Genomic DNA, 881,963 nt, shown 5'->3' on the forward strand with positions numbered 1-881,963 from the left:
GAGTAACCGCAGCTGGCGCTCGATATTTACCAACAATACAAATCTGTAGGATCGGTGGAAGGCGCATGACGTCCTGGTGCATCCGCCGGGCTGCAAGCTTTTCATAATATCGCTCCAGATGTCGATTTTCATTTTCTCCTCCTATTGTTTTGCATAATTCAATTTCCGGAAATAGTAATAAGATACACCGAGTATTGCAAACGGGATCAGCGGTGCCATACCTTTTGCGGCACCATCGGCGAGCCAATGTGCGAGGCTTGCGGAAAGCAGTAATATTCCGAAAGCGACAAATGCCCATTCTTTAAACATCCTTGGGACGGCCGGGATGAGGATAATTACCGCACCGACGATCTTACAGATGTCCAATTCAAGATTGAAATAAGCAGGGAAGCTAAGTCTGTGTATGGTTTCGACTAAGTATGCCCGCGGGGCAAAATAGGATGGAAGCACGATCAAAACCATTCCGATAACAGTAATTATCCAATAGATCCTTTTTTCTTTCTGCATGGGTCAAATATTTACGGCACAAAATTATTTTAAACTAACTTTACAATTGTTATCTGTTACCCTTTAGAAACTGGTTTCCTTTAGGAAATCAAGTGGTTTTTGATAAAGCGATTACAGTAATTTCGAATTATATGAATGCAAAAAAGCCAGCCCCGCAAGCACCTGATTGTAAGGAGCAATTACTTGCGATAAAGGATACGATGATCTTGTTATCGGGAAAATGGAAAATTCAGATTATTGGATGGCTCCTGCTATTTGGTAAGGTGCGTTTTATGGATATGCTGCGTGGGATAGAAGGTATTGCTGCTAAAATGCTCTCTAAAGAGTTACAGGAACTTGAGCAAAATGCAATAGTGGCCCGAAGGGTGATGCCTACGAAACCGATAACTGTGGAATACGAGCTAACGGAACATGGCAAGACTTTAAGCGGGGTAATTGACGCCATTTCGACCTGGGGAGTCACGCATCGAAAATTCCTGTTTAAAAAAGGAAGGTGATCAGGTCATCTATTTTGCGCCATCGGACACTATCATGGGTGGGAGTCAGATCGCCGTCCAATCCATTCGGCTTTTGCTTTTTCCATGTCTCTGATGAACTGGGGATTACGATACCAATCAGCCAATAAATGCCATCCAATTACCCGGGACGCTTCATTGTCACTAGGGTAATGTATACCCATTAGTTCCCTTGACCAGCGGACTTCTTCCGCGCGTTGCAAAAATCTGCGCGGTGAGCCGGTATGATCTCACTGAATATATAGGCTTCTGTAATCGACCAGAGCGAGTGACCGCTGGCGAAAGACGGCGAATGAATGCGGTCCAGCGGCTGAAGCCGCAACCATAATTTTTCAACGGAGGTCATAGCCCAATGGTTTCGCTTCTTTTTTCCAATAATATCGTGTCACGCCAGCGGTCCCCCATCTTACCAATTTTCTCCCGTTTACCTACCTGCCGGAAGCCAGCGCCTTCATGGAGACGGATACTCGCCGTATTTTCAGGAAAGATTCCCGCCTGAAGGGTCCAAATGCCGTTGGCTTCGCTTGCTGTGACCAGAGCCTCCAGCAAAGTTTTTCCGATGCCCTTACCGCGCTGATCCCAGGCAACATAAACGCTGACCTCCGCCACCCCTGCATAAACACAACGCCCGGAAACGGGAGTAAGCGCAGCCCCATCCCGCCACTGTCTGACCTTCGAGCGCGACAAGACGGCTATGTGCCGGTGGGACTTATCCCAATCCTCCCAGCTAGGGGCGCTGGTCTGGAAACTAGCGTTTCCCGTAGCCAAACCTTCTTCGTAAATGGCTTTCACAGCAGGCCAGTGTTCGGATGACAAAGGTTGAATTTTCATGTTCATGAAGTTACGAATTAAACCCGCTTAATAGGCTTTGCGGAGCATATCAGCAAATTCTGCGGGCAGGGGGCTGTTAATAGCATGAAGTCAGCTTCGGGCTTGTTTTCCAGCAGATATTCATCAATGGTCATGAGTGCATATTATTTAGCGATTCGTAGGGCTTCGGCGTAGGCATTCGGCAACGGACTGTCTTCGACAGCTTTAGCTGCCTTTTCAAAATCGTACTCAAAACGCACAAATTCTGACCTGAATACTGTCCTTTTGGGTGGCGTTGCTGTCCTCTTTGATAGTAAGCAGGACATAACAGCCGCGCCGGTCGCCATCCTTGGGCTTTCCAACCGAGCCTATATTAATGGCATGGCGGTAATGCGGCTGGGCTTCAGGTGAAGACGGGAGTATCCGATGGTAAGCGCTTATGGGTATGACCAAAACACATGATATCCGCATCTGCGTCCTGCATGATCCGCAGCAGGCTTTTCTCTTCCCGGTCCTCAAACAGATATTCGTTGATGCGGCGGGGACTGCCATGGACCAACAGGAGGTTGAGCTTATCGTTATTCAGTTGAAACTCGACCTTGATGTGGGCAGGAAGGGTTCGGAGGTAAGCACGTTCCTGATCCTTAACGATCTGGTTGGTGAAGGCGATAGAGACCGCTCCATTAGCTTTCTCGTCGTCTGTTTTATAGGCGCAGCCGCAGTCATCGCTGATGCGGCCGATACCAAAATCATAGTTTCCGGCGATTGTGGGAATACCGCGACGACGGATTTCGTTGATGACTTCGTTGGGCCAGATATTATAGCCGACCAGATCGCCAAGACAATAAATGGCGTCAGGCTTTTGGGTTTCGACGCTGGCAAAAAAGGCTTCGAGGGCAGGGAGGTTGGCGTGTATGTCTGAAAAGAGCGCTATTTTCATTTTTTGTTGTTTAGATATTTCCAGGTGGGTATGGCAATGGCCGCGCCTGCAACAGGCGCAACAAGATAAACCCAAAGATACTCAAGATGACCCGATACGACTGCTGGAGCCAGGGATCGGGCGGGATTCATGGATGCGCCACAGATCGGCCCGGCAAACATCGCTTCCAGCAGCACTACCGACCCTATGGCTATACCCGCAAATAGACCCTGTTCCTTTGGACCGGTTGATACACCCATAATCACCAGCATCAGAAAAGAAAGTGAGAATCACTTCCAGGACAAAGGACTGCATAGCTGATCCTGCCGGGAGGGTAGCGCCAAGAAGGTCGTCAGAAGGAAACAGGAGCCGGAGCGTCAGGCTGGCCAAAAGGGCACCAACCAACTGGCTGGCAATATAGGGAACAAGGGATTTTGCCGGCAACCTCCCCGCCAGGGCGAAAGCAATACTAACAGCAGGGTTCAGATGCGCACCCGAAATCTCTCCAAGACCATAGATCACAGACATGACGACGAGCCCGAAAGTGATGGCGACGCCTACATGTGTAACCGCACCTCCTGTTTGGGTGTCAATGACCACAGCCCCCGTACCACAAAAGACCAGCGCGAATGTTCCTATTATTTCTGAGACGGACTTTCTTAACATTTACCGATTTTGGGGGTTAGGAGCAGCAGTCGGGGCCGCAGCAGGTTTTGGCTTCTTTCGGTTTTTCGGCATAGACCGTAACGCTGTAGATCCCGGTGCCAGATTGTTTAAAAGGCGGTCATCTGTTCCGCGCTCAGGTATTGGGAGAGGATGTCGTCAGGGATGATGATGGGCTTTTCTTTCTGGATAGTGACATTGACAAAACCAGTGACATCGATCAATTCCAGATAGGCCTGCTTCTGAATGGCTCCGGATACGCACCCTGCATACATCTCGGCAGCCTGCTGGATATTTCCGGGCAGGGTACCTTCCAATACTACGTCGCTGATGCTAAAGTGTCCACCGGGCTTGAGCACGCGGAATATTTCCTGAAAACACCGTATTTATTAGGAACAAGGTTGAGCACACAATTGGAAACAATGACGTCGGCCACGTTCGAGGTGATTGGCATCTTTTCAATATCGCCTTGCCGGAACTCGACATTGTTGAGGCCCAGCTTTTCGGCGTTGGCGCGGGCTTTGTCGATCATTGCAGGAGTAAAGTCGATCCCGATAACCTTGCCGGACTCGCCAGTCTCATTGCGGGCGATAAAACAGTCATTGCCTGCACCGGACCCAAGATCGACTACAACGTCGCCTTTCTCGATTTTTGCGAATTGGGTGGGCAGTCCGCAGCCGAGCCCCAGGTCTGCTTCGGGATTGTAACCTTCAAGATGGCTATAATCGTCGGTCATGATATTTGCGGTCTCGATAGAGCAACACCTGGAACCACAGCAGGACGCTTGGTTAGTGTCCTTATCCTGAAGGGCGATGGCGCTGTATTTTTCGCGCACAAGTGCTTTGATTTCTTCTGTTGTTTGCATGGTAGTAATTTTTAGTATGTTCAACAATCTATTTGTTCTGCGGGCTCAAGACCGGCACTTTCCACCTCAAAAATATCGGCAGCATACTTTTTAAGGAAGGCTTCGGCCATCTGGCTGCGAGCGGAGTTGTGGATGCAGACAAAGAGTAGCTTGTGTTTGTCAGACATGGCTATGTTAATTTAGATATTGCTATATTGCGATGAATCAAGGCAAAAAAAGCACCCTTAACAGCAGCTGTCCGGCCCTTTATAGGCAGCGAATAGAGCACCAATTTCTTTTTGGTACAGCGCCCAGGTCTTAGGTTCAATGCAGTAGCAAACGCTCGTCCCCTCAATAGTACCTTGAATGAGACCGGCAGTCTTCAGCTCTTTCAAATGTTGAGATATTGTCGGCTGCGCCAGCCCGAGAACCTCGACTAAATCCCCGTTTATGCAGGCATCGGTTTTTATCAGATGTTGCACGATGGCGATACGGGCAGGATGGGCCAGGGCCTTCATCATAGCGGCCAGCTTGTTCTGCTTATCTGTGAATATTTCCGATTTGGTTAACCCCATTTGGTATTGTTTCATTGCAATATTACGATAATTTCTATTAGAAAACCCTATTCTGGGGATTTTTTTCTTTTTCCATAATTCTGTGTGCTCGGTAGCTTCACGCTGACCTGCATTCTTACCCCATTCTAAGTATAATACACTCAATGTCGAGAGCTAGACCTGCAATACCCTGCAAAATGGCTAACAATTCAGCCTTAAAGAAATAAATCAAGGGGTCTCCGTTGGATTTGAGTCAAATCTTTGTGATGTACAAACCTTGAAATGGCTGTTGAAAATGGCTATTATCAGGCGGGATAAATGTTATCCCTTCGGCCGCGGGAGATATCAGTTGCCTACCTCTCGGAATGTTCGAGGGTATGCTTCTTCATTTTTAAGCCCTTGCCTGAAATTCGGCGCTTAAACTCCCTTTTTACGAACCATGATTCCAAAACCATCGGCCACGGCCCCGGCAGCACAACCATAGGCTACAAAGGTGTTGATTCTTTCAATGGTGATCATGCTGCGATTTGTCAACAAATAACCGGTAACGGCGACCGCGCAAATCCACATTCCCAATATGTAATAGGAATTATGACGAGTAATCCTGGCAAGGGGAAGAAAATGTAGTCCTGCAATGAGGGCAAAAGAAGGAATTAGCCAATCCTCACGCTGTATTTTTAGCAATATCATCCATGTAGCCATGATGGCAATTCCTTCGAAAATGAAAATAAGGGCAAAGAGTAATCCTCGTTTTTTTTCAAAGATATTGCCAGTATAAGAAATCCGAAGCTTCGGCTGTCATCAGGCAGATTTTCCTCGAGCTCGATACAGTTTTATGGAATAGACAGCTAGCCATACAACCATTATCAGTATCGAACATCGCGGCCGCGGCATAATCCTTAAAATCCAATGAATACTCTCCGATCAGCACCAGTGCCATAGCAAAGAGAATCATATGGAAGAGCTCTCCCCGAAGGCCTTCAACGTCCCATTGGGTCAGTGTTTTCATGTCTGGCGTTTTAGGGGTTCAACTGACTTTCCTGTCGATTGAATCCTGATAGAAATGTATGTAAAGTATAAAATTGGCGGTTGTTCCTTAAGCTTCCTTCGCCTTTTTTTAAGATTTAACAGAGTTTCGAAAGCAATTAAAATTCAAAATGCGCGCCGCCTCCGCTAAAGTTCGGACCAACTTGAATCCGAATTTTGCCCCGCTTGCAAGACGCCTTTCCAACTTCTACTTAAAGCAGCCAATTTATAGATTGGAAAAAAATGACCGGCTGTGATAATTGATTAAAGATTAGTTAACTTTTGGTCATATCGAATGCCTCTGGTTAGACATAAAATCCTTCTGATCGTTTTTAATTGATTCTTTTGCCGCCGGCCTGGCGCTTTTTGGGAATCAGCTTTCAAGCGAGTTCTATTCGCACTCAGGAAGGTTCTTTTTTATTCATACGAACATCGGAAAAAGCCCGGCTTTCTGCTTCGGAGCTACGCGGCAAATCCCGGCCAGAAATTGTAAGGTCTGTTTTTCGATCGAAAAACGATATTTTTGAACCCGTGCTGGCGACTTTGTCCCCCGGCAATTTTTTCTCCTCAGCCAAACCTAAGCGGGTCATTCCACAGTATATTTCCTTAGTCCAGAGCCTTGTAGGACGTCGTAGCAAGGTGGCAGTATCAACTGTTGCCGGATTCGTCGGAGAGGCGATCTGACTCTGAGGGGAGTCGTTTTCATTAACCAATCTCATGACGTCTGTCGCGCTGAGGAATAGTTCCTGCTTAGATTGGTCCCAGTGTTGCTTTGCTTTTAGTTGCTCATTTGAGCCTCTTTCAAAGTCCCAGAACCTGGCTTCCGTGGAAGAACAGTGAAACGTCAGCTCATGGTTCCCTTGATCGGTAACATATTTTGAAGCACCGCAGATGCGGCATTTGAATTGTTGATTTTCTTTAAGTCGGTCTACAAATTTTGAAAGCGCAATATTCATACGTTTTATTTATACAGGAGAGATGATTTCAAATATATCAAATGGGAAAGTCATGAAGGTCATTTTCTTTTGGCGTTGCCACGAACAAAAAGGAGGGTTTGCTGCTAAAAGGTTTAATCGGGCAACAGTCTCAGCGTCGCAGGGTGCGTTTTTGCCAATATTATTTGTGGGTTTTTCGGGCGGTACTTTCCTGCGCAAAGGTTGTTCTGGTGGACAGACTTTGGTTGTAATGTCGTTTTTGTTTGAGTTTCATATGTCGACTATTGGTGGCGTAAGATCGACAAGTTCCCATTTCAAAATTATAAACGATCAGGTTGAATGTTTGTTAATGATCGTTAAATGGAAATTAAAGTCGCCGATATTAGAGGAGGCTGGGAGAGAATGGGAAGGTAATTTAACAAACTTTCGAAAAATTGCCGAGCGTTTTAACCCTGAAAAATTCGAATTTTTGTTTCAAGTTTATAACTTGGGCTTTTATCAGGTATTTACAATATGATAATCCCCGTCTTTTTAGGCGGGGGATCTTTATGACTGTTATTCTGAAATTCCCTTTTCTCTCTTAGATCGCCATACATTTCCTTTTGTCTTCTATAAAATCTACGATGTACTTCGTCTCCGCTTCTTTCCCATTTCTTTATTCTGGCATTGGCATATTTTACAGAAAAGGATGAAGCATTGACAGACGGTAGTGCTTTCTTACGAGTTGAGTCGGATTTCGCTTTAAAACCGAATATGCCAATAACCAAATGCTTTTAACGGTTAATAGGTCTTCGCTGTAGCAGCATTTATGACTCGACAACATCGGAAATTAACATGGATTTGCCATCCGCCATCTCAAGCCTACAGCTGCGGTGCTAAAATTCAAGGCTGAGAATTTCGATATAGTTTCGGTCGAGCCGTATTAAATGCCTGTCCGCGAGCTTTTTCATTAATCGTGTGATCACTTCCCTTGAAGAGTTTAAGTCGGAGGCTATTTCGGTATTGGAAAGATAGAGTTTGTTGGATCTCAGCGTTTCTTTCTGCCCTTTCAGGTAGAACAAAAGCCGCTCGTCCATATTTCGGAAAGCGATGTGGTCAACGGTTGTCAACAATTCTTCGAAGCGGGAGCGATAGGATTCCAGGACAAAATGATACCAGGTTTTATATTGCGTCATCCATTTGGCCATAAATTCGAGGGGAATGCTAATGCTTTCTGCATCTGTCATCGCCCGGGCCATGATCATTTTGTCCGGTTTTCATCATCAGCTGACCTGCCCGGAATTCCTTTAAATCGGCTTGTTTGCTCATGCTGCCGACGAGTTCACGTTCAAAAGACGGGAATAGGGCGCTTATTTTTTGTTCTTCGACCATAGGTAGTAAAAGTATGCAGGACAAATGTAATGACCACCGGTTACAATTCAGCATCTATACCGAAGGGTACTTTTCATCCCTGTTCATTGCCATCTATGCCTTGTTGTGACAATAGTCACGGTTTTGGAGCTTTTCCTATTTGATATTTGCTGAAAATGTAATATGGAAATAGCCGGATACTTTGCTTCAGCCTTAATCGGGATTTCTCTGGGGCTTATCGGCGGAGGTGGGTCTATTCTCACCATGCCGGTACTGGTCTACCTTTTTAATGTGTCTCCGGCACTCGCTACATCCTATTCTCTGTTTGTAGTTGGATCATCCAGCCTGGTAGGGGCATGGAATAACTACAAGAACGGACTGGTTCGTATTAGAACGGCCTTATTGTTCGGAATAGCGTCCATCGCGACCGTTTTCCTGACGCGGAAATTTATCATGCCGGCAATTCCCGAAGAGATAGCCCATATCCGGTCGCATACAATTACCAAGGAGCTCTTGATCATGGTCCTTTTCGCTGCGCTGATGCTTAGCAGCGCTGTTTCCATGATCAGAGCCGTGCTAGGGAGCAAAACAAATGCTGCCGCAGATAAAAGCACTCCCTTGTTGAAGCTCCTGATGAATGGCCTGGGTATTGGATTGGTTACCGGTTTACTGGGGGCTGGGGGAGGGTTTTTGCTGATCCCTTCGCTGGTCCTGCTGGTCAGGCTGCCGATGAAGGAAGCTATCGGTACATCTCTTCTGATCATAGCGCTGAATTCTTTAATCGGGTTTACGGGCGATCTGGGACACCAGCGCATCGATTGGGGCCTGTTGCTAACGATCTCGTTGATGTCAATAGCCGGAATCTTCGTGGGAGGGCATTTGAGTAAGAGGATCCGGGGTGAGAAATTAAAGGCCGGATTTGGGTGGTTTGTCCTGGCAATGGGAATTTATATAATGGCCCGGGAGATTTTGTTTGCGTGATTTATGTCACGGTCAGGGATGGTTAGCCAGTTTACTTTTGCCTTAGTAAAAATGCAGACCATGAAAACAGAACAGATATATACGGGTTGCCTGGCTCAGGGCGCCTACTATATTGAAAGCGGTGGCGAAGCGGCAATTGTTGACCCACTGCGGGAGTGGAGCCTTACATTCAAAAGGCGGAAAGCGACAAGGCTCAGATCAAATACGTGCTGGAGACCCATTTTCATGCGGATTTCGTTTCCGGCCATCTGGACCTTGCTAACAGGACGGGGGCTTTGATCGTATTCGGGCCGAATGCCGATCCGTCTTTTGAGGCTCATATCGCTGCTGATAATGAGGAGCTGAAGTTGGGGAATGTTACCATAAAGGTGTTACATACACCAGGGCATACCATGGAGAGTGCGTGTTACCTTGTATCTGATGAATCCGGTCATCCAAAAGCCTTGTTTAGCGGTGATACATTGTTTATCGGAGATGTCGGCCGGCCTGATCTGGCGCAGAAAGCTGCCGGCCTTACAAAGGAACAACTGGCCGGTCTTCTCTACGAGTCATTAAACAACCGGATCATCCCTTTGCCGGATGATGTGGTCGTCTATCCCGCGCACGGTGCAGGCAGTGCATGCGGTAAGAAGATGAGCAGCGAGACAACCGATACGCTTGGTCATCAGAAATCTACCAACTATGCGCTGCTTCCGGGAATGTCAAAAGAGGAGTTCATCCAGGAGATCACCACCGGCCTTGTGACGCCGCCATCGTATTTTCCATTTAATGCCCTTCTTAATAAAATGGGGTACGAACGTATTGACCGGGTGATCAGGAGAGGGAGCAGGCGCTTTCGCCGGATGCGTTCGATAAAGCAGCTGGTGAGACGGGCGCCCTTTTACTGGATACCCGTGATCCGGAGGTCTTTGCTGCCGGGTTTATTCCTAATTCGATCAATATTGGCATCGATGGAAACTTTGCTCCATGGGCAGGCGCGCTTATTCCCGACATCAATCAACGGATATTGCTTATTACGGAAGAAGGCCGCGAAGCAGAGGTGATCACCCGGCTGGCGCGCGTCGGTCTCGATCATACGGTCGGCTACCTGGCCGGAGGTTTTGCCGCCTGGAAGGACGCAGGAAAGGAGACGGATATCGTTCTTTCGGTGTCTGCGAAAGACCTGGTTATTCAACTAAAGACAAACCCGCTGCCCATTCTGGATGTCCGCAAGAACAGTGAATATCGCAGCGAACATCTTGTTGATGCAGTGAATATCCCATTGGATTTTATCAATCAGCATATGTTGGACGTTGAAAAGGATAAACCGGCATATGTTCATTGCACCCGGGGGTACCGCTCGATGATCTTTATCTCCGTTCTACGGGCAAGGGGATATAGTGATCTGGTGAATGTCCGGGGAGGATTCAGAGCCATCAAAGAATGCGGAGCAATGCCGATTTCTGATTACGTGAGCCCGATAACTTTATTATAACCATTTAAAATAAGAATGCGATGCCAAATTTATTTAAGAACCTTTTTGGAAAGCCTGCCGATCTCAAATCGATCTACGCGGGCGGTGCGATTATCCTGGATGTCCGGACACCGCAGGAGTTCAGCACCGGACATATAAAAGGAGCTATCAATATTCCTGTAGACCAGGTGAAAGGAGTTGTCTCCGAATTGAAGAAAAAGAACAAACCGGTCATTACCTGTTGCCGAAGCGGAGCCAGAAGTGGAATGGCGAAATCGATTCTGGAAGCCGCCGGTCTCGAAACATATAACGGAGGCCCCTGGAACTCGCTGGAAAAGGAGATACGCTAACACTGACGTTCCGAATAAAAAGGAGAAAAATGAAAAAAATAATAACCGGCTGGAATCTCATGCGGGTGCTTCGCCTCGTAATGGGCGTGATGGCAATTGGACAAGCTATAGCCAACAAAGAATGGATATTGGGTTTGGCAGGCGGGTTTTTACTGTATCCTCGGGGCGATCAGGCATCGCAGCCGGCAGTGACGACTAATCCAGGTACAATTTGGAAATAATTCTGCACATATTGACTGGATTTAGTAGCTTAGAGATGGATTGCCAATCCCTTAAGGGAGGATCTAAACACCATGAGCCTTTTCAGATATAGTAAGTACCGGATTGTTTTCAAGGGCGTACTGTTCTTGTTATACATTGCTCTCTTTGGCTCACAGTTGTCTCATAAATTTTATCTCTGCGCTAACTTTTCTTCCCATTTTAACAGTTCACATCCTTATAAAGGCGTACGTGCTGAACCTTATGCTCAAAATAAGGCTTCATTGCTTGGCCACAGGAATATCTCCTCTCTTTCTCTTGATAAGCGCTATGAATTAAAGTCCGCATTTGCGTTGCTTTCGCCGGGAATTGCAATATATCCTGTCTTCGCCTTTTGCAAAAGCGAATTTTATTCTTTTCGCCAGGTATTTATCTTTTCTGACAAAGTTGTCTATTCCCTTCGGGGTCCCCCCATCTATACATAGGAATTCCAGGTATTTAATGTGCCATTTATTGATTGACTTTTTTCATCAAAAGGAATTGTTATGCATGGGAAAAGAATACTCCTGACTGAAGGGGAGAAGATCGTCGCTGACAAGATCTTCAACTTATTGGTGCAGGAGAATTATCGGGTAGATCTGGCTTTAGAAGGAAACATAGGCCAGCGATTATTCAATCAGCACGCTTATGATCTGGCTTTGATAGACTTTGGGCTGCCAGATATGAGTGGTTGCGATCTATGTCAGTATATAAGGAATACAAATAGCAGTATGCCTGTGATGATGGTGTCCTCTGAAGCGGCCGTTCGCAAAATTGAGGTTTTTCAGGCGGGTGCGGATGACTACGTTTTTTTATCAGAGGATTTCAGAGAATTGGTGATGAGGGTGAAAGTATTGACAAAGCGATATCTCAGACCCTTTGTGAGGGAAAACCTGATAGCAGCGGGTGATATTTTAGTCGATCTGGATAGCAGGGAGGTCAGACGAGACGGCCAAATGATCCTCTTGTCGGCAAGAGAGTTTCTGCTCCTTCAGTTTCTGATCCGGAACAAGAATAGAATTGTTTCACGCGACGAGATCGCGTCTAATATTTGGGGGAAGGGATGCTGCGATAAGGAACGTAGAGTTGCTGCCTTTATTAATTCTTTGCGGAAAAAGATCGAAGATGGGTTTAGTCAAAAATGTATCTATACAGTTACCGGAAAGGGATACGTGTTGACTGGAAATCCCGGGTAATAAATGATCTGATACCGACCATAGTTTTGACGAGGAATCGGCCGGCAAAAGAGGCGATCTTATATGCCCAAACGAATCAAATTGACCTCGTTCTTACCTGGAAAAGAGAAGGTTCGTTGCTTTCGGTTCCAGTCAGGATGATTCGGTCCAACATACTTTCCCGCCGGTTGGCATGTCCGGTTCTTTCTTTACCCGGGCATGCCGATATCGGGTTTTTGAAAGATATTATTCTACCTGTCCAGCATTCTTTGCCAGCCGGTAAGTTCGTACTGGCTGTACGCCTATCAAGACTTTTTAGAGCGAATATTCACCTCGTCGGTCTCATGAATGATAGTGAGAATGAATCGGGGGATGAGTTTTTCTTAAAAGCCTGCCAGTTGTTCCAGAATAGCACGAACCTGGAAGTGAAATGTATGCTGGTAAAAGGAAGTAATCTTGCAAGGGCGACGATGGAGTATGGATTAATGATAAAGTCCGGTCTCATCCTGGTTTGTAACGCGAGGAAATCCATGGCTCAGGTCGTTGCTTACCTCTTGTTGACGCGACCTGTATCTGCCGTGCGACGAATCCCGCTGATGATTGTTCCGGTGGAACAATTGCATATTGAGTGAAAGTAAATCTGGAATTGGCGAGAATCCTTTCGCCGGCACGATTTGCCGATGCCCTGATTTACCCGGGAAATATGGCAGGCGATCCGGGCAATGGCCGGCGAAGGACTCTCTATGATCTGCAGAATAAAATGAACCGGACATAAAGTTAGCGGTAAACGTTCGATATGTAATAAGCAGGTTTGCTTTTAAGTCAGTTTTAATAGATATACTGTTTTGTGCGGCTTAACATATTTTCATTTTTAATTAAAATAATGGCGAAGATTACGTTATTGGCTTAACTAATCGATTTTTTCTTCGGCATATGTATCTTTCAGCCGTATATTGCCGCTTGAACGTTCGCATATATAGTGGATCGGTTTTCCCGCGTTTAAATAGACAATACGGCGCGGCTGTATTTCAAATTGAAAACCGATTCCGCAGTTTGGCAGCGGATTAAGAAACCAGGATTGAGCGAATCCGGATCCGATAGCACCGATCCCGCTCCATAATACGAGGCCATAACGCGAGGGTTTGTTATTGCCGAAGTATAGTTTGTGATGGTATTCGACAATGCCATAATTTGAGAACTGATCTCTAAACTGGCCCTACCGATAGTGCCTGATCGGTTGTGGAGTTACAACTACCCGAGCAATATAAGTAACGAAGGCTGGCCAATTCCGGGATCTTTTGGGGTATGGAAGCCGCGCAGGCTGAGTTAATTTCCATGGCTTTGCTTTTGTCAGGAGCTAGCGACATCGTGCTAATGCTGGCTTACGACTCCACTATTTTAACGAAACCTTCAAAGACCTGATAGTTGAGATTAAATAATACCTTTTGGCGGAATAACGGATAATTTTAACACGTTTCCCTTCGTTGTAAGGCTATCTTTGTATAAGTATTTTTTGATTAAAATATGGAACGTTTTCACAAGGAGTCAATTTTCTCATAAGCAGTTAGTTTTGGTTCTACCCCTGTTTCTACAGGGGTTTTCTATTTGAAGGGATTGTTGCGTCCGTCCCCGGCCGTCATCTCCTAAAAGAGCTCGTTGGCAAGGATAGACAATGGAGGAAACGTAAACGGTTAGGGGGATTGATAGCTGCCGACGGCGGGACCATCATCTCATACATTGTAACAATACAATTGAATATTATTTCCTACCAGAATAGGCAGAGTTTCGTGTTTGCTCCTCCGCAGCTCCAGAGTCAGCCTTCCTGATCTAATGGCGTGCGACGCATTAAAATTAGCTTAATATCCCATTAAACCTTTTTAATGCATTGAACTTTCATTCATGGAAAATGTCTGAATAGCGATATCAGTCTCGTTACGATAAATTGTTAATATATGAAAACGCTATTTTTTGTTTCCGCCGCGCTTCTAGCTCTTTCTTCCTGTACGAAAGATGTGGTTGTTCCTGATTCGTATTACTATACGGGGTATTCTTCCGACCCCTACTACAATCCTTATTTGGACCCCAACAGTCCCTATTACGATCCGAACTATGACCCATACACAGATCCCAACTATGCCCCATATTCCGATAACTCTATAAAGCCCGGAATTCATACGGTTACCCCGGGGAACGCACCAACCTTTAATTCCGGCACCCAAAATGGCGCGGCCGGGAGTAATTGAGGCTTTTCACCTCCGTAAGGTCTCACTTGCTGCCAAATCCGGCAATAGAACTGGCAGGGGAGGCCATTGCCGTTATGCCAAGAACCGCCAGGCGATGCATGTTCAATATTGATAGTTCAGGGTCCACTGGTGCCTGCAATAATTGGCGACGGCTGTGCCAGTGAGCGGAGGCATCACCACTAACGCGACAAAATCGATTAACAGCAGACGCCATAGATTAAAAACGGTCGCCACGGATTTTTTACCCGATCTTTTTGATCCGCTGCCCCTGCTTCCTTTCTCCCATTCCTGCCATAATAAACGTCAGACCCGTCCCTGTTGGGCCTGGGCATAATGGAAACACTCATAACGACATACGAAATGCACAGGAAAGGTCTTTTGCCTTCGCTGGAGAACAGCACGACGAATATATTTGCCGGTGAGCTGATTGTACTGGGCAATATATTTCATGTCCTCGTATACGGCGAAGTATAGACGATAAACCTTTGATATAAATGTTGATGTTTTTAATCTTCCATGAGAGTCATAAAAGGCTGAGGCCGCTACCTCCTTGCAAGGGCTTCAGAGTCTGCCGTATCAACTGAGGGTTGAGAATGTGCTCAAAGTGTTTGATGTTTATTGTAGGAGTGCCAATTGACAATGTAGAGCGGTAGCCACAACAAACATTGACAGCTATATATCCATCAAAAACTTGTTTGCAAATTATTTGCAAATAAAAAAGGCCGCATAATCACGGCCTTCTTAATCGATTAAAACCTAGGGTGCCCAGAACAGGAATCGAACCTGCACTTTCTTTGCGAAAACCAGATTTTGAGTCTGACGCGTCTACCAGTTCCGCCATCTGGGCATTTTGTGCGGGACGCAATATTACGCAATTAGCGTTTCCCGGCCAAAAAGGAAATAAAAATTATATCTTCGGTCGTTCGTAATACCAACGCTAAACGACTCAGGATGCTAACGATAGGCCTACTACGCGAAGGGAAAGTGCCCGCTGACAACCGGGTTGCGCTCACTCCGGCCCAGGGTAAATGGATACAGAAGAACGCCCCCGGCGTCAGGGTCTTGGCGCAGTCTTCGCCGGACCGCTGCTATACCGACCGCGAATATACCAGCGCCGGGGTCGAGGTCACTGACGACCTCTCGAACTGCGATGTCCTGCTCGGGATCAAAGAGGTCACTCCTGACGCCCTCATCGCCGGCAAGACCTATCTCTTCTTCTCCCATACAAAGAAGGAACAGCCCTACAACCAGCGGATGTTCCGCACCATCCTCGACAAAAAGATCACGCTGATCGACTACGAATGCCTCGAACACGACGACGGCCAGCGCATCCTCGGCTTCGGTTTCTTTGCAGGGGTCGTCGGCGCCCACAACGGCATCATGGCCTACGGGAAACGCACCGGCCTCTACCAGTTGGGTAGGGTACACCAGCAACAAAGCCTTCGCGAACTGATCCATACCTATTTCGGGCTGCGGCTGCCGGAGATCAAGGTGGCCGTCACCGGCTCGGGACGCGTGGCACACGGCGTACTCGAAGTAATGAATCTGCTGGAGATCGTGGAGGTCGAACCCGACGAGTTTCTCGAAAGGAATTTCTCATACCCCGTTTTTACGCAGCTGAAAGGCGCCGCACTCTACGGGCGGATCAAAGACGGCGGCTACCAGCGCGAAGACTTTCACCAGCGCCCGCAGGACTACCGCTGCAAATTCCTTCCCTATACCCTTACGGCCGACATCCTGATGAACGGCATCTACTGGGACAGGGACATGCCTCGCCTCTTTGAATGGGAAGACCTCGCCCGGCCCGAATTCCGAATAGCCACCATCGCCGATATCACCGACGACCGCGAAGGCTCCGTTCCCTGTAACCTTGGTGACACCCCAATCTCGGACCCCGTCTATGGCGTAGACAAGACTACCCGGCTGCGTACAGGTCCCTATCTTCCCGGCTCCATCGACATGATGGCCGTCGGCAACCTGCCCAACGAACTACCCCGTGACGCCTCCCGCTATTTTGGCGAGCAACTGATCAAACACGTCCTCGACCCGCTGGTAAGAGGAGGTTCGCCCATTATCGAAAGAGCCACGATGGTGAGGGAAGGGCGAGCTGACGACGCCGTATAAGTATCTCGAAAATTACGCCTCGGGAAAGTGAACCGGCAGTGAACCGAACGTGGACCGAACGTGAGCCGAACGTGAATCGCGATCCCGAACCAGCCGTAATCCCCAGTGAACCGCAATCCTCCACCCCCGCGTGAACCGCGTTTCCCGACTCCCGCGTGAACCACGCCCCTCAAACCCCGCGTGAACCGCGGGCTCCCTGCGCTTCGTGAACCATAACACCCAGATACTCCACACCGTTAGAAACGCCAAACGACTTTTAATGCAGTTATCCAAAAAAATAGCTTAAATTCATTTCCTCTCCGTTCCCCACCTACCGCTAATTTCCCTCCTTAAAGCCAATCTTGTCGTTTCAACCCCTTATTCTATAACCAAACATAAACCCAATCATTATGCAACGACAACACTTTACAGCTACCCTCTGCTGTACGGCCTTATCATTCCTGTTCGTATTGTTTCTGTCTACCGGATGTTCCCAAATCCGGCCCCAGAGGGGCCGACGGCCGGACGGCACCATCATCCTCAGCGGGGAGGGCGCGCCCACCAGTTCCTTAGGACATAACGGCAATTACTACCTTGACGTGGCAACCGCGACCCTCTACGGCCCGAAAACGTCCTCCGGATGGGGAGCGGGACTGTCTCTAAGAGGTGCACCCGGCACCCCTGGTAGCCAGATCTACTCCGGCAACGGCGCGCCCGCGGGTTCCCTCGGCAACACAGGGGACTACTACCTCGGACAAGACCAGCTATCTGCTGTACGGCCCCAAAACTGCCAGCGGATGGGGGATGCCCATCAACCTGCAAGGGCCGCAGGGGAACGCCAACGTCAAAGTTGACACCTTTACCCTGATGAACTCAGACTGGATCTGGAACTCGGTCTACAACTTCAGCACACCGGGAGTTGCCGGCGGAGTCTTTACAAGATATCACGACCGCGGCTTCACCAGCGTAACCCAGGACGTGCTGGATAAAGGCGAAGTAATGGTCTTCTTTACGCCCAACAACAGCAACCCCAATCAAGTGGTCGCCCTTGCCCTATTCGTTTAGTTTCAACGATAAATACAACTACAATTTTGTTTTTGAAACAATGCCAGGCGTAGTCAGACTGCACTTCTTCTTCTCCGCTATCGGCCTTGCGGGATACCCGATACCTGATGCTTCGACGACCGTTATCGGTACCTATAAGTTTAAGATCGTGGCCACCAGCGGTACGATCGGAACCGCCATGAGGCGAGACCACGTCAACACCGGTAATTATATAGAACTGAGTAAATACCTGGGGTTATCCAACTAAGAAAATGAATTGCATCTGTCCAACGGCCCCGGCATTCGTCGGGGTTTTTTCGGCCAGCCGAGTGAACCGAACGTGAACCGCGATCCCCGAACCAGCCGTAATCCCGCATGAACCGCGATCCTCCGACCCCCGCGTGAACCACGATCCCCCGCCCGCGTAAACCGCCCGTGAACCACAAACCCGACCCCGCGTGAACCGCGTCCTCACAAATACAAATAATAATCCTTCATCAACTCCACAAAATCCTGGGTATACCCCCCTCACTATCCTGAATCGTCAACTCCGTCGTCGGAGCCGACGCCTCCCGGTGCCGTGAGAAATAAAGAATACTCCGGAAAAAATCGTGTCTCGGCGTCTGCCTGACCATCAGACTCTCCCGCAGAAAAAACCATAGCGGCCCACGGCTTGCTCCGCAAACCATCCCGTCCGGTGATAGGGGAGGAGGATCCCAAAAGACCCCTCGGGAGTAAGATTCGCGTCGATCACCGTCAGCAGCTCACCCAACGTCAGCTCCTTACTATGCCTGGCCAGATTCGACGCTTCGGAAGCCGAATGAAGATCCCCCTCGAAGAAAGGAGGATTGCTGATGATAAAATCGAACTTACCCGGAAGGAGAACGACCGGACATCGCCCGGGAACGCCTTCAGCATACCCTTCCAGGGACTCTGTCCGATATTGTCCTTCAACTGCCGGTAGGCGGCGAGGTCGAGCTCGATCCCCCTGATCTCCCCCTTGTGTTTCTGCGCCAGCATCAGCATCAGCAGCCCCGTCCCGCTGCCGATATCCAGTACATGCGACCACGCCGGCGTCTTCTGGGCAAACCAGGCACCAAGGATACAGGCGTCCGTGCATACCTTCATGGCGCACTGGTCCTGATTGACCGTAAACTGTTTGAACTGGAAATAGGTATTCGCCATCGCCGCAAAAGTATCGAAAATACCCTTCTAATGGTATTGCTGTATATCGGCGCTAGTACTATGTTTGTGTAAACAAATACAATCATGCAAAAGACATCCGCCAGGCTGTTCATCGCAACGGCCACGCTCCTTATTGTCTCCCTCATCTCCTGTAAGAAGGGCGACACCGGTCCCGCAGGGCCCGCCGGACCGACGGGAGCTACAGGAGCCCCCGGACCCACCGGCCCACAGGGCAACGCCAACGTCATGGTCGATACTTTCACCGTGAAGAACGCAGACTGGCTTTGGAATTCGGCCTATATCCTCTCCACCGGTACCGGCGCCTTTACGGAATATTTTACAAGGTACCATGACCAGGCCTTCACCAAAATTACAAAGGATGTCCTCGCCAGCGGAATGGTGCTGGCTTATTTCGCGCCTTATACAGACAGCGTCAATGGCTGGGTTCCGGTGCCGTACACGTTCCTGAGTTTCGGCGCCCAGTACTACGTCAATATCGTTTTTGTGCCGACCACCGGATCTGGTGCGGCTGCACTATTTTTATACCGCCAACGGCCCGACAGGAACAGTGCCCAACAATCTGTCTACCGCCGTGATCCCGTCCTACCGGTTCAAGGTCGTTGCCGTCACAGGGACCGTGGCCACCGGCATACAACAGCACGCCGTCGACGTCAGCAATTATAATTCTCTGAGTAAATATCTGGGATTGTAACTCGCTACCGACTGGCGCGCACTACCGCATGACGTGCACACTACCAGCCGGCGTGCACACTACCACCCGGCGTGCATACTACCACTCCGCGCGGGCGCTTGCACTCACCGTCAGCGGCGAGAGATCCCCGGCCAGATACTTGAAATGCGCCGTGATCGCGATCATAGCCGCATTGTCCGTACAATACTGGAAGGCCGGTATAAAAGTCCTCCATCCCAGGCTCTCTCCCGTCTCGCGGAAGGAAGTCCGAAGCCCGCTGTTCGCCGATACCCCGCCGGCGATGCAGAGGTCTTTGATACCCGTCTCACGGGCGGCTTTCTTCAATTTGTTCAGCAGTATCGAGATGATGCGCCCCTGTATGGAGGCGCAGATATCGGCAAGGTTCTTATGCACGAATTCAGGGTCTTTCGCCTTCTGCTCCTGGAGGAAATACAGAATGGCCGTTTTTAGTCCGCTAAAACTGAAGTTCAGACCCGGTATCTGCGGCTCGGGAAAAGAAAAACGGCCGGCATTGCCCTCTTTCGCATATTTATCGATCAGCGGCCCACCCGGATACGGCAGTCCCAGCAGCTTGGCCGATTTATCAAACGCCTCGCCCGCCGCATCATCCAGCGTTTCACCGATCACTTCCAGCTTCAGCGGCGAGTGACAGACCACTATCTGCGTGTGACCACCGCTGACCGTCAGACAGAGAAAAGGGAAGGATGGGAGAGGAGCAGCATCCGCCGCAACCGCCGAACCCGCCGCAGTGCCCGAACCCGCCGCAGGCGCAGCCGCCCCCGGTATCAGATTGGCCAGTACATGCGCCTGCATATGATGCACCGCGATCAGCGGGATCTTCAACGACATCGCCAGCGACTTCGCGAACTGCGACCCCACCAGCAGCGATCCGATCAGCCCCGGCGACTGCGTAAAAGCGATAGCGCTCAGCTCGTCCATCGTACAGCCCGACTTCTTCATCGCGGCGTCGACGACGGGAACTATATTCTGCATATGGGCCCTGCTCGCCAGCTCGGGAACCACCCCGCCATACTGCTCGTGCACGGCCTGCCCCGCAATAACGTTGGAAAGTATAACCCCATCACGGCTGATGGAGCAGCTGGTCTCGTCGCAGGAAGATTCTATCGCCAGGATGATCACCGGCCCCTCGTTCGTTTTCTGCATGGGCGCAAAGATACTACTTACTGCGGATCGCCACCACCGGATCCATCCGGGCCGCGATAAAGGCGGGAATAATACCGGCCAGCACCCCCGTGAACAGGCAGATGACGACCGCCATGACGATAATGTTTAGCGGAATATACACAGGGAAATTGAGTATTGCCGAGAAGACCAGCGTCAGCACGAACACCGCCAGCAGCCCGATCGCCCCTCCGATGATGCACAGAAAGGCCGACTCCAGCAGGAATTCGGTCAGGATCACGCCGCGCTTTGCGCCGATAGCCTTCTTGAGGCCTATCTGGCTCGTCCGCTCCCGAACAGTCACAAACATGATATTGGCGACCCCGAACATCCCCACGATCAGCGACAGCGCCGCGATCGACCAGCCGCCGATATTCATACCGCTGAATATCGGATCGAAGAACTTGCTCAGCGAATCGATATCGTTGAGGGCAAAATTGTTTTCCTGCGTGGGACTCAGCTTGCGGATAGAACGCATCGCCCCTTCCAGCTCGTTGATCAGCGCCTGGGTAGTCATTCCTCCTTCCGCCTGCGCGAGTATCACCGGCTGGGCATTCTCCTCCTTGAACATCTGCCGCATAAATCCGTAGGTCAGAAGGATGCTGTTGTCATAGTCCCAGCCGCCGAGCAGACTCTGGCCCTGTTTCTCGATGACCCCGACGACGAGCGCATTCTTGCCATCTTTCAGCTTGACCGTCTTGTCAACAGCGCTGGTGGCCCTTCCAAACAGCCTTTCGGCAATACGGTAGCCGAGGACGACATAGGGAGTGCCCCTGTCGAAGTCGGCCTGCTGGAAATAACGGCCATAGCCGATCGTAAACTGCTGGATCTTGTCGAAATCTTCGGTATTGCCATAGTAGGAGACACCCGTCAGCGAATTGTCACCATAATCCACGTTGGAGTTGGCGTTCAGACCGAATGAAATATGCGAAGCGTCCGGCACTTTCTGTTTCAGCAGCTTCATCTCCTCGTATTTGGGGACGGGCCGCTTGATGAATTTCCACCAGGGATAATCAGGGCCCCCGCCATACTGCCATTTGTCGATATAGATCGTTTTGTTGCCCAGCGCCTTCAGGTCGTTGTTGACGGCCATCTGCATACTACTGATCGTAGACAATACGCTAATGATGCAGAAGATCCCGAAAGTGATCCCCAGCAGAGACAAAAAAGTCCGCAGCTTATTGGACCGGAATTCCTGCAAAGCCATTTTAAAACTGGTCCAGACTATTTCCAGATAGCGTAACATATCCCGAAAGTACTAAATTGCGGTTAAATTTTAAGGCTATGTTTACGATCGAAGACCAACAGCTCAGGCTCAGCATCCACCCGAAAGGCGCCGAACTGCAGAGCATCTTCCACAAGACCCACCAGCTCGAATATATGTGGGGCGGAGACCCGGCCGTCTGGGGCAAACACTCGCCGCTGCTGTTTCCCATCGTCGGCACCCTCAAGGCCAATACCTACTATTTTGAAGGCAAGCCCTACACACTGCCCAGACACGGCTTTGGACGCGACCGCGAATTTACCGTCGAATCCCGGTCAGGCGACGCCATTACTTTCCTGCTCCGCAGCGACGAAGAGACAAAGGCCGTCTATCCCTTCGACTTCGAGCTGCGCGTGATCTACCGGCTCACCCCGAAGGGTTTCACCACCACCTACCAGGTGACGAACCCCACAGCAAAGGACATCTGGTTCTCCGTCGGTGCCCACCCCGCTTTTAAAGTCCCGCTGGCACCCGGAACGGACTATAGCGACTACTACCTCGAATTCGACAAGACCGAGAACGCAGGCCGCTGGCCCATCTCCAAAGACGGGCTGATCGAAAGGACCCCCGAGCCGCTGTTCAGCAACACCAACAGACTCCCGTTGAATAAATCGCTTTTCGCCCGCGATGCCCTGGTCCTCAAACACCCGGCTTCTTCGGCCGTCACGCTGCGGTCTGACCGCACCGAAAGAGGGCTCCGGATGGATTTCCCCGATTTTCCGTTCCTCGGCATCTGGGCCTTCCCCGGCGCCGACTTTCTCTGCCTCGAACCCTGGTGCGGCATCGCGGATCCCGTCGACAGCAACCAGCAGTGGACGGAGAAAGAGGGCATCAACCAGCTGCAGGGTGGGGGAGTATTCGAAAGGACCTCGGACCCTCAGCGTTTTCTAACACCCGGACGCCTCCTTAAGCAGGAATTTGGACGACGTCGTCGTCTGAGGTACCTGGGGCAGATACCGCGCGGACCTAATCATACCCGAGCCCTTTTTCGGGATCGCTATACAGAACTGGTTAATCGATTCCAGGATTTTTTTCTCAATACTCAAACTCCATCACCCCCCCATCACCCATCAACGCCCGCGCCACACTCCGATGATTCTTCTCCGCCCCTGCACCACCCATTCACTCGTAATGATATTGCTCGCCATCGACTTCACCTGGCGGACACGCTTGAACTTCAGGTGATGCGACCTGAAAAGGTCTTCAAATCTGTGTAAGCTATCAAGGTCGAACGCACAGATGATCTTGTAGTTCCTTATCTGATTGACCCGGTCGATCCACCCCTCCACCAGACTGAACACGAACAGGACCAGCAGCGCCAGTCCGCAGGCCACGGTCGCGATCAGCAGATAGCCGGCACCGATAGCCATTCCCAGCGCCGCGGTCACCCAGATCATCGCGGCGGTAGTGATGCCGCTGACCTTACTGGACACGCTGCCCTTGAAGATGACCCCCGCGCCTACAAATCCGATACCGACAACTACATTCGCCGCGATACGGTCCGGCGTGCCGGGCGAACCGATCGGCTTCGAGAGGATGGTGAAGATCGCGGCGCCGAGACAGATCATGGTCAGCGTCCGGAAGCCCGCGGATTTACTGCGGTATTCCCGCTCGGCGCCGAGGACGCCGCCAACCAGCACGGCCAGCAGCAGTTTGCCTATGATCTCCGTGATACTCATTATGTGAATCATTTGCCCGAAAAATAGCCGTCTTTATAAGCCCTGAAATATTCCTGATAGTCTCTCTTCACCTGACCGGCATAGTCCTGCGCATATTCCAGCACGCCCTTCTGCCAGTGGCCATCCCTGCCGAAGGCGATCAGCTCGTCCGCCAACGCCGCGCCCTGACGGCCCGCGGTCCGCAGCTGCGCGCTGGCCGTCAGAAAAGCCATGTCCCCGATGACACAGGCAATATCCTTATAGCGGTCCCGGATCACCAAAAAATCGATCTTGTCGGCCGTCGGCTGCAGCTCTTTGACAACGAAGGGAGAGCCCGCAAAGACAGTCGTGCTCAGCAACGCGGGGACGATATTCTGCATCCTGTCCTGGATCGACACGACCCGCTCAGCCTCGTTGGCCCATGCCGGCTGAGGATTGCTCAGGTATGGCTGCAGCGACGACGGCTTCGCCTCCTTCATATCGATCAGCAGGTGCTTCTTCGGATCTTTGCTGCTGCGCAGCAAAAGGCATACCGCTTTACTCCCAGACTACCGGTACCGGCAACCCGAAAACAAACGTCGATCACCTGGTACCGCCCCTTCAGCAGCGGGTACTGCTGCATCCACTGCGTGAGGTGCGCCATCAGCGTCTTCTTTGTCGTGGTCTCGTCCCTGTCGATGGAAAAGAACCGGACACTGTCCAGCCGCAGCTGCAGCCTGTCTCCCCGGCCGTCCTCCGTCCGCTGACGGATCAGCTCTTTCTGCTTGCGCTCCGCTACCTTCTCCAAAAATGTTCGGACGATCCCGTTCCGCCGTCTGGTGCTCCAGATAGCGCGCCTTGCCCCTCCCGAGCGTGGAGGAATAGACCTTGAGGAAATAGTCCGCCATACTCTCCGCCTCCTTCTTTTTGATGCCCAGCGACTCGAAGCCGACAAAGATGCTCGCGACGATACGGCTTACCTCCCAGTCAACCGGGGCGAGTATGCCCTCGTCGAAATCGTTGAGGTCGAAATAGACGAGCCTGTTGTCCCCCTTATAGCTTCCAAAATTCTCCAGATGCAGATCGCCGCAGACCCAGCTCACGGGATAGGCCGGCAGCGTCTTGCTCTTTCCCAGATCTTCGTAGTAGATGTGGCAGCTGCCGCGGAAAAATCGGAAGGCATTCTCCGCCATTTGCTGGTATTTGCGCGCCACGTATTTCGGAATCCGGTCGCTGTTGAAGGTTTTGATTCGGTCGGGGATGCTGGACACGTCTTATTCTTTCGTGAAAGGTAGGTAATAATTAGGAATTGCCCCGTATCTTGCAGCCCATGTCGTCCCTCAATAAATACATCAACAAATACCTTTCCGCGACAAGGGCGGCCGCCTTTGTCCTGCTGCTGGGCTGGGCTACGGGTTGCCGTCAGCCGGATGCACCGGAATACTACGGTTTTCAGGATCCGCAGATCAACCACAACGGCTCGCTGACCATGCTGGCTACCACCCTGAAGCTCTACAATCCGAACCCATACGCGCTCAAACTTCTCCACGCCGACGTGGACGTATCCCTCAACGGCAAAGCCGCCGGACATTCTATCCTGGACTCGACGATCATCATCCCCGAAAAAGATACTTTTTTCGTTCCCGTCTCGATGCAGGTCGACATGCGCAGCGTATTCAGCAACGCCCTGTCCATGCTGATGGAAAGACAGGCTACGATCAGTCTCGACGGACACGTAAAGATCAGACGGGGATGTTCACCTTCAACCGCCCCTTTCACTATGACGGCAAACAGGACCTGAACAGCCTGCTCCAGGGCGGCGGTTTCTGATAAAACTATTCCCAGCATGAGCACCATCCGCAAGCAAAGCATACTTTCTTCAGGACTTGTATATTTCGGGTTTGCTCTGGGGTTTTTGTATACCCTGCTTTTTACCAGGGAATTTACGCCTGCGCAGTATGGCCTGACCAATATTTTCGTAGCGATCGGGTCCATCATGTATTACACGGCCAACCTGGGCATGCCCACCTATATTTACAAATTCTTTCCCTACTATAAGGACTATCTCCCGGAAAAGCGGAATGACCTCCTGACCTGGGCAATGCTCGTGTGCATCGCGGGTCTGGTATTGCTGATATGGCAGGCTTCGCCTTCAAAGACCTGGTCATCAGAAAATTCAGCGAGCAGTCGCCGGACATCGTCATCTATTATTACTGGCTGTTCCCTTTCGGTATCGGCTTTAGCCTCTATTCTATGCTGGAATCTTTTGCCTGGCAGCTCAACCGGTCGGTGATCACCACCTATTTTCGGGAAGTGCAGTATCGGATGTTTACTATTTTGCTCGTCTGCCTGTTCTATTTGGGGATCCTGAAAAGCTTCGACGTTTTTGTAAAGCTATATTCGCTGTCTTACCTTCTGCTGGCCTTCTGTCTCTTTATTATGCTAAGCTATCACAAGGAGGTCAACATCACGCTAAAAATCAGCCATGTGACGCGCCGGTTCTTCCGGATGATCGTCACCCAGGCCAGCCTGGTGTGGTCAGGCCAGATGCTATATAATCTTTCGGCATTCTTCGCCCAGATCGTCATCGCGGCTGTTGTCCCGGGCGGACTGAAATATGTCGGGATCTATACCCTCGCGCAGTACATGGCCAGCCTGATCCAGGCCCCGCAGCGGGGCGTCATCGCCGCATCCATCGGCCCATTATCCCAGGCATGGAAGGACAGGGACTTCGGCCGGATAGACCGTATTTACCGGCGGTCGTCGATCAACCAACTGATCTTTTCTGTCGCTCTGTATATCCTGATCTGGATCAATTTCTCGGATGGAGTCCTTTTCTTTCACCTGAAAAATGACTTTCTGGAGTCGAGGCAGGCCTTTTTCTTCATTGGCCTGATCAGGATCGTCGACATGGGCACGGGAGTCACGAACCAGATAATCGGCACCTCTACCTACTGGCGATTCGATTTCTTCACCGGCATCACACTCGCGGCACTCACGCTGCCCTTAAACTACTTTTTGGCTAAATCACTCGGATATATCGGACCCGCGATCGCCGACCTGATCACTTTTACCGTTTACAACGGCATCCGCTGGGTATTTCTGCTCGTCCGGTTCCGCATGCAGCCCTTCACCAAAGCCACTCTCTATACACTGCTCCTCGGGGGCGCCGGTTGGTTCCTCTGCGACTACTTCTTCGCCGGCCTCCACGGACTTCCCGGCATCCTAGCCCGGTCCCTGTCCTTCATCCTCATCTATGGAGGAGGCGTGCTGCTTTTCCGCCTTTCCGAAGATGTACTCCCCGTTTGGAATACGATAAAGAAAAGACTCGGATTGCAAGCTAACAGCCGGTAATTTCGTAACTTTGCGCGCCCATGAAGTATCACAACGAGATCAACAAACGCAAGACATTCGCCATCATATCTCACCCCGACGCGGGTAAAACCACCCTTACCGAAAAATTCCTGCTCTTTGGAGGCGCCATCCAGACGGCGGGTGCGGTAAAAAGCAACAAGATCAAAAAGCACGCTACCTCCGACTTTATGGAGATCGAGCGCCAGCGCGGTATCTCGGTAGCGACCTCGGTCATGAGTTTTGAATACAAGGGGATGCTTATCAATCTGTTGGATACCCCCGGTCACAAAGATTTCGCCGAGGACACCTACCGGACCCTTACAGCCGTCGACAGCGTCATCCTCGGTCATCGACAGCGTCAACGGAGTCGAAGCCCAGACCCGCAGACTGATGGAAGTATGCCGGATGCGGGATACCCCGGTGATCGTATTTATCAATAAGATGGACCGCGACGGCAAGAACCGCTTCGACCTGCTCGAAGAGATCGAAAAAGAACTGAATATCGCCCTCCATCCCATGGGCTGGCCCATCAACAGCGGCAAGGACTTCAAAGGCGTTTACAACCTGTACGACAAGAACCTGATCCTCTTTACCGCCAACACAAAAGCTACAGATGAAGATACCCTCAGCTTCGACACCCTCGATACCCCCCTGCTCGACGATAAGATCGGCGAAAAAGACGCGGCGACACTTCGGGAAGACGTCGAGCTCGTGGACGGCGTCCACGGCCAACTCAACGTCGACGACTACCTGGCGGGGAAAGTAGCTCCAGTATTCTTCGGCAGCGCCATCAATAATTTCGGCGTCCGGGAGATGCTGGATACCTTTATCCGCATCGCCCCCAGCCCCCGCAGCCGCGAAACTTCCACCCGGCATCTGGACGTGGAAGAGGACAAGTTCAGCGGCTTTATCTTCAAGATACACGCCAACCTCGACCCGAAACACCGCGACCGCATCGCCTTCCTCCGCGTATGCAGCGGGAAGTTCGAGCGGAACAAATACTTTCACCACGTCCGCCTCGATAAGGACGTCCGGTTCAGCAATCCCTATACCTTTCTGGCCCGGGACAAAGACGTCATCGAAGAAGCCTTCCCCGGCGACGTGGTCGGCCTGTTCGACACCGGTAATTTCAAGATAGGGGACACCCTCACCGAAGGCGAAGACTTCTTTTTACGGGAATACCCTCCTTTTCACCTGAGATATTCAAGGAGGTGATCAATAAAGATCCTATGAAAACCAAGCAGTTGGAAAAAGGTCTTCTGCAGCTGACGGACGAAGGGGTCGCCCAGCTTTTCACCCAGTACGGCGGCAACAAGAAGATCATCGGCTGCGTCGGGGAACTGCAGTTCGAGGTTATCCAGTACCGCCTCCTGCACGAATACGGCGCCTCCGTCCAGTTTAATGCCCTGCCTTTCTATAAGGCCTGCTGGATCACCAGCGAAGACCCGAAGAAGCTGGAGGATTTTACCCGGTTCAAACACACCAATATTGCCGACGATAAGGACGGCTACCTGGTCTATCTCGCGCAGAGCGAATGGTTCCTGAATACCGAAAGGACCAACAACCCTGCTATCGAGTTTCATTTTACATCGGAGATCCATAAATAAAATTCCACCCCGTGGAATATATATATAGGGAAATGTGTACCTTTCTCTTCTTCCACATCCTCCGTTGCTATTCCCAATTCCGTTAAATACTAAAGGGGCAGCCTGAACGACTGCCCCTTTAGTTAGTTTCAAAAATTCCCCTGGTATCAGGGGTTCCAATGATTTATTGCAGGCTCGCCCCCGTGTAGTTGAGGGGAGTGATCCTCTTCAATTCTTTTTTCAGCGTCGCCGATATTTTGAGTCCATCGATAAAGGCATGAATAGACTGTTTGGTTATACCCGCCTGTCCCCGGGTCAGTTCTTTCAGCGCCTCATAGGGCCTCAGGATAGTTCTCGCGGCGCAGAACGGTCTGTATCGCCTCAGCAACAACGGCCCAGTTGTCCTCCAGGTCCTCTTTGACTTTGGCCTCGTTGAGCACGAGTTTGTCCAGTCCCTTCCCGATAGACTTCAGCGCAAGTATGGTGTGAGCGAACGGTACGCCGATATTGCGGAGTACCGTGCTGTCCGTCAGGTCACGCTGCAGCCGCGATACCGGCAGCTTGGCGGCGAAATGCTCCAGCAGGGCATTGGCGACGCCGAGATTGCCTTCCGCATTCTCGAAATCGATAGGGTTCACCTTGTGCGGCATCGCAGAACTGCCTATCTCGCCTTTCTTCGTCTTTTGTTTGAAATAGTCCATCGAAACATAGGTCCACACATCCCTGGAAAAATCGATGAGGATCGTGTTGAGTCGTTTGATCGCGTCGAAATGCGCGGCGAGATTGTCGTAGTGCTCGATCTGCGTGGTGTATTGCTGCCGTTGAAGACCCAGCGTACCTTCCACGAACTCGTTGCCAAGTTTGACCCAGTCTTTTCCCGGAAAGGCGACATAGTGGGCATTGAAATTGCCGGTGGCGCCGCCGAATTTCGCCGTGAACGGGATTTGAATCAATAGTTCGACCTGGTTTTCGATCCGCTCTATAAATACCATGATCTCTTTGCCGAGCCGGGTCGGGCTGGCCGGCTGACCATGGGTCCTCGCCAGCATCGCCACATCCTTCCAGTTACGAGCCAGTATTTCAAGCTGGCGCTTGAGGTTGAGCATCGCCGGCAGATACTCGAATTCCACCGCGTGCTTCCATAGTAGGGGAATGGCGGTATTGTTGATGTCCTGGGACGTAAGACCGAAATGGATCCATTCGGATACTTCCGCAAGGCCTTCCCCAAGGCGGTCCTTGAGGAAATACTCCACGGCTTTTACGTCGTGGTTGGTCTCCTTCTCCTTATTCTTGATCCACTGGGCATCTTCCAGTCCGAACTGTTCGGCCACCGCCTGCAACTTACGACGGGTAGCGGCTTCCAGCGGAAAGAACCGCTTTTTGTTGAGGAAAAGAAAATACTCCACCTCCACCAGCACCCGGTAGCGTATAAGGGCGTACTCGGAAAAATAGTCGTCGAGGTGCTGGACCTGCTGACGATAGCGGCCGTCGATGGGGAGATAGCGGTAAGAGAATTGAGTTCCATTGATTTTGCGTCAGTTATAATACGTAACTTCGCCGCAAATTTAATGTAAAGGAATTGGATCAAAAAATACGAGTTGGAGCAGTCAACTACCTCAATACGAAACCTTTGCTCTACGGCATTGACCGCTCACCCCTCAGGAAGGAAATCGATCTGATTATAGACTATCCCGCAAGCATAGCCAACATGCTGCTTCGGGACCAGATCGATATAGGACTCGTTCCCGTGGCGGTCATCCCCTATATGGAGGAATACTACATCAATGGAGCGCATTGCATCGGAAGCGACGGAGACGTAGCCTCGGTCTGTCTTTTCAGTGAAACACCCATTGAAAAGGTGGAGAAAGTATTACTTGACTACCAAAGCCGCACTTCTGTCCAACTGGCCCGCATACTCCTGAAAGAATACTGGCAGGTCAGCCCCGAAGTCGAAGACGCCGGGAAAGATTTTCGCGACCACATCAAAGGCACGACGGCCGGAGTAGTCATCGGAGACCGGGCGCTCATGCAGAGAAAGCTATCACCCTATATCTATGACCTGGGCGGCAGCTGGAAAGCCTTTACAGGATTGCCCTTTGTTTTTGCTGCATGGGTCAGCAATAAACCCCTCGACCCCGGCTTTATCCGGGAATTCGATCAGGCCAATAAAATGGGCCTCGGACATATTGACGAGGTGGTGGCCGAGAATCCTTTTCCGCACTTCGATCTGCACGCATACTTCACAAAATACCTTGACTACGAACTGGACAGCCCGAAAAAAGAGGGATTGGAACTGTTTTTGCACTATCTGCGAAGCGACGTAAATAATGTCAAAAAGGAGTATTTTCGTCCGTCCTAAAAATCGGATGCATCATAATAAAAAATAATGGAGATACTAAGCCCCATAACAGGCAGCGCCAATACTTCCCTGGTCATGGAGATGGACGTCGCAAGGATCGTTTCGCTCTATAAGAAAGAACAGGATCTCGATGTTACAAAGTATTTCAACGGCCGGAAGACCATCGAACTCCGGATCTGCAACGACACCGGTTACCGTTTCTATTACCCGATGGATATCTATGGGGACGACGCCTTTTATCAGCATCTTCAGAAGACGGGACTCTATTATCTGAAAGAGAAATGGGAGTATGACAAGGCCATTTCCCTGATCAAAAATGACCAGAAAGTACTGGAGATCGGCTCCGGCGCAGGGTTCTTTATGCGGAAGCTGAAAGAGCAGAGACGCTCTTCTCTCACCGGACTCGAGCTCAATACGCACCAGGTTCAGGAAGCACAGAACGAAGGGTTCAACGTCATCAATTCCACCATCGAGGATTTTGCACGCGCCAACGCCGGGGCTTTCGATGTGGTGGTATTTCTACAGGTATTGGAACACGTTCCCGACATTCGCTCCTTCATTTCCGCCTCCCTGCAGGCGCTCAGACCCGGAGGACAGATGATCATCTGTGTCCCGTACAACAACCCCTATCTCTATCGCCACGACCTGTACCATACACTCAATCTCCCGCCCCATCATGCCGGCCTCTGGGATAAACATTCGTTCCGCCGGCTGCCGGGCTATTTCCCCATGAAGCTGAACGGCGTTTATATCGAACCGTTAAGCGACTACAAAAAATGGTATCAGGTACAGCAGGAAAACCTAAAAGAAAAAATAACCCGTTACATCGACTGATGTCCCTTGTTCCCCCAATGATCTACAAGAACTCCCTGCGCTTGATGCGTCATATGGTGGAAGGACGAAATATTCTGGTCGAATACATCAAAAACTAGTACTATGGCCGCACTCTGGACAAGTTTGTTTGAAAAAAAGCTTCGTACAAATCGACCATTCCCTTCTCAGCGGAAGAGCTCGCCAAATACGTCGGACCCAACCGCAGCGCACTGGGACAAATAGACAATTGGATCGACGAGGAGGCCATGGCCAAATCATTCTTCAACTATGGTGTCCCTGATTTCCTGAAACCGGTCATCAACAAGCCCGTCGGGAACTCGGTCACCTATACCGACCTGATGGCCCTGCTTGCCGAAAGATATCTCCCGCGAGTCAACTACCTCGAGATCGGAGTGTCGGTAGGAAAGAATTTCTTCCAGCTCCTCAATACACTGGGCCCCGCCAGCATGAATGCATTTGATATCGAGGAGATCAACCCGGTCCTCGCCGGCCAGCTGGAAAAAGGCCCCCGGTCCGAGTGGGATACCCCGGCCAGTTCCATCAAAAAGAACAAGTCTTCGCTGTCTGAATTTACCTACAAGGATAAAAAGATCGGATATATATCGGCAGACGTTTGGGACAGGAACAGCTGGGGCCGCATGGAAGGGAAAAAATTCAATCTTGTCTTCTCCGACGCCCTCCACACCCCCCAGGCGATCCTGTTCGAATTCGAAATGCTCGTTAAATACGGACTGCTGGACCAGAAATTCATTATCATCTGGGACGACTCTCGTGGGCAAAATGCAGAAATCTTTCTTCCGCATCATCAAGAAATATAACGACGTCTATGGCATTAAGGAAGTTTTCCTCGTAGACATCAACGGATGGGTAGGCGAAAACGAGGGGCCCCACTCGGTGGGCATCATCTCAAATTTTGAGTTCTGATATGACGGTCATCCTCACCAATCTTTCCAACCAGCTGTATGCGAGCAGCCGCCACCGGCTGAATGCGTCTGCGGCCAGTGGCGGGTATCGACAACATCCGGTCCTACGATTTTGAGGATATAAAGAAAACGCCTTTCTATGCCGAAAACCGCGGCATCCTCGACGGACCATTCATGGGGTATTGGCTCTGGAAACCCTTTATTATCCTTGAAGCCCTGAAGAACGCCGCGGACGGCGACATCGTCGTATACGCAGACAGCGGACTCGAAATAACAGCATCGCTCGACCCTCTGTTCGAACTATGCATCAAAGACACTCCGATACTGCTCTTCGGCAACGCGTAATTTTATCAACGCGGCCTGGACAAAAAGGGACTGTTTCATCTACATGAACTGCGACCGGCCCTACTACTGGAACGCCCCGCAATGCGACGCCGCCTTTTGCGTCTTTCAACGCACGGACGCAAGCCTGCGCTTCGTCACCGAATGGCTGGAATACTGCCGCGACCCCCGGATCATTACGGACGAACCCAACACAGCCGGGCGAAGGGACCTTCCCGGTTTCAGGGAACACCGCCGCGACCAGTCCGTCCTTTCCCTGCTGGCAGCCGCCCACAAGCTGCCGCTTCACCGCATGCCTTCGCAGTTCGGCAACTCACTACAAAGCGCCGTCGCTGAGATTAAACGCCGAATTCAACTGCGTCAACCAGAATGACCGCCGTCAACTGGACTACTATGCTACCATTCCCTATTACAACTCGCCATACGGCCAGCTGCTCGATCACCACAGAGGCCAGGATAGGAACCCTTCCGCCGGACAACAACAGCGCGGACTGCTCGATATGATCCGAAAGGCCATCAGCAAACGATATTCGCACTGGCGCAACACCAACGCCCTGAAAAAGAACATAGGCCCGCGCCCGAAAACATAATCCCGTCGGATGACAAGCGCTAGCCCATATATAAGCATCATTATACCGACCTTCAGAGCGGCAAAGACCCTGCAGCTCCGCGCTGGACAGCATCCTGCGCCAGGACTATCGCAATTTCGAAGTGCTGATCATGGACGGCGGTTCGGACGACACGACGGCGACCATCGCACACGAGTCCGGAGACAACCGCATCCGCTTCATCTCCGAGCCCGACAAAGGAATATACGACGCCATGAACAAGGGCATCGCGGCGGCCCGCGGCGAATGGCTGTTCTTCCTGGGATCCGACGACCAGCTGTACGATACAAAAACGCTGTCCTCCATATTTGGAAAGACCGGCCACGACGACGCGGACATGCTGTATGGGGACGTCGTAAGCCCCAGCTACAAAGGACGGTATGACGGCCAATTCGATTACCCGAAACTATTGCTTCGGAATATTTCCCACCAGGCCATATTCTACCGTCGTTCGCTGTTCGACGCTTTTGGCGCCTACAATCTTCGCTACAAAGGCTATGCGGACTGGGACCTCAATATCCGCCTGTTCGCCGCCAACGATTCACCGGATGGCCCGCGCGTCCGCATCAAATACATCGACGCCATCGTTGCCCGATTCGGTCCGGGCGGCGTCAGCTCGAGCCACGACAGTTCGTTCCTTCGGGAGGTCCTCTTCCCATGCAAACTAAAATGGCTGGAAGAAAAAGGTATCGGCCAGCTCCGCCCGCTGATGGTCTATGACGATCTCTGGCGGCTGCTGCGGAACGCGGGCTTCCCCGACGCCCTCAGCCTCACCGGGCCGCCCGCGCAAACGACCACCGCAGAAGCGGTCCTGCCCGTCGTCAGGCAAATGGCCGCCTGGCAGGAGCGCATACCCCGCGGAGCCCTTAAGATCGGCCCATTGTCAAAATTAATCATGCTGGCCAGCTATCTGCGCCATCTTTTAAACGGTAAATTGCACTGATGTTACTAAGTATTGTTATAGTGAACTATCGCGCCCCGGACCTGGCCGTCGACTGCCTCAGGACCATGCTGGGGGACAGCTGGAATGACCTCTACGAGATCATCATCGTGGACAACGGATCCAATGACGACAGCAAGGAAAAGGTGCTCGCGGCCTTTCCCCGGGTGATCTGGCTCGACACCGGTTACAACGCCGGATTCACGCGCGCCAACAACATGGGAATGCGCTACGCCAAGGGCGACACGATCCTGCTGCTCAACGCCGATACCCTTCCTCCCAACGAAAGCGTCGAGCAGTGCTACCGCCGCCTCTATGCATCCGACTATGTCGCCGCCGGCATACAGCTTCTCAACGTCGACGGCACACCGCAGGTTTCCGGTATGTACGTAATGAAAGGCGGCCTCAACTACCTCCTTCCACTGCCCTATATGGGATCGTGGATCAAGACGTTCGGAACCCTTGTCGGAGTTAAGAAGCCCCACGTACCCGGTATGGCGCCCGACCTCATCGAAGTCGACTGGATCAACGGAGCCTTCCTCATGGTCAAGCGTTCGGCCATCGACAAGGCCGGCCTGATGGACGAAGACTTCTTCCTGTATGCCGAAGAGGCCGAATGGTGCGGCAGGATCGCCGGGACCGGCAAAATGTGCATCTACGGGAGACCTCATGGTCACACACCTGCAGGGCGAGACCGCGAACGCCGCATTCGGAACCGCCAGCAAGGGATACTATAATTTCTATGACAAACGCGGACTCCAGACCATGGTTTCCAATTTTGTCCGCATCCGCAAGCAGTTCGGGGTATTTTGGTTCTTCGTCCAGCTGTTCTTCTACCTGCTCGATATCCCCGTATTCTTCTTCGGCGTGCTGTTCTATCGCCTGTTTACGGGGAAGTCCAGGTACACTTTCGCACAGCTGAAGAAATACACTAAACACCTTTTCGTCGTGGTTAAGCTCACGCCCCACATCCTGAAAAATAAGCCTTATTTTTATAAGGTCTTATGATCAGATCGATACTGGCCTGCCTCTCCCTGCTGCTTGTTCTGTCACCCGTCCTGGCCCAGGAAGAGTACAGCTATGAGCACTATGACGTTACGGAGGGGCTGGCCGGATCGACGGTCTATTGCATTACGCAGGATAAGGATGGCTTTATCTGGACGGGTACGGAGGCTGGCGTCTCACGTTTTGACGGAACCCATTTCCGGACCTTTACCACAAGGGACGGCCTGCCGGATATTGAGATATTGCAGATCTTCGGCGATTCCCGGGGAAGAGTTTGGATGGCTCCTTTCCGAAAATCCGTATGCTATTATTATCACGGAAAAATATACAGCCCCGGGAACGATTCGACTTTGCGCCGCATACACTTCCGGGAGAATATCCGGCATTTTGCCGAGGATGCGGCCGGCAATATACTCATACAGGAAGTGGCAGCGCTCCACCTTTTCGGCGCGGACGGACATTGTGTCGATATCGACAGTATATCGGGCAGACCGATTACCAACTGTACCGCCGTTAGCCGAAGTATCGACGGACATTTCCTCATCGAGATGAATGATTCGGTATACGAATTCGACGGAAGCCATATGAAAGCGCTGGTGCGCTTGGAATCTACCTATCCTGGCGACCGTAACCCGAATTTCATGTGCCTGAGCCCCGGCGCAGTGATCTGGCGCTCCAAATTGTCAAGCGGAACCATTCTTTCGCTTCAAACGGGCAGGCGCCGCACAATCCCTTTTTCCTATATGGATTTTCGGCACGTCAGCTACAGCATTGTCGGCGACTCTCTGTTTTATGTAAACGAAACAGAGGGGACAACAGAATACCGCCTAGGCTCGGGAACAACGAGAACATTCCTGCCCGGGATCGAGGTTTCGCGCGTATTCCGGGATGACGAGGGTAATACCTGGTTTACGACAATCGGACATGGAATTTACCGGCTGAATTCAGCAGAGATCCGTAACATTACTCTAAAGAGGCAGTTGAATGACAACTGCGCCGTACACGCCATCACCAGGCTGAAGGACGAATTGCTCGTTGGGACCAATAGAAACACCATTTTCCGGTTTAAACTTCCGGGAATGGAGAGCCTTGGATACCAGCAACTCAACAACCTCGAAAAAATAAGGATCATTTCTATCGATACCCTTGACCGGGACAGGATCCTCTATGGAACTGACATGAACCTCGAGCTCAGGATGGATAAAAAAAGAGACTCGCTCAAGATGGGCATGACGGTCAAGGCTGCCTGGCTTAAAAATGTTCATCAGGTGTTCCTGGCCACCCACAGTGGGGCCTTCGCCATGAACATCGATAGCTTTGGAAGACTCGACACGCTCTGGAAAGGAAGGACTACCGCCTTGTTCTACAACAACGATACTATCTACATAGGTACGATGAACGGCCTTTATCGGGTCATTGACAAACCTGGGGGCAAACGCCTGACGGAATTCATGGGCGCGAACATGCCGATACTGGCGGGACGAATCGCGTCCATAGTGAAATCCCGCCAGGGGGTCCTCTGGATCGCCCCTATGATGATCTGGGTATCGTAGGAATAAGGGATGGAAAGGTCGTCGGGACAATCGGCCGTCAACAGGGTCTGACCAGCGATGTGTGTAAGACGCTTGCCATGGACAGAGATTATCTGTGGGTGGGGACAGATAAAGGGCTGAATAAGGTCGACCTGCATTCGCCAAACGCCAGCATCATTCAGTATACCGCAGGGGATGGCCTGGGCTCCAGTGTGATCAATACTATTTGCGTCGACAGCCCGATGGTATATGTCGGAACCCCCGCCGGCCTTAGCTATTTCGATGAAACGAAGGTCTATAGCAGCGACTATTGCAGGCTGACCTGGCTGGATATTTCCAGTTCGGGACAGAGCCTGCTCCGCGACACTAACCACCTGGGCCTGTCTTACCGGCAGAATAATATCCGCTTCGAATTTGTCGGCATATCCTATAAATCCGCAGGAAATATTCTTTACCGGTACCGCATGCTTGGTCTCGATACGGCCTGGAAAACAACCAAGGAAGCATTTCTGGACTATCCTACACTTCCTTCAGGAGATTACGAGCTGCAGCTTACCGCTATTAACAAGTTCGGGACTATCAGCCGTCCGCTTTCTTTGCGGTTCGGGGTATCTACCCCTTTCTGGCGTACCGTCTGGTTTGTCACGGCCGTCTTTTTGGGCGTCCTTTCCATGACCTGGCTTTTTGTATCCCTTCGGATCCGCAGAATACGCAGAGTGGAGAAAGAAAAAGAACGGATCAGCCAGCGTATGATGGAACTGGAACACGCCGCCCTGCAGGCCCAGATGAATCCCCATTTCATTTTCAATTGCCTCAACTCGATCCAGCAGTATATTTTCAACCAGGGACGTTTTCCTGGCCAACAAGTACATCTCCGGATTCTCCAAACTGATCCGGGCCAGCTTTGCACAGCTCGAGCAAGGCCTTCATCTCTTTGTCCGACGAGGTCAGCTATCTGTCAGGCTATCTCGCGCTGGAAAAGCTCAGATTTAAGGAAAAAATGGACTACTCTGTTGACGTGGACCCCGGCCTGGACGATAATGCCTGTATCATTCCGCCGATGCTGATCCAGCCCTATGTCGAGAACTGCATGCGGCACGGTCTTCGGCATAAATCAGAAGGGAAAGGGTATATTTATATAAAATTCGAAAGTCAGGACTCCCGGCTGGTCGTTACAGTGGAAGACAACGGCATCGGACGAAAAATGGCCGGCGCATTCAAAACCCGGAACATATCGAGTATCAGTCGAAAGGGATGGCGCTTACAGAAGACCGTATTCGGATGATGAACACAAAATACAACGGTAGTATCATAACGAGAGTTGTCGACCTCGAACATATCGACGGCCGGCCGGCTGGTACGCGCGTCATAATTGAATTTCCCCTATTTCACACCTTACTATGATCAGATCGATACTGGCCTGCATCTCCCTGATGCTTGTTCTGTCACCCGTCCTGGCTCAGGAAGAGTACAGCTATGAGCACTACGACATCGCTGACGGCCTGGCCGGATCGACGGTCTATTGCATTACTCAGGATAGAGACGGCTTCATATGGATGGGCACCGAGACAGGCGTAAGCCGTTTCGACGGCACGCATTTTCGCAGTTTTACGACAAAAGACGGACTGCCGGACGTCGAAGTACTCGAGATGTTCGGTGATTCGAAAGGAAGAGTCTGGATGGCGCCGTTCCGAAAGTCCGTCTGCTATTACTACAAAGGTAAGATTTACAATCAGGACAACGACTCGCTGCTGAGCCGCATCCACCTCCACTCCAACGTCGAACACTTTGTCGAGGACGCCCACGGTAATATTGCGATCCAGGAAGGCACCGCGATCCATATGATCAGCCGGAACGATCGATACCATAAGATCGAATCGATACACGGCATGCCGATCAGCGCCTGCCACTCGATGAGTTCGGGTGCGGACGCGGCAATTTCCTGGTGCAGATAGAAGATTCGGCCTACCATCTGGCCGGCGATCGGTTTGACGCACTGATGGCGCTTCCCGTCCGGGCGTCAAACTGGCGTCGCCATTTATTTGCCTCGGTCGTCGCTTACTGGTCTGGCGGATCACCCGGGACAGCAGCTGTATCGCGTCACTCGAATCCGGACGCCGGAAAATGATACCGTTCGCCTATGACAACTTCAGACACGTCAACTTCAATATCATCGGCGACAGCCTTGTCTACTCCAACGAGTCGACCGGCTCCACGGAATACAACCTGCACACCGGTCAGGTGAGAACCTACCTCCCGGGCACCGAAGTATCGGGGGCATTCCGCGATGACGAAGGCAACACCTGGTTTACCACCGTCGGTCGGGGCCTGTACAGACTCAACTCGACCGAATTCCGTAATATCAGTCTTAAACAGCCGGGCTACACCTGCTCGGTCCATTCGATACTCAGGCTGGATAACGAGTTGGTGGTCGGCTCTAACAGGAACAGCATTTACCGCTACAGCATACCGGGGATGGAGAGCCTCGGCCAAAAGCGGCTGAATGCACACGAAAAAACAGATCGTATTCATCGACACACTGGACAAAGGAAACTCGTCTTCGGCACCGATTTTACGATCGAAGTACGCGCCTCGAACCGCAGGGATTCCATCAACGCAAGAGGTGTCAACGTCAAATCCGCCCGTCTGATCAACGGACACTACGTTCTGTTCGCGAGCAGCCTTGGAGCGTTCACGCTGGATATCGATTCATTCGGAGCGCTGGATACCCTGCTGACAGAAAGGTCAACGGCCGTCTTCAATCTGCACGATACTGTATATGTCGGGACACTCAATGGTCTTTACCGCGTCACCGGCAGGGGCGGCATCGACCGGAAACAGGAGTTTATGGGCAGGAATATCCCCTGCTGCGCAGCCGGATTGCCGCTCTTACAGCCTCCGCGGATGGAACCCTCTGGGTGGCGCCCTATGACGACGTAGGGGTCATAGGCCTTAAAGGAGACAGCATCGTCCGCCGCATCGGCAGTCAGGAAGGGCTGACCAGCGATATCTGCCGATGCCTTTCCCTCAATGGGGACGAGCTCTGGGTCGGTACTGACAAGGGCCTCAACAGGGTGGACCTGCGCAATCCTGCCGCCCCGGTTCTGGAATATACCTCAGCCGACGGCCTCAGCTCGAACGTCATCAACGTCATCAGCGCGGCCGGCAATATGGTCTATGTCGGAACCCCCAGGGCCTGTCCTTTTTTGACGAAAAAAGTCAACAATATAGGCCACTGCCGCATCGCATGGCTCGGCATCACCAGCGGCGGCGTAAGCAGGCTGCAGGATAGCGCCAGGCTGAAACTACAGCACAACCGCAACAATATCCGGTTTGAATACGCCGGCATTTCGTACCGCTCTGCAGGAAATATCCTCTACCGCTACCGGCTGCTGGGACTGGATACCGGCTGGAAGAGCACCAGGGAAACCTTTCTCGACTATCCTACACTTCCTCCCGGTGACTACGAGCTCCAGATACACGCCGTCAACAAGTTCGGCGTCGTTAGCCCCACACTGTCGCAGCGGTTTACGGTAGCAGCGCCACTGGTGGCAGACCTGGTGGTTTCGCCTCGGGGTCGTCCTGGCCACCGCCTCGGCAGTCTGGCTGCTGGGCTCTCTGAGGATCCGCAGACTGCACAGAAGACAGGAACACGAAAAACAACTGTCCAGACGACTGGCGGAAATGGAGCATATGGCCCTGCAGGCGCAGATGAACCCGCATTTCATTTTTAACTGTCTCAACTCGATCCAGCAGTATATCTTCAGTCAGGATATCCTTACCGCCAACAAATACCTTTCCGGCTTCTCCCGGCTCATCAGAGAAACGCTGCAGCATTCGTCCAAACCGCTGATCACCATCGGGCAGGAGGTCAGCTATCTTTCGACCTATCTCACCCTCGAAAAGCTTCGTTTCAAGGACAAAATGGAATTTTCAATCGACGTAGACCCAACTATCAACCAGCATACTGTCTATATCCCGCCCATGGTCATTCAGCCCTATGCCGAGAACAGCATGCGCCACGGCCTCCGCCACAAGACCTCGGGAAAAGGACTTATCACCATCGCTATCCGTAAGACGGATGACGGCCTGACCATCACGGTCGAGGACAACGGCATCGGCAGGTCGGAGGCGGCACGCTATAAAACAATTGAACATATTGAATATCAGTCCCGGGGATGAGCCTTACCGCGGAACGTATCCACATCATGAACACTCTTCACGGCGAGGGGATTCGTATAGAAGTAGAAGACCTCAAAGACGGCAAAGGGATCGCAGCCGGTACGCGCGTGATTGTACGATTTCCTTATTTTTACCGCCTGGAAAAGCATAATTGAAAGCTAACTATGATCAGGACCGTATTGATCGACGATGAAATTGACAGTATCCGTGTACTACAAAAGCTGCTCGAAAGCTTTTGCCCGGAAGTTAGTATCGTTGGTACGGCCGATGGCGTGGAGACGGCCGCCACACTCATCCGTTCCGTATCGCCCGATCTCGCATTGCTCGACATCGAAATGGTAGGCGGCAACGCCTTCGACCTGCTCAACCAGCTGCAGCCTATCGACTTCAAAGTTATTTTCGTTACGGCATTCGATGACTACGCCCTGAGAGCCTTCAAATACAGCGCCGTCGACTACCTCCTCAAACCGATTGATATCGACGACCTTCGCACCGCGATCGCCCGCGTCTCCAGCACTCCCGTCGTTACCAGTTTTGACCAGCAGCTCAAAATGCTGATGAAGAACCTGGAAGGTTTTCAGCAGGCCCAGCAGAAGATAGCCATACCAACGATCACCGGCCTGGTCTTCGTGCCTTTTCAGGACATCGTGCGCTTCGAGGGCAGGGGCGGCTATACCAACATCTATCTTTCCGGCGGCGAACTGATCGTCGCGACCCGGGCCATAAAGGAATACGAGGAAATGCTGCCCGAATCGGTCTTCTTCCGCGTGCACAATTCACAGATCATCAACCTCCACAAGATGCAGCGATACAACAAGGGCAGGGGAGGAGAAGTGGTCATGGAAGACGGCAGCGTCATCGAGGTCGCCAGCCGGCGGCGGGACGAATTCCTCCGCCGCCTGATGAAGTAGGCCAATTTGACAAAAGCCATTACCTTCGCGCAAAATTTTTTGGACATGTCTTCCAGCAGTCATCAATACGGCCTCGACCAACTGACCGTCGCGGCTACCATCGGTCTCGCTGAGGGTACCCGGAAAGGGATATTGTCCGGCCCCGCCATCGAAAGGATAAAAGCCAGCCAGCAGCACATAGCCGACATCGTTAGTCAGCACACCACCGTATACGGCGTGAATACCGGCTTTGGCATCCTCGCCAACACCAAGATATCGGAAGAGGATACGCGCACCCTCCAGCACAAGATCCTGCAGAGCCACAGCGTGGGCGTAGGCAATCCCGTCCCGCAGGAGATCGCCCGCATCATGCTCATCACCAAACTGCAGGCCCTGGCGCAGGGCTACTCCGGTGTACAGCTGGAGACGCTGCAGCGCATCCTGTGGATGATCGAACAGGACGTCGTACCCGTGGTCCCCGACAAGGGTTCGGTAGGCGCATCCGGAGACCTCGCGCCGCTGTCGCACCTGTTCCTGCCGCTGATAGGCCTCGGAGAGGTCTACCACCAGGGAAAACGACAACCCACCATGGAAGTGCTCAGGCAATATGGGATTGACCCGATAACGCTTGGCCCCAAGGAAGGCCTGGCCCTGATCAACGGCACACAGTTCATTCTCGCCTACGCAGTAAAAGGAGTACAGCGCCTCCACTACTGTCTGGAAGCCGCCGACATCATCGGCGCCATGAGCCTGGAAGCGCTGACCGGCACCAAGGCGCCCTTCGACGAGCGCCTGCACCAACTGCGCCCCTACGCCGGCAGCCGCCTGGTAGCCCAGCGGCTCCGGCAAGCTGCTCCACGACAGCGCCATCATGCAGAGCCACGTCGACTGCGGCCGCGTTCAGGATCCCTATTCGCTGCGCTGCATGCCCAGGTGCACGGCGCCTCGCGCAACGCCTGGCTGCACCTTCGCCAACTCGCCGAAACAGAACTCAATTCGGTCACCGACAACCCCATCATACTCGGACACGACGATACCATCAGCGGCGGCAACTTCCACGGCCAGCCGCTCGCACTGCCCCTCGACTACGCCTGCGTCGCCGCCGCGGAGATCGGCAATATCTCCGACCGCCGCTGCTACCTCCTGCTGGAAGGCAAATGGGGCCTGCCGCTCCTGCTGATGAACAACGTAGGCCTGAACAGCGGTTTTATGATACCCCAGTACACCACCGCAGCACTCGTCACCGAGAACAAAACCCTCTGTTTCCCCGCCAGCGCCGACAGCATCCCCAGCTTCACTGGGCCAGGAAGACCACGTCAGCATGGGCAGCATCAGCGGCCGCAAACTGAACCAGGTCCTCGACAACCTGGAATATATCCTGGCTATCGAGCTCATGAGCGCCTGCCAGGCCATCGAGTTCCGCCGCCCCCTGAAAAGCAGCGTGATCCTCGAAGCCGCCCACCACTACGTCCGCAATTTCACGGAGTTCGCCAGCGAGGACCGGATCTTCGCCGAAGACATAAAAAAGATGCATTCCATCATCGCCGACTTTTCGTTCGTCAGACACTGCGACAGCGCAGCCAGGGAAAAAGGAGTGGTGCTCAACCGGGAATTTGAAGAATTTGCGCTTTAGGCCCCCGCCAGCCTCCTGCCAGCTACACGTCTATTGGCAAAATCGACACGATTATGCTCCAAAACGACACGCCGGTTAAGTCTTGCCCGGCCGCATCATTATTGCAGCTAAATTGCCGTCAACCTAAACCTTGGACCAAAGTCTAAACTCTAACTGGTTAAAAGATTATCCATTGACTTTGTCCTATGAATTTTTCATTTGGGATAAATGTTGACCGTATTCGGCATCAATAGTGGTTATGGCCGATCATTTCCTATCAATTTTTATTTAATTTGCACAACCCGGGTTTTCTCCTGGGTTGTTAATTTTATGATTGCCTACGACGCCATCCGATACCGGACTCCCACCGGCTCCCGCCTCACCTGCAAAGGATGGGTACAGGAAGCCGCCCTCCGCATGCTCCTCAATAACCTCGACCCCGCCGTCGCCGAACGCCCCGAAGAACTCATCGTCTACGGCGGCCGCGGCAAGGCCGCCCGGAATTTCGAGGCCCTCGAGCTGATCATCAAAGCACTGAAAGACCTCGAAGACGACGAGACCCTGCTCATACAGAGCGGCAAACCCGTCGGTATACTGCGGACGCATAAAGACGCCCCCCGGGTCCTGCTTTCCAATTCCCAGCTGGTGCCCAAATGGGCCGACTGGGCACATTTTGACGAGCTGGAGAAAAAGGGGCTGATGATGTACGGACAGATGACCGCCGGCTCCTGGATCTATATCGGCTCACAGGGCATCGTTCAGGGTACCTACGAGACCTATTCCGCCGCCGCGGACAAACATTTTGGCGGCAGCCTCAGAGGGACGCTCAACGTCACCGCCGGCCTCGGCGGGATGGGCGGCGCTCAGCCGCTGGCCATCACCATGAACGAAGGGGTAGCCCTCGTCGCCGAAGTAGAGGAATGGCGCATCGACAAACGCCTGGAGACCCGCTATCTCGACGTAAAAGTAGACGATATCGACGCCGCCATCGACCAGGCCCTCGACGCCAGGGCAAAAGGACAGGCCCTCTCCATCGGCGTCCGCTGCAACGCCGTCCACCTCCTCGAACACCTCATCGCCCGCAACGTCGTACCCGACACACTGACCGACCAGACCTCGGCCCACGACCCCCTGATCGGCTACTGGCCGCACGAACTGACCCACGATCAGGCACAGGTCCTTCGAAAAGACAAGCCCGAAGAATATATCGACTACGCCTACCGCAGCATGTACCGCCACGTCGAGCTCATGCTCGAGCTGCAGCGGCGCGGCGCCATCACCTTCGACTACGGCAATAACTTACGGGCAAGAGCGGCGGAGAAAGGACTGAAGAATGCGTTTGATTTTCCGGGCTTCGTCCCGGCCTATATCCGCCCGCTGTTCTGCGAAGGCAAAGGCCCCTTCCGCTGGGCCGCCCTCAGCGGCGACCCCGCCGATATCGCCGTGACAGACGAGGTCATCGGCAGCCTCTTCCCCGAAAACGATTCCCTGCAGCGCTGGCTTCGCCCGGCCAAAGAAAAGATCGCCTTCCAGGGCCTGCCGGCCCGCATCTGCTGGCTCGGCCAGGGCGAACGCGAAAAAGCCGGCCTGGCCTTCAATGAACTGGTCCGCACCGGCCGCGTCAAAGCACCCATCGTCATCGGCCGCGACCACCTCGACACCGGCTCGGTCGCTTCCCCCAACAGAGAGACGGAAGCCATGCTCGACGGCAGCGACGCCGTCGCCGACTGGCCCCTGCTGAATGCCCTCGTGAACACCGCCGGCGGCGCCAGCTGGGTAAGCCTCCACCACGGAGGCGGGGTAGGGATGGGCTACAGCATCCACGCCGGAATGGTCATAGTCGCCGACGGGACAGCGGAAGCCGCAGCCCGCCTCGCGCGCGTCCTCCGCAACGACCCGGGCCTCGGAGTCATACGTCATGCGGATGCGGGATACGATATAGCAAAGGATACCGCCCGGCATAACAACCTCGACCTTGCCCGGCGGCTGACACACTAATCGCCGAAATCGACACGTTTTTACTACATATCGACACGCTTATCAACTCGTGCCAGGATAAATATTTCCTTTTATATCTTTACACCGCAAAATTTTACCCTAAATAATTAACTCCCAACTATGCTAAAACAGTTAACCCTATCCGTAGCGATCGCAGCAGCCGTCATTACCATGAGTTCTGTCGGTTGTACCAAGACTCCACCCCCTCCTCCCGTCCATGACACGGTTACCGTGATCAAAAAAGATACCCTGACGGACACACTCTATGCAACTAAGCCCGACCCGACCGTCAATCTGACTAAGGGCCTGCTGCTTTATCTGCCTTTCTCCGGCAATATCGCCGACTCCAGCGGTAATAACAACCCGACAGTGGCCTCCGGTTCTGTCCTGACCTATGACGCACACGGATATGCGAATAGCGCCTTTGGTGCGGACGGTACGGGTACAAAGAAGATCTATGTGACCAACAACGGTTCGATCCAGTTCGATACCGCATACTCCGTTGCACTCGGCTTCATGACCAATGACACTGCCAACGCGGGTACATATATCAGCATGATCGATCCGGCGACTGGTTATGGTGTAACGTTCAACATCGGCCAGACTACCACCAGCTACAGCCGGTTTGCCTGGGGTACCGAGGACGTTACGCTCGGTTGCGGCCAGTACGGCAAAAATGATCTCGTGAACATCGTCGATACTACTAACTTCAGACCTGTTCCCGGTTCCTGGTATAAAGCCGTTATGATCTACCATAGAGGAGCTACCCAGATCTATATCAACGGCCAGCTCATCTATGCAAAAACAGGATTGGGAACCCTCGCCAACCTCTGCCCTGCAGCTAAGATCATGATCGGCGCATGGTGGGACAGCGATCCTCTCAGATTTAACGGCAAACTCGACAATATCCGCCTCTACAACCGCGTCCTCACCCCGCACGAGATCGCGCTCCTCTCCAGCAGCTACCAGGTGACGTCTAACAGCGTCAGGCAGGTGATATCCAGATAAGCCATCATCTTACACATTAACAAATAGTTGAAAGAGTCCCACTGCGGGACTCTTTTTCATTCCTGGCCTTATTGTTGTCCTGGTGTGGATAGAATGGGTCGACTAATCATAATATCCAACCGTTTGCCCTTTTCCCTGGACAGGGAGGGCGATAAGGTAAGCCTCCGGCAGAGTTCTGGCGGCCTCGTATCAGCTATCAAGAGCTATTTTGAGAACGCAGGCGCGCAAAGAGGCGACCTGACAGGGAAGATGTGGATCGGTGTGGCGGATTTTCCCCAGGATGACTGGGATCAGGTGGCCGCTGCTCATGCCGCAGAACAGGACTTCGATATAGCTCCCATTTTCCCCGATAAGGACGTATACGACAAGTACTACAACGGCTTTTCCAATTCCGTACTCTGGCCGCTGTTCCACTATTTTTCCTCACTCGCGGAATACGAAGGACCATACTTCGACGCCTACCTGCAGATGAACCAGCTGTTCGCCGAAAAGATCATCCCGATCCTCGAGCCCGACGATCAGGTATGGATACACGACTACCAGTTGATGATCCTGCCGCACCTGCTGCGACAGAAAAGACCCGACGCGACGATCGGCTTTTTCCTGCATATACCTTTCCCGTCCTACGAGATCTTCCGCCTGATGCCCACCGAGTGGAAAAAAACACTCCTGCACGGCGTCATGGGGGCCGACCTCATCGGCTTTCATACCTACGACTATGTTCAACATTTCCTCAGCTCGGTCAAGATGCTGCTCGGAGTGGACAACTACTTCCATACCCTCCAGTATCAGGACCGCCTGATCCGCATCGACCTCTTCCCCATCGGCATCGACTACAACAAATTCCACCAGATGGTCGCGGACCGCGAGGTCGAAGAGATCAGGACCAGGATCAGGGCCCAGTTCGAGGACCGGAAACTCATCTTCTCCGTCGACCGCCTCGACTATACCAAGGGGCTGATGCAGCGCCTCAACGGCTTCGAATACTTCCTCGAACGCTATCCCGAATGGCGCGAGAAGATGGTATTTGTATTAAATGTCGTCCCCTCACGGGATACTATACCCGCATACAACGATCGTAAGAAGCAGATCGAAGAAAAGATCGGCACCATCAACGGCCGCTTCTCCACCATCAGCTGGCAGCCGCTGATCTACCGCTACAACCACCTTCCCTTCAAAGACCTGGTGGCGCTCTACCAGGCCGCCGACGCAGCCCTCATCACCCCCTCCGGGACGGGATGAACCTGGTCGCCAAGGAATACGTGGCCAGCAGCCTCGGCCGCGGCGTTCTCATCCTCAGCGAACTGGCCGGCGCCGCCAGCGAGCTCAGCGAGGCCATCCTCGTCAACCCGACCGACGTATCCGAAGTCGCTTCCTCCATCACCCGCGCACTCGCCATGCCTCTGTACGAACAGCGCAACCGCATCTCGCTGATGCAGCGAAGGCTCCAGGAATATGACGTATTCAAATGGGTCAACGACTTTATGGACCAGCTCCAGCAGGTGAAGGCAGAACAGCGCAAACAGAAAGTGAAGGTCCTCGACGAAAAAACGCTCACCTCCATACGCCGCCACTACCAGCGCTCCGGCAACCGCTGCCTGCTGCTCGACTACGACGGCACCCTGGTCCCCTTCTCCCGCATCCCGTCGGAAGCGGCCCCGGACAACTCCGTCAAAGACATTTTGTCCAGACTTTCCGCCGACACCAGAAACCACGTCGCGATCATCAGCGGCCGCGACCTGTCTTCGCTCGACCGCTGGCTGGGCTCCCTGCCCGTGACCCTCGTGGCCGAACACGGCGCCAGCACCCGCCCGAGAAATGGCAGCTGGCAGCAGATGGTCTCGGTATCCGACCTGTGGAAGGACGAGATCCGCCGCGTCATGCAGGCCTTCGTCATCCGCTGCGCCGGCTCCTTCATCGAGGAAAAGACCAATACCATCGCCTGGCACTACCGGAACACACAGACGGGACTCGGCTTCTCCCGCAGCCGCGAACTGCTGAGTACCCTGTCCCAACTGATCCAGAACACCACACTCCAGGTCATCGACGGCAACAAGGTCGTCGAGGTCCGCATCTCCGGCTTCGACAAGGGCGCATCCGCCCTCCGCATCGTAGGCGAGACGGATCCCGACTTCGTCCTCTGCCTCGGCGACGATACCACCGACGAGGACATGTTCAAGGCGCTCGAAGGAGAAGCCTACACGATCAAGGTCAACAACGGCGCATCCGCCGCCCAGTATACCATCCTGTCGCAGCAGCAGGTGCTGCCGCTGCTGAACTCACTGTTAGTCCCTGTCAGCTCAAATACACCAACAACGGAAAAAGTGTAGTAACTATGCCGGTTCACAAATACAACATGGGCATCATCGGGAATTGCTCATACCTCGCCTACATCGACATGAAAGCGGACGTCAAATGGATGTGCCTTCCCCGGTTCGACAGCAGCAGCATCTTCGGCTCACTCCTCGACGAAGACAACGGCGGACATTTCTATATCAGACCCTCCGACGAGAACGCCCAGGCCCGCCAGTACTATATCACCAATACCAACGTCCTCTGCACCGAATTCACCTGCGCCGACGGCAAATTCGTCGTCATCGACTGCGCGCCGCGCATGCGCATCTACGAACGGCAGTTCCGGCCGCTGATGCTCGTCCGCAAGATCCAGCTCCTCGAAGGCACACCGGCGATCACCATCAGCTGCCAGCCCCGCGGCGACTACGGCAGACAGGTTCCCGAGTCGGTGATCGCCAGCAACCATATCCGCTATCTCAACCTCGAACAGCAGGTCCGGCTGACCGCCGACATCCCGCTCACCTATATCCAGAAAGAAAAATCCTTCATCCTCGACCAGGACCGCTACCTCGTCCTCACCTACGGCGAACCACTCGAAGCCCCACTCAAAGAGACCGCCGAAGAGTTCATCCGCAAGACCGCCGAAGACTGGCAGTCATGGATCAAGAGCTCCTACCTGCCCGACATCTACCAGGAAGAGATCATCCGCAGCGCCCTCGTACTGAAACTCCACCAATACGAGGACACCGGCGGGATCATCGCCTCCGGCACCACCAGCCTTCCGGAATTCCACGACAGCACCCGCAACTGGGACTACCGCTACTGCTGGTTCCGCGATGCCCACTACACCCTTCGGGCCTTCAACCAGATCGGCCACTTCGAAGAGCTGGAAAAATATTTCGATTTCATCTACAATATCCTCCACAACGCCACCGACTCCCTCCAGCCGCTATATTCCATCGGCGGGGACAAGAAGCTGCACGAGATGACCCTCGACCTCCCCGGCTATCTCGGCAACAAGCCGGTACGTATCGGCAACAAGGCCTATATCCAGTCACAGCATGACGTCTACGGACAGGTGCTGGTCAGCCTCCTGCCGCTGTACTCCGACAAACGCTTGCTCTTCATGAAAAAGAGCAGTTACCAGCGCCTCGTGCCCTGGCTGCTCAGCCAGATCGAACGAACCATGGCCCTGCCCGATTCCGGCCTCTGGGAATTTCGCAACTCCGAACAGGTGCATACCTATACGCTGCTCTTTCACTGGGCCGGCGCAAAGGCCGCCTATAAGATCGCAATGCACTTCGGCGACCATTCGCTGATGACCAGAGCCAGCCGCATCGCCGTCGCCGCCGACCAGATGATCCAGCAGACCTACGACCCCGTTCGCAAACTATACACACAGGCCGTCGGCACTTCCAATCTCGACGCCAGCACGCTCTCGATGATCACCATGGACTACCTCGACCACAGGTCCGACACGGCAAAGAACCATATTATCGCCCTGGAAAAAGAGCTGCTCGCCGACAACGGCCTCTTCTACCGCTACAAACACTACGACGACTTCGGCTTCCCCGAAAGCACCTTCCTCGTCTGCGCCTTTTGGTATATCGACGCGCTGGCCTGCGTGGGCCGCATCGACGACGCCATGCACAACCTCAACCAGGTGCTGGCCTTCAGCAACCACCTCGGCATCTTCAGCGAGGACGCCATGCCCGACGGCTCACAGTGGGGCAACTTCCCCCAGACCTACAGCCACGTCGGACTCATCAACGCAGCCTGCCGCATCGGCCGCAAACTCGACAAGGCCGATTTTTTATAAAATCCCTATCTTACGGCATGCCCACCCGACTCATCTACAACATAGGACAGCTCGCCGGCATACACAGCGCGACGCAACCGCTTCGCGGCCCCGAACTGGCTTCGCTGCCCTCCATCCATAATGCATGGCTGCTCATCGAAGACGACCGGATCGCGGACTTCGGACCGATGACAGAGATGCCCCCCGAACTGGCCAAACGACGTGAACCGCGGGACCCATCTGTCCTAAACTCCGTCACGGGAGATTCCATCGACGCCGCAGGCGGAACCATTCTCCCCGCCTGGTGCGACAGCCATACCCACCTCGTTTTTGCCGGTTCAAGAGAATCCGAATTCGTAGACAAGCTTAAAGGGCTCAGCTACGCCGAGATCAACGCCAAAGGCGGAGGCATCCTCAACTCCGCCCGCAAACTCGCCGCTACGAAAGAAGACGATCTGTTCAATTCCGCCTGGCAAAGACTGAACGAACTCACGCAGCTAGGTACCGGCGCGATAGAGATCAAGAGCGGCTATGGCCTCACGGTGGAAGGCGAGCTCAAAATGCTGCGCGTCATCAAACGCCTCAAACAAAAATCCCCGCTCGCCATAAAAGCGACCTTTCTCGGTGCCCATACCTATCCGGCGGAGTTCAAAGAAAACCACCAGGGGTATATCGACAGCATCATCTACGAAATGCTTCCCGTCATCGCCAAAGAAGGCCTCGCAGACTATATCGACGTCTTCTGCGAAAAAGGCTTCTTCAGCCCCGAAGAGACAGAGACAATAGTCCGCGCAGGCATGGCCCACGGACTGATCCCCAAGATCCACGCCAACCAGCTGAACCTGTCGGGTGGGGTAGAGGTAGGCGTCAAACTCAACGCCCTATCCGTCGACCACCTCGAGACGATGGACGAACACACGATCAATACCCTCGCCGCCTCACCAACCATCGGCACCCTCCTGCCCACGGCGGCATTCTTCCTGCGCATGCCCTTTCAACCGGCGCGGCAACTCATCGACGCCGGCTGCGCCATCGCCCTGGCGACAGACTTCAACCCCGGCTCCAGCCCCAGCGGGAATATGAACCTCGTCGTGGCCATCGAGCTGTATCCAGATGAGCATGCTCCCGGAAGAAGCCATCAACGCGGCGACCATCAACGGCGCCTTTGCCATGTCGCTCGGCGACCGGCTGGGGAGCATCACCGCCGGCAAAAAGGCGAACCTGATTCTCACCCGCCCCATCCCCTCCCTGGCCTATCTGCCCTATTCCTTCGGCACCAACCTCATCGCACAGGTATTTATCAACGGAGAACCCACTTAAAACAGGACTATGTTCGGACGGAAGAAAAAATCAAAGCCTGACGCCCCAACCGGACTGGACTTCCTCGTAGCCCTGATCGCCGAAGTGCGCCCCGCCAAAGGCCGACGCGACGCCCGGCTCAACCTCGAACGCCTGATCGCGCGGCTGCACGAAAACCCTCCGTCACGGAACGAAAACCCTCCGCAGAGCGAAAACCCTCAGCAGAGCGAAAACCCTCCGCTCCTGAGCGAGTTTCGCCAGGCGCTGCTCTCCCAACTCATCGGCACCGACCTCTCACCGGCCCTCGTAGAGAGCGGTATCCCCATGTCCCGCGGTTTCTGGCAGGAATTCTTCGGCCGCCTCCGCCACAAACTCCTTCCGCCCCTCCAGCACCGCAACGACTTCCTCTATGTACTGAACCGCGTTTTCTTCCGCAGTGACGACTACCGCTGGGTAGAGGACATCCCCCACGGTCTGGATGGAATTCTTCCAAAGCCTCGGCCTCTCCCTCCACATCGACGACCGCCGCATCCTCCTGCAGCTGATGCAGGCCATGAAGACCCTGTCCTTCCAGGTCGCACAGCTCGGCCTCGAGAAAGACGTGCTGCTCTACATACCCGAACCATACCGCGAGAACAATCCTTTCGTCGAACAAAACTACCTCGTCCGCCAACTGGAAGAGTGGATTATCGACAGACAGGAGTCGACACCCCCGACGGCCATCGCCGCAGGCATCAACAAGCAGCTAGCCCTGTGCCGCGACTGCATCGAATACATCAGGAACAACCATTCTGAACGCGGCGCCAGCCTTCACCAGACCTATATGCTCCTCCTGCTGACCAACCGGCTGGAGCGTATGTCCATCCTCGTTGACCTCCTCGACAAGGATCATGCCTTCAATGTCGCGAACTTCGTCGATTTCTTCCGGATGCTGGTCCGCAACGAGAACAGAAAGAACAGCATCCTCGAATTCATGCACCAGTCCATGGGCTATCTCGCCTACCAGATAGCGGAACACAAGGGGGCGAAAGGCAGCAAATACATTACCGCGACATGGGCCGAATACCGCGGCATGGTCAAAAGCGCGATGGGCGGCGGCGCATGGATCTGCCTCGTCGTACTCATCAAGAACCTGCTGACCAGGATCCCGATGGCCATCTTCTGGCACGGCTTCGCCTACAGCATCAACTATAGCCTCGGCTTCATCCTCATCGAAGAAACGCACACCACCCTTGCCACAAAACAGCCCGCTTTCACCGCGAGCGCCGTGGCCAGCTCACTCGATACAAAAGCGGGACAGCCCAATCTCTACAATCTCGCCGTCACCGTCGCCAAAGTCTCCCGCAGCCAGATCGCCTCCTTCGCTGGCAATCTGGTCGTCGTCTTCCCCGGCTGCTGGCTGATCGCCTGGGCCTACGAAAAGATCATGGGCGTCAAATTAGTATCCGGCGACGCCGCGAGACAAATGCTCCGCGACCAGCACCCCAGGAAAGCCTTTCCCTCCTCTACGCCTGCAACACCGGCGTATTCCTCTTCCTCAGCGGCATCATCGCCGGCTACGTGCAGAACAAGATCCAGTACAGCAATATCAGCCTGCGGCTGCAAGCCCATCCCATCCTGCGGCTATCCATGCCCGAAGACCGGAGGCGACGACTGGCCGACTACGTCGAACACCACGCCGGCTCGCTGATCGGCAATATCTGCCTGGGCTTCTTTCTGGGAATGGCGGGATTCTGGGGCGAGATCTTCGGCACGCATTTCGAGATCCGGCACATCACGATCTCCGCCGGCAACACCTCGCTGGCCGTTTATGGTCTCGGATTCGGCGGCATCGAACCCTGGCACCTGACTGCCGTCATCCTGGGCGTGCTCGGCATCGGCTTCCTGAATTTCCTTACCAGCTTTTCCCTCGCCTTTTTCGTCGCCGCCCGCAGCCGCGGAGTGCGAATGCGCGAGTATCCGGAGTTTTTGGGCATCCTCTGGAGGTATTTCAAAAACAGCCCGCTGGATTTCGTCCGGCCACGGCGTCGAACGGAACCCGCGGACTGAAAATTACTTAACTTGCCGCCCTGAGGCCCGCCGTGGCCAGAAACAAAGCTTGTCAAAACACACTACCTTATTATGGATCAGATCATCGAATGCGTCCCCAATTTCAGCGAAGGCCGCAACCCGGCCATCATCAAACAGATCACCGACGAGATAGAGACCGTTCCCTTCGTTCGCCTGCTCAACGTCGACCCGGGTAAGGCCACCAACCGCACCGTCGTCACCTTTGTCGGAACACCCGCCGCCGTCGTCGAAGCCGCATTTCTCGCCATCAAAAAAGCCGGAGAGCTCATCGACATGCGCAGCCACAAAGGCGAACACCCCCGCATGGGCGCCACCGACGTCTGCCCCCTCATACCCGTCGCCGGCATCAGCATGGAAGAGACCGCCGAATGGGCCAAAAAACTGGCCGAAAAAGTCGGCAGGGAACTCCAGCTCCCCGTCTATTGCTACGAAGCCGCCCAGCCCGATAAAAACCGCAGCAATCTGTCCGTCATCCGCGCCGGAGAATACGAAGGCTTCTTCAAAAAGATAAAACTACCCGAATGGAAGCCCGACTTCGGCCCGGCCGAATTCGACGCCCGCCGCGGCGCCACCGTCATCGGTGCCCGCGACTTCCTCGTAGCCTATAACGTCAACCTCAATACGACCTCGACGCGACGCGCCAACTCCGTCGCCTTCGACGTCCGCGAGGCCGGCCGCGCCAAACTCGACCCCGCCACCGGCAAACCCGTCAGAGACGCGCAGGGCAAACCCGTAAACACACCCGGAACACTCAAATTCGTCAAAGCCATCGGCTGGTATATCGAAGAGTACGGCATCGCCCAGATCTCGATGAACCTGACCAATATCAGAGCGACCCCGTCCATATCGCCTTCGACGCCGTCTGCAAATCCGCCGCCGACCGCGGTCTGCGCGTGACCGGCAGCGAACTCGTCGGACTGATCCCCCTCCAGTCCATGCTCGACGCCGGAAAATATTTCCTCACCAAACAACAGCGCAGCACGGGCGTATCGGAGAAAGAACTGATCCGCATCGCCGTACTCTCCATGGGCCTCGACGAACTGGCCCCCTTCGTCCCCGAAGAAAGGATCATCGAATACTTACTAAAAAAGAACACCGACGCAAAACTCGTCAGCCTCTCCCTGAAAGACTTCGCCGACGAGACGGCCAGCGAAAGCCCCGCCCCGGGCGGCGGCTCCATTGCGGCCTATGCCGGCGCCCTCGGCGCATCCCTCGCCACCATGGTCGCCAACCTTTCCTCGCACAAAAAAGGCTGGGACCAACGCTGGAAGGAATTTAGCGACTGGGCCGAAAAAGGCCAGGGCTACAAGGACCAGCTGATCCGGCTGGTAGACGCCGATACCCACGCCTTCAATGGGATCATGGCGGCGTTTGGCCTGCCCAAAGGCAACGACGAAGAGAAGGCCATCCGCCACGCCGCAATACAGGCCGCCACCCGCACGGCCATCGAGATCCCGTTCAAAGTGATGGAAACCGCCTACGCCTGCTTGGACCTGATAAAAGCCATGGCGATCCACGGTAACCCCAATTCCATCAGCGACGCCGGCGTCGGCGCGCTCTGCGTCCGGGCCGCCGTCCTCGGAGCCTATATGAACGTGCGGATCAACGCCGCCGGCTACGACGACAAAGCCTTCGTAAAGGATATCCTCGCCAAAGGCGCCGCCCTCCGAGGAATTCACCATCGAGACGGAAACGGTAATTCGCGAGATCGTCGACGAAAAGATTGAGGTCTGACCCGGCCCGCGCGGAACCACCGGCCCCGCGGAACCACCGACCCCACCGGCCCGCGCGGCCCCTACCGATTTCCACCGATCCCGGCTCCACCCACCGAATTTGTCGTAAATTCAGCATCTAAACTTCAGGATATGTCACAGCTAAAAGTCTACAGCAAATCGGATATACTGGCATTCACGAAAGTCCGCAAGTTCGAGACCCGGCTGGGAGAAGAAGTGCTGACCATAGCGGACCCAGGCAATATCGCGGCGTCCATCGAAAAATCGCCCGCGGAATACGTCCTGCTGGGCATCCCTGAAGACCTCGGCATCCTGGCCTACGCCGGCCACGCCCGCAACGGACACGGCCCGACCGAACTGGCCTGGTGGTCCTTTTTAAAAGACTTCCTCAACATCCAGAGCAACGACTTTCTCGTGGGCGGCAGCGTCCTGGTCCTGGGCCATTTCGACTTCAGCGACCTGGGCCGCCTCATCGAAGCCAACGCCTTGAACCCCGACGAGAAACTCGACGCCTACCGCCACGCGGTACATACCATCGACGAGGCCGTGGAACCACTGATCCGGATCATCACGTCCGCCGGAAAGATCCCCATCGTCATCGGCGGCGGACACAACAACACCTACCCGCTGATCAAAGGCGCCGCCAAAGGACTCCACAAGGCGGGGCTGACGAACATCGCCCAGATCAACGCCGTCAACCTCGACGCACACCCCGAGTTCAGCCCCGTCGAAGGCCGCCACAGCGCCAACGGCTTTCGCTACGCGGAAGAGGACGGATTCCTCGAGAAATATTGCGTCATCGGCGTGCAGGAGAGCCACCTGCCGCAGAACGTCTGGACCGATATACTCAACAACCCCTTCGTCGACTGCATCACCTACGAGGACATCTTCGTGCTGGAGAAAAGGACCTTCACGCAGGCCGTGGCCCACGCGACCGGATTTACGGAAGACAGCTATATCGGCCTCGAGATCGACCTCGACGCCATCGCCCACGTCCCCGGCACCGGGCTGCCGCCTTCCGGCCTGACACCCCTGCACGCCCGCCAGTACGTGACCTTCGCCGCGATTGACTCGAAAATCGCCTACCTGCATATCTGCGAAGGAGCCGTCTGCCTCGGCAACGGCTGCAGCAACCCTTCGACGGGAAGACTTATCAGCTATATCGTCAGTGATTTTCTGAAGGCCCGCGAATAGGCCCCCATTGGCCGGCCCCGAAGGCGCCTGGATCGGGCCCCGACCGCGTCAGCAACGCTCCTAGAACGGGATCCCGATATTCACATACCCCAGCACCTGCCTCGACTGGTCGTTGTACATCGCGCTCAGCTCGAGCGGACCCAGCGCAAAATTATAGGAGAACGTCAGCGCGTACCCGGAGAGAAAATCCGGCGTCCTAAAGAAATTACTCTTGTTGATGAAGTTATTGAACAAAATATTCGCCCGGCCCGTGACCAGCACATTGCTGAACAGCTGATACCGGAGCCCCAGCACGCCTTCCGCGATACTCGAAGAATAGAAGGTCCCTTCCCGAAGTCCCGCAAAAGCCACCTGGTTGTGGAACTGGCTGACCATCCCGCCGATCGAGAACTCGTTCATGATATTGTGGCCATAGTGCAGGTTGAGCCCGCCCTGCGCCCGCACGAACAACGTATACTTGTCACTCACGGCAAAATATTTTTCGAAGTCCAGCAGGAACCGCTCGTACGAGGCACTGGAAAAACTCGTGTCCGACGCATTCTGCGAAGACCCGAAATAGTCCACCTTCGGCGTCTGCGGGAAGACATGATCCGCCTCCGCCTGCAATTTTATACCCCTTCGCGGATAGAGGGGCCTGTCCAGCGTATTGCTTCGGATAAAAGCATATCCGGTAAAGAACGTATTATGCCCCTTGAATTCGAGGCTCGAACTGATCGAAGGATCATAGTCGGTCCACTCAAACCTCCCGCCCAGCCCGAACGTCAGGTCGCGGTTGGTGCTATAGCCGAAATGGGCGTCCGCCCGCCAGTACTGCTGGTCGTAAAGACCGGCTTCCTTGTACTTGTCGTTATAGGTGGTGATCCGGAAGGCGTCGTACTGCGTATTCAGATTGAATGCGAAATTGGCGCGGCGGCTGAAGTACTGCAGGTGTTCTCCCCGGATCCGGAAATTCTGGCCTACGTTGACCGTCACCAGACTGCGCGAAGTGGGGGTAAAGAAATTGCGCGTGGTCAGGTTCAGGATGGCGCTGATACCGCTGAACTGGTTGTAGTTGAGCCCGAGCTTGGCGAAGGTCAGCGGATTCTCCTCCACGTCGAAGACGACCCTGCTCGTGCTGTCCGGCTGCGGCTCCAGCGAGTAGGTGATACGGTTATAGTAGCGCGTACCGAACGCACGGCGGATCATCCGCGAAAAATTGGCGGCCGTATAATATTTATTGGTCGACAGGTCCATGCTCTGGATAAAGAACCCTTCATTGGTACGCTGCAGGCCATGGACGACATAGGAAGAAACTTTCACGGGATAAACACTCGGGAGGCGGTTCTTTACCACCTCCTGCGGACCGTAGATCGCATTCAGCGAGTCGGCCAGCTGCTTGAGCCGCGGATAGAGACGCCGCCCTTCTTCGACCCCCGTGTCGATGATCTGTTTCGCCTCCCCGAAATTCCCCATCCCATACTTCTCCAGCGGCTGGTTCACATAGATATTGCACAACGGTATCTGAGTCTTGGTGTCCGCCGCCTCCCGGAAGAAGGCCACCTGCAGGATCACCTGCAGCGGATTGGTAAAGTCTTTCGAGGCGCGCAACGGCCCGGAGACATTGCTCCCGATGACGATATTCGAGCCCATCTCGATGACGTCTCTCACAGGGAAATTATGTACCACCCCTCCATCCACCAGCTTGCGTCCGTTGTATTCCACCGCCGTGAACACCGAAGGGATAGCCATACTGCTCCGGAGCGCGGACACGATCTCGCCGGAGTCCAGCACTACCGGCTCACCGGTCGAGACATCGGTTGCGATACACTTGAAGGGGATCGGGAATTTGGAGAAATCTTTCAAATTGTAGACCGGACGAAACAGCTCGGAGAATTTCAGCCAGAGCTCCTGCCCCTCGATCACCCCCGTCGCCAGACGAAACCAGTGGTTAACCCAGGGCAGCTCGACGTCGTATCTGCCGTATTCGTCCTTTTCCTCCATGATCATACTTCGCATGCTCGACTGGTTGGAAAGGATCAGATCCCAGTTGATACGGCGCGCGATCTTCTCGATGCTGTCCGCGGAATAGCCTACTGCGTATAGGCCGCCGATGATCGAGCCCATACTGGTGCCCGTTATATAGTCGACCTTTAGCCCCGCGCTGTCGATGGCCTTGAGGATGCCGATATGGGCCAGCCCCTTGGCGCCGCCCCCGCTGAGGGTCACACCGATCTTCGGCCTTTGCCCCACCTGCGCAACGACCATCCCCGCGGGCAGGAGCAACAAGCCAAATAATAGGTGCTGTATTCTCATTTATAACGCCTTTTCCAGCTCCATGATCTTCTCGAAGACCTGTTCGTACTGACCGTTAGCCTTTGCCAGTTCGTCGGAAGCCTGTTTATAGTCCGCTTCAGCGGCTACAAACTTATTCTTATCTGAATACGTAGAAGGATCGGCGAGGGATGCTTCGAGCCTGGCCCTTTGTGCGGTCAGTGTCGCTATTTTTGTTCCAGTTCCTGAAAAATGCGCTGCTGGCGCTGCAGCTCTTTCTTGGTTTCCTTGTTGATGGGCTGTGCGGCGGCGGGCTTCGGCGCCTCGGCTACGGGCGCGGGCTTGTTGACAACCGCGGCCGGCGCAGGGGCCGGTTTCACAGCGGCCGGCGTAGGTGCCGCCTTCACCGCGGCGGCGGCTGCCTGCCTCGCCGCCAGATTCTTTTCCTTCCATTCCACCCATTCCTCATATGTTCCCTTGAACTCACGGATCTGGTGGTCCTCTATCTCCCAGATCTTATTGGCCGTTTTGGAGATAAAATAACGGTCATGGCTGACCAGCAGGAAGCTGCCCTCGTATTTGTTCAGGGCGTCGATCAGCAGGTCGCAGGAATGCATATCCAGATGGTTGGTCGGTTCGTCCAACAGCAGGAAATTGGCCTTGCTGATGATCGTCTTGGCCAGCGCGATACGCGCCTTTTCACCGCCGCTCAGGACCTTGATCTTCTTGTCGACGTCGTCGCCGCTGAACAGGAAACAGCCCAGCAGCACCCTCAGCTCGAGGTCCGTCTTCTGGCTGCCGCAAAGCTGCATCTCTTCCAGCAGGGTATTGTTGACATCCAGCGCCTCCAGCTGGTGCTGCGCATAAAAACTTTCATCGACATTATGTCCCCACACCCTCTCGCCCTCAAAAGGCTCCGCCCCCGCCACCATCCGCAGCAGGGTCGACTTTCCTTTACCGTTAGCTCCGATCAGCGCGATCTTGTCGCCGCGGTCGATCTCCGCCGAAGCATTCTCGACGATACTGATCGGGCCGAAATGCTTGGTGGCATTCTTCAGCGTCGCCAGTACCCGGCCGGGCGTCTTGTCCACGCGGAAATTGATCTTGATATTGGGCCGCTCGATCTCCACATCCTCGATCCGCTCGATCTTGTCCAGCCTCTTCATCGCGCTCTGCGCGGCCGCCGCCTTACTGGCCTTGGCCTTAAATCTTTCGATGAACCGCTCCTGCTGGCGGATATAGTCCTGCTGGTTCTCGAAGGCGCGCTGCTGCAGTTCCACACGCTGCACCTTTTCCGTCTCGTAAAAGCTATAGTTGCCGTTATAGATATGCAGCTCCCGCTGATAGAGTTCGACGATCTTCGTCACCATCCGGTTGAGAAAGTATTTATCGTGGCTCACGATCACCACCGAACCCTGATAGTGCGTCAGGTATTTTTCCAGCCACTCGATGGACGGAAGGTCAAGGTGGTTGGTCGGTTCGTCCAGCAGCAGCAGGTCGGGCTTCTGCAGGATCATCTTGGCCAGCAGCACCCGCATCCGCCATCCACCGCTGAATTCCCGGAAAGGACGGGTCAGGTCGGAATTGGAGAATCCCAACCCCTGCAGGATCTCTTCCGTCCGGTGGTGGATCGTATACCCGTCAAGGGTATCCATCTCGTGCAGCGCGTCCGTATAGCGGATCAGAAGGTCGTTGTTCTCGTGGTCCTTCTCCAGCTGGTGACCCAGCTCAACGATCTCTTTTTCCAGCTCCAGCACCCGCTCAAAAGCGGTCATCGCCACCTCCAGGATCGACCCGTTCGTGTCGAAACTCAACAGGTCCTGGTGCAGATAGCCGATGGTCGTGTTCCGGCCTTTCTCCACCGTGCCTTCAGATGGCGAGTATTGGCCAACAAATAATTTTAATAGTGTGGATTTACCCGTTCCGTTATAACCGATCAAACCGATTCGTTCATTGGGCTGAATATGCCAGGTTGCTTCCTTTACGATCACCCGGGCTCCGAATTCAAAAGTTACGTTCTGTAGTCCTGCTAACATGGGTGCAAATTTAATCCGTTTTATCCGTTACCTTCACGTAAATTTCGCTTCAATGAAGAAATTCATTCTCCTGATCTTAGCCTTTGTCGTGGTCGGAATCCTCGGCTACAAACTTCTGCTCGATAAACCCGTAAAGCCCATTGAAATAAAAGAGCACCCCCTGACCATCGGAAAGAATTCCACCCAGTTCGATACCGCCTTTGCCGGATTGTTAACACAATATTATACATTGAAGGACGCCCTGGTAGACTGGGACACCGCCAGGGCCGACCAGGCCGCCTACACCCTCGGCTCCAAAGCCGACAGCCTCCCCGTCAAAACCATGAAGGCCGACTCTTCGATCATCCAGACCGCCCAAAGCCTCATGGCCAGCGTCAGCAGCGAAGCAAAAGCCTTTACCGGCGAGACCGGCATCGAAGCCCGCCGCCGGTCCTTCAATATGATGACCGACTACCTGTACACGCTCGCCAATGCCGTCAGATACGACGGACAGATCATCTATCATATCAAATGCCCGATGGCATTTAAAGAGACGGAAGAAGGCTACTGGCTCAGCAACACCCGTCAGGTCGTCAATCCCTATCTGGGAAACAAACACCCGGTATACAAAAGCAAAATGCTGGGCTGCGGCGAGGTCACCGACTCGATCGACTTTGCCCACTAAGGCTTGTATACGAATTTTACCGCCGCGCTTTTCTGCTCGCTCGACGACAGATAGACCTCGAATTTCCGGTCTCCGGCCGTCACCATCATGAGCGCGGTATTGGGAGGGATCGTGCCGAGATTGTTGGCGTACATCACCAGCTCGTATTCGGTGGACGGGAAGGCGTTGAAATCGATCGTTAGCGGCTTGTCGGTCAGCATTTGCCGGTAGAGCAGCAGTTTTCCGTTGATCAATACCGTTACCGTATCGCCGTCGATCTCCCCGTTGTCGTAGAGCTCGATCTTTATCTGCGGACTGCCGACCGTTACGGTCTTTACCAGTTCTTTTTCCCTTGGCTGCAGGTGCAGACTGCTCTGCAGCAGGGCCAGCGTATCCGGCTGATCGACATCCGCGGGAAAGTCGGAGACGGTCTCCTTTTTCAGCTGGATCTTCCCCGGCGGACAGACCGTGTTCTTCTCGGAAAAAACGCCTTTCCAGTCGCCGCTCAGCTGCTCTTCGCTCCCCGTCGTCGTATAGTTGAGGTCGTAGGTCTTGATACAGGGAAGACAGTCCTGCGGGATCTTCGCTTCGAGGACCTTGTTTTCGATGATCACCAGCCGGTGGGTCCGGGCGTTATAGCGCCCGGTAAAACTCATCTTGACATAGTGCGTCTTGTCGTAATAGTCATACGCCCTGCCCGTGACCCTGTCCCCGCTGAAATTGATCTGAAGTTCGAGGAAATAGCGGGGGAAACAACCTCCGGGCCCCTGCGTCAGAGTCCCTTTCCAGATGCCGTTGAGGTCTTCGGCCCGCAGAGAGAGGATATAAATAGGCTTACCAGTATAAGTGTGGCCCGCATTTCTATTTTTGATATTTGAATTGCACCACCGCATTCTTTTGCTCGGTAGAGGTAATGCGGACCTCGTATTCCTTGTCTCCCGCTTTGACGATCATCAGGGAGGTATTGGGCGGGATCTCGCCCTCGTTCTCCGCCACCATCACCAGCTCGTGATAGTCATTCGATTCGTCGAGGTGCAGCGTCAGCACCAGCGGCCTGTCGGTCAGCATGGCGTGGTTGACGACCTGTTTGTTATCGAGATAGATGGATATCGTGTCGTGGTCGATAACCCCGTCGTCATAGATATTCAGGGTGACCTCGTTGACGTTGACTGTCAGCGTCCGGACCAGCTGGTTGCTGCGGGTCTTCAGGACGGGTGGGGGAATGGTCGCGAAATGCCGGCTCATCCCGGTGCCGGCGCTATCGGTTGGCCTCACCGCCGCATGGGGCATGGTCAGTTTGGCCATCGGCGGCGGATTCTTCTCCGGCTTTTCCGTCACTGGTTTGGGACGGGTCACCGGTTTGGTCGTCGCCACAGGATTACCCGTCACCGGCGGATGGGCCGGAGCTACCGGCTTACCCGTCACCGGCGGTTTGGTCGTCGCTACAGAATTACCAGTCGTCGGCGGATGGGCCGTAGCTACCGGCTTGCCCGTCACCGGCGGTTTGGTCACCGGCTTACCAGTCGTCGCCGGCCTTTTCGGCGGCGCGGCCTTCGCTATAGCCGCGCTGTCTCTGCCCGCCGGCGGATGCGCGAGATGCTTCTCCTTCTCCACCAAAAAAGGCTCCTTATAAAAATCGCTGGACGCTACCTTCCGCAAAAAAACAGTCCCCCGCCCGCAGTTGGACGAGTCCCGGACATTCATGCTCACATACGAACCCTCGAGAAATTCCTCGTCTCCCGACTTCGAATACTGGAGAAAGCAGGTCATGATACAGACCCCGTCCCCTGCCTGGTTGCGGACCTCAAGCAGCTTCCCCTCCTGTAACAAGACCTTTCCCGTATGTGCATTGACGGTGCCCGCAGCAGCGGCCTTGCCATAAAAAAGGGACGAGAGATAGGAGTAGGTGACGGCCTGGAAGCGCTTGTCCGTCTGCGCGATCTGGACTTCGAATTTATACCGGTCGTCGAAAAGGGCGGAACGCATGGCCTCCCCGCCTTTAGATCGGAAATGACCCTGCCAGACACCGGTGATGTCCTGAGCCGTCAGCACGGCCGGCGCCGATACCGCAACGGCAACTACCATAAGAAAAAGGAGAAACCTCCGCATAAATGGCAAATTATGGAATTTCCCGGTTGACCCGTTTACCTTTCATAATTATTACCAATTCGCACAATGTCAACAAGATTGCGGGCAAATTGTTAAATTTGCACCCTTATGATCAAGATCACTTTACCGGACGGCGCCGTAAGAGAATATGAATCGGGCGTCACCGCACTGGAAATCGCCAAATCCATCAGTGAAGGATTGGCCAGAAAAGTCTTAGCCGCAAACGTAAATGGACAGGTATGGGATGCGACGCGCCCGATCACGACCGACGCAACCCTGAAACTCCTGACATGGACAGACACCGACGGCAAGTCCACGTTCTGGCATTCTTCCGCCCACCTCATGGCCGAGGCGGTGGAAGCGCTGTATCCCGGCGTTAAATTCTGGGTGGGTCCGGCCGTCGACAACGGGTTCTATTATGATATGGACCTGGGCGGACGACAGATCACCGACGAAGACCTCCGCAAGCTGGAGACCAAAATGGCCGAGCTGGCCAAACAGAACGAGGCCTACCGCCGCAAGGAGATCAGCAAGGCCGAGGCGATCAAATATTTCAGCGACAAGGGCGACGAATACAAGCTCGACCTCCTGGAGAACCTTCAGGACGGAAGCATTACCTTTTATACCCAGGGGGCGTTCACCGACCTCTGCCGCGGACCCCATATTCCCACTACCGGCTTTATCAAGGCCGTAAGGCTGACCAATATCGCCGGCGCTTACTGGAAGGGGGACGAGAAGAACAAACAGCTCACCCGCGTCTACGGCGTGACCTTCCCTTCCCAGAAAGAACTCGACGAATACGACGTCATGATCGAGGAAGCCAGGAGGCTGGATCATCGAAAGCTCGGGAAGGAATTGGGAATTTTCACTTTTGACGACCAGGTAGGCCCAGGGCTCCCTTTGTGGATGCCCAACGGCGCCGTCATCATCGAGCAGCTTGAGAGACTCGCCAAAGAGACCGAAGAACGGGCGGGCTACAAGCGGGTCGTTACACCCAATATCGCCAAGGAAAGCATGTATATCACCAGCGGACACCTGCCGTACTACGCGGATAGCATGTTCCCTCCCATGGAGTTGGAAGGGGAGAAATATTACCTCAAGTCCATGAACTGTCCGCACCACCATAAGATCTTTGCGGCGGAGCAGAAGTCCTATAAGGATCTCCCGTACCGGCTGGCGGAATATGGGACCTGCTATCGCTATGAGCAGAGCGGAGAGCTATTCGGGCTCATGCGGGTGCGATGTTTGCATATGAACGATGCGCATATCTATTGTACCAAAGAGCAGTTCTATGACGAGTTCAGGGCGGTGAACGAGATGTACCTCAAATATTTCCAGATATTCGGGATCGATAAGTATGTGATGCGTTTTAGTACCCACGAGCCGGGCAAACTGGGGAAAAAATACATCGATGAGCCCGGCCTGTGGAAGGAGACTGAAGATCTGGTGCGGGATGTGTTGATCAGGAGTGGAATACCGTACGTAGAGGTCCCCGACGAGGCCGCCTTTTATGGGCCAAAGATCGACGTTCAGATATGGAGCGCAATCGGGCGGGAGTTTACCCTGGCGACCAACCAGGTGGACTTTGCCCAGGGAAGACGGTTCAAACTCGAGTTCACGACCGGGGACAATCAAACTGATACGCCCCTGATCATCCACCGGGCGCCTCTGGGCACACACGAACGCTTTATCGGCTTCCTGCTGGAGCACTACGCGGGCAAATTCCCGGTATGGCTGGCGCCGTTGCAGGTCAAGATCCTGCCGATCACCGATAAGTCGCTCGAATATGCACAAAGTCTTTTAGTTTCCCTGAAAAATGCAGATATTCGTGTAGAAGTCGACGACCGTAGCGATAAGATAGGCAAGAAGATCAGGGATACCGAACTCGCGAAAGTGCCCTATATGCTGGTGGTCGGCGAAAAGGAGATGAACGAGAACAAAGTGGCCGTCCGTCGTCAGGGAAAAGGCGATCTGGGCGTCCAGGGTATCGAAGAGTTCATCGCCCAGGTACAAAAAGAGATAAAGGAACGTGTCCCCAATCCCTAAGGGACAGATGGTTTAACAGCTAGAAAAATTAGAAGCTTCCGAAAGGGAGGGAAGCTTAAATTAAAAACAGTAAATGACATTTCCACCGAGACCCCCACGCGGGAATTTCAATCCACGTTTCAGGAAGGAACAACAACAAGAACATCGTACCAACCATATGATCCGGGTGCCCCAGGTGCGATTGGTAGGAGACAACGTCGAGGTCGGCGTTTACTCCATCCAGGAGGCGTTGAAGATGGCACAGGAGCAACAACTCGACCTGGTCGAGATCTCCCCCAATGCGGATCCCCCAGTTTGTAAGATCATCGACTACAATAAATTCCTTTACGAGAAGAAGAAGAAGGAAAAGGAAATGAAGGCCAAAAGCAAGGCCTCCGAAGTAAAGGAGATCCGGTTCACACCGAATACGGACGACCATGACTTCGACTTCAAGGCCAAACACGCCGAAAAGTTCCTGAAGGAAGGAAATAAGGTCAAGGCTTACGTACAGTTCAAGGGCAGGGCTATCCAGTTCAAGGAAAGAGGTGAGCTGCTGCTCCTGAAGTTTGCCGAAAGACTGGGCGACGCGGGCGTGCTCGAAGGCATGCCCAAGATGGAAGGCAAGCGGATGCTGGCGATCTGGGCGCCTAAACCCCAGAAAAAGAAAGAGAAAGACAAAAGCGCTTCCTGATAAAAAGAAAAAAGGCCCTGGCGGGCGCTTTTTCTTGCTTTTTCATACCTTTGCGGTCCAAAATTCCCATAAGGCTCCAAAAGAGGTCCGCCTGTGCGGACCCGCCAGCAGGGGTTCATGAAAAAAGCATTAAAAATGCCAAAGGTTAGAACCAATTCAAGTGCCAAGAAGCGTTTTAAAGTAACCGGCACGGGTAAGATCACCTTCCAGAAAGCCTTCAAACGTCACATTCTGACAAAAAAATCCAAGAAACGCAAGCGCGTAATGGCCAAGAAAGGCGAAGTCGCTCAGGCAAACCTGGATTTTGTAAAGCGTCTCCTGAGACTGAAATAGATCACCCACATTAATTCAACTTCAAACTTATTAAGATATGCCTCGTAGTGTAAACGCCGTCGCTTCCCGCGCCCGCCGGAAACGCATCCTGAAACAAGCCAAAGGCTTCTACGGCAAACGTAAAAACGTCTATACCGTAGCCAAGAACGTATTGGAGAAAGGTCTTCAGTACCGTTACGTTGGCCGCAAACTGAAGAAAAGGGAATACCGCACGCTCTGGATCGCCCGTATCAACGCCGCCGTCCGCGCCGAAGGTCTGACCTATTCCGCTTTCATCCACAAGCTCGCCCAGAAGGGCATCGGCCTGGATCGCAAAGTACTCGCTGACCTCGCGATGAACGAGCCGGAAACCTTTAAGAACCTGGTTGCCGCAGTTAAGTAGGTTTTTACATATAATTTTCTCAAACACCCCCGTCAGGGGTGTTTGTTTTTTATTTCATCAATTTGACAAAATCCTTCATTTTTTGCATAGTTTTTTTGGGGATGTTCTTCAAAACCGCTTACTTAACCGTTAATATTGAATAACCTGGATCAGTCAATGAATAATACGTACACCGATCTGGTGACGCAGACCTTTAACTTCCCGCAGGAAGGATTCGACGTTAAAGACAATTACCTACAATTTAATGGCCTCGATCTCAAAGCGCTCATTGACAAATATGGGACGCCGATGAAACTGACCTATCTGCCCAAGATCGGCCAGCAGATCAACAAGGCGAAGAAGATGTTTGCAGGGGCTATGAAGAAACACCACTACGAAGGCAAATATTATTATTGCTATTGCACAAAGAGCTCGCATTTCTCTTTCATCGTGGAAGAGGCCCTCAAACACGATATCCACCTGGAGACGTCTTACGCCTACGACATCGAGATCATCAAGAAGCTGTACGAGCGCAAGAAGATCACCAAGGACACCTTTATCATCTGTAACGGTTTCAAGCAAAAACCCTATACCAGCCGGATCGCGTCCCTGCTGAACAGCGGGTTTAAGAACGTGATCCCGATCCTCGACAACAAGGAAGAGCTGCAGCAATATAAGAAATCGGTAAAGGGCACCTTCAAACTCGGGATCCGGGTGGCAGCCGAAGAAGAACCCAACTTCCCGTTCTATACCTCCCGTCTCGGCTTCCGGGCCCGCGACGTGCTGGAGTTCTATGTCGATAAGATCGAAGGCAACGAAGACCGTTTTCAGCTGAAAATGCTCCATATCTTCCTCAACAAGGGCATCAAGGACGATATCTACTACTGGAGCGAACTGAATAAGGTCATCAACCTGTACTGCCAGCTCAAGAAGATCTGTCCCGAACTGGATTCGATCAACATCGGCGGCGGATTCCCGATCAAGCATTCGCTGGGATTTGAATACGACTATCAGTTCATGATCAACGAGATCGTCGGCAATATCAAGAAGGCCTGCAAACGCAGCAACGTGCCGATGCCCAATATCTTCACCGAATTCGGCAGCTATACGGTAGGAGAGAGCATGGCGCATATCTACAGCGTCATCGGCCAGAAGATGCAGAACGACCGTGAGATCTGGTATATGATCGACTCCTCCTTTATCACGACCCTGCCGGATACCTGGGGCATCGGGGAGCGCTTCCTGATGCTGCCGATCAACAAATGGGACGTTGAATATCAACGCGTTGTTCTTGGGGGTATCACCTGCGACAGCCACGACTACTACGACTCGGAAGAACATATCAACGAGGTGTTCCTGCCTAAAGTGGTCAACGGGGAACCCCTCTACGTGGGCTTCTTCCATACGGGCGCCTACCAGGACCAGATCAGCGGCTACGGGGGTATCAAACACTGTCTGATACCTTCACCCAAACACGTGATCGTCGGAACCGACAAGAACGGAAAGCTGACCGACTGGGTCTATGCGAAAGAGCAGACGGCGCAAAGCATGCTGAAAATTTTGGGTTATCTATGATAAATAAGATCTTCACTACGATGGTCGCGCTCTGCGCGACCTTTGTTTATATGCCCGCCCACGCTCAGTCGCAGGCCGCCAACCTCCCCGCTCAGTCCCGCGCCGCCGAAGACTCCGTCAAAGCCGCCGTCAATCTTCTTTTTACGGGCATGATCCAGTCAGATCCCACGCTGATCCGCCAGTCCTTCACGGACAGCGCCATTCTACAATCCATCTTCGAAAAGGATGGCACCACCGTCGCCCGCCTCGAGAGCGTCGACGATTTCGCCCGCGCGATCAGCAGGATGGGGAAGGGGGACGCCGACGAACGAATCCGCATAGACGTGCTCCGGATCGACGGCCCGCTGGCCACCGTCTGGGCCCCCTATAGTTTCTATTACAAAGGGAAACTCAACCACTGTGGGGTCGATTCCTTCCAGATGTTGCTGGTAAATGGAGTTTGGAAGATACAATACCTGATAGACACCCGGCGTAAGCAGCCTTGTCAGTAAGAACCCGCAGTTTCGCGGTTCACGCCGACCCCCGACGGTTTCCTCCCTTCCGCGGTTCACATCCCTTCCTCAGAGGCGGTTCACACTATCTCCTCTTCAATCTATACTTCTTGTTCACCTTCGGATTGTCGAAATAGGCGTTCAGCTGTTCCTCGGTCATGCTGCTGGTCTCTTCCAGCGGTACGTCGATCAGCTGCACCTGGGTCTGCTTCAGTTCGGTCTTCAGATTGTTCATCTTCTTGACGATATCCGGGTCCTTTTCGCCTACGAGGGCATTGTCCCGCGTGGTGTAGTCCAGCCTTTTGATGGAGGCGCGGACCAGCGCGGCCTGGTTCTGTTCGGCCGTCAGCGGCGGAGCAACCGTCTCTTTCACCGGCACCAGCGCAACGCCGACGCTGGGAAGGATCGTCCCGGTCGTCTTGGCGCTCTGGCTGGCCTGGGCCGAGAAAATGGTTCCGCCAAGGGCGGTCGACGCCGTTGTCATGTCGAACTGCGTGCGCGTACTATGCGTCTTCTTTACTTTCTTATCGAGCTGGAAGAACGCGTATTTCAGCCGGAGCATATAAGTCCTGATGTTTTTGACGGCATTCTCGTATTCCCCCGTCATATAGGGATAGTTGAGCGCGTCTTTTACATAGATGCGTATGGCGGCCGTATCCCGCTCGAAAGTCTTTGTCGTACCGATAAAATAGAGTATCAGCAGCTTTTGCTTGGCCGAGTCCGTCTCTTTTACAAAGTCGTACGGCGCCGTCCAGTTGAAGTCGTCATTACACTTGCTGACATTCGAGCTGGTCTTGATCGGAATATTGGAGTTGAAGTTGATGCTCTCGATAGGGTAGGTGCCCGTCTCACACTGCACCCGAAAACTGATCGAGTCTCCCTCTTCTATATATAATACGTTGCTCACGGTCGGCTTCACGTGCGAATGGATGATCTCAGTAGTGAAGAAAACGATCGTAAAGGACGTGTCCAGTCTCTCCTTCGGATTGTTTAAGTTCTGCACGCCAATATTAACCTTGTACTCGTAGTCGTACTTGAGCCGGCCGGACAGAAAATAGGCTTTGTCGGCCTTAAAGGTCAGCAGCCCGTTCTCTTTGATCTTTAGCCCCACCGGCGCGTTCCGGATAAAGAAAAAATACCGGCTTGCGTCCTTGTTGATCTCCAGCTGATAGCTGAGTGTGGAATCCACATGGAGAGTAAAATAGGGATTCAGGTTGCGGATACGAAGCGTCGTATCCGTACCTGCCGTATCTAATTGCAGCGGCACACGGAACGTGGGATTCTGAGAAAACCCTTCGTGAGAGAACACTATGCCTGTCAGTACTAAAAGCCAAAGCCTTAAAACGCTCGAAGGTTTAATCATAATTCTTGGATAGTTAAATGGCCGGACCAGGTCCGGTCTACGGGTTTGGAAGCCCGAAATTAAAACAATCGGCAGAAAAACTGCAACCCGAACTAAAATTTAAAAGTTGTCTATTTCAGCATTTTAGCACAAAAACAGGCCAAAAATCCCGGATTTTCGCGGCAAACCCCTTCTTTCCCCCGGCAAACGTGCAAAAAAAGGCCAGCCTCGGGAGTAACCCGGGCCGGCCAGTAACCAAAACCAACCAACTGCTTATGAACCGAATCAGTTCTTATCCTTATTGGATGTTAATCTGTTTTGCAGCTTCCTTAACTTCCTGCTTCTTGGGAAGCAACAGTTTCAGGACGCCGTTTTCGTACTTAGCCTGTATGCCATTGGCATCAACACGCTCATCCAGGTTGAAGCTGCGCTTAAAGCTCTTGAAGGAAAATTCTTTCCGGATGGTCTTGTATTCTTCATTCTTCACTTCTTCCTTCTTTTCAAAGCTAACCACCAGCTGACCGTTGTCAACAGAGATCTTGAAGTCTTCCTTGCTTCTGCCGGGAGCGCTCAGCTCGACATGATAGGCATCAGCCGTTTCATGGATATTTACCGGAGGAAAAAAGCCGTAGCTATCGTCGCGGCCCAGTCCTGCCGGGAGACCCTGAAAGAACTCATCTACAAAGTTGGAGAGGCTTCTGTGGCCATTGTTGTTTACTTTTACGAGTGTCATAGTAATGCTTATTTGAGTTTTTTAAATTTGCTTGGACGCAGGTGAAAGATCAAACCATATACCATCGCGTTTTTTCAGAAGATTTGACCGGATCGGCGGCCCAGCCTCTGACAAAATTTCATCTTTCCCGAATTTTGTGTGCCGTTTTTTCCGATCCGGGCGATTTTCGGCTCCCCTGACCATATCCAGCCCTCCAACTGGACGTTGCTCGGCGCCCGCTAGCGCCCGCCAGGGCACGCCGAGGCCACTTCCCGCCAGGACCCCCGCAGCGTCATCCCGCCAGGCCACCCCCGCCAGCGTCATCCCGCCAGGCCCACCCCTGCCAGTGGCCCCTGCCAAGGCCCCCGGCCCGGCCAACCCCGCCGGGGCCAGCCCCAATCCTCCGATTCCTTACCCTTCGTGTCGCCTCCCGCGGCGGGTGTGAACTTTTTGTCTATTTTTGCGTATTAATTGTATATTTTAAAATCACAATAAAACAATGTATCCACAGGAAATAGTACAGCCGATGAAGGAGGAACTGACCGATAACGGGTTTCAGGAACTGCTCACCTCCGCAGAAGTAGATGACCAATTACATAAGACCGGAACTACACTGGTAGTCGTCAATTCCGTCTGCGGCTGCGCGGCGGGTATGGCCCGTCCGGGTGTTCTGATGGCCGTAGCCAACGGCGGGAAAAACCCGACTATCTGACCACGAGCTTTGCCGGCTTTGACGTGGAGGCCATCAATAAGATACGCGAGCACCTGCTCCCTTATCCGCCCTCTTCCCCCGCTATCGCCCTGTTCAAGGACGGAAAGCTGGTCCACATGATCGAACGGCACCAGATAGAAGGCCGTCCCGCGCAGCTAATCGCTCACAACCTGATCGCTGCCTTCGACGAATACTGCTAAGCTTTTTGTTCATAGTAATACATAGCCCTTCGTGCAATTGCCGGAGGGCTTTTTCTTGCTCCCCATCCAACCGGCTTCCCCGGTCAAAAAAACGGCTCCCCTGGTCAGGCTCCAGGCATATTCTGCGGGATGTGAGTATCTCGCACCGGCATTGTGAATATCGGACCGGTTGGAAATCAATATCCACATCCGTGGATAAGCTATAGAATGCACGATTGGCGATAGTTTCGGAGAAAAAGTGTTCCCCGTGGAACACTTTTGTGGAACTCCAATCCCCAGTTATTAGTATGTGTGGAAAAAATATTTTTTTTGGAGAATCGTCGGACTTTCTAATCCGTTCAGCGTCCAGTAGTTCGGGCCGGTCCCGCAATTCGCAGGGGCGGCAACCCTCGAAATGCCGTATATCCAGGCAGGATGGTTCCACGATCTTACCCGGGGCTTTGCGGGCGGATAGATTTTAGTGGTTTTATTTAAGTTTTATAGTGTAGGTTTGTATGCAACAAGAAGTTGCCCATACTTTATGTATCCAAACCTATATTTTGCTCTTAAGGATCTGTTCGGAAGCGCCCCCCATTTTTTATACTTCATCAATTCTTTTGGTTTCTTTGTAGCCCTGTCCTTTATATGTGCTGCTGTTACCCTGACCAGGGAATTGATCCGTAAGGAAAGGGAAGGGCTGCTGCAATACCGGGAGCAAATGGTTTGGGTCGGAAAGGCGGCCAGCCCCGGCGAGCTCGCCGTCAACTTCGTCATCGGCTTCCTGCTCGGTTTCAAGCTGCTCGGTCTTTTTCTTTCCTCGAGCCCGCTGACCGCCAACGTTCAGGAATTCATCCTTTCCGGAGAAGGTAGCATCCCCGCAGGTGTGGCCCTCGGATTGTTGCTCGCGGGACTAAAATGGTACGAAAAGAACAAACAGAAACTGCCCCAGCCGCAGGAAAAGAAAGTACGCATCTGGCCGCACGATCGGGTAGGGGACCTGACCATCTTCGCCTTTGTATTCGGGTTCGCGGGCGCGAAAATCTTCAATAGCCTGGAGACCTGGGACGATTTTGTCCGGGATCCAATCGCTTCCCTCTTTAGTTTTAGCGGTTTGACCTTCTATGGCGGACTTATCTGCGCAGCACTGGCAATATGGTGGTATGCCAGGAAGAACGGTATCGGCTTCTGGCATCTCAACGACGCGGCCGCTCCCGGTCTCATGCTGGCATACGCCGTCGGACGTATCGGATGCCAGGTCTCCGGCGATGGCGACTGGGGTATACTCAACAGCGCCTACATCACCGACCTCGGCGCCAGCAAAACTACACTAGCCAACCCCGGCGACTACGAAAGGATCACCCACCAGTACAGCCAGGTATATCTCCCCCAGTTCGGCAGTCTCGATAAAGTGCCGCATCTGGCTGTGAAAGCGCCTTCTTTTCTTCCGGACTGGCTTTTTGCCTATCCCTATCCACATAATGTCATCAGCGAAGGAGTCCGGATCCCCGGCTGCGACGGCCAGTCTTACTGCAGCCAGCTGCCGATACCCGTTTTCCCCACCCCTTTTTACGAAACGATCGTCTGTCTGATCCTTTTCTTCACCCTCTGGTATTTCCGCAAACGGCTGACCATCCCAGGGGACGCTTTTTGCCCTCTACCTGATCCTCAATGGAATCGAGCGGTTTTTTGTAGAAAAGATCAGGGTCAACAGCAAATATGACATCTTCGGCTTCCACCCCACACAGGCCGAACTGATATCCGCCGGTCTCGTTCTCTCGGGCGCCGCCATCTGGATCTCCCTGTCCCGCCGAAAAGGACAAAAACCACCGGCCACAAGCTCTCCCAACGGAGTAACCACCGGGTAATCGTTAGCCGGCTCAGCCGTCAACCACGTGAACCGTCAACCACGTGAACCACGTGAACCATGTGAAACCATGTGAACCACGTGAAACCACGTGAACCACGTGAACCATCACCATGGACAGCCTCCGTGAACCGCGGAACCACCACTCATGGCCAGCCAACTCCATGAACCACAGCATCATCCCCGTGACCAACCCCCATCAACCCCGAACCAATCACAGCACACCCCCCGGCGCCGGCTTGCCGCTAATCCCCCATTTTCATCCTCTTATCAATCGGCCTGGTCCCTCCTGTAACCTGCCCCGTCCTCCCCACGTCATACCACCCGAAATGTCCGATCGTCACCAAAATCCGAACCCAGGTCAAGTAAACTTTCCGGCCAGCATCACCCCTAATAACTTTGTGTACCGGATATGAATAACACCGGCCAATCCGACCGGATATACACGGACTTTCCCAGGAATCGAATCCAATCATTTAAGGAAGGCTACCAATCATCAGTAAAATCGGCCTCCCAACATAAAACAATGTTCTATGCAATACAAAGTACCAATCTTTGTATTGTAATCAACAAACGATAGTACTAATATATAATAAGAACCTGTTATGAGAAACACATTCGCCTTATTAGCTGCTCTTTTAATAACGACGGCCTCTTCCCGCAGCCTCGCCCAGACCGGCCGCGAAACCGCCGCCAATACCACAAACCCGACAAAAAGGGTCCCCTCCATAAAGACCGATACGTCCGCAGACAGAGTAACCCGCACAACCGCCGCCAACCCCGCAACAACCCAAAAGGCGACGTCCGCGGTATCCGCCGGTACCATCAACCCCGAAGACCCTGGCAAGATCGAAGGCAAAGTCGGCTCCTCCAGCGGCCAGCCCATCGAATCCGCCACCATCGCCCTCCTCAACGCCAAAGACTCTTCGGTAGTCAAGGTAACCTCCACCAATAAAGCAGGCCAGTTCCATTTCAACAACCTCCCCGCCGGGAAATATATCATCTCGGCCACGTCGGTCGGCTACGGCGCCACCCTGTCCCAGTCATTCGAGGTCACCGAAGCCCGCACCAGCCGGTGCTGCCCGCAATGACACTGACAGCCACCTCGACCAGCCTCGCCGCCATCTCCGTAGTAGGCCGCAAGCCATTCATCGAACAGAAGGCCGACCGCATGGTCGTCAACGTCGACGCCTCCCCCTCCAACAGCGGCTCCACCGTCATGGACGTCCTGGAAAAATCCCCCGGCGTGACCCTCGACAAGGACGATAATATCTCGCTCAAAGGCAAGCAGGGCGTGACGATCATGATCGACAACAAGCCGACCTATCTTTCGGCTTCCCAACTGGCCAGCTATCTTCGCAGTCTTCCCTCCTCCGCCGTCGACCAGATCGAGATCATGACCAACCCCTCCGCCAAATACGACGCCTCGGGCAACTCCGGGATCATCAATATCAAAACGAAAAAGAATAAATTAAAAGGCTTCAACGGCAACGTCAGCCTCACGCACACCCAGGGCGTCTATCCCAAACCGAGCGGAAGCTTCAACATGAACTACCGCAACGGCAAGGTCAACCTCTTCGTCAACGGCGGCTATTCCCGCTGGGAAGGTTTTCAACACCTCGACATCTCCCGCAAATACCTCGACAGCGGAGTGGCCAAGAACATCAACTCCATCTTTACCCAAAGCACGGAAATGCATTTTGTCAACCCCTCGATGAACCTCAAACTGGGGATGGACTACTACCTCTCGCCCAAAACCACCATCGGCTTTGTCCTCAGCGGCTTCCGCAACCGCGAAGAGAACCGCTCCACCAGCAATATCAACCTGATGGACCCCCACTACGCGATCGACTCCCTTGTCTATTCGCCCAGCACCAACACGACCACCTGGAAGAACGGATCCGCCAACATCAACTTCCGCCGCCAGTTCGACTCGACCGGCCGCGAACTGACCGCAGACCTGGACTATGTCCGCTACTCATCGGGAAGCGACCAGTACTTCGATAATATCACCTACTCGCCGGATCTGGTAAAAAGGAACGAAACGATCCTCACCGGCAACCTCCCCAGCACGATCAATATCTATACCGCCAAGACCGACTATACACACCCTGGGCAAAGATTCCAAACTGGAAGCCGGCCTCAAGTTCAGCTATGTGAATACCGACAATACGGCCAACTATTTCAACCTCGTCAACAACATACAGGAAGTGGATACCACCAAGACCAACCATTTCCTCTACCGGGAAAATGTCAACGCAGCGTATATCAACCTGAACAGGAAATTCAAAAAACTCAGCGTACAGGCCGGGCTCAGGATGGAGAACACCAACTATTCCGGACACCAGCTGGGCAACGACGTCTCTGTGATCAGAAACGATTCTTCTTTCAGCCGCAGCTATGTGAACCTGTTCCCGACCGTCTATTTCAGCTATGAGGTCAACGAAAAGAACTCGCTAACGCTCAACTACGGACGCCGCATCGACCGCCCGAACTACCAGGACCTCAATCCCTTCCTGTTCTTCCTCGACCAGTATACCTATCAGGCCGGTAATCCCTATCTCCAGCCCCAGTTCAGCGACAATATCGAACTCTCGCATACCTACAACCACTTCCTCACCACGACCCTCAACTACGGCGATACCAAAAACTTCTTCTCCGAAACCTTCGAACAGTCAGGCCACGCGACGATAGTGAGGCACGGCAATATCGGCAGACGTCAGAGCGCCGGCATCGCGGTCAGCGCACAGGTGTCCGTGACGAAATGGTGGACCTCTATATTTTACGGCAACGTGAACTACAACAAATTCAGCGGCTTCCTCTACGGCGAGAACATCAACGTCGACGCCACGACGCTGACGCTCAACCTCAACAACCAGTTCAACTTCCACGGCGGCTGGAGCGGCGAACTCTCCGGATTCTACCGGACCAAAGGCGTGGAAGGACAGATCGTCATCGAGCCCCTGGGCCAGGCCTCCGCAGCCATCGCCAAAAAGGTCCTCAAAGACAAAGGCAGCGTGAAACTGGGCGTCCGGGATTTCCTCTACACCAACAAACCCCATGGATACCTCAATTTCCAGCAGACCGAGGCGACCTTCAGCAACCGCCGCGACAGCCGTCAGGTAGCCCTCACCTTTACCTATAATTTTGGCAAACCCCTGAAAGGTATCGGTCCGAGAAGACATAGCGGCGCCGGCGAAGAACAGAACCGCGTGAATACCGGCGGAAATAACTAATCATACCTCAGCATAAAAAAAGTCCCGCCACTTGGTGGGACTTTTTTAGCTTTGTCCCTCAACTCCCATTATATGCCATCCTTTGATATCGTAAGTAAGGTCGACCCACAGACGCTCGACAACGCCATCAACGTCACCAAAAAAGAGATCACCAACCGGTTCGATTTCAAGGACTCTCCCGTAAAGATCGACCTCAACAAGAAAGACATGAAGCTCGACCTCGAGGCTGAAAGCGATATGAAGATCAAACAGATCGTCGACGTCCTCATCAGCCGCTCGATGAAACAGGGCCTCGATCCCCTCGTCTACGATATGAGCAAAGACCCCTACACCAGTGGTAAGGTCACCCGCCAGGAAATACCCGTCCGCAACGGCCTCAAACAGGAAGACGCCAAAAAGGTCGTGAAACTGATCAAGGACTCCGGCCTCAAGGTGCAGGCAGCGATAATGGACGACCTCGGTACGGGTTACGGGGAAAAAGATCGATGATCTTCAGGATGTTATAAAGCTTTGCGGCGGCGCCAACCTCGGCGTCCCCCTGCAGTACATCAATATGAGGAGCTAGCGTCCCCGCCAAACTACCCGTTACCCGCCGCGGGAACACCCCGCACCCGAGGGAGAATTAATTTGGCTCAGCCAAAGAAAATCAATACCTTCGCGTTCCAAAATTGGATCAGGATACCACCGGATCCATAATTAAATTAAACAAAAACTGTACGGCCAAATCCGTACAACCTTTAAACAGAATAAGTTATGAAAAAAGGTCTCCATCCGGCAAGCTACCGGTTCGTTGTCTTCAAGGATATGAGCAACGGTACATCCTTCCTGAGCAAATCCTCCGCTCAGTCGCGTGAAACGGTTAAGCTGGGAAGACGGCAACGAATACCCCCTGATCAAATTGGAAATTTCGAATACTTCTCATCCTTTCTTCACCGGTAAGAACGTACTCGTGGATACCGCAGGTAGGATCGACAAGTTCAAGAAACGCTACGAAAAGAAGGCCAAGTAATTGGTTTTGCAATAACATCGGATCCCCTCCACAAGAGGGGATTTTTTTATAGCCCAACCCACCGCACCTTCAGCCCCCGTCTGGTCCAAAAACTGTAGTTTTATCCCATGGCTATTCTCTATCTCGAAGAAAATTCCTGCAGGGCCGACCTGCTCCCCTTTACGGCCACCCGCAGTGTCCTCGATATCCGCGTCGGCATACTGACCTTCCGGGAGAAATGGGAGAGGCTGCTCGGCCCCGGCCAATTCGCACTGGTCGACACCGCCACCGGAGAAACTGCATTGCCCGCAAACGTCCTCCCCAATGAAACGATCGCCAAACATATCCGCGAAACCCTCAAGAAAGGACCGCTCACCCAGGACCAGATCGACGGCATGCTGCAACTCGCCGACCGCATCAAATACCCCTGGCATATCTTTCACTACAACGGCGAGGCCCTGAGGTCGGATTTCACATTAATGACAGCCGCGAGGACTTCACCACCTATTCCCGAAAGCGTTCAGACGATCCATTCGGACGCGATCTTTATCGAAGAAGGCGCACGCCTGCATCACTGTATGCTGAACGCGTCCACCGGCCCCATCTACATCGGCAAAAACGCCGAGATCATGGAAGGCGCATTGATCCGCGGTCCATTCGCAGCCTGCGAAGACGCCGTCGTCAAAATGGGAGCGACCATCTACGGGGCCACCACGCTGGGACCATCTACCGTAGCCGGCGGAGAGATCAAGAACACCGTCTTCTTTGGCTATTCCAATAAAGGACACCATGGCTATCTCGGAGACTCGGTCATCGGCGAATGGTGCAATCTCGGCGCCGGCACATCGAACTCCAATCTCAAAAATAACGCAGGCGAAGTAAAGGTCTGGCACCCCGCGAGTGGCACCCCGATAGCAGCCGGTCTCAAATGCGGCCTGCTGATGGCAGACTACTCGCGCTGCGCCATCAATACGAGCTTTAACACCGGCACGGTCGTCGGTGTTCTGCTGCAACATCTTCGGAGATCAGGCCCCGCCCAAATGGGTCCCCGACTTCAGTTGGGGAACGGGCCAAAAATACGAGTGGGACAAGGCACTCCGCGACATCGGCAACTGGAAGAAACTGAAAAATCAATCCCTTACCGATGTCGAAATGCTGAGTTTAAGCCATATTTTTGGCCACGAAACAAAATAGGCTATAGCCATAAAATCATGAGACAACAAATTGCCGCGGCCAACTGGAAGATGAATCTGACCTATCAGCAGGGAGAACAGCTCCTCGACACCATTCTGAAGGAAGACGTCCGGCTGGACGACCACCACCAGGCGATATTTGCCGTACCCTTTCCCTACCTGATCATGGCCAACCAAAAACTGGCCGGCAAAAAAACTATTTCGCTTCGGCCCAGAACTGTTCCGACCAGAAGTCCGGCGCCTATACCGGCGAAGTAGCCGCGGAACAACTGAAGTCAATTGGCATCACACACTGCGTCCTCGGCCATAGCGAACGCAGAGAATATTTCTCCGAACGCAACCAGTCCCTGGCCCAAAAGGTAAAGCTCTGCCTCGACAACGGCATCATTCCGATATTTTGCTGCGGCGAAACCCTGAGCATCCGCGAAGTCGGCGCCCAGGAAGGGTTTGTCGAGACACAGCTGATGGAATCGCTCTTTCATTTCTCCGAAGAAGATATTAAGAAGATCATCATCGCCTACGAACCCATCTGGGCCATCGGTACGGGTAAGACGGCAAGTGTCGAACAGGCTCAGGAAATGCACGCACATATCCGCACCATTATTACCAACCACTACAACAAGGCTACGGCCGACCATATTCCCGTTCTCTACGGAGGCAGCGTGAAGGCAAACAACGCAGCGGAATTATTCAGCTCTCCCGACGTGGATGGCGGACTGGTAGGCGGCGCTTCTCTGGTAGCGGCCGACTTCGTTACGATCATGCGTTCGCTGAAGAAATAGGCGGTTTCTTACCGATGATATTAAAGCCAAAGAGATCCACCGTGGTGACACGGATGGACTGATATCCCCGCTTGGCATACCAGCTCGCCGCCTCATCGGAGGTGTGCTCGCTGCGGAAAGGCGGACTGAACCAGTCCATCAGCTCAACCATCATCTCGCGTCTGTTCGGCCTCACGCCCTTCAGCCGTTTCCACATCAGACTGACAGGTAGCATCGTACACGACAGCAGCAGATAGGTCAGGCGCAGCGGCAGACGGCTGGTCACCCTACGCAGCAGGTTGAAGAAATTGTGAAGGGCGTTCTTCCTCGGCTTATAGAGCCACACACTATATACGCCCCCTGCCGGACACAGGAAGAAAGACAACCGAATGATAGTTCCGTATTATTCGTATGGTGCAATACTCCGCTGCACTGGACGATATCGAAACACCCCTGCCGCACCGGCGGGAACTGAACATCCCCTGGATGAACCAGGCGTCGCGCTGCTCATTCTGCCGGTAGGCCCGGTCGATACTCGTGCTCAGATCCATCGCGATCACCGTCGCGCCGGCTTCAGCGATCAGACTATCCAGCTGTCCATTCCCACAGCCTGCATCGAATACCAGCCTCCCGGGCAAAGACCCCGCCGTCTCTCCGGTCTCTTCAAGGAAACGCGCCAGCAGCTGTTCCCCTGCCGCCGCCCAGGTCCTGTCTTCCTCATAACTATGCAGACTCCACTCCAGAGCAAAACTCCTTTTCGATCTCCTGTTCTTTTTTGTCACATAGCCGAGCAGCCCGGGGTATTTTTCCTCGAGACGCTGTCGCCTTGCCGCATAGTCGGGGAGATGCATACGAAAAAAGCTGCATAGTCGGTAAATGCCTCGACATGGAGTCTCGGAATGCCGCCGGTAACAGGGTAGAACCAGTCGGCTTCAGCGAAAAGAATACCCTCCTCGACCTGATCCGGTCTCTCCTTCGAAAAACGAATGGCCTTTAATTGCAACGGACTCCTTGTCACAGGGCAGCACAAATAATGAACGAGTCGATTGTCCATAGTCCGTATAAAGATAGATTTTTCAAGGGAAAGCATTTATTTTTACAAGACATGCGGAACAGAAACTTTGAGCCGATCACCGAAATATTCCGTCGCATCGGCGGTGGAGTGAACGCATCCGATCGCCGCCGCATCTTCAGGGGCACCCTCCATTCTTTCCTGATCCAGGCGCTTTCCGTCGCGCTGGTTTTTGCCTCCAATCTTTGGCTCGTAAGGTCCTCCGATCCCGATTCCTACGGCCTCTATGTGCACGTCTTCAACTGGGTGAGCATCCTCGCCGTCTTCGTCATGGCCGGCAGGGACGACCTCGTGCTGGCGCTGATACCCAGGTATATCAGAGAAGGGAAGAACCGGCTCGTCGCACAGCTGATCAGGGCCTGCAACCGGTGGATGATCCTCGCGACCCTCGTCGTCGGTGGCGGCTTTGTCGCAATAATAGGATACTTCCCGATAAAAGCGCTCAGCGAACACGGCCGCCTCTTTCTGATCAGCATCCCCGCCGTATATTTTACGGCCTGCCTCGGCATCAACCAGATGATCCTGCAGTCCCTCGATCATATCCGTCAAAGCCAGCTCGTGGAAAAGATCGTCAAACCCGTGCTGCTGATCGTCTTCGTCGCTCTCTTCCATCTGGCAGGCGCCTCCTTCAACGGACAGCATCTGATTCTGCTGTCGGCGATCGTACTGGGCATCTGCGCCGCCTCCGTACTCTTCCTGACAAGCAGGAAGACGCTTCCCCAAAGCCCGACGCCGGACCCAACCCGGCTGTCCATCGATACGAAACAGGTTTTTTATTTCTTTTCAGTCAGCCTGCTCAACCTCCTGAGTACAAGGCTCACGATGCTGCTGCTACCTTATTTTACCGTTTCTGCCAAAGACATCGGCATCTTCAATATCTGCTCCCGTTTCGCCGACCTGCTCATCTTTCCCTTTTTCCTGATGCATAGCGTCCTTCCGCAGCTGTTTGCCCGCCACACGCCGGAAGAAAAGCACTACACACAGGGCCTGTTCTGATACCAGCAACAGACTCATGCTCGTCCTGTGCCTGCCCCTGCTGCTCATAATTATATTGCTCGGGAAATTTCTGTTGTCCTGGTTCGGACAGCCGTTCACCGGCGGTTATACTACACTGATATACCTAAGTCTGGCCCGAGCTTCCTCTTCTCCCTGTTCGGCCCCACCAATACTATCCTGATGACCCAGGGCGGGGAGAAATATTCGGCGCTATGCCTGCTGGCCTACGTGCTGATCCAGGCGGTCAGCTCCTGTATCCTTCTTCCCGTAGCGGGCCTGGCGGGCGGTGCCCTCGCCGTACTGCTCAGCAGTATTTGCTATAATATTCTGCTGGCGGTCGTCTGCTACCGGACGACAGGCGTGTCTTCGCCGTTCTTCAGGCTCCGCCGTCGCTAACCCCATCAACAAGCCGAAGTTCTCCCTGAAACCCTCTTTCCGCAGGCCCGCCGAAAAGGCCGCATCGATGCCCGCACGCAGCCCTGAAACCCAGCCGCGGTCGGCACTCAGCCTGTCGAGCAGCGCGGCAAGAGCCGCCTCCGAATCGTAACGCAGGATCGCTGCCGAAAAAGGGTCCGGCAACTCCAGCCAGTCAGGCGCCAGCGCCGGAGTACATCCCAGCTGCAGATCGGCAGTCAACCCACTGGCAATCGTCTGACCATAGACCTCATCCAGCCTGTCCGGCGCTGTCTTCGTTCTCCTCAGCGGGCTCCAGATCACGTCGGCCGCACTATACTGGTGCTCATACTCCGAAGCCGTCACATATCCCTCATACGCCTTCACGCTGAACCCCGGCGTTTCCATCTGTCGCAATTTCCCCACGATGCCGGCGCCATAATACCCGCCGCTATCCCCCAGTATCACCAGTTCCATCCCACGCCGGCCGGCCGCCGCAGCACCACCAGCACCTCCAGCACCACCAGCACCACCAGCACCACCAGCAGCACCAGCAGCACCAGCACTTCCAACTCCGCCACCCCCGGCTCTCCCGGCCAGATAGCCCGCAAGAAACCGGACAACCCCCTCATAGTCCCGCCGGTGCGGCGACACACTTCCTGGAATGACCACCCGCACCGGACGACCGGCATCCCGCCCTGACACATCCCCTGCTGACCCATCCCGCCCTGACCCATCCCCCATAGTCGCATAAAAACGCGATGGGATAACCACCACCGTGGCATCCTTCATCCGCCTTTTGAAATTCTCCGCCATCCGCGGAAGAAAGAAGCAATAATGCTTTATCCGCCGGTGCAGCAGGAACTTCGCCACCGACTCCGTCATAGCCTTAACGCCCCTCAACGAATACGAGAAATAGTCGTTCACCGCATGCACGGTCATGCTCACATGCACACCCTCCAGCACACATAACCGCAGGGCAAAAAGCAACAGGTTATTGTCAAGAGTACTGAGATGCAGATGACTGACCCTCTGTTTCCGCAGATCGCTAAGCATAGCCCTGATGAACGGACGCTTCGGCCTACCCGCCGCCAGCTCAACGAATCTCGTCCGCGGCCACCGCCCCCGCGGATCATGACCGCCCACCAGATTGCTGAAGGACTGCTCGTCCAGATAGACGGTTACCTGGTCGAACCGGTCCTCGGCAAGGTCGAGCAGGCCGGGGAGATTCTCGTGATGCCCCGTCTCATAGATGAACAACCCTCGCCTCCGGCCGCCGCCCGCACCGATGTAAAGCGTCACTCCACCCATCAAAATGGTCCAGTATGGGATCCGCATCACCACATAGTCCGCAGCAATGAACAGAACCGCTAGCCCCAGAAGCCACCGGTCCCAGCGACGCGTAAAAAACCCACGGCAAAAACAATCTCCAGCACCGTCGCACCCGCATACAACCACCGAGGACACCGCGGCATGCCCGATCAGATAGACATAAACGCCGTGAAGAAGAGATGGGTGGGGCTGACTCAGCACATCACTATGGTGCAGCAGCAGGATATTGCTCATCTCGGCCGGGTTGAGAACAGCCCCCTCGCTATCTTCCACAACGCCGCGGAGGCGAAGACATAAAGAAAATAATAGCGGGAAAGCCGGAGAATACCGTCAAACCGCTCCGGCCGGTTAGTGCAAAAAGCAAAAGATAACAGGATATACAGCATAAAAGGCTGCAGGTCCACCTGCCAGAAGATATCGGCCAGCAACAGGTAAAAGGACAAAAAGGCGGAAAATACAACCCCCGCCGCGATCCCAAACCGGCCCCTGATCCGCCAAACGACCAGCAGGACCACAGGCAGCAGCAACGCCAGCCCATCCAGCAATACCAACATCGCCGGGTGCCCCATCAACCAGTGCGGGATACCGGCGCCGATCAGCGCCAACTCCGTCAGGTCGCGGTTATAGTTGAAGAACAACGGCTGGTACTGGGAAAGCAGCCGGTGGTCGATGAAAAAAAGACGAAAACGGCGTAGTAAAAGGCAAAGTATACGGCCACCAGCAGATTCCTGTCTCTTGTGTATTTCATGCAGCGTAAGCGCTAAACGGTAAAATAGTTTGCCTTCCGGACCAGCAACAGCCGCCCGCCCTCATAACGATAGCAGGCGAGATCGACCCTTACTTTATCGATATTCCGGCCCAACAGTCTGATAAGAAAGGATTTATACCAATAAGGGAAACGCGCGGCCACATCGGGGTCGTTCTGCAAATGGGGCTCGAAAAAGCGATACAACGAGGAAGCCCCCAGATATTCCCTGAGTTTTCCCTGTCAAAAGCAAAATCGTCGCTGGACTTCAATCGATCGACCGCCTGCAACGGCCCCGTGATCATATCCCACCGGTACACCCGGAATTCGGAGGGCTCCAGCCTGCGGCCGTCGATCGATACTTCAAAGACATTCAGGCTGTCCGGCCTCGGGAACCGCTCGGAAAACATCCCATAGTGTACAAAGGGAAAGACGGTGACAGAATGCGTCAGATCGATCCCCACCTGAATAATAATGAAGCCGATCAATAACCACTTCATAGAAGGGAATTTTGGTGAAAATAAGCGTAAATTTGCCGTCGAATGAAAAATATACGGAATTTTTGCATCATCGCCCATATCGACCACGGAAAATCCACCCTGGCGGACCGTTTGCTGGAAGTAACCAACACCATCTCCGAAAGGGATATGCAGGCGCAGGTGCTCGATGACATGGACCTCGAACGCGAAAAGGGGATCACCATCAAGAGCCACGCCATCCAGATCAACTATACCCAGAATAAAGAAAACTATATACTGAACCTGATCGATACGCCCGGTCACGTGGACTTCAGCTATGAAGTGAGCCGCGCCCGGCCGCCTGCGAAGGCGCCCTCCTGCTGGTGGACGCCACCCAGGGTATCCAGGCCCAGACCATCTCCAACCTCTACCTGGCTATCGAGAACGACCTGGAGATCATCCCCGTCATCAACAAGATCGATATGGACGGGGCGATGATCGACGAGGTAAAAGACCAGATCATCGAACTCATCGGATGCAAACCCGAAGACATCCTGCTGGCCAGCGGCCGTACCGGCGTCGGCGTTCCCGAGATCCTGGAGGCAATCGTGGCAAGGATCCCCGCACCCAAGGGCGATCCCGACGCCCCCCTGCAGGCCCTCATCTTCGACAGCGTATTCAACTCCTTCCGCGGGATCATCGTATACTATCGTATTCTCAACGGCAGCCTGAAAAAAGGCGATATTGTAAAATTCGTTTCCACCGGTCTGTCCTATGGAGCGGATGAGGTCGGAGTACTCAAGCTCACGCTGGACCCGAGAAAAGAAGTGCTGGCCGGAGACGTAGGCTATATCATCACCGGCATCAAGAACGCCAAAGAAGTGAAGGTGGGAGATACCATCACCCTGGCCAGCAATCCCGATCCGGTACAGATCCAGGGTTTTGAAGAGGTAAAGCCCATGGTCTTCGCCGGTATCTTCCCGGTCAATACCGACGATTTCGAAGAGCTCCGCGACTGTATGGACAAGCTGCAGCTGAACGACGCCTCCCTGACCTACGAACTCGAGACCTCCCAGTGCCCTCGGATTCGGCTTCCGCTGCGGATTCCTCGGCATGCTGCACATGGAGATCATCCAGGAACGGCTCGAACGCGAGTTCAACCAGACCGTCATCACCACGGTTCCCAACGTTAGCTTTGTAGCGTTTACCAATAAGGGAGAGGTGATCGTCGTCAACAACCCCGCTGAAATGCCGGACCCGACACGGATCGACCGCTTCGAAGAACCCTTTATCCGGGCGCAGATCATCACCAAGCCCGACTATATCGGCAATATCATGACCCTCTGCCTGGGCAAGCGGGGTAACCTGCTCAACCAGAGCTATCTGACCACCACCCGCGTCGAGCTGATCTTCGAGATGCCGCTGACCGAGATCGTCTTCGACTTTTATGACAAGCTGAAAAGCCAGACCCGCGGGTATGCTTCCTTCGACTATCATCCCATAGACCGCCGCGAGAGCAAGATCGTCAAGATGGATATCCTCCTCAACGGCGACAAGGTGGACGCACTCAGCGCCCTCATCCACGTCAGCCGGTCGGCGGATTTCGGCCGTAAACTCTGTGAGAAACTGAAAGAACTGCTGCCGCGCCAGCAATTCCAGATCGCCATCCAGGCCGCCATCGGCGCCAAAGTCGTCGCCCGCGAGACCATCAGCGCCCTCCGCAAGGACGTAACCGCCAAGTGTTACGGCGGTGACATCAGCCGCAAACGCAAGCTCCTGGAAAAACAAAAAGAAGGAAAGAAGAGGATGCGCCAGATCGGCAACGTAGAAGTACCGCAGGAAGCCTTCTTAGCCGTGTTGAAGCTCGACGACTGACGGATCAAAATTCTTTATATGCGCACTTCGCTTCAGAAAGGAGAGAAGATACTACTGATAACCCACGCGAGCTGGACCTCCCTGATCATCCCGGTATTCATCGCTCTGGTGGGCTTCGTCGGCTCGTATTTTATCGGATTCATCCAAAATTATGGCTGGATCGCCGCCGTACTCGGGCTGCTGTACCTGCTGATCCGCTACGCCGCCTGGAGAGCCAATATCTGGGTCGTTACCAATTTCCGGGTCATCGACGAGGTCGGCCTGATCAACCATTTCGCAAAAGAAAGCCCGCTCGACAAGATCAATAACGTCTCCTATAGCCGTACGGTCATGGGCAGGATCTTCAACTACGGCGACGTCGAGATACAAACCGCCGCGCAGGTCGGGGCCACCACCTACGTCAACGTCAACCACCCCAAACGTCTTCAGGAGACGATCGCCGCCGCCCAGTCGGAATACAAGAACTGGGAATACGGTAACCAGGCAAAACAGATGGCCGCCGCTATGGATACCCGCGGAGCCGCAGCCAGCGCACCACAGGTGGCTGCCGAACTGGAAAAGCTATTCGAGCTAAAGATGAAAGGCGCTATATCCGAAGAGGAGTACAACCGCGCCAAGGCGAGGCTGCTGAACCACTAATTAGGCTTCTTTGCCGGCGACGCGGGAGCCGGCTTCTTCCTGGCATTCTGTATATTCTTCTGGCTTTGTTCCTGTAGTTTGCTCTCGTCGAGATTGCCCTGGTCGTCGAGCATCTTCTGCTCCACCGGGAACTGCCCGTCCTTCAGCTTATAGGAGAAGAGCTGCTTCTGAATATGCAGCCACTGCCCGTTCTTCCACTGGAAAGCTTCGAAATCGCCGTCCGGAATATAGGTATCTTTTTTCTCGGGCTGGTCGCCTTCGGAGACCAGATGATCATAGACGACCATATCCATCGACGAGTCGTAGTTGAACCGGGTGCCCGCCTCCTTCTTGTATTCGATGCTGAAACGATACTGCACACCCTTGCGGACCGAGTCGTCTTTAAAGGAGAAATAAGGCCCGCCGAACTGAGGCTGCCCCTCCGGACCGAAGGTCAGAACCTCCATCCACTTCTTGTTGCTGGTCTGGCTGAAATCGTCAAAACCCAGCAGCGTATAGTATTTCTTTCCCTGCCAGTTCTTTTCGATGATCTTGTAATAGATGGCGCCGATCCAGTTCCTGTTCGACCGCACGGAATCCAGCGGCTTCCCGGTAAACATCGAGACGTCGAACAACGGAAACAACTTCAGCGAACCGTCCGGGGTCCGCATCTGTATCGCGCCTTCCTGTAAAAAGATGAAATCATCCTTCTGATACTCCCAGGTCAGGATGCGAAAACTGCTGTCCGGAGCATAAAGCCGCGAGATCGTCATCAAAGAATCGAACGGGTAGTAAAAGGAATTAGGCTGCTTCAGCGTCCTGACCAGCGTACGAATGAACTGGCTGTCCGACCGAAAACGTTCGGAAGCAGACTCCAGATTAACAATATTATAGGCAAACGTCTTGAGCGAGTCTTCCTGCAACCGGAACGCGTTTTTCCGCGCATAGGTCAGCGGCGGCTGGGCATAACTCTCCGTTACGGTTCCCAAAAGACCCGCAACCACGAGCACCAGGATCACTATCCGATGAAAGTTAAAGAATTGCATACCGATTCCAACGTGTATTGAACGCGAAAATTTCATGCCAAATGCAAATGTTTTGCAAATTCATATAACGAGCTAAAAGCCATATCGATGGCAGGGTGGGGGAGCTCCTGTTCGGGGTTGGTGGTGGTCAGAAAGACGGTGTACATCCCCGCATTCCTTCCGAACTCCATATCGCTGATATTGTTGCCCACCATGATGCTCCGGGAAAAGTCGATCTCCGGGAAGTCGTTCTTCGCGGAATGCGCCATGCCCGGCTGGGGCTTTCGCAAAGGATGGGCATTGTCAAGAGAATCGGCATAGTAAACCCTGTCGATCCTTCCGCCGCTGAGTACGACCTCCGCCGCCATTTTGGCGTGGATATCCTGCAGGTCCGCCGCCGTCATCATCCCCTTCCCCACACCGCGCTGGTTGGTGACGATCACGATCCGGCCAAATACAGCGGCGCAGGTCTTCAGCGCTTCCCTCACGCCCTCATAAAAATTGAATTCCCCGTAGTGAAAGATATAGCTGCCTTCTTTCTCCACGTTGATGACCCCGTCCCTGTCGAGGAAGAGGGTCCAGCTATTGTCGATCTTGTTCCAGTCTAACATAATTCTTCAATCGTTTGAACCAGCCGCGTCCACGAATACTTTTCCTTCTCCCTGCGCAATGCCGGTAGGAAATAACTTTCACCCAGCGTATAATACCGCAGGATCGCATCGGCCAGGGCCCCCGGCTCCGGTTCCGCTACCAGTCCCACCTGTTCGTGGGGTACCAGGTCGGGCAGCCCTCCCACATTGGAAACGATCATCGGCTTCTCGAAATGATAGGCCAGCGGCGTAACACCGCTCTGCGTCGCATTCCGGTACGGCTGGATGACGGCGTCGGCGGCGCAGAGATAGTCCCGCACTTCGCTGTCGGGGATAAAATCTGTTCGCAGCACCAGCAGGTCCCGGATACCCAGCCGGTCGATCTGCTCCTGGTACGGGGCCGCGTCCTCATAGAACTCCCCGGCTACCATCAGCCGGATACCCTGGTCGCGCATACGCGCGTCGGCCATCGCCGCAAGCGCGATATCGAGCCCCTTGTATTTTCGGATAAAACCAAAGAAAAGGATCACCTTGTCCCTTTCGCCGATCCCGACGCCCTTTGCACGCAGAATAGCCCGCGCCGTCTCCTTCGGGATCGGCTCGCCAAAATTATCATACAGCGGATGCAGCACCTGACGCGCGGGTTTGACCGCCTCGAAACTCCGGAGATCCTTCATCACCTTTTCGCTCATCGTGATATACGCGTCGCAAGCCTTCAGGAAATACTTTGTAAATGGTTTGTCGCCCAGCCTCTTTTCATGCGGGATCACATTGTCGGTGATCGCCACGATACGCGTATGCCTGTTCTTCCTCACCCGGCGCAGGATCGTACCCAGCGCGGGTCCCATCAGCGGCAGCCAGTACCGGACGACAATGATATCGGGACGCATCCGCCGCAGCTCGTTACCCACGGATAACCAGTTCAGCGGATTGATAGAATTGATCCGGGATTTTATGATCAGCCCCTCCGGCGCGGGCTCCGACGAATACTGCGTCGTGCCGGGGAACACGAATTCGGGATACTGCAGGGAGAAGGAATAGATCCTACAGTCATATCCCTCATTGTTGAACTGGACGGCCAGTCGCTGATTGAAAGAAGCCAGCCCGCCCCTCAGCGGGTGAGCCGGACCGATGATGACGACAGAGCGCCGGCTCATGACTCGAGACCCAGTTTTTGTTCGATCAGATAGGCATTGCGCTGCGGCGAATTCCTCGAGAGCAGCTCGGCTACGAAGCCGGTAAGGAAGAGCTGGGTCCCCAGCACCGTACAGGTGAGCGCAATATAAAAAGAGGGCTTGTTGGTCAGTGTGAACGAGCTCATATTCTCCAGCTTCTGGATCAGCAAAGAAATCACCTCGCCCGCGCCGACCAGCCCGCAGAGCACGCCCAGCGGGCCAAAGAAATGCATGGGCCGTTTGCCATATTTACCGACAAAGGTGATCGACGCCAGATCCAGCAAGCCTTTCAGCCCCCTTCCCAGACCGCCGAACTTGGTATGCCCGTATTTGCGCGCCCTGTGTTCCACTACTTTTTCGCCGATGCGTTTGAACCCCGACCATTTGGCGATGACAGGAATATAACGGTGCATCTCACCATAGACCTCGATGCTCTTGACGACCTTGCCGCGATAAGCTTTCAGCCCGCAGTTGAAATCGTGCAGGTTGATCTTGCTGACCTTTGCCGTGGTCCAGTTGAAGAATTTGGAGGGGAGGGTCTTGGAGACGGGATCGTGCCGCACCTTCTTCCAGCCGCTGACGAGGTCATAGCGGTCTTCCAGTATCATCCGCCGCAGCTCGGGGATCTCGTCGGGACTATCCTGCATATCGGCATCCATCGTGACCACCACATCCCCGCGCGTGGCTTTGAAGCCTTCGTTCAGAGCGGCCGACTTCCCGTAATTGCGCTGGAATTTGATCCCCTTGATATGGGGATTGTTTTTCCGCAGCTCCTGGATGACCTCCCAGGAATTGTCGGTACTGCCGTCGTCGACCATAATGATCTCATAGGAAAAGCCGGCCTTTTCCACTACCCGCTGGATCCAGCTGCAGAGCTCGGGCAGGGACTCATCTTCGTTGTACACAGGTATGACGATTGAAATTTCCATTCGTTGTTTTATTTGACCCCTGGCTTGCGTTTGACGATCGCAGCGATCAGCAGGGAAATAAAGAAGAACACAATATACGACCAGGCCAGTCCCGTCAGCATCGACCCCAACGGAAAAGGCTCTTTTTAAGACTTTCTACCTGCTCCTGGATCTTGTCCTCGGACACCCCAAACCTCCGGTAGCCATTTTCCGCCTGTGTGACCATCTCCGGGATCAGCCGGTCCCGGAAATGCGGGTCGATATAGTTGACCAGCAGCCAGGGAAAAAGAACGCGCATGGCCAGCGCCATGACAAGAACTACAAAACCGGCCTTCACCGCTTCCTGGAAGCCGATCAACCCGCCGTTCGCCCTCTTTTTCACCAGCACAGCCGCTACGGCAAAGACGATAGCGATCAAATAAGACAGAAAAGCTATACCTCCGATAAACACCTTCGGACCCGCCCAGTAGGTTCCCAGGATGAACAGGACTTCGGCGACGGCCGCGATCAATCCGAATTGCAACGGTATCGAAATTCTTTTGCCGGACATCAGACTTGCTCGTTTAATGACAGCTTGCCGCCGTTGACGATGCCTACCACTTTCCCCTGTAGCGTCTTTCCGAAGAAAGGACTGTTCTTCGACTTCGACCGCGTACTCTTTTCTTCCGGCCTCGTCTGTCCCCCGGATTGAATAGCGTCAGCACGGAAGGATGACCTTCGTGTATCCGTGGCTGTTCCAGTCCGAACAGGCTGCGCGGCCTGTAGCTGAGCAGATCGACGATCGCCTCCGAAGACAACGAAGGCAGCACCGTCCTCAGCACCGGATAGGCCGTTTCCAGCCCGATCATGCCCTTCTTGGCGTATTCGAATTCCAATACCTTGCTGTCGAACTCATGGGGCAGGTGGTGCGACGCAATACAGTCGACCAGTCCCCCCGCCACGGCCTTCCGGAGCAATTCCACCGACGACTTGTCGCGAAGCGGCGGATATACTTTCAGGTTAGTATCGTAGTTTACCAGGTCGGCATCCGCGAAAAAAGATGATAGGGCGTCACCGAACAGCTCACGGCCAGACCCGACTCCTTCGCCCGACGGATATACTCCAGACTGCGCGGAGAGGTTACTCCTGTAAAGCTGGATTTTAGATTCCGTATAGCGCACCAGCTTGATATCCCCGGCCACCATCAGCTCTTCGGCCATCATAGGCTTGCCGGGCAGACCCAGCCGGGTCGAAACGACCCCCTCATTCATCAGTCCGCCTGCGCCAACCGTCGTATCATCGGGTATCTGGATCACCGTACCGCCAAAAGCCTTGACGTACTGCAATCCTTTTAACAATAACCCTGCCGATTGTACCGGACTCGTGCCATCGCTGAACGCTACGGCCCCGCTGTTGCGCATGTCGTACATCTCCGCCAGATCCTTCCCCTCCAGTCCCCGCGTCATCGCTCCGATAGGCCAGACCGTTACCGGCAGCGCGCCCGACCCCCTGCGGATATACTCCACCTGGGTCTTGCTGTCTACAACCGGCTTTGTATTGGGGAGGACAAATACATCGGTATAGCCACCGGCCGCGGCGGCCGCAGCCCCCGTCTCCAGCGTCTCCTTGAATTCGTAACCGGGATCGTTGAAATGGGAAAAAATATCCACCCAGCCCGGGGAAACACACAGGCCTTCGTGGCGGACGACCACAGCTCCTTCAGCATGGAGGCCGTCGCCGATCGCCGTAATGACGCCATTTTCGATCAATATATCCCGGACCGTTCCGTTGTGGGAGGACCCACGGTCAATAATGTGGGCTGACTGTATGAGAATCTTCATTTTTAAAGCGCTGACTCCGGAGGAAACCCTTCCAGGCCCTCCTGGCAGATTCGCGCGAAGATACCTCAAGTTCAGGAATATTCTGCAAACAATTTGTCCGGATAACACCACATCCAGCTCTCCCCGGGCTCCGAGGAGATGATCACCGGATGACCGGTATGGTGATAGTGCTGGGTCATGTGTTTGTGCGGCGACTGGTCACAGCAGAGCGTCGCGCCGCAGGTCTGACAAGTCCTCAGATGGACCCAGTCGGAGCCGATCTTGATGCATTCCTCACAGACATATTCTTTGGCCTGCTTCAACTCGGTGATTGCTTTCATGTGCGAACAGACTTCTTCTTCCGGTGGCATGCGCTTAGATTTTATAGATTATACTTCCGCTAAATATTTGTGTACAAAGCTGATGGCCATCGACCCCTCTCCCACAGCCGACGCGACGCGGTTCATCGCCCCCGCGCGGACGTCCCCCGCGGCAAAAATACCCGGACAGCTGGTCTCCAGCATATAGGGTTCCCTGTCCTGCTTCCAGACCTTTCCGAACTGCTCGTGCTGCCTGAGGTCGCGGCCCGTTTCCAAAAAGCCCTTCTCATCTTTGATGATGTCCAGCCCGATCCAGTCGGTAAAAGGCCTGGCGCCGATAAAAATGAACAGGGCATTCGCCTTGTGGACCTGCTCTTCATTCGAGTCGGCATTGGCGATCTTCAGCTCTTCGAGCCTCCCTTCTTTGCCAATCGCCGAGGTGATCTCGCTGCAGGGCAGTATATGAATATTGCTTCTTGTCGCCAGCTGGTCGATCAGATAGGCCGACATCGTGCTGGTCAGATCCTTTTTCCGGATGACGATGGTGACATTGCTCGCGAACTTGGAAAGATACATGGCCGCCTGGCCAGCCGAATTACCCCCGCCGACCACAAAGACCTCGCAGCCCTTGAACGCCGAAGCCTCCGTCATCGCAGCGCCATAATAGACCCCCGCGCCCGTAAAATCGGCGATGCCCTGCGTATCCAGCTTGCGGTAGTCGACTCCAGTAGTGATCACCACCGCATGGGTATTGATCTCCTGACCGTTCTCCAGCGTGATCTTTTTATATCCGTCCTTCTGGCTGATATCCCTGACCTCGCACGGCACGAGGACCTCCGCGCCCAGCCTCGTCGCCTGGGCGATCGCCCTGCGGGTGAGGTCTGAGCCGCTCAGCCCGTTGGGGAAGCCCAGATAATTCTCGATCCGCGAGCTGGTGCCCGCCTGGCCCCCCGGATTGCGCCGCTCGACCAGCAGCGTCTTCAGCCCCTCCGACGCCCCATAGACCGACGCCGCCAGACCCGCTGGCCCCGCGCCGATGATCACCACGTCGTAGATGCTGTTCTTGATGCTGGGATTCAGCCCGATCTTCTTCGCAATCTCGGGAATCGTGGGCATACAGAGATAGCTTCCGTCCTCGAAGAACAGCGCCGGAAGATCCTTCATCTGGATATTGTTCAGCTTCAGCAGCTCCCTCGCATCGGGACTCAGCTCCACGTCCTGCCACTGGTAGGGGATCAGGTTGCCTGAAAGGAACTCCTTTACCTCGTGGGAGTGCGGCGAGAACTGGTAGCCGATCACCTTGAGACCCTTGAAAGCCGGACGATATTTTTCCTGCCAGTCGTCAAGCAGGTCATTGATAGTCGGATAAAGCCTGTCCTCCGGCGGATCCCAGGGCTTCATCAGATAATAGTCCAGCTGTACGTCGTTGATGGCCCTGATGGCGGCATCGGTATCGGAATAGGCCGTCAGCAGCACCCGCTTCGCTTCGGGATAGAACTCCCGCGCCTGCTGTAAAAAATCCACGCCCTCCATCTCCGGCATACGCTGGTCCGAGATGAACAGGGCCACCGTCTCCGCCTTGTTCTTCAGCTCGAGCAGACTGTCCAGCGCCTCGCGCACCGACGTCGTGCTCAGAATGCGGTAGTCTTCGCGATAATGCGTTCGCAGGTCCCGCGTTATCGCCCGCAGCACCTGAGGATCGTCGTCTATTGAAAAGATAATGGGTAAACTCATAATTGAATGTACTTGCAAGTTACGTAGAAATCACCGATCACCCCTCTATCGGAAAGCACACTATAAATGCAGTATTGCCCGGTTCTGATGTCGCTTTTACGGAACCATGATGCTGTGCAACAATGCGCGACACCACATCCAATCCCATGCCAGTCCCCTTTCCGATATCCTTTGTCGTAAAGAAAGGGTCGAAGATCCGCGACTTGATCTCTTCGGGAATGCCGGGACCGTTGTCGATGATCACGACCTTGACGAACTCGTGGTCTTTTTCAGTCCTGATCGTCAGCTTGCCCCGGCCCACCGCCTGCATCGAATCGAGGGCGTTGTCGATGAGATTGGTCCACACCTGGTTGAGCTCGCCAACCATCGCCATTATTTTAGGCGTACCGGGATCGAATTCCCGGACGACCTCGATATTGCCCTTCTTCAGTTTGTACTGCAGCATCGTCAGGGTATTCTCGATACCCGTGGTGATATCGACCAGCTCCTTAGCCTTACCCTGATCCATATGCGTAAAATTCTTCACCGACTGCACCAGATGGAAGATACGCTGGGCAGCTTCCTGGATATCACTGACCATTCTCTCCGTCACCAGATTCTGGTTCATCCAGTTCAGGACGGGGAAAAATACTGTTCCTTGTCCGGCAGCTGATTCTCCATGTCCTCGAGGTCTTTGATCGTAAAGCCGTACTCCAGAAAGGTCTCCGCGATCTCGTCGCTGCATTCGACCTTGTGGTCGTCCATCCAGTCCCGCATCTCGTCTTCCCTTTCCGTACGCTGCATCAGCGTCAGCTTCGGCTTTTCCTTCCGGTCGAGCACCTCGAACAGCTTGTTGGTGACGATGTCCACATCCTTTTCGTCCACCCGCATCGACATGACCTCCTTGAAAGAGACGGGATCCAGCTTGAGGTGTTTGATCAGCGATTCCGAGCCCCTGACGATAGCAGCCGCGGGGTTGTTCAGCTCGTGCGCCAGACCGGCGGAGAGCTTACCCAGCGCCATCATCTTCTCGTTCTGCTGCTGAAGGGACGTAAAGGTCCGGACCCTGTTGGTCATGACGTGCACCAGCGCCTCGGTCAGCTCATAATGACTGGCGACCATCTCCCGGAACTTTTCCTTTGGAAGGGTCATGACATCTGCGGCTTCCAGAACCACCGCATTGACACTCGCCTTCGCGCCGCGGGAAAAGGGTAGGGCGCCGCCGACGTCCATCGGCAGCATCGTCGCTACTTCCCTCATCTCTTTATTTTGCAGCATATAAAGACGGATCTTGCCCGACCGGAGGACATTCGTCCCCGCGAGCGCATCGCCGCCCTGGAAAAGATAGGATCCTTCCTGTAGGGTATAGTGACGGCTGTTGTCGATCATCCACTGCAGCTGGGGGATCGGAACATCCTTTAAGACTTCGATGGACTGGAGCCATTCGGCAGTAACGGTTTGCATGACAGCAATGTACTTAATCCCGACTACCTGGCAAAAATGGGCAAAAAAAGCCCCCGATCCGGGGGCCTTTCAATTCTAACTTTAGCTTAGTAAGGTAGGATGAACGTATACGTCTTGTTCGCGTTGCTCGTATAAGCAAGCTTGAAATAGTAAGTGCTTCCCTGCACCGGGCAACCCGATGCGTTACCGTTGGCGTCAAGACCGAAAGTGATCGACGTCGAACCCGCGGCATTGTTCAGCGTGAACTGTCCGCTGGTCAGCTGCCAGCCACAGCTGGCCGCTACCGTCAGAGGCTGATTGATGACGGTCGTAAAATTGTTGCCCCACCGGTTGGTGCCCCACTCGGAAATACCCGAAGTAGCCCCGTCCGTATGCGTGCCGCTCAGAGCTACCGCAAAACCGTTGAGGTTCGTGTACGTACGCTGACGGGCAACATGCCAGGTGCGCTGCGCGCCGTTGTCGAACGTGATGACCATATTGTCGCTGGCGACCGTATGAATAATGGGCTGGCTGCTGGGCGTAAGGCTGATAACATTGCCACCCGTAACGTTCGTATAGACATGCGAACCCGTAAGCACGATGCTCTTATTGTCCGTGAGACGTGTAACCGTCAGGTTAAAGACAACCGTGACCTGTGCCCCCTTGTCTTTCCAATGTACACCGGCAGGAATGGAGATCGTAACCGTACCCGTACGTTTGCGGTTGAGTCCACAGCCCGTACCATTATAGGTGATCGTCAGCGTATGCGTTGCATTAGTGGTATCGAAAGTTACGACCGCGTCGCAGATCAGCTTCTTTTTCACCGTATCCACACCCGTCGTCGTTACGCCATAACGTACAGTCGACGCGCCGGCGCCGGTCACAAGTGGTCTGGTCATTCATAACCGTGGTCACGTCGTCAAATGCGGCGTCGCTCTCATTGGATACACGGGTCTGGTCGTCGGACTGCGTCGCGGCATCCTGATTCGACATCGGCGCCGCGCTGTTATTGTCGCTGCTTTTCTTACACGCAAACAGAATACCTGCAAAGGCAGTGGCCAGCATCAGTCTCGAAAGGCTTTTCATTTTGATCCGGAATGGATGATTCTCCAGGGGTCGGATCGAAGCTCGGGTTCTCGCTTTCATAAAGTTGATTTAGTCGGGTTTTTTAAGTTTTTTTTAAAGGTTTTTCTTAGGACAAGCGGTAAATGGAATCGTTTAACGGATGAGGAAAAAAATATTTTTGATTTTTTTGTTAATGGGTCTATACCGTTATTTTTCATGATTATATATAACAAATTGATAGTTTTTACGTTACTGCCAGCATGACCCGACCCCTTTTAACCGTAGCCCTGGCGCTTCTGTGCATATCCGCGTCCGCTCAATCCACCTGTTCACACGCTTCCACCTTATTCCAGTTCGACACCAGTAAAAACCACGCGACTTCACCGAAAAATTGGGCAACCACCCACAATTCCCCTTCCTGCAACAGAAGAACGGCATCACCACACGCTCCGCATTTATCCGCTCGGTAAAAGACCCGGCCACCCATAATAAATACAATGTCAGTTTTCCCGCTTTCAACCATCTGCTGAAGGACATCGGATTCACCAACGGCTGGAAAGACCTCAGGGCCTCCAACATAAAGAACACATTCGTTAACCCCGGTACAATCGGCAACCTCGGGTTCTTCAATAAAGGAAGCAAGTACACCTACGTCAGCCTCATGCCCGCAGGCGAAGGCGACGACGGCATCACCGCCTGGCTGATCACAGGACCCACTGGCTGCACCTTCTATATCCTCCATACCTGCGGCAACGCCTTCTTTGCCAAAGACCCGCTCTCCGCAGGAGGGGTCGCCGGCTGCTGCCGAGACATAAAATTCACCGCAGAGGCGGATACACTCGTCAACAAACAGTTGCACCTCCGGCCCCTTCATATCACGATCAGATTCTACCAGGCAATGGTGACTTCAAAAAAGAAAAAACCGATACCCTCGTACAGCTGGTCCGGACCATCGATCACCCTATCCACCGCCAATGACAGCATGGGTTATTTTTCAAAGATCTCCGGCGAGCCGACCGTCGACCAGTTCGTCCTCTGTAAGGACACAGCCATACTTCTCCACGTCCCGCTGAAAGCCGACACCACCGGCGGCGGCGCCCTGACCTATATCCTCAACGATACCAGCTGGGTCAGATCCCTGCCAAAAGACAAGGACGATTGTCACAAGAAATGGGAGATAGCGGTGGACGGCGGCGGCTCGTTCAACTCCATCCCGCGCTACGACAATACCACCGAACATACCCGGACCAACGGCGCACAGCTGGCCGGCGAACTGGCAGTCTCGCGCATTTTCAACCACTGGTTCCAGGCCGGTATTTCCGCGTCTTATATTACGCTTTCCTATCAGGACGATATTCCCTATGCCGGCTCGGCCCCGAATACCTGGAATACGGTCTATCCGGGCAAACCAATTATCCCCGTGCAGCTGTTTGGCAAGGCGACCATCGGCGGTCCCCTTGGCTGGCAGTCGAACATAACACTGTCCGCCGGGGCATCGATTCCGGCCGGCAGCAAGATCGCCAACGGCGGGAATACACTGACGACCCGTCCCTCTACCAAAGTCGGCGTCACGGCGGGCGTAAAGATGGGCGTGGCTTATTTCTTTAGCTGCAGGTTCGGCCTCGCCCTGTCCGTCGGCGGCCAATACTTCAATAATAAGGCGTCCACCCAGACCTATCATCTGATCGCCATGCCCGTGACGCTCGGCCTCAGGTTCCGGTTCTGACGCCCGCCGATGCGGGAACTGTCATCACCTTTACCCCATGACTCCACATACTATCCCGGCACAGACCCGTATCGGTCACGTACACCTCAAGGTCAGCGACCTGCAGCGCTCCCTCGACTTTTACTGCGGCCTGCTGGGCTTTGAGCTCATGGTCAAATACGGAGAGGAAGCAGCCTTTATCTCGGCCGGCGGCTATCACCACCATATCGGCCTGAACACCTGGTACAGCAAGGGCAAGCCCCCGGCGCCCACAGCCGCCGCCGGACTGTTCCACACCGCCATCGTCTATCCCACCCGCCGCGACCTGGCCATCGCCTTCCGCCGCCTCGTCGACGCCAACTACCAGCTGACCGGCGCCTCCGACCACGGCGTATCGGAAGCCCTCTACCTCGACGACCCCGACCGCAACGGCGTCGAACTCTACTGGGACCGGCCACGCGAACAAGTGGCCTCTCGACCAGGATGGCAAGCTCACGATGTACACGCACCGGCTCGACCTCGACTCCCTGCTCAAAGAGGCGCTGTGACGGCGTTTAATGGTCTACGTACTCCCGAATGTTTTTTTTCATGAATTTTTGTTTACGTTACCGTTAAGTTAAACGCCGCGTCACAATATTTTCCAGGGGCATGAACTAGCTTTGCGGCGTAAACTCAACTGTAATGAAGAAAAACACTGTTCTGGTTATCAGGCTCCTGTTAGTTCCCTTCCTTTTATTGATCAGCTTTGGCATGCTGACCGCCCAGTCCGGCGGATCAGGCATCAGCGGCTTCGTCTTCGACGACGCCGGCAAAGCCATCGACGGCGCTACCGTCGCCGTTAAGAACACGGCCAACGGCTTTAGCGCGACTACCGTCAGCGACAAGAAAGGATATTTTTACCCTCCGCGACCTGCCCGTCGGCGTCTATACGGTAGAGATCTCCGCCGTAGGCGCCCAGCCCACCGTTATAAAGGACAACGTCCTCAACCTCGGCGACCGCCTCGTGCTGCACAGGATCACGCTCAGCAAGAGCGCGACCACCCTCCAGGAAGTGACGGTTCGCTCCAACAGCTTCAACAACTCTGTCGACCGCCTCGGTACCGGTACCCAGGTCTCCGGTCAGGCGCTCAGAAGGATTCCCATCGCTACCCGCAACTATACCGACCTGATGTCGCTGTCACCCCTGGCAAACGGCGCATCCCTCGCCGGCGCCGAAACAGAGCGGTACGGGCTATATGCTGGACGGCGTGAGCAACCGCCGCGCGCACTTCTCCGGTACTACCGACGCCGCCTTCTCCATCTCCTCGGAGGTGATCCGCGAATTCGAAGTATCCACCAACAACTACGACGTCACCAACGGCCGCGGTTCTGGCGGCGTGGTCAGAGGCGATCACCAAATCCGGTACGAACAAATTCGCCGGCTCCGCATGGGGCTACTACGGCTCCAACGACCTCGCACAGCATACAGACGCCAACGGACACACCCGTACGCCCCAGAACAAGGTTGGACAGTGGGGCGGCCTCTTCAGCGGTCCCCTCATCAAGGACAAACTCTTCTTTATCGTTTCCTACGACCAGTACGAGAACAAGCTGCCTTTCTCCGCTTATGACTACAACCTCGCCGGTACCACACAGGTAGCCGCAGAAAAAGCGCTGAAAGTACCCCGGGCGGCCATCGACTCCGTCGTCAACTGGATGTACCAGAACGGGTTCCCCCAGATGCCGCAGTACGGTACCATCGGCATTACCCAAAAGACGCAGAACGCCTTCGTGAAATCCTCGACTACAACCTCAACAAGAGGAACCTCCTCACCCTGAAATACAACTTCCTCCGTTTCGAAGACCCCAACAAGCTGAAGGGCAGCGGCCTGCTCTCCACCCAGTACATTGGCGTGGAATACCAGAACGCCGTGATGCTCGGCCTGCGGACCGAGTTCTCTCCAAAACTGGTCAACGAACTGAAGGTAAATTTCTCCACCTACCGGAAATTCCTACACTTCGTAGGCAACCACGTACCGGAAGGCTTCGTGACGATCACTACGCCCTTCGTCGACGGCTCCGCCAACAACAACAACGCCCAGCTCGCTTTCGGCGACCAGAACTGGGTGCCCGAACGCGACGCCTCCGACGTTATCCAGCTCATCGACTACCTGCGCTATAAGGTCGGCAACCTGAACTTCACGTTCGGTACCGACAACAGCTTTAACCGCATCTCCGACCGCCTGTCGCACGACCAGCAGGGACAGTTCTACTACAACAGCCTGACCGACCTGTATAACAACAACCCCTACCGCTTCAACAGAAAGATCTCCCTGACGGGCAACAACCCGATGATCAACGTACCGCTGATCGAACTGGGCGCGTTCGCACAGATGGAGACCAATATCCGCCCGAATATCAACCTGACCGTCGGCCTTCGCTGGGACGGCCAGATCATCGGCAGCGCGCCGACCTACAACCCGCAGCTGGAGCGCGAACTGGGCGTGAATACGCACGTGGTTCCCTTCGACGCGAAGAACATCCAGCCCCGCGTCAACCTCATCTGGGACGTGAAAGGCAACGGCCAGGACATCGTGAAATTCGGCGCCGGGCTCTTTGCATCCGAGATCACCACCCAGCCGATCACCTTTGCGCATATAGACAACGGAGTGGACTTCCGCCAGGTAGATATCTACAACAACGTTCCCAAACCCAACTGGTCGGCCTATCAGAAGGACTTCAACCAGGTGCCGGGCCTGGCGTACTACAATACGCTCAACAACACCCAGCCCGCTACCGTGCTGGCCATCGACAAGCACCTGAAGAACCCGCTGACCTTCAAGACCAGCCTCAGCTACTACCACTACTTCAACAGCTGGTTCCGGATGGGCGCCAACGTCTACTTCGACAACACCTGGGATAACTTCTACATGAAGGACCTCAATCTGAAGAAGAACGCTTCTTTCGTCACCAACGAAGGCCGCGAGATCTATGTCGACCCCAGCCAGCTGACCGCCGACAAATACAACAAGGGCAACAGCTATTCTATTCCGCTCGCCGCTTCACGTCAGTTCGCCGACTTCAACCAGGTTCGCTATTTCACCAACGCCAGCTGGTCTTCCAATTTCATCGGCGCGATGATAGAGGCCGCATTCCAGATCGGTAAGGACGGGAACTTTACCGTCAGCTACGCCCGCGGCGCAGCAAAGGGCACGCCTCCCTACGACAACGGCGACCCCCGCAACGCCAACTTCATGGTCGGATCTTCGTACTATGGCTACGCCAGCTACGGCAAGAACTGGTACAGCGACGGCGACCAGAAGCACAAGCTCGTGGCGCTGTTCCTCAGCCCCTCCTTTTACGGATTTACGATCAGCAGCTCGTTCCAGGCATGGCAGGCCAACCGCTACACCGCCGTCGTCAACAACGACATCATTGGTGAAAATAACAACGGTACCGATCTGGCCTATATCTATGATCCTTCCGATCCCAATACGCCCGCAAATATCAGGACAGGCATGCAAACCCTGCTGCAGACGACCAGCCCGTCTTTCCACAAATACCTGACGGACAATTTCGGCAAGTTCGCCCCCTACAACGGCGGCATCATGCCCTGGCGCACACAGTGGAACCTCAGCGCCGCCTACGACTGGAAGCTGACCGGCACACACAAACTGACCGTTCGTTGCGATATCTTCAACGTCCTCAACCTGCTCAACTACAAATGGGGCGGATATACGACGATCGGCAATACCAACCTCTACAACGTAAGCGGTTTCGACCAGGCTACCAAATCCTTCACCTACACGGTCAACCCCAGCGCGGGCGCCGCGACGAAGGCCGCAGCCTACTATACCGTCCAGTTCGGAGCCCGGTATTCGTTCTAATAGTAGTCTCCGAAAATCAATACGGGGGATGGCATCGCCATCCCTCTTTTTTATGTCCACACTGCAAAATCTTATAAGGGTTCTTACGTTCTAGTCAGGAGAATCACTACTTCGATATGAGAATTGCATTTAATGCAGGATTTGCATTACAACGCCAGATCGCCTGGCTGCTGGTTTTTTCCTTCTGCTCCCTGGCTTTTATAGGCTGGCTGATACATTCCAACAAAAAGAACGTCGAGAATACCACATTTTGGATCAATCATACGTATTCCGTTATTACCCAGATCGACAAGATCAAGGTTCGCATTTCCGACTGGGACCGCGTCTCCGGCGAGACCCCCAAACCCGCCTATTTTACGTCCCTCCGCCGGGACATTGCCTCGCTGATAGAGATGACCACCGATAACCCCGACCAGCAGGCACTGGCGGTCAGTCTTTCGGGCGCCCTCGACTCCCTCCGTCCCGCCACCGACGCCAACACCCGGACCATCCTGAAAAATACGCTTCGCACGATGATGGCCGACGAAAAGGGCCTCCTTTCCCAGCGCCAAACTGTCACGCGCATCGCCGACAAAAAATCGACACTCCTTCTGATCAGCGGCAGCCTGCTGGCCTTTCTGTTCATCTTCATCATCCTTCTAAGGCTCAACAGGGATATCGTCCTGCGGAAGGAGGCGGAACAGCGACTCCCGGAGAACCAGTCCTGGCTGCAGGCCATCCTCGACAACACAACCTCCCTCATCTATATCAAGGACCCCGAAGGACGCTATATCATGGTCAACCGCCGTTTTCAGGAAGTCATCGGGGTAAAGGACGAAGACCTGATCGGAAAGACCGACCATGCGATCGCCACACAAGAAGCCGCCGACCACTACAAGACTCGGACGAATACGTAGCACTTAGCGGCAAATCACTGGAGATAGAAGAAGTTGTTCCTTACAAAGGAATGGACGTCCACCTGCTCTCGCTAAAATTCCCGTTGTTCGACGGCGCCGGCAGGACCATCGGCATCGGTGGGGTCGCGACGGACATTACCGAAAGGGTGATGCAGGAACAGCAGCTGATCGCTGCCAGAGACGAGGCGCAGACCGCCCGGGGTATGCAAGAGCTGTTTCTGGCCAATATGAGCCACGAGATCCGGACGCCGATGAACGGCATCCAGGGGATGACCGACCTCCTCCTGGAGACACCGCTCAGCTCCCAGCAGCGCGAGTTTGCAGGCGTGATAAAAAGAAGCGTGAACAACCTCCTCGTCATCGTCAACGACGTCCTCGACTTCTCCAAGATAAAAGCCGGCAAGCTGGCCATAGAAAAGATAGAATTCCGCCTCAGGGACGTCCTCGACAATATCTACGCCATGTTCGGGCACCGGATGAAACAGCACGGACTCGTCTGGCAGGTGGAGACGGACCCGGCCATTCCCGAGGTGCTGCGGGGCGACCCCTACCGCCTCAACCAGGTCCTGATCAACCTCGTCGGCAACGCGCTGAAGTTCACCGAAACAGGTCGCATATGCGTCGACGTCAGACTGAATGAACACCCTGCGGACTCGCCCGGAGACGGGGTTAGCGTGGTGGATCTGGCCTTCTCGGTCACGGACACGGGCATCGGTATTCCCGGGTCCAGCCTCCCCATATCTTCGACCATTTCTCCCAGGCGGGACTCGACATCTCCCGCCGCTACGGCGGCACCGGCCTCGGCCTGGCCATCTGCCAGCAGTCCTGCAGCTGCAGGGAGGAGATATCAGCGTGACCAGCGACGAAGGGAAGGGAACGACCTTTGCCTTCCACCTGCCCTACGAATACGAAGCGACCCACCAGGCCGCGGCGCCGGTGCCAACCGTTCTCGCGGACTACAGCCAGTGTCTGGCGGGCAAACGATTCCCTGGTCGCGGAAGACAACGAAGTCAACCAGCAACTCGTCGACCACGTCCTGAAGCGGGGCGGGGGAGAGGTACAGCTCACCGGCGACGGGGAAGAGGCCCTCGAACACCTGCGGCAGGGCAAACGCTATGACCTCATCATCATGGACCTGCAGATGCCGCTAATGGACGGATACACCGCTACCCGCGCTATTCGCACCGATCTGAGGCTCGACACACCCATCATCGCAATGACGGCCACCGCCCTCGTAGGCGAGCAGCTCCGCTGTTTTGAGGTCGGAATGAACGACTATATGACCAAACCCTTCGAGTTTGCGGAGCTCTACAAAAGGATACTCAACCTGCTCGAGGCAACGGCGGCATAGTCACCGGCACGCCAGTCTTATTCTATTTCGAATTTGCTGATTACCTTTTCTTCGAGGTCCACCAGCCCCTGCCATTTCCGGATGATCTCCTCGTCGATACTGCTCTCCCTGTTGAGACCCACCAGGAAGCGGCGCTGATTTTCGAGCAGCGATACATATACTTCCCGATACCGCTGCAGGTCCTCCCTGCGCGTCTCCGCCGTCTCCTGCTCGTTGGCATAGCGGTGTATCAGCTGCTGGATATAGCCGTTATTGGCGATATCTTCCTGCTGTCGAAGGAATTTCAGGCTGAACGCCGCGATCTTTTCACCGACTATCCGATCCTGCTCCTCCGCCGGCCTGCGGTGATCGGGGTCTTCGAACTTCACCTTGCGGACCACCCACGGCAGCGTCAACCCCTGAACGACCAGCGAGAGCACGATGACCATGAACGTAATGAACAATATCAGATCCCGCTGCGGAAAAGGCTGCCCGTTAGACATCGTGATCGGTATCGACAGCGCCGCCGCCAGCGAGACCACCCCCGCATACCCGCCCAGCCAAGCAATACCGGTCCTTTCCACCCGGGGCGGTTATCCGCGGTCGTGATATACCGGCTGATAAATACGGTAAAGACTGACGCGCCCATCGTACTCAGCATCCGGGCAATGATCAGCAGCCCCGTGATCAGGACGCCATATTTAATGGCGGCCGGCAGACCCACCGGCCCCAGCTGCCGGATTATAGTGGGCAGCTCCAGACCGATCAGCAGAAAAATCAGCCCGTTGAGCACGAAGCTCAGCGTTGTCCAGACATTCAGCCCCCTCAGCCGGCTTCGGTGATTCTGGAAGAGATAGTTTCTCGAAGAAAGAAAAAGGCCGCCGCTGACGACCGACAATACTCCGGAGAAATGGAAGGTCTCCGCGACGATATACATGACGTAAGGCGTGGTCAGTGACAGGACGATATCTGAATTGATGCTCACCGGTAGCCATTTGTGGGCGGCATAGAACAGCAATCCGACCGCGATGCCGGTCACGATGCCCATGACGATCACGACGATGAAACTGAGGGCCGCCTGATGGAAAACGAAATGCCCCGTGTCCACCGCGATCAGCGCATACCGGAAGATGATCAGACCCGAGGCGTCGTTCAGCAGGCTTTCGCCTTCGAGGATCGACACCAGCCGCTTGGGCACTTTTACATTCTTGAGCACCGAAGTCGCCGAGACCGCATCGGGAGGAGAGATGATGCCGCCCAACAGAAACCCCAGCGCCATCGTGAAACCCGGAATGACATAACTGCTGACAAGAGCCACGACCAGCGAGGTCAGGATAACGATCAGGACGGCGAAGCTGCTCACAACCCTGCGCCACCGCCACAGCTCCTTCCACGACGTAAACCAGGCCGCTTCGTACAACAGCGGTGGAAGGAAGATGGTAAAGATCAGCTGCGGGTCAATACTGATGACGGAGAGCCGCGGGATAAAACTCAGCGCCAGCCCTCCGACCAGCAGGATAATGGGGGCCGCGACCCGTAGCCTCTCCGAGGCCATGACCAGCAATAAGATGATCAGGATAAGAACGATATAGATGCCGAAAGTTTCCGTCATAGGTTGGTGCATTTCCTTAAAATAAAATTACCTAAATTTATCATTACCAAACCATTATTAAAAGCGGCCTATGAGAGTCCTCCTGCTCTTTATTTGCTTCGTCATCACCTTTTCCGCCGGCGCCCAGTCACCGGCAGACCTCCTCCGGCGCGGGCACAGCTATATGGAAAACCCCTGGCCCAACAAGCGGCGCCCCGACAGCGCCCTGTTCTTCTATTACCGGGCCCTGACACTCAGCGACAGCCTGCACGACACGGAAGGACGGAACCAGGCCCTCCTGACCATCGGCAGCCTTGCTATCTCTACAGCTGACCTGACCAAAGGAAAAGCCGCTTATTTTCGCGTCATAGAATATTACCGCAAAACGGCCGACAAAAAAAGAGAAGCCGATACCTGGCTCGCACTGGGGGAAGCGATCTCCGTCAGCGTCAATAAGGAGAACCTGCCCGAAAGGCTGCAGAGCCTCGAAAACGCCCGCTCCCTGTACCAGCAAACAAAAAACACCCTGTCCGAAACACAGGCCTCACTCGACATCGCGGAAACCCATCTCAGTCAGGACAAGCTGGACCTCGCGGAAAAAGAAGCCATACAGGTCCTCGACAGCTATAAAAAACTAGGCTACAAAAAGCTGCACTACACCTATGACCTCATGGCCGAGGTCAGCAAGCTGAAGGTCGACCTGCACAACGAACTGAAATACCGCATCGAGGCGATTAGCAGCATGGAGTCTACGGGCGACACCGCCGAAGCCGCCGGCTATTATTCCCGCATCGCCCTGGTATACGCCGACCTGGACCGCTACGACCTCAGCCAGACCTGGATCCTAAAATCGATGGCGACCCTTCGGCGGCGCCGTCAATACGAAGACTACTACGGAGACCTCAGCCTGCTGATCTACGACCTGATAAAGATGAACAGACCGCGGGAAGCAGTCGGCTATCTCGAAACGGCCATTCGCGAAGTGCCGCCCGTCAACCTGGCCCAGTGGGTCGACGCCAACGAGATGTTCGGCAACTGCTATGCCGCGATGAAGTCATACGCCAAAGCCGAGCAGTACTATATGGAGATGATGAAGGACTACAAGGTCACCAATTTCAACAGAGACTTTTATCCGAGCGGCTCCTGGATGATAACGGATTTCATCCACTACTATCAGGTGATGGCGACCTTCTATATCAGCCTCAAACAGTTTGCAAAAGCTGGCCCCTATGTGACCAAAGTCCTCGAACTGCCCCAGTGGCTCCGTCCGCCCCATTACCCTTTACAAGTTCTATCAGATGCAGTTCCAGGTAGACTCCGCCGCCGGCAACTATATCTCCGCCATCCGCAACTTCGAGCTGCACAAACAACTGAATGACTCCCTCTTCAACGCCACCCAGAGCAAACAGATCGCCGAACTCCAGATCAAATACGAGACCGACAAGAAGGAACAGTCTATCCAGCTGCTGGAGGCCCAGGCCAAAAGCCAGCACGCCGAACTGCAGAACGTCAGCCTCCAGCGCAATATCACCATCGGCGGTGTCGCGATGCTGCTGATCATCGCTATATTGGCCTACAGCGGGTATCGCAACAAGCAGCGGAGTAACGGCGAGCTGCAGGTCAAGCAGGCCGAGATCAACGAGCAGAACAAATCCCTCCAGTCCCTCCTGCAGGAAAAAGAATGGCTGCTTCGCGAGGTCCACCACCGGGTAAAGAACAACCTCCAGATCATCATCAGCCTGCTGAACGCCCAGTCCGATTTTGTCGACAACCCTTCGGCGATACACGCTATCCGCGAAAGCCGGGAAAGGATGCAGGCGATCGCCCTCATCCACCAGAAACTGTACCAGCCCGACCACGGCCCGAGGATCAGCATGAGTTCGTATATACAGGACCTTGTATCCTATCTCGAAAGCAGTTTTACCAGCGCAAAGGGCATCTATTTTCACCTGGACATCGACGAGACCAGCCTCGACGTGTCGCAGGCCGTTCCCCTCGGCCTTATCCTCAACGAAGCCATCACCAACGCCGTCAAATACGCCTTCCCCGGCGGCCGCCGCGGCACCATCGCCATCACCCTGCGCCGCCAGGGCGCCCGCAATGTACTCCTGAAGATCGCCGACAATGGCGTCGGCCTCCCGCCCGACTTCGACCTCGCCGCCAACAATTCCCTGGGCATGCAGCTGATCCGCCTCTTCGCCGAACAACTCGAAGGCGAACTCTTCTTCCACGGCAGCGACGGCGTCGAGATCAGCCTGCTGTTCAAACAGGAATTCTCCGCCGTGGCCCGGCAGGTCGTGGCATAGGGCGCCCTATCTCAAACTTTTTACGGGATTCGCCAGCGCTGCCCGGATGGCCTGATAGCTCACCGTCAGCAGGGTAATGACAAGCGCGCCCGCGCCGGCCATGACGAACAACCACCAGCTCAGTGACGTATGGTATTCAAAGCCCTCCAGCCAGCGCCGCGAAAAGTACCACGCCAGCGGGATGGCCAGCGCGCAGGACAAAAGCACCAGCCGGGTGAATTCGCCGGAAAGCAGCCGCCAGAGATCAACGACGGTCGCGCCGAGTATCTTCCGCACGCCGATCTCCTTTGTGCGCTGTTCCGCGACGAAGGAGGCAAGCCCCCACAGACCGAGACAGGAAATAAAGACCGCCAGCACAGTGAAGAGGCCGACCATCTTCCCCAGCTGCTCTTCGTCGGCGAATTTTGCCGCATACTGTTCGTCTGTCCACCGGTAGTCGAATGGACTGTTGGGATTGAGCCGGTGGAAAACATTTTCGATACTTTCCAGCGCCGTCCGGACAGGCACCATGGGCCGGATGCGGATATCGATGAGGTGGATCGACCGTGGGTTGAGCATGAAGAAGACAGGCTCCGTCGTGCTATAGGGCGACTCGATCACCATGTCTTTGACGACACCAAGGATCTTCACCGGGTTGTCGTGCCACCGGATATAGTCGCCCGCCGGATGCCCATAGCCGAGATACTTCGCCGCCGCTTCATTGATGACGATGGCGTTGCTGTCCGCCGGCGAACCGGGAATGAAATCACGTCCTTCCTTTATCGTCCAGTTGATGACCTTTCCATAGTCGGCGCTGACGAATACCGTCCCGATGCTGGGTTGCGACGTCGGATCCATGCCCCTCCACGTATAGCGCAGCATGGAGTTCTGCACCTGCGTGGGAGGGCTGGACGATTTGGCAACGGCGGCGACGGCCCCCGTTCGCAGCAGCGCGTCTTTTACCGTTTCGAAATGGTCCTGCAGCGCGGGGTTGTTCATCTCCACCGTGATCAGCCCTTCCCGGTCATAGCCGACCGGTCTGTTCTTCGAATACTGCAGTTGGCGGAAGATAACGATGGCGCCGATGATGAGGCTCACGCTGACCGTGAACTGCGTCACCACGAGTATCTTTCTGGGCAGCGATGCCGACGGCCCCGCCCTGAATACGCCTTTCAGAACTTTTACAGGCCTGAACGACGAGAGATAAAAGGCAGGGTAGCTGCCCGCCAGCAGACTCGTAAAGACCGTGAACGACAGCAGCACCGCCCAGAAACCAACCGAGTCCGCCGGTATGGTCAGTTGTTTATTCGCCAGGAGATTGAATGTCGGCAGGATCGCCCACGCCAGCAACAGCGACAGGGCCAGAGCAAGGAACACGAACAGAAACGACTCGGTAAGGAACTGAACCACCGGCTTGTCGGCGAAGAGAACCGATCGTCTTTCGGATACCCACTTCTTTCGCGCGCTGCTCGCTGCGCGCCGTGCTCAGGTTCATAAAATTGATACAGGCCAAAATGAGAACGAAGATCCCGATCAGACTGAACAGGCGGACAAAAACGGCACGGCCCGCCACCATTCCGCCATCGGCGAAGCGGCTGTAGAGATTCCAGCGATCCATAGGATGCAGCAGCAGTTCTTCCCCCATTCCTCTCACAAAAGGTTTTGTAAGGTCTTTTATCTGCGCCGAAAGCATCGCCATATCCGTCTTTTCGTTGACCTGTACATACAGTGAATAGTGGTGATTGGTCCAGTCGCCCATCAGCGAATCCGCGGGATTGTCCTTATTCTCCCAGGCCAGCAAAAAACCAAGACCCGCAAGCCGGGTATTCGCGGGAATATCTTCATATACGCCCCTTACGCGCATATCGGTGCGGCCGCCAACCCTCACGACCCGGTTCACCGGATCGGCCTGACCGAACAGGGCTTTGGCCGTCGACCGGCTGACAAGCATCGCATAAGGGTCCGCCAGCGCGCCACGGTCGCCGGCGACCATCTTTAGGGTGAACATCTCCGGAAAACCGGGCTGGCTCCAGAACCCCCAGCTGCTGATATTTTTGTCGCCTACCGCCAGCGCCGGCGAGGCCTGGCCGACGAGGGACGCATCCTTTATCTCGCCCGGAAAACGCCGTTTCAGCTCCGCACACATCGGCACCGACGCATACTCACCCCCATGACTCACGCCATTCTCTTTGAAGACGGACACGACATCCGCCAGCGTCCGGTGATTGGCAAACGCGTGGTTGGCCGTCAGTTCATCCCACACCCACAACCCGATCAGCAGGGTTACGGCCATGCCTACCGCCAGACCGGCGATATTGATCGTAGAATAAAGCTTGTTCTTCCGGAGATTGCGCCAGGCGATCGTCAAATAGGTTTTAAACATAGCTTGATATTTTTTAATTAACTAACACCATGCAGACCCGGCTGCTCCTTCTTCTCCCGGCTCAGCACCCGATTGGCGATGATCACCGCCAGCAGCATACAGATCGCGCCAAGCAAAAAATGCATGCCGGGGAACAGGAAGGGCGCCTTACTGCTGGTGAAATACGCAAAAATATTGTTCATGATCAGCGGCCCGACGACGGTGGTCAGACTCATCAGACTGGTCAGCGACCCCTGAAGCGCTCCCTGTTCGTTCGGCGCCACATGCCCCGAGATAACGGACTGCAGCGAAGGTCCGCATAATCCGCCCAGACAGTAGGGGACCAGGAACGCAAACATCATCCAGCCCTGATTGGCAAAAGCAAAAAGGACAAGACCAACGGTATACAACGACAGACCGAGATAGATACTTTTCTCGTTGCCAATTTTCGGAATGACGATGCGCGTAAGTCCGGCCTGAACCGCTCCGACAAGGACGCCTACTACCGTCAGTGAGATGCCGATCATCTTTTCACTCCATCCAAATCGATAGCTCGTAAAGAAATTCCAGTTGCCCTGTACGGACTGCGCCGCAAAATAGATCAGGAAGAAGCTGAGAGCCAGACCGCCGATCTCCGGATGCTGAACCAGATATTTCAGCGAACCGAAAGGATTCGCACGCTTCCAGTCGAAAGGGCGCCGGTTCTCCTTGCTCAGCGATTCAGGCAAAATGAAATAGCCGTAGATGCAGTTCAGCAGACACAATACCGCGGCGCCATAAAAAGGAGCCCTGATCCCCCAGGTCGACAACAGCGCGCCGAGCGCCGGCCCCAGCACAAATCCAAGACCAAACGCCGCGCCGATCATACCGAAGTTCTTGGCTCTGGTCGATTCGTCAGGACTGACGTCGGCGATATAGGCGGTCGCTGTAGTGAAGCTGGCACCGGTGATACCGGCGATGATCCTTCCGATAAAGAGCCAGCCATAGGCGGGAGCCACGGCAAGAATGATATAATCGATGCCAAAACCGAGCAATGCGAACAGCAGGGTGGGGCGACGGCCGTATTTATCGCTCAGATTGCCGATGATCGGCGAGAAGATGAACTGCGTGATCGCAAACGCCGACAGCAGATAGGCGCCATACGGACTGGCTTCATTGACTTTAATGCCCTTCAACTGGGCGATCAGATCGGCCATCACCGGAATGATCAGCCCCCATCCCATCACATCGATCAGCAGCGTAATAAAAATAAATCCAATGGCGGCCTTTTTGGACGTTTGCATAAAATATAAGGTTTGTACTTTCGGCTTTCCCGATGGGAAAGTGCAAACCTACGCCGATCTTTACAATATTAAGGGTGGTGAATGCGCCAATCTACCGGGGAATTTTGCCGCCTGTAAATTTCCAACATGTCCAACAGAAGAAAGTTCCTGAAAAACGCGCTGCTGTCGGCTGGCGTACCACCAGTAATTTCGTTGCTGCCGGCAAAAAGTCCGCGCCGCCGGCCAGCCCGTAGCCGAACCCTCCGACCTCAGCAAAAAACTAAAATCCCTGACCCGTAACACCGTCTGGAAACTTACCGACCAGATAAAGGTCAGCTTTAACACCTTCCACTGCCAGGGCATGGTGAAGATCGGCGACGAGTTCTGGGTCTCTTCCGTGGAAGTGGACCCCCTGCATCGGGTGCATGGGACCGCAGCAAAGGCAAAGGACATTTGTTCAAAATAGACAGCCACGGCAATCAGCTCGCCGATATCGCGATCGGCGAAGGCGCGACCTATCACCCGAGCGGCATCGACTACGACGGAAAATACATCTGGATCGCAGCCGCCGAATACCGCCCGGACAGCCGGGCCATCATCTACCGCTTCGAGCCGGCTACACAACGTCTAAAAGAGATCTTTCGCTGGCAGGACCATATCGGCGGCGTTCTGCGCGATCCCGAAACAAATACCCTCCACGGCATCAGCTGGGGATCGAGAAGGTTCTACCAGTGGCAACTGGACAATGAGGGAAATCCCCAACTACCAGCTACCGGCACACACCGCGACACCGCAAAACTCAACAATTCCTTCTACATCGACTACCAGGACAACCAATATATCGGCGGCCGGGAAGCCGTATATACCGGACTCAACGCCTATAAAAATCCGGACGGCACACGGATAGCGATCGGCGGCATCGAAGTGGTCGACCTGCGTCTGGGCCTCCCGGTACATCAGGTGCCTGTCGGGTTATGGTCGCCATCCACCGGCGCCTGCATCACACAGAACCCGAGTTATTTTGAGGTCAGAGCCGGACAGCTAAGGGCATACTTCATGCCCGACGACAACGTCTCGACGATCTATATTTACGAGGCCGGTGTTTAAGCCTTTTGCATTATCTTGGCGGCATGCAATCCCCCACTGCAGATCTCCGGTCCCAGAAAAATGATGCGAATGTTCAGTCCATTCAGATAATGAGAGGGATCGCTTCCATCCTGGTAGTGCTTTTGCATACGTCCATTAAATGGAAGCAGTTCGGAAACAACGCTTTCAAGGAGATCCATGTCGGGGGATCGGGAGTAGACCTCTTCTTTATCATTTCGGGTTACATCATGTGTTTTTCCACCGACGGCCGGCAGCTGAACTTCATTCGGTTCATGGGACTCCGGATCCGTCGTATTATGCCGTTCTACTGGCTTACGACGACCATCGGACTTGCCATATTCCTCTATAATCCCAGCCTGGTCAACTCTTCCGGCGGGGAGACCAGCATCTGGGCCTCTTATGTTCTGTTCCCCACCGGAGCAAAATACCTCAACGCCAATGGCTGGACGCTCAGCTTTGAATTTTTCTTTTACCTCATATTCGCCGTATTCATCTACCGGGGCACGGATAAGGCGATGCGATATTCCTCCATCATATTGCTGATACTGGTCGCGCTCAGTCCATTCTTTATAATGGACGGGTTTGCGCTCAATTTCCTCACGAACAACATGTATTTCGAATTCGTACTGGGCATGGGCTGCTTCTATTTGTTCAACCGGAAAGGACTGCGGTTCGCGTCCGGATATGGCATCGCGCTTTGCCTGACAGCCGTCCTGCTGCTTGTTGCGGAAGGACTGGCATATGTCCCCGAAATCCAGGCATGGAGGGGCTTTTGCTGGGGGATCCCCATGCTTTTCCTCTTTGCCGGATTACTCAGCATGGAAGGACCCATCAGGCGCGCGTCTTCCAGCGTCAAAACCATTTTCCTCGGAATAGGCGACTCTTCCTACTCATTATACCTGATCCATCCTTTTGCACTCAGCGGACTGGCCAGACTACTCAAACATTTCAATGCGGTGTCCAACCCAACGTTCTTCGTGGTCGCGCTGCTTATCCCCACAATCGTCCTGGGCCACCTGGCCTTTCTGTATATCCGAAAGACCACTGACCGCCTTCGTCAAGAAAGGGACGACCCCCAAAACGCCGGCCGGTAAGATCGACCACATCCGTTTCAAAGAGTGATCACCACCTTCCCCCGCGTATGTCCGCTCTCCAGCTGCCGGTGCGCCAGCGGGATCTGGTCGAAAGGAAAGGTCTGCGAGACATGACTGCGGATCCGGCGATATTCCAGCAGTCCCGCTATCGACTCCATGTCGTCGCCGTCCGACCCTACCTCCATCCGGTAGAGGAATTTTCTGCTCATCAATGCTATGCGCGAGAGCCGCTCGTCGGGAAAAGCCACCAGGCTGATCAGCCTGCCCCTGCTCTTAACCACCTGCAGTGAACGCTCGAGGTGCTGAAGATCCGGAATGCTGTCGACCACTACATCCGCATCCTTTACTACGTTTTCAAAACGTTGCGCGCCATAGTCGATATGCTCGTGCGCCCCAAGGCCCAGGACAAAATCCCTGTTGGCCGCCGAGGACGTCCCGATCACATAGGCGCCCAGATGTCTGGCGATCTGCACCGCAAAATGCCCGACTCCCCCGCTGCCGAGTGGATCAGCACCCTGTCTCCGGCCTTTACTCCGGCGTAATGGACGAGCGTTTGCCAGGCGGTCAGCGCCGCCAGCGTAGCGGCCGCGGCCTCCTGATGCGTGACGGCCCGCGGCTTTATGGCCAGATGGTCTTCGCGCGCCGCGACATATTCTGCATAGGCCTTCCCGTGACCGGTAAAGTTGACCATGCCGAATACCTCGTCTCCCTTCCGCAGACGCGTGACCGAGCGTCCCGTCGCTTCGACGACACCGGAGATATCCCAGCCGAGGATCACCGGGGCTTCGCCGTCCTGGAGGTGCAGGACAAGGTTCAGAAAATAGGCGTTCTGACGCAGCTTGGTCTCTACGGGATTGATGCTTATAGCCGATACTTTTACCAGGACTTCGTTGTCTCCGATGGCGGGAACGGCGATGTCTTCGATCGCGAGGTTCTCTGTGCCGCCGGGACTTTTAAGGATCATTGCTTTCATGAATTCGTATTTGATGGCGTAAAATTCCGTCCGGAATGGAGGTTTTTCTTGTATGATCCGGGGTTATTTAGGTATTTTTGGGGGTATGCTGGTACGCAACCTTTTTGAGCCTTACGAGATCGAGTATAAAGAGCTGGACGAATGTCCGGTGGGCTCGCACAGGAATACTTTCTTCGAGCTGGTCTATATTGTGAAGGGCCTGGGGACACACTGCGTCGAAAAGAACAAATTTGAATACGACCCGGGGACGCTGTTCCTGCTGCTGCCCCAGCACGTACATTCCTTTCAGGTGAGCGAGCGAACCTCCTTTCTTTTCATCCGGTTTAACGACATTTACCTGAAGGCGCAGAAGGTAAAGAGCCAGCACAGCAATCTGGGAGAATGGATACAGAAGCTGGAATATATTTTGGAGAGCAACTACCACCTGCCGGGCTGTGTGCTGCACAACAGGAATGACAAGCCGCTGGTCGCGGCCCTTATCGACGGCGTGATCAGGGAATACGTAAACCAGCAGGAAATGCACAGGGAGGTGGTCCAGCAGATCGTAAATACGATCATTACCATCGTAGCGCGCAATATCCGGATCATCGGCGCGGCAAACCTTCCCGCAGAGAGCGACCATTCCGCGGAGATCATCCGGTATATCCACGAGCAGATCCCCTTTCCCGAAAAGCTGAAGGCCGGTGTCATAGCCGGCCATTTCAACATTTCCCCCGCTATATACACGAATATTTCAGAAAACACACCGGCGAAAGTCTGCAGCAATACATCACCGGCTACCGGCTCCGGCTCGTCGAGACCCGGCTCCGCTACAGCACCATGCGGATGAGCGAGATCGTGGACGAACTCGGTTTCACCGACGAAAGCCATCTCAACCGGGTCTTCAAAAAGTACAGAGGCCTGAGCCCGTCGGCGTTCCGGAAAGGGGGCGCGGACAGTCTGCCCGGGCTGCTGCCGGCGGTCCGATAATTCGCTCGCTTTTCAAGTTGAGGACAGCAACCAGGAGGCGGAAGTCGCGATCGTGTTCCCCGACTGGCAGGCGCATTCGCTGAACTTTGAGATCCTCTGCATGGGCGATATGGGCGCCAGGCCCTGTAGGCACAGACCCGATTGGAATTATTTAAGCGCCAGGTCGCTGAAAAATCAAAATTCCATCCTATGTTTGCGGGCAGATAAATGTGTATTTTATACACAACAAAACGATCGCTTATGTTAACACTTCTCGCGTTGCGGGTTTCCCGTATTCGTATCGCCGTCATCTCCCTGTCTGTATTCTTTGTTCTTTTTTCCTTCACGGCCCTCTCCCAGCAGCTGCTGTCGCCCAGCGGCAATTTCCGGATGGATTTTTCCGTGACCCGGGAAGGAATGCCCGTGTACCGGCTCTTTTATAAGGGCCGGGAGGTCATCCGGCCCAGCCGTCTCGGTCTGGCATTGAAAAATGACAGCTTTTCCCTTTATGACGGCTTCATTGTGGCAGACTCCGTCAGGGCTAGCCATGACGAGACCTGGAAGCCGGTCTGGGGAGAGGTAAAAGCCATCAGCAACCGGTACAATGAGCTTGCGATGGTCCTCAATCAGCCGCGCGCGCGTAGGAAGATCCTGATCCGGTTCAGGGCATTCGACGACGGCCTGGGGTTCAGGTATGAATTCCCGGCGCAGGACAACCTGGTCTATTTTGTGATCAGGAAGAGAAGACCCAGTTTGCGATGACGGGCGATCATACGGCGTTCTGGATACCTGGAGACTATGATACCCAGGGAATACGACTATACGACGTCGCGGCTCTCGGAGATAAGAAGCCTGCACGACCGCGCGGTAACGCCTAATGTGTCCCAGACCGCCTTTTCTCCGACGGGTGTGCAAACTTCCCTGATGATGAAGACCGACGACGGTCTCTACCTGAACATCCACGAAGCAGCGCTCCTCAACTACCCCTGCATGCATTTGAACCTCGACGACCACAACTTCGTATTCGAGTCCTGGCTTACGCCGGATGCGCGGGGTGACAAGGGCAATATCCAGGCCCCGTCCGTCACGCCGTGGCGGACCATCATCTGCAGCGACGACGCAAGGGATATCGTTGCCTCGAAGATGATTTACAATCTGAACGAACCCTCGCGGATAGCCGATACGTCCTGGATCAGGCCGATGAAATATATGGGCGTATGGTGGGAGATGATCACGGGAAGGTCTACCTGGGCGTATACGAACGACTTTACCTCCGTCATACTGGGGCAGACGGACTACCGGGACGCGAAGCCGAACGGACGGCACGGCGCGAATACGGCCAACGTGAAGAAATATATCGATTTCGCAGCCGACAATGGCTTTGACGGCGTACTGGTAGAGGGCTGGAATATCGGCTGGGAGGAGTGGTTCGGGAATATGAAAGAGCGCGTCTTCGATTTCGTTACGCCTTATCCGGACTTCGACGTCGCAGGTCTCTCCGAATACGCGAAGTCGAGACATATCCGGCTGATCATGCACCACGAGACCTCTGGTTCTCCGCGCAACTACGAACGCTGCCTTGACACCGCCTTTAAATTGATGAAGCGCTATGGCTATGACGCAGTGAAGACGGGATATGTCGGTAATATCATCCCTGCCGGGGAGAACCACTACAATCAATGGATGATCAATCACTATCAGTACGTAGTCGAAAAGGCCGCCTCCTACCATATCATGGTCAACGGTCATGAGGCGGTCAGACCGACGGGGCTGGCGCGTACCTGGCCGAATATGATCGGCAACGAAAGCGCCAGGGGCACCGAGTACCAGGCTTTCGGCGGGTCGAAGCCCAACCATGTGACGATACTTCCGTTCACCCGGCTGCTGGGAGGGCCGATGGACTATACGCCGGGCATTTTCGAAATGGACCTCAGCAAGATCAATCCGAATAATAATTCCCACGTCAACAGCACGATCGCCAACCAGCTTGCTCTGTACGTGACGATGTATAGCCCGCTGCAGATGGCTGCCGACCTGCCGGAGAATTACCAGCGCTTCGCCGACGCCTTTCAGTTCATAAAAGACGTCGCGGTGGACTGGGACGACAGCAAATACCTTGAGGCAGAGCCAGGCAAATACCTCACGGTGGCCCGCAATGCAAAAGGTTCCGGCAGCTGGTTTGTCGGCAGCGTGAATGGCGACTCGGTCCGGACATCGGAGATCGGGTTTTCTTTCCTGCCGCCCGGCCGTAAATATATTGCTACCATTTATGCCGACGCGCCTGGCGCACACTACCGGACCAACCCACAGGCCTATACGATCAGGAAAAGGGTCGTAACGTCCCGATCGCGGCTGCGCCAGTTGTGTGCGCCGGGCGGCGGCTATGCGATCAGCATTTTTACAGCGGATGCGGCCCGTCTGAAGGGAGTCAGGGCGTTATAGTTACCGCGAATGCGCTCAGGTCTCATACCACCATCCCCGCCGTGAGATTGAGGATGGTCCCCGTGATCGCACCTCCCTCGTCGGACCCCACAAATACGGCGGCGCCCGTCAGTTCGTCCAGCGTCGTCAGCTTCCTTCTGTGGGTCCTGCCGACCATCGCGGTATGAAAGTCTTCATAGCTCGTACCATGCGACCTCCCGTGTATGGAATAGACCTCGTCGATCAGCGGAGTCTCCGGCAACGCCGTCGTATGCAGACACACGGCCCGCACGCCATCCCGTCCATATTCCGCGGAGATCGAGCGGCAGAGCGCCTCGATAGCGGCCCAGGTCAGCGGCATGGCCCCGACAAAGGGCTGGCTGATCCTGCCTGGAGTAGGGGTGTGGGTGATGATAACGCCATTCCCCTGTTTCACCATCCTCCTGATCGCAGCCCTCGCGGTAATAAAATGCGACCGGGTATAGACAGTCAGCGGCAGCGAGAAACTATCCAGTGACAATTCGGTCAGCGGGATACCCTGAATACCCGTCTGAGGAATGCCGATCGCGTTGTAGGAGATATCGATCCTTGCCGCTTTCTTAATGACGGCGGCCATATGTTTTTCCACCGCTACCTCATCGAGGGCATCGACTTCGGCGGTTTCGATGGCTCCGCCAGCGGACCTTATTGCGTTGGCCACCGCCTCAAGTTTTGCCGCCGTTCTCCCGGTCAGAAAGACCAGCGCACCCTCGCGGGCAAACGCCTTAGCTATTGCTGTTCCTGTCGTTCCGTCGCCATAGACCACGGCGACCTTGTTTTCCAGTCTTTTCATTTTCTGTTTTTTTACAGAACAAAGCTAATCACCGCAGGCGTACCCGAAGGGGAGCGAACTGGACTTTATAACGGGGTGAAATGGACCGGCCGCCTACTGATACTGATTCGGCCAGGGCTGCCCCTTACCCGTTTCACACAGTCTCTTCAGACTTCTGAGAAACTGCCCCCATGTGAAACTGCACTCGGAAAACTGCGGCGTATACTCCTTCCAGCCATTGTGCTCGAAGATCACCAGCGTTCCATTTTCACTCTGCTGCTGTTCCAGCTGCCCGAGTAATTCCGGATGGTCATTCCCCAGCGTCGCCTTGTCGCCGGCCTCGAGGGTAAAAGAGATCGTCGTCCCGATCCATTCGTCGGCGCCCGCTATACATTCCCACTCAACCCGCGCGTTGTTCTTCAGTACCGTCACCTTCATCTCTTTGGCATACTCGAAGTCCGGGAAATTGAAAGGGAAACGGGCAATGCTGTTCACTTCCGCCCGGGCCGTTGCCGCAGGCGTCCACCAGCCCGCCAGCCCTTCCTGAGTGGTGAGCGCACGATATACCTTCTCCGCCGGCGCGGCGATCAATACATTCTGACGAATACTTTTCATGAGTTATTATTTTACTATAAAGGTAACCGGTCGGTTACGTATTGGGGCGGGGTCGCCCGGACAATTTGAAGGGGTGATTTGGACTTGTTGCCCTAACTTTCCAAAAAAATCAGACTATGAAAATGAAAGGCAACAAGATACTGATCACAGGTGGCGCATCCGGCATCGGCCTCGGGCTGACCGAAAGGTTCATTCAGGAGAACAATACGGTTATCGTCTGCGGCAGGCGGGAGTCGGTATTAAAAGAGTTGGCTGGCGCCCTGCCGTCCCTGATCACTCGGGTATGCGACGTATCGAAAAAGGAAGAACGCATCGACCTGTTCAGCTGGATAGCAAAAGAGCACCCGGACCTCAACGTACTCGTCAACAACGCGGGCATACAGAACTGGATGAATATCTCCGACAACGACTTTTTCGAAAAGGCGGAAGACGAGATCGCCATCAATATTTCGGCGCCGATGCACCTGACCAAGCTATTTCTTGGCCTGAAAACCCCGGGCGCCATCATGAACGTAACCTCCGGCACTGGCCTTCGTCCCCCTGTCGAAGGTGCCCGTGTACTGCGCGACGAAGGCCTTCCTGCGATCATTCACCCTTTCCCTGCGCCATATGCTGAAGGACTCGGGCGTGGAAGTGATCGAGATCATTCCGCCCGCGCTGAACACCGACCTTGGCGGCAAAGGCATCCACAGCGAATTCCCGCCGGTCAGCGAATTCGTGGAGTCGATATTCGCGCAACTGGCGGCCGGGAACAATGAGCTCACATTCGGCTTCAGCGAACCCCGGGCAAGGGCCAACAACGAGACCATCGCCGAATATTTTAACCGGATGAACCCATAGCGCCGAAATGGCGCAACCGAAGCCAATGATAAAGATCTGTACAAAGGAAGATATCGACGAATTGATCCGGGTTCTGTTACAATCCTACCGGGAGAACTACCTCTATTTGTGGTACGATGGCGGGGAGGCCTATATGCAGGCCAGCTTTGGCGCCGACCGGCTGACCGGCGAACTGGCCGATCCCAATGCCGTTTTCTTCATGGTTTACGACGGAACCCAACCCGTCGGAGTGATCAAGCTGAACATAGACAGCCCGCTATACAACTATCCTGCCGGCACGACCCTCGAACTCGAAAGAATATACTTTGTAAAAGAGGCGTCCGGAAAAGGACTGGGAACGGCGGCGATAAATTTCATTACAAACTTTGCACGGGAAAAGAACAAATCCATCATCTGGCTAAAAGCGATGGACAGCAGCGCGGCCGTCGGTTTTTATAAGAACAGGGGCTTCCGGATCACCGGCGAGACCTGGCTCTCTTACCCCGCCATGAAGGAGGAATACCGGCGAATGGTGATAATGGTCTTAGATCTTTCGGGCAGCAGCGAGCCCGGGTCGGGTGCAGCCGGCGGAGTCCGTGATACTCAGTAGCTGCCGGAAATATCTCCGGGCCTTTTCCCCGTCACCGGCTCCCAGTGCCGCCTGCCCCGCGCCGTAAAGTCCATTGTACCGGTTGGGGTGCTGCTGAAGATCCGCCTCATAGGCCTCCAGCGCTTTGCCCGGCATCTTCATTTCCAGCAGCATGTCCCCCAGCAGCTCCCGCGCCGGAAGGACTTCGCAGGGCGTGACCGGATGCTTCGTGGTCTTGTCCTCCATGTCGGCGGCCTGCTGCATCGACGCCAGCGCTTCCCTGGTCTTCCCCTCCTTCAGCGCTATCCACGCTTCTGACGTCCTGACCTGTATCAGCACCTGATTGGCCATATAGGCGTTCTTTTGTTTCGTCAGCGTGTCGTGCAGCGAGTTCAGCACCGCCAGCTCCGCTTTCGCAGAATCCAGTCGCCCGATATGCACAGAACCCATCAGCCTGGTGAAATGAAGGATCGCCGCCTCCCAGGGATAGTCCTTCCAGGGAAGATCCGCCGGCCAGATGCGCAGCTCCGCCGCATCACCCCAGAGCCTGTTTTCCAGCAGGTATCGCGAAGGGATAGCCGCATACGCATAGGCGACCTTGAAATTGAGGGGATGAACGTTCGTGATCGTCTTCAGGTAGTCCCACTTGTTCTTTGGCGTGCCGGTCATCTCCTTTTTGGAGGTAGGCATACACCAGATAGTCGAGGCCATGCAGCTCTTCGTCCCAGTGCCCTTTGATGCCCGCGGCCTCCGCATAGCATTTCGCCGAGGCGACGGATACCTGATTCGAATGGATGCATTCGTCCCATAGTCCGAGCCGGGTAAAAATATGAGAAGGCATATGCAGCGCATGCGCGGAAGAGGGGGCGACGGCGGCATATTTTCTCGCAGCCGGCAACGCCAGCTCCGCCAGTCCGGGATAGTCATAAGTGTGGATGATATAGTGTACGATCCCCGGATGGTTGGGTTCCTGCTGATAAAGCGCGGTCAGGATAGCCCCGGCCTTTCTTTGCTTCGCCAGTGTCTTGTCGGCCGGGTCGGCCGCAGCCGTCAGCGCCAGCGCATACAATACAGGCGCTTCCCTGTCGCCGGGATAGGCCGCATACAGCTTTTCCATCGCCTTTTCGAACCGCACACACCTCGTATGATGATCCAGCCTGTCCCAGTCCCCGTAGAACCCCGAAATGGCATCGATATAGTCCCGCTCTCTGGACGGCCCCCGCGCCAAAGCCCTGGCGATCGACAGCGCGTCGTTCCCCTTCTTCAACTCGGCCGCCGTCGGCGGCGCCCACAACGGATGAAAATTGCTCATCGCGACTCCCCAATAGGCCATAGCGCACCCCGGCTCCTTGTCGACGACCCGCGCAAAAACTTTCTCCGCCTCGTCGTACTCGAACGAATGCAGCAACGCCATACCCAGGTTAAAGTCCCCGGCCACATCCCGGCACGACGTCTCGAATACGACAGTGCCGAATTCCTTGTCCGGCGGCCCGCACGTGATCAGCTCACCCCGCAGGAGATGCAGATCGCCGATAGCCTGTTTCGTCGGGACCTTGTCCCGGCACGACAGCGAAAAGAACAACAAAACGACAGTCAACCTGAGAAACAGCTTTTTCATTTGCTTTGGGGGATTTCCGCCCCGATAAGTTACGAACTCTTCCCCGAATAGAAAAAGCCCCGAAGGACGGGGCCTGCATTTCATGAGAACTGACCGGACCTATTTCTGGTAATTGAACATCCACCGGATTCCGTACTTGTCCAGACAAGTTCCCCAGTAAGCACCCCAGAACATATCCTGCAACGGCATGACGTCCGAACCACCGCCCGAGAGCGCATTGAACAGCCGCTCGGTCTCCTCCTTGCTGTCGGGTTCGAGACAGATGGTCGTATTATTTCCTATTTTTAGTTTGTGACCCATGGACTCCAGCATATCCGTAGCCTGCAGGATGGTACCGCCGAGAATGGGTAGTGCGACATGCATCACGGCATTCTTCTCGTTGTCGGGCAGCGGCGGCATGCCCGGCTGGGGCGGTACATCGGACATCTTCATGACAGGACCTACGAATTCAGTTTTAAAAACGGATTTGTAGAAATTGAACGCCTCTTCGGTATTCCCCTGAAAATTCAGGTAAATGGACACTTTTGACATAATGGTTGGTTTTATTTGATGGTGTAAAACTGCGGTTTTTTTCAAGACCGTAGGGCGGCTGATCCGACAAGTTTGGGGGGATTGCGACAAACTGGAAGAATACCCAAAAGGGATCGCAGTTTTTCAGATCCGGAAAGACACCGGTATCCGGCAGATCGATTATTGATCACCAGTCAGGAAATGCGAAAGGGGGCTTGTTACAAGGCCCCCTTCTTATCTTTTCGGTCAGGCACCAGATCAGATAGCTCAACCTATAATGGAGTCACTTGTCAACAGAGAAGGACTAAGATCGAGCTCGTGAATAAAGAGTTCTTTTATCTCTTCAGTAGCGCCGTTATTTTGATCTTGTGTTCGGGGGGACAAGCCTTCATGATCTTATCTTTTTCACTGTCGGCAATACTCCTCGGCGTAATCCAGGCCTCGAGCCCCAGCTTATTTGCATTCTGGTCATAATTGTGGCGGATCTTGCCGTCTTCAAAAAAAGTATAGTCATTATCCAGGTCGCCTTTTGGTACCGATACTGTGACGATTTCTTTAGAGCCGTTCATAATAAAATGTTTTGCCGGGGTTATGCTAAAATCACCTGCCGTGACAGATAACGAAGTTACGAAGGTAAATATTTCATTGATTGATTCAGATGGATTTCCCGGTAAGATGCCGGATCAGATAGTTGCGGCCCGGATGTCCTATCCTCTTCAACTGGTCGACTACCGCAATCCGGTCATAATCGACTCTGTGATGATCTACAGTATAGCCTTTTTCTGTCGCAGTTAAGATAACATATCCGGCTTTCTTGTCCGGAGCCAGCGATAGGCTGACCGCACCGGGATTGACAAGATGGATGCCCTTCCACCGTCGATCCAATGGAAGATGAGTATGTCCCATACAAACAAGCCCGTCCTCGCAGCCGCCGAAAAGTTTTTCGATCTCCCCCTCCTTCATATCCGGTGCCACCCCTGTACCATCATCACGTCCTGGAGAGGCATGTACGCCGAGGAATGGGGTGCCGTCAGGCAACCCGACTCTTAATTCCAAAGGTAGAGCGACCAGGAATTCCATCCATCCGGCAGCCGTGACCATCCCCTGTGTCCAGGCAAAAGTACTGGCTACTTCTACGATCGAATCGACAAGCTCCGGATTCCGTTGCGCTTCTTCGACGGTCGGGGAGGGGCGGTCTCCAATGGTGACATAGCGATCGGTATTGCCGCGGATAAGCTGCAGACCGGGAAGTCCGGCCAGACGCTCCAGCACTCCGACAGGATCGGGCCCCAGCGCCACGAGGTCGCCCAGTATCCAGTATGCATCGGCTCCCCTTTTGCGGCAATATCCGATAGCACGGACTCGAGGGCTATTGTATTTCCATGAATATCGGACAACAGGGCAATTCTCATATTAGAACGAATGGCGTTAAAAAAGAAAGCCCCCAAAGTTAATACCTTGAGGGCAATCGCACCAGTCCGCAATTATCAATCCACAATTCCAGACCTCCTAAGCCAAACCCAGTTTGGGTTTCACCCACTCCACATACCTGCCGACGGCTTCTGTCGATTCCGGAGCCCGGCCCACGGCCATCTGGAAAGTGTGCTGCATTTCGGGGAAGATATCGATACGCACATCCACACCCGCCTGTCTCGCCCGCTCCGCCAGGACAGTGCTGTCGTCCAGCAGCAACTCGTCCCCTCCGACCTGGATATACAGCGGCGAAAGACCCTTCAGATCAGCGTACAGCGGATTGGCAAAAGGATCCCTGGGGTTACCCTGAGCACCCAGATACATGCCCGCAATGCCCTTAATCCATTCTTTCGTGAAGAGCGCGTCCTTGCCATGATTGTAGACCAGCGAGTCCATGACCAGCTTCCATATCATACCAGGGCGATATCGGCATCGCGGCCGCCGGCAGCGGCAGACCACGGTCACGCGCCGCCAGCATGGTCGTGACACAGAGATTGCCACCCGCGGAATCGCCGACAAAGGCAATATGCTTTGCCTTGATACCCTGGTCGAGCAGCCACGAATAACTCTTCACAGCGTCTTCCAGCTGGGCGGGATAGGGATGCTCGGGGGCAAGACGGTACTGTAAGATCAGGGCCCTGCAACCGATCGCCTTTGCGAAATGGGCGAAAAGTTTTCGGTGCGTATACACGGAGCCCGAAAAAGCCGCCGCCATGAAAACAAAGGAGCACCCGGTCCGCCGTGCACTTCTTCGGGACGACCCAAATGGCCGGTACACCGCCGGCGTCCACTTCGATATAATCCACACCCCCCGGCTCGGGAGTAAGGCCGCCCCAGCCTTCCCCGAAGTCCCGCGCGGCGTCGAGAGACGCATGATTGGGCGCCGCGGCCGAGGCGATCCGCCACCAATTGGCGACCGCGTCGATTGGTTTACTTACTGTTGTCATTGTTTTAGATTTTGTGCGACAAAATTGCCGCCGCAAACGGTCAAATAAAACTGGCATTTGTGACTTCTTAGGGGGTATTTGTGACAGGAATATGCGCTAAATTTGGTCGGATCAATACACGAAATGCCATGATGACTATTTCCCTGCTTATCCACGAGGACGTCTATACCTCTTCCATCGGCGGCGTGATCGACTTGCTCTACGGCACCAACCAGTACCTGCAGGAATTGGGACGTCCGGAGGCATTCCGGCTCGAGCTGGTAGGGGAGAGAGCAAAGAATATCCAGCTGGACGTCCCGGCCCAGTTCATCTGCTACACGACAATCGACAAGACAAGCCATTCCCAACTGGTGATCATCCCGGGATTCAAGGGAGATCTCGACGCAACCCTCCGCAAATATAGGGAGGTGGTCAACTGGATAGGGGAGATGCACCGCTGCGGCACGGAGATCGCCAGCATGTGCGTCGGCAGCTTCTTCCTTGCCGAGGCCGGCCTGCTCGACGGAAAGGCCGCAACATCCCACTGGTCCGCAGCCGGAGAGATGCAGCGTCGCTACCCCCGCATCACGGTTCAGACAGACCGGATCATCACGGATCAGGACGGAGTATACACCAGCGGCGGCGGCTTCTCGGCCCTCAAGCTGATCCTGTATTTTATCGAGAAGTTTTGCGGCAGGGAGACCGCCCTCGCCGTCAGCAAACGGTTCTCCATCGACATCGACTATAACAGCCAGGCGCATTTCGCCGTCTTTTCCGGCCAGCGCCAGCACGAGGACGAAGAGATCCTGAAATCCCAGTCCTATATCGAGGAACACTATGCCTCCGACCTTTCGATCGAAAAAGTGTCGGGCCTGTGCCACACGAGCAAGAGGAACTTTATCCGCCGTTTCAAGGCCGCCACCGATAACACCCCCATCGAATACCTGCAGCGGGTGCGGATCGAAGCAGCCAAGAAGATGCTCGAATCCGAAGACTGCTCCCTCGACGAGGTAATGGACCGAACGGGTTATGTGGACATCAAAACTTTCCGGCTGGTCTTCCGGCGCCTGACCGGACTCTCCCCAAGGGACTACCGTAAACGCTACTCGCGGAAAGCGCCCGCCGCACCATTGCTTTTGAATGCTGAGCCCAAATAGTTATCTTGCTCTCCATGAACAAGCTATTCAAAATTCTCGCATATATACTGGCGTCATTTCTCCTGGCCCCGGCCGCAAGGACGCAGCAGACCGCCGAAAAGATGGTGAGAGAGGTTAACTACCTCCTGTATCTTCCTCAGGGATACGCAAAAGACAGCACCCAAAAATGGCCGTTATTGCTATTTCTGCACGGCAGCGGGGAGAGAGGGGACGATCTGGAGAAGCTGAAAACACACGGCCCTCCCAAATTGATCGCGCAGGGACGGCAATACCCGTTTATCGTCGTCTCCCCACAGGCCCGGGAGGGCGGGGGATGGGACGCACAGCAGCTCTATGAGCTGCTGCAGGACTGCAAACACCGGTTCCGCGTCGACCCTGACAGGGTCTATCTCACGGGACTCAGTATGGGCGGATTCGGCACATGGGACCTCGCCCTGAAACATCCGGAGGAATTTGCGGCGATCATTCCCATCTGCGGGGGCGGTGACACGACCGACGCCTGGCGCCTGAGGAACATGCCCGTCTGGTGCTTTCACGGTGCAAAAGACAATACCGTCCCGATCATCCGGGACCAGCAAATGGTAGGAGCCGTCGGAAGATATAATCCTTCTGTAAAATTCACCGTCTACCCCGAAGCGGGTCACGACAGCTGGACAGTGACCTATAACAACGATAGCGTCTATACCTGGCTGCTGAGCAAAAAGAGATTCCAGTATAGTCAGACCCCCGTTTCCGCTTCCGTCCTCCGTTCCTACCCAGGCACGTACGCCAGCGCTGACAAAGACACGGTAGTCATACGTCTGCGGGGCGATTCCCTTTTCGCCGTGACGCGTCAGCACCCGGAAATATATTTAAAGGCGGCATCCCCAACAGTATTCTTTATTAAGGAGAACGAACCCATCGACCTCCGCTTCGACCACAATGCCGCCGGTAGACTGACGGGCTTCACCGTATTCGAACGCAACCGCAACCAGTACCGAAAGATCAAAAACTAGAGCTTTGTCGTCCGACCGGTCTTCAGAATATGCAGTCTCTCACCGAACCAATCTCACCAACCGTGTCCATCCATAAACTAATCACCAGCTTCAACAAATATCTCCCCCTCGACGATCCGGAAAAAGAAGACCTGAAGGAACGCGCGATCGAACGGAAGATCCGGCGCAGACAGCTGATCCTGTCAGAAGACGAAGTCTGCCGGCAGATCGTCAGCTCCACCGCCGAAGAAAGATACCTCGCCTTCCTGCGCCAGTATCCCGCGCTCTCGCAAAGACTACCCAACACCCAGATCGCGTCCTATCTTGGCATCACCCCCGAATTCCTGAGCAAGATCCGTAAGGACCTCTCACAGAGATCTTAAACTATCTTAGGCCCATTTATTAAACTACCTTATAAGTCGGATCCACGGCCGGACGCTAGTTTTGTGTCATGGAAAACAAAAACATTTTACAGAGAAGGAGCGACTACGAACAGAAGCCCCATCCCTACGAATACGCACCGATGGTGGACATAACACAGGAGACGATCGAAGGAGTCAGCTGTTACTGGTTTACTCCGGAAGACCCGTCCCAGGACCGGGTAATTATTTTCCTGCACGGCGGCGGCTTCGCCATGGGCTCGGTCAGGACACACGGGAAGATGGTGAGCCATTTTGCAACACACCTGAAAGCAAAGATCCTCTTTGTCGAGTACGCGCTGGCGCCCGAACATCCATTCCCCGCCGGTCGCAACGACGTGATAGCCGGATACCGGGAACTGATCACCCGCTACCCAATACATCGGATCAACCTCATCGGAGACAGCGCCGGCGCCAGCCTGATCGTTTCCGCCATCGGGGAGATCCAGAAAACACCCCTCCGATTACCTGATGCTGTCGTATTGATTTCTCCCTGGATCGACTTCGCCTGCGACTATCCGTCGATTGAAGGGAACGCCAGCCTCGATACCTCCATCGACAGGGACGCGCTGCAAGGGTTTGCCCGCGCCTACACGGGCAGCACACCTCTTGCACTTTCGAACCCGAAAAACGCTCCCCGCACCCAATTTCCTCCCGTACTCATCATGGTCGGGACCAACGAGATACTGCTGGACGACAGCAGACATTTTTACACCGAAATAGCGGCCATTCAGGCCAGGTCCAGGCTGAGCATCTATGAAGACCAACCCCATGTCTGGCCGAAGAAGGACATCCACAAGGAAGCCGCCCGGCGGGCACTGGCGGAGATCGCCGAATTCTTCGGGGCATAAGCCAAAAGCGATGCGTCCGAAGTGCCCAAACTGCTGTACTTTTGCCGGATGTTACTCAACGCTGAAGTCATTGGCAAACTACTTGCCCCCCTGAAGATCGAAGAATTGAACGAACTGCAGTCGGAAGCCCTCGAAGCCGCAAAGCAGGACGGTGACTTCGTACTCCTCGCCGATACCGGGTCCGGGAAGACCCTGGCCTTTCTGTTACCCATTCTGTCGTACATCGACGAAAAGGCCGCGGGCACCCAGGCGCTCGTCATCGTCCCATCCCGCGAACTCGCCCTCCAGATCGAGCAGGTATTCAAGACCATGGGTACCGGGCTGAAGGTGACCTGCTGCTATGGCGGCCACCTCCGGGAGACCGAAGAGAATAATTTAATAGAAGCCCCGGCGCTGATTGTCGGAACACCGGGCCGTCTGGCCGATCATATCAGAAGGAACAATATCCACACGGGCACGATCAAAACCCTCGTCCTCGACGAATTCGACAAATCCCTCGAGCTGGGTTTTCAGGACGAGATGTCCTTTATTATAGGTTCGCTGTCGTCCGTGAACAAAAAGATCCTGACCTCGGCGACGGCCGCAACAGAGATTCCCGATTTTGTCGGGCTCCAATCGCCGCGGACCCTGGACTTCCTCACGGGCGAAAAGACCGAAAGGCTCAGCCTCCAGCAGGTACTCAGCCCCGACAAGGACAAGCTCGATACCTTATTCCGCCTTATCTGCCGGTTAGGGGCGAGGTCGACCGTCGTATTTTGTAACCACCGGGAGTCGGTGGAAAGGGTCAGCGCCTTCCTGAAGGACAAAGGGATCGTGAACGTATTTTATCACGGCGCCCTCGAACAGCCAGAAAGGGACAGCGCCCTGGCCAAGTTCCGCAACGGCAGCTCCAATTTCCTGGTCACCACCGACCTCGCCGCCCGGGGTCTGGACGTACCGAATATCCGGTACATCATCCACTATCATCTCCCCACAACCGAAGACGTATACACCCACCGCAACGGCCGGACGGCCCGGATGGAAGCCAGCGGAACGGCCATTTTCATCCTGTCGCCGGAGGAGACGGTACCTGCATATCTCCCGGAACAGCCGGAAATGATCGACCTCCCCGCTACTACAACCCTTCCGGATAAGCCCAAATGGACCACGCTCTTTATCTCCGCCGGAAAAAAGACAAGGTCAACAAGGTCGACGTGGTCGGCTCTTCACCAACAGGGGACAGCTGAAAAAGAGGATATCGGCCTCATCGAGGTCAAGGACTTCTTCTGCTTCGTGGCCATCCGGAAATCCAGCGTGGCCCATACACTGCAGCTGATCAAGGACCAGCGGCTGAAGAATAAGAAGCTGAAGATCGACGTGGCGAAATAGATTTAACGCCAGCCCAATCCCGGCGCAACGTGCTTCAGGATAGAAGACAGCACGTGTATATTATAGTCGACTCCCAGCGTATTGGGTATCGTTAACAGTACCGTATCCGCCTCCTGGATCGCTTCGTCCTGGGCAAGCTCCCGGATCAGTTGATCCGGTTCCGCGGCATAGCTCCTTCCGAAAACGGCGCGGGTATCTTTTTCGATATAGCCGAATTGATCCCTGCGGTCGTTCTCCCTCCCGAAAAGATATTGGTCCTCGTCCGTTGTCAGCGCGAAGATTGACCTGCTGACCGAAACCCTTGGCTCGCGCTGGTGTCCGGCTTTCTTCCAGGCTTCTTTATACAGCCTGATCTGTTCCGCCTGCTGAACATGGAAAGGCTTGCCGCTCTCGTCGAATTTCAGGGTGGAGCTCTGAAGGTACATTCCATTCTCGGCCGCCCAGACCGCCGTAGCATTGGACCCGGCTCCCCACCAAATGCGTTCCCGCAGTCCCGCGGAGTAGGGCTCCAGCCGCAACAACCCCGGCGGATTGGGGAACATGGGGTGGGGGTTAGGCTCCGCGAATCCGACACCCTTTAGTCTTTCCAGAAATTGCAGGGCCTTCCTGCGACCCATATCCGCGTCCGTTTCGCCTTCGGCCGGCTCATACCCGAAATAACGCCACCCGTCGATCACCTGTTCGGGCGAACCCCTGCTGATCCCCAGTTGCAGGCGGCCGCGCGAGATCAGATCGGCTGCTCCCGCGTCTTCCACCATATAGAGGGGATTTTCATAACGCATATCGATCACTCCGGTTCCAATCTCTATTTTGGAGGTTTTGGCGCCGATGGCGGACAATAAAGGAAAAGGAGACGCCAGCTGAGCGGCAAAATGATGCACCCGGAAATACGCGCCGTCAATACCGATCTCTTCGGCTGCAACGGCCAGATCGATAGACTGAAGCAAGGTGTCGCTTGCAGTTCGGGTCTTGTAGGCGGGGTGATTGGACCAGTGTCCGAACGATAAAAATCCTATTTTCTTCATAATACCCTTTTCTGTTGTACAATATCCTCTGCAAAGATAACACCTGCTCCGAAAAAAATTTGCGATCCCGATCGGCTGCGCTTATATTTGCAAACGATCGGTTGCATTTGCTGGCCCTCGAGCCGGGGCCCCCGGTCTTTTATTTCAAAACTAAAACCAACCGCGGAATGAGAAAACTTCTTCTTGCAGGATCTTGTCTGCTCATCGTTTTACAGGCGACCTCCCAATCCTCCTTTTCGGACCAGGTAAAGAAATACATCGACTACGATTCCTCCTTCATCGCCTTTACCCATTGCAGACTCGCCGACGTGAATGCCCTAAAGGTGCTGGAAGACCAGACGGTGGTCGTCCGCAATGGTATAATAACGGCGGTAGGGGACAGCAAAAAAACGCCTCCTCCTTCGGGAAGCATGGTCATTGACCTGACCGGAAAAACGCTGTTGCCCGGATTCGTCCTCCTGCACGAGCACATGTACTATGCCGCCTACTCCGGCGACTTCAGCTATCTGCACGTGAAGCAGCTGCCGTTTACGTTTCCCAAACTATACCTGGCCTGCGGCGCGACGACTATTCGTACGGCCGGCAGCGTCGAGCCCTATTCCGATCTCAACCTGAAACGGGACATCGATCAGGGCAGGATTCTCGGACCGGCGATGGACGTAACCGCCCCCTATCTGGAAGGAAAGGGCACCTTCTTTCCCCAGATGCACGAGCTCGAGCGGACCCGCGGAAGCAAAAGCCTTCGTCGACTTCTGGGCGAGTCAGGGCTGTACTTCGTTCAAGGCATACAACTATCTGGACAAGGCTACGCTCAAAGCCGCGATCGACGAGGCCCACGCCAGAGGGCTGAAAGTCACGGGCCATTTATGTTCCATCACCTACCGCGAGGCGGCCGAAATGGGTATCGATCAGCTGGAGCACGGCTTTTCAGTGTCAACCGATTTCGTTCCCGGCAAAAAGGAGAATGCCTGCCCGCTCGGCGCGCCTGTCAATACAACCGCCGATTCGCCGAAACTGAAAGACCTGATCCGATACCTGGTCGGCAAAAAGTAACGGTAACGTCCACCCTGGCCGTCCTCTACAACATGACCACCCCGGACACTGCCATGCGTCCCGAGGTTCTCGAGGCGATGGCGCCCGATACCCGCGGCATGTTCCTCAACGTCTACAACAAAATGCGTAACCCTGCCGGCAACAAAGCCATGCTGGAGGAAATGAAGATAGAAAAAGCGTTTTCCGACGCCGGCGGCCTGCTGACCGTCGGCACCGACCCCACCGGCAACGGCGCCACCCTCGCGGGCTACGGCTCCCAACAGTCCATCGAACTCCTGACGCAGGCCGGCTTCACCCCGATAGAAGCCATCCGCATCGCGACCCTCAACGGCGCAAAGGCCCTCGGCCTGGCGAACAAGATCGGCTCCATCGAAGTCGGCAAATCCGCCGACCGGTGGTCATCGACGGCGATCCCTCCCAAAATATCCAAAACATCCGCAAGACCACTCTGGTGTTCAAGCAGGGCGTGGGCTTCAATTCTCAGAAGATCTTCAGTTCCGTAAAAGGCGAGGTCGGCAAATACTAACGTCTTATCAAATTATCGATAGGCACATACCAGATATTGGTATTCCCATTAAACCACACGTTCTGCTCCAGCATCTTCGCGGTACCCTCCCTACTACTTGGATAACTGATCGTCGGGGCATAGCCGCTGGAAAAATACAAGGTCCTGAGGTCCGGGCTCAGCCTCGCCTCCACATTGGACGCCCCGCGGTTGATCGTATCGCTGAGCAGGAGAGGAACGCCCCATTTTCCATCCGTCCGATGGACGATAAACAGCTGGTTGCGGGCGGCCAGCGGTCGGTTCGAACTAAAACTAAAAATGATTCATCAGGCGCTACCGCCGGATCCACATCCCCGAAACTACCCGGAGCGCTGAAAGCTACCAATTCCGGCGCCGCGTATCGCCCGTCGCGCCACGCCGCCCGGTAGATATGAAACCTTCCCGTATCGGCAAGGGGGCGCATGAAATAGAGGCTGCCATCTGCCGCGATCGCCGGAGAAAAGATCGATGAACCGCCGTTGATGATATCCGGCAGCCGGTAAGGTTCTCCGAACTGCCCGTTTTTAATGTCCACGCGCCACAGATTTCCACCACTGCGGGGATAGGCCTGGCTCGACCAGAATCCATCCAGCGGTTTCCCCCGCCATTGCCGGGCGATTGGAGGAAAAGATCAGATAAGACCCATCCGGCGACATTGCCGGCTCGATATCCGACCATTCCCCCGACCAGGGAGCGATCACCGGTCTCGACCACCCGCCTTTCACCAGGTGTGAGACCAGAATTGTCCCCTGAACGGCCCCGCCCGCGCAGTGATAATAAACAGTCTTTCCGTCGGGCGTAAACGCCGGCGCCGCTTCATGCAGCGGCCCGGAAATGACTCCGGGAGCAAAAATTTCGGGACGACTGGACTGCGCCAGGGCATCTATAGGCCGAAGAGCAATTGGCGAGAAGAAGAGCAACAACATGTACCGTGAAAGAGGTTGTGTAAGCATGGATAAATTTAACCCCCTCCGCCCCCGACGAAAAGGAAATTCAACCATTACCGGACTGGTTTCAATGAATAACCTCGCCCTTAGATCTTAAAAAAGCCTTTGACCTTCGAAAGGAACGCCTCCTTTCTTCGCCGTGAAACCTCCACCTCCCTGCCATTGGTCAATATCACGCTCCCGCCTTCTCCCTTTATATACTCCTTTATATGTGCGAGATTGACCAGATAAGACTTGTGGACCCGGCAGAAAAAATTATCCTCAAGCAACAATTCGTAGTCGATGATGGATTTGGAAGTCACGACATTGGTTCCGTTGGTCAGATGAAAAATGGTATAGCTGCTCTCGGCCTCGCAATAGACTATCTCGGACAATACGATGACCTGAAAACCTTTCAGACTCGTGACGCACAACTTCATTTGGCTGGGCTTATGCTGCAGGTTGTAAAGAAAGGTGTCGATATTTCCCGAGATGTTCTGGGTGTTGATGCGCCCGGCAGCCCGCTGCACGGCATAGGTGAGCAAGACCTCATCCACCGGCTTTAGCAGGTAGTCGACTGCACTGTACCGGAAGGCCTGCAATGAATACTGATTATGCGCAGTTACAAAGATGATCTCGAAATGGATATCCTTGAGCTCATTCAGGAGATCGAACCCATTCTTCCCGGGCATTGAGATATCGAGGAATACCAACTGGGGTCTAAGTAACAGAATAGCCTGCACCGCATGTGCGGCGTCCCGGCATTCGGCAATGACCTGCAGTTCCGGGCAGTTGAGTTCCAGTAATTTTTTCAACGAGCTCAAGCCTCTGGCTTCGTCATCTACGAGTATGGTTTTGATCATGTCCCCGGGTTTGGTTGTTGTCGGATGGTTCTTCAAAAGCCGGTACTATCAGTCTGCTGACGGTGCCGCTGCCCCTTGCGCCGCTGATCTCGGATTTATCCTGTATCGACAATGAACAGCGGATCTGATATTTTTCATTTAGAATGGCGATCCTCTGTCGGATATTGCCGATGCCCATTGATTCATGCATTTGCCGGCCATGCTTGTTCAGCAGCGATCGACGGATGCCGATCCCATTGTCTTCAATCTCGCAAACCAGCTGTTCCTCTTCTATGTAGAACAAAATATTGAGCTGCTTATTATCTCCATTAGGTAGCAGCCCATGCCAGATGGCATTTTCGACCAACGGCTGGATCAGCATGGGCGCAATCCTGGTCTCGTCGGGGTCTATTTTTTTTCTGTATGACGATATGATAATCGAAATCGGCAAAACGCAGCTGCTCCATCTCCAGATAGCTTTCAAGATATTCTATATTCTGTCTGAGTGTAATGAACGTCTTACGGCTATGTTCCAGGTTGAGACGTATCAACTGCGCAAACCGGCTCAGATAGAGCGAGGCGTTCCTGGTATCCTGATGAAGGATCATTTCCTTGATGCTGTTGAGCGAATTGAAGATGAAATGCGGGTTCATTTGCGCATGCAGCGCCTTCATCTCGTACTCCGCTACCTGGCGGTCAAGACTCATTTTTTCCCCGGAGCCGCCGGATACGGCTTCTGTATAAGAACAATACCGCCGACACCAGTACGGCCGCCGATAGGCCCAGGAACCACCATGACCTCCAAAAAGGAGGTTTGACAACGATCTCGAGTTCTTTACCTGTTCGGGCCAGCGGTTGTTGGCGGAAAACATGTTTCAGCTGGACGAGGTATTTTCCCTGACGCCAGGTTGGTGGAAGTACACGCTGTGCTGCCAGTTTAGCAGGTGCCACGAGGAGTCTGGCCCCGGCGCCACGCGGTAGGCGAACCGATTGTCCTCCGGGCTCCTGAAATTGACCGCATTGAAGTCGATCTGTACGGAGTTGGCCGAATATGGCAAACTCATTTTGTCAGGGTTCCCTTTAAGCCTTCCGGTGGGTGTATTGATCTCGTCAATGAAGAGGGCTGGCGACGACTCCATCGCACGGGAAAGGTCCGGCTTGAAACTGATGAGATGATGTCCTGACCCGACGTAAAAGATATTCTCCTTCTCATCATACCAGCTTCCCTTCCGCAGGCTGGTAATAGCCATGGGAAGGCCTTCCGCATAGGTGTAGAGGCGGCTGGAATAATTGTGGATATCGAAGACCGAAATGCCGTTGTCGATGCCCAGCCATATATGATTATCGATCACCGGCGAGCTTGCAATAACATCCCCGTCCCAGAAATTATTTTCATTTTTACGGAGGTACATCTTGTTGTTTGTACAGTCGTACTGCACGATCCCATTGTTCCACGAATACAGCCAAAGGTTGTTGTCCTTGTCCATATCGAGGATGACCATATAGCTGTTCAGCGTGCGCGCCACCGAAGAATATAAGATGAGCGTATCCCACCCTCTGTTTAGCGGCATTCCAGCGACAGAGCCCGTCGCCTGCCAGCCATACATTTCCCTGACTATCCTTTGCCATGCTGAAGCAATAGGTGATTTTCAGAAGGGGGCTTTTAGACCCCGATATATCGCTGAATTGACGGGTATTCCGGTTAAAGTACACCACTGAATTGAGATTGCCGAAAGATATCCAGATATTCTTTTTTGAATCTTCGATCATACTGATCGTGTTGATATCATTGATCCACGCCATTTCCGGAGGGGGAACCACACGCCCGAGACGGTAGTTGGAGGTATTGAACCAAAAGATCCTGCGCCGGGTGCGCTGATCCACAGGGTGTCGGCGCTGAACGGGAAGATATTGTAGATGGAGGTCTGTCCGTATTTACCAAAATCGAACCGCCGCCCTTTTCCAGGGGGTCGGATCGCTCGAGCACCAGCAGACCGCCGTTGTTCCTCAGCTCCGACAAACAACTTGTCGTGCCCCGGCATAGACGGCCCTGGATATCGCAGTTGCGGAGATCCGGCCACCGCTCCGTGAGATCGTATGCACTGTAGTATGGGCTGGAAAGGTTTTGTTTATAGAGGGCCATTGTCCGTGCCGATCCAGAATCGTCCTCCCCGGTCGCGAAATATTGTCGTGCAATGTCTGCCCGTAAAGTATTTTTCCCCATGCAGCCGCAGCCGGTGGTCGGCGGCACGATAGTCGAAAAAGATAGAAACTCCGTGACCTTGCAGGTTATGGCCAGAAGGCTGTCGTTGAGATACAACAGCTCGGTATTGGGGGCGCCGAAGTTCTGCACCCGCACTAAAAGCGCATGGGAAACGAAAAGACCCGGCCCTGGTTGATATCGAATACGTCGATGGCGTTCTTTTCTCGTTCACGACGAACAGCTGGCCGTGTCTGCCGGGGAATGAAACCCGCAGTTCGCCGGCTGAGTCGGTGAGCAGCTTCCTGAGCAATGGATTACGCATGCCGTAAGAACTGTCGATCCGGTTGTGTATAGGATCATAGGTAGAATAAAAGAGCGCATTACTTTGAAGTATCGATCCATTGTCCAGCGTGGACAGCTCGCCCCCAAAATCGAGCTCTTTGCTGCGGGCATCCGAGGGATGGAAATGATCGAACCGATTGATGATTTGGCCCGCATTGTCGAATACATATAACCCTGTCTTGCTGGAAAAATATAACGTCCCCTCTCGTCTTCCATCGCTTCAAACCCGAAATTTGTCCACGAGAAGATCAGCGAATCGGCCGGCACCACGAGACGCTTGCAGGTCCTCGACCTCGTGTCGTAGGCAAATGGCTCGCGAAGGTCGCCGATGAGTTCACTCCCTTTATGCTCAACTGCCGGATTTTGTTATCCGAAGGGGAAGATCGGCAGATTCGGTGTAGTAGTTGGTAAAACTGCGTCCGTCGAATCTATTCAGCCCCCTTAGAGGTAGCAAACTCAAATATACCCCGTGGAGTCCTGAACGATGCCGGAGATAGAATTGTTTGAGAGACCCCGTACCCGGGTATAGGAAGTGAAAATTACTTTCGTTTAAGGACTGCGCGGGCAGTGGGCGCAGGATCAGAACCTGTGCCAACATAGTGAGGATAATATAACCACGCATAGGAAGACTGCGGGGGTTAGCCCGGTTTCTTAAAAATACAAACTTCCTTCAAAAAGGAGTACCGGGGCCGGCCAAAATCCAGGGTCCGGCTAATTCTTTTGCCGCTTTAAAAGAAAAGGAACGCCGTTGCCTGCCAGCGGACTGCCGTTCATTAGAAAGGGTTTTTCCTGAGTTACTTTATTTTCTTTCTAGCCGATGCCTACCATCCAGCTGAATCCCGCTATAAACCATATAAAACAGAGCTTTATGAAGAAACACCCTCATTGTGGCCTGCGTCGCATGCCTGGTTTGTTCCTTTTCACGCGCCCGAGAAGCATCGGCATAGGTACTTCATGCGCCCAACCCATCCGCCCTGCCCGATATCTCCAGTACCAGCAGGGGGCTGCTGATCCCCAGAATGACCCAGGCGCAGCGGAACGCGATCGTAGCCCCCGCGACGGGACTGATGATCTACCAGACAGACCAGACCGCCGGTTACTACTATAATTCGGGGTACTCCTGCAGCCCCATCACTGGAAAGGGGTCTCGGCCTCCGACGGCTGGGCGCTGACGAGGCAACAGCGGCACTGATTCGGCAACCAATTTTGATAGGAACCACCGACAATAGCCCCCCGCGTTTCCCGGGTAAACAACGTCTATTCCGGCGAAATAGATTCTGCCCATGCCAGGACCATCTTCGGATACGGCGCCGGCAACCCCTCTTCCGCCAACTTCGGAACCGTCGCATTCGGCGCCAGATCGCTGCATTCCAACACGACTGGACAATATAATACGGCTGTCGGAGACAGCACGCGCTGTTTTCCAATACCACGGGCAGATCAGAATAGCGGGGTAGGAGCCTTTACCCTGTTTAACAACACCACCGGTCAGAACAATTTGGCCACTGGGCCATGCGGCGCTGTATTCCAATACCACCGGCAGCAATAATTCGGCGACGGGTTACCAGGCGCTTTATAGCAATACCTCGGGCTACGCAAACACAGCGGATGGCCAGTCTGCCTTATACGGCAATACAATAGGCTACGACAATACCGCCATGGGTGTCAATTCCCTTTTCAGCAATACTACGGGAAGGTGGAATACGGGCCCTGGGGCTTGTTCGCTCTACACCAACACTATGGGCGACCAGAACACGGCAATCGGCCAAAGCGCGCTGTATTACAATACTGCGTCCGGAAATACCGCGGTCGGAAGCTACGCATTGTATAACAATAGTACGGGCCTGTCCAATACGGCTACCGGCTATTTGTCGCTCTACTCCAATTCAACCGGCAGCGATAACACCGGTACCTGCTACTCGGCGTTGTCGCAAAATGGAACCGGCCTTTTCAATACGGCTACAGGCTCCCATGCGCATTACGTCGAATTCAACGGGCGGCTATAACACGGCAACAGGCAGCCGCGCCATATAGCAATAACGCCTCTTCCAATACGGCCACCGGCCACCAGGCCCTTTACAGCAATACTAGTGGCGCCGATAACGTGGCGGATGGGGCAGGGGCATTATCCAGCAACTCGACCGGCTATGACAACGTTGCCGCAGGTTCATCCGCCATGATCAATAATACCTATGGCGCCTTCAATACGGCCATCGGTATGAGGGCGCTGGCCAGGACCACGGGATCCCAGTACAATACCGCCGTCGGCTACCAGGCAGGCGGTAACTATGATATGGGGTATAACAATACGATGCTCGGCGCACTCACGGATATTACACAGGATGGACTGTACAACTGTATTGCCATCGGCTATGACGTAATATGCACCGCCAGTAGCCAGGCGAGAATCGGTAACGCCTCCACCAATTCCATCGGCGGTCAGGTGGGATGGTCGACACTCAGCGACGGCAGGGTCAAAAAAAATATCAACGCTAACGTAAAAGGCCTGGATTTTATCATGAAGCTCAGACCCGTCACCTACAACCTCGACGTCGAAAGCCTCGACAGAAGGGCGTCGGCCCGGACGGGCGCCTCCAGCACTGTCATGGCTGCCTCGCTGGCCGAAAGGAAGGCACGCGTTTTCTCCGGATTTGTGGCACAGGAGGTTGAGGCCGCGGCCGGCGAAGCCGGATATGATTTCAGCGGCATCGACAAGCCAAAGAACGACCAGGACTATTACGGCCTTCGCTATGGCAGCTTTGTAGTACCCCTTGTAAAAGCCATCCAGGAGCAGCAGCAAAGCATCGAGTTGCTGAAAAAGGAGAACGGGGACCTTCGACAAAAGATCGCAGCCCTGGAAGCCAGACTCGGCCGGTAGTTAATCCCCTAAAAAGAAATGCCATGACAAAAATAATACTTCTCGCTGTTGCCTTTTGCTGTTCTGCTATCCTTCACGCGCAAAATGTGGGTATTGGCGTCGCGCCGGATTCCTCCTCGCAGCTCCATATTCAGAGCACGACAAAAGGCCTGCTCATCCCGTCGATGACACAGTCGCAGATACAGGCCATCCCGGCTCCCGCTACCGGCTTGCTGGTGTTCCAGACCGATCATACTTCGGGATTTTTCTATAACGCCGGTACACCCGCCATACCATCCTGGCGGCCGCTGTCTCCTTCATCGAGCGGGACAGCCTCGGCGACTCACAGGCAACAGCGCTACCAATCCCGCCACGGATTTTGTGGGAACCGCCGATAGCAGACCCCTGTTCATCCGCACCAACAATATCATTTCGGGTTATCTGGATTCCGCGAAAGCCAGCGCGTTCCTGGGGTATGATGCAGGCAATTCCACTACTACCGGGGTCGGCAATACTGCTTTGGGAAAACAATCACTGAGCTCGGTGACGACCGGCAGCGCCAATGTGGCTGTTGGCGACAGCGCGCTGTATAGCATGACCGAAGGTGTAGGAGCCGTCTCGAGTCGGATCTAACTCGCTGGCACAGAATATTTACGGCCTTTATAATTCAGCCTTTGGCAACTACTCGCTCTATAGCTTCCTCCAGGGCGGAAATACAGCTGCCGGGATCTATTCACTGGGTGCCAATACGCAGAGTAACAATACGGCGAAGGGCAGCGACGCGCTGGCATCGGATCTCACCGGCTCGGGAAACACGGCGCTGGGAACAGGCGCCATGGGTGGTGGCTCCTCATCTGACTACCAGAGCAACAATAATACCGCAGCCGGCGCCGGTTCGCTATATACCAACACCGGCACATCGAATACCGCGACAGGCTATAATGCCCTGGGCAATAATAGAACAGGAGGTGCCAATACAGCTACCGGCTATCAGTCGCTCCGGGTCCAACCTCACAGGCAGCCAAAACACTTCGACCGGAACCTCTTCCATTGCGACAAGCGACGGCAAGCTCCTGACATCCGTAGGCGCTTACGCACAGCAGCAGGCTTCGACCGGACCGGAGGGAGAAAACGTATCAGTGGGAACCTATGCCCTTTATAACAATAGGGCGGGAGTATTTTGTACCGCCATTGGCAGCTACTCGCTATATTATAATTACGGCAAATCGAACACAGCCACCGGCTATCGCGCGATGTACGGCACCGGCGTCAATGGGTCGGATAATACAGCATTCGGAGCCAATACGCTTACACTGATGATCGCCAATTCGGAGGGCAATACCGCCTTTGGCAGCAACGCCCTCATCAACAGCGGCGCCGGTGCTTACAATACCGCCGCCGGCTATGCGACCCTATATCACCTCAATGATACGAAATACAATACGGCGATAGGCTATGGCGCCGGCATCGGCTACGACATAAGCCATGCCAATACCATACTTGGCGCCAACTGCGACGTGGGTGCGGATGGAATCACCAATTCCATCGCCATCGGCCAGCAGGTAGTCTGTACGGCCAGCAACCAGGTAAGGATCGGTAATCTGGCTACCAATTCCATCGGCGGTCAGGTGGGCTGGTCTACCCTCAGCGACGGCAGGTTTAAAAAGAACATCCGGGAAGACGTAAAAGGACTTGATTTTATTCTTCGGCTAAAACCCGTGACCTACCGTCTCGATATGGACATACTCGCAAGGAGGCTACGCCCGAAGGGTGCTCCGGCAGTTTCGGCGGCGATGCGATCGGATATATCCGCCAACGGACAGCGGACATTGACTGGCTTCGTCGCTCAGGACGTGGAGAAAGCAGCCCAGGAGGCGGGTTTCAGTTTCAGTGGAGTAGACAAGCCTGCGACGGAAGACGGTCTTTATGGCCTGCGCTATGATGATTTTGTAGTTCCGCTGGTTAAGGCGGTGCAGGAGCAGCAGCGCCAAATCGAAGCGTTGCAAAAAGGGAACGTGGAAGCGGACAAAAGAATACGACGGATCCAGGAGAAAATAGGTCATTGATCAATTATCCAAACACAACCGATGAAACATATTATTTTTCATCTTCTTCCTGATTTCACTGCTAATACAGCCATCTCAGGCTCAGGAAGCCATAAGGGTGCAAAATGGAGCGCAGCTCACGATAGAGAACGGAGCAGGTCTTTTTATTTCCGGTGGGCTGATGCTGGAAAAAGGCAGCCGCCTGGCCAACAACGGCAGGATCGACCTTTCAAAGAGTAAGACAGGCGGAGCCTTTTGGCACGATAGTACGATCAGCCCTTATTCCTATGGCAGCGGCATCGCTGTATTCAATGGCGGCGGAGACCAGTCACTGCAGTCGATCAATGGATTCCACCGAATAGAGGTCAATGCCGACAGCATCCATTTGGGAAGCGATATCGCCTCCGATCAGTGGTACCTGATCAAAGGCCGGATCGCCACCGGTCAATTCAAAGCCGTTGTGCTATCTGCATCGGATACTTCGGTGCAGGCGGCTGCCGGTAACCCCCATTTCGACAGCAGCTGGTTCGACGGCACGCTGCGGCGCGCCTTTGACGGGCAGTCAGCCAATACCTTCTGGTTCCCTGTAGGCAATTCGCAAAAAGCCAACGCGGCCGTGATGGACAACCTGCAGGCCGCCCCCCTCGGCAATATCAGCTATCTCGAAGCTTCGTTTCGTCCGAGGCCCGGCACGGACGCCGGCCTGATCCTTGAAGAGAACGGCACACCTTTCACAATGATCAACGACGCAGGCGTTTGGTATTTGACGCCGGACCAACAGCCCACGCAGGGCCGCTATGACCTGTTGCTTTATCTCAACGGGTTCTCCGGCCTGCAGGACAATTCATTTGCGATCCTCAGAAGGCCGGACAGCTCGACGGCCGCGGGCGACTGGGAAGTGCCGGATAATAGCCTGCTGCCACCCAATACGTCATCGGGGCGCATGACTGCAGACGGCTATGCGAGACGAAACAGCATCGGCGGCTTCAGCCAGTATGGCATCGGCATGACCGCAACACCGCTGCCGGTTACCCTCATCGAATTTGTGGCGTTCCGGTTGGGTCCGTCGAAAGTGGTCCTGAAATGGGAGACAGGAATGGAATCCGGCAACAAAGGCTTCGACATAGAAAAGAGACCGGATAACGACTCTTCCTTCACTTTCGCCGGCTTCGTTCCGTCGGCCGCCCAGGACGGCAACAGCAACGCGCCGCTGCACTATACCTATACGGACGCCAACAACTATAAAGGCATCACCTATTACCGGCTCAAACAGACAGACCTCGATAACCGTTATAACTATACGGCTATCAGGGCTGTTTCGGGAAGCGGCCAGTCCGGCGTTTCTATCCTGCTCTATCCAAATCCCAGTCAGGGACAGTTCTCCATCCGCATGGACGGATCGACGGAAACCTATGAAGTCCGCATTGTCGATGGGAAAGGTGCAGTCATAAAAAATCGGCAGCTCCATGGAAACACACCGCTGCAGGTGACAGGCATGCCGCCCGGGGCCTATGTTGTACAGATCCTCAACGCTTTTGGCCGGGGCGCCGCATTTGCACAAAAAATAGTGGTCGTAAAATGAGCATGTGAGAAAACTATGTCCAGGGGGATAACAATTGAATTGTGCTCAACAGATCATCAACAGCCTCGCCCGTCCGGATTCCTCCCGCGGCGCCCGGTGGATACAGGGAAGAACCCGGCTTTCAGGATGATCAACCGCCAGCCTCCATAGATTGCCAACACCCAAACTGATGGGCCTTGCTCCAACTTGAGCCTGATAATGCAGATCGAAGAAATGTTCGCTTAGGAATGCTTCAAAACCATCATCTGCACCGGAATATAATTTTCTGAGTTCGGCACGTATCTCCGGAATATCTATTTTCAGTTTGCCCTGGGAATTCGGCAAAATTTCACTCGAATCGCCATAGTAGGTACACAAAAAGGTATCGGTTGGGATAGGGGAGCGGTCTACATGAAAAGAATAGACATCGGTCGGAAAAAAGGGGTAGTCATCATCCTGGTCATAGTGTTGGATCACATTCAGGACCGGCGATGCGCCATGGGCCGTTAATAACTCCAGGTCACTTAAAAGAATTTCACGGGCCAGCTGCCCCTGCTCAGTCAACCGGAGTTCGCAAAGTTCCTCCCGTCCGATCGTCGTTATATTTCCGCTGAGTGCCACCTTTTTGACAATCTCGGAGAAATCACCCTGTAGTTGTCGAGTCCAGCCAATCGCATTGACAACTCCACTAAATGGGGTAGAAACAAGGTCCCGAAAATTCGTGACACAGCGCATTTGATTCTCTGTGGGAGGTCTATCGATCGTCATAGCTAATACAAATATAAGATCACCGATCAATATGTGACATAGATCACGTAGGGGGCGAGATTTCCTGCCGAGCTTTGGGACCAAAATAGCAACAAAATGAAAACAACAGATAATTCGATCCAGATGCCCGTGCTGGGGTTCGGCACGCTGATTCCCGATCCGACCGAGACGTTTAATGCCGTCAGACATGCGCTCGAAGCCGGATTCCGGCATTTCGACTGTGCGGAACGATACCGTAACGAAAGCGAACTGGGCGAGGCGCTGCAGACCGGACTGGCGGCAGGCGGCATTTCCCGCGAAGAGATCTTTGTTACCACGAAAGTCTGGAATACGAACCACCGGCCCGGGCGCGTCGAGCCGGCATTCAGGGAGAGCCTGAGGAGACTCCGCCTCGACTATCTCGACCTGTATCTCATTCACACGCCATTTGCATTTTTGCCGGGCGAAGACCACGACCCACGGGATCCCGACGGCAACCCCATCTACGACAACGGAGTGAGTTTGGCCGATACATGGGAGGCGATGGAGCGTCTCGTGGACGGAGGCCAATGCCGGGCCATCGGACTAGCTGACGTCACGCTGGACAAACTCAGGGCCATCTACGAATTTGCGCGGATCAAGCCGGCCGTCGTTCAGGTCGAAGCGCATCCCTATCTGCCGGAAAACGAATTGCTGGAATTCTGTAAGGAAAAGGGAATTATCTTTCTGGCCTTTGCGCCGCTGGGTCATGGGATCCGGCCCGGGCCACTCGAAGACCCGTCCGTTCTGGCGATCGCCGCACGCGTGGGAAAGACGCCGGCACAGGTATTATTGGCCTGGGCGATCCAGCGTGGCACAGCCGTACTCACCACGGCAAAAACGGAAGCCCGCCTGCGGGAAAATTTCGACATCGATCCCCTGCCGGTCGACGCGTTCGGGGAGATCGATCGCATTCAGACAAGGCAAAGATTCAATAACGTGGTAAATACCGGGGTTCCGGGTTTTATCCCCTCCACTAAATAATCCCAATCATTCCCCCGCGGTGCAACAGGCTGCACTTGAGGTCGATTCCGGCCTGGCAATACCTTTGTGGTTCAAAAATGTAATATATTGTTACCCGTTATTTTATGGGGACAATTCGCAATTTCATATTGGCATTTTTGGGACTGTTTCTTCTGACACACTGCAACACCAGACGAGAGTTGACCGGTGAATGGAAATGATACGCTGTATTGTATAGGCTCCCACATGTTGCCGGAAGAGCCAAAGTTTCATCGAATTACCAAACCATGAGAATAGTAGTCTTCTTTATAGCGACCCTTACGACTTTTCTGTTTGCTCCTGCGAACAGAAAAAGAACGACAAGGCCTTTTCCCTGGACACAAGCAAAGTAATAAGAGCGCTTACCGTACACGATCTGACCAGTATTGGAGAACTGGCTTTTGAATACGGTGACGACTATATTCATCAGGGCGAGGCGGGAAAAGGAAAGGAATATAAAGCATTTTCCATTGGAGTGCTGATACTGGCGTTTGACTACGATTCGTCAAAAAAGGACATCGCGTTAAAGATCGCGGATTTTGCAGGCAAAGTTGGCGACAAAGAAACGGCAGATAAATATAAAACGCTTGGTGGACGATGAGTTGACCAGATTTGCCGGAAACGCATTATATTTATCAACAACAACTATTATGCAGGAAGAACTTGCAAAACACACCAAAAAGATATATAAGACCTTGACAAAGCCCGGACATACGATGATCGAAAAATTGAAAGAGGTAGCCGTCGAGATCTTTATCATCGTTTTTGCTGTCACCCTTTCCATTTGGCTGCACAGCTGGTCCGATCACCGGCAACGAGCAAAAAGAGGTGGGGAATTTTTGAAGGGCCTTCAGGAAGACCTCGGCAAAGATATCGCGATGCTTGAGCGCAAGAGAATCGATATAAGCCAGCTCGACTCCGGTTACCAGGTTCTCCTGAAGACAGCCAACCAGCCCTCCGCCATCAATCCAGGCCTCCTCTATTTTAACGTAAGCGTCATCCGCCCCGCCATCGGACGCTATGAAGGATTCAAATCCAGTGGTAAGATCGGGCTCGTCGAAAATGATAGCCTCAAACAACTTCTGCTGGTATACTATGAGCAGACCATCCCCGACCTCGTCTATGGCGAAGGCTTTGTCAATTCCCTCCAGGTCAAGCTGCTGGACGCCCAGGCCGGCAAAGACGATAAAGTCTCCTTACAGGACTACATCCGCTCAGGTAAGATAATGGGGCTGGTCCAGATAAGCGACAACAATTTCCGGAATAACATAAGGGCTTACGACGACATGCTAAGGCAGGCAAAAAGCGATCGTCGCCATGATCGGAACCATCGAAGATTAGGTATTCAGACCGCCACCGCACTATACCCCGCCTTCTCGATCGCCGCCGCCACAAGGATCGTATGCCCGGGATCGGCAACATGTCACCGTCAGTATCTTCTCCGGGTCATCCATGTCTACATCCCACCGGTGAAGACCGATGACGGAATCCAGATACGGAGTTATGGTCACGACACACTCCTGACCCCTAAGGTTCGTTTTGAATTTGAATTCGATTCCTTCCATTTTAGAGAGCTTTAAATTTGCTACCAATAGGTTACATAGGTCTCCGGATAGTCTTTCAAAGTTCGCACTATTGCGCAGAATAGTTTTCAATTACCTTGATGGATTCCGCGTCCGCCGGCGGGTAATTGCCGGTGCCGGCAGGTGACGAAGCATCATCGGACAGATGCGTGTCGATCACGATCTCTCCCTTTAATAGCCTTGCCACCGGACAATTTACCGCCACCCACAACAGCCTTTCCTTTTGCTCATCCGTCACCGGCTGGCCAAACGTGACCGTCCTGAAGATCGACGTCTTGAAGGGCTCCATCTCCTGCACCATATTCACCGAACAATGTATATCCGTGATATCCCACCCTTTTCTTTTGATATACATCCGTAACGTGGTCAGCGTACACCCGACCGAGGCCCGACAATACGGTTGTAAACGGGTCCGGCCCGATATCTTTGCCCCCATTGAACGTCGGCTCGTCCAGCACCAGCTGCCCCGCTCTCCAGTTGATCACAACCTCCTGACGGTCTTTTACCACGTCACCGGTGATATCTTTTGCAAAAGACGCAATGTCTCTTTTTTCGTATCATGTTATTTTATTTTGCCCCTACGGACGAACACGGATGATTGTCTTTCCCTTTGCGCGCGTAGCCGGATTGAAAGCGGCGATGGTAGCGTCGAGACTAACGATAGTACCGATATTGGGCCGCAGCCGGCCCTCCCGGACACGCCTGACGATCTCAGTCAATTGAGCGCTGTTCGGTTCAACGACGAAGTCGATCGTCTGTCCGCCCGAAGCCCCCGCCTCGGTTGGGCCCGCAATGGTTACCAAAGTTCCGCCGGCGCGGAGCAGCGCCGCGGATTGCTTTACTACGTCACCGCCGAGTACATCAAAAACCAGATCGACAGGGCCAACATTTTTCAGGCCGTCGTTATCGGGATCGACGAACTCGTTTGCGCCAAAATCGAGCGCCGTCTGACGACCGGAACCCCGCCCGGTGCCGATTACATAGGCGCCCGCTTCGCGCGCCAGCGCACCGCCATCGATCCGACAATGCCCGCCGCACCAGTCACAAGGACACTCTGTCCGGCACGAAGGCGACCGTGATCGAACAGTCCCTGCCAGTGCCGTTAGCCCGGACATCACAAGCGACGCGCCCACCGTGAAGTCGACGTCGGCCGGCAACGGCGCCAGATTTCGCGCCTCGACGGCGATATACTCCGCCAGCGCACCGTCGCGATACCAGTCCGTAAGACCGAACACCCGCTGCCCGATAGAACAGCCCTGTGGTACCATAGCCCAGAGCGGTAACCACTCCGGCCAGTTCACGACCCGGTATCGACGGCGTCCGGTTACGGCCGGCACGATCGGTCCACGTCGCAGGCCACGTTAGTTCATCGCCCGTGAAACTCGCCGAGTGAACCCGAACGACGACGTCATTGATCGCCGCCTTCGGTTCCGGCCGCTCCGCCAATTTCATCCCGGCTGCCCCTGCAGCCTCATCTGTTACAACGATCGCTTTCATAACACACCTCCTGTTTTATTTTATTGTTTTTAGAGTCGATTTCGCTATTTGGACACCACAAAATTATGTACCGATTTGGTTACCTTAGTGGGCCAATTTTAAAATAGATAGGGGTCCAATTATGATCAAACAATTCCTTGGGATTTCATTAAAAAAGGAGACCAGCACAGTCCTCTGTATCTCCAGCTGGAATCGGAGATCATACAGTTGATCTGTCGCGGCGTCCTCCAGCCGGGGCATGCCCTTCCTCCATCGCGTGAACTGGCGCAAAGCCTCCGGATCAATCGTAAGACCGTAGTAGCGACCTACGGGGAACTGGACGCGCAGGGTTGGGTCGAGATCAGGGACAGAAGCGGCGTCTATGTCTCCAGCCACCTCCCTGATACCCCGGCCAGTGCAGTTAAGCAAAACAGCAAAAAGCCGGCCCGAAACCGCCAACCTGCCTTTCCATTGATAAAACGGCTGTATCCTGATGATCTCACCCTGAACGAGCAATATTTGGAAACCGCTGCCATAGCCACGGCCCAGCCTCAGTATAAGATCGACGACGGTTTTCCCGACCCCAGAATTGCACCGATTGACCAGTTGGTGAGGGAATACAGACGACTGGGGAAGAGCCGGCTGGCAAACCAGTTGCTGATGTATGGCCCGGAACAGGGGTCTTACCGGCTCAGGGTGGAGCTGGCTGGTTTCTTAAACCGGACCCGGGGCATGCAGGTGACCGAAAAAGAGATCCTGGTGACAAAAGGGACGCAGATGGCCATCTATTTAACGACCCGGCTGCTCATCCGTCCCGGTGACACCGTTTTCGTGCCGGAACACTGGCTATAGGGACGCGAATCATACCTTTATACAGGCAGGCGCTAAACTCGAATACATTCCGGTGGATGCCGGGGGTATGGACATAGAGAGGATCGAGCAATTATGCAAGAAAAGGAAGCCACCAAAGTTGATCTATATTATCCCCCATCACCACCGGCCAACCACCGTCACCCTCAGCGCGGAGCGCCGGATGCGACTGATGAACCTGGCCCCGAAATACGGCTTTGCACTGCTGGAAGACGACTTTGATTTTGACTACCACTTTGCCAGCAACCCTCTTTTGCCCCTGGCAAGCCTCGATGCGGGAGGCCATATCATTTATGTGGGCTCCTTTTGCAAAAGCATTGCACCCGGCATCCGGATCGGCTTCATGGTGGCCCCGCAGGCGGTGATCGACGAAGCCGCCGCCATTCGCAAGATAATAGACCGCCAGGGCGAACAGCTGCTGGAGGAGGCGGTCGCCGAACTCATGAGCGCCGGCGAGATTGCCCGCCACCTCAAGAAATCACACAAGATCTATCACGGTCGAATGGAAAATACCTGCCGGCTGCTCCGCGAGCACCTCGGCGACTATCTGACGTTCGGGCAGCCCGGCGGCGGACTGGCCATCTGGGCGGCCTATAGAAAGAATATAAGCGCCAAAGCCGTCTCCGCCAACGCATCCAAACTGGGTCTCAGGATCAACGACGGGCGCGGCTATTTCTTCAAACCCAATACTTCAACGCCGCACGACTACATCCGCATCGGCTTCTGTTCCCTGGACGAAAAAGAAATGGCGGGGGCTGTGGATATCTGGCAACAGGCTCTGACCCCATTTCGGTGAGAGGGGCGAGCCCGATCAGGGTTTGTCCTGGTGTAATCAACAAATTTAGTTCACACCCTTAAGGATAGCCGCATGGTCGATCGCAAATTGCCTGAACGACGTCGGCACCAGGCCGAACAGCTGATGGACGCTATTATCAACGATCGCCACCGGATTCCGTACTCTTTCGGCGGCTTGATCAGCCAATGCATCGATAAAATAGCCTGGCATGCCCATTTTGGCCAGCATAGCTTTTCGTTCACCCCACTGGACCGGCACATATCGGATGGGAATGCCCGTGATCTCGGCCAATACACCTGCGATTTCGCTCAAAAACAGCGCTTCGGGGCCGGTCATCCGAAGCGATTTTCCCTCCTGTCCGCCGTCCGTTAACAAGCGCGCAGCCACCTTGGCGACGTCCCGCAGATCCACCGGAGACATTTGGATATTTTCCAATGGTAGCCTCAATTCCCCCGATAGTCGCACCGGCACAGCCTCACGCAGGTAGACCTGCATGAACTGACTGGGACGTAAATGAGTCCATTGCAGACCGGAGCGTTCCAGATAATCTTCTATCTGCTCATGTTCGCGGGTATACCGGAATCGCTGCGGATCGTAGCCCCGCTGACTCTCTTCGCCTGAAAATTTGATAACATGACGCACGCCGGCCGTTTTACAGGCATCGATAAAGTTGCACTGGGTTTCTACCATGCGGTCATTGGCAGACGAGATCAATATCGCGCGCTCGACACCGTTTAGCGCTGATTCGACGCTGTTTTTGGCCAGCATATCGGCTTCGAAAATCTCTATGCCGGGAAGGCTGGCAAGATCGGTGGCCTTTGCGCGATCTCTGACCAGGGCCCGGGCCGGCTGTTGCTGTGCCGCCAGCGCCTGAACGATCAACCTTCCGCTTAGACCCGCAGCCCCGCTTACCAGAATATTTATATTTTTCATAAGGACAAAATTAGAAAGCTGTCTCATCCCGTACGGGGTGTACATATAGCAGTCTTAGGGGTTGTTTGTGCAATTTTAGGCGACTAACTTCACATGATGAAAAAGCTCGTTTTTTTGATCGCCAATGGAACGTTGAAGCCAGGCAGCCTTTTTAATGCGATAGAGATATTTGAGAAAGCCAACGAGTTTCACCGGTTGAACACAGGCAGGGATTATTACGACATTAGGGTGGCTGGGCGCAGTCTGAAACAACCCATACGAAACGGGATTTTCACGTTACAGGTGGAAGCCCTGAAGCCAACGGATACAGCCGATCTGATCATCCTGCCGGGCTTCGCCGAACAGGGCGATTTTGCCATCCATGGCAGCGGTGAGGCACTGGAGTGGGTAGTTGATCAATACCGTTCCGGCGCGGAAGTGGCCAGCCTCTGTACCGGGACATTCCTGTTGGCGGCTACAGGCCTTTTGGATGGTAAACCCTGCGCTACACATTGGAAGGCCGCCGCCTGGTTTCGCCGCCTGTTTCCCGATTTGGACCTTCATACCAACAAGATCCTCACCGACCAGCAGGGAGTATATACGGCTGGTGGCGCCATATCCAGCCTGAATCTTGCCCTCTACATTATCGAGAAATACAATGGGAGGGAAGCGGCCCTGTATTGCGCCAAAGTCCTGCAGATCGATATTGACCGGAACTCGCAGTCGCCATTTATCTTGTTTGAAGGCCTGAAGGATCATCATGATGCCACGATCAGGGAAGCTCAGCATTTCATCGAACAGCACGTGAGCGACCGGATCACGGTGGATCAGTTAGCGTCCCGGTGCGCTATGGACCGCATCAATTTTTCCAGACGGTTCAAAAAGGCTACCCAGCTGTCACCCGCCAACTATGTGCAGCGGATCAAAGTCGAGGGAGCAAAACGGCTTTTTGAATCGACCGCTATGCAGATCAGTGAAGTAATGTATGAAGTCGGTTACGGCGACATCAAAGCATTCCGTCAGGCTTTCAAAAAGGTGGCGGGTATGACCCCGGCAGACTACCGGAGCAAGTTCCAAAGACTATACAACTGAACACAAAGTGTTCGGAACCGGACAGCCCATAACACCTGCCAAATCGCAACTGGTTGATTGTTAGGACGCAAGAATATAGGTATTTTTCTAGCTACTGTCCTTCTATATTCTTAAGCTAAGAACATGTTCAGAAACTATCTCCTCCTCGCCCTACGCCAGCTGCGTAAGGGCCGCAGCTACACCGTGATCAACATTGCAGGCCTCGCAATAGGCATGGCCGTGGCCCTCGTTATCGGCATCTGGATCACCGGTGAACTCGCCGTGGATAAATCCTATCCCGACCGCTCCCGCATCGTGGAGATCATGCAGGACCAACGCCCGAACGGTACCCCACCGGGTTCGCCCATCACCTATAGAGGAATGACCGTCTCCTCGGCCCTCGAGCCCTATCTGCAAAAGAACTATAAAGACGTCTTCGCTGAAACGGCGTTGTTCCAATGGCCCGGCGATGGCCTGTTGGCCAACGGTGACAAAACCATTTCCCGGCAGGGATCATGGGCCGAATACACCTTCCCCAGGATCTTCGGCTATCGGTTTCTTAGTGGGAACGCGGAATCGCTGCGCGACCCTTCCACGGCCCTCCTCTCCAGATCTGCCGCCATCGCCCTGTACGGAACGGAAAATGCACTGGGCAGAACATTCAAATACAACAACCAGCTGACATTCACCGTCAGAGGCATCTACGCTGATCTCCCCCTGACCTCCTCCTTTCATGACATCGATTTTTTCATACCGGTCACGCACCAACGTATGGACTGGCTCACCCATAACACGGATTTCAATAATCATAGCTGCCGCATCTTCGCCCGCCTCGCCGGCAATACCACCGCCGGGGCGGCTGCAGCCCGCATAAAGGACCTCTGCACCCCCTTTGTAAAATACAATATCGAGACCTATAGCGTGATTCCTTTTGATCAGCTGTACCTGCACTACGACTCCGACAGCGTCACTGGAAGCGGGCGCATCGGCTTCGTCCGGCTCATAGGGATCATCGGGGTCTTCGTTCTGTTGCTGGCCTGCATCAATTTCATGAACCTCTCCACGGCCCGAAGTGAAAAACGGGCAAGGGAGGTCGGTATCCGCAAAACGCTGGGCTCGCAGAAGCACCAGCTGATCTCTCAATTCCTCGGCGAATCCCTTCTTGTCGCCGCCTTTGCCTTTATCCTCGCCATCGGTCTGACCGAGTTAAGTCTTCCGGCGTTTAGCCAACTGGCTGGCAAACGTATGGCGCTCCCCTGGGCCGACCCGGTCTTCTGGGCACTTTCTCTCGGCGTCACGATGGTTACGGGACTACTGGCCGGCAGTTACCCGGCGTTCTATCTGAGTGGGTTCCGACCGGTAAAAGTCCTGAAAGGCGCTTTCAGGGCGGGCAGGGGCGCGAGCCTTCCGCGGAAGGTACTCGTGGTAGCCCAGTTCGCTATTTCGGTAAGCCTGATCATTGGCACCCTCGTCGTCTTCCGCCAGATTCAGTACGCGCAGGACCGTCCCGTCGGATATGACCGCGCCGGGCTGATCAATATTCCTATCAACACGGATTCGCTGGACCGGCACTTTGAGTCCCTCAGGACCAGCCTCCTCAATACCGGGATGGTGGCCAATGTGGCGAATGCGTCCACACTGCTGACGGCGTTTTACCAGAATAATTTTATGGAATGGGAGGGTATGACCGAAGAACAGAAAAGCATATCGTTCCGGGACATAGACGTCAACGCCGATTTCGGTCCCACCATCGGCTGGACAGTACTCCAGGGCCGGGATTTCTCGCGGGCCCGGCAGACCGACAGTACAGCCGCCATCGTCAACGAAGAGGGCGCGCGAGCCCTCGGCTTTAAAGATCCGATCGGCAAGACCTTCCGGTATAATAACAAGGACTGGACGATCATCGGAGTAACAAAGGACATGATCTCAAACAGTCCTTATGACAAGGTTCAACCCGCCGTCTTTTTCGGCCGCGGCGGGCACTCCGTCAACATTGTCCGCATCAAACCAGGCACTCCCGTCCGCACCGCGCTGTCTGCGATCGGGGCTGTGTACAAACAATACAACCCCGCCAGTCCCTTTATCTATCATTTTAACGACGACGACTATGCACAAAAATTTGTCACCGATACCCGCATCGGCAGCCTGACCTCCGTATTCACCGGTCTGGCCATTCTGATCTCGTGTCTGGGCCTCTTCGGTCTCGCCTCTTTTGTCGCGGAACAACGCACGAAAGAGATTGGAGTCCGCAAAGTACTCGGCGCCGGCGTCGTCAACCTCTGGGCGCTGCTGTCGGGCGACTTCCTGAAACTCATCGTCCTCGCGATGGCGGTCGCCATGCCACTCGATCGGGCTGGCCATGGCCAAATGGCTGCAGTCCTACCCGCTACATACATCCCTCTCGCCCTGGATCTTCGTTGTGGCCGGCGCCGGAATGCTTTTTATCACTTTATGCACCGTGAGCTTTCAGGCCCTCAAAGCCGCGCTGACGAATCCCATTAAAAGTCTGCGGACCGAATGATAGTGTTTTAATCCTGATACAAATGGATGGACTCCGTAGTCTTCAGTTCTTCGATCCATTGTTCGATATATTTGGAGAGGTCTTTTTGTTCAGGGTATTTTTTCAGTCCGTCGAACGATGAAAAGACGGCAAGACCCAGCAAGATGCAATATGCGACGTCGAGATGCATCAGCAGACCAAGGCTATAGCCGGCAATGAAGTTTTGCCTGGCTTCCTGAGCCGCTTCTGCGCTAAGATCGCCGTGCTTTCTCGAAAGCATGAACTGCTGCTCGTTGGAAAAAAATATGACGTCATCGGCTGACCATATCAGCAGGTGCGCGAGGTTCAGGGCCCTGAACATCGAAAAATAATTCTTCTTCCGGTCTGAGACGGACTGTTTTGTTACAGAAGCGTCGTCGTCCACGCCATTCAGCGCCATCCACAATTTGACCGCTTCATTTTCGTCCAGGGCCAGCGTGACCTTGCCATGTTTTGAAAAATCGCTGATGATGTCAATGGCCTCGTCCACTTCGTAACCGTGTTTGCCCTCCGGGTTGCCGAGGTAAAATATGAATTCCAGGTCGTTTTTATTCAGGGGCTTGATAACACTGGTCAACAAACCATCCCACAGGGCAGAAGCGCCGCGCAGCGTTGCCCAGTCATCAAAAGCGACGGTATGACATTTTTGGAAAAGAGACCGCAGCTCTTCGATAACCGCGTCGTTATTAAAAAAAGCTCGCGCCTGTTCTTCAATTTGCCCGGCCGGAAGGGTAGGACTGAGCCTCGACAGTGCCCCAAAGTCATGGGCAGCGCTCAGCGTCAGACTGCGGATACCCAAAATGTTCAATGCTTCCGGCAATTGTGATTCCCTGACACCCAATGAAGCCAACGATGAAGCGGTCGTACTCACAAACACATTATCTGCGCCCTGAAAATTGCGTATTTTGGCTAACAGGTCCGCTAGCATTGCACCCGTGTCTTTGACTTCCACATTAAACATCATGGTATAATTTTTTAAGGATGTTCTCAAAGTTAACACTTTATTGCATTTGCCGAATGTCGCCGGAAACCCCGGGATTGCCTTCACTGTTGTCGCAAATCGCCCTTTATTTGTCGTGTTCCCGAGTTTTTAGAGGGCACAAACAGACTTAGCTTTGTAATCTGAAAAAAGAAATATGGAAAAGATCATCTCAACTGATATTCGTTACCAGGATTTGGCGGAAAAGCGATTCAACAAACGCTTTACGGGGAAACCCGAATACATCTGGATTCCGCGTTCTACTGAAGACGTAGTGGATGCGGTGCAGGAATCGGTCAACAGCAACCGGAGACTAGTGGTACGCAGCGGTGGTCACTGCCTTGAAGGCTTCGTCTCAGATCCTGAGGTGCAGGTACTCGTCGATATGTCGCTCATGTCAAATATTTATTATGACACGGAAAAGTCGGCGATTGCTGTCGAAGCGGGCGCTACCGTCGGAGAAATGTATCGCAAGTTCTTCCTGAGCTGGGGAGTAGTTCTTCCGGCTGGCGAGCATCCCGATATAGGGATCGGCGGCCATGTGCTTGGCGGGGCTTTTGGCTTTCTTTGCAGGGAATATGGATTGGCTGCTGATTATCTCTACGGCGTCGAATTAGTTGTTGTGGATGCTTCAGGCAGGGCGCACAGCGTCATTGCTACCCGGGAAGAAAATGATCCCAACCGGGACCTTTGGTGGGCGCATACTGGTGGTGGCGGCGGAAATTTTGGCATTGTTACGCGGTACTGGCTCAGATCCCCGGGAAGCGGCGGCTCCGACCCATTCACCACTCTTCCAAAAGCACCAAAGACCATTACTACCTTTAGGGTGTCGTGGGACTGGAATAACTTCGACGAAGCCCTGTTTTCACGGCTGGTTCGAAATTTTGGTGACTGGGCGCAGAACAACAGTGGCCCGGAATCTCCGGCTAGGCAGTTATTCAGTTTGCTTTTTCTGAATCATCGCAATCTGGGTAAACTTGAGATGAAAGGTGTTACCACAGCTGGTCCAGGGGCAATGCAGCTGATTGACGAGCATCTGGCTTCGGTTGCCGATCCCTTGGACCTGAGATATGAACGACAAATAGAAGAAACGGCATGGCTGCAATTCGCGCTCAATCCCTTTCCCGAACTTTTTCAGCCGGGGTATGACAAGGTAAACGCAAAGGTCAAGGACGCAATGCTTCGCCGCCCTTTTTCGGACACCCAAATTGCGACGATATTTAAATACCTGACAAGTAACGATCCCGTAGGTGGGGGTTTGGGTATGGCAACCTATGGGGGCCAGGTAAATGCGACACAGCCGGGAGCGACGGCTTCGGCCCAACGGGACTGCATCCTCGATATTGCGTGCAATACGGGCTGGGCTGGCTCCGATGGCGAGGCGCCGAGCCTTAATTGGGTCCGCAATTTCTATAAGGACCTGTTTGCTGCCTCCGGCGGCGTCCCGGTACCGGATGAACAGAATGGTGGTTGCATGATCAACCATCCCGATACGAGACCTTGCCGATCCAAAATGGAACAGTTCGGGCATCCCCTGGCAAACCCTGTATTACGGGGACAATTATCCGCGTCTGCAGCGGGCCAAACAACGATGGGACCCCACCAACGTGTTCCATCACGCCTTGTCGATCCGGTAACCGCTTGCCGGGGAGGTAATAATTGCCGGCAAAATGTTGGACTTCAGTTCTCTGGAGAATCTGACATGCGCGAAATTGGTGAACGAATCAAACGGAATCTATCTTGTCTGAGATTTGATATAGTAGAATAGGGCGACAGCATCTGGTTCAGTCATGTTTTTTATTTTGATACATTCCGTGTTATTGAAGGCCCTTTTCAGCCGCTGATGAGAACTATCCGTTGCCCTTAAGTCCTCATCCGTAAAAAATCTATACAGCCAATTCGCGTCCTTTGCTGCTATGAGGTCTTGAATTTTCGGCCCTTCGACCCGACCTCGCAACTGATGGCAGGATTCGCAATCGGCAACGAAAAGCGCCTTCCCATCGACATTGGTCCTCCTGAAATGCTTGCTATCCCCCAGCGGGGGATTTCTTGACGAGTCGCTACCCGCAAATATAGCCGATTTGAATATCTGCAAAACCGTTTCGCGATCCTTGACGTTCGATGCCCAAATCGTCAAACGGTTTCCATCGGTCAGTCCCGGAATTTTCATTGTGACTTCGCCCTGTCCCGGTTTATCGGGAAGCGAAATTATGGCGGGAAATCCGTTGACTGTATCCTCCGACCACCGATACCAAGCGCGGGATTCGTTGGATAGATCGACATCATACCTGCCATAGTCGAACCAAAGGCTATCCGATCCGTTGGTAAGTCCTCCCACATAGCTATCGATTCCGCTCTTTTTCACTATGTGCCATCCCATCGGCGTCTTCATACTAAACGTACCGAAATCGAGCACCTGCCACGATCTCGCTCGCTGTGTGCAGGCAAGAACGCAAAAGAAAAAAGTGATACTGAACAAGCTTTCATAATCGATTAAATAGCGGCGCGTGACCTGTACAAATTAATATAGCCCCAATTTCTTCGCGGTTTCCGTTTCCAAGCGGTATAAACCAGATATCCCGCGAGTCCAGCTCAATATCCCCCCACCGCAATATTTATGCAAGCCTTTTGTCATACAAGTTTAAACAGTTGATGTGCCTCACTGGCCTTTAATTTGGCCTATGCTCAGCCGGGAAGATACGCCTCCCGATACAATTTGGTTAGTTGGAACGCGAAGAAGCTTCTTTTATGCATGTTTGCGCTTTTGGTGACACATGGAATATTTTATAAACTATTGAAATTCAGTTATCTTGAAGTTTCGCGTCGTCGTTCTTTCACTCCTTCCGAATTCCTCTTTGATGGCCCAATGTCACCTACTCACCTGATACGAACAAAAGTCGATACAGGTACAGCTCCATCGGGTCTCGCAGGAACCCGCCAGCTTCAGGGTGTCCCCCTGACCATAAAGGGATTCGTCCGCGTCGTCCCGTCATAATTCGGAAACGATGACCTTTCGATCTGAAAACTGATGGTGCCATTCGTCACATCCACCGCATAAGTACCGAAATGGCAGCTGGTACTCAGGACCGCATCTTTATATTCCCCAGGCGTCCCCGCAGATCGATTACCTGATGCAAATTTCAGGCGTTCCGAGCTGAATATTTCCACCACGTAGTGGTTATCCGATGTAAACACGGCGAGCCCGGCGGGCGCGGATCCATAGTCGGGAAGCCTTCGTCCGTCGGGGAGGACCTTGTCGGCGGCGATCAGGCGCCATGAGCCAATGAGCGGATTGGATTGTGCCATGGCAGCGAAGGAAAACAGCAATACCGCAACCGCCACCAGGCCTGTTTTCAAATAGTTTGTCATGCGAAAAAAGATTTTTAGTGATTACCCGGCAAATCTCCGGCGCGTTAAGAAGCCCCCAACTCCATTCAACCAACCAGTCATTTCGCTCAGAGAACGGCTGTATTCCCCAAAACAGCCGACCGGACGATGGTCTCAAAAGGTCCGGCTGCGGATAATCTCCATCAGGCTTTCCCGGAATTTGTCCCCGATCGGTATGCGGGTTTCCCCAATATGGATATGGTTGTCGCGGAGCGTGGTCATTCGCCGCATATTGACGATATAGCTTTGATGGATCCGGATAAAGGACTCGGGCAATTGCGCTTCGACGTCCTTGAGTCTTCGGTAGGTGAGGATTTCGAAGGCATCGGTCACTACACGGACGTATTCCTTTCGGCTCTCGAAGTAGAGGATATCGTCCAGATGGATCCTCCGGTGCTCGGTTCCGGATTTTACGAAAAACCACCCGTCGTGAGGGCCGTCGACTTTTTGCGTCTTGAGTGCCGGTGTCCCGAAGTGATTTTCGATTTTTTCGACGGCAGCCAGAAAGCGCCGGAGGGTAATAGGCTTGAGCAAATAGTCGACGGCGTTATAGGTATAGCTTTCGGCGGCATATTCGCTGTGGGCGGTCGTGAAGACGATCGCCACTGTAGGGGTAGGAGTGAGGCGAGCTCCATCCCGTTGATAAGTGGCATATTGACGTCCATGAACACGAGATCGGCGTCGTTTTCTTTCAGGAATGCGATCGCCTCGAGAGCGTTGTAGCACCGGGACACTATCTGCCAGCCGGTGGTTTGTGCGATCAGCACTTCCAGGAGATTGACGGCTCCGGGCTCATCATCGACTATCATGCAGCGTAAGTTCATACTACCGGAATTTTGAGACTGGCGATAAAATCCGACCCGCCCGTCGTGGTGTGCATTTCAAAGTCATTGCCATAGAGCAGTTGGAGGCGTTGGCGAAGGTTGGTCAGTCCCAGGCCTTCAATCCGGCGGGTTTCGGCATGCCGGTTGATGGAATTCCCTGTCCGGAAGACCAGGTACTTGTCGTCTTCGTCAAGAGATATCCAGATCCGGTTGACGCCGGTGATCTTGTCGATACCATGTTTGAAGATGTTCTCGACGAACGGCATCAGCAGCATCGGTGGCACATCCCGGTCGGCGTCGACGTCACGGACAAACTCGATCTCGGGCTCGGGATTGATCCGTATTTTTTCCAGGGCGATATAGTTTTCGAGAAATTCGATCTCGGTTGACAGACTGACCCGCTCTTTCGAGCTGTGGTCGATAAAATAACGCATGATCGCCGACAGTCTCTCGATCAGCAGGGCGGCCTGCGGCGCCCCCACAAATGCCTCGTAATAGATGGTGTTGAGCGTATTGAAAAGGAAATGGGGCTGGACCTGTGCCCTGAGCAGCCTCAGTTCGAACTGGCTGTGCTGCAGCAGGATCTCTTCCGACTGCCGTTTGACCACAAAATAGGCCATGGCCAGCCGGAAGACGTAGCTGAGGATGAAGACGGTGGTCACCGGCAGCAAAAATCCGATATTGGATTTAGTATCCAGCCAGTGCGGTGCCGCGGCGAATAACGGGTTCCGCAGGCCTACAGAAAGGTAGCCGCGGCCGAGACCCCCGACCAGCAGCAGAATGGCAGCGCACAGGACATAGCGCCCGTATTGCTTCTTTTGATAGAATCGCGGGTACAGCCAGGTGATATTGCCATATATAACAAAAGCATACCAGACGCAACTGTTACAGGCCGACAACAGCGAGCGTCCCGCCCCGTCAGCCGGAAGCATCGAGGAAGAAGCTGATGACGAGGATGGCCGCCCACACCAGACCGTGCAGCCAGGCCAGTCGGTAGTTGTTGCTGAATGAGTTACCTGCCATGGATGAGGCAAAAATAGACCCTTTTCCCGTTCGGTCCGTTCCCTCCGGAATGCGGTTCAACAAACGGGCATTTTATCTCAACAGAAACTCCGAAGAGATCGAAATCTGTCAATACTTATTCTTCCAGGTCCCGATAGAAGCAAACAGAAATATACTAACAGATATAATGCAGCGGATTCACCCCCTCCAAAAATATCCCCTTGCTTTATTTTGAAGAGAGCGACTGACATGGTAATGATCAAAGGAACCGCTGCAACTCTTGTAAACAGTCCGAAAATAATGAACATTGGGCAGAACAACTCTGTAATCATCGCCAGAGGCCAGCGAATCAGAACTGCCTAATCCAAGAAAATCCAGAAAACCGCTTTTCATCTTTTCGAAGTGCGACAGCTTTTGATATCCGTGATGCATTGTCAGTATTCCGATAACCACCCTTAGTATGAGCACCGCGAGGTTGTTTTGGCATTCTGCACGGAGCATCGTCGAAATTTTCCTCATAATCCTCCGCTTATGCCAGTCAATTTCTCTTTTCCTTTGAGGGCCCATTCCTCCTTTACTTTTTCAAAGTCATTACGGAATTTTTCATTTTGGAAGAGCTTATCTGCAATTTGCCTGGCTAAAATCCTCGACCCTTCGATGTCGCTGGGGAAGTGAACGCCTATGATTTCTCGCGAATGTGCCATCTTGTATGCGTCGGCAATAAAGATATCGGTAAATTCAGGTGCTAATTTCTGATAAATATAGGCTAGCAAATAGGCATCTGTTGCTGTCCCCGTGGGATAAGAGGGCGCATCTGCTTTTTCCAGGTTATGTAGCCTGGGCTCCAGAATATACGGTCTGATCCGTGCGTATTTATATTTAAAAGCCCAAATAAAATAATTTGCATCCTGCCAGACATTTGCCATGAGGTCCGCGGTCAAAGGAAGGGATTTTGCATTAAACCAGGTCCCTACGGAATGTCCAATGTAGAATAAATTAGCCCTGTTGTCGTCATATAAGGAATCGCCCTTATGAATATTAAGATTGTAGTAGATATCTGATAGAAAATGGCTCTCCTTAATGTCTTCCTCAGTTCTGTTCTTCTCCAGTTCAGACATATATCTCAGTTCCGCTTGAGTTTGAAGGGAACTATTCGCCGGCGGTGAAGGAATTTTAAAATCGGATAATGAGGTGTCTAAAAGGTAGAACGGCGCAAGACTCAGTCTTTTTTTACTGAAGCCGGATCAGAGATATAACTTAGTGAATCTGTTTTTCGGCAGGTGACCTTGCGGCCGGGCTGAAACCCTGTAACAGCTTATAGTGTCCCCGTGCAGGCGTCAGCTTTTCATTGACTGTTATTTCTTTTCGTTTATTTGCCTGAGTCTGGCTACAAACAACACTGGTCCGAAGGACAACTAAAGTAAAAATCAGAAATGATGCCTTTATTGTGTAAATGACTGGCTTTTTGAGTGTTTTCATATGTCATCGATATATTTATCCAAAATTAGGATGGTCCAAAAATGAAAACGTGTAAAAAATGACTAACTTTTGATATTATGAAACATTGGCAAGGTTCGAACACTTCCCCCTGTTATTATTGGTACAATAAGGCAGCCCTGTTTTATTCGTCCAAGATCACTACTATGCATTGTCACAATACAATGCAGATAGTTTTCGATATTCAACGTAACTTCCGGTGCAGATTGAAAGGCGGCTATTGGAAAAGTTGTAACAGTGTAATAATTAAGGAGAATGTAGTTCACCAATTGAATGCAAACAATAGCGTTCAGCTGATCATTTACCTTGATTCGAATACTGAGACCGCAAGGGCTATTAAGGACCGTTATCTCGGAGGAAATGATATGTGTTGCCCTGATTTGGGCATATTTCAGATTACAAACACCGTCGAATTGCAGAAGTCGATTATTAGCCCTCAGCCTTTCATGTTAGAGAAATTGGTGTCCAAAATATTGACTTATTTGTCGGGAAAACTCCGGCATAGCCAGGTAGATAAACGAGTCGCACTGGTAGAACAGACCATAGCATTATCCCATCCGGATGATTTCACTCCGAAGAACCTGGCTGAAAAGGTTTATCTATCAGAAAGCAGGTTGCGTTCTTTATTTAAGGAGGTGACAGGGATTTCGCTGCATCGGTATTACCTATCCAGTAAAATCCGGATTGCAATCAATCACATCATGATGGGAAACTCAATAAAGGACGCCGCGATCCGGGCTGGATTTACAGATGCAAGTCACCTGCAGAAGATGATGTTGAAGCACTACGGGATAAGCCCATCCCGTTTTATTAAAGAAAAATTGATGAGTGCTGACCTGATTTTAGACTCCAGGCCGCTTTGGCTTGAAACAACGGTATCCTAAAAGCGGTCTCTGTGCCGATGGTCGAACGAAAATGTATTGTCTTGCCTAAATTGGCCGAGGAGAGAACGACGAAATAGTGGCTCACATTTTCAGGGTTTGGGATATTCAACTGATAATAGCAGGTCTCCTTCTACTAACGACACGTATTTCAGGTCCCGCGTTTGCCGATATTCGTCTGAGTTATGGAGTTCAATAAAGGTGTATTTATTCCCCGTTTCCAGCGCGTCCGACTCATCTGTGTGTTCGAAATAACCTGTCATGACCTTTTTATCCATAAACTTCAGTCGGGTGGGGGCGTGTGTTACTGCATAAACCCCAGGATATTCCGGATCCATCTTCCTGGCAATCATTTCTCGCGTCATGCCCATTCGAATGATTTTATCCTTGTAGGAATAGGCGTATTTCTCTTTTGCTTCTTCGCTCAAAAAGAAATCTCGATCATATCCATAACCTTGTCGTTTGCGGATAATAGAAGCGTGAGTATCTGGTCTCTTCTGAGTGGCACCAACCCAATTTTATCCGCTAATGCTCTGAAGTCGGCCTGGCCATAATAACCAAAGCTGCTGTAAAATGGGCTATCCATGGCTCCCGGATAAAGGTCGAGCGCCGTGTCTGATTCCAGCGGAGTGTGCAAGACTGTGCTCATCAGATCATAAGCAGGGGACAAGGCATAATCTCCCATATCACTTTGGAGTAAAGAGAAATTTTTAAGATGGGCATCTCCGTTGGAAAAAAGGTAATTGAAGAGAACAATCCGGAAATACCGTTCCAGGTTTGGGGGATACGCCGCCACATATTTGCGGATCAGGGTTCCAATCTCTTCGTAAGTACCGTCGTATTTAAAATGCTCTCCATGCGTGTTACTGCTGCGTCCGCTGATTTGAGCCATATCTTCCTGCTGGTACTTGCCAGCCCCCGGTTTCACATCAAAGCGACGGGTCAGATATGCCGGCGTGCCATCCTTGAAATAGATAAGTGCGTTAGCCGCAGTGCGGATGCCAAATAGTTGGGCCGCCATTTGCATGGTAAGATGCTCATTTTCCGGCGCCTCCTCTCTTAAGACAAGCTGGGTCGAAGGGGGGATTGGTTTCAAAATATACTCGCCGCCGGTTTCAGTCAATACGAGTTCTTTCCCTTCTCGCTTCAGGGAGTATTTTAATTGCACTCCAGAAATGGAGAGCCTTTTTGTTTTTCCTGGAAGATGGCAATGTTGTCGGCTTTGGGCGGATCGAACGGTAGAGTGTGGCTTACCCGGTGCCCATCGAATAATAATTTGCGGCAGGCAGTGCAATATCCTTCAACATTCTGTTTGTAACATCCGTAACACAGCATTTTTATTCTATTATTTCTTTTACGGCGATGGCGCCGATGGTATCTGCTCCGGCCGTTTTAAGAAGCCGGGTAAAATCATCATTTTCGTCGATCTTCAGCAGTCGGCATTGAATTTCTTTATTGACACCTTCTGCGAGCAAACCTGAAAAAAACGGGAAAAGTATTGGGCTGTCATATGTGCGTTGCGTTTTCGGTAAGGTTAGGCTTATTGAAGGCCGCAACGGGTTGGCCCAATAGCACTGGCTCATACTCGAAGCGGTAGTCTTCGGGGCCTCTTTTCTCGAGGTAGCCCGCAAGCTCGCCATTGTTATATATTGCTGCTTTTGCCATCAGCCCATCTTTTTAATTCGTAGGATCAGCTCCATCCCAAGGACGGTTGCCAATTTTTCCAACGTCTCTACAGATGGATTACCCGATCCGGTCTCGATGAGGTGAATCGTTTTGGTAGCAATCCCACTCATTTCAGCCAAATCTTCCTGGCGCAGATTGAGAAATTGCCGCCTGACCTTGATTTCTTCGCCTATTTGCGTTATATTCATCGGTAATATATTGCTGATTTATACAAATGTAGCGAAAATTGGACAAAAAAATAGATAAAACGGTAATATATTACATGTTTGACGTAAAACGAACCCTGACTGTCAAGGGGTTAAAAATCGGCAATATATTGCAGATTGATCTCGATAAATTGGTTGGCAGAAAGATGGCTTACTATCAGTGGTTTTTCTAACCCTCTTGAATCTCGCACCCCACGTTTTTATGGGTTTACTCAATAGAATTATAAACGGCGAACCGATACCTTTTGCACCGCCTGCAAGCCCACCGGTAGGCAATACTTCAGACAGATCGACTTCCAATGGTAACACAAGTTCAGGTGGTGAAAATCAAGGCTCTGGTAAAGGAAGAGGGTCAAATGACCGCAAGCCTGATCCCAACGCAACGGGTGCCCATAGCGTGATAGACGGAAGTGGCGCCACGACATTTAAGCAAAATCCTAAAAATCCTAAAGGATGGGAGAAAACAGAACATATAAGTCTTATTCAAATCTGAATGTGGGCAAATTTTGAGGACAAAATCTTTCGCCAGTTTCTTAGATATTAAAGTTAGGCAATCGCAATTCTCTTCTTTGTATTCATGACACTCGCGTTTTTTAAATGGGCATTGATAGGAGTAACAAGTTTATATGGTCGGTTAAACGCTTCCTGGGAAACCTTAAAATGCGCCGCCAGTTTCCGGATAACATCTTTGGATAACCCCTTTTTATAGTGAAGTATTTCTGAAAGATATCCTTTGCTAATTCCCAAAATCTCCACAAGATCTTTGGACTTCAGTTTGTGATCTGCAATAAAGGAATGAAGTAAACGTATTGGGTCAACCTCCTCAAAGGTATTGTGCTCTGCATCCCACTTTTCAATAAGAAGAGTTAGTAGATCAATTTCATCCCCGATCCGAGGTACTTTCGAGTTAGAAAAGACAAGGTCCTTCAGTATCCGGGTATATTCCTTATACTGAGTCTTATTCTTTATTACTTTATATTTTAGTTCAGACATAATCTTGAATTAATATCGGTTAACAGTGTATTGGAGATTGTCATCACAGAGCTTTGTATATTCGGCATGAGTTCCCAGCCAGCATATAAAAAGATGCACATTTCTCTCTCCAAAAGCATATTTGCAGATCATTCGATATGCATTACCCCCAATGTCAAAAACTACCCGGTTCGATTCTTTACCAAGTAAATCAGCAGCTCCAAAGGTATTTTTCATATCGAGAGGCTTCAACCAACTGGCGTATTTAAGCTTTTCCAAAAAATCTTCGAAAGAAGGTCGACTTCGGGCATTGCCTAAAATATAGTTTTCAATCGTTTCTATCCGTATTAAATGGACTTTCATGGCAAATATAGTATTTTTTTCAAAAGTTCTCTAAAAGAGAACATAAGGACGATTCAAGCCTTAATAATTACGAACGGTGTGCGAATTAACTACAATATGGTGTTGTTCTACACTCATATTTCTTCCTCCATTATTTTCTTGATGTCCTCATAACGGTAATAGAGCGTGTGTAAGATTCCCCACAAGTCGCCCGCGGAGGGTTAGAGAAAATTCTCTAATTGAGGTCCCCCCATTTCTCGGGCCAATGTGAAGTGTAGGAATTCGGGGGAGGTCATTTGGGCGAGGGTAGTGTTGTTTTCGGTCTGGCGGAGAGAGAAGGACAAGTTTCGAACCTCTTTATTGATGATTTATTGAAAATCAATAACTATTGTTAGGTTTAGAAGGGTCTATAGAGAAACTTTTTTTGCTTTAATTGGAAAACATTTCCTTCTGGATCCTCACCGTCACATAACCAAAAATCGTAATCGTCAAAAGTTTTGATATCCCTCATAGCAATATTCTGGCTGATTAGATGAGTTCTCACCTGAGCGATATCTTCATGGATTTCAAAAACGATTTTGGTATTGTTATTAAACTTGAGCGAACTTTTGCTTTTATCTAAATATTGATCACCGATTTTGTGAAGACCGATTTTTCCCTGTCCAGCTTCCAGCAAAGCCCATAGAGAACCATATTCATCTATTAGGGAGAAGCCAAATGTCTGGCTATAAAAGGACTTCAAATTTTCGACATTGTGAACGTACAGAATAATGGTATCCAGGCTTGCCTTAATATTCATGATATGGGTTATTGAGAGTTAAAAACGGACCAAATCTGCGAAGAAAATGTAGCTTAACCTAATAAAAAAGGGAAGAACCGAGTCTAATTCTGCACAATCCTTCCCAAATTGACCTGAGCGGGGCAAGAGGGACAGTTTTGGTCGTGGGTCAACCTCGGAGCTGGGAAGACTGAACTGATTGAGATGGTGAAGGAAACGGTAAGAGAAAATATCCTGGTATGCAATGCGGATGAATTGCGAAATTTTCATCCGCAATACGACGTCATCATGCGTGAACATGAACCAGAGGCCACAGACATCACTTGGCCTGCCGCGACCGATTGGAACAAGCGACTGATCGAGTATGGGGTCATTAAAGGCTTTAACATTCTTGTCGAAACTACGGGGAAGGATTTGCCATTGATTTTAAAGACGCTGGAAGAGAAAAAGGCAATGGGTTATATCAACCATGTTCATATCATGGCGATCCCAAAACGGTTCAGCTGGCTGGGTATCCATCTGCGATACGAGCGTTTGAAGGAAAGGAGCCAATATGGCCGGATCACGAAAGAAACGGAGCATGATGAAAGATTCGATAAGTTGTGCGGGAACATGCCAGGTATAGTTAATTCGCAACATGTCGATCATGTCGTCGTTTATACGAGGCGGCCATTGATGAAACTAGGTCAGGTATGCCCTGTTGTCCCTTTAACGGTCACTGCGGGTATGGCCATTTTTGCATTCCGCGAGGCCGTCGAAAAGAAAATGGGGCTTGATGACCGGACCTCTTTTTATGAAGTCAGCAGTCGGATCTCCGAGTTGATGCGTCAAAGAGGTGCGCCATTAATGGATATTGAAGCCTTTGAGGAGAAGGCCCAGAAACTGGGGGGCGAAGAATAGTGACCTGCTTTCGTCGGAATGCTGCATACGGAGGTCGAGGATTGAAGTCCAGTTGGTACCGGAACTATGGGTCCTGCGCGACCATAAGAAACTTACAATGATAGATACTGATGGCCTTATAGGTGATAGGGTTTGGACCAGGCGATTAAAAGAACATGTAGGCGTGTTAGATATAAAACAGAGTTTTTAAATCGCTGTCGGCAGATTTCGCGATAGGTTTGAAGCTAAATGGCTTTATGATACTCGTAAAAGTTCGAATCTTCAGCAGGAGAAAAACGTGACATTATCCAACAAAAAAGGGAAGAACCAAGCAAAATTCTGCCTAATTCTTCCCAATTCGGAACGTGCGGAGAGAGAGGGATTGCCTCCGGCGATCCCCGGAGTGGGGGCTTAAACCACATTCCTGCACCTTCAGGCGGCTACGCCGCCTTCGTTTCTTGTTTTCCACATCTGGTCCGAGCGAGCTCGTCCCATCTGCTACAAACAAAAAACCCGCAGCAAAAGCTGCGGGTGCAGTAACGTGGTTTGCGGAGAGAGAGGTTCTCTGACCCGCTCGTAATACCATTTATAATCAATTAGTTATAGGCCTGCAAAAAGGACACTCACTGGATCACTCATTCGTATTTTGGTTGCGCGAATTCTGAAACAAAAATACGAAAATTTTGACTCAAAGACGGCAGGTAGACGGGACGATTTTAGGATGGCGATTTGCGAACTTTTCCCGTCAGGTGCCTCTGCCTTTCGGGATTTGATGGGGCTAGAGGTATTTAATCTGTACTACTGTCAATATTTTGGAATGAATGGCGCTAATTGTGCACATCCTGTGGTTAAAAAATTTAGCAAACGGTTAAGGGAAGTCGGTATCTTCGTAATAGTTCTTTTAGTTTTGGCAGGAGGCGTCCGAAGACAACTCCCGTTCCGATTGCCATGGGACAGCTAAGCCGTAGGGGCCCGTTGAAGGCCGAGCAGCCTGGCACCCCCCATCCTCCAAGGCGCTTGTCAAGGAGAGCAATTGGCCGGAGAGGACGGAAACGGTCTTTTGCCACGATTGCCCGGGAACTAGTAGCGCTAGTCAGGTGGATCAGAACCTTGTTCTATTGCCTGAGAGTGATCTGTTCTCTGTGCCATCCTACAGAACCCACCGTGCATAACAGTGTTATCATTTTGGATTTGGTGGAACCAAGCACCTACGGGTGTGGAGGGCACAGGCAGTCGGCTGATGTGGATAAAAAATTTGGTCAAGTGAAAAAACAAGCCATCTTTAGGTATGCGAAACCCTACACATGCCGTTTCCGCGAATCGGCAGACAACGAACACCGTGATCGACATTGCTCCTCCCTCTGGGGGCGCACAGCGAGGAAGGCTCGGCAGGAGGCGTCCGAAGACAACTCCCGTTCCGATTGCCATGGGACAGCTAAGCCGTAGGGGCCCGTTGAAGGCCGAGCAGCCTGGCACCCCCATCCTCCAAGGCGCTTGTCAAGGAGAGCAATTGGCCGGAGAGGACGGAAACGGTCTTTTGCCACGATTGCCCGGGAACTAGTAGCGCTAGTCAGGTGGATCAGAACCTTGTTCTATTGCCTGAGAGTGATCTGTTCTCTTTGACTTTTGTAATGCTGTTATGCCAGCAATGGCTGAATCCAAAGACATTACTACAAATGAACACCCCAACCTTATTTGACAAACTCTGCAGTGTAGATCACTTATTATTTTCTTGGAAAAACCTCAATAGGACCAACCCTGATTCATTTGGTCTTAGCGGCGAAAGTATTTCGGAATTTGAGGCAAACCTCGCCACCAATCTGGAAAGCATGTCCCAACAGCTTAGGACAGGAAAGTATAGGTTTTCGGAGACCCGTCCTTACCTGATCAAGAAAGACAATGGCAAATTTCGGCCGCTGCAGATCCCCGAGATTTCGGATAGACTTGTGCTAAAGGCTATTGCCATCATTCTAGAGGGCCATTTGCAAAAGGTGCTACTGCCAGGTAATGGGATCAGCTTCGCTTATCAAAAGGGGAAGGGAATACAAGATGCGTTATCTTCAATTACAAGGCATTACGATAGTGGCAATCGATTTGTGTATGAGGCTGACATCGTTGATTTTTTCGGAACTGTCGACAGGCTCCGGATCGTAGATCGAGTTTGTCAGGAATTGCCGGATAAAAGCCTTAATTCGCTGATCGAAGAAGGCATCAAGCCAAGAATAGGAGACCGGCGTCGATTCCTCCTGATCAACATCATCTTTTCAAAGACAATGGCGGAATTCCGCAAGGGAATCCGCTATCCCCCTTTTTTCCAATGTATATCTATCTCCGTTCGATAAAACCATGAGTGAGCAAGGGTATCACCTCGTTCGGTACGCCGATGATTTCGTTGTTTTGGCTCCTTCCAGAGAGGAAGCAAAAGCGGCTTACGATTATTCCCGCAATTATCTCAAAGATAGCTTAAGCTTGGATATCCATGTTTTGTCTGATGAAATAAGTTCGAAAACGAGAATTGTCGACCCTTCGAAGGAAACGTTTTCATTTTTGTCAATAACATTCGACGGAAAGCAGTTGTTTCCCAGTGTTAAAGTAAAAGAAAAATTCATTGACAGCATACTGGAGTTGAGCAGTGAGTTAAAGGCCCCGAATATTGTTGGATTTCTGACTAAAATTAAAAATAAGCATGACGGATGGATATCTACCTTCCTGTTTACTGACGAGAAACGGTATTTTGATGAAATCGATTTCGTGATCAATTGGGGCATTTATAAGTATTTAACGAATGCAGGGTGGCCTCTCCAAAGAAAATCGCTGAAGCAAGTGCCTTCACAGTTTCGTCGCACCAGAAAAAGTTTTTACAAAAGCGGGCTGTGTCTTTCTCCCGAACAGCGAAAAAGCTGTGGCATTCCACTTAGCAAGGATTTGTACACCCTCCGAAAAGCAAAACAATTGCAAAAAGAACGTCCATCCAAGCCAAAAGCGGAATCTAAAAAAGCGGCCGCTTAGGCACCTACTTTTAAAACCAGACTAGATTTCGGTTTCAAGTAGGCCTTAGTCGATAGGATTCACTTGACTTCACGCCCCATTCCCCGTATTTTTTCTGTAATTGAAGGAAGATCATTTTGAAACCAGGAAGGAAGCTTTTCAAATGGCAGCGCAATGGTGGGCATTCCATTTTCAATAACTGCTAAAACGACATGCTCGGCTTCCGATGTGTCGATGATCTGGACCGTTTGAAACATACTATAGTGCCGATTTAGCTTTTCCAGATTACCGTAGAAATTATCGGCGACGGTACGCGGATCAACATAGTGCCCGCCAGACTGGGACCGGTCTACGACCCGAAGTTCGGAGAGGGTGGTGTCCTGTAGGCCGAGGAAGATTAGATGGACAGTATATCCAGCCGCTAGGAACCTGCGAGGAATATCCCAGGTAGCTTCGTTCGTAAAGTGACCTTCATAGGCAAAATCTTGGTTCGTGGTGAGGGCAACATCTACAAGTTGGTCGAAGGTCTCGGAGACAAATGCATATGCTAACTTGGCGCACTCTTTATGCGATTTAATGTTTCGCCAGAGCTCTTTTCTTTTCTCCACGAAGAGTTTGTCCCCGTCAAAAACGGGGCCTCTTTCCCGAATGTGGTGCGGCAAATACTTTGGACCAATGGTTGATTTTCCCGCTCCATTGGAGCCGGTGATAATAAAAAGTTCGGGCATAGCGGAGCGACTATTGAAGGCTGGAAAAACCGTACCTCTTTCTAAGCATCTCTGCTTCTGCTAACGAAAGCGTGCGGATTACCGTAAATTCCCGGGCGGCGTTTTTTAAGAAAACAAGCAGAATCTTGCCATCAGGGTATTCAAGATAGCATTGGTTGGACTCAAGTTCCTTGGAATTGATCATGAAAGGATGGCCGCCATGCAATTTCTGCAAGCGGAGCTCCTGAACGGCCTCGTTACCGATTTTCTCTATGGTTTGGAGAGCTGTCATTGTCTATAAAGGTACGAATAAAAAGTGAGTACGACAAACTATTCAGCTGAATTTCAATTGGGTATTGGCCTCTTTTAGCGGCAACAAATGTGCTTGAAATCTTTCGGCGTTGCATCAAAAAGAGGTCCGTGCAATGGGGGGATAGCAGTTACCGTCTATGTCGGTGTCCTAAATATTGGTCATGCCCAAAGTGATCGGGGCCGGCCGGCTGTGTATGAAGAACGGCGGATAGGACCTGGGGGACGTTGGCGCTGTAGCGGGAATCTTCGCTGAGTTTCGCTTGCTGTCGTACTTGTTGCGCTGGTCGCTGCCGGTTGGTGATGGCCTCACCAATAGCTGCAGTCGAATATTTAGGGTCCAGAGCCTTGCCGGTGATAGCTGTATGGGTTCGGTGATCGACGAAGACCTGGTCGTGGCGGTTTCTTCCATTGGCAGGTGGCCGGACAATTTCAATGCTATCGTATTGTAGTCGGGAAACCAGCGCGCGCATGCTGGCGGGCTCCTCAGACAGCGCCGTATCGAGGCGACTCTTGATCGACCGCACATGGTCTTCCATTTGGAGTCGGCTTTCCGCGTATTTTTTGCCCAGTTTGCCCTGAGTTGGACGGCTGGGTAACTGGGAGGCCATAATGGGCGGGCTCATGCGGTTGCCATGGTCATCGAGAGCGACATAATACAGGCCGTTGTATTGCCGGGTCTTGCTACCTAGGCTGCCGGTTTCAGCAGTGACATTGTAGCTGCGAAGGATGGCATTGTATTCGGCCAGATTCGTAAAATGATAGTGCTTCATGACGGTGCTGACGACGCGGTCCAAGGCTTCAGAGGCGGGCTCAGAGGAACCTTGACTTATCTTTCGTACCTCTTCTGGCGCAGGAGGTTCGGAGCCTTGGCGGCGTTGGGCGGGGATAAGATCAAATTCCCGCTCGATAGCTTTGCGGGTCGGTTCGGAAAGGCGAACACCCATCTGGTGCGTATTGATCCGGGTGCCGTCGGGGCGGATCAGCGAGCTGACAATATGAATATGTGGGTGGTTGGCGTCATGGTGCCGGTATACAAGGTACGGCTGGTCCTCCATTTTAAGGCCCTGCATGTAGCGGTCTGCGATGTCGGCGAGCTCTCCGTTAAAGACCTTTTCTTTGGGAGAGAAATTAAGGGTAATGTGTAACATTTTGACCTTCGACCGGGTGTTGAGCTCGTTGAGCCGCTGGAACCGGTCAAGTTTTTCTTCGTAGCTGAGGTTGTTTTTACTCTGCAAAAAATTGCCGGCGTGAATGAATTCTGCCTTGCCCTGTGCTACCTTTTCTTCGTTGTAGGAGATGGGTTTGGCGATGCTTCTGACGGGATTTAGACGCGCGACCATAGTTGATATGCTTTTTCGATGTTAGTAGAAATAGTTTCGATCTGCTTAGTCAGGCGGGTCTTGTCCTGCTCATTGAGGAGGATCCACTGCTGAATGTCCGGTAGATGGCGCAAGGTATTGGCTCGGCGGACCGCCTGGTTGAAATTCCCGCTGATGGTTTTGAGTTCGCCCCTGAGCTGCAGCATTCCGGTCATAAAGTCATCCAGCGATAGGTTGTGGTAGCGCAGGATGATGGGCTTGCCGAGAACGATCCTGCGGGCGTATTCGCTGAGACTGCTGCAGGTCGATTGGCGGTGCAGGGCCTCGAGGGCCTTATATTCTTCTTCGTTCATGCGGACTGTCAACCATTTTGTTCGTTTTGTTTCATTCCGTTCCATACTGATGTTTTTGTAATTGATCGTTAAAAGTTGCGGATGGTGACGGTAGCCCGGTAGAGCCGTGTCACATTCGCGTGTCACAATTAGTCACCTTGCTAAGCTTCGGGGGTAGGGGCATTTCTAGGCGTTTTCAGGGGCTGGATAGGCATGGGTGGTTCTGCTCGAATTGCGCAGGATTGGGCAGTATTGGTCCGGTAATCGCCGGAGCGGCGCGTTTGGGAGGCAGAGATGGCGTTAGGTGGGTAGAGCACCGATTTTGGGAAGCGGAGTTCTGCTGGTGAAGGCATTTCTGCGGCATTTGGGGAGGCAATGCTTGCCGGATTAATAATTTCGTCTAGTTGTCGGGGAGAGTTGGGAATGAGTCGGGTGGGGGGCTTCCCGGGGGATCGGATGGTGAGTAGGTCGACCTGATGGCTGGTCGGAACGGGGCGGACAGATTTCTGCCGGAAATGAACCAGTCGGGACGGTGGAAGACCGCAACCGTCGATCTCCGACCGATCGGAGAAACCATTGATGGATATCGCGAGCAAGAGAGGTAAATGGCGATAGCCTTGACGGTTGAGCCTGACCGCCAGGTGATTTATTTGTGTCACCGGTTGGAGAAGATAGAGGTCCCAGGAAAAGGGTTTTTTATTGGTTGACAGGATCAGATAAGTTTGCCGGATGACTGCACAGATGACGATGTTCGGACTTATGGTGATGGTCGCTTGTGGCACGAACCGGCAGGAAAAATAGCTGTTGGAGTTTGTCGTTTTTGAGAGCGTATTGCAGGCCCTGTAGCTGGTCTGCTCAATAAAGAGTTGTTCCATACTTCACAATTTCATTATCACACGGTGAAGATAAACCGAAAACAAATACCATCCAATAGATAGCCGTATTCGGTATAGGTGAAATACCAACGCCGTGCCACTTTACCAGATAGCGCCGGACCGGCAACCGCATTTGCTCATCAGGGAGTCGATGCGGTAGGGAACGATATTCCTGAGGATATTTCTTCTGGTCTGGTCGAACAGGGCGCAGGCGAGATCCAGCACTCCGCCGGAGACCTTGCTGTGACTCAGCCGGAATTGATTCGTATCGTGGTCGACATACAGTCTGCCTCTGTCCGAGAAGGGCGACGGAAAGATCGCGTAGCCACGGCTGCTGACTATGCAGGTGGTAACCCAGTATCTCCATATACGTCTTAACGCAGAGGTTGTTGACTGATTCGGCATTTTCTCTGATCGTCATTTCCTTTTTCATGATTGCTGATTTGAGGTGATTGAATAATTAAACCGACTATTCCGGCGGAGTGACTGGCCGGAGCCCAGGAGGATCGGAATAAATGCTGCGGGTGATGAAGGTGAACTTGTGATACTGCCGAAGCGGACCCCACTGATGAGGATATGTGCAGGACCGTTTTATGCCGAAGTTCCTTGGCGACGCCAGGCACGAGCCGAACTTTGTGGGTTAATTATGGATCACCCATGACTGATTCATGCTAATGGCAATAAAATGCGGGAAAAAGGATCGCCCCGCGGGGACAAGATGCTTCATCGACGTACCCGGCATCTTGTTCCCGCGGGGGCCAACGGCGGACTGCAGTCGGGAACTATTCAGATGTTGATCGCCGGCGGCAGATTGTGCTGTTGGGATCAATCCTTGGCGGAACCATATTCCCTTGCTGTTAGGTAATGCGGTGCCTTAGTTGTATGGTGGGAGCGCAGCGGACGCCAAATAGTAAGAGAATATGGGCGGCTTCAGGGCTAACGGTCATTTCGGAAGGTCGCTATGATGCTGGCGGTCTCCAGGACGGGAGTGAGGAGGAACGACTGAACGGACGTCGTGGAGGGAACCGCCACCGCCGCCATGTGGCCGGCCGTGCTGCCCGGGGGAGGCCGAAGGCCGTCGGGCAGCTACCCGCGGTCGACCTTGAGTTGTAGGGCCGGAGCCGGCAGGGGGCGGGGTTGTGAATCGGGGTGCCGGCGGAGGCCAAATCATTAGATCAGCGGCCGGCCACCGGCAGGTGGCGGACATATATGGGCGGCGGGTGGACTGGGTACGCTTTGCGGAGTGAACGACGAATGAGCGTGCTACATGAGGAGAGAACGAGCGAAGGGTATTCAGGACACAGGAGCCGCCCGACCGGAGGCCCCCGAAGCGAAAGAACCGTGCCAGTAAGGCGAACCGACCCGAGGCGCCCGCAGCGGAACGTAGGTGGGAACCCCGAAGTGGAGCGAGGACGCCGAGCAGGTCGGCGGACACGTTCTTCGAGGAGCTACTGCACCGCAAGAAGAAGGTGTCCGGCTTTGCACGTGTTCTTGCCGAGGGGGCCGGAAGAGACCTTTTTTCCTGCAAGCTTTTCCAGTAATTATCAAGATTCTTTATACAAAAACTTACTAACTTTTTTGAAGATAAAACCTTCAATTTTAGCCTCAATAATGGTCTTAGGTGGGACTACTTCCATCCATCGAAGAAATCCAAAAATTGCAAAGAAAGCGACCAAAATATTTATACACCAGCTTCCGAATCCCTTCGAAGGAAGAGATCCCGAGAGCTTCAAAACTATTGCAACAATAATCAAGGCTGCAGCAATAAAGAGAAAAGAATATTTCGCAATTTTCCTAGAAACTCCTCTGACGTTCTTTTCAACACTCAAATGTCTATTCTTTTCGTGGCTTAAATTGGCATTCATTCTAAGCTCGAGATCTTCAAGAATTTCCCGAGGAGTCTTATCTGTATATTCGTCTATATCATTGAAGGTCTTACTTTCTAATAAATTGTAAGCGAGATTATTCGCACTAAGTAAATAAAACTGCTCTTCAGTTATTGCCTTTTCTGAATTTAGCTTCTTGACGTCTTCGACAAAGCGGCTAAGAAGTCGATTATCTAATTCAATGATCGAATAACATTCACTTATCAATCTTTTGATATTCAGGTTTTCGTTTTTGTTTGGATAATTAGCCCAAAGAATTGCAGAGAGAAAGACGTCCGTTATGCAAACCGGAATTGCTGATTTAAAAGGCCACTCTGCTTTTTCAAATTTTCTCGCTGCATAAGATATACTATCGTTACTTGTAAGAAGAATGGCTTTGCAATTTTTTAAACTAATAGCTCTGTTGTCACGTCTAATTTTAAAGATATTTGAGATTGATTCGACGTCTCGTTGAATTTGAATTGCTTTATAATATGGCACCTTTTGGCCTTCATCTTTTGCGTATAGGTCCTCAATGAACGACTGAAGTTTGGTTTCGCTAATTTGATATTTCCAATCTTGCTTATGCAAAGTCGGCGACTGCTCTCTTAATATTTCATTTTCAACTAAGAGAGAATCGAGCTGATTTAACTTGACCCGTAATTGAGAAGGGGTAATGTTTTCCCGAACTGCAGTGCGAAGGATTCTTGATGCCCGGGAAATGTCAAATGACTTAGTGGTAAGTCGATCAATGGCCTCTTCTATTGACTTTACGACCTCGTTGTAGTTTACGTCAAAAATTCTCATTTTTGAATCTAACTTCTTAAGGCTATCTAATAATTCACGACTCAGCTTTAAGTTTGAATCTCCATTCAGTCCTAAGAGATTGAAGATGATAGGGGCGTCGAGATAGATTTCAACCTTGTCAAGATCTCCGGAATAACTGTTTAGTTCTTCATATGTAATTAAAGATGCAATAGCATGTCCCTTTGCTAGCGATACTGCCATCTGAAAGACCTGCGGGTCTGTAGATTGGAGTTCGGTGAAGTACTTCGCTATAATGTATTTTATCTTTTTACTCTCCTTAACTGACGGCAAAAGACTTTCGCTTGAACTTGCAAAAAGGAGATCGAGGTCGTTGGTTTTAAAAAAACTTAAAAGTCCGGTCTGGATCTCTTCTGATGATAACTTGACATCGAATTTTTCCGTCGCAAATTTATCCAATCCCGCAATTATGGTACTAAACGCTATATCTAGGTTGTTTTTTTGAATCTTTTAGAACAAATGCCAGTTTCTCATGCAAAACATTGTATTCCCCGTTTGATCGGGTTAGTAACCCATCTCGTACCATTCGTTTTAAGATCGATTCAAGAGCGCCCAATGGAACCGTGATGCCGTAAACTTCTTGTAAATCGGGTTGTACAATTTCCCTGGAGACCTTATTGTAGTTTTTATTTTGAACTACCTGGGCTAAAAGCGGAACATAGCAGTCAATGATATCTTTCTTGTTATTCTCCCAATTATACGAAAGTAGCACGAGGCCAAAAAGTGACTTATTCATAATGTTAACAGTAGGGCCAGACTAATGATTACCCTTTAGTTTTAGTTACACAAATTTACTAAAATCGAGCTAAAATTTGAAATTTGCAAATGTTTGATAAGTAAAGTATTATAGGATTCCCTGCATGTATGGTTCGGTAAATTAGATTCACTTTTTGTCATACAATTTCAATTAAATCCTCGATAGCAGATATGTGGCTATAATAGAAATATCAGTCGATTTTTCGATAGAGGCTTATTTGCCTCTATTGGTTTGAAAGAGACCTAAAGCTATATTGCACACTATGAATTTGGAATTGGTGACGAAGGAAGATCTGCAGACGCTGCGGTTCCAGATTATGGGGGATATCAAAGAACTGCTCGATCAGTCATTGCGGCCAGGGTGGGAGATATACGTGGCTTTCGGACCAGGGAGGTCAGGCATTTGTTGGGATGCTCGGATGGCAAGCTGAAGTCGTTATGTGCGGCAGGCCGGATTAAGACGAAGAAGATAGGCGGGACGATCTATTATAATAAGGACGATATTAAACGCCTCTTGACGTCCGGATTTTAAAGTCAGTGAGATGGATGCGGTGTGGATGGGGCGGCAGATGATCTTGTTTTATCGGATGATGGCAAGCGATGATCGGTTGAGGCCTCAACACATATGCCTTTATTTTGCCATTCTGTCAATGGCTGAAGGGGACAATAAAGATGACACGATTGCTGTAACCCGGAGAGAGTTGATGGAGATTTCCCGGCTGTCGTCTAAAGCTACGTATCACAGGTGCATGCGTGAGCTGGAGTGCTATGGATATATCCGGTACTGCCCCTCGTACAATCCTTTTTGGGGTCGAGAGTCGTTTTGAGATATTTGGCTTGAGGATTGGCTATTTTTGCCGCTGCTGAGTCTCTTCCTGCGGTAACGTCTTCGCGTATTCTGTCAGGAATTTCTTTTTCTTCAGCCTTTCCTGAAGGACTTCCATATCTTCAGCGATTTTCGCCGGGACTACTTTTGAATAGTGTTCGGTTTGTGAAAGGCGTTTGTGGCCCATCATGCCTTTTACTGAGGTAAGGGGTACGCCATTTGATGTAGTGACAGTTGTTCCAAAAGTGTGACGGGCGGCGTGGGTCGTCAGGTTTTCTCAATGCCGCAAATGGCGGCAATTTCCTTTAAATATTCATTGTATTTGGCGTTGCTGTATACAGGCAGAAGTAAGTCTTCTGAGATACACCTGGGATGATCGTGGTATTTATCAAGGATTTGCCGGGTGAGTGGAAGGAGAGGTACTTTTGACGGCACTTTTGTCTTCTGCCGCTTCTTATCGATCCACAGCTGCCCGTCATGACCTACGGTAACCTCTGATTTTTGAGTTGTTTGACGTCGATATAAGCCAGTGAGGTAAGACAACAGAAAATAAAGACGTCGCGGATGACGGAAAGGCGTTCGTTGTTGATTTCTTTGTTGGCGATAAGATGCAATTCCTGCTCGGTCAAAAAGACGGGATCCACCTCATCGAGTGTCAGGTTCAATTTTGTAAAGGGATCGCCCTGCAGCCAGCCATTGTCTATGCAGGAAAGGATGATCTTCTTAAAAAAGCCGATATAGGCAGAGGCGGTGTTGTGGCTGCATTTTCTAATCGTCCGCAGCCAGGTATAAAAGCTTTGTCCAAACTCGTGATCGATGGCATAAATGCTTATGTCGGTGAGCTTGTATTTTCCGGCAACAAACTCTTTCAGGTAATTTAGGACTCGTTCATGTTTCTCCCAGAGGTCGTCGCTGCATTCCAGTCCGATCAGCGCTTTGACGGTATCGTTGTGTGCCTGGTAGACCTTGAAGAGCATTCGGTTTCGTTCAGCCGCGCCGGATACTATGTCACGGATGGCAACGGCGGAGATGGTTTTTCCGGTTTCGATAAGAGTTCGGCGGGCTTCGTAGACCTTCGCGAGAACAATGTCAAGGTAGGTATTCAGGGCTTTTGCCTGCTCTTCTTTGCCTGTCGCTCTCCCGGGATTGGATTTCCATTTTGATTTATCCCAGATCCTTTTTAGAGAAAGTTCCTTCGAGATACCGTCAACAGTTATGCGAAGAAAAATGAGCCATGGACCTGGCCGAAAGGGGCGGGGCTTGCGTAGAAAGAATAAGATACCAAGACTTTTTTCCATCACTGAATCACTCACTTTTGTGCGCCGATTTGCGCGGTTTATAAAGGTAGAACTGCGCGGCGATTTGGACAAGATGTTTGCCTTTGGTACAAGTTGATGGTCAACTTGTTGCGGCAGTCCAGTGAGTGATTTTTTTCGTCTTTTTTGCCACTCACCGAATCACTCACTCCAGGTATGACTTTTTTGAGTTTTTCTGTCAATGGCTAAAAATGAAAAAGCCCGCTGAAACTGAATTTGCGGGCTTTTGTACTTATTTGATTAAGGTATCTGCGGAGAGAGAGGGATTCGAACCCCCGGAAGTGTTACCTTCAACGGTTTTCAAGACCGCCGCAATCGACCGCTCTGCCATCTCTCCGGGCGCAAAATAATAGCTCTCAGCGTAAACAGCCAAATATTTTTATTCCATATGATCCGAATCCGACCCCCGAAGCACCAGGACCGCCGCCCCGCGGGCAAAGCACCCATATTTCCAAAACACCGCATCTCCCGCACATCCCGTACCTTTGCGCAAAATCGTTGGTTTGAAGCACTTAAAGGCTGTAAATAAATATTTCTGGAAGTACCGCTGGCGCTTTCTCCTCGGACTGATCTTCGTCATCCTCTCCAACTACTTCCGCATCCTCACCCCCAGGTCACCGGCTATGTCGTCAACTCCGTCGAACGGGAACTGCAGGTACAGGCCGGCAAAAAGACCGCCAACAGGGTAGGGGAGCAGAACCAACCGACACAGCAAGGCGCCGCCAACCAAACTCCCGGCGCCACCGCACAGCCTCCAGACGCCAAATGGCCAACCCCAAACCGCCAACCAAACACAGGCTCCCGAAAAAGCCGCCGCCCAAACCCAACCGCCTGCACCAAGCGCCGCAGCCGCAAAAGCTGCCCAGGCCCGCGACACCGCCAACTACGACATCCTCGTTCGTAAATACATCCGCACCCTCGACCTCCACCACGCCAGCTTCGGCCGCATCGTCGCCATCTCCGGCATCACCCTCCTCATCCTCGCCCTCATCTCCGGCTTCTTCCTCTTCCTCATGCGACAGACCATCATCGTCATGAGCCGCCATATCGAATACGACCAGAAACACGAGATCTATACCCACTACCAAACCCTCGATACCAACTTCTACAAGACCCACAGCACCGGCGACCTCATGTCCCGCATGGCCGAAGACGTCAGCCGCGTCCGCATGTATACCGGCCCCGCCATGATGTACCTCGCCAACCTCCTCGTCACCATCGGCTTCAGCCTCTTCTTCATGCTCAAAAAGGACGCCCTCCTCAGCCTCTATGTCCTCACGCCCCTGCCCATCCTCGCCATCACCATCTACTACGTCAACACCATCATCCATAAAAAAAGCGAACACATCCAGGCCCTCCTCTCCAACCTCACCACCAACGCCCGGGAATCCTACTCCGGCATCCGCGTCATCAAATCCTTCGTCCAGGAAAAAGCCATGTTCAATTTCTTCGCCCACAACAGCGAAGAATACCGCAAGAACGCCGTCGGCCTCGCCAAAGTCGAATCCATCTACTTCCCCTCCATGGGCCTCATGATCGGCCTCAGCACCCTCCTGACCATCATGATCGGCGGCCTCTACGTCGTATACGGCAAACACAACACCGACATCGGTACCATCACCGAATTCGTCATCTACATCACCATGCTCACCTTCCCCGTCAGCGCCATCGGATGGGTAGCCAGCATGGTCCAACGCGCCTCCGCCTCACAGAAAAGGCTGAACGAATTCCTCGACACCCAACCCGCCATCCAAAACCCACCCGCCGCCATCCGGCAGCACCTACAGGGAAACATATCCATCCAAAACCTGAATTTCACCTATCCCAATACCGGCATCCACGCCATCAAAGACTTCAACCTCGATATCAAAAAGGAGAAAAAGTCGTCATCATCGGCCGCACCGGCTCGGGTAAAACTACCCTCGCCCAACTTTTACTACGCATGTACGATCCGGATAACGGCAAAATTCTAATGGATAACACCGACCTCCGCAAATTAGACCTGCAGGACCTCCGCCGCCAGATCAGCTACGTCCCCCAGGACGTCTTCCTCTTCAGCGATACCGTCTCCGGCAATATCCAGTTCGGCCTCGACAAACCCAACGAAGAAAAAGTACGCCTGGCCGCGAAATACGCCAGCGTCGACAAGGAAATAGAAGGCTTCTCCGGAAAATACGAAACCATGATCGGCGAACGCGGCGTCACCCTCAGCGGCGGCCAGAAACAGCGCATCTCCATCGCCCGCGGCCTCATAAAAGACCCCGAACTCATCGTCTTCGACGACTGCCTCAGCGCTGTAGACGCTACTACTGAAAAGGAAATACTTGGCAATTTATACCAATATCTGAAGCACAAAACAGCCATCATCATCACCCACCGCATCTTCTCCCTCTTCGACTTCGACCGTATCGTCGTCCTCGAAGACGGCCGCATCGTCGAAACAGGCACCCACCAGGAACTGCTGGCCCTCAACGGCTATTACACCTATCTCTATGAACAGCAGCAGGCTGAGAACACACCGGCCTGACCGCATCCGCCTTTATGACCGCAAGCCCGGCACATCATGTCCGCCCTCGCAGCAAATGCCCATAAATAGACGATATAAATGTTTTCGCAAATTTTGCTAATTCGAAAACAATACTATATTTGTGACTGCTTAATTAGTAATTTTCAACTGAAAACAATTATTTGTGGCGTACGAAAACAACGACAAAAGAATGGAAAGCGTTTACAGCAAACGCATCAGGGCAGGCAAGCGCAGGACGTATTTCTTCGACGTGAGGGCTACGCGTAGCAACGACTACTATCTTACGATCACCGAAAGCCGTAAGAAATTCAACGAAGACGGATACGACAGGCACAAGATCTTCCTGTACAAGGAAGACTTCAACAAGTTCCTGAAAGCGCTGACCGAGGCGGTGGATTATGTTAAGACGGAGTTGATGCCCGATTTCGACTTCGACGCATACAACCACGACAACGACAACGAAGGCGGTGGCTACCAGGAAAGAGAAGTTGTTGCTGAAACGGAAGAAGTAGACGACGACGTCAACGTCAATGGCAACGTCCGGCACTCGGCTCCCGCCAACAGCGCCCCGACCGCAGCCAGCGAAGACGTGGACAAGTGGTAAAACACAACTCCCAAAAATATCGAGACCCCGGCAATACCGGGGTCTTTTACTTTATCTCCTTAATACGCCAGCCGCGCCCTCACCTTCCTCAGATACCCCCTCGCCGCCTCTCCCAACGGCCGCCGTAACTCCTCACGGGGAACCCGTAAGATAGCCCCCAACCCCTCAAAAATCCGCCTACATCTCCCTTGCTCTTCACCAGATACCACAACCCCCACGTCACCGCCACACTCACTACATACCGCATCGGCAGATACTTCCACGCCACCTTCACCTTATTCAGCCACATCCCCCTCCGCTTCTCCCTCGGCGTCAACCTCCCCGTCGGCGACTCCTTATGCCACACCAACACCCGGTCATCATACCGGATCGTATACTCCCTGTCCAGCGCACGGTAGCTCAGATCGTACTCCTCCATCCCATAAAAGAAATTCTCCGGATAATACCCCACCGCATCGAATACCTCCCTCCGGATCGCATGCGCAGCCCCCGAGAAATAGTACGTATCGAAATGATGCCAGTCCTTCCGCTCCGCAAACCGCTTGTGCGGAAAAGCATTCACCTGCATCTCCCCCGTACGCTGATAGTAGATCTTGAACGCGGCAAGACCCGCCGCAGGATTCTCCTCGAAGATATCCACGATCGCCCGCAGCGCCCCACCATTCCTGAACAACGCATCGTCGTCCAGAAACACCAGAATCGGCGCCCGGCTCTGCCTTATCGCGTAGTTACGCCCCCTCGAAACACCCAGATTCTCCTCCGTCACAAAATACCGGAAAGGCGACTCCGGATGCGCCGCTATAAAATCCTCCAGCACCCGGTACGAAACCGAAGACTTGTTATTGACAAAGATCACCTCCTCCACCAACCCCCAAGCCCCTCCAGCTGATGGATATTCTCCGCCAGCGCCAGCGCATCCTCCGGCCGGTTATAGGTGATGATGACTATACTTATCGGTCTCATGCTGCGGCTGCCACTTTCTTCCTCCTCCTTACCTCCCACACGATCGCACCGATCAGCAGCAGATACACCGCCAGCGCCGACGCACTCGAAATAAGATCCCCGTCGCCACACTCTTCGGCTCAAATCTGAATTCGATCATATGCTTGCCCGCCGGCACCGACATCCCCCTCAACACATAGTCCACCCGGCAATAGTCCACCTTCGCTCCATCCAGATACGCATTCCAACCCTTGTCGTAGTAGATCTCACTAAAGACCGCAAACTGATTGCTGCCCCCATTGAACTCGTACGTCAGCTTATCGTTGTCGTTCGTAAGCAGTTTAATACTGGCCCCGCTGTCCGGCACCGGCAGGAACTTCACCTTCGACGCGAACTGCTGCTGAATGATCGCAGTATCCCGCACATTGATGCTGTCCAGCGCCTTCATCTCCTCATTCCCGTCCTTCACATAGTGGATCGACTTCACCAGCCAGCACGGCCCGAAAGCCCGCGAATTCAACGCCGCCTGCGGCTGACCGTTCTGCTGATTACGCTGGATAAAATATTTCGCGTTCAGCATATTGAAGACCTGCATATTCCCCTTCGACAGCTGATTCTCAATCAGGTCCTGATACAACCCCAGCTTTCGCAGGCGAATACCCCCCAGCGAATTATGATGATACGAGGTCAGCGCATTCTCGAACGGACTGCCCGAAGCCTCGTCGAAGACCCTGAAATTCTTGTCCGGATCGCCGCTGATCTGCTGGTCCGCCGGCGACGGACTCAGACGCCCGTCAAAATCCGTAGCGTCCACATAGTGCTCCGGATTCTCCGGACTCAAATACCGGCTCGCAACCGCCAGCAGGTCATAAGTGCTCAGGACGATCAGCCCCCAGGAGGATCGGCATCTTCACCTTGTCCTTCAAATACAACACGATCAGACCCGCCGCCACCACGATCAGCAAAATGGTCCGGACCAGATCGCTCCCATACAGCGACTGCCTGTCCGCCTTCAGCGCCTTGATCAGCTGATTCCCCGTAGCCGCCGCCTGCCCCTGCACATCCGGACCCGCCTGCTTCCCCTGCGACAACTGCTGCATCTTGTACTGCACGAACTGCTCCTTCAACTGCGTATCCGCGGCAGTCCCATAATCCGCCGTAAAATAAAAGATCACCAGCACCGCCAGCAGCCCGCCCGTAACATAAGCCGCCAGCCGGAACTTCTTCATCAGCTCGGCACGCGTATAGTTGCCCGCGAACAGCTCGTTCAGCCCCAGCGCCGCCAGTATCGGAAACGCCAGCTGCGGGATCACCAGCGACATAGCCGGCGCCCTGAACTTATTATAATAAGGCAGATGATCGAAAAGAAAATAGTTGAGCCCCGCGAAATTCTTACCCCACGACATCACGATCCCGATCAACGCCGCAACAGCCAGTCCCCATTTCAGCCAGCCTTTCACGAATACCATCCCGAGAATAGCCAGAAAGACCACGATCGCCCCCAGATACACCGGCCCCGAAGTAAAAGGCTGCGCACCCCAATAGGCATACCCATTGGCAAAGCCGATCCCCCGGTCCTCGGGCAGCCCCAGCTCCTGACTCGCCACCTCCGCAAACTTCGAATTGTCCCCTATCTGACTGCCGCCGCTGCCCCCGCCATACACGTTCGGCACCACCAGCGTCATCGTCTCGCCTACGCCATAGCTCCACTGGAACGCATAGTCCTTGCTCAGACCCGTACGGCTTTCCTGCTTGCTCGTATTGCTCGTCAGCTCCGTCCTTCCGCCCCGCATGGTCTCCTTCGAGTATTCGGCTACCGGCAGATTGCCCAGCGCACTCGTGCCAAGACCAATGACCACCGCCAACGCCGACAGCCCGACAACAAGACCCGCATCCTTCGCCTGTCCCTTCCGGATCGCATCGATGATATAGAACAACGCCACCACGCCAAGGGTGATCAGGGTGTAATAAACTATCTGTAGGTGGTTGGTGGTCAGCTGGAGGGCGAAGAACAACGTCGTCAGCACCGTCCCCCAGACATATTTCCGCCTGAACAGCAGCAGCAATCCCGCCGCTATACCCGGCGCATACATCAGCGCCATCATCTTCGTGACATGCCCCGTCACCACGATCACCGGATCATAGGAACTGTACGCATAGGCCAGCGCCGTCAGCACCCCGATCCACGGATCGATCCGCATCGCCACCATCAGAATATAAAAACAGACGCAGGCGATAAAGAAGAAATTGATAGGCTGGGGGAGACCCAGCGAAAAGATCCCGACCACGGGCCCCAGATTGATCGCCGGACTGTTCATCCGGATCGTATAGGAAGGCATGCCGCCAAAAGCGCTTTCTATCCACAACGGATAATGACCATGCTTCTCCTTGTATTCCATCGACTGCTGCGCCATACCTTTGTACTGCAGCATATCCGACTGATTGACGACCTTCCCTTCCAGAGCAGGCCGGCAATAGACAACGGCAACGAGAAGGAATACGACGATAGCGATGACGTGCGGGAGCACCTTCTTCCAGGCAATAGAATTCATATAGTTATGCACTATTTAATGTCCGCAAATATAAGGTTGCTGCAAAAAATTGGCGGAAATATAATTTTTAGGGATTTTTGGCAAAATATGCAGGTATTCCGACTTCTCTCCCGGGTGGCATTTATTTGTAATATTTGTTTCCTCCTGGCTTCTTTCATCCAATGGCTGCCCCATCCGCCCGAAGGCTTCCTCGTCAACCGTATCCTCGAGCTGGGCTATCTCTGCAGCCTCATCTTCAACTTTATCGTCGGATTTTCGGTCGTGATCCTCTTTGTCATCGGCAAATTGCGCGCCGCCGCCATACCGGCCTGGCTCCTGATCATCAACCTGCTGTTCTTCGTACTTCAAATAATATTGCTAATAATCTCTCAGAAATGATCCACGCGATACTAAAGGACCGGCCTACCAAACTATTTCTGGGCTTCACGGCATTCTTTTGCTGCAACGCCCTCATCGCCGAAGCCATCGGCACCAAGCTGTTCTCCCTCGAAAAGATCTTCGGACTCCACCCCGCCAACTTTACCCTCTTCGGACAGAGCGGCCGGCCTTCAACCTCACCTGCGGGGTCCTGCTATGGCCCCTCGAGTTCGTCATGACGGACATCGTCAACGAATACTACGGCCCAAAGGCCGTCAGAAGGATCTCGATCACCGCCGTGATCCTCATCGCCTACGCCTTCCTCATGTACTACCTCGCCATCGCCATCCCCGCCTCCGACGTATGGCTCGCATCCAGCCAAAGACAAGGCGTAGACAATATCCAGCAGTCCTTCAACGCCATCTTCGGCCAGAGCAATATGATCATCGTCGGCAGCCTCGTCGCCTTCCTCGTCAGCCAGGTCGTCGACGTCTCCGTATTCCATCAGATAAAAAAACGCACCGGGAACAAACACCTGTGGCTGAGAGCCACCGGCTCCACCTGGTCTCCCAGCTCGGTGGATAGCTATATCGTCCTGTTCATCGCCTTCAGCCGCATCTTCTCCTGGCAGCAGATCCTCGCCTTCGGCATGATGAACTATTTTTACAAATTCACCGTAGCAATAGTCCTGACCCCGCTGATCTACCTCGTCGAAAGACAAATTGAGAAGTACGTAGGCCACGACACCGCCAAAGCCATGAAACTGGCCGCCATGGGCGAGCAGACCACAGAACACCGCCGTCATGCTCCCGGCTCAGCCTCCGGAACCCTGACCTCCATCACATAGTCGTTCATAAAATAACCGTTGCCGATAGCGACGTCCTCCTCCTTCACCACGGCAAACCCCATTCGTTCGTAGAACTGCCGGGCCTTGTTATGCCGGTTGACGTTGAGCCGCAGCACCGTCGCGCCAAATGGACGAATGGCCTCGAAGATATACTGCAGCAACGCCCTCCCCAACCCCTTGCCCTGCTGCCCCGGCAACACATACAGCTTGTGCAGCTTGTACACCCCCGGCTCGTCCAGCACACCCCACGACGCAAAACCGATCGCCTCCTCGTCCTGCTCCACCATCAGGAACTGATGCCGGTCTTCCACCATCTGCTTCCGCAACGCGGCCGGATTATAGAAAAGGTTCAGCATATACTCCAGCTGCTCCGCCGAAAGAATATGCCCATAGGCCTCCGGCCAGATCTGCTGCGCCAGATATCCGATCGTGTTGACGTCTTTCAGTTCCCCCGGTCGTATCGACAGCGTTTCATCCATCATTTTCGCCCGCTTTATGATTTGTTGATTGATTGGTCAACCGTTGTTCCTCCTCTTCCTCCTTCATCGCCCGATGCATCCGCAACGCCCGCATCGCCAGCCGGACCGCGATGTAAAAACTCGCGAACGCCCCGAACGACAACACCCCCGTGGAGAAATACTTCTCCGCCTGCCGGCTCTGCTGCAGGAACAGAAAGAAGTCAAAACTGCCGTGGAATACCACCGCCACCAGCAGCCCCTGCACCATCAGCCACCACCTCCGGTAAAAGACAAACTTCGCCTTACCCACCGGATACCCCATCAGCACCGCAAACGCGGCGTGCGCCGGTATCGCCAGAAAAGCCCGCGATACCCCCGTCTCCAGCCCGAACTTATGCACGTATTCGATATTCTCTACCGTCGCAAACCCCATCCCGATCATCACCGCGAAAACGACCCCGTCGAATGGCTCCCTGAACGCAGCCTTGGGGTAGGCATAGACCCGCAGCACAAGCCATTTGCTCCCCTCTTCACTCAGCGCGACGATCACAAACGCATACCAAAGATAGGACCAGATGGAATGCCGGAACGGGTCCTCCCGGACATCCGTGGCCAGTGTCTGCACCAGCAGCGCCGGCAACGTAGCCAGCATGCCCAGCACAAAGGCGATCACCAGATAACGCACCGCCCTTCTGTCGTATTTATTCAGGGAATAGATAAACAGGCAGACGGCTAAACCAGGAGCCACAGCCAGAGAGAATAATAACATCGCCTTAAAAATAATGGTTTTATCAATGGCGCCCCAAATTATCGGTCACACCACCGGTCAAAATCCGGGGTCCCGGAAAATATAGATGGTCCCGTCACTGAAGTCCATCCTCTTCTGCAGGGTCTTCTTCGACTGGATATACTCCATATCGAGCAGGTCGGTATTCTCCGCATCGTTGAACCAGACGACGATAAAATATTTCGAACGCAGCATATAGTCGATATCGTCCGGAATATCCTTGTGCGGTATCATATCCGAACTCACACCCGCCAGCAGCCACATCCCCTCGAAGGCATTCGAGTACACCGTCCCCGGATACTTGAACAGGTCCTTATGCTCCCGCACATACGCCATCGTCTGCGAATTTCTCCACTGCGTCTCCGTATACCCCGGGATCCCCGCATAGTGAATGCCCTCCCAGTTCTCCCGGTAGGTATCGATCTCCCCCACAGAAAACAGACAGACGCAATCCCCACCGCCACGATCACCGGCCACTTGCTCCGCATCAGCGACCTCGGAGGAAGCCCCCACCGCGGCTTCTCCTTCAACACTTCCGGTATCCAGACCGTACTCCCCCACAGCCAGGGAAGGAATAATGGCGACAACAGCCGGCTGTCCAGCCGCTGAAACCGCGAAACCGTCGCCGTAAACAATATAAACCCCGCATACACCACGAAATAGGCGATCGCGATCGTATCATAGGAAAAAAATCCTTGCGCCGGACCAGCCGGTAAACGAATAGCCCCGTAATCAGAAGGAGAAAAACGACGGCTACCAAAGACGCGGCATCATAACGCCCGTTGAAAAAGGAAGCCAGTCGCAAAAGACGGCCCCGAAATCATGCAGGTTATCACTAAAAGCCGTAAGACCCTTTTCCCGGTACCCCGTCAGCGTATGCGTGACCCGCATATTACGGTAAAGGTTCAGCGCCAGCAGCGTCACGGAGACAAGACCGAACACCAGGATATGCACGATTTTTTTGACACCCCACCGCAGTCCCCGGTCACAAAGCATCAGCAGCCCGCCCAGCCCGATGATGCTGACCCCCGCATAGCGCGTCACACAGGACAACGCCGCGATAAGACCCATCGCCAGCAGCCAGCGGACAGAATGGGTAAGGAAATACCGGTAGGCGACGATCATGAACAACACCGACAACAAGATGAACAGGGTCTCGCTCCAGATCATCGAATAGATCTCCAGCAGACAGGGACTCAATACGATAAACAACAACACCGTCCATTTGTACCAGCGGGAATACGCGGAGAACCGGTTCATCATCCACCCGCAAAGCCAGATGACCAGGCCGAACAGCAGCCCGTCCAGCACCGGACCGAAGACAAGCGCAGGCTTACCCGTTAGAAAGACGATCCCGCTGAGAAAGATAGGGTAGAAGACCGGGAAATCCATCACCGGCATATTGCTGAAATCGTTGATCGCACCGTGGTCATGGATATTCTGGGCCGTACTGATATAGACGACGGAGTCGGAGAGACGCCGATACCACCATAGCTGCACAGCGCCTGGATGATGATAAACCCGATCAGACCCGCCAGCAGCGCGTCCCAGTTTCCGGATACAAATAAAGACCTATAATTGCGCTGGACCATCATAATTGTAAAAGTATCTACGTAATTTCAATTTACCGACAACTAATAACAGCAACTGACATGAGGTTTTTACGCCTGCCTTTGTTCACGATCGCTTTTTTGGCTCTATCGACAGGTTTGTTTGCCCAGCAATTCGGTGGCAATCCCCCTCCCTCAAATGGAAACAGCTCAACACCGACACCGCTCGTATCATCTTCCCCGTTGGCCTCGACAGCGCCGCCCAGCAGGTGGCCGCCATCGTCCATACCCTCAGCCGGACAACCCTGCCCACCGTCGGCGCCACCCAGCACAAGATCAACATCGTCCTCCAGAACCAGACCACCATCGCCAACGGCTACGTCGGCCTCGCCCCCTTCCGCAGCGAATTCCTGCTGACCCCCGAACAGAACAGCTTCGAGCTCGGCAGCCTGCCCTGGACAAAAATGCTCGCCATCCACGAATACCGCCACGTACAGCAATATAACAACTTCAGGGTCGGCCTCTCCGGCGCCTTCTACTACCTCTTCGGCGAAGGCGGCCAGGCATTCGCCAACGGCCTCTCCGTACCCAACTGGTTCTGGGAAGGCGACGCCGTCTACCAGGAAACGCTCGTCAGCGACCAGGGACGCGGACGCCTGCCCTGGTTCTTTAACAGCTACCGCAGCCTCCGGGCCGGCGACAGACACTATTCCTGGATGAAGCTCCGCAACGGCTCGCTGCGCGACTACGTCCCCGACCACTACCCCCTGGGCTATATGCTCGTGGCCTACGGACGCGAACGCTACGGCGACGACTTCTGGCGCCGCGTCGGCCACGACGCCGCTGCCTTCCACGGCCTCTTCTATCCCCTCCAAAGCGCCATACGCCGCTATTCCGGCGTCCCCTTCGACCAGTTCCGCCGCGACGCCCTCGCCTGGTTCGGCGTATCACCGGCCCTCAAAGACGCATCCCACAAAACCACAAACCACCCGTCCCAGACCTTCCAGTCCGAAGCCGACGCCTTCGCCCGCACCCACCGCCAGCTTCGTCGCCAACGAAGAATTCCCCCGATCCATCGGCGCCGATAGCATCCTCTACATGCGCAGCAGCTACCGCCAGATACCCGCCTTCGTCGTTCGCGACCTACATAACAAGAATGTTACCAAAATAAAGACCCGCTCGATCTCCCTGGACAATTATTTCTCCTTCAACCACGGCCAGATCGTATACTCCGCCTACGAGACAGATCCCCGCTGGGGCTGGCGCGACTACAGCGTCATCCGGCTCCTCGACCCCGCCACCGGAGAAGACCGCAGACTCACCCGCCACAGCCGCTATTTTGCCCCCGATATCTCGCCCGACGGCCAGCGCATCGTCGCCGTTCAGGAAGCCGCCGACGGCTCCTGCGCCCTCCACCTGCTCGACCCATCCACGGGCAGCCTGTTGAGCCAAATACCCAACCGGGATAGCCTTTTCTACACCTACCCCAAATTCTATACGGAGAATACCATCGTAACGGCGGTCCGCAACCGCCGGGGTCAGATGTCGCTCGCCGCCGTTTCCATCGCCGACGGCCAGCCCCGCTACCTGCTGCCCTTCTCCTGGCAGACGATCGCCTTCCCCTCGATCAGCGCCGATACCATCTATTTCACCGCCTCCCGCGACGGCCAGGACCGCCCCTACGCCCTCGCCGCTGGCCGCCTGTTCCGCGTCACCCTTCCCCACGGCGACCCGCTGACCGGTCAGTACCAACTCCACGCGCCTCCCAACGGACCAATCACCTGGAATACCTTTACCGCCGCCGGATTCCACCTCGACACCGCCGCCCGCAACGAAACAACGCTCCAGGAGATCCCCGTCAGCGACTGGCGCCACGACCTGCCCCTCCAAAATATCGACTCGTTAAGCCACGGCCCCGCCGGCCTCCTCAACCACATCGCCACCGCCAACTATCCCGCCACCCGCTATCCCCTCGGCTCTCACCTGATCAACTTCCACAGCTGGCGACCCTATATCAACGACCCCGACTACAGCTTTTCCCTCGGTCAGCGATAATATCCTCAATACGCTTGAGACTCAGCTGTTCGTGGCCTATAACCGAAATGAAAATTTCAAACAGGTAGGCGCAACCGCTACGTATGCCGGATGGTTTCCCGTCCTCGACGCCGGATGGGACTATACGTTCGACCGGAATGCATTTTATGGAACCAACAAGGTCTTTTGGAACGAGAACGAATTCCGCGCCGGCGCCTCGGTGCCCCTCAGCTGGACCTCGGGAACCAGCTACACTAGCCTGCAACTCGGCTCGGATATCGTTCGTAATCAGCGCTATTATACCGGTCTGTACAAGGATTCCTTTAACACCCGCGCCTTCGCCTATATCAACCCCTACATCAGCCTCGTCCACCAATCCCAACAGGCGCAGCAGCAGATCTATCCCCGATGGGCCCAGGTGCTCAGCCTGTCCTACGACCGGGCAGTGACCAGCTTCCAGGCCAACCAGTTCCTCGCCTCCGGCTTTCTCTACCTCCCCGGCTTCGACTATACGCACAGCATCCTCCTGACCGGCGCCTTCCAGCAGCGCGACAGCCTGCGGAATGCCCGTTTCTCCAACGGATTCCCCTTCTCCCGGGGATACTCAGCCGAAAACTTTTACCAGATGTTTAAATGGTCCGCCAACTATCAGCTGCCGCTGATCCATCCCGACTGGGGATTCGGGAATATCGTCTACTTCCTGAGGCTGCGGGCCAACCTCTTCTATGACTACACCCACGCAAAGGACTTCTATACCAACCGCAACACCTATACCGCCGAGTTCCGGTCATACGGCTCCGAACTATACTTCGACACAAAATGGTGGAACGAACTCTCCATCTCCTTCGGCATCCGCTACAGCCACCTCCTCGACCGCGACTTCGAGGGCCGCGGCCCCAACCAGTGGGAGCTGATCCTGCCGCTCAATCTGCTGTCGCAGGGCTATAGCGGACACGCCGTCAGACCGGTCGACTAAGGAGCCGGCCGCGAACCGGCAACACCCATCAGGCCAGCGTCGCCAGCGTATCCTGGATCGTCCTGATCTTGATCTCCGCGTCCTCCTTCTTCTTCTTCTCCAGATCGACGACCTCGCTCTTGGCATTCTGCACGAACCGCTCGTTGCTCAGCTTCTTGTTGACCGATTCGAGGAACGCCTGCAGCCGCGCCAGCTCCTTCTCGAGGTCATCCTTCTGAAGACCCGCATCCAGCTGCTGCTCGGTGACGATATAGTATTTATCTTTTCCGCAGACGACTGTCAGCGACCCCGCCACCGCCTCCGACACAAAATCGATAGCTTCCGCATTCACCTGACGCGACAATATCGCCTGCAGCCTGCGATAGACGCCCACCGAATCGGACTGTATGAACAGCTTGATCGGCTCCTTCGGCTTCAGCTGCGCCTTGTTCCGCGCGTCGCGCAGCGCCGTAATGGCTTCCGTCAGTAGTTTTCCATCTTCCAGAGGCGCGACTTCAACCGCGCCAACCGAAGGCAACTGCAAAACGCACAGGTCTTCTCCTTCCGTCCGCTCGCCCAGCAAATGATAGATCTCTTCGGTGACAAAAGGCATATAGGGATGCAGCAGCTGCATCAGCCGCTCGAAGTATCCAACGGTAGAAGCATAAACCGCGGCATCGATGGGCTGCTCGAAACCCGGCTTTATCCACTCGAGATACCAGCCGCAGAAATCGTCCCAGATCAGCGAATACAAGGTCTTCAACGCCTCGCTCAGCCTGAATTCCCTGAAAGCCTGCTCGATGGCGTGACGCGCCTCGTTCAGCCGGTTATCCATCCACTCCACCGCAAACACCTCCTCCGCGATGCCCTTGGCCTGACGCCCTTCCCATCCCTTCACCAGCTTCATCGCATTCCACAGCTTGTTGTTGAAATTCCGTCCCTGCTCGAGCGCAGCCTCGTCAAACAGCAGGTCGTTACCAGCCGGCGACGCGATCATGATCCCAAACCTTACCGCATCGGCGCCGTACTTGTCGATCAACTCCAGCAGATCGGGCGAATTGCCCAGACTCTTGCTCATCTTGCGCCCCTGCTTGTCCCTCACCATACCCGTAAAATAGACGTCACGGAACGGTATCCGCTCCGCCATCTCCAGCGTGTCGGGGAAAAAGTACAGACCGGCCATGATCATCCTGGCCACCCAGAAGAAAATAATATCCTGACCCGTGACCAGTACGCTGGTAGGGTAGTAGTATTGGATGTCCGGATTGCCGGGATTCGTAACGCCCTTAAATACTTCTATCGGCCACAGCCACGAAGAGAACCAGGTATCCAGCACGTCCTCATCCTGCTTCAGCTGGTCGGGAGCAAAATCCACCGGCCCGCCCTTCAACGCCACAAATTGCTCATAAGCCTCGTCCCTCGTCGCCGCCACCTGGAAACTGCCGTCCGGCGCATACCAGGCCGGGATCTGCTGCCCCCACCACAACTGCCGCGAGATACACCAATCCTTCACGTTCTCCAGCCAATATTTATAGGTAGCAAGGAACTTATCACCGGGATGGATATGAATATGCCCTTCCGTCACGGCCTTCAGCGCCGGCTCCGCCAGCTCCTTCATCTTCACGAACCACTGCGTCGAGATCCGGGGTTCCACAACGGCATTGGTCCGCTGCGAAAAGCCCAGACGGGTCAGGTGCTCCTCTTCCTTCGTCAATAATCCCTCGGCGCGAAGCTGCTCGACTACCTTCCGACGGGCTACATATCTGTCTTCGCCCACAAACACCTCCGCCGCCGCGCTCAGCGTCCCATCCGCATTCAGCGTATCGATAATCGGCAGGCCATGCTTCAGCCCCAGATTGTAGTCATTGATATCGTGCGCCGGCGTCACCTTCAGCGCCCCCGTGCCAAACGCGGGATCGACATACTCGTCGAAGATTATCGGGACCGGCCTCTTCACCAGCGGCACCAGCGCAAAAGCGCCCTTTAGACCCGCATAACGCTCGTCGGAAGGATTCACACAGATCGCCGTATCCCCCATGATAGTCTCCGGCCGCTGCGTGGCGATCGTAATACTCTTCCCGGTCGCTTTACCGGCCGCATCCACAATAGGGTAGGCGACATAATACAGCTTCCCCTGCTCGTCCCTGTATTCCACTTCCTCGTCGCTCAGCGCCGTCCTGGCCTGCGGATCCCAATGGATCATACGCGCGCCGCGATAGATCAGACCCTTCCCGAAAAGGTCCATGAATATCTTAATGACGGAGTCATAGTAATCTTTATCCATCGTGAACGATACCCGGTCCCAGTCGACGCTGCAGCCCAGCTTTCGGATCTGGCTGTAGATGATCCCGCCGTACTTGTCCTTCCACTCATAGGCGTATTCCATGAACTCGGGACGCGTTAGCTGGTTCTTGTCGATACCCCTTTCCTTCAGCATACCCACGACCTTGGCCTCCGTGGCGATACTGGCGTGGTCGCTGCCGGGTACCCAGCAGGCGTTAAAACCACTCATGCGCGCCTTACGCACCAGGATGTCCTCGGACGGTCTCATTCAGGGTATGACCCATATGAAGCACCCCCGTGACATTGGGAGGGGGATGACAACGGTAAATGCCGGACGACCGTCCGGCTTACTGCGGAAATAGCCTTTTTTCTGCCAGTGTTCGTTCCATTTCTCTTCCGTAGTCGCCGGTATATAGTTCTTACTCAGTTCCATCGTGTTATTTTGGGTTGGCAAAATTACGATTTTTCGGGAGCAATCCGGTCGTGAACCATACCAATTCCCGCGGGAACTCTGCGGTTACCCCCAAAAAAATTCTCCCCGAAGGGAGAATTCCTATATTGAGATGAGTTTAACGCGTATATATCTATACTTTCTGCGTCAGCCTATGCAAACCAATATAGGTAGCTCAGGAACATGACGAGACCGATAAAGCCAACGGCTAATAATACAGTTTTCGCTGTTTCTCCGAGGTGGAAAAGTTGATGTCTTTTTCATAACAAGAGAAAATTTTAGGGTGAAACCAAATTAATTAAAACTGGAGTTTCAAAGGGAATCGGAGATCAGAATAACTAACGGTTTCTCAACGATTTGGCGTAGTAAATTGCCAGTCTAAAGGTCTGAAATTCGTTGCTTTAAGGAGAACAAGCAGTACAAAAATACCATTTTAATCAATATATCCAAATCAATTTCAATATTTAGAGATACCACGGTCTTGCCTACCGAAAATCAAAATAATATTCAGTACTGCTTTTATACCCCCTAAGACATGGTGAAAATATAAGCAAACGCCATGATGGCGCAGAAATACAAAAAGGCCACAACGAAAGAAAGAATTTTGTTCTCACGGGTCCGCAATGAGTGCATTTGTTCCATGGAGATTGGATTTAAGGGTTAATAAATTCCCAGGCTTACGCCTGAGGCGGTTCATAAAATGGTAGGGTGCGGACCGTTGATTCTTTATACCTTTATCAACGCAAAAAAGAGATGTACGCGATAGTCGACATAGAAACTACCGGAGGATACGCAGCTAGTAACGCCATAACAGAAGTTGCTATTGTGTTACACGATGGGAATAGGGAGCTCAAACGCTATGAGACCCTCGTCCGCCCCGGCATGAGCATCCCCCGCTACGTCCAGTCACTCACCGGCATATCCGACGAAATGGTCTCCGGAGCACCCTCCTTCGAACAGATCGCCGGCCAGGTCTACGAATGGCTGAAAGACGCCGTCTTCATCGCGCACAACGTCAACTTCGACTACTCCTTCCTCAAACACCAGCTCAAAGACTGCGGCTACGAACTCGACTGCAAAAAGCTCTGCACGGTCAGGCTTAGCCGAAAAACCTTCCCCGGCGCCCCCAGCTACAGCCTCGGCAATATTTGTAAATACCTCGGCATCACCATCCCCAACCGCCACCGCGCCGGAGGCGACGCCGACGCCACCGTCCGGCTCTTCGAACAGATCCTCAAAGCCGGCGGCCTCGAACATATCCGCACCATGCTTAAAGGCAACAGCCGCGAACAATACCTGCCCGTCAACCTCCCCGCCGGACAACTCGACCAACTCCCCATGGTGCCCGGCGTCTACTACTTCCACGACCAGAAAGGCAAGGTCATCTACGTCGGAAAAGCAAAAAACCTCCGCCACCGCGTCACCAGCCATTTCTCCAACAACAAGCCAGGCCGCCAAAAACAGGAGTTCTTAAGAAATATCTACTCCATCAGCCACGAGACCACAGGTACCGAACTCATGGCCTTCCTCCTCGAATGCATCGAGATCAAACGCCTCTGGCCCGCGTACAACCGCAGCCTCAAAAGGTTCGAGCCCAGCTATGGCCTCTACATCTACGAAGACCGCAACGGCTACTCCCGCCTCATCGTCGAGAAAAGAAAACGCCAGCTCCAGCCCATCTACACCTTCTCCTTACTCCTCGAAGGACAGACCCTGCTCCGCCGCCTGGTGAAGGAATACCGCCTCTGCCCCAAACTCTGCTTCATCCAGCGCGACAACGACACCTGCATCGGCCTGACCGCCGGAGACTGCGACGGCGCCTGCGAACACAAAGAGTCGCCCCAACACTATAACGACAGGGTAGAAGCCGCCGTTAGCGCCCTCATCAAAAGCCTCCCCAGCTTTACCCTCCTCGACGACGGCCGCCACCCCGAAGAAAAAGCATCATCCTCGTCGAACAGGGACGGATGTATGGCATGGGCTACCTGCCCGCCGACGCCGCCATCCGCGACGCCGACGAACTAAAAGGCTACCTCACCCAATACCCCGAGAACGACTATATGCGCGGACTCATCTACCAGTACGCCGAACGCTGGCCCCGCAAACGCATCTCCTGGCCATAAAAAAACCGGCCCGACTTTCGTCAGACCGGCGTGTGCTTAGGGGTTATAACGATGTTCTATTTCTTTCTCCCGCCGCCAAAGAAGAAACCTGCCTTGATGCCGAGATAGCTATTTTTGATGTCTACATTACCAAGAGAATTGCCGTTGAAATCCTGTACCGGCACCGTAGTCTTGCTGATCAGATTGTATTCCACACCAAGACGGAAATGACCGAATTCGAAACCGGCGCGAACCATGCCGCCGAACTTGGACGAACTGGACGCGATCTCCGACGTGCCGCCCTGATTGTTGGCGCCGGCCGAGACCGCAGCCAGCGTAAATATACCCGCGCCCGCGCCCACAAAAGGACGGAAAGGCGTATTCATAAAATAATAATCGCCCGTTGCAAGATAAGAGCCGCTCGCCTTTATATCACCCGAAGCAGAAGAACCATCGGGAGCAACAGCGGCACGCGCCGTAATGGCCGCCTCCATACGAAGACCCACAGCCAGCTGATCAAGCACCGCATACTTCGGCTCTACGGCAATCAGAACGCCGCCCTTCGAGCCGCTGCCCGCGGGCATCGCATAACCGAACGCTACGTCGACTTTGAAAGGTTTGAAAATGCCGGTCTGGGCATGAATGGAAGAAATACCGAGAAGAAACACAATCCCTACGATTAAGAGTTTTTTCATGTTACATTGGGTTTTATGTCCGCAAGTATAGACGTTAAAGCCCATAAATCAAATAGCACTCAACAAATTATCAACCGCTAATTTATTGTGAGATCGACAATAATTTTTTGGGGATGGTCAAATGACGTCGCGGGTTACACGCTGACGCAACGGGTTACTCGCCACTCAGCTGATCGACAAGACCGATGAACTCCGTCCTCGGTATCATGCGCGCACCAAGGCTTTCAAGATGCTCCGTATAGACCTGACAGTCGATGAGCCGCACTCCTTCGCTGTGCAAACGCCGAACGTATTGTATGAACGCAAACTTGGAAGCATTACTCTCCTTACTGAACATACTCTCTCCAAAGAACGCGCGCCCCATCCTGATGCCATACAGTCCTCCCACCAGCTGCCCGTCCTTCCAGGCCTCCGCACTGTGCGCATACCCCGATAAATGGAGACGGATATACGCAGCGCGAACTTCGTCCGTGATCCACGTGCTCTCCTGACCACGCCGCGCCATCGTCTTGCAGTTCGTGATGACCTCGCCGAACGCCGTGTCGGCACGGAACTCGAAGACGTTCTTTCGGACCAGCTGCTTCATGCTCTTGCTCTCCTTCAGCTCATCCGGGAATAGTACAAACCTTGGATCGGGACTCCACCAAAGAATATGCTTGCCCTCATACCACGGAAAAATACCCTGGCGATACGCCAGCAGCAGTCGCTCGACAGAAAGGTCCCCGCCGACAGCCAGCAGGCCATCCGGCTCCGCCCGATCCACCGGAGGAAATACGAGCTCGTTGTTTAAGACAAATAAAGGCATGAAGGATTTGAAGACGTCTCGGGAGTTCTAAGATTCGGAAAGGACCTCGATGGTGGCGCCGATGCCGCGCTCGGTAATGGCATCACACTGCGGCTTCAGGTCGTCGTACGATCCGCGCTTGACGGCATACTTGCCCTTGGTATGGATGATCATCGCGCACTGCTCCGCCTGCTCCTGCGAATGGCCGCAGACTTCTATCAGGGTCTCGATCACCCACTCGAACGTGTTGACCTCATCGTTCCACACGATCAGGCTGTAAGGAGCCTCATAGGCCGTCATCACATCCACATCTTCCAGCTCAACCGTCCTCGGATTATTCAATAACTCGGGCATTTATTCCAGTCTTTTTACAAAGGTAATCTTTTCGGGAAGCCCTACAAGACAAGGGCGCCCCCCTTTCGGAAAGAGCGCCCTTAAAGACTGGTCACCATGGATTTACATATGTGATAATTAGTTGGATTTCTTTTTCTTGAACAGCCCGTCGATCAGGCTTTTCCCCGCCGACTGCAGCTGCTTCTTCGCGCTCGTATCCACCCCGCCCGTCGCCGCCACTCCCGAGTCCTTCCCCCCGGTCAGCCGCTTACGCAACTCCTCAGCCGCATTCTTTGCCACCTGCTGACCCACCGCCCTGGCGGTATCCCGCAACTGGCTCTTTACACTATCGACCTTCGCCTTCACCAGATCGGTCGCCTGCTGCTTAAGACCCGCAGCCGCGCCCGCAAGTGCCCCCCTGATATCCACCCTGATCACCGGCTTCGTCGCCGTCCCGCCGATCCCCACCGGCAGGTCGATCTTATCCTTCATATTGACGTTCAGACCATGTCCGGCCGCCTGCGACGCCACACTGTTCATCAGGTTATTCGCGTCACCACCCAGCATCGCCCTGGGCACCTTCATCGCAATCGAATAGTCCAGCGTCTGGTCAAACCCGTGGGTCCCCCCACCTCCATATCGATATCTTTCAGCTTCACCGGAAAAGGATCCACGATCACCCGGCCATTCCGGAATGTATAACTGGTCTTGATATCCTTCAAATTGATGTCCTTCAGCTCGTCCAGATGCAGCGTAGACGCCAGTACATCCGTCGGCGCAAAACCCTTCAGCGCCCCGTTCGCCAGCAGCAGCTTCCCACCCCCGGTAAGTGAATTCATATCCGGTTTCATATCCGCACCCAGCCTGCCCTTCATCGTCAGCTGCGAACTGAACTTCCCCGCGATATATTTCGCCGCCGGCATCAGCGACTGCATGCTGACAAAGGCGCCATAGGTCTTTTGCACGTCCAGCTGCTGCACGTCGTAGGAAAAGGCGATATCCGGATGCTGGACACCATTCTTCGTCGAATAAGACCCGCTGATCGCAAGCGTCCCGTCCAGCCCCTGGCCTTTACATTCTGCAGGGTCACAGTCTCGTCCGCAATGACGACGCTGCCGGTCACCTGCTCCAGCAGCAGACGATCGTACAACACCCGGTCGACCGCTGCACTCAGCACAAAATTGATATTGGCCGGCACAGCAAACGCCGTCGTCGCCCTGGCCGCCGTATCCGCCTTAACCGTCGCGCCACTATCCGCCTTCGTCGCGGAAGACAAACCCATCAGCTCGTTCAGATTCACCTCGTCCGCCTGCACCGCCAGCTCACCATCCAGCGGCTTGTGCTTCAAAAGATAGACCGGCAGATTATTCAGCACACCATGCGCGCTGAAATGCGTCTTCCCATACACCCCCTTCAGCTCGCTGAGGGTAATATTCTTCGGATTGAAACTCATCTGAAGCCGCTCCAGACTGATACCCGAAGGATACGACGCCGAAGCATAAACGAAATCCGCCAGCCCCAGCGAACCCGCCGCGTCGAACAGCCCGATCCTTTGATTCTGCATCGCCGAAAGACTGCCCTTCATATTCATATCCGCATTCAGCAGCCCCGCAAGCCGGGTCCCCGCATCCAGCTTGACAAAGCGCGAGACCTTACCCAGATCCAGCTGGCCCTTCGCCGCCATATCAAGCCACGGATCGCTCACCGGCGTCTTCAGCAGCAGCCGGAAGTCCAGCGGCGCATCACCCAGTTCGATATGCCCCTTGCTGATATCGACAACGGTATGGTCCGGTACTCCGTCGGGGTTGTCGGCCAGCAACGACAAATTGATATTCTTCACCGGCAACGGCAGATCGGGATACTGAAACATACCATTGCTCACCCCAAGCGCTACATGATAGGCCGGAATATGTTTGCTGTCATAACGCCCGCGAACAAAGCCGTCCAGACTCGCCTGCCCGCTGGTCTTCACCCCGGCGAAATTCTTGCTGTACATAGAGGGGACCATCGACAAAATATGCTTAAAATCCAGCGAAGGACCCTTAAACGAAATATCCATATCGTAGGTGCTGTCATTGACCAGCTGAAACCAGCCCTCGGTATGCAGATTCAGGTCGTTCAGCGCCAGATCATCGGTTTTAAAACTATATTTTGCAATCTTGTTGTCCACCTGAAAATCCACCGACATCCTCGTCCTCACCTTCACCAGATAGGGGATCAACCCATAGCTGAAACTCAGCGACTCCACCGTAGTATTGGTATTCAGCACAAAGGCGTCGGAAGAAAAATCCCCTCCGCCCGAGTGATTGATACCCGTGATCTCCGTACTGATCTTGCTGCTGTCGTCCCTGTATTCCAGATAGCCATTCGTGATGGAGTACTTCTGCAGCGCCATGGCAAAGGAGGAACCCTTCGCCCCCTGCTCCGGAGCCACGGCCGCCGTATCAGGCTTCATGATCATCCAGTTGACATGCCCGTTGGGATGGATCAGGGCATGGATCCTCGGCTGGTCGATGGCGATGGAATGTATCCGCAGCTGCTTGCCGCCGATAGCGCTCCAAAAGTCGACGGCCACATCGATCCGGTGGGCCGCGACCAGCGTATCCCTCGAAAATTCTTCCGTGCCGACGACCCGCAGATCGTCCATCGCCACGGAAAGACGCGGAAAATGCCGGAACAGCGACAGGTCCACGTCCGAAAAATCGACTCTGGCGACAAGCCGCTGGTTGATCTGGTCTTTGATGATGGAGGTGATCTTTCCCTTGAACAGGAAGGGTAGGGCGATGGCAACGACGAGCAGTGCCACCAGGATCAGCCCTGAGATTTTCAGAACTTTTTTCATTGTGCTTTTTATAGGTTAATTAGGAAATGTGAAAATAGGCAAAAAATCTTTGGTTACCTTTACGGCTTATTTATTGACTATGACCCCCGAAAGAGAACAAAGGATCACCTCCGTACTGGACAAAAGACAGGACAATCTGATCATCGTACTGGAAAACGTCTTCGATCCTCACAACATATCGGCCGTCATGCGTACCTGTGATGCCGTCGGCGTCCAGGACGTCTACGTTCTTAACACCCGGATCCCCAGACACAAGAAATGGGGCGCCAAAAGCAGCAGCAGCGCCGCCGGCTGGCTCACCGTTCACCAGTACTCCGACGCAAAAGAATGTTTCAGCCACCTCCGTTCCCGCGTAGACCATATCTTTACCACACACCTCAGCACCGACGCGGTATCGCTCTATGACATGGACCTCACCGGCAGAGTAGCCCTCGTCTTCGGCAACGAACACTCCGGCGTCAGCGAAGAGATCCCGGCAATGGCCGACGCCAATTTTATCATCCCGCAGGTGGGTATCATCCGGTCGCTCAATATTTCCGTCGCCTGCGCCGTTACCCTGTACGAAGCATTCCGGCAAAAAACGCCGCGGGACAATATGCACAACGCGGCCTGCCCGAGCCACGCTACAGCGAACTATTAAAGGAATGGAGTAGGGGACAACTATAAACGAAAAAACCATGCAGAAAAGCTTTCTGATCCTTACCATCGCCCTCCTGACAGGCGCGACATCCTTCGGACAACAAACCATCGGAAAAATAAAGATCACCGAACTCGAAAGCTATATCGCCAACAGCGACCACCCGCTGATCATCAACTTCTGGGCGACCTTCTGCGTCCCCTGTAACCACGAGATCCCCTATTTTCAGACGGGCGTGAATAAATTCAAAGACCAGAAGGTGGAGCTGATCCTCGTCAGCCTCGACCTCCCCACATACTACCCCGAAAAAATTGCCGAATTCGCGAAGAAAACCGACTACACCGCCCGCATCCTCTGGCTGAACGAGACCGACGCCGACTATTTCTGCCCAAAGGTCGACCAACGCTGGTCCGGCGGCATCCCCTCCTCACTGTTCATCAACAACGCGACCCACTACCGGCGCTTCTTCGACCGCCGAGCTGACCGAACCCCAGGTCGACCTGGAAATAAAAAAGATGCTCAACCCCTCGTGATCGCGAACCCCCGTCGTGATCACGACCCTCCTCGTGATCACGCCGCTCAACTCCTCGATATCGAGCAGCCCACCGACCTCGTCTCCTTTACCGTCACTTCCTTGCCAGCGACCATCTCGTCGATGGCGCTCTGGAGATGACGCCTCCGCACACTGCCCGCATCTCCCGGACTGTCGTCGATAGCGCCGTGATAGACCAGCTTGCCATCCTTGTCGAACAGATAGCACTCCGGCGTCCTGCTCGCGCCAAAGGCGTCGGCCAGCACGCTGTTATTGTCCATCGCATAATACATCTGGTAGTTCTGGGCCTTTGCATAGGACTGCATGGCCGCATAGGAATTGCCGTTCTCCCGGTCACCTTCATTCGCATTCAGCAGGATCACGCCGATCTTCCGGTCGGCAGCATACGCGCACACATCCTTCGTCCTGGACTGGTTCATGATCACATAGGGACAGGTATTGCAGCTGAACATCACCAGCAGCCCGCCGGCCTTTTTCACCTGCTGCAGGGTGAGGTCTTTTCCCGAAACGTCCTTTACGGAAACCGCAGGCTTCGGTATGGGCGAGCCGATCGGAAGCACGCCGTCACGGCTCGCAGAGCCGACCAGAAAGGAGCCCGCAAGGGCGGCGAATAGTAGGAGCTTCATAACTACAAGGTTTTACCCTATAAAGTTACCTCTTTTTTCCCCGGCCATCACCTTGAGGTGGTGGATGCTCACATTCAGCTCATAACCAATTAACAGCACCAGCGAATTGAAGTAGACCAGCAGCATCAGGATCATCACGGTGCCGATGGAACCGTAAACTTTGTTGTAGTTGCCAAATCGGTTGACCCAAAAGGAAAAGGCCGCCGTGAACAGAATAGTCAGCAGCGTCGCAAGAAAAGTGCCGGGAGAGAACAACGTCCACCGCTTTTGAACCGCCGGCCCGTATTTGTAGATGCACGCGATCGCAAAATAAAACAGCGGAATAATGACGATCCACCGCAGGGTACGAAAAAGAAAACGCGCCGTCTGGTCACCTCTTGAGATTCGCAGCCACTTGAAAAGGCTTCGCAGCAGGTCGGCCTGCGTTACGAGCATGATCACCGAGGCGATCACCATCACCAGCACCAGCGTGGTTAGCTTGATAGCCATCCACCGGGCCTGAAAGGTATTGCGCCTGGTCGTATAGATCAGCGATTTGTTGAACGACCGCATGATACCCATCATCGCATTGGAGGAGTAGAAGAGGGCCAAAACGAAACCAAACGACAGCAGACCCGCCCTCGGTTTGTCGAGAAAATCCGTCAGGAACTGGCTCACCAGCAAATACGTATTTTGATTAGGGGTAAGATCCCTGGTCAGCAACAACAACTGCCGTTCGATCTGCCTGGATACCGGCATATAGGGGACAAGCGTACAAATAAAGATAGTAGCCGCCGGAATCGCCGTTAGAAAACTAAAGGCGATCGATCGGGCCCGGTCATTCAGTCCGACTTTCTTCACCTGGCTGTTGAAGAACCTGATCACCTCGAACAAAGGAACACCCTGGAATCCCGGCAGGATGATCCGTTTGCTCCTGTTCTCCAGGAATCGGAAAGGGGCGCTTTGGTAGATCTTTCTTTCGAGTTTGAGCATAATCCGTCACTTCTTCTTGATACTGTCGGCGGCTGCTTTTTGGCCATCTCCTTGTCCAGGGCATCCCGGTAGGCCTTCGCATATTCCATATGCTCCTTATAAGTAGCCGCAAAATTGGAATAGCCGGAGAAGTCGGGCTTGGCCACAAAGAACATATAGTCTGTTTTGGGCGAATTCAGGACCGCCTCCAGCGTGGAAGCCGAGGGGTACAGATCGGGCCCGGCGGCAGCCCTTCGTGAAGATAAGTATTATAGGGCGACTCCGTTTTCAGATACTTGTCGTAGATCCTTTTCAGCTCGAAGTCCCGCATCGCGAATTTGACGGTCGGATCCGCGGCGAGTTTCACCTTCTTCGCCATCCGGTTCAGATACACGCTGGCGATCCTGCCCTTGTCCGACTGCGCATTCGTTTCTTCCTCCACGATAGAGGCAAGTATCGTCGCCGTCACCGGCGTCAGACCCCTTTCTTCGGCCCTTGCGACCCGCTCCGGCGTCCACCAGGCCTTATAGGCCGTATACATCTTCTTCAGGATCCCCGAAGGCGGGGTATTCCAGAAATAGGTATAGGTATTGGGCAGGACGATGGCCATGAAATTATTCGAGTCTACACCGAATTGCTTCAGCGAATCGTTGTTGTGCAGAAAGGCCGCAAGCGCATCGGAATCGCTTTCCATCTTCTTTCCCACAGCCCCCGCAAATCCTTCCGGGGTCCGGAACTTGGTGATCACGATCTTCACCGGCGTCTGTTTGCCGTTGTGCAGCATCCGGACGATATTGATCAGACTCGTATTCTTTTTGATCTCGTATTTTCCCGCCTTTACAGCGGAAGGATAGCCCATTCGTCCCGCTACCCAGTTGAAGACAGCCGGGCTCTTCACCACCGTGTCCTTCTTCAGCAGGTCCAGCAGCTCTTCATAGTTCATGCCGGTATGGATATACAGACTATAGCTGTCTTCGCTGAATCCCGTGCCCGGGCCAAAGACGCGCCAGCCGATAAAGGACAAGGCCACGACGAGGACAATGATCACTACTGATATGATTCGCTTCATAGGAAACATAGTTGGCAAAAAAGGGCCATCTCAATAATAAAATTAAAAGAGATGGCCATATTATCTGATCACCGGCTATGGCCGGTGGTATAGGCTATTTACCAGGCGCAGGCGCGGGGGTAGAAGGTGCTTGCTGCGTAGGCGCGGTGACCTTTTCGATACCTTGCTGCGTACGACCCGAAGACGTATGGGTAAAGACCGAGGAGAACAGGCAGAGCAAAGCAACTACAGCCGCCAGCACCCAGGTTCCTTTCTCGAGCACGTCCGTTGTCTGCTTGACGCCCATCAGCTGATTGCTGAAACCGCCGACATTACCAGCCAGTCCGCCCCCTTTGGGGTTTTGAACCAGAACGATCAGACCGAGTATCCCACATGCCAGAATCAGCAAAATCACAAAGAAGATCATGTTAATGAGAGTTTAATTGTTCTATTTTGGCTGCAAAATAAGCCTTTTTATCAGGATCCAGCAAACTTAATTTCTCGTAAAGCGCCTTCGCCCGCTCCGGCATCCCTTGTTTTGCAAGGACTTCCGCCATCGTTTCCGTCACCACCTCCTTGCCGACCACGGAATGCGCCGCGATGGTCTGTATCGTCTGTTCCGCCACCTGGTCCGGCAACACCTCCCTTTCCTTCTGCGGGAGCTTGCGCATGGTCTTCAGCCACTCCGTAAAGCTCTTCAGCTGCTTGCCGAGCTGGTCGCTGGGATTTTCCTCCAGATGCAGCTTGATACCCTGCGAGGCAAAATAGTCGATCGTATGGTAAGGTTCGAAGATATAACCCTGCTCCGTCGGCTTCGCCTCGGCCTCCGCCTCCGCCGTTTGAGCGGGCTCCGTTGCCCGCAGTTCCGCCACAGGTTCCCCCGCAGCCACCGAACCTTCCCCCGCAGCCACCGGCCCTTCCGCGGCAGCATCCTCTTCCAGTACGAACGCCGTCTCTTCATCCTTGATGGGTTCTTCGACAGGCTGACGCACCACACCAAAATCCTCATGTATTTTATCAATCGACTCCCTCAATCCTCTGGCCTCCTCGATGCTCTGCAACAGCAGCTCCGCAGCCGTGGGCTCCGGCTCCGCCGCCAGCTTTTCCGCCAGTGCCACCATAGAATCGGGCTGCTCCGCGCCATCGGCCGCCGCGGCGGTCTCGGCAATGGACACCAGGCTGGCCCGTTCCGGCTCATGCTCATGCCCCTGCATCAGCGCCTCTTCCACGGCCACATCCATCGTATCCTTAACCGGCTCAACCACCGGCTCCTCAACCACCGGCTCCTCAACTACAGGCTCCTCAACCACAGGCTCCGCCACCGGCGCCTCCACCACCCGCGCCACCTGCGTCTCCAAGACCTTTCCGGCCGCCGGTTCCTCCGGATTATCCAACAGCCACTGCAGCCAGAACGGATTGGTGAAATACAGATTCGTCCGCTGCGTCTCCTCTATATAATTATCAGCGCCCTCCGCCAACAACTTACGCGACAGGAGATAGTGCCCGATGCCAAATGAAGGATATTCCGCTACAAAACTCTCCAGGCGTTGCCGGGAGACGTCTTCCAGGCTGGACACCTGGAAAAGATGCTGGATGATAGGCTGCATGGATGGGTTCATTAGACTTACTTCTACCAGTTGGAGAATAACTTATTAAAGATTTCGTCTGTCAGGTTGGTGACCACGGTCGCGATCTGCCCGGTCTCGAACTCCTGGATGGTCTGCGACGCGGGAAAGTCGAAATTGCGCGTCACATCCGCCTCAAAATCTGCCGGCGCCACCTTTCTCCCCGTCGGATCCAGATGATTCTTGAAAATAATATGCACGGTCACGCTCAGCCGGTTGCTCGACGCCTGCTGGTTCGAGATACCGGAAGTACTGTAGTTGTAGTCCGACACATACCCGCTGACGTCATAGTCGGCGTCCGAGGTCTGTATCTGCGTCAGCTTGGAAGCCTGGCTGGTCACTTTCTGGCGAAATTTGTCGTTCAGCTGCGGCGCCAGCTGCGGATTCACCAGTCGGGCCCTGTTCTCGAGATAGGCGATATGGATACTCTTTACCTCGGCAGGGATCGAAACATCCTTGAAAGAATAGATCTTACAGGACGAGAGGCCGAGGGTCAAAGCTGCCAGTAAACAAGTGATCCTATTCATTAATGTCGTATTCTTTTAATTTTCGATATAAGGTCCTTTCGCTGATGCCCAGGTCCGAAGCCGCATCCTTACGTTTACCCTTATGCTTTTTCAGCGCCTTCACGATCAGCTCTTTTTCCTTGTCCATGATGTTCAGCGACTCCTCCACTTCTTCGTGATGATGTATATCGTCATGCCCGTTGTTATTATTGTGTATCACCATGGGCTGCGCCGTCGTGATCGCCGGCGCCTGGAAGATCTCGGCCGGCTTCAGCTCCTTCAGCTCGTTCAGAAAGGCCGCGTGCTGCGTCGAAGCCATCGCCGGATTCTGAATGATCTCGAGGAACATCTTCTTCAGCTCCGTGACGTCCTTCTTCATATCAAAGAAAAGCTTATAGAGTATTTCCCGCTCGTTGGAGAACTCAGGACTGTTGATCGTATTCACCGTATTACCGGGGACGACCATCGGCAGCCGGTTGCCCGAGGTCTCGGGGATAAAACGTCGCAGCGTCGTTGCCGTGATCTGTTTGTCCTCCGACAGAACGGAAATTTGTTCTGCAATATTTTTCAATTCCCTGACATTACCCGGCCAGGGATAATTTATTAACAGATTTTTCGCCTCTTCATCCAGTTGGACGGGAGCCGTCTTGTACCGCTCGGCGAAATCCACCGCAAATTTCCGGAACAACAGGGGAATATCCTCCTTCCGGTCGCGCAGCGAAGGCACCCGGATGGGAACGGTGCTCAGTCGATAATAAAGATCCTCCCTGAACTTCCCCTTCTCCGTCAGCTCGAGCAGGTCCTTATTGGTGGCCGCGATCACCCGCACGTCCGTCTTCTGCACCTTCGAAGAACCTACCCGGATGAACTCACCCGCCTCCAGCACCCGCAGCAGCCCGGCCTGCGTGCCCAGCGGCAGCTCGCCAATCTCGTCCAAAAAGATCGTGCCGCCATTGACCGTTTCGAAATAGCCCTTGCGCGAGTCGACAGCGCCCGTGAACGAACCCTTCTCGTGCCCGAACAACTCGGAATCGATGGTGCCCTCGGGAATGGCCCCGCAGTTGACCGCGATAAATGAATTATGCTTACGCGCCGACAACGCGTGAATGATCATCGAAAATGCTTCCTTACCAACGCCGCTTTCACCATTGATCAGTACCGTCAGGTCCGTACCCGCCACCTGGACAGCCACCTGCAGCGCAAAGTTCAATGCCGGAGAATTACCGATAATGCCAAAGCGGTTCTTAATTGATTGAATTTCCATAAAACCTCCCTATTAATTATTAACAACAGCGCCTATCAACGTTGCCTGTGTACAATCCGTTATGCTGACCTGGACATAGTCTCCCTTTTTATAATGGCCCCCCGCCTTGGGGAAAACAACGACCTTGTTCTGACTGTTGCGGCCCCGCCAGTCCTCCGCGCTCTTCTTCGAATCCCCTTCGATCAGGACCCTGAACTCCTTGCCCAGATCCTTTTTATTGCTCTCCAGCGAAAGACGGCCCTGCAGTTTGACCACCTCGTCCAGCCTCCTCTTCTTTACGTCTTCGGGGACGTCGTCGGAATACCGGCGCGCAGCCAGAGTGCCCGGCCGTTCGCTGTAAAAGAACATATAGCTCATGTCATACTTCGCATATTCCATCATACTCAGTGTATCCTGGTGCTCTTCCTCCGTTTCCGTGCAAAATCCGGTAATGACATCCGTACTCATCCCACAGTCCGGCATCACCGAGAGGATCCTGTCCACCTTGGCCATATACCACTCGCGGGTATAGGTCCGGTTCATCAGCTGGAGGATCCGCGTACTCCCGCTCTGTACGGGCAGATGGATATACTTGCAGATATTCTCATACCGCGCCATCGTATACAGCACCTCGTCGGTGATATCCTTCGGATGTGAGGTGGAGAAACGCACCCGCAGGTCGGGATGAACCAGCGCCACCTTTTCCAGCAGCAGCGCAAAGGTGACGGCCTTGTCCGCCGCCTCGTCCATCCAGTAATAACTGTCCACATTCTGGCCCAGCAGCGTGACCTCCCGATACCCCTTGCTGAAGAGATCCGCGCACTCGCGGACGATGGAGTCCGCATCACGGCTCCGCTCACGCCCCCTGGTAAATGGAACCACACAGAAAGCGCACATATTATTACAGCCCCGCATGATGCTCACAAAAGCACTCACGCCATTGCTGTCCAGCCGAACAGGGGAAATATCCGCATACGTCTCGTCCCGGCTGAGAAGGACATTGACCGCCTTTTGCCCGGTCTCGGCCTCCTCGATCAACCCCGGGAGGGTCCGGTAGGCATCCGGGCCGACCACCATATCCACCAGCTTCTCTTCCTCCAAAAGCTTGCCCTTCAACCGCTCCGCCATACAGCCCAGCACCCCGATGAGCAGGCCCGGCCGGCTGTCCTTCACCTGCCTGAACAGCTGCAGCCTGTTGCGCACGGTCTGCTCGGCCTTCTCCCGGATCGAACAGGTATTCAGCAGGACCAGATCCGCCTCGGCATAGTTGCCGGTGGCGCCATAACCGTTATCGTTCAAAATAGAAGCGACGATCTCACTATCCGAAAAATTCATCGCACAACCATAGCTCTCGATATAGAACTTCTTCCTGTACTCCCTGCCCTCCATCACCTGCGGGGCATAGGCCTCCCCCTGCCGATTCTCATCATGTACCCCCGTGCTTTTGACTTCCACCATCTGTCTTTCTCAATTTAGACGGCAAAGATAAGTAGAAAACGAATTGGATGTGACAAGTTGGCAGCGCTCAACCGCCCGATCCCGCCCTAAGAGGAACTACATAAGGTGGATATCAAAATACTTAGGAGGGATGGTTTGGCCTGGAAATTGCATAACAGGGGGAAACCTGCGAGCCAAAACCTGACCTTTATGAAGAAAGGACACCTGTCAAAGTCCCTAATATCCTTATGTCTGGCCGTTCTTGCCTGTGGCAAGAGCAACAACGGGCCCTCGGTTCCCGTGACCCCGACGTCTGCCATCGCGGTTACCGCCAACGATTCCCTGTTAAACTACTCCATCAACGAGGTATACCTGCAGGACGTCAATACCACCCATACCACACTGATCTCTGCTCAATACCCCGATACATCATCCAAAAAAGGAAGCCTCGGTATCCGCCTTCTGGGCGACACGACGGGTCGGTTCAGCCGGGACAGCCTCCTGGTCACCTACACCGACGGCAAAGGGAATGTCTACTATAATACAAAAGATACCACCGGCTTTGTGCTGATCGACAAGTTTCCCAAGACCTACAACGGCGTGGTGAGCGGTAGTTTTTCTTTTGTAGTCAGCGGCAGCGCGGGCTCCGTAAAATTTGCCAACGGCAGCATCGTCGCCATCTATCAAAAATAATAACGGGCCGCCCCGTCGGCCCCTGCTATAATTCAATATACCATGAAGCACGAATTTCCGGGCAGTCCGGCAGGTCTTGAGCCATATACAGGAGACTGGGATACCCCGCACGTTGTCCACCTGCTGAAACGAACGCTTTTCGGCGCGACAGTACAGGACGTCAACCATTTCAAAAGCCTCTCCATGTCCGCCGCCGTCGACCAGCTGCTTCAGCCCACAGCCGCCCCGGCTACCAAACCACTCAATCACTACGGCGCCGACCCCACCGGCGTTGCACAGTGGTCGACCTGGGTCGGTACCGGCATCACCTACCAGGACCAGGAGATGAACCTCAACCGGGTCCGCTCCATGCAGGCCTGGTGGATCGGACAACTACTCGGCTCCGGCCGCAGCATCCACGAGAAAATGACGCTCTTCTGGCACAACCATTTTGCGCCAAACGCCCTCCCCAACCTGGGCATCCCCGCCGAACTCTGGTACAACCAGTATCTCACGCTTCGCAAATACGCACTCGGTAACTTCCCCCAACTGATGAAGGCCATCACGCTCGACCCCGCGATGCTGATCATGCTCAACGGCAGCTCCAATACAAAAACATCACCCAACGAGAACTTCGGCCGCGAGCTGCAGGAACTCTATTCCATCGGAAAGGGATCCGGCTCGTTCTACACCCAGAGCGACGTCGCAACGGCCGCACAGGTGCTGACGGGACATACACTCGACCTCAACTACAACTACCTCTTTCAGCCCGGAGACCACGACGATACCAACAAGAAATTCTCCGTCTTTTACAACAATACCATCGTCACCGGCTACTCCGGCGCCGCCGGGGCAGGTGAGCTCGACACGATGCTCTCGATGCTCTTCGCGACACAGGAATCCGCAAAATTTCTCTGCCGCAAACTCTATAATTTCTTTCTCTACTATAAGATCGACGATACGATCGAAGCCAACGTCATCACGCCGCTGGCGGACATTCTGCGGCAGAGCGGCTATAACATGACGACGACCCTGTCCACGCTTTTCAAAAGCCAGCACTTCTACGACCTCGTCAATTCAGGGGCCTGTATCATCAAAAGCCCCCTCGATATGCTCATCGGCCTGTGCCGGGAATTCCAAGTCACGATACCCACCGACGCAAAGGGACAATACGACGTCTGGACAATGCTCGCCGACAACGCCTCCGACCTGCAGCAGGAGATCCTCGCCATTCCGCTGGTGGCAGGGTGGGGGGCCTATCACCAGGCGCCCCAGTACCACGAGCTGTGGATCAACTCCGTCACCTATTCGGAGCGGAACTTTATCACCGACCTCCTGATAGGTACAGGAAATATGCGCAACGGTACTTCGCTCCGCATCGACGCGGTCGCCTTTGCCAATCTGCTGCCGGCGCCGCAGGACCCCAACCGGCTCGTGTCCGACGCGCTCGACATCCTGCTGCGGCCACCACTGTCGGACAGCTCGATCACGCTGCTGAAACAGTCGATCCTGCTCGGCGGAGGCACGACGGATATGTACTGGACCAACGCATGGCTCAACTATCTCGCCGCGCCCTCGGATATGGCCGCCTACGCAGCCGTCGATTCCAGACTGCGGTCACTGTTCAAATATTTCATGGACCTGCCCGAATATCATTTATCCTAATCATCGCCAACACAATATCCTTATGCGAAGAAGAGACTTTTTAAGGGCGGTAGCGCCGGTCACCATGCTCGGCGGCTTTAGGCTCGATGCCCTGTCCCGCCTGCCTTTCATGGGAATGATGCCGGGAGCCGTCGACAACAACCACGTCCTCGTACTCGTACAGCTCGTGGGCGGCAACGACAGCCTCAATACGGTGATCCCGCTCGAACACTTCGGCGACTACATGGGCGCCCGGTCCAATATCGCCATTCCGCAGGGAAAAGTGCTTCCCCTGGAAAAGAACCTCAAAAATGGCTTTCACCCGTCCCTCACCGGTCTGCAGGCCATGTACAATAACGACCAGCTGGCCGTCATCCAGTCCGTCGGCTATCCCGACGCCGACGGCTCGCATTTCCGCGCGACGGACGTGTGGCTCGAAGGCGCCGACGAAGACCAGCTGCTGACCACCGGCTGGGTCGGCAGATTCCTCTCCGATACCTACGCCAATTTCCCCGCGGGCTATCCCAACGCCGAAATGCCCGACCCGCTCGGGATCCAGATAGGATCCGTCATATCCCCCGTTTTTCAGGCGACGGTAGGAACCACCGCGATGGCCGTACCCTCGGATACCGAGTTTTACAATCTGATCAACGGCATCACCGAACCCGAGCCGGATACGCCCATGGGCAACGAACTCACCTATCTGCGGTCCGTCGCCCGGCAAACCAATAAATACGCGGCCAATATCACCGCCGCCGCCAAAAAAGTGACCCAGCAGCAGCCCTATCCCGATACCCAGCTGGCCGCACAGCTCAAGACCGTCGCCCGCCTGATAGCCGGGGGACTCAAGACCAGAGTATACTATGTCACCGCCAGCGGCTTCTTCGATACCCACGGCGGCCAGGTCAACCCGGGCGACCCCGCCACCGGCCAGCACGCGACCCTGCTAAAAGACCTTTCCGACTCCATTTCTGCTTTCACCAACGACTGTAAATTCCTTGGAATCAATAAACAAGTGCTCGGCATGACTTTTTCCGAGTTTGGACGCCGGATCGCCTCCAACGGCAGCTTCGGCACCGACCACGGAGCTGCCCAGGCGGTATTTGTCTTTGGCGACTATGCCCAGACAGGGGTCCTCGGCAACAATCCGGACCTCTCCGGCCTCAATTCCCAGAGCAATATCCCCATGCAGTACGATTTCCGTTCGGTCTATTCCTCCATCCTCCGGGACTGGTTCTGCATATCGGCGACCGACGTGTCGACAATGCTGTTCAAGGACTATCAATACCTGCCCTTCCTCAAGACCACAGCCTGCAACAATACCTATTCCGACCTGAATGGCCTCGGGGATAGCCTGATAACGAATAGCCCCAACCCGTTTACCAGCAGTACGAGAATCTCGTTTAAGACAGCCGGAGGACATACCCTCGTACAGATCTTCAACGCGCTGGGCAGGATCGTCCTCGTACCGGTAGACCAGGACTACACCGCGGGAACATGGTCGGTTACGGTGGACACCAGCCGTCTGGCCGCCGGAGTTTACTACGCCCGCTTTCAAAACCAGTCCGTTCAGCAGGTGAGAACCTTACTAAAAGTGCGGGGATAATATATGTACAGGCGTCTGATCCTATTTTTGATCCTTTTAGCGGCCGCGCTCTTTCGGCCCCAGACCGGCTTCGCACAGGGCAGGGGAGTGGACACCATCGCCTGGTCGTCTGCTTGCGTCAATTCGCAGATCGTTTTTTCGTCTCCGCTGCTCGATACATTTTTTGAACCCGACTATATCAAATGGCATTTCGGTGATCCCTCGTCCGGGTACAACGACAGCTCCGGAGGCAAAAAGCCCCTGCATATTTTCGCCAGCCCCGGTTCCTATCCCATCGAACTCGACGTCTGGTACCGGAACAGCGACACGATAAAGATCACGGCTACCATCGCCGTAGTGACACCCATGAATTTTAGCTTCGGCCCCGATATCTATGTCTGCGGCAAGGCGCCGGACACGCTGCTCCAGGGCCCTGTGATAGCGGGGGCAACCTATACCTGGAACGACGCCGACACGACCCATACGGACACGTTGCGCATTAAAAAATCGGGCGTCTATACCGTTGCGGTCAACGGATGCGGCGTGACCGACAGCATCGGCGTCTATGCGAGCGATACGCCGAAGATCGACCTCGGGAAAGACCATATCATGTGCGACAGCGCCAACCTGCAGCTCAACGCGGCATCGCAGAACGGCACCTATAGCTGGCTTTTGAACGGTACCTTGCTCCCCGAGACGAGCGGCCAGATCTTCACCCACGCGCCGGGAGGACGCTATGTCGCGGTCGTTACCGTGCCCGGCTGCGGCGTCTACCGCGATACGGTCTCTGTTACCTATGCCCAGCCACTGGCTCCTCCTTTCGGCATCGGCCCCGATACGCTGCTCTGCCCCAACCAGATCTACAAGTTAAACGCCGCCTTCCCCGGCGCCACGGCCTACGACTGGAGCACAGCGTCACGCGACAGCATGATCACGATAACGAACGCCGGCGAGTACTGGGTCTTCGTCACGTATCAGGGACGCTGCCAGGTAACGGATACCGTCGACGTCACCTATCGCAACGACCGCCCGCTGGCCTTCAACGACACGGCCATCTGCCAGGGCAGCACCCTCGTGCTGAACGCAGATTTTGGCCAGGGCACCTATAAATGGACCTCGGTCCCGCCGCAGCGCGACGACCAGAACCAGACGGGCCAGTCCACCTACTTCGTCTACCGGCCCGGTACCTACGCCGTCCTCGCGCAGGTGGGCCAGTGCGTATACACAGATACGCTCACGGTCAGCTTCGACGACAGCCTCAAGGTGCGGATGATAAAGGACACTACGCTCTGCTATGGCGAAGACTTCATGCTGACGGTACAGGGCAACGCCGACACCTATGCCTGGCAGGACAGCTCGCATGCCGCCACCTACCGCCCTACACAACCCGGCATCTATACCGTCGTCGCCACCAACGGCTGCGGCTCGGATACCCTGACGGCAACGGTCAACTTTTCCGCCTGCAGCTGCCAGCTGCTCCTGCCCAACGCGTTCACCCCGAATGGCGACGGACGCAACGATACCTTCCGGCCGCTGCACGCCTGCGAGATGACCAATTTCGAAATGCAGGTCTACGACCGGCTGGGCGAACTCGTATTCCGCAGCCTGAATCCCGACCAGGCCTGGGACGGCACCTACCACGGCCGAAAAGCTGGCGTCGGGGGCATTCGTATGGATGGTCAGCTATTTCAGTACGGAGACGAAACAACCTGTTTTTAAGAAGGGAACGGTAATGGTTATCCGCTAGGCGCCTTTACCCCAACATAAAAAGATGCCCGTCCGCAAGGACGGGCTCTTTGCATTTACCGGCTCCCCTGTCGGAATCGTTCTATTTTTCCCTGTCCCCCCGAAATAGCTTTGGGGCATGAAATGGAAATTGATCACCGCCGCCGGCCTGCTCTGCCTTATCGCCGCCCAGTCATTTGTTACCGGCCCAGGGACGACCGCCGACCTCACCCCCAACTACCGCCCCGGTTATCGGACCTGGCCATCTTCCGGGGCCGTTCCGCGGACCTCCAGCCAACAAAAGGCTTTGCCCGCTACCAGCTGCCAACAACCCTATTCACCGACTACGCGGAAAAACAAAGACTGGTAAAAGTCCCCACCGGCACCCGGATCGTCCTCACAGGCGACGGCCTGTCGCAGTTCCCCGACGGCACAATGCTGGTCAAAACATTCTTCTACTGGAACGACCGCCGCGATACCTCCCTCGGGCGACGCATCATCGAGACCAGGATCCTGCTCAGGTCCGGCGAAGACTGGCTGGCCGGCACTTACCTCTGGAACCCCGAACAGACCGAAGCGCTGCTGACGGCCTCGGGTCCCCGTATGGCCGTCAGCTGGATCGACGGCAACGGCCAATCCCGGAACATCAGATACCAGGTCCCTTCGGCCAGGCAGTGCGCGTCCTGCCACCGGTCCGGCAAAGAGATTGTTCCTATCGGCTTCAAAGCCCGAAACCTCAATATCGGCGTCACCCTGCCCGCCACCACTTCCGGCACCATTTCCCCCACCATTTCCCCCACCACTTCCGGCACCACATCTGGCACCACTTCCGGCACCCCCAACGCCGCCACCATCAACCAGCTCCGCCACCTCTACTCCCTCGGCATAATCGCCGCCATAGACCCCTCGTCGCTTTCCCGCCTCCCCGCATGGGACGACAACACCTATACACTCGAAAAACGCGCCCGCGCCTACCTCGAAATGAACTGCGCGCACTGCCACAACGCGGACGGCTTTTGCGCCCGTTCCAACTTCCGGCCGTCGTACGAAAACTCCTTAAACGAAACAAAGATCGCCGCTAAGAAAAAAAGATCCTCGATTTCATGCGATCCGGCAGGATGCCGCTGCTGGGAACAACCATCGTCCACGACGAAGGCCTGCAACTCCTCGAAGCATATTTTAAAACGATAAACAATGAAAAGTAAAAAAATGATCCTATTCCTGACAACCATCGTAATGGGCCTCGCCGCCGGCATCTTCTACTGCTGGTCGGTCTCGGTAACCCCGGGCCTGGCCCTGCTGCCCGACAAAGAATACATCACGGCCTTCCAGGCGCTGAACCGCGCGATCCTCAACCCCCTGTTCCTCCTCTGCTTCATGGGAATGGTATTTCTATTACCCCTAAGCGCTTTCATCAGCTACCACAAACCCCCGCCCGCCGCCTTCTGGCTCCTGATCACTGCGTCCCTCGTCTACATCGTCGGCGTAATGGGCGTAACCATGGCAGGCAATGTTCCCATGAACGAAGCGCTCGATAAATTCAACGCCGCCGCAGCCAGCCCCGCAGACCTTGCGGCCACGCGCACCAGCTTCGAAGCCCAATGGAATTTCCTGAACAATATCCGGACGCTGAGTTGTGTAATTTCCTTTGCAATGACGGTCGGCGCGGGAATGCTGCGGTAGCTGCTACCGATTCTCCAAAATAAAAAAGCAAGGACCATATCCTTGCTTTTCTAACGAGCGGAAGACGAGGTTCGAACCCGCGACCTACAGCTTGGGAAGCTGTCGCTCTACCAACTGAGCTACTTCCGCGTATCCGTAGAAAAAATTTCTCCGGATTGCAAATGTAAGGGCTGGGCACAACACCCGGAAATAATTTTCGATCTATCGGGCTGCTGACGATTTCAAATACCTTCCGCCGAGCCAGCTGTCTTTCACCGGGATCAACCACTTCGTCGCCAGTTCGTCTTTAGTCTGTACCGTATTGTTGAAATAGAGGGTGTCGGGGCCGATCAATCCATTCTCCAGCGCATAGTGCAGCTGGGACATCGGCACCATCTGAGTCTTGCCCTTTACCTGGAAGGCGAGGGTCAGCCGGTCGAATAGCTGGACCTGGAATTTTTGTTCAATTGCCTTGATCAGCCGGACACTGCTGTCGGTGCTGCACCCGCTGACGCCGGTCGCGTTCTCGTCGGCCATCAGGACGATGAACTGACCGTAGAACAGGTTGGCATATCCCTTTACCGGGGTGCCGTGCGATTTCCAGTCCGCGACAAATTCTTCAAGCATTTTTTCTATCTGAAGCGCCTCCGACAGGAAAAATAACCGGTGAGCCTGGTACACCCAGACCCGGGAATCGCCCGCAAATTCGGCGGGAAGAAGTTCTGTATGGTGTGAATTCATTGTTTCAAATTTTTACGCCCCTCGTCCATTTTCGCGGTTCACGTCGGTGGGGCGAACTGCAAAGTTAAACCATCGAGCCGGCAATTAGTTCTGCAATATCCATCACTTTAACACTCTCCTCTTTTTCAGCGTGTTTGACGCCGTCGGTCAGCATGGTATTGCAGAAGGGGCAGGCCGCCGCCACGATCGCCGCACCCGTATCCACGGCCTCGCCGGTTCGTTCAAAATTGACGCGGGTCGTGCCCTTCTCCTCTTCCTTGAACATCTGCGCCCCGCCGGCTCCGCAGCAGAGTCCCTTGCTGCGGCAGCGTTTCATTTCTACCAGCTCGGCGTCCAGCACCTCCAGCACCTTCCGGGGCGCTTCATATATATTATTGGCGCGGCCCAGATAGCAGCTGTCATGGTAAGTGATCCGCTTCCCTTTGAAGGGACCGCCTTCCTTCAGAACGATCCTGCCGCTATCGATCAGCTGCTGAAGGAGCACCGTGTGATGGATCACCTCATATTTTCCGCCCAGCTCGGCATACTCATTCGCCAAAATATTAAAACAATGGGGGCACGTGGTGACGATCTTCTTTATTCCATAATTGTTCAGCAGCTGGATATTCTGATAGGCCGTCATCTGGAACAGGAATTCGTTGCCGGCCCTGCGGGCGGGATCGCCCGTACACATCTCTTCTTTCCCTAATATGGCCCACCGGAGACCGACCTTATCCAGAATAGTGGCAAAGGCCTTCGTGATCTTCTGCGCCCGCTGATCGAAACTGCCGGAACAGCCAACCCAAAAGAGGATCTCAGGGCTTTCGCCCTTCGCCGCCAGTTCGGCCATAGTAGTCACCTGCATGAGGATTAATTTTTCGTAAATCTAAAGGAAATGAAGGAATTACGGTAACTTTAGTCGCTAAATGAGTTCAATATGACGGGCGACGACAGCATGTCACGGATAAAGAATTTTTGGTGCCATTTATCCGACGAGGAGTACAATGAGTTGAAGGTACAACACCAGGTCATCGACATTCCCAAGGGAGAGTACATCTACTTCGAGGCATATAATCACAATAAGGTTTATTTTGTAAAGGAAGGCACGATCAAGATCGGCTATATCGACGACGACGGCAACGAAAAGATCAAGGAGATCATCCAGAGCGGGGAGCTATTCGGCCAGTTCAGCCTCGAACGCAAAAACCTGCACGGAGAATTTGCCCAGGCCTACAAGCACGACGTCAGCATCTGCGCCTTCACCATCGAAGACTTCGAGAAGCTGCTCAAGAACCGCCCAGACCTGGCCCTCAAATACAGCAAACAGGTGGGAGCCAAGCTCCGCAATATCGAAAACCGCCTGGTCAACGTTCTCAACAAGGACGTCAAGACCCGCCTCATTCACTTCCTCTGGCAATTGGTAGAACAAAACCTCGGGGAGAACACCGCCGAAGGTTTTTGCATGCCCAACTACCTGACCCACGAAGACATCGCCAGCCTCATCGGCAGCAGCCGCCAGACGGTCACCACCATGATTAATGAACTCGAAACTGAAGGCATCCTTTCCTACAACCGCCAGGAAATATGCTTTCTCGATGTTAAAAAACTACAAAAGCTGGTGGCCGCCAACTCCTAGGCAACCGGAATTTCCGGTTAGTCGTTATTTTTAAGCATGTATATGAAGATCCTCCTCTCTCTGTTGCTGACCCAGATCTGGGTATCCGTCTCTTTTGCCCAGGAATACAAGCCCGTAGATGAAGGTTCGGCCGTCGCCTTCGAGATAAAGAACCTCGGCTTCAATACAAAAGGCTCATTCAAAGGACTGGACGGCAAGATCGTCTTCGACCCCAATGACCCTTCCAAATCCAGTTTTGACGTCACCATTGACGCAACCACCGTCAATACCGACAACGAGATGCGCGACAACCACCTGAAGAAGGAGTCGTACTTCGACGTCGAAAAATATCCGAAGATCCGTTTTGTCTCGACCGGCTGCAGCGGCCCCGACAAGAAAGGTCATTATACTGTTTCCGGGAAACTCACGATCAAGAACACGACAAAAGATCTGAATTTTTCCTTTATCGCCACGCGACTGGGTGACGACTATATCTTTAAGGGAGACTTCCGGATCAACCGGAAAGACTACGAGGTCGGAGGCTCCAGCACCATCTCGAACAACCTGAGCGTCTCACTCACCGTCCGAGCAAAAAAGGCGTGAACCGTGGCAACCCCGTGAACCATGTGAACCGCGCCCCCCGGCCGGGCGTGAACCGTGGCAACCCCGTGAACCATGTGAACCGCGCCCCCCGGCCGGGCGTGAACCGCGCCCCAACCCCCGGCCATGCGTGAACCGCGACCCACCGCCGGGCGTGAACCACCGCAACAGCGTCCCTTACCACGGCGTCTCCCCCTCATCACCAAAAAACTTCCCGCTAGGCCCGCTTCCATCCAACAGCGCGTACTTAACCACGGCAACCACCCCATCCTCCACACTTTTATGACCCCGGTGCTGGTTCAGATCCGTCGCCGTATACCCCGGGCTCACACTGTTTATCCTGAACGGAGTATCCCTGAACTCATACGCCAGCATCACCGTGAACGCATTCAGCGCCGTCTTCGACGAGCAATAAGCCGTCAGTTTCACGTCGGCGAACGGATAGTCCGCACTGGTCTGATTACCCAGCGATCCGAGATCGCTCGACACATTTACGATACACGGCTCCCCGGACTTTTTCAACAACGGAAGAAACGCCTGGGTCGTCTGTATCACGCCGAAAAAATTGGTGTCGAACACCCGCCGTATATTTTCCAGGGCTACCGCACTCGCATTTTGCGGCATCTGACCCGCAATCCCGGCATTGTTGATCAATACATCGAGCCTGTCGGTCTTCGACGACAGCTCGCGCGCCGCAGCCCCGACAGACTCCCTATCGGCCACATCGATCGATAGCAATTCGACCCTCGTCAAACCTTCGTTCTTCAGTTGCTGCACCGCGTTCCTGCCACGCTGTAAGTCCCTGCTGCCGAGAAAAACAAAATGCCCCAGCCTCAATAGCTGCCTGGCCGTTTCATAGCCGATACCTTTGTTGGCGCCTGTGATCAAAACCGTTTTCATGTCATTTATTATTTATGACACAAATCTAGGCGCACCCCTCCGCAAGGATTTTGCCATTTGGCAAAAAGACAAAACCGCTCAGAAATTTTTCGGATCCGGCTCAACGAGGACTGTGTAACGCCAAGATAAGAAGCCAGCGCAGACAACGGGATACGATTGACAAGGCCGGGATAGCGCTCCAGAAAGGTCTCATAACGCTGCTTGCCGTCGGAAGACAACAGGGCGCCTGCCTCAGTGACCTTGCGCATCATCGTAGAAAGCATAATGCGGGATATCGTCGGCTCCCAGTCCGGGATAGCCCCCGACAGCTCGATAAAATCGGCTCTTCCGATCACAAACAACTCACAGTCGGTCAGCGCCTGTATAAACGCCCTGCAGGGAATTTCATTGGTAAAACTATTGTAATCGACGATTAGCCGGTTCTCGTCAACAAAAGCACGCGTGAACTCTTCCCCTTCCTGGTCATAGGTGCAGACCCGGAAAATGCCGCTGGTAACGAACCCCACCTGTCTGGCGATTTTCCCGGCCTCGGAGAAATAACCGCCCTTAGATATAGTTTGGGACACAAATCTGCTCTTTATAGAGTCCAGCTCCTGAAGGTCAAAACGACCATTTTGCAACAGACAGCTAACGATTGCTTCCATCATCTTGAGCGCTTGAATGGGTTAGACCTCACTCGACCACTTATCGCGATCATCCGGGCTAAACTTCCACGGCGCGAAATTATTCTCGATATTGCTGAACAACCCCGTCCACTCGGCCGGGACATTACTATCCTCCATCACCAGCGCCCTTCTCATCTCCACGATGATCTCCAGCGGACTGATACTCACCGGACACTCCTCCACACAGGCATTGCAGGTCGTACAGGCCCGCAGCTCTTCCACCGAGATATAATCCAGCAGATTCTTCCCGTCGTCTTTAAAACTCCCGTTCTCATTGATATTCCTTCCCACCTCCTCCAGCCGGTCCCGCGTCGACATCATGATCTTGCGCGGCGACAACAGCTTACCCGTCAGATTCGCCGGGCAGGCCGCGCTGCACCGCCCGCACTCCGTACAGGAATAGGAATCCAGCAGGTTCCGCCACGAGAGGTCAAACACGTCCTTCGCCCCGAATTTCGGCACCACAGGCGCCTCCTCGCCGGCAGCCGGCGCAGGCGGCGCCAGCTCCGGCTGTACCGCATACAACACCTCCTGCTGGATCGCCGGCATATTCTTCAGCTTACCCTCGGGCTGCAGCCGCGCATAATACGCATTCGGAAACGCAAAAATGATATGCAGGTGCTTGGAAAATGGCAGGTAGTTGAGAAAAGCGAAGATCCCGATGATATGCAGCCACCAGCAGGTCCGCTCCAGTCCCACCAACGCCGGGCTGCTGAATCCGCTCAGCAGAGGGTGCAGGGCCCGCGATACCAGAAAATCCCCGGTCATAGCCGAACCATAATGGCCATAGTGACGGGCCTGTAATACGGTATCCGCACCATTCATGGTCAAAAACAGCAGCATCAGGATGATCTCGGTGATCAGGATATAATTGGCGTCGCTCCGCGGCCACCCGTCCAGGTCATGACTGAGAAAACGCCGCAGCCGCAACATATTCCTCCGGACCAAAAAAATGACACAGGCCGCCAGCACGCCCAGCGCCAGCACCTCGAAACCATCGATCAATAACAGATACAGAGGGGTACTCAGCCGGGAAAACAATCTATGCGTGCCCAATATCCCGTCGAGGGCGATCTCCAGCACCTCTATATTAATAATGACAAAGCCGACATAAATGACCAGATGGATCACCGCCACCAATGGGTTACGGAACATCTTTTTCTGCCCGAAAGCCAGCAGCAGCATATTCTTCCAGCGCAAACCACGGTTATCCGAAAGATCTTCATCACGTCCCAGCAGGATATTGCGCCTTATCTGGCCGACCCTTTTGGCGAAAAGGACAATTGCCGTAATGGCGATCAGGGCAAAAAGGATCTGCTGAAGAGCATCCATAGAAAATTAATTATAGCGTCTAAGATAAGTGATTTGCCGTTATGGTGTAATTTGTGCGCCCCGGCAGGAGAGATGCCGGACGGAACCCGGCACAATTATGAAGAATTATATCTTAACTCAGGAGGTCGCAGAAAAAAGCTGCGCCGAATGGCCTACGAAATACTGGAAAACAACTCCGGCGAGAACCAACTCATACTGGCCGGCATCCGCGACAACGGCACCATCATCGCCCGGACCATCCAGCGCATCCTGAAAGAGATCGCCGGCCCCCTGTCTACCCGCCTGATCTCCATCTCCCTGGACAAGCGCAACCCGGGCCCCGTCACCCTCAGCGAGACCCTCCCGTTCGACGACCAGGTCGTGATCGTCATCGACGACGTAGCCATGAGCGGGAAGACCCTTCTCTACGCCATGAAGCCATTTCTTGACTTCCATCCCCGCAAGATCGAATCCCTCGTCCTCGTCGAAAGGACCCACAAAACCTTCCCCGTACAACCCGACTATACCGGCCTTTCCCTGTCTACCACCTTGCAGGAGCACATTTATGTCGAGGTGGATGGCGACCTGGTGAAGGGCGCCTGGCTGGAATAGAGGCTTTTCCTGCGGTTTTCTATCCACATTCGTGGATAAACGGTGGCTAAAAAAACGAGGCGATTTAACGGGTTTTTAAGGGCAAAAACGGTAAATTTGCCATCCCCCAGAGTGGGGGTGTTTCGCCCATGGCGCGCTAAAAAAGCCAGCGGCGCCAAAATAAAGACTATGGAAGATAACAGCACTCCACTGGAAACGCAAGACAACAATCGCATCGTCCCGGTAAATATTGAAGAACAAATGAAGACGGCCTACATCGACTATTCGATGTCCGTCATCGTCGGCCGCGCATTGCCCGACGTCCGCGATGGCCTGAAGCCGGTGCACCGCCGTATCCTCCACGGGATGAACGAGCTAGGTAATAACAGCAACAAACCCCATAAAAAGGCTGCCCGTATCGTCGGGGAAGTAATGGGTAAATACCACCCCCACGGCGACAGCGCCATCTTCGACGCAATGGTCCGTATGGCCCAGGAATGGAGCATGCGCTATCTCCTCGTCGACGGCCAGGGTAACTTCGGCAACCGAGGACGGCGACGGCCCCGCAGCCATGCGTTATGTGGAAGCCCGCCTCCACCGGCAGGCCGAGTACATGCTGGAAGATATCGAGAAGGAAACGGTCGATTTCCAGCCCAACTTCGACGACTCGCTCGAAGAGCCTACGGTCCTGCCTACCCGCCTTCCCCAACTGCTCATGAACGGCTCCAGCGGCATCGCCGTCGGTATGGCCACCAACATGATGCCCCACAATCTTTCAGAGATCGTGGACGGCTGCTTCGCCTATATCGACAACCACGAGATCACCATCGAAGGCCTGATGGAACATATCAAAGCCCCCGACTTCCCAACCGGCGGTATTATATATGGTATGGAAGGAGTCAAGGCCGCCATGCACTTCGGCCGCGGGCGCGTCGTCCTCCGCGCCAGACTGCAGGTCGAAACCAAGGCCAGCGGCCGTGAGACGATCATCGTCACGGAAGTGCCCTACCAGGTGAACCGCGACGCCCTTTGCGACCGCATCGGCCAGCTGGTCAACGAAAAGGTCATCGAAGGCATCGCCCATATCAACAACGAATCGAACAAGAGAGAAGGCACCCGTATCGTCATCGACCTCAAAAGGGACGCGGTGGCCAATATCGTCATCAACCAGCTGTACAAGCATACGGAGCTGCAAACCTCCTACGGGATCAACAACGTAGCCATCGTCAGGGGCAGGCCGAAAACGCTCAACCTGCGGGATATGATCGTCGAGTTCATCGACTTCCGCATGGAAGTGGTTACCCGCAGGACGAAATTCGAACTGAAAGAGGCCGAAAAGAAAGCCCATATCCTCCAGGGGCTACCTGATCGCGCTCGACCACCTCGACGAGGTCATCGCCCTTATCCGCGCCTCCGCCACCCCCGAGATCGCCCGCGAAGGACTGATCAACGCCGGCTGGGGTCTCGACGAGATCGAGGCAAGAGCCATCCTCGACATGCGCCTGCAGCGACTGACGGGTCTCGAACGCGACAAGATCCGCGCGGAATACGACGACCTGATGAAACTGATCACCCACCTGAAAGAACTGCTCGCCGACGAAGGCAAACGCTTCGACGTCATCCGCACCGAACTTCAGGAAGTAAAAGATAAATTTGGCGACGAACGCAAGACCGAGATCACCTATCTCGACAACGAAGTCAGCATCAAGGACCTCATCCGTGAAGAAGACGTCGTCATCACGATCTCTCACCTCGGGTATATCAAGCGGACCTCCGCCACCGAATACCGCCAGCAGCGCCGCGGCGGACGCGGAGCCATCGGCGGACGCACCCGCGAAGAAGACTATATCGACCACCTCTTCGTAGCCTCCACCCACCATACCATGCTCTTCTTTACGGAAAAGGGCAGGTGCTACTGGCTCAACGTCTACGAGATCCCGGAAGGGGAGAAGAACGGCAAGGGCCGGGCCATCCAGAACCTCATCCAGATCCCACCCGACGACAAGGTTCGCGCCATCGTCGACGTACAGGACCTGAAAGACGAAGCCTTCGTCAATAATCATTATATCGTACTTTGCACCACGCAGGAGATCATCAAAAAGACCTCCCTCGAAGAGTTCAGCCGCCCACGCCAGACCGGGGTCAACGCCATCACGATCGTCGAAGGCGACCAGCTCCTGGAAGCCCGCCTGACCGACGGCAACTCCGAGATCCTGCTGGCCGTCAAGAGCGGCAGGGCCATCCGCTTCGAAGAAAAAGTCCGCCCCACCGGCAGAGGCGCCATCGGCGTAGCCGGCATCGAAGTGGACGACAAAGGCGACGAAGTGATTGGCATGATCTGTGTCAATAAGGAAGACAAGACCCGCACCGTCCTGGTCGTCAGCGACAAAGGATATGGCAAGCGGACACCCATCGACGAATACCGGATCACCAATCGCGGAGGAAAAGGCGTAAAAACGATCAGTGTCACGGAGAAAACCGGTAAATTAGTGGGCATTCTCGACGTCACCGAGTCCGAAGACCTCATGATTACTAACAAGAGTGGCGTTACCATCCGTATGTCTATTGCCGGTATCAGCGAACAGGGTCGTGCAACCCAGGGGTTAAACTGATCCGCCTGGACGAAAACGACGAGATCGCCGCCATCACCAAACTCGACAAGCTGGAAGAAGAGGTCAACGCAGCAATTACCGATACAGCTGAAGAAGGCTCAGGCCCCGCGATCGATCTGCCGGATACCGACCAGTCACCCGACGAAACGTCGGCCGACGACCGAGGACCCGGCATCGGCAGCTGGCCCGGATATTGCTCCGGCAGAGTAACGATCCAAAATAACGGCAGGTGACCACTACGCGAATTAATATCCGGTTAATTGGGGATTTTGGCCCGTTGTTTGTGGCAAGACGCTGCTATTCAGCAATTTGAAATTGTATCTTTATAATAAATAATCAAAAAATGAGAAGACTCCTTCTAACTGGTTTCCTTGCCGCCGCTGGTATGGGCTTGTTCGCGCAAAACGTCGACAAGGCAAAAGACCTACTGAAGTCCAACAAGCTGCCCGACGCAAAGACTGAGATCGACAAGGTACTCGCGACTGACAAAGGTCAAAAGAACCCCGAAGCATGGTATACCAAACTGAAGGTGTACAATGCGCTCGCCGCGAACGACCAGACCAGGGCACAGTATCCCGACGCCCGCGACCAGGCCTTCGAAGCGCTGAAGAAATACACGGAGATCGACGACAAGAAGCTGTTACTTCTCCAGATGGATGGATACAAACCCGTCAACGAGATCTACCAGGGCTATTTCCAGATCGGCGCCAACGACTACAACGGCGGCAAATACGACGACGCCCTAAAGAATTTCAGCGGCGCACTCGCAGCCAGCTCCTTCATGAACTCCAAAGGCTGGACCAACCTCAAGATCGATACCACCTCGACCCTCTACGCCGGTATCTCCGCGGAGAAGGCAGGCAAAAAGGACTCTGCCGCCATTTATTATGGTAAGCTGGCCGACGCCAAAATCGCCAATATCAACGGTTCCAACATGATCGACATCTACAAATGGCTTGTCGATTACTACAACACCAAAAAGGATAAGGCCAATACCCAGAAATTCCTGAACCTCGCGAAAGAACAGTATCCCGAAGACCTGTTCTGGCCGAGCACCGAGCTGGATATCATCCGCGAAGAAGGCAACAAGGATTCCCTGTTCGCCAAATACGAGGAGATCGTAGCGAAATTCCCCAAGAATCACCTCTTCGCCTTTAACTACGGTCTCGAGCTGTACCAGTACGCTTCCGATACCACCAAGGGCCCCCGCCCGGCCAACTTTGAGGCTAAGACGGCAAGGGCACAGGAGATGCTGAAGAAATGTCTCGAGATCCAGCCCGACTACCCGCAGGCCGCCCTCGTCCTCGGACAGATCTCCTACAACCAGGGAGTAGACCTCCAGGGCCAGACCAAAAAGATCCCCGGCAAAGGCCCCGAAGACGTCAAGAAAAGGGCTGACCTCCGCATCGCCGCCACCAAGAAATTCGACGAAGCGATCCCGTACTTCGAAATGGTCGACAAGGACACGGGCGCCAAAGGCAAGCTGAAGATGGACGAAAAAAGCGCCCTCAAAGACGCCTACGACCTCCTGATCACCATCTACGAACAAAAGAGCGCCGGAAAAGAAAAGGTCGATTTCTATACCAACAAGTTCAACAACGTCGACAAGGACCACTAGTCGCACGCATCATACTAAAAGAAAAAGCCCCGGCACAAACCGGGGCTTTTTTATTGTCGGAAGACCAGCTTATCAGTTTGCGGCCGGCCTTGCCTGAACACGCTTATAGCAAATGACGGTATATCCGTTTTGCGTAGCCGGGGTCCATCTCGGACCATCCTTCCTCTCCGCCGGGAAATTCAGGCGCATGCTCGGCCTTCGTAAAAGTCCTGCTGATACTCCTGATCGCTTCGCGGAACCGCTTGTCAAGCGTCGGTTCATAGATCTCCATATCCCACTCCTCGGGGCTGTATACAAGCGAAGTCCCATTTTTGAGTGTTACGGTAATATGATTGTTTTGCCAGGAAGGCGCGATTGAATCGATATCCGCAGCCAGTAGGGTATGCAACGGCGGCAGGCTGTCCTGCCCCGTGGACTGCGCACACGTGGTCAACGCAATCCCGGCAACGAACGAAAAGGCCAAAAACGATCGTATTATCATGGTCTAAGGTTTTATAACACCGTAACCCCCATCTGATCCAGCTGCCTGTAAATAGCCGTCCTCAACTCGCCGGTAGTATACGGCGTCTTCGTGATATCATCGATCCAGAAATAGACCTGCAGCTCCTGCGTCTTCGAGTTGATCGTATTTAGTATGATCTGCGGCTCGCGCACCTTCAGCACATTGGGATGCTTCCGGACGATATCCTTGATGGGGTCCTCCTTGATGATCTCCGGATTCACCGGTTTCTCTATGTTAAAGGTGATGGCCAGCCGGACATGGCTGTTGCTCAGCGTCCAGTTGACGATGCGGCTCGATAAGACGTCCCCGTTGGGAATGATCACCTCCGCACCCTCGTCCGTCAGCAGCGTGCTGGTCCGGATACTGATCTCCTTTACACGCCCCTTTTTGTCGCCGAGCTCTACGGTGTCACCGATTCGCACCGGCCTGTCGAAGATCAGAATAATACCGCTCACAAAATTATTGACGATATTCTGTAGACCCAGACCGACACCCACACCCAGAGCTCCCAGGATCACCGTTATCCGGTCTACAGAAAGCCCGCTCGCCGCCACCGCCAGCAGAAACCCGCCGATCAGCAGCACCAGCCGGGTGACCAGCAGCCGCGAACGCTGCCCCCGGTCGTCCAGCGACGCATCATCACCGGTATCCCCGAAGAAATAAGCGATATATTTCTGCAGAAAATTGGCCAGCCAGATGATACCCAGGAAAAGCACCAGCCCGCCCAGCGTAAAGGAAAAATTCCCGACCGACCGGTCCGAAGTGAACACGTCCACCAGCAGGTCGTTCATCGCATCGAACAGGTCCAGATTGGTCATCAGCACGATGAACCAAAGGACGATGCCGACCGTGATGACCATTCGGGATATATTCTTCGAGATGCCCGTAAGGTCGAAGTTCTCCGGATACTTCTTCCGGATCCGGCTGCTCTGTATCTGTAACAGAAAGGCCTCAACAACGCTGCGCACGAACACGGCGAGCGAAGCCGTCTCGGCAAAAGAATATACAGCCGTCGACGCGCATATCTGCGACAGCGTGACCCTGCCGAACAGATTGAAGACCACAGCCACGAAATTGAAGAACAAATAGAGCCCGATTGCAAACTGGAACAGCCGCGGCTGGTCCCTGATCTTTCGCTTCCCAAAAAGGAAGAAACACGCAAATACACACGACGCACTGTCGATGATAAAGGTCGCCCACCGCTCCATACTCAGCGGCATCCCCAGCAGACGAACCAGCGGCAACAACAGGAATAGCAGCAGGAATATACACCAGCCATAAAAAAGATTACGCGGCAGCGACTTCCAAAAGACAAAGGTCAGCACGACCATCAGCAGAAATTCCACCGACTCGATATAGATAGCCGGCGCATGCAGGTCGGCCAGCGGCGCCAGCGTCAGCAGAAAGACCAGCGAGGCAGCAATAGGGTAGGGGTTGATATGACGGAAATGGAAATGCTCGATCGCACTCAGCTTGTCCATCCGGCGCAGCGTCCGGAAATTCCACCATATCCAGAAGAAGAACACAGCGCCTGCCAGCAGCAGCCAGGACCGCCTGCTGCGCGTATTGGAAAAATAGAACCTCGCCAGCTGGCGTTCGCTATCCAGCGACTTCTGCATATTCGCCCTTGTGAAATTTCTGGCCCCCTGCGACCGCGGCTCCCAGAGATAACGCCGCTCCTTGCCAAAGGCGCGCGTGCCCACAGCCGCCAGCTCCTGGTCGACACGGTTGAGCAGGTCCACGATCGCGATGGTATGCGCCGAAGCCTCTGATTTGAGGGAATTGATCTGCTGGCCGTTGAGGGTCACCAGACTGTCCGCCTGCCTCCATTTCGCTTTCAGAGCCTGCAGCTGCACCTTGAAGGTATCGCTGAGCGCCGAGTCCCGCAGGATATGCAGCATCAGCGAGTCCTTTTTCAGCTTTTCGATACTGGCCCGGACCCCGTCCAGCATCGAGTCATACCGGTTGAGGTATTTGGAATAACCCCTGACGCTCTGGTTGAGCGCGTCCAACAGCATATTGAACATCTGAAGGTTCTGCACATGGAAGGTCCGGTCACTCTGCGACATCCTGTCTTTCAGAATGGTCAGCGCCGAGTCCTCATCGTCCAGCTTGTCGTCGATCTCGTCGAGATGGGTGAACGACTCCGTTACCAGCGGCACCTTATTCAACAGCTGGTAGACATTTTCGATATCTTCCGCATAGTCGCTCGAAGTAGGAACGGTGATATTCGTAAACAGCGTGGAATCGAATTTCCGGCGGACATGCTTGTAGTTCTCCCGGTAATAGTCCGTGGTCTTCTTTCGGGTAATCTTGCCTGTCTTAATGGTGTCTTTTGCGGCAGTTTTTGTGCTGTCCTGGGCATTAGCCAAAAAACACAGAAAAGACACGCAAGGAGGATTTGGAAACGCTTCATATATTATAATATGCTGGGCAAAGCTAAGGCTAAAACATGACATCGACGTTGTCCGGTCTCCGGCGATAACGCAGGGCGTCAATGATATACAGACAGCCCATCGTCACGCCAAAGGCTCCGATCAGTATCGTGATACTGCTGGCCCGCGCAAAAGGACTAAAAAGCAAAAGACTGCCAAAAAGGGTGGAAAGAAGCCCCGCCGCCATGATAAACCCCCGGCCCAGGATCAGCTTTCTGAGCGCGATAGCGGCCAGTATCTTGAGTATGCCGACCATCAGCATCCAGCTGCCGATAAAATAGGGGAGGGCAATAAAAGCCAGAAGGGGATTGAAGACGAAAAGCAGCCCGAAGAAAAGGTGAAAAGCACTTTCTACCTGCAGCCACTTGCTCTCCCTCGAAGGAACGGGCCGCAGAATGACCATGGCCAGCAACAGACCGCCATTCAGCAAAAGGCCGATGCCCGCAAACTTCGTAAGCTTAACATAGCCGCTCAGCGGATTGATAAAAGCAAGGATCCCGATGCCGACGAAGATGCCCCCGCGATCAGGAGCAGCCCCCAGCTGGTAAATTTTGAGGTGGTTACAGGCATTGGGCGACAATATAGCAAATCGGGACAAAAAATTGTCGAAAAGTAATTTTTTGTCCCCGAACGGCTAATGTCGGGAACTGGACTCCGTCCAGTTTGGCTACTCCGTCCTCAAACTCTTCACCGGATTACGCATAGCCGAACGTATAGTATTGAGACCCACCACCAGCAAAGTCAGCCCCAGCAGCAACAACCCAACGACAACAAAGGTCCACGGACTTATAGCAATACGAAAGCTGTATTTCTCCAGCCAGCTGCTCATCGCCCACCAGGTCAGGGGCACGGCAATCACAAAAGCTATCCCTACAAGCCGCAGAAATTCCTGCGAGATCAGCCCCAACAGCTGCGGCACCGACGCACCCAACACTTTGCGGATGCCAAACTCGCGAACCCTCCTCTCCATCGTGAACGAGGCCAGACCCGCCAGACCGAGACAGCAGATAAAGATCGCCAGCCCCGCGAAAATATTCGTGATCTTGCTGATCAGCTCTTCAGCGAGAAATTTCTTCTGGAAGTCCTGGTTGACAAATCGGTATTCGAAGATCGCAGCGGGATCATATTTCCGGACAAGCCCCTTCAGGACTTCGATCGCCTGCTGCGGCGGCACGCCGTCCCTCAGCCGGATATTGAAGAAATTGCCGCCGCCCCGCGCATAATAGATCATCTGCGGGTCCACCGGCTTATACGGTGATTCCATGACGACGTTATCCGTTACGCCGATGACGGTATATTGACTGTGCCCATAGCGCAGAACAGCCCCAACAGGATGGGCCAGGTGCATCGCCTCCACCGCCGCCTTGTTCAGCAGTACACTCCCCGAGTCGGAAGGCATTCCCGTAAAACCCTTTCCTTCCAGCAACCGGATGCCGAGACCGTCCGTGTAGTGTTCGTCCGCCCGCTGGCCCATAAAGATGATCTCCTGATCGGGTAGCTGCCCCTCCCAGTGCGGCGCGGGACTGCGCCACCAGACCTCCGTAACGGGCGACATCGTCCTCGCTACCGCCTTTATCAGACCCGTGGACTGAAGGTCGTTGCGGAAGGCGGCGTAGTTCTTGTTGAGGAGATCCGTATTGGGCAGCGCAATAAGATTGTCGGGATCATAGCCGATATCGCGGTTCTTCACGTACTGCAGCTGCCGGTAGACGATGATCGTAGCCGAGATCAGCAGAATGGAGATCGCGAACTGCGAGACCACCAGCACCCGGCGCGGAATAATGGCCTTCCTGCCCGCGACAAGCGTACCCTTCAGGACCTTCACCGGGTTGAAGGACGAAAGATAGAACGCCGGATAACTGCCCGCTACGATCCCCGTAAAAAGAATAATGATCGCCAACCCCGTTAAAAATACGGGGTCGCCCAGATTCAGCGACATATGCTTTTCCAGCATCAGATTGAAGGCCGGCAGCAGCAGCCACACGGCCAGCAGCGCGATTACAAACGAGATCGCCGTCAGTATGATGGATTCGAACAGGAACTGCGCCATCAGCTGCCCGCGATCCGAGCCCGAGGTCTTGCGGACCCCCACCTCGCGGGCCCGTTTCTCCGATCGGGCAGTCGAAAGGTTCATAAAATTGATGCAGGCGATCAGCAGGATGATAACCGCGATCACAGAGAACAACCGCACATACTCGATCATCCCACCCGTATTCTTTCCATCCTTGAAATCGCTGTAGAGCCGCCACCTGTTCATGGGGAACAAAAAATAGCTGCTGACCTTGTCGCCCGGACTATGCGACTTCTTGAGATCGTTCACGGCCTTCTGCGCCGCAGCCACATTCGCACCCGGCGCCAGCTGCACAAAAACATTCCAGGAAGAATTGTTCCACTCGTTCATCTGCGGCTTTAGGTTCGAATCCGAATAGTTGAACGGCTGTATAAAATCGAATCGGAACGTCGAATTGTCCGGCGCATCGGCCACGACGGCGCTTACCCTCACCAGCTCGTTGTCGTCCAGCTTCATGGTCTTTCCGACCGGCTCATCATTGCCAAAATAGGCTTTTGCGGCGCTGGCGGTCAGGACTATCGAAGACGCATCCGTGATCGCACTGGCCGGATTGCCTTTCAGGAACTTCCAGGTGAACAGCTCGAAAAAATGTCCGCTGACCGTATAGCCGGTCTTCTTGACCCTGTTCTCGCCAAAAGCCAGCAACCGCTGCTGCGGATAGGTCATCTCCACCGCCGTCTTTATCTGCGGATAACCGTGCTCGAGAGCCGGACCCAGCGGAAACGCCATATTTCTGTCGGTGAACACCGAGTTCTTGAAATCCCGGTTGGCGATCACCTGATAGATATCCCTGTAATTCGAATGGAATTTATCATACGACAGCTCGTCGTTTACCCACAGAAAGATCAGGATGCTGCAGGTCATTCCGATGGCGAGGCCGAGCAGATTGGTCGCAGCGAAAGCCTTGTTCCGGAACAGGTTTCGCCAGGCGATCTTGAAATAGTTCTTGAGCATGCGGGGGCTTTTATTCCTGACTCCCGATCTAAAAAGGTGCCCCTTTCCTTACGGGCTGACATTCAGAAGTTTACCGATGACGGCCGCCGCTTCGCTGTCCGGTTACGATACATCCGCTGTCCGGACTGCTAAAAATAGTTTGGCATTAGCACAAAAAGTCGGTATGTTTGAACATTCATAACTTATGCAGCTGCGCGTCGATCATCAGAACAAGATTCCGCTACACCTCCAGGTGGAAGAGTTGATACGCAAACTGATAGATTCCCCCGAGTTTCGCAACGGTGCATTCCTCCCCAAAGAGGTCGAACTGGCCAACCGCCTGGGCGTTTCCCGCAATACCATCCGCCAGGCTACCAACAAACTCGAGTACGAAGGCCTCCTGAACCGCAAAAAGGCGTCGGCACGACCGTTGCCAAAAAAGGCACTGTCGACCGGCCTCGACCACTCGGTATAGCTTCACCCGCGAGATGCACGAGCGCGGCGTGCAGGTCGAAAACCTGCAGCTGAAGTCGGAATGGGTCAAAGCCGACGAAAAAGTCAGCCGCTTCTTCAACATTCGCCTACATAAGAACGTCTTCAAACTCTCCAAGCTCAAAGGCTCCGAAGGCGACCCCATCGTATATTTCGAAAGCTGGTTCCACCCCCGTATCGGCTTTACCCCCGAGGACGATTTCTCCCGCCCGCTGTATAGCCTGCTCGAAGAAAAATTCGGCGTGCTCGTCGTTCGCTCCAACGAGAACATCAGCGCCAGACTGGCCGGACCCATGGCCGGAATCCTCCAGGTTCCCGCCGACGCGCCTATACTATTCCGTGAACGCTTCGTCTATGACCCCGGCGACCGCCCCATCGAATACAACGTCGGCTACTACCGCGCGGACAAATTCACCTACTCCATCGATATCAAAAAGGCATAACATCCTCCGCCGGCCCTCAGCCGCCAACTATACCACCCCCACCGGCGCGAAAAAAAATTCCCCTCCCCACTAAGGGTAAATTATCATTTTTTTGTCCTGTAAACAACAAGGCCACGAAGAGGCCGAACGAGCCACTTGCAAATGAAAGAACCGAAACAATCATCCGGCAACAATCCACTGCGGATCGCCGTGGACAAAGACGTCGATGACCAGGCGCTGCTGATGGACAACGAGACGTTCATCCGGATCATGCTCAAAGACGACCCGGACAAGGGCTTCGCCGTCCTGTTCAAAAAATACTACAGTCCTCTTTGCAGCCACGCCACCCGTTTCGTCTACTCGAAAGAGATCGCACAGGACATCGTCAGCGAAGTATTCCTGAACTTCTGGAATAAAAAGCTATACGAATCGGTCACGTCCACCTTTCGCGCCTATCTGTATACGGCCGTTCGGAACAGCGCCTACAACCACCTGAAACAGGAGTTCGGCGAGAAAATGACGGCGACACCCGAGCCGGTCGAAGACGCCAACCCGCAGTCGATCCTGCTGCTCGGCGAATTGATGACCGAGGATCGAACGGACCATCGAAACCTTTCCGCCCCAGTGCCAGAAGGTTTTCCTGCTCAGCCGCTTCGAAGGCCGAAAGAACAGAGAGATCGCCGACGAACTCCGGATCCGGCCCAAGACGGTCGAAGCACACATGATGAAAGCCCTCAGCATCCTTAAACGAACTTTATCCGATTACTTGAAATGAGCAACCATGGAAAATCTGGTCGATAAGCAACTATTGTTTGAAAACTTTTCCGGGCGGTCGACACCCCTCCGGAAACAACAGATCGAAGACTGGCTCGGCGATCCCGCCAACACCGAACGCTACTACGAATGGCTCGACGAATGGGAAAAAGCCAATTCCCTGTTCACCCCCGATACCACGACAGCGCTGAATAATATCACGGATCACCAGACATCGGCCCGGTCCTCACCAACCACCAAACGCCCCAAAACCCTGTTCCGCTTCAGACTCATCGCCGCCGTCATCGCTACCCTTACCCTGGCCGCAGCCACCTATGCGATAAAAGATCAGCTGCTCTACCAGTCGATGTCTACCGCCTACGGCGAGACCCGGTCGGTCGTCCTTCCCGACGGCAGCCTGATATCCATGAACGCGAATACCACGGTGCGCTACAGCCGGTTTGGCTTTGGAGAGAGCAACCGCGACGTATACCTCTCCGGAGAAGCTGACTTCACGGTGACCCACAGCGGCAACCGGCCCTTCACCGTCACGACCGACAAAGACCTGAAAGTCCTGGTCCTGGGCACCCGCTTCACAGTCTATACGAGAGGGGAGAAGGCTACCGTCGTCCTCCGCGAAGGAAAAGTAGAGCTGCACTATACCGAAGAGAAAAAGGAAAAACAACTGCTCCTGCAGCCCGGAGACCTCTTCACCACGCACAAGGGCGCAAAGACCCGCCTGCAGCGCATCGCCAACCCCGAGAACCTCTCCGCATGGAAAGACCACGAATTCCTGTTCGACGGCACCTCCCTGTCGGAACTCGCCGGAATGATCCGGGACAATTTCGGACTGTCCGTACATTTTGACAACCCGTCCCTGTCGGAAAGAAGCATCTCGGGTTCATTCCACGCCGATACCTCGGCCGAACTCCTCGACGTCATCGCTCAATTGCTGAATATACACTATACCATCCGGGAAGGCACCGTTTACTTCTCCGAATAGACTTTTTAACGAACTAAATACTATGCTGCTTTTATGAAAAGATTTCATCATCAACTGTTGAAAGGACTACTGCTTTTTGCAATCCTCTCCCTTTTTCAAACTCCGAGAACCTTCGCGGGTGAAGACAAAGACTCTTCCATCCGCCTCTCGGAAGCGCTCCGTCTGGTCAAAGACCACTATAAGGTAGACATCCTCTTCGAAGACAGGACGGTAGACGGCCTCCTCGTCCCTTCGGGCCTGATCAATTTCGGCCGCTCCGCCGAAGAGAATATCAGCGCACTCATCGGCCCCTTCGCCCTCAACTACAAAAAGGTAAAGGCCAGGTCCTACCTGATCATGCAAGACAAGACGAAAAAACTAACAACGATCGCAGGCGCCGCCGCCCGGATTCCGCACAAACAACCGCCGAAACTCCCGCCCTGGGCGTCGCCGCCACCCGCGACGGACACTGGATCACCGGTACCGTCACAACCCTCGAAGGACAGCTGCTCCAGGGCGCCAGCATCAAGATCAAAGGCAGCAACCGCGGGACCAGCACCGATATCAATGGGAGGTTTCGCCTCAGCGTAGAAGACCGCGACCAAACCCTGCTCATCAGTTACACCGGATACAGCAGCGCCGAGATCGCCATCAGCCAGCAGACCAGTGACTATACCGTAAAACTGACAGCCGTCAGCGGCCGGCTCAACGACGTTGTCGTCATCGGCTACGGCACGTCCAGCCGCAGGAACCTCATCGCCTCCGTCTCCACCGTAAAAGGCGCCGATATCGCCAATACCCCCGTGACCAGCATCGACGCCGCCCTCCAGGGCAGGGCCTCGGGCGTACAGGTCGTCCAGAACTCGGGCTCGCCGGGCGACGAGACCTATATCCGCATCCGCGGCAACGGCTCCCTCTTCGGAGAGAACAGACCGTTATACGTGGTCGACGGCGTGCCGATGAACAACCTGCCCGCCGCCCAGTACGGCATATCCGGCGACGGCCAGCGCATCGCCTCCACCAACGACATCAACCCCAACGACATCGCCTCCATCGAGGTACTCAAAGACGCCGCCGCAGCAGCCATCTACGGCAGCCGCGGCGCCAACGGCGTTATCCTCATCACCACGAAGAGGGGAGTGGCGGGAAAATCGAAATTCACGTTCAGCGGCTATACAGGAATGGCAGAGGTGACCAAACGCCTCAACCTCCTCGACAACCGCCAGTACGTCGACCTCATCCGCGAAGAACGCGCCAACGCCAACCTGCCCGCAGACCCCTGGTCAACTACACGGACACCAACACCAACTGGCAGAACGCCATCTTCCGCCAGGCGCCGATGACCAACGCCAACCTCTCCATATCCGGCGGCACCGGCAAGACCTCGCACTACGTGTCTCTCGGCTATTTCGACCAGACCGGAACGATCACGGGCGTTCAGCACTACCGCCGGTGGAACGGCAGGGTGAATTTCGATTTCATGGCGACCGACCACCTGAAGATAGGCGTCAACATCACCGGCACACACTCCATCAACCACCGCATGGACAACAGCTTCTCCGGCCAGTCCGTACTCGCCGCCGCGCTGATCGCCAACCCCAACAACCCCATCTACAACAAGAACGGCTCCTACTTCAGCGACCCCCTCCGCAGGAATACGAATCCGGTGATGCTCGCCAACAGCCTCCGCTTCGTCTCCGGCGTGGACAGCTATGTAGGCAATATCTACGGCGAATACACGATCGCAAAAGGCCTCAAACTACGCAGCAGCCTCGGCTTCGACAACCAGCAGGTCACCGACGACCGCTACCAGTCAACCCTGGTCAACAACGGCTCACCCGCCACGGGCTTCGTCTCCGTATTCAACCAGTTCCTCTGGATCAACGAGAATACGCTCAGCTATACGCCGGAACTCAACGCCAAAAACCACCTCTCCTTCCTCCTCGGCCAGAGCGCCCAGCAAGCCTCGGTTCGCCGCATCGGCTTCAGCGGCTCGACCAGCTCGACCGATATCATCCAGTCCGTCAGCGGCTTCACCGCATTGTCTGCACCTACCGACTATCGCTCCGCATGGGGCCTCGTATCGTATTTCCGGCCGCGCAAGCTACAGCTACGACGACAGATTTCTCGTCGAAGGCGTGCTGCGTACCGACGGCAGCTCCCGGTTTGGCGCGAACAAACGCTACGGCTTCTTCCCCTCCATTTCCGCCGGCTGGCGCATCAGCAACGAAGCGTTCATGCGCGACGTGAAATTCGTCAACGACCTCAAGCTGCGCGGCAGCATCGGCCTCACCGGCAACAACGAAGGCCTCGGCACGGACTTCCCTCGCTCGCGACCTATAGCACCGGCTATAACTACGGCTCCGAAGCCGGCATCGCCGCCACCTCCCTATCCAACCAGGACCTCAGCTGGGAGTCCACCGTCGCCAGCGACCTCGGCCTCGACATGACCTTTCTCGACAACCGCGTCAGCGTCACGGTAGATGCATATAACAAGGTGACAAACCGGCTGATCTTCAAGCTTGACCTGCCCTATACCTCCGGCTTCGCCCGCACCAACGGCGCCAACATCGGCCAGCTCATCAACAAAGGCCTCGAGATCCAGGTCAACACGGACAATATCCGCGGCAAATTCAACTGGAGCACCGGGATCAATTTTTCGATCAACCGCAACAAGATCACCAGCCTGCCCGAAACCATCGAAGGCGACCCCACCAGCTCGGACTTTACCGAGAGCCTGCCCGCCGCATACTCCGGCAGCATGCCCACCAGCATCTTCCGCGTCGGACAACCCGTCGGCTCCTTCTTCGGCTACCGCAACAAAGGCGTCGACCCCAAGACCGGCAATATGATCTATGACGACATCAACCACGACGGCAAGATCACAGCCGCCGACAGGGTAATTCTCGGCAACGCCCTGCCCAAATTCACCGGCGGACTGACCAATACCTTCAGCTATAAAGGCTTCGACATGAGCTTCTTCATCTACGCCAGCTATGGCAACAAGGTCTACAACCAGACCCGCGCCTTCCTGGAAAGGATGAGCAGCTACTGCACAACGCGGACGTACAAACGCTTAACAGATGGTCGCAGGCCCATCCGACCAACGTACCCAAAGCCATGTTCAACGACCCCGTCCAAACCAACAGCATCACCAACGGCGATATGTCCCAGCGCTGGGTCGAAGACGGATCGTATATCCGCCTCAAAAATATCACGCTCGGCTATCTCCGTGCCCCAGACCTGGACCCGAAAAGCCCGGCTGACCAGCGCCCGCGCATATCTCAGCGCACAAAATCTGTTCATGATCACCAGCTACTCCGGCTTCGACCCCGAGTCGCAGAACCAGTCCGTAAAGAATTCCCAGCTCGGCATCGACTACGCCGTCCAGCCCCAGCCGAAAGTTTTCCTTGCCGGTCTGTCGGTCAATTTCTAAAAACCAAAAGCCATTGCGCACTAACATCAAAACGAAGCTCCATATGCTACAAGATAGTTGGCTATTGCTCTCTTCTCTTTCTCTTCTCCTGCTCCAAGGTCCTGGACCAGGTGCCCGAATTCACCATCGCGGAGGACAACTACTGGCAGACCGCCAACGACGCCGAAAGCGCCGCGGTCGGCATGTATCCCACCATACAGTCGCTCGCCCAGCAGTCGCCGCTGGCCTTCGACGCCGCCAGCGACGCGGCCACAGTCGTAAACTCCGCCAATTACGCCCCCTTCGGCCTGCACGGCATCCCCGTCGACAATCTCATCGTCGCCACCTACTGGCAGAACAACTATACCGGCATCGGCCGCGCCAACGATGTTGCTCAAACACGTTCCAGCCATGCGGGACAGCCTCTTCATCCCCGGACAGAAGACCCGCATCATGGGCGAAGCCTATTTCGTTCGTGCTTACCTCTACTACAACCTCGTAAAAGCGTTCGGCGGAGTACCCCTCGTGACCACACCCTATACCTCCTTCAACGCCGACTTTACGATCCGACGCTCTTCGGTAGATTCGACCTTCCAACTGATCGTTTCCGACCTCCACCAGGCGGAAGCCCTGCTGCCGCAGACCTGGCCCGCGACCGTCGACACCCGCGGCAGAGCCACCCGAGGCGGCGCCCAGGCGCTCCTCTCCAAAGTTTTTCTCAGCATGAAGAACTATGACTCGGCAGCCGCGAACGCCCAGTACGTCCTGAACAATTCGACCTACAGCCTCGTGACCGGCGCCACGGCCTACGCAAATATGTTCTCCACCAGCGGCAAGAACGGCACGGAGGCGATATTCGAGATCCAGTACGTCAGCTCCACCCAACAAGCCCACGGCCTCTACAGCTTCTACCTGCCCACCTCCGGCGTCCCCGCCGGCGTCCAGCCCGGCAGCTACCAGATAGCGCCGACCCCAAAGATCGTGTCGGCCTTCCAGACCGGCGATATCCGCCAGAAAGTCGCCGTCGCCATGAGCACACCCACAGCCCCCGCCACACCCGTCCCCTACGTCAACAAATACCCGCGGCTTACCAGCGGAACCGAACCCGATATCTTAGCCCTGCGCCTCGCCGACATCATCCTCGTCCGCGCCGAAGCACTCAATGCCTTCGGACAGACCCAGGCCGCTACCGATATGCTCAATACGATCCGCAGACGCGCCTTCGCACAACCACTGACCTCGACTTCCCCTATGACTTCCCCAGCACGCCGACGACATAGCCAAAGGCTATGACCTCACCCTCGCCATCGAGAACGAACGTTTCAAGGAGCTGGCCTTCGAAGGACAGCGCTTCTACGACCTCGCCCGCACCGGCCGCGCACCCGCCGTACTGGGCATCGGCGCCGACCAGACCCTATGGCCCATCCCGCTGCGGGAGATCCAACGCAACCCCCGCCTCGCACAGAACCACGGATATTAAACCACACACCTATAATTAATACGATTGACCATGCGAAACCTTATTCTCCTGATTCTTGTCCTGCTGCCCGGCGCCGCCTGCTACGCACAATACACGACGTCCTGGGTCGGCAACACTTATGGTGACAACGCCAACCACGTCGGCAACTGCGCTCGCTCGATGTGGGTCTCGCCCGGCGGCATCGTATACCACCTCTTCCGGCTGGGACGAGAACGGCCGGAACATCGGCATCTACCAGAACGGCGCCATACTCGGCGGCATGGGCGGGACCAACCAGTCCCAGTGGCAGCGCCATTGCCGGCGACTCCACCTGGGTCTTCACCGCACAGGAAACACCGGCCTACAATATCGGCCGCTACAACCGCGCCACGAAATCCAGAGACCTCGTCTTCCAGGGCAGTAGCACCACCACCGCAACCGGCGACGTTATCCGCGGACTCGGCGTATTCAACGGCAGAGTATACGCCGGCGACTACGCCGGCAACCGCATCGCCGTTTTCACCCCCGCCGGAATACTCGTGAGACAATGGGCCGTCACGTCCCCCGGCGCACTGGCCGTTGACAGCAACGGCTTCATCTGGGTGGCCCAAATGAGCTCTTCAACCCTTTTGCAGTTCGATACCCTCGGCACGGCAGGAACCGTGATCCACATGGACACGGCTTCCCGCCCGTCGGCACTCTACGTCGATAACCGCCACGGACAGCTGCTCGTAGGCGATCAGGGCCCCGACATGAACATCAAGATCTACGACAGACAGTCGGCCGCGCTGCTGGGCAGCTTTGGCGTCCCGGGCGGATACCTCAACCAAACCTCCGGCATACGCGGACAGACGGGCGACAAAAGATTTACCCGCGTCGTAGGCATCGGCCGCGACACACAGGGACGGCTCTATGTCCTGAACAACCCCTGGGGCGGCACTGGGACCTCGGCCGCAACGGCGCGACGGATCTCCACTGCTACGACAGCACCGGCGCACTACAGTGGACCCTCCAGGCCCTCAACTTCGAAGGCATAGCCTCCGCCGACGCCGGCACCGACGGCGCCGACCTCTACAGCGGCAATATCCTCTACCATTTTACCGGCACCGGAGGCGGCAACTACGTGGCCAATACAATTGACCCATACCGCTATCCCGGCGACGCCCGCATCAGCCCCAGCGACAAGGGACGCGGCGAACACTTCGGAATGATCGCAAACGCGGGCGGCCACCGACTATTAGTCGCCGCCAACCAGAATACGGACGTCTTCTACACGTATTATTTCAATCCGTCGACCGACGGCTATATCGCCATTCCCGGAGATACGATCCAGCCCCACGTCCGCAACGGCTTCCAGCTCGATTCCATCGGCGACCGCTGGACCAGCTACGACAAGACCAACGCCATACAGCACTATCCGCTGACAGGCTTTACCGCCGGAGGCAGACCCATCTACGGGACCGCCATATCCACACCCACACCCGCGTCGATCGCACCCCTCAACCGCCTCGGCTACCTCCCCGCCAGCGACAAAATGGTCCTCGCCGGCGGCAGCACCGACTGGACCCTCATCGGCAACCGCATCGAGGTCTACAACGGCTGGCTCGCAGGCAACAGAACTCCCAATCTCGTCATCACGCTCTCCCGGGCCCAGGCCAAATCCATGGCGGTCGCCGGAGACTACGTCTTCATCGGCTACTACGCCATACCGAATATCGACGTCTTCAGCCTCAGCACCGGCAACCTGATGCTCACCCTGACACCCACCGGCGGCGTATACGCCGGCAACGACACCGACTCGCAATACGGCGTCCAGGCCTACCACAAGTCTACCGGAGAATACCTCATTACCAAGGACGACTACAACGGTACCAAAGTCGTCATCTATACCGGAACCCCGCCGATACGACCGTCGCAACGGCTCGCCTCGCCAAATCATCTTCCACAGCCCTCGTCTACCCAAACCCGGTAGAAAAGACCCTGACGGTAAATCTCAATAAAAACACCTCCAACGACCTTGGCGTTACCATCGTCGACCTCTCCGGAAGGGTAGTGCTCAGCTCGAGGGTCAAAGGCACAGGCCTCTTTACCGTCGCCACCGCCGGCCTCCGGCACGGAATGTATATCCTCACGATCGCCGACGCGGCTAGCGGCAAAAAAATAGCCGAAAGTAAATTCATAAAAAAGTGATGTCAACCCGGATCCGCCCAGTCGCTATCGTCTTATTGCTCCTTTCCGTTAACCGCTGCCTTACCCAGATGGTTCCACCGCAGAACTGGGTCGACTATGAAAAAGTCCTCGGCGTTACCAACAACCTCCGCCACTATGACTACGACGTCTACCCGGTCCGCTCGGCCGTGACCACGGGTGTATGGTGGCCCGAAGACAAACCCGCCTATACCATCGCCGTCGTCAACAACGACGACCAGCCGATACAGGTGAAAGGACGCATCGATATCGTCCGCTATGGCACAAAAGGAAGACCCAACGACGTCTGGCTGCCGGAAATGGTGAAACTCGCCGACCTGGGCTCGCTGCCCGTCGACATCGACATCCCCGCGCACGGAAAAAAGAAATAGACATCAGCCCTTCCATCCCGCCCACATTCGGCGGCTACGCCCTCGTGATGGACCTCGGTAAATACGGCCGGAGACTCGTCACCAGCCTCGTCCGCACCTACGCGGCCAACCCACGCCGCCTGCAGTTCCCCCGGCAGGCCCTCGGACGATATGGGCGCCGACTTCCTCCATCGCGTAGGCGTTCAGGCCATCCGAATGGGAGTCGACTATACCCCCACAACCGCGCCCGACTTCGCACAAAAGATGGAAGCGCTGGACAAAAAACTAAAGGAATACAAGGAAAAGAACATAACGGTACTGCTGATGTTCGGTGCCGGCACCGCCCCAATGCCGCTCGGCATCCCCCGCGCCCACCTCGACAGCACCGGCACAATGCGCAAGACCAAACAGGACTATGCCTGGCTCCCCTCCGCCGACGCCGACTTCAGGACATTCGTCAAAGGACTCTGCACCAAATACGGCTGGCCCGCCGGACCCGTAACCGCCGTTTCACTCTGGAACGAACCCTGGAAGGCATGTCGATCTCCGGCTGGCAGGCCGACATACCCGCTACCGCGAGATCTATACCGCCATGGCCGACGCCGTCCTGGAAGCGCGACGACAGGGAGCCGAAGTGCTGGTAGGCGGAGGCGACTCCAACTCCAACGCCTGGGACAAACTGTTTGCGGACGGCAAAATGACCTTCCTGCCCATCTTCGACTTCTGCAGTATCCACTATCAGGGCATCGAGTCACCCGTGCTGTACCCCGAATGGGTCCACCGGAAATCGCCAAACGGCCGCGTACGCATATGGGATACCGAAAGCTGGGTCGGCAATACCGACGACCGCATCGGCCTCGTAGTGGCCGCCAGCCGCAGCGCCGGCTACGACCGCTCTATGGGCATCTTCGCCGGCTATATGTATACGGTCAGCTCGGCCGGAGGCCACCCCATCGACAATATCGGCAAAATGAAGGGACTGCCCGATGCATGGTCCCCCGCCGCAGCAGTCGGTGCCGTACAGCACCTCGTCGGAGAACGCGCATTCAACCGGCTTCTGTTCAAAGGCCTTCCCCGGGTCATGCTCTTCGACGGATACGACAACGACCCCGACGACGGTACGGCCGTCGTCTGCGGCGACATCGGCGAAGGCTTCGGCCGCGACCACACCCTGTTCAGAAGCGTGCGACTGTCTGACGCCACCCTCACCATCCCCGCCGACCCGCATTTCCGGCTCTACGATTTCTATGGCAACCCCGTACCGCCGGCTGACGGAAGGATCACCGTGCCGCTCAACAGCCAGGGATACTACCTGCGCACCGACGGTACAAAAGGTTCCTCGGACCTCAGCTCCTGGAAACGATCAAAACAGCCCGTATCCAGGGCATCCAGCCGGTGGAGATCATCGCAAAAGACATGCTTTCTCCCATCCCCCAGGGCGCCACACTGCAGCTGCAACTAACAAACATGCTCAACCGCCCAGTCGAAGGCACGCTGAACGCCACGCTCGGCAGCCTGTCCATCAGCTTCCCCGCCGCCATAAAGCTCGCACCACATGAAATAGCCACAATCCCCATTACCATCACCGCCGGAGCACCCACCCCCGACAACCGCTACCACCTGACCGCAAAATTCGACGCCGGCAAAGACGGCGAGGCCACCCACGAGGAAGACATGCACGTGGATCAGGTCTCACGCCGAACCATCACGGTCGACGGACGCCTCGACGACTGGCAGGGCGCCCTCCCGCAGAGCGTCAGCAGCGGCGCCGCCGGCCCCAGCCTCACCGAATCAGCCTGGTACCCGTTTAAGAATTTCGACACGAATTCCGGCGGATTCGCCAACGGCTATTTCGCCTGCGACGACCGCTATTTCTACTTCGCCGCAAAGGTCGCGGACAGCACCCCCCATCCGGGCACCTATCGGTTCGCCAACCGCCCCGACGACGAGTTCTTCTATCCCGACACGGCATACCAACTGGACATGATGAAAAGCCTCGTGACAAAGGAGAACACCAACTACTGGGAGAGCGGCGACAACACCAATAGCTTCGGCGTCGACCTCCACCTGCCCGAAGACCACCCAACGCTCGTCACCTTCTACCTGCCGAATATCAAAGTCTCCGGCCTGCTCATGGACATCTTTGACGCCAACGGAAAATTATTGGAGAACCGACGCATCGACAAACTCTGGGACGGCGCCTACGAGTCCTTCACACTAAAAGGCAAGGTCCGCGTCGCCTTCCACGCCTGGGGCTGGTGGTACTCCGTCAAACTCGGAGGTATCTTCTTCGACCCCCCGACATCCCCGGGCAAAGGAAAACTCTTCACCAACGAAGACCTGGATACAAGGGCCAACTGGAAAGGCGTCTATGGTCAGCTTGGATATTATCTCCCCGGCGATTCCACCCACTTGCCACAGGGCATCACCGCCAAAGCGGCCCACACAGAGATCCGCAATCCCCTGATCTGGCCGGCCGGCGTCCGCCACTTCACCTATCGCAAAGGCCCCGTAACACCCGACAACTCCGGCCTCGGGTACTCCTATGACAACGTACTCCTCGCCTTCAACGTCCTACCCGATGGCCAGGACGGAATGCTGGCCTATCCGCCAGGAACCATGCCCCGCTATACCGGCTATAAATGTACCGACTATGAATACGCGATGAATCCGGTGGCTGCCCAATACGGAGGCGGTACCGAGATCTGGCGCCTGCTCGCCCCCGGCCTCAACCGAAAACATTTCTTCCCCAGACAACCGCGATCGGAAGGGGAGGGGCCCGTCAAAAACGGCCGGCTGGCCATCCACCGCGACGGCAATACCGTCATCACCGAGTGTGCCATCCCCTGGTCGGAACTACCCGACGTAAAGAAGGCCATGGACGAAGGCCGCACCGTCAAACTCTCCTTCCGCGTCAACGACAACGCCGCACCCGCCGCCTGCATGGAGCTGGCCAGAGACCGCAGCGTCTCCAAAGTCAACGCCCGCGCCTTCCACCCCGACTGGAAGACGCACTGGGCCAATGAAGTGGAATTTGCATTCGAAAGAAAAGACAACACCACAACGGCCTTCCAGCACAGCATCGACAGCTGCTCGGCCCACGGCGGCGGCATCGTCCGCATCCCAAAAGGCAAACACACCATCGGAACCCTATACCTCAAAGACAACGTCGAACTCCACCTCGAACAGGGCGCCGTCTTACTCGGTAGCACCCGGCCCGAAGACTATTCGAGCCCCGCCCTGATCTACGCCAGCGACGCGAGGAACATCGCCATCACAGGCCCCGGCACGATCGACGGCCAGGGCGGCGACTCCGCCTTTCAGAAAGGCGATAACGGCAACGGCCGCCCGCGGATCATCCATTTTGTACGCTGCAACAATGTCCGGATCGAAGACATCACCCTGAGAAATTCACCCTTCTGGGTACAGTACTACAGCGGCTGCGACACCGTAAACATCCGCGGCATCAGGGTCTACAGCCACTCCAACTGGAACAACGACGGCCTCGACATCGACAGCCGCAACGTCACGGTGTCCGACTGCACCATCGACAGCGACGACGACGCGCTCTGCCTGAAATCCGAGACACCCGGCATGGCCTGCGAGAACGTAAAGGTCACCAACTGCCACCTCGCCAGCAACTGCAACGCGATCAAGCTCGGCACAGCCTCCCGCACCGGCTTCCGCCATATCTCCATATCTAATTGTACCGTCAACGCCGCATCCGAAGACCCCATCCGCCACTGGCGCCAAAAGCTCGAACATATCACGGCTGACAGAACCGTCCTCGCCGGCATCGCCGTCGAGACCGTCGACGGCGGAGAGTCGGAGGATATCGATATCTCCCATATTCAGATGGACCACGTTCAGACCCCCATCTTCATCCGCCTGGGAGACAGACAAAGAAGACCCCGTCCCTGCCTGCCCCCCGCCATCAGCAGCCTGAAGAACGTCTCCATCAGCTATATCCGCGCCACCGCATACAGCCGCATCAGCTCCTCTGTGACCGGCCTCCCCGACGCCAGCCTCCAAAACATCTATTTCAACGACATCCGCATCACGGGCCCCGGCGGAGGCACGGCCAAGGACGCCACCCGCCGAATCCCCGAGATGGAAAACTCCTATCCCGAAAACCGGATCTTCGGCAACTCCCTCCCAGCCTCCGGCTTCTATTTCCGCCACGTAAAAGGGCTTTCCCTTCAAAATGTGAATAGCACCCCGCAGACCCCCGACCAACGCCCCAACTTCCTCCGGGACGACGTAACCGAGATCGCCGCCCTCCCCGCGGCCCGCTGGACTTCCGGCGACGACCCCTCCTGGAAAGCCCCCAACCTCGACGACAAGTCCTCGGACCCCCATCCGCACCGGAATTCCTCGGGAAGACGCCGGCCACCCCGGCTATAATGGATATGCCTGGTACCGCCTCAAGGCCTTCCTGCCCCGCTCCCTGGCCAGCCCCAATGACTCGATCACCGTCTTTATCGGCAAAATAGACGACGCCGACGAGATTTATCTGAACGGCAGGCTGATCGGCAAAACGGGCTCGTTCCCAACAGATAAGGAAGGTTATGTCACTAAGAATTACATAAAAGAGAGTACCATTTTGCCCATAACGACCCCCTCCTCCGCTGGGACCGCCAGAACACCATCGCCGTCCGGGTCTATGACGGCAGCGGCAACGGCGGCATCTATCCCCTGATACCCTATATCGGCCCGACCCAGCCCCAGGACCCCCGGCCACCCCATCCTGGGACAGCGCCTGCATCCTTACCCCAAAACCACCCCCAACCCCCGTGATCAACGGCGCCAGGATATTCGGGATCCGGCCAGGTTCCCCCTTTCTTTATAAAATAGCCGCGACCGGCACAAAACCCCTCCGCTATGCCGTCCGGAACCTCCCCGCGGGCCTTACCGTCGACAGCACGACCGGCCTCATCACCGGCGCCCTCGAAAAGGAAGGCGAATTCCACATGCAGATTTCCGTTAGTAATACCCTGGGCCACGCCACAAGAGGTTTTACGGTCAGGTGCGGGCCCACGATATCGCTCACACCCCCGATGGGCTGGAACAGCTGGAACTGCTGGGGCCTCAGCGTCGACGACACAAAGGTCCGGAGCTCGGCCCAGGCGCTTCTCGACAAAGGGCTCGCCGACCACGGCTGGAACTATATCAATATCGACGACGCCTGGCAGGCACGCCGGCGTACGCCACAGGGGAGGTCGCAGCAAACGATAAATTCCCCGACATGAAAGCCCTCGGCGACTGGCTCCACGGCAATGGACTGAAATTCGGCATCTACTCCTCACCCGGCGAACTCACCTGCGGCCGCTATACCGGCAGCCTCGGCCATGAAGCACAGGACGCCGCCACCTATGCCCGCTGGGGCGTCGACTACCTCAAATACGACTGGTGCAGCTACGGGAAGATAGCAGGTACGGACACCACCCCCGACACCTATATCAAACCCTACCGGGTCATGGACCAGGCGCTAAAAACACAACACCGCGACATCTTATACAGCCTCTGCCAGTACGGGATGAAGGGAGTCTGGAAATGGGGTAGGGACGTGGGCGCCTCCTGCTGGCGTACAACCGGAGACATCACCGATAGCTGGGCATCCGTCCTGGCCACGGGTTTCAGCGAATCCGGCCTCTTTCCCTACGCCGGCCCCGGCCACTGGAACGACCCCGATATGCTGGTCCTCGGACAGATCGGATGGGGCGACCTGCACCCCACACGGCTTACGCCGGACGAACAGTACTCGCACTTCAGTCTCTGGTGCCTGCTGTCGGCGCCGCTGCTCATCGGCGGCGATATTTCCAAAATGGACGATTTTACACTCGGACTGCTGACCAACGACGAAGTCATCGCTCTCGACCAGGACCCCCTCGGTCAGCAGGCGCGACGCGTGATCAGCACCGGCTCGCTCCAGGTCTGGATGAAAGAACTCGAAGACGGTACCACCGCCATCGGCATCTTCAATATGGCGGACACAGCCAGCACAGCTACCATCTCCTGGGAATCACTCAACGTCGGCCACGACCAACTGGTAAGGGATTGCTGGCGGCAGAAAGACCTCGGCAGCTATGCGACCACGTTTACAACCCCGCTCGCTCCCCATGGCGTCCGACTCATAAAGATCACCCCCCAACACAATACGACGACGGCCAGGCCCCAAAACCGCGACGCCCAGTATAACTGGCAGTCCAGACACGCCGCGATTCTCGAACTAAACAGATCTTCCCCGCCACCCAATATTATCCTCGGCAATTCCATCGTACACTTCTGGGGCGGACTGCCGGCAGGACCATTCGCCAACGGCGCCGACTCCTGGAACAAATGGATGGAGCCCCATGACGTACGGAACATGGGCTTCGGATGGGACAGGATCGAGAACGTCCTGTGGCGCGTGACACACGGCGAGCTCGACGCCTACACGGCAAAACATGTCCTAGTGATGATCGGGACCAACAACCTTTCCATCAATACCGATTCGGAGATCGTCGCCGGCCTCACCAATTTAATAACGGAGATCCGCCGGCACCAGCCGGAGTCGAAAATAATATTGTCAGGTCTGCTCCCGCGAAGAAAAATGGAAATGAGAATAGCAGCACTGAACCAGCAGATCGCACAGATAAAAGACATAACGTATATCGACCCCGGAAAAATTTTACTCCGGCCCGACGGAACCATCGACGAATCGCAATTCATTGACGGTCTGCATCCTAACGCCGCGGGCTACCGCCGCCTCGCGCCCCTGATCGCAAATTATTTTTAACATTTGCTTGCACAATCCAAAAATGGATAGTAGGTTTGCTTCATCAACGGTCCAATACTCCTCCCGGATCACCTTCCCTTACAACACCAGATCGTACCCAATCTCCCACTGAATTACCTTCACGGTTTAGTTTACACATTCGCACACAGCAATACACGTTTTCAACTATCCTAAGGAATGCCTCCGTTCCAATGACTATGAGCTACCCCAAATAGCTTAGATTCCTAAATAACATAGTCTTTTTAACACCGTAAATGCACCCGCAATGAAAACGTTATTCTCTCTGCTGACTCTTTTCGCTATCGTATTCGCTTACATCCTCAGCGCAAATTTCTACCTCGACGGACAGCTGTTTGTCGCCTACCTGCTGGTTGTTTCATCTATCAGCTCCATGGTCTTCTGGATCAAAACCCACGATCTCCTTCACGTCGTCCCCGTCAGGAAGGCCTAGACAACCCCAACCATCAACCGAAACACAACAAACAGCATTCCTTACCTCACAATTGAAATCACATGAAAGCGATCTTTACCTTCCTTACCCTTCCCGTTATCATCCTCATTTGCTTCCTTAGCGGGAAGTTCTATATCAGCGGAGACTACGTAGTCGCCTATTCAATGGTCCTGACCTGGTTCGCATCTCTCATACTCTGGATCAACTACGTCAGCTATCGCCTGCACAACCAGCGTGCTTAACACGCCTCCATCCGTAACCCTTACCTCGCGCCCACCACGGCGCCCACAATGCCCTTAACTACTCTCATTCGCAGGCGCTTCCCCGTCCGGTAACTTCCCGGATGGGGATTTGCTGTTTTTTGCTAAAACTTCATCGCCGTACATTCGGCTATGAAAAAATTGCTCGCGCCGGCCGGCCTCCTTCTCACCTGGCTCACGTCCTTCTCCCAGGCCTATTACCCCGCCACCGAACAACCCCGGCAGAAAACTTCCTTCCAGACCAGCAGCCCCTGGATCCCGCAGATCGACGTCCGCTCCGACGTAGCCATCGTCTACGGCGTCAACGACCGCAAGGGACTGACCTTCGGGCAACGCCTCCAGTCCTGGCGCGACCACGGCTACCAGCCCGCCTTCATGACCGGCATCGCATGGGGCGAGTACTTCGACTATTTCCTCGGGTCAGTGGGACGGCCACAACCACCTCGGCGTCGGCCAGGTCACCCAGCAGGGCGATACGATCATGCACGGAAAGAATATGCCCTACGTGGTTCCCGTACAGAGCTTCATCGAATACATGAAGACAGCCGTTGTCAGACGGGTCATCGACGCCGGCGTTACGACCATCTTCCTCGAAGAACCCGAGTTCTGGGCCAGGGCAGGCTACAGCACGCCCTTCAAAGAGGAATGGCAAAAATTCTACGGCTTTCCCTGGCGGCCCCAGCACGAGTCCGCCGAGAACACCTATCTCTCCAGCAAGCTGAAATATCACCTGTACTATAACGCCATCCAACAGGTCTCGGACTACGCGAAGACCTATGGCCGGTCAAAAGGGAAAAACATCCGCGTCTATATCGCCACACACTCGCTCGTCAACTATTCCAGCTGGAAGATCGTCAGCCCCGAAGCCAGCCTCGCCTCGCTGCCCGGCATCGACGGCTATATCGCCCAGTGTGGACCGGAACTTCACGGGAACCCACCTATTTCAACGGCGTCCAGAAAGAACGCGTATTCGAGAACGCCTTCCTCGAATACGGCTCGATGGTCTCGATGACGGCCCCGACAAAAAGAAAACTGTTCTTCCTGACCGACCCCATCGAAGACTGGCCCCGCGACTGGGCCGACTATAAACGCAACTACCAGGCGACCTTTACCGCCGAGCTCTTATATCCCATGGTTTCCGACTATGAGGTGATGCCCTGGCCCGAACGCATCTACACCCGCCCCTACAAACTGGCCAACAGCGACAGCAGCTCCCTGATCCCCAAATACTATTCCACCCAGATGCAGGTGATGATCAACGCCCTCAACGCTATGCCGCTGTCTTCCAACAAGGTCAGCGGCACGGGCGGCATCGCGGTGCTCATGAGCAATTCGCTGATGTTCCAGCGCTTCCCCACCCACAACGGCTTCGAAGACCCACAGTTCTCCAATTTTTACGGACAGACACTCCCGCTGTTGAAAAGGGGCGTACCCGTAATGACGGTGCATATGGAAAACCTGAAGTATCCGGCCACGCTCGGCAAGACCAAAATCCTCGTCATGAGCTATTCCAATATGAAACCCGACGGCCCCGAAGTACACCGCTATATCGCCGACTGGGTAAGAAAGGGTGGGGTACTGGTCTACTGCGGCCGGGACGACGATCCCTATCAGTCCGTCATGGAATGGTGGGATACAAAAGGCAACAGCTTTACCGCACCTTCCCGGCATCTCTTTAAGGAGCTGGGCATCGACGCCTCTCCTGGCAAACAACGCTATACGGTTGGCAAAGGCGCCGTCTATATCCTCCGGCAGAACCCAAAAGAATATGTCATGGATGCCGGAGGCGACGCTCCCTATCTCGCCGCGATAAAACAGGCCTGGGAGAAGGACGCAAACGCCGGCGCGCTGCAATTCAGGAACGTCCTGTACCTCGAGCGCGGACCCTACGATATCGTCGCCGTGCTCGACGAGAACGCCGACAGCAAACCCTACACGGTCAGGGGCCCCGTCATCGACCTCTTCGACCCGCAGCTGCCCGTATTGCAACAAAAGGAGATACAGCCAGGTGAACAGGCGCTCCTCTATGACTGCCGCCGCGTGGCTGCCAACAACACACCCCGCGTCCTCGCGGGAGCCGCCCGCGTCTACGACGAAAAGACAAACACCCACGCCTATTCTTTCATCGCAAAAAGCCCCGGCAATACCCAAAATTCAATGCGCGTCCGGCTGCCCGCAAAGCCCCTATCCGTCAGCACCACGGATAGCAAAGGCAACCCCTCCCGGACACGCAGTCGTCCTGGGACGAAAGCTCGAAGACAGAATGGCTGAGTTTTGGAAATAGCCCCGACGGCATCACGGTAAGCCTTCGATGGTAGGAAGGTGACGGCCGTCAGGAAAAGGCCTGAGGAAGATCAGCATTACAGGGGCGGATAGCCGCTAGCTTTGCGGATAACCCAAAAAGCATTGTATGAGCTCCAAACACTGGATGACCATCCTGGCGACGGGACTGATCTTCTTCTCCTGCGTCAGCACGAAGAAATATAATACCGGCGCAGCAGCGCGCGCAGGCCAGATATGACTCACTGTATACAGCCGGCCAGACCGCGCTGCAGTCCTGCCGCGACGCCACAGTTACACTCGACAGGGAAAAGAGACGCTGCTCAGGCAGGTGGACGACCTCAATCGCCAGCTGCCCGCGATCCGCGAAAATAACACCCAACTGCTCAAACAACTCCAGGACCTCTCGGTCATCAGCAGCAGCCAGGCCGAAAGCATCAGGAAATCCCTCGATAATATCGGGGCAAAAGACGTCTACATCCGCGACCTGCAGTCCGCCCTTGCCCACCGGGACTCGCTCATGCTGGCACTCGTCATGAACCTCAAGGGCGTGCTCGGCAATATGGACGATAAGGATATCAATATCAAAATTGAAAAAGGCGTCGTTTATATCGATATTTCGGACAAACTGCTTTTCAACAGCGGAAGCTATACGGTGACCGAACGGGCTAAGGAGGTCCTCGGAAAAGCTGGCGACCGTACTAAAAAATCAGCCCGATATAGAATTCATGGTAGAGGGCCACACCGATAGCGTTCCCTACAACCGAGGGCGTCCTCCTCGATAACTGGGACCTGAGCGTAAAAAGGGCCACTTCCGTTGTCAGGATCCTCCAGAACCAATACAATATCCCCCGGAACACATGACCGCCGCAGGCGGGAGCGAATACATCACCGTCGCCCCCAACAATACCGCCGATGGCCGCGCCGCCAACAGGCGGACCCGGATCGTGATCCTGCCGCAGCTGGACCAGTTCTTCAGGTTGCTCGAACGAAAATGACAGGGAGGACCAATAACATAACGCCGCTATCGCTTGATCATCCGGTCTTTTAAGATTGTCTTCATCGCCGTTTCAAAAGCGCTGTGGCTGACCGTGACCTTCGCCACGCCCAGGTCGATGGTATTCCCTTCAATGCTCTTCACCTTTTTGATATTGATGATGGAGGACTTGTGCACCTTCAGGAAGATATCGGAAGGCAGCTGCTCGAGGATGCCCCGGATGGTATGATAGACCACCATTTTGCCATTGGTGGTGTGAAGCACGACATAGTTGAGCATCGCCTCGATATAGACCAGCTCGTCGTAAAAGACCTTCTCGATCCGTCCGTCCCGCTTGACAAAGAAATAGTCGTTCTCCGTCGTCGCATCCGCCACAGCCTTCGTCTTCAGTTCATGGTATTCCTTCGCCTTGTTGCAGGCTTTCAGGAACCGTTCGAAGGAGAAAGGCTTTACCAGATAATCCAGCACGTCCAGCTCGAATCCGTCCGCCGCATATTCGGCATAGGCCGTCGTCATGATCACCATCGGAGAAGAGGTCACCGTCCGGAGAAACTCCAGACCCGTCAGCTTGGGCATATTGATATCGAGGAACAACAGGTCGATCGGCTCGCTGTTCAGCAGCTGATTCGCCTTCAGCGCATTCTCCACCGTCCCCTTCAGCTCGAGGAAGCTGATGTCCTCGATATATTCCTGCAGCAGCTTGCGGGCGATCGGCTCATCGTCCACGATCATACAGCGGAGACTCATCGTATGGTTGGTTGCATTCATGCGAGTCGGATTTCCAGATTAACTTCATAACTCCTTTCCGAGTCCTTTATCTGAAGGTCGTGCCTGCCGGGATACAGCAGCTCCAGCCGCCGCCGGACATTGACGATGCCGATGCCGCTGTGCTTGATATTATTGCCCAGGTTTCTGTCCTTTGTATTGTATACGCGGAACAGGACTATGTTCTCCTCTTTTTATCGAGGCTGACCTCCACCTTGTTCTCGTCGGCCGAAGTGCTGACGTATTTGAACGCGTTCTCGATAAAGGCGATGAACAGCAGCGGCGCGATATTGAAGCCCTTTATCTCCTTGCTGATCGCCAGTCTCACCACGAGGTCCTCCTCCTTTCTTATCTGCTGCAGCGCGACATAGTTGCGGATATAGTGCACTTCCTTGTCGATGCCGATCGAGTCTACGTTGCACTCGTACAGCTGATACCGCAGCATCTCCGAGAACGTCAGCAGCATATTCCTGGCCGTCGGATTGGTCTTGTCGATATGGCCGTAAATGGAGTTGATGGAGTTGAACAGAAAATGCGGATTGAACTGGGCCTTCAGAAAGTCCAGCTCGTTCTTGGTCTTTTCCTTTTCGATGGTATCGATATACTTGCGGAAACGGATCTTCTCGATCACCAGATGGACAGCGAGGATCACGAGCGTCCAGAACCCGATATTCAGCAGCGAGTTGAGCAAGATGGGCCTGAACTCCGGCGTCCGGCCCCCGGCTGGAAGACATGCGTGGTCATATACATCGCCAGCAGCGCGCGCAGGAACGACGCCACCAGGATACCGCCGATCACGGAAAGCCCAAACAATACATAGCGCCTCCGGTATAAGAATCTCGGGATCGTATAGTAAAGATCGAAATAGTAGTTCCCCGCAATAAAGGCGAGATAACAGAACTGGACCGTCAGCGTCCGGCTAAAGGTAATGCTGCGGTTTTGAAGCACCGTGACCCAGAAAAGATACAACAGCGCCCAGGTCGCGATATGCGCCCAGACCCGGTACCTGGCTATGGAACTTTCTGCTGTCTTCATGTTCCGTAAAATTAAAGGTTTATAGGCCGGGGACCCCCTGTTTTTACACGAACCCCCGTTTTTCTTGATTTTCGTTGGTTCCGCAGGATGATCAAGAATCCGGCCCGGTTGCTGTAAAAAGTTTTAACGAAGCGCCGGCTTGCTGTTGTTTTGTTCAAAAATCGATCAACATGGACGAAAAAAACTTATTCGACAAAATGGAGAGCGACGACAATATCGACCGGGCCGGTTTTATCAAATGCATGGCCTGGGCAGGGACCGGCGTATTATGGATGATGACCGGCGGCGTTCTCAAATCCTTCGGCATGAGCCAGATGATGGACAAACATTCCGGCGGCCTTAAAAAGGGCTCGTTATCCCTAAATCGGACTTCAGCTTTGTCCAGATCAGCGACAGCCATATCGGCTTTAACAAGGCGGCCAACCCCGACGTCGTAGGCACGCTGCAGGCTACCATCGACAAGATCAACGCCATGCCGGTCAACCCTTCCTTCGTCCTCCATACGGGCGACCTGACCCACCTCGCCCTGGCCGACGAGTTCGACACCCTCGAGCAGTCGCTGAAAAGCGTTAAAACGGGAAAGATCTTCTATGTCCCCGGTGAACACGACGTACTCAACGACAACGGCAAGCAGTATCTTGACCGCTTCGGAAAAGGCACGAAGGGGAATGGCTGGTATAGTTTTGATTCGCAGGGCGTCCATTTTATCGGGCTGGTCAACGTCATCAATATGGCCGAGGGCGGCCTGGGCGAGCTGGGAGCCGAACAGCTGAAATGGCTCGAGGACGACCTCAGGGGCCAGAGCAACAGCACGCCGATCGTCGTCTTTGCGCATATCCCTTTGTGGCAGGTCTATCCACAGTGGGGCTGGGGAACGCGCGACAGCGAGCAGGCGCTGACCCTGCTGCGGCGCTTCGGCTCCGTCTCCGTACTCAACGGACATATCCACCAGACGATGCTGAAGGTCGAAGGCAATATCACCTTCCATACCGCGACTTCCACCGCTTTCCCGCAGCCGCAGCCCGGCGCCGCGCCCGCGCCCGGACCGATGAAGGTAGAACCCGGCAAGCTCCGGAGCCTGCTCGGACTGACCAGCGTCAACTATTTGGAACACAATCATTCACTGGCAATTACCGATACCCCGCTGATATAATGAGAACAATTTTGATGTCACTTATCGTCGTCGCGGCATGGTCGCGCAGCGCCGCCCAGCTTGCGCCGGTAGACGCCGGTTCTTCGGTGAAGTTCCATATAAGGAATTTTGGGTTTGGGGTCACCGGAGCCTTTACCGGCCTGTCGGGAAAGATACAATTTGACCCGGCGCACATTAGCGACGCAGTTATCGATGTCAGCGTCGATGCGGCCACTGTCAACACGGATAATTCCATGCGCGACGATCATTTGCGGAGACCCGACTATTTCGACGCACAGAAATACCCCCGAATCCGCCTGGTGTCGGCCAGCGTGTCGGCCGGTTCGAAGAAAGGGGTATTTCTTTTCACAGGGAAGCTGATGCTCAAGAACCACGTGAAAGACCTGAGCTTCCCGTTTACCGTGGAGACCGACGCCAGCGGCTATCATTTCAAGGGAGGGTTTTCCATCAACCGGAAAGAGTTTGAAGTAGGAGGGACCAGCACCATTTCGGACAATTTAGACGTAGAGCTGGACGTCATCGCTAAATGAATATAATATGTACAGAAACCTTATCGCTCTGGGGATTACGGCCGTTGTCGCAATTGGCGCGGCCTCCTCTTCCCCGGTGCGGCAATATAAAAATCTGAAGGTACTACCACCCGATGTGTCGTCCTCGCGACTCCAGCGCATCATGGTGGACGAGTTCAACGACGGGCTCGGCGTAGGCTGCGGCTTTTGCCACGCAGAGGAAAAAGGATCGCACAAGCTCGACTATGCCAGCGACGCCAAACCCGAAAAGTCGATCGCCCGGGAAATGATGAAGATGACGATGAAGATCAACAAAAAGTTCTTTCACGTCCGCCGCCCCGGCATCGGCGATAGTCTGATGATCGTCAACTGCAGTAGCTGTCACCACGGACAGCCGCACCTCGACCTGGGTGCCGAATAAAGGTTCGTTCTAGTTTCAGGTTGTTTAAACGAAGGCCCGCTCCGCTATCGGAGGGGGCCAATTTTATTGTAATGACAGACAATCAAATCCCGGCCCCGCCGCGGGCCGCCTAAACCAACCTAATGGCTCACGGCCTTCAGTCCGATGATCGATCCGATCAGCGTTATCAAAAAGAAAACCCTCCAAAAATTCGCGGGGTCCTTAAATACAAAGATCCCCATCAGCGCCGTCCCTACAGCCCCGATCCCCGTCCAGACCGCATAAGCCGTCCCGATAGGCAGCTGGTGCGTAGCCCTGACCAGCAATATCATGCTTACCGTCAGCGCGACAAAGAATCCCGCGTACCACCACAGGGCTTCACTGCCCGTCGCCTCCCTCGCCTTTCCGAGACAGGAGGCAAACGCTATTTCACACAATCCGGCAATAACCAATAATATCCAGGGCATATCCTTGCTATTTTTGTAAAGATCAGTAATTTAAAATAACCTTGAAGTAACATTGTCTGGCTATTTTTACCGGCATATAACACCAGCGCATGTATCGTCAAATCCTCCGGCTCATCACAGCGTCCATCCTGTTAATACCCGCCGCCCACGCCCAACCCGCGGCTAACCCGCAAACCACCACCCACGCCCAACCCGCGGCTACCGCCCAACCCACATGGCCGTCGCTGGAAGTCCCCGGCAAAAACGCATGGGCCCATATCGACCCCCACGGCAACAGCGTCCTGCCCAGCGGCCGCTTCGTAACCCCCGCGGGCACGACGATCACGATCACCCACGACCCATTCGGAATGGCCGTCTCTCCCGACGGCGCCACCACCGTCACGCTCCACGACGGGGTCTTTACCATCATCGACAACGCCACCCTGGCCGCGACCAGAGTCCCCAGCTACGACGGAAAAATACCGTCCCCCTGTCCCACAGCTCCTTTCTCGGAGTGGCTTTTTCCCCCGACTCCCGCACGGTCTACCTCAGCGGAGGCGACAACGGGGCAGTGATCGTTTATGACATCGCCAGCCTCCGGCGCCTCGACTCCCTCTCCCTGAACGGAGTCATCGACGGCTCAGACTATCAGGACAGCTTCACGGCCGACCTGCTGCTCGACGGACACGAGCTCCTGGTACTCGACAGGGGCAATTTCAGACTGGTGCGCATCGACCTGGATACCCGCAAGATCACGGCTTCCATAAAGACGGGCAGACAGCCGTTTGGCCTCGCCATCAGCCCGGATCATAAGACGGCGTTTGTAGCAAACGTCGGTATGTACGACTACCCCCTGCTCCCGGGACTGACGCCGGAGAACTACAAGGATTCACTGATACCCTGGCATCCCTATGGCAACGGTACAAAGGAATCCATCGAAGGCTACGCTTGGCACGGGCGACATATTCCCGGCGTGGGCAGCCCCTGGCGCCCGAGGCGATGAGCGTCTACGCCGTGGACCTGTCGTCCAATACGGTCATCGACCGCTATAAGCCCGGCTTCGCCATCGGCCAGATGGTCGAAGGCGCGGAAGTCGTCGGCGGCGCCAGCCCCAATTCACTGGCGGTCGGCAGCAAATACGCCTACGTCACCAACGCCACCAACGACAATATCGCCGTCATCGACTACCGGGCGCACACGATCGTCCGCCATATCCAGCTGAAGGTCGACCCCCTCATCGACCACTACCGCGGGCTGCTCCCGTTCGGTATCACGCTAAGCAAAGACGAGACAACGCTCTACGTCGCCCTGCTCGGATTCAACGCCATCGCCGTGGTCGACGCGGAGAGCGGCGCCACAAAAGGACTGATCCCCACAGGCTGGGGACCCTCGAGGGTCCTGACGGGCAAAGACGAACACGAGCTCTACGTCGTCTCCTGCCGCGGATACGGCGCCGGACCCAACGGCGGCGCCCATTTCGTAAGGCCGGTACAGGGCACCTATATCGGCGACATACAGCTGGCGACATTCCAGAAGATCCCGATGCCCGACGCCGGTCAGCTCGCCGCCTGGACGCAGCAGGCGGTCTCCAACACCTTCCTGCGCAAAGACCTCACCGACGACGGCAGAAACCCGCTGCCACCGGCAACGGGCATACGAAAAAGCCCGATAAAGTATATCGTATACATCACCAAGGAGAACAGAACCTACGACGAAATGCTCGGGCAACTGACCAGCGGAAAGGGCGATTCCACGCTGGCCCGGTTCGGCGTCGCCGTGAATATTGTGGCCAAAGACAAGACGCTGTATAAAATGAACGTCTCTCCCAACCACCTGAAAGCCGCAAAGGAATTTGCCTTCTCCGACAACTACTACTGCGACAGCGACGCCTCCATTCACGGACACCACTGGATGATGGGCGTGATCCCGAACGAATGGGTGGAGACCAATTCCAGCGTGGACAAGACCGCGAAGATATTCTCGAAGGCCTCGGGCCGTCGTTTCCCCGGCTCCACCGGCAGCATGGACCCCGAAGACTACGCCGAAAGGGGAGGGCTCTGGGAGGCGCTCGAAAGGAGCAAGGTCCCTTTCTACAATTTCGGCGAGGCCAACGAGACCGCCCACGTCCGCGAAGAATGGATGGACACCGCCACCGGCGCCTCGCACGCCGTCATGGTGCCGATGCAAAAGGCGCTCTGGCCCCGGACCAGCCATAACTACGCAGGCTTTAATACCAATATCCCCGACCAGTTCCGAATGGACCAGTTCGAATCCGAGTTCACGAAGAGGTGGATCAGGGGCAAAGAAGAAATGCCGCGGCTGATCACCATGCAGGTGCCCAACGACCACACGGCCGATCCCCGGCCAAACGACGGCTACCCCTACCGCCATTCCTATGTCGCCGACAACGACCTGGCCATCGGCCGCATCCTGCATTTTCTCTCCCGTACGAAGTACTGGAAGAATATGCTCGTCGTCATCACCGAAGACGACCCCCAGGGCGGCGTCGACCACCTCGACGCCCACAGAAGCGTCCTGATGCTGGCCGGCCCCTACGTAAAACACGGCTATACCTCCCACACACACGCGAATTTCGGATCGATCCTCAAGACGATCTATACCATCCTCGACGTGCCATACGTCAACCAGTACGACGCAACGGCAACGCTCTTGCAGGATTTCTTTACGGACACACCGGACTTTCGCCCCTACACGCTGGTCTTCCCCTCGAAAGAAGTCTTCGATACCCAGGTGGCCATGCGCCGGTACCACCGGCAGACGGACTGGCGCAAGGTGCTGAAAGGACCCGATATGGACGACGAAAAGAAGAGCGGCGCGAACACTACCGCCAGAGCTCGCTCAACAAGACCGACGGCGACAAATAGGCCGGTAGGTCCGGCCAAGTGGGACACCCTTTCGATCGATTCTGGACGTCCTGCTCATCCAGAAAAAACCCACAGCCGCCTGCCAACTGGACTGGCAAAAATATAACTGGATACACCAGGGCGACTAGTCCGGTTCGACAAAGACAGCCTCCTCCTTGATAACATTGACTGCTCGGTATAGGATACCGCAGATCGATACCGCGACTCAGGAACACTGGGCAGGACGCCGTACACCCTCGTTCCGGCCAGGTATAGCTGTTGAGCCACGCGGCCAGCCAGATAACGAGATAGGAAAAAACAAGCACGCACCTTTCAATATTGAAAGAACCTATCCGCTTCATAACGTTGTGGTTTAGAGGTTTGGAGGATCAGAGCATACAAAACCCGCCTACCAGGCCTCGTAAGTCCTTGATAGTTAGATTTATTTTAAATTATAATTTTTTCCTATCTTCTCCAATCCGCGAGGGGCCGGTCAATCAATAATAAGTAGTAACTTTATTTAATACCACGCGCTGGTCTGCATTTTTGCATTTCTCTCTGCCCCTTACAGACAATCTCCCGCACTTAACGGGTTTACTCCCGGAAGACGCTTCGATTCCATCGACCTGCTTGTACTATGCATGAACCTATAGTAATTCTGACAAGGATTGTCCGGTCGGCTTTTTCGGTAAGCCTGGTGCTACTGCTGACACTCTGCTCGCAGGCGCAGGATAAGAACTATGCCGTCTACGCGAACATCATCTACCGGTTTACAAAATACGTCGACTGGCCCGCCAATAAAAGGACGGGCGATTTTATCATCGGCATCGTCGGCGACTCGCCGTTGTATGACGACCTCAGAACTTCCATCGCCAACAAGACCGTCGGCGACCGCAAGATCGTCATCGCCAGACTCAGCCCATCCGCAGGTTCATACAGCTGCCAGCTTCTTTTTATCCCCGAACAGGAGAGCGGCAGCGTCAGACGGATCGCCCAGCCACGGCCGGCGAACCCATCCTGATCGTCTCGGAATCGAACGGGCTCGCCCGTAAAGGAGCATGCATCAATTTCACCACGGTGGAAGAACATCTCAAACTGGAGATCAACAAGAGCGCCATCGACCAGCGAAACCTCCGCGTCGCATCGGAACTACTGGAACTGGCCACGATCATAAAATGAATAACCATGACAACCCTGAACACTGCTTCGAGAAGTAACTACCTGAGCAAGCCGGCCACCGGCCTCGCACTCCTCCTGAGCATTGGCGCCTTTGGCCAGCAGGACACCGGCCGGCTGGAGGACCTGAGCCTCAAAGCCCTCCTCAACGTAAAAATTACCACAGCCAGCAAGACATCCCAGGACCAGGAGACCGCCCCGGCAACAGTCATCGTCGTATCGCACGAGCAGATCAGGACACGCGGCTACCAGTCGCTCCTCGAACTCCTCTATGACCTGCCCGATATGAAAGTGGACGACAAGGTCCGGTCCCACCTCGACAATAATTTTGTTCTGCGCGGTACTCCAGGTCAGGAGAAATTCGTGATCCTGCTGGACGGCGTCCGGATCTCCTCGCCCACCAACGAAACGATGCCCATCATCGAGAACTATCCCGTCTATCTGGCGGAACAGGTGGAGATCGTGGTCGGACCCGCCTCGGCACTATACGGCGCGGACGCGGTCAGCGGCGTGATCAATATCATCACCCGGAAAGCCGGTTCGCACAAAGGCACGAGGCTCGACGCCGCCACAACGGCCGGCATGTACGGATACACCAACAGCACCCTGCTCATCACGCAAAGGATCAACGAAAACACCAGCCTCGTCGCCGGCGGACAATACTGCTACAATCAGGGCGCCGACTATACCAAAATATACAGCAGCGACCCCTTACTCAATATTTCCGGTCATTCTACCGGAACGTTCAATACCATCTACGGCCCGATGACACCAAAAACCCCGTTTAGTCCCGCCATCGGAATGCCCCAGAAATCTTATAATTTCTATGCTTCGCTGCGCTCGCACGAATTCAGCTTTTCTGTCTTCCGCAACTACGCACAGACCCCCAACTCCTACGAAGAGAACCCCAATAACGCCATATACAACAAGAGCGTGTTCATGGGACAGGCCATCACTATGGCCAATGCGTCTTATAAAACGACGCTGGGATCCGTTAATTCCACGACCACGCTGATGGGCAGCGAATATTCGATGAACCCGGCGTCCAACTACCGGAACCTCTTTTCCGGCATGGAACCGGCCTATAAATATTCTTTTGGCTCACTGGTAAAAGTCGAGCAGCAACTGGACTGGAAGGCTTCCGCCAGTCTCAACCTAACGGGCGGGACTACCTACGAAAGCTACTATTCCATCCCGACAAGCGCGGACCTCGACGCACCCGTAAACCCGGCCGGCGCCCTACAGGGCGTCTATATCGGGACGAAGAGCTACTACCGGCCCAACGGCCTTCCCGCACAGTTCTACATGCTGAAATATAACAATATAGGTTCCTATATACAGGCCCAGTATTCCCCTGCCCACGCCCTCAGCTTCACGGCCGGCGCCAGGTTTGACATCAACTCCCGGTATGGCAATACCTTCAATCCAAGGGTAGGGGGCATCTACCGCCTTTCGGACAGGTCCACGATAAAAGTGCTGTATGGCACCGCCTTTCTCGCCCCCACGACCTTCGACTGCTATGCCTACTATGGGGCGCTGGTTACGTCGGACTCAGGGAAGACCTACCACGCCGATTTCATGCACCTGCCCAATCCCTATCTAAAGCCGATCACTTCAAAAAATGCCGAGATCAGCATCAGCCACTACCTGACCAGCAACTTTAGCATCACCCTCGACGGATACTATACCCGCCTTTCAGGACTGCACGAATTTGCCAACGACAACAATACTACACGCCTTTATCACAACCAGTTCGAAGGCATACCGGTGGGCTATGTGGAAGTATTCGTCAACCAGAACGACCAGCGAACCTATGGAGGCAGCATCCAGCTCAGCTACAACCAGTACGTCGGCCGGTTTCATTTCAGCTCCTGGCTGTCGGCCAGCTACGTAGGCGGCAACATTGACCTTCACGACGCCGCCCGGACGCAAAAGGCCAGGGCACAGCTGGAATTCGTTTCTCCCATTAGCCTCAAGGCTGGTACCGACATCAGGGTCGGTAGATTTACCTGCTCACCCCGCCTCATCTGGATGGGCCGGCAACACCTTTCCGGCATCGGCGACACCACCGGGTCCGTGGTCAAAAGACAGACCATCGCCGGCTACGCCCTGCTGAATATTTCGGCCCGGTACGAGCTGGACAAAAGGATATCCGTATTCGCCAACATCACCAATGCACTCGACCAGCACTACAGAAGTGTGGCATTCAATATGGACCTGAGCAAAAAGAACACCGAACTTTTTTATGGACAACACGAAGACCCGATAAGGGTCTACGGAGGAATAAATTTCAAATTTTAAGATGACCGTCAGCATCAAAAAAAGGATCTATGGGAGCTTCGCACTGTTCGTGGCCCTGTTCGTGATCAACGGGGCCATTACGATCCTCACGCTGAACAGCAACAAACGCTCCGCCGAACGCCTCTCGGGGGTGATCGATCCTTCCCTCCAGGCCATGGAGGACTTCAAGAAAATGCTGCTCGAGTCCAAAATGTATATCACCAACTGGGTATTCCTGCGGTACAGCCAGGACGACAAAGATCGCCTGAAGAAACTGCACGCCACCGACTATGCCGAACTGAAGACCCGTATCGACGCCTGCGCGGGCCAGTGGAAAAGCATCGACTGGGTCGACAGTCTGCACAATATCTATACGGGCTTCAACCGCCTCCTGTTCATCGAAAGGAATATCATGAGCTCGCTGAAGGAATTCAAAGACTACGACGACCCGGTGATCAAGCTGGAGGCCGAACGCGAAGTCGAAGACGAGATACTCCCCCGCACCGCCGCGCTGATCAGCGACCTCAACAGGGTCATTGCCTTTGGACAGAAGATCCGCGCCCGGGAGAATGCGCGCCTCGAGAGATCGTCGACCCTGCTGAGGAATATGATCATCGTGCTGGCGATCAGCATCATCCTCGCGGGCGTGTTCCTTTCCCTGTACATGGCCCGGGTGATCGTCAGTCCCATTCTGAAGATAAAAGGTATCGTAAAGGACCTCGGCCGGGGCGTCATCCGTACCGTCGGGCGGGAGCACGGCAACGACGAAATAGGGGACATGATCCACGCAGTCAACGACCTTTCCGACAGCCTGCACAGAACCGCATACTTCGCCTACGAAGTGGGCGGGCGGAACTTCGACATTCCCTTTACGCCGCTCAGCGACGAAGACCTGCTGGGTAAAGCCCTTATCTCCATGCGCGACAACCTCAAGACGGGCGAGGCGGAACTGCTTTCCATAACGGAAGACCTCAATAAAAAAGACAAGCTGCTGCAGGCCGTGGGTACCGCCATGCACGAGCTCGTCAGCAATACCCATTTCGACACGTCCATCGGAAATGCCATCCGGATATTGGGCTCCCAGATGAACGTCGACGCCATTGAGACCTGGTTCAACTATACGGACGAAGGGACAGGAAAGACCGGCATACACCAGCTGGCACGCTGGAACAGGAATACCAACAAGGTAAAATATCACGACAGGGACGACGACCACACACATTCCCTGTTCGAACCCGGCATCCAGCAGACCCTGAGAGAGAATAAAGTTTTTTACAAAGACGCCCTCACGGTGATCCCGGTCTTCGCCGCCGGCAGTCTCTGGGGATTCGTTTGCATCCACGACGAAAGCCTGCAAAGAAAGTGGACGAAGGCGGAGCTGTCCATCCTCGGGTCCTTCTCGGGAACCCTCGGCGCCGCCATCGACCGCATCCAGATGGAACAACAAAAGAACAACGCCGAGGCCGCCAGCATCGCAAAGAGCGAGTTTATGGCCAATATCAGCCATGAATTGCGTACGCCTATGAATGGGATCATCGGTTTCACCGATCTCCTGCTCTCCTCCCAGCTCACCCGGATGCAGCGGGACTATCTGCACAACGTCAGTAAATCGGCCTACAACCTCCTCAATATTATCAACGATATTCTCGATTTCTCCAAACTCGAAGCCGGCCGGCTGTTGATCGACTCCACCACCTTCAAACTCGGAGACCTGATCGAAGAGGCCGCCGATATCCTATCGATAAAGGCACAGGAAAAAGGCCTCGAACTCGTCTGCAATACCGATATCGGTCTGCCGTCCCAGTTCGCCGGGGACGAAATGCGGATACGCCAGATCCTGATCAACCTCATCGGCAACGCCATCAAATTCACCGCGCGGGGAGAGGTTAGCATCACCGCGAAAATGACCACCCCAGTCTACGAAAAGGAAGGGAAGAATTGGGTCGGAGTTGACATATCCGTAAAAGACACCGGCATCGGGATCAGCACGGGCAAATTGGACAAGATCTTCGAAAGTTTCACCCAGGTCGACTCCTCCACCACCCGGCATTTTGGCGGCACGGGCCTCGGTCTGACGATCTCCAGACGCCTGGCCGAACTGATGGGAGGCGAGGTCGTTGTAGCAAGCCAGCTCGGCAAAGGGAGCGCATTTACCCTGCATTTACCACTGGAAGTGATCGACAGCCAGCCTCGGAATGACCTCGTCAGAAAAGGACTCCTGCGAAACGTGCTCATCGTCGACGACAACGCCACGAATTGCGAGTTCCTGCTCGGCGTTTTCAGCTATCTGACGATCCCGGCAACCGCCTGCCACAGCGGCGACAAAGCGCTTTCGCTGATTGCCGCAGCCAACGCGGCGGGGCAGCCCTTCGACCTGATCCTCACCGATCACCAGATGCCGGGCATGGATGGAATGCAGCTGGTGCAGGAGGTCAGAACGACATCCGGCAGCCCCGACCAGCCCGTTATTATGATGCTTTCGTCGCTGGAAAAGAATAATTTCCTCCATCAGGCGGAGAGCATCGGTATTCATAAATTCCTGTCGAAACCGGTCAAACTGAGTGAGCTCCTGGGCCTTCTGTCCCGGGTCTTTGAAGGGACGGAAGGGGAGAAGGAGCAGGCCGCAGCCGCACCCACGATAAAAGAATATGCCCACCGCGACAAGGTCCTGGTCGCCGAGGATAACGAGCTCAATATGGAACTCATCGCGGAGATACTCAGCAGGATGGGGCTGGACGTGATCCGGGCCGGCAACGGGGAGGAGGTGATCGCCAAACTCCTCGAGCACGCCCCTGCCATGGTTCTCATGGATCTGAACATGCCCGTGATGGACGGATATACCGCCACCGCCGAGATCCGCAAATCACCGCGCCCTTATTGCGACGTTCCCGTCATCGCACTGACGGCCGACGCCATGACAGAGGACAAAGAGCGCTGCCTCAGGGTTGGCATGGACGATTTTATATCCAAACCATTCCGTATCGACGAGCTTACAACGGTCATGAACAATTATTTACCCGGGAAGTCAGGCAAGTGAAGGCAAAATTAGGTTCGTCTTAACATCAATAATGTTATCATTGATTTGTTAAACAACCTTAACCGCCAAACCCTTACTGTATGAGATCCCTGCCTCCCCTCCTTGCGTTGGCCTGTCTTTTCTCTTCCTGCGCCACCTCGTACAAACCCATTCACCCTCCATCACTACACTATCCGCAGGGCGAACGGAATGACAGTTTTCAGTACAAATACGACGTGCTCCAGCTCGACCCGTAATAAAAAATTTGCCAGCAAGGAATTCCCCAACCAGATAAAGGTTGTCGCCATTAAGATCACCAATCACACAGGTCAGACCCTGAGATACGGTACCAACTATAAGATATTTTCCGGCGACCGGGAGGCCGATATCCTTCCCGTCAGCGAGGTAGCAAAACACATCAAAGAATCCGTCCCGACCTACCTTTTATACCTGTTCCTCACAGAAGCCAACATCCCCGTCGACGAAGGGGGAACGAAAGAGCGGATCATCCCCATAGGGCTGTTCCTGGGACCAGCCGTCACCATCCTCAATATGCGCACCGCCGCCACCGCGAATAAACATTTCAGACAGGAGATGGAAGAATACAATCTTTTAGAAACCGAAATACCCAACGGCGAAACAGGCTACGGCCTCGTCGGCATTCAGTCCATGGATTTCGCGCCGCTCTATATGAAAGTACTCGACAAATAAAAGGCGCCAACAGGACAGGGGACCCGCGTTTCCGACCGCACCGGTGCAATACTTGTATACGGTATTCGTATGCGTTATACACGCTTCGTATCAACTAACGGATATCCTCATGACTTCTCTTGCATTTGTTGTTTTCGCACCATACATTCGTCCTGTAGAAACCGTATCCATGTAAAAGGACCTAAATCCAGAACCCCTATGCACCGCGCAGACCGCTACCTTATTCCGGCGACAACCCGCCGATGGAAACCTGTTTTTCTCCTCCTTTTTTTACTGACCTCTCTATACTCTTCCGCACAGTCCCCCGATAGCCCGGACTATCCTGTCGTATGGCTTCGCGCCGACAGTGGCGTGGCCGGCAGCTGGAAGGACTTCACCGGCCACGGCTATGACGGCATGTTTTTTGGCAGTGGCCCGCGGAAGACCGCCACTCTTAATTATAACCCCGCTCTATTGTTCAACGGTACCGATGATTCTGTTCGCATCGCATACAACCTCGACAGTCTCTCGGAGATGACCTATATGGCGGTGTTCATTCCCGCGGACAACGCCGAAGAAATGCTCTGGGGTACCGGCGGAGCGATCATTCGGAATACGATGATGACGACGCACAAGGTGGTCGGCCCCGGCGGCAATTCAGATACGGTGGCTTCAGGGGCAAAGGTTCCCGCGCTGGCTACCGTGCTGCAGACCTGGCAGCTCAACGACAGCATCGCGCCAAGCCCCTCGGCTTATTTGATGATCGGATCCGTCGGACAGTCCGGCCTGATCCCGGCTTTCAAAGGAACACTCGCCGAACTGCTGGTCTTCGACCGCAGTCTCGACGTCCTGACCCAGGTACAGTACGAGACCTATCTCGCCATCAAATATGGCATACCGCTGACCAAAGGCAACTACGTCAGCGCGGGACAGAACGTCCTCTGGGACGCGGCTAAGAACAAAGATTTCTGTAACCGCATCGCGGGACTGGGTCGCGAGAACTATTTCACGCTATATCAGAAGACCTCGATCAGCGCAGTGGACGCGGACAGCCTGCTGGTGATCGGCAGCACCGACACCACGGCGAACGGCAACTACCTGCTCTGGGGTGATAATAACAAGGGTCTTTCTTTTTCCGCCACCACCGACGGACAGCTGCAGCTGCTCGACCGCCAGTGGCTGATGAGTGCCGGCGGCGCCATGGCGAACAAGTGGAATACAACGGTCCGGATCAACCGCAAACCGATCGGCCAGGGCAACTACTGGCTCGTCGTCAACCCCTGCGGATACCCGGGTTATCCGGTGGACAGTCTCTCTTACTATTTTCCGGAAAGCCTCGGGACAGACAGCCCGCTGGTCTACCGCAATATCCACTGGGACACGGACCGCTCAGGCAAAGACGGCTTCGCCCTGGCCCAGGCCCGCGACCTGCTGCTGAAACTGACGATCCTGGACAGCGCCAACTGCGGCCTGCCCTCCATCGGCCGCGCCCGCATGCAGGCCATCGGCGGCCAGGCGCCCTTCACCTACCGCGTGACCAACAGCACGGGCCAGACGGTCACCTCCGGCGTCTTCCCCAACTCGGCTGCCATCGCCGATATCGACGGCCTCGCCAGAGACAACTATTCGATCATCCTGATGGATGGCAGGGGCAACACTTCCCTGCGCAATCTGACCATGCCCGTTCCGATGGCGCAGACGCTGACCATCAACCTGGCCGACCAGACACTGCCAACCGCCGGATCGCTGCTGCTGGACGCATCGCCATCCATTCCCGCCGGAGCGGCACAGGGCTACCAGTGGACGGGCAGCAACGGCTTCAATGCCACAACCCCATCGGTCGTCGTCAGCGAACCCGGCATCTATACGGTTGCCGTAAACAGTGTAGCCGGTTGTGTGTTCCGCGACACGGTGAATATCAGCGGAGAGGCGGGCCAGCGCGTCGTCGTCTATCCCACACCCTCCACCGACGGCAACTTCACAGTCAGCGTTTCCCTGCCAAAGGCCGGCGACGTAGCAGTGACCATCTATGACCTCAACGGCAACAAACAACAGGAGATGAACGGCCACAACAATACCGAACACCGCCTGAACGGACATCTCGCAACGCCCGGCCTGTACATGGTCTCGGTCAGGACAGCACAGGGCATCGAATCGCGCAAGCTCCTTATCCTCTAACCCCAATCCGTATCTTATGAAGCTGAATGCTACCCAAACCCTTGGAATACTTTTATTATTTGGTTCCACCCAGGTCTTTGCCAAAACCCCCGGCCGCGACGGCGTCCGCTGGCAGGCGCACGCCAGCCGCAAGGAAGGCCTGATCGGCGTCACCGCCGCATCGCCGGTGGACAACCCCGCCGACAACTCCTTCCACGTCTACCTGCAGTCGCCACTAAAAGCCGGCCAGCGCGTCTGGCTGACCTACGACCTCGACGGCGTCCAGGACTATACGGCCGTGAGCCGCAGCATCAACGACCAGCTTGTCGACCGGCGGCTACCTTGTCCGCAAACGACAGGGCTGGCAGCACCAGCGCGAACGCGTTAGCGCCGCCTGGCTGAAGCAGGGCGATAATATCATCCGATTCACGCTGCCCGCCTCCGCGGACTACAGCTATAAGGTGCGCAACCTGGCCATTGAGGTCGGCGGTCCCGCCGAAGACGAGTCCGTCGTCACCTCTTCGCCGTCTTACTACGGAGACAAAGGATATGTCGGAGGCTTTCTCACCGGCGCGGGCCGCAACAGGGCCACGGTCACCATCGACGGTAAGACGGCAAGGGTCTGGAAAGGCGCCTTCGAGGCCGTGGTGCAACGACCCGCGGGCACGACGGGCAGCTGGCAGTCCTCCATCGAGATCCAATATCCCGACGGAAAGAAAAAGATCAGACGATCCAGTTTAACGACGAACAAACCGCCGACTTCTCCACGGAATTATCAGCGGCCGTCTCTCACACCCAACGTCTCATACAACAAAACCAGTCCGCAACCATCGCCGTAGGCGATGCATCCATCTATATCCCCAAAAACGCCCTCCGCGGCAGCTCCACAGTCAGTGTCACGGCCCTCCGGCCCGTCGACCTCCCCGCCCTTGACATGGGCATGGTCAACGTCAGCAGAGGCGCAGGCGGATACCGTTTTCTGCCCCACGGCCGCCTGTTCACCCAGGACGCCAAACTCTCCATCGGCTACGACTCCGCATTGATCCCCGACGGATACACCACAAAAGATATCCGCACATACTATTTTGACGAGGAAAAAGGACACTGGGTCGCGCTGCCGCAAGACAGCGTCTCAGGCCTGACGGGCAAAGCCTATTCCCGCACAAAGCATTTTACCGATATGATCAACGGCATCATCAAGGTACCCGAGTCGCCACAGGTAGAGGCCTATAACTCCAATTCGATGAAGGGGATCAAAGCAGCCGATCCCAGCGCCGCCGTCAACGTGATAGCGCCGCCGAAGGCCGGCTCCATGGGCAGTGCCTCCCTGGGCTATCCGATCGAACTACCCGCGGGCCGGCATGGCATACAGCCGCAGCTGACCATCGGCTATAACAGCGGCAGCGGCGATGGCTGGCTGGGCATGGGCTGGGACCTCCGGGCGCCCTCCATCACCATAGATACCCGCTGGGGCGCCCCAAGATTCGACGCACAGCAGGAGACCGAGACCTATACGATGGCGGGCGCGCAGCTGAGCCCGGTGGCGCACCGCGGCGACCTGGTGGCCCGCAGCGCGGAACGACAGTTCTACCCAAGGGTAGAAGGTGAGTTCAACAGGATCATCCGGCACGGTACCAGCCCGCAGACCTACTGGTGGGAGGTGACCGACAAGGAAGGAACAAGATATTTTTATGGCGGTGACCCCTCCACGGGCGCCGACCCCGCCAGCACGCTCAGCGACGCCTCCGGCAATATCGCCCACTGGGCGCTTCGCGAAGTGCTCGACCTGCACGGCAACTTTGTACACTATTTCTATACAACCGTCAGCGATCCCGGCATCGCCGGCGGCAAGGTGCCGGGCGTCCAGCTCTACCTTTCCAAAATCACCTACACGGGCTACAACGGTACGGAAGGCCGGTATTCCGTGCTCTTCGGCCGCGACCGCGACGTCGACGGACACACGACCAGAAAGGACGTGACGATCACCGCGATCAACGGCTTCAAACAGGTCACCGCCGATCTTCTGAGACGCATCGACGTGCAGCTCGACGGCGTCGATATCCGCCACTATGAACTGACCTATAAGGAAGGGGCCTTCTACAAGACCCTGCTGGCCGCCGTCAGCCAGTATGACGCAGCAGGCAACTTCTTCAACCGGCATACCTTCGACTACTACAACGACATCGCTTCCGGCGGCACCCTCGTCCCCTGGCAACAGCGCATCCCCTGGACCACCGGATCGGATAACGTCCACGGCGGCATGCTGACCCATCTCTCCGGTTTTACCGACGAAGCATCGGCCATCAGCGGCACTTCCCACACCGATATCAGCGCCGGCGTAGGCGTCGGCGTTGGATTCGACGCCAACGTGATGTCCAAGGAAAATTCCGTCAGCGGATCATTTGGCTACTCGCAGTCCACGAGCAAGGGTATGCTGGCGATGATAGACATGAATGGCGACGGACTCCCCGACAAGCTTTTCCTCGACGCCGGCAGCAATACACTCTACTACCGCCCCAACCAGTCCGGTGCAACGGATAAGACCGGCTTCGGCGACAAGATCGCCATCAGCGGCATCAACGTCTTCCAGAAAGACAAGACCGTCGGCTACACGGTGGGACTCGAAGCCGATGCGCCTGGCCCGTTCGGGATCATGGCCGCCGGCAACACCGGCTGGTCGACCACCACCACCACGATCTATTTTACCGAAGCCAACGGCGACCAGCTCGACCGATATCGTCAGGGACGGACAGGTCTATTTTAACCATATCGACACCACGACCGGGCAAATTACCTTCACGCCCTCCAGCGGCGGTACACCCAGCCCGGTCTTCGCCGGGGTCAGCATCTCCGGCAACCTGGTCGACCAGACACAGCTCGAGGCCGACCGCCAGCAGGCCATCGACAACAACCCCCTTCAGGACGTCGTCCGGATGTGGCAGGCGCCCTACAGCGGGACGATCAACATTACCGCTCCCGTCCAGCTGCTGCCTTCCAACGACCCCGAACGGTCTTCAACCCCTGCCGACGGCGTTCGCGTTGCCGTACAATTAAAGGGCGCCGAGCTCTGGACCCTGAACATCGGCCCCGACGACTACTCCGTACACCAGCCAGCCGGCCTCACCGGTCTCACTGTACAGAAAGGAGACCGCATCTACTTCCGCGTCGGCTCTATCGACAACGGCTCCTATGACTCGGTCAACTGGGCGCCCGTCATCGACTACACTGGTCAGGACCTCAGCGCAGCCGACGCCAACGGCAAGACCCAATATCATTTCGACGCTACAAAGGATTTTATCCTCAGCAGCACACAGACGGTGACCCCGCCGCTCAACGGCCAGGTCCATATCGGTGGACCATTTGTCAAACCCGTGACCACCGACGACGTCACGCTGATGATCCGGCAAACGGCCTCAGACGGAACGACCTCCACCATCTGGCAGCAGACCTTCGCGCACGACCAGGCGGTGAATACCACTGTCTCTCTCGACAATATCACGGTCAGCAATACTGCTCAATATGGTTTCCTCGTCTCCTCGCCAACCAATATCGACTGGACATCGGTCAACTGGCAGCCGACCATGACCTTTACCAGTACTACCGACGCCGGCATCGACCTGTCACAGACTTCTGTACAGACCGCCGCCGTGTGCCAGTATACGCTGCTGGCCAACGGCCTGCAGCCCAGTCTGCCCTATAAGATCGTACTCGGCGACGCGGCACAGCACACGATCACGGTCACGCCACAAGTGACGATCAACCCCCTGCAGGCCATCGGCCAGGCAAGCCTGGGTACGATCGTCTTCTCCGTCAAGCAACAGGGAATACTGCTCGGCGAGGTCTCCATGCCAGTTCAGAACGGCGCGATCCAGCCCGGCACCTATGCACTCAACGTGAATGTCCGCAACAACGACCTTATTTATATCGAATACCACGTCGCCAACGGCGCCCTGGCCGCTGCCATCACCGGCGCGACGGCCGCTATCAGCGGCGACCTTATAGGCCAGACAACAGCGGGCCTCTGGTCAGCCATGCCAAAAAATGGCAAAGAAGAGGATATCATCTTCGGCAGCTTCTACCGCGGCTGGGGACAGTTCGCCTGGAATGGCAACCGGGATCATGCCACCCAACCCATCGACGAGGGTCAGCTCCATCCCAGCGACCAGATCCAGAGCAAACAGCAGGGCGTCGATCCTACGGCGCTGTCCGGGCAGGACGGCAGCCAGCTGACGGCCGGACAGACCTACGACCCCAAAAAAGACGCCTTCATCGTCCTGCTGGCCAGCGGCAGCCAGCAGCGCTGGGGCGGATATGATCCCGAAGTATTTGTCAAAGGGGGTAACATGAACAGCAGCCGCATGGGTCAGAAAGACCTGAGCCCGCTGATCATCAACACCGGCAACGGGACGGGTATTCCCGGTATCGACAAGGTCAGCAAGGTATCGAGCATCTCCTTTACGGCAGGTGCGGGCATCGGAGGCATCGGCGGCAGCGGAAGCATCTCCAATTCTACAACGAAGACGCTCACGGAATTCATGGACCTCAACGGCGACCGCTATCCGGACGTCGTCGGTCAGAATACCATTCAATATACGGACGCACGCGGGGGCCTGTCCAACAGGACCACAGGCGGCGGATCGATACAGCAGACATCTGCCAATACTACGGGGGTGACCCTGACAGGTTCGGCCAGCATACCTACTTCTGTGTTTCACAGCTCGCCCACGGGTGAACAACAGTCCGACGCCGGCAACGCACAGACCAACGCCGGCAGCGCCAGCATCAGCGTCAGCGGCAACGCAGGCATCGTCAACGGTTCCAGCACGTCCGAATATGTCTACCTTGACATGAACGGCGACGGACTGCCCGACCGGGTCAACCAGTCCAACCACCACGTAGCCCTCAACCTCGGTTACGCGTTTGCACCCGAGGAAGACTGGGGCTTCGACCAGGTTCAGTACGGCAACAGCCATTCCTTCAGCGGCGGCGCAGGCCTCGGCCTTGTCACCGGCCACAAGAGCTTCGCAGTAGGCTTCAGCCTCTCGCGGTCGGAGAACAGCAGCAGCATCGTGCTGCAGGACATGAATGGCGACGGATTGCCGGACTGGGTGACCAGCTCAGTCGGCCAGCCCCTGCAGGTACGCCTCAATACGGGCAACGGCTTCAGCCCCCAGACCATCAACTGGACAGGAGCCGGCACCATTGAATCCAACAGCAGCACCTCCGAATCCGGTAACCTGGCCTTCACCATCGGTTTCCCCATATTTACCATCAAGCTGATCGTCAACGCCAGCGCGGACATCGGCGACGGGATGGCCCGCGAACTCGTGAAGATACAGGACATCAACGGTGACGGATATCCGGACTATATCAGCTCGACAAAGGATGACAACCTGTCCGTTGCCCTGTCGACGATCGGACGCACCAACCTGCTGCGATCCGTCAACCGACCGATGGGCGCCGCCTTCTGGCTCGACTACCAGCGCATGGGCAACACCTGGCAGATGCCCAACAGCGTATGGGCGCTGACATCCGTGAAGACATTCGACGGCTTCAAAGGCGACGGCCCGGATACCCTCCTGACGACCTTCGGCTATGCCGGCGGACACTATGACAGGGACGAACGGGAGTTTTATGGTTTCGGGACCGTTCACACCTTTAGCCACGATGCGGCGAATGGCAACACGGTTTATACTACTGTTACCGAAAACTACGCCAACGACAACTTCTACACGAAGGGGATTATGCAATCCAACCTGGTGCAAAGCGGCGACGGGAAAAAATACACAGAGACGATCAATACCTACGAACTGCACGATATCGCCACCGGCACAATACTGCCGGATTCTTATAAGTCCAATGACGCGGGTGCGGCATTCGTGGCGCTGAGCCGGGTTGACTATAAATATTATGAGGGGCAGTCTCAGGCGGGTAAGTCGACCTATTTGACCTATGGTTATGATACAAAAGGGAATATTACCCAATATACCGATTTTGGAGACCCGGGTGTGGCCGATGATATCAGCGCAGCCGTTACTTATTACAATATTGCTGATAAATATATTGTCGGGTCGCCGAAGTCGATCGTAGTGACCGGGTCGGGCGCCACCTATCGCAAACGGGAAAGTACGATCGACAGCCAGACAGGTGACGTGAAGGAGATCAGACAGTATTTGAGCGATGGAAGCACCGCCGTGCATGACATCGCATATGACGGTTATGGCAACATGACCGGCATGACCAGCCCGGCCAATGCGAAAGGCCAGCGCTTTCAGCTGAATTATGTATTCGACGACCAAGCTGCACCAGTTCATCGTCAGGACATCCAATAGCTATGGGTATAGCTCACAGGAGACATTTGACTATCGGTTCGGACGCGCGCTTAGCTCGGTAGATATTAACGGCAACACCATCCATTACCAATTGGACGACGCAGGCAGGGTGGTCCAGGTAACGGGTCCTTATGAACTCGCGGCCGGAGTACCCTATACCATCCGGTTCGACTATCACCCGCTATCGGCCGTACCGTGGGCGCATACCGCCCACTATGATCCCGCCCATCCGGGCAATGACATGGAGACGGTGACCTTCATGGACGGTCTGCAGCGCCTGCTGCAAACCAAGAAAGACGTCGCCATTTTCCAGGGGAAGGGTAGGGACGACAAGGAACAGATGATCGTCACCGGCAGGATCCTGTTCGACGGCCTTGGCCGCCAGGCAGCGTCTTATTACCCGGTGACCGAAGACAAGGGAAGTGATAGCGTGTTCGATCAGTCGTTTGACAACATAACTCCGACGCGCATCACCTATGACGTGCTGGACAGGATGCTGACCACTACACAGCCTGACGGATCGGTGACGCAGCATAGTTTTGGCTTTGGCAGCGACCGTACACAGCGGCCGCAGTTCAGCAGGAAGACACAGGATGCCAATGGCAAACTGACAGAGCAGTTTATCAATGTCCGTGGTCTGACCGCAGCGCAGAAAAGCCATACCTCCTCGGGCGACGTCTGGACCAGCTTCACTTATGATGCCATCAATCAGCAGTTGACGTCTACCGATGATATCGGCGCGACGACCAGCTCGCAGTATGATATGATGGGACGACGCGTGAGCCGGACGCACCCGGACCAGGGGAACCACTCAGTATACTTATGATCCGGCGAGCAACATCACCAAAGTGGTTACAGCCAATCTGAGTAAGGATAACGCGGCTATCACATATAGTTACGATTTCAACAGGGTTACGAATATCACCTATCCCAACAATCCCGAGAATAATGTGAATTATACGTATGGGGCGGCCGGATCGGCCTTCAACCGCGCCGGCAAGGTGGTCGTACAGGAAGATGGGACAGGGGCTCAGGAATTTTTCTATGGCCCCTGGGTGAGACGGTGAAAACTGTACGCACCGTGGTAGTCCCTGGATTTGGCCAGCGGACCTATGTGACCCAGTGGAACTATGATACCTGGTTCAGACTGACCTCCATGATCTATCCGGACAGCGAAGTGGTGAACTATAGCTATAATCTCGGCGGGACGCTGCTATCGATGAGTGGCAACCGGGCAGGCCAGGTGACCAGCTATGCGCAGCAGCTTGGCTACGACAAGTTCGAATCGAGGGTGTTCCTGGCTTATGCAAATGGTACGCAGACCAGTTATTCATATGAACCCGATCGCCGCCGCCTCCAAAACCTTGTCGTAACGACGGGCAACGGCCGGCGCATCATGGACAACGATTATGCGTATGACAAGGTGGACAATATCCTTAGCCTTACCAACAATGCGCCTGTGCCTTCGAGCAGCCTGATGGGCGGGTCATCCCAGTACAACTATACCTATGACGACCTGTACCGCCTGACCAATGCCACCGGTTCCTTCAAGGGACCCCATGAACAGGATAGGTACAGCATGACGATAGCATACAACAGCGTGGGCGGCATTACCCGAAAGACGCAGACCAACGATAAGAGCCCCAATGGCAACGGCAAATGGATCTCACAGAATAAGACAACCTATGACTTTTCCTATACCTACGATACAAAGCAGCCGCATACCGCGACGCATATCGGCAGCCAGACCTACACCTATGATGCTGACGGCAACGAGACCGGCTGGACGGATGACAAGACAGGACAGCGGCAGAAAATGGTATGGGACGAAGAGAACAGACTGCGGAGCGTATCCGAGAACGGCCAGCTCAACAGCTATGTTTATGATGCCGACGGCGAGAGGGTGCTGAAGGGCAATGGTTCCGGTCAGGCGGTATATCTCAACGGAAACAACACCAGCAATTCCGGAGGGATGGGTAATTTTACCGTCTATGTCAACCCTTACGTGGTGGTGAAGAGCGGCGAATACTCCAACCACTATTTTATCGAAACCCAACGGATCACGACGCGTCTGGAGCATGGCTGGGACAAGCAGGTCGTCGCCGCGGACGCCGGAAGCAGCATCTCCTGGAAGAATAAAGAACAACTTTTAGAGAAGGGGATCGACCGTGACCAGCAGGCCATACTGACCACCGACAGCGCCGCGGCAGCAGCCACGGGAACGAATGCAAGAGCAGCGACGGGGCAGGGCAACAGCGGCGCCTCGGGCAGCGGCACGCCATGGGCCAACGCCAATCCCAACAATAACGGCAACCACTATGCATACGGGCACTACAAAGATGGAAACGCTGCCGGCGGCCAGACCGGCGGCGCGGATTTCCTTTACTTCTATCACCCCGATCATCTGGGAAGCACCAGTTACGTAACGGATGGTTCGGGGGAGGTCTATCAGCACCTGGAGTACTTTGCCTTCGGAGAGACTTTTGTGGACGAGCATAGCAACACGGATGCGATACCGTATCTGTTCAATGGGAAGGAATTGGATGGGGAAACAGGCCTGTACTATTTTGGAGCGAGATACTACGATCCGAGGACGAGTATCTGGGCGAGCGTGGATCCCATGACAGAGAAAATGCCGGGCTGGAGTCCGTATAATTTCGGGTTTGATAATCCGGTGCGATATATGGATCCTACGGGCATGAACCCCATAGGAGGGCCGGACCCGGTAGTTACCGTTAACGGCAACGTCGTTACCATTACCGTTAAGAAAAAGGATTGCCGGACCTGTACGCCTTCTTCCCCGGCCGGCGGCTCGACGCCTTCCACTTGCCTCAACACCTGCCAGTGCACCGGGAAGGACGCCTGCTGCTCCGGCGCCTGCGGCGGCGCCGGCTACCAACGCGGCTACACCTCCCAGTGTAAAACCCGCTGCGGCACCCCAGAACCACGACGTTACGCAACATACAGGGTTTAATATACCGGACGCCTTAACGGTGTTGAATAAAAATGCAGGCACAAAATCTCAGCACGCATGCGCGCACTATGTACGACTTGCGATTGAAGCCGGTGGGATCAACACAAAAGACCACCCGGTGCCTGCCGCGGATTATGGACCATATCTTAAACGCTGGGGATTCCAGGTGCTGACAAAAGACGTAACAGCGTCGGACTATACGCCCACTAACGGCGACGTGGTCGTGTTCGAAGGATTTGAAGGGCACGAGAACGGACATATTGCCATGTACAATGGAACCCAGTGGGTCTCGGACTTCAAGCAGAACTACTTTACACCCGGTGAAGCCTATCGTAAAGATCCCCGGATCCCTACGTAATTTACCGGTATCCGAAAAAGCAATAGAAGAATATCTTTGGAATCTGATAAATTGTTGTTATTATGGAGAATCAAAATCGAACAATTATGGCCTTCAATGCAAAGTTACCCGTCATCCTTTGCGCATTATTTGGGATTCTGCTGTGTGGTCAGGTTAAGGGGCAGGACAGCACTGCTGACAAAAAAGAAGTGTTCGCGCAGTTGAAAACCTTCTATACGAGCTATATTCTCGCGTTTAATGATCTTCCTCATTCAGCAAAAAAACTGGATGCCATAATGAAGAAATATTGCGATAGCCAGCTGCTTAGCAAGATCAACAAAAAGTCGGAGTCCGGAGAATTGGACTATGATCCCTTTCTGAAAGCCCAGGACGTCGATACGGCCAGTTTGAAGACCTTTACTTTCGGGAAAAGAGCCAAAAAAGGCGGACGTATACACTTTTTCCTATGTTGCCAATCAGGGGAAATATAAACCGGTGATCCATCTGATCGTAAACAGGCGGAATGGAGCCCTTAAAATAAGGGACGTCTGGTAGTTCTTGCCGGGCGGCGGCGATCCCGATACAAAATATCCTATCTTTAAGTCCATGGAAATAAATATCCTGGATACATACGAGGACCTCAGCCGTCATGCGGCGGAGGTCCTTTTTCGTCAGCTTGACGCAAAAAAGGACATGCTGCTCTGCGCAGCCACCGGCAACAGCCCCACGAGAACCTACCAGCTGCTGGCCGAAGAGTGCGGCCGCCGGCCTGAACGCTTTGCAGCCATGCGCGTACTCAAGCTCGACGAATGGGGTGGCATCCCCCCGACAACCCGGGAACCTGCGAATCTTACCTCCGGAGCCACGTCCTCGGAGCCACTTGAATATCGACCCCACCCGCTATATCTCTTTCGATAGCGATCCGGCCGACCCGGAAGAGGAATGCCGCCGCATGCGGGCCCGCCTTGCCGCAACAGGTCCGGCCGACTGCTGCATACTCGGCATCGGAATCAACGGCCATATCGCCCTCAACGAACCAGCCGACTGGCTCCAGCCCCGCTTTCACGTCGCCCAACTGGCCCCACAACACTCAACCATACCATGGTAACCGCCGCCGGAAAATCCCCGACCTACGGTCTGACCATGGGCGTCGGCGATATACTTCAGTCAAAAATGATCCTTCTCCTCATCAGCGACTCGTCCAAAAGGCAAATAACCACCGCACTTTTTGTCTCAGAATGGCGTCACACCCGGGTTTCCCGCGTCCTTTTTATTGCTCCACCCCAACACCATCTGCCTCATCGACCGGCAGGCGGCGCCCGAATAGCCACACATTAACTAACTTTAGCTATGCTACACGCTATCGGAATAGACATCGGCGGCACCAATATAAAATATGGGCTGGCGGATTCGTCGGGCAATATCGGCTATGAGTCGATCAGACCGACCCATCAGCCCCAAACTACCGTATATGAAAATATCCTCGACATCATCACCGAGGTCAGCAGGGCGTCCAATAGCGTCCCCGAAACAATTGGCATCGGAGTACCCGCAATCATCGAGGACGGCATCGTCACCGGATGCTTCACCAACCTCCCCGATCTCGATGGAATGCCCCTCGCCGCCCGACTTGGCGCGGCAACCGGCGCGAGAATTGCAGTCGGCAATGACGCCAACCTGATGGGCCTCGCCGAATGGCGCTACGGAGCCGCCCGCGGTGCCACCGACGCCCTGTTCCTCACCATCGGTACAGGCATCGGCGGCGCAATGGTCGTGAATGGCGAACAATACTCGGGATACCGTAATAGGGGGTCGGAACTCGGTCATATCATCGTCGAGTCCCAGGGCAACCCCTGCGGCTGCGGCGGAAGAGGCTGTCTCGGAAGCGCACGCCTCCGTCAAAGCGCTCATCGCAGACTATAAAAATCTCACAAGCCGGTCCGGCGATATCACCGATAATACCTCAGGAGATACCACCGGCAATTCCATCGTCTCAAAATACCTCGACGGCGAGCAACCCGCCGTACAGGCTATGAACCGTCATTTCGACTATCTGGCCGTCGGCCTGGCCGGTCTCATCAATATCTTCAGCCCCCAGCTGATCGTCATCGGCGGAGGCATCTCCGAATCAGGCGACTTTTATATCGACGCCATCCGCGAACGGACCATGCAGAGAGCCATGAAAGAAACCTCCCTCAATACTGTCATAAAAGCCGCCCTGCTCGGCAACAAAGCCGGCTTCCTCGGCGCAGCCGCGCTGGCCTTCAATGGCGCCCCATCGATACGGTAGCCGGCAGCCGCCGCCACCATTCACGCCGTATCACAACAACCTGCTACATGTCATTGCTAATGCAGTAAAGACCAAAATTTTGCCGGCTACGCCATAATTCCGAACTTGTCTCAATGATCGTCGTCATTCAATGCAGGGACCAGATTGGACTCGTGGCCGCCATTACCGGCGTGCTCGCACGGCAGGGACTCAATATAGTTTCCCTTCGCGAGCACGTCGACCCCTCCGACAACCGCTTTTTTATACGGATAGAAGTGGACGGCGAAACGCCAAAGGACCACCTCCTGCTACAACTGACACCCCTGCTTCCCGGCGAAGCCATCATCTCCATCAATCCCCAGCCCGAGAAAAAGATCGTCGTGCTGGTAACAAAAGAATACCATTGTCTATCGGATATACTTATACGCAACCATTTCAAAACCCTCGGTGCATCGGTTCAGCACGTCATCGGCAACTATCCCGCCATGGAGGATATCTGCCGCCGTTTTGAGATCCCCTTTACCCATATCTCCCACGAACAGCTGGAAAAGGCGATTTTCGAACAGCAGATCATGGACATTCTCCTGCGCCTTCAGCCGGACTATATCGTCCTGGCAAAATTCATGCGTATCCTGTCCCCGGACTTTGTAAAGACCTTTCCCGCCCGTATCATCAATATCCACCATTCCTTCCTTCCCGCATTCGTCGGCGCCAACCCCTATCGCCAGGCATTCGATAGGGGAGTCAAACTCATCGGTGCCACCGCCCATTTCGTCACCGATCAGCTCGACGAAGGCCCCATCATCGCCCAGCAAACCATCCCCGTAAACCATTCCTACACCGCCGCCGCCATGATGAAAGCCGGCAAAGAGATCGAGACGTCCGTCCTCGGCCCGGGCCCTCCGCCTGGTGTTCGACGACCGGGTGCTGGTGTATAAAAACAAAACAGGTGGTGTTTGAATAATTTCCGCTAGCTTCAGGTATCCCATTCCCCTTGCGGCTTCGACTGGCGCCTCGTCGGCCGCCATCCTTCGTTATGGCTCCTGATCGCGTCCTATTTCTGCATCCAGTGGGCCAACTATTTCTTCGTCGCCTGGATGCCCAACTACCTGCAGGAAGGGAAGAAGTTTTCCGAACAGGAGATGAAACTGACCACCACCACCGGATTCCTGCAGGCCGGCGCATTCATCATGTCGATCTTCTTCGGCAAGATCGTCGATCTCACGTCCAGCTTCGATCTATTCGTTAAGTTTATTGGTCACAAGGTTAACCACCTTCAGTTTGTCGACGATCAGGAGTAGAATAAAAATGAACGTCACCAGCCCCAGCAGCGAGAAGATCAGCATACCGTAATACTTTAACGTCCATTCCAGTGCGACCTTTATTCTTTGTCCAAAACCGATCCTTTGTGCCGTGGCAGCCTCGAACAACGAGAATTTAACCGTACAGAACTCATTTTCGGCATCGAAATTTCCCAGCTCCACACCCAACTCCTGCAGCTGTAACTCTACCTGCAGTATCTTATCGTGTAATTGGATATAATCGCCGATGGCTCCGCCTCTGGACTTCAGATCATTCAATAAAGCCAGATTCTATTGTCGGAGGCGTAATTTTTTTGACATTATCCAGCGTGATAAAGAATCGATTCGACAAGCCGGCTTCATGTGTCGCATCCGCAACGACATATCCATACAGCAATCGAAAAGCCAGCATCAGGAAAAATAGGGCAATGAACCACCGGCTTATTTTCCAAAGCCTTTGTCTGAAGGTTTGTTTCATGGTTTGGGGAATTGAATTTAAATAGTTTATCTCGTTTTTTTGGGGCCCGGACTATTTCCAGATCCTGAATAAAATCACCGTATATACCAGCAGTTATCACCGACCAGAGACAAAAACGCTTCAAATTCGGTCTCCGGAAATCTGGGGGATTGTGCAATGAATGCAGAAAGTGCCTAAGATCAAAACAAGACCAAATAGCAATCGAATTTTCTTTTATCTGATCCATAAGTAATTAAATATATAATTTCCCGCCATTCTTACGTCAACTCCTTATGGCGTAAAGCATTTTCCTTTCAAGGTAATATTTTTTGACCTAATCCAAAATGCACATAATGAAACATGCGACCATTACCGGGAGGGGGAAGATAACAATCCGGATTCTTTTATACTGGATGACTTTTGTCGGAATATACATGACCGGAGGGTTCATTGGCAGCTTTTTCCCGGGAAAGAGTCACCTTCCGGGCTTTAGCAACTGGATATCCGGAACCCTTGCTGCTTTCCTTGTCACCTGGATTTTTCTTAGGTGGGAGAAAAGTTCCTTTACTTCGATCGGATTGCTTTGGGAAAAAGGTACGCTATTTCGTTTTTTTAAAGGTTTTCTGCTGGGCAGCTGTATCTTCTTTGTCATGGTGCTCATTCTAGCAGGATATAGTGGTGGGAGGCTGCAACGCATCCCCTGGAACGCAGATGGTTACACCCTGATCGCCTACCTGACTTTTATACCCCTGGGCTTAATGGAAGAAGTAGCTTTCCGGTCTTATCCCCTGGTCCGGCTTAATCAGGTTTTCGGAATACGGGTAACATTACTGATCATCGCGCTTGCATTTGCACTTTACCATATTTCAATGGGATGGAGCATTTACGTTGCCCTCGCAGGCCCTTTTGTCTGGTCTTTTGTTTTCGGCCTGGCGGCAGTGTGGTCACGGGGCATTGCCCTGCCAGCCGGTATCCATATTTCAGTTAATGTCCTGCAAAATATCATTGGTCTTAACGGGGGTAAGGGATTGCTATGGAAGATCAGCTTTCCGGAAAGCCATCTTGCCAGGACAGAACTTATTGGTTTATCCGTACAAGGCTGCTTACTCGCAGCAAGTCTTATTGCAATGGAACTTTTCATCCGGCGAAACGGAAAGGAGAGCATTTACCCGGAAAAAATGATACGGTCCGGTTTAGGGGATAAATAAGGTTCTCCTTCGATTATTCTATTTAACATAATGTTAATTATAAGACAAACATTCCTCGCAGAAAAACCGGCCCAGGAGCCAAACCCCGCGTCAAAACCAGCCCACGGCTAAAGCCATCTATTTCGACCATAACCCCGCATAGATCCGCCCGCCAGGCGCCCTGGCTTTTTCGTCCCGGCAAACAAAATATAAACCGGAGCCTGTAGCTTTATCGCCAGGAACAAATCCCCGGAATAACCATGAGTAACACAAAGAAACAACTGACAGCCGAACAACGCGACACCCTGCTCAAAACCCTCAAAGCACGGTTCGAAAAGAACACAGCCCGCCACAAAGGCCTCGACTGGTCAAAGGTTCAGGCAAGGGCTATCCGCCAGCCCAAAGGGACTCTGGACGCTCAACGAAATGGAACTCACCGGCGGCGAACCCGACGTGGTCGGCCACGACGCGTCAACCGGCGAATTTATTTTCTTCGACTGCTCACCCGAAAGCCCAAAAGAACGCCGCAGTCTCTGCTACGACCGCGACGCCCTCGATTCCCGCAAAGACGCCCCACCGGTCGACAGCGCCCTCGATATGGCCGCCGCCATTGGCATCAACATCCTCACGGAGGACGAATACCGCACCCTCCAGCAACTCGGAAAATTCGACACCAAGACCTCCAGCTGGATAAAAACACCGGAACCCATCCGGGCCCTCGGCGGCGCCATCTTCTGCGATCGCCGCTACGACCACGTCTTCACCTACCACAACGGCGCGTCCTCCTACTACGCCGCCCGCGGCTTCCGCGGATCGCTGCGGGTCTGACGGATCAATTCATTGGGTCACTAACTGTCTGACAAAACACACCGGCGCTGCCAACCCCGGCCCCACGCCTACTTCACCGGCGCACACCCGATCAGCATGGAGTCCGCCGGCATCCGCAGCTGAAGCCTGGCCGGGTTTATCCGGATCAACCTGTCTTCGCCTTCCTTTATCTTCACAAACTGCCGCGGACGCACATTCCTGAACACCTGCACAATTCCCGACGTCGGCCAGGCTCGATCCGCAACTCGTCGATAACCCCTGCCTTCCCCAGCCCCAGCTGCTTACGCAACGGATTGCCTCCAAAACTTCCCCCACAGCTCACATCCATATACACCGTCCTCTTCACCCCATTCTCATGAAAACTGGCCGCGATACCCGCGCCGATCGCCGACCGGTTCGACTGCACCCCCTCCAGCTGCACCCCGATCCAGCTATTGCCCTCATCCTGACCCGGATTGATATATAGCGAACTGAAATACGCATCCCCCGGCTGTGCCCCGCCCGTCTCGACGAAAATATCCTGGTTGCCGTCATTGTTCACATCCGCAAACGCCACCTCATGCCCCTTCTGCAGATTCCCCACACGCGCCTGGGTAGTCACGTCGTCGAAGAGCTGACCATTTCGGTTTCTATACAGCTTGTTGGGCATCAGCGACGAAAAATCCGGATTCCCCGTGCCCAGATACATGTCCGGCCAGCCATCGTTGTCGATATCGCCGAAATTCGAACCCATCGAAAATACCGGTTTGGCGAGTCCCGACTCAGCCGTGACTTCGGTGAACGTGCCATCGCCGTTGTTCCGGTACAGATACATCGTGCTCGTGCCCGGTGGCAACGGCCGCCCCAGAGCATCCGCGGCGATGGCAACCGCCATGGAAGTCTGATACTGGTATCCACAAACGAAAATATCCGGCCACCCGTCATTGTTATAGTCCCAGAACCAGGTGGGAAAAGTATAGGTCGGTGTCTTGTCAAGACCGGCCTTATGGGTCACATCCTCGAAATGAGGTATCACAGTATGCTCCCCCTTGTTCCGGAGCAGGAACTTTTCCCCGTCCCGGCACGAGATAAAAATATCCGGCCACCCGTCCCGGTCGTAGTCTCCCGCCGTCACGCCCTTCATAAAACCGATCATCTCGCAGCCCGCCTGCCCCGCGACATTCGTAAACGTCCCGTCATGGTTATTGACCCATAGCTCCGAAGGATGCACCGACTGCATAGGCAGCGATTCATTGCCGATAAAAAGGTCCAGCCACCCGTCATTGTTGAAATCCGCCCAGACCGCAGCCTGGCTGGGGTTGAGAGAAAGAATGCCGCTCTCCACAGTCACGTCTGTGTAACTACCGTCGCCGTTGTTCCGCAACAGGGTTTTTGGCTGATGCCCCATCTCCCCCTCCAGGCGCCCCGTGAAACAAAAATATCCGTAAACCCATCGTTGTTGTAGTCGGCCTGCGTGATCATCAGCCCGCCTTTGATCTCGGACAACCCCGACTCTTTAGATACATCCGTGAAACTGCCATCCGCGTTATTCCGGAAGAAATGCATACTCTCGCTCAGGTCCCACGAAGAAGTGACGATATCGAGATAACCGTCATTGTTAAAATCATCCACGATCGCGCCACCGGCCTGACTGCGATAATTGTTGATCTTCAACTCCCGGGCAACATCGGTAAAAGCGCGGATCTGCGCAGATGAAGTATCTGCGCCCAGCCCCGGTATCAGCCACGCCGGAGGAACCATCGCCGGATACTGACCGATGGTCATATACGCGATGTTCAGCAACCACCGGGACTCGAGATCCCCCGAATCCAGCTGCAGCAGCTGCTTGTAGACCCGGATACTGTTCATGGACGCCGTCGGGTCCGTGTACACGCCATTGTCGCGGATCGGAAAGATACAGGAACCCGAAGAGTGACCGGAAATGCAGTTGCTCCGCTCCCCCAGCCGCAGATACGCCAGGGCCAGCTGCCTCCGGATATCCATCGCCAGCGGATCGTCGGAGGAGGCGGTAGTCCGGTCCCGACAGCGCCTGAAGGATATTCACCGCCTTCTTTTCCTGCCCCAGCTTCAGCAGCGACAACGCCTTGTACAACTGAATGACCAGCGCCCTTCTCTCGCCGGCGACAGGCTGCAACTCCAACGAATCATAAAAAGCGAGCGCCGCGGCCGGACAAAATGGATTGTTCTTATCATATATATCTTTGAGCCCCTCCCGGTAGATCCGGTTCGCTTCCTTTAGGGAATAATATCGCCTTACGCGTATATAGGTCACCGATGAAAGAAGGATAAAGGCGGCTCCTGTAGCAATAATTGCCAGGAACTTATTTCTCATAATAAGGTAGAATGATGTGTGAGTACACTAAAATGCAGGACAGTCCCCTCCTGTTGAAGAGACTGCGCAATCATATGTCAGAATTGGAGAACGCCTTACAACTCCGGAGGGTTTTCCGGAACCGGCTTGTAGATCGACGAAGTTGGCGTGACGCCTATAGCCTTCCAGACGCTGGTGATCCTGGACGGGCCTTGCAAAAGAAAGGCTTGCCTGACGGCATAATAGTCGGGAGATAAAGGATGCAAAAGATGCGGATGCGCACCCTGTCGCCGGTCCTGGCCTGCATGACAGAGACCATTGGTCCAACGGAAAAAAGCAGTATTGACCTCGCTTAGTTGTATCGTCGCAGCATCCGGAATACACATGACCTCGAGACTGTCATTGTATATTCTGCGCTTCACATATTTATACCGGATACCGTGGATGTCGATAGACCCGTCCACCCATTCGAATTCTTTAGAGTTTTGATAGTAAGCCAGGGTCGTGATCGGCACCTTCAGCGAGACCAGCTGGGTTTCGTCATACCTGTTCTCACTGATCTGTTCCGTCAGTTCGGTGCTGGCCTGAGCTTCCATATACAACGTCAGCAGCCTGTATCCAAACCAGTTGAATAGCAGTACGCAAACTAACAGTATGGCAGCAGCGGACTTCACTTGTAAGCAAATTAAGCCAAATAAGTGAAACTTGCCTTCGGTCGTCTTCGGGATATTGCGGAAAGATCGTTCTTCAGGGATATGCCCGTTTGGGATGGGCTAAGGAAGAGAGGGATACTGGAAGAACTATTTGGACCTCAGGATAGCGAGGTCGGAGAAACTCGGATTAAAAGCGGGGATGACTACTTCATCTTTCGAATACAGTTCAGCGGCTTGCAGCTCTACACGCACCTTTTCATGCTTTTTGGCCTTGATCGTGACCAACTTCTCGATGCGGTCGCGGTTTACGCCTTTGTACAGGATCGTCACATAATACTTGCCTGCGGGAACGGCAGGGATCGTAATTCCATGGGTGCTGTCCGTGGCAAATACCGGTAGACGACACCGGCTCCCGTGCGGTTGTACTTGTCGAAAATGATCAGCACCGAATCCTTAGCACGGGCATTGGTGAACTGAAATCTGACGGTGCCTGCATTGGCGCTGACCGTGCTGGCCGTCTTAGCAGCGGTCGCCGGCGCCGGGTCGGGATTCGCATAAGCGGCTCCGACCAGCAGCAGGGTTAAAAGGTTAAGAACTAGATGTTTCATGGGGTCGATACTTTGACTATTAAAATTCAACCCCCATGCCAAAACCATAGCCCATGAAAACCAATATTTTGCAATTGCGGTCTTGCTGGCCCTCTTCCCGCCGTGGGAAGCCCCTGGGAACCCTCTCCCTCTACCGGAGAACGTCTTCTATGTAGGTAAGCTCTTCCGCTGAGAACCAGGTATTACGGAAGCACTGCAGCGAGTCCGTCACCTGCTCGGGCCTGCTCACGCCAATAAGCACCGACGTGATCCGTTTGTCCCGCAGTATCCAGGCCAGCGCCATCTGCGCCAGCGTCTGCTCGCGTCGCGTCGCCAGGTCATTGAGCGACCTGATCTTAGCCAGCTTTTCCTCCGTGACAGCCGATTCCTGCAAAAAACCCGTCGGCTTTGCCGCCCGTGAATCCGATGGAATGCCCTTTAGGTATTTGTTGGTCAAAAGACCCTGCGCAAGTGGACTGAACGGTATACAGCCCACCCCTTCCTTTTCCAACAGGTCGAGCAGCCCGTTCTCCACCCAGCGCTCGAACATCGAATATTTCGGCTGATGGATCAGGCAGGGAGTGCCGAGTTGTTTGAGGATTTTCAACGCTTTAGCGGCTTCATCTGCAGGATAATTCGAGATCCCGACGTACAGCGCCTTGCCCTGGCGGACGATCAGATCAAGCGCCCCCATCGTCTCTTCCAGCGGCGTATTGGGGTCAGGCCGGTGGTGGTAGAAAATATCGACATAGTCCAGCCCCATCCGTCCAAGGCTCTGGTCCAGACTCGACACCAGATATTTTTGGAACCCCACTCCCCGTAGGGCCCGGGCCACATATAATAACCGGCTTTTGTGGAGATGACCAGCTGGTCGCGGTAGCCATGAAAATCCTCTTTCAGGATGCGGCCGAAATTCTCCTCCGCCGAACCAGGCGGCGGCCCGTAGTTGTTGGCCAGGTCGAAATGAGTGATGCCCGAATCGAAAGCCAGCTGCAAGATCTTCCGGCAATTCTCGATGGTATCGACGCCGCCGAAATTGTGCCAGAGTCCCAGCGAGACCGCCGGCAACAACAGACCGCTGCGGCCGCAGCGACGATATTCCATGTTATCATAACGGGTGTGACTAGGCTTGTAGCTCATAACGACAGAATTGTCCTGTAAGATAGATAACTTTGGCTTACGACCGCAAAACATGCACCTGCTACAGCTACTAAAAGATGAGCTTTTCAAGGAACACAAAGACAGGATCGTTGCCTGGATCGGAAAGGACAAAGACCGTTTCGCCGGCTTGATCGATCTGTTCTTCAACGGCGACAACCGCATCGCCCAGCGCGCGGCACTGGCCGCTCAGCTACTGCGTCCGGAACCATCCCCAACTGATCACGCCGTATTACAAACAGATCCTCGACAACCTCGACCGGAAAAATATCCACCCCGCAGTCGTGCGAAATACCATCCGCCTGCTGCAGGACGTGACCATCCCCAAAAAATTCCACGGACGCGTAATGAATAAATGTTTCGACCTCGTCCAGCTGCCCGAGACCCCTATCGCCGTCAAGGCTTTTTCACTGACCGTTCTATCCAATCTCTCGGCGGAATATCCGGAAATTGCAGGTGAGCTAAAATTAATCATCGAAGACCAGTGGGATCGCGCCACGCCGGCATTCCGAAGCCGGGCAAAACAGGCGTTGAAGAAGATGGACCACCACTAAACATATTTTTTACCGTAAACCTCGATCTCCGACCCCTCCGCCAAAAACACCGACTGCGGCTCCCGTCCCTCTAACCCCGCGAACGCCGAACCATACAGCTTTCCAAAATCACAGTCGATACGCGACTCCCGAACGGGATAGACCTCCCAGCGCGGGATGCGCCACCTGATATTCGCCCGTCCTGTCCGCGCCCGCATGCGCATAACCCCAAAAATGCTCGGTGATAAATTCTTCCTGACTACCCGATCGAAGGGCTAAAGACCGGCCAGACGCCACCACCGCCAGATGATTCCAGCGCCCTTTATACTTCCACTCATACCGGGTCCTAAGCGTTTCTCCGTCCAAAACATCCTCATACCGCATCGGCAGCGAAATATAGCGTTCCCGGAATAGCGTATTGGCGACAAGGCTCACGGCCGGCAGCGGGACGATCTCCCGGATAAAAACGACTCCCCGTTTCCATTCAGCACCGTCTTTATACCGGATATAGAACCTCAGATTCACCTCCGGGAAATTGGCGTGGAAAGGGATCTTCATCCCCCGGACCTTTACCTCGCGAAACTGAAAACCGACAAGGCTGACATAGGCGTCCCCTGCCCAGTAGTCGAGCTCAGTCCGCACCGGCAACAAAGGCCGCAGCGCCGACGGGTCCACCGGGTAATTGGCCATGATCAGCTTTCTCCATTCGGCGGTTAGAAAGACGTTGGCCATTTTCGTTGCTTGTTAATACAGTAACCTTGTCTTGATCGTCTGCTTGACCTCTTTGAGCAACTGAAGCGCCTGGTTGGAGAGCTTTTTGTCGATGTCCAGCACCACATACCCTATCTCATCATTGGTCTTGAGGTACTGACCAAGGATATTGATATTGTGTTTAGACAGCGTGCTGTTGATCTCCGACAGAACCCCCGGCACATTCTTGTGAATATGGAGGATCCGGTGCGTCCCCTCCTGATGCGGGAGACTAAGGGAGGGAATGGTATGGCTCCCGATGGTCATCCCCGTCTCGAGGTACTGGAACAGCTTGTTGCTGACGTCTTCGCCGATGTTCTCCTGCGCCTCCTCCGTAGACCCGCCGATATGGGGGGTAAGGATGACGTTCGGGAGTCCCTGCAGGGGGTGATGAAGCGATCGCCGTTCTTCTCCGGCTCCCAGGGGTACACGTCGATGGCCGCGCCCGACAGCTGCCCTTCCTGAAGACATTTCGCAAGCGTTTCCAGTGTCGACGACTTCGCCCCGGGCGTAGTTGAGTAGAATGGAGCCTTTTTTGAACTGTTTGAGGACTGTCTTATTGATGAGGTTCTTGGTCTGAAGCGTATCCGGAACGTGCAGGGTGACGATATCGGCCTGGCTGACCACTTCTTTGATCGTTTTTTTGGCCACCGCATTGCCGAGGGGCAATTTGGTCACGGTATCGTAGAAAATGACCTTCATCCCGAGGGCTTCGGCCAGCACGCTGACCTGGCTTCCGATATTGCCGTATCCTATGATTCCCAGTGTTTTACCTCTCATCTCATAGCTGCCTTTCGCCTCCTTGAGCCAGATGCCGTCGTGGGCGGCCTTGCTCTTGTCCGGGATCCGGCGGATCAGCATGATGGCGAGACCGATGACCAGCTCGGCGACGCTGCGGGTATTGGAATAGGGCGCGTTGAACACCACTACCCCGTGATTGGTGGCGGATTTGAGATCTACTTGATTGACTCCTATGCAGAAACAACCGATTGCCTGCAATTTTTTTGCGGCATCGAGCACTTTCGGCGTGATTTGTGTCTTGGAGCGGATACCCAACAGGTGAACATCCTTGACCTCGTTGACCAGCTGTTCTTCGGACAGGGCGCCGCTCAGCTTGCGAACGGAGGCGTAGCCCGACTCTTTGAAATGCTCGACAGCGGCGTCACTGATATTTTCTAAGAAGAGTATGTTAATCTTTTCTTTAGGGTAGCTTGTAGTTTTCTTATCCACCATAATTTTGCCCTGCTTTTTGCGTTAGTTTTCCAATTCGGAAGTGCAAATTAACACCGGATTATTTTATTTTTGCCGTTTTTTAACCCAAAAAAAATTCTTGCGTTGAAAGGGATTGGTTCTTTAGCGTTGTCAGTAACTCTGTTGGTCGTTTCCTGTGGACAGGCTCAGCCGCCTAAGACCGTGCTCATCGATACAGTGAAAACCGCGCCCGCGGCTCCCCCGCTGACGGGACCCGAGCAGGAACACTATACCAGCATGACCAACCGTTTTTTCGATCCTATGCTCGCCGGGCACTTCAACGGCAGCATTCTGGTCGCTAAGAATGGGGTTGTGCTGTTCGAGCGCTACAAGGGTTTCCGCAATCCTGTACACAAACAGGATTCGATCACCGCGCATACCGCTTTCCACCTGGCGTCCGTCTCCAAGACCTTTACCGCCATGGGCACACTCAAACTATGGCAGGAAGGCAAGCTCGACATCCACGACCCCGTCAGCAAATACCTTCCCTCCTTCCCTTACCCCACAGTCACGATCCAGACGTTGCTCGACCACCGGAGCGGTCTTCATAACTACGTTCATTTCATGTACAAGCCCGGCATCGACAAGCACGTGATGCTGACCAATGCCGACGTCCTCCAGTACATCGCCGACCACCACCAGGACCGCGACGTATTCTCCGGCCAGGCGAACCGCCATTTCGAATATTCCAATACGAACTACGCCTTACTCGCGCTGATCATAGAAAAAGTGTCGGGGCTCCCCTATCCTGACTATCTGTCCCGCACCTTCTTCCAGCCCCTGAACATGGAGGACACCTACGTCTACAATTCCAGCGACTCCGGCAAGTCGATGCCTTCGTTCTACCAGAACGGCCGCCCCTTCCGCATGGAATACCTGGACGGCGTATACGGCGACAAGAACGTCTACAGCACCGTCAGGGATATGTACAAATGGGACCAGGCCCTGCGTTCCGGCCAGCTCTTCTCGAAAGGAGTGCTGGACAGCGCCTATGCCGGTTATAGTTTTGAAAAGCCCGGTCAGCGCAACTACGGCCTGGGCTGGAGGATGCTGATGATCCCCAATGGAAAGAAACTGATCTATCACAATGGTTGGTGGCATGGCAACAGAACAGTCTTTGTGCGGATGCTCGACGAGGACGCCACGATCATAGCCCTCAGCAATAACGACTATCGCAACGTGTATTCGGCCAAACGGCTCTGTGACCTTTTCGGCGACTACCGCCAGGGCAACGAAAGTTTTGACGAAGGCGAGAACGACTCGACGGCCAATGCCGCAGTTGGTTCCGGCGAAGAGCTGCCGGCCGCAAAACCCAGACCCGCAAGAAGAGCCGCGGTACGCCATCGTTCCACCATCCACCACACCGCACATAAGAAGACGGCATCTGCACAAACCGTGGCAAAGAAGAAGACGGCAGTGAAGAAAATGCCTAAATTTCCGTATGGAAATTTTATCAGCCGACCAGATCAGGGCCTGGGACGCTTATACGATGTCGCATGAGCCCATCGATTCCATCGACCTGATGGAGCGGGCAGCGGCCAGCTGTCTCCGTTGGCTCGAAGCTCAGGGTTATTCCGGACGAAATTTCTCCATCTTTTGCGGTAAAGGCAACAATGGCGGCGACGGCCTGGCGCTGGCGCGGATGCTTGCCGGGCTGGACTGCGAAGTTACCGTTCATATCCTCGAATTCGGCCATCTCGGCACCGACGATTTCCAGACTAACCTGGCAAGGCTCCACGCTACACCGGTCGAGGTTGTATATATCCAGGGCCCCGAACACTTCAATACCATCCCTCCGGACAATATTGTGGTCGACGCCCTCTTCGGATCGGGGCTGAACAGGCGGCTGGATGGCGTCTCCGAGCTGCTGGTACGACATATCAACGACTCGGCCTGCGAGATCATCTCCGTCGATATACCCAGCGGACTCTTCGTCAGCGAAACCTCCAAAGGCAACACCGTCATCCGTGCCACGCATACGCTCAGCTTTCAGTGCTACAAGCCGGCCTTTCTGATGCCGGAGAACGCGGCCTTCGTCGGCGACATACATATTCTCGACATCGGGCTGCACCCCGGCTATCTGAATCAGGTGTCCGGCGAGTCCGAACTGTTGGATCCCGCGATCATCGGCGCGATCTTCCGGCCGCGCAGACAGTTCGCCCACAAGGGCAACTTCGGACATGCCTTGCTGGTGGCCGGCAGCTTCGGCAAGATGGGCGCCGCGGTCCTGGCGGCCGGGGCCTGTCTTCGCGCCGGTGCCGGTCTCCTCACCTGTCAGGTGCCGGGCTGCGGCTATTCCATCCTGCAGACGGCCCTTCCTGAGGCGATGCTGCAGGTTGACCCGGACGAACGCCTGAATAGCTCCCTGCCCGGCGAGCTGGACAAATATTCCGTCGTCGGCATCGGCCCGGGCATCGGCACCGACCCGCGGACGGCTTCGCTGGTAAAAGACATACTGTCGCGCTTCCACAAGCCCGTGGTGGCGGACGCCGACGCCCTGAATATCATGGCAACTCACCCCAAGTTACTGGAGGCCCTCCTCCCTACTCTATCATTACCCCCCATCCGAAGGAGTTCGAGCGCCTCTTCGGCCCCTCACCCGACGATTTCGCGCGGCTCGACCGGGCCCGGGAAAAAGCAAAACAACACCGGATCATCATCGTCCTGAAAGGACACCATTCCTTTATCGCCATGCCCGGCGGCAAGGGCTATTTCAACTCCACCGGCAATGCCGGCATGGCCAAAGGCGGCAGCGGCGACACCCTGACCGGCATCCTGACGGCCCTCCTGTCCCAGGGCTATTCCCCGGTGAGGCCGCCCTCCTGGGCGTATACCTCCACGGCCTGGCCGGCGACTGCGCGGCCGAACGCTGGTCGCAGGAGGCCATGCTCCCCTCCGACCTGACCGACAACCTCGGCAACGCCTTCCAAATCATCCAGAAAACGCAATAATCAATTTTGCCAACTTCAACAAACGGCCTATCTTCGCGTCCCGTTTTGACGATTTTTTCGTCATAGCGGCAGATCGGGAAGTAGCGCAGCCCGGTAGCGCACTACGTTCGGGACGTAGGGGTCGCAGGTTCGAATCCTGTCTTCCCGACAATGAGTCTAAAGCTATCTTAAGACGGAAGCCCGTAAAACGCTGATTTTACGGGCTTTTTCTTTTATTCCATGCCATTTTGTGGTGAAAGGTGCCAAGGTGTTTTTGAACAAACAGGTGAACAGCAAGCCGAATGTAGTTTTACGTTCACCTGACCGGCCAAAACCCTTATCCGACGGGCTCCTGACGTCATTTTTTAGGTTTTGCGATCATGCGAAGAGCGATTGATAACGCAAAAAACTAATGGTATGAAAAGTAACAACACCTTCGGTGTTCATTTTGTCCTGCGAACCAGCCGGACCAGCGACGACGACAAATTCCCCGTTTATGCCCGGATCGTTGTAAATGGTACCAGAACCGAGTTTTCCATGAAACACTCCATTTCCAAGGCTGATTGGAATTTTGGCAAAGGACAGGCGAAACCAAAAATCCCGAACTCAGAGCTTTCAACAGTTATTTGCAGGAAATGCAGGGAAAGCTCCACCGCCACTACCGGGACCTACAATTGGAAGACGAGCCCCTGACGGCCGCAGCGGTGAAAGCCGCGTTTCTTGGCATCGAGAGAGAAAAGACCGTTTCTTATTCCTTACTATGGTTGGTCAATCAGCACGGGGTAATGATGAGAAAGGTTTTGAAGCCGGGAACGATGAAAAACTATCACGCAACTGAAAGTTACCTACGGCGATTTTTGGTTACCAGGTACAAAAAAGGAGGATATGCCGCTGAAAGAGTTGAATTATGAATTTATAGCCGGCTTTGAGTTTTTCGTCCGGAACAACTCATTAAAGGAAAATGATCCTTGTACCACCAATGGGACCATGAAGCATTTGGAGCGTTTAAAGAAAATGGTGACTTGGGCGCTAAAGAACGAGTGGATCGATAAAAACCCATTTTCGAACTTTCGATTGAAATTCAAACATACCGAAAGGGAGTTCCTTTCCGATCTGGAACTGGCAACGCTGGAAAACCAGGATTTCGGAAATTTTATGCTGGATCGGGTAAAGGACCTTTTTCTGTTTAGTTGTTATACCGGCCTGTCTTACGTCGATCTTATGGAACTGCGCCCCGAAGAGATTTTGACCGGCATCGACAAAATCAAATGGATCAAGACGACGAGGGCCAAAACCGACACTCCGGTAAATGTCCCACTTCTTAAGCCAGCCCAGCCTCCTGGTGGAAAAATTCTCCGGCGAAGAAGCTGCCGCCAAACGCGACACGATTTTCCCCCGCGTCAGCAATCAGGAGGTAAATCGAAGTTTAAAGATAATCGCCGAAATCTGCGGAATTCAAAAATATCTGACCTTCCACCTTGCCCGGCACACTTTCGCGACCACGGTCACTTTGATGAATGGCGTCCCGATAGAGACAATTAGCAAAATGCTGGGGCACACTAAAATCAGCACGACCATGCAATATGCCAAGGTAACTCAGACCAAAATCGGGATGGATATGAATTTGCTTCAGGACAGATTGGACGGCAACAAAAGCGGCGCTGCACTAAAAGCTGTGAAATAGCTATTAACACCCAAGTTCTTATCTAAGAGGACTTGGGCCTTTCATCGCCTTTTCTTAAATTTGTACAAATAAGAACAGGAGCGCCACCTGCAAAAAAACTGGCTTCAATAATATGGCAAGACCATATCCAAGGTTTATTTATGCGGACCCGCACAACACTAAGTCGGCGGGACCTTTTATCGTCCACACGCTTTTCCCCCAATTGATCGCACGGTTGACCTTCAACCAGGATGGCTTCCACCAGCTTGAACCGTTATCAGTATTTGTCGCTGCCGATGACAGGGAGGTAAATGATGCTATCGGCAGTATGCATAGTTGGTACACCGCGAAAAGAATGGAGGAAGCGAAGTTGAGCCCGGATTATTACATTCGGACATCGGACATAATGCACCAAATCGCTGGCTCCGGGGCTTTCGATACAGTTTCCATCTCGGTAGTGCATAAGCCAGTAATGGGGGCGAAACTGGAGGTCGGAAAAAACGACTGGAAAATCGAAATAGAGTTGTCGAACGAGGACACCTTTCATTCAACAATCAACAAGCTACGCGAGGAATACCAACGTCAGCACGGTCATCGCCCAGATTGGCCGATCCCCGGGCGCTCCTAACGTTTAACCGCAAGCATGGAGCCTCGCCGGGGCTTGCTCGTTATCGGGAGATTCCTCGAATGTCGATTGCACAGGACAAAGTGTTAAGTTTTGCGCTTTGTCCTGTTTCTTATTTCCGATAGTAACCATTATCTAACAGGTTTTGACCTTCGACCTGGCTCGGAACTCTTTTCCCCAGCCGATTTCAGGTATTCGGCAAGAAAGATTTTAGGTAATAGACCCCGCTTCAGGAAATAATTTGTCGAGCAGGATCAATAATAGATAAAATAGTACGCAAGCGATGATCATTGACAGAATTAATAATGGGAAAAACAATAAAGGATCTTTATAATATGGCATATTATTTTTTATGTAATCACGCTTTCCCTGCCTTCTCCATGCGAATCTCATAAGGATTCCTAGAAGTATAGGCGTTGCCACTATTAAAAAAATAGGTAAGGCGATATAAAAAAGAAACATTCCGGCAGCTATCCCGGCTTGTAATAATATCATGTTGATTACTATTATGAACAGCCAAACTTTTTATCCGAAGTTGAGGCATTCCATCTCAGCCAACCCTTTGCGCTGAAAACCCTTTACCTATAATATAAGATTGCCGGAAATTCTAACTATCCGGCCAGTTTTCATGACTAAAGAAAAGAACTTGACAATCCCTTAGAAAATCCTGCTCTTCATCGTCGATGGAGTTCACTTGATATGTCACTCCGTGCCGATCTAGTATGTGAAAGCAGGCGTTTTTCAGATTTACCGGAATCGCAAGCTGATTCTTCCGCAAGGTTTCCAATGTCTCTGCCAGACTGCTATAAAGCCACTGGAAGTCAATCCAATTTCCACAGATCTTGGTATGTTCAATAAAAAGCTCTCCCATTAAGGCCGGTATATTTTCAGGGCTACTGGTGATAGTGAAATACACCTCACGATTCCAAAGAAGCGGATGGTCCTCGTACAATTTCAATTGAGTACAAGAAACAACTGCTAAAGGAATTCCCTGTGTGTCGCGCAGGTCGGCGCAAGTTACTTCCCAAAGCTCGTGAGGGTCGTCTGTTCTGTCGTCGGTCCAGATTTCAAACAGGAATTTGGAATTCGGCGTTTCCCATGGCTTGATCGATATTTCATTTACCCGCATGCCACCGTTCAGCGAATAAGGTTCTTTTGACGTTAGCAGCAATAACTCTTCAAGCATAAAATTGGGTTGTTATATTAACATTGTCGATAAAAGTCGAGTTTTGCAGACGAAACTTGGCGAGTGTTGAAAATACTATTTATATAAGGTTTCAGAGTATTTCTTTAACAATATTTTTAATAAAAATCATATCCGCACCCGTTTCGCACTCTGATGCGTCGGCATTTTGGAACGGTATATTTGAATCAAAAGAGTATGGGAAAGCTTGTATACCTGCCGGGAGATCAAAAACAGCCAATCGGGAATCAGTTGGTGACGCTCGATGACCTTCAAAAATTTAGAATCGATTTGCTCATGGACATCAGAAAGATGCTGGAGGGGCATCTGGCCAAACCTCCCAAGCGCTGGATAAAATCTAGCGAAGTAAAGAAAATGCTCAACATTTCAAACGGCACTTTGCTGTCTCTTCGCAAGACTGGGCAATTGCCTTTTAAGCGTGTGGGTGGCCTCATGTTTTATGACGCGGGCGAAATCGACCTAACCCTAACCTGCCCCAAAAAACTTCTCAGATAGCTATTGGCTAATTTTCTTCGTCGAAGGTTGCCCGGAGGGACGTTTCTCGGTTGGTCTTTAAGCGACTTCCCAACAGGCTTGAACTCTAGGTTTTAATGGCAAGCGGTGTTGTCGTCGAACAAAAAAACCCGACGACAACGCTTGCTTTTGCTCCCGTTGGTCGCAAAAGGAGCCGGCCTTCGGCCGGCAGAAAACATACAAATTAATCATCCTATATGACTACTATAACAGAAAGAAAACGGAAAGCCGGGAGACCAACTAAAGCCGTCAAAAAGAAGTACGGGCTTGCGTAAGATTCACCCGCCCGGAATATTTCATCTTGAAAGAGAAGGCAGCTGAGGCTGGGGTAACACCTTCCTCTTTTCTTCGACAGCTGGCTATCCATGCTCATGTCAAGGCCCGCCTAACGGAAGAACAAAGGCAGTGGGTCCGGAAACTGATCGGAATGGAAAATAACGTGAACCAGATTGCAAAGGTTTGCCACCAGGAAGGCGCAATAAAAGGTATGGTCTATTTTCAAGGTATTAGAAGAGATATAGATTCCATCCTTAAAAAATTCAGGGCATGATCAGCAAAGCGCTAAAAGCCAATTCCTTTTACCATACTTGCCGCTATGTTCTAGAAAAGCCAGGGGCGGAAGTGCTGGTTGTCGAAGGAGTAAGAAGCCATGATTTTAAGCTGATGGCTGTGGATTTTGAGGGCCAACAACAGATGCGTCCCGGAAAAGAACGGGCGGGAGCGCACTTTATTTTGAGTTTCCACCCCGATGAAAGCCCTTTCGGACGAGCTAATGAAAACATTAGCACAGGAGTATTTAACCCGGCTGGGTATCGTCAATACCCAATTTGCCATCGTCAAGCATACCGACCGAGAGCACCTGCATATGCACATTGTTGCCAATATGGTAGACAACGAAGGAAAAGCCATTTCCGATAGTTGGATTGGCCTACGGGGCAAAAAGATTGCGCAACAATTGACCCGGGAGTACAAGCTGATTCCTGCCTTGGAGAAGAATTCGAAACGGGCTCATGTCGAGGCATTGAATGAAGCGGAAGCCGTTAAATATCAGATTTACGAGGCTATTTCCCAAAACCTGCCGCTGTCCAGGTCATTCGAGGAACTCCAAAACCGCCTATTGAAAAGAGGAATTGAGACGCAATACAAATATAAAGGCAAGACGGACGAGATACAAGGGATCAGTTTTAAGAAAGGGAATACTATTTTAAAGGTAGTGAAGTTGACCGTAAATATTCCTATTCGAACCTTCTTAAGACACTGGAGCACGGGCATCGGCAGGCACCGAAAAAGCAAATCCCAATAGCAAAGCGGCGCGAATCCAAGGCGGTATCCCCGTATCAGAAGACCGTACTTCTCCGGTCGGCGGTAGCAACTCAAACGGGTGGTCAGGAGCAATCCACGGGAAATACCCTTGGCAAATTGGTGCACGAGCTGTTAAGGCCGGTAGCTACTGGCGGCGGATCTGCACCACAATTGCCCCAGGAAGAAGAGAAAAGGCGGCGGAAAAAGAAAAAACGCCCATCCTGGTAATTGATCAAGAATTAAAACTTTTACTATGATCGAACAGAACGAGAATACGGAAGACATTCTTATGGACACCGTGCTTGCCAAGTTAAACCAGCAAGATGAAAAAAGCCAAATTCAGGAAAAAGGATGCTGGCTTTAGAAAACAACTTTATCGGAAGCTCGAACCTTAAAACCGACATAATTACAATAAAAGCCGATCTCCGGTCAATTTTGGAAAATGAAAGGCAATTGAAATGGGCCGATGGAAAGATGCAGGAGCTGAATAAACGGCTGGACAACGTCCTCACTGTATTAAGCAAACCGCCACAGTCCGAAGCCCATCACCATCATCATTTCCCGGCTATCCTTTGGGCAACGGCGGGTTTATTTCTTGTCTTGTGCCTGGTTTCTAGCGGTTGGTTAATGACCAGCCAAAGAATGGAGCAGTTTAAAACCAACTGCAGATTCTGAAGTAAAGTGACCCGGTTGTTCTGGATCAAAGTGTCCCACCGGTGGGTGCGTAGATGATAAAGTTAATTCGTTTTGTCTTTTCGTAGTGATTCTCCTTTCAAATCTATTTTATGGACCCTGGCTGACAATCTGTCCATGATAGCGTCGGCCAGGGTAGCGTCATTGAGGTAATCATACCATTTTTTGATCGGCAATTGGGAGGTAATGATCGTCGCTCCTTTACTGTACCGGTCTTCCAATATCTGTAAGAGGGCCAGTTTGGCGGGGTGATCAAGCTCTTGCAGACCAAAGTCGTCGAAGATCAATACCGGCATTCGGGCCAGCAAGTTTAATAGCTTGACGTAGGAGCCTTCCACTCGGGAGGTAGCCAGCGTTTCCAGAAAGCGGCTCATTGAGTAGTAGAGCGTTTTATAGCCCAGGATGCAGGCTTGTCGTCCCAGGGCGCAGGCCAGATAGCTCTTGCCGGAGCCGGTGGCGCCGGTAATCAGGACCGTTTCTCCACTGCGGATAAAAGCACCTTCGCAGAGCAGCAGCAACTGTTCCCTGGTTAGATTACGTCCGACAGAACATTGGATCTGTTCCGGCAAGACGGCGTATCGCAGACGGGCCAGCCGCAGGAACAGCTGGGTCCGGTAATGTAGTTTCGATTGCAGTTCTGCTTCCGTCAGCATGGCCACCATTTCGTGGGCTTCCGGATGCAGGTGAACGGGTTGGCTGGTGATGGCTTCATAAGCCCTGGCCATGCCATGTAGTTTAAGCTCCTGGAGCTGATCTACCGTGTGTTGGGTGTTCATAAAAATTGATTAATTGATAAATAAATAAAGCTTGCTGATCCTGGCTGCATTGTATGTAACGGCTATCCGTAAGCATCACTTCCCCGAACATTTTCATGCTCCGGTATCTGGAAAAGATTGCCTTGAACAGTTGGCAGCTCTTCCTTATCCACGTTGTTATGCAAGATGGTGTGGATGATCCGGTAGGTATACGTACCAAAAGCAATAGCTCTTTCTGCAGGCGGCTTCCAGCCGCTTGGGGCCATAGATCTTAGCCAGGCGCATAACGCCCAGGGAAGCCTGGAAGCATTGTTCGGTAAAGGTGCGTGATTGAAAAAGAGCTTCCAGGAAGGCGTGGGTATCCGGGCCGATGGTGGCTGCTTTTTTCAAAAAATCATCTTTGTTCCAGCCACGCTGCTCGTGTATTTTCTGATGGGCTTCCGGCATATGTTCTTTCAGGGTCGTCCATCCCCGTCGCTTAAAGCTCCTGCGATGTAGTGCCACTCGCTGGTGAAGATGATAAATTTCAACCGTATCGGTGTCGTAGATAACATCCAGCTGCTTGCCGATGTATTGATAGGGAACGCTATAGTGATGCCAGTCTTCTCCCAGAATGACGTGGTAGTCCTGGCATACTTTCGCCTGGACCTTGTGCTTCAACTCTGTACAAGGTGGCAGGAAGTGCGGCCAGCAACGGCTTCTCCTGTGACTCGAACAATTGCCGACGGTTAAAGGTCTCTTGCCGGAAGGGTTCGTTATGATGCTGGTGAAGCTGCCCTTCAATAGCAGCATTGAGTTCAGCCAGGCTAAAGAACACCCTGTCCCGCAGCGGTGCATAGATCCGCTGGTAGACCAGTTTTACCTCATTCTCCACGTGTGGCTTATCTCTGGGCTTGCGAACGCGCGCAGCCAATAGCCCGATCCCATAGTACATGGCCCATTGTTGGATCATCTCGGTAAAAATGGGCTCATACCGGCAACTCCTTTTGACCACCTGCGCCAGGTTATCGAACTTGGCATACCGGGTGACGCCGCCGAACCATGCGACACATTTGTTCAGGCCTTTTGCCAGCTGCGGTAAGGTGGCATCGGCCAACGCCATGGCATAACTATAACCACTCGAATGGCAGCACGCAGATCAATACAGGAACAGCCTTCACTTCCCCGGTTTCCGGGTCCGTATAATGCATTTTGCCACCGGCAAAATCCAGCAGGGTCTTATCTGCCGGCTGGTGCTCAAAATGCATCGTAGCCTGTTTAATCCGCTGATGCTGCGCCAGCAGATGGCAAAACTGAGAATAAGAATAGCCCACGGGATAATCCTGCTGGTATTCCTTCCACAGCAACTGCCGGGTCACTCCCCTTCGCTTCAGCTCTTCGGCATAATACTGCATTCGGGATAGAAAATAGGCACACCGGCTGTTGATGTCCGGCGCTACCGGCGCCGCAGGCGGGTACATGACCGCGCATAAAGACGGATCATCCAATGCCAGTAGCTCATCCAGCGGATAGGAAGAATGCCGGGCGATCTTCGCATATTTTCTCACTGTCCGCCGGGCAAGATGTAATTGCTTGGAAATGTTGTTCAGCGACACCTGCCGGTGCATCAACTGAAGAATGGCGCGTACCGTTTGCATCTCTTTAACTCGATTGGCCATAGCTCTGGATTTAGGTCCCAAAGCTCTGGAAGGTTAAAAATGTACGCACCCGGGTGGGTCACTTTGTGCCGGAATGTCAGCAGGATCGAGGCGCTAAGTTGGGTCACTTTCGATCAGAATTCCAAACTTTTTAGGATCGCAAAGCGGGTCCCAGGCCTCTATCGGGACACTTTGATCCAGAATCACCGGGTCACTTTAGACCAGAATATGCACCAACGACATTAAATATCGGTATTTAAAGGCATTCTTAGATTCTACAGCTACCGACCACCTTTGCTGGCTGGACAGTACTTATGCTGCTGACCCCGATAGTTTTCAAAATGCGGTGGTCAACCGGGAACGGCTAAGAGATCAGCGACTGGAATTGCTGGGTCAGATTCGTTCCGTGGATAGCCAATTCAAAGCAGGACAACGCAGGGCGGATGAAAGGAAAAAGGTTGCACGATAAGGGGCTTAGCGCAGGCTGCCGCAGCCGATGGGCGGGAGAACACGGCCCGGCTGCAAGCCCGGCTTTGGCGCTTCGCGGGCGGAAATTTTGCCCCGGCATTTGCACTCCAACAGACTTCCGGTAGGTATAGATCAACCTCTGAGCTAATTTCGTCTTCGATCCCGCAAAATAACCGCCCGCGAAGTGTTGATTGTTTCTTTCTAATAAGGGGAGATGTAAAGAAATGCGGTCTTTAGGATAGTTAGATTGGTAGCGCCTCGGTTTACGGCTCCGTTTTGAATTTGTTGCGATGTCGAAAAATTGCAGTATTTAGTACATGGCGATGATTCTTCGTTTGTTCTATTATTCTATTCTCCGCCATAATTTTACTTGCGCGGTTTAAGAACGAAAAATAACTTGTTTTGTGTTTTCTACTTTTCTTTCTTGACACAATGACAAAATGGCCATCAGCATGTTTTACGAGTGTTTTACGCTTAGTAAATAACTTCGTTTTACTCAGGTTAACCATGCCGTATTTTCGCCGAACCTGCCCGCGAAAAATTATTGGCGACGAGGAGTGATCGCCTTTTAGCCTACTGGCGCGTCGTATTTTCGCCTTTACAGTACCAATTAATCGGCGGTAAAATTTGGCCAGGTTGGCAGATTTTATTAAAGCCTTATAGCCATAAAATTCGAAGCCCAAATAATTCAAAGGTTTTCCAATTACCGATCGATCATCTGATAATAATATCGAAGTAATCCTTTTTTCGTTGGGCTAATTTGAAAAGGTTTAAATAAATATTTTTCAGTTTTCTCTTTGCTAATTTTTACTTCACTCTTAGTAATGGCTGAATGGATAAAGCTCTCAATATAATCTGCTTGATTTGGACGACATATAACTAGAATATCATCTGAATACCTTCTGTAAAAGCCTCCACTAGCGTTTACAATCTCTTTCAAGATTTCCTTGTCAAATTCAAGTAAATAAAGATTAGCCAAATTTGCACTTATGGGAAGGCCCTGGGGTATTCCGACAGGTTTTCCATTTTTTACGAAGGGATGCTTGTAAACACTAATCTCCTTGTTCTTTAACGCCTTTTTAAATTCCATTATTGACTCAAAAAAAGCTTCAATGCCGTAATATTTTCGGATATGAGCCAACTTTTTCTCGTCGAAGCCGCTTTTTCGACCACTTGTCCGCGTCTTAACCCGAAGGTCATCTAGTAAAATGTACCGGAAATCAGTAGTGGCCTTGTAGACATTGAAGTGCGCGGAGTTAAGGCGATCAACCTGAATTAGCGAACACCAGTCTTTTTTAGCTTTTCGTGGTTTATCTCGCTAAAAAAACTTTTAATGTCAAACATTAACACAACGCAACCTTCAGATGCTCGTCTTTTTATTTCATCGAACGCATCTTTTGCGAAGTGAATTGTGCTTTTCCCAACCGGCTTTTCGCGCCCTGGGATTTCGATTTTAATTTTTCTGTAAGCGGTAATACAGTCACTAAGTCCTGGAAATTTTGATAGCTCCATTTCGTAAAGGTCACTAATTAATTGGGCGTAGTAGCCGAAGATCATAGAATCAATGTGGGTCGCGTAATGCAGAGGTCGGAGCTTCGCAGAACTTTTAATTTTCCCCTCAGAGAAAATTGAATGCGCTCTAGCTTTTGTTTTCCCTGGTAGCTTTTTGTACTTTCTTTCCTTAATTACAGAATGTATAAGAGGGAAAAATGCGTGCTTGGCTACAAAATCTTCGTTTTGCACCTTGCTAATCACCTCGGAAGATCTTGTTCTAAGATCAATTTTAGGGGTTATATGTAGATATCCTCTGCTTTTTAGCCACGAGGGCTTTTGCTCAAGGGGTTTGACATCTAAAAAAAGCCTTGCAACCCGGCGTAGCGGATTTTTCAAAACAGACATACTATAAGGCCAGTACCCAACAAATGAGTCACGCGAATTTTTCCAATGTTGCCTACGGGATAAATAAACTAACAATCACTATGAAGCAGTTGATAATTCACCTATTTATAGGTATCTTAGAGTGCTGTCTGAGCGTTCTGGGGACAGGGCTTAAGCGATCCTTGGACGCTGCTACTGCATGCAGTAGTAGCGCTGCCGAAGGCTCTAACCGAGTATTCAGAGCTCATTCATGACAATCTCCTGCCTGTTATCCTATTGCATATAACAGTAAATCAATCTTTTAGGTTAAAGAACTGACTTTGCGGCCTAACTAAGTGTCTGTAGTCCTCAAGCTGCAAGGCGATTACGAATATACTACAAGTTTTTAATTTTTTCTATCTTGGTGGATGGATTCAAATCTTTTCTCGGTGGGCGATATTGTGGTTCTCAAGTCGCACCCCTATTTCGATCAGTTAACGAATACCCTAATCAGCGGAGATCCAGTTGCTATTTCGCCATTGATGGTAGTAGCAGAATTGTTTGAATCGACTAGTGGTAAGGGTTCTAAAGAATCAGAAATCAAGATTTCGAAGTATAGATGCATTTGGTTTTCCCCGAAAATATATCGGATCGTTGAAGCTGTTCTCCAGGAGGATGATTTGAAATTGGTCAAGAAAAACGATGTCAATATACAAAAGTCCTTTTTACGCCGCGGACAGCTGGTTGTTCTTAGATCGGCATTTCTTGAATTGAAAAAGAAAAAAATTTCTTTTTCAGTGGACGACGGCGCCCAAGCTGCAAGAAATGGAAGCGTTATAAACGCCTTGCTCTCTTTTCTATCGCCAGTAATGCAAGTGTTAAATGTTAAGCCCCACAAAAGCAAACACTCAGTAATAGAAAAAGGAACGGGGAGAGTTATTAGACAGGTTTCCGCTTGGGATGTAAAATGCGCACTGTATAATCCCAATGATGAAAAAATAACGGAGCTTGAAGTTCCTTTAGAGGCTTTGATGATGATGGACGAAGTTGATATTAATTTGATGAAAACGCTGGAGGAGTATGTTGCAAACGGAAGCTATGTTAAAATATTGGGCTCCAATGAAACGACAATTGTAAAACCCAAAAATTTGGTTTTCAAGGAGGGGCATTATTACTTAAGAGCTTACAATTTGTTGTACAATAATATTTCGGAATTTGAAATCTCCAGTATCAACCAATTCACTCATATTGAAAGGCCCTTTAAAACAATGGTGCCTAGTTTCTGACCTAAAGAGCGCACCCGAATCGGCCACATTCGATTATATTAGAAAAGAACTTATAAATGCTATTCACGATGGGATCGCTGCTAAATCTTATTTACTTATTAAGTATAAAAGTAAAAATGATAATATAACCACAAGGACGATCAAAGAATATGCATTAGTTGAAGTATCGGAAGATGAATCGCCTGTTCTATATTTAGTTGGATTTTGCTTGCTTAGGCAAGCAGTTAGAAATTTTCGGCTGGATCGCATACAAAATTTGAAAGAGCTAGAACTTTATTTCGGATAATTCGTAAGATTATTCAAAGAAGAGAAAGCTATGTCAATTAGAGAACTGTGGTTGTATTAAAGTTGTTCATTCAATTAAATTTTAAAATAATCAGATTAGCATAAAAGATTCATCTGGGAGTAAAGGTCATCATTGTCTCGAAAATTGTAGGTAATCAAATGTTCAATGGAGGGGTGATCGTTTCAGTATAAACTCTACACCTTATGCAATCTGTTATGAATGCAACAAAAACTTGTCTTATTTCCAATTTATAACAACTCAAATAGGCGGAATGTAATGGATTTGGAAAGTTTGATTTGTATATTTTATTATATTGGGGCTTAAAAATATCTTATTAAGGCACCCTCTGTTAAATTAATCATCTCCGCGTCTGGTAATTCCGAATTAAGATATCTATGAATATGGGCGTCTTCTTGCTCCGTCGTTGCAAAGGGTTCGCTAAGTCCACCAATGGAATTTATTACATCAATTTTGAAGTGAAACAGTCCGATCCAAATTTCGTCGTTTGGGCAGTTTTTTATGACGTCAGATTATATCTTCTGCAATGTCGCATGATTCTCAATTCTATTGCGTATATTATATAATGGGGAAGCAGTGTCGGAGTGTCCGATGTACAAAATTTCAAGATCCAGAATTTCATTCTGGTAGTCTGCCTGAAAGGCTAAGAGAGTAGCAACGCTTATGCCTTTACCTGTTTGACTACCCTTCTTTATCGCAAAAATATCTGTATTTGGATATTTCGTTTGAACATCGAGATGAGGGTTGTGCCCTAGAGTCGGCGCGGAGAAAGGGAAATGTTTGATGCTATCTTGCTTATGAACAATCGCTATTCCATTAACCTGGCCGTCCTTTGAGAGATACAGCGAATTGGGATCGCAGGAAATACGGGGGCGTTTGCCTATCAAATAGATTTGTGGAAATTTGTCCGGAGGAATAGAAAGGTAATCAAACTCGCCTTGCCGCATTAGTCCGCCCCATGTTACATATGAATTTAAGCCAAACTCGGTATAGTACTTTCTAGGCATACTACAGACAATAATAATAAGGTACTAAGGTAAATTAGTACTGAAAGCTTCCCTTAGTATGTAGCGGTTTTAAACATAGATTCCCATGTATTTTCTTCGTCCTGTTGGAATGTGGGAAATGCGACGTCCGGGTCTTGTGCGTTTGGGCATTTACCATATTTCAACAGGAACCCCCTGGGTGTTTTATATCCGAGAGAGCTATGAGGTCGTTCGTTGTTATATATCCAGATCCAGGCTTGCGTTATTAGTCTTGCCTGGGCCAGAGTATCAAAAGCATAGTTATCAAGTACTTCTTCCCGGTAAGTTCGGTTGAACCTTTCTACGTAGCCATTTTGATGCGGCTTTCCCTTCTGTATAAAGATCAGCCCGATACCGTTGGCATTCGCCCAATCATGTAATGCCTGCGATACATATTCCGGGCCGTTATCACACCTGATCCATTTGGGTTTACCTCTCCATTCGATCACGTTGTCCAGCTCACGGATGATCCGGGGACCCGGCAGACTGGTATCCAGAGTAATGTTCAAGGCCTCCCGGTTAAATTCGTCGATCACGTTGAAGGACCGGAATGGCCTTCCGCCAATCAATCCGTCGTGCATAAAATCCATTGACCAATGGAGGTTAGGCCGGATCGGTTGGGCGAGTGGCTCTAAAATCCTCGCCGGCAGCCGTTTTTTGTGCTTCCGACGCAAGTTCAGCTTCATATCGGTATAGATCCGATAGACACGTTTGTGATTGTCTTTATACTCCAGCAACCGCAGGCGCTCGAACATCATCCAAAAGCCCCAACGGTTGTGCTGGATAGCCATCGTCGACAGCGCTTGCCGGATCGGTTCGTCATCACGGAAATGTGCCTTATAATAATACATTGAACAGTGCGTGCCAAAGAGCTTACAGGCCTGCCGAATGCTGATCTTGTGTTCCTCGTGGACATAAGTGATCAGTTCTCGCTTTTCAGCAGGCCCTAGAGCTTTTTTTCGATCACATCTTTGAGTACCGTAATATGCAATGTCTGCTCGGCAACGATCTTCTTGTATTGAGCCAGTTCGGACTCAAGCTCCTTCATCCGCTTAACCTGGTTGATCTCCAGGCCCGAATACTTGGTCTTCCATCCATAAAAGCTGCCCTGGCTGATCCCATGGCTCCGGCAGATATCAGCCACCGACTTGCCCGATTCTTGTTCCTTTAAAATGCCAATTATCTGGCTCTCCGTAAACTTTGTCTTTTTCATTTTGCTTCCCAATTTTAGCGATTAATTTTCAAATTACATCGCTACAGTTTTGGGGGAAGCCTTCAGTACAGATTGTTTCTCTTTAGTATCTTTAAAGGTAAACTAGCTCTTTCAAAAATTGCGAACTAGGAGGTGAACAATATGAGCCATCAGCCGCAACTTGTTGAAATATAAAAGATTAACGTATTTGACAGCGTCCTGTCTTCCCGACCGATTTTTGAAACCCGCTCTGGTAGCGGGTTTCATTTTTTGCACCAAATCGACTCTCTTTTAATATCTTCATATCCAAAGTCATAGCGGTTCGAATCCTTCGAAGTTTCATCGATAATAGCATCAATCATCAACATTAAAGCTATATGGATAAAAGAGGTTAATGAAGTACAGGTCGTAGATCGAGGGTCTTTTATTCAATTCTTGTCTCTTCTTCATAAGGACTATCTGCAAAACAGCGCCCAATGGGAAAACAGAAATTTGGACTCTTTTTCTCGAAGCAATGGTTCGTTATACAGAGGATATTCAAGAATATTATGACAATACAAACCAGGAAGTTGACGCCGACATTCCTTCATGGAAAGTTTTTGCTGATATTTTCTTGGGTGCTAGGATTTATGAATAGTATGATGTTTATATCGCCAGAATTTCTCCGTATCCAAGGGTTCTTGCTCCTTCATTTATAAAACATTTCTGCCCAACGTTCATGCTACTGGGAAGTTTTCTATCGAATATTACCGAGCCAATCAATTTTTTGTTTCTTAAAGCTATTTATGAAATCAATAGGGGATGAGGATAATAATTTGATCTGGCCTGAATCCTTGTTTAGTACATATACTTTCTTTTTATTGTCGACGACAATACTACTCTTATCGCTTAAACAGATAATGCTGAAATAGTCGACACCGTTTACGTTGAATTTTTCACTTGAAAATTCATTATCTAAAAAATCATCAATGTCTTGAAATTCGTTTAGGAAACCTTCCATGTCCACATCTTCAATATAGAATTTCGAAATTGGAAGACTCTCCAGAATGAAATGGTCAGTATCAATGGTATCAAAGATCAGGTCCTCTAGATTATTCTTTATCTTCAGACCAAAAATACCATGTCGATTTATATAGATCTGTATTTCAGTAGAAGTCCCAAATATTGTTTCAACAAAGATTTTTGCGAAACGCATAGCTTGCCCCAAGTCACGAAAAATCACGGACGAACCTGTAGGTATGGAAATCCATTGACTAATAAGAGATTCCCGGAAATATGATTTGCTGCGTGATTTCAGAAATTCTTTAAGCGCTTTCAAATAAGCATCAGGCAATTTCTCAAATGTAATTCGAAGAAGTTGTGAAAGCAGTTCTGCATCTATTTTTATTGTCAATTGATCCATATTAATTTTAAATGTACAACTACCAGTGTGCAGCCAAAGTGCGCAGATTGAAAATTTAATAAGTCTTTTAACCCTTTTTCGGCCTCGTCGGAATTTCTAACTCTTAAGATATTAAAAAATTGTTCAAAGTGGGTAGTCGGTTTGTGAGTGAAATAAAATGCGACCCAAAACATTCGTTTTCAGACCGCTAGATTGGCTAAACGCCTCAAATCGGGGATGAATTGGTTCGAAAATCGTACAGCCAGGGCGACAATGAGTCTAAAGCTATCTTAAGACGGAAGCCCGTAACACTCTGATGTTACGGGCTTTTTCTTTCAATTCCATATCATTTTGCAACGAAAGGTATCAACGCTGTGTACAACATGCACTGCCTGCCTGTCTTTACTTGTAATAGTCACTATTTGATCTGACAACGAGGGATTTTTAGTTTTATAGGGTCAGGATATATTTAAGCTGCTGGGGGAGATGATCCAGCATCTTCTGTCTCGCTAAGGTAACAGATTCGTCAAAAGTTTCCATGGGCGTTTTGCCGAAACAATACTTTCCGCTGTGCGGGCGCTGATTGTTGTAGAAATCCATCCATTGGTCAAGATCGTCTTGCAAGGCCGCCAGGCTGTTGTATAACTTCTTTCGGAAAGCTATTGCATAAAACTCTTCCTGCATGGTCCGGTGCAGTCGCTCACAAATACCGTTGGTTTGTGGATGGCGGACCTGGGTTTTGCTATGCTCAATCCCTTCAATCGCCAGATACAGCTCGTATTCGTGATGCTCAGGCTTACCCTTGTACTCGGTACCCCGATCGGTCAGGATCCGGAGCAAGGGTATTTGATGCTCCTCAAAGAACGGCAGGACCCGGTCATTCAGAATATCTGCCGAAGTAATGGCATGCTTGGTCTCATAGAGCTTGGCGAAGGCCACCCGGCTGTAAGTGTCGATAAAGGTCTGCTGGTAAATACGGCCGACGCCCTTGATATTGCCGACATAGTAGGTATCCTGGGAACCGAGATATCCGGGATGTTCTGTCTCTATCTCGCCAAACGATTCCCGGCGCTCCTTTTTCCGCTCCAGGGCCATCATCTGGGCTTCGGTGAGGATAAGCCCTTCCTCCGCTACGCGAGCCTCTAAACGCTTTAGCCGCTTGTCGAAGATCTCCAGGTCGTGCCGCTGCCAAACGCTGCGGACACCGCCAGCGGAGATAAAGATTCCCTGCTTACGGAGCTCGTTGCAGGCCCGGGATTGGCCGTAGGCGGGATAGTCAAGAGCCATTTTCACAACAGCCTCTTCGACTGTCGGTTCGACTCTATTCTTCAGCAATGGCTTTCTCCTGCTGACTTCCTGGAGAGCAGCCTCTCCACCCGTTTCGTACAATTCTTTGATCCTGTAAAAGCTATCTCGGCTGTAGCCGATCACTCTGCATGCCTGGGAGACATTGCCTAAATGCTCTGCCAAATTGAGCAGTCCTAACTTGGATTTGATTAACTTAGATTCTTGATTCATGATCTGACATTTTTGGGGGTTGACTGATAGTGTGGTAACTTAAAGTTAACCCCTATTGTCAGATCAAATCTTAACTTCTACACTTTACTCCTTTGTTCGTGTCACCCTTCGCTTCTTAAACTCTTTGCCGGCGCTGCAGAAGCCGCCCGAAAGGTATGATAACTCACCGTGAGGAATGCAATTACAAGTGTGCCCAGGCTGGCGCCGATGAAAAGAAGCCAAGAGATCTTCGTGCGGAAAACAAATTGGCTTAACCATTTATCAAGAAAATACCAGGCTATCGGGGTGGCGATAACACATGATAAAATAACCAGCAATAAAAAATCCTTTGTCAGGTGCGCCCATAGATTGATGGTAGAAGCTCCCAACACTTTCCGCACCCCGATCTCCTTTGTACGTTGCTGTGCAACATATGAAGCCAATCCAAACAATCCTATACAGGAAATAAAAATGGCAAAGACCGTAAAAAAAACGCAAGACGGCCAATGCGTTCCTCATCCGGGAATTTCTTTCCAAATTCCTGATCCACAAAGGCAAAGTCGAATGGACTGCCGGGATCATAGGTCTTAAAGACCTCCCTGATCCTGGCTATCGATTGGCTCACCGGGAAATTCCGGCTTATTCTTATTGTTATATATTTCAGCTCCCCGGAATCTAAAATGAACAAGGTAGGCGATGGTTTCTGGTAGGGAGATTCCATTACCATGTCTTTGATCACTCCAATTATCGTTTTGTTCATTCCGCTCATCTCGATCCGGTCACCAATTGGGCTTTTCAATCCAGTTAGCGCAACTGCGGATTCGTTTAAAATTATCGCATCCGAATTAGACGGGAAATCCCGGGAAAAATCCCTGCCATTTTTTAATTCCCATTTCATCGTCTTTCCAAACTCAGGTGTCACAAAAATCACCCCCAATACCGGTACCTCATTCGGATCCTTACCCCGCCAATTAAACCTTATATAATGGTTCCGCACGTCAGTGGATGGACTGGACGACTCTGCCAACTCCTCAACCATTCCGGTTCCTATAAGATCCTTCCTCAAGGCATCAAAATGCGTGACCAGCGATTCCGAATGTATATTCAGGGTAATTAGTCCGTTAAAATCATAGCCGGCCGGCCTGTTTTTGGTAAACCGCACCTGGCGGAAAACGATGATTGTTCCGATTATAAGCCCAACCGACACCGCAAACTGGAAAACGACCAGAATTTTTCTTGGTGCAGAAGAAGAATTGCCACTACTGGAAATCCCTTTCAGAACTTTTATCGGCTTAAACCCTGACAAATAAAAGGCCGGATAAGTGCCCGCAATTATGCCGGTCAAAAAGATAAAGACCAATCCCAACAGCCAGAAGACTACATTGCCCCAGGGAAATTCTATCGATTTATTTGCCAATGTATTAAAATAAGGCAATAAGACCAGGTCGATCAAAATTGCAAAAAGGAAAGCAAAAAATGCAGTGGCGACCGACTCGCCGAGCATCTGGAACGTTATCTGGCTTCGGGAAGATCCGATCGCCTTCCTTATACCAACTTCCTTTGCCCGCCTTTCACTTCGCGCCGTACTTAAGTTCATAAAATTGATACAAGCCAGAACGAGAACAAAAATGCCTATAACGCCGAATAGCCAAACGATCTGTATCCGGCCCCCGAGATCTTCCCATTGCTGAACTCATTATATAAATGCCACTTATCCATGGGATATAAAGCGATCTCCTCCTTTCTTTCGAGATGTGGCTGCGTAAGATTTTTTATTTTTTTGTTTATGTTCTCAATGTCGGCCGGGTCCCTTACCTGTACATATACTTGAAAGTGATGGTTGTTCCAATTGTCATTTTGTTTATTTGCATTGCTTTCGTTATTCCACGGCAGAAGTAACTTTATATCGGACAAAGTGGTGTTTGCCGGCAGATCCTCAAATACGCCTTTGACCTTGAGCTGGATATCGTCATCTACCGTTACTATCTTTTCAATGGGATCCGAGTCTCCAAAAAGCGATCTGGCAAGAGACTGTGTTATCAGTATGGCGGATGGGTCATTCAATGCATGTCGATCGCCTTGCACCATCTTTAATGTGAACATCTCCGGGAATTCTTCCTGCACCCAATTCCCCGAAGCCAATACCGCTTTATCCTTTATCGAGATCTTGTGATCATTGGGCTCCGAACAAATTGCCACACTTCTGAGATCATTCGGATATTTTGTACGCAATTCAGCTGCGACAGGCACGGCGGTATTCGATGCGGAGCCGGTCACGCCGTAAAAGGTCGTAGTCGACAATATGGAGGTTAAACGCTTATGATCGGTAAAATAATTATCGAATGAGATCTCGTCCCAAACCCATAACCCTATCAAAATCGCGACGGCCATACCAATCGAAAGACCGCCCAGGCTCATGAAACTATAAGGCCTGTTCTTTATAAAACTTCTGATCGCTATTTTTATATAGTTCCTGAAGATCATAGGAGATTAAATGGTTTACGGAGAAAATAAGTCAAAATGCCTAATTAACCAAATAAATTACCAGTGCCGGCTTTAGAGGCATGCCTGGCATCGAACGTTGTCAGCAGTTGATGCCGCTCGGCCGCACTCAGGTACTCCAGTTCCCCGATCGGCTTGTCCGGACACTCCACGATCGCTCCCAGCAGACCCGCCAGATGATCCCCCATGCGCTCTACCGTATCCCTGTCATAAATATCACTATTGTATTCGACGCCTATCCGCAATTCCTCTCCCGGCTCTACAAAGATGAAACTCAGGTCGAACTTACTGATCTCGCGCTCCCTATCGGTGCTCGAATGAAAGCCAAAATTCTTGTTTAGTCATGAATGAAGGGGATAAAAATTTCCGTACCAACTGAGGCAGATCGCTGAAGTTGGATCGGCCGTAACTGGCGACCCCAATGTCTACAATGCGTATTTTACAGCGTCCTGTCTTCCCGACGCAGTTTTGAAACCCGCTCTGGCAGCGGGTTTCGTTTTTCTTCGAAATCCTTAAGTCTTTTAATATCTTCATATTCAAAATTTAGGCGTTCAAATCCTGTCAAGTCTTAAACCCATTCAATGAAATTAGAATTTCTTGATGACCTTACCGATGGCGGCAAATATGTTAATGTTGTCTCCGAAGGGTTGATACGGCTTTTTGATTTCGATAAACATCAAGCATTAAGTTTAAAGGAAGTAATCGAAAAAGAACTTTTGGATCGTCAACAGGAAATCAGCCTTTCCTCACTTAATTTCGTCGAACCATTGAATTGTAACCTCACACTTAAATTATTAAGCATTAACCAGGGCATAACAACGGCTAAAAAGGAAGATTTGAGTGTTATTTGACGGGTGCTGCGTAAAAAGAAATGACTTACTTAATCGAACCCTTTTGTATAAAGGAAGCAACAGGCTATCAATGGCTTTATGAAATAGATTGTCCGATCGATTTGCTTTTTTCTCCTGGCGGCACATGGTGAAGTTCATGTCATTACTTTGCTGCGTCTGGTTAGTAGCTCCATATTTAGCATGTCCTGAAATTTTTTGAAATGAGCGTAGAAAACCTTTCCAATTCACAACTGGAGGTGCAATGTGGCACACCATTCCAATTTCAAAGAGGTCTCATTTCTTTATTTCCTGTCCAAATAAATCCAACGCCCGATAGACTTCTACATATTTTAGGGATCGATGAGTTTCCAGGATTTGACCGATTAGTAGACTATCTGTACCCCTTATGACCTCATTGTCAACAATCCTTGCCAACTCATTTAAAAGCTCGCGATTCTCAGACAATATCGTTCGAACATCCCGTCCCAATACGATAGCGCCAGCAGTAAAGTAGTGAAATCGTCAGCCCTAAAAATATCCGGATGCCCTTCAACAATCTTTGTAAAATTGACATCAAAATATTCATTGATAAGTAAGGCCAAATCCTGCGCATCCTTATCTGTTTCCCGACATCTGTCCTGCCATGCTACCAATTTCAAAACAAATATCCCTGGTAAGGAAGCCACGCCAATCGTGAATTCATTGTCGACAGTTACAAATAAGGCTTTCTTTGCCATTTCTACAAAGCCGGCGACAGACATAACAGGCGTTTCGTCGGGAGGCCAATGAATAGTCCTGTCGGCCCGGGCTATTTCTCCGAAAGGTATGATGTCTAATATGAGATGATTCTTGTAGTGAAACCGTTGCTTTTGTCTGGAAGACTTTGTGAATTCCGGCAATCCGGACAACGCCGATTTAACCCTCTCAAAGGTGTCCCAGTCGCGAATCATTATCGCTATATCCAGGTCATCTGTCTTTCGCCGCACCCTTTTTTTATTGATCATGCCCAGGACGATGTCCCTTGCTACGGCCCCCACAATGTAAAAGTCAATCTCCCGGCTTTGGAAAAAGCTGGCCAGTGTCCTCAAGAGCTCCGGCATGTCCGGATCGTCAAACTGTGCCGATGATATTTGATAATTCATTCTCCAGAATCAGTTTTGCAGTATCTACGTTCCTCCCTATTCTGCTACCCATTAGATCTGCGTAAATTAACAATGGCGGAACTATACTTTTATCTCCATATCTGTTAATATTATTCCAAAACATTTCAAGGACGTCAATGTCTCCGTTATCATCGGGTACCACTTTTAGATCCCGCACCAGCCCCTGCCATGACCCATTTGTATAGACAACAAATTTTTCAGGTGTAAGATAATTGGTCAACAATGAGGCAGCTGGCTCTCCACCCCAAAGAACAACTCCGTCAGCAGCCTGCATAGGCAGTCTATTCCATTCGCGATATTGATCGGAGCTTAAAAATCTCATTCTCTTCAAAAGTAGTCGCGGCCTTAGCGAGTCGTGATAGGCGGCGACCCAGCGGTCAAGCAGCAATGATATATTTCTCAGTTTCCTGTCCTTTCCCGTCTCCAGGATAAAACCAAGATCGGTCAGTTCTTGCATAACGCTACCTACAGAACCCAGGGATACGTTCGTAATTTCCGCCAGTTTCCGGTATGGCAAATTTAAATTGGAAGGATCATTCAGCAATTGGAATATCAGCTTAACCCCAGTCTCCTGAAACGCACGCGACTGATTGACCTTTGGGATTCTTTCCCTTTTTTTCCCTCGATGATGATCGCCAAATGTTTATGCCTGATATGGCAATTACCTGCAATATCCAGATAGTTGATTCCCGCATCGGCGTATTCCTTTGCTATATCCGATGGTATATAACCGGAAATGACGAGTATAGGATACTGCGCCTTCGCTACATCCGACGGTATTCGGGAATAAGCCGATGCCTTATTACCATTCGAAATGGCAGATTTTACAGTCGCTTGGAAGCGGCAATTGTCTATGTTGACGAAAAAATCGGTCCCGGAATCTCCCTTTTCTTTTTCAATCATAAGACCCGAATAGCTTTTAAGCTTTTCGATGGCTTGATCTGCTATTTTAATTGGCTTAGTCATTATTTTGTTCAATATTTCAATGTGTTCATTTAAAATGAACATACAAATATACTGAACAAAACCTAATTGCTCAAACCCATTCCAACACCTTGACAAATTTTTAAATCGTTCTTTTTGTATTTCATTGCCAATACCTTACGTTGATATAAACAAAATCATAATGTTTTTAAGCACTATTACTTTAATATCTTTACTGAATGACCCCTGAGTACGAACTAGAGAAAACTATTTGGACGGAAGTTGACTTTGACATAATGGGTTGGCATGACTCTCCCATATATGGGATGGCATTATTCAGTGATTCAACAACATTTTCCACCGAGCTGGTTTTCGACCTGGACTATATATTTCAATGGATCAAACCCGTTCCTCCGGACCGCCATTTTCTTTTTGGATTGCACCATCTACGCTGGTGTTCAAAAATATTACCGATCTGAGCATACAAATGGACTCCAAGCCGCCTAATACCTTTGATTTTGAAATATTGGATATTTACCGATTGGAAACCTTTCAGCCAGCAAACAAAGAGCCCTACTGGAAATGGCATATCGAGCTAGGAAACGGAAATATATATTTCACTTCCATGGGGTATGAGCAAATCATTAAAAAGACACCCTCGCTAACCAGGCACCAAGCATATCCAGATCGAGGAGAAACGAATTTCAGCCGGACGGTTTTTTAAAGGCATTGACATTTCAAAAATGGAAAAAGAAGCCAAATTCGGAATGAAAGGTATCCGGAGCTGCTTGATCGCTGATAATTGGGTTCATATTTTTTAGGTGAGGTCAGGCGCTGGCATGGTTTTTCATGTGCTCCATACTTATCGGGTAACAAAGACCGGCAGTATATGAAAAACATTATCGTAACAGGCGCTAATCAGAATAATCTGAAGAACTTATCTTTAAGCATTCCCAAAAATAAAATAAATGTTTTCACCGGGGTGTCCGGTTCAGGGAAATCATCTCTTGTCTTTGAAACCATTGGCGCAGAGGCGCAACGCCAGATCAATGAAACACAAAACAGTTTTGTGCGTAACAGGCTGCAGCACTACGGTATTGCCGACGTCGTGAAGATAGAGAACCTGAACGTACCCGTCATCATCAACCAAAAACGCATCGGTGGCAACGCACGCTCCACAGTAGGTACGGTGACGGACATTTACGCACAAATGAGGCTATTATTTTCACGTATAGGAAAGCCATTTGTGGGCTATTCCAATATCTTCTCATTCAATAACCCGGCTGGCATGTGCCCTGAGTGCGAAGGATTAGGGACCATTCAAACGATCAACATGGATAAGCTGCTCGATACCAGTAAATCCCTGAACGAAGGCGCGATCAACTTCCCTACATTCCAGCCGGGTGGCTGGCGATGGACCCGCTACGTCCATTCAGGCTATTTTGACAACGATAAGAAGCTAAAGGATTATACTGCCAGGGAAAAAGACCTGTTATTAAATGCAGCCGAGCATAAGCCTCCCAAACCGGACAGGCATTGGGGAAAAACGGTGTTATACGAAGGGGTTATCCCGCGCCTGGAAAAAGCATTTCTTTCCAGGGAATCAAAAGAGATAGATCTGCGAAAAGAAAGTATTGCCGCTGTGATCACTACCGGCATTTGTCCTTTATGCAAAGGCGCGCGCCTGAACGAAACCATACTGTCGTGCAAAATAAAAGGGAAGAATATTGCGGACTGTTGCAGTCTGCCGGTGGATGAACTGCATAAATTTGTTAACCACCTCGACGCGGGAGCTTATGAAACCATCACAAGGGAGCTTTCGAACAAACTGGAAAATATGATTGCTATCGGTCTGAAATACCTGACCCTCGATCGGGCGACCGCTACTTTATCCGGCGGTGAATCACAGCGTATAAAAATGGTAAAGCATTTGGGTAATAGCCTGGTAGACCTGCTTTATATTTTTGATGAACCAAGCATCGGGCTGCATCCTGGCGACATCGACAATATCATACATATCATTCAGAAGATCCGTGATAAAGGGAATACCATTCTAATTGTCGAACACGATCCGGATATTATACGTATCGCCGATCATGTGGTAGACATGGGCCCTCTTTCCGGCAGGCACGGCGGTGAGATCATCTACGAAGGCAGCTTTACCAGGCTTAAGACATCGAAGGGTAAGACAGGCGCCTATTTCAGCAGCGAACGTACATATAATGAAAAGCCACGTGCGGGCCGCACCTATGTAAACATATCCGGTGCGAATCTTCATAATTTAAAGAATATATCGGTCGACATTCCCCGGCAAGTGCTGACAGTTGTTACAGGCGTTGCCGGTTCAGGCAAGAGCACACTGATCAACCATGTATTGCCGCAGCAACACCCGGACGTAAAGATCATCGACCAGTCGATCTTCACCGCCAGCGTACGATCGAATCTATTGACCTTTCTTGATATTGCGGATCATGTACGTCATTTACTTGCCGATGCAAACCGGGTCAAACCCAACCTGTTCAGCAGCAACAGCGATGGCGCCTGTCCGGAATGTAAAGGGATTGGCGTACAAAAGCTCGATCTTGCTTTTATGGATGACGTAGAACAGATCTGTGAGGTTTGTAATGGGTCAGGGTTTAGGCCGGAAGTACTAAAATACAGGTATAATGGGGCGAGTATAGCAGACATCCTCGATATGACCGTAGAAGAGGCGATCAAATTTTTCAGCGGGCTTCCTTTTTGCCGTTTGTTGCGGGGACTTGATCGTCTTGGGCTAAGCTATCTTTCTCTTGGACAGCGGTTGACTAGCTTCTCCGGCGGCGAGCGGCAGCGTCTTAAGCTGGCGAGAGAACTGGATAGCCCCGCGCAGCATATCATTGTGCTTGATGAACCGAGCACCGGTCTGCATCCCAGCGATACGGACAAAATACTTCAGGTGATCGGCACGCTGGTTGATAATGGAAATACGGTGATTGTGATCGAGCACAACCTGGATATTATTGCCCAGGCAGACTGGATCATCGATATCGGCCCGGGCGCCGGACGGGAAGGCGGCCATATCGTTTTTGAAGGAACCGTCGGACAATTGCTTGATTGTAAAGAGTCGGCAACTGCGAAATACCTGCGTCGACACCTGGCTGTGGGAAAACTTGCTTAATTGCTTCCGTTAAATAGCTGCGGTAACAGGTTCGATATTACTCATACCCTTTATTATTCCTGACTCTAGTCAAAAAATTATCCAGAGCTTCCTCGTTCAGCACCTTTTCAATAAGCCAATGATGTCCGAACGGGTCTTTGATCTCCCCTGCCGATAGCCATACTCATAATCGGTAACAGGTGACACCAGCATGGCCCCCGCAGTCACTGCTTTCGCAACTACCGCATGCACATCCTCTACACTCAAGCCGATTGTCACCGTGGTACAACCTGCCTTATCCGGGCTTAAATTCCTGGCCTCTTTACTTTCTTCATGCAGGCGAAACACAACGCCGTCGATAGTAAATGCCGCCACATGCACTGAGCCATCCGGGTTGTCAAGCCGCCACAACTGGATAGCCCCCAAAGCCGTCTTATAAAATTCAATATCCGTTACACCACTGCCAATTGATAGCACAGGCACAAATTTGGTTTTTGATTCCATTTTGATTATCCTCCATTTTTAGCGATCCGCTGTTTTAAAATCAGGACTGTTTTAATCGCCGTCTTCCAATATAAAAATTGATTCCAAAGGCTTGCTGAATATCCTTGCTATTTTTATTGCCAGCACGGTTGACGGTATATATTTATTGCTTTCAATCGAATGGATAGTTTGCCGGGATACTCCGACCTGTTCGGCAAGCTCGGCTTGTGTTATATTTTTTACCGCACGTTCTATGCGAATGGTATTCTTCATATTTATTACTCCCGGCTTAACGATCGACTCAGACGAAATATAGCCCACCTGAAGCGAATGATAAAAAAGATAAGCGGAACCCATAAGTTCAGCTCCAGGATATGCGCGGTATCATTGACAAAAAGAAGGCTGATGATTAAAATCAGGTAATTGATACAGATAGCCCAACGCAGACAATTGAGCCGTATATGTGCTATTTGTTCGTCTTCGATCCTTTCCCTGGCAAAGGCAACAAAGAATAAGCCCAGTGTCATGAGCAGCGTGGTGCCTGTAAAAAAGAGATGTTCGCCGCTAAAGAGGCCGCCGCTTGCCGCAGGATTGTCAAGCGGGTTGATCATTCCATTCATCCTGCCCATTATTGATATAGGAACATGGGCAATGACCATCCCCCAACCCAGATAACGACACCAGTAAGGAAATAAGATATCCCGGGTCATGATTGTAAAGTTTAATTTACTAAATGTAAAACAAACTTTACATTGTGCCAAATATATTTATCTTCTTGTGGATATGTGGGGCAATATAGTACAGCTGGTGCCGGTGGCTGCAGGTACGCCGCAGGTCCAAATAAAAGTGACGAATATGAATCGGGGGATGTACAAGATCGTGTGGAGTGACGGGAATAATGTATCCTATCAAACAGTATTGATCCTTAAATAATGCTCCGCGCCCGGAAGCCCGTAACACACTGTTCGCGGGCTTCCGGGTATTCCAATGGCACTCACCGTGCCATTGGTCTCGCCAGCCTAAACACCTAAGTGAGCATTTTGTTTTACCGAATATACATTTGCGTTCTAACAGCAATGCCAATAGATTTGCGCCAAAAAAGTCATGGCAACTACAACAATCCAGGCAGGCGTAGACGATGAAAAGCAATCGATCCTCCTCACTTTGAACAACTATCTCCACGGGCGTCCGGTAAAAGACATCGAAAGGCTCCGTGCCGCCTTCCACCCCGACGCCCGCATCCGAACCATCATAGACGGAAAGCTGGTCCAGTGGACAGTACCGCAATACCTCGACCTTGTCGCCCGGGCAGCAATACAGGAATGCCAACCCGAACTTCTTACATTTACGTGGGACGGCGATACGGGCTCAGCCCACGTGCAGCTGACCTTTGCCAGCTTTCGGTTCATTGATCGGTTCAACCTGATAAAACTGGACGAAAAATGGCTGATCATGGATAAGGTCTCCTATCGGCAAGAGCTACTTCCTCATTAAATAAAATACTCTACTGAATTTTAATCGCTCCTAAAATTTTTCGACACCTTTCACATTCATCTTTACGGAAGTGATCCTGTCCGTCGGCCCTGTCATGAATAACAATTTATTGTTTTCCCCGCAAACACATTGTTGCTGCCGCCGCCGGTATTAATGGTAAGGATATTGTTGCCCCTCGGGTCGAAGACATTCACCCCGGGCCCACCGCTGACATAGATATTTCCCAGTTCATCCATCGACATGCCATCGCAGAAATTTAAATTATTGACAAACGTCCTGATATGGCAGAGCGTGCCGTCGGCATTGATATCGAATTCCTGGATCTTGCCCGTACCATCATAAGTCCAATTGTTCACATACAGCTTTTTACCATCAGGAGTTCCAACAATACCGTTTGGCCAGGTGTCGGCATTCCATTCAGGCATGGTAGTTACCCTGACCAGTTTGTGTTTGCCTGGCGCCAGATAATACACATGCCCCCCTTTGCCGGTCGCCGCCTGCTCGGAGTGCGTGGGCTCCCAATCTTGTTTGCGGGGATCGGAAGCGTCCCAATAGTCTCGTGGAAATATAGGGTCGGTGATATAGATACCACCCGTACACGGGTTTATCCACACATCGTTTGGCCCGTTCAACAGCTTGCCATTGTAATTATTTACCAGTACGGTATGGCTGCCATCGGGTCGTATCTTCCAGAGTTCCCCATGCATATCGGCACACGCAATGAGATTGCCCTCCCTGTCGAATTCCATTCCATTCGAACGCCCCGTACCCTGTAAAAATAACGTCACTTTACCGGTGGCCGCATTCCATTTATAAATCCTATCATTGGGCTGATCGGTAAAGAAGACATTCCCGTGTCGATCGACAGCCGGGCCCTCGGTGAAACCAAAACCCTTTTGAATGGTGTCCACCGGTCCGTTTGTGAGGCTTTTAGGCTTCTTGTTATCAAATCCATCCTTCCCATGTTGCGCGAGAAATTCAGCAGCATCCCGACCCGAATTCCTCAGATCCTTTTGGCAGGAATAACACCCGAAGGAGCAAATTACCCCCAGGAGAAAGTAGTACTTTGTTCGCATGACAAGCAATTTTAAGTTAGAAGTATAAATGGCGGTTGTCCAGGGGCCCATGCCCCTCTTTAGGCAGATACAAAGTAAAATGGATTCTGACAAAAAAACTTCCAATATCCCGCCAGGATGGATTTTGCACAAACCGGGACACCGGGTGAAGTTCGAATCGTCTGGCTAATTCTTCGTCCCCTGTTCTAACATGGACCTGAGCAGATCATCAATTTCAGTATTCTGCATGTCCTCGATCCGTAATAATACCTTGCCGTCCCTATCCAGCAGGAATTTTGTCGGGTAAGCGCTAACCTGGTAGGCCTGTACAATATCCAAATCTCCCGTCCCCTCATCATTCAGTACATGAACCCAGTTGATATCGTCTTTTTTATAGCTGCAAGCCAGGCGGCCTTGCTCCTGCTCAGCGGCGTCTTCTGTCCATGAACATTTTCATTGGCGACGCCAATAATTTCCAAGCCCTTATCCTTATATTGGGCATACAGCTGCTTTAGATGAGGGTGACTTTGCCGGCAAGCCCCGCACCAGCTGCCCCAAAAATCCAGGATAACCAGTTTTCCTCTATAGTCGCTCAGCCTGATGGTCCTGCCGTTTTGATCTTTCCGGGTGAAATTTTGCGCGGCCATACCGACAGGAGTTAATTTCTTCAACGCTGCTATTCTGCTACGGATACTTTCGGCGGCATTTGTCTTCTTTAGCCGATCGCTCAGTTTCCCATAAGCGACGGCATAACTATCGGCGCTGTACATGCCATTGTTTTCCTCCAATGCATACAGGCTGACGTACGAATCCGGATGCTCTTCGACAAACTCCTGCTTCATGATCCGCTTTTTTCCGGTAGAGCTCAGAAGGCTTCGTGGTAACTAAATTATAGAAGGCGACGCTGTCTTTGGCCCTGTCCAGCGCACCCATTTCTTTTAGCAACGCCTTTTCCCCGATGTCTTTACTGAGCAGGGTATTCAAGACCTTCAAATCCTGCGATATCTCGCTCTTGTCTACGCTGTCTTTTGAAAAAAATGCCATCACATCGGCCTGCTTCAGATCATAATAGCCGGCCATTGCGTCTTTCTCTTCCTGCTGGCAAATTCCCATTAAAGGCAGCAGCAGCAAGCCCGATAGTACTATACGTTTCATATCTTTTAACTGAATTGATTATCCAATGAGCTCCAGAATACCTTCATTCCGAATGATCATCATCCCCTGACGGTCTTCCGTGATGCCATCCTGCAATTGGTAAGTATACCGCGGATGCGCGCCGTCCATGATAGTAGGCATATAGACCGGACGGATATTGCTATGCTCCTTCAGCGCTTCTCCAACCTCGATGATATGGGTGGATACGATGAACAGGCAGTTCCGGTATTCGGCAAATGCTTCGGTGACCGCCAGCGTCCCGTCATAGGCGTCTTTTACATTGGTGCCCTTGAACAGCTCGTCGAACATCAGCAGCAACCGCTTGCCGCTGGCAGTCGCCTCCGCCGCCTGCTTCACCCGCACGACCTCTGCATAGAAATGACTATATCCCAAACCGATATTGTCCGCCACATTGATCGACGAATAAAGACCCTCCCTGACAGAGAACTCCATCCGGGCCGCGGCTACCGGAAATCCCATATGCGCCAGGTAAATGCCGATCCCAACCGACTTCATCCACGTTGATTTACCAGCCATATTCGCGCCGGTGAGGAAAAGCACATTGTGGGCCCCGTCGAGGCTGATGGAATTACCCACACCCCGTTTGAGACCCGGGTGGTACAGACCGGAGGCCGACAGGAGGTTCGCTTCAGCGACACAGGCTTTTGCATAGGACCATCCCCTCGCACGCGCCACATCGCTCACCGCTATATTGACGTCCAGCTCGTATGCAAAGGACAGGATCGCTTCCATTTGCTCATACAACCCGTTCTTCAGCTGGTGGTCATAAAAAGCCAGCACCCGCAGAGGCAGCGCTGTATAGATATCGATGGCGCGCAGCTTTTCCAGCCGCCTGTCCGCAAGCAGAACACCCACCTCCCGCAACCGCTCGAAATAAGCTCCCCCGACCGGCATACTCCCGACCATCTCCTTCACAAAATCATGACATTTGTTCAGCGTAAGGATCGTCGCCTGCAGCCCCTGGACCATTTTCTTGTAACGCTCGTCGCGGGTCAGATCGGAAAGTATTTTTTTGACAAGGGTGGAACCCAGCGTCACCGCCATATTCTTACCCGCGCCCGTGTCGAGGTATTCCCGCATCTGGCTGATCTCCTGGACGTCGAAGGGAAAGGTCGCCTGGCGCGACTGAAATAACTGGAAAATACCGCTCCGCTCATTGATGGCCTTCGCATCCGTAAGTGGCGTCCGGAACATCCTGTCCAGCAGTTGCTCCCCACCCCGGGTCTTTATGTGGTTGAACAGACTATACACCGACCCCGCGCGGAACTTGCCCAGCAGGTTCAGTTCATCCAGTGTTTGATTATCGATACTGAAACTCATAATGCTTTGCCTTTTTTACGTCCGTTTCTTAGCGTTTCCAATATCCCCTCGTTTCGGATAATGATCATGCCATGCCGGTCGTCCGTGATCCCCTGCTCGAGGGTATAAGCATATTCGGGCACATGCCCGTTCATCCTGGTCGGCAGATAGTGGAATCCGACGCCGTCATTTGCCTGCAAAGCCTCTCCCGCCTCCACGATATGCGAGGAAACGATGAAGAGACTGTTTCGCCGTCCTGCAAATGCTCTGCTGACGGCCACCGTCGCCTCGTAAGCATCCTTTACATTGGTGCCCCGGAACAGCTCGTCAAAGATGATGAACAGGATTTCCCCCTGCTGAGTTCGGTAGCCACCTTCTTCACCCGCAGCACCTCTGCATAGAAAGCGGCTGGCGCCGATGCCGAGGTTGTCCGGCAGATTGATGGTGGTATAAAGACCATCCCGCACGGAGAACTCCATCTGGGCTGCGGCCACGGGGAAACCAAGATGGGCAAGATAGACCGCCGTTCCCACCGCACGCAGCAAAGCTGGATTTGCCCGCCATATTCGCACCGGTCAAAAAGAGAAGGTTCCGCATAGCCGCCATCGTCAGGTCGTTGGCGACCGGGGACTTCAGCTCGGGATGATACACCCCCTCCAGCCGTAATACGCCCCGTGCCTTGTCCACGGCCCGCGGGAAAACGAATCCCCGTTCCGCCGCCACCCTTGCAACAGAAAGATATACATCCAGTTGATAGATATGTTCCAGCAATTGCTCGATCTTCGCCCGTTCGCGAACCCGGAACAGGATATCAAAAGCCGTCACCCCGGCATAGGAGATCTTTCTTTTCCCCGGAGCGCCGGCTCAAATACCGGGTCGGCGATTAATTGGGAGATCGCCCGCCGTTCAGGTTCATAGGCGTCATTCTCCTCGCGGCCGCCGCGTCGACAAAATCCCGCACCTGCCGGATCAGCGCGATAACGGCCACGACACCCTGCTGTACCTCTTTCTCATTCAGCACGGCCTTGCCCGCGCCATTCCCGGCCCGCTCACCCGGATTTTTCAGGTATTTCTCCGCCATATCGAAATCGGCAGGTTCAAAGGGAAAAAGGGTATTCAGCCGGGTAAAACAGGCGATGACACCGCTTCGCCGGTTGATGGCCTCCTTGTTCGCCAGCGGGTACGGAATATTTCCCGTAAAAGCGTTTCGCCCCCCTCGTATGGGTATGATTGTACAGATCAAAGATCCCGCCGCCGCTTCGCCGGCTGAAGATCCCCAGGTCTTCCATCGTCTGATCATCCGTCTCCAGCAGCATCGATGTATCGTCGTTAATGGTTGTCATTTCCAGCTCTTCGGCTATTTTCATCATTTATTTTCTTTTACGCCTGATCAATAAGATAGTGCCGATCAGCAGGGTGATGGCAGGCAGCACCCATACATACACTATTTTCTCTGCCGCCGCCCCGCCGGGCGTGACGAGCAGCAGGTTATCCTTTGGCTGTTCCTTCGGAGTATAGATCGGGAATTTATTGTCATCCAGCCAGCTGTAGATGGCCCTGCCGATCGACCCACCGCCGCTGCGGAGATTGCTCAGAAAATCCGCATCCCCGCAAACGATGATCTTTTGTTCATGGTCGCCCGAATGCCGGGTCAGCGCCACAGCGGTGGGAAACGGCCCTTTGATATCTCCTTCTTTCGGGCTGAATTCCGGCGGGGTCGAGTCCGTCACAAGCTTCCCTGCCTTTAACCAGGTCTTGTCACCCGCACTCGCCAGCAACGGACTGACGTTGAAGAGCTCCGGCCGGTCAACGGACACCGCGGCCGCTCCCGGCATAAGTCCTTTTAACGACTTTCCGCCTTCCCGCATCTCTATGAATTCGGGCTCATCCGCAAACCGACTGAAGGCGGCAGTAAGATAGGGCTTTACCATATGCGGCATTTCTTCCTTCGACGGCTCCACCAGGATACCCTCCTTTAATTGAACGCCCAGCTCCTGCAACACCGGGTTCAGCACATACTGTTTGCCGGGCTCCCCAAGGATCAGCATATTTCCGCCCCCGTCGATGTACTGCCTGATCTTTGCCTGGCTGACGGCACTCAGATCTTTCTTGGGGTCAGCCAGCACCAGAGCGGTGATACCCGCCGGAATATCCTGCGTTTCCAGGTTGACGCTGTCCGCGTCAAACCCGAGGTTGATCAGCGACACGCGGTATAGTCTCTGCAGGGTATGCAACTGGTATTCCCGTTCTCCGTGCTTATAAATGCTACGCTCCAGATCACCCGTTACAAACAGCAGCTTTGGCATCCGGGCCTGCTGCAGACGTTTTAGCGCCGCGGCGACCTGCATTTCATTCGGCCAGAACATCCCGTCGTCAAAGGTGCGGAGGAAAGTGGACTGCCCGTTATATTTCAGCTGCATGACCAGTCGGAAATTCTCCGGCGCCAGATTCGTCGTCTTAACCATCTCTTCCTCCGGCATGAACTTCGACAGGCTCACTTCCATGCCATGCGCCATGAGATCGGCCATCTCCCTGACCGATTTGCCGGCGAACGACTTATAACCGACGCTGTCATCCATCCAGGGATGGTAAGCGTAATAATAAGAGTAGTTGAAATCGATATCCGGCTTGAACCGTACATAGGGTTCCCACATGGTCGAAAGATAGGCGTTGCGGGCCTCGGGGAGCCCGGCGGTGCCGCCCTTACCCAGCAGATTCGTATACAACGTCACTTCCAGTTTGTCCTTCCCCATATCCCTGATCATCTGCTGCACCTTCGGGTCGATGGTATTGGCCTGCCTCGCCGTCGCATCCCAATACAACGTATAGGCGGGCAGCGAGCCGAGATAACCAAACCCCAGTACCAATACGCTCACCACCAGATATCCCCTTGCTTTTATATACCACGGCCCGGCCTCCCGGGTGCCCTTCAGCTTGAAATAGGTAAAAGATAAGAACAGATACACGATCAACACGAAATACAGGATGTCCTTGGTCGTGATAAGCCCTTTGAGCATCTTTACGGTCCGCCCGGACATGGAAAGAAAATTGGTAAGGTCCCGCAGGAAATCGTACTTCTGCCAGAGCCCACCGATCCGGCTCAGGATAAACAGCGTGATAAAAGTGCCGATGGCAGATACGATTGGGTAGGTAGTCAGGCTGGACAGGAACAGACCGATCGCCGTAAAAGCACATACCATCAGGTAGAAACCCAGCGACGCCGACAGCAGCAACCCGTAATCCACCGATTTGATATTGAATGCCCCCGATACCATGAAGATGCCCAGGATCGCCAGCAACAGCAGGTTGAAGAGCATGATGGCAAGGTATTTTCCAAGCACGATATCCCGCACCTTCACGGGCGAGGAATAAAGCAGTTTGATAGTACCGTTGTTGATCTCGCGGCTGATCAGCCCCATACACAACAGCGGGATGAACAGGAAAAGATTCGTCAGGACATTGACAAAGATGCCGTCTCCGCCCAGAAAGGTCTCCTGGGTGACAGAGACAGTGCCCCAATTCTTCCATGACGGGATATTCTTCAGATAAAGGTCCTGCAGGTTGGCCCACGTATATAGATTACCGGTATAGTAAAGGCCGCACTGCACCATAAAGGCGATCACCAGGAACCAGGCGACTGGTGAATAGAAGAGATTAAGGAGTTCGTTTTTGGCTATCTTAATGATTATCTTCATTGTTTAGAGTTGGATGGTAGAAGGAAAAATACAGGTTGTCAGTAGGCTTGTGCTGACAATTCTTTGAATACATCGTCCAGCAGCCCCTTATCCAGGCTGATCTCCCGCAACCGCCAGCCATGCTGAACGCTCATGGCGACCAGTCTTTCGGTGATCTCCTCCTCGCCTTCGAACCATACCCGAACCTGCCGGTCCGCCATCATTTCCGCCCTTGTAACGCCGGGCACCGCAAGAAGATCGGCAGTGGGAGGCGGGTTTTCCATCCGGAGCACCAGGCTATGCGGCTGAACGTGGTTGTTGAAGGCGTGCATGGTATCGGAAAAGACGATCCGGCCGGCCTCGATCATGATCACTTCCCTTACAAAGCAGGTGAATCTCGGACATGATATGCGAGGACAGCAGGACGACCCGGTCCTGGCCGATCTCCCGGATGAGCTTCCTCGCCTCGATCAGCTGGTTGGGGTCCAGTCCGTTGGTCGGCTCATCCATCACCACCAGCCGGGGTTTGTGTATGATGGCCTGCGCGATACCTACCCGCTGACGGTAGCCGCCGGACAGGTTGCGGATCAATCGGCTACTGATATGCGAAATATTGCAGCGCTCTTTCACCTCCCCACGGCCTTTTTGATCCGGTCCCGGGGTATCATCCGCAGTTCGGCGCAATAGACAAGATACTCGTCGATGGTCAGGTCCGTATACAACGGCGGATTCTGGGGCAGAAACCCAATATCCCGTTTGGCGGCCTCAGCCTCCTCGCGGACGTCCTTTCCGTTGATCAATACCCTCCCCTCGGTCTGATTCAGGACACCACAGATAATATTCATGGTCGTGGATTTACCCGCGCCATTCGATCCCGAGAGACCTACCACCCCGTTCTGGTGGATTTCCATATTGATGTCCCGGATGGCCCAGGTACTGCTGTACTTGTGCGACAGCCGTTCGATGGTTAAAATGCTGCTCATAAAATAAAAGGCAACCTGCCCTAAGAAAAGGGTGATCGGTCACTACTATTTTTTACATTTGCACCCATGTACGATCAGGTCACCGAATTCATCCGTCAGCGCGTCACAGTCCCCGAAGACGCACTGCAGGAAGCGTTTTCGCGAAGCCGTATGGTCCACTACAAAAAAGGAGACATCATCCTCCGGGCAGGCGAATACTGCCGGTTCATCGGCTTCCTCAACACCGGCCTCATCATGGTGACGGTCACCGACGAAGCCGGCAAAGAGGCCGTATGCAGCTTCTTCTTCGAAAAAGAGTTCTTTACGTATGTGGAAGGTATTCAGGAGAACATCCCCTCGGATAAGAATTTCGTCGCCCTGGAAGACTGCCAGCTGCTCCTGCTCAGCAAGAATGAATTACCCGCCATTTTCTCCCTTCATCCGGCGTTCGAAGCCTTGTTCAATAAAGTGATCCTCGAAGGACTCCGGCGCGTCATCGGGTATGCACAGGCGCAGCATACCCTGTCCGTGGAAGAAAGATACCTCCACCTCATGGAAAGACAGCCGGAATTGTTTAGCCGCATCCCCCTCAAGGTCATCGCCAATTACCTCGGCGTAGCGCCCCCAGCCTCAGCCGCCTGCGAAAAAGATTGGCGCAGAAGAGAGAAATTAACAGAGGTTAAGTCCCGCCTCACGGGCCGGTAATAGTTTTGGGTTATAATAACAACAATTATGACCCTCACAAAATTCCTCCTTCATCTGCTGGCGATCGGGCCTCAGTACTACATCATCGCCGGCATCGTTTTTCTGGTATTCTATGTCCTTCTCAGACGACGCATCAGCTGGCGAAAGATCCAGCCCAAATTCCCCGCCGCGAAAGACTATAAAAGAGAGATCTTCTTTTCAAGCATCTCGATCCTTATTTTCACGCTTCCGCCCTTCATTCTGCTGGAGAACCGCAGGCTCCGCGTTCACACCACCTTCTACAAGGATATTTCCCAGCACGGATGGGTCTGGTTCTGGGCGGCATTCCCCCTCATGCTGTTCATGCATGACACGTATTTCTACTGGATGCACCGGCTGATCCACCAGCCGAAATTATTCCGCCTCTTCCACCTGGTACACCACCGTTCGGTCAACCCGACCCCATGGGCCGCCTATTCCTTCCATCCACTGGAGGCCGTCACGGAATCCCTCATGTACATCATCTTCCTGTACACAATACCCGTCACAATCTGGCATTTGTTCTTCTTTTTCCTGATCAGCCTTTCCATCAACGTCTATGGACACCTCGGCTACGAACTCCTTCCACCCTCCTTTAGCCGACGCCCCATAGGCCGGTGGATCAATACCTCGGTAGGGCACAACCTGCACCACCACTATTTCAAAGGTAACTACGGTCTCTACTTCTTATTCTGGGACCGCGTGATGGGAACCATCCGCGAAGACTACGACGAAGCCTTCCCTGAAAGCAACCACAAAATAATCCTCCCCCCAACCACCACCCGTCCACAAAAGAATCCGGGCTGCAGGTCTTACCCCGCAGCCCGGATTTTATTTTAACACACGACCAACAACTTATTTGTTCCCGATAGCCTGCAGATTCACTCCATAATTCTGGATATAATAGTTCAGGATCAAATTGTATTTGGCGGCATAAAGCCCGTTGACATCGACCGAAGGCGACAACCAGGTATTGCTCATCGTGGTCGAGTCGGTAGAAGTGATCACCTGGATATAGTCCAGGAAATCCACCACGCCATTGTTACCATAAGGATGATAGAAGAACATCCCGTTTTGATGAAGGTTCGTCTGGCCCACCTGCGAATAATTGGTCAGAGAGTCGAAGGTAGAAGGCCGCTCGATCATCTTATTCTGCACCGCCTGTTGCCAGAAAGCCTGTTGCAGCAAGCCTCGGGTCGAATCGACCTGCCGGGCGCTGAGGGTCTTCAGCGAATCGTTCACCAGCCCAAAATCAACATAATTCAGGCCGCCGATCGCCGGCAAATAGGTATAATCCCTGACCTGCCCGAAAAAGATATTCGCGATGCTGATCTGCGACGACAGCAGTATCTTGTACGGCAGGGTCTGCTGCAAAAAGCGCTCGGATAGAGATCCAGCCAGTTGGCATGAAGAAAATCCAGCGCGGACGAAATAGCATTGGTATCCGCCATCGTCATCGTCAGATCCGGGTTCAGCGGCCCCGTCACATTGTAATTATAAGCCACGCTGTCAAATCGGTACAGCATAAGGCTATGGTAGGTCTGGTAGAACTGCATAATGGTCTGATCATAAGAATGATTGCCCTGTGGCAGCGTATACAAAGGCTTGGCCGGCGAAGGCGTCAGTGCTGCCTCCTTCTGGCAGCCGGCGATCAGCAAGGACAGCAACCCCAGGATAGCGACGTACACAGCAGCGTATCTTGAAACTATCGGGTTATGTTGAATAGCCATATTTCAGAATTTACAATTTAGTGGGATGGATTCCTCATTTAGTTGGACGGATTCCTCGCCGGACCGGCGGGATTTTGCGAAAGATTTGGGTTCAGGAGCAGCGCCGTGGGCGGTATCTGCAGCGTATACTGCGGATCATGCCCGTTCAGCACATATTTCTGGACCGTGCCCGCTATCGGGGAATAATAATGGGTGATCGACGGCATGCCATACCTGCGCAGATCGAACCATCGGTGACCTTCACTGAATAATTCCCTCCTGCGCTCGTTGCGGCAGAACCGCAGCAACGAGTCCGCCGTCATGGACCCTAAAGGTTGGTAGGCCGACGGATCATACCGCTTCACCCGCAGCGCATTGAGATCACTGAGCGCGCTTTGCGCGGCGCTCGCATCTCCCGTCGCCAGATATTTCTGCGCATACGCCTCGGCGCGGTTCAGGTAAGCTTCCGAACTACGAAACGAACACCCGATGACGGAGTTGCCGATCCCTCCCGTAACAGCAGGATCCCGCTTCTGCCCTACAAAAAGAGGAGATATCCATTGCTGCAAAAAAGACGGGATGGCGCCGAAATAGATCTGGCTGCGCAGATCCGATCGCGTCGAACTGGTTCGCCAGGTCCTGCGATACATCACAGGAGATCAGATCATTCGCCGGCACATTCTTCTGCAATATTGCCGTACGCCCACAGCGTCTCGGGATTCCCGTTCCCGATGATGGGCTTGAATACACCCGACCCATAATACCAGCCGGTATTCAATCCCCGTGTATTAAGGTCCATCAGCTGCGGATGGTATTTCAATACATAGCTGGCATGTCGGATCACGTCATCCCACCGGCCCATATACAGATTCACCCGGGAAGCCAGCAGATGACTGGAGATATGGTCGAGCCGGAAGACATCTCCCGTCCTTTTTGCCCCATCCAGTCTGGCGGATGCACTATCCAGATCGCGCAGCAGCTGGTCGTACACTTCCGCAACACTATTCCGCGCAGGCAGGTTCGCAGACAGGTTCGAGTTGAGGATCAGCGGTACGCCGGGACTCTTATCCGGGCTGGTGCTGGAGTCATTATAAGGCCGGCCATGAAAGATTGACGAGCTGCAGATAATAGTGAGGCACGCAAGGCAAATGCCTGACCTTTCAGGAAATCCTTGTCCGCCTGGGTCCCGACAGAACCATCCGCATACTGAAGAGCGATATTGCAGCCCACAATACTCTGGTAATAATTCTTGTAGCCATCGATCGTACCCCCTGACCCATCGAACTTGGTGGCGATCAGTTGCCGGAAAAAATCTGCCTGCCAGGAAAAAGCAGGCAACACCTGCGGTGGGACGGTCACGTCGCCATTGGGCCCCATATACACCGGATGTCGTCGTCCATCAGGCTGGTCGCCTGCTGGTAAATGACGGAGGACAAAGGATATCCACTTCCAAAAAAGAGCTCGCTATACGATTCCGTCGTTACCGGCGTCATCTCGCTCTGGTCTCTCTCCTGCAGGAATTTTTTACAGGAGGCGCCACCCAGCACGATCAGCAGCAGCAAGACAGTTGTTGAATAATTTCTCATAACAGTGTATTAAAAGGTTATGTTCACGGTCATATAATAAGAGGCGGTTATCGGCAGCGCTGTCCCGCCGGCATTGTCGATTTCCGGGTCCTGCCAGCGCATGCCCTTGCTTTTTATCCACGAATGGATTGTTGACGGTAGCCGAAATGCTGCTGCTGCTTGATACCCATCCCTTTCAGCATAGCCGCAGGCGGCGTATATCTCAGGGAAAGAGACCTGCACCGGAGATAGCTCCCAGTTGACGACCCTCGCCGTGGACAGATCATAGCATGCCGTAAGGCGATAAAACCTCGTAATACGCAGTCTAACGTCGGGACGCTCACATAGCCAGCCTGCTGGTACCAGTTGGTAAACGCAGGTATATTGGTATGACATTTCATCCCCCGGCGCCCGCCAGCGAGCGCACCAGCTCTTTGGGCAGGTTCTGGATCTGACGGCGGAAGTCCCGCACCCGATCCGGCCATTCCATTGTAAATAGAGTTCAGCCGCTTGTGATTTCCGAACACCACATGGAAGTCCGCGACCAGGCTCAGCGCACGATACCGGATGCTGGTGGAGGTTCCCATATCGATCAGCGGATCACGCCTCCCCGTATACGACAGGAAGGAAGTAGGGTCGCCGGCTTTCGCCCCGCTCAGGTCATATTGCGGGATACCATACTGATGGCTGAGCCCCGTAAAGGTATAAGAATACAGGGCGCCAAGGGGCTTACCCGGCACGATCGCATTGCCGCTGAGATAATCAGCGTAGTTGTACTTCAGGTCGGACTGGACCACCTTATTGTAATTCTGGGAATAGATAAAGGTCTGATCCCACGAAAAATCCTTCCGGCGAATAGGGGTTATCGTTAAATTACCCTCAAATCCATAGTTATCCATCGACCCATAATTCATATACATCTGCGGGATCCCATATTCCTCGGGTATATTCTTGGTGACTATGAGGTCCTTGCTCTTCTTGTAGTAGGCGTCGACGCCAAGCATGACATGACCGTTGAAGAGGTTCAGCGATGTGCCTCCATTCCATTGATGGGTCTTTTCCCCAGCGAAGATCAGGATAGGGAAGACTCTTCAGGCTCAGAATATACTCATTGGTGCTCGGGTCAGCAGGACTTTGCGGATAGCCGGCGATCAGGTTGGGACCTACACTCGTGACCACATTCCCCTGTGTCCCATAGCTCAGATGCATCTCCCAGCCGCTGAGAATATCGCTCTTTGCCAGCCAGGGCTCCTCGCCGATATCCCACCTTCCCGAAACGCTCCAGTTGGGGAGGAATTTCTGATTGGCGTACTGGCCAAACCGGTTGTTACCATCCGTACGGATATTGGCATTGACCGTATATCTTTTTTTGAACCGATAGCTGGCAATCCCGATCCAGGACATCGTATTGTCCACCCTGTCGCTGGTCTGAACATAGTGCCTCAGCAGCGGGTTGGGATTGAGCCCGGCGCAATAGGCCGAATAATAGGTCTGGCCCCTGTCCGGGTAGTACCCCAATTCCCGGCTGCTGGTTCCCTGGGTCTTGGTGGAACGCAACTCCTGTATCGCCGTGACGGTCAGCTGGTCCCTGCCGCCAAAGAAATTATGATTGAAGTCCAGCTGGTTCCTGACCGTATAGGTGAGTCCGCTCGTACTGCCGGGATTGGCTATACCTCCGAACGGGAATACGGAATAGATCGCTGCAGCGCGCTCCCGTTGGCAGCGGCGCCAGTAATCGTAACCCCGCAGGGTCGTAATATAGTAGCTTTGTTCGGCCGCGTAGACAAAACTGCGATCACTGCTCAGCGACCCGCCAAAAGTCCCCGAATAGGTCAGACCAGGAAGGATATGCCAGGCGAGAACAGCCGATGCATTGATCCCCTGGGTGGAGTTGGTGTTGCCCGTCTGCGCAAGGTCAGTTGAGGATGGAGTAATGCAACGGCTGTGTTCCACCGGATATCGGGTGGGCCCAGTTCTTGACATAAGGCGAATCAGCCGATATGGCGCGACTGGTCTTCAGGGCATAGTCGCTGGGATTCACTTTGTAGAAATTATCGGCCGTCCGGTATGAACCCATCCATATGCACGCTGAAGTTGATCTTGTTGTTGATCGCCCCGTCCAGGGTTGACCAGCATCGAATACAGTTTGTTATTGTCACCCTCGAAGCGTCCCGCTCATATTGGTATACCCCAGCGAAGCGTAATAGGTCGTCCTGCCCGCACCGCCCGAAATGCCTATCGAATGGGTCTGGTTGAACTGGTTCCGGGCCAGTATCTTCAGCCAGTCCGTGTTCATGGTCTCCTAGCTGCCTGACCTGCCGGTCGAACTGCTCCTGCGTAATGTTCCGGGTGTACAGCTGCTGCAGCAGCCCCTCATAGGAGGCGGGCAGCGGGACATCGGCATAGAAGGTCCCTCTTTCGGCGGCTTCCCGCGAAACATCGATCCGGTCCCCTGGAGTTCATAGCATCGATCCTCTGGAATAGCTGGGTCGGCCGGTGAATCCCACCGAGGTGAGTATAGCTCACCGCTAGTGGGACCGGGCTTCCCCCTGTTGGTCTTGACAACGATGACCCCGTTGGCGAGCCCTGACCCCATAAATGGCCGTGGCAGGACGCGTCCTTCAGAAACCGTGATGCTCTCGATATCACAAGGGTTCAGGCCGGCAGATGGCATTCCCCACAATGCTGAAGTTTGCGCTCTGCGCGTCCTGCAGCGCTGTATTGATCTGCAGCGGGTTGAGATCGACCGGGTCTTCCCGGATGATCCCATCGACCACCCATACCGGCGACGCATTGCCAAGGATGGTGAGAGGTACCCTTATCCGGATCTTCGGCGTGGCGGAGGGGACTGCCCGGAAGAGTTGGTGAGCACCAGACCGGGCACCTTGCCCTGCAACATCTGACTCACCGACGGAACCCCTGTCTCCATGAACTTATCCGGGGTCAGGGTATATACCGAGCTGGTCAGCATCCGCTTGGGTCGATATTCTGATAGCCGGTGACCACATAATCATTCATCACTATGGGGACCGTATCCAGCATGATCCGTACAAAATCCCTGCCCCTGATCGCGTGGTCCACCGTCTTCATGCCCAGATAGCTGACGCGCAGCACCATTCCTTCGTTCACCACGGTTCGGAACAGCCCATTGGCGTCCGTAGTGGCGCCATATTTTTCTCCGACCACCTGGACGCTCGCATTGGAAAGCGGAAACCCTTTTCGATCCACTACCTGCCCGTCCACGATGAATCCAAGACTGCCTCTCACCTGGTCCTTCCTGTTCCTTCGGGGACTCAGAATAACGCCGCCGTTGTCATCCTCGATATATTGGAGCGACGTCTGTACCAATATTTTTTCAAGGACATACCGCACGGTCTCATTGGTCAGATGCAGAGTGATCCGGGGTTGCCTTGCAACCTCTTCATAGTTGAAAGAGATCGCGGCGCCCGATATCGTCCGTAAGGCACCGAGCGCCTCCTGCAAAGAAACATTCTTTGTCGAGAAATTGACCCGTTTGTCCAGGGGACGCGTTTCCTGTGCGCTAAGGGAAGATGCGGCAGACAGGAGAAAGAACAGCAGCCAGACTGCAGGGGAAATAGCACCCCTTTTTACACGCCCGGCGACAGGCGGCAGCAAATCAAATCTCATAAGCCAAGTGTAGTTTTGTTTTGTAATAAAATGCCAGCATAGGATAGGCTGTCCGGGAATAAGGTGACCTTCCGGATAAAGCAAGTGCTCGTCAGTGTTGCGTGAGATCAATGCCCTTCAGTACGGCTGATGATCACAGTCCTTCCCGTAATGGTGAACTGGATCCCTTCCCCGGTGTTACAGATATGCTCCAACACCTCCTGCAGGTTCCTGGGCTCCGGCAGATCGATCGTGAAATGGAATTGCTTCAGCGAAGGATCAGCCAGAAGGATATCATAGTCGAATTCCCGGCCGAGTAATTCAACCATCTTATCAAATGAACAATTGCCGATAAATAGATGATCGTCCTTCCAGGCAGTAAAGTCAGCCGTATTGACTACCATTTTCCTGACGTCCCCGTTCACAGTGTTCACAGTAGCTCTGTTCCCCGGGCGACAGAACCATTTCATCGGTCCTGCCTTTAACGCTCACCTTCCCGTTGACCAGCGTAGTGAATAAAGTAGGTTCAAAGGTATTCACATTGAACGCCGTTCCAAGCACCCGGATGTCTTCCTTCCCGGCATGAACGATAAGGGGTGCTCCGCATCTGCAAGTTGACCTCGAAATAGGCCTCGCCGGTCAGCTCCACTTCACCTTAGCGCCCCCTCTGAACGCCGTCCGGATACTTCATTCTCGACAGCAGCATTGATCCAGACCCTCGGTGCCATCCGGCAGGACGATCCTCGCCTTGTTGCCCCTTGGTACTTCCAGCGTATTATACGCCATTTCACCCGGCAGTTGCATCGCGCATCGCGCCCTGATTCGGTTGATATTCGATCTTTCCGCTGTCGGTATGAATGGCCACGCCCCCTGCTCCGCCAATGTCTGCCGCTGCCCGACGGCTACCTTTCTTCCGTCCGATAGAGTGAGCTGAATGCTCCTCGAAGGCGGCAATATGGCCTCCTCCGCCGCTTTCATGGGCTTCCCATTGGCGACCCCGGCGTTGGCCGCTCTCTGCTCCCGCCCCTCCCCGCAACCACAGGAAGACTCCCCCCTGCCAAGCAGGATCAGCACGACGGCCGCCGCATAGCCATACCTCATTGAGATAACCCGCGCCCAACCCCCCGCTTCTTTTCATCACTTTCATCTTTTTCTTTCTCCTCGGCGTCGATGCGCATCTTCAGCTGCTGCCAGCCTTCCCTCAACGGGGAAACGCGCCGCCGGATCCAGCGCCCGCAGCCTCGACCTGAGCCTTTTGGAGAAAGAGGCGGATGTTATTTTCCTGCTTTGTCCATATACACTCAAGATAAGGTGTCTCGTTAAAAGGCAATCGGCCATCGAAATAGGGTGATTCCATTTGTTATTTTTTTTATAAAAAAGGAAAATAAAAATACACAAGCCATCTGCATTCCTCACGCGCAGGTACTGATACGCCAGCCGGATCTGCGTCTTCACTGTATTGACCGAAATATCCAGCCTTCGGGCGATCTCCGCATAAAGTAAGCTCATCCTTGTTGCAAAGCAAAAAGATCAGCCGCCGTTGTTCAGGCAGCCTGTCTATAGCCGCCCAGAGGGCCTTGTTTCGTTCTTCCAGTCCTTCTTCTTCTTCTTGAACGGGCTCGCCGGCAGAAGGCTCGCTGTTGTAAACAAATTCTGAGCGTAGTGAAGTTCGCCGCGAAGATTTGAGGTAATTCAGACAGGCATTTCGGACGGCCCGCGACGCATAACTCTTGAACTCGCCGGCAATGATGATCTCTTCGCGCTTTTTCCAGCAGTAGTAAAAAAATTCCTGTACGATGTCCTTGGCGGTCGATTCATCACCGGTAATATAATAGGCCGCCGTACAAAGAAAGTGATAGTGCTTCCTGAACAGCGCCTCCAATTCGTACCTATCTGTTATTTGAATCTTTTTGACCCCCATTTCTCAAGCAGTGCTTTCAAATATAAAGGTTTTATCGAATAAAAATCAGATAATAAAGAGACCACCTGCGGTATTTTATCACCGGCAGATGGCCTCTGTTAACACTACCAACTGATCACATGAGATCTTCAGGGCGCGACCCTCTCCAATATTTTCTCCAGCGTCTCTTCGGTCGGGGAATACGCAATGATATTGCCCTTCGGATCGATAAGAAAGCTGGCCGGAATGGCATTGATATTATACAATTTGGCGGCCTTGTTCTCCTTATTCAGATCCGACACCTGCGGCCAGCTCATCCCATCTGCGGTAATGGCCTTCGTCCATTTTCCCGGTCGGTATCCAGCGAGACGCTCAGGATCGTAAAATTCTTATCCCTGAACTTTTCATACATAGCCTTCAGCCTTGGCGTCAGTTCCCGGCAGGGCTGCACCAGCTTGCCCAGAAATCAAGCAGCACATACTTCCCCCTGAGGCCGGACAACGCAACAGCATGTCCCGCCGTATCCGGCTCCGTAAAATCCATGGCTGTTTTACCGTTTGCCGTGGCGGCGGAAAAATTGGTCACCATCGAAAGATTGTCGGCCAGATAGTTGTTCTTTGCGCCGGGCCCGAAGCTGGGCAAGATACCACCTGATAGAATCCACCGGCACCTGGGGCTGGATGAAAAAATTGAGTACCGACGCACTGACCGGCGAGTTGCGGTGAGCCATGATCCATTGTTCGCCCATTACCTTTTTTACACTGTCATATCCCCTCTTGGTGAGCGCCAGTTCCAGCATTCTTTCCTTATCGCCGACTTTATAAGCCTCCATGATATCCTGGTCAATGGTAAGGCTCCCTTTAAAGCGAACAGTGTCGGTCATCATCTTCTCCACCTCCCTTCCCTCCTCAAGGTAGCCCGGCCCGACACACTGTATCCCCTCGAAATAAGGACCCCGACCGGTCATCGATACAGTGCCTGGCTCCAGGAACAGAGCCGTCGTCTTATGCGCATCCCCGCCCCTTCCTACCTGGATGACAAATACGTCTCCTTTCTTTATATCCGTGTTAAAGGAAAAAGCATGGTTGGAAATGGTAGCGGAGTCGAGCAATTTCGAAGTGATCCCGTATAGGAACACGATCTCCATGATCGGGAAGCCCATCGATCGAAACATTGAGATTCAGCCGGCCCTCGGCATGTACAGCCAATACGGCCATAAAAGCTATTGAAAAAATTATCTTCTTCATACTGCTAATTTTATTTTTTGTTCATTTCGTTTAGAATATTCATCGCTTCCCGGATATAGATGTCCTTTTTCAATTGCCCTGTCCATTCTCCGTTGCCAGCCCCCACCCCATTTCCGCCAGTCTGTCTATTCCCGGCCCTCTCCCCATTCCCGACCCCTGCCACATTCCCGGAAGAAAGGCCCTGCTCCCGCACCCTGACGCCGTCGTCCGGTGCCATACTCCTGGCTTTCGTGATCTGCGCGAGATGATCGTTGAGCGTATCCATTTCAGCATGGAATTTCTTAAAATCAAGAGAATAAAGAGGGTTACGATGAGCATCGAGCCATTTCTCATTCTCCCGGATCATAGAAAATGCAGGGTCCCGGTCGACGCGCGCAACCGCCCGCCGGAACAAGGCGGAATCCCATGAAGGATAAGGCTCAAAGGTCATCGGAGCGATCTCATCCCAGTTCATGGCGAAGGGCATATCCTTTTCACGCACCGTCGAATAATCCTGGCCATCCGGCAACAACAGATCCGGCGTCACACCTTTCAGCTGCGTCGAACCACCATTGATGCGGTAGAATTTCTTTATAGAGAGCCGGATAGCGCCATAGCTCACCGCGGGCCTGTTGTGTATCCGGTCGGCCACCTTCCCCATCGCCACATTTTCCTGGGCCGTACCTTTCCCAAAAGTCGGACTGCCAATGATGATCGCTCGGCGATAGTCCTGCATGGCGGCGGCAAATATCTCGGAGGCCGAAGCGCTGGTGCCGTTCACCAACACGGTCATGGGGCCGTCGTAAATGGCCTTGGGCCCCGGATTCTTGGCCATGCCGTTGATACCAAACTTGTCCTTCAACTGGACCACCGGCCCGTGATCGATGAACAGTGCAGCCATATACGCCACCTCATCCAGCGACCCGCCCGGATTATTCCCTCAGGTCGATCACAAGACCATTGATCCCCGAATCTTTCAGCTGCGTCACGAGATTTTTCACGTCTATCGAACTATGTGCGCCCTGCGGGTTTTGCATGTCGACATAGAACATCGGCAGGTAGATATAGCCTATCTTTTGCCCGTCCTTTTCGATGATCGCGGCTTTCGCCCCCGCGTCCGCCTTCTGCATCTCCTGCCCTCGCCAGGGTGATTACCCGGCTGGCCTCCCCCGCGCGCGCGATCTGCATTCTGACCGACGTTCCCTTTTCGCCCCGGAGCATCTTGACCACTTCCTCCAGCGGCATTCCGGCAACAGCCACCAGCCGGTCGTCCTTGTCGCTCACGCTGGTGATCTTATCCCCCACCTGCAGCAGCCCGCTCTTCAACGCGCTGCCCCCGGCATCAGTTTCTTCACGGTGATCTCTCCATCCTGGCCGGCTAACTCCATACCAACACCATAATAGATATGACTCATTTCCTCATTCATCGTCCTTGCATCGACAGGGGAAAAATAGGCGCTGTGCGGATCCATGCATGCCATCATTTCATTCAGGTAGATACTGAATTGCTGATCGACTCCTTCCGAGGAAGAATTGAATTTATACGCGATATCCAGCGTCTTTCCCGCCCTTTCGGCCGCTGCGGCAACGGCCTTCCGGTCATCCTTCGTGACCTTCGCTTCCACCATATACTTCAGCACCATCAGGCGAAGTCTGTCTTCCCCAGACACCCTTTCTTTCGGCCTCGTCCTTCGGCCACGCCGCAGCCTTCCGGCTATCCGCCACGGTCCTGTTCCTGGAAAATCGAACCGGCTTCGCCAGGTAGGAATGATACATTTCCATCACTTCACCGATCCGGCGATGAAAAAGGCTTGCCACCGAATCGAAGAACAGAGTGGAAGGTGCATGCATCTCGTCGTCGATGGCCGTCTTATATTGCTCCAGACTCCGCAGATCCCCGGCGAGAAATATTTCTTTATTCTTGTCCAGGTCGTTTATGAACTTATTCCACACGTCGGCACTATAGGCGTCATCGATCTTCCGCGGCGCCGAAATGCTCCGTCTCCAGCCTGTCGGTCAGCGATCGGATGGCCTGTTGCCGCCATTCTTCAGCCTGGACGGTATCACCACCCCGCCCTCTCCTTCCAGCCGGCGGACACGAAAACAGACACATCGGAATTTGCCTGCACCTGCACACAGGACAGGACGGTCCCTAAAAGGGTCAGCCTTACTATTTTTCTCATTGTTGTTAGGTTGCGAATATGCCTAAAGGCAACGGCCCCTTAAAAAGGGTGAAGGAGCCCCCCGTTTTTTTGCCTTTTTAACCGGCATCGCCCGCTAGCCTCCCGGGCAACGCCCAACCTTCGGCGCCACCGGCATAAGATCACCGGAAAATGTAAATGAAAGAAAACCACAAGAAGAACGAACCATGGAAAAATACGATCCCTATCCAATGGGCTGAGCCGGCAGTTACCTCACCAACACCACAGTCCCCCTCTCCAATTTCTGCCCCACCGCCCGCAAACTGATAATAACAACTCCACTACATAAACCCCATTCGCCTGCGCATTCCCTCCCATCCTTCCATCCCAACCCTGCTGGGGGATCGGCAGTCTCAAACACTGCGATCCCCCATCGGTTATACACCACAAAACGATACTGCACAGGCTTTCTGAAAACCATCGGTCGGAAAATATCATTCTTCCCGTCGCCGTTCGGCGTAAATCCGGAAGGCACATAAATTTCCTTTACACAAGGTTTCTCATAGATAATAATGCTCTCCGTTCCCTGACATCCTTTTTCATCGGTCACCGTCAGCGAATAGACGCCAGCCTGCTTCACGTTGATCTCTTGACCAGTCTCACCCGTCGACCAATGATAGCTGTCGAACGGTCCGCAACGCCAACACCTCCCCGCCATCATCGATGCAGATACTATCCCTCGCTTTCAGAAAATCAGACGGCAGCGGCTCGATGGTCGGAACGGTTAGCGTGTCAGACGCCGTACAGCCGAACTCGTTGGAGACCTCGACCCAATAGATACCCGCAGCGGTGATCGTATAGCTGCTTCCTGCACTCAGATCCTGCCAGGAATACGTTCGGAACGAACCCGGAGGAGACCTGTATCTGGCTATTGCTGCACAGGTTCTTGTCCGGGCCCAGATCCGGATAAGGTCTGGGGTTTACAGTCAGATAGGTGGTCAGGATCGAATCGCAGCCCAGCGTCGTTGTTAACGTGTCCCTATAGGTCCCCGACCTGTTCTTGTTTTCCCCGCCCGAAACAAAGGGTCCCCGTCGCAGATGGTCTTCGCTTGTTCGGTAAACTTTTTGGTGAGGGTAAGGTTCAGCGTGATCACGGAATCACAGCCCTCCTTGTTCGGAATGACCTGGGTATAGGTGCCGGATCGATCAAAGGTCTTGTTGTTCAGACTATAGTAGTTACAGTCCGTTATATCCAGCGAACTGCTGGTCGGATTGCCACACCGGCCCAATTTCAAGACATAGGGCGCTTCAGTCGGTGAGGTAAATGTTGTACACGTCGGGCCCGGGGTCAAAATCTACGGAGCTAAAACTACCCGTTGTATATACATTCAGCGCATCGTCTACTACCAGACGCCTGCAGAAAAGGTAATCGAACAGGGCTGCATATATAAATCCACCGTCGGAATTTAGTTTGATTATGGCGGCTGGGCCATAGCCCGGCGAAACGACGGTATGGTCGCCAGGGCCGGGATCATAGTCGACACTAGGCCCGAAAGAGCCACAGATGTATATATTGTCGTCACTATCCAGTGCGAGGTCATTGCCCCCATCGTAGGAATCCGCGCCGATCGTCTCTACCCAAATCAAATTCCCGTCCGCGGTAAGTTTGAGGATATAGCAGTCGTCGTGACTTGCACTGGCGACCGACTTGACACCGGCGCCGGGATCGAAGTCAAACGATCCGTTGAACCATCCGGTGGTGATGATATTACCCTTGCTGTCTATCTCGATCCCCCTCGAGGTCATCATCGAATAAGGATCGGTTGTCGAAGTGCTGACAAAGGCCTTGGCCCAAACGAAATCGCCGTTGGGGGGTGAGTTTCGAAACAAAGCCGTTCTGCTCGGTAGTGGATGCCAAAGTATAGCTCGCCGGTCCAGGGTCAAAATCACAAGAACCCTTAAAAGTGCCCACAGGTAAAAATATTTCCCTGTCCATCGCACCTGACGTCTATAATATCCGATCCGCTGTACACAACCGGAGAATTGCCGAATTGTTTGGCCCAGATAAGGTCTCCATTGCTATTTAACTTGACGATAAAAGCCTGAATATGGGCGGTAGAAGTGATATTGAAAGTGCCTGGCCCGGGATCGAAGTCGATCGTGTTGTTGAACAGCCCACATAGGATCACGTTATTATCCTTGTCGACCTCCAGAATGGTCGACTCGGCTCCGGTATCGCCCGGCCCGCCGAACTGTTTTACCCATACCAGGTCGCCGTTGGTATTCAATTTTATCACAAACGCATCCTGGTAGCCGGTAGGTTTCATCATCAGGACACCCGGGCCTGGGTCCATATCAGCCGGATTCATCAGTTTTGAAGCAACATAAACATTGCCGTCCCTGTCGACCTTCAGAGCAATCTCCCCAAATTCGACCAGGGTCAGGATCTGCTTAGCCCAGACAAAATTTCCATTGGCGTCGAGCTTGGAGATATAGATGCCGTAATTTTCCAGTGCGCCGCCCGTCATATCATAAACGCCGGTTCCTGGGTCCATATCGATGGTATTATTGAAATAACCGACCGAGTAAACGTTCCCCTGCGCATCTACCCCAACGTCTCTGCCATTGCTATATACGGAGGGATTGGCCATATTATGAGCCTGAAAAGCTTTAGCCCACCGGAGAACGGGCATTTGGGCAGACGCGCCCTGCAACAGCAGCAATAGCAATAAGGTATCGAAAAATTTGGGCATCGGGGTTAGGTCCTTTGTAAGGGGTGCGGCGATAAATTACCCCGAACTTTCGATATTACAAAACAAATCAATAAATATGAGATATTTGCAGTCTACCATCCATAAATGAACCTCCAACTACTAAAAGACAGCCTCCTAAAATTCTCCCCCCTATCAGACGCCGATCTTTCCGGCACTGACCAGCGTCGCCACCTACAAAGAATACCCAAAAGGCGCCGCAATTCTCAAAGAAGGCGAAGTCTGCCGCTCACTTTTACACGTCGAAACAGGCTATCTCCGAACCTGGTACAACAAGGACGGCCTCACCATCAACCTCAACTTCACCCTCGAAGGAGAATTTACCACCAACCTCCATAGCGCCAAAAGCCGGCAGCCCTCCGAATTCACCATCGAGGCCGGCGAGGACGCAGGCCTCTGGCTATTCGAAACGGATAAATTCGAGTCCAATTTCGCCCGCACCCCCGAAATAGAAAGATTCCTCAGAAAACTGCTCGTACGCATATTGCTCGTTTCCGAAGAATACAGCAACCTCTACAAAATATCGACACCCGCCGAGCGATACAAATATGTAGAACAAAACAGACCCGCCCTGCTCCGGCGTATCTCCATGTCGCAGATGGCCTCCTATATCGGCGTCAGCCGGGAGACGCTAAGCCGCATACGCGGAAAGAACATCGACAACAGATTGTGACATTTGTCACAGCCCCGAACACCAATCTTCAGGAAATTCGCCCCACAATCAATCAAATGGAACAGACTCAACAAAACACAGCCCTGCTGGTAATGGACATGCAACTGGGAATAATCGGCAATTTTGCGCAGGTTGCCCCCGAATTGATCAAGACAACTAAGAAAGCAATCGCCCACGCCCGCCAGCGAAAAATGCCCGTCATTTTCGTAACGGTCGCCTTCAGACAGGACGGACCACAGCCAACACCAAAAAACAAGGGCTTCGCCGCCGCAAAAGAAAGGTTCGCCAAAGCAGATATGAACCTATTCAATACTATTGTGCCCGAACTCGGCCGCCGCGATGACGAGCCGCAGATCACCAAACGCGCCCTCAGCGCATTCGCCGGCAGCGACCTCGAAATGGTCCTAAGGTCAAACGATATCCAGCACCTGGTACTCACCGGCATCTCCACCAACGGCGTAGTCCTGTCGACCCTGCGCGAAGCAACAGACAAGGACTATCAGCTAACCGTACTCGCCGACTGCTGTGCCGATGCCGATGAAGAAGTGCACCGCGTGCTGACCACGAAAATCTTTCCAAGACATGCTGACGTAATGACCCTAGCCGAGTGGGTCGGATAGGCCCGTGACCAGGCCGCCGGGACATCCGGCGATCGCCACGTGGTCGGACCGTCCCGCTACTCCTGACAGACAGCCGTCACCGCCTGCAGAAACCACGCCGCATGCGGCAGCCGCTGCTCCGTCCACCTCCACTCATTCCCATTATCGCTCACGCGATAGTCGATCCCTGCCCCATCCCCGTGGTCCTTCCCACCGGTGATGCGCATTGGATATCCCGCCCCGCTGCGAACCATGCCCGTAATTCGAGCTCATATATGGAACATTCCGCCGACCAAAACCATAAAGGAAACAGACGTCATAAGGATTAGCCCCCAGCATCCACGCCATCTGCCGCGACGCAAAAGAGGCCGCGCCATCAACACTGTCCCCCCTGAAAACAAGCCGCGCCCCCGAAAGCTCCGCCGTCGCCAGCGAAGCCAGCCTGGCGTTCTCGCCCTGCCACCACCAGCCGGTCTCATTCTCATGCGGAATAAAAAATCCGCTCCGAACCGAATCCCGGAAGACAAAACTCTGGCGCGCATCAACCAAACGGGTTCGCCACCTCCCCCGTAACCCGGAGATGATAGTTCAGCGCAGAACGAATCGTTGCCAGCACACCCGCCCGACGCCCCGCATCACTCTCCTTGTCCAAATACCTGCATAACGCCACCACCGGTAACCCCGCATCGGATGCATGCCAGAAAGGCCGCCGTCCATCGTCCGCCCGGAAATACCCCGCAGGCGTTAGCCGCGCGGCAAGATTCGCCGCCCGCGAACGCGCCTGGTCACGATAATAAACGCTGTCCGTTGCTATCCACAGTTCCGTCGCCCCCATCAGCGCACAATAGTCGTCGATGATATTCTCCTTCCCGTCGTCGTCATACCGGGTATTATTGACCACGAGATGCGCATAAGCCCTGCGCGCGGCATCGAGATACTGCTTCGACGTAAACACGCCGTTCTTCTTCCAGCGGGAGATCCGCGCAAGCGCTGCAACGGCCATGCCCCCACCCTCGCGGAACGCACAGGCATATTCGTCCGTCGTGACGCTGTTTGCCCGCAGCCCGACCACCCGCCGCGCCGCCGGGTCTTTTTGAAATAGCTAAATACGGTCATATAGAAATATCCTTCCGCCGACAACGAACGCACCAGATAGTCCGCGCCCCACAACGCCTCCCTCTCCAGCGAGTCGGCCAACCCCCACCGCAACAGCTGACGATGCAGCGCCTCTCCCGTATTGACCAGCGACCAGGTCACCAGCGGGATCTGCTGGGGTGACATAAAATTGGCGTAGGCCAGATGCGAGAAATACTTGCTGACATCGCCCGAGGCATCGCACCATCCGCCGCGAAGATCGACACGACGGTCGCTGCCATACAACAACAGCCTGCTGTCCGCCTCCAGCTCCACCGGCGTATTCGCCCGCTGCCGGTTGTAGTAGTGAAGGATAGCCCCGATCAAGGGACGGGCCCAGTCGCCCCCGCCAATCTCGAATTTCTCCGAGACAACACCCCCGGCCAAAACCAGCCGGTACGTTCCAGCCCGCCGCAACACCGAAAAATCAGCGGGGTAATAGACACTGTCACCCCACTCCGGAACACGCTGCGCCCCGCTGAGCTCACCGCTATAAACAACCGCTCCGGAACCCGCATCGACAAGACTAAATCCCCGCTTCTCCAGAACACCCCCCGCACTCACAACCGCGACTTTTGGAAGAGCCGCCGGATAAACGACCTGGTTGATATGGATTGCCACCCCCTGCGCCATCCCAAACACCGAAGCCAGGACCGAAACACAAACAAAAAACAATGCTTTCATTAACTAAATTTAAGCCAACTACCATTCAAATCCCCTTTCCCTCGCCTTGTCTGCGATCCTCGCGGCTGCTTCCGCATCCAGCAGCACTTCACAGTCGGGATGCGCTGCACCGCCGACGCGGGGATCTCCGTCGTCACCGGCCCCAGTATAGCTCTTTCGATGATCTCCGCCTTATGCGCACCCTTGGCTACCAGCACGATCTTCCTCGTCTGCATGATATTCTTAATACCCCGCGTAAGTCCGCCCAGCACCAGATCATCCGGCACCTTTGTCTCCCTGCGTACCCTCGCCTCGAAGTCGGGGTCCATTGGCGATACCCATGTATCGCTCTCGAAAGGCGTTCCAGGCTGATTGATTCCGATATGACCGTTGAGACCGATGCCCAGCATCTGAAGATCGGCACCGCCACGCTCCGCCAGACGCCGCTCGAACAACAGCGCCTCCGCGCCGAAATCGTCGGATAGTGTCGGCGGCATAATAAAATTCTCTTCTGCCACTCCCAGCGGACCCACCAGCTGCGTATAGATCATCGTATAACAGCTGCCCGCATACGAACGCGGCAGATTCGTCAGCTCGTCCACGTTGAACCAACTAATCCGCGACACGTCAAAAGGATAACTGGCGTGTATCTCCGACACCACCCGGTGCATCCCGATCGTCGTCTGCCCGGTGGAGAGCCCGATCACCGAATCCGGCTTCTTCAGCAGCTGCCCGATGATACGCCATGCCGCCACCCGGTCGAATTCCTTTTCGTCTTTCGTAATCGTTATTTTCATAAGTTTATCATTGGGCCCTGCGGGCCTACCAGTCTTTTAATCCCGCTTTAAAAAATTGATCGAACGCCTCCGCCGCAACCCGCCTCGTCCGTCCCGTCCAGCGACACCGTAACCACCTCTCCACCCTTTACACCCATCGACAGCACATTCAGCAGACTGTTCATCTTTACTTCCTTTGCCCCCTTTTTCATCGATATAGTCGACTGAAACTGCCTCGCCAACCTGACCAGCGCCGTGGCCGGCCTCGCATGCATGCCCTCGGGAGCAGCAATCGTATAGTCCTTTATGATCATAGCCGAAGATTTTTTCTTGCTTCTTCCTCACTGCTCTGCAGCAGGATATCTTTTATCACCGGTATCGCCGTCGCCGCCATCGAGAACTCCCGCAGCCCCATTCCCAGTAGCACCTGCACCGCCTCCGGATCACCCGCCATCTCTCCGCACATCCCGACCGGGATATCACGCAACTGCCCCTGTTCGATCACATACCGGATCAGCCGCAACACCGCCGGATGGAATGGATCATACAGCTGCTTCAGCCGCTCGTTCATCCTGTCCACGGCCAGCACATACTGACAAAGATCATTCGTCCCGATGCTGAAAAAATCGGCCTCCTTCGCCAGCAGATCGGCCGTCAGCGCAGCGAAGGCGTCTCGATCATGATCCCCAACGGAACGTCGGCATCAAAAGCCACTCCATAACCATTCAGATGCTCCTTCGCCTCCTGCAGAATGGATTTCGCCTCCCGAACCTCGTTCACGCTACTGATCATCGGCAGCAGGATCCGGCAGTTCCCAAACGCGCTGGCCCTCAGTATCGCCCTCAGCTGCGTAAGAAAAATTCTTTCCGGTCAAGACATAGCCGTATCCCCCGATACCCGAGGAATGGATTCTCTTCCTTCGGCAGCCCCAGATAAGGAAGAGGCTTATCCCCGCCGATATCTACCGTACGTATCGTTACCTCCCTTCCTTCCGCTCGCAGCATGATCGCCTTATAAAAATTGAACTGCTCTTCCTCTGTAGGAAAACTTTCCCGCTCCATAAAAAGCATTTCCGTCCGCAACAGCCCCACGCCTTCCGCTCCCAGCGCCAACGCCTGCTCCATGTCCTCCAGAGTACCGATATTCGCAAATAACTCGATCCTTATTCCGTCCTTCGTCACAGCAGGCTGGTCGTCCAGCGCTTCCAGCTGTCTAACCTCTTCGATAAACCGCTCCCTTTTAATTCGATAATCTTCAACCACCGCATTTCCCGGGTTGACCAGCACCAGCCCCTCGCCGCCGTCCAGTATCACCAGGTCACCGTCGGCAATCCCTTCCAGCACCGCTCCGCAACCCACGACAGCCGGAAGACCGCGCAGCCTTGCGATGATGGCCGTATGAGAGGTCCTTCCCCCGGCCTGCGTGGCGAACCCCGCCACCTTGCCACGATCCATACCGATCGTATCGGAGGGCGAAAGATCCTGCGCGATCACGATCATCTCCTCCCCCATCACACCAGCGTCACGGGCACTACCACCCTCCGACAGATTTCTTACTATCCGGTTGCCCGCATCCTGCACGTCCGCTCCACGCGCCCTTAAGTATTCGTCGTCCATCTCCGTAAATACCTGAACCGCCAGTTCGGTCACCACCAGTACGGCGTCCCGGGCCGTCATCTTTTCCCTCCTTACCCTCTCCAGCACATCGCTCTCCATCTGGGGATCCTGCAACAACTCCTGCTGAACCTCCAGGATGCTCCTCTCCTCTTCGGAAGCCACCGAAAAAAGCTGCCGGATCTCGCCGACGGATACCTGCACCGCCTCCCGATACCTGTCCACCTCCCGCTGCACCGCGGCCTCATCCGCCAATACCGTCCCGGTCGCCACTTCCTTGCGACGACGCAGCACAAACGCCCTGCCTATAGAAATACCCGGTGAAACTCCGATACCTTGCATAAGAAATAATTTAAGCCAGCCAGTTCAGCAAACTCCCTGCAAATCCAGGGCCAGCAAACCCAATAATAACCAGGTGGTCTTCACACCCTTCTTCACAAAATAATACACCAGAAATGTCAGTCCCAGCGGGACCGCGGCCGGGACTATCTGATCCAGTATCCCCTGTAAACCGACACCCGCTGCATCGCCAAACCGCAGCGGCGTGTGCACGCTCATCAGCGTCGCCGGCATCGCCCCCACCACCATCAACCCGAGGATCGCCGCGCCCTGTGTCAACCTGTCCATGACATTCGACTGCGACAGACGCTGTAAGAACTTCGTCCCGGTTCTGTACCCTATAAACGTCAGCTGATAGCGCAGCAGCAAATGCGGCACGTTGAACAGCAGGATAAACAAGACTACTCCTGAAACATTCCCTTTCAGCGCCAGCGACGTCCCCACACCCGCCGCGATCACCTTCAGCGTACCCCAGAACAGCGAATCGAAAACTCCCGCCAGCGGCCCCATCAGACCCAACTTCACCGAATTGATCGAGTCCGCATTAAAATCAGGGTCCTGACTATTCTGCTCCTCCATCGCCGTCGTCAGCCCCAGTATCAGCGTACACCCATAGGTGCTGGTATTGAACAACTGCAGATGCCGTTCGAGCGCCGCCGCCATATCTTCTTTTCCCGGATACAGCCTCTTCAGAACCGGCAGCATCGCAAAGGCAAACCCCGTATTCTGCCAGGTCTCGAAATTAAAGTTCGCTTCCAGCAGCATCGACCGCAGAAACATCCACCGCAGCACCCCCTTCGGCACACGACCCGCCACCACCGGAGCCTCGGCAACCTCTTCCTCCGTCTCCCTCGCGCCCCGCTGCGTTACCAGCACGGCAATAATTACCCCCAACCCTCCTATCGCTATCACCGGCAGCTTCAGATAAGCCGCCAAAAGAAACCCAAGAAAAAATACGGCGCCACCGCCTTTCGCAGCAGCAGATTCATCAGCAACGCAAACCCCAACGCCGGCAGCAGATTGCCCGCCACCTGCAAACCCGTATTCACCCACGCAGGAATATGGTCAAGCAGATCCTTCATCACCCCTGCACCCAGCCGCAGCGACAAAAACCCAACCAACGCCATCGCCACCGGCTTTAGAAAACCCGAAAAAATATGCAACGCCGCGACCCTACGATAATCCCCTTCCGCGGCATAGCGCTGAAACAACTTGTTGAACCCGCTCCGAACGACGAACAACGAGCTCAGCAGCATCTCCGCCAGTATCGATATGGGTACGGCCAGGGCCAGCGCGATCCCAACCCCCTTTCCCGAAAGAATGGCAAACGCCGTCCCCAGCACACCCCCGTCACCACGTCCGGGGGATCGCCGCCCCTACCTTGATATTGCCCATAAAGATCAGCTCCAGCGACGCGCCGATGACCACGCCCTGGTGCAGATCACCCAGCGCCCAGCCGACCAGCGGGCCCAATACCAGCGGCCTGCTGAGCAGCGTCGTCCCCAGCAGGTCTTCAGAATGGCCGAAAAAAATGATCAGCGTTATTAAAAGATAGGCCAGCATAAAGCATTTTTCTTATCCGTCGGCACCTGCCGCACTTCGAGTTCGATATCCTTATTCAACAGTTCCCGGATCAGGACGACGTCCTCTTCCGTCAGGGCAATCGCTTTCGAGACGGGCCTTGCACCCGGCTTCGACCGGATGCCGCCAAAATTGATCGACCGGACCTCCGCCACCTCCGCCGCCAGGGCATGCGCATCCTTTACCGAATCGATCAGCACCAGCATCGACTGCCCCTGGTTACGCGGGTCGTTCAGAAAGGCGATCGCCTCCCGGATGGTCTTTATGACGAGTTTGACACCCGCCGGCTTCGCCAGTCCCAGGGTCATCTTTAGAAATTCATCGGTCGCGGACCTGTCATTGGCTACCACGATGCAGCCTATATTCAGAGCGGGAGTCCAGGTGAACGCCACCTGTCCGTGTAATAGCCGGTCGTCGATCCGGATCAGTTTAAGCATCGTTATCGGATTGAGTAAGTAATGCATTGACATAGACCAGCTGCTCCCGCGCCATCCCGACCGCCTGTACCAACACCTCTTCCACCGGCGCCCCGGCATCCGCCAGCATCACCTCCATCACCAGGGCAAGTTGCACCCCGCCACTATATATACCGGCTTATCCCTGCCCGCCCTTACTACCTGGTTGGTTATGCTTCCCCCCAGCAGGTCCGTAAAGACTACCCATTCCACCCCTTCCTCTTCAAACAGCCTGGTGAGCCCCGCTTCGACAGGCTCGCTGCCGTCCACATAGGCCTCCAGCACCTGCAACCCGTCGGCGCTCCCCGCGATCAGCTCGACGGACGAGCGCATTCCCCGGCAAGGGCGCCGTGACTGACAATCAGGAATTTTCGCTTTTTGGTCATACCTGCAATTATCCGTCAAAGCCGATTCATATGCTATTTTTCAACCCCTACATTACCACTACTGCCCCTCCCGAAACATCCTTTTTTTTCTGTAGTGAGGAAGTAGGGTCCGGTAAGTTTTGTTCACAACAGTCGTCCACTAGATTTATCATCCTAACCAAAAATTTCCATAATGAGACAACTGCTGTTGACCCTGTTCATAGTCCCGGTCCTGCTGATGGCTGCCCCCCGCGTAGCCACCGCCCGGGCAGATGCCGCCCCCATTAAGGGCATAGTCCGCGATGACAACGGACAGCCGCTGGCCGGCGTAACGGTCACTATTAAGGGAAGCGCCAATGCCGTCCGCACCGATGCCGCCGGCCGCTTCTCCATCGACGCCCGCCCAGGCGAGACCCTTATCTTCTCTTATGTCGGCCATACATCAAAAGAGATCGCCCTCTCCGGCACCGCCGATCTGGCCATCGAACTCGCCGCCACCAACAAAAGCCTTAATGAGGTCGTCGTTACCGCCCTCGGCATCAAACGCTCGGAACGCTCGCTCACCTATTCGACCCAACAGATCGGCGGCAACGAGCTCCTGACGGCCAAGACCGACAATCTGATGAACTCCCTCAACGGCAAGATCGCCGGCGTCACCATCTCGCCCAGCGCCTCCGGCGTCGGCGGATCGTCAAAAGTGATCCTCCGTGGCAGCCGGTCCACCGGCGGCAATAACCAACCCCTCTATGTCATCGATGGCGTGCCGATGTCCAACAGCGGTAACCCCTTCGGCCAGCCGGGGGACAATACCTACGGCGGCAACCCCGAAGGCGGTGACGGCATTTCCAATCTCAACCCCGAAGACATCGAAAGCATGACGGTCCTTAAAGGCGCTTCAGCCGCCGCCCTGTACGGCAGCCAGGCCGCCAACGGGGTCATCGTCATCACCACCAAAAAAGGCAGGGCCGGCAAGACCACCATCTACGTCAGCTCGTCCGCGACCATCGACAAAAATGCCTATACGCCGGAATTTCAGAACAATTACGGGCAGACAAACCCCACCGCCGTCGACAGCTGGGGCGCAAAGATCTCCGGCGCACACGACAATCTCAAAGAGTTTTTTCGCACCGGCAGCAACCTCACCAACTCTGTCAGCCTTTCCGGAGGTACCGACCAGGCGCAGACCTATTTCTCCTACACCAGCACGATCGCCCGCGGGGTCGAACCGACCAACGACCTCCACCGGAATAATTTTAACTTCCACGAAACGGCCAAATTCCTCGACGACCGCCTGACCGTAGACGGTAATATCAATTACATCACTCAGAAGCTTGAGAACAGCCCCGGCATCGGGATGTACTCCAATCCGCTGACCGGCCTCTATTTTTTCCCCCGCGGAAAAGACATACTCCCCTACAAGAACGAGTTCGAACTTCCCCCGCCCCCGGCGGCAACGGCGCCACCACGGAGAACTGGCCATTCCGGGAAGACGTCCAGCAGAACCCATGGTGGGTCATCCATCGCAACACCAACGAGAACTCCCGAAACCGCATCCTCCTCAACGTCGCACTGAAATATGAATTCGCGCCCTGGTTCAACCTCCAGCTGCGCGGCAATGTCGACCGCACCTACGACGACGGCGATCAGAAATACTGGGCCGGTACGCTTCCCCCACAAGCCTCAGCCAGCGGTAACGGCAGTTGGAACGGTTTTCAGCATACCCTGCAACAGCAGTACGGCGATGTCCTCGGCAATTTTATTATTCCCGTCTCGAAAGACCTGAAGATCGACGGCGTGGCAGGCGGCAGCATCTCAGACAATATCACCAGCGGCATCGCTTTCGGCCCCGGCCCCCAGCAGGGCTACGGCCTGTTCTTTCCCAATGTCTGGACCATCCAGAACATCGAAGTCGCCCCACCCATCACCAATGGCACCAGCGGCGCCTACGGTAGCAATGTCTCGACCGACAAACCCTACCATAGCCAGATCCAGTCCGTCTTTGGCAACCTGAACATTGCCTGGAGAAACTATGCCTTTCTAACCCTGTCCGGCAGGAACGACTGGTCTTCCAACCTGGCCTTTACCGCCGACAATCACTTTTTCTATCCTTACGCCGGTCTGTCGCTTCTCATCAGCCAAATGACACAGCTCCCGGACTTCATCACCTATGCCAAGGTACGCGCCTCGTTCTCACAAGTAGGCAACACCGTTGGACAATACCAGACCGCACCGGTGAATACCACCTCGGGCAGCTCGACCATTCTCAACGGCACCGCCCCCTCCAGCCTCAAACCCGAACAAACCCGCGCGTATGAGGCCGGCATCGACCTGCGACTCTTTAATGACAATCTGAACGCCAGCTTCACCTGGTACAAGACCAATACCCGCAACCAGGATATTTCTATCGTGCCCCTGCCCGCTTCCGGCTATTCGTCCGGGAACATCAACGCCGGCAATATCCAGAACAGGGGTATCGAGTTCACCCTCGGCTACAACCTGATCAACCGGAAAGACCTTACCTGGAACACGGCCATCAACGCGTCGAAGAACGTCAACAAGGTCATCGACATCGATTCCAAAGACGGCGTTCAGCTGGTCGACCTCACACCCGGCAACAACAACTACGATACCTATGTCGCCAAAGGCGGACAGTTCGGCGACATCTATGTCCAGACGCTTCAAAAAGATGCACAGGGCAGACTGGTGCTCACTCCCGACGGCAGCGGCAACTACTATCCCGTAAAAGGCGACGGCGATCTCAATGGCTACACCAATGTCGGCAACCCCAATCCAAAATTCCAGCTGGGCTGGAACAACAGCATCCAGTACAGGAATTTCTACGTGAACTTCCTCGTCGACGGAAAGTTCGGCGGCCAGGTCGTCTCGGTCATGCAGGGCATGCTGGATTATTATGGTGTCTCGAAAGTCAGCGGCCAGGCCAGGGACAAAGGATCCGTAGCCATCAACGGCGTCGACGAGAACGGCAAATCCGTCACTCAGATCAGCCCATACAACTGGTACCGCTTCATCGGCGGACGCAACGCTACGCTTGGTGAATACGTCTACAGCGCCACGGTCGTCCGGCTTCGCGAGGCCGCCCTGGGCTACAGCCTGCCACTCAAAACCAAGGCCGTCAAACACCTTAGCCTGTCCCTGGTCGGCAGGAATCTGTTCTATTTCCATCGTACGGCCCCCTATGACCCCGAGCTCACTTCTTCCACCGGCAACGGCCTGGGCGGCGTCGACGTTTTCAACGTTCCGGCCCAGCGCAGCATCGGCCTGAAGCTAAACCTCATTTTTTAAAAAATGTCAATCATGAACAACCGATATATATCCATCCGAAACCTGTTTGCCTTCCTGACCCTGGCCACAGCAGGATTCACCGCCTGTACAAAAAAATTCGACAGCTTTAACACCGATCCAACCGGTATCCCCAACAAAGACCTGCAAGTCCGTACCCTCTTCATGCCCCTCGAACAGGAGATGATGTATATGACGGATGACGGCTACCAGATCGGCCAAAACCTCAACGCCGATATCTACGCCGGCTATTCCATGCCCGACCAGACCTTCGGCCTCGCCCTCGACAACGCCAACTACACCTTTATCGACGGCTGGAATACCGAGGCCTTCAACAGCATCTACACCAATCTCATCGGCCCCATTAAGAATAAGATCGCCCTCTCCGGCGTACAGACCTCCAACCCCGACTACTGGGCCATCGCGCTGATCGTCGAGGTCGAGGCCATCGACCGGGTCACCGATAAATTCGGACCCGTACCATACAGCAAAGTGGGTACTTCGCTCGTCAGTGTACCCTACGACAGCCAGCAGTCTATCTATCAGCAAATGTTTACACAGCTGGATACTGCCGCCGCCAACCTGCAGGCCTTTATCACAGCCAACCCCGGGGCCACCCCACTGGCCAACTTCGACGCCGTCTTCGCCGGCGACTATACCAAATGGCTGAAATTTGCCAACTCCCTCAGGCTTCGCCTGGCCATGCACCTCTCCAAGGTCGACCCGGCCACCGCCAAAGCCCAGGGGAAAAAGCCCTTGCCGCCCCAGGTGGGCTGCTGGCCACGCCATCGGACGACGCAGCCGTACTGGCCAGCCAGGCCAACGGCAACGACTACTACCAGATCACCGCCAGCTACGGCGACAACTATGCGAACGCATCCATCACGTCCTATATGACGGGCTACAACGATCCGCGGCTGCCCGTCTATTTCACACCCAATACCGACCCCGGCCATACGACGGAATACACCGGCATACGCATCGGCAGCAATATTCCCCCAAAACCATTCTATTCCGGCTTCGCGCTCTACAATACGACGTCTACCTTCACGATCTCCGCTCCCGAAATGCTCATGACGGCCGCCGAGGTATGGTTCCTGAAAGCCGAAGCCGCCCTGCGGGGCTGGTCCGGTGCAGGCGACGCCCGTACGGACTATGAGACCGGCATCAACACTTCCCTGCTGCAGAACGGAGTACCCACGCCCGGTTACGTCAGCGACGCCACGAGCAAGCCCGCGGCCTTCGTCGACTACCTGCAGAGCGCCAACAGCAGCCCCGCGCTGTCCACCGTCACCATCCAGTGGGATCCCGCCGCCTCCAATGAAGTGTTGCTCGAAAAGATCATCACGCAAAAATGGCTGGCCATGTTCCCCGAAGGACAGGAAGCCTGGACCGAATTTCGCCGCACCGGCTACCCCCGCCTGTTCCCGCTGGTGACCAACAACAGCGGCGGAACGATCGATACGAAGATCCAGATCCGCCGTATCCCCTATCCCCAGAGCGAGGCGACCCTCAACCCCGATGCCGAGAAAGCCGGCATCCAGCTGCTCGGCGGCCCCGACAACGGCGGCACCCGGCTCTGGTGGGACGTGAACAAAGGAAATTTCTAAGCCAATATTGGTTAACTTGATGAGGACTAATACCAGCACTATGTCTTGCTTCCGTCTTGTCGCCCTGCTAACATTCCTGCTGCCCGTCATGCTGCGTGCCCAGTCTGACTCCCGGACCCCGGCGGCCGGTCGGGTCCGTATCCTAACGAATCAGGTGGGATACGAGTCTTCGCAGTCGAAACGCGCCGTGATCGAAGCCTCTTCCCGGCTTCCCATCGCTGCATTCCAGCTCATCGATGACAGCACAGGCAAGACCGTATACAGCGGCGTCCCCGTCTACATCGGCCCCGTCGACAAATGGAAACACTGGCAGTTCTGGACCATCGACTTCAGCGCATACACCGCAGCCGGCGCCTACCGGCTGCGGATCAGCGTTCCCTCCGGCCCGATAAATTCCCATCCCTTCATCATCGGCAAGAACACCCTCGAAAAGGCCACGCTTTCGGACATCGTCTACTATTTCAAAGGCCAGCGATCCGCCGGCCTCATCGACCAGGCCGATCACCATCTGCGAAACCCCTCACACCCGACACCACCGGAGCTGTCGACCTCCACGGCGGCTGGTACGACGCCACCGGCGACTACGGCAAACACCTCTCCCATCTTTCCTTTTCCTCGTATTTCAATCCGCAGCAGATCCCGATGGTCGAATACAGTCTGCTCAAAACAAAAGAACTCCTGGCCGCACGCCCAGGCACCGACTTCCGCCAGATCATGCGGCGCATCACCGACGAGGCGATATACGGCGCCGACTACCTCTGCCGTGTACACGTAAAAAATAGTTCCTTCTTCCGATCCGTATCCGCACCCGGCCCGGGCAAACTCCCGAAGGACCGGGTCGTCGGCCCCGAACAGGCCAGCTACCGGATCAAACAATCCAGCGACCAGTCATTCGGCGGCGACCGCACCCTCAACGACTCGCGCAGCTACCAGACCAGCTATCGCTCAGGTGGCGGAATGGCCATCGCCGCACTCGCACTGGCATATACCTCCGGCATCTCCGGAGACTATACGTCAGCCGACTATCTCAGCGCCGCGGAAGACGCGTTTGCCTTCCTCGAAAAAGAGAACCCAAAAATGACCAATGACGGAAAAGAAAATATCGTCGACGACTATTGCGCCCTCAGCGCCGCTACCGAACTGTTCAAGGCTACCCGCAACCCGATCTACCAACAGGCTGCGCGGAGACGGGCGAACAGTCTTCTCGCCCGTTTTTCTTCCTGGAATGGGTATGATGGATACTGGCGCGCCGACGATAAAGATCGCCCCTTCTTCCATCCTTCCGACGCGGGACTGCCCGTCGTCAGCCTGACCTATTTTTATCCCTACGCGGACCGGCCGACGCAGGCAGCCATAAAATCGGCCCTCCGGCGTTCTCTGCGATACGAGCTGAAGATCACGCACGAAGTAGCCAACCCCTTCGGCTATAGCCGGCAGTTGGTGCAGGACACACTCGGCCAGCGCCGCACCACCTTTTTCTTCCCGCATGGCAGCGAAGCCTCACCCTGGTGGCAGGGCGAAGACGCCCGTCTGGCTTCGATGGCGGCAGCAGCCCGGCTGGCCGCGCCGCTCTTTGCGAACGACAGGGCTTTTGCCGACTCCCTCCGGCGTTTCGGCCTCGATCAGCTCAACTGGATCCTCGGGCTCAACCCTTACGACGCCAGCATGCTCCAGGGTACCGGCTTCAACAACCCAGTGCTATGGTTTTTTCGGAACCTTCGAATATACGAATGCACCCGGCGGCATCGTCAACGGCATCACCTCCGGCCTCGACGACGAACACGATATCGACTTCAATCTCTCCTATGCTTCCACGCACAAAGACTACGACTGGCGCTGGGCCGAACAGTGGCTGCCGCATACCGCGTGGTACCTGCTGGCCGTAGCGGCAGGGCAGCCCGCTGCTCCCACCGACGAGGCGCATTCCGACGACCACCCGACCCTGTCCATCGGCGCAGCCGCCCCGGACTTCAGCCTGCCCGGCATCGACGGAAAAACCTACACCCTCGCAAATTTCAACCAGGCAAAGATCCTGGTGGTCATGTTCATTTGCAATCACTGCCCCACTTCCCAGGCATACGAGAACAGGATGATCCAACTCACAAAAGACTATGCCGCCAGAGGCGTCAGTTTCGTAGCCATCAACCCCAACCACCCCTCTTCACTTCGCCTCGACGAACTGGGCTACAGCGACCTCGGCGACTCTTTCGACGAAATGAAGATCCGCGCAAAGAACGCCGGCTACAATTTTCCCTATCTCTATGACGGAGACACAGAGACAGCGTCCCGGCAATACGGCCCCGTTTCGACACCCCATATCTTTATTTTCGACAAGGACAGAAAATTGCGCTACAACGGCCGAATCGACGATGCGGAAGACCCGAAAAAACGCCCCATACACAAGATGCCCGCAACGCCATCGACGCCATTCTTGGCAACGAGCCAATACCCGTTGCCGTGACAAAGACCTTTGGCTGTTCTATTAAATGGGCGGAAAAGAACAACTGGACAGAAAAGGCGGAGATAAAATGGGCAGCCGAACCGGTCAGCCTTGACACGATCGGGTATTCCGGGATTGCAAAACTTCTGAAGAACCCTACCAGCAAACTGCGGTTGATCAATCTTTGGGCCACCTGGTGCGACCCCTGCGTCAGGGAATTCTCCGAACTCGTCACCCTCCATCGCATGTACCGCGATCGCGGCTTCCAACTGGTAAGTATCAGCATGGACGAATCAAAGGCCCGCAAAAAGGCCCTCGCCTTCCTCGAAAAGAAACAGGCCTCTTCTCCCAACTATATCTTTACCGGTGAAGACAAATACAGGCTCATCGAAACCATCGATCCAAAATGGCAGGGCGCGCTGCCCTACAGCCTTCTCGTAGAACCCGGCGGAAAGATCGTCTATGCCCGGCAGGGAGCGATCGACCCCGAACAGCTGAAGAAGATCATTTTCGACGACCCCTATATGGGCAGGATCTATAAATAGCAGGCGCCCTCAGCCTCCTTAATGCTGAGCCGTCATTCTCCCGTCACACCGATCAGATAATCATACAAATTCACTTCCGTCGGAAGATTCAGTTTCTTCCGCAGCCTGTACCTGCTCACCTCCACCCCTTTCAAAGAAATATTCAGGATCTGCGCGATCTCTTTCGAGGTCAGGTTTAGCCGCAGATACGCACATAGCTTGAGGTCCGTCGGACTCAGCTGCGGGGATTTCGATTTCAGGGTCGTCAGAAAATTGTTATGTACCTGGTCGAAATACAGGGCGAATTTATTCCAGTCTTCATCGCTCTTCTCCGTATCGCCGATCATCCTGAACACACTCCTGAATTCATAGCTCAGGTTGGGGATATTCAGTTTTTTGATCACCGCATGCAGCTCTTCTTTTATGTTGAGGGTTATCCCGCCCCTTTCGACAAGATGCATGGTCACCGTCGCCAGCTCCTTGTTCTTGAACTGGAGCTCGTCGGCCAGCTTCTCATTCTGCAGCGCGATCAGCCCTTTTTCTTTCCGGTCTAGTTCGAGGCTATGCAGATAATTTCGCCTTTCCTGTTCCTCCTCGTATTTTTTTCGGTGCATCGCCAGCCTCCGCAGCTGGGCCTTCCGGACGGCATAGATCAGACCGCACGCTGCCGCCGCGTACAATAACCAGGCCCATACGGTCTGATACCAGGCTGGGTTAACAATGAAGGAATAGACCGCCGGCGCAGATATATTCCCCAGGTTGTCGCGGGCCCGCACGCCAAAACTATACTTGCCATAAGGCAGATTCGTATAGTCCTTCTCCGTCCGCGTCGTCCACGCCGACCAATCCCTGTCAAAACCTTCGAGCCGGTAGCTGAACTCCACATTGCTCTGCTGTGCATAAAAAGGCGAAGAATATTCGAAATGGAAGGAGTTCCAGTGATTCGGCAGACGAATGACCGCCCCTGCATCCGCCGCATAACCGCCGAATACCAGACTGTCTTTTTCGGCGATCGCCTTCACCGTACTCAGCATCACCGACAGGTCATTGTCCTCCTGGATATACCGGCTATAATTCAGGTGGAAGACCCCATTGTTGCCGCCGATAAAAATATTCTCCCGGTCATAGGGATAAATATAGGCCGATCCTTTTACGGTCTGATCCGTCAACTCGGGAAAATAGACGACCGTATAAGGATATGCGCCGCCCGGTTTTCCGGTATCGATAACGCCTACCCGCCGGTTGCTGACGAACCAGATACTGCCGGTCTTATCTTCCCTCAGATATTCTACGCCCGTATCGTGAAAAATAGGCTCGAACCAGGCGGAGCGGCTGAACCGGTCTGTCTTTTCATCGTAGGCATAAACCCCTTTTTCCGTCGTCACCACGCACCTGCCCCGAATGATATGAACAGAATTGTTGAGCGTGGAGGGCAGCCCTTCTTTTACCCCATAGTGCGAATAGGCCCTGGCACCCGCCGGATTCCTAAACACGCCCCGGTACGGATGGGAGGCCCAGACGGTTCCGGTGCTGTCTACAGCCAAGCCCGGCAGCGACTCGTAAAGATCATTGACCTTGCCCACCTCCCTGAACTGCCCGTTCCCGAATGAAATACCCTGCAACCCCGTATAGGTCCCGGCGACAATCCCGGCGTGCGTCTCCGTCCCATTCTGCATGCCCGTCCCCGTCCCAGTCCACACACCCGACCCCGGCAACCCGACAAAACCCCACACTCCCTGCCGGGTCATTATCGGCGCCGCCTTATCGTCTCTTATCACATAAGCCCCGTCCTGATGTCCCATCAGCAGACTGCCATCCAGCTCCGCCAGGCTCCAGACTCTTCCCTTCGTATTCGCGACCTCGGTGAAATTCCCCTTCAGCGCACTCATGTCCTTAACCGATGGATCCAGCCCCACACTGTACAGCCCATTGGAGGTCCCGATATACAATCTTCCGCCATAGACGCCAGCCGCATTGCAAAGCAGCTGATTGTCCCGGACGGGCCTGATCCGTTTCACCGAAGTATTGTAATGAATAAAGGAGATCCCATTCTCGAGACCCAGCCACAGGTTCGACTCCCGGTCGGTCCCCACACACAGGACGTTATTGCTGCCCAGCCCTTCCGCACCCGAATAGCGCTGGATAATGTCCCCGCGCCCGTTCAGAATAAACACGCCGCCGGTACTCGTCCCGATAGCATACCGGTCCCGGCCGATCCTCCGGAGGGTATTGATCAGATTATTCGTCAGCTGCGCATCGGCCGTTGTTGGTTTATGGATCAGCGTAGCCCCCGACAGCAGATAAAGTCCGTTCTTTAAGGTCGCTACCAGCAGGGTGTCTTTCGAATACGCCGCGATCCCGGTAATATGGAGCGCCGCCTCCCCACCACCGACAGCCCCGGTCCCTGCTGGCTGACCGCCGACAGCCCCGGTCCCTGCCGGCCGACCCCCGGGACCAGTCCCCATCACCCGGCTCTCCACAGCCGGCCGCCACTGCCCGTCCCGCAACACCTGCAGTCCCGCAACCTTATCCGCGGCAAACAGCAGAGAGTCCACCCGTGTCATCAGCTGCCAGCCGCCTGGCGCATCATAGGTCGTCATTTTGCCGTCCTTCCAGCAAAAGATGGATTCGATGGTCCGAAAATATACGGCATCCCCGGTCACCACAATATTCCAGATATCGGCGAACTGCCGGGCAACCACAGGCAAATTTTCCTTGAGCGAATGATACTCCAAAATACCAGCCCGATCCGGAAAAAAATAACCCACCTCGTCCTGGCCCCCCACATAGATCCGACCCGCGGCATCCATCGCCAAAGACTTAACCGCCGCCTTGTTGGGGAGAAGATAGAGCTTCCAGTAAGCCCCGTTATAGGTCAGCAGCCCATCGTTGTTGGCGAAATACAGCAACCCACGCCGGTCCTGGCAGACATCCGATACCTCCAAAGCCGCATGATAGTCTGTATTCCGGAAATTTCTTATCGCCGGCAATCCGATCGTCGACTGACTCCATCCCGGACCGATCCACGCAACAAAAAGAATGACGGCAGCAATCAATTTTTTCATCTGGCAACAATTTAGGAAGCCTTTTGCAAAACTATCCCCGCCAAAACCGTAATTTATCGACAAACGGCCGATGTAGTGTTAATGTAGGGGCTAACAAATTGCTCGTCCGGCCCCGCCCTGGGATATTTGGAAGCCAATAGCTGATCTTATGTTTAAAACACTGATCCTCCTTGTTTTGATGTCGGTAGCCGGGACCTCCGCCACCACCGCGGAGCCCACGCCCGCTCCCCGGCCCCCGGCGCCGCGCAACGCTTCCGCGTCCTCGTCATCGCCTCGCGCGCTTCAGACCACCAAAAAATGATCACCGCCGCCCGCCCTTTCTTCGAACAACTGGCGGCAGCCAACGATTTCGGCCTGGACTTCAGCGACGACACCAGCCTCATCAACCCCGGCAATTTGGCCCGCTACCAGGTCTTCGTCATGCTGCATCTGGCCCCCTTCGATATGTCGCCTTCACAGCAGCAGGCCCTGCAGCATTTCGTCGAAACCGGCGGCGCCTGGGTCGGGATCCACGCGGCCGGCCTCACCGGACGCCAGTTCCCCGCCAAAGGCAGCAACTACTGGCAGTGGTTCGAGGATTTTATGGGAGGCGTTACCTATTCTCCGCACCCCAAATTTCAAAAGGCTACTCTCGTGGTGGAAGACCATAAACACCCCGCCACGCTACACCTGCCCACAAAGATGGAAGTGCCGGACGAATGGTACGAGTTCGACAAAAGCCCCCGCGGAAAGGTCCGCGTCCTGGCCTCCGTCGACGAATCCAGCTATCACCAGAACCGGCCGATGGGCGACCACCCGATCATCTGGACCAACCCCGCTATCGCAGGATGATCTATATCGGCGTCGGCCACGACCCCGTTCTGCTGGCCGATAGCAACTATGCCACACTCCTCCGCGACGCCCTACTCTGGGCCGGCCTCAACAGCCCGCCGCCGATACCCATGAAGAAGGGAAAGATCAGCTACGAACAGCGATATGCGCAAAACCGCCCGATCACAACGAGCGAACTGTCGCGCCACCTCACCGCCCGCGGTCTCACGATAGAGAATGCCTCCGGCGACTCGCTCAAGGGTACCGGTCAGTTCCAACTGATGACGACCAAATCAGGGCACTATTATCAGGTCCGCTATGACTGGACCGCCGTCCGGACAGACAACGAATACACCCTCCACCTCTTTCACTACTATGAAAAGCCGCACGAGCCCGGCATTACCAACGACTACTCGAAGATCGAATACCGCTGGTGGGACTTTCTCCACGGCCATCCCTGGTCTTCCGAAGACAGCATCCTCTTCGCCGGACTCCACTCCGCCTCTCTCGACATGATGAACAACCTCGCCGCCCAGACCGGCGCAACACCATCCGGCCCCGAGCCCGCAACCGCGAGGCCTCCGGCCCCCGCTCACCCCCGTTTCCGCGCCCTCGCCATCTACGAGAACGGCGGCCATCACCTCGAATACTCGAAAAGGGCGCGCCTCTGGCTCGACCAGCTGGCGGCGGACAGCAATTTCACCGTGGACTACAGTACCCACGCCGACACGATGACTGCGGCGCTCCTCGCCAACTACCAGCTGATCATCCAGCTGGACTACGTGCCCTACGGCTGGCAGCCGGCAACCATGACGGCATTCAGGGACTATATCGAACAGGGAAAAGGAGGATGGGTCGGATTTCACCACGCCACACTGCTGGGCGAATTTGACGGCTTCCCCATATGGCCCTGGTTCTCGGACTTTATGGGCGGCATCCGCTGGAAAGACTATATCGGCCGATTCGCAAGCGCCACCGTCCGTGTCGAAGACCATAGCCATCCCGTTCTCAACGGAATCCCCGATTCCTTTACGGTGCAAAAAGAAGAATGGTACACCTATGACAAATCCCCCGGCCCAACGTCCGCGTACTGGCCAGCGTCGACGAATCGACCTATCGCCCCGATACTACCGTAAAAATGGGCGACCACCCCGTCATCTGGACCAATGAAAAACTAAAGGCCCGCAATATCTATATCTTCATGGGCCATTCTCCCATACTCTTCGACGATCCCGTCTATAAGAAACTTTTCTCCAACGCGATCTTCTGGGCATCGTCGGCAAAACCCGAACAACCCGCAAAACCCGAACAACCCGCAAAACCCGAACAACCCACAACCCCGCAGCCGCCGCAACCGCGACACCATACCCCCCGCGGCCGCCGCAAACCCCACCTTCCACGCCCTGGCGTTCCTCTCCACCACCGTAGAATCCGACCACGTCGATTTTGCCCGCGACGCCATCGATTTTTACTCCTCCCTCGCCGCCCGCAAAGGCTTCACCTTCGATACCACCACCAACTGGGACAACTGCAATGCTTCCCTGGCCAACTACCAGGTCATACTCTGGCTCAACGACTTTCCCCACACGGAAGAACAACGATCGGCCTTTCGCCACTATATGGAAAAAGGCGGCTCCTGGCTCGGCTTCCACGTAGCAGCCTACAACGACAAAACCACCAACTGGCCCTGGTTCGTCGATTTTCTCGGCGGCGCCGTCTTTTACAACAACAACTGGCCGCCGCTCGCAGCCAAACTCATTGTCGACGACAACCACCATTCCGCCACAAAACGCCTCCCCTCCCGCTATGAAGCGCCCATCAACGAATGGTATGGCTGGCGCCCCGATCCCCGGTTGACAAAGAATGTCCACGTACTCATGACGCTCGACACGACCAACTATCCCCTCGGTAAAAAAGACATCATCCGCAGCGGCGATATCCCCGTAGTCTGGACCAATACCCGCTACAAAATGCTCTATATGAATATGGGACACGGCGACCAGATCTTCGCCTCTCCAACCCAAAACCATTTGTTCGAAGACGCGATCCTCTGGCTGGCTGGCGCCACCTCCACTCCCGCCTCCGCCCCCGCAGACAAATAGTACGCTGGTTACACCGGGAAAATATATCTTTGAACCAGCGGCTGACCATTTTGAAAACACCTCATATGCGCAGCATTTCCCAAATAGCGGTATTGTTACTCTTAACGGGTTCTTGCTACAATGTCTTCGGACAGAAACAACCCAATATCATTTTGATACTGGTGGATGATATGGGCTATTCCGATCTGGGTTCCTACGGTTCGGAAATACACACGCCCAACCTCGACAAGCTCGCGGCTGAAGGACTGCGGTTTACACAATTTTATAATAGTTCCATCTGCGCCCCTACCAGGGCCTCCGTCCTTACGGGACAGTATCCGCACAAGGCAGGACTAGGGTATTTTAATATAAACCTTGGGCTCCCACCCTACCAGGGGTATCTGAACAAAGAATCGCTAACTTTTGCCGAAGTATTGAAACAAGGCGGATACCAAACCTACCTTTCAGGCAAGTGGCATGTAGGTGGAGATAGCTCCAATAAGGAATGGCCTGTTCAACGGGGCTTTGATCATGCCTTCGCGTTTTTAGGCGGCGGCTCCTCTTACCTGTATGGCCCCGCCGTTCAAAAAGGGACTCGCGAACCAGGACCATTTTATGACGACAATAAAGCAGTTTCATTCAGGAGCGAGCCGGATTTTTATGCCACCGACAAGATAACCGACTATGCCCTGCAGTATGTAACGGAGGCAGCAAAAACTCCTAAACCCTTTTTCCTGTACCTGGCGTACAACGCACCACACTGGCCATTGCAGGCCAAAAAGGAAGATATTGAAAAATACAGAGGCCTGTATGATATCGGCTGGGATTCGATAAGAACACAACGACTGAAAAAGCAAATGGAACTGGGCATCATCCCCGCCAATACCAAACCTTCCATAAAAGACAACGATATTCCGGACTGGAATAGCCTGACCTACGAGGAGCAGCGCTTCTGGTCGAGAAAAATGGAAGTGTATGCTGCAATGGTCGACCGGCTGGACCAGCAAATAGGACGCCTATTGGTAACACTTAAGGAAACAAAGGCGTCCGACAATACGATCATATTTTTTCTGTCAGACAACGGCGCACCCGTTGAGGATGTATCCCGCTTCCTGGGCGCGGCAGTCAATGAAGGTCCCGTTGGAACAGCGGGAAGTTTTGAATCGCAAACAAAGAATTGGTCCTATGCTTCCAATACACCCTACCGGGCATTTAAATCCTATGCCTACGAAGGCGGTATCCGTACACCCTTTATCGCCTGGTATCCCGGAAAAATTAAAGCAGGTACCCTACTTCAGGGTGATGGCCATATTATTGATCTGGCGCCAACCTTCTATGATATAGCTGGCATTGCCTATCCCTCAAAATACAACGGCGTAAATACGTACAAGCTGCCAGGGAAGAGTCTGAAGAATATGTTGCTACAGCAAACCCCTTTTCCCGATCGGCCCCTTTTCTGGGAGCGGGCCGGCAACCGGGCCGTACAACTTGGAAAGTGGAAACTACTGTCTATTTACCCTTCCTATCAGTGGGAACTATATGATATTTCCGACGACAGAGGAGAAACCAACAACCTTTCCGCACAAAATGCAGAGATAGTTAACAAATTATCCCGTCTGTATTTTGACTGGGCAAAGGAAAATGGAGTGGTCGACTTCAATACCATCAGACCGAAAAAGCCCCTGTTGCCCACACCAGACGGCAAGGGCGTTCAGGCATACTGACTAGCCCTGCCCCGGACCATCCTGCATACCACCAAACCCGTTAGGAAATAACCGAGACCCTGCTCGTCTTTGCTCCTTTTGAGCGATTCGATCAGCCGGTCCTCATCCGGCAAACGCTTAAAACCCGCCCCAACGAACAACACCATATGCGAAAAGCCGCCCCAGACAAACAATACAACGGTTCCCAACAACACCGCCACAACAAATTTTTTTACCATCCTTTGCATAAGAGATTATTTCTTATACAAAATTGAATACAAAATCCCACTCAAACTCATGCCGATCGCGACATACTTACCCCTGGATCGCGACATGGCCGTCAAAACACCCCCTAACAATGTCTCATTTACACCCTGCCGCACAGATCACCTCCGCTTAGCTTTACATCAACAAATCAACCAAATGCGTAAACTAAAATTACAAATGCAGGTCTCTCTCGATCTCTTTATCGCGGGAAAAGAATCAGGCATGAGCTGGATGATCTGGCCCTACACGGGTCCATGGACCTGGGACGAAGAACTAAAAAAATATTTCACCGATACAACCGCATCCAACGATACGATCCTCCTTGGCTGGGATATGGCCGATGGCGGATATATCGACCACTGGAACAATATCGCCGGCCAGAAGGACAACCCCCAAAACGTATTTGCGGCCAACGTCGTAGCCGCTCACAAACACGTTTTTAGCCGGAAACCGCGCCGGTCCCGCTGGGACAACACCACCACCACCACAGAGGACCTCGCCACGGAAGTACTAAGGTTGAAGAAACTCCCCGGTAAGGACATGATCACCTACGGAGGAGCGACTTTCGCCAATGCCCTGGTCAGGACCGGCCTGATCGACGAATACCATTTTATCGTCAACCCCGCGATCCTCGGCAAAGGCGTTTCCATATTCAAAAAGTTGGACGATATCCTTCGGCTTACACCCTGCTCCGCCAGAGTCTATCCCTGCGGCATAACCGTCCTGATCTATTCAGATCATAATACCAAAAAAGGACCGCCCCTGGCGATCCCTTAGTGACCAAATGTTGACTGTGAGCCTCACTTAATTTACCACAATATCCCGCCCGCCCGGCCCAATTTCAACGAACAGCACGATCGGCCGCCCAGACAACATCATCCGACCCACGGGCGCCGTTTTCCCCCTTCCTGAGGCGGAATATTTGGCAGAACACATGTAAAAAAACCTTACATTGGTCTACGACCGCAGCAAACGATGAAAACAGTCAACTGGAAAAGAGTATCCCTGCATGTCTTGTTCTGGCTCGCCTATATGACGGAGGACACGACCCTGATATACCTGTGGGATAAGGACCTGCTCTACAAAGCCTCGGCCGGTCACCAGCTCGGCACTGGCCTTCCTCAACAGCCTGACCTCCCTGATCCCGAAACTGCTCTTCATCTATTATGTACTCTACCACAACCTCCCCAGGCTGCTGAATGCCAGATCGCGGCGGGCAATCTATATCGCCCAACTGCTGCTGGCACTGACGGTCTCCCTTCTGCTCTATCGCGCGATCAGCGTTTTTTTCCAGGGCCCCGTACTATACCACGGACTGGCCAGGTTCGGACCCTACCTCAGCGGCCGCAGGATCCTGCAAAGTGTAATGGACATTGGCTTTGCGGCAGGGCTGGCCATCATGGTCAAACAGTTCCGCCTCCAGCTGGCCAGCAAGGAAAAGAGAACGCCCTCATCCGGGACAAGCTGGAGACCGAGCTAAAATTCCTCCGAAACCAGACCAACCCCCATTTTCTTTTCAACACCCTGAATAATATCTACGCCCTGGCAAGAAAAAATCCGACGAGACGGCCGACGTGGTAATGAAACTGTCCAAACTACTTCGGTTCATGCTCTATGAGACAAACAACGCACAGATCAGGATCAGCGACGAGATCAAAATACTCGACGACTATATCGAACTGGAAAAATTGAGATACTCCGAACGGCTTACGCTCAGTTTCATCAGGGAGATCGACAACGAGAACGAACCGATAGCCCCCTCCTCCTCATACCCTTCGTGGAGAACGCATTCAAACACGGCGCCAGCGAAAGCAGATTCGAGTCATATATCCATCTGGAAATGACCCTCCAGGACGGGATCCTCGAATTTCATATCGAGAACACAAAGGAAGAGGACGGCAAAAGGACATTCGACGAGAATATCGGCCTCGCCAATGTCCGCAGACAGCTGGAACTATTATATGAAGAACACGAGGTCTCTATCCGGTGCGAGCCCGCCGTCTTCCGGCTTTTCCTGAAAATCAACCTTAGGCGATATGCAAACATATAACTGTATGATCATAGAAGACGAGCCCCTGGCTGCCGAAGTGTTGCAGGACTATATCCGGCAGGTTCCCTTCCTCCAACTGGTCTGCTGCTGCAGCGACGCCTTTTTCGCTATGGAGAGCCTGCAGAAATTTGACATCGACCTGATGTTCCTTGACATACACCTGCCAAAGATGAAAGGCCTCGACCTGATCAACGTCCTGAAAAAACCACCAAAGATCATCATTACCTCAGCCTATCAGGGATATGCGCTGCAGGGCTATGAGTTCAACGTGCTGGACTACCTTTTAAAACCGATAGAATTCAGCCGTTTTCTAAAAGCCGTCAACAAAATTGAACAGACCAAAGAGACCATACTGCCCGCAAAATCCGCGGCTCCCCCGGCGAACGCACTTATATATTCTTCAACGTCGGCAAGAAAAAGTGAAGATCTTCCTCGACGAGATCCTCTACATAGAAAGTATGAAAGAATATATCCGGGTAAATACAAAGAACAAGAGCCTGCTCACCAAATTCAAACTGAACCAGGCCGACGAGCTGCTCAACGAAAACAATTTCCTGCGCATCCATCGGTCATTCATCGTGGCAAAAGACAAGATCGAGGCATTCAGCGCCACCGAAGTCGAACTCGGCGGCAAACGCCTCCCCATCGGGCGCAGTTACAAAGAGCTGGTCCTTAGCGTGCTGGAAGCCTGAAAATGACCAATATCATCCGCTAGTTTGACCAGGATCATGCCTGTCTCCACGGATTTCTTTCTAATATTGACATAGACAATCCCACCCATCCTGCCCAACCCACCCGTTTCCCGTTATTTTTTGACCATCTCAAATTCTTTCTTATGACAAAGATCAGCTTCTTTGGTCTCGCTGCATGCCTGGCCTTTTCCCTTTTTCCTTCCTGTAAAAAAGTCTATGACTATATCCAGGAACACCCGGCTGCGTACACCCCACCTTGCCGAATCACCAACTTCAGGGTAGTTTCCCTGGCCGGAAAACCAACTAATTATGTCTTTAGCTACAACGGGAAGGGGAACCCCATAACCATGATGGATTCCAACCGGGCGGCTCCAACCGGCTATGATCAGTATTTCAGGTATGACCACCAGGACAGACTGTCGGACTACATGTTGGCCTATGCTGGCAATTTCGGTGCCGTTGAATGGCACAAATACTTCTATCTGAGACCGGACTACATAATTGACACCGTAATGTTCTATGACACTGGTGATGTCCGCGGGCCCTCCCCCTCGCAAAAAATACCAACAGTTATCGTATCAGCGCCTATACGCTGGATAATTTTTCCAGGATTGTCAAGATCTGGTCTATTCCCAACGAACCGCCCAACACGCCTTCGCTGCAGAGTGTCATCGCCTATGACGCCAATGGCAATCCCCCTTGCCGGGCACCGGTATCTCCTATGATAAAAAGGTCAACATGTACCGTACCAATAAAGTATGGCAGTTTGTTTACAGGAACTACAGCCGTAACAACCTTGTATCAACCGAAGACAGTTACCTTCCCCGCTACAACGACTTCGGACTGCCCCTGAATCCCATCAATCTCGAACGCTGGTTCAACTATCCTTTTAACCAGTACAACTCCGCGCCGGAGGCTTATGCAGACTATTCCTGCGCGATACCCAAAGGACCGGTCGACTATTAATTTGCCAGTTTTACCAATTGTAAGGTCACCCGGTCTTCCCCCTGAATAGCCTGAACATAATAATTTCCGGGTCTGTATCCACTGCCGATCTGTAATTCCCCGCCCGGCTGAATATTAGTCCTCGTCTCTACAAGGCGACCAAAATTATCCACCACCCGAACCAGGATAGGTCGGTTGTCATTGCTGCGAAGAACAAGGATGAAAGCCTGGCGGGTTGGATTGGGGTGCACGCTGACATCCAAACCATTTACAGCCGGGCCCGCCTTTCCAAACCCGACATCTTCATTGTCCTTGTCCTCTTCCTGTGCCACCCAATGATCTCGTCTGTGATGACGTGAAACAACAACCCTGCGTACTGCCGTATCCGAATTCCCGGAAGAATCCGTGGCGACTATCCTGATAAAATATATCCTCTCTCTGGCTTTCCTTTCATCGATTTCCGCCCTCAGCAACAGATGGTGGTCGTCCAGGACGAACCAGTCTGGTCTTCCCCCTTGATGGTTCATTGCTCGTTACGGACAGACTCTTACTTGCTATGCAGCAATTATCATCTGCACGGTATATGACAGCTACTTTCCTGAACTTATTATCAGGTGGCCATAAAGTATTGGGCAGCACGAAGGCATCCCTGATCACAGGCTTCATACTATCCACCACCGTCACCTCAGCCGTATCCGTCGCTATGTTGCCGTTTCCGTCCGTTACAGTCAGTTTGACGGTATTAAGGCCAATTTCTCTGCAATAAAAAATAGTGTCATCGAGCGCAGGTTTCAACACGCCGCAATAGGCCAACGATCCATCGTCTAAGTCTTCCGGCCTAAGCCTGGCTATTCCCCTTTTATCTAAATATATCGTCCGATCTTTGGCTCTCGCCACCGGCGCAGGATTGACGACAAGATTAACGCCGTTGTCGCTCCCGGTAACGGCAGGACTGCTTGCAGCCACCCGTATGCGATAAGCCTGGCCATAACTCAGGTTGCCCGGGATTGTCACAGGGATCACGCCGCTGATAGCAGAGCTATCTCTCCCTAATATTTTCGGCAGGGACCAGTTACCGGCTGAATCACTCATCTCAGCCGTAAAAATATTGCCGGTACCGAACGCTCCATTTGCTGTAAATGATACCTCCACCGTGGATCCGGAACATAATGAATCGGCCACAACTTTTGTCGTGATGGAATTTGCTGATGGCGGGATGTATTCCCAAAAATCATTTTTTAGTTCACGGTCTGTTATCCCAAATCCAAAATATCCATTGTCCCCGATGCTAAATGCGGTGCCCTCATTCCTCACTGGTCCCGGAAAATCTGCCCTCCTTGCCCAGGTATCATTAGATGGGTCGTACTCCCAGAGATTGTTATTGGTCGTGAGAGCGTACCCTTTGGTTGCATTACTGAAAGTATACGCAATTCCTGCGATCCCGGGATTTGGTTTTTTGGTCCAGACATTGGTAGCGGGATCAAACTCCCAATCCACATTACCGACCGCATAACCTTTGTTCCCAATTCCGAAACTTAACCTTGTTACATCAACACCAGGCAGCGTTGCCTTCTGGGTCCAGCCTGCCGGTCGCAGGATCGAACTCCCATATGTCATTCATGTAACTGGCATAATAGTATCCCCCTCCCACATATTCTTTGTCGCCGATGCGGCAGGCGAAGGCCCCTGCCCTGCCTGGGTATGGGCCGGGCACACCCGTTCCCGCAAGTGCCCAGATATTGGTGGCAGGATCATATCGCCATAGATCAGCCCTGAAGGAGAAGCGATCTATTTCATAACCCGTACCGACGTAACCATATCTGCCGATGCCGAAACCTAATGCACTCCTCCGGTCCCCACCGGCAAAGTTTCCCCTTTTATCCACTTGGCTGGAGTCCGGATCATATTCCCAGAAATCTCTTTTTGGGCTGCCGTCATAACCGGTACCTACGTATCCTTTGCCTGCAACACTAAATCCGACAGCGCTCATTCGGGGCCCACCGGCGAGATCCGCCTTTTTTGACCAGTTTTTCGACACCGTGTCGTACGCCCAAACATCATATGTCGGACCATTAATGTAATCACTGATGAACCGAAATCCGGTGCCTATATATCCCTGGCTACCGATGCTAAAACCAAATGCCCCCGCCCTTGCATCAGCGGGAAAATTCGCCTTTGGGACCCATGTATTCGCCGCGGGGTCGAATTCCCAAAAGTCGTTTTGACTTTTACTGTATTCTTTATTGCCGACTCCGATATACCCTTTATCCCCAATAGAGAAGCCCGTAGCACTTTCCCTCTTCCCACCCCCATAGTCTGCTTTTTGGGTCCAGGCATCGGCAACCGGATCGTATTCCCAAAAATCGGCGTACGCCGGATTGAGGTAATTATCTCCCTGACCCAGGCCGATATATCCTTTACCGCCCACGCTAAACCCACTGGCCGCGTGTCGAACAGGTCCTCCAAAATTTGCCTTTTGCGTCCATACATTGGTGGCAGGATCGTACTGCCAGAATTCATTTGTACTTACGGACAAACTATCCAAACCAGTACCCACATAGCCTTTATTTCCAATACTGAACCCCGTGGCCGTTGTTATACCCGCCCCTTTGAAATCCGCCTTGCGCGTCCAGGTATTGGTCGCGGGATCATATTCCCAGAAGTCCCTGTTGCCCATATATCCTTTACTGCCGATACTAAATCCCGTCGCCTGCGACCTGGCTCCAGGCAAATCCGCCTTTTGCGTCCACGCATTCGTTGCCGGATCATATTCCCAAAAATCTATAAAGTTGGTACTTGTTGATGAAGGGACTATCGACCGTGTTCCGCCTCCTACATAACCTTTGTTGCCGATGCTGAAACTAACGGCTTCCCACCGGGAGGATCCTGCAAGCCCCGGGGACGGCTTTTGTAGCCAGATATCACCCTGTGAGAAGGAAAATAGTGAAGTACACATGAAAATGACACTCACGCATCCTGATAGAAAATGCGCACGAAGGTCCCGGCGGACCCCCTGATCACTCTTTTTCATAATATAAGGGTTTAAAGTTTTATTCGTAGACTATCAAGTTCCCGTCTGCCGATGGTAGGAGGCATAAAGCCATTTTGTATTTTTTTAATGGCCAGAGAGGCTACTTTTTTGGCGTCCGCCTTTCTGGAAAAGCCCCTCGTTCCCATCATACCGGGTATAACAGGCTGGTGGATCTTCAATACTCCATTTATAAAAACATCATATCCATAACTGTGGTCGGTATTAGTGATCAACTTATAGCTGATACGCAGGTGGGCAACGGAATCGAACACCGCCGACATGTTATCGGCACAGGGGGCTGGATTACTGGCCTCCCCAATGCCCGGAGTATGCATAGACAGGAAAAAAAACAAACACCGGTGAGAAAGGAATTCATTTTCTTCAATTTTAGACCTGCAGAAGGGAACAATAAAAATAGACCCTTTGTATTTTTCGCGGAGTGATGCCACTCAGGGGCAGACATGAGAGATATCATAGGAAAATTGCACCTCCCCGCATGTCTTCTTGCAGCGAGGATAAGAGGTTCCGGCTAATGGACTATCAATTCGGCATATCCATATTCGGCGCATTCAGATAAGGCCCGTTCAATCCATATTCCTCCATTTTCCGGTAGACGGTCGTCAGCCCGATGTTGAGCAGCTTCGCCGCCTCCACCTTATTGCCATGTGTATAAGCTAGCACCCGCTGTATATGCAACTTCTCCACACTGGCCAGGTCAAAAGCCGATGACGCCTGGCCATTGCCAGGCTCCAGGCCCCATGCCGCCGGTAGCGTCTCTGCTTCCAGTTCCCCGCCCTCCGACAGGATCACTGCCCGCTCGATCACATTCTTCAGCTCCCGTATATTTCCCTTCCAGGTCTGCCGCTCCAGCGCCTGAAGGAACTCCCTGCTCATCCCCTTCACCCGCTTGTTCAGCTTGTCCGAGAACAGTTTTATAAAATAGTTGGCCAGCAGCGGTATATCCTTCCGCCGCTCCCGCAGCGGAGGGATCTCCACCGTAAATACGTTCAGCCGGTAAAAAGGTCTTCCCTGAACGCTCCATCCCGCACCTGCCGGACAAGGTCCCTGTTAGTAGCCGAGAATACCCGGACATTGGCCGTCGTTGGCGTGGCGCTCCCGACCTTGAAGAATTGACCGACCTCGAGCACCCGCAGCAGCTTGGCCTGCAGGTCCAGCTGCATTTCCCCGATCTCGTCCAGAAACAGCGTTCCCCCGTCCGCCTCTTCGATCAGTCCCCTCTTTTCCTTTTTCGCTCCCGTAAATGCACCCGCCTTATGCCCAAATAGCTCACTCTCCAGCAGATCCCTTGAAAATGCGCTGCAGTTCAGCGCGACAAAAGGAAAGGATGCCCGGTCGCCGGCCGCGTGAATGGCCTTTGCAAACAGCTCCTTCCCTGTCCCGGTCTCACCCAGCAGCAGCACGGTCGTATCGGCCCCCGTCACCTTCCGGACCAGGGCGATCGTCGCCAGTATGGCCGGCGAGTCCCCGATGATATTGTCAAAGCTGAACGCATGCTTCACCTGCTGCTGCAGCGACCTCACCCGCTTCTGCAATCGCGCCTTTTCAATGGCATGTGCGATCAGGGGCAGCAATTTGTCATTGTCGTCTCCCTTACTGATATAATCGAATGCCCCCGATCGCATAGCCTTCACGACGTCCGGAATATTCGCATGCGCCGTCAGCAGGATGATCTCCACGCCGGACGACCTGTCCCTGAGGCTGCGGGTAAGATCCAGCCCATTACCGTCCGGCAGACGAACATCGCAAACCACAACGTCGATGTCCTCCCTGCCCAGCACCTTCCACGCACTCCTGCAGTCGCCTGCCTCGTGTACGGTATAGCCTTCCAGCGCAATGATCCGTCTTAACAACCCCCTGAGCTTGTCTTCATCCTCAACGACGAGAATATTCCCTGCTGCCGACATATCCGGTTAATTTATAGCCTGACTATACAGATACTTGATCTTATACATTTTTATAGCCTTGTCATATGCCATCAGTTGCTTGTCCCCATGGAACGTGGCCTCCAGTGAATACCGGAACTTCGGATTGGACGCAAACGCTTTCCCGAGATTGTCCATCGTAAGCTCGAGTACGGGCGAGTCCTTGTCCACACTAAAAAAATACACCGTCTCGGGTCGGGCGATACTCCTGGCCGTGGACGATACTTGCATGCAGAAGAACACCCAATAACAACGCTTTCATATTGAAATTTTATTTAACAATTGGTTAGAATCTGACTATAAAGGCCAGAATGATCCTGGACTCCGACTTGCGCATATCGGGCTTCCATGGAGACCCGTCCGCATTGCTCATACTCCCGAGAGGAGGCGCTATCGAAGCCCCGCTGGACGTCCATGTATAACCCGAGGTATTCGTATAGCCGGTGGGCCCTGTTACACCACCCGCCCCTGCAAAATATCCCGTCAGCGGCGTCGTGCCGGGTACCGCCCCGAGGTCCGTCACCGCCCTGTGTACATATTCCAGTTTGAGCGTCAGTCCGGGCAGCGGCATATAGTCGATGGAGGTAGAACAATCCCACGCCTTAAAGGTTGACCCCGGTCCCGTCTGTGCCTGAAACAGCGTATCTGCATAACCGGTGGGAGCCAGCACCAAATATTGACCCGGGTTCGTCATATATCCGCCCCCCGCGGTCCAGGCCCATTTTTGTTTTGCACCAAACCACAGCCGGTTATAGACCATGCCGCTGATAAAGTTCTGAGCGGGTTTGTACACCCCCGTCTTTGTATCCGTCTTTCCAAAAGGCGTGACCCCGTCGCCGCTCTCGATCCCAAAATCACCCGTGACGGAAAATGCCGCCTTCGTCAGGAAACCGCTTTTGCGGTTCAAATACCGCAGTTGATAGCTGTTGTCGCTATGGAACCGGAGCCTCCCGGGCGCCCCTTCATCGTCCCTTCCATAGTAGTTGTTGAACACATAGTCCACCGTCTCCTTGGGCCTGTAGTAGATCGAGACACCCACACCCGGCGAATGATTGAACCGCCCATAGCTCTGCCAGCCATTCACCAGCCAGAACTCCAGTTTCAGCTTGTCCGTCGGAAAGGTCTGCAGCCTCAGTCCATTGAAGAACCACGGGGTATTGTCCGAGGTATACGAAGGCTGATATCCCCAGTTCTCGAAATTGTTATAAGAGAACAGGCCGATATACGACATGAAGATCCCCGCGTCCAGGTTGATGCCATGCCAGACATCCCAGTGATAACCCGCATAGGCTTCGCTGATGTACCGGTAAATGGTCTGCAGGTCATACTGACCTTTGTACGAGCTGTTGTCGTTCCTCGGCACCACCGTGCTCCGCGTTCCGAACTGCATCATGACCCTGCCCCTGATATTGTTGACGTGTATATCGCCCCCTACACCCATAAAGGACAGCTGCAGCTCATTGTTGCGCGCCAGCGCCGTACTTCCCACTACCGTATTGTCGATGGGATTATTATAAGAGTGCGTATAGTTCAGATCGAACGTCACGTCCCCCGTAAAATATTTCGAATCGAATGCCGGCGGCGTCGTCTTCCGGCTCGTACCGTTCAACCACGAAAAATCCCCGAAGGCAAAAGGCTCAGTCGCATGTTCCGCGGGCGGCGCCTCCGCCGTGTCTTTCTTGTCCTCGGCAATACCCTCCGAAAAAAAGGCCAAGTACGCCGATAACAACAATTGTTCTTTTAAGCATAGTCTGATATTTTCACAAACAGAGACCAATTGCATACCAGACAGGGACGACCGAAGGCGCGGGACACCCCAAGCCCAATGCCATCAAGGATTTCAAAGACCCTGGCCTATTTCATATATGTGAAGGGAGAACGACGCGGGACACTGCCGATTTGAAAATTTCTTTTCATTTCGATAAAGAATTGCAATCGGCAACTAAAAAAATAATTGGCTTATTAACGCTTACTGCTGTCAGAATTATCGATTGTTAATGGATCGTTAATCAGATTTTGTTCAAAAAAAATCGTGAGGAGTAATATTCGGTAACTTAGTGGCCACAACAAAATTTGCTGGTATGGATACGAAAAATACAATTCAAGTCGGGCAAAACAGCTACGAAATGCCTCCCCGAACGGGTTTCTCCATCGCACAGTTCCTCACCGTAGCGGATATCGACTGCTCGGCGCGGTGGTACGAAACAGTCCTCGGCGCCCGCATTCTCAGCATGCCCGACGGCAGCGGCTCGCCAGCCTACCTTCAACTCGCGAACATATGGCTTATTCTTAATGTAGGAGGCGGACCAACCCCCGACAAGCCGACCGTAACACTGAGTGTTCCCGACCCCAATCACATCAACAGTTTTATGAATCTTCGCGTCGCGGATATCCAGGCCTGCTACCAACTATGGAAAAGCCGGGGAGCCGAGTTCATCACCGCGCCCATTCCCAAATACGGCGAGATCCGCTGCTATATGCGCGACCCGGACGGTTATATTATAGAGGTCGGACAGAGTACCGACATTGTCTTCGGCTAGTGCTGGCTTGTCTACGCCTAACGGCCAGCTTGCCTACTTCGGGCTGCGAAGGATACTTTCCATTTTTTTCCTTTTGCCAGTTCATCCACCAACTTGTCCAGGTACCTCACCTTTTGCGTCAGCGGGTCTTCGATCTCTTCCACCCGGTGGCCACAGATCACCCCCGTGATCAGGTGTACATTTGCGTTCAGCCGGGCCCGCTGGAAAAAAGTTTCGAAGCTTACTTTTTCGTCGATCAGCTTCTGCAGCTGCTTACCGTCGAAATTCGTCAGCCATTGTATGACCTCATCTAATTCCGCTTTTGTCCTCCCCTTCTTTTCAACCTTGGCGAGATACAGCGGATAGACCGAGGAGAAGGTCATTTTCGCGATACGCTGATCCTGTGTTTGAGAATTCGGCATAGGGAGCTGGTTGACGTGGAGAAAAGGGATATTGACGGAGTCAATATCCATGAATATTATTTACTAACAAAAGGCTTGTGAGTAATGACAGCCTTTTTCATCGTTTGCTGGATTTTATACAAACGCGTAGCCATCAGAAACCGCTCTTTATACGAGCGACGAAGACCTTCCCGCAATAAATCCATTTCCGCCTTCTCAAATTCAGGGGTTTGGTCGGGAATAGGTGATATTTTATTGCCTGACATTTTAAATTCTCCAATTTTACTATAACGAATTTAGCAAATTCTGGCTAAATGGAAAAGGCGAAGAAGCGGTGGCTTTCTAACCCTCTTCCTCCTTTACACAGTCCTGTCAAGACTGTCGCCGGCGGGCATCGGGAAGAATCCCCGATCTATGCTATAGCACACCAAACAGCCTATGCTTATAATCAATGATCACCGTATTCTTCAAAAAAAACGCATTTCCCGTCAACCCCCAGATCTTTGCAAACCGGTAAAAGTCTTCAAACGTCCTTTGCTCATCATAGTAAACAAGAGACCCGCTCAACACCTTGTTCCCAAATTTGACCGCCTTCTTAGTCCTGACACCATAAAAGGTCAATTGCTTTCCCCAACTCATCACCGTCAACGAATCTTCTATTTTAGGGTCTGCCGTTTTAAGCGCATTTTCCTTTGAAGCCGTCAACGTGAAAAGGCTGGAGCCCGTATCGAACAACAAATACTCCACGCTGTCGTCAATGGTCAATGGGATTTTTATCCTTCCATCATCGCTTAAGAATGGCTGAAAACTCGCTTTTTTCAGCCGTTCAGGCAACTCCTGACAAACACCGATTTTTTTCCAGGATAGTCGATTATCAGGATACTGTTCTTGAACAGGTCCGGCCCAATTGTTCCAATATGTTTTTCCGTCTTTGAATATATGGAGTCCGGGCTTATTTGACTACCAAAGTTCTCAAAATAGCCAACTTCAACGGCCTTAAAATTGATACCGTCTGTCCTGAGTTCCATGTTGGTAAAAACTGGATTGTTCTCCCCCTGGATCAGGAACTTCTTCGACGTGTCGATCCTGGATTTAAGAGCAGGATAAGCGGCTAAATAAGGCTTGATAGATTTTCCATATATAACGGTCTTGACAGCTCCAAGATCGAACTGCATGGTGAAGTTTGCGGGAATATCGTTGACTTTCACCGGAATAAGGATGGAAGATTTGTCGAAATATTTTCCGGAAATGGAATCCCCCGTCCATTCGAATCGCATCCATTTTAAGTCCTGCGCATCGGCGATACCCGTAGTAACAAGGAAGAATAAGGCAATCAAAGCTCTTAATAGCATAAAATCAATAATTTATGTAAAATTTAACCCGCCGCAAGGTATGGAAAAAGTCCTACCTTTAAGGCGCGTCAGCAGGCGCTCTTTTAAAATGCCAAAAATAAGTTTCAACAATAGCAATCACGTCTTTTACACTTCCCTAAAAACGTCCGTCAACAACTATTTTGCTCACACCGACCAAAAGAAAACGGGCGACCCCCGCCTTTACGCCAAAACGGTGATTCTCATCCTGGCCGCCATTTCCCTGTACACCTCAGTGCTACTCTTACACATGGCCTGGTTGCCCGAGGTCGTATGCAGCGCATTGTTGGGGTTTATATTGGCTTCCATCGGTTTTAATGTCATGCATGACGCCAACCACGGCAGCTATTCCTCCCGGAAATGGGTAAACGAGCTGCTGGGACTTACGCTGAATGCCCTGGGCGGAAATAGTTTCATCTGGAAACAAAAACACAATATCATCCATCATACTTACACGAATATCGACGGTGTTGACGATGATATTGCCAAAAGCCCGTTTATCCGCATGTGCAGTTCCCAGCGCTGGGTGCCAGCGCACCGGGTGCAGCATCTTTATACCCCATTCCTCTATGCTTTCAGCTCGATGATCTGGATCCTTTTCCAGGATTTTGAAAAATATTTCAGAAAGAAAATAGTCGATACTCCCCTTTCGAAAATGTCCGCAGCCGATCATCTGATCTTCTGGGTAAGCAAGATTCTCTACCTGCTGTTCTACATCGCGATTCCCGTCGTGTTAATGGGTTGGCAGCACTGGTTATTGTTCTTTATTTCCATGCATATCGGCCTGGGACTTACTTTGTCGATTGTTTTCCAGTTGGCTCACGTGGTGGAGGAAACCGAATTCGAGTCGGTATCCGGTGATGACAAGCAGATCGAGAACGAATGGGCGATCCACCAGGTAAGAACTACCGCGAACTTTTCACCCAACCGCCCGATCCTGTCCTGGTTCGTCGGCGGACTAAACTATCAGGTCGAACACCATTTGTTCCCCAAAATCAGTCATATCCACTACCCCGCCCTCAGCAAACTCGTCCAAAAGGAATGCGAAGTCTTTGACTTACCGTATAATTCACTGCCCAGTTTCAAAGCCGCTGTCATTTCCCATTTCCGGTTTATCAGGACACTGGGCAAAAAGCCCGTCCACTTCATTTAGTGTATTCACGCAGGAATTCCCGAAATATCGTAAAAGGCCAGACCGCACAAAGTGACTATGCGCTGATAAACAATATGTTATTTAACGGGCACGAGTATTGGCATCTCTCCCGAAAACAAAAATGACCAGCGAAGAATTGATCAGATTAACCCAGGACCTTATTTATCACGCTACGCATTTCGATCTCCCCTACGTCCAGGAAGTCTATGCCGACAAGCTACTCGTGATCAACGTTGACGAGAAAAGCGTAGTGGACACCATGAGCAAACCGCAGCTCGTCGCTTTTATCCGGCAAAACAGAGATTCCAAAGCCGAGCCCTTTTCTACCAAAACGGAATTTCACTACGCCCTTGTCGACGGGAACATGGCCATGGTGGTCATGACCCGCGAACTGGAAATGAACGGAAAATGGAGCCGAAAATTCTTTACCGTCATCTGGGAGCTTCTTGCCGGAAGATGGCAGGTTGTAAAAGAGTCATCCGTCGTACGCGGCTAACTTTTCCCCAGCGCATGCGCGATCTTGCGAACGGCTATGGATAACTGTGTCTCTACAGTTTTAACGGAGAGGTCGAGCAGACGCGCGACCTCTTTGTATTTGAGGCCATCCTCTTTAATGAGTTTGAAGATAAGTTTACATTTCGGGGGCAATTGATCGATCGCGGCGATAACACGCTTCATGGTTTCGGCGCGGATCAGCAGACTTTCGGGATCGGCCTGAAATTTTACGGCGTCTTCGCGCAGAGAGTCAAGATCGATCGATGGCTGCCGGCGGTCGCGGCTCAGATAATTCAGACAATGATTTTTGGCGGAAACATATAAATAGACCTTCAGCCGGTCGATGGGCGGGAGGCCGTCTCTTCTTTTCCAGAGATTCAGAAAAACATCGTTGGCGATCTCTTCCGCAGGCCCCCTCTCCTTCACGATGGCATAGCAAAATCGGAATAGCGGAATAAAATATTCCCGGTAAATTCCTTCAAAGGCATGCTCATCGTTTAGGCCGATCGCAGTTAGTTGCACCGTATGTGGCGTAGTACCCATTGATCTGTTGACGGATAAAATTAGATTTTTTTATTTCTTTTTAAGGGGTTTTTTAAAAATTTGTGTCCTATTGATATAAACTGCCTTGCTCATCATGACCGATGAACGAATGACTATCCTATTGTCCCGGCGGATCGCCGGAGAATTAAGCCCCGCGGAGGCGGAGGAACTTCGGCTTGCGCTGGACCGCAACCCTGAATTGCAGACCTTGCTGGCCGCGATCGACGGTGTGCAGTCCGCAACGCCGGCCGATATCTCCCAAAAGGACGACCGGCAGATGCTCGAGGCCGCGCTCCGGCAGTTCAGACAAAGGACGACCGGCTTGCGGGTAGTCACCAGAACGGCAGATCGCAACGAAATAGTCGAACTCCCCGGCACAGCCAATACCATACCTTCCGGCCGGGGCCGACGCGCAAAAATCCTCCGCTGGTCGGCGGCTGCGATCGTAATGCTCGCGACAGCAGGTATATATCTATATAAAGGGACGGAAAAACCGACACCCCGGACAGCCCCAACATACCGCGAGGTCGCGGCAAAATACGGGACGCGCAGTTATGTCGACCTCCCCGACGGCTCCAGACTCTGGCTGAATGCCGGCAGCAAGGTCCGCTATTCGGAAGGCTTTGCCGACGGCAAACGCGAACTGACCCTCGCAGGGGAAGCGTTCTTCGACGTCAAACATGACCCCGAACATCCTTTTCTGATACACGCCGGCGGCGTCGACGTCAAAGTACTGGGAACCTCGCTCAATGTACGCGCCTACCCCGGCGACTCGGTCATCGAGACGACGCTGATCCAGGGCAGGGCGGAGATCGAACTTCCAGGTAAAGAAGCCTCCCCGATCGCACTACGGCCCAACGAGAAGGTGACGATGCGGAACGAAACACTGGCCGTGCAAAAGGACAACGACCAGCGGACAGCCTCCCAACCCACCTACCAGCGGCGCGCAGTAACATCAGATCCGACCTACAAGACCATTATCGAAACTTCCTGGGTGGAAGACAAACTGGTATTCAGAAAAGAGCCGTTCCGCAAAGTGGCAGCCCAGCTTGAGCGGTGGTATAATATCCGGTTCCAGCTTTGAGAACGACAAATATTTGGACGAAGAACTCACGGGATACTTCAAGGACCAACCTATAAAAAACGTCATGGACGGTCTTCAGCTCTCGCTTGGATTTCACTACGAGATAGCAGGCGACTCGATCCTGATCAAATAAAAAATAAAGCAGATGATAACGATCTAACGATAAAGGCGGTCATTCCGCCTTCAGATAACGGCTTGCCCTAAACAAACAGGAAGTGCTGTCACACTCCCTGCACGCTGGGTATAATCATGAACTGACACCTAATTTCCGCCCGGATCTCAGGTATCTGATTATTTAACCTCAACATTTCAAATGTATGAAAAAAATCATTCTGCGCATGAAACTGACCATTTCCATTCTGCTGCTTACATTTCTGCAGGTTTCGGCAAAGGTTCACTCGCAGGAAAGGCTCACCCTCACCGAAAAAGGAATCAGCTGGGAGCGATTCTTCGAACTGCTGGAGAAACGAAGCAACTTTACCTTCCTCTATAAGAACGACGTCCTGCCGCCGCACCAGAAGATCGACGTCGCCGTCGTCGACAGAACCATCCCGCAGATCCTCGAGACCGTCCTGAACAACACTCCCCTCACCTTCCAGCTGCTGGCTGGCAATCTGATCGTGGTCACATCCCGACAGTCGCCCATGTCCGAGATCCGCGTCAGCGGTAAGGTGGTCTCGGCGGCCGGCGATCCCCTCGTGGGAGCCAGCGTCAAGATAAAAGGCACGCAACAGGGTACGACGACGGACAACTCCGGGAATTTCTCGCTGACCGTTCCGGAAGAGGCGACGCTCGTAGTGTCCTACGTCGGCTACCAGCCGCAGGACGTGCCGGTGAGTGGCAGAACCTCCGTGACGGTTATCCTCGAGGCACTCCCGGGCAACATCAACGAAGTGGTTGTCATCGGCTACGGAACGGCGAAGAAAAAGACCTGACCGGTTCGGTCTCCACCATCGGCGCGAAGGACGTTAACGGCCTTCCCGTCGGGGGAACGGCGCAGATCATGCAGGGCAAAGCCTCCGGCGTGGCCGTCACACAGGTGACCGGCGCGCCCGGCGACGGAGTATCGGTGATCATCCGCGGCCAGTCCAGCTTTGGCAACAGCGCCCCGTTGTATGTCATCGACGGGATCCCGACTTCCGACGGGATCAACGAGATCGCTCCGGACGACGTCGAAAGCATCAGCGTCCTGAAGGACGCCGCCTCGGCTTCGATTTATGGCGCACGGGCCGCCAACGGCGTGGTGCTGATCACCACGAAAAAAGGCAGCACAGGCAAGCCGCGCCTCAGCTTTAACGGCTACACCGGTGCGCAGACTCCGGCCCACCTCATCCCGATGGCGAACGCCACCCAATATTTCAACGCATACAATACGGCCGCGGCCAACGACTTTGTCGCCGGCGGCGCAGGCAACCGCACTCCCCTTTCGCTGGGCATGCTCGATACCCTGCCCAATGTCAACTGGGAGAAACAGGTCCTGAAAAGCGCGCCTATCTACAATGCACAACTATCCATCGGCGGTGGCAGCGAGAACACGAGGTATATCGTCTCGGCCGACTACTTCAACCAGCGGGGCATGATCCTGAACTCCTCGTATGACCGTGTCAACCTGCATACGGCTATTACGAGCACGCTCAATAAAATGTTCAGGGTCGGGACCAATATGAACATCGCGTACAGCAAGACCAGACAGGTGGGCAGCTCGGGCGACGGCTATACAGCGCCGGGCGGAGCGAATCCCGGGGCGAGCATCGTTCGTTACGCGCTATTCCGGACGCCGGCGACACCCGTTAAATATTCCACCGGCCCCTACGCAGGCCAGTACGTCGACCTGCCATTGACAGTAGGCGGCGCCAACGTCTTTGGCGACGGCCTCAATCCGGTCGCGCTCGCAGCCAACACCGACAGGAACTTCTACAACTACACCCCTGCTCGGCGACGTTTTTCTCGAACTCACGCCCATAAAGAACCTCACCCTCAAGTCGGACCTCGGGACGAACTTCATCATTACCGACTACAAACAGTTCTATCCCACCGGGGCATCGAGAGGATCCAGAACTCGCCCAATACCCTGGCCCAGTCCAACACCAACGATTTTACGTATAACTGGACCAACACCGGCAACTACCATCTCGTCACCGGCAAGCACGACCTGACCCTGCTCGCTGGTACGGAGATCATCTACAACAACACGAGACTCATGTCCGCGTCGAATTCAGGATACCCCGACCAGTCTTCCACCTTCCAGTACCTGAGCAACGGCACCAGCCTCACCCCTGCTATCGGCGGCAACCAGTCCAACTGGGCCCTGTCCTCGGTATTCACCAGGGTCTCCTATCAGTACGACGGCCGCTACCTCGCCACTTTCAATTTCCGGCGCGACGGATCATCGAGGCTCGATCCCACCGACCAGTGGGGTAATTTTTATTCGGGCTCCGTCGGCTGGAGGATCGACCGGGAAAAATTCCTGCAGAATGTCAAACCCATATCCCTGCTGAAACTCAGGGGCAGCCTGGGCCAGCTTCGGCGACCAGAACGCACTCAGCAACTACGGATACGCATCCCTGGTGGGCAGCAACGGCTACTATGCGTTCGGCAATACTCCCGTGATCACTTCCACTATTTACGCCAAAGGCAATCCCAATCTAAAATGGCAGACCTCAACGATGGGCGACGCGGGCCTGGACACTGGGTCTGTTCAACGGCGCATTCAACATATCAGTAGACTATTATCATAAAACGACCACCAATCTTCTTCAGGCGCCGCAGGGCCTCAGCAGTGCCGGTTCGGTCGCGAGCCCGGCCTTCGAGAACAATGGGAAGATCGTCAACCGCGGATTTGAATTCGAAGCGTCCTACAGACAGACCATCAACAAGGACTGGTCCTTTGACGTCGGCGGCAATCTCACCACGATACACAACGAAGTGCTGGCCCTGCTAAACAACCAGCCTATCCCCGCCGGCCGCGTCGACAACAATACCTTTGCCACCAGTACGGCCGTCGGTCATCCGGTAGGGGCCTTCTATATGCTGCAGGCCGACGGTATCTTCCAGACCCCGCTGGAAGTATTTACCCACGCCTACCAGGGCCCAGGCATCCGGCCCGGCGACCTGAAGTTCCACGACGTCAACGGCGACGGAACGATCGATCAGAACGACCGGGTCTACGCCGGAAGCCCGATACCCGACCTCACCTATGCGCTGACAGGGCACGTGACCTATAAGAACTTCGACATGAGCCTTTTCTTCCAGGGCGTCAGCGGGGACAAGATCTACAACCAGATCGGGATGGACATCCAGGGGATTCTACCGGCCCTTCAACGTCACCGAAAAGGTAGCCACCGGCAGCTGGCACGGCGCCGGTACGAGCAATTCGATACCGCTGTTGTCATGGACCGATGCCCAGAACAACAAACAAATGTCCACCCGGTTTCTCGAGAGCGGCAACTATTTCAAACTGAAGAATATCCAGCTGGGCTACAACCTCGGCTCTGCCGCGCTGACCCGTCTGAAGATAAGATCGATGCGCATCTATGCCGCCGTGCAGAACGTTTTCACGGTCACCAAATATACCGGGCTCGATCCCGAGATGACGACCAGCGCCAACGCGACCTCCGCCAATGACGGACCGAAGGCCCTGAATATCGACTGGGGCACCTACCCCGCTGCACGGACCTTTACCGTAGGCGCCAACATTAATTTCTAACGAATAACCCTATTGTCATGCCAATCAAGAATATTCAATGGATAATGCCGGCCTTGCTGCTATTCACCAGCTCAGCCTGCAAAAAAATACTCGACCAGCCCGTTCAGGGCAGCTATACGCCCGGCAATTTCTTCACCTCCGACGCCAATGCGCAGCAGGCCGTGAACGAAGCCTATAAGTTTCTCTCCTTTAGCTCCGGAGCCAGCAACGCCATCTGGGTCCTGGGAGATCTGGCGTCCGACGACGCCATCAAAGGCGGCAGCAGCATCGGCGACCAGCCCGATTTCCAGGCGGTAAATCAGTTCAATATCCTGACCACCAATGCCGCGGTCGAGGCCGTATGGAAGAACTACTACAACGGCGTCTTCGCCTGCAACGTCGTTCTGGATGGACTCCCGGGCAACAGCAAGGTCTCTTCTGCGCTGCAGACCTCGGGTATCGCGCAGGCGAAGTTCCTCCGGGCCTATTATTATTTCATCCTGACCACCTGCTACGGCAATATCCCCCTTCATCTGAAAGTCGAGACCGCGAAGGAGGCACAGAGCCCCGCCAAATCCGAGGATACCATCTTCACGCAGATCGAACAGGACTGTATAGCCGCAGCCGCAGCCCTGCCTGCTACCGCGCCCCAGCTCGGCGTTGCTACAAAAGGTGCGGCCCTCGCCCTGCTCGCGAAGACCTACCTCTTCCACAGCAATCTGGCCAATCACTACCAGCTGGCCGCGCAAACGGCAGAACAGGTGGAAGCGATGGGGTACCAACTGACCAAAAACTATGCTGACAATTTCAGCGCCGCCACAAAAGACAATACCGAAGAGATCTTTACAGTAAATCACCTGGCCGGAACGCTCGGCATCGGCAACGAGCTGAATGTCTGGTTTGCGCCGCGGCCTCCCGCCCCGACCAACGGATACGGTTTTTTCCTGCCTACACAGAAACTGGTCGACAACTATGAGTCCGCACCCGGCGGGCAGTCCGACCCCAGACTGGACTATTCTATCGCGAGGGCGGGCCACTCTTATTTCGATCTGGCTTACGATCCCTCCTGGAGCAGCACCGGCTACAACTGCAAGAAAATGTGCCAGCCGCTGTCCGAAGTACCCGGCGCGACGAAGAACGTGGGGACCGTCAACTACGAGGCCCTCCGTCTCGCGGATATCCTCCTCGTCGATGCCGAAGCGCTCAACGAGAGCGGACAGTCGGCGCAGGCGCTGGCTCCCCTGAACAAAGTGAGGGCGCGCGCGAGGAACAGTTATATGTACGACAACAGCCTGCCCGGTTATCCGGCCGTGCCCGCGGGACTGCTGCCGGACATAACGACGACCGACCAGACCCAGCTGCGGGATGTCATCCGCAAGGAAAGGAGGTCGAACTGGCGCTCGAATTCCACCGGTTCTTCGACGTCATCCGGTACGGCAAGACCTATGCTAATGCCGCTCTGCAGCCAGGAGCGCCGAATTTCAATTACGATAGCGACAAATGGTTCCCCATTCCTCAAAGCGAAAGGGACGCCAACCCGAATCTTTTTAAATAACCGAATCGTAAAACTATTCCGCTATGCGAATCCTTTCTTCCAATATATTCACTGCTTTTGCCGGACTACTGCTGCTTGCCGCCTTGTCCTGCAGTAAGCATAACTCGGCTCCCGACTATAATTCCAATAAGACCGCACTCAACGCCGCGATCGACTCTCTGACCAAAGTCTACAACAATTCCGTGGAAGGTACCAAACCCGGTACCTACGCGATCGGCGCCCGCGAGGCCCTCGACTCATCCATCCAGCCGGCCAAACAGGTGACTGCAGGCAAGTTCACGCAGCAGGAAGTAAACAACGCCCTGAACAGCCTCTTACACGCGGGCGACCAGTTCAGCAACCAGCTGCTGCAGCAGGTATCCGCCGCCAACCTTGTCGGCTACTGGACCTTCAGCGGCAACGCGCTCGATTCTTCCGGCAATGGACACAACGGCGCCCTGAAGACCGGCTGGACCGGAAGCAGCGCGGCCACGGTCGTGGACGGCGGCACCCTGCCCGTACTGGTAGCCGACCGGTTCGGCCGGGCGAACAACGCCTATTATTTCAACAACGCTGCGACAATTCAGGTGCCCTACAGCGCAGACCTGAATCCGCAGAGCTTTACGATCCTGTTATGGGTCAAACGCGACGGCACCAACGCGAATAATTACATGCTCTCTTTCAATCGGTGGGACGGATATAAATTCCAGTTGCAGGGCGGCAACCTTCCCTTCCTGACCGTGCAGACCACCACCGGCTATCATGACGTGGACGATGGCGGGACCGCCGTGGATGGGCCTAATAAATGGGTACACGTTGCCGTTAGTTTTACCCCCGGTACCGAGAAGTTCTATATCAACGGCAAGCTCATCCGCACCGCGGTCGTGACCGGAACACCCATTCCCGTACCCTCGAATATCGACCTTACCATCGGTAACGAGTTGCCAAAATCCGTTTACAACCTGAACGATACCAATAGTCCTGCTTATTTCTGGGGCGCCGACTTCTTTATCGGAGCGCTGGACGATATTCGTTTTTATAATACGGCCCTGAGCGACGCGCAGGTGTTGTCCATTTACACCGACGAAAGCACGCTTTAAATTTCCTATAGTCATGAGAAGACCTATTTTTACGCTCCTGGGCGCGGCGGCGCTTTTCTCGGCCGGTATTGCAGGCTGCAACGGAGCCGATCATTCCGCGACAGCCATAACTTCGACAGACAGCGCTGCTGCGACGCCCGATGCCACGGGCTGGGCGCTCGTCAATTTTGAGAAAGTAGACAGCGCAAATCCAGTACTTCAACCCGGTACCGGCAGTTTCGTGGACCCGATCACCAGGTCGCGGATCTCCTGGGAAGAAAAAGACGTGTTCAACCCCGCCATCGTTGTCAAAGATGGAAAGATCTACATGCTGTACCGCGCGCAGGATAAGGTCGGCAAACCCGCCGGTACTTCGCGCATCGGAATGGCCGTCAGCAGCGACGGCCTCCATTTCGTGCGGCAGACCGAGCCGGTGTTGTATCCCTCGGAGGACGCGGAGAAACGCTATGAATGGGAGGGCGGCTGCGAGGATCCGCGCGTGGTGCAGGACGCGCAGGGGATTTATTATATGACGTACACCGCTTACGACGGCAGTCAGGCCCGCCTCTTGGTTGCCACCTCACCGGACCTCGTGCACTGGACGAAGAAGGGCCATGCCTTCGCCAGAGCGTACGGCGGGAAATATGTCGACAAATGGTCGAAGTCGGGGTCGATCGTTTCGACCTACGAACCGGACGGCCGGATAGTGGCGACAAAGATCGGCGGCAAGTACTGGATGTACTGGGGCGACCAGTTCATCTGGGCGGCTACTTCCGATGACCTTATCAACTGGACGCCGGTGGAGAAGCATCCCGGCGAAGCCGACCCGGTCGCCCTGCGCGGCCGGGCCCTGGCCATGCCCGACCTCAAGATCGTCGTACCCACCCGCGCCAAACATTTCGACAGCGACCTCGTCGAATCGGGGCCCCCGGCGATGCTGACCGACAAGGGCGTCCTCCTGATCTACAACAGCAGGAATATACCGGCGATCGGCGATACCTCCCTTGCGGAAGGCACCTACGCAGCTTCCCGGGCCTTGCTGGACAAGGCAGATCCGCTAAAGACCGTACACCGGCTGAATACCTGGTTCATGAAGCCAGACAAACCATACGAGATCACCGGCCAGGTGAATGAAGTCTGTTTCCTCGAGGGGCTGGCCTTATTCAAAGGGCAGTGGTTGCTGTACTACGGGACCGCTGACTCAAAGATTGCCGTGGCCAGGCGCGCCGCAGACAAGTAACACCGCCGCAGATAAGTAACACCGCTGCGGCAAGCCATACCGTCGCCCAATCTCGCCGTGGCCGGCACCACCGCCGTCCGGCCACGGCCCCCGCGGGGACCATTCAGCGGAATTGGTGTAACTTTGGATTCTAGCAAAGGTTAGTTTATGACCAATAAACTAATATATTGGATACCCATCGTCGGGGTGTTTGTCACGCTGGTGAAATTTGATAAAGATAATGGCATGGGCATTTTTTGGTGCTACTATCAGGCATTTACACTGGTGTTGTTTATCTGGGTCATCGCATTTTTTCAATACGGAAGCTGACCCTACTGACAAACGCTCCCGTCGCCCTTTCAATCCTGAATTTATTCAGGCAGGGGAATCTTTCATCTCTACCGTTATAGTATTTCACGATTTCTTTGGCCATCGTATTTTAGCAACTTTGGTTATCTGACGCCGCCACGAAGTTCCGAGCTTTGTCAGTATGAAAAAATTAAAATCCAGCCGCCTGTCATTCCTTCTGATTTCGGCCCTTACCATTTTTACCGCCGGCCGTTCTGTCGGCGCCACACCCGGCCACTACACCGGAACCGATTCCGTCATCGACGAGATCACAAAAATTGAAAGACAATACAAAGAGGCCTTCATCACCGGCGACTCCGCGCTCTTCCTCAAATGCTATACCCCTGATGCCTGCATACTGGCCCCAAACGTTCCCTCGCTCTGCGGGGAGCGGGGCCGCCTGCAGTTCTACAAAGGCGCCCGACAGGCCGGAATAAGGGACGCCGTCTTCACTTCCCTTGGGCTATACGGACAAACCCCGGAATACGTGACCCAACAGGGAGCCGTCGAACTCTTCGATGCCGCTCAGCATGCTGTTGCCAAAGCAAAGGTCCTCATCGTCTGGAAAATGACTCCCGATGGCTGGCGGATCTTCCGGCACATGGTCAATTTCGATACACCAATGCCGCCATCGGCTAAAAATTAAATTGTATGTAAAGATAGCTGTGACGGCGTTATCCCCGTATAAGATCTGAATTCCTTAATGAAATGCGCCTGGTCATGATACCCGCACTCATAGGCTATATGCGTCAACGACATTTCCGCCGACCGAACCAGCTCGAGGCTCCTGTTGAACCGCTGCACCGAAAAATAGCTCTTCGGGCTTATTCCCACATAGTTCAGAAAAAGCTTCTGGATATACCGCTCCGAAAATCCAAACTCCTCCGACAGGCGCCCGAGGTCGAACGACCCGCTGCCACGGCCAATGGCTCCGCACAACCCCTCGACCAGTCTTATCTTGTCCTGGTCACGACGGGCCTTTACAAGTCTGCCAAAGAGAAAATCCTCGAGGACCTTCACTTTATCCTCCAGCAACGGCTGATCCATCAGACGCTGGTAAAATTCGACAGTCTCCATCGACAACACATCAAACAAGTCGACAGAGGCATTGGTAAACTCGGCGACGGAATTTGGAAAAAACAAGGCCCCCGCATGCGGCCTAAATCGGGTAATAAGACAAATGTTCCCCTTTTTGATCGTCGCCCGGGTAGGTATATTCCAGTGGCCCAGCACTTCCACCCGGGGCACCACCATCGACCGGTCCCCACGGTGCCGCACCGTGTCCCCACCCGTTATATCGATACACAGCTCGAGACAGCCCGTCGGGTACATAAGCTCCTGGGAATCCCCGTCGTGGGCACAGGTCCAGTAGTATTTGACATAACGGCTTAAAACACCCGACGGATAAAAGACCTTGTCTCTCATATTGTTACCATAAGGTAGGCCATTTACAGGAAACTTTCAAATTTCCCGGCGCTGTTCGCTTTTTTACAATTTTCCCTTTCCGGCCGGTTTTACCTTTACAAAAAGATCAACAAATGAACAACAGAAAAGCACCTTTCCTGGTCGTATGCCTGGCCTGCCTGCATTTTACGGCCAGCGCCCAGCTCGAAGAAGCCAAAGCAGCCATCGCCAAAAGCAACGCCCTCTATTTTCAGGCCTTCGTAAAGAACGACTCCTCCATTTTTATCAACAGCTACGCGGAAGACGCCTGCATCCTGGCGCCCAACGCAAAACCTTTTGCGGTCCCAAAGCATTCGCCGAGTTCTTCCGGGGAGGCTACGACGACTACGGCCTGCGAAACGGCAAATTCATCACCACCAATGTATATGGAGACGGAAAAGAATACGTCACCGAAGAAGGGCTCTGGCAGTCCATCAACGCGAAAGGCGATGTATTCGACGACGGAAAATTCCTCGTCCTGTGGAAAAAGACCAGCAAGGGCTGGAAAATGTACCGTGATTCCTTTAGCAGCAACCACGGTGCACCCCCTCATCCCTAATAAAAGAACTGTTCCTTGACGATCTTCCCGTCCTTTACCTGAAAAACCGCGATCTCCTCGAGGGAAACAGGTGGCTTGCCCTTGAACTCCACCTCCTGTTTGAGAACGACGCTAAAGAATTCCCCGGCGACGATCGGTTCGCTGCACGAATAGTTGCGTATCGCCTCGATCGTTGCCCGGCGCGCCGCACCCTTTGCCTTGATCGCTTCAAGGCCTGTTGTAACGACAGCCATACCCATCGCCGCCGCTTTCTCCGGCTCCTGGCTGACGACCTGGTCATGATAAAGGCCATCATGGATCTCGTTGACTTTTCGCTGAGAGGCTAATTCGCGGTAACGGGCGGCTAATTCCTGAGTTGTCATATTATTTTTGTTTAATACAACAAAGATGAGCACCCCCAATGACAACCCTATGTCAGCAGCCCTTATTTCAACTATACAATAGATCCAGTATCCCCTCATCGCGGATGATCATCATCCCCTGCCGGTCCTCCGTGATCCCCTCCTTCATCTTGTAAGTATACAGGGGATGGAGCCCTCCATCAGCGTGGGCATGTAGCCGAAACGGATATTTGGCTTTCCCTGTAAGGCCTGCCCCACCTCGATAATATGGGTAGACACGATAAAAAGGCAATCCCTGTACTCCGAGAAGCCCTCCGTCACTGCCAGCGTTCCGTCAAATGCGTCCTTCACGTTGGTCCCCTTGAACAGCTCGTCGAACATCAGCAAAAGACTTTTACCCATCGCCGCCGCCTCGGCGGCCCTCTTTACCCTCACTACTTCCGCATAGAAATGACTATACCCCATCCCGATATTGTCCGCGACGTTTATCGACGAATATAACCCCTCCCTTACAGAGAACTCCATACTGGCGGCAGCGACCGGAAAACCCATATGCGCCAGGTACATACTCACTCCAATGGCCTTCATCAGCGTGGATTTTCCCCGCCATATTGGCGCCCGTCAGAAAAAGGACATTCTGATCCCGCCCCAGCTCTATACTATTGCCAACCGCATTGCTGACGCAGGGATGGGAGACATCCGAGACGGAGAGAATATTTGCTTTCCCCGGCAGCGCCTTCGCATAACAAAAACCCCGCCTTGCGGCCACTTCGCTGACGGCAATATTGACGTCTATCTCGTAAATGAATGACAGGATCGATTCCATTTGATGATGAAGCCTTCCTTTCAGTATTGTATCAAAGAATGCGATCGACCGGGAGCCCAGGTCCTTATAGATATTCGTGTTGCGTATCTTTTCTAACGCCTTCTCCGAGAGGATCCTTTTTATTTCAATCGACCTCCCGCCAAAAGCACAATTCCCGAAATCATTCTTCTGCACGAACGCATAGCATTTATTCAGCAGCAGTATAGTGGCCTGCAGGCCCTGAAGGTTCTTTTTGAACTGGTCATCTCTGACAAGGGAAGAGAGCATTCTTTTGACCAACGTTTTTGCATATACGACCGCTGGATATTTCCCCGCCTTCGCATCGAGGTACTCGCGCATCAGGCTTACCTGCTGTACATCGAACGGGAATTTCAGATTGGCCCGCTGAAAACACCGGAATACTTCACTGCGTTCATTGATCGCCGCTGCCTCCGACAGCGGATTCCGGAACATATGGTCGAGCAGCCGCTCTCCCGCCCCTTGTCTTTGCGTTACTGAACAGGCTATACACGGACCCATTCCGGAACTTCCCCTGAAGATTCAGCTCTTCCAGGGTCTGCTTATCGATACTAAACGACGTACTCATGATCTTACTTGGTAAAAATGGTTTCCAGTTTCTTATCCAGTTCTTCTCCCCTCAGGCTCAACGCGATGATCCTGCCGCCCGGATCGATCAGAAAGTTCTCCGGGATGCTCTGTATCCCATATAGCTGGGCGGCTTCATTGTCCCCGCCTTTCAGATCGCTGACCTGTGTCCAGGACAGACTGTCTTTCCTGATCGCCGCCAGCCAGGCGCTTTTCTGCGATAAATCGTCCAAGGATACACTGAGTATCTCCAGCCCTTTGGGGTGGTATTTCTTATAGATCTTCACCAGGTTGGGGCTTTCGACCCTGCACGGCATGCACCAGCTGGCCCAAAATCCAGCAGCACATATTTTCCTTTAAAACCGGACAGACTGACCGGTGTCCCGCTGGTATCAGGTTGTGTAAATGACCGCGCCGTTGCGCCTACGGACGTGGCCCGGAGCATCTCTATCTCTTTCGCCGTCTTTTTTCCCTGCCCGGTGGCCCGCAGACCCGGCGAGACCGTTGCATACAATCCTTCGACCTTTCCCGCATCTGCTTTGAGGAAGACCAGGTTGGAAACCGCCAGTAGGCTGAAATAGGAAGAAGGATGCTGTTCGATATAGACGGTCAGCGCACCCCTGAGCTCTTCCCTTGCGGCCTGCATTTTTTGCTGCAGTAATCGCTGGACTTCCGGATCCTTTTGCCGGTCCGCCGGGATAGCGGCGATTGCCGTCTGCAGTTCCGCAGATTTCTTTGTATGCGCCTGAATAAATGCGGTATACCTCGGCGCTCTCGTCATTGATAGCCGATCCGCTGACGACGGCTTTTTTCGCAGAATCCGCCGAAGAGAGCGTTATCGTCTCATTGTCCAGATAGAATCGGGTAAAGTCGGCGTTGAGATTGTTCAGCCGGGGCAGCCCGACGCCGCCTTCGTCGAGTATAAGCGTGACCAATTCGGGCTCATCGACCGTCCCGGTGAACCGGAATTCCCCATTGGTAAGGGTGGCCGAGTCGACCCGCGTTCCAATAGAGAGATAGGCTTTGGCTGGCGCATTCCACTTGCCCAATTTTCCTTTTAGTTCGAATCCCTTGCCCTGGGCCAGGACGCATAATGGGAGACCGGTTAAGATAACAAACAAAATTTTTTTCATGAGAGTTTTTTTCCGTGTTTCAATATTTCAAGTATTCCTTCATTTTTTATAATGATCATTCCGTGTCTGTCGTCGGTGACGCCTTTTTCCAGCTTGTAGGTATAGACCGGAACACTGCCCTCCATCCGCGTCGGAAGAAAGTGAAAGGCGAAGCCGGCAGTCTGTTCCAGATCTTTGGCAGCCTCTACGATATGAGAAGAGATGATGAACAGGCTGTTCTTCTTTCTGGCGAACCCCGTAGCGACAGCCACCGTGGCTTCGTGAGCGTCTTTTACGTTCGTGCCCCGGAATAGCTCGTCGAACAAAATAAAAAAGGATTGCCCGGTGGTTAGCTCGGACGCAATTTTTTTCACACGCAGCACCTCAACATAAAAATGGCTCGCCCCGATGCCCAGGTTGTCCGGCAGGTTGATCGTTGTATAAATACCGTCCAGTACCGAGAACTGCATCGACCTGGCCGGCACCGGGAAGCCCATATGCGCCAGGTAGAGTGCCGTGCTTACCGACCGGAGAAAGGTCGATTTTCCCGCCATATTCGCACCGCTGAGAAAAACGACGTTTCGCGAGCTGTCCATCGTAATGTCGTTGGGTACCGCTTCTTTTATGCCCGGGTGAAAGACGCCGTTCAGATGCAGCTCTCCCCGTCCTTTTTCCAGCGCCCTGGGAAAAATGAAGTTTCTTTCCCTGGCGACACGCGCTACTGAGATATACACGTCGAGGAAATACATATACCCCAGCAGCTGTTGTATCTTATCCCGTTCTGTCAGCCTCAACAGACCGTCATATGCGGTCAGGGCGCTGAAGCTCATCCGGTGTCCCGATCGTTCGCTGAAGACAGGCCTAAAGGCGGGGTCATCCAGCAGCTCGCACAGGTCAGCCCTTTCTGCGGAGAAAGCAGGAATGTCTTTCACCTCGGCAAGGTCCACAAAGGCCCTCGTTTTTTGAAAGATATCCAGTATGGCGCCTACACCGCTTTGCATTTCTTTTTCTCCCATAAAGGCGGGGCCGCTTTCATTCCTGGCTTCCTGCCGTCTGTCTGCGAGGTATTTCTCCGCGGCGTCTATCAGGACTGCGTCATAAGGGAACCTGACATCGGACCCCGCAAAGCTCTCTATGATTCGGATCCGCCTGTTGATGGCGTCCCTGTCGGCCAGGGGCTTGCGGAACATTTCCTCCAGCACTTCCGCCCCGCCCCGGCTGTTCACCCGGTGGAACAGCTCATAAATGCTGCCGCTGCCTTTGTTTCCAAAGATCCCCAGGTCACTGATCGTTTGTTCGTCGGTTCTTAGTAGCATAGGTACAGGCTATTTTCTTTTTCTCCTTTATCAGTATGATCGTCCCCGCCAGCAGGATCAGCGCAGGCAGTACCCATATGTCGGCAATTCGTTGAACTGCCGCTCCCTTTGGACCGATATACAGTAAATTGTCTTTCGGGGACGGCCGCGGCGTATAGATAGGGAACTGGTTATTGCTGAGCCAGCTGTAACAGGCAACAATAAAGTACATGCTCTGCGCTACCCTCAGGTTGCACATGAAGTCCGCATCGCCAAATACCAGGATCCGCTGTTCTTTATTGCTCATCTTTCTGGTCAGCTGGAGACCCGTTGCAAAACTCCCTCTCACGTCACCCTCTTCCGTTGCAAAGACCGGCTCCGCCGAATCCGCTACCAGCTTGCCCTCTTTAAGCCAGGATAGGTTGTCCGAGGTCAGCAGCAAGGGGTCTATCCTGAAAAGACTGTCTTTGAAAGACACTGCTGTCACCCCAGTGCGTGCTCAGCCTCAACGTGTCCTCCGGGTCATGGCTTAAGAGCAGGTTCTTAAACTTCGTCAGCGTTTTGTCTTCCGAAAGGTCCGCGGCCGCGGGTGCAAGATAGGGCTGCACCTTGTCGGGTGTTTCGTTGAAGGACGGCTGTATGATCTGGCCCGGCATCAGCTGAATATTCAGCTCGCGCAGGAAGGGATTGAGCACCTGCTGCTTGCCCGGCTCCCCGTTGATCAGCATGTTCCCGCCGCCCGCGATGTATTTTTTGAGCTTGACCATCTCCGGGGCAGTCAGGTCCATTTTCGGGTCCGACAGGACCAGCGTAGTGATGTCGGATGGAATTTCCTGGGTGGAAAGATTGATGGTGTCTGAAACAAAACCGATGTTTATCAGTGCGACCCGTTCTGCCTTCGCCAGCGAATGTCTGTGGAATTCTCTCTCCCCCGTCTTGTAAATATTCCGCTCGAACCCTCCCGTCACAAATGCCACTTTGGGTAGCGTGGCCTGCAATAGCCTTTTGAATGCGGCATTCAGGTTCACCTCGCTGGGCCAAAATTCCGGGTCGTCGAAAGTGCGCACAAATTCCGTCCTCCCCTTATACTTTAGCCGCATCACCAGCCGGTAGCCCTCGGGGTCCAAATCGATCTCCTTGTGCATTTCTTCGGGTGATTTGAAAAGGGACAGATCCTGATCGGAACCCTCGCGGTCTCTGTTGCAATTTCCTTTAATGATCTGCCCGGGAAATTCTTATAGACCATGCTGTCGGCATTCGTCGCATAATAGTGATTGACGACGGGGTCGTAGTCGTAGTAATACTCGTATTTAAATACGATATCGGGCTTAAAACGGAGGTATTGGTCCCACAGCTGAGATAAATAGATATTGCGGGCTTCCGGTACCCCCTGGCCGCCGTGGTCATATCCATAAGGTTGGTGTACAAGGTCACCTCCAGAGGGCCGTCCTCCAGCTGCCTGAGTATATTTTGGGTACGCGGGTGGATCGTGTTTAAATTGCACGCCGTCGTGTCCCAGTAGCCGGTAAGACGGGGACGCGAACTCAGATAGCCGATCAACAGCCCCGACAGGGCCACAAAAGCATACCTCGCCGCGTTCTTCCACCAGGGCCTTGCCTCCACGTCCCGCTGCAGCCTCAGAATAGTAAAAGCCAGGAACATGCACATGATGATCAGAAAGTAAAAGACGTCTTTTGTCGTGATCAGCCCGCCCACCATCTTCGCCGTCCGTCCCTGGAGCGACAAAAAATACGTCAGGTCCCTGACAAAATCGTATTTCTGCCACAGGCTACCGATATGGGTAAGGATGAATATGATGGTAAAAGTGCTGATGGCCGATACGATCTGATAGGTCGTGAGGCTCGACATAAAGACCCCGATAGCAGAATAGGCGCAAACCATCAGGTAAAACCCAAGCAAGCCGGACAATAACAGCCCAACGTCTATCGATTTGACGTTGACGGCCGCGGTGACGAAGAAAAGGCCCAGCACAGCCGCCAGCACCAGGTTATAGACGAGCACCGCCAGGAATTTTCCAAAGACTATCTGTCGCAATCCTACCGGCGATGAATAGAGCAGCTTGATCGACCCATTGTTGATCTCCCTGCTGATCAGTCCCATGGTCAGCAATGGTATGAACAGGTAGACATTCTGAAAAACGTTGGCGATCAGGCCGTCCTGACCCAGAAAAAGAGCTGAAGTGAGGGAGGTGTCCCCGAAATTCTTCCACTTCGGATTATTCCTCAACAGAATGTCCTGCCAGACCGCAAAAGGACCCAGTGGCTGCCGAATAATATATCGCGCATTGTATAAGAAAGACCAGCGTCAGAAACCATGCTACGGGAGAATAGAACATGTTCCGCAATTCATTCCTTGCTATTTTGAATGTCATTATCAGTATTTTTATTTGGCCGTTTGTTGGGATATTAGTTTGAAAATGTCATCGAGTTCGCCTTTGTCGATATGGATCTCCTGTAGCCGCCAGTTGCCCGCGACACTGGCCGAAATTATTTTCTCCGTTATCTCGCTCCCGCCTTCGAAATAGATGCGCAGCTTTTTGTCCGTTAGATACTCCACGCCGGCAACGCCCCGTATTCTGAATAATTCCTCCCGGGAAGGAGGGTTTTCCATCCGGACGACCACCGCTTTCGACTGGATATAACTATTGAAGGATTCCATGCTGTCGGAGAACACAACTCTCCCGGATTCGATCATGATGATCTCCTTGCAAAGCAGATTGACTTCCGAAAGCACGTGCGACGAGAGCAGCACCGTATGCTCTTCGGCGATTTCCTTGATCAGTTTCCTCGCCTCGATCAGCTGGTTGGGATCCAGCCCGTTGGTAGGCTCATCCATTACGATCAGCCTGGGACGATGGATGATCGACTGTGCGATCCCCACTCGTTGACGGTAGCCACCCGAAAGATTCCTGATCAGCCTCGAGCTGACCTGGGTGATGCCGCAGCGTTCTTTTACTTCCCGCAGCGCCGATCCGATCTTGTCCTTTGCCACCAGCCGCAATTCAGCGGCGTAAACAAGATATTCATCGACCGTCAGGTCGGTATAGAGGGGTAAGGTCTGTGGCAGATAACCGATCTTTCTTTTGGCCTCTTCCGGATGTTTCCTCAGGTCTATGTCATCGATATACACATTCCCTTCCGTCGGTTTGAGCGTTCCGCAAATAATGTTCATGGTCGTCGACTTGCCCGCGCCATTCGATCCCAGAAGTCCGATGATACCGGTACCTTCGATTTGGATCCCGATGTCATGTATAGCCCACGAACTGGTGTATCGATGAGAAAGCCCCTCCGTTCTTAGTATCATATTTCTACTGTAAATTGATTTAGTAATTGTTGATCATCAGCACCGACAACGCCTGGTCGCCGACCCCTCCCGGCACCCCCAGCAGCGCCAGCGTCGTGTTCCTGTTGCGCCAGATCTTTGTGGGATAGTACGGGTCCGATTCTGAATTATTGATCCCGTCCGCGGTATAGGTCGCGAGCAAAGTCCCCGTAGCAGCGTCCCTGAATTCAAAACTGTAGCTGGCGATATCCTGCGTTGCGGGATAACCGGTGAATGCGGTGATCCCCTTGTAAGACAGGGCGGCCACTTCGCTGCCGTTGGCCTTTCCGGACAGGTTGATGCTAATGGGAGCACTGTGGGGGGATAGATTGACGAACCGGATGCCCGCGACGCTGTCGGATACGGTATGAGACGACAGCTGATCGGCAACGAACAAGGTGTCGGGCGCGTCCACCGTACCAGTCAGGAAAAGACTGTTGATCGACCCGGGTGGCAGCATCAGGGTCAGATTGAACAGCGGTTTGGCCTGCGGCAGCGTATCGGGGTACTGATACAGCGCCAGCGGCTGTATGCCCGAATAGGACGGCAGCTGATTGTTGTCACCGTAATCGGCCGTGCTGAAACTATTATACGCAATCTTGTCGGCGCCCGAAAACCACGTGATGCCGCCCGTTCCCGATAGATCGGTCACCAGTGGCGCGCTGCCTACAACCGCGTTGATGACCGTCAGAGATGACGGTGGTGGAGGTGCTGACTGCTTAGAGCAGGATGCTACGCTTTGCGACAGCAAAGCGAACAGAAAGAGATTCTTGGATCGCATGACTAATAGCCGGGGTTTTGAGTGAGATAATGATCGTTGAGTATCTCCTGGGTAGGCAGCGGATACAGCAGCTGGTAGTCTCCCTTCCACGGCTGTTTGACGGGAATGGAAGACAGGACGACGGATGCCTGCCGCGTTCTTTTCAGATTGAACCAGCGATGCCCCCATTCACAAAAGAATTCCGTTTGCCATTCCTTTGCAAGAGCGCTTTTAAGGTCGGCCGCCGCCATACCGGCCGGCAGGCTATTCAAGCCGGCGCGGCTACGCAGGCTGTTCAGATCGGCGATCGCGGTAGTCGCTCCACCCGGACCCCCATTTGCCGCCGCCTCCGCGCGGATCAGGTACTGCTCCGCCAGCCGCAGGACCATATAGTATTCTGTAGCGGTCCCGCCGACCGAATAGTTATAAGTACCCGTTTTATACTTGCAGGGGAAATAATAGGTCGTGGCGGGGATGACGCCATCCGGTGTATAGTCGGTGCTGTCTATCCAGTCCGCCCTCCTCTTGTCACCGGGTTCGAATGCATTCAGCAGCTCGCTGGTCAGCGTGGCGGATGGAGGCCTCCCGGTATGGAGAGGGTTGGGCAGCCAGAACGAACCCTCCGGAGTAGCGTTGCCCAGATTGGATATAGACGTATTTTGCTGCAGCTGCCAGATCGCTTCACTGCTGCCGGTCAGGAATACACTGTTGGGGTCCGGTTCCAGGTGATACAGTTCGGCATGATCGATCACCGAACCGGCCTGCGCCGATGCATCGTTGTAGTCGCCGGTATAGAGATAGACCCTTGCCAGCAGCGCAGCGGCCGCCCACTTGTTGGGTCTTATGCGCCCCCCACTGCTGATATAATTGTCCGGCAAAGCAGCCTGCGCGTCTTTCAGGTCCTTTATGATCTGAGCATATACGTCGGCCTGTTTGGTCCTGGGAAGGCTGGCCGTCTTATTAAAATCGGTGGTCAGCACCAACGGAACATCCCCATAAAAGCTGGTGAGATAGAAGTGACAGAAGGCCCGTATGAATTTGGCCTCACCGGTCAGCTCTCTTCTCGTGCTGTCGGTCAGGTCCGGGGAAGTAGCGGCGGCTATTCCTTCAAGGACCGAATTCGCTCCGTAAATGCCGATGGAATAGGCGCTTGTCCACAAAGTGGGTATATAACTCTGGTCGGCCAGCTTTGCCGTCAGATTGTTTGCTGACAACTGGTAGAGCCCGTTATTCGCCGTGGTCGTCTGCAGCTCATCGGAAGAGAGTCCTCCAAGAATAGTGGTCAGCCCATTGCTGAATACGTTGGTGGCGTAATTGCTGTTGGCTACGCCATAGGTTCCGTTGATCAGCTGGGTATACACCCCGGCCATGGCCGATGTGGCAGTGGCATCCGTGGCAAAGACCTTCGTGATGGTAATGCTGCTGGCCGGATCGGGGATCTGTATCATTTTTGAGCAGGCAGACAGCCACAGGGCCATGAAAAGGACAATAGTTGGTTTATTCTTTTGCATCGTTAGCCAGCTTAGAAGTTAATAGATATGTTTCCGGTGACGGTCCTGACAGGCGGCATGACCCCAAAGCCCGAGGCTAGCGGGTCCGGGCCCTTGAATCCTGTTATGACAAAGACGTTTTGGCCCTGTATCCTGAACGAGCATCCTTTTACACCCATCCTCTTTATGACTGGCTGCGGCAGGTCGTAGCCAAGGGAGACCGTGCCGAGCCGCACATATGACGCGTCGGTAATAACTCCGTCGGAAGACGAGAAATTATAGTCGGAACTCCCGGGGACCGTCGTGAACCCGGCGTAGGCGGCGTGGTCTCCCGGCTTTTGCCAGTGATCGTTAAAGACTACTGTCGAAATATTGGCGGGTGACCCCGCGCTCGCAGCCAATATGGCGTTATACGTTGTTTGCCGCGCATAAGTGAAGAACAGGCTAAGGTGAACACGCTTATAGGTCAGCTGCGTACCGAACCCTCCTTTATAGCTCGGCTCATAATTGATCACCGCGTTCCGGTCGTCATCGCCCGTCCCGGCTATGACAGACGGATCGTATGTTATCTTGCCGTCATGATTCACGTCCTGGTAAGTGTACCGGCCCGTCAGCGGGTCTACACCCGTATAGTGAAAGGCGAAGCTGACGGCCGTAGGCGCTCCCACCTTGTATAGCGTGGCATACGGAGAGCCGGCCAGGTTTGGAAAAGCCAGCAGCCTGTTCCGGTTGATGGAAATATTGAAGTCGACCGACCAGCTGAGCGCTTTTGTCTGAATAAGAGTGGCGTGCAGGAGACCTTCCCATCCGGAATTTTGAACCACCGCAGGGAAGTTGGCCGTGACGTTGGGGAACCCGGTGATAATAGGCGTGGTAAAGGGCACGAGCTGATTGCCCGTTCGTTCGCGGTAGTAGGTGGCCGTCAGGTTGACCCGGTTACCCTCAAAGAGGCCCAGCTCCAGCGACCCCTCCAGTTTCTTATTGACCTGCCACTGGAACAGCGGGTTGACGGCATGGATACTGACCAACGGCGAAACGCCGTCGTAGGCAGGGAGGCCCGACAAGGATGAGCTTGCGGAGCTCCACTGGGAAATATACTGGTAGTCGTCCACGCCGTCGCTGCCCGTAATACCGTAGCTGCCGCGAAACTTTAAAAAATTCGTCCAGGACGGCAGCGCCTTTTTCAGCCATTTTTCTTCGGAGGCTATCCAGGCGAAGGCCGCGGACCCGAAGTTGCCGAACTGTCTGCCCGGGCCAAATCGGGAGGAGCCGTCCCTTCTGGCGTTGAGCTCGAGGATATACCTGTCGTACAAATTATAATTGATGATACCGTAGATGCCAAGGATCTTTTGAAAACCTTCGGCGTCGTAGTTCGTGACATTGGGGGCGGTAAGGATCGAACCAAGCAGCAGGTCGCTGGTATATCCATAACCCAGCTGCCTTTTGACGTGGGTTGCCGTAGACTGGAATGTACCGCCTGTCAGTATGCTCAACTTTCCCGGTCCTATTATCGCGGTGTAGTCCAGCTGCGGTTCGACCAGCCAGGTTGAGTTGTCCGTCGCACCGAAATAGGCCTGACCGGTGGGGTTTAACAACGGATTTTGGGCGGTGATCGGCGTAAATGAATTGGCGGTTGTATGTGCGCCGTTATACCCAAGCCTCGTGGAGAATACCAGGTTGTTGAGTATCCTGTATTTCAGCACGAGATCCGAGTTCAGGTTGATCGTTGATGCAGGGGTACGCTGCTGCAGGGCGCCAAAGGGAAAATTGATCAGGGGAAAATAGGGGCTCATGCCCTGATTCCATCCATCCCAGTTCAGCGCCCCCGTCTTTGAAAAGATCGGCGGTCCATTTGGCGGCAGGGCGCTGGCGTTCGGCCCCGATGGAATGCCGACCACATTGATATCATTGTAAGCAAGATTGGAGGAATATAGAATGTCCAGTTTTCTGTCGGCGCTGTGGTACCCGATGGACGAGTTCAATGTCGCTCTTTGTGTAGCGCCGGACGCCACCGTAATATCCGACACACGAAAGTACCCGCCCCTTAGGCTGAACGTCGTCTGACCGCTGCCCCCGGATAGCGACGCCGATACCTGTGTAAACCTTCCCGTGCCGCCAAAGGCAGTCCTCTGCCAGTCGGTGTACCGCGTTGTATCCCATACGAGCAGGTCGGGGGCCGTCAGCGCCGTCGGGGTAATGGCGTCATTGCGGAATGCTTCCCGGCGCATCCTGAGATAGTCGGACGTATTCAGCATCTGCCAATAGCGGGTGATGGTGCTTATCCCCTGCTCTACGCCAAGGTTGAATTGCGCCGGCCCGGGTTGTCCTTTTTTGGTGGTGATCAGAATTACGCCCTTTGCGCCCCGTGAACCATATATGGCCGTGGCTCCGGCGTCCTTTAGTACTTCAATGCTCTCGATATCCTTCGGGTTGATGCTGAATAAAGGGCTTTGTCCATTTGTAAAACCCGGAACGCCCTGGTTGAGACCGAGGCCGCCGAAGGCATAGCCGCTGCCGCCCGAGACCTCGAGGACGGTCAGCGGAACCCCGTCTACCACATATAAAGGTTCGCCCGTGGAAGAAGGGTTCAGGTCACTGCGGCCTCTTAATTCCACTTTTACGGGACTGCTTGCATACCCGGATATCGGCGTGATGACGAGCCCGGGTACCCTGCCCTGCAGCGCGAGCAGGGGTTGGAGACCGGCTGCTTTTCTATCTCCTCCGAGGTCACCTTTACGATATCGCCGGTGGCCAGCCGCCTGCTCGTTCTTCCATAGGCCGTTTTTAGCACTTCATCCAATTTGTCGACGGCATCCCTCAGCACGACCTCAAGATAACCCGTCGCGGGAACGGCCATCTGCCCGGTCCTGTAACCGATCATGCTGATGTCAAGCGTGTCTTCCCGCCTGACCTTCTCCAATACGAACTCTCCTTTGGAATTGGTCAGGGCCCCGCTGTTTTTATGAGCGATCATGACACTCGCCCCTTCCAGCGGCTGCCCCAGCCTGTTCCTGACCTGTCCCGTTATTTTCACGAACGGCGATTGCATGAACATCGCTCCCGGAGATTCGCTGGGCCTCCTGACGGACAGCGTTATCAGCTTTCCCACCATTGTATACGTAAGAGGCTGGTCTTTGAACAGCAGATCGAGGGCCTTTTCAAGAGGCATTTCCTTTACATCGATCGTTATTTTATTGGCAAGGTTCAACAGGTCCGGATTATAAAAGAACGAGTAACCCGTCTGTTTTTTTATTTGTGTGAACACAGACTTCAATGAAGCATTGGTTGCCTTTAGATTCACATCTTGTGAAAACCCCATCGTCGGCCTGGTCGCAAAAATCACGACCAGCAGGAAAATGATCGCCGGCTTTCCCGATCGCCGGCGTCTGGTTGAAAATTCTTTGCAGCAGCTGGTTAGTACCATTTCTTGTTTTGATTTTTGAATTGGCAATAGTTTCCCGTCATTCATTTCTGAATGTCAGTAGCTTAAAAACATGGTAATAGGAGATGCTAAGGCAGAACGGTTAATTTTTTCCCTTGCAAATGGAAATGGACGTCATTCTTTTCCAAAACGCTCAGTACTTGCGAGATCATGGTATTCATAGGTATTTCACCCTCAAAATGCTTGTTTAACGGCGCCCCCGGCTCATAGATGACTTCGAGGTCGTACCAGCGGGACAGCTGGCGCATGACTGTCGGAAGATCGGCGTCGCTGAAGTAGAATTCGTCATTCTTCCAGGCCATTACGAGGTCCATATCCGTATTGTCAACGACCCTGAATTGGTCATCCTTCCCCAGCAAAGCCTGCTGCCCGGGAGACAACAACTGCTGACTGCTCCCCCTTCTCACTCTGACAGACCCCGACAGCAGCGTCGTCTTTAAAACACCCTCGTCGGTATACGCGTTGATATTGAAATTTGTTCCCAACACCTCGACCATCATGCCATTGGCGTTTACGACGAACGGCTTATTCGCATTCCCCGCCACTTCGAAATAAGCCTCTCCGGTGACCGATACGACTCTCTGAGTATCCAAAAACGTCGTGGGATAGCTAATGGAAGAAGCCGCGTTCAGCCACACCATGGTACCGTCCGACAACATCAGCTGATACTTCCGCCCTACAGGAGTCGTCATCGTATTACGGGTCGCCACGCCTGCTTCCCTGACTTTATGATAGGTCAACCTTCCGCCGCGCACCTCTATCCTTGCTCCGTCCTGTCTGGCGATGACTCCATCTCCCGTGCTGTCCAAAATTACCTGTCTGCCATTGTCCAGCGTAAGGATCGCGCCGTTCTTCCCCGGCATAAGGTCATTGACGATCCCCGGCCGCAGCGCCGTCCCAGCCGTTTTCCGGCCGGCCAGAAAAAATACGCCACCGGCAACGATGGCAGCCAGAACACAGGCCGCGGCAGCGACCCTGATCCACCTCACCTTCCGCCTTCCAATTCTTTCATAGTCGATCTCCAGACTCTTTCCTTTCCGCATCATTTCCCCGAACAATCTGTCCCAGTCGACATCCGCCGACGAATAACGCGACCTCTTCCGCGTTTCCCACAACTGCCTGATCTCTTCGGTTACCAGATCATTTTCAGATAGTTCTCCCATCAGCTGCCAGAACTCTTTCAGCTCGTCCGGCGAGCAGACGTTATGGATGTACCGGTCGAAAAGGTATTGCAGCCGTATGGGATTACTTGACATGTCGGAAGGCTTATACTATAAAGACGATCGTAGAATGGAGCGACAGCTATCCGGAGTAAAAAAATTATTTCTGCAGCGTATACAGCAAAAAGGCGGTGACAGGGACATTGTTCCTGCTCAGGAACCCCTGTATTGCCTTCAGAGCTTCCTTGGTATGGTTGCTGACAGTATGTATGGAGAGATTGAGCTCCTTTGCTATTTCGTCATGAGTCATCCCTTTTTCCCGGCTCAGGGTGTAGACCAGTGCGCCGCTGCGGGGATAGCTGGCGTACAGCCTCCTGTATGATGTGCTCATAGTCCTTTTCCAACAGCCGCATTTCGAGGGAGCGGTCTGTTTCCATGGCCATTTCCCTGGCGATGACCTGCTGCAGCTTCTGATTCCTGGCGGCATAGCGGAGGAAATCGATCGCTTTATTATAGGCCACCTTTTTGATAAAGGCCTCGATATGGTCGATATCTGCGATCCAATCCCGCCCCAGCCATAGCTTCAGAAAGATATCCATGACGAGCTCTTCCGCTACTTCCCTGGATTTGACGATGCCGATAAGATAGTCGAAAAGATTATTCTTGTAGAGGTTGAATAACATGCGAAACGCCTCCTCATCCCCCTCTGTAATTCTTCGCAGTATTTCGGGAGTAATATGTTCTTTTGCAGTTGCCATTGATCAGGTCCCTGTGATGAAGATATTATTTTTTTCAAAAAAGAAAAAATATCATTCAGGGTTGAACGCCAGGGATCAGCCGCGCCGACAAGTCGGGGTCCTTCATATCCTTATCCATAGGAAACATAGGCCGCTGTATCCTTTTATACGGCAGATGCTCGATATCCTGATCCACACCACCCGGAGTCAGCGCCATCAGCCAGTCGGCGCGCATCGCATAGAGCTCGGGCTCGAGATAGCCGATCTTCACGACTACGATATCCGAATTCCGGGGCCTCAGGCCCAGCCGGGTAAAGTCGGATTCATGGTGATACGGTTTACGCTTGCGGGTAACGATGACATGTACACTACCCACCCGGACAACGACTTCCACCTCGGCGTCCTTGTCGCCATCGACGATCGATTCAACCGTTCCTGCAATATGTACCGGCGGGGCAAAACGGGCGTCTACTTTCGCACCGGCATATCCGTCGACCTTGCCCCCCACCCCCGCGGCCACGGCCTTGTCGACGAGTTCAGGACCCGGAATGGAAGCATAGATCAGCGAGGGACCACTCGAAGCCCTGAAACTGGCATTATTCAATATCTGCGTCAGCGTCCACGTCACATCCCCCGCGCCACCCGCCGTCGGATTGTCCCCCATATCACTGATAAAGAAGGGATGTTTACTGCTCCTCAGCGCGCTGTCGAGACAGACCGGCCACGGCGCCGTCGGCGCGACGAACGCGAACTGCCCACGAGCGTCCCAAAATCTGTGAGCCAGACTCTCGGCCGTATGCGTCACCTTCTCCTTATCGTCTCCCGTCACCATCACCACCGCGTGATTGCGAGGGCTCGTCCGCCCAGGCATAGCCGATCCAGATGGCGGCGTCGATCACACCCGGCTGAGCTGCCGCGGGCGCGACCGCCGCATAAATGCTTTTCCCCGGTTCGATCCTCGTGCTCGTCTTCTCGCCCGGCAACAATACAGGTATCGGGATCCACGCCTTATAGGCAGGCCGGCCCTTTCCGGTCTCCAGCCTCGTCACCAGATTCCTGTACGGCACGCCGCTTAGTATCCATCGCGTCTTCGTGCGGCGCCATCCGGTAGCAGGTGATCAGGTCGCTGTTCTTCGCGAGGTCCTCCGAGACATTCCCGTGCAGGTCCATCGAAGTGGAGACAAGGACCTTCGGCCCAATCACCTTCCTGATCCGTTTGATCATATCTCCTTCCGGATCGTCCAGCCCCACGACGCTCATCGCGCCATGGATATCGAACCACAGCCCATCATACGGCAGGTGCTTTTGCAGCGAATCCAGCATCTTCCCCACCAGCGACTCATAGGCCCGCCTCGTCACGGCTCCGCCCGGAAGTGATTTCCCTACGACGGTCGGCACCCACTGCACCTGCTGACGTAGTCCGGAGTCGGGCGCTAAAAATGGATAGGCTCCGAATACCGCAGTATCATACCGCGCATGAAAGGCCGGCTCTTCAGTGACGGCAGGCGAAAAGGTGCTCGATTCGATGGCCAGCCCCGCGATGGCTATGCGAAGGGTTGGTTTTTCCGCCGGATGGCACCGGGCCAGTGCAGACAGCCACAGCCGTAACAAAAAGGAGTCGTTTCATATCCCTGAAAATAAGCAAAACAATTCAGACCTGCCGCGCCAGCGGACATCCGACTGTATCGAAACCGCACACTCCCCGCAGAAAAAAGACACTAACGCCCTGAGGGGCAAACCGTCACCGCTCTGGCACTAAATATGTTGCGGGAAACCAAACCATCCCATGCTCAAGAGCTATTTCACGACTGCCCTTCGCAATTTCTGGCGGAACAAGACCTTTTCTTTTATCAATATCGTAGGTCTCGCCATCGGGATCAGCGCCTCCCTCATTATATTTCTGCTCGTCCAGTACGATTTTTCTTTCGATAAATTTGAAAAAGACAGTTCCCGCATCTACCGCGTCGTCACCGACGGCACCAACACCGGCGGCAGCTGGCAATACAACTGTCTGCCCGAACCCATGGGAGAGGCCGCGAAGAAAGGAGTCGCCGGCCTGGAGAACGTCACTTTATTCCGCACCCTCGGGGAGATCCGCGTCACCGTCCCCTACCCCAATGCCAGCACTCCACAGGTCTTCCGCAAACAAAAAGACGTCATCTACGCGGACGACAACTATTTCAACCTTATCGGCTATACCTGGCTGGCCGGCTCCCCGGCGACGGCTACCCGACAGCCTTATCAGGTCGTTCTTACGGAAAAGAATGCCCGCCTGTATTACGCCGGCCTCGGCAACGACAAGATCATCGGGAAGTCGATCATTTTCGACGATACCATACTCTGTACCGTTACAGGCATCGTAAAAGACCTGCCCGGCAACACCGATTTTTATTTCAATACCATCGTCTCGCGCCCGACCCTGTACACAGCCCGGCTAAAACCCGAATACTTCGGCCACTGGGGTAGTATCAACTCCGCCGACCAGCTCTTCGTCCGGTTGGCGCCGGGCATTCAGCCGGCAGCCGTCGATTCCCGCTCGACCCGTATACTCAGGGCAAACGAAACACCCCGATCCGCGGGACCAGGCCAAACAATTTGCAAAGCTCCAGCCTTTCAGCGATATCCACTTCAACCTGGCCTACGGCGTCTTCGACGACAGCCGCCAGCGCCCATAAACCCACGCTCTACGGCCTGCTGGCGGTGGCGGCCTTCCTGCTGCTGCTGGCCTGTATCAACTTTATCAATCTGACTACCGCCCAGGCTTCCCAGCGCGCGAAGGAGATCGGCATTCGAAAGACCATGGGCGGCCACAGGACACAGCTGACGATCCAGTTCCTGACCGAGACCTTCGTGCTGACCCTGCTGGCCACCATTCTCTCGATCGTACTGACCCCCTCCTGCTAAAAATATTTGCCGACTTCATCCCCGGGGATTTTCACTTCAGCCTGCTCAGACAGCCAGGCATCATTCTTTTCCTCGTCGCGCTGATTCTCGCGGTAAGCCTTCTGTCTGGCATCTATCCCGCTCTGGTGTTGTCGGGATTCAGACCCGTACTCGTCCTGAAGAACCAGGCTTTTTCCGGCACCGGCAAGACCCGGTCGGCCTGGCTCCGGAAATCCCTTACCGTTTCCCAGTTCGTCATCGCCCAGGTCTTTATCATCGCGACATTGCTTGTGTCCAAACAGATCAGCTATGCCCTCAACAAGGACCTCGGCTTTAAGAAAGACGCCATCATCAGTTTTCGGGTCAACTACCGCCAGCCACCCAACAAAAAATCCCTCCTGCTCGACAAGCTGAAAGCTATACCAGGCGTGGCGATGGCCAGCATCAACAGCAACCCTCCGTCCAGCAATGGCACCTGGACCAGCACGCTGGTGGTCAATGACGGGAAAAAGAGATCCGTGAAAACGTACAGATCAAGCAGGGAGATACCAATTATATCCGCATGTATGGCCTCCGCCTGCTGGCCGGCGCCAATATCCCCCAAAGTGACACCATCAACGCGATCGTGATCAACGAGGCCTATCTCCACGTTTTGGGGTATCAGGATCCCCAAAAGGTCATCGGCGTCCAGGTCAAAGAGTTTCAGGGCAGCCCACGTATCGTCGGTGTCGTAGCCGATTTCTTTCCACATTCGCTCCGCGACCCTATAAAACCCCTCGCCATAGCAAGCGGCACAAGGGGAGCCACCACCATCGGTGTCAGCCTGCAACCGCGTAATGGCGATGGTTCCAACTGGACCGCCACGCTACGGGAGATCGGAAAAGCCTTCCACGACGTCTATCCGAACGACGACTACGACTATCAGTTCGTCGACGAATCCATCGCCAAATTCTATACCGCCGAGACGAATATCTCCCGTCTCCTTCTTTGGGCCACCGGCCTGACCATCTTCATCAGCTGCCTCGGTCTGCTCGGTCTGGTCATCTATATCACCAACCAGCGTACAAAAGAGATCGGCATCCGGAAAGTGATCGGGGCCACCGTCACCCAACTCATCCTGCTGCTCTCCCGCGATTTTCTCAAACTCATCGGCCTCGCGATCCTTATCGCCATGCCTATCGCCTGGTGGGGCAGCCAAAAATGGCTCGATAACTTTGCGTACCGCACCTCGCTGGTGCTGGTGGGTCTTCGCAGCCGGCGGCGGATGCCTCCTGGCCATCGCCCTGATCATCCTCTGTATCCGGACGCTGCGCGCAGCCCTGGCCAATCCGGTCGCGGCTCTCAGGTCTGAATAAGCCCAACCGCACGGCCTAGATCCCGCAGGCAAATCCCCCCATATCGGGACACCTGATTCCACTTAGTCAGATCTTCGAATGCATAATTTCCCTAGCTTGCTATCTTGTTATATAACAGCAATGGATAACCGTTTATTTATCCTGTTGTCGTATAGCATCTTAACCATTAATAACTTTTAGTCTATGAAAAAGCGTATTGATTTTTTGGTTTTATGGCAACTGCAGTGATCTTTCTGTTGCTCCCGGCGTGCAGGAAAACATTGACCGGGGATCAGACAGCCCAACTATTGAACACGGGCAAGCGGAGTAATTCCCTGCTTACTCCTGACCTTGTCCCGGACGTCTATGTGGCAGGGGCGGTCAACGGCCAGGCTGCCTACTGGAAGAACGGCGTGCTGACTATGCTGACCGGCGGAACATTTACCAGCGGGATCGCTGTCGTCGGCACAGACGTATACGTCAGCGGATGGGGCACCAGTCCAACTACCAGCCGGACAGTGGCCGAATACTGGAAGAACGGCGTGCTCACCACGCTCACCGACGGCTCGGACAACGCCCGCGCCACAGGAATTGCTGTATCGGGCACCGATGTATATGTCGCGGGATTCTCGGGTCAGTTCGCCCATACAGGCTTCTCATGGAAGAATGGAGTAGCCACATCACTGGGCTCGGGTCAGCCATCGGGGATCTTTGTCGCCGGCACGAACGTATACATACCGAACGGGGCTGGCGGAGGCGCCACTTACTGGCTGAACGGAACCCTGACTACGATTCCCGGCGCTCCCGCCAGCTTCGCGGATAAATGCAATTGCAGTGTATGGAACCGACGTGCATGCGGTCGGAGTCAACGTCACTTCACCCACGCAGACCGCCATTTACTGGAAGAACAACTCTCAGCAGTCTATCGTTACCGGCACTAATTCAAATGCCATGTCTGTCGCGACAAATTCCGCCGGCCAGGCTCGCATCGCCGGGACTTCCGGAGACTTCGCCAACCAGAAAATTGCGTACTGGAATCTTTCCTTTGATTTGCAGGCGCCACTCAGCACCGGCAGCTTCACCGGCAATACCGGATTGGCGGTAGACCAGGCCAACGGTGACATTTATGTCTGCGGAACCGTAAATTCGACCGCCTCCTACTGGAGGATCGACCAGACCGGTACAGCAACGCCCGTCACTCTGACCAGCAGCCCTACCAACGGTAGCGCCTTCGCCATCACGCTTGGCCAGTAGGTCGCCAGCTACCACCGCACCGCCTGAAACTTCCAGCCGGGATCGACTTTTTGCATTTCCACCTGGTCGTCCCGGCTGGTTATTCCGCAGCCGAGATAATTCTGGTGTAGCCTGGCCAGCGCCTGCCGGTCCAGCTCGACACCCAGCCCCGGCTCACGGGGAACCGCAACCGAACCGTCCTCGAATTTCAACCGGCCGCCAACTATGACTTCATCCGACTGCCAGGGATAATGAGTGTCCAGCGCATAGGGCAGCTGCGGCAGCGCCGCGCCCAGATGTACCATCGCCGCAAGAGATATGCCCAAATGACTGTTGGAATGCATCGACAGGCCTCGCCCGAAGACCTCGCAGATCCTCGAAAGCTCCATCGATGCCCGCAGCCCTCCCCAAAAATGGTGGTCGCTGAGAATGATGTCTTCGGAACCCAGCGAAACGCTCCCCGGTATGTCTTCAAACGACGTAGTGCACATATTGGTCGCCAGCGGGATCTTCACAGCCTTCCTCACCTTCGCCATATTCTCCTGTCCCCTCGCCGGGTCTTCCAGATATTCCAGCAACCCCTCCATCTCCCTGCCATATTCGATGGCCGTCTCCACCTTCCATATGGCGTTGGGGTCGATACGCAGCGGCATGTCCGGACCGAACGCCTCCCGTAACGCAAACATCGCATCGACCTCCGCCCTGGGCTCGAAGACGCCGCCTTTTAATTTAATGGACTGAAACCCGTATTCTGCACACATAGCCCTCGCCTGATCCACAATTCCCGCCGGGTCCAATGCCTTCGCCTGACGGGCCGCCGGCCATCCTTTTGCCGCAGGGTCCATACCAAACTCCAGTTCACCCCCGCCCCCGCGTACTTGTAGAACAGATAGGCAGCAAACGGAACCCTGTCCCGCATCCTTCCTCCCAGCAGATCCACAACCGGAAGCCCCGTCACCTTGCCGATGATATCCATGCAGGCGACTTCGATGGCGCTGAAGATATGCACCAGCTTTCGCTGATCCCAGGGCGCATCGCCCCGCTGTGCCGCGGTTTCCTTGTCGAACGAAGTCGCCAGCAAATGCCGGATACCGTTCAGCTGAAACGGGTCTTTTCCGATCAGCAGGTCTCTTGCGGATGCCAGCGCGGCGTCGATATGGATATTCCCCGGGATCTCGCTGATACCGGAGATCTTGTCGTCCGTTATTAACTCCACGACAGTCCTGAGAGCATACGGCGCGTGTAACCCCGCCGCATTCAGCAGCGGTGGATCGACGATCGCGATCGGAGTGATGATCATCTCCCTGATCTTCGGACCTTTCTTTTCTCTAAAGCTCATAGTCGTAGTTTTAAATTCCAGCCAGCTGCTCCATCAATAAGGCAAGCGCGCTATGGTCGAGGTCGCCCTTTCCCTGCGCCAGCAGGGCGTCCATCTGCGCCGCTACCTGTGCCGTGCCATACAGCGGAACGGATAGCTCTTTGCCCGTGGCCAGCGCGATACCCATATCCTTTCTGTGTAGCTTGATTCGGAAACCAGGCGCAAAATTCCGTTCGATGATCCGTTTGCCGTGCAGGTCGAGGATCCGGCTCTGGGCAAATCCGCCCAGCAGAACCTCCTGCATCTTCCCGAGATCCAGCCCCGCCTTGTGGGCGAGCGTAAACGCCTCCGCTACGGCCTGGATGGTCATGCCCACGATCATTTGGTTACAGGCCTTGGTCATTTGCCCCGCTCCCGCACCACCGACGCGGACGATATTCTTTCCCAGAGACTGGAACAGCGGCAGAGCGCGCTGAAAGCCCTGCTCCGATCCTCCACACATGATAGAAAGCGTTGCCGCTTCAGCCCCGCTCTGCCCTCCCGATACGGGCGCGTCCAGCGCATCCACGCCCTTTTGTTTCATCCAGTCGCAGATATGTTTGGCCGTCGAGGGATCGATCGTGGACATATCGATATACAGCGATCCCTGCCGGATTCCGTTGAGCACGCCGTCTTTGTGCGCAAGCACGTCGATCACATCCTCGCCTTCCGGCAGCATGGTGATCACAACGTCGCTGTTTTGCGCAACGGCCGATGCCGTCGCGAAGGAAGCTGCGCCCGCTGCCACCAGTTCGCCGGAGGCTTTATTTTTTCGAGCACCGAAATTTCATATCCCGCTCTTTTCAGGTGCAGCGCCATTGGTTTGCCCATGATGCCCAGCCCGATGAATCCTATTCTTTCCATGGTTAAGTCATTTTCAGATCAAAGGTAAAACCCTGGCGGCAAGCAGCACGGCAATTAATCCCACAAGCCCCATGATGGTCTGCATGGGAGCGATCGTCTTCAGTGCCTCTCCCTCCGTCAGATTGGAGATCTTGCAGACGACCCAAAATCCGGCGTCGTTCATCCACGGCACCAGTTTGGACCCGCAGCCGATGGCCAGACCCAGATATAAAGGATGATAGGCCAGATGTCCGTGGATAGCCATACCCGAAAGCATCCCCGACGCCGTGATCACCGCTACCGTGGCCGACCCCTGCGCCGTACGAACAACAGCCGCCACCAGAAATGCCAGCGGGATTAGGGTCATCTGGTAACCCCTGGTCATTTCTGCGATCCGGGCGCTGATCCCGCTTTGCTGCAGCATGCCCCCGAACGTACCGCCGGCCGCCGTTATCAGGATAATGGCGCCGCCGCTCATCAGCGCGGCCTGAACAAAAGCTCCCATCTCCTTTCTGTCCGTTCTTTTCTGGACAGCCAGCAGGACCAGCGCCGCCACGCCTCCCGCCCCAAGGGCGATATATTTGTCACCGAAAAATTTCAAAAGCCGCACCCCCGGCCCCTGGCTGACCCCCATCGAAGTCAGCGCCGTATTGGTACAGATCAGCACCAGCGGGATCAGCACCGGCAGCAGCGAGAACCACAGGGCCGGCAGCGCCTATCCTCCCGCAGCGTAGCGGACTGGATGTCTTCTAGTCTGGCGTCGAGGGAGTCCCTCAGCGGTATCGGCCATTTTCGGTTGGCATAGCGCGCAAAAAGATATCCCGATGTGATCGTGAGCAGCCCCAGCAGGAACCCTCCCAACATCATCATCCCGATGGGTATTTGCATTTCACCGACCAGGAACAACGGCCCGGGAGCCGGCGGAACAAGGGAATTGGCCATCGACGCTCCGGCCATGATGGCGAGGATGAACAGCAGATAATTCTTTCCGATACGCATGGTCATCGCCTTGGCCAGCGGGACCATGAGGAAAATTACCGTATCGAAAAAGACCGGAATGCCGATAAAAAACTACCGGCTAAAAACGCGACCGGTGCCATGCGGATGCCCGTCAGCTTTAGCAGCGCGCGAACGATCCTTTCCGCAGCGCCGCTCTCCAGCATACATTTTCCAATAATTGCCGCCATGGCGATCAGGATGCCCAGCTTCCCGCAGGTGTTGCCGAACTCGAGGGCAATCCTTTCACCGACGCTCTTCGTCGAACCGGGAGTCATGATCGCCACGACCAGTGCCCCCAGCAACAGCGCAAGAAAAGGGTGTAATTTAAGACCGATGATGCCTCCTACCACGATGACGACGCCTACCAGCAATATAAAGAGGGGGTCGGTGAGGAAGGAGGAAAAGATCATAGAAAGCCTTTTAATTTAGTCGCCATATTCCGCGCGCCCTGCGATACGAAACTGCCATCCGCCCCACAGGCGATCATCCGTATCCCGAGTTCGTGGTAAATCCTGAAATCGTCGGCATTTTGCAGCAGTATCCCCACGGCCTTGCCCGCCTTTTGTGCGGCGCTGACCGTCGCCTTCAGCGCATCCCGGAAAAGAGGGTGATCCAGCTGCCCGAAGATGCCCAGTTCCATCGACAGATCGGAAGGGCCGATGAATAGCACGTCGATGCCCTCCGTCGCCGCCACCGCGTCCAGATGGTTCAGCACTTCCGCCGTCTCGATCTGTACGACACCGAGGATGTTCTCCTTTTCGTTCTTATAATATTCGGGGAAATTCTGACCAAATCCGCTGGCGCGAACCATTTTTGCGATCCCCCTGCTGCCATCCGGCGGATAGTGCAGGGCGCTGGCTATAGCCGCCGCCTCCTCTGCGTTGCTGATCCGCGGGACCATGATCCCTTCGGCGCCGATATCCAGTATCCGGTGTATCCGCTGCCGTTGCGCGCTTTCGACCCTTATGACTGCCGCGGCGGGAGTGTGTTCCAGCGCCTGCAGCTGGTGCAACACATCCTTCTCGGCCCCCGCGCCGTGCTCCAGGTCGATGAGTACCCAGTCAAACCCCGACAATCCGACGATCTCCGCCGTTATCGAACTACCAAGATTAAGCCAGCAGCCGTTGACGGTCTCGCCGTTTTTAAGACGTTTCTTAAGATCTTTCATATTGGAATTTACAATGGTAATTCCATTTCAGGAACACGAACTCCACTGAAATTTGCAATTCACTATGCTTAATTGTCAATTTACCGGCTAATATCCGATAAAAGGGGTATCCTGAATATCGTATATTTATCTATAAACTCTACACACATGAGAACCCTGCCGGTATGCTTATTACTCGCGCTGTCCGCCGTCAGCGCTTCCGCCCAGAACCAGTTCAAATATTTTACCGCCGATGATTTTGCCGCCCGCCGCACTCCGCCTCATGCAGCAGATCGGCGACGACGTGGCCATCCTGCAGGGCGCCGAGCTGCCCGAGCCCTATATCAAATTCCGGCAGGACAACAATTTCTATTATTTCAGCGGCGTCGAACTACCCGGCGCCGTCCTGATCATCAACGGAAAGACAAAGACCTCGACCCTCCTCGTGCCGGCAACTACCAGCGCCGAGATAAAAGAAGAAGCCCTCATAAAACCCGGCGAAGACGCCGCCAGCCAATACAAAATGACCGCCGTCCTGCCCAAATCCCTCATGACCACCCAACTCACACAGGTCGCGGCGAAAGGCCAGGCCTTCTATCTCGTCACCTCCCCCGAAGAGGCCGCCGAGATGAGCCGGGACAAGGGCATCGGACAACGCAACGCCCGCATGGCCGACCCCTGGGACGGACGCATTTCGAAGGAGCTCAACTTTATCGGCAAAGTCAAAGAACGCTATCCGCTAACGCCCATAAAAGACCTCACCCCCCTCATCGACAACATGCGCTGGGTAAAGGACGGAAAGGAGATTGCCGTCATCCGCGAATGCGGGAAGATCGGCGCCCACGGCTTTGACGAGGCGATGCGCGTTACCCGTCCGGGGATCTATGAATACCAGATAGCCGCGGCGGCAGATTTTGTATTCGCAAACGAAGGCGCTCAGGGCCCCTCCTACTTCCCCATAGTAGCTTCGGGCGCCCAGGGACTGAGCTGGCACTATAACGCCAACAATCATCTGATGAAGGCCGGCGACGTCGTGCTCATGGACTACGCCCCCGAACTCAACTACTATTCCACCGATATCACACGCACCTGGCCGGTCGACGGCAAATTCACCGACGTCCAGCTCAAATACTACAACTGTATCAAGGAAGTTTCCGAGACCGTCATCGCCGCCGTCAAGCCCGGCGTGACCATTCAGGACCTGGTCGACATCGCCGCTAAGGTCTACGCCAAACACGGCTTCGAAAAACTACACCCCAACGGCATCGGTCACTTCGTCGGGATGGCGGTCCATGACGTCGGCCCCCGCGACAAACCCTTCGTCCCAGGCGTTGTATTCAACGTGGAGCCCATCATCGAGGACAAAGACCTCAAAGTCCACCTCCGCCTCGAGGATACGATCATCGTGACACCCGAAGGCCATGAGAACGTCACCTCCGGCACCCCGACAAATATCGACGCGATCACGACGCTGATGAAACAGAAAGGGATTTATGAAAAGTAGGGCGCCTGCCCAAATAGTCCCGTCGTCTAAGCGGGTTGTTTATATTTTTCGTAGTAGCTTTTCATCAGCTTCAACAGGTCTTCGTGATTCGTTTCCAATCCATTGGTTGAAATATGGATCCGCGAACCACCCGTCTTTACAATGGTTACAAAATGCTGCCTCGACGCCAAAGACGCCCCTACCGACCGCTCATCGATCTCCGATATCTCACACCAGGGAATAAATCCATCCCTGAACGCACTTGTATTGTTGTAGATACCCTGCGCGTCGATGATCAGGCCCGGGCCTTTGTCCATCAGCTTTCTGGCAAAGAAGTAGATACCGAACAGCCCCATGATCATCGCGCCATACTCAACAACTATCCTGACCACCACATTGTCAAATACGGGATTGTCAACCTGCGGATTTGCCACGACCATCCAGACCCCGGCGGCCAGAAACACCACACTAAAGACCAGGAGCTTCGTCAATTTCGCCTTGCTCAGCGGTATATTGACCGGCATCACGGTCTCCTGCCTGATCTCGTCGACGATATCGTCGAGGTTCTCATACCAATCCAGATGAGGAGACCATTTGTCGCAGCCGCCGACATGCCCGGGACACTTAGTGTCCTCCCAGACCTTCTGACAGGCCGGACACCGGCCACCCGTGGAAAAGGTGTCCCACACATGCCCGCAGCTGCACTGCCAGTAAGCCTTCCCGTCCGGCTCCCAGTTACACTTCGGGCATCTTATTCTGATCGAATCCATATATCGTGATTGAACTGCCAAAAATCGATAGCCGCATAGCAGTGCGATTCAGGGAGTTTCCTGCAAAATACAATCGCGCGGCTATTCTTCCAATACGTTGACAAAACTTTATCGTAACTTACAATAATGATCCTGAATGAGTTTCCCGATATTGGCTGGCTAAAGAGCCAGATCGCCCAGGGGTTTAGCAACCGGCTGGGATGGGGCAACCTTCCCCTTGACAAAGAAGGATTTCCCAGCGTCATCATTCATACCAGGGTCAAAGAATGTTACCGGCCGGATGTAAAAGGCCCGTTCTCCTTTTTTCTGAATATACGCGGCACCAGTTATTGCGGCATCGACAGCCAGAAGACACGAATAGACACGGATAACTATTACGTAAGCAATCGCCAGCAGCTCTATACGCTCGGGGTCGAAGAAGACCTGGGCGATACCGAAACTTTCAATATTCATTTCGGTGATTTTCTGAGCGAGTCCGTCCTTAACTCCACTGGTAACTCCGGAACACCAGATCCTCGACGCGGGTACCGAAAGACAATTGTCGCCTGTCCTGTTCTTCAACCAGCTGCACCGCCGCGACGCCCGCTTTAACGCGATCATCACGGATCTGATAAGCAGCCACAAAGAAAAGACCTACAACAGGCTAAGGTTCGAAGAACAAATGACCGCCCTGCTGACCTATCACTTACAGCAACACGACCAAATAGCAGAAATCGTCAACAACCTGCCGCCAGTCAGAAAGTCCACCCGCGTCGAACTGTACAAACGCCTTTCCCGTTCGATGGACGTTCTCCGTTCAGGCTTTTGCGGAGAAATAAGTCTGGACCAGCTCGCGGCGGAAGCCTGCCTTTCCAAATATCATTTCCTCCGGTTGTTCCGCGGAGCCTATGGCCTCTCTCCCTACCAGTATATCCAGCATCTCCGGATCGAGAAAGCGATATCCCTGCTCCGCGACAGCAAAGTCTCCATAAACGATCTCGCCGACCGAGCCGGGATTCGACAACAGCCAGTCCTTCAGCCGCCTCTTCTTTCAGAAGACAGGCCTCTACCCCACCCAGTACCGCCAGCAGTCAAAATAGCAATTTTGGTTATCCGGTGTGGCCCGCGGTCTTCGGAACTTTGGGTCCTTATACAATTGTCTATGGTCTCAGCAAAAGAATGGTTTGACTCAGGTATACGTCTGCCGTATGACGCCGCAAGGAAAAGAATAGCGAACGCTCCCGATGCCCTGTCCGTCTTCAATAAATTTCTCTCCCGTCCCGGCCATAATCCCGGTACCACGATCTCCTTTCTCCCCGGCTTCCCGACCGGCTCCTACGACTGGTCGAAGATCGACGCACTGATAGAAAAAGAAAATTCTCAGAACCGGCTGTACATCGAATACATCGGCCAGGGCGAATCGGACAAACCCGAACACTACTCTTACTCTACTTTTGAAAGAGCAGACCTGGTAGAGGCGCTATGGAAATACCACCAGATCGACACCACATTCGTCGTCACGTTCGACTATTCCTCGCTGGTGGCAATGGAGCTCCTGCGCAGACAGCAGGAAAAAATAGAAAAGGCCTGAAGCCGTCGACCGTCATTACAAAATTACTGATGATCAATGGCGGATATTTTACGGACGGACACTCGCACCCGATCTTTACAACGCCGCTGCTCAAAACAACGTTTGGAAAACGAGGAGCGCTAAAAGCTCAGACCTCGGACTTTACATTCAACAGAATGCTGAAAGGCATGTGGAGCAAAAAGTATCAGGTGTCAGAGACCGAACTCGCCGAGGTGCGGGACGCCCTCCGGCGAAGGAACGGCATGCTCTTCCTTCACTGGGCCGCCGGATTCGTAGACGAACACAAGGCCAACGGCGAACGACTGAACCTGCTAAAAATAGTCGAGAAAATGCACCGCGACGTCCGCTTTTTCATCGTAGGCAGCGACAGGGACCAGTTCGAACCCAGACAAGTCAGGCTGGCGAAGCAAAGGGTCAGCAAATACGGCGTTGATATACAGATCGTGCCAGGCGGGCATATGATCACGATGGAACAGCCTCAGTTACTGACGGACATGATCCTCTCGATCGCAAAATAATGGCCGTCATCTGCGGCTATCTCTTTGTACTTTCTATGATGCTGTTCTTCGGATAACTATTTCACCAACCTGATTTCCAAAGGCCGCATCAGCAACCGGCCCGTGATCTCCACCGGCTTTATACTCAACTCGTGAGTACCTGCACCCAGCGTGACCCTCCCAAGATCAACCGTGACCACATCATCAGTACCCCCCGGTTCTATCTTTTGTTCACCCTGCATACCGTCGACCTGCCAGCCATAAGTCCCGCCGCAGCCCTCTCCCGCCCGGTAGGCTATGGTCAGATGATAGGCCGCCGCTGCAACGGTGCGGAAATCCCAGCTCAGATATTGCTCCTTACTGGTCCACCCATCGACATAGAAACGGTCTCTTTTCCCGTCGCCAAAAGAAAACCCGCTCCCGTGCAGCCGGGCGTCAAACGTCAGCAGCCGCGCCAGCGGGACATTCGGAGCAACGAACGCCACGGAGTCGAACCCTCCTCCTTTTAACTCCACGGCGATCACCGCATCGGCCGTATCGGGCACACGCCGCGGGACGTCGATGACGTAGTCACCTCCTGCCGCAGTCGACGCAAGCGCCATCCGCCGCGGGTCCGACAACAGCCAGGCCTTGCCGATAGGCCCCTTCAATCCCCCCACCCAGAGCCTGCCATCCGCGGGCCATTCGAAGACGTGTAAAAAGAGCGTGTTCCCTTTTTGTGTAGACACACCCCAGTTCTGCACAGGCAACGGCCCGGCGACGGTGCCCCGGATGCTCCCGGTGTTAATATCCATCCACTTTCCAATACCCCGAAGGATCCGCAGGTCTTTGGGGTCGAATGTTCCGTCGCCCCTGGGCCCGATATTCATCAGCAGATTGCCGCCCCGCGAGGCGGATTTTGCCAGCAGACGGATAAAATGCGCCACCGGCTTGTGGCTGCTGTCGAATTGATGGTATCCGTACGATTCGTTGGTTGTGGGAATAGCCTCCCAGTCGCCAGTCACCGGAAAGAACTCCGCCGGACGGTCGGCCGTATTCTTGTAGTCGCCGAAATTGTTGTCCCCGTCCCTCGCCAGCCTGCCGTTCACCACGACGTGCAGGTCGGTCTCCCGGATAGCCCGCAGGATCCGCAGGTTCTCGGAGAAGGGTAACTTGCTCGGCGTGTCGAACCAAAAGATATCCGGATGATATTTCCGGATCAGCTCCCTGATCTGCGGGATCGCTTTTGTATCGACATAATGCCGTGCTTTGTCCAGCAGCTCCGGATGCTGGTCATACCAGCGGACGCCGCCGTAAAGTCCCTTATCGCCTCCCGGGTTATTGTATTCCCAGTCGTTGCCCGGCGCGTCCGGGTGTTCCCAGTCGAATGCATGCGAATAATAAAAACCGAATTTGACCCCATACTTCATACACGCGGCGGAAAGAGCGGCCATCGGGTCCTTCTTCCAGGCGGTCTGCTTCATGATATTGAAGTCGGATACCTGCGAGTCGTACATGGCGAATCCGTCATGGTGCTTCGAGGTAATGATGATATACCTCATGCCGGCCTGTTTCGCGTGCAGGACCCATTCGTCCGCGTTGAATTTTACGGGATTGAATCCGTGGGCCAGCTCGAGGTATTCCGCCCTGCTGACCTTTTCCTTGCGCATAAGGTGTTCGGCATACCCCTCCACCTTATGTCCCTTCCACTCGCCGCCGGCGCGCGAATACACGCCCCAGTGGATGAACATGCCAAACCGCGCTTCGCGCCACCACGCCAGCCGCTGATCATGGTCTTTCATAGTGGCGGGCCACCAGCCGTGCAGCGCCTCGTCGGCCGCCTGCCGGTCGCGTTCCGTCTGCGCGCTGACAGTACCCGTAAAAAACAATCAACCCGAATATAAATCGTATGTTCCTCATAGTTATTTATAATTTAACGGCCTCCCTATTTGCGCCTGCTTTGAAGACCACCGGTGTGCCGCCCTTCGACAGGTCTCCCCCGTCGATCTTGATATTGCCGCACCCCGGGCCCTCCAGCTGCAGCACAACATCGGTCGGCGTCAACACCCTGACAGCCGTCAGCAGAACGTCCCTGCTTTCGATTAACCTGAACAGCGACTCGGATCCCTTCACGCCCCGGGCGCTCAGTCCATTGACGGCCGCGTCCTCCACATGATCGAAGATAACAGCCGGCCGGTAGTCGGGACTCGCCAGGGAAAACCGGACATTGTGAAGGGTCAGAGCTTTCACATTACGGGCATACATTCCATAGGCCGGCAATACACCCAGCTGGAAATATTCCCCCGCGACCTTCGGCACGTCGCGGACCGTTGCCTGCTCGACCGTTCCACCGCCCGGGTACTGTATATGCACGTCGTTAAAGGAAATATTCTCCATAACGGCTTCCCCCACACCGTTGAGGACGACACAGGAATAGACCTCGCCGGGATTGTAATTGCTGGTAAACTCGGCATCCCGCAGCTGCACCGGCTTTACCACCGTGGCGTGAATACCGCTGAAAGAGATATTGCGAAGGATACCCGTCGGCTGTGAGGCGGTCGTGGATGCCTGCGAGCCCGTCGCGGGATGGGTAGGCTGCGCATCCGACTGCGCATGCGTCGGCTGCGGGCCAAGGCCCAGCGAAATAGGACCGGTCACGTCCTTCATCACGATATTGGAAAACGAAATATTCTCAAACCTCGAACCCGGGCCGCACCGCAATTTGATTGGACATCCATAGGTCTCATAGATCAGGCAGTTGGAGACGGTGATATTTTCTGCGACACCCCCGCCAAATCTGAATACCGACCACCGCGTACTAAAACTGCAGTTGGTCACCGTTATGAACTGACAGCTGCCAAACAGCGCGCAGGCATCGTCCTGGCACTGAATATCGCAGTTGCTGATATGTACATACCGGCTGCTGATAAAATGAAAACCATCGTTGTTGTGGATGACCCTGCTGTTGATACGCAGCCCCTCCATCTTTACAAATTCGCACTGGACCACCCGTGTCGAGTGGAAGGCGCTTTTAAGAAGAAAAATATCGCGGACGGTAAGATTCCTGCACTGGTAGAACAACAGGTGATAGGGACGGTGACTGCCGGTGATGCCTGCGGGCGGAAGAACGTCTTTGGACGGACTCCTGAACTGGGCGCCCTGCCCATCGATGGTTCCCTGTCCTTCGATCGTGATATTCTCGGCCTTCACCGCAAACAGCAGCCCCACATTCCCGTCGGCCAGGGTCGAGTCGCCGGTTAAAGGAATGGCGTCCACCGCATGGTACTGCCGGCCATCGGCACTGCCCAGCAGAACGCCCTGGGCGGCAATATGCAGGGTAATATTGCTCTTCAGTTCCACAGTGCCTATAACAAAACGGCCCGCGGGCACCAGCACCGTTCCACCCTGGTCCCTGTTGCACGCGTCGATCGCAGCCTGTACGGCGGCGGTATCCAGCGTGACGCCGTCGCCTTTGGCGCCAAACTCACGGATATTGTAGACGCGGGCGCCGAGGTCCTTCGGCTGTTTGTCGGACGGTCCTGCAGCTAAGGCCGCCGCACCGGGCAGGGCCGAACCGGCGGTGACAGTGGCGGCAAGCCCCAGCCATTTGCGCCGGGATAAGGCATCGTTATTAGTCTGATTCATAACGTAATATCCGGCGTACTCCCAAACAGATATTAAAGTATTTTGGCCTATTCGTCAGTCTTATTGGCCAGTGCGGCCGCCGGGGTCAGGTGAGGGACATTTTATTGATCTCTCCCGCAACGCGGAACGCACTGCGAAGACAGGATTCCATGCCCCGGCTCATATTGTCCGCATAAGTACCGGCAAAATATATGCGCCCGTCCGGCTGAAGCACCTGCGGCCAGAACTTGTGCATCTCTCCGATGGGGAACGGCTCCATCTCGCACACCGGCGCGTACTTGTCTTTGGACCAGTCGTGCGTCAGCGCCGTTTCGATCGTGTCCTTTTTGCCGGGGTAGACCTCACGGAATGCCTTCAGCACCTGCTGCGGCGGGAAACCGCTGGGACCAAAGGCCTTCAGGACCACTCGCCCGCTGTCTTCGTCGACCATCTGCAGCCAGATCGAATTGATCAGCGGGTGTTCGAATTCCATATTGATGCTGGGAATGCCCTCGTCGAGCCAGAATTTGGACGTCGCTTCAAATACATAGAAAGGGTGGGAAGAATACTTGAGGTGGTCGACGACATATTGCTTCGCCGGGGACAGAGCAGGCGTAATGGAGATGCTCTGAAAAATAGGCAGGCTGATGCAGTTGACCAGCACGTCGGCTGAAAGCTTCAGCCCGGGTTTACCCTGGCAGCTCACCGTCACGCCGGTTCGGCTGTGATGGATAGCGGTGATGGGGTGGTTGAGCCTGATCCGGTCCCCCAGTTTTTTGGCGAATGCGATGGGCAGCTGTTCGTTGCCGTCTTTCACACGAAAGGTCTCGCCTTCGGACAACGGGATCCCGCGCGCATACATCACCGATAGACGCCGAGAGAATACAGGGCGTTCGTATGCTTCCCGCCGAGGAACCGCAGAGCACCCGCCGAAGCGCCTTCTTTTATATAGACCTCGGCGATGGCGATCTTGTCGTAGTCGTCAAGGCCGGCGCCAAAGGGCTGGAACGGATCGGTTATTTTGTCGGCATATTTCTTCAGGAAGAAGCCGGGAAGCTCGTGCATCGCGTGCTGGGACAGGAACTCCACCTCCTGCAGGTTGAAGCCAAGGGCTCTCAGTACCGACGGGTCCTGCAACTGCGCCGACGTATAGAATTTTCCGTCGATGACTTTCAACTTGTCCTTGTCGAAAGCGTGTTCCGAATTCTCCGCGTTCGGGTAGGGAATCGCCGTCAGGCCTAACTCATCGATATACCGGAAAAAATATTCATACCCCGGTTTGGTGATATGGTCGGCGCCATAGTCTGCATAGAGTCCGTCGGACAGCCCGTCCCGGCCGGTCAACACGTGTCCTCCGCAACGGCCCGACGCCTCGAGCACCGTGACGTCATGCCCTGCCTTCATCAGCTCGTACGCGCAGCAGAGTCCGGTGATGCCCGCACCGGCGACGATCACCTTCTTTGGTGACGCAGTGGTTATAGGAGGAGATAAGATCAGGCCGGCTCCGGCCGTCAACGTGTTTTGCAGGAATTTGCGTCGCTTCATCCTACAATTTATCAAATTACGGTGAATCTGCCGCCGTCGACGTCCACGATATGGCTGTTGAAGCCCATGCCCGTGTGCCCATGCCACGTTGCCGCTGCATGAACTCTTCGTCTAAAACATCCATAGAGTTTATTTATGGACAACTTTTGCCTTCTTAAATAAAGAGTTTACACGGAGCATTTGCGTGAAGAGATGCAGCTTTTCGATATCAGGACGATAGACGTTCTCGATCAGACGCTCTTTTTCGGAGCGTTCATTCAGCGTAACGGAAGAATTGTCCTTTCGATTATTTGACGGCTCAGCTGCCATGACCTTGTCAATTTGTAAGTGCAAGTTAGCAAATTTACCACAGGTTTTTAGCAAATTTGCACCATGAACTATCAGCTAATCGAACCGCCTCCGTCCCTGAAAGACTTCGTCAGCCATTTCTGGGTACTCGATGGGCACGTTGCCAGACCTGACCCAGTGAGCTTCACCGTCATGTCCAACGGCTACCCCGGTCTCATTTTTCTTGATAATCCTGGAGCGATTAGAGGATTCGAAGGCGAACGGCTCCCGCAATTATTTGTCTTCGGTCAGGCAACAAAAGCCGGGCAACTGCACAGTTCAGCGGTAATTTTCGCAACATCGGAGTAAGCCTAAGACCAGCCGCCCTCAAGCCCTTGTTTGGCCTGGACGCAAACCAACTAACCCACCAAAATACGGCTGTCGAAAATCTCGTCAAAACATCCCTCAGCGAAAGGCTTGGCAATTGCAAAACGGTCCGGCAAAAGGTCTCCTGTCTGGCCGATTTTCTGAAGAAACAGGCCCGGCGACGCGGTTCCGGGAACAACCAGAACAATCAATTAGAATACGCGCTCACAGCGCTCCGCCAGGGCCGGAAACTGCCAGACCTCCGGCGCGACCTCAATCAATCCGAACGTTCTCTCGAACGCCTCTTTATTACCCATGTCGGCATCACACCGGTCATGTATTCCCGCATCATCCGCTTTCAGTCGGCCATAACGCTTATCCGCCACGGCCGGTCACGCTCCCTCACGGATATCGCCCACACCCTCGAATATTTCGACCAGTCCCATTTTATCCGCGATTTCAAACTCTTCTCCGGCGTTACGCCCACCACCTACGTCCGAAAAGCCATCGAACATATGCCCGGCTTCCCCGAGTGGAGCGCTTAGAACCCCGCGGAAAAACCGGCCGTGTCGGAATTATACAATTTTCCTCCCCACCCTCCCTGTAATTTTGACCTCCAAAATATAACAGGATGAAAAGTACTATCAATTGGTTCGAGATCTACACGTCCAACTTTGACAGGGCAAAAAAATTCTATACCGAAGTGTTCCGCCTCCAGCTAACGGACCTCCCCGTCTCCAGCGACAGACACGCCGATATGAAATACGCAACCTTCCCGGCACAAGACACCAACCCCGGCGGCGCGCTGGTCAAGATCGAACAGGCAAAACCAGAGCTATGGCGGGACGCTGGTCTATTTCGCTTCCGAAGAGATCAACGCCGAACTGAGCCGCGTCGACGCCGCCGGCGGCAAAATTCTCCGGCCAAAAACGCATCTCGGCGAATTCGGCTATATCGCACTGATAGAAGATTCAGAAGGCAACCTGATCGGCCTCCATTCGACAAAGTAACGCCCTACATCGCCCCCAGCTGCCTCAGATATTTCTCGGAATTCGCCCTCACATTGGCAGGAGGATTCATGCTGAGCGATTTTTTAAAACTAATGATCGCATTCTTCTTGTCCCCCTTGATCGCATAACCCTCGCCAAGACTGTCAAAAGCATTGGCGCTTTTCGGATGACGCTGCGTATTTTGGAGAAATATCTCGATCGCCCTGTCCTGTTGATTGGCGCCCAGCAGCTGATATCCATACTGGTTGAGCTCGACTTCGGTGGCAGCCGCGACGGCGTCTTTCATCATGGCTTCTGATTCCGCTTTCTTTCCCGTAGCGTCGAGCAGATCCGCCTTGACCTTCAAAGTAGTGAAATTGGAATTGATGGCAATTGCCCGATCGATCCATACCAGCGCCTTGTCATAGCCGACCTTGTTCTGAACGGCATAGTTGGCCGCACTGGTGTACCCCTGCCAGCCAAAGCCCGTCGGACCTTTCAGCTCTTCCGCCGCATTGGCCAGGACGATATCGTCGACGGCAAATTCGATCTTTACCGGCAGCTGCAACTTTTCCCAGCTGAGCACCAGCTCCGGCGGAGGTTCTGTTGATATTTTCAAAGTCGTAGGTTAGCACCTCGGTCATTGCACCCGGGCGCGGCGTGATCTTCGCTCGCATCTGGTCGTGCCCGGCGTCATACCAGAAACTGCCCCAGGACCGGCTATCCTTCGATAGAACGACCTCCCCGGTATTATCGGCATTGACGACGAAGAACAGACCATACTCCCCGGCAGGCACCGGCTGGCCTTCGATCTTGGCGGGATGAGACAGCCGTAATACAGTATTCTCATTGGCGCCCGCGCGCCAGGGAGCGTCGAGACCATTCCCAAACCCCTGCTTATTCCAGCCATATGGAACGAGTTCGCCCCATATCTTTCTGCCCTTGACGGACGGTCTCGAATAATTGACGGTTACGGTCGAAATACCGATGGTCTGCGATACCGTTGCCGCGGGACTGGGAGTTCTGGGGGTAGTGACGGTCTGGCTGCGGGATGAAATAGTGGTGAGGGCCAGCAACAGAATGGCTGGATACCTTGCGATCGTTAGCGTTGGCATTTTTAGCTGGTTTTGGTTTGACAGTGAAGCGAATAATTAGCCCCATTAAGTTAATATTTGCCACACACGCATCCCAGCTGTTTTTGTTCCAGCGGCAACCCTCTATTTGGAAGGCGCCAAAAACTCCCTATCTTGGCCGGCAATGGCCGATCCCAAAAAGAATTTAGTCAAAGAAGCTTTCAATTGCGGCGCCCTTACCTGGTTACTTATGGCTCTTCTGCTGCTGGGCCGGGGCGGCGTATTCATTCTACTGGTTATGGCCGTTGCCCCCGGACTGGGCTTTGGCCTTGTCCTGATGTCCTCCGTCGAAAATATAAGATATCCCCTGGGTGGTGTACTATTTATCCTGCTTTCTCTGGCGATCAATACCGGCTGCTCAGCTCTGGTTACTATAAATTTCCTAAAGTCCGGGCATTACGCGCCATTCAACCTCATAGCTTTTAGCGCGATCGGAGCCGTCCTGCTAAACCTCTGCTATGACCTCCTCCTTGTCGGCCGTTTCTCTCTGTACCACACCATCGCCATGCCGGCGATTCTGGGGATCGGCGCCTCCCTGATCGGCGCCGCATGCATGCAGATCTTCCTTTCCAGCAAACCGGAAGACCCCGTCGCTACCCTTCTTTATCTCGGAATATTTACGGTCTTCCCCCTTTGGCAGTACCTCTTCGCACGGAATACGCGGAATTTTTCGTAATATATATGAGACTAATCTCCGCCTCCAGGCAAAAAAATACACATCGCATCCATCGCCTCCGGAGATTCGGACGGCACCTTCTTCCAGAACACGATTCTCAACCGTCCCTGCCCCCTTTATCAAAACGATTGATCTCTGTCACTGCTGAACGAGTCCCGAAACATCTTCCACCCCTCCGGCGTCTTTTTCCAGAGCACCAGGAACTTTCCGTTGTCGATCATGACTCCGCCCGAATTAAACAACTGAAAAAAGCCTGCCTCCGTCACAAACTCAGCACCATCCCCATCGATATCCGCCGTGATGAATCGGCGCCTCCCGCAACCCCCAATAACTCCTGAGCCTGGCCCCTGCAACACCAAAGAACCAAAACACAGCAAAGCGTTCTCATACCTTATCGATTTCACCAATGGCCTTTCTCGTCACCCTGAAAAGTATCTCGTTCAGGTCCGACCCAACGCCGTGCTGAAGGTCGATGGCCTTCACCAGCTCGGTCCTCAGCTCGAACAGCTTCTCCCGATGGAACTTCTTCGAACCCTTCACCAGATCGAGCTTCATCAATTCCTGCTGCTGATCCTGCTTCGGATTATAGATGCCATTGAGCTCGCTGCACTGGTGACAGGTCCCGTTCTTGTTGATCAGCGCACACCGGTTGTCATAAATATCCATCATCGTCTTTCTCGCGTCGATCAGCAGGTGCTTTACCACACCCTCTGTCTTCTCAAGGATCTGACAGATATCGTGTACAGGGAAATCGTAAATATCCTTTAGGATCAGCGCGACCTGGTTCTCCACCGGCAGGGTCTTCGCGATGCAAATAAAACAGAAGTCGATATGCTCCTTCATTTCATAAGCGCCAAGCGGCGAAGTCGCGTGTACCATCCGGCAGGCCTGCCTTACGTCGGGCGTATTGATCGAATACTGTTTTCCCTGATCCTGCGCATCCGCCGTCCAGCGCTGGCGCTTCTTCAGCAGATTGTAGGCGAGGTTCGTGGCGATCGTGAAGACCCATGTTTTTAGCGAAGATTCCTGATTGAAGCTTGCGATCTTGTCGTAAGCCCTTATGAAGGTGTCGTGCGTCAGGTCGTCCACGTCATTCCTGTCGGCAAGCAGCCGGTACAGATAGGACTTCAACTGCCCCTGAAACTCCGCAAACATAGCCTGGAAGGAGTGGATATCTCCTTCCAGGGCCTTTTTCATTACTTGCTGGTTGTCCATAGTTTTAAATAACGTTGAATTTACCACCATCTACATCCACGATATGACTGTTGAACGTGATCCCGCTGTCCGAGACCAAAAGGCAGCCGTTTCGGCGACATGTTCCAGCGTCACAGACGTCTTCAACAGATTCTGCTGGGTCAGCGTAGCCGCGATCACCTCCGGAGCCACCCCGCCGATTTTGCGTATTTCTGGAAGGACTCCCGGATCCTCGGAGTATCCGCCAGCGCCGTAGCATTCAGACAGATCACCCGGATATCGTGCTTTCCGAACTCCGCCGCCAACGACCTGGTCAGTCCCTCGATAGCCGTGCAGGCCACCGCAAGCCCCGACCTGTTCGGGAATTTCCCCTCGACAAGGCCGCCGTAAGGGTTAGAATGGTTCCCGCCGAGCCACTCTTCATCATATACTTCGCCGCAGCGCGCGAGGTCAGAAACTGTGATCCACAGTGCGCCTCGAATGCCAGCATGAATTTGTCGAAAGGAAGATCCGTTGCCGGAATATCGCTGCCATAGTCATTACCCGTCAGTCCAATACCGTTAAAAACGATATCCAGCCTCTTCTCTTCGTCCACTATCTGTTCGAGCAGCTGGTCGATCTCCTCCTCGTTCATGGCATCCACTTTTACGGGTATCGCCAGTCCTCCATTACGTTTGATCTCGTCCGCAAGCGCCTTTACTTTTTTGAGATCCCTGCCCGAGACATACACTTTTGCGCCATGACGGGCAAAGGACTGGGCTACCGCGCCGGCGATCGCGCCGGAAGCCGCAAATACAGCAGCTACTTTGTTTTTCAGATTTGTCATTTTAGATTGATTTCCTCTTTGACAACTGAGCGCTGTAAAACGGTCGGGATTTTCAAAAAACAGTCATAATTCACCTTTGTATGTAAAATGGTCGGCTGAAAAAGGTCTCCGATCGCAGTCCCCGGCAGGAAAGCTCCCTGCTGCCCAACCGGACAAAGATCGACCGGTACTCGGAATTGGGCCGCTCGCCGTCGGTTAGTTCTCATTGGACTAATATACAAAATGCGCCGGTTCCGGCAGTAAGGACGAAACCTTCACGACGAAGCGAACGTCGAAGAACTCCGGTCGCCAGTTCTATCCATCGCTAAAAGTTTAGCAGCGCCAGCCGAGCACCCCCCATCCCATGGGCCGAAAAAATTTGTTGCCGTCTGTAAGGAATTGGATAAAATTGCCTGTCTTATAGACAGAGGCTTTGCCAAATGAAAATTGACGCCAACCAACTAACTCAACTGCAGCGGCTGATCGCCGGCGGCTCTCAAAAGGCTTTTGAGGACCTGTACCGCCTATTCTTCGGCCGCCTGTTCAATTTCGCCATGCTTTACGTTCACAAAAAAGAAGTCGCCGAAGAACTCGTCAACGACGTCATGATCCGCATCTGGCGCCGCCAGGACGAGCTCATAGGCATAAAAAACCTCGAGACCTATCTGTTCGTAGCCGTGCGCAACCACTCCCTCAACCACCTATCACAATATTCGCCCTATCACGTGGCCGTCGAGCCGGACAGCCCCCAGGGGACAGCTGATCGACGTCAACGACCCCGGCAAAGAACTGGAATGGAAGGAGATCTATTTCCGCCTCAACCAGGCCATCGACGAGCTCCCCGACCAGTGCCGCACCGTTTTCAAATTGATCAAGGAGGAGGGCTTCCGCTACAAACAGGTCGCGGAGATCCTCAACATCTCCCCCCGCACCGTCGAAACCCAACTGTTCAGGGCCATAAAGAAACTCGACAAAATAATTGAAAAATCTTTTTTCCGCCTGTAAGGAATCCCCACAATTTACCTGTCTCTATACTGGACGATCATACTACCATGAATAAGGACCGCATCATAGAATTAATGGCCCGGCGACTGTCCGGCGAGGCTACGCCGGACGAACTGCAGCAGCTCCACCAGCTGCTCTCCGAAGACGAAGCTTCCGGTGAGAAGAACAGAGTCCTCGAACAGTTCTGGTCGCGGCACGACGACGATGCCCACCCCTCCGTTGAAGAGAACCTCAGCAAGGTCCTCGCAAGCCTCGACCTTCCCGGAACCGCAAAAGTCGTGACCTTCAAAAGCCCACAAAGGCGCTGGCTTTGGGGAGCCGCGGCCGCAGCAGCGGTCATCCTCATCGGAGCGACAACCATCCTCGCCAGGCACAGGGACACTCACGACCCCCTCGCCTCCCTCATGGAAAAACACAACGCCAAAGGCACCAAGAGCATCATCCAGCTGCCCGACGGCAGCAAGATCTGGCTCAACGCCGACAGCAAGATCAGATATCCCGAGAGCTTCAAAGAAGGCAGCCGCGAAATTTATCTCAACGGCGAAGCATTCTTCGACGTGGTGAAAAACCCAGAACACCCTTTTATTATTCATCTCGCCAATGGAACGGTAAAGGTTCTCGGCACTTCCTTCAACGTCCGCGCCTATGACAACGAACCGACGGTCGAGACGTCGGTGGCCACCGGCCGGATCGCCTTTATCCCGAAATACCGCTCCTCCCATAAGAAACAGGACACCATCGTCGTCGCCGCAGACCACAAAGCCAGCTATGTCTTCACAAAGGAACAGCTGAATACCAGCACCACCTCCAGCCAGGAAGACAAGGCATGGACCGAAGGCAAACTCATCTTCCGCGGCATGACGATGGAACAGATCGCCGTCGAACTCGAACGCAATTTCGGAAAGAAGGTCGTGTTCGTAGACAGCACTCCCATGGAGTACGTATTCACCGGCTCATTCGAGAACAATACCCTCGACGAGATCATGTATTATCTGGCCCGAACAAAGAATTTCAGCTATAAAATCACCAATACCGAACTGCTGATCGCCGCTGAGGCCGGGCAAGCTCCCCAACTAGCCATTCACCATCAAAAACGATTGTCATGCATACAGCGACCCCAGCCACAAGAAGGCTGCTGACTCGTTATTCATTGCCCTCGATACTGTCCGCCTGGTTACTCCTGAGCGTATTCCCGCTGCACTCCCAGACCGCTTTTGCCGCGCCGCAAAAGCCCAAACCCAGGATAAAAAGATCACCCTGCAGGCGAAGAACGAAAAATTGGCAACCATCCTGGAGAAAATAGAAAAACAGTCGAACTTCGTTTTCGTATACGCCAACGACGAGATCAACCCCCAAAGAAAACTCAGCGTCTCCATCAAGGATAAGAACCTTAACGAGGCACTCGCCGATCTGCTGACGCCCCTGAACATCGCTTTCGAGCTCGTCAACGACAAGATCATCCTCAAACCCGTCAAGCCATCCTCCCCTTTAGCAGGAGGCAGTAGCGGAGAAGAGGCGAAAAAGAAGAACCCGCTGCTACTGCCAGACCCTATGAAGAAGTCACCATCGAAGGCCGCATCGTCGACGCCACCGGAAAAGGACTGTCCAACGTCAGCATCCAGCTGTCCGGTACCAATCTCGGCACGACCTCCAGAGACGACGGCCGCTTTACCCTAAAAATACCGGAAGAAAGTTGGAGGACCGGATCCCTCTCCATCACCTCCGTCGGCTACCTGCGCCGAGGACCTGCCCATATCAGGCAAACACAACCTCCTGATCCGCCTCGAGTCCGACAACAAGGACCTCAACGAAGTCGTCGTCGTAGGCTATGCCACGCAAAAGAAGATCTCGGTCACCGGCGCCGTCGACGCCATCAGCAGAAAGGCTATCGAAGACCGCCCCGTCACCAACGTCCTGCTCGCCCTCCAGGGAACCAGCCCCAACCTCATCATACAACAGACCAATTTCGAACCGGGACAGGGCGTCAACCTCAATATACGCGGACTGGGTACTACCGGCGACAACACCCCGCTGATCGTCATCGACGGCATACCAGGTGGAGATATCAATCTTTTAAACCCCAACGATATCGAAAGCGTATCGATCCTCAAGGACGCCGGCAGCGCCGCCATCTACGGCAGCCGGTCGGCCAACGGCGTCATACTCGTCACCACAAAAAGGGTAAGAAGAACCAGTCAGCCATCATCAACTATGCCGGTATCTACGGTATTCAGTCGCCCCGTATCACGTACAAGCCGGTGCACGCCTGGGAGAACGCCTGGTACAAGAACGAATCGCTGGTGAATTCGGGACTACAGCCTGTTTTCACGCCCCAGCAGATCCAGCAATACAAGACGCAGGGCGACGGCGACTGGCGCCTCGAGAACATCCTCCACGACGCCGCGCAGCAGACGCACAACCTCAGCATCAGCGGCGGCGGCCAGAGCAATACCTATATGGTCTCCCTCGGCTATCTCGACCAGAAAAGCAATTTCATCGGCCCCAACTACGGCCTGCAGCGCTATAACTTCCGCCTCAATCAGACCTCGGAATGGGGCCATTTCCGGCTGAATACCATCGTCGGCTACGCGAAGACCCGGATAAAAGACCACTCCACCGTCAGCGCCAACCTCGTTGTCGACGCCGGAAGGGTTCCCTCTACTACAATTTTCAGGACTCGGCGGGCAACTATCTTACGAATGCGGTATCCGCCCAATACAATCCCAAAGGGATCCTCGAAAAAGGCGGCTACCGGTCCCTCGACAACAACGAGATCTTCGGCAACTTCAACGGCGAATATACCATTGCGAAGGATTTTAAGATCCGCGGCGTCTTCGGCGGCACCGTCACCAACAACAGTACCTACGGCCGGACACTCGAAGTCGACTTCTTACCGTCCAGTTCCTACGGTCAGGACCGCTCGGTGTCCAACTACAACTACAAGGGTCTGTTCACCAACGTCCAGCTGCTCGCGGAATACAACCATGTCTTTGCCGGCATCCACGACGTGCATATCCTCGTGGGAGGCGCCAACGAATCGTACAAGGGAGAGGAGAACCAACTGGTGAAAACACAGACCGACGCACTCGGCCGGCCCACCAGCACCACGGTGATCGACCCCAACAACAGCTATACCTCGAACGCCACCAAACCCGACGGCAACCCGGCAACGACCGAAACAAGCCTCAATTCCCTGTTCGGCCGCGGCGGCTACAGCTACAGAGATAAATACTTTGCGGAATTCAATTTCCGGCTGGACGGCTCCTCGAAATTTGCTTCGGCCAACCGCTGGGGTTTCTTCCCCTCCGGCGCGGTGGCCTGGAGAGTCACGGAAGAAGAGTTCATGCGTCCCGTAAGAGACCTGCTGGGCGACGTCAAGATCAGGGCCTCCTACGGCATACTCGGCAACCAGAATATCGCGGCCTACCGGTATCAAACCAACTTCTCCAGCTACCAGGCAGCCTATGGATTCAACAACACCGCCGTCACTGGCGCCAGCTATGTCCTCGGCAATCCAGATATCACCTGGGAAAAAGCCGCCACCCTCAACATCGGCGGCGACTTCAATCTGCTGAACAGAAAACTGGACCTATCCGTCGACTATTTCGACAAGACGACCCGCGATATACTCGAGCAGCGCCAGGACATCCCGGCCCTCTTCGGCGTGTCCAACCTGCCGCCCTATAACGTCGCCGAAGTCAGGAACAGGGGCTGGGAACTAAGAGTATCCTACACACTGTCCAGTAAATTAATCACGCAGACCTTTTCCGCCAACATCTCGGACAACCTGAACACGCTCAAAAACCTCGCCGGCGGCGAAAGCCAGCAGATCCAGCAGATGGAAGAGTACCAGATCGTCCGCAAGGTCGGACAGCCCATCACGGTCTATCAGGGATACCGGACCAACGGCTTCTTCCAGAACCTCGACGATATCAATAAATATCCCCGTTTCGCCGGCACGACGGTCACACCCGGCGACCTGAAATTCGTCGACCGCAACAAGGACGGCGTGCTCGACCAGAACGACAAGTATATCCTCGGCAACCCCTTCCCGAGGTATACCTTCGGATTTACCTATACCGCAAGTATCAAGGGTTTCGACGTCATGCTCTTCGTCCAGGGCGTCGGCAAAAGGGACGAGATGATCCGCGGCGAACAGGTAGAGCCCTTCCATGTCGGTTATAGCGGTACCATGTATACGCACCAGACCGATTTCTGGACGCCTACCAACCCCAACGCAAAACGGCCCAAACTGGCAGAGAACGGCTCGCCGTCCAATACCAACAACTACCGCACGGGTTCCAACCTCTTCCTCTTCAACGCAGCCTATGCCCGACTGAAAAACCTGCAGGTCGGTTATACCCTGCCACAAAGCCTGACGAAGAAAGCCCGCATACAAAAAGCGCGGGTCTATTTCACCGGCCAAAATCTGGTCACGCTCAGCAAGCTCAATTTCCTCGACCCCGAGATCACCGAATTCAACAACAATACCGGTTTCGGCACGGGCGCCAACAGCGGACGGGCCTACCCGATGCCCATATTTACCGGCTTTGGTATCGACATCACCTTTCTTTAATTGAAACAATCGCCAATCATCGCCATATGACAAGAACGAAAATCATATTCTTCACCCTCCTGGTCTGCACGGTCTCAGCCTGTAAGAAGCTGGACCTCGCACCCAGCGACCGGTATACGGACCTCACCTTCTGGCAGGTGGACGACAACGTGAATAATGCCCTGAACAACGTATATAACGGCATCTTCACCAGCAACCCCTTCTTCTACAACGAGGCGCTCAGCGACAACGCCTACACGCGGCTGGGCATCAGCGCGGGCAACGTAGACGCCATTTCCTCCGGCTCCTTTACAGTAGACCTGAACAGATTTTCCGCCGACTGGGGCTACTACTACGCCGGAATAAAATCCTGCAACCTGTTTCTGGCCAACGTAGACAAGAACACCACCCTCCCCGTGGCCACCCGCAGCCGGATGAAGGGCGAGGCAAGATTTGTCCGGCCTGGCACTATTTCAATCTGATGAAATGGTGGGGCGACGTGCCGTTGCTAACCGAAGACATCTCCGCCGACCAGGCAAAGACCCAGTGCCCGGACCCCCAGAGCCGACGTACTGAACTTTATCAGCACCGAGCTCGACGCTGCCGCCGGCATCCTTCCCACCCGCGACCAGTACGCTGCAGCAGACAAAGGACGGGTTACAAAAGGCGCCGCACTGGCGCTGAAGGCACGGGTCCTGCTGTACGAAGGTACCAGGATGGCGGATGTAGTCACCATCTGCGAGCAGCTGATGAACAACCAGGCCCAGAACGGCACCTACAGCCTCTACAGCTCATACGAAGACCTGTTCAAGTCCTCCGCCAAATACAACTCCGAAGTGATCTTCGACCTGGCATACGTGCTGAACACACGGATGTGGGGCGACTATATCGATTTTGCTCCGCTTAGCCTCGGCGCCCGCAGCAATAACCTGGCGCCCACCCAGGAACTGGTCGACTCCTATATCATGACCAATGGCAGAGCGATCCACGACGCAGCTTCCGGATACGACGAGACGAACCCCTATACCGGCCGCGACCCACGCCTCTCGGCGACCGTAGTCTATGACCAGTTCGCCTGGAAGAACGCGGATGGCAGCACGCAAAAGATCTATATCAAACCCGGCAGTTCGCCCGCCGGACAAGACCAGAACGAATACAAGGCCTCGGGCCAGGGTACGGCGACAGGCTACTACTGGCGCAAATACTGGGACCCGGTATCCGTCCCAACCCTCCAGTTCGGCTCGAACCTCATCCTCATCCGCTACGCCGAGGTCCTGCTTCATGTACGCCGAGGCGAAGAACAGCCTCGGGCAGATGACTTCCGATATATGGGACAAGACCATCCGCCTGCTCCGCCAGCGGGCAGGCTTCACGGACCCCGGCGCACTCAGCTTCCCCGCGGCCGGCGCCGACCTTACCGCCATCATCCGCAACGAAAGACGCTCGGAATTTGCTTTCGAAGGGCTGCGCATCGACGACATCCGCCGCTGGCGGATAGCCGAACAGGTTATGAACGGCTGGGCCCACGGTGCCAAATACGGCGACCCCGCCACCGACAACGGCTACCTCCGCGTACAGCTGCGCAGCTTCGACAAGAACAAACACTATCTCTGGCCCATCCCTTCGTCGGAGATCGTGAAAGATAGCCACCTCAACCAAAATCCTAACTACTAATTATAAACTACGCTATATGAAGAATGTCTTTTTCCTCACGACCGCGCTGATGCTGCTCCTGGGCGCCTGCAAAAAGGACACACGGAGCATCGACCTCAACGTATCGGCCGTAGAGGCGCTCTATACCCCCGCGGACAGCCAGTACATCAAACTCAACCCCGCCGCCAACATTTCACAGACCTTCCAGTGGCAGCAGGCCCACGCCGAAGACGGGTCCCCTGGTCCTCTACGAGGTCGCATTCGACCAGGTAGGAGGCGATTTCTCTCACCCCTTCTATAGCACCGTCTCTGACGGCAAAGGAGTTCAAAACACGCTTACCCTCAGCCACGGCGACCTCAGCAAGATCGCCCAGCTCGGCGGATCGGACTTTTTCCAGCGAAAAAATTCATCTGGACCGTTTTCTCGTCAAAAGGTACTAACAGGGTGAAAGCAAAGATGACGCGCGTCATCGACCTCGAAAGACCCGCCGGATTCGCCGTCCTGCCCGCGAATATTTATCTGACCGGTTCCGCCACCGAAGCCGGCGCCACCCTGGCCTCCGCCCTCCAAATGAAACAAACCTCCTCCGGCGAGTTCGAGATCTATACCAAACTGACCGCGGGAACTTATCATTTCGTCGACGGGACTTCGGGCACACCCAGGGCATACTACCTCAATAACAGCGGCGGTGTGATGGCGCTCGGCGAAGGCGGCGAGACCAGCTTTACCGGCACGGACAAGATCATGCGCATCCGGCTTTCCTTCAACAACGTCAATGGCAGTCTGGCCGAGGTCAAGTCCATCCAGTTCTGGTACTGCAACCAGGGTGCCTTCTGGTTTACCCTGCCCTATACCGGCAATGGCGTGTGGCGCTATAACGGCTACAAGGTGACCCTCGACGCAGTTCCCTGGGACTCGAGGACAGATACAAATACAAGATGGTTATCAACGACGGCACAGCCGACAAGGACCAGTGGCTCAACGGCCCCACGGGCGACAGCCCCGGCCAGGACGGACAGTATCCGGGCTCGCTGGCTTACAGGACGATCAATTTCGACGCCAACAACAGCAGCCAGTTCGACTGGAGCTGGAAGTTCGACAAGACCTATCTCACACAGGGCAGCATCACCGACTTCTGGATCTCGCTGAAGCCCACCGACCCCGCCTATACCGAAAACTATCAAAAAGAGTAACAGACCCTAACACCGAACAGTAATGAAAATGATATATCTCGCTATAACGGCCGCTATAGTCACAACCCAGTCGGCCTGCCTCAAACAGAACGTCGACGACTCCCCGCCCTTTCCGGCGGCGGAACCATCACCTATAACTGGCCGCTGATCGCCGATACAGCCGAAAGATCACTCGACCTCTTCTGGTCGGCCGGCAACAAATATTATCTCGCCAGCAATACTTCCTCCGACTGGGCACAGTACTGGCCCCGGGCCCACGCACTCGACGTGCTGACGGATGCCTACCTTCGAAATCCTTCGACCGCACTCAAGGACAGGATGACCGACCTGCTGACCGGCGTTCGGATCAAGAACTTCGGTAGCCTTATCAACAACTATTACGACGACATGCAGTGGATGGCCCTCGCCTGTTTGAGGGCGTACTCCGCAACCAGCGACAACCGTTTCAAGGGCGTGACGGATACGCTCTGGGCAGACATAAAGAACGGCTGGAGCTCCGACCTCGGCGGCGGCATCTGGTGGCGCAAAGACAACCCCTCGAAGAATACGCCGTCCAATATGCCCGCGGCAATACTGGCGGCGCGTCTCTACAAAATAGGCGGCAACAGCGCCGACCTGCAGTGGGCGCAGAAGATCTACGACTGGGAAAGGTCCACACTCTACGAACCCGCTACCGGTCTCGTATATGACAATATTGACAACAACGGCAACAAGAACACTTCCTGGAAATTCACCTACAACCAGGGCACCTTTCTCGGCGCCGCACTCGAGCTGTACGAGAACACCGGCAGCTCCCTCTACCTGAGCGACGCCCTCCAGGCAGCCGACTATACGCTCAACAGCGGCATGCTCACCAGCAACGGTCTCCTCAAAGACGAAGGCGGCGGCGACGAGGGGACTCTTCAAGGGAATCTTCGTTCGCTATTTCACCCGACTCATAGAGGAGGCCAGCTTCGACCCTTCCAAAAAAAGCGACTACGTAAATTTTCTCCGGGCCAACGGCGAAAGCCTCTGGAGCAAGGGCACCAACAAGACCAACGGCCTGTTCGGCAACGCACTGGGACAAGGCCCCCGGCAGTTCGACGGACTTTACTACCCAGCTGAGCGGCCTGATGCTGGTGGAAGCGCTGGCCCACCTGAAGAAGGGCCAACAGTTTTAGCGTAGACCGCGCGTAGTCCAGGCCGCCGTTCATTCCGACCGGAGGCTCTTCACCGGATTGGCGACACCGGCCCTGACAGATTCATAGCTCACCGTGAGCCACGCGACAAACAATGCCGCAAGCGGCGCTAGCAGGAAAATGCCCCAGCCGACCCGGATATGATAGGCAAAACCCTCGAGCCACTTGTCGACGGCCCACCACGCCATTGGGACCGCAATGACCGTGGCTATGACGATCAGCCGGGTAAAGTCTGCCGACAACAGACGGATAATATTCAGCAGCGAAGCCCCCAGCACCTTGCGCACTCCGATCTCCTTCGTTCGCTGCTCTGCGATAAAGGCCGAAAGTCCATAAAGACCCAGACAGGAGATAAAGACGGCAAGCAGGGCAAACAAGTTAAAGATATTTCCCATCTGCTGCTCGCCCTTGTATTGATTCGCCAGGTCCTGGTCCAGAAATCCATAGTTGAAGGGATAGGCAGGCTCAAGCCCCTGGCTGATCCGGCCGAGCGCCTTTATCGCTGCCTCCGTCCCGCCCGGCCTCGTCCGGACTACGACTATACCTCCCGACCTGTTAAGTCGCAGGACCATCGGCTCGATCGTTCGCTGAATCGGTTTGTAGTTGAAATCCGCCACAACCCCGACAATTACGCCATCGCTGTTCCGAAACGATATTTTCTGTCCGATGGCGCTGGCAGCCGTCATGCCCATCGCCAGCGCCGCCGTCTCATTGAGTATATAGCCGGAAGTATCACTTTTATATTCGGCAGAGAATGCGCGGCCGCTAAGCATCTTCATGTGAAAGATATCGAAGAACCGTTCGTCGACTTCCATGGTGTTGAACACGATCTGTGTCTGGGGGGCCTTGCCTGGCCATACGACATCGACAAAGCCGCTGACCAGATTGACCGGCAAGTTTGACGTAACTGCAAACTGACTGGTCGCGGGGTCCCGCGCCAGCGCATCATACAACACCTGCTTCTTATTATACATATCCCCCTTCATGGACATATATAGCAGATTTTCTTTTTCATATCCCAGATTCCTGTTCCGGATATAACGCAGCTGGCTGAAAATAACGACCGTTCCGATCAGCAATACGATCGATACTACGAACTGCACCACCACCAGCGCATTCCGGAACAGACTATTCCCGCCATGACCACGCAGACCGCCTTTCAGGACTTTCACCGGCTGAAAACCGGACAGGAACACCGCAGGATAGCTTCCCGAGACAATACCCGTAATAACCGAGATTCCCAAAAGGATCAGCAGCAACCTCCCATCCCATACGCTCACCGTCAGTTCCTTCCCCGCCAACGCATTAAAGGAAGGCAGCGCCAGACCGACCAATACCAGCGCAACCAGCAGCGAGAAAAAGGAAATTAACAGCGACTCGCCCAGGAACTGGACCACCAGCTGCCTCCTAACGGCGCCGATCACCTTACGCAGCCCCACTTCCTTCGCCCTCCGCGCCGACCGCGCCGTCGATAGATTCATAAAATTGATACAGGCCACGAGCAGAATGAAGATCGCCACGACAAAGAATATATTCACATACTGGATATTGCCGTTCCCAGGCAGATCGAACTGCAGATTGGAATGAAGATGTATCCGCGTCAGCGGCTGCAGACGCAGGTCGATCTTTATCTCTTTATTATGCTGCTCGAATATCCCCAGCATCTGACGCTCCAGCCCCGCGATCGCTGCCGGTGTCGCACTGAAATGCTCGTCCAGCCGGATATAATCGTAAAAAATGAAATTCGTCCACAATCCGAGGATATATTGCGGGTCATGCTCCACAGCAGACATCGGAATGATGAAATCGAACTGCAGATGCGAGTTGGACGGAATATTCGCCAGCACACCCGTTACCACCACATTGCTGCTATTGTCCTTTTGGATCACCTTCCCGGTCGGGTCTTCACTCCCAAAATATTTCCGCGCCATATCCTCCGTGATCAGAATACCATCGGGACGCTGCAGCGCCGTCCGAACGTCTCCCCTGACCAACTTAAACGAAAAAACGTCCAGCAGACCGCTGTCCGCATAAAATATCCTGCTCTCTTCGAACCGGCGCCCACCGACAGCCAGCAGCGAACTACGCGGCCCCAGCACAGATACCCCACCCTTAACGACCGGCAGCGCCGACTTAAAGCCCTCTATCATAGCCACAGGAGCGATAGCCGTATTGTAACCGCTCGCACTCGTCGTGATCCGGTATATCTGCCCCGCATGCTTATGCCACCGGTCATAACTCAACTCATTCCGCACCCACAGCAGGATCATGATACTCGACGCCATCCCAATGGCAAGCCCCAAAATATTGATCGTTGAATAAGCCTTGTGCCGAACAAGCCCACGCAGGGCGATCCTCAGGTAGTTTTTGAACATGGATAACCGTTATGCACCGTCTCAAGAAAAAAAGGTGCCGTTTTGATAAAAATATGGCAACGAACATGTTGCCGGTCAAGCAACTCCCAAAACTGTCCGCTTTCGATACGTGAAGTGTCCGCATCCTACGGAAAATGCGGATAACCCTCGGTCGGATCACTGCCGCCAAACTCCGGAAAGCCATCCCATCTCACCCTTGCTTGTTTTGAAACTCAATCCGCGAGCAGCGACCTGAGCCTCTCCATGGAAGACAGCGATTGTCGTAACACATATTAAAAAAAGCCTTATGAACTGTGGTCTGTCAGCCATTCTTATAAATTAGATCCCATCCATTTCTCCAAAATGGCCTTCATTATTTGATTACAACCCTCTATATACCCCGCACCAAACCCGATCTTCTCAGCATTCTGAATATACTCCCCCTCCACCAACTCCTCCGCCCCATGCTCCACCATCTGCCGCAACGTCTCCCGCGTCACTTCTAGGTGAAACTGTAACCCGATGACATTTTCATTGTAATAAAATGCCTGGTTGCTGTTGGCGGCAGATAACAGCAGATCGACGCCGGTCTCGGGTATTCCGAACTGATCACCATGCCAGTGAAAGACGACCGGCCGCGCAACAAACAATTCGTGCAACCACGGAACCCCCTTGCTCGCTTCCGTCGGCGCCACCGGAAACCAGCCGATCTCCTTATTGGGGGCCCGATGAACGGCACCACCCAGACAGACGGACAGCAGCTGCGCCCCAAGACAAATACCCATTACTTTCTTCCCGGCCAGGAGACACCGCTCGATAAATGCCTTCTCCGCCACCAGCCACGGATACTCATGTTCATCATAAACGCCCATCGGGCCGCCCATGACGATCAGCGCGTCGATCTCTTCAACGACGGGCAACTTCCACCCCGACTCCCAAAACCTTGTCGACGTAAGGCTGGCCCCCTTCCCGGTTAACCATTCCCCGATATAACCCAACCCCTCAAAAGAAACATGCTGTAAGTAGTGTACTCTCATCTGATTACAATGAGGAAGCAATTTAGGCCGGTTTTATTTTTCCACAAAACGGCGAAACCGCCCCTGGATACTAAAATATTTAGTATTTTTACGCCACATGTCAACCGCATCCAAACAGGATATCGTCCAGCAGCTGCAGCGCGAAATTCTCCGCCTGCAGGGAACCAGGCCCCCCTCCTCCGGGAAGACCGACCTGGGCCTCGGACCCATCATGGATGCCTTTCCCGGCAACAACTTCCCGACCGGCGCCATACACGAACTGATCAGCCCCCGTCCGGAAAATGTGGCCGCCACCAGCGGCTTTACCGCCGGTCTGATCGCCGGACTGATGCGCTCCGGCGGCGCCTGCGTCTGGGTCAGCAGCACAAGAAAGATCTACCCACCCGGATTGAAAGCATTCGGCATCGAACCCGAACGCGTCATATTCATGGACATGCGCAACGAAAAGGAAGTACTCTGGGCCACGGAAGAAGCCCTGAAATGCGATGGCCTCGCCGCAGTAGCCGGCGAGATCCGCGAGCTCAGCATGATCGCCTCCCGCCGTTTTCAGCTGGCCGTCGAACAAAGCCGCGTCACCGGTTTCATCCTGCGTAACCAGCCCCGAAACCTGCAGCCCACCGCCGCCGTAGCGCGGTGGCAGATTCGACATCTCCCAAGCATAACCGAACATGGCATGCCCGGCCCAGGCTTTCCCCGCTGGAATATCGAACTCACCCGTATCAGAAATGGTCATCCAGGCAGCTGGCAAACGGAATGGCAGGCAGGCCGCTTCCGTTTCGACACACCAAAAGCGCAGCCCTTCTACGAAGAGCTCCGGAGAAAGACCGGATAACATGGCCGGCCGCTATCTTTCCCTGTGGTTCCGTCACCTCAAAACGGACTACACCCTTATCCGCCGGCCTGCCCTTCTTAACAAGCCCTTCGTTCTGGCATCCCCCGACCATGGCCGCATGACCATCACCGCCGCCAACCCAAAAGCCGCAGATGAAGGCGTCAGCACAGGCATGGCGGTCGCCGACGCCCGCGTCCTCATCCCCGGACTCGAAGTCCTCGACGACTCCCCCAATCTGGCCGGACAACTCCTCCGCCTGCTCGCACTATGGTGCATCCGCTATACCCCCACGGTCGGCGTAGACCAGCCCGACGGCCTCGTCATGGATATCACCGGCTGCGCACATCTCTGGGGCGGAGAAGACCTCTATCTGACGCAAATCCTCAGCACCCTCCGCGGCAAAGGATACCACGTGCACGCCGCTATCGCCGACACCATCGCCGCCGCCTGGGCCGTCGCCCACTACGGACACACCACTCTGGTCGAACCCGGCGAACACACAAAATCGCTTCTCCCCTCCCACCCGCGGCGCTAAAGATCGACCCCGCCATCACAGCCCGCCTCCACCGCCTCGGCCTCGACAAGATCAACCGCATCGCCGGTATACCCCGACAGTCGCTGCGCACCCGCTTCGGCAACGAACTGCTGCTCCGCCTCGACCAGGCCTTTGGCCGCGAAGACGAGCTCATCGAACCCGTCATTCCCGTTGAACCCTATATCGAACGACTCCCCTGCCTCGAACCGATCCGCACCGCCACCGGCATCGGCATCGCCCTGGCCAGACTGCTCGAAACCCTCTGCCAGCGCCTGCGCCAGGACGGAAAAGGTTTACGCACCGCCGTATTTAAAGGCTATCGCCTCGACGGAAAGATCGTGCAGACCGCTATCGGCACCCACCGCGCAACACACCACGCGGCCCACCTCCTGCGCCTGTTCGAAGAAAATATCGCTACCCTCGAACCCGACCTCGGGATAGAAGTATTCACGCTCGAAGCGCCAAAAACAGAAGACGTCACAGCCGGGCAGCCCGCCATGTGGAGCGGCGCGACCGGCCTCGAGGACAGCGGCCTCAGCGAACTGGTCGACCGCGTCACCAACAAGACCGGCCCGAATACCATCCACCGCTACCTCCCCGCACAGCACTACTGGCCGGAAAGGGCGATGACCGCCACCACATCCCTCGACGAGATAGCAGCAGACGCATGGTCCGTTGCACGCCCCCGCCCTATCCAGATCCTGTCCCGCCCCGAACCCATCGAAGTCACCGCACCCATCCCCGACTACCCGCCCATGCTTTTTATCCACAAAGGCCAGCGGCATCCGATAACCCGCGCCGAAGGCCCCGAACGCATCGAGCAGGAATGGTGGCTGTCCGACGGCGAACACCGCGACTACTACTGCGTCGAAGACGAACAGGGTGTGCGATTCTGGATCTTCCGCTCCGGCCACTACGCCGGACTAAAAAGTTATCAGTGGTTTCTTCACGGCTATTTCGCCTAACACCAGTACCCATGAGCTATACCGAACTACAAATCACCAGCAACTTCAGCTTCCTGCGCGGGGCCTCGCATCCGGAAGAACTGGCCGCACAGGCCGCCGCCCTCAACCATTCAGCCCTCGCCATCACCGACCGCAATACACTCGCCGGCATCGTACGCGCGCACGCCGCCGCCAAAAAACACCGGATCCGCCTGATCCCCGGCGCCCGCGTCGACCTCCTCGACGGCCCCAGCCTCCTCGCACTACCCACCGACAAGGCCGCCTATGGCCGCCTCTCCGCCCTCCTCACACTGGGCAACCGCCGGGCCGAAAAAGGAGACTGCCATCTTTATAAAGCTGACGTATATGCACACACGCAGGGACTGCAGCTGATCGTCATCCCCCCGATACGCTCGGCGATCGCTTCGACTTCGGGCCAGAATTCCACAGCGCCCTCGCCGAATACAAAGAGGCGCTGGGCGACCAGTGCTGGCTCGCCGCAACCCGCTACTACCGCGGTGACGACGCCAAACAACTCTTCCGCCTATCCCAACTGGCGCAACAACACCGAATCCCCCTCGTCGCCACCAACGACATCCACTACCATATCCCCGCCCGCCGGCAGCTGCAGGACGTCCTCACCTGCATCCGCGAAAAGACCACCATCTACAACGCCGGCTACCGCCTCCACCCGAATGCGGAACGCTATATGAAACCCATCCCCGAAATGCTCCGCCTCTTTCGCCAGTACCCCAGCGCCATCGCCGCCACCCAAATCATCGCCGACGCCTGCCGTTTCTCACTCGACAGCCTGCAGTACGTCTATCCCGAAGAGATCACCAGCGAAGGCCGAACCCCGCTGGAAGAACTGAAATTCCTCGCCTGGCGGGGCGCCCGCCAGATCTACGGCGACCAGATCCCCGAAAAGATCAGCGCCAATATCCGTCACGAACTCACCTTCATCGAACAGATGAACTATCCCGCCTATTTCCTCACCGTCTACGACACCGTCCGCTACGCCCGCGAACACGGCATCCTCTGCCAGGGACGCGGCTCCGCCGCCAACTCCACCATCTGCTATTGCCTGGGCATCACTTCCGTGGACCCGACAAAATTCGACCTGCTGTTCGAACGCTTCATATCCGCCGCCCGCAACGAACCACCCGATATAGACGTCGACTTCGAACACGAGCGGCGGGAAGAAGTCATACAATATATCTATCAGAAATACGGCCGCGACCGCGCAGGCATCGTCGCCACCGTCACGCAGGTACACGCCAAAGGCGCCATCCGCGACGTCGGCAAGGCCATGGGGCTTTCCGTCGACGCAGTAGACCGGCTATCAGCATCTGTCCACGAATACGACGAACAGCTGGGCTCCGACGCCATCCCAAAAGAGGGCTTCGGAGAAGGCCAGGACGCCCACCTCAAAAAAGTACTGGAACTCACAGCCCAGTATATCGGCTTCCCCCGGCAGCTCGGCCAGCACACCGGCGGCTTTGTCATTACCCGCGGGCAGCTCAGCGACCTCTGCCCCATCCTCAACGCCCGTATGGAAGACCGGACGAATATCGAATGGAACAAGGACGATATCGACGTCCTGGGTTTTCTTAAGATCGATATCCTCGCGCTCGGTATGCTCAGCGCGATCCGCAAAGCATTCGACCTCGCCAAACTCCACTACGGCCTCGACCTCACACTCGCCAATATCCCCCAGGACGACGACGCCATCTACGAAATGTGCTCCCACGCCGACACCATCGGCGTATTTCAGATAGAAAGCCGCGCACAGCAGTCCATGCTGCCCCGCCTCCGCCCCAAAATATTCTATGACCTCGTCATCGAAGTCGCCATCGTCCGGCCCGGCCCCATACAGGGCGACATGGTGCATCCCTACCTCCGGCGCCGCAACGGTCTCGAGAAAGTAGAATATCCTTCAAAAGAATTAAAAGACATCTTATTCCGCACCCTCGGCGTCCCCCTCTTCCGAGGAACAGGCCATGAAGATCGCCATCGTCGCAGGAGGCTTCACACCAGCCGAAGCAGACGAACTCCGCCGGAGCATGGCCACCTTCAAAGCGCAGGGCATGGTGTCCGCCTTTAAGGATAAACTCGTTCAGGGAATGATCCGCAACGGCTACACCGAAGAATACGCCCTGCGCGTCTTCCGCCAGCTGGAAGGCTTCGGCAGCTATGGCTTCCCCGAAAGCCACGCCGTCAGCTTTGCCCTGCTCGTCTATATATCCGCGTGGATCAAATGGTACTACCCGGACGTTTTCCTATGCGCCCTCCTCAACAGCCAGCCGATGGGGCTTTTATGGACCGGCACAACTGATCGGCTGCGCGAAGGATCACGGCGTCACGGTCCGCCCCCGGATATCAACCTCTCCGAATGGGACAATACAATGGAAGAACAGGTCGGAAAATTTCGCGCCGTCAGGCTGGGCTTCCGCCAGATAGAAGGCATCCGTCAGGAAGAGATGCTGCTGCTGATCGCGAAAAGAACGCAACCCTACACCAGCGTCCGCGGCCTGCAGGAGGCAGGACTGGCGCCCATCTCCCTCGAAAAACTCGCCGACGCCGACGCATTCATGTCGATCGGCCTCGACCGCCGCGCCGCCATGTGGCAGGTCGCCGCACTCAACAAGACCCAATACCAGAAAACCCCAAAAGGAAAAAACCCACCAACGAAGGCCGCGCCCTGACCCTCTTCGAAGACTACGACGAAACCGTCTCACTTCCGCAGATGACCGCCGCGGAACACGTCGTACAGGACTATGCCACCATGTCCCTGTCCCTGAAAGGACACCCCGTCGGCTTCGTCCGCGACAACCTTCGCGCCCTCGGAGTCCGCACCGCCGCGGAGCACCGCACCCTGGCCAACGGACAATTTATAAAAGTAGCCGGCCTCGTCCTCGTCCGCCAGCGCCCCGGCACCGCCAGCGGCGTCTGCTTCATCACCCTCGAAGACGAAACAGGGACCTTTAACCTCGTCGTCTGGGCCAGCCTCTTCGAAGCATACCGCAAACAGATACTCGGCGCCCGACTGCTGATGGTGGAAGGCCATCTTCAGATAGAAGGCGAGGTCATCCACGTCGTCGTTCAGCGCTGTCACAACCTGAATTCGCTCCTCGGCCTGCTCACCGCCGCCAACGAAGAAAACCCTCCCGTAGGAGACATGACACCATACCCTGGTGGAAGAAATTTCAGATAGATCCGTTCGGCGGTCCCGACCAATTATTCGACGGCCCGGGCCAACTACTGGACTACCTCCGCCGGAGCGGCCTTTTTGCCGGCCTTCAGTCTGGCCGCTTTCCCCGTGAGCCATCGGCGAACCGGTTCGTCGTACAACTTCAGATAGCCGTACGCAAGCACGATGGCGCTTACGAACGTCAACACCATTCGCGGCCAGGCCTGTGCAATAGGGATATGAGGATGAGCGCTGACCCAGCCGATATAAATATAGGCCAGCGGATAGTGGGAGATATATAACGGATAGGAAAGATCGCCCAGAAATTTACACAGACGTCTGGAAAAATTCCCCGCCAGCGACCCGCCCGCACCCATATAGACGATCATCGGAAAAAGGAGAATGACACATACCGCCTCATAGATCCCATTCTTCCACAGATCACCCGCGCCGCCGATCCTCGGAAAAGCAAGCACGGCTATCAGCAGCAGACTACACCAGGTGAAACCATATTTGATGCTCCTCAGCCTCGTCATCCGGAATAACAATAACCCCGCAAAAAAGGATACATCAGCCGCGTGAAACCGATCCTTAGCTGCAGCGGCTCCAGCGACCACCCGCCGATCAGATCTCCGGAAGGCCCCGTCACCAGATAGTGGACCATGAATGCGCCGGCTACTACCACCAGTATCGTCAGCAGCGTTTTGGAGAATCGTCTTACGAACAGCGCATAGAGGATATTGGCGATATATTCAAAAAACAGCGACCAGGCCGGCCCGTCCAGTGGATGCATCTCCGCCCAGCCACGCACGTCCAGCCGCGCCGGCAATGGAATGAGGGTGGCGCCGATCACCATAACGACCAGCATTTTCAGCACCGACGTAGTATGTATCAGCGGAAACATCGGAGAGTCCTGGAAATAATAGCAAATGGCGCCGACCACAGAACCCAGTATCACCATCGGCTGCAGCCGGATCAACCGCCGCTGAAAGAAATTTCCCAGCGACATCTTCCCCAACGGTCGTCATAGGCATAGCCGATGACAAAACCCGACAACAGGAAAAGAAGTCCACGGCCAGATAGCCGTGATTGATGAACATATCCAGATGACTGGTGGAATGCGGTTCGAAAAGATGCATGGCAAGAACCATAATAGCCGCCACACCACGCAGGCCATCCAGGATGGGATAGTGCGGCTTCGAAGTCAGTTGATCGGAGTGCGTCATGGTAAAAAGGGAAAAGATAATACTTTTTTATAAAATGTGATCCAGGTCACGCAGTTCCGGCTTATTCCCTTCTTTACTTTGTATGTCAATCCATCGGAATCATGTCAAAAAATCTCAACTATATGCTTCTCGCGACACTGTTTGCCGGCATCACGGCCGCCACACACCTGCCCGGCGAAAGAAAGATACCCTCCTTCAGCGCTGCCACGGGTTGGATCAATTCAGAGCCCATCAGCGAGGCATCCCTCCGCGGGAAGGTCGTCCTCGTCGAATTCTGGACCTACACCTGCGTCAACTGGCGACGTACCCTCCCCTACGTACGCGCCTGGGCAGAGAAATATAAAGACCAGGGCCTCGTGGTCATAGGCGTGCACACGCCCGAATTCTCCTTTGAAAAAAATGCTGACAATGTTCGCTGGGCCGTAAAAGATATGAACATCGGCTTCCCCGTCGCCATAGACAACGACTATGGAGTATGGCATGCATTCGGCAACGAATACTGGCCCGCCCTCTATTTCATCGATTCAAAAGGCCATATCCGGCACCAGCAGTTCGGCGAAGGCAGCTACGACCTGTCGGAAAAGACCATACAGCAACTGCTGGCCGAGGCTGGAGCCAAAGGAATAAATAAAGACCTCGTCTCCGTCAACCCCACCGCCTACGAGACCGCCGCCGACTGGAAGAGCCTCGGCTCGCCAGAGAACTACCTCGGCTACGACCGGACCGCGAACTTCTCATCCCCCGGCGGCGCCTCGGCCGACAAGAGCCGGCAATATACCGCTCCCTCCAGGCTAAGACTCAATCAGTGGGCGCTCACCGGCAACTGGACCATGGGCCAGGAGGCCGACGTGCTCAACGAGCCCAACGGAACCATCCGGTATCGCTGGCACTCCCGCGACGTCAACCTCATCATGGGGCCTGCGTCCCCAGGGGCTAAAGTCCGTTTTCGGGTATTGATAGACGGGAAAGCGCCCGGTGCGGCACACGGGACGGACACCGACGAAGAAGGTAACGGCACGATCACCGGACAACGGATGTACCAGCTCGTCCGACAATCCTCTACGATCACCGACCGGGAATTCGAAATACAGTTTTTGGAAGCCGGCGCCGCAGTCTTTGATTTTACTTTCGGCTAAGCGCGGCGCCCACCCCGGGCCTGGCCGCCAGCACCCCCGGCCTAAAGGCCGTCGTCACCCCCGGCCTCAGGGTCGCCATCACCCCGGCCTAACGGCCACCATCACGCCGGGCCTAACGGCCATCATTTCTGCTCCGGCAGCGGACTCAGCATATCCACTACATCCTTCCAGCTGCCGTCTGCCTGTTTTTTCCAGATGGTCACTCCCTTATAATTACGCGTAATGGTCTTACCGGTCGAGTCGTTAAAGGAGATCTTCGTGTCCTCGATCAGATAACCCATATCTCCGGCTTTGGAGACCTCGGCGCTCTGCGGCGCCCAGCTGATCGCAAAACCCGGCGACTTAAAGCTTCCCTCCACCATCTGGCGGATCGCCTGCTTCCCCTTGATCGGCGGCATATCCCCGGCCGAAATCACGGTCGCGTCATCGGCCCAGTAGCTCAGCGTCTTCTCTATATCCCGGGAGGCGGCGGCCTGCGCCCAGTCCCTGCTGACCTGCATCAGCTTGTCGCCCTCTGATTTTGCATCGGGCACCTGTCCCGTACAGCCGGCAACCAGCGCCGCCGCAAACACAATCGTTATTTTCTGGTTCATATAAAAGGGGTTTGTTTTCTTCCATTGAGGTCCTGCCAGGACCCCTCGGCCAGGCCTTCTCTACGTCGGCTGCAGCCATGGGGAGATGGGGTTGTGTACTATAAATATACGCTGCATTTGCCTTTTTGACCTAATTTGATCGAAATATGATTCCTATGTCAATACGGAAAGAAGACGTCAAACAGGAGGTATTCGACCTGTATGACGACTATGCCCACAGCCGCCTGAACAGACGCGATTTCATGGAAAAGCTCTCGGCCTATGCGGTCGGAGGCCTTACGGTTCCGGCGTTGATGAGCTTCCTGATGCCGGACTACAAGAATACCCTCCACGTCAAAGCAGACGACCCGCGCCTGAAGACAGAGTACGTCAACTACAACTCCCCGAAAGGCGGCGGCACCATCAAAGCGCTGCTGGCCAGACCGGAAAACGCCGGCAAAAAACTCGGCGGCGTCGTCGTCATCCACGAGAACCGCGGCCTCAATCCCTATATCGAAGACGTCTGCAGGCGCACTGCCCTGGCCGGATTTATCGCCATCGCACCCGACGCGCTGACACCCCTGGGCGGCTACCCCGGCAACGACGACAAGGGCCGCGAGATGCAGTCAAAAAGGGACAAGAACGAAATGCTCGAAGATTTTATAGCAGCCTACGAATATCTTAAAGCCAGCCCGGAATGCAACGGAAAAATAGGCGCGGTCGGATTTTGCTTCGGAGGCGGGATCGTCAACATGATGGCGGTCCGGATCCCGGACCTCGCAGCGGCCGTCCCCTTCTATGGCACCCAGCCTCCCGCCGAGCTCGTGCCCCAGATAAAGGCCCCCCTCCTGATCCACTACGCGGGGCTGGATACCCACGTCAACGAAGGCTGGCCCGCATACGAAGCGGCCCTGAAAGCAAACAACAAAGAATACACGGAATACATCTATCCCAACGTCAACCACGGCTTTCACAACGATACCACTCCCCGTTATGACAAGGCCGCGGCAGAACTGGCGTGGAGCCGCACCATCGAATTCTTTACAAAGAAGCTAAGTTGAGTTAATCCGAACGGCGCCGCCTTGACAAAACAAGAAAGACGCCCGCTACTACCAACGAAATAGCCCCCGCAACAAGATTAAGCCTTCGGCTTGCGCTGTCCTCCCGGTACACATCGGCCGGGTCGACAAGTGTTCTGCCTTTGTGGTACAGCCCCATCACCCGTACCCGGCCCCTGCTCTCCTGAAGATCTCCCAATTCATTACTCCTGACGCTGATTCTAACCGTGTCTCCCGACCTGATTCCCCTGACCTGCGCCTCGATGCTATCCTGTTTCCTGATGATGGTCAACGCCCCTTCTGAAAGCCACCACCAGCAGGCAAATCCGCGCGCTCCAAAACTATAGCGGCTGGTGCCCGACCTGCCCCCATTGATATACCGGGGTGTGTCGCTGATCGTGATCGTTTTTGTCGTCAGCGGCTCATTTTGGAAATAACGGCTGGAGTTGTGCAGATTGAACCCGATCAGCAAAACTCCGATCAATCCGAAGATAAAGGTTCCGCTGATATAAGAAGATTGACTGTCGTTCCCGGATGCCATTGCTTTTTTTGCGGTTTAGGTGAACTAAATATATAAAATATCAGTCGTACTTTTGAACCCAATGGACAAGCGGGAAATCCTCAAACAACACGTCTTGCGTTTCGTCAAACTCACCGACGACGAGATCGATCTGTTCGTATCTCATTTTAAAGAACATAGCTTCAAAAAGGGACAGGTAGTCCTCGGCGAAGGCGACCGGGTCGACCAGGAGTATTTCGTACTCAGCGGCTGTCTGAAGGCTTTCTTCATCAACGACGAGACAAAGATGTATATCCTCCAGTTCGCCATGCCCACCTGGTGGACCTCCGACTACGGGGCGCTGTATTCCAATACCCGCGCATCCATCAGCATCGACTGTATCACCGACGCCGAGGTCCTTTCGCTGAGCAATGCGGACCGCGAGAAAATCTGCAGCGAGGTACACGCGATCGAACATTTCTTCCGCTGGCGGACCAACAAAGGCTATGTCGCCTCCCAGCGCCGGCTGCTGTCATTCATGAACAACGACGCAAAATCCCGCTATGAAGAGCTCATGAATATGTATCCGCAGCTGTACAATATGGTCCCCAAACAACTGATCGCCGCCTATCTGGGTGTTTCCAGAGAGACCCTCAGCAGACTATATAATAATCACCAGCACAAATAACTCAGAGCGAGTCAAAATCAATACCGGCCACCAGATCCTTAAAGATCCCGGCCGTCCCGCCTTTTCTGGCCTTCCCCGCGTGCTGACCCGCCCACATCGACACGACTTCCGGACGATCGGTCTTTCGACCATGCGCCCGCAGACCCGCCGTCAGACTATTATGCACATTGTATTCAGGCAACCCGATGCCCGACGCCTCCACCGCCTGCATGAACTCGTTGCGGATCCCTCTCGCCCATCTTCCCGTGAACGCCCGCGTCGAGCTGCGTGTCCGTGTCCCTCGCGGTGATCACGGCGGTTTTATAACCCTCATTGGCCCCGCTCTCGTCCGACGGCACGAACAGCGTCCCCGCCTGTACGCCCGAAGCGCCCAGCTGGAAGGCCGCCCGGATCGTCCTGCCGTCAACGATGCCGCCGGCCGCGATGACCGGAACACCGACCGCATCCGCGACCTGAGGCAATAGTGCGAATAGCCCTACCTGTGGAAGATCGGGTTCCAGAAAACTGCCCCTATGTCCCCCCGCCTCATAGCCCTGCGCGACGACGGAGTCGATGCCCGCGTCGGCCAACACCTGGCTTCCGCGACACTCGTCGCGGTCCCGATCAGGACCACACCCCGTCGCTTCAGGACCTCTATGACTTCAGGCGCCAGCACGCCGAATGTAAAACTGACGATACGCACTCCTTCTTCCAGCAGCACGTCCACCTGTTCCCGATGGCTATAAAATCGGAATTCGCCAACACCCCTCTTTGTAAACGGCAGCGCCCGCCGCTTCGCATATTCCTCCAGGTAGTCCTGCATACGCAGCAGAGCCGCTTCGTCTATCTCCGACGGGATCTCCTGCGCGAACAGATTGACCGCCCAGGGCGCGCTCGTCAGCGCCGCAGTCTTTTTGATCAGTTCTCTCGCCACATCTGGCGCCAGGCCCCTATCGGCAGAGATCCCAACCCGCCGCTGTTCGATACCGCCGCGACCATCTCCGGCGTCGTCACTCCCAGCATGGGTCCCCCGATCACGGGATATCGTATTCCCAACAGCGATTTTATCTGATTCATGGCCAACGATTTTGTATACGACAAAATTAGCTCAGGCCGCCGGAAAATTTCGCGCGATCGCAAAATTGTGACCTACCTCACAATTGAAGGGCTGGAGCAGCGGGAAATCCAAATTAGTTCTAGCTTCATACAAGGAATAAATACACACCATGTGGTATAACACTTCGGTTACAAAATTGCTGGGCATCGACTATCCCATTTTGCAGGGACCGTTCGGAGGTAATCTCTCGACGGTAAAGCTGGCATCAACCATCAGCAATATGGGCGGTCTCGGCGGTCACGGGGCCTACACATTGACGCCGGCAGAGATCGTCCGGTTATGCACCGACATGCGGGCGGCCACCAACCAACCCTTTAATATCAATCTTTGGGTCTCCCAACAACGACGTCCCGCCGGAAGGCCTGACAGACGAGCGCTTCGAAGCAGCCAGGGGCCCTTTTCCGGCGATATTTCGAAGAGACAGGCATCGCCCTTAAGGAAAAACCCGCCGCGCAGGTCGTGCCCTTCGAAGACCAGATGCAGGCGATCCTCGACACCCGCCCTCCGGTATTCAGTTTTGTGTTCGGCATCCCTTCCGCCGATATGCTGGAGCAGTGCCGGAAGCGCAACATCGTCACGGCCGGCGCCGCCACCACCCCCGACGAAGCCCTGGCCCTCGAAGCCGCCGGAGTCGACCTCATCGTCGCATCGGGATTCGAAGCCGGGGGACACCGTCCCTCTTTCCTCGGGTCCACGGAATCCTCCCTTGTCGGTACTTTCGTATTGGTCCAGCAGATAAAGTCCAGGGTCCGCACACCCGTCATTGCCGCCGGAGGCATCGCCACCGGAAAAGGCATAGCCGCCGCCATGACGCTCGGCGCCGACGGCGTCCAGGTAGGAACGGCATTTTTAGCCTGCGAAGAGTCGGGCGCGCCGCCCTTTCACCGCGAGATCCTGTTCTCCGGCGCCGCGCGCAACAGCGCCCTAACCCGCGCCTTCTCCGGTCGGCTGGGACGGGGCGTAATGAATCGTATCGCTTTGGAAACAGCCGGCAAAGAAGACTCGCTCCTGCCCTTTCCGCTACAGAGCCGTTTTATGGGCGCCCTGCGCCAGGCCGCCATGCAGCAAAATAAACCAGACCTCTTTTTCGCCTGGGGCGGTCAGATCGCCACCGAACTGCGGCACCGCAAAGTCGCCGATCTAATGCGGGCTCTGATCGACGAGACTGGCGCTATTTTGCGCTGACCGCAGCCGCGCATTTTTAATCAGTAAAAATATAATCCCCGCCACCGCACCAACCGCCGCTCCCCCATAACTAAAATTGGTTATGGTTCCCACGATGATATAGTCGGGCTTGTCGGCTATATTGTCCGGCATCCACCAGGCGACCCCTTTATGGGCCAGGACATTCCGCCCATACACCCAGCCGGCCAAAGCACAAACAACGGTCACCAGCAGCCCGAGACCGATCGCCATCACCGCCGACTGGAACATCCTGTCAGCGTTGCGAAACGCCAGCGCGAAGAGCCCGAGAACGATACCCGCCGCGAGCCCGATCATCCAGCTCGACTTGACGCCCGTCATGACGACCGCGCTCCGCGGCTGCGTCATATGCCTTGCCGCGCCCGAGTCGGCCAGATTGTACTGGATGAACTTATACCGGGTAAAATATTCCGGGCTGATGCCATAGCCTACCTGATCGTGGCCAATGCCATACAGCGAGGCAACCACCACCGCAACACAAACAACGAGGAGGAAGACGGCAAATTTTCGCATGACGACGCTTGTTTGGTACAGACTAAAGTTACGAAAATGCCCGCTTCAGCGGCGCCGGCAACGCAGCTATTAAAAATTAGGGTCAAAATTAAAATAGATCGGATTCGACAATCCAACCATATTCCCGCTAAGCGCCATCGATCCCGGAACCTGCGGATAGGGCGTGGACGGACCCGTCACCTCGACACGGTAATAAGTTCGGCCAATGGTCTCCGGTGTATCGGTAAACTCTACTATATGCTGCTTCCCGGTTGTCTGGAGAGTACCGAACGGATTGCCGTTCTTGATCACACTGATGGTATACGTAGAGTCGCCAACGGTCTTACCGCTCAGCTGCACACGAAACTTGACGGGCTTGCCCGTCGCCCTGACGTTGTCGCCCATCATCATGTCCATTTTATTGTCGCCATTGAGGTCGGCGTAGAACTCCACCCGCGGAGCAAAAGGATTGGCGCTGACCGCTACCCTCCCGTTGGTGAGGGCGTCGACGACGGCCTGCGTGGTCCGGGAAGTAGCGAAGACCCAGGTCGTCGGCGTGCCGACATAGTTGGCTTTGGCCTGATAGCTGTTCTTCGTAGCTTTATCCGGCGTCTCGGGGCTGCCGTGGTGGGCGTCGCTTCCCCCTCTTCCGGTCAGCTTGCGGCCGGAAGACAGCATATCGTCCCAGATCATGATCGCGTTGGCATTCTTTGACCAGATGGCCGAGTTCCACACCTCGATGGAATTGACCATATCGTAGGAATAGCCAAAATGGTCCTTGCCGCTCGGGTGATTGGCCGAGAGATGGATGCCCAGTTCCTTCTTGATCGCGCCGACCACAACGTCGCGCTGGTCGCGGACATCGTACAGCCGCTGGTGGTCATAGGGCCTTGCCGAGAAAACGTTGCCGTGCCCGCGGGTCGTCGTCCATTCCGCACCATACAGCAGCAGCAGCAGCGAGTCGGACCTGAATTCAGGATCTGCCCAGGTATTGTTGGCCACGTCGCCATTGACATGGTTGTCGTGGTCCGTTATACAGACATAGTCCATGCCGACGGAAAGCGAGAACGAGATTATCTTTGATTCGGGGTTATTGGAGGACTCCTTGCTATGCCTCGAGTGTACGTGCAGGTCGCCCTTCAGCCAGACGCCTTCGCTGAGGCTGGCTACCGGTGGCAGCTGACCGGGTTCGGTCGGCGCCCAGGGCTGACGTGCGCAGACTGCGCATCACCGGTAACGGCAAGAAAGAGGACGAATGAGAACAGGACAGCGAAACGGGAAGAATTGTACATTTAACGCTTAATTTGAGCCCGCAAATTATCATACGAATTCCTATGAGGGGTATTAAGAAATTATTGTTTCTGCTGCTGCTGCCGGCGATGGGCCGGGCGCAGAACAAGATCACGCGTCAGGACATCACAGTAGAAGGGAAAAAGATGACCTACACGGGCTTTAACCTCTACGCGCGACGCCCGCATACTCCGGTTCTCGTTTTCGAGGCGGGAATGGGCGTCTCCGGCTCCGTCGATTTCCAGGTGCTGTATCCGGGTCTTTCGAAGTTTGCGGCCGGCATCGCCTATGACCGCAACGGCGAAGGAGCGTCTGACGAGGACACGACACTGGCGACCGACGCCGCCCTGGCCAAAAGACTGCACGAATTCCTGAAGAAGTTAAAGATCGCTCCCCCGTATATGCTGATCGGCCACTCTATGGGCGGTGCCTATATTTGGATGTTCACGGCCCTCTACCCCTCTGAGGTATCGGGACTGGTATTTCTCGACTCACCGGATTTTATGCTGACGGACGAACAGGACCAGCAGATCAGGATCAATTCGGGCAGCGGAAAAGGCCCCAACGACTGGGTGGCCCCCTACGAACAGAGCCTCGCCGACGATACCCTGAGATCAATAGTCAGCCGCCATCGTTTTCAGCGACTGGCCAACCTCTTCCGCCAGTGGCCCCTACCGCGAATACAGGCACCTGCCTCCGCTTCCCGATATCCCGGTGGCCGTGCTGGCGACCTATAACAGGCCGCACGACAGCACAAGATTTACAAATGAAGACTTTTCCCGGTTTGAATGGGCTGGCCGCATCGGCCGTGAGAATTTTCTGAACCTGATCAGAGACAACCGCGACAGTTTTTTCATGCTACTGCCCGGCTATCCCCACAGCATCCATGGCCGGGATCCCGGGCTGGTCGATGACACAATACATCGGATCTATCGGAAGGCGCTCACCCGGCAAAAAAGCAATTGATCACGAAGCCGGTGACCGGTCAAATAAAGTTTGGCGCCGGCCGCGGCCAGCGCCCTGGCTACCGCACCGCCCGGCGATCCGCCGGCGCCATAGATAACAGCATTCTTGTCCTGGAGAATATCGTTTTTTACTAAAGCTAAGACTATTTAGCCATGTCCTTTAGCTTGCGGATCCGCCCGTCCATCGTCATATACTCGTCTGCTTTTAGCTGCAAACTCTGTCCGCTGGAGGCGTCGATCGCCCCATTCGGATGAATGGTAGTCAGATTAGCCAGCGTGACGTCCTTTTTCACCAGCTTTTTCCGGCCGTGGTTAACCTCCACCAATTTACCTTTTTTCATCATGAGATAGGTCCGGGGCGCATGGCTCGCCGGCGACGCGGTGTGGGCAAAAACAACTAAAGAAAATGTGGAAACAGCAACGAGGAGAGACAATTTTTTCATCGTTTTCGGAGATTAGGGTATAGGATTATCGGATATCGATATCCGAAAGTACAACGGCAGCGCCGGGAAAGATAGTATGTCGCAGGAGAGTTAGACCGCCAGCTGCGGCGCATAACCGGCGCGGAAAGTTTTGTACGATCGAGGCGGGCGTCAGCACCTCCGTAGACCCCGACGCAGGACGCGCCGCGGCAAACTCATACCCCGAAGGCGACCAGAAAAACATCTTCTCCCCACGACTACGGCCGGCCTGCCCTGCCAGCGGATAAAACTACCGTCCGGAAGATCACGGATGTCTTCCGCATGCGTAACCTTCACCCCTTCTTCCCGATCCGTTCCCGATGCAGAATAGTATCGATCTCCGCGATAGGCGTACGCTCGTCAAAACCATATTCCGCATTACCCTTCAGCCAGTATGACTTAAATCGCAAAAAGTCCTGCCTTCGACATTCAAAACACGGCCGGTGCCCAGCCGAAAAAGCCGTCGCCTCGTCGAGAAAGAAAAGCTCGGTATACCGGTTGGGAGCCATCACGGAACGCTGCCGGCCCCTGAATTCCAGCACACAGGTGATCCACGCCTTCAGCTTAAAGGCGCGAAGGATATGCTGGTTTTCGTCGTGGAGTATCCCCTGTTGCCCATCCACGCACCGCGCGCGCTGGTTCGGATAAGATGGCCCTCCGGATCGACCCTGTTCTGAAGCATGTAATAAAGGTAGGCGGCATTTCTTATCTTTAGGGTATGGACCGCCGAAATTTTGTAAAATCGACCTGGGGCGCCGCGATCGTGGGCCCGCAAACGCTCGATCGACCCGCTTATGGAAAATGCAAAAAAGACCCAGCAGCGGTACGAGCTCAGAACCTACCAGTTTGCCAATGACGACCAGCGGCAGCTGACCAGTACCTATCTGGAACAGGCCTACCTGCCCGCCCTCAACCGCGCCGGCATCCACCAGGTAGGCGTCTTCGTCGAAACGCAGCCACAAGCCGTCGCCAGGCTATTTGTGCTGATCCCGTTTGACAGCATCGAAGCCTTTACCGCCATCGGCAACCGGCTTGCGCACGACCCGACCTACCTGAGAACAGGAGAAGCCTATCTCGCCGCCGCCGCCACCAGTCCGGCCTATCAACGCATCGAAAGCTCGCTGCTCAAAGCCTTCGCCCATATGCCGCAGATGGAAGTCCCGGAGAAGAAAGACCGGATCTTCGAACTTCGCTGCTACGAGAGCCCTACCGAATCCGCGGGACAAAAGAAGATCGGGATGTTCAACGACGCCGGCGAGATCGATATCTTCAAAAAGTAGGCGCAAGACCCGTATTCTTCGGGGAGACCATCATCGGAGAACGCCGCCCCAACCTCATCTATATGCTCTGCTTCGACGATATGGCCGGCCACGACACCCACTGGAAAGCGTTCGGCACCGACCCGGACTGGAAAAAATAAGCTCGATGCCGGAATACTCCGACGCCCGGCTGATCTCGAAGATCACGCGGACCTTCTCAGCCCGACCACCGTCTCAGGTGTAACCGGCCCCCGCACCACACGGCTACCCCCGTCACCGGCACACCGGTCCAAAGGGAGAACGTCGAAGAACTCACCAGCTCCATCCAGCAGACTGTCCGAGTTCTCAATAGGATATTCTAGGGTATGAGTTCTATATTTGGTGATGAAGTTTCCGATCTTATTCACCATCGTTGTCGCGATCGTATCCGCCTGTACCGTCAACCCGTATAAAGCTACCAACAAAGTCTACAAGGGTATGGCAAAGGACCTCGCCACCACCATCCGCGAGAACCCGCTGCCCACCGGGGCCGACTCTGTCCCCGCCGCGCCATACTGGGTCGGCACGACAAATTTCAATCTGCGCAAGCCCAATTTTGTCATCATCCACCATACCGCGCAGAACAGCTGCCCGCAAACCCTCAGGACCTTTACCACAGCGAGCACCCAGGTCAGCGCCCACTACGTGATCTGCAGGAGACGGCACAGTGCACCATATGCTCAACGACTACCTCCGCGCCTGGCAGGCCGGGGTCAGCAAATGGGGAAATATCACGGACGTCAATTCGATATCCATCGGGATCGAGCTGGACAATAACGGCATCGATTCATTCCCTGACGCCCAGATCACCAGCCTGCTGCACCTGCTCACGAGGCTAAAGACCAGCTACAATATCCCCCGGCCAATTTTATCGGACACGGCGATATCGCCCCCACCCGCAAGAACGACCCCAATTTCCGCTTCCCGTGGAAACAGCTCTCCGACCGCGGCTTCGGCAACTGGTATAACGACACCTACAGGCGTCGTCCCTCCCGATAATTTCAGCAGCCTGACGGCCCTGCGCCTCATCGGCTATGACGTGAGAGACAGCAGCGCGGCCGCCCTCGCTTTCAAACGGCATTTCGAACAGGATACGCTCCGCTGCTGGGGAGACGCGGACAAGAAGATCCTATATTCGTTGTATACAAAATACTGATAGGACATGATCACCACGATACGAACCGATTCCGACAACCCCGACTTCAGGCAACTGGTCAGCCAGCTGGATCACTATCTGGCCATGCTCGACGGCGCCGAACACGCTTTTACGCCCAGCTCAACAAGACCGACCACATGCGCGAGGTTATTGTTGCTTATGAAGAGGGCGCCCTCGTCGGATGCGGCGCCATCAGAGCCTTTACAAACGAAGCAACGGAAGTGAAAAGAATGTATGTCCGGCCGGACAGACGTGGATTGGGCATCGCCTCAACTATCCTCGCCGCCCCTCGAAGAATGGGCAAAAGAACTAGGCTATCAAAAGACCGTGCTTGAGACCGGCAAGCGCCAGCCGGAGGCCATCGCCCTCTACAAAAATCGCGGCTACTCGCCCACACCCAACTACGGGAAGTATATCGGCGTCGGCAACAGCGTCTGCTTCGAAAAAACTCTTTAGCCCTGCAATGTAATATTCAACCCCTTTCTCAACGTATTGTGTATCTCGGCGACGCGGTCGGTATGCGCGATCAATTCAGCCACAGCCTCAGCCGGAGCGTCCGCCACAACATCCGCCTTGTAGTTGAAATTAAAACCCGGCTCGCCTTCCCCGCCGAACTCTCCGGTAAATTCAACCGAAACACTACTAATAGTAATATTCCTTTTCGCCGCCTCCCTGTAAATGTCATTGCAAAAACAGGTAGCGAGCGACAACAGCAACAGTTCACCCCCATTGATCGAGCTGCCGAATCCCGTGGGCTTAACGGCAATGGCCATCTCTTTCGCGGCCCCATTGGTTGCCACGACTGTTTCGTGCTGGTTAAAGGAGCTTTTTACACTGGCGGATATCTTCATGCAGGGAAGATAAGTCAATCCCACCAGATATTCCGCGGCAACACTACCGGGCTGGCGATCCCGTTGAGATCATAGACGATCTTCCCGTCGCGGATAGTCATCTCACATTCTAATTTAGCACGCCCTTCGATCCGGTAACCCGTATAGTCGAAGTATCCGAAGCGGCCCTGCTCCACGCCCAGTATCGCGATATCCGCCGGCCCGCCCACCGAAAAGATGGCCCAGGTCTTCGTGCCGGATCTCGCGCGCCGGATTCCAGTGTCGCGGCGGCGATCACGGAGTCCAGCGGCATCCCCAGGGCCATGAACTTGGAGAGCGTATTCAGCAGGTCCTTCATCGCGCCGTTGATATTACGGACATGAATATCCGTGCTGATGGAGTTGGGATAAAAACCACTCTTCAGCGCCGGAATGGCCTGGCTGAATGAGCAACTGATCTCGCCATACCCCACGTCGAATACCGTCCCCCGCTGCTGCGCCTCGCGTACAAAGGCTTCAGCACCTTCGTGCCCACATCGACGATCGCCTCCCGGCTCTTCAATTGCCCAAAACAGTGGGTGAAAATATCCCCCGGCCTCAGGTGCTTAAAGAACAGCTCGTTGATCGACAACGGCGGCGTACTGCTGCCAAAGTCCACCATCACGGGGATCCCCGCCAGCTGCCCCGCCTTCACGGCCTCATCCACCGGCGTCCATTCCGGCCCGACATAGTGCGCCACCTTCACGCCAACGATATAGTCCTTATACTGGCGGGCTACCTGCGCCGTCAGTTTGCCATCCATGTCCTTTGTATCCTGTTCGTAGGCGCTGCCCCGCATGCCCCAGCCGACGATATTGACAAAGGCCAGCACCCGGGTGCGGGAATTGTCGATCACCTGCTTTTTGAACGTGGGAAAATCCCGCCAGCCCGATGAACCGGCATCCACCATCGTCGTAATGCCACTGCGAAATGACAGCCCGTCCGGAACAACCCCCTCCGTTCCGCCGCAGTAGGCACGCGACGGATCGATACCATAAAAAACATGTGTGTGCAGATCGATCAGCCCCGGCACCACATAAAGCCCCCTGGCATCCACCACCTGAACGGCCTGGGCCGGGTCGATATGCTTGCCCATCTTAACGATGCGACCGTCCGCAACGGCGTATATCCAGGGTATCGTGCAGCCGGCTGCGCGCGTCGAGGACGCACCCGTTCCGGATCAGAATGGAATAGGGCTGCTGCGCCTCCACAACAAAAAGCCGCAGGCCAACAGCAGGATCAGGACTCCCGTTTTATAATACATAGCAAAAAATTAGTTATACGATCAGCCCGCAGCGCGCGACAGTTCCTCCCGCAGCCGGGTGGCCACTATCTTCTCCTGCCCCGGCTTCAGCATCCAGACGGTGATCGCGATCTGATATTGTTGTACGTCTCCCACCTCGATCGACGGCTCGCCGTTGCGCATCCGCTCCTGCAGGTCCTTGCCGGTCAGCTTTACCGTCTGCGGATCCCAGCTGATATGTAAGGTAGGCGTGATATTTCCCAAAGCGGGCACTTTTATTTCTGTGGTCACCCCTTTTACCGGCTTCACGGCCTGGTGGATCACCGCGGTAGCCGCCTCCCATTCCTTCCACTCCTTGTCGTGGTCCTGGTGGATATAGCTGTCCAGCGCCACGTACATACCCAGCACCTCTTCCTTGTTGACCTTGAAGCCCCTGCCGATATTGAACCCGCGCGGCGGCATACTCAGCCTGGCCGCGGCGACGATCTCTTTCCTGCCCATCAGCAGACCCGCACTCTGCGGCCCCCGGATCGCCTTGCCCCCCGATATGGCGACAAAGCTAAAACCCATATCGTTGAATTTCCAAAGATTGGATACCGGCGGGACGTCAGCCGCGATATCGATGGACGTGGGGATGCCATGCTTGCGCCCGATCGCCACCCACTCTTCGTGCTTGATCTGCCCCTTGTCGGCTTCGATATTCAGAAAATGCAGCAGCGCCGTCTTCTCGCTGATCGCCGCCTCCAGCTGTTCGCGCGTCTCGATATAGATCAGCCTGCATCCCGTATTTTTCAGCGCATGATTGTATACGATCTCGTGTGCCTTCTGGATAATGACCTCGGACTTCATATCCGTGCCTTCGAGGTGCGGCAGCTGCTCGACCTTCTTCTGATCCATACCCGTAAGGATCCCCGCCAGGCCCAGCGTCATGGCGGAGAAAGCGCCGGACGTGACGACAGCTGCCTCGGAATGGACCAGCGCCGCGATCTTCTCCCCTACCTTGTCCTGCACCTCGTCGAGCATACAGAACTGAAGGGAAGCGTCCTCGATGGTCTCCACGACATAGTCGTGCATCAGCGATCCCGTCATGGCGGTATACGTTCCGGCCGCGTTGATAAAGGTGCGAATACCCAGCTCTTTAAAAAGGTCTCGCTTTAGCGGCGACGCGGCGACAAGACTTTTCGCCGAAGATGGCAGGGTCAGGCTGACGGCTCCGCCGGTCAGCGTGAGAAAAGAGAGATGCCTGAAGAGTTCTCTTCTTTGCATAAACAGTAAGTTTTGGGTGTTAAAGTTGAATGGGCCCTATATCGGCTATACGTAGGCGATACAATCCATTTCCACCAGGGAATTGCCCGGCACCCCACCTTTCGCGACGGCGACCGTCGTACGAACCGGCGGCTTGCTGCCGAAAACGCCCCTGATAGACCTCGTTCATCCCCTTATAGTCCGCGATATCGTTCAGGAACACGCCGACCTTCAATACCTTCTCCATCGACGATCCGGCAGCGGTCAGCTGTTTCTCCATTTCCTTCAGCACGATCTCCGTATGCGCCTTGATCTCGAACGGCTCCACATGCGCGCCTATGCCGGCGAGGAACACCATCCCGTTGTATTTGGTCACGGAAGAGAACAACGGCACCTGCTGGTTCTCAACGACGTTGAAGACCTCTTTTTCGGGAGCCTTCTCACGTGAAGCGGCCTTTTCGGGCGCGGCGGCGGCGGTCTCGGCTTTGGCGATCAGGCCCATCCCGGCGGCGCCGGTTACAGAAAGTAGGATCCTTTTAAGGATGTTTCTTCTTTGCTTCTCCATGGTTTGCAACTTATTTGCACTAAATATAGCATTTATTCGTACAAAACGCGCATGGATGCAAAAAATTTGCAAATCTCTTTCTGTAGATTAGCCCCATGAAAACGAATGCTTATCAACGCGCCGAGATGCCAAAAGGCACCAACTCAGTGATCGACCAGCGGTCCCTCCGGGCTTCCAACGCCAACCTGTTGACCGTCCTTCGCCCGGGCCAACATGTACTCGACGTCGGCTGCGGATCGGGCGCCATCACGGCCGGGATCGCCGAACAGGTCGGGTCGGATGGCCTCGTCCTCGGCATCGACAGAGGCGCCGAACTTATAACACAGGCCCGGCAAAAATTCGCAGGCATCGGCAACCTTAGTTTTGAAGCGGTCGATATCCTCGAATACGACACGCACCTCCGCTTCGACGTCATTACCACGGCGCGGACGCTGCAATGGATCGCAGACCCCATAAAAGTCGTTCAGAAAATGATCAGCCTGCTCGCGCCCGAAGGCGTGCTCTGCGTACTCGACTACAACCACGAGGCCATCAGCTGGCAGCCCGCTCCCCCGCCGGAAATGCGTTCCTTCTACGACCAGTTCCTCCGCTGGCGTGCCGATTCCGGTATGTATAACGACGTCATCGACCGCCTCCCGGAAATGCTCGAATCGCAGGGATTGCGGATCACGCTGAACCAGGACGAGTCCGAGTATCGCGAAAAAGGTGAAGACGGCTGGCAGACGCACGCGGGCATCTGGTCAAAGGTCGCCGAGATGAGAGGAACACAACTGGTCTCCGACGGATACGTGACGGAAGAACAACGCCAGATCGCCATCGATACCTATGATAAATGGTGCCAGACCGCAGGACAATCGATGCGCCTATACCTCCGGGCCGTCCACGCGCAGCGCTAGGCCATCACGGAAACCATATGCAGCACCGCCGAGGCCAGCGCCGGGTCTCCCTCCAGCTTTGATGAAGGCCGCTATCTGCTGCGGGCGGATGCTCTTCGAAAATAGTTTCCAGGCTATTTCCGGAGACAGACTTACCGTTGCCGCATACTGATCATTGACAGTCTTTGCACAAAAGGCCCATCCGTTATCGCCTTTCCCCAGGTACCAGTCGCCCCCGGCATCCGTTTGGATACTGACGCGGATGACACTGCCGGCGGGCGCATCGGCGCCTCGCATGGCATAGGGAAGGGCCCGAAGAAAGGTATCGATCATCGGGAAGAAGAACTCGCGCGTCATGATCCCCTGCCGGCCGGTGGCGTCCCGTATCTGCTGCTGGTGGTGCCATTTCTCCGTATACTCACGGGCGACATGCATCCAGTTGACGCTTTTCTCCTCACCCATCCACGATACCGCAAAAACAGCTTCCTTATAGAGATCCTGCGACTCGTAATAGACGGTCACAGGTTCGCTGGTCATCTCGTGCAGCCAGACCAGAACAGAGGGGCTCACCCGCCGGAAAGCCTTTACCCAGTCGGAGTTGAGACCGTTGAGCCAGGTCACCAGAACGGCGTAGGCCGACGAGGTCGGAGGAGTCTCACCAGTAAATTTCTCACCCTGTGAGGACATGGTCCTGATCTGGGTATCCAGCAGGTGCGCGGCTACGTCCTTTACATTCCAGAGCTTCGCGACCGTCGGGCGCGTCCAGTCTTCCGGCGTCAGGGAACGCAGCAATTCGAGCAATTTTTCGTTCAGCGGTCTGAATAGTTGTCTTGTGTCGATGGGAGAAGGGCTTATCTGTTCCATAGTAATGCTTAAATTTATCAAAAAATTTCATGATAGCATTTTTAGGAATGGGCTTACTGGGCTCAAATTTTGTCCGGGCACTCATCGGCAAGGGAGAAAAGGTACAGGTATGGAACCGGACTGCGGCAAAAGCGACAGCGCTGGAGAAGTACGGAGCGAAAGCCTTTGCCAGCATTGCAGATGCAGTAAAGGGGGCGGATACCATACATCTCACGCTAAAGGATGACCTAAGCGTCGACGAAGTCCTCGCGGCTGCCATCGCCGGCCTGCAACCAGGCGCGACCATTATCGACCATACCACCACCTCCGCGTCGGGCGCCGTCAAAAGGACCGCGGACTGGAAGGCGAAGGGATATACCTACCTCCACGCTCCCGTCTTCATGGGCCCCGTCAATGCCCTCGAAAGCACCGGCTTTATGCTGGTATCCGGCGACCAGTCCGTTATCGCCAGCAACGAAGCGGCCCTCTCCAAAATGACGGGCAAACTGCTCAACTTCGGCGAAGCGACAGGCAAGGCCGCGGCAATGAAACTGATCGGCAATAATTTTCTGGTCACTTTTACCGCCGGACTCGCGGATACCCTAGGCCTTGCGAAGTCCATGAACATTCCCGTCAGCGACATCTCCTCCCTGTTCGACAACTGGAATCCCGGCGCAATGCTTCCCGGACGCCTGAAACGAATGACCACCGGCGACTATAGCCAACCGTCATGGGAATTGAATATGGCCCGTAAGGACACCGGACTCTTTATGGAAGCGGCCGACAAGGCTGGAGTCAAACTGGCGGTCATTCCCGCGATCGCAGCGGAAATGGACCGCTATATCGCCGAAGGACACGGCGGCGAAGACTGGACGGTGATCGCTAAGGACCAGCTCCCTTAGGCTGTAGCAGATTGTCTACATATTTCCCCAGACAAGAGGTGGCAACAGGCGCGTTGGCATCATGGCATCCGATTTGAAACGACTACAGAGGCTAAGATACGCTGATGGTATTAGCATTCGTTCACCAAATCGATGTTATGAATCTAAAAAAAGCTAGACTTACCCGTTCGCTCGTCATTGGAAGTTTTGTCCTCTTCAGCCTGGCGGCCTGTCACAGCAACGACTACAAGTCGGACGACGACACCGCCTCCAGCGGGACTATGTCCACAGATACCTCCGTCTCCACGGCGATCACCGGTTCCGATACCGCAACAACCAAAGCCTTATCGTCCAAATCCAACACCGTTGCTAAAAGAAAAGGAAAGTGGTCTATTAAAATGCCTGATAAGAACAATACCGTGAAGATTGAAAAGGACAGGGAAGGTGTGTACACCCGTGCCGAAGCGATGCCCGAATTTCCCGGCGGCCAGGCTGCACTCGATGACTATGTCAATAACAACATAGAATATCCGCAGCAGGCCATCGACAACAATACATCGGGAACGATAAAAGTCTCTTTTGTCGTAGACGAACGGGGAAAGGTGCAGGAAGCCCACGTCATTGGCTCCCCACTGGGCAATGGCCTGGACGAACAGGCACTGAGAGTAGTGAGCAATATGCCCACATGGAAACCCGGAAAAGTCAGAGGTAAAAATGTGAAAACAAGGCTTGAGCTACCAATCGCGTTTCAGGTAGAGGCCTAGCCGATGATTGCGATTGCTCCCCATAAACAAAGCCCCCTGGCGGGGCTTTGTCTTTATCGTCAGGAGACGCAATGTTCTTTAGAAGCCCTCCTGCTGTTAAGGGCCCGGTCTTCTGTTATAGATGCAGGTCAACTCTTTTACCGGTGCGGATGGATTCGTAGATCCCGTCGATGATCTTCAGGTCCTTGACGGCTTCCTCTCCGTCTACCGGCACAACGGGCTGTTTGCCCTCCAGAATGATACCGGACATCTCGTCCATCTGAACCGTCTGATGCGTGGTGATTGGCTGGTCCAGTTCTCCCCTATTGGTTCGTCCCCTGATAGGCCCATAGCCGGTCGCGGGCAATAACTCGGCAAAGCCCGAAGTCCCGTTGAGAAAAAATCTGTCCAGGTTATTCATGCTATAGGTCGACAGACAGGACGCCACCGCTCCGCCGGGATAGCCCATCTGGAACTGGATGGTCTCGTCAACACCGTCCTTGAATTTTTCGTGATTGGTCTTGGTCTCCTGAGCGGTTACCCAAATGGGATCCTCTCCGATCATGTAGCGGGAACCGTTGATGGAATAGATACCGATATCCATCATCGATCCTCCTCCGGCCAGTTGCCTGTTCAGCCTCCACTTGCGTCGGGTCGCCGATGGTGAAGCCCGACAGCCCCTGGAAAAAAGGATCTTACCCAACTCTCCGGCTTTTCGCAAACGGATGATCTCTAGCGTATGCGGTTCGAAATGCATGCGGTAGCCCACAAGCAGCCGCACCTTCGCCGCCTTGCACGCGTCGACCATCTCCTGCCCGTCCCTGGCCGTGACGGACATGGGCTTTTCACTGATGACGTGCTTCCCCGCTTTTGCCACGCGGATGGCGGCTTCCTTATGCAGCGCATTGGGAGTAATGATATAGACCGCGTCGATATCGGGATTGTTCTTTATCTGGTCATAGGTCTCATAGTTGTAGCAGTTCTTTTCGGGTATATTGTATTTGGCCTGCCAGGCTTTTACCTTCGACGGAGTTCCGCTGATAACGCCGACGAGTTTGGCCTTCTTACAGGTCTGCATTGCTTCCGCCACCCGCGTTCCATAACTCCCGAGTCCCATGATGGCGACACGCAGCATAGGCCCGTCATAAGGGCGCGTATCGGTCTCCGCTGAAAGATGATGTGGCAAAAAGAAAGGGCCACCGCCGAGCCGGTCAATTTCTGAAGGAAATCACGACGTGAATGCATACAAGCAATTTTTTTTAAGTGAGTAATAAGGTTATACTAAAGATAGCCGAAGTTATCCACATGGGCTTGCATATTTCATCATCAGCTAGTATCTTGTCCCCCGAAGTTGATCCGTAAAGAGTCTATACCCTTGAAATACCATGAGACAATTCATTGTATTTCTTAATCTTAAATAGACTCTATGTTACACGCAAAAGAACTCCGCATGGGCAACAAGGTGTTCAACCGCAAAGGTGAAGTGATCACAGTCCAACAGCTCCTCTCCAACGCCCTCATCTACGATACGCAGATCAATATCAGCCGCAAAGTGGCCGCCAATTCAGGCCGTTTCTACGAAGACAGTTATGTTACCGAAGTCGTCGAACTCGTCAAGGAGATCGATTTTCAGGACGTTACCCCCATCGCGCTGACGCCAAAGATCCTCGAGAAATGCGGCTTCCGGAATTTTGTCCGCGACGAATGGATCATCAGTTACGGGAATACACATACGGACTTCGAATTTACTTCCGAAGGACTCCGCCTGCGGCATTCGACACCCACCCGCGTCGGCATCAAATCCCTGCACCAGCTGCAAAACTTCTTCTTTGCCATTACCGGCCATGAGCTGGAAGTGGATATGTAATCTACTGTACATCGAGCCGAAACACCTGCCCGCTGTATTTTTGGGAAGGATGATCAGCTTACACAGCCTGTCCAGCCTCAGGAACCGGACTGCTTTGTATAACTGGACTACCGGCCATAACCAGCGGACGGGAGAAAGCCCGAGCAGTCTCCTCACAGGGCGCGGCGCAAGCATAACCTGCGCCTGCAGCAGCAGCTGATAGCGGAATCCGCCCAGGCTTAGCCTGTAGCGGTGGTAGAGGTCTTTGGTAAACGCGCTGCAGGTCAGGTTTTGTTCGAGGTAGGCGCCGCGCATCTTTTCCCAGGCGGGATAGCTGCCGGGCAGGTTCTTCAGCCGCATCCGCGCGCCGACACGGTGAAAGACGCGGAATACCTCGGCCCTTTCCTCAATGGTCAGACGCCGGTGCAATAGTTCGTGGGCCCGTATCGAATAGTCGATCAGCTGAAAGAGCACGTCGAGATAGGCTTCGTCCGGTATTTTTCCGCCGCGGTTGGCCTCCACCGCCGCGTGGACTGCCGTGATGCTGTCGATGGCGTGCAGCGCCCTGTCCTCTTCTGCAAAAACGATCTTCTGCGCGTAGGCGACCGTCGAGAACAGTCGGCCCAGAGGGTCGGCAGGCAGCTTGCCGGTGAAATAAAGCCAGTCCACCGCTTTATTCAGGGCGAATTCCGCCGATGCCCCTGCAAAAATAAAGAGGATGGTGTCCGCACTGCCCCATATCCGGCGAACTATCGAGTCCTTGTGTACAAACGTTGACATAAAAATCCCTCCCAGCAGATTACGGTGAATATTCCCAGCGTGTAACAGAAAATATCGGTCCAGGTGAAGTAGCTGCCCAGCAGCGTCCTCATCAGCGATGGCCTCGTGTAACCAAGCCTGTCCGCAAACCCGAAATACTGCAGCGTCTCGATCATATAGGCAAACACCAGCACACCCAGCGCCACCTTCCACGCCGGCCAGTCCACAAAACTTCTCACCAGACAGTACAACCAGATCACACAAAGGTAGTCTCCCCCATAGGGTCGGATAATAGCGTCATGCATCCTCGCGCCGATAAAAACTTCCACCCCAAACAGCAGCACCATGATCAAAAAATAAGACAAAGAAAATCGCCACCTCATTATTTAAAAGTACTTTGAATTACAAAGTAAAGAAGAAAAATCGACCCCTGCAAGCCGCGGAAAAAGTTTTTCGACTTATTTTCCGCTGCGCCAAGGCATTTTTTAGCGGCCGTCACCCCCCGCACAATACAGGCCCCGCCTCTCCCGTTTTTGGAAAAAAAGCCGTAATTTTACAGAATGTTCACGAACAAAGGATGTTAATAAATTGTAAATCGGACATGCACAAATACGAAATCTGCTGCGTAGGACATATCACACTGGATAAAGTTGTAACACCCAGATCTACCGTACATATGGCCGGAGGCACGGCCTTCTACTTCTCGAATGCACTCTCGCGTATGGACGTACGCTACACACTGGTGACGGCGCTCGCCAACAGCGAGCTGCACTCCGTCGAAGAACTCCGCGAAAAAGGCATCGACGTCAAGGTCTATCCCAGCCGCCACACCGTCTATTTCGAGAACATCTACCCCGAGGACCAGGACCACCGGACACAAAGAGTATTGCAGGTCGCGGATCCCTTTACAGTCGACCAGCTCAACCCCGTCGACGCCCGCTACTACCACCTCGGCCCCCTGCTGGCCGGCGATATCCCCGTCGACGTCATCCGCACCCTCTCCCGCCACGGCAAAGTCTCCCTCGATGCCCAGGGCTACCTAAGGAAAGTGCAGCACCAAAACGTGCTGGCCATCGACTGGCCCGCTAAGAAAGAAGCCCTTCAGTACGTGAACGTTATAAAGGTTAATGAACATGAAATGGAAGTTCTGACCGGCCAGACCGACGTCCGGGAAGGCGCCTTCGTCCTGGCCGACTGGGGCGTAAAGCGAGCTGGTCATCACCCTTGGCAGCATGGGCTCCGTTATCTATACCGACCATACCTTCTATACTATACCCGCCTATGTCCCGACCACCTCCGTGGTCGACGCCACCGGCTGCGGCGATACCTATATGGCCGGCTACCTCTACCAGCGCGTAAAAGGAGCAGGCATCCAGGACTCGGGCGAATTTGCGGCAGCCATGGCTACCCTCAAGATCGAAGGCTCCGGTCCCTTTACCGGCACCAGAGACGAGGTTCTCTCCCTGCTCTCCAGCCGGAAAGATAAAGTCTATTATGGAGCAGCCTAAAGGGCCAACCCCAGACCCCAATACGACCGCCGATGCCATAAAGGCCATCCACACAATGATGGACAAGGACAGGTTCTCTAAATGGATGGGACTGGTCATCGACGAATGCGGCAGCGGCTATTGCCGGCTCCACTTCACCACCACCGAAGACATGCTCAATGGCTTTGGAATCGTCCACGGCGGTATCCTATTCTCGGCCGCAGACTCCGCCTTCGCCTTTGCCTGCAACAGCCACGGCCCCCTCACCGTCGCCCTCGACGCCAATATCCACTACGCACGCCCCGCCCGCACCGGAGAAGTCCTCACCGTCGAGGCCAAAGAGACCCACCTCGGCAACCGCACCGGCATCTACGAGGTCCGTACCACCAACGCAGAAGGCCAGCTGATCGCCCTTTTCAAAGGCACCTCCTACCGCACCTCCCGGGACCTGCAGTGACAGCGTGAACCGCGAAACCACCCGCAACGCCGAACCCCTGAACCCCAGGGTTCAAAATAACTCCAACTTCTTATTTAATAGCATTTTAATTCATAGAATTACCAAAAAGGCAATCTTTGCTGTTCTCTCTCCGACCTGACCTCGCCTGACCTATCGATCGACACACCATCATATTGTAAATCTTACGAATCGATATGCACAACATCTCAGTGGTCGCCTGTCTTAGACATCCCGTACTCGCATTTGGCCTGATATGTATATCGATTGCTGCCACCGCCCAAAGGGCCAACGCTCCAACCACCCAACCAGCCAACCGGCCGGATACCGCGCTGTCCCTCGACCAGTGCATCGCCTATGCCCTGAAGAACCAACCAACGGTCAACCAGGCACAGATCAGCGTCGCCATCGCCCACGCCAACAACAAGATCAATACGGCCGGATGGCTCCCCAGGCAGGCATCTCGGGCAACCTGACCCACTACCTATCTCTCCCCACCAACTTCATAAAAAACGCCAACACCGGCACAGTCACCCAGCAAAAGACCGGCGTCGTGAATACCTTCACCCCCGTCTTCTCCGTGACCCAGACCATCTTCAACCCCGCCCTGCTCTACGCCGCAAAGGACGCCCCCTATATATCAAACAGGCCGAACAGATCAGGGACAGCACGAAGATCGATATCGTCGCCGCCGTCAGCAAGAGCTTCTATGGCCTCCTCCTCACACTCGAACAGATCAGCGTCCTCAAAGAAGATACCTCCCGCCTCGCCAGGACTGTCAATGACACCTATCACCAATACTTCGGCGGAATCGTCGACGAGACCGACTACGACCAGGCCGTCATCAGCCTCAACAATTCCAAAGCGCAATTAAAACAGGCAACTGAAAGCGTCACCCCACAATACGCCCAGCTCAAGCAAGTGATGGGCTTTCCCCCGGCGCAACAGTTCAACGTCCTCTACGATACCGCACAGATGAAGAACGATATCGCCTTCGACACGACCCAGAACCTTCAGTACGAAAAACGCATCGAGTTCCAGGTACTACAGTCCTCCAAATCCATCCAGCACCAACTGATCGGCTACTACCGGAAAGCCTGGCTGCCCACGGTCGGCGCCTTCTTCGACTACAACTATACGTTTCAGAACAATTCCTTCGGCAGCCTTTTCTCCCATTCCTATCCCTATTCTTACGTAGGCCTTTCACTCAGTCTGCCCATCTTCACCGGTTTTGCCCGTACACAGAACATCCGCAAGGCCGAGCTCCAGTACGACCTGCTCGACTGGCAGGAAGCCGGCCTGAAGTCAGAAATATATGCTGAATACACCAACGCACTGGCCACCTACAAAAGCAACCTCTACAATCTTAGCTCCACCCACGAGAATTCGGTCCTCGCCCGGAAAGTATTCGATATCGTCACCCTGCAGTATCAGCAGGGTACCGTCCCGTATCTCAACGTGATCACCGCCGAATCGAACCTCATCACGGCCGAACTCGGCTACCAGAACGCACTCTTCCAGGTGCTGGCCAGCAAGATCGACCTGGAAAGATCGATGGGCGTCATCACCGTCAACGGCACCGTCAATAGACAAAATTGATTGGGCGGACCACGGGTCCGCCGGCCGAAGGCCCATCATTAGCCGTGCACCGGGGATGGGTTACTTTGGAATAAAACACATCACCGGTGCACAAAAATAATACTATGAGCAGACTGGTCTTGTCCCTGGTTTTCATCATCAGCCTCGCGCTTTTCTCCTGCCAGCAGAAGCCGCCGGCTCCCAATCCCCCCACCCCCGTCAACCTGTCCACGGTCAACAGCAAGTCCGTGCTGTACTACGACAAGTATCCCGCCACCACCCAGGCGCTTAGCCAGGTAGACCTGCACGCACAGGTCACGGGATATATCACCGCTATCTATTTTACGGAGGGCACCCACGTCCATAAGGGACAAAAATTATACGCCATTGACGAACGCCTCTACCAGGCCGCCTATGACCAGGCCGCCGCCAACGTCAAGGTCGCGGAAGGCAACCAGGTCCAGGCCCAGCAGGACGCCGACCGCTATCAATACCTGATCCAGCACAACGCCGTGGCCAAACAAACCCTCGACCACGCCGTGATCGCGCTGCAGAACGCAAAGAACCAGGTCGCCGCCGCCGAACAGGCCCTCAAGACCGCGGCTACCAATCTTACCTATAGCCTCATCACCGCCCCCTTCGACGGTACCATCGGCTTCAGCCAGGTAAAGCTCGGCAACCTCGTCAACTCCGGCAGCACGCTGCTCAACACGATCTCGACCGACAACCCCATGGCCGTCGACTTCCTCGTCAACGAAGCGCAGCTCAGCCAGTTCAAAGACCTGCAGTCAAAGACACAGCATAAAATAGATTCATTGTTCACGATCGACCTGCCCAGCCACGCCGTTTACTCACAGCCGGGCCAACTGTCGGTGATCGACCGCGCCGTCGATCCCCAGACGGGAACCATCCGCATCCGCCTCGTATTCCCCAATAACACACAGGAACTGCGCGCCGGCATGAGCTGCGTGGTCCGCGTCCACAACCAGGAGCAGACACCACAGATCGTCATCCCCTCCCGCGCCATCGTCGAGCAGATGGGCGAATATTTTGTCTATATCGCCAAAGACACGATCATCCACCGCGGCGGCCCGGACTCCGCGGCTAAGGCCGAACCTGACACCTCGAATGGCCCGCACCTCGCCGCTATCCAGGTAAGAGTGGAAACCGGCGAGACCATCGGCCCCAACACGATCATCAAATCCGGCCTCAACGACGGCGACCGCATCATCGTAGACGGCATCCAGACCCTGCACGACGGTTCTCCGATCACTACCGCCAACAGACAAGGACCCGCAGCAGGTGGACGCGGACGCTAAAATAACTTCTTTATGATCGCAAATACTTTCATCAAACGGCCGGTCACCGCAATCGTGATCTCCATCGTACTCGTGCTCACCGGTACGATCTGTATCTTCGTCCTGCCCATCGACCAGTACCCGGATATCACCCCGCCGATCGTCCAGGTCACAGGACAATTCACCGGCGCCGACGCACAAACTGTCGAACAGACCGTGGCCACCCCCATCGAACAACAGGTCAACGGTACGCCCGGCATGGAATACATGCAGAGCAACAGCACCAACAACGGCCTGATGACGATGAACGTCACGTTCAATATTGGCACAAATATCGACGTCGCCGCTCTCGACGTACAGAACCGCGTCAGCATCGCCACACCCCTGCTGCCCGCAGTCGCCAGCCGCCTCGGCATCACTGTACGCGCCGTCAACCCCAGCATGCTGATGATGGTCGCGATCTACGCGCCCCGCGGCACGCACAATATCACCTTCCTCGACAACTACGCCAATATCTTCGTCCAGGACGCGCTGCTCCGCGTACCCGGCGTCGGCACCATCACCCGCTTCACCGACGATTTCAGCATGCGCATCTGGATGAACCCGCAGAAGATGGCCTCCTATAGCCTCACACCACAGGACGTCATCAACGCGCTCAACGCCCAGAACGTCCAGGTAGCGGCCGGTTCGGCGGGCGTACCACCGCAGAGCAAAGCTCAGACCTTCGAGATCGGGATCCTCGTCAACGGCCGCCTGAGCAAGGTCAAAGAATTCGAGAACATCATCGTCAAGACCCTCCCCGCCACTGGCGAACTCGTCTACCTCAGGGACATAGCCCGCGTCGAACTCGGGAAATTCACCTTCTCCAGCAATTCCTTCGTCGACGGACAGCGCGCCTCCTATCTCCAAATTTACCAGTGCGCCCGGCAGCAACGCCCTGCGCACGGCCGAAGGCATCTATAAAGAACTCGCCCAACTGCGGCAGTTCTTCCCCGCCGACGTGGAATACAAAGTACCCTTCGAATCGGTGACCGTGGTCAAGACTTCCATGGCCGACGTGGTCAATACCCTTCTGATGACGCTCGGCACTGGTAGCCATCGTGGTCTTCCTCTTCCTCCAGAACCTAAGGTCTACCCTGATCCCCGTGCTGGCCATCCCCGTATCGATATTCGGCACCTTCTGTTTCTTCATCCCCCTCGGATTTACGATCAACACGCTCACGATGTTCGGCTTCGTCCTGGCCATCGGTATCGTCGTGGACGACGCCATTATCGTCGTGGAAGCGGTGCAGCACTATATCGACCACGAAAAGATGTCGCCGAAAGAAGCCACCTACTACGCGATGAAGGACATCTCCGCACCCGTAGTGGCGATCGCCCTGATCCTGGCCGCGGTATTCGTCCCCGTCGGCTTCATCCCCGGCATCGTAGGCCGGCTCTACCAGCAGTTCGCCATCACCATCGCCATTTCGGTAATTATATCGGCGTTTATAGCTCTGTCCCTGACACCCGCACTCTGCAGCCTCCTCCTCAAACCCTCCAAGCCAAAAGAGCAGGCAAAAGGCCTCGACCGCTGGTTCATCAACTTCAACGAATGGTTCCAGCGCGTCACCGAACGCTATTCCACAGGTGTGCAAAAAAGCATCAAAGCGTCGCGCCTCATCCTGATCCTGCTGATTGGCGTCTGCGTCGGTGCCTACTTCCTCTTCCGGAACAAACCCTCCGGCTTTATCCCCTCGGAAGACGACGGGAATATCTACGTCACCTACCAGCTCGCCGCCGGCCTCCTCGACCTCCGCATCTGTAGCGCTCATGCAGCGCCTGATGGACGTGGTATCGAAAACGCCCGGCGTCGCGCACTATGCCGCCCTTTCGGGACTCAACGTCATCACCAACGCCACCAACTCCAACTGCGGTACCATCTATTGCCAGCTGAAACCACTGGGATGAACGCAACGGCAACGACGAAAAAGTCCCCCGCATCCTCGACATCATCCAGCAGCGCGTCGCCGACGCAGGCATCCGCAACGCCAACGTCGAAGTGATACAGCCCTCCCCCATCCCCGGCATCGGCGCGGGCGTCGGCTTCAGCTTCCAGATCGAACAGCGCAGCACCAACGACAACCTCCAGGCCTTCGAGAACACGGTACAGAAATTCATCACCGAGGTGAAGAAAAACCCGGCTATCGGCAACGCGTATACCTTCTACTCCGCGAAAACACCCGGATATAGCCTGACCGTAGACCGCGATAAATGCGAAAAGCTCGGCGTCAACATCGCCGACGTCTTCACCACCATACAGGCGTTCATGGGAAGTCTATACATCAACGACTTCACCACGTACAACCGCACCTTCCACGTCGTGGTGCAGGCGGATACCGCCTTCCGCAGCATGATCTCTGATATGGACAAGTATTATGTGAGGAACCAGGCGGGGCAGATGCTGCCGCTCGGCACGCTGATCAGCTACAGGCCGACGGAAACTGCCCCCCTTATCTCCCATTTCAATATCTTCCGCTCCGCAGAGGTGGACGGCGCTCCCGCTCCCGGCCACAGCAGCACGGAGGTCCTGAAGGTCATCCAGGAGACGGCGGCGAAAGTACTGCCCGACGGCTACACCTACGAGTTCTCCGGACTCAGCTACGAGGAGGTCAGGGCCGGATCGACAACCGCATACATCTTCCTGTTCTCGATCACCTTCGTATTCCTGTTTCTGGCAGCCCTGTACGAATCCTGGTCGGTGCCCTTCTCCGTCCTCCTCGCCGTACCCATCGGCGCCTTCGGCGCGATCCTGACGCTTTTCTTCGTTCCCAGCCTCACCAATAACGTCTATGCACAGATCGGCCTGATCACGCTGATCGGTCTCGCTGCAAAGAACGCCATCCTGATCGTCGAATTCGCAAAGGTGCGCGTCGACCGGGGCGAAGAACTGATCAAGTCCACGCTCGAGGCCGTCAGCCTCCGTCTCCGTCCCATCGTCATGACCTCTCTGGCCTTTATCCTCGGCGTGCTGCCGCTGGTCTTCGCATCGGGAGCAGGCGCCGTCGCGCGACGCACCATCGGCTTTACGGTACTGGGGGTATGCTGGCCGCGTCGACGCTGGCTATCTTTATCGTGCCCGTACTCTTCGTACTGATCACCAAAGCCAGCTACGGCCGGAAGAAGCTGGAATACCTCCGGACGCACCACGAAAGCCTGATGGAAAAAGCCAAAAAAGTAGAACAGCAGAATATCGATCCCGAACTGGAATTCGAAATACAAAAATCGCGTGACCTGCACGGTATGGATCCGATGGGCGGTCCCGCACAACCCGTTCAAGGATGATCGCCAATACGTTCATAAAAAGGCCGGTAACGGCTATCGTCATATCCATCGTTCTCGCCATTTCCGGCGTGATCTGCATCTTCAATCTGGCCGTCGACCAGTACCCGGACATCTCTCCGCCCAATGTCTCCGTCTCCGGCAGCTTCACCGGCGCCGACGCAGAAACGGTCGAGCAGACCGTGGCCATCCCCATCGAGGAGCAGGTCAACGGCTCACCCGGCATGGAATACATGCAGAGCACCAGCACCAACACGGGGAGCATGAACGTCCGCGTGACCTTCGGCATCGGGACCAACGTCCATATCGCCGCACTCAACGTACAGAACCGCGTCGGCATCGCCACACCACTCCTCCCTTCAGTCGTGTCCAAGCTCGGGCTCACCGTCCGCGCCCGCAACCCCGACATGCTGATGATGGTCGGCATCTACGCGCCAAAACGAACGCACAACATCACCTTCCTTGACAACTACACCAACGTCTTCGTCCAGGACGCCCTCCTCCGCGTCCCCGGCGTGGGCGATATCTCCGCGCGTACGGACCAGTTCAGTATGCGCGTCTGGCTGAACCCCGATAAAATGGCGGCCTACCGCCTGATGCCGAAGGACGTCATCGCGTCCCTTCAGGCGCAGAACGTTTATGTCGCCGCGGGTTCCGTAGGCGCCCCCCACAGAAAGGCGACCAGTCCTATGAGCTGAGCGTACTCCCCAACGGGCAATTGCAAAAAGCGTCCGACTATGAGAAGGTGGTGGTCAAAACGCTTCCCGACAGCGGACAACGGGGCGGCCGGCTCGTATACCTGAAGGACGTCGGCAGGGTCGAGCTCGGAAAGTTCACGTTCTCCGGCAACTCCTTTATCGACGGCAACCGGGCTTCGTTTCTCATGATCTACCAGGCTCCGGGCAGCAACGCACTGCAGACGGCCGAGAACGTCTATGCCGAGCTGGAAAGACTCAAGAAGTTCTTCCCCCCGGACGTAGACTACAAAGTGCCGTTTGAATCCGTCACCATCATCAACGTGTCCATACACGAGGTGCTGATGACCCTTTTGCAGGCGCTGGGCACTGGTGGCGCTGGTCGTGCTGCTCTTCCTGCAGAGCCTCCGGTCGACCATCATCCCCGTATTGGCGATCCCGGTCAGCATACTCGGCACCTTCTGTTTCTTCATCCCCCTTGGCTTTACGATCAATACCCTGACGCTGTTCGGGTTCGTACTGGCGATCGGTATCGTGGTCGACGATGCGATCATCGTGGTGGAGGCGGTACAACACTACATCGACGAGAAACATATGTCCCCGAAGGAGGCGACCTACCACGCAATGAAGGAGATCTCCGCGCCCGTTGTGGCGATAGCGCTGATCCTCGGCCGCCGTCTTCGTCCCCGTTGGCTTCATCCCCGGCATCGTCGGGCGCCTCTACCAGCAGTTTGCGATCACGATCGCCATCTCCGTGGTGCTCTCGGCCTTTATCGCGCTGTCGCTGACGCCGGCACTCTGTACCCTCCTGCTGCGGCCATCGCACCTGAAGAAATCGAATATCCTCGACCGCTTCTTCCTCGGATTCAACCGCGGCTTCGATAAATTCACGGGCGGCTACGCCAACGCGGTCCGCCGCTGGATCAAAGGCTCACACTACGCAGTCATACTATTGCTATGCGTCTGCGTCGGAGCAGTCATTATGTTCAAAAAGAAACCAAGCGGCTTTATTCCGGCCGAAGACGACGGCCGCCTGTATATCACCTATCAGCTGCCCGAGGCCTCTTCGGTCACACAGTCGGTGGAACTCATGAACAAATTGATGGATATCGTAGGAAAGACACCCGGCGTCAACCACTTCGCCGCACTGTCGGGCTTTAATATCCTCAACGGCGGCGCCAACTCCAACAACGGCACCATGTTCGTCATGCTCAAACCCTGGGAGGAAAGAAAGACGCCAGGCGAGAAACTGCCCGGCCTGCTCAACGTCATCCGCGAACGGATAGCCAGGGCCGCCATCAAGAACGCCAATATCGTCGTCATCCCGCCTCCACCCATCCGGGGCATCGGCGTAGCCGGCGGATTCAGCATGCAGATCCAGCAGGGCAACACCAACGACGACGTCCACCAGTTCGAGAACGTCGTAAAGAAATTCGTGGCCGCCTGCAAAAAGAACCCGGCCATCAATACCGCCTTCAGCTACTACGGAGCCCATACACCCAGCTACCTCCTGACCGTCGACCGCGATAAATGTCAAAAACTCGGGGTCAGCATTTCCGACGTCTTCAACACCATGCAGGCCTATATGGGCAGCCTTTTCGTCAACAATTTCACTTTATATAACCGGACATTCCACGTTGTGGTACAGGCGGATACCGTTTTCAGATCGATGATCGGCAATATGGACAAATACTATGTCCGCAACCAGGACAGCACCATGCTCCCGCTGAGCTCACTCATACAGTACAAGCCGATCGAGACCGCCCCCCTGATCACCCATTTCAATATCTTCCGGTCGGCAGAAGTGGACGGCAACACCCCGTCCGGCTACAGCTCGGGCCAGAGTATCGACGCCCTCCGGGCTACAGCCGCAAAAGTCCTCCCGCAGGGCTATACCTACGAGTTCTCCGGACTCAGCTACGAGGAGATCAGGGCAGGGTCGATGACCGTCTATATCTTCTCCTTCTCCATCGTCTTCGTATTCCTGTTCCTCGCAGCCCTCTACGAGAGCTGGTCCGTCCCCTTCTCGGTATTGCTGGCAGTCCCCATCAGCGCCTTCGGCGCCATCCTTACCCTGACGCTGATACCGCCGCTGACCAACAATGTCTATGCGCAGATCGGACTGATCACGCTGATCGGACTGTCGGCCAAGAACGCCATCCTCATCGTCGAGTTCGCCAAGATCCGCGTCGACCGCGGCGAGCCGCTCCTCCAGTCCACCCTGGAAGCCGTGCGGCTCCGGCTGCGGCCCATTATCATGACCTCCCCGGCGTTTATCCTCGGCGTAATGCCGCTCGTGCTGGCCTCCGGCGCCGGGGCCGTGGCGCGCAAGACGATCGGCTTCACGGTACTGGGCGGAATGATCGCCTCGTCGTCTCTGGCCATATTTATCGTACCCGTCCTCTTCGTCCTGTTCACCAAATGGTCCTACGGCAAAAAGCAGCTGGCCTGGCTCCAGGAGCACCACGCCGAACTGATGGAGAAACAGTCGAAGGTAGAGGCCCAGAATATCGATCCCGAGCTGGAATATGACATCGAACAGGCCCGCCAGGAAAATATAGCCAGCCGCGAGAATTTGTAGTAAATTTACTACAGCGAAACTCCGCCTGGCTTATGGGGCTCAGATTATCCTTACTATTCTATTTTTTGGAATAGGCATCGGGTGGGCGCGCGCCCAGGACAGCGAGGAAGACCTCTCCCTCTCTGACAGGGATAATTATGATATCCGCCAGTACAACAGCGAGCGCGGGCTGCCCCAAAACAGCGCAACGGGCCTGTTACTCGACAAAAATAATTTCCTTTGGATCACCACACAGAATGGCCTGGTAAGATTTGACGGCCGCCAGCTCAGGATCTACGACAATTCAAATACGCCGGCCATACGCTCCAACCGGTTTTCGGTCATCGCCGAAAGCTCACAGCGCGAAGTGCTGCTGCGCTCCTCTTTCGACCCGGCGGAAATTTACAAGGTCGCGCCGGACTATACGGTAGTGACCGACACACAGCGTTCGCGGATCGCCCGCAAATTCCTCCACGTCAATTCAGCCGGCATTTTTGACTGTACTCCGTTATTCAACTACTATGTCAAGCCCCGGAATGGCGTCGACACCCCGTTTCTCAACCGTCTGTGTTCATCCGAGACGTTCGTGATCATGAACGACAATGAAGTTGCCGTCCGGGACAACGGGAACACATGGTACTACCTGAACAACAGTACCGCGGCCGTAAATAAATTACCGGTCGTTCCTGGCGCGGAGACCACACATTTCTTTACCCTGAATGGGATCCTCTGCATTTTCTCCGAAAAAGGGGAATGGCAGTTCTTTGAACACGGAAAAGAGACCGGCCGCCGGGTAGACAAGACCGTCCCGGCCCTGATCGGCAAGGCCAGACCCTGGCTCAAACCGATGCTCGGTCCAGGCAACGATCAGGTGCTGGTGCGCGCCGGTAATGAAATTTATGAGTTGTATTTCCGCAATGGCGAGCTGGCCACCCGACCCATTTTTCAACACCTGAAAGTGCTGGACCAATTGATCGCGACCTCTTTCTTGTTCGACAGGGAGAACCGGCGGCTGTTTATCGCAACCCTTACCAGCGGATTCATCATCGTCACCAAAAAAACATTCCGGACGATAACCTTCACCTCCCCGATCGTCTCAACAACGCTTTCAAAGCCATCCTCCTGCTTCCCAATGACAGGATCCTTACACAGAACGGGATCCTGGATAGGAACGACCGGAACGATATTCTGTTTAAAGAAGAACTCAGACCCGACGGCAACTGCTTTTATAAGGCAAGGGACAAATCCATCTGGTTTTGCAGGGAGAAACGCCTGCACATCTATGACAGCAATTTTTCGAAAGAACTATCCGTGGACAGCCTTCTGCTAGACTCGTATATCGGCTGCATCACTGAGGACAACAGCCGAACGATATGGGTCAGCACGCTCACTTCCCTGCTAAAGGTAAAGGACGGCAGGATGCAGTACGTCATCAGGCGTCACCCGCTGTTCGTCACGCACAATATCGAATCGATCGCGGAAGTTGCCCCGGGGTTGCTATGGATCGCTTCCCGGGATGGCATATACGCCTTTGATATAGCCAGCAATAGTCTCAACCCGCAACCCCTCCTGCCCCACGTATACGCCCGGAATATTTATAAGGCGAAAGACAATAGCATCTGGGTGGCTACCTACGGAAACGGGTTTTATACCTACAGGGAAGGAAAATTCATTGCCTTTCCGATGGACTCCCGGAATTACCTGTCCGCCGCCCATACCTTTCTGGAGGACGATAACGGTTTTTTCTGGATCGATACCAACCATGGACTGTTCAGGACCAGGATGACGGACCTCGACGAATTCGCGGCCGACAAAAAGTACGCCCCATACTATTATTATATCGACAGGACATCCGGATTCAACACCAACGAATTCAACGGCGGGTGTAACCCTGCGTCACAGAAGGACGACAAAGGCAATTTTTACCTGCCTTCCCTCGCCGGCGTCGTAGCCTTCAATCCCGCCAGGGTGGACCCCGAGATGCCCGACAGCGAAATTTTTGTGGACAACCTCTACGTCGATTCGGCCAGGATCGACCACAAAACAGCCTTTGCCATCAAGCCCGATTTTCAGCAGATCACCGTCGACATTACCACGCCGTTCTATGGACTGGAAGAAAATCTGAAACTGGAATATTCACTCGACTCCGCGGGAGGAAAATGGTATCCCGTCAACAGGGATGGCCGAATCACGATCCACCGGCTGCCGCACGGGAAATATGCACTTGCCGTCAGAAAGAACAACGGCAGCGCAAAGGATCGCTTTACCCATATGAATATTGCCTTCGAAGTGCGGCCCCACTGGTACAATTCCTGGCTTTTTATGCCCTGCTGGCCCTCGCCGCAGGCACCCTGCTGTTCTTCCTGTACCGGCTAAGGACCAGACTGCTACTACAGCAGAATCTGCGGCTGCAAAAAAGTCGACGATCGCACTGCCGAGCTGGAGAAAAGCACGGTCATAAAGGAACGCCTGCTTTCCGTGATCATGCACGACATGCGCTCTCCCTTGTTCTCACAGGCCCTGCTGATCGACCATCTGCAGAGGAACTATCACAAATTCAGCGCTAACGAACTAAACGATCTCTTTTTTCTGTTAAAAGATTCCAGCGACAGGATCTGCCAGTTCAGCACCGATTTTCTCATCTGGTATGACAGCCAGCGCAACGGATTCTCGCTCAGACACGAAGACCTGAACCTGGCCGATTTCATAGATGAGACCACCCTTCTGTACAGGGACATAGCGCTCAGAAAAGGACTCTACTTTATTCAGGAAATTCCTTCCGGTCTCGGCCTGGTCTCAGACAGGAATATACTCCGCCATCGTCATCCGCAACCTCGTCGACAATGCCGTCAAATACACCGGCTCCGGAGGCGTCGGCATCAGTGCGAGCAGGGAAGACGGACATATTCAGATCATCGTGCGGGATACCGGTCAGGGAATGTCTCCCGTAAAGATTGCGGAGATAACATCTGTCAATGAAAAAGCCGCCGGCGGAACAGCCTCCAATTTTGGGTACCGGTTTATTATGGAATTGACCAGGAAATTAGACGGTGTTGTGAATATCCATTCGGCGCCTGCGGCAGGCACCACCGTTGTAGTGCGCTTTAGAGCCTGAAGATCTCCAGCTGATACATTTTGGCCAGCTCGCCCAGTTCGCGAAGCGTCTTCACTTTCAGCTTTTCGAATATCCTTGTCTTATACGTCCCGACCGTCGAGGAATGGACGTTCAGTATCTTTCTTATTTCCAGCGGAGAGTAGCCATGCAGCAGATACTTGACGGTCTGGATCTCCCTGTCCGAAAGCGTATCGAACGGATTGTCCGTTCCTTTTTTCGACTGCCCCTCCTCGTTGAGCTCTTTCTTTACCTTCCTGCTGACATAAATATCTCCGTTCAGCACCAAAGTGATCGCCTTTCTTATTTCGTCGGACTTCGCTTCTTTATTGAGATAGCCGAGCACGCCCATCTTGATATACCTTTTCGCGTACAGGTCTTCCGAGTTCATGGTATAGATAAGGATCTTGCTTTGCGCCCTGTATGCAAACAGATTGCCCACCAGGGTGATAGCATCGGTATCGGGCATGTTGATGTCCAGGACGATCAGCTCATAGTCGTTCTTTTTCACGCAGGAGATAACCTCATCGCCGTTGGAGGCTTCATCGACACTCGTCATAGGGAAAAGGTCCTGAATGATCAGCCGGATGCCCGATCTGACGATGGTATGGTCGTCGGCTATAAGTACTCTGTTTGTTTCCATTCAAAAACGATTTTTGACCGTGGGGAAAAGGGATCTTAAAATTACTGATTTTTTTAATATTTTCCAAAAGACTAAATACCAATACGATACACCGTGATAGCCGAAAATAACTGTAGAAATAACACGACAAAAAATAACAGAATTTCTTAGTTGTTTTACATCAGTAAATATTTTTTATGAGTACGACCCGCGCAAAAATATTCCTTCACCAGCTGGTGTCCGAGCTGGTACTAGAGCTTATTGCCGCTGACTATTAAACGCAATAATATCGTTCTCAACGAAATTCCCCGTGATCTCTGCGTCCACGCTGACGAGAACATGTTCGCCTATATATTCTGGAACCTCATCAATGCCGCCATTCAAAGTAACCAAAACGAGTGTATACACATTGAGGCCATATCCGTTGGGGATTGCACGATGCTCCGGCTAAAAAACGCTGGGACCTATTTTCATCGTACGATTTCCAGAGAATACAGACAGGTACAATACGTGGCCGAACAGCTGGGCGCGACCATCAGCATCAGTTAGCATACCCCGACCAAAAACAGAAAAGCCCTCCTGACTATGGTCAGGGGCTTTCGCGCGTGCGGATCTTTCTACGGGTGTCAGCCGCGGGCGGTTATCGCCAGCCGGCGACCTGCAATTCCCTGTCCAGTGATAGCAGGGAGAAGATCTCGAGCAGCCGCTGTGTCGTCAGCACCGTTGCAAACTCTTTGTTGATCGTCGCGAGCGACACTTCATGCACCGTCGACGCGGGAATGGTCTTCCCGTCCAGCGCTGTCGAAGGAAAGGTAGCGGTAGCATCGGAAGCGACATAGGTGTTGTAGCCCAGGTTGCCTGCCATGCGGGCCGTAGTCGACACGCAGTGCGGGGTCACCAGCCCGGCAATGACTACGGTTGTTATACCGGCCTCGTCGAGGCGCTGCTGGAGGTCGGTACCGATGAACGCGCTGTTCACCGTTTTTCCGATAACGGGCTCGCCGGGCAGCGGGGCCACTTCATCCCTGATGGCGTTGCCGGGGTGCGTGGGCGACAGTGGCGAACCGGGTTTGACGGAGTTATGTTTGACGTGAAAGACGGCCCATTTTTTACGGCGCCAGTGTTCGAGGAGCAGACGGGCGTTATCTTCTGCATCGGCGTTATTGCGTCCCGTTCCCCACCATTCGAGGACGTCGAAGCCTCGCTGGATGTCAATAAGGATCAGGGCCGGGTTGACCGGCAAATTGGAACTTTTCATCTTGCTATATTTATGGTGTTTAACTTTCCCTCAGAATGCGCTGCAGCTGTCGCGGGTTCGCGAAACCACACTGCTGCGCGATATCGCTCATGGTGATGCCCGGCATATGCCGGAGGTTTCTCGCCTGCTCGAGGCGAAGCAGGGTAACGTATTGGTGTACGGATATCCCGGTCTGCTGCTTGAATGTTCGGGTGAGGTTACGGGGACTCACGAGCGACCATCTCCGCCATTTCGTCGATGGTCAGCCGCCGCTCAAGATGCCCGATCAGCCAGTCCTGCAGCTGGTGGATGCCGCGGTGGAGGTGGTTTCGGTAGTTGAGGTACACGCTGTCCTGCGTGTGGTCCTGCCCCCGCCGCAGATATACGACCAGATCCCGCGCAACCTTATGAGCGAACAACGGGCCGTGCGCTTCCTCCAGCAGATGAAGGGCCAGATCGATGCCCGAACTGATGCCCGCACTGGTATAAATGGCGCGCTCCGGGTCGCCGGTAAAAAGGACGTTGTCGACCACCGTCGCTTTGGGAAATCCCTTCTTCAGCAAGGGTACGACGCTCCAGTGGGTGGTACATTTCAGGCCGTCGAGCAGCCCCGCCTTAGCCAGAAAGAAAGCGCCGATACAGACCGAGCAGATAGTGGCCCCGCGGCGTGCTGACCGCGGATCCATTCATACACTCCCTCCCAGCTCGCATCCGCCTGCTGTTGCTGCAGGAGCCGGCTGCTAAACCCAGGCAGGAACAAATAATCCCCCATCCCCAGGCTCACCTCCCCATAGTGCTGCAGCCGCCCGATATGCAGACCCGCGGAATCCGCGATCTCCTCCCTCAGCGAACAATGGCTGATATCATACGCCGCCCCCAGCTGCCTCGCCGCCAGAAAAGCCTGCGTCGGCCCCGACATATCCAGCATATGCAGCCCCGGCGGGACAAAGAATACGATTTTCGCCATTACCCTTAATTTTACTCTAAGGTACACCACTCCTCCGTCCCCCGCAAGGACGAAGGCGCGACATTTTCGGCCAAAGGCCACCCCCGCCCCCGGCCATAAAATATATTTTCATATTCCCGGTGATCATCCTACCTTTTTAGACACTATTTATAAAAGACACCCGCAATGACCACACAAACACAAGACCCTATCATCAACTTATACCGGGACAGCTTCCCCGATTTCGCGCGGATGATCCGGCGGATGGGCGGAAGCCTCGACGAGGCGAAAGACGCCTTTCACGACGCCCTGCTGATCTATATGGAAAAAGAAAGGGCAGGCAGGCTCCACGTCCACTCCTCACCCACAGCTTATCTGCTGGGCACGGCAAAGATCTGCTGGCTCCATGCGCGGGGCAAAACAACAGCACTCCCGGAAAGCTTCGACCCGGCCGAAGACACCGGCGATGGCGCCGATGAAAGAGAACAAAGCCTGCTCGAATCACTCGTACGAAGCGGCAGGAAATGCATGGAGTTGCTGAAAGCCTTTTACTACGACCACTGCTCCATGCAGGACATCGCCGCGAGGTTTGGCTTCAACGGCCGCAGGTCGGCTACCGTCCAGAAATACAAATGCCTGGAGAAAGTCCGGGAAGAAATTACAAAAACCAAAGCCTATGCGTAACGAACTGAACGAAACCCGCAGGATAGACAACTATCTGCTGCGGCAGCTTGAGCGAAGAGGACGCGCGCGCATTCGAAGCCCGCCTCCTGCTGGACGACATGCTCGCCGAAAAGGTGGAAGCGCAGCGCCAGGCCCACCGCCTCATCCGCCGGTACGCCTGGCGCGAAGAACGCAGTCGCCTGGAAAGGATCTACCGCCTCCTCCTCGACGAAGCCGATTTTGCACATCAGCTAAAAACAATCTTTACCTAATATGATCATCCCAACCGTCATCGATAGCGCGACCAGGGGCGCCTACGATATCTATAGCCTGCTGCTCAAAGAGCGGATCGTTTATCTCGGGACAGCCATCGAAGAGAACGTCACCAATCTGGTCGTGGCCCAGCTGCTATACCTCGACAGCGAGAACCACAACCCCATCATGCTTTACCTCAACAGCCCGGGCGGCATCGTCTATGGCGGTTTCGCCATCTATGACACGATGCGGCGGCTCAAATCACCGGTATCCACAGTCGCAATGGGCTTCTGCGGCAGCATGAGCACCTTCCTGCTGACCGCCGGACAGAAAAGCCAGCGCTACGCCCTGCCCCACGCGACGATTCATATGCACCCGACCGGCGGCGGCGCGAAAGGCTATACGGAGGACGTACGCATCGCCTACAAGGAACAGGAACGCCTGCAAAACCAAATATTCTATCTGATGGGAAAGTTCTCCGGCCATACCCGCGAAGAGATAGAAGAACTGTTCCGGCGCGACCGGTTCATGAACAGCGTAGAAGCCAAACAATACGGCTTTATCGACGAGGTCCTTGGCGATACGGACGACCTCATCGCGCTGGACGATCTACAGACAAAGATCCATTTCCAGGCCACAGAGAAAAAACGCGAAAGCATCGGCTTCAAACAGCACCCATCGCAAAGCTAAAAGCTCTGGCCCCCGATTTACCCTTTTTTACTCCCAATTCTTCCTTTTTTAACAACGGATTCTTCTTTTCGCAACTCCCCTTTTTTCCCTGAACCCAGCAGGGACAGGCCTTTCACGGACAGTCAGCATCCCGGAGACGCCGGTTTTACCATCAAAATAGAATACTAAGTTTTTTAGTTTTTCTAGCTTTGTTCCGGTAAACCCGTTTCGATGTATTTCTCCAAAACATATTTCAGTTTTAAATACGGAACCTTCTCAACGCAGGAGCTCGTAGACTCCGCCGCAGAACAAGGCATCACGGCTCTGGCCCTGACCAACATCAACTCTACCTGCGACGCCTGGGACTTTGTCCAGTTCTGCGAAGAGAAAGGCATCAAGCCCATCCTCGGCGCCGAGATCCGCAACGACAACCGCCTGCTCTATACGCTGCTGGCGGCCAACAATACCGGCTTCCGCCGGATCAACGAATTTCTGTCACAGTACCTTCTCGAACAAAAGCCATTTCCCGAACCCGGCGAACTACCACCTGTTTTTATCAACCCTTCCGACGGCTTCGTGATCTATCCGATCGACAACAAGCCCCCCGAACAGCTAAAAGAAAACGAACGCATCGGCGTACAACCCGCGGAAGTCAACAGACTGATCCGCCTGCCGCCAAACACCATCAGGGACAAGCTGATCATCCGCCAGCCCGTATCTTTCCAAAACAGAACCTACTACAATCTCCATCGTCTCCTCCGCGCCATCGATAAAAACACCCTGCTGTCCAAACTAAAGCCCGAAGACCTCGCCGCGGAGCACGAGACCTTTCTCCCGCCGCTGCACCTGCTATCCGCCTTCCGCCAATATCCTTTTATCATCACCAACACGGGACGGCTCACCGAAGCCTGCCAGATCACCATGGACTTCGGCGTGTACAAGAACAAACGGCTCTATACCGCCAGCCGCGAAGACGACCGGGTATTACTCGAGAAGCTGGCATGGGAAGGCTTCCGCCACCGCTATGGCCCCACGAAGAAGCACCGGGAGCGCATTACCAAAGAGCTCCGCATCATCGACCAAATGGGCTTCACGGCCTATTTCCTGATCACCTGGGACATGATCCGCTATGCCCAAAGCCGGGGCTTCTATCACGTCGGCCGGGGCAGCGGCGCCAACTCCCTCGTGGCCTACTGCCTTCGCATCACCGACGTCGATCCGATAGAGCTGGACCTCTATTTCGAACGCTTCCTGAACCCCCACCGGTCGAGCCCGCCCGACTTCGACATCGACTTCTCCTATCTCGACAGGGACGATATCATCGACTATATGCTCAAACGGTATGGCCGTCAGCACGTCGCCCTCCTCGGCATGTACCCCACCTTCCAGTACAACGCCATCGTCCGCGAACTGGGCAAGGTCTTCGGTCTCCCCAAAGAAGAGATCGACACACTGGCGGAAAAAGGCTACTACCGGGCCAGCGGCGACAAGGAAAATTTCATGAAACGAACCGACGAGGATAATATCCACCGCATCATCCTCCAGTATGGAAAACTCCTCCAGAACTTTCCCTCCGGCCTCAGCATTCACCCCGGCGGCATCCTCATCTCCGAAGAGCCGATCACGGCCCGGTGCAGCCTCCACCTCCCGCCCAAGGGCTTCGCCACCGCCATGATCGATATGTTCGTCGCCGAGAACATCGGCCTGCACAAACTTGATGTGCTCAGCCAGCGCGGACTCGGACATATCAAAGAATGCATCGGGCTCGTCCGGCAGAACCGAAACATCGACGTCGATATCCACCAGACCGAAAAATTCAAAAACGACCCGGCCGTCCGCAAACAGCTGCGCAACGGCAACACCATCGGCTGCTTCTATATCGAATCCCCCGCCATGCGCCAGCTGATAAAGAAACTGCACTGCGAAGACTACCCTACCCTGGTGGCCGCCAGCTCGATCATCCGGCCAGGCGTCGGCCGCAGCGGCATGATGCACCAGTATATCTATCGCGTCCACAACCCGGACAAATTCGACTACCCGCATCCCAAACTAAAAGAGATCCTGGGCTCGACCTACGGAGTGATGATCTATCAGGAACAGGTCATCCAGGTAGCCCACGAATGGGCCGGCCTCGACATGGCCGACGCGGACCTTTTACGGCGCGCCACCAGCACCAGATACCGCGGCAAGGGTCACCTGCCGGCACTCAAGACCCGGTTCTTCGCCAACTGCCAAAGATCCAACTATCCGGAGGCCGCGATCGGGGAGGTCTGGCGGCAGATAGAAAGCTTCGCGGACTTCAGCTTCTGCAAGGCCCATTCCGCCAGCTTCGCCGTGGAGAGCTACCAGAGCCTCTACCTGAAGACCCACTACCCCATGGAGTTCGCAAGTGGCCGTGATCAACAATTTCGGCGGCTTCTATGGCCGGGAATTATACTTCTACGAGCTGATGCGTTCCGGCGCCCGGGTACACCGGCCCTGTGTCAACAACAGCGACTACTTCACCAACCTTCACGGGGAAGACGCCTGGATCGGCTTTGTACACGTGAAGGGACTGGAACAGCAGATCGCAGAGACCATCGTCCAGCTGCGCGAAAGCACCGGTCCCTATATCAGCCTCTCCGACTTTATCGAACGCACCGCCATCCCTCCGGAACAGCTGGATCTCCTGATCCGGATGGACGCCCTACGTTTCACAGGCAGAAATAAGAAAGAACTGCTCTGGGAAGGAGACCTGCTGCAGAAGAAGACCCGCGACACGGCCCCAGCCACCCACCTGCTGTTCAGGGAAGCCCCCAAATCCTTCACCCTGCCTGACCTGCCGGTGCACGAGATGGAGCAAGTGGTACGACGACGTCGAGCTGCTGGGATTCCCCGCAGGAGACCCCTTCGTGCTGGTCGACGACGATCCGTCAAAGTACCTGCCGGCGCGGGAGTTACCCAGGCACCTTAACAAGACGGTTACCGTACTGGGCTATCACGTCACCCACAAACCCGTTCGGACGATAAAAGGAGACACCATGAGTTTCGGGACCTTTCTCGACTCCAATAAAGACTGGATCGACACGGTGCATTTCCCGCTGATCCACGCCGCCCATCCACCCCGCGCGGGCTTCTACCGGATCACAGGGAAAGTGATAGAAGAGTTTGGGGTGTACAATATCGAAGTATCCCATATCGAAAAGGCAGGCATCAGATCGCGAGCCGCACAAATTGCATAAAAAATGCTGATCGACGGACAAAGACATATCGCCCACTTCGACCTCGACGCCTTCTTCGTCTCCGTGGAATGCCTCAAGGACTCCCGCCTGAAGGGCAAACCCCTCATCGTTGGCGGCTCCGGCGACCGGGGTGTGGTGGCCGCCTGCAGCTATGAGGCGCGGCGGTTCGGCATCCACAGCGCCATGCCGGTGAAACTGGCCCGGCGCCTCTGCCCCGAAGCGCTCGTCATCCGCGGAGACATGGAATCCTATTCCAAATACTCCCGCCTCGTCACCGACGTCATCAGGGACAACGTCCCGCTATTCGAGAAGGCGTCTATCGACGAGTTCTATATCGACCTCTCGGGCATGGACAAATTCTTTGGTTGCAGCCTCTATGCCGTCGAACTAAAAAAGAAAGTGCTGAAGGAAAGCGGCCTGCCCATCTCCTATGCCCTGGCCAGCAACAAGCTGATCAGTAAGGTCGCCACCAATGAGGTCAAGCCCAACGGACAGCTCGAAATACCGTTCGGCCAGGAGAAGAGCTTTCTGGCGCCTTTAAAGATCGGCAAACTGCCCGGCATCGGCAAGGAGACGGCCTACAAGCTGGTCCGCCGGGGGTCGAGACGATCCGGACCCTGAGCGAGATCCCTATGGAGATGCTGGAGACGATGCTCGGAAAGACGGGTGTCGACCTGTGGCGAAAGGCCAATGGTCTGGATGACTCGCCGGTGATCCCCTACCGGGAGCAGAAGTCCATCTCGACAGAACAGACTTTTCAGACGGACACCATCAACCTGAAATTCCTGCACGCCCAACTGGTGCGGATGACGGAGTCGGTCGGGTTCGAGCTGCGCACCCAGGACCGCCTCACGGGCTGCGTAACGGTCAAGCTCAGGTATTCCAACTTCGACACCGTCGTCAGGCAGAAGACCATCGATTTCACGAACTCGGATCACCTGCTGCTGCGGACGGCGCAGGAGCTCTTCGACAAGCTCTACGACCGGCGGATGCTCGTGCGGCTGGTAGGCATCCGTTTTACCCGGCTGATCCCCGGCAACTACCAGATACAGCTATACGAAGACACCCAGGAGAATATCCGGCTCTACCAGTCCATCGACTCCATCAAGCGCCGCTACGGCGAGGCTCTACTAAAGCGCGCCGTCGGGGTCCGGAAGGCTTAACCATTTTCAAAAGGGCAAAAAAGGGCCAAAAAAGAGAAAACAAGGCACCAATGAAGGGGAAAATGCGGGTCCAAACTGGGGGACAATCGGGTCCAGGAAACAATTCTAACTAATTTTTTCAACTTTCTTTGAATATGAGGGATGCAAGGTACAAGCTCGTAAGACTAAGGTTCAACGAAGGCAAAATAAAGAAATTCAGCGATATCATCGACACTGGTACCCAAGAGTATCATCGCCGACGACCTCGGAAAGAAGAAAGAGCGGTTCAACCAGCTGATAGAGCATCCGGAAGAGTTCACGGTGAAAGAGCTGTTGCTCGTCGGACGATTTTGCGCACTGACACTGCCCGAAATGCTGCAGACTATCGAGGAGGACTGCAGGAGTTTCCCCACAGGGTCGCTGAAAAAAGAGACGCCCGCTATCAGGACGTCCGCGATATGTTCACTGAAGGCGAGATAAAAACACTGAAGGATATATTTGAGTTCATCCCGAGATATGTGGTGGCAACCTATATCCGGATCAAACGCCAGCGGCTGGGCCGGCTGATCAACCAGGTAGAAAATTTTCAGGTCAGTGAGCTACTCGAAATCGGCGGCCTGTTCGATCTGTCCGTCAGCGACATCTTCCAACTGACATCCCAATCCTATGCAAAACGAAAAAAATGAATTGTCCTGATTACCATAACCATCGCCTCCATGGCGCCTTGCCTATTTTTCCCGACCCGCGGAGTCGACCGGCGCCTTTGGATGGGAAGTTCAACCACATTTGACCAAAATGTAGTACCTTCGCACCGCAATAAAAGTTCTTTTTTAATTCTTCATCAAACGACTGAGGTCCCCGGATAATACCGGGGTTAATAGGGAATTGTGCGTAAATCACAAGCTGTCCCGCAACTGTAAGTAGCTACCTGAGTTTTTGCCACCAACGTCCACTGTCCCCCGGGATGGGAAGGACGGCAAGAACGCTACAAAGCCAGGAGACCTGCCTTTATCGTATTGACAATGCTTTCGTGGAATGAAGCAGATAGTCAGGTCGATGAGTTGGAGCAGGCGCAAACAAGCGATCCCAAATCCGCGCAAACACGCGACGGCATCCGCAGCGGCGGCCCAACCCAGACATTACTTTCTATTCCCCCACAACGCATCTTGCAATTGAACAGGAGCTTTTTATCTGATCATTCATCATTTAAAAAGTAAAAAGCATGCAAACACACAACCTGGGCTACCCGAGGATTGGTAGCCAGCGTCAGCTAAAAAAAGCTTCAGAGCAGTACTGGGCGGGCAAGATCCCCGCCGACCAGCTGATCCAGACAGGAAAGACTATCCGTCTTCACAACTGGCAGCTGCAAAAGGCGGCAGGCATCGACCTCATCCCCTGCAACGATTTTTCCTACTATGACCACGTGCTCGACACCAGCCTGATGGTCGGCGCCATCCCCCGCCGCTACCACGCCCTGATGGAACAGCGCCAGCTAAAAGACATCGACCTGCTGTTCGCGATGGCCCGGGGCTATCAGAAAGAGGGCCACGACATAACGGCAATGGAGATGACCAAATGGTTCGACACCAACTATCACTACATCGTTCCCGAATTCACCGCCAACCAGCAGTTCTCCCTCTATTCCAACAAAGTGCTCCACGAGTATCTCGAAGCCAGAGAAGCCAGCATCAACGCGAAACCCGTTTTGTTGGGCCCGGTGTCCTACCTCCTGCTGGGCAAGGAAAAAGGAACAGGCTTCCACCGGCTCGACCTGATCAAGAATCTCCTCCCGGTGTACCTCCAGGTCCTCAAACAACTGGACGACGCCAAAGCCTACTATGTCCAGTTCGACGAGCCCTGTCTCTCCCTCGACCTCACTCCGGCAGAACGGCAGGTCGTGACCAAAACCTACCAGGAGATCAAGTCCCGCTTCCCCGACCTGCACATCATCCTCGCCAGCTATTTCGAATGCTACGGCGAAAATCTAAACACGGTCCTGAACCTCCCCGTCCAGACCATCCACCTCGATTTGGTGCGCTGCCCGTCACAGCTGGATGACATACTAAAAACCGGCTTTCCCCAGTCCCGGACCCGCCTGTCACTCGGCGTGGTCGACGGTCGAAATATCTGGAAGAACGACTTTCAGCAGTCGCTGTACCTGATCAACAAAGCCGTTGAGGCTATCGGCGCCGACCGGATCCTCATAGCCCCTTCCTGCTCGCTCCTGCATTCCCCCTGCGACCTCGACCTAGAGAAGGAACTATCCACCGAGATCAGGAGCTGGCTTTCCTTCGCCAAACAAAAGATCGAAGAAGTAGTCCTCCTAAAACGTCTCGCATCAGGCGAGGCCTCCACCGAAACGGACAGGGCCTGGCGCGATAACATGGACACAACGAACAGCCGCAGGACGTCCACACTCATCCACAAACCGCCGGTCAAACAACGCGTAGCCGCAATTACCGACGCCGACGCACGGCGCCAGAACACTTTTGCCACACGCAAACTCCGCCAGCGCGAAGCGCTAAAACTTCCGCTCTTCCCCACCACCACCATCGGCTCATTCCCACAGACCACCGAAGTCCGCAATATCCGGTCCCGGTGGAAGAAAGGCGAACTGACAACGAGTGAATACGAATCCCTCATCGAAAAGGCAACCGAAGAAGCCATCCGCTGGCAGGAATCGACCGGTATCGATGTGCTGGTCCACGGCGAGTTCGAACGCAACGATATGGTCGAATACTTCGGTGAACAGCTGGAAGGATTTGTCTTTACGTCCAACGGCTGGAGTACAGAGCTACGGCAGCCGCTGCGTGAAACCGCCCATCATCTATGGCGACGTCTCCAGACCAACGGCCATGACCGTACGCTGGTCTGCCTACGCACAGTCGCTGACCGGCCAATGGGTAAAGGGCATGCTGACGGGACCCGTAACGATTCTGCAGCGGTCCTTCGTCCGCAACGACCAGCCCCGCAGCGAGACCTGCACGCAGATCGCCCTGGCCATCCGCGACGAAGTGGTCGACCTCGAAAAAGCCGGCATCCGGATCATCCAGATCGACGAACCCGCCATCCGCGAAGGCCTGCCGCTGCGAAGGGAGAACTGGAAAGAATACCTCGACTGGGCGGTAAAAGCCTTCCGCATCTCCGCCAGCGGAGTGGAAGACGCAACGCAGATCCATACCCATATGTGCTATTCCGAATTCAACGACATCATCCAGAGCATCGCCGACCTCGACGCGGACGTGATCACGATCGAATGCTCGCGGTCGCAGATGGACCTGCTCGACGCATTCGCCGATTTCCGCTATCCCAACGAGATCGGCCCCGGCGTCTACGATATCCACTCGCCGCGCGTTCCCTCGCGAAGAGAAATGGTTACACTCATGGAAAAGGTCAGGGCCGTGATCCCCGCAGAACAATTGTGGGTCAACCCCGACTGCGGTCTCAAGACCCGCGCCTCGGCCCGAGACCAGGGCCGCACTGACAGAAATGGTGGAAGCAGCAAAAGAATTACGGGCCGAAGAGCTTGTAGGGCAATAATTGAGGACAGACGGGCGGCCGCCACCGGCTGCCCGTTGCCTTTCAAATCCAAAAAATGACAGAAGAACAACGCATAGCCGGATCGACGACCCGGCTTTTCAAGGCCGTATTCCCTGACAGCACCAATCACTACGACACGATGTTTGGCGGGATGGCGATGTATCTGATGGACGAGGTCGCCTTTATCACTGCCACCCGATATAGCCGGAAAAAGTGGTGACCGTCTCCTCAGACCGGATCAATTTTACCAAGCCCATACCCGCCGGGACCATTATCGAATTGATCGGAAGAGTAACACAGGTCGGACGAACCAGCCTAACCGTATCCGTGGAGATATTTATAGAACAGATGTATTCTGAAAAAAGAGAACAGGCGATCGTAGGCAATTTTACGCTGGTAGCTATCGACGAGAACAAAAGACCGGTAGAGATCCGATAAACCGTCAGCGGTTCCTCACCGTCGTCTGAAGGAACTTCAGCTTCTCCTCCGTAGGCCTGTACCTGAACTCGCGCTGGATCTCGAGGAGACAACCCCGGCAGAGACAGTCCACATAGTTGGAGCCGATGTATTTTTTCTCTTCGTCGGAAAGAGAAATACCGCTGCACTGACACTGGGCAATATTGCCAACCTTGCATTCAAAGGGAGACTGACAGCGGCCACAGGATTTCGATTCGTGAAGGCTCATGTCATAAAGATACTAAAAACGGCCCCGCAAACGCGGAGCCGTCAATTTAAATATCAACAGGAATTACCCCTTTGTACACTGCCCATGCGCGCAGCACTGGGCGCATTTAGCGCCTGTACAGTTCTGCTTCGTGCAATGCGTACAATCCTGTTTTTTGCCTTGCCGCCGCCGGCTGCGAATGCTGCCGGTCCAGCCAGCAATACGGCCGTCATGGCCAATAAAAATGCCTTTCTCATATAATTGAGTTGAATGAAGTAATTAAATAAAGTGTCTTGTCGGAGAAAATTACGCCGCATTCGGCGGCTTCCAGCAGGAAATAATATATTGATAAGAATAAGAAGAGGCCCAGACCGGATACTCCATCGATACCGATACAGGACAGGAATGCTCCATCGTCACCGGCAGCAGCATCACATAACACATCGGACAGTTCACGCAGCAGTCCGAGGTCGGATGGCACTCCTTCGTGGACTTCGGACATTTCCCTTCGCACACTCGCTACAGGAGGAGTGCGCCATCGCCTCCGCACGTGACGCCATCTCCACCATCATCCGCGGCGTCGCAGCATACTCCACCAGATAGAACAGGGTGGCCAGTGTCAATATAATTGCCTTATAACGCAACGAATCAAAGATACAAAATTATAACCTTTACCTTTGCCCCTCACATCATTTATCTCTTATGAAATACAGACTACTGGGACGCAGCGGACTGAAAGTATCCGAACTATGCCTTGGGACCATGGGCTTCGGCACCGAGAACGGCTGGGGCGCCGACAAGACAACCAGCTTTGACATTATGGAGACCTTTGCCGCCGCCGGCGGTAATTTCCTCGACACCGCCAATATCTACAAGCTGGGCACCAGCGAAAAGATCATCGGCGAGTTCGTCAGCCCCCGCGACCGGGACTACTTCGTCATCGCCACAAAATACTCACTGAAGGACAATACCACCAACCCCAACGCAAGCGGCAACAACCGGAAGAATATGATGCGCAGCGTCGAAGAAAGCCTTAAAAGGCTTCAGACAGACTTCATCGACGTGTTGTACCTGCACATCTGGGACGACCTCACACCCATCGACGAAGTCCTTCGCGGCCTCGACGACCTCATCCGCCAGGGCAAGGTCAACTACGCCGCCATCAGCGACACACCCGCCTGGATCGTCAGCAAGGGAAATACGATGGCCGAGCTGATGGGCTGGAGCCAGTTGGTGGCCCTGCAGATAGAATACAGCCTGCTGCAACGAACCCCAGAGAGAGAACTCACTCCCATGGCCAGACACTATGGCATGACCGTTACTCCATGGGCTCCGCTGGCCGGAGGCGCGCTGACAGGCAAATACCTGCGGGGCGGACAGGGACGCGTCAAGCCCGAAAGCAACCGCCGCGATCCCAACAGCGAGCGCATCACCAGAGAGGTAATGGCCGTGGCCGACAGACTCAGCACGACACCCGGCAATGTCGCACTTCAGTGGACCCGCCAACAGGGATTCGAATGTATCCCCATCGTCGGCGCCACGCGGCTCGAACAATTACACGAAAATTTAAAAGTGGTCGACCTCGTCCTGCCTGAAGAAGAGGTCCGCCGGCTCGACGAAACCAGCGCCATCGATCTGGGCTTTCCCGGCAAGTTCTTCCGCGAGGACGGAGTGCGGCAAAATAATTATGGCGGCTTCTATGACCGGATCGCCCGTCGTTGACCCTATCGCAGTAGTCCGAGAATATATCCCAGCACCGACCCGCCAAGGATCACAAAAGCGCTGTTCACTTTCGGAAAGCCAAAGACCACTATCCCGCTAGCGACCGCGATCACCACCGCGCGCCAGTCGGTGATCGTCGCCCGGCCAAAATCGATACACACCGTCAGGATAATGGCCACCGACGCGACAATCACCCCGTCCAGAAAAGCGGAGAACATTTTCGACCGCCGCATCCGGGGTACCAGTGGATGCGAAATAGCTACAAATACAAAAGACGGCAGAAAGATCGCCAGCGTAGCAACCGCCGCCGACTGCCATCCACCCATCTGCCAGCCGATAAACGTTACAGACGAAAATACCGGCCCCGGCGTGAACTGCCCCACGGCAATGGCGTCGATCAATACCTTTCTCGGCAGAAGCCCCTTTGCCACCAGCTCGCTGTCCAAAAAAGCAAACAGGACATACCCGCTGCCATACAGGATGGCGCCTATCTTCAAAAAGGAAAAGAATATCCGCGAATTCGCGACGACGACCGCCGGCAGCAACGGGAAGAAACCCCTGAGCTCTCCACCCCGCTGCCGCAGGGCCACCCACAGCAACACCACCAGCCCCGCTCCAAACATGACATAGATCTCGTTCACTCCCAGCAGACCCGCCGCCAGCGCCAGTAAAGCCACAGCCCACAACAATACTCCCTTCAAAGCCCGATGTGCCAGCGGCATCGCAGCCGCCAGTATCACCGGGATAATGGCGGGTTTGATCCCGAATATAAAGGCCGCCGCCTCGGGCAGACGACCATACTGCTGATACAGCCAGGCGATGATCCCCGTGATCACCACCGCGGGACAAATAAAACATACCCCGGCGATCAGCAGCCCCCTCCATCCTCCGCGTTCCTGCCCGATATGTATCGCCATCTCCGTACTGTTGGGTCCGGGGATCAGATTGGTAGCGCCGATAAGATCCAGAAAATGCTGGTGGTCCATCCATTTGCGGCGGTCCACCACCTCCCGCTGCATCATCGCAATATGCGCCGCCGGGCCGCCAAAGGCCGTCAGGCCCAGACGAAGAAAGAGTCTGAACAGCTGCCGCAATTCTTTTTTCCGCCATCATTATTGTTTGGAGAACACCTGGTTGGTAAAAGGCGGAGTGTCCGGTATTTTGATAACGTTGAACTCGTGCTTCGTCGCCCGGTGACAGGTATTGCAAGTCGCCGTCAACTGCGTAAACGCAATGCTGAACGCAGTCAAACTACCCGCACCTACAGCCGCACTGATACTATCCAGCGGCGGGCGGATCATCGGCAAGGACCCAACCTCCGGACGGTCGGTGCAATATTTGGCTATATCGTCGAGCGACTCCTTGATCTCGCCGACTTCAAAATCAGCCAGCTTCCAGTTACCCGCCTTGCCGGCAAACCACAGCTTCGCATGGTGTACCTGGATCCCAGACATGAACTCTCCGAGTCCCGGCTTATACGCCTCATCTAGCCGCTTTTGCAAACTATCCACCCGGGCCTGCAGCACAGACTTATCCGGCCCACCCGAATTGCATGCCACAAGGACCGCAAATCCGGCAATTAACAAAAAGGATATATAGGTCCTGATCATATCCAAATATACCACAAACCTCCATTGCCGTGGTATGTTGTTTGCGGCGATCCCACTATGAAACCAACCGACTCCACCAACGTCAACGGCCGCCGCCATTTCGTCCGCCAGGGCTTGCAGGCCGGCCTGATCACCCTGACCGGCATTTCCTTACTTTCTGGCTGCTCCGGCGGCGAAGGCGACGAAAAAGACGTCTCACCGCCCGAAGACCTGATGCAGGAACACGGCCTGCTCAACAGGATCCTGCTCATCTACGACCACAGCCGCCAGACGATCACTTCTGGCATGACCCCCAATCTGACCGCACTGAATGCGGCCGCCACCATCATTCGCAGCTTTGTCGAAGACTATCACGAGAAGCAGGAAGAAGACTACCTGTTTCCCCGTTTCCGAAAGGCCGGACAACTCACCGATCTGGTCGACACCTTGCTCCGTCAGCACAACGCCGGGCGCCGCATCACCGACCAGTTATTGCAGCTGACCAAAAATCCAGCCCTCGACGGCAATGACACGAATAAATTAGCTGATTTGCTCACCACCTTCAACACGATGTACCGTCCCCACGAGTCGCGCGAAGACACGGTCCTCTTCCCCGCTTTCCGCCGACTGGTAAGCCGCCACGAATACGATTCTCTTGGAGAGGAGTTCGAGAACAACGAACACAAACACTTCGGCAAGGACGGCTTCGAAACAATGGTTGCCAAAGTAGCCGATATAGAGAAACAGCTGGGTATCTACGACCTCAGTCAGTTTACTCCGTCCTGAGACTCTTCACCGGATTGGCCAGCGCGGCCCTTATCGCCAGCAAACTGACCGTCACCAGCGCGATCGCTAGGGCCGCTACGCCGGCGGCAACAAAGACCCACCAGCTTCATGTCTACCCGATAGGCATAGTCCTCCAGCCAGCGATGGATCGACCAGAAGGCCAGCGGCCAGGCGATGAGGTTAGCAACCAGCACGAGGCGGATAAAATGACGCGACAACAGCACTACGATGCTTCGGACCGAAGCCCCCATGACCTTTCGTATACCGATCTCCTTTATCCGGCGCTCCGCCGAATACGAAGCCAGACCGAACAGCCCAAGACAGGAGATGAAGATGGCCAGCGCCGCTAGCATGCCCACCATCCGCGACACCTGCATATCCGCGCGGTAGACCTCGGCAAAATGGTCGTCGAGGAACTGGTATTCCAGCGGGTTCTCGGGGAAATTCCTTCGCCAGACCGATTCCACAAAATTTACCGCCTCCCTGGTCTTCCCCGCCCCGAGCTTCACGGACAGTGTGCTATAGCCCCAGTCCGTCTGATTGAAGAGGAACATGGTCTCGATCTTATAGTGCAGGGAATTGAAGTTGAAATTCTTTGCGATCCCGACGATATAGCCCGCGGAGTCGAATCCGAAATGCCTGCCCAGCAGCGAGGACATCGGACGGCCTGGCATATCCTTCAGCAGCTCCGAAGCGAGCGCCTCGTTGATGATGTATTCGCGGCCGTTAGCCTGTTTCTCGCGTGAAAAGTCCCGCCCCGCCGCCAGCGGTATCTGATAGAGCCGCAGATAGTCGGGGTCGACGATCAGCCTTGTCGAGGTCAGCTGCCGCAGCGGGCCGTCGCCCTTGAACTCTATACCCGACTGGTCAAGATGACTGCCCAGCTCGTCCTGCGCACCGGTCACCAGACGGATCAGGGAACTCCCACTCAGCTGCTCTTTCAGCAGCGTATATTTCCGGGCCGTTACCCGGTCGAGTTTTATATTCAGCACCTGATCGCGGCTAAAGCCCGGGTCCTTGTCCCGCATAAAGCTCAGCTGCCGGAAGACAGCGACGGTGGCGATAATGAGGAAGATCGCACTCGCGAACTGCCCAACGACCAGAACATTCCGCAAAAGCTCTTGTTCTTCCCGATCTGCGGCAACCCCTTCAATACTTTCACGGGCTGGAAAGACGAAAGATAGACCGCCGGATAAAGACCGGAAACGACGCCGACCACGACGGTGCCGAGCAGGACGACCAGCGGGATCCACTTCTGCTGGAAGAGAACGGTCCCCAGCGAACGCTGGCTCAGCGCATTCACCGAAGGAAGCGCCAGCACGACAAGACCCAGAGCCAGCACCAGCGACAGCAGCGACAGCAGTATCGTCTCGCTGAGGAACTGCACGCCCAGCTGTCCGCGCAGCGCCCTGACCGACTTACGGATACCCACCTCCCGTGCCCGCTCGGCCGACCTGGCGGTGCTCAGATTCATAAAATTGATACAGGCGATCGTGAGCACGATCAGCGCGATCACGGTGAAGATATTGGTATAACTCTTATCGAATTTCTGATAGTTGATATAGTCGAGCCCGATATCCGCGGCGCCCGCGTGCACGTCTTTCAGCGGCAGCAGGAACAGCTCGTAGAACTTCCAGCCATCTCCATTGGACAAATGCCGCTTCAGGTAGTCCGGAAATTTCCTCTCCATCGCCGCCACATTGGTATTGGGCGCCAGCTCGAAATAAGTATTCAGCCAGTTGCCGCCCCAGCCATCGTACCATTTGGGTTTAATGAACGTATTAAAAGAGATCAGGGCGTCGAACTGCAGCTGTGAGTTCGAAGGAACGTCCGCCACCACCGCCGTCACAGTGAACAGAACGGTATCCGTGGAATAGTGATAGATCGTCTTTCCGATGGGGTCTTCGGCCCCAAAAAGATTACGCGCGGCTGATGCGGTCAGCGCGATACTATTGGGCTTCAATAGCGCCGTAGCCCTGTCCCCCTTCACCAGCGGGAAATCGAACATCGCCAGCATGCTGGTGTCCACATCGAACACCTGCGGCAAAAACAACCTTTTCTCCTTATAGGTCAGCTGGTACTTTCCGTCCCAGCGGATCCGCGTAAAATTCAGCACCTCCGGAAACTCCGCCTTTATCGTCGATCCCATGGGAAACATCGACAGGGCCACCTTCTGGGAAGCCACCATCCCCGGGAATTTCTGCACTTCGTTGAGGCGGTAGATGTTTTTGGAATGCATCCGGTCAAAACTCTTCTCATAAAAGACAAAAAGCATGATCACGATACAGGCAGCCATGCCGATGGCCAACCCCAGAATATTGATGACCGAATAGACCTTGTTCTTGCGGAGATTGCGCCAGGCGGTCTTGAAATAGTTTTTGAACATCGGAAAGTTGTTTGGAGTGCAACAGCTTGCCGCCAGAAAAATGCCGGTTTCCGCCTCTACTCCTAATCAATTAGTTGGCGTTTCGGCTCGACAACCGACTGTCCGGTTTCGATACAATCGGTGTCCAGTTTTATAGCTTCGCCGGTCCCGCCTCAGTGAAAATACGCCTCGATCACTTTCCGCGCAGACTGCCAGGTCAGCGGCTTCTCCAGATACCCCAGCACATTTCCATACCCCATGGCCTTTTCCCTGTCCTCGATCCTCGAAGAGCTCGTCAGCAACACGACCTTCATTTTCTTACAGACCTGCATCTTGTCGAGTTTGTTCAGGAAGTCAAAGCCGCTCATTCGCGGCATCCGGACATCCAGAAAGATGATGTCCGGACAATTGTTGGACTGGATAAGGTCGCAGGCGGCGTCACCGTCCTGCGCAACGACGATCTCCACGGCCGCGTCAAGATCGGCAAGGATCTCCCGCGAAAGATAGTTGGTCGCGTCGTCGTCATCCACCAGCAGAATTTTATTCACCATCGGCATTGCTAAGATAGATTGTAAACTTTGTTCCAAGGCCCACCTCGCTCTCCACATCGATTTTTCCACCATACGCTTCCACGATCGAGTACACGAGATACAGGCCCAGACCCATTCCTTCCTTGTGTGTATGAAACCGCTGGAATAGCCGGAATACCCTGTCTCTGTACAATTCGAGATTCAGACCTACCCCCTGATCCTTTACCGTCAGAACGATGAAATGGCCCTCTACCCTGGTGGAAATATCAATATACGGCGGCTCCCCATCCTTGGCATATTTTATCGCGTTGCTCACCAGGTTCTGAAATATGCTCTTCATGTGAATGGGAGGGAAATAAATATGAGCACAGCGGGAGAAATCGGCCCTGATGACCGCCTCGGATGCCATGATCGGTTCGGCCAGACTCTGTCTGACGTCCTGCAGAATATTTTCAAACCGGACCTCCTCCCGCCGGATCGTGAGCGTTTTTTTGAAGGCGACCGCCTCGTTCAGCGCCTGGATCGTCTTTTGCGTCTGTCCCGCGGATTTTTTCAGCATCTCGAATAGCTCGGCGTGCGGCTCCTTTACCGCCTGCCTGTCTTCCATCAGCGTCAGCAGGCCCGTAATGGTCGAGATCGGAGACTTCATGTCGTGCGCGCTGATGATCGCGAACTCTTCCAGCTGCTGGTTCGTCCGTTCGAGCGCCCTTGCATACATCTCCAGCTGTTCTTTTTGCTCCAGCTCGGCTTCCGCACGGGCAAGCTCACTGCTCTTTTTCTCCATCCATTCCATATAGGCTTTTCGCTCCGCAACGATGGCCAGCAATGACCGGATGCGGGTGATCAGTTCGTCCGGATGGAAAGGCTTGAACAGATATTCGTCAGCCTTCGCCTCCCATCCCTTCAGCATCGCCTCCCGGTGCGTCTGCGCAGTCAGCAGGACGACGACAGTGTTTGCGGTCCGGGCATCCGATTTGATCTCCGCGCACATTTCGATGCCGTCGAGAACGGGCATCATCACGTCGGTCAACACGAGGTCCGGCGACCACGATCGAACCACCTGCAGTCCTTCCCGCCCGTTGCCGCACAGCTGCACCTGACAGAATCCCCTGGAGAAGCGAGGCGATATATTCGCCCAGTTTCTCGTTGTCCTCGCAGACCAGCACTTTCAGGAGTTGCCCGTCTTCTGAACGATCAGACAGGTCCACGACGGCGGCCGACTTATATTTCGGTGTCACCACCCTGTGTTCGGGCAATACATGCTCCTCTTCAGAAACGGCAACATCCGTAACGGGACACTCAACGGTAAAGACGCTGCCCTTGCCGGGCTCGCTCTCCACCGACACCGTGCCTCCCATCAGTTCGGCAAACTCTTTTACCATGGCAAGTCCCAGACCGGTGCCTTCGAATCTTCTCGTGGACGAACTTTCTATCTGTCTGAATTTCTGGAACAGCAGTGGTATATCCGTATGCGCGATACCGATACCCGTGTCCTCCACGGATAGTCTCAATAAACGACCGGTTATTGCAAGACTGACGATGATCTTTCCGCCGGAGGGCGTGAACTTGACGGCATTGGACAGCAGATTGAAGACGATCCGTTCGAACAGATAGGGATCCACCGCCACGCAGGGGTCCTCTTCGTTCAGCCTCACCGCGAGAGCAATATTTTTCTCTTCTGCCATCGGCATGAAGTCGTGAAGGGTCTGGCGCACCAGCTGGACGACATTCGTAGGCTGGGGCTTGGCCCGGAACTTCCCCGCTTCCGATTTTGCAAAGTCAAGGATCCCCGAGACCATCTGCAGCAGCCTCACCGAATTGTTGTGGACGGTACGCAGGAGGTCCTGCTGTACGGGCGATAGCTCGCCGTGCCTGCCGGACAAAAGGGATTCCGTAGGCGCAAGTATCAGGGACAGCGGCGTCCGCAACTCGTGGGAAACGTTCGCGAAGAAATCTCCTTTTACGCGCTCCGCCTCCCTCAGCTGGACCTCGACTTTTTTCCGCTGCTCGATCTCCGACTCGAACTCCTTTTGTGTTTTCAGCGAAAACGCAGTCGGAAGGAGTTTTACAAGGTAGAAGACCGTCATCCAGCTGAGTATGCCTGTTATAAGACGGGTCAGCGCACTCAGCCGGTACACCGGAACCCAGAATACGACGGCGTCGAGAAAATGGGTGGCGCCGCACGCAAGAATAAAGGCGGCGAACAGAAAATACAGCCGGACGAATTTTATACCCTGCTTCTTTGAGAGATAGCGGATGATAACGACGGGGATGCTGAAATAGGCAGCCCATATCGACAGGTCGCTGATAATATACACCCAGCCGTGAAAATCGGTCCATCGGCCGCAGTGCCAGCGCGGCGGCCAGTCTGAACTATCCAGAAGCTTACTGAAAAATTCCAGCACCTGATCCATATAGGGTCATAGGTTTTGAGGTGAAAACGATTGCTGGAAGGCTGTTATAAGGGGTAAATAGTCAAACTAAAAATACAATTATTATTGGATATCCGACCGCTTTATTTGAACCGCTCCAGCAGCCGCTGTGCCGCCTCTTCCCAGGCCCTGTGCGCCCCTTTCTCCCTGATCTCCTTCCCTGCCTGCTCGTTCATGCCGTTGGGCGTCGCCGCGTGCTGCGCCAGCGCCGAAAAGTCGACCGGCGACGATCGCTGCGCCATATACGACAGCGAATAAAAAAGATCGGCGACATAGGTGTTGGCTACGGCCGCATCGACCCCCGGGAGACCGTCCATTCGCTCAGGCCGCCCAGCAGTTCGTAAAAGGGCGTGATGAGCCCCGTCAGCGTCCATATAGCGTGCAGCTGGTCTTCGCTTTCCACCGGCAAAGGCTGACCGATATAGCCAAAGAGCTCCGTCACCGCGGCAGGCGCGCGAAACAGGGGTATCGGACAGTTGTGTTCCATCACCGTCGGCAGGGGAATGGCGCGGCACACCGTGCCCGCCGGATGCACGACCGCCGAAAGTTCGGCATATTTCAGCAACGGGATCAGCGAGACCACCGTGTGCCGCGGATGGAAGCTCAGGGTCTTCAGCACTTCCACGGCCATGGCCGGCCGCAGGGCGATCACAACCATATCGCTGCCGTCCAGTACTTCCTGGTTGGATGACATTCGGCGAACGCTGCCCGGATATTTCGCGGCCAGGCCGGTAGAAAGCCCTTCGTTGCGGGGCGACACAAAGATCTCCACTCCGGAGGACGCAGCCTTCGACGTATTCAAACCCCCGATTACCGCGGAGGCAATCTTACCGATGCCTATAAATCCAATTTTCATGGCGGCAAGTTAATCCATAAAAACTTAGTTTTAGTCCATGAACAATCGTCGGGACTTTATAAAGAACTCAGCAATGGCCCTGGCCGCCGTTTCAACAGGCCGGATCAACTGGCCGGAAAACCAGACAGCGGGTCACCTCACCCACGGCCATCCGACCCACGAACCCGCCAACGACACCGGGCCAGGCAAACTCCCCTGGTACCGTACCGTCACCCGCTGGGGACAGGTAAACATCACCGAGACAGACCCCCGGCACTACGACATCGGCTGGTGGCGGGGTTACTGGAAACAAACCGGCACAAAGGGCATCATCGCCAACGCCGGTGGCATCGTCGCCTACTACCCTACAAAAATTCCCCTGCACAAAAAAGCGGAATATCTCGGCGACAGAGACCTGTTCGGCGAGCTCTGTAAGGCCGCCCACGAAGACGGCCTCGCCGTATTTGCCCGGATGGATTCGAACCGCGCACACGAAGAGTTCTACCACGCACATCCCGACTGGTTCTGCGTCGACGCTCAAAACAAGCCCTACAAGGCCGCGGACCTTTATATCTCCTGTATCAACAGCCCCTACTATAGCGAACACCTGACCTCCGTCCTCACAGAGATCGCGGAGACCTATCATCCCGAGGGCTTCACCGATAACAGCTGGAGCGGCCTCGGCCGGGAATCCATCTGCTATTGCCTGTACTGCAAAAATAGCTTCAGAGAAAAGACGGGCAGCGAACTTCCCACCAACCACAACTGGGAAGACAAGAGCTACCGGCAAGTGGATCCGCTGGAACTACGACCGCCGCCTCGAAATATGGGACCTCAATAACCGCGTCACAAAATCCGCCGGCGGCGCCGACTGCATCTGGTCCGGCATGAACAGCGGATCTGTCAGCGGACAGAGCAGGAGCTTCCGCGATTTCGCGGCCATTGCCAAAAGAGCCGATATCATCATGCTGGACGACCAGGCCCGCACCGACAGCGGCGGCTTCCAGCACAACGGAGAAGTGGGCAAACTCATCCACGGCATTCTGGGCTGGGACAAATTGATCCCCGAAAGCATGGCGCAATACCAGGCCCACAAGCCCTGGTTCCGCCTCGCCAGCAAGCCCGGGCCGGAAGCCCGGATGTGGATGATCGAAGGACTCGCCGGCGGCATCCAGCTGTGGTGGCATATGGTCAGCGCCAGACACGAAGACCGCCGCATGCACCACAACCCCGAAGCCATCTTCCACTGGGAGGCCGCCAACGAAGCCTTCCTCCTCAACCGCCGGCCCGTCGCTACCATCGGCGTCGTCTGGTCGCAGGAGAACACGGATTTCTACGGCCGCGAAAATACCGAAGAGCGGGTCGACCTGCCCTGGCGCGGGATCACGCAGGCGCTGCTGCGCGCAAGGATACCCTATCTCCCGGTTCACGCCGACCATATCGGCAGGGACGCCGCCGGTATCAATACACTCATACTACCCAACCTGGCCATCATGAGTGACCAGCAGGTGGACGCCGTCAAAAGATTCGTCGCCCGTGGCGGCAGCCTCATCGCAACCGGCTATACCAGCCTGCTCGACCATTCGGGCGAAGCGCGGGAAAACTTCGCTCTCGCTGACGTATTCGGTGCGACGCTCACCAGGCCCGCCAACTTATTCGCCAAAGACCCCACCGAAAAAATGGCGGGCGAAGCCTACCACACCTATCTGCGCCTCGAAACAGCAACCAACCGCCACCCCGTATTGCAAGGCTTCGACGAGACCGATATCCTGCCTTTCGGAGGCCTGCTCGATTCCCTGCAGGTAGCACCCGACGCCATTGTGCCGCTGACCTTCATCCCCCAGTTTCCCGTATATCCTCCGGAAGCGGCGTATATGCGCACCGAAAGAACGAACATTCCCGGTCTCATCCTCCGCGAAGGACCCAACAAAAGTCGCATCGCCTTTATGCCCGCCGATCTCGACCGCCAGTACGGCCGCACCAATCTCCCCGACCACGCCAACCTCCTTCGCAATATTGTTCTATGGGCGACACAGGACAACATTCCCATAAAAGTACAGGGCCCGGGCCTGGTCGACTGTCACCTGTATACCCAAACCCACCGGCTCGTGCTCCACCTCGTCAACCTCACCAACGAGAACACCTGGAAACAACCACTCGACGAACTCATCCCTATCGGCCCTTTGAAGATTTCCGTTAAATTGTCTTCCGGCATCACGGGACACAACGTTCGAAGTCTGGTTGCCGGCGGACCCGGGTCAACCATCGCGGGCAATGCGCTCACCTCCTCCGTCAACAACGGCTGGTGCCATTTTGAAATCAAATCCATTACCGACCATGAAGTCCTCGTCATTGCCTGATATCTTCCTGATAGCACCCTCATTTACCCAATCCCTGCTCTGCCTGCTGGCGGGCGTAGGCCTCATCATCCTGCTGACAGCCCGGTATAAGGTGCACGCTTTCTTTGCGCTCCTCATTTCCTGCGCGGTGGTCGGACTCGGAATAGGACTATCTCCCGACAGCGTCATCGCGACGGCCAAAGACGGCTTCGGGAGCATAATGAAGTCGCTCGGCTTTATCATCGTCCTCGGCACCACCCTCGGCGTCCTGCTCGAACATACCGGCGCGACAAAAGTCATGGCAACCTACATTCTGAAAAGAACCGGCGAACGGCGCGCGTCACTCGCCATGAGCATCACCGGCTTCATCGTAGGCCTCCCCATCTTCTGCGATTCCGGCTTCATCGTGCTCAGCGGACTCAACAAAAGCCTTGCCCGCCGCAGCCACACGCCCCTGGTCATGATGTCGGTGTCCCTGGCGACCGGACTCTACTCGGTGCACTGTCTGATACCGCCGCATCCCGGCGCAGCCGCCGCAGCGGGTACCATCGGCGTGGAGTTCAGCCGGCTGATCCTCTATGGTATCATCGTGGCGATACCCGCTGCCATCGCCGGTTATGCCTGGACCCGGCTCACGGGCCGCGAAGCCGCCAACACACCCGACGACACCTCAAACACACACGACCCCGCGGAGCACACGCAGGACCAGGAGACCCCGAACCAATCCACACCAGCCCCCACATCCACCAAACCCCGCCCCCCGGTGATCACCGCCTTCCTCCCCGTAGTCATCCCCATCACCCTCATCGGAATACGTTCATTTTTCTCCATAGAAAACACCCATCCTTCCCCCGCCCTGTCCTTCTTCCTCGCCCTCGGCGATCCCGTAACGGCACTGATCATCGGCATATTCCTCGCCTTTGCCGGCGGCCGCGACTGGAAAAAACAGCAGCTCGGCCAGCTACTCAACGACGCAGTGGAAAAAGCAGGCAGCATACTCGTCATCATCGGCGCGGGCGGAGCCTTCGGCGCCATTCTCGCCGCCACCAAAATGGGCGACCGAGCTCAGCGCATCCCTGCCGCTGTCGACCCTCGGTATCTTCTTCCCCTTCCTCCTGACAGCCGTACTCAAAACGGCCCAGGGCTCGTCCACCGTCGCCATCATCACCGCCTCTTCGATAATAAAACCCCTGCTCCCCGCCCTGGGACTCGCCGCCGGCAACGGCCCCCTGCTCTGCGTCCTCTCGATGGGCGCCGGCTCGATGCTGCTTTCCCACGCCAACGACGCCTATTTCTGGGTCATTACCCGCATGTCCGGCCTCAGCCTCAGATCGATGCTGAGAACCTATACCCCCGCCACCGCGCTGATGGGAATCGCCGCCTACGCCGCCGTCTATGTACTGTCCCGGCTGATCGGATAGAACTGTCAAACCAACGGTTAAAATCGGAGCGGTAAAAGTCAAGAACCGGCAGGCCCGATAGCTTCCCTATCCTTACTTTTAGTACATATAACCACTATTATGAAACGCCTCGCTTCAACATTGCTTGTCCTGACTTTCCTTGTCCCCGCCGCAATCAATGCGCAGGGCACAGCCGCCGCCGAAACACCCGGCAACCTCGCCGTCGTAGCCACCGCCACCAGCAGCGGCCGCGCCAACTACACCCTGACAACCCTCAACGACGGACAAACACCGACGCCCCCGGGCAACTCCCGTTTCCTCCGCCCCCAGTGCCCGCTTCGCCAACCAAGTGGGTCCAGTACGAATGGAAAACGCCGGTTACCACCCACGAGATCGCCGTCTTCTGGTGGGACTATACCAAACACGCCACCCTGCCCGAAGCCTATCATATCGAATTCTGGGACGGCAACAACTGGCTGCCCGTAAAAATCCCTCCGGCCTCGGCCTCCAAAACAACCAGTACAACGCCACTACCTTCGACGAAATAAAGACCAGCCGCCTCCGCCTTATCACGGATAGCAGCGACCGTTTCGTCTCGACCCTGGTAGAATGGAAGGTCATCGAATCCAAAATTCACCCGCCATCGCCCCTATCGTTTACGCCGGCGACGACCGCGACGTCATGCTCGGCGGCAAGACCTGGCTCGCCGCCGAGATCCGCAGCGTCCACCCCATTACAAGATCCAGCTGGACAAAAACCAGCGGCCCCGGCGAAGTAACCTTCACCAACCCCGCCGCCAGCAACGGCACGGCCACCTTTACAAAACCCGGTACCTACACGCTGAAATTTACCGCCTGGCAGGGCGAAGCACAAACTTCATCTCCTCTCCTGGTCAAAGTCGTCACACCACCCCTTCCAAACGCCTCGACGTCGTATACACAAAACACTATTCCATCGACAGCCGGCTATGGAACGACCGCGCCAAAGCCATCATCGTCAACTGGATCCCCTTCTGCATCGAACAGTGCGAACGCACCGACCTCACCACTGGAGAAGGCGGGCTCGATAATTTTATCGAAGCCGCAAAAGCGCTGAAAGGCCAACCGCACGCCAAACACAAAGGCTATGTGTTCAGCAACGCCTGGGTACACCAGACCGTGGAAGCGATGTGCGAAGCCCTCATGGTCGACCCCAAAGGCGATCCCGAAGTGATCGCGGCACAACAGAAAATGCAAACCACCCTGGATCGCTGGATTCCCATCATCCTCGCCGCCCAGGAACCCGACGGCTACCTCCAGACAGCTTTTACACTCCGCGATACCAGCCGCTGGCACCACCGCTGGTCACCCGAAGGACGCGGCAACCACGAAGGCTATGTATCGGGCTATTTTATCGAATCGGCTATCAACCACTATACGCTCACCGAAGGAAAAGACAAACGACTCTATAACGCCGCGAAGAAACTCGCCGACTGCTGGGTCGCCAATATCGGCCCCGGCAAGATCGCCCGGTACGACGGTCATCAGGAAATGGAACAGGCGCTTGTCCGTTTTGGCCGCTTCGTCAACGACATGGAAGGCCACGGCCACGGCGACGCCTATATCCAACTGGCCAAATTCCTGCTCGACAACCGCAAGGGCGGCAGCGAATACGACCAGAGCCATGTCCCCGTAACCGAACAGTACGAAGCCGTCGGACACGCGGTGCGCGCCATGTACACCTATTCCGGAATGGCCGATATCGCCGCCGAGACCAAAGACGTCGACTACCAGAGCGCCGTCCTGAGCCTATGGGACAATATGGTCAACAGAAAATACTATATCACCGGAGGCATCGGCAGCGGCGAAACCTCCGAAGGCTTCGGCCCCGACTATTCGCTCCGCAACAACGCCTACTGTGAATCCTGCAGCAGCTGCGGACTGATCTTCTTCGAATACAAAATGAACCTGGCCTACCACGACGCAAAATACGCCGACCTCTACGAAGAGACGATGTACAACGCGCTGCTGGGCTCGCTTTCGCTCGACGGAAAAGACTTTACCTACACCAACGCCCTGGCCACGGCACAGCCGCGCTACAAATGGCATGTCTGTCCCTGCTGCGTCGGCAATATTCCAAGGACCCTGCTGATGATGCCCACATGGACCTATGTCCGCGGCGAGGATGGACTCTATGTCAATCTCTATATCGGAAGCACCATGAAGATCGAAAAGCTGGCAGGCACGGACGTGGAAATCGTGCAGCAGACAGACTACCCCTGGAGCGGAAAGATCGGCATGACCGTGAATCCGGCAAAACCCGCCGAATTTACCATGCACGTCCGCATCCCCAACAGGTCGACGAGCGAGCTCTACCATCCTACACCCGAAGTCAGCGGCCTGATATCTTTAAAGATCAACGGTCAGGAAATAACACCCTCCATCGAACACGGCTACGCGCTCATCCACCGTACCTGGAAGAAAGGAGACAAGATCTCCCTCGAGCTGCCCATGAAGGTACAGCAGGTCACAGCCGACGAAAAGGTCGCCGCCGACAAGGGAAAGATAGCCCTCCGCTACGGCCCCCTGCTCTATAACGTCGAGACCGCAGACCACCAGGATATTACCAAATCCATCGGCAAGGGCCCGCTCAGGCCCGAGTTCGACAAGGACCTCCTCCACGGCGTCATGGTCATCAAAGGCAGCTGGTCCGACGGCAGCCCGCTGACAGCCATCCCCAACTTCGCCCGCATGAACCGCGTGCCGACTACCCCCACACCCGAATCGGAGCAGGTGCTCCAGCCGACCCGCCCCAACGAACCCCCACAATACATCAGTAAAACACCGGTATCGACCGTGTGGATAAAAGAATAACGGGAACATACAGAGATGGAGGACCAGATTTCGTCGAAGTCTTTTTCCCTCGCGCAAACCCCTTCGGACATTGTCCGGAGGGGTTTTTCGTTTGGACCTATTAGTTTTCTAATGCCACCTATGAATAGTGCAATTGCCGAATGTCCGTGAGGCCCTCTAATTTTGGATCCGGCCAATTACACAATTAAAAAAAATAAAAAATCATGAAAACAATTCACACGCTATTACTCATGAGTTCACTGTTTGGTATCGAAGCTTCCGGACAACCCGGCAGCGATGAAAAACCGACGATCATTTTTGTACATGGAATATGGGCCGATGGCTCATGCTTTATCTACCAGATAGAAGAACTGCAGGCAAAGGGCTATCATGTAATTTCTGTCCAAAATGGTGTAACCGGCCTCGCGGATGATGTAGCCGAAACACAAAAAGCCATCGGTCTCGTCAAAGGCAAAGTAATACTTGTCGGTCATTCCCTGGGGGGCATGGTGATCACCCAGGCGGGCAACGATCCTAAAGCTGGTTGGCCTGGTCTACCTGGCCGCCTATGGACCTGACAAAGGGGAGTCGGTGGCCGCCCTATCTGCAAACGCACCTCAGACCGAACTGGTGAAGTACCTCGTACCATCGGACGGCTCCGTTTTCATGACCGAAGAAGGGGTAAAAAAGTGTTCGCGGAAGAACTGAGCCCTAAAAAACAGGCGTTGGTATATGCAACACAGGTACCGGCCGCGCATACCGTGTTCGATGACAAAGGCGGCGAGCCCGCATGGAAGACCAGGCCGACCTGGTTCGTTGTGCCGAAGAACGACAAGACGATCCATCCGGACCTCGAGCGTTTTATGGCCAGGAGGATGAACGCAAAAACCACCGAGATACCTTCCGGTCATGTCGTGATGCTGTCTCATCCTGAGGATGTACTTAAAGTGATCGAAGAAGCGGCTTCCTATAAGTACTAGTGCGAAATCCCGTTCAATTGCCGACAAGTAGTAGTCGAAATTTCATCCAAAGACTGGCCGTCCGATCTCAGGCGATGCCAGTCTTTTGTCCCCATCTCCTGCTGGTGACACCCCATGTCTCTGCCCGCCGCCCGGCGGCTATCAGCCAAACCAGCGATCGCCTCCCTTCCGATGCCTTTTTTCCCTCCCTTTTCGATACTTGTCTTTTGCCGAAGAATAAAGATGAACTAGGGCCGCGGGGTGACGAAATAGCTCGAATTATAACAGTTCAAAGAATTATGATGCCAGGCGCCGGTAAAAAAACGAGTTAAAATCAGTAAAGGATCGATCAATTACCAAAAAGCCGGGTCCTATCCCCCTGACTATATTTGATGAACACTGCGAAAACCGCCAGGACCAGCAATGGCCTGAGATAACCATTTAACTACTAGTATGAGAAATTGTCTGCGACGTTTCTACAGCGTCCTTATGGCCATTGCTATCTTATCCCTGAAAGGCACTGCACAGATCTCCCCCGATCCCTATGTCCCCTGCCAGCAAATGCCCAGCCTGATCGGGGACTACAACGCCGACCTCCGTTCGCTCGTCCGCTTTTATACCAGCAGCTATTTCGGCGGCCGCGGCGCCGGCAATAATTTCGTACAGACAGAAGGCGGTTCCCCCGAAAAAAGAGCACGCCTCAACACCCTTTACCACGACTACCTGAACCGCCTCGAAAAACTCGATTTCAAATCCCTGCCACAGGAATGCAAGGTCGACTATATCCTCTTCAAAAGAGAGCTCAACGGCAAGCTGCAGCAGGCCGCCGACGAGGCCATTCAATATGAGAAGATAAAGTCCCTCTTCCCCTTTTCCGACAGCATCTACGCCATCGAGAAACTCCGCCGCCGCGGACACAACCTCAACCCGGAACTCCTGGCAAAGAATTGGTTCGACTACGCCAGACTGATAGCGACCCAAAAACAAAAATAAGATCCGACAATAGCCTCACCAGCGACGCGATCTACGAAGCCGACCAGCTCGCCGCAGACCTCAAAAGAGCGATCGCCAGCATTTACGAGTTCTACAACGGCTATGACCCGATGTTCACCTGGTGGATGCCCAAACCGTACAAACAACTGGACGACGCCCTGACAGGGCTCTCCGCTGAATTCAAAGAAAAGAACAAAAGTCTCGCCACACCCGACAAATCCGGTATAGCCGGCCACCCCGCCGGCCGCGACGAGCTGGTTCGCCAGCTGAAATACGAGATGATCCCCTATACACCCGAAGAACTGATCGACATCGCCAATAAGGAGTTCGCCTGGTGCGACCAGGAAATGCTCGCGGCTTCGAGGGAAATGGGTTTCGGCGACGACTGGAAAGCGGCGCTCGAAAAGGTAAAGAACTCCTACGTCCCCGCGGGTCAGCAGCCGGAGATGATCCTTGGCCTCTTCAACCAGTCCATCGACTTTCTCCGGAAGCACGACCTCGTCACCATCCCGCCGGTGGCGCTCGAGACATGGGGTATGATCATGATGACACCCGAGCGGCAGCTGGTCAATCCCTTTTTCACAGGCGGCAACGAGATCAGCATCTCCTACCCGACCAATACGATGGAAGAGGACGACCGACTGATGAGCATGCGCGGCAACAACCCCCACTTCTCCATGGCAACGGTCCACCACGAGCTGATAGCGGGTCACAATCTGCAGGCATTTATGAATGGCCGCTACCGTACCTATCGCAATTTCGGCTCCGGCTTCTGGACAGAGGGCTGGTCCCTGTACTGGGAGCTGATCCTCTGGGACCTGAAATTCCCGAAGACCCCGGAAGACCGCATCGGTTTCCTCTTCTGGCATATGCACCGCTGCGCAAGGATCATCTTCTCCCTCAACTACCACCTCGGCAAGTGGACGCCGCAGCAGTGCATCGACTTCCTCGTCGACCGGGTAGGACACGAGCGGGCCAACGCAGCCGGCGAGGTGAGAAGGTCTTTCGAGACCCACTATCCACCCCTCTACCAGCTGGCCTACCTCACAGGCGGCCGCCAGTTCTACGCCCTGAAAAAGAACTGGTCGACAGCGGCAAGATGACGTACAAACAGTACCACGACGCCATCCTGCACCTGAACGCCATGCCGGTAGAGATGATTCGCGCCATACTCACCAAACAACCGCTGGAAAAAGATTTCACCACCAAATGGAGATTCTACGATAACATCAAATAGAAAAGCAATGAACCAAACAACAAACCAAAACAACCACATTCGGGCCCTGACCCGCTGGCTTCTGCTGATCGCCGTGCTCCTGGGTCTGGCCAGCGCCCCGCCGCAGCGCAGACACAAAAGGTCTCCGGCAGGGTCCTCGACGAGGCCGGTAATGCAATCGTTGGAGCCTCGGTCCGCGAAAAAGGCGGCAAGCGCGGCACGGCTACCGATGCTGAAGGAAAATTTACGCTCCAGGTAAAACCCGGCGCAACGATCATAATCACAGCCATAGGCCTCGAGTCACAGGAACTTGCCGCAGGCAGCGCAGGCAGCCTCGACGTCCATATGAAGGGGCACAACGCCGCGCTCAACGAGGTCGTCGTCACGGCCCTCGGCATCCGCCGCGAGAAGAGCCAGCTAACCTATAGTACACAGCAGGTAAAAGGCGACGCCCTCACCGCCACCAAAGAGACGGGCGTCCTCAACGCACTGGCCGGTAAGGTATCAGGCGTACAGATCACATCCTCCAGCGGCCAGCCCGGCGCTTCTTCGCGTATCGTCATCCGCGGCACCAGCTCGCTGCAGGGTAATAACGAAGCCCTGATCGTGCTGGACGGCGTACCCATCAACAACGCGCAGAACGGCAACGCCGCCGGCGTCGCGACCACTCCGACCACTTCCAGCCCCAGCTCGAGCGTCGGCGGAACCAGCCGGCTGTCGGATATCGATCCCTCCACGATAGAAAGCATCAACGTCCTCAAAGGCTCGGCAGCCTCGGCGCTCTATGGCTCCAACGCCGCACGCGGCGTCGTACTCATAACGACAAAGACCGGCTCGCTCGACAAGAAGCCGACCGTCACGCTCAACAGCCAGTATTCCTTCGAGAATCCCATCCTGCCCGAAATGCAAACCAGGTATGCCCTCGGCGACTCCGGCTACAAATACTTCGACGGCGATATCAATAAAGGCAGCACCGTATGGGGACCACCCATCGACAGCCTCGTAAAAGTAGGCATCGTCAAATACAACAAGAACCCGATGAAGGCCTTCTTCACTACGGGACATAGCTATACCAACACGGTCAGCGTCGGCGGCGGCGCCGAGAAGTCCAGCTATTTCTTCTCGTACTCCAATCTCAGCCAGAACGGTATCGTGCCGACAACGACTTTCAAACGCAACGCCATGTTCGCCAAGTTCACGAACAGGATCACCGACCAGATAACGGCGACGCTGCAGCTGAACTATACGCTTTCCAACAACCACTCGATCCCCGAAGGCTATGACCTGACGGACCCGCTGTGGACGGTATATACCTCACCCGCCAGCTGGAATCCCCTGCCGTACGTCGACGCATCAGGCAACCAGCGCGTCTTCCGCTTCTCCCGGAACAACCCCTACTGGGACCTCTATAACGTGTACAATAACGGAAAGACCAGCCGCTTCATTCCCGTGTTCACCCTCAACTACCGGCCCACCACCTGGCTCAGCTTTACCGAACGGGTCGGCGCGGATACCTATTCGCAGCAGGCAGACTACTACGAAGCGCCCAGCAACGTCCTCGGGACGGTCGGTGCCGTCGCCCAGCTGAGCACCAACTACCGCCAGGTCAACCACGACCTCATCGGCCAGTTCAATAAGCAATTCGGTGACTTCGCCGTCAACTTCCTCGGTCGGGAATAACATCAACACGGTCTACAACCAGACCCACCAGATCCTCGGGACGGGTACATCGATCCTCAATTTCGACAACGTCACAAATGGCGCCACCATCGTCGGTAAAGAATACTATACGCTGACCCGCAAGATCGGTTTCTACGCCCAGGCCAACGTCGACTACAGGAAATTCCTCAACGTCTCGGTGACCGGCAGGTACGACGGGACCTCGGTGCTCGCGACAAACAAGAACTTCTATCCCTACGGCTCCGCTTCAGCCGGCTTTATCTTCTCCGAGCTCATGAAGGTACCCGCCATCAGCTTTGGCAAACTGCGCGTTTCTTACTCTGCCGTGGGTAACGACAACGTAGGCGCCTATAGCCTGACCACTCCGTTCACACAAGCCACCAGCTTCCCTTACGGCGGACAGACCGGCTTCCTGCTGAGCTCGGGCCTCGGCAACCCCTACCTTGTCAACGAAACCACCAAGGAGAGCGAGGTCGGCCTCGAGATGAGCTTCCTCCACAACCGCGTAGGCTTCGAGGTCAGCTATTTCGACCGCCACCACGACAACCTGCTGACGCAGAACGTACCGATCGCCGCGTCCACCGGCTTCAGCTCCACCAGCCTCAATTCCGCCGACATGACCAACAAGGGTCTCGAGGTGCTGATCAACGCCAGCCCCTTCAAAGGCAAGAACTTCGGATGGGACCTCACGCTCAACTATACCCGCATCCGCAACAAAGTCACGAAGATCAACGGCGGTACGCAGCAGCTGAGCATCGGCCAGACCTGGGCCTTTGTCGGCATGCCCTACGGCGTCTTCTACAACTACGGCTACGCCCGGGACTCCGCCACCCACCAGATACTCATCGACGACGGCGGCCTGCCCAAGATCAGCGCCGGCAACGTCATCATAGGTAATCTGCAGCCCGACTTCCTCGCGGGTATGAACAACTCCTTTTACTACAAGAACTGGACCCTCAGCTTCTTCCTCGACTACCGCAAAGGCGGAGACATCCTCAACTCGGACGACCGCTATGGCTTCTTCTATGGCACGCCCAAAGTCACGGAGAACAGAAAGGACCTCGTCGTAAAAGGCATCGTCGCGAGTACCAAACAGCCCAATACCAAAGTAGTGACAGCCGAATCTTACTACCAGCGCCTCAACACCATCTACGAGGCGGCCATGCAGGACGGCACCTATCTCAAGCTGCGCCAGGCCTCCATCGGCTACCGGCTGCCGGCGAAAACGATCGCCAAAACGCCCTTCTCCCAGGTCGGCCTGACGCTCACCGGAAGAAACCTCTTTATCGACGCACCCCATTTCACGGGCTCCGACCCCGAGGTCAGCATGCCACGGCACCTCCAACGGCTCGCAGGGCGTATCACGGGAATACGGTTCCCACCTCGCGGTCCTTCAACATGACGCTGAACATCGTCTTCAAATGAGGTCCAGGAATTCACTAAAACAAACAATCATGAAAAAATCGATCTTATATATCAGCGCGCTCTTTCTCCTCGCCGCCACAGGGTGTAAGAAATTCGTGGACGTCAACAAGGACCCGAACAATCCCCTCGCCGTGCAGGAAAAGATCCTCCTCGCGCCCATCGAATACAATATCGCCCACGGCATCGCCTGCGGCGGAGAGGCCGACGCAGCCACGTATACCAACCACTTCATGCAGATCGTCTGCTACAATCAGGTGGCCCTCAACTACGGCACGTATTACTTCGTGAACACGAACATGAACCAGACCCGGAATACGGGCTACCAGATCTGCCTCGAAAATCTGAAGGTACTCCGCCAGCAGAGCGCCGCCAACGGCAACTACAACTACAAGGCGATCTCGGAGGTCCTCACAGCCTATACCCTGGCGTTCCTGACCGACCTCTGGGGCGATATCCCCTATTCCAAAGCGCTGCAGGGCGCGGGCAATTTCCTGCCCACCTACGACAAGCAGGAGAGCATCTACGACAGCGTCCAGGCCCTCCTCGACCAGGCCGTCGTGGACATCGACAAGAAGGCCGGAGCCGCCGTAGGACCGGACGACTATTTCTACAAAGAGCAACATGACGCAGTAGGAGAAAACTCGCCTCTCAGCCTGAAGGCCCGTTACTATATGCACCTGACAAAGGCGCCAGGTCATACCGCGGCAGCACAGGCGCAACTCGCGATGACCGCCCTGCAGAGCGGCATGACCGGCACCGCGGACGAATGGAAATTCGCCTATCCCGGATCGTCGACCTCCCAGAATATCTGGTATGTCAACATGCAGCCGCTATCGACACTGGTGGCTTCATCCGCCATCGTGGACACACTCAAGGCCCGCAACGACCCACGCCTGCCCCTCCTCATCACCGAGGTCGATCAATAACGGCACCTATACCGGACGCGCCATCGGCACCAACAGCATCGGCAACCTGCAGAGCTATTCCCTCCTGGGCAGCGCCTACTGCAGCGTCGCCTCCACCGAATACATCATGCCCTATACGGAAGTGCTGTTCATCCAGGCAGAGGCCAATCTTATCCAGTCGGGCGTCGCCGCCGCGCAGCCTTTTTATACCAACGGGATCACGACCCATATGACCAGGCTCGGCGTCGCCACCGCGGATATCAATACCTACCTGGCCGCCCGCGGAACCCCGCCAGCCACCGGTACCATGGAAATGCTGATGCAGGAAAAGGTGATGGCCGACTTCCTCTCGCCGGAGAACTACAACGACTGGCGCAGGACCGGCTCGCCCCACCTCAACATCGTCCCCAACGCCCAGGCCCCCGCCATCCCCCGCAGGCTGATCTACCCCCAGACGGAGATCAATGCCAACCCCCAGCCCCAGCAGTCGGCTACCCTCGTCGACCGGGTCTGGTGGGACGCGCAGTAGAACGCCCGGAAACCACCCGGGGCGACGACACCCCGGACCCATACATTTTTTGAGAATTAATACGTTTTACTGATGACAATAGCCGGCCAAAAGCCGGCTATTATTTTTTAATAAAAAAACCACTTGCCGGATACGGCAAATGGTACGGTTTTTAGTGTGTAGAACTGTCGCAACATAATTAAAACCAATAACTTATATGAAAGTAAGTCTACACATGTGTCAGAGTAAACACTTAAGATGGACGGCAGGAAATACTGTATTCCGACGAAAACCGTCCAACCTGCTCAATCCTGTAACGCAATAAGGCGTTGTTCATCCTGCTAAATTCCTATTATTCCTATACTTAAAAGCTGCTCTGATTTTATCATGAAATTCCATGTCCAGCCCGTAAAACTTTACACATTACTGATTTCTACACTAACTTCCATTACAGGCCTCCACGCACAGAACCTTCACATCTACGCCTCGCCGAACGGGTCGGCGACTGCCGATGGATCTTCTGCTGCGGCCCCTGTAAACCTCGATCGCGCACGAGCTGTAGCACGCGCCCACCCCTCTCAGGCCTGTATCATCTACCTGGCTAACGGGGTCTACAAATCGCTGACGCTCGACGCCACCGACAATCGGAGCGCTGCCGATCCCGTTGTCTACGTATCCAACAGTCCCCACGGCGCCGTATTCACGCCGGAGAACTATGTAGACAGAAGCAAATTCCAGGCCATCCCCGACAGCATCAAGTCGCGCATCATCAACGCCACCGCGAAGACCATGGTCAAACAGATCCCACTGAGCGCCCTCGGTATCGCCGACTCGGCCCAGTGGCCCGCACAGTTCGGCATCAGCGACCTGGTATCTCCCAAATTCTATAAGGACGGCCTTCCGCTGCCGATGTCCAGATATCCCGCCGGCACCGCCACGATGCCGATGAAACAGGTCATCAACTCCGGCGTCTACAAAGGCGTCCCGGGTGGTAGCTTCAAATACCAGGACGACCGCGCGAAATACTGGACAAAAGCCATCAACGACGGCGGCGTATGGCTCGCCGGCAACTGGCAGGCGCAGTTCCAGATGGACGTGGTCCGCACCTATAGCGTCAGCACGGCCGACAGCCTCATCACACAATCGATCGGCATCTACGGCGGCCTCGGCGCCAAACCCTACGGCAGACTGGTCGCCGGTCAGGAGCCCTACTTCGCGCTCAACCTCGTCGAAGAGATCGCCGCCGAAGGACAAGCGGTCCGTCAACTTCCGCACGAAGATGCTCTATATGTGGCTGCCCGCCACAGGCACCGTGACCTCCTCCGGCAATAGCAAGTCTCCGGCCATCTCCGTCACCAACTGTAACAATACCCAGTTCATCAACATCGACGTCCGCGGCGGTTCGGGCAACGGCATCGAACTCCACGACTGTCACAACGTCCAGATCGACGCCTCCCATATCAGCCTCTGCTCCGGCAACGGCGTGACGATCACCGGCGGAACCTATTGTACGGTACAGAGCTGCGATATCGACTCGGTCGGCGCCGGCGGCGTCATCGTAAAAAGCGACAATTTTACCACCGACCAGTTCAACGTCACCAGGTCCTATCACAAGGTCATCAACAACCAGATCTACAGCTACGCAAGAGAAGCCCTGCTCTATTCCGCCGCCGTCAACACACAGGAGGCGGTAGGCGTATACGTGGCCTTCAACAGGGTCCACGACAGTCCCCAGGTAGGCATCCTCTACGGTGGCAACAGCAATACATTCGAGTACAACGACGTCTTCGACGTGGTGAAGGTCTATTCCGACATGGGTGCCTTCTACAAGGTCGAGATCGGCGAACTCTGGCTCTCCAGAGGAAACAAGCTCAACCACAACTACGTCCACGACGCCCTCGCCGCCAACGGCTTCTACAACGACAACTTCTCCTCCGGCGATAGCACGATCTACTGTATAACCGAGCGGGTCGCCGAAGGCTTTCTTCAACCACCGGGGCTATTTCCAGGCCTATGCCAACAACATCTGCGTCAACACACAGTATCCCGTGACGACGATGATCGAAGGCACGTCCAGCCCGACCTATGCCACGCACTACAACAGCCTGAAGAAGATGTGGACCAATAGCGCGGCCTTCCGTGCCGCCTATCCCGAATGCGCCGACATGGTTGGCAACGGCACCCCCAATATTTCCTACTGGTCGAAGATCTGGCCCTCCTTTACGGGCTGCGTATTTACCGCCAACCCCGGCATCTTCTCCAATACCAATATCGACTCCCTCTTCAACCGCGACGGAACCACCAATTCCACCTACGCGCGGACAGGACCGGCATTTACAAAATGGAACGCCTATTTCCAGGACAATTTCCGGCTCAACGGCGGAAGAACGACGCCGATACTGCCCTTCATCATGGACAGCCTGCTGAAAACCGGCGCCTTCAACTATACCAAGGGCAAGGACTGGCACCTCAACCGCATCGGTCTCCACAAAGACCAGTACAGGACCGACGTGACCGGCCTGACCATCCCCGGCGCCGATCCCAAAATGAAGCTCAACTTCTCCAGCGCCAGCGGCCTCAAAACGCCCGGCTCCGTAACGCTGACCATGGGCATCAAATTCCCGAACGCCGCCAACGTCATCTCCGCCACCTACTGGCTGGACAACGGCAAGGCGATCACCGGCCTCAGCATCTCGAAGAAGAGCGTCGCCTATGACTCCATCGTATACATCGCCACATGGACCAACCCTCCCGCCGGCACGCATACGATAAAAGTACAGGGCAACGACGGCGACGGAACGTTCTGGCAGTATTTCTCGAACACCGTCACATTTACGGTCACCTCTACCGCCGCCGCCGCGACCAGCGACTCGACCACCAGCAGAGTAGCCAACGCCTTCAACGACAGCACAGCCGCAACGGCCGCCCGCAGCGCCGACAGCGCAAGAGCCGCAGGCCTCGACAGCCTCAACGCACTATCCCTGTCGCTGTATCCCAACCCTGCAAGAAGCATACTGAACGTCACCTATAACAGCGCCTCCGCACAACAGGTCGACCTGTATGTGTACGATATGCTCGGAAGGATCATGGTGAAAAAGACGGCCGACATGCAGGCCGGGGCCAATCTGGTAGCGCTCCCCGTCAGCGGCCTGCCGACCGGCTCCTACCTGCTGACAGTTCAGTCGAAATTCAGCACAGTCAACGCCCGAAGGTTCGTGGTCCAGCACTAGATACGGTCGTAATCAAAACAACTAAAAACAAAAAGGCCGTCCCCTGAGGGACGGCCTTACTTATTGTTAAAATACTATTTCATATCCAATATATAAGTCCCCACAGCCCCCGGCTCCAGCGTCGGACGAACCCTCTTGCCCTTGAAATCGAGCGTAAACACCTGCTGCGCCTCCGTGTTATTTAACACGACCACCACGTCCAGATGATCCGGCGTACGGAAAGCTACATTCGGAAGGCTGTCGTCCGAATTGCTCACGACACGCACCGACCCCGGGCGCACGAATTTGGCCGCGTGCGCGACGATATAATAGCCGGGATTCCGGGTCACCTTGTCACCGTCGATGGTCACCCCCCGAGACAACGGTCACAGCCTCCACGGTCGGTATGCGGCTGCAGGCTGGGGTTCGATGTCAGATTCCATTCGATGACGGTCTTGCACCAGTTGCGCGGCGCGCCAATGATCAGCTTGCCGATATGCTCGGGGATATCCTTTTTGAAATCGCCCGGAGCGCCAACCCACTGCTCCGTAAAATAAAGGTTCTTGTCCGGGAAAGCGTCGTGTACAAGGGACAGCGAGTCGATCCGGCCTCCGTAAAGGTGAAAGGCCGAGCCGTCGATATACTGACTCGCCTCCGGGTCTTTCAACACGGTGATGGGATAGTCCGGACGGTCGGCATTGTGGTCGTAAATGACGATCCGGGTATCGATTCGCGCCCGCTGAAATGCCGGCCCCAGCGCGGTCTTTATAAAATCCCTTTCCTCCTCCGCCGGCATGAACATGCTCGGGTTGTTGCCCGGGTGAAGGGGCTCGTTCTGCACGGTAAGGGCCTCGATAAAGATGCCCTGATCCTGCATCGCCAGAATAAATTTCACAAGATAATTGGCGTAGGCGGAATAGTACTGTTTCATAAGGCTGCCTCCCCTGCTGTCGTGATTGGTCTTCATCCAGACCGGCGCCGACCAGGGAGAACCCATGATCTTTATCTGCGGATTGATCTCGATGATCTGTCTCAGCACAGGAACGACCTCCTTCAGCGTGGGCCCCAGATCAAAATGCGTCATCGCCGTATCCGTCCGGCCCTCGGGCAGGTCGTCGTACGAATAGACATGATCGCTGAGGTCGGATGCGCCGACGCTGATACGCAGATAGCTGATGCCGATATGGCTGCTGTCGGTCCCGAACAACTCCCGCAGCAACGCCCCGCGGGCGTCCGGACTCATCCGGAGCAGATGCTGGGCGCTCCCGTCCGTAAGGGCGAAGCCGAACCCTTCCATCTCCTGCATACTTTTGGCCTCGTCGATCCGGATCAGCGGCCCCGTTACGGCGCCTTCCTTTTCAGGGCGCAGCTCAGGCTGCTGCTGAAAGAACACATTGTGTCCCGGGTCGGTCAGCCACACCGCTACCGTCCTGTCTTTATCCTTTTGTGCAAAGCCATATTCCACCGAAAATACACAGACAGCAATACCAAACAGCGCTACTCTCTTGAACAATGCCATTATTTTATGATTAGGGTTGCAATAGAATGCGGCAGACTCTCCGTGACAGCCGCCTGTCCTTTTACCATCAGGTGATACGGCCAGGCCTTGTCCGTGTCATTCATCACAATGACAACCACGCTTTGGTCTTTGTTCACAAAAGCCGTCGTCTGGAGGGCCGCACGGTTGGACGACACCGCGATACGGCGGGCGCCGGGACGGACGAATTTCGAGAAATGACCGATATAGTAAAAGGCATTGGTATAGATCAGCTTCCCGTCGCGCGTGTCCGCATGCACCGGAGCAAAACAGAAATTGCCCACATGGTTGGGGCCTCCATGCTCGTCGAGAAGAATATTCCAGTCGGTCCAGGCCACAGCCCCACCATTGAAATCGTTGATCATGGAATAGCCATATTTTTCACCCAGCGACCAGTTGGCCAGGCTGTCGAAATCGAACTTCTCCTTGCAGCCCTCCGTAAAGATCAGATTCTTTGACGGGAAAGCCTCGTGTACCAGCTTCAGGTTGTCGAAGAGCATCGGCCCGCCCGTCCAGGTCTCGTACCAGTGAAAGCCGATTCCCCAAACGTATTTGGCCGCGCCCGGGTCTTCCAGAATAGTGCTCGCCTGCTGATACAGCAGGTCGCGGTTATGGTCCCAGCAGATCAGCTTCTTACCCCCCATCCCGGCCTTTTCGAGACTCGGTCCCAGATATTTTTTGATGAAATCGCGCTGCTCTTCCGCCGTATATATACAGGACTCCCATTTCTGTTTGGCCATCGGCTCATTCTGCACCGTCAGCCCCCAGACGGGGACCCCCTTCGCCTCATACGTGCGAATGAATTTTATGAAGAAATTCGCCCACGCCTGCCCGAACTCCCGTTGCTTCAGATGCCCGCCCTGAAGGACACTATTATTGTCCTTCATCCACGCCGGCGGACTCCAGGGACTCACATATAATTTCAGCTGACCACCGGCCGCGGCTATGGCCTGTTTGATCAGCGGTATCCGGAACCGCTCGTCGTGCGCAACGCTGAAGGTCTTCAGCTGCGGATCGTTGTCGCCGACATAGCTATAGCTGTCGCTCGAGAAATCGCAGCTCTGGATATTCGTACGGGCCAGCGTATAGCCGATGCCCTTGTCGGGACTATAGTACGCCGTCAGCAACTCCTGCTGCCTGTCTTTGGATAGTTTGGCAAAGGTCTCCGCGGACGCGTCGGTCAGCGCCCCGCCGATGCCCTCTACCGGCTGAAACGTTTTGGATGGATCGACAAGAACAAATGGTTCCGTTTCCAGCGGCTGGCGGCCTGCGGAGAAATGCAATACACCATTTGGGGTCAGCCGAAGCTCGGTATTGGCAGCAGTCGTATAGACCGTTACTGACGATGCCGTCTGCCCTGACGCCACCACAAGTGGCCAGAACGGACAGCACGAAAAGACTAGCTTTTTTATGCACGTTGAAATAGAGTTTTAGGCGGATAAAGTTAGGGTGTTTTGTACACGTTACAAGGCGCAGTGCGTATGATAATTGACCAGACGTATAGATTCAGTAGTGAGAACATGATCCCTGTACCGGTCTTCGATCGCTGCGAGCACCAACTCTACCTCCCCGGGGTCGGAAAGTCGCACCAGCTGTTTCACATAATCCCCGATATCCGGTATCCCCCTCAGATAGTGACCATAGCGCCCGCGCATCTCGTTGATCCCCTGCACCGGCCCGTTCCAGCCCAGCGCCCCCGCCAGATGCTGCCGGCAGACCGCTACCCTTTCCACCACGGTAGGACCCTCCGGCAAACGCCCCGTCTCCAGATAGTGCCGGATCTCCCGGAAGATCCACGGATAGCCGATCGCCGCCCGGCCGACCATGACGCCGTCCACGCCATACCTGTTCTTATACTCCAGCGCCTTTTCCGCGCTGTCGATATCTCCATTGCCGAAAATGGGGATCCTGATCCGGGGGTTGTTCTTTACTTTGCCGATCAGCGTCCAGTCGGCCTCGCCCTTGTACAGCTGACAGCGCGTCCGCCCGTGTATGGTCAGGGCCTTTATCCCCGCGTCCTGCAGACGAAGCGCCACCTCTTCGATATTCTTCGAGGCGTCGTCCCAGCCCAGTCGCGTCTTCACGGTCACGGGCAACCGCGTCGCCCGAACACAGGCTTCCGTCAGCCGCACCATCCTGTCCGGATCGCGGAGCACACCCGCGCCGGCGCCCCTGTGCACTATCCCCTTCACCGGACACCCGAAGTTGATGTCCAGCAGGTCCGGCCCCGTAGCATCCACGATCTCCGCGGCCAGTTCCATACTCTCCTCGTCCCCGCCATACAGCTGGATGCCCACCGGACGCTCCGCCTCGAAAATGTCCAGCTTGCGACGACTCCGGATCGCCCCCTTTATAAGACTGTCGCTATTGATGAATTCCGTATACGTAAGGTCCGCGCCAAGCGCACGGCAAACACCCCTGAAAGGCGGATCGCTCACGTCCTCCATAGGCGCCAGCAATAAAGGAAATTCAGGTAGTCGTATATCTCCGATGTTTACCATTCGTATATCTTCGTTCGATTCGATCAAGCTCCGGGCCCGCAAATGTACATGATTTGCGCCGGGCGCCGGCAATAAACACTCCTCACGCGCGTTTAAGGCAAAACTCTTAAATCCATTACTATGATGATCAAAACTACTTCACTGTTAGGTCTTTCCGTTATCGCTATCTCTACCCTTTTCTTTGCCTCCAGCTGTAAGAAAAGCAACAGCAATTCCAACAACCTTTCCGCGACCATCAGCGGATCGGGATACTCTGCTGCCCAGGTACAGGCCGCCGACGTCTATGGCGTCATCGGCGTCGTCGGGATGTCGATCAGCGGTAAAGATACCACCGGTTTTGCCGTACAGTTCGACGACACGGCAACCGTGGGCAAGAAGCTGGATATCAACGGATTGGACATGACCGAAGTCTCCTACCAGAGCAAGACCGCCTCCTATGACTCCTGGTTCCCCTCCGCACACGGAACCCTGACCCTGTCTACCTACGACAAGACAGGCAAACGCGTAGCAGGCACCTTCTCGGGCACGCTCTACAGCAGCACCGGAGACAGCGTTGTCATTACCAACGGTTCCTTCAACAGCTCGTATTTAGTCCCGTAGATCGGATATAACCCTACCAAAAAAGCCGGATAGTCAAACTATCCGGCTTTAATTTTTTATCTGACCAGGGCCGTCTTCCACGACAAACCCGTCATGTTGGGTGAAAGGCTATTTCATCGTTCCTGTAATGAACACATAGGAGAGGAACATCACCAGCCCAAGGAATCCGATCGCCAGCGCGATCGTCAGCCCGGCATTGCCTGCAAAATGTGCTTTTTTCATATGGCGGGATTTTTTTGTTGAAAAAAATCAAATCTCACCTAAATATATGATAAAAAATCCGCATTTGCAAGCCCCCTCCGGGACAACACCATCGGTCCGGGATAAAAAATTGGGCGAAAATAATTTTTTACCCAGTCCCATTTTTGTCTGTACACTTCGTGTACGAACTGGACTCCGTCCAGTTAATGTTTATCACTCATATAAAACACCAGTTTACCCCCAGCCATGATCTCTTCATGGGTGATATACCGCCGGTTGATCGCCACCCCGTTCAACTCCACCTTTTTCACATACACATTCTTCGGCCCCTGACCCCTCGCCTCGATCGTAAAAACCTTCCCATTGTCCAGCCGGATGGTAGCCGCGTCAACTGCCGGACTGCCCAGCGAATACTCTGCCGAACCCGGAGCCACCGGATAAAAACCCAGCGCCGTGAAGATATACCGGGCGCTCATCTGCCCGCAGTCGTCGTTGCCGCCAAGCCCGTCGGGTGTAGGCCTGTACTGTTTTTCCAGGATCATACGCACCCTTTCCTGTGTCTTCCAGGGCTGGTCCGTCCAGTTATACAGATAGGCGACATGGTGGGAGGGCTCATTGCCGTGTACATAATTGCCGATGATCCCATCCCTGGTGATGTCCTCCGTCTCCGCAAAGAACTTATCCGGCAATTCCATCGTGAACAGCGAGTCGAGGTGGCGCACAAATCGCTTCTTCCCCCGAGCATGGCGATCAGTCCCGCGGGATCGTGCGGAACATAAAGGCTGTAGTTCCAGGCGTTGCCCTCGATAAAGCCCTGCCCGTTGGTGCTCAGTACGTCGAAGTTCGCCCGATAACTGCCATTTGCCAGTCGGGGCCGCATATAGCCGATGGATGAGTCGAAGACGTTCTTATAGTTTTCCGAACGGCGCATATACGTCGCGTATATGTCCATCTTCCCGAGTTTCTTTGCCGCCTGCGCGATGCTCCAGTCGTCATAGGCGTATTCCAGCGTCGTGGAGACCGATGTCCCATTGGTCTCCGAAGGGATATACCCACGGTCGATATACTCGCCCAGCCCCTCGAAGCTGCGACGATTCGAGGTCGCGATACAGGCCTCCAGCGCCTGGCCGGGGTCGAACGGCGTATTGCCTCTGACGATAGCGTCCGCCAGGACCGACACCGAGTGGTAGCCCGACATACACCAGTTCTCGTTCGCATAGTGCGACCAGATCGGCAGCATATGCTCGGCGCTTTGCTGATAGTGCGCCAGCATGGATTTGATCATATCTGCATTCCGCCCGGGCTGCAGGATATTGAACAACGGGTGCAGAGCCCTGTGGGTGTCCCACAACGAAAAAGTAGTATAGTTCGTAAACCCGTCGGCATGGTGGTTCTGCTGGTCCAGTCCACGATACGAACCATCCACGTCCATATAGACCGTTGGGTTGATGAAAGCGTGATACATCGCCGTATAGAAATTCTCTTTCGTGGCCTGCCCGCCTTCGATGCGAAGCTTCCCCAGCTCGGCATTCCAGGCTTCCCTGCCCTGCTGGCGCACCTGATCGAAATCCCAGCCGGACGCTTCCGTCCGGAGATTGAGCAGCGCTCCGTCCGTGCTCACCGGAGAAAGCGCAAACTTCACCATCAGCTGCTCACCGGCGCGCGTCTTGAAATCAAAATGCATCCGCAGCTGGCGCCCCGCAAGGTCGGGGAAATTGTGGTTCTGGTCGAACTTCCCCCAAAATCCGCGATAGACCTGTCTTCTGGAATAATTGCGGCTGCCATACTGATAAAAAGGCTTCGAGAACGACATAGCAAAATACACCGTCCTCGTCCGCGCCCACCCGCTGGTCTGACGATACCCAACGACCAACGTATCATTCACGACGCGAACATATGTCCATACATTCTTGTCGTCGTAATTGTAAATACCATGCATCAGATCGAGGATGATATGCGCCTGATCCGTGGCCGGGAAGGTGTACCGGTGCATCCCCACCCGCGTGGTCGTCGTCAGCTCGGCAAGAATATTATAGTCCTCCAGTTTTACTTTGTAATAGTCCGGTTCGGCAACCTCGGTGGAATGGCTGAAGCCGCTGCGGTAGCCAGCTCCAGGCTGACCAGCCACACCCGGATTGATGCGCAGTTCCCCCACCGTAGGCATGATCAGGAAGTCGCCCAGATCGGAATGACCGGTACCACTAAAATGCGTGTGACTAAAACCCAACGATGGTTTTATCGTCATACTGGTATCCCGCACAGTATTTATACACATCGGGGTTGTATTTACCATTGAGTTCATAGGGGATCGTATCCGTATCAGGACTTAGCTGCACCATGCCAAACGGGGATGTTGCCCCGGGGTATGTATGCCCCATACGCTGCGTGCCGATGATCGGGTGAACATATTGACCTGGGTCGTCGGCGGCATTGGATTGTGCATGACTAACGACCGGTGCTGACAGGAAAAGAAGCCAGAGTAATTTTCGCATGACTGTGATTCTAAAGATGATATAGGGCTAATGTTGATAAAATTCCACCCCTTAAATCCAATTAAGGACGCAAAATAAAACTATGTTCGAATTTTTGGTACAGATTTGGTAATTGAGGGTTGGAAAAATGTAAGGAATGGATTTGAATAGTAGAATTACTAATAGGCAAAATTTGGAATATGAACAAAAAAAGTTGACAGACATGGATTAAAGTGGTATTTTGCACCAGCTAATTCTCATTCTCCTATTAATTTGCACAGTGGCGGGATCCGCCACCACCCATTCCCCGTAAAGCCCCGTCGTAGCCGTCAATATTCCTGTAGAAGCAAACCACTCTAAGCTATCTATTGCTTGCCTGATGAAACGTCTCTCCAATGCGAGAACGACCGGAATATTCAATGAAATCCATAATTAAATGACCCATTTAAAAAAGAACCCTTTTTTAGTATTATTCTTTTTGTGTATACTATCCGTATCGTGTGTTAATACAAAGAAGATCGTTTATTTTAATAACGTTCAGGACACCACGTTGAAAAGCACAGACGTGAATATGGAATCGGTCATTCAGAAGAACGACCTGCTGAGCATTTCTGTCAGCAGTCTGAACCCTGAAGCTTCCCCGGTATTCAACATCCCCAACCAGGCAGCGTCCGTGTCATCGCTCTCCATTGCCTCCAATCCCATGGGCGGGATCAGCTCAGGCGGGAGCACACAACAGCCGCTGGGCTATCTCGTCAGCTCCGAAGGGACCATCAAATTCCCCGTTCTGGGAACCATACAGGCAGCGGGCATCACCAAAAAACAGCTTGAACAATCCTTAACTAACAGTCTCACCGAGAAGAAACTCCTGATAGACCCCATCGTCAACGTCCGGTTCCTCAATTTCCGGGTTACCGTTCTCGGCGAGGTCGCCCGGCCGACTACGATCAACGTAGGCAACGAAAAGATCTCTGTCCTCGAAGCGCTCGGTCTCGCAGGCGACCTCACCATCTATGGCAAACGGGATAACGTCCTGCTGATCCGCGAAGAAGGCCCGAACAAGGTCATCCACCGCATCAATCTCAATTCCGAAAAAATACTGACCTCTCCTTATTATTATTTAAAGACCAACGACATCGTTTATGTAGAACCCAATAACGCCAAAGTCGCAAGCACGAGTCGTACCCAACAGTTGCTTCCCATTATCCTGAGTGGCTTATCGTTTGTGGCGATCATCCTCACCTATTCGATAAGACACAATTAACCATTAAAAGAATGACTATGCAAGTGACACAGAAGAGGGGAATTGAAGACAAGGACAGCAACCTGATCACGGGCCTGCTGTTCAAGTACCTGCCGTACTGGCCGCTGTTTCTGATCCTCCTGATCCTTTTTGGCGCGGGAGCCTGGCTCTACCTCCGCTACGCTACGCCCATCTACGAGGCATCCGCGACGATCCTCGTCAAAGACGAAAAGAAAGGAGTGGACGACGCCAACCTCATGGAACAGCTCGACCTGTTCGGCTCGAAAAAGCTAGTTGAAAACGAGATCGAGGTCATCCGCTCGCGCATGCTCATGCACGAAGTGGTCGAGAACTTTTCACTGTACGCCCCGGTAATGGCCGAAGCGCCGTTCAAGGACCGCTCGGCCTATCTCAGCTCACCCATCACCATCGAAGCCCTGCACCCCGATTCGATCGCGGAGGTCAAGGGCGACCCGAGGGTATTTTTTGCATTTGACAGCAGCACGAAAGAAGTAATAATAAAAGGACAACGCTATCCGCTGAACCAGTGGGTCCCCGTCGACGGCAACACCACCCTCCGCTTCACCGCGAATACCAACTACAGCAAACCCGAAGAAAAGGAAAAGCTGTACTATGTCCTGCTCAACGCCAGATCCGTCACGGACGGCATGATGAACGCCATGAAGGTGACCCAGGCTACCAAGCTGTCCTCGGTCATCAATCTCAAGATCCGGGACGCCGTGCCGAGAAGAGGAGAAGACATCCTCAACGGACTCATCGCCGCCTACAACAGGGCAGCCATCAACGACAAGAACGCCCTCGCCTCCAACACGCCTCAAATTTATCAACGAGCGGCTCAAGCTGGTGGCGGGCGAACTCGATTCCGTCGAACTCAATATACAGAGATACAAGACCAGAGAAGGCATCGTCGATATCAGCGCCCAGGGACAACTCTACCTCGACAACGTCGGGGTCAACGACCAAAAGCTCAGCGAGGTCAACGTCCAGATGGCGGTACTCGACCAGGTCGAACGGGCGCTGACCTCCGGCTCCAACCAGCCGGGTGTGGTGCCGGCTACCTGCAGGTGTGGACAATCCCGCCCTCGCCTCCCTGCTCGGTAAACTTTACGATCTCGAAGTCCAGTACGAAAGCCTCCAGAAGACGACGGCAGAGAACAACCCCCTGCTCACTTCCGTACGCGACGGCATCGAAAAGCTGAAACCCAATGTGTTAGCTGCAGTCCGGCTACAGCGAGCAAAACCTCGAGGCAGGCAAGGCCAACCTTACCGGAACCAGCAATCAATACGCTTCCATCCTGAGGAGACTTCCCCAGAAAGAAAGAGGTCTGGTAGAGATCAGCCGCCAGCAGACGATCAAGAACGGCATCTACAGCTTCCTGCTGCAGAAGCGGGAAGAAACCGCCCTCTCCTATAATTCAGCCGTATCCGATACGCGTATCGTAGACGACGCACAGTCCGGCGTAAAACCAGTCAGTCCGAAAAGGATGCTGGTCTACCTGATCGCCGTCCTGGGCGCCCTGGGCGCTGGCGCAGCTTTTGTAGCAGTAAGAGAGGTGTTCAACCAGCATGTCATCTTCCGTAGCGATATCGAAGATTTCACCAGCGTCCCCGTCATCGGCGAGATCATGATGAACGACAAGGACGACCTCTTCGTCATCGAGGAAGGCAACCGGTCGGTGATCGCCGAACAGTTCCGCCAGCTCCGTACCTCGCTGGCCTATATCGGCATCAACAACCGGAAGAAAAAGATCCTGGTCACGTCCACCATCCAGGGCGAAGGCAAAAGCTTTATCTCCGTCAACATTGCCGCCAGCCTGGCAATGACGAACAAAAAGGTCGTTCTCCTCGAGATGGACCTCCGGAGACCGGCGCTCAGCCCGATATTCAATATCTCCAGACAGGTAGGACTCACCAACTATTTTGTCGGAGATAAAGAAGCAGACCATATCATTAAAAGCACTTCCGTCAACCCGAATCTGTTTTTCATTCCTTCAGGCGCCATTCCGCCCAACCCGTCGGAACTCATTATCAACGGCCGCCTGGACGAATTATTAAAATACCTCCGAGACCATATTTGACTATGTGGTCATCGATACCGCCCCCGTAAGCCCCGTAACCGACGCGTACCTGCTGTCTCCGATGTGTGACGCCACACTGTATGTGGTCCGCCACGGAGTAACGCCGAAAGCGTCTATCAGGATGCTCGACGCAAACATGCTCGTACGCCCTTTAAAGAACATAGCGATTATATTTAATGGCGTCCGCAATCGCGGATTCGGACAATATGGATATGGCTATGGCTATGGTCATAATGGAAATTATGGCTATTTCGAAGACAAGAATGGAAAGGCAAAAAAGAAAGGAAAAAGGCGAAGGCTTAACCGCCCCCGGATTGCTTCCTGTTGAAAGCCTATCACTAACACCCAACACCGAAATTTCTTCTCACTACCCAAAAACCACCATGTGAGTGGAGTGGGCGAAGCCTTGCCATTTAAACCGAAAAATCCGAAATTATGATTCAACAGACTAAGAACTGGTATGTCGTCTACACAAAACCACGCTGGGAAAAAAACGTGGCCAGACAGCTCGAACAAAAAAAGATCGAACACTATTGCCCCCTCAACAGGGTACAACGCCAATGGAGCGACCGCAAGAAGATCGTCTTCGAACCTCTTTTCTCGTCCTACGTTTTCGTTCATCTCGACGACACGGAAATGCTTCCCGTACGTCAGGCCGACGGTGTAATGAACTTCGTCTACTGGCTCAGCAAACCCGCCGTTATCCGGGATGAAGAGATCATCGCCATCCGGCGCTTCCTCAACGAGTACGAAAATATCCGCCTCGAAAAAGCCATCGTCAACGTCAACGACCGCGTCCGCATCACCGGCGGCCCGCTGATGGAAAGACAAGGCAATGTCCTCGAGATCCGCAGCAAGACCGTAAAAAGTCTCTCTGCCGACCCTCGGATACAACATCGTCGCCGAAGTGCCGAAAACGAGCATCGAGATCATCTCATTGTTTGACCACCCAGTAACCGAAAGTAAAATCGTATAATAAAGGCCGTGGAAGTCGCACTAACGTTCATTGACAAGGTAAAAGCCAAGCAAAAGATCATCTTCAATTCCTTCTGGGTCATTCTGGATAAAGTTATCCGGATGCTCGGAGGGCTGATCGTAGGAGTATGGGTGACCCGGTATCTGGGTCCGTATAATTTCGGCAAACTGAACTATGCAACGAGCATCATCGTGATCTGTCTTCCCCTCGTCAATATGGGGATGAACAATATCGTACTCACTGAGCTGATCAGGAGGTCAGGCGAAGGCAAAGTCTTCTTCACCTCCCTCGTCCTGAAGCTCTGCTCGGGCTCGATCATGTTCCTGCTCGTCTATCTGTTCTCCTTCAGCCTGCACGACGACCAGGTCACCCGTGCCATCCTGATCATCCTGTCCGTCCAGTGCCTCTTCCAGTGCACGGACATCTTCGACCTGTTCAACCAGTCCCGCACCGAGTCGAAGAACAGCGTCATCGCCAAGTCGAGCGCCTACATAGCCATCAATATCGTCAAGGTCGTCGCCCTGCTCACCGGCTTCAGCATCGTCGCCTTCGCCGCGATGACCGTCATGGAGGTCGTGCTCGCCGCGATCATCCTGATCATCTTCTATTTCCGGGTTTCCAGACAAACCACCGCCGGATGGATCTTCGACAAGGCCTTCGCCCGCGACCTGCTGTCACGCTCATGGCCCCTCATCATTTCGGATATCTTCATCACCTTCTACATGCGCCTCGACCAGCTGATGCTGAAAAGCCTCGCCGGCTATACCGAGGTCGGACGCTACAGCGCAGTAGTCCGCATATCCGAGATCCACTATTTCCTCGCCGGCGCCATCTGCGTATCGGTCTACCCTTCCATCGTCAAAATGAAGGAAAGAAGCGAACAGGACTTTATGTGGGGCTTCCAACGCCTGCTCAACATCCTCACCACGGTTTCCGTCGTAGTCGCCGTAGTCGTCACCTGCTTCGCCGGAAAGATCACCGGATTCCTCTACGGCGCCAAATACACCGGCATCGGCGAGATCCTCTCCGTCCACGTCTGGACAGGGGTCTTTGTATTTCTGGGCGTCGGCGCCAGCAACTGGTTTATCATCAACAACCTCCAGCGCCAGGTGCTCGTCTATACCATGATCGGACTGACGATCAACGTCATCCTCAACTTTGTCCTGATACCCCGCTATCTCAGTCTGGGGTCCGCCATAGCCACGCTGATCGCGCAAATGTTCGCCGCCGTCATCTGTAACAGCCTTATGAAAAAGACCCGGCCGATGTTCTGGCTACAGGCCAGATCGTTCTTAGCCCTTTTCAAACCTTCAGTAAAAAATTATCTGTAATCGTATGTCGTCCTCAATACCCCCTGTGCTGATGATCGTTTTCAACCGGCCCGACCACGCCCGGAAAGTATTCGAAAAGGTAAAGGCCGTCCGGCCAAAACGCCTCTACGTCGCCGTGGACGGACCGAGAAGATACCGCCCCGACGACGAATTCCAGATCAGAGAGACAGTAAAGATCTTCAACGAGGTCAACTGGCCCTGCGAGGTCATCCGGCTCGTGCGCCCCGAGAACCTGGGCTGCCGCCTGGCCGTAAGCTCGGCCATCACCTGGTTCTTCGACCACGAAGAACAGGGCATCATCCTCGAGGACGACTGCGTCCCCGACGCCTCCTTCTTCACCTACTGCGACTACCTGCTCAATAAATACAAGGACACACAGACGGTGATGCACATCAACGGCGTCAATTTCCGAGGACGGCCACTGGCGCGGCGCCGGCTCCTACTATTTTCCAGGATCTGCCACGTCTGGGGCTGGGCCAGCTGGAAAAGAGCATGGAACAAATACGATATCAACATGGAAGGCATGGAAGAGTTCTTCGAACACGGTCTCTACAAAAGCATCCTCACCTATAAAGAAGGCGGCGAATACTGGAAGAACGCCCTCACCCAGGTAAAGAACGGACTCATCGATACTTGGGACTACCAATGGGCTTTCTCCGTCTGGAAGAACAACGGACTTAGCCTGAGCCCTAATTTCAACCTGATCTCCAATATCGGCTTCGACGAACACGCCACCCATACCCGCCGCTTCGACCCCCGCGTCTCCGACAAGCCGCTCACCGGAGCCGACGGGACCATCAGGGACCCGAACGTAATGGTCGCCGACTACTACGCCGACCTCTATTCATTCAACAAATTGTTCATCGGCTATCAGTCCGATATCGTCAGCCGCGTCAAACGCAAGATCCTCTCGCTGGCCAAATAATAACCATGCCGTTCAAGCTCAGGATTCTGAACATCTTTTGTTTCTGCTTCGCCGCGGGAATCCCCTTTTTCGACTCTTTCGGAATAGGCGGCCACCGGCTTGGCAACCTGCACCAGATCACCGTCGTGGTCCTGGCCCTCTATCTTTTCCTCGGGACCAGCTTCCTGAAATACAACCCATGGCGAAACGTCAAACTCACTTACGTCAAATACTTCCTGCTATTCAACGCCGGCATCTTCGCCTCCTTCCTGCTAAGCGGATCGATCACCAGCCTCTCCGTACAGCACATGACCTTTTATTTTGAGACTGGCCTTAATATACCTCCTCTACAGCGAAATTATTTTTCGACTCCACCACGGTCCGCAGCTTTTACTACGGACTGACGGCAGGACTGACACTTTCGGTCTTCATCGGTGTCATGCAGTTCCTGAAAGTCCCCGCCTTCAACCTCTTCAAGGACGACGACCTCAACGCCAACACTTCCTATGTGTCGGAAGGCGACGCCGTCGACGTACTGCGCGTCTGGGGACCCTTCGGCAACGCGCTCTCATTCTCCTTCTACCTCTCCGTGGCAGGGATGCTCTCCTTCTATTTCTTCCTCAAAGTCAAAAGGCAGAAATTCATCGCATGGTGCATATTCGCCATGAGCATCCTCGGCATCTGTCTGACCATCTCCCGAATGGCGCTCTTCGCCTTCGTGTTCTGCGTGGCGATGGTATACTACCTGTCCATCGACAGGCGCAGGCGCGCCCGCTTCTTGGCCGCGATCGTCGTCCTCGCCATCGTCGGCATCCTCGGCATTAGCGCAATCGCCAGCAACGACCCTATCCTCAGCCGGTTCTCCGCCAGCCAGGACGACTTCGAGACGGGAAGACTGGCCCTCTGGGACGTCGGCTATAAGGTATGGATGAACCATCTGTTCTTCGGCACCGGTCCCGGCAACCTCAACGAACAGCTCTACAACAACGGCTGGCGCATCGTCGGCAAAGACATCATCGAGACGACACCCGGTCACGTCGAAAATTATTACCTGACCGTCCTGTTCACCTTCGGGCTCATCCCCTTTCTCATCTTTGCTGCCTATCTGACAAAGCTCGTCAAGGCCTGCTACCGGCTGCTGAAGGCCGGACTCGCCGATAAAAATCTCGCGGACGCCATCCCCTGCTGGGCGGCGTGGTCTGTCTGCTTTTGAATAACCTCATCAACCCCGTGATGAACTCCGATATCCGGATACAGCTGCTCATGGTCCTGCAAATGGCCATCTGCACCGGCCTGTACCGGAAATTCGCTACAACCCCCGAATATGAAAGTACTAGTGGATCATCAGATCTTTCTGTCCCAAAGGTTTGGCGGCATATCTAACTACCATTCGATCATCCACCAGACGATCAATGAAGGTCAGGCCGCTGACAGGTCGACCATCCTTGCGCTTGGTTCGATCAACGAATACGTGGAATCAAGAATGGCCATCCTGAAACCCCTGAATACCCACGGGAGAAAAATGCTGCACGCCATCAACGAACGCACCGTCAGCCGGATGCTATCGTCCTTCGACGTGTTCCACCCGACCTACTATAACAACTATTTCCTGTCCGTCGCGGGCAAGCCGCCCTTTGTTCTGACCGTCCACGAGTATGATACCGGAAAGGAATTTTACCCACGACGAGATCGGACTGACGCTGATCGCCAATAAGAAGAACCTCATATTCAAAGCCGGCCGGATCATCGCCATCTCCGAAGCTACAAAAAAAGACCTGCTGTCCTTTTACGATATCGACCCCGACCGCATCGACGTCATCCACCACGGATTTCCCGTGGCCTTCGACCGCCTTCGGGCCCAGGCCGGCACGACGGAGACGCAGCCAGGAGCAAAACCCTATTTTCTCTTCGTCGGCACACGTCACGCCTATAAGAACTTTCCCTTCTTTATAGAAAGCGTCGCCGGATTCCTCCGGAAAGAAGACATGGAAGTAAAGGTCGTAGGGGCCCCGCCCCTCTCCCTCCGAACAACAGCTGCTCGAATCGCTGGAGATCAGCAGCCGTGTCCGCTTTTGCGGGCAGGTGTCCGACAAAAAGAACTCTTTCACCTTTATAATAAGGCCTACTGTTTCGTCTTTCCTCTCTCGAAGAAGGCTTCGGCCTTCCGCTGCTCGAGGCCGCCACCGCCGGCTGCCCGATACTCTGCTCGGATATCGAAGTCTTCCGGGAAATAGCAGGCGACTCGGCCCTCTACTTCGACCCGCGGTCCAAAGACAGCTTTGCCGCACAGGTACAGACCGTACTCGCAGCGTCACAACGCGAAGCACTGATCAGCCGCGGCGCCTGCAATCTCAACCGCTTCTCCTGGGAAGAAGCCACAAAAAAACACTCGACACTTACAGAAAGGCAATATAACCAACGATGATGACCTGTTGCATTCTCATACCGATCTACAACTGCCTTGCCGTAACACGGCAGGGGCTCTCCGCACTATATGAAGCGCTGGAATGCCACCGCCAGACCGGCGACCAGACCTGCCAGTTCGAGGTCGTCGTCATCGACGACGGCTCCACTGGACGGCAGCTCCGAATGGATCTCCGCACACTACCCGCAGGTCCGCCTGCTGCACGGCGACGGCAACCTCTGGTGGAGCGGCGCCATCAATATGGGAGCCGACTTCTCCATCAAACAACTGAGCGCCGACTGGCTCCTGCTATGGAACGACGATATCGTTCCGGCCGACGACTATTTCATCCGCGCCGCCCGGCTGCTCAGCATCGCCCCCGGCGATACGGTCATCGGATCGCGCATCGTCGTCAAGGAAAATCCCTCCAAAGTCTGGTCGATCGGCGGATTTTTCAACCGAACATGGGGCCGCTATGGACTCTATACCGATCCAGGCCCCGACCACGATGGCCTGTTCGACCGCGACCGGCAGCCCGGCATGGGCACCTTCGTCCCGGTCAGCATCCATCGAAACGCACCACCTCCGCTGGGACGCGGTAGTCTTCCCGCAATACCACGGCGACAGCGATTTCACGCTGCGCTGCAAGAGCAAAGGCATCGCCGTAAAGACCAGCCTCGACCTGGTCATCTTCAACAGCAGCGAGACCTCCGGCCTCGGCAGGATCAACAACATGAACAAACTCTGGCAGAGCCTCGTGAGTATGCGCTCCAACTACAACCTGCGCAAACGACTGGTCTTCTACCGCCGCCACGGAGTCATGCCCCTCTACTACTGGGGACTCGGCAGCACCTACGTGAAATACATCGGTTCCTTTTTCAAACGCACCTATTTCAAACCCCGCCTGGCTACAACCAACTGCATAAACGATGAACAGCAACAAAATTTCGCTCCAGATCAATGTATCGGCCACCGACCTCCCGGTCTGCCGCCGCTGCTCGCGCGGCAGGTCAGCTTCTGGTACGACGAACTGGACGAGATCGTGATCTCCGTCGAGTCGCAAAAGCCAGGGCAAATTCGGCGCAAATTTCGACGCCAATAAAGCCGGCCTGATCCAGCTGATCGAATCCATCATCACCAACTATCCAAAGACCAGATACCACTATATCGACTATTCCGACCAGCGCAGCCGCCATCTTTCCAGCCTGTTCTTCGGCGGCCGACCCATCCCCCACAAGGACTACCGGGGCGGCCCCTTCTACTGCTACTTCGACGGACTGGCGGAGTGCCGCAACCGCTATATCATCCACCGGACTCGGACATGATCCTCGGCGGCACACCGAACGCATGGCTCCAGGACGCCGTGAAACTGCTCAACTCCCACCCGGACTACCTGTTCGTCAATCCCCTGGCGGGTCCCCCCGCGGCGGATTTCCAGCTGAAACAGCCCTATTTCCAACGCCTCGGCAGCTGCCAGTTCGTCTTCCAAAAAATGTCAACGCGGGTATTCCCTGGTCGACAGGGAAAGGCTATCGGATATTCCCCTGCGGAAGATCGGCAAGTCCCCCAAAAAATGGAAATGGTTCTTTAAAAGCAACATGCAATGGGGATACGAACTCCCCGAAATACTCATCTCCGAGATGATGCAGGACGGCGGACTACTCCGCGTCGACAGCTACGGCCCCGACCCAGGCACGGGCTGCTTCACCCTCCATCCGGTGACAAAACCGGCCGCCTTCATCGCGTCGATCCCCACCCTTCTGGACAGGATCGACAAAGACGACATCCCCGAATCGCAAAGGGGCTATTACAATATCAACAACGATTTCTTTGACTTCAAAAGCGCAAAATAAGTTGCAGACCGGCGAAAAACCCTTCCGGGTATACGTCTATCCCAACGTCGGCAGACAGCTGATGGGGTCGAACAATCCCTATGTCCAGCACCTCAAGGAGGCTATCGGCCTGCACGAGCTGGACATCGACGAGGCCACCACCGACAAAGCCTTTCCCGACTTTCTCAGAAAAGGCCTTCGCGCCGATATGGTCGTACTCAACTGGCTGGAGAACCTCCCCCTCCGCCGCATGGGCGTCCTGCAAAGCCTGGTCGTCCTGTTCTACCTCCGCCTGCTGAAGATCAGAGGTACGCGCATCGTCTGGATCAAACACAATAAAGGAACACACAGCAGGAAATGGTTTGGACTGAGCAAAATGATCCAGCGCGCGCTCATCCGCAGCGCCGACCATATCGTCACGCACTCGATGGACACCGACATCCCCGACACCGGTAAACTCCACTATCTTCCGCATCCCAGCAATATCGGCCCCGAAGCGATCATCCGCCCCGAACCCGCCGAGCCGGCCATCGACCTGCTCATCTGGGGCAGCATGATGCCGTATAAGGGAGTGCTGGAGTTTCTCCGCCACGCCGCGGGCGACAGACAGCTGTCACAACTGAATATCCACGTCGCGGGCAAGAAGCTCCGACGAATACTGGCAACAGCTGCAGCAGCACGCGGGGCCCAACATTACCCTGGTCAACCGCTTTATCAGCGACGACGAGCTGGCGCAGCTCTTCAGAAGAACACGGTTCATCCTGTTCACCTACAACAAGCGGTCGGTCATGTCCTCCGGCGTCCTGGCCGACAGCCTCGCCGCATGCCGGAAGATCATCGCGCCCAATGTCGGCGCCTTTGCCGACATGGCCCAACAATACTCCTTTGTCTACCTATATAATGACTTTTCAGAGATCGCGGCCATCTGCCGGGACAACTACGACGACTACCTCCTCGACTATGACAAGGTCCGGGACTTCGTCGTCAGCAACTCCTGGTACAATATGGGCGGAAAGATCAAAGAACTGACACTCCTTGAACCCAGTGCCGGCCAATTAAAATTCATTATTATGCAAAGGAGTACAATCCGTCAGCTCGCAATGCTGTTTATGCTAGCAGTATCTACCATGAGAATTCAGGCGCAGGGCGCAAACACCGTCAACTACTATGCTAGCCCCCAGCGGCCAGCCAGGCAATCCGGGCACCATTGACAAACCCTTCCAGCGGCCCGAACAGGCCCTTCAGGCTGCCGGCGCCCTTAGTGGCACGGTAAACGCCACCATCTATGTCCGCGCCGGCATCTATCCGTTCAGACAAACCCTGACCATCACCGGTACCGGCTCCGGCGACGGCCGCCATATCACGATCACCAACTACCAGAACGAAAAAGTGTCTTTTACCGGTTCGCAAAAACTCGACGGCAGCAAGTTCGCCGTGGTCTCCGACCAGAATATTTTGCAGCGGCTGCCCTCCGCCGCCCGGGGCAAGGTCTACCAGATCGACCTCAAGGCCGCTGGCGTAGGCGATTTCGGCCGGATGGCCCCCACGGCTATAAGAACGACCTGCCCGCGCCGCTCGAACTGTTCTACAACGAGAAAACGCTTCCCCTGGCCCGCTATCCCAACGACGGCTTCCTGCCCATCGGACAGGTCTCCGACCCGGGCGACAATAAGGCCCACCGCGGAGCGACCTTCGCCGTCAACGATTCCCATATCCGCAACTGGAGCACCGCCGATCAGGCATGGGTAGGCGGCTTTTTCTCCTTCGGCTACTCCGACGACAATATGCAGGTCGCGGCATTCGATCCGTCCAGCCGCACCATAAGAACAAAAGATCCTTCCCTCTACGGCGTCTATAGCAGCACCGACCAGAGCAACGATATTCTCCGGAACTCAAAAGGCCTGCGTGGCTTTTATGTTTACAATCTGCTGGAGGAACTCGACCAGCCCGGCGAATGGTTCCTCGACCAGTCATCCGGCATCCTCTACGTCTGGCCCTCCGACAACTCGATTACGACGGCCGATATAGAAGCGTCGGTACTCAGAGGACCGATCCTGACGGCAACCAATACGTCCAACCTGACCATCAAGGGCATCGACTTCGCCTACGGACGCACCTACGGGATCTCGCTGGAAAGAACGACCGGTACGATCATATCCAACTGCGTCTTCAACGGACTCGGCATGGTCGGCATAACGACCACCGGACAGGATAGCAAACCCAAAGGCAATACAGGCCTGTTCATCCACGCCTGCACCGTCGAACATACCGGCACCGGCGGCATCATTCTCGACGGCGGCGACCGCAATACACTGACGCCTGGCGGCAACAGCGTGGACAACTGCAGCTTCCTCGACTACTCCCGCCGCAACATGACCTTTAGTCCCGCCATATGGCTCACCGGAGTCGGCAACCAGGTGACCCATGCGATATCCACGACGCGCCCGACCAGGCCATCCTGTTCTACGGCAACGACCTAGTCATCGCCTACAACCATATCTACCACGTCCTCTACCACATGACCGACGCAGGCGCCGTGGGCACGGGCAGAGACCCGTCTACAACGGGGAACACGATCACGGCTAACTTCTTCGACAATATCCAGAACGACCTCGGCGCCTCCACCTGCGCCATCTACCTGGACGACGGTACCAGCGGCATCGAAGTCGACAACAACATCTTCAACCGCTGCGGTACGGCCGGAACCTACAACTTCGGCGCCGTCCACGTCAACGGAGGCAGCGACAATACTTTTAAGAACAACCAGTTCATCGACTGCCGCCAGGCATTCTCGAACACTCAGTGGAACGACAAAGACTGGAAAGACCTGATCTCGAACCCCAACAAGCGCTTCTTCCCCGAAGTCAACCAGCGCTCACAGGTGTTCCTGAACAAATATCCCCTGGCTAAAAAGGTGGACGACACCGTCAACCTCGTACAGCGCCAGAACCATCTTTACAACAACCTCATGGTTAGGGTCCGAGGAACCCGGCACAAGCACGGGTCTGGTCCATCATAATATGGTCAGGAGCGATAGCGACCCCGGATTCGCGGACGCCCGCAATAAAAATTTCACCTTACAATCACCTCCTTCCGCTCTGCAGCAGGCCTCCGACTGGAAGCCCGTTCCCTTCGCCAAGATCGGGAGACAGGAAAAATAAGCAACATGCCCATACCGACTAGAGAACCCGCCCCAATTCTCTTATTTGCCTATAAGAGACTCGAAACCCTGCAAAAGACCGTAAGCGCACTGGCAAAGAATGAGCTGGCTCCCCGGAGTGACCTTTTTATCTTCTCCGACTCGGGCCGCCGCGACGAAGACAAACCCGCCGTTCGCGCGGTACGGGAATACCTTCAGACAGTAACAGGTTTTCGCAGCGTTCGCATCGAAGAAGCTATAAAGAACAGGGGCTGGCCAATTCTATCATCACCGGCGTAACGGATATCATCAACAGCCACGGCCGGGTGATCGTCCTCGAGGACGATATCCTGACCACCCCCAATTTCCTGACGTTCATGAACGCCGCCCTGGACAAATACGAACAGCAGCCCCGCGTCTTCTCGGTGTCGGGCTACGCCTTCAACCTCGGCCTGCCCGACGACGGCGCATATCCCCGGGATACGTATTTCACCACCCGCGGCTGGTCATGGGGCTGGGCGACCTGGAAGGACCGCTGGACCGGCATCGACTGGCAGGTCAGCGACTACGCCGAATTCACGAAGAACGCCGCCGAACGACGGCGCTTCGCCCAGGGAGGATCCGACCTGAATCTGATGCTGAAAAGACAGATGACCGGCCAGCTCGATTCGTGGGCAATCCGCTGGTTCTACCACCAGTACAAGGTAAAGGGCCTCACCCTCTACCCCATCCTGTCGAAGGTCTACAACGACGGCTTCGACGATCTGGCCACGCATACCCGCGGCTCCAACCAGCGCTACCGGCCGCTGCTCGACGAGACCGGCGCACAGTCCTTCCGCATGCAGGACAGCGCCGCCATCACCGACCTCTACCAGCGCCGTTTTCAGAAGAAACTGGGCATCCGCGCCCGGATCCTTTCAAAATACCAGACCCTCATCGGGAACCTGCTCAAATAAACCAACATGTTCGCAAAGCTCAAACAACTTCGGGACCTATACCTCGTAAAGTTCAAGTGGAGACACTACGACATCGGCAAAGGATTCCACGCCGGCGCCCGGGTCAGACTCTGGGCGAAGGACAAGATCACCATCGGCCGGAATTTCTATATCGGCAGAGACTCCCAGATCGAGGCCAACTGTATCATCGGAGACAACGTCATCTTCGGTAACAAGACAGCAGTGGTCGGCCGCTACGACCACTGTTTTCAGGAGGTGGGCGTACCCGTAAGACTGGCCTCGCAGATCAGGGACAACGACTACCGGTGGAAAGGCCTCATGGAGACCACCGTCATCGGCGACGACGTCTGGGTCGGCTATGGCAGCATCATCATGAGCGGCGTCACCATCCAGGACGGCGCCATTATCGCCGCGGGCTCCGTCGTAACCAGAGACGTGGAAGCCTATAGCATCTACGGCGGCTGCCCCGCCAAAAAGATAAAAGACCGTTTCGAGACCGAAGCAGACCGTATCAAACATATCGGACTCCTCGCTAAATAAAATACTATGCGCAAAACTTTATTCGTATGCAAAAGCAACTGATCAGTATCAACATCAACACGGGCGCCTACAAGTCCTTCGTCAACGAGGTCGTGGAGATGTCCGAAACAAAATCCAGCTATACCTGCGTGGCCAACGTCCACATGCTGGTAGAAGCGTATACCAATCCAAAATTCGCCAGCATCGTCAACAACGCCGACATGATCACGCCCGACGGCATGCCGCTGACCTGGGGCCTCAAACTTCTCCACGGCGTGCGCCAGGACAGAGTCGCCGGCATGGACCTCCTGCCCGACATCCTCCGGGAAGCCGAACAAAAGGGGATCCCCATCTATTTCTACGGCGGCACGGAAAAATGCTCGCCGCGATCGAGGACTACATGCCCCGCCACTATCCGAAACTCCGCATCGCCGGCCTCTACAGCCCGCCCTTCCGCGAAATGTACAAGGAAGAGATCGACCTGACCGCGGAGATCATCAACAACTCCGGCGCCAGGATCGTATTCGTCGTGCTCGGATGCCCCAAGCAAGAGCTGTGGATGTCCCGGATGAAGGACAAGATAAAGGCAACCATGATCGGCGTCGGCGGCGCGCTGCCCGTACTCATCGGGATGCAGAAACGCGCCCCCCGCTGGATGCAGCGCTATGGTCTGGAATGGCTGTTCCGCCTCTGCCAGGAGCCCAAGCGCCTCTTCAAACGCTACGCAGTGACGAATACGATCTTCCTCTGTCTGCTGATCGTCGAATTCGTGCGCATCAGGATCTTCCGCAAAAACCGCGCTTCGCGCCGACCGCACTATAGAACAACTAACGAATATGCCGAAAAACACCCGGCTGCTACTTGTACTACTCCTTGTCTCCTGCGCCACGCAGGCGCAGGTGGGCCTTTTCCGCGAGACCCCCGCATCGCTGTTCCACGGTTCGGTGGAAGCACAGGGGATCATAACGGGTAAGGGTACCGTACCCTTCTGGATGCGCAGCGACCAGTGGGGCAGCACTCCCTGCCCGGCGCTTCAGGCTCCCTGATCGCCGCGGGGTGGAAGGACTATGACAGCACCACCACCAATTTCTTCGACTGGGGCGGCGGTATCGAGCTGCGGGGCAACGCATCCTCCGACTCCTCCCGTCTGCGGGTGATACAGGCCTATATCAAGGTACGCGCCAGCATCTTCGAGCTGAAGGTCGGACGCTTCAAAGAGTTTACGGGACTCGTGGACAGCTCGCTTTCCTCCGGCGCCTTCTCCGTATCGGACAACGCACTGCCCATACCGAAGATAGAAGGCTCCATCCCCGAGTTCTATACCATCCCCGTCTTCGGCGGCCTGTTTGCCGTAAAAGGGAATATCGCACACGGATGGCTCGGAAAGATCCCCGTTACCCCAAGCAAGAATACACCCACCGCCAGCAGCTATTTTCACCAGACCTCCCTCTATGGCAGGCTGGGCAAACCCTCCTCGAGACTGCACCTCTACGCCGGCGTCAACCACCAGGTCTACTGGGGCAACGAACGGGAGATCTACGGCCCCGGCTGGGGACTGTCCAACCTCCAGACCTTTAAATACGTCATGTTCGGCAGGACCTGGAAAGGCTCGAAGGTCGGTAACCACCTCGGCTCCGTCGACCCGGGCCTGCAGTACGAGTTTCCCACGGTCCGGCTCTTCGTCTACCGGCAATCCTTCTACGACGAAGGCGCACTGGCCAAACTCGCCAATATCGCCGACGGACTCAACGGCATCAGCCTGACCAACAAACAGGACGATATAAATGTACCCGACTACTTCCCCGTGCAGGGCTACGACAACAGCGGCTGGTTCCACTGGCACAAAGTCGTATTCGAATTGTTCTACAGCGTCAACCAGGCCGGCTACCCCTGGTCGAGACGCACGAAGTCCGGCGACGAGAACTACTACAACAGCAACTCCTATCCGGAAGGCTGGTCCTACGACGGCATGGGACTGGGAAATCCCTTTATCACGCCGGCTTATACCACCCGCGCCGGCTTTCCCAACGTCAATTTCAACTGGTTCAATAACAATCGCGTGACAGCCTTCTACGCCGCACTGCAGGGTTCCATAGCGCACGACTACCGCTTCACCGCCCGCGGGTCCTACTCGCTCAACTACGGCACCTTCGGAACGAGTATCTATGGCTACTCCACCGGCAACACCTTCGTCCGCCCCCAGTTCGGCATCTGGCATAAGGTCAGCCAACTCTCGGGATGGCTATCCGTCGAGAGAGACTTCGACCCCGGCTGGACAGTCGGCTGCGTCATCGCCGCCGACCGCGGAGACCTCTTTTACAACGGCGGAGGCCTTGTCCTCCGGCTAAAGAAATCACTATAACACGGAGGCCCCGGCCCCCGGAAATCACAACTAATTCGGTTCACCCCTTAAAACTGTTACAACTATGAACAGTCGTTATTCCAACTTATTCCGGTTCTTCTTTGTTTGTGTCGACCTGCTGGCGCTTTACCTGGTACAGCTGTTCTTCCTCAGCTATATCCACCGGATCCCGGTAAGCGCCAGCTCGAGATACCTCCTGCTGTTCATCGTGTCCAGCATGCTCTGGCTGCTGTCGGCCTACTTCACCGCGCTGTACATCGACAAGGGAGTCCTGAGCTTCGAAGTCTTTGTCAAAAGGACGATCAGATGTCTGGCCGTTTTCTTCCTCGCCATGGTGATGTTCATCTTCTTCTATCACTATCCCTTCTCCCGCCTTTTCGTCCTGGCCAGCTTTATCTCCTTCGGAACCCTGCTGATGATCATGCGCAGCCTGATGCTGCTGGTCGGCTGGTCCATGAACAGGGTCCACGGCCCCAGCAAAAGAGTGGTCATCGTCGGTTACAACGAGGTCGCGAGGAAGCTGACACAAAATTTCTCGACCCGGGAAAGGAATACGCTGGTAGACGGCTATTTTGAAGACCCCGCACTGGTAGACCAGCTCTCTCCCCTGCCGATCATCGGCGACATCGACGAGTGCGTCTCCTATGCCGTCAAGAACAATATCAACGAGATCTATTCCACCATCTCGCCGGAAATGAATACCTCCATCTACGAGATGGCACAAACAGCCGAACGCTCCCTGATCCGATTTAAATTCGTACCGGACTTCCGGTTCTATATCAACCGAAATACGCATATCGACTACATCGACGGCATGCCCGTGCTTTCCCTCCGCAGCGAGCCCCTGGAGGATCCAACCAACGGCATCAAGAAGCGTTTCTTCGACATCGTCTTCAGCCTCTTCGTCATCGTGTTCGTGCTATCCTGGCTGACGCCGATCATCGCCATCCTGATCAAACTGAACTCAAAAGGCCCCGTCTTCTTCGTCCAGCCGCGTTCGGGTAAAGACAACCGCCAGTTCAAATGCTTCAAGTTCCGGACGCTGACCGTCAACAAGGAAGCCAACACGCAGCAGGTGACCCGCAACGATAGCCGCATCACCTCCCTAGGCCGGTTTCTGCGGAAGACCAATCTGGACGAACTGCCGCAGTTCATCAACGTCCTTCTCGGAGACATGTCCGTCGTAGGCCCCCGCCCCCATATGCTCGCGCATACCGAGACCTACTCCCGGCTGCTCGACGAGTTTATGGTCCGGCATTTCATCAAACCCGGCGTAACAGGCTGGGCGCAGGTCAACGGATTTCGTGGAGAAATCAGGGGACAGGAACAGCTGCGCAACAGAATTGGGCACGATATCTGGTATATGGAGAACTGGAGCCTATGGCTCGACCTTAAGATCTGTTTTCTCACCGTCTATACGACCCTCCGTGGAGACAAGAATGCCTTTTAAGTACAAAGTATGAAGATAGCATACGTCACAACCTACGACGCCTCCGACGTACACAACTGGTCGGGACTCGGATTTCATCTGGCCAACGCCCTCCGGAATGAAAGGGCGGAAATGGACTATATTGGCAACCTCAACGTTCGCCACGACAAGCTCACCCGTATCAAGAAATTGTTCTACAGCAAAGCACTGGGACAGCGCTATCAGTACCAGCGCGAGCCCTGGGTGGCCGAGGGCTACGCCGACCAGATTGAGTCGCGCCTCGACCCCTCCGTCGACTGTATCGTCTCCCCCGGCAGCATCCCGATCGCCAAAATACGATCCAAAATACCAACCGTCTTTTATACCGACGCCACCTTTGCCGGCATGCTCGGTTTCTACGACGACTTCTCCAACCTCTGCGCCGAGACCATCCGCAATGGTCACCGCCTCGAACAGGAAGCCCTCTCGTCCTGCTCGCTGGCCATCTACTCCTCCGACTGGGCCGCGAAGACAGCCATCGAAAACTACGCCGTCGACCCGCGCAAGGTTCGCGTCATTCCCTTTGGCGCCAACGTCGACCCCAACAGAACAAGGGAAGACATAATGCGAATGATCCGCAGCCGGCCCACGGACGTCTGCCGTCTGCTCTTTCTCGGCGTCGACTGGCAAAGAAAAGGCGGCCCGCTCGCACTCGAGATCGCGGAAAGGCTCAACAAGGCAGGCATGAAGACCGAGCTGCACATCGCCGGACTTCGCCAGCCGCCGGTAGACCCGCTCCCCGACTTTGTAATAGACCACGGATTTATCAGCAAGTCCACACCGGAAGGAAGAAAACAACTTGACGAGCTCATCGCCGGAAGCCATTTCATGGTGCTGATGTCAAAGGCGGAAGCCTATGGCCTGGTGCTGTGTGAGGCCAACTCCTTCGGTGTACCCGATATCGCCTCCAACGTCGGCGGCATCCCCACCATCGTCAGGGACGAGGTCAACGGCAAGGTCTTCCCGCTGCAAACCTCGGCAGCAGACATCGCCCTCTATATCGCCAATCTTTTTCGGACTACGACCGCTACGAAGACCTGGCCCTCACCTCCTTCGATGAATACCAGCAGCGGCTCAACTGGAATATATCCGGACGTCGCCTGATGAATATCCTTAAGGAGCTTTAGACGACCACTTGTCTTCGAGTAGTTTGATAAAATATCCGCCGACCACACTTCTCGCCTGGAAGCCCACCTTTCTCCCGTCCGTAGTCTCGTGCCAGTCACTCAACGGTACACGATCGGGTCCCTCCGTCATATACTTATATACCGGCTCCATCAGCGCCTGGAAATCTTCCGGCTTCGACGCCAGCGTCGCCGTCCATAGGATCCAGTCCGACTTCGTATACGTCTTCCGGCTGTCCAGCGGCAGGCCGAAGGCATTCTGCTTCTTCAGATACCACGCCATTTCCTTCTCATATACTTCAGCGGGAAATAAACCCAGCCCAAGCAATTTATCCCACACCAGATTGTACTTCTGACTCCGAGGAATCTTTCTTGTCGAACGTCAGCGCATAGTGGTCCCCGCTCTCCGCCATCTCCATCCATCTCTTCGCCAGCCCCTTCGCCAGACCGAGGTACTTCGCGGCACTGTCCGCCTGTCCCAGCTGCCGCGCCATCCACCCGTAAGCACCCAGCGCCACGATCGCCTTTACAGAAAGGTTCGCGTTGCGCGCAAGATGACCCGCAAAATCGTCCGTACACAGCTGATTCGCGGGGTCGAATCCGTTGGCCTCCAGATAGCGTACCCACGTGGACAGCGTCGCCCAGTGTTTGCGGGCATACCCGGCACTGTCTTCCGCCTTTGTGATCGCCGCCGCCAGAATGATCATATTTCCACACTCCTCCACCGGCATGTCCTCGCCATAGGTCTGGCCATCGGCCAGCGGATAGGTACCCAGGTCATGCGCCGCAAAAGGCTTCGTCCATTTCCCGCTCTCACTGTAATAAAAATTGCCATTCAGCATCCCCTCCATCAGGACGGGATTATACAGCAGATACAACGGCGCGGATGGATACGTAACATCCACCGTGTTGATATTGCCGCCGCTGAAGTTCTCCTTGGACAGGAAAAGCAACTCGCCCTGCGGACTCCGCACCAGGGAATGAGCGGCGATACTCTGCCGGTATGCAGCTACACAAAGCTGCGCATAGTGCTGGCCACCAAGAGTAAGCGCATTGGAATATAAAATTTTATTAAAGGTATCGCAGCGCGAAAGTATCTTATCGTAGTCGGTATAGGACTGCTGCATCAGCTTCTCGATGGATGCCTTGCCCTTTTGTCCGGTCCGCCACAGCGGCTCGAGATTCTGTCCAAAATACTGAACGGGAAAGCGTTCGTCATATCCGATCAGCACCAGCTTCTCTACCGGGTCTTCCCCCACATTTACCTCCGCAAAAGCCGTATTCAAAACAAGCTCCTGTTTTTTCTTTCCCGTTATCGTCTGCACAACCCCCTGCTCCTTCGGGGCCGCCACCAGCAACCATCCCCAGTCGATCCGCAGATCGTCGCCTTTTTGGCGAGTACCGGCTGCTCTTTCGTCCCGGCTTTCAGAAAAGAAAGCCCGTCGATCTGCCCTTTATGCGCTTTTAATTCCTGTCCGTGCTGGTTCACGGCCAGATCGCCTGAGACATTGAAGAACAGCTGCGCCGTATGCGCAGCTCCCGTCACTGCTGCGCAGCCGGAAGGAAATATAGCTCACCGGCCGGGACAACAGGTCCAGATCCTGCAGCAGCAGCGGCGACGTAAAGGTCAGCGACAAGTCGATCCCGCCGCAGCCCAACTGATATTTCGTCTGTGTTGGATTGACGCTCACCCACTGCTGCTCGGCCACCTGCGCCGTATCGTTGTCGACCGCTCCAAGGAACCGGTATAACACACCGTCTACCCGAAGATAGCCGGTCAGGTCCTGCGGTTTTCCCGTCCAGTGCGTCGTCCTGGTGCCCGTTGCTTCGTCCCCAAAGGACCAGATGCTGAAATAAGGAGAATGCGTTATCAGGGGGTATGCCGGCATATGCTGCAGTTGCGCCAGCGCCAGCTGCGGCAGGAAAAATAAACAAAAGATAATCTGCTTCATACGTTTAGCTGCGCCTGTCAGGCAGCGGGTAAATATAGATCATTTTGACCGAGATTTTCCCGCCGTCCACCGCCCTTTTACCCCCGCTTCGGAGATCGGGGCTTAACCGGGGTTCTTATTTTACTACTTTTACAACGGCTGTTTCCAAAACCTCCAATTTATGAGTCAAAAACATCAATCAGCGAAACCACCCGGCAGACCAAAAGGTCCCAGCCTCATTGCCTTACTAAAGCCCTATAAGGGGATGATCATCCTCCTGATCGTCATGTCCTTCGTCAGCAACGCCTTCACACTCTGGCTGCCCCAGATCATCAAGGAAGGGATCGACCTCTTTATCGCAAAGGATCCCGATACCCATATCATCGTATATAAATTCGTTGCAGCCGCCTTCGGCGTCTTCCTGTTCGCCTGGGTACGACTTTTCTGCAGACCTACGCTTCGGAAAGAGTGGCGCGCGACCTTCGCACCCGCCTGGCCGAACGCATCTCGCGGCAGAACTACGGCTTCCTGCAAAAGACCAACCCCGCGCAGCTCCTCACCAATCTTACCGCGGACGTGGACTCCATCAAGGTATTCGTCTCTCAGGCCGTGGTCTCGCTGTTCTCTTCGGTCTTCGTCATCCTTGGCGCCAGCATCCTCATGCTGACCATCAACTGGCAGCTCGCCCTTTGCGTGATCGCCATCATCCCCATCATCGGGTTCACCTTCTTTGTCATTTTGAAGAAGGTACGCGTCCTTTTCAAGGCCGCCCGCGAAGTGATCGATTCGCTGAACAAGGTCATCAACGAAAGCATCCTCGGATCGGCGCTTGTCCGCGTCATCCACTCGCAGCAGCTTGAATACGCCAAATTTCTGCAGGCGAACGCCAAAGCGCTCGGACTAGGCATGCGGATCCTCAAGACCTTTGCCTCGCTGATCCCTGTCATCATCTTTACCGCCAACATAGCCACCCTTGTCATCCTCGCCCTCGGCGGCCACTACTTCATCACCGGCCGGATGAGCCCGGGAGATTTCTCCGCCTTTAACAACTATCTCCAGCAGCTGATCTTCCCCATCCTCGTCATCGGATTTATGAGCAACCTCATCGCACAGGCCTCGGCCTCGTATATGCGCATCTCGGGCGTGCTCAACGCCCCCGACCCCGTCGACGAAGGCACGCTCACCGGCGAACTGCAGGGTAATATCGGACTGAAAGACGTGACCCTGGCCTACGGAGAGAAAAAGTACTCAGAGATATCTCTTTCAGCGTTAAGGCCGGCTCGAAGACAGCCGTCATCGGCCCCACCGCCGCAGGCAAGACCCAGCTGCTCTACCTGCTGACCGGCCTCAACCAGCCGGGCTCCGGCGCCGTCGAATTTGACGGCCAGCCGCTGGCCAGCTATAAAAAAGAGGCCTTTCACGGACAGGTCGGCTTCGTATTCCAGGACAGCATCATCTTCAATATGAGCATCCGCGAGAATATTGCCTTCAGCGACACCGTCACCGACGAATCGCTCGCCATGGCCATCGGGACAGCCGAACTGACTGACTTTATCGATTCCCTCCCCGACAAACTCGATACCGTCGTCTCCGAAAGAGGCACCAGCCTCTCCGGCGGACAAAAACAGCGGATCATGCTGGCCCGCGCCCTCGCCATCCAGCCCCGGATCCTGCTGCTCGACGACTTCACCGCGCGCGTGGACGCACAGACCGAACAAAAGATCCTCGCCAATGTCCGGCAGAACTATCCGGGCATCACCCTGCTGTCCGTCACCCAAAAGATCGCCGCCATCGAAGACTACGAGCAGATCATCCTGCTGATGGAAGGCGAAATGATCGCCTCCGGCACCCACGACCACCTGATGGCCACCTGCCCGGAATACGTCCAAATCTATCAATCACAAAGAAGCACAAGCCACTATGAGCAACACGAATTACAATCTTAATATAGTCACGGGTCAGGAAAAGAAAACCGCCATCTGGCCCGCACTGCGCAAACTCATCGGTCTGCTCCCCCAGCAGCGCAGCCAGCTGCTGCTCGCGCTGATCTTCATGATCGTCTACGCCATACTGACCATGGTGGCCCCCTTTATCGTCGGTACCACCATCAACCGCTATATCCTGGACAAGACGCACCAGGACTATTCCATGGTACTGCGCAGCTGCGGCTGGCTGCTGCTCATCTATCTGCTGAACCTGCTGGCCGTCTATCTTCGCACCATCCTGATGGGAGGCTTTGGCCAGCACCTGCTGTATGAGCTGCGCAACGCGATCTTTAACAAACTCCAGGAACTTCCCGTCGCCTTCTTCTCACAGAACAAGGCCGGCGACCTGATCTCCCGCGTCAACAACGATACCGACAAGATCAACCAGTTCTTCTCCCAGTCGCTGATGCAGTTCGTATCCAGCCTCTTTATCATCGCCGGAGCCGGCGTATTCCCTGGTCATCCTCAACTGGCGGCTTGGACTCGCAGCCCTCATACCCGCAGCGCTGATGTGGATCTTCGCGAAATTCGTCTCGCCCTGGGTAAAGAGAAAGAACGCCGCCAGCCTCAAAAGCACGGGCATGATGAGCGCCGAGATCCAGGAAAGCCTCGGCAATTTCAAAGTCGTCCTCGCCTTCAACCGCCGCGACTATTTCCGCAAGCGCTTTGCCCTGGCCAATAACAACAACTACTCGGCTTCCGTCGGCGCCGGCATCGCGAACAACGTCTATACACCCGTCTTTGGCCTCCTGGCCAGCATGGGCTCCCTGGTCGTCCTCGTATACGGTATCTACCTGATCACCGTAGGCCGGTTTACCCCCGGATTCCTGATCACCTATTTCATGCTCGTCAACTATTTCTACGACCCGCTAAAACAAATGGCCGCCCTCTGGGCCAACTTCCAGCTCGCCATCGCCAGCTGGGACCGCATCTCCCGCATACTCTCACTCGAGTCGGACCTCGGTGACCCTGCCTGTCGATCAGACCGCCCCTGCCGCAGCGGGTACCTCCCCGGCCATGGGGCTACCCCTTCTCGAATTTAAAAACGTCTCCTTCCGCTATCCCGGCGGCAAAGACGTATTACGCCACAATAGCTTTAGCATGCAGCGCGGCAAGACCTACGCCCTCGTAGGCCCCACCGGCGGCGGCAAGACCACGACAGCCTCGCTAATCGCCCGTCTCTACGATCCCACGGAAGGCAGCATCCTCCTGAATGGCCGCGATATCCGCACCTTTACCCCCGCCGAACGGACAAAGAAGATCGGATTCATCCTGCAGGAACCATTTCTATTTACCGGCACCGTAAAACAAAATATCCTCTACGGCAACGAGCAGTACAAGGACTACTCCGACGAACAGCTGACCGCCGTCCTCCACGAGTCGGGTCTCGAAACCCTCCTCACCCGTTTTGACGAAGGTCTCGCGACCAGCCTGACTTCCGCCGGCGACGGCATCAGTCTGGGCCAGCGACAGCTGATCGCCTTTATCCGCGCCGTCCTCCGCAACCCCGAACTGCTCATCCTCGACGAGGCCACCGCCAACATCGATACCGTCACCGAGCAGCTGCTCGAAGACATCCTGCGACGCCTGCCGGAGACCACTACCCGCGTGATCATCGCCCACCGCCTCAACACCATCGAGAACGCCGACGAGATTTTCTTCGTCAACTCCGGAGAGATCACCCGCGCCGGCAGCCTCGACCAGTGCCGTGGATATGCTCCTGCAGGGAAGAAGGGTCAGCTAGGGCGTTCCCGGGGACCATCCCGCCGGTCGGCCCACCGGCTGTATTTATGGATCCCGCCAGCCACAAAAACGCCGCCATAGGCTAACCGATATCCGCCAACTGCTCAAAGAAAGGAAGTCAGGGTATGAAAATCGATTATCTTCCTTAGATGAAACGAGATTCCTTTCTAAAGCTGACCCTATCCGCTTTCGCGGCGATCGCGGCCCCACTGGCGACTCTGGCTACCCGCGTCCAGCGAGCCTCCGGCCGGGGATTTTATGTTCCGGCCGGTAAAGACCGCGCCGGCTCTCCCCTCGTTCTGTTCGAAGGCGATACCTTTTTCTCGAAGGTTTCTACAGAGGACGCCGGAGGCGCTCTGTATATATACGAGTCTACCCGCGTCAAACCAGGCGGCCCACCCCTCCACGTACACTACGACCAGGACGAATGGTGGTATATCCTCCGGGGAACCTTCCTGATAAAGGTCGGCGACCAGGTCTACACCGCCAAAGCAGGTGACAGCGTCTTCGGACCGAGGACCATTCCCCACTGTTTCGCAAAAGTCGGCGACGGAGAAGCCAGAATGCTGATGGTTTTCAACCCAGCCGGAAAAATGGAAGCTTTCTTTACAGCCATCAGCAAAGGCGAAACAAAAGGGATGACACCCGAACAAAACGCCCAGTTCAGAAAAGACCATGGCTTCGAAGTAGTGGGACCACCCCTTACGTTCCTGAAACAGTAATGCCCGCCGCCTTTCCCAAACGCCTCCAATCCAGATTTTTCTCAGAATCCCCTGGTACCTTGACCCAAACAATCAAACCATGCCACACCGGATCCTCGCCATCCTACCCGTCCTCTGCCTCGCCCTCCACCCCGCCACCGGCCGGGACTTCCACGTCTCCAAAACCTTTAAAATAGGCAGCCCCGGCGGATGGGACTATATCGCCGTCGGCCCCGACCAAAAACTCTACGTCTCCCACGGCACCCAGGTCAATATCCTCGACCAAAAGACCGGCGACTCGGTCGGCGTCATCCCCAACACGGCCGGCGTACACGGAATAGCCTTCGCCTCGGGAAAAGGCTACACCAGCAACGGCAGGGCAAATACCGTCACCGTTTTCGACTTGAAGACCGCGGCCGTACTGCAGCAGATCCCCGTGGGCCAAAACCCCGACGCCATCATGTACGAGCCCTTCTCCAAAACGATCGTCACCTGCAACGGCCGCAGCCACGACCTCTCCGTCGTCGACCCGACATCCAACACCGTCACGGCCACCATCCCGCTCGATGGTAAGCCCGAGACCGCCGTCTCCGACGAAAAAGGCAGGATCTATATAAACATCGAAGACAAGAACAAAATAACGGTAGTGGACATGCGCACCAAAAAGGTCATATCCAGCTGGCCGCTGGACGCCGAAGGCCCCACCGGCCTCGCCATCGACAACGCCACCCACCGCCTCTTCGCCGGCTGCGACAAACAGCTGGTCATTCTCGACGCCGACAGCGGGGCCGTCGTCAGCAAACAACCCATCGGAGACGGATGCGACGGCGTCGGCTTCGACGAAACACTGCACCTCATATTCGCCTCCTGCGGCGAAGGCAAGCTCTCCCTCGTCAAAGAAGAGTCCGCCACTTCCTTCAAGCCACTACCCGACGTTCCCACAAAACGCAGCGCCCGCACCCTCGCCGTCGACTCAAAAACCCACGAAGTTTACCTGCCCGCCGCGGACACCGAAAAACCAAACGCAGGCGAGCGCCCAGGGACTATACCTGGTACCTTCCAGGTATTGGTCGTCACTAAGAGTTAACCCCAAAGGCAGAGGAAGGGCATATCCATTTTTTGGTATATTGTATGTCATAACCAAATGCATATGTCCTCCCTCGTCTCCTCTCCGGCAAAATACGGACGCCTCAAAAATTTCATCGACGGCGCCTTCACCGCCAGCAGCACGGGCCGCCATATCCCCGTCGTCTCTCCTCTGGACGGGACCCCGCTGGCCGACATGTCCTGCTCCACCACCGCCGACCTCGACGCCGCCGTCGCCTCCGCCCGCGCAGCCTTTGCAGGCTGGAGCCGCACCACCGTCAAAGAAAGGGTGCAGGTCTTCTTTCGCTATAAATACCTCCTCGAACGCGACAAGGAAGAACTCACCGCCCTCGTCAGCGAAGAGAACGGCAAGACCCGCGACGAAGCACGGGCCGAAATCGAAAAATGCATCGAACTGACCGAATTCGCCACCTCCATGCCGCAGCTGATAGCCGGCGAGATAATGGAAGTGAGCAAGGGCGTCGAATGTCGTACCGAAAGGGTCCCGCTCGGCGTCGTCGCCTCCATCGTCCCCTTCAATTTCCCCGCCATGGTGCCCAACTGGACCATACCCAACGCACTTGCCCTCGGCAATTGCATGATCATCAAACCATCCGAGAAAGTTCCCCTCAGCGTCGCCCGCCTCGCCCTCCTGCTCAAAGAAGCCGGCCTCCCCGACGGGGTCTTCAATATCGTCAACGGCGAAAGCGACATCGTCAACGCGATCTGCGACCACCCCGGCATCGACGCCGTATCCTTCGTCGGCTCCACAAGGGTGGCTAAACTCGTCTACCAGCGAGCTACCCAGCAGCTCAAACGGTGTCTTGCCCTCGGCGGCGCCAAGAACCACCTCCTCGTACTGCCCGACGCCCAGCCCGAAATGACCGCCCGCGACGTCGTCGTCTCTATGAGCGGCTGCGCCGGTCAGAGGTGCATGGCGGCATCGGCCATGCTCGCAGTCGGGCCGACGGATGCCATCATCGAACGCATCTGCGAGGAAGCCAGAAAAGTCGTCCCCGGCAGGAACCTCGGCGCCGTCATCAACAAAGAAGCCAAAGAACGCATCGAGAAATATATCACCCAGGCCGAACAGCAGGGCGCCAAAGTCCTCGTCGACGGCCGCGGCTATACCGTTCCCGGCAAAGAGAACGGCACCTACGTCGGCCCTACCGTAATCGACTATGTAACTCCCGATATGGCCGTCGCCAAAGAAGAGATCTTCGGCCCCGTCATCAGCATCATGCGCGTATCGACACTCGACGAGGCGCTGGCGATTGAGAACGCAAACCCCTATGGGAACGCGGCCTCCGTCTATACCCGCAACGGAGGCATGGCCCGGCAGGTCATCGAACGCGCGAGCGCGGGAATGATCGGCGTCAACGTCGGCGTACCCGTGCCGCGGGAACCCTTTTCCTTCGGCGGATGGAATGAAAGCCGCTTCGGCGTCGGCGACATCACCGGAAAAAGCTCCATCGAGTTCTGGACCCGCCTGAAGAAGAGCACGGTCAAGTGGAACCCCGAAGCCGGTACCAACTGGATGAGCTGAAGCCAACTGAGCGGAGGCCAAATGAGCTGAGCCAAACTGAGCTGAGGCCAAACGATCGGCTGAGCCAAACGATCGGCTGATTCAAACGATGAACAAGAGTCAAACACCAAAACCTTATTAATATGGCTGTATCTTCTCCCATTACCGAGACCCAGGAGATCATCCAGGACAACCTCGACTACACCCTCTTCTCCTGGAGCAAACAAAAAGGCATCAACCCGATCGCCGTCCAGCGGGCGGAAGGCGTCTACCTCTATGACTATGACGGCAAACGCTACCTGGACTTCTCTTCCGGACTGATGAACGTCAACATCGGCCACGGCCATCCCCGCGTCGCCGACGCCGTCTACCGCCAGATGCAGGAGGTCAGCTACGTCACCCCCAGCTGCGTGACAAGGGCCAGGGGCGAACTCGGCAGGAAACTCGCAGAGATCACACCTGGCAATCTGCAGAAGACCCTGTTCACCACCGACGGCGCATCCGCCATCGAGAACGCCATCAAGCTCGCCCGCATCTATACCGGCCGCCACAAGATCATCGCCCGCTACCGCGCCTTCCACGGCGCATCCTACGGCTCGATGACGGCGGGCGGCGACCCCCGCAAACTCGCGGCCGACTCCCAGCAGGTCCCCAATATCATACACGTCGAAGACCCCTACTGCTATCGCTGCCCCTGGGACAAAAAGATCGAATCCTGCAACCGCGAGTGCGTCCAGCACATCGAACGCATCATCGATTTCGAAGGACCCCAGAACATCGCCGCCGTCCTGATGGAAGGCGAAAGCGGCACCTCGGGCTGTATCAAATACCCTCCGGACTACCTGAAAAAAGTACGGGCGCTCTGCGACAAACACGGCATCCTGCTGATCGCCGACGAAGTAATGAGCGGTTTTGGCCGCACCGGCAAATGGTTCGCCTCCGAACTGCACGGCATCGTTCCGGACATGATCGCTACCGCCAAAGGCATCACAGCCGGCTATATCCCCCTCGGCGCCCTGATCGTCACCGACAAGATCGCCGAACACTTCAACGACCGCATGCTCTACCTCGGGCTCACCTATTCGGCGCACCCGGTTGCCTGCGCGGCGGGACTCGAAGTAATGAAGATCTACGAAGACGAACACCTCATCGAGAACGCGGCCGAGATGGGACGCTATATCGACCGGCAGGTCGCCGAACTGAAAACCAAACACCCCTGTATCGGCGACTTCCGCAACACGGGGCTCCTCGGCTGTATCGAACTGGTGAAGAACCGCGAAACAAAAGAACCCATGGCACCCTACAACGCGACCGCCGACCAGATGGCCGTCATGAACCAGGTCGCCGCTAAAATCAAGCAGCTGGGCGTCTACGCCTTCGTTCGCTGGAACTACGTCTTTATCGCGCCGCCGCTGAGCATCACACGCGGGCAGATAGACGAAGGCCTAACGATCATCAGTGAAGCACTCACCCTCGCCGACGCACACACGAATCCCTGAGGCCGGGAAAGAGCCTCCTCACGATAAACCGATTACCTATGCCTGATGACTCGCTCTATAGCGAAGACCTCGCACCCGTCCCACCCGGCAAACGCACCTGGTCCACCTGGAACTACGCCGCGCTCTGGATCAGCATGAGCCTTTGCATCCCCACCTATATGCTCGCCAGCTCGCTCATCGGCGGCGGCATGAGTTGGTGGCAGGCCATCGGCACGATTTTCCTCGGCAACACCATCGTCCTCATACCGATGATCCTCAACGGCCGCGCAGGGGCGAAATACGGCATTCCATTTCCCGTTTATGCCCGCGCCAGCTTCGGCACACGCGGCGCCAACGTCCCCGCCATGCTGCGCGCCATCGTCGCCTGCGGCTGGTTCGGCATCCAGACCTGGATCGGCGGATCGGCGCTGAACCAGATGCTTCACGTCTGGATACCATCTCTCGACAGTCCGGGACTTTTTTATTGTCTTTTGGCTGATCAATATGTGGGTCGTCTGGAAAGGCGTTGAAAGCATTAAGAAGTTGCTGGTGTTCAAAGCCTTCTTCCTACCCCTGGCAGCCCTCGCGCTCCTCGCACGGGCCCACGGCCAACACGCCCGGAGGGCTGTCGACGATATTGCAGATCCCCTCCCGGTTCCAGACTACCTCCGCCTTCTGGGCCTTCTTCATCCCGGGCCTCACCGGCATGGTCGGCTTCTGGGCTACACTTTCCCTCAATATCCCCGACTTTACCCGCTATGCCACCAGCCAGCGGGCACAGATAAGAGGACAGGCCATCGGCCTCCCGCCCTCTATGACACTCTTCGCCTTTATCGGCGTGGTCGTGACCTCCGCAACCACCGTCATTTACGGCACAACCATCTGGGACCCCGTCGCGCTGGCAGGCAGATTCGAAAGCAAGGCACTCGTCAGCGTCGCGATGCTGGCGGTCGCCGTTTCTACACTTGCAACCAATATCGCGGCGAACATCGTCAGCCCCGCCAACGATTTTGCCAATCTTGCACCAAAACGCATCGATTTCCGGAAAGGCGGCCTGATCACCGGCGTCATCGGCATACTCATCTTTCCCTGGAAGCTCGTCGCCGACCCCGGCGGCTATATCTTTACCTGGCTGGTCGGCTACTCCAGCCTGCTCGGCCCCGTAGGCGGGATCCTGATCGCCGACTACTATTTTGTCCGTAAACAACAACTCATTCCCGAAGACCTGTACCTGACCAACGGCGCATACACCTACACGAAAGGATTTAACCGCAGCGCACTCATCAGCCTCGCGCTCGGCATACTGCCCAGCATCCCCGGATTCCTCGTCACGGTAGGCCTCGTCAACGCGGCCACCTTCCCGTCCTGGATCACCGGGCTCTACAGCTATGCCTGGTTTACCGGCTTTTTCGCGGCCGGCGGCTTCTACTGTCTGTTCATGCTTTCCCGTACCGCTCACCAACCAAAAGAGGAGGTCAACTATGTCTCTGCTGATTAAAAATGGAAGGATCGTTACCGCAACCGATGACTATAAAGGCGACGTCTTCATCCAGGGCGAGACCATTACCGCCGTCGGCACCAACCTCGGACAACAGGCCGACCGCATCATCGACGCGCTGGGCCTGCTCGTAATGCCCGGTGGGATCGACCCGCACGTCCACCTCGACATGCCCTTCATGGGCACCTTCTCCAGCGATACGCACGAGACAGGCACCCGCGCCGCCCTGTTCGGCGGCACCACCACCGTGATCGACTTTGTCCTGCAGCGACAGGGCCACTCGCTAAAAGAAGCCCTCACCGAGTGGCAGGGACGCGCCACCGGCACCGCCGTCGGCGACTATAGTTTCCACATGGCCGTCACCGACTACAACGACAACACACAAAAAGAGATCCGCCAGATGGTGGAAGAAGAAGGCATTACGTCCTTCAAAACTTTCATGGCCTACAAGGGCGCCCTCATGATCGATGACCGCCAGATGACCGCGCTCATGCAGGAGGTCCGCCTCCACGGCGGCCTCGTCACCGTACACGCCACCAACGGAGACATGATCGACTACCTCATCGCCAAACACCGGGCCGAAGGCAAACTCTCACCCCTGTATCACTACCTCTCCCAGCCCGAAGTCACGGAAGCCGAAGCCTCCGGACGCTTTACCGATATCTCCAACTATACCGGATGCCCGGGCTATATCGTACACATGACCTGTGAAGGGGCCCTGAATGCGGTCCGCAACGCTACCCGCCGCAACCAGAAGGTATTCGTCGAGACCTGTATCCAGTACCTGCTGCTCGACGCGAATCTCTACGAACGGGATTTCGAAGGGGCCAAATGGGTCATGAGCCCGCCCCTCCGGCAAAAGAAAGACCGGGAGACCCTCTGGGCGGGTATCAACCAGGGACTCGTCAACGTCGTCGCCACCGACCACTGCCCCTTCATGTGGAAGCAAAAACTGATGGGCGAAAAGGATTTCTCCAAAATCCCCAACGGCCACCCCGCCATCGAAAACAGGATGGAGCTCCTCTACAGCGAGGGCGTACACAAAGGAAGGATCAGCCTCAACAAATACGTCGAGGTCGCCTGCACCAACCCCGCGAAGATCTTCGGGATGTTCCCGAGAAAAGGGACCATCGCACCCGGCAGCGACGCCGACATCCTGATCTTCGATCCCAACGCGAAGCATTCCCTCTCCGCCTCTACCCACCATATGAACGTCGACTACTCCGCCTACGAGGGATGGGAGCTGACGGGCAAGGTACATACAGTAGTATTGAGGGGGAAGATCGCCATCGAGAAGGACGAATGCCTCGTCGAAAAAGGCTACGGTCAGTTCATCCGCCGCGGCAAGACCGGCAATTTTATATAAACTAAACCACCACACTCAATGCCCAGAATCATCAGATCAGGACTCATCCAGATGAGCCTTCCCCTAACGGAAGGCGAAGGCACCATCGGCGAGATCAAGGAAGCCATGCTCCAGAAGCATATCCCCCTTATCGAAGAGGCCGGAAAGAAAGGCGTACAGATCCTTTGTCTGCAGGAGATCTTCAATACGCCCTATTTCTGTCCCGGACAGAACAGCGCACTGGTACTCCTCCGCGGAATCGATCCCCGGCCCGACCATCGAACGCATGACCGAATATGCAAAAAAATACAGTATGGTCATGGTCGTTCCCATCTACGAAAAAGAACAACCCGGCGTCCTCTATAATACCGCCGCCGTCATCGACGCCGACGGCACCCTGCTCGGGAAATACCGGAAGAACCATATCCCGCATACCTCGGGTTTTTGGGAGAAATTCTTCTTCAAACCCGGCAATCTCGGCTATCCCGTGTTCCAGACCCGCTATGCCAAAGTCGGAGTTTATATCTGCTACGACCGGCATTTCCCCGACGGCGCGCGCTGCCTTGGACTCAACGGCGCCGAGATCGTCTACAACCCATCCGCAACGGTCGCCGGCCTCTCGCAATACCTCTGGCAGCTGGAACAGCCCGCGCACGCAGCGGCCAACGGCTATTATATGGGCTGCATCAACCGCGTCGGAGAAGAAAAGCCGTGGCATCTGGGCCGCTTCTACGGCAGCAGCTATTTTGTCGATCCCCGCGGACAGATCTTCGCCCAAGCCTCCGACACAAAAGACGAACTCCTGATCGCCGACTTCGACCTCGACAAGATCGACGAGATAAGAAGCGTATGGCAGTTCTTCCGCGACCGTCGGCCCGAGACCTATGGCAGACTAACCGAACTATAAAACTACAGGCACATGCCCATCAGCAATCAACGCCTCTCCCCCGCCGAATATGCCCGCAACTTTCAGGACATCCACCCCCCTTCGAGACAAGGGAGGCCGCGCTCGTCGACGCCAACCGCTGCCTGTACTGCTACGACGCGCCCTGCACGAAAAGCTGTCCGACGGGTATCGATATCCCGAAATTCATAAAGCAGATCACCACCGGCAACATCAAAGGCTCCGCCCATACGATCTTCCAGTCGAACATCATGGGCGGCGGATGCTCGCGCGTCTGCCCCGTCGAAAAACTCTGCGAAGGAGCCTGCGTCTACAACCTCATGGAAGAAGACCCGATCCCCATCGCCCGGCTCCAGCGCTATTCCACCGAACCCGCCATCCGGCAGCACTGGCCCCTCTTCCAGCGCAAGGAACCCACCGGAAAAAAGTGGCGGTCGTCGGCGCAGGCCCCTCCGGCCTCAGCTGCGCCCACGTGCTGGCGCGGACAGGCGTGGACGTGACCATCTTCGAGAAGGAAGAGAAGGGCGGCGGACTCATGACCTACGGCATCGCGGCCTACAAGGTCACACCCGAATTCTGCGAGGAAGAGCTGCAATACATTCTCTCCGTCGGAGGCATCGAAATAAGCTACGGGCAGGAGCTCGGCCGCAACATCACGCTCACACAGCTGCGGCAGGGATTCGACGCCGTCTACCTCGCCTTCGGCGTGGGCACGGCCCGCCGTCTCGACATCCCCGGCGAAGAGCTCCCCGGCGTCGTTGACGCGATAAAATTCATCTACGACATCCGCAGCAACGGCTTTCCCGACGTTCCCGTCGGCGACAAGGTCGCCGTCATCGGCATGGGCATGACCGCCATCGACGCGGCTACCGAGGCCCGCCGCCTCGGCGCCAGCGAGGTCACGATCGTCTACAGAAGGACACAGGACGAAATGCCCTGCACACAAAAAGAACTCGATATCGCCCTCCTCGACGGCTGCAGGATCCTCTGGCTGGCGGCGCCAAAAACCATACTCGGCGGGACCACAGGAGTGAAAGCCCTCGTCTGCTCGGTGATGCGCCTCGGCGAACCCGACGCAAGCGGCCGCAGAAGCCCCGCCGACACCGGAGAAACGATCACCCTCGACGTCGATATGGTCATAAAAGCCGCCGGCCAGACACCCTATACGGAGATCGTCCGCGCCGCTGGCACTGGACAACGACAAAGGGAAGATCACCGTCGGGGAAGGCGGCAGCACCGGGCTCGCCTATGTCTTTGCCGGCGGCGACTGCGTCAACGGCGGAAAAGAGGTCGTCGACGCCGTACAGGCGGGAAAAGATACCGCCTCCGCGATTCTACAATTGATCAACAGCTAAACCAAAAGACCATGGCTGACCTCCATACCGATTTTCTCGGCATCCATTCACCCAACCCCTTCTGGCTGGCAAGCGCGCCCCCTACAGATAAAAAGATCAACGTTCTCCGTGCCTTCGAAGCCGGCTGGGGCGGCGTCGTCTGGAAAACCCTGGGCAGTCAGGTAAAGAACGTCTCCTCCCGCTACTCCTCCGTCGACTACCACGGCACCCGGATGATGGGCCTGAATAATATCGAGCTCATCAGCGACCGGCCCCTGGATATTAACCTAAAGGAAATAAAAGAATGCATCCGCCTGTTCCCCGACCGGGCGATGATCGTATCACTGATGGCGGACAATGACAGAGACAGCTGGCACGAACTGATCCGTAAGGTCGAAGATACCGGCGCCCACGGACTGGAGCTCAATTTCGGCTGCCCCCACGGAATGACCGAGCGCGGAATGGGTGCCGCCGTAGGCGGGGACCCCGAGATCGCCGGAATGGTGGTGGAATGGGTGATGGAAGCCGCTACGATCCCCGTCATTACGAAACTGACCCCCAACGTCCACTCCGTCGTCCCCACAGGACGCGCCGCCGTGGAAGCAGGCAGCAACGCCCTTTCCCTCATCAATACCATCCAGTCGGTGACCGGCGTCGACCTCGATACCCTGATCCCCAATCCCAACGTCGCCGGCAAGTCCACCTTCGGCGGCTACTGCGGCCCCGCCGTCAAACCCATCGCACTCAAGATGCTGACGACCATCGCGCAGGACCCCGTCACCGCACGCGTTCCCGTATCCGGTATCGGAGGGGTCAGCACCTGGAAGGACGCAGCGGAGTTCATGCTCCTGGGCGCCACCAGCATTCAGGTATGCACAGCCGTTATGAACCACGGCTTTCGCATCATCGACGACCTCCGCGAAGGACTCGGCAACTGGATGGACGAAAAAGGATTCGCCCGCACCACCGACTTTATCGGCAGATCCGTCCCTACCCTCACCCACTGGGAAGACCTCGACATGAACTATCATATCGTGGCGCATATCGACCCGGACAAATGCATCCACTGCGGCCTTTGTTACATCGCCTGCGAAGACGCCTCTCACCAGTCCATCCGCCTCGACCCGGGCCATCCCTATAACACCTATACGATAAAAGAAGAGGAATGCGTAGGATGCAATCTGTGCAAACTGGTCTGCCCCGTCGACGGCTGCATCACCATGGTCGAACACCGCCACGGCGCCGAATACCTCGACTGGAAAGAATACCAGCGGCGCGGCCTGCCGCTGAACGACCACTGATGCAACGTTTGCTCAGCAGAGCTTGTCAAGGGGATAAACCTATCGGCCATGAAATTATTTGCTGCCTGCTGCGCCGCCTGCTTCTGGCGTCGGCCAGCTGTGAAAAACATTCCCAAAAATCCTCTTCATCCCAGTCGCTCAAAGGAAGCTGGGAACTCCGCGCCGCCCAGTCCTCGATGCTGCCGCTCACGAGCTATTTGCCTGGTAATGCCAATATTCTGAAGTTTACCGACGATACTTATTCGATCTCTTCCAATGGCCAGACCGTAAAGACCGGCAACTACACCGTAGTGGAAGACCACAGCTTCAACGCCCTTGTCGTACCGGCAGGTCAGTTCATCCATCGCGTGGACTATCAGGACGCTGCGCACCAGAAGGTGTTCTTCCAGATCAACGGGGATACCCTGACCTTCCTCTCCGGCGTCTTCGCGCTGGACAGCGGAGTAAAAATGCAATACAGGTTGGTAAGTCAATAAAATTGGTAAGTCAATAAAAAAGACCCCCGCTTCCGCGGGGTTCTTATTTCTTTTCGTTCATGCAGCTTATTTTCCAGCCGTTCCGAACTGATAGACCGTGCTCGTCCGGTAGGTCTGTCCGGGCTTCAGCTCCGTCGTCGGGAAGCCAGGCTGATTCGGCGAGTCGGGATAGTGCTGCGTCTCGAGACAGAAAGCGCTGCGGTGATCGTCCTTTTTGCCGTTTTTCAGCGTATTCTTTCCTTCCATAAAATTGCCGCCATAGAACTGTATGCCGGGCTCCTCGGTATATACATTCATCACGATACCGCTCAGATCACCCTGCACGGTCGCGGCAGGAGCAAGCCCCTTCTCGCCCGCGGCCCTGCTGATGACAAAATTGTGGTCATAACCCTTGCCGTATTTCAGCTGAATATTGTCGTTGTCGACGCGCGCGCCGATCGTGGTAGGCGTGCGGAAGTCAAAGGGAGTATTCGCAACCGACTCGATCTTTCCCGTGGGGATCAGCGTCGAATCGACAGGCGTGTACTGCCCGGCGTTGAGGCGCAAAGTATGATTGTTGATGGTTCCGCTGCCCTGTCCGTTGAGATTGAAATAGGTGTGGTTGGTGAGGTTCAGGACAGTAGCCTTGTCCGTCGTAGCCTCATAGCTGATCTTCAGCGCATTGCTATCAGTCAGCGTATAGGTAACTTTAACTTTCAGGTTGCCGGGATAGTTCTCTTCTCCGTCTTTCGACAGATAGGACAGCTCGACGGTATGGTCGTCTACCTGCTTGCCGGTCCATATCACCGCACCGAATCCCTTCTTGCCGCCGTGCAGAGAGTTGGGTCCGTTGTTTTTGGCGAGGTTATAAGTCTTTCCTCCGACCTTGAATTGTCCTTTGGCAATACGGTTGCCATAACGGCCAACAATAGCCCCGAAATAGGTTTCCGGCCCGTGGATATAACTCCCGATGCTGTCATAGCCCAGGACTACGTCCGTGGGATTGCCGTTCTTGTCCGGCACGATCAGACTCACGACGCGGGCGCCATAGTTGGTGATCGCCGCCGTTACATTCTTGTTTTTGAGGATATACAAGGCCGTTGGCTGACCGTCTACCGTGTCTTTGAAGCTTCCGGCGTCCGGCAGGGCCGCCCCCGGCGCTTTTACAACGGCCGAATCTTTACCCGTATCAGCCGCCGGCTTGTCATTACCACCGCAGGATGCCAGAAGGCTTGCACTGCAAGCCAGAGAAAACAAAAGTCGTTTGTTCATATTAGCAAGTTTTAAATTTTTTCCGGTGGTAACTATTCTCCGAGCGAGGTACCGTTCTCGATCTGCCCGATATAGACCTTCAGGTCTTTCTTCATCGCCTTCCGGTATACCGGCGTCAGTCTTTCAACAAGGCCGTCGATGGCCTCTTCCTTCACCAGATTGATGGTGCAGCCGCCAAAACCGCCGCCCATCATGCGGGCGCCGATCACGGAAGGGTCATCCTTCACCTGGTCGACAAGGAAATCCAGCTCCGGACAGCTGACGGCGTATTTACGGCTCAGCCCTTCATGGGTCTCGAACATCTTCTCACCGAAGGAGGCGATATCACCCCTCTCCAGGTCCTTCGTCGCCGCCAAAAGACGGGCGATCTCCTCCACCACGTATTCGCACCGCTGGTTGACAAGCGCGTCTACGGACGCCACATAAGCCTTCAGCATATCCATATTCGCGTCCCGCAGGGTTTTTACTTCGGGGTGATGTGCCTGGATCAGCTTTACGCCCGCCTCGCACTGCTGCCGGCGCGTATTGTATTCGGAAGAAACCAGGGAATGTTTGACATTGGTATCCAGCAGCACGATCCGGATGCCCGCCGTATCGAACGGAACATAGGCATATTCCAGCGACTGGCAGTCCAGCCGGATGACGTGATTCCTCCGCCCGAACATGCTGGCGAACTGGTCCATGATCCCGCACTGTACTCCGACAAACACGTTCTCTGCCCGCTGCGCCAGCTTCACCATCGTCATCGGATCAAGCCCCAGCCCGAACAGCTGGTTGATCGCAAAAGCCGTCGCGCACTCCAGCGCCGCGGAAGAAGACATCCCGGCCCCCAGCGGAATATCGCCGCCAAAGACGCAGTTGAAGCCGCCGAGCTCATGACCCAGCGCCTGTATCTGCTGCACTACCCCGAGGATATAGTCCGGCCAGTGCAGAGACGAAGGCACGACCCTCTTCGCGGAACCGACATACTGACGGTCCAGATCGAGGGAGACGAGGTGCAGCTCGTCGTCCGAACGACGGCTGACCGCCATATAGATGGCTTTATTGATTGCTGCAGGTAATACAAATCCATGATTGTAGTCCGTATGCTCCCCGATCAGGTTGACACGGCCGGGCGAACGGACGATCAGCGGGTCCGATTCGGCAAAGACCGTTCTGAACTTTTCTTTTACCCGGTAAGACAGTGATGGAGCGTGTTCAGTAGTTTTTATCATATGCGAGCTGGTCTGGTCTATTCTATATTCTATAAGCGTCAAATCTACGTTAATTTGTCATTCCCGCTGCCGCTTCTCTGGAAAAAAGTCCCGTAAATTCTACCCCCAGTCCGGCACCGTTGGGAATGGTCACCCGATCCGCACCGATTGCAAGCCCCGTCCCCAGATCGTCCCTCAGTAGCAGCGGCCCATCCATATCCACATAGTCCAGTTCAGGCAGCAGGTGCGCAATGGCCGCGCTGCCGATGGTACTCTCGTTCATGCTTCCCACCATTACCTTCATTCCCAGCGAACGGGCCTTCCCGATCATCCGCCGCGCCGGCGTGATACCGCCGCACTTGGTCAGCTTGATATTGATCCCATGGAAGAATCCCGCGCAGGCTTCCACGTCCTCCTCCTTCACGCAGGATTCATCGGCGATCAGGGGCAGGACCGACTCCTTATATAATACCCGCATGCCGTCCCAGTCGTCCCTGGCCAGGGGCTGCTCGACAAACTCCACCCCCAGCTGAGCCAGCACGGGTATCAGCTGCAGCGCCTCCCCGACGGTCCAGCCGGCATTGGCATCCACCCGGAAGACGGCGTCCGTCTCCCGCCGAAGGGCCTCCATAATGGCCAGGTCCTCGGGCGTCCCCAGCTTGATCTTATAGATCGGCCGGGGCCTCTCCCTCATCTTGGCCACCATTTTATCGACCGTGTCGATACCGATGGTAAAATCCGTCTAGGGCCCGCTGGTCGGGTCCAAATTCCATAACTTATATAACGGCTGCTGCCGCATCTTGCCAAACAAGTCCCAGCCCGCCATATCCAGCGCACAGACGAGAAAGGAATTATCGGGTATCAGATGGTGCAGATAGTGCCAGTAGCGCTGGGGGTCCGTTATCGCAAACCCCTCGATCCCCGCCCTTTTGGCCTCCAGGTCGGCGATCATCTTCTCCACCGGTATATGATAGTAGGAAATGGCCGGCGCCTCCCCATAGCCTTTTACGCCCCTGTGTTCGAGCTCTACGATCAGGGTCGGCTGGTGCGTTTTCGTGCCCTGGAAATGGTAAAAGGATGTCTGAATTCGAGTTGATAAGAATAATACGTACAAATCATCGCCACTAAGATAACGATTCCCGCGGTCCCGGAAGCCTTCGGAATTTACGGTCCGACCACGGGCTTCCACGCATTTTTTTGCATTTTTGAGAGCATTTTTCCCCTTTACGGGAAACCGCGAAAGAAGTGGCACACCCATAAGCCCCTGTTTACCAAATTGTTATTTTTTGGCACTTTTTTCCGATACCTAGTCACAACACGCAATCGTACCTAACATGAAATCGAGCACCATAACAATCATCGAGCAGCGAGATTCGGCCCGTACCTGGTCAATCAATTGTCTCCGGGCCAAAAAGATTACCGCAGCCCTGATCCTCGCCCTCCTGATCTCCGCCACCGGCAACCTTAGCGCCCAGATGGCAACCAGCGCGTCCGCCACTCCGGCCCTGCTGCTCGCTTTCACCGGAAAGGCACAGACCAGCAACGCCCTGCTTTCATGGACGATGGAAGGTCAGACCAACTGTAAATGGTTCGTGATCGAGCGTTCCGGGCGATACGGGCGGATACGACTCCATCGGCGTCGTCATCGGTCTCAACAACGGTAACACCAACAACTATACGTTTTCTGATGACCATATGCTGAAAGGCAACAACTACTACCGCCTTCGTCAGGTAGATATGGACGGCGTCCTCCGTTATTCCAAGATAGTTAACCTGAGCAATATAGAGAGCAACAACAAAATGGCCGTTTATCCTAACCCCGCCATCGCAGTGCTCAACTACAACGTCAGCAGCCCCGCCGCACAGCAGGTGATCGTACAGGTCTACAATCTGTCCGGTATCATCCTCATGACCGAGCAGCAGCAGCTGAACGCAGGCAACAACCAACAGTCTTTGGCTATCTCCGGACTGAAAAGCGGCAACTACATCCTGAAAGTTTCCAGCCGCACCGGATCCAGCCAGTATGTGCAACCTTTTGTGAAGATCATGTAATGTGGAAAGAAGTAGACACCTGAAACTGCAAAGACCCCAACCCCTTTACCCCTCTCCCTACGGCAGCCAGCATTCGTTTCTGAGTGTTCGGCTGCCAACCTTTTTATCTATCTCCCGCTGGCCTCCACCTCTTCCCGGACCGAAGCGTTGAACTCCTTTTCCTTTATCAGTTCCTCGAGATTCAGGTGCATCCGGTACCTCCAGTAGTGATGCGGATTTGCCGGAACATTGATCCGTTCGTCGTGCGGGTTCTCCCTGCGGGAAGGTCTCGCTCATCCCCATGATATCCTGCAGCTGGAATATACACCACATCGCGGGACTGTGCAGGTGCTGGAGGACGATCGCTTTGTTGATCCATGGCTCACAGGAACAACGGAGCCTCTCCCCACTGACCCAGTTCCTGGTTGAAGAAGCGCTGGGTCATGCTCCTGTCTTTCCTCCCACCAGCCGCGGATCGTGCTCATGTCGTGCGTGGAAGGGGTGACGACGGACAAATACGGAGCCTCTGAAGGATGGAAGAATTCACGCGCCGGATTCTTCGGCATTCGCTGCACTTCGAGACTCAGGATGCCCAGCTGACGCATGACGTCGGGAACACTGCGCGGCACCATGCCCAGGTCCTCTCCGCAGACGAGCATATTGGTAGCCCTTTTCAGCGCAGGTAGTTTTCGCATGGCCTCCTTCTGCCAGAAATCGTCCTCGGCGACTGTAGAAATAGTTGACATAAAGGTCCTTCAACTGCTGCTGCACATGCCATTCGAGATGACGGAAGGACGAAGTATTCTCCATCGAAATGCGGAAATGGAATTGCTGCCCGCCGGAGCCCTCCACTTCCAGCAGGATCAGATTGGACACGAGGTCGTATAGTCCGGTTCTCAGCTTGTCACCATAGGCTGAAGCAGCCTGCTCGCTGAAATGAACGGCAATCTTGCGCTGCGTGTCGAAAGCGGATTGGAGACGGTACTGGCCGTTGCCCTCCGGCTCCAGCCACGACGTTTTCACCGTCTCCGCCATATCGGGTCCAAAGACTTCGTTGAGTACCGTGTCATTAATGAACGGCTTCGTATAACGATCCTGGTCAAACCAGATATTGCGCTGCTGGAACTCCACCCGGTGTACCGGTATCGCCGGCTCGAAATGCCCGAGTATACCTTCCACGATATCCATGGGAATACTCCAGATCCGGAAAAACCCCAGGATATGGTCGATGCGGAAGGCGTCGAAATAGTTGCGCATATGCCCAAACCGGCGTTTCCACCAGGCGTAGCCATCCTGCTGCATCCTTTCCCAGTTGTAGGTCGGGAAACCCCAGTTCTGTCCTTTTACCGCAAAATTGTCCGGCGGCGCCCCAGCCTGAAGGTCCATATGATAGAGCCCCGGCTCAACCCAGGCGTCGCAGCTGTTGCGGCCGATCCCGATGGGGATATCGCCCTTTAGCACCACCCCGTGCTCGTGCGCATAGTCCACCGCCTCCCTCAACTGAAGGTGGAGATGATACTGGATAAAGTATTGAAGAGCAATGGAATCATACTGCCTTCCGCTCGGCGCCGTGAACTTCCGGATCGCTTCGGCGTCATACCGGCCATGCTGCTTCCACCGCGTAAATTCAGAGCTGCCATTCTTGTCCCTGAGGTAGCAAAAGGCCGCATAGGGAACCAGCCAGTTCTCGTTGTCCGCAAAAAAGTCCAGAAACCCGGGATCTTTCTTAAATTCTTCTTTCTGTAACTCGTACAATTCTTTAACTGTCAATAATTTGATCTTGATCACCTGCTCGTAGTCGAGTTCGGTCAAAGCATTCAGTTCTTTCTGCTTCTTCTTCAGCGGCTTGATCAGATCGGCATATTTCCGCCCCGCACACTTCTCCAGATTGAGATAGATCGGATGAAGCGCAAAAGCTGAGATGGCGGCATAGGGATAGGAATCCAGCCAGGTATAGGTCGCCGTCGTGTCCTGTACCGGCAGCAGCTGAACCAGCCGCAGACCACACTTGACCGCCCAGTCGACAAGCAGCCGGATATCCGTGAACTCCCCCACCCCCATCGACTGTTTGCTGCGCAGGCTAAACACAGGTATTGCAACCCCCGCGCCCTTCCATCCCGAATTCGGCAGATGAACAAATCCGTCGTGGATGATGCTTACCTTTCCCTTGCGGGCATCCCCGGGCAGACTCCGATTGGGACCGGTCTCATATCGTACAAAGCTTTTTTCCTTCTTGTTGTAGACGCCGTATTTGTATTCGATCGGAAACGATTCCGGAGGAACGCTCAGCCGCAGCACCCACCAGCCACCCTCCGGCGTCAGCAGCAGCGGGTCGGTCTCGTCCCAGTCGCGGAGCGTGGTCCCATTGCCGAGCAGGCAGACAACCTCGTCCGAGGCCAGCAGCGGCGCTTTTACGAGGAACTCATGCGTCGGCAGCGTCTTGACCCGGCCTTTTTTCGCGGCCTTATGATGGGGCAGCAGAACCTCCTGGAACGGGTTGGTATAAAAAACGTTCTCGTATTCGCCGGCATAGTTCCAGGTATCGATGACCTGCACCTCACTGAGGCCCGCAGCCGGAAATTCGACCACCTTGTCATCGCCCCACTCTTCCGTCAGCGTCCCGTCTTCGTTCCTGAGCACGTAGTGATAACGCAATGGCTCCTCAGGCAGCGATCCGAGAACAATACTGGCATGCCAGAATTCGCCATTGACATAGTCGAGCGCGAGAGCGGAATGGATATCGTCATTACCCAGCTGAGCTATATTCCCCGTCACCAAAATAGACTGGCCGGGGTGCGTGTAGAACCGTAAATAAAAATCAATTTTCATGTCCCTCTAATGTGTACTTTTTACATTATACTACTAAGGTATACTATTTTTTAGCTTCTTTTAGCAAACCGGATAAAATTTACTGATAGCGTGGAATTTTCCCTCTGAAACCCGAAGATATTCATTTTTTTAGCTTTGGTTCGTTGCATCCTTTGCCGTAGCTTCGCACAAATTTGAATTTCAATGGAACAGCAAAAGAAAAAATACAGGACTTTATTGGGTATTATTTCTGATCTCTGCAGGTGCTTTCGCCCTGGCCGTTGCCTCACACTTTGAATACCTGACCCTGATCCTTCCCTTCGTCTGCACCTTCTTCGTCAAGGCGCTGGATATCATGTAAGCCAACTAATTCTTTACTATATTCGAATGCCACTTGACCTCAGGTGGCATTTTGCTTGAACCGGATGGGGTCCGGTACGCTTCACCCCCTCGCGCCGCCTATGTCCACCGCCTCCTTTTACCGGTCTGCACTCGCCGAATGCAATGGTCAGGCCCAGCGCCTGCGAAACAAAATGAACGGCCTCGCCGTCGTCCGGCTCCTCCTGTTTGCCGCCTTCATCTATTCGATCGTCCTGCTGACCCGGGGCTTCAGCCCGCTGGTAATGATGCTTGTCCTCGTCCTGTTCGCAGCCTTCCTCTTCTCCGTCAACGTCTACTATCGCCTGAAGGACCAACGCTCGCTGCAGGAGCAGCTGGCCCGGCTCAACACCAACGAACTGTCCGTCCTCGACGGCGACCTCAACGGCTTCTCCGACGGCGCTATCTATCTCGATTCGGAAGGCTATCTGGACGACCTCGACATTTTTGGAAAACGCTCCCTCTTTCATGCCCTCAACCGCACGACCACCAGCCACGGGGAACAGGCATTCAGCGGGCTCATGCGCAACAGCCTGCTTTCTCCGGAAGCGATCCTCGCGCAGCAGGAGGCCGTCCGCGCACTGGCCGCCCAGCCCACACAACGCCAGCTGCTGACGGCAAAAGGACTGCTCGCCGGCGAGGCGGCAGGCAACCTTGACAATATCCAGTCCTGGCTGGACGGCCCAACCGTCCTCTACCAGCGCAAAGGACTTCGCATCCTCATCAACATCCTCACGGTATTCAATCTGGGAACGGCCTACTACTACCTTTCCAGCAACAACTATACCCCCTTCCTGATCGGCGCACTCATCTCCTGGGGTATCACCGGCAGCTATACCAAATATATCAGCCAGCAGCACCTGCTGATCGCGCGCAAGCAGAGCATACTCGACCAGTACGCGGGCATCCTCGCTGTATTCAATACTGTCAGCATCGCTGACTCAGCCACGCTGAAACAACTGCATTCACAGACCGAAGACGCGCATAAGGCTATCCGTCAGTTGTCAAAACTGACATCCTTCTTCGACCAGCGCCTGAACGTCCTGGTCAATATCGCCTTCAATACGTTGTTTTTCTACGACCTGCGCTGCCTGACCGCGCTCGAGCGCTGGAAGATCGCGCACAGATCCCGCTTTCCCCAGTGGGTCGCCACGGTCGGCTCCATCGAATGCCTGAATTCCCCCGGCAGGTTTTGCGTTTAACAACCCCGACTATGTCTATCCGGCTCCCGAGTCCAACACCGGCAATTTATTTATACAATCTACCTGTCTCGCGCATCCGCTGATACCCGCGGACCGTCGCGTCGCCAACGACTTCTCCATCGGAAAGGACGAGCGGCTGATCCTCGTCACAGGGTCTAACATGTCCGGCAAGACGACCTTCCTCCGGACGATCGGCGTCAACCTCCTGATGGCCCAGTGCGGCCTGCCCGTCTGCGCCGCCAGCTGGTCCTTCACGCCGATGGCCCTGCTCACCTCGCTGCGCATCAGCGATTCCCTGCAGGAACAGACCTCCTATTTCATGGCCGAACTGAAGAAGCTCCGCAACATCGTTCACCGCCTCGATACCGGCATCCCCGCCCTCGTACTCATCGACGAGATCCTCCGCGGCACCAATTCCGAAGACAAGACCCACGGCTCGGAGCTCTTTATCCGCAAACTGATCCGGTACAACTGTCTCTCGCTATTCGCCACCCACGACCTCCTGCTCGGCCAGCTGGAAGAGGAGATGCCCGACAAGGTGCGCAACTATTGTTTTGAGAGCGTGATCGACGGAGAGAATCTACATTTTAACTACCAACTCCAAAGAGGAGTAAGCGCGCAACCGCAACGCGTCCTTCCTGATGAAACAGATGGAGATCATCTGACCCGAGGACACCGGTCATCCCACCTCGCTACCCGTCGTCCATCCCGCCCTGTTATCCGCCGGACAAAAAAGCCCGCTCAATTCATGAGCGGGCGCTACGCTGATCATAACCTCACCTTAACTTTATCAGTAACCGAAACCGGTAACAATTCTCGGATTTCTGAGGCCCATGCGCCGGCCATTGCGACGCATATTCCACATCTGCAAAGCTCCGAAAGAGCCTTTGCGCGGGTTGGTCAGGAGTTCTTTCGCAAGAGTCTCTTTTACCTCGGCCGTGAGATTTTTCAGGATAGAAGGTTCCATTTGCACTTTACCGTGCATGACATCACTATTCATAACTTACGTTTTTACTATTACTTAAAAAATTTTGGAGCAACCACGGAGAATGAGAAAAGGAAGCATCGTTGCGAGAAGTTCAACAGGCCTTGTCTATTTCAACAACCGGCATCCAACCGGCTTGTACATACTGAGATCGATCTGATCGTGGCGAGCTAATACGTTTTAGTTGCTCAATTCGGGTGCAAAATTACACATTATTCTGGTATATGCAAACAAAAAAAGCCCCGAATTTCTCCGGGCTTCTCAATCATCTATATATCAACTGATTACTTAACTTCTTCGAACTCCGCGTCGGTCACATTTTCTCCGCCGCTGCTCTGCTGGCCACCAGGAGCGCCTTCGCCACCGGGCTGTCCGCCCGCCTGCTGGGTAGCCTTGTACATCTCTTCGGATGCGGCCGTCCAGGCGTTGTTCATCTCGGCAACAGCTGCATCGATAGCAGAGATATCGCCCGACTTCTGTGCGTCCTTCAGCTTGCTCAGCGCAGTCTCGATCGGAGCCTTCTTGTCAGCCGGCAGCTTGTCGCCGAATTCCTTCAGCTGCTTTTCCGTCTGGAAGATCAGGCTGTCGGCCTGGTTGACCTTGTCGACCTTCTCGCGGGCTGCCTTGTCGGTAGACTCGTTGGCCTTTGCTTCTGCCTTCATCCTTTCGACCTCTTCCTTGCTGAGACCGCTGCCGGCCTCGATGCGGATCTTCTGCTCTTTGCCCGTGCCCTTGTCTTTCGCGGTCACGTGCAGGATGCCGTTGGCGTCGATGTCGAAGATGACTTCGATCTGCGGAACGCCGCGCGGAGCCGGCGGGATCCCGTCGAGGTTGAAGGTACCCAGACTCTTGTTCTGCGAAGCCATCGGGCGTTCACCCTGCAGGACATGTATCTGTACACCGGGCTGGCTATCGCTGGCCGTAGAGAAGGTCTCGGACTTCTTGGTCGGGATCGTCGTATTGGAATCGATCAGCCTGGTCATCACACCACCCATCGTCTCGATACCCAGCGAGAGAGGCGTAACGTCGAGCAGGAGCACGTCCTTTACTTCACCCGTCAACACCGCACCCTGGATAGCCGCGCCGATAGCAACTACTTCGTCGGGGTTTACACCCTTATTGGGCTTCTTGCCAAAGAACTTTTCAACGATATCCTGTACCTTGGGGATACGGGTAGAACCACCTACCAGGATCACCTCGTCGATCTGGGACGTCGAGATACCGGCGTCTTTCAGCGCCTGCTCGCAGGGCTTCAGACACCTTTCGAAAAGACTGTCGGCAAGCTGTTCGAACTTTGCACGGGTCAGCTTCTTCACCAGGTGCTTGGGAACACCGTCCACCGCCGTGATATAAGGCAGATTGATCTCCGTTTCGCTCGAAGACGAAAGCTCGATCTTGGCCTTTTCAGCGGCTTCCTTCAGACGCTGCAGGGCCATAGGGTCCTTGCGCAGGTCGACGTTCTCGTCCTTCCTGAACTCTTCGGCCAGCCAGTCCATCACCACTTTATCGAAATCGTCGCCGCCCAGGTGGGTGTCGCCATTGGTTGATTTTACTTCGAAGACGCCGTCGCCCAGTTCGAGGATGGAAATATCGAATGTACCACCACCCAGGTCGAATACGGCGATCTTCTCGTCCTTACCTGCCTTGTCCAGTGCCATACGCCAGGGCTGCAGCAGTAGGTTCGTTTACGATACGACGGACGGTCAGACCGGCGATCTCACCGGCTTCCTTCGTCGCCTGACGCTGTGCGTCGTTGAAGTAGGCGGGTACCGTGATCACGGCTTCCGTTACTTCCTGACCCAGATAGTCCTCCGCCGTCTTCTTCATTTTCTGAAGGATCATAGCGGAAATCTCCTGGGGCGTATATAAACGGCCGTCTATGTCAATACGTACCGTATTATTGTCACCTTTTACCACTTTATAGCTCCAATGCGTGATCTCATTGGTCACTTCGTCATAACGACGGCCCATGAACCGTTTTACGGACATGATCGTATTGATCGGGTTCGTGATGGCCTGACGCTTGGCAGGATCCCCAACTTTGCGCTCTCCGTTTTTCAGGAAACCGACGATCGACGGGGTCGTGCGGCGACCCTCGTCATTGGCGATCACGACGGGCTCATTCCCTTCCATGACGGCCACGCAACTGTTCGTCGTGCCGAGGTCTATTCCTATGATTTTTCCCATATTGTTTATCTTATTTTAAAGGTTTGAAATTTTGAATCCACCCGATATCCTTGACAATCATTATGCCACGGCCCCAAAAATGCAAAAATGGCAGGCCGTCAGTCCGGCTCTGCCATCCAAGTATTATTTCGGCCAAATTAGTCTTTTCCTCCCGTCAGGCTGTCCGGTACCCGCAGCCACCCCTATCGGACCACGTCCAGGACCGGCATCAGCGATTCCCCCCGAAATACGTAGTCGGCCACTTTATCCACATCCGGCGAGGTCGAATTAAAGCTGATCCCCGTACCCGCCATTTTGACCATGCAGACATCGTTCTCCCCGTCCCCGACTGCCACGGAATCTGCCAGACTGATCCCAAACCGGTGCAGAATGTACTGGAACATATTGGACTTACAGTGGTCGTGTTCGCACCGGCTAAACCGGTCCTTCAACAGCTGCGAGGGTATCCGGACTTCCCCGGTCGCCACGCTCTTCTGGAACTCGAGCTCATTTCCCAGCGTGAAATCAAGTCCCAGCATGTTCTTGACATGGTTGGCAATAGCGTGATAACTGTCGCTGATGATCCCGCAGACATAACCGCGCACCTGCAGCTCCCGCACCACCTGCACCGCGTCCCCGATCAGGGGAATAGATTCCACAACGTTGATCAGTTCTGCAAAGCTCCTACCCTCCAGCAGCCGGGCTATCTTCTGTGTCTTTATGAAATTGCTTTTGGGCTGTGCCTGTATATCGGCCAGCTCTTTGGTGAATCCGAAATGCTGGGCCGCCGCCTTTATAAAACTCCCCTGCAGCAGCGTATAGTCCATGTCGAAAACGATCATCTTCTTGGGCTGCCGGACCATTTCCTTTAGCGCGAACTCCACCTGTTCACGCATCAGATGGGGCGTATCGTCATCCTGTCTCCTGCCGCCATCGAAGATGTTCACCCGCTTGAAAATGGCATTGGCTACCTGCTTGGACATACGGCCAAGAACATGCAGCGGATGGCGGTCATTCTCGACCTCGCCTACACAGACCTCTTTGATCCGCGCGTTGACATTGTGCATATCGATCAGCAGTCCGATGTCGACTCCGTAGTCGTTGTCGAACTCGACCTTTTGAAGAATGGATTTCTTACCGGCGATCATGCCGCTCAGCGGCTGTTTGAACTGCAGCAAATGCGGGAAGAAGAACTCCAGCATTGGCTTGACCAGAATTTCGGCTACCCTTCCGCTCTGCCGCTCGAAATAAGATTTTACGAAATCAGCTTCCCCGCGAACCAGCGGCTCAGCCAGCATACCGACGATATCGGCTTCGAAATTGGGCGTATCCGCCTCCAGGAATACCAGTATTTCATTGCCGGCCATCAACAGCCCTTCCCGCATCGAATCCCCTTTTCCAACATGGGTGCTCGTTATAACCCTCACCCCTTCCTCTTTCTTCGCTTCGGCGATGGTGTTGTCCGTGGACATATCATCGACGACAATTATCTCATTCACCAGCTCGCTTCTCTTCGCCTGGCGGATCACCTGGCGTATCGTTTTTTCTTCATTAAGAGCGGGAATGATCACTGTTACCATAGGCTTGTAGTTTGAGATCAGCATCTGTAAAGTTACGAAAAAGACACTGTGGACTCCCCTAAAATTGTGCCAGCAAGTTCTTGTAATTGTTTGAAAAACAAGAATTAAATTTGGAAGTGCAAATTTTAATGCCTACATGCCAATCACCACGGACACATATCGCAGGGTCGTAGCCGCGAAACTATATATCGACGGCAATTTTCGGGGCTCGCTCGACCTGGACACGCTTGCCCGGGAGGCCTGCATCTCGCGCTATCATTTCCACCGGCTGTTCACGCGGATCTACCGGCTCACGCCGCACCAGTACCTGACCCGCAAACGAATCGAACACGCCCGTCTCTGCCTGGCGGCCCGCGACCTCAGCGTCACCGAGATCTGCAACGACGTCGGCTTCGAAAGCATCGGCTCCTTCAGTCTTCTCTTTAAAAAGGAGATGGGAACTCCCCCCACCAGCTACCGCGACGAAGCCTGGCGCAGAGAACGGCAGACCCTCGAACAGCCGCGCAGCTTAATTCCCCATTGCTTCATCGAGAACTTCGGGGTCGATACGCCTTCGTCCAACGAGCCTCCGCAGTGAACCGCCGACACTCCGCCATTCCAAATCCCTTTCCACGAGATCGCCACCAGCACCATCGTCCCGATCAATTCCCCCTACCCCGACCAAAAGCAATTCTCAATAAGGGCTTCCCTGCAGGAACGCTTAGCTTTGGTCCATAAATAAATAATTTATGATCACGAAGCTCTCTCACGTCACCTTCTATGTCCAGGACCGAGGACAAGGCCTATGATTTTTATGTGAACAAACTGGGATTCAAGGTCAACACCGACGCCAAAATGGACAACGGATTCCGCTGGCTGACGGTCAGTCCACCCCAACAGCCCGATCTGGAGATTGCCCCTCCTTTCCCCTCTGGACGGCGGAATGCATTTTGACGAAGAAGCCCGCAACGCATTTAAAGTGCTGTTGGAAAAGGAGCCCTCGGCGCCGCCGTCATGGACTCCACCGACTGCCGGGCCACCTACGAAGAACTAAAAGAAAAGGGAGTATCCTTCAAATCCGAGCCAAAAGAGCAGTTCTACGGCATCGAAGCCATTATGTCCGACGGCGTCGGCAACTGGTTCAGCATGACACAGCGCAAATGAACGCGGCTACGCCTGCCACGGCTGTGAACCGGCGTCTAGTCCACCTGCCGGTTCTCGGCTTCCGTCTTGAACGTAAAATTTTTCTGCGTGAGATAGCTGAACGTCACCACGATAATCGTCGTCAGAACCTTCGACACCGTAGGATAAATATGAAACTGCTCCACAAAGAGCTTGATAAAGATATAGTTCAGGACCAGGCAAATGATCACCAGCAGGAAATACCGGAACAACTGTACCCTCCCGTGCAGCGTCGACTCCGTAAACACAACGTTCCGCATCAAAAAGAACCCCAGCGGAAAACTGACACAGAAGGCTATCAGGATCGACGCAATATGCGGCTTGATCACCAGAAAGCCCAGGTCAACGTCGTGCTTGTGCAGGATAAAATTATAGGCAACCCCGTACATGACGATATCAACGATCGTGTTCGCACCCCCGCAGGCCGCATAGCGAAAGGTCTGCAAAGGCATAAACCTGCTAAACAAGGGATAAAAGAAATCTATAAAAGAAATGATGTTATTTTTCAGTATCTGTGTCATTCCCGTTAAAACTCCAAATATACTACCAATTGGTCGTTCTAAAGTTAAAAAATAGCTACGATTTCGCACGGCGGAACCACCGCGGCGGACCTGGGGCGACACCTCAAACACCCGCCCCGGCCAGGCCGGAACACCCCGCAACCCCGCACTTCAGCAAGACCCCAACACCAGACAACCCCGCACCTCAGCAGGACCCCAACACCAGACAACCCGCCACCCCGGCAAGACCCCAACACCCCGAAAAGCTTTACCCAATTGCCTGACTTGCCGTACCTTTGCAGCCAACCTGTAAAAAAAATTACAGTCAACCGCGAATCAATGGACATTATTAGTCAGATCAGAACAGCCGCCAGCAATGCCCTGAAAGAGAAATTCCAGTTCGACCTGGCCCCCGCCGACATCGCCGTCAACGAGACCAAACCGGAATTCGAGGGCGACTATACGGTGGTGTTGTTCTCGTTTGTCAAACAACTGAAGAAATCTCCCGACGCTCTCGGCAACGAGCTCGGCCGTGCGCTGCTCGCCGCCAACCCCGGGCTTTTCTCCGGCTTTAATGTCATCAAGGGCTTTCTCAACCTCACTGTGGCCGACAGCCGCTGGATCGACTTCCTGCGGACCGAATACGCCAACCCGGCCTTTGGCCGCCAGCCCTCCAACGGGAAAAAGTGATGGTGGAGTATTCCTCCCCCAATACCAACAAACCACTCCACCTCGGACACCTCCGGAACAATTTCCTCGGCTGGAGCATCGCCGAGATCTATAAAGCGGGCGGATATGAGATCGTCAAGACCTGCATCGCCAACGACCGCGGTATTCATATTTGCAAGAGCATGGTCGCCTGGCAGCTGTTTGCCAACGGCGCCACTCCCGAGAGCACGGGCCTCAAAGGCGACCACCTCGTCGGCGATTATTATGTCCTCTTCGGAACCGTCCACAAAGAGCAGATGGCCGAACTCATCGCCGGCGGGATGGACAAGGACCAGTGCCGAGAAAGAGGCGCCCATCATGAAGATGGCGCAGCAGATGCTGGTTGACTGGGAAGCAGGCAAACCCGACGTTATCGAACTCTGGAAGAAAATGAACAGCTGGGTCTATGCCGGCTTCGACGTCACCTACAAACGCATCGGCAGCGACTTCGACAAGACATATTACGAAAGCAACACCTATCTGCTCGGCAAAGAACTCGTCGAACAGGGATTCGAAAAAGGCGTCTTCTTTAAAAAGGACGACGGCAGTGTCTGGATCGACCTCACCGCCGATGGCCTCGACCAGAAGATCGTCCAGCGCAGGGACGGGACAGCCGTCTATATCACCCAGGACATCGGACTCGCGGTAAAAAGAACGAGGAGTTCCACTCCGACCTCAGCATCTACGTGGTTGGCGACGAACAGAACTACCACTTCCGGGTACTCAAACTGATTCTGCCAAAAACTCGGCCTCCCCTCCGCCGACGGCATCTTCCACCTCAGCTACGGCATGGTCGAACTGCCCACCGGCCGCATGAAAACGAGGGAAGGCACCGTCGTCGACGCCGACGACATCCTCGACGAAATGATCAGCGAAGCGGAAAAGAAGACAAAAGAACAGGGAAAAACAGAAGGCTTTACAGAGTCAGAACTGAAAGACCTCTACGATATCATCGGCATCGGGGGCCTCAAATTCTTCCTCCTTCGCGTCGATCCCAAAAAGAAGATGGTCTTCAACCCGGAGGAATCCATCGACCTCCACGGTTATACCGCCACCTTTATTCAGTATGCCTTTGCCCGTATCCGCAGCGTGCTCCGCAAGGAAGGCGCGTCCGGCGACCAGCCGGTCGCCTTCGATGCCCCACACGAAGCCCTGCTGCCCGCGGAAAAAGAACTCCTCGTCACCGCCGAGAAATTCCCTGCCGTCCTGACCCAGGCACTGGACGAAATGAGCCCGTCGGTTGTTTCAGCCTACGCCTTCGGGCTGGCTCAGGCCTTCAATACATTTTATAATCTGCATTCCATCGCCAACGCCGAAACACCCGGCAAAAAAGCGCTTCGCCTGCAGCTGGCACAGCTGACGTCAACCATCCTTCGTTCAGCACTGGCCCTGCTCGGCATCCGCGTCCCCGAAAGAATGTAATCCGTGAACCACACGGTTCACGCCACCACCCGGCGCGCCGGCCTCGGTAAACCGGCGCGCGGTTTACTTCCACAGGAATCGCGGCACCCCCTATTTCAACACCACCGCCCCCAGCGGCGGCAAATGCACGATCAATTCATATACATCATCCGTCTCATCCACCAGATTGACCGTCACCGACGGATTATTCGTATCCCCCGTCCCCCAGTACTTCCGGTCATCACTGTTGAAGATCTCCTTCCACGCCGTCTTCCCCCGCGTATAGACCTTCCAGTCCCGCCGCACCACCGGCGTAAAATTCAGGATCACCAGCACGTCGTCGGCAGGATTCTTCCCCTTCCGGCGGTACACCGCCACGCTCTCGCCGCGGTGGTTGAGGTCGACCCATTCGAACCCGCACGCATTGAACTGATTCTCATACAACGCCGGCTCGCCGCGAAGCAGCAAATTCAGGTCACGGACACAGTCTTTCATCATCCGGTGCGAATCGAACTTCAGCAGCTCCCACTGCAGCTCGGTCTTGTAGTTCCACTCCGAAGTAGCCGCAAACTCGTCGCCCATGAACAACAGCTTGCCGCCGGGATGGGTCATCATATAGGAGTAGAGTAGCCGAAGATTGGCGAATTTCTGCCATTCGTCGCCCGGCATCTTATAGATCATCGGCGATTTGCCGTGAACGACCTCGTCGTGACTCAGCGGCAGCACGAAATTCTCGTCGTAGTAGTACATCATACTAAAGGTAAACTTGTCCTGGTGGTCCTTGCGGTAGATGGGGTCCATCTTAAAAAAGTCCAGGGTGTCGTGCATCCAGCCCATCATCCATTTCATCCCGAACCCGAGCCCGCCGGCAAAGGTCGGACGGCTCACCCCCGGCCAGTCGGTCGCCTCCTCGGCGATGGTCTGCACGTCGGGGAAATCGCGGTAGACGGTCTCGTTCAAGTCTTTTATAAAGGCGATCGCCTCGAGGTTGCCGTCACCGCCATGCTCGTTGGGCTCCCATTCTCCCTCCTCGCGCGAATAGTTCAGTTTCAGCATCGAACTGACCGCATCCACCCGTAGTCCATCCGCATGGAATTTGTCCAGCCAGAACCGCGCATTGCTGATCAGGAACGATTTTACCTCCCCCGCTTGTAGTTGAAGATATAGCTGTTCCAGTCGGGGTGAAAGCCCTTCCGCATATCGGCGTATTCATAGGTGTTTGCGCCGTCGAAGAGATAGAGCCCGTGATAGTCATAGGGAAAATGCGACGGTACCCAGTCGAGGATGACCCCGATGCCTTCCCGGTGAAAAGCCTCCACCAGCGCCATAAAGCCCTGCGGATCGCCGAATCTCGAGGTCGGCGCATAGTACCCCGTCCCCTGATAGCCCCGGCTGCCGTCGAACGGATGTTCCATCACCGGCATCAGCTCCACGTGCGTAAAACCCATCTGTTTTACATAAGGGACCAGCAGCTCCTGCAACTGAGCATAGGTGTTATACCGCTCTTCGTCGTACTTATCCGGCCGCATCCAGCTGGCCAGATGCACTTCGTAGACACTCCAGGGCGATTCCATGGAATTGTGCTCCTTTCGCCCCGCCATCCACTCCCCGTCCTTCCAGTCGTAGTCCAGCTCCCAGGTGATCGAGGCCGTCATCGGCCGCATCTCCCAAAAGTACGCATAGGGATCACCTTTATCCAGCGTCCCGCCGTTGAATCCCTTTATATGATATTTATAGGCTTCGCCCGCGGGAATGTCCGGGATAAAACCTTCCCAGACGCCGCTCCGGTCCAGCCTGACATACAGCGGATGGATATCCGGCGTCCAGTCGTTGAAATTCCCGATCACGGATATAGCCGTTGCATTCGGCGCCCAAACGGCAAAATAAAAGCCCGCCCTCCCGAGGACCTCCCTACGGTGACTTCCGAAAAAATTGTATAGACGATAGTGCGTCCCATGCTGAAAATTTCGGATATCTTCTTCCGTGAAAAGCGAGTAGTTCCATACCGGCTTTGACGCGTCTACAAAATGTGTCTCTTCATATTTCTGTCCAACTGATGTATCCACGGGAAATGTTTTATATGTGTGGTAAAAAGGCGTAGTTCTCTTTAACGTAAATTTAAGGGATCGTCCTTGCATATCCTTCGATTTGAAACTAATTTGGCTCGCGCAAGTGTGGAAAGTCGTAGAAACTGCATCCCCCGGTACAATTATTATTCTCCTATATGGCCAAGCTGACCTGTTTAACCTTCCTATGCCTCGTATTATGCCTCGGCGTAACTACCGCCGGTCTGGCACAATCTTCCCGAATCACCGGCACCGTCTCCGACACAGCGGAAAAAGAAATCTCAGCTACGGTTCGGTACTCCTTCTTCGCCCCGCCGACTCGATCCTGGTCCAGCATAGCCGCACCGACGCAACCGGCCGGTTTAGCCTAAAGAACATTCCCTTCGGACACTACCTCATCGTCGTTACCTACCCCAACTATGCCGATTTCGTCGACGAGCTGACGGTAAAAGATACCGGGACACTCACCCTCCCCATCATCGGGATGGTGCTGAAGAGCAAACTCCTCCAGGAGGTCGTCGTCAGCGGCAACAAAGGCGCCATCCGCCTGAAAGGGGACACGACCGAGTTCAACGCCGACAGTTTTCGCACCCAGCCCAACGCCACCGTCGAAGACCTGCTGAAAAAATTACCCGGCATACAGGTCGACAAGAACGGAAAGATCACCGCCCAGGGCCAGGCGGTAAAAAAGGTCCTGGTTGACGGCGAAGAATTCTTCGGCGACGACCCCACCCTCGTCACCCAAAACCTCCGGGCCGACATGGTCGACAGGGTACAGGTCTACGACAAGAAAAGCGACCAGGCCACCTTCACCGGCATCGACGACGGACAACGCGACAAAACCATCAATCTGAAACTGAAGGACGGCAAGAAGAACGGCTATTTCGGCCGCGCCAATGCCGGCCGTGCCACGGACGGCTATTATGACTACCAACTGATGGCCAACTATTTCAAGAATAAAGCAAAGCTCGCCGGCTATGGCATTATTTCCAACACCGGCAAGACGGGTCTCAACTGGAACGAACAGGACACCTATGGCCAGAGCTTCGCCGCCGGCGCCGACGTCGACGAGAATACCGGCATGGTCAGCATCTCCGGCGGTTCGCGCGACGAACTCGACTCTGGTCCGGCCGGTTCGAGGGCCAGGGGATACCCTCCGTCAGGACAGGTGGACTGCACTATAACAATAAATTCAACGACGAACAGCAGTCCCTCAACGCCAACTACAAATACATGATGCTGGACGTCAACGGCAAGAGCACCACCAACTCCCAGTACATCCTGCCGGACACGTTCTATTATAATAACCAGCACCAGGAATTCAGGAACCAGATCATCCGCAACAGTTTCAGCGGCATATATGAATATAAATTCGACAGCACTTCGTCTCTGAAAGTCATGGCCGACGGCGGAACCGACCACAAAACTACCAATAGCATCTTCCACACCGAAGCCCTCGCCAGCGACTCCGCCCTGGTCAACCAGAACGACCGGACGACCTCGACCACAGGCGACAAACACACCGTCAACAGCAACCTCCTCTGGCGTAAAAAGCTACCAAAGAAAGGCCGGACCATCTCCCTGAACGTCCGTGAGAACTATTCGGGAAAACAGATCGGACGGCTTTCTGAACTCCGATACCCGTCTCTATGACAACGGCGGGTCTCTATTTAAAGACTCGCTGATCGACCAGTTCAAGAACTCCTACACGCAAAATCTGCTGCTGGACTCGAGGGCCACCTATACCGAACCGCTCTCCAAATCCTCCTTCCTGTCGGCCAGCTACGGCGTCACCGTCAACAACACCCGTTCGAACCGCAATTCCTTTAATAAGGCGACAGGCGGCAAATACAGCGAACTTGATTCACTGTACAGCAACGACTACCAATATAATATCTTCTCCCACAGGGGCGGCCTGACCTACAACCTCGTCAAAAGAAGCTGCGCTTCTCCGCCGGCAACGACCTCGGCTTTACGAGCTGGAAACAGAGCGACATGCACGCGGACACGTCCTTCAAACGCAGCTTTGTCAACTGGTATCCGAACGCTTCGGTCACCTACTCCTTTACCAATATGCAGAGGATCTTCCTCCGCTATTCAGGGAATACATCCCAGCCGGACCTCCAGCAGATACAGCCCCTCCGCACCAACGAAGACCCGCTCAACATCACGATCGGCAACCCGGACCTCAAGCCCTCGTTCACCAATCGCCTGCAAATGTTCTATAACAACTACAACGTCCTTTCAGACAGAGGCATGTACGCCAACTTCTCGTATAATTTCACCGGGAACGCCATCGGCAACAGCAGTTATGTCGACTCCGTAGGGAAAAGGGTGACGCAATACGTCAACGTCGACGGCAACCGCAGCCTGTTCGGCTACGCGGGCTACAGCATGCGGTTCCACAAACCCCATATCAACCTCGAATTCTACGGCAACGCCAGCAACAGCACGAACGTCAGCGTCGTCAACAACCTGAAGAATAAGACCACCAGCGGAACATACGGCGTCGGTACCAGCATCGGCTGGTCCATAGAAAAGAAATTCGATCTTTCCGTCCGGTATAACCCCACCTACACCCAGAGCCATTCGACCATCAACACCGGCGTAACCACCCACTACTGGACCCAGTCCATACAACCCAATTTCGACTTCTTCTTCCCCCTCAAATTTCAGCTGCACGCCGACGGCGATATCAACCTCCGCCAAAAGACCACCGTATTCGACCGCAACAACAACGTCGTTCTCCTCAACGCCTGGGTCGGCAAGAAATTCCTAAAGAATGACGCCCTGCTCCTGAAAGTCGCCGGCAACGACCTTTTAAACCAGAATATCGGCTTCAACCGGACTGTAAACAGTAACTTTATTACGCAGAACACCTATACCACGATACAACGGTATTTCATGTTCTCCCTGGTCTGAATTTCACGAAGGCAGGAACACCTGCCCCTCCGGCCCGCAACTAATTACCATAAAACACTCCTATGTCTCGTATCATATTCACCCTCCTCCTGACAATCGCCGCGGCAACAAATGCCGCCGCCCAGTCCAATACCGTATTCTTATCGCAGGGAAAGATCGAATTCGAGAAGACCATCAATATGTACGCGCGCATCTCGGCAGACGACGACGGTGCCTGGTCCGACCTGCTCAAGAAAATGAACAGCCATTTCAAAAAGAGCTACTACGACCTCTACTTCAACCACGGCAAAAGCCTCTACCGCCCCGGCAGGGAATCTGGTGAAAAGGACAACATGTGGATCCAACCCCCTGCACAGGACAATATCGTCTATTCCGATATCGACAAGGACCAGGGCATCTGCCAGAAGAACATATTCGACCAGGTCTTTCTCGTACAGGACAGCCTCCGCCAGATCAAATGGAAGATCACCACCGAGACCCGCACCATCGCCGGCTTCAACTGCCGCCGTGCCAACGCCATCATCATGGACTCCATTTATGTCGTAGCCTTTTATACCGACGAGATCCTGACGTCCAGTGGCCCGGAGTCGTTTACCGGGCTGCCCGGCATGATCCTGGGCATATCCCTTCCGCACGAACACATCTCCTGGTTCGCCACAAAAGTCGAAGCCGTTCCCGTCGCGGAAACCCAGCTTGCGCCTCCAATAAAAGGAAAAAAGACCGACAGGACCGCCCTGACCAACACCGTGCGCCAGGGCCTCGGAGACAAAGGGAAATACGGAAGACGTTTCATGCAGGACGCACTGCTATAGCCTGGTCAGCTCCATCACCCACATCGTACGCCCAGGCAACACGGCTGGCGCAGCCAGCGAACGACGCTCACCTGTCAGTACGTCCGTACCCCACCGGAATCCCGCCGTCCTCTCCGTAAACCGGCCAAAATTCAACGACACCGGTCTCATACCCGTATTCATGGCACACAGTATGGTCTGTCCCGCGTCATAGCGAAAATAGACATAAAGACCTCCGGAAGGCGCATACTGCATCAGCCGGCCGGTCTTCAGTGCGGAAGCCCCCATCCGAAACTGCCCCAACCGGCTCACCAGCTGCTGCACCTGCCGCTGGTCTTCGCTAAGACCCACACCGGTAAATGCATTTACTTTGTCGCCGGGCCAGCCTCCGGGGAAATCCGGGCGGACCCACCCGTCGGGATTGGCGATACCCTTCATCAGGATCTCCGTACCATAATACAGCTGCGGTATACCCCTCGTCGTGAGCAGCCACAACAGCCCCATCTTTTGCGCGCAAGGTCCTCGCCCGTCTGCGAGAAGAACCGGCTCATATCGTGGTTGTCGAGAAACACCACATTCCGTGTCGGGTCTTCATACAGAAAATCGTTGCTCAGTGTATTGTACAGATCATTGACCCCGGCCCCGGTGGTATCCTTTACCGCGGGCACGATGCCGCTGAAATTGCACTGAAAATCCACCACACCGGGCAGATTGCTTTTATACGGAACCTCCAGATGATTGCGCGTGAAATACGCCTGGTTCGCCGTCCCGTGTACCCACGCTTCACCGAACATCGTGATGTGCGGGTACTCTTCCTGCAACTCCTTGTTGCAACGGTTCATAAAGTCCAGGTCATTGTAGATATAGGTATCGATCCTCCAGCCGTCCACGCCAAAGGTCTCCACACACCACAGGGCGTGCTGGATCAGAAATTCTGCCAGGTCCGCGTTTCCCTGGTTGAGGTCCGGCATCTGTGGCGTGAACCAACCGTCACTGCTGAGCTTTTTGTCGCCGAGCGCGGCGTGAGGGTCCAGTATCGGTTGATCGCGATAGTTAGTCTGGGTATACTGCGGCCACTGGTGCAGCCAGCTTTTCTCGGGCAGGTCCTGTATAAAAAGATGATAGAGCCCCACATGGTTGTATACCGCATCCTGTATCAGCTTCATCCCCCGGCGGTGCAGGGAGTCCGACAACCGCAAATACTGCCCCGCTCCGCCCAGCCGCGGGTCGATGGTATAGTGATCGGTGAACGCATAGCCGTGCTCGGTCCGGTCGGCCATGTCGTTGAGAAGGACAGGCGTCATCCACAGCGTGGTCACTCCCAAGCGCTGCAGATAGTCGAGGTGGTTGATGATCCCCTGCAGATCGCCCCCGTGCCGCAAAAAATAGAGTCCCGGTTCAATGACTGATCCCTCAGACCCGCAACCCGGTCATTGCCGGGGTCCCCGTTGCTGAACCGGTCCGGCATCAGAAAATAGATGAAGTCTCCGGCCCCCACGCCCTGTGCGTAAGAAACGCCATTACCGCCTCGCCGGGCCAGCAGGGGATATTGTATCACCGTCGCCGGACCCGCTCCATGGTTTATCTGAATCGGCACCTTCCCCGGCTTCACGGTCGCCGCCAGCCGCAGCCGGACAAAGAGATAGTTGGGATTGCTGACCCGATGGAATTCCGTGAGCTGTATACCCGGATAGGAGACGGACACGGTCGCACCCTCTCCGATACCCTTCGCGTGGATCATGACCTGCAGACTGGAATGTTTCATGCCTGCCCACCAGTTGGTAGGATATACCTGCTGCGCAGACGCCGCCAGGGCGACCACGAGACAGGCAAGGGTGAGGACTCGTTTTAGATAGTACATAGGTTTACTACTGTTGACCGGCAAAAAACCGGCCTTCTCCTGCTGCATCCGGATGGCCCCTCCGTCATAGACAAAAAGAACGCTGATCGCCGCGGCTATCAGACAGAAACCCGCCAGGACAATCGAGTAGACAGGCTGCCCCGCATAGAGATGTTTGACGATCCAGCCGCCAAACACGCCATTGATGATCTGCGGCAGGGTGATGAAGAAATTAAAGATCCCCATATAGATGCCCATCTTCCCCGCAGGCAGACATCCGCTGAGAATGACATAGGGCATGGACAGTATGCTTGCCCAGGCCAGGCCGACGCCGACCATCGCATAATAAAGCCCTGCAGGGGTGTGGACGAAATAGATGGCGATAAGGCCGATGCCTCCGGCCGCCAGAGAAAGGGCGTGGGTCATCTTGCGGCCGACGAGTCTTGCGATTCCCGGCAGGAACAGCGCGTAGACCGTCGCGACGAGATTATAAATGCCAAAAGCGCTGCCCACCTTATTCCCCGCTTCGTTATAAGCCGTGGTAAGCTCGTAGTGTCCCGTCAATCCGTAAACATGTGTAGCCACCGCGTCGGTAGTAAAGACCCACATGCTGAAAAGCGCAAACCAGCTAAAGAACTGCACCAGACCCAGCTGCCGCATGGTACGCGGCATTTTTTTGAAATCCTTCCAAATCTCTCCCAACCCGCCACTGCCCTCGCCCACTTCCGGCTCCCCATGATAACGCCTGTACTGGTCGGGCGCATACTCTTTGGAGAAGACCACCGTCACCAGGATAGCGATGATAAACACCGCGGCGCCGATATAGAACGAGTATTTGATATTTGGCGCGACCCCATCGGGTCCCGCCACCTGGCTTACACGCAGGCTGGCCAGCCAGTCCGGCAGTGCGGAGCCGATCACGGCACCTACCCCGATCAGAAAAGTCTGTATAGAAAATCCAAGGGTCCGCTGGCTATCGGGAAGGTTATCTGCGACCAGCGCACGGAAGGGCTCCATCGCAACGTTGAACGAGGCGTCCATCACCATAACAAACCCCGCGCCTACCCATAGTGCGGGCAGGACACCGGCCAGACCGCCGGAATTGGGAAGAAGAATCAATGCAAGCGATGAAAGAATAGCCCCCGTCAGAAAATACGGCTTTCGCCTGCCCAGCCGGTTCCAGGTCCGGTCGCTGTAGTGGCCGATCAGCGGCTGCACGATCATGCCCACAAGGGGAGCCACCAGCCAGAATAACGGCAGCTGGTCGACGTCCGCGCCGAACGACCGGAGAATACGGCTGGTATTTCCGTTCTGCAGGGCAAAGCCAAACTGTATCCCCATGAAACCAAAGCTCATGGTAAAGATCTGTCCCAGCGTCAGCGGAGGCTTGGGTTCCACCCCGCGCCGGGACCCCTCCGGGGATTGTGCAGTGGCCATGGCAATCGATTTAAGGTTATAAGCAGAAGCAAGGTTACGGTTCACACCCATCCGGCGGTTCACATAATCCACCGTCCGGTTCATGCGGTTCACACCCTGGCGCGAGGCACACTGGGTCCCCGGCCAACGCGGTTTACGCGTCAGATCACAAACCCATTCGGCAGAACTGCACCCTTCTTGATCACCACAACCCCTTCCTTCACCGTATAAAGGGAGTGGTCGGAATTTTCGAGATGGTGCCCGCCATTGATCCGGACGTCGTCGCCGATACGACAGTTCTTGTCCACGATGGCGTTGCGGATATAACAACGGTGACCGATGCCCACCGTAGGAAGTCCGTGCTGACGCGCCAGGTCGATCTCCTCGATCGTCTCGTAGAAGTCTACCCCCATCAGATAGCTGCTGACGATGGTCGTTCCCGTCCCGATTCGGGTGCGGATGCCGATAATACTGTTCTCGATGCGCGAGGCATTGATGATACAACCTTCAGCGATGACGGTCTTTTCCAGCGTCGTTCCGCTGATCTTGGCCGGCGGCAGCATGCGCGCACGGGTATAGATGGCCTTTTCGTTGTCGAACAGATTGAAATCCGGGATGTCCTTCGTCAGCCCCAGATTGGCTTCGAAGAAGGAAGGGATATTACCGATATCGGTCCAGTAGCCCTCGTACTGGTAGCTGACCACCTTGTATTTTTCGAGGGACTGTGGAATAATTTCCTTGCCGAAGTCCGTGGATTCCGCAAATTCATTCTGCAGCAGGTCACTCAGCAGCTGACGGTTGAAGATATAGATCCCCATCGAAGCCAGATAGTGCCTTCCCTGCGCCTGCATCGCATGACCGGTGTCGCTGACCCAGGGGGAAGCATATCCTTCTTCGGCTTTTCTGTAAAGGAGGTGATAAAACCGCTCTCGTCCATTTTCATGATCCCGAAATCGGAGGCCTCCTTGTCGTTGACAGGAATGGTCGCGATCGAGATATCGGCCCCGCTTTTCTTATGGTGATCAAGCATTTCCATGAAATCCATCTGGTACAGCTGGTCACCCGAAAGGATCAGGACGTATTCACTGTCAAAAGGTCCGATATGCCGCAGACACTGCCGCACGGCGTCGGCCGTTCCCTGGTACCAGGTAGGGTTATCCGGCGTTTGCTCGGCCGCGAGGATGTCCACAAAGGCACTGCTGAAGGCGCTGAAATGATAGGTGTTCTTGATATGCCTGTTCAGCGACGCCGAGTTGTACTGCGTCAGGACGAACATCCGGGATATGCCCGAGTTAAGACAGTTGGAGATGGGAATATCCACCAGCCGGTATTTCCCTGCAATCGGTACGGCTGGCTTACTGCGGCTGGCGGTCAGAGGATAGAGACGCGTTCCTGCCCCCCCACCCAATATCACAGATAAAATCTCTTTTGACATATACAAGCGTTTAGTGAATGAACAATTCTTTTTGATATAAATAAATCCTGTCTAAAATATTATACCCCTGCTTTCCTTCAATTATACTCCTGCTTCCTTGCGCATGCCTTCATAAAGATCCAGATAAGCCCGCACACTGGACTGCCAGCTGAAATCCAGCTTCATCATCCGTTGCCGCAGCTCGTACAGCTTCTGTGGTTGCTGATATAGTTCCACCGACCGCCAGATGCCGTGCGTCATGTCCCCGACGGTCGCCTGATTGAATCGTATCCCATATCCATTCTTGTCACCATAGTCGATGACCGTGTCGTGCAGTCCCCCGGTATTCCTGACCACCGGTACCGTGCCATAGCGCAGGGCATACAGCTGATTAAGACCGCAGGGCTCCACCCGTGAAGGCATCAGAATAAAATCCGCGCCCGCATACATAAGATGACTCAGCGCTTCGTCATAGCCGATATACGTGTTATAGTCGCCCCTGGCCAGCCCCTGGATTCCCGTCAGCCTTCCCTGGATATCCGGCAGGCCGCTCCCGAGAACGAGGAAATTCATCTTCCGCCCGATATAGTAAAAGGAATCCTCGATCGCCTGAGGCAGCAGATCGGCCCCCTTCTCCCCTACCAGCCGGCCGATAAAGGTGATCAGCGGCTTCCGGGGATCGAGATTAAACCGGTCGCATAACCGGAGTTTGTTCTGCTGTTTCCCTTCTTCCGCCGTATCGACCGAAAGTGGTCTTCAATATAATAGTCCGTCGCCGGGTTCCAGACCACGTTGTCGATGCCGTTCAGGATGCCGCTGGTCTTCCCCTTCTCATACTCCAGCAGCGCCTCGAGCCCCGCCGCATCATACCGCATTTCCTCGAGGTAAGTAGGGCTCACCGTCGTCACCCGCCAGGCGCTCCGGATACCGCAGGCCAGCGGATTGATGACGCCTCTCCAGTCGAGCAGCCCCGTCTTGAAACTATCCCATTCGGGTATCAGATTGCTCCGGTCCCAGTTGAGCCAGCCCTGATATTCCCCGTTGTGGATAGTCAGAACGGTCGGAATATATTGTAAATGCCGGTAGGCATAACAGTATTTGAACATAAATGGCAGCAGGGCCGTATGATGATCGTGCACGTGCACGATATCCGGACGGTGACGCCATACCGCTATCCAGTCGGCTACGGCTATCTGAAACGCGATGAACCGGTCTGCATCGTCCCCATACCCGTATGGCTTCTCCCTGTCCAGCAACCCATAGATATCCACCAGATAAAGATCAAACCCCAGCTTGTTGGTCTGCTCCTTTATCACCGTATAGTTGAACCAGTAGTTGCCCATATGGGTATATCCCTTGTGAACGACCTCCCACTGGTTGTCGTTCAGGAACTTCGTCCGGTACATCGGCATCACCACTTTGGCGACATGCCCGGCCTCCCGCTGGTACCTTGGTAACGCACCTACGACATCACCTAATCCACCGGCTTTGGCCACGGGATAACACTCTGCTGATACATGAATGATTTCCATTGAAACAATTGCTGTTCAATTTAGTAAGGATTTCAATTAAAACATGTTCAGGCATAGAAAATATTTTTAGCTTCGGAAAAAGCTGTACTTTCAGCCCTTATTCGACTCAAGCATTAACCACTTTCTGATTGCATATGCAACAACAAACCAAATGGTCGCAGTTCGGAACACTCGTAACTGTATTCTTCTTCTGGGGCTTCGTAGCAGCAAGTAACGACATTCTGATCCCCGTCTTCAAAGAAAAACTCCATCTGGAGCAATGGCAGGCTCAGTTCATTTCCTTTTCATTTTATGTAGCCTACACCGTTGGGTCGATTATCTATACCGGCATTTCCAAGGCTACAGGAGGCGATATCCTCAACCGTATCGGCTATAAGAACGGTATCGGCCTGGGGCTGGTCATATCCGCCATCGGCGCACTGCTGTTCTATCCCGCAGCCATGTCCGCATCATTTGGTATCCTGATCACCGGTCTCTTTATCATAGGTCTCGGCTACTCGCTGCAGCAAACAGCCGCCAATCCCCTCGCCATTATCATGGGCAGTCCCGCCAGCGGCGCTCAACGACTGAGCATGGCCGGCGGCGTCAATAATTTCGGCACGACCATCGGCCCCCTGCTGGTCAGCTTCGCCATCTTCGGCTCAGCTACCGCCGGCGGTGCGGCTAAAGAAGCAAGCATCAGCGCCGTGAAGGGTCCATATCTCATACTGGGAGCACTCTTCCTCCTCATCGCCCTAATCTTCAAATTCTCTTCCCTGCCCAACAAGATCGACCTCGACCAGATGAGCTCGGAAGACTCCAGCGCCCCCGGCAAACTCCTGCACCGCAGCAGCCCCTTAAAATATCCGCAGCTGGCGCTCGGTATGCTGGGCATTTTCGTCTACGTCGGTGTCGAAGTGACCACAGCCAGCAACCTGCCGCTGTTCATGGGTGAGAAACTGCATACGCCCACCGACCAGATCGCACCCTACGTTTCCCTGTACTGGGCCAGTCTCATGATCGGCCGCTGGACGGCTTCCGTCGGCGCCTTCGGCGTCAGCAAAAGCGCCCAAAAAGTGCTCAATATCGTCATGCCCTACCTGGCATTCGGCGTCTTCCTGCTCGTCAACAAGATCGCAGGTCACGACCTTACTCCTTTCTACCTCTATGCCTTCATCATCATCGCGATGATCGTCGGAGACATCATGAGTAAAGGCAACCCCGCACGTCAGCTGCTGATCTTCTCCTGCATGGCCATCACGGCGCTGCTGATCGGTATCTTCGCCAGCGGCATGGTCAGCGTATACGCCTTCACCAGCGTGGGTCTGTTCTGCTCGACCCTCTGGCCCTGTATCTTCACCCTCGCCATCGCAGGCCTGGGCAAGCACACCAACGAGGGCTCCAACTACCTGATCATGATGATCTGCGGCGGCGGCTTCATCAGTCTGTTACAGGGCTGGCTCGCCGGCGACAACTTAATGGGCATTCAATACTCTTATTTCGTCCCCGTCGCAGGTTTCTGCTACCTGGCTTACTACGCCGTCCGCGCCAAGAAAGAGCTGATCTCCCAGGGGATCGACTTCGACGCACTGCGGGCAGCCGGAGGACACTAAGAATGACATTTAATATACGGAAATCGGGCCCCTGGTCCGATTTCTTGTTTATCTTTGCACCCCCTGTAGCCCCGCAACGGGCTCAAGGCTCATAAAAAGTACTAGCGCACATGGCAAAATCGGCCTCTTCTCTCAGCTTTGAATCTCTGGCAATCGGCATCGACATCGGCGGCACGGGAACGAAATTTGGCATTGTAGACCGCAACGGCAACGTACTCTTCTCCGGCTCGCTCTCTACCCGCGGCCACGGCTCCGTAGAGAACTATATCGATGAATTGTTCAACCAGCTTAGCGCCCTGATCGAAAAGGCCGGCGGTCCGGGAAGAATGAGAGGCATCGGCGTCGGCGCTCCCAACGGCAACTACTACAGCGGCACCGTGGAATATGCACCCAACCTTCCCTGGAAGGGCATCATACCCTGGCCAAACTCATCCAGAACAGGTTTCAGCTGCCCGCCGTCCTCACCAATGACGCCAACGCGGCCGCTATCGGCGAAATGATGTACGGTGCCGCCAAAGGCATGAAGGATTTTATCATGATCACCCTGGGCACCGGCGTTGGCAGCGGCATCGTCGCCAACGGCAAGCTGATCTATGGCCACGACGGTTTTGCAGGCGAGCTCGGACATACTATTATCATCCCCGAAGGACGGCTTCACGAAGGCACCGGCAAGAAAGGCTCCCTCGAAAGCTATGCTTCCGCCACGGGTGTTATGCTGACCGCGCTCGAAAAACTCCAGAGCCACGACGAACCCAGCCTCCTCCGGGGCATTCCCAAAGAGAAACTCGACTCGAGGACCGTATACGACGCAGCGATCCAGGGCGACGAACTCGCCAAGGAGATCTTCGATTTTACCGGCGGCATCCTCGGCCTTGCCCCGGCCAATTTCGTGATGTTCTCCAGTCCCGAAGCCATCATCCTCTTCGGTGGACTGACAAAGGCCGGCGACCTCATCCTCAAGCCGACCCGCGAAGCTATGGAGGCCAACCTGATCCAGGTATTTCAGAATAAAGTGAAGATACTCATCAGCCATTTGAAGGAATCCGACGCCGCGATACTCGGCGCCAGTGCACTGGTGTGGGATATGAAGGCCTAGGCCATCCCAGGCCTGCCTCGCCGGAAAGGGCCACCCGCCGGGCCGCCCCTCCTACTTCTGCCATTTAACCAGAAATACCGCAGGTATCGGCCGCTGACCCGCCGCATCCGACGGACGTATCGTCTCTTTCCCGTTGATCAGCAGACAGCTGCTGCCTCCCCCATCCAGATTCAACGCCTCATAGCAGCCCAGATCATGCAGGATCTCCGCCTCTTCCTGTAAAGTGATCCCCGCTGCCCCGGAACTACGCCCCTCAACAGCCAGCACGATCAGCCTCCCGTCCCGGGTATATCCCATGGCCGTCCGCGGAAGGTGCTCGCCCTCACGGCCTTCGCCGGGATACAACTGCTCCTCTCTATCGCTGATAAAGACCTTCCCGTCATGGATCAGTACCGGGCCCCCGCCCACCGCCGTCCGCATCTTCCACCATTTCCAGCCGATATCGTTCAGAGAGTAGATCGACGCAGTCGTATCCTGCCCCTTCGCCACGATGGGCCGGTCCTCAAAGGCATAGGGCCAGCGCCGGGTGCTGTCCGTGAACAGCCACGCCACGTCCGCCCGCCGTTTGCGGTCGATGCCGATCGCGCTGCGCGTGACATAATAATAAAGAAGGGAGTCGGGCCCGGTGCCCCTCAGCGTATTGACGTTATAGGCCAGCATCCTGCCGTCCCGGACGACCACACTCAGGTTTTGGTTGGTCGTAAACGAAAAATAGGTACAGTTGACCACCAGCAGGGGCTGCTGCTCGAGCTGATAGTACTGCGAAGGCGTAAACCGTTTGCCCTGCCCCGTGCCGGCCGTAAAGAGCAGCTTCCTGTCCTTGAGACGGACAGAAGCATAATACCCTGTAAAAGGAAAACCATGAAATGTATCGACGGCAGAATACACGTGCATCGAAGCCGGCATCGGCCCGTAGGCCGAATCTGCCTTTGTCCAGCGCAGCTGCGCCCTGCCGGTCATAGACGTCAGCAACAACAACAGAATGATCGGCTTATGCATGCTGTTTGCTCTTCAGCCACTCCGTGCGTCCATACCCGGGAATGACGTGCCGCTCGGAGTGATAGGAAGACCTCACCAGCGGACCGCTCTCGACATAGTCAAAGCCCAGCTGATAGCCGATCTCCCGCAGCTCTGCAAACTCGTCGGGATGGACGAACCGGAGCACCGGCAGATGTTTTTTGGTAGGCTGGAGGTATTGCCCCAGCGTAATCACGTCGACGCCGCTGTTGCGGAGGTCCTGCATGGTCTGGACGACCTCTTCTTTAGATTCGCCGAGACCGAGCATGATACCGCTCTTCGTCCTCATTCCGCCTTCTTTCAACACCTTCAGCGTTTCCATGCTGCGCCAGTATTTGGCCTGGATGCGGACCTGCCTGGTGAGGCGTTCCACCGTTTCAATATTGTGCGATACGACTTCGGGGGCAGCTTCGATGACGCGGGCGATATTTTCCTTCTCCGCCTTGAAATCCGGTATCAGCGTCTCAAGCGTCGTTCCCGGATTGAGCGCCTTGACGGCACGAATGGTATTCTGCCAGATGATGCTTCCGCCGTCCTTCAGCTCGTCGCGGTCCACAGAGGTGATCACGGCATGCTTGACCTTCATGAGGTGGATCGCTTCGGCCACGCGCTGCGGTTCGTCCCAGTCCACAGGGTCGGGACGGCCGGTGGCTACGGCGCAAAAACCACAGCTGCGGGTACAGACATTACCGAGGATCATAAAGGTGGCAGTACCTTCTCCCCAGCACTCGCCCATATTGGGACAGTTGCCGCTCTCGCAAATGGTGTGTAATTTATGGGTATCTACCAGTCCGCGGACGTGCTTGTAGTTCTCGCCGATGGGTAGTTTAACGCGTAACCAGTTGGGTTTCTGGACTCTATGCGTCGCTTCTGCGACCGCGTGGGTCGCTATTTCCAGACCCGTATGGGCCTTGCTTTCTGCAGCCGGTGCCGAGCAGGGTGTGCCTTTCGATAATTCTTCCATTCAACAAATGTACAAAATCCCTACTTGCGACTGCCAAACATGATCTGCACGTACGCATTAAAGAAAAACTGCTTTTGGGGGATCAGATAGGCGATCGGTATTTTGCTGAAGTAAAACTCTTCAGTCAGGCCTACTTCTATGGCGGTGACGGTCTGATTGAGGCGGCCATAGTCGAACCGCAGCGCCTGTTTGGCGTTCACCGCCGGTTTGTATTTCAGATTGCCCCAGCCCACGGTAAAGCCGGAAGCGCCGGTTATCTGGTCGTCCGCCAGCGTGTCGGTAGCCAGCTGTTCGAACGTCTTCCTCGTGGTCTGTCCCGTAACCCGGTTCGAGACGTCCAGATAATAAGGTTTGAGCAGGCCCAGCGTCAGACCGCCCTGATACAGGGCCGTGACGGCAACGCCGTTCTTGTTGCCCTTGCCTCCGATGAGGTGCTGCTGGCCGACCGCTATCTTGAACTCATACAGATTATTGATCTTGAACGGGACGACGGTAGAAACATTGATACCGTCGGAAGTAGCCGAAATATGATGCTCCTTCGGGTCGTGCTTCTCGTTGAGCTCGAAGGAATAGATAAAAGTGCGCGAAGGCGTCCTGAACTTTCCTTTTTCGAAATTGATCCCATACCCGTCCGTAGCCAGACGTATACCGAAAATATTATGTTTATTGAAAATAAGATCCCCCTCCTCTTCCATCCTCAGCATATTGTTGATTCGCTGCTTTCTGGCGTTTTTCTTGTCCTGTGACCGCGCCCGGATGACGCTGGTAGAATCCTGGCCAAAAACATGAAATACCAGGGTTGAAGCGACTAGCGTCAGGAAAAGTTTGCTCACTGATAATGATTTAGTATTAACTGGCGTAAATTTAGGGGAAAATTACAGCACAATGACGTCCACAGTTATTTACGAAGGAGATTTACGATCGGTTGCCAGACACCTCCAATCCGGGACAGAAATTGAAACAGACGCCCCCACAGATAACCAGGGGAAAGGAGAGCGTTTTTCACCCACCGACCTGGTAGCTACCGCCCTCGCCGCCTGTATGGCTACGACCATGGGGATCAAATCCCGCGACCTGCAGGTCGACCTCAGGGGTATGAAAATGTCCGTACAGAAGATCATGAAACCCGATCCCCGTCGTATCGCGGGCGTCGACATCGTATTCGATTTTCCCGGGACCCTGCGGGTAGACGAAAAGGCCCGGACGATCCTCGAACGTACCGCCCACACCTGCCCCGTCATGCAGAGCATCCATCCCGATATGGAAGTGAAGATCGAATTCAACTGGCCGGTATTAACGCCCCAATAACGATCGGCCGACGGCGCATTCGAGACAGCGCCGGGCATCACAATAGTGTTTCTTAAGCTCCAGCAGCGACTGTGTGTCTGCCGCGCTCGTCACAGCTACTCCCAGTCGCTGCCATTTTGTAATGGCGCCATTCCTCTCCACCCCCTCTTCCCTCAGCCAGCGCAGGGCCTTTTCCATCAGCGCCGGCTCGCTCCGCAGCCAGCCATAGGCAAACAATACCGGCACAAAGGCATTGACCAGTATGCCTCTCTTCGCGTCCGCCCCCAACCCCGCGGCACAGACCGAATCCATCAGTTCCCGCGCGTCCTCCGCCTCCCGCACCCGCGCGAACATGCCTTCTCCCGCTACAAACAACTCAGCCAGTTGCGCCAGTCTCGCACCAGGACGGTGCGCCGGCCGCATCCCCGCCCGCTGCAGGTCGCCCCCTGGCGCCACGAGACCATATTTCGCCCGAAGCCAGCGATATTCCCGCTCCTCCCCCAGCAACCCCGCCTGCCCCAGCAACAAGGCCTTCACCACCTCCGGCTCCCGTCGATGCCGCGCCATCACCCGAAACGGTACGCTGCGGGCCACGGCCTCAAAAAGAGCCCCATTGGCAGGAAGCCCCAGGCTCCGGGCTACCATCCACCAGGTCGTCTCCCTCCCAGTGCTGGCGGTTTTGCTCCAGCAGGCTCCGCACGACCAGCATCCGCTGCCTCAGCCGCTGCTGCAGCAGCCTGTCCTTCCAGACCAGCCAGACCGCTTCGTTCACCTCCGGCAGCTCTGGTCGCACAGGGGACGAACAACTGGCTGCGCATCCAGCCCTCGTACTGCGCCAGCAGCAATTTCGGCACCCTCTCCTGAAGCACGAACACCGGAATGTTTGCCGGACCTCCATCAGCCTCCCAGACCACGTGCAGGATCACACCCCGATAGTTGTCGTCTCCGGAATGCCCGTGCCTGTCCCAGTCGGAAGCCCTGATATGTACTTCCACCGGACCTTCCTGCAATACCCCGCCGATCCTGATGCGCGCATGGCGGAAATCAGGCCCCGCACCGGTGTTCAGCACACCGGGAAATACCACCGACAACTCCTCGCCGGCCTCAGTAAAAAGTGATGATTGATTAAAATAAGAATAACGCCAGATGAATTGTAACAGGTCTTCACGCATACTCCCGCCCTCCTTTGAACGGAAGTTACCAAAAAGGAAGACTCCCTGACAGGAAATTTGTCCCCCGCGTGAACCACTCGTACAACCCGTGAACCACTCGGTTCACCGCCTCAACCTTTCTCGTGAACCACACGGTTCACACCCCCATTCCCCGCAGCGCGCGCACCACCCTACTCACAGGCAACCCCATCACATTATAAAAATCCCCCTCGATCCCTTTTATTCCCACCACCCCGATCCACTCCTGTATCGCATACGCCCCCGCCTTGTCATAAGGCCGGTAGCGATCCACATACCGCTCCAACTCCTCCCGTCCCATCTCATGGAACCACACCGAAGTCCGATCATAAAACGCGACCTCCTCCTCACCCCGGATCATTACCACACCCGTTATCACCTCGTGCCGCTGTCCGGATAATTTGGAAAGGATCTTCACCGCATCCTCCCTGTCCCTCGGCTTTCCGATGATCTCCTCCCCCAGCACCACCACCGTGTCCGCCGCGAGTATCACGCGCCCCGCATCCACCAGCCCACTAACAGCAAGCGCCTTGTTGCGCGCTATATGCACCGGCACTTCGGCGACATCCATCCCCGGAGGAAAACTCTCCGCCGTCTCCCTCACCAGGACTTCAAAAGAAACCTCCGCCCATTCCAGTAATTGTTTGCGTCTCGGCGACCCCGACGCCAGCACGATCGGTTGACTCATTGATAGTTTGTTCATTTAAATAATAACCAGGGACAATATTCCAATCAGCATGATCCCTTTGATCACGCCGCTTAGCCGGTGATAGTCGGCTTTTGTCTGAGCCTTATATAGTCTTCGTAAGGTCCAGATCAGTGGCAGATCCAGCAGAAAGAAGCAATAGGCGACCCCAAGCAGCAGCAGTAATTGCAGCGCGTAGAACTGGATGACAATAACCGCACCTGTAAGCACCGCCAGCCAGGTGGCGGCGAAGACCTTCGCAACATTCACCCCCAAACGATCGGCATCGTCCTGCAGCCATACCGCGCGTCGCCATCCATATCTTCAATATCCTTGACCACTTCCCGCACCAACGAAATGATGAAAGCAAATCCGCTATAGACGATGGCGTATTTGAAAAGACTGGTGAGAATCCCGCGAAGCTTCCGGGTCGGTCGTTACACGAAACTCACAAACATAAAGAACCAGGACGACCCAGGCCGTCAGAAGAGAAATAATCACATTTCCTATAAGCAGTCGGCGCTTGAATGTTGTGCTGTAGAACCATAGCAGGATCACGCAGCCCATATTGCCGAGGCCGACGATCGGGTTTCTCAGTTTCCAGCTCACATAAAACCCCAGTAGTACACCGAGCCCCGACAATATCCAATGCCAGATGATGGTCCACCGGCGTTTGATGATCTTATCTACTACCAGTTTGTCCGGCTTATTTACCCGGTCGATATTGAGGTCGAAATAGTCGTTGATGATATACCCGGCAGCGGCTATCAGCACAGAAGAGGCCGCCAGCAGATAAAACAGCAACGGTGTCAGCTGCCAGTGAGAATGGCCTACATAACGGGTTGCGAAGCAGGGTTGTAATACCCTGAAATAAAATAAGGTCTGCGTGAGAAAAATAAATACCAGGTTGGGCCATCGGACAAGGCGAAAAAAAGCCCCGGGCAATTGCAGCATACAGGATCTATTTTGAGGCCACGGACGAATCGAAGTCCCAGTGACCATTCAGCTTTAAAACTTTTTCTATGACGTCCCTCACGCAACCCTGCCCGCCGTTAAAAGACGAGATATACGCCGCGATATGCCTGATCTCCGGCGCCGCATCCGCCGGCGCACAGGCAAGACCCACGTGCCGCATCGCCAGCAGATCGGGGATGTCGTCTCCCATATAGAGCATGTCCCTCTCATCCAGAGCGTGTTCCTTCGCATACTCTTCCAGTACCTTTACCTTGTCGTGCACCTGCAGATAGATATCGCGGATCCCCAGATACAACAGCCGCTGGCGCACTCCCTCGGAGCTCCCACCCGAGATCACCACCACCCGGTATCCCTTCTTCACGGCCAGCTGAAGGGAATAGCCATCCCTGGTATTCATCCGGCGTACCTGTTCTCCCGTTTCATATAAAATCACGTCCCCATCCGTCATCACCCCATCCACGTCGAAAACAAATGTCCTGATCGATTTGAATTTCTCTAGTACGCTCATGTCGTAAAAATAATAATTTTTAAGAACCGCTTCCAGCGCCGCCGCCTTTTTCCTCCCCCGGTAAAACCGCTCGATCTGAATACTAAATAACCTATATAATTCGCTCAGATCCTTATAATTATTTAATATCTCGAGGTGCCGGCGGATCGTCCCCTGGTCACCCCTTATCGCAGGGCCCGTCTGGACGTCCCCGGGGAATAGCGCAGCAATCGTTGGGAAGTTTCCGCGATCAGCGGATACAGCAGCGAGAAGTCCAGCTGCTCTTTATTGCAGAACAGCTCAGCCTGAGTATACAACCAGTTCGTGAAATTGTTGACCGACGTCGCAGCCACGTGCAGCTTCAGCCGCGTCGCGTCATCCGCCTCCTGCACCCGCGGGCTGATCGTACGGGCGAAATCCCCGATAATGGAAAGGTCCTCCCCCGTCCCGCCGTGATCAGCAGCGGGAACTCCGGGTAAGGCCTTATCTCGCTCCGCAGACTCTGCAAGGGATACAGCACCCCCCACCGCTCCGTCACCGACCGCAGTACGCTACCCGCCACAGCCCCCGCCGTATGCACAACCAGCCGACCGGGAAGCCGCAGCTCCAGACCTTCCAGCGCCCTGTCGCTGACCGACACGATATAAATATCCGCCTCCGCGTCGGTCTTTCCCCACTGCGTCGTATATGCGCAATTCCATTCCGCCGCCAGCCGCGCCGCGGCCTCTTCCCGCCGCGCCACCACCTGCACGATCCGGTGCCCGGCCCCTGTAGCTCGGCCACCCATGACGGTGGCCACATTCCCCGATCCGATAATGACAACTTTCATTACTATCTTTATATATTATGGGTTCACTAAAGATCAATCAGAAACTGGCGCTCCGCTATATTCGCGCCAGACTAAATATACTCTCCCTCGTCAGTCCCCGCAAAGCTGCCGTCAAGGCCTTCCGTTTTTTTGCACCCCCAGCAGCGCGTCACCAAAAAAGGCTCTGCCCTGTTTGAAGGAGGAGAGCGACTCTCTTTTCGCACCGACAAGCACAATATCCGCGGCCATCGCTGGCTGCCCGCCGGTCTGCCGGAAAAAGGATCCTGATCGCACACGGCTGGGAATCCGCCTCCCGCAACTTCGAAGGCTATATCGCCCCGCTGCTGAAAAAAGGGTACGAGGTCCTGGCCTTTGACGCCCCCGCCCACGGACGCTCCGGCGGCCGGCGCACCACCCTGCCCGGATACATCCAGATGCTCCGGATGGTCGAACAGGAATTCGGACCTTTTGACTCCTACCTCGGGCATTCCCTTGGCGGCCTCGCCCTGGCCCTTCTCCTGGAGAACAGCCCCCACCACACCGATACCCGGCTCGTACTCGTCGCTCCGGCAGTAGAAACGACCACCGCCGTGGCCGCGTTCTCGAAACTCTTACGCCTGGCCCCCGAAGTCACCACCGCCATCGACGACTATGTTCAGGAGATCAGCGGTCACCCCTTTGCACTGGTATTCCCTTCGAAGGGCGCTGCACCACATACACGCCGGCATCCTCTATCTGCAGGATGAAGAAGATCGCGTTACTCCCGCCTCAGAGGCCGACCTCGTCCGGCAGGACGGACACCATAATATCCGTTTTGTCTTTACCAAAGGTCTGGGACACCGTAAGATCTACAAGGATCCGGAGAGTATGCAGATGATCGTCGACTTCCTCTAGCCGTTCTTTCCCCCAGCATCGGCACAAAGGAAAAATTGTCAAACCATTCTTCGCTGGTCGTTCCGTCGGCAAGTCTTGTCAGCCTCAGCATCCGCTGCACTTTTCCGTCTCCCACCGGGATCACCATCTTTCCTCCGGGTTTCAACTGCTGCACCAGTTTGGGCGGGATAAAAGGGGCGGCGGCGGTCACGATGATCTTATCGAAAGGCCCGTAGGTAGGCAGCCCTTCATAGCCATCCCCGTAAAATAATTTCAGACCGGGATATTTTTTCAGATAGGCAAACTGTTTGTTGCTGTCGAAAAGCTTCTTCTGCCGCTCGATGGTGTAGACCTGCGCACCCATCTCCGCCAGCACGACAGCCTGATAGGCGCTGCCCGTACCGATCTCCAGCAGCTTCTCGAAAGGCTTTATTTCCAGCAGCTGGCTCTGGTAGGCCACGGTATAGGGTTGTGAGATGGTCTGCCCCTCTCCGATGGGGAATGCGCGATCCTCATAAGCGATCTTGTCGAATGCAGAGTCCATAAAAAAATGCCTTGGGATATGGAGGATCGCGTCCAGCACCCGTTCATCCGTAATGCCCTTCTGCCGGATGACCTCCACCAGTTGTCTCCGCAGACCTTTGTGCAAATAACTATCGTCTGTACTTCTCATAAACGGGTGTAAGATAGTTGATTGCTAAATATCCTTCTCTCACTTTTTTTCTTTAGCCCGCCGCGAAAACTTAAATTGTCGCGTTTTACGGACGGGCCGGGGTTCCGCCGGCCGAAATATAACTAAATCGAACATGAAAACAACTACGAGGGTTCAGCTGTCTGCGCTATTCTTTCTTGAGTTCTTTATCTGGGGGCCTGGTATGTGACCATGGCTACCTATCTGGATAAGGTGTTACACGCAACCGGTGTACAGATCGGTGCAGCGTACAGCGCCATGGCCATTGCCACGATCATTTCTCCCTTCTTTGTCGGAATGATCGCCGACCGGTTCTTCCCCGCGCAGAAAGTTCTTGGCGTACTCCACCTGATCGGCGCGGCCCTGCTGTACGAAGCAACAACACTGTCCAATCCCAATACTTTTTACTGGATCATCCTCGTCTATTCGCTGGCCTACGCCCCGACGCTTGCACTGGTCAATACAGTCGCCTTCCGGCAGATGTCCGATCCGGGCAAACAGTTCGCCTCCGTCCGCTTTCTCGGCACCATCGGCTGGATCGTCGCCGGCTGGCTCATCGACAAGGTCTTCAACCTCACCCCCGACCAACTGGCATTCACTTTTAAAATGGCGGCCGTCGCCAGCGCGGCGCTTGGCATACTCAGCTTTTTTCTTCCCAATACTCCCCCCAAGGCAAAAGGCGAAAAATCGACCTTCGCCCAGATACTCGGCGCCGACGCTTTTGTCCTCTTCAAAGACAAAAGCTTTACCGTCTTCTTTATCGCATCCATTCTGATCTGTATCCCGCTGTCCTTCTATTACAGCATGACCAACCTTTACCTCGTTGACGCAGGGATGCAGAACGCAACCAGCAATATGACCTTTGGTCAGTTCTCCGAAGCCTTGTTTATTCTCCTGATCCCCGTCCTGTTCAGAACCATCGGCGTAAAATGGATGATCGCCGTCGGCATGATCGCCTGGGTGCTCCGCTTCCTCTGTTTTGGCTACGGAAATATGGGCCCAAACGAGTGGATGCTTTTTGCCGGCATCATCCTGCACGGCGTGTGCTTTGACTTCTTCTTCGTCACGGGCCAGATCTACACGGACAGCAAGGCAGGCGTCAACATTCAAAGCTCTGCGCAGGGCATGATCACGATGGCCACCTATGGCATCGGCATGTGGATCGGCACGCTGCTCTCCGGTTACGTAAAGGACTTCTATACGGTGAATAATGTTCCGCAGTGGAAGGCCATCTGGATGGTTCCCGCGGGCATCGCCGCAGTGGTGCTGGTTCTCTTCACCCTATTTTTCAAAGACAATCAAAAGGGCGCCGTCAGGACGGATATCGCTCATGCTTAAACAAAATAAATAGTTTTTTATGCCAAAGATTGCCATGCTCGGTTCCGGATTTATCGGCCGTTTTTACGCGGACTCGATCCTCGGTCAGCGCAGCCGCGACTCCATCGTCAGCATTTATTCCAGAAGGAAGGAAAGCGCGGAAAAATTCGCCCGCGACTACCACTTGCAAACACTGGACAACGGAAATGGAAGAGTCCATCGCCCACCCGGAAGTGGACCTCGTATGTATCTCCCTGCCCAACAACCTGCACGAGATCGCCGTTCTCCTTTGCTGCAAGCATAAAAAGGCCGTCATGACCACCAAGCCCCTCGGCCGCAACGCCACCGAGGCCCGCCGCATGCTCGAAGCCGTCGAGGACGCCGGCATCTTCAACAGCTATCTCGAAGACCTCGTATATACGCCCAAGTTCCTGAAAGCCCACGACAGCGTGAAGAACGGCGCCCTCGGACGGATCCTCTGGGCCAAATCCCGCGAGACCCACCCCGGCCCCCACAGCGAATGGTTCTGGGACATCGAACAGGCCGGAGGCGGCTGTATCCTCGACCCGGGATGCCACTGCATCGAGATCGCCCGCAGCTTCATCGGAAAGGATATCCGCCCCGTAGAAGTGATGTGCTGGGCCGATACACAGGTGAAGCCCATCGACGCCGAAGACCACGCCATCGGTCTGGTGAAATACGAGAACGGCGCCATCGGCCAGTTCGAGGTCAGCTGGACCTTCCGCGGCGGCATGGACCTCCGCGACGAGGTGATGGGCACCGAAGGCACCATCTGGATCAACAATTTCCTGCGCACCGGTCTGGAAATGTTCACCACCGGCAAGGGCGCAGACTATGTCGCGGAAAAGGCGGAGAGCAATACAGGCTGGCTTTTCCCCGTCGGAGACGAGGTCAATGACACTGGGCTACAACCATATGTTCACCGACGTCTTCAACTCGCTCGAACAGGGCCGCGCCCCGAAGGAAACCTTCTATGACGGATACGTCGTCAACGCCGTCATCGACGCGGCCTACCGCAGCGCGAAAACAAGGCTCTGGGAGCCCGTCCAGCTCGATATCTGGCGCGGGAGAACAGGCGTCAGCAAAGACAGCCATCTCACGGAATACGACGGGGAGAACTACCTCGTCAAAGAAGAAATGACACACTACGGCGCCAAAAAGGTCATCCTGAAAAACAAGACCACCGGGAAGATCAGCGAAAAGGTTCTGGAATAGGCCCTGCCGGTGAGGGTTTCAGGGTTCTAACCAGCCCGTAACACCCGCCCCTCGGGTCTTCCCAAACCGCCAAATAAGTATTGCACATGCAGTGGATAACAATAGCCTCCCGTATCGGGGGGCTATGTTATTTTTGATTCCCCCTTGAACAAAATAACTATTATTTAATCTGAAATCTATATATCATGGATAGCGGAACAGAGGTTTTATTGAAGGAAAATAAGGATAGATTCGTTATCCTTCCCATCAACTATCCGAAAGTCTGGGAAATGTACAAAAAGCACGAAGCCAGCTTCTGGACCGCTGAAGAGATCGACCTGGGCAGCGACCTTCAGGACTGGGCGAAATTGAACGACGGCGAACGTCATTTTATTTCCCACGTCCTCGCCTTTTTGCCGCCAGCGACGGTATCGTCAACGAAAACCTGGCCGTCAACTTCATGAGCGAGGTACAACTGCCCGAAGCGCGCTGCTTTTACGGTTTTCAGATCATGATGGAGAATATCCACTCCGAAACATATGCCCTCCTTATCGACACCTACATAAAGGACCCCCAGGAAAAGCACCGCCTCTTCCACGCCATCGATACCGTTCCCGCAGTGCAGAAGAAAGCACAGTGGGCACTCCGCTGGATCGAGAACGGCAGCTTTGCCGAGCGGCTGGTCGCCTTCGCCGCGGTCGAAGGCATCTTCTTCAGCGGCAGCTTCTGCAGCATCTTCTGGCTCAAGAAAAGAGGACTGATGCCGGGGCTGACCTTCAGCAACGAACTCATCAGCAGGGACGAAGGCCTCCACTGCGAATTCGCCTGCCTCCTGTACAGTATGCTGGAGAACAAGCTCTCCCACGAACAGGTGCTGGCCGTCATCACCGACGCCGTAACCATCGAGAAGGAATTCATCACCGAAGCCCTGCCCGTCGACCTCATCGGCATGAACGCCAGGCTGATGCAGCAGTATATCGAGTTCGTAGCCGACCGCTGGCTGGCGGAACTCGGCTATCCCAAACACTTCAACGTCGCCAATCCCTTCGACTTCATGGAAATGATCTCCCTCCAGGGCAAGACGAATTTCTTTGAAAAACGCGTCGGCGACTACCAAAAATCCGGCGTCATGTCCGGCAAGGACGCCCAAACCTTTAGCCTCGAAGAAGACTTCTAGTAAACACCTATAGTAAACAACACCCATTAAATCTATATAATATGTTCGTCATCAAAAGGAACGGGAAACAGGAATCCGTGAAGTTCGACAAGATCACGGCCCGTATCGAAAAACTCAGCTACGGCCTCGACCGCCGCTTCGTTAACTCTATCGACGTCGCCAAAAAGGTCATCGAAGGCCTCTATGATGGCGTTACCACTACCGAGCTGGACAACCTCGCCGCCGAAACAGCGGCATCCCTCACGGTAAAACACCCCGACTATGCCCTGCTCGCCAGCCGCATCGCGGTGAGCAATCTCCATAAGAACACGATCAAGAGCTTCTCCGACACGATGAAGCTCCTCTACGAATGCAAAGACAGCAAGACGGGTAAACTCGTCCCCCTCCTGGCCGACGATATCTGGGAGATCATTCAAAAAAATGCCGAACTCCTGGACTCCACGATCATCTACGACCGGGACTACGGCTTTGACTATTTCGGCTTCAAGACCCTGGAAAAATCCTACCTGCTCAAGGTCGACGGCAAGGTCGTCGAAAGACCCCAGCACATGTATATGCGCGTCGCCATCGGTATCCACCACGACGACATCGACGCCGCGATCAGGACCTATCACCTGATGAGCGAGCGCTGGTTTACACACGCCACACCTACCCTCTTCAACGCGGGTACCCCCAAACCGCAGATGAGCTCCTGCTTCCTCCTCACCATGAAGGACGACAGCATCGACGGCATCTACGACACGCTCAAACAGACCGCGAAGATCTCCCAGAGCGCAGGCGGCATCGGCCTGTCCATCCACAATATCCGCGCAACCGGCTCGTATATCGGCGGCACCAACGGCACCAGCAACGGCATCATCCCCATGCTGCGCGTCTTCAACGACACAGCCCGCTACGTAGACCAGGGCGGCGGCAAGCGCAAAGGCGCATTTGCCATCTACCTCGAACCACTGGCACGCCGACGTATTCGAATTCCTCGACCTGCGCAAGAACCACGGGAAGGACGAGCTCCGCGCACGCGACCTCTTCTACGCCCTCTGGATCCCCGACCTCTTCATGCAGCGCGTTGAACAAGGCGGCAACTGGAGCCTTTTCTGCCCACACGAAGCACCCGGTCTCCACGAGACCTGGGGCGCCGATTTCGAAGCGCTCTACGCACAATACGAGAAGGAAGGCCGCGCCCGCCGCACCGTAAAAGCGCAGGACCTCTGGTTCGCCATCCTCGACGCACAGATCGAGACCGGCAACCCCTACCTGCTCTATAAAGACGCCGCCAACCGCAAGAGCAACCAGCAGAATCTGGGTACTATCAAGAGTTCCAACCTCTGCACCGAGATCATCGAATATACTTCCACCGACGAAGTAGCGGTCTGTAACCTCGCTTCCCTGGCCCTGCCCCGTTTTGTCATCAACGGACAGTTCGACCACCAGGAGACTATACGATATCACCTATGAGGTGACGAAGAACCTCAACAAGATCATCGACCACAACTACTACCCGGTAGAAGAGGCACGCAACTCGAACACCCGCCACCGCCCGATCGGTCTCGGCGTCCAGGGCCTCGCCGACGCATTTATCCTGCTGCGCCTGCCCTTCGAGAGCGAAGCCGCCAAACAACTCAACAAGGAAATATTCGAGACGATCTATTTCGCCGCCATGACCGCGTCGAAAGACCTCGCCAAAATCGATGGCGCCTACGCGACCTTCGCCGGCTCACCGGCCAGCAAAGGAGAATTCCAGTTCGACCTCTGGGGCGTCGAACCTACCCTCCGCTGGGACTGGTACCGCCTCAAGGACGAAGTAGTCAGGCACGGCATTCGCAACTCCCTCCTCGTTGCCCCGATGCCAACGGCCTCTACTTCGCAGATCCTCGGCAACAACGAGTGTTTCGAGCCCTATACGTCGAATATCTATGTCAGAAGAGTACTCAGCGGCGAATTCGTCGTGGTCAACAAGCACCTGCTGAAAGACCTCGGTCGACCTCAATCTGTGGAACGACGACATGAAGAACAAGATCATCTTCCACAACGGCTCCATCCAGGCCATCGACGAGATTCCCGCCAACATAAAAGAGATCTACAAGACCGTCTGGGAGATCAAGCAACGGAATATCATCGACATGGCTGCAGACCGCGGCGCCTACATCTGTCAGTCGCAGTCGCTGAACCTCTTCGTCGACACTCCTTCCGCCGGCAAGCTGACCTCCATGCACTTCCACGCCTGGAAAAAGGCCTCAAGACGGGTATGTACTACCTGCGCACCCAGGCCGCTTCACAGGCCGTACAGTTCACGGTCGAGCGCCAGTGGCGGCAAAATGATCGAGCCGCTGGTCAACCCCAGCGCCGTCCAGGTCGCACAGGCCGAAGCCGGCGAGGACGTCATCGGAGCAACCTGCACCATGCAGGAAGGATGCGTGACCTGCTCCGCATAGAGCTATAATAAAAATCGTTTATACAAAGCCGTTCCGATCACGCCGGGACGGCTTTTATTTTCTGCCAGCTAGGTGTTTCCCCTATTGTTTCGGCGGCAGTTTTCTATTTTCTTTGGGCCTGATTTTAAATCTATACTCCTTAAAAACTGACTATGTTGATCTTGTCCCCCGTCCACCGGTGGCGCCTGCCCGCTGCTGCAGCATTCGCCATCCTTTTACTGCTCGTCGCCTGCAAGAAAAATGAAACGCCCCCGGCGCCCAATCCCACTACCGTCGTCACTTCGCTGTCCTCCCAGAACCTGCACGCGGGAGATACGCTGTTCCTTCGCGGGAAGAGCTTTGGCTCCAGCGCGTCCGTCGTCCATATTCAGCTGGACACGTTCACCCTCACCATCGACCGCTGCCAGGGACACCGTTATCGCCGTGATCCTGCCTTCGGCTGCCCGGCTGCACTATTATGGAAGCCGCACACTGCAACTGAACGTCGCGATCAATACAAACACAGGCTTTAGCAAATCCTATGGCCTGACCGTCCCTCTGCCCAGAACCGAAAGGCTGGTTCGACGCCTACCGCGGCTCCGGCGTCCTAAATTACATCGGGGTCCCGACGACCAACATCTCGCTCGCCTTTGCCAACGATACCATCGGCTATCTGCACTACAAAGACCACCTCCTGAAGACCAGGGACGGAGGGTTCAGCTGGGCCTCTACCCAGGCGACCAATTATGGCAACGCGCTCTGTCTGTCCGTGCTGGATACTGCCAACGTATGGAGCGGCGACATAGGCTTCGTCAACAACACCCGCGACGGAGGGAATTCACTGGACCAACCATCGCCTGCCCGCAGGCCTGAACAATGTGATCATCGGACAGTATATGACCTCTCCCACCACCGGTCTCATTGCCAGCGGTCAGGGAACCATCTACAGCATTTCCGGTACCAGCTTCGATGCCACGTCCGAGTTCACACTGGACTACCAGAGCAAATGGAAAATAAATTATCTGCAGTGGCAGTCGCTCTCCGCTGTAGACGGTAACAATCTGCTGATCACCGGAGTAGGCAACGACTCCACGGTCTACCCGGTCGCGCAGCGGCCGCTGGTCGCCGTAAAAACTAACGGCACCTACGAAGAATACCTCCTGCCGACGACCGCCAGCTTCCGCCACCGGCATCTTCCAGGTCCAGCTGCTCACCAATGCGCTCGGATTCGCCATCGACGGCAACAACGATATCCTGAAATATACCGGCAGCAGGAACTGGTCGCTGCTGCAGCAAAAGGCAACGGCTATCCTATTCACTGATAACTCGACGGGATACGCCGCCTGGAATGAGAAGATCTATATGACCGTCGATGGAGGGCAGAACTGGACTTCGGTCTGTTCGCTGCGCACCGGCGATGAGGTGATCAATTTTGCCACCCGCAACGGACGCCTGTGGGCGCTGGGAAACAACCAGAACGGGAATGGCTGGTTCGTCGAAAAGTATAATCCTTAATAAATAAAGGCCGCTCCAGCGGCCCTCCCGGCAAAGTTCCTTTGCCGGACATTTTGAAAAAAATGACCCCCTGCTTTTAGACCGGGGGGTCATTTTTTCTTATTTTAATTTCATATCCTTTATAATTCCTTCGATCCTCCCCGCGAGCTCCGCATTCTTCGCGTCGAACTCCACGGCCGAGGCCAGCTTCGTATGTACGCTGAAGTAGAACTTGATCTTCGGCTCGGTGCCGGATGGACGCGCCGAGATCTTGCTGCCATCAGCCGGGATGAACTGCAACACGTTCGACTTGGGCAGGCTAATCGGCGGGACTCGCCCGTCTGCAGGTTCCTGCCCGTGCGCAGTTCGTAGTCGAGCAGCTGAACCACCGGAGAGCCGTTGATCGTAGCCGGAGGCTGGCTCCGGTAGGCGCTCATCATATCGGCGATCTCCTTCTGTCCGTTCATCCCCTTCTTCGTGATGGAAATGAGAGATTCCTTATAAAATCCATACTCGACGTAGAGGTCGATCATCTTCTCGTACAGGCTGCGTCCCTTGTCCTTCTCATAGGCCGCCATTTCGCAAAGCAGGGCCACGGCGCTGACCGCGTCCTTATCCCTGATCTGGCTGCCGATCATCAGCCCATAGCTTTCCTCACCGCCGATAACGTAGTTCTCTGTCCCTTCCTTCTCCTTGATCAGTTCGGCGATGTATTTGAAGCCGGTCAGAACGTTGTAACAATTTATTCCGCTGCGGCGGGCGATCTCGTCGATCAGCTCGGTCGTTACGATGGTCTTGACTACCATATCCGACGGCCCGGCTACGCCCTTGGCCTTCCGCGCTTCGATCATATAGTTAAACGCCAGTACAGCCGTCTGGTTACCATTCATCAGCACCCAGCTGCCCTTCTTGTCCTTTACGCCGATGCCCACCCGGTCGGCGTCGGGGTCCGTACCGAGCAATATATCCGCGTCTATTTGCTGCGCCTTCCTCAGACCGATGCTCATCGCCTCGCTCTCTTCCGGATTGGGGTAAACGACAGTCGGGAAATTCCCGTCGGGAGTAGCCTGTTCGTCTACGACGTGTACGTTGGTAAAACCAAAACGCTGGAGGACTTCGGGAACCAGCTTGATCCCCGTGCCGTGAATGGGCGTATAGACGATCCGCAGGTTATGCTGCTTTTCGATGACTTCCGGATAGACGGAAAGACTCCTCACCATGGCGATATAGGCTTCGTCCATGGCGGCTCCGATCATGGTGATATTGGACTCGCCTCCACCCCATTTGACCGCGTCCACGCCGGCGACCTTTTCGACCTCCCCGATGACGTTCTTGTCGTGCGGCGGAACCAGCTGCCCCCCATCGTCCCAGTAGGCTTTATAACCATTGTATTCCTTGGGGTTATGAGAGGCCGTACAGACCACCCCGCCCTGACAACGCAGGTTGCGGATGGCAAAGCTGAGCTCCGGAGTAGGCCGGAGCGACTGAAACAGAAAAACTTTTATTCCATTGGCCGCAAATACGTTAGCGGTGGTTTCCGCGAAGAAGCGGCTGTTGTTGCGGCTGTCGTGTGCAATAGCGACCCGGATTTCCTGACCGGGAAAAGAAGCCTTCATATAGTTGGCGAATCCCTGGGTGGCCATTCCCACCGTATACTTGTTCATCCGGTTAGTACCCACTCCCATGATGCCCCTAAGCCCCCCGGTACCAAATTCCAGATTCCGGTAAAAGCTCTCTATCAATTCATTAGGGTTATCTTTCTGCAACCGGGCAATTTCATCCTTCGTCGCCTGGTCATAATTCCCTTTTAACCATGAATCCACTTTTTCCTGTATAGCAGCATCCATTTCGTTGATTTTTCTGTTTGAAAATGAAAGATATATTGTTGGGCTGACAAGTTCGGTAAGATTGAGGGTATTAACAAATCTCGCCAAAAAGATTCCAATCCATTACAATATTAATAAGAGAAATAGTAAATTTGTTACGTCTTCTTCCCTTGAAAGCCCACCCTTGTAAGTATACAAGTATAACTTACTCCTAACGATATCTGGTGAAAAATTTGCTGTCCACTAACCGGACAGAGTCCGGTTTGCTCACGACACGCAATTACTCTGTACCATTTGAACAAAATCGTATACACGGATCATTTATGTATTTGCTATTACGTAATAACAAGGAAACTGGCCCTTATTCCCTTGAGGACCTTAAGACAATGGGTTTAAAAGCCTATGATCTGGTCTGGATCGAAGGCAAAAGCGCGGCATGGCGATACCCCTGCGAAATCGAAGAGCTCAGCGCATTTGCCCCGGCCGTAGAGGAACAACCCTTTGACCGTTTTTACAAAAAGACATCATCTCCTGTCAAAGGAAATGCCAATTCTTCGGCAGTTGCGTCAGAACCCGCCAAATTGATAGCCGAGCCCGCCACAACTCCTTCGACATCGGTCTTCAGCGGTGAACCATCCACGGTCCCCGGAAAAAGGATCATATACGTCACTATGCCCGCGGCGAAGACTCCGGTCAACCCCGCCGCCGCCCGCGAAACATCCTCGCCCATCCCGGCCCGCGAGACCCGCGAAACGCCCGGGCCCGCTGTAATCCGCGAAACCGCTACCCCAGCCCGTGAGACCATTGAACCGTCTCCCTTCACGGCACCCCCGGTAATGCCGACCTACGTCGACGATCGTTCGTTCCGGCCCGAACCGGCACCAACACCCGTCCCGGCAACAAATCCCGTATACTTCGCCGAGAATAATTATGCACAGCCGTCCCATGAAGACATATCCATTGAGGAGTTCCTGCCCCGCCTCCAAAAACGCCGTTCTGGTCGCCTGGCCAAGCCCCTCGTCGTCGCTTTGACAGTCCTGGCCGTCCTGGCAGCAGGTATTTTTATAGGGCTCTCCATCAACAGGGACACGCTCGGCTTCCGGCAAAAGATCGCCTCCAACGCACATTCAGCGAACGCGCAGCCCATACATACGGCCCAGCAGCCCCCGGCTCCCGTCGTTCAGCACGAGACATCTCCCGCAGTCATCGACCCGCAACCCGCAACAGCCGCTATCACAACAGAACAAACGAAAACCGACAAGCCCCTTGCGGCAGAGGTCAAACCAACCGTCGCAGCTGAAAAGCCCTCCGCTACACCTATCGTACGTACAGCCAGGACCAAAGAAAAAGCAATCAGACCTGCCATAGCAACCGCTGCCGCAGCGAAAGATTCCTCCGCAAGCCCCGTCATTCCTCACCGGGAAGCCGCGCGCAGAACCGACGCAGACGACCGCGCCGACAACGCCGACCAGGCAGCCAACACCCGCGCAGCCATCGCCAGCCAGGTGTCCGCAAGCGCAAACGGATATACCGTTGGTACATTCGGCGGCATCAACGGTCTGCAGGTTACCGTTAGTAACCGCAGCGCCTATCCGCTGGACCTCGTCGTGGTCGAAATTCAGTATATCCAGGCCAACAAGAAGATCTACAAAACAGAAAATCTCTACTTCCGCGGGATAGGTGCGGGATCCGCCCTCATGCAGGAAGCACCCAAAAGCTCGCGCGGCATCCGGGTCCAATACAAGATAACCACGATCAGCTCCAAAGACCTCGGGCTCTCATACTCTGGAATCTAAAGAACTCATTAACAAAAGGATAAAGCAGAATTTTTCCCATTTTTTCCGTTTGGCACAGTAGTTGAAAACTACCTAATCCCTGGCCTCCCGTAAAATCCAAAAAATTAAACGCCTGTAGCAAAACAACTAGCCGTCGTTTGCCCTATAAGTGCATTTTAATTCTTAATTGGATTGAAAAAAATTGGAAACGGTATGAGAAACGCAATGGTGCAATTATGTTTGGTCATCATGGGAGTGTCCAGTATTCATGCAGTCAGACTGCTGCAAACCTCCTCCTTCCATGTCCGGATGTATCCATCCAACGGCGCCGACAGGGTCTGGGCCATCCAGGGCAAAGATTCCATCGAAATGACGAATATCAACGGAGAATACTTCCTGCGCTCGATCAACCCCGGTCACTGGCAGGTCTCCGTGGAAGCCATTTCCCCCTTCAGAAACGTCCAGTTCAACTCCGGCGACATCCAGCCCGGCTTTGACAAAGACCTTGGCGAGATCCGCCTCCAAAAAAGCAGGGTCTTCTGATCAACCCGTCCACCCCGATCCGCCCGCTCTCCCCCGGTCAACCCCGCACCAGGGGCAGTACCGGATAATCTTTTAACAAGACCGCTTCAGTTTCCGACGCGTCCGTCAAAAACCATTTCTCCAGCAGGCTGCCATAAACGGCCCTGAAATCATACTGCATCGCGATATTGTCGTTGACGGTCAACTTGTCGGGCCAGCCGGGATTCGTACCGACTATCCCTCCCTGAACGGAGCTTCCAAAAACAAAGACCGGCGCTGCCGCGCCATGATCCGTTCCTCCGCTGGCATTCGACTGGATCCGCCGGCCAAACTCGGAAAAGGTCATTCCCACCACCCTGTCGTCCACTCTCAGCGACTGCAGATCGTCCTGGAAAGCGTGAACCGCTTCCGACAATTTCGCCAATAGTTTGGCGTGCGTCCCCGTCGTAGTATCGCTTGCCTCCACCTGCCTGGCGTGCGTATCGAAGCCCCCCATACTCACCAGATAGAACCTCGTCTTCAGCCCGCCGGCCACAAGCCGGGCCACGATCTTCAACTGGTCGGCGAGCGGATTCTTACCCGCCGCGGGATACAGGTCCGACTGTTTGGTGACCTTCTGCGCCGCCTTTTTGATCACCCCCGCATACTGGTCCGTCTTCACCGACACCTCCCGGATATAAGCCAGTTGGTCCCCCGCCCTCGTATCCTCCCCCCGGCCTGCCGGTCATTCAGGAGACTGTAAAAACTATTGGGGTTGCTGATCGCCATCCCCATCGTAAGGGTCGGGCCCTGCAGCGCCGGCGATACGATACCTCCTATCTGGATGGCCAGCGGATCGGGCATCGACGGACTGGGATAGTCCTGCGGCCATCGGGGATAGACCTCATTCAGATAGCGTCCGGCCCACCCCGTTGGCAGTATCTGACCCGCATCCGCGCCCGTCAGCCAGATATCCGTCGCACGGAAATGAGAGAAATTGGGCTGCGGATAACTTACTCCCTGCAGTATGGCCAGCTTCCCGTCTCCAAACAGCTGTTGCAGCTCGGGCATCGCGGGATTCAACCCCGTCTGGTCATACCCGGCAAGCCGTAGTATCTTTTCCTCGGGGATCGCAATATTCGGCCTCGCCTTCTGATAGGCGGAATAAAATTCCAGCGGTATCACCGTATTCAGTCCGTCGTTGCCACCACTCAGCTGTATCAGCACCAACACCCGGTCCTCTCCCTGTCCACCCGGGGCCGCGCGCAACAAAGGAGAATGGGCCCAGGCCCGGAGCGAAAAGCCATTGATCAGCGCCGGAAGGACGACAGGCAGGGTGTTCTTGAAAAAGTTCTTCTCTTCATGGAAGCTCACATTAATTGATACTCAGGTTTATCCATCAGATACTTGAACAGGGCCTTCAGCTTATTCGTCACCAGACTGCGGTTGGCCTTGTCGTCGGGCTTCTGCCGCAGATTTGCCCACGCATTCGTCCAGTAGTGATCCGAGGCCATCCCCGTCAATCCGGACAGGAGGATACTCGTCTTTATCAGCTGCAGGTCCTCGGCCGGCAGCTGAACACTGTAAAGGGCGCTGACGGCCTCGCCGATCAGCCCGTCGGGGTCTTCGGGATGCGCCAGCTTTTGCGCAAAAGCAACGACGTCGATGCCGACCTTTTTTCCGTTGCGCCCAAATCCATAGCTGACCATCCGGTCTGTCAACTGATTGCGCCGGGGCAGCGTGTCCGAGCTGATCCACAGTTTGTCATATTCAGGCTCCTGATAATAAGCCTGCCACCCCGCCACATTCGGCGGATCGCCGATGTTCTGCTGTAGCCCGGCTGCCTGATTGCGAAGCTGCTCCCAAAAACCGTATTGATCCATGTATTCTTCAGCACCCGGCAATACGACGCCGAACTCGCGGCACAGACCAACGGTGAGGTCCACCGGGCTCTTGATCATGGCGCCGTAATTGGCCTGATCGAAAAAATGGCGGCTCGACAACAGCGCCTCCAGCACCGGAGTGATGGCATAGTCCTTCTTCCGGAACAGTTCAGCAAGAGGGACGATGACATTTTTTTCGGTCTCCTCGTCGATGGCGTGATAGACGAAGAATCGGTATAGTTTCCGGCAAATGAATTTGGATACCTCTTCCCGGGCAAAGATCATATCGATCAACTGGTCCACCTCGGCCGTCGCACCCGCCCCTTTCATTCCCTTTATGACCTGGTTCCCGTAAAATGCCGAGAACTGCTTGTCACCCTCGTCGTGGCGTTTGGCATCGAACGACGCAGTATAGGTCTTGTAGTTCAGCGTATAACCCGTTAGCACGCGCGCGGCCGCCTTTACATCCGTTTCGGTATAGCGGGAATCTGGCCCCTTGCCGACCGTAAACAGCTCCTGCAGCTCGCGTCCGTAGTTCTCATCCGGCGCCTTCTTCGTATTGGCATAGCCGTTAAGATAACGCAGCATGGCCGGTTCGACGGTCATCGCCTTTACCAGATCCTTGAAATTACCCAGCGCATGCTGCCGCAGCAGGACGTTGTAGCGGTAACAGAAAAAGGCGTTGTCTACGGTATTGGTTTCCGTTACGAAATGATTGTGCCAGAAAAGTACCATCTTCTCCCGGATGCTCCTCTCCTGTCCCACCATCAGTCCGAACCACCAGGACTTGAAAGAGTTCTTCCGCCGGTAGTTGTTCATGCCGTCGTATTTCACCGATACGGTCCAGTCGGCGCCGGCAGCGATCTCGCTGTCGGTATACTTGTCGTCGTTATAGGCGTTGATGGGTGGAGGCGGCAGGGGATATTCCTTTTCGATCAGCTCCCTGATGGTCTTCTTCAGCGACCGCCCGGAAAAATAGACGACGTCTTCAGCCTTTGCTCCGAATAGGGTGCGCCTCAGCAGATGCGCCACCTGAGGCTGCTGCCATTTGCCTTTATAACGTCGGAGACCGGACAGGACAGGTGTAGCCATAGGACGTGTTTCTTAGTAGATAGTATGAAACAATTATACCAAAAAAGTTTAATAAGGCAGGGGTGATTAGCAGTCGCTTAACAAAAGATGGTATCTTAGACCATTATGAAGCAAATTCTCCTCTTCGGCGCCGGCAAATCCGCAACCAGCCTCATCCGCTATCTTGTCGACCTCGCAGCCTCCCGTCAATGGCAGCTGGTCGTGGCCGAAAGCAGCCCCGCCCTCGCGGAATCGAAGCTGAAGAATGCCCCGCACACCCGCGCCGTCGGGCTCCGGGTGGAGAACGAAGAAGCCAGAACAGCGCTCATACAGCAGGCGGACATCGTCATCTCGCTGCTGCCACCCGCCCTCCACAACCAGATAGCCCTGTCCTGTCTTGCCGCCGGAAAGCACCTCCTTACTGCCTCCTACGTCGATCCTGCCCTCCGCGCCCTTGAGAGACAGATCGGCGACAGCGGACTGCTATTTCTCTGCGAGATGGGCCTCGACCCGGGGATCGACCACATGAGCGCGATGCAGATGATATCGGACATAAAGTCGAAAGGCGGACAGATCCAGTCCTTTCACTCACATACCGGCGGTCTGATCGCGCCGGAGAGCGACAACAACCCCTGGCACTACAAGATCAGCTGGAATCCCCGCAACGTCGTACTGGCAGGTTCGGCGGGCGCACAATACCTGGAGAACGGCGGGATCGTTACCGTACCCTATGAGCGTCTTTTTGCGTCTACCGGCGAGATCAGTCTGCCATCGACAGGGCCGCTCGCCTGGTATCCCAACCGGGATTCGCTTTCCTATATTCCCATTTACGGGCTGCAGGAAGCATCCACCTTTATCCGAACGACGCTTCGTTATCCTATCTTCTGTCAGGCCTGGGCAGCGATCGTCAGCGCAGGCCTCACCGATGACCGCCAGCCGCTGACCGGCACACCCACCTATGCCGCCTGGTCGGCCCCAATCCTGCCATGGACCGACGACTCCAACCGGCCTCTGTTCGAGTTCCTCGGACTTTTCGACAACACTCCCGTCCCTTCCACGGCGCGCAGTTCCGCCGACGTTCTGCAATTCCTGCTGGAAACCCGTCTGGCGATGTCTCCCCAGGACAGGGACATGATCGTCATGCAGCACGAGATCACCTACAAAAAGGAGGGAAAATTGTATACAGAAAAAAGCACGCTGATCGTGAAAGGCGAAGACAGCAGCCATACGGCGATGGCCCGCACCGTGGGACTTCCGCTGGGTATAGCCGCCAGGCTGATACTCGAGGGAAATATCAACCTCACGGGCCTGCATATTCCCATACTTCCGGAGATCTATGATCCGGTCCTGGATGAACTCGAACAGCTGGATGTCCGGTTCACGCACACGACGGAATAAAGCCCGGGCCGCGGCCTCATCCGGTGAATACCCCACTCGGGCTTCACACCTAATTAACTTCTACCGGAAGCGCGCTCAGGATATGATAATTGATATCCCTGAAAAAGATCTTGTATTTGCCCTTCTTCAGGTAGAGCAGATAACTCTTCCTGCTCCCCGGGATATAGGTCTGGTCGGCGGGTACCAGCTGCCAGGGAGTATTGTCGTTGTTGTCGATCTCATTCTGATAGTAGGCCTGAACCAGGAATACGGACGGCGTGGATGGTTTTATATAAGTGGGGAGCCGTCTTCCTCCGAGACTGAGCCAGGTAGGCCTTCCGTCCTGGAACACGGTGGGCGGATGGATCACGCACAGGTCGTAGAGATCCTTGTCTGTAACATTTACCGGGTTGTTATTGATAACGGCGATGGATGGCTCCTTCAGCGTATATTTCTGCGTGTAGGCCTGATAGATGACGCGGCCATAGCCGAAATTGCTTTCTTCCGTCATATCCGTCTGGTCGATGGTCAGCGGTTCGATACCCGAAAGTTTCCAAAAGGCCAGGGCCATAGGGATATGCCCGTCGGCGCTCTTTTTCTTGCTGATATGCGCATAGGACGCGTGCACCAGGATCCTTGCGGCCGTGTCTCTGCGCATTACCTCATAGATATTCGCCGCCTGCACGGAGTCCCGCTGATTCGCCGTATGCACCGCCGCCGCCGTATCCTCATAGGACACCAGCGTAAACCCCATTTCCAGCGCAGACCGTATCAGTTCTCCCGCCACGGGCTCGGACGCATAATAGCCGGTACGCATGCTCTCCTTCGCCAGGCTGTGATTGGAAAAATTATTCAGCATCTCCATGGCCAGGTAGCGAAAACCCTGACGATAAAAGTCGGCCAGCAGGGACAAAGTAAAAGCCCTGTGCAGCGGCTTGGCGAACGCCTCGTTGATCATGACCACCCTTCTGTCCTTCGCCGCATAGTTGATATAGTGCCGCGCGTTCACGTGCTCGATATCCTTCAGTCCTTCGGCGGTCCGGTAGACCCTCTTTCGCGTGGCGTCGTCTACGCTGTCATAGCTCTTCACCAGGTACAGCAGGGCGCTGCGGTAGTCTCCCGCAAAGGCAAAATACTGGCTCAATTCATCATAGTAACCCTTCTCGGAATAGATCTGTTTGAACTTCTCCTCGTCCTTAAAGGCATGATACAACGGGAAGAGATAGTGGAGATTGCTTTTGGGCGTCAGCGTAAGCACCCCCAGCCGGGGGCTATAACCCGTAGGTTCCGACCGTTTACAATAGTCCTCGAGCTGCTGCACCAGGCTGCGAAACATCCTGCGCACCGACGCCTGACCCAACCAATACCACACCCAATAAAAGAAACAGTTTTCTGAATTGACCCATTTGGCTGCAAAAATGGGGATATTCTTGTTAGGAAAACGATAAATCTAGGCAGGCGCCATAGTCTTGAGCTTTTTCTTATAACCCGCCAGCTGTACCCAATAAACTATCCAGCAGACCATCGCCGCAAGCGCCGCCAGACCCGCCACTATCGAAACAGAAGTCCCAAACCAATTGAGCACGGTGCTACCTACAAAAAGCCAGCAATAGGCAAGCCCTGCCGAATACGTGGGACGTTTCCCACCCGTCGCTTCGGTGACGGTTGCGTCCGGCAATATGCTGTCCGAATCATTGAAATAAGAGTTGAACTCCCGCTGCAACGAATCCGATATCCCGGCTACAACGACGAATTGGTAGTACAGGTTGAAAACAGGGATCAGCTGCAGCCAGATCTGTCCAGGGCGCATCGTCCTGTTCAATGGCTGGATCAATTTGAGCGTGTTTTGCTGCGTTAAAAGAAAGAGAATGGCCGGAACCAGAAATAGGAGCAATAGCACGATTTGCAGATAGGCAAAAGTAGAACTTGTAACACTGGGTTGCATAGATCAGCGTATTTAGGGGTTAGTATTGAAATCGTTCCAGGTTTCGTTTGTTCCGCGCCAGCTTTACTCAATACACGATCCAGCAGTTCATCATCGTCAAAGCATAAATTAAAGCAATCCAGCCAGCATTTCCTGCAGCTGCCTTACACCTGCAGATGCCGGCTGCTCGATGGCGGTCAGGTTCGGTACATGGGAAGTCTCGGGGATCCTTTTGTCGACGATGAACTTCGGTATCTCCTGCACTGGCAAAATCCACGAGCCCGGCGGCGGGATAGACCACCAGCGAGGTCCCCACCACCACAAAGACATCGGCCGAGTGTACCAGGGGGACGGCCTTTTCGATCATGGGCACGGGCTCTTCGAACCAGACGATAGCCGGCCGCAGCCTTCCGCCGTCCCCTGGCCGTTTGCCCCAGGACCATATCCTCCCGGATCGGATAGACCAGCGAGGGGTTTTTCTCGCTCCGCATCTTGAAGATCTCCCCGTGCAGGTGCATGACACTGGTGCTGCCCGCCCGCTCGTGCAGGTCGTCGATATTCTGGGTGATGATATGAACATCGAAATCTTTCTCCAGTTCCGCAAGCCCCAGGTGGGCCGCATTCGGTTCTGCCTTTGCGACGTCACGGCGCCGCATATTGTAAAACTCCAGCACCAGCGCCGGGTCTTTCGCCCAGGCGCGGGGAGTGGCCACTTCTGTTACCTGATATCCTTCCCACAGACCGTCGGAATCCCGGAAGGTCTTCAACCCGCTTTCGGCGCTGATACCGGCGCCCGTCAATACCACCAGTCTCTTCTTTTCATTCGTCGTTTTCATTCTTGCAAAATAGGCAAAACTCCCCACAAGTCTGCGGGGAGTTTTATTACCTCATCGTCCCAAAGAACAGCACACCATCCATCCTGGATACCCGCCTATCGTTTGACCGCCGCCAGCGTCCCCGCCGTTTCCGCCAGCCGGATGAACTCACTGCGATAGCCATCCTCGTCCGGTCCCTTTGCGCCCCGCGCGAGCGAAACAACCTGCCGCCAGCTCGCGCCCTGTTTGAAGTCTGAGTCGCGCAGCAACAGACCGAACTCCGCCACCGCGGAAGCCATCCGGAAATTGGCCGAAGTCTCCTCAGACGCGATCGCTTCGCCGCTGACCACGGTAGTGAGCAGCCTGCTGATCTCGCCGTCCGGCCGCTTATATCTTAATTTTATGGTCATCCATTCCCCGGAGGCCCCCGCCCCCGGTGCACGCTGGTATTTCAGCGGGTCTACAGACGTCGTGAACTCGTCCTTCATGCCGGCAGGTATGATCTCATACAAGGCCGTTACGCGATGCCCCGCCCCCAGTTCGCCCGCATCCTTCTTGTCGTTATTAAAATCTTCGTTCGCCAAAGCACGGTTCTCATACCCGATAAGCCGGTAGGCCTGAACCCTGGCGGGATTGAACTCCACCTGGATCTTTACGTCTTTCGCGATCGTGAACAGCGTACCGCCAAATTCCTTGACCAGCACCTTGCGCGCCTCGTTGCTGTTGTCGATATAGTAATGGTTGCCATTGCCCTTGTCGGCCAGCTGCTGCATCTTGTCGTCCTGGTAGTTGCCCATTCCAAATCCGAGTATGCTCAGGAAAACGCCCGTCTGCCGCTGCTGTTCGATCATCCTGACCAATTCGTCGTCGCTGCTGGGTCCGACGTTAAAATCTCCGTCGGTAGCGAGTACGATCCTGTTGTTGCCGCCCTTGATAAAATTCTTTTCGGCGATCGAATAGGCAAGCGCGATCCCCGCTCCACCCGCCGTAGAACCACCAGCCTCGAGGTTGTCGATCGCTTCCCTGATCTTCCGGCGCTCGCTGCCAGGCGTGGAAGGCAATACCAGTCCTGCATTCCCCGCATATACGACGATCGCTACCCGGTCGTTCTCCCGCAGCTGGTCAGTCAGCATCTTCAAAGAGGTCTTCACCAGCGGCAGCTTGTCGGGCTCGTCCATCGAGCCGGAAACGTCGATCAGAAAGACCAGATTGGCCGCCGGCAGCTGCTCCGTCTGCGGAGTCTTCCCCTGCAGGCCGATGAGCACGAGCTTATGTTCGGGGCTCCATGGGCAGGAAGAGAGTTCGGTGTTGACGGCGAACGGTTCGTCGCCGGCAGGCTGCGGATACTGATAGTCGAAATAGTTGATCATCTCCTCGATACGCACCGCACCGGCGGGAGGCATCGCCCCCTGCTGAATGAACCGCCGGACATTGCTGTAAGACGCCGCGTCCACATCGATGGAAAAGGTCGACAGGGGTGCCTGCTTCGCCGTCCTGAAACGGTTCTCTTCAATATGCGCATATCCCTCTCTGTTATATTCCACAGGGGACTTTTCCTCCGTCTTTACTTCACTGTCACGAACTACCCGGGGAGAGGCAAATTTCTGCGTCTGCACTGGCGGTTCCGGAGCAACGGCCCTGGCACCGTCCTGATCCACATCTTCCAGCACAACGTCATTAACAACGACCGGCGATTTCCCGATCCTTTCGTGGCAGGCAGACAGCTGCACCACCAGTACGATGCCCCCGATGACCGGCAACACCTTCCTTGCAGCGGCCGTCCTCTTCGTCTGTTTGCGTACGCCCATCCAGACCAGTCCCCCCAGCAAAAGCAGTGGCCAGATGCTGAGAAGTCCGACCAGCGCGGACCCCAGCCCATCCCATCCCTGGCTGATGGACTCCCTTATCTTATGCCACAGCGAAGGATTGGCGTCCTCCTTACCCGAATCGCCCAACACCTGGTAGAACTTCAGGTTGACCACGCTGAAGGCCGCGGAATGACCGAGATACGCGATCCTTCCGGCCGCTGCGTCCATTTCTTCCTGGATATTATCGATGACGTCCTGGATCGCCAACACATCCGCCATCGTCTTTGCCTGTTTGAGCAGCGCGAGGTAGCGCTCTCGGGCCGCCCTTTTGGTATCCAGCCGGGACCGCGTATCCACCACCTCGCCCGTCACGTCTTCCGAGCTTATCTTTCGGTCCACCAATTTGTCGCTGTCGGAGGGCAGCTGCGACAAAAGATCATCGAACTTGCCTACCGGCACCCTGATCGTAACGGTATTCTCTATGACGGAGGGCGACTGCGTTTGCTGCTCCTGCGCCATATACCCGCCTACCCGCTGTACGGTCTGGCGGAGCCTGCCGGCAAAATCCCGGAAATTCTTTACCTCCAGATTCAGGTCGGCCGTTTTGATGATCTTCTTGTCCCAGTCCGGACTGGCGGACTGTGAGACGGTCTTCTTTCCGTGGCCCTGCACCTGCTGCTGCGGCGGCGCCGGAGCCTCGTCCTTGTAAGCTACCGCATCGGTGCTCGCAAGGGAAGACGCCACACTCCCACCGTCCGCTATTTCTTTCCGGCCGCCCGAGGCAATTTCTTTTCTGTCGCTCTCCGCGACGGCCTTATTCTTTCCCGCCAGTGGAGCCCGGTCGTTACAGGCAATACAAAAGAGCAGCAGCAATGCTGCAGGCACTGTCAATACCTTAAGTCGCATAGATAATATTTTAAGAGTGGATGACTACAAGATGCAGGATGACGAATTTTACATAATCCTGTAAACGAAAATGTCCCGGAACTCGAATTGATTCCCGGGACTAACAAAAAGATTCCCAATAAAACGTTAAATGGTTACCGCTACTTCTCCCCGGCCATCCCCATCACGACCTTCCACTCCTCGTCCGAAACGGGCTGCACCGACAGCCTGCTGATCCGCACCAGCGCCATTTCCTGCAGCCGCGGATCTTCCTTTATCTGCTCCATACTAACGGGATGCTTTAACCGCCGAAACGGTTTCAGGTCGACGGCCACCCATTTGTCGTCGTCGGTGGTAGGATCCTGATAGGCCTCTTTGATCACCCTGGCGATGCCGACGATCTCCAGTCCTTCATTGCTATGATAATACAATACCTGATCTCCTTTCTTCATCCCGCGGAGGTGAAGTCGCGCCGCGTAGTTACGGACACCGCTCCAGACGGTCTCTTTGTCCTTTTCGAATTGCTCCCAGCTCGTATACCGAGGGTTCTGATTTGACGAGCCAATAAGCCATATAATAAACTATTTACCAGTTAAATGCACTAATGCTGCACCGAAAGTACAATTTCTATTTCTAAAAAAATTGATCCCCCGCAATCCGCGCCCAAAACATTCCCCGTATGTCTTCATGTTGGTTACATGTAACAAGCGCATCAACTATTAAAATCAAAAAAATTTCGTTATGAAATCGATCTCTCTATTACTCATTGCCGCCTTGTTCATCAACACTTCTTTCGCTCAGGAAAAGACCGTCGAAGTGGGCGGCGCACCCATGTATCCTTCCAAAAACATCGTTGAGAACGCGATCAATTCGAAGGATCATAAAACGCTGGTAACCGCCGTAAAAGCCGCCGGCCTGGTGGAAACGCTGGAAAGCGCGGGCCCCTTTACTGTCTTCGCCCCGACCGACGAAGCCTTCGGCATGCTGCCCAAAGGCACGGTAGAAACACTCGTAAAACCGGAGAATAAAGCGACACTGACCGGCATCCTCACCTATCACGTTGTGTCCGGCCGTCTCGACTCCAAAGAACTTGCACGCCTCATAAAGGAAGGCAACGGAACGGCCGAACTGACCACGGTCTCCGGCGGCAAACTCTGGGTCATGATGAAAGGGAAACATATTGTCCTGAAAGACGAGAAAGGAGGCATGGCGGAAGTCACCATCAGAGACGTCTACCAGAGCAACGGGGTCATCCACGTCATCGACCACGTGGTTATGCCAAAGTAAATCAGGTTCATTCACGCAATATGGCACGTGATACCCTACACAACTATTTGACAATCATCGCAAACCATCCAAAAGGCCGAATTTTGAAAAAATTTCGGCCTTTTTAAATCCAAACGGCACCAACTTTCGTATGTAATCCTGAGGCCTGGTTTTTACCCTATTTAACGCTTGCGACAGGTTGTTTTAAGGGTCAAGACCATCCGATAACCAAGGTTATATGGGTGGTCTTATTTTTTTGCCCATAGCCTTGTCTCCCCCATGCTCTTGTACCCTCCTGCCTCCATACCCACACTTTTGTACCCTCATACCATGCACCTCTATACCCTGACCTGTGAACCACAGCCATACTCTTGTACCCTCATACCATGCACCCCTATACCCTGACCTGCGAACCACGCGGTTCACACCTGCAGGGACACCGCAGGGACCCGACGGTTCACATCAAACCATTTGGTTCACACCCGCTGGATCCACGCGGTTCACAGGCCCTTCAAAAGTTGTTGATCGTTCCCCCAAAAATTTCATCTAACTATTAGCCAGAACATCCGCAATATGCATCGTGCGGATAGAATGCCCCCTTATGCCGGATATAGCCATCCAGGTGCATCAGACAGGACAGATCAGTGGAGATAATATAGTCGGCCCCCGTCGCAAGGGCATTGTTCACTTTCTGGTCGGCCATCGCGATCGAGATGGACTCGAACTTGACCGCAAAGCTTCCGCCGAAACCGCAGCAAGTCTCCACGTCGTTCATCTCCAGCAACTCGAGCCCCTTCACCCTCGACAACAGCTTCCTCGGCTCTTCTTTTATACGGCATTCCCTTAGCCCCGCACAGGAGTCATGATAGGTCGCCTTCCCATGCAGCGTCGCCCCAAGGTCCTCGACGCCGAGCACGTTCACCAGAAAGGAAGAGAACTCGAAGGTTCGCTTTTGAAGATCCCTCACTTCATTGTGCAAGGAGGAGTTGTCGAATAGCGTGGAATAATAGTTGCGAACAAATCCAACGCAGCTGGCGCTTGGCGCCACCACATAGTCGTGACCGGAGAAATCCTTCAGAAATTTCGTGCAGACATCTCTGGCTTCGTCCCTGAATCCCGCGTTGAAAGCCGGCTGCCCGCAGCAGGTCTGCTCGGCATTATACGCCACTTCCACGCCGGCTTTTTCCAGCACCTTTACCATATTAAAAGCTGTCTGCGGATATAGCTGGTCGACAAAACAAGGTATGAAAAGCTGGACCGTCATTACACTTACGCTTATCAGTTGATTATCCCGGGATTGTTATTCCGGAGAGACTTTTGGAGGGCGATCATCTTTATCGCGGTGAGGGCAGCTTCGGCACCCTTGTGGCCGTGCCTGCCGCCGATGCGCTCGTCGGCCTGCTGCTGATTATCCACCGTCAGCACGCCAAAGATAGTAGGCACCGGCAACGTCATATTCAGCTGCAGCACTCCGTCCGTAACGGCCCTGCAGACATAGTCGAAATGGGGCGTATCGCCGCGCAGAACACAACCCAGCGCCACAAAGGCCTGCGGTCTGTCGTCCTTGTATTTGTGGACGTCCCAGTAGGACCGGACGCCAAACGGTATTTCGAACGCACCAGGCACGGTTACGACGCAGTACTTGATGCCGGCCTTCCCGAATTCGGCCCGGCAACCCTTTTCCAGCTCACCTACGATGGCGTCGTTCCATTCGGTACGCACGATAACAACACAGGCACCCTCCATACTGGGGATGCCTGCCGTCTGTAACAAATTACTATTACTAACTTCTGCCATTGGGGATAAACCTTTATTGGGTGACACCCAGCCTGGCCAGGTATTTGTCGATCTCTGCCCCTCTCTGCGTATTGGGATACTTGTCCTTGATAACCTTGTACATGGCTATCGCGTCCTGGGTCTTGCCCATGCTCTCGTAGAGATAGCCGGCGCGGAAAAGATATTCGGGCGAAAACAGTTCGTCCTTCTCGAAATAAGTGCCGGCTTTCTTATACTGTTCAACGGCTTCCTCTTTCTTGTTCAGCTCGGAATAAGCATCCCCGAGCAGGCCATAGGTACGCTCCTGCAGCTGCTTCACCGGCGTGGAGAAATCCTTAAGGTATTTAACGGCATTGTTGAAATCACCCAGACGGAGATAGCAGTCTCCGGCATAGAAATTAGCCAGCTTGCCGGCCTTCGTGCCGCCATAACGGGAAATGATCTTCAGGAAACCCGCGTTCACCTGGTCGCCGTTGAGCGCCAGCCCGGCCGAGTCCATACGATAGTATTCTTCCGCGCGAAACATCGCCTCGGAAGCCTGTTTCTCTTTCGGTTCGCTGATCAGGCTGCGATAAGCAAAAAAGCCGCCTACCACCACGATGATCCCTATTAGCGCATAGGTGACCTGTTTTCCATATTTTTCCCAGGCGCGCCCTGTAATTCGGCCACCGGATTCTTTTCTTCTTCTAAATGTGCAGGGTTCTTAATCTCTGGCATTTCTTATTTTGTTTGTATTAACTCGCAATCGTTCGTTCTAGTCGACAATGAACGGATAGTTCTGGTCCATATAAATGTCCTTCAGCACCTCTGAATCATCCGGCCACGGAGACTCTTCGGCAAACTTCACGCACTCTGTCACGGTGTCGTTCACGCGCTTGTTGATCGCGTCGATCTCTTCCTGCGTGGCGTATTTCTTGGTGAGGATGGTCTGCAGTACCATTTGTATGGGATCCTTTGCCTTGTACTCTTCCACCTCTTCCTTGGTACGATATTTCTGAGGGTCGGAGATGGAGTGACCTTTATAGCGGTAGGTCTTGATCTCGAGCAGGGTCGGACCATCTCCCTGACGCGCCCTTTTCACGGCCCTTGCCACCGCTTCGTGAACGGCTTCCGGGCTCATGCCATCGATGGAATCGGCCGGCATCTCATAAGCATCAGCAAGCTTGTAGATATCGTGTACATTCGAGGTACGTTCTACCGAAGTACCCATCGCGTAGTTGTTGTTCTCGCAAATAAAGACCACCGGCAGTTTCCACAGCATCGCCAGATTGAAGGTCTCGTGCAGGATACCCTGACGGGCGGCGCCGTCCCCGAAGAAGGTCAGCACCGTATTGTCCGTACCCTTGTATTTTTCAGCAAAAGCAAGACCCGCACCCGTGCCGATCTGCGCGCCGACGATACCGTGTCCGCCAAAGAATTTCTCCGCTACCCCGAAGAAGTGCATACTTCCACCCTTTCCTTTCGCCGCACCCGTAGCCTTTCCGTACAACTCCGCCATACAGGCGTTGGCGCTGATACCCTTGGCCGGGGCCAGACCATGGTCGCGGTAAGCCGTGATGAAAGGATCGTCCTGCTGCGTAGCCGTCATACAACCGGCAGCAATGGCCTCCTGCCCGACATAGGCATGGAAAAAGCCACGGATCTTCCCTTCCATCTTATATTTTTCTTCAGCCATCAGCTCGAACTGGCGGATGAGCTGCATTAATTCGTACCAGTACAGGTAGGTCTCTTTTGAAAACTTGGTAGCCACTATATAGAATATTTGAAGTTCATTTGCTGACGTCCAAACCCTTACCGAACCATAAGGTTCAGTGAGCGGGAGCAAATATACGGGGGAAAATGCATTTATCCCATTCTAAATCAGCAGAACTTCGGCGAAGCTGCGCCCCCACGCCCGACCGTCGCCGAAGCGGCGTCCCTCACTTCTCCCCGGCCTTTCCCTTCGACCCCGCGGGCCTAACCAGCGTGAACCGTCGATCCCCGGGTCTTACCTGCGTGAGCCATCGGTACACATCCGCGTGAACCACCCCACCATGCCCCTCTAGGGCAAAAAATCGTCAAAAATGAACTTCTCCGGCTTCGGCAGGGGCTTCCGGGGCATTTTCTCCGCCCGCATCGCCGTATTATAAACGAACGACGCCAGTATCGTCGCCGCCTGCTTCAGATCGTCCATATGCAGATGATCGTAGTTGTCCTCATTGGTATGGTGCGTCCGCGTCTCATAGTCCAGCGGGTCCTGGATGAACTGAAAACCAGGTATGCCCACCGCATCGAAGGACAGATGGTCCGTCGAACCCGTATTATGCATCGTTATTGTTGACGCTCCCAGGTCGGCAAAAGGCTGAAACCACTCTTTGAATATCGGCACGACCTTCTCATTACCCTGTACAAAGATCCCCCTGATCTTACCCGACCCATTGTCGAGATTGTAATACGCCGACACCTTCTCCTGCTCGGGCTTGAACTTCATATCCGCCGGATCGCCAAAATGGTTCCGGACATAGTGGAACGAACCCAGCAACCCCTGCTCTTCCCCGTCCCACAGCGCGATCCTGATCGTCCTTTTAGGCTGTACTCCGAGGCTTTTCAATATCCGGACGGCTTCCAGCGCCACGATGCATCCGGCGCCATTGTCCGTGGCCCCCGTACCCGCCGACCAGGAGTCCAGATGACCGCCCAGCATGACGAGTTCCGACTTGAGCGTCGGGTCGGTTCCCAGGATCTCCCCGACGACATTATGCCCCCGTAGATCGTCCGTCTTCAGCCGGGTGTCGCTCTGCAGCTCGAGCTGCACGGTCCTCCCCTCTTCCAGCAGCCGCACCACGCGCAGATAATCTTCCTTTGCCACCACCAGCTCGGGCACAGCCGGCTGATCCTGCTTGCGGTAGCCAATTAAACTCTGCACCAGCACGGTGCCGTCCCTGTGCCCGCTCATCTGAAGAAGAGCCGCAGCCCCGGAGGAGGCAAGCATGCTTTTCAACCGAAACCGCTGTAGGATGATCGGCAAAAAACCTTTCAGCTGAGCCGACGTCATCATATAGGTATCCTGAATATTCGCCAGCGCACTATCCGAATAGCGCGTCGCATCCGCCTTATCATCTGATTCCAGCACACTATCCCCGGACCGCACTACGAGGATCCGCCCCTTCATCTCCGCCGCATGCGCCGCGATCCACCCCGAGTCCAGCTTTTCCACCAGATAGGCCGCGGCACTGACCGGCCCGTTGGTACTGCCGCTCCACGGAGCAGCATAGGCGATCATGGGACTGTAGTAAGGAGTGCGCATCGCCAGATAGGTTTTCTCTGCCGACCATCCATAACCGAACTCTCCCCACGGCTCCGCCTGCGCCTGTGTCAGCCCCCATTCCTTTAACGTCTTCACGATCCAGGCGGCGGCCTGGTGATACCCTGGCGAATTAGTCAGCCGGGGGCCGCTGACGTCCGTCAGCTCGTGCGCAATATGCGGTATCTGGGAATGGTTGAGCCCCTCCTCACGTATTTTGGCGGTCATCGCGGCATCCACCTGCGCGCGCACCAGTACCGGCGACAAAATGAGGGCCAGGAATGCAGCGTTCTTCAGGGAAATCCAATCATACGGTTTTCTCATGGCAGTAAGTTTTTGAAAAGATATTACATTTTCCAGTAATTATAACTATTTTACCCCATGCCGAAAACCCTTATCCTCTGCGCTGCAGCGCTTATGCTATCCCTTTTGACCCAGGCTCAGGCACGAACCGGTCTGGCCCTCGACTACGAACATATCCAGTCCCCCGCGCTGGGAAATCTTGGACCTGGATCGGGAATGGGCGGCAGCGTTTTTATCCACGCCCCCTTCGCACACAACCTCGGACTTGACTTGTCCCTTGATCTGGCCGGGGGACACACTACCTACCAATACTATCCTTATAATCCCTCACCCGGTTCCGTCTCACATCTGACCTCCTTAAAACGACCCTTTTTCTATTCGGCAATACCCGTACACCTTGTCTACAGCCATTCGTACCGGCAAATGCGCCTGTTTGCAGGCGGAGGATTTGCGTTTACCCACTTGTCGATGGACGAAGCGGATTTCCATGGATGGCAAATGGGCCCCACCTGCAATACGATCAGTCTGTCCTTTAAGGCGGGCTTCGAACTGTTCAGCCATATCGTATTCAGCGGAGAGTTTCGCCCGGCCAGTGCCGTGGTGAGCAAGACCACCGCATACCAGCCCGAACGCTATAAAATTGCCAATCAGCTGTCCGTCAAACTCGGTTATGCATTCGGGTCGCAGCGGCCGGCAAACCATTCTTCGAAAACTTACTCAAACAAGTGACTATGCTAAAACCCCTTGTCCTCGCCGCAATGGCGCTCACGCTCTCCCTCTCCGGCCGCTCGCAATTAAGACCGGGCCTCGCCGTCGACTACGAACACATAAAGGCCCCTGCCTTCGGCAATATCGGCACCGGATCCGCCTGGGGCGGCAGCATTTTCTTCCGGTACCCGTTTCCCCGTAACCACCGCCTGTCGCTGGATTTTTCCTTCGATTTTGCCGGTGGGAATACCTCCGTCCAGTACTATATATACGTGCCCGACCCGAACACTCCTATGCCGATCGGGACCCAGTCCGTGTCTCTTGTCTATGTAGGAATACCCGTATACCTGACCTACAGCCGGACATTCGGGCACCTGCGCGTATTTGCCGGAGCGGGTCCATCCTTTGCTTCTTATTCGGCGGGAGAGGTAATAGGACACGGGTTCTACATGAAACCCAACTTCACCGCGATCACGGCTTCCTTCAAGGCCGGATGCGAACTGTTCGACCACCTGATGCTCAGCGGAGAGATCCGTCCATGGAAAGGATTTTTGGGCCGCTCGGGCGTCAGCAAGGTCGACAACATGCTCTCGGTCAAGCTGGGATATGAGTTCGCGGCGCCCACAAAACATTCCCGCCGGAAACGCTCAAATACCTGATTCGGAGCTATCTTGCAGGCTGTTTTGTTCGCACTGAAAGACATATCACTCGTACAGTTCAAGAACTACGGCCAGGCCTCCTTCCGCTTTGACCAGCGCATCGTGGGCTTCTGCGGCAACAACGGAGTCGGCAAGACCAATCTGCTGGATGCCATCTACTATCTCTGCTTTACCAAAAGCTATTTTACCCGCAGCGACCAGCAGAACGTCCGGAAAGGAGCCGCCGGGTTCCGGATAGAAGGACATTTCGAAAAACAGGGACAGCTGACCGATGTCGTCTGCATCCTCCGCGAGACGGGCAGGAAAGAGTTCATCTCGGCAGGCGAACCCTACGAGAAATTCTCCCACCATATCGGCCGTTTCCCCTGTGTGATCATCGCACCCGACGACGTACAGATCATTACAGGCGGCAGCGAAGAACGCCGCCGCTTCCTCGACGCCCTCCTTTCGCAGCTGGACCCGGACTACCTCCAGAACCTTATCGAATACAACCGCGTCCTGCAGCAGCGCAACAGTTTCCTCAAATCGCAGGCAGAAAAAAGACTCACCGACAGGCACCTGCTGGAAGTCTACAACAGCCAGCTCGTCCGCCCGGGCAACTGGCTCTTCGAACGCCGGCGCAGCTTCCTCCAGGACCTGCTTCCCCTGGCAGCCCAATATTACAAGACCATCGCCGGCACCGACGAGCCCGTAGCACTCACCTATGAAAGCCAGCTGCTCAATTCATCATTTGCGGACCTCCTCCACCAGGGTCGCGAAAAAGACCTCTACCTCCAGCGCACCGGCGCGGGGATCCACAAGGACGATATCGACATCCGGTATTCAGACCTCCCCTTTAAATCGATCGCGTCCCAGGGACAGCGAAAAAGTCTGCTCTTCGCCCTCAAACTGGCCGAATACGAAACCCTCCGACAGGACAAAGGCTTCCCTCCCATCCTCCTGCTGGACGACGTCTTCGAGAAGATGGACGCCGAACGAATGCACAACCTCCTGGACCAGGTCTGCCTCAGGGACCAGGGGACAGATCTTCATCACCGACACCCACGCCGACCGCATCCGCCGCGAAATGGACCAGCTCGGCGTTGACTGCCAGATCATCAGCCTCTGACCATCGGCCCACTTCACCCGCACTAAAATAGTGCGGCAAATTGCCTACCTTGCACTCATGGGCGAATATTCTTTAGGAGACGCGTTACGAAAATTTCTCAACCAGAGTCATCTGAAAGGATCGATCCAGGCCCTGCAGATCGAAGAGGTCTGGGAACAGATCATGGGGAAGACCGTCGCCCGGTATACCGACAAGATCCAGATCCATGGTCAGACACTCTATGTCAATACCACCATCGCCCCCTCCGCCAGGAACTGCTCTATCAAAAGGACAAGATTGTTCAGCGCGTGAACGAAGCCCTCGGCGAAAAGGCCATCAAGGAAGTCGTCATCCGATAAATTCAGGCAGAAATTCTCACTCTGGGGTCCACAAGACCGTACAAAAGATCGGCCAGCAGCCCGATCACGATAAAGAAAAATGAAGATATAAGCACCGATCCCATTACCACGGGGAAGTCCAGCTCTTCGAGAGCGTCGACCGTCACTTTCCCGATGCCTTTCCAGTAGAAGATCTTTTCGACAAAAAATGCGCCGGCCAACAGCTCGGCAAACCATCCTGTGATCGCCGTGATCACCGGGTTCAGTGCATTACGCAGCGCGTGTTTCCAAACCACCCTTCGCGGAGACAGCCCTTTCGCATAAGCCGTCCGGATATAGTCCTGGTCCAGTACGTCCAGCAGCGCCCCGCGCGTCAGCTCGGGCGATGATCGCCAGCGGCCGGATACCAAGGGTCACCGCCGGCAATATCAGATTTTGCAGTTCCATATGCCTGCCGGAAAAAGGGTCGGTATCGAACAGGTTCCCCGTCATATGCAGCCCCGTCCAGGAACTCAGCACAAAGCCGAACAGATAGGCGATCACGATCCCCATAAAAAAGGAAGGCGCGGAAATACCAAGGACGCTCACAAAAATGGCCGACGTATCCATCCAGGTATCTTTTTCACCGCCGCCACCACGCCCAGCACGATGCCCAGGACCGTCGCCACGAACATAGCCGCCAGCGCCAGCAGGATCGTCCGGGGAAGCGCTTCCATCAGGATATCCCAGACCTCTCTTTTGGTCTGATACGATCGGCGAAGATAGGGCCACTTGATCGCCAGCTTCGTATTGCCGCCGCCGATAAATATACCTTTCAGCCCTTTTTGCCTGATCTCTTCCCTGGTGTGGATGGCGATCGGAGAGACGTCGTTGAGGTATAGGACGAACTGCCGCCAGCGCGGCTGGTCGAGGTTCAGCTCTTTTCGGATATTCTCCTGCGTTGCCGCGTCGGCCCGCTGCCCCATCACCAGCCGGGACGGATCGCCAAACCCTGGAACAGAAAAAAGACGGTCACCACCACGCCCAGCAGGACCAGCATGCCATAAAAAAGTTTCCGTATGAAATAGCGGATCATCATTGTTGTTCCGGTAGTTCGTTGACCGCGGGAAGCGCCCTGTCGAAGTCCGCATAGCTCCACTTGTTCAGGATCGTCGCCCCCTTGACCAGGAACAGCGTTGGATTAGCCCTCGCCGCCGTCTTGATGGCCGTCGCATCGCATTTCAGTAAGGTGACATACGCCGCAATGCCCTGCTGTTCCACCCACGCACTCAGACGATCGTATTCCCCCGTCACAAAGAACACCGGGATATGCTTCAACCGCGCCATGGTCATCACCACGCTGAAGGCCTTGTTCCAGTCGGGATGCTCGTCCAGCACTTCCTTTTCGAACAGGAACAGCTTGAACCCTTTTGCCTCCAGCACCGCCTGCGTGGTATCCGTCCCCGCACCCGTGATCAGATTAAAATCTTTTATCGCCGGCTCGGCATTGCCTTTCCGCACCAACTTGTCATAGCGGCTCACGAAATGGTAAGAGTCGTCGAAGTCCGCCGGGAACTGGCTCGCGCCGAATTCTACCTTCTTCCCGTTCTTTTCATATACCATCGTGATGACCGTACTGTCGGGAATGGCTCCCGGAGGGGTCTTCATTTTTTCAAGGATATTATTGCCGGCCCTGTATGGCAGACAGTCGACCGTCGGCAGATGGATCAGCACATACCACTGAAAAGCGAATGAGACGACGGTCGCCAGCACCAGCACCGCCACGCTGCCCGTCTTTGGCAGTATCGGGCGAATGCTGTCCCGCACCATAAAAAGAAACACGATCAATACCAGCAATACAAGGTCCTTCATAAACGACTGGCCCGCCGTCAGTGGGATACAGTCTCCGAAACAACCGCATTCCCTGACCTTTCCGGACAGGTAGGCATAGCCGGTAAGAAACGTGAAAAAGATAATGAGCACCAGCAGCAGCCAACTGAACAGCCGCATACGCCAGCCCAGCAGGATCGCCACCCCGGCGACGATCTCGAATACGATCATCAGGATCGAAAAGGCCAGCGTGAAATGGTCCAGCCAGTGAAAGTTCCAGACCTCGAAGAACTCCTGCATCTTATAGCTCAACCCCAGCGGGTCATTGGCTTTCACAAGCCCCGAAAAGATGAACAACACCCCGACCAGGAAACGGCAAACCGAAACAAGTATTTTCATGAAGACAATGGTTTTTGCATTGGGGCAAAAAATAAACAAAAAAAATAATTTTTTGCCCCAATACCATTAATTTCTGTACACTTCGAGTACGGACTGGACTTCGTCCAGTCACGCAGTATGCTTACCCTCCGCAACCAGGATAAGCGCAAAAAGCGAATAGTTGATGATATCGATATAATTGGAGTCGATCCCCTCACTGATCAGCGTCTTCCCGTCATTGGCCACGATCTGCCTGATCCGAAGGATCTTCATCAGGATCAGGTCGACAAAACTTTCCTGGCTCATCTCCCGCCAGGCCTCCCCGTAGTCGTGGTTCTTCTCCAGCATCGTCGCCCTGGTCTCCGCCATTTTCGCGTCATAGAGGTTACCGGCCTCAGCCGCGTCCAGATCTTCCGGCGCCGAGGGCCCAAGCGACAACTGAATCAGTCCGATAATGCCGTAGTTGACCATCGCCCTGAACTCGCCGGCCTTGTCCTCCCCAACTTTCTGCTCCGTCGTCTGCTGAAGGGTCCGGATCCGTTTGGCCTTTATATACAGCTGGTCCGCAATTGAGATGGTCCGCAATACCCGCCAGGAAGTGCCATAGTCCCGGGTTTTCTTGATAAAGATCTCCCTGCACCCCCGAACTGCTTCGTCATATTGCTGATTGGTATTCGTCATGACCGGCGTTTTCTCCATTATCTTTACAATGAAAAGTTAAAGGACAAATGTAATGATAACTACGTTTACTCTGAATGCCAGAGGTAAATTGTTGACGATCGACCGTCCCCAGGTCATGGGCATCATCAACAGCACCACCGACTCTTTCTACAGCGGCAGCCGGTTCACCAAAAGCGGTCCGCTTCTGCAGGAGGTTGCTAAAATGGTGGAACAAGGCGTCGACTGGCTGGATATCGGCGGACAGAGCACCCGCCCGGGTGCCGCGGACATCGGAGAAGAAGAAGAAATGAGACGGGTGGTGGACGCCATCGGCCTTATTCATCAACGCTGGCCCGGACTCCTGCTGTCGGTGGATACCGGTATGCCCGCGTCGCCCGGGAGGCCGTCGCGGCAGGCGCCTCCATGGTCAACGACATCAGCGGCGGCCGGCTCGACCCGGACATGCTCGGTACAGTGGGCGCTCTGAAAATCCCCTATGTCTGTATGCACATGAAAGGTACCCCCGCAACCATGAACAGGGAGGCCCTATACGAAGACGTGACAAAGGAAGTCCTCGACTTTTTATCCGCCGCATCGAAGACTGCCGGCAGGCGGGCATCCACGACCTGATCCTCGACCCCGGCTTTGGATTTGCCAAGAATTCGGCGCACAATTTCACGCTCCTGCGAAACCTCCGTCTCCTTGCTGTAACAGGCCGTCCTTTACTCGTCGGCCTATCGCGCAAATCCACCATCTACAAAACCCTCGGCATCACCCCCGAAGAAGCCCTCAACGGGACTACCGTCATGAATACGATCGCCCTGCTCAACGGGGCCAGTTTCCTGAGGGTTCACGACGTGCGCGAGGCGAAAGAAGCCATCACCCTCATCGATGCCTATAACAAACAAAGCCCCGGTCAGTAACCGGGGCCTCTACATATCTTTTGGCTTAACTACTTCTTCTGCGGCTGAGCCTGAGCAGGCTGCTGCTGCCCACCCTTCGGAGCCGTCGGCATCTGCATCGGAGAAGGCGGCGGAGCGTCGGTAACGTCCACTACTTTCACTTCGAAGATCAGGTTCTCGAACTGATCGCCGCCAGGTCCGCGCTGCGCGTCATAAGCGAGGAAGGCAGGCAGATACAAAGTGCCGGTGCCGCCTTTTTTAAAGCTGCGCAGACCTTCGTCAAATCCGGGAATGCTGGTGTGCGTCCCGATCACGAACTTATAAACCGATCCCGCAGCGGTATCGTCCATATTCGACTGGAATACCTTGCCGGAAGGGATCAGCCTGCCCGTATAACGCACAGACACCTGCTTGCCGGAATCTGCCTTTGCACCGCTGCCTTCGGAGGCAACGACAACATAAGTACCCTGGGTTTGCTTCTGAGCGTGGATATTGTTCTTCGTCAGATAGTTCTCCAGCTTCTTTGACCTCGCGATCCTTTTGTTTGCCCATTTCCTGGTTGCGGTCGTTATTGAGCGCTTCTTCGGAAGCAAAGATATCCAGCACCTTGAAGGTTACCATGATCTTGTCTTTCTTCTTCAGCCACGGCGGCAGCTGACCCTGCATCTTGCGCGACAGCGTATCGGCCAGCTGTACGACCACAGCACTATCCCCTTTGCGCAGCATGGTGAAGATCTCGGTCGGGCTGTATATCGGTCTGGCCGAATCTACAGGAATATACATCGGCATCTTGCCATCCGTGGAGAACAGGCTGGAATCCCGAACCTTCTCCGTTACACTGGCTTTCAGGAACTGTTTCGGCTTCGCAGTTTCTCCCTTTCCATCGGAAACTATCTTATAGAGCAGTCCGCTTTTGGTCTTCTTAAACTCTGAGTGATTACAGGATGCCGCTGACAGCAACACCAGACCACCCAGTAAATAAGATGCGATCGTTTTCATTCTTTTGACTTATTGTAATTGTGAAGAATTCTCTTTAAGCGCTTGTATGAAGCGTTGTACTGTCTGGTCCAGGGTGTCGGTGCTGCGCCCGCCGGCGGCATTGACGTGACCGCCTCCCTCGAAGTAAGTACGGGCAAAGACATTGACGTCGAAATCGCCCTTGCTGCGGAAAGAACACTTGACCTCCTCGTCCCGGTCGATGATCAGGGCCGCCATCCTGATACCCTGTATACTCAGGGGATAGTTGACCAGACCTTCCGTGTCTCCCGTCTTGATCTCGTACCGGACCAGGTCCTTCCAGGGAATAGCGATCAGTGCCGCATTGTACTCATAAAATATTTCCATCCGGTTCTGCAGAACATAGCCGGTAAAGCGCAAACGGTTCTCGAGGAAATTATCAAATAGGTTTTCGTGTATCTGGGTATGATTGATACCGGTATCTTTCAGCACGGCAACCATACGGTGTACGTCCGCCGAAGCGCCGGGAAATCGGAATGAACCCGTGTCGGTCATCACTCCCGCATAAAGGCAGGCCGAAATGTCCCGGTTGATCTTGTCCGCATGACCCGAACCGACGATAAAGTCAAAGACCATTTCGCTGGTCGAGCTTTTGGCGGTATTGCTCACGCCATAAGCAAAACATTCCAGCTTCGGGCTGCTGGTGGTGGTCGATCAGGATCCTCGTCACCGGCAGCTTGCGCAGTCGCGCCGCCATATGGCGGGTACGGCTCATCGTGTTGAAATCCAGGCAAAACACCCACTCGGCCTTCTCGAGCACCGATATCGCCTTCTCCGTATTGAACTCGTAGTCGATGACGTCGTCACAGCCCGGCATCCATCTCAGCCATTCCGCCCAGTTGGTCGGCGAAATGACCGTAGGCTGATGCCCCAGCTGCCGGAGAAAATGGAACAGTCCCGAGGGAAGACCCCATGGCATCCGCATCGGGTTTCTGGTGCATGACGATGACCACCCGGCGGGGCTGGCTCAGTAATGGATATATTTCTTCTATTTGTAACATTGAAAATGCTTGCAAAGGTGCGGAATTAATTCCAAATCCCAAGAAAATCCTACATTTGCGAGCCAAAAAGAAAGGAAATTATGAGCAATCGCACATTTACCATGATCAAACCGGACGCTTTCTCCAAAGGCCATTCCGGCGCCATCATCGACAAGATCATCAGCAGCGGCTTTCGCGTCGTAGCCCTGAAGCTTACCCGTCTCTCCAAAAGAAAGGGCCGGCGAGTTCTATGCCGTTCACAGAGGAAAGAGGCTTCTACGGCGAACTGGTCGATTTCATGAGCAGCGGTCCCATCATCGCCGCCATTCTGGAAAAGGACAATGCCGTAGCCGATTTTCGCAAGCTCATCGGTGCGACTGATCCCGCCAAGGCGGACGCGGGAACCATCCGCAAACTCTACGCCGCCTCCGTCGGAGAGAACGCTATCCACGGCAGCGACAGCGACGAGAATGCAAAAATTGAAGGAGATTTCTTCTTCAGCGGCCCTCGAGCAGTACTAGGTGTCACTATATTTTGTTAAGGCTTCAAATGGATTGCGATCCGTTTGGAGCCTCATTTTTACAGGTTCAACCGTATAGCCCTCCTTTTCTTAACAACTCGATTACGCCGTTGACACCGGGCAGATGCGCCGCCCCCACCGCCACCAGCAACGATTTTTGTCAACAGACTATCCAGCGCTGTAGCCCATTTGCGATTGCGGTTGTACAGCAGCATGTCCATATACCCGCTGATACCGTTGTCGTCCTTCTGACTCAGCCTGTCGATCCCCTCGAGGTCCTGACGCTTGTACAGCTCCACCAGCTCGCGCATCATCTTGCTATTAATGTCCATGCTGTCGATATAGCTGACCAGCTCTTTCGCCTGCAGTTCGTAGGGAATGCTGTCGAACAGCCCCGCCTGAAACTCCGCCGTCTCCAGGCCCCTGACAGGTTTACGATAAGGCCGGCCCTCCTTCATGATCATCAGCTCCATGCCGTCCGCCGTCTGGCACTCCATGCCCTGCTGTTCGATGAGGCCGCTGATCAGCATGGGCTTGAACCTCTCGAGCATGCCAAACGGCAGCATCGACGCATGTTTCGCAAAGTAGTCCTTGACCTTCGCATACTCGTCCGGTTTCAGCAGATCCGACAAACGCTTGCTGTCGTTCATCCGCATATACTTCATCGAGCTGAGCATACCGGCCATATCACTCAGGTTGATCTCGAAATAAAGCTCGTCACAGTGCGCGATCACCGCCTTGAGGCTGTCGCTCAGCGCGACGTCGTCGGCACAGAGGACGTGCATGGTCCCGTACAGATAAGACGGCTTAGTGATTCCCTTGCCCGAGATCCGCCACAGCAACGTATGGGCGGCGGGCGACTGTGCGGTGGTCTGGGTTTGTTTCTGGGCGTGACAGCCAATTCCGATTGCAGCCGTCAGCAGCCCCGTTATCCAGGCTATATGCTTTCGTCTCATGATACCACGGCCTCCTCGCCGTATAGTTGGTCCTTGAATTTCAGTGACGGTGAAGGAAGAAAGGCGCCGAGTCCCAGGTCCTTCCATTTCTCATCCACCGCCCGGATCGTAGCGTCATCCGCCACGATGATATTGGGCCAGTCCCGCTGAAAATTATCCAGCTCCTTCGTTTTACGCGTGCCGTCCAGACCCAAACAAGCGAAAACCTTTCCTTGTTCGATACCCGAAGCCGTTGTAGTCAGAAAATGGTCGCGGCGGGGGTCCAGGTTATTGCAGAATCGCCACAACGCTATAGCCAGGTCGCGGACATCCACGGTATGTTCGACATAGAGGATCATCTTGACCCCCTCCATAGCGGGCAGTTTCACCAGTTGCCCGTGCAGATCCCGGATATGCCCAGGCCGCTGCTTTTTGACGGCAAGCACTATGCAGGGAATGTCCTGCTTCAGCAGACTCAGGTTCGCGCCGGCGATCTCCGGGAAGCCGCTGGTCAGGACCGCCTCGGTCAACGCGCTGTATGCGCCTGCCCTCAGCTGGTACTGGTCGGCATCGATCTCTTCTTCGGCCTTTGCCGTCCTGTCTATACACATCTTCCCGCCAAAACCCAGCTTGCTGCAGCTGTGGTCCAGCACGTCCATGGGTCCCTGCGAGAAATAGACGTCGGTGGCGGGATTTAGATTTTTAAAAACGTACTGCGCCAGCTGCCGGTAATCCCTGATCGACGCCTTTTCATCGGCGAGGACGAGTATCTTGTTGAACATCATCTGACCGGCGCCCCACATCGCATTCATCACCTTCTGACCCTGCCCGGCGTATTCCTTGTGTATCTGGGTGATCACGAGGTTGTGAAAAACGCCTTCAACCGGCATGTCCATGTCGACGATCTCCGGCACCGGGTCATCTTGATCGGCGCCAGAAAGATACGTTCCGTGGCCTTTCCGAGCCAGGCGTCCTCCTGAGGAGGTATACCGACGATAGTAGCGGGATAGACGGCTTGTTTTCGGTGGGTGATGGCCGTGATATGGAACCGCGGATACCAGTCGGGCAGCGAGTAATAGCCCGTATGATCGCCAAACGGCCCCTCCCAGATGAGCTCTTCGGTAGGATCGACATATCCTTCGATGACAAAATCCGCGTCCGCCGGCACCTCGATCTCGGGCTGCGTGATACACCGGACAAGCTCCACCTTCTTTTTGCGCAGAAATCCCGCCAGCATATATTCGTCGACGTTCTCCGGCAGCGGCGCCGGTGGCGCTGTAGGCATAGGCCGGGTCGCCGCCAAGTGCTACGGCGACCGGCATTCTCCTGCCGGTCTTCTTGTATTCGGAAAAATGTTTGGCGCTGACCTTGTGTTTGTGCCAGTGCATCCCCGTCAGCGTGGGCCCAAAGACCTGCATCCGGTACATACCCACATTACGCGACATTGTGACGGGGTCCTTGGTATGGATAATGGGCAGGGTCACAAAAGGTCCCCCATCCTTTGGCCAGCAGGTGATCACCGGCAGCTGGCTGATATCCGGTTCGGTCATAACTACCTCCTGACATTCCCCGCGGCCGCTGCGGACCGTAGGCATCCAGCTGGCAAACTGTCCGAGCTTCGGCAACAACCGCAATTTATCCAGCAGCCCCTCCTTAGGGGCCGACAGCAATTTGAAAAGATTCTCTATCTCCCTGGTCACGTCGTCGAGATGACTTACCCCAAGCGCCATACACATGCGCTTCTCGCTGCCATAGGCATTCATCAGCACCGGGAACCCGGTTCCGGTGTTCTCGAATAACAAAGCTTTTCCCCCATTGCCGCTCTTGCTGATCCGGTCCGTGATCTCGGCTATTTCCAGCCTCGGGTCGACAAAACTGCGAATACGAACCAATTCCCCTGCTTTTTCCAGTGCCTGGATAAATTCCTGCTGATTTCTATAAGCCATGCGGTTTGAATTTCACTTTGTTTACCAAAAGTAAAACACAAACTGCGGCCGTCAGTAAACTTTTTTGGGACAGTCGATTACTCCCCTGCGATGCCCGCCATGTATAGCGAAGGTATTTTCCGGCAGCGCTACAGTCACCCGTATGCCGGACATATAATAGAAGTCTTTGTGATTGGGGCTGCCCCGGTAAGCGCCGGCATTCGGATAGGGCGCCCCGCCCTTCAATTCGCCGCCGCGATAGGCCATTTCCACCGCTTTTGGCCCTCTGGCCTGCAACAGGACAGTTCGGTCGATATAGTTCGTGCTGAGGTCGTCGAGGTAGTCGGTGAATGTCTTGCGCAGGCCGATCTCATAGGCAATCGTCACTCCCGGCGATACCCGGAATTTTATCCCGCCTCCGAACGGTATGGCGAACTGGGTCAGAGAATAGGGCTTCCTGTTGGGGTACTGCGGCAGACCCTCTCCTTCCGTGCTGAGAATATGCAGATAGACCTTGCGCTCCAAGGCTGTCGAAGGCATACGGGTCGAAATGAAAAAGGGCGACACCCGCAAAAACATACGGCGTCAGCCGGTGCTCGCTGAGGTCGAACAGGTTGTACTCCGCAAGAACATTCCATTCGGTGATCTTCGTTTCGAAGCTCAGGTTCCGCAACCGGTTGTTGGTCTTGTTGTCCTGGGCGTCAGACGCGGAGATCTTGCCATAGGTGAAGTTGGTCAGCAAAGAAAATGTGCAGTCAGATCGTACTGAAGACCCAGTCCGAACGAACCATTGGCCTCCTTGGTGCTGTAGGGACGGTGCTGCATGTCCCCGATGTAATTGGAAAATCCGCCGAATAAATTAAGATTCCACTGGGCTTGGGTAAATAGCGGGAACAAAACCCCCACTAATAAGAGTTTTTCATTCTGGTTGAATTAATTAGAAATAGCGTTAAACGCGTTGGTTTGACTGTAGGGCGGCGGATTTAAAAGGGATCTCTACGGTTGGGGGAGGAAATACGTAGGTAGAAGTTTTTACAATAGATGTGATTTAAAGTCTTTCGTTTAACGGGCTGTTAGCTCTTTTATTTAAAAATCATGCCAAAAAAAGTTAAGGATTTTCCGCCATATTTGCAAGTTTTTACGATCATTTTCCCTTACCTTTGCACCCCACCGGAAAGAGGATCATGGACTTATCCACAAACCTTTTTCTCCGAACAGAGTTTCGGGACGTAGCGCAGCCCGGTAGCGCACTTGCATGGGGTGCAAGGGGTCGCAAGTTCGAATCTTGTCGTCCCGACCAAAATTCAAAAACCCGCCTCTTCGGCGGGTTTTTTTATACCTGTATTTTTATTTCCGCCATCGTTGCTATTGACCCGCCAGCAAATCATCCAAATTCCCGTACATCACAGCCATTGCTTCCCCGAAGCCCAGTTCGATCATCCTCTCCATGCGTTCAAGAGACTCGTTATAGATCACGATAACAACTTCCGTTATGCCGTCCTCTTCGCTAAAATTGAAATCCCATTCAGAGCTGAGCAATTCCACATTTTCGTCTTTGTCCGCAAACGCTGCCGTCATTTTGAAATTGGTGATCGGGCTGATGGACGTATATCTTTGGACCATCCACCGCTCCTGCCCATCCGGCATGACCATCGCAAAAAATCTCCTCCCGCCAACCTTGAAATCCATAAATTTTGTCCTCGATATGGCAGGCCTCGGCGCCCACCACTGGTCAAGAATTTCCTTTTTGGTGAAAGCATCCCACACCAGCGACTGCCTGGCCTTAAACTCCCTGATTATGGTTACCTTTTTGCCGCTTTGTCGACGGTGAGATCAAATAGCAGATCGTTGTTCATGTTCCCTTTTTTTAAGTTTTGAAACTATTTGGTTGCTAATATACGCGCAACTGTTCAGTTTCGCAATTTTTTTTCAATTTCCGGTGGTATCTAACATTTCATTTATTTTCGTGGCCAGTTATGAATGAAGATCAACACAATTTCAAGAAGACGGTCCTGCTGGGTGACCGGGTTTTAAGGCTAGCCGCCGCCGAACTTTGCAATGAGATCATAGAGAACAGATATAAAGCCGCCGAGATTATCGATTTTCTGGGCAGCAATAAAGTATTTGGGCTGATTGGCAGGAAGAAAGGGCTGGAGCCGCACAGGGACGATCCCGAAACAAAAGGCAAGTCGAGAGTTCTGGCAAATGCCTATGAATATGCAATAGGTCAGCTCTACCAGGAAAATAAAGTAAAGGTCTCCTGACGACTGCAAAAGAAGACCTGACGCATTTCTATAAAAACCAGGAACTCTATTTTATAAGAAAGGAGTGCATAGTTAACGGAGACTCTTCTTCATCATGATATCCGTCTGCACGTCTTTCCCCAGCCTGAATACGTGCTTGTCGAATGGCGCAAACCCATTCTTCTCATAGAACCGGATAGCCCTTGAATTGTGCTCCCACACCCCCAGCCAGACATAATCGTATTGTCTGGCACCCGCGATCTCCATCGCCCATTCGAAAAGCAGTTGTCCTACCTGCTTCCCGTGGTACTCCTTCAATACATAGATCCGCTCGATCTCGATCCCGTCGCTCCCCTGTATCTCCGTCTGGGACGCCCCGGAGTTCAGCTTCGCATAGCCGATCACCCGCCCGTCCAGGATCGCGAAATAAAACTCGGAACCCGGGTCCCCGACCTCGGCAGCAAGACGATGCTCGGAAAAACTTTCGCTGACATACCGGATCATGTTTTCCTCGGTGTTATGCGGTCCGAAGGTTTCCTGGAATGTCTTTTTTCCGATTGCCTGCAACACGTCCATGTCTGCCGGCCCGACCCGTTCTATTCTTATTGTTTCCATATATAGCGACAAAACTAGGGTACCAATCGATGCCGAAAAATGCTAAATTTGACTGGAATGATGCCAAAATTGCATCAATCGCCGCCATGACAACCCAACAGATTGAATACTTTTGCATCTGTCCGAAGAACTGCACTACTGGCGCACCTCCTATAAGCTCAATACCACCCAGTCGGTCCTTAGCCGTCAGATCAGGGCGCTCGAAGACGAGTTAAAAGTGCAGCTGTTCAATCGTTCCAACAGAAAGGTCGAGCTAACCCCCGCGGGTAAATTCTTAAGGCAACAGTGGAAGCCCCTGCTCGAACAGTTCCAGGGCTCGGCGCTGTATGCGCGCAAGATCCAGTCGGGCGAAAGAGGACGCCTCGTCATTAACCACCCCGGCTCTGTAAGTTATGACCTCCTGCCCGACCTGCCTCAGCCGAATATCGGCGGCCTACCCCGAAGTGCGGGTTGAATTGTTACAGATGAAACACACACAGGAAATAGAGATGCTGAAACGCTTTGAAGGGACCTGTGTTACAGCCGGCTGCTGCACGAAGGAGGTGCCGTGGCTTCCAGGCTGATACGGCACGACACCCTTGCGCTTGTCGTTCCCGAATCCCATCCAATTGTCACGAAGTCCATGATCACGCCCGCCTCCCTTCGGAACGAGCGGTTCATCCCGGCAACCCTGACAGACGGAGAGACCTACCAGATGAAGATCGACCAGGTGTTCGCGCACTATGGGCTCGAACCGGATATTCGTTTCGAGTCGGATTTTGGCTCCGTGATCATGAGCGCGGTTGAGAAGGGACTCGGCATCTCGATCATCCCGTTTTCCTATTCTTACGCCAACCATCCCGGCGTTCGCTTTATCACACTACCCTTTGAAATTCCCCTATACCTGCACTGGCGAAAGGACGAAGAGAATGCCGTCGTCAAAAATATTTTGGAGCTCACCGTAAACTAGCGTCCTCGGTCAGGCCCCGCCGCACCCTACCGCGAGTACCTCCTCGAGCCGGCAACACAAAGAATAACGCCAACGGTCACCAGCAGCATTCCTATGCTCACCTTTTCATGGAGCAGCGTCGCGGCAAGCACCAGCCCGAAGAAAGGCTGCAGCAGCTGCACCTGTCCGACGGAGGCAATACCACCCTGCGCCAGCCCCCGATACCAGAAGATAAAGCCGATGAACATGCTGAACAACGATACATAGCCAAGGCCCGCCCACGCCCCCGCGCTGACGGCCCCCACCGAAGAAGGTAAATACATTATCGCCAGCGGCAGCATGACCGGCATCGCTATCACCAGGGCCCACGAGATCACCTGCCAGCCGCCCGGCTTTCCGCGAAAGCGCCGCGCCTTCCGCATATCCAAGACCGCACAACACAATCGCCCCCAGCATCAGCAGGTCCCCCTCCGGCGAAGCCCTGATTCCCTGCCATACCGCATAGCCGATCACCAGCAGACTCCCGATCGCCGCGAAGACCCAGAATACGGCACCCGGGCGTTCACCGCCGCGCATGACACCGAACGCCGCCGTTGCCAGCGGCAATAGCCCCAGGAAAACGATCGAGTGGGCAGAGGTGACATAGCGCAGCGCCAGCGCGCTCAGCAGCGGGAAGCCCACCACCGCACCCAGTGCTACCACTGCCAGCGGAAGCAGTTGCTTTCGCCCTGGACGTTCTTCCCGGAATACCGATAGCGCGATCAGTGCAAGCAGCCCCGCAATAGAAGCCCTCGCGGCAGTTACAAACAACGGACTAAGATCATGTACCGCAACACGCGTCGCGGGCATCGAGCCGCTGAAGAGCACTACGCCGATAAAACCGTTGATCCACCCCATTCTCCTGGCAGTATTGTCCATTCTATTCAAAATTTATACAACAAAAATTAGACCTCCGCTCCGGATAATTACAGTTACAGTTTTGTATTTTTGGATAGACACAGTTAAAACGAATGGTCAAAGAATTTTTATACAACGGGATAGCGGAAGGCATCGCCGCACGTATCAGGAACGGAGTCCTGAGAGCGGGCGACAAGCTGCCATCCGTCCGGATGCTCTGCCAGGAACACGGCGTGAGCATGAACACGGCCAAACGGGTTTATCTGGAACTGGAGGCCCGGTCCCTCGTCGAACCCAAACCACAGTCGGGCTATTTCGTCAGCAAACTCCCCTACCTGCGACTGCCGCTGCCGGAGACGAGCCGGCCCAGATCGGTCGCCAGCGCCAGAGAACCCGACGAACTCGTGGCCGTGGTCTACTCGGGCATGGGCAATCCCGATCTTACGCTATTATCCATCAGCGCGCCCGCCGGCGGACTTCTGCCGCTCGCCAAACTCAAAAAGGAGATCGTACAGGCCACGCGGCAACTAAAAGATGCCGGCACGGAATACGAATCACTCCTGGGCAACAACAAACTAAGAAGGGCCGTTGCGATCCGCTCCTCCGGCTGGGGAGGCAACCTGCGCGACGACGATATCGTCACGACCAGCGGCGGGATGAACGCCCTCTCCTTCTGCCTCATGGCGCTGGGCAGTCCCGGCGACACCGTAGCCGTGGAAAGCCCCTGCTACCCGGGCATCTATCAGCTGGCCATCAGCCTTGGGTTCAAAGTGCTCGAACTACCGACGCACCCGACCCTCGGGATCGAACTCGATGCGCTCAGGAAGTCGATCCCCAAGATCGACGTCTGCCTGCTCGTACCCAATTTCAATACGCCGCTGGGCAGCTGCATGCCCGACGACCATAAAAAGGAATGGTATCTCTTTTGTCTAAGCACGGCATTCCCCTGATCGAGGACGACGTTTACGGAGACCTTTACTACGGGACACAGCGTCCGAAATGCTGCAAGGCATTTGACGAAGAAGGAACCGTGCTCTGGTGCGGTTCGGCATCGAAAAGCCTGGCCCCCGGATACCGCGTAGGCTGGATCGCACCGGGGAAATACAAGGAAAAAGTTCTTCAACTGAAGCTCGCACATTCTATCTCCTCCACAACCATCGTACAGGAGGCAGGGCAATTTCATACGAAGCGGCAAATACGAAAAGCACCTGCGGCAGCTGCGATGGACCCTGCAAAACAACTATCAGCACTACGTACAGGCGATTGTAGACTACTTTCCCCCCGGGACCAAAACAACCCGCCCGCAGGGCGGCCTCGCTCTCTGGGTAGAGTTTGACAAACGCATCGACACGACAATACTTTACGACAGGGCCATAAGGCACAAAATAAGCATCGCCCCCGGAAGAATATTCACGCTTCAAAACCAATTTCAAAATTGCATGCGGCTATGCACCGGTCTTCCCTGGTCGGATGACCTGAAGATCAGACTCCGGCAACTCGGCAACCTCGCCGGGAAATAATGCCATTTACTCAGGAAATACTGACCTTTTTCTATCCTTCCCTATGACCGAACGAAAGTCCGCGGGCTACGGGACCGCGGGCAACTGATCCGCCCAGCGGCGGGTCTACTCCAAACACGCCATTTGGTCTTACGAACCCCGGACCATTCGACCGGTAGGCCTGTTCGGCATAAAGTACCGCCCTGTGTCCACCCAGCGACTGGCCGCCGATGATAAATCGCCCCATGGGGGCAGAATATTTTTTTATCAGCTCCCGGATCAGGCTCTCCAGAAGAGTCTCATAGACGTCGGCGGTATCTACGATCATACATTCGTCCAGAAGATAGGGAAGGATCACGGTGTACCCCGCCGTCACGGCGGTCACCGGCAGTTTGGTCTCCCGCATTACTTCGTCCGGAGGAGTGCAAAACCCTCCGAGGATGACCAGCAGCCCTTTTGAAGTCCCGGAAGGCACCAGGGCCGTATAGTAGTTCTGAGTACTGTCTCCTGCGGTCCGGTATACTGTCGTCTTCTGCTGCGCAAAAATTAAAGGACCGCAGGCTAAAAAGAGGATAAGAAAAAATGATCGCATAGTAGCAGGTTTTCGGCAGTAAGATACAGAAACTGCCGCGCTAGCCAAACAATCAGGCCGTCCTGTATCCGGTCGCAAATGCATAGACAGCCTTCAGCAAAGGAAGTATATTCCCTTTTTGCACCGGATCGCATTCTGCAACAACGGCAGCGGGCTCATCACCACTGCCGGCACCCAACAGCAGAATGTCCTCCATAGAAAGCCTGTCTGCGATCACCCTTCCGGCAAGAAAAAACACCTCACACGAATCCAGCAGCGAACCGGGAATATTATCTTTTATCATCGCCCGCTGCTTCTCCATATCCGAGAAATAGGTACAGACGACAAAAAGGAATACGCGCGTCCGCCCCAGGCGATCGAGGTTGTCGCTGAGCCAGTCCGCGATCAGCATCTTCCCGAGATACACGGGCGTGCCGACCACCAGAAAATCGCATCTCGACGACACCTGCTCATCCAGTCTTTCAGGGTCGATCATCGGAATCCTGAGCTCCTTCCTGATCCACTCCGCATATTCCCTGGGTGGTACCATATCGGGTTTTATAGACGATGACGCCGTTGGGGGATGCAGCCATATTCTCCGGAAATTTTCTGCAAAAATAACTATCCGCGGGACAAGAAGAATGACGAATATCAGCAGGAAGCCTGACATTTGTGCCATATGCACGAGCCACTAATAAAAAATCTTAAGCGCTATGTACCCGTATCCGACGAGGAGGCGGCTACGATCCAGTCACTCTTCACCCACCGGAAGTTCAGGAAGCGGCAATTTATTTCACAGGAAGGAGACATCGTCCGCTACGACTCCTTTGTCGTATGGGGACTCACAAGGATCTACGAAGTCGACCGGAAGGGAAAGGAACACGTTATACAGTTCGGACCCGAGGACTGGTGGATCGGAGACCTCTACAGCTTCTTGACGGAGACCCCGTCCGGATATGCCATCGACTGCCTCGAGGATACGGAGATCCTGCAGATCTCCCGTCCTGACCTCGAGCAGCTGTACGTGCGGGTTCCTTCCATGGAGCGTTGTTTCCGCATCATGATCCAGAACGCCTATATTGCGGCGACGCAGAGAGTATCTGCGAATCTCACGAGGTCGGCGGCGCAGCGATACGAAGACTTCCTGTCCCGGTATCCCCATATCGGCAAGCGGGTGCCCGACCGCCAGATCGCATCCTATCTTGGCATAACTCCCCAGAGCCTGAGCAGGGATCCGCGCGCGTTAACCTATGGTAACGGTTTTAATTACCTCACGTGATTGGCAGCCCCGCGTCCGCAATGCAATTTTGTGATAAAAAGCATGGAATTTCCCCGCATTGCAACGAACAAAGACTACGCCCTGTTCTTTATCCGCCTCATACTCGCCATCGTCATATTCCCCCACGGCGCGCAAAAACTGCTGGGATGGTTTGGCGGATACGGCTTTTCCGGAACGATGAGCTATTTCACACAGACGAGGGAGATGCCCTGGCTGGTGGGCTTTCTGGTCATCCTGATCGAGTTCTTCGTTCCCCTTGCGCTGCTTACGGGACTGGCTACACGCTTTTGCAGCGCGGCGCTGGCCTGCGTGATGGCCGGTATCATTTTCACCACGTTCAGCAACTATTTTTTCATGGACTGGTTTGGCAAACAGAAGACGGAAGGCTACGAATTCTTCCTGCTGGCCATTGGAATGTCGGTAGCGCTGGTCCTGGCCGGACCTGGCCGGCTGTCGCTGGACGCGCGCCTCTCAGGACAACAAAACGCCGCGACCCGTTGACCGCAGCCAGACGATACCCCTGACCGCGGCCATACGAACAATTACGCTACAAAAGCCGCATTCTGACGTTCCATTGCCTTCACCGGGCCGCCGCGCCAACTCCCGGCCAAAGACGCCGACACCGGATCCGGAAAGATGTCTTTTCCCATTCTCAAAACCGTCAAAAATACCGCGGGCAACCTCCTGGGCGAAGCCTTTGGTATTTCGAGACCCCTGGTCATATCGGTGTCGGTAGGCCCGGTAAGGACAGCGTGTACGCTCACGCCGCGACCGGCCAGAAACGCGCGAAAGGACTGCGTCAGCGAAAAGGCGGCCGCCTTAGAGACCGAGTACGACGCGATAGGCGGTAACGACGCCAGCGCCACGATCGACAGCACGTTGACGATCGCGCCACGGGAATGGGTCAGCGCGGGAAGAAAGGCGTTGGTCATTCCGTAGATACCAAAGAAGTTGACGGCAAGATGCCTCTCGATCATCGTCCGGTCACTCAGGTCGTCGTATAATGCGATCCCCGCGTTGTTGATCAGGATGTCGAGGGAGCCGACCACCCCAACGGCTTTCTCTATTTGTTCCGCGTCAGTCACGTCCAGCATCAGCGGCACGACACGGGGTCGGAATGGGTCAGCGGCCCGCGCGTTCCCGCGTATATCTTCTTTGCGCCTCTCTTCAGCGCCTCCTCGACCAGTGCGTGTCCAATACCACGATTGGCGCCGCTTACAAGAATTACTTTGTCTGCTATTTGCATTTCCATTGCTATAATTTCAGAGCAAGTTACTGTCGATAGCAGTATCCGGAGGGTAGTAAAATGGACTTTCTGGCGGGCTTTTTTGGACAGATCGGATTTTTAAAAATTATCTCTAATATTGTCCCCGTAAATACCTTTTTAACCACATGAGTCCTGAAGAAGACAAAATCTGGAGATCTATACAACGAAAAGACGGGGAGGCTTTTGAACTTTTTACAAGGATCACTACAAGTTCTTTCTGCTGGCGGCCTGCAAATACCTCGGAGACGCCCCCTGGCGCAGGAAGTCGTCAACGACGTGTTCGTCAGACTCTGGCAGGACGCGGAAAAGATCGACATCCAGTCTTCCCTGAAATCCTATCTCTACCGGGCAGTCGTCAACAGATGTCTTAACGAACTGGATAAGAACAAGCGGGACCGGCAGCATTTTCAGGAACTGAAGCACCGGCCGGAAGAGACGGCCGAGTGGAAGGAGATGGAAGATAACGAGCTGAAAATCCGGCTCTACAAGGCGATCGACGACCTCCTGGAGCAGTGCCGGAAAGTATTCCGGATGAGTCGTTTTGAAGAGTTGAAACAGCAGGAGATAGCCGACCGTCTGGGCATTTCCATCAAGACCGTTAAAAATCACATTACACACGCATTGCAGCAGCTCAACCGGGTCCTGGACGAATGGAATACCCTCCCGATGCTGCTGGCGATGGCAAAATATTTTTTGGACACCACTAGGTCCAGGCAATCTTTTTTTGTCTTATACTTGAAATTATGGATTCTCAGTCTTCCTATACATATGATGATCTCCCCTGGCAACTGATCGTGCCGGCGCTTCAGGGCGAACTTTCCGCTGAAGAAAGCCTGAAATTCGATGAATGGCTGGCGGCTTCTCCTGTCAATCGTGAAAAGTACCAACGGCTGATTCATGTCTGGCAGGAAGGGATAGCCGACTATTCCATCTATCGGAACGCCGACGAAAGCCAGTGCCTGGAAGCCCTGCGCGGCCGGCTGGGAGAGGCGCCCGTCATCCGGACGGACTTCAGACAGCGGTCGCCCATTACAAATACAAGACGATGGGCCGTGGCCGCAGCACTGCTGCTGCTAGCCGGAGGCGCCGCGATATTCTATAACAGAAAAGGAGACGGCGTCCGGTACGAGACCGCTACGGGCGAACAGAAAACCGTCGCCCTTCCTGACGGCTCGACCATCACCCTGCAGCAGCACACCAGCATCCGCCTCGCGGACGACTATAACAGGAACGCCCGGACGATCGTCCTCCTCGGCGGAGAGGCCTCGTTCGCCGTCGCGCACCAGCAACAGCGACCGTTCGTGGTCGATATGGATGCGGCCAGCGTAAAAGATATCGGAACCAGCTTCACCATCGCAAAGACGACAGATAGTATAAGACTGGTAGTTTCCAGCGGCAAGGTAGCCTTCACGAAAAAGGAGACGGGCGAGACCCGAGAACTCGGTGCCGGTGGTTCACTTTGCCTGTACACGGCAACCGCGCACCGCGGCGAGATCACGACGACGGACAGCGCAGGCCTGCTGCGATTCGACAATTCGCCCCTGGCGGACATAATAACAGCTCTCCAGAAACAATACGGCAAAAACATCCGGCTCGGCGACACTACCCTCGCTCAAAAAAGGCTGACGGTCCACCTTGACGGAGAGTCACTCGAAGACGCCATCAGGACCGTCTGCGCGTCGCTCCACCTGGACTATTCGGCCGACGAAACTGGCTACATTCTGAAGAAAAAGGACTATAAAATTAAATAAGCCTTTCATCTATAATAAGCTCTATCTTACAGACGTTTACGCCGCATCGTCGAATGTCAACGTCTCATGGAAAACTACCGGACAGCTGCCCATTCTAAACACTGGTACTACCCTGCCATTGCCTTGCTGGCTCTCCTCACCATGCTGGCGCGGCCTTCATATGCACAGGAAAAGAGCGACTCCCTTGTTACAGTGTCCCTTAAGGACAGGCCCTTCCAGGAAGCGCTGTCGATCATCGAATCCCGCATCCACTACAAATTTGCATACAGCACCGAGCTCGCTTCGGGACAAAAGAATATTTCGGTAAAGGTATCCAGGATGACATTGCCGGATTTCCTGCACGTCATTTTTGACGGAACCACTATTACCTGGCAGATGATCGGCGACCAGATCGTCCTTCAGGGTCCGCTGCCGCTTGCTAAAATCACCCTCAGCGGCTATGTCAAAGACGCCCGGACCGGCGAATTGCTTATCGGCGCAAGCATCTATCTTCCCTCCGCAGGCACGGGAGTCCTGTCCAACAGCTATGGTTTCTACTCCATCACCGCCCAGCCCGCCGATACACTTGAACTGGAGATCTCCTATGTAGGCTATAAAAGCATGTCCCGGCGGATCGACGCCTCGGACGATCATTCGTTGTCCTTTCAGATGGAACACAACGACGATCAGGAAGAGATCAGCAAGACGCTCGTCTTCAAAGACAAGCGGGAAGACAACGTGAAGAAGAACCAGACCGCGCGCGTCGACCTGTCGTCAGACATGATCGCCGCGGCGCCTTCCGCCGGAGGCAGCGGCGACCTGATCAACTCGGTGGAAATGCTGCCGGGCGTTCAGGCGGGCATCGACGGTTCGCCTGGCTATTTTGTACGCGGCGGCAACGCCGGACAGAACCTGATACTGCTTGACGACGCGACGCTATACAACCCGAGCCATACATTCGGGCTGGTGGGCATCTTCAACCCACCGACCATCAAATACGCCACCCTGATGAAGGGAGGCTTTCCGGCGTCTTACGGCGACCATATCAGCTCGGTGCTCGACGTAGCCATGAAGGACGGAAGCAATCTTCAGACCGGCGGCAGCGTCCAGGCTGGAACCGTCTCATCCGGCATCACGCTATACGGCCCGCTGCAGAAGGAAAAATCATCCTATCTCATATCCGCCCGGCGGAGCACGACAGATATCGTCCTAAAGCCTCTTCTGGACAGCAACTATTTCAGCAAATATTATTTCTATGACGTCAATGCGGAAACTGAACTTCCGGTTGTCGCCCAAAGACCGTCTCCTCCTAAGCTTCTACAGCGGCAGGGACAACAACAGCTATACCAGCGACAGCGCAAAACTCGACGGCATCGACTATTCCATGCACTACGGCAACACCGGCGCTACACTTCGGTGGAATCATCAGTATTCGGGAAAGCTTTTCTCCAACACTTCGGTAGAATACAACCAGTACCACCAGTTCCTGTCAGCCACGCAGTACGGATTCTTCGCGCAGCTCTATTCCGGTATCCGCGACGTCAACGCAAAAACGGCGTTCGACTGGTATCCCTCCGCCTCCCACAAACTGAGCGCCGGAGCCGACTATCTTCACCAGACACTCTATCCCGCGTCGCTATCGGGTCAGGTCCCTCCGCCGGATTCAACGTCACAGACCATCGTGCCTTCGGGCATACCCCCAAAAACTGCAAATCGCATAGCCGCATACGTCAGCGACGATATTCAACTTGGGAGGCACTGGCAAGCCTATCTGGGATTGAGGGCGCCATATTTTTATAAGACGGACGCCCGCTATTTTTCGCTCGAGCCCAGCTATCCCTGCTGTATATGATCGACCCTTCCACGAGCATAAAGGTCTCCTTTAGCAGCATGCACCAGTATATCCATCTGGTACAAAGTTATAACTCTTCTTTTCCGGCGGAGATCTGGATCGGCAGCAGCAATGTTGTCCGGCCCCAGACATCCAAAGAAATTACCGGAGGGCTATTCAAAAACTTTTCACAGAACGTCTTTCAAACCAGCCTCGAAGTTTACTACAAACAGAGCGGCAAACTAGCTGCTGTTCGGAGGCAGGGACTCGACAGCGATCGACAATACGATCGAACAGCGGTTAATTTTTGGAAAGGGATGGAGCTATGGGGCAGAGCTCTTCGTCCGGAAGAACAGGGGCCGCTGGACAGGGTGGCTCGCCTATACGCTGGCTTATGCGTACCAGCGGTTCGATTCACTCAACCAGGGCCAGACCTTCCCTTTCGCCTACGACAGAAGACAAATGCTGGATATCTCCCTGGCGTACAATATCTCGGCTCACTGGAAGATCGCCGCAAATTTCCTCGTGGCGAGCGGCCGCGCCTTCTCGCTGAGCCCGGACTCTTCCTACATACTCAATCCGGGGCCGGGACGAAATCCACTGTACGACAACCCCGGCAGGGCGGTAGGACAGAACAACGGCAACGGTAATGGGAATGGTAATGGCAATGGTAACGGGAATGGGAATGGGAATGGAAATGGAAACAATGGCAACGGTAATGGGAATGGTAATGGTCCGGGAAGCAACAATGGCAATGCCTACGGACGTAATCGTACCATTGGGTCCTGGGACGTCGTAGCCAATAACTATCGCCTGAGCCCTTATGACCGGCTGGACATCAATGTACGCTATACAAAAAGCAGAACCGTCGGACGAAGGACCATTGAAACGGAATGGATCCTTTCAGTTTATAATGTATACGCCCGCTCCAACAACTCCTTCGTATACAGGACGATCGACCCAGCCACCAGGAAAGCTGGTCGCCAAAGAGCTAACTCTCATCCCTGTTATTCCAAGCATTACGTATAGCCTTAAATTCTAATGCTGGTAACAAAGAAAAAACCGCGCCTCCACTGGGACCAGGGGGACTTTTTCCTGTCTTTAAGGGGAAGGCCGGTATGTGCCGGATAAATTTCATACTCAATGAAAAAACCAAGCTCGAATCGACTCTCTTTGTTTATTCTCTCCCTGGCCGCAGGGGTCTCTCTGTTCATTTCCTGTAATAAATCCAGCAGCAGCAACAGTGGCACGGGCCACCTCGAAGTACGCCTGACGGATGATCCTTCCCCATATGATGCAGTTTACATCGACGTTCAAAAAGTTGAGGTCAATGTATCGGCTGATACGGGAACCGGCTCCGGCTGGCAGACAGTTCCGCTGCTTCGTCCCGGTGTCTATAACCTGCTCGACTTCAGAAACGGCATCGACACGGTACTGGCCGCTGCAGATCTCCCGGCCGGCAAACTGTCCCAGATGCGCCTGATCCTCGGCAGCAACAACTCTGTCGTGGTCGACGGGCAGTCCTACGCCATGAAAACGCCTTCCGCACAACAGTCCGGATTGAAATTTAATATACACGCTACACTCACCGGAGATATCGTCTACCGTCTCTGGATAGACTTTGACGCGGGCCGTTCCATCGTGACGACCGGCAACGGAAAATATATCCTTAAACCCGTGATCAGAACATATGCGGAGGCCATCGGCGGCAGCATAAAAGGATGGGCGCTCCCCGGTGTAGCGAAGCCCCAGGTATGGGCCGTACAGGGTACGGACAGCCTGCTGGCTTTGCCCGATTCAGCAACCGGTTATTACTTCTTCGGTGGCGTCAACGCTGGGTCCTGGAACCTTACGTTCCATGCGCAGGACACCACCTATAAGGACACGGCCTACTCTGTGACAGTTGCCACGGGAGTAGTGACCGATGCAGGAAAAGTGAATTTGGAGAAGAAATAGAACAACCCGTGAAAACATGGCTGATTCGGGCGTGAGAAGTCAATTTCTTCGCCCGGATTGGTCATTAGAGAATATCCGTACGATCCGTTGAACGGATCGTTGAATCAAATCCGATACCATGAAAAGAGCTCTACCCCTGCTGGTAATTCTCGCGAGCCTGTATTCTCTGCCAGGTTATTCGCAATTGAGCAATGGCGGTATATTCGCCAATTTCGGAGTCGATGCGGACACCCGCACCAACTGGGTGAAATACGGTCCTGTCACGGGCGCCATCTCGTCAGACGACTGGTTCGCTCCGTCGGGAGCCGGGAATAACGTCATCGACACCTCCAAGGCCGCTACCTGGCGGAGCCTGTTGTCGGCCGGCAACAATATCACCTTCAATCAACGGATGGCGGCGCCACTCTACGCCAAGGTCGGCGGTTCGCTATGGATCGACGCAGTTTACGGAAGGGACCTTATTGCCGCGTCAACCCTTAAGGACGCCACTACTTATACCATCGCGGCCAAGAACGGCGACAATCCCATTAAATGGAAAGGCGGCAACACCAATATCCCGAACAAGAACGACCTGGCGGACGTATACGCCCATCTTCGTAGGGCCGGCGTCAACGTGCATGACTCGCTGTGGTTCTTTACGGGCGTATCTACTTTCGGCGTCAACGGCAGCAGCTACTACGACGTGGAGCTATATAAAAAGTCTTTTGCCTACAACGCCGGCACCGGCACCTTCACCACCGCAGGGACGGAGGCGGGACACACACAATGGATCTTTGATGCCGCCGGCAATCTCACCCAGACCGGCGATATGATCTTTGCCGTAAGCTTTTCGCCCGGTTCGGCGCCGGTAGTAGACGTCCGCATCTGGGTGAACCAGACTACACTGAGTACGGTCATTCCCACATATTTCAATTTTACCGGTTCCTTTGACGGCGCAACCGCAAGCCCCGTCTACGGATACGCGTCCATCGTTTCAAAAACGGGCTCTACGGCCTGGGGAGTCGGGATCTCCAACTACTCCGCGTCTGCCACACAGGACTCCACCTATTCAACGCCCTCGGGAACCGCCAATTCTTCGCTGGGAACCAGTTGGGACCCCAACTACGAGACGCAGCAATTCATCGAGATCGGGATGAACCTGACCCGCATCGGCGTGGACCCCGCTCTGTACTCCGCACTGAGCCCCTGCGACCAGCTCTTCAGCAATATATTCTTTAAATCCCGGTCGTCCACGTCATTCACTTCCAACCTGCAGGACTTCATGGTGCCGCTGACATTCACCCGACCGCCGGTGATGGACTATTCCCTGCAGAACGACACGATTCGCTGTAATCATAACCCTGCATCCATCACCCTTACCAATAATACCACCATCGGCTATTTCACCTGGAAAGCGGTCAGCGGAGATATCTCCGGCGCCAACAGCGACAGCTCGCAGTTGAGCGTCGATAAACCAGGTACATACGTCGTCTCCGCGTCTCCTGCTCAAGGCTGTCCCGCTACCAGGACCGATACTATCGTCATCCCGATCGATACCTTCCCACCCAAAGCACTGGCATTTACGGGCTTCACCGGCTCTAAGATACAACTCTACGGCGGCGACGTCACGGGCAGCAACTACCCCACCCCGTTCGGCGGATCCACCGGTCTGACCTTCAACTGGACCGGACCGGGCGGCTTTACTTCAACGGAACTGAGTCCCCTCGTGGACACCGTCTGGGGTACCTATAATATACTGGTGACAGAAAAACGAAATGGCTGTACGGCAACCGCGTCTACCACAGTGGTAGCAAGCATGTTCCGAGGTGCTGCTGGCAGACGGGCTGGTGGCCAGCGGACTCTATAGGGCACCCTCCGTTAGCCTGAATTGGGAAAACCTCAACGGCATGCCCGTCCAGTCCTATACTATCGAAAGAATGGACGCCGGCCAGAACTTCCAGCCACTCGGGACGATAGCCGGCAGCAGTACTGCTTATACGGACAGCCATCCGCTGGCAGGAGATAATTTCTACCGTATCAAGGCCATCTCCGCCAACGGAGCAGCCTACTATTCGGCAGTTGTAAAGGTTGCCGCCGACCCCAACGGTATCCGGAACGTGTACCTCACGGGCAATTTCGCGGGAAATATGCAGCTGGTTGCCACCACGGGCTCGGCCTGCAGGGCTACACTGGTCGTCTGTAACGTTGCAGGTCAGACGCTGCAACGACGGGATGTGTATTTGGCAGGCGGCAGCAATACGGTCGCACTGCCCCCGTCCGCCAATCGCGAGGTGCGGGTAGTAGCGCTGTTCATCAATGACAAAATAGTCTTCTCCCAAAAGGTGCTTTTCTGATAAAGAGCCGGCCCGCTGTGGCCGGCTTTATTTTTGATGCCCAAACCACGAAAATAAACAGAACACTTAGGAAATAGCATCTCATTTATTTAAAGGCAGAAACCGTTTTTGGCAGCGGAATCCGGCGGGTGTACCTTTTCGCACAAATCCCGCCACCGATGAAAAGCCGTCCCTGCCCCCTTGTGACAGCCTCAATGCTGCTCCTCTTCGCGCTGACAGCGCGCGGGCAGTCTCCCGTGACGGCGATCTCGGCCTCCCTGGCAGACGCAGACTTCCACGATCGGCAGCTATTCAGCCACGCCGACAGGAACGGGCGCATTCGGCGGCTGCAACAGCACCAGCTATACCTATACTTTCAGCAACGGCAGTTCCAACCAGTACGTGCTCAACAACTTTAACGCCGCCGGAAGCGCATGGCTTGCGGCCCCGACCGGCGCCGCAAAGTCCGCCTGCGCCGCGTCGACAACGCCGCCGTCACCGGTAGCCGGAACATCGTCTATATGGAAACGACGGCCCTGTCGGCGATCGCCTGTCCGCTCGGAATTCCGCTGGCCTTCAAACCGTCCTACGTAGACTCCATGGAACTCCTGCTCGCTGGCGGCGCGATCAACCAGGGGACGGATAATTTGTTTACCAATGCCTCCAACGGCGACGGCAATAACAACAATATCGAACGGGTAGACGTCATTTTTTCCGGCGGCCTCAGCACCTCCTCCCCACCCCAGGCGGGTTTCGCGATATTCGACAGGGGCGCCAACAACCAGCACGACCCCTTCCGGATCGTAGCCATCACGAGCCTCGACGCCAACGGCGATCCCGATGGGTTCGGCGCTGTAAAAACCTGCACGGGCGGCAACGGCAGCAACAACGGCAGCTGGGGGCATCCTTCGACGGCGCAGGGCAACAAACAGTTCGCCTGCTACGTCCTCCGAAAAGACGTCGCGGATTTGCGCCTGCGGGCCTCATCCAATGTCAACCAGGAGATAGGCGGAGTCTTCTATACCTTCGCCGACCTCGGCATCTCCGCGGGCCAGCCGCTTTATGGATATGCTCTGCTCGGGCCGGACGGCACCGCCAGCCCCACGACAGCACAGCTGCTCAACCTCGGCAATAGCTCGGTCTACCCAACCACAACCACCGAGGCCGCGGGCGGAGGGCTCGATCTGGTGGCCGTCAACTCGGTATTCGCTACCGGAGGATATGTCGTACTGCCCGTGAACATCATTGCCTTTACCGGCCAAGTACAGGACGGACAGGCATCCCTGCAAGTGGCAGACCAGCGACAGGACGAGCGCCACGGTTTCCCTTCAGCGTTCACCCGACGGCGTGAGTTATCAAACCATTTATAGCCCGGCGACCGATGATCATTTTACAGACATGACAATGCCTGCCGGGACCAGCTATTACAGGCTGGTCGTGACGGGTTCCGGTCAGTCGTCCTACAGCCGGATACTGACGCTTCATCAGAACAGCACGGCAGGAAACCTCTCCTGGAAGGTCTTTCCAACGGTAGTGGAGAAAGGACAGACTATCACCCTCGAAGGTCTGACGGACGGGTATTATACGATATCGTTCTACAACGCTTCCGGCGGCTGCCGGAAGACCACGACAAACTCCTTCAACGGAAGGGCAAAATTCGGCTTGCCCGGAAATACACTTCCGGCGGGCATTTACTGGCTCAGCCTGAGCACCGGAGCAAAACAGCTGTCCGGCAGCGGCAAGGTCTTTATACGATAGCTCCCGCCGCCAGGCTCACTCCGTCCGCAGACTTTTCACGGGATTCTGTAAAGCCGCTTTCAGCGCCTGACCGCCCACCGTCAGGAAAGCGATACCCATCGCCAGCAGACCGGCGCCGCCGAAGACCCACCAGCTGATGCCAACCCTGTAGGCAAAACCCTGCAGCCAGCTGTCCATGACCATCCAGGTCACCGGGACGGCGATCAGAAAGGCGACGCCAACCAGCGTCAAAAAATCTTTCGACAGAATGAACAACAGACTCTGCACACTCGCGCCCAGCACTTTCCGGATACCGATCTCCTTCGTACGCTGCAGTACGTTGTAGGCAGAAAGTCCGAGGAGGCCAAAACAGGCAATGGCGACGGCCAGCGCGGCGAACAGGGCGAAAACGCTCCCAAAGCGCTGGTTGTCGGCATACTGGCGGTCGAAGAATTCGTCGAGGAAAAAATAACTATAAGGATCGCCGGGGAAATAGCGGCTCCAGACGGTCCGTATAGCCGCGATCGTCGACGCGGGGTCCGCGGCTTTTATTTTTATTGAATACCAGCCGTGATCATTGCGGTGTGAAAAGAATACCAGCGGCTGTATCGCCTTTTGCAGGCCTTCGTTGTGATAGTCGGCCACGACGCCGACAACCCGCATGGAGTCCATATGACCCTGCCCACCGTGCAGCAGCCTGCCGACAGCGGCCTCCGGCGAAGTATAGCCGAGTTCTTTGACGGCCGTGGCATTCAGCAACACCGATCGCCGGTCGTCGAAATCACGCGAGAAATCGCGCCCGGCAAGCACCCGCAGGCCATAGCTTCGGACGAAGTCGTCGCCCGTCCCAAGGTGAAAAAGATTATACACCCGGTCGCCGGCCTCGTCCATCTTGCGCCAGTTGGTCGACCAGAGTATCTCCTTTCCCATCACGTCGGACGAGCTGGTCATGCTCTCCACACCCCTCACTTTCAGAAGCTCTCCCCTGAATGCAGGGAACGCCCGGTCATAGGCCGAGTCGGTAATCCCGCTCTCCGCCCCCTGCAACACCAGGGTCTGGTCGATGTCGACGCCGAGCGTCTGGCTGTGCATATAGTACACCTGCCGGTAGACGACGATCGTCCCCGCAATCAGCACGATCGACGCGGCGAACTGTCCGACGATCAGTCCTTTCCGCAGCCACCGCCCGCCCGATGCGTTCCGGAACAGGCCTTTCAGGACCGCCACGGGTTGGTAACGGGAAAGAACAAATGCCGGATAAATGCCGGACAGGAAGGTCCCCGCCAGAAATAACCCGGCAAATATCTTCCAGTAAGCAAACGGCAGGGCGCAGAATGCGCCCAGGCGCTGCCCCGTCAGGTGTCCGAACAGGGGATTCACCACCAGAACGACGCACAAAGCGATCGCCAGCGCCGCGAGGTTGAGCAGCAGGCTCTCCAGCATGAACTGCCGTATCAGCTGTCCGCGCAGGGCGCCGAGGACCTTCCGTACGCCCACCTCGCGTGCCCTCTCCAGCGAGCGGGCCGTAGCCAGGTTGATGTAGTTGACCCATGCGATGCCGATGATAAAAAAGGCGATCAGAAAAAGAAAGGATACGGACTGCCCGTCCCCGTTGGCCTCGGCCTCTTCGGTGTACCGGGAATACAGGTGAATGTTCTTCAGGGGCATCAGGCTGAGGGCATAGCGGTCCCCGGCATTCTTATTCTCCGGTATATTGTTATGGTATTTGTCGATAAAGGCCGGCAGCTTCGCCGCCAGCTGGCGGTAGTCCACCCCTTTCTTCAGCAGGATATAGGTGTAGAAATCCGTCCAGCCAAAGCTCGTCTCCAGGACATTGTCGGTCTTTCCATAGGTGCCGATGATCTGGCTGAAGGTCGGATAGGACACGAGGATGCTCAGCTTTAGATGGGAATTGTCCGGATAGTCCCGAAAAACGCCCGTCACCTGCAGCGGTCTGGTCTTACCCGACGCATGAATCGTCAGCACTTTTCCCAGAGCCGCCTCCTGTCCGAAATATTTCCTTGCGGCCGTCTCGGACAGCACGATCTTATCGGGGCCGGCCAGCGCCGTCCGGGCGTCCCCCGCCACGAGCGGCAGGGTAAGGACGTCGAATATGGCATTATCCGCATAGTAGACGGTCGGCTCCATGAACTTTATGTTCCGCACGTCATTGGCCAGCAGAAAATTGAGTTTGTAGAGGCGGAATGCCGTCTCCACTTCGGGGAAATCCCGCCGCATATTCGGCGCTACTCCTGGCATAGCGGCGGCACAGGGAACGACCAGCTTGCCATTCTGGTATTCTTCATCCTGTACCCGGAAAATGCGGTCGGCCTTTTGGTGAAATTCGTCGTAACTGCGCTCATAGGACACGTATTCGAAGATCAGCAGACAGCAGACGATACCGGCGGTGAGGCCCAGAATATTCAGGAGGGAATAGCCCTTCCGCTTGTACAGCTGGCGGGCGGCAATACAAAGGAATATCTTGTTCATGTTGGGATTAATTTAGATGGAATCCCCCCATGTGTATACCCTAAGGTAGAGAAAAAGCCCGTAACGGCCAACGAGCAATATCCCTCTATGAAATTCGTTTAATTTTACTGACTATGACGCCAAAAATACGCAGAAGGATCCTCCGCCTCATCCTCATCCCAATCCTGAGCCTCATTCTGCTAATCGGGATCGCCGTAGCCGTACTCTACAGCCAGCAGCAACGCCTCGTCGGCATTGCGGTCGACCGGCTGAACAAAGAACTGCCTGGCGAACTGACTGTCGGCGGCAGCAGTATCACGATCTTTCAGAACTGGCCCTATATCTCCATAGGACTGCAGAACGTCAAATTCTACCCCGGCAAGCAGGATGGCGACAAACCCATCTATGAGGCCGAACGCATGTTTGTGGGCTTTAGCCTGCCGGATATCCTGAAGCAGAAATACCGGGTAAAGGCCATCGTCCTGAAAAATGGCAGTCTGCGGCTGATTCAGGACACCGCAGGCCGCCTGAATATAGTCGAAGCAGCCCGCATAGCAACCGATACCGTCGCTACCACCGATACCAGCAGCAGGGCAATGGACCTGGACATCAAAAAATTCGTGCTGAAGAATATGGACATCACCTGGCTGGACAGGAAGTCCGGACAGCACGTCAGCACGCATATCGACCGGATACAGGCCGCATTCCAGCTGGACAGCAGCTCGAAGGTCGTGGCCGACCTGAAAGGGGCGATGCTCGTTGACTTAACCCACCCCGGCGATACCACCCTCTTCCGCCACAAACACCTGGAGACGGATATCCGGCTGTCCTATGACATGCCCGCCAAATTCCTGAATATCTCCGAAGGAAAGCTCAAATTGGAAGACGCCGTCTTCAATATCACCGGTACGGCCGACCTCCTGCACGACAATACGGTCGACCTGAAGATAGCCGGCGACAAGCCGGACTTCCGGCAGCTGTTCTCCTTTGCCCCGCCGGCGGTCGCCAAAGAACTGAAACACTTCAAATACGACGGCGCCCTCAATTTCGACGCCAAAATAAAAGGTAAGCTGAAGTCCGGCCAGATGCCGGGTATAGAACTCTCCTTCGCCTGCTCCAAAGCCTGGCTGCACAACACGGAAGCAAACAGAAAACTCGATTCCCTTTCCTTCAAAGGCTTCTATACCAACGGGCCGGAGCACAGCCTCAAAACTTCCGAGCTTCGGCTAACGGACATGCATGCCCGTCCCGACAAGGGCGTCTTCAACGGCAATTTCGTCATGCGCGATTTTACCGATCCCAAAGTCCTCATGCAGATCAACTCCGAACTCGAGCTCGGCTTTATCGGCGCTTTTCTCGGCATAAAGGACCTCCAGCGCATTACGGGGTATATCAATCTGAAAATGGACTTTAAAGAGCTGGTGGACCTCAGCCTGCCCGAGCAGTCGATGGGCAAACTCACCCAGGGTATTCAGAGCGAGCTCACGGTAAAGCACCTTACCTTCCGCATACCGAACTATCCCCATATCATAGAAAACCTCGACCTGCACGCCGCGATGAAGGACGGCTTTGTAAAGCTCGATTCCATGGCCTTCCGCCTGGGCAATTCGGACCTGCGCCTCGACGGTTCGATCAGCGACCTCCCCGCCCTATTCCACCACCAGGAAAAGCCCGTACAGGTGCTGCTGAACGCCCACAGCAACAGGATGGTTCTGAAAGAGCTGCTGGCCTTCGACAGCGCCCGCAGCGCAAAGGCGAAGGAAGAGATCTACGGCTTTAATATCGGCCTCTCGCTGGAGACCTCCGTAAAGGAACTCCAGCATCCCAGCCCGCTTCCCAAAGGGATATTCAAACTTCAAAACCTTTACGCGTCATTTAAAAACTACCCGCACGCCTTTCACGACTTCGGCGCCGAACTGACCATCGGCGATACTTCGGTGCTGCTCCGGAATTTCGCGGGCAACATCGACAGTACGGATATTCGTTTCAGCGGACGGATCAACAACTATGCGCTCTGGTTCGAAAAAGTCAAAAAGGGCAAGACCATGCTGGCGTTCGACTTTAAGTCGCAGCACCTGGCCATGAACGACCTGCTGGGCCGCAAAAGCCGCGAATTCGTGCCGCGGGGCTACCGTAGGGAAGTGGGGTCCAATATCTGGCTGCGCAGCAAATGGGAACTTCGCTATGACTCGGTTTTCAGGTTCGCCAACGTCAAAATAGCCAATATCTCCGGCGAGCTGAAGAAACACGCCTTCCGCCTGGACAGCGTCAGCGGCAACGTGAAATTCGGAGCCGACAATTTCATAAAGGTCGACACCCTCCGCGGAAAGGTCGGCAACAGCGACTTCGACATCTCGATGCGCCTCTATACCGGTAAAGACACCGTCCGCCGCAAGAAAGAGAACTACCTCCGGTTCGCGTCCCGTTTCATCGACGCCGAGCAGCTCGGCAACTACCGCCTCGCGCCGGCCCAGGGAAAGGTCGCAGACGCGACTCGGCAACGGCAGAGCAGACACCCGATCAGCAGGCAATAGCCGTCAGCACTTCGTCAGGTCCCGCTGCCCCTTCAGCAACCACGGTCTCCGTAACCACGGGCCCCGCAGCCGACACCGCCACCACCAACGGGACGCATAAAGACGCGTTCAATATCTTCCAGATCCCCTTCATCGATTTCAACGCAACCGTCGACGTCGCCAGGATAAAATACCCCCATTTATGGGTGAAGAACCTGCATACCGTCGTTCGCATGCAGGCCAACCAGCAACTGTACCTCGACACGCTCACCATGGGCATTGCCGAAGGCAGGGTCATGGCCCGGGCCCATTTCAACGGCGCCGACCCCAACAAGATCTATCTCCGCAGCCGCCTCCGCGTGGAAGACGTCAATATCGAAAAGATGCTGCTCAAACTCGACTATTTCGGACAGGACTACGTGATCAACAAGAATATCAAAGGAAGGCTCAACGGCCAGATCAGAAGTAATGTACGCATCCACCCCGACCTGACCCCGCAGATCGACCAGTCGGAAGCGCAGCTGGACGTGGACATCCGCGACGGAGAACTGATCAACTTCGCCCCGATGAAGGCAATGTCCTCCTATTTCGGGGATAAGAACCTGATGAAGATCCGCTTCGACACGCTTCGCAATACGCTCACCTTCAAGAACGGCGCCCTGTCCATTCCAAGCATGAACATCAACTCCTCACTGGGTTTCATGGAGATCTCGGGGTCCCAGTCGATGGACCTGCACATGGAATACTACCTGCGCATCCCGCTGAAAATGGTCACCAAAGCCGGCTTCCGGATGCTGTTCGGCAAAAAGCAGGAAGAAGTGGACCCCGACCAGGTCGACGCCATCGAATTCAGAGACAAAGACAAACGCGTTCGGTTCATGAACCTTAAGATCAGCGGGACTCCCGACGACTACAAGGTAGGACTGGGCAAGGCAAAGAAATCCTGAGCCGGGGCGCCCCTGCCGTCCACCCGCGCACAACAACCGTCACAAAACTGAACACCTGGCGGACGGGTACAGCAGCCAAATATCTGTCTCTCAGCTAATTACAAATATGGCATGGTATCGGCTGGACAACCACAAAAGCCAGTATATGGTTCTCAACTATTTCAGGACGGCCTGGCGCAGCTTTCGCCGCCACTCAGCCTTTTCCGTGATCAATATCTTCGGCCTCACGCTGGGGCTCACCTGCAGCCTGCTGATCCTGCTCTGGGTCGCGGACGAACGCAGCGTCGACTGCTGGCACGCCCATGGCGATCAACTCTTTCAGATCTATGAACGCAACTACTACGACGGCAAGGTCGGCGCCGGCTATGCTACGCAGGGCCTGCTCGCCGACGAGCTTAAAAGGGTTATCCCGGAGATCCAATATGCCAGCGGGATGGAAAACGCAGCGGCGCCGGGCGCCAGCAACACGTTCTCGGTCGGAGACAGGCTCGGAAAGAACAACGGCTCCTTTGCCGGCGCCGATTTCTTCCGGCAGTTCAGCTTCCCTCTGCTGGAGGGCAAGGCCGCAACGGCCCTCGATCGTCCCGGTATGATCGCCATCTCCCATAAAATGGCCGTCCGCTTCTTTGGCAGTCCCCAGGCAGCGATCGGCCAGTCGATACTTTTTGACAACAGCGAGAACCTTCAGGTATCGGCCGTGTTCGAAGACGTCCCGGCCAACTCCTCCCTCCAGTTCGACTTCCTCAGAAGCTGGACGGACTTCGTCCGGCAAAACGCCTGGGTCAACAACTGGGGCAACACCGATCCCTCCACTTACATCCTGTTGCGGCCTTCCGCCGACCCGGCCGGCGTAGAAGGAAAGATCAAAGACTTTATCTACCGGTACAGAGCCAAATCCCCGGCTCACGCGACGAGCTGGCCCTGCAGCCCTTCCGCGAAAAATACCTCCACTCTTCTTTTAAGAACGGCTTTGTCGACGGCGGCCGCATCGAATACGTGCAGGTCTTTACCATCGTCGCCATCCTGATCCTGCTGATCGCGTGCATCAATTTTATGAACCTCGCCACGGCCCAGGCCGCCCGGCGGGCAAAAGAAATAGGCGTACGAAAGGTCATCGGAGCGGCCCGCGCCTCGCTGATCGGCCAGTTCATCGGCGAAGCCTTCCTGCTGACCCTGTGCTCCCTCATCGCCGCATTGCTGTTCGCTTCGCTGCTGATGCCCGTATTCAACGACCTGACCGGAAAGCAACTGTCCATCCCCGTCAGCCAGCCCATTTTCTGGGCGGCGCTGGCCGGCCTGCTCGTCACAACGTCCTTTATCGCGGGCAGCTACCCCGCCTTCTTCCTCTCTTCCCTGGACCCGGTGAGGGTACTAAAGGGCGGATTGAAATTCAGCTGGAAGGACGTACTCGCCAGACAGGGCCTGGTCGTCTTCCAGTTCGCGCTGACCATCCTGCTGATCGTGGGCATGATCGTCATCTACCGGCAGCTCGGTTATATACAGACAAAGAATATCGGCTATGACCGCGAGAATCTCGTCTATCTGCCCATAGAGGGAGAACTCACCAAAAAGTATCCGCTGTTCAAGGAACAGGCCCTTGCGCTGCCCGGCATATTATCGGTATCGAAGATGCGCAACTCGCCCACCGTGATCCAGCATCATACCGGGAGCATCAGCTGGCCGGGCAAGGACCCGAACCTTGCCGTGCCGTTCGCGGACGAGGTCGTGGGATATGATTTTGCAAAGACGCTGCGCCTGCAGCTGAAAGAAGGTCGTGATTTTTCCCGCGATTTTCCGACGGATTCCATGGGCTTTCTGCTCAACGAAACCGCCGTGGACAAGATCGGGCTAAAAGATCCCGTCGGCCAAAGCCTTGTCTGGGGCAATCATCCCGGCAGGATCGTAGGTGTCCTGAAGGACTTTCATTTTAGTTCGATGCACAGTTCGATAGACCCGCTGGTCGTCCGGCTGGACGACAACTGGACCTGGGGCACCGTCCTGGTGCGTACTCAGGCGGGCAGGACAAGAGAAGCGATTGCGGGTCTCGAAAAGCTCGCCAAAACCTTCAATCCCGAATTTCCGTTCACCTACCGGTTCTCGGACGAGGAGTTCAACAAATTGTATAAGAGTGAGCAGCTCGTCGGCCGGCTGGCCGGTTATTTCGCCTTTCTGGGCATCTTTATCTCCTGTCTGGGTCTGTTTGGGCTGGCGACATTTGCCATAGCCCAGCGTACGAGAGAGATCGGTATCCGGAAAGTGCTGGGCGCTTCGGTGCCCGGTATTGCCTTCCTGCTCACGGGCAACTTCCTGAAGATCGTGGTCCTGGCCATGCTGGTAGCCTTCCCCACGGCCTGGCTGCTCATGAACAGCTGGCTGGACGGATTCGTATACAGGATCCATATGGAGTGGTGGATGTTTGCCGCCGCCGGCGTTTCGACCCTTGGCATCGCGCTGCTGACGGTCAGCTATCAGAGTATCCGCTCGGCCCTGGCGAACCCCATCCGGAGCCTGCGGACGGACTAGCGCCTGATCATTATTTGATTTTCGTACCTTTGGCCCATGAAACCAACCGAAACCATCGAGGATTTCTACCGCCATAAGTTCAACTGGATGCCCGACAATCTCAGGAACAGCATGGGGCATTTCAACGTATTCGGTATGGACGAGTTCGCGGGCAAACATCCCGGGCCGGTGCCTTACAGCCGCAAAGACTTTTTTAAGATCAGCCTAAACATCGGGAAATTCCGGCTCAGCTATGCCGACAAGGTCGTGGAGATTCAGGACCATGCGCTGGTCTTCAGCAACCCGATGATCCCTTACAAATGGGAGTTGTTGACCGAAGAAAAGCAGTCCGGTTATTTCTGCATCTTCACTGAGTCTTTTTTCAGCCAGTTCGGGGTGATAAAGGAATATCCCGTCTTTCAGCCCGGTGGACAGTCCGTCTACTCCCTCACAAAGGACCAGATAGCTCCGATAGAAACTATTTTCCGCCGGATGCGCGAGGAGATCGCGTCGGACTATGCTTATAAGTACGACGTCCTGCGCAACCTGACCTTCGACCTCGTCCACTCGGCGCTGAAGATGCAACCCGCGACGACCTCGCTGTACACCGGATCGGTCGCTTCCACGCGGATATCTTCCCTGTTCATGGAATTGCTGGAACGCCAGTTCCCCATCGAGTCGCCGAGACAGCAGATCCTGCTGCAGTCGCCATCCGAATTCGCCAACCAGCTCTCCGTCCACGTCAACCACCTAAACCGCGCACTGCGGGAGACCACCGGCAAGACGACCTCGAAAGTGATAGCGGAAAGGGTCACCCAGGAGGCGAGAACATTGCTGCTGAACACCAGCTGGAACGTCAGCGAAATAGCCTGGACGCTTGGCTTCGAAGAGTCGTCGCATTTCATCAATTTCTTCAGAAAGAATACCGATACTTCACCCGGAGCCTTCCGGTCTTCCGGCGCGACCAGGAGCAGCCCTGTTTGATTTTTGCAATTATTGGTTTGAATAACGCAGTCGGCGGGACATCCCGTCCCCCTACCTTTGTACCCTAATTCACAATTTATGGACAACAAGAAAGTATGGTACGTAACAGGCGCGTCCAGGGGCCTGGGGCTGGCCCTGGTAAAAATGCTGCTGGAGGAAGAATATCCGGTGGCCGCCAGCTTCGCGCTATCGCACGGCCTTGACTCAAGCAGTAGGTCCTGACGAAAATTTCCTTCCCCTCGAAGTCGACCTCACCAGCGAGGCTTCGATAGCCGATTCCTTTAAGATGACGCACGCCCGGTTTGGCCGTATCGACGTCGTCGTCAACAATGCAGGCTATGGCATCGGCGGAACCATCGAAGAACTGGCTGCCGACGAAGTCGCCGAAAATTTCGACGTCAACGTGTTCGCCACGATCCGCGTCATCCAAAAGCGATGCCCTATCTGCGCGCGCAGCGCAGCGGGCATATCCTGAATATCTCCTCCATCGCCGGCTTCACCGGCGCCACCGGCTGGGCCGTTTATTCGGCGGCCAAGTCCGCGGTCATCGCCCTGTCGGAAGTGCTCGCGCAGGACGTCAGTTCGCTGGGGATAAAGGTGACGGCCGTAGCGCCTGGCGCATTCAGGACAAGTTTTCTGTCCGCGGAATCGATCGCATTCTCACGGACCAAGATAGCCGACTACGAGGACGTAAGGGCTTCTCACAACCGGGCGATGGCGCTGGACGGCAAACAGGCCGGCGACCCGGCAAAGGCGGCAGAGGTCTTTATACAGCTGGCGGAAAGTCCCAATCCTCCGACCCTGCTGTTCCTGGGCAGCGACTCGTACAACCGCGCCATTGCCAAGAGCACCTATCTCTGTGATCTCCTCGACACATGGAAGTCGGTGAGCTGCTCAACGCAGATCGCCGAGCCCGTAAATGCATAGATTAAGGTCTGGCCTGCGTTGCGGTAACCGCGACGCAGGTCAGCTTCCCATCCATCGTGCTGATCACTACCCTCCCCTCTCCCGTCGGCAGTATACCGTTGACCATGCAGTTGGAAGCCTTATATCGCCAGAGTAATTTTCCCGAACTTCTGTCGACTACCCATATCATGCCTGAATGCGTCGGCACATAAAGCGCCCCTTTGTCTTCCAGCAGACGCGTAGGACTTAGCTCATAACCCAGCCTCAGTTCTGACTGCCAGCCTACATTCAGCGCCGGGTCGGTTGCCGATACACCGATAAGGACGCCATCCATCGTCTTGACAAAGACCGTCGAGCTGTCCGCGGAAAGTCCCATAGACTCCCGCACCCGCAGACCGGGAGCGCGCTGACGCCATACAACGGCGCCCGTGCCGGCGTCCAGCGCCGTCATCACATTGTCCGGCGCGACGATAAAGACCCGTCCGTGTGCCGCCACGGGCCAGCAGGCCGCAGGCGAGAACATTCTGTTGGAGGCCCCGCTGTTCCATTTCCATACCAGCCGGCCGCTGTGCTTGTCCAGGGCATAAAAGTCGTTGGCCCAGCAACCGAAATAGATGGTAGAACCATAAATCAGCGGCCGGTCGACTACGAAACCTCTGACTTCGGAAAAATCCCAGCGCAGCTGCCCCGTAGCAAGATCCAGCGCCCGGAAATGCCCGTCGGAGCCGCCGATATAGACGGTGCCGGATTCGATGACCGGAGCAGCCACATCGGGCTTGCCCGTTTCGAACTTCCAGACCAGCCGCCCCTTCTTTACGCAGTATATATTCTTATCCGTGGAAGCAAATACAACCCGTCCATCCGCCACAGCCGGCGTCGAATATACCTTACCGGCAGACCGATACGACCAGAGCTTCCGGCCCGTTCTGCTGTCAAGCGCAAATAACCACCCGTCCGTATCTGTCCCGATAACCTCATTTCCGTCCAGCACATTGCCCGTGCCCATATCGCTCTGCGCCTGGTATTCCCAGACCTTCTTTACGCCCGGATACTCGGCATTGACGGCAAAAGAAGGCCGGTAATAGTGCGTGGTATCGCCGGAGAAATGATGATTGTAGAGCGCCGCCTTTGCCCACACCGGTCCCAACGCCAACCCAGGCCGTTTCTGCTGATAGTATACCGTGTCACGACGAAAACTGACGATATTATACCCGCCGATGCTGTCTTTTCCGCGCAGGTTCGAGCGCCCCATGATGCCGGGAACGCCTTCGAAATTCAGCAGGTGATTGTTATGTCCGTGTCCGCACAGGATCAGTTGGATGTTATGCCGCTTCAGCCTGTCCATCGCCTCGTACCAGTTGTTCTGCGACGAGTCCTGGGGATAGTGGTTCATATAGACGATGGGAATATCGGGATTGGGCAGGTGGTCCAGTACCGAGTCCAGCCAGACGATATTTTCCCTGGGCACCTGACCTGGGCCCATCCGCATATTGGGTCCGCAGGCCGTACCCGCAAATAAATAGCCTCCATACTGAAAGCCGGTAGTCTCTGAACCGAAAATCGTCCGGAAACTGTTGGCTCCGCTTTCGCTCCAGTTGGCGTCGTGGTTGCCGGGAATGATATGCCAGGGCTTGTTCAGGCTGTCGAGGATAGCCCGCGCCTCCCTCAGCTCTGTGTCGGCGCCAAACTCCGTGATATCGCCGGTGATGACGACAAATTTCAGCGAACTGTCTGCGTTGATATCCCTTACCGTATTACGCAGGTCTTCCGCCGCGGTCACGGCGCCGCCAATATGCGTATCGGATATATGAGCGAATTTAAAGGACGACTGAGCGGAAAGACGAACCAGAAGACCGCCAAGAAAGAAAAAGGTCAAAAGAATTGTCGCATGCCCGAAGGTAATTCATTTTACCCTACGGTCGAACGCGCCCGTGAGTACCTGCCCGTTGCGTCTCACCATCACCCAGATGCGATAAATGCCGGGCTGCGGAAAGGTATATGGAAAACTGACCATGTTCGCCATACCGGTCATCGGTCCCGAAGCCATGTTCATTTCCTTCATCAGGAGCGAATCCCGCGGTGCCGCGGGCAGCCTTCTCAACCCACCGACCAGCCGGTCGATACTATCACGGAATGACCCGGGATCAGGGAGATGATATTCGTTCTCGGGCTGTTTGATCCGCCGCTCCATTCCCTCCTGGGCCGCCAGAGAGACCGTCCCCGCCGGATGAAGATGGACATAGGTGCTGCCATCGTCTTTGATGATCGCGGCGTGGGCCATCATGCCCATATAGGGCTCCAGCTTTGCCGGCTGTTTGTTTTCGTCGTATACCGCAAAACGGAGATTGTACAACTGGCCGGATTCCAGATCGCCTTCGGCGGGCTCTTCTTCCACGATCCTCGACCCATCCTTCAGCACCACCCAGGGGATCTCCGGTCTTGCCGCAGCTCGACGACGAGGTCGTCAGTCGCCTTCCTGCGGGCCGCCGTATCCGCACTCAATGGCTGCGCATAGGCATAGGCGTCATCCGGGTCGCCGCTCCGCTGATTGTCGGCCAGACTGACGCCGATATCGAATGTATCCTTTATCGTCTCGGCAAACCCGGAGAGGTTGACCACGTCTGCAAAGGCCAGGTAGCGGCCCTTTGGCAGCGGCGGCAGTTCGGCCCGAAAACTGGCGACATCGAGTCTTTCGGGGTGCAGGTGGGCAAGAACGTCCATATCCGGCACCCGCACCACGAAGAGGTGCATCAGTTTACCATGGTCCGGTATGATATACGGCAGCCACGCCTTACGCTGAGCGCTGGCCGTATCGATATTGATGGTGAGGCGGTTGATCCCGCTGTCATTACTGGTGAGATAGCTGGCGTGCATCGGCCTGTACATAAAATGCCTGTAGCGGCCGGCCCAGCTCTGCCACCAGGAATTTCCGCCAAAGACGATCAGGGAAGACAACAATGCGGCTACTCCGATGCCAATGCGTTTGGCCCTTCTTCCGCGGACCGTCAGGCCTTCCCCCTTCTTCGTCAGGCCGTCCGCGACACTGGCGCCAATGATAGTAACGAGAAGGACAAAAAGCAGGATCCCCAATCCGGCCAGCACATACCTCGTGGCCGCCGGCAATTTTTTTGAGCGGTAGAAACGGCGACGATCGGAACGATCAGGTCTCCCTTCCCCGCCGGCCCTTCCACGTGCAGAAGAATACTCGACGAGCCGTCGTTCATCATCCACACCGGACCCCTGAACTGTCCCGGCTGCCCCGGCACGGCGGGCAGCCAGTCCGCCGAAGGCGCACCCCGGCGCCGGAATAAAAATAAATGGGTTGGGCCGATACCGCAACACCATTGCCGTTTTGCAGATATACCGTCACCAGGGCCGTCCCGGGAATGACTTCCGGAGGCTTGACGCTGACCAGCAGCCGGTAGGGTCCGGCAACGCCTTCAAGCGCTACGTCCGGGCTTCCAACGTGTGCGAACACGGGCCCGGTCGCCAGTAAAAAGAGCAGGAGAATGAGTGACTTCATCAATCAGCGTTGAATTGTTTGCATCCATTTCCCCCAGCGCAGACTCAGCAGGGCGCACAGCCAGCCGAGACCGGCGGCGACGATCAGCCCGAACAGCATCTGCGGCAGCGTAGCCAGGTCCCGGGGCATGAAATGATACCGGTGTGGAGCGTCAGGTGAGAACGCATAGTACCAGGTGTCGGCCGTGAAGAACCAGTTCCTCGCTGCCGGAGACTCTACCAGGAAGCCGCTCAGCGGATATTCTATGGCCGCCAGCAGTCCGACAAAGGCCAGGGCCATATAGAGCGCCTTTTTCCACTCGCCCGTCTTACTTTTAGCCATGATCAGGTCCATCGCCAGACCCGGGATAAATACCAGCGCCGGAAACTGTGCCGGCTGAAAATGGGTGATATGGGTAAGGATCGGCCCTAATTTTGGCTCGGCCGGGAAAAGCTCCAGTATCCAGTTGGAAATGGCCACCAGAAGAAAATACCCCCGGTCACCGCCGTCATCCCCCATTTGAAGCGCAGTGCCCGGCCAAAGGCCGGCAGGAACAGGAGACTAACTGCAGTCGCGATGATATAAAATCCCGGCGCCCGCATGCCCCGAACGTGCAGATAGTCCGTAAAAAGCGTATAGACCATCGTCAGCAGGCTGGCAGCGCAGATGACGAACAATACCCTCAGCACCCCCATATTTACCCTTGCCTCGCCCCGCGCCCCGGCATTGAGGTATTTGCAAATGCTCACGCAGCCCCCAAACACTAAAAAGATCATCCCCATCGCCAGCAGCGTATGGGGAGGGGAAAGTATTTTCACATCCAGTCCATAGGCGTTATGCCACCAGTCGTCGAAAGGCGCCGAAGTCAGCATGGCGATGGCGCCCCAGATGCAGAAAAGGGAACCCAGACTGCTGTAGAAGATCCCCCAGACCCGGATCAGCGTCGCTTTCGAGGCAGCCGGCCGGTAAAAAGAGTTCCACAAAACCTGCAACCCTGAGAAAAGACCGGCAAAGATCGCCCCCAGATAGATCAGGATATGCGGCGGCGAAAGGAATTTGTCCCTGCCGATGCTTTTGTGCCAGGAAATATCCCAGAGAACGCCGACGATCGTCAGCAGGGCGGCCGGGGATACCGCATAGATATAGACCGGAATGGCTGCGGCAAGGGTCTGCCCCGTAGTCTTCGCCGGGGCGGCAGGCTTTGCTATGGCAGGTGTAATGGTGAGCGACATGGGGATAAAGCTTGTGTCACAAATATAAAATAAAAAAGCCGCTCCTGGGAGCGGCACCGTTTTTGTAAAATCAGGGGGTAAAAGGACTAGCTGTTCAGTACGGCAGACTTCGTCAGGTACTTCTGCGACGGGTAGTAGATAAAGAAACAGCTACCGTTCTTAACCACCGGAATGATCTGAGAGGTCATTTCGGAAGGGATGGCGGGGCAGCCAAAGGTCGTACCCATCACGCCATATTTATTCAGGATCCGCTTGCTCACATAATTGGCGCCGTGGATAACGATCGCGCGTTTGGCGGCGTTGTCGTTGAAACCCTTGTCCACGCCTTCTATCCGCAGCGACATACCGTTGATGCCGCTGTAGGTCTTCTTCGTGATATAGAAACCAAGACTGCTCTTACAGGATTCCATTTTGTTGGAAAAAGAGTTGGCGAACTCTTCTCCGGAATTGATGCCGTGCGCTACATAAGTACGGTACAGAAGCCGGCGGTTGCGAACGTCGATGACATACAGCCGCTGATTGCTCGAGGACTGGCTGAAATCGCATATAGACAAAATATTTGATCTGCGTAAGAAACCCTTTTTCCTCAATTTATAGTAGCCGGTCCAGGCGCTTTCAAAAGCCTTTCTGCTAAGACCGGAGTCTTCCAGATCCATCTCTGCATAAATGCTCGCCGCTGTTGCCAGGATCATCTTCATCTCGGCGCGTTTCGCGGCACGGGCAGCGGCTTTCGATTCATTGGTCTTGAAATTGGGGTTTGCCTTCAGGGTAGAAAATGTAAAAAGCAGGCAAGCCAGCGCTACTACGGTTTTTTGGGGGTTGAGGGTCGTAAATTTCATAAAAACGGATTTACAATATAGGTTTCAACCCTCATACCAAAAGTCATCATATTGGTTTTCACCCTTATATAAGCTGCTCACAGAGCCCGCCGGTCCCGTTTTGGGAAAATTCTCCCGAAAACCGGAAAAAGGGAAAGAATTCCAGGGCATCAGGCCTTTTCCGACCTCTCCAAATAAAATCAGGGAGAAGAATCTCCCTGAATTACCAAACCTAACTGCCTATGAAGACTATAACAAGTTGAATGGCGGATAACGCCATGGAATGTTCTAAATATCTGTAGTCTATATACGACATCTATCTAAAAATAGATTTCAAAATGGCCGCTTTTTTTAATACACTATCCGTCTTATCCGTTCCTGTGGAAAATCAGCCCCATCCCGCCGATAAACCTTGTGGCATAGTATTTTACCCACTAGGAGGATGAAGGACCTCTTTCTACGCATCTACGATATTTATCAGTTTATGCTCCGCTTCTTCCGCGAAGCCTTCCTCCCTCCTTATGAATACAAAGAGGTTCTCAACCAGTTCTTTGAGGTCGGCATACGATCGCTGTCTATCATTACGCTGACGGGCTTTATCACCGGGCTGGTCTTTACCAAGCAGTCGCGGTCGTCGCTCGCGGAATTCGGCGCCAGCTTCCTGGCTGCCGTCGCTGATGGCCATCGCGATTGTCCGCGCTCTGGCGCCGCTGGTGACTGCGCTGATCGTCGCAGGGAAGGTAGGCTCCAATATCGGCGCAGAACTGGGATCAATGAAAGTGACCGAACAGATCGAAGCGATGGAAGTATCGTCTACCAATCCGTTCAAATTCCTCGTCGTCAGCCGTATTCTCGCCACCACCTGTATCGTGCCCGTGCTGGCCTCCTATATGGGCTTTGTTGCGATGATGGGCGCATATCTCAACGTCTACCGGAACGAACAGACCAGCTTCACTTCTTTTTTCCAGCAGGCTTTCATGAAGATCAGCTTCTTCGATATATGGACCCTGGTATTCAAGTCGGTGGTCTATGGCTTCACCATCGGGATGGCCGGTTGTTTCAACGGCTACAACGCCAGCCAGGGAACGGTTGGCGTAGGCCGGGCGGCCAACACCTCCGTCGTCGTATCCATGTTCCTCATTTTTGTCGAGGAGATGATCATCGTTCAGGTACAAAACTTATTCAGATTTTAATATGGGCACCACAACAGCCAGATATGACAAGCTGCACCCCGGTATCGACCGCAGTAACGCCGTCGTCTCGCTGCGCAATGTCAAAAAAGCCTTCGGGTCCCTGCAGGTATTGAAAGGGATCGACCTCGACGTCTGGAAGGGGAGAATGTTGTGGTGCTGGGTCGTTCGGGCAGCGGCAAATCCGTGCTCATCAAAATCATCGCGGGCCTGCTCAGACCCGACCAGGGCACCGTGAATGTGCTGGGAAAAGAGATCGACCGGCTCGGTCCGCGCGAACTGCAGGAGTTGAGGACGCGGATCGGCTTTTCCTTTCAGAGCTCGGCGCTCTACGACGGGATGAACGTGCGCGACAACCTTGAATTTCCGCTGGTCCGAAACAAGCGGCACCTCAGCCGCAAGGAGATCGACCGGGCCATCGCGCAGGTACTGGACGACGTCGGCCTTTCCCAAACGATCAAACAAATGCCCTCCGAACTGTCGGGCGGCCAGAAAAAACGCATCGGAATCGCCCGCACCCTGATCCTTCAGCCGGAGATCATGCTCTATGACGAACCCACCGCCGGCCTCGATCCTGTAACCAGCGGAGATATCAACGACCTGATCAACGAGGTGCAGCAACGGTACAACACCAGCGCTGTCATCATCACCCACGATCTGACCTGTGCGAAGACCACCGGTGACCGCGTCGTCATGCTTTCCGAAGGCTGTTTTCTGCGACAGGGCGGCTTCGGAGACGTATTCGACAGCGACGACCCGAGAATAAGAAATTTTTATACGTACAATTTTATATCGGACTAATGAGCGAACTAAGCACCCGAAAACGCATGGCGGTAGGCATCTTTATCGCCGTTGGGCTGGTGATCCTTCTGGGGACCGTCTTCACCATTGGCGGCCAGCACAAGACTTTCTCGAAGATGTTCCATCTCCAGGTCGTCTTCGACGACGTCCGGGGACTCCAGACCGGAAATAATGTCTGGCTGTCGGGCATGAAGGTCGGAACGGTCGGCCGGATCGCATTCTACGGAAGGTCACAGGTAGAGGTCATTCTCAATATCGAGGACAAGGCCCGGCCGCATATCCGCAAGGACTCCAGAGCCCGCGTCAGCACAGACGGCCTCGTCGGCAATAAGATCGTCATCATCGAAGGCGGCAGCGACAGCGCCGCAGCAGTCGCCGGAAACGATCGCATCGACGCAGCAGCAACTGCGGGTACTCAGCAACTGTTCGCTACCCTGCAGGCCAGCAACAACAACCTTCTCGCCATCACGGACAATCTCAAAGCCGTCAGCAGAAAGATCAGCGAAGGACAGGGTACGCTGGGTCAGTTGATCAACGATCCGGCCATCGCCGACAGGCTGAGGACGTCGATCAACAATCTCCGCACGGCCTCCGCGGGCAGCGAGAAGATGGTCTCCAACCTCGAAGCGTTTTCCGCCCGCCTCCGCCAGTCCGACGGTCTCGTCAATCAACTGATCACCGACACGACGGTCTTCGTGCGCATTAAGACAGCCGTCGCGCAGCTGAACCAGGCCGCCGATGAAGCGACGCAGTTCACTACCGCCCTGCAGACCGCCGGCAAAGGACTTAACAATAAGACCTCTCCCATCGGAGTGCTGCTCAACGACGAAGACGCGGCCGCCGACCTGCAGCGCACGCTGAAGAACCTGCGCGTCAGCAGTAAAGAATTGAGCGATGACCTCGAAGCAGTACAGCACAACTTCCTGCTGCGGGGCTTCTTCCGAAAAAGAACAAAGAAGGAAAATAATGAAAACCTCACTAAATCTCATCCTGCAGGACATCGGAGCCAGATACAGCCCCGACCTGACCGAATTCACCGTCTGGGCTCCCCTGCGCCGTACCGTGGAGCTCCAGCTGATGTCTACTGATACTGAAACCGCCCCCGCATCTATCCCATGCGGCGACAGGACAACGGCTACTGGCAAATATCCCTTCCTGTTAGTCCCGGAGACAGGTACAAATTCCGCCTCGACGGCGCCGACGCCTTACCGGACCCCGCTTCGTTCTGGCAGCCCGACGGCGTCCACGGGCCTTCTGCGGTGGCCAGCCGCCAGTTCTCCTGGAGCGACAAAGACTGGAAAGGTATTCCGCTCAGCAATATGATCGTTTACGAACTGCACGTGGGTACCTTTACTTCCTCCCACGACTTCGAAGGCGTCATCATGCGGCTCGACTACCTGGCGGACCTGGGCGTTAATGCTATCGAGCTGATGCCGCTGGCCCAGTTCGCCGGCGAACGCAACTGGGGATACGACGGCGTATATCCCTTCGCCGTACACCATTCTTATGGCGGCATCACCGGCTTTCAGCGGCTGGTCGACGCAGCGCACGCCCGGAACATCGCTGTCATCGTCGACGTTGTATACAATCATTTGGGACCGGAGGGTAACTATCTCGGACAGTTTGGCCCCTATTTCACCGACAAATACAGGACTCCCTGGGGAGACGCACTGAATTTTGACGACGCCTGGTCCGACGGAGTCCGCAACTATTTCCTCCAGAACGCCCGCATGTGGCTGGAGGACTACCACGTCGACGCCCTGCGGCTGGACGCCGTCCACGCCATCCGCGACTTCAGCGCCATACATTTCGTGCAGCAGTTGAAAGACCTGGCCGACGACGCCGGGCGCCGGTGCAACTGCCCAAAAATACTTATCGCCGAATCAGACCTCAACGATCCCCGTTATATAGATCCTCCAGCCAAAGGCGGCTATGGCCTCGACGGCCAGTGGACCGACGAGTTCCACCACGCCCTGCGGGCCCTGATGACAGGCGAGACCAACGCCTATTATGAAGACTTCGGCTCGATCACCCATCTGGAAAAAGCTTTCCGGAATACGTATGTCTATGACGGCGTCTGGTCGCCGCACCGCAAGCGGACCTTCGGAGGTTCGGCAGACGGCAATTCCTACGACCAGTTCGTCGTCTTCGCGCAGAATCACGACCAGGTCGGGAACCGCGCTATCGGCGACAGGCTTACCGGCAACCTCAGTTACGAGCAGCTCAAGCTGGCGGCTGCCACTGTCCTCCTTTCCCCCTATGTGCCGCTGCTATTCATGGGAGAGGAATACGGCGAAGAGAATCCCTTTCCATTCTTCGGCAGCTTTGGCGACAGCGAGCTGGCAGACGCCGTCCGCAGGGGGCGCGCCGCGGAATTCAGTGGATTTATCGAAGGCCTTGACCTGCCCGACCCGATGGCCGTTGCCACGTTCGAAAGTGCCGTGCTGACCTGGGACTATGAAGAAGGACAGGGCGCGGTCCTCCGCTCACTATACCGGCACCTCATCGGTCTGCGCCGGACGCGACCGGCTCTGCAGGGCCGCACACGCGACACGATGATCGTACACCCGGCAACAGGCAATACCCTACCCTTCGAACGAAAGATCCTCAACGACCAGCTTGTTCGTCTGGCTTCATTTCGGCCGCGAGCCCGTGTCCCTGGACAATATCACCGGCCACTATCTCGGCAAAGTATTCGACTCCGCAGATACAGCGTGGGGCGGACCTGGCGAAGGACCGGAGGCATTTATCGCTCCCGGTCACCCCATGAAGATCATGCCCAGCTCCGCCGTAGTCTTTGAAAAAAATAAATCAAATGGCAGTCCCTTCCAGCACCTATCGCGTCCAGCTAACCCATCTTTTTACCCTGCGACAGCTCGGAGACATTGTGGACTACCTCCACCGGCTGGGCATTGGTACTATCTATGCGTCGCCCATCACTACGGCCTTCAAAGGCAGTACCCACGGGTACGACGTCACCGATCCGCTGATCTTAAATCCTGAGATTGGAATGGAAGAACAGCTGCAACAACTGGCTGCAAGGCTGAAAGAATACGGCATGACCTGGCTGCAGGACATCGTCCCCAACCATATGGCCTACGACAGCAGCAACCCCTGGATTAAGGAGGTGCTCGAACGCGGCTTCGACGCCGAACACTACTCCTTCTTCGATATATTTCCGCACCCCGTCGACCCGATGGGCGACAGGCTCATGGCGCCTTTTCTGGGTGGCACCATCGCTGAATGCATCTCCAGAGGCGAGCTCCGCCTCGACCTTGCAGACGGCCGCTACGTCATCCGGTATTTCGACCGCCAATACCCGGTTGCGCTGCGGCTGCACGAGTGGGTCGCCGGTCGTGTCGACCTGATCAATTCCGATCCTTTGCTGATGGAAACCCTGCTCCGGCGGCAGCACTACCTGCTGACCCCTGCCAGCCTTGCGGCAAAGCGGATCAACTACCGCCGGTTCTTCACCATCAACGGACTTATCTGTCTTCGTATGGAGGACGAAAAAGTATTCGACGCCTGGCACGGAAGGATCCTGCACTGGTACCGGCAGGGCTGGATACAGGGACTGCGCATCGACCATATCGACGGGCTGGCCGATCCGAAAGGCTACTGCCAGCGGCTGCGCGACCAGTTCGGTAAAGACTGCTACACCATCGCAGAAAAGATCCTCAGCGGCGACGAGCAGCTCAGGGAAGAATGGCGGCTGGATGGCACTACCGGCTATGATTTCCTGTCCTTCGCCGGTCAGCTGCTGACCGACGCGGAAGGCAGCCGGCAACTATTGGAATTTTACCGCCGGAACATCGTCGACCTCCCGGACTACCCCGATATCGTCTTCGAAAAAAATACTCCTTTCTTCTCACCTATATGCGCGGCGAACTAGACGAGCTGCTGCGGCTACTGGCGCCCGTCCAGGACTACGACCGCCTAAAAGAGGCACTTGCAGCCCTTATGGCGGCGTTTCCGGTCTACCGGGCTTACTCCGGTGACCAGCCGGCCGACGGAAAGATATTCGGCACGGCCCTTACCCGCGCCCGGCAAGCGCGCCCCGACCATAGCCGCGAGCTGCTCCAACTCGAAGCGCGGCTCGGAACAGCCAGTCCCTTCCGGTTGCGCCTGATGCAGTGGACAGGCCCCCTTGCGGCCAAAGGCATCGAAGACACGACCTTCTACGTCTACAATCCCTATATCGCGCTCAACGAGGTCGGCGATTCCCCTGCCCGTGCGGGCATGAGCACGGAAGAATTTCACCGGAAGATGGCCCACCGCCAGCAGCACTTTCCACATACTCTAAACGCCACCAGCACGCACGACACCAAAAGAGGCGAGGACGCGCGGATCCGTCTCCAGCTGCTCAGCGCCCGGCCGCAGGAATGGACAGACGCCGTTATGCGCTGGAGAGAGATCAACCACGCCGCCATATCTCCCAACGACGAATACCTGATCTACCAGGCGCTGCTGGGCGGTTTCCCCGAAGACGGCGTGGTCACCGGCCAGTTCCGCGAACGCTTTTCCGGATACCTGACCAAGGCCCTGCGCGAGGCAAAGACCAGGACCAACTACGACAGTCCCGACGAAGCCTACGAAAAGCAGTGCCAGGAGTTCGTCAAAGACATTCTCACGGAAGGCTCTTCTTTCCTGAAAGCGTTCGTACCATTCGCTACGGCCGTCATCCGGCAGTCCTTTACGTATAGCCTTTCCCTGCAGCTGATAAAACTCACAGCACCGGGCATTCCCGATATCTATCAGGGCGCCGAGCTCTGGGAGACCAGCTTTGTCGACCCCGACAACCGACGCGCTATCGACTATTCCATCCGCATGGGCATCCTCGATCAGCTGATCGCGGAAGAGACGAAGGGCGCGGAGGCCGTTCTTGCGTATGCGCGCGCCCACAGAGAGAAAGGCGCCGAGAAGTTATTTACGCTCTATCGTGTGCTTAATTTCCGGAGAGAATATCCCCGGCTTTTCGCGGAAGGAGAATATATTCCGGTACAGACCGACGGCCCTTATCTGGCCTTTGTCCGCCGTCATGAAAATGACTGGGCGCTGACGGTGGCCCCCTTATCCGCAAGGCGTCGGTTCCCGCCACGCTCAGCCTGCCGATGCCGCCGGATGCTCCCACAGAGTGGCGTCATTTGTTCACCGGTAAAAGGTACAAATCGGGGCAAACACTGCAACTAAAAACGGACGACTATCCGGTAGCGCTGCTCACCGGCCGCGTTCAATAGCCTATCTTTGTCTCCCAAATCGACCACTATGCCACTACTAGTCCTCGTAAGGCACGGCCAGTCATCCTGGAATCTCGAAAACCGTTTCACGGGTGAAGAGGACGTTCCCCTGACAGAACTTGGAATGGAAGAAGCACGCGCGGCAGGCCGAAAACTAAAAACCCTCACCTTCTCGCAGGGCTTCACTTCGCAGCTGCAGCGCGCCATTGATACGATGAACCTTATCCTGATTTCCGCCGGATACCCCGATCTACCGGTAATGCGCAACCGCGCACTCAACGAACGCAACTACGGCCGGCTCCAGGGGACTCAACAAGGCGGAGATCGCAAAAAAATACGGCGACGAACAGGTCGCCACCTGGCGGAGGAGTTATTCGGTCAGGCCTCCCGGCGGCGAAAGCCTGGCCGACACCGCCGCCCGGGTCATACCCTATTATCAGACCGCTATCCAGCCGCTACTGGCCGCCGGAAAGAATATCCTCGTCGTCGCACACGGCAACTCGCTTCGTTCGCTGATGATGTTTCTGGAAAATATTAATCAGGAGGAAATATCGCATGTCGACCTGCCGACCGGCGTACCAAGGCGCTATATCCTGACCCCGGACCTGAAGATCGACAAAGTGGGTTATCTATAACGCGAGCACTACGAATTGCTGCTTCAGCGCCGGTGACTCTTCGTACAGTTTGCGGATAAACTCCTTCCCGTACAAAGCATACCAGGGCATAAAATTCTCCACCCTTTCCTGCAGACCGTCGCCGGGGAATAACGACGTCTTCAGAGACTGCAGCTGCCGCTGCTGGTCGGCGAATTTCCGCTTCTCGGCCCTGAGCAGCTTCTTCTCGAGTACCCGCAGGGGCTCCACGGCTCTCGTCTGCAGAGCCGTCACGTGCTGCTCCAGCGTGGGATCCACGGGACGCGCCAGTTTCTTGAGGGATTCGTAGTAGCGATTGGCTACCGCTATCTCTTCCCCAGGTTCAGGATCTGCTGAGAGTCCCTTTTTACGAGCAGGTTCATCAGCTCTTCCTCCGGCCTGAAAAGGTCTGCCAGTCCAAAACCCATTCGCTCCGCCTTTTCCTTCCACTGCGGTTCCACAAGCATAAAAGAGTTACGCAGGACGAGCACGGGGAATGGCGTCTGATAGTGATCGAACAGCGATTTCAGTTCGAGCCAGTATGCCGTCTCGCCGCCTCCGCCGATAAAAGCGATATTCGGCAGAATACGCTCCTGGAAAAGCCCGCGCAGGATCACGTTGGGGCTGAACCGTTCGGGATAGCGGTGCAGCTCTTCGGCGAGCTGTTCTTTTGTAAACCGGAGATCGGTAGTATGGACCAGATAATAGTCCCCGTCCTGCTCGATCCGGCCGCGGATATCGTCCTTCAGATAGAACAGGTTTATCGCCCTGGGGTTGGCCTGCACCTTGTAGTGAACGGATAGCTGTTCGATGGTCCTGTTCACGATCTCAGAAGGCTTATTATAAAAGAGGTCGTCTTCGAATACGGGGATCATCAGCCGTTTGAATGACGGCCGGTCCGCGATCAGAACGATCAGGCCCCACTCGGCAAAGAGCCGGTGCAGCAGCCGGAAGGTCGCCGTCTGGATATCCGGGCTTTCCAGATAGGCTTCCCGCAGCATCGCGATCAGTTCTTTTCCAAAAGGCTGTACGGACAGCTCGCCCTCGATGCGAAAGATCAGCCGGTCCAGTCCCTTGGTCTTCATCCGTCCGACCGCACCGGTCTGTTTGGTATCCCAGACCAGTTTCTCACCGCCCAGGTGTATGTTCCCGAGCTCGTCCAGGTCGGCGTCCTCGCTACCCATATAAAAGACCGGTACAAAATGATAGCCGGGATAGCGCCGGGACAGATCGTTCGCCAGCCGGATCGTATGCAATATTTTATAGATGAAATAGAGATGCCCGGTGAAGATAGCGGGCTGATGAGCCGTAACAATGGTAAAGGTCGTGTCTGCCTTCAGCTTTTCGATATTCGCCAGGACTTCCGGTGCGGACGGCATCCCTGCATATTGTTCCAGGAGCGCCCCCGTCAGGACGGACCTGTCGACAGGAGACTGTTTCCTGGCTTCAATAGCCTTTCCCAGTCCATCTTCGGTAGCGGGGTGACTATAGAAGGGGTGAGCTCAGCAGCCTGGTCCAGATAATCCGTGATAATGCGGGAAAAATAGCCTGTCTGCCGGTATGGTAAATACGTCGATGTCCAGTCCATAAGAGTAGTTGGCGAATTTATCGAATTTATTTAAACGCCAACTACAACATAAAAACTTAGTGATTGTTTATAGCACCTGGAACCCGTAGGCGTAGGGATCGTCTTCCGGGTCGATCGAAATGGTATTATACCCATAGATCTTTGCCCATCCCTCTATACTGGGAATCATCGCCGGCTTTCCGGCTACCGTTACCGCCTTTTCCACCCGCCCGGTAAAACTACTTCCGATAATACTCTCATGAACAAAGACGTCTCCCTCTTTTAACTTTCCTTTGGCAAACCACTGGGCCATCCGGGCCGAGGTCCCCGTCCCGCAGGGACTTCTGTCAATGGCCTTGTCACCGTAGAATACGGCATTGCGGGCCGTAGCATCGGGGCTGATCGTCTTTCCTGTCCAGAGAATATGCGTGCACGTATTGATGGTGGGGTTCTCCGGGTGTATGAATTCATGGGCCTCATTTATCCGGCGACGCATCACCCGACTCCAGCTAATCAGTTGATCAGCAGAATAGTCCTCCAGTCCTTTAAAATTTTCCTGCGGGTCGACGATGGCGTAGAAATTGCCTCCGTAGGAAACGTCTACTTTCAGCGGCCCGAGGTCCGGACACTCGACGGCAATATTTTCCGCGGCCAGGTAGGCGGGCACATTGGTCAGCTTTACGGACTTTATTTTTTCCCCTCCTGTTTGTATTCGATCAGCACGAGTCCGGCCGGCGCTTCCATCCGGATCTTACCTGGCGTTTTGGGCTGGATCAACCCCTCTTCGAGCGCGATCGTAATCGTACCGATGGTCCCGTGTCCGCACATCGGCAGACACCCGCTGGTTTCGATAAAAAGTACGGCTACGTCGTTCTGCGGGTCGTGCGGCGGATAGAGTATACTGCCGCTCATCATATCGTGCCCCCTGGGCTCGAACATCAGCCCCTTGCGGATCCAGTCGAATTCTTTCAGGAAATGCTGGCGCTTCTCGCTCATATTCTTCCCCTCGAGTACGGGCCCGCCGCCGGCTACCAGCCTGACGGGATTGCCACAGGTATGCGCATCGATGCAGAAAAAGGTCTTCTTCATTATGGTGGATCTTTATTTGTGTCGGAGATGTGTTTTTGTAAAATTTATTACATCTCCGACAAAGATTTAATGTCTGTCCTTCGGACGAGTCCCTTCCAGGGCATCTATTGGGTCTTGGGTCAATTGATTGTTTACCGTCCGCCAGATATGCAGGGGATTTTCATTCTTCAGCGCGTCGGGAAGATGGGCGTCGGACCAATTCTGATACGCCACCGGACGTACCCATCGTTTGATACCATCCGCGCCTACACTGCTGAAACGACTGTCGGTCGTTGCCGGGAAAGGCCCGCCGTGCTGCATGGCCAGCGATACCCTGACGCCGGTCGGGACGTTGTTCAGGATCAGCCTGCCGCAGATGTCCTGAGCGACTTCCACCAGCGCGGGATGGTCCGCCAGATCTTTATCCGTCGCCATCAGCGATACCGTCAGCTGTCCTTCCAGAAGACCCGCCACCTTCGTCAGCTCGGCCATATCCTTACAGCGGACGACCAGCGAATAGGGACCGAATACCTCCTGGTGCAGCAGCGGATTGTTCAGGAAGGCCTCGCCGCTGGCCGACGCTATCGTTGGAACACCCTGGTTGTCCTGTGCCGCCGCCGCCGATACCGCAACCGTTTCGACGCTTGCCTGTGTCAGGGCCGCTCCCCTCTTTTCCGCATAGGCTTTGGCAATGCCGGGATGCAGCATCGTTCCGGGACTGGTGTTGGCAACCGCCGCCCCCAGCTCGCGGATAAATGTCCCGAGCTCTTCCCCATCGACCCCCAGGATCAGCCCCGGATTCGTACAGAACTGCCCCGTTCCGAGGGTCACCGAACCAGCAAGTAATCCCGCCAGTTCACGCGCGTCCTCCTTCAATTTTCCGGGTAATAGGAATACGGGGTTGATGCTGCCCATCTCGGCAAACACCGGTATAGGCTGTGGCCGCTGATTAGCCCAGTCGAACAACGCTTTCCCGCCGCCATACGAGCCGGTAAAGCCGACAGCGCGGGTATACGGGTGCGTTACCAGCGCCTTGCCTGTTTCGAAAGATAGTCCGTGTACATGCGCGAATATACCCTTCGGCAAACCGGCCTCTGCTACTGCCTTCGCTATGATCTCCGCTACTCTGTAAGAAGTTTCCGCGTGCGCGGGATGCCCCTTGACGATGACCGGGCAGCCTGCGGCGAGGGCCGTCGCCGTATCGCCTCCCGCAGTGGAATAGGCGAAAGGGAAATTGCTTGCCCCAAATACGACCACGGGTCCCAGCGGCACCTGCTGTTTGCGGATATCGGGATTTCCATCTGCCTCGGTGTCGATGCGCGCCTCCAGCCAGTGGCCGGCCTCGCAGGCCTCCGCATAGCTGGTCAGCTGGAACATGGTCCGCGTCCTTTCGTTCTTCAGTCTTGCCTCTGCCAGATTGGTCTCCCGCATCGCCGTCTTTATCAGTTCGTCACCGGCCGTTTCCAGCCCCCTTGCGATGGCGCGCATCAGGTCGGCGCGCTGCTTTAGGGTCGTACGGCGGTACACACCAAAGGCCTGCCACGCCTCCCCCAAAATATTGTCGATCTCTTTTGTGGTTGCATCCTGAAATTTCATACCATAAATTTAGTAAAATCTGTCCTTAAGGCCATCCCGGCCTCAAGCGATCTATACCGAAAGGGAAGCGTACTCCGGCAATACCGGGCGATTCTCCAGCCCCTTACGGATAATAGCCATCACGCGCTCGCGTTCGTTGCCTACCAGGGCAGCCTCGGCGCACGTACGTGCTCTGTACCGATGCCGGTCAGGGACTCGGCCAATTTGATATATTGCACCAGCTTGGGTTGCAGGTCCAGTTCGAGCATGGGAAGGAACCAGCGGTGGATCTCGAGGGCCTCTTCGACCCGGCCAGCCTTTATTAGTTTGTAGACGGCTACCGTCTCGGCAGGGAAGGCGCAGACCAGACCACCGACCAGACCACAAGCGCCCATCAGGAGCTCTTCCATAGCGATCGTATCGACGCCGCAGAGCACTTTATAACGGTCTCCGAACCGGTTGATCATCCGCGTCACATTGGATACGTCGCGCGTCGATTCCTTTACAGACTCGATATTCGGCAGGTCGCTGAGCTCTTCGAACATCTGCAGCGTCACTTCGATCTTGTAGTCGACCGGGTTATTGTAGACCATGATGGGCAGATCGGTAGACTCGGCTACCGTCCTGAAATAAGTCACCGTCTCGCGGTGGTCGCTCCTGTAGCGCATCGGCGGAAGGAGCATCAGACCTTTCGCACCCCATTTGGTGGCCAGAGCAGCCTGCCTGATGGCTTCGCGGGTACTTCCTTCGGCTATATTCAATAATACGGGAACCTTCTTTCCGATTCTTTCGACTGCATATTTGACCAGCGCCTCTTTCTCATCCAGCTCCAGCGTGCTGGCCTCTCCGAGCGAGCCTCCGATAATGACGCCGTTGATGCCGGCATTCACCTGGGCATCGAGGTTGGTTCCGAACATAGGCAGATCAAGCGTGTCATGGGCCGTGAACTTGGTTGTCAGGGCAGGGAATACTCCATTCCAGTTAAAACTCATGTGAATGTCTATTAGTTTCGACAAAAATATCACTTCCAGGCCCTGACCAACCCGCGCTATTTAATCTGTTCTTTGCAGATTTTAACTAACTAGTCAAGCCAAACCTGACGTAGTCAGGTTCAAAGACATAAAATGGTGTTTAGGCAAAAAATTATTTTTGAGGTGATTTTTTGCCTAAATGATTTCCCCCTCCAGATCATAGTCATAGGCCTTCGTGATCCGAACGTTTACAAAGTCTCCGACGACCAGCTTCCTGTCGCTGTGGATAATGACCTCGTTGTCTACTTCCACTGAATCGAATTCCGTCCTGCCCAGATACCTTCCCGCCTCCTTTTTGTCGATCAGGGTCCGGAAGACCTGTCCCACCTTCTCCTGGTTCTTTTCGTAGGAGATCTCCTGCTGGACCTCCATGACCTCCTGCGCACGTTGCTGCTTCACGTCCGCCGGAATATTATCCTCCAGGCCGTAGGCAGACGTACCCTCCTCGTGCGAATAGGTAAATATACCTACCCGGTCAAAGCGGTGCTCCTGCAGAAACTCCTTAAGTTCTTCCACGTCCTGTTCGGTCTCGCCGGGGAATCCCGTGATCAGCGTTGTTCTCAGACAGATACCCGGTACCCGGGCCCGGATGTCGCAGATAAGATCGGTCATCTCGGCCCTCGTTATCTGGCGGCGCATGGCCTTTAACATATTATCGCTGGCGTGTTGCAGCGGCATGTCCAGGTAATTGCAAATATTGCTGCGGTCACGCATGACGTCCAGTATCTCCATCGGGAATTTCGAAGGATAGGCGTAGTGGAGCCTGATCCATTCCAGCCCTTTTACGTCTGCAAGACGATGCAGCAACTCGGGCAGCATACGCTGTTTGTAGATGTCCAGTCCATAGTAGGTCAGCTCCTGCGCGATCAGCATCACCTCTTTTACTCCCTTGCGCACCAGGCTTTCCGCCTCCTTTACCAATTCCTCGATCGGCCGGCTGACGTGTCCGCCCCGCATCAGCGGAATGGCGCAGAAAGAACAGGTACGGTTACAGCCTTCCGAGATCTTCAGATAGGCATAGTGCTGCGGAGTCGCCAGCAGCCGTTCACCCAGCAGCTCGGCCTTATAATCAGCCTCGAATTTCTTCAGCATCAGCGGCAGCTCCATCGTCCCGAACCAGGCGTCCACTTCGGGGATCTCCTTTTCGAGGTCCTCCCGGTAGCGGTGACTAAGGCAACCGGTAACATAGACCTTGTCCAGACGGCCCTTCTTCTTCAGCGCCACCTGGTCGAGAATCGTGTTGACCGACTCTTCTTTTGCTTTATCTATAAAGCCGCAGGTATTGACAACGACGATATTATGATCTTTTTTCTGGCTCTCATGAACCACGTCGATATCGTTTGCCAGCAGCTGTCCGCTGAGAACCTCGCTGTCGACCATATTCTTGCTGCACCCGAGGGTGATGATATTGACCTTGTCCTTCTTGAGCGTTCTTGTCTTCATAAAGGCAGCAAAGGTACGATTCCTGTGCGTGTTTTGCTAAATTTGGTCATGCGGAACTACAACCTTACCCAACTCTTCCAGGAATTTTTCGAGAGCGAAAAGACAGGGGGACTGACCCTGGTCGTTTGCACGCTGGTATCGATAGTGATTGCCAACTCCGGCTGGGGCGGGGGCTGGTCGCATTTCTGGCATGCCCGTCTCGATCTCTCGGTGGGTCCGGTGCGGCTGGACTATTCGGTCGAACACTGGATCAATGACGGGCTGATGGCCGTTTTCTTCCTGCTGGTGGGCCTGGAGATCGAACGGGAGGTCTATATCGGGGAACTGGCTGACTTCCGCAAGGCCCTGCTGCCCGTTCTGGCCGCGTTTGGCGGAATGCTGGTCCCCGCCAGCTTCCATTTTTTGCTCAACCATGGTAGCCCCGAACAGTCCGGTTTCGGAATACCTATGGCTACGGATATCGCCTTCGCGCTGGGAATGCTCTCCCTGCTTGGCAACAGGATCCCCCCTCCCTCAAAATCTTCCTTACTGCACTTGCCATCATCGATGACCTTGGAGCCATTATAGTTATAGCGATCTTCTATACTAAAAGTCTGGCTATTGGATGGCTGATCGCGGCAGTTTTAATTTTAATTGCATTAATTGCCTTAAACACTCTAAAGATCAACAATTTAGTTTTCTATATTATCCCGGGGATCGTACTTTGGTACTGCATGCTCCGTTCGGGTATCCACGCCACGCTCAGCGGTGTCCTGCTTGCCTTCGCTATTCCATTCAGGCGCCTGGGTGCCGAGCCCGAACAGGAGGCGACCGTCAACCCATCCTACCGGCTCCAGCATTTCCTGCACAGGCCTGTAGCCTTTGTCATACTACCCGTTTTTGCGCTGGCCAATACCGGCATCGTACTCTCTCCCGGCTGGCCCGGGGGCCTGTTGTCCGCCAATAGCCTCGGGATCCTGCTCGGCCTGGTCCTGGGCAAACCCGTCGGTATCCTTCTGTTTTGCTGGCTGGCCATTCGCGCCGGCTGGTGCCGTCTGCCGGATGAAGCGGGATTCCGTCATCTGCTGGGCGCGGGTCTGCTGGCGGGTATCGGGTTTACCATGTCCATCTTTATCACGAATCTGGCTTTTTCCGATGCCGGGCATATCCAGGGCTCGAAGATCGCCATTCTCTTCGCTTCCCTGCTGGCCAGCGGACTCGGACTTTTAGCTCTGCGGCTGTTCTGTTACGGCTTTTCGGACGAAAAGCAGCTAACAATTTAGTCACATATGTCCGTAACTTATTGAACGTGTTACGTATACCCGCGCGCACTGGCACGATTTTTACGATATTTGCGGTATGAATAAATTCATAACAGCTATGAAAAAACCTTGTGTTTACTGTTGGTTATTACAACCCTCTTTACCCTGAACGCTTCGGCCCAGTCGATGGGCAGCAGCTATGAGACGGCCGTCGGTATCAAATTTTGGCCCGGCGCGATCAGTGTCAAACATTTTATGTCTGACAACAAGGCGATCGAAGGACTCGCAAATTTCTGGGACCGCGGTTTCCGATTGACCGGGCTTTACGAGATTCACGGAGATATCAATGACGTGGAGGGTCTGAAATGGTATGTCGGTCCTGGTGCGCATATCGGCTGGTACAACGGCACCTATTATCACGGTCATGACTATGGGAGCGGATCATTGTCGATCGGCGTCGACGGCGTCCTTGGTCTGGACTACAAGTTCAACGGGGCGCCCATCGCGGTCAGCCTGGACATCAATCCCTACCTGGAGCTCAACCACCCCTATCTCGATATCTGGGGCGGCCTTGGAGTCCGATATACTTTTTAACTGAATTAAAAAGGCCCGCTGAAGCGGGCCTTTCGATTATTTGTATTCGAAGGATTACTTCTCCAGGCTGAACAGACTATCCACAAATTCGTGCTTGTCGAAGACAAGCAGGTCTTCCATCTTCTCTCCAACTCCGATAAATTTCACCGGGATTCTGAACTGGTTGGCGATGGCCAGCACGACGCCGCCTTTTGCCGTACCGTCGAGTTTGGTGATCGCCAGCGCGGTCACGTCCGTAGCAGCCGTGAACTGGCGGGCCTGCTCCAGCGCGTTCTGGCCGGTCGATCCGTCCAGAACCAGCAGCACCTCGTGCGGGGCATCCGGCATGACCTTCTTGATAACGCGGCTTATTTTGCTCAGCTCTTCCATCAGATGCGCCTTGTTGTGCAGACGACCCGCGGTATCGATGATCACCACGTCGGCGCCGCGCGCCACGCCGCTCTGTACCGAATCGAATGCGACCGCGCCGGGGTCGGAGCCCATGCCCTGTTTGACGATCGGCACTCCTACCCGCTCGCTCCAGATGGTCAGCTGGTCGACCGCTGCCGCGCGGAAGGTATCCGCCGCCCCGAGCAGCACCGACTTGCCAGCCTTCGTAAAATTATAGGCCAGCTTGCCGATGGTCGTTGTTTTGCCTACACCGTTGACGCCCACTACAAGGATCACATAGGGCTTATTCCCGGAAGGGTGCTGAAATCCCGGTAGGACTGCTCGGGAGCATCTACCAGGATATTCTCAATTTCTTCCTGCAATAACTTATTCAAGTCTGTGGTACTGACGTATTTATCTTTTGCGACGCGCGCCTCGATCTGTTTGATGATCTTAACCGTAGTGTCGATACCCACGTCGGCGCTGACCAGCGCGTCTTCCAGATTGTCAAGTACTTCTTCGTCTACGGTGCTCTTGCCCGCTACGGCCTTGGTGAGGCGGGCCAAAAAACCTTCCTTGGTCTTCTGCAAGCCCTGATTGAGGCTTTCCTTTTCCTTCTTGCCGAATAGCTTATCAAAAAATCCCATAGGTTACTTTTTTCCGAAGCAAAAAAGCTGTTCCGTCAGGAACAGCTTCATATTACCTTACTAAACCCACTAAATTATTTTTGAGCCAGGTACTCCTTGATCTTGTCCTTGTGCACAATAGCCTCCTTGAAGGTATAGGCACCACTCTTAGGGCTGCGTACAGCCTTAATGACTTTAGTCCAGTTCTTGGCTTCCGCGGCAGCCTTGGCGTCCTTGGTCTTAATAGCGGTTTTTGCAGCCTTTGCCATAATTATTTAATTTCTTTATGTACCGTTACTTTTTTGAGAATGGGGTTGAACTTCTTCAGCTCCATGCGTTCTGGAGTGTTCTTTTTGTTCTTCGTGGTGATATACCGGCTCGTTCCAGGTTGTCCGCTGGTCTTATGCTCAGTGCATTCCAAAATCACCTGAACCCTGCTGCCTTTCTTTGCCATGATTGGGAAGGTTTATAATTTTTTTAAATCTTTTCGCCCTGCGCTCTTAATTGTTTAACAACGCTATACAGACCGTTTTTGTTGATTGTGCGCAGTCCTTCGCTGGAGACCTTCAGTGTAACCCACTTGTCTTCTTCAGCCAGGAAAAAACGCTTGGTCTGCAAATTGGGTAAGAATCTGCGTTTTGTCTTTATATTAGAGTGCGAAACCCTATTCCCGGAAACCGGAACCTTACCCGTAATCTGACATACTCGTGCCATTGTCTCAAAATTTAGGACTGCAAAAGTCGGAAAAATTCAGGAATTAGCAAAGATAAAGGACTTTTTTTCACAAGTTTTGTTCACAGCTGTGGACAACCCCTACGGCAAGGCGTATGCCACCACAAAATCCCCCAGCTTCGTCTTCAGCCTCCCGTGTCCCCCCGCCGCGATCACCACGTACTGCTTCCCGTCCAGCGAATAAGACATCGGCGTAGCCTGCCCCCTGCGGGCAACTCCTGCTCCCAGAGGATAGCCCCCGTCCGGCTGTCAAACGCCCGGAAATACCCATCCCTGCTCGCAGCGACAAAAACCAGCCCTCCCCCCGTCACGATAGCCCCTCCGAAATTGACCGATCCCCATTTCTTTGCCTCCGGCCACCGGGCAGGATCGAGCATAAAACCCAGCGGCACTTCCCATTTCTTATCCCCGCTGCGGAGGTCTACAGCCACCAGCGTCCCCCACGGCGGCTTGGTCTGCATGATCAGCCCCCGCTGGTCGGCCTTGAAAAGATAGTCCCTTTTCATGACGTAAGGAGTTCCTTCCTGTCTCCCCGTCTCCGCCCGCAGCGCCGCCGCATCCGCCCGTTCGACCTCGTCCACCTTATCCCGGGGCAGCATCCGGATCACGGCCGCGACCCTGTTGATATTTGTATATAGCATTCCCGTCTCCGGATCATAGCACATCCCGCTCCAGTTGATGCCCCCTACGTTGCCCGGCGCCATGACCGACCCTTCGAAGCTCGGCGGAGTAAACGGCCCCTCGTAGCGGAATTGCCCAATTCGTCGTTCGGCCTCGGCCTTGTCCTCCGGCGTCGGGCCCCGGGCGTCCGCCCTGCTGAGGCTCTGCATACCCAGCGGCGCCGGCTTCACGGGGAATGGCTGCGTCGGCCAGGCCTCTTCTCCTTTCACCGTCGACACCGGTACCTTTCTTTCTTCGACAGGGAACAATGAAACTCCCGTCTCCCTGTTCAGTACATATATAAAGCCCATCTTGGTACCCACCACAACGGCCGCGACCTTGCGCCCCTGGCGCTGGAGGTCGACCAGTACCGGCTGGGCCGCGATATCGAAATCCCATATATCGTGGTGTACCACCTGGAAACGCCAGACGAGCTTCCCCGTCGACGCGCGCAGCGCTACCAGTGAGTTGGCATTGGTATTCTTCCCGAGCCGCTCTCCTCCGTAATAATCAGGACTGGGACAGGTGGTCGGCACAAACACCAGTGTCCCGGGGGCGTCTACAGAAAGAGTGATCCAGGCATTGGCGCCTCCCGTCTCGTGGGCCTTTGGGCCGATCCAGTCGGCATAGGCGCTGTCTGACGGATCGGACGGAATCGGATCCCAGCTCCAGACCAGGTTCCCGCTGTGCACGTCGTAGGCGCGGATCAGCCCATGCGGGTAGTTGAACTGCTGGTTGTCTCCAAGAGAAGACCCCACGATCACAAGATCGCCAGCCACCGTAGGTGGAGACGTCTCTGAAACGTCACCGTACCCGCCCGAACCAACCCGCAGATCCACCACACCTTCCCGGCCAAAATACACTGCCGGCTGGCCATTGCGCGCATTTACAGCGATCAGCCTCCCGTCGAGCGTGCCCTCGAAGATCAGTTCCGCTTCCCCGGCCCCTGCCGGCCACGCCGCCACGCCCCGGCTGCTGCCTTCGTTGAAACCGCCCCTCATGTTCATGCCGGGATCATAGACCCAGCGCTCCTTTCCGCTGGCGGCGTCAACGGCGAAGACCCGCGCACTCGGCGTGTTGAAATAGAGCGTACGGCCACGCAGTATCGGCGTGGTCTCGAATGCCGCCTTGTCCGTGAAGCCGGTGCCTTCATACTTTTTCAGTTCGCCCGTCCGGTAAGTCCAGGCCGGCTTCAGCTTCGCCACATTAGCGGTATTGATCTGCTTCAGTCCCGTATACCTTGTACCTCCGGCGTCCTGCCCGTAACAGGGCCACCCGCCATCCTGCGCCACCCCCTGGGCTGTTACGAGCAGACCGGCGAAAACCACCAATTGTTTGTATTGCATATGCTGTTTTTTTCAAACCTATGCCTTCCTTTCAGAGGCGCGTAATTTACTTGACCACAGTCCAACATCGGGTGACGAATAGCGATCTTAATTAATAATTACTTAATTTTCCGTTCCCTTTTGCCGTTCTACTTTGCGCAAAACGGGAAATATGACAGAAACAACCGAACAGATGAGAAGAAAAACCATTCCTCGCGATATCAGCTGGCTTTCCTTTAACGCACGCGTCCTGCAGGAAGCTGCCGACCCTACTGTCCCCCTTCGCGAAAGACTCCGTTTCCTCGGCATATTCTCCAACAATCAGGACGAATTTTTTCGGGTACGCGTGGCCACGCTGCGCCGCATGAGCGAATTGAGCGGTAGCCGTTCGAAGATGAACATGCACATGGAGCAATCTCCCGACAAGATCCTCAACGAGATCCAGTCCATCGTCCTCCAGCAGGGCGAAGCCTTCGACGCCATCTGGCGCGGCATTCGCGACGAGATGGAAAAAGAGAACATCTTTATCGTCTCCGAACAGCAGCTCAACGAAACCCAGCAACAATTTATACAAAACTATTTTGAAGAGGAAGTCCGGACCAATACGATCCCGCTGATGGTGGAAAGCATCCCTCAGTTTCCTTTTCTCCGCGACAAATCGCTCTACCTGGGCGTTGTCCTTTCCCGAAAGGACGGCAGCATGAAAAGGAAGTTCGCCATCATCGAGATCCCCAGCAGGGTGCTCGGACGCTTTGTCCTGCTGCCCTCCCCCGCCCCCAACGAACACCATATCATCCTACTGGAAGACATCATCCGGTATAACCTCCGCAATATCTTCGCGTACTTTGGCTACGATACCTACAACGCCTGGGTGTTCAAGGTTACGCGCGACGCGGAGATCGATATCGACAACGACATCTCGACAACACTGGTCTCGAAGATAGAGAAAGGGCTGAAGAACCGCCGCAAGGGAAAGCCTGTCCGTTTCGTCTACGACGAAGAGATGGACAAGGGCCTGCTCGACTATTTATTGAAGAGGCTCAACCTTTCGAAGAAGAGTGGAAATCTCATTCCAGGCGGACGCATCCACAATTTCCGTCACTTTATGGACTTCCCGGATGTTTTCCCCAAGAAAGGTCAGCGGCGGAGGTCCTTTACGCACCCCGCGCTGCAGCATACACCCCGCGTCACTGACGTGATACAGGAACAGGACGTAATGCTCCACTCCCCTACCATTCCTTCAACCCAGTCATCGATCTGCTGCGCGAGGCGGCCATCGACCCCAACGTAACGACGATCAAGATCACCGGCTACCGGCTGGCGTCCAATTCGAAGATCATCAATGCGCTGATCAACGCCGTCCGCAATGGCAAACACGTCACGGTGATGCTCGAGCTGCGCGCCCGCTTTGACGAAGAGGCGAACCTGGAGTGGAAGGAAAGGCTGGAAGACGAAGGCGTAAAGGTCCTGATCGGCATCCCCAACGTGAAGATCCACGCCAAGCTTTGCCTCATCAAGAAAAGGATCAACAATTTCACCATACACTATGGCTTTGTCAGCACGGGCAACATGAACGAAAAGACGGCCCGGGTATACGGCGACCACTGTCTGCTGACCTCCAACCGCCACGTCATGGCCGACGTCAACCGTATTTTCAACTACCTTGAGACCTATAAGGAAGGCACGGGTCCCCTGAAAGCCTGCAAGACCCTCATCCCCTGCCCCACTAACCTCCGCCGCGAGCTGGTGAAAATGATCGCCCGCGAGACGAAGTTCGCGCGGGAAAAACAGCCGGCAGCCATTACCCTCAAGATGAACTCCATCTCCGACGAGGACCTGATCGAAAAGCTCTACGAGGCCGCTAAAGCCGGCGTTCGCGTCCAGCTGATCGTCCGGGGTATTTTCTGTATGTTCACGGAGAACAGCAAGTTCATCATACCCGTAAAAGCGATCAGCATCGTTGACGAATACCTCGAACACGCGCGCGTCCTGATCTTTCACAACGGCGGAAACGAAAAAACTTACATATCTTCGGCCGACTGGATGGTGCGCAACCTCGACCACCGCGTCGAAGCGACCTGTCCGGTACTCGATGAGAACATCCGGCAGGAACTGAAGGAGATCCTGGACATCCAGCTCTCCGATAACGTCAAGGCCCGCTGGCTGGACAACGAGCTGCAAAACAAATACAAGCGGGACGACCAGGAGACGAAGGTCAGGTCCCAGATAGATATCTATAATTATTTGTACCAGAAAGCCATGCCCGCAGAAGAAGGAGCCGCAGCGGTCTCCACGGCAGCAGCGGTTGTAGTAGGAGAGGGGCTGGCTTACCTGAAATCATAAAATGAAAATGCGACTGGCAGCCATCGACATCGGAAGCAATGCGGCAAGACTACTGATCTCCGACGTCTCGGTCAACAATGAAGGAAAGACAGAGTTCAATAAGATCAACCTCGTACGCGTACCCCTGCGCCTTGGCTTTGACGTATTTGAAACAAAGACGATCTCTCCGGAAAAGACTGAGATGATCATCCATACGATCAAGGCCTACAAGCACCTGATCGAAGCCTACAACGTCGAACACGTCAAGGCGGCGGCGACCTCGGCAATGCGCGACGCCCTGAACGCCCGCGAGATCATCGACCGCGTAAAGGAAGAGACCGGAATCAACATCGAGGTCATCAGCGGCGGCAGCGAAGCCTCCCTCATCTACGAGAACCATATCGCGGAAAATCTGGACAAGGACCATGCCTACCTCTATATCGACGTAGGTGGCGGCAGCACCGAACTCACCTTCTTCGCCAACAGCAAGCTCGTCTTCTCCTCTTCCTTCAATATCGGCACCATCCGCCTCCTGAAACACCAGGTATCCGACGGCCAGTGGGACACCATGAAGGATTTTATCAAAAGGGAGACCCGCAGCTATTTCAACAATATCATCGCCATAGGATCGGGCGGCAATATCAACAAGATCTTCTCGATCTCGAAAAGAAAGGAGGGCAAGTCCCTGCATATCGAGCTGCTGAAGGACTACTACAAGGAGTTCGCCAGCTTCACGCTGGAAGACCGGATGCGGCTCTACAAGCTGCGTGAAGACCGTGCAGACGTCATCGTACCCGCCCTGCAGATCTACGTCAACACCATGCGCTGGGCCAATGCCCAGGAGATCTATGTGCCCAAGATCGGCCTCGCCGACGGGCTCATCCAGCACCTGTACGCGGATCTGAAAAAAGGGAGTGGAAGTCTGACGAATTGTCGGCGCCAAATGGTACCTTGTCCCCCAAATTTTCGACGATGTCAGTACACAACGAAGTAAAAAAAGTAACGACCCATGCTCTGCAGCGGATGAAGCAGCACGGCGAGAAGATCTCCATGATCACCGCCTATGACTATTCCTTCGCCCGCATCTTCGACGGAGCAGGCATCGACATCATCCTGGTCGGCGATTCCGCTTCCAATGTCATGGCGGGCCACGAGACCACCCTCCCCATCACCCTCGACCAGATGATCTACCACGCCTCTTCAGTCGTGAGGGGCGTAAACCGGGCCTTCGTCGTGGTCGACCTGCCCTTCGGCTCCTACCAGTCCAACTCCAAGGAAGCCCTGGCCTCCGCTATCCGGATCATGAAGGAGACCGGCGCCCACGGGATAAAAGTGGAAGGCGGGGAAGAGATCCTCGGAATCCGTCAAACGCATACTCGCCGCTGGCATCCCCGTCATGGGTCATCTCGGCCTCACCCCCCAGTCCATCTATAAATTTGGCACCTATACGGTCAGGGCCCGCGAAGAGGCCGAAGCCGACAAACTCAAGAAGGATGCCCGCCTCCTGGAAGAGGCTGGAGCATTTGGCCTCGTCCTCGAAAAATCCCCGCAGCGCTGGGTAAGGAGGTCTCCCAGACCCTCACCATCCCCACCATCGGCATCGGCGCCGGCAAATACTGCGACGGCCAGGTGCTGGTCATGCACGACCTGCTGGGCATCAACACCGAATTCCAGCCCCGGTTCCTCCGCCGGTACCTCCGGCTGCACGAAGAGATCACCGGAGCGATCCAGCGGTATATAAAAGACGTCAAGTCAAACGATTTCCCCAACGAGCAGGAGCAGTATTAAGATGTGGGACAAAAATTCTGCGTTAAATATGATCTTTTGTCCCAAACCATAATGTCTGCGCACTTCGTGTGCGAACCGGACTGTGTCCGGTTCCGGAAAAATTCACCGATATATAGGTTTGATTCATCTATTTATCCATCTTCCTCCCTCCAAATATGATAATAAAGGATAATTTTAGGGGCTGTGAAGAAATTAACCGTACAGATCATTATCCATATCGCAGCCTGGATGTGTTTCCTGATGCTGCCTTTTGCATTTTATCCCCGACCGCAGGGTGACTCTTTTTTCGAGATGAAGAGCATCACGCCCTATTTTGTCGTGAATACCCTCTTCATCATTGCCTTCTACTATGTAAATATCTATCTGATCATACCCCGGCTGCTCAACGAGAAGAAGTTCGCGGCCTATAGCCTGCTGATCTTCGGACTGCTCGTCGTCTATAGCTGTATGCCCCGCATCTATCACGCGCTGTTCGGCCCCATCTTCCCCAACCAGCCCCGCACCCCGGCCCGCCAAGGGTAAGACCGCTGATCTCCGCGGGAAATCTGGCAGTATTCCTGCTGGTATTCGTCTTCAGCACCGGCATCAAGGTCATCAGCCAGTGGCTAAGGTCGGAGGAACGCGCCAAAGAGATCGCCAACGAGAAGCTGAAGACAGAACTGTCCTTCCTGAAAGCCCAGATCAATCCGCACTTCCTGTTCAATACGCTGAACAATATCTACGCGCTCGCCTCGGCCCAGTCCGAACATACCGCCACCGCCGTCCTCAAACTATCCAGCATCATGCGCTATGTACTGACGGAAGCCCGCAACGACATGGTGCCGCTGGAAAAAGAGATCCTATTCACCCGGCACTATATCGAGCTGCAGAAGATACGGCTGACCGACAGGACGATCGTCGACTTCGAGCTGAACGGCAACCCCGAAGGCAAGCAGATCGCGCCCCTGCTGCTGCTCCCCTTCGTCGAGAACGCTTTCAAATATGGCATCAGCACCCGCGAGCGATCCCCTATCCGGATCGAATTGGATATTAATCAGGAATGGTTGTACTTTCGTATCTGCAATCAGAAACACATCAACACGGCCCTGAAAGCATCCGATAATACAGGCATCGGCATCAACAACACCCGCCGCCGCCTCGACCTTTACTATGAAGACAGATATCAACTGAATATTGACGACAAGGCTGGAGAATTCTCCGTTCACCTAAAAATCCCGGTGTAATGTTAACCTGCATAGCCATCGATGACGAGCCCCCGGCACTCGAAGTACTGAAGAAATACATTGCCAAGATCTATTTCCTCGAGCTCAAAGGCGTCTATACCGACCCCTTCGAAGCGCAAAAGGTAATGGAAACGGCCCCCGTAGATATCCTTTTCCTCGATATACAGATGCCCGATATCAACGGTATCGAGTTCTCCCGTATCGTCAACAAGCGAAACACGGCCGTGGTCTTTACCACCGCCTTCAGCGAATACGCCGTGGAAGGCTTCAACGTCGACGCCATCGACTACCTCCTCAAGCCCATCGAATACGACCGCTTCCTCAAGGCCGTCTACAAGGCAAAAGAATACGTCGACTATCTCACCAGTCAGGAGCTGCAGGAAGGATATATCTTCGTAAAATCAGACTACCAGATGGTCAAGGTGAACCTGAAAGAGATCCTCTATATCGAAGGCCTCGACGACTATATCAAGATCTATTTGCCGGGCAAAGCCATCCTCACGCTGATGACGCTGAAAACGATCGCTCAAAAGCTGCCCGCGCGGGAGTTCATCCGCGCCCACCGCAGCTATATCGTCCCTATCAGCAAGATCGAGCACATCAGCAAGAGCAAGATAAAGATCGGCGATAAAGAGATACCCATTGGCGTTAGTTACAGCGAGAGTTTTTTCGCGGCCATGGAGAACAAGCTGAGCTAGTGGACAGCTCTACCCCCATATTCGCTGCACAGGCATGGTCATAAAATTCACCTAAAATTCGGCTCCATTCACCGAAGGACGGAGCATTTAACAAAATCCCAACCCCACTCCCACGCAACCCGGCCTCTCCCTTTTGCGTATTACCTAATGCCGGTAAGGTAGATACCGGTATAGGACCAGTTTTTTCATAGTAGATTTTAAGTTAAGGTTGAGGCCACTTGGTTAGTGGTTAGTTTTTTCCTATCTTGCCTGCGATACAAAAATCGCAGGCAATTTTATGGAATTCCTCCATCAACTGAATATCCTCACAGAAAACACCGGTACTTCCACCGGCGGAAACTGGCTCCCTTCCCGCGGCGCCACGATAGAATCGTTCTCACCCGTCGACGGCCAACGCATTGCGACCGTCAGTTGCACAGACAAAGATGGATACGAGGCCGTTGTCACCGCGGCGCAGAAGGCTTTTTGGAATGGAGGACTCGGCCCGCGCCGCGGCGCGGCGAAGTGGTCCGGCAGATCGGAGAGGCCCTTCGTTATCACAAGCCCGCCCTTGGCCGCCTGGTCTCCTACGAGATGGGCAAAAGCCTGCAGGAGGGATATGGAGAAGTCCAGGAAATGATCGATATCTGCGATTTCGCCGTCGGCCTCTCCGGGCAACTGCACGGTCTGACGATGCACAGCGAACGCCCCGCCCACCGCATGTACGAACAGTGGCATCCGCTTGGCGTGGTGGGCATCATCTCGGCCTTCAATTTTCCCGTCGCGGTTTGGAGCTGGAACAGCATGATCGCATGGGTTTGCGGCAATACCTGCGTCTGGAAACCTTCCGAAAAGACGCCGCTCTGTGCGCTCGCGTGCCAGTCCATCGTGGCCTCCGTTTTCGCTGCCAACAAAGTACCCGAAGGCGTCAGCGGGCTCGTTACCGGTGGACGGGATATCGGGGAATGGCTCGCCTCCGACACCCGGATCCCGCTGGTTTCCGCCACGGGCTCGACGCGCATGGGCAAAGCGGTCGGTACCGCAGTAGCCTCCCGCCTTGGCAAGGCCCTGCTCGAACTGGGAGGTAACAACGCCATCATCATTTCCCGCGATGCAGACCTCGACATCGCTATTCCCGGAGCCGTATTCGGCGCCGTGGGCACGGCCGGACAACGATGCACCACCACCCGCCGGCTCATCATCCACGACGATATCTACGACAAGGTAAAAGACAGACTCAGCACGGTCTACCGGCAGCTGCGCATCGGCGACCCACTGGACGAGAATAACCATGTAGGACCACTTATCGACAAAGACGCCGTCAACAGCTACCTCCAGGGCCATCGCAGCAGGCAAACAGCAGGGTTGCCGTTTCGTTGTGGAAGGCGAAGTGCTCGGCGGTGACGGCTATGAAAGCGGCTGCTATGTCCGCCCCTGTATCGCCGAGGCGGACGCATCCTATCCGATCGTTAGCCGAGGAAACCTTCGCGCCCATACTTTATCTGATGCGCTACAAGACGCTCGAAGACGCCATCGATATCCAGAACGATGTACCGCAAGGGCTATCATCCGCCATCATGACCCTCAATCTCCGGGAAGCAGAACGATTCCTCTCGGCGGCCGGCAGCGACTGCGGCATCGCCAATGTCAATATCGGCACTTCAGGGGCGGAGATCGGCGGCGCCTTTGGGGGCGAGAAAGAGACGGGCGGCGGAAGGGAGAGCGGCAGCGACGCCTGGAAGGCCTATATGCGCAGGCAGACAAATACGATCAACTATTCTACCCAATTGCCTCTGGCTCAGGGAATAAAATTTAATATCGAATAGCCGCCGGCAGCCGGAAGACACAAAATAATGTCTCGGATTACACGTTATAGCGCGATAGATCCCGATATACCATGAACGCCGGCTTCCATTTACTTTCTGCTGTCCTCAAAAGAAGGGTATTCCTATTGTTGTTTGCCATCGGCTGCGGCGCGCACCTGCAAGCTCAGGTGAGACTGGGCATAATGGGAGGCATACACTCCTCTAAAGTTTTGGAAACCAACAATATACCGGGATGGGACACCTCTGCGAAGCCATTCCTGACCAACCGTACCGGTTTCCAGCTCGGGATCATGGTGGAAATGCCCATCGGACAGTCGGGTCTTTTCTTCCAGCCCGCCCTCTACTATATCACCAAGGGAAGAAGATATAACAAGACCTACGACTCCGTCGCCAGCCTCATCACAGATACGATCTACAGCAAACAAACCCTCAACCTCAACTACGTCGAGATACCGCTGAACCTGACCTATAAATTCCCCCTTACTGCTAGCCATAAGAACAACTTTATCCTAAGCGCCGGCCCCTACGTCAGCTTCATCTATTCCGGAAGCAACATCAAAAACGAAAGCCTCAGCGCAAGCACGCATAAATACAAAAGCGAGTCCGACCCTGTCACTATCGGCAAGGGGGCGGATACCTACCGGACGCTCGACCTCGGTATCAACGGACGCGCGGGATTCGAGCTCGGCAACGTCTTGCTCAGCGCCTATTTCAGCCAGGGGCTGACCAGCTTTTATACGGCCAACTATCCCGGCAATTTTCACAACCAGGTGATCGGCGCCTCCGTCGGCATCTGGCTGACCTCTTCAGGTCCGAAGCCGGCGCAAAAGAAAAAGGACACGGATAAAGACGGCGTCACGGATGACCAGGACCTCTGTCCCCTGGTACCCGGCAAGGCGGCATGGCACGGCTGCCCCGTCCCCGACAGCGACCACGACGGCGTTGACGACGAGCACGACTCCTGTAAGACTATCGCCGGAGTTGCGCGCTATAATGGCTGCCCCGTTCCCGACACCGACCACGACGGCGTCGACGACGAACACGACTCCTGTAAGAACCTCGCCGGTTTCGCCCGCTACAACGGCTGCCCGATCCCCGACAGGGACGGGGACGGCATCAACGACGAAGAAGACAAATGCCCCGACAGCGCCGGCACGGCGGAGAACCACGGCTGCCCTGTCGTAAAAGAGATCAAAAAAGAAGCGACCGATCAGATCAACTATATCGCACACAACATCCTGTTCACCTCGGCCAGCGACCACCTGACCGACAGTTCCTACACCGCGCTCAGCCAACTGGCCGATATTCTGCGCACACATCCCGAATGGCACCTGGCAGTCGAAGGCTATACCGACAACTCCGGTATCGCCGCGAAAAACCTCGTGCTTTCGCAAAAACGTGCTGATGCGGTCAGGAACTACCTCATCGCCAAAGGTATTGACGGATCCAGACTGTCGGCTACCGGATTCGGTCAGGAAAAACCCATTACAGATAACCGCACACCCAAAGGCAGGGCTATCAACCGGCGGGTAGAGCTTAAGCTCGGTCTGGCAAACCGGTAATTTGGTCCGAACCCCTTCCAGTCAGGGACCGATCGGTAATTTTAACATCTTAATAAGGCCATTCCTGTAATTTACAGGCGGTCGTGGAACAGGTTTTTATTATTTTACAGGATTAAACTTTGCTACACATGCCCGCACGGGTCGTGATTGCTTAAAATTCAAACTAAACAGAAACAAATGATTTGTCGCTTGAAAGGATTGCTCGGTGTGCTACTCATTGGATGTTTGCCTCTAACCATGTTTGCCCAGGGTACCTCCGTTAAAACTGAACTGCCGAAAGGCTGGCACCTGCTGGACAAGGAAAAAGACGGATTCTACGGTATCAGCGTCAATAAAGCCTACGAATTTGCCAAAACCAGGAAACTGAAGAGCAAGACGGTGCTGGTCGCCGTTATCGACTCCGGTGTAGATACGCTTCACGAAGACCTGAAAGACATCATCTGGACCAATCCCAAAGAGATCCCGGGCAACGGCATCGACGACGACAACAACGGGTATGTCGACGATATCCACGGCTGGAACTTCATCGGCGGCAAAGACGGCCGCAACGTCAAGGACGACTCGCAGGAAGAGGCCCGGGTCTACTATGATTTCAAGGAAAAGTTTGGCAGCCCCGATCTGGACACCGCGGCCCTCAGCCCCGACGACAAGGACAACTATCATATGTGGCTAAAAGCCCGCAAATCCATCATGGGAGACGCGGAGCCCGCGATCGATATGGTGATGCTGCACAACGCGCTGGAAGCCTCTATCAAGAGCGACAGCATCCTCAGCCAGTCCATGGGCAGGACAGAATACACCGGCAACGACCTGGATACTTTCCAGACCCGCACCTCGGAAAGCAAAAAGAGCCAAGGCCTGGCTTCTTTATATGTTCAAGGTCAACAAGATCATGGACATGACCAACAAGGATTTTATTTCCGACCTGACCGAAGAGGTCGACCGGGAAGAGAAAAAGGCAGCTGTCAAGACCTCCGCGCCGAAGGACAATCGTAAGGAGATCGTCCAGGACAACGAGGGAGACCTCAATGACCGTTACTACGGCAACAACGACGTCATGGCCGGAGACCCCATGCACGGTACACACGTCACCGGTATCATCGGCGCCGAAAGGGGCAATGGCATCGGGATGGACGGCGTGGCCGATAACGTAAAGATCATGATGATCCGCGCGGTACCCAACGGAGATGAACACGACAAGGACATCGCCAACGCCATCCGATATGCAGTCGACAACGGCGCGAAAGTCATCAACATGAGTTTTGGAAAGAACCTGTCGCCCGAAAAATCCTGGGTAGACTCGGCCGTTAAATACGCGGAGAGCAAGGGCGTCCTTCTCATCCACGCCGCAGGCAATGACGCGGCCGACGTAGACACGACCGATAATTTCCCCAATCCCGACTTCCGCCATTCCAGCTATGTCGCCTCCAACTGGATCACCGTCGGCGCCAGCAGCGACCCTCTGGCAGAACCGGGTTTTGAAAGCTATACCGCCTCTTTCTCTAACTATGGCAAGAAAGAAGTGGACGTCTTTGCTCCGGGAACCCGAATCTATTCTTCCCTCCCTGGCGGTAATAAATACGGGAATCTTCAGGGGACCAGCATGGCCGCACCCGTCGTCACCGGCGTAGCCGCACTACTCCTCGAATATTACCCCAATCTTACCCCGCAACAGGTGAAATTCTGTATCGAAAAATCGGCCATCCACCTGACCACCAAGGTTAAGAGACCCGGTTCCGAAGATCATCAGGTCAACATGACGGACCTCTCCACATCCGGCGGCATTATCAACGCCTACGCGGCGCTGAAGCTCGCCTCGACGCTGACCACGGCGGCGCCGAAGCCCACGAAATCATCGTTGAAAAAGACAAAGGATTAATGCTTATATCCAATGAATTTAATGTCCGCCAAAAGGAATTTGGCGGAGGAAATGGCCGGGAAACCGGCCATTTTTTTTATTTTTAGTTCCACAAACACCAACGCATGATTCCCAAGTCAGCACTTATCCCGGCAGAATTCTACCAGAGCTATATCAACATGATCAAAGAAGTAGACTTTCGCGAGGCGATTCGGAAGAACACAAAACAATTCCGCAAGCTCACGGAGAACATACCCCGCAAAAAATTTGACTACGCCTATGCGGAGGGCAAATGGACCATCCGGGAAATGCTGCAGCATATCATCGACGCCGAAAGGGTCTTTAGCTATCGCGCCCTCACTTTTTCCCGGAAGGACGCCTCACCCCTACCCGGCTTTGACGAAAACTCCTGGGCCGTCCAGGCCGGAGGCAGCAACCGTCGCTGGAAAGACCTGCTGGAAGAGTTCGCATCCGTCAGGGAAGCCACGCAATACCTGTACGACTCGCTTTCCGACGAGCAGCTGACCTTTGCCGGTCAGGCCAGCGGTCGTCCCCTCAACGGCTATACGCTCGGGTTTATCATCCCCGGACACGTAGCCCATCATATACGCATCCTTCAGGAGAGATATCTCTAGGCCGCCCTTACAAATCGTAGAAATGAATTTCTTTGAGTCTTTACCGATGCGGCGGGTTCATCGGATCGCGGTGAGTTCGTTCTTTTTCCTGGCAGGACTTTGCTTTTCCAGCTGGGGCTCCCGCATACCCTCTATTCAGCAAAAATTTCAGCTCAACAACCGCGACCTCGGCTTCATCCTGCTAGCCCTGCCCTCAGGCCTTATCGCCTCCCTGCCCCTTGCGGGCTGGCTCGTGGCAAGAATGGGAAGCCGTCCAGTCACCATCATCGCCGCTGCCTGTTATGCCTGTACGCTGCCCGTGATTGGCGGAGTGCCCGAGGTCTGGCAGCTGGTAGTCTGCCTTTTCTTCTTCGGCATGGGCGGCAACCTGCTGAACATCTCCATCAACACCCAGGCCATCGGTACGGAGTCGCTGTACGGACGGACCATCATGGCTTCCTATCACGGACTGTGGAGCCTGGGGGATTCTCGGGCTCCTTCCTGGGCGGCGTATTTATCGGCATGTCCTGGCTGCCCCGGCAGCATTTTCTCGTGATCATGACCCTGTCCCTGCTGGGAATCATTATTACGGCGCCGCGGCTGGTACCCAAAGACGAGTTTGCCACGAGCAACCAACCCATCTTTGTCAGGCCTGACCGTTCACTGATAACGCTGGGGATAATCGCCTTTTGCTCGATGATGTGCGAAGGTTCGATGTTCGACTGGAGCAATGTCTATTTTCTTAAGGTAGTCCACCCGCCAAAAGCGCTGCTCGGGCTCGGGCTGACGGCATTTATGTCGACCATGGCTTCCGGCAGGTTCCTTGGAGACGCCCTGACCACCCGCTGGGGGATGAAGACCATCCTGCAGTTCAGCGGACTATTCACCGCGGCAGGATTGCTGACGGCCGTCTGCTTTCCTTATGTTCCGACGGCCACAATTGGATTCATGCTGGTGGGCGCCGGCGTATCGTCCGTCGTCCCGCTGGTGTATAGCGCCGCCGGAAGATCGAAGATCCTGTCGCCGGGTGTCGCCATCGCCGCCGTTTCAACCTTTGGATATACGGGATTCCTGTTCGGCCCGGTGTTCATCGGCTTTATTGCACAGGTGTACAACCTGCGTGTTTCGCTGGCATTCATCGCTCTTCTCGCGCTGGCCGTGATCTATTTAGCTACAAAATTGCGGGAATTGGACTCCGACAAAAAATAGTCCAATTCCCGCAAACCACTAATGTCTGAGAACTTCATCGAACCGCTTCCAGCGGTTCCAAATGTAAATGGGCGCCCGAATCATCAGATTCACGCGCCCATTTACCAATAAATTTCTTTATCGCCTATTTGTTATACACCAGATTCTTCTGGACGATCATATCATCCAGCACATTCACTGCTTCGCCTAACCACACATCGCTTTTCCTTTCTTTGAGCCAGGCCTGGAAACGGTCACCCTTGAGCTTGTCCTCGTCGTATTTATGCGCGTCCTGGGGCAAAGACTGTACGTTCAGCTCATTGCCGTCCTTCAGCTTGCTCAGCGTCTCGATCTGTTTGTAGGTGTCTTTCAGCTGTTTTTGTTCCAGCCGGTATTTCTGTATGTTCAGCGGATAGACCTTGTCTTTTTCCTTGTTCAGCCAGTCTTCATCCTGACGAATCAGCTGCATAGCGGAATTGTTCTTCAGCCGGTCGGCGCTCATCGCCTTTATGTTGTTGACATCATAGGCATATTTCCAGGGAGTATAGTCTGCCTTTGCGATCTCGTCCCAGGGCAGCGCATCCGGGTTGTCCTTTTCTCTGAACTTGGCGTATTCGTAGATATCGGGATAGATATCGGGAAGAGCGATGTCCGAAACCACGCCGCGCAGCTGCGTCGAACCGCCGCTAATGCGATAGAATTTCTGCAGGGTCAGCTTGATCGTACCCAGTTCGCTGTTCGGGTCGACCATAAAGTTCATCGACTTGTCCAGACCGATATTGCGTTGTACCGTACCCTTACCATAGGTGGAAGTGCTGCCGATGATCACCCCGCGGTGATAGTCCTGGATAGCGGCCGCGAATATCTCGGATGCGGATGCGCTAAGCTCGTTCACCATTACTGCAAAAGGTCCGTCATACAGTACAGATTTATCATGATCGGGCAATACCTGCGACTTGCCGTCGCGATCCCTCACCTGCACGATCGGCCCCTGTTCGACAAAGAACCCGGCCATCTGTACCACGTCGTAAAGAGACCCGCCGCCGTTGTTGCGAAGGTCCAGCACGATACCGTCTACTTTCTGCTCTTTCAGTTTGATTATTTCTTTTGCTACGTCGATGCTACAGCGGCTGCCCTTGGGATTGTCAAAGTCTGCGTAGAACTCCGGCAGATAGATATAGCCGATCTTCCCCTTGCTCGAATTGACGATGGCGCTGCGTGCGAAGGTCAGCTCGTCCTGGACGATCTCGTCGCGTACCAGCGGTACCATCTGGATCGAGCCGTCCGACTTCTTCAGCCAGAGACGAACTTCCGTACCCTTGCTGCCGCGGATGATCTTGATCGCGTCCTCGACAAAATAACCGGTCAGTTCGACGGGCTCCTGGCCACCCTGCGCGACTTTCATGATAACGTCGCCGACGGCGACCTTTCCGGATTTCCATGCGGGACTGCCGGTCACCAGCGAGGTGATCTTGATATTGCCGTCCTCATCCTTGAGGGAAGCGCCGATACCAAAGAAATGGCCGCTCATCTGCTCGTCGAAATACCTTTTTCCACCGGAGGGAAATAGTCAGTATGGGGGTCCATGGACTGGACGATGCTCTGCACGAACATATTGAAGCGGTCGTCGTCACTCATCTTCAGTTTTAAGCGCTCGTAGATGCGGTCCATGATCTTCAGCGAACGGGCCCTCGCATCCTTCTCGAGGTCTTCGTTGCTGCGGGCCACAAAGTCTTTTTTCCCCTTGTTGGCTTCCTGCTGGTCGAGGAGCTCTGAATAGCGTTCGAGCGTCAGGAACTTCAGACGCTTACGCCAGGCTTCCCGGCGGTCCGCTTCGGTACGGGGAATTTCATTTGGTCGAAGTTCTGGTCGAAATCCTCCTCCCTGGTGAACTCGAATGGTTTGGAAAGAATGTCTTTATAGATGGCTTCCGTCTCGGCCAGCCTTTTCTTGTATACTTCAGTAACAGCAGGGACGAACTGCACGTGGGCCGTCCCCAGGATCTCGTCGTCGATGGTCGTGGCATAGCGCGTGTTCAGAGCGTCTACGTCAGCCTGCAGGAACACGTCCTTTTCGGCGTCGACTTCCCCCATATACTTGTCGAATACTTCCTTCGAGAACTTGTCGTCGATGGCCTTGGGGCTGTAGTGAATTTGTTCCAGCATCGTCCCTACATTCAGCAGGATCCTTTCATATTTTGTCGGAGGAGTGCCCCCCAGACCCAGCGTACGGAATGCGACAAACACTCCCCCGCCCAGGATCAGCAGGAGGATGGGCAGATTTCGTTTATTGATCATAATCTTAAGCACTTTTAGCATATCTATTCAAAAATAACGATAAATATAATGGTATGTTGTCGTATAGGTTCAATATTAACACGGTATTACCCAGATTGTGATGGACGGTTTCGGCGGTCAATAAAACGACGCCTCAACCGCCATCCTGCTAATGGACACCGGGCCTGTGGCCCGGTCTGGGTGGACGGTGACGGTCTCTCCGAAAACCGGACCCCATCCGTCATCCGGGTCCAAACGACCCCATCCATTCTTCCCCTCAACAAATTTTTTTCGACAATGTTTTTGAAGGAAATGCAAATTATCTTAATTTCGCGGTTCAAATGGTGGTTGTAGCTCAGTTGGTTAGAGCATCAGATTGTGGTTCTGAGGGTCGTGGGTTCGAGCCCCATCATCCACCCCGCAAAATTCCGAAGGCCCCGACAAAGTCGGGGCCTTCTTATTATCAACAATATGACCAAATTAGCCTGGTGGTTCTATACCATTCCCTTTATTTCCGCGTTTATTCACTGGCTCACCATCTGGATGGCCCTCAAGCTGCTCTTTCATCCCCGCCAGCCCAAAAAGATCCTCGGGTTTACCCTACAGGGCGTCTTTCCGAAAAAACAGCGGCAGATAGCCGAAAGCCTTGGAAAGATCGTCGGCCAGGAACTGCTGTCCTTCGGAGACATCGAGCAGACGATCACCAATCCGGATAACGTTCGGAAGATACTTCCCCTTGCAGAAGAGCATATCGACAATTTTCTGCGTAACAAGCTCAAGGAGAGCATGCCTATGATCGCCATGTTTATTGGCGACAAGACGATCAGCCAGCTGAAGGCCGTCTTTATGCAGGAACTGGAAGAACTCTTCCCCGTCATCATGAAGAACTATGTCGCCAATCTCCGCAACGACCTCGACCTCGAACGCATCGTAGTCGACAAGATCGCTGGATTTTCCAACGACCGCCTGGAAGCGATGCTGAACCAGTTTCTTACCAAAGAATTCCGCTTCGTCGAGGTCATCGGTGCGGCGCTCGGCTTTCTCATCGGCCTGTTGCAGATCATGCTCACCCTGCTGATGAAATAGGATTTCTCCGGTGCTCCTGAGGGTTTTTCTTATTAACCCTACCGTATCTGTTATTTACCGTTTGTATAGAATGAGCAGTCCTGCTAAACGTTTTAAGCTGAATTTTGCAGGCAAAATGGAAATATTATAAACTCATGAGAAACATTTGGCTATTGTTACTGGTTTTGGCGGTGTCACAGGCGGGATTTGCACAAATGCCGGGCGGAGCGGGCGGCAGAAGAGCGGGCGGCGGACAGGTTCCGGCCATCGGCCACTTCTACGGCAAGGTCGTGGATTCCAAGACCGGTAAAGGCATGGACGGAGCTTCGGTTCAGCTGATCCTTAGTAAATTCGATCAGGCCACGAACTCCCGCAAGGATACCGTGATCTCAGGGATGATCACCCATCGCAATGGTGAGTTCAGCCTCGAGAACCTTCCTATCTTCGGGAATTTCCGACTGACCATTTCCGCCATCGGGTATGCCACTTACGATCAGAAAGTAGCTTTCGATCTGAAAGGACTGAGGGGCGCCGGCGGCGCCGCTGCCAACGGCAGCGACGGACAACCCAATATGGACAGGGCCACGGCAGCAGCCAACGCGACCGACAAAGACCTCGGCAATATCAAGCTGAATCCCGACGCCCAGCAGCTCGAGCAGGTGACGGTCACCGCTTCGAAACCACTGATCACCATGGGGGTCGACCGTAAGATCTACAACGTCGAAAAAGACATCTCCGCACAGGGCGGTACCGGAACGGACGTCATGAGGAATGTGCCCTCCGTACAGGTAGACATCGACGGCAACGTCACGCTCCGCAATAGTTCTCCGACTATTTTTGTCGACGGAAGGCCCACTACGCTGACCCTCGACCAGATACCGGCGGACGCTATCCAGAGCGTGGAGATCATCACCAATCCCGGCGCTAAATACGACGCATCCGGAGGTACTTCCGGTATCCTCAATATCGTCCTGAAAAAGAACCGCAAGGCCGGCTACAATGGTAACATCCGGGCAGGTGTCGACCAGCGCGGCAGGATGAACCTCGGCGGCGACATCAACGTCAAACAGGGCAAGGTCAACTTTTTCCTGAGCGGCAACTTCAACCAGCGCAAAAGCATCGCTACGGGCCAGACGGATCGCACCAGCAGCTTTGACGCATTTCCCTCCCTCAACAAATCCGCCTATACCAGCGTCCTCAGCCAAAGCGATAGGAATGTCAACAAAGGCTATTTCGCATTTGGAAGGGGCGGCTTCGACTATCTCATCGACAACCGCAACACGATATCGCTGTCCGGCAATATCGTTCACGGCACATTCGAACCGACGCTCAACAGCAACCTTTCGTCAACCGCAGACTCGCTTGGACAGGCCCCGGACCCAACATTGTTTACCCAGCGGTACTCGACCTCCTCGTCCCATTTCAATAACCACGGCGCCATGCTGAGCTTTAAGCATACCTTCCCCAGATCGGGCGAAGAGATCACGGCCGACGTCAACTACAGCCAGGGCTCCAACGACAACTACAACCTCGTCAAACTGACACCGGGCAGCTGGCAGCAGCAGCAGATCGGCAACGGAGACAACAAATACTTTACCGCCCAGGCTGACTATACGCTGCCACTGGGTGAAAAGTCCAAGTTCGAAGCCGGCGGCCGCATAGCCATCCGCAACAATACCAGCGTCAATACCATCGATACACTGAACGCAAACAACGAGTTCATCGCCAACCAGCTGCTGTCCTCGAACTATACTTTCCGGGACCGTGTTTTTGCCGGCTACCTCACCTATGCCAACGCCATCGGCAATTTTACCTACCAGCTGGGACTGCGCGGAGAAAGCTCCGACTACAAAGGAACCGAGAATTTTACGAATATCGACGCCGGCGGCGTACAGACGCCTGCCATCGGCCATTTCTCCAATAAATTCCCGATCAGCCTTTTCCCCAGCGTATTCCTGACGGAAAAACTGAGCGACGACCAGGACCTTTCGTTCAACTATACCCGCAGGATCGACCGGCCTAATTTCTTTCCAGCTGTTCCCCTTCACCGACTATTCCGACTCTCTGAACCTCAGCCGCGGTAATCCCAATCTGCAGCCGCAGTTCACCAATTCCTTCGAAGCCGGTTATTCGAAGACATACGCAGGCAACAACAGCTTCCTCGCTTCGGTATACTACAAATACACGACCGACCTGATCACCCGCTACCAGGAGACCGGCATCAACCCCGTGACCAAAAACCCGGTGTTCATCAATACCTATATCAACGCCAAGTCCAGCTATGTCGGCGGTATCGAGCTGATCGGACGCAACTCCATCACCAAATGGTGGGACCTGACGAGCAATATCAATATCTTCACATCCCATATCAATACCATCGACACCGGGAAAAACGCGATACCTACGCAGCCCGCGACCTGGTCCTGGTTCGGAAAACTCAACAATAGCTTCAAGCTGACCAAGGCCCTCACCCTGCAGCTGTCCGGAGACTTTACCTCGAAGACGGTACTTCCTCCCGGTGGCAGCGCCAGTAATGGCGGCGGTGGAGGAGGCGGTGGCCGTGGCTTCGGAAACAACAGCAGCGGCAACGCCCAGGGCTATTCGAAACCCACCGGCGGCGTGGACGCGGCCCTTCGCTACGAGTTCCTGAAGAACAGAACGGCTTCGCTGACCCTCAGCGCCAGCGATATCTTCCGCACCCGTGTCAGCGACGTATACACCACGACGACGGGATTTCAGCAGGAATACAACCGCAGAAGGGATCCTCAGTTCTTCCGCCTCCAGTTCAACTGGCGCTTCGGCAAATTCGATATGGCCCTCTTCAAGCGCAAAAATATGAAGGGAGAGAGGGACAGCATGGAAGGGATACAGGGCCAGGGCGGCGGCCCCAGCAGCTCCAACTAAGATATTTCCTATTATAGTCTGTAAAAGGGTCGTCCACACTGGTCGGCCCTTTTTGCTATATTTACGGCCTATGCAAACCTATCTTGCGCTTGGCGACTCCTACACCATCGGCGAAGGACTCCCGCTCTACGAAAACTATCCCTACCAGACCGTACAGCTGCTCCGCGAAGCCGGACATCCCATGACCGCCCCCGAGATAATTGCCCGGACAGGCTGGACGACCGACGAGCTGTCCGACGCGATCGCACATACCGCCCTCCTCCCCCGTTATGACCTGGTCACGCTGCTGATCGGCGTCAACAATCAGTATCGCGGACGCGACCTTTGGGAATACGGCGAACAGTTCGAAGAGTTGCTGCTCCAGGCCATCGAGCTGGGCCAGGAAGGCCGCGTGTTTGTTCTTTCGATCCCCGACTGGGGAGCAAGCCCTTTCGCGGCGGCACAGGGAAGAGACCGGTCGGCGATCGCCGGACAGATCGACTCCTTCAACAGGCTCGCGCGGCATATCACCGGCGACAAAGGCATTCCATTTATCGATATCACCGGCCATAGCCGCGGCGAAGGCGCTGCACTCGACAGCTTCGCCGCAGACGGCCTGCACCCCGGCGCCGTGCAATACGCCTGGTGGGCCAGCCAGCTGACAAAGGCTATGCAGGCTACCCCTTAGGCCCCTCGCAGATGCGTGAACCGTCAATAGATACTATTCAGTCCGTCCGTGTTGAGATAGACTACGTCCGGCTGTCGTACATAGGTATTGTTATACCGGAACTGTATCCCGGTATTCAGCATGATCTTAAAAGAATTGTTCTGCATGGTCTTTCTGGGAAAATAGACCATCCTTAATTCAATGGTGTTGAACACCAGATTCTCATTACGCGTCCGCATACCGGCCCCGATGCCGTGATAAAGGGATGATTTTTGAAAGGTTCCGGTCTCCGGCGTAAGCAGCGACAAGTCCCCGAAGGCGAAGGGGCGAATTTGAAGCCCAAAAAACGGTATCTGAGGAACAGCGTTGTCTCAGAATGCAGGGTGACGCGCTGGACCCCAAATGTGGAATCGCCGCTGAAATACCGGAGACCGAAGACATTGTTGATCGTCAGCGGGTCGATACCCAGCCGGTTGAACTGACGGGTATAGCTGAAATTGACGTACTGCCTCAGCTTAATCGAACTAAAGGTGAACAGCGGACTGTAGTAGCTCGCCCCTACCAGCACACTGGCGTCCTCGAACCGCCCCTTTCTCAGAAATGTGCCGCTGCGCAGAAAGAACTGGGTAAAGGCCCCCTTTTTGGTGACTACAAATCCGTTAGCGTCTACTCCGGCATAGGGCCTGCTGAGGTACAGCTGTTTATACCAGCCCCCGGTGAACGCCACATTGTACCCGATAGGAATATCCTCCGTTGCACCAAAGCCGTAGATATAGTTGGTCTTATAAAAGTCCTGGCGGAAAAAGGTAAAGGAGGTCAGCGCAGCCGCCCGGTCGTTGAACCGGAAGTTGAAATTCTTTCCGATCTGTTTGGGAACGCTGTCGAAATCATTCCGGAAATACCGGAACGCCAGGAATCTGCGGTCGCGGACGGCAGTATTGCTTAGAAATCGCTCAGAGCCAAGATTCCAGCCGATCCACCCGTCCTGGGTATGGTAGTCGTATTTATAGAATAGGCTGTCGGCGTTGTGATAAACGTTGAAGTTCTGGAACTTCCCGATAGTAAGTCCGCCCGCCAGATGGGCATAGGGTGCGTACAGCGGCCGTTCCAGCCGGATAAACCAGGCCCTTTCATCCGGCGTGCCAGGATAAAGATTGCTGTTGATCTCGGTATAGGATGCCGTCACGTTGACAAAGGACCCCCGATATTGGTCTTACTGTACAGGAACTGAGGGCCGATATTCGGGTCGCGGTTCTGCTCCGCGTTGATACCCAGTTGTACCCGCTGGCCCATTCCGAGAAAGTTGGCCTCGCTGACATTCCCGCGGAAACTGAAAGGCGGGTAACCCAGGCTGCCAATGGCGCCGCCGATACTAAAAAGGTCCTTTACCACAACCACCACGTCCACCGAGTCATTGGAAAGAGGCGACACCAGGATACGGGCGTCCTGGATAAAGTTCAGGTTACGGATGAGACGTTCGTTATCCGCCAGCCTAAAGGCGTTGACCGGCGTGTTCTCTTTGATAAAGAGGTTATTGCGGATGACCCAGTCCCTCGTTTTCCGGTGCAGCTGGTTGAGCAGCCTGGTGCCAAAATACTGCAGTCTTCTGGACGTATCCGTAAAGGTCTGTTCGAACCCGTAACCCCGGATAAAGATATGCCGGATCACCTTCCCCTCGAATGGCTGAAAAGGGCTTTCACTCTTGGTATTCAGAGCGGCGGTATTGGTTACGGAATCAGGGGTTCCCTTGGTGATGGAATTACGGAAGAACTGGAAAATATTGTTATTCTTCAGACCGCGGGCACGGTGGGCGGTGCTGTCTTTTACCTGGCCAATGACACCCAGAGACAGCCAGCTACAGCTGGCCAACATCACAAGCCTTATCATGGTACCCTTCCTCAAGAACTTATTGGGTCGAATGGTTTGAATGATATGTGCAGGAGATACGCAAACAAAAATTAGCGTATCTCCTGCAATCCGCCAATGATTGTGTACTTCGCGACCCAACACCGTTGGGTCTCTCGTTCGGGGACTTCACTATGCTCGTCCCCGGACGAAGCCTTCCAGGGCTTCCCTTTGAAAATCAATGGGCTAATATAAATGTAATTTTTGTTTTTATTTGGTTAGCGGAATGTTATAAAAAAACCTGCCCTCCGTCACGACTACCCAACGGCTGCGGCGATGGTATTCTTTTGAATACAATAGTACCGATCTCATCGATCTTATTAATAGCTAAACCACCCAAACTTATTCTAATGACGACAACATTTAACTCCCTCATCTCCTGGCCCACCCTTCTTTCCGAATCGACCATGACGGTACACCCCGGAAAATCAAGCCGGAATAAGCCTGCACTTATCAAACGCATTACGCTACCCGCTCCCCCCGACGAAGCGACGATCCAAAGACTGAACGAGCTGGCCGCAAAACACCCCTTCTGTTCTTTACACAGAGTAAAGAAACACGACACACTGTGATCATTTTGTGGAAAAAAATACCCTCCATTTGGGGATCGGAATTCCACAAAATCCGGTGCGGCAGCGCTATTCGACGGCCTGTATCCGCGCGACAAACTGGTTTAAATGAGACAGCTTGAAGATTTCCTTATCTTTTTCCTCCGCGTTGAAGTTCATGAATAAGATACTTCCGTCCCTGGCCAGGGTCAGGAGATAGTGATCTTTGTGATAGATATCATAGACGACGAGGTCGCCGTGGTCTTTTTCCTGTAGGATGTATTCTTCGGCGCCCCCACTGATATTGATCATGATGGACTCTGTCATTAAATTTTCCATATAGACCTTTATTGTCATAATAGAAAAAGGCGGGCCAGCTCAGCCCCCCGGTCGCTGGGGCACAAGCCCCCGTTCCCCTTTCGTGGACCCCGCGGCTCCTCCCCGGAAAATGGTACAATTCTTTTTACTATACCCCAAAACACGCTGTATGAAAACAATGTCGCAAAACAGACCGGACTCCAGGCTCGATGAGCTATTTCTCGACGAGCTGAGGGAATTGTACGGGGCCGAACAGCACCAGTTGAATGTGCTTTTGCTCCTGAAAAAAGCCGCCACCTCGCTAAAACTGCAAAATGTGCTGGCCAGCCACCTCGACGATACCCGCGAACATATCAGCCGTCTGCAGATCATTTTTGAGAAAATAGGACACCCGGCAGAATCCCGGATCTCCGAAACCGTCCTGGGCATTACCCGCGCGGCCGAAAGCGTCATCGCCGGGACGGAAAAAGCCACCGCCACCCGCGACGCGGGAATCATCGTAGCCACCCAACAACTGGAACACTACGAGATCACCAGCTACGGCAGCCTTGCGCAGCACGCCCGCACCCTGGAATATGATGAAGCTGGAAGAGATCCTCGAGTTGTCCCTGTTTGAGGAAAAAGAGGCCGACGACCTGCTGACCGCACTCGCAGAAAACTATATTAACACCGAGGCCCGGAAAGAATAGCTCCGCCAGGACCCTGCTCCCTGCTCCGCGGTTCACATCGTTGAGCTCCCGCCGTTCCGTGGTGCACGCGCCCAACCGGGGCTTCCCGTTCCGCGGTTCACGCGCCCAACCGGGGCTTCCCGTTCCGCGGTTCACAACACGTCCTCTTCCCGGAAATCGTACCGCTGCCGGATCCGCCGCGTCACTTCCTCCAGCGGCATCCGCTGCGGGATTCTGTCCTCACCTTTCTCCCACTGATCCAGCTCTTCCTGTACGTGTTTCTTCTGCAGTGCCGCCAGCTTGTCCAGCAGTTCCCCGCTCATCTCCTTTTTCCGGGCGTATACGGCCGTCTTCTTGTCCTTTACCAGCTCTTTGTCCCGGCGCATATCCTCTTCCGCCGCGGCCATTTGTTTCAGCTCCATTCCCGCCAGGGCCAGGTCATATGGCCCTGAGCTCATGATCAGCTTCGACAGAATCGGCCCCGTTTCGATCAGGATGATCAGCAGCGAGATCAGCAGGCTTGTCCAGAACACGCTGCCTTCGCGGCCAGATAGGTCCGAAAGGGCCTTATTCTTTTCGAGAAAGCCGACATCCCCCGTCACCTGCGTCTCATACTGGCGATTGCGTGCCGCCCGGCCCGCGTTGGCGTCGCGGATCAGGCTGTCCTGATAGTGCTTCTGCAGGGTCAACTGCTGCAGCTCGGGCGTAAACTGTGCCAGCGCGGATTCATAGGCAGCCTGTTTCAGCCTGGTCAGCCTGTCGATTCCCCGGCGCTGCGATCCGCCAGTGCCATCGGCCTCTTCGACATAGGCCCGCTGCAGCCGGTGCAGCGTATCTTCAATAGCCGCCTGCCGCTGGGTCAACCTGTTCCGCTCGGCCTGCGCCGCGTCCAGCACCGACCTGTTCTCCGCCTGCAGAAGGCTATCATTCGCCAGCATCTTCTTATGCCGGTTCTCCGTGAGTTGCACGTCGATCTCTTTCTCGAATATCTTCAGCTCCAGCGGCCGCGCGATCGTAAACCCGATCAGCAGGGCCAGCGCCACGCGCGGCGCCGCCATCCACGGCTGCTTCCGCTGACTGACCCCGTACTTGCGCATCGTGGACACCAGAAACCGGTCGAAATTGAAGATGATCAGCCCCTCACACGAGGGCAAAGACCACCGCCCAAACGGCGTCATTGAAAACGCTGTAGATCGCGTACCCCGCCGAAAGCGCCGCCAGCACGAATGTCGCCAGCAGCACCCCGCCCAGTCCTGCGTATTTGGTTTGCTCGGAGGGACAGTCTTTTAATAAGTCCTGATAGGCCCCCGCGCACCACCACAAGAAATGCCGCTCCGGCGGCTTCCGGGCCTTCGCCCCTACCCCCGTAAAATGATCGTAACTATAAGGGCTGTCCACCCTTCCGTTCTCGCTACTTGTTGCTGCCATGGTTTGTTTGTTCCTGAGTCAATAAAATAGTGCTGCGCCGCAACGATCCGGCTGAGCCGGACAAGCGGAACACCGCACATGCGCCGCCCTGTCCTTATGGACAAAATCCGGCACACGAAGTTTTGTTGAAGTTGAAGTGGGAACAGAGCAAAGAACGGGAAAAAGCGGGAGAAATTGTAAAGGAAATGCTAAAACGTCTTCTCATTTCCAAACATCAATTAGTAGTGTTTCTTTTCTAAATTTAGTCAGTCGGGCTTAATTATAGTCACCCCCTGGCACATCAACACATCGTGTATCATCTTCGCATACTCCGCAGCGTGCTCTCCATCTCCATGCAAACATACGGTCTCCGCGACAAGCGCCGCCTCTCCCGCGACAGACCCATCTGCAAGAAATGCATTCACCCTACCCTCTTCCACCATCTTCAATACCTGACGAACAGACGCCGCCGCATCACCGATAAGCGCATGCGCCTCCGACCTCGGCGTCAGGCTTCCATCCGGCCGGTACGTCCTGTCCGCGAAGACCTCGCTGACAAATCGCAGACCAATAGCCGAAGCCGACCGCGAAAGCTCACTCCCGCTGAGACCGTATAACAAAAGAGATGGATCAAAGTCAGATACCGCCCGGCACACCACCTCACTGACCGAAACATCCCTCGCCGCCCGGTTGTACAACGCGCCATGCGGCTTCACATGCCGCAGTCGGACGCCGAGCGAACGGCAAATACTCTGCAACGCATCCAGCTGTTCAACAATTATCTCCGGCAGGTCGCGCAGTGCAAAAGCACTCCCCAGCAGATCGACCCGGCCAAAACCGGCCCTGTCCGGATAAGACGGATGCGCGCCGATGGCTGCGCCATGCGCCAAAGCCTGCTCCACCGTACGACGCATGGTTTCCCCGTCACCGGCATGGCCTCCGCACGCAATATTCGCAGAACTGATAAAAGGAAAGATCGCCCCATCCGTTGCCATCCCCTCACCCATATCGCAGTTGAGATCGATATGCCCGCCGCCCGAACCCAGGTCATCGTTTCTACTCACCAAACCATCTCGTTTAAATGATCCATACAGCTACGCTGTAAAATATGCAACTCTTTTCGCCGCGCTACCAGCAATTGCTCCGCGGCATTGATATCCATTTGCTTGAACTGGATACAGTCCGAAGGCCGCAGTTGGGCCAGCTTGGGCAGGTGGGCCGTGACCACGTGCGCCAGCCTGGGATATCCTCCCGTCGTCTGGTGATCCGCCATCAGCACGATCAGCTGCCCGCTGGGTAATAACTGCACCGTCCCGAAGCTCACCGCAGAAGACACCAGCTCGATATTTCTTTCCATCAGCAGCGGCGCCCCTTCAACTGGTAACCCATCCTGTCGGAGGACGGATGGATCGTAAAGTTATTTTCCAGAAACGCATTTCGCGACGCCTCACTCAGCATCGACCACTCGTGCCCCGGAATAAATCCTATTTCATGGGGGAACTGATAGGCCTTATCGGTATTCACCCGCCATGGCAATATCTCGTAGTTGCTTTCTTCCTTCAGCCAGCCCGCGAAGTAAATAGTATTCTCGTTGAATGGAAGCTCGTCCCCCTTTTTCAATGGCTGTCCGCACCAGCCACCGGCCGCGGCTTTCAGGTGCGTGCTGTAACTGTCAAGCCATTTCTGCATACAGTAGCCTCCGTGGACACTGAGATAGCAACGACCTCCCTGTACAAGCGAAGGGAAATGGAGCACGGTGTTCTTTCGGACGACTACCGGCTGCCAGCGTGGAATGACCTCGTCTACCAGCGTAGGCGAAAAATCGGCGCCGGTAATGGCGATCAGCGTATTTTGTTCGAAAAGGATCTGTGGTCCTGGAAAATGGATCTCGATCACCGCCTCATTCTTGTCGTTGCCAACAAGAAGATTGGCCACCTGTGCGGCATATGGGTCCATCGCCCCGCCTGGACTAATGCCCCAATTGCCGAACCCGTTCCTGCCGAGATCCTGGATAGTATCCAACAAGCCGGGTTTAATGATCGAGAAAGCCATAACAACAGTTTGATGTGCAGGAATGATGTTGAGCTATGTTAACACAGGGCAAATGAGTAGAGGAGGATCAAGATACTGATTTACGGAATGCGGCCCGTCACTGATTTATTTAAATGGTCTACTACACCGGACGTCCGGACGAACTCATTTCCAGTCGTGAAATTCCGACCCCGATATCGGGTAAAACTGAACGCGGTCTCCTGTCTGCAGATGAACAGGCGGGTCTGCCTTCGGGTTGAACAAGACTACCGGAGTCTGGCCGATGATCCGCCAGCCTCCCGGACTAGACAGCGGATAAATACCAGTCTGAAGTCCCGCAATTCCTACACCACCTGCCCTCACCGGCGCGGGCTGCGACTTTCGCGCCACCTCCAGCCTTGCATCCGTCTTTCCAAGGTAGGGAAAGCCCGGCAGAAAACCTACCATATATACTCTGTACTCGTTCGAACTGTGCAGGCCGATGACCTCATCGCGGGGATAGCCCACTGACTTCCGAAACCCAGTCCAAATCCGGCGCATAGGCCTTTTCGTAACAGACCGGGATCCGAAAATGGTGTCCCGGAACTTCCGGCTTCCCCGGCAACCCGTCAAGCTTTCCGCCCGTCTCCTCCCATGCCTTTATCATCAGCCGCTCCAGCCTGTAATAGACCCCTGGGAAGCCACCCAGCCCAGCGGACCGGACCTGGATCGGTTCATAATATATGGACACGCTGCTGTATGCCACCAGGATATCCAAAACACCGGGCAGCCGGTGCGCCTGTAGCCAGTCGTGTATGACCAATGCTCGCCTATTTAATTGTTCGTCAATGCAGTTACCCAGATCAATGGTGATGGCTGAATCGCCCGGTGGAAATATGGAATAGGATGCAGACAGGTCCACGGTTGCAGGTGTCATTGAAAGGACAAATTAAGGTTTTTGCAAGATGGGCCGTCCCATTGTTCATAAACTTATAACCTGCTAAAATTTATTAAAACATAATTAATTGAAAATCAATATTAAGGAAAAGCATTGGTTTTCCTGGTGGTTAGCACCTGAACCCGCACTAATTTTTTAATCTGGTTGTATTACTGTAAAATTGCAAGCCAGCGGTCGGAATGGACAGTCCTTCACGGCCGCGGAAAAGGGCAAAGCGAAATACAAAACATGGCTAAGAATTTACTAATTGTGGAGTCTCCGGCGAAGGCCAAGACCATAGAGAAGATCCTGGGTGAAGATTTTGAGGTGAAAAGCTGCTACGGGCATATCCGGGACCTCGAGAAGGGCGATATGGGCATCGACATCAAGAACAATTACCGTCCCAGATATATAATTCCGGAAGATAAAGAAAAGGTTGTCAAGGAATTAAAAAGCGTCGCCAAGAAGTCGGGCGAAGTATGGCTCGCGACGGACGAGGACCGCGAAGGGGAAGCCATTTCATGGCACCTTTGCGAAGTATTGGGACTGGATCCGGGGACAACCAAACGAATAGTATTCCACGAGATCACCAAACCGGCTATTCAGTCCGCCGTCACCAAACCGCGGACGGTCGATATGAACCTGGTCAACGCCCAGCAGGCCCGCCGCATCCTGGACAGGATCGTAGGTTTCGAGCTCAGCCCCGTCCTCTGGCGGAAGATGAGCGTCAAGAACAACCTCTCCGCCGGCCGCGTACAGAGCGTTGCCGTCCGCATCATCGCCGAGCGCGAGCGGGAGATCAACGCTTTTGTTCCTGTAAGCACCTTTAAGATAGAGGCGCTTTTCACGGCAAAGGACGTCAGCGGCAAGGCTGTTACCTTTTCGGCTGAAGGAAAGAAACAATCTTCCGCCGCCAACGCCGAGACCTTCCTCCAGGGGCTGTATCGGGGCCGACTACACCGTTACGGACATTCAGGTCAAGCCCGGGAAAAAGACGCCCGCGGCCCCTTCACGACGTCTACCCTCCAGCAGGAGGCCAGCCGGAAACTGGGCTACTCCGTCAGCCGGACCATGCTCCTCGCCCAAAAGCTGTACGAAAGCGGTAAGATCACCTATATGCGTACCGACAGCGTCAACCTCAGCGAACTCGCCATGGATGCCGCCGCCAACCAGATAAAAAGCCAGTACGGACAGAAATACGTTCAGCCACGCAAGTTCAAGAACAAGAATGAATCCGCCCAGGAAGCGCACGAAGCGATTCGTCCCACCTATATGGACGCCATGACGGTAGACGACGCCGACTGCCGGCGCCTGTACGAGCTTATCTGGAAAAGGACCATGGCCAGCCAGATGGCCGACGCCGAACTGGAAAAGACGATTGCAAAGATCCAGATCAGCACGAATAAAGAGGAGCTCACCGCTAGTGGCGAGGTGCTCAAATTCGACGGCTTCCTGAAAGTATATATGGAAGACCGCGACGAGGACGAAGTTACCGACGAAGACGAACAGGAAGGTATGCTGCCGCCGCTGACCGTCCGGCAGGACCTGCCGCTGAAAGAAATGAAGGCGGTCGAGCGCTTTACGCGTCCCCAGCCCCGTTATACAGAAGCTTCCCTGGTAAAGAAACTGGAAGAGCTGGGTATCGGCCGCCCCTCCACCTACGCCCCCACCATCTCGACGATCCTGAAGAGAGGATACGTGGAGAAAAGAGACAAGGAAGGGATCAGGAGGGATTTCAGGATCCTGTCCCTCAAGCACGACAAGATCGAGAAGGTGGTCGAACAGGAAAATACCGGCGCCGAAAAGTCCAAACTATTCCCCACCGACCTGGGGCTGGTGGTGACGGACTTCCTCAAGCAATATTTCGACGACATCATGGACTATCATTTCACCGCGCGCATCGAAGAGGAATTCGACGAAGTGGCCCGGGGGAAAATGCAATGGAGCAAGATGATCGATGATTTCTACAACCCTTTTAAAAAGGACGTCGACAATACGATCGAGACGGCGGAAAGGATAAAAGGAGAAAGAGAACTGGGTGTCGATCCGCAAAGTGGCAAAAAGTAGTCGCCCGCATGGGTCGCTACGGCCCCATGGTGCAGATCGGCGACGTCAACGACGAAGAAAAGCCGCGATTTGCCAAGCTGAAGAATACGCAGAGCATCGAGACGATCAGCTACGACGAGGCGATGGAGCTGTTCAGGCTGCCCCGCAATCTTGGTCCGTTCGAGGAGAAGGACGTGACGGTCAACATTGGCCGCTTCGGCCCCTATATCGCTCACGACGGCAAATTCTATTCGCTGGGCAAGGAATTCGATCCCTATACGATCACCTTCGACCAGGCCGCTCCTATCGTCGTTGAAAAACGTTCGGCAAAAGAACAGCGCACGATCAAGGTCTTCGAAAAGGAAAAGATCCAGCTGCTTCGCGGCCCCTACGGCCCCTATATCAAACAGGGACTGCGCAACTACAAGCTGCCGAAAGAAAAGCAGGACAACGCCGCCGACCTGACGATCGAGGAGGTAAAGGCCATCATCGAGGAGGTAAAGGCCAACCCTCCCAAACGCGTTCCCCGCAAGAAAAAAGAAGCTGACGTCAGGGGCCAATCCCCGGCTAAATTTCCAAAAACGGGAAAGGGAATACCCGCTTGCCGCAGCTACCCCGCACGGTCTGGCAACCATTTTGCACGCAATTTAATGAACAATCCATGCGTTAGTGTGGATAAGAAAAAGTTAGTGGGTCTTATAAATAGGCCCGAACTTAACATAGTATATCCCAGCGATCTCAAACCACATGCAGGAGAATAAAGAAATAAAAGCACTTTTTCATCTGATCGACGACCCCGATCAGGAAGTCTTCGATTCCGTAAGCAGTCGTATCGTAAGCTATGGAAGGGGTATCATCCCCAACCTGGAGGACCTTTGGGAGAACACCATCAGCAACGACGTACAGGAAAGGATCGAGCTGCTGATCCACCGCTTGCACTACCAGGACCTCACCGAAGACTTCACCAACTGGAAAAGCAGCAGTTATCAGGACCTGCTCACGGCCTCCCTGCTGCTGGCCAAATTTCAGTACCCCGAACTGGCAAGCACTCCCGTCCTGCAGGAGATCGAAAAACTCCGCCGTAACATCTGGCTCGAGCTGAATAGCTATCTGACACCCCTCGAACAGGTGAACGTCCTGACGAGCATACTATATAACTACTACGGGCTGAAAGGCACCGAAGTGGCCTACCAGCACCCCGAAGAGTTCCTCATCAACAAGCTGATCGAAACAAAAAGGGGCAACGCGATCACCAACGGTATCCTGTACCTGCTGCTTAGCGAACTGCTGGATATCCCCATCAAGGCGATCAATATCCCCCGCCAGTTCGTCCTGGCCTATATCAAGCCCTACTACGACGAGAATCCCGAAAAACTCAGTCCGCAGCAGCGCATCGAATTCTTTATCGATCCGATGAGCGGACAGGTCTTCTCTCACAAGGACGTGGATAGCTATTTCAAACGCGTCTCCGTCCCACCCGTCGCCTCCTATTTCAAACCGCTCACACACAACCGCATCATCCAGACCGCCCTCGAAGAGTTCTCCAAATGCTTCGACGACGAACGCAACGCCTACAAGAAGCTGGAGCTGATGGACCTTGCAAAGCTCATCGGCGACTAACGGCGGGCCACCGCGAAACGCTAAAAGGCCGTTCCCGTCGGAACAGCCCCTAGCTTATTTGTCGAACCAAGACAAAACTTTTCAAATATGCCACGCTTGGAATGGCGTATTAACTATTTTCCCCAAACTGCCCATTGTGCAGTCCAGTCGTTGCTGGCGTCCAGCGCTCCGATATAGGTGACCTTATCGAAGAAAGCCACATTCAGCTTGGTCAGGTCGAACTTCGCCGCAGTGGTCAGTGCCGGAGAGCCCGCTGCAGGCTTCAGGTTCGGAGCCGCATTGTTGAACGGAGCCGTCAGCATGATGTCTGCGGCGTTGGCGTACAGCTTGCTGCCGTTGGCGCCCTCGGTCAGGGTCTTCAGGATCGTGGCGTCCAGCGTTGTATAGCTGGCAGGCATATTCTGCACCAGATACTGGTTGTTGACAGCGTGCAGGAAGCTGTTGTAGAACTTGGACGTTCCGGACGCGTAGTAGTTGCCTGTGGAGTCGTTCTCGACGACCAGACCCGCCTTTTGACCACCCATTACGATGGAATTGGCCAGAATGAATTTGCAACCCCTTCTCCAGCGCATGCCATAGCCATAGTCAGCCTTGGTGCCGGCGGCATTGTTAGGGCCGATAGCCGTAAAGTTGGACATAGTCGGGGACGTGATAGGCGTCTTTCCCAGCGTCAGGCTGTTCGAGGGATTTACGTTGTCCAGCTTCGAAATTGTTGGACAGGTCGCCCGTAACGCCTTTGTCATCGGTGAAGTTAGGGTCCTTGATGGAGATAGCGAACTGGATGTTGCCGGAGAACCCGTCGTCCATGTCAAAGTCGTCGTCGGCGCAGTTGTAAGCGATCAGGTGCTTGGCATTGACCGTGCCGCCGAAGAATTCGAAGGCGTCGTCCAGGCCTCTGACGATCTGAACATAGTCGATGGTAGTACCGTTGCCGACACCGTACAGCGAAAGGCCGTTGACCTCGTCGCCGGGATTGACCGCCTTACCGGCGTATTCGATACGGACATACTTGAGCGTACCGGAGTTGTCGGCATCATTGGTACCGCCAAAAACGCTGAACTGCGGGTCTACGCCACCTTCGATAACGGAGTGGTTGGTATTACCCCTGGCCTGTCCGACGATGATCACGCCGCCCAGGTCACCGGGCTTCTTGTCCGTCTCGTTCGTCGTAAAAACGATCGGCTCGGCAGCCGTGCCGGCTGCCTGGATCTTGGCAGTACGGTAGATAACCAGTACGCCGGCGGAATCCCGGTTGCTAACGATCTTCGTACCGGGGTCGATCGTGATCGTGGCGCCATTGGTCACGTACACGTACCCACGAAGGCGATAGGTCTTGTCCTTGGTCCAGTGCTGGTCGGTCGTAATGATACCACGAACCGGATAGGTGCCGGTCGCATCGGGACCCGAGGCGCCGTTGTTGCCGCCATTTCCGGGATCCGGCTTGTCGTCGCTTTTACTGCAGGCTACGCCCAGCAGGGCTACGCCCATCAACATAATAAAGACTCTCTTCATAATAGGTGTTTTCTTTCGTTTTTATTTAGCGTTTGAATCAGACCTGTGTGCTAGCGGCCGAGGTTTACGCGCAGACCGAGCGTCGCCGTTGTGCCGAATTTAGTGGAAGAGATCAGCTTGTCTGTCTTCGGATCAAAGCCCAGCCGGGTATCGTTCTCATCGATCTTATAGTACCACACAAACGCCTGTGCAAGGATATCGCTCACCGTGAGCTTGAGCTCGGCCTTTCCGCCGAACAGCTTTTTCGTGATCTGTGCGTCCAGTACGTCCCGGGGCTTTTCGTAGATGCTCAGCGCCGCGCCATTGCTACTGCGGAATCGCATGCGGGGGCCGATCCGGTTGTAGAGCACGTTCGCCGACCAGTCCTCTTTATCCGCCACATAGGTCAGCCCCGCATTGATCAGGTAGGGCGACTGTCCCTGCATCGGGTTGTCGACGCTTTTTCCGTTGTTGAATTTGACCCCTCCCTTGATATAGGCGGCATTGGCATACGCCGTCAGCCTGCTGAAGAAACCGTCGCCGATGAAGTCCAGCTTCTTGCGAAGTTCGAGCTCCGCACCGTATACATAGGCGTTCTTTGCGTTCTCGAAGGAAAGGTTGTCGTTCCTTTTATTGACCTGCTCGATGGGGTCCGCGAAATATTTGTAGAACACGCTCGCGGATACGATCTCCCCCGCCCCCGGAAAATACTCGTACCGCAGGTCGGCGTTGGTGTTCTGCGACCGTTTCAGTTCAGGGTTACCTATAATGTTGAATAGATTGTCGTAGTCATATACCGCATAGTCGGCGAGTTCCCTGAACTCGGGCCGGTTGACCGAACGGCTGCCCGACAGCCGGAGATTCGTTTTAGGGTTCAGGGCATAGGTCAGCAATGCTGAAGGCAGAAAATCCGTATTGTCCTTGTCGACCTTGGCCTTGTTCTTAGCCTCCAGGATCTGGTGGTATTTTTCTACCCGCAGGCCCCAGACCAGTTTCCACCTTTCCGAGAACTTGTTGTCCAGCATCACATAACCGGCGTTCAGCAGGGCGTTGGCCGTATACGTAGTGGAGTTGAGACCTATATTGGCCACGGTGATCTGGTGTTTGTCGATGCTTAAAGGAGAAAATACGTCGTTATAGCCGGCCCCCTTCCCCAACGCGATCGTGTCGCCGCCGCTGATAAGCGAGCCGTAGCCAAGCGCTGCTACCTCCACAGTCCGGTCCCTGTAATAGTTGAGCGTTCCGAACTGGAATTTCTGTGACTGGCCCCACATCCCGAATATCTTGCTGACGTTAAAGTTCCCATTGTATATCTTTTCCCGCAGAAAGGAGTATACGCGTCCTGCCGTGCGTATCGCCGGTGAGTTCTCGTTGCTCAGCTGAAGGAAATATGGACCGTCCTGGTTATAAGGCGTGCGGAAGGAAAGGATCTTCTGGTCCGGCTGGTTGCGGTAAGTGTAGCCGAAGGACCCGGCCCAGTTGACGTTCCAGCCCCTATTCAGTGCGTGCTGCCCTTCCACAGCGGAATTCATCAGCCCGTTCTGCGTCACCTCGATATTATGGCCCCTGTAAAAAAAGTATCCGGCAGGTTGACCTTATTGACCCCGTCGCGCAACCCAAGCGTTTTTACAAACTCGTTATAGTAAAGGGTCTTCCAGGAAATCTTGCTGCGGCCATATGACAGGGTCAGACTCAGCAGACTGGATATGCTGTTCTTGTCGTCGTAGTTGGTAGTATTGTAGCCATACAGGAATTGCCTGGTCACGTCGAACTCGTCCCGCTGGCGCTCCGACACGGCCCGTCCGTTGCTATAGCCGATGCTGTAGATATAGCCCAGCTTGTTCCCGCTGCTGTATAGCTTCGTATTGCCGCCCGTATACGTAGCGCTTACCGACGGTATGCTCTGGCGGACCGCATTGTAGTCGAAGGTATTGGGGAATAGCTTCGTCACTTCCTGCTTGTAGACGGAAGACTTGTTGATAAATCCAGCCTGGTCCCGGTAATAGGGTTTGGGGATCAGCCGGGATTTGTCCAGATAGCCGAGCCAGTCAAGGTTGCCGTCCGGCTGACCTTTATAGAAATTCTTTCCCGTCGTTTTGGTGTTGTAGCCGACAGACACGGACAGCTCGCTCAGCGGCTGCGCCGGATAGTCCTTTGTCTGCACCTTGATGGCGCCCCCCGCAAAATCACCGGGGAGGTCGGGCGTCGAGGCCTTGTAGATGACCAGATTGTCGACAAGTGCAGAAGGAATGATATTGAAGGCAAACCCTTTCTTGTCCGGTTCGGTGCTAGGCAGCACCGAATTGTTCATCATCGCAACATTGTACCGCTCGTTCATACCCCGGATCACCACGAATTTATTTTCCTGGATGGACGCCCCGCTGACACGTTTCAGCACGTCTCCCGTGTTCTTGTCGGGGCTCCGCCGGATCACTTCCGCCGAGATGCCGTCCGAGATAGCCGAACTGTTCTTTTGAATGCTATATAAGGAGGCGACCGAAGCCCTGCGCACGTTGGCGGAGACCACTACCTGGTCCAGGCTTTTTCGGCTACTCTCCATCGTAATATCGATCGATACCGGCTCGTCGCCGACCGAAATATTCTCCATCGTCCTGGTCACAAAACCCACGCTCGTAATGGTCAGCGTATAGACATGCCCTTTTACCGCCGCCAGGAAAAAGCGGCCTTCCACGTCCGAACTTACTCCTCTCCGGATTGCGGCTGACGCGTCTTTATCTGTTAGCACAACCGAAGCTCCCGCCAGCGGAGCGTTGGCTTCCGTATTCCATATTTTTCCCGTGATTTTGGCCGTCTGTGCCCGAAGGGTCGTTACAAAACACAGAGCCACAATGAGAAGAGCGAGAGGTTTACCTTGGTTCATGGCGGCAAAAGTAGACGCGCTATGTTAACCAATCGTTAACTGGTGATTAACCAATCGTTAACTAGTCTTTAACCATCGCTTAACGCAACTACTAACACACTTTTAGTAATTAGAAAACCGCCCCATTCGGGGCGGCTTATACTTCATATATAATATGCGTCGACGACCTAGACACCAAGCGTCCAGCCCGGTCTGTACTCGCGCTTGACAAAGGCATTCGCCTCGTCGAAATTCGTGATCTTCATGTTCTGGGCATCCCAGAGCAGTTTCTTCCGGCCCGGGAACTTGCCCGTCGCATCCTTGACCATATAGCTGCGAAGCGCCAGATTGCCCATCAGGATCGTTTCCGTCAGCGGTCCGGCATATTCGAACGGCGAGCTCAGCTGGTTCTTCCCATAACCCGCGATACAGGCATTCACCCACTGTACATAGTGCCCTTCCGGCACCCGCGCGAGCGTCTGCGGCACGTTCAGCCCCTGCATCCTGGACGAAGGCAGCAGCGTCGGATTAGCACCATAGCATTCACACATGATCTTACCCTTTGTGCCGGTGATGATCGCTCCGCCGTCCGATCCGCCCATTTTTTCGTCGGCGCCCAGCTTCGTCGGGACGGGGAGGACGAATGCCGCCGTCCATCCAGTGCAGCTCTACGTCAGGCTTGCCGGGCTTGCCGGGGAATTTCATCTTGACATAGGAAGACATCGGACAGCTTTCCGGGTGATAGGCCGCATTCCACATTACTTCGTAGATGCTGGCCACGCTGCACTCCAGCTTCAGAAGGATAGCCCAGGCCAACCGTTTTAAAAGGTGGATCGATCAGGTGGCAGCCCATATCCCCAAGCGCACCCGTACCATAGGCCCACCATCCCCGCCAGTTGAAGGGCAGGAATTCCTTGTGGTATTCGTCGGCGGCCGCCGGTCCCTGCCACAGGTCCCAGTTGAGTTCTTTGGGGATCTCGTCCTTCGACGCCGGCTTGGCACCCCCCGGGGCCACACGGGACGATTGGTCCATATATGAATGGCGGTGGCATCTCCGATCAACCCTGCGTTATACCATTCCTGCATCGAACGAACGCCGTCGCCTGAAGAGCCCCGGTTACCCATCTGCGCCACTACCTTATAGCGCTTGGCCGCTTCCGTTAGCATACGGGCTTCGTAGATATCGTGTGTCATCGGCTTCTGGACATAGACGTGCTTGCCCAGCTGCATGGCAGCCATAGCCGCCACGGCATGGACGTTGTCCGGTACGCTGACGGATACCGCGTCGATATGTTTGTGTTCTTTTTCCAGCATCTCCCGGAAGTCCTTGTAGTATTTGGCCTTGGGATAGGCCTGTACGGACTTCGCGGCCTGACGGTCGTCGACGTCACAGAGATAGGCGACGTCGACCTTTCCGCTGCCAAAAAATGTCTTAGGTCGTCAGCGCCCTTGCCCCTGCGCCGATACCGGCAATCGATAGCCGGTCACTGGGAGCCACGAATCCTCTTCCGAGTACGTGACGCGGTACAATAAAGAAACCCGTGGCGGCCATCGTCGTGTTGCGAAGAAACTCCCGGCGGGAATTTTCAGCGGCATGCACACCGTCTTTTTGTGTGCCCTGTTTTTTTGAGCTCATAATAATGTACTTGTTGCTTGAGTTAAACGGTCAAAAGTTTGCGCAGGTAATTTACAGCAGTACACACAATAAAAAAGCCGGTCCGACGGCTAAAATTTCGAACCGGCTCTTTTTAGCAGACTAAGTTCTACAGCAGTGTCGCGTCCAGCGAGATCTCTGCTTTCAGTACGCGGCTTACCGGACAGCCCTGTTCGGCGCCCTTCGCCAGCTCCAGGAACTTCTCCTGGCTGATGCCGAGGATCTTTGCCTTGACTTCAGGTGCGACTTGGTGATCGTCGGCGGCGTAGCCGTCGACTCGAAAGTCACTATTGCGGTCGTCTCCAGCTCGTCCGGAGTGAAACCCGCCCCCTGCAGCCCAAAGGCCAGTGCCATCGTATAGCAGCCTGCGTGCGCAGCCGCGAGCAACTCTTCGGGATTGGTGCCGACGCCTTCCTCAAACCTCGTCTTGTACGAATACTGGGCCTTGTTCAGCGTGGTGCTTTGAGTCGTCAGATTACCTTTGCCATCTTTTCCGGAACCGTTCCATACGGCTGTTGCTGTACGTTTCATAAAAATTGTATATTTAGTTTACGATAAAACGTTATAAGTTATGCCAACGATAGAATGGCAGGATTTTGAGAAGATCGACATTCGGGTCGGAACAATTCTTGAAGTTAGTGATTTTCCAAAAGCAAAAAAGCCGGCCTATATATTGACCATCGATTTCGGTGATCTGGGCATCAGAAAGTCCTCGGCGCAGATAACCCACTTCTATGAAAAGCAGGAACTTATCGGCAGGCAGGTGATGGCCGTGGTCAACTTCCCACCAAAACAGATCGCAAATTTTTTCAGCGAATGCCTCGTTCTCGGTGTGTATACTGACAAAAAGAAGTAGTTTTAATAGGACCCGACAGAAAAGTAGCCAACGGTTGGAAATTAGGCTAAAATAAACCCTCAATGGCAACAACCCTGGACATCTCCACCACTTACTACAAATCCCCGCTGGGCCTGCTCCGCATTGGCGGAACGGATACCTATATCAGCGAGATCAGCTTTATCGATCATTTGGAAGAAGGCGAATACCAGGCCAATAGCCTCAAGGGTCCGGTCACCCCCATCGTCATCCAGTGTATAGAACAGTTGATCCAGTATTTTCAGGGACAGCGCCGCTTCTTCGAATTCCCCGTCTTCCAGGAGGGCACAGAGTTTCAGCAACGGGTCTGGAACGAACTGACGGCTATCCCCTTTGGCAAAACCATCAGCTATCTCGACCTCTCGCGCCGCCTCGGCGATACCAAAGCCATCCGCGCCGCCGCCGCCGCCAATGGCAGAAATAATATCGCTATCGTCGTCCCCTGCCACCGGGTCATCGGCTCCAAGAGAGACCTGGTCGGATACGCCGGCGGGCTCTGGCGAAAGAAATGGCTGCTGGACCACGAGACAAAGATCCAGTACGGCGTACAGACCTTGTTTTGATCTCCAATCACCCACCCTCCGGCAGACACCCTAATACGCCAGCTGATTCGCATACCTCCGCAGCGTGATCTCCGCCGCCTTTGCCGCATAAGTCACATTCACCAGCAGGAAACCAGCATTCTCAAAACTCTGCTGCGCGTTCTTCACATCCACAATTGTCGCCTGTTTCAGCTGGAATTTCTGCATCACCAGATCGAGCAGCTTCCTCGACAGGTCGTAGTTGGACTTCGCCGTCTCCACCTGCTGCAGATTGTTGGTATAGGCCTGCCAGCTCTTTACTGCATTGGCCGTATAGTTCAGCACCAGCGTATCCCTTACCAGCTGCGCGTTCTTTATATTGACACCGGCCACCTGCTGCTGTTTCTTATAGATATTGCCATTGAAGATCGGTATGTTCAGCGTGAGCGCCGCATAGGGGCCATAGTTCAGGTTGAGCAGCGAGAATCCCGCACTGTTCTTGGTCCTGTTATAGTTATACCCCGCATTGACACCGAGTGACGGATAGCGAAGCGCGCCCGTCTCTTTCTCGATATACTGGTTGATAGCGATCTGCTCGTTGGCCGCCATGATATCGGGATTCGCGGACTGTACAGCGCTCATGATATTGGCCAGCTGTATGCCCCGGTCTACCAAAATGGTATCTTCGACGACGATCGCCGAGTCGGGGTTGAGGGTCAGCAGGGTCAGCAGGTCGGTCTTGCCCTGATCGATGATCAGCTGCTGCGCCTGCAGATTCTGGATCTGCGTATTCAGGTCGACCTGCGACTGGAAAAGGTCGGCGTTGTTGGCCAGCCCCACACTCTGCTGCGCCTGTACGATGGCCAGCTGCTGTTTTTGGGCGTCGATGGAGGCCTGGAGGGTCCTGGCATAGCTCTGCTGCCGCACGACGTCATAGTATTTCAGCAACACGTTGTTCGCTAGTACCAGCGCCCTCGAACTTAGCTGCTGCTTGCTCTGTGCCTCGATTACGTCCAGACGCTTCTTGGCTGTCACCACGCGCTGGCCGTTGTACAGCAGCATATAGCCATTCACCTGAGCGGAAAGGTTATTCGAAAAAGCGTTGTTGCTGCTTTTGTTATTGGCCGGATTGGCGTATTCCTGCTTGATGCTCGTAGACTGCTCCTGATCGCTGGCGCTGCCCGACACCTGAGGAAGGCCGCCGGCAATACCATAGCTGTTGTTGATGGCGGCAATATCCACGCTGTTCTTCGCCAGCTGGATCCCCATGCTGTTCTTCAGCGCGATCCGCACGGCCTCATCGCTGGTCAGGTTCTGCGCCTGCGCTGCCAACACCGGCATTGCCAGAAATATAGTTACAAATTTCTTCATATTATTCGGTCACTTCGGTGACGTGCACTTTATGTTTGCTGGAAATAAATGTATAAATGGCCGGAATGACAAATAAGGTCAGGATCAGCGAGAACAGGATCCCCCACGACCACGATCCCCAGCGGGATACGGCTGGTCGCGGCCGCCCCAAGGCTCAGCGCAATAGGCAACGCCCCCAGCGAGGTCGCCAGACTCGTCATCAGGATGGGACGCAGCCGGTGGGACGCCGCCTCTACCACCGCCTCCATTTTGCTCATCCCAAGCTCCCGCTTCTGGTTGGTGAATTCGACGATCAGGATGCCGTTCTTGGTCACCAGCCCGATCAGCATGATCATACCGATCTCGGAGAAGATATTCAGGGTCTGATGAAAAAGCCACAGACTCAGCAGCGCGCCCGCAAACGCCAGCGGAACGGTCATGATGATGGTCACGGGATCGATAAAGCTCTCGAACTGAGCCGCAAGTACCAGGTAGATCAGCACCAGCGCCAGGACCAGGGCGAAGAGGATATTCGACGAACTTTCCGCATAGTCACGGGAACTGCCGGACAATGCCGTTTGAAAACTTGGGTCCTGATCGAGCAACTTGTGGGAGATGGTCTGCATCGCGACGATCCCGTCGCCGATGGTCTTGCCCTCCGCCAGTGAGGCCGATATGGTAGCGGCCTTATACCGGTTGAAGTGGTAGAGTGTCGAAGGTCCGCTGTTCTGCTCGACGTGAACGACGGCGGCAAGGGGAATAGGCTCTCCCTTGTTGTTGCGGACATAGACCTTGCTGATATCGGTGGGATCATTGCGGTCCTTGCGCTCGACCTGCGCGATCACATAGTACTGATAGCCATTCATGATAAAATAAGCCAGGCGGCCGCCGCTGAACGCCGACTGCATCGCACCGATGACGTCGTTCGTCGAAAGCCCCAGGTCCCGGATCTTCATCCGGTCGACGCTGATCTGGACCTCTGGCTTGTTGAACTTCAGGTTGACGTCGACGTTGGAGAAGGTATGGTCCTTCCTCGCCGCGTCAAGAAAGGCCGGCAATATCTTTTTCATCTTGTCCAGGTCCTGATTCTCCAGCACGAACTGCACCGGCAGGCTGCTCTTGGAGCCCGAACCCACGGCGATGGTCTGCTCCTGAATAGCGAAGATGCGCGCGTCGTTGAACTTGCTCAGCTTCCGCTGCAGATCTGTCGCGATCTGGTTCTGGCTCCTTGTTCTCTGATCGGCCGGTATCAGGCCGATACGCGGCTGTGAGGTATTCACGCTGTTGCCCGCCGGCGTACGCGCGAACACAAAATCCCTCTCCGGCACCGAATCATAAAGATAGTTGGCGATCTGGTCGGTAACCGCCGAGGTATAGCTATAGCTGGCGCCTTCCGGCAGCGTCACGGTGAAGCGGACACTGTTGCGGTCCTCCAGCGGAGCGATCTCGCTCTGCATATTGCGCAGGATCAGCCAGGTCATCCCCACACACAAACCGATCAGAACAAAGGCCATCCACCGTATTTTCATAAATCCGCGAAGCAGCTTCAGATAGCCGTTCTCCATACCGGTGAAGAAGGGCTCGGTCTTCTGATAGAACCACCCGTGTCCCGACTTGCTGGTAGTCAGATAGACGTTGAGCACGGGGGTAATGGTCAGGGACACGAACGATGAGATGAGGACCGCGGCCGCAAGCACCACACCGAACTCCCGGAACAGTCGTCCCACAAAGCCCTGCAGGAAGATCACCGGCATGAAGACCACGGCAAGGGTTAGTGAGGTCGAAATGACCGCAAAGAAGATCTCCTTGCTCCCCTCGAGCGCCGCCTTGCGTATCGGGAATCCCTGCTCGAGCTTTCTGAAAATATTTTCTGTCACGACAATACCATCGTCCACTACCAGTCCGGTCGCCAGTACGATACCCAGCAGGGTCAGGATATTGATGGTAAAGCCCGCGACGTACATGATAAAGAAGGTCGCTATAAGAGATATCGGGATGTCGATCAGCGGTCGCAGCGCGATCAGCCAGTTGCGGAAGAAGAAGAAGATCACCAGTACCACCAGCGCGAACGCGATCAGCAGGGTCTCCTTCACCTCGGCCAGCGACTGCCGGATGATCTTCGTATTGTCGATAAGCACGCTGAACTCCAGATCGGACTTATTCGCCTTTTTTATCTCCTCCAGCCGGCGGTTGAACTCGTCGGCGATCGCGATATTGTTGGCGCCCGGCTGCGGAACGATAGCCAGCCCGACGGCATTCACGCCATTGTACTTCCAGCTCTGCTCCTCGTTCTGCGGCCCCAGCTCGACACGGGCCACGTCGCTGAGCCTGACGATACCACTCGCTGTCCTCCCGGAGGATCACGTCCCGGAAATCTTTTTCGGTAGTCAGACGACCAGGGTCTTGATGGTCATCTCCGTGTTGTTGCCGTAGATCTTACCCGGCGGCAGCTCCACGTTCTCGTTGGACATGGCCTGGGAAACGTCATTGAACGCTATCCCATACGCATTCATCTTGTCCTGGTCCAGCCAGATGCGCATGGCGTAGCTCTTGTCCCCGAATACGTTGACAGAGCTCACCTGGTCGATGGTCTGCAGTTGCTGCTGGAGAACGTTGTCCGCATAGTCGCTCAGCTCCATCAGGCTCTTGGACCGGCTCTGGACGGCGAGAATGAGAATAAAATCACTATTGGCGTCCGACTTGACGACGACGGGGGGCGCATCGATGTCCAACGGCAGGCTTCGCTGCGCCTGTCCCACCTTGTCGCGTACGTCACTGGCCGCGGCCTCGAGGTCCACGCCAAGGTTGAATTCTACGGTGATATAACTGCTCCCGAGACTGCTCGTCGAAGAGATGGTCCGGATACCGGGAATGCCATTGATGTTCTTCTCCAGCGGCTCCGTGATCTGGCTCTCGATCAGGTCGGGGTTCGCACCCGTGTACGAAGTCTGGACCGTGATGATAGGTGGATCGATGGCAGGATAATCCCGTACTGCCAGAAAATTATATCCTACGACGCCAAACAGGATCAGCAACAGATTCATCACTGTTGCCAGCACCGGTCGCTTGAGGGATAGTTCAGATATGTTCATGATGGAATATCTCCGGGAATTGAATTATTGATTTTGACTCATAGTTGCACTGTCCAGGCTCCTCACGCTTCTGATCGAAACCGGTGAATTGGGTCTCGCGAAGAGTACACCCGTCACCACAATTGTATCGCCGGGATTAAGCCCTTTGGTGATCTCGATATTGTTCGCCTCCCTGACGCCGGTGGTCACGTTGACCAGCTGAGCCTTCCCCTGTTTGACAATGATCACCTGGTTGTTCTTATCCTCCGGAATGATACAGTTGGTCGGCACCATGATCGCCTTTTTGTCGAGGCCCGCTTCCACGTAAACCTTTACGAATGCGCCAGGATGGCCCTGGCCATTTTCCATCAGTGCCCTCACCTTCAGGTTGCGGCTGGAAAGATTGATCTGCGGCTCGGTGGCGACGATCAGCCCTTTGCGGCGCCCGCCGGTGGCGTCCAGCTGGATATCGACAAGCCCGCCCTTGCGGATGACGGAAGTATACTGTTCAGGAAGAGTAAAATCCACCTTTATTTTGTCGAGCTGCTGGACGGTAGCGATAATATTGGCGGGAGTGACATAGGCGCCCGGGCTTACCTGCCGCAGCCCCACCACCCCGTCAAAAGGAGCCCGGATGACCGTCTTGTCCAGCTGCGCCTCTGTATAGTCGATATCGGCCTGGGTACTCTTGACATTGTTGACGGCAATATCGTAGTCAGCCTCGTTGATGCCATTTATATCCAATAGCTTGTGCGCCCTTTCTTCCGTCTTCTTATAGAGCTCGAGCTGCGCCTTCGACTTCTCCAGCGTAGCCTGCAGGTCGGCGTCGTTGATACGGGCGATGACCGTCCCCTTCGGGACATGGGCGCCTTCCGGCACGTTCAGATACACGATACGGCCGCTGATCTCCGGGTGCAGCTCGACGTACTCGTTGGCAACGACGCTGCCATTCGCCTCGATCTTATTCTCGATCGAATGCGGAGTGGCGACGATGACGTCTACGATAGTTGGATTCGGACCATTGCCCGACTGGCGCTTACTTTTGTTGGCGGCATCCGCATTTTCTTTACAGGAAGTGAAGGAGAACAGACATAGGGATACAACGACAAATGAACAGGAAGAACCCGTCAAACAGGTTAGCAAACTTGGGCGAGCCATTTAAGGTTAGTTTTAAAAAATAATTCGGACGGCTATTGGCCGAAGAACTTCGCAAATCTTCGTTCCTCGATTTCCTCGTTCGTTCCCTTCGCCATGCTCGGGAACGTCGCCGCTCCACTGGAGCGACTCCTCCGTTATGCATTCCGAAAGCGAACAAATATAAAGAGATTTAATGTCTATCAAATTGACCCTGTCGCGGATTTGTATGAATGGTAAGTCCGCCAAAATCGCCTTTTCATCCCTTCTATATCGCCGCGAAGATTTAGATTTTGACTTAACATTTGCTTAAAGAAAGCATTAAGATTCAATTAAAATAGGTCCTGGTTTCCCAGGGGCTGGTCTGGCTGGTGAAAGGTTGAAATAAATAAAATGGATCGAACTGATTTTTTTGTGAGCGACCCCTTTTTTTATGGTCGGTAAACGGGCAATTATTTCAGCTCATCGCCGGTAAAAGCAAAGGGTAGCAGCTGTCCGGCTTCGGGGATAATAAATACTTTTCCCTTCTGTCCGCCCAGCAGGAGCCTTATCGGCCTTCCAGAGCGCTGTTCCATTTCCTGAAGGGACTGGCGGCAGATGCCGCAGGGGAGATCGGCCGGTCGCTGGGGCCATTCTCATTGAAATAGCTTACGGCCAGATCCTCCACCCCTACTCCGGGGAACAGACTGGCGGCGGCCGACAAAAGAGTCCGTTCGGCGCAGATACCTGCCGGATAGGAAGCATTCTCCTGGTTGGTACCGGTTACTATTGCCCCGTTGGCCAGCCGCGCGGCGGCGCCGACCCTAAAACGGGAATAAGGAACATAGGCATCCGCCGTCACCTCCTGCGCACGCTTCAGCAGCGCCGCGTCTTCGACGTCCAGTTCATCGGCTGAACCAAATTCTTCATATGCGAACCGGTATTCTTTTTTACTCATCAGTTCAAAGGTATGCCAAACCATGTAATTTTTCGAAACATGGACCTGCGCCCCATTTTGCCTTTACTGAAGTACTTTTTTAGCCAGTCCTGCTGTTCCGCGACGCGGCCGGCGAGCTCGTCGATGCTCCTGTTCAGCGATACGATGGAACTTTTGATCTGAGTGTCATCGGTTGCGACACCGCCCAGTTGCGTCCGGGCTGTCCGGATCAGGCTGTCGCAGCCGTCGACCATGCGCTGGATCTCCGCGTCAGACCTCTGCGGCTTGAACTGTGCGTTGTAATAGTCAATATAGACATTGAACTGGCGAATCGATTCGTTATATTCCTCAAGTGCAGAGTTAAAGACCTTGACCGAGGCATTCCTTCTACCCACCTCCGCGTTCTGCATCTCTGCTTCTTCCTGCCTTTTGGAGTTCTCGATCCTCAGTTTCAGGTGCTGCAGGCGGTCGAACACCATCGAATTACGCAGGCCGCTGGCCTCGATCCGCGCGGCGGCTGCAATATCCTGCTGAACCGGACTCAGCGCGGCATAGGCCGTTATTGAATCAGGATAGCTGAACCGGGGTTTGGAAGGATTGGGTGTCGTCTTACCTTCATAGAAGTCCTGGTTGGTGACCGGATAGTAAAGACATTCCCAGAGATAGTCGAAGGGCATATGCGTCTTAACGAATTCTTCCGGTCTGGCCCTGAAATAGTCGTTATTGATACTGCTGACGAATTTCCCTTTGCTGATGTATCCGGAACCCCAGGTCGGGTCAAAACAATACCAGCCACTTGTCCAACTTTGTCACGCACCAGGCATGAGGGATATAGTCGACAAAGCCTTTTTGTTTCGTGTATCCGTCGACAACATAGGAGGGTATTCCTGCCTTTACGCAGATATCCGTGAACAACGCCGCATAATTGACGCAAATCCCTTTACGCGTTTTTCAGCGCCCTGGTGACCAGCCCTTCATTCGTCTCATAAAAATTCATCGCGAACATATTGGCCACGTCGTACTGAATATGGCCGGAGACCCAGATAAAGACCGCCCTGGTCTTTTCCGCGGCCCCGCCGAAATGGGTGCTGATATAGCCGGCGATACCGGCCGTGCTGGTCGTCAAAGAGTCGGGAATCTGCATCGCCCGGACGTCCAGCTTCGCATAGGGGTTGGCCCCGGCGGCCAGGGATGAACTGGTCTTCTGCGCCAGCAGCAGCTGTCCCGGCATCAGCAGGAGCAGCAGGATTTTAATTCGGTGCATATGGGTTTAGAGGGAATACTGTTTGATCTTAATTCTATCTGATCTTCTTGAACAACCGGCCCCACCGGACGCCTTTGTTCCAGCTCATCCAGATCAGCCATGCCTCGCCTACCACATGGTCTTCCGGAACAAAGCCCCAGTACCGCGAATCCTGCGAACCGTGGCGGTTGTCGCCCATCATCCAGTAGTAGTTCATTTTGAATGTATACTGCGTCGCTGGCTGACCGTTCAGTATGAATTTTCCGTCCTTCATCTCTAAGCTGTTGCCCTCGTATACTCTTATCGCTCTTTCGTACATCGGATAGTTCTCCGCAGTAAGCGTCAGGCTCTTTCCTTTCGCGGGTATCCAGAACGGGCCATAGTTGTCGCGGGTCCAGGTATAGGATTTCGAATAGGGGTATACGGTCTGGTCGGCGTCGATATCCGGCGTAATGGTTTTGGCCAGGCCGTTGTGCAGCAACTTCTCGTGCGCCGCCCAGGTCAGCAGCATATAATACTGATTCGGCGTCCCCGTCGGACGTACCTCTTCCGGGTTGTTGATGTCCAGGTTATAGTCCTCCCGCATCACCGCTTCGTCCAGCGCCTGGTTGCTTTTCAGTTCCACCAGGTAATTGGTCTGGGACTCGGGAGGCAAAGGCTGCGCCTTGCCGTCGATATAGATGATCTGGTCCTTTATCTGGAAGGTGTCGCCGGCAATGCCTACGCACCGTTTGATATAGTTCTCCTTTTTGTCTACCGGGCGGATGACCAGCGGATAGGTATCAGGATCCCCAAGTACCAGCTGGCGACCCGAATCGAGATTGCCGTTGCCCCTTCTGCGGGCCTCGTCATAGTAGGTAACCTGCGACTGGAATTCCGGAAGGTTGATGACCGTATCGCCGGCCGGGAAGTTGAAGACCACCACGTCGCCCCTTTTCACCGGGGTGGCGAACCAGCGGGTATAGGGTATTTTGATCCATTCCACATACGAATTGGTGTTGGTTATCGGCATCGTATTGTGGACAAAAGGGATCGAAAGTGGAGTATTCGGAATACGGGGGCCGTAGCTGAATTTGCTGACGAACAGGAAGTCGTTGATCAGCAGCGTCTTTTCCATCGAACCGGTGGGAATGGTGTAGGCCTCGAATACAAATGTCCTGATCAGTGTCGCTGCTACGATGGCAAACACGCCGGCGTCTATCCATTCACGCGCCGTGCCCTTCTTGTGCTTGTGCACCTGGTCGGGGCCGAGGAATTTGACCTTGGGGTCAAAGCCGATCATGGGAAAATAGATCAGCGGCAGCAGGGAAGCCATCGCGTGCTCCCAAAGCCTGTATTTGCCGAAAGTTTTAACAAATTCTACGAAAATACCGAGTGAGATAAACCAGCCCACGACGGGGATCAGCTGCCAGAAAACCCAGTGCTTCGGGCGATGTGCCAATTCCATCATAATCCATGTATTATAGAAGGGAACCCAGGCCTTCCACCCCCGGAACACCCGCTTTTTCAAAGAGTTTCGCCAGACCGATCGAGGGCAACAGAAGAATGACCAATTGGATAAGCACAAGAACCAGCAGCTGATGAGTCGACATTCCTTATATTTTTTTAAGAAGTCCGGCAAATTAAGCCTTTTAGACTAATTTTCGGCCGGAGGGGATTTTTACCGGGCACGGCCCATCCCTATGGCACCGCGTGCGGAACAATTAATTGGTCGGCCCATCGGTCAAAATATTACAAAATTGTGGTAGTTTTCCCGCGATGAACGAATTTTCCATCCGGGACATAGAAAATCTCTGCGGGATAAAAGCGCATACCCTTCGCATGTGGGAACAGCGCTACCAGCTGCATATTCCCAGGCGGAATGCCGGTAACCACCGGTTCTACGACAATGAAGACCTCAAATATCTGTTACGGATCGCCTTCCTGTATCACAACGGGCACAAGATCTCCAGGCTGGCCCTGCTCGACGAAAAGAGATCTCCCGGCTGGCATTGATGATACCCCCGTCCGGCGGCGCCGACGAGATCTTTATCAACCATCTGATCGAGGCCTCTCTGGACTTCGACCAGGACCTTTTCGACAGGATCCTCCATAATATCATCCTGCACATGGGCTTTGAAAAAGCCATTCCCCGGGTCGTCTATCCCTTCCTCGAAAAGATCGGACTGCTATGGATGACGGGCAATGTCGTCCCCGCGCAGGAGCATTTCGCCAGCGCCCTTATCATCAAGAAACTGCTGGTCGCCACCGCCGGCCTCGAAGACCCGTCCCGGCCGGACCCGCGAAAATTTCTGCTTTTTACACCCGAAGGCGAATTTCACGAGATACCCCTTTTGTATATGCGCTACCGCATGAAGCAGCGCGGGATGTATACCGTCTATTTCGGCCGGAACACCAGCCTCGAAGAGCTGCGCTATTACGGCAGCCAGCGCCCCTTCACCCATCTCTATTTTCATTTGGTAACCCAGTTGCTGCGGCACGATCCCGTCCAATACATCCAAAAGCTGGTCGAATTTTTCCCGGACAGACAGATCATCGTCTCCGGCAATATCGGCGCCGCCGGCCAGTTCGAACACCCTCAGGTAAGGCAACTGAAAACTCACGAGGAGATGGAAAATTTTGTCAGAGGGAATTGATGATGCCGGTCAGGATGCCGCTGACAGTCTCCGCCCGGTTGTAAACCATAAAATGACCCGCGCCATTCACAACATGCGTGGCACCCGAACGGGACAGGGCAAAAATGCGGTCGCTGTCACCCTGAACTTGAAAGTATCGGTCCGGTCTCCAATCGTTCATCCAGTTCACAATCCTGCCCAACGCCCAGCGCAGATATCGTGGATCGGTCTTCCCACGAAACTCCGCGACGAGCCGCGCATCGTCTTCGGTCTCCACACCAAGGAAATAATCTTCCAGCCAGCGGATTCCTTTTCCCGGCCGCGTCGGAAGCAGCCGGTTCAATCCCAGGCTGCCCGCCGCCCTCATCCAAAACGGTAATTCCCGCCGGGTACCCGCACTCGAGATAAGAATAACGGTAGCCGCCGGAAAATGTTTGGCCAGTTCGATGGCCATTATTCCTCCGAAGGAGACACCCATCAGGACGGGGTCGTCTTCAGAAAAGGCGTTCTTTATTTTCATCCGGAGGGCATACGCTTCTATTGATTCGCCGATGACCGGAAGGAACCATTCCAAATGAACGAGGCGGGTACCCGGTATGTCAAGACGGGAAAAATGCGCTCGTCGGCGCCCAGCCCACTGATGCAATAGATCGATCGGATAACTGATTATTTTTTAGGCAATACGTAGCTCTCTACATCCGCCGCCGAGATCGTCTTCCCCGAAAGGATGATCAGCCGCTCCACGACGTTCCGCAGTTCGCGGATATTCCCCGTCCAGTTGTGCCGCTGCAGCGCCTTGATGGCCTCTTCGTCGATCGCCTTTCGGGCGATCCCGTAGTCGCCGCAAATATCTGCCAGAAATTTCTCGACCAGCAGGGGAATATCGTCTTTGCGTTCGTTCAGTGAAGGGACGTGGATGATGATGACACTGAGACGATGATAGAGGTCGAGCCGGAAGCTCTTTTCGTCCACCTCTTTGAGGAGGTCCTTATTGGTTGCCGCTATCACCCGCACGTCAACGCTGATATCCTTGTCCCCGCCTACGCGGGTGATCTTTCCTTCCTGCAGTGCGCGCAGCACTTTGGCCTGCGCGGTCAGGCTCATATCGCCGATCTCGTCCAGGAACAAAGTACCGCCATTGGCCTGCTCGAATTTACCTATCCGCTGTTTGACGGCAGAGGTAAACGATCCTTTCTCGTGGCCAAAAAGCTCGCTTTCGATGAGCTCGCTCGGGATCGCGGCGCAGTTGACCTCGACGAGTGCGCCGCTGGCGCGATTACTCTTTTCGTGCACCCAGCGGGCCACAAGCTCTTTCCTACCCCATTCTCTCCGGTGACGAGGATACGGGCTTCCGTCGGTGCGACCTTGTCGATGGTCTCCTTTATCTTATGGATAGGCGTAGATGATCCGACGATCTCCTGGACCTTACTCACTTTCCGTTTCAGGACCTTGGTCTCTGCTACCAGGGTGGTCTTGTCCATGGCATTCCGGATGGTGATCAGCAGCCGGTTCAGATCCGGGGTTTGGAGATATAGTCATACGCCCCTTTTTTGACGGCTTCCACGGCCGTCTCGATCGTGCCGTGCCCCGAGATCATGATGATGGGAACGTCAGGGTTTGTTTCCTTGGCTTTCTCCAGAAATTCGATGCCGTCGATCTTCGGCATCTTAATATCACAAAGTATAACGTCGTACTCTTTCTCCTTTATCTTTTTCAGGCCGTCCTCGCCGTCACCCGCCTCGTCAATCTTGTAGCCTTCATAGGATAATATTTCACTCAGTGTCTTACGGATCGCTTTCTCGTCGTCAATGATCAGAATATTCGACATGTCTTTTAACAATCTTTTTTATGGAAAAATAACGAGCGGGCTTCCCCACCTGTAATCCCCAAATTTACGACATGCAATCGAACCTCAGCCGTCTCCCTTATAATGCCGGAATATTAATTTTCCTGCTGACGGACTCCCGCCGGATGGCAGCTCAGTCTACCAACCCCTGGCCCACCATTGGAGCGATCCCCCTTCCTGCCGGCTATCACCGCGTGCCTGGCCAAGATGCAGCAGCGGCATACAGTCCCGAGGCGATAGGAGTTTGACAAATATCTCACCAACGTATTTACCTATTGCAGCACACGGACGCTCGGGCCGCAGCTGACGCCGGTAGCGGATTTCCACGCGATCACGGCCGGCCAGGTGCGGATCAGGGCCGGTTCCCCGAGGGCACGCGATGCTGGTCGCCGACGTCGCGGAAGACGCTCCCGGCCACCGCATTTATTTGCTGGCCCGGAGCTATATGCCGGCCCAGGACCTCCAAATCGTTAACTCGCCGGAAGGCGGCCTGAGTCCGCGGTACAGGGCCGATATCTCCGGCGCACAGATCTAAGCACCCGAATGGTATTCAAAACCAATGAGTTGTGCGATTGATCTCTAATTTAATAATAGCAAAACCACTTACGAGATAGGACAAAGTTTCACTTACTCGTAATTATACGCGTGAAAACCCCTTGACAGAAACCCTTGCGTGACTTATCTTTACTGTATCCAATTACTATTAAGAACCACCAATTTAATAATCCAAAATATTTCCCTATGAGGCATGAACTCGACCTTCAGGCTCCCGCCACAACCAAAGTACTTTTCAAACTTACTATTATCGGATGTGTATTGTTAGGCTTTGTATACGGCTTCCTCGTGCTGTTCAATTCGGCGATGGCCGCGATGAAATAACATTAATACCATCTAAAATAAAAAACCCGCCAAACGGCGGGTTTTTTCATATGCTGTAAGTTTGTCCTATTTGTTCATGTACATTACCTCTTTCACGAGCTTGACCGTGCGGCTGACGTCCGGCAGGGCGGCAGCGACCAGATTGGGCGCGTAGTGCAGCGGAGCATCCGCAGCCGTGATCCGGCGGATCGGCGCATCGAGGTAGTCGAATCCTTCTTTCTGGATGCGATAGCTGATCTCGGAAGAGATCGATGCGAAGGGCCACTGTTCTTCCACGATGACAAGACGGTTGGTCTTCTTAACGCTTTCGAGGATCGTCATCCAGTCCAGGGGACGGATGGTACGCAGGTCGATGACCTCGGCGCTGACGCCCTCTTTTTCGAGTTCGGCAGCGGCGCCCAGCGCCACCTTCATCATTTTATTAAAACTGACGATGGTCACGTCCTTACCGGACTTCTTCACGTCCGCCTTACCCAGTTCGATATAGTATTCTTCTTCCGGAACTTCGGACTTGTCTCCGTACATCACCTCGCTTTCCATGAAGATGACGGGATCTTCTTCATAGCGGATGGCCTGCTTCAGCAGCCCCTTGGCGTCATAGCCATTGCTGGGGGAGACGACCTTGATCCCGGGAATATTCGCGTAGTAGCTTTCAAAGGCCGTGGAGTGCTGCGCACCCAGCTGACCCGCCGAACCATTGGGTCCGCGGAAGACGATGGGGCAACCCAACTGTCCGCCACTCATCGCGAGCATCTTGCTGGCCGTGTTGAGGATCTGGTCAAGCGCCAGTACGGCAAAGTTCCATGTCATGAATTCAACAACGGGACGCAGACCATTCTGAGCGGCGCCTACTCCCACAGCCGCAAAACCCAGCTCGGAAATGGGCGTATCGATCACGCGTTTGGGACCAAATTCATCCAGCATACCCTGGCTCACCTTGTAGGCGCCATTGTATTCTGCTACCTCTTCTCCCATTAAGAAAACCCGGTCGTCGCGCCGCATCTCTTCATTCATAGCTTCGCGCAAAGCCTCCCGAAAAGCAATTTGTCTCATTCGATGTTATTTATTTTCAGGCCCAAATGGCCCGTTGTTCGAGCCGCAAATTTATCGGTTGTCGCCCAAATTATCAAATAGTGTTACCGGCCCCTTTTACTTTATTATTAATTTATATATTAGTAGCTTTATACTCTAAGCCATTAAATTGCCAAAGATGAAAAAACTACTGCTTTGCGCGACCGTCCTCGTCGCGCTGCTAACCACCAGTTTCCGCCTTGCACTGGGCCTTGCGCCGGGCACCATGTCACCCGACGAACGTAAATTTGCCCTCGACTACTATCAAAAAACGAAAGCCCGCCTCCTCAAAGACCTGAAAGGACTCAGCGAGGCCCAGATGAATTTCAGGGCCGACACCGGCCGCTGGTCCGTCTACGAGTGTACCGAGCATATTGCGTTGTCCGAGAACATGATGTGGGAGTGGGTCCAGATGGCCCAGAAACAGGCCGCCGCCCCCGAAAAACGCGGCGAGGTAAAGGTCACTACGGATCAGCTCATGAAGATGATGACCGACCGCTCGCACAAGGTTAAAACCATGCCCCCGCTGGAGCCGGAAAAGAAATTCCCCGATACAAAGGCTGCCCTCGATGCCTTTACCTCCAGGCGCGATTCGACGATCTACTATATCCGGAGTACACAGGACGACCTCAGGAACCACTTCGTCCAGGCGCCCTTTGGCACCATTGACGCCTACCAGGCCCTGATCATGCTGGCGGCGCACAGCGAGCGGCATACGCTGCAGATCGAAGAGGTCCCCGCCGATCCCAATTTTCCGAAACAATAACCTCCGTCATCCCTGGCCTGCGCCTCACCGCTAACACCGTCCCCATCCGTCAAAACCCCCGAACACCTGAAGCCAACCGTCAACACACTGTCATGGAGTCAACCGATATGGAACCTGCAATCGTACATCTGGAGAAGATCATCAGCAACTATACGCGCCGCCTCGAAGCGCTGTCCGAAGAGGCCTACACGCACAAGGCAAGACCCGGGAAATGGAGTAAAAAAGAGATACTCGGGCATCTGGTCGATTCGGCCCAGAACAATATCCGCCGTTTCGTCGTAGCCCAGTACGAGGATACACCCGTCATTTTGTACAACCAGGACAAGTGGGTCGATCTGACGTCCTATCAGCGCTATCCCACCCGGGACCTGCTGTCCCTCTGGATATTGCTCAACCGCCATATCGTCCGCATCCTTCGGACCATGCCGCCGGGAGCCACGCACCGCAAATGTTTTATGGGACCGTCACAGCCGCATACTCTCGAGTGGGTAGCCGCCGACTACTGCAACCACCTGCTGCACCACCTGCACCAGATCCTCGACCTGGACCCGATAGCATACCCGTGAACCACACCCGCCTATCATCGATACCCGGCACCCGGCGGGACGCGGAACCAAACCCGTGAACCGCACGGTTGACGCGGGGACTCCATGGTTTCACGGTAGACGCCGGGGGCTCCATGGTTTCACGGTCGACGCCAGGGGGCTCCATGGCTCCGTGGTTTACGCGAAGGCAGTTTCCCAGGTTCCTCGCTTCACGACAACCCCGCCTGCTCAAAAGTCAGCATAAAGCTGGTCCCCTCGCCGACCTGGGAATTCACGTCGATACCCGCCCGGTGCGACTGCAGAATGTTCCATGTCGCGGCCAGCCCAAGCCCAAAACCATTCGTCTTGGACGTAAAATAGGGCTCGAATATCCGCGAGATATTTTCCTCCGGAATCCCTCCTCCATTGTCATTGATAAAGACCCTGAAATTCGGCGACTCGTCCCGGATGGAAATGGTGATCACGCCCGACTGTGCCGGTACCGCCTCGACGGCATTGATGAGAATATTCAAAAAAGCGATCTTCAGCTTGTCCCTGTCCGCCATCACAAATGCCGGCTGACCCGGATAGGCCAGGTCAAGCCGGATATTCTTCAGCGCTATCCGGTCGGAAGCCTCCGCCAGCGTCGAATTGATGATATCCTGAAGATCCGTCTTCTGCAGCGAGATCTCGGCCGGACGCGAAAGCTCGAGCAGCTCGGAGATAAGGCTGTCTATCCGCCCGCAGTTGCGGGCTATGATCTCGAGGTAGATGTTGGCGTCCTCGCTGTTCAGCTCGGGCTTGAGCTGCTCCACGGAAAGATTGATATTGGTCAGCGGGTTTCTCACCTCGTGGGCCAGCGTCCTCAGCAGCGTCGCCGTACCCCGCAATTTCTCGATCTGAAAGGTCGCCCGCTCGATCCGCTTCAGATTCGTAATATCATGGATGATGCCCTGGATATATGCCTCGCCGTTGGAATCGACCTGACGCGATATCGACAGGATGCAATTCCTCCTTTCCCGGTTGCGGGTCATCAGCTCGACCTCTATCTCCTCCCCTTCCCCGCTGAGCAGCTTTTCCTTTAGCTGTAAGGCCGCCTCTTTCCGCGCAAACAGGCCGTAGAGGCTGCGGGACAGCAGTTCTTCCTTGCTGTATTTGAAAAGCTCGCAGGTCGCCCTGTTGACGTCGCGGAAGATCAGGTCCTCCCCTAGCAGAAAGACCGCGTCCTTACTCTGTTCAAAAATATTCCTGAACTTCAGCTCGTTGGCCCTAAGCGCCCTGATATAGGCGCTTCTCTCAAGTGCATAGCGGATGCTCCGCTCCATTTTTTCGGTATTGATCTCCGACTTCACCAAAAAATCCGCCGCGCCGATGGTCATCGCCTGGATATCCACGTCGCGGTTGCCGATGCCCGTCAGCAGCACCAACGGCTCTTCGCAGCCCGCCGTGATCGCCTCTTCCAGCAATTCCAGCCCGGTCTTCGCACCCAACAGGTAGTCTACAAAATAGATATCGTATCCTTTTCCGCGGATTCGCCGCATCGCGTCCTCGTAGTCATAACACCAGTCGATATGGAACCCTTTCCCGGGGATATCTTTAATGCATGCCTCGATGATAAGGAAATCATCCTCATCATCCTCAACGATCAGTATCCGTGTTGTCGAATGCGAAGGCAACATACTCAATGGAATTTTTTCAGGTTGTTTTTTTCGTGGGTTATTAGGGGATATTTCATGGTTTTTCTTCGGTCATCCCGGTAGGGCCTCCGGCTGTTTTTCTTTTGGTATCTCCTGCAACGGCAGGGAAACGATAAAGATCGCCCCCTCCCCCGGCCTGCCCAGGGCCGAAATAAATCCGTTGTGCATCTCGACTATCTTCTTGCAAAGAGCGAGCCCGATGCCCGTCCCCTCGTATTCCGAACTGGGGTGCAGCCGGCGGAACATGTCGAAGATCTGCTCGGCGTATTTCTGATCAAAGCCGATGCCATTATCCTCGATATAGATCCGGCCATACCGGATATCCTGCGGCTTGCCGTTCGATCCCCCTATCACCGGCCCCTCTTCGTACCTGATCCTCACCCGGGGCTCCTCGCCCTTTTTGCAGTATTTCAGGGAGTTGCTGATCAGGTTGGAAAACAGCGGCCCCATCAGCACCGTGCTGGCGGGGAGTACGGGCATCCTGTCGACCGTGATGACTGCGTTCTTTTCCTTTATTGGCGCCTCCAGCTCGGAAATCACCTCTTCGATAACGCCATTCAGGTCCACGACCTCGAAGGACTGTTTCTCCACGGAGATCTTCGAGAACCGGAGGATGTCGTTGATCAGGTCCTGCATCCGCCTGGAAACCTCCTCGGATCCGCGTGAGATAAAGCCGACCTTCCTTGCCCATCGAATCTCCCGACCCGGCCAGCAGCCTGTCACTGAACATCCGGACCTTTCGCAACGGCGCCTGCAGATCATGGGAAGCCATGAACGCAAACAGGTCGAGGTCCTTATTGGCCGCTTCGAGCCGGGCAATATTCTCCAGCAACTGCTTGTTCAGCTCGGTCACCTTCTCCTCCGAAGCCTTTCTTTCGTTGATCTCCAGCTCAAGGCTCCTGTTGACGGCGATCAGCTTCTGCTCTTGCAGCAGCAGCCGCTGATTCTTGCGGTACAGGTCTACGAACACGCCCACTTTTGCCCGCAGCAGGTCGGGGTTTACCGGCTTGTAGATATAGTCCACCGCGCCTGCCCGGTAGCCCTTGAAAAGGTTCTCCTCTCCATAATTGTTGGCCGTGATAAAGATAATAGGAATATGTCTTAGCCTCTCGCGTTCATAGATCAGCGCCGCCGTCTCGAATCCATTCAGATTGGGCATCTGTACGTCCATCAGGATAAGCGCGAAATCAAAATCGGTCAGCAAGATCTTTAAAACCTGACGACCCGAATTGGCCTTGACAATATTGTATCCGTCCGGCTCGAGCACACTCGCCATGGACAGCAGATTGTCCTCCCGATCGTCGACTATCATGATCTTTGGTTGCATCTATAGGTTTTGCTGGTTAGGGATTAAAATGTGGGACGAAAAAAATTTCATCCGGTTACGTTTCCTCCGCATCCGTCCATCATTTATAGAACCAAACCCGCATCAACGACAACAGCTGGTCGATCTTCAGCGGCTTCGTGATATAATCGGATGCTCCGGCCTCGATACATTTCTGACGGTCACCCTTCATGGCCTTGGCCGTCACGGCAATGATCGGAAGGGTATTGTTCTTGTGCTCTCTTCTGATCTTCTGCGTGGTCTCGTACCCGTCCATCTCCGGCATCATGATATCCATCAGCACCATGTCCACCTTTTGCTTGTCGTCGTTGATGATCTGGATAGCCTCCTTGCCGCTCTCCGCCGTAACGACGTTGATATTGTAGCGCTCAAAGACAGTCGTCAGCGCAAAAAGATTGCGCACGTCGTCGTCTACAACCAGCACGTTCTTGCCGGTAAGTATATCATCCTGCATGCGGATATTCTCGATCACCTTTTTCTTTTCCGGCGGCAACTCCTTATGGTTGATATGGAGGTGCAGAACGGTTTCCTCGAGCAGATGTTCCAGCGAATTTACTCCTTTTAACAACACGGTATTGGAAGCCCTGTTCAGGTGGTACAATTCTTTTTGTCGAAATCCTTGGCCGAATACACTATCACCGGCGTCAGCTTCTGCTTGATCTCGCTGACCTGCTTCAGCAGCTCGATACCCGAGATGTCCGGCAGCGTATAGTCGAGGATGATACAATCGAAGTCCTTGATATTGGTGTCCTGCAGCGCTTTCTTGCCGGTGGGCACGATGGTGACCTGCATATTGTCCCCCTGCAGCATCTTGCTGATCTGTGAGGAGTCGATCTCGTTGTCCTCGACCACGAGTATCTTCCGTGTCTCTTTCTTGTTGAACGATCGGATATCCTCGAACAGCTCGTTCAGCGCCTCGTTCTCCAGCGGCTTCAGGAGGAAGCTGCGGGCGCCGCGTTTCAGCGCGAGCGCCTTGTTCTCCTCACCCGAGATCAGGTGAATCGGTATATGCCGGTAGTTGAGATCGTTCCGCAGCAGGTCCAGTACCTTCCAGCCGCTCGTATCCGGCAGCTTGACGTCGAGCGTTATCGCCACGGGCGTAAACCTGTTGATAAAGTCGAACACCTCCAGATAGTTCATCGCGACCACCGCCTTCATACCGTATTCGTGCGCTTTTTCGATGATGATCCGGCCAAACCGCAGGTCATCCTCCACGACCAGGACGATCTTGTCGCCGGCCTGTATCGAGCTGCGGTCATCGCCCGTATCATTGATCATCTCGTTGACGATATTCAGCTTGGGCGAATCTGAATCACCGGTGACGCGCAGCGAGTTCAGCAGCGTATCGATCTCCCCGCTGTCACCCCTCAGCTGCAACTGACGGATGGCGTTGAGGTTGTCCGAGGTTTCCTTGGAAATATGTCCGATGATATTCTCTACCGGGAGGAACAGGGTGAAGATGCTACCCCTTCCAGTGGACGCTCTCCAGCTCGATCGTTCCACCCAACAGTTCGGCCAGGCCACGGCTGATCGAAAGCCCCAGCCCAGTGCCGCCATATTTACGGCTGGTGGATCCTTCCGCCTGCTGGAAGGCTTCGAAAATGATATTCTGTTTTTCCTGCGGAATGCCGATGCCGGTATCGTGGATCGCAAAGGCGACCACCTGCCGGGCCTCGTCAAGGCTCGGGTTGCCGGGTTTCCAGTTGCGGCTGGCTTCGTATATACGTAATTTGACCTCTCCTTTTTCGGTAAACTTGAAGGAGTTCGACAACAGGTTCTTGAGGATCTGATTCAGACGCTGAAGATCCGTCTCCATGTTCTGCGGCAGCCTCGGGTCCGTGTCGATGGTAAAGCGCAGGTGTCTTGCTTCCGAGATAGGCTTAAAGGTCGTCTCCACAAACGCGGCGATCTCGCTGAACCGTACCGGGGAGATATTGGCCGTGATAAACCCGGATTCGATCTTCGACAGGTCGAGGATGTCGTTGATCAGCTGTATCAGGTCATCCCCGCAGGAGTGGATCGTCTTGGCATAGCGGATCTGCTTGTCCGTCAGGTTGCCCTCCACGTTCTCATACAGCTGCTGCGCCAGAATGAGGAGACTGTTCAGCGGCGTCCGCAGCTCATGGGACATATTCGCAAGGAATTCCGATTTGTATTTGGAGGTAAGGGTCAACTGCTCGGCCTTTTCTTCGAGCGAGAGACGCGCTTCCTCGACCTCCTTGTTCTTCGCTTCCACTTCGTTCTTCTGTTTTACCAGCAGCAGGGCCTTGTCCTGCAGCTCGTCGTTGGTCCTGCGCAACTCTTCCTGTTGTATCTTCAGCTCGCCGGCCAGCGACTGCGACTGCGTAAGCAGCTCTTCCGTACGGCTGTTCGCCTCGATTGTGTTCAATACGATACCGATACTTTCCGTCAGCTGACCCACGAAGTCCAGGTGGGTCTCACTGAAGATATCCAGCGATGCAAGCTCGATGACCGCCTTTACTTTATTCTCAAACAGCACTGGCAGAATGATCAGGTTGGCCGGTTTCGAACGGCCGAGGCCAGAGTTCACTTTTATATAATTACCCGGGACGTTTGACAGAATGATCCTTTCCTTTTCAAAGGCCACCTGGCCTACCAGCCCTTCACCGATAGAGAATTCCGTGGGAATATTTTTTTCCGATTTATATCCATAGGCAGCAAAGAGTCGCAGCTTGTCCTCTCTGGTGTCCTCGTCCTGTTTGAGGATAAAGAAGGCGCCATAGTGCGCCGATACCACCTGTGCAAGCTCTGAAAGGATTCGCTGAGTTACCGTGTTGAGGTCTTTCTGCCCCTGCAGCATCTGGGTGAACTTCGCCAGGTTGGACTTCAGCCAGTCCTGCTCCTGGTTGCGGAGCGTCGTCTCCTTCAGGTTGGCGATCATCTGATTGATCGTATCCTTGAGCGCTTCCACCTCTCCTTTCGCTTCCACACGAATGGTCCGGGTCAGGTCACCCTTGGTCACCGCCGAGGCCAGCTCCGAGATACTCCGCACCTGCGTGGTCAGGTTTTGCGCCAGCTGGTTTACGTTTTCAGTCAGGTTCTTCCAGATACCGGAAGCTCCTGGAACACTGGCCTGGCCGCCCAGCCTCCCTTCGACACCCACCTCACGGGCCACCGTCGTTACCTGATCGGCAAACAGGGCCAGCGTATCGATCATCTCGTTGATCGTATCGGTCAGCTGCGCCACCTCGCCGCGGGAGACGATCGACAGCTTTTGTTTCAGATTGCCCGTCGCAACGGCCGTCACGACCTTCGCTATCCCTCGCACCTGGTTGGTCAGGTTGGAGGCCATCATGTTCACCGAGTCCGTCAGGTCCTTCCAGGTACCGGCCACACCCCTCACTTCCGCCTGACCGCCCAGCTTACCCTCCGTACCCACTTCACGCGCCACACGCGTCACCTCATAGGCGAAGGAGTTCAGCTGTTCCACCATCGTATTGATCGTATTCTTCAGGTCGAGGATCTCCCCCTTTACGTCGATGGCAACCGTCTTGGACAGGTCACCGGAGGCCACCGCTTTGGTCACTTCCGCAATATTTCGAACCTGTGCCGTGAGGTTACCCGTCATCTGGTTCACCGAGTCGGTCAGGTCCTTCCAGGTACCGGCCACACCCGGCACGAAGGCCTGACCACCCAATTTACCGTCCGTACCCACTTCACGCGCCACGCGCGTCACCTCGGAGGCGAAGGCGCGCAGCTGGTCCACCATCGTATTCAACGTCTCCTTCAGCTGCAGGATCTCACCGCGTACATCCACCGTGATCTTCTTCGACATATCGCCGTTGGCCACCGCGATGGCGACCTCGGCGATATTCCGCACCTGACCGGTCAGGTTCGATGCCATACCATTGACGGAGTCGGTAAGGTCCTTCCAGGTACCGGCTACACCGGGCACAAAGGCCTGACCACCCAGTTTGCCTTCAGTACCCACCTCACGCGCCACGCGGGTCACCTCGGAGGCGAAGCCGCGCAGCTGGTCCACCATCGTATTGATCGTATTCTTCAACTCGAGGATCTCTCCCTGAACATCCACCGTGATCTTACGCGAAAGGTCACCGTTGGCCACCGCCGTGGTCACCTCGGCGATATTCCGCACCTGACCCGTAAGGTTGCCACCCATCTTGTTCACGGAATCGGTCAGATCCTTCCAGATCCCACCCACACCCGGCACGTCCGCCTGACCACCCAGCTTACCTTCCGAACCCACTTCACGCGCCACACGGGTCACTTCCGATCCGAAGGAGTTCAACTGGTCCACCATCGTATTGATCGTGTTCTTCAATTCAAGGATCTCACCCTGGACGTCGACAGTGATCTTACGCCCGAGGTCACCCTGGCCACGGCCGTGGTCACGTCCGCGATATTCCGCACCTGCGCCGTCAGATTACCCGCCATCTTATTCACCGAATCGGTCAGGTCCTTCCACACGCCGCCGACCCCTTCTACCGCCGCACTGGCCGCCGAGTTTACCCTCCGAACCCACCTCACGGGCAACACGCGTCACTTCCGAAGAGAAAGAGTTCAGCTGGTCCACCATCGTATTGATCGTGATCTTCAGTTCCAATATTTCGCCTTTAACGTCCACGTCGATCTTACGGGAGAGGTCGCCCGTCGCCACCGCCGTGGTCACCTCGGCGATATTCCGCACCTGGGCCGTCAGGTTGCCGGCCATGATATTGACCGAGTCAGTAAGGTCCTTCCAGGTACCACCGACGCCAGGCACGTCGGCCTGGCCGCCGAGCTTTCCTTCCGAACCCACCTCACGCGCCACACGCGTTACTTCAGAGCTGAAGGAGTTCAGCTGGTCCACCATCGTATTGATCGTATTCTTGAGCTCAAGGATCTCCCCTTTAACGTCCACCGTGATCTTGCGGGTCAGGTCACCCTTCGCCACCGCCGTAGTCACCTCCGCAATATTGCGCACCTGGCCGGTCAGGTTAGACGCCATACCGTTGACGGAATCGGTCAGGTCCTTCCAGGTACCGCCGACACCCCGCACGTGCGCCTGGCCACCCAGCTTCCCTTCCGTACCCACTTCCAGCGCCACGCGCGTTACTTCCGAGGAGAAGGAGTTCAACTGGTCCACCATCGTATTGATCGTATTCTTGAGCTCGAGGATTTCCCCTTTTACGTCCACCGTGATCTTCTTGGACAGGTCACCCTTCGCCACCGCCGTAGTCACGTCCGCGATATTCCGCACCTGCGCCGTCAGGTTGCCGGCCATAAGGTTCACCGAGTCCGTCAGGTCCTTCCACACACCCGCAACTCCTTTTACCTTGGCCTGGCCGCCGAGCTTCCCCTCGGAACCCACTTCACGCGCCACACGCGTCACCTCCATGGAGAACAGGTTCAGCTGCTTTACCATGTCGTTCACCTCCCCTGGCGATACGGGAGAATTCTCCCTGCAGGGTATGCCCCCCGATCTCCAGCGGCATATTCTGGGACAGATTGCCCTTCGCCACCGAGCTGATCACATGCGCTATCTCGATAGTAGGGTGTACCAGGTCGGAGATCAGCGCATTCAGGGAATCCACGCCGGTAGCCCAGGCCCCTTTCGCATTGGGTACCTCGATACGCTGGGTCAGCTTACCCTGCTTACCGATGGTATTACCGGCTTTGGTGAACTCTTTCATCATCTCTTCGTTGAGCGAGATGATCTCATTCAGCGTATCATAGACCCTTCCCCGGACACCCGTCTCGCCGATGGGCATACGAACCGAAAAATTTCCGTTTCGAACCTGGAGGAGTATTCGCAAAAGATCTTTGTCATCTGCGGCCATTTCAGTGTCATAACCGGCATGTTTGGTAGTTCCATTTTTGCCATTGGTGGCTGTCGGTTTGCGGGGAGAGGCCTTTTCTTTGCAAGCTTGGTAGTAGTGCTGGCGCCCATAGAAAATTTGCTTTATCAATATTATTTTTAATAGGTATTGAGCTGGCATCCGCCAGTCAGTTTTCCGGTCAAATTATAGCACAAGACCCGCGCCACATATTTGGCAAGGTTCTGGCAGAGGAGATTGAGCGGAAAATCACCGGTTTAGATATAAGTATGAAAAGTGAATTGGAAGGTAGCAAATTTGCCGTAAAACAATAACTTTAAAGACCCTTAGAATAGTATAGACAGCCTGGCCTTATCACAGTTCAGAACAATTACTATTTTTTATGAAAAGTAACTCTCATCTTATTTTTATTGTAGATGACGATCCGGACGACAGGCAGATCATACTGGATGCTTTCCTGGAACGAAGTCCTCAGATCGACTACGTTTTTATTGAAAACGCTGAAACTCTTTTGGATACGCTATATTCAGACGAATCCGAGTTTCCCGCTTTGATCCTTTTGGACTTGAATATGCCCGGCATGCTGGGCCTCCAGGCGCTGAAGGAAATAAGAGGAAACAAACAATTCAGCCAGATCCCCATCATCGTACTGACTACTTCTACCCTTAATCAGGACCGAAAGACCTCTTACGAACTTGGAGCCTCCTGTTTTCTCCGAAAACCCGACAGCTTCAGCGAACTGGTAGAATTGACCGACAGTATTGTCAAACTTTGGTTGCACGAATATCAGCCGCAGCCCCAGCAGGCCTCATCAGAAAAAATAGTTAACCCGGAAAGTGTGGAATAAAATCCACACTTTCCCCTATTTCAGGCATATTATTGTCTAAAAAATCACAAAACTTACACAAATTCCATTTTATTGGATATTCATGCAAAAGGGAACGGCTTTTGAAATCGTATAGATAAACATATCTGACGCACATCAATTAAAACGTTCACCATGAAAAAAGGAAAATTCATCATCTGTCTGCCGGTACTCCTGTTCTTTATGTCTTTTCGCGCGATGTGCGCGGACGCGAAGACGGCTCCGCTGGACCTGCCGTCGAAGGAAGCGCTGGCAACGATGACACACGAACAGAAAGAAGAGCTCGTTCAGCAAATGAAAGACAGGACGGAAACCATCAAAGCTATGGACAAGTCACAGCTGACAAAAGACGAGCGCAAACAGCTGCGGGCCGAACTTAAAGCCATGAAAAAGAAGCCCGCGCAGTCACCGGAGTCTATATCTCCGTTGGCGCGCTAATCATCATTATCCTACTTTTGATCATAATCATCTGATCCAGGAAACGATCTGGTCACAAGGCCCCCACCCGGGGGCCTTTTCTTTTCTATACAGTCGCCATACGCCACCGCCCACCGTCCATACGTCAACAAAATTTCCCGATTACCGGCAACCTCCGCACCTTTACAGGGTGAATACATTCAAAAAATATCTTTTCCCCGCCGTCTACGGCCTCGTCGTCTATTTTACGATACGGCTGCTGCTCGACACCGTCACCGGCATGCGGTTCTGGCGGGACAGACACTGGCAGCTCAACGCCTTTGAAATGCTCTACAGCATCGGTTTCAGCTATCTGTTTCTCGCCGCCTGCAACCGACTGTTCCGGTTCTTCGACCGGCGCTGGCCGGCCAACGACGTCAGCCCCCGTCGGGTCGTCCGCGAGGTCCTGTGGCTGATCGGCCTGGACCTTTTCTTTCAGAACGTCTTTTTCCTGCCCCTTGCCGCCTTCACCGACGACGGGGCCCAGTGGTACGATGTGGTGGACATCAATACCATCCCGCTGTTGTATTCGCTGATCTATTACGGCATCGCCCGCAGCAGCGCCTTCCTGAAAGCCTATATCGAAGGAAAAGTCCAGCTCGAAAAGATCACCAATGACCAGCTGCAGACCGAGCTCAAATTCCTCAAGGCACAGTATCACCCGCACTTCCTGTTCAACGCCCTCAATACGATCTATTTCCAGATGGACGATGACGTGGCCGCCGCCAAAAAGAGCGTGGAGAAATTCTCCGAACTGCTCCGCTACCAGCTGTACGACCAGCAACAGACCGTCCCGGTCAGCCAGGAACTGCACTATCTCCAGAACTTCATCCAGCTGCAGCAGGCCCGTAGCTCTGAACGGCTAAGGCTCGACACCCGGTTCGACGACGGGCTCAACGGCCAGCAGGTATATCCCCTGCTGTTTATGCCGCTGGTGGAGAACGCTTTTAAATATATTGGAGGGGACTACAACCTCAGCATCTCCGCGTCACTTCGGGAGAAGGACCATACCATCGAATTCAGGGTGATCAACTCGGTACCCGAAAATATACCGACAAAAAAGAAAAAGGCATCGGCCTGGAAAATCTTAAAAGGCGACTCGAACTGCTCTATCCCGGCCGCCATACCCTGACCACCCGTCAGACACTCACCGCTGCCGCCAATGGCAATGAGTTCACCGCCACCCTTACGCTTCAATACAATTAAATTATGCCGATGAAAATAAAATGCATCATTACCGACGACGAACCATTTGCCCGCAAAGGACTGCAGGGCTATATCCAGCAGATCGACTTCCTGGACCTCCGCGGCACGTGCGAGAACGCGCTCGAGCTGAACTCGCTGCTCAAACAGGAAAGCGTCGACCTCCTTTTCCTCGATATCGAAATGCCCTATATGACGGGTATCGAATTCCTGAAAAATACGCCTGTCCGTCCGCGGGTGATCTTTACCACAGCCTATGAAAAATACGCCCTTCAGGGCTTCGATCTGGAAGTTCTCGACTACCTGCTGAAGCCGATACCGTTCGACCGCTTCCTGAAAGCGGCCAACAAGGCATTCGACTACTTCCGCCAGCAGCAAACTTCCGTCCCGGCAGAGGACTATATCTTTGTAAAAGCCGACAGCAAGCTGGAAAAGATCCAGTTTGCGGATATCCTTTTTGCCGAGGCGCTTGAGAACTACGTCGCCATCCATACCAGCGGGAAGAAGATCATCACCCATCTTACTTTGAAGATGCTGCAGGAAAAGCTACCCGCGACGTCCTTTATTCAGCCCCACAAATCCTGGCTCGTCGCCATCGACAAGATCAACTCCATCGAGGGGAATATCCTCCATATCGGCAACTATCAGGTGCCCATCAGCAAATACCAGAAAGAAGAGGTCATGGAAAAGATCGTGAACAGCAAACTGCTGAAACGCTGACAGGGGCATACCCACCCGGCGTCTTATACCCTCTTTTTCATCCACCAGTCCGTCTGTGCATCCAGACCGACCAGGAACACGTGTTCTCCGCAACGTTCAAAGCCCCATTTCTGATAAAAGGCGATAGCGCGGTGGTTGCGTTCCCATACACCGAGCCAAACCCAGTCCATTCCCAGCTGACCCGCCAGGTCCAGACAGGCCTGCATCAGGGCCGCACCCACGCCCCGGCCGATCATCTTCTGCTCGGAATACAGCTGTACGATCTCGATAGCCTTCTGTCCCTGCAAACCCTGCGGCGGCTCCGCCTCCCGCATCGACGCATAGCCTACCGCCTCTTCCCCCGCATAGGCTAGCAGGAACCGACGGCCGGGCGCCCCCACTTCCGCCAGCTGCTTCTCCCGGGGAAACTGCTCTTCCAGGAAAATGCGCATATTCTCTTCCGTATTATAGCGGGCGAAAGTTTCAAAAAAGGTCCTCCGGGCCATATCCGCGATCAGCGCTGCATCCTCCGCGGTTGCCATCCGAATATTGATCATAGGTCCACAACTTAACGAATAAAATCGATGCGAAAGCTGTGTATCCCGTCGCCATAGGAGTAGGCTATCGGAAAGCCGTAATTATCGCAGATCTGTTTCACGATCGCAAGCCCCAGGCCACTTCCGCCGGAATGAGCGCCTTTGGTGAATCGGTTGAAGACCGTACCTGGATCGAATCCCAGTCCCGGCCCGGTATTGCTGACCCGGAGACTGCCGCTGCCGAGCAGGACCTCCAGCCGCCCCCCGGCGCGGTTGTGCCGGATCGCATTCAGCAGGAGATTGTTCAGTAAGATATCGGCCAGATAATCATTGACGGGCAGCGGCAGGGAGTGCAGGTCCGTCGTCACGGTTATCGCCTTGTCCTTCACCAGGTCTTCCATCTGCACGAGCTTATGCCGGACGAGGACAGACATATCGACCGGACCTGTATGCCCGAACTGGTTGTTCTCGATCTTCATCAGCAGCAACAGCGACTGGTTCAGCTGGCGAAGCCGGCCGATGGCGTCGTACATCGCCTGTACCGACTGGTGGTGCTTCTCTCCCAGACCCGTGTCCTGGATCAGGAGGTCCAGCTTGGAGTTGATGATGGCCAGCGGGGTCTGCATCTCGTGGGAAGCGTTGTCGGTGAAGTTCTTCAGCATTTCGTAGTCCTTCAAGATCTTGGTCGTCATTTGCTGGACTGCGCCGTTGAGGTCCAGAAATTCCTCGGTGTCGGTTGGACTGGCCGGCAGGGGCTGACGGTTGGACAGATTGAAACGGCGGATCCCGTCCAGGGTCTCATAGAACGGACGCCACAGCCGGCGCAGCAGCAGCCGGTTGGCCAGGAACAGGGTCCCCAGCAACAGCAGGATCATACCTGGCGTGATCAGCATCACCAGTTCGAGCAGGTCGTCGGTTTCTTCTTCCGACTTCGCCACGCTCACGGTATACAACTGTCCGCCCGCCCGTATGGGAAACAACAACTCCCTGTAGGCCTCTTCGCTTTTATGATGCGGGGTGGCCTTCATGACATGGTGAAATTTCCGCGGGACATCCGTACCGGCGGGCACATAAGTGATCATCTGGTCCCGGTAGCTGGTCGGTTCCGGCAGGCGGGCCTGTACTTTTACGTACTGAAGGATCTCGTCCTCCTCGACTTTCAGGCTGTCGTCCAGTTCCCGAATCAATACATAACGTACTGAAAAATAATACACTACACTGCCTATCAGCAGGGCGGGTACGCTGGCGAAAAAATTTATACGGCCATATTTGACAAGTAATTTCATATCTTTTCCACAGATCGACCGTAAATGTGCAAATTTTCCGGGAGAGAACCCTAAATTTTAATAAAAAACAACTACCTTTGCAAGCTCTTTAAAAAGCAGTCATGAGCAGCCGCAGGGAATTCGATATAGCGTTTGTAGGCCTTAAGGCTGGTATTCATGAGTTCAGTTATAAGATCACTGACAAGTTCTTTGAAGCATACCAGCAACAGGATTTCCGTCATTGCGACGCCCAGGTCAAGCTGTCCCTCGACAAGAAGAACAGCTTTATGCTCCTGAAGTTCGAGATCGGCGGCAAGATAGAGATCACCTGCGACCGTTGCGGCAATATGCTCCCACTGGACCTATGGGATGAGTTTAACATCCTGGTGAAACTGGTGGAGGATCCGGATATCATGAACCAGCAGGAGGAAGATCCCGACGTCTATTATATATCGAAGGGAGAAAGTCACCTCCATGTTTCTGACTGGATCTACGAATTCATAAATCTCAGCATTCCGATGCAGCGGATGTGCAAGCCGGAAGAGATGGGTGGACCGCATTGCAACAAGGAAGTGCTGGAAATGCTGAAAAAGCTCGACCGGGGAAAGAGTCAGCCCGAGAATCCGCTCTGGAAAGGACTGGAGAAATTCAAGGACCTTCCTCCGGAACCCGATACTGTGAAATAAAGCCCGCCCGATAAGCGGGCCCATGTAATAAATTATTGGATCGTTAAAATAGAAGTGATATGCCAAATCCGAAACGGAGACATTCCCAGCAGCGCAGCGCCAAGAGAAGGACGCATTATAAGGCTGAGAAAGTAACTTTAAGCAAAGACAGCACTACAGGTGAAATACACGTTCGCCACCGTGCACACGTTAGCGAAGGTAAGTTGTTCTACAAAGGAAAGGTTGTTGCCGAAACATCCCCAATTAAGTAGTACAATTCACCCTACGAATGAATATTGGTTTAGACATGATGGGAGGAGACTTTTCACCGCTGGAAGCGGTGAAAGGTCTGCACTTATACCTCGCTGAAACCCGGACTCCCGCTACGCTATGGCTGGTCGGTGACGAAGCTCAGATCAATCCTCTGCTAGAGGAGCATTCGATCCCTGCGGAAGCAGTAAAGGTCGTTCATGCTCCCCAGGTCATCGGCATGGACGAGCATCCTACCAAAGCCCTGAAAGAAAAACAGCAGTCTTCGATCGCCATCGGATTTCACCTCCTGGCTACGGGCAAGATGGACGCGTTCATCAGCGCCGGTAATACAGGCGCCATGCTCGTAGGCGCACTGTATGGCCTCAAACCAATCGAAGGCATCCAGCGCCCCACCATTTCCACTATCATTCCCAAAGAGAACGGCGGCACCGGCGTTCTCCTCGACGTAGGCCTCAACGCCGACTGCAAGCCCGAAAACCTCAACCAGTTCGCGGTCCTGGGTTCGCTGTACGCCCGCCATATCCTTGGCATCGACCAGCCCCGCGTCGGACTGTTGAACATCGGCGAAGAAGAAGGCAAAGGCAATATTCTCGCACAGGCGGCCTACCCGCTGCTGAAAGAGAACGACCAGATCAATTTTATAGGCAATATCGAAGGCCGCGACCTCCTGCTCGACAAGGCGGACGTCATGGTCTGCGAAGGCTTTACCGGCAACGTCATCCTCAAACTGGCCGAATCCCTCTTCGACATCACCCGCAGACACCAGACAAAGAGCGAGTACTTCGACCGTTTTGACTTCGAGTTCTACGGCGGCACTCCCCTGCTCGGCGTTACCAAACCCGTCATCATCGGGCACGGCATCTCCCGCGGCAAATCCTTTTACAACATGGTCAAGCTTGCGCAGAAGATGATCGAAACCGACCTGCTGGGCAAGATGAAAGAAAGCTTTCATGCATAACTGGACGGAGTCCAGTTGGTGCACGAGGCGTCGCCGAGTGCACAGGAATTATGGTGCTGGGACAAAAAACATATTTTTACACTTTTTTTGTCCCAATTCATATGAAAGCGGTCATCACCTACCTTAAGGACTATTTCCGCAATACCTCCCGGCCCGCTTTTATCGTCACCATGCTCCTCGTCGGCAGCCTTATCGCCGCCAACTATTCCCTCGGCATCGAACGCCGGCTGCAGTCCCTCAGCCACTGGTATCTCTCCGTCGGCGCCTTCTTCCTGTTCTATCTCGTCGTGATCGCGCTCACCTGGGGCCTGCAGTACGAATGGAGTAAGAAGGAGACACTCGCCCCCACCCTGACGCGTGGCGGGACAATAAAGCTCCAACCCGTGCTGACGGCTTCTGCCGGCCAGCTCAGATTCGACCGCAGACTGCTGTGGATCCTGCTGATCGCACCACTGTATTTTTCGTTAAAAATGGTCCCCTGGGACCTGACGCATTTCCTTCCGAATTCCCTTTCAACCCCGTGGGACAGGTATTTACTCCTCGTCGTCCAGCTGCCGCTAAAGTTATTGCTGCTGTTCGGCGTTCTCCGGGTCTGCTACCGGTCAGGGCTGCTCGAAGGCGACAGCTTCCGCCGCTCGGTCGGACTGACGACCGACAACTTCGACGCCAGACCCTATTTCCTTCTTCTCGCCATGCTGATCCCGCTGATCGCCCTCGCCTCCACCCAGCAGGATTTTCTGGCGGTCTATCCCAAGGTAAAAACCCTCGCATTCCTGGACGGACACGCCAGACCGTTATGGCCCTGGCAGCTGCTGTACGAACTGTCCTACGGCCTCGATTTCCTGGGCATAGAGACGTTTTTCCGCGGCCTGCTCGTCATCGGCCTTGTCCGCTATGCAGGAGACAGCGTCGTCCTGCCCATGGCGGCTTTTTACTGCACCATTCACTTTGGTAAACCCCTGGGCGAATGTATCTCCTCCTTTTTCGGCGGTCTTATCCTCGGCGTGCTCGCCGCCCGCACCCGAAGCATCGTCGGCGGCCTCATCGTCCACCTGGGACTGGCCTGGCTGATGGAGCTCGGCGGCTGGCTTGGGCACTCACTCCGCTGACAGACTCTTCACGGGATTGGCCAAGGCGGCGCTGACAGTCCGGACTACGATCAAAACCACCATCACAACGCACAGCCCCGCTACCGCCGCCACAAACGGCCACGGCCCCATCATTATCCGCGTGGCGTAGTCGCTGAGCCAGCGGTTCATCAGCAGCCAGGCCACCGGCGCAGCAGCCACTCCGGCCACCAGCAGCAACGGCAGGTATTCCCGCAGGAACAGCCGGATGATGCCCGGAACCGAAGCCCCGATCACCTTTCGGATGGCAATTTCTTTTGTTCTCTTCTGTACGCTCATCGACAACAATCCCACTACACCAAGCAGGACAATGATCAATGCCAGAACGGTCGCAACAGACGCAGCTTTCTTCAGCCTCAGCTCGTCCCGGTAGAGATTCTCCAGCGTCTCATCCATGAACCTGTATTCGAAAGCAGCACCTGGCATAAGCGCCGCCCACCGTCTGCGCAACTGCTCCATCGTCGTCCCGATATTTCCGGGCCTCAGCCGGAAGGACAGATACCGGTAGGTCCAGGTCATATCGACATGCATGAACAGCTCAGGTTGTACCGCGCTGCCCATGGCTTCAAAATGAAAATCTTTTATCACTCCACTAATGACAAATGGTTGTCTTGTCCCCGCCAGACGCAGCCGTTGCCCTATCGCTGCCTCCGGATTGTTCCAGCCCAGTGCCCTGGCGGCCGTTGCATTCAGCACCACCCGTAAGGAATCACTGGCGGAGCTTTCTCCTTCCCTGTTATAAAACACCCCCGCCGCCATCGGTATTCGATAGGTGTCCGAATAGTGCTCGTCCGTCATCAGCGCCTGACTCGTCACCGCATGGGCTGAATCCCCGCCATCCGGCCACATATCTCTACTGCCTCCATTTCCGCCATCAGGTATTTCGAACGACAGCGTAGCGTCTTTTATCCCCGGCATCATAGCCAGTTCAGACCGTATCCTCCGCATCCTGCCCTCTCCCTGATAAGTCCAGTCCCTCGGCACCTGGGCCGCTACGAGATATTCCCTGTCATATCCCAGCCGGTCGCTGAAGAAAAGACCGATCTGCTGCGAGATCACTATCGCCGCCACAACAGCGACGGTCGCCGTTACAAATTGAAAGCCGACAAGCCCCTTCCGTAGAATTATATGGCTTTCTGCAGCCCCTGCCCTTCCTTTCAACGAATCCACAGACGCCAGCCCCGACAACCGCAGGGCGGGATAAAGACCGGCCAGCAGACCCGTCACTGCGGTAAAGCCGGCCACTAGCGGCCATGCCATCGCCGGAAGCTCCGTCAGCGAAGGGATCTCGCGTGTAAGCATCCCCGAGAACAACGGCCTGAACAAAAGGTACAGCACCAGAGACAACAAGCCGGCGACCATAGCGAGCACAATGGATTCCATCAGGAATTGCCCGATCAGCTGACGACGCAGACTGCCCAATACTTTCCGGATCCCGATCTCTTTCATTCTTGCCGTGCTCCGGCTTACGGAAAGGTTGACAAAATTGACAATGGCCATCAGCAGAATGAACAGCGCTGCAAACGACAGCGTATAAAGCATCTTCTGCACGGTACCTCCCGCACCCGTCAGGTAATAAGTAGTCAGCGGCACGGGAATGACCTGCATATTGGCGGCGACCTCCGGCGTCGCGTTCTGCCCCACCAGACGTTGGATAGGTCCCGCGAGCTCGGCGGGATCGACTCCCTTCTGCAGTTCCACATAACTGGCGATATGCGGATTGGCCCAGTCCATATTCCGGCCGAACCAGTCCAGATTGGCAACAGGAACAAAGACCCGATTGTTGTTGGCCTCATTCAGCCAGGTGACAGAATTGCGGCTCGGCTCCGGCAACACACCGGTGACCCTGAAATCAGTTTTACCACCCGAAAAATTCTCGATGGTCAGGTTCTGCCCCACCACATCCGTCCGGCCAAAATATTTGATCGCCTTATCCGCTGTAATGACGACGCTGAATGGCTGCACCAGCGCCGTCCGCGGATCGCCCTGCAGCAACCGGAAACCATACATCGTAAACAAGGTGCTGTCGCCCATCTGCAGATCTTCCCTGAAATGTTTATCGCCATTGCTTACGGTGGAAATGACTCCGTCAAAACGATAGTAGTTAGCGACCAGACCCGGATAGTTCTCTTTCAGGGCCTTCGCCAGCTGGCCGCACGTGGACATGGGATAACCCATATTGGGGTCCTTCCAACGCGTCGTCAGAATGTACTGCCGGTCTGCATTTCGCAGCTGCCGGTTGACCTGCCATTCGCCGTAACAAAAGGCTGCGATCAGCAGTGTAAAGGATATTCCCGTTGAAAGACCGATGACATTGATGGCCGAATGAAGACGGCTTCGGCCGATATGGCGCAAAGCTATTTTGTAGTAGTTGCGGAACATGAGAGAAAGATAAGAAAAAGCTACCAACCTGTAAGCCGGATCCTGTTCCTGCAACGACTTGCGCCGGCAGGCGGTCATCATTTATCTGGCCGTTACATTACTGCAACGATCTAGCTGCCTACCCTCCGGCATCGGGCGGGCCGCCCTCGGGCGCCGGTATACGTGGCATTTCAGCATGTAAGGTTTACCCGCCCCGACGATTACTCGACGACGCCGTGGGCTCTTACCCCACGTTTTCAACCTCACCCCGCCCTTTCGGCCGCCCGCCGGCAAAAAACACCGACGTTCACAGGCCCAAAGGACGGGGCAGTTATTTTCTGTGGCACTCTCTGTGGACATCGGATTCACAGCGGCGAACCGCCGTCCACCCGATCTCCCCGGCTCTTCACCGGTACATTGCCCTGTGCTGTCCGGACTTTCCTCCCCCGCCGTGCGAGGAGCGATGACCCGGTTGGTAGCGTCTGTAAAGATACGATTCATCGACGGTGCAGCCTACTTCTTCTTCCCGTATTCAAAAAGATCTCGGTTGCCCCGTAGCCAAACCGGGGATCATACCTGTTGATGAACGACCTGACATTCCTTTTCGTCCGCAGTATCTCGTGGATCTCATCCCTCAGCTTGCCCGAACCTACGCCGTGGATCACGATCATCGACGGCAGATGGTGCGCCACCGCCAGGTCGAAATATTTCTCGAAGGTCTGCAGCTGCAGCGTCAGTATCTCGAAATTGTCCAGCGCCCCCGGCTTGTCCGTCAGCTTCTCCGCGTGCAGGTCAAGCTCGCTCCTCGCCGACTCCATATGCTGCCGCGCCATTCGAAGCCTCGTATATGCGAAACCCGGATCCCGCCAGTTTGCCGAGTCCGAGCGTGTCCACCGGCTTCTCCTCCTCGTAGGGTCGCAGCGGATATTCGTCAAACAGCTTGAAGGAGAACGTAGCTTCGCCCTTCTTCCGGATCTCTTCGATGCGGCCAAAGACCTGTTTGGCCCGCAGCTTCAGGGAGGCCTCGTAGTGCTCCGCCAACTTCCTGTCCGGCGTCATCAGCGAGAAATCGCACCCGAATACCGGATTGTCATTGAGGTTGGCGAAGGGAATATCGTGGAGGTAGAAATCCTGCATCGACGGCAGCGCGCCGTCCAGATTGAAATCGCTGTTCCCCGAATAGGTGAGGGTATAAGAAAAATTAAACGCCAGAGTGGAGTTATTGACCAGATAGATCTTCAGGCTTTCCACCACGTCGTCCCCGAACTCATCGCTGTCGAATACCGGCAAAAAAGTAAGCCATACCCCGTCGGCCAGCTGCGCAATACGCTCTTTCTTCTTACCAGGCGCCGGCTTCTCCGGAGGCAGTTGGTCGATATATTTCTTCGGCTTTTTCTCTGCCGGAAACAACTTCTTTTCTGTAAACCGTTTGAAATATGGAAAATCCAGCTGGTCGGTATATGCAGGGAACTTTACGCCCCTGACGTCGACCAGGACCATCTTGTCGTTGATGATCTCCACCACCTCTCCCTCGTCATTGGAATGCTGAATAACGACCTTGTCTCCTACCTCGAACTTCATAAATTATTCCTTCTTTATTGCCTGCAAAGGTACGCTATTTGAAGGCTCGGCGGACTTTAACACACTCCGCTGATAACCATAGATGAAATAGATCGCCAGCCCGATGCCCATCCAGACGAAGAACCAGATCCAGGCGATCGCCGGTATCTCGATCAGCAGGTAGGCGCAGAACAAAACTCCGAGTACCGGGATGACGGAGTATTTACGGATCACCGTCGCCACCGTAAGCGCAGTGGTCAAAAGTGAAAATACAAGGAAGAGGATCTCCTGTAGTCCCGAAGCGGATAAATGCTCTACCACATTCGTCAGCCTCGCTCTGAACAGCCACAAAAACGCCGCGTACAACACGATGAGGATCCAGCGTCCGTTGATATAAGGTATGTGAAACCGGCCCCTGACGGCGCCTTCGTCCATCTTCGGCAGAAGCAGGACGCCCCCCGAGACCAGCACAAAGGCAAAGAGGGTACCGATGCTCGTCAGCTGCGTCATCAGCCCGCTGCTCATAAATAGCGTCGGGACGGCCACGATGATCCCGGTAATGATGGTCGAGAACCAGGGAGTTTTGTATTTTGGGTGGATCTTGCCAAATGCGCGTGGCAGCAGCTTGTCACGACTCATGCTCATCCAGATGCGGGGCTGCCCCAGCTGGAACACGAGCAGCACGCTCGTCGTTGCAACCACGGCGCTGGCCGAGATGAAATAGCCGATCCATTTTTGGTTGACCCTGTTGAAGACAAAGGCCAGCGGATCGCTGACCATAAGCTCCGAATACGGCACCATCCCGGTGAGTACCAGAGCGATCAGAATATACAATACGGTGCATATCACCAGCGAGTAGATCATCCCCTTCGGCAGGTCGCGCTGCGCGTTGGTACACTCCTCCGCCGTGGTCGATATCGCGTCGAATCCGATATAGGCATAGAACACAGCCGATACTCCTTTCAGCACCCCCGTAAATCCATTCGGCAGAAATGGTTTCCAGTTCGAGGTCTTGACAAAAAAGCCGCCGATGATGATCACCAGGATCACCACTGCTATTTTGAAAATGACCATGAAATTGGTAGTCTTTTTACTCTCGGTTATGCCGATATAGGTGATATAGGAAATGATGCAGACGATGATAAAGGCCGGCAGGTTGAAAACGATATGCGCTCCGCCAATGATCGGCGCCGAATTCCAGGTGGCCATCGCTGCCCTGCCCGCATCCCCCAGCAAACCACCCTGGGCCAGCGTGGCCTGCGCCGAGAGAAAGGCGTCCCTTGCAGTACCGGGATCGGTGAGCATCCAGCCTGGAAGATGGATATTGAATCCGACAAGCAGATTGTTGAAATACCCGCTCCAGGCAATGGCCACGACGATATTACCGATGGCATACTCCAGTATCAGCGCCCACCCGATGACCCACGCGATGATCTCGCCAAAAGCTACATAAGCATAGGTATAGGCGCTGCCCGCAATGGGGATACGACTGGCGAACTCCGCGTAACAAAGCGCAGAAAAACCGCAGGTCACTGCCGTCAGAACGAATAAAAGGGATATCCCCGGCCCCCCGTCATAGGCCGCCGCACCAATAGTAGAAAAGATGCCGGCCCCGACTACCGCAGCGATACCCATAAAGGTCAGGTCCCGGACATTTAATACCTTGTTGAGCTTCACCCCTCCTCCGTGCCCATCCGATACCCCCTCGATAGAATCCTTCATGATCCTGTTCAACGATTTCTTGCGGAAAACTGAGTTCGACATCAACAATATGGTTTAAGCGGACAAATTAATAAAAATTGCGTAAAATCAGGCATTTTTACCGTTCCGGCCCCACGGCCTCATTCCCCTGCTTTTTTCAGAATTTCATTTTGACGTCAGCCATTTAAGCCGTAGCTTTTACCGCTATGAATTTCATCAAGAGACTCTTTGGAAGGGATAAGGAAGTGACGGACGCGGCCGGCTTCTGGAAATGGTTTCAGCAGCGCGAAAGATCCTTTCATTCCGCCATCAGCAAAGAGCAACGGATCAACGAAGACTTCCTCGACCTCCTGATGTCCAAACTAAAAAACCTCAATTCCTGGTTCGCCTGTTCCGCCGGGATGTATGACGCAGCCACGGCAGAGCTCATCATCACGGCACAGGGCGACGTAAAGACATTTGTCTTTGCCGAAGAGCTGGTGTCCGTCGCCCCATCCATCCCCGGCTGGCGATTCACCGCCCTAAAGCCCGCCACTGGTCTGGATATCACCATTGAAATGGACGGTTATAAGTTCAATGACCAGGAGATGTCCTTCTTCAGCCGGGACAATTCTGAATACCCCGATGAAATAGAAATAACCATCGTCCACAATCATTTTAGCGAAACCAACAAGGAGATCATCACCAATGGAGCCTTCATATTCCTCGACAACGCCCTCGGCGAGCTGAACACGGCCACCCTGCTGGACAACGTGCAGATAGACGCCCCCGACACCGGCGGTAGCGAACTGATACCGCTGGAGAAGCTCAACGACTTTCTGGTCTGGAAGGAAAAGGAATTCATCGAAAAATACAACGGAACGCGCCACAACACCGACGGCGACAGCTACTCCATTCTGGAAGGAAAGGACGACAGAGGGCTGCCCTCCATCGCGCTGGTCAACCAGGAACTTCTCGGCTGGGACGCCAAGGCCTCCCACCCTGGATGATGGTGCTCGAGATGAATTACACGTCTATCAGCAACGGGATGCCGGACAAGGAAATAGCCGCTGAACTCAATAAATTCGAGGACGAACTGGTCCTGCTGCTCCCGGACTCGGACGGGTATCTCAACCTGGGCAGGGATACCTACAACAGCAAGCGGACCATCTACTTCGCCTGCAAGGAATTCCGGCACGTATCCCGCACGGTGCAGCAGATGCTGGCCGGATTTCGGGGAAAAATTATCGTCAGCTACGATATCTATAAGGATAAATATTGGCGGACGATGAACCGCTACCGGGCCTCCTGAAGGGCTGCACTAATATTCTCTCTGCAGCAGGTAGTCGACCAGCTTTTTCAGCGGCTCCTTACGGCTTGCGGTCACAGCGACGTCTTCCAGGCTCTGCCAGGCCGCCGCGCGGTACTGTTCTTTCAAATCTTTTACCCACACGTCCACGCCACAGGAGTGATAGATCTCCAGCATCCCGCCAATCTTCTCCGCCGCAGGCGCCTGCTCCAGCCGGCGGATCGCCCCACGTTGCGCTTCAGTAGCCAGCTCGAGCGTTTTTACCAGCAAAAAGGTCTTCTTCCCCGCAACGATATCGCCACCCACCTGCTTGCCAAACTTGGTCGCATCGCCATAGCAGTCGAGGTAGTCGTCCTGTATCTGAAAAGCCAGTCCCAGGTTCTTCCCCAACTGATAGAGCGTCTGCTGATTGTTCAGACCTGCCCCACCGAGAATGGCTCCGATCTGCAGGCTGGCGGCCAGCAGCACCGAGGTCTTGAGTTCGATCATGTGCAGGTAGTCGTCCATCGTCACCTGCGCCTTCGATTCGTAGTCCATGTCCAGCTGCTGTCCTTCGCAGACCTGGATGGCCGTCTGGTTGTACAGATGCAGTATCCGCCGGATCTGCGGCGACTGCACGCGGGCGATATATTCATAACCCACGACCATCATCACGTCTCCGGAAAGGATCGCCGTGGAAGTACCGTATTTCTCGTGGACGGTCTTATGCCCGCGCCGCAGGGGTGCCTTGTCCATGATATCGTCGTGTATCAGGGTAAAATTGTGAAAAAGTTCGATGGCCGTGGCAACCTGCCAGGCATCCTCTTCGATGGCGCCAAAAAGTTCGTTGCCCATCAGGCACAACAGGGGCCGGATCCTTTTCCCACCAAGCCCGAGAAAATAGTCGGCGGGATCGTACAGGCTCGCCGGCCGGGACGGGAAATGCCGGTTGCCAAATCTTTCTGTGAATGCAGCGGACAGTTCTTCGAAACTATGCATAGTTGATTACTTCTTTTTCTTTCGTGCGGTCTTCTTCGGTGGTTTCGCGTGCGGGCCTTTCGCACCGGAGCCTTTGCCATGCGGGGATTTGCCGTGCCTGGGCTTATGGTCCTGAGCGGACTTCTTCCTGGCAGGCCTCTCTGCGGGCCAACCGCTGTCGGGTTCCCCGACTTCCATGCCTGCGGGACCGTCGGTCACAGGCGCGCCCGATGAAATGACCCATTCGTAGTCCAGTTGTCTCTTAGCCAAATTAGCCGACACGATCTTGATCGTCACTTTGTCGCCCATCCTGAACCGCCGGCCGCTTCGCCTTCCCACGAGCGCATAGTCGCTCTCGATATGACGGAAATCGTCGTAGTCCATAAGACTGTTGAGACTCACCAGCCCCTCGCACTTGTGCTCCAGCGTCTCGACCCAAAACCCGAAAGAGGACACCCCGCTGATCACGCCCTCGAATTCCTCACCCAAAAAGTCCTGCATGTATTCTACCTGCTTGTACTTGTTGGCCGCCCGTTCGCTCTCCATCGCCGCCCGCTCGCGCTCACTGCTATGCCGGCATTTGCCTTCCAGTTTCTTGTCGACGACGATATTGTTGTCGAGGCATTCCTGAAGTATCCGGTGGACCATCACGTCCGGATAGCGGCGTATCGGACTCGTGAAATGACAGTAGTGCGCGAACCCAAGTCCGTAGTGCCCGATATTCTCAGTGGTATATATCGCCTTGGCCATGGTACGGATACCCAGCTGCTCGAGGACGTGCTGCTCCGGCTTGCCCTGCACGTCAAGCAACATCTGGTTGAAAGACCTCGCGATCGCCTGCGGCGACTCGACGTCGAAGACGTGCCCGTACTTCTTGGCAAATTCGATGAACGGGAGCAACTTTTCCTTGTCGGGCGTATCGTGTACCCGGTATGGGAAGGGAATGGGTTTCTTATTGACCGTGATCTTCCCTACGAATTCGGCGACCGCGCGATTCGCGAGCAGCATGAACTCCTCGACCAGCTGGTGCGACTCCTTGCTCTCCTTCACGACGATGCCCACGGGCTTGCCCTTTTCGTCCAGCTTGAACCTTACCTCCGTGGACGAGAAATTGATCGCCCCTTTTTTGAACCGCTGTTTCCGCAGCCGCTGGGCGATATCGTTGAGCAGCACTATCTCGGATTCATGCAGGCCCGTCTTTTGCTCGATGATCTCCTGTACCTCTTCATAGGTAAACCGGTGATCGGAGTGGATAACCGTCCGGCCGAGCCAGGTCTTTTGACCTCTCCCTTCGGCGTCATCTGGAAGATGGCGGAGAAGGTCAGTTTATCCTCGTGCGGACGCAGCGAGACAAAGCTCGTTGGAGATGCGCTCCGGCAACATAGGATTCACCCTGTCGGGCAGATAGACGGAGGTTGCCCTGGTATAAGCCTCCTGGTCCAGCGCCGTTTCCGGCTCCACATAATGACTGACGTCGGCAATATGAACCCCAATCTCCAGCAGGCCATTGTCCAGAGGGCGAATGGAGATGGCGTCGTCGAAGTCTTTGGCATCCACCGGGTCGATCGTAAATGTCAGGATATTGCGAACATCCTTCCTGGCAGCGATCTCCGACGCCCCGATCAGGTCGGGCAGCCGTTCGGACTCCTCCAGCACCTTCTCAGGGAAGAAGATGGGAAATCCGGCCTCCAGCAGGATATCTTTCATGGCCAGGTCGTTGACATTCGTCTTGTCCATGACCTGCACGACTTCCCCCTGGGGCTTTTTATTCTTCTCCCATTCGACTATCCGGACGATCACTGAGTCATGATTGACCGCACCGTTCAGCGCCGTCAGCGGCACATAGATATCCGGCATCGGCTTGTCGGACTCAGCGATGAAGAACGCAAAAGACTGGCTGATCTCGATATGTCCGAGAAATTCCATTTGCTTCCTTTCCACCACTTCCACTACCTCACCCTGCCATCTTCCGCTGCGGGCCGAGTTATTGACCACCCTTACGTTTACGACGTCGCCGTGCAGCGCCGTATTAAAATCGGAAGGTCTTACCAGAATGTCCTGGTCCCGGCCTTCCACGATCACAAACCCCATACCGCTGCGGGTGACGTCAAGTCTTCCCTTGTATAAATTAGCAGCATCCGCTGCGCCCTTCTTCTTATTCTTGCTCTTCTTTTTGTTTTTCATTTTACTCTGTCTAAATGTGCCGGAGCCGTGCTTCTATCAAAACTAGCACATCTCCGGCAAACGTTAATTAATTGAAAACTTCGTCACCCAACACTGTTGGGTGTCTCGTTCGGGGGCTCCGCCCCGGACGAGGCCCCTCCTGGGCCTCAAAGTCCCTAATGAATTTAATAATTATATCATTAAACTTTGATTCCTCCCCGAATAAAAACCAGGGGTGATCGGCAGCACATAAAAGGGCCAGCCTTCCAGTTCCTGCCTGAATTTGATCAGCCTCACCGCGTCCTTTTCCGTCGTGAGGATGATCTTGTTTTCCGAAGCTATCCCGTCAAAACGCCGGACCATCGTATTCAGATCGTCGATAGTGAAGATATGATGATCGCTGTAAGCCAGCTCATAATAGGCGCGCGCGCGTTCATTGAGCCAGCGTTTCAGCGGCGCGGGATTGGCGATACCCGTGACCAGCAGCACTTCCATTTGGTCGTCGATCGTCGCCACACCCCCTCCCCGTTGATCCTGTACGGATCCCCATAGCAGATGGAAGTAAAAAATACCTGCTGGTGCGGCCGCAGATCGATCTCCATCACTATCGACCGGCGCTCTTCCTCCGAAAGACCTTCCGGACACTTGGTGACGATGATCACGTCGGCCCGCCGATAGCTGGACGGCGCGTCCCGCAGGTCTCCGCTGGGCAGCCACCAGTCCCGCGTGAACAGATTCGAGTAGTCGGTCAGCAGGATATTCAGCCCCGCGCGGACGGCCCGGTGCTGAAACGCGTCGTCAAGAATGATGACATCCGTCTCCGGCCGGTCGTGCAGGAGTTGGGGTATCGCGACGATCCTTTCTTCTCCCACAGCCACGGCGATATCCGGGAATTTCCGGTGAAACTGCATCGGCTCGTCTCCGATGTCCAGGGCCGTGGTCTGCTCGCCGGCGAGGGCATAACCCCTCGTCTTCCGTTTGTATCCACGGCTCAGTACCGCAACCTCCAGCCGGGATCGCAGGTTCCGGATCAGCAGTTCGACCATCGGCGACTTCCCCGTGCCGCCCACGGCCAGATTGCCGACGCAAATGATCGGCAGATTAAAAACGGTCGATGACAATATTTTTCTATCAAAACACCAGTTGCGAACTTTCACGACGAGCGCATACACCAGCGAGACAGGAAATAAAAGGATCCGTATGGGCTTCAGCAATGGAAAGTTAAAGTTCATACATACATAATGTTATTGTGTTATCCCCAGCGCCCTGCGCAGGGCCGGCCCCATCTTCCCCGCCTGTTCGGCGACAAACTCCACACCGGGAATTTTCCCAAAAGGTATCGATCCGAGGTGCGGAATACCGCTCCACCGGACGATCTCCTGCTCATAGTGCAGATACTGGTCGTTGAATATCCAGCCCGCAACCCGCAGGCCATGCATCCGGCAGACCTCCGCCGTCAGCAGCGAGTGATTGATACTGCCCAGATAGTTGCGGCTGACCAGGATCACAGTCGCATCCAGCCGTTTTATCAGGTCGACTACGAACTGCCGGTCGTTCAGAGGTACCAGCAGTCCACCCGCCCCTTCCACGACCAGCGGTCGGACCTCCGGCAGCGCGGCGGCAATCCGGTCCGTACTGATCTCTATCCCTTCTTCCCTGGCGGCGATATGCGGCGAGGCCGGCAGCCGGAGACGGTAGAGTTCGGGAAAGACCCTTTTCGCGCCGATCCGCTCTCCTACCCACCCGGCGTCCGTCCCTTCGTCAAAACCTGCCTGGACCGGCTTCCAGTAATGCCCTCCCAGCGCCTCCGTGACGACGGCCGAGACCAGTGTCTTGCCAATACCCGTGCCAATACCTGTGATAAAAATAGGTTGCATAACCTGATCAATCTTTTTTTACAAAGATCGAGAAGATTGTCGTGCCATAGTGCCGCTCGGTCACGTAGAAAGAATATTTCTTATAGTCATTCCTGGGGGTATGCTCCAGCACGAACCAGCCCCCGGTATTCAACAGCGGAATGACCAGTCCGGGCAGCTGGTCGATCGTAGGCAGCGCATAGGGCGGCCCCGCAAAGACAAAATCAAAGGTCGAATCGCACTGTTCGATGAACTTGAAGACATCCATTCTGACCACTCTGTAATAGTCGGAAAGCCCCAGTTCCTTCGCGTTCTTCTGTATAAAGGCAAACATGGACGGATCCTTCTCCACGACCGTCAGGTCGCGTACGCCCCGTGAAGCCAGTTCATAGCTGATACTCCCCGTTCCCCCGAACAGATCAAGGGACTTCAGGTCTGCGAGTTCCAGGTTGTTCTCCAGGATATTGAACAACCCTTCCTTGGCAATATCGGTGGTGGGCCGGGTGTACGGCATTTTCGCCGGCGGATTGACCCGCCTTCCTCCCAGCTCGCCACCAATTATGCGCATACGGCCATTTTCAGAATGGATGAAAAATAGTGCAGAGGCAACTCTTTCAACTCGTCGGTGACCTTGATGCTTTCGTCGATCTCCTCGAAATTGACCTTCAAAAAATATTTGTGAAGTTCGGTACTCAGCGCAGACTGCCGGTCTATCAGCCCCCCAACCAGAACCCGGACGGCGGACTGATCCAGCCCCAGCTGCTGACAGCAATTCAGCAAATGATAGGCCACATCCCGGGTGTCATGATAAGAAAAGGTCTGCATCAGATGCACCTTCCCGCCGCGGATAACCAGCGCCACCATCTTGTCGGAATAAAAGATCACTTTCAGACAGTCTTCCGAATCCGATGAATCGAACATCTTGAAGCTCTTCAGCAGAAGACTATAGTAATGCCAGTACTTACCCGCCGTGAACGACTGCTGCATCAGCTGGTGCAGATCGGGAGAGATCCGGTAGACGTTGAACAGCTCCCACCAGGGGATCTTCTCCGTAAGGATAAGGCCTTTCTGAAGATTGCCATGCAGCGTGTCGATGATCTCGCGGTTGGTGTCCGTCCCGAACAGGGGCTCGGGGATCAGACTACTCTCCGGAAAATTATAGACCAGCAGCGTCTCTTTCACGGGCCGTTTCAGCAAACCGTCCTCCGCCACTATCTCGCGCAGGGCCTCGGTCAACGGCAGCTCGCGGCTCGGCTCCAGCTGGAAATACTTCACCACCAGGGGACTCATGTTCCGCTGGTTGAGAAGAACATAGGTAAATGCATTGGGATTAACTTCCACGAGTAGGCGCGACTGGAGCATTTCCTCGTCCGAGATATCCTTTACCGCAATCTGGAAGGCCGGTTTGAGCATGTGCAATAATACTACTAATTTTCCACTCCAACCATGGAAAGCACCACCACCAAATCGTACAAGGTATCTATCAGCAACCGGGACATCCTGCGCATGGCATTGCCGATCAGCCTGTCCATCCTCGTGCCTCAAATAAATTTTATTACTAATAACATATTCCTCGGCCACCTCGACCAGGCGGGCGATGCCCTGTCTGCCGCAGGCATCACCGGCGTCTACTATCTGCTGTTCGCGGTCGTCGGCGGGGGGCTCAACAACGGCCTGCAGGCCCTGATCTCGCGCCGTGCGGGCGAAGGTCGGATCGAAGAGATCGGCAAGCTCTTCTCGCAGGGCCTCCTTATCAGCCTGGCGCTTGCCGCGGCAGGGATACTCGTAACTTACTTTCTGGCGCCCCATATTCTCTCCTTATCCCTGCATTCCGAACAACTGAGAAAACAGTCTGTCGACTTCCTGCGCATCCGCATCTGGGGTCTCCCTTTTCTTTATGTCTACCAGATGCGCAACGCACTGCTGGTAGGCACCAACCAAAGCAAATTCCTCGTCTACGGCACCCTGGCAGAGACCATCGTGAACATCGTCCTGGACTATGGTCTTATCTTCGGCCACCTCGGCCTGCCCGATATGGGTTTCAACGGCGCCGCCTTCTCTTCGATAGCCGCGGAAGCGGCCGGCATGGCAGTCGTATTCCTCGTCATCCACAACAAAGGCATCAGCCGCGACCTGCAGCTGTACCGGCATTGGCGGTTCGACCCGAAGAATATCCGGCTCATCCTCGTCCAGTCTTCGCCCCTCGTGTTTCAGTATACTATCAGCATCACCAGCTGGGTCTTCTTTTATATCCTGATAGAGCACCACGGGCGCCAGGCGCTCGCCATCAGCAACACGATGCGCAATATCTTCGGCCTCTTCGGCGTCTTCACCTGGGCCTTCGCCTCCACCACCAACGCAATGGTCAGCAATATCATCGGCCAGGGACTCGAGCACAGGGTAACGGAACTGATCGTTAAGATTATCCGGCTCAGTGCTTCGGTCTCCGTCGTCGTCGCCATCCTGCTGAATATCTTTCCGGAGATCTTTCTGTCCGTATACGGCCAGGACCCCGCGTTCACTACGGCTGCGATACCCGTCATAAGGGTCGTCTCGACTGCCCTCATACTCATGTCATTCTCCGTGGTCTGGTTGAACGCGGTCACGGGGACCGGCAATACCCGCATCAACCTGCTCATCGAGTTTGTCACCATCGTCTTTTACTGCTGCTATATCTATTTTGTACTCGAACGCTGGCATATGTCGCTGGTGATGGGATGGCTCTCCGAGTGGGTATACTGGCTGTCTATCTTCACCCAGTCGTTCCTGTATATGCGCAGCGGGAAATGGAAAGGGAAAATTGTTTAGTCCTCCAGCTCTTTCAGGAGCTGATGTCCCTGCTGCCGGATCTGGCGGTCATCATACATTTCATCCTTCAGCGTATCCATCTGGTGCACCAGCCGGATGGCCTTGTCCTTCTGCCCCTCCCGGCGCCAACACCTGGCGAGCTCGTAGTAATTGAGCATAAAATCCGGCTTTAGCGCCATACTCTTTTCATATCCGGCGATCGCCTCCTCCAGCGAGGCTTCCGGCAACACTCCGAAGAACCAGCGGGCAAATAATTTTTCGAGGGGGTTCAGACTGCTGACCTCATAATTCCAGCGCCCCAGAATATGCCAGGCCTTATAGCTCTTCGGATCATACCGGATCGCATTCTCCGCATACCGTTTGATATCCCCTGGCCGTAGTTATCCTTTCCTTACCATTTTGTATCAGCGCCATCCGGGCCAGCGAGAAAGCCATGGCAATATTCACTTCGCTGTTGGTGGAATCGAGACGCCAGGCCGAACGCGCATAGGCATAGCCCTCTTTGAACATCGCGACCTTCCTGTCTTTGTTCGTTTGGCGGTTGCCGATGCGACAGCTGAGATCGCTGCACCGGCACCATGCAAATACCTGATCTGGCCGGAGACGGATCACCTGCTCGTACACCGGAAGCGCCTCCTCCTCCCTGAACTGGCCCTCCAGCTGTACCGCTCTGCTCAGCAGGCTTGCAACGTCCTGCGCGCCGGCGACTATGGGAAGAAAGAACAGCAGCACAACGAATGATCGGATCATACCAAATTAAACGCTATCAGCACATCCATGGTTGGCCCGGCAACCCGGACGGTATTGTTAAAACTTTTTGTGCAGGGTGACTCCGGCCTTGCCCTGGAAATTCCCGATGGGCGCCTGTAGCTTGTAGATAGAAAGTATGACCTCCCGCAGGAAAGGATACTGCGCCTTGATCCGCGAGATGATCTCGTCGGCGATCTTTTCCAGCAGCGGCGAAGGCTGGTGCATCCGCTCTTTCACGATATCGAAAAGCGTGACATAGTTGACGATCGTACCCAGACTTTCATAAGGCTGGTCATTTTCGTCGTAGGTAACGTCCAGGTTTACCTCGAAGGTATTCCCCGTCGCCAGTTCTTCCTTGAACACGCCGTGCCGCCCGGAAAAGATCAGTTTATGTAATTGGACAGTAACCATAATATATGGGGCCTTTCGGGCACCTCTACTTCAGGAGCCCCCGTTATTTATGCCAGCCCGCTGGCCGTCAGCCATCTTTCCGCATCCAGCGCCGCCATACATCCGCTGCCGGCGGCCGTCACTGCCTGGCGGTAGATCTTATCCTGTACGTCACCGGCCGCAAATACACCTTCCACATTGGTTCTGCTCGTACCCGGCGTGGTCTTGATATAACCCGCCTCATCGAGGTCGAGGAACTCGCTGAATATGGCCGAATTGGGCTGATGGCCAATCGCCACAAAGAACCCGCTGATAGGTACGACCTGCTTGTCGCCCGTCTTGTTGTTCCTGATCCGCAGTCCGTCTACCCGGCTTTCGCCAAGTACTTCGTCGGCCTCACTGTTCCAGTAGACCTTGATATTGGGAGTCTGCTGAACCCTTTCCTGCATGACCCGGGAAGCACGCATCTTATCGCTGCGTATCAGCATGTGGACATTCGTAGCCAGCTTGGACAGATAGAGCGCTTCCTCGGCCGCCGTATCCCCGGCGCCGATGATCGCAACCTCCTTGCCCCGGAAGAAAAATCCGTCGCAGACCGCGCAGGCGCTGACACCGTATCCGTTGAGCCGCTGTTCGCTCTCCAGTCCCAGCCATTTGGCGCTGGCTCCTGTGGCGATGATGACCGCGTCGGCCTCGATCAGCTTCTCCTCGTCGATCCAGACCTTGAAGGGGCGGACGGAAAAATCCACCCTGGTCGCCAGACCATACCGTATATCTGCGCCCATCCGGGCTGCCTGCTTTTCAAAATGCACCATCATTTCCGGCCCCTGGACGCCGTCCGGATAGCCGGGATAATTCTCCACTTCGGTAGTGATCGTCAGCTGTCCGCCGGGCTGTATACCCTGGTAGAGGACCGGTTTGAGGTTGGCTCGCGCAGCATAGACCGCTGCCGTATATCCTGCGGGCCCCGAACCAATGATCAGACAGTGTACTTTCTGTGTTTGCTCCATACTATGCTTTAAAGCGAACGAAGATAATGAGTAAATCAGTATTTTAATGTCATTTGAATGACCTCCCTCCGAAGTGTGAATAATATGTTGGTTCACCGAAGGCGAACGACCCAACAAAAAGTCCCGGCCAAACGACCGGGACTCAAATTCCGTGAGTAAGATATGTGGGGTATTAACCCAGGTATGCTTTCAGCGCATTGCTATAACGTGCTTTCTGCAGGCGTTTGATCGCCCTTTCTTTGATCTGGCGGATACGTTCTTTGGTCAGATCGTACTTCTGGCCGATCTGCTCGATGGTTACCCCATTTTCGCCGTCCAGTCCAAAATACGCATTGACAATCTCCGCTTCGCGGGGCTCAGGACTTGAGCACACGGCGAATTTCGGCGCGTAAGGAATCCTTCATTACGTCGTCGTCTGTTTCGTCACCACCTTCCAGCAAATCGCCCATCGCTACGTCTTCTGCTTCGTGTACCGGCGCGTCCAGCGAGCTGTGGCGGGTATTGCTCTGGAAAATGTTGTTGATCTCCGTCTCACTCATTTCAAGCAACTCTGCTAATTCTTCCGTGCTAGGCTCCCGTTCATGTTCCTGTTCGAAAGCCATGTAGGCCTTATTAGCCTTGTTGTAGGTGCCAATTTTGTTTTGAGGCAGGCGGACTAATCTGCCCTGCTCTGCCAACGCCTGCAGGATGGACTGGCGAATCCACCATACCGCGTAAGAAATAAACTTGAAACCCTTGGTTTCATCAAAGCGTTGCGCCGCTTTAATTAAGCCGAGGTTACCCTCGTTGATCAAATCACTCAGTGATAACCCCTGGTGCTGATACTGTTTTGCAACGGAAACCACAAAACGCAAGTTGGCCTGAACCAGCTTGTCAAGGGCCTTCTGGTCCCCCATCTTGATCCGTTGTGCGAGGACCGTCTCCTCTTCGGGAGTGATCATCGGGATCTTGGAGATCTCCTGCAAATACTTCTCAACCGCCTGGGAATCACGGTTAGTAATCTGTGTAGCAATTTTAAGTTGCCTCATATCAAATAAAAAATAAAAAAAATGACAAAATTGGCGGCTTTCTAGTCGTCGGATACTTATCTATTATAACACTACAAAACCAGGGGAGTTCGCGGAAAGGGCAAAAAGATATAGAAATAATTTAATGTCAATCCGTCCAGAACCGTTTGCGAAAATAGTTATAGAATCTGGAAATTCATAGCGTTGTGGATTAAAATGAAGGAATTTTAATCTTTTTTTTGATTTTCGGAGAAAATCCAGAATTGAAATGGCCTTTTCCAATTATCCTATGTCCTTTACAGATAGGATCGGCCAACGCGTTAGATTATTATTAACAGATGCAGGAGCTGAAAGTTCATCAGCAACAAGAAACCGATTACAAAATTTTGATTATCAGTAATTTATCTCCTTTCCGCCGACAACCAGCCGCAGCGTTTTCTCCTTCGCCGCCTCGACACGCCCAACTATCTGCGTATCGATGTTGAATTCCTTCCCCAGTTGTATCATGGCATCGGCAGCGGCCGCATCGGTAAAGACCTCAAGGCGGTGCCCCATATTAAATACCTGATACATTTCCCTGTCGTCGGAGCCGGAAGCAGCCTGTATCTCCCTGAACACGACAGGCGCCTCGAATAAATTATCCTTTGTGATCCTGAAATTGTCCGGCAGGTATTTCATGCACTTGGTCTGTCCGCCGCCGCTGCAATGGACCAGTCCGTGTATGTGGTCGAACTGCTCCGTCAGCAGCTTTTTCAGCAAAGGCGCATAGGTCCGGGTCGGACTCAGCAGCAAATGCCCGATATCCGTCGTCCGGGTCTCGATGCCACCACCGGTATTCACGGACACTTCGATCGAATCCGTCATCCGGTGCGGGCCGATATACACTACGTTTTCATCAAGTGTAGTATCATACGACTCGTGAAACCTGGCTCCGTAGGTCTTGTGCAGCATGTCGTGACGCGCGCTGGTCAGCCCGTTGCTGCCGATCCCGCTGTTGTATTCCTGCTCATACGTCGCCTGGCCATAGCTGGCAAATCCGACGATCACGTCTCCGGCCTTTATCCTGTCGTTCGTGACCAGCTTGTCCTTCGGCCAGCGGGCAGTCATCGTACCATTGACGGCAATCGTCCTAACGACGTCTCCGACATCCGCCGTCTCACCACCCAGGTACTGAATACCCACCCCAAAGCTCTTCAGCTCGTCGAAAAATTCCTGAGAACCGTTGATGATCGTGGAAAGTACGTCACCCGGAATATTCCGCTTGTTCCGGTCGATCGTCGATGAGAATAAGAGATTGTCGTAGATCCCGACGCACAACAGGTCGTCGAGATTCATGGCGATAGCGTCTTTGGCGATCCCCTTCCACACCGAGAGATCCCCGGTCTCCTTCCAGTAGAGATACGCCAGAATGCTCTTCGTACCCGCCCCGTCCGCATGCATCAGATTGACCCAGGCCGGATCGCCTCCCAGATAGTCGGGATAGATCTTGCAAAACGCATTCGGGTAAAGCCCCTTGTCCAGCTTTTCGGTTGCCTGATGAACTTCTTCTTTCTGAGCGGAAACACCGCGTTGGGCGTACAGTGACATAGTCCGCAAAGGTAAAGCATAAATCCTTTAATTTTACGCCCCATGCGCATCTATCATAATACCGATCAACTCCCTGACTTCCGGCGGGCTGTAATAACGATAGGCACTTTTGACGGCGTTCACTCCGGGCACACCCGGATACTCGAACAACTGAGACAGGAAGCCACCCGTATCGACGGAGAGACCGTGATCATCACCTTCTATCCTCATCCCCGTAAGGTCGTAAAAGGCGGCACCGAGGAGATCAGACTGATCAATACCCTCGAAGAAAAGATCCAGCTCCTTTCCTGGCAGCGCATCGACCACCTGGTCATCGTCCCCTTCACCGAAGCCTTTTCCCAACTGACCGCGGAGGAATACATAACCGATTTTCTCGTGGCCCGGTTCCATCCACATACGGTCATCATCGGCTATGACCATCGCTTTGGCAAAGGCCGCCTCGGTGACTATCACCTGCTGGAAGAATACAGCAGCAGACTCGGCTTCGGCTTACAGGAGATACCCGTCCACCTGCTAAACGAAGTATTGGTCAGCTCGACGCGGATCCGCGAGGCGATACAGCAACCCGATATCGTCACCGCCAACCAGTTGCTGGGCTATCCCTTCTTCTTTTCCGGCACCGTAGTAAAAGGCGACCAGCTCGGCCGCAAACTGGGCTACCCTACCGCCAACCTCCGGGTGACCAGCCCTGAAAAACTGATCCCCGCCGACGGCATCTATGCAGTGGAAGCGACGCTCCTGCCGGCCGGAAACGATTCGGGCGGTCAAAACAACGACCTCTTCAACTCACCGCGGCTGAAAGGAATGATGAGCATCGGCATACGCCCGACCGTAGGTGGAAAAATCCGAACCATCGAGGTCAACCTCTTCGACTTCGACGATGACATCTATGGTCGCGACCTTCGCGTCTTTGTCCGGAAATGGCTCAGGGAAGAAGTAAAGTTCGACGGACTCGAAGCCCTGAAAGTACAACTGGGAAAAGACAGGGAGGACACGCTGCTGGCACTGGCCTAAACCATCATCTTCACCACGAGCTCCTTGAGCAACGAAGCGTCCTCTGTTGCGGCGCTCCCTACTCCGACACTCTTCAGGTTGTAGGAATGCAGCAGCAGCAGCCCGTTCTCAATACCCTCATAGTTGTAATTCCGCACGGCAGCGAGATAGTCCTTTACAAAATAAGGATTCACCCCGATCGCCGCCGCGACGCTCTTCTCGTCCCCGGCCTGCTGCCCGAAGATCATATAGGCCTTGCTGAAGAAATTATAGATGGAAGGCAGGATCAGCTGGATGGGACCCGCTTTGGGATTGCTTTCAAAATACTGGATGATCCGGATCGCTTTTACCCGGTCTTTCTTCGCAAATGCATCCTGTAATTCGAACACATTATACTCTTTGCTCACGCCGACGTAGCGCTCGATATCGTCTTCGGTAATATTCTTCCGCCCCGAAAGATTGACGAGCAGCTTCTCTATCTCATTATTGATACGGCTCAGGTCGTTGCCGATATGATCGACCAGCAGCAGCAGCGCCTTCTGCGCAATCTCATACCCCTTCGAACGAATCAGCTCGCTGGTCCAGTCGGGCAGCTGGTTGTCATACAGTTTTTTTGTCGTATACAGCTCGGCCTTCTCCTTCAGCATCTTCGCCAGCTTGCTCCGCCCGTCCACCTTCTTCTCCTTGTAGGCCACCACGAAGATGGTTGAAGACAAGGGCTTGTCGATATAGGCTTCCAGCTTGTCGATGTCCCGCATCTGCTGCGCTTCTTTTAAAACCACCACCTGCCTTTCGGCAAACATGGGATAACGGCGGCACGCATTGATCACGGCCGTCCAGTCCGCATCCTTTCCGTAAAAAACGGTCAGATTGAAGCCGGCCTCCGCCTCTGTCAATATCCTGTGCTCGGCATAGTTGACGAGCTGATCGATATAGAACTCCTCCTCACCCTCCAGCCAGTAGACAGGCTTGAATTTCATTTTTTTCCAGTCACCGAGAATCTTTTCAACAGACATCCGTTCGCGTTTTATTACCACAAATTTACATAATTCTCTATAAATCAGCGCCTCTGCACAATAAAAATGAGTTTGGCACGGTTTTAGTCCAGCTCCCTGTATAACCGTCATAAACAGTCACGGAAGAAGAAAAAAAGCATTTTATAACTTTTGTAAAAAAAACATAAGCTATGAGTACGACAACCAACTATCCCTCAGCTACACCTCAAAGTCAACCCCCCAAAAAGATTATAAAAATCTGGTAATCGGGTTGCTTGCAGCCGGTTTCCTCGGTACCTGGGGTTACTTGCTCTGGAACAACAACAAACAGGAGCAGGTTCAAACCCAGCAACAAGCTCAGATATCCAAAGTAACAGACGAAAAAGGACAACTTCAGAAGAATTTTGACGACGCCCTCGTCCGTCTGGATTCACTGACCGGCACCAACAACAAACTGACCGCTCAGATGAACGAAGGTAATACGGAGATCTCCAAGCTGAAAGGCCGGATTCGCGACATCCTCAAGAAAGAACACATCACCGAAGCAGAAAAGAAGAAAGCTGAAGACCTGATCAAGGAACTGAACGATAAGATCGGTAACCTCGAACAGCAGGTAGCTCAGCTGACCCAGGACAATCAGCAGCTGACTCAGGACAAACAGAACCTGACGCAGGACAAAGAGAAGCTCACCAACGACCTGACCACCACCACTGCTGCCAAGCAGGACCTCGGAAAAGAAGGTTGACATCGCTTCTACACTCAATGCCTCCAATATCTCCATCACTCCGATGCACGAGAGAAAGGACGGCAAGGACAAGGAAACTTCCACCGCAAGAAGGGTAAACAAGCTCGTTATCGGCTTTGACGTCGCTAACCGCATCGCACAGACCGGGCAGACCGACGTATATGTTTGCATCACCGGCCCGGATGGCAAGCCCATCTCCGTTCCTGCACTGGGTTCGGGCAATTTCACCAGCCGTGACGACGGCGACAAGATCTACACCGCCAAGGTTCCTGTAGACTTCGAAGCCGGCAAATCCAAGTCTGTTCAGTTTGCCTGGAAACAAAACAGCGAGTTCCAGAAGGGTAACTACAAGATCGAGATCTATCACAATGGATTCAAGATCGGCGAAGGCACCCGCGAGCTGAAGAAAGGCGGAATCTTTGGTTAAGACGACCACGGGTGTCCGTTCGAAGGACAAATATTTGCAAAAGCCGGGACGAAAGTCCTGGCTTTTGCCTTAGAGAGTAACCCCATTATAGCAATGCCCGCAATGCGGCGCGCCCCGTATGGATGATCCTCGTCTCCCCGGCCTTGCGACCCTCATACTGAAGACTTAATTCCAGACTATTCCCCAGCCTCTTTGTCAGGTCAAGATTCCACAGATAATTCTTCCCCGGCTGCAGTCCTTCCAGTATCGTGTATGATACCGCCGAAGTCGTACTCGGCTTACCCGCCGCCGAAGTGTAGACGATCGAGCTCACCGTAAACTTCCCCTGTATCGACGTGCTCTGCAGGATATTATATTTGAAATCGGTATTCATTGCGGTAGCCGTATATCGCTGTCCGCCCCAGGCCGGACTATTCTCCTTTGTCGTAAGCCGGTACCCCAACCCTATCCGGAGATTCGACTTCCGCGTATAGGTCACGCCGGGCTCGATGGAGAACTGTTTCAGGTCATAGTTACTACTGTCGAAATTCGAACTGGAGTTGTTCAATTGGTTGGTGCCCTGCCGGTATATGGCCGTCAGTGCTACGGACTTGTTCAGGTTCAGCCTGCTTCGCAGCGACCATTCATCCGTCTGTCTCGTCTCATAGCCATAAGTCAGCAGGCTTTTCGCCCCATTGCGCGTATTGCTGAGGTCGAAACCCCAGAGTGGGTCCTGCCGGTTGAAGGATAGGGTATTGACCATTATCTGTGTACGCGTGATCAGGGCAGTGTCATCCAGCGGCGCCTTGAAGGGATTCCACTCTACCAGTCCCCGCGCCTGCTGTTTCTGGGTCAGCTGCATAGAGGACTGCAGCGTCATTCTGGCCAGCAGCCGGGCAAAGGCCTTTCCCCTTTCCCAATGATCGATTTGGGCGTCAGCGTCACGCTGTAGTTCAGCGTGGTGTAGGTAGCCCTGACGTATTCATTCGTCGGCGTATATACGCGGATATACTGCGCCTGGTCCTGGAACTGCGCAAGGACGAACTCACTCAGCTGCTGGATGCCGTCGTTGTTGTAGTCGATCCAGGCATACTGCCCCGTCCCCGCGGGCACCTGCAGATAGGTATAATTCAGTTTTTGCTGCTGACCGGACCCCACTTCATACAGCGCATTCCCGCGCAGAAAGCCCTTCCACTCGTTGACGATATACTCCGCCCTGCCCAGTATGCTGTTGTCCGAAGTCTGTGTCGTGATCGCGCTGTCGAGTATCTGCAACCTGCGGTAGGTGGCATTGAAATGCAGCTGGTGGTGGGGGTTCTTCAGAAAGTCCGCATACAGATTGAAGTTCCTGCTGCGATCTCCCCTGATCAGACTCCTGCCGTATGGGTAGGAATTTTCTCTGGTCATAAAGCTCATCCCCCAGTGATTGGGGTTCTTCTCCGGCGACTTCAGATAGACGGACCAGGTATTGAACTCGAAACTCGTTCCCGTCACGCTGTCCGCCTTCCTGTCCATTTGTTTGTTGCGCTCCAGCGAATAGGTGGCCCCTACCACATAGTCTTTCAGGAAGGACAGCTTTTTGGAAAGGTCTACCGAAGGCCGCAGATAGAGTCCTGAAATACTGCCGCTGTCGCTGGTTGTTACGCTCAGCTGGTCGGTAACCGTCCAGCCGCGCCAGGCCTGGTGATGACTAAGGATATTCCGCGTGCCGGTAAAGCCGTCTCCGCGTTCATACCGCGAAAGGTCGTATTTGACGGCATTCAGCTTTTTGTCGCTGAGCTGCAGATTGGCGTTGTAGATGCGTTCGTCGGCAGGATTGACTCCAAGCGTGAGCCCCCAGTCCCTGGTGAACTCGGGCGCGCGCAGGCGCTCGATCGGATTGAATGTTTTCTGCACATATTCATACCCCAGACCGGAGGTCAGCTGCGAGGCCCTTTTCCGCAGAACCCAGCGGCTTGACGTTTTTGAAGAGGAAGCGGGCGGCGTAGCCGTCGTCATTGCGCTTATCGATGGTCGACAGCGTATTGACGTCATAGTGACTTTTGGCCACCTCCGCCGTCACGGTAGTATTCTTGTTGACCGCATAGTCCGTCCCCAGTGTCATCACCTGCTGGGTTTTGGGCGTCACCAGGAACTGCGCCGCCTCGTACGAACCCTGCATGACGCCGTTGACGGGCGCTATCCAGATGAATACGCTGCCATTGACGCCGTTGAGGTCCTGGACATAGTTGCCATACCCCTGCCCGACGTTGGCAAAGGAAAGGCTGTAAAGGGTATTGGTAGCGTCTGTCGAGAAGACATACGCCGAGTCGTGTACCGCCTGTCCCGCCGCATTCTTGTACGTAGTGTCCACCCTTCTGTACAATACCTTCCCCGCGGAAAAGGTATCGATATTGGCCACCGGATAAAAAGCGCGGTTGATGCTGTCCCCAAGTTTGGCAAGAAACTTATTCTGATCCGGCGTCAGCGTTTGATTAATGGGCGAATTCCTCGAGTCGCTGTTGCTGAACAGCCCGAGACGTACCTTCAGCTTGTTGTCGAAACTGGCTTCGTCATACAGGTATAGGTTTACGTTGAGATAGTTGCGGTCGGCATACTCAAATTCCACCTGGATACGCTTGTCCTGTGTAATCATTCGGTTGGGCGTGAACGTTATCTCACCGGTATTGTAGTTGATGACGTAGTCCTGGTCCTCTCCCCGCTGCATCAGCTGTCCGTCGATGAACACCTTCTCCGTTCCTGCCAGCACGATGAAATAGAGCTCGCCGTTGGCGCCCTGCAGCTTGTAGGGGCCCTGGTTGCCCTCCTGTCCCTGGAAGATATTGCGGGTGAATTTACCCTTGGCGATGGCCGCACTGACCAGCGTCCTGTTCGTCGTCTTTGCGTCTATCTGCTGGGTGGTCTCGAAGGAAGCACCCTGCATCCGTTTGTAAAAACTGAGGAAATAGTTTTGATTCTGCCGCAGATCGATGTCCCCCATCGTGAGGGCCCAGTTCCTCTTTTTGAACTGCAGAAAGATCTTGTCGAACTCGTTGAGGTCGGCCGTCGTCCCGTCCGGCTGAATAGGAATATTGTTGTCGGTAATGGCCGCCGAGATCTGTATGCTGTCGGCCAGGTAGCCGCTGATCTGCAAGTTCAGGTTGGACGTGACCACGGCGTCCTGGTTGTTGCCGAAGGTAATGCTCCGTCCAAAACTACCGTTGTAGGTGATATTGCCGAAGCTGAAGAAATTGTCGGTGCCGTCCCCGCCCTCCCGCTGTTTGTCGTAAGGCCGGACAAGAAAATAGTTTTGAATGCTGTCGTAGTTGAAGCGCCGGGCCACTGCGTTCATCCGATAGGGAAAGGTGCGGTACGTGATCAGGACACTGTCCATGCCTGCCGGCCGGTGTTTCCACACGAGCGCCGAATTGACCCAGTCGAGAATAAAAGTGCTGTCGCTGACGCCTTTTACGAAGAAGGCGCCGGGAATCACACTCATGGAATCTATCGGTATCTTCCCGTCGCGCACGGGCACCCATTTGCGGTGGAGGTTGGAAAGCACCGGAGCCGCTCCCGGTCTGCGGACAGGAGCCCCCGGCGGCCGCGTGATACACTCGGGGTACCCCTCGGCAAATTTGCGCCCCGGCGGGGCCATTTCCTCCAGGCTGGTTTCCGCCCCCCGGCAAATTACCCCCTCCCATCGAAGGTGCATATCCCGGATTGGACTGCCTGGGCAGGGTACCCGGGACCCCCGGCCGGCCCGGCACCTGCTGCCCCCTGACGTTGCCCACCGCATTCATCATCGAGTCCAGCCGCATTTTGACCGAATCCACAGGAGCGCCGGAGCGGATATTAAGGGAGTCGACCTGCCGCAGCTGTGCGGCAGCAGATAGTACCGTATCGGCCTTCTTCAGGCTGTCCTGGTAGTGCCGAATGCTGTCTACGACTTTTTTGAGGGAATCAGTCAGGGGAATTGTATCGGCATTGGGCCTCGGTACGGTATCCCTCCGGGGAGTATCCGCTGGCACCGTATCCCTGGCGATTCCGCCTGCCGGCACCGTGTCCTTCCGGCCCACCGCCGGCGTCTTTCCCGGCAGCTGCTGAGGCATCACGGCGAAGTAGGCCCCACCCAAGAACAGCACCAGTATAAGCAGCCTTTTGATCAACAACCGGGATTTTCCTTTTATCTGCCGGAGATGCGCTTTACAAAAATTAGCGCGTCTCCGGCAAAGCGCTAACTTCTGTCCTTCGGAGGAACTTCGGTGGACCTTCGTCCCTCGGTCCATCCTCGTTCTTCAATGGATCCGGGACCTTCAGTGGCCTTATAATGCTCAAAATTCGCATTTTATTGTATCAAATAAGACAAAAAGACCCGGCCTTTGGAGGCCGGGTCCCGGACGAATAATTTAGGCGCTCTAGGCCATCACTTCCCTCGGATACATCTCCTCGCGGAGCTGCTTTACCCGCGCGTCCTCGAGGTATTCATCGAAGGACATCAGCCGGTCGATAATACCGCCGGGAGTCAGCTCGATCACGCGGTTGGCCACAGTCTGTAAGAAGGTATGGTCATGGGACGTCAGCAGGACGATCCCCTTGAAATTGCTCATGCTTTCGTTGAAAGACTGGATGGACTCCAGGTCGAGGTGGTTGGTCGGCTCGTCGAGGACGACGACGTTCGGGTCCTGCAGCATCATCCGGCTGAGCATACAACGGACCTTTTCACCCCCGGACAGCACCTTCGTATGCTTCAGCACCTCGTCGCCGCTGAACAGCATCTTTCCGAGGAAGCCGCGAAGAAAGGGCTCGTCCACGTCGGTGACGTGCGGCGGAACGTACTGCCGCAGCCAGTCCATCAGATTGATGTCCTTCCCCTGGAAATACTTCGTGTTATCGTTTGGCAGATAGGCCTTGCTTACCGTCGTACCCCATTCGAATTTGCCGCCATCGGCAGACTGCTCGCCGTTGATGATGTCGAAGAAGCTGGTCAGCGCAAGATGGTCCTTGCTGACAAAAGCGATCTTGTCCCCTTTGTTGACGCTGAAGGTCACATTGGAGAACAGCTTCCGCCCGTCTTCGGCCGTCTTGTAGAGCTTTTCGACGTTGAGGATCTGATTGCCTACCTCACGCAGCTGTTTGAAAATGATCCCCGGATAACGGCGGTTGGAAGGCTCGATCTCCTCGATGGTCAGCTTTTCCAGCGCCTTCTTCCGCGAAGTCGCCTGCTTGGACTTACTCGCGTTGGCGGAGAACCGCGCGATGAACTCCATCAGGGCCGCTCGCTTGTCTTCCGTTTTCTTGTTCTTGTCCGACATCTGACGAGCCATCAGCTGGGACGATTCGTACCAGAATGTATAGTTACCGGTAAATATCTTGATCTTCTGGCGGTCCACGTCGGCCACGTGCGTACACACGGCGTCGAGGAAGTGACGGTCGTGCGAGACGACGATTACGATGTTCTCATAGTCGGCCAAAAAGTTCTCCAGCCAGTTGATGGTCTCTACGTCGAGGTCGTTGGTAGGTTCGTCGAGGATCAGGATGTCCGGGTTTCCGAACAGCGCCTGAGCCAGCAACACCCGCACTTTCTGAGCACCAGGAAGCTCTTTCATCAGCGAACCATGCAGGGATTCCTTCACGCCCAGATCGCTCAGCAGCGCCGCCGCGTCGCTTTCCGCCGTGTACCCTCCCATTTCGCCAAACTCTCCCTCCAGCTCGCCGGCCCTGAGACCGTCCTCCTCGGAGAAATCCGCCTTGGCATAAATGGTATCCCTTTCCTGCATCACGTCCCACATCTTCCGGTGTCCCATCAGCACCGTGTGCAATACCGTATTTTCGTCAAAAGCAAAGTGGTTCTGGTTCAGGACGGCCATACGCTGCCCCGGCGCGATCTCGATCGCCCCCTTGGAAGGTTCTATCTCCCCGGAAAGGATCTTGAGAAAAGTGGATTTTCCAGCCCCGTTGGCGCCTATCACCCCGTAACAGTTGCCTTTTGTAAAAGTAAGATTGACCTCATCGAATAATACCCGTTTTCCAAAGGAAAGGGTGACGTTGTTCACTCTAATCATGGGCGCAAATGTACAAAAAAGCGGCCCCACCCGTACGGGTGGGGCCGCCTAATAATCAATTATTTGTCGGTCGTCAGCCCGGAACGGCCGTACTCGGCGTTCAGACGGGCGATATTCGTGATCGAGATCTCCTTCGGACATACCGCCTCGCAGGCCCCGGTCGAAGTACAGCTGCCAAAGCCTTCCTTGTCCATCTGGGCGATCATATCGACCACCCGCGTCTTCCTTTCGGGATTGCCCTGGGGCAGCAGCGCCAGATGGCTGACCTTGGCAGAGAGGAAGAGCAGCGCCGAGCTGTTCTTACAGGCCGCCACGCAGGCTCCGCAGCCGATACAGGCCGCAGCCGCAAAAGCTGTGTCCGCACTGTCCTTTTCGATGGGGATCGCGTTGGCGTCGACAGCGTTACCGGTATTGACGGAAATATACCCCCCGGCCTGGATGATCCGGTCGAAAGCGGCTCTGTCCACAACCAGGTCTTTCACCACCGGGAAAGCATTCGCCCTCCAGGGCTCTACCACGATGGTGTCTCCGTCCTTGAAAGCACGCATATGCAGCTGACAGGTCGTTGTCCCTTCCCAGGGACCATGGGGCCGTCCGTTGATATACATCGAACACATACCGCAGATACCTTCCCGGCAGTCGTGGTCAAAGGCGATAGGCTCTTTGCCTTCCGTGACCAGGCGCTCATTCAGTACGTCGAACATCTCCAGGAACGACATCTCTGAAGAAATGTCACTGACGGAATAGGTTTCAAAGCCGCCCCTGTCTTTTTTATTTTTTTGTCTCCAGACCTTAAGGGTCAGGTTCATCGTATAGTGTTCCATATAATACTTATCTGATGCTTTTATTTTTCAAATAGTTCAAATAATTCTTGTATTTGATCGGCTGCCTCTCCTTCGGGTCGAGGTTATACCAATAGATCCAGGCGTTCACTTCCTTTCCCGACCGCAATTTCACTTTCCCCTTCTTCCTTACGAACTCCCCCTGATCCGGCCTTCCTTCCGGGATCCCCTCGTACTTGTCCAGTATCCGCAGCACCCTGTCGGCCTCACTCAGCAAAAAGACGTCCCCGATGACCTCCTCTCCTTTCCTGCTCCTGACAGCCCCCGGATAACGGCCCAGATCGTACAGGGCCGCTCCTACTTTTGCCTGACCGACATACTGCAGGTTGCCGCTGACCCTGTTCTTTAACTTTAGGTCATAGTCCCTGCGCAGCGTTCCATATACAAACAAATAGTCCGGCATGATCACACATGGTCTAAAAGAGCTTTCAGTCGTTCGAAGCTGTACTGACTGATCCACTCCTGACAATCGGTATCAGTCTTTATTTTCAGCAAATAATAGTCGAATACGTCATAGACCTGCCCCAGCGTCAGGTGCCGGTGCGAATACAGAACCCCGATGAACTCGAAGAAGTTCAGGAAATCGGTAAACTTCTCTTCATTCAGCTGTCGCTGCACCGCGTCCTCAGCCCCCAGCCGGGCGTGAAGCAGATCGTAGTCAAGCCACACCCGCACTTCTTTGTACGTCGAATTTTCGAAGAACTTCTCGAACAGCGACTTCAACCACTCCGCCTGTTTCAGGCGGGTCTGGGTCCTGTAGTTGGCCACCGCGAAGATGACCGCGGCAAGAGCTCCCAGGCCCGTTACCAGCCTGGCCGCCCATTCAACCCATATTGTCGCCGATGTTCCCATCTATTTATAACTTCTCTGTGTCGGGTGTACGATCTCAAAATCCAGCTTCTCCTTATGCAATTCCCAACTACTGTCACCCTTGTATTCCCACGCCGCCACAAAAGAAAAATTATCGTCGTCGCGTTTGGCTTCGCCGTCCTCCGTCTGCATCTCTTCCCGGAAATGGCCGCCACAGCTTTCCCGGCGTTGCAGTGCGTCCATGCACATCAGCTCGCCCAGCTCGATGAAGTCGGCCACACGGCCGGCCTTGTCCAGTTCGGGATTGAACTCACCGATCTCGCCGGCCACCCGCAGGTCGCGCCAGAACTCGGCCTTCAGCGCGCGTATCTCTTCGATCGCCTCTTTCAGACCGGCCTCGTTGCGGGCCATGCCGCATTTATCCCACATGATCTTTCCAAGACGCTTGTGGAAGGACTCGGGACTCTGGGTTCCGTTGATCGCTTTCAGCTGCTGCAGACGAGCTGCCACTTCCTTCTCAGCCGCTTCAAAAGCGGGGTGTGAAGTAGGTACCGCCGCTGTCCGGATCTCGCCCGCCAGATAGTTGCCGATCGTATAGGGGATCACGAAATAGCCGTCAGCCAGACCCTGCATCAGTGCAGACGCGCCGAGACGATTGGCGCCGTGGTCGCTGAAGTTGGCCTCGCCCAGGGCATACAGACCGGGCACGCTCGTCATCAGTTCGTAGTCCACCCAAAGCCCGCCCATCGTATAGTGTACGGCCGGGTAGATCCGCATCGGCGTCGTATAGGGGTCCTCTCCGGTGATCTTCGCGTACATATCGAAGAGGTTGCCATATTTTTCTTTTACCACATCCACCCCGTGCTGACGGATGTCTTCGGCGGAGGGATTTTCGATACCGTGTTTGCGGCATTCGATCTTGCCATAACGCTCGATAGCCGAAGCGAAGTCAAGATAGACGGCCTGCTTTGACGAACCAACCCCAAAACCGGCGTCACAGCGCTCTTTAGCCGCACGCGATGCGACGTCGCGCGGCACCAGGTTCCCGAAAGCCGGATACCTTCTCTCCAGGTAGTAGTCCCTTTCTTCATGGGGGATCTCATTGGCTTTGCGCGAATCGTTCTTTTGCTTCGGCACCCAGATGCGGCCGTCATTCCGCAGCGACTCGGACATCAGGGTCAGCTTGGACTGGTGGTCTCCCGTCACCGGTATACAGGTCGGGTGGATCTGTGTGAAACAGGGGTTGCCGAAGTATGCTCCTCTCTTGTGTGCCTTCCATGCCGCCGTGACATTGCTGCCCATCGCGTTGGTGGAAAGATAGAACACGTTGCCGTATCCGCCGCTGCAGAGCAATACAGCGTGTCCGAAATGCCTTTCCAGTTCGCCGGTGACCAGGTTGCGGGCGATGATGCCGCGCGCCTTACCGTCGACCATTACGATCTCCAGCATCTCGTGCCGGGCATACATCTCTACATTCCCGAGGGCGACCTGCCTTTCCAGCGCCTGATAAGCGCCTATCAGCAGCTGCTGTCCGGTCTGACCCGCAGCATAAAATGTACGCTGTACCTGCGTACCGCCAAACGACCTGTTGCTGAGCAGACCGCCGTACTCGCGGGCGAAGGGTACTCCCTGCGCCACGCACTGGTCGATTATACTGGCGCTGACCTCGGCCAGGCGATGCACATTGGCCTCGCGCGCACGATAGTCGCCTCCCTTCACCGTATCATAAAAAAGACGGAAAACACTGTCCCCGTCATTCTGATAGTTCTTGGCCGCATTGATCCCCCCTGCGCAGCAATGCTGTGCGCCCGGCGCGGGGAATCCTGAAAACAAAAAGCCTTCACCTTATATCCCAGTTCTCCCAGCGAGGCAGCCGCAGATGCGCCGGCCAGACCCGTTCCTATGATGATAATCTCCAGGCTACGCTTGTTGGCGGGGTTTACCAGCTTCACATGTCCTTTGTAGTCTTCCCATTTTTTATCCATGGGCCCGTCGGGGATGTTTGAATTGAACATGACTTATTATTTGATTACTTCGAATACATTTAATGGTTTGATCGGAAGAAGATGCTATACCCAGTTGAAATACATGGATATGGGCATCATTGCGAAGGCCAGGGGGACTACTATGGCGAACCCTACACCGATGGCATTGATCAGTTTGAGATAACGGCTGTTGTATACGCCGAGCGACCGGAAGGCGCTCTGAAAACCGTGCATCAGGTGGTAGGCCAGCGCCAGACACCCGACAAGATACACGATGACTACCCAGTGGCTGGGTGAAAGTATCCTTCATCAGGGCGAACAGGTTATGAACCTTGGCGCCACTCTCATAGGTAACCTCGTCCAGGTCTGTGAACCGGGAGGGTACCCAGAATTGTTTGATATGTATGACCAGAAAAAGCAGGACAAACGTGCCCAGCCAGCCCATATACCTGGAATACCATTTGCTTCCTTTATTGCCCATGGGCACCTGGTAGCCAACCCCCCTCCTGCGCTTGTTCTGGAGCTCGAGCACATAGGCCTGGATGATATGCAGCAGAAAGCCGGCAAAAAGCCCTATCTCCAGTACCCGCGGGACCACCGTAGAACCCAGAAAATGCGCGGCCAGGTTGAACATCTGGCCATCGTCCTCCGCCCAGATACAGGCGTTCACACAAACGTGCACGATCAGAAAAAGGATGAGGAAAACACCGGTGAGGCCCATTACAAATTTTTTGCCTACAGAAGAAGTAAAGAGTTCAGACCATTTCATATGAATACCTTCTATTAATTGAGAATGAAGGAAAAAGGTGGTAACCGCGCAAATTTAGCACAGGAAGGCGAAGAAAATCCTTTTCATTTACTTTTTTTGTGGGGAGCAGGACAGAGCAACCATAAATCCCCGTTGTTTAGTATCTTAGCCGCCAATTTCCTTCGGGTGAACGATCCGGAGGTTGGGAATATTGTTCGATATCGCAATGACAAACAAAACGCAAATGAAGCAAGACGACGATTTTGAAGCGAACCTGGCTGGTGACGAAGGACAAAGCGAAGAGACCAAGAGCGGCTGGTTCAAACGCATAAAAAAGGGGATAACGACCAGCACCGCGGAAAAGAAGGAGACGCCGGAAGGCCTCTGGACCAAATGCCCTAACTGCAACTATATCTGCACCGTTACTGAACTACGGGAGAATCTGTTTGTCTGCCCCAAATGCAACCACCACCACCGCATCGGCAGCTCGGAATATTTTGACATACTTTTCAACGACGGCCAATACGAAGTGATGTTCGAAAACATCCGCTCCAAGGACTTCCTCCACTTCACCGACCTCAAATCGTATCAGAAAAGGCTGGAAGAGACCTGGGCGAAGACAGATATCACCGATTCCATCCGTGTCGCCGCGGGCAACGTAAAGGAACACCATATGGTGGTAGCCTGTATGGACTTCGAATTCATCGGCGGATCGCTGGGCAGCGTCATGGGAGAAAGGATCAGCCGGGCCGCTGACTATTGTCTCGAGCACCGCGCCCCCTGCTCATCATCTGCAAGTCCGGCGGCGCCCGCATGATGGAAAGCGCTTTTTCCCTCATGCAGCTCGCCAAGGTCTCGGGCAAACTTTCCCAGCTGACCGACGCAAAGATCCCCTATATATCACTGCTGACGGACCCGTCTTTCGGCGGCATATCGGCATCCTTCGGGATGCTCGGCGACCTCAACATCGCAGAGCCGGGCGCCCTCATCGGCTTTGCCGGCCCGCGCGTCATCAAGGAAACAATTAAAAAGACCTGCCCGAAGGCTTCCAGCGCAGTGAATTTCTACTCGAACACGGCTTCCTCGATTTTATCGTCAACCGGAAAGAGCTGAAAGAAAAATTTCGACGCTGATGACCCTCTTCAAAGGCTAACGGCCGAAGGACAATCATTAGCGTTTTTGCCGGAGATACGCTAATTTTCTGGATAGCGAATCTCCGGCACATTAACTATGAGTGAGATAAAGAACAGATCCGCATACCACGATTATTTCATCGAGGATAAATTCGATGCGGGTATGGTTTTGGTAGGGACAGAAGTAAAATCCATACGGGAAGGCAAGGTCAATTTCGTGGATAGCTTTTGCGTCTTCTTCCAGGGCGAACTCTGGGTTCGCAATATGCATATCGCAGAATACCGCTTTGGCACGACCAACAACCACCTCGCCGTTCACGACCGCAAACTCCTGCTCACCAAACGCGAACTGCGCAAGCTGGAGAACAAAATAAAAGAGAAGGGCTACACCATTGTCCCCCTGCGCATCTTTTTCAACGAAAAAGGCTACGCGAAAATGGAGATCGGACTCGGAAAGGGCAAGAAGCAGTACGACAAACGCGAATCCATCAAGCAGCGGGACACGGAAAAGGAGATCAAACGCCACCTCAACAGGTACTGACAATATATCGTATCTTCAGTCCGTTATTGCACCCTATCAACTGATGCAAAGACTATTATATATTTGTCTGCTTACTGCTCTCCCACATTTGCTTTCGGCCCAGGTCGTCACCGGCGCATGGTACGGCCACGCGGACGTCCAAATGGGGGGAGGCCTCCACAACAATTACCTTACAGAATTGGTAATCAAGCAGAAGGGAACTAAAGTAGAAGGCATATTCGGATACTATTTCCGCGATAAATACCAGAGCTTCTTTATCCACGGACAGTACAATCCCAAAACCCGCGAAGTCACCATCCTCAATATTCCTCTCATCTATTTCAACTCGAATTCCACAGTCAACGGCGTCGAATGCAGCACCGATTTCAGGGGCGTACTGATCAATAATAAAATGGGCAGCGCCGTCAGAGGAACCTTTTATCCCGACCAAAAGTACAGGTACACCTTCCCGGATATAAAAGTGAGTTATATGCTGGACAAGTCTGATAATCAGCATGATAGCTTGTCTACCAGAATCGCCGAAAACTCCCGCGTGTGGAAGCCGCAGGAAGACGATATCGTCATTGACGTCACCGCTGGCGCTCCTTCAGCGGCCACAGCGGTCAGCCTGCCGCCTGCCGTTCAGCCGGTCAGGCCCGATTCCGTCGCAGCCATTGTCAGCATTTCCCCACCCCCTTCTCTTATAAAAGCTGGATTCTGCCGTGGAAGACAGAAAAAGGATCACCGAATCCTTTAACATCCGCAAGGCCGTCCTGAACAAGGAGTTTGTCGTGGAATCCGATTCGGTCCGGCTCAGCTTTTACGACAACGGCGATATCGACGGGGACAGCATTTCCGTCTTCGTGAACAACCAACTGGTCCTTCCCCATCAGGAACTGGCGGCAAAGGCATTCAACGTCTATCTTCACCTGGACAGCACTCGCGAAGTCAACGAGATCAGCATGTTTGCCGAAAACCTTGGTACCATACCACCGAATACCGCACTGATGGTCCTGACGGACGGCAAGAACAGGTATGAGGTCTTTCTGAGCAGCAGTCTCACCGAAAATGCCACGATCCGGGTTAGAAGAAAAAGACTCCATAGAAACTCTATAAAATAGTCGAAAAAAAGGCCGCTCTATAGAGCGGCCTTTAATATTTAAAACAATTCAGTCTGCGGCGGCTTTTCCCTTTCCTCCTCTTTATGGGCCCACTCCACTTCCACGCTCTTCGAATAGTCGAATAACTTGGTCCCGACCGTTCTCCAGCCCGTCACCTCCACAAATGTGGCGATCTTTATCTTCTGCGTCTTCGCCTGCGCGCCCCGGCCGGACTTTATCAGCGCGATCGGCTCAGGAGCCAGCGTGACGGCTTCCAGGCGGTTGCCCTCACCTTCCTTGATAAAGAGGAACTTACTTTTCAGCGTGGTCGTCTCTATCTTGAAGCGCTTCACATTGAACTGCAATTTATCGTTGTCGAGATATATCGCCGTAATGACCCGCTCCGGATCGAATTTGCGGATATCGATGATCTTGTCCGCGTCAAAGCGCTGGCTCAGCTCGGTGTCCGCCAGCTCCGTAGTTGCCGTCGGAATAGATGACCAGCAGCCGCTCGTCGCCATCAAAACTGCCGAGATAGTCGCCCTTGCCCTCGCTGTTGAGCCGGCCGAACGTCGGGTCGAACCAGATCTTACGCCCGCTGAGCGTCGTCTTGCCCGCCTCCTTGAATTTCACCGTACGGATGGGATATTTGGTCACCTGATTGCCCAGGCTGGTGCGGTTCTTGATCTCCAGCTCCTCGAAATAGAAGTCGAATTCCTTGTGCCGCGCCGAACTGCTGGGGCTAAGGATAACCCTCACGACCTCCGCCTCTCCGTTGGGGTTGGCCGAAAAATAGTGTACCCGGCTCTTCGTGTCGTCACTCTTGGTAAGGTCATATTCCTTGTCGCGCGTGATCCCCGTAACGTTAAAACGCTTGGCATAGCTGATACCGCTCTTCCCGTCGACATAGATCATATTGTAGGTCGTCCGTTCGTCGTTCTTGCGGAAGACCGCGACATGGATGATGTCCTTTCCGATAAAGGCCTTGTCGGCTACCTTCACGACCTTCATCTTACCTCCTTTTGTAAAGGCGATGATATCGTCCAGGTCCGAACAGTCCGTAACGAATTCATCCTTTTCAGACCCGTACCGATAAAGCCATCCGACTTGTTGACGTACAACTTGACGTTGGCTATCGCTACCTGCTGTGCCTGGATGGCTTCGAACAGCTTCATCTCCGTCTTTGCGCTCGCGGCCCTTGCCGTACTTCTTCAACAAATTTTCGTAGTAGGCCACGGTGAAATCGACCAGGTTGTTGAGGTCGTGCTTTACCTGTTTGATCTCCGCCTCCAGCCCCTTGATCTGGGCGTTCAGCTCGTCGATATCGAGACGGTAGATACGTCTTACCGGCTTTTCGGTCAGCTTGACGATGTCCTCCCTGGTAATATCGCGCCGCAGCTGCTTCCTGAAAGGCTCGAAAGCCTTTGCGATCGCGGCGATTACCTTGTCCCAGGTCTCGTGTTTTTTCTCAAGTTCTTTATAGATCTTCTCCTCGAAGAAGATCTTCTCCAGTGAAGTATAGTGCCATTTCTCCTGCAGCTCGGCCAGCTTGATCTCCAGCTCGCGCTTCAGCAGTTCTTTCGTGTGGTCGACGCTGATGGTAAGCAGCTCTTTGACCCCGATGAACACCGGCTTCTTGTCGACGATCACGCAGGCATTCGGAGAAATGCTGATCTCGCAGTCGGTGAAGGCGTATAGCGCGTCGATGGTAATATCGGGCGATATGCCGGGAGCCAGATCGATCTGTATCTCCACATCCGCGGCCGTATTGTCCGTCACCTTGCGCACCTTGATCTTGCCCTGGTCGTTTGCTTTGAGGATAGAGTCGATCAGCGCCGTAGTCGTAACTCCATAAGGCACGTCCTTTACCAGCAGAGTCTTTTTATCCATTTCCTCGATATGCGCCCGCACCCTTACCTTGCCGCCGCGCCTGCCGTCGTTGTAATTCGTGACGTCGGCCATTCCCGCAGTGAGGAAGTCGGGGTATATCTCGAATTTTTTCCCCTCAGATATTTTATAGCCGCTTCACAAAGTTCGCAGAAATTATGCGGGAGGATCTTGGTCGCCAGCCCGACTGCAATCCCATCCGCGCCCTGGGCCAGCAGCAACGGAAACTTCATGGGCAGGGTCACCGGCTCGTTCTTGCGGCCGTCATAGCTCAGCTGCCACTCGGTCGTCTTCGCATTGAAGGCTACCTCCAGCGCAAACTTGCTCAGCCGGGCTTCGATATAACGCGCGGCCGCGGCGTCGTCACCCGTCCGCACGTCGCCCCAGTTGCCCTGGGTCTCGATCAGCAGGTCTTTCTGCCCCATATTCACCAGAGCCTCTCCGATGCTGGCGTCGCCATGCGGATGATACTGCATGCTCTGGCCGATGATATTGGCCACCTTGTTGAACCGGCCGTCATCCATTTCCTTCATCGCGTGAAGGATCCGGCGTTGTACCGGCTTAAGACCATCCTCTACGGCGGGTACCGCCCGTTCGAGGATTACATAGGAGGCATAATCCAAAAACCAGGTCTTGTACTGACCGGTGACACCGGACTCGTTCTCGTGAAAATCATCGGCAATTTTTGATTTCGCCATTGTTATATCCCTCTTTTTATCCCTCGTACAGCTCCAGCGGCTGCCCGTTGGGATCGGTAAAAAACACAAATTTCTTCTGGGTCAGCTCGTCGACCCGCACCGCCTCCACGACGACACCCCTGCTCCTCAACTCTTCGGCGGCACCCTCCACGTCATCGACGGCGAACGCCAGATGCCGCAGCCCCTTCGCCTCCGGATAACTGCCCCGTTCCCTGAAGTCGGGGAAGGAGAACAGCTCTATCTGGTAGACGCCCGCAATAGCCGTGTCCAGCTTGTACGACTGCCGCTCTTCGCGAAAGGTCTCCCTGATGACCGTAAATCCAAGTATCTCCGTATAAAAAGCCTTGCTGCGGGGATAGTCGTCCGTCAGGATCGCGATATGATGAATGGCTTTTATCTTCATGATCCGGCGCCCCCTTGCGTCACGGGCTCACCCACCGGTGCTGCAGACTTTAATTTGATCTCGAAGTCCTTCATCCCCTTCAGCTCGCCCTGCACGTCCAGCTCGCCGGCGCCGACCAGTTGTTTTATCCGCCACAACAGATAGGCGTCTCCGGTCGTCTGTTTGGCCTTTCCCATGAACTGATTGATCAGCTTGCTGGCCTTTATCCAGTCTCCGGATATGAATTTCCTCAGCTCCTCGTCAAAATACGTGTAGGGATGCTGGGACAGCTTCTTTCCCCTTCCAGGATCCTCACGCCGGTATCTTCCTGGCAAAGCCGGGCCCATTCATCGGGGTCGATCTCGAATTCGCTCAGCGTGATGGGCCTCGCGAGTCTGCGTGCCTTCAGAAATTCCCTCGGAGGTATATCAAAAAGATTCACCGGATAGAAGATCTGCCCCTTTTCATTGATAAAAGGCAGGTTGTTCAAATACAGGATAAATATTCTGCCCTGAAAATCCTTCAGCTGGCTCATCAGCCAGTAGTAACCGCTGACGTCGTGCTTATTCTGCGCGGCCCATACCCAAACGAATTCCTGCTTGTCTTCCTCCAGCCGCTGTTTGAGCGCCGCAACCGTCGCATTGTCGTCGGCAACAGTCCCGTTGTCCACTATCCCGTCATAGTCCCCGCCGGCCAGGACCTCGCGCCACCAGGCCTTCCGGGCCTCGATGCCCTCGGTCGTATAGATACCGGCGACAGGCCCTACGGCAAACTCGTCATGGATCAGGATCACGTCCCCCTGCAGAGAAGGCTCCAGCTCGAACGCCTTCTTCAGCACTTCCGCGTCGCTTTTCTGAAAAACAATATGGATCATACGATCAAGCTATTTTTTTGTTTACTCCTGCCGTTGCGGCGGGAGCCGCCCCTTCGTCTACCAGGTCGAGCTCTACCTTCAGGTTCTTAATGATAAAATCCTGGCGCTCGGGCGTGTTCTTCCCCATATAATACTCGAGTATCTGCTGGATATGCGTGTCCTGCATAACCATCACCGGCTGCTTACGCATATCCGGACCGATGAAACGGGCAAATTCATCAGGAGAGATCTCGCCGAGACCCTTGAAGCGGGTGATCTCGGGCTTGCTGCCGAGCTTCTTTACTGCCGCCTGCTTCTCCGTTTCGTCATAGCAGTAGTGCGTCTCCTGCTTGTTGCGGACACGAAACAGCGGGGTTTCGAGAATATACACGTGACCGTTCTTGACCAGGTCGGGGAAGAACTGTAAAAAGAAAGTCATCAGCAGCAGACGGATATGCATTCCGTCCACGTCGGCGTCGGTAGCGATGACGATATTGTTATACCGCAGCCCCTCGATGCCGTCTTCCACGTTGAGCGCGTGCTGCAGCAGGTTGAACTCCTCGTTCTCGTACACCACTTTCTTGGTGAGACCAAAACAATTGAGCGGCTTGCCCCGGAGGCTGAAGACCGCCTGACGCTCGACGTCCCCTGGCCTTGGTGATACTGCCGCTGGCGGAATCGCCCTCTGTGATGAATATGGTGCTCTCCGACTGCTTCTGCAGGATCGCTTCCTTATCCTTACCCGTCGGTTCTTCGTTATAGTGAAACCTGCAGTCCCGCAGCTTCTTGTTGTGAAGATTCGCCTTTTTGGCCCGTTCATTGGCCAGTTTCTTGATGCCGGCCAGCTCCTTGCGCTCCCGCTCGCTCTGCTCGATACGCTTCTTCAGCGCGTCGGCCGTGGCGGGATTCTTATGGAGATAATTATCCAGTTCTTTGGCGAGAAAATCGTTTACAAAATTCTTCATGGTAGCACCGCCTTCTGCCACGTTAAGACTGCCCAGTTTCGTCTTTGTCTGCGACTCGAATACCGGTTCCATGACACGTACCGCGATAGCCGCAGCAATGCTCTGCCGGATATCCGAAGCTTCATAGTCTTTCTTATAGAAATCCCGGATCACCTTGACGAAGGCCTCCCTAAAGGCCTGCTGGTGGGTCCCGCCCTGCGTCGTGTATTGTCCGTTGACAAAGCTGAAGATCTCCTCGCCGTAGTCGTTGTTATGGGTGATCGCGACCTCTATATCCTCTCCTTTTATATGGATGATGGGATAGCGGTTCTCGTCGTCGTTGGTGCGACGCTGCAACAGATCGAGCAAACCGTTCTTCGACACATACTTCTTCCCGTTGAAATTGATCACCAGCCCTGCGTTCAGGTAACAATAGTTCCAGAACTGATTGTCCATATATTCATGGAGAAAGTGAAAGTTCTTGAAGACAGTATCGTCGGGGGTAAATGTGACAAGCGTGCCGTTCGACTGATCTGTTTTGGCTTCTTTATGCTCCTTCGTCAGATCGCCCTTGTTGAACTCCGCCGTCTTCTCCTTCCCATCCCGGAAAGCAGTGACCTTGAAATAGCTGCTCAGGGCGTTGACGGCCTTCGTACCGACCCCGTTAAGGCCAACCGATTTTTGGAAAGCCTTACTGTCGTATTTCGCGCCGGTATTGATCTTACTGACGACGTCCACCACCTTACCCAGCGGGATCCCCCGGCCATAGTCCCGGATGGTTACCGTCTTCTGGTCGATCATAATATCGACCTGCTTTCCATAGCCCATCGTGTGCTCGTCAATACAGTTGTCGATAACCTCCTTCAGCAGCACATAAATACCGTCATCCGAACTACTCCCGTCTCCCAGCTTACCAATATACATACCCGGGCGGAGGCGGATATGTTCCTTCCAGTCCAGGGTCCTGACGCTGTCATCATTATACTCGAACAAATTAGCCTTTTCTGCCATATTAAATCCGATGTGTGTTAGCTTAATAACTTTCGTCGAATACCCATTCCTGGCTTTTATCGGGTGAAGGGCAACGACCGCGGACAGGGGTCCGCAAGCCTGCAATATAGTCAAACGATTTCAGAGACGGCTTATTTCAATTTCTACACCTGTGGATATTTCCGCCCCCGGAATTCGCTGATTTGACAGGCTATGACCACAATTTGGAGGGACCTTCCCTGTCCCTGAGACAAAATTATACTCCCGGAAGCCAAAATCGACGAAGTCGACAGTTTGCCCTTTAGGGTTTGAGTACTTTCGTGTCATGGCCGCACCGTTTCTGACATTCGAAGGGGTTTCCGTGAAATTAGGCGGATCCACCCTGCTGGACCAGCTGTACTGGACCGTCAACCCCGGAGAACAATGGGCGATCACCGGCCCATCGGGCAGCGGCAAAACCGTCCTTGCCCATACCCTCCTCGGAACCCATTTTCACACCGGGAGCATCAGCACCGCCATCCGGCGCATAGGCATCGTCGAACAACAGCACCGGTTCAGGAACCGCCCGGGGTCTACCTCCTTATATTATCAGCAGCGCTTCAACTCCTCGGATGCCGACCAGACGATAACCGTCGGGCAGGAGCTCCGGGAATACGCCGGCTGGGAAGGACAGCCCGACCAATGGCTCGACGGGCTCCATATCAGCCCCCTTCTGAACAAGCCCCTCATTCAGCTTTCCAATGGGGAGAACAAGCGGGTACAGCTCGGTATCGCCCTGCTGAACAAGCCCGAACTGCTGATCCTCGACAATCCCTTTCTCGGACTCGACACTGAAGGACGGGCTACGCTGCACGCCATCATCAATAACCTCGCCGCCCGGGGTATGCAGATCCTGCTGATCACCAGCCCGAACGAATTGCCTGCCTCCATCACGCACGTAGGCCGGCTTGCCGGAGGCAGGTGGACGTTCTCGGGTCCCAGAGCGGACTTTCATCCGGATGACAGCAAGGAAGACGCCCGCCTCGACCCTGTGCAGCTGCAGGAACTCCGCGCCCAGCTCGAGCAGACAGCCGACTTCGGAATCGCCGTTAAGATGGTCAACACTACGATCAAATATGGAAAAGCGACCATCCTCGACAATATCAACTGGGAAGTCCGCAAGGGCGAATGCTGGAATGTATCCGGCCCCAACGGCGCAGGCAAATCCACGATCCTGAGCCTAATTACAGCCGATAACCCCCGGGCCTATGCCAACGAGATCTGGCTCTTCGACCGCCGGCGCGGCACGGGCGAATCCATCTGGGATATAAAAAGGAAGATCGGTTTCGTTTCTCCCGAGCTACACCTGTACTTCGACAGCAGTGCGTCCTGTATGGAGGTCATCGCATCGGGCCTCTTCGATACCATCGGACTTTTCCGGCCGCTCAGCGACGAACAGGAAACCCTCACCCTGCGCTGGATGCAGCTGCTCTCCCTGAAGGACCTCCGTCACAAACGCCTCCCCCAGCTGTCTACAGGCCAGCAGCGCATGGTTCTGCTCGCAAGGGCCCTCATCAAGAACCCTCCCATGCTCATCCTCGACGAGCCCTGCCGGGGTCTGGACGAAGAACAAACGGCCCATTTCCGGCAGCTGATCGATACACTGTGCCGCGCTTTTACCACAACTCTTATCTACGTGAGCCACTACACGCAGGAACTCCCCGGTTGCGTCGACCATTTCCTTAGGCTGGATAAAGGCCGCATCGTGGAATAATATACCCGGCGGCGCCTGTCTCCCGTTCAGGTCTGGTGGCACAGTACTTGAAGTATTGTTTAAAATTCAACTATCAGACTATGAACTTCAATTCACTCAAACGAATAACGGCAGTCGCCGTAGTGGCTTCGGGGCTGTTTGCCTTTACTTTTCTCCGCGCCGGTTCCATCAAGGGAACAGTGACTCCGCCGGAAGGAGGCGTTCGCGCCTGGGCCGAATCGGCTACTGACACGATGAAGGCCCCTATCATCGGCGGGTCATTCGAGATCACCGACGCCAAACCTGGTACCTACAAGATCATCATAGAAGCAAAACCTCCCTATAAGAATGTCGCCAAAGACGGTATCATGGTCAGCGATGGCCAGACCGCCGACGCCGGCGAGATCAAGCTCGAGAAATAGGAGGCTGTAGGATAAGTGGTCATGCAAGCCTTCCGCCATTTTCGGGGAAAAAGGCAGAAGGTAATAGGGGTTGTCTATTGCACTAATCAGGACAACCTCTTTTTATTTGTCCCGGCCGAACCCGCCGCTCATGCCCGCACCTCCATCCCTGCCCGGGGCCGCCATCCCTTCCGGACGACCGCTCCTGCCAGCCCGCACCGGACTCGTCGTTTCTTTTCCCCGGCAAACTCCATCCGGTCGTTTCCCTCCCCATCCGGCCAAAAAAGAGCACAACATACTGATTATCAATAAGTGGAAGTTAATTTATTATGAACGGTCAGGTGCCGGTCCCGAAAGTTGACCCGACGCACCGCTAAAAGTCGTACCTTCGTCCTGTCGCTGAAGGCACCGCTAACCCAGCCTCCGCAGTCCGACCAGAATACTTACTACCCCATTATCATTCTAGCTGGTTTATCATTGATTTATTATTGTGTTATCTAAAAAAGGTGATGTATGTATTCGTACGCGTTGTTGGAAAAAGGATGTTACTATTTGATTCAGGAACAGGAGACAGGCCCGATAGGACTGATCAAAGTGAACATGGAAACGGATCAGTGCATGTACGTTTCTAAATATGACGACTCGGAATTGGTCGTCTGGAAGAAAAAATCGGATCCCATTTTCGATATTCTGGAATTGCTGGGCGATGACAAGGTCAAGACCTGGGAATCTATCTATAACAATAGCCAGGATACCTATAACTACGAGGAAGACGAAGAATAGCCTCCGGTGGGGATAAACCCGGTTTTCCCCGCCTTCCGGACGCCATAGATCCAGAGGCCCGTGCAAGTGACAAGTGCAGACAGCAGAAGGCTGATATAATACAGCAGAAAGCTGTCTGTGTCATTGTTGCTGTCCGAAGCGCTCCCCAGCGAATGATAGTGGGCAAAGATATAAATGATCAGCCCGCTGCCATAAGCAAAGAGTTCGGCTGCATAGATAAATACCATTGAATTTTCGAACCGCGTATGCTCCACACTCTTCAGGTACAACACCAGCCCCACTACACTATACAAAAGGATCAGCAGCAGCCCCACCCCCATTATCAGCTCGCTGCTGAGACGACCATAGCCCTTCCAGCCGATCAGCGAACTCTCCCCCAGAATAAACAGCAGCATTACCAGCCACAGCTGCCTCTTCCAATCTGCGGGGACTGGCGCTGGCAAATGCCAGCAGCACCAGCGGCGTCTCCGCCATCATATACAGTCTGCTGAGAATGCTGATCAGGCCATGATAGCCCCCGTGCCGCTGCAGCATCGGCAGATTGACCAGACCACTCAGCAGCCAGTACATTCCCAATATCCAGAAGGTGCTGACCTGCCGTATTCTCTTCCAGCCTAACAATAAGAACGGGACAAAACAAAGGCCAATGGCGATGTTTGATATGAGGGAGAAGAGTACGGAATAGATACCGGTTTTCAAAGGATGGTCTTTTTTGCTAATATAGCGCAAAAACGGAATATTTAGTATGGATACTTATACTCGCTTTTTTGCAGTTTTTACGGTCCCCGATCGCCGGCGATAAATCAAGAAAAAGGTATTTTTGTACCGGATGATCGCTCAACAAACCATACAGCAGATACTCAGCCGTATCGACATCATCGAGATCGTAGGCGGCTTTGTCAAATTGAAAAAAGGGGCACCAACTACCTTGGGCTTTGTCCTTTTCACAATGAAAAATCACCTTCTTTCACCGTTTCTCCGGCTAAAGAGATCTATAAATGCTTTGGCTGCGGTCGCAGCGGCAACACCATCAGCTTTCTCATGGAGCACGAAAAATACTCCTATGCAGAAGCGCTTCGCTGGCTGGCAGCCCGCTACAACGTCGAGATCGAGGAAAAAGAGCTCAACCCCCAGCAGCGCCAGCAACAACAGCTGGCCGACAGCCTCTATATCATCAACGCCTTCGCGCAGAAGTTCTTCTCGGATACCATGTTCAACACAGAAGAAGGACAGGACATCGGTCTCAGCTACCTGAAAGAACGCGGCTTTTCGGAAGACACGATGCGAAAATTCCAGCTGGGTTACAGCCCCGACGCCAGAGACGTTTTTGCAAGGGCTGCGCTTGCCGCTCAATACAACCTGGAATACCTGCAGAAAAGCGGTCTGGTGGTCGTGAGGGACGAAAAACCCATGGACAACTACAGAGGCCGCGTCATCTTCCCCGTTCACAACCATACCGGAAAGATCATCGGCTTTGGCGCCCGTATTATCCGCAGCAACGACCGCGCGCCCAAATACATCAACACGCCAGAGAACGAGCTCTACATCAAGAGCAAGATCCTCTATGGCTCCTATCAGGCCAGACAAGCCATCGACAAACAGGATGAGTGCCTGCTCGTGGAGGGCTATACAGACGTCATCTCCCTGCACCAGGCCGGCGTGGAGAACGTAGTCGCCAGTGGCGGGACCTCCCTCACCATCGACCAGCTGCGGCTGATAAAGAAATATACCAATCACCTCACCATCATCTACGACGGTGACGGCGCGGGGATCAAGGCCGCACTGCGTGGCCTGGACATGGCTCTGGAAGAAAGTCTGGACGTCAAACTCGTCCTCATACCCGACAAGGAAGACCCCGACAGCTATGTCCGAAAGATAGGAGCGGCTGCCTTCCGCGATTTTGTCGCGTCCAATAAAAAAGATTTCGTCCTCTTTCAGCTGGAAGTCGCCCTGAAGGACGCCGCGGACGACAGCAACAAAAAAGCGGCCGTAGTCAACCAGGTCGCCGAGACCATCTCGCGGATCAACAAGACCGAGGACTTTACCAGGCAGCAGGACTATATCCGGCAGTCCGCCGAAATACTCCGGATCGAAGAATCCGGCCTGCACGCCCTCGTCAATAAGTTCATCCGCGAACGCATCGAAAAACAGGAAAATAAAGCTGCCGCGGAAGCCCGCGCAAAGGCAGGTCAGGCATCATCCCCCGATGATATGCCCCCACCCGCCGAAGGCGCCGCACCGCAGGACGACGAATCCATCGCTCTCTTATTCCGACATGAACACTACGAGCGGGGAATGATTCGTATCCTCCTGGACTTTGGTTTAAAATCGTGGGATGACACGTCTCTGGTTGCAGACCACGTTCTCCACGAAACTACTGACCTCTATGATCTCATTGACAACAAACGCCTTCTTAAAATATTGGACCTCTACAGAGATTTGTTTCATCAGGGACTGGAGCCCTCGACAAAAAGTTTTCTTTATCATGAAGACCAGGAAGTCAGCACGCTGGCCGTCTCCATCATGGACCTCCACCTCGAAATAAGCCCCAACTGGAAGGAACACTACGACGGACATATCGCCACTCCGGAAGAGCTATATAAAGAGGACGTTACATCTACTATGCTCTATCTTAAACTCCGAAAAATAAAAAGACTTCAGGAAGAGAATCAGAAAGACCTTGCCAAACCACATACCGACGAAGAATTGCGTATTTTGTTACAAACCCACAAACACCTCAAAGAGATGGAACAGGCTCTTGTTCAGCCACTCGGAGCAGTAATCATCAAGTAACGGTCACCCTCACACGCTGTGCCTGCAGCAGGTGCCGCTCGCTGTGTGCTACCATGATACGCAGCGTGTCTCCCAGCCGCAGCCTGACCAGCCTGCTGAAATAGAACGGGACCCTGATCTGCCGGAGATTCTTAGTCGCGGCGTGCCGCAGAATATCGTCGAGCGCATCGCATTTCCGCTGAAAACTTTCGAGCACCTCGCGGGCGTCCAGCGTCTCGCCGCTGGCGTAGTAGGCCTTCACCGTCTTCATCCGGAAAACAGTCCCGTCTGCCCTGGGCATGACCCTGTCATAGACCCAGTCGCCGAGCCAGCCGCTGACGTAACGGTCCGAATGATAATCCGGCGCCAGCGTGATTCGCGGAAGAATGCTCCGGATATAATAGTCGCGGGTAAGATTCAGGTGTCCGAATATCTCGGCAATACTCCATTTCCCCGGACCAGGCCGATGGTGTAACTGGTCGTCCGAAAGGCGAAAGAATAGCAGACTGCTGGCTTTCACGAGCTCGGTCCTGTCCAGCAACTCCGTTATAAGACCTTGCCTGCTACGAAGCTGCCATAAATATCAGGTAATAGCATATCGTTATTAAGCTTTAGAGGTAGGACCAAATATAGGATGAAAACCCTTGTTGGTGGCTTATTTCAGAAGAAAATACCCACAAACCCTTGCACCGCGCAATGGGCGCAGCGTATACGCCTGGCAGTTATTAGAGAAAGCACTTGCGGCAGGGTGCCGGCGGCGCCGGTAAGCAATAGGAAAGTTGACTATGATCAGGAATTGACAGCGGCAGAGCGTCTGCGAACCGTTGCCCTTGCGGCAGCGGCTACCGGCACTTCGACTTTCTTGCTGAGCACAGGTTCCGCCTTTTTGGAAACGGACCGCTGTCCAGACGTGGTCGAGCTCTGTCTGCCGCTCCGACTCATATCCGGCACAGGTGATACATCCCCAGCTGCACTCGCGGTTGAGTGTAGTGGCAATCTTTGAACCCACCTTGGGATAGGCTACCCAAAACTTGGCACCGGGCTGCAGAGCAGGCAGAACCTCCCGGACGATATTCCCTAATTGCTGCTCATTGATCGCGAAAATGAGCGCAAAATCGATTTTTCTACTCTTTAACAAGGGCGTAAGGTTCTTGGCGAACGCCAGCTTGGTAAATTGTTTTCGATGGAGGAAGGCAGACCCTGGATCAGCAGGTTCTTCTCGTCCTGTAACTGCAGTTTTTCCAGTAAAGTTTGGGACATTTCTGGATATGTTTTATTCAGTTAAGAGATGAATTTCCAAAACGAATTTACTAAGAGTATTCCCTTAGCTCCGTACGCATCCATGCTGCATTCGGGGGTGTGAAATTACAACAAATTATTCTTTTTCGGCAGAAGAAAGGTGCCGGCGCTGGCGTCTGCGGTCCCGATATTTCAAAATAGGTACCTTGTTCTCGTTACCCTTCAGCAGCCTCGTGATGTTCTTTTGGTGGGTTAGCATGACCATCAGGGCTACGGCAATGGCAAACCCACGGTACAGGGTCTCCTTGGCGTCAAATATGTAAAGGATAAAAACGGCAAAAGCTACACTCGCCAGTATCGAGCTCAGAGAGACAAAACGCGTCAGATAAAGCACCAGCAGGAACACCCCGATACAGCAGATAGCTGCAAGAGGCTGGATGGCGATGATCATCCCGAACAGGGTGGCTACACCCTTTCCACCGCGGAACTCGGCCCACAACGGAAAAATATGTCCTACAACAGCGGCCAGACCCAGACCAACCATAAAATTGGTCCTGTCCGTCTCGTCGTGCAGATAATATGGCATGAGGATGTAAAGACTCGTGGCGATAATTCCCTTTATAACGTCTACCCCCATCACAAAAGATCCCCATTTGGAACCAAGGACCCTGAACGTATTGGTGGCTCCGGCATTACCGCTGCCGTATTCCCTGATGTCAATTCCAAAGAACCCTCTGCTGACCCAGACGGCAGTAGGAACAGACCCTATCAGGTAGGCTGAAAGAATTAGTAAAACTTCCTTCATCGATCGGTTGAGTTGTACCGGGACTTGGTTTCTCCCTGAATGTACCCCATTCCCGGTAACTTTTAATGGGGCCTTAGACAGGCGGACTCGCTTACTTTGTTCGGCGGTCCGCCAGGGTTGGATAACAAATATAACAAAAAATTGACTTCCTGCGCCTCAGTTCCAACTGGTTATTTAAGTCTTTTTTCAGTTTTGAGGCAGATCCATCTGCCCTTTGTCATCCGTACGGATATGGAAATATTATTATTTACGGCCTCATTTTCAATGTCTTGGAAATCACTGTCCAGGAGACCGCTCAAAAGTATAACGCCTCCCGGATTCAATTGTTGTCTCAGGGCAGGCAGTTGACTGATAATTACGTGTTTGTTTATATTGGCTAAAATAATATCGAAGGGCCCCTCCGGCACCACCTCAGATTTGACCACGCTGATCCTGCTGCACCCATTGTTAGCCACATTCTCCCGCGCGTTTTCGATACTCCAGTCGTCATTATCCGTCGCCACTACCGACGCCGCGCCCAGCTGCTCGGCAAGTATCGCCAGCACACCCGTACCCGTACCGAAATCAAAAACCCGCCGGCCCCCGAAATCTACCTGCTGCATCGCCTGGATCATCATAAACGTCGTGGCGTGATGTCCGGTGCCAAAGCTCATCTTGGGCGTGATCACCAACTCGTGCTCCACACCCTCGACCGGCGCATGAAAATGCGCACGGATCGCACAAAATTCGTCGACGACAACAGGCTGAAAATTCTTCTCCCACTCTTCATTCCAGTTCTTTTCCTTTATCCTTTCCGTCTCGAATTTCCTACCCATCGGCTCCAGCAAAGAATCAAGCATCCCTCTGTCGAACTGGTCTTCCGGTATGAATGCCCTCAGCAATTTATCCTCCTGCTCAAACCCCTCATACCCTATCGCCGACATCAGAGCGATATACATCTCCTGCTCTTCCACGTCCCCGGACGCTATCGTTATCTGTATATGATTCATGCATGCAAAAATAAAGGGTCTGCAGCATGCACTGCAGACCCGTATAAAATATTAAGAGAAAATTACTGTTGCGGCTCCTGTCTGGAACCCGCGCCTTCCGGCTTCGGCATCAGCACTTTCCGGCTCAGCTTGAACTTGCCCGTCTTCTGGTCCAGACCGATCAGCTTCACCTTTACGGTATCGCCTTCTTTCAGGACGCCATCCATCGTTTCCAGACGCTTGTGCGAGACTTCGCTGATGTGCAGCAAGCCTTGTTTGCCGGGCAGGAACTCGACAAACGCGCCGTACGGCATCACCGACTTGACCTTCGCCTCATATACAGAGCCGACTTCCGGCTGCGCAACGATGCTCTTGATCCAGTTGACGGCCTTGTCCAGACCTTCCTTGGCGGGGCTGAAGATGCTGACCTCGCCAAAATTGCCGACCTCTTCCAGGTTGATGGTAGTACCGGTCTCGCGCTGGATCTCCTGTATGATCTTACCCTGCGGCCCGATAACGGCTCCGATGAATTCCTTGTCGATAAAGATCTTCACCATACGCGGTGCGTGCGGCTTGACGTCTGCGTTGGCGGCCGGGATACAGCCGTACATAGCGTCGAGGATATGCAGCCTTCCCTTGCGGGCCTGCTCCAGCGCCTCCCGCATGGTCTCCATACTGAGGCCGTCCACCTTGATATCCATCTGTACGCCGCAAATGCCTTCGCGGGTACCGGTAACCTTGAAGTCCATATCGCCGAGGTGATCTTCGTCACCCAGGATATCCGTCAGGATCGCATATTTGCCATCCGCAGGACGGGTAATAAGGCCCATGGCCACACCACTCACGTGCTTGGGAATGGGTACACCCGCATCCATCAGCGCCAGACTGCCGGCACAAACCGTAGCCATGGAAGAAGAACCGTTGGATTCCAGGATATCGCTGACAACGCGAACCGTATAGGGATAGTCGGAACCAGGCATCATCTGCCTGAGCGAACGCATCGCCAGGTTGCCGTGACCTACTTCACGACGGCTCTGTCCCCTCATCATCTTTACTTCGCCGGTGCTGAACGGAGGGAAATTATAGTGCAGGAAAAATTTTGAATCGACGGACTTGGCCGCGCTTTCGATCAGGACTTCGTCCGGGGGTACCCAGGGTGACCGTCGTGAGCGACTGCGTTTCGCCGCGGGTGAACAGGGCAGAACCATGCGGCGTCGGCAGCGCATCGACTTCCATCGCGAGGGGGCGGATCTGGTCCAGCGCCCGGCCGTCCAGACGGGTCCGGTCGTCGAGGATCATGTTGCGAACCACTTCCCACTGCAGGTCGGCATAGTATTTCTTGGCCAGCTTCTTATCGGCATCGGTAACCTCTTCGCCAAGACTTTCGATCAGTTCCTTCTTCAGCTGGTCATAGGCGTCGCTGCGGTCGTGTTTGGCACTCGCGGCGCGCGATATCTGATAGATCTTGTCTTTGGTGAATGCGACGACTTTCTGCTGCAGCTCGTCGTTCTGCACGGGTTTGGTATACTCCCTTTTCGTGGAGACACCAGCCTTGGTACGCAGTTCTTCCTGCGCCTTTATCTGGATGCGGATCGCGTCGTGCGCCAGTTCGAGGGCCTTTACCAGGTCTTCTTCGCTGCACTCCTTGGCTTCGCCTTCCACCATCATCAGGTTCTTTTCCGTAGCGGCGATGATGAATTCCAGATCGGCCTTTTCCAGCTCTGTACGGCTGGGGTTGACAACGAACTGTCCGCCGATACGGCCGATGCGGACTTCGGAGATGATCTCCTTGATGGGAATATCGCTGACGGCCAGCGCTGCGCTCGCGGCCAGACAGGCCAGCGAATCGGGCATTACTTCGTAGTCGCTCGACACAAGGCTGAGCAGAACCTGTACGTCACAGAAATAATCTTCCGGGAACAGCGGACGCAGCGCGCGGTCGATCAGTCGGCTGGTCAATATCTCATAGTCGTTCAGACGGGTCTCTCTTTTGAAGAATGAACCCGGGATCCGACCGGCGGATGCAAATTTTTCCTGGTAATCGACCGACAGGGGGAAGAAGTCCTGTCCTTCTTTCGGGTCTTTGTTGGCAACAACAGTAGCCAGGATGATACAATTGCCCTGGCGTACGGTAACGGCTCCATCTGCCTGGCGCGCAAGTTTACCGGTTTCGATAGAAACCATGCGGCCTCCACCAATATCAAACGTTACACTAATAGGTTGTGAAAGCATGAGCTTATCGTCTTTGTAGGATCACGACTACTGAGGCAGGAAGAAAAAGTCAGCCGTCATCCTCTGTTAAAAAAAGTTGTAAAATGTATGCCGGGAATGCCCTTCAAAAAAATTAGCGCATTCCCGCAAAATCGCTAATTTCTGTAGAACTTCGTCGAAACTTCGTTTCTCCCCGTTCGTAACCTTCGCTGCCCTCAGTTACGGACCAGACGCATCCCGCGTCCGTGGTGCGACAATTCTTACGATATAAAAAAACGATTCCCAACCGTAGGTTCAGTTGGGAATGTTTGTCATATGCATAATGAATTATTTTCTGAGTCCGAGTTTTTCGATCAGCTGACGGTAACCAGTGAGGTTGGTTTTGCTCATGTAGGTAAGCAGACGCTTTCTTTTACCTACCAATTGCATCAGACCACGATGAGTGGAGAAATCTTTTTGTTCGCCTGCAGGTGCTGGGAGATACTGTTGATCCGCTCAGTCAGCAAAGCAATCTGGCCCTCGATAGAACCTGTGTTGGTGGCTTTTCCACCAAATTCAGTGAAGAAACTCTGCTTTTTCTCTTTTTGTCAAATAAGGCATCTCTAAATATTTATTTTATCATCTGCAACCACTCCTCCCAATAGAGGAGGTTCATCATTTTATTGCAGGCTGCAAAGGTACAGGAAAAATTTCTAAATTATTTAAAATACGGCTCCTAAAAATGCATAAAAATATGCAATATATCCTCCTAATTCATTAATATTGGCGCTTTTAGCGCCAGAAAACGACATTCATATCTTTGCCCGATGCCAAAAAGGATCTTTTGTACGGTGACCAACGACCTCAATTATGACCAGCGTATGATAAGGATCTGCACCTCGCTCGCCGCGGCCGGATTCGACGTCACACTGGTCGGCCGCCGGCATAGGGCCTCTCTTCCCCTCACCAGCCGCCCCTTTGCCCAGCGCCGCCTCCGGTTGCTTTTTTCCAAAGGAAAGCTATTTTATCTCGAATACAATCTCCGCCTTTTCTTCTTCCTGCTCGTTCAAAAGATCGACGCCGTCTGCGCCATCGACCTGGACACCATCCTCCCCTGCTATTTCGCGTCCCGCCTCCGGCGGATACCCCGGGTCTACGACGCGCACGAGCTGTTCTGCGAAATGCAGGAAGTGGTTACCCGCCCAGCCATCTATAAGATTTGGAAGTCGGTCGAACGGTACTGCGTACCCAGATTCCGGCACGGCTATACCGTCAACCAGCCGATAGCGGCCGAATTCAGGGAAATGTACGGAGTCGACTATGCCGTCGTACGCAATCTGCCCCTGCTGGATGAGTCTCCGGCCCCCCAGCGCAACCCCCTGCTGCCATTCCCCTCCCCCGGGCGCTTTATCCTCTACCAGGGAGCCGTGGGCGAAGGGCGCTGCTTCGAGACCCTTATCCCCGCCATGGCGCTGGTGGATGCCACTCTGGTCGTATGCGGCGACGGAAATTATATGAGCCGGGCACAAGCCCTGGTCAAACAGCTCGGACTCGAAGACAAGGTCCTTTTCAGGGGCTGGGTCCTGCCGGACGACCTCAGACAGATCACCCGCAGCGCATGGTGCGGCATCACCCTGTTCGACCGGCGGGGTAAAAGCAACTATTTTTCGCTTGCCAACCGGTTCTTCGACTATATCCAGGCCGGTATCCCCCAACTGGGGGTCAGCTATCCCGCTTACGAGGAAATAAACAATTGGCGTCCCATCGCTGTTCTTATTAGCGAGCCGGGCATACGGGAAATAGCGGATGGTCTGAATCAGTTATTGAATAATACGGACTTATATTATACGTTAGTGGACAATTGCAAACAGGCACGGCTTCGTTACAACTGGCAGGAAGAAGAAAAAGGACTGATCCGCTTTTACCAACAAATCTTGGGTTAAAATTTGGAAAATAACTTACATATCGTGTGTCTGGACGTGCCGTATCCGGTAGACTACGGAGGTGTCTTCGACCTGTTTCATAAGATCCGCTGTCTGCACGGCGCCGGCGTAAAGATCCACCTGCACTGCTTCGAATACGGTCGCGGCCGCCAGCCCGTTCTCGATAACTATTGCGTTGAGGTCAACTATTACGAACGCCACGAAGGACACAAAGGCTTCTCACACAAGCTGCCGTATATCGTCTGCTCCCGCTCGAGCAAACAGCTGCTCGGGAAATTGCTGGAGGACGACTACCCCATCCTGCTCGAAGGCGTTCACTGCACCTATCTGGTTGGCGACCCGCGGTTCGACAACCGCAGGATCATCCTGCGTCTGCACAACGTCGAATACCAATACTACCGCCAGCTATGCTTCACCGAAAGATCGCTGCTGAAAAAGATCTACTACCACCACGAGAGCAACCTGCTCCGCCAGTACGAACACCGTATCGCCGATAAAGTGAAGATCCTCGCGGTTACCCCAAGGGACAACGCGCTGTACAGGAAAGAATTCGGGGCGGAGGACATAGAGACGCTTCCCGTCTTCCTGCCCTTCGAAGAGGTCACCAGCAAGGAAGGCACCGGCTGCTTCTGCCTCTACCACGGCAACCTCTCCGTCGCTGAGAACGAACAGGTTGTCATCTGGCTGCTGAAAAAAGTATTCTCGGCGCTCGAAATGCCGTTTATCATCTCCGGCAAAAACCCTTCCGCAAAACTGACCCGCATTATCGGACAATATCCCTTCACCTGTCTGATCCCCGACCCCTCGGAGGAGGAAATGCAGGACCTGATATCCAAGGCGCAGGTCAATATCCTGCCTTCCTTCAACTGCACCGGCGTCAAGCTCAAACTCCTGAATGCACTGTTCAACGGACGCCACTGCGTCGTCAACACCGACGCCGTGGAAGAGACGGGACTCGAGACCGTCTGCCACATTGCAGACAACGCGGACGCCTTCCGTTCGCTCATAACGGACCTCTATACCCGATCATTCACACAGGACGACATCTGCGCAAGACGCATGGTCCTCGGAAAACAGTTCAATCAGGAAAAGAATTTACAGACGCTGCTGCACGCCATCTGGGGCCGCGTGCCGGCCGCGAATTAGTCGATGGCCAGAGTCGCGTTATCGGTGACCTGCCCGCGCTCGGTCCTGACCATTCTTGCCGGGAATTTGTTGATGACCCGGTAGTCGTGGGTCGCCATGATGATGGAGGTTCCATAGTCCCGCGAGATGCGGAACAGCAGTTGCATGATCTCGTCGGAGGTCTCGGGGTCGAGGTTACCCGTAGGTTCGTCAGCAAGTATCAGCTTGGGAGAGTTGAGGAGGGCGCGGGCAATGTCTACGCGCTGCTGTTCGCCGCCGCTCATTTCGAAGGGCATCTTGAATCCCTTCGACTTGAGCCCCACCTTGTCCAGTACGTCGCCGATCTTTTCGTCCATCAGCCGGACGTCCTTCCAGCCCGTGGCTCTCAGAACGAATTTAAGATTGTCGTTGACATTCCTGTCTGTCAGCAGTTGAAAGTCCTGGAAGACCACCCCGAGCATGCGCCGCAGGTAGGGCACATTCTTCCAGTTCATATCCCGCAGATTAAAGCCGGCTACCGTCCCCTCCCCTTCGCGGAGAGAAATATCTCCGTACAGGGTCTTCAGCAGACTGGACTTGCCAGTGCCCGTCTTGCCCACCAGATACACGAACTGGCCTTTTTCAACAGAGAGATTGACGCCCTGAAGAATGAGATTTCCGCCCTGATAAATATTCGCCTGCTTTAATTCTACGATTGTTTCCGCCATTTATAAGGAATGAATTCTTACGAAGGTAAGCAAAAATGACTATATGTCACCCTTTTACCACCGTCTCATCGATCCTGCCTGGCGTCTTGTCGCCCCGGTCCGCCTTCAGCATCAGACGAAGCGTGGAATCGTTGGCGAAATAGCTCATCATCCAGTTGAGGAAAATGCTCAGCTTGTTCTTGACGCTGAGGATCAGCATCAGGTGCACGAACATCCAGGTCAGCCAGGCAAACACGCCCTGAAAAGAAAACCCCGGCAGGTCGACCACCGCCTTTCTTTTCCCGACAAGTGGCCATCGTTCCCTTGCTGTGATATTCGAACTCCCTGAGGGGCTTACCCATCAGTTCGCGGACAAAATTACGCCCGATGGCAACCGCCTGGGCGATCGCCACATTCGCCAGCTGCGGCTGACCGTTAGGATATTTTGGAGTAGGCATGTACGCAATATCCCCGACGGCATAGACTCCCTCCATCCCTTCCACCTCCCCATACCGGTCGGTCTTCAGCCGGTTGCCGCGCGTAATACTTTCGGCAGGGATCCCTTCCAGCGTATTGGCGACTACCCCCGCGGCCCAGATCAGGTTTTTCGCGGCGATCGTCTCGCCTCCCTTCAGCCTCACCGTAGTGCCGTCATAGTCCTCCACGACCGTACCCGTCCTGACTATCACGCCCAGACTTTCGAGGTACTGCCTGGACTTTATCTTGGAGGGCTCGCTCATCGCGTTGAGGGTATTTGGGGACCCTTCCAGCAGGTAGATCGTGAAGCGGGAGAAGTCGACCTCCGGATAGTCCTTGGGAAGGATATTCTTCTTCATCTCTGCCATCGCCCCGGCCAGTTCCACACCGGTAGGTCCGCCACCCACGATGACGAAGTTCAGCAGGGACTGCAGCTCGGCCGGCCCCGCCTCGATGGTATCCTCGAACGTCTGGAGTATTCTGTTGCGCAGGGCCATCGCATTGGGTACCGACTTCATCGGAAAGGAATTAGCCTGTATCCGGGTGTTGCCAAAATAATTGGTCGTACACCCCAGCGCGATGACCAGCCTGTCGTACTGGATCTCTCCGACGGTCGTGAAAAGCAGTTTTTTGCCGGGGTCCACCCGCAATACTTCTGCGATGCGTATGCTGACATTCTTCGAATGCTGAAAGACTTTTCGGAGGGGAAACGAGATGCTCGATGGCTCCAGCCGGGCCGTTGCTACCTGGTACATGAGCGGCTGGAACTGGTGATAGTTGTGCCTGTCGATGAGGAATACTTCGTACTTCGTATTGTTGAGCATCCGTGCCAGACGAAGACCGGCGAAGCCGGCCCCTATAATAACAACCCGCTGTTTTTTGCCAGAATCGAGTGCCATATAAGACGTTTTAAAATTGCCAATCTTATACAAAGTTACGACTCTGCCGCTAAATGGATTGAATCATCTTGCCCGCGCTGAACTCCGATGCCGGCGTTCGAATCCTGCCCGCGCTAAATCTCTTTGCCGGCGTTCGAATCCTGCCCGCGCTACACCTCTATACCGGCGTCCAGCCGCAGCAGTACGCCGTAGTTGCCGCAGGCGGGGTCGTGCAGATAGTCCGGTATCAGCCCCAGCGGTTCGAATCCGATATTTCGCTGACGTGTCAACGTGGGGTCGTCCCTTTCTCCATTCAGCCATTGCCGGTAGTATTCCCCGCCGCTCAGCCGGTCGCTGAAGGCGCCATAGCCGTTCATCATCCCGACGGTCGACTGGCCCGCGAGCCCGAGCCGCCGAACCAGCAGCTGCCTGGCGCGGTATAGCAGACGCGCCCCTCCCCTTCCCCGCCAGTCCGGGTGTATCCCCATATCGAGTCCATACAACCATTCTCCCTCCGGCTGGTGACGGGTCAGCCACCCTCCGCCGCTGGTTTCGGAAAAGCTGTGTTGATAATCCGCCAGGTCGAAATCCGTACGCATCGTGGAGGTCATGCCGATGACCGTCGCGTCCTGCCCGGCCGTCGTTGTCAGGACAAATTGTCCCCCGGGAAATATCTCCAGATGGCGCAGGTATTGCTCAGCCCGCAGCCGTTCGCCTGCCGAGAGCGTCGGAAAAACGATCCGCTGCAGCTGTTCCAGCGCTTCCGCGTGTCCGGGTAGCATGGGTTGAACCGTCATATTGACAAAGGTACGGATTGACATATATCATCGGATTCCCGCTGTACGCAGCCCTGCTGCAGGCGCATGGAAGACGGCCCCTTCTTTGATGATTCCCGGCATATGAAAGAAGTCATCGCGTTTTTGAGGGCCGTAGCGCCCATGACAGACGGTCTGCAGCTGGCCTTGTACAATACCGTCACGCAGGTCGGTTTCCGCCGGCACGGGTTCGTGCACCAGGGTCCCGCCCCCTGCACCAACCTCTGGTTTATCGAAAAGGGACTGCTCTGCTGCTACGACCAGGACCAGGACACGGGCAGGCAGTACTGCACATGGGCGATGGAAGAAGGCAATATCGTCACCTGCGTAAATAGTTTTGATACCGGTTTCGCTTCGACCGAAAGCATACAGGCGGTGGAGGACAGCATCGTCTGGACGATCGACCGGCCCCAGTTGGAGCGGCTGACCGCCGGCTACCCGGAGTTCCTGTACATCCGGCTGCGGCTGACCGAGCATTACCACGTGCATGGCCGGAAGATGGACGCCTGGCGGCAAAAGGCCGCCCGAGCAGTTCTATAACTTGCTGCGGGCCGCATACCCGTCGCTGGTATCCCGGCTTCCGGTAAAGCACATGGCCTCGCTGATGGGTATTCGCGAATCCACTCTGTACGGCATCAGAAGATCTATATACGAAAATGGGCGCAACAAACGGAAAAAATAGCACTCCGAAATTGGAGGATTTCTCCCGACATTTCTCCGATCGCGGAGGGTACCCTTTCATTGTTCCGGTCCCCATCTTATCTACTTTTAACAGGACAACGAAGTAGACGGGCCCGTCCTACTCCAATTATTTAAAAACACAAAAATTAATTACAATGTCAAGGATGACAACAATCCTGACAGGGCTCGTCCTGCTCAGTCAGACGAGTGCTGCAGTTGCCCAGACGGGGGCTGTCAAAAACAAAGGAATGGAGCAGCTCTTTTCCACCGTCCGCCGTACGTCACCGTCCGCCGCAACCGCGGATCCTCCGGGCGCCGGCCTGCCGATCGCGGAAGAACGCGTGATCCTGCTGAGAAGTTCCTGTGAGAAGATCATCAAGGAAGGTTCATGGATCAGCTATGGCAATGACCGCATCGGAAAGATGAAGCTCCAGCTAAGAGGCATCTACACCCAGGGGTCGGTGCTTTATTTTCTTCTCCGTCTTAAAAATCGGTCCTCTCTCGACTACGACATAGAGGCGATCCATTTTTCTATCGCCGGAACGCCGGGGAAGAGCAGCACCGGCATCAGAGAGCTCCCGCCCATTTATCTGTACGACAGCAATTCGGTGATCCGCGGTTACAGTCACAGCAGTAACGTGGTCGTTTTGCCAAAGTTCACTCTGCCCGCAGGCAGGCGGCTGATGATCGAGGTAATCGAAAAGAATGGGGGCAGACATCTGCGCCTGATGGCCGGCAACTTTATGCTCGAAAGAGCGAGAATTCTCTAATACTCACTATTAAATCAATTAAAATGAACAGCGAAAATCTGGACTATCTCCAAAACCGGCTGAAATATCTCGGATTCGGAGAGGAAGGTCCGCTCAACCAGGAACTGGAAGAAAATGTACTGCTCGGGCAGCCGGAATTTCAGCTTTTCACGGACGCCGTTTATGAGGACTGCCGCATGGAGGCCACGCTTCACTTCTCGAGGTCCGGGGAAAGGGACACTTACTATTTTAAAAGTTATGACGCGCGGCTCCTGTACGCGGGCAGTATAGAGGCGGACAAGGCGCAAACCTTCTATATCTACAAGAAATGGGGGTTTACGTTCAAGGAAGCCTTCAACCTTCTCGAAGGGAGGGCAGTATATAAAAAGCGGGTCAGTCCCAAAGACGACACCGAATATTGGGCATGGTCCCAGCTGAACTTCGGGGAAAAGACGCCGTCAGGCAACTACAAATACACCGAATACAAGGACAGTTCCGGCTACGACCTCGAAAAAGTGTTGCACCTCTATCCCATCATTGAACTACAGGACGAACAGCTAAAAATGGCGCTGATCCGGTCGCTACAGCGAGGCAATATCCATCCCGTCCATTTTGTCAAAAACCATAAAAAGGAAAAGGTATTTATAGAGGCAAATCCAAAAACGAAACTGATCAATATCTCCCCGCTGGCAACAAGGGCCGCTACAAGGGCAGAAGAGCTCCCGAAGGAGGGGGAACCAGTTCTACTGACGCTTCAACCGGCGACCCATCAGCCGGTTGCAGAACCCGAACCATCGGTCGTGGAAGAGCCAGGCATCCCTCCTTCTGAACCGGAGGCCACTGAGGCCACGGAGGCCACCGAGCCCCCTCATCCCAGCCCCCGCAGACCACAGCGCAAAAGGATCTACAAATAACCATTTATTCATCCTTTTACAATCATTCAATATGTCTTCTTGTACAGCACTGAAAGCGCTGCCGGACTTCAGCGCCTTTCAGTTCACCAGCGAAGGTGCGGCCGGTCCTGCAACCCGCGAGGTCCGGTTTCACCAGAAAACGGCTGACGTCTACAATCTCGACATCGGAGATATTCCGGAAAAAGCGCAGCCCGTCCAGGACCGCGGAGATTTCAATTGCCTGATGACGACTCTGATACTGATTATCGAGCTGTATACGGAAAAATATCCGACCCGCATCGTCCGCCTCAAAGGAGATACCAGCCAGAAAGCCCGGCTATACCGCAAAGCGCTGGACAAACACGTCGGCACACTTTCCTCCTTCTTCGAAATCAACCTCGAAAAGGACCGAAATTTCTTCCGTGCCCTTCGTCACCAGGAAAGCGTCGACAATATCGCTTTCCTGGTAAAAAGAAAACCCGGCTGGAGCTTTATCATCCATACTCTCCAGACCAACCGGTGCAGCAGAAGCCAGCTATTTGATCACCCAGTGTCAGTAGAGATACAACGAAGCATCGAGATCGGCTTCGAAATGATCGAACACGAGTAATAGGCCCTATAAAGGCTAAATTTGGGTTAGTAAAAGGCCGGCTCATTCCTGAGCCGGCCTCTTTATCATTAACCATTCATTCTCCTAAGCCAGGACAGCGATCAGCCCCTTGAGGACAGCACCCAGCTTCACCCCTTCCATAACCCTCGCCTCCTCACTGCCATGCTGCAATACCGACCGCTCGTGCGAACTGACGCACATCTCACATCCATTGATCGAAGAGACAACAAGACTCACCAGCTCAAAGAACTCCTTACCCAGCACAGGACTGGCCATAATGCTCATCTTGATACCGGCAGGCTGATTGTCATAAAACTCCTTCTTCATAAAATGACGAAAACGGTAAAAGACGTTATTCGTGTTCATCAACGAAGTACAAGCCACGATCTCCGCGATCTCCGCGTCCGTAGCCCCGGCCTCCCGCGCCATCCCAGTAAAAGACTCCTGCAGAAGCACAAAACCGCTCGTTGACTGCTACAGCCAACGCCAGCAATACCGCCTCCTTCCTGTTCAAATACTGGCTGTTGTTCAGCACATTCCCCACATTGATCTTCAGATCTTTTATATATCGGGATTCGCCGGCAACCAGCGCCAGCACACTGGCCGACGGCTCATATCCGGGAATATTCAACTCCCGCAGCAAATTCTGAAATGTCTCGTTTTGTATAGTCGCTACTGCACTCATAATTTAAAAAAAATTTTAAGGCCGCCAGAGGTCGCCCCCACGGGACACCTTAGTTCATGCTCAGCTGCTCAGTCAGCGTTTCTTCTCCCTTCTTCCAGTTGCAGGGACATAGCTCATCTGTCTGCAGCGCATCCAATACGCGGATGACTTCCTGTACGCTACGACCTACGTTCAGGTCATAAACGCTGACCCAACGCACGATTCCCTGAGGATCTATAATAAATGTTGCACGATAAGCGATCTTCTCTTCATTATCCAGAATACCCAGTTCCTCTGCCAGAGATTTGGAAGTATCGGCCAGCATCGGGAACTTCAGGTCACGCAGATCGCTGTGATCCCTTCTCCACGCGGCATGCACAAACTCGCTATCGGTAGACGCACCGATAACGACCGTATCACGATCCGAAAACTCGCTGTTCTTCTTGTTGAATTCGGCTATCTCTGTAGGACAAACGAAGGTGAAATCCTTCGGCCACCAGAACATCACGGTCCAGTTGCCGTTCGCGCTACCATACGCTTCCGTGATCTCCGTAAATTCTTTTCCTTTCTCGATAGATACTACTGCTTTCTTCTTAAATGCGGGAAACTTTTCTCCGATCGATAAAATCCTGTTAGGCATATGCTATTTGTGTTTTAGAAATGTAAATTGAGACAGGTCACTGGCAAGGTGGGCAATCGCGAAGTGATGCAAATATAAGATCGCGGGCCAATAGAATATCATCTCAATTATCTATAAATCGATAGATTTTATCTATGAACTGCCGGGACTTCGTCTCATCGGCGGGTGACCGCGGGTGGCTCCCCAAAGGCTCGTCACATCAGCAGGTGGCTGCCGTCTCCCGGTCAAACCATCGGCTCCGCCGGATCGGGCCCGACAATAGCCGGAATACTCTGCTGATCCAGCGTCAGCTGCACCAACCCCGAGATCAGCAGCCCAAATACCGCCAGCATCCCGATCGCAACGGGCAGGCCTGCGTGCTGCGCGACCGATCCCACCACCGGAGGCACGATCAAAAATCCAATATACCCGACCGTTGAAACAGACGCGATCGCCGACCCGCTGCTCATCTCCGACGAACGACCAGCCATGCTGAAGACCAGGGGGATCACACACGAGACGCCAAAACCGGTGAGGACAAATCCAAGCCCCGCCGTGACCGGATAAGGCAAAAAGGCCGCCGTCAGCAATCCCACGCCTATCAGTATACCACTATACGTCAACATCGTCCGGATACCCAGTCGGTTGGCCAGCCTGTCTCCGGTCAGCCTTCCCAGGGTCACCGCCACCATATAGACGACATACCCCAGCGTAGCCGCACTCGCCGTAGTATGTACCGCCTCCCGAAAATAAATCCCGCTCCAGTCGATCATCGCACCCTCGCAAGCCATCGACGCAAAAGAGATCAATCCGAATTTCACCAGGCCGCGGTCAGGAAGGGCAAACCAGGACCTGCGCTGCCGTGGAGCCGGCTGCTGGCGCAGACTACCCGGATACGCGTAGAAGCACATCACCGTCAGCAATAAGCCTACCACCAAAAAATGCCATGCCGGCGACACAGAAGAGGACACCATGACATAGCCCAGCGCCGCGGCGCTCATCCCCGCCAGGCTCCACACCGCGTGAAAACGGGCAATGATCGACCGCTCGAACAGAGCCTGCACCCCGATAGACTGCGCATTGACCGAAATATTCAGCAGGTTGCGGGATACCCCGAAAAAGAAAAGGGCCGGCACCGCTCGCCAGACCTTCGTCGCAAACCCGATGGCGCAAAGCATCGCATTGAACAGAACCGCACCGATGATCATGACCTTTCGGCTGTCAAACCGGCTCAGCAGCACACCCGTCACCGGAAGCGTCGTCATCAACCCGATCGGCAGAGCAAAAAGGACGATGCCCAGCTGCTCATTATTAAGGTGTAATTCCTGTTGTATCGTGGGAATCCGGCTACCCCAGGTGAAAAAACCAAAACCGGAGACAAAGAAAAAGATCGCTATCATCACACGGATCCTCGCTGCTGAGGACTGTTCGGGGCTATTTGACATTCTGCAAAATAAAAAATCCTGCCGCAAGAACGGCAGGATACACTAATTAGTATTGTCAATCCTCAATTAAAATCATTCTTCAGCCGGATATATTTGTTCAGATCCTTCGACACAAAGCCCTTCTCCTTCATTTTCGACACCCATTCCGCATTCACGCCCATACTTTTCAGCGACGGCAACACCGACAGCGGTATATCCTCAAATCCGATCTTTTTTAACTCACTCACAAATTCCGGAGTGACACCCGTCGCCTTCAGCATGCTCAGACGCGAGGGAGAAATATCCCGATACCCCAGATTCTGGAACCCCTTTATAAACTCCGGACCGACGCCCGTGGCCTTCATCTGCACGAGTTCGCGCGGAGAAAGACTGGTTAGTCCCGCGTCCCTGAAACCCTTCAAAAATTCCGGACTGATCTCCTGCGCCTTCATTTGCACGATCTCCCGCGGGGCCAGATCCCCTGTACCCCATATCCCGGAGCGACCGGATATAATCCGCCGTCACGTGCATATTATAGAGCATCACAATATCCTTCCGCTCCAGATTCGTATATCCCAGCTTGCGCAAAGAATTGATATAGCCGGAGTCGATATTCATCGCCTTATAGGAAACGAGCTCCCGCACCGGGATCAGTTGATTATCCCTGCCCCCGCCTATCGACCGGATATAGCTGCCCGTGATATGCTGCGCCTTCAGCGTATTCAACTCCCTGGCAGAAAGATGATCATAGCCCGCAGCCTTCATCTCTTCTACATAGGCCTTGTCGATATTCTGCGCCTTCAGCGTGATCAGGGTCCTGGGCTCATCCGCGTCCTGCACACCCGACGAACGCCAGTACTGGATAAAATCCCTGTCGATATGCAGGGCCGAGAAGCTGATCAGCATGCGCCCGCTGATATGCGGATACCCGCTGTGTACGACCATACCGGCAAATTCCTTTTTGACGTTGGCCATGAAAAAGGACAGCTGCCGGCGGCCTTCCATATCCTCTACCCCCATCTGCTGCAGGGCCCTGAAATAGCCTTCGTCCGCCTGAAAATGAAAATGCCCAAACCCCTGCTGACCGTCGAACTGCCCCGTAAACAACATCGTGCCCGCATCCCGGACCAGTTTGAAACTGACATTGCCCGCACCCGGAAAAGGATTGATCTCGTCCTTCCCTACCCTCAGCGTAGAAGACCAAAAATGGTTCTCATCATTGTCGTCGGCCTTCAGCTCGAACGATAATTTGTTGTCGGACGTCGTAACGAACCAGGCTCCTTCCGTCAGCGTATCCGAAGGCTGCGCGGCCTCCGCCGGCACTGCCACGGGAGCGACCGCAGGCACGACTACCGGAGCCGGAGCGACCGGAGACGCCACCGTCGCTTTTGCAGCTATACGCCGCACCGGAGCCACCACAGCGACGGGAGCCACGGCGACAGCCGGGATCGACACCACTGCAGGGACCGGAGGAACCGGAGCAACCAGCCTTTCATTTTTTGATGGCTCCTGACTATAAGCCGCCGGTTTATTCAACACCAGCACCAGCGTCGTAAATATCGGCAGCAGGAAAAAGTATTTCCATACAGTCCATGTGGACGAACTTGAACTATTCATCATAACGATACGTCTTTTTAACAGTGATTGATTGTAGTTGTTAGTGATGCTGAAAGGCAGATGCGGCGCCGATACCCGCAGAAGGCTCAGCTGATAAGCCAGCCGCTCCACCTCCCCATGCCGGAGAACGGCCGCATCCGTCAAAAACTCAAGGTTGTTCTCCACTTCCCGGCGATACAGCCAGACTACCGGATTGAACCATTGACATACGACAGCGACCTCCGCCAAAAGGATATCGACGGTGTGCCGCCCGCTGACATGCGTCTTCTCATGGATCAGGATCTGATTGTAGGTCTCCCAGTCATATCCCGCCGGATTAATAAAGATGGTGTTCCCAAAAGAACAGGGCGCCCCGTCCCGCTCCACGATCCGGAAACGACCATCCCGGATCACCGGACTGGTATAGGACTGATAAAGGAGAATTCCCAGCTGCAGCAGGAAATTGAACCCGAAGACCAGCACGCCGAACAGATAAACATAAAGAGACCCACCGGACCGCCAACGCCGCCACTGTGGCTATCCGCCCCGGCCCCCTGCCGGCTGTTCCGATACCTTCGGCCTGACAACAGACGCCTCCGGCGTCGCCACCTCATCCGTTGGCATATCTGCCAGCTGCTGCGCGTCCGCTTCAGCAGGCTTTGCCTCCGTCACGCTCACCGGCAGAGCCTCCACCACCGTATCCTGCTTTACCCATAGCCCTCCGATCCTCGGCGCAGGCAGCAACGGAAGCAGAAAGGCAAGCGCCAGACAACCCACCAGCATCCACCTGTTCCATCGATAAAAGGTTTCCTTCTGCAATAGCAGCTTGTAAAAGAAATAACAGATGGTGGTAATGACCGTGACGTGAAGGATATAAGGTATCATTTCTTCTGGGATTTAATGATCTCCAGGATTTCGTTCAGCTCCTCCTGGGACAGCTGTTGCTCTTTGGCGAAATAAGCCAGCATCCTTGGATAAGAATTATTAAAGTAAGACTTCACGATATCTTCGAATGCGTGTTTCTGATAGTCCTCCTTCGACACCACCGGATAGTACTGGAAAGTGTTGCCGAATGTCTCATGGCCCAGAAATCCCTTCTCCTCGAGGATCCTTACCATCGTCGCCACCGAATTGTAGTGAGGTCTGGGATCAGGCAGCTCGGCGATGATCTCCTTGATAAAAGCCTTTCCCAAATGCCAGCAGGCCTGCATGATCTGCTCTTCCCGTTTGGCTAGTTTCATCATGTATATCCAAATTTTAAATGAATCTACTACTAATTTATTAGTTCAACAACTAATTGATTAGTTTTTTCAGAAAATAGTCCGCCGCTCACACCTGTAATTAATGACGCAGCCTGGCGGCACTCTGTTGCATTTTCATTTTCCATCTATCTTTTAGCAGCGACCCGACGCTGGAATGCTAATTGCAGTGCACCTCCAAAACCCGCTGTCAGCAAGCCTTCCAAAGCGCTCGTTTGCAAGAACGCAGCAGAAGAAGAAACATTGGAATTTTAGCAGACGGCAAAATCCACAACAGGAATGTGCTCAAATAAATTTGGAGAGTGCTCAAATTGAGATAAATTTGGTATGTGCATACAAACTAACCTGCAACGATGTTTGACATAGGTAGCCAAAATATCGCAGCCAGAGCTTTGCCATTGCCAGATGAGAATGACCTGCTTGCCCGAATAGCAGAAGGAGACGAAAAAGCCTTCGCTCCCATTTTCCATCACTACCGGCGAAAGGTCTACTCGTATGCTTATCACCTGACCGGCAACAGCGCACAAGCGGACGAGCTGGTACAGGACGTCTTTCTGAAAGTCTGGCTCCATCGCCAAAAGATTCCCCACGTACTTCGTTTTGACAACTGGCTCTTCACTATTGCCCGCAATCAGGTGTTCGACATGCTGAAAAATATGGCCAAAGAATCGGCCCTTCGCCGCCGGATGGCCGGCCTTCCCGAACCCGAAGCGAACCTGGTGGAAGACGTGGTGCTTACCCGCGAGAACGAAGAACAACTGCAGCGGGCCCTCGATCAGCTGTCCCCGCGCCAAAAACTGATCTTCACGCTAAGCCGCCACCAGGGAATGAAACACGACGAGATCGCTTCCCACCTCCATATCTCCCGTAACACCGTCAAGACCCACCTCGTCCAGGCGCTGAAAACGCTCCGCGACATCCTTCATTTCCCCTCCGACGGCATCCTGATTTTCTGCTTCCTCATCATCAGGAATTTCATCGACTGATCTTTCTTAAAGAAATCTTAAAAATATTTTTTTTTGGCTACTCCTATCATTCGTTAATTCAGTCTTTAATTATGAGCCTGTGTTTGCCTTCTGAAAAATACCAGACTCAACCAAGCTACAACCATGGAAGCATCACAACGATTGGCCTATCTGTTCAGGAGGTACTTTAATAAAGAAAGTACCCCCATGGAGCAGAACGAACTGTTTGAAATGCTGCTCCGCTCGGAACACGACGCAACCCTGCGTAACCTCATCGACGAGACCTGGAAGGAAGATTTCCCCATTTATCTTCAGGACAAGCAGACGGCCGACGCTATGCTCCGGCACATCGTTAGCCGGCGTGAGCCCGAAACGCCTCCCTCTGCCAGCGATGATCCTACCCCCGTCCAGTCTTTCTCCCGCCGCCGCATCCTCCTCTACACCGGCTGGGCTGCATCCCTGCTCGGTATCACCATCCTCGGCTTCCCGGCCCTTTATTCGCGCAATTCCACCCCAGCACCTCCGGCACCGCCGCCGGCACTGGCCGTTAAACCACCTATAAACCGCTGTATCACCCTGCCGGACGGAAGTACCGTTTTACTCAATCAGGACGCCCGTCTGGACTATGAGAAAGGACTCAGTTCGAATGCCCGTGAAGTGACCCTTCACGGCGAGGCCTATTTCGCGATCCATCACGACCCCCGTCCCTTTATCGTCCACACCGGCACGGTCCGTACCACGGTGCTGGGTACTGCCTTCAACATCAACGCCCTCTCCGACCGGAACATCGTCATCACCGTGACGAAAGGAAAAGTAAAGGTCGAGAACGACGCGGGTGAATACAGTATCCTCCGCCGTAACGAACAGCTGAGCCTCGACTCGCTGCACACCCGGCTGAAAAAGATCCCGGTCGACGCCGGCGAAGTACTTACCTGGAAGAAACCCTACCTTATTTTTAATGACGTAACTATGAAAGAGGCGATGGACGAGCTCTCGGCCCGATTTCATGCCACCATCGTCTTTACCAACCCCGCCGCAGAAAATTGCCCTGTGACCGCTTCCTTTACTGAAGGACAATCACTGGAAGCCATCATCAAGGTCTTATCGAAGATCAACAACATGGACTATGCCATCGATCATGGACAGATCATGATCAAGTGGAGAGGGATGTAAGTAGCCCCGGTAATTAGGTATATAGTAGAACCCTATATAAAAAAGACCCGCTCCGGCTGGAACCCGAAGCAGGCCTTAAAAGGATACCTTTTTCCTGAAAGGTGAGGTATCCTGCTTTAAACAAGTCATCATCATTTAAAACAATCAAAACTATGACATTTTCTTTATTGTCAGCGTTTGAGCGCCCCTGCCTGGAACCAGGGCGCCAGGAACTGCTTAACCAAACCAAAAACGATTGCTGTATTTTATGCGAATCAGCTTTGTACTCCTCCTGTGCTTTTTCAGCAGCGTCCAGCTACTCAGCGCCCGCGACGCCAGCGGGCAAGACCTGAATAAGGTCTATATTTCGCTGGAGCTGAAGGACGAACCCCTGATGTCCGCTCTGGAAAAGATCCAGCAGATGACGCCCTTCATGTTTGCTTATAACAAACGGGAAATCAAGAGAATCCACAATCTTACCCTCGGCAGTGGCCGCAGGTCGGTCCACAGCATCCTGGAAGCCCTGCTGCTCAACACCCGCCTCCGCTACGAACTGGTGGGCAATACCATCGTCATCTCCACCGTCCGCGACCGCAGCGAGGGCATTCCCAGCATATACAGGGAACTGTCGCCCATAGCCGCCGCCCGCGAGGAGATCAAAGCCCGCACCATCAGCGGCACAGTCACCAATGATAAAGGCGAAGGCCTCTCGGGGGTCTCAGTCACAGTCAGGGGCAGCTCGGTAGGCACTACCACCGACGCCCAGGGCCATTTTCAGCTGACGGTTCCCGACGAGGGCACCACACTGGAATTCTCATATGTTGGCTATGAAATGCAGAGCATAAAGATCGGCAGCCAGGCCTCTTTATCGGTCAAGCTTAAAGAGACCGTCACGGGCCTCAACGACGTCGTGGTCATCGGATATGGTACTGCAAAAAAATCTGACCTCACCGGCTCCATCGCCAGCCTCAAAGCCGATCAGATAGTGGACAGACCCGTCCCCAACGTTACCCAGGCCCTGCAGGGCAAGATTGCGGGTGTTGACGTCAGCATCAACAGCAACGCTCCGGGCCAGGGCGCCAAGGTCCGTGTACGTGGTATCGGATCTATTAACTCCAGTCTCGACCCCCTTTATGTGGTAGATGGCGTGGTTGGCGTAGACATCAATACGCTGAACCCCCACGAGATCGCATCGCTCGATGTACTCAAGGACGCCTCCTCGACGGCCATTTACGGGTCACGCGCGGCAAATGGTGTCATCATCGTAACCACCAAAAGAGGACGCCATGGCATCTCGAAGGTCACCTATGACGGCAACGGCAACGAGTCCGTGCTGACCCGGCACCTGAAAGCGCTCAACTCTGACCAGTTCGTTCACATCTACAACGCGTCTTATGCCAACGGCCAGCAATACGATCCGCTGGGTCAGGTGCAGACGCCCCCAGTGCAGATGAATCATCTCAGCCTGCCCAAATTGTTCGACGCAAACGACAAACCGCTCTACAATACCAACTGGGAGAAAGAGACCTACAAACCGGCCTTCTCGCACGACCATTTCATCAATATCCAGGGGGCAGCGACAAATCCCTGTTCAGCGCATCCTTCGGTTACCTCGACCAGCAGGGTATCATGGTCAACAGCTGGTTCAACCGCTATAACGTCAAGCTGACTCTCGACAATGACGTCAACGACTGGCTGAAGATCGGCGGCAATATCTCACTGATCAAAAGCCAGCAGCGCCTCGTCTCCGACGCCAATGGCTCCCTCAACGTCCCCCGCATGGTGACCGAAGAAGTGCCCATTGTTCCGGTAAAATATCCCGATGGCAGCTGGGCCGGCAACAACGATATCGCCGGCCTCGAGGGCGGCCCCAACCCGGTCCACATCTCTCAGTCGCGCTACAACCTCAACAATACCCTGCAGGCGCTGGGAGACGTCTACGCCACCATCCATATCACCAAAGACCTCGACTTCAAGTCTGACATGGGCTTCAATGTAGGAGCGCAGAAGAACAATTTCTACTCCGGCAATGACCTTCCGCACCTTTCCCAGGACCAGGGCGGTGAAGCTCATATCAACACTTATTACAACTACTACTGGCAAACGGAAAACTACCTGACCTGGAACAAAAGGATCAACGACCGCCAGCGCCTGACCGCCCTGTTGGGTGCATCATGGGTCAAATACCGGCAGGAATGGGCAGATCAGGAGTCTCAGAACTTCATCGACGACTTTTTCCAGTGGCAGTACCAGGCAGCCGGCTCTGTCCGGTCCAATACCCAGTCCAATGTCACTATCTGGTCGATGAACTCTTACTATACCCGCGTAACATATAATATCGACGAAAAGTATATGTTCACCGGTACCTTACGCGCCGACGGAACCTCCAAATTCGGGATCAACAACCTGTATGCTTACTTCCCGTCAGTCGGCGCGGCATGGCGTATATCCGAAGAAGATTTCCTGAAACACAGTAACACGATCAACTATCTCAAGGTCCGCGGCAGCTATGGCTTCTCGGGCAACCAGGAGATCGCCCAGGACAAGCAAAAAGGCCAGATCCAGCCCAACACTACAGCCCTCAACGGCGCGCTCCAGTCGACACTCCTCCCCTATTATATCGGCAACCCGAATCTGAAATGGGAGAAGAGCCAGCAACTTGACCTCGGTGTCGAAATGGGCCTGTTCCACGACCGGGTCAACCTGAACGTCGACTTCTATCGCCGGACTACGAAGGACCTCCTGTTACAGGCACCCATCCCCTGGTCGGCAGGGCTAAACCAAAACAACGTTTACCAGAACGTCGGCTCCGTGCGTAATACCGGCCTCGAAGTAAACCTTCAGACGGTCGACGTCAAGACGCATGACTTTACACTTACGACCAATTTCATCTTCGCCACCAACCGCAACCGGATCATCAAGCTGAACGACGGCAACGCCGACATCTTCCACGGCCCCAACTTCCTCGGTCAGACCAACGTCCTCCGCGTAGGCCAGCCCATCGGTTCCTTCTACGGAGCAACCCGCATCGGTACCTATGGCAGCACCGAGGGCGCACTGGCCGCCAGCCACGGCCTCCACGTCGGCGACCGCAAATACATCTACGACAAGGACAACAACCTTGCCCTCGGCATCATCGGTCGCGCCTATCCGAAATGGACCGGAACCTTTAGCACCACGATGAACTATAAGCACTGGGACTTCTCGTTCGATATTCGCTTTGTACAGGGCGTCAATACGGCAGCAACCTTCAAGCACTCTACCGAAGACCGCCAGACCATCGCCAACAGCCTGGCTACCGTACTGGACGGATGGACCCCCAACCACCAGAATACGATGATCTCCCAGGTTCGTAACTACAAATTCGCCCAGGACTCCCATTTCGACACCTGGTGGGTAGAGGACGGCTCCTTTATCCGCGGTCAAAACCTAACCCTCGGCTATACGGTTCCCGAGACCCTGGTCAACAAATGGAAGCTGACGAAGATCCGCATCTCTGCCAGCGTGCAGAACTGGTTCCTGCATACCAAGTACACCGGCTACGACCCCGAAGTGGATACGTTCAATTCCACCCTCGGTCAGAATGCAGGGTTCTCGCAGAACCTGGACTTCTTCTCCTACCCCCGCCCGAGAACCTATAACCTCGGCCTGTCTGTAGGATTCTAACTCTAACTCTTAAAAGACACACTGATGAAACGCTTTAAATATAAATTTCTCAGCATTGCACTTCTAACGCTGACGCTCGGTTCCTGCAAGAAATTCCTCCAGCCGCCGTCGACCAGCTTCCTGTCCCCCGGATTCAAGATCACTACCTCCAAGGAGGCCCAGGCCCTGGTGAATTCCTGCTACGCCAACCTGCCCACGCTGTTACAGGGCCAGCCCGCTTCCTACGGTGGCAATACCTGGAACCTGATGGAATTCATGACCGGCAAGTCGAATAGTGACCTCGGACAGACCGGGTTCGTCAACTATCAGACGCTCGCCTACAACAACACCTCGTTCTATTTCGACACCTGGTGGCAGTACCTGTACCTCGGCATCGGCACCTGCAACAACGCCCTCGAAAGCCTGGGCGGCATGCCGTCGGGCATCGTGACCGATTCGACAAAAAATAATATGCTCGCCCAGGCCCACGCCCTGCGCGCCCTCTATTATTTCTATCTCGTTCGCCTGTACGGCGCCGTTCCAAAAGTCACGGCCATTCCCAAAGACCTCAACCTCAAGATACCACGCACCCCGGCCAAGGCCATCTACGACAGCGTCATCATACCGGACCTGCTCGCTGCCGAAGCCGCAAGCCTCCCTGGCAGGACAACACGGGCTACGTGTCGAAAGGCGCGATCGAGGCGATCCCGGCAGACGTATACCTGACCTACGCGGGCGCGGCCATCAACGGCGGCAGTTCGTTCTACGCCGAGTCCGCCAAGCATTCGAAGGCGGTCATCGACAACGGCGGATACTCCCTGTTCCCCAACTACACGGACATGATCAAGCCCGCGAACAAGAACAGGGAGAGTTCATCCTGCAGGCCCAGTTCTCGGCCGCGGCCAACGGCAATAACCCGCTGACGGCGCTGACCATCCCCAACTACTCCGGCATCTCGAAATACTCCGACGAATACGGCTCCGTCTTCCCGACGGACCAATTCATCGCCTCCTTCCCCGCGGGAGACAAACGGGCACAGGAAAAGCAGTTCTTTTATACGACCTATCCCAGCATCAAGAACAACGCACCCGTCGTCTTCGCACACCACTACATCTACAAATGGTTCGATTCGACGGCCGTTCGCAGCACCGCCAAATCCGACCTCAACTACACGATCTATCGGCTGGCCGACGTCTACCTGATGTACGCCGAGGCCTCCAACCGTGCCGAAGGAGCCCCCAATACCAACGCGACGAATTATGTCAACGCGATCCGCGCCAGGGCTAACCTCGCCCCCATCGGCGCCCTATCCCAGTCCGACTTCGAGCACGAAGTATGGCTGGAGCGCTATTTCGAACTCTGCTTCGAGAACAAGATGTGGTTCGACATGATCCGCACGCGCAAGGTACACAACGACGTCACCGCCAACTGGGACGATTTTGTCGGTCATAAGACCGTCTGGAACGCGACCTTTACCGCCAACCAGCTACTCTTCCCGGTACCGAAACAGGAGACGGACGTCAATCCCAACCTCCTTCCCAATAATCCAGGGTTCTAAATATCCTGATAGTTCCAGTTTGCACATGAGGAAAGAACAAGGGCCGATCCCACCGCGGGACGGCCCTTTTTAGTTATCTTCATCCCGCACCAACTTTCATCTATGAACCGCAATAACTTTATCCGCCTGGCAGTCCAGAAGCCAGGGTGTTACGGATAAAATGACCGACGAACAACGCAAGGAATTCAGCAGGACCCATGGGGTTGAAATAGTCGGCCCCCCGCTGAACTTTCTCAAACAATAGATCATAAATACTTTACCATGATATTTCGCAGCCTCTTTATCGGCGTGTTGACTTTATCATTTTGCACAGCCATATCACAAGACAAGCTGCCAGCGTCTGCCCTCCATCCCTATGGTCGCTACTGGCGCTCCGGCAGCCAGCTGGAACTGGCAGGACCGGCCGCCCATTTCGGCTTCCGTGCGACCGGCGCCGAATGCAACCTCTTTGCCTTCACCCGCAACGACCACGATTACCTGCAGTACGAGGTCGACGGTCGCTACAAAGGCAAGATAGTTATAAAGGACTCCGCCCACGCGCCCACCCTTCTCAAACTAGGTACCCCAGGGCCACACACGGTCTGGATCTACAGAACCACCGAAAGCGGAGCCGGAGCACTGGTTATTCAAAAGATCACGGGCAAAGGACTACAACCCCTCGCCCGCCCCAATGCTCCGGGGATAGAATTTATCGGCAACAGCATTACCTGCGGCGCAGCGGCCGACACCGCCGAATATCCCTGCACGCTCGGCGGCTATTTTGACCATAGCAACTCCTACGATGCCTATGGCCCGCGCGTCGCCAGGGCCCTCAGGGCCAACTACGTCCTCAGCAGCGTCAGCGGCATCGGCGTCTATCGCAACTGGAACAGCAATTCGCCTACGATGCCCGAAGTCTATGGCAACGCCGACCTTCGCGACAACAGCCGGCGGCCCTGGGATTTTACCGCCTGGCAACCCAGCGTTGTGAGCATCGCACTCGGCACCAACGACCTCAGCCACGGGGACGGCCACACTCCCCGTCAACCCTTCGACAGCGCCGCTTTTGTGAGCGCATTTACAAAATTTATTCAGACCGTGAAGTCGCACTACCCTGCTGCACGCATAGCTATCCTGAACAGTCCGACAGTAGGCGGCAAAGATGGTATCCTGCTCCGCAACTGTATCGTCGCGGTGAAGGCGCGCGTCGATGCGCTCTATCCCTCCGACAAACCCATCGCCCTCCATTTCTTCGGACCCATGACCGTAAGGGGATGCGGCGGCCATCCCAGCGTAGAGGACCACGGCCTCCTCGCCGATGAACTGGTGCCTTTCTTCCGCCAACTATTGCAGACCGCTAAATAACGGGCCGCACCTCGACGCTGCCTCCCAGATCCAGAACCGGACAGCCCTGCGCTACAACCGCCGCCTCTTCCAGGCTCCCGGCCCTTACGACGATATAACTCCCCAGCGTCACGCCGGTCTCCGAAAAAGCGCCGTCCGAAACGCCGGCGCCTGCCCTCAGCACCATCCCCTCCGGCGAAAGCCGCGGCCCGTTGCTGGCCAGCCTTCCCTGCGCGGCGATACCACCCATCCAGTCCTGCCATTTCCTCACCAGCGTCTGCATCTCCGTCGGCGAAGCCATACTATAGTCGTGATCCGGCTGCCGGAATAACAACACAAATTCTTTCATACCCTTTTTACCTATAATCACCGGCCGGCCGGAAATTGGACATCGCGGGCAATGTTTTTTACTTATTTTCAGGCATGGAACAACTCAACAGGAAAGAATACGAAGAACAGGAATTTTCCAGCCGCAATTTCCAGGAGACCGACCTTTCGGGAATCGTATTTATCGACTGTATATTTTCCAACTGCAACCTTAGCCTCGCCCAACTGCAAAAAACGACTTTCCGCGATATTCAGTTCAAGGACTGCAAAATGCTTGGTCTGCACTTCGAAGACTGCAACGAATTTGGACTTTCCGTCAGCTTTCGAAGGCTGCGTGCTCGACCACAGCTCGTTCTTCAAAAGGAAAATAAAAAAGACGAATTTTCGGCGGACCCAACTGCGGGAAGTAGACTTTACCGACGCCGACCTGACCCAGTCCGTATTTGAAGCCTGCGACCTGCTCAACGCCAAATTCGAGAACTCGATCCTTGAAAAGGCGGACTTCCGCTCGGCCTTCAACTATTCCATCGACCTATCATTCAACAAAATTAAAAAAGCCCGGTTTTCCCTCTCGGGTCTCCCGGGCCTACTTGAAAAATATGATATCGATATCACCCTGTAACAGCCCCGACAGGGTTTATTTCGCGTCGTAGGATTTGATCATATTGAATTTATATCCGCCACCCTCTCCTTTGGCTACCTGATACAGAACGGTGCGGTTGCCGCCGGTCGGCTTGTCCGCCGAATCCGCGGCATTATAGACGGGAAAACGCTGGACCAGCGTCCCTTCCATCATCGAAAACTGGTCGTGCCCCTTGTAGCCCGTTCTTATCTTTGGGTTCATGGAAACGTCCGGCAGCACACAGGGCATGATCTCCTTATTCCCCTCGGACAGGAAGGCATAGACCGTCCCCGAGCTAGCATTGCTATCGGCATAAATGAACAATACAAGGTCGGGGTTACCGTCCCGGTTGAGGTCGTCGATCTGGGCGCCGGATACCCGGCCCTTTAGTGTAAAGCTAATGTCCCTTGCCCCGCTCTCAAATCCTACAGGCTTGATCGACAAAGGATTGGCCGTATAGCTCTTGTTGCGGCAGTCGACCCTGTAGCCAACCTTGCCTATTTTCATCGTGGAATCGATCTTCGGGAAGATCACCTGGGCATGGACCGCGCCTGATGCAAGCAGCGACGCAAAAAATAAAAACCGTTTCATGCCGGTAAAGATAACGCGAAATTTGCATCTTTATAGACAAACAGTCCAACGTGCTTAAAAGTCGACTCGTCCTCCTGCTTGCCTTGTCCTTTCTTCAGTCCGCCGCACAGGACCTTCTCACCAAAGAATGGAAGGCTTCATGGATCACCACGCCCGGCTCTTCCCACGAGGGATACGGCGTATACCTTTTCCGCAGGCTGATCGACCTGTCTACCTCGCCATCCTCCCTTCCCGTCTGCGTCTCAGCCGACAACCGCTATAAACTGTACGTCAACGACAGCCTTGTCTCTATCGGGCCCGCACGCGGGGACGTCCAACACTGGAACTATGCCAAGGTGGACCTGGCCCCTTCCTGCACAAAGGAACCAACTGCGTCGCCGCGCAGGTATGGAACGAAGGGCCGGAAAGGACGGAAGCCCAGATCTCCTTCCGCACCGGATTCATTCTCCAGGCCGCCAGCCCGGAAGGCCGGGCACTGAATACGGACACCGGCTGGCTAACGGTAATGGATAGCTCTTATTCACCGCTGAAAGTCCGGGTGCCCGGCTACTATGTCGCGGGACCGGGACAACTGACGGACATGAACAAAAGACTTACCGGCTGGACAACCGGCGACTATCCGGCGACCGGCTGGAAGCACGCCCCGGTGATAGCCGAAGGCGTCCCACGAAACATCCCCACCTCTTTTGCATCCACCACGGCGTGGATGCTCACCCCATCCACCCTTCCCCCGATGCAGCTCGCGAAACAACGGATAACAACCATCCGCAAGTCCGAAGGCGTAACAGTCACCCCCGACTGGCCCGGCCATCCTACCCCAGTCACTGTCCCGCCAAACAGCCAGGCGACAATCCTGTTCGATCAGTCTTCTCTCACCAACGCCTACCCGACTCTGGTCTTCAGCGGTGGAAAAAACGCCAGGCTCTCCCTGACCTATGCGGAGGCTCTGTATTCTCCGTCTCATGGAAAAGGCAACCGCTCGGATATAGACGGCAAGTCCATCATCGGCAGAAGGGACAGCATCCTCTCCGATGGCAGCGACGGGCAGCTGTTTACAACGCTGACCTGGCGGACCTGGCGCTATATACAGCTAAGGATCATCACCGGCGACCAGCCCCTGGTACTGAATGATATTTACGGGACCTTCGTCGGCTACCCCTTCGAACAAAAGGCCCGATTCCACGCCGCCAGCCCGCAGCTTCGACAGCATACTGGTCATCGGCTGGCATACCGCGCGTCTTTGTGCAATAGAGACCTATATGGACTGCCCCTACTACGAACAGCTGCAGTACGTAGGCGATACCCGCATCCAGGCCCTCGTGTCGCTGTACAACAGCGGGGACGACCGGCTGGTCAAAAATGCGATCGAACAGATAGACCTGTCAAGACGCCCGGAAGGCGTTACGCTCAGCCGCTATCCTACTCAGATGCCTCAGCTGATCCCGCCTTTTTCGTTGTGGTGGATCGGCATGCTGCACGACTACTGGCGCTATGGAAGGGATACGGCCTTTGCAACCGGCAAACTCCCGGGGACCAGACAGGTGCTGAGTTTTTTCCACGGCTTTCAGCAGCCGGACGGCTCCCTGCATGGCCTCCCTTACTGGACCTTTACCGACTGGGTGAACAGCCCGGGCTGGAACACGGGGATGGCGCCGGTCGGCGCGGACGGCAGCTCCTCGGTACTAGACCTCCAGTTGCTATGGGGCTACCAGCTGGCAGCGGAAATGGAAAGCCGCAGCGGCATAAAGGAATACTCCGGCCTCTACCGCAGCTACGCCAGCCGCCTGAAGACAACCATCCGCGCAAAATACTGGGACAGCAACCGCCGTCTGTTCGCTGACCGGCCGGAAAAAGACCTGTTCTCGCAACACGCCAATACCCTGGCCATCCTCACCGGAGCCGCCGACGATCAGGAAGCCAAAGGCATCGCAAAAAGACTGCTGACCGATACCGGCCTGGCCCAGGCGTCTATTTACTTCAGATACTATTTGCATTTGGCGCTGACCCGCGCCGGATACGGCAACGACTATCTGCAGTGGCTGGATAAATGGAGGGAGAATATCGCACTGGGGCTGACCACCTGGGCAGAGATGTCCGACGTCGCCGATTCCCGCTCGGACTGCCACGCCTGGGGTGCAAGCCCAAACATCGAATTCTTCAGGACCATCCTTGGACTGGACAGCGAGGCGCCGGGTTTTACGCGCGTCAGAGTGGAACCCCACCTGGGCAGCCTGAAAAACGCCTCCGGCAGCATACCCCACCCGAACGGAACGCTATCCGCCTCTTATCAGCAGAACAACGGCAAATGGGACATCAGGCTCGAACTGCCTCCCGGCACCGGCGGCCGCCTGATCTGGAAACAAAAAGAATACCCGCTGAAGCCGGGTCTCAACACATTTAAATCACTTTAACAATGAAATACACATTTCTTCTGCTAGCCGGCTCGCTGAGCATCCTGTTATCCTGCACGACCCAGGCTCCTTCCAACATCCAGCTACGCGGCACCTGGCGCCTCGTCTCCGGAACGACCATTACGAAGGGCGTCAGTACCGTCACCGACTACACGAAGGACAGCAAGTTCATCAAGATCATCAACGAGGACCATTTCGCCTTTCTCAAACACGACCTCAACAGCCCCAAAGACTCGTCCAATCATTTCGACGCCGGCGGCGGCGCCTACACCCTGAATGGCGACCAATATACCGAGCACCTCGACTTTTACGGCGACCGCAACTGGGAGGCCAAGACCTTTCAGTTCACCGTCTCCATCAGCAACGACACGCTGACACAACGGGGACAGGAGAAAGTAGAGGGGACGGGTGTCGACCGTGAGATCATCGAACGCTATGTCCGCGAAAAATAATTGTCTATGCGCATCAGGTCTTTGCTTCTTTTCCTAAGCATTTCCACTTTTATCAGGGCTCAACAGGTCAATATCGCGGACGGCACCATCCTGGGCGCCCCGGCGCAGTACGGCCTGGACAGGCTGACTGCCGAGCTTACGGCCAGACATATTTCCCAATACCCGATTACCATTGTCCGCACTTCGGGCAAACCGGAGTCCCTGTCCATCCGCCATAAAGGGAACGCTCTGATCGTTGGTGGCGCCGACGATACAGGTATTATGTATGCGCTGCTGGAGGTCGCCCGTCGAGCTGCGTCTGGGATCAGGGCTAAAAGCCATAAAGGACGTTACCGAATCACCCGAAATCCGCGACCGGGCGGTCTCTGTCTACACCATGAACCGGGCATACTGGGAGAGCAGGATCGACGACGAAAAATACTGGACCAGCTACCTCGACATGATGGCCGAAGACCGTTTTAATTCGCTGGTCGTCATCTTCGGCTACGAGAATGGAGGGTTCCTCGCCCCCTGCTATCCGTATTTCTTCAATGTAGATGGCTATGCGGATATCCGGATGGAGGGACTGAGCACCGCGCAGCAGCAACACAACCTTGCGGCTTTCAACCGCCTGATCGAAATGGCGCACACCCGCGGCATCCGAATAACCGCCGGCATCTGGGATCATATCTATCGCGGCGGCGTACAGGGTGGAGGCATACCCGGCAACGAAAAAGCACCCGACCACCCCAGCCCCGGCCTGGTCTGGGGTGTCACCGCGGATAACCTCAACGCCTATACAAAGGCTGCGCTGACAAAGTTCATCCAAAAGGTACCCGTAGACGCCATCCAGTTTCGCATGCACGGTGAGTCCGGTCTGAAAAAGACGAAGAAGAAGCCTTCTGGGCCGACGTCTTCGCCATGATAAAAAAGACAAAGCCGGACCTGCAGATCGACATGCGCGCAAAAGAACTGCCCCGGACCGTAATAGAGAGCGCCATCCGGTCGGGAATAAGATTCAGGATCGACACAAAGTTCTGGATGGAACAAATGGGCCTCCCCTACCACCCGACCCGGATCAATCCCGAGAACAGTTATATCCGCCACAGCTATGGCGACCTCCTGCGCTATCCGAAACAGTACAACCTGATGTGGCGCCTCTGGACAGGCGGGACAAGCCGGATCCTTCTCTGGGGCGACCCCGAATATGCCCGCCGGATCGTCGGCAGCGCCCATCTGTATGACGGGGACGGACTCGACGTCAACGAGCCACTGGCGACAAAAATGGAAGCCCAGCCCCACGACGCCAGGCCCTTCGACCTCCTGCAGCCGCAGCACCGCTATTACCAATACGAATTCGAACGCTACTGGTATTTCTACCAGGTATTCGGGCGGATTGCATACAACCCCCACACTGCTACCAAGGCCTGGGATAAGGAATTCGAATCCCGTTTTGGCGCTGCCAACGGCCCCCTGATCGAAGCCGCCCTGCACCGCGCAAGCAATATCCTGCCCCGCATCATCGCGTCCTGTTATCCGTATAGCCGCTTCCCCACGACACGGGGCTGGGCGGAAAAGCAATCCTTCGGCGAACTTCCGGCATATGCCAAAGCCGAAGGCAGCGACCTCTGCCAGTTTGCAAACTTCGACGAAGAAGCGCAACTCCTGATTGCCGGCGGGACTACAGCAAAGATCCTTCCGTCGGCCAACAGCCAGTGGTTCGAAAAGACGGCCGCCGGCGTCCTCGCCAACGTACAACACGTACACCAAAACGCCGCCAACAAAGAGCTCGCTTCCACGATCACCGACCTCCGCATCCTCGCCGGCCTGGCGCTCTACCACGCCCGGCGCATACCCGCCGCCGTTTGGTACCGGATATACGAGCACACCCACGACCCGGCGGCCCTCGATTCCGCCATAGCACACGAATCAAACGCAATCGCAGCCTGGCGCGGCATCGTCACCGCCGCCGGAGACTTTTATGCCGACGATATCCAAATGGGAGTCCGGGTCGCCGACCTCTGCGGACACTGGAAAGACGAATTGGCTACACTCGAGAAAGGCCTGACCCGTCTCCGCGATCAGCGGCATAATGCCGACACGATCCCCATGACGGCACACGCCCCGGTCTGGCCACGTCAACCAACCAAAACATTCGACGAACTATTCCAACTACGGATAGCCACTCCCGATCGTTCGGCCGCGGGTCGGCCCGTCACTATCCGACTACACGCCTCGGCCACCGCAGGCTTACAGATGCTTCGCTGCTGCTATCGCGCCGTCAATCAGCAGATGGAATACAAAACCGTCGAGATGACCGCCGGTCACACGCCAGGCGAATACTCCGCCACGATACCCGCCGATGCGATCGACCCGGCCTACGACCTGCAGTACTACATTGAATTAATTGATAAGAAAGGAAATGGTAGGATCTATCCCGACCTGAGTAAGGAGACGCCTTATCGGATCATCCACCTCACTCACGGGGAATAGTAATTGCGGCCGGCACCGGACAGGCAACTACTGTTGCCCCCCACCCCCCACGCGACTCTGCTCGTCACCGGCGCCGCCGGACCTTCGCTGCTGCTGAGCCCCCGTAGTCCGGCCAAAACGATAAACGAAGGTCATTATGATCCTTCTGTTATCCCAGATAGAGTGCGAATTGAGCACGCCTTTGTCCAGTGTGGTATGCGCGCTCCAGCTCATCAGATAAAAAGGGTCCCGGAGATTCACCTTGATCGATCCCTTTCCGTCCAGGACCTGCTTGGCTCCGCCAAGCGAGAACATCCCCTCCCATCGGCCAGCTGTATTCCGTTGACATAGTCCTGCGCTGAATACCAGCCGCTGATCTCCGCCGTCCAGCCCTTTTTAAATTTGTACTGGCTGTTGAAATTAGCATTGAAAGAGGTATAGCTGACATCGATAGCCGTGCTGTCGAGCGCCCCGGTATAGCGATGATTGTAGACGTTGAAAAAGACATTTAGATTCCAGGCCTGGGTCAGCTGCCGGCTGTAGTTGACGGAGAAACCTACCTGCCGCTCGGCGGCGAAATTACGCGTAGTCCCGACTGTCGTATAGTTGGAATCCCCCTGCGCCTTGAAAGTATACTGCGCCTCATTCATGATATCGGTGGTCCTGGTATAGTTGGCAGATACGTTCAACTGCCCCTTGTAGTTATAGCTGAGCTCGATATTATTGCTGAACTGCGGCTGGAGATTGGGGTTTCCCTCTTCGTAGTTATACCGGTCCAGCTGAAACCGGAAAGGGTTCAGACTTTGGTAGGACGGCCGCTCTATCCTCCTGCCGAATGACACCCCGAACGTATTGTTGTCATTGGTCTTATAGGTAAAATAGGTCGTCGGGAACAGCTGGATATAGTCTCGTTTGAAACGCATATCCTTCACGCTCTGGTCACCCTGGGTATTGGTCTGCTCCGCCCTGAGCCCCAGCTGCATTGAAAATTTCTTAATGGTCTGCCGCAGGTTGACGTAGGCAGCGTTAATATTCTCCTTATAGATGAAATGGTTGCTGATGGCCGTATCCGGCACCCAGTTCTTCAGCCCGTTGTCATAGAGGGAATAGACGGCGTTGTTGTCGGTCTTCACGTAGCTGGACTTGACACCCGCCTCAAACGTCGAATTGGCGCTCAGCACCTTCTTATAATCGCTCTTGACACTATAGATATCGATCAGCGATGGCAGCCGGCCGTTCAGCAGATACGGATCGTCGGACGGACGCTTGTCCGCATTGTAAAGATAGTTGTTCGAGGTCAGCGACCCCTGCGTGTTATAGAAGATATAGTCGGCGTCCACGGACAGCTCGCTCCCCTTTGTATCCAGTTTGCGGACCAGACTGGCGTTGAAGCCCACATGCGTCTCGGGGGTCTTGTTTAGGGACTGGGCTATATTGTACTGAACGAAATTGTGCAGGCTGTCATAAAAATTGGTGGTAGTACCCGAGGTAAACCACTGTTTGTCGACCGTGCCGTTGACCGAAATACCCAGCGTCGTATTCTTGTCGGCAAAATAGTCGACCCCGGCCCGGAAGCTGTGCTCCCTGTCGGAATATCGCCCATAGGTATGCGCCTGGCTGTACCTGTCGAAAGGCGTAGACGCATTCTCGCGCTGGCTGTTGTTGTCATGGCTGTCGTTGAACCCTTCCCACCAGGCGTACCCATAGTTGCCGTAGACATTGAACTTCCCCTGCCGCCAGTTGAAATTGATGCTGTTGGGGCTTTTGAAATACCGGGCGATGATTGCACTCAGGGTGACAGACGCGTTGAAACCGTTGCTCTTGTTCTTCTTCGTCACCAGGTTGATGATCCCCGAATTACCGGCAGCGTCATATTTTGCGGGCGGCTGGGTCATGATCTCGATCTGGTCCAGCTGGTTGGCCGGCATATTCTTCAGATAGTTGGCCAGGTCCTGCGCACTCAGGTAGGTGGGCTTGCCGTCGATCATCACGATCACGCCCGCCTTGCCGCGAAGGCTGACCTTACCGTCATTGTCTACCGTCACACCCGGGGACTTTTCCGAGGACCTCCAGTGCTGTAAGCCCGCCATTGGTGGGAGAGGCATCCACGTTGACGACCGTCTTGTCGATCTTATTCTCTATCGGAGCCCGCTTGCCGACCACCGTCACCTGTCCGAGCGAAGCCCCCGCAGACGGCTGAAGACGAACGGCTCCTACCGACAGAGATGGCCGGGCCGCGTTCAGTTCAATTTGCTCACCAGACCATGCCAAATACCCGATATGTGTAACAGAAAGGCGATATTTTCCCGGAGAGACATTGTCAAAAACGAACTGTCCGCCGGCATCGGTCCCGACCGACCTCACCGGCACCGAATCCTTTTCTTTCAACAAGGAGACCGTAACGGCCTCCAGCCCTTTGCCATTCGCATCGGCCACCTTTCCACTGATCTTTCCTGCCGGGTGCTGGGCGAAGACGGCCAGCCCCAATAACTGCAGGACAACAAGGATAGTCAGTGCTCTCATAAAATAGTCGTTGGCAGGTGAATTGGATGCAAAACTCTCCCGATTTCCCAAAACTAAAAGCCAAAACGGGACAAGAGGACATAATACAGGGTAACCGGCATATCTTTATACCTATGGATATAAAAATACTTTGCCCTGTCTGGGGGCACGAACATATACCGATCGAAGAGTTTGCGCTAAAGGTCAAAGAAGCCGGCTTCGACGGCCTCGAAACCTGGGTCCCCGAAGACAAAACCGAAAGACAACGGCTCCACCGGGCGATCAGGCAACTGGACCTGGTATGGGTTTCTCACCAATGGCAGGCAAAAGGCGATAGTCCGCAGGCGTTCCGCGACTCCTTCCGCCACTATCTGGAGATCACCGCAGAAGGCGATCCTTTGTTCATCAATTGTCACACGGGAAAGGACTATTTTTCTTTTGAGCAGAACCTGGCCCTGATCGACGACGCCACCACCTTTTCGCAGGATACCGGACGCCTGGTCGTCCACGAGACCCACCGCGGCCGTGTCGGGTTTCACCCTGCCCCGTCGATGGATTTTTTCAGAGCCCGGCAGTTCCCCATTACTGCGGATCTCTCGCACTGGACCTGCACCACCGAGAGTTTTTTGGAAAACTTCCCTGAAGCCGTGGAAGAAGCGATCCGCCGCACCCATCATATCCACGCCCGAGTAGGCTTCGAGGAAGGACCGCAGGTCGGCGACCCCCGCGCCCCCGAGTGGAAGCCTGCCCTCGGTCATTTCCTCGGCCTGGTGGGACCGCATGGTGGAAAACCGCCGCAAGTCCGGCGCCTCCCTCACGACCATCACGGCCGAATTCGGCCCGCCGCTGTATCTGCCGACCATTCCATTCACCCGTCAGCCGGTCGCGGACCAGTTCGAAATAAATAAGTATATGAAGGACCTTCTGACTGAAAGATGGCTTACTCCGTCTTCCCCCGGTAGGACTTAGGCGAAATGCCGTTCTTATTCTTGAACAACTTCGAAAAATAAAACACGGAATCGAAGCCCAGACTATACGCGACTTCGGTGACGTTCAGGTTCGTCGTGCTCAGCAGCTCGCGGGCCTTGTCCAGCCGCAGGTTGAGATGATACTGGTGGGGCGCTTCACCCGTGACCTCTTTGAAGAGCTTCCTGAACTTGGAATAGCTCATCGGCAGCTGTCGCATCAGTTCCTTTATATCTAGCGGCAGCTCGAGATTCTCCCTGAAATAGAATTTGGCCTTCTCAACGGCCAGCACGTCCTCATCGTCCACCATACTGGTGCGTGCGCATAAGGCATGTACCAACCCAAGTATCTGCAGCGTGATCCCCGATATCACCTGATGATAGCCGGGCGAACCCGAACGCACTTCGTCCAGGATCCTCTTTATCTGTATCAGCAAAGAATCGTTCAGCCCCGTACTGACTACCGGCTGCGACGGACTGAAAAGTCCTTTGTTCATGAGCTCATCGGGATAGCTGCCCCTGAAACCGATCCAGTATTCCTCCCACCCCGATTTCGGGTCGGGTTTATAACGGTGCCATACCCCTGGAAAAGAAAGAAGCAGGTCCCCGCCTCGACCTCCGCCGACAAACTCAGCGCCGACTCGAAGACGCCCTTTCCTTTCGAGATAAAAACAAGATAATACCCGTTGAGAATGCGCCCCTTGTTCCAGGAGAACGAATGGGTCAGCGGGTGTCCCTGGTTGTGGGGATAGTCCTGATTGGCTTCTATCCTGGAATAACCCACAGTGGTGACATAGAATCCCCAGGTTTCCTCCAGCTCGGTGATGGCAAGGTACTTATGGAAGTTGTTCATGGCTAGATGTATTCACACGGCAGGCAAATGTTCAATGCCTTTGGAAAAATATCAAAAAGTATAAAAACCAAAAAAAATTTACATGGATGACGTATGCACTCAGGTATATATTTGAATCTAGTTACGGTTACCTAAATAGCTTAAACCAAAACGACTGTTATATGAAAAGAGTCATTCTTTCACTGTGCGCAGTATTCATTTACTGCCTCACCATCGCACAATCGTCCCCACAGACCATTTCCGGTGTGGTGGACCTGGGCGCCGCCTCCGGCGACCTCTCGGGCACCACGGTACAGATCAAAGGCTCCCCGAAGGCCGTCACCACAGACGCGACAGGTCACTACAGCATCAGCGCCGCACCGACGGCGACACTGGTCTTCTCGCACGTCGGCTATAGGGCCATGGAAATAAGGACAGAAGGCCGAACAACCATACACGTCACCCTTACTCCGACGGCCGGAAACCTCGACCAGGTAGTGGTCGTCAGCTATGGCAGGCAGCGCCAGCGCGATATCACGGGTGCCGTCGTCAGGGTCGACGCGACCGCGGTGCAGGACGTCGCCGCCACGGAGTTTGGACAAAAACTGCAGAGCAAGGTGGCCGGCCTCCAGGCCACACTCAGCAGTGGCATGCCCGGACAGGGAATGACCTTCCGTATCCGCGGCGCAGCATCGCTGAGCTCGGGTAATCAGCCCCTTATCGTCGTCGACGGCCAGCCCATCAGCAGCGACATCACGCAGGGCACAGGAGACGCGATGCTGATCAGCCCCGACGAGATCGAGTCGTATAGTGTATTGAAAGACGCAGCGGCCACCTCCCTCTACGGCAGCCGGGCCGCCAACGGAGTTATCATCATTACCACCAAACAGGCGAAGATCGGCAGGACCACCGTCACCGCAAATGCATACTACGGCCTGCAGAGCATCCCACAGCGGGGCCGTCCCAATTTGATGAACGCCCGCGAGTTTGCAACCTTTATGCAGGGATACTATCAGGACAGGATAAAATACGAGAACTGGGTCAACCCGCTGACAGGGACGGCTACTGTCCCTGCCGACTATGCGAACCCATCTCAATATGGTCAAGGCACTGATTGGTACAATACCGTACTCCGTACCGCACCGATGGAGAACTATGCGATCAACCTCTCATCCGGGAACGACAAGGTCTCTTCCAGCACGACCTTTAATTATTTCAGCCAGCAGGGGGTACTCTACAACACCGGAATAAAACGCTACGCTTTCCGGTCGAACAACGAGTACCGCCCCATCAGCCCAGGTAAAAATGGGCCTCAACCTGGCCCCTACCTACCAGATCGACCACAACACCCGCGGCGGCGCACTCGCGATCAACGGCAACCGCCAGGTGCTCAGCGGCGCAGAGATCAGCTCGCCACTCATCTCCCCCAGAGCCGCCGACGGCAGCTACAATCTGAAGACCAGCTCATATGGCATGTACGCGCTGCCTAACTTCTACCAGCAGCTGCTGCAGATGGACAACGACATGAATACGCTCCACATCCTGGCCAACGCCTATGTGGACCTGGAGATCATCAAGGGCCTGCACGCCAAATCGACCATCAACGGCGACCTCTTCACACAGGACTTCAACGCCTACTACGGCACGCAGTTCGGGACCTTCGGCACTCCACCTCCAAGGTCGAACAGCTCCTCCCTGGCCCAGAACAGCTCGAACAACACGTACTCATGGCTCAACGAAAATACGGTGGACTACGCCCATTCCTTCGGCGACCACAACCTGGACGTCCTTGCCGGCTATACGACCCAGAAATGGAACCAGAACTTCCGGTCGATCAACGGCACCGGATTCGCCAACGACGCCGTACCCTGGATCTCCGGCGCAACTTCCACCACCGGCTCCAGCAACAACGCCTCCTGGACAGTCGCATCGGCGCTCGCGAGAGTGAACTACGACTACAAAAAGAAATACTACCTCTCCGGTACGATCCGCAACGACGGCAGCTCGCGGTTTGGCGCCAATAAAAAATACGGCACCTTCCCTTCCGTCTCCGCAGGCTGGGTTGTCAGCGACGAAGGCTTCTTCCCGAAATTCCATGCCGTCAGCTTCCTGAAGATAAAAGGCAGCTATGGTCTTGCGGGTAATTTCAACGTCGGCAACTATACGTCGATCTCCCGGCTGACACCTACCAACTATGTCTTCAACGGCTCCACCAACCTCGGCGAGTCGGTCACGGTCCTCGGCAACCCCAACCTCACCTGGGAGCAGTCCAAACAGACGGACGTCGGACTCGAAGCCAATTTCCTGAACAACAGGATCAGCTTCAGCTACGACTACTACAACAAGCAGACGGAAGGCATGCTCTCGACCCTGCAGCTACCCTATGCCTCCGGCTTTGCGTCGATGTCCTACAACGTGGGAACCTTCCGGATGTGGGGACATGAATTTATGATCAGTAGTAAGAACCTGGTCGGCAACTTCACCTGGAGCACGGACTTCAATATTTCCTTCAACGACAACAAAGTGTTGAAGCTCGTAAACAATACGCCCATTGGCGGAGTGAACCGGTACAACGACTACAACAGGACCGCCGTAGGCCGCCATATCGGCGAACTGTACGGCTATGTATTCCAGGGTCTGTATATGAACCAGGCCGACTTCAACAAATACCCTCACGAATCCACCTCCGCCGTCGGAACGGCGCGTATGAAAGACGTCAACGGGGACGGCAAGGTGGATATCGGCGACGAGACTTTTATCGGCAACCCCAACCCGAAATTCGTCTATGGCATCACAAATAATTTCACCTGGAAGAATTTCGACCTCAATATCATCGCGGGCGGACAGGTCGGCAACAAGCTGATGAACACCAACCTGCAAAATCTCCAGAACCTCGACGGCATCTTCAACATCAACAAGGATATGCAGTACCGCTGGCGCTCAGAGCAGGACCCCGGCAACGGGAAAGTGCCCAGAACGCTCTCCGGCACCACCGAGCTCTACCGCCTTACCAACACGAACTGGATCTTCAGCGGCGACTACCTGAGCATCCGCAACATCGCCCTGGGCTATACGTTCCAGCAACGCCAACTACGCTACATAAAAGGTATCCGGGTATACGCCAGCGTCCAGAACGCCTTTATGTTCACCAAATACCCCGGACAGAACCCCGAGGTCAACGACAACAAGGACAGCCAGACTACAGCGGGCACCGACAACGGCTCCTACCCCGTCCCCCGTACCGTCATGTTCGGCGCCAACTTTAACTTCTAATACAACTTTATATGAAACAATATACTATCCTCCTCGCAGCCCTTACGCTCATCGTAAGCTCGTGCAAAAAGGATTTTCTGACCAAATATCCAGAAGGCTCCATCAACGTGGGCAACTTCTACAAGACGGTAAGTGATTTTCAGGAAGCACTCACCGGGGCCTACACCCCGCTGCGGGACGCCGCCAACAACGCCTTCTACATCGAAGAGATGAGGGCCGACAATACGTATTACACGTACAACCCCAAGGACCGCGGCAGCGTCGCGGCCGAACACATCGCGGATTATCTCGACGACGTTTCCGACGGCGTTCCCGGCTCCAACTGGATCGCAGGCTTTAACGGCATCAATCGCTGCAATATGATCCTCGACCAGCTGCAGGCCGCCTCCATATCCGATTCAATCAAAAAGGTCATCACCGGCGAAACAAAGGCCCTCCGCGCCCACTATTATTTCGAGCTGGTGCGCCTCTTCGGAAAGCTGCCGCTCTATCTCCACGCAACGAAGGACAATAGCTCCGCTTTCATTCCCCGCAGTTCGGTGGACAGCGTATACGGCCAGATCATCGCCGACTTCACCGACGCACTGGGTCTGCTGCCCGCGCCGACCTTTTCCTCCGGCGGCATCCAGTCCGGACATATCACCAAAGGCATGGCCTCCACCGAACTGGGGCTCGTCTATCTCACCCTCAGGCAATGGGACAAGGCAACACCCCTCCTGCAGTCCGTCACCCAGATGGGCTATACCCTGCTGCCCAACTACGCCGACGTATTCACCACCGCCAACGAGAACAGTA

At 54.5% G+C, this 881,963-nt stretch carries 1022 protein-coding genes, 6 tRNA genes, 1 other RNA gene, 93 pseudogenes and 1 riboswitch (2 of these 1123 cut by a window edge); of the genes and pseudogenes, 584 read left to right on the forward strand and 538 right to left on the reverse strand.

The window, feature by feature from the left end:
* A protein-coding gene (locus ACQ86N_RS15795) for a hypothetical protein (protein ID WP_431215979.1) crosses the window boundary here: on the forward strand, positions 1–49 show its final stretch. It extends 377 nt beyond the left edge of the window; the window shows 49 of its 426 coding nt (coding positions 378–426); the start codon falls outside the window, past its left edge; it ends in the stop codon at positions 47–49.
* Positions 50–141: 92 nt separating this feature from the next.
* Here the strand turns inward: ACQ86N_RS15795 and ACQ86N_RS15800 are convergent, their stop codons facing one another.
* Positions 142–507 carry a DoxX family protein gene (locus ACQ86N_RS15800; protein WP_431215980.1) on the reverse strand — a complete coding sequence of 122 codons (366 nt, stop codon included), beginning with the start codon at positions 505–507 and terminating at the stop codon, positions 142–144.
* Positions 508–638: 131 nt separating this feature from the next.
* On the opposite strand from ACQ86N_RS15800, the gene ACQ86N_RS15805 reads away from it, so the two are divergent.
* A complete protein-coding gene (locus ACQ86N_RS15805; protein ID WP_431215981.1) occupies positions 639–1,004 on the forward strand; it encodes a winged helix-turn-helix transcriptional regulator in 366 nt (121 codons plus the stop codon).
* A gap of 360 nt (positions 1,005–1,364) precedes the next feature.
* On the opposite strand, the gene ACQ86N_RS15810 is transcribed toward ACQ86N_RS15805, so the two are convergent.
* The 10 genes and pseudogenes from ACQ86N_RS15810 to ACQ86N_RS15855 form a co-directional block, all read right to left on the reverse strand.
* Positions 1,365–1,853 (reverse strand): GNAT family N-acetyltransferase, encoded by a 489-nt coding sequence (locus ACQ86N_RS15810; RefSeq protein WP_431215982.1) that lies wholly within the window; start codon positions 1,851–1,853, stop codon positions 1,365–1,367.
* 382 nt (positions 1,854–2,235) lie between these two features.
* On the reverse strand, positions 2,236–2,772 hold the full coding sequence (locus ACQ86N_RS15815) for a metallophosphoesterase family protein (RefSeq protein ID WP_431215983.1): 537 nt from the start codon (positions 2,770–2,772) through the stop codon (positions 2,236–2,238).
* Complete coding sequence (locus ACQ86N_RS15820; protein ID WP_431215984.1) at positions 2,769–3,023, reverse strand: aquaporin; 255 nt, start codon at positions 3,021–3,023, stop codon at positions 2,769–2,771. Before ACQ86N_RS15820 ends, ACQ86N_RS15815 begins: the two co-directional genes overlap by 4 nt.
* Positions 3,024–3,078: 55 nt before the next feature.
* Positions 3,079–3,417: pseudogene (locus ACQ86N_RS15825) on the reverse strand (MIP/aquaporin family protein); the annotation flags it as partial.
* Between the two features lie 107 nt (positions 3,418–3,524).
* Positions 3,525–4,279 (reverse strand): annotated as a pseudogene (locus ACQ86N_RS15830) (arsenite methyltransferase).
* 20 nt (positions 4,280–4,299) lie between these two features.
* Positions 4,300–4,446 (reverse strand): hypothetical protein, encoded by a 147-nt coding sequence (locus ACQ86N_RS15835; RefSeq protein ID WP_431215985.1) that lies wholly within the window; start codon positions 4,444–4,446, stop codon positions 4,300–4,302.
* 57 nt (positions 4,447–4,503) lie between these two features.
* Positions 4,504–4,977 carry an ArsR/SmtB family transcription factor gene (locus ACQ86N_RS15840; RefSeq protein WP_431215986.1) on the reverse strand — a complete coding sequence of 158 codons (474 nt, stop codon included), beginning with the start codon at positions 4,975–4,977 and terminating at the stop codon, positions 4,504–4,506.
* Positions 4,978–5,229: 252 nt separating this feature from the next.
* On the reverse strand, positions 5,230–5,595 hold the full coding sequence (locus ACQ86N_RS15845; protein WP_431217435.1) for a DUF7010 family protein: 366 nt from the start codon (positions 5,593–5,595) through the stop codon (positions 5,230–5,232).
* Positions 5,570–5,821 carry a hypothetical protein gene (locus ACQ86N_RS15850; protein WP_431215987.1) on the reverse strand — a complete coding sequence of 84 codons (252 nt, stop codon included), beginning with the start codon at positions 5,819–5,821 and terminating at the stop codon, positions 5,570–5,572. Before ACQ86N_RS15850 ends, ACQ86N_RS15845 begins: the two co-directional genes overlap by 26 nt.
* 418 nt (positions 5,822–6,239) lie before the next feature.
* Complete coding sequence (locus tag ACQ86N_RS15855; RefSeq protein WP_431215988.1) at positions 6,240–6,794, reverse strand: hypothetical protein; 555 nt, start codon at positions 6,792–6,794, stop codon at positions 6,240–6,242.
* Between the two features lie 52 nt (positions 6,795–6,846).
* On the opposite strand from ACQ86N_RS15855, the gene ACQ86N_RS15860 reads away from it, so the two are divergent.
* Positions 6,847–7,290 (forward strand): hypothetical protein, encoded by a 444-nt coding sequence (locus ACQ86N_RS15860; protein ID WP_431215989.1) that lies wholly within the window; start codon positions 6,847–6,849, stop codon positions 7,288–7,290.
* A 358-nt stretch (positions 7,291–7,648) separates the two neighbouring features.
* On the opposite strand, the gene ACQ86N_RS15865 is transcribed toward ACQ86N_RS15860, so the two are convergent.
* Positions 7,649–8,011 (reverse strand): Crp/Fnr family transcriptional regulator, encoded by a 363-nt coding sequence (locus ACQ86N_RS15865; RefSeq protein WP_431215990.1) that lies wholly within the window; start codon positions 8,009–8,011, stop codon positions 7,649–7,651.
* Positions 8,012–8,306: 295 nt separating this feature from the next.
* On the opposite strand from ACQ86N_RS15865, the gene ACQ86N_RS15870 reads away from it, so the two are divergent.
* The 9 genes and pseudogenes from ACQ86N_RS15870 to ACQ86N_RS15910 all read left to right on the forward strand — a co-directional run bounded on the left by ACQ86N_RS15870 (position 8,307) and on the right by ACQ86N_RS15910 (position 15,036).
* Positions 8,307–9,104 (forward strand): sulfite exporter TauE/SafE family protein, encoded by a 798-nt coding sequence (locus ACQ86N_RS15870; protein WP_431215991.1) that lies wholly within the window; start codon positions 8,307–8,309, stop codon positions 9,102–9,104.
* Positions 9,105–9,310: 206 nt separating this feature from the next.
* A pseudogene (locus ACQ86N_RS15875) lies at positions 9,311–9,649 on the forward strand (MBL fold metallo-hydrolase); the annotation flags it as partial.
* A 338-nt stretch (positions 9,650–9,987) separates the two neighbouring features.
* On the forward strand, positions 9,988–10,578 hold the full coding sequence (locus ACQ86N_RS15880; RefSeq protein ID WP_431217436.1) for a rhodanese-like domain-containing protein: 591 nt from the start codon (positions 9,988–9,990) through the stop codon (positions 10,576–10,578).
* Positions 10,579–10,598: 20 nt separating this feature from the next.
* Positions 10,599–10,907 carry a rhodanese-like domain-containing protein gene (locus tag ACQ86N_RS15885; protein ID WP_431215992.1) on the forward strand — a complete coding sequence of 103 codons (309 nt, stop codon included), beginning with the start codon at positions 10,599–10,601 and terminating at the stop codon, positions 10,905–10,907.
* Positions 10,908–10,936: 29 nt separating this feature from the next.
* A complete protein-coding gene (locus ACQ86N_RS15890) occupies positions 10,937–11,128 on the forward strand; it encodes a hypothetical protein (protein ID WP_431215993.1) in 192 nt (63 codons plus the stop codon).
* Between the two features lie 522 nt (positions 11,129–11,650).
* Positions 11,651–12,340, forward strand: coding sequence for a response regulator transcription factor (locus ACQ86N_RS15895; RefSeq protein ID WP_431215994.1), 690 nt, complete (start codon positions 11,651–11,653; stop codon positions 12,338–12,340).
* A gap of 215 nt (positions 12,341–12,555) precedes the next feature.
* The gene (locus tag ACQ86N_RS15900; RefSeq protein ID WP_431215995.1) at positions 12,556–12,951 is read left to right on the forward strand and encodes a hypothetical protein; all 396 of its coding nucleotides are present in this window, start codon (positions 12,556–12,558) and stop codon (positions 12,949–12,951) included.
* A 1,320-nt stretch (positions 12,952–14,271) separates the two neighbouring features.
* Entirely contained in the window at positions 14,272–14,562 is a 291-nt protein-coding gene (locus tag ACQ86N_RS15905; protein ID WP_431215996.1) for a hypothetical protein, read from the forward strand.
* Between the two features lie 333 nt (positions 14,563–14,895).
* Complete coding sequence (locus ACQ86N_RS15910) at positions 14,896–15,036, forward strand: hypothetical protein (protein WP_431215997.1); 141 nt, start codon at positions 14,896–14,898, stop codon at positions 15,034–15,036.
* Between the two features lie 288 nt (positions 15,037–15,324).
* On the opposite strand, the gene ACQ86N_RS15915 is transcribed toward ACQ86N_RS15910, so the two are convergent.
* Positions 15,325–15,409 (reverse strand) — tRNA-Leu (locus tag ACQ86N_RS15915).
* A 104-nt stretch (positions 15,410–15,513) separates the two neighbouring features.
* Here ACQ86N_RS15915 and ACQ86N_RS15920 point away from each other — a divergent pair.
* The 3 genes from ACQ86N_RS15920 (at position 15,514) to ACQ86N_RS15930 (ending at position 17,977) form a co-directional block, all read left to right on the forward strand.
* Positions 15,514–16,686: an NAD(P)-dependent oxidoreductase gene (locus ACQ86N_RS15920; protein WP_431215998.1), complete on the forward strand. Its 1,173-nt coding sequence runs from the start codon at positions 15,514–15,516 to the stop codon at positions 16,684–16,686.
* Between the two features lie 645 nt (positions 16,687–17,331).
* The gene (locus tag ACQ86N_RS15925) at positions 17,332–17,730 is read left to right on the forward strand and encodes a hypothetical protein (RefSeq protein ID WP_431215999.1); all 399 of its coding nucleotides are present in this window, start codon (positions 17,332–17,334) and stop codon (positions 17,728–17,730) included.
* Positions 17,731–17,770: 40 nt separating this feature from the next.
* On the forward strand, positions 17,771–17,977 hold the full coding sequence (locus tag ACQ86N_RS15930; RefSeq protein WP_431216000.1) for a hypothetical protein: 207 nt from the start codon (positions 17,771–17,773) through the stop codon (positions 17,975–17,977).
* Positions 17,978–18,343: 366 nt separating this feature from the next.
* Here the strand turns inward: ACQ86N_RS15930 and ACQ86N_RS15935 are convergent, their stop codons facing one another.
* Both ACQ86N_RS15935 and ACQ86N_RS15940 read right to left on the reverse strand, forming a co-directional pair.
* On the reverse strand, positions 18,344–18,481 hold the full coding sequence (locus tag ACQ86N_RS15935) for a hypothetical protein (RefSeq protein ID WP_431216001.1): 138 nt from the start codon (positions 18,479–18,481) through the stop codon (positions 18,344–18,346).
* 2 nt (positions 18,482–18,483) lie between these two features.
* A complete protein-coding gene (locus ACQ86N_RS15940; RefSeq protein WP_431216002.1) occupies positions 18,484–18,894 on the reverse strand; it encodes a hypothetical protein in 411 nt (136 codons plus the stop codon).
* A gap of 84 nt (positions 18,895–18,978) precedes the next feature.
* On the opposite strand from ACQ86N_RS15940, the gene ACQ86N_RS15945 reads away from it, so the two are divergent.
* Positions 18,979–19,578, forward strand: a complete 600-nt coding sequence (locus ACQ86N_RS15945) for a collagen-like triple helix repeat-containing protein (RefSeq protein ID WP_431216003.1) — start codon at positions 18,979–18,981, stop codon at positions 19,576–19,578.
* A 106-nt stretch (positions 19,579–19,684) separates the two neighbouring features.
* Here ACQ86N_RS15945 and tsaD read toward each other — a convergent pair whose 3' ends face one another.
* Both tsaD and ACQ86N_RS15955 read right to left on the reverse strand, forming a co-directional pair.
* Positions 19,685–20,770, reverse strand: a complete 1,086-nt coding sequence (gene tsaD / locus ACQ86N_RS15950) for a tRNA (adenosine(37)-N6)-threonylcarbamoyltransferase complex transferase subunit TsaD (protein WP_431216004.1) — start codon at positions 20,768–20,770, stop codon at positions 19,685–19,687.
* Between the two features lie 13 nt (positions 20,771–20,783).
* Positions 20,784–22,034 carry an ABC transporter permease gene (locus ACQ86N_RS15955; RefSeq protein ID WP_431216005.1) on the reverse strand — a complete coding sequence of 417 codons (1,251 nt, stop codon included), beginning with the start codon at positions 22,032–22,034 and terminating at the stop codon, positions 20,784–20,786.
* Positions 22,035–22,072: 38 nt separating this feature from the next.
* On the opposite strand from ACQ86N_RS15955, the gene ACQ86N_RS15960 reads away from it, so the two are divergent.
* Entirely contained in the window at positions 22,073–23,269 is a 1,197-nt protein-coding gene (locus ACQ86N_RS15960) for an aldose 1-epimerase family protein (RefSeq protein ID WP_431216006.1), read from the forward strand.
* 78 nt (positions 23,270–23,347) lie between these two features.
* Here the strand turns inward: ACQ86N_RS15960 and ACQ86N_RS15965 are convergent.
* Positions 23,348–23,743: pseudogene (locus ACQ86N_RS15965) on the reverse strand (MgtC/SapB family protein); the annotation flags it as partial.
* Positions 23,740–24,960, reverse strand: a pseudogene (locus tag ACQ86N_RS15970) (DUF2252 domain-containing protein). The pseudogenes ACQ86N_RS15965 and ACQ86N_RS15970, both read right to left, overlap by 4 nt.
* A gap of 38 nt (positions 24,961–24,998) precedes the next feature.
* Here ACQ86N_RS15970 and ACQ86N_RS15975 point away from each other — a divergent pair.
* The 5 genes from ACQ86N_RS15975 to ACQ86N_RS15995 all read left to right on the forward strand — a co-directional run bounded on the left by ACQ86N_RS15975 (position 24,999) and on the right by ACQ86N_RS15995 (position 28,650).
* Positions 24,999–25,490 (forward strand): LEA type 2 family protein, encoded by a 492-nt coding sequence (locus tag ACQ86N_RS15975; RefSeq protein WP_431216007.1) that lies wholly within the window; start codon positions 24,999–25,001, stop codon positions 25,488–25,490.
* A 308-nt stretch (positions 25,491–25,798) separates the two neighbouring features.
* Positions 25,799–27,043, forward strand: a complete 1,245-nt coding sequence (locus tag ACQ86N_RS15980) for a lipopolysaccharide biosynthesis protein (protein WP_431216008.1) — start codon at positions 25,799–25,801, stop codon at positions 27,041–27,043.
* A 20-nt stretch (positions 27,044–27,063) separates the two neighbouring features.
* Entirely contained in the window at positions 27,064–27,483 is a 420-nt protein-coding gene (locus tag ACQ86N_RS15985; protein WP_431216009.1) for a GTP-binding protein, read from the forward strand.
* Complete coding sequence (locus ACQ86N_RS15990; RefSeq protein WP_431216010.1) at positions 27,434–28,258, forward strand: GTP-binding protein; 825 nt, start codon at positions 27,434–27,436, stop codon at positions 28,256–28,258. The genes ACQ86N_RS15985 and ACQ86N_RS15990 overlap by 50 nt, the downstream gene beginning before the upstream one ends.
* Positions 28,259–28,272: 14 nt before the next feature.
* Positions 28,273–28,650 carry a hypothetical protein gene (locus tag ACQ86N_RS15995; RefSeq protein ID WP_431216011.1) on the forward strand — a complete coding sequence of 126 codons (378 nt, stop codon included), beginning with the start codon at positions 28,273–28,275 and terminating at the stop codon, positions 28,648–28,650.
* 163 nt (positions 28,651–28,813) lie between these two features.
* Here the strand turns inward: ACQ86N_RS15995 and ACQ86N_RS16000 are convergent, their stop codons facing one another.
* Positions 28,814–29,020, reverse strand: coding sequence for a hypothetical protein (locus tag ACQ86N_RS16000; RefSeq protein ID WP_431216012.1), 207 nt, complete (start codon positions 29,018–29,020; stop codon positions 28,814–28,816).
* On the reverse strand, positions 28,962–30,158 hold the full coding sequence (purB, locus tag ACQ86N_RS16005; protein ID WP_431217437.1) for an adenylosuccinate lyase: 1,197 nt from the start codon (positions 30,156–30,158) through the stop codon (positions 28,962–28,964). Before purB ends, ACQ86N_RS16000 begins: the two co-directional genes overlap by 59 nt.
* Before the next feature lie 50 nt (positions 30,159–30,208).
* On the opposite strand from purB, the gene ACQ86N_RS16010 reads away from it, so the two are divergent.
* The 16 genes from ACQ86N_RS16010 (at position 30,209) to ACQ86N_RS16085 (ending at position 41,354) form a co-directional block, all read left to right on the forward strand.
* A complete protein-coding gene (locus tag ACQ86N_RS16010; RefSeq protein WP_431216013.1) occupies positions 30,209–30,988 on the forward strand; it encodes a menaquinone biosynthetic enzyme MqnA/MqnD family protein in 780 nt (259 codons plus the stop codon).
* 27 nt (positions 30,989–31,015) lie between these two features.
* Complete coding sequence (locus tag ACQ86N_RS16015; protein WP_431216014.1) at positions 31,016–31,822, forward strand: class I SAM-dependent methyltransferase; 807 nt, start codon at positions 31,016–31,018, stop codon at positions 31,820–31,822.
* Between the two features lie 245 nt (positions 31,823–32,067).
* Entirely contained in the window at positions 32,068–32,640 is a 573-nt protein-coding gene (locus ACQ86N_RS16020; RefSeq protein WP_431216015.1) for a hypothetical protein, read from the forward strand.
* Entirely contained in the window at positions 32,603–32,746 is a 144-nt protein-coding gene (locus ACQ86N_RS16025) for a hypothetical protein (RefSeq protein WP_431216016.1), read from the forward strand. The genes ACQ86N_RS16020 and ACQ86N_RS16025 overlap by 38 nt, the downstream gene beginning before the upstream one ends.
* 62 nt (positions 32,747–32,808) lie before the next feature.
* The gene (locus ACQ86N_RS16030) at positions 32,809–33,090 is read left to right on the forward strand and encodes a hypothetical protein (RefSeq protein ID WP_431216017.1); all 282 of its coding nucleotides are present in this window, start codon (positions 32,809–32,811) and stop codon (positions 33,088–33,090) included.
* Positions 33,091–33,133: 43 nt separating this feature from the next.
* The gene (locus ACQ86N_RS16035; RefSeq protein ID WP_431216018.1) at positions 33,134–33,460 is read left to right on the forward strand and encodes a hypothetical protein; all 327 of its coding nucleotides are present in this window, start codon (positions 33,134–33,136) and stop codon (positions 33,458–33,460) included.
* 308 nt (positions 33,461–33,768) lie between these two features.
* The gene (locus ACQ86N_RS16040; protein WP_431217438.1) at positions 33,769–34,638 is read left to right on the forward strand and encodes a glycosyltransferase; all 870 of its coding nucleotides are present in this window, start codon (positions 33,769–33,771) and stop codon (positions 34,636–34,638) included.
* The gene (locus tag ACQ86N_RS16045) at positions 34,638–35,372 is read left to right on the forward strand and encodes a glycosyltransferase (protein ID WP_431216019.1); all 735 of its coding nucleotides are present in this window, start codon (positions 34,638–34,640) and stop codon (positions 35,370–35,372) included. Before ACQ86N_RS16040 ends, ACQ86N_RS16045 begins: the two co-directional genes overlap by 1 nt.
* A complete protein-coding gene (locus ACQ86N_RS16050; protein ID WP_431216020.1) occupies positions 35,305–35,643 on the forward strand; it encodes a hypothetical protein in 339 nt (112 codons plus the stop codon). Before ACQ86N_RS16045 ends, ACQ86N_RS16050 begins: the two co-directional genes overlap by 68 nt.
* Complete coding sequence (locus ACQ86N_RS16055) at positions 35,640–37,193, forward strand: ligand-binding sensor domain-containing protein (RefSeq protein ID WP_431216021.1); 1,554 nt, start codon at positions 35,640–35,642, stop codon at positions 37,191–37,193. Before ACQ86N_RS16050 ends, ACQ86N_RS16055 begins: the two co-directional genes overlap by 4 nt.
* A gap of 77 nt (positions 37,194–37,270) precedes the next feature.
* A complete protein-coding gene (locus ACQ86N_RS16060; protein WP_431216022.1) occupies positions 37,271–38,239 on the forward strand; it encodes a triple tyrosine motif-containing protein in 969 nt (322 codons plus the stop codon).
* Entirely contained in the window at positions 38,173–38,457 is a 285-nt protein-coding gene (locus tag ACQ86N_RS16065; RefSeq protein ID WP_431216023.1) for a hypothetical protein, read from the forward strand. The genes ACQ86N_RS16060 and ACQ86N_RS16065 overlap by 67 nt, the downstream gene beginning before the upstream one ends.
* A gap of 115 nt (positions 38,458–38,572) precedes the next feature.
* Positions 38,573–39,127: a ligand-binding sensor domain-containing protein gene (locus ACQ86N_RS16070; protein ID WP_431216024.1), complete on the forward strand. Its 555-nt coding sequence runs from the start codon at positions 38,573–38,575 to the stop codon at positions 39,125–39,127.
* A gap of 169 nt (positions 39,128–39,296) precedes the next feature.
* Positions 39,297–40,112, forward strand: a complete 816-nt coding sequence (locus tag ACQ86N_RS16075; RefSeq protein WP_431216025.1) for a hypothetical protein — start codon at positions 39,297–39,299, stop codon at positions 40,110–40,112.
* Entirely contained in the window at positions 40,091–40,906 is an 816-nt protein-coding gene (locus ACQ86N_RS16080) for a triple tyrosine motif-containing protein (RefSeq protein WP_431216026.1), read from the forward strand. The genes ACQ86N_RS16075 and ACQ86N_RS16080 overlap by 22 nt, the downstream gene beginning before the upstream one ends.
* Positions 40,857–41,354: a sensor histidine kinase gene (locus tag ACQ86N_RS16085; protein WP_431216027.1), complete on the forward strand. Its 498-nt coding sequence runs from the start codon at positions 40,857–40,859 to the stop codon at positions 41,352–41,354. The genes ACQ86N_RS16080 and ACQ86N_RS16085 overlap by 50 nt, the downstream gene beginning before the upstream one ends.
* Here the strand turns inward: ACQ86N_RS16085 and ACQ86N_RS16090 are convergent.
* Positions 41,339–41,503, reverse strand: coding sequence for a hypothetical protein (locus ACQ86N_RS16090; protein WP_431216028.1), 165 nt, complete (start codon positions 41,501–41,503; stop codon positions 41,339–41,341). The genes ACQ86N_RS16085 and ACQ86N_RS16090 overlap by 16 nt on opposite strands.
* Before the next feature lie 15 nt (positions 41,504–41,518).
* Here ACQ86N_RS16090 and ACQ86N_RS16095 point away from each other — a divergent pair, with 15 nt between their 5' ends.
* The 14 genes and pseudogenes from ACQ86N_RS16095 to ACQ86N_RS16160 all read left to right on the forward strand — a co-directional run bounded on the left by ACQ86N_RS16095 (position 41,519) and on the right by ACQ86N_RS16160 (position 57,251).
* Positions 41,519–42,265 (forward strand): LytR/AlgR family response regulator transcription factor, encoded by a 747-nt coding sequence (locus ACQ86N_RS16095; protein WP_431216029.1) that lies wholly within the window; start codon positions 41,519–41,521, stop codon positions 42,263–42,265.
* 45 nt (positions 42,266–42,310) lie between these two features.
* Positions 42,311–43,450: pseudogene (locus tag ACQ86N_RS16100) on the forward strand (HAL/PAL/TAL family ammonia-lyase); the annotation flags it as partial.
* Positions 43,451–43,565: 115 nt separating this feature from the next.
* Positions 43,566–43,877 carry an aromatic amino acid lyase gene (locus tag ACQ86N_RS16105; protein ID WP_431216030.1) on the forward strand — a complete coding sequence of 104 codons (312 nt, stop codon included), beginning with the start codon at positions 43,566–43,568 and terminating at the stop codon, positions 43,875–43,877.
* Positions 43,878–44,186: 309 nt separating this feature from the next.
* On the forward strand, positions 44,187–45,854 hold the full coding sequence (hutU, locus tag ACQ86N_RS16110) for a urocanate hydratase (protein WP_431216031.1): 1,668 nt from the start codon (positions 44,187–44,189) through the stop codon (positions 45,852–45,854).
* Positions 45,855–45,974: 120 nt separating this feature from the next.
* On the forward strand, positions 45,975–46,862 hold the full coding sequence (locus ACQ86N_RS16115) for a LamG domain-containing protein (protein ID WP_431216032.1): 888 nt from the start codon (positions 45,975–45,977) through the stop codon (positions 46,860–46,862).
* Between the two features lie 93 nt (positions 46,863–46,955).
* Positions 46,956–48,301: pseudogene (locus ACQ86N_RS16120) on the forward strand (trehalose-6-phosphate synthase); the annotation flags it as partial.
* A gap of 45 nt (positions 48,302–48,346) precedes the next feature.
* Positions 48,347–49,192: a trehalose-phosphatase gene (gene otsB, locus ACQ86N_RS16125; RefSeq protein ID WP_431217439.1), complete on the forward strand. Its 846-nt coding sequence runs from the start codon at positions 48,347–48,349 to the stop codon at positions 49,190–49,192.
* Positions 49,193–49,197: 5 nt separating this feature from the next.
* Positions 49,198–50,976: a glycoside hydrolase family 15 protein gene (locus ACQ86N_RS16130; protein ID WP_431216033.1), complete on the forward strand. Its 1,779-nt coding sequence runs from the start codon at positions 49,198–49,200 to the stop codon at positions 50,974–50,976.
* Between the two features lie 17 nt (positions 50,977–50,993).
* Complete coding sequence (gene hutI / locus ACQ86N_RS16135) at positions 50,994–52,316, forward strand: imidazolonepropionase (protein ID WP_431216034.1); 1,323 nt, start codon at positions 50,994–50,996, stop codon at positions 52,314–52,316.
* Positions 52,285–52,665, forward strand: a pseudogene (locus ACQ86N_RS16140) (hypothetical protein); the annotation flags it as partial. The gene hutI and the pseudogene ACQ86N_RS16140, both read left to right, overlap by 32 nt.
* A 142-nt stretch (positions 52,666–52,807) precedes the next feature.
* Positions 52,808–54,303: pseudogene (locus tag ACQ86N_RS16145) on the forward strand (hypothetical protein).
* A 72-nt stretch (positions 54,304–54,375) separates the two neighbouring features.
* Positions 54,376–55,221: a glutamate formimidoyltransferase gene (gene ftcD, locus ACQ86N_RS16150; RefSeq protein ID WP_431216035.1), complete on the forward strand. Its 846-nt coding sequence runs from the start codon at positions 54,376–54,378 to the stop codon at positions 55,219–55,221.
* Complete coding sequence (locus ACQ86N_RS16155) at positions 55,218–56,051, forward strand: cyclodeaminase/cyclohydrolase family protein (RefSeq protein WP_431216036.1); 834 nt, start codon at positions 55,218–55,220, stop codon at positions 56,049–56,051. The genes ftcD and ACQ86N_RS16155 overlap by 4 nt, the downstream gene beginning before the upstream one ends.
* 138 nt (positions 56,052–56,189) lie before the next feature.
* A complete protein-coding gene (locus ACQ86N_RS16160; protein WP_431216037.1) occupies positions 56,190–57,251 on the forward strand; it encodes an arginase family protein in 1,062 nt (353 codons plus the stop codon).
* A gap of 60 nt (positions 57,252–57,311) precedes the next feature.
* On the opposite strand, the gene ACQ86N_RS16165 is transcribed toward ACQ86N_RS16160, so the two are convergent.
* Entirely contained in the window at positions 57,312–59,543 is a 2,232-nt protein-coding gene (locus ACQ86N_RS16165; protein WP_431216038.1) for a patatin-like phospholipase family protein, read from the reverse strand.
* Positions 59,544–59,728: 185 nt separating this feature from the next.
* Positions 59,729–61,537 carry a ribosomal protection-like ABC-F family protein gene (gene abc-f / locus ACQ86N_RS16170; RefSeq protein ID WP_431216039.1) on the reverse strand — a complete coding sequence of 603 codons (1,809 nt, stop codon included), beginning with the start codon at positions 61,535–61,537 and terminating at the stop codon, positions 59,729–59,731.
* A 52-nt stretch (positions 61,538–61,589) separates the two neighbouring features.
* Here abc-f and ACQ86N_RS16175 point away from each other — a divergent pair, with 52 nt between their 5' ends.
* Positions 61,590–62,201 carry a DUF3347 domain-containing protein gene (locus ACQ86N_RS16175; RefSeq protein ID WP_431216040.1) on the forward strand — a complete coding sequence of 204 codons (612 nt, stop codon included), beginning with the start codon at positions 61,590–61,592 and terminating at the stop codon, positions 62,199–62,201.
* Here ACQ86N_RS16175 and ACQ86N_RS16180 read toward each other — a convergent pair.
* Together ACQ86N_RS16180 and ACQ86N_RS16185 are read right to left on the reverse strand one after the other, a co-directional pair.
* On the reverse strand, positions 62,198–63,073 hold the full coding sequence (locus tag ACQ86N_RS16180; protein WP_431216041.1) for a hypothetical protein: 876 nt from the start codon (positions 63,071–63,073) through the stop codon (positions 62,198–62,200). The genes ACQ86N_RS16175 and ACQ86N_RS16180 overlap by 4 nt on opposite strands.
* Positions 63,042–64,289, reverse strand: a complete 1,248-nt coding sequence (locus ACQ86N_RS16185; RefSeq protein WP_431216042.1) for a hypothetical protein — start codon at positions 64,287–64,289, stop codon at positions 63,042–63,044. The genes ACQ86N_RS16180 and ACQ86N_RS16185 overlap by 32 nt, the downstream gene beginning before the upstream one ends.
* Positions 64,290–64,397: 108 nt before the next feature.
* Between ACQ86N_RS16185 and thrS the strand changes: the two genes are divergently transcribed.
* The 6 genes from thrS to ACQ86N_RS16215 all read left to right on the forward strand — a co-directional run bounded on the left by thrS (position 64,398) and on the right by ACQ86N_RS16215 (position 69,765).
* Entirely contained in the window at positions 64,398–66,335 is a 1,938-nt protein-coding gene (gene thrS, locus ACQ86N_RS16190) for a threonine--tRNA ligase (RefSeq protein ID WP_431216043.1), read from the forward strand.
* A 73-nt stretch (positions 66,336–66,408) separates the two neighbouring features.
* A complete protein-coding gene (infC, locus tag ACQ86N_RS16195) occupies positions 66,409–67,005 on the forward strand; it encodes a translation initiation factor IF-3 (protein ID WP_431216044.1) in 597 nt (198 codons plus the stop codon).
* A gap of 117 nt (positions 67,006–67,122) precedes the next feature.
* A complete protein-coding gene (gene rpmI, locus ACQ86N_RS16200) occupies positions 67,123–67,338 on the forward strand; it encodes a 50S ribosomal protein L35 (protein WP_431216045.1) in 216 nt (71 codons plus the stop codon).
* Positions 67,339–67,375: 37 nt separating this feature from the next.
* Positions 67,376–67,720: a 50S ribosomal protein L20 gene (gene rplT / locus ACQ86N_RS16205; protein WP_431216046.1), complete on the forward strand. Its 345-nt coding sequence runs from the start codon at positions 67,376–67,378 to the stop codon at positions 67,718–67,720.
* Positions 67,721–67,876: 156 nt separating this feature from the next.
* Positions 67,877–69,274, forward strand: a complete 1,398-nt coding sequence (locus ACQ86N_RS16210; protein WP_431216047.1) for an arginine decarboxylase — start codon at positions 67,877–67,879, stop codon at positions 69,272–69,274.
* Complete coding sequence (locus tag ACQ86N_RS16215) at positions 69,271–69,765, forward strand: nuclear transport factor 2 family protein (RefSeq protein ID WP_431216048.1); 495 nt, start codon at positions 69,271–69,273, stop codon at positions 69,763–69,765. Before ACQ86N_RS16210 ends, ACQ86N_RS16215 begins: the two co-directional genes overlap by 4 nt.
* Before the next feature lie 85 nt (positions 69,766–69,850).
* On the opposite strand, the gene ACQ86N_RS16220 is transcribed toward ACQ86N_RS16215, so the two are convergent.
* Complete coding sequence (locus ACQ86N_RS16220) at positions 69,851–71,032, reverse strand: hypothetical protein (RefSeq protein ID WP_431216049.1); 1,182 nt, start codon at positions 71,030–71,032, stop codon at positions 69,851–69,853.
* Between the two features lie 373 nt (positions 71,033–71,405).
* Complete coding sequence (locus ACQ86N_RS16225) at positions 71,406–71,840, reverse strand: Hsp20/alpha crystallin family protein (protein WP_431216050.1); 435 nt, start codon at positions 71,838–71,840, stop codon at positions 71,406–71,408.
* Between the two features lie 505 nt (positions 71,841–72,345).
* On the opposite strand from ACQ86N_RS16225, the pseudogene ACQ86N_RS16230 reads away from it, so the two are divergent.
* From ACQ86N_RS16230 to ACQ86N_RS16280, 11 genes and pseudogenes are all read left to right on the forward strand, one after another.
* Positions 72,346–72,731, forward strand: a pseudogene (locus ACQ86N_RS16230) (BrxA/BrxB family bacilliredoxin).
* Between the two features lie 520 nt (positions 72,732–73,251).
* Complete coding sequence (locus tag ACQ86N_RS16235; RefSeq protein ID WP_431216051.1) at positions 73,252–74,430, forward strand: prolipoprotein diacylglyceryl transferase; 1,179 nt, start codon at positions 73,252–73,254, stop codon at positions 74,428–74,430.
* Positions 74,384–74,575: a hypothetical protein gene (locus tag ACQ86N_RS16240; protein WP_431217440.1), complete on the forward strand. Its 192-nt coding sequence runs from the start codon at positions 74,384–74,386 to the stop codon at positions 74,573–74,575. The genes ACQ86N_RS16235 and ACQ86N_RS16240 overlap by 47 nt, the downstream gene beginning before the upstream one ends.
* Positions 74,576–75,179: 604 nt before the next feature.
* Complete coding sequence (locus tag ACQ86N_RS16245; RefSeq protein WP_431216052.1) at positions 75,180–75,665, forward strand: carboxypeptidase-like regulatory domain-containing protein; 486 nt, start codon at positions 75,180–75,182, stop codon at positions 75,663–75,665.
* Positions 75,666–75,745: 80 nt separating this feature from the next.
* Positions 75,746–76,660 (forward strand): annotated as a pseudogene (locus ACQ86N_RS16250) (TonB-dependent receptor plug domain-containing protein); the annotation flags it as partial.
* Positions 76,661–76,730: 70 nt separating this feature from the next.
* The gene (locus ACQ86N_RS16255) at positions 76,731–77,810 is read left to right on the forward strand and encodes an outer membrane beta-barrel family protein (RefSeq protein WP_431216053.1); all 1,080 of its coding nucleotides are present in this window, start codon (positions 76,731–76,733) and stop codon (positions 77,808–77,810) included.
* 72 nt (positions 77,811–77,882) lie between these two features.
* Entirely contained in the window at positions 77,883–78,299 is a 417-nt protein-coding gene (locus tag ACQ86N_RS16260; RefSeq protein WP_431216054.1) for a DUF520 family protein, read from the forward strand.
* A 13-nt stretch (positions 78,300–78,312) separates the two neighbouring features.
* On the forward strand, positions 78,313–78,375 hold the full coding sequence (locus ACQ86N_RS16265) for a hypothetical protein (RefSeq protein ID WP_431217441.1): 63 nt from the start codon (positions 78,313–78,315) through the stop codon (positions 78,373–78,375).
* Positions 78,376–78,660: 285 nt separating this feature from the next.
* Complete coding sequence (rpmE, locus tag ACQ86N_RS16270) at positions 78,661–78,819, forward strand: 50S ribosomal protein L31 (protein WP_431216055.1); 159 nt, start codon at positions 78,661–78,663, stop codon at positions 78,817–78,819.
* 107 nt (positions 78,820–78,926) lie between these two features.
* A complete protein-coding gene (locus tag ACQ86N_RS16275; protein WP_431216056.1) occupies positions 78,927–80,249 on the forward strand; it encodes a putative sugar nucleotidyl transferase in 1,323 nt (440 codons plus the stop codon).
* Positions 80,243–80,773, forward strand: a pseudogene (locus ACQ86N_RS16280) (triose-phosphate isomerase family protein); the annotation flags it as partial. The gene ACQ86N_RS16275 and the pseudogene ACQ86N_RS16280, both read left to right, overlap by 7 nt.
* Here the strand turns inward: ACQ86N_RS16280 and ACQ86N_RS16285 are convergent.
* Together ACQ86N_RS16285 and ACQ86N_RS16290 are read right to left on the reverse strand one after the other, a co-directional pair.
* Positions 80,751–81,098: a hypothetical protein gene (locus ACQ86N_RS16285; RefSeq protein ID WP_431218075.1), complete on the reverse strand. Its 348-nt coding sequence runs from the start codon at positions 81,096–81,098 to the stop codon at positions 80,751–80,753. The pseudogene ACQ86N_RS16280 and the gene ACQ86N_RS16285 sit on opposite strands and share 23 nt — an antisense overlap.
* Positions 81,035–81,603: pseudogene (locus tag ACQ86N_RS16290) on the reverse strand (class I SAM-dependent methyltransferase). The gene ACQ86N_RS16285 and the pseudogene ACQ86N_RS16290 overlap by 64 nt, the downstream one beginning before the upstream one ends.
* Positions 81,604–81,857: 254 nt before the next feature.
* Between ACQ86N_RS16290 and ACQ86N_RS16295 the strand changes: the two are divergent.
* Both ACQ86N_RS16295 and ACQ86N_RS16300 read left to right on the forward strand, forming a co-directional pair.
* Positions 81,858–82,820: a lipopolysaccharide biosynthesis protein gene (locus tag ACQ86N_RS16295; protein WP_431216057.1), complete on the forward strand. Its 963-nt coding sequence runs from the start codon at positions 81,858–81,860 to the stop codon at positions 82,818–82,820.
* A gap of 180 nt (positions 82,821–83,000) precedes the next feature.
* Positions 83,001–83,216, forward strand: coding sequence for a hypothetical protein (locus tag ACQ86N_RS16300; RefSeq protein ID WP_431216058.1), 216 nt, complete (start codon positions 83,001–83,003; stop codon positions 83,214–83,216).
* A gap of 1,559 nt (positions 83,217–84,775) precedes the next feature.
* Here ACQ86N_RS16300 and ACQ86N_RS16305 read toward each other — a convergent pair.
* Both ACQ86N_RS16305 and ACQ86N_RS16310 read right to left on the reverse strand, forming a co-directional pair.
* Positions 84,776–85,183, reverse strand: coding sequence for a hypothetical protein (locus ACQ86N_RS16305; RefSeq protein ID WP_431216059.1), 408 nt, complete (start codon positions 85,181–85,183; stop codon positions 84,776–84,778).
* A 199-nt stretch (positions 85,184–85,382) separates the two neighbouring features.
* On the reverse strand, positions 85,383–85,790 hold the full coding sequence (locus tag ACQ86N_RS16310; RefSeq protein ID WP_431216060.1) for a hypothetical protein: 408 nt from the start codon (positions 85,788–85,790) through the stop codon (positions 85,383–85,385).
* 42 nt (positions 85,791–85,832) lie between these two features.
* Here ACQ86N_RS16310 and ACQ86N_RS16315 point away from each other — a divergent pair, with 42 nt between their 5' ends.
* The 4 genes from ACQ86N_RS16315 to ACQ86N_RS16330 are packed head-to-tail and all read left to right on the forward strand — an operon-like array spanning position 85,833 to position 88,262.
* The gene (locus ACQ86N_RS16315) at positions 85,833–86,246 is read left to right on the forward strand and encodes a GTP-binding protein (RefSeq protein ID WP_431216061.1); all 414 of its coding nucleotides are present in this window, start codon (positions 85,833–85,835) and stop codon (positions 86,244–86,246) included.
* Entirely contained in the window at positions 86,132–86,941 is an 810-nt protein-coding gene (locus ACQ86N_RS16320) for a GTP-binding protein (protein WP_431216062.1), read from the forward strand. Before ACQ86N_RS16315 ends, ACQ86N_RS16320 begins: the two co-directional genes overlap by 115 nt.
* Positions 86,871–87,623, forward strand: coding sequence for a hypothetical protein (locus tag ACQ86N_RS16325; protein WP_431216063.1), 753 nt, complete (start codon positions 86,871–86,873; stop codon positions 87,621–87,623). Before ACQ86N_RS16320 ends, ACQ86N_RS16325 begins: the two co-directional genes overlap by 71 nt.
* Positions 87,624–87,641: 18 nt before the next feature.
* Entirely contained in the window at positions 87,642–88,262 is a 621-nt protein-coding gene (locus ACQ86N_RS16330) for a PH domain-containing protein (protein ID WP_431216064.1), read from the forward strand.
* On the opposite strand, the gene ACQ86N_RS16335 is transcribed toward ACQ86N_RS16330, so the two are convergent.
* The 12 genes from ACQ86N_RS16335 to ACQ86N_RS16390 all read right to left on the reverse strand — a co-directional run bounded on the left by ACQ86N_RS16335 (position 88,259) and on the right by ACQ86N_RS16390 (position 98,360).
* Complete coding sequence (locus ACQ86N_RS16335) at positions 88,259–89,287, reverse strand: hypothetical protein (protein WP_431216065.1); 1,029 nt, start codon at positions 89,285–89,287, stop codon at positions 88,259–88,261. The two genes, ACQ86N_RS16330 and ACQ86N_RS16335, sit on opposite strands and share 4 nt — an antisense overlap.
* Positions 89,288–89,319: 32 nt before the next feature.
* Positions 89,320–89,877, reverse strand: coding sequence for a D-glycero-alpha-D-manno-heptose-1,7-bisphosphate 7-phosphatase (locus ACQ86N_RS16340; RefSeq protein WP_431216066.1), 558 nt, complete (start codon positions 89,875–89,877; stop codon positions 89,320–89,322).
* Complete coding sequence (locus ACQ86N_RS16345; RefSeq protein WP_431216067.1) at positions 89,871–91,013, reverse strand: glycosyltransferase; 1,143 nt, start codon at positions 91,011–91,013, stop codon at positions 89,871–89,873. The genes ACQ86N_RS16340 and ACQ86N_RS16345 overlap by 7 nt, the downstream gene beginning before the upstream one ends.
* Entirely contained in the window at positions 91,010–91,960 is a 951-nt protein-coding gene (locus ACQ86N_RS16350) for a glycosyltransferase family 2 protein (RefSeq protein ID WP_431216068.1), read from the reverse strand. Before ACQ86N_RS16350 ends, ACQ86N_RS16345 begins: the two co-directional genes overlap by 4 nt.
* Before the next feature lie 94 nt (positions 91,961–92,054).
* On the reverse strand, positions 92,055–92,489 hold the full coding sequence (locus ACQ86N_RS16355; protein ID WP_431216069.1) for a DUF4199 domain-containing protein: 435 nt from the start codon (positions 92,487–92,489) through the stop codon (positions 92,055–92,057).
* Positions 92,490–92,532: 43 nt separating this feature from the next.
* Complete coding sequence (locus ACQ86N_RS16360) at positions 92,533–93,759, reverse strand: dihydroorotase (RefSeq protein WP_431216070.1); 1,227 nt, start codon at positions 93,757–93,759, stop codon at positions 92,533–92,535.
* A 71-nt stretch (positions 93,760–93,830) separates the two neighbouring features.
* Complete coding sequence (locus ACQ86N_RS16365) at positions 93,831–94,109, reverse strand: UBP-type zinc finger domain-containing protein (protein ID WP_431216071.1); 279 nt, start codon at positions 94,107–94,109, stop codon at positions 93,831–93,833.
* 18 nt (positions 94,110–94,127) lie between these two features.
* Complete coding sequence (locus ACQ86N_RS16370) at positions 94,128–95,792, reverse strand: FAD-dependent oxidoreductase (RefSeq protein ID WP_431216072.1); 1,665 nt, start codon at positions 95,790–95,792, stop codon at positions 94,128–94,130.
* Positions 95,793–95,829: 37 nt separating this feature from the next.
* Positions 95,830–96,399, reverse strand: coding sequence for a sensor histidine kinase (locus tag ACQ86N_RS16375; RefSeq protein ID WP_431216073.1), 570 nt, complete (start codon positions 96,397–96,399; stop codon positions 95,830–95,832).
* Between the two features lie 5 nt (positions 96,400–96,404).
* Positions 96,405–97,235, reverse strand: coding sequence for a cyclic nucleotide-binding domain-containing protein (locus ACQ86N_RS16380; protein WP_431216074.1), 831 nt, complete (start codon positions 97,233–97,235; stop codon positions 96,405–96,407).
* An 86-nt stretch (positions 97,236–97,321) separates the two neighbouring features.
* Positions 97,322–98,038, reverse strand: coding sequence for a hypothetical protein (locus ACQ86N_RS16385; RefSeq protein ID WP_431216075.1), 717 nt, complete (start codon positions 98,036–98,038; stop codon positions 97,322–97,324).
* Complete coding sequence (locus tag ACQ86N_RS16390; RefSeq protein WP_431216076.1) at positions 97,989–98,360, reverse strand: hypothetical protein; 372 nt, start codon at positions 98,358–98,360, stop codon at positions 97,989–97,991. The genes ACQ86N_RS16385 and ACQ86N_RS16390 overlap by 50 nt, the downstream gene beginning before the upstream one ends.
* Before the next feature lie 310 nt (positions 98,361–98,670).
* Between ACQ86N_RS16390 and ACQ86N_RS16395 the strand changes: the two genes are divergently transcribed.
* From ACQ86N_RS16395 to ACQ86N_RS16405, 3 genes and pseudogenes are all read left to right on the forward strand, one after another.
* Positions 98,671–100,005 (forward strand): hypothetical protein, encoded by a 1,335-nt coding sequence (locus tag ACQ86N_RS16395; protein WP_431216077.1) that lies wholly within the window; start codon positions 98,671–98,673, stop codon positions 100,003–100,005.
* Positions 100,006–100,042: 37 nt separating this feature from the next.
* Positions 100,043–100,576 (forward strand): VOC family protein, encoded by a 534-nt coding sequence (locus tag ACQ86N_RS16400; RefSeq protein ID WP_431216078.1) that lies wholly within the window; start codon positions 100,043–100,045, stop codon positions 100,574–100,576.
* A 158-nt stretch (positions 100,577–100,734) separates the two neighbouring features.
* Positions 100,735–100,827: pseudogene (locus ACQ86N_RS16405) on the forward strand (hypothetical protein); the annotation flags it as partial.
* A 31-nt stretch (positions 100,828–100,858) separates the two neighbouring features.
* Here the strand turns inward: ACQ86N_RS16405 and ACQ86N_RS16410 are convergent.
* On the reverse strand, positions 100,859–100,996 hold the full coding sequence (locus ACQ86N_RS16410; RefSeq protein WP_431218076.1) for a hypothetical protein: 138 nt from the start codon (positions 100,994–100,996) through the stop codon (positions 100,859–100,861).
* On the opposite strand from ACQ86N_RS16410, the gene ACQ86N_RS16415 reads away from it, so the two are divergent.
* The 6 genes from ACQ86N_RS16415 to ACQ86N_RS16440 all read left to right on the forward strand — a co-directional run bounded on the left by ACQ86N_RS16415 (position 100,988) and on the right by ACQ86N_RS16440 (position 106,097).
* Positions 100,988–101,623, forward strand: a complete 636-nt coding sequence (locus ACQ86N_RS16415; RefSeq protein WP_431218077.1) for a hypothetical protein — start codon at positions 100,988–100,990, stop codon at positions 101,621–101,623. The two genes, ACQ86N_RS16410 and ACQ86N_RS16415, sit on opposite strands and share 9 nt — an antisense overlap.
* Before the next feature lie 56 nt (positions 101,624–101,679).
* Positions 101,680–101,802, forward strand: coding sequence for a hypothetical protein (locus ACQ86N_RS16420; protein WP_431216079.1), 123 nt, complete (start codon positions 101,680–101,682; stop codon positions 101,800–101,802).
* A gap of 74 nt (positions 101,803–101,876) precedes the next feature.
* On the forward strand, positions 101,877–103,850 hold the full coding sequence (locus tag ACQ86N_RS16425) for a hypothetical protein (RefSeq protein WP_431216080.1): 1,974 nt from the start codon (positions 101,877–101,879) through the stop codon (positions 103,848–103,850).
* 116 nt (positions 103,851–103,966) lie between these two features.
* Entirely contained in the window at positions 103,967–104,746 is a 780-nt protein-coding gene (locus ACQ86N_RS16430; RefSeq protein ID WP_431216081.1) for a PAS domain S-box protein, read from the forward strand.
* A gap of 50 nt (positions 104,747–104,796) precedes the next feature.
* A complete protein-coding gene (locus ACQ86N_RS16435; RefSeq protein WP_431216082.1) occupies positions 104,797–105,786 on the forward strand; it encodes a histidine kinase dimerization/phospho-acceptor domain-containing protein in 990 nt (329 codons plus the stop codon).
* The gene (locus ACQ86N_RS16440; RefSeq protein WP_431217442.1) at positions 105,783–106,097 is read left to right on the forward strand and encodes a response regulator; all 315 of its coding nucleotides are present in this window, start codon (positions 105,783–105,785) and stop codon (positions 106,095–106,097) included. Before ACQ86N_RS16435 ends, ACQ86N_RS16440 begins: the two co-directional genes overlap by 4 nt.
* A gap of 17 nt (positions 106,098–106,114) precedes the next feature.
* Here ACQ86N_RS16440 and ACQ86N_RS16445 read toward each other — a convergent pair.
* Positions 106,115–107,700, reverse strand: a pseudogene (locus ACQ86N_RS16445) (Na+/H+ antiporter).
* 58 nt (positions 107,701–107,758) lie between these two features.
* Here ACQ86N_RS16445 and ACQ86N_RS16450 point away from each other — a divergent pair.
* Positions 107,759–109,045, forward strand: a complete 1,287-nt coding sequence (locus ACQ86N_RS16450; RefSeq protein ID WP_431216083.1) for a tetratricopeptide repeat protein — start codon at positions 107,759–107,761, stop codon at positions 109,043–109,045.
* Complete coding sequence (locus tag ACQ86N_RS16455) at positions 108,966–109,973, forward strand: sensor histidine kinase (RefSeq protein ID WP_431216084.1); 1,008 nt, start codon at positions 108,966–108,968, stop codon at positions 109,971–109,973. Before ACQ86N_RS16450 ends, ACQ86N_RS16455 begins: the two co-directional genes overlap by 80 nt.
* Positions 109,974–109,979: 6 nt before the next feature.
* On the opposite strand, the gene ACQ86N_RS16460 is transcribed toward ACQ86N_RS16455, so the two are convergent.
* Genes ACQ86N_RS16460 through ACQ86N_RS16475 form a run of 4 tightly spaced genes read right to left on the reverse strand, consistent with a single transcriptional unit; the run spans position 109,980 to position 114,029 of the window.
* Positions 109,980–111,329 carry an FtsX-like permease family protein gene (locus tag ACQ86N_RS16460; protein ID WP_431216085.1) on the reverse strand — a complete coding sequence of 450 codons (1,350 nt, stop codon included), beginning with the start codon at positions 111,327–111,329 and terminating at the stop codon, positions 109,980–109,982.
* Positions 111,256–112,335 (reverse strand): ABC transporter permease, encoded by a 1,080-nt coding sequence (locus ACQ86N_RS16465; RefSeq protein ID WP_431216086.1) that lies wholly within the window; start codon positions 112,333–112,335, stop codon positions 111,256–111,258. The genes ACQ86N_RS16460 and ACQ86N_RS16465 overlap by 74 nt, the downstream gene beginning before the upstream one ends.
* Before the next feature lie 17 nt (positions 112,336–112,352).
* The gene (locus tag ACQ86N_RS16470) at positions 112,353–113,597 is read right to left on the reverse strand and encodes a TCR/Tet family MFS transporter (RefSeq protein ID WP_431216087.1); all 1,245 of its coding nucleotides are present in this window, start codon (positions 113,595–113,597) and stop codon (positions 112,353–112,355) included.
* 60 nt (positions 113,598–113,657) lie between these two features.
* Positions 113,658–114,029 (reverse strand): hypothetical protein, encoded by a 372-nt coding sequence (locus tag ACQ86N_RS16475; protein WP_431216088.1) that lies wholly within the window; start codon positions 114,027–114,029, stop codon positions 113,658–113,660.
* On the opposite strand from ACQ86N_RS16475, the gene ACQ86N_RS16480 reads away from it, so the two are divergent.
* Entirely contained in the window at positions 114,030–114,683 is a 654-nt protein-coding gene (locus ACQ86N_RS16480) for a DUF6454 family protein (RefSeq protein ID WP_431216089.1), read from the forward strand.
* Between the two features lie 23 nt (positions 114,684–114,706).
* Positions 114,707–115,777 carry an acyltransferase family protein gene (locus ACQ86N_RS16485; protein WP_431216090.1) on the forward strand — a complete coding sequence of 357 codons (1,071 nt, stop codon included), beginning with the start codon at positions 114,707–114,709 and terminating at the stop codon, positions 115,775–115,777.
* Between the two features lie 17 nt (positions 115,778–115,794).
* Here ACQ86N_RS16485 and ACQ86N_RS16490 read toward each other — a convergent pair whose 3' ends face one another.
* Both ACQ86N_RS16490 and ACQ86N_RS16495 read right to left on the reverse strand, forming a co-directional pair.
* Complete coding sequence (locus tag ACQ86N_RS16490) at positions 115,795–116,250, reverse strand: zinc-binding dehydrogenase (RefSeq protein ID WP_431216091.1); 456 nt, start codon at positions 116,248–116,250, stop codon at positions 115,795–115,797.
* On the reverse strand, positions 116,217–116,750 hold the full coding sequence (locus ACQ86N_RS16495; protein WP_431216092.1) for an alcohol dehydrogenase catalytic domain-containing protein: 534 nt from the start codon (positions 116,748–116,750) through the stop codon (positions 116,217–116,219). Before ACQ86N_RS16495 ends, ACQ86N_RS16490 begins: the two co-directional genes overlap by 34 nt.
* 85 nt (positions 116,751–116,835) lie before the next feature.
* Here ACQ86N_RS16495 and ACQ86N_RS16500 point away from each other — a divergent pair, with 85 nt between their 5' ends.
* The 4 genes and pseudogenes from ACQ86N_RS16500 (at position 116,836) to ACQ86N_RS16515 (ending at position 120,140) form a co-directional block, all read left to right on the forward strand.
* The gene (locus ACQ86N_RS16500; protein WP_431216093.1) at positions 116,836–117,579 is read left to right on the forward strand and encodes a cupin domain-containing protein; all 744 of its coding nucleotides are present in this window, start codon (positions 116,836–116,838) and stop codon (positions 117,577–117,579) included.
* Positions 117,519–117,719 carry a helix-turn-helix domain-containing protein gene (locus tag ACQ86N_RS16505; protein WP_431217443.1) on the forward strand — a complete coding sequence of 67 codons (201 nt, stop codon included), beginning with the start codon at positions 117,519–117,521 and terminating at the stop codon, positions 117,717–117,719. Before ACQ86N_RS16500 ends, ACQ86N_RS16505 begins: the two co-directional genes overlap by 61 nt.
* A gap of 240 nt (positions 117,720–117,959) precedes the next feature.
* Positions 117,960–118,853: pseudogene (locus tag ACQ86N_RS16510) on the forward strand (glycoside hydrolase family 97 N-terminal domain-containing protein); the annotation flags it as partial.
* Positions 118,842–120,140, forward strand: coding sequence for a glycoside hydrolase family 97 catalytic domain-containing protein (locus tag ACQ86N_RS16515; RefSeq protein ID WP_431217444.1), 1,299 nt, complete (start codon positions 118,842–118,844; stop codon positions 120,138–120,140). The pseudogene ACQ86N_RS16510 and the gene ACQ86N_RS16515, both read left to right, overlap by 12 nt.
* 22 nt (positions 120,141–120,162) lie before the next feature.
* Here ACQ86N_RS16515 and ACQ86N_RS16520 read toward each other — a convergent pair whose 3' ends face one another.
* Positions 120,163–120,951 (reverse strand): SDR family NAD(P)-dependent oxidoreductase, encoded by a 789-nt coding sequence (locus ACQ86N_RS16520; protein WP_431216094.1) that lies wholly within the window; start codon positions 120,949–120,951, stop codon positions 120,163–120,165.
* A gap of 93 nt (positions 120,952–121,044) precedes the next feature.
* Entirely contained in the window at positions 121,045–121,545 is a 501-nt protein-coding gene (locus ACQ86N_RS16525) for an SRPBCC family protein (protein ID WP_431216095.1), read from the reverse strand.
* Between the two features lie 122 nt (positions 121,546–121,667).
* Here ACQ86N_RS16525 and ACQ86N_RS16530 point away from each other — a divergent pair.
* The 3 genes and pseudogenes from ACQ86N_RS16530 to ACQ86N_RS16540 form a co-directional block, all read left to right on the forward strand.
* Positions 121,668–122,012, forward strand: a pseudogene (locus ACQ86N_RS16530) (SDR family NAD(P)-dependent oxidoreductase); the annotation flags it as partial.
* Positions 122,013–122,100: 88 nt separating this feature from the next.
* Positions 122,101–122,385: an SDR family NAD(P)-dependent oxidoreductase gene (locus ACQ86N_RS16535; protein WP_431216096.1), complete on the forward strand. Its 285-nt coding sequence runs from the start codon at positions 122,101–122,103 to the stop codon at positions 122,383–122,385.
* Between the two features lie 25 nt (positions 122,386–122,410).
* On the forward strand, positions 122,411–122,974 hold the full coding sequence (locus ACQ86N_RS16540; protein ID WP_431216097.1) for a GNAT family N-acetyltransferase: 564 nt from the start codon (positions 122,411–122,413) through the stop codon (positions 122,972–122,974).
* 514 nt (positions 122,975–123,488) lie between these two features.
* Here ACQ86N_RS16540 and ACQ86N_RS16545 read toward each other — a convergent pair.
* The 6 genes from ACQ86N_RS16545 to ACQ86N_RS16570 form a co-directional block, all read right to left on the reverse strand.
* Positions 123,489–124,571, reverse strand: coding sequence for a hypothetical protein (locus ACQ86N_RS16545; protein WP_431216098.1), 1,083 nt, complete (start codon positions 124,569–124,571; stop codon positions 123,489–123,491).
* A 99-nt stretch (positions 124,572–124,670) separates the two neighbouring features.
* Entirely contained in the window at positions 124,671–125,102 is a 432-nt protein-coding gene (locus ACQ86N_RS16550) for a VOC family protein (RefSeq protein WP_431216099.1), read from the reverse strand.
* A 314-nt stretch (positions 125,103–125,416) separates the two neighbouring features.
* Positions 125,417–125,650, reverse strand: a complete 234-nt coding sequence (locus tag ACQ86N_RS16555; RefSeq protein ID WP_431216100.1) for a hypothetical protein — start codon at positions 125,648–125,650, stop codon at positions 125,417–125,419.
* Positions 125,651–125,735: 85 nt separating this feature from the next.
* Positions 125,736–126,434: a metallophosphoesterase family protein gene (locus tag ACQ86N_RS16560; RefSeq protein WP_431217445.1), complete on the reverse strand. Its 699-nt coding sequence runs from the start codon at positions 126,432–126,434 to the stop codon at positions 125,736–125,738.
* A 156-nt stretch (positions 126,435–126,590) separates the two neighbouring features.
* The gene (locus tag ACQ86N_RS16565; protein WP_431216101.1) at positions 126,591–126,950 is read right to left on the reverse strand and encodes an alpha/beta hydrolase; all 360 of its coding nucleotides are present in this window, start codon (positions 126,948–126,950) and stop codon (positions 126,591–126,593) included.
* The gene (locus ACQ86N_RS16570) at positions 126,892–127,245 is read right to left on the reverse strand and encodes an alpha/beta hydrolase (RefSeq protein ID WP_431216102.1); all 354 of its coding nucleotides are present in this window, start codon (positions 127,243–127,245) and stop codon (positions 126,892–126,894) included. The genes ACQ86N_RS16565 and ACQ86N_RS16570 overlap by 59 nt, the downstream gene beginning before the upstream one ends.
* Positions 127,246–127,629: 384 nt before the next feature.
* Between ACQ86N_RS16570 and ACQ86N_RS16575 the strand changes: the two genes are divergently transcribed.
* From ACQ86N_RS16575 to ACQ86N_RS16595, 5 genes are all read left to right on the forward strand, one after another.
* Entirely contained in the window at positions 127,630–128,637 is a 1,008-nt protein-coding gene (locus ACQ86N_RS16575) for a GlxA family transcriptional regulator (protein WP_431216103.1), read from the forward strand.
* 14 nt (positions 128,638–128,651) lie between these two features.
* Positions 128,652–129,632 (forward strand): alpha/beta hydrolase-fold protein, encoded by a 981-nt coding sequence (locus ACQ86N_RS16580; RefSeq protein ID WP_431216104.1) that lies wholly within the window; start codon positions 128,652–128,654, stop codon positions 129,630–129,632.
* A gap of 62 nt (positions 129,633–129,694) precedes the next feature.
* Complete coding sequence (locus tag ACQ86N_RS16585) at positions 129,695–129,994, forward strand: hypothetical protein (RefSeq protein ID WP_431216105.1); 300 nt, start codon at positions 129,695–129,697, stop codon at positions 129,992–129,994.
* A 68-nt stretch (positions 129,995–130,062) separates the two neighbouring features.
* Positions 130,063–130,881 carry an alpha/beta hydrolase gene (locus ACQ86N_RS16590; protein WP_431216106.1) on the forward strand — a complete coding sequence of 273 codons (819 nt, stop codon included), beginning with the start codon at positions 130,063–130,065 and terminating at the stop codon, positions 130,879–130,881.
* 21 nt (positions 130,882–130,902) lie between these two features.
* Positions 130,903–132,249 carry a DEAD/DEAH box helicase gene (locus ACQ86N_RS16595; protein WP_431216107.1) on the forward strand — a complete coding sequence of 449 codons (1,347 nt, stop codon included), beginning with the start codon at positions 130,903–130,905 and terminating at the stop codon, positions 132,247–132,249.
* 2 nt (positions 132,250–132,251) lie between these two features.
* On the opposite strand, the gene ACQ86N_RS16600 is transcribed toward ACQ86N_RS16595, so the two are convergent.
* Positions 132,252–133,274 carry an LLM class flavin-dependent oxidoreductase gene (locus ACQ86N_RS16600; RefSeq protein WP_431216108.1) on the reverse strand — a complete coding sequence of 341 codons (1,023 nt, stop codon included), beginning with the start codon at positions 133,272–133,274 and terminating at the stop codon, positions 132,252–132,254.
* Positions 133,275–133,441: 167 nt separating this feature from the next.
* Between ACQ86N_RS16600 and ACQ86N_RS16605 the strand changes: the two genes are divergently transcribed.
* Entirely contained in the window at positions 133,442–134,830 is a 1,389-nt protein-coding gene (locus tag ACQ86N_RS16605) for an amidohydrolase family protein (protein ID WP_431216109.1), read from the forward strand.
* A gap of 19 nt (positions 134,831–134,849) precedes the next feature.
* Here ACQ86N_RS16605 and ACQ86N_RS16610 read toward each other — a convergent pair whose 3' ends face one another.
* From ACQ86N_RS16610 to ACQ86N_RS16645, 8 genes are all read right to left on the reverse strand, one after another.
* The gene (locus tag ACQ86N_RS16610) at positions 134,850–135,026 is read right to left on the reverse strand and encodes a hypothetical protein (protein WP_431216110.1); all 177 of its coding nucleotides are present in this window, start codon (positions 135,024–135,026) and stop codon (positions 134,850–134,852) included.
* A complete protein-coding gene (locus ACQ86N_RS16615) occupies positions 135,011–135,406 on the reverse strand; it encodes a hypothetical protein (protein ID WP_431216111.1) in 396 nt (131 codons plus the stop codon). The genes ACQ86N_RS16610 and ACQ86N_RS16615 overlap by 16 nt, the downstream gene beginning before the upstream one ends.
* A complete protein-coding gene (locus ACQ86N_RS16620) occupies positions 135,396–135,824 on the reverse strand; it encodes a TolB family protein (RefSeq protein ID WP_431216112.1) in 429 nt (142 codons plus the stop codon). The genes ACQ86N_RS16615 and ACQ86N_RS16620 overlap by 11 nt, the downstream gene beginning before the upstream one ends.
* 80 nt (positions 135,825–135,904) lie before the next feature.
* Positions 135,905–136,660, reverse strand: coding sequence for a LytR/AlgR family response regulator transcription factor (locus ACQ86N_RS16625; RefSeq protein WP_431216113.1), 756 nt, complete (start codon positions 136,658–136,660; stop codon positions 135,905–135,907).
* Complete coding sequence (locus ACQ86N_RS16630; protein ID WP_431216114.1) at positions 136,635–137,021, reverse strand: hypothetical protein; 387 nt, start codon at positions 137,019–137,021, stop codon at positions 136,635–136,637. The genes ACQ86N_RS16625 and ACQ86N_RS16630 overlap by 26 nt, the downstream gene beginning before the upstream one ends.
* On the reverse strand, positions 136,969–137,346 hold the full coding sequence (locus ACQ86N_RS16635) for a histidine kinase (protein WP_431216115.1): 378 nt from the start codon (positions 137,344–137,346) through the stop codon (positions 136,969–136,971). Before ACQ86N_RS16635 ends, ACQ86N_RS16630 begins: the two co-directional genes overlap by 53 nt.
* Before the next feature lie 168 nt (positions 137,347–137,514).
* Positions 137,515–138,246 carry a hypothetical protein gene (locus tag ACQ86N_RS16640; protein ID WP_431216116.1) on the reverse strand — a complete coding sequence of 244 codons (732 nt, stop codon included), beginning with the start codon at positions 138,244–138,246 and terminating at the stop codon, positions 137,515–137,517.
* A gap of 179 nt (positions 138,247–138,425) precedes the next feature.
* Positions 138,426–138,998: a hypothetical protein gene (locus ACQ86N_RS16645; RefSeq protein ID WP_431216117.1), complete on the reverse strand. Its 573-nt coding sequence runs from the start codon at positions 138,996–138,998 to the stop codon at positions 138,426–138,428.
* Positions 138,999–140,203: 1,205 nt separating this feature from the next.
* Between ACQ86N_RS16645 and ACQ86N_RS16650 the strand changes: the two genes are divergently transcribed.
* The 7 genes from ACQ86N_RS16650 to ACQ86N_RS16680 all read left to right on the forward strand — a co-directional run bounded on the left by ACQ86N_RS16650 (position 140,204) and on the right by ACQ86N_RS16680 (position 145,668).
* Complete coding sequence (locus tag ACQ86N_RS16650; RefSeq protein WP_431216118.1) at positions 140,204–140,356, forward strand: hypothetical protein; 153 nt, start codon at positions 140,204–140,206, stop codon at positions 140,354–140,356.
* 486 nt (positions 140,357–140,842) lie between these two features.
* Positions 140,843–141,190: a hypothetical protein gene (locus ACQ86N_RS16655; protein ID WP_431216119.1), complete on the forward strand. Its 348-nt coding sequence runs from the start codon at positions 140,843–140,845 to the stop codon at positions 141,188–141,190.
* Positions 141,191–141,288: 98 nt separating this feature from the next.
* Positions 141,289–142,062: a tail fiber domain-containing protein gene (locus tag ACQ86N_RS16660; protein WP_431216120.1), complete on the forward strand. Its 774-nt coding sequence runs from the start codon at positions 141,289–141,291 to the stop codon at positions 142,060–142,062.
* A 23-nt stretch (positions 142,063–142,085) separates the two neighbouring features.
* The gene (locus ACQ86N_RS16665) at positions 142,086–142,439 is read left to right on the forward strand and encodes a hypothetical protein (RefSeq protein ID WP_431216121.1); all 354 of its coding nucleotides are present in this window, start codon (positions 142,086–142,088) and stop codon (positions 142,437–142,439) included.
* The gene (locus tag ACQ86N_RS16670) at positions 142,423–142,674 is read left to right on the forward strand and encodes a hypothetical protein (protein ID WP_431216122.1); all 252 of its coding nucleotides are present in this window, start codon (positions 142,423–142,425) and stop codon (positions 142,672–142,674) included. Before ACQ86N_RS16665 ends, ACQ86N_RS16670 begins: the two co-directional genes overlap by 17 nt.
* 335 nt (positions 142,675–143,009) lie before the next feature.
* A complete protein-coding gene (locus tag ACQ86N_RS16675) occupies positions 143,010–144,107 on the forward strand; it encodes a tail fiber domain-containing protein (protein WP_431216123.1) in 1,098 nt (365 codons plus the stop codon).
* Between the two features lie 97 nt (positions 144,108–144,204).
* Positions 144,205–145,668, forward strand: coding sequence for a T9SS type A sorting domain-containing protein (locus ACQ86N_RS16680; RefSeq protein WP_431216124.1), 1,464 nt, complete (start codon positions 144,205–144,207; stop codon positions 145,666–145,668).
* Between the two features lie 45 nt (positions 145,669–145,713).
* On the opposite strand, the gene ACQ86N_RS16685 is transcribed toward ACQ86N_RS16680, so the two are convergent.
* Entirely contained in the window at positions 145,714–146,382 is a 669-nt protein-coding gene (locus ACQ86N_RS16685; RefSeq protein ID WP_431216125.1) for a hypothetical protein, read from the reverse strand.
* 129 nt (positions 146,383–146,511) lie between these two features.
* On the opposite strand from ACQ86N_RS16685, the gene ACQ86N_RS16690 reads away from it, so the two are divergent.
* The 3 genes from ACQ86N_RS16690 to ACQ86N_RS16700 all read left to right on the forward strand — a co-directional run bounded on the left by ACQ86N_RS16690 (position 146,512) and on the right by ACQ86N_RS16700 (position 149,015).
* Positions 146,512–147,417: an aldo/keto reductase gene (locus ACQ86N_RS16690; RefSeq protein ID WP_431216126.1), complete on the forward strand. Its 906-nt coding sequence runs from the start codon at positions 146,512–146,514 to the stop codon at positions 147,415–147,417.
* Between the two features lie 493 nt (positions 147,418–147,910).
* Positions 147,911–148,036, forward strand: coding sequence for a hypothetical protein (locus ACQ86N_RS16695; protein WP_431216127.1), 126 nt, complete (start codon positions 147,911–147,913; stop codon positions 148,034–148,036).
* 49 nt (positions 148,037–148,085) lie between these two features.
* The gene (locus ACQ86N_RS16700; RefSeq protein WP_431216128.1) at positions 148,086–149,015 is read left to right on the forward strand and encodes a hypothetical protein; all 930 of its coding nucleotides are present in this window, start codon (positions 148,086–148,088) and stop codon (positions 149,013–149,015) included.
* Positions 149,016–149,067: 52 nt separating this feature from the next.
* Here the strand turns inward: ACQ86N_RS16700 and ACQ86N_RS16705 are convergent, their stop codons facing one another.
* From ACQ86N_RS16705 to ACQ86N_RS16715, 3 genes and pseudogenes are all read right to left on the reverse strand, one after another.
* Positions 149,068–149,454 carry an OsmC family protein gene (locus ACQ86N_RS16705; RefSeq protein ID WP_431216129.1) on the reverse strand — a complete coding sequence of 129 codons (387 nt, stop codon included), beginning with the start codon at positions 149,452–149,454 and terminating at the stop codon, positions 149,068–149,070.
* 142 nt (positions 149,455–149,596) lie between these two features.
* Complete coding sequence (locus ACQ86N_RS16710; protein ID WP_431216130.1) at positions 149,597–150,286, reverse strand: zinc-binding dehydrogenase; 690 nt, start codon at positions 150,284–150,286, stop codon at positions 149,597–149,599.
* A gap of 43 nt (positions 150,287–150,329) precedes the next feature.
* A pseudogene (locus tag ACQ86N_RS16715) lies at positions 150,330–150,515 on the reverse strand (NADP-dependent oxidoreductase); the annotation flags it as partial.
* A gap of 186 nt (positions 150,516–150,701) precedes the next feature.
* On the opposite strand from ACQ86N_RS16715, the gene ACQ86N_RS16720 reads away from it, so the two are divergent.
* On the forward strand, positions 150,702–151,346 hold the full coding sequence (locus ACQ86N_RS16720) for an aminotransferase class I/II-fold pyridoxal phosphate-dependent enzyme (RefSeq protein WP_431217446.1): 645 nt from the start codon (positions 150,702–150,704) through the stop codon (positions 151,344–151,346).
* Positions 151,312–152,160, forward strand: a complete 849-nt coding sequence (locus tag ACQ86N_RS16725; RefSeq protein WP_431216131.1) for a PLP-dependent aminotransferase family protein — start codon at positions 151,312–151,314, stop codon at positions 152,158–152,160. The genes ACQ86N_RS16720 and ACQ86N_RS16725 overlap by 35 nt, the downstream gene beginning before the upstream one ends.
* 45 nt (positions 152,161–152,205) lie before the next feature.
* On the opposite strand, the gene ACQ86N_RS16730 is transcribed toward ACQ86N_RS16725, so the two are convergent.
* Positions 152,206–153,093 carry an NAD(P)H-binding protein gene (locus ACQ86N_RS16730; protein WP_431216132.1) on the reverse strand — a complete coding sequence of 296 codons (888 nt, stop codon included), beginning with the start codon at positions 153,091–153,093 and terminating at the stop codon, positions 152,206–152,208.
* Between the two features lie 93 nt (positions 153,094–153,186).
* Between ACQ86N_RS16730 and ACQ86N_RS16735 the strand changes: the two genes are divergently transcribed.
* A complete protein-coding gene (locus ACQ86N_RS16735; protein ID WP_431216133.1) occupies positions 153,187–154,164 on the forward strand; it encodes a GlxA family transcriptional regulator in 978 nt (325 codons plus the stop codon).
* Between the two features lie 123 nt (positions 154,165–154,287).
* Positions 154,288–156,645, forward strand: coding sequence for an ABC transporter permease (locus ACQ86N_RS16740; RefSeq protein WP_431216134.1), 2,358 nt, complete (start codon positions 154,288–154,290; stop codon positions 156,643–156,645).
* 26 nt (positions 156,646–156,671) lie between these two features.
* Here the strand turns inward: ACQ86N_RS16740 and ACQ86N_RS16745 are convergent, their stop codons facing one another.
* Positions 156,672–157,646 (reverse strand): hypothetical protein, encoded by a 975-nt coding sequence (locus ACQ86N_RS16745; RefSeq protein ID WP_431216135.1) that lies wholly within the window; start codon positions 157,644–157,646, stop codon positions 156,672–156,674.
* A gap of 172 nt (positions 157,647–157,818) precedes the next feature.
* On the opposite strand from ACQ86N_RS16745, the gene ACQ86N_RS16750 reads away from it, so the two are divergent.
* On the forward strand, positions 157,819–159,429 hold the full coding sequence (locus ACQ86N_RS16750; protein ID WP_431216136.1) for an FAD-binding oxidoreductase: 1,611 nt from the start codon (positions 157,819–157,821) through the stop codon (positions 159,427–159,429).
* On the opposite strand, the gene ACQ86N_RS16755 is transcribed toward ACQ86N_RS16750, so the two are convergent.
* The 7 genes and pseudogenes from ACQ86N_RS16755 to ACQ86N_RS16785 all read right to left on the reverse strand — a co-directional run bounded on the left by ACQ86N_RS16755 (position 159,397) and on the right by ACQ86N_RS16785 (position 163,992).
* Positions 159,397–160,053 (reverse strand): c-type cytochrome, encoded by a 657-nt coding sequence (locus ACQ86N_RS16755; RefSeq protein ID WP_431216137.1) that lies wholly within the window; start codon positions 160,051–160,053, stop codon positions 159,397–159,399. The genes ACQ86N_RS16750 and ACQ86N_RS16755 overlap by 33 nt on opposite strands.
* Before the next feature lie 551 nt (positions 160,054–160,604).
* Complete coding sequence (locus ACQ86N_RS16760) at positions 160,605–161,030, reverse strand: lipocalin-like domain-containing protein (protein WP_431216138.1); 426 nt, start codon at positions 161,028–161,030, stop codon at positions 160,605–160,607.
* A 132-nt stretch (positions 161,031–161,162) separates the two neighbouring features.
* Positions 161,163–161,654, reverse strand: a complete 492-nt coding sequence (locus ACQ86N_RS16765; protein ID WP_431216139.1) for a LytR/AlgR family response regulator transcription factor — start codon at positions 161,652–161,654, stop codon at positions 161,163–161,165.
* Positions 161,655–161,674: 20 nt separating this feature from the next.
* A pseudogene (locus tag ACQ86N_RS16770) lies at positions 161,675–161,872 on the reverse strand (LytR/AlgR family response regulator transcription factor); the annotation flags it as partial.
* Positions 161,869–162,804 (reverse strand): sensor histidine kinase, encoded by a 936-nt coding sequence (locus ACQ86N_RS16775; RefSeq protein ID WP_431216140.1) that lies wholly within the window; start codon positions 162,802–162,804, stop codon positions 161,869–161,871. The gene ACQ86N_RS16775 and the pseudogene ACQ86N_RS16770, both read right to left, overlap by 4 nt.
* A gap of 168 nt (positions 162,805–162,972) precedes the next feature.
* Positions 162,973–163,206, reverse strand: a complete 234-nt coding sequence (locus tag ACQ86N_RS16780; protein ID WP_431216141.1) for a DoxX family protein — start codon at positions 163,204–163,206, stop codon at positions 162,973–162,975.
* A 183-nt stretch (positions 163,207–163,389) separates the two neighbouring features.
* Positions 163,390–163,992, reverse strand: coding sequence for a hypothetical protein (locus ACQ86N_RS16785; RefSeq protein WP_431216142.1), 603 nt, complete (start codon positions 163,990–163,992; stop codon positions 163,390–163,392).
* 648 nt (positions 163,993–164,640) lie between these two features.
* On the opposite strand from ACQ86N_RS16785, the gene ACQ86N_RS16790 reads away from it, so the two are divergent.
* Positions 164,641–165,255 (forward strand): helix-turn-helix transcriptional regulator, encoded by a 615-nt coding sequence (locus tag ACQ86N_RS16790; protein ID WP_431216143.1) that lies wholly within the window; start codon positions 164,641–164,643, stop codon positions 165,253–165,255.
* A gap of 89 nt (positions 165,256–165,344) precedes the next feature.
* Here the strand turns inward: ACQ86N_RS16790 and ACQ86N_RS16795 are convergent, their stop codons facing one another.
* Genes ACQ86N_RS16795 through ACQ86N_RS16810 form a run of 4 tightly spaced genes read right to left on the reverse strand, consistent with a single transcriptional unit; the run spans position 165,345 to position 167,126 of the window.
* A complete protein-coding gene (locus tag ACQ86N_RS16795) occupies positions 165,345–165,680 on the reverse strand; it encodes a hypothetical protein (protein ID WP_431216144.1) in 336 nt (111 codons plus the stop codon).
* The gene (locus ACQ86N_RS16800) at positions 165,677–166,546 is read right to left on the reverse strand and encodes a HipA domain-containing protein (protein ID WP_431216145.1); all 870 of its coding nucleotides are present in this window, start codon (positions 166,544–166,546) and stop codon (positions 165,677–165,679) included. The genes ACQ86N_RS16795 and ACQ86N_RS16800 overlap by 4 nt, the downstream gene beginning before the upstream one ends.
* Positions 166,547–166,589: 43 nt before the next feature.
* A complete protein-coding gene (locus ACQ86N_RS16805; protein ID WP_431216146.1) occupies positions 166,590–166,892 on the reverse strand; it encodes a HipA N-terminal domain-containing protein in 303 nt (100 codons plus the stop codon).
* A 24-nt stretch (positions 166,893–166,916) separates the two neighbouring features.
* Complete coding sequence (locus ACQ86N_RS16810; protein ID WP_431216147.1) at positions 166,917–167,126, reverse strand: helix-turn-helix domain-containing protein; 210 nt, start codon at positions 167,124–167,126, stop codon at positions 166,917–166,919.
* 220 nt (positions 167,127–167,346) lie between these two features.
* On the opposite strand from ACQ86N_RS16810, the gene ACQ86N_RS16815 reads away from it, so the two are divergent.
* Complete coding sequence (locus ACQ86N_RS16815) at positions 167,347–167,637, forward strand: hypothetical protein (RefSeq protein ID WP_431216148.1); 291 nt, start codon at positions 167,347–167,349, stop codon at positions 167,635–167,637.
* A gap of 53 nt (positions 167,638–167,690) precedes the next feature.
* Here ACQ86N_RS16815 and ACQ86N_RS16820 read toward each other — a convergent pair whose 3' ends face one another.
* The 3 genes from ACQ86N_RS16820 to ACQ86N_RS16830 all read right to left on the reverse strand — a co-directional run bounded on the left by ACQ86N_RS16820 (position 167,691) and on the right by ACQ86N_RS16830 (position 169,257).
* Positions 167,691–168,137: a helix-turn-helix domain-containing protein gene (locus ACQ86N_RS16820; RefSeq protein ID WP_431216149.1), complete on the reverse strand. Its 447-nt coding sequence runs from the start codon at positions 168,135–168,137 to the stop codon at positions 167,691–167,693.
* Between the two features lie 9 nt (positions 168,138–168,146).
* The gene (locus tag ACQ86N_RS16825; protein WP_431216150.1) at positions 168,147–168,479 is read right to left on the reverse strand and encodes a type II toxin-antitoxin system HigB family toxin; all 333 of its coding nucleotides are present in this window, start codon (positions 168,477–168,479) and stop codon (positions 168,147–168,149) included.
* Between the two features lie 376 nt (positions 168,480–168,855).
* On the reverse strand, positions 168,856–169,257 hold the full coding sequence (locus tag ACQ86N_RS16830) for a VOC family protein (protein WP_431216151.1): 402 nt from the start codon (positions 169,255–169,257) through the stop codon (positions 168,856–168,858).
* Positions 169,258–169,425: 168 nt separating this feature from the next.
* On the opposite strand from ACQ86N_RS16830, the pseudogene ACQ86N_RS16835 reads away from it, so the two are divergent.
* From ACQ86N_RS16835 to ACQ86N_RS16845, 3 genes and pseudogenes are all read left to right on the forward strand, one after another.
* Positions 169,426–170,136, forward strand: a pseudogene (locus ACQ86N_RS16835) (zeta toxin family protein); the annotation flags it as partial.
* Between the two features lie 1,553 nt (positions 170,137–171,689).
* Positions 171,690–172,457, forward strand: a complete 768-nt coding sequence (locus ACQ86N_RS16840) for a hypothetical protein (protein WP_431216152.1) — start codon at positions 171,690–171,692, stop codon at positions 172,455–172,457.
* 4 nt (positions 172,458–172,461) lie between these two features.
* Entirely contained in the window at positions 172,462–173,124 is a 663-nt protein-coding gene (locus ACQ86N_RS16845; protein WP_431216153.1) for a hypothetical protein, read from the forward strand.
* Positions 173,125–173,183: 59 nt separating this feature from the next.
* On the opposite strand, the gene ACQ86N_RS16850 is transcribed toward ACQ86N_RS16845, so the two are convergent.
* From ACQ86N_RS16850 to ACQ86N_RS16875, 6 genes are all read right to left on the reverse strand, one after another.
* Positions 173,184–173,831, reverse strand: a complete 648-nt coding sequence (locus tag ACQ86N_RS16850; protein ID WP_431216154.1) for a zeta toxin family protein — start codon at positions 173,829–173,831, stop codon at positions 173,184–173,186.
* A 10-nt stretch (positions 173,832–173,841) separates the two neighbouring features.
* Positions 173,842–174,102, reverse strand: a complete 261-nt coding sequence (locus tag ACQ86N_RS16855) for a hypothetical protein (RefSeq protein ID WP_431216155.1) — start codon at positions 174,100–174,102, stop codon at positions 173,842–173,844.
* A 148-nt stretch (positions 174,103–174,250) separates the two neighbouring features.
* On the reverse strand, positions 174,251–175,462 hold the full coding sequence (locus tag ACQ86N_RS16860) for a relaxase/mobilization nuclease domain-containing protein (protein ID WP_431216156.1): 1,212 nt from the start codon (positions 175,460–175,462) through the stop codon (positions 174,251–174,253).
* The gene (locus ACQ86N_RS16865) at positions 175,447–175,839 is read right to left on the reverse strand and encodes a plasmid mobilization protein (protein ID WP_431216157.1); all 393 of its coding nucleotides are present in this window, start codon (positions 175,837–175,839) and stop codon (positions 175,447–175,449) included. The genes ACQ86N_RS16860 and ACQ86N_RS16865 overlap by 16 nt, the downstream gene beginning before the upstream one ends.
* Positions 175,840–175,934: 95 nt before the next feature.
* Complete coding sequence (locus ACQ86N_RS16870) at positions 175,935–176,648, reverse strand: hypothetical protein (RefSeq protein ID WP_431216158.1); 714 nt, start codon at positions 176,646–176,648, stop codon at positions 175,935–175,937.
* Positions 176,649–176,750: 102 nt separating this feature from the next.
* A complete protein-coding gene (locus tag ACQ86N_RS16875; RefSeq protein WP_431216159.1) occupies positions 176,751–177,053 on the reverse strand; it encodes a hypothetical protein in 303 nt (100 codons plus the stop codon).
* Positions 177,054–177,530: 477 nt separating this feature from the next.
* Between ACQ86N_RS16875 and ACQ86N_RS16880 the strand changes: the two genes are divergently transcribed.
* On the forward strand, positions 177,531–177,761 hold the full coding sequence (locus tag ACQ86N_RS16880) for a hypothetical protein (RefSeq protein ID WP_431216160.1): 231 nt from the start codon (positions 177,531–177,533) through the stop codon (positions 177,759–177,761).
* Between the two features lie 431 nt (positions 177,762–178,192).
* On the opposite strand, the gene ACQ86N_RS16885 is transcribed toward ACQ86N_RS16880, so the two are convergent.
* Positions 178,193–179,737: a hypothetical protein gene (locus tag ACQ86N_RS16885; RefSeq protein WP_431216161.1), complete on the reverse strand. Its 1,545-nt coding sequence runs from the start codon at positions 179,735–179,737 to the stop codon at positions 178,193–178,195.
* Between the two features lie 718 nt (positions 179,738–180,455).
* Between ACQ86N_RS16885 and ACQ86N_RS16890 the strand changes: the two genes are divergently transcribed.
* Positions 180,456–180,626, forward strand: coding sequence for a helix-turn-helix domain-containing protein (locus tag ACQ86N_RS16890; protein WP_431216162.1), 171 nt, complete (start codon positions 180,456–180,458; stop codon positions 180,624–180,626).
* 448 nt (positions 180,627–181,074) lie between these two features.
* Here the strand turns inward: ACQ86N_RS16890 and ACQ86N_RS16895 are convergent.
* From ACQ86N_RS16895 to ACQ86N_RS16905, 3 genes and pseudogenes are all read right to left on the reverse strand, one after another.
* Positions 181,075–181,191: pseudogene (locus ACQ86N_RS16895) on the reverse strand (hypothetical protein); the annotation flags it as partial.
* A 211-nt stretch (positions 181,192–181,402) separates the two neighbouring features.
* The gene (locus tag ACQ86N_RS16900; protein WP_431216163.1) at positions 181,403–182,218 is read right to left on the reverse strand and encodes a site-specific integrase; all 816 of its coding nucleotides are present in this window, start codon (positions 182,216–182,218) and stop codon (positions 181,403–181,405) included.
* Between the two features lie 270 nt (positions 182,219–182,488).
* Positions 182,489–182,573, reverse strand: a tRNA-Ser gene (locus ACQ86N_RS16905).
* Between the two features lie 166 nt (positions 182,574–182,739).
* Between ACQ86N_RS16905 and ACQ86N_RS16910 the strand changes: the two genes are divergently transcribed.
* The 4 genes from ACQ86N_RS16910 (at position 182,740) to ACQ86N_RS16925 (ending at position 185,367) form a co-directional block, all read left to right on the forward strand.
* Positions 182,740–182,925: a hypothetical protein gene (locus tag ACQ86N_RS16910; protein ID WP_431216164.1), complete on the forward strand. Its 186-nt coding sequence runs from the start codon at positions 182,740–182,742 to the stop codon at positions 182,923–182,925.
* Between the two features lie 324 nt (positions 182,926–183,249).
* A complete protein-coding gene (locus ACQ86N_RS16915) occupies positions 183,250–184,209 on the forward strand; it encodes an ABC transporter transmembrane domain-containing protein (RefSeq protein WP_431216165.1) in 960 nt (319 codons plus the stop codon).
* Positions 184,128–184,763 (forward strand): ABC transporter ATP-binding protein, encoded by a 636-nt coding sequence (locus tag ACQ86N_RS16920; RefSeq protein WP_431217447.1) that lies wholly within the window; start codon positions 184,128–184,130, stop codon positions 184,761–184,763. Before ACQ86N_RS16915 ends, ACQ86N_RS16920 begins: the two co-directional genes overlap by 82 nt.
* A gap of 163 nt (positions 184,764–184,926) precedes the next feature.
* Positions 184,927–185,367: a DUF3276 family protein gene (locus ACQ86N_RS16925; RefSeq protein WP_431216166.1), complete on the forward strand. Its 441-nt coding sequence runs from the start codon at positions 184,927–184,929 to the stop codon at positions 185,365–185,367.
* Between the two features lie 88 nt (positions 185,368–185,455).
* Here ACQ86N_RS16925 and ACQ86N_RS16930 read toward each other — a convergent pair whose 3' ends face one another.
* The 4 genes from ACQ86N_RS16930 to ACQ86N_RS16945 all read right to left on the reverse strand — a co-directional run bounded on the left by ACQ86N_RS16930 (position 185,456) and on the right by ACQ86N_RS16945 (position 189,209).
* Positions 185,456–186,223 (reverse strand): glycosyltransferase family 2 protein, encoded by a 768-nt coding sequence (locus ACQ86N_RS16930; RefSeq protein ID WP_431216167.1) that lies wholly within the window; start codon positions 186,221–186,223, stop codon positions 185,456–185,458.
* Positions 186,224–186,382: 159 nt separating this feature from the next.
* On the reverse strand, positions 186,383–187,150 hold the full coding sequence (locus ACQ86N_RS16935; protein WP_431216168.1) for a YfhO family protein: 768 nt from the start codon (positions 187,148–187,150) through the stop codon (positions 186,383–186,385).
* Positions 187,151–187,175: 25 nt separating this feature from the next.
* A complete protein-coding gene (locus tag ACQ86N_RS16940) occupies positions 187,176–188,861 on the reverse strand; it encodes a hypothetical protein (protein ID WP_431216169.1) in 1,686 nt (561 codons plus the stop codon).
* 15 nt (positions 188,862–188,876) lie between these two features.
* Positions 188,877–189,209 (reverse strand): hypothetical protein, encoded by a 333-nt coding sequence (locus ACQ86N_RS16945; RefSeq protein ID WP_431216170.1) that lies wholly within the window; start codon positions 189,207–189,209, stop codon positions 188,877–188,879.
* Positions 189,210–189,235: 26 nt separating this feature from the next.
* Between ACQ86N_RS16945 and ACQ86N_RS16950 the strand changes: the two genes are divergently transcribed.
* Together ACQ86N_RS16950 and ACQ86N_RS16955 are read left to right on the forward strand one after the other, a co-directional pair.
* Positions 189,236–189,457: a hypothetical protein gene (locus ACQ86N_RS16950; RefSeq protein ID WP_431216171.1), complete on the forward strand. Its 222-nt coding sequence runs from the start codon at positions 189,236–189,238 to the stop codon at positions 189,455–189,457.
* A complete protein-coding gene (locus ACQ86N_RS16955) occupies positions 189,454–190,065 on the forward strand; it encodes a queuosine precursor transporter (protein ID WP_431216172.1) in 612 nt (203 codons plus the stop codon). The genes ACQ86N_RS16950 and ACQ86N_RS16955 overlap by 4 nt, the downstream gene beginning before the upstream one ends.
* Here the strand turns inward: ACQ86N_RS16955 and ACQ86N_RS16960 are convergent.
* The 4 genes from ACQ86N_RS16960 to ACQ86N_RS16975 form a co-directional block, all read right to left on the reverse strand.
* Positions 190,020–190,547: a GNAT family N-acetyltransferase gene (locus ACQ86N_RS16960; RefSeq protein WP_431216173.1), complete on the reverse strand. Its 528-nt coding sequence runs from the start codon at positions 190,545–190,547 to the stop codon at positions 190,020–190,022. The two genes, ACQ86N_RS16955 and ACQ86N_RS16960, sit on opposite strands and share 46 nt — an antisense overlap.
* Positions 190,537–191,292 (reverse strand): PrsW family intramembrane metalloprotease, encoded by a 756-nt coding sequence (locus ACQ86N_RS16965; RefSeq protein ID WP_431216174.1) that lies wholly within the window; start codon positions 191,290–191,292, stop codon positions 190,537–190,539. The genes ACQ86N_RS16960 and ACQ86N_RS16965 overlap by 11 nt, the downstream gene beginning before the upstream one ends.
* A gap of 57 nt (positions 191,293–191,349) precedes the next feature.
* On the reverse strand, positions 191,350–191,871 hold the full coding sequence (locus ACQ86N_RS16970; RefSeq protein WP_431216175.1) for a hypothetical protein: 522 nt from the start codon (positions 191,869–191,871) through the stop codon (positions 191,350–191,352).
* 192 nt (positions 191,872–192,063) lie between these two features.
* Positions 192,064–192,810, reverse strand: a complete 747-nt coding sequence (locus ACQ86N_RS16975) for a hypothetical protein (RefSeq protein ID WP_431216176.1) — start codon at positions 192,808–192,810, stop codon at positions 192,064–192,066.
* 319 nt (positions 192,811–193,129) lie between these two features.
* Between ACQ86N_RS16975 and ACQ86N_RS16980 the strand changes: the two genes are divergently transcribed.
* From ACQ86N_RS16980 to ACQ86N_RS16990, 3 genes are read left to right on the forward strand one after another with little or no spacing between them, the layout of a single operon-like run.
* On the forward strand, positions 193,130–193,948 hold the full coding sequence (locus ACQ86N_RS16980; RefSeq protein ID WP_431216177.1) for a hypothetical protein: 819 nt from the start codon (positions 193,130–193,132) through the stop codon (positions 193,946–193,948).
* A 10-nt stretch (positions 193,949–193,958) separates the two neighbouring features.
* On the forward strand, positions 193,959–194,915 hold the full coding sequence (locus tag ACQ86N_RS16985) for a TolB family protein (protein WP_431216178.1): 957 nt from the start codon (positions 193,959–193,961) through the stop codon (positions 194,913–194,915).
* Positions 194,916–194,946: 31 nt separating this feature from the next.
* Positions 194,947–195,870: a hypothetical protein gene (locus ACQ86N_RS16990; protein ID WP_431216179.1), complete on the forward strand. Its 924-nt coding sequence runs from the start codon at positions 194,947–194,949 to the stop codon at positions 195,868–195,870.
* A 28-nt stretch (positions 195,871–195,898) separates the two neighbouring features.
* Here ACQ86N_RS16990 and ACQ86N_RS16995 read toward each other — a convergent pair whose 3' ends face one another.
* Positions 195,899–198,400, reverse strand: a complete 2,502-nt coding sequence (locus ACQ86N_RS16995) for a valine--tRNA ligase (RefSeq protein ID WP_431216180.1) — start codon at positions 198,398–198,400, stop codon at positions 195,899–195,901.
* The gene (locus tag ACQ86N_RS17000; RefSeq protein WP_431216181.1) at positions 198,401–198,586 is read right to left on the reverse strand and encodes a hypothetical protein; all 186 of its coding nucleotides are present in this window, start codon (positions 198,584–198,586) and stop codon (positions 198,401–198,403) included. It lies immediately after the preceding gene.
* Positions 198,587–199,336: 750 nt separating this feature from the next.
* Between ACQ86N_RS17000 and ACQ86N_RS17005 the strand changes: the two genes are divergently transcribed.
* On the forward strand, positions 199,337–200,608 hold the full coding sequence (locus tag ACQ86N_RS17005; protein ID WP_431216182.1) for an exonuclease domain-containing protein: 1,272 nt from the start codon (positions 199,337–199,339) through the stop codon (positions 200,606–200,608).
* Positions 200,560–200,706, forward strand: coding sequence for a hypothetical protein (locus ACQ86N_RS17010; RefSeq protein ID WP_431216183.1), 147 nt, complete (start codon positions 200,560–200,562; stop codon positions 200,704–200,706). The genes ACQ86N_RS17005 and ACQ86N_RS17010 overlap by 49 nt, the downstream gene beginning before the upstream one ends.
* A gap of 56 nt (positions 200,707–200,762) precedes the next feature.
* Here the strand turns inward: ACQ86N_RS17010 and ACQ86N_RS17015 are convergent, their stop codons facing one another.
* From ACQ86N_RS17015 to ACQ86N_RS17040, 6 genes and pseudogenes are all read right to left on the reverse strand, one after another.
* On the reverse strand, positions 200,763–201,380 hold the full coding sequence (locus ACQ86N_RS17015) for a hypothetical protein (protein ID WP_431216184.1): 618 nt from the start codon (positions 201,378–201,380) through the stop codon (positions 200,763–200,765).
* A 154-nt stretch (positions 201,381–201,534) separates the two neighbouring features.
* The gene (aat, locus tag ACQ86N_RS17020; RefSeq protein ID WP_431216185.1) at positions 201,535–202,185 is read right to left on the reverse strand and encodes a leucyl/phenylalanyl-tRNA--protein transferase; all 651 of its coding nucleotides are present in this window, start codon (positions 202,183–202,185) and stop codon (positions 201,535–201,537) included.
* 27 nt (positions 202,186–202,212) lie between these two features.
* Complete coding sequence (locus ACQ86N_RS17025; protein WP_431216186.1) at positions 202,213–202,518, reverse strand: ATP-dependent Clp protease adaptor ClpS; 306 nt, start codon at positions 202,516–202,518, stop codon at positions 202,213–202,215.
* A gap of 117 nt (positions 202,519–202,635) precedes the next feature.
* Positions 202,636–203,082: a hypothetical protein gene (locus ACQ86N_RS17030; RefSeq protein WP_431216187.1), complete on the reverse strand. Its 447-nt coding sequence runs from the start codon at positions 203,080–203,082 to the stop codon at positions 202,636–202,638.
* On the reverse strand, positions 203,079–203,558 hold the full coding sequence (locus ACQ86N_RS17035; RefSeq protein ID WP_431217448.1) for an AsmA-like C-terminal region-containing protein: 480 nt from the start codon (positions 203,556–203,558) through the stop codon (positions 203,079–203,081). The genes ACQ86N_RS17030 and ACQ86N_RS17035 overlap by 4 nt, the downstream gene beginning before the upstream one ends.
* A 1,283-nt stretch (positions 203,559–204,841) precedes the next feature.
* Positions 204,842–205,339 (reverse strand): annotated as a pseudogene (locus ACQ86N_RS17040) (AsmA family protein); the annotation flags it as partial.
* Between the two features lie 79 nt (positions 205,340–205,418).
* On the opposite strand from ACQ86N_RS17040, the gene ACQ86N_RS17045 reads away from it, so the two are divergent.
* Positions 205,419–205,979, forward strand: coding sequence for a TrmH family RNA methyltransferase (locus ACQ86N_RS17045; protein WP_431216188.1), 561 nt, complete (start codon positions 205,419–205,421; stop codon positions 205,977–205,979).
* Positions 205,980–206,016: 37 nt separating this feature from the next.
* Positions 206,017–206,649: a redoxin domain-containing protein gene (locus tag ACQ86N_RS17050; protein WP_431216189.1), complete on the forward strand. Its 633-nt coding sequence runs from the start codon at positions 206,017–206,019 to the stop codon at positions 206,647–206,649.
* On the opposite strand, the gene ACQ86N_RS17055 is transcribed toward ACQ86N_RS17050, so the two are convergent.
* From ACQ86N_RS17055 to miaB, 8 genes and pseudogenes are all read right to left on the reverse strand, one after another.
* Positions 206,556–207,155 (reverse strand): redoxin domain-containing protein, encoded by a 600-nt coding sequence (locus ACQ86N_RS17055; protein ID WP_431216190.1) that lies wholly within the window; start codon positions 207,153–207,155, stop codon positions 206,556–206,558. The genes ACQ86N_RS17050 and ACQ86N_RS17055 overlap by 94 nt on opposite strands.
* Before the next feature lie 12 nt (positions 207,156–207,167).
* Positions 207,168–208,127 (reverse strand): YihY/virulence factor BrkB family protein, encoded by a 960-nt coding sequence (locus tag ACQ86N_RS17060; protein ID WP_431216191.1) that lies wholly within the window; start codon positions 208,125–208,127, stop codon positions 207,168–207,170.
* Positions 208,016–209,184, reverse strand: a pseudogene (mltG, locus tag ACQ86N_RS17065) (endolytic transglycosylase MltG). The gene ACQ86N_RS17060 and the pseudogene mltG overlap by 112 nt, the downstream one beginning before the upstream one ends.
* Positions 209,185–209,269: 85 nt before the next feature.
* Complete coding sequence (secG, locus tag ACQ86N_RS17070) at positions 209,270–209,581, reverse strand: preprotein translocase subunit SecG (protein ID WP_431216192.1); 312 nt, start codon at positions 209,579–209,581, stop codon at positions 209,270–209,272.
* Position 209,582: 1 nt separating this feature from the next.
* A complete protein-coding gene (locus ACQ86N_RS17075) occupies positions 209,583–210,761 on the reverse strand; it encodes a hypothetical protein (RefSeq protein ID WP_431216193.1) in 1,179 nt (392 codons plus the stop codon).
* 23 nt (positions 210,762–210,784) lie between these two features.
* Positions 210,785–211,306, reverse strand: coding sequence for an LPS assembly lipoprotein LptE (gene lptE, locus ACQ86N_RS17080; RefSeq protein WP_431216194.1), 522 nt, complete (start codon positions 211,304–211,306; stop codon positions 210,785–210,787).
* Entirely contained in the window at positions 211,299–212,549 is a 1,251-nt protein-coding gene (locus ACQ86N_RS17085; RefSeq protein ID WP_431216195.1) for a sigma-54 interaction domain-containing protein, read from the reverse strand. Before ACQ86N_RS17085 ends, lptE begins: the two co-directional genes overlap by 8 nt.
* A gap of 12 nt (positions 212,550–212,561) precedes the next feature.
* Entirely contained in the window at positions 212,562–213,986 is a 1,425-nt protein-coding gene (gene miaB, locus ACQ86N_RS17090; RefSeq protein ID WP_431216196.1) for a tRNA (N6-isopentenyl adenosine(37)-C2)-methylthiotransferase MiaB, read from the reverse strand.
* A 189-nt stretch (positions 213,987–214,175) separates the two neighbouring features.
* Between miaB and ACQ86N_RS17095 the strand changes: the two genes are divergently transcribed.
* From ACQ86N_RS17095 to ACQ86N_RS17120, 6 genes are all read left to right on the forward strand, one after another.
* A complete protein-coding gene (locus ACQ86N_RS17095) occupies positions 214,176–214,658 on the forward strand; it encodes a hypothetical protein (protein WP_431216197.1) in 483 nt (160 codons plus the stop codon).
* 42 nt (positions 214,659–214,700) lie between these two features.
* Positions 214,701–216,302: a DUF1800 domain-containing protein gene (locus tag ACQ86N_RS17100; RefSeq protein WP_431216198.1), complete on the forward strand. Its 1,602-nt coding sequence runs from the start codon at positions 214,701–214,703 to the stop codon at positions 216,300–216,302.
* 22 nt (positions 216,303–216,324) lie between these two features.
* On the forward strand, positions 216,325–217,887 hold the full coding sequence (locus ACQ86N_RS17105) for a DUF1501 domain-containing protein (RefSeq protein ID WP_431216199.1): 1,563 nt from the start codon (positions 216,325–216,327) through the stop codon (positions 217,885–217,887).
* A 3-nt stretch (positions 217,888–217,890) separates the two neighbouring features.
* Positions 217,891–219,585 (forward strand): gliding motility-associated C-terminal domain-containing protein, encoded by a 1,695-nt coding sequence (locus ACQ86N_RS17110; RefSeq protein ID WP_431216200.1) that lies wholly within the window; start codon positions 217,891–217,893, stop codon positions 219,583–219,585.
* A 150-nt stretch (positions 219,586–219,735) separates the two neighbouring features.
* On the forward strand, positions 219,736–220,782 hold the full coding sequence (locus ACQ86N_RS17115) for a hypothetical protein (protein ID WP_431216201.1): 1,047 nt from the start codon (positions 219,736–219,738) through the stop codon (positions 220,780–220,782).
* 3 nt (positions 220,783–220,785) lie between these two features.
* Positions 220,786–221,274 (forward strand): DUF1772 domain-containing protein, encoded by a 489-nt coding sequence (locus ACQ86N_RS17120; RefSeq protein ID WP_431216202.1) that lies wholly within the window; start codon positions 220,786–220,788, stop codon positions 221,272–221,274.
* A 56-nt stretch (positions 221,275–221,330) separates the two neighbouring features.
* Here the strand turns inward: ACQ86N_RS17120 and ACQ86N_RS17125 are convergent.
* The 3 genes from ACQ86N_RS17125 to ACQ86N_RS17135 form a co-directional block, all read right to left on the reverse strand.
* Positions 221,331–221,403, reverse strand: a tRNA-Gly gene (locus ACQ86N_RS17125).
* A 72-nt stretch (positions 221,404–221,475) separates the two neighbouring features.
* Positions 221,476–221,994, reverse strand: a complete 519-nt coding sequence (locus tag ACQ86N_RS17130) for a hypothetical protein (RefSeq protein WP_431216203.1) — start codon at positions 221,992–221,994, stop codon at positions 221,476–221,478.
* Between the two features lie 64 nt (positions 221,995–222,058).
* Positions 222,059–222,838, reverse strand: coding sequence for a (Fe-S)-binding protein (locus ACQ86N_RS17135; protein WP_431216204.1), 780 nt, complete (start codon positions 222,836–222,838; stop codon positions 222,059–222,061).
* Between the two features lie 72 nt (positions 222,839–222,910).
* On the opposite strand from ACQ86N_RS17135, the gene ACQ86N_RS17140 reads away from it, so the two are divergent.
* Together ACQ86N_RS17140 and ACQ86N_RS17145 are read left to right on the forward strand one after the other, a co-directional pair.
* Positions 222,911–223,609: a Crp/Fnr family transcriptional regulator gene (locus tag ACQ86N_RS17140; RefSeq protein WP_431216205.1), complete on the forward strand. Its 699-nt coding sequence runs from the start codon at positions 222,911–222,913 to the stop codon at positions 223,607–223,609.
* Between the two features lie 42 nt (positions 223,610–223,651).
* Positions 223,652–224,191 carry a YceI family protein gene (locus ACQ86N_RS17145; RefSeq protein WP_431216206.1) on the forward strand — a complete coding sequence of 180 codons (540 nt, stop codon included), beginning with the start codon at positions 223,652–223,654 and terminating at the stop codon, positions 224,189–224,191.
* A gap of 174 nt (positions 224,192–224,365) precedes the next feature.
* Here the strand turns inward: ACQ86N_RS17145 and ACQ86N_RS17150 are convergent, their stop codons facing one another.
* From ACQ86N_RS17150 to ACQ86N_RS17160, 3 genes are read right to left on the reverse strand one after another with little or no spacing between them, the layout of a single operon-like run.
* The gene (locus ACQ86N_RS17150) at positions 224,366–225,088 is read right to left on the reverse strand and encodes an SDR family oxidoreductase (RefSeq protein ID WP_431216207.1); all 723 of its coding nucleotides are present in this window, start codon (positions 225,086–225,088) and stop codon (positions 224,366–224,368) included.
* 8 nt (positions 225,089–225,096) lie between these two features.
* Positions 225,097–225,735 (reverse strand): Crp/Fnr family transcriptional regulator, encoded by a 639-nt coding sequence (locus tag ACQ86N_RS17155; RefSeq protein WP_431216208.1) that lies wholly within the window; start codon positions 225,733–225,735, stop codon positions 225,097–225,099.
* A gap of 18 nt (positions 225,736–225,753) precedes the next feature.
* Positions 225,754–227,085: a 4Fe-4S dicluster domain-containing protein gene (locus ACQ86N_RS17160; RefSeq protein WP_431216209.1), complete on the reverse strand. Its 1,332-nt coding sequence runs from the start codon at positions 227,083–227,085 to the stop codon at positions 225,754–225,756.
* Between the two features lie 147 nt (positions 227,086–227,232).
* On the opposite strand from ACQ86N_RS17160, the gene ACQ86N_RS17165 reads away from it, so the two are divergent.
* From ACQ86N_RS17165 to ACQ86N_RS17180, 4 genes and pseudogenes are all read left to right on the forward strand, one after another.
* Positions 227,233–227,676: a phosphoribosyltransferase family protein gene (locus tag ACQ86N_RS17165; protein ID WP_431216210.1), complete on the forward strand. Its 444-nt coding sequence runs from the start codon at positions 227,233–227,235 to the stop codon at positions 227,674–227,676.
* A 345-nt stretch (positions 227,677–228,021) separates the two neighbouring features.
* Positions 228,022–228,949: pseudogene (locus tag ACQ86N_RS17170) on the forward strand (DNA gyrase subunit A); the annotation flags it as partial.
* 109 nt (positions 228,950–229,058) lie between these two features.
* On the forward strand, positions 229,059–230,267 hold the full coding sequence (locus tag ACQ86N_RS17175) for a DNA gyrase C-terminal beta-propeller domain-containing protein (RefSeq protein WP_431217449.1): 1,209 nt from the start codon (positions 229,059–229,061) through the stop codon (positions 230,265–230,267).
* A 343-nt stretch (positions 230,268–230,610) separates the two neighbouring features.
* Positions 230,611–231,885, forward strand: coding sequence for a hypothetical protein (locus ACQ86N_RS17180; RefSeq protein WP_431216211.1), 1,275 nt, complete (start codon positions 230,611–230,613; stop codon positions 231,883–231,885).
* A 103-nt stretch (positions 231,886–231,988) separates the two neighbouring features.
* Here the strand turns inward: ACQ86N_RS17180 and ACQ86N_RS17185 are convergent, their stop codons facing one another.
* From ACQ86N_RS17185 to ACQ86N_RS17200, 4 genes are all read right to left on the reverse strand, one after another.
* Complete coding sequence (locus ACQ86N_RS17185) at positions 231,989–232,366, reverse strand: hypothetical protein (protein ID WP_431216212.1); 378 nt, start codon at positions 232,364–232,366, stop codon at positions 231,989–231,991.
* 11 nt (positions 232,367–232,377) lie between these two features.
* Positions 232,378–234,777, reverse strand: a complete 2,400-nt coding sequence (locus ACQ86N_RS17190) for a mechanosensitive ion channel family protein (RefSeq protein ID WP_431216213.1) — start codon at positions 234,775–234,777, stop codon at positions 232,378–232,380.
* Between the two features lie 55 nt (positions 234,778–234,832).
* Positions 234,833–235,420, reverse strand: coding sequence for an HdeD family acid-resistance protein (locus ACQ86N_RS17195; protein WP_431216214.1), 588 nt, complete (start codon positions 235,418–235,420; stop codon positions 234,833–234,835).
* A 69-nt stretch (positions 235,421–235,489) separates the two neighbouring features.
* On the reverse strand, positions 235,490–237,847 hold the full coding sequence (locus ACQ86N_RS17200) for an ABC transporter permease (protein ID WP_431216215.1): 2,358 nt from the start codon (positions 237,845–237,847) through the stop codon (positions 235,490–235,492).
* Between the two features lie 184 nt (positions 237,848–238,031).
* On the opposite strand from ACQ86N_RS17200, the gene ACQ86N_RS17205 reads away from it, so the two are divergent.
* The 8 genes and pseudogenes from ACQ86N_RS17205 (at position 238,032) to ACQ86N_RS17240 (ending at position 243,911) form a co-directional block, all read left to right on the forward strand.
* Positions 238,032–238,301 (forward strand): GntR family transcriptional regulator, encoded by a 270-nt coding sequence (locus ACQ86N_RS17205; RefSeq protein WP_431216216.1) that lies wholly within the window; start codon positions 238,032–238,034, stop codon positions 238,299–238,301.
* 13 nt (positions 238,302–238,314) lie between these two features.
* Entirely contained in the window at positions 238,315–238,761 is a 447-nt protein-coding gene (locus ACQ86N_RS17210; protein WP_431216217.1) for a GntR family transcriptional regulator, read from the forward strand.
* 249 nt (positions 238,762–239,010) lie between these two features.
* Positions 239,011–239,229: pseudogene (locus tag ACQ86N_RS17215) on the forward strand (sigma factor); the annotation flags it as partial.
* 151 nt (positions 239,230–239,380) lie between these two features.
* Positions 239,381–239,515, forward strand: coding sequence for a sigma factor-like helix-turn-helix DNA-binding protein (locus ACQ86N_RS17220; RefSeq protein WP_431217450.1), 135 nt, complete (start codon positions 239,381–239,383; stop codon positions 239,513–239,515).
* Positions 239,516–239,521: 6 nt separating this feature from the next.
* Positions 239,522–240,496: a FecR family protein gene (locus ACQ86N_RS17225; protein ID WP_431216218.1), complete on the forward strand. Its 975-nt coding sequence runs from the start codon at positions 239,522–239,524 to the stop codon at positions 240,494–240,496.
* Between the two features lie 33 nt (positions 240,497–240,529).
* A complete protein-coding gene (locus tag ACQ86N_RS17230) occupies positions 240,530–241,066 on the forward strand; it encodes a hypothetical protein (protein ID WP_431216219.1) in 537 nt (178 codons plus the stop codon).
* Positions 241,006–241,818: a TonB-dependent receptor plug domain-containing protein gene (locus tag ACQ86N_RS17235; protein ID WP_431217451.1), complete on the forward strand. Its 813-nt coding sequence runs from the start codon at positions 241,006–241,008 to the stop codon at positions 241,816–241,818. The genes ACQ86N_RS17230 and ACQ86N_RS17235 overlap by 61 nt, the downstream gene beginning before the upstream one ends.
* Entirely contained in the window at positions 241,815–243,911 is a 2,097-nt protein-coding gene (locus ACQ86N_RS17240) for a hypothetical protein (protein WP_431216220.1), read from the forward strand. Before ACQ86N_RS17235 ends, ACQ86N_RS17240 begins: the two co-directional genes overlap by 4 nt.
* Before the next feature lie 26 nt (positions 243,912–243,937).
* On the opposite strand, the gene ACQ86N_RS17245 is transcribed toward ACQ86N_RS17240, so the two are convergent.
* Positions 243,938–244,321: a hypothetical protein gene (locus ACQ86N_RS17245; RefSeq protein WP_431216221.1), complete on the reverse strand. Its 384-nt coding sequence runs from the start codon at positions 244,319–244,321 to the stop codon at positions 243,938–243,940.
* On the opposite strand from ACQ86N_RS17245, the gene ACQ86N_RS17250 reads away from it, so the two are divergent.
* The 12 genes from ACQ86N_RS17250 (at position 244,302) to ACQ86N_RS17305 (ending at position 255,378) form a co-directional block, all read left to right on the forward strand.
* Complete coding sequence (locus ACQ86N_RS17250; RefSeq protein WP_431216222.1) at positions 244,302–245,183, forward strand: RagB/SusD family nutrient uptake outer membrane protein; 882 nt, start codon at positions 244,302–244,304, stop codon at positions 245,181–245,183. The genes ACQ86N_RS17245 and ACQ86N_RS17250 overlap by 20 nt on opposite strands.
* A complete protein-coding gene (locus ACQ86N_RS17255; protein ID WP_431217452.1) occupies positions 245,167–245,370 on the forward strand; it encodes a RagB/SusD family nutrient uptake outer membrane protein in 204 nt (67 codons plus the stop codon). The genes ACQ86N_RS17250 and ACQ86N_RS17255 overlap by 17 nt, the downstream gene beginning before the upstream one ends.
* Positions 245,371–245,531: 161 nt before the next feature.
* Positions 245,532–246,386, forward strand: a complete 855-nt coding sequence (locus tag ACQ86N_RS17260) for a hypothetical protein (protein ID WP_431216223.1) — start codon at positions 245,532–245,534, stop codon at positions 246,384–246,386.
* Positions 246,387–246,472: 86 nt separating this feature from the next.
* Entirely contained in the window at positions 246,473–247,321 is an 849-nt protein-coding gene (locus ACQ86N_RS17265) for a hypothetical protein (RefSeq protein ID WP_431216224.1), read from the forward strand.
* An 8-nt stretch (positions 247,322–247,329) separates the two neighbouring features.
* Positions 247,330–247,539, forward strand: coding sequence for a T9SS type A sorting domain-containing protein (locus ACQ86N_RS17270; RefSeq protein ID WP_431217453.1), 210 nt, complete (start codon positions 247,330–247,332; stop codon positions 247,537–247,539).
* 68 nt (positions 247,540–247,607) lie between these two features.
* Positions 247,608–247,928 carry a hypothetical protein gene (locus ACQ86N_RS17275; protein ID WP_431216225.1) on the forward strand — a complete coding sequence of 107 codons (321 nt, stop codon included), beginning with the start codon at positions 247,608–247,610 and terminating at the stop codon, positions 247,926–247,928.
* A gap of 571 nt (positions 247,929–248,499) precedes the next feature.
* Positions 248,500–249,369, forward strand: a complete 870-nt coding sequence (locus ACQ86N_RS17280) for a hypothetical protein (protein WP_431216226.1) — start codon at positions 248,500–248,502, stop codon at positions 249,367–249,369.
* Entirely contained in the window at positions 249,303–252,311 is a 3,009-nt protein-coding gene (locus ACQ86N_RS17285) for a glycosyl hydrolase family 28 protein (RefSeq protein ID WP_431216227.1), read from the forward strand. The genes ACQ86N_RS17280 and ACQ86N_RS17285 overlap by 67 nt, the downstream gene beginning before the upstream one ends.
* A 389-nt stretch (positions 252,312–252,700) precedes the next feature.
* Positions 252,701–253,156 (forward strand): putative Ig domain-containing protein, encoded by a 456-nt coding sequence (locus tag ACQ86N_RS17290; protein ID WP_431216228.1) that lies wholly within the window; start codon positions 252,701–252,703, stop codon positions 253,154–253,156.
* Positions 253,153–254,685: a GDSL-type esterase/lipase family protein gene (locus tag ACQ86N_RS17295; protein ID WP_431216229.1), complete on the forward strand. Its 1,533-nt coding sequence runs from the start codon at positions 253,153–253,155 to the stop codon at positions 254,683–254,685. The genes ACQ86N_RS17290 and ACQ86N_RS17295 overlap by 4 nt, the downstream gene beginning before the upstream one ends.
* A gap of 265 nt (positions 254,686–254,950) precedes the next feature.
* Positions 254,951–255,136 (forward strand): hypothetical protein, encoded by a 186-nt coding sequence (locus tag ACQ86N_RS17300; protein ID WP_431216230.1) that lies wholly within the window; start codon positions 254,951–254,953, stop codon positions 255,134–255,136.
* A gap of 62 nt (positions 255,137–255,198) precedes the next feature.
* On the forward strand, positions 255,199–255,378 hold the full coding sequence (locus ACQ86N_RS17305) for a hypothetical protein (protein ID WP_431216231.1): 180 nt from the start codon (positions 255,199–255,201) through the stop codon (positions 255,376–255,378).
* A 54-nt stretch (positions 255,379–255,432) separates the two neighbouring features.
* On the opposite strand, the gene ACQ86N_RS17310 is transcribed toward ACQ86N_RS17305, so the two are convergent.
* Positions 255,433–255,753: a hypothetical protein gene (locus tag ACQ86N_RS17310; RefSeq protein ID WP_431216232.1), complete on the reverse strand. Its 321-nt coding sequence runs from the start codon at positions 255,751–255,753 to the stop codon at positions 255,433–255,435.
* A gap of 124 nt (positions 255,754–255,877) precedes the next feature.
* Between ACQ86N_RS17310 and ACQ86N_RS17315 the strand changes: the two genes are divergently transcribed.
* From ACQ86N_RS17315 to ACQ86N_RS17330, 4 genes are all read left to right on the forward strand, one after another.
* Positions 255,878–256,408 carry a hypothetical protein gene (locus ACQ86N_RS17315; RefSeq protein ID WP_431216233.1) on the forward strand — a complete coding sequence of 177 codons (531 nt, stop codon included), beginning with the start codon at positions 255,878–255,880 and terminating at the stop codon, positions 256,406–256,408.
* Positions 256,306–257,667, forward strand: coding sequence for a hypothetical protein (locus tag ACQ86N_RS17320; protein ID WP_431216234.1), 1,362 nt, complete (start codon positions 256,306–256,308; stop codon positions 257,665–257,667). The genes ACQ86N_RS17315 and ACQ86N_RS17320 overlap by 103 nt, the downstream gene beginning before the upstream one ends.
* Before the next feature lie 340 nt (positions 257,668–258,007).
* On the forward strand, positions 258,008–258,427 hold the full coding sequence (locus tag ACQ86N_RS17325) for a hypothetical protein (protein WP_431216235.1): 420 nt from the start codon (positions 258,008–258,010) through the stop codon (positions 258,425–258,427).
* A gap of 109 nt (positions 258,428–258,536) precedes the next feature.
* Positions 258,537–258,674 carry a hypothetical protein gene (locus tag ACQ86N_RS17330; RefSeq protein WP_431216236.1) on the forward strand — a complete coding sequence of 46 codons (138 nt, stop codon included), beginning with the start codon at positions 258,537–258,539 and terminating at the stop codon, positions 258,672–258,674.
* A 26-nt stretch (positions 258,675–258,700) separates the two neighbouring features.
* Here the strand turns inward: ACQ86N_RS17330 and ACQ86N_RS17335 are convergent, their stop codons facing one another.
* The 3 genes from ACQ86N_RS17335 to ACQ86N_RS17345 form a co-directional block, all read right to left on the reverse strand.
* The gene (locus ACQ86N_RS17335) at positions 258,701–259,441 is read right to left on the reverse strand and encodes a LytR/AlgR family response regulator transcription factor (protein WP_431216237.1); all 741 of its coding nucleotides are present in this window, start codon (positions 259,439–259,441) and stop codon (positions 258,701–258,703) included.
* Positions 259,442–259,616: 175 nt separating this feature from the next.
* On the reverse strand, positions 259,617–260,129 hold the full coding sequence (locus tag ACQ86N_RS17340) for a sensor histidine kinase (protein WP_431216238.1): 513 nt from the start codon (positions 260,127–260,129) through the stop codon (positions 259,617–259,619).
* Complete coding sequence (locus ACQ86N_RS17345) at positions 260,111–260,473, reverse strand: hypothetical protein (protein ID WP_431216239.1); 363 nt, start codon at positions 260,471–260,473, stop codon at positions 260,111–260,113. Before ACQ86N_RS17345 ends, ACQ86N_RS17340 begins: the two co-directional genes overlap by 19 nt.
* Before the next feature lie 74 nt (positions 260,474–260,547).
* On the opposite strand from ACQ86N_RS17345, the gene ACQ86N_RS17350 reads away from it, so the two are divergent.
* Genes ACQ86N_RS17350 through ACQ86N_RS17365 form a run of 4 tightly spaced genes read left to right on the forward strand, consistent with a single transcriptional unit; the run spans position 260,548 to position 262,556 of the window.
* The gene (locus ACQ86N_RS17350; RefSeq protein WP_431216240.1) at positions 260,548–260,910 is read left to right on the forward strand and encodes a hypothetical protein; all 363 of its coding nucleotides are present in this window, start codon (positions 260,548–260,550) and stop codon (positions 260,908–260,910) included.
* The gene (locus ACQ86N_RS17355) at positions 260,874–261,626 is read left to right on the forward strand and encodes a metallophosphoesterase family protein (RefSeq protein ID WP_431217454.1); all 753 of its coding nucleotides are present in this window, start codon (positions 260,874–260,876) and stop codon (positions 261,624–261,626) included. The genes ACQ86N_RS17350 and ACQ86N_RS17355 overlap by 37 nt, the downstream gene beginning before the upstream one ends.
* Entirely contained in the window at positions 261,626–262,156 is a 531-nt protein-coding gene (locus ACQ86N_RS17360; protein ID WP_431216241.1) for a YceI family protein, read from the forward strand. Before ACQ86N_RS17355 ends, ACQ86N_RS17360 begins: the two co-directional genes overlap by 1 nt.
* A gap of 7 nt (positions 262,157–262,163) precedes the next feature.
* Positions 262,164–262,556, forward strand: coding sequence for a c-type cytochrome (locus ACQ86N_RS17365; protein WP_431216242.1), 393 nt, complete (start codon positions 262,164–262,166; stop codon positions 262,554–262,556).
* Positions 262,557–262,675: 119 nt separating this feature from the next.
* Here the strand turns inward: ACQ86N_RS17365 and ACQ86N_RS17370 are convergent, their stop codons facing one another.
* A complete protein-coding gene (locus tag ACQ86N_RS17370) occupies positions 262,676–263,002 on the reverse strand; it encodes a DMT family transporter (RefSeq protein WP_431216243.1) in 327 nt (108 codons plus the stop codon).
* An 89-nt stretch (positions 263,003–263,091) separates the two neighbouring features.
* On the opposite strand from ACQ86N_RS17370, the gene ACQ86N_RS17375 reads away from it, so the two are divergent.
* The 23 genes and pseudogenes from ACQ86N_RS17375 (at position 263,092) to purU (ending at position 288,014) form a co-directional block, all read left to right on the forward strand.
* Entirely contained in the window at positions 263,092–263,556 is a 465-nt protein-coding gene (locus ACQ86N_RS17375) for a hypothetical protein (protein ID WP_431216244.1), read from the forward strand.
* Positions 263,496–263,984, forward strand: a complete 489-nt coding sequence (locus tag ACQ86N_RS17380) for a YncE family protein (RefSeq protein ID WP_431216245.1) — start codon at positions 263,496–263,498, stop codon at positions 263,982–263,984. The genes ACQ86N_RS17375 and ACQ86N_RS17380 overlap by 61 nt, the downstream gene beginning before the upstream one ends.
* A complete protein-coding gene (locus ACQ86N_RS17385) occupies positions 263,981–265,972 on the forward strand; it encodes a bifunctional YncE family protein/alkaline phosphatase family protein (RefSeq protein ID WP_431216246.1) in 1,992 nt (663 codons plus the stop codon). The genes ACQ86N_RS17380 and ACQ86N_RS17385 overlap by 4 nt, the downstream gene beginning before the upstream one ends.
* 510 nt (positions 265,973–266,482) lie before the next feature.
* Positions 266,483–267,024: pseudogene (locus ACQ86N_RS17390) on the forward strand (YfiR family protein).
* Between the two features lie 6 nt (positions 267,025–267,030).
* Positions 267,031–269,322 carry a TonB-dependent receptor plug domain-containing protein gene (locus ACQ86N_RS17395; RefSeq protein WP_431216247.1) on the forward strand — a complete coding sequence of 764 codons (2,292 nt, stop codon included), beginning with the start codon at positions 267,031–267,033 and terminating at the stop codon, positions 269,320–269,322.
* 1 nt (position 269,323) lies between these two features.
* Positions 269,324–272,338, forward strand: coding sequence for a response regulator (locus ACQ86N_RS17400; RefSeq protein WP_431216248.1), 3,015 nt, complete (start codon positions 269,324–269,326; stop codon positions 272,336–272,338).
* A gap of 80 nt (positions 272,339–272,418) precedes the next feature.
* Positions 272,419–272,574, forward strand: coding sequence for a hypothetical protein (locus tag ACQ86N_RS17405; protein WP_431216249.1), 156 nt, complete (start codon positions 272,419–272,421; stop codon positions 272,572–272,574).
* Positions 272,528–273,028, forward strand: a complete 501-nt coding sequence (locus tag ACQ86N_RS17410) for a hypothetical protein (protein ID WP_431216250.1) — start codon at positions 272,528–272,530, stop codon at positions 273,026–273,028. Before ACQ86N_RS17405 ends, ACQ86N_RS17410 begins: the two co-directional genes overlap by 47 nt.
* Positions 273,029–273,226: 198 nt before the next feature.
* A complete protein-coding gene (locus ACQ86N_RS17415) occupies positions 273,227–275,185 on the forward strand; it encodes a T9SS type A sorting domain-containing protein (protein ID WP_431216251.1) in 1,959 nt (652 codons plus the stop codon).
* A gap of 16 nt (positions 275,186–275,201) precedes the next feature.
* Positions 275,202–275,552, forward strand: coding sequence for a hypothetical protein (locus ACQ86N_RS17420; RefSeq protein ID WP_431216252.1), 351 nt, complete (start codon positions 275,202–275,204; stop codon positions 275,550–275,552).
* Positions 275,488–276,003 carry a hypothetical protein gene (locus ACQ86N_RS17425; protein WP_431216253.1) on the forward strand — a complete coding sequence of 172 codons (516 nt, stop codon included), beginning with the start codon at positions 275,488–275,490 and terminating at the stop codon, positions 276,001–276,003. Before ACQ86N_RS17420 ends, ACQ86N_RS17425 begins: the two co-directional genes overlap by 65 nt.
* A gap of 95 nt (positions 276,004–276,098) precedes the next feature.
* Positions 276,099–277,928 carry a SpvB/TcaC N-terminal domain-containing protein gene (locus ACQ86N_RS17430; RefSeq protein ID WP_431216254.1) on the forward strand — a complete coding sequence of 610 codons (1,830 nt, stop codon included), beginning with the start codon at positions 276,099–276,101 and terminating at the stop codon, positions 277,926–277,928.
* A 2,548-nt stretch (positions 277,929–280,476) separates the two neighbouring features.
* Entirely contained in the window at positions 280,477–281,496 is a 1,020-nt protein-coding gene (locus ACQ86N_RS17435; protein WP_431217455.1) for a toxin TcdB middle/N-terminal domain-containing protein, read from the forward strand.
* On the forward strand, positions 281,447–282,322 hold the full coding sequence (locus ACQ86N_RS17440) for a hypothetical protein (protein WP_431216255.1): 876 nt from the start codon (positions 281,447–281,449) through the stop codon (positions 282,320–282,322). Before ACQ86N_RS17435 ends, ACQ86N_RS17440 begins: the two co-directional genes overlap by 50 nt.
* 22 nt (positions 282,323–282,344) lie before the next feature.
* Positions 282,345–282,563: a hypothetical protein gene (locus ACQ86N_RS17445; RefSeq protein ID WP_431216256.1), complete on the forward strand. Its 219-nt coding sequence runs from the start codon at positions 282,345–282,347 to the stop codon at positions 282,561–282,563.
* Positions 282,560–284,470: an RHS repeat-associated core domain-containing protein gene (locus ACQ86N_RS17450; protein ID WP_431216257.1), complete on the forward strand. Its 1,911-nt coding sequence runs from the start codon at positions 282,560–282,562 to the stop codon at positions 284,468–284,470. The genes ACQ86N_RS17445 and ACQ86N_RS17450 overlap by 4 nt, the downstream gene beginning before the upstream one ends.
* A gap of 118 nt (positions 284,471–284,588) precedes the next feature.
* Complete coding sequence (locus tag ACQ86N_RS17455; RefSeq protein ID WP_431216258.1) at positions 284,589–284,828, forward strand: hypothetical protein; 240 nt, start codon at positions 284,589–284,591, stop codon at positions 284,826–284,828.
* An 86-nt stretch (positions 284,829–284,914) separates the two neighbouring features.
* Entirely contained in the window at positions 284,915–285,298 is a 384-nt protein-coding gene (locus ACQ86N_RS17460; RefSeq protein ID WP_431216259.1) for a DUF3828 domain-containing protein, read from the forward strand.
* A gap of 115 nt (positions 285,299–285,413) precedes the next feature.
* Positions 285,414–285,725, forward strand: coding sequence for a hypothetical protein (locus ACQ86N_RS17465; RefSeq protein WP_431216260.1), 312 nt, complete (start codon positions 285,414–285,416; stop codon positions 285,723–285,725).
* A gap of 34 nt (positions 285,726–285,759) precedes the next feature.
* Positions 285,760–285,915: a hypothetical protein gene (locus ACQ86N_RS17470; RefSeq protein WP_431216261.1), complete on the forward strand. Its 156-nt coding sequence runs from the start codon at positions 285,760–285,762 to the stop codon at positions 285,913–285,915.
* 242 nt (positions 285,916–286,157) lie between these two features.
* Positions 286,158–286,730: an ROK family protein gene (locus tag ACQ86N_RS17475; protein ID WP_431216262.1), complete on the forward strand. Its 573-nt coding sequence runs from the start codon at positions 286,158–286,160 to the stop codon at positions 286,728–286,730.
* The gene (locus ACQ86N_RS17480; protein WP_431217456.1) at positions 286,717–287,097 is read left to right on the forward strand and encodes an ROK family protein; all 381 of its coding nucleotides are present in this window, start codon (positions 286,717–286,719) and stop codon (positions 287,095–287,097) included. The genes ACQ86N_RS17475 and ACQ86N_RS17480 overlap by 14 nt, the downstream gene beginning before the upstream one ends.
* Positions 287,098–287,210: 113 nt before the next feature.
* Positions 287,211–288,014: a formyltetrahydrofolate deformylase gene (gene purU, locus ACQ86N_RS17485; protein ID WP_431216263.1), complete on the forward strand. Its 804-nt coding sequence runs from the start codon at positions 287,211–287,213 to the stop codon at positions 288,012–288,014.
* A 300-nt stretch (positions 288,015–288,314) separates the two neighbouring features.
* On the opposite strand, the gene ACQ86N_RS17490 is transcribed toward purU, so the two are convergent.
* A complete protein-coding gene (locus ACQ86N_RS17490; protein ID WP_431216264.1) occupies positions 288,315–288,656 on the reverse strand; it encodes a hypothetical protein in 342 nt (113 codons plus the stop codon).
* A complete protein-coding gene (locus tag ACQ86N_RS17495) occupies positions 288,649–288,855 on the reverse strand; it encodes a hypothetical protein (protein ID WP_431216265.1) in 207 nt (68 codons plus the stop codon). Before ACQ86N_RS17495 ends, ACQ86N_RS17490 begins: the two co-directional genes overlap by 8 nt.
* A gap of 332 nt (positions 288,856–289,187) precedes the next feature.
* On the opposite strand from ACQ86N_RS17495, the gene ACQ86N_RS17500 reads away from it, so the two are divergent.
* Positions 289,188–290,042 carry a CPBP family intramembrane glutamic endopeptidase gene (locus ACQ86N_RS17500; protein ID WP_431216266.1) on the forward strand — a complete coding sequence of 285 codons (855 nt, stop codon included), beginning with the start codon at positions 289,188–289,190 and terminating at the stop codon, positions 290,040–290,042.
* A gap of 405 nt (positions 290,043–290,447) precedes the next feature.
* Entirely contained in the window at positions 290,448–290,849 is a 402-nt protein-coding gene (locus tag ACQ86N_RS17505) for a DUF4256 domain-containing protein (RefSeq protein WP_431216267.1), read from the forward strand.
* A gap of 68 nt (positions 290,850–290,917) precedes the next feature.
* Here ACQ86N_RS17505 and ACQ86N_RS17510 read toward each other — a convergent pair whose 3' ends face one another.
* The 7 genes and pseudogenes from ACQ86N_RS17510 to mgrA all read right to left on the reverse strand — a co-directional run bounded on the left by ACQ86N_RS17510 (position 290,918) and on the right by mgrA (position 295,594).
* A complete protein-coding gene (locus ACQ86N_RS17510; RefSeq protein ID WP_431216268.1) occupies positions 290,918–291,043 on the reverse strand; it encodes a hypothetical protein in 126 nt (41 codons plus the stop codon).
* Positions 291,022–292,236 (reverse strand): FG-GAP repeat domain-containing protein, encoded by a 1,215-nt coding sequence (locus ACQ86N_RS17515; protein WP_431216269.1) that lies wholly within the window; start codon positions 292,234–292,236, stop codon positions 291,022–291,024. Before ACQ86N_RS17515 ends, ACQ86N_RS17510 begins: the two co-directional genes overlap by 22 nt.
* Complete coding sequence (locus tag ACQ86N_RS17520) at positions 292,176–292,832, reverse strand: FG-GAP repeat domain-containing protein (protein WP_431216270.1); 657 nt, start codon at positions 292,830–292,832, stop codon at positions 292,176–292,178. Before ACQ86N_RS17520 ends, ACQ86N_RS17515 begins: the two co-directional genes overlap by 61 nt.
* 444 nt (positions 292,833–293,276) lie before the next feature.
* Positions 293,277–293,834, reverse strand: a complete 558-nt coding sequence (locus ACQ86N_RS17525) for a hypothetical protein (RefSeq protein WP_431216271.1) — start codon at positions 293,832–293,834, stop codon at positions 293,277–293,279.
* A gap of 126 nt (positions 293,835–293,960) precedes the next feature.
* A complete protein-coding gene (locus ACQ86N_RS17530; protein WP_431216272.1) occupies positions 293,961–294,143 on the reverse strand; it encodes a hypothetical protein in 183 nt (60 codons plus the stop codon).
* Positions 294,140–294,421 (reverse strand): hypothetical protein, encoded by a 282-nt coding sequence (locus ACQ86N_RS17535; protein WP_431216273.1) that lies wholly within the window; start codon positions 294,419–294,421, stop codon positions 294,140–294,142. The genes ACQ86N_RS17530 and ACQ86N_RS17535 overlap by 4 nt, the downstream gene beginning before the upstream one ends.
* 130 nt (positions 294,422–294,551) lie before the next feature.
* A pseudogene (mgrA, locus tag ACQ86N_RS17540) lies at positions 294,552–295,594 on the reverse strand (L-glyceraldehyde 3-phosphate reductase).
* Between mgrA and ACQ86N_RS17545 the strand changes: the two are divergent.
* The gene (locus ACQ86N_RS17545; protein ID WP_431216274.1) at positions 295,593–295,913 is read left to right on the forward strand and encodes a hypothetical protein; all 321 of its coding nucleotides are present in this window, start codon (positions 295,593–295,595) and stop codon (positions 295,911–295,913) included. The pseudogene mgrA and the gene ACQ86N_RS17545 overlap by 2 nt on opposite strands.
* Complete coding sequence (locus ACQ86N_RS17550; RefSeq protein WP_431216275.1) at positions 295,906–296,112, forward strand: hypothetical protein; 207 nt, start codon at positions 295,906–295,908, stop codon at positions 296,110–296,112. The genes ACQ86N_RS17545 and ACQ86N_RS17550 overlap by 8 nt, the downstream gene beginning before the upstream one ends.
* Positions 296,113–296,220: 108 nt before the next feature.
* Here the strand turns inward: ACQ86N_RS17550 and ACQ86N_RS17555 are convergent, their stop codons facing one another.
* The gene (locus ACQ86N_RS17555; protein WP_431216276.1) at positions 296,221–296,823 is read right to left on the reverse strand and encodes a DUF2071 domain-containing protein; all 603 of its coding nucleotides are present in this window, start codon (positions 296,821–296,823) and stop codon (positions 296,221–296,223) included.
* Positions 296,824–296,835: 12 nt separating this feature from the next.
* Entirely contained in the window at positions 296,836–298,074 is a 1,239-nt protein-coding gene (gene serA / locus ACQ86N_RS17560) for a phosphoglycerate dehydrogenase (RefSeq protein WP_431216277.1), read from the reverse strand.
* A gap of 195 nt (positions 298,075–298,269) precedes the next feature.
* Here serA and ACQ86N_RS17565 point away from each other — a divergent pair, with 195 nt between their 5' ends.
* The 9 genes and pseudogenes from ACQ86N_RS17565 to ACQ86N_RS17605 all read left to right on the forward strand — a co-directional run bounded on the left by ACQ86N_RS17565 (position 298,270) and on the right by ACQ86N_RS17605 (position 303,313).
* Positions 298,270–299,592: a serine hydrolase domain-containing protein gene (locus ACQ86N_RS17565; RefSeq protein WP_431216278.1), complete on the forward strand. Its 1,323-nt coding sequence runs from the start codon at positions 298,270–298,272 to the stop codon at positions 299,590–299,592.
* The gene (locus ACQ86N_RS17570) at positions 299,534–300,760 is read left to right on the forward strand and encodes an NAD(P)H-hydrate epimerase (protein WP_431216279.1); all 1,227 of its coding nucleotides are present in this window, start codon (positions 299,534–299,536) and stop codon (positions 300,758–300,760) included. The genes ACQ86N_RS17565 and ACQ86N_RS17570 overlap by 59 nt, the downstream gene beginning before the upstream one ends.
* On the forward strand, positions 300,646–300,996 hold the full coding sequence (locus ACQ86N_RS17575) for an ADP-dependent NAD(P)H-hydrate dehydratase (RefSeq protein WP_431217457.1): 351 nt from the start codon (positions 300,646–300,648) through the stop codon (positions 300,994–300,996). Before ACQ86N_RS17570 ends, ACQ86N_RS17575 begins: the two co-directional genes overlap by 115 nt.
* A gap of 121 nt (positions 300,997–301,117) precedes the next feature.
* Positions 301,118–301,191 (forward strand) — tRNA-Pro (locus ACQ86N_RS17580).
* A 248-nt stretch (positions 301,192–301,439) separates the two neighbouring features.
* Positions 301,440–301,715 carry an Arm DNA-binding domain-containing protein gene (locus ACQ86N_RS17585; protein WP_431216280.1) on the forward strand — a complete coding sequence of 92 codons (276 nt, stop codon included), beginning with the start codon at positions 301,440–301,442 and terminating at the stop codon, positions 301,713–301,715.
* Entirely contained in the window at positions 301,658–301,933 is a 276-nt protein-coding gene (locus tag ACQ86N_RS17590) for a hypothetical protein (protein ID WP_431218078.1), read from the forward strand. The genes ACQ86N_RS17585 and ACQ86N_RS17590 overlap by 58 nt, the downstream gene beginning before the upstream one ends.
* Positions 301,908–302,036, forward strand: a pseudogene (locus ACQ86N_RS17595) (phage integrase SAM-like domain-containing protein); the annotation flags it as partial. The gene ACQ86N_RS17590 and the pseudogene ACQ86N_RS17595, both read left to right, overlap by 26 nt.
* Before the next feature lie 295 nt (positions 302,037–302,331).
* Entirely contained in the window at positions 302,332–302,706 is a 375-nt protein-coding gene (locus ACQ86N_RS17600; protein ID WP_431216281.1) for a site-specific integrase, read from the forward strand.
* Between the two features lie 112 nt (positions 302,707–302,818).
* A complete protein-coding gene (locus ACQ86N_RS17605) occupies positions 302,819–303,313 on the forward strand; it encodes a hypothetical protein (RefSeq protein ID WP_431216282.1) in 495 nt (164 codons plus the stop codon).
* A gap of 604 nt (positions 303,314–303,917) precedes the next feature.
* Here ACQ86N_RS17605 and ACQ86N_RS17610 read toward each other — a convergent pair.
* On the reverse strand, positions 303,918–304,496 hold the full coding sequence (locus ACQ86N_RS17610; protein ID WP_431216283.1) for a hypothetical protein: 579 nt from the start codon (positions 304,494–304,496) through the stop codon (positions 303,918–303,920).
* A gap of 195 nt (positions 304,497–304,691) precedes the next feature.
* Between ACQ86N_RS17610 and ACQ86N_RS17615 the strand changes: the two genes are divergently transcribed.
* From ACQ86N_RS17615 to ACQ86N_RS17635, 5 genes and pseudogenes are all read left to right on the forward strand, one after another.
* The gene (locus ACQ86N_RS17615; RefSeq protein ID WP_431216284.1) at positions 304,692–305,009 is read left to right on the forward strand and encodes a helix-turn-helix domain-containing protein; all 318 of its coding nucleotides are present in this window, start codon (positions 304,692–304,694) and stop codon (positions 305,007–305,009) included.
* A gap of 319 nt (positions 305,010–305,328) precedes the next feature.
* Positions 305,329–305,577: a plasmid mobilization protein gene (locus tag ACQ86N_RS17620; protein ID WP_431216285.1), complete on the forward strand. Its 249-nt coding sequence runs from the start codon at positions 305,329–305,331 to the stop codon at positions 305,575–305,577.
* Positions 305,574–305,759, forward strand: a pseudogene (locus tag ACQ86N_RS17625) (hypothetical protein); the annotation flags it as partial. The gene ACQ86N_RS17620 and the pseudogene ACQ86N_RS17625, both read left to right, overlap by 4 nt.
* Positions 305,760–305,775: 16 nt before the next feature.
* A complete protein-coding gene (locus ACQ86N_RS17630; protein ID WP_431216286.1) occupies positions 305,776–306,330 on the forward strand; it encodes a relaxase/mobilization nuclease domain-containing protein in 555 nt (184 codons plus the stop codon).
* Between the two features lie 350 nt (positions 306,331–306,680).
* Positions 306,681–307,004, forward strand: coding sequence for a hypothetical protein (locus ACQ86N_RS17635; RefSeq protein WP_431216287.1), 324 nt, complete (start codon positions 306,681–306,683; stop codon positions 307,002–307,004).
* A 62-nt stretch (positions 307,005–307,066) separates the two neighbouring features.
* Here the strand turns inward: ACQ86N_RS17635 and istB are convergent, their stop codons facing one another.
* The 6 genes from istB to ACQ86N_RS17665 form a co-directional block, all read right to left on the reverse strand.
* Positions 307,067–307,798, reverse strand: a complete 732-nt coding sequence (istB, locus tag ACQ86N_RS17640; RefSeq protein ID WP_431216288.1) for an IS21-like element helper ATPase IstB — start codon at positions 307,796–307,798, stop codon at positions 307,067–307,069.
* Between the two features lie 156 nt (positions 307,799–307,954).
* Positions 307,955–308,437 (reverse strand): Mu transposase domain-containing protein, encoded by a 483-nt coding sequence (locus ACQ86N_RS17645; RefSeq protein WP_431216289.1) that lies wholly within the window; start codon positions 308,435–308,437, stop codon positions 307,955–307,957.
* Positions 308,364–308,879, reverse strand: a complete 516-nt coding sequence (locus tag ACQ86N_RS17650) for a hypothetical protein (RefSeq protein WP_431216290.1) — start codon at positions 308,877–308,879, stop codon at positions 308,364–308,366. Before ACQ86N_RS17650 ends, ACQ86N_RS17645 begins: the two co-directional genes overlap by 74 nt.
* A gap of 7 nt (positions 308,880–308,886) precedes the next feature.
* Positions 308,887–309,435, reverse strand: a complete 549-nt coding sequence (locus ACQ86N_RS17655) for a hypothetical protein (protein ID WP_431216291.1) — start codon at positions 309,433–309,435, stop codon at positions 308,887–308,889.
* A gap of 1,150 nt (positions 309,436–310,585) precedes the next feature.
* Complete coding sequence (locus ACQ86N_RS17660; protein WP_431216292.1) at positions 310,586–311,023, reverse strand: reverse transcriptase domain-containing protein; 438 nt, start codon at positions 311,021–311,023, stop codon at positions 310,586–310,588.
* Positions 311,024–311,157: 134 nt separating this feature from the next.
* A complete protein-coding gene (locus ACQ86N_RS17665; RefSeq protein WP_431216293.1) occupies positions 311,158–311,772 on the reverse strand; it encodes a hypothetical protein in 615 nt (204 codons plus the stop codon).
* Positions 311,773–312,188: 416 nt separating this feature from the next.
* On the opposite strand from ACQ86N_RS17665, the gene ACQ86N_RS17670 reads away from it, so the two are divergent.
* Together ACQ86N_RS17670 and ACQ86N_RS17675 are read left to right on the forward strand one after the other, a co-directional pair.
* Complete coding sequence (locus ACQ86N_RS17670; RefSeq protein WP_431216294.1) at positions 312,189–313,025, forward strand: WYL domain-containing protein; 837 nt, start codon at positions 312,189–312,191, stop codon at positions 313,023–313,025.
* Entirely contained in the window at positions 312,988–313,311 is a 324-nt protein-coding gene (locus ACQ86N_RS17675) for a helix-turn-helix transcriptional regulator (protein ID WP_431216295.1), read from the forward strand. Before ACQ86N_RS17670 ends, ACQ86N_RS17675 begins: the two co-directional genes overlap by 38 nt.
* 530 nt (positions 313,312–313,841) lie before the next feature.
* On the opposite strand, the gene ACQ86N_RS17680 is transcribed toward ACQ86N_RS17675, so the two are convergent.
* Entirely contained in the window at positions 313,842–314,336 is a 495-nt protein-coding gene (locus ACQ86N_RS17680) for a hypothetical protein (protein WP_431216296.1), read from the reverse strand.
* A 158-nt stretch (positions 314,337–314,494) separates the two neighbouring features.
* A pseudogene (locus tag ACQ86N_RS17685) lies at positions 314,495–315,567 on the reverse strand (IS3 family transposase); the annotation flags it as partial.
* 360 nt (positions 315,568–315,927) lie between these two features.
* Here ACQ86N_RS17685 and ACQ86N_RS17690 point away from each other — a divergent pair.
* Together ACQ86N_RS17690 and ACQ86N_RS17695 are read left to right on the forward strand one after the other, a co-directional pair.
* Positions 315,928–316,098 carry a DUF7660 family protein gene (locus ACQ86N_RS17690; RefSeq protein WP_431217458.1) on the forward strand — a complete coding sequence of 57 codons (171 nt, stop codon included), beginning with the start codon at positions 315,928–315,930 and terminating at the stop codon, positions 316,096–316,098.
* Positions 316,037–316,183 (forward strand): DUF7660 family protein, encoded by a 147-nt coding sequence (locus ACQ86N_RS17695; protein ID WP_431217459.1) that lies wholly within the window; start codon positions 316,037–316,039, stop codon positions 316,181–316,183. Before ACQ86N_RS17690 ends, ACQ86N_RS17695 begins: the two co-directional genes overlap by 62 nt.
* A 99-nt stretch (positions 316,184–316,282) precedes the next feature.
* Here ACQ86N_RS17695 and ACQ86N_RS17700 read toward each other — a convergent pair whose 3' ends face one another.
* From ACQ86N_RS17700 to ACQ86N_RS17725, 6 genes and pseudogenes are all read right to left on the reverse strand, one after another.
* On the reverse strand, positions 316,283–316,948 hold the full coding sequence (locus tag ACQ86N_RS17700) for a hypothetical protein (RefSeq protein WP_431216297.1): 666 nt from the start codon (positions 316,946–316,948) through the stop codon (positions 316,283–316,285).
* A gap of 429 nt (positions 316,949–317,377) precedes the next feature.
* Complete coding sequence (locus tag ACQ86N_RS17705) at positions 317,378–318,445, reverse strand: IS481 family transposase (RefSeq protein ID WP_431216298.1); 1,068 nt, start codon at positions 318,443–318,445, stop codon at positions 317,378–317,380.
* Between the two features lie 101 nt (positions 318,446–318,546).
* Positions 318,547–318,867, reverse strand: a complete 321-nt coding sequence (locus ACQ86N_RS17710) for an ABC transporter permease (RefSeq protein ID WP_431216299.1) — start codon at positions 318,865–318,867, stop codon at positions 318,547–318,549.
* Between the two features lie 11 nt (positions 318,868–318,878).
* On the reverse strand, positions 318,879–320,021 hold the full coding sequence (locus ACQ86N_RS17715) for an FtsX-like permease family protein (RefSeq protein ID WP_431216300.1): 1,143 nt from the start codon (positions 320,019–320,021) through the stop codon (positions 318,879–318,881).
* A 35-nt stretch (positions 320,022–320,056) separates the two neighbouring features.
* Positions 320,057–320,842 (reverse strand): ABC transporter permease, encoded by a 786-nt coding sequence (locus ACQ86N_RS17720; RefSeq protein WP_431216301.1) that lies wholly within the window; start codon positions 320,840–320,842, stop codon positions 320,057–320,059.
* A gap of 110 nt (positions 320,843–320,952) precedes the next feature.
* Positions 320,953–321,231, reverse strand: a pseudogene (locus tag ACQ86N_RS17725) (condensation domain-containing protein); the annotation flags it as partial.
* A gap of 276 nt (positions 321,232–321,507) precedes the next feature.
* On the opposite strand from ACQ86N_RS17725, the gene ACQ86N_RS17730 reads away from it, so the two are divergent.
* A complete protein-coding gene (locus ACQ86N_RS17730) occupies positions 321,508–321,777 on the forward strand; it encodes a hypothetical protein (protein WP_431216302.1) in 270 nt (89 codons plus the stop codon).
* A gap of 419 nt (positions 321,778–322,196) precedes the next feature.
* Here ACQ86N_RS17730 and ACQ86N_RS17735 read toward each other — a convergent pair whose 3' ends face one another.
* The 3 genes from ACQ86N_RS17735 to ACQ86N_RS17745 all read right to left on the reverse strand — a co-directional run bounded on the left by ACQ86N_RS17735 (position 322,197) and on the right by ACQ86N_RS17745 (position 323,927).
* Positions 322,197–322,898, reverse strand: coding sequence for a nucleotidyl transferase AbiEii/AbiGii toxin family protein (locus ACQ86N_RS17735; protein WP_431216303.1), 702 nt, complete (start codon positions 322,896–322,898; stop codon positions 322,197–322,199).
* A complete protein-coding gene (locus tag ACQ86N_RS17740) occupies positions 322,867–323,376 on the reverse strand; it encodes a type IV toxin-antitoxin system AbiEi family antitoxin (RefSeq protein ID WP_431216304.1) in 510 nt (169 codons plus the stop codon). The genes ACQ86N_RS17735 and ACQ86N_RS17740 overlap by 32 nt, the downstream gene beginning before the upstream one ends.
* 95 nt (positions 323,377–323,471) lie before the next feature.
* Positions 323,472–323,927 carry a hypothetical protein gene (locus ACQ86N_RS17745; RefSeq protein WP_431216305.1) on the reverse strand — a complete coding sequence of 152 codons (456 nt, stop codon included), beginning with the start codon at positions 323,925–323,927 and terminating at the stop codon, positions 323,472–323,474.
* A 310-nt stretch (positions 323,928–324,237) separates the two neighbouring features.
* Between ACQ86N_RS17745 and ACQ86N_RS17750 the strand changes: the two genes are divergently transcribed.
* Positions 324,238–324,567 carry a hypothetical protein gene (locus tag ACQ86N_RS17750; protein WP_431216306.1) on the forward strand — a complete coding sequence of 110 codons (330 nt, stop codon included), beginning with the start codon at positions 324,238–324,240 and terminating at the stop codon, positions 324,565–324,567.
* Between the two features lie 165 nt (positions 324,568–324,732).
* Positions 324,733–327,000: an ATP-binding cassette domain-containing protein gene (locus tag ACQ86N_RS17755; protein WP_431216307.1), complete on the forward strand. Its 2,268-nt coding sequence runs from the start codon at positions 324,733–324,735 to the stop codon at positions 326,998–327,000.
* Positions 327,001–327,096: 96 nt separating this feature from the next.
* Here the strand turns inward: ACQ86N_RS17755 and ACQ86N_RS17760 are convergent, their stop codons facing one another.
* From ACQ86N_RS17760 to ACQ86N_RS17770, 3 genes are read right to left on the reverse strand one after another with little or no spacing between them, the layout of a single operon-like run.
* On the reverse strand, positions 327,097–327,483 hold the full coding sequence (locus ACQ86N_RS17760; protein ID WP_431216308.1) for a VOC family protein: 387 nt from the start codon (positions 327,481–327,483) through the stop codon (positions 327,097–327,099).
* A 51-nt stretch (positions 327,484–327,534) separates the two neighbouring features.
* Positions 327,535–327,735 carry a helix-turn-helix transcriptional regulator gene (locus tag ACQ86N_RS17765; protein WP_431216309.1) on the reverse strand — a complete coding sequence of 67 codons (201 nt, stop codon included), beginning with the start codon at positions 327,733–327,735 and terminating at the stop codon, positions 327,535–327,537.
* Positions 327,736–327,740: 5 nt separating this feature from the next.
* Positions 327,741–328,172, reverse strand: a complete 432-nt coding sequence (locus ACQ86N_RS17770) for a hypothetical protein (protein WP_431216310.1) — start codon at positions 328,170–328,172, stop codon at positions 327,741–327,743.
* A 73-nt stretch (positions 328,173–328,245) separates the two neighbouring features.
* Between ACQ86N_RS17770 and ACQ86N_RS17775 the strand changes: the two genes are divergently transcribed.
* A complete protein-coding gene (locus ACQ86N_RS17775; protein ID WP_431216311.1) occupies positions 328,246–328,395 on the forward strand; it encodes a hypothetical protein in 150 nt (49 codons plus the stop codon).
* Between the two features lie 171 nt (positions 328,396–328,566).
* A complete protein-coding gene (locus tag ACQ86N_RS17780; protein WP_431216312.1) occupies positions 328,567–328,956 on the forward strand; it encodes a nuclear transport factor 2 family protein in 390 nt (129 codons plus the stop codon).
* 92 nt (positions 328,957–329,048) lie between these two features.
* On the opposite strand, the gene ACQ86N_RS17785 is transcribed toward ACQ86N_RS17780, so the two are convergent.
* The 11 genes from ACQ86N_RS17785 to ACQ86N_RS17835 all read right to left on the reverse strand — a co-directional run bounded on the left by ACQ86N_RS17785 (position 329,049) and on the right by ACQ86N_RS17835 (position 337,143).
* Positions 329,049–330,032 (reverse strand): SMP-30/gluconolactonase/LRE family protein, encoded by a 984-nt coding sequence (locus ACQ86N_RS17785; protein WP_431216313.1) that lies wholly within the window; start codon positions 330,030–330,032, stop codon positions 329,049–329,051.
* A gap of 338 nt (positions 330,033–330,370) precedes the next feature.
* A complete protein-coding gene (locus ACQ86N_RS17790) occupies positions 330,371–330,853 on the reverse strand; it encodes a TlpA disulfide reductase family protein (protein WP_431216314.1) in 483 nt (160 codons plus the stop codon).
* Complete coding sequence (locus ACQ86N_RS17795) at positions 330,765–331,166, reverse strand: hypothetical protein (protein ID WP_431216315.1); 402 nt, start codon at positions 331,164–331,166, stop codon at positions 330,765–330,767. Before ACQ86N_RS17795 ends, ACQ86N_RS17790 begins: the two co-directional genes overlap by 89 nt.
* Positions 331,167–331,184: 18 nt before the next feature.
* Positions 331,185–332,507, reverse strand: a complete 1,323-nt coding sequence (locus ACQ86N_RS17800) for a MutS-related protein (RefSeq protein WP_431216316.1) — start codon at positions 332,505–332,507, stop codon at positions 331,185–331,187.
* Entirely contained in the window at positions 332,504–333,031 is a 528-nt protein-coding gene (locus ACQ86N_RS17805) for a MutS-related protein (protein ID WP_431216317.1), read from the reverse strand. The genes ACQ86N_RS17800 and ACQ86N_RS17805 overlap by 4 nt, the downstream gene beginning before the upstream one ends.
* 338 nt (positions 333,032–333,369) lie before the next feature.
* Entirely contained in the window at positions 333,370–333,567 is a 198-nt protein-coding gene (locus ACQ86N_RS17810) for a hypothetical protein (RefSeq protein WP_431216318.1), read from the reverse strand.
* A gap of 16 nt (positions 333,568–333,583) precedes the next feature.
* Positions 333,584–333,856: a hypothetical protein gene (locus ACQ86N_RS17815; RefSeq protein ID WP_431216319.1), complete on the reverse strand. Its 273-nt coding sequence runs from the start codon at positions 333,854–333,856 to the stop codon at positions 333,584–333,586.
* Positions 333,857–336,181, reverse strand: a complete 2,325-nt coding sequence (locus ACQ86N_RS17820) for a Gldg family protein (RefSeq protein ID WP_431216320.1) — start codon at positions 336,179–336,181, stop codon at positions 333,857–333,859.
* A 38-nt stretch (positions 336,182–336,219) separates the two neighbouring features.
* Complete coding sequence (locus ACQ86N_RS17825) at positions 336,220–336,492, reverse strand: hypothetical protein (protein WP_431216321.1); 273 nt, start codon at positions 336,490–336,492, stop codon at positions 336,220–336,222.
* Entirely contained in the window at positions 336,458–336,751 is a 294-nt protein-coding gene (locus ACQ86N_RS17830; RefSeq protein ID WP_431216322.1) for an ATP-binding cassette domain-containing protein, read from the reverse strand. Before ACQ86N_RS17830 ends, ACQ86N_RS17825 begins: the two co-directional genes overlap by 35 nt.
* A gap of 35 nt (positions 336,752–336,786) precedes the next feature.
* A complete protein-coding gene (locus ACQ86N_RS17835) occupies positions 336,787–337,143 on the reverse strand; it encodes an ATP-binding cassette domain-containing protein (protein WP_431216323.1) in 357 nt (118 codons plus the stop codon).
* A 66-nt stretch (positions 337,144–337,209) separates the two neighbouring features.
* Here ACQ86N_RS17835 and ACQ86N_RS17840 point away from each other — a divergent pair, with 66 nt between their 5' ends.
* The gene (locus ACQ86N_RS17840) at positions 337,210–337,827 is read left to right on the forward strand and encodes a Crp/Fnr family transcriptional regulator (protein WP_431216324.1); all 618 of its coding nucleotides are present in this window, start codon (positions 337,210–337,212) and stop codon (positions 337,825–337,827) included.
* A gap of 27 nt (positions 337,828–337,854) precedes the next feature.
* Entirely contained in the window at positions 337,855–338,685 is an 831-nt protein-coding gene (locus ACQ86N_RS17845; protein ID WP_431216325.1) for a sterol desaturase family protein, read from the forward strand.
* 15 nt (positions 338,686–338,700) lie between these two features.
* Here ACQ86N_RS17845 and ACQ86N_RS17850 read toward each other — a convergent pair whose 3' ends face one another.
* The 29 genes and pseudogenes from ACQ86N_RS17850 to ACQ86N_RS17990 all read right to left on the reverse strand — a co-directional run bounded on the left by ACQ86N_RS17850 (position 338,701) and on the right by ACQ86N_RS17990 (position 352,766).
* Positions 338,701–339,219, reverse strand: a complete 519-nt coding sequence (locus ACQ86N_RS17850; protein WP_431216326.1) for a hypothetical protein — start codon at positions 339,217–339,219, stop codon at positions 338,701–338,703.
* A complete protein-coding gene (locus ACQ86N_RS17855; protein WP_431216327.1) occupies positions 339,108–339,575 on the reverse strand; it encodes a hypothetical protein in 468 nt (155 codons plus the stop codon). Before ACQ86N_RS17855 ends, ACQ86N_RS17850 begins: the two co-directional genes overlap by 112 nt.
* Before the next feature lie 38 nt (positions 339,576–339,613).
* Complete coding sequence (locus tag ACQ86N_RS17860; protein WP_431217460.1) at positions 339,614–340,204, reverse strand: RagB/SusD family nutrient uptake outer membrane protein; 591 nt, start codon at positions 340,202–340,204, stop codon at positions 339,614–339,616.
* A gap of 14 nt (positions 340,205–340,218) precedes the next feature.
* Positions 340,219–340,545, reverse strand: coding sequence for a hypothetical protein (locus tag ACQ86N_RS17865; RefSeq protein ID WP_431216328.1), 327 nt, complete (start codon positions 340,543–340,545; stop codon positions 340,219–340,221).
* A gap of 53 nt (positions 340,546–340,598) precedes the next feature.
* Entirely contained in the window at positions 340,599–340,931 is a 333-nt protein-coding gene (locus ACQ86N_RS17870; protein WP_431216329.1) for a hypothetical protein, read from the reverse strand.
* Positions 340,910–341,140 (reverse strand): hypothetical protein, encoded by a 231-nt coding sequence (locus ACQ86N_RS17875; RefSeq protein WP_431216330.1) that lies wholly within the window; start codon positions 341,138–341,140, stop codon positions 340,910–340,912. The genes ACQ86N_RS17870 and ACQ86N_RS17875 overlap by 22 nt, the downstream gene beginning before the upstream one ends.
* Before the next feature lie 113 nt (positions 341,141–341,253).
* Positions 341,254–342,123, reverse strand: coding sequence for a hypothetical protein (locus tag ACQ86N_RS17880; RefSeq protein ID WP_431216331.1), 870 nt, complete (start codon positions 342,121–342,123; stop codon positions 341,254–341,256).
* Positions 342,011–343,102, reverse strand: coding sequence for a hypothetical protein (locus tag ACQ86N_RS17885; protein ID WP_431216332.1), 1,092 nt, complete (start codon positions 343,100–343,102; stop codon positions 342,011–342,013). Before ACQ86N_RS17885 ends, ACQ86N_RS17880 begins: the two co-directional genes overlap by 113 nt.
* A gap of 172 nt (positions 343,103–343,274) precedes the next feature.
* On the reverse strand, positions 343,275–343,415 hold the full coding sequence (locus tag ACQ86N_RS17890) for a hypothetical protein (RefSeq protein WP_431216333.1): 141 nt from the start codon (positions 343,413–343,415) through the stop codon (positions 343,275–343,277).
* Between the two features lie 349 nt (positions 343,416–343,764).
* On the reverse strand, positions 343,765–343,896 hold the full coding sequence (locus tag ACQ86N_RS17895) for a hypothetical protein (RefSeq protein ID WP_431216334.1): 132 nt from the start codon (positions 343,894–343,896) through the stop codon (positions 343,765–343,767).
* A gap of 41 nt (positions 343,897–343,937) precedes the next feature.
* A complete protein-coding gene (locus tag ACQ86N_RS17900) occupies positions 343,938–344,090 on the reverse strand; it encodes a hypothetical protein (protein WP_431216335.1) in 153 nt (50 codons plus the stop codon).
* Positions 344,084–344,767: an STN and carboxypeptidase regulatory-like domain-containing protein gene (locus ACQ86N_RS17905; protein ID WP_431216336.1), complete on the reverse strand. Its 684-nt coding sequence runs from the start codon at positions 344,765–344,767 to the stop codon at positions 344,084–344,086. The genes ACQ86N_RS17900 and ACQ86N_RS17905 overlap by 7 nt, the downstream gene beginning before the upstream one ends.
* Before the next feature lie 107 nt (positions 344,768–344,874).
* Positions 344,875–345,180, reverse strand: coding sequence for a DUF4974 domain-containing protein (locus ACQ86N_RS17910; protein WP_431216337.1), 306 nt, complete (start codon positions 345,178–345,180; stop codon positions 344,875–344,877).
* A 253-nt stretch (positions 345,181–345,433) separates the two neighbouring features.
* Positions 345,434–345,847, reverse strand: a complete 414-nt coding sequence (locus ACQ86N_RS17915; protein ID WP_431216338.1) for a hypothetical protein — start codon at positions 345,845–345,847, stop codon at positions 345,434–345,436.
* A gap of 42 nt (positions 345,848–345,889) precedes the next feature.
* Positions 345,890–346,234 (reverse strand): hypothetical protein, encoded by a 345-nt coding sequence (locus tag ACQ86N_RS17920; protein WP_431217461.1) that lies wholly within the window; start codon positions 346,232–346,234, stop codon positions 345,890–345,892.
* On the reverse strand, positions 346,116–346,667 hold the full coding sequence (locus ACQ86N_RS17925) for an RNA polymerase sigma factor (protein ID WP_431216339.1): 552 nt from the start codon (positions 346,665–346,667) through the stop codon (positions 346,116–346,118). Before ACQ86N_RS17925 ends, ACQ86N_RS17920 begins: the two co-directional genes overlap by 119 nt.
* 128 nt (positions 346,668–346,795) lie before the next feature.
* Positions 346,796–346,963 (reverse strand): peroxiredoxin family protein, encoded by a 168-nt coding sequence (locus ACQ86N_RS17930; RefSeq protein ID WP_431216340.1) that lies wholly within the window; start codon positions 346,961–346,963, stop codon positions 346,796–346,798.
* Positions 346,960–347,097: a thioredoxin-like domain-containing protein gene (locus tag ACQ86N_RS17935; protein WP_431216341.1), complete on the reverse strand. Its 138-nt coding sequence runs from the start codon at positions 347,095–347,097 to the stop codon at positions 346,960–346,962. Before ACQ86N_RS17935 ends, ACQ86N_RS17930 begins: the two co-directional genes overlap by 4 nt.
* The gene (locus tag ACQ86N_RS17940) at positions 347,076–347,234 is read right to left on the reverse strand and encodes a TlpA family protein disulfide reductase (RefSeq protein WP_431216342.1); all 159 of its coding nucleotides are present in this window, start codon (positions 347,232–347,234) and stop codon (positions 347,076–347,078) included. Before ACQ86N_RS17940 ends, ACQ86N_RS17935 begins: the two co-directional genes overlap by 22 nt.
* Entirely contained in the window at positions 347,197–347,808 is a 612-nt protein-coding gene (locus ACQ86N_RS17945; RefSeq protein WP_431216343.1) for a DUF4369 domain-containing protein, read from the reverse strand. Before ACQ86N_RS17945 ends, ACQ86N_RS17940 begins: the two co-directional genes overlap by 38 nt.
* Before the next feature lie 95 nt (positions 347,809–347,903).
* Positions 347,904–348,773: a carboxy terminal-processing peptidase gene (locus ACQ86N_RS17950; RefSeq protein ID WP_431216344.1), complete on the reverse strand. Its 870-nt coding sequence runs from the start codon at positions 348,771–348,773 to the stop codon at positions 347,904–347,906.
* 31 nt (positions 348,774–348,804) lie between these two features.
* Positions 348,805–349,002, reverse strand: a complete 198-nt coding sequence (locus ACQ86N_RS17955) for a hypothetical protein (RefSeq protein ID WP_431218079.1) — start codon at positions 349,000–349,002, stop codon at positions 348,805–348,807.
* Between the two features lie 109 nt (positions 349,003–349,111).
* Positions 349,112–349,177 (reverse strand): annotated as a pseudogene (locus tag ACQ86N_RS17960) (hypothetical protein); the annotation flags it as partial.
* 17 nt (positions 349,178–349,194) lie between these two features.
* The gene (locus tag ACQ86N_RS17965) at positions 349,195–349,500 is read right to left on the reverse strand and encodes a hypothetical protein (protein ID WP_431216345.1); all 306 of its coding nucleotides are present in this window, start codon (positions 349,498–349,500) and stop codon (positions 349,195–349,197) included.
* The gene (locus ACQ86N_RS17970) at positions 349,472–349,867 is read right to left on the reverse strand and encodes a hypothetical protein (RefSeq protein ID WP_431217462.1); all 396 of its coding nucleotides are present in this window, start codon (positions 349,865–349,867) and stop codon (positions 349,472–349,474) included. The genes ACQ86N_RS17965 and ACQ86N_RS17970 overlap by 29 nt, the downstream gene beginning before the upstream one ends.
* Positions 349,868–350,281: 414 nt before the next feature.
* The gene (locus ACQ86N_RS17975; RefSeq protein WP_431216346.1) at positions 350,282–350,734 is read right to left on the reverse strand and encodes a gliding motility-associated C-terminal domain-containing protein; all 453 of its coding nucleotides are present in this window, start codon (positions 350,732–350,734) and stop codon (positions 350,282–350,284) included.
* A gap of 307 nt (positions 350,735–351,041) precedes the next feature.
* The gene (locus ACQ86N_RS17980; protein WP_431216347.1) at positions 351,042–351,308 is read right to left on the reverse strand and encodes a hypothetical protein; all 267 of its coding nucleotides are present in this window, start codon (positions 351,306–351,308) and stop codon (positions 351,042–351,044) included.
* A 13-nt stretch (positions 351,309–351,321) separates the two neighbouring features.
* Positions 351,322–351,903: a hypothetical protein gene (locus tag ACQ86N_RS17985; protein ID WP_431216348.1), complete on the reverse strand. Its 582-nt coding sequence runs from the start codon at positions 351,901–351,903 to the stop codon at positions 351,322–351,324.
* Positions 351,904–351,971: 68 nt separating this feature from the next.
* Complete coding sequence (locus ACQ86N_RS17990) at positions 351,972–352,766, reverse strand: hypothetical protein (protein WP_431216349.1); 795 nt, start codon at positions 352,764–352,766, stop codon at positions 351,972–351,974.
* 175 nt (positions 352,767–352,941) lie between these two features.
* Here ACQ86N_RS17990 and ACQ86N_RS17995 point away from each other — a divergent pair.
* From ACQ86N_RS17995 to ACQ86N_RS18005, 3 genes and pseudogenes are all read left to right on the forward strand, one after another.
* A pseudogene (locus ACQ86N_RS17995) lies at positions 352,942–353,202 on the forward strand (cyclic nucleotide-binding domain-containing protein); the annotation flags it as partial.
* A 66-nt stretch (positions 353,203–353,268) separates the two neighbouring features.
* On the forward strand, positions 353,269–353,457 hold the full coding sequence (locus ACQ86N_RS18000) for a hypothetical protein (protein ID WP_431216350.1): 189 nt from the start codon (positions 353,269–353,271) through the stop codon (positions 353,455–353,457).
* Between the two features lie 56 nt (positions 353,458–353,513).
* On the forward strand, positions 353,514–354,077 hold the full coding sequence (locus tag ACQ86N_RS18005) for an isochorismatase family cysteine hydrolase (protein WP_431216351.1): 564 nt from the start codon (positions 353,514–353,516) through the stop codon (positions 354,075–354,077).
* A gap of 141 nt (positions 354,078–354,218) precedes the next feature.
* On the opposite strand, the gene ACQ86N_RS18010 is transcribed toward ACQ86N_RS18005, so the two are convergent.
* From ACQ86N_RS18010 to ACQ86N_RS18065, 12 genes and pseudogenes are all read right to left on the reverse strand, one after another.
* A complete protein-coding gene (locus ACQ86N_RS18010) occupies positions 354,219–354,605 on the reverse strand; it encodes a hypothetical protein (RefSeq protein WP_431216352.1) in 387 nt (128 codons plus the stop codon).
* Complete coding sequence (locus tag ACQ86N_RS18015; protein WP_431216353.1) at positions 354,598–354,957, reverse strand: hypothetical protein; 360 nt, start codon at positions 354,955–354,957, stop codon at positions 354,598–354,600. Before ACQ86N_RS18015 ends, ACQ86N_RS18010 begins: the two co-directional genes overlap by 8 nt.
* A complete protein-coding gene (locus tag ACQ86N_RS18020; protein ID WP_431216354.1) occupies positions 354,891–355,874 on the reverse strand; it encodes a cellulase N-terminal Ig-like domain-containing protein in 984 nt (327 codons plus the stop codon). The genes ACQ86N_RS18015 and ACQ86N_RS18020 overlap by 67 nt, the downstream gene beginning before the upstream one ends.
* Complete coding sequence (locus tag ACQ86N_RS18025; protein ID WP_431216355.1) at positions 355,874–356,650, reverse strand: 6-phosphogluconolactonase; 777 nt, start codon at positions 356,648–356,650, stop codon at positions 355,874–355,876. The genes ACQ86N_RS18020 and ACQ86N_RS18025 overlap by 1 nt, the downstream gene beginning before the upstream one ends.
* A gap of 47 nt (positions 356,651–356,697) precedes the next feature.
* Positions 356,698–356,943 carry an HPr family phosphocarrier protein gene (locus ACQ86N_RS18030; RefSeq protein ID WP_431216356.1) on the reverse strand — a complete coding sequence of 82 codons (246 nt, stop codon included), beginning with the start codon at positions 356,941–356,943 and terminating at the stop codon, positions 356,698–356,700.
* Positions 356,940–358,584, reverse strand: a pseudogene (ptsP, locus tag ACQ86N_RS18035) (phosphoenolpyruvate--protein phosphotransferase). Before ptsP ends, ACQ86N_RS18030 begins: the two are co-directional and overlap by 4 nt.
* Before the next feature lie 24 nt (positions 358,585–358,608).
* Entirely contained in the window at positions 358,609–359,517 is a 909-nt protein-coding gene (locus tag ACQ86N_RS18040; protein ID WP_431216357.1) for a PTS system mannose/fructose/sorbose family transporter subunit IID, read from the reverse strand.
* The gene (locus ACQ86N_RS18045; RefSeq protein ID WP_431216358.1) at positions 359,502–359,924 is read right to left on the reverse strand and encodes a PTS sugar transporter subunit IIC; all 423 of its coding nucleotides are present in this window, start codon (positions 359,922–359,924) and stop codon (positions 359,502–359,504) included. Before ACQ86N_RS18045 ends, ACQ86N_RS18040 begins: the two co-directional genes overlap by 16 nt.
* Before the next feature lie 7 nt (positions 359,925–359,931).
* Positions 359,932–360,144, reverse strand: coding sequence for a PTS sugar transporter subunit IIC (locus tag ACQ86N_RS18050; RefSeq protein ID WP_431216359.1), 213 nt, complete (start codon positions 360,142–360,144; stop codon positions 359,932–359,934).
* The gene (locus ACQ86N_RS18055; protein WP_431216360.1) at positions 360,126–360,599 is read right to left on the reverse strand and encodes a PTS sugar transporter subunit IIB; all 474 of its coding nucleotides are present in this window, start codon (positions 360,597–360,599) and stop codon (positions 360,126–360,128) included. The genes ACQ86N_RS18050 and ACQ86N_RS18055 overlap by 19 nt, the downstream gene beginning before the upstream one ends.
* The gene (locus ACQ86N_RS18060) at positions 360,592–360,717 is read right to left on the reverse strand and encodes a hypothetical protein (RefSeq protein ID WP_431216361.1); all 126 of its coding nucleotides are present in this window, start codon (positions 360,715–360,717) and stop codon (positions 360,592–360,594) included. The genes ACQ86N_RS18055 and ACQ86N_RS18060 overlap by 8 nt, the downstream gene beginning before the upstream one ends.
* On the reverse strand, positions 360,717–360,950 hold the full coding sequence (locus ACQ86N_RS18065) for a hypothetical protein (RefSeq protein WP_431216362.1): 234 nt from the start codon (positions 360,948–360,950) through the stop codon (positions 360,717–360,719). The genes ACQ86N_RS18060 and ACQ86N_RS18065 overlap by 1 nt, the downstream gene beginning before the upstream one ends.
* A 270-nt stretch (positions 360,951–361,220) precedes the next feature.
* On the opposite strand from ACQ86N_RS18065, the gene ACQ86N_RS18070 reads away from it, so the two are divergent.
* From ACQ86N_RS18070 to ACQ86N_RS18105, 8 genes and pseudogenes are all read left to right on the forward strand, one after another.
* Entirely contained in the window at positions 361,221–362,555 is a 1,335-nt protein-coding gene (locus tag ACQ86N_RS18070; RefSeq protein ID WP_431217463.1) for a TonB-dependent receptor plug domain-containing protein, read from the forward strand.
* A pseudogene (locus ACQ86N_RS18075) lies at positions 362,492–364,285 on the forward strand (TonB-dependent receptor domain-containing protein); the annotation flags it as partial. The gene ACQ86N_RS18070 and the pseudogene ACQ86N_RS18075, both read left to right, overlap by 64 nt.
* Before the next feature lie 12 nt (positions 364,286–364,297).
* Positions 364,298–365,179 carry a SusD/RagB family nutrient-binding outer membrane lipoprotein gene (locus ACQ86N_RS18080; RefSeq protein WP_431216363.1) on the forward strand — a complete coding sequence of 294 codons (882 nt, stop codon included), beginning with the start codon at positions 364,298–364,300 and terminating at the stop codon, positions 365,177–365,179.
* The gene (locus ACQ86N_RS18085) at positions 365,125–365,892 is read left to right on the forward strand and encodes a SusD/RagB family nutrient-binding outer membrane lipoprotein (protein ID WP_431217464.1); all 768 of its coding nucleotides are present in this window, start codon (positions 365,125–365,127) and stop codon (positions 365,890–365,892) included. Before ACQ86N_RS18080 ends, ACQ86N_RS18085 begins: the two co-directional genes overlap by 55 nt.
* An 88-nt stretch (positions 365,893–365,980) precedes the next feature.
* Positions 365,981–366,250: pseudogene (locus ACQ86N_RS18090) on the forward strand (cellulase N-terminal Ig-like domain-containing protein); the annotation flags it as partial.
* A pseudogene (locus ACQ86N_RS18095) lies at positions 366,190–367,527 on the forward strand (glycoside hydrolase family 9 protein); the annotation flags it as partial. The pseudogenes ACQ86N_RS18090 and ACQ86N_RS18095, both read left to right, overlap by 61 nt.
* Complete coding sequence (locus tag ACQ86N_RS18100) at positions 367,484–368,353, forward strand: thioredoxin family protein (RefSeq protein ID WP_431217465.1); 870 nt, start codon at positions 367,484–367,486, stop codon at positions 368,351–368,353. The pseudogene ACQ86N_RS18095 and the gene ACQ86N_RS18100, both read left to right, overlap by 44 nt.
* Entirely contained in the window at positions 368,350–368,877 is a 528-nt protein-coding gene (locus ACQ86N_RS18105; protein WP_431216364.1) for a TlpA family protein disulfide reductase, read from the forward strand. Before ACQ86N_RS18100 ends, ACQ86N_RS18105 begins: the two co-directional genes overlap by 4 nt.
* Positions 368,878–368,909: 32 nt before the next feature.
* Here ACQ86N_RS18105 and ACQ86N_RS18110 read toward each other — a convergent pair whose 3' ends face one another.
* Entirely contained in the window at positions 368,910–371,921 is a 3,012-nt protein-coding gene (locus ACQ86N_RS18110) for a triple tyrosine motif-containing protein (RefSeq protein WP_431216365.1), read from the reverse strand.
* Between the two features lie 267 nt (positions 371,922–372,188).
* Between ACQ86N_RS18110 and ACQ86N_RS18115 the strand changes: the two genes are divergently transcribed.
* From ACQ86N_RS18115 to ACQ86N_RS18125, 3 genes and pseudogenes are all read left to right on the forward strand, one after another.
* Entirely contained in the window at positions 372,189–372,752 is a 564-nt protein-coding gene (locus ACQ86N_RS18115) for a ThuA domain-containing protein (RefSeq protein WP_431217466.1), read from the forward strand.
* Positions 372,749–373,867 (forward strand): ThuA domain-containing protein, encoded by a 1,119-nt coding sequence (locus tag ACQ86N_RS18120; RefSeq protein WP_431216366.1) that lies wholly within the window; start codon positions 372,749–372,751, stop codon positions 373,865–373,867. The genes ACQ86N_RS18115 and ACQ86N_RS18120 overlap by 4 nt, the downstream gene beginning before the upstream one ends.
* Positions 373,822–373,944: pseudogene (locus ACQ86N_RS18125) on the forward strand (ThuA domain-containing protein); the annotation flags it as partial. The gene ACQ86N_RS18120 and the pseudogene ACQ86N_RS18125, both read left to right, overlap by 46 nt.
* Here ACQ86N_RS18125 and ACQ86N_RS18130 read toward each other — a convergent pair.
* The gene (locus ACQ86N_RS18130) at positions 373,906–374,193 is read right to left on the reverse strand and encodes a hypothetical protein (protein ID WP_431216367.1); all 288 of its coding nucleotides are present in this window, start codon (positions 374,191–374,193) and stop codon (positions 373,906–373,908) included. The pseudogene ACQ86N_RS18125 and the gene ACQ86N_RS18130 overlap by 39 nt on opposite strands.
* Between ACQ86N_RS18130 and ACQ86N_RS18135 the strand changes: the two genes are divergently transcribed.
* Positions 374,192–374,833: a ThuA domain-containing protein gene (locus ACQ86N_RS18135; protein ID WP_431217467.1), complete on the forward strand. Its 642-nt coding sequence runs from the start codon at positions 374,192–374,194 to the stop codon at positions 374,831–374,833. The genes ACQ86N_RS18130 and ACQ86N_RS18135 overlap by 2 nt on opposite strands.
* A gap of 65 nt (positions 374,834–374,898) precedes the next feature.
* Positions 374,899–376,536, forward strand: coding sequence for an arylsulfatase (locus ACQ86N_RS18140; RefSeq protein WP_431216368.1), 1,638 nt, complete (start codon positions 374,899–374,901; stop codon positions 376,534–376,536).
* Here the strand turns inward: ACQ86N_RS18140 and ACQ86N_RS18145 are convergent.
* Positions 376,524–376,763: a hypothetical protein gene (locus tag ACQ86N_RS18145; RefSeq protein WP_431216369.1), complete on the reverse strand. Its 240-nt coding sequence runs from the start codon at positions 376,761–376,763 to the stop codon at positions 376,524–376,526. The genes ACQ86N_RS18140 and ACQ86N_RS18145 overlap by 13 nt on opposite strands.
* A 175-nt stretch (positions 376,764–376,938) precedes the next feature.
* Between ACQ86N_RS18145 and ACQ86N_RS18150 the strand changes: the two genes are divergently transcribed.
* The 5 genes and pseudogenes from ACQ86N_RS18150 (at position 376,939) to ACQ86N_RS18170 (ending at position 379,524) form a co-directional block, all read left to right on the forward strand.
* On the forward strand, positions 376,939–377,559 hold the full coding sequence (locus ACQ86N_RS18150; RefSeq protein WP_431216370.1) for a dihydrofolate reductase family protein: 621 nt from the start codon (positions 376,939–376,941) through the stop codon (positions 377,557–377,559).
* Positions 377,560–377,814: 255 nt separating this feature from the next.
* Positions 377,815–378,626, forward strand: a pseudogene (locus ACQ86N_RS18155) (sensor histidine kinase).
* On the forward strand, positions 378,623–378,832 hold the full coding sequence (locus ACQ86N_RS18160; RefSeq protein WP_431216371.1) for a hypothetical protein: 210 nt from the start codon (positions 378,623–378,625) through the stop codon (positions 378,830–378,832). The pseudogene ACQ86N_RS18155 and the gene ACQ86N_RS18160 overlap by 4 nt, the downstream one beginning before the upstream one ends.
* Before the next feature lie 4 nt (positions 378,833–378,836).
* Positions 378,837–379,094: pseudogene (locus ACQ86N_RS18165) on the forward strand (LytR/AlgR family response regulator transcription factor); the annotation flags it as partial.
* Positions 379,095–379,251: 157 nt separating this feature from the next.
* Complete coding sequence (locus tag ACQ86N_RS18170) at positions 379,252–379,524, forward strand: LytR/AlgR family response regulator transcription factor (RefSeq protein WP_431216372.1); 273 nt, start codon at positions 379,252–379,254, stop codon at positions 379,522–379,524.
* Positions 379,525–379,637: 113 nt separating this feature from the next.
* Here ACQ86N_RS18170 and ACQ86N_RS18175 read toward each other — a convergent pair whose 3' ends face one another.
* Positions 379,638–379,994 carry a hypothetical protein gene (locus ACQ86N_RS18175; protein ID WP_431216373.1) on the reverse strand — a complete coding sequence of 119 codons (357 nt, stop codon included), beginning with the start codon at positions 379,992–379,994 and terminating at the stop codon, positions 379,638–379,640.
* 268 nt (positions 379,995–380,262) lie between these two features.
* Here ACQ86N_RS18175 and ACQ86N_RS18180 point away from each other — a divergent pair, with 268 nt between their 5' ends.
* Positions 380,263–380,490 carry a hypothetical protein gene (locus tag ACQ86N_RS18180; RefSeq protein WP_431216374.1) on the forward strand — a complete coding sequence of 76 codons (228 nt, stop codon included), beginning with the start codon at positions 380,263–380,265 and terminating at the stop codon, positions 380,488–380,490.
* On the opposite strand, the gene ACQ86N_RS18185 is transcribed toward ACQ86N_RS18180, so the two are convergent.
* The 8 genes from ACQ86N_RS18185 to ACQ86N_RS18220 form a co-directional block, all read right to left on the reverse strand.
* On the reverse strand, positions 380,487–380,942 hold the full coding sequence (locus tag ACQ86N_RS18185; RefSeq protein WP_431216375.1) for a T9SS type A sorting domain-containing protein: 456 nt from the start codon (positions 380,940–380,942) through the stop codon (positions 380,487–380,489). The genes ACQ86N_RS18180 and ACQ86N_RS18185 overlap by 4 nt on opposite strands.
* Complete coding sequence (locus tag ACQ86N_RS18190) at positions 380,920–381,966, reverse strand: hypothetical protein (protein ID WP_431216376.1); 1,047 nt, start codon at positions 381,964–381,966, stop codon at positions 380,920–380,922. The genes ACQ86N_RS18185 and ACQ86N_RS18190 overlap by 23 nt, the downstream gene beginning before the upstream one ends.
* A 52-nt stretch (positions 381,967–382,018) precedes the next feature.
* Positions 382,019–383,500, reverse strand: a complete 1,482-nt coding sequence (locus tag ACQ86N_RS18195; protein ID WP_431216377.1) for a Kelch repeat-containing protein — start codon at positions 383,498–383,500, stop codon at positions 382,019–382,021.
* 11 nt (positions 383,501–383,511) lie between these two features.
* The gene (locus ACQ86N_RS18200; RefSeq protein WP_431216378.1) at positions 383,512–383,949 is read right to left on the reverse strand and encodes a DUF4907 domain-containing protein; all 438 of its coding nucleotides are present in this window, start codon (positions 383,947–383,949) and stop codon (positions 383,512–383,514) included.
* 91 nt (positions 383,950–384,040) lie between these two features.
* Entirely contained in the window at positions 384,041–384,496 is a 456-nt protein-coding gene (locus ACQ86N_RS18205) for a helix-turn-helix domain-containing protein (RefSeq protein ID WP_431216379.1), read from the reverse strand.
* An 11-nt stretch (positions 384,497–384,507) separates the two neighbouring features.
* The gene (locus ACQ86N_RS18210) at positions 384,508–385,425 is read right to left on the reverse strand and encodes a sigma-54-dependent transcriptional regulator (RefSeq protein ID WP_431216380.1); all 918 of its coding nucleotides are present in this window, start codon (positions 385,423–385,425) and stop codon (positions 384,508–384,510) included.
* Positions 385,426–385,431: 6 nt separating this feature from the next.
* Complete coding sequence (locus ACQ86N_RS18215; protein WP_431216381.1) at positions 385,432–385,674, reverse strand: hypothetical protein; 243 nt, start codon at positions 385,672–385,674, stop codon at positions 385,432–385,434.
* 55 nt (positions 385,675–385,729) lie between these two features.
* The gene (locus ACQ86N_RS18220; protein ID WP_431216382.1) at positions 385,730–387,157 is read right to left on the reverse strand and encodes an outer membrane beta-barrel protein; all 1,428 of its coding nucleotides are present in this window, start codon (positions 387,155–387,157) and stop codon (positions 385,730–385,732) included.
* Between the two features lie 367 nt (positions 387,158–387,524).
* On the opposite strand from ACQ86N_RS18220, the gene ACQ86N_RS18225 reads away from it, so the two are divergent.
* Positions 387,525–387,983, forward strand: coding sequence for a VOC family protein (locus ACQ86N_RS18225; RefSeq protein WP_431216383.1), 459 nt, complete (start codon positions 387,525–387,527; stop codon positions 387,981–387,983).
* Between the two features lie 17 nt (positions 387,984–388,000).
* Here ACQ86N_RS18225 and ACQ86N_RS18230 read toward each other — a convergent pair whose 3' ends face one another.
* The 4 genes from ACQ86N_RS18230 to ACQ86N_RS18245 all read right to left on the reverse strand — a co-directional run bounded on the left by ACQ86N_RS18230 (position 388,001) and on the right by ACQ86N_RS18245 (position 389,571).
* Positions 388,001–388,435 carry a DUF2200 domain-containing protein gene (locus ACQ86N_RS18230; RefSeq protein WP_431216384.1) on the reverse strand — a complete coding sequence of 145 codons (435 nt, stop codon included), beginning with the start codon at positions 388,433–388,435 and terminating at the stop codon, positions 388,001–388,003.
* Between the two features lie 5 nt (positions 388,436–388,440).
* On the reverse strand, positions 388,441–388,629 hold the full coding sequence (locus ACQ86N_RS18235) for a hypothetical protein (protein ID WP_431216385.1): 189 nt from the start codon (positions 388,627–388,629) through the stop codon (positions 388,441–388,443).
* Between the two features lie 151 nt (positions 388,630–388,780).
* Positions 388,781–389,197: a hypothetical protein gene (locus ACQ86N_RS18240; RefSeq protein ID WP_431216386.1), complete on the reverse strand. Its 417-nt coding sequence runs from the start codon at positions 389,195–389,197 to the stop codon at positions 388,781–388,783.
* Positions 389,182–389,571 (reverse strand): hypothetical protein, encoded by a 390-nt coding sequence (locus ACQ86N_RS18245; protein WP_431216387.1) that lies wholly within the window; start codon positions 389,569–389,571, stop codon positions 389,182–389,184. Before ACQ86N_RS18245 ends, ACQ86N_RS18240 begins: the two co-directional genes overlap by 16 nt.
* A gap of 232 nt (positions 389,572–389,803) precedes the next feature.
* Between ACQ86N_RS18245 and ACQ86N_RS18250 the strand changes: the two genes are divergently transcribed.
* Positions 389,804–390,886 carry a fatty acid desaturase family protein gene (locus tag ACQ86N_RS18250; protein WP_431216388.1) on the forward strand — a complete coding sequence of 361 codons (1,083 nt, stop codon included), beginning with the start codon at positions 389,804–389,806 and terminating at the stop codon, positions 390,884–390,886.
* Between the two features lie 136 nt (positions 390,887–391,022).
* Positions 391,023–391,382: a hypothetical protein gene (locus ACQ86N_RS18255; protein ID WP_431216389.1), complete on the forward strand. Its 360-nt coding sequence runs from the start codon at positions 391,023–391,025 to the stop codon at positions 391,380–391,382.
* On the opposite strand, the gene ACQ86N_RS18260 is transcribed toward ACQ86N_RS18255, so the two are convergent.
* On the reverse strand, positions 391,379–391,924 hold the full coding sequence (locus ACQ86N_RS18260; RefSeq protein ID WP_431216390.1) for an RNA polymerase sigma-70 factor: 546 nt from the start codon (positions 391,922–391,924) through the stop codon (positions 391,379–391,381). The genes ACQ86N_RS18255 and ACQ86N_RS18260 overlap by 4 nt on opposite strands.
* Positions 391,925–392,033: 109 nt before the next feature.
* Between ACQ86N_RS18260 and ACQ86N_RS18265 the strand changes: the two genes are divergently transcribed.
* The 10 genes and pseudogenes from ACQ86N_RS18265 (at position 392,034) to ACQ86N_RS18310 (ending at position 401,519) form a co-directional block, all read left to right on the forward strand.
* Positions 392,034–393,008, forward strand: a complete 975-nt coding sequence (locus tag ACQ86N_RS18265) for a FecR family protein (protein ID WP_431216391.1) — start codon at positions 392,034–392,036, stop codon at positions 393,006–393,008.
* A 13-nt stretch (positions 393,009–393,021) separates the two neighbouring features.
* Positions 393,022–393,141 carry a DUF4974 domain-containing protein gene (locus tag ACQ86N_RS18270; protein ID WP_431216392.1) on the forward strand — a complete coding sequence of 40 codons (120 nt, stop codon included), beginning with the start codon at positions 393,022–393,024 and terminating at the stop codon, positions 393,139–393,141.
* A 184-nt stretch (positions 393,142–393,325) separates the two neighbouring features.
* On the forward strand, positions 393,326–393,943 hold the full coding sequence (locus ACQ86N_RS18275; RefSeq protein WP_431216393.1) for a carboxypeptidase-like regulatory domain-containing protein: 618 nt from the start codon (positions 393,326–393,328) through the stop codon (positions 393,941–393,943).
* A 17-nt stretch (positions 393,944–393,960) separates the two neighbouring features.
* The gene (locus ACQ86N_RS18280) at positions 393,961–395,733 is read left to right on the forward strand and encodes a SusC/RagA family TonB-linked outer membrane protein (RefSeq protein WP_431217468.1); all 1,773 of its coding nucleotides are present in this window, start codon (positions 393,961–393,963) and stop codon (positions 395,731–395,733) included.
* A complete protein-coding gene (locus ACQ86N_RS18285) occupies positions 395,724–396,632 on the forward strand; it encodes a TonB-dependent receptor domain-containing protein (RefSeq protein ID WP_431217469.1) in 909 nt (302 codons plus the stop codon). Before ACQ86N_RS18280 ends, ACQ86N_RS18285 begins: the two co-directional genes overlap by 10 nt.
* 126 nt (positions 396,633–396,758) lie before the next feature.
* Positions 396,759–398,248: pseudogene (locus ACQ86N_RS18290) on the forward strand (RagB/SusD family nutrient uptake outer membrane protein).
* 23 nt (positions 398,249–398,271) lie between these two features.
* Complete coding sequence (locus tag ACQ86N_RS18295; protein WP_431216394.1) at positions 398,272–399,327, forward strand: LamG domain-containing protein; 1,056 nt, start codon at positions 398,272–398,274, stop codon at positions 399,325–399,327.
* Between the two features lie 13 nt (positions 399,328–399,340).
* Entirely contained in the window at positions 399,341–400,546 is a 1,206-nt protein-coding gene (locus ACQ86N_RS18300; RefSeq protein WP_431216395.1) for a glycoside hydrolase family 130 protein, read from the forward strand.
* Between the two features lie 147 nt (positions 400,547–400,693).
* Positions 400,694–400,855, forward strand: coding sequence for a hypothetical protein (locus ACQ86N_RS18305; protein ID WP_431216396.1), 162 nt, complete (start codon positions 400,694–400,696; stop codon positions 400,853–400,855).
* Between the two features lie 160 nt (positions 400,856–401,015).
* The gene (locus ACQ86N_RS18310; protein WP_431216397.1) at positions 401,016–401,519 is read left to right on the forward strand and encodes a YybH family protein; all 504 of its coding nucleotides are present in this window, start codon (positions 401,016–401,018) and stop codon (positions 401,517–401,519) included.
* On the opposite strand, the gene ACQ86N_RS18315 is transcribed toward ACQ86N_RS18310, so the two are convergent.
* The gene (locus ACQ86N_RS18315) at positions 401,516–402,298 is read right to left on the reverse strand and encodes a helix-turn-helix domain-containing protein (RefSeq protein WP_431216398.1); all 783 of its coding nucleotides are present in this window, start codon (positions 402,296–402,298) and stop codon (positions 401,516–401,518) included. The genes ACQ86N_RS18310 and ACQ86N_RS18315 overlap by 4 nt on opposite strands.
* A gap of 145 nt (positions 402,299–402,443) precedes the next feature.
* Here ACQ86N_RS18315 and ACQ86N_RS18320 point away from each other — a divergent pair, with 145 nt between their 5' ends.
* Positions 402,444–402,875, forward strand: coding sequence for a hypothetical protein (locus tag ACQ86N_RS18320; RefSeq protein ID WP_431216399.1), 432 nt, complete (start codon positions 402,444–402,446; stop codon positions 402,873–402,875).
* Here the strand turns inward: ACQ86N_RS18320 and ACQ86N_RS18325 are convergent.
* The 21 genes and pseudogenes from ACQ86N_RS18325 to ACQ86N_RS18425 form a co-directional block, all read right to left on the reverse strand.
* Positions 402,872–403,237, reverse strand: a complete 366-nt coding sequence (locus tag ACQ86N_RS18325) for a SnoaL-like domain-containing protein (RefSeq protein ID WP_431216400.1) — start codon at positions 403,235–403,237, stop codon at positions 402,872–402,874. The two genes, ACQ86N_RS18320 and ACQ86N_RS18325, sit on opposite strands and share 4 nt — an antisense overlap.
* Before the next feature lie 144 nt (positions 403,238–403,381).
* Positions 403,382–403,783, reverse strand: coding sequence for a MutS-related protein (locus ACQ86N_RS18330; RefSeq protein WP_431216401.1), 402 nt, complete (start codon positions 403,781–403,783; stop codon positions 403,382–403,384).
* Positions 403,671–404,561 (reverse strand): hypothetical protein, encoded by an 891-nt coding sequence (locus ACQ86N_RS18335; protein ID WP_431216402.1) that lies wholly within the window; start codon positions 404,559–404,561, stop codon positions 403,671–403,673. The genes ACQ86N_RS18330 and ACQ86N_RS18335 overlap by 113 nt, the downstream gene beginning before the upstream one ends.
* A gap of 71 nt (positions 404,562–404,632) precedes the next feature.
* Positions 404,633–404,944 (reverse strand): peroxiredoxin family protein, encoded by a 312-nt coding sequence (locus ACQ86N_RS18340; protein ID WP_431216403.1) that lies wholly within the window; start codon positions 404,942–404,944, stop codon positions 404,633–404,635.
* Positions 404,911–405,408, reverse strand: coding sequence for a peroxiredoxin family protein (locus ACQ86N_RS18345; RefSeq protein ID WP_431218080.1), 498 nt, complete (start codon positions 405,406–405,408; stop codon positions 404,911–404,913). The genes ACQ86N_RS18340 and ACQ86N_RS18345 overlap by 34 nt, the downstream gene beginning before the upstream one ends.
* A 52-nt stretch (positions 405,409–405,460) precedes the next feature.
* Positions 405,461–405,760: pseudogene (locus ACQ86N_RS18350) on the reverse strand (DUF4369 domain-containing protein); the annotation flags it as partial.
* Entirely contained in the window at positions 405,757–407,055 is a 1,299-nt protein-coding gene (locus ACQ86N_RS18355) for a MutS-related protein (RefSeq protein WP_431216404.1), read from the reverse strand. The gene ACQ86N_RS18355 and the pseudogene ACQ86N_RS18350, both read right to left, overlap by 4 nt.
* The gene (locus ACQ86N_RS18360) at positions 407,021–407,476 is read right to left on the reverse strand and encodes a hypothetical protein (RefSeq protein ID WP_431216405.1); all 456 of its coding nucleotides are present in this window, start codon (positions 407,474–407,476) and stop codon (positions 407,021–407,023) included. The genes ACQ86N_RS18355 and ACQ86N_RS18360 overlap by 35 nt, the downstream gene beginning before the upstream one ends.
* A complete protein-coding gene (locus ACQ86N_RS18365; RefSeq protein WP_431216406.1) occupies positions 407,442–408,179 on the reverse strand; it encodes a Gldg family protein in 738 nt (245 codons plus the stop codon). Before ACQ86N_RS18365 ends, ACQ86N_RS18360 begins: the two co-directional genes overlap by 35 nt.
* Before the next feature lie 67 nt (positions 408,180–408,246).
* A complete protein-coding gene (locus tag ACQ86N_RS18370; RefSeq protein WP_431216407.1) occupies positions 408,247–409,281 on the reverse strand; it encodes an ABC transporter permease subunit in 1,035 nt (344 codons plus the stop codon).
* A gap of 156 nt (positions 409,282–409,437) precedes the next feature.
* Positions 409,438–410,358: an ABC transporter ATP-binding protein gene (locus tag ACQ86N_RS18375; RefSeq protein ID WP_431216408.1), complete on the reverse strand. Its 921-nt coding sequence runs from the start codon at positions 410,356–410,358 to the stop codon at positions 409,438–409,440.
* Between the two features lie 19 nt (positions 410,359–410,377).
* Positions 410,378–411,157 (reverse strand): hypothetical protein, encoded by a 780-nt coding sequence (locus ACQ86N_RS18380; protein ID WP_431216409.1) that lies wholly within the window; start codon positions 411,155–411,157, stop codon positions 410,378–410,380.
* A gap of 2 nt (positions 411,158–411,159) precedes the next feature.
* Positions 411,160–412,647 carry a RagB/SusD family nutrient uptake outer membrane protein gene (locus tag ACQ86N_RS18385; RefSeq protein WP_431216410.1) on the reverse strand — a complete coding sequence of 496 codons (1,488 nt, stop codon included), beginning with the start codon at positions 412,645–412,647 and terminating at the stop codon, positions 411,160–411,162.
* Between the two features lie 11 nt (positions 412,648–412,658).
* Positions 412,659–415,316, reverse strand: a complete 2,658-nt coding sequence (locus ACQ86N_RS18390) for a SusC/RagA family TonB-linked outer membrane protein (RefSeq protein ID WP_431217470.1) — start codon at positions 415,314–415,316, stop codon at positions 412,659–412,661.
* The gene (locus ACQ86N_RS18395) at positions 415,244–416,050 is read right to left on the reverse strand and encodes a secretin and TonB N-terminal domain-containing protein (RefSeq protein WP_431216411.1); all 807 of its coding nucleotides are present in this window, start codon (positions 416,048–416,050) and stop codon (positions 415,244–415,246) included. Before ACQ86N_RS18395 ends, ACQ86N_RS18390 begins: the two co-directional genes overlap by 73 nt.
* An 86-nt stretch (positions 416,051–416,136) precedes the next feature.
* Positions 416,137–417,324: a FecR family protein gene (locus tag ACQ86N_RS18400; protein WP_431216412.1), complete on the reverse strand. Its 1,188-nt coding sequence runs from the start codon at positions 417,322–417,324 to the stop codon at positions 416,137–416,139.
* Positions 417,325–417,388: 64 nt separating this feature from the next.
* Positions 417,389–417,538: a sigma factor-like helix-turn-helix DNA-binding protein gene (locus ACQ86N_RS18405; protein ID WP_431216413.1), complete on the reverse strand. Its 150-nt coding sequence runs from the start codon at positions 417,536–417,538 to the stop codon at positions 417,389–417,391.
* On the reverse strand, positions 417,528–417,986 hold the full coding sequence (locus ACQ86N_RS18410) for a sigma factor (protein ID WP_431216414.1): 459 nt from the start codon (positions 417,984–417,986) through the stop codon (positions 417,528–417,530). The genes ACQ86N_RS18405 and ACQ86N_RS18410 overlap by 11 nt, the downstream gene beginning before the upstream one ends.
* 55 nt (positions 417,987–418,041) lie before the next feature.
* Positions 418,042–418,797, reverse strand: a complete 756-nt coding sequence (locus ACQ86N_RS18415; RefSeq protein WP_431217471.1) for an MlrC C-terminal domain-containing protein — start codon at positions 418,795–418,797, stop codon at positions 418,042–418,044.
* Complete coding sequence (locus tag ACQ86N_RS18420) at positions 418,778–419,014, reverse strand: M81 family metallopeptidase (RefSeq protein ID WP_431216415.1); 237 nt, start codon at positions 419,012–419,014, stop codon at positions 418,778–418,780. Before ACQ86N_RS18420 ends, ACQ86N_RS18415 begins: the two co-directional genes overlap by 20 nt.
* Complete coding sequence (locus tag ACQ86N_RS18425; RefSeq protein ID WP_431216416.1) at positions 418,974–419,576, reverse strand: M81 family metallopeptidase; 603 nt, start codon at positions 419,574–419,576, stop codon at positions 418,974–418,976. Before ACQ86N_RS18425 ends, ACQ86N_RS18420 begins: the two co-directional genes overlap by 41 nt.
* A 175-nt stretch (positions 419,577–419,751) precedes the next feature.
* Between ACQ86N_RS18425 and ACQ86N_RS18430 the strand changes: the two genes are divergently transcribed.
* The 6 genes from ACQ86N_RS18430 (at position 419,752) to ACQ86N_RS18455 (ending at position 423,436) form a co-directional block, all read left to right on the forward strand.
* Positions 419,752–420,714 carry an ABC transporter permease gene (locus ACQ86N_RS18430; protein ID WP_431216417.1) on the forward strand — a complete coding sequence of 321 codons (963 nt, stop codon included), beginning with the start codon at positions 419,752–419,754 and terminating at the stop codon, positions 420,712–420,714.
* Positions 420,666–420,869, forward strand: a complete 204-nt coding sequence (locus ACQ86N_RS18435; RefSeq protein ID WP_431216418.1) for an ABC transporter permease — start codon at positions 420,666–420,668, stop codon at positions 420,867–420,869. Before ACQ86N_RS18430 ends, ACQ86N_RS18435 begins: the two co-directional genes overlap by 49 nt.
* A 125-nt stretch (positions 420,870–420,994) precedes the next feature.
* Complete coding sequence (locus ACQ86N_RS18440; RefSeq protein WP_431216419.1) at positions 420,995–421,477, forward strand: hypothetical protein; 483 nt, start codon at positions 420,995–420,997, stop codon at positions 421,475–421,477.
* Complete coding sequence (locus ACQ86N_RS18445; protein ID WP_431216420.1) at positions 421,411–422,199, forward strand: ABC transporter permease; 789 nt, start codon at positions 421,411–421,413, stop codon at positions 422,197–422,199. The genes ACQ86N_RS18440 and ACQ86N_RS18445 overlap by 67 nt, the downstream gene beginning before the upstream one ends.
* Before the next feature lie 216 nt (positions 422,200–422,415).
* Entirely contained in the window at positions 422,416–423,123 is a 708-nt protein-coding gene (locus ACQ86N_RS18450) for a hypothetical protein (RefSeq protein ID WP_431216421.1), read from the forward strand.
* A 10-nt stretch (positions 423,124–423,133) separates the two neighbouring features.
* Positions 423,134–423,436, forward strand: coding sequence for a hypothetical protein (locus ACQ86N_RS18455; protein ID WP_431216422.1), 303 nt, complete (start codon positions 423,134–423,136; stop codon positions 423,434–423,436).
* A gap of 8 nt (positions 423,437–423,444) precedes the next feature.
* Here ACQ86N_RS18455 and ACQ86N_RS18460 read toward each other — a convergent pair whose 3' ends face one another.
* The 7 genes and pseudogenes from ACQ86N_RS18460 to ACQ86N_RS18490 form a co-directional block, all read right to left on the reverse strand.
* On the reverse strand, positions 423,445–424,176 hold the full coding sequence (locus ACQ86N_RS18460) for an enolase C-terminal domain-like protein (protein WP_431216423.1): 732 nt from the start codon (positions 424,174–424,176) through the stop codon (positions 423,445–423,447).
* Complete coding sequence (locus ACQ86N_RS18465; RefSeq protein WP_431216424.1) at positions 424,140–424,754, reverse strand: hypothetical protein; 615 nt, start codon at positions 424,752–424,754, stop codon at positions 424,140–424,142. The genes ACQ86N_RS18460 and ACQ86N_RS18465 overlap by 37 nt, the downstream gene beginning before the upstream one ends.
* A gap of 10 nt (positions 424,755–424,764) precedes the next feature.
* On the reverse strand, positions 424,765–425,235 hold the full coding sequence (locus ACQ86N_RS18470) for an NAD(P)-dependent oxidoreductase (RefSeq protein ID WP_431217472.1): 471 nt from the start codon (positions 425,233–425,235) through the stop codon (positions 424,765–424,767).
* Positions 425,215–425,636: pseudogene (locus ACQ86N_RS18475) on the reverse strand (NAD(P)-dependent oxidoreductase); the annotation flags it as partial. The gene ACQ86N_RS18470 and the pseudogene ACQ86N_RS18475, both read right to left, overlap by 21 nt.
* A 13-nt stretch (positions 425,637–425,649) precedes the next feature.
* The gene (locus ACQ86N_RS18480) at positions 425,650–426,297 is read right to left on the reverse strand and encodes a GntP family permease (RefSeq protein WP_431216425.1); all 648 of its coding nucleotides are present in this window, start codon (positions 426,295–426,297) and stop codon (positions 425,650–425,652) included.
* Positions 426,291–427,024 (reverse strand): annotated as a pseudogene (locus tag ACQ86N_RS18485) (GntP family permease). The gene ACQ86N_RS18480 and the pseudogene ACQ86N_RS18485 overlap by 7 nt, the downstream one beginning before the upstream one ends.
* Positions 427,021–427,782 carry an HpcH/HpaI aldolase family protein gene (locus ACQ86N_RS18490; RefSeq protein ID WP_431216426.1) on the reverse strand — a complete coding sequence of 254 codons (762 nt, stop codon included), beginning with the start codon at positions 427,780–427,782 and terminating at the stop codon, positions 427,021–427,023. The pseudogene ACQ86N_RS18485 and the gene ACQ86N_RS18490 overlap by 4 nt, the downstream one beginning before the upstream one ends.
* Positions 427,783–428,014: 232 nt before the next feature.
* On the opposite strand from ACQ86N_RS18490, the gene ACQ86N_RS18495 reads away from it, so the two are divergent.
* A complete protein-coding gene (locus ACQ86N_RS18495) occupies positions 428,015–429,265 on the forward strand; it encodes an aminopeptidase P N-terminal domain-containing protein (protein ID WP_431216427.1) in 1,251 nt (416 codons plus the stop codon).
* Between the two features lie 26 nt (positions 429,266–429,291).
* On the opposite strand, the gene ACQ86N_RS18500 is transcribed toward ACQ86N_RS18495, so the two are convergent.
* Positions 429,292–430,014: an STM3941 family protein gene (locus ACQ86N_RS18500; protein ID WP_431216428.1), complete on the reverse strand. Its 723-nt coding sequence runs from the start codon at positions 430,012–430,014 to the stop codon at positions 429,292–429,294.
* A 126-nt stretch (positions 430,015–430,140) separates the two neighbouring features.
* Here ACQ86N_RS18500 and ACQ86N_RS18505 point away from each other — a divergent pair, with 126 nt between their 5' ends.
* From ACQ86N_RS18505 to ACQ86N_RS18515, 3 genes are read left to right on the forward strand one after another with little or no spacing between them, the layout of a single operon-like run.
* Positions 430,141–430,605 carry a hypothetical protein gene (locus ACQ86N_RS18505; protein WP_431216429.1) on the forward strand — a complete coding sequence of 155 codons (465 nt, stop codon included), beginning with the start codon at positions 430,141–430,143 and terminating at the stop codon, positions 430,603–430,605.
* Complete coding sequence (locus ACQ86N_RS18510; RefSeq protein ID WP_431216430.1) at positions 430,553–431,584, forward strand: helix-turn-helix domain-containing protein; 1,032 nt, start codon at positions 430,553–430,555, stop codon at positions 431,582–431,584. The genes ACQ86N_RS18505 and ACQ86N_RS18510 overlap by 53 nt, the downstream gene beginning before the upstream one ends.
* 29 nt (positions 431,585–431,613) lie before the next feature.
* Positions 431,614–432,102, forward strand: coding sequence for a hypothetical protein (locus ACQ86N_RS18515; protein ID WP_431216431.1), 489 nt, complete (start codon positions 431,614–431,616; stop codon positions 432,100–432,102).
* A 56-nt stretch (positions 432,103–432,158) separates the two neighbouring features.
* On the opposite strand, the gene ACQ86N_RS18520 is transcribed toward ACQ86N_RS18515, so the two are convergent.
* The 5 genes from ACQ86N_RS18520 to ACQ86N_RS18540 all read right to left on the reverse strand — a co-directional run bounded on the left by ACQ86N_RS18520 (position 432,159) and on the right by ACQ86N_RS18540 (position 437,562).
* Entirely contained in the window at positions 432,159–433,949 is a 1,791-nt protein-coding gene (locus ACQ86N_RS18520; RefSeq protein ID WP_431216432.1) for an alpha-L-fucosidase, read from the reverse strand.
* 37 nt (positions 433,950–433,986) lie between these two features.
* The gene (locus ACQ86N_RS18525; protein ID WP_431216433.1) at positions 433,987–435,705 is read right to left on the reverse strand and encodes a glycoside hydrolase family 28 protein; all 1,719 of its coding nucleotides are present in this window, start codon (positions 435,703–435,705) and stop codon (positions 433,987–433,989) included.
* Between the two features lie 85 nt (positions 435,706–435,790).
* Positions 435,791–436,546, reverse strand: coding sequence for a flavin monoamine oxidase family protein (locus tag ACQ86N_RS18530; RefSeq protein WP_431217473.1), 756 nt, complete (start codon positions 436,544–436,546; stop codon positions 435,791–435,793).
* The gene (locus ACQ86N_RS18535) at positions 436,546–437,229 is read right to left on the reverse strand and encodes a flavin monoamine oxidase family protein (RefSeq protein WP_431216434.1); all 684 of its coding nucleotides are present in this window, start codon (positions 437,227–437,229) and stop codon (positions 436,546–436,548) included. Before ACQ86N_RS18535 ends, ACQ86N_RS18530 begins: the two co-directional genes overlap by 1 nt.
* Before the next feature lie 129 nt (positions 437,230–437,358).
* Positions 437,359–437,562: a hypothetical protein gene (locus ACQ86N_RS18540; RefSeq protein ID WP_431216435.1), complete on the reverse strand. Its 204-nt coding sequence runs from the start codon at positions 437,560–437,562 to the stop codon at positions 437,359–437,361.
* Between the two features lie 39 nt (positions 437,563–437,601).
* Here ACQ86N_RS18540 and ACQ86N_RS18545 point away from each other — a divergent pair, with 39 nt between their 5' ends.
* The 3 genes from ACQ86N_RS18545 to ACQ86N_RS18555 all read left to right on the forward strand — a co-directional run bounded on the left by ACQ86N_RS18545 (position 437,602) and on the right by ACQ86N_RS18555 (position 438,872).
* On the forward strand, positions 437,602–437,865 hold the full coding sequence (locus tag ACQ86N_RS18545) for a DUF6597 domain-containing transcriptional factor (RefSeq protein ID WP_431216436.1): 264 nt from the start codon (positions 437,602–437,604) through the stop codon (positions 437,863–437,865).
* 26 nt (positions 437,866–437,891) lie between these two features.
* The gene (locus tag ACQ86N_RS18550; RefSeq protein ID WP_431216437.1) at positions 437,892–438,407 is read left to right on the forward strand and encodes a helix-turn-helix domain-containing protein; all 516 of its coding nucleotides are present in this window, start codon (positions 437,892–437,894) and stop codon (positions 438,405–438,407) included.
* A gap of 303 nt (positions 438,408–438,710) precedes the next feature.
* Positions 438,711–438,872, forward strand: a complete 162-nt coding sequence (locus ACQ86N_RS18555) for a hypothetical protein (RefSeq protein ID WP_431217474.1) — start codon at positions 438,711–438,713, stop codon at positions 438,870–438,872.
* 4 nt (positions 438,873–438,876) lie between these two features.
* Here the strand turns inward: ACQ86N_RS18555 and ACQ86N_RS18560 are convergent, their stop codons facing one another.
* Positions 438,877–439,470 carry a tetratricopeptide repeat protein gene (locus ACQ86N_RS18560; protein WP_431218081.1) on the reverse strand — a complete coding sequence of 198 codons (594 nt, stop codon included), beginning with the start codon at positions 439,468–439,470 and terminating at the stop codon, positions 438,877–438,879.
* 34 nt (positions 439,471–439,504) lie between these two features.
* A pseudogene (locus ACQ86N_RS18565) lies at positions 439,505–439,840 on the reverse strand (DUF2911 domain-containing protein); the annotation flags it as partial.
* Between ACQ86N_RS18565 and ACQ86N_RS18570 the strand changes: the two are divergent.
* Together ACQ86N_RS18570 and ACQ86N_RS18575 are read left to right on the forward strand one after the other, a co-directional pair.
* Positions 439,815–440,006: a hypothetical protein gene (locus tag ACQ86N_RS18570; RefSeq protein ID WP_431218082.1), complete on the forward strand. Its 192-nt coding sequence runs from the start codon at positions 439,815–439,817 to the stop codon at positions 440,004–440,006. The pseudogene ACQ86N_RS18565 and the gene ACQ86N_RS18570 sit on opposite strands and share 26 nt — an antisense overlap.
* Positions 440,007–440,174: 168 nt before the next feature.
* Entirely contained in the window at positions 440,175–440,660 is a 486-nt protein-coding gene (locus ACQ86N_RS18575; protein ID WP_431216438.1) for a hypothetical protein, read from the forward strand.
* Between the two features lie 119 nt (positions 440,661–440,779).
* Here the strand turns inward: ACQ86N_RS18575 and ACQ86N_RS18580 are convergent, their stop codons facing one another.
* The 4 genes from ACQ86N_RS18580 to ACQ86N_RS18595 all read right to left on the reverse strand — a co-directional run bounded on the left by ACQ86N_RS18580 (position 440,780) and on the right by ACQ86N_RS18595 (position 442,680).
* Positions 440,780–441,064, reverse strand: coding sequence for a hypothetical protein (locus ACQ86N_RS18580; RefSeq protein WP_431216439.1), 285 nt, complete (start codon positions 441,062–441,064; stop codon positions 440,780–440,782).
* Positions 441,045–441,857: an RNA polymerase sigma factor gene (locus ACQ86N_RS18585; RefSeq protein ID WP_431216440.1), complete on the reverse strand. Its 813-nt coding sequence runs from the start codon at positions 441,855–441,857 to the stop codon at positions 441,045–441,047. The genes ACQ86N_RS18580 and ACQ86N_RS18585 overlap by 20 nt, the downstream gene beginning before the upstream one ends.
* A gap of 173 nt (positions 441,858–442,030) precedes the next feature.
* On the reverse strand, positions 442,031–442,195 hold the full coding sequence (locus tag ACQ86N_RS18590; protein WP_431216441.1) for a hypothetical protein: 165 nt from the start codon (positions 442,193–442,195) through the stop codon (positions 442,031–442,033).
* Positions 442,168–442,680 carry an SDR family NAD(P)-dependent oxidoreductase gene (locus ACQ86N_RS18595; protein WP_431216442.1) on the reverse strand — a complete coding sequence of 171 codons (513 nt, stop codon included), beginning with the start codon at positions 442,678–442,680 and terminating at the stop codon, positions 442,168–442,170. Before ACQ86N_RS18595 ends, ACQ86N_RS18590 begins: the two co-directional genes overlap by 28 nt.
* A 419-nt stretch (positions 442,681–443,099) precedes the next feature.
* Between ACQ86N_RS18595 and ACQ86N_RS18600 the strand changes: the two are divergent.
* The 4 genes and pseudogenes from ACQ86N_RS18600 to ACQ86N_RS18615 form a co-directional block, all read left to right on the forward strand.
* A pseudogene (locus tag ACQ86N_RS18600) lies at positions 443,100–443,357 on the forward strand (sigma factor); the annotation flags it as partial.
* Positions 443,358–443,487: 130 nt separating this feature from the next.
* On the forward strand, positions 443,488–443,664 hold the full coding sequence (locus ACQ86N_RS18605; protein WP_431217475.1) for a sigma-70 family RNA polymerase sigma factor: 177 nt from the start codon (positions 443,488–443,490) through the stop codon (positions 443,662–443,664).
* Positions 443,665–443,711: 47 nt separating this feature from the next.
* A complete protein-coding gene (locus ACQ86N_RS18610) occupies positions 443,712–444,803 on the forward strand; it encodes a FecR family protein (protein ID WP_431216443.1) in 1,092 nt (363 codons plus the stop codon).
* Positions 444,804–444,942: 139 nt separating this feature from the next.
* Positions 444,943–445,341 carry an STN domain-containing protein gene (locus tag ACQ86N_RS18615; protein WP_431216444.1) on the forward strand — a complete coding sequence of 133 codons (399 nt, stop codon included), beginning with the start codon at positions 444,943–444,945 and terminating at the stop codon, positions 445,339–445,341.
* A gap of 78 nt (positions 445,342–445,419) precedes the next feature.
* On the opposite strand, the gene ACQ86N_RS18620 is transcribed toward ACQ86N_RS18615, so the two are convergent.
* Positions 445,420–445,620, reverse strand: coding sequence for a hypothetical protein (locus ACQ86N_RS18620; RefSeq protein ID WP_431216445.1), 201 nt, complete (start codon positions 445,618–445,620; stop codon positions 445,420–445,422).
* On the opposite strand from ACQ86N_RS18620, the gene ACQ86N_RS18625 reads away from it, so the two are divergent.
* Positions 445,552–445,968, forward strand: a complete 417-nt coding sequence (locus ACQ86N_RS18625) for a TonB-dependent receptor plug domain-containing protein (protein ID WP_431217476.1) — start codon at positions 445,552–445,554, stop codon at positions 445,966–445,968. The genes ACQ86N_RS18620 and ACQ86N_RS18625 overlap by 69 nt on opposite strands.
* An 8-nt stretch (positions 445,969–445,976) precedes the next feature.
* On the opposite strand, the gene ACQ86N_RS18630 is transcribed toward ACQ86N_RS18625, so the two are convergent.
* Positions 445,977–446,225: a hypothetical protein gene (locus ACQ86N_RS18630; protein ID WP_431216446.1), complete on the reverse strand. Its 249-nt coding sequence runs from the start codon at positions 446,223–446,225 to the stop codon at positions 445,977–445,979.
* On the opposite strand from ACQ86N_RS18630, the gene ACQ86N_RS18635 reads away from it, so the two are divergent.
* Both ACQ86N_RS18635 and ACQ86N_RS18640 read left to right on the forward strand, forming a co-directional pair.
* On the forward strand, positions 446,216–448,240 hold the full coding sequence (locus ACQ86N_RS18635) for a SusC/RagA family TonB-linked outer membrane protein (protein ID WP_431216447.1): 2,025 nt from the start codon (positions 446,216–446,218) through the stop codon (positions 448,238–448,240). The genes ACQ86N_RS18630 and ACQ86N_RS18635 overlap by 10 nt on opposite strands.
* A gap of 26 nt (positions 448,241–448,266) precedes the next feature.
* On the forward strand, positions 448,267–448,701 hold the full coding sequence (locus tag ACQ86N_RS18640; protein ID WP_431216448.1) for a RagB/SusD family nutrient uptake outer membrane protein: 435 nt from the start codon (positions 448,267–448,269) through the stop codon (positions 448,699–448,701).
* A 26-nt stretch (positions 448,702–448,727) separates the two neighbouring features.
* On the opposite strand, the gene ACQ86N_RS18645 is transcribed toward ACQ86N_RS18640, so the two are convergent.
* Positions 448,728–448,955 carry a hypothetical protein gene (locus ACQ86N_RS18645; RefSeq protein WP_431216449.1) on the reverse strand — a complete coding sequence of 76 codons (228 nt, stop codon included), beginning with the start codon at positions 448,953–448,955 and terminating at the stop codon, positions 448,728–448,730.
* Positions 448,956–449,091: 136 nt separating this feature from the next.
* Here ACQ86N_RS18645 and ACQ86N_RS18650 point away from each other — a divergent pair.
* From ACQ86N_RS18650 to ACQ86N_RS18670, 5 genes and pseudogenes are all read left to right on the forward strand, one after another.
* Positions 449,092–449,487, forward strand: a pseudogene (locus ACQ86N_RS18650) (RagB/SusD family nutrient uptake outer membrane protein); the annotation flags it as partial.
* 46 nt (positions 449,488–449,533) lie between these two features.
* The gene (locus tag ACQ86N_RS18655; RefSeq protein WP_431217477.1) at positions 449,534–449,893 is read left to right on the forward strand and encodes a RagB/SusD family nutrient uptake outer membrane protein; all 360 of its coding nucleotides are present in this window, start codon (positions 449,534–449,536) and stop codon (positions 449,891–449,893) included.
* A gap of 16 nt (positions 449,894–449,909) precedes the next feature.
* Positions 449,910–450,173 carry a hypothetical protein gene (locus ACQ86N_RS18660; protein ID WP_431216450.1) on the forward strand — a complete coding sequence of 88 codons (264 nt, stop codon included), beginning with the start codon at positions 449,910–449,912 and terminating at the stop codon, positions 450,171–450,173.
* Positions 450,174–450,317: 144 nt separating this feature from the next.
* Positions 450,318–451,022 (forward strand): hypothetical protein, encoded by a 705-nt coding sequence (locus ACQ86N_RS18665; RefSeq protein ID WP_431216451.1) that lies wholly within the window; start codon positions 450,318–450,320, stop codon positions 451,020–451,022.
* Positions 451,023–451,213: 191 nt separating this feature from the next.
* Entirely contained in the window at positions 451,214–452,170 is a 957-nt protein-coding gene (locus ACQ86N_RS18670; RefSeq protein WP_431217478.1) for a glycoside hydrolase family 76 protein, read from the forward strand.
* A gap of 85 nt (positions 452,171–452,255) precedes the next feature.
* Here ACQ86N_RS18670 and ACQ86N_RS18675 read toward each other — a convergent pair whose 3' ends face one another.
* Positions 452,256–454,619 carry an ABC transporter permease gene (locus ACQ86N_RS18675; RefSeq protein ID WP_431216452.1) on the reverse strand — a complete coding sequence of 788 codons (2,364 nt, stop codon included), beginning with the start codon at positions 454,617–454,619 and terminating at the stop codon, positions 452,256–452,258.
* Between the two features lie 311 nt (positions 454,620–454,930).
* The gene (locus ACQ86N_RS18680; RefSeq protein ID WP_431216453.1) at positions 454,931–455,635 is read right to left on the reverse strand and encodes a type 1 glutamine amidotransferase; all 705 of its coding nucleotides are present in this window, start codon (positions 455,633–455,635) and stop codon (positions 454,931–454,933) included.
* Positions 455,636–455,732: 97 nt separating this feature from the next.
* Between ACQ86N_RS18680 and ACQ86N_RS18685 the strand changes: the two genes are divergently transcribed.
* From ACQ86N_RS18685 to ACQ86N_RS18715, 7 genes are all read left to right on the forward strand, one after another.
* On the forward strand, positions 455,733–456,467 hold the full coding sequence (locus ACQ86N_RS18685) for an ImuA family protein (RefSeq protein WP_431216454.1): 735 nt from the start codon (positions 455,733–455,735) through the stop codon (positions 456,465–456,467).
* Between the two features lies 1 nt (position 456,468).
* Positions 456,469–457,002: a Y-family DNA polymerase gene (locus ACQ86N_RS18690; RefSeq protein ID WP_431216455.1), complete on the forward strand. Its 534-nt coding sequence runs from the start codon at positions 456,469–456,471 to the stop codon at positions 457,000–457,002.
* Between the two features lie 338 nt (positions 457,003–457,340).
* On the forward strand, positions 457,341–457,967 hold the full coding sequence (locus ACQ86N_RS18695; RefSeq protein WP_431216456.1) for a hypothetical protein: 627 nt from the start codon (positions 457,341–457,343) through the stop codon (positions 457,965–457,967).
* 11 nt (positions 457,968–457,978) lie between these two features.
* Positions 457,979–458,659, forward strand: coding sequence for a PHP domain-containing protein (locus ACQ86N_RS18700; RefSeq protein WP_431216457.1), 681 nt, complete (start codon positions 457,979–457,981; stop codon positions 458,657–458,659).
* Positions 458,656–460,050 carry a hypothetical protein gene (locus tag ACQ86N_RS18705; protein ID WP_431216458.1) on the forward strand — a complete coding sequence of 465 codons (1,395 nt, stop codon included), beginning with the start codon at positions 458,656–458,658 and terminating at the stop codon, positions 460,048–460,050. Before ACQ86N_RS18700 ends, ACQ86N_RS18705 begins: the two co-directional genes overlap by 4 nt.
* On the forward strand, positions 459,947–460,651 hold the full coding sequence (locus ACQ86N_RS18710) for a hypothetical protein (protein ID WP_431216459.1): 705 nt from the start codon (positions 459,947–459,949) through the stop codon (positions 460,649–460,651). The genes ACQ86N_RS18705 and ACQ86N_RS18710 overlap by 104 nt, the downstream gene beginning before the upstream one ends.
* 41 nt (positions 460,652–460,692) lie before the next feature.
* On the forward strand, positions 460,693–461,160 hold the full coding sequence (locus ACQ86N_RS18715) for an OB-fold nucleic acid binding domain-containing protein (protein WP_431216460.1): 468 nt from the start codon (positions 460,693–460,695) through the stop codon (positions 461,158–461,160).
* Between the two features lie 44 nt (positions 461,161–461,204).
* Here ACQ86N_RS18715 and ACQ86N_RS18720 read toward each other — a convergent pair whose 3' ends face one another.
* Together ACQ86N_RS18720 and ACQ86N_RS18725 are read right to left on the reverse strand one after the other, a co-directional pair.
* A complete protein-coding gene (locus tag ACQ86N_RS18720; protein WP_431216461.1) occupies positions 461,205–461,672 on the reverse strand; it encodes an acyltransferase family protein in 468 nt (155 codons plus the stop codon).
* On the reverse strand, positions 461,669–462,145 hold the full coding sequence (locus ACQ86N_RS18725; RefSeq protein WP_431216462.1) for a hypothetical protein: 477 nt from the start codon (positions 462,143–462,145) through the stop codon (positions 461,669–461,671). Before ACQ86N_RS18725 ends, ACQ86N_RS18720 begins: the two co-directional genes overlap by 4 nt.
* A gap of 339 nt (positions 462,146–462,484) precedes the next feature.
* On the opposite strand from ACQ86N_RS18725, the gene ACQ86N_RS18730 reads away from it, so the two are divergent.
* Positions 462,485–463,498, forward strand: coding sequence for a thioredoxin family protein (locus ACQ86N_RS18730; protein ID WP_431216463.1), 1,014 nt, complete (start codon positions 462,485–462,487; stop codon positions 463,496–463,498).
* Between the two features lie 122 nt (positions 463,499–463,620).
* Here ACQ86N_RS18730 and ACQ86N_RS18735 read toward each other — a convergent pair whose 3' ends face one another.
* Positions 463,621–464,091 (reverse strand): YybH family protein, encoded by a 471-nt coding sequence (locus ACQ86N_RS18735; RefSeq protein WP_431216464.1) that lies wholly within the window; start codon positions 464,089–464,091, stop codon positions 463,621–463,623.
* A gap of 155 nt (positions 464,092–464,246) precedes the next feature.
* On the opposite strand from ACQ86N_RS18735, the gene ACQ86N_RS18740 reads away from it, so the two are divergent.
* Positions 464,247–465,131, forward strand: coding sequence for a dienelactone hydrolase family protein (locus ACQ86N_RS18740; RefSeq protein WP_431216465.1), 885 nt, complete (start codon positions 464,247–464,249; stop codon positions 465,129–465,131).
* A gap of 1 nt (position 465,132) precedes the next feature.
* Here the strand turns inward: ACQ86N_RS18740 and ACQ86N_RS18745 are convergent, their stop codons facing one another.
* Entirely contained in the window at positions 465,133–465,669 is a 537-nt protein-coding gene (locus ACQ86N_RS18745) for a hypothetical protein (RefSeq protein ID WP_431216466.1), read from the reverse strand.
* A gap of 61 nt (positions 465,670–465,730) precedes the next feature.
* Between ACQ86N_RS18745 and ACQ86N_RS18750 the strand changes: the two genes are divergently transcribed.
* Positions 465,731–466,315, forward strand: a complete 585-nt coding sequence (locus ACQ86N_RS18750; RefSeq protein WP_431216467.1) for a Crp/Fnr family transcriptional regulator — start codon at positions 465,731–465,733, stop codon at positions 466,313–466,315.
* Position 466,316: 1 nt separating this feature from the next.
* Here the strand turns inward: ACQ86N_RS18750 and ACQ86N_RS18755 are convergent, their stop codons facing one another.
* From ACQ86N_RS18755 to ACQ86N_RS18765, 3 genes and pseudogenes are all read right to left on the reverse strand, one after another.
* Entirely contained in the window at positions 466,317–466,526 is a 210-nt protein-coding gene (locus tag ACQ86N_RS18755) for a hypothetical protein (protein WP_431216468.1), read from the reverse strand.
* Positions 466,489–467,228, reverse strand: a pseudogene (locus ACQ86N_RS18760) (NAD(P)H-dependent flavin oxidoreductase). The gene ACQ86N_RS18755 and the pseudogene ACQ86N_RS18760 overlap by 38 nt, the downstream one beginning before the upstream one ends.
* A complete protein-coding gene (locus ACQ86N_RS18765) occupies positions 467,213–467,371 on the reverse strand; it encodes a nitronate monooxygenase (RefSeq protein ID WP_431216469.1) in 159 nt (52 codons plus the stop codon). The pseudogene ACQ86N_RS18760 and the gene ACQ86N_RS18765 overlap by 16 nt, the downstream one beginning before the upstream one ends.
* 149 nt (positions 467,372–467,520) lie before the next feature.
* Between ACQ86N_RS18765 and ACQ86N_RS18770 the strand changes: the two are divergent.
* Together ACQ86N_RS18770 and ACQ86N_RS18775 are read left to right on the forward strand one after the other, a co-directional pair.
* Positions 467,521–467,697, forward strand: a pseudogene (locus tag ACQ86N_RS18770) (nitronate monooxygenase); the annotation flags it as partial.
* A gap of 173 nt (positions 467,698–467,870) precedes the next feature.
* Positions 467,871–468,596: an NAD(P)H-dependent flavin oxidoreductase gene (locus tag ACQ86N_RS18775; protein ID WP_431216470.1), complete on the forward strand. Its 726-nt coding sequence runs from the start codon at positions 467,871–467,873 to the stop codon at positions 468,594–468,596.
* On the opposite strand, the gene ACQ86N_RS18780 is transcribed toward ACQ86N_RS18775, so the two are convergent.
* Together ACQ86N_RS18780 and ACQ86N_RS18785 are read right to left on the reverse strand one after the other, a co-directional pair.
* Complete coding sequence (locus ACQ86N_RS18780; RefSeq protein WP_431216471.1) at positions 468,552–469,127, reverse strand: hypothetical protein; 576 nt, start codon at positions 469,125–469,127, stop codon at positions 468,552–468,554. The two genes, ACQ86N_RS18775 and ACQ86N_RS18780, sit on opposite strands and share 45 nt — an antisense overlap.
* A gap of 69 nt (positions 469,128–469,196) precedes the next feature.
* Positions 469,197–470,285, reverse strand: a complete 1,089-nt coding sequence (locus tag ACQ86N_RS18785) for a CehA/McbA family metallohydrolase (RefSeq protein ID WP_431217479.1) — start codon at positions 470,283–470,285, stop codon at positions 469,197–469,199.
* Between the two features lie 155 nt (positions 470,286–470,440).
* On the opposite strand from ACQ86N_RS18785, the gene ACQ86N_RS18790 reads away from it, so the two are divergent.
* Together ACQ86N_RS18790 and ACQ86N_RS18795 are read left to right on the forward strand one after the other, a co-directional pair.
* On the forward strand, positions 470,441–471,133 hold the full coding sequence (locus ACQ86N_RS18790) for an alpha/beta fold hydrolase (protein ID WP_431216472.1): 693 nt from the start codon (positions 470,441–470,443) through the stop codon (positions 471,131–471,133).
* Entirely contained in the window at positions 471,117–471,362 is a 246-nt protein-coding gene (locus ACQ86N_RS18795) for a hypothetical protein (protein ID WP_431216473.1), read from the forward strand. The genes ACQ86N_RS18790 and ACQ86N_RS18795 overlap by 17 nt, the downstream gene beginning before the upstream one ends.
* A 142-nt stretch (positions 471,363–471,504) precedes the next feature.
* Here the strand turns inward: ACQ86N_RS18795 and ACQ86N_RS18800 are convergent, their stop codons facing one another.
* The 3 genes from ACQ86N_RS18800 to ACQ86N_RS18810 all read right to left on the reverse strand — a co-directional run bounded on the left by ACQ86N_RS18800 (position 471,505) and on the right by ACQ86N_RS18810 (position 472,445).
* Positions 471,505–471,804, reverse strand: coding sequence for a DUF6799 domain-containing protein (locus ACQ86N_RS18800; RefSeq protein WP_431216474.1), 300 nt, complete (start codon positions 471,802–471,804; stop codon positions 471,505–471,507).
* A gap of 25 nt (positions 471,805–471,829) precedes the next feature.
* Complete coding sequence (locus tag ACQ86N_RS18805; RefSeq protein WP_431216475.1) at positions 471,830–472,027, reverse strand: hypothetical protein; 198 nt, start codon at positions 472,025–472,027, stop codon at positions 471,830–471,832.
* An 88-nt stretch (positions 472,028–472,115) separates the two neighbouring features.
* On the reverse strand, positions 472,116–472,445 hold the full coding sequence (locus ACQ86N_RS18810) for a hypothetical protein (protein ID WP_431216476.1): 330 nt from the start codon (positions 472,443–472,445) through the stop codon (positions 472,116–472,118).
* A gap of 171 nt (positions 472,446–472,616) precedes the next feature.
* Between ACQ86N_RS18810 and ACQ86N_RS18815 the strand changes: the two genes are divergently transcribed.
* The 6 genes from ACQ86N_RS18815 to ACQ86N_RS18840 all read left to right on the forward strand — a co-directional run bounded on the left by ACQ86N_RS18815 (position 472,617) and on the right by ACQ86N_RS18840 (position 474,732).
* Positions 472,617–473,102, forward strand: a complete 486-nt coding sequence (locus tag ACQ86N_RS18815; protein WP_431216477.1) for an NIPSNAP family protein — start codon at positions 472,617–472,619, stop codon at positions 473,100–473,102.
* A 363-nt stretch (positions 473,103–473,465) separates the two neighbouring features.
* Positions 473,466–473,897, forward strand: coding sequence for a hypothetical protein (locus tag ACQ86N_RS18820; RefSeq protein ID WP_431216478.1), 432 nt, complete (start codon positions 473,466–473,468; stop codon positions 473,895–473,897).
* On the forward strand, positions 473,797–474,276 hold the full coding sequence (locus ACQ86N_RS18825) for an N-acetylmuramoyl-L-alanine amidase (protein ID WP_431216479.1): 480 nt from the start codon (positions 473,797–473,799) through the stop codon (positions 474,274–474,276). The genes ACQ86N_RS18820 and ACQ86N_RS18825 overlap by 101 nt, the downstream gene beginning before the upstream one ends.
* Positions 474,277–474,282: 6 nt before the next feature.
* Entirely contained in the window at positions 474,283–474,501 is a 219-nt protein-coding gene (locus tag ACQ86N_RS18830; RefSeq protein WP_431218083.1) for a hypothetical protein, read from the forward strand.
* Positions 474,414–474,611, forward strand: coding sequence for a GNAT family N-acetyltransferase (locus ACQ86N_RS18835; RefSeq protein WP_431216480.1), 198 nt, complete (start codon positions 474,414–474,416; stop codon positions 474,609–474,611). Before ACQ86N_RS18830 ends, ACQ86N_RS18835 begins: the two co-directional genes overlap by 88 nt.
* Positions 474,604–474,732 (forward strand): hypothetical protein, encoded by a 129-nt coding sequence (locus tag ACQ86N_RS18840; RefSeq protein ID WP_431216481.1) that lies wholly within the window; start codon positions 474,604–474,606, stop codon positions 474,730–474,732. Before ACQ86N_RS18835 ends, ACQ86N_RS18840 begins: the two co-directional genes overlap by 8 nt.
* Here ACQ86N_RS18840 and ACQ86N_RS18845 read toward each other — a convergent pair.
* From ACQ86N_RS18845 to ACQ86N_RS18855, 3 genes are all read right to left on the reverse strand, one after another.
* Complete coding sequence (locus ACQ86N_RS18845; protein ID WP_431216482.1) at positions 474,729–475,127, reverse strand: OsmC family protein; 399 nt, start codon at positions 475,125–475,127, stop codon at positions 474,729–474,731. The two genes, ACQ86N_RS18840 and ACQ86N_RS18845, sit on opposite strands and share 4 nt — an antisense overlap.
* A gap of 109 nt (positions 475,128–475,236) precedes the next feature.
* Complete coding sequence (locus ACQ86N_RS18850) at positions 475,237–475,578, reverse strand: hypothetical protein (protein ID WP_431216483.1); 342 nt, start codon at positions 475,576–475,578, stop codon at positions 475,237–475,239.
* Complete coding sequence (locus ACQ86N_RS18855) at positions 475,527–476,240, reverse strand: hypothetical protein (protein WP_431216484.1); 714 nt, start codon at positions 476,238–476,240, stop codon at positions 475,527–475,529. The genes ACQ86N_RS18850 and ACQ86N_RS18855 overlap by 52 nt, the downstream gene beginning before the upstream one ends.
* Before the next feature lie 7 nt (positions 476,241–476,247).
* Between ACQ86N_RS18855 and ACQ86N_RS18860 the strand changes: the two genes are divergently transcribed.
* Entirely contained in the window at positions 476,248–476,403 is a 156-nt protein-coding gene (locus ACQ86N_RS18860) for a hypothetical protein (RefSeq protein ID WP_431216485.1), read from the forward strand.
* Positions 476,404–476,429: 26 nt separating this feature from the next.
* On the opposite strand, the gene ACQ86N_RS18865 is transcribed toward ACQ86N_RS18860, so the two are convergent.
* Positions 476,430–477,653, reverse strand: a complete 1,224-nt coding sequence (locus ACQ86N_RS18865) for an aminotransferase class V-fold PLP-dependent enzyme (protein ID WP_431216486.1) — start codon at positions 477,651–477,653, stop codon at positions 476,430–476,432.
* Between the two features lie 19 nt (positions 477,654–477,672).
* The gene (locus ACQ86N_RS18870; RefSeq protein WP_431216487.1) at positions 477,673–478,197 is read right to left on the reverse strand and encodes a RidA family protein; all 525 of its coding nucleotides are present in this window, start codon (positions 478,195–478,197) and stop codon (positions 477,673–477,675) included.
* Positions 478,198–478,292: 95 nt separating this feature from the next.
* Here ACQ86N_RS18870 and ACQ86N_RS18875 point away from each other — a divergent pair, with 95 nt between their 5' ends.
* Positions 478,293–479,093, forward strand: coding sequence for a class I SAM-dependent methyltransferase (locus ACQ86N_RS18875; protein ID WP_431216488.1), 801 nt, complete (start codon positions 478,293–478,295; stop codon positions 479,091–479,093).
* Here the strand turns inward: ACQ86N_RS18875 and ACQ86N_RS18880 are convergent.
* Positions 479,061–479,936, reverse strand: coding sequence for a maleylpyruvate isomerase family mycothiol-dependent enzyme (locus tag ACQ86N_RS18880; RefSeq protein ID WP_431216489.1), 876 nt, complete (start codon positions 479,934–479,936; stop codon positions 479,061–479,063). The genes ACQ86N_RS18875 and ACQ86N_RS18880 overlap by 33 nt on opposite strands.
* Positions 479,937–479,965: 29 nt before the next feature.
* Between ACQ86N_RS18880 and ACQ86N_RS18885 the strand changes: the two genes are divergently transcribed.
* Both ACQ86N_RS18885 and ACQ86N_RS18890 read left to right on the forward strand, forming a co-directional pair.
* Positions 479,966–480,817: an NAD(P)-dependent oxidoreductase gene (locus ACQ86N_RS18885; protein WP_431216490.1), complete on the forward strand. Its 852-nt coding sequence runs from the start codon at positions 479,966–479,968 to the stop codon at positions 480,815–480,817.
* 137 nt (positions 480,818–480,954) lie between these two features.
* Positions 480,955–481,560 carry an energy transducer TonB gene (locus ACQ86N_RS18890; protein WP_431216491.1) on the forward strand — a complete coding sequence of 202 codons (606 nt, stop codon included), beginning with the start codon at positions 480,955–480,957 and terminating at the stop codon, positions 481,558–481,560.
* Between the two features lie 115 nt (positions 481,561–481,675).
* Here the strand turns inward: ACQ86N_RS18890 and ACQ86N_RS18895 are convergent, their stop codons facing one another.
* The 5 genes from ACQ86N_RS18895 to ACQ86N_RS18915 all read right to left on the reverse strand — a co-directional run bounded on the left by ACQ86N_RS18895 (position 481,676) and on the right by ACQ86N_RS18915 (position 485,363).
* Positions 481,676–482,674 carry a Gfo/Idh/MocA family protein gene (locus ACQ86N_RS18895; RefSeq protein WP_431216492.1) on the reverse strand — a complete coding sequence of 333 codons (999 nt, stop codon included), beginning with the start codon at positions 482,672–482,674 and terminating at the stop codon, positions 481,676–481,678.
* Positions 482,675–483,103: 429 nt separating this feature from the next.
* Positions 483,104–484,165 carry an oxygenase MpaB family protein gene (locus ACQ86N_RS18900; protein ID WP_431216493.1) on the reverse strand — a complete coding sequence of 354 codons (1,062 nt, stop codon included), beginning with the start codon at positions 484,163–484,165 and terminating at the stop codon, positions 483,104–483,106.
* Entirely contained in the window at positions 484,135–484,491 is a 357-nt protein-coding gene (locus ACQ86N_RS18905) for a DUF2809 domain-containing protein (RefSeq protein WP_431216494.1), read from the reverse strand. The genes ACQ86N_RS18900 and ACQ86N_RS18905 overlap by 31 nt, the downstream gene beginning before the upstream one ends.
* Positions 484,492–484,724: 233 nt before the next feature.
* Entirely contained in the window at positions 484,725–485,153 is a 429-nt protein-coding gene (locus tag ACQ86N_RS18910) for a hypothetical protein (protein ID WP_431216495.1), read from the reverse strand.
* A gap of 30 nt (positions 485,154–485,183) precedes the next feature.
* Positions 485,184–485,363, reverse strand: a complete 180-nt coding sequence (locus tag ACQ86N_RS18915) for a hypothetical protein (protein ID WP_431216496.1) — start codon at positions 485,361–485,363, stop codon at positions 485,184–485,186.
* Between the two features lie 13 nt (positions 485,364–485,376).
* Here ACQ86N_RS18915 and ACQ86N_RS18920 point away from each other — a divergent pair, with 13 nt between their 5' ends.
* The 19 genes and pseudogenes from ACQ86N_RS18920 (at position 485,377) to ACQ86N_RS19010 (ending at position 498,652) form a co-directional block, all read left to right on the forward strand.
* The gene (locus ACQ86N_RS18920; protein ID WP_431216497.1) at positions 485,377–485,652 is read left to right on the forward strand and encodes a carbohydrate kinase family protein; all 276 of its coding nucleotides are present in this window, start codon (positions 485,377–485,379) and stop codon (positions 485,650–485,652) included.
* Entirely contained in the window at positions 485,639–486,088 is a 450-nt protein-coding gene (gene paaI, locus ACQ86N_RS18925; RefSeq protein ID WP_431216498.1) for a hydroxyphenylacetyl-CoA thioesterase PaaI, read from the forward strand. The genes ACQ86N_RS18920 and paaI overlap by 14 nt, the downstream gene beginning before the upstream one ends.
* A gap of 194 nt (positions 486,089–486,282) precedes the next feature.
* Complete coding sequence (locus ACQ86N_RS18930; protein ID WP_431216499.1) at positions 486,283–486,561, forward strand: hypothetical protein; 279 nt, start codon at positions 486,283–486,285, stop codon at positions 486,559–486,561.
* A 205-nt stretch (positions 486,562–486,766) separates the two neighbouring features.
* Positions 486,767–486,955: pseudogene (locus ACQ86N_RS18935) on the forward strand (TolC family protein); the annotation flags it as partial.
* A gap of 54 nt (positions 486,956–487,009) precedes the next feature.
* A complete protein-coding gene (locus ACQ86N_RS18940) occupies positions 487,010–487,684 on the forward strand; it encodes a TolC family protein (RefSeq protein ID WP_431217480.1) in 675 nt (224 codons plus the stop codon).
* A gap of 104 nt (positions 487,685–487,788) precedes the next feature.
* On the forward strand, positions 487,789–488,982 hold the full coding sequence (locus ACQ86N_RS18945) for an efflux RND transporter periplasmic adaptor subunit (RefSeq protein ID WP_431216500.1): 1,194 nt from the start codon (positions 487,789–487,791) through the stop codon (positions 488,980–488,982).
* 12 nt (positions 488,983–488,994) lie between these two features.
* Positions 488,995–489,924: an efflux RND transporter permease subunit gene (locus ACQ86N_RS18950; protein ID WP_431216501.1), complete on the forward strand. Its 930-nt coding sequence runs from the start codon at positions 488,995–488,997 to the stop codon at positions 489,922–489,924.
* Positions 489,917–489,982, forward strand: a pseudogene (locus tag ACQ86N_RS18955) (hypothetical protein); the annotation flags it as partial. The gene ACQ86N_RS18950 and the pseudogene ACQ86N_RS18955, both read left to right, overlap by 8 nt.
* A gap of 79 nt (positions 489,983–490,061) precedes the next feature.
* Complete coding sequence (locus tag ACQ86N_RS18960; protein WP_431216502.1) at positions 490,062–491,006, forward strand: efflux RND transporter permease subunit; 945 nt, start codon at positions 490,062–490,064, stop codon at positions 491,004–491,006.
* On the forward strand, positions 490,955–492,097 hold the full coding sequence (locus ACQ86N_RS18965; protein WP_431217481.1) for an efflux RND transporter permease subunit: 1,143 nt from the start codon (positions 490,955–490,957) through the stop codon (positions 492,095–492,097). Before ACQ86N_RS18960 ends, ACQ86N_RS18965 begins: the two co-directional genes overlap by 52 nt.
* Positions 492,043–492,285, forward strand: coding sequence for a hypothetical protein (locus tag ACQ86N_RS18970; RefSeq protein WP_431216503.1), 243 nt, complete (start codon positions 492,043–492,045; stop codon positions 492,283–492,285). Before ACQ86N_RS18965 ends, ACQ86N_RS18970 begins: the two co-directional genes overlap by 55 nt.
* Positions 492,282–492,980 (forward strand): efflux RND transporter permease subunit, encoded by a 699-nt coding sequence (locus tag ACQ86N_RS18975; RefSeq protein WP_431216504.1) that lies wholly within the window; start codon positions 492,282–492,284, stop codon positions 492,978–492,980. Before ACQ86N_RS18970 ends, ACQ86N_RS18975 begins: the two co-directional genes overlap by 4 nt.
* Positions 492,981–493,000: 20 nt before the next feature.
* A pseudogene (locus ACQ86N_RS18980) lies at positions 493,001–493,279 on the forward strand (efflux RND transporter permease subunit); the annotation flags it as partial.
* A gap of 82 nt (positions 493,280–493,361) precedes the next feature.
* Positions 493,362–493,586 (forward strand): annotated as a pseudogene (locus tag ACQ86N_RS18985) (efflux RND transporter permease subunit); the annotation flags it as partial.
* Between the two features lie 97 nt (positions 493,587–493,683).
* Positions 493,684–495,558, forward strand: a complete 1,875-nt coding sequence (locus ACQ86N_RS18990; RefSeq protein WP_431217482.1) for an efflux RND transporter permease subunit — start codon at positions 493,684–493,686, stop codon at positions 495,556–495,558.
* Positions 495,559–495,904: 346 nt separating this feature from the next.
* Positions 495,905–496,867: a hypothetical protein gene (locus ACQ86N_RS18995; protein ID WP_431216505.1), complete on the forward strand. Its 963-nt coding sequence runs from the start codon at positions 495,905–495,907 to the stop codon at positions 496,865–496,867.
* A complete protein-coding gene (locus tag ACQ86N_RS19000) occupies positions 496,849–497,913 on the forward strand; it encodes a hypothetical protein (protein ID WP_431216506.1) in 1,065 nt (354 codons plus the stop codon). Before ACQ86N_RS18995 ends, ACQ86N_RS19000 begins: the two co-directional genes overlap by 19 nt.
* Before the next feature lie 102 nt (positions 497,914–498,015).
* Positions 498,016–498,516: a hypothetical protein gene (locus tag ACQ86N_RS19005; RefSeq protein WP_431216507.1), complete on the forward strand. Its 501-nt coding sequence runs from the start codon at positions 498,016–498,018 to the stop codon at positions 498,514–498,516.
* Positions 498,416–498,652, forward strand: coding sequence for an ATP-binding protein (locus ACQ86N_RS19010; RefSeq protein WP_431217483.1), 237 nt, complete (start codon positions 498,416–498,418; stop codon positions 498,650–498,652). Before ACQ86N_RS19005 ends, ACQ86N_RS19010 begins: the two co-directional genes overlap by 101 nt.
* Here the strand turns inward: ACQ86N_RS19010 and ACQ86N_RS19015 are convergent.
* Positions 498,642–499,292, reverse strand: a complete 651-nt coding sequence (locus tag ACQ86N_RS19015) for a response regulator (RefSeq protein ID WP_431216508.1) — start codon at positions 499,290–499,292, stop codon at positions 498,642–498,644. The genes ACQ86N_RS19010 and ACQ86N_RS19015 overlap by 11 nt on opposite strands.
* A gap of 318 nt (positions 499,293–499,610) precedes the next feature.
* Here ACQ86N_RS19015 and ACQ86N_RS19020 point away from each other — a divergent pair, with 318 nt between their 5' ends.
* Positions 499,611–499,820, forward strand: coding sequence for a hypothetical protein (locus ACQ86N_RS19020; RefSeq protein ID WP_431216509.1), 210 nt, complete (start codon positions 499,611–499,613; stop codon positions 499,818–499,820).
* 91 nt (positions 499,821–499,911) lie between these two features.
* On the opposite strand, the gene ACQ86N_RS19025 is transcribed toward ACQ86N_RS19020, so the two are convergent.
* Genes ACQ86N_RS19025 through ACQ86N_RS19040 form a run of 4 tightly spaced genes read right to left on the reverse strand, consistent with a single transcriptional unit; the run spans position 499,912 to position 501,475 of the window.
* A complete protein-coding gene (locus ACQ86N_RS19025) occupies positions 499,912–500,529 on the reverse strand; it encodes a cysteine hydrolase family protein (protein ID WP_431216510.1) in 618 nt (205 codons plus the stop codon).
* Positions 500,530–500,548: 19 nt separating this feature from the next.
* Positions 500,549–500,740: a helix-turn-helix domain-containing protein gene (locus ACQ86N_RS19030; protein ID WP_431216511.1), complete on the reverse strand. Its 192-nt coding sequence runs from the start codon at positions 500,738–500,740 to the stop codon at positions 500,549–500,551.
* A complete protein-coding gene (locus ACQ86N_RS19035; RefSeq protein WP_431216512.1) occupies positions 500,727–501,194 on the reverse strand; it encodes a GlxA family transcriptional regulator in 468 nt (155 codons plus the stop codon). The genes ACQ86N_RS19030 and ACQ86N_RS19035 overlap by 14 nt, the downstream gene beginning before the upstream one ends.
* On the reverse strand, positions 501,101–501,475 hold the full coding sequence (locus ACQ86N_RS19040) for a hypothetical protein (protein WP_431216513.1): 375 nt from the start codon (positions 501,473–501,475) through the stop codon (positions 501,101–501,103). Before ACQ86N_RS19040 ends, ACQ86N_RS19035 begins: the two co-directional genes overlap by 94 nt.
* Before the next feature lie 165 nt (positions 501,476–501,640).
* Here ACQ86N_RS19040 and ACQ86N_RS19045 point away from each other — a divergent pair, with 165 nt between their 5' ends.
* From ACQ86N_RS19045 to ACQ86N_RS19110, 14 genes and pseudogenes are all read left to right on the forward strand, one after another.
* Positions 501,641–502,138, forward strand: coding sequence for an RNA polymerase sigma factor (locus ACQ86N_RS19045; RefSeq protein WP_431216514.1), 498 nt, complete (start codon positions 501,641–501,643; stop codon positions 502,136–502,138).
* 47 nt (positions 502,139–502,185) lie between these two features.
* On the forward strand, positions 502,186–502,389 hold the full coding sequence (locus ACQ86N_RS19050; RefSeq protein WP_431216515.1) for a hypothetical protein: 204 nt from the start codon (positions 502,186–502,188) through the stop codon (positions 502,387–502,389).
* Between the two features lies 1 nt (position 502,390).
* Positions 502,391–503,062, forward strand: coding sequence for a ClpP family protease (locus tag ACQ86N_RS19055; RefSeq protein ID WP_431216516.1), 672 nt, complete (start codon positions 502,391–502,393; stop codon positions 503,060–503,062).
* A 210-nt stretch (positions 503,063–503,272) separates the two neighbouring features.
* Positions 503,273–505,219 (forward strand): annotated as a pseudogene (locus ACQ86N_RS19060) (PHP domain-containing protein); the annotation flags it as partial.
* A gap of 271 nt (positions 505,220–505,490) precedes the next feature.
* Positions 505,491–505,700: pseudogene (locus ACQ86N_RS19065) on the forward strand (hypothetical protein); the annotation flags it as partial.
* Between the two features lie 18 nt (positions 505,701–505,718).
* Positions 505,719–505,994 (forward strand): hypothetical protein, encoded by a 276-nt coding sequence (locus ACQ86N_RS19070; protein ID WP_431218084.1) that lies wholly within the window; start codon positions 505,719–505,721, stop codon positions 505,992–505,994.
* The gene (locus ACQ86N_RS19075; RefSeq protein WP_431218085.1) at positions 505,933–506,262 is read left to right on the forward strand and encodes a hypothetical protein; all 330 of its coding nucleotides are present in this window, start codon (positions 505,933–505,935) and stop codon (positions 506,260–506,262) included. Before ACQ86N_RS19070 ends, ACQ86N_RS19075 begins: the two co-directional genes overlap by 62 nt.
* Before the next feature lie 3 nt (positions 506,263–506,265).
* Positions 506,266–506,883, forward strand: a complete 618-nt coding sequence (locus ACQ86N_RS19080; RefSeq protein ID WP_431216517.1) for a DNA polymerase Y family protein — start codon at positions 506,266–506,268, stop codon at positions 506,881–506,883.
* A gap of 11 nt (positions 506,884–506,894) precedes the next feature.
* Positions 506,895–507,425, forward strand: coding sequence for a DNA polymerase Y family protein (locus ACQ86N_RS19085; protein ID WP_431216518.1), 531 nt, complete (start codon positions 506,895–506,897; stop codon positions 507,423–507,425).
* Between the two features lie 329 nt (positions 507,426–507,754).
* Positions 507,755–508,090 (forward strand): hypothetical protein, encoded by a 336-nt coding sequence (locus tag ACQ86N_RS19090; RefSeq protein WP_431216519.1) that lies wholly within the window; start codon positions 507,755–507,757, stop codon positions 508,088–508,090.
* A 149-nt stretch (positions 508,091–508,239) separates the two neighbouring features.
* Positions 508,240–508,428: riboswitch (cobalamin riboswitch) on the forward strand.
* 198 nt (positions 508,429–508,626) lie between these two features.
* Positions 508,627–510,129, forward strand: a pseudogene (gene metE, locus ACQ86N_RS19095) (5-methyltetrahydropteroyltriglutamate--homocysteine S-methyltransferase); the annotation flags it as partial.
* A complete protein-coding gene (locus ACQ86N_RS19100; RefSeq protein ID WP_431217484.1) occupies positions 510,098–511,003 on the forward strand; it encodes a hypothetical protein in 906 nt (301 codons plus the stop codon). The pseudogene metE and the gene ACQ86N_RS19100, both read left to right, overlap by 32 nt.
* On the forward strand, positions 511,000–511,164 hold the full coding sequence (locus ACQ86N_RS19105; RefSeq protein WP_431216520.1) for a hypothetical protein: 165 nt from the start codon (positions 511,000–511,002) through the stop codon (positions 511,162–511,164). The genes ACQ86N_RS19100 and ACQ86N_RS19105 overlap by 4 nt, the downstream gene beginning before the upstream one ends.
* Complete coding sequence (locus tag ACQ86N_RS19110; RefSeq protein WP_431216521.1) at positions 511,158–511,382, forward strand: acyl-CoA thioesterase; 225 nt, start codon at positions 511,158–511,160, stop codon at positions 511,380–511,382. Before ACQ86N_RS19105 ends, ACQ86N_RS19110 begins: the two co-directional genes overlap by 7 nt.
* Positions 511,383–511,386: 4 nt before the next feature.
* On the opposite strand, the gene ACQ86N_RS19115 is transcribed toward ACQ86N_RS19110, so the two are convergent.
* Both ACQ86N_RS19115 and ACQ86N_RS19120 read right to left on the reverse strand, forming a co-directional pair.
* Complete coding sequence (locus tag ACQ86N_RS19115; protein WP_431216522.1) at positions 511,387–511,629, reverse strand: cysteine-rich CWC family protein; 243 nt, start codon at positions 511,627–511,629, stop codon at positions 511,387–511,389.
* A 232-nt stretch (positions 511,630–511,861) separates the two neighbouring features.
* On the reverse strand, positions 511,862–512,110 hold the full coding sequence (locus ACQ86N_RS19120) for a hypothetical protein (RefSeq protein WP_431216523.1): 249 nt from the start codon (positions 512,108–512,110) through the stop codon (positions 511,862–511,864).
* A 200-nt stretch (positions 512,111–512,310) separates the two neighbouring features.
* Here ACQ86N_RS19120 and ACQ86N_RS19125 point away from each other — a divergent pair, with 200 nt between their 5' ends.
* Positions 512,311–513,330, forward strand: coding sequence for an aldo/keto reductase (locus ACQ86N_RS19125; RefSeq protein WP_431216524.1), 1,020 nt, complete (start codon positions 512,311–512,313; stop codon positions 513,328–513,330).
* A gap of 2 nt (positions 513,331–513,332) precedes the next feature.
* Here the strand turns inward: ACQ86N_RS19125 and chrA are convergent, their stop codons facing one another.
* On the reverse strand, positions 513,333–514,424 hold the full coding sequence (gene chrA / locus ACQ86N_RS19130; protein ID WP_431216525.1) for a chromate efflux transporter: 1,092 nt from the start codon (positions 514,422–514,424) through the stop codon (positions 513,333–513,335).
* Between the two features lie 18 nt (positions 514,425–514,442).
* Positions 514,443–514,940, reverse strand: coding sequence for a hypothetical protein (locus tag ACQ86N_RS19135; RefSeq protein WP_431216526.1), 498 nt, complete (start codon positions 514,938–514,940; stop codon positions 514,443–514,445).
* A gap of 57 nt (positions 514,941–514,997) precedes the next feature.
* Between ACQ86N_RS19135 and ACQ86N_RS19140 the strand changes: the two genes are divergently transcribed.
* Positions 514,998–515,705 carry a hemerythrin domain-containing protein gene (locus ACQ86N_RS19140; protein ID WP_431216527.1) on the forward strand — a complete coding sequence of 236 codons (708 nt, stop codon included), beginning with the start codon at positions 514,998–515,000 and terminating at the stop codon, positions 515,703–515,705.
* On the opposite strand, the gene ACQ86N_RS19145 is transcribed toward ACQ86N_RS19140, so the two are convergent.
* From ACQ86N_RS19145 to ACQ86N_RS19175, 7 genes and pseudogenes are all read right to left on the reverse strand, one after another.
* Positions 515,687–516,820, reverse strand: coding sequence for an ABC transporter permease (locus tag ACQ86N_RS19145; protein WP_431216528.1), 1,134 nt, complete (start codon positions 516,818–516,820; stop codon positions 515,687–515,689). The two genes, ACQ86N_RS19140 and ACQ86N_RS19145, sit on opposite strands and share 19 nt — an antisense overlap.
* A complete protein-coding gene (locus tag ACQ86N_RS19150) occupies positions 516,739–518,091 on the reverse strand; it encodes an ABC transporter permease (protein WP_431216529.1) in 1,353 nt (450 codons plus the stop codon). Before ACQ86N_RS19150 ends, ACQ86N_RS19145 begins: the two co-directional genes overlap by 82 nt.
* 152 nt (positions 518,092–518,243) lie before the next feature.
* Positions 518,244–518,621, reverse strand: coding sequence for a response regulator (locus ACQ86N_RS19155; RefSeq protein WP_431216530.1), 378 nt, complete (start codon positions 518,619–518,621; stop codon positions 518,244–518,246).
* Positions 518,611–519,696 carry an ATP-binding protein gene (locus ACQ86N_RS19160; protein WP_431216531.1) on the reverse strand — a complete coding sequence of 362 codons (1,086 nt, stop codon included), beginning with the start codon at positions 519,694–519,696 and terminating at the stop codon, positions 518,611–518,613. The genes ACQ86N_RS19155 and ACQ86N_RS19160 overlap by 11 nt, the downstream gene beginning before the upstream one ends.
* A gap of 202 nt (positions 519,697–519,898) precedes the next feature.
* Positions 519,899–521,014, reverse strand: a pseudogene (locus ACQ86N_RS19165) (sensor histidine kinase); the annotation flags it as partial.
* Between the two features lie 101 nt (positions 521,015–521,115).
* Entirely contained in the window at positions 521,116–521,349 is a 234-nt protein-coding gene (locus ACQ86N_RS19170; protein WP_431216532.1) for a hypothetical protein, read from the reverse strand.
* Entirely contained in the window at positions 521,316–521,888 is a 573-nt protein-coding gene (locus ACQ86N_RS19175) for an NAD(P)-binding domain-containing protein (RefSeq protein ID WP_431216533.1), read from the reverse strand. Before ACQ86N_RS19175 ends, ACQ86N_RS19170 begins: the two co-directional genes overlap by 34 nt.
* 37 nt (positions 521,889–521,925) lie before the next feature.
* Here ACQ86N_RS19175 and ACQ86N_RS19180 point away from each other — a divergent pair, with 37 nt between their 5' ends.
* The 18 genes and pseudogenes from ACQ86N_RS19180 to ACQ86N_RS19265 all read left to right on the forward strand — a co-directional run bounded on the left by ACQ86N_RS19180 (position 521,926) and on the right by ACQ86N_RS19265 (position 539,353).
* Positions 521,926–522,708 carry a beta-galactosidase gene (locus ACQ86N_RS19180; protein WP_431216534.1) on the forward strand — a complete coding sequence of 261 codons (783 nt, stop codon included), beginning with the start codon at positions 521,926–521,928 and terminating at the stop codon, positions 522,706–522,708.
* A gap of 46 nt (positions 522,709–522,754) precedes the next feature.
* Complete coding sequence (locus tag ACQ86N_RS19185) at positions 522,755–524,227, forward strand: beta-galactosidase trimerization domain-containing protein (RefSeq protein ID WP_431216535.1); 1,473 nt, start codon at positions 522,755–522,757, stop codon at positions 524,225–524,227.
* Positions 524,205–525,209, forward strand: a pseudogene (locus ACQ86N_RS19190) (GntP family permease); the annotation flags it as partial. The gene ACQ86N_RS19185 and the pseudogene ACQ86N_RS19190, both read left to right, overlap by 23 nt.
* Positions 525,127–525,627, forward strand: coding sequence for a hypothetical protein (locus ACQ86N_RS19195; RefSeq protein ID WP_431217485.1), 501 nt, complete (start codon positions 525,127–525,129; stop codon positions 525,625–525,627). The pseudogene ACQ86N_RS19190 and the gene ACQ86N_RS19195, both read left to right, overlap by 83 nt.
* A 308-nt stretch (positions 525,628–525,935) precedes the next feature.
* Entirely contained in the window at positions 525,936–526,154 is a 219-nt protein-coding gene (locus ACQ86N_RS19200) for a hypothetical protein (RefSeq protein ID WP_431216536.1), read from the forward strand.
* Positions 526,155–526,215: 61 nt separating this feature from the next.
* Positions 526,216–526,701 carry a hypothetical protein gene (locus tag ACQ86N_RS19205; protein ID WP_431216537.1) on the forward strand — a complete coding sequence of 162 codons (486 nt, stop codon included), beginning with the start codon at positions 526,216–526,218 and terminating at the stop codon, positions 526,699–526,701.
* Entirely contained in the window at positions 526,623–528,458 is a 1,836-nt protein-coding gene (locus ACQ86N_RS19210) for a glycoside hydrolase family 127 protein (protein ID WP_431217486.1), read from the forward strand. Before ACQ86N_RS19205 ends, ACQ86N_RS19210 begins: the two co-directional genes overlap by 79 nt.
* A 230-nt stretch (positions 528,459–528,688) precedes the next feature.
* Positions 528,689–529,417 (forward strand): annotated as a pseudogene (locus ACQ86N_RS19215) (alpha/beta fold hydrolase).
* 432 nt (positions 529,418–529,849) lie between these two features.
* Positions 529,850–530,389, forward strand: coding sequence for a hypothetical protein (locus ACQ86N_RS19220; protein WP_431216538.1), 540 nt, complete (start codon positions 529,850–529,852; stop codon positions 530,387–530,389).
* Positions 530,344–531,492, forward strand: a complete 1,149-nt coding sequence (locus ACQ86N_RS19225; RefSeq protein ID WP_431216539.1) for a DUF885 family protein — start codon at positions 530,344–530,346, stop codon at positions 531,490–531,492. The genes ACQ86N_RS19220 and ACQ86N_RS19225 overlap by 46 nt, the downstream gene beginning before the upstream one ends.
* Positions 531,489–531,626 (forward strand): hypothetical protein, encoded by a 138-nt coding sequence (locus ACQ86N_RS19230; RefSeq protein WP_431216540.1) that lies wholly within the window; start codon positions 531,489–531,491, stop codon positions 531,624–531,626. The genes ACQ86N_RS19225 and ACQ86N_RS19230 overlap by 4 nt, the downstream gene beginning before the upstream one ends.
* A gap of 54 nt (positions 531,627–531,680) precedes the next feature.
* The gene (locus tag ACQ86N_RS19235; protein WP_431217487.1) at positions 531,681–533,285 is read left to right on the forward strand and encodes a SusC/RagA family TonB-linked outer membrane protein; all 1,605 of its coding nucleotides are present in this window, start codon (positions 531,681–531,683) and stop codon (positions 533,283–533,285) included.
* Entirely contained in the window at positions 533,251–534,687 is a 1,437-nt protein-coding gene (locus tag ACQ86N_RS19240; RefSeq protein ID WP_431216541.1) for a TonB-dependent receptor domain-containing protein, read from the forward strand. The genes ACQ86N_RS19235 and ACQ86N_RS19240 overlap by 35 nt, the downstream gene beginning before the upstream one ends.
* A gap of 52 nt (positions 534,688–534,739) precedes the next feature.
* Entirely contained in the window at positions 534,740–535,636 is an 897-nt protein-coding gene (locus tag ACQ86N_RS19245; protein WP_431216542.1) for a SusD/RagB family nutrient-binding outer membrane lipoprotein, read from the forward strand.
* Positions 535,524–536,144 (forward strand): SusD/RagB family nutrient-binding outer membrane lipoprotein, encoded by a 621-nt coding sequence (locus ACQ86N_RS19250; protein ID WP_431216543.1) that lies wholly within the window; start codon positions 535,524–535,526, stop codon positions 536,142–536,144. The genes ACQ86N_RS19245 and ACQ86N_RS19250 overlap by 113 nt, the downstream gene beginning before the upstream one ends.
* A 366-nt stretch (positions 536,145–536,510) precedes the next feature.
* On the forward strand, positions 536,511–537,455 hold the full coding sequence (locus ACQ86N_RS19255; protein ID WP_431216544.1) for a hypothetical protein: 945 nt from the start codon (positions 536,511–536,513) through the stop codon (positions 537,453–537,455).
* Complete coding sequence (locus ACQ86N_RS19260) at positions 537,412–538,251, forward strand: right-handed parallel beta-helix repeat-containing protein (protein WP_431216545.1); 840 nt, start codon at positions 537,412–537,414, stop codon at positions 538,249–538,251. The genes ACQ86N_RS19255 and ACQ86N_RS19260 overlap by 44 nt, the downstream gene beginning before the upstream one ends.
* Positions 538,181–539,353, forward strand: coding sequence for a T9SS type A sorting domain-containing protein (locus tag ACQ86N_RS19265; protein ID WP_431217488.1), 1,173 nt, complete (start codon positions 538,181–538,183; stop codon positions 539,351–539,353). The genes ACQ86N_RS19260 and ACQ86N_RS19265 overlap by 71 nt, the downstream gene beginning before the upstream one ends.
* A gap of 74 nt (positions 539,354–539,427) precedes the next feature.
* Here ACQ86N_RS19265 and ACQ86N_RS19270 read toward each other — a convergent pair whose 3' ends face one another.
* The 4 genes from ACQ86N_RS19270 to dusB form a co-directional block, all read right to left on the reverse strand.
* Positions 539,428–539,703 (reverse strand): glycoside hydrolase family 30 beta sandwich domain-containing protein, encoded by a 276-nt coding sequence (locus tag ACQ86N_RS19270; RefSeq protein ID WP_431216546.1) that lies wholly within the window; start codon positions 539,701–539,703, stop codon positions 539,428–539,430.
* Complete coding sequence (locus ACQ86N_RS19275) at positions 539,700–540,845, reverse strand: glycoside hydrolase family 30 protein (RefSeq protein ID WP_431216547.1); 1,146 nt, start codon at positions 540,843–540,845, stop codon at positions 539,700–539,702. Before ACQ86N_RS19275 ends, ACQ86N_RS19270 begins: the two co-directional genes overlap by 4 nt.
* 5 nt (positions 540,846–540,850) lie before the next feature.
* Entirely contained in the window at positions 540,851–542,239 is a 1,389-nt protein-coding gene (locus ACQ86N_RS19280; RefSeq protein WP_431216548.1) for a glycoside hydrolase family 30 protein, read from the reverse strand.
* Positions 542,240–542,332: 93 nt separating this feature from the next.
* Entirely contained in the window at positions 542,333–543,370 is a 1,038-nt protein-coding gene (gene dusB / locus ACQ86N_RS19285) for a tRNA dihydrouridine synthase DusB (RefSeq protein WP_431216549.1), read from the reverse strand.
* Between the two features lie 120 nt (positions 543,371–543,490).
* Between dusB and ACQ86N_RS19290 the strand changes: the two genes are divergently transcribed.
* Positions 543,491–543,970, forward strand: coding sequence for a hypothetical protein (locus ACQ86N_RS19290; RefSeq protein WP_431216550.1), 480 nt, complete (start codon positions 543,491–543,493; stop codon positions 543,968–543,970).
* A 404-nt stretch (positions 543,971–544,374) separates the two neighbouring features.
* Here the strand turns inward: ACQ86N_RS19290 and ACQ86N_RS19295 are convergent.
* A pseudogene (locus tag ACQ86N_RS19295) lies at positions 544,375–546,473 on the reverse strand (GH92 family glycosyl hydrolase).
* Positions 546,388–546,663: a hypothetical protein gene (locus ACQ86N_RS19300; RefSeq protein WP_431216551.1), complete on the reverse strand. Its 276-nt coding sequence runs from the start codon at positions 546,661–546,663 to the stop codon at positions 546,388–546,390. Before ACQ86N_RS19300 ends, ACQ86N_RS19295 begins: the two are co-directional and overlap by 86 nt.
* A gap of 550 nt (positions 546,664–547,213) precedes the next feature.
* Between ACQ86N_RS19300 and ACQ86N_RS19305 the strand changes: the two genes are divergently transcribed.
* The 14 genes and pseudogenes from ACQ86N_RS19305 to ACQ86N_RS19370 all read left to right on the forward strand — a co-directional run bounded on the left by ACQ86N_RS19305 (position 547,214) and on the right by ACQ86N_RS19370 (position 556,701).
* Positions 547,214–547,906: a polysaccharide biosynthesis/export family protein gene (locus ACQ86N_RS19305; protein ID WP_431216552.1), complete on the forward strand. Its 693-nt coding sequence runs from the start codon at positions 547,214–547,216 to the stop codon at positions 547,904–547,906.
* A gap of 17 nt (positions 547,907–547,923) precedes the next feature.
* Positions 547,924–549,105 (forward strand): Wzz/FepE/Etk N-terminal domain-containing protein, encoded by a 1,182-nt coding sequence (locus ACQ86N_RS19310; RefSeq protein ID WP_431216553.1) that lies wholly within the window; start codon positions 547,924–547,926, stop codon positions 549,103–549,105.
* A gap of 126 nt (positions 549,106–549,231) precedes the next feature.
* A complete protein-coding gene (locus ACQ86N_RS19315; RefSeq protein WP_431217489.1) occupies positions 549,232–549,984 on the forward strand; it encodes a GNVR domain-containing protein in 753 nt (250 codons plus the stop codon).
* Positions 549,985–549,988: 4 nt separating this feature from the next.
* Entirely contained in the window at positions 549,989–550,312 is a 324-nt protein-coding gene (locus ACQ86N_RS19320; protein ID WP_431216554.1) for a hypothetical protein, read from the forward strand.
* 107 nt (positions 550,313–550,419) lie between these two features.
* Positions 550,420–550,929 (forward strand): UpxY family transcription antiterminator, encoded by a 510-nt coding sequence (locus ACQ86N_RS19325; RefSeq protein ID WP_431216555.1) that lies wholly within the window; start codon positions 550,420–550,422, stop codon positions 550,927–550,929.
* Between the two features lie 39 nt (positions 550,930–550,968).
* Positions 550,969–552,291 carry a flippase gene (locus ACQ86N_RS19330; RefSeq protein ID WP_431216556.1) on the forward strand — a complete coding sequence of 441 codons (1,323 nt, stop codon included), beginning with the start codon at positions 550,969–550,971 and terminating at the stop codon, positions 552,289–552,291.
* 4 nt (positions 552,292–552,295) lie between these two features.
* A complete protein-coding gene (locus ACQ86N_RS19335) occupies positions 552,296–553,216 on the forward strand; it encodes a hypothetical protein (RefSeq protein ID WP_431216557.1) in 921 nt (306 codons plus the stop codon).
* Between the two features lie 5 nt (positions 553,217–553,221).
* A complete protein-coding gene (locus tag ACQ86N_RS19340) occupies positions 553,222–553,599 on the forward strand; it encodes a hypothetical protein (protein WP_431216558.1) in 378 nt (125 codons plus the stop codon).
* Positions 553,600–553,634: 35 nt separating this feature from the next.
* Positions 553,635–554,408, forward strand: coding sequence for an O-antigen ligase family protein (locus ACQ86N_RS19345; protein ID WP_431216559.1), 774 nt, complete (start codon positions 553,635–553,637; stop codon positions 554,406–554,408).
* A 111-nt stretch (positions 554,409–554,519) separates the two neighbouring features.
* On the forward strand, positions 554,520–554,909 hold the full coding sequence (locus ACQ86N_RS19350) for a hypothetical protein (RefSeq protein ID WP_431216560.1): 390 nt from the start codon (positions 554,520–554,522) through the stop codon (positions 554,907–554,909).
* The gene (locus ACQ86N_RS19355) at positions 554,851–555,429 is read left to right on the forward strand and encodes a hypothetical protein (protein WP_431216561.1); all 579 of its coding nucleotides are present in this window, start codon (positions 554,851–554,853) and stop codon (positions 555,427–555,429) included. Before ACQ86N_RS19350 ends, ACQ86N_RS19355 begins: the two co-directional genes overlap by 59 nt.
* Entirely contained in the window at positions 555,363–555,620 is a 258-nt protein-coding gene (locus tag ACQ86N_RS19360; RefSeq protein ID WP_431217490.1) for a hypothetical protein, read from the forward strand. Before ACQ86N_RS19355 ends, ACQ86N_RS19360 begins: the two co-directional genes overlap by 67 nt.
* Positions 555,621–555,689: 69 nt before the next feature.
* Positions 555,690–556,037 (forward strand): annotated as a pseudogene (locus ACQ86N_RS19365) (glycosyltransferase family 2 protein); the annotation flags it as partial.
* Positions 556,038–556,074: 37 nt separating this feature from the next.
* Positions 556,075–556,701, forward strand: coding sequence for a hypothetical protein (locus ACQ86N_RS19370; RefSeq protein WP_431218086.1), 627 nt, complete (start codon positions 556,075–556,077; stop codon positions 556,699–556,701).
* Here the strand turns inward: ACQ86N_RS19370 and ACQ86N_RS19375 are convergent.
* The gene (locus ACQ86N_RS19375) at positions 556,610–556,909 is read right to left on the reverse strand and encodes a hypothetical protein (protein ID WP_431216562.1); all 300 of its coding nucleotides are present in this window, start codon (positions 556,907–556,909) and stop codon (positions 556,610–556,612) included. The two genes, ACQ86N_RS19370 and ACQ86N_RS19375, sit on opposite strands and share 92 nt — an antisense overlap.
* Between ACQ86N_RS19375 and ACQ86N_RS19380 the strand changes: the two genes are divergently transcribed.
* The 15 genes and pseudogenes from ACQ86N_RS19380 to ACQ86N_RS19450 all read left to right on the forward strand — a co-directional run bounded on the left by ACQ86N_RS19380 (position 556,885) and on the right by ACQ86N_RS19450 (position 566,979).
* Positions 556,885–557,190, forward strand: coding sequence for a hypothetical protein (locus ACQ86N_RS19380; protein WP_431218087.1), 306 nt, complete (start codon positions 556,885–556,887; stop codon positions 557,188–557,190). The two genes, ACQ86N_RS19375 and ACQ86N_RS19380, sit on opposite strands and share 25 nt — an antisense overlap.
* A 7-nt stretch (positions 557,191–557,197) precedes the next feature.
* Complete coding sequence (locus tag ACQ86N_RS19385) at positions 557,198–557,452, forward strand: hypothetical protein (RefSeq protein WP_431216563.1); 255 nt, start codon at positions 557,198–557,200, stop codon at positions 557,450–557,452.
* Positions 557,430–558,332 carry a hypothetical protein gene (locus tag ACQ86N_RS19390; RefSeq protein ID WP_431216564.1) on the forward strand — a complete coding sequence of 301 codons (903 nt, stop codon included), beginning with the start codon at positions 557,430–557,432 and terminating at the stop codon, positions 558,330–558,332. Before ACQ86N_RS19385 ends, ACQ86N_RS19390 begins: the two co-directional genes overlap by 23 nt.
* A complete protein-coding gene (locus tag ACQ86N_RS19395) occupies positions 558,298–558,642 on the forward strand; it encodes a hypothetical protein (protein WP_431216565.1) in 345 nt (114 codons plus the stop codon). Before ACQ86N_RS19390 ends, ACQ86N_RS19395 begins: the two co-directional genes overlap by 35 nt.
* The gene (locus tag ACQ86N_RS19400) at positions 558,599–559,180 is read left to right on the forward strand and encodes a hypothetical protein (RefSeq protein ID WP_431216566.1); all 582 of its coding nucleotides are present in this window, start codon (positions 558,599–558,601) and stop codon (positions 559,178–559,180) included. The genes ACQ86N_RS19395 and ACQ86N_RS19400 overlap by 44 nt, the downstream gene beginning before the upstream one ends.
* Before the next feature lie 35 nt (positions 559,181–559,215).
* Entirely contained in the window at positions 559,216–559,911 is a 696-nt protein-coding gene (locus ACQ86N_RS19405; RefSeq protein ID WP_431216567.1) for a right-handed parallel beta-helix repeat-containing protein, read from the forward strand.
* Positions 559,824–560,450 (forward strand): right-handed parallel beta-helix repeat-containing protein, encoded by a 627-nt coding sequence (locus ACQ86N_RS19410; protein ID WP_431216568.1) that lies wholly within the window; start codon positions 559,824–559,826, stop codon positions 560,448–560,450. Before ACQ86N_RS19405 ends, ACQ86N_RS19410 begins: the two co-directional genes overlap by 88 nt.
* A 1-nt stretch (position 560,451) precedes the next feature.
* Positions 560,452–560,592 carry a hypothetical protein gene (locus ACQ86N_RS19415; RefSeq protein ID WP_431216569.1) on the forward strand — a complete coding sequence of 47 codons (141 nt, stop codon included), beginning with the start codon at positions 560,452–560,454 and terminating at the stop codon, positions 560,590–560,592.
* 5 nt (positions 560,593–560,597) lie between these two features.
* A complete protein-coding gene (locus tag ACQ86N_RS19420) occupies positions 560,598–560,870 on the forward strand; it encodes a hypothetical protein (protein ID WP_431216570.1) in 273 nt (90 codons plus the stop codon).
* Positions 560,871–560,896: 26 nt separating this feature from the next.
* Positions 560,897–561,526, forward strand: coding sequence for a hypothetical protein (locus ACQ86N_RS19425; RefSeq protein WP_431216571.1), 630 nt, complete (start codon positions 560,897–560,899; stop codon positions 561,524–561,526).
* 6 nt (positions 561,527–561,532) lie between these two features.
* A complete protein-coding gene (locus tag ACQ86N_RS19430; RefSeq protein WP_431216572.1) occupies positions 561,533–562,066 on the forward strand; it encodes an acyltransferase in 534 nt (177 codons plus the stop codon).
* A gap of 218 nt (positions 562,067–562,284) precedes the next feature.
* A pseudogene (locus ACQ86N_RS19435) lies at positions 562,285–563,018 on the forward strand (WecB/TagA/CpsF family glycosyltransferase).
* A gap of 33 nt (positions 563,019–563,051) precedes the next feature.
* Positions 563,052–564,407 carry a capsule assembly Wzi family protein gene (locus ACQ86N_RS19440; protein WP_431216573.1) on the forward strand — a complete coding sequence of 452 codons (1,356 nt, stop codon included), beginning with the start codon at positions 563,052–563,054 and terminating at the stop codon, positions 564,405–564,407.
* Between the two features lie 64 nt (positions 564,408–564,471).
* Complete coding sequence (locus tag ACQ86N_RS19445) at positions 564,472–565,857, forward strand: undecaprenyl-phosphate glucose phosphotransferase (protein ID WP_431216574.1); 1,386 nt, start codon at positions 564,472–564,474, stop codon at positions 565,855–565,857.
* 9 nt (positions 565,858–565,866) lie between these two features.
* Positions 565,867–566,979, forward strand: a complete 1,113-nt coding sequence (locus ACQ86N_RS19450) for a glycosyltransferase family 4 protein (RefSeq protein ID WP_431216575.1) — start codon at positions 565,867–565,869, stop codon at positions 566,977–566,979.
* Positions 566,980–566,988: 9 nt separating this feature from the next.
* Here the strand turns inward: ACQ86N_RS19450 and ACQ86N_RS19455 are convergent.
* Positions 566,989–568,951, reverse strand: a pseudogene (locus tag ACQ86N_RS19455) (glutaminase domain-containing protein).
* Positions 568,952–569,185: 234 nt separating this feature from the next.
* Positions 569,186–569,314: a hypothetical protein gene (locus ACQ86N_RS19460; protein ID WP_431216576.1), complete on the reverse strand. Its 129-nt coding sequence runs from the start codon at positions 569,312–569,314 to the stop codon at positions 569,186–569,188.
* 84 nt (positions 569,315–569,398) lie between these two features.
* Between ACQ86N_RS19460 and ACQ86N_RS19465 the strand changes: the two genes are divergently transcribed.
* The 17 genes and pseudogenes from ACQ86N_RS19465 (at position 569,399) to ACQ86N_RS19545 (ending at position 584,306) form a co-directional block, all read left to right on the forward strand.
* The gene (locus ACQ86N_RS19465) at positions 569,399–570,271 is read left to right on the forward strand and encodes an ABC transporter transmembrane domain-containing protein (protein ID WP_431216577.1); all 873 of its coding nucleotides are present in this window, start codon (positions 569,399–569,401) and stop codon (positions 570,269–570,271) included.
* Complete coding sequence (locus tag ACQ86N_RS19470) at positions 570,226–570,876, forward strand: ATP-binding cassette domain-containing protein (RefSeq protein WP_431217491.1); 651 nt, start codon at positions 570,226–570,228, stop codon at positions 570,874–570,876. Before ACQ86N_RS19465 ends, ACQ86N_RS19470 begins: the two co-directional genes overlap by 46 nt.
* Positions 570,851–571,354 (forward strand): annotated as a pseudogene (locus tag ACQ86N_RS19475) (ABC transporter transmembrane domain-containing protein); the annotation flags it as partial. The gene ACQ86N_RS19470 and the pseudogene ACQ86N_RS19475, both read left to right, overlap by 26 nt.
* A 70-nt stretch (positions 571,355–571,424) precedes the next feature.
* On the forward strand, positions 571,425–571,958 hold the full coding sequence (locus tag ACQ86N_RS19480) for an ABC transporter transmembrane domain-containing protein (RefSeq protein ID WP_431216578.1): 534 nt from the start codon (positions 571,425–571,427) through the stop codon (positions 571,956–571,958).
* Positions 571,933–572,739 (forward strand): ATP-binding cassette domain-containing protein, encoded by an 807-nt coding sequence (locus tag ACQ86N_RS19485; protein WP_431216579.1) that lies wholly within the window; start codon positions 571,933–571,935, stop codon positions 572,737–572,739. Before ACQ86N_RS19480 ends, ACQ86N_RS19485 begins: the two co-directional genes overlap by 26 nt.
* Before the next feature lie 68 nt (positions 572,740–572,807).
* On the forward strand, positions 572,808–573,380 hold the full coding sequence (locus tag ACQ86N_RS19490; protein WP_431216580.1) for a cupin domain-containing protein: 573 nt from the start codon (positions 572,808–572,810) through the stop codon (positions 573,378–573,380).
* 79 nt (positions 573,381–573,459) lie between these two features.
* The gene (locus ACQ86N_RS19495) at positions 573,460–574,446 is read left to right on the forward strand and encodes a YncE family protein (RefSeq protein ID WP_431216581.1); all 987 of its coding nucleotides are present in this window, start codon (positions 573,460–573,462) and stop codon (positions 574,444–574,446) included.
* A gap of 63 nt (positions 574,447–574,509) precedes the next feature.
* The gene (locus ACQ86N_RS19500) at positions 574,510–575,991 is read left to right on the forward strand and encodes a CoA-acylating methylmalonate-semialdehyde dehydrogenase (RefSeq protein WP_431216582.1); all 1,482 of its coding nucleotides are present in this window, start codon (positions 574,510–574,512) and stop codon (positions 575,989–575,991) included.
* A gap of 122 nt (positions 575,992–576,113) precedes the next feature.
* Positions 576,114–577,469, forward strand: coding sequence for an aminotransferase class III-fold pyridoxal phosphate-dependent enzyme (locus tag ACQ86N_RS19505; protein WP_431216583.1), 1,356 nt, complete (start codon positions 576,114–576,116; stop codon positions 577,467–577,469).
* A gap of 38 nt (positions 577,470–577,507) precedes the next feature.
* Positions 577,508–577,978: a cytosine permease gene (locus tag ACQ86N_RS19510; protein ID WP_431216584.1), complete on the forward strand. Its 471-nt coding sequence runs from the start codon at positions 577,508–577,510 to the stop codon at positions 577,976–577,978.
* Complete coding sequence (locus ACQ86N_RS19515) at positions 577,975–578,946, forward strand: cytosine permease (protein WP_431216585.1); 972 nt, start codon at positions 577,975–577,977, stop codon at positions 578,944–578,946. Before ACQ86N_RS19510 ends, ACQ86N_RS19515 begins: the two co-directional genes overlap by 4 nt.
* Positions 578,930–580,312, forward strand: coding sequence for a dihydropyrimidinase (gene hydA / locus ACQ86N_RS19520; RefSeq protein WP_431216586.1), 1,383 nt, complete (start codon positions 578,930–578,932; stop codon positions 580,310–580,312). Before ACQ86N_RS19515 ends, hydA begins: the two co-directional genes overlap by 17 nt.
* Before the next feature lie 18 nt (positions 580,313–580,330).
* Positions 580,331–580,657, forward strand: a complete 327-nt coding sequence (locus tag ACQ86N_RS19525) for a hypothetical protein (RefSeq protein WP_431216587.1) — start codon at positions 580,331–580,333, stop codon at positions 580,655–580,657.
* Entirely contained in the window at positions 580,569–581,198 is a 630-nt protein-coding gene (locus ACQ86N_RS19530; protein WP_431217492.1) for a nitrilase-related carbon-nitrogen hydrolase, read from the forward strand. The genes ACQ86N_RS19525 and ACQ86N_RS19530 overlap by 89 nt, the downstream gene beginning before the upstream one ends.
* On the forward strand, positions 581,141–581,695 hold the full coding sequence (locus ACQ86N_RS19535; RefSeq protein ID WP_431216588.1) for a hypothetical protein: 555 nt from the start codon (positions 581,141–581,143) through the stop codon (positions 581,693–581,695). The genes ACQ86N_RS19530 and ACQ86N_RS19535 overlap by 58 nt, the downstream gene beginning before the upstream one ends.
* Complete coding sequence (preA, locus tag ACQ86N_RS19540) at positions 581,623–583,830, forward strand: NAD-dependent dihydropyrimidine dehydrogenase subunit PreA (RefSeq protein WP_431216589.1); 2,208 nt, start codon at positions 581,623–581,625, stop codon at positions 583,828–583,830. The genes ACQ86N_RS19535 and preA overlap by 73 nt, the downstream gene beginning before the upstream one ends.
* Positions 583,830–584,306 carry a hypothetical protein gene (locus tag ACQ86N_RS19545; protein ID WP_431216590.1) on the forward strand — a complete coding sequence of 159 codons (477 nt, stop codon included), beginning with the start codon at positions 583,830–583,832 and terminating at the stop codon, positions 584,304–584,306. The genes preA and ACQ86N_RS19545 overlap by 1 nt, the downstream gene beginning before the upstream one ends.
* Positions 584,307–584,372: 66 nt before the next feature.
* Here ACQ86N_RS19545 and ACQ86N_RS19550 read toward each other — a convergent pair whose 3' ends face one another.
* From ACQ86N_RS19550 to ACQ86N_RS19565, 4 genes are read right to left on the reverse strand one after another with little or no spacing between them, the layout of a single operon-like run.
* Entirely contained in the window at positions 584,373–585,557 is a 1,185-nt protein-coding gene (locus tag ACQ86N_RS19550; protein WP_431216591.1) for an aldose epimerase family protein, read from the reverse strand.
* A 32-nt stretch (positions 585,558–585,589) separates the two neighbouring features.
* A complete protein-coding gene (galK, locus tag ACQ86N_RS19555; protein ID WP_431216592.1) occupies positions 585,590–586,771 on the reverse strand; it encodes a galactokinase in 1,182 nt (393 codons plus the stop codon).
* A gap of 49 nt (positions 586,772–586,820) precedes the next feature.
* Positions 586,821–587,444, reverse strand: coding sequence for an enolase C-terminal domain-like protein (locus ACQ86N_RS19560; protein WP_431216593.1), 624 nt, complete (start codon positions 587,442–587,444; stop codon positions 586,821–586,823).
* A gap of 48 nt (positions 587,445–587,492) precedes the next feature.
* Positions 587,493–587,864 carry a hypothetical protein gene (locus tag ACQ86N_RS19565; RefSeq protein ID WP_431216594.1) on the reverse strand — a complete coding sequence of 124 codons (372 nt, stop codon included), beginning with the start codon at positions 587,862–587,864 and terminating at the stop codon, positions 587,493–587,495.
* A gap of 220 nt (positions 587,865–588,084) precedes the next feature.
* Here ACQ86N_RS19565 and ACQ86N_RS19570 point away from each other — a divergent pair, with 220 nt between their 5' ends.
* Positions 588,085–588,414: a hypothetical protein gene (locus tag ACQ86N_RS19570; protein ID WP_431216595.1), complete on the forward strand. Its 330-nt coding sequence runs from the start codon at positions 588,085–588,087 to the stop codon at positions 588,412–588,414.
* A 31-nt stretch (positions 588,415–588,445) separates the two neighbouring features.
* Positions 588,446–588,802, forward strand: coding sequence for a T9SS type A sorting domain-containing protein (locus ACQ86N_RS19575; protein WP_431216596.1), 357 nt, complete (start codon positions 588,446–588,448; stop codon positions 588,800–588,802).
* A gap of 272 nt (positions 588,803–589,074) precedes the next feature.
* Here the strand turns inward: ACQ86N_RS19575 and ACQ86N_RS19580 are convergent, their stop codons facing one another.
* Together ACQ86N_RS19580 and ACQ86N_RS19585 are read right to left on the reverse strand one after the other, a co-directional pair.
* Positions 589,075–589,440 (reverse strand): 4-alpha-glucanotransferase, encoded by a 366-nt coding sequence (locus ACQ86N_RS19580; protein WP_431216597.1) that lies wholly within the window; start codon positions 589,438–589,440, stop codon positions 589,075–589,077.
* Positions 589,325–591,610 (reverse strand): 4-alpha-glucanotransferase, encoded by a 2,286-nt coding sequence (locus ACQ86N_RS19585; protein WP_431216598.1) that lies wholly within the window; start codon positions 591,608–591,610, stop codon positions 589,325–589,327. Before ACQ86N_RS19585 ends, ACQ86N_RS19580 begins: the two co-directional genes overlap by 116 nt.
* Before the next feature lie 383 nt (positions 591,611–591,993).
* Here ACQ86N_RS19585 and ACQ86N_RS19590 point away from each other — a divergent pair, with 383 nt between their 5' ends.
* On the forward strand, positions 591,994–593,169 hold the full coding sequence (locus tag ACQ86N_RS19590) for a hypothetical protein (protein ID WP_431216599.1): 1,176 nt from the start codon (positions 591,994–591,996) through the stop codon (positions 593,167–593,169).
* A gap of 139 nt (positions 593,170–593,308) precedes the next feature.
* Positions 593,309–594,328, forward strand: a complete 1,020-nt coding sequence (locus tag ACQ86N_RS19595; RefSeq protein ID WP_431217493.1) for a MutS-related protein — start codon at positions 593,309–593,311, stop codon at positions 594,326–594,328.
* 110 nt (positions 594,329–594,438) lie between these two features.
* On the opposite strand, the gene dnaK is transcribed toward ACQ86N_RS19595, so the two are convergent.
* The 3 genes from dnaK to ACQ86N_RS19610 form a co-directional block, all read right to left on the reverse strand.
* A complete protein-coding gene (gene dnaK, locus ACQ86N_RS19600; protein ID WP_431216600.1) occupies positions 594,439–595,812 on the reverse strand; it encodes a molecular chaperone DnaK in 1,374 nt (457 codons plus the stop codon).
* The gene (locus ACQ86N_RS19605) at positions 595,790–596,341 is read right to left on the reverse strand and encodes an Hsp70 family protein (RefSeq protein WP_431216601.1); all 552 of its coding nucleotides are present in this window, start codon (positions 596,339–596,341) and stop codon (positions 595,790–595,792) included. The genes dnaK and ACQ86N_RS19605 overlap by 23 nt, the downstream gene beginning before the upstream one ends.
* A 182-nt stretch (positions 596,342–596,523) precedes the next feature.
* Entirely contained in the window at positions 596,524–597,900 is a 1,377-nt protein-coding gene (locus ACQ86N_RS19610; RefSeq protein WP_431216602.1) for an HAD-IB family phosphatase, read from the reverse strand.
* 136 nt (positions 597,901–598,036) lie between these two features.
* Between ACQ86N_RS19610 and ACQ86N_RS19615 the strand changes: the two genes are divergently transcribed.
* The 3 genes from ACQ86N_RS19615 (at position 598,037) to ACQ86N_RS19625 (ending at position 599,043) form a co-directional block, all read left to right on the forward strand.
* Positions 598,037–598,477, forward strand: coding sequence for a helix-turn-helix transcriptional regulator (locus ACQ86N_RS19615; protein WP_431216603.1), 441 nt, complete (start codon positions 598,037–598,039; stop codon positions 598,475–598,477).
* Between the two features lie 182 nt (positions 598,478–598,659).
* Positions 598,660–598,833, forward strand: a complete 174-nt coding sequence (locus ACQ86N_RS19620) for a hypothetical protein (protein WP_431216604.1) — start codon at positions 598,660–598,662, stop codon at positions 598,831–598,833.
* 60 nt (positions 598,834–598,893) lie between these two features.
* The gene (locus tag ACQ86N_RS19625; protein ID WP_431216605.1) at positions 598,894–599,043 is read left to right on the forward strand and encodes a hypothetical protein; all 150 of its coding nucleotides are present in this window, start codon (positions 598,894–598,896) and stop codon (positions 599,041–599,043) included.
* A 35-nt stretch (positions 599,044–599,078) separates the two neighbouring features.
* On the opposite strand, the gene ACQ86N_RS19630 is transcribed toward ACQ86N_RS19625, so the two are convergent.
* Positions 599,079–599,582 carry a GtrA family protein gene (locus tag ACQ86N_RS19630; protein ID WP_431216606.1) on the reverse strand — a complete coding sequence of 168 codons (504 nt, stop codon included), beginning with the start codon at positions 599,580–599,582 and terminating at the stop codon, positions 599,079–599,081.
* A gap of 318 nt (positions 599,583–599,900) precedes the next feature.
* Here ACQ86N_RS19630 and ACQ86N_RS19635 point away from each other — a divergent pair, with 318 nt between their 5' ends.
* The 4 genes and pseudogenes from ACQ86N_RS19635 to ACQ86N_RS19650 all read left to right on the forward strand — a co-directional run bounded on the left by ACQ86N_RS19635 (position 599,901) and on the right by ACQ86N_RS19650 (position 601,691).
* Positions 599,901–600,251 (forward strand): hypothetical protein, encoded by a 351-nt coding sequence (locus ACQ86N_RS19635; protein WP_431216607.1) that lies wholly within the window; start codon positions 599,901–599,903, stop codon positions 600,249–600,251.
* Positions 600,251–600,616, forward strand: a complete 366-nt coding sequence (argS, locus tag ACQ86N_RS19640) for an arginine--tRNA ligase (protein ID WP_431217494.1) — start codon at positions 600,251–600,253, stop codon at positions 600,614–600,616. Before ACQ86N_RS19635 ends, argS (ACQ86N_RS19640) begins: the two co-directional genes overlap by 1 nt.
* Positions 600,606–601,196: pseudogene (gene argS / locus ACQ86N_RS19645) on the forward strand (arginine--tRNA ligase); the annotation flags it as partial. The gene argS (ACQ86N_RS19640) and the pseudogene argS (ACQ86N_RS19645), both read left to right, overlap by 11 nt.
* 78 nt (positions 601,197–601,274) lie before the next feature.
* Complete coding sequence (locus ACQ86N_RS19650; RefSeq protein ID WP_431217495.1) at positions 601,275–601,691, forward strand: DALR anticodon-binding domain-containing protein; 417 nt, start codon at positions 601,275–601,277, stop codon at positions 601,689–601,691.
* A gap of 90 nt (positions 601,692–601,781) precedes the next feature.
* On the opposite strand, the gene ACQ86N_RS19655 is transcribed toward ACQ86N_RS19650, so the two are convergent.
* Together ACQ86N_RS19655 and ACQ86N_RS19660 are read right to left on the reverse strand one after the other, a co-directional pair.
* A complete protein-coding gene (locus ACQ86N_RS19655; RefSeq protein WP_431216608.1) occupies positions 601,782–602,726 on the reverse strand; it encodes an alpha amylase C-terminal domain-containing protein in 945 nt (314 codons plus the stop codon).
* Positions 602,727–602,806: 80 nt separating this feature from the next.
* Positions 602,807–603,736 (reverse strand): alpha-amylase family glycosyl hydrolase, encoded by a 930-nt coding sequence (locus ACQ86N_RS19660; RefSeq protein ID WP_431216609.1) that lies wholly within the window; start codon positions 603,734–603,736, stop codon positions 602,807–602,809.
* Between the two features lie 187 nt (positions 603,737–603,923).
* Here ACQ86N_RS19660 and ACQ86N_RS19665 point away from each other — a divergent pair, with 187 nt between their 5' ends.
* From ACQ86N_RS19665 to ACQ86N_RS19680, 4 genes are all read left to right on the forward strand, one after another.
* Positions 603,924–604,973 carry a hypothetical protein gene (locus ACQ86N_RS19665; RefSeq protein ID WP_431216610.1) on the forward strand — a complete coding sequence of 350 codons (1,050 nt, stop codon included), beginning with the start codon at positions 603,924–603,926 and terminating at the stop codon, positions 604,971–604,973.
* Positions 604,970–605,389: a hypothetical protein gene (locus tag ACQ86N_RS19670; protein WP_431216611.1), complete on the forward strand. Its 420-nt coding sequence runs from the start codon at positions 604,970–604,972 to the stop codon at positions 605,387–605,389. The genes ACQ86N_RS19665 and ACQ86N_RS19670 overlap by 4 nt, the downstream gene beginning before the upstream one ends.
* 288 nt (positions 605,390–605,677) lie before the next feature.
* The gene (locus ACQ86N_RS19675; RefSeq protein ID WP_431217496.1) at positions 605,678–606,658 is read left to right on the forward strand and encodes an outer membrane beta-barrel protein; all 981 of its coding nucleotides are present in this window, start codon (positions 605,678–605,680) and stop codon (positions 606,656–606,658) included.
* 62 nt (positions 606,659–606,720) lie between these two features.
* Positions 606,721–607,470: a GLPGLI family protein gene (locus ACQ86N_RS19680; protein ID WP_431216612.1), complete on the forward strand. Its 750-nt coding sequence runs from the start codon at positions 606,721–606,723 to the stop codon at positions 607,468–607,470.
* On the opposite strand, the gene ACQ86N_RS19685 is transcribed toward ACQ86N_RS19680, so the two are convergent.
* The 7 genes from ACQ86N_RS19685 to ACQ86N_RS19715 form a co-directional block, all read right to left on the reverse strand.
* Positions 607,465–607,953 (reverse strand): cyclomaltodextrinase C-terminal domain-containing protein, encoded by a 489-nt coding sequence (locus ACQ86N_RS19685; protein WP_431216613.1) that lies wholly within the window; start codon positions 607,951–607,953, stop codon positions 607,465–607,467. The genes ACQ86N_RS19680 and ACQ86N_RS19685 overlap by 6 nt on opposite strands.
* The gene (locus tag ACQ86N_RS19690) at positions 607,887–608,831 is read right to left on the reverse strand and encodes an alpha-amylase family glycosyl hydrolase (protein ID WP_431216614.1); all 945 of its coding nucleotides are present in this window, start codon (positions 608,829–608,831) and stop codon (positions 607,887–607,889) included. Before ACQ86N_RS19690 ends, ACQ86N_RS19685 begins: the two co-directional genes overlap by 67 nt.
* Positions 608,765–610,687 (reverse strand): MFS transporter, encoded by a 1,923-nt coding sequence (locus tag ACQ86N_RS19695; RefSeq protein WP_431216615.1) that lies wholly within the window; start codon positions 610,685–610,687, stop codon positions 608,765–608,767. The genes ACQ86N_RS19690 and ACQ86N_RS19695 overlap by 67 nt, the downstream gene beginning before the upstream one ends.
* 179 nt (positions 610,688–610,866) lie before the next feature.
* Positions 610,867–611,556, reverse strand: coding sequence for a sugar phosphate nucleotidyltransferase (locus tag ACQ86N_RS19700; protein ID WP_431216616.1), 690 nt, complete (start codon positions 611,554–611,556; stop codon positions 610,867–610,869).
* Complete coding sequence (locus ACQ86N_RS19705) at positions 611,490–612,140, reverse strand: sugar phosphate nucleotidyltransferase (RefSeq protein ID WP_431216617.1); 651 nt, start codon at positions 612,138–612,140, stop codon at positions 611,490–611,492. The genes ACQ86N_RS19700 and ACQ86N_RS19705 overlap by 67 nt, the downstream gene beginning before the upstream one ends.
* Positions 612,141–612,221: 81 nt before the next feature.
* Positions 612,222–612,785: a glycogen synthase gene (locus ACQ86N_RS19710; RefSeq protein ID WP_431217497.1), complete on the reverse strand. Its 564-nt coding sequence runs from the start codon at positions 612,783–612,785 to the stop codon at positions 612,222–612,224.
* On the reverse strand, positions 612,782–613,651 hold the full coding sequence (locus tag ACQ86N_RS19715) for a glycogen synthase (protein ID WP_431216618.1): 870 nt from the start codon (positions 613,649–613,651) through the stop codon (positions 612,782–612,784). The genes ACQ86N_RS19710 and ACQ86N_RS19715 overlap by 4 nt, the downstream gene beginning before the upstream one ends.
* A 134-nt stretch (positions 613,652–613,785) precedes the next feature.
* Here ACQ86N_RS19715 and ACQ86N_RS19720 point away from each other — a divergent pair, with 134 nt between their 5' ends.
* From ACQ86N_RS19720 to ACQ86N_RS19730, 3 genes are all read left to right on the forward strand, one after another.
* Complete coding sequence (locus tag ACQ86N_RS19720; RefSeq protein WP_431216619.1) at positions 613,786–615,243, forward strand: MFS transporter; 1,458 nt, start codon at positions 613,786–613,788, stop codon at positions 615,241–615,243.
* Positions 615,244–615,353: 110 nt separating this feature from the next.
* Entirely contained in the window at positions 615,354–615,743 is a 390-nt protein-coding gene (locus tag ACQ86N_RS19725; RefSeq protein ID WP_431216620.1) for a hypothetical protein, read from the forward strand.
* Positions 615,674–616,339, forward strand: a complete 666-nt coding sequence (locus tag ACQ86N_RS19730; RefSeq protein ID WP_431217498.1) for an ROK family protein — start codon at positions 615,674–615,676, stop codon at positions 616,337–616,339. Before ACQ86N_RS19725 ends, ACQ86N_RS19730 begins: the two co-directional genes overlap by 70 nt.
* Positions 616,340–616,390: 51 nt before the next feature.
* Here the strand turns inward: ACQ86N_RS19730 and ACQ86N_RS19735 are convergent, their stop codons facing one another.
* Genes ACQ86N_RS19735 through ACQ86N_RS19745 form a run of 3 tightly spaced genes read right to left on the reverse strand, consistent with a single transcriptional unit; the run spans position 616,391 to position 619,153 of the window.
* Positions 616,391–617,338 (reverse strand): phosphodiester glycosidase family protein, encoded by a 948-nt coding sequence (locus ACQ86N_RS19735; protein ID WP_431216621.1) that lies wholly within the window; start codon positions 617,336–617,338, stop codon positions 616,391–616,393.
* Positions 617,331–618,320 (reverse strand): lipoyl synthase, encoded by a 990-nt coding sequence (gene lipA / locus ACQ86N_RS19740; RefSeq protein WP_431216622.1) that lies wholly within the window; start codon positions 618,318–618,320, stop codon positions 617,331–617,333. The genes ACQ86N_RS19735 and lipA overlap by 8 nt, the downstream gene beginning before the upstream one ends.
* Positions 618,321–618,340: 20 nt before the next feature.
* Positions 618,341–619,153: a hypothetical protein gene (locus tag ACQ86N_RS19745; RefSeq protein ID WP_431216623.1), complete on the reverse strand. Its 813-nt coding sequence runs from the start codon at positions 619,151–619,153 to the stop codon at positions 618,341–618,343.
* A 52-nt stretch (positions 619,154–619,205) separates the two neighbouring features.
* Between ACQ86N_RS19745 and ACQ86N_RS19750 the strand changes: the two genes are divergently transcribed.
* Entirely contained in the window at positions 619,206–619,628 is a 423-nt protein-coding gene (locus ACQ86N_RS19750; protein ID WP_431216624.1) for an OsmC family protein, read from the forward strand.
* Here ACQ86N_RS19750 and ACQ86N_RS19755 read toward each other — a convergent pair.
* The 8 genes and pseudogenes from ACQ86N_RS19755 to ACQ86N_RS19790 all read right to left on the reverse strand — a co-directional run bounded on the left by ACQ86N_RS19755 (position 619,614) and on the right by ACQ86N_RS19790 (position 623,773).
* Positions 619,614–620,252, reverse strand: a complete 639-nt coding sequence (locus tag ACQ86N_RS19755) for a DUF2851 family protein (protein ID WP_431216625.1) — start codon at positions 620,250–620,252, stop codon at positions 619,614–619,616. The genes ACQ86N_RS19750 and ACQ86N_RS19755 overlap by 15 nt on opposite strands.
* Positions 620,246–620,779: a DUF2851 family protein gene (locus tag ACQ86N_RS19760; RefSeq protein ID WP_431216626.1), complete on the reverse strand. Its 534-nt coding sequence runs from the start codon at positions 620,777–620,779 to the stop codon at positions 620,246–620,248. Before ACQ86N_RS19760 ends, ACQ86N_RS19755 begins: the two co-directional genes overlap by 7 nt.
* 136 nt (positions 620,780–620,915) lie before the next feature.
* Positions 620,916–621,485 (reverse strand): Maf family protein, encoded by a 570-nt coding sequence (locus tag ACQ86N_RS19765; RefSeq protein ID WP_431216627.1) that lies wholly within the window; start codon positions 621,483–621,485, stop codon positions 620,916–620,918.
* A gap of 15 nt (positions 621,486–621,500) precedes the next feature.
* A complete protein-coding gene (locus ACQ86N_RS19770) occupies positions 621,501–621,758 on the reverse strand; it encodes a hypothetical protein (RefSeq protein ID WP_431216628.1) in 258 nt (85 codons plus the stop codon).
* A 99-nt stretch (positions 621,759–621,857) separates the two neighbouring features.
* On the reverse strand, positions 621,858–622,436 hold the full coding sequence (locus ACQ86N_RS19775; protein WP_431216629.1) for a UbiA family prenyltransferase: 579 nt from the start codon (positions 622,434–622,436) through the stop codon (positions 621,858–621,860).
* 7 nt (positions 622,437–622,443) lie between these two features.
* Positions 622,444–622,965, reverse strand: coding sequence for a KdsC family phosphatase (locus ACQ86N_RS19780; RefSeq protein ID WP_431217499.1), 522 nt, complete (start codon positions 622,963–622,965; stop codon positions 622,444–622,446).
* 138 nt (positions 622,966–623,103) lie between these two features.
* Positions 623,104–623,336: pseudogene (locus ACQ86N_RS19785) on the reverse strand (DUF2520 domain-containing protein); the annotation flags it as partial.
* Positions 623,306–623,773 (reverse strand): NAD(P)-binding domain-containing protein, encoded by a 468-nt coding sequence (locus ACQ86N_RS19790; RefSeq protein ID WP_431216630.1) that lies wholly within the window; start codon positions 623,771–623,773, stop codon positions 623,306–623,308. The gene ACQ86N_RS19790 and the pseudogene ACQ86N_RS19785, both read right to left, overlap by 31 nt.
* 129 nt (positions 623,774–623,902) lie before the next feature.
* Here ACQ86N_RS19790 and ACQ86N_RS19795 point away from each other — a divergent pair, with 129 nt between their 5' ends.
* Both ACQ86N_RS19795 and ACQ86N_RS19800 read left to right on the forward strand, forming a co-directional pair.
* A complete protein-coding gene (locus tag ACQ86N_RS19795; protein ID WP_431216631.1) occupies positions 623,903–624,040 on the forward strand; it encodes a hypothetical protein in 138 nt (45 codons plus the stop codon).
* Between the two features lie 44 nt (positions 624,041–624,084).
* Positions 624,085–624,498, forward strand: coding sequence for an alpha/beta fold hydrolase (locus tag ACQ86N_RS19800; protein WP_431217500.1), 414 nt, complete (start codon positions 624,085–624,087; stop codon positions 624,496–624,498).
* A 74-nt stretch (positions 624,499–624,572) separates the two neighbouring features.
* On the opposite strand, the gene ACQ86N_RS19805 is transcribed toward ACQ86N_RS19800, so the two are convergent.
* Positions 624,573–625,298, reverse strand: coding sequence for a protein-L-isoaspartate(D-aspartate) O-methyltransferase (locus tag ACQ86N_RS19805; protein WP_431216632.1), 726 nt, complete (start codon positions 625,296–625,298; stop codon positions 624,573–624,575).
* Positions 625,299–625,508: 210 nt separating this feature from the next.
* On the opposite strand from ACQ86N_RS19805, the gene ACQ86N_RS19810 reads away from it, so the two are divergent.
* From ACQ86N_RS19810 to ACQ86N_RS19865, 12 genes and pseudogenes are all read left to right on the forward strand, one after another.
* Positions 625,509–626,654, forward strand: coding sequence for a nucleoside permease (locus tag ACQ86N_RS19810; RefSeq protein ID WP_431216633.1), 1,146 nt, complete (start codon positions 625,509–625,511; stop codon positions 626,652–626,654).
* A gap of 34 nt (positions 626,655–626,688) precedes the next feature.
* Complete coding sequence (locus tag ACQ86N_RS19815) at positions 626,689–626,937, forward strand: Gfo/Idh/MocA family oxidoreductase (protein WP_431217501.1); 249 nt, start codon at positions 626,689–626,691, stop codon at positions 626,935–626,937.
* Positions 626,840–627,631, forward strand: coding sequence for a Gfo/Idh/MocA family protein (locus ACQ86N_RS19820; protein ID WP_431216634.1), 792 nt, complete (start codon positions 626,840–626,842; stop codon positions 627,629–627,631). The genes ACQ86N_RS19815 and ACQ86N_RS19820 overlap by 98 nt, the downstream gene beginning before the upstream one ends.
* Positions 627,570–627,869 (forward strand): hypothetical protein, encoded by a 300-nt coding sequence (locus ACQ86N_RS19825; protein WP_431216635.1) that lies wholly within the window; start codon positions 627,570–627,572, stop codon positions 627,867–627,869. The genes ACQ86N_RS19820 and ACQ86N_RS19825 overlap by 62 nt, the downstream gene beginning before the upstream one ends.
* Positions 627,870–628,138: 269 nt before the next feature.
* Positions 628,139–629,025: pseudogene (locus tag ACQ86N_RS19830) on the forward strand (ribonucleotide-diphosphate reductase subunit beta).
* A gap of 41 nt (positions 629,026–629,066) precedes the next feature.
* Positions 629,067–630,095, forward strand: a complete 1,029-nt coding sequence (locus tag ACQ86N_RS19835; RefSeq protein ID WP_431216636.1) for a ribonucleotide reductase N-terminal alpha domain-containing protein — start codon at positions 629,067–629,069, stop codon at positions 630,093–630,095.
* Positions 630,007–630,480 (forward strand): hypothetical protein, encoded by a 474-nt coding sequence (locus ACQ86N_RS19840; protein ID WP_431217502.1) that lies wholly within the window; start codon positions 630,007–630,009, stop codon positions 630,478–630,480. Before ACQ86N_RS19835 ends, ACQ86N_RS19840 begins: the two co-directional genes overlap by 89 nt.
* A 1-nt stretch (position 630,481) precedes the next feature.
* Positions 630,482–630,943 (forward strand): annotated as a pseudogene (locus ACQ86N_RS19845) (ribonucleoside-diphosphate reductase subunit alpha); the annotation flags it as partial.
* 85 nt (positions 630,944–631,028) lie between these two features.
* Complete coding sequence (locus ACQ86N_RS19850) at positions 631,029–631,457, forward strand: hypothetical protein (protein ID WP_431217503.1); 429 nt, start codon at positions 631,029–631,031, stop codon at positions 631,455–631,457.
* Positions 631,458–631,609: 152 nt separating this feature from the next.
* Positions 631,610–631,969, forward strand: a complete 360-nt coding sequence (locus ACQ86N_RS19855; RefSeq protein WP_431216637.1) for a hypothetical protein — start codon at positions 631,610–631,612, stop codon at positions 631,967–631,969.
* 345 nt (positions 631,970–632,314) lie between these two features.
* Positions 632,315–632,758, forward strand: coding sequence for a hypothetical protein (locus ACQ86N_RS19860; protein ID WP_431216638.1), 444 nt, complete (start codon positions 632,315–632,317; stop codon positions 632,756–632,758).
* A gap of 40 nt (positions 632,759–632,798) precedes the next feature.
* Entirely contained in the window at positions 632,799–632,951 is a 153-nt protein-coding gene (locus ACQ86N_RS19865; protein ID WP_431216639.1) for a hypothetical protein, read from the forward strand.
* 119 nt (positions 632,952–633,070) lie between these two features.
* Here ACQ86N_RS19865 and ACQ86N_RS19870 read toward each other — a convergent pair whose 3' ends face one another.
* Complete coding sequence (locus ACQ86N_RS19870; RefSeq protein ID WP_431216640.1) at positions 633,071–634,777, reverse strand: phospho-sugar mutase; 1,707 nt, start codon at positions 634,775–634,777, stop codon at positions 633,071–633,073.
* Positions 634,778–635,142: 365 nt separating this feature from the next.
* On the opposite strand from ACQ86N_RS19870, the gene ACQ86N_RS19875 reads away from it, so the two are divergent.
* Together ACQ86N_RS19875 and ACQ86N_RS19880 are read left to right on the forward strand one after the other, a co-directional pair.
* Positions 635,143–636,552, forward strand: coding sequence for a hypothetical protein (locus tag ACQ86N_RS19875; RefSeq protein WP_431216641.1), 1,410 nt, complete (start codon positions 635,143–635,145; stop codon positions 636,550–636,552).
* A gap of 192 nt (positions 636,553–636,744) precedes the next feature.
* Positions 636,745–637,074 (forward strand): hypothetical protein, encoded by a 330-nt coding sequence (locus ACQ86N_RS19880; protein ID WP_431216642.1) that lies wholly within the window; start codon positions 636,745–636,747, stop codon positions 637,072–637,074.
* 37 nt (positions 637,075–637,111) lie between these two features.
* On the opposite strand, the gene ACQ86N_RS19885 is transcribed toward ACQ86N_RS19880, so the two are convergent.
* Genes ACQ86N_RS19885 through ACQ86N_RS19895 form a run of 3 tightly spaced genes read right to left on the reverse strand, consistent with a single transcriptional unit; the run spans position 637,112 to position 640,007 of the window.
* Positions 637,112–637,720: a DUF1501 domain-containing protein gene (locus tag ACQ86N_RS19885; protein ID WP_431216643.1), complete on the reverse strand. Its 609-nt coding sequence runs from the start codon at positions 637,718–637,720 to the stop codon at positions 637,112–637,114.
* Positions 637,711–638,406: a DUF1501 domain-containing protein gene (locus ACQ86N_RS19890; protein WP_431216644.1), complete on the reverse strand. Its 696-nt coding sequence runs from the start codon at positions 638,404–638,406 to the stop codon at positions 637,711–637,713. Before ACQ86N_RS19890 ends, ACQ86N_RS19885 begins: the two co-directional genes overlap by 10 nt.
* On the reverse strand, positions 638,403–640,007 hold the full coding sequence (locus tag ACQ86N_RS19895; protein WP_431216645.1) for a DUF1800 domain-containing protein: 1,605 nt from the start codon (positions 640,005–640,007) through the stop codon (positions 638,403–638,405). The genes ACQ86N_RS19890 and ACQ86N_RS19895 overlap by 4 nt, the downstream gene beginning before the upstream one ends.
* Positions 640,008–640,112: 105 nt before the next feature.
* Between ACQ86N_RS19895 and ACQ86N_RS19900 the strand changes: the two genes are divergently transcribed.
* Positions 640,113–641,384 carry a saccharopine dehydrogenase C-terminal domain-containing protein gene (locus tag ACQ86N_RS19900; protein ID WP_431216646.1) on the forward strand — a complete coding sequence of 424 codons (1,272 nt, stop codon included), beginning with the start codon at positions 640,113–640,115 and terminating at the stop codon, positions 641,382–641,384.
* A gap of 49 nt (positions 641,385–641,433) precedes the next feature.
* Here the strand turns inward: ACQ86N_RS19900 and ACQ86N_RS19905 are convergent, their stop codons facing one another.
* From ACQ86N_RS19905 to ACQ86N_RS19925, 5 genes and pseudogenes are all read right to left on the reverse strand, one after another.
* Positions 641,434–642,735 (reverse strand): hypothetical protein, encoded by a 1,302-nt coding sequence (locus tag ACQ86N_RS19905; protein WP_431216647.1) that lies wholly within the window; start codon positions 642,733–642,735, stop codon positions 641,434–641,436.
* A gap of 78 nt (positions 642,736–642,813) precedes the next feature.
* Positions 642,814–643,263, reverse strand: a complete 450-nt coding sequence (locus ACQ86N_RS19910) for a hypothetical protein (RefSeq protein ID WP_431216648.1) — start codon at positions 643,261–643,263, stop codon at positions 642,814–642,816.
* A gap of 112 nt (positions 643,264–643,375) precedes the next feature.
* Positions 643,376–644,123: pseudogene (locus ACQ86N_RS19915) on the reverse strand (Sir2 family NAD-dependent protein deacetylase).
* A gap of 95 nt (positions 644,124–644,218) precedes the next feature.
* Positions 644,219–646,816, reverse strand: a complete 2,598-nt coding sequence (locus ACQ86N_RS19920; RefSeq protein WP_431216649.1) for a YfbK domain-containing protein — start codon at positions 646,814–646,816, stop codon at positions 644,219–644,221.
* Positions 646,817–646,956: 140 nt separating this feature from the next.
* Positions 646,957–647,373 (reverse strand): EVE domain-containing protein, encoded by a 417-nt coding sequence (locus ACQ86N_RS19925; protein WP_431217504.1) that lies wholly within the window; start codon positions 647,371–647,373, stop codon positions 646,957–646,959.
* Positions 647,374–647,536: 163 nt separating this feature from the next.
* On the opposite strand from ACQ86N_RS19925, the gene ACQ86N_RS19930 reads away from it, so the two are divergent.
* Complete coding sequence (locus ACQ86N_RS19930) at positions 647,537–648,082, forward strand: fasciclin domain-containing protein (RefSeq protein WP_431216650.1); 546 nt, start codon at positions 647,537–647,539, stop codon at positions 648,080–648,082.
* Positions 648,083–648,614: 532 nt separating this feature from the next.
* On the opposite strand, the gene ACQ86N_RS19935 is transcribed toward ACQ86N_RS19930, so the two are convergent.
* From ACQ86N_RS19935 to ACQ86N_RS19955, 5 genes are all read right to left on the reverse strand, one after another.
* A complete protein-coding gene (locus ACQ86N_RS19935) occupies positions 648,615–649,325 on the reverse strand; it encodes a (Fe-S)-binding protein (protein WP_431216651.1) in 711 nt (236 codons plus the stop codon).
* A gap of 14 nt (positions 649,326–649,339) precedes the next feature.
* Positions 649,340–649,858 (reverse strand): 6,7-dimethyl-8-ribityllumazine synthase, encoded by a 519-nt coding sequence (ribH, locus tag ACQ86N_RS19940; RefSeq protein WP_431216652.1) that lies wholly within the window; start codon positions 649,856–649,858, stop codon positions 649,340–649,342.
* Between the two features lie 13 nt (positions 649,859–649,871).
* Positions 649,872–650,498 carry a tetratricopeptide repeat protein gene (locus ACQ86N_RS19945; RefSeq protein ID WP_431217505.1) on the reverse strand — a complete coding sequence of 209 codons (627 nt, stop codon included), beginning with the start codon at positions 650,496–650,498 and terminating at the stop codon, positions 649,872–649,874.
* Positions 650,499–650,591: 93 nt separating this feature from the next.
* A complete protein-coding gene (gene pdhA / locus ACQ86N_RS19950) occupies positions 650,592–651,587 on the reverse strand; it encodes a pyruvate dehydrogenase (acetyl-transferring) E1 component subunit alpha (protein ID WP_431216653.1) in 996 nt (331 codons plus the stop codon).
* Positions 651,588–651,878: 291 nt separating this feature from the next.
* Positions 651,879–653,444, reverse strand: a complete 1,566-nt coding sequence (locus tag ACQ86N_RS19955) for a M20/M25/M40 family metallo-hydrolase (RefSeq protein ID WP_431216654.1) — start codon at positions 653,442–653,444, stop codon at positions 651,879–651,881.
* A gap of 57 nt (positions 653,445–653,501) precedes the next feature.
* Between ACQ86N_RS19955 and ACQ86N_RS19960 the strand changes: the two genes are divergently transcribed.
* From ACQ86N_RS19960 to ACQ86N_RS19975, 4 genes are all read left to right on the forward strand, one after another.
* A complete protein-coding gene (locus ACQ86N_RS19960) occupies positions 653,502–654,152 on the forward strand; it encodes a hypothetical protein (RefSeq protein ID WP_431216655.1) in 651 nt (216 codons plus the stop codon).
* Between the two features lie 2 nt (positions 654,153–654,154).
* The gene (locus ACQ86N_RS19965) at positions 654,155–654,790 is read left to right on the forward strand and encodes an outer membrane beta-barrel protein (RefSeq protein ID WP_431216656.1); all 636 of its coding nucleotides are present in this window, start codon (positions 654,155–654,157) and stop codon (positions 654,788–654,790) included.
* Between the two features lie 12 nt (positions 654,791–654,802).
* Positions 654,803–655,876, forward strand: a complete 1,074-nt coding sequence (recF, locus tag ACQ86N_RS19970; RefSeq protein WP_431216657.1) for a DNA replication/repair protein RecF — start codon at positions 654,803–654,805, stop codon at positions 655,874–655,876.
* Between the two features lie 79 nt (positions 655,877–655,955).
* Positions 655,956–656,189: a DciA family protein gene (locus tag ACQ86N_RS19975; protein WP_431216658.1), complete on the forward strand. Its 234-nt coding sequence runs from the start codon at positions 655,956–655,958 to the stop codon at positions 656,187–656,189.
* A gap of 49 nt (positions 656,190–656,238) precedes the next feature.
* Here ACQ86N_RS19975 and ACQ86N_RS19980 read toward each other — a convergent pair whose 3' ends face one another.
* The 5 genes from ACQ86N_RS19980 to ACQ86N_RS20000 all read right to left on the reverse strand — a co-directional run bounded on the left by ACQ86N_RS19980 (position 656,239) and on the right by ACQ86N_RS20000 (position 659,101).
* Positions 656,239–656,592: an ABC transporter permease gene (locus tag ACQ86N_RS19980; protein ID WP_431217506.1), complete on the reverse strand. Its 354-nt coding sequence runs from the start codon at positions 656,590–656,592 to the stop codon at positions 656,239–656,241.
* The gene (locus tag ACQ86N_RS19985) at positions 656,486–656,824 is read right to left on the reverse strand and encodes a hypothetical protein (RefSeq protein WP_431218088.1); all 339 of its coding nucleotides are present in this window, start codon (positions 656,822–656,824) and stop codon (positions 656,486–656,488) included. The genes ACQ86N_RS19980 and ACQ86N_RS19985 overlap by 107 nt, the downstream gene beginning before the upstream one ends.
* Positions 656,800–657,180, reverse strand: coding sequence for a hypothetical protein (locus ACQ86N_RS19990; RefSeq protein ID WP_431217507.1), 381 nt, complete (start codon positions 657,178–657,180; stop codon positions 656,800–656,802). Before ACQ86N_RS19990 ends, ACQ86N_RS19985 begins: the two co-directional genes overlap by 25 nt.
* 109 nt (positions 657,181–657,289) lie before the next feature.
* Entirely contained in the window at positions 657,290–658,423 is a 1,134-nt protein-coding gene (locus tag ACQ86N_RS19995) for a BT_3928 family protein (protein ID WP_431216659.1), read from the reverse strand.
* Between the two features lie 108 nt (positions 658,424–658,531).
* Positions 658,532–659,101 (reverse strand): DUF1599 domain-containing protein, encoded by a 570-nt coding sequence (locus tag ACQ86N_RS20000; RefSeq protein ID WP_431216660.1) that lies wholly within the window; start codon positions 659,099–659,101, stop codon positions 658,532–658,534.
* 34 nt (positions 659,102–659,135) lie between these two features.
* On the opposite strand from ACQ86N_RS20000, the gene ACQ86N_RS20005 reads away from it, so the two are divergent.
* Positions 659,136–659,549: a dihydropteroate synthase gene (locus tag ACQ86N_RS20005; protein ID WP_431216661.1), complete on the forward strand. Its 414-nt coding sequence runs from the start codon at positions 659,136–659,138 to the stop codon at positions 659,547–659,549.
* Positions 659,486–659,856: pseudogene (locus tag ACQ86N_RS20010) on the forward strand (dihydropteroate synthase); the annotation flags it as partial. The gene ACQ86N_RS20005 and the pseudogene ACQ86N_RS20010, both read left to right, overlap by 64 nt.
* A 158-nt stretch (positions 659,857–660,014) precedes the next feature.
* Here the strand turns inward: ACQ86N_RS20010 and ACQ86N_RS20015 are convergent.
* From ACQ86N_RS20015 to ACQ86N_RS20030, 4 genes are read right to left on the reverse strand one after another with little or no spacing between them, the layout of a single operon-like run.
* Positions 660,015–660,371 carry an FKBP-type peptidyl-prolyl cis-trans isomerase gene (locus tag ACQ86N_RS20015; protein WP_431216662.1) on the reverse strand — a complete coding sequence of 119 codons (357 nt, stop codon included), beginning with the start codon at positions 660,369–660,371 and terminating at the stop codon, positions 660,015–660,017.
* Positions 660,283–660,963 carry a hypothetical protein gene (locus ACQ86N_RS20020; protein ID WP_431216663.1) on the reverse strand — a complete coding sequence of 227 codons (681 nt, stop codon included), beginning with the start codon at positions 660,961–660,963 and terminating at the stop codon, positions 660,283–660,285. The genes ACQ86N_RS20015 and ACQ86N_RS20020 overlap by 89 nt, the downstream gene beginning before the upstream one ends.
* A gap of 9 nt (positions 660,964–660,972) precedes the next feature.
* Complete coding sequence (locus ACQ86N_RS20025) at positions 660,973–661,590, reverse strand: DHH family phosphoesterase (RefSeq protein WP_431216664.1); 618 nt, start codon at positions 661,588–661,590, stop codon at positions 660,973–660,975.
* Positions 661,547–661,900, reverse strand: coding sequence for a DHH family phosphoesterase (locus ACQ86N_RS20030; protein WP_431216665.1), 354 nt, complete (start codon positions 661,898–661,900; stop codon positions 661,547–661,549). The genes ACQ86N_RS20025 and ACQ86N_RS20030 overlap by 44 nt, the downstream gene beginning before the upstream one ends.
* Positions 661,901–662,062: 162 nt before the next feature.
* Here ACQ86N_RS20030 and ACQ86N_RS20035 point away from each other — a divergent pair, with 162 nt between their 5' ends.
* Both ACQ86N_RS20035 and ACQ86N_RS20040 read left to right on the forward strand, forming a co-directional pair.
* On the forward strand, positions 662,063–662,263 hold the full coding sequence (locus tag ACQ86N_RS20035; RefSeq protein ID WP_431216666.1) for a nucleoside-diphosphate kinase: 201 nt from the start codon (positions 662,063–662,065) through the stop codon (positions 662,261–662,263).
* The gene (locus tag ACQ86N_RS20040) at positions 662,212–662,502 is read left to right on the forward strand and encodes a nucleoside-diphosphate kinase (protein WP_431216667.1); all 291 of its coding nucleotides are present in this window, start codon (positions 662,212–662,214) and stop codon (positions 662,500–662,502) included. The genes ACQ86N_RS20035 and ACQ86N_RS20040 overlap by 52 nt, the downstream gene beginning before the upstream one ends.
* Before the next feature lie 38 nt (positions 662,503–662,540).
* On the opposite strand, the gene ACQ86N_RS20045 is transcribed toward ACQ86N_RS20040, so the two are convergent.
* The 7 genes and pseudogenes from ACQ86N_RS20045 to ACQ86N_RS20075 all read right to left on the reverse strand — a co-directional run bounded on the left by ACQ86N_RS20045 (position 662,541) and on the right by ACQ86N_RS20075 (position 666,247).
* Entirely contained in the window at positions 662,541–663,437 is an 897-nt protein-coding gene (locus ACQ86N_RS20045; RefSeq protein WP_431216668.1) for a TraB/GumN family protein, read from the reverse strand.
* Positions 663,434–664,312 carry a hypothetical protein gene (locus tag ACQ86N_RS20050; RefSeq protein WP_431217508.1) on the reverse strand — a complete coding sequence of 293 codons (879 nt, stop codon included), beginning with the start codon at positions 664,310–664,312 and terminating at the stop codon, positions 663,434–663,436. Before ACQ86N_RS20050 ends, ACQ86N_RS20045 begins: the two co-directional genes overlap by 4 nt.
* Complete coding sequence (locus ACQ86N_RS20055) at positions 664,273–664,701, reverse strand: UbiD family decarboxylase domain-containing protein (protein WP_431217509.1); 429 nt, start codon at positions 664,699–664,701, stop codon at positions 664,273–664,275. Before ACQ86N_RS20055 ends, ACQ86N_RS20050 begins: the two co-directional genes overlap by 40 nt.
* Before the next feature lie 40 nt (positions 664,702–664,741).
* Positions 664,742–665,362, reverse strand: a pseudogene (locus tag ACQ86N_RS20060) (UbiD family decarboxylase domain-containing protein); the annotation flags it as partial.
* Between the two features lie 51 nt (positions 665,363–665,413).
* Positions 665,414–665,881: a hypothetical protein gene (locus ACQ86N_RS20065; RefSeq protein ID WP_431218089.1), complete on the reverse strand. Its 468-nt coding sequence runs from the start codon at positions 665,879–665,881 to the stop codon at positions 665,414–665,416.
* A gap of 61 nt (positions 665,882–665,942) precedes the next feature.
* A pseudogene (locus ACQ86N_RS20070) lies at positions 665,943–666,083 on the reverse strand (DUF6089 family protein); the annotation flags it as partial.
* The gene (locus tag ACQ86N_RS20075) at positions 666,077–666,247 is read right to left on the reverse strand and encodes a hypothetical protein (protein ID WP_431216669.1); all 171 of its coding nucleotides are present in this window, start codon (positions 666,245–666,247) and stop codon (positions 666,077–666,079) included. The gene ACQ86N_RS20075 and the pseudogene ACQ86N_RS20070, both read right to left, overlap by 7 nt.
* Before the next feature lie 317 nt (positions 666,248–666,564).
* On the opposite strand from ACQ86N_RS20075, the gene ACQ86N_RS20080 reads away from it, so the two are divergent.
* Positions 666,565–666,641 (forward strand) — tRNA-Pro (locus tag ACQ86N_RS20080).
* A 65-nt stretch (positions 666,642–666,706) separates the two neighbouring features.
* Here ACQ86N_RS20080 and ACQ86N_RS20085 read toward each other — a convergent pair.
* On the reverse strand, positions 666,707–667,108 hold the full coding sequence (locus ACQ86N_RS20085) for an SRPBCC family protein (RefSeq protein WP_431216670.1): 402 nt from the start codon (positions 667,106–667,108) through the stop codon (positions 666,707–666,709).
* Positions 667,109–667,317: 209 nt separating this feature from the next.
* Here ACQ86N_RS20085 and ACQ86N_RS20090 point away from each other — a divergent pair, with 209 nt between their 5' ends.
* On the forward strand, positions 667,318–667,605 hold the full coding sequence (locus ACQ86N_RS20090) for a hypothetical protein (RefSeq protein WP_431216671.1): 288 nt from the start codon (positions 667,318–667,320) through the stop codon (positions 667,603–667,605).
* Between the two features lie 72 nt (positions 667,606–667,677).
* On the opposite strand, the gene ACQ86N_RS20095 is transcribed toward ACQ86N_RS20090, so the two are convergent.
* Positions 667,678–668,199: a GNAT family N-acetyltransferase gene (locus tag ACQ86N_RS20095; protein ID WP_431216672.1), complete on the reverse strand. Its 522-nt coding sequence runs from the start codon at positions 668,197–668,199 to the stop codon at positions 667,678–667,680.
* Between the two features lie 112 nt (positions 668,200–668,311).
* On the opposite strand from ACQ86N_RS20095, the gene ACQ86N_RS20100 reads away from it, so the two are divergent.
* Both ACQ86N_RS20100 and ACQ86N_RS20105 read left to right on the forward strand, forming a co-directional pair.
* On the forward strand, positions 668,312–668,653 hold the full coding sequence (locus ACQ86N_RS20100; RefSeq protein WP_431216673.1) for a LysR family transcriptional regulator: 342 nt from the start codon (positions 668,312–668,314) through the stop codon (positions 668,651–668,653).
* 57 nt (positions 668,654–668,710) lie between these two features.
* The gene (locus ACQ86N_RS20105; RefSeq protein WP_431217510.1) at positions 668,711–669,148 is read left to right on the forward strand and encodes a LysR family substrate-binding domain-containing protein; all 438 of its coding nucleotides are present in this window, start codon (positions 668,711–668,713) and stop codon (positions 669,146–669,148) included.
* Positions 669,149–669,174: 26 nt separating this feature from the next.
* On the opposite strand, the gene ACQ86N_RS20110 is transcribed toward ACQ86N_RS20105, so the two are convergent.
* A complete protein-coding gene (locus ACQ86N_RS20110) occupies positions 669,175–669,549 on the reverse strand; it encodes an EamA family transporter (RefSeq protein ID WP_431217511.1) in 375 nt (124 codons plus the stop codon).
* A gap of 109 nt (positions 669,550–669,658) precedes the next feature.
* Positions 669,659–670,045 (reverse strand): annotated as a pseudogene (locus ACQ86N_RS20115) (EamA family transporter); the annotation flags it as partial.
* A 92-nt stretch (positions 670,046–670,137) separates the two neighbouring features.
* Here ACQ86N_RS20115 and ACQ86N_RS20120 point away from each other — a divergent pair.
* Both ACQ86N_RS20120 and ACQ86N_RS20125 read left to right on the forward strand, forming a co-directional pair.
* Positions 670,138–670,974, forward strand: coding sequence for a PLP-dependent aminotransferase family protein (locus tag ACQ86N_RS20120; protein WP_431216674.1), 837 nt, complete (start codon positions 670,138–670,140; stop codon positions 670,972–670,974).
* Positions 670,938–671,162, forward strand: a pseudogene (locus ACQ86N_RS20125) (aminotransferase class I/II-fold pyridoxal phosphate-dependent enzyme); the annotation flags it as partial. The gene ACQ86N_RS20120 and the pseudogene ACQ86N_RS20125, both read left to right, overlap by 37 nt.
* 1 nt (position 671,163) lies before the next feature.
* Here ACQ86N_RS20125 and ACQ86N_RS20130 read toward each other — a convergent pair.
* The 3 genes from ACQ86N_RS20130 to ACQ86N_RS20140 form a co-directional block, all read right to left on the reverse strand.
* Positions 671,164–671,445 carry a hypothetical protein gene (locus ACQ86N_RS20130; RefSeq protein ID WP_431218090.1) on the reverse strand — a complete coding sequence of 94 codons (282 nt, stop codon included), beginning with the start codon at positions 671,443–671,445 and terminating at the stop codon, positions 671,164–671,166.
* Positions 671,446–671,575: 130 nt separating this feature from the next.
* Complete coding sequence (locus tag ACQ86N_RS20135; protein WP_431216675.1) at positions 671,576–672,115, reverse strand: hypothetical protein; 540 nt, start codon at positions 672,113–672,115, stop codon at positions 671,576–671,578.
* 52 nt (positions 672,116–672,167) lie between these two features.
* The gene (locus ACQ86N_RS20140; protein WP_431216676.1) at positions 672,168–672,773 is read right to left on the reverse strand and encodes a flavodoxin domain-containing protein; all 606 of its coding nucleotides are present in this window, start codon (positions 672,771–672,773) and stop codon (positions 672,168–672,170) included.
* Here ACQ86N_RS20140 and ACQ86N_RS20145 point away from each other — a divergent pair, their 5' ends adjacent.
* Positions 672,774–673,373 (forward strand): Crp/Fnr family transcriptional regulator, encoded by a 600-nt coding sequence (locus tag ACQ86N_RS20145; RefSeq protein ID WP_431216677.1) that lies wholly within the window; start codon positions 672,774–672,776, stop codon positions 673,371–673,373.
* A 42-nt stretch (positions 673,374–673,415) separates the two neighbouring features.
* Positions 673,416–673,874: a DoxX family protein gene (locus ACQ86N_RS20150; RefSeq protein ID WP_431216678.1), complete on the forward strand. Its 459-nt coding sequence runs from the start codon at positions 673,416–673,418 to the stop codon at positions 673,872–673,874.
* Between the two features lie 41 nt (positions 673,875–673,915).
* Here the strand turns inward: ACQ86N_RS20150 and ACQ86N_RS20155 are convergent, their stop codons facing one another.
* Both ACQ86N_RS20155 and ACQ86N_RS20160 read right to left on the reverse strand, forming a co-directional pair.
* Positions 673,916–674,467, reverse strand: coding sequence for an SDR family NAD(P)-dependent oxidoreductase (locus ACQ86N_RS20155; RefSeq protein ID WP_431217512.1), 552 nt, complete (start codon positions 674,465–674,467; stop codon positions 673,916–673,918).
* A complete protein-coding gene (locus ACQ86N_RS20160) occupies positions 674,467–674,625 on the reverse strand; it encodes a hypothetical protein (protein WP_431216679.1) in 159 nt (52 codons plus the stop codon). Before ACQ86N_RS20160 ends, ACQ86N_RS20155 begins: the two co-directional genes overlap by 1 nt.
* 147 nt (positions 674,626–674,772) lie before the next feature.
* Between ACQ86N_RS20160 and ACQ86N_RS20165 the strand changes: the two genes are divergently transcribed.
* The 10 genes from ACQ86N_RS20165 to ACQ86N_RS20210 all read left to right on the forward strand — a co-directional run bounded on the left by ACQ86N_RS20165 (position 674,773) and on the right by ACQ86N_RS20210 (position 684,227).
* Complete coding sequence (locus ACQ86N_RS20165) at positions 674,773–675,432, forward strand: RNA polymerase sigma-70 factor (protein ID WP_431217513.1); 660 nt, start codon at positions 674,773–674,775, stop codon at positions 675,430–675,432.
* On the forward strand, positions 675,384–676,391 hold the full coding sequence (locus tag ACQ86N_RS20170) for a FecR family protein (protein WP_431216680.1): 1,008 nt from the start codon (positions 675,384–675,386) through the stop codon (positions 676,389–676,391). Before ACQ86N_RS20165 ends, ACQ86N_RS20170 begins: the two co-directional genes overlap by 49 nt.
* Positions 676,392–676,457: 66 nt before the next feature.
* Entirely contained in the window at positions 676,458–678,170 is a 1,713-nt protein-coding gene (locus ACQ86N_RS20175; protein WP_431216681.1) for a carboxypeptidase-like regulatory domain-containing protein, read from the forward strand.
* Positions 678,171–678,663: 493 nt separating this feature from the next.
* The gene (locus tag ACQ86N_RS20180; RefSeq protein ID WP_431216682.1) at positions 678,664–679,230 is read left to right on the forward strand and encodes a hypothetical protein; all 567 of its coding nucleotides are present in this window, start codon (positions 678,664–678,666) and stop codon (positions 679,228–679,230) included.
* A 114-nt stretch (positions 679,231–679,344) separates the two neighbouring features.
* Positions 679,345–680,157: a DUF4382 domain-containing protein gene (locus ACQ86N_RS20185; protein WP_431216683.1), complete on the forward strand. Its 813-nt coding sequence runs from the start codon at positions 679,345–679,347 to the stop codon at positions 680,155–680,157.
* A gap of 118 nt (positions 680,158–680,275) precedes the next feature.
* Complete coding sequence (locus ACQ86N_RS20190) at positions 680,276–682,003, forward strand: hypothetical protein (RefSeq protein ID WP_431216684.1); 1,728 nt, start codon at positions 680,276–680,278, stop codon at positions 682,001–682,003.
* Complete coding sequence (locus tag ACQ86N_RS20195) at positions 681,963–682,490, forward strand: hypothetical protein (protein ID WP_431216685.1); 528 nt, start codon at positions 681,963–681,965, stop codon at positions 682,488–682,490. The genes ACQ86N_RS20190 and ACQ86N_RS20195 overlap by 41 nt, the downstream gene beginning before the upstream one ends.
* A gap of 158 nt (positions 682,491–682,648) precedes the next feature.
* Entirely contained in the window at positions 682,649–682,888 is a 240-nt protein-coding gene (locus ACQ86N_RS20200) for a hypothetical protein (protein ID WP_431216686.1), read from the forward strand.
* A 15-nt stretch (positions 682,889–682,903) separates the two neighbouring features.
* On the forward strand, positions 682,904–683,839 hold the full coding sequence (locus ACQ86N_RS20205; protein ID WP_431216687.1) for a hypothetical protein: 936 nt from the start codon (positions 682,904–682,906) through the stop codon (positions 683,837–683,839).
* A gap of 28 nt (positions 683,840–683,867) precedes the next feature.
* Positions 683,868–684,227, forward strand: a complete 360-nt coding sequence (locus ACQ86N_RS20210) for a hypothetical protein (protein ID WP_431216688.1) — start codon at positions 683,868–683,870, stop codon at positions 684,225–684,227.
* Between the two features lie 15 nt (positions 684,228–684,242).
* On the opposite strand, the gene ACQ86N_RS20215 is transcribed toward ACQ86N_RS20210, so the two are convergent.
* Entirely contained in the window at positions 684,243–686,696 is a 2,454-nt protein-coding gene (locus tag ACQ86N_RS20215; RefSeq protein ID WP_431216689.1) for an ABC transporter permease, read from the reverse strand.
* Positions 686,697–686,809: 113 nt separating this feature from the next.
* Between ACQ86N_RS20215 and ACQ86N_RS20220 the strand changes: the two genes are divergently transcribed.
* Positions 686,810–689,209: an AsmA family protein gene (locus tag ACQ86N_RS20220; RefSeq protein ID WP_431216690.1), complete on the forward strand. Its 2,400-nt coding sequence runs from the start codon at positions 686,810–686,812 to the stop codon at positions 689,207–689,209.
* On the opposite strand, the gene ACQ86N_RS20225 is transcribed toward ACQ86N_RS20220, so the two are convergent.
* Positions 689,196–689,423 (reverse strand): hypothetical protein, encoded by a 228-nt coding sequence (locus tag ACQ86N_RS20225; protein ID WP_431216691.1) that lies wholly within the window; start codon positions 689,421–689,423, stop codon positions 689,196–689,198. The two genes, ACQ86N_RS20220 and ACQ86N_RS20225, sit on opposite strands and share 14 nt — an antisense overlap.
* On the opposite strand from ACQ86N_RS20225, the gene ACQ86N_RS20230 reads away from it, so the two are divergent.
* From ACQ86N_RS20230 to ACQ86N_RS20255, 6 genes and pseudogenes are all read left to right on the forward strand, one after another.
* Positions 689,395–690,135, forward strand: a complete 741-nt coding sequence (locus tag ACQ86N_RS20230) for an AsmA-like C-terminal region-containing protein (RefSeq protein WP_431216692.1) — start codon at positions 689,395–689,397, stop codon at positions 690,133–690,135. The genes ACQ86N_RS20225 and ACQ86N_RS20230 overlap by 29 nt on opposite strands.
* A gap of 106 nt (positions 690,136–690,241) precedes the next feature.
* Positions 690,242–691,162 carry an ABC transporter permease gene (locus tag ACQ86N_RS20235; protein WP_431216693.1) on the forward strand — a complete coding sequence of 307 codons (921 nt, stop codon included), beginning with the start codon at positions 690,242–690,244 and terminating at the stop codon, positions 691,160–691,162.
* Complete coding sequence (locus tag ACQ86N_RS20240) at positions 691,132–692,658, forward strand: FtsX-like permease family protein (RefSeq protein WP_431216694.1); 1,527 nt, start codon at positions 691,132–691,134, stop codon at positions 692,656–692,658. Before ACQ86N_RS20235 ends, ACQ86N_RS20240 begins: the two co-directional genes overlap by 31 nt.
* A 36-nt stretch (positions 692,659–692,694) precedes the next feature.
* Positions 692,695–693,621, forward strand: a complete 927-nt coding sequence (locus ACQ86N_RS20245) for a helix-turn-helix domain-containing protein (RefSeq protein ID WP_431216695.1) — start codon at positions 692,695–692,697, stop codon at positions 693,619–693,621.
* 78 nt (positions 693,622–693,699) lie between these two features.
* Entirely contained in the window at positions 693,700–693,843 is a 144-nt protein-coding gene (locus tag ACQ86N_RS20250; RefSeq protein ID WP_431216696.1) for a hypothetical protein, read from the forward strand.
* Positions 693,821–694,548, forward strand: a pseudogene (locus ACQ86N_RS20255) (SDR family NAD(P)-dependent oxidoreductase). Before ACQ86N_RS20250 ends, ACQ86N_RS20255 begins: the two are co-directional and overlap by 23 nt.
* A 1-nt stretch (position 694,549) precedes the next feature.
* Here ACQ86N_RS20255 and ACQ86N_RS20260 read toward each other — a convergent pair.
* The 7 genes from ACQ86N_RS20260 to ACQ86N_RS20290 all read right to left on the reverse strand — a co-directional run bounded on the left by ACQ86N_RS20260 (position 694,550) and on the right by ACQ86N_RS20290 (position 700,100).
* Positions 694,550–696,403, reverse strand: a complete 1,854-nt coding sequence (locus tag ACQ86N_RS20260) for a PQQ-binding-like beta-propeller repeat protein (protein ID WP_431216697.1) — start codon at positions 696,401–696,403, stop codon at positions 694,550–694,552.
* Between the two features lie 27 nt (positions 696,404–696,430).
* Positions 696,431–696,949: a hypothetical protein gene (locus ACQ86N_RS20265; RefSeq protein ID WP_431216698.1), complete on the reverse strand. Its 519-nt coding sequence runs from the start codon at positions 696,947–696,949 to the stop codon at positions 696,431–696,433.
* Complete coding sequence (locus ACQ86N_RS20270) at positions 696,940–697,758, reverse strand: hypothetical protein (RefSeq protein ID WP_431216699.1); 819 nt, start codon at positions 697,756–697,758, stop codon at positions 696,940–696,942. The genes ACQ86N_RS20265 and ACQ86N_RS20270 overlap by 10 nt, the downstream gene beginning before the upstream one ends.
* A complete protein-coding gene (locus tag ACQ86N_RS20275) occupies positions 697,751–698,050 on the reverse strand; it encodes a hypothetical protein (protein WP_431216700.1) in 300 nt (99 codons plus the stop codon). The genes ACQ86N_RS20270 and ACQ86N_RS20275 overlap by 8 nt, the downstream gene beginning before the upstream one ends.
* A 3-nt stretch (positions 698,051–698,053) precedes the next feature.
* On the reverse strand, positions 698,054–698,509 hold the full coding sequence (locus ACQ86N_RS20280) for a hypothetical protein (protein ID WP_431216701.1): 456 nt from the start codon (positions 698,507–698,509) through the stop codon (positions 698,054–698,056).
* Positions 698,458–699,261, reverse strand: a complete 804-nt coding sequence (locus tag ACQ86N_RS20285; RefSeq protein WP_431216702.1) for a hypothetical protein — start codon at positions 699,259–699,261, stop codon at positions 698,458–698,460. Before ACQ86N_RS20285 ends, ACQ86N_RS20280 begins: the two co-directional genes overlap by 52 nt.
* Positions 699,262–699,347: 86 nt before the next feature.
* The gene (locus ACQ86N_RS20290; protein ID WP_431216703.1) at positions 699,348–700,100 is read right to left on the reverse strand and encodes a murein L,D-transpeptidase catalytic domain family protein; all 753 of its coding nucleotides are present in this window, start codon (positions 700,098–700,100) and stop codon (positions 699,348–699,350) included.
* A gap of 463 nt (positions 700,101–700,563) precedes the next feature.
* Here ACQ86N_RS20290 and ACQ86N_RS20295 point away from each other — a divergent pair.
* The 10 genes and pseudogenes from ACQ86N_RS20295 to ACQ86N_RS20340 all read left to right on the forward strand — a co-directional run.
* Positions 700,564–700,680: pseudogene (locus ACQ86N_RS20295) on the forward strand (ABC transporter permease); the annotation flags it as partial.
* A 76-nt stretch (positions 700,681–700,756) separates the two neighbouring features.
* Positions 700,757–701,272, forward strand: a complete 516-nt coding sequence (locus ACQ86N_RS20300) for an MlaE family ABC transporter permease (protein ID WP_431216704.1) — start codon at positions 700,757–700,759, stop codon at positions 701,270–701,272.
* Position 701,273: 1 nt separating this feature from the next.
* Positions 701,274–701,507: a hypothetical protein gene (locus tag ACQ86N_RS20305; RefSeq protein WP_431216705.1), complete on the forward strand. Its 234-nt coding sequence runs from the start codon at positions 701,274–701,276 to the stop codon at positions 701,505–701,507.
* A complete protein-coding gene (locus ACQ86N_RS20310) occupies positions 701,456–702,070 on the forward strand; it encodes an ABC transporter ATP-binding protein (RefSeq protein ID WP_431216706.1) in 615 nt (204 codons plus the stop codon). Before ACQ86N_RS20305 ends, ACQ86N_RS20310 begins: the two co-directional genes overlap by 52 nt.
* Complete coding sequence (locus ACQ86N_RS20315) at positions 702,070–703,158, forward strand: MlaD family protein (RefSeq protein ID WP_431216707.1); 1,089 nt, start codon at positions 702,070–702,072, stop codon at positions 703,156–703,158. The genes ACQ86N_RS20310 and ACQ86N_RS20315 overlap by 1 nt, the downstream gene beginning before the upstream one ends.
* A 27-nt stretch (positions 703,159–703,185) precedes the next feature.
* Entirely contained in the window at positions 703,186–704,871 is a 1,686-nt protein-coding gene (treZ, locus tag ACQ86N_RS20320; protein WP_431216708.1) for a malto-oligosyltrehalose trehalohydrolase, read from the forward strand.
* A 14-nt stretch (positions 704,872–704,885) separates the two neighbouring features.
* Positions 704,886–705,962 carry an alpha-amylase family glycosyl hydrolase gene (locus tag ACQ86N_RS20325; protein WP_431216709.1) on the forward strand — a complete coding sequence of 359 codons (1,077 nt, stop codon included), beginning with the start codon at positions 704,886–704,888 and terminating at the stop codon, positions 705,960–705,962.
* Positions 705,947–707,260, forward strand: a complete 1,314-nt coding sequence (locus ACQ86N_RS20330) for a hypothetical protein (RefSeq protein ID WP_431216710.1) — start codon at positions 705,947–705,949, stop codon at positions 707,258–707,260. The genes ACQ86N_RS20325 and ACQ86N_RS20330 overlap by 16 nt, the downstream gene beginning before the upstream one ends.
* Before the next feature lie 75 nt (positions 707,261–707,335).
* Positions 707,336–707,611, forward strand: a pseudogene (locus ACQ86N_RS20335) (2,3-bisphosphoglycerate-dependent phosphoglycerate mutase); the annotation flags it as partial.
* A 19-nt stretch (positions 707,612–707,630) separates the two neighbouring features.
* Positions 707,631–707,942 carry a 2,3-bisphosphoglycerate-dependent phosphoglycerate mutase gene (locus ACQ86N_RS20340; RefSeq protein WP_431217514.1) on the forward strand — a complete coding sequence of 104 codons (312 nt, stop codon included), beginning with the start codon at positions 707,631–707,633 and terminating at the stop codon, positions 707,940–707,942.
* On the opposite strand, the gene ACQ86N_RS20345 is transcribed toward ACQ86N_RS20340, so the two are convergent.
* The 6 genes and pseudogenes from ACQ86N_RS20345 to rimO all read right to left on the reverse strand — a co-directional run bounded on the left by ACQ86N_RS20345 (position 707,937) and on the right by rimO (position 714,623).
* The gene (locus tag ACQ86N_RS20345; RefSeq protein WP_431216711.1) at positions 707,937–708,218 is read right to left on the reverse strand and encodes a hypothetical protein; all 282 of its coding nucleotides are present in this window, start codon (positions 708,216–708,218) and stop codon (positions 707,937–707,939) included. The genes ACQ86N_RS20340 and ACQ86N_RS20345 overlap by 6 nt on opposite strands.
* Positions 708,219–708,265: 47 nt before the next feature.
* A complete protein-coding gene (gene bshC / locus ACQ86N_RS20350) occupies positions 708,266–709,402 on the reverse strand; it encodes a bacillithiol biosynthesis cysteine-adding enzyme BshC (protein ID WP_431217515.1) in 1,137 nt (378 codons plus the stop codon).
* 192 nt (positions 709,403–709,594) lie between these two features.
* Positions 709,595–710,595 (reverse strand): annotated as a pseudogene (locus ACQ86N_RS20355) (4-hydroxyproline epimerase).
* Between the two features lie 66 nt (positions 710,596–710,661).
* Positions 710,662–712,170 carry an aldehyde dehydrogenase (NADP(+)) gene (locus ACQ86N_RS20360; protein WP_431216712.1) on the reverse strand — a complete coding sequence of 503 codons (1,509 nt, stop codon included), beginning with the start codon at positions 712,168–712,170 and terminating at the stop codon, positions 710,662–710,664.
* 140 nt (positions 712,171–712,310) lie between these two features.
* Positions 712,311–713,141 (reverse strand): dihydrodipicolinate synthase family protein, encoded by an 831-nt coding sequence (locus tag ACQ86N_RS20365; protein WP_431216713.1) that lies wholly within the window; start codon positions 713,139–713,141, stop codon positions 712,311–712,313.
* A gap of 174 nt (positions 713,142–713,315) precedes the next feature.
* The gene (rimO, locus tag ACQ86N_RS20370) at positions 713,316–714,623 is read right to left on the reverse strand and encodes a 30S ribosomal protein S12 methylthiotransferase RimO (protein ID WP_431216714.1); all 1,308 of its coding nucleotides are present in this window, start codon (positions 714,621–714,623) and stop codon (positions 713,316–713,318) included.
* A 48-nt stretch (positions 714,624–714,671) separates the two neighbouring features.
* Between rimO and nhaA the strand changes: the two are divergent.
* Positions 714,672–715,885 (forward strand): annotated as a pseudogene (gene nhaA / locus ACQ86N_RS20375) (Na+/H+ antiporter NhaA).
* A gap of 120 nt (positions 715,886–716,005) precedes the next feature.
* Positions 716,006–716,458: a hypothetical protein gene (locus ACQ86N_RS20380; protein WP_431216715.1), complete on the forward strand. Its 453-nt coding sequence runs from the start codon at positions 716,006–716,008 to the stop codon at positions 716,456–716,458.
* Between the two features lie 54 nt (positions 716,459–716,512).
* Here ACQ86N_RS20380 and ftsY read toward each other — a convergent pair whose 3' ends face one another.
* From ftsY to ACQ86N_RS20410, 6 genes are all read right to left on the reverse strand, one after another.
* Complete coding sequence (gene ftsY / locus ACQ86N_RS20385; RefSeq protein ID WP_431216716.1) at positions 716,513–717,124, reverse strand: signal recognition particle-docking protein FtsY; 612 nt, start codon at positions 717,122–717,124, stop codon at positions 716,513–716,515.
* A complete protein-coding gene (locus ACQ86N_RS20390) occupies positions 717,121–717,474 on the reverse strand; it encodes a signal recognition particle receptor subunit alpha (protein ID WP_431216717.1) in 354 nt (117 codons plus the stop codon). The genes ftsY and ACQ86N_RS20390 overlap by 4 nt, the downstream gene beginning before the upstream one ends.
* 74 nt (positions 717,475–717,548) lie before the next feature.
* Positions 717,549–717,722: a DUF4295 family protein gene (locus ACQ86N_RS20395; protein WP_431216718.1), complete on the reverse strand. Its 174-nt coding sequence runs from the start codon at positions 717,720–717,722 to the stop codon at positions 717,549–717,551.
* Between the two features lie 2 nt (positions 717,723–717,724).
* Positions 717,725–717,907 (reverse strand): 50S ribosomal protein L33, encoded by a 183-nt coding sequence (gene rpmG, locus ACQ86N_RS20400; RefSeq protein ID WP_431216719.1) that lies wholly within the window; start codon positions 717,905–717,907, stop codon positions 717,725–717,727.
* A 23-nt stretch (positions 717,908–717,930) separates the two neighbouring features.
* Positions 717,931–718,167: a 50S ribosomal protein L28 gene (gene rpmB, locus ACQ86N_RS20405; protein WP_431216720.1), complete on the reverse strand. Its 237-nt coding sequence runs from the start codon at positions 718,165–718,167 to the stop codon at positions 717,931–717,933.
* Between the two features lie 170 nt (positions 718,168–718,337).
* Positions 718,338–720,191 (reverse strand): pyrroloquinoline quinone-dependent dehydrogenase, encoded by a 1,854-nt coding sequence (locus ACQ86N_RS20410; RefSeq protein WP_431216721.1) that lies wholly within the window; start codon positions 720,189–720,191, stop codon positions 718,338–718,340.
* A gap of 151 nt (positions 720,192–720,342) precedes the next feature.
* Here ACQ86N_RS20410 and ACQ86N_RS20415 point away from each other — a divergent pair, with 151 nt between their 5' ends.
* The 16 genes and pseudogenes from ACQ86N_RS20415 to ACQ86N_RS20490 all read left to right on the forward strand — a co-directional run bounded on the left by ACQ86N_RS20415 (position 720,343) and on the right by ACQ86N_RS20490 (position 733,249).
* The gene (locus ACQ86N_RS20415; protein ID WP_431216722.1) at positions 720,343–721,461 is read left to right on the forward strand and encodes a hypothetical protein; all 1,119 of its coding nucleotides are present in this window, start codon (positions 720,343–720,345) and stop codon (positions 721,459–721,461) included.
* Positions 721,446–722,513: a phospholipase D-like domain-containing protein gene (locus ACQ86N_RS20420; RefSeq protein ID WP_431217516.1), complete on the forward strand. Its 1,068-nt coding sequence runs from the start codon at positions 721,446–721,448 to the stop codon at positions 722,511–722,513. Before ACQ86N_RS20415 ends, ACQ86N_RS20420 begins: the two co-directional genes overlap by 16 nt.
* A gap of 1 nt (position 722,514) precedes the next feature.
* Positions 722,515–723,486: an exopolyphosphatase gene (locus ACQ86N_RS20425; RefSeq protein WP_431216723.1), complete on the forward strand. Its 972-nt coding sequence runs from the start codon at positions 722,515–722,517 to the stop codon at positions 723,484–723,486.
* The gene (locus ACQ86N_RS20430; protein WP_431216724.1) at positions 723,465–723,926 is read left to right on the forward strand and encodes a 3-methyl-2-oxobutanoate hydroxymethyltransferase; all 462 of its coding nucleotides are present in this window, start codon (positions 723,465–723,467) and stop codon (positions 723,924–723,926) included. The genes ACQ86N_RS20425 and ACQ86N_RS20430 overlap by 22 nt, the downstream gene beginning before the upstream one ends.
* Positions 723,889–724,280: pseudogene (locus ACQ86N_RS20435) on the forward strand (3-methyl-2-oxobutanoate hydroxymethyltransferase). Before ACQ86N_RS20430 ends, ACQ86N_RS20435 begins: the two are co-directional and overlap by 38 nt.
* Before the next feature lie 183 nt (positions 724,281–724,463).
* A complete protein-coding gene (locus ACQ86N_RS20440; protein WP_431216725.1) occupies positions 724,464–724,802 on the forward strand; it encodes a hypothetical protein in 339 nt (112 codons plus the stop codon).
* A 137-nt stretch (positions 724,803–724,939) separates the two neighbouring features.
* Positions 724,940–725,503 carry a sensor histidine kinase gene (locus ACQ86N_RS20445; RefSeq protein WP_431217517.1) on the forward strand — a complete coding sequence of 188 codons (564 nt, stop codon included), beginning with the start codon at positions 724,940–724,942 and terminating at the stop codon, positions 725,501–725,503.
* Positions 725,503–726,201, forward strand: coding sequence for a LytR/AlgR family response regulator transcription factor (locus ACQ86N_RS20450; protein WP_431216726.1), 699 nt, complete (start codon positions 725,503–725,505; stop codon positions 726,199–726,201). Before ACQ86N_RS20445 ends, ACQ86N_RS20450 begins: the two co-directional genes overlap by 1 nt.
* 504 nt (positions 726,202–726,705) lie before the next feature.
* A complete protein-coding gene (locus tag ACQ86N_RS20455; RefSeq protein ID WP_431216727.1) occupies positions 726,706–727,584 on the forward strand; it encodes an aldehyde dehydrogenase family protein in 879 nt (292 codons plus the stop codon).
* A 101-nt stretch (positions 727,585–727,685) separates the two neighbouring features.
* Positions 727,686–728,006: an aldehyde dehydrogenase family protein gene (locus ACQ86N_RS20460; protein ID WP_431216728.1), complete on the forward strand. Its 321-nt coding sequence runs from the start codon at positions 727,686–727,688 to the stop codon at positions 728,004–728,006.
* 71 nt (positions 728,007–728,077) lie between these two features.
* Entirely contained in the window at positions 728,078–729,568 is a 1,491-nt protein-coding gene (locus tag ACQ86N_RS20465; protein WP_431216729.1) for an OmpA family protein, read from the forward strand.
* Positions 729,569–729,805: 237 nt separating this feature from the next.
* A complete protein-coding gene (locus ACQ86N_RS20470) occupies positions 729,806–730,564 on the forward strand; it encodes a hypothetical protein (RefSeq protein ID WP_431216730.1) in 759 nt (252 codons plus the stop codon).
* A 76-nt stretch (positions 730,565–730,640) separates the two neighbouring features.
* Positions 730,641–731,447 carry a S8 family serine peptidase gene (locus tag ACQ86N_RS20475; RefSeq protein WP_431217518.1) on the forward strand — a complete coding sequence of 269 codons (807 nt, stop codon included), beginning with the start codon at positions 730,641–730,643 and terminating at the stop codon, positions 731,445–731,447.
* A gap of 104 nt (positions 731,448–731,551) precedes the next feature.
* A complete protein-coding gene (locus tag ACQ86N_RS20480; protein ID WP_431216731.1) occupies positions 731,552–732,061 on the forward strand; it encodes a DinB family protein in 510 nt (169 codons plus the stop codon).
* 22 nt (positions 732,062–732,083) lie between these two features.
* Positions 732,084–732,596 carry an MFS transporter gene (locus ACQ86N_RS20485; RefSeq protein WP_431216732.1) on the forward strand — a complete coding sequence of 171 codons (513 nt, stop codon included), beginning with the start codon at positions 732,084–732,086 and terminating at the stop codon, positions 732,594–732,596.
* A complete protein-coding gene (locus ACQ86N_RS20490; RefSeq protein ID WP_431216733.1) occupies positions 732,563–733,249 on the forward strand; it encodes an MFS transporter in 687 nt (228 codons plus the stop codon). Before ACQ86N_RS20485 ends, ACQ86N_RS20490 begins: the two co-directional genes overlap by 34 nt.
* A 124-nt stretch (positions 733,250–733,373) precedes the next feature.
* Here ACQ86N_RS20490 and ACQ86N_RS20495 read toward each other — a convergent pair whose 3' ends face one another.
* Both ACQ86N_RS20495 and ACQ86N_RS20500 read right to left on the reverse strand, forming a co-directional pair.
* Positions 733,374–734,759 carry a carboxy terminal-processing peptidase gene (locus tag ACQ86N_RS20495; protein ID WP_431216734.1) on the reverse strand — a complete coding sequence of 462 codons (1,386 nt, stop codon included), beginning with the start codon at positions 734,757–734,759 and terminating at the stop codon, positions 733,374–733,376.
* Positions 734,756–735,546, reverse strand: a pseudogene (locus ACQ86N_RS20500) (hypothetical protein). The gene ACQ86N_RS20495 and the pseudogene ACQ86N_RS20500 overlap by 4 nt, the downstream one beginning before the upstream one ends.
* Positions 735,547–735,848: 302 nt before the next feature.
* Between ACQ86N_RS20500 and ACQ86N_RS20505 the strand changes: the two are divergent.
* The 5 genes from ACQ86N_RS20505 to ACQ86N_RS20525 all read left to right on the forward strand — a co-directional run bounded on the left by ACQ86N_RS20505 (position 735,849) and on the right by ACQ86N_RS20525 (position 740,140).
* Positions 735,849–735,922: transfer RNA gene (locus tag ACQ86N_RS20505), tRNA-His, on the forward strand.
* A gap of 53 nt (positions 735,923–735,975) precedes the next feature.
* Positions 735,976–736,590, forward strand: coding sequence for a DUF445 domain-containing protein (locus ACQ86N_RS20510; protein ID WP_431216735.1), 615 nt, complete (start codon positions 735,976–735,978; stop codon positions 736,588–736,590).
* A 134-nt stretch (positions 736,591–736,724) separates the two neighbouring features.
* A complete protein-coding gene (locus ACQ86N_RS20515) occupies positions 736,725–738,653 on the forward strand; it encodes an outer membrane beta-barrel protein (RefSeq protein ID WP_431216736.1) in 1,929 nt (642 codons plus the stop codon).
* Entirely contained in the window at positions 738,634–739,473 is an 840-nt protein-coding gene (locus ACQ86N_RS20520) for an outer membrane beta-barrel family protein (protein ID WP_431217519.1), read from the forward strand. The genes ACQ86N_RS20515 and ACQ86N_RS20520 overlap by 20 nt, the downstream gene beginning before the upstream one ends.
* A gap of 70 nt (positions 739,474–739,543) precedes the next feature.
* Positions 739,544–740,140, forward strand: coding sequence for an SGNH/GDSL hydrolase family protein (locus ACQ86N_RS20525; protein WP_431216737.1), 597 nt, complete (start codon positions 739,544–739,546; stop codon positions 740,138–740,140).
* Positions 740,141–740,163: 23 nt separating this feature from the next.
* On the opposite strand, the gene ACQ86N_RS20530 is transcribed toward ACQ86N_RS20525, so the two are convergent.
* From ACQ86N_RS20530 to ACQ86N_RS20540, 3 genes are read right to left on the reverse strand one after another with little or no spacing between them, the layout of a single operon-like run.
* On the reverse strand, positions 740,164–740,310 hold the full coding sequence (locus ACQ86N_RS20530; protein WP_431216738.1) for a hypothetical protein: 147 nt from the start codon (positions 740,308–740,310) through the stop codon (positions 740,164–740,166).
* Positions 740,311–740,312: 2 nt separating this feature from the next.
* The gene (locus tag ACQ86N_RS20535; RefSeq protein WP_431216739.1) at positions 740,313–741,305 is read right to left on the reverse strand and encodes a hypothetical protein; all 993 of its coding nucleotides are present in this window, start codon (positions 741,303–741,305) and stop codon (positions 740,313–740,315) included.
* Entirely contained in the window at positions 741,302–742,006 is a 705-nt protein-coding gene (locus tag ACQ86N_RS20540) for a hypothetical protein (RefSeq protein WP_431216740.1), read from the reverse strand. Before ACQ86N_RS20540 ends, ACQ86N_RS20535 begins: the two co-directional genes overlap by 4 nt.
* A gap of 368 nt (positions 742,007–742,374) precedes the next feature.
* On the opposite strand from ACQ86N_RS20540, the gene ACQ86N_RS20545 reads away from it, so the two are divergent.
* Positions 742,375–742,596, forward strand: coding sequence for a hypothetical protein (locus ACQ86N_RS20545; protein ID WP_431216741.1), 222 nt, complete (start codon positions 742,375–742,377; stop codon positions 742,594–742,596).
* Positions 742,597–742,662: 66 nt separating this feature from the next.
* Here the strand turns inward: ACQ86N_RS20545 and ACQ86N_RS20550 are convergent, their stop codons facing one another.
* Positions 742,663–742,911 (reverse strand): hypothetical protein, encoded by a 249-nt coding sequence (locus ACQ86N_RS20550; protein WP_431216742.1) that lies wholly within the window; start codon positions 742,909–742,911, stop codon positions 742,663–742,665.
* Positions 742,912–743,059: 148 nt separating this feature from the next.
* On the opposite strand from ACQ86N_RS20550, the gene ACQ86N_RS20555 reads away from it, so the two are divergent.
* Entirely contained in the window at positions 743,060–743,506 is a 447-nt protein-coding gene (locus ACQ86N_RS20555) for a DUF892 family protein (RefSeq protein ID WP_431216743.1), read from the forward strand.
* 204 nt (positions 743,507–743,710) lie between these two features.
* On the opposite strand, the gene ACQ86N_RS20560 is transcribed toward ACQ86N_RS20555, so the two are convergent.
* Together ACQ86N_RS20560 and ACQ86N_RS20565 are read right to left on the reverse strand one after the other, a co-directional pair.
* Positions 743,711–744,712 carry a DUF4407 domain-containing protein gene (locus ACQ86N_RS20560; protein ID WP_431216744.1) on the reverse strand — a complete coding sequence of 334 codons (1,002 nt, stop codon included), beginning with the start codon at positions 744,710–744,712 and terminating at the stop codon, positions 743,711–743,713.
* The gene (locus ACQ86N_RS20565) at positions 744,699–744,986 is read right to left on the reverse strand and encodes a DUF4407 domain-containing protein (RefSeq protein WP_431216745.1); all 288 of its coding nucleotides are present in this window, start codon (positions 744,984–744,986) and stop codon (positions 744,699–744,701) included. The genes ACQ86N_RS20560 and ACQ86N_RS20565 overlap by 14 nt, the downstream gene beginning before the upstream one ends.
* 29 nt (positions 744,987–745,015) lie before the next feature.
* Here ACQ86N_RS20565 and ACQ86N_RS20570 point away from each other — a divergent pair, with 29 nt between their 5' ends.
* On the forward strand, positions 745,016–745,225 hold the full coding sequence (locus ACQ86N_RS20570) for a hypothetical protein (RefSeq protein ID WP_431216746.1): 210 nt from the start codon (positions 745,016–745,018) through the stop codon (positions 745,223–745,225).
* A gap of 6 nt (positions 745,226–745,231) precedes the next feature.
* Here ACQ86N_RS20570 and ACQ86N_RS20575 read toward each other — a convergent pair whose 3' ends face one another.
* From ACQ86N_RS20575 to ACQ86N_RS20590, 4 genes and pseudogenes are all read right to left on the reverse strand, one after another.
* A complete protein-coding gene (locus ACQ86N_RS20575) occupies positions 745,232–746,029 on the reverse strand; it encodes a 5-oxoprolinase subunit PxpA (RefSeq protein ID WP_431216747.1) in 798 nt (265 codons plus the stop codon).
* A pseudogene (locus ACQ86N_RS20580) lies at positions 746,026–747,017 on the reverse strand (biotin-dependent carboxyltransferase family protein). Before ACQ86N_RS20580 ends, ACQ86N_RS20575 begins: the two are co-directional and overlap by 4 nt.
* Positions 747,018–747,161: 144 nt before the next feature.
* Positions 747,162–747,503: a 5-oxoprolinase subunit B family protein gene (locus ACQ86N_RS20585; protein ID WP_431216748.1), complete on the reverse strand. Its 342-nt coding sequence runs from the start codon at positions 747,501–747,503 to the stop codon at positions 747,162–747,164.
* Positions 747,484–747,912, reverse strand: a complete 429-nt coding sequence (locus ACQ86N_RS20590; protein WP_431216749.1) for a carboxyltransferase domain-containing protein — start codon at positions 747,910–747,912, stop codon at positions 747,484–747,486. Before ACQ86N_RS20590 ends, ACQ86N_RS20585 begins: the two co-directional genes overlap by 20 nt.
* A 249-nt stretch (positions 747,913–748,161) precedes the next feature.
* Between ACQ86N_RS20590 and topA the strand changes: the two genes are divergently transcribed.
* The 3 genes from topA to ACQ86N_RS20605 are packed head-to-tail and all read left to right on the forward strand — an operon-like array spanning position 748,162 to position 751,578.
* Complete coding sequence (gene topA / locus ACQ86N_RS20595) at positions 748,162–749,979, forward strand: type I DNA topoisomerase (RefSeq protein ID WP_431216750.1); 1,818 nt, start codon at positions 748,162–748,164, stop codon at positions 749,977–749,979.
* Between the two features lie 8 nt (positions 749,980–749,987).
* A complete protein-coding gene (locus ACQ86N_RS20600) occupies positions 749,988–750,719 on the forward strand; it encodes a topoisomerase C-terminal repeat-containing protein (RefSeq protein WP_431216751.1) in 732 nt (243 codons plus the stop codon).
* A complete protein-coding gene (locus ACQ86N_RS20605; protein ID WP_431216752.1) occupies positions 750,706–751,578 on the forward strand; it encodes a transglutaminase family protein in 873 nt (290 codons plus the stop codon). The genes ACQ86N_RS20600 and ACQ86N_RS20605 overlap by 14 nt, the downstream gene beginning before the upstream one ends.
* Positions 751,579–751,691: 113 nt before the next feature.
* Here ACQ86N_RS20605 and ACQ86N_RS20610 read toward each other — a convergent pair whose 3' ends face one another.
* The 10 genes and pseudogenes from ACQ86N_RS20610 to ACQ86N_RS20655 all read right to left on the reverse strand — a co-directional run bounded on the left by ACQ86N_RS20610 (position 751,692) and on the right by ACQ86N_RS20655 (position 758,114).
* The gene (locus ACQ86N_RS20610; RefSeq protein ID WP_431216753.1) at positions 751,692–752,216 is read right to left on the reverse strand and encodes a hypothetical protein; all 525 of its coding nucleotides are present in this window, start codon (positions 752,214–752,216) and stop codon (positions 751,692–751,694) included.
* Positions 752,188–753,090 carry a hypothetical protein gene (locus ACQ86N_RS20615; protein WP_431216754.1) on the reverse strand — a complete coding sequence of 301 codons (903 nt, stop codon included), beginning with the start codon at positions 753,088–753,090 and terminating at the stop codon, positions 752,188–752,190. The genes ACQ86N_RS20610 and ACQ86N_RS20615 overlap by 29 nt, the downstream gene beginning before the upstream one ends.
* Before the next feature lie 50 nt (positions 753,091–753,140).
* Positions 753,141–754,619: a TonB-dependent receptor domain-containing protein gene (locus ACQ86N_RS20620; protein WP_431216755.1), complete on the reverse strand. Its 1,479-nt coding sequence runs from the start codon at positions 754,617–754,619 to the stop codon at positions 753,141–753,143.
* A complete protein-coding gene (locus ACQ86N_RS20625; protein WP_431216756.1) occupies positions 754,616–755,950 on the reverse strand; it encodes a carboxypeptidase regulatory-like domain-containing protein in 1,335 nt (444 codons plus the stop codon). Before ACQ86N_RS20625 ends, ACQ86N_RS20620 begins: the two co-directional genes overlap by 4 nt.
* Before the next feature lie 167 nt (positions 755,951–756,117).
* The gene (locus ACQ86N_RS20630; protein ID WP_431216757.1) at positions 756,118–756,531 is read right to left on the reverse strand and encodes a hypothetical protein; all 414 of its coding nucleotides are present in this window, start codon (positions 756,529–756,531) and stop codon (positions 756,118–756,120) included.
* Positions 756,485–756,745: a hypothetical protein gene (locus ACQ86N_RS20635; RefSeq protein WP_431218091.1), complete on the reverse strand. Its 261-nt coding sequence runs from the start codon at positions 756,743–756,745 to the stop codon at positions 756,485–756,487. The genes ACQ86N_RS20630 and ACQ86N_RS20635 overlap by 47 nt, the downstream gene beginning before the upstream one ends.
* Positions 756,746–756,818: 73 nt before the next feature.
* Positions 756,819–756,962, reverse strand: a pseudogene (locus ACQ86N_RS20640) (hypothetical protein); the annotation flags it as partial.
* A 146-nt stretch (positions 756,963–757,108) separates the two neighbouring features.
* A pseudogene (locus ACQ86N_RS20645) lies at positions 757,109–757,276 on the reverse strand (Gfo/Idh/MocA family oxidoreductase); the annotation flags it as partial.
* 85 nt (positions 757,277–757,361) lie between these two features.
* Positions 757,362–757,565, reverse strand: coding sequence for a hypothetical protein (locus ACQ86N_RS20650; protein ID WP_431216758.1), 204 nt, complete (start codon positions 757,563–757,565; stop codon positions 757,362–757,364).
* Positions 757,566–757,739: 174 nt separating this feature from the next.
* Entirely contained in the window at positions 757,740–758,114 is a 375-nt protein-coding gene (locus ACQ86N_RS20655) for an OsmC family peroxiredoxin (protein ID WP_431216759.1), read from the reverse strand.
* 40 nt (positions 758,115–758,154) lie between these two features.
* Between ACQ86N_RS20655 and ACQ86N_RS20660 the strand changes: the two genes are divergently transcribed.
* Both ACQ86N_RS20660 and ACQ86N_RS20665 read left to right on the forward strand, forming a co-directional pair.
* A complete protein-coding gene (locus ACQ86N_RS20660) occupies positions 758,155–758,439 on the forward strand; it encodes a tRNA-binding protein (RefSeq protein ID WP_431216760.1) in 285 nt (94 codons plus the stop codon).
* A 62-nt stretch (positions 758,440–758,501) separates the two neighbouring features.
* Entirely contained in the window at positions 758,502–759,020 is a 519-nt protein-coding gene (locus ACQ86N_RS20665) for a methylated-DNA--[protein]-cysteine S-methyltransferase (RefSeq protein WP_431216761.1), read from the forward strand.
* Between the two features lie 30 nt (positions 759,021–759,050).
* Here the strand turns inward: ACQ86N_RS20665 and ACQ86N_RS20670 are convergent, their stop codons facing one another.
* The 9 genes and pseudogenes from ACQ86N_RS20670 to lepB all read right to left on the reverse strand — a co-directional run bounded on the left by ACQ86N_RS20670 (position 759,051) and on the right by lepB (position 768,142).
* Positions 759,051–760,349 carry a TolC family protein gene (locus tag ACQ86N_RS20670; protein WP_431216762.1) on the reverse strand — a complete coding sequence of 433 codons (1,299 nt, stop codon included), beginning with the start codon at positions 760,347–760,349 and terminating at the stop codon, positions 759,051–759,053.
* A gap of 29 nt (positions 760,350–760,378) precedes the next feature.
* Positions 760,379–763,420 (reverse strand): annotated as a pseudogene (locus ACQ86N_RS20675) (efflux RND transporter permease subunit).
* A gap of 24 nt (positions 763,421–763,444) precedes the next feature.
* Complete coding sequence (locus ACQ86N_RS20680; protein ID WP_431216763.1) at positions 763,445–764,542, reverse strand: efflux RND transporter periplasmic adaptor subunit; 1,098 nt, start codon at positions 764,540–764,542, stop codon at positions 763,445–763,447.
* Positions 764,543–764,985: 443 nt separating this feature from the next.
* Entirely contained in the window at positions 764,986–765,108 is a 123-nt protein-coding gene (locus tag ACQ86N_RS20685; protein ID WP_431216764.1) for a hypothetical protein, read from the reverse strand.
* The gene (locus ACQ86N_RS20690) at positions 765,081–765,470 is read right to left on the reverse strand and encodes a cytidine deaminase (RefSeq protein WP_431216765.1); all 390 of its coding nucleotides are present in this window, start codon (positions 765,468–765,470) and stop codon (positions 765,081–765,083) included. Before ACQ86N_RS20690 ends, ACQ86N_RS20685 begins: the two co-directional genes overlap by 28 nt.
* Positions 765,470–766,126, reverse strand: a complete 657-nt coding sequence (locus tag ACQ86N_RS20695) for a hypothetical protein (protein WP_431216766.1) — start codon at positions 766,124–766,126, stop codon at positions 765,470–765,472. The genes ACQ86N_RS20690 and ACQ86N_RS20695 overlap by 1 nt, the downstream gene beginning before the upstream one ends.
* Before the next feature lie 100 nt (positions 766,127–766,226).
* Entirely contained in the window at positions 766,227–766,364 is a 138-nt protein-coding gene (locus ACQ86N_RS20700; protein WP_431216767.1) for a hypothetical protein, read from the reverse strand.
* A gap of 25 nt (positions 766,365–766,389) precedes the next feature.
* A complete protein-coding gene (locus tag ACQ86N_RS20705) occupies positions 766,390–766,713 on the reverse strand; it encodes a hypothetical protein (RefSeq protein ID WP_431216768.1) in 324 nt (107 codons plus the stop codon).
* A gap of 34 nt (positions 766,714–766,747) precedes the next feature.
* Positions 766,748–768,142, reverse strand: a complete 1,395-nt coding sequence (lepB, locus tag ACQ86N_RS20710) for a signal peptidase I (RefSeq protein ID WP_431216769.1) — start codon at positions 768,140–768,142, stop codon at positions 766,748–766,750.
* Between the two features lie 308 nt (positions 768,143–768,450).
* On the opposite strand from lepB, the gene ACQ86N_RS20715 reads away from it, so the two are divergent.
* Positions 768,451–768,687: a MerR family transcriptional regulator gene (locus ACQ86N_RS20715; RefSeq protein ID WP_431216770.1), complete on the forward strand. Its 237-nt coding sequence runs from the start codon at positions 768,451–768,453 to the stop codon at positions 768,685–768,687.
* Entirely contained in the window at positions 768,687–769,328 is a 642-nt protein-coding gene (locus tag ACQ86N_RS20720; RefSeq protein ID WP_431217520.1) for a cobalamin B12-binding domain-containing protein, read from the forward strand. The genes ACQ86N_RS20715 and ACQ86N_RS20720 overlap by 1 nt, the downstream gene beginning before the upstream one ends.
* Here ACQ86N_RS20720 and ACQ86N_RS20725 read toward each other — a convergent pair.
* The 3 genes and pseudogenes from ACQ86N_RS20725 to ACQ86N_RS20735 all read right to left on the reverse strand — a co-directional run bounded on the left by ACQ86N_RS20725 (position 769,315) and on the right by ACQ86N_RS20735 (position 771,135).
* The gene (locus tag ACQ86N_RS20725) at positions 769,315–769,881 is read right to left on the reverse strand and encodes an alpha/beta hydrolase (RefSeq protein WP_431216771.1); all 567 of its coding nucleotides are present in this window, start codon (positions 769,879–769,881) and stop codon (positions 769,315–769,317) included. The two genes, ACQ86N_RS20720 and ACQ86N_RS20725, sit on opposite strands and share 14 nt — an antisense overlap.
* 92 nt (positions 769,882–769,973) lie before the next feature.
* A pseudogene (locus ACQ86N_RS20730) lies at positions 769,974–770,788 on the reverse strand (sigma-54 interaction domain-containing protein).
* Between the two features lie 29 nt (positions 770,789–770,817).
* The gene (locus ACQ86N_RS20735) at positions 770,818–771,135 is read right to left on the reverse strand and encodes a response regulator (protein WP_431216772.1); all 318 of its coding nucleotides are present in this window, start codon (positions 771,133–771,135) and stop codon (positions 770,818–770,820) included.
* A 71-nt stretch (positions 771,136–771,206) separates the two neighbouring features.
* Here ACQ86N_RS20735 and ACQ86N_RS20740 point away from each other — a divergent pair, with 71 nt between their 5' ends.
* From ACQ86N_RS20740 to ACQ86N_RS20750, 3 genes are all read left to right on the forward strand, one after another.
* Positions 771,207–771,401, forward strand: a complete 195-nt coding sequence (locus ACQ86N_RS20740; protein ID WP_431216773.1) for a hypothetical protein — start codon at positions 771,207–771,209, stop codon at positions 771,399–771,401.
* 131 nt (positions 771,402–771,532) lie between these two features.
* Positions 771,533–771,688 carry a DUF4846 domain-containing protein gene (locus ACQ86N_RS20745; protein ID WP_431216774.1) on the forward strand — a complete coding sequence of 52 codons (156 nt, stop codon included), beginning with the start codon at positions 771,533–771,535 and terminating at the stop codon, positions 771,686–771,688.
* A gap of 206 nt (positions 771,689–771,894) precedes the next feature.
* Entirely contained in the window at positions 771,895–772,032 is a 138-nt protein-coding gene (locus tag ACQ86N_RS20750) for a hypothetical protein (RefSeq protein WP_431216775.1), read from the forward strand.
* 66 nt (positions 772,033–772,098) lie between these two features.
* Here ACQ86N_RS20750 and ACQ86N_RS20755 read toward each other — a convergent pair whose 3' ends face one another.
* The gene (locus ACQ86N_RS20755) at positions 772,099–773,085 is read right to left on the reverse strand and encodes a pyruvate dehydrogenase complex E1 component subunit beta (protein ID WP_431216776.1); all 987 of its coding nucleotides are present in this window, start codon (positions 773,083–773,085) and stop codon (positions 772,099–772,101) included.
* Positions 773,086–773,242: 157 nt separating this feature from the next.
* Here ACQ86N_RS20755 and ACQ86N_RS20760 point away from each other — a divergent pair, with 157 nt between their 5' ends.
* Complete coding sequence (locus ACQ86N_RS20760) at positions 773,243–773,869, forward strand: DinB family protein (RefSeq protein WP_431216777.1); 627 nt, start codon at positions 773,243–773,245, stop codon at positions 773,867–773,869.
* Between the two features lie 107 nt (positions 773,870–773,976).
* A complete protein-coding gene (locus ACQ86N_RS20765) occupies positions 773,977–774,435 on the forward strand; it encodes a DinB family protein (protein ID WP_431216778.1) in 459 nt (152 codons plus the stop codon).
* 188 nt (positions 774,436–774,623) lie between these two features.
* On the opposite strand, the gene ACQ86N_RS20770 is transcribed toward ACQ86N_RS20765, so the two are convergent.
* The 9 genes from ACQ86N_RS20770 to ACQ86N_RS20810 form a co-directional block, all read right to left on the reverse strand.
* Complete coding sequence (locus tag ACQ86N_RS20770; RefSeq protein ID WP_431216779.1) at positions 774,624–776,072, reverse strand: ATP-binding protein; 1,449 nt, start codon at positions 776,070–776,072, stop codon at positions 774,624–774,626.
* 69 nt (positions 776,073–776,141) lie between these two features.
* Entirely contained in the window at positions 776,142–776,471 is a 330-nt protein-coding gene (locus ACQ86N_RS20775) for a sensor histidine kinase (protein WP_431216780.1), read from the reverse strand.
* Positions 776,380–777,402, reverse strand: a complete 1,023-nt coding sequence (locus tag ACQ86N_RS20780) for a response regulator (protein ID WP_431216781.1) — start codon at positions 777,400–777,402, stop codon at positions 776,380–776,382. Before ACQ86N_RS20780 ends, ACQ86N_RS20775 begins: the two co-directional genes overlap by 92 nt.
* A 94-nt stretch (positions 777,403–777,496) precedes the next feature.
* A complete protein-coding gene (locus ACQ86N_RS20785; protein ID WP_431216782.1) occupies positions 777,497–778,036 on the reverse strand; it encodes a response regulator in 540 nt (179 codons plus the stop codon).
* Positions 778,024–778,938: a response regulator gene (locus tag ACQ86N_RS20790; protein ID WP_431216783.1), complete on the reverse strand. Its 915-nt coding sequence runs from the start codon at positions 778,936–778,938 to the stop codon at positions 778,024–778,026. Before ACQ86N_RS20790 ends, ACQ86N_RS20785 begins: the two co-directional genes overlap by 13 nt.
* Complete coding sequence (locus ACQ86N_RS20795) at positions 778,898–781,771, reverse strand: HAMP domain-containing protein (protein WP_431217521.1); 2,874 nt, start codon at positions 781,769–781,771, stop codon at positions 778,898–778,900. The genes ACQ86N_RS20790 and ACQ86N_RS20795 overlap by 41 nt, the downstream gene beginning before the upstream one ends.
* Positions 781,735–781,860 (reverse strand): hypothetical protein, encoded by a 126-nt coding sequence (locus tag ACQ86N_RS20800; protein ID WP_431216784.1) that lies wholly within the window; start codon positions 781,858–781,860, stop codon positions 781,735–781,737. The genes ACQ86N_RS20795 and ACQ86N_RS20800 overlap by 37 nt, the downstream gene beginning before the upstream one ends.
* Entirely contained in the window at positions 781,853–782,821 is a 969-nt protein-coding gene (locus tag ACQ86N_RS20805; protein WP_431217522.1) for a HAMP domain-containing protein, read from the reverse strand. Before ACQ86N_RS20805 ends, ACQ86N_RS20800 begins: the two co-directional genes overlap by 8 nt.
* Entirely contained in the window at positions 782,769–783,167 is a 399-nt protein-coding gene (locus ACQ86N_RS20810; protein WP_431216785.1) for a hypothetical protein, read from the reverse strand. Before ACQ86N_RS20810 ends, ACQ86N_RS20805 begins: the two co-directional genes overlap by 53 nt.
* Before the next feature lie 448 nt (positions 783,168–783,615).
* Between ACQ86N_RS20810 and ACQ86N_RS20815 the strand changes: the two genes are divergently transcribed.
* From ACQ86N_RS20815 to ACQ86N_RS20830, 4 genes are all read left to right on the forward strand, one after another.
* Entirely contained in the window at positions 783,616–784,080 is a 465-nt protein-coding gene (locus tag ACQ86N_RS20815; protein WP_431216786.1) for a response regulator, read from the forward strand.
* A gap of 153 nt (positions 784,081–784,233) precedes the next feature.
* Positions 784,234–784,536: a hypothetical protein gene (locus ACQ86N_RS20820; protein WP_431216787.1), complete on the forward strand. Its 303-nt coding sequence runs from the start codon at positions 784,234–784,236 to the stop codon at positions 784,534–784,536.
* Positions 784,537–784,705: 169 nt separating this feature from the next.
* Positions 784,706–785,686 (forward strand): sensor histidine kinase, encoded by a 981-nt coding sequence (locus ACQ86N_RS20825; RefSeq protein ID WP_431216788.1) that lies wholly within the window; start codon positions 784,706–784,708, stop codon positions 785,684–785,686.
* An 83-nt stretch (positions 785,687–785,769) separates the two neighbouring features.
* Positions 785,770–786,477: a LytR/AlgR family response regulator transcription factor gene (locus tag ACQ86N_RS20830; RefSeq protein WP_431216789.1), complete on the forward strand. Its 708-nt coding sequence runs from the start codon at positions 785,770–785,772 to the stop codon at positions 786,475–786,477.
* A gap of 23 nt (positions 786,478–786,500) precedes the next feature.
* Here the strand turns inward: ACQ86N_RS20830 and ACQ86N_RS20835 are convergent, their stop codons facing one another.
* Entirely contained in the window at positions 786,501–787,013 is a 513-nt protein-coding gene (locus ACQ86N_RS20835) for a GNAT family N-acetyltransferase (RefSeq protein ID WP_431216790.1), read from the reverse strand.
* 11 nt (positions 787,014–787,024) lie between these two features.
* The gene (locus tag ACQ86N_RS20840) at positions 787,025–788,278 is read right to left on the reverse strand and encodes a sensor histidine kinase (RefSeq protein WP_431216791.1); all 1,254 of its coding nucleotides are present in this window, start codon (positions 788,276–788,278) and stop codon (positions 787,025–787,027) included.
* A 101-nt stretch (positions 788,279–788,379) separates the two neighbouring features.
* Between ACQ86N_RS20840 and ACQ86N_RS20845 the strand changes: the two genes are divergently transcribed.
* The 4 genes from ACQ86N_RS20845 to ACQ86N_RS20860 all read left to right on the forward strand — a co-directional run bounded on the left by ACQ86N_RS20845 (position 788,380) and on the right by ACQ86N_RS20860 (position 791,262).
* On the forward strand, positions 788,380–788,943 hold the full coding sequence (locus ACQ86N_RS20845) for a YceD family protein (protein WP_431216792.1): 564 nt from the start codon (positions 788,380–788,382) through the stop codon (positions 788,941–788,943).
* 59 nt (positions 788,944–789,002) lie between these two features.
* Entirely contained in the window at positions 789,003–789,194 is a 192-nt protein-coding gene (gene rpmF / locus ACQ86N_RS20850) for a 50S ribosomal protein L32 (protein ID WP_331583256.1), read from the forward strand.
* A 17-nt stretch (positions 789,195–789,211) separates the two neighbouring features.
* Positions 789,212–790,153: a phosphate acyltransferase PlsX gene (plsX, locus tag ACQ86N_RS20855; RefSeq protein ID WP_431216793.1), complete on the forward strand. Its 942-nt coding sequence runs from the start codon at positions 789,212–789,214 to the stop codon at positions 790,151–790,153.
* Positions 790,154–790,254: 101 nt separating this feature from the next.
* Positions 790,255–791,262, forward strand: coding sequence for a CPBP family intramembrane glutamic endopeptidase (locus ACQ86N_RS20860; protein ID WP_431216794.1), 1,008 nt, complete (start codon positions 790,255–790,257; stop codon positions 791,260–791,262).
* Here ACQ86N_RS20860 and ACQ86N_RS20865 read toward each other — a convergent pair.
* The 5 genes from ACQ86N_RS20865 to ACQ86N_RS20885 all read right to left on the reverse strand — a co-directional run bounded on the left by ACQ86N_RS20865 (position 791,251) and on the right by ACQ86N_RS20885 (position 796,965).
* On the reverse strand, positions 791,251–793,662 hold the full coding sequence (locus tag ACQ86N_RS20865; protein WP_431216795.1) for an ABC transporter permease: 2,412 nt from the start codon (positions 793,660–793,662) through the stop codon (positions 791,251–791,253). The two genes, ACQ86N_RS20860 and ACQ86N_RS20865, sit on opposite strands and share 12 nt — an antisense overlap.
* 15 nt (positions 793,663–793,677) lie before the next feature.
* An RNA gene (gene rnpB, locus ACQ86N_RS20870) (RNase P RNA component class A) lies at positions 793,678–794,121 on the reverse strand.
* Between the two features lie 17 nt (positions 794,122–794,138).
* Positions 794,139–794,459, reverse strand: a complete 321-nt coding sequence (locus ACQ86N_RS20875) for a Smr/MutS family protein (protein ID WP_431216796.1) — start codon at positions 794,457–794,459, stop codon at positions 794,139–794,141.
* Entirely contained in the window at positions 794,434–795,222 is a 789-nt protein-coding gene (locus ACQ86N_RS20880) for a Smr/MutS family protein (RefSeq protein ID WP_431216797.1), read from the reverse strand. Before ACQ86N_RS20880 ends, ACQ86N_RS20875 begins: the two co-directional genes overlap by 26 nt.
* Before the next feature lie 3 nt (positions 795,223–795,225).
* On the reverse strand, positions 795,226–796,965 hold the full coding sequence (locus ACQ86N_RS20885; protein WP_431216798.1) for an amino acid permease: 1,740 nt from the start codon (positions 796,963–796,965) through the stop codon (positions 795,226–795,228).
* Between the two features lie 143 nt (positions 796,966–797,108).
* Here ACQ86N_RS20885 and ACQ86N_RS20890 point away from each other — a divergent pair, with 143 nt between their 5' ends.
* Both ACQ86N_RS20890 and ACQ86N_RS20895 read left to right on the forward strand, forming a co-directional pair.
* The gene (locus ACQ86N_RS20890; protein ID WP_431216799.1) at positions 797,109–797,891 is read left to right on the forward strand and encodes a DUF695 domain-containing protein; all 783 of its coding nucleotides are present in this window, start codon (positions 797,109–797,111) and stop codon (positions 797,889–797,891) included.
* Entirely contained in the window at positions 797,888–798,193 is a 306-nt protein-coding gene (locus ACQ86N_RS20895; RefSeq protein WP_431216800.1) for a DUF695 domain-containing protein, read from the forward strand. Before ACQ86N_RS20890 ends, ACQ86N_RS20895 begins: the two co-directional genes overlap by 4 nt.
* A 9-nt stretch (positions 798,194–798,202) precedes the next feature.
* Here the strand turns inward: ACQ86N_RS20895 and ACQ86N_RS20900 are convergent, their stop codons facing one another.
* The 8 genes and pseudogenes from ACQ86N_RS20900 to ACQ86N_RS20935 form a co-directional block, all read right to left on the reverse strand.
* Positions 798,203–799,168, reverse strand: coding sequence for a polyprenyl synthetase family protein (locus ACQ86N_RS20900; protein WP_431216801.1), 966 nt, complete (start codon positions 799,166–799,168; stop codon positions 798,203–798,205).
* Between the two features lie 6 nt (positions 799,169–799,174).
* Positions 799,175–799,795, reverse strand: coding sequence for a S1 RNA-binding domain-containing protein (locus ACQ86N_RS20905; protein ID WP_431217523.1), 621 nt, complete (start codon positions 799,793–799,795; stop codon positions 799,175–799,177).
* A pseudogene (locus tag ACQ86N_RS20910) lies at positions 799,775–801,331 on the reverse strand (ribonuclease R family protein); the annotation flags it as partial. The gene ACQ86N_RS20905 and the pseudogene ACQ86N_RS20910, both read right to left, overlap by 21 nt.
* A gap of 171 nt (positions 801,332–801,502) precedes the next feature.
* The gene (locus ACQ86N_RS20915; protein WP_431216802.1) at positions 801,503–801,805 is read right to left on the reverse strand and encodes a tetraacyldisaccharide 4'-kinase; all 303 of its coding nucleotides are present in this window, start codon (positions 801,803–801,805) and stop codon (positions 801,503–801,505) included.
* On the reverse strand, positions 801,760–802,542 hold the full coding sequence (gene lpxK, locus ACQ86N_RS20920; protein WP_431216803.1) for a tetraacyldisaccharide 4'-kinase: 783 nt from the start codon (positions 802,540–802,542) through the stop codon (positions 801,760–801,762). The genes ACQ86N_RS20915 and lpxK overlap by 46 nt, the downstream gene beginning before the upstream one ends.
* A gap of 12 nt (positions 802,543–802,554) precedes the next feature.
* Positions 802,555–803,187: a dethiobiotin synthase gene (gene bioD, locus ACQ86N_RS20925; RefSeq protein ID WP_431216804.1), complete on the reverse strand. Its 633-nt coding sequence runs from the start codon at positions 803,185–803,187 to the stop codon at positions 802,555–802,557.
* A gap of 7 nt (positions 803,188–803,194) precedes the next feature.
* Complete coding sequence (locus tag ACQ86N_RS20930) at positions 803,195–803,734, reverse strand: RsmD family RNA methyltransferase (RefSeq protein WP_431216805.1); 540 nt, start codon at positions 803,732–803,734, stop codon at positions 803,195–803,197.
* Positions 803,725–804,579 carry a DUF3822 family protein gene (locus ACQ86N_RS20935; protein WP_431216806.1) on the reverse strand — a complete coding sequence of 285 codons (855 nt, stop codon included), beginning with the start codon at positions 804,577–804,579 and terminating at the stop codon, positions 803,725–803,727. Before ACQ86N_RS20935 ends, ACQ86N_RS20930 begins: the two co-directional genes overlap by 10 nt.
* A 33-nt stretch (positions 804,580–804,612) precedes the next feature.
* Here ACQ86N_RS20935 and ACQ86N_RS20940 point away from each other — a divergent pair, with 33 nt between their 5' ends.
* A complete protein-coding gene (locus ACQ86N_RS20940) occupies positions 804,613–805,974 on the forward strand; it encodes an MATE family efflux transporter (protein ID WP_431216807.1) in 1,362 nt (453 codons plus the stop codon).
* Here ACQ86N_RS20940 and ACQ86N_RS20945 read toward each other — a convergent pair.
* The 7 genes from ACQ86N_RS20945 to ACQ86N_RS20975 all read right to left on the reverse strand — a co-directional run bounded on the left by ACQ86N_RS20945 (position 805,971) and on the right by ACQ86N_RS20975 (position 810,718).
* Complete coding sequence (locus tag ACQ86N_RS20945) at positions 805,971–806,339, reverse strand: hypothetical protein (RefSeq protein WP_431217524.1); 369 nt, start codon at positions 806,337–806,339, stop codon at positions 805,971–805,973. The two genes, ACQ86N_RS20940 and ACQ86N_RS20945, sit on opposite strands and share 4 nt — an antisense overlap.
* A complete protein-coding gene (locus ACQ86N_RS20950; protein ID WP_431216808.1) occupies positions 806,305–806,724 on the reverse strand; it encodes a tetratricopeptide repeat protein in 420 nt (139 codons plus the stop codon). The genes ACQ86N_RS20945 and ACQ86N_RS20950 overlap by 35 nt, the downstream gene beginning before the upstream one ends.
* A gap of 57 nt (positions 806,725–806,781) precedes the next feature.
* Positions 806,782–807,135 (reverse strand): dihydroneopterin aldolase, encoded by a 354-nt coding sequence (locus ACQ86N_RS20955; protein WP_431216809.1) that lies wholly within the window; start codon positions 807,133–807,135, stop codon positions 806,782–806,784.
* 47 nt (positions 807,136–807,182) lie between these two features.
* Positions 807,183–808,124: a thioredoxin-disulfide reductase gene (gene trxB / locus ACQ86N_RS20960; RefSeq protein ID WP_431216810.1), complete on the reverse strand. Its 942-nt coding sequence runs from the start codon at positions 808,122–808,124 to the stop codon at positions 807,183–807,185.
* 172 nt (positions 808,125–808,296) lie between these two features.
* On the reverse strand, positions 808,297–808,497 hold the full coding sequence (locus ACQ86N_RS20965; protein ID WP_431216811.1) for a sigma factor-like helix-turn-helix DNA-binding protein: 201 nt from the start codon (positions 808,495–808,497) through the stop codon (positions 808,297–808,299).
* On the reverse strand, positions 808,481–809,152 hold the full coding sequence (locus ACQ86N_RS20970; RefSeq protein WP_431216812.1) for a sigma-70 family RNA polymerase sigma factor: 672 nt from the start codon (positions 809,150–809,152) through the stop codon (positions 808,481–808,483). The genes ACQ86N_RS20965 and ACQ86N_RS20970 overlap by 17 nt, the downstream gene beginning before the upstream one ends.
* A gap of 372 nt (positions 809,153–809,524) precedes the next feature.
* Entirely contained in the window at positions 809,525–810,718 is a 1,194-nt protein-coding gene (locus tag ACQ86N_RS20975; RefSeq protein WP_431216813.1) for an AIR synthase related protein, read from the reverse strand.
* A gap of 42 nt (positions 810,719–810,760) precedes the next feature.
* Here ACQ86N_RS20975 and ACQ86N_RS20980 point away from each other — a divergent pair, with 42 nt between their 5' ends.
* On the forward strand, positions 810,761–811,732 hold the full coding sequence (locus ACQ86N_RS20980) for a bifunctional riboflavin kinase/FAD synthetase (RefSeq protein WP_431216814.1): 972 nt from the start codon (positions 810,761–810,763) through the stop codon (positions 811,730–811,732).
* Here the strand turns inward: ACQ86N_RS20980 and holA are convergent.
* Positions 811,729–812,691, reverse strand: a complete 963-nt coding sequence (gene holA, locus ACQ86N_RS20985) for a DNA polymerase III subunit delta (RefSeq protein WP_431216815.1) — start codon at positions 812,689–812,691, stop codon at positions 811,729–811,731. The two genes, ACQ86N_RS20980 and holA, sit on opposite strands and share 4 nt — an antisense overlap.
* A gap of 286 nt (positions 812,692–812,977) precedes the next feature.
* Between holA and ACQ86N_RS20990 the strand changes: the two genes are divergently transcribed.
* Positions 812,978–813,451 (forward strand): hypothetical protein, encoded by a 474-nt coding sequence (locus tag ACQ86N_RS20990; RefSeq protein WP_431216816.1) that lies wholly within the window; start codon positions 812,978–812,980, stop codon positions 813,449–813,451.
* A gap of 43 nt (positions 813,452–813,494) precedes the next feature.
* Positions 813,495–813,878, forward strand: a complete 384-nt coding sequence (locus ACQ86N_RS20995) for a hypothetical protein (RefSeq protein WP_431216817.1) — start codon at positions 813,495–813,497, stop codon at positions 813,876–813,878.
* An 85-nt stretch (positions 813,879–813,963) separates the two neighbouring features.
* Here ACQ86N_RS20995 and ACQ86N_RS21000 read toward each other — a convergent pair whose 3' ends face one another.
* From ACQ86N_RS21000 to ACQ86N_RS21045, 10 genes and pseudogenes are all read right to left on the reverse strand, one after another.
* Complete coding sequence (locus ACQ86N_RS21000; protein ID WP_431216818.1) at positions 813,964–814,737, reverse strand: hypothetical protein; 774 nt, start codon at positions 814,735–814,737, stop codon at positions 813,964–813,966.
* Positions 814,734–815,753, reverse strand: a complete 1,020-nt coding sequence (locus tag ACQ86N_RS21005) for a hypothetical protein (RefSeq protein ID WP_431216819.1) — start codon at positions 815,751–815,753, stop codon at positions 814,734–814,736. The genes ACQ86N_RS21000 and ACQ86N_RS21005 overlap by 4 nt, the downstream gene beginning before the upstream one ends.
* A 4-nt stretch (positions 815,754–815,757) precedes the next feature.
* Entirely contained in the window at positions 815,758–817,491 is a 1,734-nt protein-coding gene (locus ACQ86N_RS21010) for a hypothetical protein (protein WP_431216820.1), read from the reverse strand.
* 760 nt (positions 817,492–818,251) lie between these two features.
* Positions 818,252–819,898, reverse strand: a complete 1,647-nt coding sequence (locus ACQ86N_RS21015) for an ABC-F family ATP-binding cassette domain-containing protein (protein WP_431216821.1) — start codon at positions 819,896–819,898, stop codon at positions 818,252–818,254.
* Positions 819,899–819,957: 59 nt separating this feature from the next.
* A complete protein-coding gene (locus ACQ86N_RS21020; RefSeq protein ID WP_431216822.1) occupies positions 819,958–820,722 on the reverse strand; it encodes a succinate dehydrogenase/fumarate reductase iron-sulfur subunit in 765 nt (254 codons plus the stop codon).
* Between the two features lie 7 nt (positions 820,723–820,729).
* Positions 820,730–821,143 carry a gamma-glutamylcyclotransferase family protein gene (locus tag ACQ86N_RS21025; RefSeq protein ID WP_431216823.1) on the reverse strand — a complete coding sequence of 138 codons (414 nt, stop codon included), beginning with the start codon at positions 821,141–821,143 and terminating at the stop codon, positions 820,730–820,732.
* Positions 821,144–821,145: 2 nt separating this feature from the next.
* Positions 821,146–821,592, reverse strand: a complete 447-nt coding sequence (locus tag ACQ86N_RS21030; protein ID WP_431216824.1) for a hypothetical protein — start codon at positions 821,590–821,592, stop codon at positions 821,146–821,148.
* On the reverse strand, positions 821,593–823,383 hold the full coding sequence (locus tag ACQ86N_RS21035; RefSeq protein WP_431216825.1) for a fumarate reductase/succinate dehydrogenase flavoprotein subunit: 1,791 nt from the start codon (positions 823,381–823,383) through the stop codon (positions 821,593–821,595). It abuts the gene before it with no gap.
* A 236-nt stretch (positions 823,384–823,619) separates the two neighbouring features.
* Positions 823,620–823,808: a hypothetical protein gene (locus ACQ86N_RS21040; protein ID WP_431218092.1), complete on the reverse strand. Its 189-nt coding sequence runs from the start codon at positions 823,806–823,808 to the stop codon at positions 823,620–823,622.
* 67 nt (positions 823,809–823,875) lie between these two features.
* A pseudogene (locus ACQ86N_RS21045) lies at positions 823,876–824,304 on the reverse strand (succinate dehydrogenase); the annotation flags it as partial.
* Between the two features lie 24 nt (positions 824,305–824,328).
* Here ACQ86N_RS21045 and ACQ86N_RS21050 point away from each other — a divergent pair.
* From ACQ86N_RS21050 to ACQ86N_RS21075, 6 genes are all read left to right on the forward strand, one after another.
* The gene (locus ACQ86N_RS21050) at positions 824,329–824,550 is read left to right on the forward strand and encodes a hypothetical protein (protein WP_431216826.1); all 222 of its coding nucleotides are present in this window, start codon (positions 824,329–824,331) and stop codon (positions 824,548–824,550) included.
* Positions 824,528–825,100 carry a hypothetical protein gene (locus ACQ86N_RS21055; RefSeq protein ID WP_431216827.1) on the forward strand — a complete coding sequence of 191 codons (573 nt, stop codon included), beginning with the start codon at positions 824,528–824,530 and terminating at the stop codon, positions 825,098–825,100. The genes ACQ86N_RS21050 and ACQ86N_RS21055 overlap by 23 nt, the downstream gene beginning before the upstream one ends.
* Entirely contained in the window at positions 825,097–825,396 is a 300-nt protein-coding gene (locus ACQ86N_RS21060) for a hypothetical protein (protein ID WP_431216828.1), read from the forward strand. The genes ACQ86N_RS21055 and ACQ86N_RS21060 overlap by 4 nt, the downstream gene beginning before the upstream one ends.
* A gap of 117 nt (positions 825,397–825,513) precedes the next feature.
* Positions 825,514–825,957, forward strand: a complete 444-nt coding sequence (gene smpB / locus ACQ86N_RS21065; RefSeq protein ID WP_431216829.1) for an SsrA-binding protein SmpB — start codon at positions 825,514–825,516, stop codon at positions 825,955–825,957.
* A gap of 43 nt (positions 825,958–826,000) precedes the next feature.
* Positions 826,001–826,693, forward strand: coding sequence for a hypothetical protein (locus tag ACQ86N_RS21070; protein WP_431216830.1), 693 nt, complete (start codon positions 826,001–826,003; stop codon positions 826,691–826,693).
* The gene (locus ACQ86N_RS21075) at positions 826,659–827,057 is read left to right on the forward strand and encodes a hypothetical protein (RefSeq protein ID WP_431216831.1); all 399 of its coding nucleotides are present in this window, start codon (positions 826,659–826,661) and stop codon (positions 827,055–827,057) included. The genes ACQ86N_RS21070 and ACQ86N_RS21075 overlap by 35 nt, the downstream gene beginning before the upstream one ends.
* Before the next feature lie 38 nt (positions 827,058–827,095).
* Here the strand turns inward: ACQ86N_RS21075 and ACQ86N_RS21080 are convergent, their stop codons facing one another.
* From ACQ86N_RS21080 to ACQ86N_RS21110, 7 genes and pseudogenes are all read right to left on the reverse strand, one after another.
* Positions 827,096–827,560 (reverse strand): hypothetical protein, encoded by a 465-nt coding sequence (locus tag ACQ86N_RS21080; RefSeq protein WP_431216832.1) that lies wholly within the window; start codon positions 827,558–827,560, stop codon positions 827,096–827,098.
* Positions 827,478–829,621 (reverse strand): annotated as a pseudogene (locus ACQ86N_RS21085) (DNA gyrase/topoisomerase IV subunit A). Before ACQ86N_RS21085 ends, ACQ86N_RS21080 begins: the two are co-directional and overlap by 83 nt.
* A 16-nt stretch (positions 829,622–829,637) precedes the next feature.
* A complete protein-coding gene (gene gloA2, locus ACQ86N_RS21090) occupies positions 829,638–830,024 on the reverse strand; it encodes an SMU1112c/YaeR family gloxylase I-like metalloprotein (protein WP_431216833.1) in 387 nt (128 codons plus the stop codon).
* Complete coding sequence (locus ACQ86N_RS21095) at positions 830,021–830,338, reverse strand: DUF3658 domain-containing protein (RefSeq protein ID WP_431216834.1); 318 nt, start codon at positions 830,336–830,338, stop codon at positions 830,021–830,023. The genes gloA2 and ACQ86N_RS21095 overlap by 4 nt, the downstream gene beginning before the upstream one ends.
* A complete protein-coding gene (locus tag ACQ86N_RS21100) occupies positions 830,254–830,877 on the reverse strand; it encodes a DUF1835 domain-containing protein (RefSeq protein ID WP_431216835.1) in 624 nt (207 codons plus the stop codon). The genes ACQ86N_RS21095 and ACQ86N_RS21100 overlap by 85 nt, the downstream gene beginning before the upstream one ends.
* A gap of 4 nt (positions 830,878–830,881) precedes the next feature.
* Positions 830,882–831,676 (reverse strand): toprim domain-containing protein, encoded by a 795-nt coding sequence (locus tag ACQ86N_RS21105; RefSeq protein ID WP_431216836.1) that lies wholly within the window; start codon positions 831,674–831,676, stop codon positions 830,882–830,884.
* A gap of 85 nt (positions 831,677–831,761) precedes the next feature.
* A pseudogene (locus ACQ86N_RS21110) lies at positions 831,762–832,811 on the reverse strand (ATP-binding protein); the annotation flags it as partial.
* 340 nt (positions 832,812–833,151) lie between these two features.
* Between ACQ86N_RS21110 and ACQ86N_RS21115 the strand changes: the two are divergent.
* The 3 genes from ACQ86N_RS21115 to ACQ86N_RS21125 all read left to right on the forward strand — a co-directional run bounded on the left by ACQ86N_RS21115 (position 833,152) and on the right by ACQ86N_RS21125 (position 835,706).
* Positions 833,152–834,543 carry an ATP-binding cassette domain-containing protein gene (locus tag ACQ86N_RS21115; protein WP_431216837.1) on the forward strand — a complete coding sequence of 464 codons (1,392 nt, stop codon included), beginning with the start codon at positions 833,152–833,154 and terminating at the stop codon, positions 834,541–834,543.
* Positions 834,544–834,623: 80 nt separating this feature from the next.
* Entirely contained in the window at positions 834,624–834,944 is a 321-nt protein-coding gene (locus ACQ86N_RS21120; RefSeq protein WP_431216838.1) for a carboxypeptidase regulatory-like domain-containing protein, read from the forward strand.
* A 492-nt stretch (positions 834,945–835,436) separates the two neighbouring features.
* On the forward strand, positions 835,437–835,706 hold the full coding sequence (locus ACQ86N_RS21125) for a hypothetical protein (RefSeq protein ID WP_431216839.1): 270 nt from the start codon (positions 835,437–835,439) through the stop codon (positions 835,704–835,706).
* On the opposite strand, the gene ACQ86N_RS21130 is transcribed toward ACQ86N_RS21125, so the two are convergent.
* Positions 835,685–836,026: a hypothetical protein gene (locus ACQ86N_RS21130; protein WP_431216840.1), complete on the reverse strand. Its 342-nt coding sequence runs from the start codon at positions 836,024–836,026 to the stop codon at positions 835,685–835,687. The two genes, ACQ86N_RS21125 and ACQ86N_RS21130, sit on opposite strands and share 22 nt — an antisense overlap.
* Complete coding sequence (locus ACQ86N_RS21135) at positions 835,992–836,405, reverse strand: hypothetical protein (RefSeq protein WP_431216841.1); 414 nt, start codon at positions 836,403–836,405, stop codon at positions 835,992–835,994. Before ACQ86N_RS21135 ends, ACQ86N_RS21130 begins: the two co-directional genes overlap by 35 nt.
* A gap of 204 nt (positions 836,406–836,609) precedes the next feature.
* On the opposite strand from ACQ86N_RS21135, the gene dnaG reads away from it, so the two are divergent.
* The gene (dnaG, locus tag ACQ86N_RS21140) at positions 836,610–838,499 is read left to right on the forward strand and encodes a DNA primase (protein WP_431217525.1); all 1,890 of its coding nucleotides are present in this window, start codon (positions 836,610–836,612) and stop codon (positions 838,497–838,499) included.
* On the opposite strand, the gene ACQ86N_RS21145 is transcribed toward dnaG, so the two are convergent.
* The 6 genes and pseudogenes from ACQ86N_RS21145 to rpsO form a co-directional block, all read right to left on the reverse strand.
* Positions 838,492–839,019, reverse strand: coding sequence for a DinB family protein (locus ACQ86N_RS21145; RefSeq protein WP_431216842.1), 528 nt, complete (start codon positions 839,017–839,019; stop codon positions 838,492–838,494). The two genes, dnaG and ACQ86N_RS21145, sit on opposite strands and share 8 nt — an antisense overlap.
* An 834-nt stretch (positions 839,020–839,853) precedes the next feature.
* A complete protein-coding gene (plsY, locus tag ACQ86N_RS21150) occupies positions 839,854–840,522 on the reverse strand; it encodes a glycerol-3-phosphate 1-O-acyltransferase PlsY (protein ID WP_431216843.1) in 669 nt (222 codons plus the stop codon).
* A 170-nt stretch (positions 840,523–840,692) separates the two neighbouring features.
* Entirely contained in the window at positions 840,693–841,511 is an 819-nt protein-coding gene (gene prmA / locus ACQ86N_RS21155) for a 50S ribosomal protein L11 methyltransferase (RefSeq protein ID WP_431216844.1), read from the reverse strand.
* A 62-nt stretch (positions 841,512–841,573) separates the two neighbouring features.
* On the reverse strand, positions 841,574–842,623 hold the full coding sequence (locus ACQ86N_RS21160; protein ID WP_431217526.1) for a polyribonucleotide nucleotidyltransferase: 1,050 nt from the start codon (positions 842,621–842,623) through the stop codon (positions 841,574–841,576).
* Entirely contained in the window at positions 842,571–843,674 is a 1,104-nt protein-coding gene (locus ACQ86N_RS21165) for a hypothetical protein (RefSeq protein WP_431216845.1), read from the reverse strand. Before ACQ86N_RS21165 ends, ACQ86N_RS21160 begins: the two co-directional genes overlap by 53 nt.
* A 354-nt stretch (positions 843,675–844,028) precedes the next feature.
* Positions 844,029–844,225: pseudogene (gene rpsO / locus ACQ86N_RS21170) on the reverse strand (30S ribosomal protein S15).
* Positions 844,226–844,507: 282 nt separating this feature from the next.
* On the opposite strand from rpsO, the gene ACQ86N_RS21175 reads away from it, so the two are divergent.
* Both ACQ86N_RS21175 and ACQ86N_RS21180 read left to right on the forward strand, forming a co-directional pair.
* Positions 844,508–845,623, forward strand: a complete 1,116-nt coding sequence (locus ACQ86N_RS21175; RefSeq protein ID WP_431216846.1) for a glycosyltransferase — start codon at positions 844,508–844,510, stop codon at positions 845,621–845,623.
* 3 nt (positions 845,624–845,626) lie between these two features.
* The gene (locus ACQ86N_RS21180; RefSeq protein ID WP_431216847.1) at positions 845,627–846,769 is read left to right on the forward strand and encodes a glycosyltransferase; all 1,143 of its coding nucleotides are present in this window, start codon (positions 845,627–845,629) and stop codon (positions 846,767–846,769) included.
* Here the strand turns inward: ACQ86N_RS21180 and ACQ86N_RS21185 are convergent.
* The 4 genes and pseudogenes from ACQ86N_RS21185 to ACQ86N_RS21200 form a co-directional block, all read right to left on the reverse strand.
* Positions 846,766–847,455 (reverse strand): cell division ATP-binding protein FtsE, encoded by a 690-nt coding sequence (locus ACQ86N_RS21185; protein ID WP_431216848.1) that lies wholly within the window; start codon positions 847,453–847,455, stop codon positions 846,766–846,768. The genes ACQ86N_RS21180 and ACQ86N_RS21185 overlap by 4 nt on opposite strands.
* A 46-nt stretch (positions 847,456–847,501) precedes the next feature.
* Entirely contained in the window at positions 847,502–847,723 is a 222-nt protein-coding gene (locus ACQ86N_RS21190; RefSeq protein ID WP_431216849.1) for a hypothetical protein, read from the reverse strand.
* A 118-nt stretch (positions 847,724–847,841) separates the two neighbouring features.
* A pseudogene (locus ACQ86N_RS21195) lies at positions 847,842–848,810 on the reverse strand (NAD(P)/FAD-dependent oxidoreductase); the annotation flags it as partial.
* Between the two features lie 149 nt (positions 848,811–848,959).
* On the reverse strand, positions 848,960–849,610 hold the full coding sequence (locus ACQ86N_RS21200; protein WP_431216850.1) for a hypothetical protein: 651 nt from the start codon (positions 849,608–849,610) through the stop codon (positions 848,960–848,962).
* A 78-nt stretch (positions 849,611–849,688) separates the two neighbouring features.
* On the opposite strand from ACQ86N_RS21200, the gene ACQ86N_RS21205 reads away from it, so the two are divergent.
* From ACQ86N_RS21205 to ACQ86N_RS21220, 4 genes are all read left to right on the forward strand, one after another.
* Complete coding sequence (locus ACQ86N_RS21205) at positions 849,689–850,144, forward strand: Crp/Fnr family transcriptional regulator (protein ID WP_431216851.1); 456 nt, start codon at positions 849,689–849,691, stop codon at positions 850,142–850,144.
* 296 nt (positions 850,145–850,440) lie between these two features.
* Positions 850,441–851,055, forward strand: a complete 615-nt coding sequence (locus ACQ86N_RS21210; RefSeq protein WP_431216852.1) for a DUF4138 domain-containing protein — start codon at positions 850,441–850,443, stop codon at positions 851,053–851,055.
* 23 nt (positions 851,056–851,078) lie between these two features.
* On the forward strand, positions 851,079–851,948 hold the full coding sequence (locus tag ACQ86N_RS21215) for a hypothetical protein (protein WP_431216853.1): 870 nt from the start codon (positions 851,079–851,081) through the stop codon (positions 851,946–851,948).
* A gap of 31 nt (positions 851,949–851,979) precedes the next feature.
* On the forward strand, positions 851,980–852,537 hold the full coding sequence (locus ACQ86N_RS21220) for a DUF6934 family protein (RefSeq protein ID WP_431216854.1): 558 nt from the start codon (positions 851,980–851,982) through the stop codon (positions 852,535–852,537).
* 84 nt (positions 852,538–852,621) lie between these two features.
* Here ACQ86N_RS21220 and ACQ86N_RS21225 read toward each other — a convergent pair whose 3' ends face one another.
* From ACQ86N_RS21225 to ACQ86N_RS21260, 8 genes are all read right to left on the reverse strand, one after another.
* The gene (locus ACQ86N_RS21225; protein WP_431216855.1) at positions 852,622–852,966 is read right to left on the reverse strand and encodes a carboxymuconolactone decarboxylase family protein; all 345 of its coding nucleotides are present in this window, start codon (positions 852,964–852,966) and stop codon (positions 852,622–852,624) included.
* A complete protein-coding gene (locus ACQ86N_RS21230) occupies positions 852,890–853,222 on the reverse strand; it encodes a hypothetical protein (RefSeq protein WP_431216856.1) in 333 nt (110 codons plus the stop codon). The genes ACQ86N_RS21225 and ACQ86N_RS21230 overlap by 77 nt, the downstream gene beginning before the upstream one ends.
* A gap of 49 nt (positions 853,223–853,271) precedes the next feature.
* A complete protein-coding gene (locus ACQ86N_RS21235; RefSeq protein ID WP_431216857.1) occupies positions 853,272–853,841 on the reverse strand; it encodes a peroxiredoxin in 570 nt (189 codons plus the stop codon).
* A 224-nt stretch (positions 853,842–854,065) separates the two neighbouring features.
* Positions 854,066–855,220, reverse strand: a complete 1,155-nt coding sequence (locus ACQ86N_RS21240) for an MFS transporter (RefSeq protein ID WP_431216858.1) — start codon at positions 855,218–855,220, stop codon at positions 854,066–854,068.
* A 107-nt stretch (positions 855,221–855,327) separates the two neighbouring features.
* Complete coding sequence (locus ACQ86N_RS21245) at positions 855,328–855,492, reverse strand: hypothetical protein (protein ID WP_431216859.1); 165 nt, start codon at positions 855,490–855,492, stop codon at positions 855,328–855,330.
* Positions 855,485–857,323 (reverse strand): M56 family metallopeptidase, encoded by a 1,839-nt coding sequence (locus tag ACQ86N_RS21250; protein ID WP_431216860.1) that lies wholly within the window; start codon positions 857,321–857,323, stop codon positions 855,485–855,487. The genes ACQ86N_RS21245 and ACQ86N_RS21250 overlap by 8 nt, the downstream gene beginning before the upstream one ends.
* 54 nt (positions 857,324–857,377) lie before the next feature.
* Complete coding sequence (locus ACQ86N_RS21255) at positions 857,378–857,725, reverse strand: hypothetical protein (RefSeq protein ID WP_431216861.1); 348 nt, start codon at positions 857,723–857,725, stop codon at positions 857,378–857,380.
* Positions 857,722–858,084 carry a BlaI/MecI/CopY family transcriptional regulator gene (locus ACQ86N_RS21260; protein ID WP_431216862.1) on the reverse strand — a complete coding sequence of 121 codons (363 nt, stop codon included), beginning with the start codon at positions 858,082–858,084 and terminating at the stop codon, positions 857,722–857,724. The genes ACQ86N_RS21255 and ACQ86N_RS21260 overlap by 4 nt, the downstream gene beginning before the upstream one ends.
* A gap of 407 nt (positions 858,085–858,491) precedes the next feature.
* Here ACQ86N_RS21260 and ACQ86N_RS21265 point away from each other — a divergent pair, with 407 nt between their 5' ends.
* From ACQ86N_RS21265 to ACQ86N_RS21300, 8 genes are all read left to right on the forward strand, one after another.
* A complete protein-coding gene (locus tag ACQ86N_RS21265; protein WP_431216863.1) occupies positions 858,492–859,085 on the forward strand; it encodes an RNA polymerase sigma factor in 594 nt (197 codons plus the stop codon).
* Between the two features lie 186 nt (positions 859,086–859,271).
* Entirely contained in the window at positions 859,272–860,237 is a 966-nt protein-coding gene (locus ACQ86N_RS21270) for a FecR family protein (RefSeq protein WP_431216864.1), read from the forward strand.
* 247 nt (positions 860,238–860,484) lie between these two features.
* Positions 860,485–861,885, forward strand: a complete 1,401-nt coding sequence (locus ACQ86N_RS21275; protein ID WP_431216865.1) for a TonB-dependent receptor plug domain-containing protein — start codon at positions 860,485–860,487, stop codon at positions 861,883–861,885.
* Positions 861,804–863,882: a SusC/RagA family TonB-linked outer membrane protein gene (locus ACQ86N_RS21280; RefSeq protein ID WP_431217527.1), complete on the forward strand. Its 2,079-nt coding sequence runs from the start codon at positions 861,804–861,806 to the stop codon at positions 863,880–863,882. The genes ACQ86N_RS21275 and ACQ86N_RS21280 overlap by 82 nt, the downstream gene beginning before the upstream one ends.
* 24 nt (positions 863,883–863,906) lie before the next feature.
* On the forward strand, positions 863,907–864,587 hold the full coding sequence (locus tag ACQ86N_RS21285) for a RagB/SusD family nutrient uptake outer membrane protein (protein ID WP_431216866.1): 681 nt from the start codon (positions 863,907–863,909) through the stop codon (positions 864,585–864,587).
* Positions 864,542–864,784: a hypothetical protein gene (locus tag ACQ86N_RS21290; protein ID WP_431216867.1), complete on the forward strand. Its 243-nt coding sequence runs from the start codon at positions 864,542–864,544 to the stop codon at positions 864,782–864,784. The genes ACQ86N_RS21285 and ACQ86N_RS21290 overlap by 46 nt, the downstream gene beginning before the upstream one ends.
* A 149-nt stretch (positions 864,785–864,933) precedes the next feature.
* On the forward strand, positions 864,934–865,419 hold the full coding sequence (locus ACQ86N_RS21295) for a RagB/SusD family nutrient uptake outer membrane protein (RefSeq protein WP_431217528.1): 486 nt from the start codon (positions 864,934–864,936) through the stop codon (positions 865,417–865,419).
* A 261-nt stretch (positions 865,420–865,680) separates the two neighbouring features.
* Entirely contained in the window at positions 865,681–866,763 is a 1,083-nt protein-coding gene (locus ACQ86N_RS21300; protein ID WP_431216868.1) for a GDSL-type esterase/lipase family protein, read from the forward strand.
* Here ACQ86N_RS21300 and ACQ86N_RS21305 read toward each other — a convergent pair.
* Together ACQ86N_RS21305 and ACQ86N_RS21310 are read right to left on the reverse strand one after the other, a co-directional pair.
* Positions 866,756–867,091 carry a YciI family protein gene (locus ACQ86N_RS21305; protein WP_431216869.1) on the reverse strand — a complete coding sequence of 112 codons (336 nt, stop codon included), beginning with the start codon at positions 867,089–867,091 and terminating at the stop codon, positions 866,756–866,758. The genes ACQ86N_RS21300 and ACQ86N_RS21305 overlap by 8 nt on opposite strands.
* A 68-nt stretch (positions 867,092–867,159) precedes the next feature.
* The gene (locus tag ACQ86N_RS21310; protein ID WP_431218093.1) at positions 867,160–867,354 is read right to left on the reverse strand and encodes a hypothetical protein; all 195 of its coding nucleotides are present in this window, start codon (positions 867,352–867,354) and stop codon (positions 867,160–867,162) included.
* Between ACQ86N_RS21310 and ACQ86N_RS21315 the strand changes: the two genes are divergently transcribed.
* Both ACQ86N_RS21315 and ACQ86N_RS21320 read left to right on the forward strand, forming a co-directional pair.
* Positions 867,262–867,516 (forward strand): hypothetical protein, encoded by a 255-nt coding sequence (locus tag ACQ86N_RS21315; protein ID WP_431217529.1) that lies wholly within the window; start codon positions 867,262–867,264, stop codon positions 867,514–867,516. The genes ACQ86N_RS21310 and ACQ86N_RS21315 overlap by 93 nt on opposite strands.
* The gene (locus ACQ86N_RS21320) at positions 867,404–867,691 is read left to right on the forward strand and encodes a pentapeptide repeat-containing protein (RefSeq protein ID WP_431216870.1); all 288 of its coding nucleotides are present in this window, start codon (positions 867,404–867,406) and stop codon (positions 867,689–867,691) included. Before ACQ86N_RS21315 ends, ACQ86N_RS21320 begins: the two co-directional genes overlap by 113 nt.
* A 15-nt stretch (positions 867,692–867,706) precedes the next feature.
* On the opposite strand, the gene ACQ86N_RS21325 is transcribed toward ACQ86N_RS21320, so the two are convergent.
* Entirely contained in the window at positions 867,707–868,282 is a 576-nt protein-coding gene (locus ACQ86N_RS21325) for a hypothetical protein (protein ID WP_431216871.1), read from the reverse strand.
* A 50-nt stretch (positions 868,283–868,332) separates the two neighbouring features.
* Between ACQ86N_RS21325 and ACQ86N_RS21330 the strand changes: the two genes are divergently transcribed.
* On the forward strand, positions 868,333–868,761 hold the full coding sequence (locus ACQ86N_RS21330; RefSeq protein ID WP_431216872.1) for a hypothetical protein: 429 nt from the start codon (positions 868,333–868,335) through the stop codon (positions 868,759–868,761).
* 136 nt (positions 868,762–868,897) lie between these two features.
* Here ACQ86N_RS21330 and ACQ86N_RS21335 read toward each other — a convergent pair whose 3' ends face one another.
* The gene (locus ACQ86N_RS21335; RefSeq protein ID WP_431216873.1) at positions 868,898–869,107 is read right to left on the reverse strand and encodes a hypothetical protein; all 210 of its coding nucleotides are present in this window, start codon (positions 869,105–869,107) and stop codon (positions 868,898–868,900) included.
* 302 nt (positions 869,108–869,409) lie between these two features.
* On the opposite strand from ACQ86N_RS21335, the gene ACQ86N_RS21340 reads away from it, so the two are divergent.
* The 4 genes from ACQ86N_RS21340 (at position 869,410) to ACQ86N_RS21355 (ending at position 873,617) form a co-directional block, all read left to right on the forward strand.
* The gene (locus ACQ86N_RS21340; protein WP_431216874.1) at positions 869,410–870,693 is read left to right on the forward strand and encodes an alpha-L-rhamnosidase C-terminal domain-containing protein; all 1,284 of its coding nucleotides are present in this window, start codon (positions 869,410–869,412) and stop codon (positions 870,691–870,693) included.
* 2 nt (positions 870,694–870,695) lie between these two features.
* Complete coding sequence (locus ACQ86N_RS21345) at positions 870,696–871,145, forward strand: hypothetical protein (protein ID WP_431216875.1); 450 nt, start codon at positions 870,696–870,698, stop codon at positions 871,143–871,145.
* Positions 871,146–871,410: 265 nt separating this feature from the next.
* Positions 871,411–872,049 (forward strand): hypothetical protein, encoded by a 639-nt coding sequence (locus tag ACQ86N_RS21350; protein ID WP_431216876.1) that lies wholly within the window; start codon positions 871,411–871,413, stop codon positions 872,047–872,049.
* A complete protein-coding gene (locus ACQ86N_RS21355) occupies positions 872,046–873,617 on the forward strand; it encodes a hypothetical protein (RefSeq protein ID WP_431216877.1) in 1,572 nt (523 codons plus the stop codon). Before ACQ86N_RS21350 ends, ACQ86N_RS21355 begins: the two co-directional genes overlap by 4 nt.
* A gap of 27 nt (positions 873,618–873,644) precedes the next feature.
* Here ACQ86N_RS21355 and ACQ86N_RS21360 read toward each other — a convergent pair whose 3' ends face one another.
* Genes ACQ86N_RS21360 through ACQ86N_RS21370 form a run of 3 tightly spaced genes read right to left on the reverse strand, consistent with a single transcriptional unit; the run spans position 873,645 to position 876,119 of the window.
* Positions 873,645–873,857 carry a hypothetical protein gene (locus ACQ86N_RS21360; RefSeq protein ID WP_431216878.1) on the reverse strand — a complete coding sequence of 71 codons (213 nt, stop codon included), beginning with the start codon at positions 873,855–873,857 and terminating at the stop codon, positions 873,645–873,647.
* Positions 873,854–875,641 carry a TonB-dependent receptor domain-containing protein gene (locus ACQ86N_RS21365; RefSeq protein WP_431216879.1) on the reverse strand — a complete coding sequence of 596 codons (1,788 nt, stop codon included), beginning with the start codon at positions 875,639–875,641 and terminating at the stop codon, positions 873,854–873,856. The genes ACQ86N_RS21360 and ACQ86N_RS21365 overlap by 4 nt, the downstream gene beginning before the upstream one ends.
* Positions 875,625–876,119: a carboxypeptidase-like regulatory domain-containing protein gene (locus ACQ86N_RS21370; RefSeq protein WP_431216880.1), complete on the reverse strand. Its 495-nt coding sequence runs from the start codon at positions 876,117–876,119 to the stop codon at positions 875,625–875,627. Before ACQ86N_RS21370 ends, ACQ86N_RS21365 begins: the two co-directional genes overlap by 17 nt.
* Before the next feature lie 113 nt (positions 876,120–876,232).
* Between ACQ86N_RS21370 and ACQ86N_RS21375 the strand changes: the two genes are divergently transcribed.
* Positions 876,233–877,006: a hypothetical protein gene (locus ACQ86N_RS21375; RefSeq protein ID WP_431216881.1), complete on the forward strand. Its 774-nt coding sequence runs from the start codon at positions 876,233–876,235 to the stop codon at positions 877,004–877,006.
* A 32-nt stretch (positions 877,007–877,038) separates the two neighbouring features.
* Here the strand turns inward: ACQ86N_RS21375 and ACQ86N_RS21380 are convergent, their stop codons facing one another.
* Together ACQ86N_RS21380 and ACQ86N_RS21385 are read right to left on the reverse strand one after the other, a co-directional pair.
* Complete coding sequence (locus tag ACQ86N_RS21380) at positions 877,039–877,665, reverse strand: AraC family transcriptional regulator (RefSeq protein ID WP_431217530.1); 627 nt, start codon at positions 877,663–877,665, stop codon at positions 877,039–877,041.
* On the reverse strand, positions 877,557–877,916 hold the full coding sequence (locus ACQ86N_RS21385; protein ID WP_431216882.1) for a hypothetical protein: 360 nt from the start codon (positions 877,914–877,916) through the stop codon (positions 877,557–877,559). The genes ACQ86N_RS21380 and ACQ86N_RS21385 overlap by 109 nt, the downstream gene beginning before the upstream one ends.
* Positions 877,917–878,077: 161 nt before the next feature.
* Between ACQ86N_RS21385 and ACQ86N_RS21390 the strand changes: the two are divergent.
* From ACQ86N_RS21390 to ACQ86N_RS21400, 3 genes and pseudogenes are all read left to right on the forward strand, one after another.
* A pseudogene (locus ACQ86N_RS21390) lies at positions 878,078–878,740 on the forward strand (TonB-dependent receptor plug domain-containing protein); the annotation flags it as partial.
* Between the two features lie 460 nt (positions 878,741–879,200).
* The gene (locus tag ACQ86N_RS21395) at positions 879,201–881,168 is read left to right on the forward strand and encodes a SusC/RagA family TonB-linked outer membrane protein (RefSeq protein WP_431216883.1); all 1,968 of its coding nucleotides are present in this window, start codon (positions 879,201–879,203) and stop codon (positions 881,166–881,168) included.
* Positions 881,169–881,179: 11 nt separating this feature from the next.
* On the forward strand, positions 881,180–881,963 hold the 5' portion of the coding sequence (locus tag ACQ86N_RS21400) for a RagB/SusD family nutrient uptake outer membrane protein (RefSeq protein ID WP_431216884.1). The gene runs 758 nt beyond the window's last position; only the first 784 of its 1,542 coding nucleotides appear in the window; it begins with the start codon at positions 881,180–881,182; its stop codon lies beyond the right edge, outside the window.

The organism is Puia sp. P3, from assembly GCF_050632245.1.
Taxonomy (GTDB): Bacteria; Bacteroidota; Bacteroidia; order Chitinophagales; family Chitinophagaceae; genus Puia.

What these genes read in the sequence shown, in the direction of transcription:
- ACQ86N_RS18720 (WP_431216461.1), bottom strand. Translation starts at nt 461,672, where the DNA reads ATGACGAGGCTGAGGAGCATCAAATATGGTTTCACCTGGTGTAGTCTG.
- miaB (WP_431216196.1), bottom strand. Translation starts at nt 213,986, where the DNA reads ATGGTGGAAGTCAAAAGCACGGGGGTACATGATGAGAATCGGCAGGGG.
- lipA (WP_431216622.1), bottom strand. Translation starts at nt 618,320, where the DNA reads ATGGAAGAATTATCGAAAGGCACACCCTGCTCGGCACCGGCTGCAGAA.
- ACQ86N_RS21275 (WP_431216865.1), top strand. Translation starts at nt 860,485, where the DNA reads ATGCGAATCAGCTTTGTACTCCTCCTGTGCTTTTTCAGCAGCGTCCAG.
- ACQ86N_RS19265 (WP_431217488.1), top strand. Translation starts at nt 538,181, where the DNA reads ATGATCGAAGGCACGTCCAGCCCGACCTATGCCACGCACTACAACAGC.
- ACQ86N_RS19125 (WP_431216524.1), top strand. Translation starts at nt 512,311, where the DNA reads ATGAAATACAGACTACTGGGACGCAGCGGACTGAAAGTATCCGAACTA.
- ACQ86N_RS17385 (WP_431216246.1), top strand. Translation starts at nt 263,981, where the DNA reads ATGAGCGTCTACGCCGTGGACCTGTCGTCCAATACGGTCATCGACCGC.
- ACQ86N_RS20155 (WP_431217512.1), bottom strand. Translation starts at nt 674,467, where the DNA reads ATGCTGGACGTGACTGACGCGGAACAAATAGAGAAAGCCGTTGGGGTG.
- ACQ86N_RS17365 (WP_431216242.1), top strand. Translation starts at nt 262,164, where the DNA reads ATGTACAGAAACCTTATCGCTCTGGGGATTACGGCCGTTGTCGCAATT.
- ACQ86N_RS20325 (WP_431216709.1), top strand. Translation starts at nt 704,886, where the DNA reads ATGGCAGTCCCTTCCAGCACCTATCGCGTCCAGCTAACCCATCTTTTT.
- ACQ86N_RS19245 (WP_431216542.1), top strand. Translation starts at nt 534,740, where the DNA reads ATGAAAAAATCGATCTTATATATCAGCGCGCTCTTTCTCCTCGCCGCC.
- ACQ86N_RS17890 (WP_431216333.1), bottom strand. Translation starts at nt 343,415, where the DNA reads ATGAACACGGACTGGCTGAAGATACTGGCCCGGAACCAGTTCAACCAG.
- ACQ86N_RS18635 (WP_431216447.1), top strand. Translation starts at nt 446,216, where the DNA reads ATGGGGCCATTTCCGGCTGAATACCATCGTCGGCTACGCGAAGACCCG.
- ACQ86N_RS19175 (WP_431216533.1), bottom strand. Translation starts at nt 521,888, where the DNA reads ATGAAAATTGGATTTATAGGCATCGGTAAGATTGCCTCCGCGGTAATC.
- ACQ86N_RS20415 (WP_431216722.1), top strand. Translation starts at nt 720,343, where the DNA reads ATGACAGAAACAACCGAACAGATGAGAAGAAAAACCATTCCTCGCGAT.
- ACQ86N_RS16300 (WP_431216058.1), top strand. Translation starts at nt 83,001, where the DNA reads ATGACCCAGGGCGGGGAGAAATATTCGGCGCTATGCCTGCTGGCCTAC.
- ACQ86N_RS18680 (WP_431216453.1), bottom strand. Translation starts at nt 455,635, where the DNA reads ATGAGAGTACACTACTTACAGCATGTTTCTTTTGAGGGGTTGGGTTAT.
- ACQ86N_RS19355 (WP_431216561.1), top strand. Translation starts at nt 554,851, where the DNA reads ATGATACCGGAAAGGAATTTTACCCACGACGAGATCGGACTGACGCTG.
- ACQ86N_RS17245 (WP_431216221.1), bottom strand. Translation starts at nt 244,321, where the DNA reads ATGAAGAGGCTGTCCCGCATGGCTGGAACGTGTTTGAGCAACATCGTT.
- ACQ86N_RS16605 (WP_431216109.1), top strand. Translation starts at nt 133,442, where the DNA reads ATGAGAAAACTTCTTCTTGCAGGATCTTGTCTGCTCATCGTTTTACAG.
- ACQ86N_RS21015 (WP_431216821.1), bottom strand. Translation starts at nt 819,898, where the DNA reads ATGATTAGAGTGAACAACGTCACCCTTTCCTTTGGAAAACGGGTATTA.
- ACQ86N_RS18895 (WP_431216492.1), bottom strand. Translation starts at nt 482,674, where the DNA reads ATGCTGCGTGTCGCCATCATGGGACTCGGGAGTTATGGAACGCGGGTG.
- ACQ86N_RS20605 (WP_431216752.1), top strand. Translation starts at nt 750,706, where the DNA reads ATGCAGGAGAATAAAGAAATAAAAGCACTTTTTCATCTGATCGACGAC.
- ACQ86N_RS16015 (WP_431216014.1), top strand. Translation starts at nt 31,016, where the DNA reads ATGGAGATACTAAGCCCCATAACAGGCAGCGCCAATACTTCCCTGGTC.
- dnaK (WP_431216600.1), bottom strand. Translation starts at nt 595,812, where the DNA reads ATGGCACTGGACAAGGCAGGTAAGGACGAGAAGATCGCCGTATTCGAC.
- ACQ86N_RS19550 (WP_431216591.1), bottom strand. Translation starts at nt 585,557, where the DNA reads ATGAACAAACGACTTTTGTTTTCTCTGGCTTGCAGTGCAAGCCTTCTG.
- ACQ86N_RS17230 (WP_431216219.1), top strand. Translation starts at nt 240,530, where the DNA reads ATGAAAAGATTTCATCATCAACTGTTGAAAGGACTACTGCTTTTTGCA.
- ACQ86N_RS18730 (WP_431216463.1), top strand. Translation starts at nt 462,485, where the DNA reads ATGCTTCTCGCGACACTGTTTGCCGGCATCACGGCCGCCACACACCTG.
- ACQ86N_RS18275 (WP_431216393.1), top strand. Translation starts at nt 393,326, where the DNA reads ATGAAAAAAATCATTCTGCGCATGAAACTGACCATTTCCATTCTGCTG.
- ACQ86N_RS21000 (WP_431216818.1), bottom strand. Translation starts at nt 814,737, where the DNA reads ATGACGCTGCAGTCCTCTATGCAGCTGACCCAGAAACAGCAGGCGCGG.
- ACQ86N_RS18660 (WP_431216450.1), top strand. Translation starts at nt 449,910, where the DNA reads ATGAAGAATGTCTTTTTCCTCACGACCGCGCTGATGCTGCTCCTGGGC.
- ACQ86N_RS20905 (WP_431217523.1), bottom strand. Translation starts at nt 799,795, where the DNA reads ATGGTCCACCGGATACTTCAGGAATGCCTCGACAACAATATCGTCGTC.
- ACQ86N_RS18865 (WP_431216486.1), bottom strand. Translation starts at nt 477,653, where the DNA reads ATGCAAAGAAGAGAACTCTTCAGGCATCTCTCTTTTCTCACGCTGACC.
- ACQ86N_RS19790 (WP_431216630.1), bottom strand. Translation starts at nt 623,773, where the DNA reads ATGAAAGTTGTCATTATCGGATCGGGGAATGTGGCCACCGTCATGGGT.
- ACQ86N_RS20895 (WP_431216800.1), top strand. Translation starts at nt 797,888, where the DNA reads ATGATGGTGCTCGAGATGAATTACACGTCTATCAGCAACGGGATGCCG.
- ACQ86N_RS19735 (WP_431216621.1), bottom strand. Translation starts at nt 617,338, where the DNA reads ATGCATAAGCCGATCATTCTGTTGTTGTTGCTGACGTCTATGACCGGC.
- ACQ86N_RS21185 (WP_431216848.1), bottom strand. Translation starts at nt 847,455, where the DNA reads ATGGCGGAAACAATCGTAGAATTAAAGCAGGCGAATATTTATCAGGGC.
- ACQ86N_RS20410 (WP_431216721.1), bottom strand. Translation starts at nt 720,191, where the DNA reads ATGCAATACAAACAATTGGTGGTTTTCGCCGGTCTGCTCGTAACAGCC.
- ACQ86N_RS18265 (WP_431216391.1), top strand. Translation starts at nt 392,034, where the DNA reads ATGACTATCCTATTGTCCCGGCGGATCGCCGGAGAATTAAGCCCCGCG.
- ACQ86N_RS20565 (WP_431216745.1), bottom strand. Translation starts at nt 744,986, where the DNA reads ATGGCAGCAACAAGTAGCGAGAACGGAAGGGTGGACAGCCCTTATAGT.
- ACQ86N_RS18065 (WP_431216362.1), bottom strand. Translation starts at nt 360,950, where the DNA reads ATGCGCTCGTCCGTCGAGCTGATCGCGGGGAGCGCCGACGGGTTGCAG.
- ACQ86N_RS16690 (WP_431216126.1), top strand. Translation starts at nt 146,512, where the DNA reads ATGAAAACAACAGATAATTCGATCCAGATGCCCGTGCTGGGGTTCGGC.
- ACQ86N_RS20390 (WP_431216717.1), bottom strand. Translation starts at nt 717,474, where the DNA reads ATGGGATTTTTTGATAAGCTATTCGGCAAGAAGGAAAAGGAAAGCCTC.
- ACQ86N_RS20975 (WP_431216813.1), bottom strand. Translation starts at nt 810,718, where the DNA reads ATGTCACTGTACGCCCAACGCGGTGTTTCCGCTCAGAAAGAAGAAGTT.
- ACQ86N_RS19140 (WP_431216527.1), top strand. Translation starts at nt 514,998, where the DNA reads ATGAAACCAACCGACTCCACCAACGTCAACGGCCGCCGCCATTTCGTC.
- ACQ86N_RS19325 (WP_431216555.1), top strand. Translation starts at nt 550,420, where the DNA reads ATGATTCAACAGACTAAGAACTGGTATGTCGTCTACACAAAACCACGC.
- gloA2 (WP_431216833.1), bottom strand. Translation starts at nt 830,024, where the DNA reads ATGAAGATAAAAGCCATTCATCATATCGCGATCCTGACGGACGACTAT.
- ACQ86N_RS20540 (WP_431216740.1), bottom strand. Translation starts at nt 742,006, where the DNA reads ATGATAAGGCTTGTGATGTTGGCCAGCTGTAGCTGGCTGTCTCTGGGT.
- ACQ86N_RS19505 (WP_431216583.1), top strand. Translation starts at nt 576,114, where the DNA reads ATGGCTGTATCTTCTCCCATTACCGAGACCCAGGAGATCATCCAGGAC.
- ACQ86N_RS21025 (WP_431216823.1), bottom strand. Translation starts at nt 821,143, where the DNA reads ATGCCGGACTATTTGTTTGTATATGGAACGCTGCGCAGGGACTATGAC.
- ACQ86N_RS18830 (WP_431218083.1), top strand. Translation starts at nt 474,283, where the DNA reads ATGATCACCACGATACGAACCGATTCCGACAACCCCGACTTCAGGCAA.
- ACQ86N_RS17635 (WP_431216287.1), top strand. Translation starts at nt 306,681, where the DNA reads ATGCTGGCTTTAGAAAACAACTTTATCGGAAGCTCGAACCTTAAAACC.
- ACQ86N_RS18395 (WP_431216411.1), bottom strand. Translation starts at nt 416,050, where the DNA reads ATGGTACTAACCAGCTGCTGCAAAGAATTTTCAACCAGACGCCGGCGA.
- ACQ86N_RS19955 (WP_431216654.1), bottom strand. Translation starts at nt 653,444, where the DNA reads ATGAGAAAACCGTATGATTGGATTTCCCTGAAGAACGCTGCATTCCTG.
- ACQ86N_RS20755 (WP_431216776.1), bottom strand. Translation starts at nt 773,085, where the DNA reads ATGAGACAAATTGCTTTTCGGGAGGCTTTGCGCGAAGCTATGAATGAA.
- ACQ86N_RS21385 (WP_431216882.1), bottom strand. Translation starts at nt 877,916, where the DNA reads ATGAACAACTTCCATAAGTACCTTGCCATCACCGAGCTGGAGGAAACC.
- ACQ86N_RS20475 (WP_431217518.1), top strand. Translation starts at nt 730,641, where the DNA reads ATGCACGGTACACACGTCACCGGTATCATCGGCGCCGAAAGGGGCAAT.
- serA (WP_431216277.1), bottom strand. Translation starts at nt 298,074, where the DNA reads ATGGTGGATAAGAAAACTACAAGCTACCCTAAAGAAAAGATTAACATA.
- ACQ86N_RS16470 (WP_431216087.1), bottom strand. Translation starts at nt 113,597, where the DNA reads ATGCAAACGTCCAAAAAGGCCGCCATTGGATTTATTTTTATTACGCTG.
- ACQ86N_RS17185 (WP_431216212.1), bottom strand. Translation starts at nt 232,366, where the DNA reads ATGATAATACGATCGTTTTTGGCCTTTTCGTTCGTTGCCGGGATTGCG.
- ACQ86N_RS18445 (WP_431216420.1), top strand. Translation starts at nt 421,411, where the DNA reads ATGTATGGCCTCCGCCTGCTGGCCGGCGCCAATATCCCCCAAAGTGAC.
- ACQ86N_RS16515 (WP_431217444.1), top strand. Translation starts at nt 118,842, where the DNA reads ATGATTTACAATCTGAACGAACCCTCGCGGATAGCCGATACGTCCTGG.
- ACQ86N_RS17240 (WP_431216220.1), top strand. Translation starts at nt 241,815, where the DNA reads ATGACCAACGCCAACCTCTCCATATCCGGCGGCACCGGCAAGACCTCG.
- ACQ86N_RS20020 (WP_431216663.1), bottom strand. Translation starts at nt 660,963, where the DNA reads ATGAAAACGATCGCATCTTATTTACTGGGTGGTCTGGTGTTGCTGTCA.
- ACQ86N_RS16330 (WP_431216064.1), top strand. Translation starts at nt 87,642, where the DNA reads ATGCGCACTTCGCTTCAGAAAGGAGAGAAGATACTACTGATAACCCAC.
- ACQ86N_RS17880 (WP_431216331.1), bottom strand. Translation starts at nt 342,123, where the DNA reads ATGCTTGGCGTCGACGCCTACTACAAGAAGAGCAAGGACCTCATAGTC.
- ACQ86N_RS16985 (WP_431216178.1), top strand. Translation starts at nt 193,959, where the DNA reads ATGCGCAGCAGCTACCGCCAGATACCCGCCTTCGTCGTTCGCGACCTA.
- ACQ86N_RS17140 (WP_431216205.1), top strand. Translation starts at nt 222,911, where the DNA reads ATGACGGGCGACGACAGCATGTCACGGATAAAGAATTTTTGGTGCCAT.
- ACQ86N_RS19460 (WP_431216576.1), bottom strand. Translation starts at nt 569,314, where the DNA reads ATGATATGGGTATCGGGATCCTTTGCGATAAAGAGGTCGATCCCTTCC.
- ACQ86N_RS16555 (WP_431216100.1), bottom strand. Translation starts at nt 125,650, where the DNA reads ATGAACGGCTCTAAAGAAATCGTCACAGTATCGGTACCAAAAGGCGAC.
- ACQ86N_RS18355 (WP_431216404.1), bottom strand. Translation starts at nt 407,055, where the DNA reads ATGCTACTAAGAACCGACGAACAAACGATCAGTGACCTGGGGATCTTT.
- ACQ86N_RS19680 (WP_431216612.1), top strand. Translation starts at nt 606,721, where the DNA reads ATGTCTCGTATCATATTCACCCTCCTCCTGACAATCGCCGCGGCAACA.
- ACQ86N_RS17200 (WP_431216215.1), bottom strand. Translation starts at nt 237,847, where the DNA reads ATGCTCAAGAACTATTTCAAGATCGCCTGGCGAAACCTGTTCCGGAAC.
- ACQ86N_RS16075 (WP_431216025.1), top strand. Translation starts at nt 39,297, where the DNA reads ATGATACCGTTCGCCTATGACAACTTCAGACACGTCAACTTCAATATC.
- ACQ86N_RS20205 (WP_431216687.1), top strand. Translation starts at nt 682,904, where the DNA reads ATGGCTTGCGGCCCCGACCGGCGCCGCAAAGTCCGCCTGCGCCGCGTC.
- ACQ86N_RS16730 (WP_431216132.1), bottom strand. Translation starts at nt 153,093, where the DNA reads ATGAAAAATATAAATATTCTGGTAAGCGGGGCTGCGGGTCTAAGCGGA.
- ACQ86N_RS20600 (WP_431216751.1), top strand. Translation starts at nt 749,988, where the DNA reads ATGGGTCGCTACGGCCCCATGGTGCAGATCGGCGACGTCAACGACGAA.
- ACQ86N_RS20660 (WP_431216760.1), top strand. Translation starts at nt 758,155, where the DNA reads ATGCCAACGATAGAATGGCAGGATTTTGAGAAGATCGACATTCGGGTC.
- ACQ86N_RS19575 (WP_431216596.1), top strand. Translation starts at nt 588,446, where the DNA reads ATGCTGAAAGGCAACAACTACTACCGCCTTCGTCAGGTAGATATGGAC.
- ACQ86N_RS17135 (WP_431216204.1), bottom strand. Translation starts at nt 222,838, where the DNA reads ATGCAGGTGACTACTATGGCCGAACTGGCGGCGAAGGGCGAAAGCCCT.
- ACQ86N_RS16500 (WP_431216093.1), top strand. Translation starts at nt 116,836, where the DNA reads ATGCTGGTACGCAACCTTTTTGAGCCTTACGAGATCGAGTATAAAGAG.
- ACQ86N_RS21350 (WP_431216876.1), top strand. Translation starts at nt 871,411, where the DNA reads ATGCGCTGCTGGAGGTCGCCCGTCGAGCTGCGTCTGGGATCAGGGCTA.
- ACQ86N_RS17925 (WP_431216339.1), bottom strand. Translation starts at nt 346,667, where the DNA reads ATGGGGGTCAAAAAGATTCAAATAACAGATAGGTACGAATTGGAGGCG.
- ACQ86N_RS19255 (WP_431216544.1), top strand. Translation starts at nt 536,511, where the DNA reads ATGAAATTCCATGTCCAGCCCGTAAAACTTTACACATTACTGATTTCT.
- ACQ86N_RS18325 (WP_431216400.1), bottom strand. Translation starts at nt 403,237, where the DNA reads ATGACAACTCAGGAATTAGCCGCCCGTTACCGCGAATTAGCCTCTCAG.
- ACQ86N_RS20810 (WP_431216785.1), bottom strand. Translation starts at nt 783,167, where the DNA reads ATGCCCATCGGCGAGACGGGTGTCCGGGGAAGGGTCTATGATACGCTG.
- ACQ86N_RS17205 (WP_431216216.1), top strand. Translation starts at nt 238,032, where the DNA reads ATGCAGCTGCGCGTCGATCATCAGAACAAGATTCCGCTACACCTCCAG.
- ACQ86N_RS17010 (WP_431216183.1), top strand. Translation starts at nt 200,560, where the DNA reads ATGGGCTACCTGCCCGCCGACGCCGCCATCCGCGACGCCGACGAACTA.
- aat (WP_431216185.1), bottom strand. Translation starts at nt 202,185, where the DNA reads ATGCCTTTATTTGTCTTAAACAACGAGCTCGTATTTCCTCCGGTGGAT.
- ACQ86N_RS18505 (WP_431216429.1), top strand. Translation starts at nt 430,141, where the DNA reads ATGATCCTGAATGAGTTTCCCGATATTGGCTGGCTAAAGAGCCAGATC.
- bioD (WP_431216804.1), bottom strand. Translation starts at nt 803,187, where the DNA reads ATGCAACCTATTTTTATCACAGGTATTGGCACGGGTATTGGCAAGACA.
- ACQ86N_RS16130 (WP_431216033.1), top strand. Translation starts at nt 49,198, where the DNA reads ATGCCGGTTCACAAATACAACATGGGCATCATCGGGAATTGCTCATAC.
- ACQ86N_RS18335 (WP_431216402.1), bottom strand. Translation starts at nt 404,561, where the DNA reads ATGGGTCCGTGTATAGCCTGTTCAGTAACGCAAAGACAAGGGGCGGGA.
- ACQ86N_RS19510 (WP_431216584.1), top strand. Translation starts at nt 577,508, where the DNA reads ATGCCTGATGACTCGCTCTATAGCGAAGACCTCGCACCCGTCCCACCC.
- hutU (WP_431216031.1), top strand. Translation starts at nt 44,187, where the DNA reads ATGATTGCCTACGACGCCATCCGATACCGGACTCCCACCGGCTCCCGC.
- ACQ86N_RS19420 (WP_431216570.1), top strand. Translation starts at nt 560,598, where the DNA reads ATGCCCATACCGACTAGAGAACCCGCCCCAATTCTCTTATTTGCCTAT.
- ACQ86N_RS17055 (WP_431216190.1), bottom strand. Translation starts at nt 207,155, where the DNA reads ATGAAGCTCCTACTATTCGCCGCCCTTGCGGGCTCCTTTCTGGTCGGC.
- ACQ86N_RS19835 (WP_431216636.1), top strand. Translation starts at nt 629,067, where the DNA reads ATGTTCGTCATCAAAAGGAACGGGAAACAGGAATCCGTGAAGTTCGAC.
- ACQ86N_RS17015 (WP_431216184.1), bottom strand. Translation starts at nt 201,380, where the DNA reads ATGAAAAAACTCTTAATCGTAGGGATTGTGTTTCTTCTCGGTATTTCT.
- ACQ86N_RS19450 (WP_431216575.1), top strand. Translation starts at nt 565,867, where the DNA reads ATGAAGATAGCATACGTCACAACCTACGACGCCTCCGACGTACACAAC.
- ACQ86N_RS18905 (WP_431216494.1), bottom strand. Translation starts at nt 484,491, where the DNA reads ATGGTGCTGCTGTTTGGGGTGGAAGTTTTTATCGGCGCGAGGATGCAT.
- ACQ86N_RS21230 (WP_431216856.1), bottom strand. Translation starts at nt 853,222, where the DNA reads ATGAGTGCAGTAGCGACTATACAAAACGAGACATTTCAGAATTTGCTG.
- ACQ86N_RS19230 (WP_431216540.1), top strand. Translation starts at nt 531,489, where the DNA reads ATGACGTACAAACAGTACCACGACGCCATCCTGCACCTGAACGCCATG.
- ACQ86N_RS17740 (WP_431216304.1), bottom strand. Translation starts at nt 323,376, where the DNA reads ATGCAAGAACTGACCGATCTTGGTTTTATCCTGGAGACGGGAAAGGAC.
- ACQ86N_RS17605 (WP_431216282.1), top strand. Translation starts at nt 302,819, where the DNA reads ATGGCAAGACCATATCCAAGGTTTATTTATGCGGACCCGCACAACACT.
- ACQ86N_RS18645 (WP_431216449.1), bottom strand. Translation starts at nt 448,955, where the DNA reads ATGGTGACTACATCCGCCATCCTGGTACCTTCGTACAGCAGGACCCGT.
- ACQ86N_RS20460 (WP_431216728.1), top strand. Translation starts at nt 727,686, where the DNA reads ATGCGCTACAAGACGCTCGAAGACGCCATCGATATCCAGAACGATGTA.
- ACQ86N_RS20555 (WP_431216743.1), top strand. Translation starts at nt 743,060, where the DNA reads ATGAAAACAATGTCGCAAAACAGACCGGACTCCAGGCTCGATGAGCTA.
- ACQ86N_RS15860 (WP_431215989.1), top strand. Translation starts at nt 6,847, where the DNA reads ATGAAGGTCATTTTCTTTTGGCGTTGCCACGAACAAAAAGGAGGGTTT.
- ACQ86N_RS16815 (WP_431216148.1), top strand. Translation starts at nt 167,347, where the DNA reads ATGGGTTTACTCAATAGAATTATAAACGGCGAACCGATACCTTTTGCA.
- ACQ86N_RS21305 (WP_431216869.1), bottom strand. Translation starts at nt 867,091, where the DNA reads ATGAAAGAATTTGTGTTGTTATTCCGGCAGCCGGATCACGACTATAGT.
- rpmB (WP_431216720.1), bottom strand. Translation starts at nt 718,167, where the DNA reads ATGGCACGAGTATGTCAGATTACGGGTAAGGTTCCGGTTTCCGGGAAT.
- ACQ86N_RS16640 (WP_431216116.1), bottom strand. Translation starts at nt 138,246, where the DNA reads ATGTATGGCTGGCAGGCGACGGGCTCTGTCGCTGGAATGCCGCTAAAC.
- ACQ86N_RS17780 (WP_431216312.1), top strand. Translation starts at nt 328,567, where the DNA reads ATGGCAACTACAACAATCCAGGCAGGCGTAGACGATGAAAAGCAATCG.
- ACQ86N_RS17180 (WP_431216211.1), top strand. Translation starts at nt 230,611, where the DNA reads ATGAGAAGACTCCTTCTAACTGGTTTCCTTGCCGCCGCTGGTATGGGC.
- ACQ86N_RS20225 (WP_431216691.1), bottom strand. Translation starts at nt 689,423, where the DNA reads ATGCGAACGACGGTATGCAGGTTCTTCACCCATAAATGGGGGTATTTT.
- ACQ86N_RS18705 (WP_431216458.1), top strand. Translation starts at nt 458,656, where the DNA reads ATGAAACCCATCCCCGAAATGCTCCGCCTCTTTCGCCAGTACCCCAGC.
- ACQ86N_RS17815 (WP_431216319.1), bottom strand. Translation starts at nt 333,856, where the DNA reads ATGATGAAAATAGCCGAAGAGCTGGAAATGACAACCATTAACGACGAT.
- ACQ86N_RS16540 (WP_431216097.1), top strand. Translation starts at nt 122,411, where the DNA reads ATGATAAAGATCTGTACAAAGGAAGATATCGACGAATTGATCCGGGTT.
- ACQ86N_RS16635 (WP_431216115.1), bottom strand. Translation starts at nt 137,346, where the DNA reads ATGAGTCTTGACCGCCAGGTAGCGGAGTACGAGATGAAGGCGCTGCAT.
- ACQ86N_RS19570 (WP_431216595.1), top strand. Translation starts at nt 588,085, where the DNA reads ATGAAATCGAGCACCATAACAATCATCGAGCAGCGAGATTCGGCCCGT.
- abc-f (WP_431216039.1), bottom strand. Translation starts at nt 61,537, where the DNA reads ATGTTAGCAGGACTACAGAACGTAACTTTTGAATTCGGAGCCCGGGTG.
- ACQ86N_RS19260 (WP_431216545.1), top strand. Translation starts at nt 537,412, where the DNA reads ATGTGGCTGCCCGCCACAGGCACCGTGACCTCCTCCGGCAATAGCAAG.
- plsY (WP_431216843.1), bottom strand. Translation starts at nt 840,522, where the DNA reads ATGAAGGAAGTTTTACTAATTCTTTCAGCCTACCTGATAGGGTCTGTT.
- ACQ86N_RS21165 (WP_431216845.1), bottom strand. Translation starts at nt 843,674, where the DNA reads ATGGTTTCTATCGAAACCGGTAAACTTGCGCGCCAGGCAGATGGAGCC.
- ACQ86N_RS18295 (WP_431216394.1), top strand. Translation starts at nt 398,272, where the DNA reads ATGCGAATCCTTTCTTCCAATATATTCACTGCTTTTGCCGGACTACTG.
- ACQ86N_RS19220 (WP_431216538.1), top strand. Translation starts at nt 529,850, where the DNA reads ATGAGAAATTGTCTGCGACGTTTCTACAGCGTCCTTATGGCCATTGCT.
- ACQ86N_RS15810 (WP_431215982.1), bottom strand. Translation starts at nt 1,853, where the DNA reads ATGAAAATTCAACCTTTGTCATCCGAACACTGGCCTGCTGTGAAAGCC.
- ACQ86N_RS15905 (WP_431215996.1), top strand. Translation starts at nt 14,272, where the DNA reads ATGAAAACGCTATTTTTTGTTTCCGCCGCGCTTCTAGCTCTTTCTTCC.
- ACQ86N_RS16785 (WP_431216142.1), bottom strand. Translation starts at nt 163,992, where the DNA reads ATGTCTGAACTGGAGAAGAACAGAACTGAGGAAGACATTAAGGAGAGC.
- ACQ86N_RS20300 (WP_431216704.1), top strand. Translation starts at nt 700,757, where the DNA reads ATGGCCATCGCGATTGTCCGCGCTCTGGCGCCGCTGGTGACTGCGCTG.
- ACQ86N_RS17550 (WP_431216275.1), top strand. Translation starts at nt 295,906, where the DNA reads ATGAATAAATGTTTCGACCTCGTCCAGCTGCCCGAGACCCCTATCGCC.
- ACQ86N_RS17420 (WP_431216252.1), top strand. Translation starts at nt 275,202, where the DNA reads ATGAAGCTGAATGCTACCCAAACCCTTGGAATACTTTTATTATTTGGT.
- ACQ86N_RS17330 (WP_431216236.1), top strand. Translation starts at nt 258,537, where the DNA reads ATGACCGCCGCAGGCGGGAGCGAATACATCACCGTCGCCCCCAACAAT.
- ACQ86N_RS16865 (WP_431216157.1), bottom strand. Translation starts at nt 175,839, where the DNA reads ATGGAACGGAATGAAACAAAACGAACAAAATGGTTGACAGTCCGCATG.
- ACQ86N_RS16360 (WP_431216070.1), bottom strand. Translation starts at nt 93,759, where the DNA reads ATGAAGATTCTCATACAGTCAGCCCACATTATTGACCGTGGGTCCTCC.
- ACQ86N_RS19765 (WP_431216627.1), bottom strand. Translation starts at nt 621,485, where the DNA reads ATGAGTCAACCGATCGTGCTGGCGTCGGGGTCGCCGAGACGCAAACAA.
- ACQ86N_RS19960 (WP_431216655.1), top strand. Translation starts at nt 653,502, where the DNA reads ATGCCGAAAACCCTTATCCTCTGCGCTGCAGCGCTTATGCTATCCCTT.
- ACQ86N_RS16915 (WP_431216165.1), top strand. Translation starts at nt 183,250, where the DNA reads ATGCGACAGACCATCATCGTCATGAGCCGCCATATCGAATACGACCAG.
- ACQ86N_RS20275 (WP_431216700.1), bottom strand. Translation starts at nt 698,050, where the DNA reads ATGAAGTCACTCATTCTCCTGCTCTTTTTACTGGCGACCGGGCCCGTG.
- ACQ86N_RS17955 (WP_431218079.1), bottom strand. Translation starts at nt 349,002, where the DNA reads ATGCAGAAGGCGGACGCGGGGGCGAAAGCCGCGATCATCGAAAAGGAC.
- ACQ86N_RS19080 (WP_431216517.1), top strand. Translation starts at nt 506,266, where the DNA reads ATGCTGATCGACGGACAAAGACATATCGCCCACTTCGACCTCGACGCC.
- ACQ86N_RS18525 (WP_431216433.1), bottom strand. Translation starts at nt 435,705, where the DNA reads ATGAATCAGACTAATAACGATGCCTTATCCCGGCGCAAATGGCTGGGG.
- ACQ86N_RS19500 (WP_431216582.1), top strand. Translation starts at nt 574,510, where the DNA reads ATGTCCTCCCTCGTCTCCTCTCCGGCAAAATACGGACGCCTCAAAAAT.
- ACQ86N_RS16215 (WP_431216048.1), top strand. Translation starts at nt 69,271, where the DNA reads ATGATAAATAAGATCTTCACTACGATGGTCGCGCTCTGCGCGACCTTT.
- ACQ86N_RS16030 (WP_431216017.1), top strand. Translation starts at nt 32,809, where the DNA reads ATGCGTCTGCGGCCAGTGGCGGGTATCGACAACATCCGGTCCTACGAT.
- ACQ86N_RS19825 (WP_431216635.1), top strand. Translation starts at nt 627,570, where the DNA reads ATGTTCACCGACGTCTTCAACTCGCTCGAACAGGGCCGCGCCCCGAAG.
- ACQ86N_RS19975 (WP_431216658.1), top strand. Translation starts at nt 655,956, where the DNA reads ATGGGCGAATATTCTTTAGGAGACGCGTTACGAAAATTTCTCAACCAG.
- ACQ86N_RS16060 (WP_431216022.1), top strand. Translation starts at nt 37,271, where the DNA reads ATGGACAGAGATTATCTGTGGGTGGGGACAGATAAAGGGCTGAATAAG.
- hutI (WP_431216034.1), top strand. Translation starts at nt 50,994, where the DNA reads ATGCCCACCCGACTCATCTACAACATAGGACAGCTCGCCGGCATACAC.
- ACQ86N_RS19725 (WP_431216620.1), top strand. Translation starts at nt 615,354, where the DNA reads ATGGCAAAATCGGCCTCTTCTCTCAGCTTTGAATCTCTGGCAATCGGC.
- ACQ86N_RS18020 (WP_431216354.1), bottom strand. Translation starts at nt 355,874, where the DNA reads ATGAAAGCATTGTTTTTTGTTTGTGTTTCGGTCCTGGCTTCGGTGTTT.
- ACQ86N_RS20625 (WP_431216756.1), bottom strand. Translation starts at nt 755,950, where the DNA reads ATGAACCAAGGTAAACCTCTCGCTCTTCTCATTGTGGCTCTGTGTTTT.
- ACQ86N_RS20865 (WP_431216795.1), bottom strand. Translation starts at nt 793,662, where the DNA reads ATGTTCCGCAACTACTACAAAATAGCTTTGCGCCATATCGGCCGAAGC.
- ACQ86N_RS20705 (WP_431216768.1), bottom strand. Translation starts at nt 766,713, where the DNA reads ATGCACCGAATTAAAATCCTGCTGCTCCTGCTGATGCCGGGACAGCTG.
- ACQ86N_RS17460 (WP_431216259.1), top strand. Translation starts at nt 284,915, where the DNA reads ATGGCCTTCAATGCAAAGTTACCCGTCATCCTTTGCGCATTATTTGGG.
- ACQ86N_RS20980 (WP_431216814.1), top strand. Translation starts at nt 810,761, where the DNA reads ATGCGCATCTATCATAATACCGATCAACTCCCTGACTTCCGGCGGGCT.
- ACQ86N_RS19630 (WP_431216606.1), bottom strand. Translation starts at nt 599,582, where the DNA reads ATGACACAGATACTGAAAAATAACATCATTTCTTTTATAGATTTCTTT.
- ACQ86N_RS17305 (WP_431216231.1), top strand. Translation starts at nt 255,199, where the DNA reads ATGAAAGCGATCTTTACCTTCCTTACCCTTCCCGTTATCATCCTCATT.
- topA (WP_431216750.1), top strand. Translation starts at nt 748,162, where the DNA reads ATGGCTAAGAATTTACTAATTGTGGAGTCTCCGGCGAAGGCCAAGACC.
- ACQ86N_RS19400 (WP_431216566.1), top strand. Translation starts at nt 558,599, where the DNA reads ATGCTAGCCCCCAGCGGCCAGCCAGGCAATCCGGGCACCATTGACAAA.
- ACQ86N_RS18250 (WP_431216388.1), top strand. Translation starts at nt 389,804, where the DNA reads ATGCCAAAAATAAGTTTCAACAATAGCAATCACGTCTTTTACACTTCC.
- ACQ86N_RS17410 (WP_431216250.1), top strand. Translation starts at nt 272,528, where the DNA reads ATGACAGTTTTCAGTACAAATACGACGTGCTCCAGCTCGACCCGTAAT.
- ACQ86N_RS20780 (WP_431216781.1), bottom strand. Translation starts at nt 777,402, where the DNA reads ATGATAGTCGACGATCGGGAGGACAATCTGCTGTCCATGGCGAGTGTG.
- ACQ86N_RS17860 (WP_431217460.1), bottom strand. Translation starts at nt 340,204, where the DNA reads ATGTATCGCAGGACCTGGCGAACCAGTTCGACGCGATCGGATCTGCGC.
- ACQ86N_RS18800 (WP_431216474.1), bottom strand. Translation starts at nt 471,804, where the DNA reads ATGAAAAAATTGTCTCTCCTCGTTGCTGTTTCCACATTTTCTTTAGTT.
- ACQ86N_RS20250 (WP_431216696.1), top strand. Translation starts at nt 693,700, where the DNA reads ATGGACAACAAGAAAGTATGGTACGTAACAGGCGCGTCCAGGGGCCTG.
- ACQ86N_RS21340 (WP_431216874.1), top strand. Translation starts at nt 869,410, where the DNA reads ATGATATTTACGGGACCTTCGTCGGCTACCCCTTCGAACAAAAGGCCC.
- ACQ86N_RS20840 (WP_431216791.1), bottom strand. Translation starts at nt 788,278, where the DNA reads ATGAAATTACTTGTCAAATATGGCCGTATAAATTTTTTCGCCAGCGTA.
- ACQ86N_RS18835 (WP_431216480.1), top strand. Translation starts at nt 474,414, where the DNA reads ATGCGCGAGGTTATTGTTGCTTATGAAGAGGGCGCCCTCGTCGGATGC.
- ACQ86N_RS16825 (WP_431216150.1), bottom strand. Translation starts at nt 168,479, where the DNA reads ATGAAAGTCCATTTAATACGGATAGAAACGATTGAAAACTATATTTTA.
- ACQ86N_RS18685 (WP_431216454.1), top strand. Translation starts at nt 455,733, where the DNA reads ATGTCAACCGCATCCAAACAGGATATCGTCCAGCAGCTGCAGCGCGAA.
- ACQ86N_RS17610 (WP_431216283.1), bottom strand. Translation starts at nt 304,496, where the DNA reads ATGCTTGAAGAGTTATTGCTGCTAACGTCAAAAGAACCTTATTCGCTG.
- ACQ86N_RS20055 (WP_431217509.1), bottom strand. Translation starts at nt 664,701, where the DNA reads ATGCCTACAGCGCCACCGGCGCCGCTGCCGGAGAACGTCGACGAATAT.
- ACQ86N_RS18915 (WP_431216496.1), bottom strand. Translation starts at nt 485,363, where the DNA reads ATGACCAGCTCGCTTTACGCCCCAGTCGGCCAGGACGAAGGCGCCTTC.
- ACQ86N_RS19650 (WP_431217495.1), top strand. Translation starts at nt 601,275, where the DNA reads ATGGTCTTCAACCCGGAGGAATCCATCGACCTCCACGGTTATACCGCC.
- ACQ86N_RS18330 (WP_431216401.1), bottom strand. Translation starts at nt 403,783, where the DNA reads ATGTACCTGGCGCATATGGGTTTTCCGGTCGCTGCCGCCAGTATGGAG.
- ACQ86N_RS20630 (WP_431216757.1), bottom strand. Translation starts at nt 756,531, where the DNA reads ATGGGCGGATCGGACGGCGGAGCGATCATCACCGGCACAAAGGGTAAG.
- ACQ86N_RS19250 (WP_431216543.1), top strand. Translation starts at nt 535,524, where the DNA reads ATGTCAACATGCAGCCGCTATCGACACTGGTGGCTTCATCCGCCATCG.
- ACQ86N_RS20890 (WP_431216799.1), top strand. Translation starts at nt 797,109, where the DNA reads ATGAATTTCATCAAGAGACTCTTTGGAAGGGATAAGGAAGTGACGGAC.
- ACQ86N_RS17885 (WP_431216332.1), bottom strand. Translation starts at nt 343,102, where the DNA reads ATGTCAAGAACTGGGCCCACCCGATATCCGGTGGAACACAGCCGTTGC.
- otsB (WP_431217439.1), top strand. Translation starts at nt 48,347, where the DNA reads ATGGACCAGCTCCAGCAGGTGAAGGCAGAACAGCGCAAACAGAAAGTG.
- ACQ86N_RS16160 (WP_431216037.1), top strand. Translation starts at nt 56,190, where the DNA reads ATGTCACAGCTAAAAGTCTACAGCAAATCGGATATACTGGCATTCACG.
- ACQ86N_RS18950 (WP_431216501.1), top strand. Translation starts at nt 488,995, where the DNA reads ATGATCGCAAATACTTTCATCAAACGGCCGGTCACCGCAATCGTGATC.
- ACQ86N_RS21225 (WP_431216855.1), bottom strand. Translation starts at nt 852,966, where the DNA reads ATGGCGCGGGAGGCCGGGGCTACGGACGCGGAGATCGCGGAGATCGTG.
- ACQ86N_RS18430 (WP_431216417.1), top strand. Translation starts at nt 419,752, where the DNA reads ATGCTCAAGAGCTATTTCACGACTGCCCTTCGCAATTTCTGGCGGAAC.
- ACQ86N_RS16165 (WP_431216038.1), bottom strand. Translation starts at nt 59,543, where the DNA reads ATGAGAATACAGCACCTATTATTTGGCTTGTTGCTCCTGCCCGCGGGG.
- ACQ86N_RS19340 (WP_431216558.1), top strand. Translation starts at nt 553,222, where the DNA reads ATGCCGTTCAAGCTCAGGATTCTGAACATCTTTTGTTTCTGCTTCGCC.
- ACQ86N_RS21270 (WP_431216864.1), top strand. Translation starts at nt 859,272, where the DNA reads ATGGAGCAGAACGAACTGTTTGAAATGCTGCTCCGCTCGGAACACGAC.
- ACQ86N_RS19305 (WP_431216552.1), top strand. Translation starts at nt 547,214, where the DNA reads ATGGAATCGGTCATTCAGAAGAACGACCTGCTGAGCATTTCTGTCAGC.
- ACQ86N_RS16355 (WP_431216069.1), bottom strand. Translation starts at nt 92,489, where the DNA reads ATGTCCGGCAAAAGAATTTCGATACCGTTGCAATTCGGATTGATCGCG.
- ACQ86N_RS18745 (WP_431216466.1), bottom strand. Translation starts at nt 465,669, where the DNA reads ATGGCATCCGGGAACGACAGTCAATCTTCTTATATCAGCGGAACCTTT.
- ACQ86N_RS19120 (WP_431216523.1), bottom strand. Translation starts at nt 512,110, where the DNA reads ATGTCCGAAGTCCACGAAGGAGTGCCATCCGACCTCGGACTGCTGCGT.
- ACQ86N_RS17585 (WP_431216280.1), top strand. Translation starts at nt 301,440, where the DNA reads ATGAAAAGTAACAACACCTTCGGTGTTCATTTTGTCCTGCGAACCAGC.
- ACQ86N_RS20360 (WP_431216712.1), bottom strand. Translation starts at nt 712,170, where the DNA reads ATGAAATTTCAGGATGCAACCACAAAAGAGATCGACAATATTTTGGGG.
- ACQ86N_RS17395 (WP_431216247.1), top strand. Translation starts at nt 267,031, where the DNA reads ATGACAACCCTGAACACTGCTTCGAGAAGTAACTACCTGAGCAAGCCG.
- ACQ86N_RS20510 (WP_431216735.1), top strand. Translation starts at nt 735,976, where the DNA reads ATGACCAAATTAGCCTGGTGGTTCTATACCATTCCCTTTATTTCCGCG.
- ACQ86N_RS18500 (WP_431216428.1), bottom strand. Translation starts at nt 430,014, where the DNA reads ATGGATTCGATCAGAATAAGATGCCCGAAGTGTAACTGGGAGCCGGAC.
- ACQ86N_RS21125 (WP_431216839.1), top strand. Translation starts at nt 835,437, where the DNA reads ATGTATTCGTACGCGTTGTTGGAAAAAGGATGTTACTATTTGATTCAG.
- ACQ86N_RS20245 (WP_431216695.1), top strand. Translation starts at nt 692,695, where the DNA reads ATGAAACCAACCGAAACCATCGAGGATTTCTACCGCCATAAGTTCAAC.
- treZ (WP_431216708.1), top strand. Translation starts at nt 703,186, where the DNA reads ATGCGGCGACAGGACAACGGCTACTGGCAAATATCCCTTCCTGTTAGT.
- ACQ86N_RS18235 (WP_431216385.1), bottom strand. Translation starts at nt 388,629, where the DNA reads ATGTCAGGCAATAAAATATCACCTATTCCCGACCAAACCCCTGAATTT.
- ACQ86N_RS19385 (WP_431216563.1), top strand. Translation starts at nt 557,198, where the DNA reads ATGCAATGGGGATACGAACTCCCCGAAATACTCATCTCCGAGATGATG.
- ACQ86N_RS20480 (WP_431216731.1), top strand. Translation starts at nt 731,552, where the DNA reads ATGATTCCCAAGTCAGCACTTATCCCGGCAGAATTCTACCAGAGCTAT.
- ACQ86N_RS17840 (WP_431216324.1), top strand. Translation starts at nt 337,210, where the DNA reads ATGTACGATCAGGTCACCGAATTCATCCGTCAGCGCGTCACAGTCCCC.
- ACQ86N_RS16550 (WP_431216099.1), bottom strand. Translation starts at nt 125,102, where the DNA reads ATGTCAAAAGTGTCCATTTACCTGAATTTTCAGGGGAATACCGAAGAG.
- ACQ86N_RS15855 (WP_431215988.1), bottom strand. Translation starts at nt 6,794, where the DNA reads ATGAATATTGCGCTTTCAAAATTTGTAGACCGACTTAAAGAAAATCAA.
- ACQ86N_RS20670 (WP_431216762.1), bottom strand. Translation starts at nt 760,349, where the DNA reads ATGAAGAAATTTGTAACTATATTTCTGGCAATGCCGGTGTTGGCAGCG.
- ACQ86N_RS16655 (WP_431216119.1), top strand. Translation starts at nt 140,843, where the DNA reads ATGGGTGTCAATTCCCTTTTCAGCAATACTACGGGAAGGTGGAATACG.
- ACQ86N_RS21055 (WP_431216827.1), top strand. Translation starts at nt 824,528, where the DNA reads ATGAAGCAAGACGACGATTTTGAAGCGAACCTGGCTGGTGACGAAGGA.
- ACQ86N_RS20745 (WP_431216774.1), top strand. Translation starts at nt 771,533, where the DNA reads ATGCTGGTCGCCGACGTCGCGGAAGACGCTCCCGGCCACCGCATTTAT.
- ACQ86N_RS18975 (WP_431216504.1), top strand. Translation starts at nt 492,282, where the DNA reads ATGATCGCCAATACGTTCATAAAAAGGCCGGTAACGGCTATCGTCATA.
- ACQ86N_RS20170 (WP_431216680.1), top strand. Translation starts at nt 675,384, where the DNA reads ATGGATTCTCAGTCTTCCTATACATATGATGATCTCCCCTGGCAACTG.
- ACQ86N_RS18900 (WP_431216493.1), bottom strand. Translation starts at nt 484,165, where the DNA reads ATGTCAACGTTTGTACACAAGGACTCGATAGTTCGCCGGATATGGGGC.
- ACQ86N_RS17945 (WP_431216343.1), bottom strand. Translation starts at nt 347,808, where the DNA reads ATGGGCTTCCCGATCATGGAGATCGTGTTCCTATACGGGATCACTTCG.
- ACQ86N_RS19395 (WP_431216565.1), top strand. Translation starts at nt 558,298, where the DNA reads ATGGCCCAACAATACTCCTTTGTCTACCTATATAATGACTTTTCAGAG.
- ACQ86N_RS20150 (WP_431216678.1), top strand. Translation starts at nt 673,416, where the DNA reads ATGGAATTTCCCCGCATTGCAACGAACAAAGACTACGCCCTGTTCTTT.
- ACQ86N_RS19545 (WP_431216590.1), top strand. Translation starts at nt 583,830, where the DNA reads ATGCAACGTTTGCTCAGCAGAGCTTGTCAAGGGGATAAACCTATCGGC.
- ACQ86N_RS18610 (WP_431216443.1), top strand. Translation starts at nt 443,712, where the DNA reads ATGAATAAGGACCGCATCATAGAATTAATGGCCCGGCGACTGTCCGGC.
- ACQ86N_RS16185 (WP_431216042.1), bottom strand. Translation starts at nt 64,289, where the DNA reads ATGCGGAGGTTTCTCCTTTTTCTTATGGTAGTTGCCGTTGCGGTATCG.
- ACQ86N_RS21205 (WP_431216851.1), top strand. Translation starts at nt 849,689, where the DNA reads ATGAAAGAAGTCATCGCGTTTTTGAGGGCCGTAGCGCCCATGACAGAC.
- ACQ86N_RS20545 (WP_431216741.1), top strand. Translation starts at nt 742,375, where the DNA reads ATGACGACAACATTTAACTCCCTCATCTCCTGGCCCACCCTTCTTTCC.
- ACQ86N_RS18150 (WP_431216370.1), top strand. Translation starts at nt 376,939, where the DNA reads ATGCGTAAACTAAAATTACAAATGCAGGTCTCTCTCGATCTCTTTATC.
- dusB (WP_431216549.1), bottom strand. Translation starts at nt 543,370, where the DNA reads ATGGTAAACATCGGAGATATACGACTACCTGAATTTCCTTTATTGCTG.
- ACQ86N_RS15895 (WP_431215994.1), top strand. Translation starts at nt 11,651, where the DNA reads ATGCATGGGAAAAGAATACTCCTGACTGAAGGGGAGAAGATCGTCGCT.
- ACQ86N_RS18740 (WP_431216465.1), top strand. Translation starts at nt 464,247, where the DNA reads ATGTCAATACGGAAAGAAGACGTCAAACAGGAGGTATTCGACCTGTAT.
- ACQ86N_RS16735 (WP_431216133.1), top strand. Translation starts at nt 153,187, where the DNA reads ATGATGAAAAAGCTCGTTTTTTTGATCGCCAATGGAACGTTGAAGCCA.
- ACQ86N_RS18320 (WP_431216399.1), top strand. Translation starts at nt 402,444, where the DNA reads ATGCCTGGCCTGCCTGCATTTTACGGCCAGCGCCCAGCTCGAAGAAGC.
- ACQ86N_RS21030 (WP_431216824.1), bottom strand. Translation starts at nt 821,592, where the DNA reads ATGGGAACATCGGCGACAATATGGGTTGAATGGGCGGCCAGGCTGGTA.
- ACQ86N_RS16955 (WP_431216172.1), top strand. Translation starts at nt 189,454, where the DNA reads ATGACGGACATCGTCAACGAATACTACGGCCCAAAGGCCGTCAGAAGG.
- ACQ86N_RS21255 (WP_431216861.1), bottom strand. Translation starts at nt 857,725, where the DNA reads ATGATACCTTATATCCTTCACGTCACGGTCATTACCACCATCTGTTAT.
- ACQ86N_RS17905 (WP_431216336.1), bottom strand. Translation starts at nt 344,767, where the DNA reads ATGAGATTTGATTTGCTGCCGCCTGTCGCCGGGCGTGTAAAAAGGGGT.
- ACQ86N_RS20590 (WP_431216749.1), bottom strand. Translation starts at nt 747,912, where the DNA reads ATGACACCTGCAACCGTGGACCTGTCTGCATCCTATTCCATATTTCCA.
- ACQ86N_RS19880 (WP_431216642.1), top strand. Translation starts at nt 636,745, where the DNA reads ATGAGAAACGCAATGGTGCAATTATGTTTGGTCATCATGGGAGTGTCC.
- ACQ86N_RS17430 (WP_431216254.1), top strand. Translation starts at nt 276,099, where the DNA reads ATGGGCATGGTCAACGTCAGCAGAGGCGCAGGCGGATACCGTTTTCTG.
- ACQ86N_RS19335 (WP_431216557.1), top strand. Translation starts at nt 552,296, where the DNA reads ATGTCGTCCTCAATACCCCCTGTGCTGATGATCGTTTTCAACCGGCCC.
- ACQ86N_RS20515 (WP_431216736.1), top strand. Translation starts at nt 736,725, where the DNA reads ATGAGAAACATTTGGCTATTGTTACTGGTTTTGGCGGTGTCACAGGCG.
- ACQ86N_RS15800 (WP_431215980.1), bottom strand. Translation starts at nt 507, where the DNA reads ATGCAGAAAGAAAAAAGGATCTATTGGATAATTACTGTTATCGGAATG.
- ACQ86N_RS18880 (WP_431216489.1), bottom strand. Translation starts at nt 479,936, where the DNA reads ATGGAACAGATAAGCCCTTCTCCCATCGACACAAGACAACTATTCAGA.
- ACQ86N_RS18700 (WP_431216457.1), top strand. Translation starts at nt 457,979, where the DNA reads ATGAGCTATACCGAACTACAAATCACCAGCAACTTCAGCTTCCTGCGC.
- ACQ86N_RS18380 (WP_431216409.1), bottom strand. Translation starts at nt 411,157, where the DNA reads ATGCGATCCAAGAATCTCTTTCTGTTCGCTTTGCTGTCGCAAAGCGTA.
- ACQ86N_RS20175 (WP_431216681.1), top strand. Translation starts at nt 676,458, where the DNA reads ATGGAAAACTACCGGACAGCTGCCCATTCTAAACACTGGTACTACCCT.
- ACQ86N_RS20470 (WP_431216730.1), top strand. Translation starts at nt 729,806, where the DNA reads ATGTTTGCCCAGGGTACCTCCGTTAAAACTGAACTGCCGAAAGGCTGG.
- ACQ86N_RS21325 (WP_431216871.1), bottom strand. Translation starts at nt 868,282, where the DNA reads ATGAAACGGTTTTTATTTTTTGCGTCGCTGCTTGCATCAGGCGCGGTC.
- ACQ86N_RS19720 (WP_431216619.1), top strand. Translation starts at nt 613,786, where the DNA reads ATGCAACAACAAACCAAATGGTCGCAGTTCGGAACACTCGTAACTGTA.
- ACQ86N_RS16575 (WP_431216103.1), top strand. Translation starts at nt 127,630, where the DNA reads ATGATGACTATTTCCCTGCTTATCCACGAGGACGTCTATACCTCTTCC.
- ACQ86N_RS17700 (WP_431216297.1), bottom strand. Translation starts at nt 316,948, where the DNA reads ATGGATCAATTGACAATAAAAATAGATGCAGAACTGCTTTCACAACTT.
- ACQ86N_RS17990 (WP_431216349.1), bottom strand. Translation starts at nt 352,766, where the DNA reads ATGCCCAAATTTTTCGATACCTTATTGCTATTGCTGCTGTTGCAGGGC.
- ACQ86N_RS19920 (WP_431216649.1), bottom strand. Translation starts at nt 646,816, where the DNA reads ATGCGACTTAAGGTATTGACAGTGCCTGCAGCATTGCTGCTGCTCTTT.
- ACQ86N_RS17655 (WP_431216291.1), bottom strand. Translation starts at nt 309,435, where the DNA reads ATGGCCAATCGAGTTAAAGAGATGCAAACGGTACGCGCCATTCTTCAG.
- ACQ86N_RS19055 (WP_431216516.1), top strand. Translation starts at nt 502,391, where the DNA reads ATGATCATCCCAACCGTCATCGATAGCGCGACCAGGGGCGCCTACGAT.
- ACQ86N_RS18130 (WP_431216367.1), bottom strand. Translation starts at nt 374,193, where the DNA reads ATGGCGTCGCGGGCAAAATCGACGTGGTCGGATTCTACGGTGGTGGAG.
- ACQ86N_RS20820 (WP_431216787.1), top strand. Translation starts at nt 784,234, where the DNA reads ATGAAAAAAGGAAAATTCATCATCTGTCTGCCGGTACTCCTGTTCTTT.
- ACQ86N_RS18890 (WP_431216491.1), top strand. Translation starts at nt 480,955, where the DNA reads ATGAATCTAAAAAAAGCTAGACTTACCCGTTCGCTCGTCATTGGAAGT.
- ACQ86N_RS16900 (WP_431216163.1), bottom strand. Translation starts at nt 182,218, where the DNA reads ATGGAAAAAAGTCTTGGTATCTTATTCTTTCTACGCAAGCCCCGCCCC.
- infC (WP_431216044.1), top strand. Translation starts at nt 66,409, where the DNA reads ATGACATTTCCACCGAGACCCCCACGCGGGAATTTCAATCCACGTTTC.
- ACQ86N_RS18735 (WP_431216464.1), bottom strand. Translation starts at nt 464,091, where the DNA reads ATGAACCAGAAAATAACGATTGTGTTTGCGGCGGCGCTGGTTGCCGGC.
- ACQ86N_RS20885 (WP_431216798.1), bottom strand. Translation starts at nt 796,965, where the DNA reads ATGTCGAACTCAGTTTTCCGCAAGAAATCGTTGAACAGGATCATGAAG.
- ACQ86N_RS17045 (WP_431216188.1), top strand. Translation starts at nt 205,419, where the DNA reads ATGACCCCCGAAAGAGAACAAAGGATCACCTCCGTACTGGACAAAAGA.
- ACQ86N_RS16950 (WP_431216171.1), top strand. Translation starts at nt 189,236, where the DNA reads ATGATCCACGCGATACTAAAGGACCGGCCTACCAAACTATTTCTGGGC.
- ACQ86N_RS19810 (WP_431216633.1), top strand. Translation starts at nt 625,509, where the DNA reads ATGGCTACCTATCTGGATAAGGTGTTACACGCAACCGGTGTACAGATC.
- ACQ86N_RS19100 (WP_431217484.1), top strand. Translation starts at nt 510,098, where the DNA reads ATGTGCTGGTCCACGGCGAGTTCGAACGCAACGATATGGTCGAATACT.
- ACQ86N_RS17875 (WP_431216330.1), bottom strand. Translation starts at nt 341,140, where the DNA reads ATGAGAAATTATTCAACAACTGTCTTGCTGCTGCTGATCGTGCTGGGT.
- ACQ86N_RS20135 (WP_431216675.1), bottom strand. Translation starts at nt 672,115, where the DNA reads ATGCGATCATTTTTTCTTATCCTCTTTTTAGCCTGCGGTCCTTTAATT.
- ACQ86N_RS16590 (WP_431216106.1), top strand. Translation starts at nt 130,063, where the DNA reads ATGGAAAACAAAAACATTTTACAGAGAAGGAGCGACTACGAACAGAAG.
- ACQ86N_RS17915 (WP_431216338.1), bottom strand. Translation starts at nt 345,847, where the DNA reads ATGAGGTATGGCTATGCGGCGGCCGTCGTGCTGATCCTGCTTGGCAGG.
- holA (WP_431216815.1), bottom strand. Translation starts at nt 812,691, where the DNA reads ATGAAATTCAAGCCTGTCTACTGGCTGGAGGGTGAGGAGGAGTTCTAT.
- ACQ86N_RS16965 (WP_431216174.1), bottom strand. Translation starts at nt 191,292, where the DNA reads ATGTTATTATTCTCTCTGGCTGTGGCTCCTGGTTTAGCCGTCTGCCTG.
- ACQ86N_RS18790 (WP_431216472.1), top strand. Translation starts at nt 470,441, where the DNA reads ATGAGGGGTATTAAGAAATTATTGTTTCTGCTGCTGCTGCCGGCGATG.
- ACQ86N_RS18375 (WP_431216408.1), bottom strand. Translation starts at nt 410,358, where the DNA reads ATGATACTAAGAACGGAGGGGCTTTCTCATCGATACACCAGTTCGTGG.
- ACQ86N_RS16295 (WP_431216057.1), top strand. Translation starts at nt 81,858, where the DNA reads ATGCGGAACAGAAACTTTGAGCCGATCACCGAAATATTCCGTCGCATC.
- ACQ86N_RS16390 (WP_431216076.1), bottom strand. Translation starts at nt 98,360, where the DNA reads ATGAAAGCGAGAACCCGAGCTTCGATCCGACCCCTGGAGAATCATCCA.
- ACQ86N_RS19705 (WP_431216617.1), bottom strand. Translation starts at nt 612,140, where the DNA reads ATGTCAAAAGAGATTTTATCTGTGATATTGGGTGGGGGGGCAGGAACG.
- lptE (WP_431216194.1), bottom strand. Translation starts at nt 211,306, where the DNA reads ATGAATAGGATCACTTGTTTACTGGCAGCTTTGACCCTCGGCCTCTCG.
- ACQ86N_RS17435 (WP_431217455.1), top strand. Translation starts at nt 280,477, where the DNA reads ATGGCCCGCGAACTCGTGAAGATACAGGACATCAACGGTGACGGATAT.
- ACQ86N_RS16400 (WP_431216078.1), top strand. Translation starts at nt 100,043, where the DNA reads ATGACTCCACATACTATCCCGGCACAGACCCGTATCGGTCACGTACAC.
- ACQ86N_RS18460 (WP_431216423.1), bottom strand. Translation starts at nt 424,176, where the DNA reads ATGTGTGCAGAATACGGGTTTCAGTCCATTAAATTAAAAGGCGGCGTC.
- ACQ86N_RS17100 (WP_431216198.1), top strand. Translation starts at nt 214,701, where the DNA reads ATGAAGCACGAATTTCCGGGCAGTCCGGCAGGTCTTGAGCCATATACA.
- ACQ86N_RS19150 (WP_431216529.1), bottom strand. Translation starts at nt 518,091, where the DNA reads ATGTTCAAAAACTATTTCAAGACCGCCTGGCGCAATCTCCGCAAGAAC.
- ACQ86N_RS19180 (WP_431216534.1), top strand. Translation starts at nt 521,926, where the DNA reads ATGAACAATCGTCGGGACTTTATAAAGAACTCAGCAATGGCCCTGGCC.
- ACQ86N_RS17845 (WP_431216325.1), top strand. Translation starts at nt 337,855, where the DNA reads ATGACCCTCACAAAATTCCTCCTTCATCTGCTGGCGATCGGGCCTCAG.
- ACQ86N_RS16525 (WP_431216095.1), bottom strand. Translation starts at nt 121,545, where the DNA reads ATGAAAAGTATTCGTCAGAATGTATTGATCGCCGCGCCGGCGGAGAAG.
- ACQ86N_RS16545 (WP_431216098.1), bottom strand. Translation starts at nt 124,571, where the DNA reads ATGAAAAAGCTGTTTCTCAGGTTGACTGTCGTTTTGTTGTTCTTTTCG.
- ACQ86N_RS15870 (WP_431215991.1), top strand. Translation starts at nt 8,307, where the DNA reads ATGGAAATAGCCGGATACTTTGCTTCAGCCTTAATCGGGATTTCTCTG.
- ACQ86N_RS17400 (WP_431216248.1), top strand. Translation starts at nt 269,324, where the DNA reads ATGACCGTCAGCATCAAAAAAAGGATCTATGGGAGCTTCGCACTGTTC.
- secG (WP_431216192.1), bottom strand. Translation starts at nt 209,581, where the DNA reads ATGATCTTCTTTGTGATTTTGCTGATTCTGGCATGTGGGATACTCGGT.
- ACQ86N_RS18470 (WP_431217472.1), bottom strand. Translation starts at nt 425,235, where the DNA reads ATGTGTGGAGGATCGGAGCAGGGCTTTCAGCGCGCTCTGCCGCTGTTC.
- ACQ86N_RS16055 (WP_431216021.1), top strand. Translation starts at nt 35,640, where the DNA reads ATGATCAGATCGATACTGGCCTGCCTCTCCCTGCTGCTTGTTCTGTCA.
- ACQ86N_RS17570 (WP_431216279.1), top strand. Translation starts at nt 299,534, where the DNA reads ATGGAAATTTTATCAGCCGACCAGATCAGGGCCTGGGACGCTTATACG.
- ACQ86N_RS20915 (WP_431216802.1), bottom strand. Translation starts at nt 801,805, where the DNA reads ATGGAAGTGCTGCTGGTCACGGGTATCGCCAATCCCGCGCCGCTGAAA.
- ACQ86N_RS21105 (WP_431216836.1), bottom strand. Translation starts at nt 831,676, where the DNA reads ATGAACGGGCCAAAAAGGCGAATCTTCACAACAAGAAGCTGCGGGACT.
- ACQ86N_RS20770 (WP_431216779.1), bottom strand. Translation starts at nt 776,072, where the DNA reads ATGTTGCCTTCGCATTCGACAACACGGATACTGATCGTTGAGGATGAT.
- ACQ86N_RS20665 (WP_431216761.1), top strand. Translation starts at nt 758,502, where the DNA reads ATGGCAACAACCCTGGACATCTCCACCACTTACTACAAATCCCCGCTG.
- ACQ86N_RS20330 (WP_431216710.1), top strand. Translation starts at nt 705,947, where the DNA reads ATGCGCGGCGAACTAGACGAGCTGCTGCGGCTACTGGCGCCCGTCCAG.
- ACQ86N_RS20845 (WP_431216792.1), top strand. Translation starts at nt 788,380, where the DNA reads ATGAGCAGCCGCAGGGAATTCGATATAGCGTTTGTAGGCCTTAAGGCT.
- ACQ86N_RS17930 (WP_431216340.1), bottom strand. Translation starts at nt 346,963, where the DNA reads ATGAGCTGGCCGCAGGTGTCGGATCTGAATAAGGAGAACAAGGCCGCC.
- ACQ86N_RS17005 (WP_431216182.1), top strand. Translation starts at nt 199,337, where the DNA reads ATGTACGCGATAGTCGACATAGAAACTACCGGAGGATACGCAGCTAGT.
- hydA (WP_431216586.1), top strand. Translation starts at nt 578,930, where the DNA reads ATGTCTCTGCTGATTAAAAATGGAAGGATCGTTACCGCAACCGATGAC.
- ACQ86N_RS17770 (WP_431216310.1), bottom strand. Translation starts at nt 328,172, where the DNA reads ATGACCCGGGATATCTTATTTCCTTACTGGTGTCGTTATCTGGGTTGG.
- ACQ86N_RS18710 (WP_431216459.1), top strand. Translation starts at nt 459,947, where the DNA reads ATGAAGATCGCCATCGTCGCAGGAGGCTTCACACCAGCCGAAGCAGAC.
- ACQ86N_RS17785 (WP_431216313.1), bottom strand. Translation starts at nt 330,032, where the DNA reads ATGCGAACAAAGTACTACTTTCTCCTGGGGGTAATTTGCTCCTTCGGG.
- ACQ86N_RS19610 (WP_431216602.1), bottom strand. Translation starts at nt 597,900, where the DNA reads ATGGTAACAGTGATCATTCCCGCTCTTAATGAAGAAAAAACGATACGC.
- ACQ86N_RS19070 (WP_431218084.1), top strand. Translation starts at nt 505,719, where the DNA reads ATGGACGCCCTACGTTTCACAGGCAGAAATAAGAAAGAACTGCTCTGG.
- ACQ86N_RS17405 (WP_431216249.1), top strand. Translation starts at nt 272,419, where the DNA reads ATGAGATCCCTGCCTCCCCTCCTTGCGTTGGCCTGTCTTTTCTCTTCC.
- ACQ86N_RS20880 (WP_431216797.1), bottom strand. Translation starts at nt 795,222, where the DNA reads ATGAAGTTCGAGGTAGGAGACAAGGTCGTTATTCAGCATTCCAATGAC.
- ACQ86N_RS19015 (WP_431216508.1), bottom strand. Translation starts at nt 499,292, where the DNA reads ATGGAAACAAACAGAGTACTTATAGCCGACGACCATACCATCGTCAGA.
- ACQ86N_RS15910 (WP_431215997.1), top strand. Translation starts at nt 14,896, where the DNA reads ATGGAAACACTCATAACGACATACGAAATGCACAGGAAAGGTCTTTTG.
- ACQ86N_RS16420 (WP_431216079.1), top strand. Translation starts at nt 101,680, where the DNA reads ATGTACCAGAACGGGTTCCCCCAGATGCCGCAGTACGGTACCATCGGC.
- ACQ86N_RS19805 (WP_431216632.1), bottom strand. Translation starts at nt 625,298, where the DNA reads ATGAGAAGTACAGACGATAGTTATTTGCACAAAGGTCTGCGGAGACAA.
- rpmF (WP_331583256.1), top strand. Translation starts at nt 789,003, where the DNA reads ATGCCAAATCCGAAACGGAGACATTCCCAGCAGCGCAGCGCCAAGAGA.
- ACQ86N_RS17755 (WP_431216307.1), top strand. Translation starts at nt 324,733, where the DNA reads ATGAAAAACATTATCGTAACAGGCGCTAATCAGAATAATCTGAAGAAC.
- ACQ86N_RS18815 (WP_431216477.1), top strand. Translation starts at nt 472,617, where the DNA reads ATGGAAAATGCAAAAAAGACCCAGCAGCGGTACGAGCTCAGAACCTAC.
- istB (WP_431216288.1), bottom strand. Translation starts at nt 307,798, where the DNA reads ATGAACACCCAACACACGGTAGATCAGCTCCAGGAGCTTAAACTACAT.
- ACQ86N_RS17950 (WP_431216344.1), bottom strand. Translation starts at nt 348,773, where the DNA reads ATGGCTGCACTGTTCATCGATCACGGGCCGGTGGTCCAGTTGAAGGAC.
- rimO (WP_431216714.1), bottom strand. Translation starts at nt 714,623, where the DNA reads ATGAAGACAAGAACGCTCAAGAAGGACAAGGTCAATATCATCACCCTC.
- ACQ86N_RS18140 (WP_431216368.1), top strand. Translation starts at nt 374,899, where the DNA reads ATGCGCAGCATTTCCCAAATAGCGGTATTGTTACTCTTAACGGGTTCT.
- ACQ86N_RS18595 (WP_431216442.1), bottom strand. Translation starts at nt 442,680, where the DNA reads ATGACAAATCTGAAAAACAAAGTAGCTGCTGTATTTGCGGCTTCCGGC.
- ACQ86N_RS21120 (WP_431216838.1), top strand. Translation starts at nt 834,624, where the DNA reads ATGAACTTCAATTCACTCAAACGAATAACGGCAGTCGCCGTAGTGGCT.
- ACQ86N_RS21260 (WP_431216862.1), bottom strand. Translation starts at nt 858,084, where the DNA reads ATGATGAAACTAGCCAAACGGGAAGAGCAGATCATGCAGGCCTGCTGG.
- ACQ86N_RS20765 (WP_431216778.1), top strand. Translation starts at nt 773,977, where the DNA reads ATGGAACCTGCAATCGTACATCTGGAGAAGATCATCAGCAACTATACG.
- ACQ86N_RS18160 (WP_431216371.1), top strand. Translation starts at nt 378,623, where the DNA reads ATGACCCTCCAGGACGGGATCCTCGAATTTCATATCGAGAACACAAAG.
- ACQ86N_RS16340 (WP_431216066.1), bottom strand. Translation starts at nt 89,877, where the DNA reads ATGTTAGACTGGAACAAGATCGACAATAGCTGGACCCTCTTCCTCGAC.
- ACQ86N_RS17795 (WP_431216315.1), bottom strand. Translation starts at nt 331,166, where the DNA reads ATGAAACGTATAGTACTATCGGGCTTGCTGCTGCTGCCTTTAATGGGA.
- ACQ86N_RS18930 (WP_431216499.1), top strand. Translation starts at nt 486,283, where the DNA reads ATGCACAACATCTCAGTGGTCGCCTGTCTTAGACATCCCGTACTCGCA.
- ACQ86N_RS17555 (WP_431216276.1), bottom strand. Translation starts at nt 296,823, where the DNA reads ATGGCCAACGTCTTTCTAACCGCCGAATGGAGAAAGCTGATCATGGCC.
- ACQ86N_RS20930 (WP_431216805.1), bottom strand. Translation starts at nt 803,734, where the DNA reads ATGCGCATAATTGGTGGCGAGCTGGGAGGAAGGCGGGTCAATCCGCCG.
- ACQ86N_RS19345 (WP_431216559.1), top strand. Translation starts at nt 553,635, where the DNA reads ATGCAGTTCCTGAAAGTCCCCGCCTTCAACCTCTTCAAGGACGACGAC.
- ACQ86N_RS19560 (WP_431216593.1), bottom strand. Translation starts at nt 587,444, where the DNA reads ATGAGGGAGAGGCCCCGGCCGATCTATAAGATCAAGCTGGGGACGCCC.
- ACQ86N_RS21200 (WP_431216850.1), bottom strand. Translation starts at nt 849,610, where the DNA reads ATGTCAATCCGTACCTTTGTCAATATGACGGTTCAACCCATGCTACCC.
- ACQ86N_RS19490 (WP_431216580.1), top strand. Translation starts at nt 572,808, where the DNA reads ATGAAACGAGATTCCTTTCTAAAGCTGACCCTATCCGCTTTCGCGGCG.
- ACQ86N_RS16860 (WP_431216156.1), bottom strand. Translation starts at nt 175,462, where the DNA reads ATGGTCGCGCGTCTAAATCCCGTCAGAAGCATCGCCAAACCCATCTCC.
- ACQ86N_RS17225 (WP_431216218.1), top strand. Translation starts at nt 239,522, where the DNA reads ATGGAAAATCTGGTCGATAAGCAACTATTGTTTGAAAACTTTTCCGGG.
- ftcD (WP_431216035.1), top strand. Translation starts at nt 54,376, where the DNA reads ATGGATCAGATCATCGAATGCGTCCCCAATTTCAGCGAAGGCCGCAAC.
- ACQ86N_RS17775 (WP_431216311.1), top strand. Translation starts at nt 328,246, where the DNA reads ATGTGGGGCAATATAGTACAGCTGGTGCCGGTGGCTGCAGGTACGCCG.
- smpB (WP_431216829.1), top strand. Translation starts at nt 825,514, where the DNA reads ATGAGTGAGATAAAGAACAGATCCGCATACCACGATTATTTCATCGAG.
- ACQ86N_RS16565 (WP_431216101.1), bottom strand. Translation starts at nt 126,950, where the DNA reads ATGGACTCGCTGGTCTACAATCATGGCAAGGACGCGCTCTTCACGAAA.
- ACQ86N_RS19370 (WP_431218086.1), top strand. Translation starts at nt 556,075, where the DNA reads ATGGACTCTATACCGATCCAGGCCCCGACCACGATGGCCTGTTCGACC.
- ACQ86N_RS20200 (WP_431216686.1), top strand. Translation starts at nt 682,649, where the DNA reads ATGAAAAGCCGTCCCTGCCCCCTTGTGACAGCCTCAATGCTGCTCCTC.
- ACQ86N_RS17680 (WP_431216296.1), bottom strand. Translation starts at nt 314,336, where the DNA reads ATGCCTAGAAAGTACTATACCGAGTTTGGCTTAAATTCATATGTAACA.
- ACQ86N_RS20365 (WP_431216713.1), bottom strand. Translation starts at nt 713,141, where the DNA reads ATGAGTTTTAACTGGAATGGAGTATTCCCTGCCCTGACAACCAAGTTC.
- ACQ86N_RS17415 (WP_431216251.1), top strand. Translation starts at nt 273,227, where the DNA reads ATGCACCGCGCAGACCGCTACCTTATTCCGGCGACAACCCGCCGATGG.
- ACQ86N_RS20750 (WP_431216775.1), top strand. Translation starts at nt 771,895, where the DNA reads ATGAGGCATGAACTCGACCTTCAGGCTCCCGCCACAACCAAAGTACTT.
- ACQ86N_RS20395 (WP_431216718.1), bottom strand. Translation starts at nt 717,722, where the DNA reads ATGGCAAAGGCTGCAAAAACCGCTATTAAGACCAAGGACGCCAAGGCT.
- ACQ86N_RS15865 (WP_431215990.1), bottom strand. Translation starts at nt 8,011, where the DNA reads ATGGCCCGGGCGATGACAGATGCAGAAAGCATTAGCATTCCCCTCGAA.
- tsaD (WP_431216004.1), bottom strand. Translation starts at nt 20,770, where the DNA reads ATGCAGAAAACGAACGAGGGGCCGGTGATCATCCTGGCGATAGAATCT.
- ACQ86N_RS18315 (WP_431216398.1), bottom strand. Translation starts at nt 402,298, where the DNA reads ATGAGAGACAAGGTCTTTTATCCGTCGGGTGTTTTAAGCCGTTATGTC.
- ACQ86N_RS20220 (WP_431216690.1), top strand. Translation starts at nt 686,810, where the DNA reads ATGACGCCAAAAATACGCAGAAGGATCCTCCGCCTCATCCTCATCCCA.
- ACQ86N_RS19585 (WP_431216598.1), bottom strand. Translation starts at nt 591,610, where the DNA reads ATGAAAATTGATTTTTATTTACGGTTCTACACGCACCCCGGCCAGTCT.
- ACQ86N_RS21345 (WP_431216875.1), top strand. Translation starts at nt 870,696, where the DNA reads ATGAAATACACATTTCTTCTGCTAGCCGGCTCGCTGAGCATCCTGTTA.
- ACQ86N_RS19205 (WP_431216537.1), top strand. Translation starts at nt 526,216, where the DNA reads ATGGAAGGTCATCGAATCCAAAATTCACCCGCCATCGCCCCTATCGTT.
- ACQ86N_RS17825 (WP_431216321.1), bottom strand. Translation starts at nt 336,492, where the DNA reads ATGCACGCCTTCAACAACCACGTTCAGCCGCATAGCCTGGTGCTCCGG.
- ACQ86N_RS17515 (WP_431216269.1), bottom strand. Translation starts at nt 292,236, where the DNA reads ATGGGGCATCAGCCAAAAACCCTGTTGCGGAACAACGGCGACGGTAGT.
- ACQ86N_RS17375 (WP_431216244.1), top strand. Translation starts at nt 263,092, where the DNA reads ATGTATCGTCAAATCCTCCGGCTCATCACAGCGTCCATCCTGTTAATA.
- ACQ86N_RS19025 (WP_431216510.1), bottom strand. Translation starts at nt 500,529, where the DNA reads ATGAAAAGTTCCAATTTGCCGGTCAACCCGGCCCTGATCCTTATTGAC.
- ACQ86N_RS19115 (WP_431216522.1), bottom strand. Translation starts at nt 511,629, where the DNA reads ATGAGCCTTCACGAATCGAAATCCTGTGGCCGCTGTCAGTCTCCCTTT.
- ACQ86N_RS15805 (WP_431215981.1), top strand. Translation starts at nt 639, where the DNA reads ATGAATGCAAAAAAGCCAGCCCCGCAAGCACCTGATTGTAAGGAGCAA.
- ACQ86N_RS19085 (WP_431216518.1), top strand. Translation starts at nt 506,895, where the DNA reads ATGGAGATGCTGGAGACGATGCTCGGAAAGACGGGTGTCGACCTGTGG.
- ACQ86N_RS16850 (WP_431216154.1), bottom strand. Translation starts at nt 173,831, where the DNA reads ATGCCCGAACTTTTTATTATCACCGGCTCCAATGGAGCGGGAAAATCA.
- ACQ86N_RS16450 (WP_431216083.1), top strand. Translation starts at nt 107,759, where the DNA reads ATGAGAGTCCTCCTGCTCTTTATTTGCTTCGTCATCACCTTTTCCGCC.
- ACQ86N_RS16625 (WP_431216113.1), bottom strand. Translation starts at nt 136,660, where the DNA reads ATGATCAAAACCATACTCGTAGATGACGAAGCCAGAGGCTTGAGCTCG.
- ACQ86N_RS17630 (WP_431216286.1), top strand. Translation starts at nt 305,776, where the DNA reads ATGAAAGCCCTTTCGGACGAGCTAATGAAAACATTAGCACAGGAGTAT.
- ACQ86N_RS17790 (WP_431216314.1), bottom strand. Translation starts at nt 330,853, where the DNA reads ATGAAGCAGGAGTTTGTCGAAGAGCATCCGGATTCGTACGTCAGCCTG.
- ACQ86N_RS19965 (WP_431216656.1), top strand. Translation starts at nt 654,155, where the DNA reads ATGCTAAAACCCCTTGTCCTCGCCGCAATGGCGCTCACGCTCTCCCTC.
- ACQ86N_RS19350 (WP_431216560.1), top strand. Translation starts at nt 554,520, where the DNA reads ATGAAAGTACTAGTGGATCATCAGATCTTTCTGTCCCAAAGGTTTGGC.
- ACQ86N_RS16275 (WP_431216056.1), top strand. Translation starts at nt 78,927, where the DNA reads ATGGCTATTCTCTATCTCGAAGAAAATTCCTGCAGGGCCGACCTGCTC.
- ACQ86N_RS20805 (WP_431217522.1), bottom strand. Translation starts at nt 782,821, where the DNA reads ATGGTAAAGCAGCTGAACCTGTTCTCCATGGAGGTGACGCGTGTGGCG.
- ACQ86N_RS20005 (WP_431216661.1), top strand. Translation starts at nt 659,136, where the DNA reads ATGATAACTACGTTTACTCTGAATGCCAGAGGTAAATTGTTGACGATC.
- ACQ86N_RS21210 (WP_431216852.1), top strand. Translation starts at nt 850,441, where the DNA reads ATGTCAAGGATGACAACAATCCTGACAGGGCTCGTCCTGCTCAGTCAG.
- ACQ86N_RS16880 (WP_431216160.1), top strand. Translation starts at nt 177,531, where the DNA reads ATGGTGGGAGCGCAGCGGACGCCAAATAGTAAGAGAATATGGGCGGCT.
- ACQ86N_RS18875 (WP_431216488.1), top strand. Translation starts at nt 478,293, where the DNA reads ATGAAAACGAATGCTTATCAACGCGCCGAGATGCCAAAAGGCACCAAC.
- ACQ86N_RS16870 (WP_431216158.1), bottom strand. Translation starts at nt 176,648, where the DNA reads ATGGAACAACTCTTTATTGAGCAGACCAGCTACAGGGCCTGCAATACG.
- ACQ86N_RS17495 (WP_431216265.1), bottom strand. Translation starts at nt 288,855, where the DNA reads ATGAAACAAACCTTCAGACAAAGGCTTTGGAAAATAAGCCGGTGGTTC.
- ACQ86N_RS15995 (WP_431216011.1), top strand. Translation starts at nt 28,273, where the DNA reads ATGAAAACCAAGCAGTTGGAAAAAGGTCTTCTGCAGCTGACGGACGAA.
- ACQ86N_RS16630 (WP_431216114.1), bottom strand. Translation starts at nt 137,021, where the DNA reads ATGCTGATCCAGCCGTTGGTCGAAAATGCCATCTGGCATGGGCTGCTA.
- ACQ86N_RS16845 (WP_431216153.1), top strand. Translation starts at nt 172,462, where the DNA reads ATGAGTGAGCAAGGGTATCACCTCGTTCGGTACGCCGATGATTTCGTT.
- ACQ86N_RS20995 (WP_431216817.1), top strand. Translation starts at nt 813,495, where the DNA reads ATGCACGAGAGAAAGGACGGCAAGGACAAGGAAACTTCCACCGCAAGA.
- ACQ86N_RS20740 (WP_431216773.1), top strand. Translation starts at nt 771,207, where the DNA reads ATGCAATCGAACCTCAGCCGTCTCCCTTATAATGCCGGAATATTAATT.
- ACQ86N_RS18195 (WP_431216377.1), bottom strand. Translation starts at nt 383,500, where the DNA reads ATGAAAAAGAGTGATCAGGGGGTCCGCCGGGACCTTCGTGCGCATTTT.
- ACQ86N_RS17345 (WP_431216239.1), bottom strand. Translation starts at nt 260,473, where the DNA reads ATGAAGACAGCAGAAAGTTCCATAGCCAGGTACCGGGTCTGGGCGCAT.
- ACQ86N_RS19495 (WP_431216581.1), top strand. Translation starts at nt 573,460, where the DNA reads ATGCCACACCGGATCCTCGCCATCCTACCCGTCCTCTGCCTCGCCCTC.
- ACQ86N_RS16580 (WP_431216104.1), top strand. Translation starts at nt 128,652, where the DNA reads ATGAACAAGCTATTCAAAATTCTCGCATATATACTGGCGTCATTTCTC.
- ACQ86N_RS19990 (WP_431217507.1), bottom strand. Translation starts at nt 657,180, where the DNA reads ATGGGGCAGCGGGCCGACGCGGCAACGCAGGAGAATATCCGAAAAGAG.
- ACQ86N_RS16345 (WP_431216067.1), bottom strand. Translation starts at nt 91,013, where the DNA reads ATGAGCCGGCGCTCTGTCGTCATCATCGGTCCGGCTCACCCGCTGAGG.
- ACQ86N_RS18870 (WP_431216487.1), bottom strand. Translation starts at nt 478,197, where the DNA reads ATGGAGAAGCAAAGAAGAAACATCCTTAAAAGGATCCTACTTTCTGTA.
- ACQ86N_RS20035 (WP_431216666.1), top strand. Translation starts at nt 662,063, where the DNA reads ATGAGCAATCGCACATTTACCATGATCAAACCGGACGCTTTCTCCAAA.
- ACQ86N_RS20140 (WP_431216676.1), bottom strand. Translation starts at nt 672,773, where the DNA reads ATGGCACAAATGTCAGGCTTCCTGCTGATATTCGTCATTCTTCTTGTC.
- ACQ86N_RS16875 (WP_431216159.1), bottom strand. Translation starts at nt 177,053, where the DNA reads ATGCCGAATCAGTCAACAACCTCTGCGTTAAGACGTATATGGAGATAC.
- ACQ86N_RS19300 (WP_431216551.1), bottom strand. Translation starts at nt 546,663, where the DNA reads ATGCGAAAATTACTCTGGCTTCTTTTCCTGTCAGCACCGGTCGTTAGT.
- ACQ86N_RS18180 (WP_431216374.1), top strand. Translation starts at nt 380,263, where the DNA reads ATGTACCGTACCAATAAAGTATGGCAGTTTGTTTACAGGAACTACAGC.
- ACQ86N_RS17590 (WP_431218078.1), top strand. Translation starts at nt 301,658, where the DNA reads ATGCAGGGAAAGCTCCACCGCCACTACCGGGACCTACAATTGGAAGAC.
- ACQ86N_RS20860 (WP_431216794.1), top strand. Translation starts at nt 790,255, where the DNA reads ATGAAAGCGGTCATCACCTACCTTAAGGACTATTTCCGCAATACCTCC.
- ACQ86N_RS20190 (WP_431216684.1), top strand. Translation starts at nt 680,276, where the DNA reads ATGAAAAGAGCTCTACCCCTGCTGGTAATTCTCGCGAGCCTGTATTCT.
- ACQ86N_RS20425 (WP_431216723.1), top strand. Translation starts at nt 722,515, where the DNA reads ATGAAAATGCGACTGGCAGCCATCGACATCGGAAGCAATGCGGCAAGA.
- ACQ86N_RS19480 (WP_431216578.1), top strand. Translation starts at nt 571,425, where the DNA reads ATGTGGATCTTCGCGAAATTCGTCTCGCCCTGGGTAAAGAGAAAGAAC.
- ACQ86N_RS18920 (WP_431216497.1), top strand. Translation starts at nt 485,377, where the DNA reads ATGGGCTCCGTTATCTATACCGACCATACCTTCTATACTATACCCGCC.
- ACQ86N_RS19855 (WP_431216637.1), top strand. Translation starts at nt 631,610, where the DNA reads ATGTTGATCTTGTCCCCCGTCCACCGGTGGCGCCTGCCCGCTGCTGCA.
- ACQ86N_RS17855 (WP_431216327.1), bottom strand. Translation starts at nt 339,575, where the DNA reads ATGGCTATTCAACATAACCCGATAGTTTCAAGATACGCTGCTGTGTAC.
- argS (WP_431217494.1), top strand. Translation starts at nt 600,251, where the DNA reads ATGGTGGAGTATTCCTCCCCCAATACCAACAAACCACTCCACCTCGGA.
- ACQ86N_RS17095 (WP_431216197.1), top strand. Translation starts at nt 214,176, where the DNA reads ATGAAGAAAGGACACCTGTCAAAGTCCCTAATATCCTTATGTCTGGCC.
- ACQ86N_RS19290 (WP_431216550.1), top strand. Translation starts at nt 543,491, where the DNA reads ATGATGATCAAAACTACTTCACTGTTAGGTCTTTCCGTTATCGCTATC.
- ACQ86N_RS15960 (WP_431216006.1), top strand. Translation starts at nt 22,073, where the DNA reads ATGTTTACGATCGAAGACCAACAGCTCAGGCTCAGCATCCACCCGAAA.
- ACQ86N_RS16520 (WP_431216094.1), bottom strand. Translation starts at nt 120,951, where the DNA reads ATGAAAAGACTGGAAAACAAGGTCGCCGTGGTCTATGGCGACGGAACG.
- ACQ86N_RS16740 (WP_431216134.1), top strand. Translation starts at nt 154,288, where the DNA reads ATGTTCAGAAACTATCTCCTCCTCGCCCTACGCCAGCTGCGTAAGGGC.
- ACQ86N_RS20715 (WP_431216770.1), top strand. Translation starts at nt 768,451, where the DNA reads ATGAACGAATTTTCCATCCGGGACATAGAAAATCTCTGCGGGATAAAA.
- ACQ86N_RS21285 (WP_431216866.1), top strand. Translation starts at nt 863,907, where the DNA reads ATGAAACGCTTTAAATATAAATTTCTCAGCATTGCACTTCTAACGCTG.
- ACQ86N_RS16960 (WP_431216173.1), bottom strand. Translation starts at nt 190,547, where the DNA reads ATGATGGATGAAACGCTGTCGATACGACCGGGGGAACTGAAAGACGTC.
- ACQ86N_RS16225 (WP_431216050.1), bottom strand. Translation starts at nt 71,840, where the DNA reads ATGACACTCGTAAAAGTAAACAACAATGGCCACAGAAGCCTCTCCAAC.
- ACQ86N_RS20935 (WP_431216806.1), bottom strand. Translation starts at nt 804,579, where the DNA reads ATGCTCAAACCGGCCTTCCAGATTGCGGTAAAGGATATCTCGGACGAG.
- ACQ86N_RS18780 (WP_431216471.1), bottom strand. Translation starts at nt 469,127, where the DNA reads ATGCGAAAATTTGCCGTCTTCCTCCTCGTTGTTTGTGTTGCGGTGGTG.
- lpxK (WP_431216803.1), bottom strand. Translation starts at nt 802,542, where the DNA reads ATGAACTTTAACTTTCCATTGCTGAAGCCCATACGGATCCTTTTATTT.
- ACQ86N_RS18725 (WP_431216462.1), bottom strand. Translation starts at nt 462,145, where the DNA reads ATGTCGCTGGGAAATTTCTTTCAGCGGCGGTTGATCCGGCTGCAGCCG.
- ACQ86N_RS19700 (WP_431216616.1), bottom strand. Translation starts at nt 611,556, where the DNA reads ATGCAGGCGCAGGGAAGGCACTATCTGGCTTCGATGGGGATCTATATC.
- ACQ86N_RS19155 (WP_431216530.1), bottom strand. Translation starts at nt 518,621, where the DNA reads ATGGTGAATAAAATTCTGCTGGTGGATGACGACGACGCGACCAACTAT.
- ACQ86N_RS17030 (WP_431216187.1), bottom strand. Translation starts at nt 203,082, where the DNA reads ATGAAGGTGCCCAGGGCGATGCTGGGTGGTGACGCGAATAACCTGATG.
- ACQ86N_RS20305 (WP_431216705.1), top strand. Translation starts at nt 701,274, where the DNA reads ATGGGCACCACAACAGCCAGATATGACAAGCTGCACCCCGGTATCGAC.
- ACQ86N_RS18765 (WP_431216469.1), bottom strand. Translation starts at nt 467,371, where the DNA reads ATGAATCAGATAAAATCGCTGTTGGGAATACGATATCCCGTGATCGGG.
- ACQ86N_RS20090 (WP_431216671.1), top strand. Translation starts at nt 667,318, where the DNA reads ATGAATGAAGATCAACACAATTTCAAGAAGACGGTCCTGCTGGGTGAC.
- ACQ86N_RS20145 (WP_431216677.1), top strand. Translation starts at nt 672,774, where the DNA reads ATGCACGAGCCACTAATAAAAAATCTTAAGCGCTATGTACCCGTATCC.
- ACQ86N_RS15985 (WP_431216009.1), top strand. Translation starts at nt 27,064, where the DNA reads ATGAAGTATCACAACGAGATCAACAAACGCAAGACATTCGCCATCATA.
- ACQ86N_RS16335 (WP_431216065.1), bottom strand. Translation starts at nt 89,287, where the DNA reads ATGCAATTCTTTAACTTTCATCGGATAGTGATCCTGGTGCTCGTGGTT.
- ACQ86N_RS19870 (WP_431216640.1), bottom strand. Translation starts at nt 634,777, where the DNA reads ATGGATGCTGCTATACAGGAAAAAGTGGATTCATGGTTAAAAGGGAAT.
- ACQ86N_RS21175 (WP_431216846.1), top strand. Translation starts at nt 844,508, where the DNA reads ATGCCAAAAAGGATCTTTTGTACGGTGACCAACGACCTCAATTATGAC.
- ACQ86N_RS20970 (WP_431216812.1), bottom strand. Translation starts at nt 809,152, where the DNA reads ATGAGGCAACTTAAAATTGCTACACAGATTACTAACCGTGATTCCCAG.
- ACQ86N_RS16495 (WP_431216092.1), bottom strand. Translation starts at nt 116,750, where the DNA reads ATGAAAGCAATGATCCTTAAAAGTCCCGGCGGCACAGAGAACCTCGCG.
- ACQ86N_RS18120 (WP_431216366.1), top strand. Translation starts at nt 372,749, where the DNA reads ATGATCTATATCGGCGTCGGCCACGACCCCGTTCTGCTGGCCGATAGC.
- ACQ86N_RS20900 (WP_431216801.1), bottom strand. Translation starts at nt 799,168, where the DNA reads ATGCATAGTTTCGAAGAACTGTCCGCTGCATTCACAGAAAGATTTGGC.
- ACQ86N_RS20450 (WP_431216726.1), top strand. Translation starts at nt 725,503, where the DNA reads ATGTTAACCTGCATAGCCATCGATGACGAGCCCCCGGCACTCGAAGTA.
- ACQ86N_RS17370 (WP_431216243.1), bottom strand. Translation starts at nt 263,002, where the DNA reads ATGCCCTGGATATTATTGGTTATTGCCGGATTGTGTGAAATAGCGTTT.
- ACQ86N_RS17335 (WP_431216237.1), bottom strand. Translation starts at nt 259,441, where the DNA reads ATGAATGCAACCAACCATACGATGAGTCTCCGCTGTATGATCGTGGAC.
- ACQ86N_RS19930 (WP_431216650.1), top strand. Translation starts at nt 647,537, where the DNA reads ATGAAATCGATCTCTCTATTACTCATTGCCGCCTTGTTCATCAACACT.
- ACQ86N_RS16940 (WP_431216169.1), bottom strand. Translation starts at nt 188,861, where the DNA reads ATGAATTCTATTGCCTGGAAGAAGGTGCTCCCGCACGTCATCGCTATC.
- ACQ86N_RS18530 (WP_431217473.1), bottom strand. Translation starts at nt 436,546, where the DNA reads ATGTATGCGCGCGGGATCCCGTTGTCCGAAGGCGAGACCTTTCGTGTG.
- ACQ86N_RS19105 (WP_431216520.1), top strand. Translation starts at nt 511,000, where the DNA reads ATGACAGAAGAACAACGCATAGCCGGATCGACGACCCGGCTTTTCAAG.
- ACQ86N_RS17730 (WP_431216302.1), top strand. Translation starts at nt 321,508, where the DNA reads ATGAAATTAGAATTTCTTGATGACCTTACCGATGGCGGCAAATATGTT.
- ACQ86N_RS16210 (WP_431216047.1), top strand. Translation starts at nt 67,877, where the DNA reads ATGAATAATACGTACACCGATCTGGTGACGCAGACCTTTAACTTCCCG.
- ACQ86N_RS19625 (WP_431216605.1), top strand. Translation starts at nt 598,894, where the DNA reads ATGGACTCCACCGACTGCCGGGCCACCTACGAAGAACTAAAAGAAAAG.
- ACQ86N_RS18545 (WP_431216436.1), top strand. Translation starts at nt 437,602, where the DNA reads ATGAACTATCAGCTAATCGAACCGCCTCCGTCCCTGAAAGACTTCGTC.
- ACQ86N_RS15815 (WP_431215983.1), bottom strand. Translation starts at nt 2,772, where the DNA reads ATGAAAATAGCGCTCTTTTCAGACATACACGCCAACCTCCCTGCCCTC.
- rpmG (WP_431216719.1), bottom strand. Translation starts at nt 717,907, where the DNA reads ATGGCAAAGAAAGGCAGCAGGGTTCAGGTGATTTTGGAATGCACTGAG.
- ACQ86N_RS20030 (WP_431216665.1), bottom strand. Translation starts at nt 661,900, where the DNA reads ATGCCATGGGGTCTTCCCTCGGGACTGTTCCATTTTCTCCGGCAGCTG.
- ACQ86N_RS20760 (WP_431216777.1), top strand. Translation starts at nt 773,243, where the DNA reads ATGAAAAAACTACTGCTTTGCGCGACCGTCCTCGTCGCGCTGCTAACC.
- ACQ86N_RS17600 (WP_431216281.1), top strand. Translation starts at nt 302,332, where the DNA reads ATGTCCCACTTCTTAAGCCAGCCCAGCCTCCTGGTGGAAAAATTCTCC.
- ACQ86N_RS16810 (WP_431216147.1), bottom strand. Translation starts at nt 167,126, where the DNA reads ATGAATATAACGCAAATAGGCGAAGAAATCAAGGTCAGGCGGCAATTT.
- ACQ86N_RS21130 (WP_431216840.1), bottom strand. Translation starts at nt 836,026, where the DNA reads ATGGGGGTGGGGCTGCTGCTGATCCTTTTGTATAGTGTAGTGGGGCTG.
- ACQ86N_RS20050 (WP_431217508.1), bottom strand. Translation starts at nt 664,312, where the DNA reads ATGGACATGCCGGTTGAAGGCGTTTTTCACAACCTCGTGATCACCCAG.
- ACQ86N_RS20735 (WP_431216772.1), bottom strand. Translation starts at nt 771,135, where the DNA reads ATGTCGAATATTCTGATCATTGACGACGAGAAAGCGATCCGTAAGACA.
- ACQ86N_RS16365 (WP_431216071.1), bottom strand. Translation starts at nt 94,109, where the DNA reads ATGCCACCGGAAGAAGAAGTCTGTTCGCACATGAAAGCAATCACCGAG.
- ACQ86N_RS16325 (WP_431216063.1), top strand. Translation starts at nt 86,871, where the DNA reads ATGGAGATCATCCAGGAACGGCTCGAACGCGAGTTCAACCAGACCGTC.
- ACQ86N_RS18310 (WP_431216397.1), top strand. Translation starts at nt 401,016, where the DNA reads ATGAAAAAATTAAAATCCAGCCGCCTGTCATTCCTTCTGATTTCGGCC.
- ACQ86N_RS18845 (WP_431216482.1), bottom strand. Translation starts at nt 475,127, where the DNA reads ATGAAGATATCCGCCAGTGTAAAAAGCTCCTTTAACCAGCACGAAACA.
- ACQ86N_RS16115 (WP_431216032.1), top strand. Translation starts at nt 45,975, where the DNA reads ATGCTAAAACAGTTAACCCTATCCGTAGCGATCGCAGCAGCCGTCATT.
- ACQ86N_RS18225 (WP_431216383.1), top strand. Translation starts at nt 387,525, where the DNA reads ATGGATACGAAAAATACAATTCAAGTCGGGCAAAACAGCTACGAAATG.
- ACQ86N_RS20160 (WP_431216679.1), bottom strand. Translation starts at nt 674,625, where the DNA reads ATGGAAATGCAAATAGCAGACAAAGTAATTCTTGTAAGCGGCGCCAAT.
- ACQ86N_RS15920 (WP_431215998.1), top strand. Translation starts at nt 15,514, where the DNA reads ATGCTAACGATAGGCCTACTACGCGAAGGGAAAGTGCCCGCTGACAAC.
- ACQ86N_RS17470 (WP_431216261.1), top strand. Translation starts at nt 285,760, where the DNA reads ATGCGGGCCCGCCTTGCCGCAACAGGTCCGGCCGACTGCTGCATACTC.
- ACQ86N_RS19670 (WP_431216611.1), top strand. Translation starts at nt 604,970, where the DNA reads ATGATGCTGGACGTCAACGGCAAGAGCACCACCAACTCCCAGTACATC.
- ACQ86N_RS21395 (WP_431216883.1), top strand. Translation starts at nt 879,201, where the DNA reads ATGGGCCTCAACCTGGCCCCTACCTACCAGATCGACCACAACACCCGC.
- ACQ86N_RS21020 (WP_431216822.1), bottom strand. Translation starts at nt 820,722, where the DNA reads ATGGAACACTATACGATGAACCTGACCCTTAAGGTCTGGAGACAAAAA.
- ACQ86N_RS18365 (WP_431216406.1), bottom strand. Translation starts at nt 408,179, where the DNA reads ATGCACAAGGAGATCGATTTGGACCCCGAGGGCTACCGGCTGGTGATG.
- ACQ86N_RS16485 (WP_431216090.1), top strand. Translation starts at nt 114,707, where the DNA reads ATGCAATCCCCCACTGCAGATCTCCGGTCCCAGAAAAATGATGCGAAT.
- ACQ86N_RS20495 (WP_431216734.1), bottom strand. Translation starts at nt 734,759, where the DNA reads ATGAGCGGCCATTTCTTTGGTATCGGCGCTTCCCTCAAGGATGAGGAC.
- ACQ86N_RS19755 (WP_431216625.1), bottom strand. Translation starts at nt 620,252, where the DNA reads ATGGTAGCCCGGAGCCTGGGGCTTCCTGCCAATGGGGCTCTTTTTGAG.
- ACQ86N_RS21050 (WP_431216826.1), top strand. Translation starts at nt 824,329, where the DNA reads ATGAAGGAAAAAGGTGGTAACCGCGCAAATTTAGCACAGGAAGGCGAA.
- ACQ86N_RS20525 (WP_431216737.1), top strand. Translation starts at nt 739,544, where the DNA reads ATGCAAACCTATCTTGCGCTTGGCGACTCCTACACCATCGGCGAAGGA.
- ACQ86N_RS15930 (WP_431216000.1), top strand. Translation starts at nt 17,771, where the DNA reads ATGCCAGGCGTAGTCAGACTGCACTTCTTCTTCTCCGCTATCGGCCTT.
- ACQ86N_RS16435 (WP_431216082.1), top strand. Translation starts at nt 104,797, where the DNA reads ATGGACGTCCACCTGCTCTCGCTAAAATTCCCGTTGTTCGACGGCGCC.
- ACQ86N_RS16775 (WP_431216140.1), bottom strand. Translation starts at nt 162,804, where the DNA reads ATGCTTCCGGCTGACGGGGCGGGACGCTCGCTGTTGTCGGCCTGTAAC.
- ACQ86N_RS16350 (WP_431216068.1), bottom strand. Translation starts at nt 91,960, where the DNA reads ATGGAAATTTCAATCGTCATACCTGTGTACAACGAAGATGAGTCCCTG.
- ACQ86N_RS17975 (WP_431216346.1), bottom strand. Translation starts at nt 350,734, where the DNA reads ATGATGGCGGGGAGGTGTTGGCGTTGCGGACCGTTCGACAGCTATCAT.
- ACQ86N_RS18080 (WP_431216363.1), top strand. Translation starts at nt 364,298, where the DNA reads ATGAACAACCGATATATATCCATCCGAAACCTGTTTGCCTTCCTGACC.
- ACQ86N_RS15820 (WP_431215984.1), bottom strand. Translation starts at nt 3,023, where the DNA reads ATGCTGGTGATTATGGGTGTATCAACCGGTCCAAAGGAACAGGGTCTA.
- ACQ86N_RS17440 (WP_431216255.1), top strand. Translation starts at nt 281,447, where the DNA reads ATGTATTCGACGACCAAGCTGCACCAGTTCATCGTCAGGACATCCAAT.
- ACQ86N_RS16180 (WP_431216041.1), bottom strand. Translation starts at nt 63,073, where the DNA reads ATGCGGTGGTGCAATTCAAATATCAAAAATAGAAATGCGGGCCACACT.
- ACQ86N_RS16755 (WP_431216137.1), bottom strand. Translation starts at nt 160,053, where the DNA reads ATGAAGACGCCGATGGGATGGCACATAGTGAAAAAGAGCGGAATCGAT.
- ACQ86N_RS17475 (WP_431216262.1), top strand. Translation starts at nt 286,158, where the DNA reads ATGCTACACGCTATCGGAATAGACATCGGCGGCACCAATATAAAATAT.
- ACQ86N_RS21010 (WP_431216820.1), bottom strand. Translation starts at nt 817,491, where the DNA reads ATGGCCCCGCCGGGGCGCAAATTTGCCGAGGGGTACCCCGAGTGTATC.
- ACQ86N_RS17735 (WP_431216303.1), bottom strand. Translation starts at nt 322,898, where the DNA reads ATGAATTATCAAATATCATCGGCACAGTTTGACGATCCGGACATGCCG.
- ACQ86N_RS16465 (WP_431216086.1), bottom strand. Translation starts at nt 112,335, where the DNA reads ATGTTTAAAACCTATTTGACGATCGCCTGGCGCAATCTCCGGAAGAAC.
- ACQ86N_RS15850 (WP_431215987.1), bottom strand. Translation starts at nt 5,821, where the DNA reads ATGAAAACACTGACCCAATGGGACGTTGAAGGCCTTCGGGGAGAGCTC.
- ACQ86N_RS18820 (WP_431216478.1), top strand. Translation starts at nt 473,466, where the DNA reads ATGAAGTTTCCGATCTTATTCACCATCGTTGTCGCGATCGTATCCGCC.
- ACQ86N_RS18055 (WP_431216360.1), bottom strand. Translation starts at nt 360,599, where the DNA reads ATGCTTAAACTGATCCGGATCGACGACCGGCTATTACACGGACAGGTG.
- ACQ86N_RS17155 (WP_431216208.1), bottom strand. Translation starts at nt 225,735, where the DNA reads ATGATGGAAGCAATCGTTAGCTGTCTGTTGCAAAATGGTCGTTTTGAC.
- ACQ86N_RS18825 (WP_431216479.1), top strand. Translation starts at nt 473,797, where the DNA reads ATGCTCAACGACTACCTCCGCGCCTGGCAGGCCGGGGTCAGCAAATGG.
- ACQ86N_RS18405 (WP_431216413.1), bottom strand. Translation starts at nt 417,538, where the DNA reads ATGACTCATGACGAAATAGCAAAGGAGCTCAATCTCTCCATACATACT.
- ACQ86N_RS18675 (WP_431216452.1), bottom strand. Translation starts at nt 454,619, where the DNA reads ATGTTCAAAAACTACCTGAGGATCGCCCTGCGTGGGCTTGTTCGGCAC.
- ACQ86N_RS18030 (WP_431216356.1), bottom strand. Translation starts at nt 356,943, where the DNA reads ATGATCATAAAGGACTATACGATTGCTGCTCCCGAGGGCATGCATGCG.
- ACQ86N_RS20530 (WP_431216738.1), bottom strand. Translation starts at nt 740,310, where the DNA reads ATGGTCTATTTTCCCAGAAAGACCATGCAGAACAATTCTTTTAAGATC.
- ACQ86N_RS18860 (WP_431216485.1), top strand. Translation starts at nt 476,248, where the DNA reads ATGCGACCGTCCGCAACGGCGTATATCCAGGGTATCGTGCAGCCGGCT.
- ACQ86N_RS18855 (WP_431216484.1), bottom strand. Translation starts at nt 476,240, where the DNA reads ATGGGCAAGCATATCGACCCGGCCCAGGCCGTTCAGGTGGTGGATGCC.
- ACQ86N_RS18070 (WP_431217463.1), top strand. Translation starts at nt 361,221, where the DNA reads ATGGCTGCCCCCCGCGTAGCCACCGCCCGGGCAGATGCCGCCCCCATT.
- ACQ86N_RS18455 (WP_431216422.1), top strand. Translation starts at nt 423,134, where the DNA reads ATGTCTGTCGCGACAAATTCCGCCGGCCAGGCTCGCATCGCCGGGACT.
- ACQ86N_RS19525 (WP_431216587.1), top strand. Translation starts at nt 580,331, where the DNA reads ATGCCCAGAATCATCAGATCAGGACTCATCCAGATGAGCCTTCCCCTA.
- ACQ86N_RS20485 (WP_431216732.1), top strand. Translation starts at nt 732,084, where the DNA reads ATGAATTTCTTTGAGTCTTTACCGATGCGGCGGGTTCATCGGATCGCG.
- ACQ86N_RS19935 (WP_431216651.1), bottom strand. Translation starts at nt 649,325, where the DNA reads ATGACGGTCCAGCTTTTCATACCTTGTTTTGTCGACCAGCTATATCCG.
- ACQ86N_RS16310 (WP_431216060.1), bottom strand. Translation starts at nt 85,790, where the DNA reads ATGAAGTGGTTATTGATCGGCTTCATTATTATTCAGGTGGGGATCGAT.
- ACQ86N_RS17940 (WP_431216342.1), bottom strand. Translation starts at nt 347,234, where the DNA reads ATGGTGACCAATTTTTCCGCCGCCACGGCAAACGGTAAAACAGCCATG.
- ACQ86N_RS20045 (WP_431216668.1), bottom strand. Translation starts at nt 663,437, where the DNA reads ATGAGACGAAAGCATATAGCCTGGATAACGGGGCTGCTGACGGCTGCA.
- ACQ86N_RS16650 (WP_431216118.1), top strand. Translation starts at nt 140,204, where the DNA reads ATGACCCAGGCGCAGCGGAACGCGATCGTAGCCCCCGCGACGGGACTG.
- ACQ86N_RS17145 (WP_431216206.1), top strand. Translation starts at nt 223,652, where the DNA reads ATGAAGATCCTCCTCTCTCTGTTGCTGACCCAGATCTGGGTATCCGTC.
- ACQ86N_RS16830 (WP_431216151.1), bottom strand. Translation starts at nt 169,257, where the DNA reads ATGAATATTAAGGCAAGCCTGGATACCATTATTCTGTACGTTCACAAT.
- ACQ86N_RS17160 (WP_431216209.1), bottom strand. Translation starts at nt 227,085, where the DNA reads ATGGATGCTCTTCAGCAGATCCTTTTTGCCCTGATCGCCATTACGGCA.
- ACQ86N_RS16710 (WP_431216130.1), bottom strand. Translation starts at nt 150,286, where the DNA reads ATGGTACCACAGGGCTGTTCTATCGGGCAGCGGGTGTTCGGTCTTACG.
- ACQ86N_RS19605 (WP_431216601.1), bottom strand. Translation starts at nt 596,341, where the DNA reads ATGGGAAAAATCATAGGAATAGACCTCGGCACGACGAACAGTTGCGTG.
- ACQ86N_RS19655 (WP_431216608.1), bottom strand. Translation starts at nt 602,726, where the DNA reads ATGCTGAAACTGAACTATTCGCGCGAGGAGGGAGAATGGGAGCCCAAC.
- ACQ86N_RS18110 (WP_431216365.1), bottom strand. Translation starts at nt 371,921, where the DNA reads ATGAAAAAATTGATTGCTGCCGTCATTCTTTTTGTTGCGTGGATCGGT.
- ACQ86N_RS18885 (WP_431216490.1), top strand. Translation starts at nt 479,966, where the DNA reads ATGATAGCATTTTTAGGAATGGGCTTACTGGGCTCAAATTTTGTCCGG.
- ACQ86N_RS19995 (WP_431216659.1), bottom strand. Translation starts at nt 658,423, where the DNA reads ATGAAAATACTTGTTTCGGTTTGCCGTTTCCTGGTCGGGGTGTTGTTC.
- ACQ86N_RS17025 (WP_431216186.1), bottom strand. Translation starts at nt 202,518, where the DNA reads ATGCCCGAGTTATTGAATAATCCGAGGACGGTTGAGCTGGAAGATGTG.
- ACQ86N_RS20815 (WP_431216786.1), top strand. Translation starts at nt 783,616, where the DNA reads ATGAAAAGTAACTCTCATCTTATTTTTATTGTAGATGACGATCCGGAC.
- ACQ86N_RS17275 (WP_431216225.1), top strand. Translation starts at nt 247,608, where the DNA reads ATGGTTCCACCGCAGAACTGGGTCGACTATGAAAAAGTCCTCGGCGTT.
- ACQ86N_RS15945 (WP_431216003.1), top strand. Translation starts at nt 18,979, where the DNA reads ATGCAAAAGACATCCGCCAGGCTGTTCATCGCAACGGCCACGCTCCTT.
- ACQ86N_RS19410 (WP_431216568.1), top strand. Translation starts at nt 559,824, where the DNA reads ATGGCTCACCGGAGTCGGCAACCAGGTGACCCATGCGATATCCACGAC.
- ACQ86N_RS21220 (WP_431216854.1), top strand. Translation starts at nt 851,980, where the DNA reads ATGTCTTCTTGTACAGCACTGAAAGCGCTGCCGGACTTCAGCGCCTTT.
- ACQ86N_RS20065 (WP_431218089.1), bottom strand. Translation starts at nt 665,881, where the DNA reads ATGCCTTCGACAGCCTTGGAGCGCAAGGTCTATCTGCATATTCTCAGC.
- ACQ86N_RS18050 (WP_431216359.1), bottom strand. Translation starts at nt 360,144, where the DNA reads ATGCTGGCCTATCTTTTAATAACGCTGATCATTTTTTTCGGCCATTCT.
- ACQ86N_RS20940 (WP_431216807.1), top strand. Translation starts at nt 804,613, where the DNA reads ATGGAAAGCACCACCACCAAATCGTACAAGGTATCTATCAGCAACCGG.
- ACQ86N_RS16475 (WP_431216088.1), bottom strand. Translation starts at nt 114,029, where the DNA reads ATGTCCTTTGCCTTTGCTGCGGTCCCATGCACCCGATGCAGGGGGTCC.
- ACQ86N_RS16780 (WP_431216141.1), bottom strand. Translation starts at nt 163,206, where the DNA reads ATGATTACAGAGTTGTTCTGCCCAATGTTCATTATTTTCGGACTGTTT.
- ACQ86N_RS21215 (WP_431216853.1), top strand. Translation starts at nt 851,079, where the DNA reads ATGAACAGCGAAAATCTGGACTATCTCCAAAACCGGCTGAAATATCTC.
- ACQ86N_RS16105 (WP_431216030.1), top strand. Translation starts at nt 43,566, where the DNA reads ATGGGCAGCATCAGCGGCCGCAAACTGAACCAGGTCCTCGACAACCTG.
- ACQ86N_RS16700 (WP_431216128.1), top strand. Translation starts at nt 148,086, where the DNA reads ATGCAGGAAGAACTTGCAAAACACACCAAAAAGATATATAAGACCTTG.
- ACQ86N_RS18640 (WP_431216448.1), top strand. Translation starts at nt 448,267, where the DNA reads ATGACAAGAACGAAAATCATATTCTTCACCCTCCTGGTCTGCACGGTC.
- lepB (WP_431216769.1), bottom strand. Translation starts at nt 768,142, where the DNA reads ATGATGGAATTGGCACATCGCCCGAAGCACTGGGTTTTCTGGCAGCTG.
- ACQ86N_RS16090 (WP_431216028.1), bottom strand. Translation starts at nt 41,503, where the DNA reads ATGCTTTTCCAGGCGGTAAAAATAAGGAAATCGTACAATCACGCGCGT.
- ACQ86N_RS17505 (WP_431216267.1), top strand. Translation starts at nt 290,448, where the DNA reads ATGGAACTCACCGGCGGCGAACCCGACGTGGTCGGCCACGACGCGTCA.
- ACQ86N_RS19865 (WP_431216639.1), top strand. Translation starts at nt 632,799, where the DNA reads ATGACCGTCGATGGAGGGCAGAACTGGACTTCGGTCTGTTCGCTGCGC.
- ACQ86N_RS17210 (WP_431216217.1), top strand. Translation starts at nt 238,315, where the DNA reads ATGCACGAGCGCGGCGTGCAGGTCGAAAACCTGCAGCTGAAGTCGGAA.
- ACQ86N_RS17075 (WP_431216193.1), bottom strand. Translation starts at nt 210,761, where the DNA reads ATGCAGCCTATCATCCAGCATCTTTTCCAGGTGTCCAGCCTGGAAGAC.
- ACQ86N_RS19760 (WP_431216626.1), bottom strand. Translation starts at nt 620,779, where the DNA reads ATGCGTGAAGACCTGTTACAATTCATCTGGCGTTATTCTTATTTTAAT.
- ACQ86N_RS21060 (WP_431216828.1), top strand. Translation starts at nt 825,097, where the DNA reads ATGATGGAAAGCGCTTTTTCCCTCATGCAGCTCGCCAAGGTCTCGGGC.
- ACQ86N_RS21100 (WP_431216835.1), bottom strand. Translation starts at nt 830,877, where the DNA reads ATGATCCATATTGTTTTTCAGAAAAGCGACGCGGAAGTGCTGAAGAAG.
- ACQ86N_RS17130 (WP_431216203.1), bottom strand. Translation starts at nt 221,994, where the DNA reads ATGAATTCACACCATACAGAACTTCTTCCCGCCGAATTTGCGGGCGAT.
- ACQ86N_RS16600 (WP_431216108.1), bottom strand. Translation starts at nt 133,274, where the DNA reads ATGAAGAAAATAGGATTTTTATCGTTCGGACACTGGTCCAATCACCCC.
- ACQ86N_RS18300 (WP_431216395.1), top strand. Translation starts at nt 399,341, where the DNA reads ATGAGAAGACCTATTTTTACGCTCCTGGGCGCGGCGGCGCTTTTCTCG.
- ACQ86N_RS16045 (WP_431216019.1), top strand. Translation starts at nt 34,638, where the DNA reads ATGTTACTAAGTATTGTTATAGTGAACTATCGCGCCCCGGACCTGGCC.
- ACQ86N_RS16855 (WP_431216155.1), bottom strand. Translation starts at nt 174,102, where the DNA reads ATGACAGCTCTCCAAACCATAGAGAAAATCGGTAACGAGGCCGTTCAG.
- ACQ86N_RS18630 (WP_431216446.1), bottom strand. Translation starts at nt 446,225, where the DNA reads ATGGCCCCATTCCGAGGTCTGATTGAGGCGGAAGTTATAGCGCTGCAG.
- ACQ86N_RS20830 (WP_431216789.1), top strand. Translation starts at nt 785,770, where the DNA reads ATGAAAATAAAATGCATCATTACCGACGACGAACCATTTGCCCGCAAA.
- ACQ86N_RS17545 (WP_431216274.1), top strand. Translation starts at nt 295,593, where the DNA reads ATGCACCTGCTACAGCTACTAAAAGATGAGCTTTTCAAGGAACACAAA.
- ACQ86N_RS16245 (WP_431216052.1), top strand. Translation starts at nt 75,180, where the DNA reads ATGAGAAACACATTCGCCTTATTAGCTGCTCTTTTAATAACGACGGCC.
- ACQ86N_RS17720 (WP_431216301.1), bottom strand. Translation starts at nt 320,842, where the DNA reads ATGAGCCTGGGCGGTCTTTCGATTGGTATGGCCGTCGCGATTTTGATA.
- ACQ86N_RS16995 (WP_431216180.1), bottom strand. Translation starts at nt 198,400, where the DNA reads ATGAGACCGTCCGAGGACATCCTGGTGCGTAAGGCGCGCATGAGTGGT.
- ACQ86N_RS15940 (WP_431216002.1), bottom strand. Translation starts at nt 18,894, where the DNA reads ATGGCGAATACCTATTTCCAGTTCAAACAGTTTACGGTCAATCAGGAC.
- ACQ86N_RS20875 (WP_431216796.1), bottom strand. Translation starts at nt 794,459, where the DNA reads ATGGAGTCGGCGAGGAGCGAGCTTGACCTGCACGCGGAGAAGCTGACG.
- ACQ86N_RS17105 (WP_431216199.1), top strand. Translation starts at nt 216,325, where the DNA reads ATGCGAAGAAGAGACTTTTTAAGGGCGGTAGCGCCGGTCACCATGCTC.
- ACQ86N_RS18515 (WP_431216431.1), top strand. Translation starts at nt 431,614, where the DNA reads ATGATCAATGGCGGATATTTTACGGACGGACACTCGCACCCGATCTTT.
- ACQ86N_RS16375 (WP_431216073.1), bottom strand. Translation starts at nt 96,399, where the DNA reads ATGAACCAGAATCTGGTGACGGAGAGAATGGTCAGTGATATCCAGGAA.
- ACQ86N_RS20235 (WP_431216693.1), top strand. Translation starts at nt 690,242, where the DNA reads ATGGCATGGTATCGGCTGGACAACCACAAAAGCCAGTATATGGTTCTC.
- ACQ86N_RS19045 (WP_431216514.1), top strand. Translation starts at nt 501,641, where the DNA reads ATGACCACACAAACACAAGACCCTATCATCAACTTATACCGGGACAGC.
- ACQ86N_RS20955 (WP_431216809.1), bottom strand. Translation starts at nt 807,135, where the DNA reads ATGGTTACTGTCCAATTACATAAACTGATCTTTTCCGGGCGGCACGGC.
- ACQ86N_RS21235 (WP_431216857.1), bottom strand. Translation starts at nt 853,841, where the DNA reads ATGCCTAACAGGATTTTATCGATCGGAGAAAAGTTTCCCGCATTTAAG.
- ACQ86N_RS20720 (WP_431217520.1), top strand. Translation starts at nt 768,687, where the DNA reads ATGATACCCCCGTCCGGCGGCGCCGACGAGATCTTTATCAACCATCTG.
- ACQ86N_RS15835 (WP_431215985.1), bottom strand. Translation starts at nt 4,446, where the DNA reads ATGTCTGACAAACACAAGCTACTCTTTGTCTGCATCCACAACTCCGCT.
- ACQ86N_RS19430 (WP_431216572.1), top strand. Translation starts at nt 561,533, where the DNA reads ATGTTCGCAAAGCTCAAACAACTTCGGGACCTATACCTCGTAAAGTTC.
- ACQ86N_RS16620 (WP_431216112.1), bottom strand. Translation starts at nt 135,824, where the DNA reads ATGCTTACACAACCTCTTTCACGGTACATGTTGTTGCTCTTCTTCTCG.
- ACQ86N_RS19135 (WP_431216526.1), bottom strand. Translation starts at nt 514,940, where the DNA reads ATGATCAGGACCTATATATCCTTTTTGTTAATTGCCGGATTTGCGGTC.
- ACQ86N_RS18385 (WP_431216410.1), bottom strand. Translation starts at nt 412,647, where the DNA reads ATGCAAAAGAATAAACCAACTATTGTCCTTTTCATGGCCCTGTGGCTG.
- ACQ86N_RS18260 (WP_431216390.1), bottom strand. Translation starts at nt 391,924, where the DNA reads ATGGGTACTACGCCACATACGGTGCAACTAACTGCGATCGGCCTAAAC.
- ACQ86N_RS17250 (WP_431216222.1), top strand. Translation starts at nt 244,302, where the DNA reads ATGCGGGACAGCCTCTTCATCCCCGGACAGAAGACCCGCATCATGGGC.
- ACQ86N_RS19715 (WP_431216618.1), bottom strand. Translation starts at nt 613,651, where the DNA reads ATGGAAATCATTCATGTATCAGCAGAGTGTTATCCCGTGGCCAAAGCC.
- ACQ86N_RS17870 (WP_431216329.1), bottom strand. Translation starts at nt 340,931, where the DNA reads ATGGGGCCCAATGGCGACGTGACCGTCCCACCGCAGGTGTTGCCTGCT.
- ACQ86N_RS17085 (WP_431216195.1), bottom strand. Translation starts at nt 212,549, where the DNA reads ATGGAAATTCAATCAATTAAGAACCGCTTTGGCATTATCGGTAATTCT.
- ACQ86N_RS16175 (WP_431216040.1), top strand. Translation starts at nt 61,590, where the DNA reads ATGAAGAAATTCATTCTCCTGATCTTAGCCTTTGTCGTGGTCGGAATC.
- ACQ86N_RS19020 (WP_431216509.1), top strand. Translation starts at nt 499,611, where the DNA reads ATGTTCGCCTATATATTCTGGAACCTCATCAATGCCGCCATTCAAAGT.
- ACQ86N_RS20690 (WP_431216765.1), bottom strand. Translation starts at nt 765,470, where the DNA reads ATGAGTAAAAAAGAATACCGGTTCGCATATGAAGAATTTGGTTCAGCC.
- ACQ86N_RS17760 (WP_431216308.1), bottom strand. Translation starts at nt 327,483, where the DNA reads ATGGAATCAAAAACCAAATTTGTGCCTGTGCTATCAATTGGCAGTGGT.
- ACQ86N_RS17535 (WP_431216273.1), bottom strand. Translation starts at nt 294,421, where the DNA reads ATGAAACATCTAGTTCTTAACCTTTTAACCCTGCTGCTGGTCGGAGCC.
- ACQ86N_RS16430 (WP_431216081.1), top strand. Translation starts at nt 103,967, where the DNA reads ATGAGAATTGCATTTAATGCAGGATTTGCATTACAACGCCAGATCGCC.
- ACQ86N_RS18450 (WP_431216421.1), top strand. Translation starts at nt 422,416, where the DNA reads ATGGCAACTGCAGTGATCTTTCTGTTGCTCCCGGCGTGCAGGAAAACA.
- ACQ86N_RS15885 (WP_431215992.1), top strand. Translation starts at nt 10,599, where the DNA reads ATGCCAAATTTATTTAAGAACCTTTTTGGAAAGCCTGCCGATCTCAAA.
- ACQ86N_RS18945 (WP_431216500.1), top strand. Translation starts at nt 487,789, where the DNA reads ATGAGCAGACTGGTCTTGTCCCTGGTTTTCATCATCAGCCTCGCGCTT.
- ACQ86N_RS16750 (WP_431216136.1), top strand. Translation starts at nt 157,819, where the DNA reads ATGGAAAAGATCATCTCAACTGATATTCGTTACCAGGATTTGGCGGAA.
- ACQ86N_RS19775 (WP_431216629.1), bottom strand. Translation starts at nt 622,436, where the DNA reads ATGCTGCAATTGCCCGGGGCTTTTTTTCGCCTTGTCCGATGGCCCAAC.
- ACQ86N_RS20835 (WP_431216790.1), bottom strand. Translation starts at nt 787,013, where the DNA reads ATGATCAATATTCGGATGGCAACCGCGGAGGATGCAGCGCTGATCGCG.
- ACQ86N_RS16095 (WP_431216029.1), top strand. Translation starts at nt 41,519, where the DNA reads ATGATCAGGACCGTATTGATCGACGATGAAATTGACAGTATCCGTGTA.
- ACQ86N_RS15990 (WP_431216010.1), top strand. Translation starts at nt 27,434, where the DNA reads ATGGAAGTATGCCGGATGCGGGATACCCCGGTGATCGTATTTATCAAT.
- ACQ86N_RS19405 (WP_431216567.1), top strand. Translation starts at nt 559,216, where the DNA reads ATGCAGGTCGCGGCATTCGATCCGTCCAGCCGCACCATAAGAACAAAA.
- thrS (WP_431216043.1), top strand. Translation starts at nt 64,398, where the DNA reads ATGATCAAGATCACTTTACCGGACGGCGCCGTAAGAGAATATGAATCG.
- ACQ86N_RS20695 (WP_431216766.1), bottom strand. Translation starts at nt 766,126, where the DNA reads ATGCCCTTCGACTATCTCTGGGAATGTCTTTACTATCCGGTCACCAAC.
- ACQ86N_RS16685 (WP_431216125.1), bottom strand. Translation starts at nt 146,382, where the DNA reads ATGCGCTGTGTCACGAATTTTCGGGACCTTGTTTCTACCCCATTTAGT.
- ACQ86N_RS17280 (WP_431216226.1), top strand. Translation starts at nt 248,500, where the DNA reads ATGGCCGACGCCGTCCTGGAAGCGCGACGACAGGGAGCCGAAGTGCTG.
- ACQ86N_RS16370 (WP_431216072.1), bottom strand. Translation starts at nt 95,792, where the DNA reads ATGAGTTTACCCATTATCTTTTCAATAGACGACGATCCTCAGGTGCTG.
- ACQ86N_RS16020 (WP_431216015.1), top strand. Translation starts at nt 32,068, where the DNA reads ATGGCCAAATCATTCTTCAACTATGGTGTCCCTGATTTCCTGAAACCG.
- ACQ86N_RS20110 (WP_431217511.1), bottom strand. Translation starts at nt 669,549, where the DNA reads ATGCGGAAGGCGCGGCGCTTTCGCGGAAAGCCGGGCGGCTGGCAGGTG.
- prmA (WP_431216844.1), bottom strand. Translation starts at nt 841,511, where the DNA reads ATGAATCATATACAGATAACGATAGCGTCCGGGGACGTGGAAGAGCAG.
- ACQ86N_RS19665 (WP_431216610.1), top strand. Translation starts at nt 603,924, where the DNA reads ATGCCTCGTATTATGCCTCGGCGTAACTACCGCCGGTCTGGCACAATC.
- ACQ86N_RS17060 (WP_431216191.1), bottom strand. Translation starts at nt 208,127, where the DNA reads ATGCTCAAACTCGAAAGAAAGATCTACCAAAGCGCCCCTTTCCGATTC.
- ACQ86N_RS19170 (WP_431216532.1), bottom strand. Translation starts at nt 521,349, where the DNA reads ATGGACGGTCTCCCGGGGGTCGATGCGGCCGTAGCCAACACCTATGTC.
- ACQ86N_RS20315 (WP_431216707.1), top strand. Translation starts at nt 702,070, where the DNA reads ATGAGCGAACTAAGCACCCGAAAACGCATGGCGGTAGGCATCTTTATC.
- ACQ86N_RS20120 (WP_431216674.1), top strand. Translation starts at nt 670,138, where the DNA reads ATGGTCAAAGAATTTTTATACAACGGGATAGCGGAAGGCATCGCCGCA.
- ACQ86N_RS18805 (WP_431216475.1), bottom strand. Translation starts at nt 472,027, where the DNA reads ATGTTTTTCTGGTCGCCTTCGGGGTATGAGTTTGCCGCGGCGCGTCCT.
- ACQ86N_RS17810 (WP_431216318.1), bottom strand. Translation starts at nt 333,567, where the DNA reads ATGGCGGAGAAATACCTGAAAAATCCGGGTGAGCGGGCCGGGAATGGC.
- ACQ86N_RS18690 (WP_431216455.1), top strand. Translation starts at nt 456,469, where the DNA reads ATGGCCGGCCGCTATCTTTCCCTGTGGTTCCGTCACCTCAAAACGGAC.
- ACQ86N_RS17820 (WP_431216320.1), bottom strand. Translation starts at nt 336,181, where the DNA reads ATGAAGATAATCATTAAGATAGCCAAAAACGAACTCCTTAATCTCTTC.
- ACQ86N_RS17965 (WP_431216345.1), bottom strand. Translation starts at nt 349,500, where the DNA reads ATGGTGGAAGCGAAGGTCACGAAGGATGACCGGAAGGCCGTTGCCGCA.
- ACQ86N_RS18655 (WP_431217477.1), top strand. Translation starts at nt 449,534, where the DNA reads ATGACTTCCGATATATGGGACAAGACCATCCGCCTGCTCCGCCAGCGG.
- ACQ86N_RS21240 (WP_431216858.1), bottom strand. Translation starts at nt 855,220, where the DNA reads ATGATAGCGATCTTTTTCTTTGTCTCCGGTTTTGGTTTTTTCACCTGG.
- ACQ86N_RS16070 (WP_431216024.1), top strand. Translation starts at nt 38,573, where the DNA reads ATGATCAGATCGATACTGGCCTGCATCTCCCTGATGCTTGTTCTGTCA.
- ACQ86N_RS20610 (WP_431216753.1), bottom strand. Translation starts at nt 752,216, where the DNA reads ATGTCCAACTTTACGGCTATCGGCCCTAACAATGCCGCCGGCACCAAG.
- ACQ86N_RS18215 (WP_431216381.1), bottom strand. Translation starts at nt 385,674, where the DNA reads ATGCAAGTATCGTCCACGGCCAGGAGTATCGCCCGACCCGAGACGGTG.
- ACQ86N_RS19445 (WP_431216574.1), top strand. Translation starts at nt 564,472, where the DNA reads ATGAACAGTCGTTATTCCAACTTATTCCGGTTCTTCTTTGTTTGTGTC.
- ACQ86N_RS18585 (WP_431216440.1), bottom strand. Translation starts at nt 441,857, where the DNA reads ATGAAAAAGGCCCTGGAAGGAGATATCCACTCCTTCCAGGCTATGTTT.
- ACQ86N_RS21370 (WP_431216880.1), bottom strand. Translation starts at nt 876,119, where the DNA reads ATGAGAGCACTGACTATCCTTGTTGTCCTGCAGTTATTGGGGCTGGCC.
- ACQ86N_RS19875 (WP_431216641.1), top strand. Translation starts at nt 635,143, where the DNA reads ATGGGTTTAAAAGCCTATGATCTGGTCTGGATCGAAGGCAAAAGCGCG.
- ACQ86N_RS19185 (WP_431216535.1), top strand. Translation starts at nt 522,755, where the DNA reads ATGAACAGCGGATCTGTCAGCGGACAGAGCAGGAGCTTCCGCGATTTC.
- ACQ86N_RS19415 (WP_431216569.1), top strand. Translation starts at nt 560,452, where the DNA reads ATGGTCAGGAGCGATAGCGACCCCGGATTCGCGGACGCCCGCAATAAA.
- ACQ86N_RS18415 (WP_431217471.1), bottom strand. Translation starts at nt 418,797, where the DNA reads ATGGTGACGGGAGACGATAAGGAGAAGGTGACGCATACGGCCGAGAGT.
- ACQ86N_RS19895 (WP_431216645.1), bottom strand. Translation starts at nt 640,007, where the DNA reads ATGGCTACACCTGTCCTGTCCGGTCTCCGACGTTATAAAGGCAAATGG.
- ACQ86N_RS17650 (WP_431216290.1), bottom strand. Translation starts at nt 308,879, where the DNA reads ATGGCGTTGGCCGATGCCACCTTACCGCAGCTGGCAAAAGGCCTGAAC.
- ACQ86N_RS20430 (WP_431216724.1), top strand. Translation starts at nt 723,465, where the DNA reads ATGTCAGTACACAACGAAGTAAAAAAAGTAACGACCCATGCTCTGCAG.
- ACQ86N_RS18940 (WP_431217480.1), top strand. Translation starts at nt 487,010, where the DNA reads ATGGGCTTTCCCCCGGCGCAACAGTTCAACGTCCTCTACGATACCGCA.
- ACQ86N_RS20095 (WP_431216672.1), bottom strand. Translation starts at nt 668,199, where the DNA reads ATGGAAACAATAAGAATAGAACGGGTCGGGCCGGCAGACATGGACGTG.
- ACQ86N_RS16380 (WP_431216074.1), bottom strand. Translation starts at nt 97,235, where the DNA reads ATGCAAACCGTTACTGCCGAATGGCTCCAGTCCATCGAAGTCTTAAAG.
- ACQ86N_RS19485 (WP_431216579.1), top strand. Translation starts at nt 571,933, where the DNA reads ATGGGGCTACCCCTTCTCGAATTTAAAAACGTCTCCTTCCGCTATCCC.
- rplT (WP_431216046.1), top strand. Translation starts at nt 67,376, where the DNA reads ATGCCTCGTAGTGTAAACGCCGTCGCTTCCCGCGCCCGCCGGAAACGC.
- ACQ86N_RS18025 (WP_431216355.1), bottom strand. Translation starts at nt 356,650, where the DNA reads ATGAAAATAACGATTACGAAAGACGAAAAGGAATTCGACCGGGTGGCG.
- ACQ86N_RS17500 (WP_431216266.1), top strand. Translation starts at nt 289,188, where the DNA reads ATGAAACATGCGACCATTACCGGGAGGGGGAAGATAACAATCCGGATT.
- ACQ86N_RS18400 (WP_431216412.1), bottom strand. Translation starts at nt 417,324, where the DNA reads ATGTCAAGTAATCCCATACGGCTGCAATACCTTTTCGACCGGTACATC.
- ACQ86N_RS18755 (WP_431216468.1), bottom strand. Translation starts at nt 466,526, where the DNA reads ATGCAGGCGGTGGAGGCGTCGGGCATCGGGTTGCCTGAATACAATGTG.
- ACQ86N_RS20490 (WP_431216733.1), top strand. Translation starts at nt 732,563, where the DNA reads ATGTCCTGGCTGCCCCGGCAGCATTTTCTCGTGATCATGACCCTGTCC.
- ACQ86N_RS16260 (WP_431216054.1), top strand. Translation starts at nt 77,883, where the DNA reads ATGCCATCCTTTGATATCGTAAGTAAGGTCGACCCACAGACGCTCGAC.
- ACQ86N_RS18210 (WP_431216380.1), bottom strand. Translation starts at nt 385,425, where the DNA reads ATGTCGGCAGCAGGGAATATTCTCGTCGTTGAGGATGAAGACAAGCTC.
- ACQ86N_RS17715 (WP_431216300.1), bottom strand. Translation starts at nt 320,021, where the DNA reads ATGAACTTAAGTACGGCGCGAAGTGAAAGGCGGGCAAAGGAAGTTGGT.
- ACQ86N_RS19750 (WP_431216624.1), top strand. Translation starts at nt 619,206, where the DNA reads ATGACGTCCACAGTTATTTACGAAGGAGATTTACGATCGGTTGCCAGA.
- ACQ86N_RS19535 (WP_431216588.1), top strand. Translation starts at nt 581,141, where the DNA reads ATGGCAGTTCTTCCGCGACCGTCGGCCCGAGACCTATGGCAGACTAAC.
- ACQ86N_RS19685 (WP_431216613.1), bottom strand. Translation starts at nt 607,953, where the DNA reads ATGGGGCTGTTGTGGCTGCTCACGACGAGGGGTATACCGCAGCTGTAT.
- ACQ86N_RS18340 (WP_431216403.1), bottom strand. Translation starts at nt 404,944, where the DNA reads ATGCCGTGCAGGGTCGAAAGCCCCAACCTGGTGAAGATCTATAAGAAA.
- ACQ86N_RS17765 (WP_431216309.1), bottom strand. Translation starts at nt 327,735, where the DNA reads ATGAAGAATACCATTCGCATAGAACGTGCGGTAAAAAATATAACACAA.
- ACQ86N_RS17745 (WP_431216305.1), bottom strand. Translation starts at nt 323,927, where the DNA reads ATGTTCATTTTAAATGAACACATTGAAATATTGAACAAAATAATGACT.
- ACQ86N_RS18060 (WP_431216361.1), bottom strand. Translation starts at nt 360,717, where the DNA reads ATGGAGGTGATGCTGGCGGATGCCGGGGCGCCGGTGGAAGAGGTGTTG.
- ACQ86N_RS17800 (WP_431216316.1), bottom strand. Translation starts at nt 332,507, where the DNA reads ATGAGTTTCAGTATCGATAATCAAACACTGGATGAACTGAACCTGCTG.
- ACQ86N_RS19985 (WP_431218088.1), bottom strand. Translation starts at nt 656,824, where the DNA reads ATGGATACGTCGGCCATTTTTGTGAGCGTCCTTGGTATTTCCGCGCCT.
- ACQ86N_RS17120 (WP_431216202.1), top strand. Translation starts at nt 220,786, where the DNA reads ATGAAAAGTAAAAAAATGATCCTATTCCTGACAACCATCGTAATGGGC.
- ACQ86N_RS16315 (WP_431216061.1), top strand. Translation starts at nt 85,833, where the DNA reads ATGAAAAATATACGGAATTTTTGCATCATCGCCCATATCGACCACGGA.
- ACQ86N_RS20210 (WP_431216688.1), top strand. Translation starts at nt 683,868, where the DNA reads ATGACAATGCCTGCCGGGACCAGCTATTACAGGCTGGTCGTGACGGGT.
- ACQ86N_RS18005 (WP_431216351.1), top strand. Translation starts at nt 353,514, where the DNA reads ATGGAACAGACTCAACAAAACACAGCCCTGCTGGTAATGGACATGCAA.
- ACQ86N_RS16065 (WP_431216023.1), top strand. Translation starts at nt 38,173, where the DNA reads ATGGACTACTCTGTTGACGTGGACCCCGGCCTGGACGATAATGCCTGT.
- ACQ86N_RS18345 (WP_431218080.1), bottom strand. Translation starts at nt 405,408, where the DNA reads ATGACGAGAGCGCCGAGGTATACCGCATTTATTCAGGCGCATACAAAG.
- ACQ86N_RS17300 (WP_431216230.1), top strand. Translation starts at nt 254,951, where the DNA reads ATGAAAACGTTATTCTCTCTGCTGACTCTTTTCGCTATCGTATTCGCT.
- ACQ86N_RS17705 (WP_431216298.1), bottom strand. Translation starts at nt 318,445, where the DNA reads ATGAATCAAGAATCTAAGTTAATCAAATCCAAGTTAGGACTGCTCAAT.
- trxB (WP_431216810.1), bottom strand. Translation starts at nt 808,124, where the DNA reads ATGGAGCAAACACAGAAAGTACACTGTCTGATCATTGGTTCGGGGCCC.
- ACQ86N_RS19620 (WP_431216604.1), top strand. Translation starts at nt 598,660, where the DNA reads ATGTCCAGGACCGAGGACAAGGCCTATGATTTTTATGTGAACAAACTG.
- ACQ86N_RS19635 (WP_431216607.1), top strand. Translation starts at nt 599,901, where the DNA reads ATGGACATTATTAGTCAGATCAGAACAGCCGCCAGCAATGCCCTGAAA.
- ACQ86N_RS18715 (WP_431216460.1), top strand. Translation starts at nt 460,693, where the DNA reads ATGACCGCCGCGGAACACGTCGTACAGGACTATGCCACCATGTCCCTG.
- ACQ86N_RS19900 (WP_431216646.1), top strand. Translation starts at nt 640,113, where the DNA reads ATGAAGCAAATTCTCCTCTTCGGCGCCGGCAAATCCGCAACCAGCCTC.
- ACQ86N_RS19815 (WP_431217501.1), top strand. Translation starts at nt 626,689, where the DNA reads ATGCTCGGTTCCGGATTTATCGGCCGTTTTTACGCGGACTCGATCCTC.
- ACQ86N_RS18750 (WP_431216467.1), top strand. Translation starts at nt 465,731, where the DNA reads ATGGACAAGCGGGAAATCCTCAAACAACACGTCTTGCGTTTCGTCAAA.
- ACQ86N_RS20950 (WP_431216808.1), bottom strand. Translation starts at nt 806,724, where the DNA reads ATGATCCGATCATTCGTTGTGCTGCTGTTCTTTCTTCCCATAGTCGCC.
- ACQ86N_RS17900 (WP_431216335.1), bottom strand. Translation starts at nt 344,090, where the DNA reads ATGCTGACCAGCTCGGTATATACCCTGACCCCGGATAAGTTCATGGAG.
- rpmI (WP_431216045.1), top strand. Translation starts at nt 67,123, where the DNA reads ATGAAAAAAGCATTAAAAATGCCAAAGGTTAGAACCAATTCAAGTGCC.
- ACQ86N_RS18305 (WP_431216396.1), top strand. Translation starts at nt 400,694, where the DNA reads ATGACCAATAAACTAATATATTGGATACCCATCGTCGGGGTGTTTGTC.
- ACQ86N_RS20285 (WP_431216702.1), bottom strand. Translation starts at nt 699,261, where the DNA reads ATGTCGCTCACCATTACACCTGCCATAGCAAAGCCTGCCGCCCCGGCG.
- ACQ86N_RS18465 (WP_431216424.1), bottom strand. Translation starts at nt 424,754, where the DNA reads ATGAGCTTTAGAGAAAAGAAAGGTCCGAAGATCAGGGAGATGATCATC.
- ACQ86N_RS20180 (WP_431216682.1), top strand. Translation starts at nt 678,664, where the DNA reads ATGCTGGATATCTCCCTGGCGTACAATATCTCGGCTCACTGGAAGATC.
- ACQ86N_RS20465 (WP_431216729.1), top strand. Translation starts at nt 728,078, where the DNA reads ATGAACGCCGGCTTCCATTTACTTTCTGCTGTCCTCAAAAGAAGGGTA.
- ACQ86N_RS17835 (WP_431216323.1), bottom strand. Translation starts at nt 337,143, where the DNA reads ATGAGCAGCATTTTAACCATCGAACGGCTGTCGCACAAGTACAGCAGT.
- ACQ86N_RS19035 (WP_431216512.1), bottom strand. Translation starts at nt 501,194, where the DNA reads ATGGATCCGCGGTCAGCACGCCGCGGGGCCACTATCTGCTCGGTCTGT.
- ACQ86N_RS19615 (WP_431216603.1), top strand. Translation starts at nt 598,037, where the DNA reads ATGCCAATCACCACGGACACATATCGCAGGGTCGTAGCCGCGAAACTA.
- galK (WP_431216592.1), bottom strand. Translation starts at nt 586,771, where the DNA reads ATGATAAAAACTACTGAACACGCTCCATCACTGTCTTACCGGGTAAAA.
- ACQ86N_RS18410 (WP_431216414.1), bottom strand. Translation starts at nt 417,986, where the DNA reads ATGGCAACTGCAAAAGAACATATTACTCCCGAAATACTGCGAAGAATT.
- ACQ86N_RS17295 (WP_431216229.1), top strand. Translation starts at nt 253,153, where the DNA reads ATGAAAGCCCTCGGCGACTGGCTCCACGGCAATGGACTGAAATTCGGC.
- ACQ86N_RS19850 (WP_431217503.1), top strand. Translation starts at nt 631,029, where the DNA reads ATGAAGAACAAGATCATCTTCCACAACGGCTCCATCCAGGCCATCGAC.
- ACQ86N_RS16050 (WP_431216020.1), top strand. Translation starts at nt 35,305, where the DNA reads ATGGTCACACACCTGCAGGGCGAGACCGCGAACGCCGCATTCGGAACC.
- ACQ86N_RS15890 (WP_431215993.1), top strand. Translation starts at nt 10,937, where the DNA reads ATGAAAAAAATAATAACCGGCTGGAATCTCATGCGGGTGCTTCGCCTC.
- ACQ86N_RS16665 (WP_431216121.1), top strand. Translation starts at nt 142,086, where the DNA reads ATGACAAAAATAATACTTCTCGCTGTTGCCTTTTGCTGTTCTGCTATC.
- ACQ86N_RS17165 (WP_431216210.1), top strand. Translation starts at nt 227,233, where the DNA reads ATGGCCTACGAAATACTGGAAAACAACTCCGGCGAGAACCAACTCATA.
- ACQ86N_RS18145 (WP_431216369.1), bottom strand. Translation starts at nt 376,763, where the DNA reads ATGCAAAGGATGGTAAAAAAATTTGTTGTGGCGGTGTTGTTGGGAACC.
- ACQ86N_RS19310 (WP_431216553.1), top strand. Translation starts at nt 547,924, where the DNA reads ATGCAAGTGACACAGAAGAGGGGAATTGAAGACAAGGACAGCAACCTG.
- ACQ86N_RS16235 (WP_431216051.1), top strand. Translation starts at nt 73,252, where the DNA reads ATGTATCCAAACCTATATTTTGCTCTTAAGGATCTGTTCGGAAGCGCC.
- ACQ86N_RS15955 (WP_431216005.1), bottom strand. Translation starts at nt 22,034, where the DNA reads ATGTTACGCTATCTGGAAATAGTCTGGACCAGTTTTAAAATGGCTTTG.
- ACQ86N_RS16455 (WP_431216084.1), top strand. Translation starts at nt 108,966, where the DNA reads ATGCAGTTCCAGGTAGACTCCGCCGCCGGCAACTATATCTCCGCCATC.
- ACQ86N_RS17050 (WP_431216189.1), top strand. Translation starts at nt 206,017, where the DNA reads ATGCAGAAAAGCTTTCTGATCCTTACCATCGCCCTCCTGACAGGCGCG.
- ACQ86N_RS17465 (WP_431216260.1), top strand. Translation starts at nt 285,414, where the DNA reads ATGGAAATAAATATCCTGGATACATACGAGGACCTCAGCCGTCATGCG.
- ACQ86N_RS19040 (WP_431216513.1), bottom strand. Translation starts at nt 501,475, where the DNA reads ATGGCGAAAATCGTATTCTTTGTCCCGCCGGGGCTGCATATGCTGGAT.
- ACQ86N_RS21355 (WP_431216877.1), top strand. Translation starts at nt 872,046, where the DNA reads ATGATAAAAAAGACAAAGCCGGACCTGCAGATCGACATGCGCGCAAAA.
- ACQ86N_RS17750 (WP_431216306.1), top strand. Translation starts at nt 324,238, where the DNA reads ATGGATCAAACCCGTTCCTCCGGACCGCCATTTTCTTTTTGGATTGCA.
- ACQ86N_RS19780 (WP_431217499.1), bottom strand. Translation starts at nt 622,965, where the DNA reads ATGAGCGTACTAGAGAAATTCAAATCGATCAGGACATTTGTTTTCGAC.
- ACQ86N_RS21300 (WP_431216868.1), top strand. Translation starts at nt 865,681, where the DNA reads ATGATATTTCGCAGCCTCTTTATCGGCGTGTTGACTTTATCATTTTGC.
- paaI (WP_431216498.1), top strand. Translation starts at nt 485,639, where the DNA reads ATGGAGCAGCCTAAAGGGCCAACCCCAGACCCCAATACGACCGCCGAT.
- ACQ86N_RS20040 (WP_431216667.1), top strand. Translation starts at nt 662,212, where the DNA reads ATGCCGTTCACAGAGGAAAGAGGCTTCTACGGCGAACTGGTCGATTTC.
- ACQ86N_RS16760 (WP_431216138.1), bottom strand. Translation starts at nt 161,030, where the DNA reads ATGACAAACTATTTGAAAACAGGCCTGGTGGCGGTTGCGGTATTGCTG.
- ACQ86N_RS16805 (WP_431216146.1), bottom strand. Translation starts at nt 166,892, where the DNA reads ATGGCGAGCTTGCGGGCTACCTCGAGAAAAGAGGCCCCGAAGACTACC.
- ACQ86N_RS20000 (WP_431216660.1), bottom strand. Translation starts at nt 659,101, where the DNA reads ATGGAGAAAACGCCGGTCATGACGAATACCAATCAGCAATATGACGAA.
- ACQ86N_RS18535 (WP_431216434.1), bottom strand. Translation starts at nt 437,229, where the DNA reads ATGAAGCGACGCAAATTCCTGCAAAACACGTTGACGGCCGGAGCCGGC.
- ACQ86N_RS17315 (WP_431216233.1), top strand. Translation starts at nt 255,878, where the DNA reads ATGCACGGAAAGAATATGCCCTACGTGGTTCCCGTACAGAGCTTCATC.
- ACQ86N_RS21375 (WP_431216881.1), top strand. Translation starts at nt 876,233, where the DNA reads ATGGATATAAAAATACTTTGCCCTGTCTGGGGGCACGAACATATACCG.
- purU (WP_431216263.1), top strand. Translation starts at nt 287,211, where the DNA reads ATGATCGTCGTCATTCAATGCAGGGACCAGATTGGACTCGTGGCCGCC.
- ACQ86N_RS19580 (WP_431216597.1), bottom strand. Translation starts at nt 589,440, where the DNA reads ATGCTCGTCTGCGGAGAGGACCTGGGCATGGTGCCGCGCAGTGTTCCC.
- ACQ86N_RS18970 (WP_431216503.1), top strand. Translation starts at nt 492,043, where the DNA reads ATGCTGGCCGCGTCGACGCTGGCTATCTTTATCGTGCCCGTACTCTTC.
- ACQ86N_RS19820 (WP_431216634.1), top strand. Translation starts at nt 626,840, where the DNA reads ATGGAAGAGTCCATCGCCCACCCGGAAGTGGACCTCGTATGTATCTCC.
- ACQ86N_RS20550 (WP_431216742.1), bottom strand. Translation starts at nt 742,911, where the DNA reads ATGGAAAATTTAATGACAGAGTCCATCATGATCAATATCAGTGGGGGC.
- ACQ86N_RS18575 (WP_431216438.1), top strand. Translation starts at nt 440,175, where the DNA reads ATGGCTCTTCTGCTGCTGGGCCGGGGCGGCGTATTCATTCTACTGGTT.
- ACQ86N_RS16745 (WP_431216135.1), bottom strand. Translation starts at nt 157,646, where the DNA reads ATGATGTTTAATGTGGAAGTCAAAGACACGGGTGCAATGCTAGCGGAC.
- ACQ86N_RS17110 (WP_431216200.1), top strand. Translation starts at nt 217,891, where the DNA reads ATGTACAGGCGTCTGATCCTATTTTTGATCCTTTTAGCGGCCGCGCTC.
- ACQ86N_RS16705 (WP_431216129.1), bottom strand. Translation starts at nt 149,454, where the DNA reads ATGGGGGCAAAGATATCGGGCCGGACCCGTTTACAACCGTATTGTCGG.
- ribH (WP_431216652.1), bottom strand. Translation starts at nt 649,858, where the DNA reads ATGGCAGAAGTTAGTAATAGTAATTTGTTACAGACGGCAGGCATCCCC.
- ACQ86N_RS17360 (WP_431216241.1), top strand. Translation starts at nt 261,626, where the DNA reads ATGAGAACAATTTTGATGTCACTTATCGTCGTCGCGGCATGGTCGCGC.
- ACQ86N_RS18230 (WP_431216384.1), bottom strand. Translation starts at nt 388,435, where the DNA reads ATGGATATTGACTCCGTCAATATCCCTTTTCTCCACGTCAACCAGCTC.
- ACQ86N_RS20215 (WP_431216689.1), bottom strand. Translation starts at nt 686,696, where the DNA reads ATGAACAAGATATTCCTTTGTATTGCCGCCCGCCAGCTGTACAAGCGG.
- ACQ86N_RS16820 (WP_431216149.1), bottom strand. Translation starts at nt 168,137, where the DNA reads ATGTCTGAACTAAAATATAAAGTAATAAAGAATAAGACTCAGTATAAG.
- ACQ86N_RS18495 (WP_431216427.1), top strand. Translation starts at nt 428,015, where the DNA reads ATGATTTTGCCGCCCGCCGCACTCCGCCTCATGCAGCAGATCGGCGAC.
- ACQ86N_RS17615 (WP_431216284.1), top strand. Translation starts at nt 304,692, where the DNA reads ATGGGAAAGCTTGTATACCTGCCGGGAGATCAAAAACAGCCAATCGGG.
- plsX (WP_431216793.1), top strand. Translation starts at nt 789,212, where the DNA reads ATGAATATTGGTTTAGACATGATGGGAGGAGACTTTTCACCGCTGGAA.
- ACQ86N_RS20615 (WP_431216754.1), bottom strand. Translation starts at nt 753,090, where the DNA reads ATGAAGAGAGTCTTTATTATGTTGATGGGCGTAGCCCTGCTGGGCGTA.
- ACQ86N_RS18490 (WP_431216426.1), bottom strand. Translation starts at nt 427,782, where the DNA reads ATGAAAGATCTTAAGAAACGTCTTAAAAACGGCGAGACCGTCAACGGC.
- ACQ86N_RS17520 (WP_431216270.1), bottom strand. Translation starts at nt 292,832, where the DNA reads ATGGATATCCGGAGGCAGCTGGCCCTGGCGTATCTGCGGCTGGGGGAG.
- ACQ86N_RS16035 (WP_431216018.1), top strand. Translation starts at nt 33,134, where the DNA reads ATGAACTGCGACCGGCCCTACTACTGGAACGCCCCGCAATGCGACGCC.
- ACQ86N_RS20290 (WP_431216703.1), bottom strand. Translation starts at nt 700,100, where the DNA reads ATGAAATTTACGACCCTCAACCCCCAAAAAACCGTAGTAGCGCTGGCT.
- ACQ86N_RS20685 (WP_431216764.1), bottom strand. Translation starts at nt 765,108, where the DNA reads ATGGAACAGCGCTCTGGAAGGCCGATAAGGCTCCTGCTGGGCGGACAG.
- ACQ86N_RS20655 (WP_431216759.1), bottom strand. Translation starts at nt 758,114, where the DNA reads ATGAAACGTACAGCAACAGCCGTATGGAACGGTTCCGGAAAAGATGGC.
- ACQ86N_RS16085 (WP_431216027.1), top strand. Translation starts at nt 40,857, where the DNA reads ATGGAGCATATGGCCCTGCAGGCGCAGATGAACCCGCATTTCATTTTT.
- ACQ86N_RS17150 (WP_431216207.1), bottom strand. Translation starts at nt 225,088, where the DNA reads ATGAAAACGGTTTTGATCACAGGCGCCAACAAAGGTATCGGCTATGAA.
- ACQ86N_RS16025 (WP_431216016.1), top strand. Translation starts at nt 32,603, where the DNA reads ATGCAGAAATCTTTCTTCCGCATCATCAAGAAATATAACGACGTCTAT.
- ACQ86N_RS20650 (WP_431216758.1), bottom strand. Translation starts at nt 757,565, where the DNA reads ATGAGCTCAAAAAAACAGGGCACACAAAAAGACGGTGTGCATGCCGCT.
- ACQ86N_RS20185 (WP_431216683.1), top strand. Translation starts at nt 679,345, where the DNA reads ATGAAAAAACCAAGCTCGAATCGACTCTCTTTGTTTATTCTCTCCCTG.
- ACQ86N_RS17115 (WP_431216201.1), top strand. Translation starts at nt 219,736, where the DNA reads ATGGAAATTGATCACCGCCGCCGGCCTGCTCTGCCTTATCGCCGCCCA.
- ACQ86N_RS21070 (WP_431216830.1), top strand. Translation starts at nt 826,001, where the DNA reads ATGCAAAGACTATTATATATTTGTCTGCTTACTGCTCTCCCACATTTG.